This window comes from Rhodoferax saidenbachensis (assembly GCF_031457975.1).
GTDB classification, from domain to species: Bacteria; Pseudomonadota; Gammaproteobacteria; order Burkholderiales; family Burkholderiaceae_C; genus Allorhodoferax; species Allorhodoferax saidenbachensis_A.
On record NZ_JAVDXO010000001.1, the window covers coordinates 55,043 to 856,571 of the forward strand.

The following is an 801,529-nucleotide window of genomic DNA, read 5'->3' on the forward strand; positions in this document are numbered from 1 at the left end:
GGTGCAGGCCTCGGGCACGGTGGCGCTGGCGGCCAGGGCGGCCTGCATGCGTTTGCGCGTGGCGTTGTGCAGCAGCGCGTTGCCACCCAGGCCGGGCACGGCCACCGCGATGACGAGCAGCGTGGCCAGCAGGCCCCACTGCATGCCTTCAGAAAACTGGAATACCAGGCGACCAATGCCAAACACCGACAGTGCCAGCGCAACGACGCAGCCCGAGTACAGCAGCGCCGCATGCCAGAGCTGGCGGAAGGCCAGCCAGTTGAGCGTGTACAGCGCGGCCGACCAATTCCAGCTCAGACCCGCACGGTCGGCCGCTTCAAAGCGCGTGAACAGGGGCAGGTAGTAGGCGCTGTTGACGTCCCCAATGGCCGCGCGGTACAGCGCGGTGGTGGAGTGTTCGTCCGTGTTGTCCAGGGCAGTGGTGGGGGCGGTGGCCATGGGTTATTTTGGCACGGCCGGGGCACCGCCCACTGCGGCCGCTACAGCGTTGCCCAGCTCAATCACGGCCAGCGCGTAGTAGCTGCTCCAGTTGTAGCGCGTGATGGCGTAGAAGTTGTCAGTGCCAGCAATGTATAGCGGCGCATCGGCCCCGTTCTGCAGTTCTACCAGCGCCAGCTTGCCGGGGTGGGCCAGGGCGGTGGCGTCCAGCAGCACGCCCTTGTCGGCCATAGCCTGGGGCGTGAAGCTGGGCACGATGTCAGGTGCCAGCAGCGTGACGCGGTCCAGGCGGGCCGGGTCTAGCTGCACGGGGTAGTGGGTGGGCAGGTCGCGCTGCCATTTGTAGGCGACAAAGTAGTTGGCCACCGAACCAATGACGTCAGGCGCGCTGTGGAACAGGTCCACGCGGCTGTCGCCGTCAAAGTCGATGGCGTACTTGGCCCAGCTGGACGGCATGAACTGCGGCAGGCCCATGGCACCCGCGTAGCTGCCACGCAAGGCCAGCGGGTCGGTCTGGGTGCGCGCAGTCAGGCTCAGAAAGGCTTCGAGCTCGGACAGGAAGAAAGCAGCACGCTCGGCCTTGCGCGGGTGGGCGCCGGGGAAATCAAACGCCAGGGTGGTCAGCGCGTCTATCACCCGGTAGGTGCCGGTCTGCTGGCCGTAGATGGTCTCTACGCCGATGATGCCGACGATGATGCTGGCCGGCACCCCGGTTTCGCGTTCCGCACGTTCCAGCGTCTCGCGGTTGTCCTGCCAGAACTTCACGCCGGCCCGGATGCGGATGGGTTCGACAAAGCGGCTGCGGTACAGCGCCCAGTTCTTGGGCGTGCCCACAGCGGGCGGCGTGATGGCGCGCACCACGGAGGCCACCATGCGCGACTGGCCCACGGCGTTGCGAACCCAGTCGCGGTCCAGGTTGCGGCGCTGCGCGATGTCGTCGGCGATCAGCATGACCTCGGGGCGCGTGGCGTACAGCGGGCCTGCGTTGGCGGCGGCTGGCGGTGGTGTTGCCACTTTGGCCCGGTGGGCGTGTTTGGCGGTGAGTTTGTGGTGTTTTGGGGTGCTAGCCCCCGCAGACACTGCGCAAGCAGCTATTAAAAACGTAGCAATGAGGCGGAGGGAAAAGATCACAGGGTCCAATGGTCAGGGCTGGCGCGCAGGCCAGGGCAGTTGCCGGAATTCTCGCCGCAGTGTACCCAGCGTGGCTGCCGTTGGGTTGGGCGCATAGCGCCAGGCTTCTAGGCGCAGCAGCCAGTCGCTGAGTTGTCGGGCCTGGGCGGGATCGCCTGGCCACTGCTGTTGCAGCAGTGTGGCCAGTTGGCGGGGTGGTGTCTGGGCCGAGCTGGCCAGGCCCGCGCGCTGCAGGCGCTGCTGCGCACCATGCAGCAGGCGCAGCCAGGGGTCTTGGTGGTAGCGCTCCCACAGTGTCCAGGCCGCGCCCACCAGGCTGGCCAGCACGATCAGGGCGATGAGCACATAGCTCAGGTCTTCCCAGCTCGGGGTCTCAAAACCCAGGTTGCGCAACAGGTCCAACTGCTTGGCCTGGCTGTAGTTCAGCACCCACTGGTTCCAGCGGTTGTTGGCCGCCTCCCACATGGCGCGCAGGTTGATGGCAAAACCCGGGCTCATGGTGTTGAGTGCCTGGGCAAACACGCTTTGTGGTGCTTGCAGCCGCTGGAACGCGCCAGTACGTGCGGGGGCCACGGTCGAGGTGGGGTCCACGCGCACCCAGCCCTGGGTCGCCATCCAGACCTCGGCCCAGGCGTGGGCATCGCTCTGTCGCACGGTCCACATGCCGTCCACGTTGTTGAGTTGGCCACCTTGGTAGCCGGTGACCACGCGCGCGGGCACGTCCAAGGCGCGCATCAGCAGCACAAAGCTCGACGCAATGTGTTCGCAGAAACCGGCTTTGCGGTCAAACCAGAATTCGTCCGCCGTGTGGGTGCCAAACACACCGGGCTCCAGCGTGTACTGGTAGCCACCGGTGCGCAGGCGCTCCATCACCGCATTCACCAGGGCTGGTGTGTCGGCGCGCGCCAGCTCGGGGGAGCGGCGCATCTCGGCGGCCAGTTGCAGTGTGCGCGGGTTAAAGCCCGGGGGCAGGTCCACATAGTCCTGCAGCCCCACGGCCAGCTTGCTGGGGCCATGGCGGAATTGCGGATAGCTGGTGGCGCGGTAGCGCACCAGGTCGGCAATCGGCTGGTCGGACAGCCACTGCAGATCGGGTGACATGCTGGGCGTGTAGCCCACGATCTCGGGCTTGGTGGGAGTCGCGTCCAGCACCAGCAGCCAGGGGCGATTGTTGGCGGCCAGGGTGACCTGGTATTTCACGGGCTCGCCTTGTACCTGCAGCTCGGGCTGCAACTGGTAGTGGGGTGGAAAGTTGGAGCGCAGCGGGCGCCACTCGCGCCCGTCAAAGCTGGAGAGCACGGGGCCGCGGAAATACAGGTCGGGCTGTGCGGGCGGTGGCCCGTCAAAGCGGATGCGCATGGCAATGCTATCGTCCAGCGCCAGGCTGGCAATCGTGCCCACCTGCATGCTGGCGGAGAGGCCGCTGCGTCCGCTCATGGCGTCGCCGGGCAAGCCCCACAGGGGCGCTATGCGTGGAAACAGCATGAACAGTACGGCCATGATGGGCGCGCCCAACAGGGCCATCCAGCCCGCCGTTTTGGCCGCCTGCAGCAGCGGCGGGCGGCCCACCGGCATGTGGGCATTGACCAGCGCCGTCAGCAGTCCCAGCAGCGCCACCAGCATGGAGGCGGCCGTGAGCAGGCTCTGCGAGAAAAAGAAGTTGGAGAGCAGCGTGAAGAAGCCCAGGAAGAAGATCACAAATGCGTCGCGCCGCGCGCGCATCTCCAGCGTCTTGAGCGCCAGCAGCACCACGATGAAGGTCACCCCCGCATCACGCCCCAGGATGGTTTTGTAGGTGAAGGCCGTGCCCGTCGTGGCCAGCACCAGCAGGGCCATGAGCCACCAGCGCGAGGGCAGGGGCTGGCCCTGCACCGCCAGCCAGCCGCGCCACAGCAGCACGGCCGCCGCCATGCCGCTGCACCACAGGGGCAATTGCGCGGTTTGCGGCCCAATGGTCCAGGCGATGACCAGCAGCAGAAACAGCGTGTCACGCGCTTCGCGGGGGAGGTGGTACAGGCGCTTGAACATAGGGGCGACTCAGGCCAGCGCCAGCGCTTGCAGGCAGTTCTTCTGGTGGGCCGGGCCGCTGTCGGGCAGCAGCTCGGTGCCGGGCAGGCGCAGGCCGTAGCGCAGGCCCTGTTTTTCGGCCAGCAGCACCCAGGCACACAGGCGCGAGAGGGCATGCTCACGGGAGTTGCCGAACCCCTGGGCCGCATGGGCCAGGTCCAGCCAGAGCTCAAAGCGCTGGGACTGTTGGGCATCGCGGCTCACCAGTTCGTCGGCCTTGGCCGCTTTCTTCCAGACCACCAGCTTGAGCGGGTCACCGCGGCGGTAGGCGCGCACGCCGTCAAACTCCCCGGTGGCTTGCGGGCGCACGGTGGCCGCGCCGCCAGCACGCGGTTCGCCGGGTGGCAATGGAGGTGGGTGCGCTTCAGGCGCGGGGTAGACCAGCACCTGGGCGGCGGGCCGCCAGACGGTCCACACGCGAAAGGTGCCCAGCGGAAAGCGCGTCTCGGCCGTCAATGCGGGCACGCGGTGCAGGCCGCGCCGCTCGGGCTGGAAGGCCACCTGCACCTTGGTGCTGCCTTGCGAGGGCACATCGGTCCAACTCCAGTGGTCGGTGCCCAACACGGCCAGGCCAATGCCGTAGCGCACGCCCTTGCGTTCGCTCTGAATATGGATGGAAATATGCACGCTAGCCCCCGCAAACTGGGCGTCGGGTGCTACCAAATGCATAGTGATGCCACGCAGCGTGCCATGGCACACGTGCATGCCGATGACCGCAGCACCGGTTAGCAAAAAGGTCAGCACGTAGCCCAGGTTGAGTTGGTAGTTGATGCTGGCCACCAGCAGTACCAGCAATGTGAGGCCCAGCATCAGGCCAGGGCGGGTGGGCAGGATGTAGACATTGCGCTGGGTCAGCGTCGTGCTGTCCTTGAGCGGCAGGCGCGACTGCCACCAGGCCTGGAAACGGCGGCGCACTGCGGCCAGCGGGTTGAGCTGCGCCAGCACGCTCACGGCAGCGGCACTGCCTGCAGCATGGCGCGTACCTGTTCTACGGCGCCGCGCCCTGCGTCCCCCACGGGGATGAGGCGGTGCGCAATGGTTTGCGGCAGCACGGCTTGCACGTCGTCCGGCGCCACATAATCACGCCCGCTCAGCAGCGCCTGCGCCTTGGCTGCGCGCACCACGGCAATGCCTGCGCGTGGTGACAGGCCCTGTAAAAACCACTGGCCCGAGCGCGTGGCGGCGATCAGGTCTTGTACATAGTCCAGCAGCGGGCCTGCCGCATGCACAGCCAGCACCGCGGCCTGCAGCTGCAGCAGCTCGCCTTCGCCCAGGAGGCTGGGTAATGCGTCCACCATGGCGCGGCGGTCTTCACCGGCCAGCAGCGCGCGCTCGGAGGCGCGGTCCGGGTAACCCAGCGAGATGCGCATGAGGAAGCGGTCCAACTGCGATTCAGGCAGGGCATAGGTGCCCAGTTGGTCCAGCGGGTTCTGTGTGGCGATGACAAAAAACGGGTGGGGCAGGGGGCGGGTTTCGCCTTCCACGGTGACCTGTTTTTCTTCCATGGCTTCCAGCAGCGCGCTCTGGGTCTTGGGGCTGGCGCGGTTGATCTCGTCAGCCAAGAGTACCTGCGCAAAAATGGGGCCGGGGTGGAACACAAAGGCCTCTTTGCCGCGCTCGTAAATCGACACACCCGACAGGTCGCTGGGCATCAGGTCCGAGGTGAATTGCACGCGTGAAAACTGCAGGCCAAAGCTGCGTGCCAGCGCGTGTGCCAGCGTGGTTTTGCCCACGCCCGGCACGTCGTCAATCAGCAGGTGGCCCCCGGCCAGCAGGCATGCCACGCAGTCCTGCAGCTGGGTCGGTTTGCCCACAATCACCGTGTTAAGCTGGGCGAGCAATGATTTAAGCTTGTGTTGTGCATCCATGGCACGACGTTACCCGAAATTCCTGAATACCGAGCGCATTGGTGAACAAGACCGGATACTTTTCGCACCGCGATTGCCGCAAGCACGACATGGGCCACGGGCACCCGGAATGCCCAGAGCGCCTGGATGCGATTGAAGACCGTTTGCTCATCACCGGCGTGGCCGATGCCCTGGACCAGCGCGAGGCGCCACAGGCCCCCATCACTGACCTCGAATTGGCCCATGGCCGCATGTATGTCGCCTCATTGCGCGGCCTGACCGATGGGCTACGTGAGGACATGACGGCCGGTGGCCCCAGCCATGCGCAAATCGACCCCGATACCAGTATCAATGTCCACACCTGGGACGCTGCGCTGCGTGCCGCCGGTGCTGCGCTGGCCGCGACCGATGCGGTGCTGGCCGGTGAAATGGCCAATGCGTTTTGCGCCGTTCGCCCGCCGGGCCACCACGCCTGCAAAGACAAGGCCATGGGCTTTTGTTTTTTCAACAACGTGGCAGTGGCTGCACGCTATGCGCTGGAGCGCCATGGCCTCAAACGCGTGGCCATCGTCGACTTCGATGTGCACCACGGCAACGGCACCGAGAACATCGTGGCCGGCGACCAGCGCATTTTGATGGTGAGTTTTTTTCAGCACCCGTTTTACCCCGAGGGCGGTTCGCGCTCCCATGCCAGCAACCTGGTGAACGTGCCGGTGCCGGCCTATACCAAGGGCGAACAGGTGCGCGCGCTGATTGAGCAGCACTGGCTGCCGCGGCTGGAGGCGTACCAGCCCGAAATGATCTTTATCAGCGCAGGCTTTGACGCGCACCGCGACGACGACTTGGGCCAGATGGGCCTGGTCGAAAAAGACTACACCTGGATCACCCAACAGCTCAAGGCCGTGGCCGAGCGCCATGCGCAGGGACGCATCGTCTCCTGCCTGGAGGGTGGCTACAACCTGGACGCTCTGGCTCGCAGCGTGGAAGCCCATGTGCGCGTGCTGGCGGATTTGTAATGACTTTATTGAAACACCTTCCCACCCCCCGGCCCATTGACGACTTTGAGGGCTGGCTGACCGCCTTCACCCAGCCCACGGTGCTGGTGGAGTTGCTGGTGCTGGCGCTGAGTGTGGGGCTGGCCTGGGCCTTGGTCGCGGGCCTGCGTCGCACGCTGGGGCAGCAAGAGGAGCGTTCTGTCTGGTTTGGCAAGCGGGTGATCGACGGCGTGCTGTTCCCGCTGGTGCTGTTGTGTCTGGGCTATGTGTCGCTGGAGCTGTTGAGCAATTTTGTGCCCGTGGCAGTGTTCCGCATTGCCATTCCGGTGCTGATGTCGCTGGTGGTGATCCGCGTGGGTGTGAAGGTGCTGCAGGCCAGCTTTACCGAATCGCGCTGGGTCAAGCCGCTGGAGCAAACCATTTCCTGGGTCGCCTGGTTGGCCATGGTGCTGTGGGTCAGTGGCCTACTGCCGGTCATCCTCAATGAGCTGGACCAGATCACCTGGAAGGTGGGTGGCACCACGCTGTCGGTGCGCAACATCATTGAAGGTCTGATCACCGCCGGTGCCGTGCTGATCATTACGCTATGGATCTCCGCCGGGATTGAGTCGCGTCTGCTGCGCTCGGCCACGGGTGGGGAGTTGTCACTGCGCAAGGCGGTGAGCAATGCCGCGCGTGCGCTGTTGATGTTTGTCGGTCTGATGCTGGCCTTGTCGGCCGTGGGCATTGACCTGACGGCGCTGTCGGTATTGGGCGGCGCGGTGGGTGTGGGTATCGGTTTTGGCCTGCAGAAGCTGGCAGCCAACTATGTGAGCGGCTTTGTCATTCTGGCTGAGCGCAGCATGCGCATTGGCGATGTGGTGCGCGTGGACAACTTCGAGGGCACCATCACCGAGATCAATGCCCGCTACACCGTGATCCGTTCGCAAACCGGGCGCGAGTCCATCGTGCCCAACGAGATGCTGATCACCCAGCGCGTGGAAAACATGTCGTTGGCCGACAGCCGCGTGCACCAGGTCATCAATGTGGCCGTGGGCTACGAGAGTGATGTGGAGCAGGTCATGGCCCTGCTGCTGGAGGCCGCGCTGAGCCAGCCCCGCGTGCTGCGTGACCCCGCACCATCCATAAGTCTGGCCAATTTTGGGGCGGACGGGTTGGAGTTCACCGTGGGCTATTGGATCAATGATCTGGAAAATGGCCAGGGCAATCTGCGTTCCGACATCAACCTGGTCATCCTGCGTGCCTTGCGCACGCACGGCATCGATATTCCCTACCCGCAGCGCGTGGTGCACACGCGCACGGTGCCGTGAGTTTTGATGAGCTGCCTCTAAGTTAAGTCGCCAAAGCGCCAGAAGGCGCGCCGGGCGCCGCTATAATCATAAAAAAGCACGATCGTTCTATTTTGTGGTTATGATAGCGGGGCGCGGACGATAGTCAAGGCCATCAGGCCGTCCCGCATAGAATCGACTGATTGACGTGCACGTCAACTAAACAGAACAATTTTTAACCATCTGGAGTGGCAGCAATGAAAGTCCTGGTACCCGTCAAACGCGTGGTCGACTACAACGTCAAAGTTCGAGTGAAGTCGGACGGCACGGGTGTAGACATCGCCAACGTCAAGATGAGCATGAACCCCTTTGACGAGATCGCGGTGGAAGAAGCCGTGCGTTTGAAGGAAAAGGGCGTGGTCACCGAGGTGATCGCTGTGTCCTGCGGTGTGACCCAGTGCCAGGAAACCCTGCGCACCGCCATGGCCATCGGTGCTGACCGCGGCATCCTGGTGGAAACCACGGAAGAGCTGCAGCCCTTGGCCGTGGCCAAGCTGCTCAAGGCCCTGATCGACAAAGAGCAACCCGGCCTGGTGATCTTGGGCAAGCAAGCCATTGATGACGATTGCAATCAGACCGGCCAGATGCTGGCGGCCTTGGCCGATCTGCCCCAAGCGACTTTTGCCTCGAAGGTGGAAGTGGCCGACGGCAAAGCCAACGTGACGCGTGAAGTGGACGGCGGCCTGGAAACTCTGGCAGTGACCCTGCCCGCCATCATTACCACCGACCTGCGCCTGAACGAGCCACGCTACGTGACCTTGCCCAACATCATGAAGGCCAAGAAGAAGCAGCTCGACGTCTTCAAGCCTGAAGACCTAGGTGTGGACGTGACCCCCCGCATCAAGACCCTGTCGGTGGCCGAACCGGCCAAGCGCAGCGCTGGTATCAAGGTGCCCGATGTCGCCACGCTGGTGGACAAACTGAAAAACGTTGCAAAGGTAATCTGACCATGACCGCACTCGTAATTGCCGAACACGACAACGCATCCATCAAGGGTGCCACCCTGAACACCGTGACCGCTGCCGCCCAGGCCGGTGGTGATGTGCATGTGCTGGTGGCTGGCCACAATGCCGGTGTCGCCGCTGCCGCTGCTGCGCAAATCGCCGGTGTGTCCAAGGTCATCCATGCGGACAGCGCGTCCTTTGAGCACGGCTTGGCCGAAAACGTGACCGCTCAGGTGCTGGCCATTGCCTCCGCCTACAGCCACATCGTGTTCCCCGCCACCGCATCGGGCAAGAACATCGCCCCCCGCGTGGCCGCCAAGCTGGACGTGGGCCAGGTGTCTGACATCACCAAGGTCATCAGCGCCGACACGTTTGAGCGCCCCATCTACGCGGGCAACGCCATCGCCACCGTGCAAGCGACCGACACCGTGAAGGTGTTGACCGTGCGTACGACTGGTTTTGACCCCGCTGCTGCCACCGGTGGTTCCGCCGCTGTCGAGACCGTGGCTGCTGCTGCGACCAACGCGAACGTGACTTTTGTGGGCTCCGAAATCGCCAAGAACGACCGCCCCGAGCTGACTGCTGCCAAGATCATCGTCTCCGGTGGACGCGCTTTGGGCTCCAGCGAAAAATTCATGGAAGTCATGACGCCCCTGGCCGACAAGCTGGGTGCCGCCCTGGGTGCCTCGCGCGCCGCGGTGGACGCGGGCTACGCCCCCAACGACTGGCAAGTGGGCCAGACCGGCAAGATCGTGGCGCCCCAGCTGTATGTGGCCTGCGGTATCAGCGGTGCCATCCAGCATTTGGCCGGCATGAAGGACAGCAAGGTCATCGTGGCGATCAACAAGGACCCCGAAGCACCGATCTTCAGCGTGGCCGACTTTGGCCTGGAAGCCGATCTGTTTGTGGCGGTGCCCGAACTGATTGCGGCGCTCTGATGTCCGTGTGAAAAAGGGCATCGCGCGCGATGCCCTTTTTTTTGGTCTGAAGGCCTGCGTACCCTGCCTGTAACAAGAATTTTTGGAGACTCCCATGAGCTACGTCGCCCCCGTCAAGGACATGCTGTTCAACATCGAGCACCTGGCCAACATCGAGCAGATCGCGCAACTCCCTGGCTTTGAAGACGCGGGCCTGGATACCGCCCAAGCCGTGTTGGAAGAGTCCGCCAAGTTCACCGAAGGCGTGTTGGCGCCACTGAACTGGGAAGGCGACAAAAATCCTTCAAGCTGGAAAGACGGCGTGGTCACGGCCACCCCGGGTTTCAAGGAAGCTTTCAAGCAATTCACCGACGGCGGCTGGCAAGGTCTGCAGCACCCCACTGACTTCGGCGGCCAGGGCCTGCCCAAAACTATTGGCGCAGCCTGCGGCGAGATGGTGAATAGCGCCAACATGAGTTTTGCGCTGTGCCCGCTGCTTTCCGACGGCGCGATTGAGGCGCTGCTGACGGCGGGCTCCGACGAGCTCAAAGCCACCTACCTGGAAAACCTGGTCAGCGGCAAATGGACTGGCACCATGAACCTGACCGAGCCGCAAGCGGGCTCCGACCTGGCCATGGTGCGCAGCCGCGCCGAGCCGCAGACCGATGGCACCTACAAGGTATTTGGCACCAAGATTTTCATCACCTGGGGTGAGCACGACATGGCCGAGAACATCGTCCATCTGGTGCTGGCCCGCGTAACCGGCGCGCCCGAAGGCGTCAAGGGCATCAGCCTGTTTGTTTGCCCGAAGTTCATGGTCAACAAGGATGGGTCCCTAGGTGCGCGCAATGATGTGCACTGCGTCTCCATCGAACACAAGATGGGCATCAAGGCCAGCCCGACCGCGGTGCTGCAGTACGGCGACCATGGCGGCGCGGTTGGCTACCTCGTCGGTCAGGAAAACCGCGGCCTGGAGTACATGTTCATCATGATGAACGCCGCGCGTTACGGCGTGGGCGTGCAGGGCATTGCGATTGCCGAGCGCGCTTACCAGAAGGCCGTGCAGTTCTCCAAGGACCGCGTCCAAAGCCGCCCCGTGGATGGTTCGATTGCCGCCAGCGCGCCCATCATTCACCACCCTGATGTGAAGCGCATGCTCATGACCATGCGCGCGTATACCGAAGGCTGCAGGGCTCTCGCCAGCGTGGGCGCCAGCGCTTACGACGCGGCCCACCACCACCCCGATGCGGACACGCGCAAACAAAACCAGGCTTTCTACGAGTACATGGTGCCGCTGATCAAGGGCTACAGCACCGAGATGAGCCTGGAAGTCACCTCCCTGGGCGTGCAGGTCCACGGTGGCATGGGCTTTATCGAAGAAACCGGCGCCGCCCAGTACTACCGCGACGCCAAGATTCTGACCATCTACGAAGGCACGACCGCCATCCAGGCCAATGACCTGGTGGGCCGCAAGACTGCGCGTGATGGTGGTCAAACGGCCAAGGGCATCGCCGCGCAGATTGAGACGACCGAAGCCGAACTGGCCGCCAGTGGCTCCGCCCACGCGTTGGCTGTGGCCAAGCGCTTGAAGGCTGCGCGCCTGGCGTTTATCGACGTGGTGGACTTTGTGGCCGGCAACACCAAGGCCAGCCCCAATGCCGTGTTTGCGGGTAGCGTGCCCTACCTGATGCTGGCCGGCAACCTGATGGCGGGCTGGCAGCTGGCGCGCGCACTGCTGGTGGCCGAGAAGCAAATTGCTGCGGGCAACGATGCGCCCTTTATGCAAGCCAAGATCACCACCGCGCGTTTTTACGCCGACCATCTGCTGAGCAAGGCCGGCGGCCTGCGCGACAGCATTGTGGAAGGCGCGGAGAGCGTGACCGCATTGGCACTGGAGGCGTTCTGACCATGTCCAAACTGCCTGCACCCCTGAACGCGCTGCCGTTTCCGGTCATCGGCTCGCCGCTCTTCATCATCAGCAACCCCAAGCTGGTGATTGCCCAGTGCATTGCCGGTGTCGTGGGCTCCATGCCCGCGCTCAATGCCCGCCCGGCCGAGCTACTGGAAGAGTGGCTCAAGGAGATTACCGAAACGCTGGCCGCCTACAACAAGGCCCATCCCGACAAGCCTGCGGCGCCCTTTGCCATCAACCAGATCGTGCACAAGAGCAATGACCGGCTGGAGCACGACATGGCGCTGTGCGTGAAGTACAAAGTGCCCATCATCATCACCAGCCTGGGCGCACGCGAAGAGATCAACGCCGCGGCCCACAGCTACGGCGGCGTGGTGCTGCACGACATCATCAACAACAAGCACGCGCGCAAAGCGATCGAAAAGGGCGCCGACGGCCTGATTGCCGTGGCCGCAGGTGCCGGTGGCCACGCGGGCGTGAAGAGCCCGTTTGCGCTGATTCAGGAAATTCGCCAGTGGTTTGATGGGCCCATCGCGCTGAGCGGCGCCATCTCTACCGGTGCGGCGGTGCTCTCTGCCCAAGCCATGGGCGCGGACTTCGCCTACATCGGTTCGGCGTTCATTGCCACCGAGGAAGCACGCGCCGCACAGGAGTACAAAGACGCCATCGTGGCCAATGACTCCGATGAAATCATCTATAGCAACCTGTTCACCGGGGTGCATGGCAACTACCTGGCACCCAGCATCCGCGCGGCCGGTCTGGACCCCGCCAACCTGCCCGAGAGCGACCCCAGCAAGATGAACTTTGGCGGCGCGTCTGCCAAGGCCTGGAAAGACATCTGGGGCTGCGGCCAGGGCATTGGTGCGGTGACCAAGGTGCAGCCTGCGAGCGAGTATGTGGCCCAGCTCAAGCGTGAATACGCGGCGGCCAAGGCCGAGCTGCTAGCCCGCAACTACGCCTAAATTTAAGGGATTTAGGCTTCTAGCCCCCGTGCAATATGCGTGGGGCGCTATTCTTTTGAGAGCGTCTAGCCCTCTTCAAGCCTGCAGGCGCAACTCTTCTTCGTTGCCAGCCATCAGCTGGTTCAGCGCGCGTTCCACAATCGGTGCCTGGTCCAGCAGCTGCAGGTGGCCCATGCGCAGCATGTTGGCCACTTCGCGCTCAGACCGCACAAATGCGTCAAAGCCTTCGCGGTTGGTGAACAAAAAGCGCGTGCGCATGGGGCTGACCCAGCTCAAGCGGCAGCGGTGCGGTGTCGCGTCGGGCTCGGCCACTTCAAACCACACGCCACGCGTCAGCAGCTGCGCGCTGGCGTCAAAATCGTCCATCGCTGCAGGATCCTGCACCGTGAGTTGCGTGGCCCGCCGTTGGTCCAGCGCTTCCATCGCGGCGTCGCCCGCGCTTTCCTCCAGGGCGGCGCTTTGGGTGTCGATGGGCGGTGGCGCCTTCATGCGAATGGCCAGCATGTGGGTGCCGATCAGGCGCCGTGTGAACGTGGCGCGCGGGTCGCCGTACCAGGCAATGGCGTCCAGCTCCACATTCAGAATGCGCACCAGCTCAGGCAGCACAGCGACCAGTTCTTTGCGCTCTTCAGACGTGGTCTTGGGCTGGGTGCTCCAGATCAACTGGTCCATGGTCTGCAGCGCAGCATTCCAACGGCCGGGTTCGTTGTCTTCCAGCATCCAGGCCGCGGCAATCACTTGGCGCCACTCGGTCGTCAAGAACGGCTTGAGGAAGGGCACCAGCGGCAGGTGGTCGGGCAGGGCGCTGATGCGGGCGTGGATGATTTCGTCGGCATGGGCCAGTGCGGCGTTCAGTGCCTCCTCGTCACGCTGCACGTCGGCAACGGGCTCGATCTGCTGCTGTGCCTGCTGCTCGCTCTCGAACAGAAATTCAGTGAACTCGGCCAGCAGCAGGCTGAACAGCGTCAGGTCGTCGTCAAACTCGCTGAGCACACGTTGCACGGTGTGTTCGATGCGCACGTAGAGCGGGTCTTCCTCGCCCTTTTCAGGAGTCCAGGCCACGGACGATGAGGCCAGGGTGTCCACCAGCTTGCGCGCAGGGTGCTCGCTACTCAGGAAAAAGTCGCGGTCCATCATGGCCGCACGCAACACCGGAATTTGCAGCCGGCCGATGACTACTTTCATCTGCGAGGGAATGGCCTGGTCGGCAAACACGTAGTCGAACACCTCGGCCAGCGCGTCCACGGTGCCACGGTCCAGCTCGGGGGCCTGGCGAATCTCTTCCTGTTCGCGGATCTGGCGCAGCACATTGTGGTGGCCGGGGCCGTCTTCTTGTGGCTGCAAAAACTGGAAGCGCGAAGACGTCTGGCCCAACCCCGCGCCAGCTTGCATCTGCCCCAGGTAATTGAGCAGTGCTGGGTCAGCTGGGGCGCCACCGCTGTACTGGCCGGGCACATAGTCGTATTGCTGGCCCTGGGTGCTGCCATCAAAGTCTTCGGGCGCACCAGCTTGCATGCCACCACCACCCATGTCGCCACCGCCTCCATAGGCGACTTGGCCACGTCCCGCTGGGCCGGCGGCAGCCCCTGGGCCTTGGGGGCCAGCGGCTGTGGACCCTACGCCCAGGCGCTGCAAAAAGGCTTTGACCTGGGTGGCAATGTGCTGGCCCGCAGGAGCCAGCGCGCTCCAGGCGCTGCGGGCGGGTTCGGGCGCAAAGGCTGCAGGGGACGAAGGCGCACCGCCGTTGCCACGGCTTAAGGGGGCTGGGGCCGATTGCAGCGGGGCCTGGCTGCTTTGGGCCCCCGCTTCGCTGAGTGGCGCAGAACCTGTCAATGGGGCATAGGCCGACGACACCGATTTGCGGATGCGGTGCACGGTTTGCGCCTGGATGCCGGCCTGTGCCAACGTGGCGCCAAGGTCGGTATACAGCGGTGCCAGATTGACGGTGTGCGCGGGCTCCAGTGCTTGCACCAAGTGCTCGGTCACCTGCGGATCGAACTCGCCTTTTTCCCATGCAATCATGAATGCACGTAGCAGGATCTCGGGGCGAAAAGGGTTGGTCGATACAGAAGGGGATTCAATGCCAAACAGGGCGCCCAACTTTTGCGTCAGCGGGGCAAGGGTGGCGTCGTAGTGGTTGTTGAACTGCTGGGCCACGCGGTCCAGCAGCAGAATGCGGTGCACCTCGTCCAGGTCGATGAGGCTCAAGGTCATGCCATCCAGCGCATGGTCGGTCAGTGGCACGGGCTTGGCGCCCAGCTTTTCCATCTCGGGCCAGACAGCACGCACCTCTTCGTTCAAGGTTTGCTGCAGGGCATCGCGGTACAGGCGGTTGAAGGCTGTAGCCTGGCGATCCAGCAGCATGGCTGCCGTGCGCAGGTTTTGGGAATGCAGCAAGGGTAGCTTGCTGTCTGCCAGATCCAGCAGATGGACGCGGAACTGTTTGAGCTGGGCTTCTTCGCGGTCTTCAAAATACCCCAGCGTTTTGCCCATCATCGCGCGCACCAACCGCAACGCTTGTGCGCGCGACTCGGGGGTGCTGTTGCTGGCTGAAAAAGACTGAAATGCGCTCATGTACCGCTGAAAGGTGACGCGACCTCTGGGGGCCTGCGAACCGCTCGTCCATCGACTGAATTTGTGATTCAGAATGATCGCATGGACCATGGTCCTTCCGTAGTCCCTGCGATGACCGGGTACCCAGATTTACCCGCTTGATACAGAGTTTCTAGTAACTAGTTGTAAATTTCGGTCAAATAGATGGAAAAGTCACAGCGGCTTGTCCAGATTCCCATGCTGGTATCTTGTTCATGACGTGCAGGTAGCGGGTCGATTGCTCAAACTGCGTAAGCCATGCCTGCAGGGCAGGCCAGTCCTGCTGGGAAAACCAGACCACATCGGTGTGTGCAAACTGGCGCACAAAAGGGGCCAGGGCGGCATCGGCGAGTCCAAACTGCGGGCCTGCCAGACAGGCCTGGGCGCGCAACACCGCGTCCAGCGCCTGCAAAAACACCACACCTGCAGCCCGGTGGGCCATGCCATCGGGCAGGGCATAGCGGTGCGGATATTTGTAACGGTCCAGCGCCTGCTTAAACGGCCCATCGTTCTCGGCAATCCAGCTGCGCGTGCGTTCCCACGCTGCCTCTGTGGTGGGCAACCAGTGTTCGGGGTCATGCCGCTGCAAGGCCCAGAGCATGATGTCGAGGCTTTGATCGATGACGGTGCCATCGACGAGCACCAGCACCGGAACCGTGCCTTTGGGCGACGCCTGCAGCAAGGCTTCCGGTTTGTGAGCGAGCACGACTTCGCGCAGCGCGCACACCTGCTGGCTTACTGCCATGGCCATGCGGGCACGCATGGCATAGGGGCAACGCCGGAACGAATACAGCACCGGCAGCGACATGCCAACCTCAGCCAGTCACAGGCTTGGGCAAGACGGCACCGATGTGTACCTGCTGGCGTGCCTTGGCTAGTTCCCACTGGCGCTGGCGTTCGCGGGCGCTGTTTTTCTGGGTGTCACTGGTATGGGCGTGGCAGCGTGGGCAGCTCACGCCAGCCTCGTACAAGGGAGAGGCCGTGGCACCGTCTTCCAGCGGCTGGCGGCAGGCGCGGCACAGGCCGTGGTGGCCAGGTACCAGACCGTGGCCTACCGACACGCGTTCATCAAATACAAAGCATTCGCCCTTCCACAGGCTGTTCTCGGGGGCAACGGTCTCCAGGTACTTGAGAATGCCGCCTTCCAGGTGGTAGACCTCGTCATAGCCTATTGCCCGCATGTAGGCAGTGGATTTTTCGCAGCGGATGCCGCCAGTGCAAAACATGGCGACCTTGGGCTTCTTGCCGCCGCTAGTGGTCAGCTGTTCCGATTGCTGCACCCACTGGGGTAGCTCTGCAAAAGTCTTGATGTGAGGATTGATGGCGCCCGCAAAGGTGCCAATGTCCACCTCATAGTCATTGCGCGTGTCGACCACCACCACCTCGGGGTCGGAGATCAGCGCGTTCCAGTCTTCGGGTTTGACGTAGGTTCCGGCCATGTGCGTGGGGCTGATGCCGTCCACCTGCATGGTGACGATCTCTTTTTTCAGGCGCACTTTCATGCGGTAGAACGGTGCCTTGTCCGCGAAGGACTCCTTGTGTTGCAGGTCAGCCAGCAGCGGGTCAGCACGCAGGTGGGTCAGCACCGCATGCACATCGTCAGGCGCACCGGCGATGGTGCTGTTGATGCCTTCACGGGCGAGCAAAATTAGACCTTTGACGTTGCGGGCTTCACAGAACGCCAGCAATGCCGGTTTGCGCTCGGCGTAGTCGGGCAGGTCCACAAACTTGTAGAACGCGGCGGTCAGGTAGCGAGTAGGAGACATAGGGCAATTGTGCCTTGGGGCAGCGCTTGGGGGTGGGCTTAGCAGGGCCAGGTGGATCCGTGTTCGGGCACCATGGCACGCCAATGCAGTTCGTGTTCAATGCGGCCACGCAGCGTGTCGGCGGCCGACAGTTCGCCGTGCACCACATAGACCTGGCTTGGTGTGGAGGAGCTGCTGCGCAGCCATTCCAGTAGCTGGGCCGCATCTGCGTGGGCCGAGGCCGACTCCAGTTGTACGATTTCGGCCTGGACTTCCACGTCGTGTCCATGAATGCGCACACTGCGTGCACCGCTAGCCAATGTGGCGCCGCGCGTGCCCGGGGATTGGTAGCCCGTGAGGACAACCATGTTGCGATGATTGCCCGCATGGTGAGCCAGATGGTGTAGAACCCGGCCACCGGTGGCCATGCCGCTGGCTGAGAGGATCACCATGGGGCCATGGAGTGATGCGAGTGCCTTGGACTCGTCGGTGCTCTGGATCATGGTCGCAGCGTGCGTCATGGCATGCACTTCGTCGCGGCTGAGCCGGTGCTCTCCCGGATGCTGCTCAAACAAATGGGTGGTGTGAACAGCCATCGGACTGTCCAGAAAAATCGGCAAACCGTGGGGCAGCGTACCCATTGCCTTGAGTTGGGCAATGGCATGCAACAAGGCCTGGGCACGCCCCACCGCAAATACAGGTACCACAGCAACCCCGCCTCGGGCCGCCAGACGTTGCAGGGCGGGGCCCAATTCGGCCAGCAAGTTGTCCTGCGGATGGGTGCGGTCACCGTAGGTGGATTCGATCAGCACGGTGTCTGCAGCCGGTGCTGTATCCGGCGGATTCATCAGGGAATCATCGGGGCGCCCCAGGTCGCCAGAGAACAGTATTCTGCGCCCGGCAACCTCCAGCAGGATGCTGGACGCCCCCAGGATATGGCCTGCGGGTTGGAAGGTGCTGCGATGGTGCACAGTTTTGATCAGCAGCAGGCAGTCAAGAGCATCCTGCCGGGGGAGTCCCGATAGCCCTCCTTCACCAGCAAAGGTAGGTAGCCGCTGTGGTCCAGGTGCGCATGGGTCAGTAACACTGCATCTACCTGGTCGGGCACGATGGGCAAGGGGGTCCAGTTGCGCAGTCGCAGGGGCTTGTAGCCCTGGAATAGGCCGCAGTCCACCAGCAAGGCTTGGTCACCGTGCCGTACCAGGTACTTGGAGCCCGTGACCGTGCCCGCAGCGCCGAGAAAAGTGATGGAAACGCCCATGGAATTCTCCAAGAAAAAAGCCGCCGGGTCGTTTATAGACCGGGCGGCTTGTCGGGAGCGCGAATAAGCCCCGCTTTTCTTGACCTGGATCAGCTAAAGAAGCTCTTCAAGCGATCGGTCCAGCTGTCCCCCGAGGGCGAATGCTTGCTACCGCCTTTTTTGAAGGATTCGTCCAGCTCCTTGAGCAGCTTGCGCTGGTGCTCGCTGAGCTTGACCGGCGTTTCCACCGCAATGTGGCAATACAAATCGCCGGGGTAGCTGGAGCGCACGCCCTTGATACCCTTGCCGCGCAGGCGGAACTGCTTACCGGTTTGGGTGCCTTCGGGAATGTCAATCGCAGCCTTGCCAGCCAGCGTGGGTACATCGATTTCACCGCCCAGCGAGGCGGTGACGATGCTGATGGGCACCGAGCAATGCAGGTCATCGCCATCGCGCTCAAAGATGTCGTGCTTCTTGAGGCGGATTTCGATGTACAGGTCGCCGGGCGGGCCACCGTTGGTGCCGGGTTCTCCATTGCCCGCGCTGCGGATGCGCATGCCGCCGTCGATACCGGCGGGGATCTTCACTTCCAGCGTCTTTTGGCGTTTGATCTTGCCCTGGCCGCTGCAGGCAATGCAGGGTTCGGGAATCACCTTGCCATTGCCGCGGCAGGTGGGGCAGGTTTGCTGCACGCTGAAGAAGCCCTGGCGCATTTGCACCGAGCCCGCACCATTGCAAGTGCCGCAGGTCTTGACTTGGGTGCCAGGTTTGGCGCCGCTGCCCTTGCAGGTGTCGCAGGCGTCCCAGCTGGGGATGCGGATTTGGGCGTCTTTGCCACGGGCCGCTTCTTCCAGCGTCACTTCCATGGCGTAGCTCAAATCGCTGCCGCGGTAGACCTGGCGTCCACCGCCGGCACGGCCACGCTGCTGGCCAAACATGTCACCAAAGATGTCGCCAAAGGCTTCGGCAAAACCGCCATAGCCCTCACCACCCCCGCCGCCACCGCGGTTGGGGTCCACACCGGCATGGCCGTACTGGTCGTAGGCGGCGCGCTTTTGCGCATCCGACAGCATCTCGTAGGCCTCTTTGCCTTCCTTGAACTTCTCTTCTGCGACCTTGGCGCTATCCCCCTGGTTGCGGTCAGGGTGGTGCTTCATCGCCAGCTTGCGATAGGCCTTTTTGATCTCATCCTCGGACGCGTTTTTGGCAACACCCAGGATTTCGTAATAGTCTCGTTTGGCCATGTGTATCTCTGTGCCCGTTTACAACAGAAAAGCCGCGTTGAACCCCGGCAGGCGTTCAACGCGGCATCTTTCAGCTGCGCTTGTCAGCGCAATCAGCCTTTTTTGACTTCCTTGACTTCCGCGTCCACCACGTTGTCGTCGTCCGCGGGCTTGGAGGATGCCTGTGCGCCTTGTTCGGGAGCAGCTTCTGTGCCACCTTCAGCAGCTTGCTTGGCCTGCATGTCGGCGTACATCTTCTCGCCCAGCTTCTGGCTGGCCGCCATCAGCGCTTCGCTCTTGGTCTTGATCGCGTCCTTGTCATCCTGCTTCAGAACGTCTTCCAGGTCTTTGATCGCGGCTTCGATTTTTTCCTTCTCGCCAGCTTCGAGCTTGTCGCCGTATTCGGCCAGGCTCTTCTTCACGCTGTGCACATTGGCATCGGCTTCGTTCTTGGCCTGCACCAGTTCCAGCTTCTTCTTGTCGTCAGCAGCATTCAGCTCGGCGTCTTTCACCATCTGCTGGATTTCTGCTTCCGACAAACCGGAGTTGGCCTTGATAGTGATCTTGTTTTCCTTGCCGGTGCCCTTGTCCTTGGCACCCACGTGCAAGATGCCGTTGGCGTCGATGTCAAACGACACTTCGATTTGCGGAGTACCGCGGGCCGAGGGGGGAATACCTTCGAGGTTGAACTCACCCAGCATCTTGTTCACGGCGGCGATTTCGCGCTCACCCTGGAACACCTTGATTGTCACGGCCGGTTGGTTGTCTTCGGCAGTGGAAAAGGTTTGCGCAAACTTGGTGGGGATGGTTGTGTTCTTCGTGATCATCTTGGTCATCACGCCGCCGAGGGTTTCAATACCCAGAGACAGAGGCGTCACGTCCAACAGCAGCACGTCCTTGCGGTCACCGGACAACACCTGGCCCTGGATCGCAGCGCCCACGGCCACGGCTTCGTCAGGGTTCACGTCCTTGCGTGGTTCTTTGCCGAACAGTTCCTTGACCTTCTCTTGCACCTTGGGCATGCGGGTCATACCGCCAACCAAGATCACGTCGTGGATGTCCGATGCGGAAACACCGGCGTCCTTCAGGGCCGTGCGGCAAGGTGCAATGGTGCGCTCGATCAGCTCTTCCACCAGGGCTTCCAGCTTGGCGCGGGTCAGCTTGATGTTCAGGTGCTTGGGGCCAGAGGCATCGGCCGTCACATAGGGCAGGTTGATGTCGGTCTGCGAGCTGCTGGACAACTCGATCTTGGCCTTTTCAGCCGCTTCCTTCAGGCGTTGCAGGGCCAGCACGTCCTTGGACAGGTCGACGCCTTGCTCTTTCTTGAACTCGGTGATGATGAAGTCGATCACGCGCTGGTCAAAGTCTTCGCCGCCCAGGAAGGTGTCACCGTTGGTGGACAGCACTTCAAATTGCTTTTCACCGTCAACGTCAGCGATTTCAATGATGGACACGTCAAACGTGCCACCGCCCAAGTCGTACACGGCGATCTTGCGATCGCCCTTTTCATTCTTGTCCAGGCCAAACGCCAGCGCGGCAGCGGTGGGTTCGTTGATGATGCGCTTGACATCCAGACCGGCGATGCGACCCGCGTCTTTGGTGGCTTGGCGCTGTGCATCGTTGAAGTAGGCGGGCACAGTGATCACCGCGTCGGTCACTTCTTCGCCCAGGTAGTCTTCGGCGGTCTTCTTCATTTTGCGAAGAATGTCGGCGCTGACCTGTTGGGGGGCCATGCGGTTGCCGCGCACTTCCACCCAGGCGTCGCCGTTGTCGGCCGCAGCGATGGTGTAAGGCATCAGGTCGATGTCCTTTTGCACTTCTTTTTCAGAGAACTTGCGGCCGATCAGGCGCTTGACGGCGTACAGCGTGTTCTTGGGGTTGGTCACCGACTGGCGCTTGGCGGATGCGCCCACCAGTACTTCGCCGTCTTCCTGGTACGCAATGATGGAAGGCGTGGTGCGCGCACCTTCCGCGTTTTCGATCACTTTGGCGGTGTTGCCTTCCATGATGGCAACGCAGCTGTTGGTGGTACCCAAGTCAATGCCGATGATTCTTCCCATGATTTACTCCTGCTAACTTAAAAATTCAGATGTGGATAACGTGTGGGTTACTTTTTTCTTTTCAAGAGCCCACAGCGTTCAAAGTGTTATTTTTTAGGGCGCTTGCTTTATTTCGCAGCGGTCACAGTCACCAAAGCCGGGCGCAGCACACGATCTGCAATGGAATAGCCCTTTTGCAGCACGCTCACCACGGTGTTGGCTTCCTGCTCGGCAGGCACCACGCTGATGGCCTGGTGCTGGTGTGGGTCAAACTTGGTACCGGCAGCGGGGGCAATAGCCACTACTTTGTTGCGCTCCAGCGCAGCCACCAATTGGCGCAAGGTGGCCTGGGCCCCCTCGCGAATTTGCTCAGGCGTGGCGTCCTTGATCACCAGGCCGGCTTCCAGGCTGTCTGCCACGGGCAGCAGGCTTTCGGCAAATGACTCCACCGCGAACTTGCGGGCCTTGGAGATTTCATCCTCGGCGCGGCGGCGGGCGTTTTCGGCCTCGGCCTTGGCGCGCAGAAACTGGTCGGCCAGCTCGCTGCTCTTGGCTTGTAGTGTGGCCAGCTCGGCCTGGGCTTGGGCCAACGCATCACCTTCCTGCGGGGCTTGGGAGGCCGCCAGGTCTTCTGTGCTTTGGTAGTTGGCCGCAGCGGGGTTGGGATTAGGGGTGGTGGAAGTGGTGTCTGACATGCGTTTGGATCGAAGTTGGTCTTGACTGCGCCTCAGTTGGAGCCCCGAAGGGGCATTTCAAGAGGCACTGGGCACGCTTTGGCGTGCCACAGGGGTGCTTTAGCCCGACAGGCCTAACAGTTCCACGTCGAATTTCAGGGTGGCGTTGGGAGGAATCACGCCGCCAGCGCCGCGGGCGCCATAGCCTAAGGCTGCGGGGATGATCAAGGTACGCGCACCGCCTACCTTCATGCCGGCCACGCCTTCGTCCCATCCGCGAATGACCATGCCAGCGCCCAGATGGAACACGAAGGGGTCGTTGCGGTCTTTGCTGGAATCGAACTTGGCGCCCTGGGTGCCGTCGTTGTAGAGCCAACCGGTGTAGTGCACCTTCACGCTTTGGCCCTTGGCGGCCACGGGGCCGGTGCCTTCGATGGTGTCTTCAAATTGCAGGCCGGTGGCGGTGGTTTGCATGAAAAAGTTCCTTTTTGCTATAAAAACAGTAGCTGGCAGCACATGGCGCACAGGCGCCCACGGGCCAGAAAACCCTAAATTATGCCGCAGACGAAAAAAAAGACAGGCCAAACCTGTCTGTGGGGGAGTGGGGCCCGCCAGGGGCCCAGGATCCGGTTTACTTGGCCTTCTTGGCCAGGCTGGTAGACCACTTGACGGCAAACGCCTGCAAATCGCCCAGGCGCTTGAGCAGGTCGGCGCCGGTGGGGGTGACGATGTAGCCATCGCTGCCGTGGGTCAGCAGGCCGGCTTCGCGCAGTTCCTTGATGCGGGTGTTCAGGGTGTTGGGGGTGATGCCGCCCACGCTGTCTTGCAGCAAACGGAAGGTTTGTGCATGGCCGTCTCGCAAGGCCCACAAAACACGAATCGCGTAGCGGGATTCCAGCAATCCCAACAATTGACCCACAGCGACCGTTTCTTTTGCACTCATTACCTTACCCTTTGTCTAGACCATGACTGGTTGTGCGCAATGGCACGAACCGCTGAAATGAGGGGAAACTATATCGCAGATTTCTGGCTGCTACAAGTTTCATAGCTGGTAGCGCTCACTTTTCGGGGGCTAAACCCCAAAAACACCATTTTTAGACCCGTGTGGACGCTCTTGCCAGCCCTCCGGGGAGATGCTAAGTTCAGCCTATCGAGGCCCACAGGCGAGCCCTATTTGGAGACTGGAATGAATTTCAACTTTGAGCAAGTTCACAACTATTACGAGCGCCTGGTCTTCGAAGAAGTGGTGCGCCGCGCGCCCATGTTTGAGGATTTCACCAACGATATGCTGGCCGATGCGGCCTGTGTCGCACTGAACCGCCTGCCCGCACGCTACGTGCGCCACGATGTGGACATGATGTTCTACCTGACGGAGCAGGAGCGCCACGCCATTGAGCTGTCGCTTGAAGAGGTGCTGCAGTTTGCCTTTGGCTTTGTGCGCGAGCGCTCGGCCAAGGCCAATCTCTGAAGGCCTTCGTCAGAAGGTTGCAATCACCTTGGCCAGCAGCGCTGGCGAAATCGCGGGCAATACCCCAAACCAGGCTTCAAACGCCGGTCGTGCCTGGTTAAGCAGCATGCCCAGGCCGTTGACCGTGGTGTTGCCACGGGTCTTGGCGGCGGTGAGCAGCGGCGTTTCCAGCGGCACGTAAACGATGTCCGACACCAAGGCGGTAACAGGCAGGGCGTGCAAATTCAGGTCCAGCGCGGGCTGGTCGTGCATGCCCTGGTTGGTGGTGTTGACCAGCAGGGCCACACTGGTCAGCGCTTCGTGGCGTTCGGCCCAAGGCACGGCGCGCACTAGTGGACCAAACTCCTGTGCCATGTCCACGGCCTTGGCGTCGCTGCGGTTACTGAGGCGGATTTCGGTGGCGCCCTCGTCCAGCAAGCCTGCAATGACCGCCCGGGCTGCACCACCCGCACCCATCACACAGGCCGGGCCTGAATCTGCGCGCCAGGCAGGGGCCGCATCCCGCAGACTCTGGATGAAGCCAAAGGCATCGGTGTTGCGGCCAGTGAGCGACCCGTCCGCGCCGACCACAATGGTGTTGGCCGCGCCAATACGCCGGGCCAGCGGCTCCAGATGGTCAACGATGCCCATGGCTGCGACTTTGTGTGGAATGGTCAGGTTGCACCCGGCAAAGCCCAAGGTGGGCAGGGCGCGCAGCGCCTGTTCAATGTTTTCGGGTTGCACCGGCAGCAATACATAGGCGCCGCGCAGACGGTGCTCTTCAATCCAGTGCGTGTGAATGACCGGCGAGCGCGAGTGGGCGACGGGCCAGCCCATGACGCCGGCAAGTTGGTACGGTTGATCGTTGGCCATTGGGTAGCAATACAAAAAGTACTATCAAAAAAATAGCGCCCCGCGCACATTCCATGTGGGCTGGGGCGCTAAATGGCTTGTAAAAGCCGGTGGGCTTTACAGCGTATCGGTGAAGCTGCGCAGCTTGTCCGAGCGGCTGGGGTGCTTGAGCTTGCGCAGCGCCTTGGCTTCGATCTGGCGGATGCGTTCGCGGGTCACGTCAAACTGCTTGCCCACTTCTTCCAGCGTGTGGTCGGAGGTCATCTCAATACCGAAACGCATGCGCAACACCTTGGCTTCGCGCGGTGTCAGGCTGTCGAGGATGTCCTTGACCACATCGCGCAGGCCGGCCTGCATCGCGGCTTCCATGGGCGCGGTGTTGGCGCTGTCTTCGATGAAGTCGCCCAGGTGGCTGTCGTCGTCGTCACCAATCGGCGTTTCCATGGAAATCGGCTCTTTGGCGATCTTCATGATCTTGCGGATCTTGTCTTCCGGAATCTCCATCTTCGCGGCCAATACAGACGCGTCGGGCTCAAAGCCGAACTCCTGCAGGTGCTGGCGGCTGATACGGTTCATCTTGTTGATGGTTTCGATCATGTGCACCGGGATACGGATGGTGCGCGCCTGGTCCGCGATAGAGCGGGTGATGGCCTGGCGAATCCACCAGGTGGCGTAGGTCGAGAACTTGTAGCCACGGCGGTATTCGAACTTGTCCACGGCCTTCATCAAACCGATGTTGCCTTCCTGGATCAGATCCAGGAACTGCAGACCGCGGTTGGTGTACTTCTTGGCAATCGAGATCACCAAACGCAAGTTGGCCTCGATCATTTCCTTCTTGGCTGCGCGGGACGAGTACTCGCCCTCGTTCATGCGCTTGTTGATGTCCTTGAGCTGGTCCAAAGGCACAACCACCTGGGCTTGCAGGTCCATCAGCTTTTGCTGCAGGTCTTGCACAGGCGGAATGTTGCGGCCCATGACGGCAGCCCAGGGCTTGCCAGAGGCAGCCTGCTTCTCGATCCACTTGAGGTTCAGAAGGTTGGAGGCAATCTTGTTGCCGTTCTTGTCGCGGCCGCTGAAGTCGGCGATGAAGTGCTCTTGGGGGTAGCCGCATTTGTCCACAATGATGCGGCGCAGTTCACGTTCTTTCTTGCGCACATCGTCCACCTGGCCGCGCACCATGTCGCACAGCTTTTCAATCGCCTTGGCAGTGAAACGGATGGTCATCAGCTCGTCGCTCAGCGCCCTTTGGGCCTTCACGTAGGCTGGGGTGCCGTAGCCTTCCTTGTCGTAGACCTTGTGGACTTTTTCGAACAGCTCGCGCATCTTGTCGAAGCGTTCCAGCGCCTGCTTTTTCAGCTCTTCGAGCTTCTTGGTCAGCGCCTTGGAGCCGCCCTTGCCGTCGTCATCGTCGGCTTCGTCAAATTCGTCAAAGTCTTCTTCGGCCACATAGTCGTCGGCCTCGTTGGGGTTGGAAAAGCCGTCCACGATGGTGGTGATAACGACCTTGCCTTCGCGGATGTCTTCGCCCAGGCGCAGGATCTCGGCGATCGTGGCGGGCGATGCGGAGATTGCCTCCATCATGGCCATCAGGCCGCCTTCGATGCGTTTGGCGATTTCAATTTCGCCTTCACGGGTCAGCAGCTCAACCGTACCCATTTCGCGCATGTACATGCGCACGGGGTCGGTCGTGCGGCCGAACTCGCTGTCCACTGTAGACAAAGCCGCTTCGGCTTCTTCTTCGGCTTCTTCCACCGTGGCGGACGTCGACACGTTGTTGTTCAGCAGCAGAGTTTCTGCGTCTGGGGTCTGTTCGTACACCGCCACGCCCATGTCGTTCAACATGGAGATCACGACTTCCAGCGTTTCAGCGTCGACCAGCTTGTCGGGCAAGTGGTCGGAGATTTCGCCGTGGGTCAGGTAGCCGCGGGTCTTGCCCAGCGTGATCAGGGATTTGAGGCGCGCACGGCGCTTGGCCATGTCTTCTTCAGACAGGACGGTTTCGTCCAGGCCGAACTCCTTCATCAAGGCGCGTTCTTTCGCCTTGCTGATCTTCATGCGCAGGGGCTTGACCTTCTCGCCAGGGGTGACGACAGGCTCTCCGGCCAAGTCGGCCTCGATGTCCGACATGTCCATGTCGTCACCACCACCGGATGACTCGGCCGCGGCCTTGGGCTTGCGACCGCGCTTGGCACCCGTCGTGGCCTTGGCGGGTGCGTCGGACTCGGCCGCCGCTGCCTTGGCAGGGCGTCCGGGTTTCTTTTTCTTCAGTAACTCGTCAGCTGCGGCAAGGAGGTCTGCTTTGGATTTGGATGCGGGCACGGAGGAGGCTTTCTTTTCGGTCTTCGACGCGGACTTGCTGGCAGGCTGGACGGGCTTGGCGGATTTTGAAGCGGGCATGCAAAAACCTCAGGACAACAAAAAAACTGGCAAACAGAACAGGAGCCAGCTACGTCACGCGACAGGCGAAGTAGGTGGCAAGACAGGGAAGGTCATTCCCCAATGGCAAGAAGGGAGGGCGATCATTTGGAATGCAGTCCTTGCGGTAAGGTGGCCGGTCGTGAACTAGTGTCAACGGTTGGCCTGGCCCGGAGGTGCTGCTGTCGCTCTTGCCGAAACAATCCAGCATTATAGTGGGGAATCGGATTTATTCAATTTTTGTGTTAGACGGGGCGGCCCGTCCACCGGCTCAGGCGGCGTTGGGCTGCACCGCCAGCTCCAGCTGCTTGCGGCGCAGCTGCAGTTCCCGGTAGCGCTGCAGGGCGCTGGCGTCATGGGCGGAGGCCGCGATGGCCTGGGTTTCCTGTTCCTTGATGCGGTCTATCAGCATGCGGTTGACCAGGTCGCGCAGCTCGGGCCCGGATTCGGCCAGTGGCTCTGTGGCCACGCTGGGGCCGGCCAGCAGGCGCATCGCGAGGTCTTCGGCCGCGTGGCCGACGATTGTCTCGCGTAGCGTGCCGCGCGACACCGGGCCGTGCTCGTGCAGCTGGCTTTCCAGCCAAATAAACAAATCCCCATGCGGAGAGGGCAGCTCGCACAGCAGGCTATGGTCTTCGCTGGACAGCACTTCCCACAGCTCGCTGTGATTCAGCAGGATGCGGGCGGCGTGGTCGGCGCGGCTGTCGATCTTGGCGCGCGGGCCGCTGGGGCGAGGCTCACGTGGCGGAAAGCGGCCACCGCCTTTGCCTTCCCATTTGCCACTGCGTGGGGTCCAGCCTTCTTTTTTCCATTCGGTTTTCTTCTTCCACTCTTCCTGGGGAATCCAGGGCTCAGCGGGTTCCTCGTAGGCAAAGTGGCCGTCGTCGGGCGCGCCGTCGTAGGAGGGCGGCGGGGCCGATGCGGTTTTGCGGCGCTGCGGCTCGGCAGCGGGCTTGCCGCCAGAACTGGCCCACAGCGCGCCCAGCTCAGTGCTGTTGAGCTGTACCAGGTTGGCGATTTCTGCCAGCAGCTGCAGCTTGAGCGCACCATCGGGCAGCTGTGTCCACAGCGGCTTGGCATTGCTGGACATGTGGGCACGGCCTTCGGCGGTGCTCAGGTCGCAGCCCTCCTGGGCCGCCTCCACCAGAAAGCGGCTCAGCGGCGTGGCCTTGGAGACGTAGTCGGCAAACGCCTCCTTGCCGTGGGCGCGGATAAAGCTGTCGGGGTCGTGCTCGGCGGGCAGGAACAGAAACTTGATGCTGCGCACATCGGTGGCAAAGGGCAGGGCGCCGTCCAGCGCCTTGCGTGCGGCGCGGCGGCCCGCGGCGTCGCCGTCAAAGCTGAAGACTACGGAGTCGGTGAAGCGGAACAGCTTTTGCACATGCTCGTTGGTACACGCCGTACCCAGCGTAGCCACGGCGTTGGGGAAGCCCAGCTGCGCCAGCGCCACCACATCCATATAGCCTTCGGTGACCAGCACATAGCCGAACTCGCGCAGCGAGCTGCGGGCTTCGAACAGGCCGTAGAGCTCGCGGCCCTTGCTGAAGACCGGGGTTTCGGGTGAGTTCAGGTACTTGGGCTTTTCGTCGCCCAGTACGCGGCCACCAAAGCCGATGCATTCGCCCTTGATATTGCGGATGGGGAACATCACGCGGTCGCGGAAGCGGTCGTAGCGCTTTTCCTCGCCGCCGTTTTCAGCCTCGTGCAGGATGACCAGGCCGCTCTCGATGAGCAGCGGGTCGTCGTACTGCGGGAAGATGCTGGCCAGGCTGCGCCAGCCCTCGGGGGCGTAGCCCAGGCCAAACTGCTTGGCAATTTCACCGGACAGGCCGCGGCCTTTGAGGTAGTCGATGGCGCGCGGCGACTCCTTCAGGCCGCGCTTGTAGGCGTCGCCGGCCTTTTCCAGCACGCTGGTCAAGGTGTTCCGCTTTTGCCGCTGCTCCTGCGCGCGGGCGCGGTCTTGCGGGCTGCCTTCTTCCTCGGGGATCACCATGCCGTACTGGCCGGCCAGGTCCTTCACCGCTTCAATGAAGGTCATGCCGGCGTGGTCCATCAAAAAGCTGATGGCGTTGCCGTTTTTGCCGCAGCCAAAGCAGTGGTAGAACTGTTTGGTGGGGCTGACCGAGAACGAAGGCGACTTCTCGCCATGAAACGGGCACAGGCCCATGAAATTGGCGCCGCCCTTCTTGAGCTGCACGTAGCGGCCCACGATCTCCACCACGTCCGTGCGTGCGATCAGCTCCTGGATGAAGGTTTGCGGGATGGCCATGGAAGGATTGTAGGAAGCTATGGTTTGTATAGCTGCCCGCGCATATTCCATGGGGGCTGGATGCCAATTTGGCAGGTCAACGCGGGGTTCAATCGCCCAGCACAATGCCCTCACGCCGCGGGTCGGCGCCGCCAAACCAGCCGTCTGGTGTGCGCTGGATGGCTTGCAGGCCGCTGGGCATGGCAATTTCGGTCACTGCATGTCCGCGTGCTTTCAAGGCGCTGATCGTGGCTGCGTCAAAACGCGTTTCTTCCAGCAGCGTGGGGCCGTTCAGGGAGGCAAAGTTCGGCAGGTCGATGGCCTGCTGGGTGTTCAGCCCCCAGTGCAGCACGCCGTACAGCGTTTTGGCCGTGAAATGGATGATGAGCGCACCGCCCGGGCTGCCGCCGCTCAGCACCAACTGGCCGGTGGCCTTGTCGAACACCAGCGTGGGCGACATGCTGGAGCGCGGGCGCTTGCCGGGCTCCACGCGGTTGGCAATGGGTTTACCGCTCGCGTCCGCCGGCGCAAAGCTGAAGTCGGTCAACTCGTTGTTCAACAGGAAGCCGCCGGTCAGGCCCACGCCGCGGTTCACCATTTGGCGCGAACCCCAGGCATCTTCGATGGTGGTGGTCATGGCCAGCGCATTGCCATAGGCGTCCACCACGGAGATGTGCGAGGTGCCGTGTTCGGTCTGGTCTGGCATGGGGGCGTAGGCCAGCATCGTGCCTGCGGGGTTGCCGGGTGGGGCCACTTGCATGCTTTTGCCTGCGGGGTCGGTGGCGATGGCGCGGGCTCGCTCGGCCAGGTAGCCCGGCGCCAGCAGGCTGTGCCAGGTGCTGGCCGGCGCGGGTACAAAGGCCGGGTCGGCGATGTACTGGGCGCGGTCGGCAAAGGCCAGACGAGATGCTTCGGTATAAAGGTGCAGCCAGTCAGCCGTGGGCAGGCCCTGGGCCAGAGGCAGCGTGTCGGCGGGCGTGTTCTGCAGCAGGCCCAGGATCTGCCCGATGGCAATGGCACCCGAGCTGGGCGGCGGCATGCCGCAGATACGGTAGTCCTTGGCGGTGGCCTTCACGCTGTAGTCAAAGCACAGCGGCTCGCGCACCAGCGGTCGGTAGGCAGCCAGATCGGCCGTGCTCAACGTGCCGGGGTTGCTGGGGTGGCCCTGCACCTTGGCCACCATGGCGTGCGCTACATCGCCCTGCAGCAGGGCGGCCGGGCCCTGCTGTGCGATGGCTTGCAGCACAGCGGCCAATTCGGGGTTGCGCAGCAGGTGGCCGGCGGGCCAGGGCGCGCCGGCGGCGTCATACAGATAGGCCGCGGCCACCGGGTCTTTCTTGAGTTGCTTTTCGCTGGCCAGCAGCGTGGCCATGCGCGGGCTGACCGCAAAGCCCTGGGTGGCCAGTGTGATGGCGGGTGCAAACAGCTGCGCCCACGGCAGCCGCCCATGCTGCTGGTGTGCCAGCGCCAGCATGGCCACGGCGCCCGGAACCCCCACCGATCGTCCGCCCACCACCGCATCGATGAACGGCATGGGCTGGCCTTGTGTATCCAGAAACAGACGTGGCGTGGCGCCGGCTGGCGCCGTCTCGCGGCCATCAAAGGCCTGGGTCGTCTTGCCGTCAAAGTGCAGCAAAAAGGCGCCCCCGCCCAGGCCGCTGCTCTGCGGCTCCACCAGCGCCAGCACCATTTGCACGGCAATGGCGGCGTCCACCGCACTGCCACCCGCGCGCAAGATTTGCTGCCCCGCGTCGGTGGCCAACGGGTTGGCGGCGGCCACGGCGTAGGTGCGGGTGGCCCAGCCGGGCTTGGCTACGCTGCCGGTGGCGCCTTCGGGCTGCGCAGGCACGGCGTAGTGAAAGTCGCTGGGGGTGCTGGCACAGCCAGTGAAGGTGGCCAAGGCTGCCAACAGCAAGGCAGCGCCCAGGTGGTGAAGTGGGTGGTGGTGCATGGCCCCACCTTACTTGGGATTGGCCATGGCGCGCGTAAACAAACGTTACCAATACTTGCGGTGGGCCGTGGGCCGCGCCAGAAGGACGACGGCCGGGCTTACAGAAAAATAAGCCTCTAGCCCCCGTGGAATATGCGCTAGCAGCTATCTAAACGATAGCATTCATTTGGTTTTTGGCACCCGGCCCAGCAAGTAGAACTCGGGGTTGGGCATCATGTTGGTCACATTGGCCATGCGGTTGGACAGGCCGAAGAAGGCCGTGATGCCGGCAATGTCCCAGATGTCCTCGTCGTCAAAGCCGTGGGCGTGCAGCTTCTCGAAATCGGCGTCTTCCACTGTGTGGCTGTCTTTGCAGACCTGCATCGCAAAGTCCAGCATGGCGCGCTGGCGCGGGGTGATGTCGGCCTTGCGGTAGTTCACGGCCACCTGGTCGGCCACCAGCGGTTTCTTTTCGTAGATGCGAAGGATGGCACCGTGGGCCACTACGCAGTACAGGCACTGGTTGGCCGCACTGGTCGTCGTGATGATCATCTCCCGCTCACCCTTGGTCAGGCTGCTGCCTTCGCGCAGCATCAGTGCATCGTGGTAGGCGAAGAAGGCGCGCCATTCGGCTGGTCGGCGGGCGAACGCCAGGAACACATTCGGCACAAAGCCGGATTTTTCCTGCACTTCCAGAATCTTCGCGCGAATGTCTTCGGGCAAGGTATTCAGGTCGGGTAGGGGGTAGCGTGGTGTGGGGCTGGTCATGGGTATGTCTCCTGGTCACATCGTAAGGCCGGGTTAGCTTTTGTCTTGGGCATTGGCTTTGTCTATAGATTTCATTAATAAAACTATCTTGATCGATAGCGATTGAAAATCTACACTGACTCGGTCAGTCCAAGTACCAACAACCCAAGGAGAGACCCATGTCAAGCGAAGCCAAATGCCCGTTCCACCATGCAGCCGGTGGCGGCACCACGAACAAGGACTGGTGGCCCAACCAGTTGCGCGTTGACCTGCTGAACCAGCACGGCAACAAATCCAACCCGCTGGGTGAAACCTTCAACTACGCCGAAGAATTCAAGAAGCTCGACTACCAGGCGCTGAAGGCCGACCTGGTCAAGCTGATGACCGACTCACAAGACTGGTGGCCCGCCGACTTTGGCCACTACGGCCCGCAAATGATCCGCATGGCCTGGCACAGCGCTGGCACCTACCGCACGCTCGACGGCCGCGGCGGCGGCGGGCGTGGGCAGCAGCGTTTTGCGCCGCTGAACTCCTGGCCCGACAACGTCAACATCGACAAATCGCGCCGCCTGCTGTGGCCGATCAAACAGAAATACGGCCAGAAGATTTCCTGGGCCGACCTGTTCATCCTGGCGGGCAATGTGGCGCTGGAATCCATGGGCTTTCGCACCTTCGGTTTTGCCGGTGGCCGTGAAGACGTGTGGGAACCTGATATGGATGTGAGCTGGGGTACGGAGACGAAATGGCTGGCCGCCGACAAGCGCTTCAGCGGTGGCGGTGATCGCAACAAAGGCGAGGGAGAGCTGGACAAGAACCTGGGCGCCACCCATATGGGGCTGATCTACGTCAACCCCGAAGGCCCTAACGCCAGCGGCGACTACATGGCCGCGGCCAAAGACATCCGCACCACCTTCTACCGCATGGCCATGGACGATGAGGAAATTGTCGCGCTGATCGCCGGTGGCCACACCTTCGGCAAGGCCCACGGCGCCGCACCCGAGTCACACAAAGGCGCGGAACCCGAAGGCGCAGGCATTGAGGCGCAAGGCCTGGGCTGGAACAGCAACTTCGGAAGCGGCCACGGCAAAGACACTGTGTCTTCTGGCCTGGAAGTGACCTGGACCACCACCCCCGCGCAGTGGAGCAACAACTTCTTTGAGAACCTGTTCAAGTTCGAGTGGGAATTGACCCATTCACCCGCTGGCGCCAAGCAATGGGTGGCCAAGAACGCGCCGGACATCATCCCGGATGCCCACGTGCCCGGCAAGTTCAACAAGCCGACCATGCTGACCACCGACCTGACGCTGCGCTTCGACCCCGAGTTTGGCAAGATTTCCCAGAAATTTCACGAAGACCCGCAATCCTTCGCCGAAGCCTTTGCACGCGCCTGGTTCAAGCTGACCCACCGTGACATGGGGCCCAAGGCCCGTTACCTGGGGCCCGAAGTCCCGAAGGAAGACCTGATCTGGCAAGACCCGCTGCCCGCGGCCACGCTGAATCCGAGCGCGGCAGACATTGCGGACCTCAAAGCGAAGATCGCGGCATCCGGTTTGTCAGTGTCTGAACTGGTGTCCGTGGCCTGGGCCTCGGCCTCCACCTTCCGGGGTGGCGACAAGCGCGGTGGCGCCAATGGTGCGCGCCTGGCGCTGGCGCCGCAAAAGGATTGGGACGTCAACAGGATTGCCGTCAAAGCGCTTGCCAAGTTGCAAGACATCCAGAAAGCATCCGGTAAGGCATCGCTGGCGGACATCATCGTGCTGGCAGGCAGCGTGGGTGTGGAGCAAGCCGCCAAGGCAGCCGGTGTGGTGGTTGAGGTGCCATATGCACCTGGCCGTGTGGACGCAACGCAAGAGCAGACCGATGTCGAATCCTTCGCAGCGCTGGAACCCGTGGCCGATGGCTTCCGTAACTATAAGAAGGGCGCCATAGGCGCTGCGACCGAAGCGCTGTTGATTGACCGCGCCCAGTTGCTGACGCTGACCGCGCCCGAGCTGACCGCGCTGGTCGGTGGCTTGCGCGTGTTGGGTGCCAATGCCGACGGCGGCAAGCATGGCGTGTTCACCAGCAAGGTGGGCGCTCTGTCCAACGACTTCTTTGTGAACCTGCTGGACATGGGCACCGAGTGGAAAGCCGCAGACGGCACGGGTGAAGTATTCGAAGGCCGGGACCGCAAGACCGGCGCCGTGAAGTTCAGCGGTACCCGCGCCGACCTGGTCTTTGGCTCCAACTCGGTGCTGCGCGCCTATGCCGAGGTTTACGCCAGCACGGATGGCCAGCAGAAGTTGGTCAAGGACTTTGTCGCCGCCTGGACCAAGGTCATGAACCTGGACCGCTTCGATCTGGCCTGATTGGGAGGGGGGCTGGCAGGGGCCTAGCGGCCCTTGCTGCCAAACGCCAGCAACAGGCCACCTGCCACGATGGCAGCAACACCCGCCCATACGGGGACGTTGACAGTCTCTTTCTCCTGGACCGACAGCTCGAGGCTGCCGATTTTGACGGCGCTGGTTTGCTTGGTGTAGCTGAAGCTGCCATACACAAGGCTCAAGGCGCCAGCGGCGATGAGCAGAATGGCGGCGAGTCGTGCAATGTTCATGAAATGGTTTCCAGAGAGTGTGTCTGGTTGCAGCGTAACGGCTGATGGGCGCGGTCTAGGTGCTCTGGCGCACAGACGGCACTTGTCTGGTGGTGGCTGAGTGTCGCGAACATGAAGCGTCTGTCGGAGTTCACCATGCCATCTGATCCATCCGCCACGCCCATGCAGGAGCACATCACCCGCGCTGCCTGGGGCGATGTGTGGCAGCGCCCCGGACTGGACCTGAAAACCCGCAGCCTGGTCACTGTGGCCATGCTCACCGCGCTGAACAATGGCGCCACACCGGCCGAAATTCAGGAAGTGCTGCTGCACGCCACCGTGTACTGCGGTGTGCCCGCCGCGGTCGAAGCGTTTCGCACCGCCAACGAAGTGGTGGGCGGCCAGGTCTAGGCCACGGCCTATTTGATGGCGTCCACCGCCGAGGGGGCGGCTTCACGCAACAAGGTCGCCTCAATCAGGCGCAGGGGGTTGGGCAGTTCGGCGTCGGGCTTGGCGTGGCCCTCGCGCACAGCCCAGCGCAATTGGCTGCTCAGCGTGCTGACCAGCGACTGGTCCAGCCGCAGGCGGTAGTCCTGCTCCTTCATCTGGGCTGTGGCCGTGGCAGTGTCAATGCCCAGCCGCCGCGCCAGCAGCTGCGCAGCGGCGTCGGGCTGTTCGCGGATGAATTGATGGGCTCGGGCCAGGGCATGCAACACCTTGACCAGGTCTGTGCGACGCGCAGCGATCGTGCTGCGGGTGGAAATCAGATTGAAGTGCTGGGTATAGACCCGCGGGTTGGGGAGCGCCAACGCGTCATCGCCCAGCAGCTTCATGGCTTGCGACGCCAGAGGCTCCCAGATAGCGACGGCGTCCACATCCTTGAGCTGCAGCACCAACCCGAGTTCGTCGGGTGGCAGATAAACGTGGTGGACCATGCGGCCTTCAATGCCGTGGAACAGCAGCCAGCTGTCCAGAAAATACTGCGCTGAAGTGCCCTGGACGGTGGCCAGGCGTTTGCCGCGCACCTGTTCGGGTGTGGCAATGCCGGCGCTGCGCCGGGCAATGAGCTTGATCTGGTGGGATGACGCACTCACGGTGCCCAGCACAGCCAGATCCGGCCGTGTAAAACTGTTCAAGGCGACCACCACATCGGCGGCCGTTGCCAGATCCACGGTGCCATCGGTCAATAGCTTGAGGCAACTGCGCCCACTGCTGCACTCCACCAGGTTCAGGCTCAGCCCCTCGTGCTTGAAAAACCCTTGGCCTTCGGCTGCATACACCAGCAGCGACACGGGGCCGTTGGACACGGCCAGGTTCAGCGGGGCGGCCAGCGCGCATCCGAACGCCCAGGCGACCCCCAGTGCCAGCAGGCTGCGGATGCGGGGCGCGGTCCAATGTGTCATGCCATGCGAAAGGTATTGCGCCCTGCGGCCTTGGCATCGTACAGAGCTTCATCTGCGCGGGCCAGCAATTGGGGCACGGTGAGGGCGGGGGCGGCGTGGTCCTGAAAGGCGACGCCCACACTGGTGGTGACCCTCAGCGCTTGGCCATCCACGTCCATGGGTACAGCTGCGGCGTCGACGATCTTGCGTGCCACGGCCTCTGCTTCGGCGCTGCTGTGCAAGCCCTCCAGAATCACGACAAACTCATCGCCTGCCAGACGGGCCACCACGTCGATCTGGCGCACACTGGACTGCAGGCGTTTGGCAAATTCACGCAGCACCGCATCGCCTGCGGCATGCCCCAGCGTGTCGTTGATGGCCTTGAAACGGTCCACATCCAGGAACATGAGTGCCAGCCCGTCTTTGGAGCGCTGCGCACGCTCCAGTGCCTCGGCCATTTTTTCGTTGAATTGCAGGCGGTTGGGCAGTCCTGTGAGGTCGTCGAAGCGCGCCAGCGCCTGCAGCTGGCGTTCGTAGGCCTTCAATTCGGAAACATCCGTGGTCAGGGTGTAAATGCCCAACACCTTCCCGTCGGCATCGATATCGGGCAGGTAGTTGGTGTCCAGGTGGCGGTGGATGCCCAAGGCGTCGGCCTCGGCCTCGAACCGTACATTTTCTCCACGCAGGGCGCGCTGCAGGTAGGGCCGCCGCGGCGCATACAGTTCGGGGCCCACCGTTTCGAGAATGGTGCGTCCCAGCATGGCCTGGGGGTCTACACCCAGCCAGGTCTGGTAGGTCTTGTTGGCAAACTGCAGGCGCTCGTCCTTGTCGATATAGGAGATCAGCACCGGCAGGTTGTCTGTGATCTGGCGCAGGCGCTGCTCGCTGCGTTTGCGCTCCTGCTCGGCACGGCGCACCTTGGTCACGTCAAATGACATCAGGTAGAAGCCCTGCACCTGACCCTGGGTGTCCCGGTCGGGCACCAGATGGGCCTGGAAGTAGACATCCTGGCCATTGCGCTGGATGTGACCTTCAAACCCACAAATCTCTCCCTGCAACACCCGCTGCACATAGGGTTGGTGCTGGGCATAGCTGTCGTCCCGCAGGCCTGAGCGCAGCGTGTGTTTGGTGGTGTCTTTGGCGTCAATGCCCTGCAGTTTGAGCACCGTGTCGTTGGCAAACAGACAGCGTTCCTCGGCATCAAAATGCCCCACCATGGCGGGGATGTTGTTGGTGATGGCGCGCAGGCGCTGTTCGCCCTGGGCATACGCACGCTGGATTTCCTTGAGTTCGGTGATGTCCTTGGCGGTCGCGAAAATGCCCACAATGTCACCTGCCTCGTTGCGGTCGGGTACGTAATCGGTCAGCAGGCAGACTGCCTTGCCGCGCACGATGTTCACGCGCTCAAACTGCTGGTGTGTGCCCGCCAGGGCCGCCTCTAAATAGGGCTGGAGCGAGGCATAGTCGCCCGGACCCATGACATCCGCCACCCGTTTTCCCACCAGCTTGCGGGGGTCCATGGCCAAGACCTGCTGAAAGTAGGCGTTGGTGAACTGATAGCGCAAATCGCTGTCGATGTAGGCAATCAGACTGGGGATGTTGTCGGTGATGACACGCAGGCGTTTGGCTGCGTCGTGCAACTGCTGGCGGTTGAGCTCCAGGGTCTGCGTCATGGTGTCAAAACGGCGTGACAAGTCTCCCAATTCGTCCTGAGTCTGGCTGGCCACACGCTGGGTCATGTCGCCGCGGCTCATCGCAGCGGTGGCTTCGTCCAGCCGCCGCAAAGGACGCAGCACGCGCCGGTGTACCAGGGATACCAGTGACAGCAGGATCAGCAGCATAGTGGCCAGCGTGGTGAGGGCTGCGTACTGGAACTTTTTGTCCGCTGCGCGCCGGTTCACCGTAGCGCTCTGAAACCACTGGTAGGCATAGTCGCTCGTGGCTTGGGTGCTGGTGAGCAGCTGATCCATGAGTACCTCCTTGCGCCGCAGATTGAAGGGGCGGTCGTCTTGGGGTATTTTTTCCAGTGCCTCAAACAACTCGGGCAGAGACTGGTTCACATCGCGCAGTTCGGTCAGGGCCGGGTCTTCGTCAAGAACGAGTTCGCGGGCACTCAGCAACTTTGCAATGGCGGCCTGGCGCTGGTGCCATTGCTCGGCGGCGCGTGGCTCCGCGTGGCGTGCGTATTCCTGGGTCAGCACCAGCAGACCGGAGACTTCGTGTGAGGCTTCCTGTGCCTGGGTGCGTACGACGCTGGTGCGGTTTTCTTCGTGCACGGCGCTCAGGGCCACCAGCGTGGCGACCAGGCCCACCGCCACCGAGGCCAGGCTTGCGCTGAAGAGCAGGCTGCGCAGTTTCATGGGCGTTCAGCGCAGGGTGGCCACGGCGTCGGGTTTGACGGTATGCAGCGGTGCGCTGTGTACCAGCTGCAGGAAGTTGGGTTTGAGGGGACCAACGGCATGGCCTTCGCGGCGTGCCCAGCGTGCCTCTCCCTCCATGGTGACCAGCAGGGCCTGGTCCAGCACCAGCCGGTAGCGCAGCCCGGGCCACACGCTGTCCACGAAATCTTGCTCCAGCGCCAGCCGCTGCATCAGCAGGCGTTTGGCGTCGGCGGGGTGTTCCTGGATAAAGCGCTCGGCCCGCTCCACGGCGGTGAGCAACTTGGTCAGCGTGGTGTCGCGTGTGCCCACCAGTTTGCGGTGACTGACCAGGTTAAAGGTCTGGATGTACGCGTTGTTGCTGGGCAGCAAAGTGGCGCCTGCGCCCATCGCCTTGAGTGCCTGGTAGCCAAAAGGCTGCCAGACCGAGATGGCATCCACCTTGCCGGACTGCAGGGCCTGCACCATGTCTTCCGGTTGCACGTCCACGATGCTCAGGCTTTGAGGGTCCAGGCCGGCGGTCAGCAGGTACAACTCAAGGAAAAACTCGCTGGCTGTGCCCTTGATGGCGCCCACACGCTTACCCACCAGCTGCGCTGGGGCCCTGATGCCGGCGCGTGCATTGGTCACCAGCTTGATGTCGTCGCTAGACTTGGTGAAGGTGCCAATCACGGCATAGTCGCTGCTGGAGAAGCTGTTCATCACCACCGGCAACTCGCCCGTGGTGGCCACATCGGCCTGACCATCCAGCACCTGGCGCAGACAGCGGTGGCCACCCAGGCATTCGTTGATCTTGACTTCCAGCCCTTCGGCTGCGAAGTAGCCGTTGCTTTGCGCGATATACAGGGGTAACGAGAGCGGCGTGCGTGATACCGCCAGGGTCAGGGACTCGGCCCCGGCCGCCGTTGTCAGGCCAATCCACAGGCTCAGGCAAAGCGCATGAAAAGACATCAGCGAGAAGACAACCGGTTTCATGGTTTGGCGCCCCAGATGGGGTCTCCTTGGCCCGCATTATGCACATCCCCATGACGGAAATTAAGTGCAAAAATGGCCGATAGCCCCCGTGAAATATGCGCAATAAGCTCCTGATTTCATAGCGCCACGCGTGGGGCCATGCGTAAAGTCAAATCATTGACTATGGCCTCATGGCAGACCCTAGTTCCAGCCTTCCAGCACCACCTTGCCGCGTGCGGTGCCCGACTCGACCAGTGCGTGCGCGCGCTTGAGGTTGTCGGCGTTGATGCGGCCGAAGTTCTCGGCCAACGTGGTGCGCACCAGGCCTGCGTCCACCAGCTGGGCCACCTCGTTGAGCAGGTGGTGCTGGGCGATCAGGTCGGGCGTGTTGAACATGGGGCGGGCAAACATCATCTCCCAGTGCACCGAGGCGGCCTTGCGCTTGAAGGGCATCACGTCCAGCGTGGGCAAGTCGTCAATCAGGCCAAACTGGCCTTGGGGGGCCAGTACTTCCAGAATTTGCGGCAGGTGGTCGCCCGTGTGGGTGAGGCTGATGACGATGTCGACCGGCGGAACGCCGAGGCGGGCCAACTGTTCGGTCAGTGGCTGGGTATGGTCGATCACATGGTGGGCGCCCAGCGCTTTCACCCAGGCTTTTGTTTCGGGGCGTGAGGCAGTGCCGATGACAGTGAGGGCTGTGAGGCGGCGCGCTAGTTGGATGAGGATGGAGCCCACGCCGCCAGCCGCACCGATCACCAGCAGGCTCTTGGGGTTGGGCTTTTTGCCGGGCTGCACGCCAAGGCGGTCAAACAACAATTCCCAGGCCGTGATGCTGGTCAGGGGCAGGGCGGCGGCTTGGGCAAAGTCCAGGCTGGCGGGCATGTGGCCGACGATGCGTTCGTCCACCAAGTGCAGCTCGCTGTTGGTGCCGGGGCGCTGGATGGCTCCGGCGTAGTAGACGTGGTCGCCTTCCTTGAACAGGGTCACATCCGGTCCCACGGCGCGCACGATGCCGCTGGCGTCATAGCCCAGCACCTTGTAGTCCTGGCCCAGGGCGGGCGCCGCGCTGGCGCGCACCTTGGTGTCTACGGGGTTGACCGAAACGGCTCGCACTTCCACCAGCAGGTCGTGCCCCTGGGCCACGGGTGTGGGCAGGGTGATGTCTTGCAGGCCGATGGGGGCGGAGAGGGCGTGGGCCTGGGTGTAGCCAATGGCTTTCATGGGGAATTTCCTTGCAGAGTGAACAGAGGGTTGAATCTTCTGTTCTGCGTCTGAAAAGAAAAATAGGGCATAGATTGAACCCGCTTTCAAATATCATTTGAAAATGAAAGCCCTGCAAGACTTGGATATCTTTGTGCGCACCGTGGACACCGGCAGCCTGTCGGCCACCGCACGGGCGCTGGACATCACGCCCGCCGCGGCCAGTGCCGCACTCAAGCGGCTGGAGGCAGAACTGCACACCAGCCTGCTGGTGCGCTCCACGCGCAGCCTGCGGCTGACACCCGAGGGTGCGGTGTTTCTGGAGCATGCGCGGCTGGCCCTGACCACGTTGGGCGAAGGCCAGCAGGCGCTGAGCACGGGGCGCCATCAGGTGCAGGGCGTGCTGCGGCTGGCGGCATCGTCGGACATGGGGCGCAATGTGCTGCTGCCCTGGCTGGAGGATTTTCAGGACCAGCACCCGCAGGTGCGCTACCGCCTCACGCTGTCCGACCGCATGGCCAATATGTACAGCGAACCGGTGGACGCGGCCTTTCGCCATGGCAAGCCGCGGGATTCCAGTCTGGTGGCACTGTCCGTGGCGCCTGACAACCGGCGTGTGCTGGTGGCCTCACCCGCCTATCTGCAAGCCCACGGCACACCAGCCACGCCGCAGGATTTGGCGCAGCACGACTGCCTGTGCTTCATGCTGGGCGGTGAGGTGAATGACCGATGGACCTTTGCGCGCGACGGCCAGCCGCTGGCCGTGCGCGTGCAGGGCGGCCACGTGACCAATGACGGCGACGTGGTGCGGCGCTGGGCGCTGGCAGGGCGCGGCGTGGCCTACAAGGCCTGGATCGACGTGGCCCATGACTTGGCTGCGGGTCGACTGGTGGCGCTGTGCCCTGACTGGGAAACTGAGCACGTGCCGCTGTATTTGGTGCTGCCGGACCGGCGCCAGCTTACCCCGGCGCTGCGCCTGTTGCGCGAGTTTGTGGCCCAGGCCTGTGCGACCCTGCCTGGGGCCGAGAATGTCAGCCAAACAGGCCGCTAGCCCCCGTCAACTAAGCGCGAGCAGCTCCTGATTTGGTAGCGCCTGCTCGTCGGTCTGGAATACCGCCACCACGCGCACCAGTTCCGCAGCTTGCGATTTGAGGCCACTGGCCGCGGCCGCCATCTGCTCCACCAGGGCCGCGTTTTGTTGGGTGACCTGGTCCATTTCGTTCACCGATTCGCCAATCTGCGAGACGCCCGCGCTCTGGTCTGAGCTGGCGGCGCTGATTTCACCCACGATGTCGGTCACCTTGCGGATGGCACCCACCACCTCGGCCATGGTGCTACCCGCGCGGTCCACCAGGGCGGTGCCTTGCTCCACGCGCTGCACGCTGGTGTTGATGAGCTGTTTGATTTCTTTGGCGGCCTCCGCGCTGCGGCCCGCCAGGCTACGCACCTCGGAGGCCACCACGGCAAAGCCCCGGCCCTGTTCGCCTGCACGAGCGGCTTCCACCGCCGCATTCAGTGCCAGGATGTTGGTCTGGAATGCAATGCCGTCGATAACGGAAATGATGTCGGCAATCTTGCGGCTGGCTTCGTTGATGCCCTTCATGGTTTGCACCACCTGGCCCACCACATCGCCGCCTTGCACGGCCACGGCCGAGGCGTCCAGCGCCAGCTGGTTGGCATGGCCCGCGCTGAGCGCGTTTTGCCGCACCTTGGCGTTCAGGTCTTCCATGCTGGAGGCGGTCTCTTCGATCGCGCTGGCCTGGTGTTCGGTGCGGCTGCTGAGGTCGTGGTTGCCCTGGGCGATTTCGGAACTGGCATTGGCCACGCCGTCTGCGCCGTGGCGCACGGCGTGCACGATGCGCGTGAGCGAGGCCTGCATGCGGGCCATGGCGGCCACCACGCTGGTGGTGTCGCCGCGGCGAACTGCAATTGGCGTGGCGAGGTTGGCATCGGCAATGGCGCGCGCCAACTGCGCCACATAGGCGGGCTGGCCACCCAGCTCGCCGAGCAGACGGCGCGTGATGAAGACGCCCAGCACGATGGACACCAACACTGCAATACCTGAGACGCTAAGCAGCATCAGGTCAGCACGCAGCACCGAGGCACGGCCCATATCCTTGGCCGCTTCGGCCTGGGCTACGTGGGCGGCCCAGAGTTTTTGCACCGCATCGTAGGCGCCCTGGTAGGCCTGCTGGCTGGGGCCGCTGAAATAGTCACTGGCCTCCACGGCGCGTTCCGACTCGGCACCTGCGGCCGAGTTGGACATTTGCAGGAAGGTGGTACGCGAGGCGTTGAACTTGGCCAGGGCATCGGTCAAGGTTTTGACCTCCGCCGCCTGGTCTCGAGCCCCACCGGTGGCAAGGTAGCGCTGCAGTGCGGTGTCCAGCGCCTTCACGGCAGCTTTGACGGCGGTTTCTTCACGGTCCTTGGCGGGCATGGTCAGCGCGGCCAGATGGCTCAGCTCGGCGGTGCGCACCACCTGCAGCCGGTCATTCACCTCGCTGAGCGCGGTGAGCGTGGGCAGGGTCTGGTCCACCAACGATTGCAGGTCGTGGTTGATGGCCGCAATGCGGCTCCAGCCGGTCAGCGCGAGCATGAGCCCCAGCGCCACCATGGCGGCAAAGGCGGCACCCAGTTGGCGGCCTACGGTCCAGAAAGAGGATTTGGGCATGGCTGTGCTCCTTGTCATTTGTAGTACCCGGCCACGCGCATCAGTTGGTCGGTCTTGGCCTGCGCTTTTTGTAGCGCCTGGTCCACGGTCTGCTTGCCCGCCAGTGCGTCGCGGATTTCGGCGCCTGTGATCTCGCCGATGTCCTGAAACTCGGGGATGGCGACGAACTGCACACCCACATAGGGCGCCTTGCCCTCCGTGGCGTCCCGCGGGTTGGCGGTCACCATGGCGATGGCCTCGGTCATGGCAAAGCGCGCGGCCTTGGTGAACTCCGGACGCTGGTAGGTGGAGAGGCGCGTGCCCGAGGGCATGGCGGCCCAGCCCTTGGTGTCGGCTACCAGGCGCAGGTAGGGCTCAGACGTGGCCCACTGCACAAAGCGCTGGGCTGCGTCGGCATTCTTGCTGCTAGCGGGAATGGCCAGCGCCCAGGCCCAGAGCCAGCCCGCACCCTTGTTGGTGACGGCGGTGGGGGCCAGCGAGAAACCGGTGACGCTGGCCACCTTGCTGAACTTGGGATCAATCAGCGCACCGCCGGCGCTGGTGGCATCCACCCAGATGCCGCACTTGCCCTGGGCAAACAGGTCCAGGTTCTCGTTGAAACTGTTGGCTACAGCGTTGGGCGGGCCGTATTGGGTCAGCAGCTTCACGTAAAACGAGATCGCGTCCTTCCACGGTTTGGTGTTGATTTGCGGGCGCCAGGCCATGTCAAACCACTGGCCGCCAAAGGTGTTGACCATGGTGCTGAGCAGGGCCATGTTGTCGCCCCAGCCCGCGCGCCCGCGCAGGCAAATGCCATAGAGCCCGGCAGCAGGGTTGTGGATCTTGGCCGCGGCTGCGGCGATCTGCTCCCAGGTGGGGCGGTTGCTGATGGAGAGGCCCGCCTTGTCAAACAGATCGGTGCGGTACATGGTCATGGAACCTTCACCGTAGAAGGGCGCGGCGTACAGGCGCTTGTTGTACGAGAGGCCATCGCGCACCGTGGGGATGAGGTCCTTCACGTTGTAGGCGTCGGTGGGGGTGATCTCGCGCAGCCAGCCCTTGGCGGCCCAGATGGGCGTCTCGTACATGCCGATGGTGACCACGTCAAACTGGCCACCCTTGTTGGTTACGTCCGCGCTGACCCGCTGGCGCAGGTCAGCCTCTTCCATGGTGGTCCACTTGACGCGTATGTCGGGGTTGGCCTTCTCGAAATGCACGCTGAGCTTTTGCATTTCAATCATCTGCCGGTTGTTCACCGTGGCCACGGTGATGTCCGTGGCGGCCCACGCATGGTTTCCAGCAAGTACGCCCGTGGCGGCAAGCAGAGCCCAGATCCAACGATTTTGTGTTTTCATAACCAATACGATGCAGTGAGAATCTGCATCTCAGGTTACGTCCCTGTACGGGCTTGCGCCAATACCCTGCCTTCAGCGGCGTATACCGTTCCTTCAATATCGGCTAGGGCTTTCCCTTATGGGTAAGAGCAGGGCTCTACGTCTAGTACTTGTTGATCAACATGCCGCCATCCACCCGGATGGCCTGGCCCACGGTGTAGGGCAGCAGGCCCAGCGCCAAAGTGCTCACCACCTTGCCCACCTCGTGCGCTTGGCCCCAACGGGGCACCACCAGCCAGCCGCGCTGGATGTCGGCGTCGTAGCGTGCCTTGGAGGTCAGGCTCATCTCGGTCTCTATCAGGCCTGGGACAACTTCATATACCCCAATACCCTCGCCACCCAGTCGTACGGCAAACAGTGAAGACACCATGGACAGCGCCGCCTTGGACACGCAGTATTCCCCGCGCTGGATGGAGACGGCCTGGGCATTGGACGAGGTGATGGTCACCATGCTGCGGTGGTGGGGATGCTGCGGGCGCACCAGCAAGCGCCTGGCAAAGGCCTGCATGAGAAAAAAGGTGCCGCGCGTATTGATGTCCTGGCAGTGGTCGTAGGCCTGGGGTGTCACGTCCAGCAGGTCGCCGCGCGACAGTACGGACACCCCGGCGTTGTTCACCAGACAAGTCACCGGACCCAGTACCGCCTCGGCTGCGTCCAGCATGGCCGCGTGGGTGCTGGTGTCGGCCAGGTCAAAACACACCGCAGTACTGCGAACTCCCAGCTCCGCGACTTCGGCGGCAGCAGCGTGCAGTTCGTCGCTGAGCATACGGTCGCACAGCGCCACGTCAAAGCCGGCCTGGGCCATTTGCAGTGCGATGGCACGGCCTATGCCGCGCTGGGCACCGGTAACAAGTGCCACCGGTCGGTTGGATGTGTCTGCTGTCATGGTGCGGTGTCGGAGATTTGCTGCAGGGCTTGGGCCATGCCGTGGGCACTGGCGTGCGCCGACATCAGCAGTTGCGCCCATTCGGCCTGCTCGGCCTGCCACACACCCAGGGCGCGTTCATGGGCTTCGGGCATGGAAGCCAGTAGGCTGGCCACGCGCTGGGGCGCGCGCCGCGCCGCTGCCAATGCCGTCAGGCAACCGGTCGGCAATTGGTCGGAGGCGGCGCGGCGCGTCATTTCCTTGGCCAGGGTGCCCAGGCTGCCCACCAACAGGCCGAGGTCGCAGCCCAGCGCCACCCAAGCATCGCGCTGGGTGTGCCAGGGGGCTTGCGGCACGCCCAGGCGCAGGTGCTGTGCCATGTGCTGTTCTACGGCGGAGCCCTGGTTTTGCCCCTGAGCTCGCATCTGCGCCAGGGTGCCGCCCAGTTGTACGGCCAAGGCCTCGGCGGCGCTGCGTTGTAGGCGCTGCAACGCGCGCAGTAGGGGCGCGGCAGCATCGGCGCTGCCCTGGGTTTGCAGCGTGTGTACGCACAGCTGCACATCGCTGTGCACTCGCTCCAGCACGTCGCGGGTGATGAGCACGGTGGCGGTATCCACCAAGTCTTGTTTGGTGCAGTCCAGGTGCACACAGGCCACCGCGCCGGGGTTGAACAGGCCCACCGTTTCCTGCAGACTCTTGACCAGCGGAATGGCAAGGCTGCCCGCACGCACGCTGTCGCGCACGATTTTGGGGGCGTCAAACAGTTCTACTTTGCAGGTGCCTACGATGGACTGCGCGGCGGCAGCCGGAATCAGGCCGCAAGAAGCCTGCGCCTGAGCCAGGGCCGACTCAAACTGCAGCATGGCTGCCACAAAGCGCTGGGCGCCAAAGGCGTCCAGCAGCTCGGGTGCCTGCAGGAATTCTTCAAACACACTGCCCATGGTGTTCAGCGCGTGGCCTGCTTCAGGCGCAGCTGGTTGGGCAGGGGCACAGAGCGGCGCAGCACGTCTTCGCCCAGCCATAGCGCGGCGCGGCGCGCGCGTGCGGCCACGGTGGGGAGGGGCATTTGCTGGTAGTCGTCGTTGAACACCTCAAAGCTGTAGTCGCCGCGGTAGCCCAGCTGATGCAGCTTGAGCACCAGTTCGGCCAGGGCTTCGCTGTGCACGCCTTCACCGGGAAACACGCGGAAGGTGCGCGCGGTGCTGATGCGTTCTTCCACGGTCTTGATCTCGTTCCACATAAAGTCAGCCAGCTGCACCAGGAAGATCTTGCTCGGGTCCAGCATCTCCAGTTCGTCCAGCGGGGTTTTGGTGGCAAACATGTGGAAAGAGTCAAACCCCAGGCCCAGGTTGGGCATGTCGGCCTGGGTGATCACGTCCCAGGCCTGGGGAAACTCGTTGATGGTGCGGCCCCAGGACAGGGCTTCAAACGCCACCTTGATGTTCATGGGAATGGCCAGCATGGCCAGCTTGCGCAGGTCGCGCACCAGGGCGTCGGTGTCGCCGGTGGCGTGGGTGGAGGTGCTGGAGCAGGCCAGCATGACGCGGCAACCCAGCGCCTGGCACATCTCCATCATGCTTTTGGCAATGTCTACCTTGTAGGCATGCAGGTGGCCCGACAGGCCTTCAAAGTCGCGCAGCACCTGAAAGCCGGTCACGCGCAGGCCGCTGTCCTTCACCTCTTGTACCGCAGCCTCCCAGCCTTGCGGGTGGCCCACCAGGTCGCGTGCGGCCAGCATGACCTGGCCGAAGCCCGCGGCGCGCATGGCGTCCAGCTTGGCTTTCAGCGGTCCGGCCAGCGAGATGGTGTCCATCCCGAAGTCGTCAAATTTGCCTTCGAATTGGCTCATGGTGATCAGCCTCGCGTGTGGTGGACCAGCTCGAACATGGCGTTGCCCATGGTGGGGCGGGTTAGCGCGCCCTTGCTGTCCTGCGTGGGGTCTTTGCTGGGCACAAACTCCACGCCGCGCGTGCGCAGCGCCGCCACGGTGGCGGGCACATCGGGTGTGCCCAGGCCAATGCGCTGGAAGCATTCGTCGTCTTCCACGTCCAGTACGCCGGGTTCGGGCTCGATGAGCTGCAAGTAAAAGGTGTTGCACGGGCTTTGCAGAATCAGGCCCTTGGGCAAGATGCCAAAGCGCGTCTCCGGTGCTAGCGCGGTGAAGCCAAACAGCGCGCTGTAGAACTCGGTCCAGTCGTCACTGCGGTCGTTGCCGATGTACTGCACTACGCCAAAGAAGTGCAGGCCCGCAATGGCAGGCGGGTTTTTGTCCACCGCGGGTACGGGGGTGAAGTCCACGTCGTAGATGGAGAACTCGCGGTGCCGGTCCACAAAGTAGATGCGGCTGTTGCCCACGCCATGGATGGCGGGAATGTGCAGCTCCATCACCTCCACCTGCACCGGCACGGCCCAGGCACCGCGCTCCAGCGCACGCTGGTAGGCGGCCGAGGCGTCGTGCACGCGCAGGGCGATGGCGGCAATCACCGGCTTCTCGGTCAACGCAGCACCACGGCCGTGGGCGTTGACGATGACATTGATGTCGCCCTGACGGTACAGCAGCACCTCGCGCGAGCGGTGGCGCGCAATCGGCTTGAAACCCATGGCTTCCAGCACCTGGCCCAGCGCCTGGGGCTTGGAGGTGGCGTACTCAATGAACTCAATGCCTTCCAGTCCCAGCGGGTTGGGGCCTTCGTCAATGTGTTCGCGGTCGGCACCGCTGGGGCGGGAGGTGTTTGTGCGGTAGTCGGACATCTTGAAAACTCCAGAAGGCGGGATGAACGGTATGAAGAGAGGGCGTGCGAAATTCACGCGAGGGCCAGACGTCGCGCGGTGGTGCGCGTGCCCAGATCAAAAACGGCGACCGCTTCCACCTGCTGCGCTGCCATGTTGTTGAGGCCCTCAGCGGCGGCGGCCATTTCTTCGACCAGCGCGGCGTTCTGCTGGGTGGCCTGGTCTATGGTGGCAACGGCCTGCCCCAATTGGGACACGCCATGGGATTGCTCCTGGCCGGCCTGGCTGATCAAGGCCATGACCTCCGTCACGCGTTCAATGGATTGGACGACACCCGTCATGGAGTGCTGCACTTGTTCTACCAGCTGGTTGCCCTGGTTCACGCGCTGCACGCTGGTGTCGATCAATTCCTTGATCTGTTTGGCGGCTTGCGCGCTGTGGCCCGCCAGCGATCGCACCTCGGCGGCTACCACGGCAAAGCCGCGCCCCTGTTCTCCCGCGCGGGCAGCTTCTACCGCTGCATTTAACGCAAGGATGTTGGTTTGGAAGGCGATGCCGTCGATGACCTGGATGATGTCCGCAATCTTCTTGGAGGCCTGGTCAATCTGCTGCATGGTTTGCACCAGATGGGTGACGACCTGACCGCTTTGCTGGGCCGTGCCAGAGGCATTGGCGGCCAGTTCATTGGCCCGCAGGGCATGGCCGGCGTTGTCACGCACACTGCTGCTGAGATCATCCATGGCCGCAGCGGTTTGTTGCAGGGAGCTGGCCTGCTGTTCGGTGCGTATGGAGAGGTCACTATTGCCTTTGGCAATTTCTTCACTCGCAGTGGCGACACCTTCCGACCCCGACCGCACCGTGGACACCACGCGAACCAGGTTGTCCTGCATATCCTTCAGCGCGTCCAACAACTGCTGCATTTCTCCAAAGCTGGTCACGTTGCGACTTTGCACGTCGAGCTGACCCTGTGCAATGGCGTGGGCCAGCCGCACGGCCTCTGTAGCAGCACCGCTGATGCTGCGCGAGATGGCCCACGACAGCAGGGCACCCAAGGTACAGGCCAGGATACCAACGCTGACCATCAACACCCGGGCCTGTGCCTGTTCGGTTTTGACGGTCTGCACTCCCGCGTCCATGGACGCCTGTTGGTGTTCCGCCCACGCGCTCAAGGCCTTTTGGTAGCCCAGCAACTGCGGCACGTATTTGTCATTGAACTCGGAGCGCGAAAAGTCGCTGGACCCGCTGTCCACCGCACTCAGTACATCGCCAACCGCCGCTTTGTAACCCGTGTAGGCTGCGGTCACCTGCTTTAGCAACGCCGCATCGGCATCGCTGCCTGTGGTGCCGGATGCATAGGTTTGGACCAAATCATCGATGGTTTTCAATTGCGCACTGATTTGGGCGCGCAAGGGCTTTTGTTTTTCGGGATCCCCGGTGGCAATGAGCAAACTGGTGTTGATGCCCTGATTGCTCAGGATTTCCTTCCATCGCAAGGCATCACGTTCCGTTTTTGCCAGCACATTGCTGAGGTGGTCCACCATCATCCCCATGCGATGCTGCCCCAACAGACCCAGGCACAAGACCAGAATCATCAATGCGAGAACCGCAGTGAACGCGAGTGTCAGGCGGCTATGAATGGTGTTCAAACGCATCGCTTATCCCCTCAAGGCTGTTGGGTTGTTGGGTTTGCTGTCACACGGTGCTGGCTTGGGCGTTGGACTGGTGGGCGCCGCCCAAAAACAGGCGCTCGATGTTTGGGTCTGCGAGCAATTCCGATGCCGGTTTTTGCAGCACCAGGCGACCCGATTCCAGTGCAATGGCTTCGTCCGAAATTTTCAGCGCGCTCTTCACGTTCTGTTCCACCATGAGCACCGTGGTGCCTTGGTCGGCCAGCCGGCGCAAGAGCTTGAATACGTCGGCCACCACCATGGGCGAGAGGCCGATGGAAGGCTCGTCGATGAGGATGACTTTGGGGCGCAACAGCAGGGCGCGGCCGATTTCGAGTTGCTTTTGCTCGCCACCGGACAGAGCCGAAGCCGCCGAGTGCATGCGCTCTTTGACGCGCGGGAAGAACTCCAGCACTTCCGGAATACGCTCGTGCGTGGTCTTCATACCCAGGGTGATACCGCCCAGCTCCAGGTTCTCGAACACGCTGAGTTGGCCAAACAGGTTGCGCCCCTGCGGCACAAAGGCGATGCCCTGGGCCAACAGCTGCTTTTGTGTTGCGCCGGCCACGCTCACGCCGTCCAGCAGGATGTCGCCCTGGCGTGGTTTGAGCAGGCCAAACAGCGCTTTGAGTACGGTGGATTTGCCCGCGCCGTTGGGGCCCAGCAGCAGGGTGATGGTGCCGCGCTTGGCTTTGAATGACAGGTTGTTCAGGATCATGAAATCCTTGTAGCCCGCCACCACGTCCTTGAATTCAATGCAGGTATCTTGTGTGTTCATGGCTTAGCTCCCCAGGTAGGCGTCCAGCACCTGTTTGTTGCCGCGGATTTCTTCCGGTGTGCCAATGGCCAGCACCTGGCCTTCAACCATCACCATGATGCGGTGGCACAGGTCCATTACAAAGTCCATGTTGTGCTCAATGACGACAAAGGAACTCTGCTTGCCGAACTTGGGGTTGCGGTTGAGTTCCTTCAGCAGCGTGCTGATACCGCCTACCAGGCTGGGGTTCACGCCGGCGCAGGGTTCGTCCAGCAGTACCAGGTCGGGTTCGCTCATGAAGGCCATGGCAATGTCCACCAGCTTTTGCTGTCCGTAAGACAGCTCGCCAGCTTTTTTGTCAGCCACATGGCGGATGCGGAACTGGTCGATCAGCGCGTCGGCCTTGGCGCCCAGGCCGGAATCGGAGGGGGCGAACATGCGGCTCAGCATGGAGCCTTGGTGTTCTTGCGCCGCCACGATGAGGTTGTCGCGCACCGTCATCTTGCCAAACACCTGCAGGGTCTGGAAGGTGCGGCCTACGCCCAGGCGGTTGAGTTCCAGCGGGCCGGCGTGCGTCACGTCCTTGCCGTTGAGTTCGATCTGCCCCGCATCGGGCGTGATCTGGCCCAGCATGCTGTTGAACAGCGTGGTCTTGCCTGATCCGTTGGGGCCGATCACACCAAAGATTTCTCCGGGCATGACTTCGAAGGACACACCGCCCACGGCCTGGATGGCGCCATAGGCCTTTTTGATATTGCTGACTTTAAGAACAGGCTGTTGCTCTGTGGGGTGGCTCATTTATTTGGCTCCCAGGGTGTTGGCAGCCGCGGCACGGGCTGCACTGGCTTCGCGCGCTTGGCGCTTGGCTTTGATACGGTCGGGAATGCTCAGCAGGCCATCGGGCAACCAGATCATCAGGAGCACCACGGCGGCGCCAAAGACAAACAGATACCAGGCCTGTGCAAAGCGCAGCCACTCGGGCAGGATGACACCCACGGCCGAGCCCAGCAGCGGGCCCAGGAAGTAGCCTGGGCCGCCCACCACCACCATGAGGTACATCATGATGGACGCGCCCACCGTGAAGGGCGCGGGCTCGATGAACTGCACCAGCGAGGCAAACAGCGCACCCGCCACACCGGCATACACAGCGCCGAGGGCAAAACTCAGCAACGTGTAGCTGCGCGTATTGATCCCCAGGCTTTCTGCGCGGATGGGGTTGTCGCGCAGTGCGGTAAAGGCTTTGCCCCAAGGGCTGCGCAGCAGGCCCCACTGCAGGGCGGCCAGCAGCACGGCAGTGCCCAGCACAAAGTAGTAGTACGCCAGGTTGCCTTCCAGCGAAAAGCCGGCCAGGCTGGGGCGGGCAATGCCGTTGATGCCGAAGGTGCCACCGGTCAGCCACTCTTCGTTGCGCATGACCAGCCACACCGCGGTATTGAAGCCCAGGGTGGCGAAGGCCAGGTAAATGGTCTGCACGCGCAGCGCCGGAAAGCCCAGGGCAATCCCCACAAAGAAGCAGATCAGCGCGGCGGTAGGCAAGCCCACCCAGAAGCTGATGCCGGCTTTCATCATGATGGCCACGGTGTAGGCGCCAATGCCAAAGAACGCGGCGTGGCCCAGCGACTTCTGCCCGGCATACCCCACGGTGAGGTTCAGGCCCATGGTGGCAATCACGAAGACCAGCCAATAGGACAGCAGGTAGAGGCCGTAGTTTTTAAGAAAAGGAGGCGCAGCCAGCAGCAGTACTGCGCAGGTAGCTATCAAAAAGAGAGTAAATTTTTTCATGTCAGACCTTGCGTTCTTCTTTTTTGCCCAACAACCCTTGCGGCTTGAACAGAATCACGACCATGAAAATCACCAGCGCCACGGCGTCCTTGTAGGCCGGAGAGATGTAGGCGGCGGCCAGGTTCTCGGCCACACCCACAATCAAACCACCCAGCAGCGCGCCGCGCGAGTTGTTGAAGCCGCCGATGATGGCGGCGAAGAAAGCCTTGTTGCCCAGGCTCTCGCCCATGTCGAACTTGGCGAGGTAGGTGGGTGTGACCAGCAGGGCGGCTGCCACGGCCAGCACGGCATTGATGGCAAAGGCGTAGAAGATCATGCGTGGCACGTTGATGCCCAGCACGCTGGCGCTCTCGGTGTTTTGCGCGACGGCCTGCATGGCGCGGCCGGTGACGGTCTTGGTCATGAAGGCCTGGGTGGCAAACACCAGCACTAGCGCCAGTGCGAAGGTGCCCACATCGGCCAACGTGATGGTCACGCTAGCGATGTTGAACAGTTTGTCGGCAAACAGGCTGGGGAAGGGGTGGGCCTCGGCGCTGTAACCTGCGCGCAGGCCGTTGCGCATGGCAATAGACAGGCCGATGGTGGCCACGACGATGGGCATCATGCCGTACTTGAACAGCGGGTCCACCAGACCGCGCTTGAACACCCAGCCCAGCAAAAACACTGCCAGCACCACGGTCAGCACAAAGCTCACCGCCAGGGGCGCGCCCATACTCAAAAAGCCCAACATCATGAAGGCTGGCAGCATCACAAACTCGCCCTGGGCGAAGTTGATGGTGCCGCTGGCCTGCCACAGCAGGGTAAAGCCCAGTGCGGCCAGGGCATAAATGGCTCCTGTGGCCATGCCACTGAAGAGCAGTTGGAGAAAGTCGGTCATGGGTGTTCCCGTGGTGTAGCGTGCGGCGGCCTTACTTCTTGGCCGGTGCGGACTTGCCCGCGGCAATGGGCTTGTTGGCAGTCACGAGGGGGTTAAGCGGGGGCAGGGTAGCCACCACCACTTGCTGGCCGTCCTTCACTTCCACCAGGAAACTTTCGCGGTCCAGGTCGCCGTTCTGGTCGAAGGCCACGTTCATCAGGATGCCGGGCTCTTTGTCCGTGGTGACCACCAGGCTGTGCAGGGCATTGGCCACGGCCTTGCGGTCGAGCTTGCCTACTTTTTCGATAGCAGCCTTGAGGGCATAGATGCCGGAGTAGCCCTTCATGCCGTTGTGGTCCGAGACGTATTTGTAGTCGCGCTCGAACTTGGCGCGGAACGCGCGAATGGCGGGCAGTGGTGCGTCCACGGTCAGACCCACGTGGGCCACGGCACCGTTGGCCGCCTCACCGGCCAGGTCAATGACTTTTTGGCCGGTCAGGGTGGTTTCACCAATGATGGGTTTGTTCCAACCTTGCTTACGCAGCTCGCGCAGCAGGCGGGCCGACTCTTCTTCATTGGAGTAGACAAACACGCCATCGGCACCGCTTTGTTTGGCTTTAAGCACCGCAGCGGAAAAGTCTACCTGGCCAGAGTCGGTGGAGATCTCAGCCACCACCTTGGTGCTGGACTTGTCCAATGCCTTTTTGATCATGTCCAGGCCACCCTTGCCGAAGTCGTTGTTCACGAACACGATGGCCAGGGTCTTGAGCTTGGCCTGGTCGCTGATGTAGCGTGCTACCTTGGGCATGGCGGTCGCTTGGGTGAAGCTGGTGCGGAAGACGTACGGGTTGCCCTGCATGGTGATACTGGCTGCCTCGCCACCCGTGAAGTTCGGGATTTCGGCTTTGCGGCTCTCAGCCATGGACACCATGATGGAGCCTGAGAACACGGGACCGAAGATGGCGAACACGTCATCGTCCACAGCCTTTTGCGTCAGGCCCTTGGCCACACCAGGGTTGGACTGGGTGTCGGAGGTCGTGGTCTGGATCTTCTTGCCCAGAATGCCGCCGGCAGCGTTGATTTCCTTCACCGCCAGCTCCACGCCATTCTTGAAGTTGGTGCCCGCAGTGGCACCACCGCCGGACAGCTCCACAATGTTGGCGATCTTGATGACTTCCTGACTAAAAGAGGCGCTAGCCCCCATCAGCATTGCGCAGGCAGCTATCAATTTGAGAGTGTTTCGTTTTTGCATGTCGTGGTCTCCTCGGTTAAAAAAGGGTGGGGTCAATTTGCGCGCGTAAAAACTGGGTGTCCCGGCGCACCAGGTCTGCGGCTTCGGTGTAGCCAAAAAAATCCAAATACAGTGGCGCCTGCTGTACCAGCATCTCAAAGCCCGGCTGGGCGTTCAGGCCCCGGCCGCGCGCAGCGCGTACCCAGGGCGTGGGCTGGTTCTTCATCACGATGTCCATCACCGAGGCATGGGGTTCCAGGCGCTGTACATCGCAGGGTTGTGCGTCGCCCGCCTGCAGCCCCAACGGGCTGGCGTTGATCACCAGGTCGTAGCCGACGGGGTCGTTGGTGGGGGTTGCCACTACCTCGGCCTGGCTGTGGCGGCCAATATGGCGGGCCACGGCGTCGGCCTTGCCCGGCAGCGGGTCGTACAGGGCCACATGGGCCGCAGCGCCCGGTGTGGTGCATGCCAGCGAGGCGGCAATGGCCGACGCGCCACCTCCCGCGCCCAGAATCAGCACCCGCTGCTGCTGGTAGGACATGCCAAAGTGGTTCAGGGCGCCCACCAGGCCTTCACCGTCAAACAAGGCACCTTCCAGGCGGCCATCGCTGTTGCGGCGCACGGCGTTCACGGCGCCGGCAGCACGCCCCATGGGGCTGCACGCGTCCAGCAGATGCACCAGCGCGGTCTTGTGCGGAATAGCCGCCCACAGGCCCTTGATGTTGGCTGCGCCAAAGGCGCCTTTGACCAACGCGGTGAGGTGCTGGGGCGCCACATGGGTGGGGACGAGCACGGCGTTGATACCGGTGCGTGCGAACACGGCGTTGAACAACGCGGGCGCCTGCACCTGCGCCACCGGGTCACCGACGATCAGGTAGACGTCGGTGGTTCCGGAGATGGATGGGTGGGCGAGGGCAGAATGCATGAAATGTTCGCTTGTCGATCAATTTGTCGAATTCGGAGCGGACTTTATCTATCCATGACTAAATAAAGAAGGGATATTTTTACTAAATGTCCGTTAATCGATCATTTGTGATCGATGATCGATCGAAACTCGGGTTTTACCTAGTGCTGAACCACCTTCCGGTACCCAAAAATCACCCCCATGCAGATTGATGACGCCACGCCCCCCGCTCTGAGCGAACCCCAAGCGCCCGGCTTGGACAAGAAAGACTGGATCGCTGGGCTGGAAAAGGGCCTGTCCATCATTGAAGCCTTTGACGACGCCCACCCGCGCATGACCGCCAGCCAGGCGGGCGAGCGCTGTGGCATGACACGCACCGCGGCACGCCGCTACCTGCTGACGCTGCAGCACCTGGGCTATGTGGCCACCGACGGCAAGTTGTTCTGGTTGACACCGCGCGTGCTGCGCCTGGGTCAGTCGTACCTGGAGTCGGCGCGGCTACCGCGCATCGTGCAGCCGTTTTTGCAGCGGGTGACGGCGGGCACCCAGGAGATCGCCTACGTGAGCGTGATGGACGGTGACGACATCGTCTACATCGCGCGCAACGGCACCAACCGCAGCATGAATACCGGCTATGTGCTGGGCTCACGCGTGCCCGCGCAGGTGACCGCGGCGGGCATGCTGATCTTGTCTATGCGCGAAGCCGAATGGTTGGAGCGCTGGCTGACCACGCACCCGCTCCAAGCCTACACCTCACACACCATTGCCAGCAAGGACCGGCTGCGGGTGGAGCTGGCGCGCATTCGCCTGCAGGGCTGGGCCATTTCAGAGCAGCAGTTGGAGCTAAACCACCGCGGTGTGGCGGTTCCCCTAATAGACCGGCACAGTGTGCTGGTGGGGGCGCTCAGCGTGACCATGCCCATGGGCAACGAATCCACCGAGGACACGGCTAAGCGCGTGTTGCCCGTGCTGCAGGAGACCGCACGGGCCATGCGCAACCTGATTTGAGTTGAGAGGAAGGCGCCTCAGGCGTGCAGCGCGGTTTCTTGCCCGACTCCGCGGTAACCTACAAAGCGGCAGTACTGGCCGAAGATGGGTTCGCCACTTACCAGGTACTGCTTGCGCTTGCCGTCTGGAGCCAGGCAGCTGTAGGGGTAGTTCAGGAATGGTTCGCGCGCGGCGATTTTGGCGTGCAGTGTGCGGCGCTCTACGTCTGCTCCGTCAGTTGTCGGCGTGCCCAGAATGTCGTCTACGGGCCCTGATACCTTGGTCAGGCTTCCGTGCTCATCCTGCTCCCAGAACCAGTCGGTCGCCAGTTCGGCCAGTGCTTTGTAGTGGGCCTCGCTTTCGCGCAATGCGGCGGTGCGCTGCACCACGGCGGCTTCCAGCAACTGGTCAAATGCGTCGAGCTTCTTGTGCAGCAGATGGATTTCCAGCATGGTATGGACACGCCGTTTGATCTCCACCAAGTCGAACGGCATGGTGACAATGTCGCGGGTCCCCGCTTGCAACGCCCGAAATCGGTGGCCGGGCAGGGCAGTGAGCACAATCACCGGCATGTGGGCGGTTGCCGCCAAGCCGCTCAGGTTGGGCATTTGCTGGTCTACCAGGATCAGGTCGTAATCCGTTTTTCGGCGCAGCGCGTGGGCCTCTTCAGAGTTGACCGCAGATGTGACTTGGGTGTAGCCCGCGTCGGATAACAAGAGTTCAAGCAATTGAACGTTGGCCAATTGATGATCAATGATCAAGATCCTGGCATCGAGAATTTCGGTAGGGCTGAGCATGGTGATATCCACTTTTCTAGTGACGTTTTACCAAGCGGTTAGCGGCGCCCTGGCAACGTTCTTGAAGTTCTGTGCTCCTTGATGTTCCGCGTAACAATGATGGGATTTTTGTATCCGTAGGTATGTGCGATTGCGAACATAGAGCACACCCAGCCCACTTTTTTCTGGGTAGAACACCAAGAGTTTTCGCATGGGCGCGGCTACGGCAGACGTGATCATCATCAAGGGCTGCGAGGGGCCGCTCCCCCGCAGCGCTTCCCAGGTACTGTCTTGAACACTGGCCACGATGCCCTCCGCCTGCAGGGCATCGGCCCATAGCGTGGCGATCTGCAGATTCGAGGCTTGGGTAAGACGTGGCGTGGAGTGGGAAAAGGAGGCCCCGTTGTTTTACACCGCCGTCAGGCCACCGTCCACCGTGTGTGCGTGGCCGGTCACAAAGCTGGCTGCATCCGAGCTGAGCCAGAGCACTGCTGCTGCGACCTCATCCGCTTCGCCGATACGGCCCATGGGATGGGCGCCAGCTACGGTTCCCGCTTGTTTGGGGTCGGCCTGCATCGCACGCTCAAACATCACGGTGCGGATGACACCGGGACACACGGCATTCACGCGGATACCCTTGCGGCCATATTCCACCGCAGCTGATTTGGTGAGGCCGATGACCGCGTGCTTGCTGGCGCTGTAAGCGGACATCTTGGGGGCGCCGATCAGGCCCGCCACCGAGGCGGTGTTGACGATGGCGCCACCGCCCTGGGTGAGCATCTGGGCAATCTGGTACTTCATGCACAGCCACACACCCTTGACGTTGACGCCCATGATGCGGTCAAAGGTGGCCTCTTCGCAGTCTGCCAGGCGCATGTGTTCTTCCTCGATGCCGGCGTTGTTGAACGCACAGTCCAGCCGCCCGAAATGCGCGACCACCTGGGCCACCATGGCTTGCACCTGGGTGGCCTGTATCACGTCGGCCTGGATGAAAATGGCTTCTTGCCCCAAGGCCTGCACCTGGGCTGCTGTCTCCTGCCCCGCCTGAGCGTCGCGGTCGGTCACCGCCACCTTGGCCCCGGCGCGGGCAAAGGCCAGGGCGCTGGCGCGCCCAATACCGCCGCCGCCGCCCGTGACCAGCACCACCTTGTTGTCAAAACGCATGTTCACCATGTTCCCCTTTGCAGAAAGTGACGCATCTTAGGAGGCAGCTGCATGAGCATTGCAGGTCTGCGTAACCCGCGCGACAGTGCCCCGGTACTCAGGCCTTGTAGGTTGACAGCAGGATGCTGGTTTCCGTGGCAGAGATGCCGCTGACCAGCCGAATGTTGCGCAACACCGTGTCGAAAGCTTCCAAGGTGTCGGTATGAAGTTCGGCAACGATGTCCCAGCGCCCGTTGGTGCTGTGCAGAGAGTAGACGTTGGGGTGGCCGCGCAGTCGGCCCAGCACGTCCGGACCCTGGTTGCCTTCCACCGCGATACTCATCAAGGCACGGATGCGTGGGGCTTGCGCTGTTGGCTTGAGGCGCAGGGTGTAGCCCAGGATGATGCCGTCTTTCTCCAGCTTGGCCAGGCGGTTCTGCACGGTGGCGCGCGCAATGCGCAATTTGGCCGCCAGCGCCACCACTGACATGCGGGCGTTGTCCCGCAGCAGGCCAATCAGTTCGCGGTCCGTGTCGTCCATGGGGTGATCTTCCATATTGTCAATATTGATGTTGCATTATGGTTTTAGCCAGCGCATTTATTGCCAATATGCGGTATTTTGTTTGGCGCGGTCCGTCTACACAATCCTTTTCAGTCGCCTGCACCGCCTTGTGTAGGCAGAACCAAAAAGGATTCCCATGACCCGTTTCATCGATGTTCCCGCCATGTCCAAGCTGATCCAAACGGTGGGGTTGAAAGATTTCATCGCTCAGCTCGCGGACAGCATTCAGGCCGACTTTGTGCGCTGGCCCGAGTTTGAAAAGTCTGCCCGCATCGCCAGTCATTCGGAGATCGGTGTGATTGAGCTCATGCCGGTGTCGGATGCCGAGCGCTATGCTTTCAAGTATGTCAACGGCCATCCCGGTAACACCGCGCGGGGCCTCTATACCGTGATGGCATTCGGCGTCCTGGCCGAGGTGGAGACGGGTTACCCGGTGCTGCTGTCCGAACTCACGCTGGCGACTGCGCTGCGCACCTGTGCCACCTCGCTGATGGCGGCACGCGCGCTGGCTCGGCCTGATGCCCGGCGCATGGCACTCATCGGCAACGGCGCGCAGAGTGAGTTTCAGGCTCTGGCCTTTCACTACGGGCTGGGCATCCGGGAGATTGCCATTTACGACCTGGACCCGCGCGCTTCGGCCAAGCTGCAGCGCAATCTGGCGGAGCACACCGGTCTGAAAATCATTCCCTGCACCTCTACGGCACAGGCCGTGGCTGGGGCCGATATCGTGACCACCGTGACCGCCGACAAGGCCTATGCGACCATCATCACGCCCGAGATGCTGGAGCCGGGCATGCACATCAACGGCGTTGGAGGTGATTGCCCCGGGAAAACTGAGCTGCATGCCGATGTGTTGCGCGCCGGGAGGGTGTTTGTGGAGTACGAACCGCAGACACGTGTCGAAGGCGACATCCAGCAGTTGCCTGCCGATTTCCCGGTGGTGGACCTCTGGCGCGTGCTGGCGGGGACCGCAGTGGGGCGGCAGGACGCGGCGCAGATCACCATCTTCGACTCGGTGGGCTTTGCGCTGGAGGACTACTCGACCCTGCGCCTGGTGCACCAGCTGGCGCTGCAATGGGACATAGGCTGCGATGTAGAACTGGTACCGGGGTCGGATGACCCCAAGGACCTGTTTCGCCACACACGCCCTGGCGCCGCACGTACCGCCATGCGCCGCGTGGCCTGAGACGCAGTGCGCACGTGATTACCTTTTTTTCCACCCAACACGCGTTGCACGCCCCCGTCTGGGAGTTCTACCGGGGCCAGCGCGTGCCCTGTTTCGAGTCGCCAGCGCGGGCGCAGTTTGTTCACGCGGAATTGCTGGCACGCGGCCATGCCATCCGTGCGCCGGAGGTGGACAGCACACCGCTGCTGGCGCAGGTGCATGCCCCGCGTTATCTGGCCTTTCTGGCCTCGGCCTGGGCTGAGTGGCAGGGGCTCTCGGGCGGCCAGGCCACTTTGCAGCCCTTTCCTTCGGTGTGGCCGGTGCGCAGTCTACGTAGCGATGTGGAGCCCGCCAATTTCACGGCCAAGCTGGGCCTGTACTCCATGGACAACGGCACGCCACTGGACGCCGGTACCTGGGCGGCGGCCAAGGAGGGAGCCGATGCGGCCACCAGCGCGGTGGACTTGCTGGCTCAGGGGCAGGTGCGCAGCGCGTTCTGTGCAACCCGCCCGCCGGGCCACCATGCGGGGCCGGACTTTATGGGCGGCTACTGTTTTCTGAATAACGCGGCGGTGGCGGCACAGGCCTTTCTCCAGCAGGGCTGTGAGCGTGTGGCGGTATTGGACGTGGACTACCACCATGGCAATGGCACGCAAAGCATTTTTTACCGCCGCAGCGATGTGCTGGTGGTCAGCCTCCATGGCGACCCGCAAACGGAGTACCCCTTCTACCTCGGCCATGCAGATGAAACCGGTGAGGGGCCGGGGCAGGGTTTTAACCTGAACCTGCCGCTGGCGGCCGGTACCCCGGCGGCGGCCTGGTTTGACGCACTGGACCTGGCCTGCGAGCGCATCACCCGCTTTGGGGCGCAGGCGCTGGTCGTCTCACTAGGGCTGGATACCTATGCCGAAGACCCGATTTCGACCTTTGCGCTGCAGCCTGAAGACTTCCTGCGCCTGGGCCAACGCTTGGCAAGGCTGAAGATTCCCAGCGTGTTCGTGCTCGAAGGTGGCTACGCCGCAGCGGCGCTGGGCAGCAATGCAGTGAATGTGCTGGAAGGGTTTGAGCAGGGTTGAGGGACTGTCTTAGCCAGCCATGAGCTTGTGTACCAGGTCTGCAGTGGTGGATGCCTTGTATTTGCGCATGAGCCGAGCGCGGTATATCTCCACCGTGCGGTGGCTGATAGTCAGCGTTTTGCCGATCTGCTTGGAGGTCAAACCCTGCATCAGGTAGGCGGCCACCTCGCGCTCGCGCGGGGTGAGTTCGGCCTTCACGGGGCGGCGCGCGCTCAGGTCTTCAAAGCACCAGATACCCGCCGCGTGGGGCGCACTTTGGTTCAGTGCACGGCCGGTCACGTGGCACCAAAAGGCCTCGCCCTTGAAGCGGCCGTCCACCCGCTTCATGATGCGGTCATCTGCGTAGGCGCCGTCGCGGTTCATGATGGGGGCAATGCGGGCGCCGGTACGCTCGAATTCGTCAGCGCTAGGGTACAAAATCTGGAACGATTGGTCGATGAGCTGCTCGCGTGTGGCGCCAAACATGTCGCACAGCTGCTGGTTGCAATCCACCATGCTGCGATTGCGTGACAAGGCCATGCCCACGGGGGCAATGTTGAATGCAAGGCGGTAATCAATGTCCATGGAGGGATGGGCGTGAGAGATGGGGGTATCGGGGCGAGGGTTAGGCTTTACGGGGAACTACGTATCTGCATAAGTAGTATCGTAGCGGCCATGTTGTTTTCATCCACCTAGGAGATACGCGCAGTGAACAAAATCTATCCCAGTGCCGCCAAGGCACTTGAAGGCATCGTCAAGGACGGTCAATTGCTGGCCGTGGGTGGCTTCGGCCTGTGCGGTATTCCCGAAGCGCTGATCGATGCGCTCAAGGACAGCGGCGCCAAGAACTTGACCGCCATCTCCAACAACGCGGGCGTGGACGGCTTTGGCCTGGGCAAGCTGCTCGAAACTCGCCAGATCAAGAAGATGATTTCTTCTTACGTGGGCGAGAACAAGGAGTTTGAGCGCCAGTACCTCGCTGGCGAGCTGGAGTTGGAGTTCACGCCCCAGGGCACGCTGGCCGAGAAACTGCGGGCGGGCGGCGCGGGGATTCCGGCTTTCTTCACCAAGACAGGGGTGGGCACCATCGTCGCCGAAGGCAAGGAGCTGCGCGAGTTTGATGGTGAGACCTACGTCATGGAACGTGCCCTGGTGCCCGATGTGGCGCTGGTGAAGGCACATCGCGCGGACAAGTCGGGCAACCTGCAGTTCCGCTACACCGCACGCAATTTCAATCCCGCAGCGGCCATGGCTGGCAAGGTCTGCGTGGTGGAGGTGGAAGAGATTGTGGAAACCGGCGCCATAGCACCTGACCAAGTACACCTGCCCGGCATTTATGTGCACCGCATTGTGCTGAACGCCACACCCGAAAAGCGCATCGAGAAACGCACCATCACCCCGAAAGAAGGAGTCTGACCATGGCCTGGAACCAAGACCAAATGGCGGCCCGCGCGGCCCACGAGCTGGAAGACGGCTTTTATGTGAACCTGGGCATCGGTATCCCCACGCTGGTGGCCAACCATGTGCCTGCAGACAAGGAAGTGTGGCTGCAGTCCGAGAACGGCATGCTGGGCATTGGCCCATTCCCCACAGAAGACGAAGTGGACGCCGACCTGATCAACGCGGGCAAGCAGACTGTCACCACCATCAAGGGCAGCAGCATTTTTGGAAGCCACGAGAGCTTTGCCATGATCCGTGGCGGCAAGATCAACCTGAGCATTCTGGGCGCCATGCAGGTCAGCGCCAAGGGCGACTTGGCCAACTGGATGATTCCCGGCAAGATGGTCAAGGGCATGGGCGGTGCCATGGACCTGGTGGCCGGCGTGAAGCGCGTGATCGTGCTCATGGAGCACGTGGCCAAGAAGAAAGACGGGACCGAAGACCTGAAGATCTTGCCCCAATGCACGCTGCCGCTGACCGGTGTGGGCGTGGTGGACCGCATCATCACCGACCTGGCGGTGATGGACGTGACCCCCGAAGGCCTGAAGGTGGTGGAGCTGGCCCCGGGCGTGAGCCGCGAGGAACTGCAAGCGAAAACTGGGGTTCCCCTGCTCTGAGAGGGGGCTGACACCGGGTAAGATGCGATCGCCAATTCAAACCCGGGGAAAACATGTCCAGAGCGCTTAAATTTCTGATGTTCATTTACGCCGTGGTGTTCCTCACCACGGGGGCCTTCATGATCCTGATCGTGAATGCCGATGAGGGCTCGCAGCCCTGGATCACCCTGCTGGTGCGCAACCATGGCATCGTGTTTGTGTGGCACCTGGCCTGCTGGATGGTGATGGGCATGTTTTCCAACTACTACTGGGACCTGTTCAACATGGGCAAGGGCCTGGAGTCGGTGCAGGTGGGGCGCATTGTTCTTCCACTGTTGGTGTCGCCTATCGTGTTCTACCCCACGTACAACCTGTGGTTGTCCAGCAGCTCGCAAAGCTACATCCTGTTTGAAGTGATCGCCTTCCAGGGCGGTTTCTTCTGGCAGGCGCTGTTCACCAAGGCCAAGCCGCTGGAGCAGTCGCCGGTGATTCCCTGGTCGGTCAACAACGGTGCACGCAACAGCCGCGCCACCACCGTGCCGCAGGGACCCGAGCTGGGGCGTTAAACGCAACGCACTGACAAAAAAACGGGGCTTCAAGCCCCGTTTTTTTATGCCTGCAAAGTGGCTGCCCAGTCAGTGGGCGCCGGCTGCCGCCTCTTTGGCGGCCGCAGCACCCATGCGCTTGGGGCGCGCCAGCCAAACCAGTGGAATCAGCACCATGAAGATCACAGCCGAGGCATAGAACACATCGTTAGCCGCCAGCGTGGCGGCCTGCTGGTCAATCATGCGGTTGATCTGGCTCAGCGCCTGGTCGGTGCTCATGCCGGAGGCATTCAGTCCCGCCAAGGCACTGGTCGAGGCGTTGCTGCCGCGATTGATCATTTCCGTCAACTGGGCATGGTGCATGGTCGTGCGGTCTTGCCAGATGGTGATAGCAATGGAGGTGCCGAACGACCCGCCCAAGACCCGCGCAAAGCTCGACAGCCCGGAGGCGGACGCAATTTTGTCGGCCGGCACGCCACCCAGGGTGATCGTGGTCAGCGGGATAAAGAAAAACGCCAGTGCCACGCCCTGGATCACCGTTGGAATCATCAGCGTGCCAAAGTCTGCCGAGGTATTGAAGTGGGACCGCATGAATAGCACCACGGCAAACACAATAAAGGCAAACGTGGTGAGCTTGCGCGGATCGAACTTGGCGATGTTTTTCCCGACCAGTGGCGACAGGATGATGGCGAAGATGCCCACGGGCGCCATCAGCATGCCAGCCTGGGTGGAGGTGTAGCCCATGAACTGCTGTAACCACAGCGGCAACAAGACCAGGTTACCCATGAACAGACTGTAGGCCACGGACATGGACACCGTGCCGGTCCAGAAATTGCGCACCTTGAAAAGCTTCAGGTCCACCACGGGGTGGTCGTCGGTGAACTCCCAGACGATGAAGTAGGCAAAGGCAATCACGGACACCACCGTCAGCGTGACGATTTCGGTGGAATGGAACCAGTCCAGTTCCTTGCCGCGGTCCAGCATCATCTGGATGGCGGTGACGGCCACCACCAGCAAGCCCAGTCCCACCGTGTCGATAGGGAGTTTGCGGGTCGGGGTTTCGCGCTTGTGGAAGATGGTCCAGGTGATGAAACCGGCCAGCACCCCCACAGGAATGTTGATGAAGAAGATCCAGCCCCAGTGCGCGTTGTCCGTAATCCAGCCGCCCAGCAGCGGCCCCATGACCGGGGCGACCAGGGTGGTCATGGCCCAGAGCGCCATGGCCATGCCGGCCATGGCCGGCGGATAACTGGACAGCAGCAGCGTTTGGGCCAGCGGCATCATGGGCCCGGCCACAAAGCCTTGCAGCGCACGGGCCGCAATCAGCATGTTCATGTTGGGAGCCAGTCCGCACATCCAGGAGGAGAGCACGAACAGCAGCACGCTGGTGACAAACAGGCGCACCTGACCAAAGCGCTGCGATAGCCAGCCGGTGAGCGGCAACGCAATCGCGTTCGCCACACCGAAGCTGGTGATAACCCAGGTGCCCTGGTTGGGGCTGACGCCCAGGTCACCCGCGATGGCGGGCAGCGAGACGTTGGCAATGGACGAATCCAGCACGTTCATGAACGTGGCAGCGGACAGGGCAATGGTGCCCCACAGCCGGGCGGAGCCTTGCAGCGGCGCCGGCGGGGTGTAAGCAGCGGGGGAGCTCATGCAAGCCCCTGCTTAGTTGGCCTGAACGAGGGTGGCGGGTGCAGCGGCGTGGGCTACGGCATGGCTGGCCGCACGCGGGGCGCTATGGCCCAGGTTGGCCGCAATCACGCGCTTGACCTCGTTGCCAGCCTGGCCGTCCAGGGCGGAGTACACCTCGGTCTGCACACTGCTGGCGGTGCGAGGGGCATCGGCCAAGGACTTGCCGCTTTGGTCGGTCACGTCCACCGTGGCTTCCATGGACAGGCCCACGCGCAGTGGGTTCTTGGCCAACTGCTCGGCGTCCAGCGCTACGCGCACGGGCACACGCTGCACCACCTTGATCCAGTTACCCGTGGCGTTTTGCGCGGGCAGCAGCGAGAAGGCAGCGCCAGTACCAGCACCCAGGCCAGCCACGGTGCCCTTGTATTCCATCTTCTTGCCATAGAGGTCGGCCGTCAGGGTGACGGGCTGGCCGATGCGGATGTTGCGCAGTTGCACTTCCTTGAAGTTGGCATCTACCCACAGTTGGTTCAGCGGGATGATGGACATCAGCGGTGCACCGGCAGCCACGCGCTGGCCCAGTTGCACGGTGCGCTTTGCCACGTAGCCATCCACGGGGGCAGGCAGGGCCGCGCGGTGCAGGGCCAGGTAGGCCTCGCGCACTTTGGCGGCGGCGGCCATCACGCTGGGGTGGCCTTCCACATTGGTGCCTTCGGTCAGGGTCTGGTTGCTGCTGAGCTGTTCACGGGCGGCGGCCACACCGGCCTGGGCAGCGGCCATCGCGTTTTGTGCGGCCGCGAGCTGTGACTTGGCGTGGTTCAGTTCTTCCTTGGACACGGCGCCGTTGCCTGACAAGGCTTGGCGGCGGTTCAGGTCATCGGTGGCGCGGGCGATTTCGGTTTGTGCCTTGGCAATGTCCGATTCGCGCAGGGTCACTTGGGCCGAAAGGCTTCCGTTGTTGGCGTACAGCGTACGCACCTGGCGCACTGCCTGGGCCAGGTTGGCCTCGGCCTGGTCCAGCGCCACTTTGGCGTCGGCGGGGTCCAGCTGCACCAGGGGCTGGCCGGCCTTTACGTAGTCGGTGTCATCGGCCAGGATGGCGGTGACCGTGCCGCCAATTTGCGGCGTGATCTGCACGACGTTGCCTTGCACGTAGGCGTTGTCGGTTTCCTCGGAGTGGCGCGAGCCGTAGTACTCAAAGCCGCCATAGGCCAGGCCCAGCAGGACCACGATGGACAGGACGGTGAGGGCTTTCTTGCGCTTGGTGTTGGGAGCGTCAGCGGCGATGGCGGGGGTTGGGGTGGCGGTAGTAGGTGCGTTCATGATGGGTCTGCCTGGTGAGGGAAGGGGGGTCAGTTCAATTACTTGGCGGCGGCCACCGTGGCGGCGGCCGAGGTGTCGGGTTCGGTGTAACCACCGCCCAGTGCGCGGATCAGCTGCACCTGTGTGTCCAGTGCGCGGGCGGCCAGGTCTACGCCCAGCTTGCGCTGGGTAAGTACCGCGGTTTCGGCGTTGAGCACATTGAGGTAGTTGCCCAGGCCGGCTTCATAGCGCTGCACGGCAATGGCATAGGCCGATTCGGCCGAGCTTTGCGCGGCGCGCTGCTCGGTTTGCTGGCGGCGCAGGGCCTGGGTGCTGGTCAGTTGGTCGGCCACGTCACGCACGGCGTCGATCACCAGGCCGTTGTAGGTCTCGATGGCGGCGTCCAGATCGGCGGTCTTGCCCTTGAGGTTGGCGCGCAGGCGGCCGCCTTCAAAGATGGGCAGTCGGATGGCCGGACCCACACCCCATTGGTCACTGCCGGTGTCCAGCAGCCGGTCCAGACCGATGCTGGAGAAGCCGGCAAACGCGGTCAGGTTGATGTTCGGGTAGAACTGGGCCTTGGCGTTGCTCACGTCGTGGGTCGCGGCCTCCACACGCCAGCGGGCGGCAGACACATCGGCGCGTCGGCCCAGCAGGTCCAGGGGAATGGACGTCACTTCCACCTGGGAATTTGCTACCGTATTGATAGCTGCTGGCGCAGGTTTGACGAGGGCTAGAGCACCATTTGGCTGTGAAGTCAGGGCGGTGAGGGCGTTCACCAGCAGGGCTTCCTGCTCCTTAAGTGCTTCGATCTGGTAGCGCGCGTCGGGCAGGGCACTGTCGCTTTGTTGCTGCTCCAGCGCGGTGTCCAGCCCGGCTTTCACGCGGTCTTGCACCAGCTGTTGGGCTTGTTGGCGCTGGGCCAGGGTGCGTTGGGCTACGTCCAACTGGCCCTGAATGCGCACCCACTGGAAATAGTTGCGCGCCACATTGCTGGCCAACACCATGCGGGCGGCTTGGGCATCGGCCTGGGCGGCACGGCTTTGGCCAATGGCGGCGTCCAGCGCCGCGCGGTTTTTGCCAAACAGGTCCAACTCCCACGAGGCGCTGGCCTGCAGGGTGCCACTGTCGCGGATGGAGCCAGCCAGGGGCGCGGGGACCATACCGTTCTTGGTGTACTTTTGCTGCGTCGCGTCCAGGCTGGCATTCACTTGGGGCAGGGTGGCCGAGTCGGCGCTGTCAATGACGGCCTGCACGCGCTGTAGCCGGGCTTGCGCCACGCGCAGCGAGGGGTTGTTGGCCAGGGCTTGGTCGACCAAGGTGTTGAGCTGGCTGTCACCAAAGGTTTTCCACCATTGGGCATCCAGCGCCGGGCTGGCAGCGGGAATGGCTTCTTGCGACAGGCCTACGGCCTGGGGTGCAATGGGCTTGGCCTGCGAAAAAATGCCAGAGAAATTGGCGCAGGCGGTGAGGGATGCCAGAGCCACGACGGTCAGCGTGTGGCGTGCCCAACGGGCGGAAGTAGGGGAGTCAAGCCGCATCGGGGCCTCCTGGTGTGGTGGTTTTGGGGGTAGCGGCCTTGGCAGCAATGGCTTGGGAATTGGCCAGCACGCGCTGCAACAGGCTTTTGAGGGTTTCAAATTCTTCGGTGCTGAAGCCAGCCAGGTTGGCGTTCTGCACGCCGCTGAGCACGCGGGGGATTTCGGCCGCGGCGGCCTCGCCGGCTTCCGTGAGGGCAATTTGCACCACGCGGCGGTCTTCTTCCGAACGCTTGCGCTGGCACAGGCCTTTGGCTTCCAGCCGGTCCAGCATGCGGGTGGTGGCGCCTGCGTCTAGTTGGCATTCCCGCGCTAGTTCGGCCACCGTGGAGGCACGCTTGGTGTAGAGCTTGTAGATAGGAATCCATTGGGCGTTGGTCAGTTCGGTATGCGCCAGTTGGCGCTCCACCTCTTGCCCGACGTGAGCGATGATTTGCCGCATCAGGTAGCCCACGCTGCCCTCGGGCTTGTAGCCTGCGGCGCAGTAGAAGCTGGGAGTGGGATCAGGGTTTTGCATAGGCTGAATATTATTTGCTTAGGCAAATATTGTCAAGGCTGTTTTTGATTGGGCAAGGGAATGAGCGAAAAAAAGGGAGCAATTGCTACGCATTCCGGCCTAAAGCGCCACTAAATCCGAGCCAATAAGAGCCTGCCATTCCGATTTAAAGTATGAAATCCAATTTGCATTAAGGCGGTTTGGCGTGTCCGATGCTCCGTCCGACTCACGAGTTGAGATACATTGAGCGTTGTCTTTACACTGATGCAATGAGAGTCTCGCCATGGCCGAGCTAGTTCATAAGATCAGCAACTACCAGAGAAAAAGAATGCATCGCGCCGCCTGGCCTCCATTGACAAATAGTTGAACGCACATGGCTGTCGTTACCGCATTTCGCTGAAGTGCGCGTGGCCCAGCGTGCTGCCTTACGCCTGCTGGACTGCGCTCCCGCAGGCACCTTTGCCTCTTTCACATTCCTCCGATCCATCGATCGGATGGGTCGAGGCATTCCGTTATTTGTCTTGGATACCAACATGCAGTTATTAAATACCCTGGTGGCGCACGCAATTCCCTGGATCCCGCGCTCGCTCGTCCAAAAAATCTCACGGCGCTACATCGCCGGTGACGATCTCGCCCAGGCGGTGATGCGCATCCGTCAGCTCAATGCACAAGGCTTTAGCGTCACCGTCGATGTGCTTGGCGAGACTGCCTCCACCACGCAGCAAGCCGAAAACACCGTCCACGAATACAAGCAGGTGTTAGAAGCAATTCACGATCATGGGTTGGACGCCACCATCTCTGTGAAGCCAACCGCCCTGGGTTTGCTGCTGGACCGGCAGGAATGTGGACAGAGGCTGGCGCACATCGTGGAATCTGCTGCGCAGCATAAAACTGCCGTTTGTATCGACATGGAAGATGTCCGTTGCACCCAGATGGAAATCGACCTGTTCTCGCAGATCAAAGCGCGTTACAGCAATGTCAGTTTGGCTCTGCAAGCCTACTTGCGGCGCACCTACCAAGACATCGGGCCACTGCTGTGCCACGGAAACAGCCTGCGCCTATGCAAAGGCATTTATCTAGAGGACCGATCACACCTTGTGGACGAGGCCTGGCGCGACAGAGGTGCCATCAATCCGCATTTCTTGGCTCACATCACGCGTTGCTTTGACACGGGAACGTTCGTGGGTGTAGCTACGCACGATGCCGCATTTGTTGAGGAGGTAATCGCACTGGCACGCAGTAGCCGCATTGACCCAAAGCAATTCGAGTTTCAGATGCTGCTAGGTGTCTGCGAATCCTTGCGTGACAGGCTGTTGGAAATGGGCTTCAAAGTGCGCATTTATGTGCCCTACGGAAAGGATTGGTACGGCTATAGCACTCGGCGGATGAAGGAGAACCCGCGAATCGTCGGACATGTGGCAAGAGCCTTGATTAGTTTTTGACATTTGGTGGCCTACCTATGGCCACAAGTCTGAAGCCATCAGGCGCCATGTGTACCGGTCAGATTCACAGCACAGTGTTCCCTGCGATGGGGCTTCTCTGTATATGGTCGTTCTCGTGAGCGAAGCGCACATTGGGGGTGTACGCATTTATTCATTCCCTTTTGGAGTCGCAAGCCATGAGAACCCACGTTGACCAAGCCAATGCCGGTGAAGAGGTCAGCACCGTCACTGACGGTGTTCTATCGACCATCAAGCGATATTTTGACCTCATGTACACCTGTGATGTCAGCCACTTTGACCAGGTGTTTCATCCCACCGCACATCTGCACGGCATTCTGGACGGTGCGCTGACTGTGTGGTCGGCACCTGTCTACAAAGAGATCTTGTCGTCACGCACGGCGCCTAGCATGGTCAACGCGCTGCGCGATGACGAGATTTTGTTGGTCGACCTCGTCTCCCATCACCAGGCGATGGTCAAGGTGCGCGTGCGTATTCACGAGCGCGTGTTCATCGACCACCTTTGCTTGCTACGCATCGATGGAGCCTGGCGCATCACCTCGAAGACGTTTCATCTCTGCCATGGGGGTGCGGTATGAAAGCGACCTCCATTCTCCATGTTGAAAACGAACGGGTGGTGGTCACGGAATGGCGCTTTGCCCCCGGTGCTGAAACCGGGCACCACGTGCATGCGCACGACTATGTCGTCATTCCATTGGGTGACGGTGTTTTGCGGATCGGGAGCCTGGAGACGCAGCTGCGTGCGGGAGAGTCGTACGCACGTTCAGCGGGTGTGGCGCACAACGTCGTCAATGCTGGGCCAGACGAGTTTCGCTTTGTTGAGGTAGAGCTCAAATAAACTGCAGCCCCATAAAAAAAAGCACCGGCCAAGCCGGTGCTTTTGTGTTTTCCGCTGCGGATTATTTCAGGATGTCGCCCAGGCAAAGGTACTTCACCTCCACATAGTCGTCCATGCCGAAGTGCGAACCTTCGCGGCCCAGGCCGGATTGCTTGACGCCGCCAAATGGCACGTGCTCGGTGGCCAGAATGCCCACGTTCACGCCCACCATGCCGTACTCCAGCGCTTCGCCCACGCGGTAGATGCGGCCGATGTCGCGGCTATAGAAGTAGCTGGCCAGGCCGAATTCGGTGGCGTTGGCGGCATCAATCGCTTCTTGCTCGGTGGCAAACTTGAACACCGGGGCAAAGGGGCCGAAGGTTTCTTCGCGTGCGCACAGCATGTCGGCAGTGGCACCAGACACCACGGTGGGCTCGAAGAACTGGCCTTGCAGCGCGTGGCCGCCGGTTTCCACCTTGCCGCCCTTGGCCACGGCGTCGGCCACGTGGCGCTTCACCTTTTCCACGGCTGCGTCTTCAATCAGCGGGCCTTGCAGCACGCCATCCTCAAAGCCGTTGCCCACCTTCATGGCCTTGACCTTGGCGCTGAACTTGGCGACAAACTGCTCGTACACACCGGCCTGCACATAGAAACGGTTGGCACAGACGCAGGTCTGGCCCGCATTGCGGTACTTGCTGGCCAGGGCGCCTTCGACCGCGCTGTCAATATCGGCATCATCAAACACGATGAAGGGCGCATTGCCGCCCAGCTCCAGCGACAGCTTTTTAACCGTGGGCGCACTTTGCGCCATGAGAATGCGGCCCACTTCGGTGGAGCCGGTAAAGCTCAGGTGGCGCACCACGTCGCTGGCGCAAATGACCTTGCCCACGGCAATCGATTGCTCGCTGTCGGCGGTCACCATGTTGAGCACACCGGCCGGAATGCCGGCGCGAATCGCCAGCTCTGCGGCAGCTAGCGCGGTCAAGGGCGTGAGTTCTGCGGGTTTGATGAGCACCGTGCAGCCAGCCGCCAATGCGGGCGCCACCTTGCGCGTGATCATGGCCAGCGGGAAGTTCCAGGGCGTGATGGCGGCGCACACGCCAACGGGCTGCTTGATCACCATCAGGCGGCGGTTGTTGTCGAACTGGGGCAGGGTTTCGCCGTTGACACGTTTGGCCTCTTCGGCAAACCACTCCACAAAGCTGGCGCCATAGGCAATCTCGCCCTTGGCCTCGGCAAAGGGCTTGCCCTGTTCGGCCGTCATGATGCGGGCCAGGTCGTCCTGGTTGGCCATCAACAAATCGAACCACTTGCGCAGGATGATGCTGCGCTCCTTGGCGGTCTTGCCTTTCCAGGCGGGCAGGGCTGCGTTGGCGGCGGCAATGGCGGCTTCTGCGTCCTTGGCGCCCAGGTTGGCTACATCGGCCAGATGCTGGCCGTTGGACGGGTCAGTCACGGCAAACCGGGATACACCATCGACCCATTGGCCATTGATAAGCGCATCGGTTTTGAGCAGGCTGGGGTCTTTGAGCAGGGATAGGGGAGGGGTCAAGTTTTGCATAAGACGTTTGTGTTGACTGAAGGGAGTTGGTGAATTAGCGCACTTCTATTTCAATGAAGACCACCTCGTGGTCTGTAGGGTTGATTACGTTATGTTGCACGCCAACGCTACGGGCATAGGATTGGCCCGCGACAAGCGGAACCGTCTTTGTTCCTTCCAATGTTTCCAGTTGCAATACACCGTAGGTTTGCGGTACCACCACGTAGTCGTGTTCGTGTACATGCCAGCCTGTTTCGGCACCTGGCGCAAATCTCCATTCGGTCACGATGACGCGATTGTTGGATATTTGCACAGTGGGAACAGCGTAGGGGCGAGGGAGATGCGTCATAAGGTAATGCCTTGAATAGACAAGTGTTAGCGGTAGTGAACGCCGGGCAACACGCACAGCATTTCAAACAGCAGGTTGGCCCCCAGCAGTGCGGTGTTGCCGGAGGTGTCATAGGGCGGGGAGACCTCTACCAAGTCCGCACCCACGATGTTAAGTCCCCGACAACCGCGGATGATTTCCAGTGCCTGCGGTACGCTCAGACCACCAATCTCCGGCGTGCCGGTACCACCGGCGTATGCGGGGTCGATACCGTCAATGTCAAAGCTGAGGTAGCAGGGTGTGTTGCCGATGCGTGCACGTACCTGGGCCATCAAGGGTGCGAGCGACTGGTACCAGACTTCGTGGGCCGGAACGACAGTGAAGCCCTGTTGGCGTGGCCAGTCAAAGTCGTCGGACGCGTAACCGGTACCGCGCAGGCCAATCTGGTAGACCTTGTCGCAGGCCAGCAGGTTTTCCTCCACCGCCCGGCGAAACGGAGTGCCGTGTGCAATGGGCTCGCCAAACATGTCGTCATTGACGTCCGCATGGGCGTCCACATGGACCAGGGCCACCGGGCCGTGCTTGGCTGCCATGGCGCGCAGGATGGGCAGTGCGATGGTGTGGTCGCCGCCCAGGGTCAAGGGGATGCAGCCGTTGGCCAAGACCTCTTCATAGAAGGCCGTAATGATGGGCAGCGACTTCGCCAGTGAATAGGTGTTGATGGGCACATCGCCAAGGTCCGCCACTTGCAGGGTGTCGAAAGGGGCGGCACCGGTGGCCATGTTGTAAGGGCGCAGCAGGCAGGACTCTGCCCGGATCTCGCGCGGGCCAAAGCGTGCGCCTGGTCGGTGGGAGGTGCCGATGTCCAGAGGCACGCCAATGAAAGCCGCATTTAGCCCATGGGCTGACGTCGTCACCGGCAAGCGCATCATGCTGGCGATGCCGCCGAAGCGTGGCATGGCGTTGCCGGAGAGGGGTTGGTTTTTCTGGGTCATTTCATGCGCTGGGAAAACCGTTTCTCAATGGCATTGCCGTTCTGAATCCAGAAGTTCGCATCAAAAGGCAGTGAGCGGCGCAAATTGCTGGGTGCAGATGGGATGTCGCTGCCCGCCATGGAAAGATCGACTGCGTATGGAATCGCGGTCGCATTCCTGCTGCGGCTGCTGTCGTCGCGCATGATGGCGCCCATGTGCGTTGGGCCGTATGGGATCTCGCGGGAAAAAGCCAACTGGGGCTCTTCTGAGGTAGCGTAACTGACAAAGGTCTGCGCCAATTTGAGCTTGGGTGTTCCTTTGACAATGGCCCAGTAGTCCAGCTCATAAATGGCATCCGCCCAGACGATGCCCAACTGAGTAGCGCCGTCTTTGACCGCCGCTGCAATGCGGCCATTGAACGCTGTGCTCATGCTGACTTCGCCGCTGGCGAGGCGTTGTGGCGGCTGTGCACCCGACTCCCACCAGACGATGTGAGGACTGAGCTGTTCCAGTTTTTTCAGGGCCCGGGTCACGCCCTCGTCGGTCCCCAACATGGCATACACGTCGCGTCGACTCACGCCATCTGCCATCAATGCAATTTCAAGGTTGTAACGCGCTCCCTTGCGCAGCCCGCGCTTTCCTGGGAAGCGTTGCATATCCCAAAAATCCGCCCATTTGCGGGGGGCTTCCTTGAAACGGCTGCCATCAAAGGCCATGACCGTGGACCACACAAAAGCGCCCACACCGCAGTCTTGCACCGCGCCCGGTAGCAACAAACTTGCGTGCGGCAGGGTGCTGCGGTCAATCTGTTCAAAAAGGCCAGACTCGCAACCGGTTTTGAGATCGGTGGACTCCACTTCAACCACGTCCCAGGTGATTTTCTTGTCCTGAACCATGCGGCGTATGGCATCGAGGCCGCCGCTGTATTCCACACCGACAACTTCCGTTTTTTGCTCCCGTGCGAAGGGCTTGAGAAACGCTGTGCTCTGCGCTTTGCCATTGGCTCCACCAAAGTTGGCAACGGTTAGCCCCTGTCCCCAGGCTGGGCAGCACAGTAGGACGGTGAGGAGGATGAGTTTGGAAGGCATCAGGACCTCAACAAGCGAGTGGTGGGCGGGGTGGATGGAGCGGCGTTGCTGCGGTCCAAGCGAAACAACCCCACGATTTCGGCCAGCCGGACGGCTTGTAGGCGCAAACTCTCTGCGGCTGCACTGCTCTCTTCGACGAGAGCCGCGTTCTGCAGGGTCACCTGATCGATGCGGCCGACGGCATCGCTGACTTGGCTGATGCCTTGGTACTGCTGGGCGGTGGCGTTGTGAATATCGTGGATCAACGCACCTACGTGCTGCACCTCGGTGACGATGGCCTGAATCGAACGGCCGGCTTCGTCGACCTGACGTGTCCCGGCTTCCACTTTGCCCACGTTGTCACCGATGAGTTTCTTGATTTCCTTGGCGGCTTCTGCTGAGCGGTGCGCCAGGGAACGCACCTCGCTGGCGACAACCGCAAAGCCACGCCCTTGTTCGCCGGCACGGGCTGCTTCCACAGCCGCGTTAAGTGCCAGGATGTTGGTCTGGAAGGCAATTCCGTCAATGACGCCGGTGATGTCGCTGATGGTTTTGGAGGATGCTGCGATGCCCTGCATGGTTGCCACCACCTGCGCCACGGTCTGTCCCCCAGCCACGGCGGAGGCGGATGCGCTGGTTGCCAGGCGATTGGCCTGTTCAGCCGTGTCCGCGTTGTGCTTGACGGTGTGGGTGAGCTGCTCCATGGCCGTGACGGTTTGTTGCAGGTCACTGGCCTGTTCTTCGGTGCGGTGACTCAGGTCCGAATTGCCGGTGGCAATTTCTGCTGAGCCCGTAGCGATGCTGTCGCTGCTTTGGCGTACCTCCCCAACCAGGGCGGCGAGCCGTTCACGCATGGTGGCCATAGCGGCCATGACGCTGCTCTGGTCGCCAGGACGGGTTTGCACCTGTTGTGTCAGATCTCCTTGGGCGATCGACAAGGCAATGCGCGCTACGTCAGCCGGTTCCCCTCCCATTTGGCGGGCAATGGAGCGCACTACAACAAACGCAGCGGCTACACCGACAGCGAGCGCCACGGCGCAGGCTGCTGCCAGCAAGGACAGCGACAACTTGTAGGTGGCGTTGCCTTGTTCCGTGAGTTGAGCCGCGACGCGGGATTTGAATTCCCATTCCTTGTCAATCGCACCCATGGTGGCCTTGAACAGGCGCTCGGTCTTCCCGGTAAACAATCGCCGCGCCTCTTCGATCTTGTCCGGCTCCGTGAGGGATTGGCGCGCGATGGCTTTGAGCTTGTCCCAGTTGGCCATGGCCAACACGGTGCTCTCGGTCACGGCTTTCCATAGCTCGCGATCTTCGTCGTTGACCAGCAGTTTTTCATGGTCGGCCAGCGCCTGGTTCAGTTGGTCGTAGGCTTGGTCAATACTGCCTTCGAGCGTACCCATTTCGTCGGCCGACACCGTCATCAGATGCTGGGCTTGCAGCATGCGGATGGCGGCCACTTTTTCTTGCCACGATTTCACCGCCTCAAGGGAGGGCGTGGTTGTGGAGGTGTAGTAATCCAGTGCGTTATGAATCACGGCGATCTGCCGGGTGGCCATGACGGCCATGGCCGTGAGCAGCACAAGCAACAGGCCGAATGCCAAGGCCAGGCGCGTGCCCAGCTTCATGCTTTTCAATCTGTACGCGCGTGGCATGGGGATTACCGCCGACGGCCCCGCAGCCACTCCAGCCCCAGCATCAGTGCGGTGGTGAAGAGGATCAGCAGCGTGGCCACTGCTGCAATGGTGGGCGAAATATTTTCGCGAATGCCGGTGAACATCTGGCGTGGCAAGGTGACCTGCGTGGGGCCTGCAATGAACAGGGTCACCACCACTTCGTCAAACGACGTGGCAAAGGCAAACAACCCGCCCGAAATCACACCGGGCGCAATGATGGGCAGCGTCACGCGGAAGAATGTTTGCAATGGTCCCGCGCCCAGGCTCAGGCTGGCCCGCACCAGGTTGTGGTTGAACCCCTGTAACGTGGCCAGCACGGTGGTCAGCACAAAGGGCGCACCCAGCGCCGCATGCACCAGCACCAGGCCCGTGTAGGTGTCGGCCAGCCCGATCTTGGCGAAGAACAGATAGGTGCTCACCCCCACCACCACGATGGGGACCACCATGGGCGAGATCAGCAGGCTCATCAGCGTGCTCTTGCCGAAAAAATTGACGCGCGCCAGACCGACCGCGGCCATGGTGCCCAGCACCGTGGCCAGGAGAGTGGCCAGCGGGGCGACGATAAAGCTGTTGCGTGTGGCGCGGCCCCAGTCGTCCGACGAAAACAGGTTGTCGTACCACTGCAATGACCAGCCAGGAATCGGGTAGGACAGGAATGAGCTGTTGCTGAACGACAGCGGAATGATGACCAGGATGGGCAGCAGCAGGAACGCCAATACGCCTACGCACAACAGACGCAGGGCATACCAACCCACCTTGTCGAAAAAGGTGGCGTATGCGGGAAATACAGGAAGAATGGGTTTGGACATGGCAGGCTCTTATCCCAGGCTCAATTCGGACTTGACCACGCGCCGGTACACGGCGTACAGCACCAGTGTGGTGAACAGCAATACAGCGCCCAGTGCGCAGGCCATGCCCCAGTTGACGTTGACGTTGGTGTACTGGGCGATGTAGTAGCTCAGCATCTGGTCGTCTGCACCGCCTAACAAGGCTGGTGTGACGTAGTAACCGATGCTCAGGATGAAGACCAGCAGGCCACCAGCGCCGATACCGGGGTAGGTCTGCGGCACGTAAACCTTGAAGAAGGCAGCCAGTGGAGAGCTGCCCAGCGATACGGCGGCACGCAGGTAGGTCGGTGGCACGGACTTCATCACGCTGTACAGCGGCAAAATCATGAAAGGCAGCAGGATGTGCACCATGGCAATGATCACGCCCAAGCGGTTGAACAGCAGGGCCAGTGGCGAGTCGATCAATCCAATGCCCATCAGTGCGCGATTCACCAATCCGTTGGATTGCAGCAGCACGATCCAGGCTGCCACACGTACCAGAATAGAGGTCCAGAACGGCACCAGAACCAGAATCATGCACATATTGGCTTGGCGGGCTGTCAACGTAGACAGCCAGTAGGCAAGCGGATAGCCCAGCAGCAGTGCGAAGAGCGTAACCACTGCGCTGATTTGGAAGGTGCGCAACAAAATGCGGCCAAAGGCGGCGGCGTCGTCAGGCACCCGGGTGATCTCACCTTGCGCGTTGCGCTGCAGGTCGACGGCGGTGAGCAGATAGTCCGGTGTCCAGCGTTCGCTGTTCTTGGCAATGGCCTGCCAGTAGCTGATGTCGTCCCAACGCGGATCGATGGTCAGCATGTGTGCACGGACCTGAGAGGTGGTGAGCCCCTGTTCAAAGGGCAGCGCGCGGTAGGTGTTCATCACCAGAGAGCGGGCACCGCTGACTTCGCTATTGAGCCGACGCGCCAGCGCGCCCGCATCGGATTGTTCCTGGATGGCGGCCAGATCCTGGGCCACGGCGGCATAGGCCGCGTCCGGAGGAGGGGTCTTGCGATCCCATTGGGCCAGTGCCGCACCGGTGCGGCCCAGGGTGTTGGCCACTTCCGGGTTCTCCACCGCCCGCATGAGCAGCGCGGCGATGGGAACCAGGAAGATGACCACCAGAAACACCAGCAAGGGCATGGTGAGCGAGATCGAGAAGAGCCGTTTACGGCGCTCTGCCCGTTTCAACTGTCCCGCCAGATCGGCGGGCAATAGGGTAGAGGCGGGCGGGGCGGTCGTGGACAGGTTCATCGCGATCTCGTGTTCAGCTCAAATTACTGGGCAGCCCATGCAGCAAAGCGCTTTTCCAGAGCCTCACCCTGGTCGGCCCAGAAGCCCACGTTGAACTGCAAGGCAGTCTTGGAGTTGGCAGGTGATGTGGGCAACAGCGCCAGGGTCTTGGCGTCCAGCTTGGCCAGGGCCTTGGTGTTGGTGGGACCATAGGAGATCAGCTTGGCGTACTCTGCCTGCTCATTGGCACCGCTAGCCATGGCGATGTATTTCAAAGCCACATCGCGGTTCTTGCCGCCCTTGGGCATCACCCAGTAGTCCAGGTCATAGATGCCACCGGTCCAGGTAATGCCGAGGTTTTTTCCCTCGCGTTGGGCGGCGTCGATGCGGCCGTTGTAGACGGTGGTCAGTGCCACGTCACCCGCCACCAGGAATTGGGGCGGCTGCGCGCCGGCTTCCCACCACTGGATGTTGGGCTTGAGTTCCGTCATCTTCTTGAATGCACGTTCGGCGCCGTCCTTGGTGGCCAGTACCTTGTACACGTCCTGCGCGGCCACGCCGTCAGCCATCAGCGCGAATTCCAGGTTGTAACGGGCGCCTTTGCGCATGCCGCGCTTACCGGGAATCTTCTTGGTGTCCCAGAAGTCGGCCCAGGTCACAGGAGGAGTCTTGATCTTGTCGGCGTTGTAAGCCATGACGGTGGACCAGATGAACACGCCGATACCGCATTCGTGCACCGCAGCGGGCGAGAAGTCGGCCTTGTTGCCGATCTTGCTGTAATCAAGCTTCTCAAACAGGCCTTCGTCGCAGCCGCGGGTGACGTCCGGGCTTTCCACTTCGACCACGTCCCAGGTCACGTTCTTGGCTTCGACCATGGCCTTGATCTTGGCTTGCTCGCCGTTGTATTCCACGCTGACGATCTTGTTGCCCGTGGCCTTCTCAAAGGGCTCAACATAGGCCTTCTTTTGTGCATTGCCATTGGCGCCGCCAAAGTTGACCACGGTGATCTGGTTTTGCGCATGGGCGGCAAGGGATGCCAGAAGCGTGGCCGCGACGACGATGGGTTTGAGTTTCATGGGGAGTCTCCAAAATAAGTGGACGGAGGTTGACAAATGCATGCGTGTCAGCGATAGACGCGCAGATGCTCGGGAGGCAAGTGCAGCCACAGGGCTTGGCCCGGTTGCGGCACTGCAATGCTGGACAGGGGAATCTTCACCGTGGCTTGTGCCTGCTCTTGCAGAGTGCAGCGCAAGCGCAGATGGTCCCCAAAATAAATGACGTCGTTCAGAACGGCGCGAATGCTGTTGTCACAGGGTTTTGCATCCACGGTGTGGACCACTATGCGCTCGGGGCGCACGCAGGCCTGCACCGCGGTACCGGTGTTTACACCATTGACGTTGAGGCCATAAAGCAAAGTGCCGCAGGGCAGGCGCACCTCGCACTTGTGCTGGTTGGTGGTGGTCACTGCGCCGTTGAAGATCGTGTTGTCTCCCACGAAATTGGCCACAAAGCGATTGGCCGGCGTTTCGTAGAGTTCAGTCACCACATCAATTTGCTGAATCGCACCGTCATTGAATACGGCCACGCGGTCCGACATGGTGAGTGCCTCGGACTGGTCATGGGTCACATACACAAAGGTCAGGCCCAGTTGGCGGTGCAGTTCCTTCAATTCAATCTGCATGTGTTCGCGCAGTTGCTTGTCCAGCGCGCCCAGGGGCTCATCCATCAGAACCAGCTGAGGGTCGAACACCAGTGCGCGGGCCAATGCCACACGCTGCTGCTGGCCACCCGACATCTGGGCAGGGTAGCGGTTGCCCATGCCACCCATCTGCACCATTTCAAGGGCGCGCTTGACCTTGGTATCCCGGTCTGCAGCCAGCACCTTGCGCACCGTCAGCGGGTAGGCCACGTTTTGGGCTACCGTCATGTGCGGAAACAGCGCGTAGTTCTGAAACACCATGCCGAAGTTGCGCTTGTGCGGTGGCGTGCGGGTGATCTGGCGACCATCGAGAAAGATGTCGCCAGCCGTGGGCGACTCAAACCCAGCCAGCATCATGAGCGTCGTTGTTTTGCCAGAACCTGAAGGGCCCAGCAGGCTCAAAAATTCGCCACGCTGGATGTCCAGGTTCAAGTCACGCACCACCAGCTGCTGGCCGTCGTACGTTTTTTGTACGCCAGTGAAGCGCACCAGGGGTTCTGTGGGGGAGATGTTTGGCATGGTGTGCGTGTGTCTCGGGAGCAATCAGGCCATGGCGGCGAAGCTGTCGGCCAGAATGGCCAAGCCTTCTTCCAGCAGGGCGTCGGAAGCCGTAAGTGGAACGAGAATGCGGATCACATTGCCGTAGGTGCCGCACGACAGCAGTACCAGACCTCGGCGTGCTGCCTCGGCAACCACCTTTCTGGTCAAGGCGGCGTCGGGGCGGTGCACATCTCCGTTTTCAAAAAGCTCAATCGCCACCATGGCGCCCAGACCGCGCACATCGCCAATGGCAGGTATCTTGGTGGCCATGTCTTTGAGCGCACGCACTAGCAAGGCACCCATGTCCTGACTGCGGGTCAGCAGTTTTTCGTCCTCAAAGGCCTGGATGACTGCCAGCGCAGCAGCACACGCCACGGGGCTACCGGCGTAGGTGCCGCCCAAGCCACCTGCAGCAGGTGCATCAATCACATCGGCCCGTCCCACCACACCCGACAGGGGAAAACCACCCGCCAATGACTTGGCCGTGGCGATCAGGTCCGGGGCCACAGGCCATTGCTCGCTGGCAAACCAGGTGCCCGTGCGGCCTGCGCCGGTCTGGACTTCGTCGGCGATCAACAGAATGCCGTAGCGGTTTGCCAGTGTTTTGAGACCGCTGACGAACTCTGGCGGTGCCACGTAGAAGCCGCCCTCGCCCTGTACCGGCTCCACAATGAAGGCGGCCACGCGTTCGGGCTCTACATCGTTCTTGAAGATCAACTCCACAGAGTTGAGGGCGTCAGTCACGCTCACACCGTGCAGGGGGTTGGGGAACAGGGCGTGGAACACTTCGCCGGGGAAGGGGCCAAAGCCCACTTTGTACGGAACGACCTTGCCCGTCAGCCCCAGCGTCAGGTTGGTACGGCCGTGGTAGCCGCCGGTGAAGGCGATGACGCCAGGACGCTTGGTGTAGGCGCGGGCGATCTTGATGGCGTTTTCCACCGCTTCGGCACCGGTGGTCAGCAGCAGGCTCTTCTTGGCAAAGTCGCCGGGGGCCATCGCGTTGAGGCGTTCGCACACTTCAACATAGGGTTCATAGGCCACGACCTGGAAGCAGGTGTGGGTGTAGAGGTTAAGCTGGGCTTTTACGGCCTCGATCACCTTCGGGTGCAGGTGGCCCGTGTTGAGCACGGCAATGCCACCGGCAAAGTCAATGAAGCGACGGCCCTCAACGTCCCAGAACTCGGCATTCAGGGCATTCTTGACGAAAATTTCGTGGGCTTGGCCCACACCGCGAGCCACGGCAGCTTGGCGGCGGGCAAAAAGGGCAGCATTGGTGGCGGGGTGGTCTTGTGGCATGGTTTTGCGCGGTTGTGAATGAAGTGGAGGTACTATAAGAAACGCATCCAAGACCGTCCATGTACACAACGACACGAATTTCTGCACACTGTGCAGGTCCAGGGTCCTGTACGGGGTTTCCCTGATTTGGTGCGCACGGTGCCACCGCAAAATCCACCCTTTTTTCTCTTTCAATGCTCACTCTCAGTCCGGACATTTCAACGCCATTGGTTAGCCAGATCGTGGACGGGTTACGCGGGCTCATTGCCGGGCAAGTGCTCAAGCCTGGGACGAAGCTGCCCTCCATCCGGGCGTTTGCTGTCTCGCACAACGTCAGTGTCTTTACCGTGGTGGAGGCGTATGACCGGCTGGTGGCACAAGGTTGGCTGGTGTCGCGCGCGCATGCCGGGTTTTTTGTGAAACGTCGTGATGACGCAGGCACTTCGGGAGCAGGCGCCGCCAGATTGGCCCCAGAAGCGCCCCGTTTTGATGCACGCTGGTACCTCAAACAGATTTTTGAGAACCGTAACCTGCCTTTGAAGCCCGGTTGTGGCTGGTTGCCACATGATTGGTTGTTTGGCGATGCAGTGCGCCGCAGCATGCGCCAGCTGTCCAACGATGGTCCGGAGCTGGACGGCTACGGATTGCCCTATGGGCACATGGCGCTGCGCATGATCATTGCCGAGGCCATGGCCGAGCACCAAATTTCGGTGGAAGCGGGGCAGGTGTTGCTGACCCATGGCTCCAGCCAGGCGCTGGACCTGGTTGCTCGCTGTCTCTTGAAACCGGACGACGTAGTGCTGGTCGACGATCCTGGCTACCCCAATCTGTTGTTTATGTTGCGGTTTTTGGGTGCAAGACCCATTGGTGTGCCGCGCACCCCCTCTGGCTACGATCTGGTTGCTCTGGAAGCGTTGGTGACAGAGCACAAGCCCAAGGCTTTCTTCACCCAGCCGCGCCTGCAAAGCCCCACGTGCTCAGTGGCTTCCGTTGCGCACTTGCATCGGCTGTTGCAGTTGGCGGAGCAGCATGATTTTGTGCTGGTGGAGAACGACATTTACGCCGACATGGACGTGTCTTCCCGTTCCACCTTGTCCAGCCTGGACCAACTGCGGCGCGTGGTGTACGTGGGCAGTTATTCCAAGACCATTTCACCCAATCTTCGGGTGGGCTACTTGCTGGCGCGTCCTGACCTGCTGGCTGAGTTTGTGCAACTCAAGATGATTGCGGGACTGACGTCGTCAGACATTGCGGAGCGCGTGACTTTTGGTGTCGTCACCGATGGACGCTGGCGCAAGCACCTCAAATCATTGCGGGACCGGCTGGGCGAAGCGCAGCGCCAAGTGGGCCGCCGCTTGGACAGCTTGGGCTTTGAACTCTTTCGCGAGCCCGAGGCTGGTATGTACCTGTGGGCTCGCCACCCTGACTTGCCCGACAGCGCGGAATTGTCTCAGGCAGGCACCGGTGAAGGCATCATGCTTGGGCCGGGACAGTTGTTTTTGGTAGAACCGCGGCCTACTGGTTGGCTGCGCTTTAACGTAGCTTTCAGCCAGGACGAACGCCTCTGGCGTTTTCTGGAGCAACGTATCCAAATGGGGCAAAGCCTTGAACAAGGGCAGTAGCCCTTCGAATTGGACTTGCCGACCCTGTACCTGCGCGAGTTGCTTTGCATTTAGGCGTTGTGCTTGACCATGATATGGCGTGCGCAGCTGTAGTCCTCCAGCGCGTAGACCGACATGTCCTTGCCATAGCCCGAATGCTTCATGCCGCCGTGCGGCATTTCGGACACCAACATGAAGTGGGTGTTGACCCAGGTGCAGCCGTACTGCAGGCGTGAGGCGATGCCCATGGCGCGCCCCACATCGCTGGTCCACACCGAGCTGGAGAGTCCGTAGTCCGAATCATTGGCCCAGGCCACGGCCTGATCGGCATCCTTCACACGGGTGATGGACACCACCGGGCCAAACACCTCGCTGCGCACAATCTCGTCATCCTGCAACGCGCCAGCCACTACGGTGGGCTTGTAGAAGAAGCCCTTGCTGTCTACGGTGCTGCCACCGGCAGTAATTTCCACATGCGGCAGTTGGGCGGCGCGGTCTACAAAGCTGGCCACGCGGTCGCGCTGGCGCGCCGAGATCAGCGGCCCCATTTCCACACCGGGCTCCTGCTGGGTGCCGGTCTTGATGCTGGACACCGCGCTGCTCAGGTCTGCTACCAGCTTCTCGTAAATACCTTCGGTGGCATAGACGCGGCAGGCAGCAGTGCAGTCTTGCCCCGCGTTGTAGTAGCCAAAAGTGCGCAGACCTTCGACCACGCTGCCCAGGTCGGCGTCGTCCAGCACGATCACAGGCGCCTTGCCGCCCAGCTCCAGGTGGGTGCGCTTGATGCCGCGTGCGGCCGACTCCATGATCTTGCTGCCGGTGGACACATCGCCGGTAAGCGATGCCATGCGGATGCGTGGGTCGCGGATCAGCGGTGCACCTACCGTGTCGCCCCGCCCGCAGACGATGTTGACCACGCCAGGCGGCAGGATCTCGGCCAGCAGCTCGCCCATGCGCAGCGTGGTCAGGGGCGTCATTTCCGACGGTTTGAGTACTACCGTGTTCCCCATGGCAATGGCCGGGCCCAGCTTCCAGGCGGCCATCATGAGTGGGTAGTTCCACGGCGCGATAGAGGCCACGACGCCCAATGGGTCGCGGCGGATCATGCTGGTGTGGCCCGGCAGGTATTCGCCGGCCAGTGCGCCCGACATATTGCGAATGGCCCCGGCAAAGAAGCGATACACATCGGCGATCGCGGGAATCTCGTCATTGCGCGCCGCGGTCAGCGGTTTGCCGCAGTTCAGTGATTCCAGCATGGCGAACTCGTCGCCGTTCGCTTCAATGGCATCCGCAATTTTGAACAAATAGGCGCCGCGGTCCTTTGGGGTGAGGGCGGCCCAGGCTGGAAATGCGGTATGCGCGGCGTCGACGGCAAGGCGCAGTTGTTCGGCACTGGCCTCGCGCACTTCGCAGAGCTGTTCCCCGGTGGACGGGTTCAGGATGGATTCAGCGCGCCCCTCACCGGTGACGCTTTGGCCATTGATCAGGAGTTGGGTGGGGAAGCGGGTGACAGCCATGTTGTAAGCCCTAAGGGTGGGTGGATAAAAACGGTGCTGTGAAGCATGTTACCCACCTTCCGGCTATTGCACCGCATCCAACCGGGCCACTGCCGCGGCTTTACAACAAGCCGCGTTGCGCCAGGTTGCGCATCAGGTGCGAGACGCCAAAGGTCCACGGCGGGCAATGGTCTGTGCGCTGCATGCGGTTGGTCAGGGTGCCCAGTTTGGGCGTGGTGATGGTGACTATGTCACCGAGCTTGTGGGTGAAACCGCCGCCGGGCATGTCTCGGTCCTGCACGGGGGCAAACAACGTGCCCAGGAACAGCATGGCACCGTCCGGATATTGGTGGTGCGGGCCCATCATTTGCGCTGCGAGATCGGTTGGGTCGCGGCTGATGCGGGCCATGCTGGAGAAGCCGTCCATCACAAAACCGTCGGCACCTTGCACGCGCAGCGTCAGCGTGGCCTGGCGCACATCGTCCAGCGAGAAGCTGGCATCAAAGAAGCGAATGAACGGGCCTATGGCCGCCGAGGCGTTGTTGTCCTTGGCTTTGCCCAGCAGCAGGGCAGAGCGCCCCTCCACATCGCGCAGATTGACATCGTTGCCCAGAGACGCGCCCACGATAGCGCCGCGTGAGTTGACGGCCAGTACCACCTCGGGCTCCGGGTTGTTCCAGGTGGAGGCGGGGTGCAGTCCGGCGTCGGCTCCCGTGCCTACGGCTGCCATGGCCGGCGCTTTTGTGAAGATCTCCGCGTCCGGTCCGATACCCACTTCCAGGTACTGGCTCCAGGCACCTTGTGCGATCAGCACATTTTTGAGCGCCATCGCGGCGTCTGAGCCGGGTTTCAGTTGCGACAGGTCATCGCCAATCAGGGCCTGAATTTCGGTGCGGATGGTCGCCGCCGCAGATGGGTTGCCGCGGGCCTTTTCTTCGATCACGCGCTCCAGCATGGAGGTGGCAAAGGTCACGCCCGCCGCCTTGATGGCTTGCAGGTCGCACGGTGCCAGCAGCCAAGGCAGTGTTGGGTTGTGGGCGACGGTGTTGCCCAGCAGCTCCGCTACTGTGCACAGCACATTGCCAGTAGCTTGGCGCAGGGCGGTGGCAGGGTCTGGCGTCTCGCACAGGTCGCGCATGGTTGGATAGCTGCGCGTGATATCGACGACCTGGCCGTCGCGCAGAGCCACCACGCTGGGGCCTTGCTGGTCGTCGCGCCAGATGCGCGCAGCCAGTGCGCCCTTGGTGCCGTCTACGGGCAGGGTGTTCTCGGGGGTGAGTTGCATGGTAAGTCCGGAAGGCTAGTGGGTCACGTAGCCCATAGTTTGGGGCAGCCACAAGACGATTTGAGGAAACATGGTCATGGCCAGTAGCAGGCACAAGAGCATCACCAAGAAAGGCCAGCCCTCTTTCATCATCTCGCCTATCGGGATGCCGGTGAGTGCCTTGGTGACAAAGAGCAACATGCCGAAGGGCGGGTGGATCAGGCCGATCATCATGTTCAGCACTACCAGAACGCCAAAGTGCACCAGATCCACCCCCAGCAGCTTGGCAGCGGGCAACAGCATGGGCACAAATACCAGTAGCAGCACGGAGACGTCCAGGAAGCAACCCAACACCAGAAACATCACATTGACCAGCAGCAGAAACTGTGTTCTGGACAGATGCATGCTGTCCACCCACATCGCCATGCTTTGGGGGACGCCCTCGGCCGTGAACGCATAGTTGAGCATGAAGGAACCCGCCAGGATTAGCGTGATCACCGCGCTGCCACGGGTGGATTCCATCACGACGCCCCAAAAACTGCGCCAGGTCAGCGCACGGAACACCACGGCCGCCAGGATGAGCGCATGCAGCGCGGCCACGGCCGCGGCTTCAGTGGGAGTAAAGGCACCGGAGTAAATGCCACCCAACAGCACAATGGGCATGGACAGTGGCAGCGCACCGCGAAAGATCAATCCTGCCCATTCGGAGCGGGGCACGGGCTCATCGCGCGGCATATTGCGCTTGACGGCAATGATGTGCACCACGCCCATCATCAGCCCAGCCATCAGAAAGCCCGGCACCACACCGCCCAGGAACAGCGCACCCACCGATGCGCCTGAGACGAGGGCATAAATCACCATGGGAATGCTGGGCGGGATGATGGGCCCCAGCGTGGCACTGGCTACGACCACTGCGCCGGCAAAACCGCGCGTGTACTCGGGCTTCTTGAGCATCTGCCGAATCGTGACCAAGCCTGGCCCGGCCGCATCGGCAATGGCGCTACCACTCATGCCTGAGAAAATCACGCTGACCAGAATGTCCACCTGCGCCAGCCCGCCGCGCATGCGGCCCACCAAAATGCGGCAGAAGTCAAAAATGCGCTCGCTGACGGTGCCGGCGTTCATGATGTTGGCCGCAAACACAAACAGCGGCACGGCCAGCAGCACATAGCTGTTGTACAAGCCATTGCCCACCTGTTCGGCGACCAGGCCCACGTCCTGGCCTTTGACCAGCAAGTAAGCAATGCCGGACACCAGCATGGAAAAACCGATGGGCATGCGCAGCAGCAAGCCGGCCACCATCACGGCAACAAGGGTCCAGATTCCAGAGGTCATAGTCGCAGTTCCGCTTCCAGGCCGATGCCACGCACGGCGTTCCAGATGGCCCAGGCGCAGCGAATCACCAGGGCAATCAGCAGCAGCACAAAGGGCATAAAAATCCACATGAAGGACACGCCCAGCACCGGCGAACCTTCGCGGGCCATGAAATGCACATAGTCCCAGCTGGCGGGAATGCCCACCAGCGCCAGCCCGCCGACGAGCAGGTTGCCGATGATGCGCATGGCCTGGCGGGCGCGCATGTTCACGCTGTTCCACACCAGGTCAAACACCACGTGCTCACGCTCGGGCACCACGGCCGCAGCAGCCCACAGGATCACCCACACGTAGAGAATGACAGCAGCCTCATCGGTCCACGGCAGCGGCTTGTTGAAGAAAAAGCGCGCAATGATCTGGACGATGAACACCACAAACAGGATCAGAAAAAGGCCGCCGCCCAGTAGGTTGGCGGCCTGTTGCAATCGACGCAACATGGTCTATGTGCCGCTTACTTGGTGGCGTTGATGCGGTCCAGCAAGCCCTTGGGCCAGACCTTGGCGTAGTCCGATGCCTGGTAAGTGGCTTGCACCGATTTGCGGAAGGCGTCCACATCGGGGGTAACGACCTGGAGGCCTTCCTTCTTGAAGAACTCCACCAACTGGCCTTCTTCCTTGATGCGGTTCTCGTTGTTGTAGGCGGCCGCGGCCTGGGCGGCCGCGGTCACCTTTTGCTTTTGCGCGGCGGTCAGCGCGTTGAAGCTCTTGTTGGAAATGGCAATGAAGATGCCGTCCACCAAATGGCTGGTCAGCACCAGTTGCTTGGTCACTTCATAGAACTTGGCGGCGCGCACCGAGGGCAGTGGGTTGTCTTGGCCGTCTATGGTGCCGGTCTTCAGGCCCATGTAGACCTCGCCAAAGGCCAGTGGTGTGGCGGTGGCGCCCAGCGCATCGCCCAGGAACAGCCATTCCTTGGAGCCTGGCATGCGCAGCTTCACGCCCTTGAGGTCGGCCGGGGTCTTGACGGGTTTGGCCTCGCGCAGGTTCACCTGGCGGGTGCCCAGGTACACGGTGGCCAGTGGTGTGACCTCCATCTTTTCAGACACCAGCTTGAACAACTCAGCACCAATGGGGCCGTTGAAAACCTTTTGCTGTTGGTCGGGGTCGCGCACCACGTAGCCCGCGGTGAAGATGGAGAACTCGGGCACCAGTTTGGCAATGTCAAATGCCGAGATGCTGGACAGCTCCAGGTTGCCACGCGCCATGGCGGCGGGCTCGGTGCCTTGCTTGAACAGCGTGGCGTTCAGGTTGATCTGCACATCGAATTCGCCGGGCGCCGTTTTTTCCAAATGCTCCTTGAACACGGTCCACATCTTGGCATGCCAGTCGTCGGGCACCGCGGGGGTGGAAATACGCAGCACGGTCTTGGCCTGCGCCAGGGCGGGCAGGGCGGTCGCGCCCAGGGCGGCAGCGGCACCCAGCAGGGCCCGGCGGTTCAGGTGGTTGGCTTGGTTCATGGTTTTGTCTCCTGTGGTTTTTATGGATTTCCTGGGGGGTGTGTTTACAGCCGGTCCAGCCTAGCCCCCAGCGCACGATAACCGCTGCGCACAATGGCCAGCTCGGTGGGGTCCAGTGGGCTTAGCGGCGCACGCATGTGCAGCCATGCATCGTCGCGGGTTTGCTCGGCCAGCATGCCTTTGTAGACGCCGACAAACGGCATGTCGGGGCGCGCCGACATCAGTGCGAGGATGTCCAGAATCAGCTGCGCGTCTTCCGGTTCCACCTGACTGGGTTTGCTCATCACCCGGCGCATCAGCCGGGGCGCAATATTGGCCAGCCCGTTGATGGAGCCCGCACCGCCCTGCGCCATCACGGGGGCCACATGGGGCTCTGCACCCACCAGGATGGCCAGATCAGGAAAGGTCTTGGTCAGCGCCAGCGAGTGCTCCAGGTTGGCGCTGCTGTCCTTCACCCCCACCACTTGCTGGGGGTGGCGTCGCACCAGCTCGGCAATGGCCGCGTGCGAAAAACCAAACGTGCTCATGGCGGGGAAGTGGTAGAGCAGCAGCTTGAGGTCGTCATCCCCAATGCCGCGCACCACCTGGGACACGGCTTCGATGATGCCGGCGTCCTTGGGTTGGTTGAAGAAGAAGGGCGGCATCAGCATCTGGCGATGCACGCCATGGCGGGCCGCGTGCTGCCCCAGCTCAATCGCGTCGCCCAGCGCCAATGCGGTGATGGTGACCACCATCTGGTCCGGCTTCACGCCGCTCCCCAACAGGGATTTCAGTAGGCCCTTGCGCTCGGCCATGGTGAAGGCAGGGCCCTCGCCCGTGGTGCCAAATAGGGTGACGCCGTCACAGCCAGCGGCTAGCAAGCGCTGAGCGTGGGCAATGGTGCGGGGCGTATCGAGCACGCCCGTGGTGCTGACGGGCAGCAACAGGGCAGGCCACAGGCCTTGGATCGCTGGGTTCAAAGAGTTCTCCTATCGGTTGAGGTGGGAAGATTCCATTCGCTGCGCACTTGCTCCAGCGGCGCATGCATTACGCGGTTGCGGGCGCTGCTGATATGGGCCTCCAGCAGTTCCACGGCCAGCGCCGCATCGCGCTGGCGCAGTGCATCAATAAAGTGCAAGTGCTCCTGCATGGCGGGCACCAGCCGGCCAGGGGTGATCACGCTGTGTTCCAGCTTGATCAGGCGCACGCGCAGACTGTTCACGCGGTACATGTCAGAGAGGATGTCGTTGCCCAGTGCATCGATCATGCGGTCGTGCAGGCCCCAGTCCACGGCCTGGGCGTCGTCCAGCAGACTGCGGTCGTTCAGCGCGTCGGGGGCGTTGGCGCGTTCCAGGATCTGGCGGTGGCTGGCCTCAATCGCGGTCAGCTCGGCCTCGCTGGCGGTGCGCACAAAGTGCTGCACGGCCTCGCGCTCCAGCATGGAGCGCACCTGAAAGGCATTGCGGATCAGCTTCAGGTCCACATGCGCCACCTGCAGGCCACGCTGGGGCACGGTCTTCACCAAACCAGCCGCTTCCAGCCGTGGAATCATCTCGCGCACGGCGCCCAGCGGCATGTCCAGCAGCAGCATCAGCTCGCGCTGCGAGATGAACTGCCCGGCCCGTATGCCGCCGTTGAAGATCTGCTGGGTAAAGCCCTGGTAAGCCCGGGCACGCTGGCTGGTGGCCTCATCGGTGGTGGGGGTGGTACTGGCCTGCGTCATGACTAACATGTTAGTTGTTATTCGGTGTGTCCGTGCTCGGTATTAACCCGCCCCCCAATGGTTGCCACCCCGACTTTGGATGCAACGCCAGCCCGGCACCGGGGGCGGCGATAATAGAAGGTTCCATAGACCCCACGCGCGAAGAAAACCAGACATGACCCAGCCTGTAATGAGTGTTTCCGACATTCGCAAAACCTTCCTCGACTTCTTTGCCTCCAAGGGCCACACCGTGGTCGCGTCCAGCCCGCTGGTGCCAGGCAATGACCCCACGCTGATGTTCACCAACTCGGGCATGGTGCAGTTCAAGGACGTGTTTCTGGGCACTGATAAGCGCTCTTATGTGCGCGCTGCGTCCGTGCAAGCCTGCTTGCGCGCCGGTGGCAAGCACAACGACCTGGAAAACGTGGGCTACACCGCCCGCCATCACACCTTCTTCGAGATGCTGGGCAACTGGAGCTTTGGCGACTATTTCAAGAAGGAGAGTCTGAACTGGGCTTGGGAGTTGTTGACCACCGTTTACAAGCTCCCCGCCGAAAAGTTGTACGCCACGGTCTACCAGGAAGACGACGAGGCCTACGCCATCTGGGAAGATATTTTTGTCAAGTCCGGCTGGACGCCTGAACGCGTGAAGCAAGAGGGACGCATCATCCGCATTGGTGACAACAAGGGCGGCCGCTACAAGAGTGACAACTTCTGGATGATGGCCGACACCGGCCCTTGCGGCCCATGCTCGGAGATCTTTTACGACCACGGCGACCACATCCCCGGCGGCCCCCCAGGCAGCCCCGATGAAGACGGCGACCGTTTCATCGAAATCTGGAACAACGTGTTCATGCAGTTCAACATGGACGAGACCGGCGCCGTGACCCCGCTGCCCGCGCCCTGCGTGGACACCGGCATGGGCCTGGAGCGCCTGGCCGCCATCCTGCAGCACGTGCACAGCAACTACGAGATTGACCTGTTCGACACGCTGATCAAGGCCGCATCCCGCGAAACGGGTTGTACCGACCTGGGCAACAAGTCCCTGCGCGTGATTGCCGACCACATCCGCGCCACCGCCTTTTTGGTGAGCGACGGCGTGATCCCCAGCAACGAAGGCCGCGGCTACGTGCAACGCCGCATCGTGCGCCGCGCGATCCGCCATGGCTACAAGCTGGGCCAGAAGACCCCGTTCTTCCACAAGCTGGTCAAAGACCTGGTGCAGGTGATGGGCGCGGCCTACCCCCACCTTGCTAGCCAGGAAGCCCGCATCACCGAAGTGCTGCGCGTGGAAGAAGAGCGCTTCTTTGAAACCTTGGCCACCGGCATGCAAATCCTGGACGAAGCCCTGGCCGGCGGCGTGAAAGTGCTGCCCGGCGAAGTAGCCTTCAAGCTGCACGACACCTACGGATTCCCTCTCGACTTGTCGGCCGATGTGTGCCGTGAAAACGGTGTGGACGTGGACGAAGCGGGCTTCAAGGCCGCGATGGAGCAGCAAAAAGCCAAAGGCCGCGCTGCAGGCAAGTTCAAGATGGACAAGGCGCTGGAATACACCGGCGCGGGCAACACTTTCGTAGGTTACGAGCACCTCACACAAGCTAGCAAAATCGTAGCACTCTACGCAGACAGTACGCCGGTTGCCGAGCTCAAAGCCGGTCAAGAAGGCGTGCTGGTGCTGGACACCACGCCTTTCTATTCCGAGAGCGGTGGTCAGGTGGGTGACGAGGGTGCGGTGTTCTCGGACGCTGGACTGTTTGAAGTGGGCGATACGCAAAAGATCAAGGCCGATGTGTTTGGCCACCATGGCACGCTGAAGACTGGCGTTTTGCGCGTTGGCGACGCAGTGACGGCCCATGTGGACGCCGCCCAACGTGCAGCAACTCAGCGCAACCACTCGGTCACCCACTTGCTGCACAAAGCCCTGCGCGAAGTGCTGGGCGACCACGTGCAGCAAAAGGGCAGCTTGGTGAACGCCGAGCGCACCCGCTTTGACTTCGCGCACAACGCGCCTGTCACCGACGCGCAGGTGCAGCAGATCGAAACCATTGTGAATGCAGAAATCCTGAGCAATGCGGCCACCCAGGCGCGCTTGATGGACATCGAGGCCGCCAAGCAAACCGGCGCCATGATGCTGTTCGGCGAGAAGTACGGCGAGGTCGTGCGCGTGCTCGACATCGGCAGCACCACCGAACTGTGCGGTGGCACCCACGTGCAGCGCACCGGCGATATCGGTTTGTTCAAGGTGGTGGCAGAAGGCGGCGTGGCTGCGGGTGTGCGCCGTATCGAAGGCGTGACCGGGCAGGGCGCCTTGGCCTACCTGCAAGACCTGGAAACCACGGTGAACGCTGCGGCCTCCACCTTGAAGGCCCCCGTGGCTGAGCTGGGCAATCGCCTGGGCCAGGTGCTGGACCAAGTGAAGGCGCTGGAAAAAGAAGTGGCGGCCTTGAAGGGCAAGCTGGCGTCTGCCCAGGGCGACGAGCTGGTGGGCAGTGCGGTGGACGTGAATGGTGTGAAGGTGCTGGCTGCCAAGCTGGACGGCGCCGACGCCAAGACCCTGCGTGACACCATGGACAAGCTCAAGGACAAGCTCAAGACCGCCGTCATCGTGCTGGGCGCGGTGGATGGTGACAAGGTGCAGATCGCTGCGGGCGTCACCAACGACACCACGGGCAAGGTCAAGGCCGGTGAGCTGGCCAACTTTGTAGCCGCGCAAGTGGGCGGCAAGGGCGGCGGCAAGGCCGACATGGCCATGGCCGGTGGTACCGAGCCTGCCAAGCTGGCCGGCGCGCTGGCCAGCGTGCAGGCCTGGGTGACGGCCAAGCTCTGATCCGTGCACGCGTCCCGGCGCACTGTATTGATCGCCGGGCTGTCCGCCTGGACCGCCGCGGCACCTGGGGGCACACAGGCGGCGGAACCCACCGCAGGGTTTGACGTGCAGCCATGGCCTCGCGGCCAAGCCATGCCAGCGCTGCCGCTGGTGGACCAGGTAGGTGTGCATTGGAAACTGGCTGACTTGCGCGGCCGTGCAGTTCTGCTGAATTTCTGGGCCAGCTGGTGCGAACCCTGCCGCGCCGAAATACCTTCGCTGCAAGCGCTGGCAGAACGCGAAGCCCAGCGCTTGGCAGTCATCACCATCAACCTCAAGGAATCGCCCGACGCGGTGCAGCGCTTTGTGCAGGGCACCGGCTTGCAGCTGCCCGTGGTGCGCGATGTGCAAGGTGACTTGGCCAAGGCCTGGGGCATTCGCATTTACCCCTCCACAGTGCTGATCGACCCCCAAGGTCGGGCGCAGAGCACGATGCGCGGTGCGCTGGATTGGGTCGGGCCCGAGGGCGCGCGGCTACTGGCCGCGCTGCAGGCACCTCAGCGCGCGCGCAAGCGCTGAGCCAGGGCCACCACCTCGGGATCGACCACCGTGGTGGCACCTGCCTCGGTGGTGGACTGCAGCAGGCGGCGCAGGGTTTCCCCATGCGGCATCACGGTGCCAAAGAAGCGGGGCGTCTCGCCGGTGGCAATCAGCAGCGTGGGAAAGTTCTCCACCTCGATCGGGTCCACCAGATCGGCTTCGTCCTCAATATCCACCCACACGAACTTGGCCCCTGGAAAGTCGGTTTGCAGTTGTGCAAACAGCGGCTGGTAGTCGTTGCAGGTGCCGCACCATTGGGCGCACAGGCAGGCCACCAGCAGGGTGGCGGGAGCGGTTTGGGGCGGGGTGGCGGTGTTCGGCATGGGGTTGCGCTAATGACTCAAATCAATATCGATATAACAAGTCTTGGGGGTATGGAGTTTTACAATATAGGGTTTCGCCCTAGCCGGAAGTGACCGCGGGCATTCCCCACTGACTGACCCTCACCCAAGGCCCCCATGAGTGCATTTCTGGAAGAAACAGTTTTAAGCGTACACCACTGGACAGACCGTTTGTTCAGTTTCACCACCACTCGGGATCCGGCCCTGCGTTTTTCCAATGGTCACTTCACCATGATTGGCCTGCGCCAGGAAAACGGCAAGCCGCTCTTGCGCGCCTACTCCATCGTCAGCGCCAACTACGAAGAGCATCTGGAGTTTTTGAGCATCAAGGTACAGGACGGCCCGCTGACCTCCAAGCTGCAACACATCAAGGTGGGCGACAAGATTGTGGTCGGCCGCAAGCCCACCGGCACGCTGCTGATTGACTACCTCTTGCCCGGCAAGAACCTGTACCTGCTGGGCAGCGGCACGGGCCTGGCGCCGTTCTTGAGCGTGGCGCGCGACCCCGAGACCTACGAGAAGTTTGAAAAAGTGATCGTGGTACACGGTGTGCGAGAGGTCAAAGAGCTGGCCTACCACGACTACTTCAAGAACGAGCTGCCCAAGCACGAGTTCCTGGGTGAAATGGTGACCAACCAGATGCTCTATTACCCCACGGTCACCCGCGAGGCGTTTGAGCACCAGGGCCGCATCACCACGCTGATCGAAACCGACAAGCTGCCTGCCGACCTGGGCCTGCCGCCGCTGGACCCCGCGACCGACCGCATCATGATCTGCGGCAGCCCCGGCCTGAACAAAGACATGCGCGAGATTCTGGACGCGAAGGGCTTCAAGGAAGGCAACACGACCACCCCAGGGGACTATGTCGTAGAGCGCGCTTTTGTAGAACAATAAGCGGCTGGGTTTTTTTGAGAGAGACATATGACAACAACACTAGAACATTCCCCCGCCGCCCAAACCCTGCACTTTCAGCCCAAGCGCACAGACAGCGGCCACAGTGCATCAACCACCTGGAGCGTAGATGCCGTGCAAGCCCTGCTGGACACGCCGCTGCTGGACCTGGTGCACCAGGCGCAGACCGTGCACCGCCAGCACTGGCCCGAGGGTGACATTGAGCTTGCCACGCTGCTGTCCGTCAAAACCGGCGGCTGCCCCGAGAACTGCGGCTACTGTCCCCAATCGGCGGAATTCGATACGGGCGTCAAGGCACAAAAGCTCATGGAAGTGGACGAAGTGGTACGCGCTGCGCAAGCCGCCAAGGACGCGGGTGCCACACGCTTCTGCATGGGCGCCGCCTGGCGTGCCCCCAAAGACCGCGATGTGGAGAAGGTGGCCGAGCTGGTCAGCGCGGTGAAGGGCCTGGGCATGCAGACCTGTGCCACGCTGGGCATGCTGGAGTCGCACCACGCCACCCAGCTGCGCGACGCCGGGCTGGACTACTACAACCACAACCTGGACACCGCGCCCGAGTACTACACCGATGTGGTGGACACCCGCAGCTACCAGGACCGCCTGAACACACTGGGCCATGTGCGTGCTGCCGGCATCAGCGTCTGCTGCGGCGGCATCGTGGGCATGGGCGAAGCGCCGGTTCACCGTGCGGGCTTGCTGGCGCAGCTGGCCAACCTGTCTCCGTACCCAGAGTCGGTCCCCATTAACAGCCTGGTGCGTGTGCCCGGTACGCCGCTGGCCGACAGCGACCCGATCGATCCATTTGACTTTGTGCGCGTGATTGCGGTGGCCCGCATCCTCATGCCCAAAGCACGTGTGCGGCTGTCGGCCGGACGTCAGCAGCTGGGCGATGCGGTGCAGGCCCTGTGCTTCATGGCCGGCGCCAACTCCATCTTCTACGGCGACAAGCTGCTGGTCACCGGCAACCCTGATGTTGGCGCCGACGTGACCCTGCTGAGCAAGCTGGGCCTGAAGACCCGCAACACGACTCCTGCGGCCTAAAGGGCGGCAGAGGCCGAGGCCTGCGCCAGCGCGTACAGCGCGCTGAGCAGGTGCCGCACATCGTCCTGCGTGTGCGCGGCGGACAGCGCAATGCGCAACCGCGCGGTGCCCACGGGTACGGTGGGTGGGCGAATTGCTGGCACCCAAAACCCCTGTGCCCGCAGCTGCTGGGTCAGGGCCATGGCATCGGCATTGCTGCCGATGATGAGTGGTTGGATGGGTGTGCTGGAGGGCATCAGGGTCCAGCCGCGCGCATCGATTGCGGGGTGGGCACCCGGTGCCAGGCCCGCACGCAGCTGGGCAATCAGCCCCCGCAAATGCGTGCGGCGGTGGTCGCCGTCTTCACCCAGCACGCAGCGCAGGCCTGCGCGCACCGCTTCCGCCAGCAAGGCGGGTGCGGCCGTGGCGTAGGTGTAGCTGCGCGTGGTCTGCAGCAGCCATTCGATCAGTGTGGCATCTCCCGCCACAAAAGCACCGGCCACGCCCAGGGCCTTGCCCAGCGTCGCCATGTAGAGCACGCGGCGCGAGGCCTGCGTCCCGGTTAGCCCCGCAGCGGCCAGTGCACCCCGACCTTGCGGACCCAGTACACCCAGGCCATGGGCATCGTCCAGCATCAGCAGCGCGTCGTGTTGCTCGCACAGTGCCAGCAGGGCAGGGATGTCGGCTACATCGCCGTCCATGCTGAACACGGCGTCGCTGACGACCAGCTTTTTGCACGCGGGCGACTCGGCCAGCAGGCGCCCCAGGGCTGCCAGATCGGCATGTGCATAACGGTGAATCTTGGCCTTGGACAGGCGCGCACCGTCAATCAGGCAGGCATGGTTCAGGCGGTCGGAGAACAGTGCGTCCCCCGGCCCCACCAGGGCCGGCAGTACGCTGGCGTTAGTGGAGTAGCCGGCATAAAAATACAGCGCACGCGGCAGGCCCACGGCCTGGGCCAGTTCGTCTTCCAGCGCCGCGTTGGCCGCGCTGTAGCCGCTGACCATGGGTGAGGCGCCCGCGCCCACGCCATACGCGTCTACGGCCGCATGCACCGCGGTACGCAGCAGCGGGTCCTGGGCCAGGCCCAGGTAGTCATTGCTGCAAAACGACAGCAGGGCTTCGCCATCGACCAGCAAACGCGCCCCATCCAGCGGTGTGACCACGCGGCGGCGGCGCAGCAGGGTTTGGGCCTCCAGCGCAGCAATGCGTGGCGCAAATTCATCCAGCCAACTAACGGTCATGGTGCGGGCAGCTCCAGGGTGATATGGCGCGCATCCGGCGCGGCCGACCAGGGCACCACGCCCAGCAGCGGCGCGTCCAGGGTCTGGCGCAACGTGTCGATGTTCTCGGCCAACACGGGCATGTCGGGCGACACGGTGTTGGCGACCCAACCGGCCAGTGTCAGGCCATCGCGGCGTATGGCTTCGGCGGTCAGCAGCGCATGGTTCAGGCAGCCCAGGCGCATGCCCACTACCAGCACCACCGGCGCTTGCAGTGCGATGGCGAAGTCGGCCAATGTTTCGGTGTCGTTGACGGGCACGCGCCAACCGCCCGAGCCTTCCACCACCATGGCGTCGCATAGCGTGGCCAGCTCGCGCTGGGCGGCCAGCAGTTCGGCCACCGTGACGTGGCGGTCTTCCAGCCGGGCCGCCAGGTGCGGCGACATGGCGTGGTGCAGTGCCACCGGGTTGGTCAGCCGCGCCGGTGCGGTGATACTGGAAGCTGCGGATAAGGCTTGCACGTCGTCGCTGACCCACTGGCCATCGCGCAGCTCCAGTCCGGCGGCCACGGGCTTCATGCCCACCACGCGCGCGTAGTGCTGGCGATAGGCGTGCAGCAGCGCGGCACTGATCAGGGTCTTGCCCACCCCGGTGTCGGTGCCGGTGACAAAGATGCATGCGGGTTCAGACGCCATCGACAACTCCGGTGGTGGATTGGGGACGACCCGCAGACTCCTCTGCCAGCGTGGCTTCCAGCGCCCCAAGGGCTGCTTGTGCCAGCAGCGCACCTTCGGCCTCGCTGATCACATAGGGCGGCATGGCGTAGACCGTGTGGCCGATGGGGCGCAGCACGGCGCCGCGAGCCAGTGCATGGGCCGCAAAGCGCTTGGCAAAGTCGGGTAAGCGGTTGGGCACATCCCACGCGAACACCATGCCCAGGCGGCGCGCGTGGTGCACGCGCGGGTGATCGGTCAGCGGGGCGAACTGGGCCCACAGCTGGTCCGAGGTCTGTACGTTTTTTTCCAGAATGCCTGTCTGCTCGAACAGGTCCAGCGTGGCCAGCGCGGCGCGGCAGGCCAGCGGGTTGCCGGTGTAGCTGTGCGAGTGCAGAAAACCACGCGCCACATCTTCGTCGTAGAACGCCTGGTACACCGTGTCGGTGGTCAGCACGGCCGACAAGGGAAGGGTGCCGCCGGTGAGGCCTTTCGACAGGCAGATGAAGTCTGGCCGAATGCCCGCCTGCTGGTGCGCAAACATGGTGCCTGTGCGGCCAAAGCCCACGGCAATTTCGTCGGCAACCAGGTGCACTTCGTACTGATCACACAACGCCCGCACGCGCTGCAGGTAGCGCGGATGGTGCATGACCATGCCGGCGGCGCACTGGATCAGGGGTTCCACAATGATGGCTGCCGTGGTTTGGTGGTGCGCTTGGAGCCAAGCTTCCAGTTGGTCGGCCGCGGCCTCTGCCACTTGCTCCGCCGTTTGCCCGGTGGTGGCACGGCGCGCATCGGGGCTGGGCACGGTGGCGGCCAGGCGCAGCAGCGGCGCATAGGCGGTGCGGAACAGCGGAATATCGGTCACACCCAGTGCGCCCACGGTCTCGCCGTGGTAGCCGCCTTCCAGTGCCACAAACTGGCATTTTTCGGCCCGGCCCGCATTGCGCCAGTAGTGCGCGCTCATCTTGAGCGCAATCTCGGTGGCAGAGGCACCGTCGCTGCCGTAGAACGCATGGCCCAGGCCGGTGAGCTTTGCCAGCCGCTCGGACAGCTCCACCACGGGCGGGTGCGTGAAGCCCGCCAGCATCACATGGTCCAGGCGCTCCAGCTGGTCCACCAGCGCAGCGCGGATGGCGGGGTGGTTGTGGCCAAACAGGTTGACCCACCAGGAGCTGATGCCATCCAGGTAGCGCTGGCCCTCTGCGTCTTCCAGCCACACGCCGTCTGCCCGCACAATCGGGACCAGCGGCTGGCGGGGGCTGTCGGGTGTGCCGTGCAGCTTCATTTGGGTGCACGGATGCCAGACGGCCTGCAGGCTGCGGTTTCGCCAGGTAGCGTTGGTGTCGGTCATGGAAAGCGCACTTGAAAAGGGTGCGCGATTGTAGTGGTTGCCCCCTGGGGCGAGAGGAAACACGATGGTGGAAGGATTGATTGCGGGCACCCTGGTGGGCCTGGCCGAAACCCGGCAGGGCAAGAACGGCAGCAGCTTTGCGCTGGCCAAGGTCAAGGCCACGACCGGTGATGGTGAAAGCCTGATCGTCAACGTGATTGCGTTTGCCGCCGAGGCCAGCGCCACCTTGATGGCGCTGGACGATGGTGACGCCGTGGCACTGGCCGGCGCGCTCACACCCAAGGTGTGGACCGACAAGCAGGGCAACACGCGCCCTGCGCTGGACATGGTCGCCACGCAGGTGCTGACCGCCTACCAAGGCAGCCAGAAGCGCGACGCCGTGAACGGTGCCTAGACCTGTACCCAGGCCGGTGCCACCACCGGGCCTTTGCCCAGGAAGAAGCCGAAGTGGATGTTCATTTCCCCGATGGGCTCCAGGTAGCGGCTGTTGGAGAGTGCGCCGGAGTCCACGGCTTCAAACCCGGCAGAACGCACCAGTTCAGATACCGCGGCGTTGGCCGCCGCGTCGTTGCCGGCCACAAACACCTGCAATGTTTTGCCCTTCCGTGCCTCGGGCGCCAGCAGTCCGGCGAAGATGGTGTTGAACGCCTTCACCACCCGGGCTTGCGGCGCCAGCTTCTGGATTTCTTCGGCGGCCGAGGTGGTGTGGCCCACGACCAGTTCTTTGTAGTCCGCGCTGATGGGGTTGATGATGTCGACCACCACCTTGCCTGCCAGACCGCCCGCCTGCTGGATCGCGTCTGCGGCGCCGCCATAGGGCACAGCCAGCACCACGATGTCTGCCAGTTGCGCAGCCGCGGCCACGCCACCGCCGACGGCGCCGTGACCGACCTTGTCGGCCAACGCGGCGGCCTTGGCGGGGTCGCGGGCCCCAATGCTGACCGTGTGCCCCGCTGCGGCCCATGCCGATGCCAGGCCGGTGGCCATATTCCCTGTTCCGATGATTGCAACTTTCATGTGTAGCTCCTTGTGAAGTGGAGCCTGAACTGTAGAATTGAAACGAATCTGGATAAATAGTGAAAAATAGTCATTACTTGAAATGAATTGTTTGTAATGGACCGCTTTTTAAGCATGGGTGTTTTTGCCAAGGCCGTGGAGGCAGGCTCGTTTTCCGCCGCCGGTGATGCCTTGCGCATGTCGTCGCAGCTGGTGGGCAAGCATGTACAAACGCTGGAGCAGCACCTGGGCGTGCGCCTGATTCAGCGCACCACACGCCGGCAGCACCTGACCGAAGCCGGAACGGCGTTTTACGAGCGGGTGAAGATCATCCTGGCGGAAGTGGAGGCGGCCGAAGGCGTTGCCGCCATCAGTGGCGCCACGCCCCGAGGGCGCTTGCGCATCAACGCCCCAGTCACGTTCGGCATCCATGCACTGTCGCAACGCCTGCCGGATTACTTGCGCAGGTACCCCGATGTGACCATCGACATGGCACTGTCCAACCGCTATGTGGACCTGATTGACGAGGGCTTCGATATCGTGTTTCGGGTGGGCGAGTTGGCGGACAGCGGCCTCATTGCCCGCGCGCTGTCACCGTACCGGCTATGCCTGACCGCAGCGCCTGCCTATCTGGCTAGTCGCCCGGCCATCACCCACCCCCAAGACCTGACGCAACACGAATGCCTGGGCTTCTCCCACAGCGACCTGCATGCGCGTTGGACCTTCAAAGGCCCGCAGGGGCCAATCACCGTGCCCATTGCGGGCAAGCTGCGGGTCGATAACGGGGAGTCGCTGCTGATGGCTGCACGCGCGGGCATGGGCCTGCTCATGCAGTCGTGGGAACTGGTGCAGGCCGATTTGGCGGCGGGTACGTTGGTGCCTGTGTTGGAAGCGTTCCCTGTGCCGTCACGCGCCTTCCATGTCCTCTATGCGCCGGACCGGCGCTTGACGCCCAAGCTACGCAGTTTTTTGGACTTCGTGCTGGAGCATTTTGGCGCGGCCTAATTTGCCTGGCGAGCGCCCAATTTGTACGCCGGCAACCCGGCCAACATCCGCTTGCCATAGCTGGTTTGGGTTAGCCGCTTGTCGTAGCAAATGACCTGCGCACGGTCTTCTTCGGTGCGGATGGCGCGGCCGGTCCATTGCAGCAGTTTCACACCGGTGGCGGGGATCACCAACTCGTTGAACGGATCACGCCCCACGCTGCGCAGCCATTCAGCGCGCGCCTCGTCCACGGGGTCGCTGGGCGGCGCAAACGGCAACTTGGCAATGAACACGGTCTCGCACAGCGCACCGGGCAGGTCCAACCCCTCGCCAAAGCTTTGCAGGCCAAACAACACCGAGGGCATGCCGCTCTCCACACGCTCGGTGTGGGCCGCCAGCAGGCGTGTGCGCGACTGCGTGCCTTGCACCAACACCATGTCCATCAAATGGCCGGGCAGCGCGTCGGTGGCGGCGCGCATCTGCGCGCGGCTGGTGAACAGCACCAGCGCGCCGCGCTTGACCTGCTCAATATCGTCCATGAGCGCGCGCACCATCTCGGCGGTGTAAGCGTCGGCGTGCTTGGGGTCGGCCTGGGTGTGCACCACGGTCAGGCTGCCCTGGGCGCTGTAGTTAAAGGGGCTGGCCACTTCCAGTGCTGTCACGTAATCTTTGTTGGACAGGCCCGCTTCTTTCAAGAAGTAGTCAAAACTGCCGCAGCTGGTGAGCGAGGCGCTGGTCACGATGGCACCGCGCACCTGGCTCCACAAAAACTGACGCAGCAAATCGCCCGGCACGATGGGGCAGGCGTGCGCCGTCATGGTCAGGTAGCCGTTTTCACTCTCGGCCTGCAGCCATTTGGCCAGCGGCTGCTCGCCATGTTCCAGCAGCAGGTTGGCGGTGGACACCAGGCTGCCCAGGCGCGGCGCCAGGCCGCCCAGCTGGGCATAGAGCTGGGCGCACAGCACGGCTTGCGAAGGGTCATCCTTGGCGATGGCTTTCACGTCCACCCCCAAGGCCTCAAGTGTTTTGGACAGGCCATTCGCCTGCGCGTGGATTTGCGTCACCGGGTCCACCAGCGCCTCGGGCAGCACGCCCATGGCAAAACGCAGCGTACCGTCGTTGCCTTCGCCGCGCGCGTTCTGGCCCGTCTGGGCCCAGACCAGGTCCATGGCCATGCGGGCCAGTGTGGTGAGTGCACCCTTGAGCTGGCTGGTTACGGTCTGCACGTCTTCGCCGATGTGCAGGGCCAGCTTGCCAGCCACCTCGTTCATGGTCTTGGGCAGCTTGTCCAGCCAGCGCAGGTTGGACAGGTCCATGGCGCTGGAAAACTGGTCCAGGGCGACTGCAGGCAGGTGGTGGCCTTCGTCAAACACTACCAGGCAGTTGTCCAGGTCGGGCAAGGTCTTCATGCCCAGGCTGGCCAACACCAGGTCGTGGTTGGCCACGATGACATTCGCCTCGGCGAGGCGGGTGCGCGCGTTGTAGTAGCTGCACTCCTTGTAGCGCGGGCAGTGGCGTGCGGTGCAGGTGTGGCGCTCAGCGGCCACTGCCGACCAGTCGCGCGGGTCGGGCGTGTCGGCCAGGGTGTCGCGGTCGCCGTCCCAGCTCACCACGGCCAGCTTGTGGGCCATGCTCTCGTAGAGTGACTGGCGGCGTTCTTCGACGGCCTCTTGCGACAGGGCCGACACCTTGGGCTGTGGCAGGTCGTCGTCAAACATGTCGTCCTCGGCCGCGCCGCTGCCCACCAGCCGCTCCAACTTTACCTTGCAGACGTAGCGCCCGCGGCCCTTGGCCAGCGCGTAGGCAAAGGGCTGGTCCATGCTGCGCGCCAGCGCCGGCAGGTCCTTGGTCATGAGCTGCTCTTGCAGCGCCACGGTGGCAGTGCTGATGATCACGCGCGTCTTGCGTTCCAGTGCCATGGCAATGGCGGTGCTGGCATAGGCTGCGCTCTTGCCCACGCCGGTACCGGCCTGGATGACGGCGATGGCCTTGGTGGGGTTGGGGTGCTCGCCAATATCGGCCTGGGCCAGGGTGGCGGCCACGGTCTGGGCCATCTGGTGCTGGCCGGGGCGGCTGCGAAAGCCCGTGGTGGTGCCCATCACTTGCTCAAAGGCATGCAAGGCGTGCTGGGCCAGGGCGGCGCTGGCAGGCGGCAGGGAGAAGAAGTCTGAGCTCAAACGGGGGAGGGCAGGGGTGCCATTGGGGCAGGGGAGGGCTGAATATACAGGCAGCAGGGATAATCACGCCTGCGCCACCCCGGGGTACTTTGTGTTACGCCGTACGCGCTGCCTTTTCATTCACCCGGAGATCTCTGCATGGCCCCCGTCACTTCTGCTGCCCCCGTGGCTTCCTGCGCGGCTTCGCGCCGTACTTTTATAAAGAATTCGGCTGTAGCCCTTGCCAGCACTGCGCTACCTGCTATCAATTTTGCACAGACCGCCAGCACGGCCGAGCGCCAGTTCTCCCCCATTCCCGGCACCTGGCGCACCTTTGAGGTGACCACCCGCGTGGACATTGCCAAGCCCCAGGGCGGCACGCGTCTGTGGTTGCCCATTCCTTCGGTCAACAGCGACTGGCAAAAATCCCTGGAGAGCAGTTACAGCAGCAACGGCACGGCCCGCATCGAAGACGACAACACCACCGGTGCGCGCATGCTCTACGTGGAGTTTGCCGAGAACGAAGCCAAGCCCTATGTGGAGTTGACCAGCCGCATCCAGACCCAGAACCGCAAGCAGGACTGGGCGCGCAAAGTGGCTGTGGCCGAAGATGCCACCACGCTCAAGTACTGGACCCAACCAACGGCTCTACTGCCCACGGACGGCATTGTGCGCAGCACCGCGGTAGAGGCTACACGCGGCGCCAAGACGGATGTCGAGAAGGCCCAGATGCTGTTCGACTGGATCGTCACCAACACCTACCGCGAACCCAAGGTGCGCGGCTGTGGCGAAGGCGACATCAAGACCATGCTGGAAACCAACAACCTGGGCGGCAAGTGTGCGGACCTGAACGCGCTGTTTGTGGGCCTGTGCCGCGCCGTGGGCATTCCTGCCCGCGATGTGTACGGCCTGCGTGTGGCGCCAAGCGCCTTTGGCTACCGCGAGCTGGGCGGCAACTCCGCCAGCCTGAAGGGCGCGCAGCACTGCCGTGCCGAGGTCTACCTCAAGGGCCAAGGCTGGGTGGGCATGGACCCGGCCGATGTGGCCAAGGTGATGCGCCAAGAAAGCCCCGAGTGGATCAAGACGGCCAAGAACCCATTGGTAGCCCCGGTGAACAAGGGCCTGTTTGGCGGCTGGGAGGGCAACTGGATGGCTTACAACGTGGCCCATGACGTGGTGCTGCCGCAGTCCAAGGGCCCCAAGCTCGGCTTCTTCATGTACCCCGCGGCCGAGACCGCGGCGGGTCGTTTGGATTCCTACGCACCCGACGACTTCAAGTACCAGATCAGCGCCAAGGAAATCGCGGCCTGAATGGCTTGAAGACTGGCCCCGAACTTCGCCTATGCCCCATCCCCATGCCCTGATTGACTTTGGTGATCCGCACAACCCTGGCGCAGAAGCTTTGCGGCTGGCGTTTGGTGAGCCCGATCAGGTGCTGGTGGCGCATGCGGTGGACGAGGTGGTCGCGGTGCTGGCGCAGGTGGACGCGCTGAGCCGCCAGGGGTGCTGGTGTGTGGGCTATGTGCGCTACGAGGCAGCGCCTGCGTTTGACGCGGCGCTGCACGTGCATGCGGCCGACGGTCCGCTGGCCTGGTTTGGGGTGCACACCCAGCCTTTGGCAGAAGCCCATGCAGACCACCAGGCCGAGCCTACGGTCGTGTGGGACGCTGGTGTGGCGCGCGACGTGTTTGACCACAACATGGCCGAAATCCACCGCGCGATTGCGGCCGGTGAGCTCTACCAGGTCAACTACACCGCACCGCTGCAAGCGCAGTTTTCGGGCAGCGCGCTGGCGTATTTTCAGGCGCTGCGCCGTGCCCAGCCGCGTGCGTACAGCGCCTTTATCAACGCGGGCTCTGAGCAGGTACTGTCGGTCTCGCCCGAGTTGTTTTTTGATTGGGATGGCGAGCGCATCCTCAGTCGCCCCATGAAGGGCACCGCCGCGCGTGGCGCCACGCCCGTGGACGACGCGGCCAACGCCACGCAGCTGCGCAACACGCCCAAAGAGAGGGCCGAGAACGTGATGATCGTGGACCTGATCCGCAACGACCTCTCGCGCATCGCGCAGCCACACAGCGTGCAGGTGCCACGCCTGTTCCACCTGGAGGCGCTGCCCACCGTGTGGCAAATGACCTCGGACGTGGAGGCGAAGACGCGCCCCGGCACCACGCTGCTGGATGTGTTCACGGCGCTGTTTCCCTGCGGCTCTATCACAGGGGCGCCCAAGGTGCAGGCCATGCGCATGATCAAGGCGCTGGAGCCCGCACCGCGCGGCGTGTACTGCGGTGCGGTGGGTGTGGTGCGGCCCGGTGGCCACGCCACCTTCAACGTGGCGATTCGCACGGTCACCGTGCAGGGCGACACGGCGCGCTGCGGCATTGGCAGCGGCATTACCTTCGACGCACAGGCCGAGGGCGAGTGGAACGAGTGGCGCAGCAAGCGCATGTTTCTGGAGCGCGCCAGCCAGCCGTTTGAATTGTTGGAGACGCTAGCGCTGCGGGACGGTGTGCTGCAGCACGTCGATTTGCACCTGGACCGCATGGCTGGTGCGGCCCAGCACTTTGCCACGCCGTGGGACCGACACCGGGCCCAGCAAGCGCTGCAGACCCTGGCTGCCACGCACCCCAAAGGCGCGTATCGCGTGCGCTTGCTGTTGCCGGCCAACGGACATTTCCAGGCCCAGGCCTTTGCATTGGCGGACACGCTGCAGCCCGTGCGTCTCCAATTGGCCAGCGTACCCTTGGCAGAGGCCCACAGCGAATTTGTGCGCCACAAGACCACACACCGCGCCCACTACGACGCGTTTACGCCCGTCGATGCCAGCGTGTTTGACACGGTGCTGTTTAACGCCCAGGGCGAGGTGACCGAATGCACGCGCGGCAACATCGCGGTGCTGCTGGAGGGCCGCTGGGTCACGCCGCCGCTAGCCAGCGGGCTGTTGCCCGGCATAGGGCGGGCCGTGCATCTGCAAAGCGGCCGTTTGACTGAGGCCGTGGTGCGGGTGGACGACTTGCAGCGTGCGCGGGGGCTGGCCTTTGTCAACAGTTTGCGAGGGTGGCTGGATGCTGTGTTGGTGGCTCCGTAAGGCGCTTTGCGCGCTGTTGCTGCTGCTCGGCGTCGGCGTATGCGCACAGGTGGTGAGTCAGGGACCCAAGCGCTTGGTGTCTGCCGACCTGGGGCTGGTGATCAACCAGGCCGACCCGTATTCGCTGGCGGTGGGCGACTACTATGTGCGCCAGCGGGGTCTGGACGCCAGCCAGGTGGTGTACGTGGACCTGCCTGTAAAGCCGGTGCTCAGCGCGGCCGAGTTCGAACCGCTGCAAGCGCAACTGAAGACCGCCTTTGGTGGCAAGGCCCGTGCCTTGGTGCTGGCCTGGGCCCAGCCCTATGCCGTGGAGTGCAATGGCATCACCGCCGCCGTCACCCTGGGCTTTGACCCCGAGGTCTGCAAAAACACCTGTGCCTCCAGCAAGCCCTCGCCGCTGTTCAACCGGGCACTCACCTCCGCGCAGACGGAAGACGGTCTGCGGCCCTCCATGCTGCTGGCGGCCCGCAGCGTGGAGAGTGCCAAGGCGCTGATTGACCGTGGCCTGGCCGCGGACCAGCAACTGGGCAAGCGCGGCGTGCCACTGGCGCACGCGGTGTTCGTATCCACCCCGGACAAGGCGCGCAATGTACGTGCGCCCCTGTTTCCCGCCGCTGCGGTGGTGCCTGCCGCGGGTTTGCAGATTGACCGTGTGGACAGCAGCCAGGTCGAACCCTTGCCCCGTGTGATCCTCTACCAAACCGGCAGTGTGCGCGAGGAGCACATGGCGCGCATCGCCTGGCTGCCGGGCGCGCTGGCGGACCACCTCACGTCGTTTGGCGGGCAGCTGCTCCAGGCACAGGGCCAGATGAGCGCACTGGACTGGCTGGAGGCTGGCGCCACGGCCAGCTATGGCACGGTGAGTGAGCCTTGCAACCACCTGCAGAAGTTTCCCCACCCCGCCTTGCTGCTGGCGCACTACGCCCAGGGCGTCAGCGCTCTGGAGGCCTACTGGCGCAGCGTGGCCTGGCCTGCCCAGGGCGTGTTTGTCGGGGAGCCACTGGCGGCACCGTTTGGGCGATGATGCGTCCCTATTGATGACCAAGCCTGCCTCTTCCCGCCCACCGGCCCTGACCGATTTGATGCGCAGCCCTGCGCGCACGGTGCCCGTGGTGACCACGCTGGTGGCCATCAATGTGCTGGTTTTCCTGGCCATGTTGCTTGCCGGCGCGGGCTGGTGGCATTCGCCCAACGAGGTGCAGCTGGCCTGGGGTGCCAACTTTGGGCCTGCGACGCAGGATGGGCAGTGGTGGCGCATGGTGACGGCCATGTTTGTGCACCGGGGGGTGGTGCACCTAGCGGTCAACATGTGGGCGCTGTGGGATGCCGGCCGTCTGGTGGAGCGCCTGCTGGGCCCTTGGCGCCTGCTGCTGCTGTATCTGGGCAGTGGCATTGTGGGCAACCTGCTGCCGCTGGTGGTGCAGGGCAACCAGGCCGTGTCGGGCGGTGCGTCTGGCGCCGTGTTCAGCCTGTATGGCGCCTTGCTTGCCTTCTTGTGGCGCGAGCGCCGGCAGGTGGAGGCGGGCGAATTCAAATGGCTGTTTGGGGGCGCCCTGGCATTTTCTGGGCTGATGCTGGGCTTGGGGCAGGTGATACCCAGCATCAACAACGCGGCCCATGCGGGTGGGTTTGCAGCGGGCGTGCTGATCGGTAGCCTGCTGGCGCGGCCGTGGACCGCGCAAAGTCCATCCACGCTACGGCTGCAGTGGGCCGCCGGCCTGACCTTGGTGCTGGTCGTGGCCGGGCTGGTGTGGAAACTGCCGGCGCCCGCCTACCTGTTGGGTGAAGAGCTCAAGGCGCGCGAATCGATTGCCGAGTTCTTGCAGGAAGACCAGCGCATCAGCCAGCGCTGGGGCAGCCTGCTGCAGAGTGGCCCCGGCAATGGCCAGACGTTTGAACAACTGGCAGGTCGCATCGACGCGGAAGTTACCGCCGGCTACGAGCGCAGTTTTGATGAACTGGCGGCTGCTACCCCCGGCGGCGCAGCGCCGTCTGCCAAGGCACTGGAAGCCCTGCAGGCCTATGCCGCGCAGCGGGCTGAAGCCGCGCGGGCCCTGTCGCAGGAGCTGCGCAGCGGCGATCCCCAGGCGATTGAAGACGCGTTGAGCAAGGCAAAAGCGAAAGCGCCCAAGCCCGCCAAAGGGAGTTGATGGGCCGTCGACGGTTGGTGCTCTGCTATTGTTTTAGGAGCTGCTCGCGCATATTCCACATGGGCTAGAGGCCTATTACTTGTAAATTTCCCAATGGCAACAGCGTACGTTGGCTGGCAAAGCTGCGCTCCTCGCCGCTCAGCGGGTCGGTAAAGGCGATGCGCTGGGCCAGCAGCTGCAGTGGGCGGGAGTAGTCGGTGGCGTCTTCGGGCGTGAGCGTGGGGTACATGCCGTCAAACAGCAGGGGCAGGCCCAGCGCGGCCATGTGCACGCGCAGCTGGTGGCGCTGCCCGGTCAGCGGCTGCAGCTGGTAGCGGGCCCATGGCCCCAGGGTTTCCAGCGGCGTGATGTCGGTGATGGCATTCACGGGGCCGTCCACCTCGGTCTGCTGCATGAAGTGGGTCGACACGGCGATGCGGCTCTCGCGGTGGATGGGCCAGGGCAGGGCGGGGTTGGCCGGTGCAATGCACTCGTAGGTCTTGGCCACCACCCGGTCGCGAAACAGCGCGTGGTAGGCGTCGCGCGTGGCGGGGTTGATGGAGAACAGCACCAGGCCCGCGGTGTCGCGGTCAATGCGGTGGATGGGCGTCAGGTCGGGCAGGTCCAGTCGGTTCTTCAGGCGCACCAGCACGGTTTCCTGCAGGTATTTGCCGGACGGCATGACGGGCAAAAAGTGCGGCTTGTCCACCACCAGCAGATGGGCGTCCTGCCACAGCACCACTTCGTCAAAGGGAATGGGGGGCTCGGCCTCCAGCGCCCGGTAGTAGTAGAGCCGGCGCTTGGGCGCGTAGAGGCTGTGCGGCGCTAGCACCAGGCCCTGGTCATCCACCACGTCGCCGTCCTGCAGGCGCTGCAGCCATTGGGCGTGCGTGATGGCGGGGAAGCGCTGCACCAGAAACTCAAGCACCGTGGCCCAGGGTCCCTCGGGCAGCACCACGCTGCTGGCGCCAACCCCGTTGCGGGGCGGCGGGGCATTGGGGCGGGGGCGCGCCATGCCGACGGGATTAGATGCGCTCGAACACCACGTCCCACACACCGTGGCCGAGCTTGATGCCACGGTTTTCGAACTTGGTGAGGGGGCGGTAGTGTGGCTTGGGCGCGTAGCCAGCCAGCTCGGGGTTAGCGGCCAGCGCACGGTTCTTTAGCTTGGGTTCGGCGCTCAGAACTTCCAGAATCTGCTGGGCATAAGGCTCCCAGTCGGTGGCGGCGTGCAGGTAGCCACCGGGCTTCAGGCGTGCGGCCAGCTTGGCCACTAGCGGGCTCTGGATCAGGCGGCGCTTGTTGTGCTTGGTCTTGTGCCAAGGGTCGGGGAAGAAGATGTGCACGCCATCCAGGCTGCCCAGCGGCAGCATGTGGTCAATCACCTCCACCGCGTCGTGGTTGCAGATGCGGATGTTGGAGATGTTGTTTTCGCCAATGCGCTTGAGCAGGGCGCCCACACCGGCCTCATGCACCTCGCAGCACAAAAAGTTGGTGTCTGGCAGGGTCAGTGCAATTTGGGCCGTGGCCTCGCCCATGCCAAAGCCAATTTCCAGCACCACCGGTCTTTTAGAACCATTTTGGCCGCTAGCCCCCGCCGCACCTGCGAAGGCTGCTTCAAAATCAATAGCGGATGTCTGGTAGGGGAAGAGAAATTTCGGTCCCAACTCCTCCACCGCCTTGATCTGCCCGCTGCCCATGCGACCCGCGCGCTTCACAAAGCTCTTGATGGTGCGCATGAAGGGCTTGGCCGGTTCGCCTGAGGTGGCGGCAGTGTCGGGAGATTCAGGGAGGTCGGAAGCGGGGGAGGTCATGGTGGGCGAGGAAAGAAGTCAGGCCTGCATTGTAGGGAGGGTGGCGCTGAGCGCATCCAAAGGGCTGGTCGTGCCACCAGCCGCAACCTTGCCTCTCGCAACGCGCGGATGCCGCATAAGACCATCTTTAGCGTGCCAGCGAATGAAGAAACGTATCCGGTAGAGGTAGGCCTTCAAGGTGCTGCAATGCCTGGCGCCGCACAACGGCAGCTTTCAATGGCAACACCACCCCGAATTCCGAGAGCAGGCCTCGAACGCGGTTGATCGTGGCGGTACGTTGCTCAATGAAACCCTGGCGAGCCCGGTGCACCATGAGCTGGCCTTGTTGGTCCAGCGTCTTGACCGGCACGAAGCGCATGTTGGCGCGCGTAACGGCTTCGCATATAGCAGCGGCATCCGCAGCATCATTCTTGCCTCGCTTGCCAGAGAGCCGGTACGGGGTGACAAACTTTGGGGCCATCAGGCGTACGGTATGGCCAAAGGTGGCAAAGAGTCTTGCCCAGTGGTGGGCACCGGAGCAAGCTTCCATGCCAACCAGGCAGGGTGGCAAAGATGCAATGAGTTCTGCCAGCTTGGCGCGTGGAACACTGGGTCGCAGTAGTACAGGCTTACCTGTTGCATCAACACCATGCACAGCAAAGACGTTCTTTGCCAGATCGATTCCAACCGTTACGATTGCCATGATTTCCCCTCTCGGACAAGTTGATGAAAAGTTTGCACTTCCCATCGTGGCACTCAGTTGCCGTTGACCGCAACCCTCAGGGGTCGCGGCTTGCTCGGGACGGGGAAGTCCCTTTCATTCGTTATGTCGCATGGAGTAGTCATTGAGCGCAACCATTCTTCCCATCGTTGGCCTGGTGATTGGCGCAATCCTCCAGTTCCTTTTCACCCGACATCTCGATGGAAAGAAGCATCAACGTGAGTTGCGCGCGAAGGCATACACGGACTACCTCACGTGCGTGAGCGAGTACGCCAATCTAACGGCGGCGCGCAACTCTCCAGAAGCGAAGAACCTCGCAACCCGCACTGCAGATGCGAAGTGTCGCGTGTGCCTGTATGGAGCGCAAAAGACCGTGGAAGCGTTTGCGGCATTTGAGCGCCTCGGCGCCGCGATGAAGAACGACACACAGTGCGCGGCATTTACCGAGTTGGTAAGTCAAATGCGCGCCGACTCGTCGGGACAGGCCGGTGTGGCTGCAGATGACCTGCAGACAGTTCTTCTCGGAGTACGACGCGATGCAACATAACATATCAATCGACACGGACCCACACCTGCAGAAGGCGGCTCCGCCGCAAAGGGTGGTGGTCCGGTCATTTTTACGTTAGACCGCAGAAAGATGAACCGCGTTTTCGTGCTTCAGCATCTGCACCTCCTGAATGGCGACGAGGAGGACGTGAAGATGCTTGGTGTGTATTCGACACGCGAGAGTGCCTTGGCCGCCATCGAGCGCTTCCGGAAGCTGCCAGGCTTTCGCGAGCAGCCGCAGATGGCATGTTCGAGGGCAACCGGCGCGTCGGAGGGCTTCCACCTAGACGAGCACGAGCTTGACCAAGACTCTTGGTCGGAAGGGTTTGAGACTGTATGAGCAGCCACGCCTTGCGGTCTAACATGTCAATTGACACGGACCCACACCTGCAGGAGGCGGCTTTGCCGCAAGTGTTGATGGTCCGGTCATCTTCACGTTAGGCGTCACAAGCGCACCCATTGCCGAATGCAACCAATCGGTACCCATCACGACCTTTCTCGGCCCGAGTCGGGCGCAGAGATCATCTGGTTCGCTCTTTCGTTTCTGTCGCTGCCCTTGGATGAGCAACGAGAACGGATTGAAGGTTCTGCGGAGAGTTCGCCCCGACTACTCGATGCAGATCTCTTACCGTACGTCATCGAAGCGCACACTGTGGAGTGGCAAGAGGAGTTCGCACCATGCCCGACCTTCCTCCAGTTGCTGAGCGCGCTTGCTCGATTGGGTGGTCCTACAACGTATGTGGAGTTCCTTGACGGTGGCCCGTGGCACGAGATCCGAAAGTTGAGCGCGGAGGCACTCGCCGAGTCGAACCTGACTCCTTGGGACTTGCGAGACGCGGTCAGCCTGACAGAGTTGGTCGAGGTTCATGCTGGAACTCCTCGCGTACTGTGGCCTCAGTGACGCCTAACCCCTTATATGGACTCCCCCACAAGCGCAAAAAACTGGTCGCTGTTTTTGCTGTTGGGGAAGCGCCTGCAGTCGTATATCCGGCATCTAAGGTGGACTTTGTTGTGGTCCGTGCCGACATGGAATCTGCGTCACCGATGCGCCAATCAGTGTGGGACAACCTGGTTGGTATGAAGGTTGATCGCAACGCGTAATGATTGTGTAGTTTCTTCTTGTTGACGGCCAGGACCTTGCCATGCCCATAGAACTCGACCACACCATCGTGCCCTCGCACAACGCCGTCAACTCCGCCCAGCGCCTGGCGGAGCTGCTGGATGTTCCCTGGTCTGCCACCGGCGTGGGGCCGTTTTCGCCGGTGTTTGTCAACGACGGGCTGACGCTGGACTTTATCCAGACCGACGAAGACTTTCCCATCTACCATTTCTGCTTTCGCGTGGGGGATGCTGACTTTGATGCCATCCTCGGGCGCATCCGGGCCGCGAACATTCCGTTTCGCAGCACGGTGCGCGGCCCCATGGATGGGCAGGTCAGCACCGCCTACGGTGGGCGCATGATGTACTGGAACGAGCCCGATGGGCGCCAGTGGGAAATCCTCACCGTCAGCTACGCCCGCCAACCATAGGAGCCACCTTTGTCACTCGTCTGGTCTGATTCCATCGACAACTTCAACTGGGACGAGCTGGCCGCGCTCTACCATGCCGCCCCGCTTGGGAACAAGAACCCCGCTGATCTGAAGACGGCGTTTGGCAACAGCATGTTCCGTTGCTTTGTCTACGACGGCGGTGCGCTGGTGGGCGTGGGGCGGGTGCTGGCCGATGGTGTGGACTGCGCCTACCTGTGCGATGTGGCCTTGCTGCCCAGCCACCAGGGCACGGGGCTGGGCCAGCAGATCGTGGCGCGGCTGGTAGAGTTGTCGCGCGGGCACAAGAAGATCATTTTGTATGCGGTGCCGGGCAAAGAACCTTTTTACCGCCGGTTTGGTTTTTGGCGCATGCGCACCGCCATGGCCATCTTTGCGGACCAGCCACTGGCCGCACAGCGCGGCTATGTAGACGAAACCTGAACACTACTTTTCACATGTACCAATTGCATTGCTTCGCCCAGTCGGGCAACAGTTTCAAGATTGCTTTCTTCCTGCGCGCCCTGGGCCAACCCTACGAGCCCGTGTTTCTGGATTTCATGAACGGTGCCTCGCGCGACCCGGCATGGCGCGAGTCCACCAATGCGATGGGGGAGGCGCCGATTCTGGAGGACGGTGCACGCCGCATCACACAGTCCGGCGCCATCCTGACTTACCTGGCCGAGAAGCATGGCGCCTTTGGCGGCAACACGCCCGAGGAGAAGCTGGAGGTGCTGCGTTGGTTGCTGTTTGACAACCACAAGTTCACCAGTTATTTCGCCAGCTACCGCTTCAGCAAATCGTTTGGCCCCGCAGCACCGGACCCGGCCGTCATGGCCTGGCTCAAGGGTCGGCTGGAGGTGGCCTTTGACATCGCCAACAAGCACCTGGCCAAGACTCCTTTCATGGTGGGCGGCGCGCCCACGATTGCCGACTTCTCCATGTGCGGCTACGCCTTCTACCCCGAGGAAGAAAACGGCCTGGACCTGCACACCCGCTACCCCCATGTGGGGGCCTGGGCGCAGCGCATGAAGGCGCTGCCGGGCTGGGTGGCGCCGTACGAGCTGATGCCTGGCGACCGCATTCTCCCCAAGTGGTGATGCGCTTGCTGGCAGTGTCGGGCAGCCTGCGGGCCGTGTCCGTCAATTCGGCGCTGCTGCGCGCAGCAGCCCGGTTGGCGCCGCCCGGGATCGAGGTGCTGTGGTGCTCCGGCTTGGGTGAGTTGCCGTTGTTTAACCCCGATCTGGAAGGCGACCCATCCGCAGCGGTGCAGCAGTTCCGTGCCCAGGTGGCGCAGGCGGATGCGCTGTTGATTGCCAGCCCCGAGTATGCGCATGGCATGACCGGCACCATCAAGAACGCGCTGGACTGGTTGGTGAGCTTTGAGCCCTTTGCCTACAAGCAGGTGGCGGTGCTGAACGCTTCGCCACGCGCCCACCACGCCGATGCGGCGCTGCGCGAGGTGCTGACGACCATGGCGGCGGAGATTGTGGAGCCGGCATCTATCACGCTACCGTTGGTGGGGGCTCGGCTGGACGAAGACGGCATGGTGACCACGCCCGCAGTGGCCACCGCCATCCAGACCGCGCTACAGGCGCTGGCGGACGCTGTGGTGGCGCGTCGGGCAGGACCGACCGGGATGCTTGCTGCGCATCCGCTATAGCTATTCCCTCATGGGGCTTGGACGGAACGCCAAGCCTCGGTCCATTGCGCCAGGCAATCCCCCGCACTGGTAGAGGCCGGGACCGGGGGGAGTTCCAGCATACGGGCTGCGTGGTGCAGAGCCTGCAAGGCGGCCTGGGGCGTGGCGGTGTCCAGCGCTTGGGCGCCGTTTTGCTTGCTGAGTTTTTCGCCGTTGAGGCCAAGCACCAGCGGGGTGTGCAGGTAGCGCGGCGTGGGCAGGCCCAGCGCGCGCTGCAGCACCACCTGCCGCGCGGTGTTGTCCGCCAGGTCTTCACCACGCACCACATCACTGATGCCCTGTGCCGCATCGTCCACCACCACCGCCAGTTGGTAGGCCCACAGGCCATCGGCGCGCTTGAGCACGAAGTCGCCCACTTCGCGCTCCACGTCCTGGCTTTGCGAGCCCAGGCGGCGGTCCGTCCAGCGCAACAGCGTGTTTCCGGTTGCTATGGTTTCAGGAGCTGCTAGCGTAGTGTTTGCGGTGGCTTGGAGAGGATTTGATGCTGAATCGGTGCGCAAGCGCCAGGCGCGACCCGCTTTGCCGTGCAGGCCATGGCGGCAGGTGCCGGGGTAGACCAACTCACCATGGCGTGGCTTGCCGCTGCCTTGCGCGGCCAGGGCCTGTTCAATGTCTTTGCGGGAGCAGGCACAGGGGTAGGCCAGGCCGACGGCTACCAGTGGGTCCAGCGCCTGCTGGTACAGCGTGCCGCGCTGGCTTTGCCATACCGGTGGCTCATCCGGGTGCAGGCCGCAGGCGGCCAGCTGCTGCAGGATGGTCTGGTCAGCGCCTGGCACACAACGTGGCGTGTCCACGTCTTCGATGCGGACCAGCCACTGGCCCCCATGCGCCCGAGCGTCCAGCCAGCTGGCCAGCGCCGCAACAAGCGAGCCCGCATGCAGCGGGCCCGTGGGGGAGGGCGCGAATCGCCCTCGGTAGGTCAAACGGCTGTTCACGCCATGGACAATGCCAGTTCCAAGCCGGAGACAAAGGCATCTTCCACGCGGTGCCCGATGCACCAGTCACCACACACGCCCAGGCCGGCCTTGGCGTCCCACAGATGGCTTTGGCCCAAGGCCTTTTCGGTCTTGGCGTACATCCAGCGGTGCACATCCACATGGGCCGGCTCGGCGCGGATGCCGGTGATCTCAGAGAACGCCTTGATGAGTTTGGCTTGCACGCGGGGGGCGTCGTCCAGCAAATGCTCTTGTGACCAGGCGGCGCTGGCCTGCACGGTCCAGCGCTCCACGCGGCCGCGGCCGGGCTTGCTGGACTCGCGCGCCAGCCAGGCTATGCGGTGGTGGGTGCTGCGCGCAGCGTTCCACTGGGGGCCCAGCGTGGTCAGACCCGGCTGCACGGCCTGGGGGTAAGCCAGCATCAGCGTCCAGCAGGGTGCTACCGATACCTTGGCCGTCTTCTTGGCCAGGGCCACGCCCTTGGGGGTGGAAGACAACAGCGCTTGTGCCTGGGGGTGGGGAATGGCCAGCACCACGGCGTCAAAGCCGCTGTAGACGTGGCTGCTGTCGTCGGCCCCGGTGGTGCGCAGCTGCCACTGGTTTTTGTGTAGGGCGTCGGGCTCGATGGCGGTGACCTTGGCTTGCAGCTCCACGCTACCGGCCACGGTGAGCGGCTTGGCCCACGCGCTGACCAGCGCGTTCATGCCCGGGGTGGGCACCCAATGCGATTCGCGGGCTGGCAGGCCGGCAGCCGCGACTCGGCCATGCGAGTCCAGCACGCGCACGGTGTTGGCGCTCCAGGGGCGGCACAGACCAGGCGTGGTCTGCAGGGCCAGCTCAAACCGCGCATCGCGCACCGTGAAGTACTGCGCGCCATGGTCGAAGGTGCCGAAGTCGCTGCTGCGCGTGGACATGCGTCCGCCCAAACCCTGGCTCTTGTCAAACACGGTCACCCGGTGGCCTGCTTGCACCAGTGTGCGTGCGCAAGCGATACCGGCCATGCCGGCGCCCACGATAGCGATGTGTTGCGATGTGGTCATGGGCGCAATCTCCAATAGTTGTAGTGGTCTCTTTATACACGCTGGCCGGGCCCTGCTGGCTTACGCGTTGCGGTGTTCTTCCAGCAGTGCGTTGCGTGTGGCCGGACTTTCTAGCTGGCTCAGCCACCACTGCAGGGCATTGCCCTGCTGGGTGGTTTTGCTCAGGCGCCAGGCGTAGTGCAGTGGCACCTGACGCTGCGCGCGCTCGGTGCGTTTGACGACCAGGCGGCCGGTGTCGATGTAGCTGTCGGCCATGCAGCGTGGCAGGTTGCCGCCGCCCAGGCCGCGCAGTTGTGCGTCCAGCTTGGCGTGCATGGTGGGTACCGTGAACACATCTTGCCCGCTGAGCAGACCAAAGGTCTGGCCCGAACCCCGGCTGATGGAGTCGGCCACGGCCACGGCGCGGTGCTTCTGGATCACATCGTCCGACAGCGGCTCGGGGGCGCTGGCCAGCGGGTGATGGGGGGCCACGGCATACACAAAGGTGATGTGGCCCAGCGGCTTGCTGTGCACGCCCGCGGTGCGCGCCGAGTCGGCACCCACGCCAATGGCCAGGTCCGCCTGGCCGCGGGTCAGCGCTTCGAGCGTGCCGGACAGCGTCTCTTCGCGGATGCGGATGCGTGTGGGCGGGGACTGGCTGAAAAAGCTCTCGCACAACTCCATCATGGTGGGCTTGGAGATGACGGTGTCGATGGCGATGGTGAACTGCGGCTCCCAGCCGGTGGCCACGCGCTTGACGCGATTCGCCACGGCGTCAATTTCTTCGAGCAAGCGGGCACCTTCGCGCAGCAGCTCGGCGCCAGCCTCGGTGAGCTTGGCCTGGCGTGAACTGCGGTCGTACAGCAGCACGTCCAGCGCGTCCTCAATTTGGCGCACCCGGTAGGTCAGGGCGCTGGGCACCATGCCCATCTCGCGCGCGGCGGCAGCAAAACTGCCTGCCACCGCAATGGTCTGCAGCATCGAGAGTGCATCTGGGGTCAGGAAGTCACGTGCGTTTTGCATGAAACATGCCTTTAAGTTGAATTGGTTTGAATGATGCCATCAAACAGCATGGATGGAAAAGGCCCCGCCGAGGCCTAAAGTTCAACCCATTAGCAAGACACAGAGAAAGGACACCGTATGTTGACCTTACGCAAATCCCAGGACCGCGGCCAAGCCGACCACGGCTGGTTGAAGTCTTTCCACAGCTTTTCGTTCGCCGGTTACTACGATCCTGCCCACATGGGCTGGGGCAACCTGCGCGTCATCAACGAAGACCGCATTGCCCCCGGCACCGGCTTTGGCACCCACGGCCACCGCGACATGGAAATCATCAGCTATGTGATGTCGGGCAATCTGGCGCACAAGGACAGCATGGGCAACGTCAAGGGCATTCCGCCTGGTGACGTGCAGCGCATGAGCGCCGGCAGTGGCGTGCAGCACAGCGAGTTCAACCACGCCCAGGGCGAAACCACGCACTTTTTTCAGATCTGGATTGAGCCGAATGTGCGCGGCATCCCGCCCAGCTATGAGCAAAAGAGTTTTGACCAAGCCGAAAAGCAGGGCAAGCTGCGGCTGGTCGCGTCGCCTGATGGTGCGGACAACAGCGTGCTGATCCATGCCGATGCCAAGCTTTACAGCGGTCTGTTCGATGGCGCAGAGAGTGCCGAGCTGGCCCTGGACCCCACCCGCAAAGCCTATGTGCAGGTGCTGCGCGGCGGGGTAGAAGTCAACGGTGCCAAACTCACCACGGGTGATGCAGCGCTGTTGGAGGGCGAAAGCCGCATTACATTGGCCCAGGGTGCCAACGCCGAAGTTTTAGTGTTTGACCTGGACGCCTGATTTTTAGTTTTTTAACCAACGAAGGAGATCCTCATGTTTGACAAATTCCAAAACCCCCTGGCTCTGGCCGCACGCATTCTGCTGGCTGCCCTGTTTGTGCCCGCTGGCATCAGCAAGATTGCGGGCTTTGCCGGCACAGTGGGTTACATCGGTTCAGTCGGCCTGCCACTGCCCGCAGTCGGCGCGGTGCTGGCCATCCTGGCCGAAGCTGGCGGTGGCATTGCGCTGCTGTTGGGCTTCCAGGCTCGCATCGCAGCCTTGGTGCTGGCGGTGTTCACCCTGGCCGCTGGCGTGTTCTTCCATGCCTACTGGTCCGTGCCCGCTGACCAAGTGATGGTGACCCAGATCATGTTCATGAAGAACATCGCCATTGCCGGCGGGCTGCTGGCCTTGGTGGCCTTTGGCCCCGGCAAGTTGAGCCTGGACGCCAAGCGCGGCAACTGAATTTCTCTCTCGGAGGCCCGCATGGTGTGGGCTTCTTCAATTAGCCTTTATCAAGGAGCTTTGACATGGCAAAAGTAGCAGTGGTATTCCATTCCGGTTACGGTCACACCCAGCGTGTGGCGCAGTTCGTGGCTGAGGGCGCAGGTGCAGACCTGGTGGCGATCGATGCCGACGGCAACCTGACCGACGCACAGTGGGCTACGCTGGACGCAGCTGACGCGGTGATCTTTGGTTCTCCCACGTACATGGGCATGGCCTCTTGGCAGTTCAAGAAATTTGCCGATGCCACCAGCAAAAAGTGGTTCACTGGCGCGTGGAAAGACAAAGTGGCTGGTGGTTTCACCTGCTCGGCCAGCCCCAGCGGTGACAAGCTGTCTACCATCCAGTACTTCATTACGTTGGCCATGCAGCAAGGCATGATCTGGGTGGGCCAGCCTGCCATGAACGACGGCACCATCAACCGCATCGGTTCCAACTCTGGCGTGATGGCCCAAGTCGGCCCCACCAGCCCCGCAGAAGACATTCCTCAGGGTGACCTGGACACTGCCAAGGCCTACGGCCAGCGCGTGACGGAAGTGACGACCAAGCTGCGCGGTTAATCGCCCGCTTCGCTATCAGCCCCAGTGCCTTGGCATTGGGGCTTTTTTGTGCGCGTGTATCGCATCAACGGCGAAAATTGGTGAACGCTTCAAACTCCCAGCGCCGCATGGCCAGCAGCAGGGTGTAGCCCTCGCGTTCGGGTTCCGGCACTTTCTGGTCGGCCAGGTGCTGCTGGGCAAAGTCTTGTGCCACACGCTGCAGGCGTTCCAGAAAGGCGGGTGCCAGACTGCGGCTGACCGACCCGTGCACCATCAACAGGCCTTCGCCTGCGCCATCAAAACCGCCCGAGAAATAGTCCAGCAGCGCGTGCTCGCGGAAATAGGTCATCACCGGTCCGTGCGGGCGCCAGCGAAAAGTCTTGGCCAACTTCAGGCGGTAACGGTTCAGCGGGCGCAGCTCGATGATGCCAATGCGGTCCAGCTGCGCCAGCGTCTGGATGCACTCCGCCTCGGTCAGCCGGTAGGTGCTGATGATTTGTTCTAGCGTCCACTGGCTGAGCACGCAGATCGCCACCAGCAGCAGCTTCTTGTCCGCCACCACCGCGCTCTCCTGCGTCTGGCTGAGCTGGGCCAGCAAAGGCTGGTTGTCGGCCACGCGCCGTGCCAGGTCGGCAAAGTCCAGCCTCAGCGCGTGGCAGATGGCGTCGATGCGCGACAGCGGCATGTCCCCCTTGGCCAGCATACGTTTGACGCTGGACTCGGCCATATCCAGCGCAATGGCCAGGTCCGCATAAGTCATCTGGGCAGATTTCAGTTCCTTCTTCAGGGCGGTCACAAGGTCGGCGGTGGTGCTCATGGGTATCGATTATTGATACTTTTTATAGCGCCTTGCAGTACGAGAGCAGTTTTGAGGCGTATGCCGCAGGATCTTCCACACACTGCGGCTCACCTGAACTTCTGGGAGAAACCCCATGCCCCCGTTGACCCGCAGTGAAACTAGCCTGGCTGCAGCCCTGTTGGCAGCCTTGGCGGTGGCCGTATTCGGCCCCTTCGTCGCGCAGTACACCCACTACCACGCGTTTGCCGACCAGCGTGCCTGGCTGGGCGTGCCGCACGCGCTGGACGTACTGTCCAACCTGCCATTTGCGTTGGCGGGGCTGCTGGGCTTGCATTGCTTGTGGCCGCAACGCGGCACGCTGCGTGGAGATGTACGTGCACCGCTCCTGGCGCTCTTCTTTGTCGGGCTGGTGTTTACCGCACTGTGTTCGGGCTACTACCACTGGCAGCCCGACAACGCAGGTTTGGCCGTGGACCGCGCGGGCATGGTGCTGGCCTTTGCAGGCCTGCTGGGTGCGGCGGTGGCCGACCGGGTGAGCGTGCGCATGGGCTGGGTAGTGGCGCTGGCCGTGTTTCTGCTGGGGCCCATGAGCGTGGCAGTCTGGTGGATGAGTGGCAACCTGCTGCCTTGGGCCGTGTTGCAGGGTGGAGGCATGCTGCTGGTACTGGCCATGGCCTTGCGCCCTAAGTTGACCGAGGGCTGGGGCCTGCCGTTGGTGGCGGTGATTGCCTGGTACGCCTTCGCCAAGTTGCTGGAATTGGGTGACCACCAGGTCTTCATCGCCACACACGGCTGGGTGTCGGGCCATAGTCTGAAGCACCTGGCCGCAGCGATGGCCGCCGGGCCGGTGCTTGGTGTCATGCACAATGGCGCCCAAAAGAATATCCGCGGGGCACTGCCCCAAGCGGTTTAAACAGCAAGATGACCCACAGACCCGAGGAGACCCGATGAGTCGCAACGAGCACCCGAATCAGTTTGCGCTGCTGTCACAGCGCCGGTTTGCCCCATTCTTCTGGACGCAGTTTCTGGGCGCCGGCAACGACAACCTGTTCAAGTTCGCGTTCACCGTCATGGTGACCTACCAGCTGCAAGTGAGCTGGCTGCCGCCGGAGAAAGCCGGGCTGGCGATTGGCGCGCTGTTCATCCTGCCATTCCTGCTTTTTTCGGCTACCAGTGGGCAGATCACCGACAAGTATGACAAGACGATCGTGATCCGCTTCGTCAAGAACCTGGAAATCGGTGTGATGCTGCTGGCCGCACTCGGCTTTGTGACCCACAACCCCGTGGTGCTGCTGGCGTGTGTGTTTCTCATGGGCCTGCATTCCACGCTGTTTGGCCCAGTGAAGTTTGCCTACCTGCCGCAGCACCTGAACGAGCGCGAGCTGACCGGTGGCAATGGCATGGTGGAGATGGGTACTTTTGTTGCCATCCTGCTGGGCAATGTGGCAGGCGGGCTGCTGATTGCGCTGCCCGGTGTGGGTGCCACTTATGTGGCCTTTGCCTGCATTGGTGCTGCGCTCCTGGGTCGCGTGACGGCACAATTGGTGCCCCCCACGCCCGCTACCGACCCCGGTCTTCGCATCAACTGGAACCCGGTGAGCGAAACACTGCGCAACCTGAAGCTGGCGCACGGCAATACGGTCGTCTTCCGCTCATTGCTGGGTATCAGCTGGATGTGGTTCTTCGGTGCCGTGTTCCTTAGCAACTTCCCTGTTTTTGCCAAAGACGTGCTGCACGGCGACGAGCATGTCGCTTCGTTGTTGCTGGTGGTGTTCTCCATCGGCATTGGCATCGGTTCGCTGCTGTGTGAGCTGCTGTCCAAGCGGCACGTGGAAATTGGCCTGGTACCTGCAGGTGCTATCGGCATGAGCGTGTTCTCGATTGATCTGTACTTTGCCTCGCGCGGCCTGCCACCCGCGACGGCGCAAACGGTAGGGCAGTTTGTCGGCCAGGCCGCGCATTGGCGCGTGATGGCTGACCTGGCATTGCTGAGCCTGTTTGCGGGTTTGTACAGCGTGCCCATGTATGCCCTGATCCAGCTACGCAGCGAGGCCTCGCACCGGGCGCGCATCATTGCGGCCAACAACATCCTCAACGCGCTGTTCATGATTGTCAGCTCGGTAGCCGCCGGCACCATGCTGAGCATGGGCTTCACGGTGCCCCAGGTCTTTCTGGCCACCGGCATTGCCAACGCGGTGGTGGCGGCCTATATCTTCCTGCTGGTGCCCGAGTACCTGCTGCGTTTCGTAGCTTGGGTGATGTCGCGCTTCATTTACCGCTTCAAAGTGCAGGGCGATGACAACATCCCTGCCACGGGCGCTGCGATTCTGGTGTGCAACCACGTGAGCTTTGTGGACGCGGTGTTGCTGATGGCTGCCAGCCCACGGCCCATCTATTTCCTGATGGACCACCAGATTTTCAAGGTGCCGGTGCTGGGCTGGTTGTTCAAGTTGGCCAAGGCCATTCCGATTGCGCCACGCGCGCAAGACCCCGAAGCCTATGAAGCCGCATTCGCGTCTGCCGCCAAGGTGCTGGCCGACGGCGACATGGTCTGCATCTTTCCCGAAGGCGGCATTACCCGCGACGGCACGCTGCAAGAGTTCAAGGGCGGCATCATGAAGATTCTGGAACGCACCACCGCTGCCGGCACGCCGGTGCAAGTCGTGCCCATGGCGCTCACCAACCTCTGGGGCTCGTTCTTCAGCCGGGTCGAAAAAGGCGACGCCATGGTGCGTCCATTCCGCCGCGGCGTGTTCAGCCGGGTAGGCTTGAATGCGGGTACATCCTTGGCCCCTGCCGAGGTGCAACCTGCGCTGCTGCAGCAGCGGGTAGCCCAGTTGCTGGCTGCTTAAAAGTATCATTTTCTGATACTAAAGTCTGTTGTTTTCTAGACTGGTTCAGCTTTCTGGGTTCTGGTGCCCGGAGGCTGGCTAGTATCCGTTTCGCGTCATCCCTATCTTTTTAACGAGGACCACCATGCAAGCTGGCAGCAAAGTTTTGATTCACCGCGACACCAAGGCCTGGACCATGCAGGTCTGGATTTCTTTTGGATTGGCCGTGTTTTTATGCGGTGTGGGCCTGGCCTACCTGCCCGGTGCGGATCTGGACCGGGTGTTCATGGTCATGGGCTATTTCTTTTGCCTGTCCGCCGCGTTTGTGCTGGCCAAGTTTGTGCGAGACAACGAAAAAACCAAGCGTGAGGATCGCCAGGGCGACACGCCCATGTTCGGCCTGGTGGTGTGGGGCGGCTTTTTTCTGGCCATGGGCCTGACCGGCTGGGGCCTGCTGCGCATGGAGCTCAACGACACCTACAAGGCCTTTCTGGGCGTGAGCTGGCTCTACCTGATCACCTGCACCTTCACGTTGGCCAAGACCCTGCGTGACCGCCATGAGGCGGACCTGATGGAAGCCCGCATCCAGGGCCGCATGCGCAGCGCAGCAGAGACCGAATAAGCCAATCCTTCGTTCAGGAGACTTCCATGAAACGCTCACTCGCTACACTTTTAATAGCTGCTTGCACAGTGTCTATGGGGGCTATGGTCAGTTTTGACGCCAAAGCGCAGAGCGAGGCCTCGGCCATCAGTGCGGTGTCGGCCATGCCCGTGGCCTCGGTGGTGGTAGGTGCCAGTGCGGTGGCGGGTGCAGTCGTCGCCGTTCCGGTCATGCTGTCCACTGCAGGCACCGTGCTGGTGATCAAAGCCGTGGAGGTGAGCGCCCAAGGCACGGTGTATCTGTTGGAGCGCGCGTCGGATGGTGCCCAGGTCAGCGTGCAGGTGCTGTCCGGTGGCGCCGTGCTCGCGTCCGCCGCGGTGGGGGCGTCCGTCACCGTGAGCGTGATCGGCGCGGGCACCGTGCTGTCGGCGGCGGGCGAGGTGCTGGCCTTTATCCCCAACGCCCTGGGGCGTGCGCTGCTGCACAACGAGCGCGTGGCGCTGTGACGCTGTTCAGGGCTTCTCGGGCCTTAGCGGTCTGGGTGCTGTTGGCGGCGGCGCTACCCGCTTTGGCGGGGCGCAATTGCGACACCCAACTGCCGTTGAAAACCAGTGTGCTGGAGCGCGGCTTGGCGCTGGCCGGGCGCACGGTTGCAGCGCTGGACGCCACGGGTGCCGACGTGGTGGTGTTGGCCCGTGCCGGCCAAGACCTCACCAAGTACGGTTTGCAATACTCGCACCTGGGCTTTGCCTACCGGCAGCCTGATGGTGCCAATGGCCATGTTTGGCGTGTGCTGCACAAGCTCAACCTGTGTGGCAGCGCGGTCTCGGCCATTTACCGCCAGGGGCTGGGCGAGTTTTTCATGGATGACCTGTGGCGCTACGAGGCGGGTTGGGTCGTGCCCACGCCCGAGGTGCAGGCACAGTTGCTGAAGGTGTTGCGCGACGAACCGCGCGCTGTGTCGTTGCACCACAAGCCTTACAGCATGGTCAGCTACGCCTGGAGCCAGAAGTACCAGCAGTCCAACCAATGGGCGCTGGAGACGTTCGCCATGGCGCTGGGGGCGGGGGATGCCGGTGGGCGTGCAGGCCGGGAACAGGCCCAGGCCTGGCTGCAGGCGCGTGACTACCAGCCCACGCCGCTGAAGATTGGTGCACTGACCCGCCTGGGCGGGCGTATGACCACGGCCAATGTGGCGTTCGACGACCACCCCAATGCCAAGCGGTTTTCTGACCGCATAGAAACCGTGACGGTGGATTCGGTGTTTGACTGGATGCAGCGCGCCAAGCTCACCGCGCAGCCGGTAGGTACGCTGCGTTAGGCGGCGGGCGCTTCCGCGTTCTGGGCCAGGCCCACGGTCTGCAAATCTGCGCCCAGCGCGCGCCGCTCATCAAACACAAAACAGCCACCGTGGTAGTGGCTGCCATCGGTTTCCTCGAAGTACTTGAGGATGCCACCTTCGAGTTGGTAGACATGCTCTAGCCCCTCTTCGCGCATCAGGATGGCGGCCTTTTCGCATCGGATGCCGCCGGTGCAAAAGCTCACCACGGTCTTGCCTTTTAGCGCGTCCAGGTGGCTGCGCAGGGCGTCGGGGAACTCGGTGAACTTGGTGATGCGCCAGTCGATGGCGCCGTCGAAGGTGCCTTCGTCCACCTCAAAGTCGTTGCGCGTGTCCAGTGTCACCACGGGGCGACCTTCGTCGTCATGGCCCTGGTCCAGCCAGCGCTTCACGGTGGCGGGCGCCACGGCCGGTGCGCGGCCCTGGGCGGGCTGGATAGCCGGGTGGTTCATGCGGATGATCTCACCCTTGACCTTCACCAGCATCTTCTTGAACGGTTGCGTGTCCGACCAGCTTTCTTTGGGCGCGATGTCGGCAAAGCGGGCATCGGAGTGCAACTGGGCCACAAAGCCGCGCACGTCGTCGGCCGGGCCGGCCAGGAATAGGTTGATGCCTTCTTCGGCCAACAGGATGGTGCCCTTGAGTTTGAGCGCCGTGGCTCGCGCCAGCAGCACTTCACGCAACGCGGGCGCATCGGTGATGGAGACAAACTTGTAGCTAGAGATGTTCAGGATGGTGTTCACCCTCTGATTTTAAGTTTTCCGGGCGCGCCCTTGGCTGCCAAGTCCGCAAAACTACAATGAAGCCATGTTTATCCACCTGCGCCTCCACACCGAGTTTTCCGTAGTCGACTCCACCAACCGCATCGACGATGTGGTCAAGGTGGCCGCCAAGGACAACCAGCCGGCCCTGGCCATCACCGACCTGAACAATCTGTTTGGCGCGATCAAGTTTTACAAGGGCGCGCGGGGCAAGGGTGTCAAGCCCCTGATCGGTGCCGAGGTCATCTTGGAAGGTCTGGGCACGGACGCCACCGCGGTATCCCGCATCATTTTGTTGGTGCAGAACAAGCAGGGCTACCTGAACATCTCGGAGCTGATTGCGCGCGCTTTCACGCAAAACGTGGTGAAAAACCAGGCCGTGGTGAAAATGGCCTGGCTCAAGGAATTGCACGAAGGGCTGATCTGCCTGGCCGGTGCGCAGGCCGGTCCCGTGGGCCAGGCGCTGGTGCAGGGCGACACGGCGCGTGCCTATGAAGCCGCCATGCAACTGGCCAGCGTGTTCCCGCACCGCTTTTACCTGGAGCTGCAGCGCGCGGGCCGTACGGACGACGAGACCCATGTGGTGGCTGCTGTGCAACTGGCCGCGCGCATGATGCTGCCCGTGGTGGCCACGCACCCCATCCAGTTCACTGAGCCCGATGACTTTGAGGCCCACGAGGCGCGCGTCTGCATTGCCGATGGCGAGATCCTCAGCAACCCCAAGCGGGTGCGCCGCTTCACACGCGAGCAGTACTTCAAGAGCGCGGCGCAGATGGAGGCGTTGTTTGCCGATATTCCCTCGGCCATTGCCAACACCGTGGAGATTGCCAAGCGTTGCAGCCTGACGCTGGTGCTCGGCAAAAACTACTTGCCCGAGTTCCCCACGCCCCTGGTCAACGGCCAGCGCATGACGCCCGAGGAGTATTTTCGCTACGCATCGTTCGAAGGCCTCAAGGATCGCATGGCGCATCTGTACCCCGATGTGGCCAAGCGCGAGGCCGAGATGCCACGCTACGTGGCGCGCCTGGAGTTTGAGATTGGCACCATCCTGAAGATGGGTTTCCCTGGCTACTTTTTGATCGTGGGGGATTTCATCAACTGGGCCAAGAACAATGGCTGCCCGGTGGGGCCGGGCCGGGGCTCGGGTGCGGGCAGTTTGGTGGCGTATGCGCTCAAGATCACTGACCTGGACCCCCTGCAGTACAACCTGCTGTTCGAGCGGTTTTTGAACCCCGAGCGGGTCTCCATGCCCGACTTCGACATCGACTTTTGCCAGACCAACCGCAATCTGGTCATCGACTATGTGAAGGCCAAGTACGGCAAGGACGCCGTGAGCCAGATCGCCACCTTCGGCACCATGGCCGCGCGCGGCGTGATCCGCGACGTGGGCCGCGTGCTGGATATGCCCTATATGTTTTGCGATGGCATCAGCAAGCTCATCCCCAACAAGCCGGGCACCAACGTCACACTGCAGTTGCCACCTACCGATGGCAAGAAGAACGACAAATACATCTACGCCAGCGAGGCCGAACCCATCCTGGCCGAACGCGAGGCCAAGGAGGAAGATGTCAAGACGCTGTTGGAGATGGCGCGCAAGCTGGAGGGCATGACCCGCAACATCGGCATGCACGCCGGTGGTGTGCTGATCGCGCCGGGCAAGCTGACCGACTTCTGCCCGCTGTACCAGCAGCCCGGCAGCGAATCGGCTGTGAGCCAGTACGATAAGGACGACGTGGAGGCCATTGGTCTGGTGAAGTTCGACTTCTTGGGCCTGGCCACGCTGACGATTCTGGAGATCGCGCGCGAGTTCATCATGAAGCGCCATGCAGGCCAGGAGAACTTTGCCTACGAGAACCTGCCGCTGGACGATGCGCGGGTCTACCGCCTGTTTTCTGAGGGCAAGACCGAGGCCGTGTTCCAGTTTGAAAGCGTGGGCATGCAGCGCATGCTGGTGGACGCCAAGCCCAGCCGGCTGGAAGACCTGATTGCACTGAACGCCTTGTATCGCCCCGGCCCCATGGACCTGATCCCCAGCTTTGTGGCGCGCAAACACGGCAAGGAAGAGGTGGAGTACCCCCATCCGGCGGTGGCCGAGATGCTGTCCGAGACCTACGGCATCATGGTCTACCAGGAGCAGGTGATGCAGACCGCGCAGATCCTGGGCGGCTACTCACTGGGCGGCGCCGATTTGCTGCGCCGCGCCATGGGCAAGAAGAAAAAAGAGGAGATGGACCAGCACCGGGACATCTTCCGCGCCGGTGCGCTCAAGACCCACGGCATTCCCCAGGACAAGGCCGACGAGGTTTTCGACCTGATGGAGAAGTTCGCGGGCTACGGCTTCAACAAGTCGCACGCCGCTGCCTACTCGCTCTTGGCCTACCACACGGCCTGGATCAAGGTGCACTACACGGCCGAGTTTTTCTGCGCCAACATGACCGTGGAAATGGACGACACCGACAAGCTCAAGGTGCTGTTTGAAGACGCCGAGAAGATGGGCCTGAGCTTTGAGCCGCCCAACATCAACCGCGGCTTCCACCGCTTCGAGCCGATCTCGAACAAGGAAATCCGCTACGGCTTGGGCGCCATCAAGGGGACGGGCCAGCAAGCCATCGAGGCCATCGTGGCCGCCCGCGAAGGCCGTGGCCCCACCGAAGAGTCTGGCCCGTTCAAGAGCCTGTTTGACTTTGCGCGCCGCGTGGACCGCAGCCGCTTGAACAAGCGCTGCGTGGAAGCGCTTATCAAGGCTGGTGCTTTTGATACGCTGCAACTCAACCGCGCAGCGCTGGTGGAAAGCATTGACCGTGCGTTTGACTTTGCTGCGGCCAGCGCCGCCAATGCCAACCAGCACGGCCTGTTTGACATGGGCGGTGAGGATGACCATGGATCGAGCACGCAGGAGCCTGATCTGATCGAGGTCATGCCTTGGGGCGTGCGCGAGCAGCTCACGCAGGAAAAAGCGGCGGTGGGTTTTTACCTCTCGGGCCACCTGTTCGATGAAATGGCTCTGGAAGTACGCCGCTTTGCCAAGCGGCCCATCGAGGAGGTGCTGGAGACCCGCGAACCGCAGATTCTGGCCGGCATCATCAGCGGCTTCCGGGTCATCAACGGCAACCGCGGCAAGGTGGGCATCTTCTCGCTGGACGACAAATCTGCCGCGATCGAGGCCACCGCCGATGAAACCCTGCTGACCACCTACCGCAACCTGCTGCAGGACGACACCCTGGTCATCGTCAGCGGCCGGCTGCAGCAGGGGCGCAATGGCTTTGCCGCACGTTTTGTGGTGCAGCAGGTCTGGAGCCTGGAGCAGGCGCGTTGCCGCTTTGGCAAGTACCTGCGTGTGGCCGTGCAGCTGGACGGCCAGCAGCGTGCACCCGATGTGCCTGCCATGCTGCGCGAGTTTCCTGCCGAACGCGAAATGTCAGAGCAGGGCGAACTGGTGCGCGGCCTGGCCGTGCGCCTGCAGGTGCAATGCGCGGCAACCGACGGGGAAGACATTCCGGGTTCACTGGCCGAGCTGCACTTGGGCGAAGCCGCCAAGTTCTTTCCCAGCGATGCGGCACTGGCCAGTTGGCGTGCCCAGGCGTTCCAGGGCAAAGCGGTCATTGCCTACGATTGAGAGTGAAATGGGCCGCTAGCCCGCGTGGAATGTGCGCGGGCAGCTACTAAAACGATAGTGACTGTCCGGTGTCCTAGTTTCCAATCATCGTTTGCGGGGACATGATGATGATCATGGGGGACGGCACACGACCGTCTTCGTCGCGCGGCAGCACGCCGGTCTTGTCGATGGCGTTCAGTGCCGCGTCATCCCAGGATTTGTTGCCACTGCCCTTGGCGATACGGCGGCTCAGAATGGTTCCGTCGGGCGACGCGCGGACTTCGACCTCGGCAGTGGGGTTGCCAACAATGGTTTCGATGTACGTGATGTTGGGCTTGATCTTGGCCCTGATGCGGCCGGAATAGCTCGCTGAAGGCCCCGCGCTCTTGGCCGCAGAACCCGCCGCATTGGCATCGCCACTACCGGCCAGACCCGCCATGCGCTTGAGGTTTTGTTGGCGCAGGTCTTCCAGCTTCTGCGCTTCCGCTTTGGCCTGGGCGGCCTTTTCTGCCTTTTGCTTGGCTGTGTCTGCCGTCTTGGCTTTGTCCGCCTTGTCTTTCTCGGCCTTGTCGCGCGCCAGCTTCTCTTTGGCCTCTTTCTCTTTCGCGTCCTTGGCCTTCTGGAGTTTGTCTTTCTCCAGTTTGTCCTTTTCCAACTTTTCCTTTTGCTGCTTCTCCTGCAGCTTGCGGTCCAGCTCCAGCTTCTGCTGTTCTTTCTCCTTCTGCACGCGCGCCTTTTCCTTGGCCAGGGCAATGTCGGCTTGGCTGGGTGCGTCAGGTGGAGGCGCGGGGCGGGGGGTTGGCGGTACAGGCAGTGGTGGCGCGGGTTCGGGGTCCGGTTCCGGCTGGGGTTCGGGTGGTGGTGGTGCGGCCTCTACGGGAATATTGGCCCACAGCTCGGCTTCTACCGTGGCAGGTGGGGTTTCACGTTTCCAGGCCACACCGACGGCCAGAATGAACACCAGCACCAGGTGGGCCAGAATGGCCAGCGCGAACGCGCGCAGCATGCCCGGCGTGTGCGGCGGTGCAAATTCCAGGTGTTGGCGGCTGGGCTGCATGGCCGGTGGGTCAGTTGGCCAGTTGCACCGACAGGCCCACGCGCTGGATGCCCGCGCGTTGCAGCGTGTCCATGACCTGGACCACGCTTTCGTATTTCACGGTTTTGTCTGCGCTGATGACCACGGCCGAGCCTGCGGCTGCCACGCTGTCCTTGGCGCCCTGGGCGCGCTTTACGGCGGCGGCCAGGTCTTTGAGCACCAGCGGTGTGGTTTGCTCTTTTACCTTCATTTCCAGCTTGTCATCTTTACCAATGACGATCTGAATGATCTGGTCGGGCTGGCGTGAGGCCTTGCCCACGCTGGGCAGGTCAATCATGCTGGGGGTGATCAGCGGGGCGGTCACCATGAAGATGATCAAGAGCACCAGCATCACGTCGATGAAGGGCACCATGTTGATCTCGTTGATGGTGCGGCGGCCTCGGCCGCGACCGGCTACAGCGGGCATGGGGATGTGCTCCTGGGCGTGGGTTCAGCGGGGGGCGCTGCCCTGGGCGCTGACATTGCGCTGCAGGATGTTGGAAAACTCTTCGATGAAGGTTTCCTGGTGGATGGAGATGCGGTCCAGGTCGCGGGCAAAGCGGTTGTACGCCACCACGGCGGGGATAGCGGCAAACAGGCCAATGGCGGTAGCCACCAGCGCCTCGGCAATGCCGGGGGCCACGGTGGACAGCGTCACCTGCTGCAGCGATGCCAAGCCGGTGAACGCATGCATGATGCCCCACACCGTGCCAAACAGGCCCACATACGGAGAGACCGAACCCACGGAGGCGAGGAATGACAGGTTGCTTTCCACCTCGTCCATCTCGCGCTGGAAGCTGGCCCGCATGGCGCGGCGGGCGCCATCCATCAGCGTGCCCACGTCGGTTATGCGGCGCTCGCGCAGTTTCTGGAATTCGCGCATGCCGCTGGCAAAAATGCGTTCCATGGGGCCGCCGTTCGCGGCATTTTTGCTGGCGGTGGTGAACAGGTCATTCAGGCTGGAGCCGGACCAGAAGTCGCGCTCAAAGGCTTCGTTCTGGGCCTTCACCCGGTTCAACGCAAACAACTTGCGAAAGATGGCGGCCCAGCTGGTGATGGACACCAGCATCAGCAGCAGCATCACGGCTTGCACCACGAGGCTGGCGTTCAGTACCAAATGGAGAATGGAGAGGTCTTGGTTCATCGGTGGTCGCGGCGTGAAGGGTCAGAGCATCGCACGGATGCGGGTAATCGCTGTTTCCAATTGTTGCATCGAACTGGCGGTGGAGAAGCGCACAAACTGCACGGTTTGCGCAGTACCAAAGTCCCGCCCCGGGGTGGTGGCCACATGGGCGCGGTTCATCACTTCAAAGGCAAAGTCCCAGCTGTCCTTGATCCCCAGCTTGCGGCAAAGTTCCGAGCAATCTGCCCAGGCGTAGAACGCGCCATCGGGCATGACCGGGACTGTGAGTCCCAGCGCATTGAGCTGGGGGATGAAGTAGTCGCGCCGGGCCTTGAACTCGGCACGGCGCTGCTCGTACAACGCCAGGCTGGCGTCTTCAAAGCAGGCCAGTGCGGCATGCTGCGCAATGGTGCTGGGGCAGATGAAGAGGTTCTGCGCCAGGCGCTCCACCACGCTCACCAGCGCTTCGGGCACCACCATCCAACCTAGGCGCCAGCCCGTCATGTTGAAGTACTTGCTGAAGCTGTTGATGCTGATGATCTGGTCATCCAGCGCCAGCGCCGTCTGGCCAAACTGCGCGTCATGGCTCAGCGCCAGGTAAATCTCATCCACCATCGTGATGCCGCCACGTGCCTGCACCACCTGGTGGATGCGCCGCAGCTCGTCAGGGTGAATAGATGTACCCGTGGGGTTGGAGGGCGATGCCAGCAGCACGCCGCGGGTGCGCGGGCCCCAGGCGGCTTCCACCTTGGCCGCGCTGAGCTGAAAGCGCTCCTCAGCGGTGGTGGGGATCAAGACTGCTTTGCCCTCGGCCGCACTCACAAAGTGGCGGTTGCAGGGGTAGCTGGGGTCGGGCATCAAAATCTCGTCGCCCGACTCGATCAGCGCTAGGCAGGCCAAGTGCAGTGCCGCCGATGCGCCTGCCGTGACCACAATGCGGCTAGCCGGCACCTGCACGCCAAAGCGGCTGGCATACCAGGCGCTGATGCGCTCACGCAGTTGGGGCAGGCCGGTGGCGGCGGTGTACTGGGAATGGCCGTGGTGCACCGCGCGCTGCGCCGCTTCTTGCACCAGGGGGGGCGCGGTGAAGTCGGGTTCGCCGATGTTGAGGAACACCATGGGCGCATCGGTGTGCGCCACCTGGGCGGCCAGGGCCGAAGCGGCCTTGGCTACTTCCATCACATAAAACGGCTCAATGTTTTGTGCGCGGGACGATATCTGCATGGGTGCGCGGCCGCCCATCAGGCCTTGCGGGGTGTCTTGGCCTTGTCGGCTTCCACTTCCAGGGTGCGCAGGCTGGGCGCCAGACCGTTGAGCACGCCGTTCACGTACTTGTGGCCATCGGTGCCGCCAAATTCCTTGGCCAGTTCCACGCACTCGTTGAGCACCACGCGCCATGGCACATCCAGGCAGTGCTGGAATTCGTACACGCCAATCCACAACACGGCGCGCTCCACCGGCGAGATCTCGGCCAGCGGGCGGTCTAGCAGCGGAACAATGAGTGCATCGAGCTGGTCGGCTTGCTCTACGCAGCCGTGCAGCAGCGCGTCAAAGTGGGCCGCATCGGCCTTGCTGAAGCCAGCCAGGTCGCGCGTGAACGGGTCGATCTCCTCCACCGTGTTGCGGCCCACCAGGCTTTGGTACAGGCCTTGCAGTGCAAATTCGCGCGCACGGGTGCGGTTGGATTTGCCGGCGGCCTTGCGGGCGCCGGTGGCCGTCAGCCCGGTGCGGGACTGGCGGGGAGGGCGCTTGGCCGCGGCGGAGGAAGAGGGGGTGTCGCTCATTAAATGCTTTCCAGCAGGTTCGCCATTTCCACCGCCACGCGGGCTGCATCGCGGCCTTTTTCGTCTTGGCGGGCAATGGCTTGGGGCATGTCTTCGGTGGTCAAAATCGCGTTGGCGATGGGAAGTTGGTAGTCCAGCGCCAGGCGGGTTACGGCAGAGCCAGATTCGTTGGCCACCAGCTCAAAGTGGTAGGTCTCGCCGCGGATGATGCAGCCCAGGGCGATCAGCGCGTCGTATTTGCCTTTTTCGGCCATGGCCTGCAGGGCCACGGGAACTTCCAATGCGCCGGGCACGGTCACGTGGTCAATATCCTTATCCGATACGCCTAGTGCGACCAGCTCGGCTTTGCAGGCGGCGGCCAGTGCGTCAGTCACACTGGCGTTGAAACGTGCCTGCACGATGCCGATAGAGAGTTTTTTGCCGTTTAAACGGTCTTCGGCAGTGGTGCCTTTGTCTGCGCCAAACATAGTGGAGTCTTCCTTATTTACAGATATAGCCGACGATTTCCAGGCCGTAGCCCGTCACGCTGGGCATGCGGCGCGGGCTGCCCATCAGTTGTACCTTGTGCACACCACATTGCAGCAGGATCTGCGCGCCAATGCCGTAGGTGCGCAGGTCGATGCGGCCGCGCTCGGGCGCTTGCGATGCACGGGCTGTGCCTTCAAATTGGGCCAGCAGTTGTTCGCCGGTTTCACCGCAGTTCAGCAGCACCAGCACGCCCTTGCCTTCCTTGGCAATGTGGGCCAGCGCGGTGTCCAGGCTCCAGCTGTGCATGGAGCGGTTGATTTCCAGCGCGTCCAGCACCGACAACGGCTCGTGCACGCGGGCCGGCACCACGGTGTCGGCCGTCCAGCTGCCTTTGACCAGGGCCAGGTGCACGCCTTGGCCCGTGGTGTCGCGGAAGGCGTGGGCGGTGAATTCGCCGTAGGCGGTTTGCATGGGGCGCACGCCCAGCTTTTCGATCAGCGATTCGTTGCGGCTGCGGTGTTCGATCAGGTCGGCAATCGTGCCGATCTTCAGTCCGTGCTCGGCGGCAAACAGCTGCAGGTCAGGCAGGCGGGCCATGGTGCCGTCGTCCTTCATGATCTCGCAGATCACGGCGGCGGGCGTGCAGCCGGCCATGGCTGACAGGTCGCAACCGGCTTCGGTGTGGCCTGCGCGCATGAGCACGCCGCCGTCCACCGCCTGCAGCGGGAAGATGTGGCCGGGCTGCACCAGATCATTGGCCACGGCATTTTTTGCCACGGCGGCCTGCACGGTGCGGGCGCGGTCGGCGGCGGAGATGCCTGTGGTCACGCCCTCGGCGGCTTCAATGGAGACGGTGAAGGCGGTGCTGTGCTTGGTGCCATTGCGCGTGGCCATGGGGGGCAATTTCAGCAGCTCGCAGCGCTCACGGGTCAGGGTCAGGCAGATCAGGCCACGGCCAAACTTGGCCATGAAGTTGATGGCGTCGGCCGTCACATGGTCGGCCGCCAGGACCAGGTCGCCTTCGTTTTCGCGGTCTTCTTCGTCCACCAGGATGACCATGCGACCCGCGCGCATGTCGGCGACGATGTCTTCAACCGGGGAAATGGGGACGGGGGAGAGGGCGGTCATGGAAAAACAGCTTTCATGGTGTGTGCTGCCGGCACGCTGGGCCAAGCCAGGTTCGGCGGAACGCAATTATCGCCGCAATCCATACGCTGGCGCCGCTGTAGGGTCAGGAGTCTATGGACGCGCTCCAGCGCGAATCCCAGCCCTTTTGCAGCTCGCGCCGGTCCTTTTTGGTGGGGCGGCCATGCTCGATGGCGTGGGCCGGTTCGGCGGCCAGGCGGTTGCGCTCGGCCATCTCGGTGCGCTTGGTCACGCTCTCAGGCGTTTCTTCGTACAACTGCTGCGCCACGGGGGCCGGTCCGCGCTGCTCGCTCACGCCCTTGACCACCACGGTGCGCGGGATCTTGGCCTGCCAGATGGTCACCACGTCACCCGCCCGGATTTCCTTGGAGGGTTTGACGTCATGCTGCGACATTTGCACATGGCCCTTGTTGACCTCGTCGGTGGCCAGCGAGCGAGTTTTGAAGAAGCGGGCGGCCCAAAGCCACTTGTCGATGCGGGTGGATTCCATGGTGTGAGCGTCAGTGTAACGACGTGGGCCGGTACAGCGGCAGGCGCACGCTGGCGTCCAGCCCGGTGAGCAGGCCGTGCGCATAGCGGTTGGTCAGTTGGATGCTGCCCCCCAGGGCCTGGACCATCTCGCGCGTGATGGTCAGGCCCAGGCCGGAGCCTGAATGGGCGTGACCCGCCGCAAACGGCTGAAACAGGCGCATGCGCAGCTCGTCCGAGATACCGGGGCCGCTGTCGTGGATGGTGAGTTCGGCCATTCCATCGGTCAGCGCCATCTGCACGTTCAGGCGGCCGCCGTGGGCCGTCAGGCGCACCGCGTTGTGCAGCAGGTTGCGCGCCATTTCACGCAGCATCCATTCGTGGGCATGCACCCGGCAGGGCACGGTGTGGATGTCAAAGTCCAGGTCTTTCTCGGCAATCAGGGGGGCCACATCCAGTGCTACTGCGCGCACCGCGTCGGACCAGTCCATGGGTGCAAAGTCCTGCTGCTGCTTGACCTGCTCCACCTTGGCCAGCGACAGCATCTGGTTGGCCAACTGGGTGGCGCGGTCCACGGTGACCTGAATCTCCTGCAGCGCCTCAGTCTGGTCCACATCGCCCCGCAGGGCGGATTGCACCTGCACCTTGAGCACGGCCAGCGGCGTGCGCAACTGGTGGGCGGCGTCACGCACAAAGCGCTTTTGGTGGTCCAGCAGGTGCTGCAGGCGCTGCATGACCTGGTTGGTCGCGTCGGTCAGTGGACGAATCTCACGCGGCAGGTCAGACGCCTCCAGCAGCGTCAGGTCGTCTTCCGAGCGCTGCTGCAGGTTGCTGCTCAGGCGCCGCACGGGGCGTGTCACCCGCTGCACCACGATCAGCACCACCGCGGTAATCACGGTGATCAGAATGGCCTGGCGTTGCAGCGTGTCGACCAGGATCTGCCGCGCCAGCGTGCGGCGCAGCTCCAGGGTTTCGGCCACCTGCACCATGGCCATGGTGCGCTCGCGCCCGCTGGCCACGGGTTGCAGCAACACGGCCACGCGCACTGCGTCGCCGCGGAAGCTGTCGTCGTAAAAGTCCACCAGCGCCGCATACGGCCCCTGGTTGGGCAGGGTGCCGCGCCAGGCGGCGAGGTCGGCATCGCCGTCCACCCAAGCGCCCTTGGCATCGGACACGCGGTAGACCATGCGGCTGCGGTTGTCGGCTTCAAAGGCTTCCAGCGCGGAGTAGGGCACCAGCGCCCGCAGGCGGGCCTGACTGCCTTCGCCTTCAATGTCCAGCAACTCGCCAATGGCCTTGGCCGATGCCAGCAGCGTGCGGTCGTACGCAGTGTTGACGGCGCCCAGTGCCTGGCGGTACAGGCTGATGGTGTCCACCACCACGAACAGCAGAATGGGCAACAAAATACCCAGCAGCAGGCTTCGGCGCAGCGACAGACTGGTCGCGGGGCCTGTCATCTCAGGCGGCCACTTTCAGCAGGTAGCCCAGGCCGCGCAGGGTAACGAGTTGCACGCCTGTAGCACTGAGCTTTTTGCGCAGGCGGTAGACCACCACCTCAATCGCTTCAAACTGCACATCGGCCTCGCCCGGAAACACCACTTCAAACAGGCGTTCCTTGGGCACGGCGTGCCCGGGACGGGCCATGAGGGCGGACATCAGGGCCAGCTCGCGCGGGGTCAGGTCCAGCACCTCATGGCGGTGGTAGATCGCGCCGCTGGCGCGGTCCAGCCGCAGGCTGCCCACCTGGGCGTCGCCCCCGGCTGCTATGGCGCCGCCGTGGCGGCGGTGCAGGGCGCGCACGCGGGCTTCGAGTTCGTCCAGGTCAAAGGGTTTAGGCAGGTAATCGTCGGCGCCGGCGTTCAGGCCCAGCACCTTGTCGCCCACGGTGCCACGGGCGGTCAATATGAGTACCGGCGTCTTGAGGCCGGCCGCACGCGCATCCTTGAGCACGTCCAGGCCGTCGCGTCCGGGCAGGCTCAGGTCCAGCACCACCACGTCAGGCTCCAGCGTTTGCCAGGCGGCAAGGGCCTGCGCGCCATCGCTGCACACATCCACCCGCAGCCGGGCACGCACCAGGCTGCGCTGGAGTGTGGTGTGCAGGGCAGCGTCGTCTTCAATCAGCAGCAAATGCATGGCAGGACAGCGGGGTGGCGGGCGGAAACTGGGGTTTTTACCTAGAAAAAAGGACAGCCGTTTGACAGGCTCGCCACGCATCATAGGTGCTGTCATCACACAAAGGAGACTCCCCATGCGTCGCGATACTTTCCTCAAATCCATGGCCGTGCTGGCCGCTGCCGGTGCCTTGCCCCTGACCGCTCGTGCGGCCGCCAACCTGAAAATGATGATTCCGGCCAACCCCGGTGGTGGCTGGGACGGAACCGGTCGTGCCCTGGGCAAGGCCATGATCGACGCCAAGGTGGCAGATACGGTGCAGTACGAAAACAAGGGCGGTGCAGCCGGCGTGATCGGCCTGGCCCAGTTTGTCAACGCCAGCAAGGGCGATGTGAACTCCATCATGATCACCGGCGCGGTGATGGTGGGCGGCATCATCACCGGCAAGCCCGCTGTGTCCCTGGACAAGGCCACACCCATTGCCCGCATCACCAGCGAGTACAACGTGTTTGTGGTGCCAGCCGACTCCCCCCTGAAGACCATGAAGGACGTGGTCGCCCAGATGCAAAAAGACCCTGGCAGCGTGAAGTGGGGCGGTGGCTCGCGCGGCTCTACCGAGCACATCTGCGCCTCCATGCTGGCCACCAAAGTGGGCGTGGACCCCAAGAAGGTCAACTACGTGGCCTTCCGTGGCGGCGGCGAAGCCACTGCGGCCATTTTGGGCGGCAACGTCACCGTGGGTGGCAGCGGCTACAGCGAGTTTGCGGAGTACATCACCGCGGGCAAGATGCGCGCCATTGGCGTGACGTCGGAAAAACGCCTGCCCGGCATCAACGTGCCCACCATGAAGGAGCAGGGCTTTGACGTGGTGCTGGGTAACTGGCGTGCGGTCTATGGCGCGCCCGGCATTACCCCCGAGCAACGTGCCGAGTTGACCGACCTGGTGGTGAAGGCCACCAAGTCCAAGTCTTGGGCCGAGTCGCTGGAGAAAAACGGCTGGACCCCCGCACTGCTGACCGGCAAGGCTTTTGACGACTTTGTGGACAACGAATTCGCCAGCCTGCGCGGCATCATGCACCTGTCGGGAATGGTCTGATGCTGCAAACCACCCAACTGCGCCAGCAGATGCTGGTGGGGGTGGGCGTCTTGGTGCTGGCCGTTGGGCTGGCCATCGGCGCCTGGATCATCCCCTCGGAGGCCGGCTATGCCGGTATCGGGCCCGACTTTTTGCCCTGGTTGGTGTCACTGGCCTTGCTGGCCTGCGGTGGCTTTCTGGTGTGGGAAGCGGCCACGGGCGGCTTTCGTGACATGGATGACGCCGACGGAGACGAGCCACCCTACTGGATGGGCTTTGTCTGGATGTCGGCAGGGCTGCTGATCAACGCGGCCCTGATCACCACCATCGGGTTTGTCTTTAGCTGTGCGCTGTGCTTTGTGCTGGCGTCTCGCGGTATGCGGCAGGCGCAGGGCAAGGCAGGCAATGGCCTACGGCCCTGGCTGCTGGACGCTGTGGTGGGGCTGCTGATCTCCGCCCCGGTGTACTGGATGTTTACCAAGTTCCTGGCCATTAACTTGCCAGGCTTGACTCAAAGTGGATGGCTGTGATGGATATCTGGAACCAACTTTTACAGGGCTTCATTACGGCGGGCACGCCGGTGAACCTGCTGTGGGCCTTTGTGGGCTGCGCACTCGGCACGGCCGTGGGCGTGCTGCCCGGCATTGGCCCGGCCACCGCCGTGGCTATGCTGCTGCCCATCACCACCAAGGTGGACGCAACGGCCTCGATGATCTTCTTCGCCGGTATTTACTACGGCGCGATGTACGGTGGCTCGACCACCTCCATCCTGCTCAACACGCCCGGTGAAACCGCCAGCATGGTCACGGCCATGGAGGGCAACAAGATGGCCAAGAGCGGCCGCGCTGGTGCGGCCCTGGCCACCTCGGCCATCGGCTCGTTTGTGGCCGGCACCATTGCCACCATCGTGGTCACGCTGTTTGCGCCTGTGGTGGCGGAATACGCCGTTAAGTTGGGCCCCCCAGAGTACTTTTGCCTGATGCTGCTGGCCTTCACCACGGTGAGCGCGGTACTGGGCCAGAGCACGGTGCGGGGTCTGACGGCCTTGTTTGTGGGCCTGGCGGCCGGCTTGATCGGCATGGACCAGATCACCGGCCAGGCGCGCTACACGGGCAATGTGCCCGAACTGCTGGACGGTGTGGAAATCGTGCTGGTGGCGGTGGGCTTGTTTGCCGTGTCCGAGGCGCTGCACGCCGTGCTATTTGAAGGCAAGGTGGTTGAGTCCGAGAACAAGATGAGCCGGGTCACCATGACGAAGAGCGACTGGAAGCGCTCTATCCCGGCGTGGATTCGCGGTACCGCCATCGGGGCGCCGTTTGGTTGCATTCCCGCGGGCGGCACCGAGATTCCGACCTTCCTGAGCTACGCCACTGAAAAGAAACTTGCCAAGGGTGAAAACCAGGCCGAATTCGGCAGCAAAGGCGCTATCGAAGGCGTGGCCGGCCCCGAGGCGGCCAACAACGCCACGGTGACGACCGCGCTGATCCCGCTGCTGACGCTGGGCATTCCGGTGTCCAACACCACGGCCATCCTGCTGGGCGCGTTCCAGAACTACGGCATCCAGCCCGGCCCGCAGCTGTTCAGCAGCTCGTCGGCCCTGGTGTGGGCGCTGATCGCATCGCTCTACATCGGCAACGTGATGCTGTTGGTGCTGAACCTGCCGCTGGTGGGCCTGTGGGTCAAGCTGCTCAAGGTGCCCAAGGCCCAGTTGTACGCTGGCATCCTGATCTTTGCCACGGTGGGTACCTACGGCATGCGCCAGAGCGCGTTTGACCTGTTCCTGCTGTACGGCATTGGCGTGCTGGGCTTGGTGATGCGGCGCTTCAGCTTCCCCACCGCACCCGTGATCGTGGGCATGATCCTGGGCCCCTTGGCCGAGGCCCAGCTGCGCAACGCTATGTCGATCGGCGAGGGCAGTGCCCTGATCTTCCTGCAGCGCCCTGTGTCGCTGATCCTGCTGATCATCGTGTTGGCGGTTCTGGTGCTGCCCCGCGTGGCCAAGCATTTCTCGAAAAAGTCTGCGTTAGCCGCCTGAGCCTGCGCTTAGGCATTAAAAGGAGCTGTAGCCCGCGTGGAATATGCGGGACCAGCTCCTTTTTTCATAGCGTATCCAACTGTCTTCCGCGGTCATTGGCCGCATGCCCGCCTAGCTATCGATCGCCAGCACCACGGCCGCATCGTCAAACACCACCACGGCGGCCTGACCCACCTTGAGCTGCAGGCCTGCTGCGGCAAAGCCCACCATCTGCAGGCCGCAGGCCAGCGTCAGCACCACTTCGTCCCCCGCGGTAGAGCGCGCCAACCGCGCCACCGTGCCATGCAACCGGTTGGGCAAGGTTGCTGCCTTGGCGGGGGCGGCCACCACGGCCACCGCCGTGGCCTTGGCCAGCGCCAACACCTCGTTGCCCACCGCCAGACTCAGCAGCTCCGCGCTTTCACGCGTGATGCGGGAGACCAGGGTGCTGCCGTCGCTCAGGCCCAGGCGCACCTGCATGGCACGCCCGGCGCGCTGCAGCGCCAGCACCTGGCAGGGCAACTGGTTGCGCATGCTGGTGCGCAGGCCTAACCCGGCCAGGCGAGGCACCACGCCCGTTTGTGCATCACTGCGCTGCGCCACCTGGGCCAGCGCCTGATGGCGCAGTGCGGCCAGCGTGTCGGCGGCATCCAGCAGTTGGCGGCCCGTGGCCGTGAGCTGCGCGCCGCCACCGCCACTGCCGCCCACGGTGCGCTCCACCAGCGGGGCGCCGGCCAGGTTGGTCAGCGTGTCAATGGCTTGCCAGGCGGCCTTGTAGCTCACGTCGGCGCCGCGCGCGGCTTCAGAAATCGAGCCCACCTGGCCAATGCGGCGCAGGATGTCCAGCCGCTTGTCAGCGACCTCGTGGCCCAGCGCACCAGCCAACGCGGAGCCGCTCAAAGGAGAAGAAGTTGTCATGCTGGCTATGCTACGCTATCCTTTTTTGGAATAGCGAAATTTCCATGACTCCGATCAAATCTATTCTGCGCTGGGCCGGTGTGCTGGCCCTGCTTGCGAGCAACGCCCTGCATGCCGAAGAAGTGACGGTGGCTGTGGCTGCCAACTTCAGCGCTCCGGTGCAAAAAATTGCCGCGGCCTTTGCTGCGGCCACCGGCCACAAGGCCACGGTGGTGGTGGGGTCCACCGGCAAGCTGTACGCGCAGATCAAGAACGGCGCGCCCTTCCAGGTGCTGCTGTCGGCGGACGATGAAACGCCCACGCGCCTGGGCAAAGAGGGGGCGGGCGTGGCGGCATCGCAATTCACCTATGCCACGGGCCGCCTGGTGCTGTGGAGCCGCCAGAGCGGTGTGGTGGACGACAAGGGCGAGGTGCTGCGCAGCGGCCGCTTTGAGCACCTGGCACTGGCCGACCCGAAGCTTGCACCTTATGGTGCTGCCGCTGTGGAGGTGATGACCAAGCTGGGCGTGGCCGCCAGCCTGGGCCCGAAGCTGGTGCAGGGTGAAAGCATTGGCCAGACCTACCAATTTGTGTCCTCCGGCAACGCTACGTTGGGTTTTGTGGCGCTGTCGCAGGTGATGGTGGACGGCAAAATTGCCGAGGGCTCGGCCTGGGTGGTGCCCACGAACTTGCACACGCCGCTGCGCCAGGATGCCATCGTGCTGAACGCTGGCAAAGACAACGCGGCGACTGCGGCCTTCATGGTCTTTCTGCGCAGCGATGCGGCCAAGGCGGTGATCCGCAGCTTTGGTTATGAGCCCTGACGACCTGGGTGCCATCGGGCTGACCTTGCGTCTGGCCACGCTGAGCACCTGCCTGCTGTTGCTGCTGGCCACGCCGTTGGCGTGGTGGCTGGCGCGCACGGCCTCGCGCTGGCGCGGGCCGGTGGGCGCGGTGGTGGCGTTGCCGCTGGTGCTGCCGCCCACGGTGTTGGGCTTTTACCTGCTGGTGAGCCTGGGGCCGCAGGGGCCGATCGGCCAGCTTACGCAGGCCATGGGTCTTGGTCTGCTGCCGTTCACCTTTGCGGGCCTGGTGCTGGGCTCGGTGGTGTATTCGCTGCCGTTTGCGGTGCAGCCTTTGCAGTACGCGTTCGAGTCCATGGGCAACCGCCCCATGGAGGTGGCGGCTACGCTGCGTGCCAGCCCGCTCGATGCCTTTTTCACTGTGGCCGTGCCGTTGGCGCGTCCCGGCTTTGTCACCGCGGCGGTGTTGAGCTTTGCGCACACCGTAGGCGAGTTTGGTGTAGTGCTGATGCTGGGTGGCAATATCCCTGACAAAACCCGTGTGGTCTCCACCCAGATTTATGGCCATGTGGAAGCCCTGCAGTACACGCAGGCGCACTGGCTGTCCGCGGGCATGGTGCTGTTCTCCTTTGTGGTGCTGCTGGGCTTGGGCTGGCTCAACCCGCGGGGCAGCCGGTTGCGCACATGAACATGACCCCCCACCAGATTCGCCTGCGCCTGCCGCGCCCCGGGTTTACGCTGGATGTGGACCTGGCCTTGCCCGCGCGCGGCATCACCGTGCTGTTTGGCACCTCCGGCTCGGGCAAGACCACGGTGCTGCGTTGTGTGGCCGGGCTGGAACAGGCGGCCCAGGCGCATATCCACATCAATGGTCAGGTGTGGCAAGACGACGCAGAGGGCATCACACTGCCTGCCTGGCGCCGCCCCGTGGGCTATGTGTTTCAGGAGGCGAGTCTGTTCGACCACTTGGACGTGCGGGCCAACCTGGCCTATGCCCAAAAGCGTGCACGCCGTGGTGCAGGGCAGGGTGAGTCTTTGCTGGCGCTGGAGAATGCCATCGCGCTGTTGGGTCTGGAGCCGCTGCTACACCGCCGTACCCAGGCGCTGTCGGGCGGTGAGCGCCAGCGCGTGGCCATTGCCCGCGCACTGGCCACCCAGCCCGAGCTGCTGTTGCTGGACGAGCCTTTGGCCTCGCTGGACCCGGCGCGCCGTCAGGACATCCTGCCCTGGCTGGAGCGGCTGCGCGATGAGTTGCACATTCCCATGCTGTACGTCACCCACGCCATGGAGGAAGTCACCCGCCTGGCGGACACCCTGGTGGTGCTGGAGCAGGGCCAAGTGCGCGCTAGCGGCCCCACGGCGCGGGTGTTGGCCCAAGTGGATGGGCCCGTGCGCGTGGGTGAAGACGCTGCGGCGTTGTTAGACGGCCATGTGCTGGCGATAGACACCACTTGGCACCTCGCGCTCATTGCCTTTGACGGCGGCAGCGTGTGGATCAGTGACCCGGGCCTACCACAGGGTCATCGCGTGCGTCTGCGCGTGTTGGCACGGGATGTAAGCATTGCTACGCAGCCACCGGGTTACACAAGCATACAAAATGTGTTGCCATGTGTAGTTGTCACAATCGCGCCGGACACCCATCCGTCGCAGGCGGTCGTGCAACTGTCATGTGGCGCAACGCCCCTGTTGGCGCGGGTTACACAGCGGGCGGTGGACACTTTGGGGCTGTCGGTGGGGCAGTCCGTATGGGCCCAGGTGAAGGCATTGGCACTGGTTGGTTCGTAATCAACGGTTGCAAATTCACCCGTTTGGGGGAGTGACAGGTTCGGGTATAGGGGATTACCCTGCGCTATCAGCTTTTTTCAGGCCCAACGCCCCAACCATCGTGCTTATGTCCGCGTCCAACCTGCCCCCCGAGACAGTACCCGTGCTCTCGCTGTTGCTCCAGGCCCAGCGTGCACTGGACCGGGGCGACGTGGCCCAGAGTCAGTCGCTGTCCAAAGCCGCGTTGCAACACGCGCAAAACACCCTGGATCTGCAGGCCCAAGCCCAGGCGCTGCTGTGCCTGGCGCATGGGGACCGTATGGTGTCGCGTTTTCGTCGGGCGCAAGAAACCGCCCAACGTGCGGCTGCTTTGTTTCAATTGGTGGGGGACCTTGCGGGCGAGGCCGAGGCGCTGTCCGTCGTTGCCCACACCCTGAGCGTGATGGGGCACAGCGAAGAGGGTGTGGATGCGGCTTTGCTGGCGGCCAAACTCAACGAAGGCGGTGCACCGCTGCCGGTTGCCATGTCTTACAACTACCTGGGTGTGGCCTATGCCTGCGCCTGGAGCTTTGACAAGGCCGACGCCGCGCTGCAGTACGCCATCGATCTGCTCGATGCCAACGGCCTGTGGATCGAGTCGTACCTGCCGCGCATCAACCAGCGCGCCATGGAAATCACGCGCTGCTTTTTTGATCGCTACTACCACGGCGAATTTCGCTCCCTCAACCGGCTGACCGATCTGCGCCATGCCCACGCCCGTGCCGCCCAGGTACCCAGCAACTTGCTGGTGCTCCAGGGTGCCTTTGTGAAGACCCAGGTGATGCTGGGTCTGGTCGATGGTTTTGAAGCTTGCTGGTTGGGCCAGTGGGACCTGGCCCAACAAAACGCTGACTTTGCCCAAAGCGCCCAGGCGCGCGGTGACAGCAACCCGTCTGTCACGCTGATGGAAATCTGGCTGCGCACCGAAATTGCGTGGGCCCGTGAAGACTGGGCGCAGGCTGAAGCCCAGGCGCAGCGCATGCTGGAGCTGGCCAACCAGATCGACAACGAACATATGGTGGGCATTGCCTACTTGCTCAGCACCCAGGTGCTGTCGGCCCAGGGTAAAGACCGGCTGGCACAGGCCTTTTTACGCGCGCTCAAGCTGCGTGAGAACAACCTCCGCCTGGAGGCCATCCGCAGCCGCGAAGAACGCATTGAATGGCAACTCAAGGCCCGCGCCAATAATGCCAACGCCCGCAGGTTGGCGGAAGAAACCCAGCGCCTGCAGCAGTTGGCGCTGGAAGACGCGCTGACTGGTCTCTACAACCGCCGCCACTTGGAAGACATGGTGCCCGAAGTCCTACGCAAGGGCCAGGAGCGTCGCCTGTCACCCGCCATGGCGTTTGTGGATGTGGACCACTTCAAGCTCATCAATGACAACTTCTCGCACCGCGTGGGCGACTTGGTTTTGAAGTCCATCGCCAATATCCTGCGCAGCTTTGTGCGCGACGGCGATGTGCCGGTGCGCTTGGGGGGCGATGAGTTTGTGGTGGCCTTTGCGCACGTGGAGGAACGCGATGCCGAGGGCCTAGCCCAACGTATCCACGATGCCATCCGCAGCTTTGATTGGGATGGTTTACACCCAGGCTTGGAAGTCACCGCCAGCGTGGGCGTGGCCGGGGCCGAAGCAGGCGATGCGCTGGACACCTGGCTGCACCGCTGCGACCTCTGCATGTACCAGGAAAAAGACTCCAGGCGCCAAGGCCTGGCCTAGCCCGGTGAATCGTTAGCGCGTGCTGGCCATCAGCGCGGCAAAGCTTACAAACACCCCCCCAGTCACCCGGTTGAAGGTCTTCATCACACTGGCGCGGCGCAGATAGTGCGCCAGCTTCTTGCCGCTTGCGGCGTACACAAAATACCAACTCACTTCTATCACCGCAAAGGTGCCCAGCAAAATGGCGAACTGCAGCAACTGCGGTTGCTCGGGGTGGATGAATTGGGGGAAGAAGGCCGCAGCAAACAGAATGGCCTTGGGGTTGCTGGCCGCCACCAGCGCGCCTTGTCGGTACAGCGCCCAGGCGTTGGCCGGTGGTGCGGAGGCGGCAGTGGTGTCCGTAGGTGCTTCGGTGGTTTCTTGCACGGGCGAGCGCCAGACTTGCACGCCTAGGTAGGCCAGATAGCCGGCGCCCACCAGGCGCAAGGCGTCAAACACGGCAGGGAAGGCCTGCAGCAGCGCACCCAGCCCCGCGGCCGAGAGGCCCAGCATCAGCATCAGGGACGTCATACAACCCGCCATGCTGATCACGGCAGTGCGCAGCCCCTGGCGCGCGCTGGTGCTCATTACCAGCAGCATGTTCGGGCCGGGCGTGGCAGACACCACAAACGTCATCATCACAAACAACCACCAGGTTTGCAGGCTCATACGGGGCTCCGTTTAAACATTGAAAGGTTAGTAATGGGGTGGCAGCTCGTCACGCAAGTTGCGCGCCGTAGCCGGTTCGCTGGCCTGCTGGCGCAGGTGCGTGAGTTCACGAATCAGCAGGTCAATCTGCTCTTGCTGGCGAACAATGATCTTGTCGAGCTGGTCCAGCGCATCCTCGGCAAAGCTGGCCTTGATTTCCAGTTCGGTGATGCGTTGCTCGGTACGTTCGGTGGTGTCCATGGGGGTATTGGACACTATGTGACGGTTGGTCATCGCGGATCCATGACATCGAACTCGAACTGCACCGGGGCAGAATTCTCAATGAACGCGCTGATCAGGTAGTGGCCGGGAGGATCGCCACTAGCCACGTCCCAAGACTTCGAGATGGTGCCGTTGTAAATAGTCAGGGTCACATCCAGCGACATCGTCCTGCGATCTGCGGAGGTGCCGTACGGCTGGCCACCAGTGCCCCACGTCTTCGGGGCTTCCGGCAATGTCATGCGTTCGAGAACGCGCACCTTGCCAGTCATCTGGTTGAGCTTCAGGATCCATCCGTAGCCTTGGTTGACCACCAGAGGGACCGTGTTTGAAACCTTGAAGTCCAGCACGTCGTTGTTCGGGGCGAGCTTGAATAGCCCGAAGACCGCATCAAGCGGACATGCGCCATTGACTGTCGGAGCGGCCGCGCAAGCCTTGAAAACAGCCGCGTTGGATTCCGCAATGGATCTATGCGACGCCGCGGGAATCGGGGAGTCATTGAGCCTGCGCGACGAAGCGCTGGTAGTCTGCGCGTCAATGTGGGCGCAAGCGACAGCTGCGAAAAGAACAAGAAGCTGGCGAAGATATTTCATGTTGGATGCGGCTCGGCAAGAGACTGTCAGCACCGCGCTGAATGCAACAAAGTCTATCCGCAGATCGACGGCTTACTGGGTACTTTATCGCGCGCAATGCTTCGATATCTGCTGGCGATGCGTGCGGTCCGTCAACGGTTCGTACTTGAAGGACAGTCTTCAGTCTAGACGGATTCAGATTGAAAGTAGTTTCCCGGTCGCTCCATCAAAACCAATGTTGTTGCATTTTCGAGAGGGATGCGGCTGTGATTGGATGGCCAGAATTCGAACCAATAACTGAATCGATTCCACAGCTCGGGCACAGCGCAGTTGTTCCCATATCGAGTTGTTGGTCTTCCGGCGTATTTGTTCCCTGCATTTGCATCATCGACGCATTCCATCGCCGCCGTTGAAAATGCTCAATCCTTTGGCAATGCTTTCGCAGATATCCAAAACCGCATCGTCTCTCATGGAGCGACCGAACAGAGCGTGCAATCTGGCAAGCAGCAGGTGTTGGCCTTTGGGGCCACTGAGGTGGATAGACCAACCAGCATTTCTTGCAAATGGGCTCGCGTAAACCCTGGTGAATTCACGCAGAGAGATGGTTTTAAATTTGCGAACCGGATTCAAGGCGGAGTAAAAAAAGATTGCCTCCCTCGCGCGGAATGAGATGACAACTTTTTCGACTCGGGATAACCACCATGTTGCAAGCAGTGCGACGTTGATCAGTGCACACACCGCTTTAAAGGCGACGCTGTTGGACTGAAGCGTGCTGCCTAGGAGCATCCAGACGCCCATGAAAAGTATCCACGGATTTCTAGGTATCTGAATCGAGATTTCGCTCTGTTCCTGTTGATGCATTTGAGCTCTTGTTTTCAAAAGTTACCTAGAAAACCTACAGCGGCCGTTGAGTGTCCGTTTTTGCCGCTGATTGCGGACAGTCGATTGACGCCTTCATGAATCGCCCCACTTTTCAACCCCGGTCCATATCAAATACGCGCCCACAACGGTGCCAACCGGGAACGCAAACAACATGACGATACCTACCAAGTTAGTCATGATGCGAGCCCAGGGCTTTTTCCTCTTTGCGCCGGTCGCGATAACAAAATGAAGGGCGAATAATATGCAGCCCCCCATCAACAGGAGCAGCAGAACCTGAATGACCTTCGATTGCTCACTACTCTTAACGATGTGACCCAACAACCAGAGCCCTGCCGCTCCAACTACGGTAAGAAATAAGTAGGCCAGCGCCAAAAATCTATGTGCCTGGGCGGTCTTCAAATGTGGTTCCATTTCTCTGCCTGTATTTGTTCGTTGCCCGGCGCGGAACCGTATTTCTTTACTGCGGACTAACGATCAGTGCTTATCAGCCGCATGAGGTATTGATGGTATGACCGCTTCCGCCACGAAGTGGAGGCGTCTGCAGACTGACTGCAGACATTCAATGCGTTCCGAAGCAGTCGTTAACGTCTGAATACACCGGCCTACGTGGCTTCTTGCGCAGGTCCGGTGGAATGATAAGTTAACAGTTTCACCGCTCCTCCCAATGCACTGGGAGGTCCAGAATTTCGTTGTCCTTCCAGGCTGTGACAACACCAGAAACAAATGTGCCTTTATTGTTCTTGGCGATGTTTAGCGAACTGACGTGGAGACGATAGCCTGGGCCGACCTGCTGCTCAGCTATGGACTTCGCGCGGTCCGCCGATTCACCGCCGAGTAAGAGGGCCATGAAGGTGCCCATGACAATGACCAACCCAACGCCTGCTGCTGCGGGAATGCGCATGTCTCGTTGTTTTCTCCCAGCGCTGGCACGGGCGGCCATGACTGGTTCGCGCCCAAGTTCCCTAAATAGCCAGACCAAGAGGCCTAGAACGAACACCATAAACGTGAACGTGGCGAACGACGTACCCGGATTAAGGCGGAACTGTGTGAGCGTAAGGGCGAAGGGCTGCATGAAGGGCCATGCAATCAGCAATGCAACGAAAGCTGCAAGCATGAAAACAGCGAACCACCGAACTAATGAAGCCGCCCGAAGACTGCCACACAGCAGAAAGATGCCAGCGATTACCGCAAATATGTTGAAGCTCGACGAATACGAAATGCGGTTGGCAATGCAGTAAATCATCACCGCAATGTCGATCAAGCCGACTACCAACAAGACAGCGCCGACGCGCTTGAGAATAGGAGTGTGCTGAGTATCCATAAGACTGCTAACGAAAAATGTATGGAAGTGTCATTGAAGCGTATCAGACTGAACCCCACCGCTAGAAGACTGTTTTCGGCCGCAGCCCTGGACGTCTGCAGACTGAAAGCGGTCTTAAATGCCGTATAGATGTGGAGCCGCAATTAACCGTCTTTCTTAGCTTCGCAAATAGGCCTTCAAAGCGACGAAAAATATGAATAGTCCAATAAGGCATTCAAATAGGACGTAACCAAGCCAAGGGGAGTTTGGTTGAAATAGGTACCCCAGCGCTGACCCAGCTGTACAAAAAAGGCGTTGGTGAATTCCACTGCACGATACATTCTTCAAGCTACCCGCCGCAAAGACCATCCAAGCATCAGCCAGTGATATTAAAGACAAAATGGCGGCTACAAGTGATGCCGAGCGAAGCTCTTTCGAAGTTGGAGGGAGATTCATTGGCAAACAACTTTTGTGTGAATATGGATTATCGCCATCCATCAACTCGCCCAACTACCTGAATGAACCACGCAGTAGCCAACCTAGGTAGTTCTTTCAGTGTCGGCAATCCCCACAAAGCAGCCCACCTACATTTTCCAAACCAATCACTCGCAACCCGGCAACGTCACCTTGCCCTCAATGGTGATGTGCTCGAAAAAACACAGAGAATAACGTTTTAGATACCGAGAATTCCCTGTGAACCCATCCGCCGCCCATGCCGAACTCATCGCTACTTTCCGCAGGGCGGAGGCCGAGGCTGCGCACAAGTTCGGATTGATCAAAGCGGCTGGAAAAAAGGGGCCCAAGGCGATTCAGGTTGCTGTCGAAACGGCGGCAAAGGCTGCAAAGCGCAGGGATTCGTATGCCAAGAAGCTCAGCGCCTTGGGTGTGGATCTCAAGGATTGAGCAGCGCGCAGCGGGTTGCGGATCATCGAAATTTGGAAAGAAACCTGATGGAAATAGAAGATCCAGAGCCGATCGAGGAATACGTCCCAGGTGTCGCGGGTGGGCGGCATTACATGGCCAAGCTGTGTCACTTCCCTGATGGTCCTTGGACCATCGAGGTCATTCACGTGGAGTCTCTGCCGCCGCTGCAAGGCAGCGACAAGACCTGGCCGACCCGGGATGAGGCTGTTCAGGCGGCAGACAAGCTGGTGGCAGACCAGGCTCACTAAATTGCTATCACTTTAGTAGCTGATGGCGCATATTCCACGGGGGCTAGAGGCATAAAGCAGTAATGAAGAGCCTACTGCTTGGCCCCCATCTTCACCGCAGCTTTTCTTGATGTCTGCAGCACCGCCGCATCCGGAACCTCCAGCGTGGGCCACCCCTGCAGATGCTTCTGCGTCAGGTTGCACAGCGCGGTGATCCACTCGGGGTCGTCGTTCAGGCAGGGGATGTAGTGGAACTCCTTGCCGCCTGCTTGTTTGAATGCCTCGCGGCCTTCCATGTTGATTTCTTCCAGCGTTTCCAGGCAGTCGCTGCTGAAGCCGGGGCAGACCACGTCCACGCGTTTCACGCCGGCCTTGCCCATCGCAATCAGCGTGGGTTCGGTGTAGGGCTCCAGCCACTTGGCGCGGCCCAGGCGGGACTGGAAGCTGACCTGGTATTGGTCCTTGCCCAGGTTCAGTGCTTCGGCTAGCAGGCGCGCGGTCTTGTGGCATTCGCAGTGGTACATATCGCCCAGCTGCAGCGTGCGTTCGGGCACGCCGTGAAAGCTCATGAGCAGTTTGTCGGGTTTGCCATTGACCTTCCAGTAGCGCTGAATGCTGCTCGCCAGCGCGGCGATGTAGCCCGCGTCGTCGTGGTAGCGGTTGATGAAGCGGAACTCGGGGATGGCGCGGGTCTTGGTGGCCCAGGTGTACACCGCATCGCACAGGCTGGCCGTGGTGGTGGCGCTGTACTGCGGGTAGGCCGGCACGATGAGCACGCGGGTCACGCCCTCGGCCTTCATGGCGTCCAACTGCGAGGCAATCGACGTGCTGCCGTAGCGCATGGCCCAGCGCACCTTGACCTGGTGGTTGCGCTGGCCGAGCCAGCCTTGCAGCAGCTTGGCCTGTTTCTCCGTCCAAACCTTAAGCGGCGAGCCTTCCTTCGTCCACACACTGGCGTACTTGGCGGCCGACTTGGCCGGGCGCGTGCGCAGGATGATGCCGTGCAGGATCAGCAGCCACAGTAGGCGCGGAATTTCCACCACGCGCGGGTCACTCAAAAACTCCGCCAAGTAGCGGCGCACGGCCTGGGGCGTGGGCGCATCGGGCGTGCCCAGGTTGCACAGCAGCACCGCGGTGCGGGGCACCTGGCCATGGGTGTAAGGAGGCTCGGGCTGGAAGGGGGAGGTGAGAAGCATGCGGTATTCTCCCGCACCTATGCTGGCACTTTCTTCCATCCGCGCAATCACCCTCGATCTCGACGACACCTTGTGGCCGATCTGGCCCTGTATTGAACGTGCGGAAAAGGTGTTGCATGCGTGGCTGCAACAGTACGCACCGGCCACCGCCACGCTGTATGCCGATCCGCATGAGCGGCGCAGTATCCGCGAAGCCACCGAGCAGAAGTGGGCCGCCCAGGCGCACGACCTGAGCGTGCTGCGCCGCGAATCCATTCGCCTGGCGCTGGAGCGCACGGGCGACGACACCGACCTGGCCGACCCCGCCTTCGACCTGTTCTTTGCCGAGCGCATGCGCGTGGAGCTGTTTGACGATGCCATTGCCACGCTGGAGTGGATGGCTGCGCGCTGGCCGATTTACGCCGTGTCCAACGGCAATGCCGATGTAAACAAAGTGGGCTTGGGCGGCTACTTCAAAGGCAGTGTGAGCGCACGCGATGCCGGCGTGGGCAAGCCCGACCCGCGCATCTTCCATGCTGCGGCCGATGCGCTGGGCGTGCCGCCCGAGGCCATCCTGCACGTGGGGGACGACGCGGCGCTGGATGTGCTGGGCGCTCTGGGGGTGGGCATGCAGGCTGTGTGGGTGAACCGCAGCGAAACGCTGTGGAGCTACGCCCAGCAGCCCCACGCCACCGTGGCCAGCCTGACCGAGCTGCGCGACCTGCTGGCCGGGGGCTAGCGCCCCGGCTTCAGTGTCAACGTGCTTTCCGTGTGGGCCTTGACGTCGTCTTCGTCCAGGTGCTGCGGCACATAGGCGCCTGCCGCATAGCGCTCGGCCTGGTCGGCGTAGTGCTTGTCAAACCGCACACCGCTTTGCCCCACCGGGTTGATGCCCACCGACTGGCTGGCATCGGCAAAGTCGATCACGCGCCGCGTGGAGGGGCCGTAGCTAACGGCCCAGGGGGCCGGGCCAATGGCGTTGGACAGGTTGTTAGGCGTCTCGCGGCCGCCGGGCACCGGGAAGGGGCCCACGTTGAACAGCCAGTCCAGCGGCTTTTGCCGGCCCAGCGGGTGGTTGTGGGTCAGCGTGTGGGCCGCACCCCAGCGCCAGTCCAGCAGGCTGGTGCCGTATAGGCCTTGCAGGTGCTTGAGCGTGTTGACCCAGGCAATGCGCACGGTCTCAAAGCGGCTTTCCACCGCCTTGGTGTTCTTGTTGTCCCACCAGGGGGAATTGGCATCGGCCACCAGCAGGGGCAGGGCAAAGTCCAGCGCACGGGTTTTCAGCAGGTTCTTGAACTGCACCTCGCCCATCTCGTCTTCCATGGCGCTCTTGGCCAGCTCGTACATCAATTGCGTAAACAGCGTGGGGGCAATGCTGTCAGTGGTGTAGTTGCCGTCCCACTTGGTCAGGGGCTCCAGAAAGGCCTTGTCGTTCGGGTCGGTCACCACGGACTGCAGCACCGGCATCAGGTCTTTGAGAACCCGCAGCCCATAGCCATTGCTGGTGTCCAGTTGCAGGGCCTGTGCGGCCTGGGTGTCCCAGCGAATTTTGGGGTTGCTGAGTACGCTGTCCAGGCGCTGGGCGCGGTCGGCCAGGTTGTAGTAACCGGGCACGGGCACGCCGCTGCTGGGCTTGGGCTGGTGGTTGGCCGACATGATGTAACCGCGCGCCGGGTTTTCTTCCTGCGGATTGAAGGTGAAGGCATAGAAACCGGGCTTCTCGGCCTCGCCCTTCGCTGCGTCCAGGATGAAGGTGGGGTTCACGCCCACGGGGCGCTGGGGCAGCTTGGCCGCGGCCCACCAGCCGATGTCGCCCTTGGCGTTGGCCCACATGATGTTCAACCCCGGCGCATGGATTTTGCTGACCGCTTCGCGCGCCTTGTCGCGCGTGTCGGCGCGGTTCAGTTCATAAAACGCCTGCAGGATGGGGTTCTCGGTTTCCAGATAGGCCCACCACATGGCAATGGGCGTGTCGCCCAGGCTGTCTTTGAACGCATCGTTGATGATGGGGCCGTGGGGCGAATGGCGCAGGGTGAGCTGCACAGGCGCAGCCCCCTTGACCGTGATGGTCTCGGTACGGGTTTCCAGGTTCACCCACTGGTTGTTGTGCCAGACCTGCTGGGCGTTGTCGGGGTTCACCTTCTCGGCGATCAGGTCCATGTCGTCGTTCTGGAACATGGTCAGGCTCCAGCCAAAGTCCATGTTGTGGCCCAGCAGCGCGGCCGGGCTCAGGGCCTGAAAGTGGCCATACAACTCAAAGTCGGGCGCGCTCAGGTGGGCCTCGTACCAGACGCTGGGGGTGGAAAACGCGATGTGCGGGTCGCCCGCCAGCAGCGGCTTGCCGCTGACCGTGCGCTTGCCCGAGATGGCCCAGGCATTGCTGCCTTCCATCAGCGGGATGCTGGCCAGGTCCATGGCCTCCTGGCTGACCTGGGCGATGCGGTTCAGGCCTTTCCAGTCGTTGTCTTTCAGCGCCGTGGTCGGCGCCAGCACGCCTTCGGGGTGCCAGTCGATGTCAAACACGCGCAGGTAGTCGGCGCCCAGCTTGTCGCGGATGAAGGTCATGGCCGGCTCGGTGCGAAACGCCGCAGCAAAGCTGTAGGCCAGGTAGCCTGACACTGCCACTGTGTCCTCGGGCGTGAAGGGCGTGTGGGGAATGCCCAGGATGTCGAATTCCACGGGCGAGCGGTTGTGGTCCTGGTACTGGTTTACGCCGTCCAGGTAGGCCAAGAGGGCCTTGTTGGCTGGTGTACTCATGTCCATCGCGGCTGCCATGGCCTTGGCGCGGGCGCGTATGCCAAGGGTGCGGAACAGCTTGTCGGTGTCCAGCAGCTTGGGGCCCAGAATTTCGGCCAACTCGCCCTTGGCCAGCCGACGCACCATTTCCATCTGGAACAGCCGGTCCTGCGCATGCACATAGCCTAGCGCACGGTACATGTCGGTCTGGTTCGCTGCTTCGATGTGGGGCACACCGCGCTCGTCGTAGCGCACGGTGACCTTGGCACTCAGGTGGTCCAGCGGCAGCGTGCCGCTGCGCACAGGCTGTTTTTTGTAGAGATACCAGCTGCCCACCGCCAGCGCAGCAATCAGGAGCAGGGCGAACAGGCCGCCAACAATTTTCAGGATGAGCTTCATGGCGGCTATGGTGCCACCAAAATCACTCTCCGCCCCTAAAAAATCCAGGGGTTGGCGGTGCGTACCCGGGCGCCCAGGCTGCGTAGCATCTCGGTCAGTCCCATGTGCGCGCGGTCAAAGTGCAACAAGTCTGGGGGCAGGGCGTGCATGTGGAGCGTGGCGGCGCGCCGGGCGGCGGCATTCGGCTGGGGCGGTGGGGGCAGTTGGCCAAAGTCGTATACCGCGCTCTGCAATGGCAGACATTGCCAGTCCTGCCAGCCCGCCAGTGCGGGCAGCAGTTCGGTCTCAAAGCGGTGTTGGTCCAGTGCGTGGTCGATCAGGTCCAGCGCGAGGTAGGCCTTGCGCAGTGCCGCCGTGTCCTTAGGCGCACGCAGTGCGGCCTTCCAGGCGTTAGCGGCTTGCTCGCAAAACAGGGGTGACAGCGCGCGCGTGCAGCCAAAGTCCAGCAAACCCAGCTGGCCCTGCTCCATGAACAGGTAGTTGCCCGCGTGCGGGTCGGCCTGCAGCCGCTGCAGCCCCCAGGCGCACTGCATGAAGGTGTCAAACAGCAACTGGCCATAGTGGTCGCGCTGGGCCTGGCTGGGCCGGGTGGCCAGCCATTCGGCCAAGTGCAGGCCGTGCAGGCGTTGCATGGTCAGCACGCGCGGCGTGGTGCGGGCCATATGTGGCTGTGGCAGTACCAACTGCGGGTGTTGCAACGCTTTGGCAAACCACTGCAGTTGGCCGGCCTCGTGCAGATAGTCCAGCTCTTGTGTCAGCGTCTGGGCGATGTTGTCCATCACACGGGCCTGGATGTCGGCATTGGGGAGTGCTTCGGGCCCCAGGCTGATGCCCTTGAGCAGCAGGCGCAGCATGGCTAGGTCGCTCTGGATGGTCGCCGCCATGCCGGGGTACTGCAGCTTCACGGCCACGGCCTCGCCGCTGTGCAGCGTGGCCGCGTGCACCTGGCCCAGGCTGGCGGCGGCAAAGGCCTGCAGGTCGAAGTCGGCAAACAGCGCCTCGGGGCTGTCGCCCAGCTCCTGGCGCAGCAGCTTGAGCACCAGCGCGCGGTTCAGCGGCGTGACCTGGTAGTGCGCGCGCGCCAGCTGCTGGCGCACACCCTCGGGCAGCAGGCCCAGCTCCATGCTCAGCAGCTGCGATGCCTTCAGCGCCGTGCCCTTGAGCTGGTTCAGCGCGGTGAACGCAATACGGCCCATCTTGGCCTCGTGCTCCACACGGGCCGCTTCCTGGTCGGCCGCGCTGGCATTGCGCTGCACCAGCTGCGCGGCCGAGCGTGCCAGCTGCGTGGCACCGGCCTGTGCGGCCGCGGCACCCACGATGGCGCCGCGCGCGAGCTTACTGGTGCGCGGTGCGTGCGGCATGCAGGGATTGGCTCAGCATTTTGGGCACGATGCGCCGGTGCACCGGCCCCACGACGGCCATGTAGGCGCGGCCCAGCGCATTGTGGTTGTGCACCACGGTGCTGACCGACACCATGGGCTGGCCGTCTTGCTGGTGTTTACAGACCGAGAGTTCCACACGCAGGTGCTTGTCGTCATCGCACAGGATGACCTCAGGCGCCGACAGGTAGCACAGGCTGAAGATGCCCGCGCGGTCGCCCACGGCGTAGCGGGCGGCGGGCTTGGCGTCTTGCGCCTGCATCTTCACCTCCAGGCTGCCCAGGTGCTTGAGGCCCACCAGGCGCACGGCCTGGTTGCGTACCGACATGAGAAAGTTCATCCAGCCCGGCGTGTAGCCCATCACGGCCTGGTAGGTCTCCATGGCGCTGCTGCCCGGCTTCGGGTCGGCAAAGGTGTAGCAGTCGGCAAAGTCGGCGCCCGCGGTGCGCTGGGCAATCTGGCTGTGCACGGGCAGCGGGGTTTCGGTGATGGTGGTATTCATGGCATTTTTGGGGTTTGCAGGGTCTGGCGGGCGCGTTGCATCAGGTCCAGCCAACCGCCGCCGGGCTGCAGCAGGCGCGCCAGCTGGCTGCGCAGCATGAAGCCGCCCAACTCCAACAACCGGTCCACCAGGCCGCTGCGCAGCGCCAGCGTCAGCACGCCCAGGCTCAGGTCTGTCATGCGCGTGGTGTCAGCAAAGCCGTCCGACGTGTCGCGTAACCAGAAGCCCACCACCGCGTAGACATAGTCCGCCATCAGGCTGGAGAGGCTGCCCTGAAAGCCGCAAGGCGGCATCTCGCCACTGGCCTGCGCGGCCTCCAGCATCTCGGCAAATGCGGCCTGCAGCAGTGCCTTGCCGGGCAGGGCACCGCTGAGCAGGGCCAGCGGCGTCTTGTTGAGCAGCTGGTGCGCCAGGGCCACAAACTCGCGGTCGGGCAGCAGGGTTTCCAGCAGGTGGTCCACCAGCAGCTGCATGCGCTCTTGCAATGAAAATTTGTCCAGCCCCTTGGTCTTGCGCATGCGGACCAGCGCGTCCTCCACGGCTTGCTCAAAGTAGGCCAGCACCAGTTTCTCTTTGCTGGGGAAGTACTTGTAGATGGTGGCGTCGCCCAGCTCGGCGGCGCGGGCGATCTGCTTCATGGTGGTGCCCTCAAACCCGTGCTGGGTCATCAGGTCGACCGCCGTGCGGATCAGCAGGCGGTGGCTTTGGGCTTGTTGGGCTTTGGTGGTGCGCATGGGGGAGTGTGGGCGGTTAGAGGGTGCCGTCCCAGCGGGCGTCGGCGCGCAGGGCAGAGTAGGTCCAGAGGCCACCGGCCAGATCGGCCAGGCCAAACAGGATGATCATGGGGCTGCCCAGGCCCGCGAGGGCAAAGGCCGTGAACGCCACGAAGACGATAAAGCGCGTGTAGACGGATGCCACCAGAAACGGCTTGAACTCATGGCTGGCGGCCACCCAGGCGTACACGCCGATCATGAAGGCCACCAGCCCCACCACGCGAATCCACACATCGGGCGTGGGCGGTATCTGCAGCAGGGTCAACAGCAGGTTGGGCACGGTGATAAGCACGGCACCGGCGAGGAACAGGTAGACGGCGAAGACTTTGGCGCTGAAGGCGGAGCTGGACATGGGGACTTCCTTTTTACCTTTTTACTTTTACAGCGGGAGCCAGCCGCAACCCACGGCAATGAGCAGCGGCCCCGCAGGCAATGCAGCCCAGAAGGGGGACTTGGGAAAGGCGGCGGCCCCCAGCATGCCGGTGAGCAGCAGATAGCTGCCCACAATCCTCAGCAGCGCCAAATCACCCGTGGCGGCCGCGTGCAGGGCGGCGTGGCCGGCCAGCGCCACCAGGGGGCCAAAAATCATGAACCAGAAGGCGGTGCGCCGTTCCTCAGAAGCAGCGAACTGGCCGATGTAGCCATCGCCCCAGGCCGCCCGCAAGGGGGCTGCGTATTTGCGGGCGCCGTAGGCGACATGTCCCAAGCCCAGAAGGACCATGAACCAAGCGACGGTGTGTGCCATGGAAATGCCTTTATGAAAACTAACTTTTCATAAATATAGCATTTAAAGAAATTTAAAGATAGTTAGTTTTGTAAAAGACCTGCGGCGGCGGCTCCACTGCGCACCGCACCTTCCAGCGTGGCGGGGTAGGGGCCGTCCACATAGTCGCCACAGGCCCACAGGCCGGGGGCAATGGCCTGGGTCGGCCGTACCAGCCCTGGCGTGCAAGCAAACGTGGCGCGCTTTTCCACTACCGTTTGCAGGGGCGTGAGTGCCAGGCCCAGTTGGGCTTGCGCTTGGGCCAGCACTTGGGTTTGCAGGGTGTCGCGGTCGCCCTCGCTGGCGCTGACCACAAAGGCCAACAAACCTTGCGGGCCACCCAACTGGCCGCGATCGAAGACGAACTGGGCCGGGTAGGCCGCATCGCTGCGCAGCGCCAGCATGGGCTGGCTCAGGTGCGCGTTGGCGGCATGGGCATAGACGGTGGCAATGGCTTCAAACTGTAGGGCCTGTGCGGTAGCGGCCCAGGTTTGCATATGGGTTGCTATGGTTTCAGGAGCTGCTCGCGCAGATTCCACGAGGGCCAGGGCCGCATTTGATGAGGAAGTGGCCCATAGCACGGCGTCAAAAGCTTGGCCGTTCACGAGCCAACCGGTGCCAGGGTGTTGGGGTGCGAGTTGATCCACACGCGTGCCCAACTGCAGCACACCGCCCTGCGCCTGCAGCCAGGTGGCTGCGGCTTGCGGGAACAGCGTGGCCAGATCGGCGCGCGGCAACAGCAGGTTGGAACTGCCGCGCCCGCCAAACAAGGAGTCGCGCAACACGGTGAGGAATACCTGGCCGCTGGCGCGAGCGGCTGGCGTGTTCAGCGCCGACACGCACAGCGGGTCGATCATGGTGGCCAGCACCGTGGGTGTGAGCGTGCGGCACAGGTCGGCCACGCTAGTTTGTGGCGCGCAGGCAAAGCCGCCCAGCTGCCAGCCGGTGGTGGCGCGCAGCAGGCTCCATTTGTCGGCCCAGCTCCAGCCCTTGGCAGTTGCAATGCCGGCCAGCGCATCCAGCGGGCTGGGCCAGTCGGGCAGTGCCAGGCCGTCGCCATCGGGGAACAGCAGGGTGAGCGGCAGGCGCAAGAGCGTGGCCTCTGGGTCCACACCCACGGTGCGCATGAGTTTCAGGGTGTCGCTGTAGGCGCCAATGAGGATGTGCTGGCCGTTATCCAGCACCACGGGTGTGCCATCCGGAAAAGTGCCATTCAAGGCTCTGGCCCGCCCGCCAACTGCGCGGGCTGCTTCGAAAACCGTAGCGTGGTGACCGGCTTGTGTGGCGGTGACCGCAGCGGCCATGCCGGCCCAGCCGGCACCTACAACGGCTACCTTCATATACGGCCGAGGGCTTGTACCTTCCACGCCAGCCAGAACTTGCGCAGCGGCGTGAGCGCGATGCGCTGGTGCAGCACCTGGAAGTTGTCGGCCTCGATCTCGCGCAACAGCGCGCGGTAGATGCTGGCCATCATCAGGCCGGGCTTTTGCGTGCGGCGGTCGGCAGCGGGCAGCAGGGCCAGGGCTTCGTCGTACAGCGCTTGTGCACGCTGGGTCTGGAATTGCATGAGCGCGGTGAAGCGGTCGGAGTAGGTGCGCTTCAAAATCTCGTGCGCCTTCACGTCGAACTGCTGCAGCTCGTTCACGGGCAGGTAGATGCGACCGCGTAGCGCGTCTTCGCCCACGTCGCGGATGATGTTGGTGAGCTGCAGAGCCTGGCCCAGCTTGTGGGCGTAGGCGGTGGTTTGCGGGTCGGTCTGGCCAAAGATGCGGGCCGCCACCTCGCCCACCACACCGGCCACCAGGTGGCAGTAGCGCTGCAGGTTGGGGTAGTCCAGGTAGCGGGTTTGCTCCAGGTCCATCTGGCAGCCCTCGATCACGCCCAGCAGGTGGCGCGCCTCGATGCCATACAGCGCGGTGTGCGGCATCAGCGCCTTCATCACCGGGTGTACCGGGTTGCCAGCAAACGACTGGGCCACTTCGGTCTGCCACCAGGCCAGCTTGGTCGCGGCCACGCCGGCGTCCACCATCTCGTCCACCACGTCGTCCACCTCGCGGCAGAACGCATAAAACGCGGTGATGGCGGCGCGCCGCGGTGCGGGCAGAAACAGAAAGGCGTAGTAGAAGCTGCTGCCGCTGGCGGCGGCTTTGTCCTGGACGTATTGCTCTGGGGTCATGGCGGGGATTGTTACATCCCGCGGCCGCCCTCAGCGGAACTCGGAGGGTTTGAAGTAGTACTCGTCGGGGATGGTCAAAAACGCATCGGTGAGCACGGGGTTGTCGATCACGATGGTGGCCCGCTGCGCCAGCTTGGCACGCTGCAGGGCGCGGCGCACCGAGGGGTCGCTGGCCAGCAGTTTCTGGAACGCGCCTTCGGCAAAGGCGCGCTTGAGGCCGGACAGAATCATCGCGTGCAGCTCGCCGCTGTCTGGCCGCAGATAAAACAGGCGGGCAAAGCGGTAGATCAACAGCACATGCGGGTCCACGATCATGGAGGGGGCGAAGTCGCCGTACTGCTCAGAGAAGCCGTACACCTCGTTCATGCCCAGGGGCAGAAAGTCAAAGCGCTTGGCCTCCAGCATGGGGAACAGCGACTCCAGCGTGGGCCCCGTCACGACGGGGATGCCGGCGGCCTGCATGATGGTGTTGTTGGACCAGCCCAGGCCTTGCCCCGCGCGAAAGCGACGCAGCTGCGTGAGGTTGCCCACGCGGGCAAATTCGTTTTCCAGGCTGTAGTGGATCAGGCTGAGCCGATAACCCAACAAGCCACGGTCGATGGGGAAGTACACCGCGCTGAAGGCCTTTTCGAACTCGGCACCCGAGCCAAAGTCCGCCACATTGACCTCGCCCCGGCGCAGCATGGCGCGGGCGCGCTCGTCGTTGACTGCAACGGGATGCAGGCTCAGGGTGTAGGGCTTGCCGCAGCGCTGCAGCGCCAGCTCCAGCACGCGGTAGCCCAGGTTGTCAGTGCCATTGGCGTTGAGGTTGGGGTAGACCACGGCCACGGGAGACTGCGCACGCGCCGCGTGGGCGCCACCCAGCGCCAGGCTGGCACCGGCGAGGTGTAGCACGGAGCGACGGGTCCAACGATTTTGCAGATTTTCTTGTTTTTTGACGGACACGGGCATGTTATTGATTGGACCATGGCCATAGGCCACAACCCTGCCAAAGTTCTAGGGGAATGCCCGAGTTTTACGCTTAAAAAGTGGACCGTTTGGTCAGGTGTATTTGGGGTTGGATAGCGCTGTAGCCAGCGTCCAATATGCGGTAGTAGCTATTAATTTAGGAGCGTTCGTGGCTGGGGTGTGCTTAGGCACGCATGCGCCAGGCGCGCCACAACAGCAGTGGGAAATCCCAGGCGCGCAGCACCGGGCGCTGGTTCAACGTGCGGTGGTCCAGCGCCGCGATCTTGTCCAGAATGCGCAGGCCGCCTTGCACCACCAACCGGAGCTCCCAGCCGGCCCGGCCCGGTAGGCGGTGTACCAATGGAGCGCCTCGCAGCATGGTAGCCCGCGCAGACTGTGCGCTGGCAGCTATCAGTTTGGTAGCGGACTCGGTCTGGCGCTGGGCCAGCACATCGGCCTGCGGCACGCCAAACTGGGCGCGCGCGGCGTCGCTCAGGTAGTAGCGGCCACGGGGAATGTCCACGCTCAGGTCCTGCCAGAAGTTGATGAGCTGCAGCGCGGTGCAGATGGCATCGCTCTGCGCTAGGGCCTCGGGGTCGTGCACGCCGTACAGATGCAGCAGCAGGCGGCCCACGGGGTTGGCGGAGCGGCGGCAGTAGTCCAGCAGCTCAGCATCGTCGGCGTAGCCCGTGCGGTCGCGGGTCTTTTCAATGTCTTGTACAAACGCGTCCAGCAGGTCGTGCAGTAGCTGGGTGGGCAGGGCATATTGCTGAATCGCCCACTGCAGTGGGCCAAACACCTGGGGCCAATCGGCAAAAGCGGTGCCGCCCTCGGCCGCCTGTTGCAGCGCCTGGCGGTAGGCCTGCAGGCTGGCCAGGCGCTGGGCGGGGCTGGCGTCGCCCTCGTCGGCAATGTCGTCCGCGGTGCGGGCGAAGTGGTAAATCGCGGCGATCGGCGCGCGCAGGTGCGGCGGGCACAGCCAGGAGGCTACGGGAAAGTTCTCGTAATGGGCAATCGGCGTAGCGGCGGGGGCGGTGGGCATGGGGCGATTGTGCCCGCGGCGGGTTTTGCTTTACCCCGGCTTGACAAAGGCCAGTAGTTACCCTAAATTACTAACCAGTTGGTCATTAGTCGGTGGTTGAGCCTGGTTTCAGCTGCCTTTTTTCTTTCCTTTCCGCACCTGCCACCATGCCACTCAAATCCTTTGCCACCGGGGCCACGCTCATTGCAGCAGCGCTGGTACTCGCCGCGTGCTCCAAGCCCGCGCCCTCCGAAGAACCCATCCGCGCGGTCAAGGTGATCACCGTGGGGCTGGATAGCATCCAGTCCGGTGCCGAGTTTTCGGGCGAGGTACGGCCCCGCGTCGAATCCCGTCTGGGCTTTCGCGTAGCGGGCAAGCTGGTGCGCCGCCCGGTGGAGCTGGGCCAAGTTGTGAAAGCCGGCCAGGTGCTGGCCCAGCTGGATCCCCAAGACTACAAACTGGCCACCGAAGCCGCGCGCGCCCAGGTGGCTGCTGCTGCCACCAACCGCGACCTGGCCGCTGCCGACTTCAAGCGCTTCAAGGAACTGCGCGACCAGAACTTCATCAGCGGCGCCGAACTGGAACGCCGCGACACCACCCTCAAAGCCGCCCAGGCCCAGTTGGACCAGGCGCAAGCCCAATTGAACAGCCAGGGCAACCAGGCGTCGTACACCACGCTGGTGGCTGATGTGTCGGGCGTGGTGACCGCCATTTCCGCCGAGCCAGGCCAGGTGGTGACTGCCGGTACGCCGGTGGTGCAAATTGCCCAGGACGGCCCGCGGGATGTGGTGTTCGCGGTGCCTGAAGACAAGGTGGCGATTATTAAGGCTGGTTCGTCGGTAGACGTGCGGGTCTGGGCCAGCAAGACCTCGGTCAAGGGCCTGGTGCGCGAGGTGGCGGCCAGTGCCGACCCCGTGACGCGCACGTTCACCGTGAAGGTGAGCCTGGACGCCAAGGACGCGTTGGCGCTGGGCACCACCGTGTCCGTTGTTCCCCAGGCGTTTGATCGCAGCGGTGTGCAAGTGGTCAAGCTGCCCACCAGTGCGCTGTACCAGAGTGGCAAGTCCACCGCGGTGTGGGTGTTGGACACGGCCAGCATGACCGTGAAGCTGCAAACCATCACCGTGGCCACGGCCGATGGCAACGAGGTGGTGGTGGCCGACGGCCTGCAGCCCGGCACCCAGGTGGTGGTGGCGGGCGTGCATGTGCTGTCGCCTGGCCAAAAGGTTACGCTGTACCAGCAAAAAGGTACGCCAGCCCCCGTGGTTACTGCGCCAGCAGCTCCTGAATCTGTAGCGGCTGCCGCCCAGGCAGCCAGCGCACCTGCCGCCAAGTGAGCTGCCCATGAACCTCGACGAACCCAAAAAAGGTTTTAACCTTTCCAAGTGGGCCTTGGACCACGCGGCGCTCACGCGCTACCTGATGATCGTGCTCTTGCTGCTGGGGGTGGCCTCCTACTTCCAGCTGGGGCAGGACGAAGACCCGCCGTTCACCTTCCGCGCCATGGTGGTTCGCACCTACTGGCCGGGCGCCACGGCGCAGCAGGTGGCCGAACAGGTGACCGACAAGATCGAGCGCACCCTGCAAGAGGTGCCCTACGCCGACAAAATCCGCAGCTATTCCAAGCCCGGTGAGTCGCAAATCATTTTCCAGATCAAGGACTCCAGCCGCCCCGCGGATGTGCCCAACGTCTGGTACAGCGTGCGCAAGAAGGTGGGCGACATCCGGGGCACCTTGCCCGGTGGCGTGGTTGGGCCCTTCTTCAACGATGACTTCGGTGACGTGTATGGCGTGATCTACGCGCTGGAGGCCGATGGCTTCAACTACGCCGAGCTCAAGACCTTTGCCGACGACGTGCGCCAGCGCCTGCTGCGCGTGCCCGACGTGGCCAAGGTGGAACTGTTCGGTGCGCAGGACGAGAAGCTGTACATCGAAATCTCGCAAAAGCGTCTGGCCCAGCTGGGGTTGGACCTGAACCAGGTATTGGCCCAACTCGGCCAACAAAACGCGGTGGAATCCGCCGGCGCCGTGCAAACCCCGCTGGACGTGGTGCAGGTGCGTGTGGGCGGCCAGTTCAACCGCGTGGAAGAGCTCGAAGCCATGCCCATCCGCGGCGCATCCGGCAACCAGCTCCGCCTGAAGGACATTGCCACCATCGCCAAGGGCTATGTGGACCCACCGTCGGTGAAGGTGCATCACCAGGGCAAAGAAGTGATTGCGCTGGGCGTCTCCATGACCAAGGGCGGCGACATCATTGCGCTGGGCCATTCGCTGGAATCCGTCTTCAAGGGTATTGAGAAAGACCTGCCTGCCGGTATCAAACTGGTGCAACTGCAGGACCAGCCCAAGTCGGTGACCACCTCGGTGGGCGAGTTTGTGCGTGTGCTGATCGAAGCCGTGGTCATCGTGCTGGCCGTGAGCTTCATCGCCCTGGGCCTGCACAAGCGCCCCGGCAACAACCCGCTGTGGAAGCGCTGGATTTTGGACATCCGCCCCGGTTTGGTCGTGGGCATCACCATCCCGCTGGTGCTGGCCGTGACCTTCCTCGGTATGTATTACTGGGGCATTGGCCTGCACAAGATTTCACTGGGTTCGCTCATCATTGCGCTGGGTTTGCTGGTGGACGACGCCATCATTTCGGTGGAAATGATGGTGCGCAAGATGGAGGAGGGCTACGACAAGGTGCGTGCTGCCACGTTTGCGTACGAAGTGACCGCTATGCCCATGCTGACGGGCACGTTGATCACCGCCGTGGGCTTCCTGCCTATCGGTCTGGCCAAGTCCACCACGGGTGAGTACACCTTTGCCATCTTCGCGGTGACGGTGCTGGCGCTGATCCTGAGCTGGTTTGTGTCGGTGTACTTTGTGCCCTACCTGGGTACGCTGTTGCTCAAGGAGCACAAGCACCATGCGGGTGAGGAATCTGTCCACACCGAGCACTTTGACACGCCGTTCTACAACATCTTCCGCAAGACCGTGAACTGGTGTGTGCAGCACCGCTGGCTCACCATTGGCGCCACCATTCTGGTGTTTGCCCTGGGGATCTTCGGCATGGGCAAGGTGCAGCAGCAGTTCTTCCCCGACTCCAGCCGCCCCGAAGTGCTGGTGGACATCTGGTTCCCTGAAGGCACGTCCTTCGCGGCCAACCAGGAAGTCACCCAGCGTGTGGAAAAACGCCTGATGCAGGAAGAGGGCGTCAACACCGTCAGCACCTGGATTGGTTCGGGCGTGCCGCGCTTCTACCTGCCGCTGGACCAGGTGTTCCCGCAGTCCAACGTGTCGCAGTTCATCATCATCCCCAAGGATCTGAAGGTGCGCGAGTCGCTGCGTGTGAAGCTGCCGGCGCTGTTGGCCACCGAGTTCCCCGAGGTGCGTGGCCGCGTCAAGCTGCTGCCCAACGGCCCGCCAGTGCCCTACCCGGTGCAGTTCCGCGTGGTCGGCCCCGAGCCCCTGGCGCTGCGTGAGCGCGCGGACGAGGTCAAGGCCGTGATGCGCGCCAGCTCCAACACGCGCGGCGTGAACGACAACTGGAACGAGCCCGTCAAGGTGCTGCGTCTGGAAGTGGACCAGGCCAAGGCCCGCGCCCTGGGCGTGACCAGCCAGTCCATCGCACAGGCCTCCAAGACGGTGCTAGCCGGTACCACCGTGGGCCAGTACCGCGAGGGCGACAAGCTCATCGACATCGTGCTGCGCCAGCCGCTGGACGAGCGCAATGCCATCACCGACATTGCCAACGCCTACCTGCCCACGGCCAGTGGCAAGTCGATTCCGCTCACGCAGATCGCCAAGCCCGTGTTCACCTGGGAGCCCGGGGTGATGTGGCGCGAAAACCGTGACTACGCCATCACCGTGCAAGGCGACATCGTGGAAGGCCTGCAAGGCGCCACCGTGACCGCCGAGCTGCAGCCCAAGCTGAAGGCCCTGGAAGAGCAGTGGCAAAAAGCGGGCTACCAGGGCTACGCCATCCAGGTGGCGGGTGCGGTGGAAGAAAGCTCCAAGGGCTCGGCCTCTATTCTGGTGGGGTTGCCGATTGCGGGCTTCCTAATCTTGACGTTACTGATGTTGCAATTGCAAAGCTTCAGCCGGACCATCCTAGTGTTCATCACAGGGCCGCTGGGTATTGCCGGTGTGGCAGGTGCGCTGATCCTGCTGGGCCGTCCGTTTGGCTTCGTGGCGCTGCTGGGTGTGATCGCCCTGATGGGCATGATCCAGCGCAACTCGGTGATCCTGATCGACCAGATCGAGCAGGACCGTGCGGCGGGCATCCCGGCCTGGGACGCGATTGTGGAGTCGGCCGTGCGGCGCCTGCGTCCCATCGTGCTGACGGCCGCGGCCGCGGTGCTTGCGATGATTCCGCTGTCCCGCTCGGTGTTCTGGGGCCCCATGGCCGTGGCCATCATGGGCGGGCTGATCGTGGCCACCGTGCTGACATTGCTGGCGCTGCCAGCGATGTACGCGGCCTGGTTTAGGGTCAAACGCGAGCCGGCAACGCTGGTCTGACGGAAGTCGGTCTTTCCGCAGGTTAAAATAGCGGGTTGACCGATTTCAAATGGGGGGTCAGAGTCTTGCGGCGCGAGCCAGCAGGTACTTCCGGCCTCCCATTGTTGTTTTTTGCGCGGGTGGCGAAATTGGTAGACGCACCAGGTTTAGGTCCTGACGCTGGCAACAGTGTGGGGGTTCGAGTCCCCCCCCGCGCACCAACCTTAAACAGGCATCTTTGAACGATGCCGCAGGTGAAAGTCCTGCCAAAACCAAAATTAGGAGTTAGCCATGGCCGTTACTGTAGAAACTCTGGAAAAGCTGGAGCGCAAGATCACATTGACCCTGCCCGTGGGCGTGATCCAGACTGAAGTGGACAGCCGTCTGCGCAAGCTGGCCCGCACGGTGAAGATGGACGGCTTCCGTCCCGGCAAGGTGCCCATGAACGTGGTGACACAGCGCTACGGTTACTCCGTGCACTACGAAGTGATGAACGACAAGGTGGGCGAGGCTTTCGCTACCGCTGCCAACGAAGCCAAGCTGCGCGTGGCCGGCCAACCCAAGATCACCGAGAGCGAAGTCGCTCCCGAAGGCCAAATGGCGTTTGACGCCATCTTCGAAGTGTTCCCAGAAGTGAAGATCGCCGATCTGGCTACGGCCGAAATCGAAAAGCTGGCAGCCGATGTGACCGACGAAGCCATCGACAAAACCATCGAAATCCTGCGCAAGCAGCGCCGCACCTTCGCCCAGCGTGCCCAAGGCACCGCTGCGCAAGACACCGATCGCGTGACCGTGGACTTCGAAGGCAAGATCGACGGTGAAGTGTTCTCCGGCGGCAAAGCTGACGACTTCCAGTTCATCCTGGGCGATGGCCAAATGCTGAAGGAATTCGAAGACGCGACCCGCGGCATGAAGACGGGCGAAAGCAAGACTTTCCCCCTGGCATTCCCCGCTGACTACCACGGCAAAGACGTGGCTGGCAAAACTGCCGACTTCATGGTCACCCTGAAGAAGCTCGAAGCCGCCAACCTACCGGCTGTGGACGCCGAACTGGCCAAGTCCCTGGGCATCGCCGAAGGCACCGTGGAAGCCCTGCGCGCCGACATCCGCAAGAATCTGGAACGTGAAGTCAAGCACCGCCTGCTGGCCCGCAACAAGCAGGCCGCCATGGACGCTTTGGTCGCCAAAGCCGAGTTGGACCTGCCCAAGTCCAGCGTGCAAGCTGAGCTGGACCGCATGATCGAAAACGCCCGTGCCGACCTGAAGCAGCGCGGTATCAAGGACGCGGACAAGGCGCCGATTCCTGACGACATCTTCCGTCCCCAAGCCGAGCGCCGCGTGCGCCTGGGCCTGGTGGTGGCTGAGCTGGTGCGTGCCAATGACTTGGCTGCCAAGCCCGAACAGATCAAGGCCCACATCGACGAGCTGGCTGCCAGCTACGAAAAGCCCGCTGACGTGGTGCGCTGGTACTTCGGCGACAACCGCCGCATGGCCGAAGTGGAAGCCATCGTGATCGAAAACAATGTGACTGAATTCGTGTTGGCCAAAGCCAAGGTGTCTGACAAATCCATCTCGTTCGACGAGCTGATGGGCCAGAACTAAGCACCTGTGCGCCCAGCGTGCCCTGCACGCTGGTACAGAAATGGGGCTTGCGCGGGACTTGCAGTCCAGCGGTCAAGCCCCATTTGCATGGAGACACCGGTTTTTCGGTACAGTTACCACTTCAATTTGGAGAGCTTATGAACGTGAAATATGGAATGTCCGGCGCAATGGAAACCCAGGCTCTGGGCATGGTTCCTATGGTCATCGAGCAGTCGGGCCGCGGTGAGCGCTCCTACGATATTTATTCGCGCCTGCTCAAAGAGCGCGTGATCTTCCTGGTCGGTCCGGTCAACGACCAGACGGCCAACCTGGTGGTGGCGCAACTGTTGTTCCTGGAGAGCGAGAACCCCGACAAGGATGTTTCGTTCTACATCAACTCTCCTGGCGGTTCGGTCAGCGCTGGCATGGCGATTTACGACACCATGAACTTCATCAAGCCCGACGTGTCCACGCTGTGCACCGGCATGGCCGCCAGCATGGGGGCATTCCTGCTGGCTGCAGGTGCCAAGGGCAAGCGTTTCTCGCTGCCCAACTCCAAGGTCATGATTCACCAGCCACTGGGCGGTACGCAAGGCCAGGCCACAGAAATCGAGATCCACGCGCGCGAGATCCTGAAGACCCGCGAGCAGCTCAACAAGATTCTGGCGGAGCGCACCGGACAGCCGCTGGAGAAGATCGAGCGCGACACCGAGCGTGACTATTACCTGTCTGCCGACGAAGCCAAAGAGTACGGCTTGGTGGACCAGGTGATTGCCAAGCGCCCCTGAACGGAGCCGCGCAAGCGTTCCCCGACGGTGTCTTTCTGATGGAAAGGCACCGTTTTTATTTGGTTATCATTGGTTAACTTAGCGGAAAAGGCAGACTTCACATGGCCGAGAAAAAAGGCTCAACCAGCGAAAAAACCTTGTATTGCTCTTTCTGTGGCAAGAGCCAACACGAGGTGAAGAAGCTGATCGCTGGCCCGTCGGTGTTCGTGTGCGACGAGTGCATCGAACTCTGCAACGAAATCATTCGCGACGAGTTGCCTGCGACGACCGAGAACAAGGACGGCCGCGGCGACCTGCCCACGCCCTCCGATATCAAGGCCAACCTGGACAACTATGTCATCGGGCAAGAGCCTGCCAAGCGCACGCTGGCGGTGGCGGTGTACAACCACTACAAGCGCCTCAAGCACAAGGAAAAAGCCAAGAAGGACGACGTGGAGCTGGCCAAGAGCAATATCTTGCTGATTGGCCCCACCGGTTCCGGCAAGACCCTGCTGGCCCAAACGCTCGCCCGCATGCTGGATGTGCCGTTTGTGATGGCCGATGCCACCACATTGACCGAAGCCGGCTATGTGGGTGAGGACGTGGAAAACATCGTTCTGAAGCTGCTGCAAAGCTGCAATTACGATGTGGACCGCGCTCAGCGCGGCATCGTCTATATCGATGAAATCGACAAAATTTCCCGCAAATCCGACAACCCCTCCATCACGCGTGACGTGTCGGGTGAGGGCGTGCAGCAGGCCCTGCTGAAGCTGATTGAAGGCACCATGGCCAGCGTTCCTCCGCAAGGCGGACGCAAGCACCCCAACCAGGACTTTGTGCAGATCGACACCACGAACATTTTGTTCATCTGTGGTGGCGCTTTCTCGGGTCTGGAAAAGGTCATCGAGAACCGCACAGAATCGTCCGGCATAGGCTTTGGCGCCGCGGTCAAGAGTAAGCAACAGCGCGCGCTGACTGAGGTGTTCAAGGAAGTGGAGCCTGAGGATCTGATCAAGTTTGGTCTGATTCCTGAGCTCGTAGGCCGCATGCCCGTGGTGGCGACCCTGGCCGAGCTGACGGAAGACGCCTTGGTGCAAATCCTGACCGAGCCCAAGAATGCGTTGGTCAAGCAGTACGCCAAGTTGCTGGCTATGGAAGGTGCAGAGCTGGAAATTCGTCCGGCCGCCCTGAAAGCCATTGCCAAGCGTGCCCTGATTCGCAAGACCGGTGCCCGTGGTTTGCGCTCCATTCTGGAGCAGTCTTTGATCGACACCATGTACGAGTTGCCCAATGCGGTCAACGTCGAGAAGGTGGTGGTCGATGAGTCCACCATCGAAGAAAACAAGCCTCCCTTGCTGGTTTACCGCGAATCAGCCAAGAAGGCGTGATTGCTACCTGCCCAATGACCAGATTTGCATGGTTTTTGGGCAGGTTCACCGGAACTACTGTCCCAATCTGCTGCTGATAATGGCAGTGAGCTTGAAATTCAGGCATCCCGGTCCATATTCAACAGGTAACAAAAAGGTTCCCCATGTCTGGCCACACACCGCTGCCTGCTACCCCCCTTGATTTGCCACTGTTGCCATTGCGCGATGTGGTTGTTTTTCCCCACATGGTGATTCCACTGTTCGTGGGGCGTCCCAAGAGCATCAAGGCCCTCGAAGCCGCCATGGAGGCCGAGCGCCGCATCATGCTCGTGGCCCAGAAGGCCGCCGCCAAAGACGACCCTGTGGTCTCGGACATGTTTGATGTGGGCTGCGTGTCCACCATCCTGCAAATGCTCAAGCTGCCCGATGGCACCGTGAAGGTGCTGGTGGAAGGCCACCAGCGCGCGCGCGTCAATGAAATCGTGGAAGGCGAGCAGCATTTCACGGCCAATGTGACACCCATCGAAATTCCCGATGACACCAGTGACAAGGCCCGCAAGGTTGCCAGCGAAGTGGAAGCCCTGCGCCGCGCGGTCATGCAGCAGTTTGACCAGTACGTCAAACTGAACAAGAAGATTCCTCCTGAAATCCTGACCTCGATTTCCAGCATTGACGATGCTGGCCGCTTGGCCGACACCATCGCGGCCCACCTGCCATTGAAGCTGGACAGCAAGCAGGCCGTGCTGAGCCTGCCTGAAGTCAAAGACCGTCTGGAAAACCTGTTCGAGCAGATCGAACGTGAAGTCGACATCCTGAATGTAGACAAGAAGATCCGTGGTCGCGTGAAGCGCCAGATGGAGAAGAATCAGCGCGACTTCTACCTGAACGAGCAGGTCAAGGCCATCCAGAAAGAACTGGGCGAAGGCGAAGACGGTGCCGATATTGAAGAGATCGAGAAGAAGATCAAGGCCGCCAAGATGCCCAAGGAGGCCTTAAAGAAGGCCGAGGCGGAACTCAAGAAGCTCAAGCTCATGTCGCCCATGTCGGCCGAAGCCACAGTGGTGCGCAACTACATCGAAGTCCTCACAGGTTTGCCTTGGACCGCCAAGACCAAGATCAAGCACAACCTGGTGAATGCCGAAAACGTGCTGAACGAAGACCACTATGGCTTGGACAAGGTTAAGGACCGCATCCTGGAATATCTTGCAGTGCAACAGCGCGTGGACAAGGTGAAGGCGCCCATCCTGTGCCTGGTGGGCCCCCCTGGTGTGGGTAAGACCTCGCTGGGTCAGTCCATCGCCAAAGCCACGGGCCGCAAGTACGTGCGCATGGCCTTGGGTGGCATGCGGGACGAGGCCGAGATTCGCGGCCACCGCCGTACCTACATTGGTGCGATGCCGGGCAAGGTACTGCAAAGCCTGTCCAAGGTCGGCACGCGCAACCCGTTGTTCCTGCTGGATGAAATCGACAAGCTCGGCACGGACTTCCGTGGCGACCCCAGCAGCGCGCTGTTGGAGGTGCTGGACCCTGAGCAAAACCACAAGTTTGGTGACCACTATGTGGAAGTGGACTATGACTTGAGCGACGTGATGTTCGTTGCAACCAGCAATTCGATGAACATTCCACCGGCCCTGCTGGACCGCATGGAGGTGATTCGCCTGTCGGGTTACACCGAAGACGAAAAGACCAACATCGCCATCACCTACCTGCTGCCCAAGCAGATGAAGAACAATGGCGTGAAGGCCACGGAGTTGTCCATCTCTGAAGGCGCAGTGCGCGACATCGTGCGCTACTACACGCGGGAAGCTGGCGTGCGTTCGCTGGAACGCGAGCTGTCCAAGATTTGCCGCAAGGTGGTCAAGGGTCTGCTGCTGAAGAAGATGGAAGGCCAGGTGCAAGTCACCGTGGACAACCTGAACGACTTCTTGGGCGTGCGCAAGTACACCTATGGCCGTGCAGAAGAGCAAAACCAGGTCGGCCAAGTGGTTGGTTTGGCGTGGACCGAGGTGGGCGGTGATTTGCTGACCATCGAAGCAGCGCTGACCCCTGGCAAAGGCATCATCACCCGCACTGGTTCGCTGGGCGATGTGATGAAAGAGTCTGTGGAAGCCGCGCGCACGGTGGTGCGCAGCCGCTCGCGTCGGCTGGGTATCAAGGACGAGGTGTTTGAGAAGAAAGACATCCACATCCACGTGCCTGATGGCGCAACGCCCAAAGATGGTCCGAGTGCAGGTGCGGCTATGGCCACTGCCTTTGTGTCAGCACTCACAGGCATTCCTGTACGTGGTGACGTGGCCATGACCGGTGAAATTACCCTGCGTGGCGAGATCACCGAGATCGGTGGGCTCAAGGAGAAACTGTTGGCGGCGCTGCGTGGCGGTATCAAAACGGTGTTGATTCCCGAACAAAATGCCAAGGACCTGCAGGACATTCCCGAGAACGTGAAGAACGGCCTCGAGATCGTGCCTGTGCGTTGGATCGACCAGGTGCTGGAGTTGGCGTTGGAGAGCCATCCCATTCCGCTGACGGATGAAGAGGCGCTGCCTGCGACCGCCGTGGCGGCCATTGCGCCTGCCGTGCAATTGGATGATTCGGTCAAACACTAAGTGCTGACACTTTTTGAGTTTGAGTGGACTTGGACTCAAAAAGTAGGCTATAATTTGAGGCTTGAAACGCGGGAATAGCTCAGTTGGTAGAGCGATACCTTGCCAAGGTATAGGTCGAGAGTTCGAACCTCTTTTCCCGCTCCAATTTCGTACTGGAGCCTCGGTTTCAGTGCAGCGTTAGTTTCATGCGGGAATAGCTCAGTTGGTAGAGCGATACCTTGCCAAGGTATAGGTCGAGAGTTCGAACCTCTTTTCCCGCTCCAATTCAAAAAATGGAAGTCTTGACTTCCATTTTTTTATTCAAAGTGGCGCGGTAGCAAAGCGGTTATGCCCCGGATTGCAAATCCGGTTAGTCCGGTTCGACTCCGGACCGCGCCTCCAGATTTATCTGGCTTAAAACGCCTCGTCGACTTCGGTTGACGGGGCCTTTTTGTTTGACAATAGGCGCACGTGCCCGAGTGGTGAAATAGGTAGACACATCGGATTTAAAATCCGCCGCTTCGTGAATAACGGGCGTACCGGTTCGATTCCGGTCTCGGGCACCAATCAATCTACTCCTATGCCAAACTACAACGCCCCCTTCGAAATTCACGTGCACGGCCAAGTGCCGCTGCGAGATGATGTGACATTTTTGAATCTGCAGGACGCGTTGAAGCCCTTGTGGAAATATGCGGGTGCCAAGTCCTTGGCCGATGGCGCCAAGAGCAGCTACGAAGACGAACCCGGTATCCAGCTCGACGCGCACGACCACGTGCTGCAGATGTGCTGGACCGTGGCGGGTGACGAAGACTTCCGCCAGACGCTGGACGAGGTTTGCATGAACCTCAACGAACTGGCCAGTGCGGGTGCGTCGATAGAGATCACTTTCTACGACACCGAGTTTGATGAGGAAGAAGGCCCCACCGGCTCGCAGTCCCGTGATGACTTTGTCGTGCTGTTTGTGGGGCCCAATCCTGCGGCCATCATGCAGGTGCAACGCGACTTGCTGGTGCAGGATGTCGTCAACATGATGGAGCGCCATTTCGACGGTGCGGAGTTGGGCGGTGTGGTGGCTGAAGTGGACAAGCTGTTCGCCCAGCGTTTCGACGATCTGGTGAACTCGCTGGAAATTGGCAAACCCCCACGCGGCTCCGGCGGCGGTTTGGGTGGTGGCCACGGTGGTGGCCGGAAACCGCGGCATCTGCACTAGAGGGCAAACCATGCTGTGCTCGAGCGCATAGGGCCTCTATACTGGTTCCAGCGCAACGAAGCGCCTGAATGACGCCCTCACGATCGTTGGTGAATCCGCGGACCTCCATGCTTAAAAAAATTGGCGTAGAACAGCTCACCGTTGGCATGCACCTCAAGGAGTTCTGTGGCTCCTGGATGGAGCACCCCTTCTGGCGTACCGGCTTCGTGATCACCGATCCGAAAGACATCAAGACCATTCTGGCCAGCAGCATCAAGGAAATCTGGATTGACAGCAGCAGGGGCCTGGATGTTCCGGCTGGGCAATCTGCGATGACCGAATCCGAATCGGAAGAGCAAGTGGAGGCCGAGCTGCGCCAAGCGGTGTCATCCCAGCGCGAGGTTGCGCCTGTCTCGGTGGATGTCGAGATTCAGCGGGCAGCAAAAATCTGCCACCAATCCAAACAAGCAGTGATTTCCATGTTTCAGGAGGCCCGGATGGGCAGGACCGTGGACGCCGGTGGCGCTATGCAGATGGTGGAGGAGATTACCGATTCGGTGACCCGCAACCCCGGCGCCCTGATTAGCCTGGCCCGACTCAAGACCGCGGACGATTACACCTACATGCACTCGGTGGCGGTGTGCGCCATGATGGTGGCACTGGCCAAGCAACTGGGCTTGGACGAAGCGCAAACCCGTTCTGCAGGCCTGGCAGGCCTGATGCATGACTTGGGCAAGGCGACCATGCCCATGGATGTACTCAATAAGCCAGGCAAACTGACCGATGCCGAGTTTTCCATCATCAAGACCCACCCCGAAGAGGGCTACCGTCTGCTGCTGGGTGGTAAGGATGTGGACCCCATGGTGCTGGAGGTGTGCTTGCACCACCACGAAAAAAACGATGGTTCCGGCTACCCCAATGGGCTGAAAGGTGACGAGATCAGCCTGTTCGCCAAGATGGGGGCAGTGTGTGATGTGTACGACGCCATCACCTCGAACCGACCCTACAAGACGGGCTGGGACCCGGCAGAGTCACTGCGCAAAATGGCGGAGTGGTCCAATGGGCATTTCGATGGCAAGGTGTTTCAGGCCTTTGTGAAGAGCCTGGGTATTTATCCCATCGGCTCGCTGGTGCAGCTGAGCTCGGGGCGCTTGGGTGTGGTGGTGGAGCAGACCACCAAGTCGCTCACCACGCCGTGCGTGAAGGTGTTCTTCTCCACCAAGTCGAACATGCGCATCGTGCCGGAGGTAGTCGATCTGTCCCGCCCCGGTGGCACCGAAAAAATTGCCAGCCGCGAAGACCCGGCCAAGTGGCGGTTTGCAGATTTGAACGAGCTGTGGTCTGGTTTGCCGCAGGCGCCCTGGTAGCCCTGCAGCCTGCGCTTTTAGGCGAAATAGGCCTCTAGCCCCTGTAGATATTGCGCGAGTAGCTATCAAAAAAAGAGCAAGTGTTTTTGGCACTTGCTCTTTTTTGCTTTTTTTTAGCAGCCCCGGGTGATGGGCATCTCTACGGGCTTGGGGTTCAGGGCGTATTTGCCGAGTTCCAGTTTGGCAATAGCATTGCGGTGCACTTCGTCCGGGCCGTCGGCAAAGCGCAGCGTGCGGGCCTGGGTGTAGCTGTAGGCCAGCGGGAAGTCGTCGGACATGCCGCCGCCGCCGTGCACCTGCATGGCCCAGTCGATGACCTGGCAGGCCATGCTGGGGGCCACGACCTTGATCATGGCAATTTCATTTTTGGCGAACTTGTTGCCAGCCATGTCCATCATCCAGGCGGCTTTGAGGGTGAGCAGGCGCGCCATGTCGATCTTGCAGCGGGCTTCGGCAATGCGCTCTTGCGTCACGGTTTGCGCTGCAATCGGTTTGCCAAACGCCACACGGCTAGAAGCGCGCTTGCACATCAGCTCGAGCGCACGCTCGGCCAGACCGATCAGACGCATGCAGTGGTGAATACGGCCAGGGCCGAGGCGGCCTTGGGCAATCTCGAAGCCGCGGCCTTCACCGAGCAGGATGTTGTCGACGGGGACGCGCACGTTCTCGAACCGCATTTCCATGTGGCCGTGTGGTGCGTCGTCGTAGCCAAACACCGTGAGCGGGCGCACCACGGTAATGCCCTTCGCGTCAGCGGGTACCAGCACCATGCTTTGCTGCGAATGGCGGGGCGCCTCAGGATCGGTCTTGCCCATGGTGATGTAGACCGAGCAGCGGGGGTCGCCAGCGCCGGAGATCCACCACTTACTGCCATTGATCACGTACTCGTCGCCCTGGCGTTCGATGCGGGTCTCGATGTTGGTCGCGTCGCTGGAGGCCACATCGGGTTCGGTCATCGCGAAAGCCGAGCGGATCTTGCCTTCGAGCAGCGGCTTGAGCCAGCGTGCCTTGTTCTCGGCCGAGCCGTAGCGGGCGATGGTTTCCATGTTGCCGGTGTCGGGCGCCGAGCAGTTGAACACTTCGCTGGACCACATCACGCGGCCCATGATTTCGGCCAGCGGCGCGTATTCCTGGTTCGTCAAACCGGCGCCGTGGTAGCCCGAAGCTTCTGCGCTGTCCACGGGCAAAAACAAATTCCATAGACCCGCGGCTTGGGCCTTGGGCTTAAGGTTCTCAATGGTCTGCAGCGGGGTCCAGCGCTTGCCGGCGGCCGTGTTGGCGGTGATCTCTTCGTGGTACGCCGCCTCATTGGGGTAGATGTGCTCGGCCATGAACTTGAGCAGACGGGCTTGCAAGTCTTTGGTCTTGGGGGAGTAGTCAAAATCCATGGGGTCTCCGGTGGGGATTGCGGGCAGTAGCGTGTTGGGGGCGTAAATGGATCAAGCCTGGCGGGCAAACTTCCAGGCCATCTGGGCCAAGGGGCGTGCACCAGCGGCCGAGCTGACGGCCTGGGCGCTGGACGCGGTACCGGTTTCCACGCGCTTGGCGATGCCTTGCAAGATGGCCGCGATGCGGAACATGTTGTAGGCCATGTAGAAGTTCCAGTCCGTCTTGAGCTGCGCGGGTTCGGCCAGGCCGGTGCGGTCGCAGTACATGCGGATGTAGTCGTCCTCAAAGGGAATGCCCAATGCCGCAAAGTCCAGACCGCCAATGCCACGGAAGGCGCCCGGTGGAATGTGCCAGGCCATGCAGTGGTAGCTGAAGTCGGCCAGCGGGTGGCCCAGCGTGGAGAGTTCCCAGTCCAACACCGCGCGCACCTTGGCCTCGCTGCTGTCAAACATCAGGTTGTCCAGCCGGTAATCGCCATGCACGATACTGACCATGCTGTCGTCGCGCGCCATGGTGGGGATGTTCTTGGGTAGCCATTCCATCAGGTGGTCCATCTCGGGGATGGGTTGGGTGATGGAGGCGACGTACTGTTTGCTCCAGCGTCCAATTTGCCGCTCGAAGTAGTTGCCAGGCTTGCCGTAGCCAGCCAAGCCGCGTTCGGAAAACTTCACGGTGTGCAGGGCCGAGATTACGCGGTTCATCTCGTTGTAAATGGCACCGCGCTCCTGCTGGTTCATGCCCGGCAGCGACTGGTCCCACAGCACACGGCCTTGCATGAATTCCATGACGTAGAAGGCGCGGCCGATGATGGATTCGTCTTCACACAGGCAGTGCATCTGCGGCACCGGCACACCAGTGCCGTGCAGCCCCTGCATGACTGCAAACTCGCGTTCCACCGCATGGGCCGATGGCAGCAGCTTGGCCACAGGGCCCGGCTTGGCGCGCATCACATAGCTCTTGCCTGGTGTATTGAGTTTGTAGGTGGGGTTGGACTGCCCACCCTTGAACATCTCCACTGCTAGCGGGCCGGCATAGCCGGGCAGGTGGCTTTGCAGCCAGGCGTCCAGCGCGGCCAGGTCAAACGCGTGTTGGTCCGAGACGGAACGGGTGCCTACAAAGTGGTCAAAGTCGCTCATGCAGTGATGGGAGATGGAAGGCCAAAAAGAATCAGACGTCGGCGTCAATGATGTGCATCAGCGCCGCGCGGTCGCGTATCACCAAGCCACCCGGCTCGATGCGAATCACCTCCTCGCGCTCCATGGCTTTGAGTTCCTGATTCACACGCTGACGTGACGCGCCCAGCAGCTGTGCCAGTTCTTCCTGCGCCAACTGCAGGCCAATGCGCACCTCGCTGCCATCGCTGAGCGAGGGCACGCCGTAACTGCGCACCAGATGCAACAGTTGCTTGGCCAGCCGCGCACGCAAGGGCAGGGTGTTGAGGTCTTCCACCAAGCCGTAGAGCTGGCGAATGCGCCGCGCATGCAGGCGCAGCATGGCTTCGTACAGCTCTACATGGTTGGCCAGAATTTTTCGGAAATCCGCCTTGGCTACGCAGAGGATGGTGGTGTCCCCGTGTGCATAGGCATCGTGGGTGCGACGGTCCCCGTCGAAAATCGCTACGTCGCCAAACCAGATGCCCGGTTCCACATAGGTCAGCGTGATCTGCTTGCCCGAGATGGAGGTGGAGCTCACCCGCACCGCGCCGCGGGCGCAGGCAATCCACTCCTCGGGCGGTTCGCCGCGCGCTGCAATCAGCTCGCCGTCTTTGTAACGTTTGACGTAGGCGCATCGAAGAATGTCGTGTTTGAGGGAAGGTGAGAGGGATGAAAACCAGCGTCCTGCGTTGATCGCAGTGCGTTCATCAATGGTAAGAATGGGTTCGTCCATGGCCTGTCTTTTGTGTGACTTGCTGAAGGGAAATAGCGCTCACATTGTCACCCCCGGGACCGCGCAAGGTACCGGGGGTTGTCACCAGTGCGTCTGGTGCCGTGTCTACTCTTCTTCGTGCAGCAGGCTCAGGCCAATGGCGCCGCGGCGGCGCAGCCACGGGCTGGGGCGGTAGCGTGTGTCGCCATACACGGTTTGCATGTTGAACAGCACTTCCAGCACATTGGTGGGGCCACACAGATTGCCCAGCGCCAACGGGCCCATGGGGTAGCCCAGCCCCAGCGTGACCGCTGTCTCCAGATCTTTCGGGCTGCAAATGCCTTGCTGGCACATGTCGGTGGCGATGTTGACGATGTTGGCCACCACGCGCTGGGTGACAAACCCACCGCTATCGCGCACCACGCTCACGGCCTTGCCATCGCGTGCAAACAGCGCGTGGGCCGCATCGCGCATGTCGGTGCGCGTAGCTGGGTTGGTGGCCAGCACGCGGCGTTTGGTGGTCGCGTCATCCAGCAGCATGTCGATGCCCACCGTGCGCGCCGGGTCCAGTCGCTCCACCACGGCCACGGTGGTGATGTCAAAGCCCAGCGGCGCCACCAACGTCAGCGCGATAGGTGAGGGGGATTGCCCGGTCTCGATCTTCGCGCCCAGGTTCTTCAGCAGCATCAGCAGCTCCATGCGGCGCGATGCACGGGGCGACAGCCACACGGGGGGCATCTCGTCCACCACGGGCACATGTGGTTCCGCAGGTACGGTGGCCTTGTCATCGGTGTAAGAGTAGAAGCCTTCACCGGCCTTGCGGCCCGTCAATCCTCCGGCCAGGCGCTGTGCGGTGATCACGCTGGGGCGGTAGCGTGGTTCCTCGTAGTACTGGTGGTAGATGGACTCCATCACGGGGTGCGACACATCCAGTCCCGTCAGATCCATCAGTTCAAACGGCCCCAGCTTGAAGCCGACCTGGTCGCGCAGAATGCGGTCGATGGTGGCAAAGTCGGCCACGCCTTCGGAGGCAATGCGCAGCGCCTCGGTGCCATAGCCACGGCCTGCGTGGTTGACGATAAAGCCCGGGGTGTCTTGCACCAGCACGGGGGCGTGGCCCAGGTCTTTGGCGTATTGCTGCAGAGCCTGCGCCACGGCGGGGGCTGTCCTGATACCGGGAATGACCTCCACCACTTTCATCAGCGGAACGGGGTTGAAGAAATGAAAGCCTGCCAGTTGCGCTGGCCGCTGCAGCCCAGCAGCCAGCGCGGTGATCGAGAGGGACGAGGTGTTACTGGCCAGTACGGTAGAGGATGCTGTGCACGCCTCCAGTGCTTGCAGCAGCTGGGTTTTTACGTCCAGCCGCTCGACCACAGCTTCCACCACCAACTGGCAGTGCGCCAAGTCTTGCAGTTGGGTGGCTACCTGAATGCGCGCGGTGAACGTGTCGACGTCCTCGGGACGGATACGCTGCTTGGTAGCAAGGATTTGCCATTGCGTGTGCAATTGCTGCCTGGCTGCGTGGGCAGCCTCGGGGTTCAGGTCAAACAGCAGCACGGTGCTGCCGGCCTGTGACGCGATTTGCGCAATACCGCGCCCCATGGCGCCCGCGCCAACAATGCCGATGTGAAGAAAGTGTGGGTTCATGGGGCAATTATCTGGCTGTGACCGCCAAGAAACCCCCTCTGTTGTCGCCCAAACGATAGCTTTAGCCCCCAATGGGATATGCGAGAATTGTTCTTATCAATGAAGCCGGTCTTTAAAGTGAAAACAAGCGTTGCGGGGGTGGTGCTGCTATGCGCCGCAATGGGGAGCAGCGCCTTGACGCTGGGCCGTGCGCGTGGAGCTGCCATCCTGGGCCAGCCGCTGGAACTGACCGTGCCCGTGCAGTTCGCAGCCGACGAAGACAGCACTGGCTTGTGCTTTGAGGCCGATGTTTACTACGGCGAGAACCGGCAAGACTCCAGCCGCGTGACGGTGACGGCTGATACGCCCGGCAGCGGGCAGCCCATAGTGCTGCGAATTGCCTCACGCCTGCCCGTGGACGAGCCTGTGGTGACCCTGTATGTGCGGTCCGCATGCGGGGTAAAGGCCTCTCGAAAATACGTGTTGCTGGCTGACCTAGTGTCGGAGCTGGCGCCCCCTGTGGCTGTGGCTACGCCGATACGGCCCAGTGTGCCTGCCGCTGTGCCGCCCGTAGCGGCCGTTGCGCCCGATGCCAAACCGGCGAATGCGGGCAATGGCTCCAAGTCTGGCAAGGCGGCCACTGCACCCCGCGTGACCACCGAGTCTGCCAAGCTTGGCACACCCGCCGCTTATGCTGCGGTGCCGACCCCCAAGTTGTCTGGTAGTTCCCGCGCTCGCCTGAAGCTGGCCCCGCTGGACCTGTCGCAAGACTGGGACCCGAACCTCAAATCATCCCCAGACCTGATCAGCGCGCCCACGGAAGATGTCGACAAGCGCATGGCCGCCGCGGCGCTGTGGCGTTCGCTGAACCTGACGCCTGAAGAGGTGATGCACGACGCGGCGCGGCTGCAGGGGCTGGAGCAAAACGTGCAAAAGCTCAGTGACCTGACGGCACAAAACCAGCGCCAGATGCAAACGCTGCTGGCACGGCTGGAAAAAGCCGACGCACAAAAATATGCCAACCCCCTGGTCTATGGCCTGGTGGTGGCGCTGCTGGCATTGGCGGGGCTACTGCTGTGGGGCTGGCGCCGTTGGCGCAATGCCGATGCGGGCGCCCCTTGGTGGCGTGGTGATGCTGTTGAGCAGGAGGAACCCGCTTCTGTCCATGAGTCTGCCGCGGTCAGCGTGAATACCGGGCCCCTGCCTGCGACCCAGCAAGAGCCACACAAGCGGCCCGAATTGCGCACCCAGCCACGGGCACCCGTGGTCCAGGCACTGGCCTCGGTCGACATTGATTTGTACCTGGACGATATGTTGCCGTCCGCAGTCGCCCCGATCAGCCGGTCAGGCCCCATGTCGCGCCTACCGGCTAGCGACAGGCCCCCTTCGCGGATGACGGGCCTGCGCGATTTTCATTCCAGCATGTCGGGGAGCTTGCGCTCTATCAACACCCAGGAGGTGTTGGATGTGCGCCAGCAGGCCGAGTTCTTCATGACGCTGGGGCAGTACGACGACGCGATTGCCCTGCTGGAAAACAGCATCCACGACAACGCAGAGTCCAACCCGCTGGTCTACCTGGACCTGCTGAAGGCACTGCACACGCTGAGCCGCAAAGAGGCGTTTGACCGCTACCGGGACGAATTCAACGCTTTGTTCACCGGCCAGGTGCCGGTCTACGCCCAATTCAGCCAGCCTGGCCGGGGCCTGGACGCCTACCCGGAGCTGTGTGGCCACATCGCGTCGCTGTGGCCCAGCAAGGCGGCGCTGGAGTTCATTGAGAAATGCATGGTGCGCGAGGCGAATGCCGCCGCCGTAGTCAATTTCGACCTCGAGGCTTTCCGCGAACTGCTGCTGTTGCATGCGGTGCTTACGCGCTTGTCGGAGGTGTCGGAGAGCGCCATGATGCCGTTCAGCGCGGCCAAAGCTGCCGTGACAGAGGCCTCTGAAACCGATGCGGCCCCCGTGGCAGCGGCGCCCATGGAGGTGGACTTTGAGATATCCGACCTCGAAACGCCAGCGCCACACAACCTGATCGAGTTTGATGCGCCTGACGTATCGGTGACGCCGCCTCCCGACACGCGCCCCTGAAGCAAGCGCAGGTGCCGTAGTGCCACGCTTTAGCGGCGCACTTGCAGGGAGCCGGGGTTGATGATATTGGAGGGCGTGCCCTTGATGAAGTTGACCACGTTGTCAAACGCCGCACCAAAATACATCTCGTAGCTGTCCTGCTCCACATAGCCGATGTGCGGGGTGCAAATGCAGTTTTCCAGGCGCAACAGGGCGTGGCCCTGCAAAATCGGCTCGGTCTCGAACACGTCAATCGCTGCCATGCCCGGGCGCCCACGGTTCAGGCCTCCAATCAGCGCATCGGTCTCAATGAGCTCGGCCCGCGAGGTGTTGACCAGCAAAGAGGTGCTTTTCATGCAGGCCAAATCGGCCGCAGTGACCAAACCTCGTGTGCTGTCGCTCAGGCGCAGGTGCAGGGTGAGTACATCGCTCTCTGAGAAGAACGTCTGTCGGTCGGCCGCGGCGGTATAGCCGTCCTGGGTGGCCTTGTCGCGCGAGGCTTCGCTGCCCCAGACAAGTACCTGCATGCCGAACGCCTTGCCATAGCCCGCAATGAGCTGGCCAATGCGGCCGTAGCCCCAGATGCCCAGAGTTTTGCCTTTGAGCACATTGCCGAGGCCAAAGTTGGCGGGCATGGAACCGGCCTTCAAGCCGGACTGCTGCCAGGCGCCGTGCTTGAGGTTACCGATGTAATGGGGCAGCCTGCGCATGGCGGCCAACACCAAGGCCCAGGTCAGCTCGGCAGGAGCGATGGGTGAGCCCACGCCTTCGGCCACCGCAATGCCACGCTCAGTGCAGGCTTGTACGTCGATATGGGAGCCGGCACGCCCGGTCTGGGCGATCAGCTTCAGTTTGGGAAGTTTTTCGATCAGGGAGCGCGTGATCTGGGTGCGCTCTCTGATCAGCACGATCACATCAGCATCTTTGAGCCGGATCGACAGCTGGCCTATGCCCTTGACGGTGTTGGTGTAAACCTTGGCGGGGTAGGCCTCTAATTTTGCCGAGCATTGGAGTTTGCGTACGGCGTCCTGATAGTCATCCAGAATCACAATGTTCATGCGCCCCATTGTGCCTCGTCGGCAGGGGCATTTTCACTATCCGCCCTTGCTGGAATCGTTGCGCGGTGTTCAGGCGGTTTCGCAGGCTGCGAGGCGGTCCAGCTCGGCGCAGACATCGGCCATGCGGCCCGAGATCACCATGCGGCCCACATCGGAGTGGGGCTGCCCGCTTTCCATGACGCGAACCACGCGCAAAGGCTTGGGTTGGTGCACATTTATGCCTCTAGCCCCCGTAGAGTCTGCGCGAGGCACTACAAAATTAGGAGCAACGCGGCGCTCGGCTGGCCGCGGCGCTGTGTAGCTGGGCAACTGGCGCGAGGGAGCAGGCAACAGCCAGGCCAAGAGTTGGCGCAGGGGGGCCAGAAAGTCGGGTTTCATCACGAGGGTGGTGTTCATTGTGGGGGCTTTCTGTCTGCGTTACATCAACATGGTGTTACGAATCAGGCCGACGGCCAAGCCTTCGATCTCAAAGGGCTCACCGGGCTCGACCACGATGGTTTGGTAATCGGGGTTTTCGGGGTGCAGCTCGATCAGGTGCTTGTTGCGACGAAAGCGCTTCACCGTGACTTCTTCACCCAGGCGGGCCACGACGATCTGCCCATTCTTGGCATCTTTGGTGGCTTGCACGGCTAACAGGTCGCCGTCCATGATGCCGGCGTCGCGCATGGACATGCCACGTACTTTGAGCAGGTAGTCGGGCTGGCGCTGGAACAGACTGTTTTCGACGTAGTAGGTCCGGTCCACATGCTCTTGCGCCAAGATGGGCGAGCCTGCAGCCACACGGCCAATCAGGGGCAAGGCCAGCTGGGCCAAGCCGGGCAGGGGCAGGGCAAACTGCTTCATGCGCGACTCTTGCATGGAGCGCAGCACATCGCCCTTGAGGCGGATGCCGCGAGAGGTGCCGCTGACCAGCTCAATCACGCCCTTTCGGGCCAGTGCCTGCAAATGCTCTTCGGCCGCGTTGGCAGACTTGAAGCCCAGCTCGGTGGCGATTTCCGCCCGCGTGGGGGGAGCGCCGGTGCGCGCGATGGCGCCCTGGATCAGATCCAGAATTTGCTGTTGGCGGGCGGTGAGTTTGGGACTTTCAAGCATACTGACTCCTTCATGTTGGGTCGGTGCTGGCTGTGTGTCTGTACACACTGTTTTCTCATCCAGTAACTGTATTTTTAACCAGTTTTTTGATAAATACAAGTGGGGCGGTGATATATGGGTAAAAAAGTGGTGGTTTTGGGCACGGGCGGCACGATTGCAGGCCGCTCGGAGCGCGGATCGGACAACGTGGGCTACAAGGCCGGACAGGTCGGTGTGCAGTCGCTGTTGCAGGACATTGCCCCTTTGCAAGCCGCCCTACAGGGGCGTGACCTGGTGGCCGAGCAGGTGGCCCAGGTGGACAGTAAGGACATGGGCTTCGCCGTGTGGGCGGCGCTGGCACAGCGCAGCGCCCAGCACCTGCAGGACGATGACGTAGAGGCAGTGTTGATCACCCACGGCACCGACACGCTGGAGGAAACTGCATTTTTTTTGGAGCAGGTGCTGCCACCCGCGTTGCTACAAGCCAAGCCGCTGGTGCTGACCTGCGCCATGCGCCCTGCGTCCGCCCTGACACCCGATGGCCCACAGAACGTGCTGGACGCGGTGGCCGTGGCGCTGGACAGCGCGGCGCGCGGCGTGCTGGTGGTGTGTGCGGGTGCGGTGCACAGCGCGCGCCTGGTGCAGAAGAGCCATACCTACCGCGTGGATGCGTTTGACTCGGGTGACGCCGGGCCGGTGGCCGTGGTGGAAGAAGGGCGGGTACGTTGGTTCGGTGTGCCAGCTGCTGTTGCTCCACCGCGGGCGCTGGATGTACAGGTCCTGGCCAGCGCGGTGTGGCCGCGGGTAGAGATTGTGATGAACTACGTAGGCGCGTCGGGCGCCATCGTGCGTAGCCTGGCCAAGGCGGATGCCACCGTGCCGCCCTTGCGTGGTCTGGTGGTGGCGGGTACCGGTAACGGCACGCTGCATGTGGACCTGGAAGCTGCCTTGCTGGAGGCGCAGCAGCAGGGCGTGCAGGTGGTGCGGGCCAGCCGCTGTGCACGTGGGCAGGTGGTAGCGGGCGAGGCTACCGCCGCCTTGCCGCATTCGCAGGGCCTGCCGCCGGTGAAGGCGCGCATCGCGCTGATGTTGCAACTGATGGCATAAAAAAAGCCGCGGATGCGGCTTTTTTAGAGAGGGTGCGAGGCGCTTACTTGGTCAGCGCTTCAAACACCCGGCTGGTGATCGCATCCACATCGCCCATGCCGCTGATGGCGCGGTACTGGGGAGCCGTGGAGGGGTCTTTTTGGGCCCAGCTGGAGTAGTACTCCACCAGCGGGCGGGTCTGGGCGCTGTACACGTCCAGGCGTTTCTTGACGGTCTCTTCCTGGTCGTCGGGGCGTTGCACCAGAGGTTCGCCGGTCACATCGTCCTTGCCTTCCACCTTGGGTGGGTTGAACTTGACGTGGTAGGTGCGGCCCGAAGCGGGGTGTGAACGGCGGCCGCTCATGCGTTCGATGATGGCGTCAAATGGCACGTCGATTTCCACCACGTAGTCCAGTGCCACACCGGCAGCCTTCATGGCATCGGCCTGGGGAATGGTGCGGGGGAAACCGTCAAACAAAAAGCCCTTGGCGCAATCGGGCTGGGCGATGCGTTCTTTGACCAGGTTGATGATCAGATCGTCGCTGACCAGGCCACCGGATTTCATGACGGCATCGGCCTGCAAGCCCAGTGGCGTGCCAGCCTTCACGGCTGCGCGCAGCATGTCACCGGTCGAAATTTGTGGAATTCCGTACTTTTGACAAATGAAAGTGGCTTGCGTGCCTTTGCCAGCGCCAGGCGCGCCCAACAGAATGAGTCTCATGGATACCCTCGGATAAAAACAAAACTTTTGGCGTTGCGGTTGGCACCGCTTCGGTGCACTTTTTGAACGCGCGTATAGCGTCGGAGAATAGCACGGGCTTCCCCGCAGCCAGCTTACAGCGGTGCCTGTTGTCCTTGAAGGATGGCGCGTACGCGGGCCAGATCTTCGGGGGTGTCTACACCGGGGCCGGGCGCGGCGTCGCTCACATGCACCGCAATGCGGTGGCCATGCCACAGCGCGCGCAGCTGCTCCAGTGCTTCGGTCACCTCAATCGGTGCCTGTGGCAGCAGGGGAAACTGGCGCAGAAAACCCACGCGGTAGGAATAAATGCCAATGTGGCGCAGCGGTGCGAGGGGCGGCAGCGATTGGATGCCCTGGGCAAACCCATCGCGCCACCAGGCAATGGGTGCGCGGCTGAAATACAGGGCTAGCTTGGCCGCGTCCAGCACTACCTTCACCACATTGGGGTTGGTGAAGTCGGCCACCTCGGTGATGGCGTGGGCCGCTGTGCCCATGCTGGCTTGGGGTGTGGCCTGCAGCAGGGCTGCCACGGCGGTCACCAATTCGGGATCGAGTAAGGGCTCGTCGCCCTGCACATTGACCACAATGCCGTCGTCCGGCAGGCCTAGCAGATCACAGGCCTCGGCGAGGCGGTCGCTGCCGGATGGGTGGTCTTCGCGCGTCAGCACGGCGTCGATACCGTGCGCCTGGCAGGCTTGCAAAATGGAGTCGCTGTCGCCAGCTACCACCACACGGGTACCGGGTGGCACGCCTTCGCACACGCGCTGGGCCACGCGCACCACCATGGGCACACCGCCCAAGTCGGCCAGGGGTTTGTTGGGCAGGCGCGAAGAGGCCAGCCGGGCCGGAATCAAAACGGTAAAGCTCATGGCCGGTGCTTACAGGCCGAGTTCGGTGTCGCTGAGTACGCGGGCTTCGTTCTCCAGCAGGATGGGAATGCCATCGCGCACCGGGTAGGCTAGGCGGGCGCTACGCGAAATCAGTTCCTGCTTTTCGCGGTCATAGTCCAGCGGCCCCTTGGTCACGGGGCAAACGAGCAATTCAAGAAGTCTTGTGTCCATGGGGCGATGATAGCGGCGGCGCCAGTGACTGCAGGCACTGGTCCAGGTGGGCGTAGAAGTCGGCGGGCAGGGTTTGCAGCAGCGGAACGGCCAGGGCGCCCGGCACGCTTTGCCATAGCTTTACCGCATCCTTTTCGGTGCAAATAAGCTGGTAGCCCCCGTCAATACTGCGCGAGAAGCTATCAAAATCATAGTGATCTGGTAGCGCCCGGGTTTGGGCGATGGGCATGCCCGCGGCCCGCAGCATGGCGAAGAAGGCCTCCGGCTGGGCGATGCCGGCCACGGCCAGCAGCGGCGCAGCGCCCTGGGCCCGCAAGGTGTGAAGGGGAATCGCCTGGCCCTGGGCGTTCAATGCATGGTCGGCCAGCGCACGCTGGGCTTGCCAGCCCGCCACGGCCGAGGGCCCGGTTTTCAGCACCAGCAGGCGCGCATCCTGTTGCCCTATTGCGGGCAGCGCCTTGCGCGGCCACGGCTCGCGCAGCGGACCCGCGGGCAGCAGCCAGCCATTGCCCACGCCGCGGGCATCGAACACACAGACTTCCAGATCGCGGTACAGGCCGTAGTGCTGCAGGCCGTCGTCGCACACGATTAACTGGGTGGTGGGGTGCCGTGCCAGCAAGGCAGACGCTGCCGCGTGGCGGTCGCGCCCGACAAACACGGGTGCCTGTGTTTTTCTGCGCAGCAGCAGGGGCTCATCACCCACGAGATCTGGGGCGGAGTCGGGCAGTACTTCCTGGCACTGCGTGGAGCTGCCGCCATAGCCCCGTGACACCACACCCACCTGCCAACCCTGCGCCTGCCAATGGGCGACCAGGGCCAGCACCGTGGGGGTTTTGCCCGCACCGCCGGCGATGGCATTGCCTACGACCACGACCGGTACGGGCAGGCGCTGTGCTTTTTTAACGCCCCAGCGGTACAGCGACGAGCGCAAAGCAACCAGTCCTCGGTAGAGCAGTGATACGGGTAAGAGTGCGCACGCCAGCGCGCCGCGGCTGGTCCAAGCCCGCAGCAGGGCTTTTTCCAGGCCCGCGCCCATGGGGCTTATTTGCCGCCCGCTTGGGCGGAAGACTGGGTGGCGAAGGTGATCTGGTTCAGGCCCGCACGGCGCGCCGCTTCCATCACGGTGACCACGGCTTGGTGCTTGGCACTGGCGTCTGCACTGATGATGACCACGGTGTCCTTGCCCGCCTTGGCGTTCTCAGTCAGGGCGATGGCCAGGCTCTCCAAGCTGCGACCGGCCAGCGGGTTGCGGTTCACGGTGTAGGCACCATCGGCGCTGACCAACACGATCAGTTCCTTGGGGTAGTCGCGTTGGGCTTCGGCGTCAGCCACGGGCAGTTTGAGCTGCAGTTCGGTGAACTTGCTGTAGGTGGTGGAGAGCATCAAGAAGATGAGCACCACCAGCAGCACGTCGATGAAGGGGATGAGGTTGATCTCGGGCTCTTCGTGGCGGCGAGGGCGAAAGTTCATGGCGGTCGGGTCCTGCGGCTGCGCGTTACTTGCGCATGGCTTTCAGGTGGCGCGTCAGGTGTTCGGCGGCCAGTTCCAGCGTTAGCAGATACGCGTCCACGCGGCCACGGAAGTAGCGCCAGAAGATCAGCGAAGGAATCGCCACGATCAGGCCAAACGCGGTGTTGTACAGCGCAATCGAAATGCCGTGCGCCAGCTGGGCCGGGTTGCCACCGCTGGCGCCACCTGGTGCTTGTGAACCAAAAATTTCGATCATGCCGACCACGGTGCCAAACAGGCCCATGAGTGGCGCTGCCGAGGCGATGGTGGCCAGCGCGCTCAGGTAGTGTTCCAGGCGCTGCGTGACCACGCGGCCTGCGCCTTCCATGGTGGCGCGCAAGTCGTCGTCTGAGCAATGCGGGTTGCTGTTCACGGCGCGCAGGCCACTGGCCAGCACCTCGCCCAGGGCCGAGTTTTTTTCCAGCTGGGTCACCACGTCGGGCGCGGGCAGGCTGGTGCGGGTCACGCTCAGCACTTCTTCCAACAGCCGGGGCGGCGCTACCTTGGAATCCTTGAGGCTAATGAAACGTTCAATGACGATGGCCAGGGCCAGGATGGAGCATGCAATCAGCGGCCAAATCGGCCAACCAGCGGCTTGTATGATGGAAAACAAAAGGTGAACTCCGCGCAGTTGAAAAGCTGGCCGATTATGGCGTACCGCTGACCACCAACCGCCCACAATTCTTGTGGATAACTTTGTGCAAAAGCCCACCTGCGTGCCGCGCCAAGCCGCGCCAATGCGTGTTTTTGACACATTGATGACAAATGCAGCAGAAAAATACTCAATGAATTCAATGACTTACAACGCAGCTCCGTGCTCCCCACGGGGGTCTGGGGCGTTTCTGGCGCAACTGGGCGGGGTGTGGAGCAGTTGGACTTGCCGCACCATGGAGCCACACCATGCTTGACACCACCGCGGGCGCGCCCAGTGCGCCAGGCAGGCGCGTTTGGCAGGTCGCCGCCCTGTGCCAGGCGCTGGCAGACACGCTGAACGCGCGCTTCAATCCGGTGCGGGTGAGTGGCGAAATTGCCAGCTTCACCCGCGCCACCAGTGGCCACTGTTATTTTTCGCTGAAAGACCCCAACGCCCAGCTGCGCTGCGCCATGTTCAAGCGTGCCGCCAGCCAGCTGGACTTTCAGCCCCGCGAAGGCGAGCTGGTAGAGGTGACAGGGCGGCTGGACGTTTATGGCCCGCGCGGTGATTTGCAACTGATTGTGGAAAGCATGAGCCGCCAGGGCCAGGGCAATCTGTTTGAGCAGTTCATGCGGCTCAAGGCGCAGTTGGAAGCCCAGGGCCTGTTTGATGCGGCCCGAAAGCGGCCACTGCCCGCCATGCCACAGCGCGTGGGCGTGGTCACTTCGCTGGGAGCTGCAGCCTTGCACGACGTGGTGACCGCACTGCGTCGGCGTGCCCCTCATTTGCCGGTGTTGCTGGCACCCGCGGCGGTACAAGGCGCTGCGGCGCCCGCCGAGCTGGTGCGTGCGCTGGAGTCTTTGTACGACTATGTGGACCCGCAGGGGCGGGGTGTAGATGTGATCTTGCTGGTGCGCGGCGGGGGCTCGATGGAAGACCTGTGGTCCTTCAACGACGAGCAACTGGCCCACGCCATTGCGCGCAGCCCGGTACCCGTGGTGGTGGGGGTCGGGCATGAGACCGACTTCACCATTGCCGACTTTGTGGCCGACCTGCGTGCACCAACCCCCACGGCGGCGGCGGAAATGGTGTGCCCCCCAACCCAGGCGCTGGAAAGCTTGCTGGACCAGGCACAGGACAGCATGCAGGCGGCGCTGGAGCGCTATGCCGACCGGCAGGCGCAGCGGCTGGACGTGGTGACTTCGCGCCTGGGCCGCCCCTCGTCATTGGTAGCCCAGCGCCAGGCGGCCCTGGTGGCCGCCCACCAGCGCATGCGCCAGGCTCTGCGCAGCGACTTGCAGTGGAAGCAGTCGCAGTGGATGCAACAGCAGCAGCACTGGCAGCCCACGGCGCAGCGCGCACTGCGCACGCTGCAGGAGCGCACCGCCCGGGCCGATTTACGCCTAGGCTTGCTGGACCCCACCCTGGTTCTGCGCCGCGGTTACGCCTGGTTGCAAGATGCCCAGGGCAATGCGGTAACGTCGGTGACGCAGGCGCAGGTGGGTGACGCGCTGCGTGCATCCCTCGTCGACGGTACGGTTGATCTCCGCGTTGTCGATTCGTCGCCCAATTAGTTTCTACAATTCACGTTTACCCACCCACCAACCAAGAGGATTTCATGGAACATACCTTGCCCGCTTTGCCTTACGCGATTGACGCCCTGGCTCCCGCCTACTCCAAAGAGACATTGGAGTTCCACCATGGCAAGCACCACAACGCCTATGTGGTCAACCTCAACAACCTGCAAAAGGGCACTGAGTTTGAAAGCATGTCCCTGGAAGAAATCATCAAAAAGTCCAGCGGCGGCATTTACAACAACTCCGCCCAAATCTGGAATCACACCTTCTTCTGGAACTGCATGAAGCCCGCTGGTGGTGGTGAGCCTACCGGTGCGTTGGCGACTGCCATCAACGCGAAATGGGGCAGCTATGCTGCGTTCAAGGAAGCCTTCGTGAAGTCTGCTGTGGGCAACTTCGGCTCCGGCTGGACCTGGCTGGTGAAGAAGCCTGATGGCTCGGTGGACATCGTCAACACCGGCGCTGCTGGTACTCCCCTGACCACCGCTGACAAAGCCTTGTTGACTGTGGACGTGTGGGAACACGCTTACTACATCGACTACCGCAATATGCGTCCCAAGTTTGTGGAGACCTTCTTGGACAAGCTGGTGAACTGGAGCTTTGCTGAAGGCAACTTCGCCTGAGGCTGGTTCATTCCTGTAAAAAGGGCTCGAGGGGTAACCTTCGGGCCTTTTTTATTGGCGGACTGAAGCCTGTGCGCAAAAAAAATTTCCTCCAATGGTTTTAAATTTCATTTAATGAAATTTCATTGCAAAAAAGTGGGTTGGGGTCAGACCGCTGAAAGCACAATCACGCACTATCCGACGACTACAGCCTGCGACCCCAGCAGGCAGGCGGCATTTGCCCTATCAATTTTTGGAGACAAAAGATGACTACCCAGCAACCCACCATCATTTACACGCTGACCGACGAGGCCCCGCGCTTGGCCACGGCTTCTTTCCTGCCCATCATTCGCGCCTTTGCGGCGCCCGCAGGTGTCAATTTTGCGGAGGCCGACATTTCGGTGGCTGCACGTGTTCTGGGTGAGTTTCCGGAAAGCCTAACGGAGAGCCAAAAGCTGCCGAACACCCTAGCCGAGCTGGGCAAGAGGACTCTGAGCGCGGATGCCAACATCATCAAGCTGCCCAACATCAGCGCCTCGGTGGGCCAGTTGCAGGCGTGTATCAAGGAACTGCAGTCCAAGGGCTACGCGATACCGGACTACCCCGAAGCGCCCCAGACCGAAGAAGAGAAGTCCATTCGCGCCCGATACGCCCGCTGCATCGGCTCCGCCGTGAACCCCGTGCTGCGCGAAGGCAACTCGGATCGCCGCGCCCCGAAGGCCGTGAAGGAATACGCCCGCAAGAACCCGCACAGCATGGCCGAGTGGAGCCAGGCCTCGCGTTCGCACGTGTCGCACATGCATGCTGGTGACTTTTACCACGGTGAAAAGTCCATCACGCTGGACCGCGCCCGTGACGTCAAGATGGAATTGCTTACCAAGAGCGGCAAGACCATTGTGCTCAAACCCAAGGTGTCGCTGCTGGACCGCGAAGTCATCGACAGCATGTTCATGAGCAAGAAAGCCTTGCTGGAGTTCTACGAAAAGGAAATCGAAGACGCACGCAAGACCGGCGTGATGTTCTCGTTGCACGTCAAGGCCACCATGATGAAGGTCTCGCACCCTATCGTGTTTGGCCACTGCGTCAAGATCTTCTACAAGGAAGCGTTTGAAAAACACGGTGCCCTGTTCAAGGAACTGGGCGTTAATGTCAATAACGGTATGGCGGATTTGTACACCAAGATCGCCACCTTGCCGCAAAGCAAGCAGGACGAGATCAAGCGCGACCTGCACGCCTGCCATGAGCACCGCCCCGAGCTGGCCATGGTGGACTCCGCCAAGGGCATCACCAATTTCCACTCGCCCAACGACATCATTGTGGACGCGTCCATGCCCGCGATGATTCGCAACGGCGGCAAGATGTGGGATGCCAATGGCCGCCTGAAGGACGTGAAGGCCGTGATGCCGGAGTCGACCTTTGCCCGTATCTACCAGGAAATTATCAATTTCTGCAAATGGCACGGCGCCTTTGATCCCAAGACCATGGGCACCGTACCCAACGTGGGCCTGATGGCCCAGCAGGCCGAAGAGTACGGCTCGCACGACAAGACGTTTGAGATCGCCGAAGACGGCGTCGCCAACATCACCGATCTGGCCACTGGCGAAGTGCTGTTGAGCCAGAACGTGGAGCAAGGCGACATCTGGCGCATGTGCCAGGTCAAGGACGCCGCGATCCGTGACTGGGTCAAGCTGGCCGTCAACCGCGCACGCAACTCCGGCATGCCCGTGGTGTTCTGGCTGGATGCCTACCGCCCGCACGAAGCGCAGCTGATCACCAAGGTGAAGATGTACCTGCATGAGCACGACACCACCGGTCTGGACATCCAGATCATGAGCCAGGTGCGCGCCATGCGCTATACGCTGGAGCGCGTCATCCGCGGCCAAGACACCATCAGTGCCACCGGCAACATCCTGCGTGACTACCTGACTGACCTGTTCCCGATTATGGAACTGGGTACCTCGGCCAAGATGCTGTCCATCGTGCCTTTGATGGCGGGTGGCGGCATGTACGAAACGGGTGCTGGCGGCTCTGCGCCCAAGCATGTGCAGCAGCTGGTGGAAGAGAACCACCTGCGTTGGGATTCGCTGGGCGAGTTCCTGGCACTGGCGGTATCACTGGAAGACCTGGGCTTGAAAACTGGCAATGCCAAGGCCAAGGTGCTGTCGAAGACGCTGGACGCGGCTACGGGCAAATTGTTGGACAACAACAAGAACCCTTCGCCCAAGACCGGCCAGCTCGACAACCGTGGTAGCCAGTTCTACCTAGCCCTGTACTGGGCCCAGGAGCTCGCAGCGCAAACCGACGATGCGGCACTGGCCAAGCAGTTTGCGTCGCTCGCCAAGCAATTGGCAGACAACGAGCAAACCATCGTGGCCGAACTGGCTGCCGTGCAGGGCCAGCCCGCCGACATTGGTGGTTATTACCTGCCCGATGTGGCCAAGCTGGATGCGATCATGCGCCCCAGCGCAACGCTGAACAAGGCGCTGGCTTCTGTGAAGGCTTGAGGAGTTTCGCAGGCCAAGTGCCTGCGTCCAAACGCTTAAAGGCGATCCGGACTGCTGTCCGGATCGCCTTTATTCATGGGGAAATGAAGCTTATTTAAACGGTACGCCGCCCAACTTGCTACCGGCCTTGATGCCACGCTTGGCAAACCAACCCTGATTCATTTCCAGCACGTAGCGCACGGGCTTCATCGCGCAGTGGGTGTCCGTGGTCTGGGGTTTCATGTCCGCCAGGTTCACGATGGTGCCGTCGTCAGCGATAAAGGCCGCGGTCAGTGGCAGCACCGTGTTCTTCATCCAGAAGCACAAACCAGACGGCTGCTCGAAGACGAATAGCATGCCTTCCTGCTGGGGCATCTCGCGGCGAAACATCAGGCCGGTCGTGCGTTGTTCAGGCGCCTGCGCGACCTGTGCATCGATTTGGTAGATACCGGCCGTGATCTGGACACGCGGCAAATTGAGCTGAGGACTGTCTTGCGCCAGGACAGGGCCTGCCAGCAACAGAACGAGCGGAATGAGGTAGTTGACTAAGGGTTTCATGCGTTGTGCGGCTGTCAGTAGGGGGTGTCCAATACTGAGGGGATTGTCTGTCATCCATGTAAAGGACAGGTTTGAATTTACAACTAAAATTGTTTGGCTAACGCTTAGGCCTCCCAGAAGTGGGGCCTGTAGTTCATTGTCATCGCACCGCACACGGAGTTCTATGTACCAGCACATCAAGGTGCCCGCCGAAGGCCAAAAAATCACTGTCAATGCCGACATGACACTGAATGTGCCCGACCAGCCCATCATTCCTTTCATCGAAGGTGACGGTACAGGATTGGACATCACGCCGGTGATGCTCAAGGTGGTGGATGCGGCCGTGGCGAAGGCCTATGGCGGTAAACGCAAGATCCAGTGGATGGAGGTCTATGCAGGCGAGAAATCCACCAAGATTTATGGCCCCGATGTGTGGTTGCCCCAAGAGACGCTGGATGTGGTGCGCGACTACGTGGTGTCCATCAAAGGACCATTGACCACGCCGGTGGGGGGCGGTATCCGCTCGCTCAACGTAGCGTTGCGCCAGGAGCTGGACCTGTATGTGTGCCTGCGCCCGATCCAATACTTCAAGGGCGTTCCCAGCCCGCTGAAGGAGCCCGAGAAGACCAATATGGTCATCTTCCGCGAAAACTCGGAAGACATCTATGCTGGCATTGAGTTCGAGGCCGAGTCTGACAAGGCCAAGAAGCTGATCAAGTTCCTTCAGGATGAGTTCGGCGTCAAGAAGATCCGCTTCCCCAATACGTCGGGCATCGGCATCAAACCGGTGTCTCGCGAGGGTACCGAGCGTCTGGTGCGCAAGGCCATCCAGTACGCGATTGATAACGACAAGCCCAACGTGACCATTGTTCACAAGGGCAACATCATGAAGTTCACCGAAGGCGGCTTCCGTGATTGGGCGTATGCGCTGGCACAAAAAGAGTTTGGTGCCGAGCTGATTGATGGTGGTCCCTGGTGCAAGTTCAAGAGCCCCAAGACCGGCAAGGACATCACGATCAAAGACAGCATCGCCGACGCCTTCCTGCAGCAAATCTTGCTGCGTCCTGCGGAGTACAGCGTGGTGGCCACGCTGAATCTGAACGGTGACTACATCTCTGACGCGCTGGCGGCGCAGGTCGGGGGCATTGGTATTGCCCCGGGCGCCAACCTGTCTGACACCGTGGCCATGTTCGAAGCCACGCACGGCACAGCCCCCAAATACGCCGGCAAGGACTATGTCAACCCCGGTTCCGAAATCCTGTCCGCCGAAATGATGTTGCGCCACATGGGCTGGAAGGAAGCCGCGGACCTGATTATCCGTTCCATCGAAAAATCCATCGCCAGCAAGAAAGTGACTTACGACTTTGCCCGTCTGATGGATGGTGCCAATCAGGTGAGCTGCTCCGGTTTCGGTCAGGTCATGATCGACAATATGTGATTGGAGGTCGTGCTGCCCCTGTGCAGCCGCCCTAATCCCATGAAACCGCTGCGGCGCATTGGCATCGCAGCGGTTTTTTCTTCTGTTGCTTGAAATCGGTGTAACCGCCTCCAAGTCATCTTCAACGAGCAAGGCGGTCTGGTGCTCTATAGAATCTTTTGCATGGCTACCAACAACCCTTCCAAACCGGTTATTTCAACCCCACCCGCAGACGGCGCCGGCTCCGTGGTTTTGGAGCGGTTGACGCAGCGCGTGCAGCCGCCTTCGATGTACCAGGTCGTCATGCTTAACGACGATTACACCCCGATGGAGTTTGTGGTGGTGGTGCTTCAGGAGTTTTTCAGCAAGGATTTGGAGGCAGCGACGCAAATCATGCTGAAGATCCATCTGGACGGCCGTGGAGTTTGCGGGGTGTATTCCAAAGATATTGCCGCTACCAAGGTCGATCAGGTGCTGGAAGCGGCGCACAAGGCAGGGCATCCCCTCCAATGTGTGTGCGAGCCGGTCGATTTGTAGGGTATTAAGCTTTTAAGACCAAACGACAGCCCAAAACGGATTACAGTTATTCAACACAGCAAGGCGAAAAAGGAATTCACATGATTGCCCAAGAATTGGAAGTCAGCCTGCACATGGCGTTTGTGGAAGCGCGGCAGCAACGACATGAGTTCATCACCGTAGAGCACTTGCTGCTGGCTCTGCTGGACAACCCCAGCGCCGCCGAAGTATTGCGCGCCTGCGCGGCCAACATCGATGACCTGCGCAAGTCACTCAGCAACTTCATCAAGGACAATACGCCGCAGGTGGCAGGTACCGACGAGGTGGACACGCAGCCCACGCTGGGTTTCCAGCGCGTGATTCAGCGTGCCATCATGCATGTGCAATCTACCGGTAGTGGCAAAAAAGAAGTGACCGGTGCCAATGTGCTGGTCGCCATCTTTGGTGAAAAAGATTCGCACGCGGTGTACTACCTCCACCAACAGGGTGTGACCCGCTTGGACGTGGTGAACTTCATTGCCCATGGCATCAAGAAAAGCGACCCCCCTGAGGCCACCAAGTCCAGTGAAAACCCAGCAGAAGCGGAAGAGGGCGGCTCTGAGAAGAACGAGAAGGCTTCTCCGCTGGAGCAGTACACCCAAAACCTGAACCAGCTCGCCAAGGAAGGCAAGATCGATCCGCTGATCGGCCGCGAGTACGAGGTGGAGCGGGTGATCCAGATCCTGTGCCGCCGTCGCAAGAACAACCCGCTGTTGGTGGGTGAGGCGGGTGTTGGCAAGACGGCCATTGCCGAGGGTTTGGCATGGCGCATTTCGCAGAATGACGTGCCTGAAATCTTGGCCGATTCAGTGGTCTATTCTCTGGACATGGGCGCGTTGTTGGCGGGTACCAAGTACCGGGGCGATTTTGAACAACGCCTGAAGGGCGTTCTCAAGGCGCTCAAGGACCGGCCCAATGCGGTGCTGTTCATTGATGAAATTCACACGCTGATTGGCGCGGGTGCAGCATCTGGCGGCACATTGGATGCGTCCAATCTGCTCAAGCCCAGCCTGAGTTCGGGTCAGCTCAAGTGCATTGGTGCAACCACGTTCACCGAGTACCGCGGCATTTTTGAGAAAGATGCTGCTCTCTCTCGCCGCTTCCAAAAAGTGGATGTGGTGGAGCCAACCATTGACCAGACCGTGGAAATTCTCAAGGGTTTGAAGTCGCGCTTTGAAGAGCATCACAACGTGAAGTACGCCGTAGCAGCCCTGCAAGCTGCAGCGGAGTTGAGCGCCAAGTACATCAACGATCGCCACCTGCCGGACAAGGCCATTGATGTGATCGATGAGGCAGGTGCAGCTCAACGCATTTTGGCTCCAAGCAAGCGCAAGAAGACCATCACCAAGACAGAGGTGGAAGACATCGTGGCAAAGATTGCACGTATTCCCCCGGCCAATGTGTCGAATGACGACCGCGGCAAGTTGAAAACGCTGGAGCGCGATCTCAAGAGTGTGGTGTTCGGCCAAGACAAGGCATTAGACATCTTGGCTTCTGCGGTCAAGATGGCGCGCTCTGGCTTGGGCAAGGGCGACAAACCGATTGGCTCTTTCTTGTTCAGCGGTCCCACGGGTGTTGGCAAGACCGAGGCTGCCAAGCAGCTGGCTTACATCATGGGCGTGGAGCTGATTCGCTTTGACATGAGCGAATACATGGAGCGCCATGCGGTAAGTCGCCTGATTGGTGCACCTCCAGGCTATGTCGGGTTTGATCAAGGTGGCTTGCTGACCGAAGCTGTGACCAAGAAGCCGCATGCCGTGCTACTGCTGGACGAAATTGAAAAAGCCCACCCGGACATTTTCAATGTGCTGCTGCAGGTCATGGACCATGGCTCGTTGACGGACAACAATGGTCGCAAGGCAGACTTCCGCAACATCATCGTCATCATGACAACGAATGCGGGCGCCGAAACCATGAACAAGGCGACCATCGGCTTCACCAACCCGCGCGAAGCGGGTGATGAAATGATGGATATCAAGCGTCTGTTCACGCCAGAGTTCCGCAACCGCCTGGATGCCATCGTCGGCTTCAAGGCGCTGGATGAAGTGGTGATCCTGCGCGTGGTGGACAAGTTCTTGCTGCAGCTGGAAACCCAGTTGGCTGAGAAGAAAGTCGATGTGACCTTCACCGACAAGCTGCGCAAGCACTTGGCGAAGAAGGGCTTCGATCCTCTCATGGGTGCACGCCCCATGCAGCGTCTGATCCAGGACACGATCCGCCGGGCACTGGCCGACGAGTTGCTGTTTGGTCGCTTGGTGGACGGTGGTCGCTTGACGGTGGATATCGACGATCAGGAAGACGGCAAGGCCGAGGTCACGCTGGATATCCAGCCACTGCCGAAGAAAGAGGGCAAGTCCAAGTCGGAAGAAGCGACTGCGGGCTAAGCCCAGCAGAGCATTCGGTCTCAGTTCTGCATGAACTGAGACCGAATGGCTTCCACCTGGTTGCGGTTAACGCCCCAATCGCCGCGTCCAATGCGGCTTGCGGAACGCACGTGAATCACCTTCGCGGTGTCGTCTAGCCAAAACTCTACATCATCAGTAAATCGCAGCCAGCGGGTGCTGCTTTGCGCATACAGATAATGGTCTGTGGCGGTAACCAACACGGTGCCCGCCGTATTCTTCAAAATGCTGGCGAGCTTGGCCATGGCCGCTGTGCCATCACCCTGGTATGCCAATGGTGCAATGCTGGCGTAGCCAAGCTGCGGATGATCGGGGTACAGACTGGCCTGGCTGCTGACGCTGTTAGGCGCTAAAGAGGGCGGCTTGAGCCGGCCGGCTTTCACTCCCAGATCGCCAGGGGCGGTACCCGCCAGAAACCCCAACTGTCCCGCTGCCAACAGCAGCACGGTAAACACGGACAGGGCAATCGCAAACGAGCGTAGGGTTTTCATAGCCCCATCCTAGTATTTGCATCCCCCGCAGTCCATCGGTTTCTCCTTTCCATAGTCGACCAGCTCGACCAGCAAGATAATGTGGGCTGGCGACGCAGCTCCATCCGTTTTCAGGCGGGCCAAAATTCCGGCCTCATCAGAGTCCACGTGGTTCAAGCGCAAGTCATTTTTAACGAAACAGGGGCATTCATAGTGAAGTGGGATAGTGTTTGGGGTTGGTCGGCCGTGATAGGCATGGCGGTGGTGTTGGCGGGATGTGCTTCTGCACCTTTGGTGGAAAAGAGTCCGGTGCCCGTGGTCATCGTGCCTTCGGTGGGGGACGTGCCCCCTATAGTGGCAACCAAGCTGCCACCGCGGATCGGTCTGGCCTTGGGCGGTGGTGCGGCCCGCGGCTTTGCCCATGTGGGGGTGATTCAGGTCCTGGAAGAAAACGGCATTCGCCCAGTGCTGGTAACCGGCACATCCGCTGGCAGCCTGGTGGCAGCCATCTATGCCAGTGGCAAGACCGGTGCTCAACTCCAGCGTGTGGCGGAGACCATGGAGGAGGCCGCGATTACCGACTGGACCTTGCCCATCTTCAGCCGCGGCATGTTGCGCGGTGAGGCGCTGGCCCGGTACGTGAACAGCCAAGTGGGCTCGCGTTTGATCGAGGATTTACCCATGCCTCTGGGCATTGTGGCCACCGACCTCAACACCGGCAAAGACATGGTGTTTCAACGCGGTGATACCGGCACAGCCGTGCGTGCCTCCAGCGCCGTGCCTGCCGTGTTCCAGCCGGTGCGAATTTCTGGGCATGACTATGTAGACGGCGGGCTGGTGTCGCCGGTGCCCGTGCGGGCGGCGCGCAAAATGGGGGCAGAACTGGTGATTGCCGTGGATATTTCCAGCATGCCCGAAGGCAGCCTCACGGGAGGAACGCTGGAAATCCTGCTCCAGACCTTTTCCATCATGGGCAAGAGCATCAATAACTTTGAATTGCGCGATGCTGATATCGTGGTGCGCCCCGCGCTCATGGGTGTCAGCAGCGCCGATTTTGGTGCCCGAAAACGCTCGATCGAGGCAGGGCGCCAGGCCATGCTGCGGCTCATACCGGATCTGAAGGCGGCTATAGCAGCGCGCATGCGCTGAGTTGTTGCCCAGCCATTAAAAGAAATTAATCGAAGGAGTATTCGTGTCCACCATCCTCGTCATTGTTATTGTGCTTTTAGTCGCCGTGTTTGGAGGCGTTGCGTGGTGGAAGCTGTTCAACACTCCCGACGGAGAGCGCTATTTGAAGATGCGCACCCAGGGACCGTTTGCTCCGATTCATTCGGATGGCACCGATCCAGCGCAGGCCGACGATAAGGCAATCTGATTGGCCAAAAAAAAGGCCCCGTTTTGCAACGAGGCCTTGAAGGGATCCCTGAACCTGAAGGTTTCGAAAGGACCCGAGGAGACAACCGGTGGAAACAAACTTTGTTTCCGTTAACTAAATTATCTCAGGGTTTTCCCTTGGTAGCTAGGGAAAAGGCTCAAATTCTTAAAAAATCTTTGAGCCCTTACCTGAATTAACGCTTTTTAGCAGCAGCCTTGGTGGCGTTGGTCGCAGTGGCGGCCACAGCGTTGAAGTTGGCTTCGGCAACATCAGTCGCTTGCTTCACAGCCTTTTGCACGGATTCCAGAGCGTTGTTGGCAGCAGCCACCGAACTCTTCAGGATCGCCACAGCGGCTTCGGATCCGGCGGGTGCGTTCTTGGCAGCGCTGTCGACCAGGCCGGCAAATTTCTTTTGGGCTTCAGCAGCTTGGCCTTCCACAGTCTTGGTCAGCTCGGCGCTGGCGCCGGAAGCGATGTCGTACAGGTGGCGGCTGTAAGCGGCAGTCTTTTCAGCCAAAGGCTGCAGCAGGCCGGATTGCAGGGCCAACAGTTCTTGGGCGTCTTTCACGCTCAGGATGGACTGGGTGTGGCCAGCGACTTCAGACAGGGCTGCCTTGGAAGCGGTCAGGTTCAGTTCAACGATTTTTTCCACGCCTTCGAAGGCCTTGTTGGTCAAGCCAAACAGGGTTTCGATATTGGCTTTGTGGGATGCGATTACTTGTTCAACGGTCAGCATGTTCATTCTCCAGTAGTTAAGATGAAATTCACTATCTGCTCCGTAACCTGGCCCTGAGGCTTGTTTATGTTGCAGTGCAGCATGGGTTGAATTGTAGCGATGCTGCAGTGCAATGCAAGCGTTATTTGTTGCGGTGCAACAATTTAGAGACGAAGACCTAGATCCCAGGCATTTCACGCCGGTGTCACGCCGCTGTGCAGGAGCAACTGGGCGCGGCCATGGGACTGGCAAAATGGAACCATGGACAACGCCGCCCCTGCCAAACCCCACCCCGAGCCGCGCAGCGCCTACAAGGTCTTCCGCCCCATTGCCACCCGCTGGTCTGACAACGACGTCTACGGCCATGTGAACAACGTGGTGTACTACAGTTGGTTCGATACGGCGGTGAACGCCTACCTGATAGAGCAGGGAGTGCTCGACATCCACGGGGGCAGCACCATCGGCCTGGTGGTGGAGACGCAGTGCAACTACTTTGCATCGCTGGCGTTTCCGCAGATCGTGCACGCAGGTATCCGCGTGGCCAAGCTGGGAACCTCCAGCGTGCGCTACGAGGTGGGCATCTTTGGCGACGGCGAGCTGACCGCGGCCAAAGGGCACTTCATCCATGTGTATGTGGACCAGATCACCCGCAAGCCGGTGGCACTGCCGGCCGACCTCAAAAAAATACTGGAGACTCTTGTATGACTGCTTCCGTGGTGGACCACGCCATTACTTCACGCATGTCGGTGCGGGCATTTACCCCGCAGACCGTGGCACGCGTGGACATTGAGGCCATTCTGGAAGTGGCCAGCCGTGCGCCCAGTGGCACCAACTGCCAGCCCTGGAAGGTGTACGTGCTGCAAGGCGCCAGCCGCGACGGTTTGGTGGAGCAGGTGTGCACGGCGCACGACGCCATCCGCGCCAACCCGGCGCTGGCAGCCGAATACCAGGAGGCCTACGACTACTACCCGACGCAGTGGGTCAGCCCCTACATAGACCGCCGCCGCGAAAACGGCTGGGGCCTGTATGGCCTGCTGGGCATTGGCAAGGCCGACAAGGACAAGATGCACGCCCAACACCAGCGCAACTTCCGCTTCTTTGACGCGCCCGTGGGTCTGATGTTCACCGTGGACAAGGTGATGGGACGTGGCTCGCTGGTGGACTATGGCGCGTTTTTGCAGAACATCATGGTGGCGGCGCGCGGGCGTGGGCTGCACACCTGCCCGCAGGCCGCGTGGAACGGCTTTGCCAAGATCATCCTGCCGCACATTGGCGCGGGCGGGGACGAAATGCTGGTATGCGGCATGTCGTTGGGCTATGCCGACCTGCAGGCACCAGTGAATGAATTCCATACGCCGCGCGTGCCGGTGGCAGATTTCACCCGATGGCTGGACTAACGGCGCTGAATTTATAAGAAAATGGGCTCTAGCCCTCGGGGACGCTGCGCAAGCAGCTACTAAAAGAATAGCAATCTACCGGCCCAGTCGTGGGCCTTCTGTCACACCATGATCATCACCAGCCTTCTGGACACGGACCTCTACAAGTTCACCATGATGCAGGTGGTGCTGCACCAGTTTCCCGGTGCGCAGGTGGAGTACCGTTTCAAGTGCCGCAACCCCGGAGTGAATCTGGCGCCCCATGCTGCGGAGATTCGCGAAGAGATCCGTTCGTTGTGCGGGCTACATTTTCAGGACAGCGAGCTGGCGTACCTGCGATCGATGCGCTTTATCAAAAGCGACTTCGTGGACTTTCTGGGCCTGTTCAAGCTCAACGAGAAATACATCACCGTCACCCCGCTGCCCACGGGCGAGCTGGAAATCGTGATCGAAGGCCCTTGGTTGCACACCATCCTGTTCGAAATCCCGGTGCTGGCCATCGTCAACGAGGTGTACTTCCGCAACACCCAGCAGGTGCCGGACTTTGTGGAAGGGCGCAAGCGGCTGGACACCAAGATTGCCGAGCTGCGCGCCGATGGCCTGGCTGAGCTGAAGATTGCCGACTACGGCACACGCCGTCGCTTCTCGCGCGCCTGGCACGACGAGGTGTTGCGCGTGCTGACCGCCAAGCTGGGTACCCTGCAAAGCCCGGGCCAGGCCAAGGGCCAGCCGGGGCAGCTGGCGGGCACCAGCAATGTGCTGCTGGCCATGAAGCTGGGGCTGATCCCGCTGGGCACCATGGCGCACGAGTATTTGCAGGCCTCGCAGGCGCTGGGGCCGAGGTTGCGCGACAGCCAGATTTTTTCGTTCGAGTCGTGGGCGCGCGAGTACCGTGGCGACCTGGGCATTGCGCTGAGCGATGTCTATGGCATGGACGCCTTCCTGCGCGACTTTGATTTGTACTTCTGCAAGCTGTTTGACGGCGCCCGCCACGACAGCGGCGACCCCTTCAACTGGGGTGAGCGCATGCTGGAGCACTACAGCCGCAACCGGGTAGACCCGCGCACCAAGACGCTGATCTTCAGCGATGGCCTGACCGTGCCGCGCACCATTGCGCTGTACCAACAGTTCCGTGGCCGCTGCCAGTTGGCGTTTGGCATTGGCACCAACCTGACCAATGACCTGGGTTACGAGCCCTTGCAAATTGTCATCAAGATGGTGCGCTGCAACGGCCAGCCGGTGGCCAAGCTGTCGGATACTCCTTCCAAGAACATGTGTGATGATGAAAAGTACCTGGCCTATCTGCGCCAGGTGTTCCAAATCGCCGCGCCCGCCTGAACGACTTCAACGTCGTCGCCTGCTGTCACAACCCTTCGTACTGCCATGACCTTGCCCCGCATCCTCGTCACCCGTGCCATTTACCCCGATGTGCTGGACCACCTGGGGCGGCATTTTGAGGTCGATTCGAACCAGGCTGACGAAGCCTGGGACGCCGCTACGCTGATTGCCAAGCTGCAAGGCAAGGTCGGGGCATTGACCACGGGTGGGGATCGTGTGGACGCAGCTTTGCTGGCGGCCTGCCCGGGCCTGAAGATCTGCGCCAACATGGCCGTGGGCTTCAACAACTTCGACGTGCCCGCCATGACCGCTGCGGGTGTGCAGGGCACCAACGCCCCCGACGTGCTGACCGAGACCACGGCCGACTTTGGCTTTGCGCTGCTGATGGCCACTGCTCGCCGCCTGACCGAGAGCGAACACTACCTGCGTGCTGGCCAGTGGAAACGCTGGCGCTACGACATGTTTTGTGGCTCCGACATCCATGGCTCCACCCTGGGCATCATCGGCATGGGCCGCATTGGGCAGGCCATTGCACGCCGCGGTGCACTGGGCTTTGGCATGCAGGTGATCTACCACAACCGCAGCCGCCTGGATTCCGCCACCGAAGCCGCCTGTGGCGCCCGCTATGTGGACAAGGACACGCTGCTGCAGACGGCCGACCACGTGGTGCTGGTGGTACCGTATTCCGCGGCCTCGCACCACACCATCGGCGCTGCCGAGCTGGCCCGGATGAAGCCCACCGCGACACTGGTCAACATTGCGCGCGGCGGCATCGTGGACGACGCCGCGCTGGCCGTGGCTCTGCGCGAACGGCGCATTGCGGCGGCCGGGCTGGACGTGTTTGAGGGCGAGCCCAGCGTGCATCCCGACCTGCTGACCGTGCCCAACGTGGTGCTGACCCCCCATATCGCCAGCGCCACCGAGCGCACGCGCCGCGCCATGGCGAAACTGGCGGCAGACAACCTGGTGTCCTTCCTGCTGCAGGGCAAGCCGCTCACGCCCGTGAACGCCCTGCCTAGCGTGGTGGCTGCACCATGAGCAACTGGCGCGCCCTCTGGCTGGGTGAGCCCGGCACGGCTGCAGTCGCCCCGGATGCGCAGGGCCTGGCCGGCATAGGCGCTGTGGCGCGCGGCTTCAACGCCACCATCTTCCTGACCTGTGGGCTGGTCGTGGTGGTGGCCTATGTGCTGGGCTTATTCTCGGATGCGCCCAACATGGTCACCATGGCGGTGCTGGTCACCATGGCCGCGCTGGTGCAGGTGTTCCTGGTGCGTGGCTGGGTACGGTCCAGTTCGGTGGTGGTGCTGTTGCTGCTGTTCACCGGGGTTTTCTCTTCCATGGTGCGCTTTGGCACCATCAATATTGCGCAGGCTGCGCTGGCGGGCATTCCGCTGATTTACTGCGTGGTGATTTTGGGCGAACGCGCGGGGCTGGCGCTGCTGCTGCTGTCGGCAGCGGGCAGCGGCTGGATCACCTGGGCGCAGGTGCATGGCACGCTCAAGCCCTCGGCCCCCACCATTCCCGCGGCGCAGTGGGTCATCTTGTCCATGGGCTTTGTGGTGGCCTTCCGCATGGCGGTGCTGATCAAGCGGCATTTGCTGGACACCTCGCAGCGCGTCAATGCAGCGCAGAAGATGCTGCTCGACGAGCGCGAGGCCAGCAACGCCCGCGTGCTCAAGGCCTTGTCGGAGCTGGAGCGCCAGCGCTATGTGATCGACCAGCATGCCATCGTCAGCATCATGGACCTCAACGGCTTGCTGACCTATGGCAACCAGAAGTTTGTGGAAGTCACCGGCTACGTGCCGCAAGAGTTTTTGGGCAAGCACTACCGCATGATGGATTCTGGCCAGCATGGTGAGCGCTTTTTTGCCGACCTGATCCACACCATTTCGCAGGGCAAGGTATGGCGCTCGGAGCTGTGCAACCGTGCCAAGGACGGCACCCTCTACTGGCTGGACACCACGGTGGCGGCCTTCATGAACAGCGACGGCACGCCGCGCGAGTACATCACGGTCAGCACCGACATCACCCAGCTGCGCCAGGCTGAACAGTCGGCCCACGCGGCCAGTCGGGCCAAGTCTGAATTTCTGGCCAATATGAGCCACGAAATCCGCACGCCCATGAACGGCGTGGTTGGCATGGTGGACATCTTGCGCGCGACCGAGCTCACGCGCGAACAGCGCCGCATGGTCAGCACCATCCACGACTCGTCGATCGCGCTGCTGCAGATCCTCAACGACATTCTGGATTTCTCCAAGATCGAGGCCGACAAGCTGGAGGTCGAAGCCATGCCCACCCACCTGCGCGAGCTGGTGGAGGGGGTGGCCCAACTGATGGTGACCATCTCGGCTGGCAAAGACATTGACCTGTCGGTGCTGGTGGATCCGGATCTGCCCGAATGGGTGTGGGTGGACCCTACGCGCATGCGCCAGGTGCTCTACAACTTGCTGGGCAATGCGCTCAAGTTCACGCCCGGGCGGCCCGAGCGCCGTGGCAATGTGCGCCTGTATGTGCGTGCGGCGCAGCAAACCCAGGGGCCGTCTACGCTGGAATTCAGCGTGATGGACAACGGCATTGGCATGGGCCCCGAGCTGGTGGACCGCCTGTTCGAGGCGTTTACCCAAGCCGATGTGGGTACGGCACGCCAGTACGGTGGTACGGGCCTGGGATTGTCCATCAGCCGCCGCCTGGTGGAGATGATGCACGGCCGCATTCTGGTGCACAGCACGCTGGGCGAGGGCTCGATCTTCACCATCCTGCTGCCGCTGTATGTGGCCACGCCCGAGACCGCCACCGCGCGCAGCCTGAGCCTGGCGGGCGTGCAGGTGATGCTGGTGAGCGACGACAACGACTGCGCCCAGGTGCTGCCCGGCCATTTGCGCGCAGCAGGTGCCGTGGTGCAGACGGCGCTCAATCCGCAGCGAGCACAGGACTGGCAAGCCACGGCGGTAGGCCCTGCGGTGCTGGTGCTGGATGTGGATACGCCTTGGGACGAATCGACCGACCTGTGGAGCCAAAGCACCATCGGGCGTGGCGTAGTGCGCCTGGTGCGGCAAAACCAAAGCAGCGTGCCGGGCCGCTCGGTCACGGTGTGCGCGCGGCCGCTGCAGGTGAACGAACTGGTGCGCGGCGTGGCCCTGGCCTGTGGCCGCCTGAGCGTGCCCGCCATGTTGCCAACCCATGAGCGGGCCGAGAGCGTTGCCGTGGTTGTGCCCTCGGTGCAAGAGGCACGCGAAGCCGGGCGCCTGATCCTGCTGGTGGAAGACAACGAAACCAACCGCGACGTGATGCTGGAGCAACTGCGCATCCTGGGTTATGCGGCCGAGTGCGCGCCCGATGGCGCCACAGCGCTGAAGATGTGGGTGGTGGGCCGCTATGGCCTGATGCTGACCGACTGCCACATGCCGCAGATGGATGGCTTTGCGCTGACCGAGGCGATCCGCCAGGCCGAAGATCCGCACGAACACATGCCTATCGTGGCGGTGACTGCCAACGCCATGGATGGCGAGCTGCAGCACTGCCTGGAGCGTGGCATGGACGACTACCTGACCAAGCCCCTGCGCCTGAGCGAGCTGGGGGCCATGTTGCTCAAGTGGCTGCCGCGCGACACGGCACCCGGGGAGGCGTTGCCGAAGTGGGATGGCATGGCGCTGAGCCGCATGGTGGGCGAAAACCCCACCATGCACCGCCGCCTGTTGGACCGCTACATCACCACCACCGCGGCACAGATGGCCGAGCTGGATGCGCTGCGTGCCGCAGGTGATCTGAAGGGCCTGGGCGCGCTGGGGCATAAGCTCAAGTCGTCCTCGCGCACCGTGGGGGCCATGCAGCTGGGCGCGCTGTGCCAGGCGTTGGAGTCGCTGGCGCGCGAAGGGCAGGGCGCCCAGGCGCTGGAGCAGGTGGCGGCCATCCAGCAGGCATTTGCCGAGGTAGAGCCGCTGCTGCAAGGCAGCTAGAGTGCTATTGAATCAGGAGCTGCTCGCGCAGATTCCACGGGGGCTAGCGCCCTGTTTTATCTATATTTGAGTGAGAGTGAGGGCGGGATGCAAGGGCTGGAGTGGGTGTTGGTGGCGCTGGCGGTGCTGCAACTGGGGTTGTTGGCCTACGGCCTGATGCAGCGCGGTCGGCCCGTGCCGCCTACGGCGCAGCAAGAGGCCCAGCGCCAGGAGCTGCTGGCTCTGGTGAAGACCAGCAGCGAGCGGCTGGAGCGCGAGCTGCGCCGCGAGGTGACCGAGTCTGCCCGCGACGGTCGCCAGGAGCTGTCGCAAAACCTGGCCCTGTTTCAGAAGGCCTTGGTGGAACAAAGCGGCGAGGCCACACGTACGCAAAACACCCAGATCGACGCCTTTGGCCAGCAGCTGGCGCTGCTGCAGAAAACGCTGTCCGATACGCTGACGAACCAGTTGTCCAGCCTGAGCGAATCCAACGCCCGGCGCATGAACGAAGTACGCGAGACGCTGGAGAAACAACTGGCGCAGCTGCAAACCACCAACGCCGCCAAACTGGACGAAATGCGCGCCACCGTAGACGAGAAGTTGCAGACCACGCTGCAGGCGCGCCTGGGCGAAAGCTTCAAGCAGGTGGCCGAGCGGCTGGAGCAGGTGCACAAGGGCCTGGGCGAAATGCAGACGCTGGCACAGGGGGTGGGCGACCTCAAACACCTGCTGACCAACGTGAAAACCCGCGGCATTTTTGGCGAGGCCCAACTGGCCAGCCTGCTGGAGCAGGTGTTTGTGCCCGACCAGTACGCGGTGCAGGTGCCCACGCGCCCGGGTAGCAAGAACGTGGTCGACTTCGCCATCAAGCTGCCGGGCCGTTCCGACAACGGAGAGCCGCTGTGGCTGCCCATCGACGCGAAGTTTCCCAACGACGACTACGAGCGCCTGCTCGATGCCCAGGGCCGTGCCGATGTGCTGGGCGCGGAGGTGGCCGGCAAGGCGCTGGAAATGCGCATTCGGTTGGAGGCCAAGTCGATTGCCGACAAGTACGTGGAGCCGCCGTACACCACCGACTTTGCCATTTTGTTTTTGCCCACCGAGGGCCTGTACGCTGAGGTGCTGCGCCGCCCCGGCCTCATGGAAAGCCTGCAGCGCGACCACCGCATCACGCTGGCCGGGCCCACCACGTTGCTGTCCATGCTGAGTTCGCTGCAGATGGGCTTTCGCACGCTGGCGCTGGAGAAGCGTTCCAGTGAGGTGTGGCAGGTGCTGGGGGCGGTCAAAACCGAGTTTGGCAAGTTCGGCGACGTGCTGGCCAAGGTCAAGGCGCAAACCCAGACCGTGCTCAACACGCTGGACAACGCCGAGACCCGCAGCCGCGCCATGGGCCGGGCGCTGAAAAAGGTAGATGCCTTGCCCGAGTCGCAGGCGCAAGCCCTGCTGCCCGCCGACCGCGACTTTGACCGCGATGCGGACGCCAGCAGCCTATGACATCTGCGGAGGCCGAGAGCAACAACGGTAGCGGTGAAAGCGCCTGGGGGCTGCTGCGGTTGGTCGCAGGTCAGGTGTGCCTGCACGCCAGCATGGCCGGCATGCGCATGGCCGCCCCGCTGTGGGCGTTGCAGCAAGGCTATGGTGCGCTGGCCGTCGGATTTCTGCTGGCGTTGTTCTCCTTGACGCAGGTGTTTTTAGCGCTACCCGCTGGGCGCTATGCCGACCGGCACGGCCTGCGTCGCCCTGTGGCGCTAGGCATTGTGGCAGCCATGTCGGGTGCGGGGCTGGCGGCGCTGTTTCCCCACTTTTCGGTGCTGTGCGTCACGGCCCTGTGCATGGGCGGCGCCACCGGCGGCGCCTCGATTGCACTTCAACGCCATGTGGGCCGCGCAGCGCGCAACGCCACGGATCTGCGCCGCGTGTTCAGCTGGCTGTCCATCGGGCCGGCGGTATCCAACTTTCTGGGGCCCGTGTGCGTAGGCCTGTTGATCGACCATGCGGGCGTGTGGATGGGCGGGCAGGCGGCCGACCACAATGGCTTTGTCGCGGCCTTTGCCCTCACGGCGCTGGTGCCAGCTCTGGCCTGGTTGTGTGTGCGCCACACGCCTGAGCTGCCGCCCGTGCAGGTGGCCGATGGCGCGCACCCCAGCGTGTGGCCGCTGCTGCGCGAACCACTCATGCGCCGCCTGTTGCTGGTGAACTGGCTGTTGTCCAGCTGCTGGGATGTGCACACCTTTGTCGTGCCGGTGATCGGCCACGAGCGCGGCTTCAGTGCCTCGGTGATCGGCACCATCCTGGGGGCCTTTGCGGTGGCCGCCGCCTCGGTGCGCGTGCTGCTGCCTCTGGTTGCCGCGCACCTGCGCGAGTGGGCGGTGGTGACCGGGGCGATGGTCGTTACCGCGCTGCTGTTTGGGGCCTACCCCTTCATGCCCACGGCCTGGGCCATGGGCCTGTGTTCGGTGTTGCTGGGGCTGGCGCTGGGGACGGTGCAGCCCATGATCATGAGCACGCTGCACCAGATCACGCCGCATGCGCTGCATGGCCAGGCCATCGCGTTGCGCCTGATGAGCCTGAACCTCTCTAGCGTGCTCATGCCCATGCTGTTTGGCACGGCGGGTGTGGTGGTGGGCGTGTCGGTGGTGTTCTGGACCGTGGGCACCCTGGTGGGCCTGGGCGCCCACGCAGCCTGGAAGCTGCGGCCCTGAGACCGCAGCCGCACGTTTACAACGGCAGGTTGTAAAACGTGCGGATGATTTCCCAGGCTTCCTGCGGGTCGTCGGTGTAGTGAAACAGACTCAGGTCTTCGGGCGAGATGGCACCTTCTTCCACCAGCACGTCCATATTGATCAGCCGCTTCCAGTAATCGGTGCCAAACAGCACGATTGGCACGGGCTTGGCCTTCTTGGTTTGCACCAGGGTGATGACTTCAAACAGCTCGTCCAGCGTACCAAAGCCACCGGGGAAGGCCACCAGTGCCTTGGCGCGCATCATGAAATGCATCTTGCGCGTGGCGAAGTAGTGGAATTTGAAGCTCAGTGACGGCGTGACGTAGGGATTGGCCTTTTGCTCGTGGGGCAGGGCGATGTTCAGGCCTGGTGTCAGCGCGCCCATTTCAAACGCGCCACGGTTGGCCGCTTCCATGATGCCGGGGCCGCCGCCGGTGCAGATGAACAGGCGGTCTTTCAGCGGCTTGCGTGCGCTGTAGCCGGCCACCAGGCGGGCAAACAGACGCGCGTTGTCGTAGTGCTTGGCATTGCGCACATGGCGCTCGGCCAGTGCCAGCTGCTGGGCATCCCCACTGGCCTTGGCGGCCTTCAGTGCGGCGTTGGCCTCTTCGGGGGCGGGGAAGCGGGCGCTGCCAAAGACCACCACGGTGTTCTCCACGCCCTGTGCGGCCTGGTCCAGATCGGGCTTGAGCATCTCCAACTGGATGCGCAGACCACGGGTCTCGCGGCGCAGTAAAAACTCGGGGTCGGCAAAGGCCAGGCGGTAGGCGTCGGTTTCCAGCATATTGCCCAGATCGGCGTGGGCTTGCAGGTCGGCCCAGGCGTTGGCCAGGCGGGCTTCGTTGAGGTTTTGGGTATTTTCCATGGGCGCATTGTCGTCCCATTTCAAGGCAGTTTGGGGCGCCGATAATTTGCGTCTCCTCTTGTGCGTACCGCCCCATGCCACCAGACCCCGTGAATTCCGAATCGCTACCAAATGAAGCCCTGACCTGGGGCGAGCGTTGGCAGCATTGGCTCCTGGCCTTTTGGCCAGCGCCTGTGATGATTGACGCGCGCGAACGCTGGCGTTCGGTGCTGGGTGCGCTGGTGGGCATGGGGCTGACCGCGTGGCTCAGCCACTGGCTGCTGGCGGCCAATCCCGGCAGCATCTGGATGCTGGCACCCATGGGCGCCAGCGCGGTGCTGGTGTTTGCCGTGCCGGCCAGCCCGCTGGCGCAGCCCTGGGCCGTGCTGGGGGGCAACGGTGTGTCCGCCCTGGTGGGCGTGCTCTGCGCGCGCTGGATCGATCAGCCAGTGCTGGCCGCCTCGCTAGCCGTGCCACTGGCCATTCTGGTCATGCTGTGGTTGCGTTGCCTGCATCCCCCAGGCGGGGCCATGGCTTTGTCGGCGGTGTTGAGCCACTGGGTAGGACTGGACATTGCCTGGGGGCCGTTGGCTGTGAATGGCGGTTTGATGATTGCTGCCGGCGTGGCCTACAACAGCCTGACCGGCCGCCCCTACCCACATGTGCAGCGGCGTGTGGCCGGGCCCGTATCTGACCTGCAGGGCCGCTTCACGCCCGGCGACCTGGACGCCGCGTTGGCCCACTACAACCAGATTCTGGACGTCAGCCGCGACGATCTGGAGAACCTGCTGCAGCACGCCGAGATGGCGGCCTATCGGCGCAACCTGGGCACCTTGACCTGTGCCGATGTGATGTCAAAAAGTCCGATTGCAGTGCAGTTCGGCACTCCGTTGCACGAGGCCTGGGCCTTGCTCAACCAGCATGGCATCAAGGCGCTACCCGTGGTGGACAGGGTGCGGCGCATGGTGGGCATCGTCACCGTGGCCGACTTCATGCGTCACGCGGGGCTGGAGCAGGGTGACGATTTGGGCCAGCGGTTTCAGGCGTTCATCCGGCGCTCGGGCAAGGTTAGCTCGGACAAGCCCGAGGCCGTGGGCCAGATCATGACGCGCCAGGTGCGCGTGGCCAGCGCGCACCGCCCGCTGATGGAGCTGGTGCCGCTGTTCTCCGAGGGCGGCCACCACCACATTCCCATCATCGACACCGAATCGCGGCTGGTCGGCATCATCACGCAGTCGGACCTGGTGCGCGCCCTCTACCGCGCGGTGCGGGTAGACGGCTAAGGCTGTGTTGGCTGCAATAAAAAAGGCTTCCGAAGGAGCCTTTTTTATTCGCGGCGTGGGTTAGACGCGTTTACGGTATTCGCCGGTGCGCGTGTCGATTTCGACCTTGTCGCCTTGGGCCACAAAGATTGGCACGCCGATTTCGAAACCAGTGGCGATCTTGGCAGGCTTCAGCACCTTGCCCGATGTGTCGCCCTTGACGGCGGGTTCGGTCCAGGTGATTTCACGTTCCACGCTGGTAGGCAGTTCCACCGAGATGGCCTTGCCTTCGTAGAACACCACTTCGGCGGTCATGCCGTCTTCCAGGTAGTTCAGCGAGTCACCCATGTTTTCGGATTCGACTTCGTACTGGTTGTAGTCCGCATCCATCCAGACATACAGGGGGTCGGCGAAGTAGGAGTAGGTGCAATCCTTCTTGTCCAGAATGATCTGGTCGATCTTGTCGTCGGCCTTGAACACCACTTCGGTACCGAAGTTGGCAATCAGGCTCTTGAGCTTCATGCGCACGGTGGCAGAGTTGCGGCCGCCGCGGCTGTATTCGGTTTTCAGGACGACCATGGGGTCTTTGCCGTGCATGATCACATTGCCGGCGCGGATTTCTTGAGCGATTTTCATAGGGTTGCAGGAACGAATGTCGCGTGGTGCGACTGTAGGCCGCAGTCTGCGGCGGGGCATGACTTGCCCCAAAACTCAGGCGGCAAATTCAGCTAAGCCTCGGATTTTATCTTTTTTTCTGCACGAAATTGGTGAGCTGGCTGGTCAGGTCGTCCATTTGCAGCAGGCCGTGGCGCCAATCGTGTGCAGCAGCCGACCATTCCACCAGGGGCAAGGTACCCCAATCCAGCCTGGGCTGGTTGGGCCCTGCCATGCCATTCAAGTCGTTCCAAGCCAGCTGTGCCGCGCGCAGCGAGGCGGGTGCCTGCATTTGGTCCAGCAGCGCGTTCAGCTTGTCGGCGTGCGCCCCATCGTCCTGGGGGTAGATCTGCCAGAGCCAGGGCTTGCCGGCCCAGATGGCGCGCACCAGCGAGTCTTCGCCGCGCACCAGGTTCAGGTCGCAGGCCCACAGCAGTTCGTCAAATTCGGTCTGGGTCAGGGGCTCCAGCCAATGCAACGCCAGTTCGCCTGCGCCGGTGGTGGGCAGATCCATCTGCGCCAGTGCGGTTTGCACCGCACGCTGGGCTCGCCCCGGCGTCACCAGCAGCAGCGTGGGCGTGGCTCCCTGCACCAGACCTTGCAGTAGGGCCGTCAGCGCAGGCGGCTCGTAGCAAAACAGCGAGACCAAGCGTTGGCCTTGCCAGGCAATGCTGTGTTGCGCCAGCCAGGCGTTGCACGCGTTGTCGTCAAACGCGGTCTGGCGCGCCAAGTAGTCCGCTTCGTGCAGCAGCCCGCCCGTGCGTGCTGTGAAGCCTGGGTAATAGAAATGCTTGGTCCAGCCCTGGGCCGGGCCCTGCATCACGGGCGAGGGCAGGGCGTGGCAGCGTTCCACATAGGCCTCGGCCGACAGGTACTCCAGGTTGATCCACGCCGGAGGTTTAAGACCATTTTGGCCACTGGCCCCCGTATCCATTGCGCGAGCAGCTATGAATTCAGGAGCAATCTCGCAGCCGAAGCCTTCGATCCACACATCAGCGGGGGGCAGTTTTTCCAGTACGGTGGGGTCGCATGCTTCCGCCCAGTCGTGCACCTTCACGTTGGGCCAGCGGCCTTCCACCGCGCCGGGCGCCATCCATGCCAGGGCACGGCTGTCATCCACCCACAGGCGTACCGTGTGACCGCGGTTGGCCAGGTCGGCACACAGGCGCCAGCACACACCGATGTCGCCAAAGTTGTCGATGACCTTGCAGAAAATATCCCATTGCATGGCGGCTATTGTCCATGCGCGGTCCACCCCCCAAGTAGCAAGCACAATAGCGTCCCATGTCTGAAGCCGATTCCGCAGAAACCCACTCCGACGCGCTGCTGCGCGAGGTGGCGGCGTTGCCGTCTCTGCCCGGGGTGTACCGCTACTTTGATGCAGACAACCAGCTGCTCTACGTGGGCAAGGCCATCAGCCTGAAGAAGCGGGTCAGCAGCTATTTCCAGAAGGACCATGGCGGCACACGCATCGGCCATATGGTCAGCAAGATTGTGCGCATGGAGACCACGGTGGTGCGCTCCGAGGCTGAGGCCCTGCTGCTGGAAAACAACCTCATCAAGACGCTGAACCCGAAGTACAACATCCTGTTTCGGGACGACAAGAGCTACCCCTATTTGAAGATGACCGGCACGCCACCGGTGCCCAAAAACCTGGCGCTGGCCGAGCCTGGCGCCAAGCCCCGGCCCCCGCAGCCGGTGGAGTTTGCCCGCGTGTCGTACTACCGCGGAGGTGTGGAGAAAAAGCACCGCTACTTTGGCCCGTACCCCAGCGCCTGGGCGGTGAAAGAGGCCATTCTGCTGATGCAAAAGGTGTTTCGCCTGCGCACCTGCGAAGACCCTGTGTTCAGCAACCGTACGCGGCCCTGCCTGCTGTACCAGATCAAGCGCTGCTCGGCGCCCTGCGTGGGCCACATTAGTCCGGCTGATTACGCGCAGGACGTGGCCAATGCCGAGCGATTCTTGCGTGGCGAGGCGCAGGACGTGATGCGTGGCCTGGAGGCCCGCATGATGGCGCACGCCGACAAGCTGGAGTTTGAACAGGCGGCCGAGCTGCGCAACCAGGTAGCAGCACTGTCGAATGTGTTGCACCAGCAGTCGGTGGACAACGTGTCAGACCGCGATGTGGACATCCTGGCCGTGAAGGTGCAGGGCGGCAAGGCCTGTGTGAACCTGGCCATGGTGCGCGGTGGCCGCCATCTGGGCGACCGGCCTTACTTCCCGGTGCATGTGGAAGACGCCACGCTGATGGGTGAGGCGGATGACAGCGAGGCCAAGAAGTCGGTCGAGGCCCAGGTGCTGGAGGCGTTCTTGTCGCAGCACTATATCGACGTGCCCATGCCCGGCGCGCTGGTGGTCAGCGAGCCCGTGAGCAAGGGGCTGCTACAGGCGCTGTCGGAGCAAACCGGTATCAAGGTCACCGCGGTGCACCAGCCGCGCGAGCAGCGTCGTGCCTGGTTGGACATGGCGCAGACCAATGCGGCGCTGCAGCTGGCCCGCCTATTGGCCGAAGAAGGCTCACAGCAGGCGCGCACGCGTGCGCTGGCCGACGCACTGGATTTGGCACTCGATGACCTGGACGCGCTGCGCATCGAATGCTTTGACATCTCTCACACCGCGGGCGAGGCCACGCAGGCGTCGTGTGTGGTGTTCCAGCACCACAAGATGCAGAACAGCGAATACCGCCGCTTCAACATAGAAGGCATCACCGGCGGCGACGACTACGCCGCCATGCGCCAGGTGCTGACGCGCCGCTACAGCAAGCTGGCCGAGGCCCTGCGCGAGGCCAAGCACCAGGGCACCACACCCAGCGGCACGGCGCGCCTGCCAGACCTGGTGCTGGTGGACGGCGGCAAGGGCCAGGTGGCCATGGCGCGTGAAGTGTTTGAGAGCCTGGGGCTGGACCTGTCGCTCATCGTGGGCGTGGAGAAGGGCGAGGGTCGCAAGGTGGGGCTGGAAGAGCTGGTGTTTGCCGATGGCCGCGAGAAGGTCTACCTGGGTGCCGACTCGGCAGCCTTGATGCTGGTGGCGCAGATCCGCGACGAGGCGCATCGCTTTGCCATCACCGGCATGCGCGCCGCGCGCGCCAAGGTGCGCACGGGCGGCGGCAAGCTCGAAGAAATTCCGGGCATTGGCCCCAAGCGCCGCGCCAAACTGCTGCAGCGTTTTGGCGGTGTGCGGGGTGTGGCTCTGGCCAGCGCCCAGGACATTGCCACGGTGGACGGCATATCGCGCGAACTGGCGGATGAAATCTACCGTGCACTGCACTAGCCGTGCCACAATCCCGCCATGTTTATGACCATCCCCACCCTCATGACCTGGACGCGAATCTTCGCGATTCCCCTCATCGTGGGCGTCTTCTATTTGCCCGACGCCATGGCGTCGGCGTATGAGCGCAACCTGGTGGCCACCATCATGTTTGTGGTGTTCGCGGCAACAGACTGGCTGGATGGCTACCTAGCCCGCAAGCTCAACCAGACCTCGTCGTTCGGTGCTTTCCTGGACCCGGTGGCCGACAAGTTTTTGGTGTGCGCTTGTGTGTTGGTGCTGGTGCACCTGCAGCGAGCCGACGTGTTTGTGGCCCTCATCATCATTGGCCGTGAGATCGCCATATCGGCCTTGCGCGAGTGGATGGCGCAGATTGGTGCATCCCGCAGCGTGGCCGTGCACATGATTGGCAAGGTCAAGACCGTGGTGCAAATGGTGGCCATTCCCTTTCTGCTGTTCGACGGTTTGCTGTTCGGAATCATCAATACCCACCTCTGGGGCGTGTGGCTGATCTGGGCTGCGGCGGTGCTCACCGTGTGGTCTATGGTGTACTACTTGCAGAAGGCCTTGCCGGAGATTAGGGCTCGCACCAAGTAGCCTTACGCAGACCTTGCGCCCCGAAGCGGTGCGCTGTATTCAGCACATCCTGTTGCATTTGCGACAGTACAGCCCCGCAGAAAAAACTTACCGTTGCCAGGCAATTTTCCAAAAAATTGCGTCTAGAATTCGCCTCCGCGCTGTCGCAATGTTGCACGGCATATTGACACGGTATTAGCCCGTGGCTTTAATGCAATGCAGCGGTCACCACTGCTACCGCTGAAAGCTGTTTTGTTTTTGGGTCGTGTTTCATCACATGCCACCACCAAGACAATCCGGTACAACAAAATTTTGAAGAGACAATCGATTAACTCGCTTCCGTACAAGGGGTCTTTGTGAATAAAACTGAACTGATTGAGCACATTGCAAAACATGCCGATATTTCCAAGGCCGCTGCTACGCGCGCTCTGGAGTCGACCATTGGTGCGGTGAAGACCACCTTGAAAAAAGGCGGCACTGTTTCCCTGGTAGGTTTTGGTACTTTTGCAGTGGGCAAACGTGCTGCTCGCACGGGTCGCAATCCACGTACCGGCGCTGCGATTAAAATCAAGGCTGCCAAAGTTCCAAAGTTCCGTCCAGGCAAAGCATTGAAAGATGCCCTGAACTAAAATTAGGTTTATGTTTGGGTGATTAGCTCAGTTGGTAGAGCGTCTGCCTTACACGCAGAATGTCGGCGGTTCGAGCCCGTCATCACCCACCACCACACCCAGCAAAGGCGAACACAATTGTTCGCCTTTTTTGTTGTATTCATGGAGAGTTAGCGCATGTTCGATTTCGTCCGCAAGTACACCAAGGTGATTGCCATACCTTTGTTCTTGCTCATCATCCTGGCGTTTGTCATGGTGGGTGTGGATGGTTACAAAGGCATGAGCCGGGGTGCCACCGTGGCCACCATCGGCAGCGCCAAGGTGACCCAGGAAGAGTGGGACTACGCCCACAAGAATGAAGTCGATCGCCTGCGTGCTTCTGTGCCCAATGTGGATCCCAAACTGCTGGACTCCCCACAGGCCCGCTACGCCACGCTGGAACGCCTGGTGCGCGAGCGCGTGATGGCCGCCGCCGTCAAGGATGCGCACTTCACCACCTCGGATGCGCGCCTGGCCCGTGAGCTGCAGCAAAACCCCACGATTGCCGGTCTGCGCAAGCCTGACGGCACCATGGACATTGAACGTTACCGCCAGTTGGCCGCCAGCCAAGGCCTGACGCCCGAAGGCCTGGAAGCCCGTGTGCGCAGCGACCTGACCCTGATGCAGGTCGAGTCCGGCATCTCGTCCACTGCGTTCTCCGCCAACGCCGTGGCTGACTTGGCGCTCAATGCCTTCTTTGAACGCCGTGAAGTGCAGATCGCCCGCTTTGCCCCTGCTGACTTTGCCAGCAAGGTCAACCCATCGGATGCGGACATCGAGGCGTTCTACCAGGCCAACGCGCCGTTGTTCCAGTCCACCGAGTCCGCCAACATCGAATACGTGGTGTTGGACGTAGATGCCATCAAGAAGACGGTGACGGTGAACGAGGCGGACCTCAAGTCTTACTACGAACAAAATGCCAGCCGCCTGAGCAGCAAGGAAGAGCGCCGCGCCAGCCATATCCTGATCAACGCGCCCAAGACCATGCCTGAGGCCGAACGCCAAAAGGCCAAGGAGAAAGCCCAGGCGCTGCTAGAGCAGGCGCGCAAGGCGCCCGCCACCTTTGCGGATCTGGCCAAGAAGAACTCGCAAGATGCGGGCTCTGCCCCCCGCGGTGGCGACCTGGACTTTTTTGCCCGTGGTGCCATGGTCAAACCGTTTGAAGAAGCCGTGTTCGCGATGAAGAAGGGTGACGTCAGCGATCTGGTGGAATCGGACTTTGGGTTCCACATCATCAAACTCACGGACGTGAAAGCGCCCAAGCAACCCAGCTTTGAGGAATTGCGTACCGGTTTGGAGAGCGAGCTGCGTGTGCAACAAGCCCAGCGCAAATTTGCCGAAGTGGCCGAGTCCTTTACCAACGGCGTGTACGAACAGTCGGACAGCCTCAAGCCCATCGCCGATCGTCTGAAGCTGGAAGTCAAGACCGCTGCCAATGTGCAACGCACTGCCGCCAAGGGCGCAACCGGTGTGCTGGCCAACCCAAAGCTGTTGGCCGCCGTCTTTAGCCCCGATTCGGTGGAGAAGAAACGCAACACCGAAGCCATTGAAACCGGCTCCAGCCAGCTGACTGCTGCCCGCGTGGTGAGCTACAGCCCCGCACGCACCTTGCCTCTGGCCGAGGTGCGCGCCCAGGTGCGCGAGCGTTTGGTGGCCAGCCGTTCGCAAGAGCTGGCGAAGAAAGAGGGCGCCGACAAATTGGCCGCCTGGCAAGCCACACCGACCAGCGCCAGCTTCCCTGCGACGGTAACTGTCTCGCGTGAACCCGGCCAGCCGGTGCAAGGCACCTTGCTCGACGCTGCACTGCGTGCCGACCCTGCCAAGCTGCCAGCGCTGGTGGGTGTGGACCTGGGTGCCCAAGGCTACGCCGTGGTTAAGGTCAACAAGGTGCTGCCGCGCAACCCGGTGAACGACGCCGTGGCCAAGCAGGAGCGCAACCAATACGCCCAATGGATGGCCAATGCCGAGAGTCAGGCCTACTACCTGACCCTGAAAGACCGTTTCAAGGTGCAGATCAAGGTGCCCACACCGGCACGCATGGGATCTGCACCCGCAGTTGCGGAATAAGCCTTTTTATCGGGTTATAATCATGCGCTTACGGTGGCTGTAGCTCAGTTGGTAGAGTCCAGGATTGTGATTCCTGTTGTCGTGGGTTCGAGCCCCATCAGCCACCCCAAAATATGAAAAAACCCTGCATTCGCAAGAATGCAGGGTTTTTTTCTGGGTGCTTGGTAGCGTGCAGCCAGGGTTTATCTGGCGCCTAGTTCACCATCACCAGCTTGCCCATCACGCCGCGTGAGCCCATGTGGGCATAGGCGGCCTTGAGCTCGGCCATGGGCATGGTCCGGTCAATCACCGGTTTGATCTTGCCTTGGCCATACCACTGGGCCAACTCGCCCATCATGGCCGCATTCGCCTTGGGTTCTTTCTTGGCAAAATCGCCCCAGAACACGCCGACGATGCTGGCGCCCTTGAGTAGCGCCAGGTTGAAGGGCAGGGCGGGAATGGGGCCGGACGCAAAGCCCACCACCAGGTAACGGCCGCGCCAGGCGATGGAGCGGAACGCTGGCTCGGAAAAGTCGCCGCCCACGGGGTCATAAATCACGTCTGGGCCTTTGCCTTCGGTCAGGGCCTTGATTGCGTCGCGCAAATTCTCAGTGGCGTAGTTAATCGTGGCGTCCGCACCAATCGATTTGCACAGAGCGCATTTTTCTTGTGTGGATGCGGCGGCAATCACGCGCGCGCCCATGGCCTTGGCGATCTGGATGGCCGAGGTACCTACGCCGCCCGCAGCGCCCAGTACCAGCACGGTTTCTCCAGCCTTGAGCTGGGCCCGGTCCACCAGCGCGTGGTAGGACGTGGCGTAGATCATGATGAAGGCCGCTGCATCTACCATCGGGAAGCCGGGCGGCAGTGGCATGCACAGCGCTGCCGGGGCGATGGTGTGGGTACCAAAGCCGCCGGTGCCGCTCAGGCAGGCCACAGGTTGGCCGACTTTGAGGTGTGTGACGCCTTCGCCCACGGCCTGCACGATGCCGGCGTATTCCGAGCCTGGTACAAAGGGCAGGGCGGGCTTCATCTGGTACTTGTTTTGCACGATGAGAATGTCGGGGAAATTCAGGCTGGCGGCCTTGATCTCCAGCAGTACCTCGCCGGCTTTGGGCTGTGGCGTGGGCAGTTCTTTCCAGGTCAGGGCATCGATACCGGTGGGGTTTTCACAAAGCCAGGCGTGCATGGGGTGTCTCCAAAAAGTTGGCAAATCATAGGCCCCACCCCCTTGAGAAAATGTCTCTAGGGCGACCTGCGTGCCACCCTCAACCTACAATGGTCGCACACTCCCTTTGAATATGAAAATCCTGATTTCCAACGACGACGGCTACCAGGCCCCCGGCATCGTGGCGCTGTATGAGGCGCTCAAAGACATTGCCGAGGTCGAGGTGATTGCCCCCGAGCAAAACAACAGCGCCAAATCGAACGCACTGACCCTGCATTCGCCGCTGTATGTGCACCGCGCGGCCAACGGTTTTCGCTATGTGAACGGCACCCCGGCGGACTGTGTGCACATTGCGCTCAGTGGTCTGCTGGACTACCGGCCCGATCTGGTGGTGTCGGGCATCAACAACGGCGCCAACATGGGCGACGACACGATTTACTCCGGCACCGTGGGCGCGGCCATGGAAGGCTTTTTGTTTGGCATCCCGGCCATTGCGTTTTCGCAGGTGGAGAAGGACTGGGTGGAGCTGGCTTCTGCCGCCCGAAAGGCGCGCGAACTGGTGCTCTCCATGCAACAGCAGCAGCTGATCACCTCCACACCGTGGCTGCTGAACGTTAACATCCCCAACCTGCCGTTTGACGAGATTGGCAGCATGAAGCTGTGCCGCCTGGGCAAGCGCCATGCGGCCGAAAAAGTGATTCAGCAGCAAAGCCCGCGTGGCGAGACCATGTACTGGATTGGCGCCGCTGGCCCGGTGAAGGACGATGCGGAGGGCACCGACTTCCATGCCACGGCGCAGGGCCATATGGCCATCACCCCGCTGAAGGTGGACCTGACGGACCACGACAACCTGGGCTACTGGGCGCAGACCGCGTCTCGGCTGGCGGCCCCACCTGTGGCGGTATGAAGCAACGCCCCTCGTTCCCCGCCCGGCTGGACGCCACGCTGGCTAAGACACGGCCCAACCCGCACGGGGCGATGGCCACTGGCCCTGCGCCCGTTGCCAAACCGGCATTGAAGACGGTGTCTTCTCCGGCGCCTGCCAAAGCCGCCTTGCCACCTGTCGCGCGTGCCAAAGCTCCCAGCCCGTTGCCGCAGGTGCCCCAAGGCCACGGCATGGACTCGCAGGCTGTGCGCCAGCGCATGGTGCAAAAGCTGGCTGGCCAGGGCGTGACCGACCGGCTGGTACTGGGCGCCATGGGGGCGATAGAGCGCCATCGCTTTGTGGACAGCGCGCTGGTGAACCAGGCCTATGAGGACACTAGCCTGCCGATTGGGCTGGGGCAAACGATTTCCAAGCCCGGCGTGGTGTCGCGCATGATCGAGTTGCTGCGCAATGGCGCCACGGGCCGCTTGGGTCGGGTGCTGGAGATTGGCACCGGCTGCGGCTACCAGGCCGCTGTGCTGAGCCTGGTGGCGGACGAGGTGTACAGCATCGAGCGCCTGCGTGGCCTGCATGAGAAGGCGCGCGAGAATCTGCGCCACCTGCGCCTGGCCAATGTGCATTTGCTGTTTGGCGATGGCATGGCGGGCTACGCCAAGGGCGCACCTTACGCGGCCATCATTGCGGCAGCGGGCGGCGAGGCGGTACCCCAGGCGTGGGTAGACCAACTGGCTGTGGGTGGGCGCCTGGTGGCGCCAGTGGTAACGTCAGGACCTGGCGGTGGTCAGGCGTTGTTGGTGCTGGACAAGACCCCACAGGGTGTGCGGCAAACCCTGTTGGAGGCAGTGCATTTTGTCCCTCTAAAATCAGGCGTTGCCTAAAGGGAAATCAAATTATGTTCGGTATGCGTCAATGGGGTGGGTCTGCGGTGTGTGTGGCTGTGCTGGTGCTGTCTGGCTGCGGCTCTTCGCCTGTGAACCACGCACCTGTGGAAGACCGCAACACGGCAGGTAGCAAGCCTGGGGTGGTGATGGATGCACGTACTGCGGCCGTCAAGCAGCCTCCGGGCTTTGAGAATGCGGGCAAGGCCGGTTACTACACCATCAAGCCTGGCGATACGCTGATTCGCATCGCGCTGGAAACGGGCCAAAGCCACAAGGACATTGCGCGCTGGAACGCACTGGACAACCCCAACAAGATCGAAGTGGGCCAGGTGATTCGTGTGGTGGCGCCTGTTGGGGGGGAAACCCCGGTTGCAACCGCCAAGCCTGTGGCGGCATCGGTGGCCACCACCACGGCTCTGCCAGCTGCCTCGGCACCTGCACAGGCTGCTGGACCTGCAGCGGCTTCTTCATCGGCCACGCCTGCGCCTGCAGCTTCTGCCGCCGCGGCGACCAAGCCCGTGGCGCCTGCTCCTGCGCCCGCTTCGGGTGGGGATGATGAAGTGGCGTGGATCTGGCCCGGTAGCGGCGCCGTGCTGGCAGGATTTGACGAAGTGAAGAACAAGGGCCTGGACATTGGAGGCAATGCGGGCGACCCCGTGCTGGCCGCGGGCGAGGGCAAGGTGGTGTACGCCGGTGCTGGCCTGCGCGGCTATGGCAATCTGATCATCCTCAAGCACAACAACACCTACCTCACGGCCTATGCCCACAACCAGACGCTGCTGGTCAAGGAAGACCAGACCGTGAAGAAGGGCCAGAAGATTGCCGAGATGGGCAATAGCGACGCCGACCGCGTGAAGCTGCACTTTGAGGTGCGCCGGCAAGGCAAGCCGGTGGACCCGGCCAAGTACCTGCCCAGTAGATAGCAGGCTCCAGATGAAAAAGCCCCCCAACGCTCACCCACTCGACCCTTCGGTCGACCAGCGTAGCGCGGGGCAGGGTTTGGAGCTGAATATGGCTCTAGCCCCCATGGATGCTGCGCTAGAAGCTCCTGAAATCATAGCGACTACGGAACTGGAGCGCCTGGCCCGCGAGGTGCTTCCGGGCGATGAGTCGGCCGACGCACTGGCCATTTACCTGCGTGGCGTGCGCCGCACCACACTGTTTACCCCCGAAGAAGAATTTGCTGCCGCCACCCGCGCCCGTGCGGGCGACTTTGCGGCGCGGCAAAGCATGATCGAGCACAACCTGCGCCTGGTGGTGAGTATTGCCAAGGGTTACACCGGGCGCGGCGTGCCCATGTCCGACCTCATCGAAGAGGGCAACCTGGGGCTGATGCACGCCATCGACAAGTTTGAGCCCGAGCGGGGTTTTCGTTTCTCCACCTACGCCACCTGGTGGATACGCCAGTCGGTGGACCGGGCGCTGATGTACCAGGGCCGTGCCGTGCGCCTGCCGGTGAACGTGGTGCGCGAGGTGCAACAGGTGCTGCGCGCACGCCGCGCGCTGGAGAACGACGCCGCCTTGGTAGCCAGCCGCCCCGAAGGCATACGCGCGGAAGACATTGCGGCCCTGCTGGGGCGTGAGTCGTCGGATATTGTGGATTTGCTGGCCATGGCCGAGGCGCCGCGTTCGCTGGATGCGTCGCTGGACCCGTCGGGCGACGAGCATTCACTGGGCGACAGCCTGGTGGACGAGCTGGCGCTGGACCCTGAGGACTCGGCCCAGGCGCATGAGGTGGACACGCTATTGGAAAGCTGGATCGCCACGCTCTCGCCGCGCGAGCGTGAGGTGCTGGAGGGCCGCTTTGGCCTGCACGACCGTGAGCCTGAAACGTTGGACGTGATCAGCGCCCGTCTGGGCCTGACGCGCGAGCGCGTGCGCCAGGTGCAAAACGAGGCGTTGTTTAAGCTCAAACGCCACCTGGCCCGTCGTGGCATCAAGCGAGAATTCCTCATGTGAGGGCGGCCCTGTGCGAGCCCGGCGTGCGTACCTGAGACAATTCAGGCATGAGCGACGCTATTTCCCCAGACACCCTTTCCCCCATATCCCCCGACACCCCTGCTGAACCCGTACTGCCCGAAGGCTGGCTGCGCGTCAAATCTCTGGACCTGGAAGCCCAGGGCGTAGCCCACCGGCCCGACGGCAAGGTGGTGTTCATTGACGGCGCGCTGCCGTTTGAGGTGGTGAGCGCCCAGATCCACCGCAGCAAAAGCAGCTTCGAGAAGGGTACGCTGACCGAGATCCACCAGGAATCGTCCCAACGCGTGCGCCCGGCCTGCCCGCATTTCGGCCTGCACGAAGGCGCCTGTGGCGGCTGCAAGATGCAGCATTTGCATGTCAGCGCCCAGGTGGCGGTGAAGCAGCGCGTGCTGGAAGACAACCTCTGGCACATCGGCAAGGTCAAGCCCGACAACATCCTGCGCCCCATCGAAGGCCCGGCCTGGGGCTACCGCTACCGCGCCCGCCTGTCGGTGCGCCATGTGCGCAAAAAAGGCCAGGTGCTGATCGGCTTCCATGAGCGCAAGAGCCGCTATGTGGCTGACATGAAGGAATGCCATGTGTTGGCACCCCACGTGAGCGCCATGCTGGTGCCGTTGCGCCGCCTGATCGAGTCCATGGACGCAGTGGAGACGCTGGCGCAGATCGAACTGGCCATGGGCGATATGGCGCCCACGGCGGGTGCCAATGGCGGCGAAGGCGAGGTAATTGCCATGGTGCTGCGCCACCTGGAGCCGCTGTCCGAAGGTGACCTGAACCGCCTGCGCCAGTTTGCAGCGATCAACCCCGGCCTGCAATGGTGGCTGCAGCCCAAGGGGCCGGAGACCATTCACCGCCTGGACGAGTTGCCCGGCCACACCACGGGCCAGTTGGCCTACCAGTTGCCCGACTTTGGCATCACCATGCCGTTTCGCCCCACCGACTTCACCCAGGTGAACCCGCACATCAACCGCGTGCTGGTGTCGCGTGCGCTGGGCCTGTTGGCCGTGCAGAAGACCGAACGCGTGATCGACTGGTTCTGCGGTCTGGGCAACTTCACGCTGCCGCTGGCCACACAGGCGCGTGAGGTGCTGGGCGTGGAGGGCGCCGAGGCGCTGGTGGTGCGTTCGCGCGAGAACCTGGCACTGAATATGGCTGCCGGTTTAGAGTCAAATAACCCTATAGCCCCCGTAAAACCTGCGCTGGCAGCTACTAAATTTGTAGCGCGCAACCTCTTCGAGATGACGCCCGAGTTGCTGATTGGCGATGGCGCCGCTGACAAATGGTTGGTCGACCCGCCCCGCGAAGGCGCGTTCTCCCTGGTGCAGGCCCTGGCCGCCTTGCACCAACAGCCCGAGCTACGCAAAGGCTGGACACCGCCCCAGCGCATCGTCTACGTGAGCTGCAACCCCGCCACGCTGGCGCGCGATGCGGGGGTGCTGGTGACGGAGGCGGGCTACCGCTGTACCAAAGGGGGCGTAGTGAACATGTTCCCCCACACGGCGCACGTGGAGAGCATTGCGGTGTTCGAGCTGGCCGAACCGGCCTAATGACCTAGTGGCTTAGTGCGCTGCGGCCTTGTCGGCGGTTTTTGCCGCTGGCTTGGCCTTGGGCTTGGCCTTGCCATCGTCGGCGGGCTTCTCATCCTTGGGTTCGGTAATGACCTCTTCCTCGGTCCCAACCGGTTTGAGGCCCTTGGGGGCGACGCCTTCGATCTTGTTGTCCCGCATGTACTGGTCCATGTCCTTCCAGCCCGCAAACACCGCGGCCTTGGAGGCTTTTTCGTTCATGGCGTAGCAGTCTTCCAGGCTGCGCAGGCCATGGCGGCACGCACCACCAATGGCCTTGGCATCGGCTTCGCGCTGAGCCACACGCGGGTCGGCCAGCAGGGTCTCCAAATCGCAGCCCGACAGGAGAAAGACAAAGGTCAGGAGCAGGGGACGTAGGGTCATGGAGGCTGGAAGTGGTCTAGTTCTTGTATCGGCAGATTTTGGCGCGTATTGAGCTTAGTGGGCCCTGCGCCCAAAGAAAAAGGCCCCGAAGGGCCTTTTTCTTGCGTGCGACGGACGGTTAGTCGCGCTCACCACCAAAGATGCCGAGCAGGGCCAACAAGCTCTGGAACACGTTGATGATGTCCAGGTACAGGGCGAGTGTGGCGGTGATGTAGTTGGTCTCACCACCGTCGATGATCTGCTTGATGTCGTAGAGCATGTAGACGCTGAAGATGCCGATAGCGGCCATGGACATGGCCATCATGCCGGCAGTGCTGCCCACAAAGATGTTGATCACGCCACCGACCAGCAGCACCAGGGTGCCGACAAACAACCACTTGCCCAAGCCCGAAATGTCACGCTTGATGACGGTAGCCAGGCTGGCCATGACCAGGAACACGCCTGCGGTGCCGCCAAATGCGGTGAACACCAACTGGGCGCCGTTGCTGAAGCCCAGCACGTGGCCAATCAGGCGCGAGAGCATCAGGCCCATGAAGAAGGTAAAGCCCAGCAGCACGGGCACGCCAGCGGCGGAGTTCTTGGTTTTCTCAATGGCGTAGATGAAGCCAAATGCGCCGGCCAGGAACACGACCATGCCCAGAATGCCGTTCAAGGCTTGGGTGATGCCGGTGGCCACGCCGATCCAGGCGCCCAACACGGTGGGAACCAAGCTCAGGGACAGGAGCCAGTAGGTGTTGCGCAGCACTTTGTTGCGCTGGGCGTTGGCTGCACCATAGCCCAGGCTCTGGCCCATGGTGGTTGTGCGATCGGTCATAAAGATCCTCCAGAAAAACTGCAATGTGCAGATGCAGTCATTCTAGGGTTTAACAAGGGCAAGACCGTGAAATTGCCCTGTATTGGCCGGGTTTTATGCAGGGCTGTTATGCGCGGCAGGCGTTAAAAACGCCCCGCGCAAACGGTATGCTCAGGGTTTTTACCCATCTGCAGAGAGTGCACACCATGAAAACAAAGCCTGTTCTGGAATTTACCGACATCAAAGCCATTGCCGCCGCGGCCGAAGCCGAGGCGCTGAAAAACAACTGGGCCGTGAGCATTGCCATCGTGGACGATGGTGGCCACCTGCTGTCCTACCAGCGCCTGGACGGTGCTGCCCCCATCTCGGCCCACATTGCCCCCGCCAAGGCCCGCACGGCGGCCCTGGGCCGCCGTGAGAGCAAGGTCTACGAGGACATGATCAATGGCGGTCGCGTGTCCTTCCTCAGCGCACCTGATCTGGACGGCATGCTCGAAGGCGGCGTGCCCATTCTGAAAGATGGCCAGTGCCTGGGTGCTGTGGGCGTGAGCGGGGTGAAGTCCAGCGAAGATGCGCAAATTGCCAAGGCTGGCATTGCCGCCATCGGTCTGTAATCTTCTCATTTGCTACCAAAATCATAGCTGCTTGCGCCCGTTCGACGGGGGCTAGCAGCTATTTTTACGCCTATTTGGTGAGGATGAGCTTGCCCGACTTGGTGCTTTGCAAGCGGTAGCGCTGGCCGTTATGCTCGATTTCGATAGCCTGGCGCGTACCTAGCAACTCGCTGGATTGCAGCACGCCCTGGGCTGGTGGCGTGGCTGCCCGCTGCGGGTTCGCCGGTGAGTCAGAGGGTGAGGGCGGGTTGACGGCGCTAGGCATAGGAGAAATTCCTGCGAATCAGCTGCTGCCAGCGCTGTTGCCGGTGCCGGTAAAAGTACCAGGCAAACAACCAGACGAAGGGCGTGAGCAGGCCGGCGCGGATGTCCACCTGGTCGGTGTAGTCGCAGCCCTCTTCGGCCGCCGTGATGAAGATGCGGTGGTCCCAGCGCTGGATCAGCGTGCCAGAACCGTTGTCGCGCAGCTCCGCTGAGAACTTGCCCGCCGTGGCCGAGTGGTCCTGGCCCGAGATGCGCACCATCTGGTGGCCCATGGGGATGAGCCCCATGAAATGCATCGCCACCTTGTACTCACGTTCTTCCCACTGCACCGGCAAGGTGGCAGGCTCCACCAGTGTGAAGTGCACCAGCGGCTGGGCGATGTGCATGAGCAGGCGCGTGGTTTTGACCTCGTCAAAGCAACGCACTGCAGAGCAGGCAAACCGGGTTTTCAGCACGAGCAGCATGGGGGCGGCCGTCAGTTCTTCGGTTCTGTGATGAAGCCGATCTTGCGCAGGCCGGCGTGCTGCGCTGCGGCCATCGCCTGGGCCACAAACTCGTAGCGCACGGCCTTGTCACCGCGGATGTGCAGCTCGGGCTGTGGGTCCTTGGCGGCCTCGGCCTGCAGCACGGCGGGCAGGGTGTCCACCGCCACAGCGTTCTGGTTCAGAAAGTAGGCACCTTGGGCATCTACGCTGAGTTGCAAGGTTTCCGGCTTGGTGTTCTGCGGCTGGCTGGTGGCCGTGGGCAATTCCACATTCACCGCGTGTTTCATCACCGGCACGGTGATGATGAAGATGATCAGCAGTACCAGCATCACGTCCACTAGGGGCGTCATGTTGATTTCGTTCATCACCTCGGAATCACCGTCCGAGGTGGCGTCTTGCATTCCGAAGGCCATGGTTATGCCTTCTTCATGGCAACGACCTTGCCATCGACATTGCTGTTGCCCACGCGGGCGCCGGTCACAAAGTAGGCGTGCAGGTCATGCGCAAAGCGGTTGAGTTTGGTGAGGATGGACTTGTTGCCGCGCACCAGGGCGTTGTAGCCCAGTACGGCGGGGATGGCCACGGCCAGACCCAGTGCCGTCATGATCAGTGCCTCACCGATGGGGCCGGCGACTTTGTCGATGGTGGCGGAGCCGGCGGCACCAATGCCCATCAGCGCGTGGTAAATGCCCCAGACGGTGCCAAACAGGCCCACAAACGGGGCGGTGGAGCCCACCGATGCCAGGATGGCCAAGCCGCTCTGGAAACGGGCGGTGCTGTCGTCAATGCTGTTGCGCAGGGAGCGGCTGATCCAGTCGCTGATGTCCAGTGCGTCGTGCAGCTGGGTTTGCGTGTTGCGGTGGTGGGCGGTGGCTTCTTTTCCGGCGTGGGCCAGTTCCACAAACGGGTTGCCGTCTTGCTGACCGAGGGCCTTCATGCCAGTGCTGAAGTCTTCGCTGTGCCAGAAGTTTTCGGTGCGCTGGCCCAGCGACTTGAACTTGAAGATGTCCAGTGCCTTGATCAGGATCACGATCCATGACGACAGCGACATGACCAGCAAGAGCAGGGCGACCGATTTGGTCACCCAGTCGCCTTGGGTCCAGAGAGTGATGAGTCCGAGTTGCGATTCCATGTAACTACTCCACAAAAAAATTATTTCAATACAAACGGTATGGCTTGGGACTTCCACATGTCCACGGGGACGCCATCGCGTTTGCCGGGGACAAAACGCCAGCGCGTGACGGCGGCTATGGCTGCTTGGTCCAGACGGTCAAAGCCACTGGATTTCTCAACGCGTACTTCCTTGGTCAATCCATCCGCACCGATCAGGACCCGTAGCGTGGTGGTGCCGGTCTCACCAAGTTGTCGGCTCTTGAGCGGGTAGACCGGCAACGGATTGTTCAGATGGTCAGCGTCGCTCGAGGGAAGCTCGATTTTGGGCGGCGCGGGCGGGGCGCTCACCGCGCTACCTGTGGCCTGGGTGGCTGGGGTTGCGGGCGCGGCAGTGGGGGCCGCTGACGTGGCAGGTGGCGCCACCGCCGAGGGTGCCAAGGCCAGCGGAGCGGGGGCAGGCTGCGGCGTGACAGCGGGCGTTGGCGTGGGTGGCGTGGGCTTGGGGGCAGGCGTCTTGGCGCGCACCTGGGGTTGGGGCGTGGGCTGAGGCTTGGGCGCGGGGGCTGGCGGCGACATCATCTCCACCAGAATTTCGGCCGGCACGATCACCTCGGCCACACGGCGCAGCAGACCGGTCTGTAGAGCCCACAGCACTGCAATGTGGAACAGGACCACGCTGACGACGATGGTGGTATTGCGGCTCATTGCGGGCAGGGCACTGGAGGAGCGTGAGGTGTTGATAGACATTATTCGGAAAGGCGTCAAAACAGCAATCGGGCGGGCATAGTGGTGCTGGCGGGCTCAGGTGTCGGCCCACATGCGCAGCAGGTTGTGGTACACGCCGGTCAGTGCAGTGGTTTCATCCGATTCCCCCAGCCGTTGGCGCAGGCCCAGCAGGTTCATGTCCAGGTCATACAGGGTGCGCCGCTGCTCATCGCTGCGCACCATGCTCTCAATCCAGAAAAAACAGGCCACGCGGTGGCCCCGGGTGACCGGCTTCACCTGGTGCAGGCTGGTACCGGGGTACAGCACCATGTGGCCGGCAGGCAGCTTCACCGATTGTTCACCATAGGTGTCGGCAATGCACAGCTCGCCACCGTCGTAGTCTTCCGGGTTGGACAGGAACACGGTGCATGACACATCGGTGCGCACGCGCTCGCCGGTGCGGGGCGTGTAGCGCACGGAGCCATCGATGTGGTTGCCGTAAAAATTGCTGTCACCGCCATAGCGGTTCAGGCGCGGTGGAAACACCTTCTTGGGCAGCGTGGCTGAGAAGAATGTCGGACTGCGGTCCAGCGCGCGCAACACCATCGCACGGATGGTGCGCGCCGCTTCGCCGTCATGGTCCAGCTGCTCGTTGTTCTTGACCTGCTTCGCCTGCTCCCCCGCCCCCGCTTTGCCGTCCACCCAGGGGGCGGTGGCCAACAGGGTTTGGGCTTGGGCAATCTCCTCGGGGGTGAGGATGTTGGGCAGATGAAGGAGCATGGCGGCGGCTAGCTGGGGGTGGATGGAAAGGCCTTAGAACTTGATGTTCATGGTGGCTTGGATGTTGCGGCCGGAACCAGGGGTGTAGTGGCCGGTATACAGAGAGTCAGCGTATAGCTTGTCCATCACGTTGGTCACGTTGACCTTCAGGACATAGCGTTCGCTGAATTTGTATTCGCTCATCAGGTCCAGTGTGGCGTAGCCAGGCGCCATGAAGCCGGGATTCGTTGCTGGCGACTGTTCACTGCGGAAGTTGACGCCAGCGCCCATGCGCAGCTCGGGGGTGACCTGGTAGGTGGTCCACACGGTGCCGCTGTGGATGGGCGTCAAGCCGGGACGTTCGCCCTGGCGAGCACCGTTGCTGGTGGAGTTGGACACGTCAATCATGGCGTCTGGCATCCACATATAGGAGCCAAACACTTCCCATTTGGGCGTCAGGTAGCCGCTCACGTCGATCTCAAGGCCCGTGGTATGGCGTGCACCAGACAGCAAGAATTGTGTGGCTGCGGAATCGGGGTCCGTGTTGCGCTCGTTGAACTTGGTCGATTGGAAGATCGCCAGGCGCGTGGTGTAGCGCTTGTCGGCCGAGTCCAGCTTGGCACCAATTTCGATGTTGCGGCTTTGCTCAGGCGGTGTATTGGCGCTATTCGCGCTGTAGGAATAGGTATCGGCAGAGGTGTTGAACGATGTGCCCCATGAGAAGTGGAACGAGCTCAGTTCATTGGGCTGGTACAGCACACCTACACGTTGACTCCAATCACCAATGGTCTGTTGGTAAGCGCCATTCATTACTCCAGCGGCGCTATAGGCAGCGTAGTTACCGCGCATGCGGTCAAAGCGCAGGCCACCCAATAGTTTCCAGTCGGGTGCCACCTGCACCAGATCTTGTGCATACAAGCCAAGGTTGTCGGCGTTAAAGGTATTGCTCAATCTTACGGTGCGCGAATCTTCGTTGACTGACGCGCCATCAGCTGGTGTTCCAATGGATGTGGTTGGTTTGGTGATGTTGGACAGAGCGTACACATGCTTGGTCTCCATAGCTACATCAACACCAGTGATGACTTCGTGTTTGAAGCCCAAGGCAGAGAACTTAGTGCTGAAGTCGCTTTGGGCGTAGATGGAGTCCAAGTCTTGCACCTTGGCTTGCTGCCCCCGTGTCAAAACCGTTGCGTCTGAGAAGTTGGACAACGTGGTTGCGCTTTGAAAGCGAATAACACCAGAGCGAAGGTCCCGGGTGTACACACCTTTTCGGATTTGGGTTTTGAGTTCGCTGTCATCATCGAACCGATGGGTGTGCACCAGCGTTCCAATGTTTGCGACCCCATCATTGCGGTCACTGGCTAGGCCATAGAAGCTGTTCGGGTTAATAGGCACCAGCGAAGTTTCCGATGCAGGGGCGCCGGTGTAGTTGCGAATCCATGGGATGCCGTAGTTGATGCCGTTGTTGTTCTGTAACGTAGACAGGTTCAGCGAGAACTCGTCTGTAGTACCGATGCCAAAGCGGTAATTGGCGGCCAGGCCTTTTTTGTCAATGCTGCTGCCTGCGCCATTGTTGTCCGCAGTGGTCGCCATTGCGTTGATGCGCAAGCCAGCATCTTCACCCGTCTTGATGTTGAAGTCGCCTGTGATTCGGCGGTAGTTATAGCTGCCTAGCGTGGTGCTGATTTCATTGTCGTCAATGGCGCGTGCCTGCTTGCTAACCTGATTGACCGCACCACCCGTGGAGCCACGGCCAAACAGCATAGAGGCGGAGCCACGCAGTACTTCAATACGGTCGTTATTGAATGTGTCGCGGTCGTAGAACGCGGGATCTCGCATGCCATCCAAAAAGATGTCTCCGCTGGTGGCCAGAGAGAAGCCGCGCAGGCGGATGTCTTCTTCACCACCTTCGGCGGCCTGGAAGGTTACGCCTGCAGTGTTGTGCAGCACCTCTTTCAGCGTGTCCAAATTGCGGTCATCAATCAGTTTTTCAGTAACCACGGTAATGGACTGGGGAATGTCTCGAAGGTCTTGCTTGCCCTTGCCAATCGTCGTGGTCGTGGCGCGCACCGAGTCTTTGCCTTCTGCTTCGATGCGTTCACTGGTGACCACCACGGGTTTCAGTGGCACGGTGGATTCGACGGGTGCTTGTTGGGCCATGGCACTCACAGAGCCCGCGAGCATCATGGCCCCCAGGGGAAGCAGGGGTGCTGCGTGCGGGGTGTTCGGGCGGAGGAGGGGGGAAGCAGGAGCAAGTTGTGGCATAGCGCTAAGTCGTCTGGGTGGAGGGCTGGCTGGCTATGTCAGAACTACCCAAACGGGCCGCCTGATGTGGCTTGCTATAAAACTAACGAGATGTAAACAAGAAGCGTTCTTGTTTTCGGTCAAAAAAAAGCGACCGGTTATCGGTGCATGGACAACGCGATAGGCATCCAGGTTTGCGTTGCCAGGCTGGCCTGGGCATGGCACTGGTCGATGACTTCGCGGGCGCAGTCTTCGCACCGTCCGCACTGGGAGGCAACCCCCAGTTCGAACTGGATGTCGTCAAAGCCTTTGCCCTCGCTGGCGTGCAGAGCAATCTCTTTTTCGGTCACACGGTGGCAAACACAAACAATCATGGTGAATCGGTAAGTGGCTAATTTTTGATAAGTGAATTCTAAATGAGAATCCATCGCATTTGTATTCAGTGTAAAGAAATATGTCGATATTTTTGCCATTTATGTGACATTGGCCACCGCGCGACAGCACAGCTTGCGGCGGGGCTGGGTAATACTGCGGGCAGTCGTTGTGAATGGAGTCACCATGAAAACACCCGGAACAAAGGTGACTTGGGACGAGGGCGGGCGTTGGCTAGGGGCCATGCTGGCCGGATGGGTCTTGCTGATCGCTGCATGCGCTGCGCATGCCCAAGCGCCGCCTTTGCTGGTGCTGGGGACCTCGCGCCCGGACAACAATTATGTAGGGCGCCTGTTGCGCCGTACTTACCAGGAGCTGTTCAGCCGCCTGGGCATTCCTCTGGAGATTCGCACCACGCCTTCCGCACGTCTGAGCATGGAGTTGGCGTCTGACCGTATTGATGGTGATGTAGCGCGCCCCTTGGCGTTTGCTGAGAGCCAGCCCGGTCTGATTCGTGTGGATGAGCAGATTTTGTCCATCGGGTTTGCGCTGTGGGCCGTCAACCCTAAATACACGTTGCAGCGGCTGGACCAGTTGCCCGACTCGGGGTGGTCGGTAAATTTCACGCGCGGGGTGGTGGAATGCGAACGCTTGCTACAAGGCCTGTTGCCGGCCAGCCGCGTGGTGGACGTCACCACCACCATCAATGCCTTGAACCTGCTGCACCATGCTCGCAACGACTTGCACTGCGGGATCGACCTGGCTGTGCTATCAGACGCCAGTGGCCCGGAGTTAAGCGGCCTGCCGCCGCCGATCAAGGTGCTCAGCATCGGTGAGCCGCTGCCGCTGTACTTTTACCTGCAACGCAAGCATGCGGCGTTGCTGCCGCAGATTGAGACCACGCTGAGAAAAATGAAGGCTGAGGGCTTGCTCGAGCAATACCGCAAAGAGGCTATGGTGGAGTTCAAGCTCCTGCCAGCTCCCAAACCGGCGGCGGCAAGCCGTTAAGAATGAAATGGGGCTCTAGCCCCCGTTGTCATTGCGCGAGTAGCTATGAAAAATGTAGCAATGCGGCGTGGTTGTCCCACGGCATGTGCACGCCGTAACGCCGCGGTTGGGGCGCGCTGTCGCGGTAGAGCAATGCGGCTTCATCCCCGCCCACCATCCATCGCCCGCCATTAGCCGCCAGCGCACCTGCGCCGGGCAGTGCCTGACTTTGCAGGTCGTGGCCCTGGTGCGTCCACGACGCCAACCAGCCCGCATGGGGCGCGCTAATCCAGAACCGGTCCGCCGTGCAGCAGACGTCGCCCGCATAGCCATCCCAGGCGGGAGGGGCGCCGGTGGCCGCATCCCAGGGGACGGTGCGCAATTGTTCTCCCTCCAGCAGCGCCATTGCCGGGGCACGGGTGCGGGCCACGGGGTCGGCGTGCTCGGCCTGCAGGGCCACGGCCACGGTGCCGTTGGGCGCAATGGCCAGATGACGCAGGCTGAGAAAGGAATCTGTGAGCCGGTACTGCGCCAGCACTGCGCCCGTGGCTGCATCGAGCCGCGTGAGGTTGGGTTCCATGCGGCCCACATTGAGCTTGCGCCGCCCAGTTTCGGGCAGGTTCAGGATGCCGCCATTGGCCACCAGCAGCGTGCCGGCAGGTTCCAGCAGCAGGGCGTGGGGGCCAATGCCACCGCTGGGAAACTCGCGCAGTTTTTCCAGGCTTTGCAGATCACGCTCGGCGATCAGGCCCTGGCCGGTTTCGCCATCGGTCTCGGTGGTGAAAAACGTCTTGCCGCTGGCGGACAGCGCGGCGTGGCCGCCCAGGTAGCGGTCGTCTTCCATGGTGTGCCACTGCAGGGCCCGGCCGCGCCGCACGTCCATGCGCATCAGGTATTCGCCGGGGCGGCGCGCCAACACCAGGGCTTGCTGTGCTTGGCCGCGGCTGCCAGGCACCAGCAGCAACTGGTGCGCGCGCGCAGGCAGGGCGATGCCGCTCGGTTGCGCGCCGGGCGTCCACACCCCGGCCCAGGATTGCCCGCCCACATTCCAGGCGGTTAGCACCTGGGGTTGGGCCAGGGGGGGAGGGCGGGCGGCCTGGCTCTCCCAGGCGCTGGCGCCCAGGCTCAGCAGGGCCGCCTGGGCCAGCAGGCTGCGGCGTGTGGGGTGGCGCAAGGTTTCAGTCACCATCGGCGTCAGTAAAGCCCATGCTGATATGTAGCACGGTGTCGGCCAGGCCGCTCAGGAACTGCGAGAGTTGGGTCAGCGAGAGCTGGGCGGTGCGCACTGAGGCCGCATTGTCGGGGCGCGCACGCGCGCCACTGCGCAGGGCGGCCAGCGTGAGGCGGTGCAGCTGGCGGCTGGGCTGGGGCGTGTCATTGCCCAGCAGCAGCCCTTGCAGGCTGCCCGCCACGGGCCAGTCGGGCCGCGCCGCCTGTGCGGCGGCAGATCCGACTAGAAAGGCCTGTAGGCCTTGCAACTGGGCCTGCCAGGCGGCAGCGGTTTGCCCGCTGACGCCGCGCACCCACAAAGACACTTCCTTGCCACGCGTATCGGGCACCATCTTCTTGATGCGCAGTTGGTCCAGCCCACCCACGGCCTGGCCGTACCACTCGCCATAGAGTGCTGCGGCCTCTTCTTCGCTGCGCGGCACTGTGGCCAGGGCGCGGTAGCCGTCCAGCAGGACAGTGCATTCGTTGAGCACATGCTGCGCCAGCAACCGGGCGTAGTGCTGGTGGGACGGATTGGCGGGCATGCGCCAGAACATCCACTCCAGCGCGGGCAGTCCCCTGGCGGCGCTGCCCACGGATTCGATCTGCTCTGGCGTAAGTGGGCTGGCCGCGTTGGCATCCAGCTGGCGCTGGATCTGCGCCGGCCGGGTGGGCCAGAAATCGATGGACCGTGCGGCGCGGCGCTCCAACAGCGGCCCCACGGCTACTGCGGCCAGGCGCTCCCAGTGCAACATAGCTTGTACCCACAGGGGTTGCTGGGCTTGCCATTGCGTGGCGGGCTGGGCCAACGATTGGTAAAGCGCGGTCGCACTTTGCTGCAAGGCTTCGGCCACCGGAATGTAATGGCCCTGCAAGAGCGCCAGAACGCGTTGGCGCGCAGACAGGAAGGGGCCGGTGCTGGCCGACGTACCGGCGAAGCTGTCAAACGATGGTTGGTTTGCTACGCTTTTAGGAGCTGCTCGTGCAATATCCACGAGGGCTAGCGTGCCAAAAGGCATGCAAGCGAGAAGCGCACGTCGTTTCACAGGGACTCCACAAATGCCACCAGCGCCTGCCGGTCACGGGCGTTGAGCTGCAGCACCTGCTGTTTGGCATGCTGCGCTTCGCCACCGTGCCAGAGGATGGCTTCGAGCACGCCGTTGGCGCGGCCGTCATGCAGCAGGCGGCGGTGGCCGTTCACGTCATGGATCAGGCCCACGCCCCACAGGGGTGGGGTTTTCCATTGCTGGCCGTTGGCGGCAAAGTCGGGGCGGCCGTCGGCCAGGTCAGGGCCCATGTCATGCAGCAGCAGGTCGGTGTAGGGCCAGATCTTCAGGCCCTGCACTTTGGGGCTGGACAAGCGTGGGAACGGCGCTTCGCCCGTGGTGTAGCTGGGGCGGTGGCAGGCACTGCACTGGGCCTGGGCAAACAGGGCCTGGCCGCGCAGCACGTTCGCGTCGTTCACATTGCGCCGCGCGGCAGGTGCCAGCGTGGACTCGTAGAAGATGACGTCGGACAGCGTACGGTCGTCAATCTCGGGCGCTTTGCCCAGGGCGCCACGTGGTGCGGCCAGGCAGTCTTTTTGCGTGGGGGTGCAGGCCTCATCCGGGTGCTGGGTGGAGGTGATGCCGATGTCGCCGAGGAAGGCACCCGCCGTCTGGCTGGCCACGCTGGCCTGGTTGGCCTTCCAGCCAAAGCGGCCTACGCGCAGGGCCTGGGCAAAGTCGTCCCACACGCGGTTGGGCTGGCCTTTGACCGGGCCGGGCGCTGCGGCCTGGGCTGCGGCGTTGGCCAAGATGTCTTGCTCAGCAATCGCTTCGAGCAGGCCTACGCCCGCCATTTGCGGCGCAATGCGCGGGCTGAGCATGGCACCTGCAGACAACGGACCATAGGCCAGATTCGTCAGGCTGTAGATCGGTTTACGCAGCGTGTAGGCCGTACCGTCGGCGAATTTTCCCTGCAGGTTCTGGTAGTGGATGCGTACTTGACCCTCGGGCTGCACGCCCTGGATGGCCGCGTTGTTGAGCTGGTCGCCATATACGGGGTCGGGCACCACGCCGCCGTGCGCCCCTTCACCGGGAATGGACAAGCGTATGAGCAATGCCACTGGTGGTTCGCTCAGGCCTTTGCGGAAATCAGGCGGGGCACCCCGGCCGTCCTGCACATGGCAGCCACCGCACGATCGTGCGATGAAGTGCGGCCCCAAGCCATCACGTGCCGTGGTGGAGGCGGGGGCTTCCACCCAATTGCGACGGAAGAAGGAGTTGCCCACGGCGAAGCGCGCACGTTCATCATCGTCCAGCGTGGGCAGGGGCATGGAGAAGGCGTTGCGCCCGGTGGCAAAGGCCGTGGCCTCGCCAGCGGTGAGTTCACTCTGAACCACGCCGGAGAGGTCTGTATCGCTGTGGCCCCACAAGGGCCACGCCAAAGCAGCAATCGCACCCGCCGCGGTCAGCGTGAGGCCGACCTTTTGACGGACCCGCATCACTTGGTCTGGGCCAGTTTGGTAATGCCCAGGGCAGCGGCGGCCTCAGTGATGTCCTTGGACTGCTGGACCAGGCTGTCGATCGTCTTTTGCACGCGAATGCGGCCGGGGGCATTTTTGTCGCCCACGATTTCGCGGTCAAACGGGGCCTGGATGGCGTTGGCGTTGGCCACGCTTTGGGCGATCTGCTTGCTCACCTTGTCGGCAAGGGCCGCGTCTTTGCTTGCTACCAAGTCTTTGAGCGAAGCGCCTTGCACCACGCTGCCGTCCAGGCGTTTGTAGTTGCCCAGCCAGACGTTTTCAATGCCTTGGGCGTTGGCCACCACGTCGCGGTGCGTGTTGTCGGAGAAGCAGGAGTGTTCGTCTTCCTTGTCCTGGGTGTTCATGGCCACTTCCAGGCGTTCACCGGCCAGTTCGCCGCGCGACAACGAGCCCAGGCCCACAATCATCTTGCGCACCGACTGGATGCCGCCGTGCTCAAACTTGGCGCGGTAGTTTTTGGTGCCTGGTTGCCAGGCCTTGACCAGGTAGCTCAGGTCATCGATCAGCAGCTCGGTGACCGTGGTCAGGTAGGCGCGGCGGCGGTCGGCGTTGGGGGCTTTGCCATTCACATAGTCTTCAAACGAGCGGTCACCCGGGCCGGTTTCGCTCAGGTCTTGGCCCCACAACAGGAATTCGATGGCGTGCCAGCCGGCTGCGATGTTTTCTTCGCCACCGCGTTCATTGAGCTTGGCCAGCGTGGCTTTGTTGATCTTGATCTTGGGGTTGTTCACGATGCCCGATGCGGGCTTGCCCACCACGCGGTCGATGTAGGACTCGTCCAGCGGCCAGGCGTTCAGGCGGCCTTCGGGGCCATGGTCGTCGTCAATGGGGCCGCTGTAGAAGCGGAAGGCCTCGGTCTGGCCGTAAAACTCGCGCGCGGCCAGCCAGGCTTTTTTCGCGTCTTCCAGGCCTTGTGCCGAGGGCGCTGCAGCAAAGGCATTGATGGCCTTTTGCAGGGCTTGTGCGCTGGTCAGCACGTCGCTGTAGTTGGCATAGACCAGTGCAGCGTAGTGCTGCACCACGGCCCTGGGCTCGGTGGTCTGGGCCTGGGCGGACACGCCCAACAACATGGCTGCGCTGAGCAGGCTGGCCTGGAGGAACTGACGCTTGTGCATGAAAGCCTTTCAATGGTGCAAAGTGATCTTGGGCCACATAATAATGCAAATCGTTCTCATTTGTGGCGCAAAAAAAGCCAGCGAATGCTGGCTGTGCGAAGAAAAGCGGGAGCGGCTTACGACAGCTCGCCCATCTGGCTTTGCAGGTAGTTTTGCAGCCCCACTTTGCCGATCAGGTCAATTTGGGTTTCCAAGAAGTCGATGTGTTCTTCGGTGTCGTCCAGGATTTTTTGCAGCAGGTCGCGTGAGACATAGTCGCGCACCGATTCGCAGTGGGCGATGCCGGCCTTGATCGTGGCTTGCGCGCCCACTTCAGCCTTCAGGTCGCAGGCCAGGCATTCGGGCACGTCTTCACCCACCAGGATCTTGGCCATGTCCTGCAGGTTGGGCAGTCCGTCCAGCATGAAGATGCGGTCCATCAGCAGGTCGGCGTGCTTCATCTCTCCAATGGATTCAGAGTATTCCTTCTTGGCGAGCTTCTCCAGGCCCCAGTGTTTGTACATGCGGTAGTGCAAGAAATACTGGTTGATGGCGGTGAGTTCGTTCTTCAGTTGGGCCTGCAAATGGCCAATGACTTGTGCGTCGCCTTTCATGGGGAACTCCTTTGAATCAAACCCGCATTATGGCCAGCGCAGCGGGGTGTTCCAGCATTTTGTGCTGCAGATACGAGAGAAATTCCTTTGAATCTAAATGGTTTTGCAAATGAGAATGATTCGCATATACTTAAAACCATGCGAAATACATCGCAGGCCTACAGAAGGCCCCAAGGAGACGCCATGCAAAGCACCCCTGTCACCCCCAATACCACCGAGGAATACACCATGCCCTGCGCCGAAGCCTTGCTGGCTGGCACGCTGGCGCTGATGACCGGCCACGTGCAGGCCTGTTGTGGCGCACACCGCGAAGCCATGGTGGCGAAGATCGTCTCCAACCTGACCGCCCTGACCGAGGACCCCATGCTGTCGCCCGGCTTCAAGACCTTGCTGTGGTCTCTGCGCAGCCGCTGGCTGGACCAGAGCCGGGGCAGCCCGCTGGCCCAACTGCCCAGTGCAGAGCGCGGCTTGTGGCACAGCAGCCCGGAGGCGGTGCAGTGAGCGAAATGCCAACCTTTTGGATGAAAAAATGCCTATAGCCCCCGTCAACAATGCGCAAGCAGCTATTGAAAAGATAGCATTTGGAGGTCCGTCCATGCCCACCACTGACCACAGCCACGGTAGCTTTTGCCACCACGAACCCGCCACGGCTCCAGCCCAGGGTTCCCGGCGCAAGCGATTGTGGGATTTGGGCCACCAATGCCACTGCCCGCTGGTGGGCGTGAGCCTGCCCATCGATGTGCTCCGTCGCCTGGTCAACAAAGCGCTGGGCGGTAGCGCGGTGGCCAATGACTACGAGGTGCACGCCGGCGCCGTGTCTGAGTGCGCGCGCCGCTCCAAACTTTCGGAGCTGATGCAGGCTGAGCTGGACACCCGCTATGCGCGTGAGATTCTTTGGTTCAAGACCGCCAAGAGCACGCTGGCCGTGGCCGATTTTTGGATCAAGTCGCTGAAAGCCGGGGATGTTGCGGGTGCCTTTTGGGCCGCCTTGACCCACCCACGTTGCGACGTTCCGTTGCAAGAGGCCATGTGCAAGGACCTGCACATGTTCCAGCACCAGGCGGGTGCTGGCGTGCGCCTGGAGATGGTGCGCTTCAATGCGTTGGCCGAAGAGAACGCGGTGCTGACACGCGAACTCGGCAAGGTGCAGGAGCGCATCACGCGCGTCATCAGCCAGAAGACGGCGGATATCGAACGCCTCCAGGCGCAGCTGTTGCAGGCGCGCGCCGACGCCATCGCCAAGGACAGCCGCATCAACTTCCTCAGCTTGGATCTTGAGGCTTTGCAGGTCTCCATCCCCCAGCTCGACGACAAGCAGCGTCTGCAAAAACGGGTAGAACAAATGGCACAGCGCCAAGCGGAGCTGGAAGGCCAGAACGCAGAGCTGCGGCGCAAGCTGGCAACCGCGGAGAAGGCTGCAGGCGGTGCTATTGCACGTGAGCTGGTACCCAACCCGGAGGAGGGGGGCCTTGCGGGTGTGCAGGCCATGGTGATCCAACTGCACCAGAAAATGGTGCTGTGCGTCGGCGGGCGCAGCGGCAACATTGCCAACTACCGCGACGTGGTCGAGCGTGTGGGCGGCCGCTTTGCCCACCACGATGGGGGTGTGGAAGACAACGCGTCGGTGTTGGACGCCAACCTGGCGGCCGCCGATTTGGTGATCTGCCAGACCGGCTGCATCAGCCACAACGCCTACTGGCGTGTGAAGGATTTCTGCAAACGCACCGGCAAGCGCTGCGTGTTTGTCGAGAACCCCAGCGCCTCGTCCCTGGAGCGTGGCTTGGCGCTATCGGAGGGCATCGTTACGTAGCTTGCGCTGCCACCAGACAAACAACGGCGCGCCCACGATCTCCAGCACGGTAAAGCCCACAAACGGCCAAAGCGGCAAGCCCACCGCCAGCAGTGAGACCAACCGCCCCACGCCGCCCAAGAAAATCATCAACCAAACCGCACGGAACAGTGCGGTCTGGCTGGCGATGCGCGGCACCAGCCACCACACGCAGAGGCCCAGGCCCAGCCACACGCCGCCCAGAAAACGCATATTGCTGTCCAGGGTGGCGTCGCGTGGCAGGGCGAGTGTGGCGTACAGCGGGTCGCTCAGCCCCATCATGCTGATCAGGCCGGTGAGCACGGGCACGGCACCCAGCAGGGCGGTGGTGATTTGCAGCTGGCGCAGGCTCATGGCTGCACCTGTGCCCACGTGGTCAGCAGGCCGGCAGCAAACAGCACGCAGGCCAGCGCAATGCCACGCCGCGGAATGCTGAACCAGTAGCGCCGCGCCAACGCCAAATAGGCCAGCAGCGTGCCCATGCCCAGCGCCTGCAAAAACGCAGACTGCTGCAACAACACGGTGTGCTGCGTGGCTAGGTAGCCAAACACCAGTCCAAACAGCATGGCGCCCAAGCTGTGGCTGGCGTTAAATCCCTTTACGGCACGCCACACCGTGGTCTCGCGCGTCAGCACCGGGTGCGTGGCCTGCATGGCCAGGGTGGTGGTCGCGTCGCGCGGGTGCAACTTGCTACCGTGGAAGGTGTAGAGCAGATGGACGCTCCCCAGCAGCCCCACCACGGTAGCGCTGGAGGTGAAGAGCAGGGCGGCAAGGTTCATGAACGCTCCTTTGAAAACACCGGCGAATGCCTAATCTTTACGAGAGAAAGATTTGTGCGATGTTGCACGCATATCTTTCGCATGTCAAGATTGCGCCATGCCCACCGCCAAGCGCCCCCCAAAACCACCCCCCAAGCCCTACCACCACGGCAACCTGCGTGAAACCCTGCTGGTCGCGGCGGACGCGGTGCTGGCCGAGCGCGGTGCCCAGGGCCTCACGCTGCGTGATGTGGCCAAGGCCGCGGGCGTGTCCCACGCCGCGCCGTACCACCACTTCGCCAGCCTGAACGACCTGCTGGCCGCCGTGGCCGAGCGGGCGTTTGGTCTGCTGGCCCAGGCGCTGGAGCAGGCGGCCACTGAGCCGGACACGGCCGAGCGCATGCTGAAGATCAACGACGCCTACGTGGCCTGCGCGCTGGCGCGGCCCGCCCAGTTCCGCCTCATGTTTGGCCCGCTGCTGGCGCGCAAACACGACTATCCCGAGTTCAAAGTCGCGGCCGAACGCGCCTTTGGCGTCGTGCTGACCGCCGCGTGCGCCCACGACCCCGAGCGTGGCCCCGAGCTGGCGCTGACCGGCTGGAGCCTGGCCCACGGCCTGAGCAACCTGTTGATCGACGGCGCGCTGGAGGGCTTACCGATTCCTGTGGGGCCTGGCGAAGGGCTGGCACGGCAGTTGGCGGTGCGGGCTTTGGGTGTGACGGGAGCCGCCGCATGATCAAGCACTACCTGCAAACCGCCTTCCGCTGGCAGCGCGGCCGCCAGGGCACGGGCTACGACAAGATGCTGCTGCTCACCGCGCGCTGGCCGCTGCCGTTTGACAGCTATTTGATTCGCTACCCCGAAGGTTCGGAAATTCCGCCGCACACCGACCCGGTGCAGGCCGGGCGTCACTACCGGCTCAACATTGTGCTTAAGTCGCCGCGCTCGGGTGGGGATTTCGTCTGCGCCACGCCCATCTACGCCAGCCGCCGCATCAAGCTGTTCCGCCCCGACGCCTGCGAGCACAGCGTGACTCGCGTGGTGGGCGGTAGCCGCTATGTGCTGTCGCTGGGCTGGGTGTTGAAGGCGTAGGCCCGATAATCGGAGCATGTCATCCCCCAAAGTGCTATTCGGCTTTCACGCCGTGGGCGTGCGCCTGAAGACCGCCCCCAAATCCATCATCGAAATCTTCTACGAGCCTACGCGCCGCGATGCGCGCATGCGCCAGTTTCTGGAAAAGGTGGCCGAGGCGGGCATTCGCCTGGTCGAGGCCGACGGCATGCGCCTGGCCAAGATTGCCGGTAGCCATGGTCACCAGGGCGTCGCCGCCCGTGTGCAAGAGATCAAGCAAGTCCACTCGCTGGACGAGCTGTTGGAAAACCTGGAAGCCGCCAACGCCGAGTTGCCGGTGGCTGAACGCACCAACCCGCTAATCCTGGTGCTGGACGGTGTGACCGATCCGCACAACCTGGGCGCTTGTCTGCGTGTGGCCGATGGTGCGGGGGCGCACTGCGTCATCGCCCCCAAGGACCACGCAGCAGGCATCAACGCCACCGTGGCCAAGGTCGCCAGCGGCGCGGCCGAGACCGTGCCGTACTTCATGGTGACCAACTTGGCACGCACGCTCAACGAACTGAAGGAGCGCAACATCTGGATCATCGGCACCAGCGACCAGGCCACCAGCAACTTGTACCAGGCCGATCTCAAAGGCCCCGTGGCCCTGGTGCTGGGTGCCGAGGGCGACGGCATGCGCCAGCTCACCGCCAAGACCTGCGACCAGCTTGTCAGCATCCCCATGCAGGGTGCGGTGGAAAGCCTGAACGTGTCGGTGGCCAGCGGCGTGTGCCTGTACGAAGCGCTGCGCCAGCGCACCGCCACAGCCGCCAAGTAATGTGAAACCCGGCGAGAAGAAGGTGTACATCGAGATCAGCGACTACGGCGCGAACTACATCTTCTCCCAGAGCCCGCGCTAAGGCCGTTCATTCGAATCAGCTCGTGTAGGGTAGTAGCGCCTTTGCGGCCTCAATCCGGTCCTTCAGTCCGACGGCAGGGTCATTCATCACCTGCGCCAAAAACTCTTTAGGCCCCATTTTTCGGGACGTCGGGGCCATGGGCTCGGCGGCCGACGCCGCATGGTTCAGAGTTACCCCCAGCAGATTCAAAACGTCGTAAAACTGCGCCGTTTTCATTGGCCTCAGCCTGGAGAGAATGTCCGCCTGTTGATCCGGGTTGGGCGGGAGATCCAGCCATGGCTCCTCACCAAATACCGAAGCCAAGTCTGGGCTCACGAATGCAGACCAGTTTCCGGTGCCCGCGTGGGCCGCGGGAACCGCCTTCGCATGCGTGATGTCTCCCGTGGTGGCCGATGCGCCGGACGGATACAGGGCAATGCGTTTGGCCGGTGTGGTGCTGAGGTACTTGTTTTGCAATGCAGACAAGAAAGCAACTGCGTCCTGTGCCTTCACTGGCTCCGCCACAGAAAACCACAACTGCAATCCGTCCGTTCCCGACACTGCAATGCCCGCAGCAGGCAGCTCCCAATCGCTCTGTGCGCCGCTCCATACCAAAGACAAATCCGTCCAGTCGGCAGGTCTGGCAATCTCCAGCACCATCGCTTTGACGGTGGCGTTCGCGCCGACCAAGTGCCCTTGCTCCGGGAGTTCCGGCTCAGACACCAAGTACAGGCGGGAGAATTCTGTAACCAAGCGGCTCATGGATATGCAGCCCTTGGCAGGGGGGCAGCTATGGACTCAACTGCACTTGGGGTCACACACGGCCTGGGATTTACCGATGAACTTGCGTGACTTCAGTTCGTTGCGGGGACGATGCTTGCCACACAAGAAGCACGACATGGTGGCGGCTCCGGGGTTCGAGGCGGTCATGAAGGGTGATCCTCCGACTTTGGACTTATAGCGCAGTCCATCCTCCAGGATCTTGGTTTTGTCTGCGGGCTTGCTCATTACGCGATTTTACGTTGTTGGTGGCCCGAATACTGCTTGGGGGCAGGGAATAGAACCGTCAAACACCCCTGCTAGTATGGGAGTGACTTTTGATCTGAACCGAGAGGTGATACCGAATGCCAGCCATGTCTCCACCCACAGGCGGAAATACCACACCTGAAAACGCCAGCCACGCCATAAGAGACTCGGCCCGCTTTCGCTTCTGCTCAGGGCGTTGCCAAGGCGAGAGACCACCGGAGGGCGGGGTTGAACTGGCCCCCGGAAGATGGCGTTGTAGCAGCTGTTGGATAGAGATGGCGAGGAAACGAAGCTGACTTTCTCATCGGTTTATCGTTCACGCCGAAACCAAAATCCATTGGGAATAGGTTGCATATTGAGCCGCTCATAAAAGCCCACGGACTCTGGCACGGAGCTGAGAAGGACGCTCACCGTCGGACCCATGTGCTTTCGTGTCTCCTCAATCAGCAATGCGCGGAACTCATCTACCGACATGTTATGCATCAAGTCTCAGGTCTGCACCTCTTCAACTCCGCTTCTGGCATAGCGCCCCGGCGGCATGCCCACGTGGCGTGTGAACGCCACACCAAAGGCGCTGACGGACCCGTAGCCCACGCGCTCAGCGATGTCCGCGATGGGCAGCTCGCGCTGGCGCAGCAACTGTTTGGCCAGCGCCATGCGCCAGGTCTGCAGGTAGTCCATGGGCGTTACGCCCACGGCGCGGCTGAACCTGTCGAAGAAGGCGGAACGTGACATAGCGGCTTCGCGCGCCAGCTGTTCAATGCTCCAGGGGCGTTCAGGGTGTTCGTGCATGCGGCGCAGGGCCAGCGCCAGTTTGGCGTCGGACAAGCCGCGCACCAGGCCCGGCGATGCCACCGTGCTGGCGCTGGACCGCAGCGCTTCAATCAGCAGCACTTCGAGCAGGCGTGCCATCACGATCTCGCGCGCAGGCCGGTCCGTGCGCGATTCATCGCCCAGCAGCTGCACCAGCGTCGACAAGCGGGGCTCGCCACGCACATGTACCCAGTGCGGCAACAGCGGCACCAGCAGCGCGGCGTCGGGCGAGCCAAGCACGCAGTTGCCCACCAACATACGCACGTCTACCGCACCATCCGGGTTGCCCACCCGCGCGCCGCCGGGCATGGCGACGATGGGTGTGGTGACAGTTTCCCCTTCGCGCGGTGGCTGGCGGTCCAGGCTGGAGGTCGCAAAGCTGCGTGCCGCCGGGATCAACGCGAAGTCGCCTGCATTCAGGGCGAGGGTGTGGCTGTGTGCGGGGCCGTCGATGGTTAGATGGCAGCTGCCCTCCAGCACTACAAAGTAAAACGGGCGGCCCATCGCGGTGCGGCGCACCGCCCAGGGGGCGGACGCCACCACGAGCTTGGAGAACGGTGCACCCGGTTGCAGCAGCGAAACAACTTCGGCCAGCGGATCGACCATATTGGACTATCTCGATAAATAAATGGACATTTAAGCATAGTCAGTACTGATCCAGGCGCCTATCGTACGGACATCACCCATCCAAGGAGTTTTTTTGATGTCTGCCACGTCCACTGTTCTCATCACCGGTTGCTCGTCGGGCTTTGGCCTGGAGACAGCCCGTTTCTTTCTCAACAAAGGCTGGTACGTTGTCGCCACCATGCGCACGCCGCGCGAAGATCTTTTGCCAACTTCTGACCGGCTGCGCCTACTCGCCCTCGACGTGACCGACCCGGACAGCATCCGACGCTGTGTGGAGGAAGCCGGGCCCATCGACGCACTGGTCAACAACGCCGGTGTGGGTCTGCTGGCTCCGTTGGAAGGCATTGCGCTGGCCCATGCGCGAGATATTTTCGAGACCAACACGCTGGGCACTATCGCCATGACCCAGGCCGTGCTGCCCCAGTTCCGACAACGGCGTGCGGGCGTGGTGGTGAACGTGACCTCCAGCGTGACGCTGAAATCGCTACCGCTGCTGTCGGTCTACACCGCCAGCAAAGCTGCGGTCAATGCGTTCACGGAGTCCTTGGCGCTGGAATTGGAGCCCTTTGGTGTGCGTGTTCGCCTGGTATTGCCAGGGCGCGCACCCAGCACTAGCTTTGGCGTCAATGCCCGCCCGCGCATGGACGTCAGTGCGCATGAGGCGTATGCCGACTTCACGCAACAGGTGTTCGCCGCCGTGCGCGACACGGCTACACCGGTGACCTACTCAGAGGACGTTGCGCAAGCCGTGTGGCGCGCGGTGACGGACCCGGCTGCGCCAATGCGTATTTCGGCCGGTGCCGACGCCGTGGCACTGGCGCAGGCCTGAACGTTAAATCCAGCCCACCCACCCCGCAACCGCCCCCGCGCCCAGCAGCCAGAGGATGTGGATGCGGGTTTTCCAGATCACCACGGTGGTGATGGCAGTGACGGCCCATAGGGCCAGGTGGTGGTCTTCGGCCTTGTGGTTGGCGGCCAGCAGCCAGCCGGTGGCGACCAACAGGGCGATCACGATGGGGGCCATGCCCTGCTTGAAGGCACGCACAGCGCGCATCTCACGGTTGCGGTGGCCCCAGCGCGATGCGGTGAAGGTGAGGATGGAGCTGGGCAGCATGATGCCAAAGAGCGTGATACATACGCCAGCCAGTGCGCACGCAAGACCCACCCAGCCGGCGGCCAGGCCACCGGCAGCATTGAGCCCGAGGTTCCAGCCCAGCAGCGGCACAAACAGGATGTTGGGCCCGGGCGCCGCCTGGGCCAGCGCGATGCTGGAGGTGAACTGCTCATCGCTGAGCCAGCCGTGCTCCACCACCAGAAAGCGCTGCATGTCGGGCGCCGTAGTAATGGCGCCGCCCACCGCCAGGATGGACAGCGAGGTAAAGTGCAAAAACAGATTGAGCCAATCGGCCGCGTGCAGGGTGATCATGGGGCGTCCTTCTCCGCGGCCAGCGTGGCCGCGCGACCCAGGCACACATAGGCCCAGCTACAGGCCAGACCGCCAATGCCCAGCAGCACCCAGGCCAGCGGCACGCGCAGGAAGGCAACGGCCACAAAGGTGGCGATCAGGCTGGTCACGCAGGCGGCCATGCCCATCACATTGGTTTTGAGCGCCGTGATCAGGCGCAGGCCGGCCGCACCAATCAACCCGGCGGCCACCGCACCCATGCCGCGCAACGCGCCCTGGGCCTGTGGGCTATCGGATACACCGGCAAATGCAGCAGCCATCAGCAGCACGATGATGAGCGGAAAGAGCAGCATGCCAGCCACGCCCACCAGCGCACCGCGCCAGCCAAAGTAACGGTCGCCCAGCATGAGCGAGAGGTTCACCACATTGGGGCCCGGCAGGATCTGGGCCACGGCCCAGTCTTCGACAAATTCCTCGGGCGTGAGCCACTGTTTTTTGTCCACCAGCTCACGCTGCACCACGGCCAGCACCCCGCCAAAGCCCTGCAGGGCGAGCAGCGAGAAGGCAACAAACAATTCGGTCTTGGAACGGGGGCCGGGGCGGGGGGGAGGTGGGGTGCTGGGTGGCATGCGGGGCAGGGGAGCTTAGGCGGGTTGCCCCACCACGGTGAACTGGCCACTATTGTCGCGCAGCTGGTTTAGCAGCCATTGGATCACGGTGGCATCGGTGCACAGCTGTACGTGGCCCACGCCGTCGAACACGGTGGGGGTGATGCCGGGTAGGGTTTGGGCGCGCTGGGGGTAGACGATGTTGTCTTGCGGGGTGATGGCGATGCGCAGCAGGGCGCGCAGCTCCGCGGATTCGGAGGCCGCTAGCGCCTGCAGCCAGGCACTGTTCCAGCCCATCTGCCTGCCATTGGGGGTGCGCGGGTAGGCGTCGATCTGCGTGCCCGCATGTGGCGTACCCAGCGTGATGGCGCGGGCTACGTGCGCGGTACCGTGGGCGCGCATCCAGGCACGGATGGCCAGGCCGCCCATGCTGTGGCCGACCATCAGCACCTGGGCCGTGCCCGCATGCTGGCGCAGCGCCTGCACTGCGGCCTCCACGATGGCGGCGTAGTCATCAATCGAGGTGAATACCGGCTCCAGATTCACCGCCAGCACCGCATGGCCCCTGGCGCGCAGCTGCGTGGCTACGGGGTCCCACAGCCGGTGGTTGCATAGGTAGCCATGCACCAGAACCACCGGCAATTGCGGGGTGCCGCCCGTGGCGGGCAGCACAACAGGGGCTTGCACGGTCCAGGGCTGGCGCAGCACAAAGGTCTGAAATTCGGCCACCGTTTCGCCTAGCCAGGCACGCCACCAGTGCGCTGCGGGCTCACCCGGCGCGCGGGACTTGAGGGCCGACACCAGGTTCACGCCCACCAGCGTGGCGCAGGGCAGGGCGATGGCGCCTAGTAGCAGCCACAGGGCCCCGCCGTACCGTTGCGAAGCCGCCCAGCCCAGCAGTGCGCCCAGCGCCATTTGGCTGAACAGAATGCGGCGTAGCAGTCGGGCGAGCATGGTGAGATCAGTACTGAGGTTGGTGACGACGAATGGCGGCCTTCACATCATCGCTCAGTGCAAAACCCGGGCCAAACTGCGCGGCCAGCTCGGCGGCCCGCGCCTCAAATACTTCGATACCCATGCCGTAGATGAAATGCATGGCACCACCGGTCCAGGCCGGAAAGCCGATGCCGAAAATGGAGCCGATGTTGGCATCGTGCACGCTGGTCAGCACGCCCTCGGCCAGGCAGCGCGCGGTCTCCACGGCTTGGCGGTAGAGCAGGCGGTCTTTCAGGTCGGTGACGGTCCACTGGGCATCCGCTTTCTCAAACAGGGGCTTGAGCTGGGGCCAGAGGAACTTCTTGGCGCCCTTGTCTGTGGGGTATTCATAGAAGCCCGCACCGCCGGCGCGGCCTGGACGTTCGTGCTTGCGCACCATTTGCTCCACCACCAGTTCGCCCGGTGTGGCCACATAGGTCTTGCCCTCGGCCTCAAAGTCTTTCCGGGTCTGCTCCATCACATGCAGGCTCAGCGTGAGTGCAGTTTCGTCCAGCACGGCCAGTGGGCCCACTGGCATGCCGCACTGGATGCCAGCGTTCTCAATGGCAGCGGCGGGAATGCCTTCGCCCAACATGGCCGCGCCTTCCATCACAAAGGTGCCAAACACGCGGCTGGTGAAGAAGCCGCGCGAATCGTTCACTACGATGGGGAACTTGCCCAGCGCCTGCACATAGTCATAGGCGCGCGCCACGGTTTCGTCGTCGGTCTGCTTGCCCTTGATGATTTCCACCAGTTTCATCTTGTCCACCGGGCTGAAGAAGTGGATGCCGATGAACTTGTTAGGCCGGTCGCTTGCCTTGGCGAGCCCCGAGATCGGCAGGGTGGAGGTGTTGGAGGCGAAGAAGCCACCGGGCGCCAGTAAAGCTTCGGCCTCTTTGGTTACTTTGGCCTTGAGCTCGCGGTTCTCGAACACCGCTTCGATGATCAGGTCGCAGCCTTGTAGGTCGGCGGCGCTGCCGGTGGGGTGGATCAGGTCGAGGATGGCCTGTTGCGCCTCGGGCTTCATGCGGCCCTTGTCCACACGGCCTTGGGTAATCTTGGCGCTGTAGCTCTTGCCCAGGTCGGCCTTCTCCTGGCTCACGTCTTTTAGCACCGTGGCAATGCCTTTGCTGGCCTGGCTGTAGGCAATGCCCGCACCCATCATGCCCGCGCCCAGCAGGCCCACCTTGGCGGGCTTGAAGCGTGGCACGCCGGCCGGGCGGCTCTGGCCGCTCTTGATGGCGTTGAGGTTGAAGAAAAAGGTGTTGATCATGGCCTTGGCCTGCGGGCCAGACATGAGCTTGGCGAGGTAGCGACTTTCGATGCGCAGCGCGGTCTCCAGGTCCACCTGCAGGCCTTCGACCATGCAGGCGATGATGGCCTCGGGTGCGGGGTAGAGGCCGCGGGTGTTTTTCTTGATGACCGCTGGCACCACGGGCAACATGCCAGCCACGGCGGGCGAGGAGGGCAGGCCGCCGGGCACCTTGTAGCCCTTGGCCTCCCAAGGGTGTTGGGCGTTGGGGTTGGCGGCGATCCAGGCCAGGGCCCGGGTTTTCATCTCGGCGGCCGCATCGGGGCCGGGCGCCACCAGCTCATGCACCAGGCCCAGGCCCTTGGCCTCGGCGGGACTGAAGGTCTTGCCTTCCACCAGGTAGGGCTGCGCACCCATCAGGCCCAGGTGGCGCGTCATCTTGGTCACACCGCTGGCGCCGGGCAGCAGGCCCAGCGTCACCTCAGGCAGGCCAAACTGGGTTTTCTTGTCGTCCACGGCAATGCGGTAGTGGCCCACCAGCGCCACCTCCCAGCCGCCGCCCAGCGCTGTGCCGTTGAGCAGGCTGACCACGGGTTTGCCCAAGGTCTCGATGGTGCGGAAGTTCTTTTTGACGCGTTCAATCTCTTCAAAAATGCGCGGCGCATCGGCCGGCGTCAGCCGCTTGGCGGCCTTGAGGTCGGCACCGGCAAAAAATGTGGTCTTGGCGGACGCCAGCAGGATGCCGGTGATGCTGTCCTTGTCTTGCAGCACGCGCGCGGCCACGGCGTCCATGTCTTCCTGCCATTGCAGGCACATGGTGTTGACGGGGGAGTCGGGCTCGTCGAAGGTGATGGTGGCAATGCCGTGGGCTAGCGAATATTGGATGGTTTTCATGGGAGTAACCTGCTATGAAATAAGGAGCTGCTTGCGCAATGGATACGGGGGCTAGAGGCCTAAAACGTCTCAAAGTCTCTCGACAATGGTCGCAATGCCCATGCCGCCGCCCACACACAGCGTGACCAGGCCGTAGCGCAGCTTGCGGCGGTGCAGCTCGTCAATCAGCGTGCCCAGAATCATGGCGCCCGTAGCGCCCAGCGGGTGGCCCATGGCGATGGCGCCGCCGTTCACGTTCACCTTGTCGTGTGGCACCTTCATCTCTTTCATGAAGCGCATCACCACCGCGGCAAAGGCCTCATTCACTTCAAACAGGTCGATATCGTCCACCGTCAACCCCGCTTTGGCCAAGGCCTTGCGCGTGGCGGGCATGGGGCCGGTGAGCATGATGGTGGGGTCGGCCCCGCTCAGGGCCGTGGCGACGATGCGCGCACGCGGTGTCAGGTTGTGCGCCTTGGCTGCGGCTTCGTTGCCGACCAGCACGGCGGCAGCGCCATCCACAATGCCCGACGAGTTGCCTGCGTGGTGCACGTGGTGGATGCGCTCCACCTGCGGGTAGCGGGTCAGCGCTACGGCGTCAAAGCCCATGCCACCCATGTCGGCAAACGCGGGCTTGAGCCCGGCCAGGCCTTCGAGGGTGGTGCCGGGTTTGATGAACTCGTCGCGCGCCAGAATCGTCTGGCCCAGCGCGTCTTTCACGGGCCGTACCGACTGGTCAAAGTAGCCCGCGGCCTGCGCCTTGGTGGCGCGGCGCTGCGATTCGAGTGCATAGGCGTCCACATCCGCACGGGTGAAACCTTCCAGCGTGGCAATCAGGTCCGCGCCAATGCCTTGCGGCACAAACAGGGTTTGCGAATTGGTCTCCGGGTCCATGGCCCAGGCGCCGCCGTCGGAGCCGATTGGCACGCGGCTCATGCTCTCCACACCGCCCGCCACCACCAGGTCTTCCCAGCCCGAGCGCACCTTTTGCGCGGCCATGTTCACGGCCTCCAGGCCGGAGGCGCAGAAGCGGTTGATCTGCACACCGGCCGCCTGGAAGTCCCAGCCCGCCTTGAGCGCGGCCACCTTGGGGATGACCGAGCCCTGGTCGCCCACGGGGGACACCACGCCCATCACCACGTCGTCCACACGCGCCGTGTCGAACTGGTGGCGCTGCTGCAGGTCGGTCAACAGACCGGCCAAGAGGGTGACAGGCTTGACCTCATGCAGGCTGCCGTCTTTCTTGCCCTTGCCGCGCGGGGTGCGGATGGCGTCAAACACAAATGCTTCGCTCATGGGGTGTCTCCTAGTGTTGTTCGTGCGCAGGGCGGGGCCTGTCGTTCTGGACTGAATTGCAGTATATTCTTTTTACCAAGCAAACGCTTTGTAAAAATATTGTCACAGAACCAAGGGCATCCCCATGATTGAACGCACCCTGTTTTCCCCCGACCACGAGTCCTTCCGCGACAGCTTTCGCCGCTTTATGGAGAAGGAGATTGCGCCCTTTCACGCCGAATGGGAAGAGCAGGGCTATGTGGACCGCGCCGTGTGGAACAAGGCCGGTGAGAACGGCTTTCTGTGCATGACCATGCCCGAGGCCTACGGCGGCTCGGAGGCGGACAAGCTGTACTCGGTGATCCAGATGGAAGAGCTGGCGCGTGGTGGTTTCACCGGCATAGGTTTTGGACTGCACAGCGAGATCGTGGCGCCTTACATCCTGCACTACGGCACACCCGAGCAAAAGGCCAAGTACCTGCCCAAGCTGGCCAGCGGCGAGATGGTGGGCGCCATTGCCATGAGTGAACCCGCTGCGGGCTCGGACCTGCAGGGCATCAAAGCAACCGCTATCCAGCAAGCCGATGGCAGCTACCTGCTCAACGGCAGCAAGACCTTCATCACCAACGGTTGGCATGCGGACTTGGTCGTGGTGGTGGCCAAGACCAACCCGGCCGCCGGTGGCAAGGGCACCAGCCTGCTGTTGGTGGAGCGCGGCATGCCGGGCTTCAGCGTGGGCCAGCGCCTCAAAAAGCTGGGCCTGAAGGCGCAGGACACGTCCGAGCTGTTTTTCGACAACGTGCGTGTGCCAGCCGACAACCTGCTGGGTGGCAAGGCATATGAAAACAAGGGCTTCATCTGCCTGATGGAGCAACTGCCCTGGGAGCGGCTGCAAATTGCCATCACCGCCGTGGCCGCAGCCCAGGCCGCCATTGACTGGACCGTGGACTACGTGAAAGAACGCAAGGTGTTTGGCGCGCCGGTGGCCAGTTTCCAGAATACCCGTTTCACGCTGGCCGAGCTACAGACCCAGGTGCAGGTGGCGCGCGTGTTTGTAGACAAATGCTGCGAGCTGATTGGCCAGGACAAGCTGGATACGGCCACGGCCAGCATGGCCAAGTACTGGACCACGGACCTGCAGTGCAAGGTGATGGACGAGTGCGTGCAGCTGTTTGGCGGCTACGGCTATATGTGGGAATACCCCATCACCCGCGCCTACGCCGATGCGCGCGTGCAGCGCATTTATGGCGGTACCAACGAGATCATGAAAGAAGTGATCACGCGGTCCATGGGGCTGGGGATGAAGTAGCCGACCAGCGCGCTGTCTGTTTCATGCCGAAAATTGGGCCCACGTCCCCCAAGCGCTGCACAACTTGCTAATATGGTTCCAACACTCGGGGGAAGGCCAATGACTTACGTACGGCAGCCTAGCAAATCCTTGACACCGCCCGCTCAGTCGCGCCCGCCGCGGCTGACGGTCTTCCAGCGAGAGCTGCAGCGCCATATGAAGTGCAGTGCCCAGCAAGCCGCCTGGATGGACGCACTGGCCAGCCTGAGCAGCCCGTCCAAACTCGACCACTGAACTTCGGTGGGCCGTGAAGGTTTTGACGTTGGAGGTACTCCTATGGACAAGCGCTCTGCCGGATTTTCCAGGTTGTTGTCGCGGTGCCTGCTGCTGTTCTTTTTGGCGTTGGGGGCGGTAGCTGCCCATGCCGAGGGGCTGAGCCCCAAGGATGAGAAGCAAGTCCTGAGTGTGGTGCGTAGCCAGCTCGATGCCTTCGCACAGGACGATGCGGACAAGGCCTTTTCCTACGCGGCCCCCAATATCCGCAACCTGATGGGCACTGCAGCACGTTTTATGGCCATGGTGCGCAACCAGTACGAGGTGGTGTACCGACCCGCGTCCACCGTCTTCCTCAAGCCGGTGGGTGATGCGAGCGAGGCCGTGCTCAAGGTGCAGCTGACCGAGGAGGATGGCACGCCCTGGATCGCGATTTATACGCTGCAAAAGCAGAAGAACAAATCCTGGCGCATCACTGGTTGCGCCGTGAACCCGGCTACCGGCACCATGGTTTAGTGCGTATCAGAACGCTCAGTTAGAGCGCACCATGAAGCGCCACATGGCGTGCCATGCTGCTGGTACTTCTGCCTCGGCATACGCTGCACAATCGACGAAGCCCTGCGCTTGGTACACCTTGTGGGCAGAGTGCATGAACGGACCTGAATCGAGCAAGACATGCTGATAGCCAAACTGTTTTGCATCGTCCAGCACGCGCAGCAAAATCGTCTCTCCCAATTGCCTGCCGCGGTGTTCCGGGCGCACGTAGATGCGTTTGACTTCCGCCACACCATCTCGCACACGCCGAATACCCCCCATGCCCGCAACCACGCCATCGATTTCCAGTAGATAAAAGGCGCCTTGGGGGGGCGGGGCCCCACAGACCTTGTCGATCACACTCGCAACATACTGCGGGACCGTCATGCCCAGCATTTCTTCTGCGTGGGTGCCGGTGATTTTTTCGACTTCAGCCAGCACCCACGTCATGTATTCCACATTCAATTGAAGAAGCGCTGCGCGGTGGGTGTCCGGGTTTGCGAGGATGAAGCGTAGTGAGGGCATAGATAGAGAGTACCAAAGCCAAAGGACTCTCGCGGTAGACTGGCTTGAGCCACTTCAACGGAGTCTCCCCATGCATGTGCTTTACCGCAGTTTTTTCTGCCTGCTGCTCGGCGTCATCACCAGTCTGGCCGTAGCGCAGACGACTACGCCAACGCTGCGCTTGCGCGGCGTGGTGCAGCAGGCCACTGCCACCACGCTCACGCTCAAGGAGCGGGGCGGTGAAGTCATCGAACTGGCGCTGCCCAAAGAGCTGGCCGTGTCCGAGGTGTACCCCATCGCCTTGACGGACATCCAGCCAGGCAGCTTCATTGGCACCGCGGCCGTGCCCCAGGTCGATGGCACGCAGCGCGCGATTGCGGTGACCGTGTTCCCTGAAACCGCCCGCGGACTGGGCGAGGGCCATCGGCCCTTTGACCTGCAACCGCAAAGCACCATGACCAATGCCACGGTGGACCAGGTGGTGGCCGGGGCCTCTGGCCGCACGCTGCAGGTGAAATACAAAGACGGTGAGAAGACCATCGTGGTGCCACCCGAGGCGCCGATCGTCACCTTCCGCCCCGGCGACCGCAGCCTGCTGGTGCCCGGTGCCAGTGTGTCGCTGTCGGCCCAGGCGGTGGACGGTGTGCCCACCGTGCTGCGCATCAGCGCAGGGCGCAATGGCTTTCAGCTGCCGTACTGATACGGACATGCCACGTCAGGCGGGGTCGGGATCGCTCTTGCGCAGCAGGTAGGTGTCCATGATCCAGCCGTGCGCGGCGCGTGCAGTCTGGCGTTGTTCGAGAATTTTTTGACCGACATCGACCAACAGACCGCTGATGCACATTTGGTTCGGCATGCCGAGGTAGGCACCCCACCAGATGTAGACGCCCTCTGTGGGTAACTGTTGGAAAGAACACTGGCCGTCCAGCATCACCGCCACGGTGCTGGCATTTGCAGGCCAGCCATGGTCGCGCAGGCGGCGTCCCGTGGTGATGGTCACCGGCGCATTGATCTCGTTCAGCGCAATGGCGTGGGCTGCGGTGAGGGCTTGCAAGGCCGTGATGCCCGGCACCACCGACACCCGCAGTGGCAGTTGCAGCGCCAAGCGCTGGGCAATGCGCAGCGTGCTGTCGTACAGGGATGGATCGCCCCACACCAGCAAGGCCAAACGCCCGCCCTGGGGTAAATGGGCCTGGATGTGCGCCAGCCACACCTCTGCAATGGCGTCGTGCCAGCGGTTCACCCCGCCCTGGTAGTCCGGGGCGGCACTGTCGCGCACCGGCATGTCAAAGCCCACCACGCGCGTAGCCGGGTTGGTGATCAGCTGCGCACAGAGGTCGGCGCGCAAGTCGGCCAAGTCAGCCTTGTCCGCGCCCTTGCGGGGCAGCAGGATCACGTCCGCCGCATTCAACGCGGCTACGCCCTGACGGGTGATGTGGTCCGGGTTGCCAGTGCCCATGCCCACCAGGCTGAGTTCGATCATGGTGTGCCGCTCTCGGGAAAGCGGGGGGCAGTGCCTACGGGGCGGTAGCGCCTGTCATAGTCGCCGGCATACAGGCGGCTGGTGGCAAAGTCCTGCGCGCCCAGGGTGCGGCCTACCAAAATGATCGCTGTGCGTTCCATTCCGTTGCCCACCGCAGCCTCCACGGTGGCAAGGGTCGCGCGCACCACGCGCTCGTCGGGCCAGCTGGCACGCCAGACCACGGCCACCGGGCAGTCGGCGCCGTAATGCGGGGTCAGTTCTTGCACCACGCGCGCCAGCACGTGGATGGACAGATGGATGGCCAGCACCGCGCCGGTCTGGGCAAAGTTGTGCAGGGATTCGCTATCCGGCATGGCCGAGGCCCGCCCGGAGGTGCGTGTCAGCACCACTGACTGGCTCAACCCTGGCAGCGTCAGCTCAGCTTCCAGCGTGGCCGCGGCAGCCGCAAACGAGGGAACGCCGGGCGTGACCGTATAGGGAATGCCCTCTTCGCGCAGGCAGCGCAGCTGCTCGCCCATGGCGGACCAGACCGACAGATCGCCCGAATGCAGGCGCGCCACGTTCTGCCCCGCCGCATGCGCAGCGCGAATCTCATCAATGATCTGCTCCAGCGACAGCGGCGCCGTGTTGACGATGCGGGCACCGGCCGGGCAATGCGCCAGAACACCCTCAGGCACCAGAGAGCCTGCGTACAAGCACACGGGGCTGGCGGCGATCAGGTCGCGGCCGCGCAGGGTCAACAAGTCGGGGGCGCCGGGGCCGGCGCCAATAAAGTGAACAGTCATGGGGAGGTATTTTCAGGGAGGACACACGCAACCGCGGCAGTGGCCAGGCGATCCGGGGACACACAGCGCGGCCCCAGCAGTTGTGCACCGGGGCCCACGGCCGCCAGTGCAGAAGATTCGGCCAGGCTGTGCTGGCCATAACGTGCAGGCACATGGGCGCTGGTGTGCGCCTGCTGCGCGCGCAATGTTTCTGCAGAAATGGTCAGCACCGGTAAGCCCAGATCAGTGGCAAAGCGCACAAACGTCGGTGAGGCCGCCTTGTCCCAAGCCGTGGCCAGCGCGGTCAGGGCGATGGGGGCATCCGATTGCCCCAGGGCAAGCGCCAGAGCGTGCTTCAAGGATTCTGTCGTCGCTGCTGCACGAAACCCGAACCCAGCCACGCTCATGTCCGGCCCTTCACAGCCGGGTACTCCACTGCACTACGGGGCGGCTGGGCTGCCAGCCGCGCTTGCGCCCCAGCGGCGCCGCATGCGCCAGCTCGATGCGCAGCAGTTCGCCGCCATGCAGCGCATGCAGTTGCAGCAGTGCTGACTCGGTTTCTAGCGTGACTGCACTGACCACCAGGCGGCAGCCTTCGGGAATGACCGCACGCAGTGCTTCAAACAGCACCAGGTCAAACCCACCGCCCACAAACACCGCGTCGGGTCTGGGCAAGTCCTGCAACGCCAGCAAGGCAGGCCCGTGCACCACCGATAGTGCCGTGGTCACGCCAAAGCGCTGCGCGTTGTCCTGGATATTGGTGACTCGTTCGCCATGCTGTTCCACGGCGCTGGCTGTGCCGCCAGCCAAGCACCACTCCACGGCCACCGAGCCGGAGCCCGCACCCAGGTCCCACAGGTGTTCACCCTGGCGTGGCGCCAGCGCGGCCAGCGTGATGGCCCGCACGGGTGATTTGGTGATCTGGCCATCGTGGGCAAAGTCTGCGTCGGGCTGCCCGGGCGTGCGCGCCATGCCAGCCAAGCCAACGACCTCTACCGCGATGGCCACTGGTGCCATGACATCTGCGAAATCGCAAAACCGTGCCGTGGCCTCGCGCACGCGTTCACGAGGGCCACCCAAAGCCTCCAGCACCCAGACGCGGGAATCGCCCGCGCCCTGCGCTGTCAGCCACTGCGCATAGCCTGTGACCGCCGCGCCATCGCGCAGCAGGCAGACCAGCCGTTGACCCGTATGCAGCGCCTGCCGGGTGGTCGCAAACGGTGTGGCGTGTAGCCCAAAACAATGTGTAGTTTCCAGCGCCCAACCCAAGCGGGCGGCAGCCCAAGCAAAGGTGCTGGGTGCGGGAAATGCCTGCCATTCACCGGGGCGCAGCTGCTGGGCCAGGCTGCCACCGGCACCAAACCAAAACGGGTCGCCCGAGGCGAGCACCACGGTGGACTGGCCACGCAGTGCGAGTACAGGCGCGATATCAAACGGTACGGGCCAGGCGATGCCGCGTTCCCCCGCCTGTGCCAAGGCCAGGTGTCGCGGGCCACCGACCACATGCCGTGCGTTCGCCAAGGCCGAGCGGCTACCATCCGACAGACCATGCAGCCCATCCTCCCCCATGCCAATGATTGAAAGCCAGGGTTCAGCCATACCGCGTGTTCTCTTGTTGGGGGGCACCACCGAAGCCAGCCGCCTGGCCCAGGCTTTGGCCGATGCGCAGGTGGACGCCATTTTTTCGTACGCAGGTCGCACCGAATCGCCGCTGCTGCAGCCGCTGCCGGTGCGGGTCGGGGGCTTTGGTGGCGTGGACGGTTTGCGCGCCTGGTTGCAGGCGCAGCACATCAGCCATGTGGTGGACGCCACGCACCCCTTCGCAGTGCAGATGAGCTGCAATGCGGTGGCCGCATGTGCGGCTACCGGTATTCCGCTGCTGGCGCTGGAGCGCCCAGCCTGGCAGGCCCAGGCAGGTGACCATTGGCAGCAGGTGCCCGATATGGAGTCCGCAGTGGGTGCATTGCCTGATGCAGCAGTCCGTGTTTTCTTGGCCATTGGCCGCCAGCACTTGGCGCCATTTCTGGCCCAGCCGCAGCACTGGTTTTTGCTGCGCCTGGTGGACGCCTCGCTGGAGCTGCCGCCCGAGCGCGGGCACATCGTACTGGCGCGTGGCCCGTTTACCGAGGCTGGCGACACCGCCTTGCTGCAGCAGCACCGCATCACGCACGTCGTGGCCAAAAACTCGGGCGGCAGCGGCGCCGAGGCCAAGCTCAGCGCCGCCCGTGCCTTGGGCTTGCCCGTCATCTTGATCGACCGCCCGGCCATTCCGCTGCGCCCCACGGTGGCGCGCGTTGACGAGGTCCTGCAGTGGATTACGGGCCATCATGGCAACACCGGCGTGGCAACTGCGCGCGGCGTGTAGACAAAGCGGCCAACCTGCCGGGTCGCACTGTTGCCCACGATGACAACGGTGCGCATGTCCGCCATGTCGGCACGGGCCTGCGCCAGGGTGACGGTGGCAATGCGCTCTTCGGGCGTGCTCACTGCGCGGGCAAAGGTAATGAGCCGGTCCGGGCCGCATATTTCCAGCAACACGGCGAGGATGCGTACAAAGGTATCCGGACGGCTGGCTGAGCGCGGGTTGTAAAAGGCTATGGCAAAGTCAGCTCCGGCTGCAGCACGCACCCGTGCCTCGATCAGGCTGGCGGGCTTCAGGTTGTCACTGAGGTTGATGGCACAAAAGTCGTGGCCCAGCGGCGCACCAGCCTTGGCCGCAGCGGCCAGCATGGCGGTAATGCCGGGCAGCACGCGGATGTCCAGCGTCTGCCACTGTGGCTGGCCTTCGAGCGCCTCAAACAATGCCGCAGCCATGGCAAACACGCCAGGATCGCCCGATGACACCACCACCACCTTCTGTCCCGCGGCTGCCATCTGCAGCGCCGCACGGGCCCGGTCCATCTCCACCCGGTTGTCCGAGGCATGCAGGGTGAGCCCCGGCCGCGGCGCGATGCGCGCGACGTAGGGGATGTAGCCCACGACGTCGGTAGCCTGGGCCAGCGCAGCGCTGACCTCGGGCGTGACTAACTGCTCGTCGCCCGGCCCCAGGCCGACAATGCACAGCCAGCCACTCATTCCTGCACCTCCGGGCGCCGGCCCTGGCCGTGCACCAGCACGATGGCAAAGTAAGGGCAGTCATTGCCATCCACCTCGGCCAGTGGCAGTACACGCTGGCCCGGCATGGTGCCGCGTTCCACCAGCCAGGCCTGTTCCAGCCGGCCGGTGGCTTGTAGTGCACGGCGCACGCGGGGCAGGTTGCGCCCGGTCTTCATGATGACCAGCGCGTCCGCGGACTGCATGTGCCGCCGGAGCTCGGCGTCGGGCAAGGTGCCCATCAGCACGGTCATGACGTCATCGCCCCAGGTGATGGGGGTTTGGGTGGCCGACCAGCAGCCCACCATGCCGGGAATGCCGGGGATGACATCCACCTGGGCACGGCCCTGCAGGCGGGTGTACAGGTGCATGAAAGAGCCGTAGAAAAAAGGGTCGCCCTCGCACAGCACCAGTACGTCTTGCGTTTGTGCCAACTCGGCCAGGCGCTGGGCCCAGTCGTCGTAAAAGGTGGCCAGGTAGTGGATGTACTCGGGGCTGTCAAAGGGCAGCTCGGTGGTCACCGGGTACTCCATGGGGTACTCCACGGCGTGCGGTGCCAGCATGCCTTCCACAATGCGCCGAGCCTGGCCGGGGCGCCCTTTTTTGCGGAAGTACGCCACATGTCCCGCACTGCGGATGGCGCGGTCCGAGCGCACGCTCATCAGATCGGGGTCGCCAGGCCCCAGGCCGGCACAGACAATGCGGCCCATCAAATCTCCCTCCGGCTGGCCAGCGCGTTGATGGCTGCCACCGTGATGGCCGAGCCGCCCAGCCGGCCGCTCACCGCCATGGATGGCACTGGCGGCGCAGCCATGAGCGCAGCTTTGGATTCGGCCGCGCCCACAAAGCCCACCGGGCAGGCAATGATGGCGGCAGGCCTTGGACAGTCGGGGTCTTGCAGCAGGTTCAGCAGGTGAAACAGCGCGGTGGGCGCATTGCCAATGGCCACCACGGCCCCGGCCAGGTGTGGGCGCCACAGCTCCACCGCAGCAGCGCTGCGGGTGGTGCCCAGGGTCTGCGCTAATGCGCGTACCTCGGGCTCCTGCAAGGTGCAGATCACGGTGTTGTCGGCAGGCAAGCGGCTGCGGGTAATGCCTTCGCTCACCATACGCACATCACACAAAATGGACGCACCGGCCTCCAGCGCGGCACGGGTGGCCTGGGCCATGCCGGGCGTGAAGTGGATATGCGACTCCAGGCCCACCATGCCGGCCGCATGCACCATGCGCACCGCGGCCATTTCTTCCACGGCGTCAAAGCGGGCTAGGTCGGCCTCGGCGCGGATGATGGCAAAGGACTGCCGGTAGATGGCCTCGCCATCGGTTTCATAAAGGTGTCGCATGCAGTCGTTGTTGTATCTGGGTGGCAAGCTCCGCCGGGGTCAACCCCACCCCATCGGGTGGGGCGGCGGCACTTCCGTGGTGAATCAGGTGGTAGGCGTTGGCAGTGGCCACCACGGTCAATGCGGCCGCGGGGTGGGCGCAGCCTTTGGTGCAGCCAGAGACATGCAGTGTCTGGCCGACCGGCAGGGAGGCGGCCAGTGCGCGGGCCAGTGGTCGGGTAGCGCCTGCTGCCTGCCCGCACCCGGGGGCGCCCGTGCAGGCGTGGATGCGTAAGCGCGGGTCGTCGGCGCGGGTGATGAGGTCTGGCAGAGCGGGGATGGCCTCCATGCCTTCCAGCAGCACGCTGCGCCAGGGTGTCAGGCGCAGGTGCGCCAACTCTGCCAACGCGGCCAGGGTGGTTGCAGGCAACTGCCCAAACTCCAGGGCCGCCAGATAGCCCTGCGGCACACGACCCAATGGCGGCTGGTGCTGCGCTGCAGCTGGCACCGGCGTGGTGGTGAAACGGCGCGGCAGTGGCTGACTGGCAACCAGGGACGCCATGCGTTTGCGTGGGGTTGCAAGGCCACCGGCCTCGATGAACCACTGCGCCAGTGCCATGGCAACGGCAACTACGTCGTCCCGATGCGCCCGCGCGCCGATGGCGCTGCCATCCGCATACACCAGAAAACCGGCATCACAACGCTCCATGCGAATGTCCGCCGAATTGGTGCGCAGGACCGGCGTATCTCCAAAGTCCAGCGCGAAGCCAAATTTCGCAGGGAGATCCGGGGCTTGCGGGGCATTCAGTGCCAGGGCCAACGCGCTGGCCACCTCGGTCGTGCCGTCGCCGGCTTGCCAGAACGGGGCAAGCAGCAGGTTGCGGCGCGACTCTGCCCGTACATCGGTGTCCACCAAGCCCAGCGCTTGCAGGCCTGACAGCAGAACGGGGTAGTCCACATCCGTGATGCCTCGCAGTTGTAGATTGGCGCGGCTAGTGATCTCTACAGTGTCTTGCGCATGGCTGCTGGCCAGCGCTGCAAGGCCACGGGCCTGGGCCGGTGTGAGCCGACCCAGCGGCGGACGTATCCGCACGACCCACCCGTCTTCTGCCAACATGGGCCGCAGCGCACCGGGGCACCAACCTTGAATGCGCGCAGAGCTCATGGGGCGTATGTTGGCAGCCCATTGCGGGGGCAGCGGTTGCGGTGCAGTAAGGGTTTCAAAACCGTGCGGGATGGTGGGAACCTTCAAGTATCTCACCATCAAATTGCCTAGCCGTGGTCATACCGCAGAAATAGGATGTAAAGCTACATTGGTGTATGTAGCCAGATGGAGTTTATGCAAATCGTTCTGGTCACTGCCGCCAAATGGTGTTAGCTTGTGTACCGTCATCCACTGACCATTACCCCATGAAATTTTTAAGTGATGAACACTCCTGACTTGCAAAACAAGTTACAGTTTCTGAACAAGATGGGGGGGAGCCATGAAAACATGCGGTCACAATTCGAGAGCGTCAATAGTGAGTGCCTGTTTGAATGTTGATCGTTTTAAGTTTTGTTCACAATAAAACACCTACGCCAGCATATGAACTCTGGACTTAACAATCTTGAACCGTCGAGCTTCTTTGAGGGTAGTCCGATCGCTACTTTCATTGTCAATATCGATCACGTTGTAACCCACTACAACAAGGCATGTGCTCAACTGCTCGGCGTTCCAGCTTCTGACGTCGTCGGGCGAAAAGGTCTAGGTAAAGTTTTCTACGGTGCTGAGCGCCCCGTAATGGCGGATCTCATTGTGGATGGCGCCATGATCGACATCATTTCTGATCTGTACCAAAACACATATCGCAGCTCGCTCATCATTCCAGACGCCTACGAGGCTGAAGGATTTTTCCCACGATTGGGAACCTCCGGAAGATGGCTTTTTTTCACCGCCGCGCCACTTAGAAATTTGAACGGAGAGATCGTTGGCGCCATAGAAACGCTACAGGACATTACGGAAAGGAAAATTGCCGAGAATGCTCTAATGAAATCGCAGCTGGAGGTCGAAGAGATCGTTGAGCAGCGAACCGCAGAGCTGACCAAACGAAATTCAGAGCTCAACTTGCTGAATGCCAAGCTGGTCACTGCGCAGGAGCATTTGGTGCAGTCAGAAAAGTTGGCCTCCATCGGACAACTGGCTGCTGGGGTCGCCCATGAGATCAACAATCCTATTGGGTACATTTTTTCCAACTATGGTATGTTGGAAACCTATCTGGGCAGCCTGTTTGAAATGCTGAGCGCGTACGAAGGTGCTGAGAAAAGTTGCGGCGATCCCAATGTGATCAAAGAGCTACAGGCCAAGCGCTTGGCCTTGGAAGTCGATTTTCTGAAAGAGGACATTCCGGACCTCATGAAAGAGTCCAAGGAAGGCATCGTGCGGGTGCGAAAAATTGTCCAGGATTTGAAGGACTTCTCCCACGTAGATGCCAAGCCGGAATGGAGCTTTACCAACCTGAATCAGGGCATTGACTCCACCTTGAATGTGGTCAATAACGAAGTGAAATACAAGGCGGACATCATCAAAGAATACGGTGACATACCGCCGGTGCAATGCATTCCGTCCGAGATCAACCAAGTGGTCATGAATCTGGTGGTGAATGCGGCCCATGCGATCGGGACAGACCGTGGGAAAATATGGATCCGCACTGGTGTTGAGAATGAATCCGCATGGATTGAAGTTGCAGACAATGGCAGCGGCATTCCGAAAGAGGTGGTGCCGCGAATTTTCGACCCGTTTTACACCACAAAACCGGTTGGAAAGGGGACGGGATTGGGGTTGTCACTATCGTACGGAATTATTCAAAAACACCGGGGGCAGATTGACGTGCAAACGGAGCTTGGAAAAGGAACGACGTTCCGGTTGCTACTTCCACTGACGCAAACAGATAAGGCGGAATAGAAATGAGTGCGCTGCCAGTCGAAGCAAGCCCGAATTTACGCACCGTTTTGTGCGTGGACGATGAGGCGAACATCCTTTCGGCTTTAAGGCGTCTTCTACGTCCCCATGGATTTCAAGTGATCGTTGCGGAGAGTGGCCAAGCCGGGCTGACGGTGTTGGAGAGTACACCCGTGGATCTGGTGATATCTGACATGCGAATGCCCGAAATGGACGGTTCCAAGTTTTTGGAGCAGGTGCGTCAGCGCTGGCCAGACACGATGCGCCTTTTGCTGACAGGCTATGCGGACGTTTCTTCCATCATTGAGGCGATCAATCGCGGTGAGATTTATCGCTACATCACCAAGCCATGGGACGATCACGATCTAGTCTTGATCGTGCAGCAGGCGCTTGAACGCAAGGTGCTGGAGCGTGAGAAGAAAAAACTAGAAGATCAGGTACTTCTTCAGAACGAAGAGTTAAAAACCCTCAACGCAGGTTTGGAAGCCAAGGTTCAGGCGCGCACCCAGGAACTCCAAGCTGCCAATGGGAAACTCAAAAAGAATTACCTGAACACCATCAAGGTGTTTTCCAACTTGATGGAATTGCGTGGAGGCAACCTCAGCGGGCACTCACGCTTGGTGGCAGACCTAGCGCGTCGCACGGCGTCGAGCATGGGACTACCTGACGCCGCTCAGCAGGAGCTTTTTGTTGCCGGGTTGTTGCACGACATTGGACAGATTGGACTATCTGATGAGGTGTTGTCAAAGCCAGTCGGGCGGCTGTCGGAAAGTGAATTGACCCTCTATCGGCGACATCCGGTGTGGGGTGAGCAGGCGTTGATGTCGCAGGACGATATGTACGGAGTCGCTGCTTTGATCCGATCGCATCATGAGCGGTACGATGGACTCGGGTTTCCCGACGGCCTTGCCGGGGACGCTATATCCGTAGCGGCAAGTATTCTGATGGTGGTCGAAGCGTTTTTGGATCTTCAAGCAGGGAACCTGAGTCAGGCTAAGCTGTCCACCAGTGAAGCCCGGTCCATGATTGCACGCGGACGGGGTACTCAATTTAACCCTGAGGTGGTTGACGTATTTTTGCAGGTAACCCTGAATGCTGCTCCAGTAGCGGAAGCGCCGGCGATCATGCTCAAAACCAGTGAACTGGTGCCAGGCATGGTGATGGCGAGGGATCTCAAGACCCACGACGGTATCGTTTTGCTGAGCGCAGAACATGTGCTGACGGAGAAGTTGATTAGATTGCTGCAGCAGCGAGAATCCAGAGACGACATCGAAATGGTGTTGCCCATTAAGCCGCCACAAAAAATATAAACGGCAGCTGGTTGATAAATCCCTAGGGAGGATTGAATGACAGAGGGTTTGCAGGGCTTAAATCGGGCATCTCATGAGCATGGCATTGACTCCGCCACGGGATTGCCAGGACGCGGCGTGCTGTTGGAAAAATTGAACTCCTTGCCGCGAGACTTGGACGTGGCGCTTCTCTGCATTGATCTGGATCATCTGGCCTCTCTGAATGAGGCCATGGGACTGTCCGCCGGTGACAATGTTTTGGCGGAAGCTGCGAAACGGATTTCTACACGTGCCGAGCCAAGCAGCTTTCTGGCCCGCTATGGCGGCGATGAGTTTGCATTGTTGATTGAGAACGTTGCAAACTTTGAAGAAGTCGGTCGCATCGCCTCGACTTTGATAGAGGAGCTAATGCGTCCCTACCTAATAGCGGGGAAAGAAGTTTTTGTAGGCGCCACCATAGGCATTGCCTATACGTTGAAGTCGCAATTGGGTGTTGCACAAAAACTTGAGGCAACCACTATTGATCAAGCATTGCACCACGCAAAAGCCGCCCTCTCCAGGGCCAAGGTCGTGTCAAGAGGTAGTTGGCTCCTGTATGAACCCGGCATGACACCGGTTTTAGGCGCGCGTCTCCACTTGGAGACGGAGTTGGCTGTAGCGGTGGCACAAGGACAGTTCTTGGTGTACTACCAACCCAAGGCTTCATGCCGCAGCGGGGCAATTACTGGGTTTGAGGCTTTGATACGCTGGCTGCATCCCACTAGGGGAATCGTGCCTCCATCGGAATTCATCCCGATCCTGGAAGAAACGGGATTGATAGACCGCGTAGGCGCTTGGGTTCTTAGAACCGCCTGCCAGCAACTCGCAGCCTGGGATCTCTTAGGGCACGACAGACTGACCATGGCGGTCAACGTCTCCCTTCGGCAACTTGTAGATCTGACCTATCCGGAATCGGTCAAAGCCATCCTTTCGGAATCCGGGGTGCCTGCGGAGAGGCTGGAACTGGAGCTGACAGAAAGCCTATTGATGCAGGATGTTCGACAAACGGAGGTGCTCTTATTTCGCTTGAAGGCGCTGGGCGTTCGACTTTCGATTGACGACTTTGGAACCGGATACTCAAGTCTGGCCTACCTGAAGCGCCTGCCCATCGATACTGTGAAAATTGACAGAACCTTTGTTCAGGACATCACCACAAATCCCAACGACGCATCCATTACCCGCGCGATCATCGGAATGGCCCGCAGTCTCAATTTATCCCTCATTGCTGAGGGTGTGGAGACGGAGGCGCAATTGTCAAAGCTAGTTGCTGAGCACTGCGATACGGTTCAGGGCTATTTTATCGGCAAGCCGATGCCTGCGACTGATACTGTCGCATTGCTCGCATCTGGTTGGCGTTTGCCCCCAGAGCTGATTGGTCGCCCCACCAAAACAAGGACGTTGCTACTGGTGGACGATGAGGAAAGCATCCTTTCTGCACTAAAGAGGCTGCTCAGGCGCGAGGGCTATCGGATCCTAAGTGCCGGCTCAGGCGCTGAAGGATTGGAATTGCTGGCGAAGAACGACGTGGACGTCATCGTCTCGGACCAGCGTATGCCCAATATGACAGGCGAAGAATTTTTACGCCTAGCGAAAGAACTATATCCAGACACCGTGCGGATGGTTCTCTCGGGCTATGCGGACATGCAATCCATAACGAATGCCATCAACCAAGGTGCAATCTACAAGTTTTTGAGCAAACCTTGGGATGATCAAGGCCTAAAGGACAACATCCTAGAAGCGTTCAGGCATAAAGAGCTTAGCGATGAGAATGGTCGGCTCACGCGCGAAATTGGGTTGATGAATGAAGACCTCAATCGCAGCAACAAGGCGCTCGCGGTGCTTTTGGATGAGCAAGCGCGCAGATCACTGGTCGGCCAAACGGCACTTTCGGTGGCGCAGCAAACTCTCCACCTATTGCCCATTCCGGTGTTAGGTCTCGATCCAAGTGGAATGATTGTTCTCAGGAATGAGGCGTTTGTAGGACTAGGAATAGACGAGGACACCATTTCATCGCTCGTTGGGACACTCCCATCCTGGCCATCTACAGAGGTGAGCTATTCAGACCATGTTGATGCGGCAGGACGACGGTGGAGCTTGGCGGGGCGCAACTTGGCTAGCAGTGGGCACCATTCCGGAATGGTGTTCGTTTTTTTTCGAGGAGTGCCACATGAGTGAAACGTCGCCCAGGCCGGTGGTTACAGAAACCATGATGGTGCAACCAAATGTTGCACATGCAGCACTTTCTGACTCAGACAATGAAACTTTGAAAGTGCAGCGGCGCTTCCGTCTCTCCGGAAATGGCCCAGCCAGCAGAGCGCTTCAGGTTGCTGTACTGGCCTTCCTGAAGCAAAAGGAAAATTAATGCGACCAAGCTTGGAACAGGCGATTGCAGCCGTTCAGCAACTGCCGAACTTGCCGAGTACCACGAGAGTGGTCTTGGGGTACCTGAATGACGACGACGCAGATATCAATCAGGTCGTTCAGGCCATTGCACGGGACCAAGGCTTGGTCGCGAGGGTATTGCGAATTGCCAATTCGCCTTTCTATGGTTTACCCAACCAGGTTCAGACCATTCATGAAGCCGTAATCGTTTTAGGCTTTTCAAACCTTAGGTTAGTCGTCACTGCAGCCATGATGACCGCACAAAAATTTCCTGGGTTGGCGAATGGCGTCGAGGTTCAAAGGCTGTTTCGCCACAGTATTGCCGTCGCCATATGCGCAGCCGCAATCGGACGGAGCAACAAGCTCAATCCTAACCTTCTGTTTTTAACGGGAATCCTGCACGATATTGGGAAGCTGGCACTCATGGCCACATTTACTGCCCAATATGAAGAAGTGCAGTCGCTTCGAGCATCCGGCAATCTATTGACGATCGACGCTGAAGCACAGGTTTTTGGGTTTAATCACGCGACTATCGGTGCGGCGTTATGTCGGCATTGGCATCTTCCAGAAGCCATTGCAGTCGCGATTGGTGACCATCATAGTTTCGGAGGCGACGACGATTTAGACCCGAGCGCCAAAGACTACAGTGCCTTCGCCGAAGTCATCCATCTCGCTGATGCCGTTGCGCTTGGGCTCAATTTGGAGGCTGATCCTTTGGCCGCAGTCCCTCCATTGTCAGAGCGTGGATGGATTCGCCGGATGGGATCACACGAAAAATTAAACATAGATTTCAAAGAGATAGAGAGGCTGTACCAGGAATTGGTCGTCTTGATCGATGGCCACAGTTAAATCAAAGCAAGGACGCGATATGTACATCCTCAAACATAGACTTCATGTCGCCGAGCGTAAGTAGCAGATCTTCCAAGGTGCCCCCCAGCCGTTGCCGTACAAAGACCGGAAATTCCTCCACATGGGTGTTCCCTGCAAAACCGAGCTCCAATTTTTTGCTGATCTGGTTGGCGGCAAACACACATGCGCTAAGACTGGTATCCGGAAGTTCGGGACCGTACTGGTAGCGAATGGCCTCAATCAATTGGCTGGGAAACTGCCATTTCTCGACCAGCATCGCCCCCACAGTGGCGTGGTCCACGCCGATGATCTTTCGTAGTGTCAGATGGAGCGATTCCCCTTCCTCCTGACTATTGCGAAGGGCAAGGCGAAATTCAACGGGTTTGAATTGCGCCAATACGATTTTCCCAAAGTCGTGTAATAACCCGGCAATGAAGCAGTCGACCGGGTCTGCATCCGGTACTCTGGATGCCAAGTATTTCGCAATTGCTGCAGTCGACAAGCAGTGCTGCAAGTACGGTTGCACTTCGAATCCAGCAGGGTTCTTTTGGGGCAACGCGCCTATTGCCGCAATAGCCACGGCTAGGTTCTTGATGGTGTTGAAGCCCAAATAGACTACAGCATGGTCCAAGGAGGAAATTTTCTTTGGCAAACTGTAGTACGACGAATTGACTACGCGAAGTATTCTCACCGTGACAACCGGATCTTTGCCAATGACTTGGACCAGATCCTTTGGCGTGCAATTGATATCTTGGGTCAGAACCAAAATTTTACGAACGCTCTCTGGAAAAGCAGGCATCCCCTCAACGGCCAAGACAAGCTTTTGCGCCAATATGGTGCTCATGGAGACGTCCGTTTGCATCGTTGACTTTCCTCTATTGGGCAGATGATAGTAAGTATGGCTTTGTATATCGCTTTGATGTGCCTAGCCAGCTTCTTTCTTGAATTTCTCAACCGGCGCCATGTTTGTGGTGGCCGAGGTGCAGTGCTTACTGCATGAACCAGCCGTGGCTGACCACGATGGACTGACCGGTCAGCGCGTTGGATTTGAAACTGGCGAACAGCAGCGCCACTTCGGCCACGTCTTGCACCGTGGTGAACTCACCGTCCACGGTTTCCTTGAGCATCACCTTTTTGATGACATCCTCCTCACTGATGCCCAATGCGGCGGCCTGCTCGGGAATCTGCTTTTCCACTAGCGGCGTGCGTACAAATCCGGGGCAAATCACGTTGGCGCGTATCTTGTACTTGCCGCCTTCCTTGGATACGGTCTTGCACAGGCCGATGAGTCCGTGCTTGGCGGTGACGTAGGCGGACTTGAGCACAGAAGCCTCTTTGGAGTGCACCGATCCCATGTAGATGATGCTGCCGCCGTTGCCGGACTTTTGCATGTGGGGCATGACGGCCTTCGTGGTGAGGAAGGCACCGTCCAGATGGATGGCCAGCATCTTCTTCCAGTCGGCAAACGGAAACTCTTCAATCGGATGCACGATCTGGATGCCTGCATTGCTCACCAGCACGTCCACTCCGCCATAGGCGGCCACCACTTCGGCTACGGCGGCGTTCACTTGGTCTTCATTGGTCACATCCATGGCCACGGCCATCGCCGTGCCCCCGGTCTTGGTGATCTCATCCGCAACCGCCTGGGCCGCGTCTTTATTCAGATCGGCAATGGCGACCTTGCCACCCTCGCGGGCATAGGAGAGGGCGATTTCCTTGCCAATGCCGCTGGCGGCGCCGGTAACGATGCAGACTTTGTCTTGGAGTTTCATGTCGGTACTTTCTGGGTTGGGGTGTCGGAAGTCAGGTCAAACACGCGCACACCAGTGGCGTTGCGCTCGCGCCCGGTCCAGCGCGCATCGTGCAGCGTGTGGGCCATGTCGGCGCGGCCGGTGTCCCAGTGTTCTTCCATGGACAGGCGGGAGAACTCGTAGTCCTTGGACTGGCTTTCGTAGTGCTTGCTTCGGTAAATCAGGTGCACCACGTCCACACCACCTTCGCAGCGCAGGCGGGCCAGCGCGCGGGCGTCAGGGTCGTGGCGCAGTTCTGGCGGCAACTTGGCCAGCAGGCGCTGGGCGGCCTGGGCAATCACCTGGCGGTCCAGCTCCATGGTGGTGTTGAGCCGGGTGCGGCTGGAGAAACGGATGTCCTTCTCACGCTCGGTAACCTCGGTCAGCGTAGCGGGCAGGGCGCCCGCTGCGGCAAACAAATCGACCTGGAACACGGTGCGCTGCTGGTCGCCCGGCTGGTCCAGCACGTACTGCAGTGGCGTGTTGGAGACCAGGCCTCCGTCCCAGTAGTGCTCGCCATCAATCTCCACGGGCGCAAAGCCCGGCGGCAGGGCGCCACTGGCCATGATGTGGCGCACATCGATGCGCTGCTTGGCCGAGTCAAAGTACTCAAAGTTACCGCTGCGCACATTGACTGCACCCACCGATAGCCGCACAGTGCCCGTGTTGATGCGATCAAAGTCGACCAGGCGCTCCAGCGTTTGCCGCAGCGGCGCGGTGTCGTAGTAGCTAATGGCTTCTAGCGTGCCACGGGGCTGCAGCGGTGCGGGTGGAAAGCGCGGCGCATAGAACCCTGGCACGCCAAACAGCATGGCCTGGCTGGCACTGGTTTCGTTCAACAGCTCACGCAGCGGTGCACTGGCCACGGTGCGGGGCGCCAGCGCGGAGCTGACCAGCTCCCAAAATTCACGCAACCGCGCTACACGCGTGTGGGGCGGGTTGCCTGCAATCAGGGCGCAGTTGATGGCGCCGATCGAGATGCCTGCCATCCAGGTGGGTTCGCGGTAGACCTTGCTCAGGGCTTCAAACACGCCTGCCTGGTAAGACCCCAACGCGCCGCCGCCCTGCAGTACCAGGATGCACTCTTTGTCCGAATTCGATGTCATATGGTGGAAGTGGATCTCACGTTGGGTTGTTACCGCCGATGGTGCGGGGTACGTGGGCATGTGTCAATGCGCCGAAGTGTGAACACGGGGTAAAGCCGCTGCCACGGTTTACAGGAATAAATAGGGCGATAGCCCCCGTAGAATATGCGCTAGAAGCTATCTATTTGATAGCAATGCGTCGCCGGCTTCAACGCTTGGACTTGTTGTCGCGTAGCTGCCATGCTGCCACCACGGCGATGGCACACAGGGCCGCCAGCATCAAAAACGATTCGTTGAAAGCGGCGAGCCGTTCCGGGTTGGTATTGGGGTGGGCCAGAGACTGGCCACGTGCGGTCAGCCGCCACTCCAGCACGATGGCGCAGACGCTCACACCTACGGCGCCGCCCACCGTGCGCACAAAGTTGATCACGCTGGAGCCCTGCGGAATCAGGTGCTTGGACAGGCCACGCATGGCGCCCAGGTTCAACGAGGGCAGGATGAAGCCTAGCCCGATGCGGCCCACCACCACCCAGCCCACGATAAAGGCAATCGCCGTGCCCAGGCCCACAGTCACCATCAGCGCAAAGCCCAGTGCCAACAGCAGCAGGCCAATGCTGACCAGCACATGTGTGGGGTGCTTGTCGGCCAGCCGGCCCACCAGCGGAATGGTGATGGCCAGCGCGATGCCCGCGGGCAGCATGATGGTGCCCACATAGGAGGCCGACAGCCCCAGGCCCATCTGCAGGTACACCGGCAGCAAGTAGGTGGAGCCAAACAGCGCAGTGCCATAAATGAATGAAACCAGGCTGCCCATGGCGAACTGCCGGTGGTTGAACAGCGCCAGGTTCATCAGCGGGGTCTGCTGGTGGGGGCCACGGTGGATGTGGCTCAGGCGCCGCTGCCATTTGACAAACACCAGCAGTGCCAGCGCCGCCGTGCCCAGCATCAGGGCTGAGTGCACAAAGCCCCCGTTGTGCAAAGAGACCAGGCCGTTCAGCAGGCACAGGGTGACAGCCGTGGCCAAACCCAGGCCGCGCCAGTCCAGCGTGGGTTTGTTAGCCGGAGCTGCGTCGTCGCTGGTGGTGGTGAAAGTGGGAATGAAGCGCTGCCCCATGTACAGCGAGGCCAGGCAAAACGGCACCACCATGAAGAAGGTGGAGCGCCAGCCAAACCAGTCCACCAGCAGCCCGCCAATGCTGGGGCCAATGGCCGGTGCCAGCACCACGCCCATGCCAAACACGCCGCTGGCACGCCCCTGCTCGTTGGAGCCGAAGGCGTGCAGGATGATGATGGCGGGTATGGGTTGCACCACCCCCGATGCCAGGCCCTCGGCCACGCGGGCCAGCAGCACCAGGTCAAAGTTGCGGCTGAAGCCGCCCGCAATGCCCCCCGCCAACAGCAACAGCATGGCCCAGGCGTAGGTGGTGCGGTAACCAAAGCGCGACAGCAGCCAGGGTGTGGTCAGCATGGACACGGTCATGGCCACCATAAAGCCTGAAGACACCCACTGCATGCGGTCCTGCCCCAGGCCAAAGTAGCGGCTCATGTCCGGCACCGCCACATTGATGATGGTGGACGACATGATGGACGCCATGGTCCCAATCATCACGGACAAGAGCAGCAGCCAGCGGTAGCGCTCGCCGTGGCGGGTCTGCAGGCTGGCAAGGGTGTCGGTAGAAGGCATGGGCACATTCTGCCGGGTTTGTAGGACTGCGACTACCGCAGGTCGCGGCGCCGATCCCTAGCCAACAGCACCCCGCGGCCTCAAGCTTCAATCACGCCACTGTTGCGCTTGCCCATCGCATTTTGCGCAGTGCTTTTTCTCTTTCTCTGATTGGAATTCATGACCTCTTTCATCCCCACCGTATTGGCAGCGGCCCTGTTGGCCGGTGCAGGCCACGTGGGCGCGCAGGTTGTGTTTTACGAAAACCAGGACTTCCGCGGCCGTGCGGTGACTGTGAACAAACAGATCGACAGCTTTCAGCGTGAAGGCTTCAACGACCGCGCCACCTCGGCCATTGTGTTGAACGACCGCTGGGAAGCCTGCGATGACGTGTACTTTGGCGGACGCTGCGTGGTGCTGCGCCCGGGGCGTTATCCCTCTTTGGCTGCCATGGGCATGAATGACCGCATTTCCTCGGTGCGTGAAGTACACCGCAATGCCCGCATTGACGACAACCGCTATGCCCCCGAAGCCCCACAGCCCGTGTACGACAACCGCCGTCGCGGCCACGAGAAGCTGTACCAGGCCAAGGTGACCTCGGTGCGTGCCGTGGTCGGCCCGCCTGAGCAACGTTGCTGGATGGAACGCGAAGACGTGCCCGCCACGCAAGGCAGCATGAACGTCACCGGTGCACTGGCCGGTGCCTTGCTGGGCGGCATTTTGGGCCACCAGGTGGGCAGCGGCGGTAGCCGTGACCTGGTCACCGTGGGCGGTGCTGTGGCCGGTGGTGCCATCGGTGCCAATGTGGGGCGCGACAACAAGCCCGCCACGACGCGGGAAGTACAGCGCTGCAACACCGTTCCCAGTCAGGCCAAACCCGAATTTTGGGACGTGGCCTACACCTTCCGCGGCCAGGAGCACCACGTGCAGATGACAGCGCCCCCGCGCCAGAACATCCCCGTGAATGCCAAGGGCGAGCCCCGCGCCTGAGCCTGAGTAATCCGGAAAATTTCTATGCTGCGTCTGAGCTTCTCCATCGCGTTGAACTACAACATCACCCCACCCGGGTGTGACTTCATCTTCAACATCCACGCGGCCCAAACCGCGCACCAGACGGTGGTGAGCGAGTCGCTCACCGTCAGCCAGCAGGTGACACCCAAGATGTACACCGACCCGGTGACGCACAACCGCTACTTGCGGCTCAAGGCCTTTGCCGGCCCGCTGACCGTGCGCTACGAGGCGGTGGTGGACCTGGCCCACCATATAGCCCAGCCGATGGAGGTACCTGAGGTGCCCGTGGCTCAGCTGCCCGGTGCGGTGCTGCCGTATATCTACCCCAGCCGCTACTGCGAGTCCGACCGCCTGCACCGCCTGGCCGTCAAAGAGTTTGGCCACCTGCCGCAGGGCTACACCCGCGTGCAGGCCATCTGCAACTGGGTGACCCAGCGCGTGATGTTTCGCTCCAACACCTCCAACGGCAACACCACGGCGCTGGATACCCTGGTGGACGAAACCGGCGTGTGCCGCGACTTTGCGCACCTGATGATTGCGTTGTGCCGCGGCGTGAACATTCCCGCGCGCTTTGCCACGGGTATTGACTATGGTGCTGACCCCGCTCTGGGCCCCACCGACTTCCATGCCTATGTGGAAGCTTTTGTGGGCAACCGCTGGTACCTGTTCGACCCCTCGGGCACCGCCATTCCCATGGGCTTTGTGCGCTTTGCCACTGGGCGCGATGCCGCCGATTCCGCGTTCGCCACCATGTTTGGGGGCGTGCAGGGCACGGCCCCGGTCATGCAGATCCAGGCCATCCCCAATGCACAAGGTGTGCTGGTGGTGCCCGAACACGTTCCCCACGCCCTGTCCACCGACGGGATTGCCAATTACCACTGAGGGGACCACCGGTCCCCGGTTCACCGGAGAGAAGAATATGAAACAACGCACCATGCCCACCCTGTTGCTTGCCTGCACACTGGCCGTTTTGGCCAGCGCAGGCTGCGCTACCCGCACACAAACTGCAGCTACCGCCAATGTGGCTGTGTCCAAAGCCGAAGTGGCCAACGCAGCCGACGCCGATGGCGTGCAGTTTGCCCCGGCTGAGATGGCCGCTGCCCGCGAGAAGCTGACTTTGGCCAACCAGGCTATGGCCGCCAAGGACTACAAGGCCGCGACTGCGTTGGCCACCGAGGCCCAGGCCGATGCCAAGCTGGCCCAAAGCAAGGCCAAGTCGGCCAAGGCACAGGCCGTGACCGATGCGCTGCAGGACGACATCCGCGTGCTGCGCGAAGAGTTGGACCGCGCCAATGCGGCCAAGTAGCGCAAGCCCACCCCTTTTCACCCCACATTCCAAGGAGTTCTTCATGAAACACGCTTACCTGACCCCCATCGCTCTGGCGATGGTCGTTTTTCTCGGTGCCTGTGCATCCGGCCCCACCAGCACCACCCAGTTGGAGAGTGCCCGCAATGACTACGCGCAGGTGCAACGCAACCCTGATGTAGGCAACTACGCCGCCCTGGAAATGCAGCAGGCCAGCGATGCCATGCAGCAGGCCAATACCGCTTCCGACAAGGGCGAGAGCCTGGCCAAGGTGGACCAACTGGCCTACCTGGCACAGCAAAAAATCGCACTGACCCAAGAGGTGGTGAAACAAAAATCCGCCGAGGCCACAGCGGCCCGCACCGCCAGGGAACGCGACCAGATGCAACTGAGCCAACGCACCAATGAAGCCAATCAGGCCACGGCCAATGCGCAACAAGCCCAGGCCGCCGCGCAAATAGCGCAGAGCGATGCTGCCGCGGCCCAGCGCAAAGCTGATGAGGCCCGCGCAGCCACCGCCGATGCCCAGACCCGTGCGGCGCTGCTGGAGAGCCAACTGGCCGAACTGTCAGCCAAAAAGACCGAGCGCGGGATGGTGATCACCCTAGGCGACGTGCTGTTTGGCAGCGACAAGGCCAATCTGACCGCAGGGGGCATGCGCAGTGCCCAGAAACTGGCCGATGTGCTCAAGCAAAACCCCAACCGTAATGTGCTGGTGGAAGGTTTCACCGACAGCACCGGTGCCGATGCGTATAACCAGCAGTTGTCAGAACGCCGTGGCATGACCGTGCGTGAGGCGCTGCTGCAGATGGGCATTGGCAGCGAGCGCATCAGCGTGCGCGGCTATGGCGAGGCATACCCGGTGGCAGCCAATGACACCGCGGGCAACCGCCAGCTGAACCGCCGGGTGGAGATCGTGTTGTCCGATGAAATGGGCAAGACCCAGCAACGCTAAGCCTTACAGTTCCCGCCGGATGCTATTGTTTCAATAGCTATTGCCGCAGTTCCTACGGGGGCTGCGGCTATTTTTCTTGTGTAACCCACCAGATGCCTAAGCTCACCAGCACCAGGGCCACCAGGTATTTCCACTCCAGCAGCGATTCGCCCAAAAACAGCGCGGAGAGGCAGGCGCCAAACACCGGCACCAAAAAGCTGTACACCGCCACGGTGCTCACGCGGTTGAACTTCAGCAACACGCCCCACAGCGCAAAGGCCACGGCCGACAGCAGCGCCATATAAACCAGCAGCAGGCTGGGCGCCAGCGTGAACGTACCGATGTGCCCACCCGCAGCCCAGCCAATCAGCACCAGCACGACACCGCCGATCCCCAGCTGGTAGCCCGTCATGACCACGGAGTCCATGCTTTGCGAGATGCGTTTGCCGTAGAGCGATGCAGCGGACAGCACCAGCGCTGCCAGCACGATGAAGCCTTCGCCCAGCAGCGTGAACTCACCGTCGGTCGCACCACCGCCCAGTAGTCCACCAATGTTCACGGCCAGCACCCCGACAAAGCCCAGTGCGCAGCCCATCAGCTTGCGCAAGGTCAGGGTGTCGTTGTGGTACACACAATGTGCCAGCAGCACACTGAAGAACACACCAGAGGCATTGAGGATGGAGGCTTTCACCCCTGTGGTGTTGGCCAGACCAATGTAGAAGAAGATGTACTGCAGCGTGGTTTGCAGCACGCCCAGCAGCGCCAGCTGTCCGGCCTGTGCGCGGTGCAAGGTCAGCGGCTTGCCAGCGAGCCGCGCAAACACCAGCAGCAGCGCGCCAGCACCCACAAAACGGTAGCCCGCAAACAGCAGCTGCGCGGCCAGGTCGTTACGGCCGATGGCCAACAGCGCATAGCCTTGCTTGATGGCGGGGTAGGCACTGCCCCATAGCAGGCAGCACAGGCTGGCCAGCAAAAAGACAACGCGGGGGCGGGTGAAAAATGGCGTGGAAGGTGACAAGGCGCAAGGGGGCACGACAAGGCGCCCAGGTTACGGGGAAAGAATTAGCGAAGCGCTTGTTGGGCCCGGAGGGTGGCAATCTGCGCGTCTTTCTCGCGCCAGAGCTGCTGCACCCATTGGGCAAAGGCTTCGCGGAAAGCGGGGTCCTGGCCATAGTCACCGCCCAGCAGCTGGGTGGGGACCGGGATGGAGCGCGCACGCACCACCACGCGCGGCAGCTGGCCGCACAGGAAGGACCAGAACGTGGGCACACCGTCGGGATAGACGATGGTCACATCCAGGATGGACTGAAACTTGTCACCCATGGCTTGCAGGGCCAACGCCAGGCCACCAGCCTTGGGCTTGAGCAGGTGCTGGTAGGGCGACTGCTGTTTGGCGTGCTTGGTCGCGGTGAAGCGTGTGCCTTCCAGAAAGTTCATCACGCTGGTGGGGATGAGGGTGAACTTCTCGCAGGCTTTGCGCGTGGTTTCCTGGTCCTTGCCACGCATCTCGGGGTGTTTTTTGAGGAACTCTTCCGTGTGGCGGCGCATGAAGGGAAATTCCAGCGCCCACCAGGCCAGGCCCATGATGGGCACCCAGATCAGCTGCTGCTTCAGAAAGAATTTGAGCAGTGGGATGCGCCGGTTCAGCAGGTGCTGCAGCGCCAGGATATCCACCCACGACTGATGGTTGCTGCTCACCATGTACCAGCTGTGGCGGTCCAGCCCGTCCAGGCCTTGCACGTCCCACACGGTGCGTTGGGTCAGCGCCATCCAGCCGCTGTTGCAGCCTATCCAACCTTCGGCAATGAACAGCAGCACCGGGTCAATGGCCAGACGTACGGCACGAAACGGCAGTACCAGTTTGACCAGCGCGAACAACAGCAGGATGGGTACCCAGAACAGTACGTTGAGCGTGAGCAGCAACGAGGCAATCAACCCCAGCAGGGGTGCAGGCAAAAAGTGCAGCATGGGACTTTCAAGCTTTCAAGGTTGGTAAAAACACAGGGTGTTTCTACCGTCGGCCTTGGCTTGGTACATGGCGGTGTCGGCCTGCTTGAGCACGTCGCTGGGCACCATGCCTTCGCCTTTGAACAGTGTAATGCCGATGCTGGGTGAGGTGGTGTAGAGGTGGGTGTTGAGCAGGTAGGGGTCGTTCAGGCTGGCCAGAATCTTGTGGCCCACGGTGGTGGCGTGCAGCCGGGCTTCTTCGTACTCGGCACTCAGGTCCTGGATTAGCACCACAAACTCGTCGCCACCCAAGCGCGCCACGGTGTCCACCGCGCGAATGCTTTGTTGCAGGCGCCGCGCCACTTCCTGCAGCAGCAGGTCGCCCACGTCATGGCCGTGCGTGTCGTTGAGCAGCTTGAACTGGTCTAGGTCCAGGAACATCAGCGCGCCGTGCTCACCCTTGCGGTGGCTGGCGCCCAGGGCCTGTTGCAGCCGGTCGGTCAGCAGGCGGCGGTTCGGCAACCCTGTCAGCGTGTCGTGGAAGGCCAGGTGGCGAATCACCTCTTCGGCGTTCTTGCGCTCGGTGATGTCGCGTGCAATCGCGATGAAGCGTTCTTCCTCGCCCGGCACCGTGGGCTTGCGCACCACCGACAACTCAAACCATTGCTTGCCCGCGTGTAATTCCAGGCTGTATTGTTTTCCGTAGGAGCTGCCTGTCGCCTGTGCTTCGCGCAGGGCAGCCATACAGGTATCTGCGGCATCCTTGGGCAAAATGTCCGACACCAATCTGCCGAGCAGAAGCTCAGGTTGGCGCTCCAGCAAGCTGTTGTTTTGGCTGTGCACTGCGCGGTAGTGCCCTGCAGCGCTGCATTCAAACAGCAGGTCAGGAAGCGCTTTGAGGGTGGCCTCCAGTTCCGCTTGCGTGGCATGCAATTGCGCTTCGGCCTGCTTGCGGCCGGAAATGTCCATCAGCGTGCCCACCATGCGTTGGGGCGCGCCGTCCTTGCTGAACTGCACCACCTTGCCGCGGCTGCTGAGCCAGATCCAGCGGCCATCGGTGTGGCGCGCACGGTACTCGGCCTGGTAGGCCGGACTGTTGCCGGTCAGATGGCCGCGCATGGCCTGCATGGCGGTGCTCAGGTCGTCCGGGTGCACCAGGTGGCCCCAGGCCCGGCCGAACTCGCTTTCGCGCGGGTCGCGGCCCAGCATGTGGCAAGAGCGCGCGTCCAGAAAATAACCGCGCTCGTTGGTCAAGTCGTGGTCCCAGCGGCCCAGGTCGGCGCCCATGATGGCCAGTTCCAGTTGCTCGGTGGTGTCGCGCAACAGGGCCTCCGCCACCTTGCGCTCCTGGATATTGCGCGACATGCCCAGCACGCCAATGACGTTGCCGTCGTTGTCACGCATGGGCGTCTTGGTTACCTCAAACAGGTGGCCCTTGGGGTTGATGGTGGTGACGGAGTTTTCTTCGAACATGACAGAGCGGCCAGCCTGGATGGCCCAGTGGTCGCTGACCAGAAAGGTCTCCGCGACCGACTCCTCCACCCAATGCGCATCGCGCGTGCCGATGATGTCGGCGGGTGTGATGCCCAGTTGGCTGGCAAAGGCGTCGTTGCAGGTGAGGTAGATGCCGTCGATGTCCTTGAGCCAAACCTGGTCGGGAATGGTTTGCAGCACATTGCGCAGCAACGCCTCGCTCTTGCGCATCGCGGCGCGGGAGGCGCGTTCGCGCGTGATGTCCTCCATCGTGCCCTCAAAGTACAGCACCTTGCCGTCCTCGCCCAGCATCACATGGGCATGCTCACGCACCCAGATACGCTCGCCGGTTTTCAGGCGGTACACCTCCGACACAAAGTTGGTGACCTGGCCCTGGGCCAGGATCAGTTCGGCAAACTTCTCGCGACGCTGGGGGTGCACATAGGGGTCACGGCCGTGGTCTTGCAGATGCCGCTGCATTTCCTCTTCGCTGCTGTAGCCATTGAGCCGTAGAAAGGCCGCGTTGACCTTGAGCAGCTTGCCGTCCACGCTGGAGCGATATGCACCAATCGGCAATTGCTCAAAGAGCGTGGAGGTTTCACGCAGGGGCATGGCAGGCGGGCGAGGTGCTGTGCTTACTTCAGGCTGCCCGACAGAAACTGTGCCAAGCGTTCGCTTTTGGGGCTGGCCAGCACCTGGGCGGGGTTGCCTTCTTCCTCGATCAGGCCTTTGTGCAAAAAAATCAGGTGGTTGGCCACCTCGCGGGCGAAACCCATTTCGTGGGTGACCACCACCATGGTGCGGCCTTCCAGCGCCAGGTTTTTCATGACCTTGAGCACTTCGGACACCAGCTCGGGGTCCAGCGCGCTGGTGGGTTCGTCAAACAGCATGACTTCGGGCTCCACGGCAAGCGCGCGGGCTATCGCCACGCGCTGCTGCTGGCCACCGCTCATGTGCGCGGGGTAGCGGTCTTCCACGCCCGACAGGCCCACCTTGGTCAGGTACTTACGCGCAGTGTCCACCGCCTGGTCTTTAGAAATGCCCAGCACATGTACCGGCACTTCGATGATGTTTTGCAGCACCGTCATGTGGGCCCACAGGTTGAAGTGCTGGAACACCATGGCCAACCGCGTGCGCAGGCGTTGCAGCTGCTTGGCGTCCTTGGCCACCAGCTCGCCCGTGGGGCCGGGCACCAACACCAGCTCTTCGCCCGCCACGTGGATGCGACCCTGGTGTGGGCGTTCCAGCATGTTGATGCAGCGCAGGAAGGTGCTCTTGCCCGAGCCCGAGCTGCCAATGATGCTGATCACGTCGCCCGCGTGGGCAGACAGCGACACACCCTTGAGCACCTCGTTGCTGCCAAAGCGTTTGTGGATGTTTTCAACCTGGAGTTTGAGAGGTTTGCTGGTCATTGCAGTGCAGGGTAATGCGTTGGGAATGGAGAAGGCCGGGTACTCAGGCCCCCAGCAGTTCCCCGGTTCGGAAAGGAACGGCACCGGCTACTTTGCCGATTTCGGCGCCCGAGACGGCGTAGCGGTCTCGCACCCGGGCGTAGAACACGCCAGCCACGCCGGCCACCACGCGGTGGCTGGTGTTGGCAATGGGGTCAATGACTTCGGCCACCAGATCGCCCAATTGCAGGGTTTGGCCCACCTCGGCGGCATAGACCACCACACCGGGCACCGGGGTGTTCAGGGTCTCGGAACCGGCCAGGGGCGTGGCAGGGCAAAGTGCCGCAGGGATGGCCACCGGACCACCCGCAATGGCACCGCTGTGTTGCAGGAATGCGAGCACGGCTGCGGCATCGTCGCGTGCAAAGGCGTGGGCCACGTCGGCCTCACCACGCAGCTCTACCGTGGTGCTGCAGCAGCCTTGGGGCAGCGGGGCTGTGCGGCCGGCAGCCTTCAGGGCTTCGGCCAGCTGCCACCAGGCACCTGACAGGCATTCGTCAAACGGACCACTGCCCGAGTTTTTGGCCAGCAGAATAGCTTGGGCCTTCAGCAGGTGGGCCAGTGGCGCCAACTGGGGCCAGCAGCCTTCCTCGGTGTAGAAGTGCATCACACCTTCGCAGTCGCAGTGCAGGTCAATCACATAGTCGGCGTCGTGGGCCAGCGTCAGCAAGGTGCGGCGCAGGCTTTGCAGCTCGGTGGCGGGCTGCCACTGGCGCAGGTATTCGCCCATGGCGCGGCGCACGGTGGCCACATTGGCCGCCGGATCGGTTCCCAGGACATCCTTCACCAGTGGGAACACGGCTTGGGCCAGATCGGGGTAGTGGCGGTTGAAGTTTTCCGAGCTGTCCAGCTCAAACCGCCCCATGGGTTTGTGGTCCACGCGCTGGGCCAGGCCAATTGGGTTCGCCACGGGCACCAGTACTACTTCGCCCAACAGGGTTCCGGCCGCTTCGGCCGCATCCAGATGGGCACGCAGGTGGTGTGCCACCAGCATGCCGGGCAGCTCTTCGGCATGCAGGCTGGCCTGGATGTAGACCTTGGGGCCTTGGCCCGGCGTGCCGTAGTGAAAACTGCTGAGGCTGCGGTGGCTGCCCAGGCTGTTGGAAAGCAGGAGGTGGTCGATGCGTTGCATGGCGTTTTAGTGCGTGCGGGGCGCGAGGTAGGCCAGGAATTGTTTTTCTGCCAGGCGGAAGATTCCGATCAGGCAAAACGATGCCACCAGGTAAATGGCGGCCGCGGCAATGTAGGCCTCAAAGGGCAGGTAGTAGTCGGAGTAGACGCGGCTGGCGGCGGCGGTCACGTCCAGCATGCTAGGCACTGCGCTGGCCAAGCTGGTGCTCTGCAGCATCATGACCACCTCATTGCTGTAGGCGGGCAGGGTACGGCGCAGTGCACTGGGCAGCACGATGTAGCGCATGACCTGAAAGCGGCTCATTCCATAGGCTTGCGCCGATTCGATCTCGCCGGCCGAGGTCTCTCGGATGGCGCCTGCCAGCATTTCGGCGGTGTAGCCCGCGGTGTTCAGGCTGAAGGCCAGCAGCGCGCAGAAGAAGGGCTCCTTGAAATGCGTCCAAGGCCAGACATCGTCCCAGCGCGCCTGGATCCATTCCAACTGGCCCAGGCCGTAGTAAATCAGGTAGACCTGGATCAGTAGCGGTGTGCCGCGGATGACATAGGTGTAGGCCCCGACGATCCATCGCAGCGGTGCCCAGGGACCGGTCAGCAGTAGGGCAAAAATCAGCGCCAGCACGGCACCAATGCCCAGTGACGAGAGCAGCAGTCCCAGTGTGGTGAGGATGCCGGTGGCGTAGAGCTCCAGGTTCTGGGGCTCAAAAATCACATGCCATTTCATAGTTCACCCCGCTTGGCACCCAGGCTGTAGCGCGCATTGAGCTTGCGCAGTGCGTACAGCGAGATGGTGGTGTAGATCAGGAACAGGGCCGCAGTGAACAGGAAGAATGCAAACGGAGAGCGCGTCGCGGCGCTGGCCTGTTTGGAGAGGTAGGTCATTTCCTTCAAGCCAATCAGGCTGACCAGTGCGGTGGACTTGATCAGCACCAGCCAGTTGTTCGTGAAGCCGGGCAGGGCGTAGCGCACCATTTGCGGCGTGGTGATGCGCACAAAGGTTCTCAGCGGGCCCATGCCGAAGGCCCAGGCCGCTTCCATCTGGCCCTTGGGGATGGAGAGGATGGCGCCGCGGAAGGTTTCCGTCATGTAGGCACCGTAGATGAAACCGAGAGTCAGTACGCCGGCCGCAAAGGGGTTGATGTCGATGGTGGCCTTGCTGCCAGAGAGTTCCAGCAGGTGGTTCAGGCCAATGGTGCCACCGTAAAAGACCAGCAGCATGACGACGAGATCAGGCACACCGCGGATGACGGTGGTGTAGGCCGATGCAATGGACACCAGCACCGGGCGCCCAGACAGTTTGGCCGCAGCGCCAAGCAGGCCTAGGACGATGGACACCACCAAAGCGCAGAGCGAGACGCCGATGGTCAGCACCGAGCCTTGCAGGATTGCGACGTAATAAGCATTCATGGAGGGGCCGGGGTAGCGGTTAACGCAACGGGGCGCAGAAAAGCGCCCCGTTGGTATGAGCAATTACAAGAATTATTCGCCGTAAACGTCGATGTTGTACTTGGCGAAGTACTTGTCGTTCAGGGTCTTGTAAGTGCCGTTCGTACGAATCGCCTTGATGGCGTCGTTCAGTTCGGCTTTGAGCTTGTCTTCGCCTTTGCGCAAGGCAATGCCAGCGCCGTAGCCGTAGTACTTGGGATCCTTCAGGTCAGGTCCGACCAGCTCGTACTTGGCGCCTTCGGGCTTGGACAGGAAGCCACCGGTGACTTCCATGTAGTCGGCCACGGTACCGTCCAAACGGCCGGACTTGATGTCCAGGTAAACCTGGTCTTGGGCTTCGTAGGAGTTCACGATCACGCCGGCGGGTTTCAGGTCACCCAAAGCGTATTTTTCTTGGGTAGAGCCCTTCAGAACGCCAATCTTTTTGCCCTTGATGGACGCCGCATCGGTGAACTTCACACCCTTTTTCAGCACCAGACGGCTGGGGGTGTTGTAGTACTTGTCGGTGAAGTCAACTTCTTTCAGGCGGTCGTCCGTGATGGACATGGAGCTGATGATGACGTCGTATTTCTTGGCGTTCAGGCCGGGGATCATGCTGTCCCAGACTTGTTCGACAAATTCGCACTTGCGCTTGATTTGTTCGCAGAGGGCGTTGGCCACATCCACGTCAAAGCCGGTGGGTTTGCCGTCGGCGGACTTGAAGGTGAAGGGTTCGTAGGTAGGGTCGATGGCGACCTTCAACACGGCGGCTTCAGGCGCAGGTGCGGCAGCGGCTGGGGCCGATGCGGGAGCAGCAGGCGCTGCGGGCGCAGCTTCTTCTTTTTTGCCGCAAGCAGCCAAAATCGAGGTGACTGCCAGTGCCAGCAGGAGTTTCTTCATGGAAAAGTTCCCTTAGAGTTGCCGGAGCAAGCCCCGGCGGATTGAAAAATAAGAAAAAATCATTCTACGGGCTAAGCACAGCAAATTTGATGCCGCCCCAAGCCAGTGCATTGGGGTTTTTACCGTGGAAAATCAGCCATTTGGCGCTTTCCGCTGGCGAACAGTGCGCAAAGTTCCGATTGCGCTTTCAGTCCCCCCTGCGCCGCTTGTCCCTAGAGAGTGCGTGAACAGGCACAAAACCTTACACTCTAGGGTTACCCCCGGATATCCATGAACGCCCCAGTCGACGTCTCCTTTTTCGCGCGCGCCGCCAAGCCGCTGTCCAGTTACCGCAAGTACTGGGCGGCCCGCTTTGGCACGGCCAAGTTTTTGCCCATGAGCCGCAAAGAGATGGATGTGCTGGGCTGGGACAGCTGCGACATCATTCTGGTGACGGGTGACGCCTATGTGGACCACCCCAGCTTTGGCATGGCGGTGATCGGTCGCATGCTGGAAGCGCAGGGCTTTCGCGTGGGCATCATCGCCCAGCCCGACTGGTCCAGCGCCGAGGCCTTCAAGGCCCTGGGCAAGCCCAATCTGTTCTGGGGCGTGACCAGCGGCAACATGGATTCCATGATCAACCGCTACACCGCGGACCGCAAGATCCGCAGTGACGACGCCTATACGCCTGGCGACGTGGGCGGCAAGCGCCCCGATCGCGCCGCCATTGTTTATAGCCAACGCTGCCGCGAGGCCTTCAAGGACGTGCCCATCATTTTGGGCGGTATCGAAGGCTCCCTGCGCCGCATTGCCCATTACGACTACTGGAGCGACAAGGTGCGCCGCAGCGTGGTGGTAGACGCCAAATGCGACCTGCTGCTGTATGGCAACGCCGAGCGCGCGATTGTGGAAATCGCCCACCGCCTGGCCGCCAAGGTGCCGGTGGAGCAGATCACCGATGTGCGTGGCACCGCCTTTGTGCGCCGCCCCGACGACGAGACTGGCAAGGGCTGGTTCGAAATCACCTCCACCACCGTGGACGAGCCCGGGCGTGTGGAAGCCCACATCAACCCCTACATGACCACCAGCGAGCAGGCCGCAGAGAACGGCGCCACCTGTTCCAAGGACGACGAAGCCAAACTGGTGGCCGAGGGTGCTACCAAAGAAGGAGCGGCCCGCGCAGAGGCCATGCGGGCTGAGGCCATAAAACCCTTGACGTTTATGCCCAACCCCGCCTTGCATGGCCTGGGCAAGTACAAGGTGCCGCCGCGGGAGCGCTCGGTCATCCGCCTGCCCAGCTACGAGCAGGTGCGCTCCGATCCCATCCTCTATGCCCATGCCAACCGCGTGCTGCACCTGGAAACCAACCCCGGTAACGCCCGCTCCCTGGTACAGGCGCATGGCGAAGGCACCACGGCGCGTGACGTCTGGATCAACCCGCCCCCCATCCCGCTGACCACGGCCGAGATGGACATGGTGTTTGACCTGCCGTATGCGCGCAGCCCGCACCCTGCTTATGCCGACGAAAACGGCAGCCACGACCACGCCACCAAGATCCCGGCCTGGGAAATGATTCGCTTCAGTGTGAACATCATGCGCGGCTGCTTTGGTGGCTGTACCTTCTGCTCCATCACCGAGCACGAGGGCCGCATCATCCAAAGCCGTTCGGAAGAATCCATCATCAAGGAAGTCGAAGACATCCGTGACAAGGTCAAGGGCTTCACCGGCACCATTTCCGACCTGGGCGGCCCCACGGCCAATATGTACCGTCTGGGCTGCCGCAGCCCCGAGATCGAAGCGGCCTGCCGCAAGCCCAGCTGCGTCTACCCCGGCATCTGCCAGAACCTGACCACCAACCACGACCCGCTGATCAAGATTTACCGCCGGGCCCGTGCGCTCAAGGGCATCAAGAAGATCCTGATTGGCTCCGGCCTGCGTTACGACCTGGCCGTGAAGAGCCCCGAGTATGTGAAAGAACTGGTGCAGCACCACGTCGGTGGCTACCTGAAGATCGCGCCCGAGCACACCGAGCAGGGCCCGCTCACCAAGATGATGAAGCCCGGCATTGGCTCGTACGACAAGTTCAAACAGCTGTTCGAGAAGTTCAGCGCCGAGGCCGGCAAGAAGCAGTTCCTGATTCCCTACTTCATCGCCGCCCACCCGGGTACCACCGACGAAGACATGATGAACCTGGCCATCTGGCTGAAGAAGAATGGTTTTCGCGCCGACCAGGTGCAGACCTTCTACCCCAGCCCCATGGCCACGGCCACTGCGATGTACCACTCTGGCCGCAACACGCTCAAGCGCGTGCATCGCACGGCGCAGAGCGATGATGAGACCGTGGACATCGTGCGCGGTGAGAAGCGTCGCCGCCTGCACAAGGCGTTTTTGCGCTACCACGACCCCAACAACTGGCCGCTGTTGCGCGAGGCGCTGAAGACCATGGGCCGCGCCGACCTGGTTGGCAATGGCAAGCACCACCTGATCCCCACCTTCCAGCCCTTGGGCGATGGTGGCTACCAGAGCGCGCGCAAGAAGAATTCGACCGCGGCGCCCACCAAGGCGGCTGCGCCAGTCAAAGGCCGTATGCTGACCCAGCACACTGGTTTGCCCCCGCGCGTGACCGGTGCGGCCAAGCCCAGTGCCAAGCTGCCCCGCAAGCCGCGCTAGCCTGTTTTTTGAAGTCAAATAGGCCTCTAGCCCCCATGCCCTCTGCGCGAGCAGCTATTCAATTTGTAGCAATCTGCACGCTGGGCTGGCTGTTCAGTGGTGCCGTTGCCAGCGCGGCAGACGGTACGGCAGGAGCCTGCCCACCCGCAGCCCAGCCGCTGAATGAACCCCTGTTCCAGGCGGCAGCGGCCCAGGCTCAAGACCGTGGCCTGCTGTGGCGCATCAGCAAAGGTGGCCACAGCTCGTACCTGTATGGCACGCTGCATGTGGGCCGTGCCGCGTGGATGGCGCCCGGCCCGCTGCTGCGGGATGCGCTGCAAGCCACCGACACCCTGGCCCTGGAGCTGGACCCGCTGAACCCTGATATGCAGCGCGAGATGGCGGCCGGCTTGGCCCAGATGAAGTTGCGGCCCCTGACCGCGGCGCTGCGGGCACGGCTGCTGCGCCAGCTGCAGGCCCAGTGCCTGCCCACGCAAGATGTGGACAAGGTGCCGGCTGAAATGCAGCTCATTACCTTGTCCGCTTTGGTTGGGCGGCGCGACGGGCTGGACCCCACCTATGGCTCCGAAGTGCTGTTGTCCGTGGTGGCGCGTAGCATGGCGCGGACCGTAGTCTCGCTGGAAACCGTGCAGGAGCAGATGCATGCCTTGCTGGCCCGCAACGCGGCCGAGGCCAACACCGTGGTGCGCGAGGGGTTGGATGACCTGGAAACCGACCGCTTGCGCCAGATGCTGTTGCGCACGGTGGATGTGTGGGACACCGCCGACTTCGATGTACTGTCCCGCTACAACGAATGGTGCCAGTGCGCCGATACGCCTAGCGAGAAGGAGCAGATGCGCCGCTTGCTGGACGACCGCAATCCCGGCTTGGCGCAGCGCGTGGACGCCTTGCACACCAGCGGCAAAAAACTGCTGGTGGCAGTGGGCAGTCTGCACATGGCGGGGCCGCAAGGGCTGCCGGCCTTATTGGCTACGCGTGGCTATCTAGTCGAACGATTACGCTAAGGCTACACGGAATAAGCGCCGCTAAAAGGCCTGAAATTCGTAAGCAATTAGCCGGGATTTGCCGCTGCGGGTGGTACCAGCTGGGGCTTGTGGGGCAGGGGAGCGAAGATTTGTACTTGGTTTCTTCCATTCTGCTTGGCCTTATACAGCGCCTTGTCGGCGTGGCTAAGCAGTTGCTCAAACGATTCGCCGCCAGCGCCCAGGGCGGCTACACCAATGCTAATAGTGAAGGGCACGGGGTTGCCGTCTTCGTTGTCCACCCGCTGCTCTTGCACTGCTTGGCGCAACGACTCTGCGATCAGGTGCGCGTTGGCTAGACTGGCTTCCGGCAGCATGACCACAAATTCTTCGCCACCTAGCCGGGCCACTACGTCTACGCCCTCGCGTACGCGTTGGCGGCAGATGTCAGCCACTGCACAAATTACCCGGTCACCTACGGAGTGGCCCCAGTTGTCGTTCACAGCCTTGAAGGAGTCGAGGTCCACCATCAGCACCGACAGGGAGTGACTAAACCGAGCGGCGCGCAGGCATTCCTTGGCGCCCAGCTCCATCAGCGTGCGCCGGTTGGCCAGGCCGGTTAGCGCATCGCTGGAGGCCAGCCGTTCGAGCGCGGCGTTCATCGATTGCAACATCGTGTTTTGCTCGGCCAGCTTGCGGTTGATTTGGGCGATCTCGTCTTCCTTGCGCTTGCGGTTGTCTATGTTGAAGGTGACGCCTATGAAGCGCTGGCCGGGAGCGGTGCTGTTGGCGTCCATGATCCTGCCGTAGTTGGCATACCAGATCCATGTGCCCGCCTTGGAGCGCAGCCGGAACTCGCAGCGGTACTCTGGCGTGCGGCCCGCCAAGTGGTCATGCACTGCTGTCTGGATCATTTCGAGATCGTCTGGGTGGACGAACTCGAGCATGTGTTTCAGATTGTGAAGCACCTCCTGGTCGTTGTAGCCCAGCTCGCCAAAGGTTTTCATGGCCTTGCGGGTGACTTCACCGGTCAGCAAGTTGTTTTCCCACAGGTCCAGACCCGCAGCCTCCAACGCAAGCTCAAGGCGTTCCTTATTGAGGTCTTTTTCGTCCATGGGCAGTCTAGTTGGAGGGCATAGCGCCCGCGTAGCCTATGTCGCGCAGCAGGCTGGCAAACGAGTCCAGGACGCCAGGTGTGGCATACAGCTGTGGTGCGGTAGAGACCTGGATGATGCTGACCATCTTGCCCGTGCTCTTGCCGGTTGCGGAATCGAAGTACACCGCCAGATCGTCGCTCGCATTTGAGAAGCCCAGGCCCGTACTTTCGGAGTAATAGCAGATCGAATCCGGCGCGATGATCATCGGTGCCGTGCTTTGGCTGGAATACATGATGAGGTTTTCATTCATGTTGTAAATACTGCACGTCTGGGTACTCTGGGCGGGATCTTGCGTATTGTCCAGCCGTATAACCCCTGCATCTAACGAAGCCGACGTGGTGGTCTGGGTAACGCTGGTGATATAGAAGTTACTCACCGCGACGCTGGCTGTGCGGCCGGTGAGCAGCGCGATCTGCGCGGCCACGCTGGCACTGGACTGCGGCGTACTGCCCTGTAGCAGAAACTGGCCCAGGCCCCAGGCTTGCGCCAGCGTGCCGGGAATGTAGTTGCCGGTCAGACCATAGTTGTTGCTGGCATTGGATGGCCACAGCGCGATGCCGGAAAACCCGCCAAACCCACCCACTACTCCGCCGGCCAGCGTTTCCATCTGGGCGGCGGTGGGGGCGCTCAACAGCGCCGACTCGGCTGTGCTGTAGTCGGCCACATCGGTAGCGAGTGCGCAGGGGCTGACAGGCAGATTCGCAGCACCTACAAAGGTGGTTTGTGGCAGCTCGGGCACAGCCCGGCCCGCGCCATCACCGTCTATCACCCACAGGGTGTCAGCGCAAGCCACTGCGCCCAGCAGCGGCACCAGCGAGTTGATGGCCCCAATCTCCACCGGGATGACACAGCTTGTCGTGTAGCCTGTGGTGCTTTGTAGCAGGAACAGCGTATTGGCTACCGAGTTCTGGATGTCGACCAGGGTCAAAGCGTCGCCAGCATCGGGAGAGCCCATCATGGCCACCACGCAGCAGTTGCTGCTGCCGTCATAGGGGCGGACGGTTACGCTACCTGTCCAGCCGCTTTGGCCCAACTCGTTCAGTATCGACAGCGCATCCAGGTAACTGCCCCCGCCGCCGCTGGCCAAAACAGCAGCACCGGCGGCAATATATTCAAAGTCGGCAAGCCCATAGTCATAAGAAGTCATCATTTCCTTTCCGTATATGGCGTAGGGCGGCCACTGAATGGACGGCCTATACAAAATGTAACAGGGCGTATATCGGTGCGTGTGACTTTTTGGAGGGGCGAGTATCGGTAACTCGCCACAAAACAGGGTACAAATTGGGTCTTGGAGGCAGTGCACGGGCGTTGACTAAGTAAAACGCCTTGAGAATGCACTAAGCTGTTCGTCAACAAGAGACAAAGCGGCGGCACCCCGGTGCCGACCCCCACACCATGACGCTGCAAGACCACGACCTGTCCGCACTGATGCGGGCGGAGCACCCCGATCCTTTTAGCGTGCTGGGCATGCATGTCCGCCCCGACGGCCTGGCGGTGAACGCGCTGTTGCCGGGTGCTGAGCAGGTGGATCTGATCGACAAGGCCACCGGCCTGGTGCGCGCTGCTTTGCAGCGGCAGGCAGGTGGCGTGGTGTTTGGCACGGTGCTGGCCGAAGCCGAGGCCTTCGCGTACCAGCTGCGCGTGCAGTGGGCCGCAGCCCCCGCACAATTGCTCGAAGACCCCTACAGCTTCCCCCTGGTGCTGCAAGACCTGGACCTGTGGCTGCTGGCCGAAGGCACCCACCAGCGCCCGTTTGAATGCCTGGGGGCTCATCTGGTCTGCATCAACGGTGTGTCGGGGGCCAGCTTTGCAGTCTGGGCGCCGAATGCGCGCCGTGTTTCGGTGGTTGGCTCCTTCAACCAGTGGGACGGTCGGCGCCACCCCATGCGCTTTCGGCGCGAGTGCGGTGTGTGGGAAATCTTCATCCCCGACGTCGCTCAGGGCGACCTCTACAAGTTTGAAATTTTGGGTGCACAGGGCCAAATTGCCGTCAAGGCCGACCCCTTTGCCTTCCACGCCCAGCTGCGGCCCCACACCGCCAGCGTGGTCTATCCGCTGCCGCCGCGCCTGCCCATGCGCACCGAGCGTGCCGCCGCCAATGCGTTCGACAAGCCCATTAGCATTTACGAGGTGCATTTGGGCTCGTGGCGCAAGGCCGAGGGCTGGCGCTGGCTCAGCTACCGCGAGCTGGCCGACACCCTGGTGCCCTACGCCAAGGAGATGGGTTTTACCCACCTGGAGCTGCTGCCTGTCAGCGAGCATCCGTTTGACGGCTCCTGGGGCTACCAGCCGCTGGGCCTGTTTGCGCCTACCTCGCGCTTTGGATCGCCGGAAGACTTCAAGTTCTTTGTGGACGCCGCACATGCGGCAGGTCTGGGCGTGATTCTGGATTGGGTGCCCGCGCACTTCCCCAGCGACGCACACGGCTTGGCCGAGTTCGACGGCACGCACCTGTACGAATATGCCGATCCCAAGGAAGGCTTCCACCAGGACTGGAACACGCTGATCTACAACTTCGGCCGCACCGAGGTGCGCAACTTCCTGGTGGGCAACGCGCTGTACTGGCTGGAGCGCTACGGCATCGACGGCCTGCGCGTGGACGCCGTGGCCTCCATGCTGTACCGCGACTACAGCCGTGAAGAGGGCCAATGGATTCCCAACAAACACGGGGGGCGCGAGAACCTGGAGGCCATCGAGTTCCTGCGCCGCATGAACCACACGGTGGGTACCGAGCGGCCCGGTGCGATCACGCTGGCCGAAGAGTCCACCGCCTTCCCTGGCGTGAGCCGCCCGCCCAGTCCGGACCTGCAAAGCGGTGGCCTGGGCTTTCACTACAAGTGGAACATGGGCTGGATGCACGACACGCTGAAGTACGCGTCGATGGACCCGGTGCACCGCCGGCACCACCACAACCAGCTCACCTTCGGGCTGATGTACGCCTTCACCGAAAACTTTGTGCTGCCGCTCTCGCATGACGAAGTGGTGCATGGCAAGGGCTCGCTCTTGGGCAAGATGCCGGGCGACGACTGGCAGCGGTTTGCCAATTTGCGCGCGCTCTATGGGTTCATGTGGGCCTACCCAGGCAAGAAGCTGCTATTCATGGGCTGCGAGTTGGCTCAGCCGACCGAGTGGGCTGATGGCTCGGAGCTGTCCTGGTCGCTGGAGCAACAGCCTGCCCACCAGGGTGTACAGCGCCTGGTGCGCGACCTGAACCGCGTGTACCAGGCCTTTCCCGCGCTACACCAGCAGGATGTGCAAAGTGGTGGGTTCGATTGGATTGCGCATGAGGATGCGGCCCAGTCGATCGTGGCCTTTGTGCGTTATGGCCTGGCGGGCGAATGCGCCGTGGTGGTGTGCAACTTCACGCCCCTGCCGCGCTATGGATATCGCGTCGGCATGCCGGTCGCGGGTACCTGGCGGGAGCTGATCAACACCGACAACGTGGTGTACGGTGGCAGCGGCGTGGGCAATGGCGAATTGAGCACCGATGCAGTGGCCGCCCATCACCGTGCGCAGTCCGTGGTGCTGACCTTGCCGCCATTGGCATGCCTTGTGCTCACCCGCGTGACACCTTGAACGACCCAGCGGATCCCGTCGGCATGACTTTGCACCCCGGCCAAACGCAACCCCTGGGCGCGCATCTGCGCGCCCAGGGCGTGAACTTTTGCCTCGCAGCGCCGAACGCACAGGCCGTTGAGTTGTGTCTGTTCGACGCGAGTGCCACAACGGAGGTGCAACGCCTAGCGATGCAAGGGCCGGTAGACGGTGTGTGGCACGGTTTTCTGCCGGGTGCCCAGGCCGGTCTGGCCTATGGCTGGCGCGTGCATGGCCCCTGGAACCCTGCGCAGGGCCAACGCTTTAACCCCGCCAAGTTGCTGCTGGACCCTGCCGCACGCGAGGTGGTGGGGCGCTACGACGGCGACGACGTGCATGTAGGCCATGTGCCCGGCAACCCCAACCAATCGGATCCACGCGACAACGCCACCACGGCGCTGAAGGCCCGTGTGGTGCAGGACCTGCCGCCACCGCAAGGCCGGGTGCAGGTGGACCCCGCCCAGCGGGTGCTCTACGAGCTGCATCTCAAAGGCTTTACCGCCCTGCACCCCGATGTACCCGCGGCACTGCGCGGCAGCTACGCAGGCTTGGCGCACCCTGCGGCCATTGCACATTTGCGTAGCCTAGGCGTGACTACCGTGAGCCTGATGCCCGTGGCACACCGTGCGGACGAAGTGCGGCTGATTCGCCTAGGCCTTTCCAACTACTGGGGCTACAGCCCGATTGCCTGGAATGCCCCCGAGCACCGCTACTGGAGCGGCACCCCGGGCACCAGCCCGCGCAGCGAATTTCGCGCGCTGGTGGATGCGCTGCATGCGGCGGGGCTAGAGGTGATTCTGGATGTGGTCTACAACCACACGGGTGAAACCGATGAGCTGGGCCCCACGCTCAGCCTGCGCGGCATCGACAACGCCACTTACTACCACCTGGACCACAGCAACCCCGCGCTGTACGCCAACTGGACCGGCTGCGGCAACTGCGTGAACCTGACCCACCCGCTGGTGCTGCGCACCGTGATGGACAGCCTGCGCGGCTGGGTGCAGGAGTTTGGCGTGGACGGTTTCCGCTTTGACCTGGCGCCTGTGATGGCACGCGCGGGCGCCGACCGCGAACATCGCTTTGAGGCCAATGCGCCATTCCTGATGGCGATTGCACAAGACCCGGTGCTGCGCGACCGGCTCATGGTGGCCGAGCCTTGGGACATTGGCCCCGGTGGCTACCAGCTGGGTGCTTTCCCAGTCGGTTGGCTGGAGTGGAACGATCGCTTTCGCGACACGCAGCGCAGCGCGTGGCTGCAGCACGGTGCCAGCCGCGCTGATCTGGCCAACCGCCTGGCCGGCTCGGTGGACGTCTTCAACCCCACGCGGCGCGCCGCCCACAGCAGCGTGAACCTGGTGACGGCGCACGATGGCTTCACGCTGATGGACTTGGTGAGCTACAACGAGCGCCACAACGAGGCCAATGGCGAGCACAACCGCGATGGACATGGCCACAACCTGAGTGTGAACAATGGTGTGGAAGGCCACAGCGATGACCCGCAGGTGTTGGCACTGCGCGCGCGCCAGCAACGCGTGTTGCTGGCAAGCCTGCTGTGGTCGCTGGGCACGCCCATGCTGCTGGCGGGTGACGAACTAGGCCACAGCCAGGGTGGCAACAACAACGCCTACTGCCAGGACAACCCCACGACCTGGCTGCACTGGGACCGGGCCGATGCTGCTCTCACCGACTTTGTTGCCAGTGTGCTGGCCCTGCGCCGCGCACTGCCCGTGCTGCACAGCAGCGCCTGGTGGCGCAGCAGCGCAGACCATGGCCCCCAGCACGCGCCGGTAGCCCAGTGGTGGGCCCCGCACGGCGATGCACTGAGCGCCTCTGACTGGCACCATCCGCATGAGCGTGCGCTGGTGTTGGTACTGATTCCTGTGCCAGAGGGGGTGGGGGCAAAGCCATCGCCTGCCTGCCTGCTGTTGCTCAACCCCACAGCGGAGACCACCGAGTTCACACTGCCGGTGGCACCCGCTGGCACGCTCTGGCGGCTGCGCCTGGAAACGCATACTGGCACCGTCCCCGACCAAACGTTGCCGCCACGTGTCCAGGTGCCCGCCCAAAGTCTCTGGCTGGTCAGTGCCGCCGGTCTATAACCTTTTTTTAACTACGCCCCAACTACCTATGCCCATCATCACTCTGCCCACCACGCCGTTTGACGGCCAGCGCCCCGGTACCTCGGGGCTGCGCAAAAAAGTGACTGTGTTCCAGCAGCCACGCTACCTGGAAAACTTTGTCCAGGCCCTGTTTGATGTGCTGCCCGATGCCGCAGGCCAGACCCTGGTGGTAGGGGGCGACGGCCGCTTCCACAACCGCGTTGCCATCCAGACCATCCTGCGCATGGCCGCGGCCAAGGGCTATGCCCGTGTGCTGGTGGGGCAGGGCGGTATTTTGTCCACCCCCGCGGTCAGCGCAGTGATCCGCAAGCACGGCGCCAGTGGCGGCATCGTGCTGTCGGCCAGCCACAACCCCGGCGGGCCCGATGGCGACTTTGGCATCAAGTACAACGTGGCCAATGGCGGACCGGCGCCCGAGAAAGTGACTGATGCGGTTTACGCGCGCACCCTGCAGCTCAGCGAATTGCACACCGCCGATACGCCTGATGTGGCACTGGACGCGCTGGGTACCAGCCGTCTGGAAGGCACCGACATTGTGGTGATTGACCCCGTGAGTGACTACGCCGAAGTCATGCGCGGCCTGTTTGACTTTGCGGCCATTCGCACCCTGTTTGCGGGCGGTTTTCGCTTGCGCTACGACGCCATGTGGGCCGTGGGCGGCCCCTATGCCAAGGCTCTGCTGGAAGGAGCGCTGGGTGCACCCGCGGGCACCGTGGTGAATGCCGAGCCGCTGGAAGACTTTGGTGGCCTGCACCCGGACCCCAACCCCGTGAATGCGGAGGACTTGATTGCCCATTTGTTTGCCGACAACGCACCCGACATGGGTGCTGCCAGCGATGGCGATGCCGACCGCAACATGGTGGTGGGCCGCAAGTTCGTGGTGTCGCCGTCTGACAGCTTGGCCGTGTTAGCCGCCCACGCCACCCGGGTACCTGCATACCAAGCTGGCTTGGCTGGCGTGGCGCGCTCCATGCCCACCAGCACGGCGGTAGACCGCGTGGCCAAGGCGCTGGGCATCCCGTGTTTCGAGACGCCCACGGGCTGGAAGTTTTTTGGCAACCTCATGGATGCGGGCAAGGTCACCCTGTGCGGTGAAGAAAGCTATGGCACAGGCTCCAGCCATGTGCGCGAAAAAGATGGCCTGTGGGCCGTGCTGTTCTGGCTCAACCTGGTAGCAACGACGGGCCAGACCGTGGAACAACTGGTTCGCGCGTTGTGGAAGGAACACGGCCGCTGCGTCTACTCGCGCCACGACTACGAGGCCATTCCCACCGACAAGGCCGATGCGCTGATGCGCGAGCTGCGTGCCGCTTTACCCACGCTGGGCGGCACCACGGTGGCGGGCCTGCCCATTGCGTTGGCCGATGACTTTGCCTACACCGACCCCGTGGATGGCAGCGTGAGCCAGAAGCAGGGCGTGCGCGTGGTGCTGACCGACGGTTCGCGCGTGGTGTTCCGCCTCTCCGGCACGGGTACCGAAGGCGCCACCTTGCGTGTGTACCTGGAGCGCCACGAGCCCAACCCGGCTCGCCAAGACCTGCCCGCGCAAGAGGCCTTGCAGCCGCTGGTGGCGCTGGCCGAGGCGGTGGCCAAGGTGCGCGCCTTCACCGGCATGGACCGACCGACCGTGATGACCTGATGTTTCGATTTTTTGCAGAACGATCCCACTAAAAATGAACAGGAGACAAGCATGAGCACGACAGACACCCCACGCAGCCTTGTGCAGCAAGAACGCCACATGCAGCCCCATATGCTGGTGCGCCGCACCATCGCCTTGGTGTTGGCGGGCGGGCGCGGTTCGCGCCTGAAGCAGCTGACCGACCGCCGCGCCAAACCTGCGGTGTACTTTGGCGGCAAGTTCCGCATCGTCGACTTTGCGCTGTCCAACTGCGTGAATTCGGGTATCCGCCGCATCGGCGTTATCACGCAGTACAAGTCGCACTCGCTGTTGCGCCACCTGCAGCGCGGCTGGAGTTTTTTGCGCGCTGAATTGAACGAGATGGTGGACCTGTTGCCCGCCCAGCAGCGCGTGGACGAGGAACACTGGTACCGTGGCACAGCCGACGCCATCTACCAAAACCTGGACATCATCCAGAGCAGCAAGCCCGAATACGTGGTGGTGCTGGCTGGCGACCACGTCTACAAGATGGACTACTCGCTGATGCTCAAGGACCATGTGGACAGCGGCGCCGGTTGCACCGTGGGCTGCATCGAGGTGCCGCGTGCCGAGGCCAGTGCGTTTGGTGTGATGGCGGTGGACGGTACCCGCAAGATCACCGAGTTCGTGGAAAAACCAGCCGACCCGCCCCCCATGCCCGGCAACGATGCCGTGTCCTTGGCCAGCATGGGTATTTACATCTTCGATTCCAAGTACCTGTACGACCTGCTGGAAGACGACATTGCCAATCCCAACTCCAGCCACGACTTTGGCAAGGACGTGATCCCGCGCGTGGTGCGCGAGGGCCGGGCGATTGCCCACCCGTTCTCCATGTCCTGTGTGTCATCCACACCCGACGCCGTTCCGTACTGGCGCGATGTGGGCACGATCGACGCGTTCTGGGAGGCCAACCTGGACCTGGCCTCGGTCACACCCGAGCTGGACATTTACGACACCAACTGGCCCATCTGGACCAGCCAGCGCCAGCTGCCCCCGGCCAAGTTTGTGCAGGACGCCGATGGCAAACACGGCCAGGCCATCAACACCATGGTGTCGGGCGGTTGCATCGTGTCGGGCTCCATCGTCAGCAACTCGGTGCTGTTCAGCAGCGTGCGGGTGCACTCCTTCTGCGTGATTGACCAGGCCGTGCTGCTGCCTGAAGTGACCATTGGCCAGAGCTGCCGCCTGAGCCGCGTGGTGGTGGACCGGGGTTGCACGCTGCCCGACGGCTTGGTGATTGGCGAAGACCCCGTGGCCGATGCTGCGCACTTTGAGCGCACCGAAAATGGCGTGGTACTGGTCACCAAGGACATGCTGAACCGCCTGCCAGCTCCGTAATCCAGAACCACCGCATATCCACCCCACCTATGCCTTCTTCCATGCGCATCCTGCAAGTCAGTGCCGAGATTTTTCCCTTGCTCAAAACCGGGGGGCTGGCCGACATTGCCGGGGCGCTGCCGGCCGCTTTGCAGGAGGCCGGATGTGATGTTCGCGTGATGCTGCCAGGCTTCCCGGCCATCTGCGCGGGGCTGGAGGGCGCGGTGCCCGTGGGCAGCTTTGCCATGCCCTGGGGCGAACAGGTGGAGGTGGTCTACGGCAGCTTGCCCGCGCTGGCCCGTGAAGGGCGCACGCTGGGTGCTTATGTGCTGATGGCCCCGGGCCTGTACGATCGACCTGGCAATCCCTACGAAGATGCCAACAAACAGGCCTATGGCGACAACCACCGGCGCTTTGCGGCGCTGGGTCTGGCGGCTGCCCATGTGGCGCATGGCCTGGACGCGCAGTGGCGCCCCCAACTGGTGCACAGCCACGACTGGCATGCCGCGCTGGCACCCGCCAGTTTGGCGCTGTGGAACGAAGGACGCGGCCCGCACGTGCCTTCCGTGTACACCGTGCACAACCTGGCCTACCAGGGCGTGTTCGGTCCAGAACACTTTGGCGACCTGGGCCTGCCCGGGCGCGCCTTTCATGTGCACGGCATGGAGTTCCACGGCCAGCTCTCGTTCATGAAGGCCGGCTTGTTCTACGCCAACCACATCACCACCGTGAGCCCGACCTACGCGCAAGAGATTCAGGGGCCGGAGCAGGGCTGCGGGCTGGACGGCCTGCTGCGTGCGCGCAACCAGCACTTGAGCGGCATCCTGAACGCGGTGGACGACAGCGTGTGGAACCCATCCACCGACGCGCTGATTGCCCATACCTATGACGCCCGCCACATGACCGGCAAGGCGCAGAACAAGGCCGTGCTGCAGGCCGAGATGGGGCTGGCGCTGGAGCCCGATGCAGCGCTGTTTGCCGTGGTGAGCCGCCTGACCGAACAAAAGGGCTTGCCGCTGGTGCTGGCCGCGGTGGATGAAATCGTGGCACGCGGCGGCCAGCTGCTGGTGCTGGGCAGTGGTGAGACCGGGTTGGAGCAGGCCTTTGTGGCCCAGTCCAAGGCGCATGCAGGCAGGGTGGCGGTCAAGCTGGGCTACGACGAGACCTTTGCCCACCGCATTTTTGCGGGCAGCGATGTGACGCTGGTGCCCTCGCGCTTTGAGCCCTGCGGCCTGACCCAGATGTATGGCCTGAAGTACGGCAGCCTGCCGCTGGTGCGTCGGGTCGGTGGCCTGGCGGACACCGTGGTGGACAGCGACCTGGAGACGTTGGAAGACCGTACCGCCACCGGCTTTGTCTTCGATGATTTTGATGAAACCCAGTACCGTCGCGCGGTGCGCCGCGCCTTTGCGCTGTACCACCGCAAGGCCGAATGGAACCGTGTGCGCCAGACCGGCATGAAGCTTGCCTTCGACTGGACTACCGCCGCTGGGCACTACACCGCGCTGTACCAACAGCTGATCCACGTATGACCAACTCGACGCCCACCCCTGTGAATTTTGAATTTGACGCACCCGGCCGCGACCTCGAATCCCTCAAGCGCTCCATTGCCAACAAGCTGATGTTCGTGGTCGGCAAAGACCCTGCCGCCGCCCGCCCCGAAGACTGGCTGCACGCAGCCGCCTACGCCGTGCGCGACCAACTGGTGGAGCGCTGGATGACCACCACGCGCGCCCAGTACGCGCAGGACGCCAAGCGCGTCTACTACCTCAGCATGGAATTCCTGATTGGCCGCACCTTCAGCAACGCCATGCTGGCCGTGGGCCTGCGCGAGCGTGTCAAGCAGGCCCTGGCCGACTTTGGGGTGGACATCGACGCCGTGACTGAACTGGAGCCCGATGCCGCGCTGGGCAATGGCGGCCTGGGCCGCCTGGCCGCATGCTTTCTCGATTCCATGGCCACGCTCAATATTCCGGGCTTTGGCTATGGCATTCGCTACGACTATGGCATGTTCAAACAAACCATTGTGGACGGCCGCCAGGTGGAGGTGCCCGACTACTGGCTCACCCACGGCAACCCCTGGGAGTTTCCGCGCCCCGAGGTGAACTACCGCGTGCAGTTCGGCGGCCATGTGGTGAAAGAGGGCGACGCCTACAAATGGGTGGACAGCCACGACGTGCAGGCCATGGCCTATGACACCATCATTCCCGGCTACGCCACCAAGGCCACCAACACGCTGCGCCTGTGGTCGGCCAAGGCCACGCAGGAGATTGACCTGGGTGCCTTCAACCGTGGCAACTACTTTGCTGCGGTGGAGACCAAAAACCATTCCGAGAACGTGTCGCGCGTGCTGTACCCGGATGACTCCACGCCGTCGGGCCGCGAGCTGCGCCTGCACCAGGAGTTCTTCTTCTGCAGCGCCAGTGTGCAGGACCTGTTGCACCGCTACCTGCGCACCCACACCGGCTTTGACGAGCTACCCAACAAGGTCAGCATCCACCTGAACGACACGCACCCCGTGCTGGCCATCCCCGAGCTCATGCGCCTGCTGCTGGACGAGCACCACCTGCCCTGGGCCGACGCCTGGCGCCTGTGCCAAGGCGTGTTCAGTTACACCAACCACACGCTCATGCACGAGGCGCTGGAGACCTGGCCCGTGGAGATGATGGGCCGCATCCTGCCGCGCCACCTGCAAATCATTTACGACATCAACGCCCAGTTTTTGGCGCAGATTTCGCAGCGCGGCGGCAGTGCCGAGTTGCTGCGCAAGGTCAGCCTGGTGGACGAGGGTGGCGAGCGCCGTGTGCGCATGGCTTACCTGGCCGTGGTCACCAGCCACTCGGTCAATGGTGTGTCAGCGTTGCATTCCGAGCTCATGAAGGAGAGCATCTTTCTGGACTTTGCCAACCTCTGGCCCGATCGTTTCAACAACAAGACCAACGGCATCACTCCGCGCCGCTGGCTGGCGCAGGCCAATCCTGCCTTGTCTGCCGTGCTGGACAAGCAGGTAGGCACCGGCTGGCGCCGTGACTTGACCCAGCTCAGCAGCCTGAACGGTGTGCTCACGCAGCCCAAGGTGATCGAGGCCTTCCAGGGCGCCAAGCTCGCCAACAAGGAACGCCTGGCGGCCTGGGTGCGGGCCAACATGGGCCTCACCATTCCCACCGACGCGCTGTACGACGTGCAGGTCAAGCGCATCCACGAGTACAAGCGCCAGCTGCTCAATGTGCTGCACGTGGTCACGCGCTATTTGCGCATCATCCACCACCCCGGCAGTGTGACCGTGCCCCGCGTGGTGGTGTTTGCGGGTAAGGCTGCGTCGGCCTACCACATGGCCAAGCAGATCATCCACCTCATCAACAACGTGGCCAGCGTGGTGAACAACGACCCGCGCGTGGGCAGCCTGCTCAAGGTGGTGTTCATCCCCAACTACAGCGTGAGCCTGGCCGAGCGCATCATCCCGGCGGCGGATTTGTCCGAGCAAATTTCCACCGCCGGTACCGAGGCCTCGGGCACCGGCAACATGAAGTTCGCGCTGAATGGCGCGCTCACCATTGGCACGCTGGACGGCGCCAATGTGGAGATTCTGGAAAACGTGGGCGCTGACAACATCTTCATCTTCGGCATGACCACACCGCAGGTGGCCGCCACGCGCGCCGCCGGCTACCAGCCACGCGCCATTGCCGAGGGCAACGCCGAGCTGACTGCGGTGCTAGAGGCCATCCGCGATGGCCTGTTCAGCCCCGACGAGCCAGGCCGCTTCCAGGCCATTTACGACCTGCTGGTGAACTGGGGCGACCACTACCTGCTGCTGGCCGACTACGCGGCCTACATTGCCGCGCAAGAGCAGGTCGATGCGGCCTACCAGGACCGTGATGCCTGGGCTGTCAAAGCCCTGCGCAATGTGGCCGCCATGGGCCCGTTTTCTTCGGACAGGACGATAGGGGAGTACGCCGACAAGATCTGGCGCAGCAAGCCGTTGGAGCTGGAAAGTTGAGCAAAAGGGGAGGTAGGTTTCAAGGGAAATCGATCTCTAGCCCTTGTGGGTGTTGCGCAAGAAGCTATGAAATAGATAGCGTCTTGGCGCTGTGCAAGAACGCATACGCGCCCACGCCGGTTAGGTTCACCACCACCGTCAGCCAAAAAACGAGTTGAAAACTCCGCTTGCTGGTCTTGTGCCGCAACACCCGCTGTGCCACCCATGCCGCAGGCCAGCCGCCCAGCAGGCTGAGCAGGTGCAAGGTGTTCTCCGGCGTGCGCCACTGGCCGGTGCGGGCGGCGTGCTTGTCGCGCGCGTAGAGCGCGAAGGTCAGCAGGTTGAGGGCGGCCCAGGCGGTCAGCCACAGGGCCGCAGGGGACATCAGCCGGCCAGTGCCACGTAGACGTTCTGCACGTCGTCGTTGCCGTCGATGGCGGCCAGGAAGGCTTCTACTTCTTCCAGCGCTTCGGCGCTCAGGCTGCTGGGGTCCACGGGGTTCTTGGCCTTGTAGCCCAGCTTGGCGGACAGCACGTTGAAGCCGAAGTTGGGCAGGGCGCGGCTCACCAAATCGAGGTCGGTGGGGTCGGTGTAGAAGACGGTGTTGCCTTCTTCGTCGCCGGGCTCAAAGTCCTGCGCACCGGCCTCAATCGCGGCCACTTCTGCGTCGGAATCGGCCGCAGTGGGTGCCGCTTCGATCATGCCCAGGTGGTTGAAGTCCCACGCCACCGAGCCGCTGGTGCCCAACTGGCCTTTGCGGAACAGCACACGCATTTCAGGGGCGGTGCGCTTCACGTTGTCGGTCAGGCATTCCACCATCACGGCCACCTGGTGCGGAGCAAAGCCTTCATAGATGACGTGTTCGTAGTGCACCACTTCACCGGTCAGGCCTGCGCCTTTTTTGATGGCACGGTCCAGCGTTTCCTTGGGCATGGAGACCTTGCGGGCCTGCTCCACCACCAGGCGCAGCTTGGCGTTGGCGGCCGGGTCGGCACCGCCGCGTGCAGCCACGGTAATTTCTTTCACCAGCTTGGTAAACAGCCGGCCCTTGGCATCAGCCACCAGGGCCTTGCCCTTTGCTTTCCATTGCGCGCCCATAGCGAATCTTTCTGAGTTGGATGGCGGATTTTACTTGGCGGCCTGGGCCGCGATCGCGTCTTTGGCGCTGCGGCGCCATTGTTCAAAGCGCAGTTCCACCTGGGTGTGGAAGGCGTAGCTGGCGACCAGGCTGACAGCCCAACTGGCGGCAATGAAGAGCAGCGCCCATTCGGCATCGTCCAGCCCCAACTCGGCCCACAGCGCATTGGCCAGTAGCAGCACGGAGAAGTGCACCAGAAAGAGCGCGTACGAGGTGCGGCTCAGGCGCCCCACCCAGCGGTCCACGGTGCGGGGCAGTGCAAACCGGTAGCTGCCAAAGGTGGCCAGCACGGCGGATACGCTGAGCGCCAGCGCGATGCGCGAGCGGAAGTCCACTACCAGAGAAGCCAGACCTGCGCTCAGCGTGGCCAGGTACAGGCCCAGCGCCATGATGCCGTGGCGCGCGCGCAGGCCGCCCCACCAGGCCAGTGCGCCCAGGCCGTAGGCGCCAAAGAAGTAGGGCGCCCAGGCGTCCAGCGAGGCATCCATGTTGAACCAGGTGAGCGAAGCCACGGCCAGTGCTGCCACCAGGCCCAGGCTCAGCAGCCGCTGGCCACGGCCCAGCCACAGCAGCAGGGCGATGGTGGCGTAGAGCTGAAAGTCAATCGCCACGTACCAGACGCCGGCCGATAGCGAATCCACGTCCAGCACGCTGTGCAGCAGGCTGGCATGGGCTGCCAGTTGCGCCAGGCTGGGCGCGCCGGGCACCAGATCGCCATCCAGGTGGGGGCGGGCAATGGCTGCGCACAGGATGGTCAGGCCCAGCGCCGCCACAAAGGGCACGACCAAACGCAGGTAGCGCTGGCCCAGCGCCTGCAACACGCTGGGCGCGCGGCGCACGGTGAACGCCATGCCGCGTGCGGCCAGGTAGCCGGCCACGACGAGAAACACCTGCACGGCAATGCGGGCGTCGTCAAACAGCCATTCGCTGGCGGAGGGGGCCACTTCGGCTGCCGCGTCGGACAGCGGCCCGTAGGCCGAAAAGTGGTGCAGCACGATGCACTGGGCGGCAACGACCTTCAGGATGTCGATCAGGCGAAAGTGGGAGGCAGGGGCGCGGGCAGCAGTCATCAAGCAATCAGTGGCGGGCCTGTTTCAGGCCAGCGTGTACAGCGGTATGTCTTTGGAAGTTGCCAGCGCGTCAAGCTGCTGGCGGGTTTTGCCAGCCAAGAAGGCGGCGATGGCGGTGTGTGCCTCGGGGGCGAACATGGCCAGAAGCCCCGATTGTCGCAGACCCGCCTCGGCGCCCAGTGCGGCGGCAAAGTGCGGCTCCAGTGCGGCCAACGCCACGCGGCCGTCTTTGCAGGGGTAGACGCGGTAGCCCGCATGGCCGCCACCCACGGCAGCGCCCGGCGTGGTGAGGCCCCAACTGCGGGGCAGGGCCAGGTAGCCGGCAGCGTCGGACAGTGCCACTTCCTGGTACGTGCCCTTGCCTTTTTGCAACTGGTGCAGCCGGGCCTGCAGCACGCCCTCGGACGCCATGAGCGAGCCGCCCATGTCGGCGTACAGCGTGGGCGGCAGGTCCAGGCCCGTCACCAGGCCGTTTTCGGCCAGGTAGGTCAGGTCGTGGCCGGGTTCATCGGCCCGTGTGCCGGGGGCGCCCACGATGGCTACGACCGAGAGCTGGGGGTACTGTTTGCGCAGTGTCTTCCACTCCAGGCCCAGCTTTTTGAGGGCCGAGGGGCGAAAGGAGGTGAGCAACACGTCGGCCCGGGTCAGCTCTTTGTGCAGGGCTTTCTGGCCTTTCTCGGTCTTGAGGTCGGCGCTGGTGATCTTCATGCCCGCGTGCAGCGCGGCGTAGGCCTTGGGGTTGTAGGCGCCCATGGGGTCACCTTGCGGGGGCTCCAGCTTTACGCAGGTGGCGCCCATGGCGTGGCAGCGCATCAGCGCGGCCGGCCCCGGCAGGTTCAGTGCCAGGCTGAGGATGCGCACGCCCTTGAGCGGGCGCAGCGGTTTGGCGGCGAGGGCAGGCGTGTTAGTGGTCATGGCGTTTGCTATCAAAAGTGAAGCTGCTCGCGCAGATTCTACGGGGGCTAGAGGCCTATTTCTTATGCAACTGTCGCCAGTTGGACTGCCCAGGCCTTGAGCCAGGCGACGGCATCTTCCTCGGGCTGGCTGGTCTCCATGGTGTCCAGCACGCAGACCTCGCCCACGCGCCGGGCTCCCAGGTCGCGCAGGCGCTCGTCAAACTGTTTGCCACCGCCCATGAAGCTGTCGCCATAGCTGCTGTCGCACAGCGCTACCAGGCCAAATCGCACATGGCCCAGGTACTTGGCCTGGGCGTCCAGAGAATGGAACAGCGCCTGGGCGTTGTCGGGCACATCGCCGCTGCCGGTGGTACTGGTACAGATGATGAAGGCGCCGGGCTGGTCGAACACGGCGATGCCCAGCCCGTCCATGGGCAGCACGGTGATCTGGGCGGCAATGTCGTCAGCGGCCATCTGCAGGGCCTGGGCCACGGCGCTGGCATTGCCGTGCACGCTGCCCACAAGAATGGTGATTTGCATAGGGGTTTTCGGAGGGTGGCGCCGATGATAGGGGCAATAATGGAGCACCTATTGTTGCCAGGTGCACCCGTGACCACAGACCAGCTCGGTTTTGATTTTTTACCCGATTTGCCCACACTGCCCAGCGCCAAGCCCGCAGCCAAAAAGCGCACGTCGAGCGCCGCCACCAAGGCGCCTGCCAGTGCACGCGCAGCGCCCGCCCCGGTGGCCGAAGTTGCACCTGCAGCCCCGGCATTGGATGCCGAGGCCATGGCCCGCGCGCTAGAAGCCCACCCCGACTACCGTGTGCAGCGCCGCCTGGTGCCCAAGCTGAACTGGCCTGGCACGGCCCAGGGTGCGATCAAACGCATTCTGGTGCTGGACACCGAGACCACTGGCCTGGACCAGGCCCGCGAAAAAATCATCGAACTGGCGCTGCTGCGCGTGGATGTGGACACCGCCACGGGCCTGCCCGTGGGGCCGGTGCAGGTGTACGACGGGCTGGAAGACCCGGGCAAGCCGATCCCGGCCGAGGTGGTGAAGATCACCGGCATCACCGATGCCGATGTGCAAGGCCAGGCGCTGGACCTGGACCGCGTGGCCGAGCTGCTGGACGGTGTGGATGTGGTGATTGCGCACAACGCCGGCTTTGACCGCCCGTTTGTGGAAAGCCGCCTGCCCGCGTTTGCCAAGGTGGCGTGGTCCTGCTCGTTTGCCGACATTGACTGGAAAGCCCAGGGTCGTGGTTCCGCCAAGCTGGAAAGCCTGGCGCAGGAACTGGGCCTGTTCTATGACGCCCACCGTGCCGAGATGGACTGCCACGCGCTCTTGGCCGTGCTGGCCGTGCCGCTGCCGCACGCCCCCCATACCGGCCTGGCCCAGTTGCTGGAGGCCGCCAACCACCCCAGCTACCGTCTGAGCGCCACCAACGCGCCGTTTGATGCCAAAGACCTGCTGAAGGCGCGCGGCTACCGCTGGAACGCAGACCAGCGCGTCTGGGCCACCCGCCTGGCCGATGACGCCGCGCTGCATGCCGAATTCGACTGGTTGCGCGACCAGGTTTACAACCACCGCCACGCGGCGGTGCAGATCGAGAAAATGGACGCCTTGGCCAAGTACTCCAACCGCGGTGGCGTGGTGGCGCACCAGCAGCTGTGAACTGCCGCCTCCTCGGTGTGCAGCTGGGCACCGCGCGCATCATGGGCACGTAAATTGCATTCCGTGTTGACCATAAGGTATGACATGGAAAATACATGGCCGTCATCGTTGGCGCTCTCTTGGACATAGCCCCAAAGTTGGGCATCTCCACCCCCCTGCGGGCCAAGCTACGCACGGATACGGACCACGCGTCCGCCATGGAGGCTGCCGCGGGGTTTGGCCTGTGTTGGTATGACGCGCACAGCGGGCAGATTCTGCTGTCCACCCACGCGGCCAAACTGTTGGATGTGCAGGGCTGCCACCACAAAAATCTGGATGAAACCCTGATTCATGTGGTGCCCGAGGACGCCGCCCGGCTGGTGGCGCTGCTGTCGGACACCACCACACCCTGCAGCGGCAGCATCGAGGCGCGCGTGCTCAGCGCTGCCGAGGGCATGCGCTGGCTGCGCATTTCCACGCTGCCCGATGATGCGCAGCACCCCCAACTGATCAACGGTATGTTGCAGGACATCAGCCAGGTCAAGCACGCTGCAGTGCGCGAGCGGCTGGGCTTTGAGTTGACCGAGTATTTGGTGGGCAGCCATGCGCTGGGCGACGCCATCGACAACGCCATCCAGCTGATCTGCAAAAACCTGGGCTGGGAGTGGGGCGCCTACTGGGCGATGGAACACTCTGGCCTGGTGCAGCCACACCTGGCTTGCAAGAACTTTTGGCATCCCCCCGACTACGACCTGACGGGCTTTTCGCAAGCCAGCACTTCGCTGTACATGAAGGCCGGAGAAGGCTTGGTGGGGAGCGTGTGGGAAAGCGGGGAGGCGCAGTGGGTGGAGAGCATGGGCAACGACCCGCGCTTTCTGCGCCACGCCCGTGCGCGGGCCAGCGGCCTCTGGTCGGGCTATGTGTTCCCGGTGACCTATGTGTCGGACGATGGCGTGCACCACCGCCCCGGCGTGCTGGAGTTTTACAGCAGCCTGTCGCGCCAGCCTGAGGCCCAACTGCCCAAGCTCTCCAAGACCATAGGTGCCCTCATTGCCCAAACCGCGGGACGCCTGGAAAAAGAGGCCGAAATTCGCCACATGGCGCAGGTGGACGAGCTCACCGAGCTAGCCAACCGTGCGCACTTCTATGCCCTGCTGGACCGACGCTGCGTGCGTGCGGCCAGAGCCAATACTGTGTTCGGGCTGATGTATATCGACTTGGACCGCTTCAAGCCCATCAACGATGCCTTCGGCCATGAGGCGGGCAATGTGGTGCTGCGCGGCTTTGCGGCCCGGCTCAAGCTGGTGGCGCCGGACGACGCCGTGGTGGGACGCTTGGGCGGTGACGAGTTTGCGGTGCTGGTGCCGTGCCGCAACGATGCGGAGCTGGCCCATATTGCGCAGCAGATTCTGGAAGCTGCACGCACGCCGTTTGAGTACGAGGGCATTGAACTTACCGTGTCCGCCAGCGTAGGCATCAGCCGCTTCCCCGACAACGGCCTGACCAGCCCCGAGCTGCTGCGCAGCGCGGATGCCGCGATGTACCGCGTCAAACAAAACGGCCGCAACAACAGCGATGTGTTCTCCACCAGCAGCCCCAATTTGCTGGCGCAGCAGCAGGCGTCCATCGCGCAGCGCCTGGCCATCGAGACCGAGTTGCACCACGCGCTGCAGGACAACGCGTTGTTTCTGGCTTACCAGCCGATTTTTGATATTGCCTCGGGCAGCATGCATGCGGTGGAGGCGCTGGTGCGCTGGCGCCGCCAGGACGGCACGCTGGTGCCGCCCGACCTGTTCATTCCCATTGCCGAGCAAAGCCACCTGATTGTGGAGATCGACCAGTGGGTGATGGCCCAGGCCTGCCGCGACCTGGCCACGCTGCGCGCGGCGGGTTTTGATGGGCTCAAGGTGCATGTCAACATGGCGGCCACCGAGTTTGCCAACAGCGCCTTGCCCGAAGAGCTGCGCCAGCTCACCGCATCGCTGGGGGTGGACCCCAGCAACATCTCGCTGGAGCTGACCGAGGGCATGCTGATGAAGCACCCCGAGCAGGTGGTGCGGGTGATGCACGATCTGCGCAAGCTGGGGTTCGAGATCAGCCTGGACGACTTTGGCATGGGGCATTCTTCGCTTTCCATGCTGAAGAACCTGCCCATCTCGTCCATGAAGGTAGACCGCTCGTTTGTGCGTGACCTGCCCACGCAGGAGCGCGACCGCGCCATCGTCAACACCATCGTTGGCCTCGGCCAACACATGCGACTGGATGTGATTGCCGAGGGCGTGGAGACGCTGCCGCAGCTCGCGGTGCTGCGCGAAGCAGGGTGCACGCTCATTCAGGGCTTTCTGCTGAGCCGTCCGCTTAGTCTGCAAGACCTGCTGGTGCAGTTTCCCGAAGGCAAAAGCCCCGCTTAGCCCATCAGCTGCCCTTGTTTGGAAGCAAGTTCACCCGTTTGGGGGATGGGCAAATCCGTCGCGCTTTCTTAAACTTCCTGCTTCAGGGAGAAAGAGCGTGAACAAAAAACAAACCAAAGCCAAGGTGCAAGCCTTGCTAACCGCTGGCGTGGGCAAAACAGCCGTGTTCCGGCTGCTCAAGGGGCACGGCGTGCGTGACAGCGTGTTGGCGCATTACATTGCATCGCACGTGGATGCGTCTGAGGTCGATGAACATGCGAACAAGATCGACCGCCTGTTGTGGATCATGTATGCCCAGGCGCTGCTGGGGCTGTGGATAGGCTGGGGCATGGCGGCCGCCTGGGGGCCGGTCGGCAAGGGCGTTGCGCTGTTGCTGTGTGCGGGCCTGCCACTGTTGTTTGCCTGGGGTTTTTACAGAAACCTGGCGGGTTTCTACAACGCCTATCTTTTGCTGCAGGTCGTGCAACTGCCCAAAGCCTTCAAGGACTTCAACGCCGAGCCCGTCATCACTCTGGTGGCGGTGGGCATCAACATCGCGGTGCTGGCCTATGTCTGGTATGTGCGTTCCAAACTGTTCCCTGACTTTGTGGCGTTCACGCCCAAGAAGCAGTCGGGGCGGTATGTGTTTGTGAGTTAAATCGGCCTCTAGCCCGCGTGGAATATGCGCTAGCAGCTATTGATTTCATAGCTTTTTAGTTCTTGCGCCTGCGGGCGGCTTCAGCATTCCTTGTGAAAGGGTTTCAACTTCCTTTCACTGCTTCACCTTGGTTTCCCTATTGCGGGAGCACCATGCGCAGAGCACCATTCTCCCCATGCAATTGTTATTGGTGGAAGATGATTTGGACCTGGTGGATGCGCTGAGCCGTGTGCTGGCATCACGCGGGTTGGCGCCCGTGTGCTGCGCCGACGGGCAGGAGGCTTTTGCCTTGGTGCGCAAACGCACATTTGACGTGATCGTGCTGGACCTAAGCCTGCCGGGTATGGACGGACTGGAGTTTTTGCAGCGCATCCGGGATGCCGGCATACGCATCCCGGTGCTGGTGGTCACGGCCCGCGGCTCGATTGGCGAGCGCGTGGAAGGGCTCACGGCCGGGGCGGATGACTACCTGATCAAACCGTTTGACACCGAAGAGCTGGTGGCACGCATCAAGGCATTGGTGCGGCGCAGCCAAGGCGTGGAAGACTTCCGCTGCGGCCATCTGCACCTGGACATGGCCAGCGGCGCCCTGATGCGCTCTGGCCGGCCGCTGGAGATTGCGCCGCGTGAGGCCGCCATGCTGCGCACCTTGATCATGCGCCCAGGGCGCCCCGTGTCACGCGATGAGCTGTTTCGCGCCGTCTTTGGCGGCGAGGCTGACCACCAGCCCGATGCGGTGGATGTGCTGGCCCACCGGCTGCGTAAACGCCTGGCCGGCACCGGCACCAGTGTGCTGACCATGCGCGGTGTGGGCTACCTTCTGGTGGACGAGCTGGTCAGTGATGCGCAGGTGTCTACATGAGCCCAAACGCGGCGCCCAGCAGTCATTCCATGCGCGTGCACATTGCCGTGTGGTGCATGGCCTTGTCGGCGGCCACGGCCGCAGCGGTGCTGGGCCTGGCAAGGCTGGGGCTGTCGTGGCGGGATGCCGAATGGTGGGGCCTGGCGATGATGGCGCTGGTGTTGCTGGGTCTGCTGGCCTGGTGGGGCGCCGGCCGCAGCCTGACGCCCTTGCACCGGCTGGCGGCCACGGTAGCGGCGCGCCGCCCGCAAGAGACCGCCTTGCTGGAACATGCCCCGGCCGCCGAGCTGGAAGCCATTGTGCGCGGCCTCAACAGTCAGTGGCAGCAGCAACAGGCGGCGCTGGACCAGCAGCAGCGCTTCATCGCCGAAGCCTCACACCAGTTGCGCACGCCGCTGGCGGTACTCAAGACCCAGTTGCAAGGCGCGATAGCGGGTGAGCTGCTACCGGTGGATACATTGCCCAAGATGCTGCGCACCGTGGACCGGGCCTCGCACCTGGCCAACCAGCTGTTGTCCAAGGCCAAGGTGGACCAGAAGCTGCAGAACGCGCAATGGACGGACATCGACCTGCAACACATCGCCAGCGAGGTGCTGGTGGAGTGCGCACCGCTGATTGCGCGCAAGCGGCTGGACGTGTCGCTGGAGGCACTGCCGGTGCGCCTGCACACCGATGGCTGGCTGGTCGGGGAGCTGTTGCGCAACTTGGTGGCCAACGCCATCCACCAGAGCCGTGCGGGCGGCAGCCTGGGCGTGGTGATCCGCTACCTGCCGACCGAGGTGGAGCTGCTGGTGTGGGACAACGCGGGCGGTATTGACGAGGAGGTGCGCGAGCGCCTGTTCCTGCCGTTCGAGTCGGCCAGCGGTGGCACCGGCGTGGGCCTGGGGCTGTCGATCTGTAAGCAGATTGCCGTGTCCATGCAGGCCAGCCTGGACCTGTACAACCGCCTGCACAACGGCACCGTGGTGGGTGTGGATGCGGTGGTGCGCTGGCCGTTGCCAGAGGGGCAGACCCCGACCACGGCACCGCTGCCGGCCGCGGCGCCGCTGGCCCAACCCCTCTCGCACGCCACACTGCGGGTGCCTGCATGAGCCAGGGGCTGCACTTGCACGGTATCGAAAAAACCTATGCGAATGGCTACCGCGTGCTGCGCGGTGTGCAGCTGCGCGTGCCCGAGCGCCGACTGACCACGTTGCTGGGGCCCTCGGGTTGCGGCAAGAGCACGCTGCTGCGCCTGGTGGCCGGGCTGGAAGTGCCGGATGCCGGCCAGATTTTCTTTCGCGGGGAAGACCTGACCCAGCGCCCGGCAGACCAGCGCGACATGAGCCTGGTGTTTCAGAGCTACGCACTGTTTCCTTACCTGTCGGTGCAGGACAACGTGCGCTATGGCCTCAAGGTGCAAGGCATGCCAGCGGCCGCGCAGGCCGAGCGCAGCGCCCAGGTTATCGGCCTGCTGGGCCTGGGCGGGCTGGAAGACCGCCTGCCCCACGAGCTTTCTGGCGGGCAGCAGCAGCGCACCGCGCTGGCACGCGCCCTTGCCCTGCAGCCCGCGCTGGTGCTGCTGGACGAGCCCCTCTCCAACCTGGACGCCAACCTGCGTCGCCATATCCGCGAGGACATTCGCCAGCTGCAGCAGCGCCTGGGGCTGACCGTGCTTTATGTCACCCACGACCATGCGGAGGCCATGTCGGTCAGCGACCAGGTGGTGGTGATGCAGGAAGGGCGCGTGGTGCAGATTGGTTCCCCGCGCGACATCTACGAACAGCCGCAGACGGAGTTCGTGGCCCGCTTTATGGGCGACTCGACTGTGTTCGAGGCGCATTGCGATGGCGCCGGGCAGGTCACCCTGGGCCCGCTCACCATCGACGCCGGCCAGGGCTTGCGCCAGGGGGCCGTGCAGGTGGTGGTACGGCCACAGGCTTGGCGCATAGAGCCCGCCGGCACCCAAGGGCTGGCCGGCAAAGTGCTGCGCAGCGCTTATCTTGGCCGCACGGTGGAGATGTGGGTGCAAACCGCACTGGGCAGCCTGCTCGTCATCTCGGACCTGACCGGCCGCCGCCACGAGGCCGGGGCACCGGTCAGTCTTTTTCTGTCGCGCAAAGGGGTCAGCGTCCTTTTGCCCACAAGTGTTTCGACCCCTCAGACCGTTCCGGTCTTTCAATCTAGGAGACAACCATGAAAAAAAATCAATTGTTGGTGCTGGCCCTCATGGCCGCGGCCGGAGTGTCGGCTTCTGCCCAATCGGGTGGCGAGGTCAACATCATCTGCTCCGGCCAGGCGCCTTGGTGCAGCATGATTGGAGTCACGTTCGAAAAGAGCCAGGGCGTCAAGGTCAACATGACGCTCAAGGGTTCGGGCGAGGCGGTGGCGCAGCTTATGGCCGAGCGTGCCAACCCCAAGACGGATGTGTTTTTTGGCGGCACCGGCGACCCGCACCTGGTGGCGGCCGAGCAGAACCTCACGCTGGAGTACAAATCGCCCATGCTGCCCAAGCTCTACGACTGGGCGCAAAAGCAGGCCGCTCAGTCGGGCTACAAAACCGTGGGGATTTATTCCGGCCCGCTGGGCTTTGGCTACAACACCGAACTGTTGGCCAAGAAGAAGCTGGCCGTGCCCAAGACCTGGGCCGACCTCATCAAGCCTGAGTACAAGGGCGAGATCCAGTCGGCCAACCCGTCTTCCAGCGGCACGGCCTACACCATGATCGCCACGCTGGTGCAACTGCTGGGCGAAGACAAAGCCTTTGACTACCTGGCCAAGCTGCACAAGAACATTGCCACCTACCAGCGCTCGGGCGTGGGCCCCATCAAGGCCGTAGCGCGTGGTGAGGCTGCCATCTCCATCAGCTTTGTGCACGACGGCCCCGGTGAAAAGGCGCAGGGCTTTCCGCTGGAAACCATCACCCCCAGCGACGGCACGGGGGCCGAGATTGGCTCCATGTCCATCGTGCGCGGTGCGCGCAATCTGGAGACGGCCAAGAAGTTCTACGACTGGGCGCTGACCCCCGGTGCCCAGGCCCTGGGCGCGGCCACATTGCAGTTCCAGCTGCCGTCCAACCGCGAAACCAAGGTGGACCCGCGCGTGCCGGACTTCCGCAAGATCAAGATGATTGACTACGACTACGCGAAGTACGGCCAGTCTGCCGAGCGCAAGCGTTTGATCCAGCGCTGGGAGCGCGACGTCAACGGCCAGGGCCGCTAAGCCGCACCACCCGGCCATCCGTCCCGCCGCGCCTTGCGGTGGGTTTGCACCGTCTTTCTCTTCACATTCATGACACACGAACATCCGTGGCGCCTGCGCCGCGCCATCGCCCTGTGGGTAGCGCTGGGCCTGACGGCCTTTGTGCTGCTGCCCTGGTATTTTTTGCAAAGTGGCGGGCTGGGGGGCGCCCTGTCGGGCGTCTGGGGCGGCCCATCCACGGCCAGCGGCTGGACGCAAACCTGGAGCCACCACCGCGTCTGGCTGGCATCGGGCCTGGCCGGCTTGCTGCTGGCGGGTACGGCGCTGCTGAGCCCCTACGCCCGCTGGCAGGGACTGCTGCTGTGCTGCGGGGCTGTGCTGGGCCTGGCCGGGCTGCTGCTCAGTGGCTTTGCCATTGGCATGGTGGGCTGGTCCTGGGACTGGCTCAACGGGCTGATGGGCCCCACCGAGCTTACCCAGCCTGGCATGGGCTGGGGCGGCTTTGTGGTGGTGGTGTGCCTGTTGGCGCTGCTGTCCATCGGTGTGACCCGGTTGGGCGGCTTCAAGGGCGATGCCTTTGTGGCGGGTGCGGTGCTGGGCTGCGCGGCGCTGCTGGCGCTGTTTGTGGTGTATCCGGTGCTCAAGTCGCTCATGGGCAGTGTGCTCAATGACGAGGGGCAGTTTGCGGCGGCTGCGCTGTGGGAGCGCATTGGCACGGTGCGCATCTGGGGCTTGGGCTGTGTGGTGTCGCAAAGCCGTTGCGGTGTGGCCTGGAACACGCTGGGCCTGGCCTTGCTGACGGCGGCGGGCACCACGTTTCTGGGCACCTTGATCGCCCTGTGGGCCGAACGCGAGGCCAAGCGGCTGGCGCGTCCGCTCAACATCCTGGCCATGCTGCCCATCATCACACCGCCCTTTGTGGTGGGGTTGGGGCTGATTTTGCTGTTCGGTCGCGCCGGGCTCTACAACCAGTTCATGGAGTGGGCCTTCAATATCGAACCTACGCGCTGGTTCTATGGCTTCTTTGGGGTCTGGCTGGCGCAGCTGTTTGCCTTCACGCCCATCGCCTTCATGATCATGCGCGGGGTGGTGCAGGGCGTCAGCCCGTCCATGGAGGAGGCGTCGCAGACCCTGCGCGCCAACCGTATGCAGACCTTCTGGAGCGTGACGCTGCCGCTGCTCAAACCAGGCCTGGCCAATGCGTTCCTAGTCGGCTTTATCGAGAGCATGGCCGACTTCGGCAACCCCATCGTGGTGGGCGGGCAGTTTGCCGTGCTCTCCACCGAGATTTTTTTCGCCATCGTCGGCTCTTCGCTGGACCCCGGCATGGCCGCGGCCCTGTCACTGATCCTGACGCTGTTTGCGCTGGCGGTGTTCTTCATCCAGCGCCGGGTGCTGGGCAAGGGCAGCTTCACCACCGTGGCGGGCAAGGGCGATGCGGGCTTGCCTATGCCGTTGCCGGCCGGTGTGCGCAAGCTCTGCCTGGGCGTGGCCGGGCCGTGGCTGCTGTTCACGCTGGTGGTCTACCTGTTTGCCTTTGCCGGCGGCTTTGTACAGACTTGGGGGCGCGACTACACGCCCACGCTGAACCACTTCCGCACCGCGTTTGACGTGCAGTGGGGCGAGTACGGCTGGGTCTGGGCCGGTACGGCATGGAATTCGCTGTTCACCACGCTGTCATTGGCGGCCATGGCGGCCCCCATCTGCGCGGGCATGGGCTTGCTGATTGCCTGGCTGCTGGCGCGCACCGAATTCCGCGGCAAGGCCACGTTCGAGTTCTCGGCCCTGCTGACCTTTGCGGTGCCCGGCACAGTGCTGGGGGTGAGCTACATCCTCGCTTTCAACGTGCCACCGGTGGAGCTGACCGGTACCGGCCTGATCATCGTGCTGTGCTTTGTGTTCCGCAACCTGCCGGTGGGCGTGCGTGCGGGCACGGCGGCCTTCAAGCAGCTGGACCGTTCGCTGGACGAGGCCTCGCTGATGTTGCGCGCCAACACGCTCACGACGTTGCGCCGGGTGGTGCTGCCCCTCATCAAGCCGGCGCTGGTGGCGGCGCTCGTCTACTCCTTTGTGCGCTCCATCACTACCGTGTCGGCGGTGATCTTTTTGGTCACGGCGCAGTACGAGCTGTCCACCACCTACATCATCGGCCGCGTGGGCAATGGCGACTACGGCGTGGCGCTGGCCTATTGCACGGTGCTCATTGTTCTGATGTCCTGCAGCACGCTGCTGGTGCAGGCCCTGGTGGGCGAACGCAAGCTGGGCCGCCGGGCAACACCGGCGGCGCATTGAACTTCATTTGATCGGTTTTCCCATGACAAATACAAACACCAACACAGGCATTTCTTTCCGCCAGGTCGTCAAGCGCTATGGCGGCACCAACAGTCCGCTGGTCGTGCGCGGCATCGACTTTGAGGTGCCCAAGGGCACGCTCACCACCATCCTTGGCCCCTCGGGTTGCGGCAAGACCACCACGCTGCGCATGATTGCCGGCCTGGAGACGCCCTCTGGCGGGCAGATCTTCATCGACGGCCGTGACGTGACGAATCTGGGGCCGGCCGAGCGCAATGTGAGCATGGTGTTCCAGAGCTATGCGTTGTTCCCGCACATGTCGGTGCTGGAGAACGTGGCCTACGGCCTCTCCGTGAGCGGTGTACCCAAGCCCGAGGTGCAAGACCGTGCCCGCGCCGCCATGGCCCTGGTGGGGTTGGGTAGTTTTGAAGCGCGCTACCCGGCCGAGCTATCGGGCGGCCAACAGCAGCGCGTGGCGCTGGCGCGTGCGCTGGTGCTGGAGCCGTCAGTGCTGCTGTTTGACGAGCCACTCTCCAATCTGGACGCGCGCCTGCGCCGCTCCATGCGCGAAGAGATTCGTAGCCTGCAGCAGCGCCTCAAGCTCACGGTGGCTTATGTCACCCACGATCAGAGCGAGGCCCTGGCGGTGAGCGACCAGATCATCGTGATGGATGGTGGCCTGATCGCCCAGGCCGGTAGTCCGCGCGAGCTGTACGAGAACCCCAAGACCGAGTTTGTGGCTGGCTTCATGGGTGAGGCTGTGCTGCTGGATGGGGTGTGCGAAGCCGAAGGCGCGGTGCGCCTGGGCCCACTGACCCTGACCACGCCCCAGCGCGTGGCCACCGGCCCGGTGAAGGTGGCGATCCGCCCGGAAGCCTGGTCGGTGCACGATGGCCATGGGCAGGGACTGCTGGGCACCGTGTCCAAGGCTGCCTACTTGGGCAGCTTTCAGGAGCTCACCGTGGACACCAGCCTGGGTGAGATTTTTGTGGTGTCGTCTGACTCGCAGGGCAGCTGGAGCAGCGGCGATGCCGTGACCCTGCAACTGTCGGAGCGTGGGGTGTCGGTGGTGGCGGTTTAGGCCACTTCGCGCGCCATGCCCTGCGTCAGTGACAGGGTTTTGGCGGCTTCGCGCAGGTGTTCGCGCACGTCGGCCAGGTTGGGGCCGATGTGGCGGTCAATGCGGCGGATGTAGGGGCAGGTGAGGGTGGCCAGCGCCGTGTTGTCGGGCCCGAGGATGGGGAAGGAAATGTCCACCACCCCAAAGGACTGGGCCGAGTCCCGCTCGAGGTAGCCCACCTGGCGAATGGTGCTCAGCGTCTCTTTGAGCTTGGCCTCGGTAATAGGCACCTCGCCGTCCAGCGGCGTGTGCTCGGCCAGCATGCGGGTGTAGCTGCCTTCGTCGGCATAGGCCAGCAGCAAGTGGCCGGACGCCGTGTCCAGCAGGCCCACACGCGCACCGCGCTGCACCGAGAAGCTCCAGCCGCGCGGGCTGTTGATCTGCGCACCGATCAGTACATTGCCCCGGTCGTACACCCCCATGTGGCAGGACTGCTCGGCCTTGCGCGCAAAGTCGTCCATCACGGGCAGGGCCTGGTTGATCAGGCGACTCAGGGGCGGGTGCATGTTCGCCAGCGCAAACAATTTCAGGCTCAGCGCGTAGCGGTCACCTGACGGGTTGCGCATCACGTACTGGCGCACCACCAGCCGCTCCAGCATGCGGTAGATCTCGCTGGCGCTGCGGTCCATCTCCTTCACGATCTCGGCGCGCGTCAGGCCATGCGGCTGGGTCGCCAGCAATTCCAGAATGTCCAGCCCCTTGTCCAGCGCTGGTGCACGATAGCGCTCGTCAGCGGCCAGCAGGTCTTGCGGTTCCTCGGTCTTGGGGCGGCGGCCGCGGGGCTTCGGTTCTGGCGTGGTCATGGGTGGAGCGCTTTCGTTCTTGGGTTTTTATAGCAGAGCCTCCGGGGCCTAGGGTAAGTACTAGGCCTTGCGGCAACAAACATGCCTATCATTCTGCTTCATACATGAATTGTTTATTCATATTTGAATCATTAAACCGGAGTCAGCAGCATGGGTCAAGGGCGTTTGCAGGGTAAAACAGTGCTCATCACAGCGGCGGCGCAGGGCATTGGCCGGGCCAGTGCGCTAGCCTGTGCGGCTGAGGGCGCCCGCGTGATTGCTACCGACATCAACCAAGCGTTTCTGGACAGCCTGGCCGCCGAGCACAGCAGCATCCAGGTGGAGCTGCTGGATGTGCGCAGCGACGCCGCCGTAGCGGCCCTGGCCGCCCGCACACCGGCATTGGACGCCTTGTTCAACTGCGCGGGCATGGTGGCCAATGGCAGCGTGCTGGAATGCACCGAGGCCGACTGGGACTTGAGCTTTGACTTGAACGTGAAAAGCATGTTCCGCATGACGCGTGCCTTCTTGCCCGCCATGCTGGCCAAGGCGGAAACGCAGAACGGCAGTGTGTCCATCATCAACATGGCGTCCATGGCGTCCAGCATCAAGGGCTTTGCCAACCGCTGCGCCTATGGCGCTACCAAGGCGGCAGTGATTGGCCTGACCAAATCGCTGGCCGCTGACTATGTGAAGGCCGGTTTGCGTGCCAATGCGCTGTGCCCCGGCACGGTAGATACACCCTCGCTGCGTGGGCGCATCGCCAGCGCGGCCGATCCGGTGCAGGCCGAAAAAGACTTCATTGCCCGCCAGCCCATGGGGCGTCTGGCCACGGTGTCCGACATCACGCCCATGGTGGTGTTTCTCGCCAGCGACGAATCGCGCTTTGTCACCGGGCAGACCCTGCTGGTGGACGGTGGTGTCACCATCTGAGCGTCGCAACACACAAGGCCTGATCGTGACCCCACTGGTTTCCGTACAAAACCTCAGCAAATCGTTTCCCGGCGTGAAGGCGCTGGACGGTGTGCGCTTTGACCTGATGCCGGGCGAGGTGCATGCCCTGATGGGCGAAAACGGCGCGGGCAAGTCCACGCTGATGAAGATTCTGGCCGGTGTCTACCGCAAGGACAGCGGCGAGGTGCTGCTGGATGGCAAGCCGGTGGAGATTGACAGCCCGGCGCACGCGCAGTCGCTGGCCATCGGCATCATCCACCAAGAGCTGCACCTGATGGGCCACCTGACGGCGGCACAAAACATTTACCTGGGGCGTGAGCCTCGCAAGGCTGCTGGCCTGTTTCTGGACGAAGAGCAGCTCAACCGCGACGCGCAGGCGCTGTTTGACCGCATGCACCTGGCGCTGGCGCCCACCACCCCGATTGGCGAGTTGACTGTGGCGCGCCAGCAGATGGTGGAGATCGCCAAGGCGTTGTCGCACAAATCGCGCGTGCTCATCATGGACGAGCCGACCGCCGCACTGAACAACGCCGAGATTGAAGATCTGTTTCGCATCATCCGCCAGCTCAAAGACGAAGGCGTGGGCATTGTCTATATCTCGCACAAGATGGACGAGATCCAGCGCATTGCTGATCGCATCACCGTGATGCGTGATGGTGCCTACATTGCCACCGTGCCCGCCGTCACCCCCATGCAGGAGGTGATTGCCATGATGGTGGGGCGCAAGCTGGAGCAGGCCGAGAAGACGATCCCCGACACCTCGGGCAATGAGGTATTGCTGGAGGTGCGTGGCCTGAACCGTGGCCGCGCGATCCGCGATGTGAACTTCAGCGTGCGCCGCGGAGAGATTTTGGGTTTTGCCGGCCTTATGGGCGCAGGCCGCACCGAGGTGGCGCGCGCTGTGTTTGGTGCCGACCCGATTGAGTCGGGCGAAGTGCGGGTGCGCGGGCAGGTGATTCGCCTGACCTCGCCACAAGATGCGGTGCAAGCCGGCATTGGCTACCTGTCCGAAGACCGCAAGCACTTTGGCTTGGCTACGGGCATGGATGTGGAATCCAACATCACGCTGCCCAGCTTGAAACGCTGGCTAAAGTGGGGCGTGTTTTTGAACCGCCCGGCCATTCGCACCGTCTCGCAGCAGATGGTGGAGAAGCTGCGCATCAAGACCCCGTCACTCACGCAAACGGCCAAGCTGCTGTCCGGCGGTAACCAGCAAAAGGTGGTGATCGCCAAGTGGCTGGTGCAGGACTGCGAGGTGCTGATTTTTGACGAACCTACCCGCGGCATCGATGTGGGGGCCAAGAGCGAAATCTACAAGCTACTGAACGACCTGGCGGCCCAGGGCCGTGCCATTGTGGTCATCTCCAGTGAACTGCCCGAAGTGCTGCAACTGAGCCACCGCGTGCTGGTGATGTGCGAGGGCCGCATCACCGGCGAGGTGCGCGGCGACGAGGCCACGCAGGAACAGCTGATGGCCCTGGCCACGCGGCGCGAGATCGACAACCCTGCCGCAGTTGTGCACTGACATTCATAAAAACACCAAGGTAACTCTTCCATGTCCGAATCGAACTCTCCCTCCTGGCTGGCGCGCTTGTCGGGTGGCCAGGCCAAGCAAAAGCTGCTGGCCTTTGCCAGCCTGATCGCACTGATCCTGGTGTTCACCGCGCTCAAGCCCGATGCCTTCATGACGCAGGACAACATCATTGGCATCCTGCAGTCCACCACCGTCATTGGCGTGCTGGCCATTGCCAGCACCTTCATCATCATCACCTCGGGCATTGACCTGTCGGTGGGCGTGCTCATGACCTTCTGTGCCGTCATGGCCGGTGTGTTCATGGTGAATTTGGGCATGCCCATGCCGCTGGGCATTGTGTGCGCCATTGGTGTGGGGGCTTTGTGCGGCACGCTGTCGGGCCTGGCGATTACCAAGCTCAATGTGCCCCCATTCATTGCCACGCTGGGCATGATGATGCTGCTCAAGGGTGCTTCGCTCATCATCACCGGCACACGCCCCATCTACTTCAGCGATGTGGAGGGTTTTGACCAGATCGCACTGGGCTCGTTGATTGGGGACCTGATTCCTGCGCTGCCGATTCCCAACGGCGTGTTGATCCTGTTTTTGGTAGCCATCGTGTGCGCCGTGGTGCTCAACAAGACGGCCCTGGGCCGCTACACCTTTGCCTTGGGCAGCAACGAAGAGGCGGTACGCCTGTCGGGTGTGAATGTGGACCGCTGGAAGGTCATCATTTACGCGTTTGCGGGTGGCATCTGCGGCATCTCGGGGCTGCTGATTGCCTCGCGCCTGAACTCCGCACAGCCCGCACTGGGCCAGGGCTATGAGCTGGACGCCATCGCCGCCGTGGTGATTGGCGGCACGTCGCTGAGCGGCGGTGTGGGCACGATTCTGGGAACCATCATCGGCGCTTTCATCATGAGCGTACTCATCAACGGCCTGCGCATCATGTCGGTCGCCCAGGAGTGGCAGATGGTGCTCACCGGTCTCATCATCATTTTGGCGGTCTACACCGACAACCTGCGCCGCAACAAGAAATAAGGAGACCGCACCACGCCCCACATCCTTTTCCTTGCCCCGTGTTTTTCCCTTTCCCGTGATTTCGTGTGACATAAATTTTTTCAACAGGAGACAACCCATGAACGCAAAACGACAACTGCTGGCTTTGACCGCCGGCTTGGCACTGGCTGGTTTTTCCAGCTTCGCAACGGCCCAGGAGATCTACATTCCCCTGATCTCCAAAGGCTTCCAGCACCAGTTCTGGCAAGCGGTGAAGCAGGGCGCTGACCAGGCCGCCAAGGACTACAAGGTGAAGGTCACCTTCGAAGGCCCCGAAACCGAACAACAGGTGGACAAGCAGATCGACATGCTGTCGGCCGCGCTGGCGAAAAAGCCCGCTGCCATCGGTTTTGCCGCGCTGGACAGCAAGGCGGCTATTCCTTTGCTCAAAAAAGCCCAGGCCGCCAAGATTCCGGTCATCGCGTTTGACTCGGGTGTGGACAGCGACATCGTGCTGACCACCGCCCAAACCGACAGCAAGGCTGCCGCAGCACTGGCCGCCGACAAGATGGCTGAAAAAATTGGTGGTGAAGGCGAAGTGGCCGTGATCGGCCATGACCAGACCAGCACCACCGGCACTGGCCGCCGTGACGGCTTTGTGGACCAGATCAAGGCCAAGTACCCCAAGATCAAGGTCGTGGACATCCAGTACGGCGGTGGTGACCACCTGAAGTCGGCTGAAATTGCCAAGACTCTGTTGCAAGCCCACCCCCAGCTCAAAGGCATCTTCGGTACCAACGAAGGTTCTGCCATTGGTGCAGGCAAGGGCTTGAAGGAAGCCAAGAAGACCGGCGTGGTCATCATTGGTTTTGACTCCGGCAAGGCCCAGAAGGACATGATCAACGACGGCACCATCGCCGGCGCGATCACGCAAAACCCTGTGGGCATTGGCTACAAGACAGTGGAAGCGGCTGTGAAGGCCTTGAAGGGTGAGAAGTTGCCCAAGATCATCGACACCGGCTTCTACTACTACGACAAGAGCAATATGAAGGACGCCAAGATCGCGGCCGTTCTTTACGATTGATGTTCCCTGGGGCAAGTGCGCTGCGGCTGTTGAAGTTGTAGTGCCTTGCCCCGTTTGTTTTTTTATTCTGAGGATGAGACTGTGAAACTAGTACGCTACGGATTGCCAGGTCAGGAAAAGCCCGGTGTGTTGGATGCCCAAGGCCGCGTGCGCGACCTGTCGGGACACATTGCCGATGTGGCCGCTGCCGCGCTGCTGCCCGAGAGTCTGGCGCGTTTGCGTGGCGTGAACATTGAGAGCTTGCCCCTGGTGGCAGGCACTCCGCAACAGGACTTGCGCCTCGGGGCCTGTGTGGGCCAGGTGGGCAAGTTCATCTGCATTGGACTGAATTACTCCGACCATGCGGCCGAGAGCGGCATGCAAGTGCCGCCCGAACCGGTGGTCTTCAACAAGTGGACCAGCGCCATCGTCGGCCCCGATGACCAGGTGGAAATTCCCCGGGGCTCGGTCAAGACCGACTGGGAAGTGGAGCTGGGCGTGGTCATCGGCAAAGGCGGGCGCTACATCGAGGAGGCCGATGCGCTGTCCCATGTTGCGGGCTACTGCGTGGTGAACGATGTGTCCGAGCGCGAATACCAACTGGACCGCAGCGGCACCTGGGACAAGGGCAAGGGTTGCGACACCTTCGGCCCCACCGGCCCATGGTTGGTCACGGCCGACGAGGTACCCGATCCGCAGGCCCTGAAGATGTGGCTGGATGTGGACGGCAAGCGTTTCCAGAACGGCAGCACCTCCACCATGGTCTATGGCGTGAAGTTTTTGATTGCCTACCTGAGCCGCTTCATGAGCCTGCAGCCTGGCGACGTGATCTCCACTGGGACCCCGCCCGGCGTGGGCATGGGCCAAAAGCCGCCTCTTTACCTGCGCGCAGGACAAACCATCCACCTGGGCATTGACGGCCTGGGAACCCAAACCCAAAAGACCGTACAGGCCTGATATGACCAAAGTCACCAACATGCGCGTCGTGGACGTGCGTTTCCCCACGTCCCAACACCTGGATGGTTCGGACGCCATGAACCCGGACCCGGACTATTCCGCGGCCTATGTGATCCTGGAAACCGACCAGCCCGGCAAGGAAGGCCACGGCCTGACCTTCACGATTGGCCGCGGCAACGAGATCTGCTGCGCTGCCATTGAAGCCATGCGCCACCTGGTGGTGGGCCTGGACATGGACTGGGTGGCCGCGGACATGGGGCGCTTCTGGCGCTACATCACGTCCGACAGCCAATTGCGCTGGATTGGCCCGGACAAGGGCGCCATCCACCTGGCCACGGGCGCTGTGGTCAACGCCGTGTGGGACCTGTGGGCCAAGCTCGAAGGTGTGCCTGTGTGGAAGCTGGTGTCCCGCATGAGCCCAGAAGAACTGGTCAAGCTCATCGACTTTCGCTACATCACCGACTGCATCACGCCCGAAGAAGCGCTGACGCTGCTGCGTGAGAGAGCCGTGGGCAAGGACGAACGCTGGGCCACGCTGGAGCGCGAGGGCTACCCCTGCTACACCACATCGGCCGGCTGGTTGGGCTATGACGACGACAAGCTGCGCCGCCTCTGCAAGGAAGCCACCGATGCGGGCTTCAACCACATCAAACTCAAAGTCGGACGCGACAAGGCCGATGACATCCGCCGCTTGCGCATTGCGCGTGAGGTACTCGGACCAGACCGCCAACTGATGATCGATGCCAACCAAGTCTGGGAAGTGAACCAGGCCGTGGAATGGGTGCGCGAACTGGCCTTTGCCAAGCCCTGGTTCATCGAAGAACCTACCAGTCCGGACGATATCGAAGGCCACCGCGTGATCCGCGAGGGCGTGCACCCGGTGAAGGTGGCCACGGGCGAGATGTGCCAGAACCGTATCATCTTCAAGCAGCTCATCATGCGTGGCGCCATTGACGTGGTGCAGATCGACTCCTGCCGCCTGGGCGGTGTGAACGAAATTTTGGCGGTGATGCTGATGGCCGCCAAGTACAACTTGCCGGTGTGTCCGCATGCTGGCGGCGTGGGCCTGTGCGAGTACGTGCAGCATCTGTCCATGATCGATTACCTGTGCATTGCGGGCACCCGCGAAGGCCGCGTGATCGAGTTTGTGGACCATCTGCACGAGCATTTTGTAGACCCCTGCGTCATCGAGAACGCCGCCTACATGCCACCGCAAGCAGCCGGTTTCTCGATTGAGATGAAGGCCGAGTCGCTCAAGCAATACACCTTCCAACGCAAAGCCATCGCGGCATGAAGATAGACACCCACCAGCACTACTGGCGCTACCGCGCCGAGGAATTTCCGTGGATCAGCGAGGCCATGCCCCTGCTGCAACGGGACTGCATGCCATCGGACTGCGAAGCGGCCATGGGCGCTGCGGGGGTGGATGCCGTCGTGGCCGTGCAGGCCCGCACGCTGACCGCCGAGACTGACTTTTTGCTGCGTGTAGCGGACCAGAACCCCGAGGTGCTGGGTGTGGTGGGCTGGGCCGATCTGGGTGCGTCCGACCTGGAGCACCACCTGGAGCAGTGGACCGACCACGCTGCCTTCAAAGGCTTGCGCCATATCCTGCAGGACGAGGCGGACGTAGGCGCCTGGGTGAATGCGCCAGCCATCAACGCCGGGTTGCGTGCGGTGCAACAGCGGGGCCTGGTGTACGACGTGCTGGTGTTTGACCACCAATTGCCCAGCGTGACCGAGTTTTGTGCGCGCCACGACCAGCACTGGCTGGTGCTGGACCATGTGGGCAAGCCCGCTGTGCGTGATTGGACCCGCAGTGCCGAAGTGCCGGGCCGCTGGAGCAGTTGCATCCGTGAACTGGCCACGCTGCCCCATGTGATGTGCAAGCTCTCGGGCGTGGTGACCGAGGCCGATTGGAGTAGCAACGCCGGTATGGCACCCGACGATGCCAAAATTATCTTGTCCTGCTTTGACCAGGCACTGGAGGCCTTTGGGCCGCAGCGGTTGATGTTCGGTTCGGACTGGCCGGTGTGCCAGCTGGCGGCACCGTATGACGTGGTGCATGGCCTGGCGCATAAATGGGCCAGCACGCGCCTGACGGTGCGGGAGCAGGATGCCTTCTGGAGTGGCAATGCCATCCGCTGCTATGGTCTGAATGTGCAGGCCCTGGCGGATTGACCTCAATTGACATTTGACCGAGAGTTCCCATGGATCTGCATTTACAAGACAAAGTGGTCATCGTGACCGGTGGGGCCAGCGGCATTGGTGCGGCCATTTCGCTCACGCTGGCACAAGAAGGCGCGATCCCCGTGATCCTGGGCAAGAGCCCGATGCCTGAGGACTTTGCCCTGCAGTTACAGGCCAAGGCCAGGCAGCACCTGTTTGTGCAGGTGGAGCTGTCGGATGACGCGGCCTGCCGCGATGCCGTGGCGCAGGCGGTGGCGCGCTTTGGGCGCATCGACGGCCTGGTGAACAACGCCGGTATCAACGACAGCATTGGCCTGGACGCAGGACGAGATGCCTTTGTGGGTTCGCTGGAGCGCAACCTCATCCACTACTACACCATGGCCCACTACTGCGTGCCGCACCTCAAGGCCAGCAAGGGCGCCATCGTGAATGTGTCGTCGAAGACGGCGGTGACGGGGCAGGGCAACACCAGTGGTTATTGCGCCTCCAAGGGCGCGCAACTGTCGCTGACCCGTGAATGGGCCGCAGCACTGCTGAACGACGGCGTGCGCGTGAACGCCCTGATCCCGGCGGAGGTGATGACCCCCCTGTACGAGCGCTGGATCAACAGCTTTGACAAGCCTGAAGAAAAGCTGGCCTCCATCACCGCCAAGATTCCGCTGGGGCACCGCATGACCACGTCCGAAGAAATGGCTAGCATGTGCGTCTTCCTGCTGTCGGACGTGTCTTCCCACACCACGGGTCAATGGGTGTTTGTCGACGGTGGCTACACCCACCTGGACCGCGCGCTGTCCTAGCCGCTGCTCTCTGGAAAATCGTGCCGCATGAAATTGTCTGATCTGAAGATTTCCCAAATCCTGTACGCAGGGTTTGGTTTGCTGGTGGTGGTGTACCTCGTGTCCAGCGCCATCAATGCCGAAATGATGCGTCGCATGCATGGCAACCTGGAGCAAATGGAGACGACCAACAACGCACAAATCGCCATTGCGCATGCGCTGCACAAATCGGTGTCCAACATCAGCTTGTCGGTGCGCAAAATCATTCTGCTCAACAGCGACGCTGAAATTCTGGACGAGATCAACGCCTACAAAGCCGAGGCCGAGCACTACAACCAAGTCCGCGAGAAACTCTCGCAATCGAATGTGATTGCCCAAACCAACGGGCCCTGGCAGAAAGTGGACGGTGCGCATCAGAAGGCCATGCCGCTGCTAGGCAATCTCTACGCCGCAGTGCAGGAGCACCGGGACTCCGAGGCCATCAAGACTCTCAAACTGGTGGGCGATGCCATTGGGGATTGGCAGAACGCACTGGACGCGGGCATGCAGTACCAGCAAGACGCCAACCGGCTAGCCTTTGAAGATTCCAATAAGGTCTACAGCGCCGCGTTGCTGCAGCTGGTCGCGATTGCCGTGGTCAGTGTGCTGCTGGCCGTAGGCGTTTCTTTTGTCATTGTCCGGTTGCTGGTGTCTCAGCTCGGTGGCGAGCCCAAAGACGCTGCACGGGTGGCGTTGAACATTGGTGCAGGAGATTTGACCCAGACCATCGCGGTGCACCAGAACGACACCAGCAGCCTGATGGCCGCCATGAAAAGCATGCAAACTAACTTGGTCCAGGTAGTGTTGTCGGTGCGATCGGGGTCAGAGGCGGTGGCTACCGCCAGCTCCGAAATTGCCCATGGCAACAACGACCTCAGTGCCCGCACCGAGCAGCAAGCCAGTGCACTGGAAGAAACCGCAGCCTCGATGGAGGAGCTGGGTTCCACGGTAAAACAAAACGCCGATAGCGCCAAGCAGGCCAGCCAGTTGGCCATGACCGCGTCGACCGTGGCTACGCAAGGTGGGGCGGTGGTGGGGCAGGTCGTAGAAACCATGAAGGGCATCAATGAGTCTTCCCAGAAAATTGCCGACATCATCAGCGTGATCGACGGCATTGCCTTCCAGACCAACATCCTGGCGCTGAATGCGGCGGTAGAGGCGGCCCGCGCCGGCGAGCAAGGTCGAGGCTTTGCCGTGGTGGCGTCTGAAGTGCGTTCTCTGGCTGGGCGGTCTGCCCAGGCAGCCAAGGAGATCAAGGGTTTGATTGATACCAGTGTGGAACGCGTGGCCCAAGGAAGCCAGTTGGTGGACAGGGCCGGAGAGACCATGACCGAGGTGGTCTCAGCGATTCAGCGCGTCACTGGCATCATGTCGGAAATCAGTGCGGCCAGTTCGGAACAGAGTGCAGGTGTATCGCAGGTAGGCGAGGCGGTGCGCCAGATGGACCAGGCAACGCAGCAAAATGCAGCACTGGTAGAACAAATGGCTGCAGCGGCCAGCAGCCTGCAAAGTCAGGCCCATGATTTGGTGGGCACCGTGGCGCAGTTCAAACTCGCATCCCTGCCAACCTGACATTTACACGACAAGGAACCTTATGCGTTATGCCCTGGCCCTGGATTTGGTGGACGATGCCCAGCGCATTGCCGACTACGAAAAAGCCCACGAAAAAATCTGGCCCGAGGTGCGCGAGCACCTGCGCACCCAGGGCGTGTTGGGCATGGAGATTTACCGCCTGGGCACGCGCCTGTTCATGGTGATGGAGGTGGACCCTATGGTCTACAGTGCCGAGGGCATGGCCCAGGCTTCGTTGAACAACCCGGCCATCGTGCGCTGGGAAGCGCTGATGTGGACCTACCAGGCACCTACGCCGTGGACGCCTGCCGGTGAAAAGTGGGTACCCATGGCCAAGATCTTCGACTTGGCAACCCAGTAGGGACTAGGGCAATCCATGGGGCTTCACGCTCCGATATTGCATTCCCGGCGCAGCAGCGCCACCGCATCGTTGAAGGTGTGGTCGTGGTCGCTCTGCAGCGTTGGCAGAGCGTCTTCGATGAAGTTGTCCCACAGGCTGGCGTAGTCGTCCTGGTGCTGGGCAGGCGCGTGCTCCGCAATGAAGGCGCTGACAAATTCTGGTTTCAATCCCGACTTGCGAATTTTTCGCACCAGCGTGGCTGCGGCCTTTTCGGTCAACAGGGTCTTGGGCGTGCTGCCGGCTGCCATGCACAGGAACAGCGTGAGCAACGAGCTTTCGTCGTCATTGCCGCCGGTGGCCTTGTCCCACGCCTTGCTGGTGGTGCGGGCAAAGTGATCCACCTCGGCCAGGGCGTCTTCCAGCCAGAAATAGCGGCCCATGAAGGCGGGCGTCTGGTCAAACAGCTTGCGTGCGGGCACGGTGGATTCCAGCCACTTGGGTGCGTCTTGCAGCAGCGATTGGCGCACGGCCTCTACGGCCTCCACGTACTCGTCTGGCAGGCCTTTCGGCAATGGGATGTTGAATTTGTCGGACTGCGTGGCGAACTTCTTGCGCAACGCCAACACCATTTTTTCGAACAGCACCCAATCGGGCATGTCGGTGCGTTTGAGCGCCAAGGCCAGCAGCGCGGTGCGGATCACCGCCTCGGCGTCCTTGCCGGCTTCTTCCAGCGCTTCGTCGTCCACGCCCAATTGCTGGGCCAGCCACAGGGCTGCGTCCACCACGGCGGCCACACGGCTGCGCGTCGCCAGCTCGGCCTGGTAGTCGGGCAGGCTGCGCAGTGCCCACTTGGCCAATTGGGGGATGTGCTCATCGCGAAAACCACTGCGCTCGTTCATGCCGAAGTGGGTACTTTGTGGCATTGCAATCAGCGCTTTGAGCATGTCAGAGCCCCCCTTTGAGCGGGAGAGGAAGCTGTGGTCGCGCAGGGCCTCGGCGGCATGCTGCAAATCACCACCGCTGCTGTGCTCCAGGTAGAGGCTCACCAGATTGACCATGCGGTCCTTGGCCTGCTCCAGTTCGGGGCGCAAAAACTCGGTGCCAAAGTAGCGGGCAATCTGCACCATGCCCTTGGGCGCATCGGCGCAAATGGCATCCAGCTTGGCTTGGTCAATCAGGCCGTGCTGCACGCCGAACGTCAGCGCCTTCTCGAAGAAGGGGCGGGCATCAAACAGGGAGACGGCTTGCGGCTGCGCGGACATAGTCAGATGGCGGCCTCTTCATCGTCCTCGCGCGCGGCGGGGGTGGCCTTGCCGCGGTCGGTGTCGCCGGTCTCGACCTTGCCGTCGTCTTCCTCGGCTTCTTCTTCATCGTCCAGGCCCATGTCGTGGGCGCGTGCCTTGGCCCGCAGCACGATGAGCATTTCAATGAACAGGTCTGGGATCTCGTGGCGCAGCAGCCAGGCCAACTGCATCCAGTCCTGGTCGGCCACTTCGTCCAGCTCCACGCGCGGGCGCACATAGGCGGACTGCAACAGTGCCTGCTCGGACAGCATTTCGCCATCGTCTTCCACCGTGTCAAAGGTGCCGGTACGGGCAAAGGCCTCCACACGGCTCCACTTTTCGGTGAAGTAGTCGGCCAGCGCTTCGCTGCCGCCTTCCAGGTCGCCAATGGCGGTCAAAAACTCGATGGCATCGGCCGCATCGTCGCGGAAGATGACCGAATTCATCATGCCGCGCAGGTGGGTGCGGGTCAGGTCCTTGTATTGCTTTTCAATGACCACCGCATGGGCGAACTGCTGCGGCGTGATCAGCAGGTTGACGATGGATTCCTTGGAGTCGTCGTACTCGCGGATCACGGCCAGAATGTCTTTGGGGGGCAGTTGCTGCAGCACCACCATCAGGGCGCCGTCGCCCTCGTTGTCGGCCAGCTCGGTCAACACGGATTCAGCGCCCACGATGTCGCCTGCGGCGATGAGGGCTTGGGTTTTTTCAATCAGGGCAAGTTGGGACATCGTGTTCTCAGCTCAATCAGTCTTTGTGGTCAAAGCCTTGCTCGACCATCCAGGCGGCGCCTTCTTCCTCGCTCACGCGGGCTTCGCGCTCGTCTTCGTCCAAGCCGTCGTGGCCGCCGTCTTCAGACTCGCGGTCTTCTTCTTCCTCGTCGTCACCGTCATTCGCGGCCGCAGGGCGGCTGTCCGGGCGGGCGTACATGTATTCCAGTGCCGCGGCCACACACATAAACCAGGGGCCGGCAGGCTGCTTGAGTACCTGCTCTGCCAGTGGGCGGGCCCAGGGGGATATTTCGATGGCATCGCTCAGGCTGTCCCACTCGGGTAGTTCTTCTGATTCGTGCGAGAGCAAATCGTTCCATGTGGCGGGTGACTTGAAGCGGAAGGCCTGGTGGAACACCACGGCCACCATCTCGGGGCTGAGCTCCAGCATGCTGAGCAAAAAGCCCAGTTCCTTGCGGCGCTCGGCCAACTTTTTGGGTAGCACATGGGTGCCTTCGGAGTCCGAGGCCAGGTCGTCAATCTCCGCCTCGTAGGCGCTGCGCAGATGTTGGAAAAACGGGGAAATGCTCATGGGTGTTCTAACTCAAAGAATGCGGCCGAAATAGGCGTTCCAGATCTCGCGTGCGGTCTCAATCGGGCTGTCCAGCAGACCCCGGCGTCGGTTGTCGTCATAGGCTTGGCGCTTGTCATCGTCGGACAGCACCTCGTACGCCTCTTGCACCTCCCGAAACCGCTGCGCTGCGTCGGCAGCGGAGTTGCGATCGGGGTGGTATAGCGCGGCCTTTTGGCGGAAGGCCTTCTTGATATCGGACAGCGTGGCCGCGCTGTTGAGCCCCAGGGCTGCGTAATGGTCTTTCATGCAGCGGCTTTCATAGAAGCGCATTGTGGCGGACAAAGAAAAAACCCCGCTACTGAAAAAGTAGCAGGGTTTCTTGCACCCTTGCGGGTTGTTCTGGCTCCTCAACCTGGGCTCGAACCAGGGACCTACGGATTAACAGTCCGGCGCTCTACCAACTGAGCTATTGAGGAATTGAGCCTCGAATTATAGCGTGATTTTTTGGGTGATTTGGAATGCGCCTGTCTTTTTGAAAAAAGTCACGCATTTTTTTGCGGCGTCTGCACGCCCAGCAGCGCATGCAGGCGTGGGCTGGTGGTGGTGTATTGCAGCATGACTTTCTTCTCGGGGAAGATGAAGGGCATGGCGCCATAGGCGGCCAGCGTGGCTTCGTGGAAGCCGCACAGGATGAGTTTCTTTTTGCCGGGGTAGGTGTTGATGTCGCCTACGGCAAAGATGCCGGGCACATTGGTGCCAAAGTCTTCGGTATTCACGGCCAATTGCTTGCGCTCCATGGCCAGGCCCCAGTCGGCAATCGGCCCCATCTTGGGCGAAACGCCCAGAAAGGCCAGCACCTGATCGGCGGGCAGGGCGCGTGTCTTGCCTTCGGCATCCAGAATCTGCAGCGCCTTGAGCACGCCATCGGCAGCCTCAAACCCCGTGATTTGTGCTGCCACAAAGCGCAGCGTACCACTCGCGCGCAGCGCCTGCACGCGGGCCAGGGTGTCGGCCTCTGCCACAAACACGTCGCGCCGGTGCACCAGCGTGACGGACGCGGGGCGATGGGTGTTGTCCGGGGCCAGTACCTGCAGCGCGCATTCCAGCGCGGCATCGGAGCCACCGTGGATCACCACATGGCGTTTGGACAGGCTGTCCACGGGCGGCGTGCGGTAGTGCAGCTGGCTGCCTTCAAACTGCGCAATGCCGTCCACATGCAGGCTGCGCGCCACAAAGGCGCCCACACCGGAGGCAATGAACAAGGCCTTGGTCAGAAAGGCTTGGCCGCTGGTGGTGGTGAGGTGGATGCGACTATCATCCTGGCGCTGGACGGAGGCGACCTGCCGGCCGAAATGCATCTGCGCCCCGAACGGGCCGATTTGCTGGAGCAGGCTCTCGGTCAGGCCACTGCCGGTAGTGACCGGCACGGCAGGGATGTCGTAAATGGGTTTGTCAGCGTACAGCTCGACGCACTGGCCGCCCGCATAGGGCAGGACATCGATGACATGCGTTTTGACTTCCAGCAGGCCGAGTTGGAAGACCTGGAACAGGCCCACCGGGCCTGCGCCTATGACGACGGCATCGGCTTCTATGAGGGGTGCAGCCATGCCGTGTGCCGCTGTGCTTACGTTTAGCGGATCAGTTCAGACAGCTTGCCGGTCTTGTCTTTCCAGTCGTCGGCGTCGTCCAGGGGCGCCTTGCGCTTGGTGATGCTCTTCCAGCCAGGCAGCTTGGCCAGGTCGGCGTTGAGCTGGATCATGTGCTGCTGGTCTTTGGGCGCATCTTCTTCGGCGTAGATGGCGTTCACCGGGCATTCGGGGATGCAGACAGCGCAGTCGATGCACTCATCGGGGTCGATGGTCAGAAAGTTGGGGCCTTCGCGGAAGCAGTCCACGGGGCACACGTCCACGCAGTCGGTGTATTTGCACTTGATACAGGCTTCGGTGACGATGTGTGTCATGTTGTTTGGCGGCTAGTAGTAGTAAATGTGGCAGCGAAGTGCCAAGCCCTTGATTTTATTGGGTTTTGAAGCCACCCCTGTAAACAGGGGCGACTCCTTTGCGTTGCATCAACCCAGCAGCAGCGCGCCCGACGTCTTGTGGCTGGCCGTATCCACCAGAATCAGTGAGCCCAGCACCCGGCTTTGCAGGTACGGCAGGGCCGCAATCGGCTCTTGCAGGGACACTTCAATGTGGCCAATGGCGTTGGGCAAGATCTCTTTGGCATCGTGCTCTTGCAGGGTGTTGATGTCCAGGCTGTGCACGATGCGTTTGACCTTGGCCTTGATCCAGCGGTGGCCATGCAGCGCCAGGTAGACGCGGCCAGCGACCAGAGGTTCGTCGTCCATCCAGGCCACGGTGGCCTTGATCTCGCGGGTGGTCTCAAAGTGGCTGGGGGCGTCGTTGGAGGCCAGAATCCAGTCGCCGCGCGACACGTCTACCTCGCGGTCTAGCACCAGGCCGGCGCCATGGCCGGCGCCCACGTTCTTGGCCACGCGGGCGTGGTTCAGCACCTGGGCCACCACGGCGGTTTTGCCGCTGGGCAGGATGGAGACGGTGTCGCCAGGCTGCACGGTGCCCGTGGCCACACGGCCCCAGAACACGCGGCGGCCCTTGCTGGTGTCGGCCGAATCATGGAACTTCTCGACCCATTGCACCGGGAAGGCGAAGGGCACATCGGTCTCTGCAGCGGTCACCGGCAAGGTTTCCAGCAGGCTTAGCAAACTGGGGCCGCTGTAGCCGCACCAGCCGGGGTTGGCCGTCACCACGTTGTGACCCTTCAAGGCCGACATGGGGATGGTGGCGGTGACGGCAATGCCGGCTTGCGTGGCAAAGGCGTGCAGCGCTTCGGTGATCTTGGTGAAGGCTTTGGCCGCATCGTCGCCCAGTGCGTCGAGCTTGTTCACCGCAAAGATGATGCCGGGCACGCGCAGCAGGTTCACCAGCAGGCTGTGACGGCGCGTCTGGGGCAGCAGGTCTACCAGGCCGTCCACATTCCACTTCAACTTGGTGGCGTCCACCAGCACCACGGCGGCGTGGGCGCTGCTGGCAGCGGTCACCATGTTGCGGGTGTACTGCTCATGCCCGGGCGCGTCGCCAATGATGAACTTGCGCGCGGGCGTGGCGAAGTAGCGGTAGGCCACGTCGATGGTGATGCCTTGTTCGCGCTCTGCCGACAGGCCGTCGGTGAACAGGGCCAGGTCGGCCTCGCCGCTCTTGGAGACATTGGCCAACTGGTCTTGCAGCACCGAACGGCTATCCACCAGCAGGCGGCCGATCAGCGTGCTCTTGCCATCATCCACGCTGCCGCAGGTAATGAAGCGCAGGGCGGATGAGGTGTCATTGGTGCCGCCAGCCCCCGTGGAATGTGCGGGAGTAGCTATAGAAACAGTAGCAGTCATCAGAAGTATCCGTCTTTCTTGCGCTTCTCCATGGAAGCCTCAGAAGTTTTGTCGTCCATGCGGGTGGCACCGCGTTCGCTCACGTCGGCAGCCAGGGTTTCGATCACGATGTCGGCAGCGGTGGCCGCCGTGCTTTCCACCGGGCAGGTGCAGGTGATGTCGCCCACGGTGCGGAAACGCACATCGCGGCTTTCGATCTTCTCGCCATCCTTGGCGGGGGTCAGGTCGGTCACCGGTACCAGCAGGCCCTTGCGCTCCACCACATCGCGCTTGTGCGTGTAGTACAGGCTGGGCAGCGCGATCTTTTCGCGTTCGATGTACTGCCACACATCCAACTCGGTCCAGTTGCTGATGGGGAACACGCGGAAGTGTTCGCCCGGCTGCAGGCGGGTGTTGAACAGCGTCCACAGCTCGGGGCGCTGGGCCTTGGGTTGCCATTGGCCGAAGCTGTCGCGGTGGGAAAAGATGCGTTCCTTGGCGCGGGCCTTTTCTTCGTCGCGGCGGGCACCGCCGATCAGCGCGTCGAAGCGGAATTCGTCAATCGCTTCCAGCAGCGTGACCGACTGGTGCACATTGCGCGACTCACCAGGATGGGCCAAGCGCACAGTGCCGCGGGCCATGGAGTCTTCCACGCTGCGCACGATGAGTTCGGCACCCAGTTCCTTGGCGCGGAAATCGCGGAAATCGGTCACTTCATGGAAGTTGTGGCCGGTGTCGATCATGAGCAGCGGGTAGGGAATGCGGCCCACACCAAAGGCCTTTTCGGCGCACTTGAGCATGACCAACGAATCCTTGCCGCCTGAGAACAGCAGGGTGGGGCGCTCAAAGGCGGCTGCGACTTCACGCAGGATGAAGATCGTCTCTTCTTCCAGCGCGTCGAGGTGCTGGTTGGAGAGGCGGTCGAAATGGGTGGTGTCTGTCATCGCGTTCATGCTTTTGCTTCTTCGTGTTTCACATGCAAGCCGCACTCTTTGGCGGCTTCGTCTTCCCACCACCAGCGGCCGGAGCGGAAATCCTCGCCCAGGCTGATGGCGCGGGTGCAGGGCTCGCAGCCAATGCTGGGGAAAAACTGGTCGTGCAGCGGGTTGTAGTCCAGCTTGTTCTCGCGGATGTAGTGCCAGACATCGCCCCAGGTCCAATTGGCCAGGGGGTTGATCTTGGTGCGCTTCTCACTGGTGTCCACCAGCGGCACATCGGCGCGCGCACCGGATTGCTCGCGGCGCAGGCCGGTCACCCAGGCGTCCTTGCCCTTGAGGGCGCGCTCCAGCGGCTCCATCTTGCGGATGCCGCAGCAGGCCTTGCGCAGCTCGATGCTCTTGTACATCGCGTCCTTGCCTTCGCGGTCCACAAAGTGGATGACCGACTCTTGCACCGGCGTGTAGACGGTGACCGCGGCGCGGCTGGACGCCTTGAAGCGCTCCAGCAGGTCCAGCGTTTCCTGGTGCAGGCGGCCGGTTTCCAGCACAAAGATGCCGATGTCCAGCTTCAGGCTGTTGATCAGGTGGCTGATGACCACGTCTTCGGCGCCCAGACTGGAGGCCTGGGTCACTTTGGCGGGGCCACCGTCTTCACCGGCAAACTGGGCGGCCGCCTGGGCCAGCACGGCCTGGGCTTCTGCCAGCTTGATGATGTAGTCGCCCGACGCTGCGGCGTTGCGCGTGATGGCACTGCCCGCGGGCTGGGCCTGCACGGCAAAGCGGCTGCCCAGGCTGGAGACGGTGTCGTCGCTCATGCGGTGGCTCCTTCCCGCGCAAACACGGGCTTCACGGTGACGGCGTCACCCTGGTAGAAGCCGCGGTAGCGGTCAAACTGGCGTTGGGCAAAGTCCACGTTCTGGTCTTCACGCAGCACGGCCACGTCAAAACCCGTGCGCTCCATTTGCACCAGCTGGTCGATCAGCACGTCGCCGGTGGCGCGGATTTCGCCGGTAAAGCCCAGGCGGCGGCGCAGCAGGAAGGCCTGGCTGTAGGCACGGCCATCGGTGAACTTGGGGAAGTGCAGGTCGATGCGGGTCACGCCATCGAGCGACAGGCTGCGCGGATCTTCGGTGTTGGCAATAGCCAGGACGCTTTGGCCATTTTCGGCAGTAGCCCCGGTGGAATGTGCGGAAGCAGCTATCAATTTCATAGTAAGTCTCTCTTTCTGCGTCCGGGATTCAGGCTTCTTGCGCGTCTTTGGCGTAGCCAGACGACTTGGGCAAGGCGTGCAGGTCTTCGTGCTTATCTGCCAGGCGAGCGCTGTTGGCGGCGGCCTTGAAGGTGTCAAAGCCCACGCGCTTCACGCAGTCGATAAAGGTCTCGCGCCCTTGGCGGTTCAGGCGGAAGGCGTCCAGCAGCGCCTCAATCACGCCAGGCACTTCGCCCGCGCCAAACGAGGGGCCGACCACCTTGCCGGGCACGGCAGCACCGCTCAGCGTGGAGCCATCGGAGCCGCCCAGGGACACCTGGTACCACTCCTTGCCGTCTTTATCCACGCCCAGAATGCCGATGTGGCCGCTGTGGTGGTGGCCGCAGCTGTTGATACAGCCGCTGATGTGCAGGTCGATCTCGCCCAGGTCATGCAGCTCGTCCATGTCCTGGTAGCGCTCGGTGATGGCTTCGGCAATCGGGATGGAGCGGGCATTGGCCAGCGCGCAGAAATCGCCGCCGGGGCAGGCAATCATGTCGGTCAGCAGGCGGATGTTGCTGCGGGCCAGGCCGGCATGGCTGGCCGCCACCCACAGGGCGGGCAGGTCGGCTGCGTTCACCCAGGGCAACAGCAGGTTCTGGTCGTGCGTGACGCGCACTTCGCCGGCGCTGAATTCGTCGGCCAGTGCGGCTGCGGTATCCAGTTGGTCGGCATCGGCGTCACCGGGGGCCTGGCCCAGGCGCTTGAAGCTCAGGGTCACGGCGCGCAGCTTGGGGTTTTGGTGCTTGGCGACGTTTTGCTGCAGCCAGCGGTCGTAGTCCTTCTGGCGTTCGGGCGGAACTGCTACAGTTTTGGTAGCTGCTGGCGCACGTTCCACGAGGGCTGGCGGCACAAACGATGCTGCAACGCGGTCCAGCTCGGCCTGGGTGATGGTGTGTGGCGCGCCGTCCACGGTCAGGATCTGCTGGTACTCGGCTTCCACCTCGTCGATATAGCGCTGGCCTTCGGCCTTCACCAGGATCTTGATGCGTGCCTTGTACATGTTGTCGCGGCGGCCCCAGCGGTTGTAGACGCGCACCACGGCTTCCAGGTAATTCATGATCTGCAGCGCAGGCAGGAATTCGCGGATGGTGGTGCCAATGACGGGCGTGCGGCCCATGCCGCCGCCCACCAGCACCTTGAAGCCCAGCTCGCCAGCCTCGTTCTTCTTCAGGTGCAGGCCCACGTCGTGCCAATGGGTGGCGGCGCGGTCGGCCGTGGCGCCGGTGATGGCGATCTTGAACTTGCGCGGCAGGAAGGCGAACTCGGGGTGTAGCGTGCTCCACTGGCGCATGATTTCGGCAAATGGGCGGGGGTCGGCAATCTCGTCTGGGGCCACGCCAGCCAGCTCGTCGCTGGTGATGTTGCGGATGCAGTTGCCGCTGGTCTGGATGCCGTGCATGTTCACGGTGGCCAGCAGGTCCATCACGTCAGCGCTCTTGGCCAGCGGAATCCAGTTGAACTGCACGTTTTGGCGCGTGGTGAAGTGGCCGTAGCCCACGGGCAGGTGGGTGGTGCCCCAGGCGGCCTGGGCGCCAATGGCGGTGTCAAACACGGCCTTGCTGGGCTGGTCGTATTCACGGGCGATGCGGGCCAGCACGCGCAGCTGGGCGCTGGACAACTCGCCGTAGGGCACGGCCACGCGCAACATGGGCGCGTAGCGCTGGATGTACCAGCCGTTTTGCAGGCGCAGGGGGCGGAACTCGTCGTCGCTCAGCGTGCCGGCCAGGTTGCGTTCCAGCTGGTCGCGGTGCTGGGCGGCACGGGCGCGGACGAACTGGCGGTCAAATTCGGTGTATTGGTACATGGTCAGAGTGCAATGAGTTTCAAGCCAGCATAGGCAAGAAGGATGGAAAGCAAAGAACGAATCACGCGCTCAGGCGTTTTGAACATCAGGTGCGAACCCACCCAGATGCCGGGAATCGACCCCGCCAGCAGCTTGGCCAGCATGGGCCAGTCCACCGAACCCAGCGAGGCGTGGCCCATACCAGCCACCAGCGTCAGCGGCACGGCGTAGGCAATGTCCGCCGCCACGATGCGCGGCAGGGGCAGCAGCGGGTACAGCAGCATCAACACCGTGACGCCAATGGCGCCCGCGCCGACGGACGTGAGTGTAACCAGCGTGCCAATGAGCGCGCCAAACAGCAGCGGCAGGCTCCAGTGGCGGGGGCGGGCGGCGGCGGCTTCTTGGCCAGCGGCTACCGTCACGGGGGCCGTTTTGCCGCGCAAAGCCTTGTACAGCGTGGCTGCGGCGGTCAGAAGCAGGGCGCCGCCCAGTGTGGTGGTCATGAGGTGTTGCACCGTAGGGCTGGTGGCACCCAGGGTGTGCAGGGTGTAGAGGGTGATGAGTGCGGCGGGAATGCTGCCGGCAGACAGGTTGAGCACCACGCGCCAATCAATATGCTTGGAGCGCGCCAGCTTGATGGTGCCCCCCATTTTGGTGAACGCCGCAAACAGCAGGTCGGTGCCCACCGCCAAGTAGGGCTTCACGCCAAAGAAGAAGATCAGGATAGGCGTCATCAGCGAGCCGCCGCCAACCCCCGTGAGCCCCACCACCAAGCCCACAAAGAAGCCCGCAAATACAAACGCGAAATCATGCATAGGGACGGACTGTAGAGGGGCGGGCTTAGATTGAAAACTATTTTTTTGCTATGGGGGTATGAGGTTTGGTTATATAGATATCCCGCTGGCCAATTTGGCCACAAAGGCGGTTTGCAATCGCGTCAGGGCTCGCCAGCCTCCAACCGCTTCTTCAACGCCGCGACGCCCAAGGTCGCGCGTTTGTCCATCACCCGCCGGGCCAGCGGAAGCAATGTCAAACGGGCGGTCCAGCTGGTGTTTCTGCTGAACATTCGCCAAGTAAGCTCGCAGGAATTTGGCCCTGTTTCACGCAATGCGATTTCCATGCGCGGCATCAGCGGGGGAAACTGCCCCTCCGTGGCAAAAAGCTGATGGCCCCGCACCTCGCGCACCTCCATTTTGACTTTTCGCATTCCCCTGAGCGGCACAGACACGGTTTCAAGGTATTCCTTGCCTTGCTGCCCGTGGTCGAGGGCGTTGGCCGATGCGATGGAGATGACGCCGGGGAACCATTCCCCAAACCTCTCCATGTTGGACACGTACCCAAATACAACCGACGCGGGCTGCTGGATGTGGATGGTCTTTTCAGTCAATAAATGCATAGCGGTGTGGTCATGAAGTTGTGCCAACAGCCATGCTAATGTGTAGAGTGGGGTCTACAGTCAAGAGGAAATTCATGCGTATTGCCGAGCTGGAAAGCAAAACCGGACTGGGGCGCCATGCACTTCGCTTTTACGAGCGTGAGGGCCTGCTGGTCGGCGTAAGCCGAGGCCCCAACAATTACCGCGACTACCCGGAGTCAGCGGTCAAAGACGCCACCTTGCTGCAACAGCTCCAATCTCTGGGGTTCTCGCTGCAAGAGATACGTGAGGTGTTGAACGCCATGCGTGCAAAGAGCATCGACTGCGCCCAAGGCGCCCGCTTGATGGCGGAAAAACGTACTGCGGTGGACGCCCAGATTGCGAACCTGCGCAAGGTCAGCAAGATATTGATGCGGGAACAGCAGCGTCTGGAAGACAGGGCTGCGCGTCACAATCTCTCAGAGACGCCTATTTGATAAATATGGCGGATTCAGACTGATTACAGACTTTCTCCTTGCTCCAAAGCAGTCGCTAAAGTTGGAGACTAGAGAGCACGCGAGGTTGAGGAAATGAACCTCGCCGGTTCCTCCGCCTCTCTTAACCCAGGTGTTAGGCAGAACCTCACAATTCCCGCACTTCGTACGATTTGTAGAGCTGGGATTTCTCAACGGTTCCTAGAAAGTTCAATTCGTCTTTCAAATAGTGACGATAAGCTTCTACGTATTCATTTGGAGCTCTAGGATCAACAAGGACGCTCTCAATGAGCTGCCGTGTATTGAGGGTTATCTTATGGCCCTTTGGCTTTTCGTCGTCGGATTGGTCAAAGTCAATTAGAACCACTCTCGTTTCCGCTTCATGAGCAAATGCTGGTCGCTTGAGATATAGATGTGCTGATGCGCGAACAAACGTAACTCGCCGCTCCAACTCAAGCTTCATTTTGTTCGTTCGAATGGTGTACTCCATTTCATTCACATACTTGACTGGCGCAATATGAAATCCGATATTTCTTTGCTCAGCTAAGTCGTAAAGAGCACTCTTCAAGCGGTCTCTACTTACGCGAATACGTACGCCCAGTTTGTCTTGAGAGTAAATGCGCCACATAGCGTCTGAGACGCCATTTCGGCACCAACATTGCGCGAAGAGCATGTCGCTAAGCTTGTTCCTGGTTCTGACTTCAGACGGATCTTCCCAAGTGCTTGGGTGCGCGAAGTGCCACTCATTTGTCTTCAGCATCTGTACTAATCGGTCGAACCTGATGATTCGATAGAGATACTGGGAGGAAGAGGAGTTCGGCATGCGGGTGTGCCTAACATTGCCCATTTGAGGCCGAGCAGGCGAGCGAAGTCCGCTGGCTAAGATCCATCTCGTTGGGCCGGATACTTAATTTCATCGACATATCTCCTAGCATCTAACGAATAATAAATTGAAGGGATATTGCTTCTAATCGGTCAGTCGATGTAAGGCTTGCATATCCCCAAACGGGTGAATGTGTGGACATCCGCTTCCGCCACATTGCAGCCGACAAGAGCTACACCGGAAGCAGAGTTTTGCCCATAGCTCCCGTTGGATGTGCGTGCTGAATGCTTTTTTCCGCTCGATTTGCTATCAAAATAGAAGCTACTCGCGCATATTCCTTGGGGGTTGGAAGCCAATTTTGTCTAAAGTTGTGCTCGCCAACTAGGTATTCGACTGATACGCCGACACCCCATACCCCCCAAATCCTGAGCTGGTGCTGCTACTGGATTGAGTTGCCAACTGCTGCATCAGCGTGGCCATGGCGTTCTTCTGGGTTTTGAGCAGGGTGGCACGCTGGTTGAGTGCGTCGATGGAGCCAGCTACGGCGCTGCCTGCGGCCAGTTCTTTGGTGGCCACTTTGTCGACCAGGCTGCCTAGTTTCTCAAGCGTAGCCTCCACGGCGGCGGGGTTTGCTTTTTGGGCTGCGTCGAATTTGGTGGCGTCCAGGGTCAGCGTGCCGTCCGTGAGCTGCTTGAAGCCGATTTTCTTCAAGGCGTCCAGCACCGCAGGGTTGGAGGTGACGGCGCGTCCAAGATCATTGCTCACCCGCTTGGCGTTGCCCGACTCGGCAATGCCGGACGTGGCCTTGCCGGTGGTGATGGCGGTGTTGAAGGTGCTGACCAGCTTGTTCACCGCAGCTTTGATATCGGCTGCTGGCGATGCAGCGGTGAGTCCACCCAGGCTTTTGGCGGCCAGCTGCGCGTCGGACACGGCGGAGATGAGTTTGCCGTAGGCCGAGAGCTGTGTGGTGGTGGTGTCCAGCTGCGACTGGATGCGACTGCCCGCCTTGGTGGCTGCTTGCGAGGCCGGGCTCAGTTTGGCTGCGGCCTGTGCGGCCTTTTGTTCAGCGGTTTGTGCGCTGGGGCTGGTATTGGTGCCAGTGGTGCTGGACTTGAGTATTTGGCTGATATCCACGGTGGTCCCCTGTGCGCAGATGGCGCGTGCGCACGAAGGTACCGGAACCCGCCCGGGCAGGACGCCCGATATGGCGGGGAAAAGGCGGGTATTTCACCCGCCGACGCTACTTCAATACTTCTTGCCGCGCAGCTCTTCCATGCGTTCGTTGAAATACTTTTCCACCGTGTAGCGCTCAGACAGCACCACTTCGCGGCGCGGGTGCAAAAACAGCGGCAGCGAGATACGTGACTTCTTGGCACCTTCGCCCTTGGGGTTGAGTACGCGGTGCGAGGTGCTGGGGTAGTAGTGGCCCGAGGCCTCTTGCAGCATGTCGCCAATGTTGACGATCAGGTAGCCAAAGTCGCAGGGCACATCGTGCCAGGCGTTGTCCTTGCCCTTGACTTGCAAGCCGGGCTCGGTCGCAGCGGGCAGGATGGTCAGCAGGTTGATGTCTTCATGCGCCGCAGCGCGTACGGCGTCTGGGTCTTCGTCACCCTGCAGAGGTGGGTAATGCAGCACGCGCAGCAGGGTGTGGTCGCTGCCTTCAATCATCTTCGGTAGCGGCATGGAGTAACGCGCCTTGACTTCGGCCGGGGAATTGTCTTCCACCCAGCCCAGCAGCGTGGCGGCCAGCGCAGCGCCCTGCGCGTAGTAGCGCTGGGCGTTGTCGCTCACCTCGGCCGGGTAACGGCCCCAGGGGTAGATGTGGAAGAACTCTTTAAGGTCTTTCTTGGTGTTGTTCTTGGCCGTCTCGGACACGCTGGGCGAGAAGTAACCGTCATGCTTGACCGGGTCGTGGGCGTACTGGTGCTTGGCCTCGGTTTTGAAGAAGCCCAGCCATTCGGCGTAAATGCTTTCCACCAGGTCCTGGTTCAGCGGGTGGTTCTTCAGCACGCCAAAGCCTGTTTCGTGCAGGCTCTTGCAAAACTCTTGTGGAGCGGTAGGGCTGGTGAAGTCAACAACGGGTAAATGCATGACGGTCCTCGCAGTGTCTATATGCGTTGAAGAATTTACAGCCAGTTCGACATCAGGGTCGATTCGATCAAATCGCGCGCGGCATCCACCTTGAGGTTCATGCAGGCGTGGGTGTCGGGCACATCGTCGCCCCAGCCGGGTTGGGGGTAGAAGATGTCCTTGCGGCGCATCATGGTCTGGCCGTTGCCCGGGCCGTCCAGTGCCACGCGGATGCGGCCGGTCTCGATATCAAACAATTCGGGGTTGGTCAGCGCCACAAACGCCAGCACATCGTGGCCAAAGCAGCCATGGATCTTGGCCACATGGGGGTACAGGCCGCTGTAGAAGTCGGAATAGAAGCTGACCGCATGGTGCAGCACATCGGTGGCTACATGCTTGTGGTGGTCGGCCACGCGCTTGAACATTGCCAACGGCACGATGAGCTGGTGCGTTACGTCCAGGCCCACCATGGTGAGCTTCCATCCAGCGGTGAACACAAAGTCGGCCGAGTGCGGGTCGTTCCAGATATTGGCTTCGGCCACGGGGGACACGTTGCCGGGTTCGGCCACGGTGCCGCCCATGATGATGACTTCCTGCAACAGCTTGGGCAGGTTCGGCTCCAGCTTCAACGCGGTGGCCAGGTTGCCCAGCGGGCCTACGGCCACCAAGGTGATTTCACCGGGGTGCGCACGTGCCATGTCCACGATGAACTGGGCAGAGGGGCGTGGGTCCAGCACGCTCTTGGTGGGCACGCGGGAGGGCAGGTTACCCAGGCCATCTGCACCGTGGATAAAGTCGGGCGGGGTGCCAGGGGCCTTGAGCCAAGGGGTTTTGACGCCTTGGGTCACGGGGATTTTCTTGCCCGCGATTTCGGTCAGGTACAGGCCATTGATGGCCGCTTGCTCCACCGTCACGTTGCCAAAGGTGGTGGTGATACCCACCACATCGATGCCGGGATGGGCCAGCGCGTAGTACAGCGCCATGGCGTCGTCCACACCCGGGTCGGTGTCATAAATTACTTTGCGTGCGGGGGTGTTGCTCATACAAACGTCTCGGTTAAAAAGTCGGGTTTCAAAATCAGGTCAGGCCGCAGAAGGCGCGCAGCGCCTGCTCAGCTTCTGGAGAAGTCTTGGGGTGCTGGGCGATGAAGGCCGTGACCTCCGCCGCCTCGGGAATACTGGACTGGGCGCCCCAGCGCGTGCAGGCGATGGCGCTAGCGGCGCTGGCAAATTGCAGTGCGTCGGGCAATGTTTTGCCCTGGCTCAGGGCGGCCACCAGGCTGCCGCAAAAGGTGTCGCCCGCGCCCGTGGTGTCTACCGGGGTAATGGGGTAGGCGCCCTGCAGCGTGAATGCACCGTGCTGGCGCGCGCAGCTGCCATGGTGCCCCAGGGTGACGACCATGGTGGGCACGTTGATGCGCGCAAGGCATTCGGCAATGCTGCCGGTGTGGCCGGACACTGTGGCCAGCTCGCCTTCGTTCACCACCAGCACATCGGTATGTGCCAGCAACTCTGCGGGCAGGCTTTGAGCGGGGGCTGCGTTCAGCACCACCGTCACGCCCTGGGCGCGGGCGGCCGTGGCATAGGCGGTGACCGTTTCCATAGGCGTCTCCAGCTGCAGCAGGAGGTGGGTAAAGCCTTGCAGGCTGGGCAGGTGTTCAGGGCGCAACTGTGCATTGGCGCCGGGGGCCACCGTGATGGCGTTTTCGGCGTCATCAGATACGCAGATAAAGGCGGTGCCGGTGGGGTGGTCGGGTGTGCGGATGGTGTGCAGCTGCACACCGGCACCTTTGAGCGAGGCTTCCAGCGGCACAGCAAAGGCGTCATCGCCCAGGCCCACCAGCATGTGTGTGGGCGCGGCACCAGCGCGGGCGCTGGCCACGGCCTGGTTGGCACCTTTGCCACCGGGGAAGGTTTTGAAATCGCGGCCCAGCACCGTTTCGCCCGGGCTGGGGATGTGATGGGCCCGGACCACAAAGTCCAGATTCGCAGAGCCAGCCACAAGTATCATCGGTCGCACTTTCTGTACACAAAGAGCGTCTATTTTGACGCCGAATTTTCCGCCCGCCGATAAGCCTCGGCGTATAGACCCCAATGCCCCTGCAAATGACCAGTCCTGCCGCCGCCCGCATCACTGTGGTGGGCGGCGCCAATATGGACGTGGGCGCCCAGACCCAAACCCCCTTGCTGCCGGGCGATTCCACGCCCGGCCATATCCACTACGCGCCGGGTGGTGTGGGCCGCAATATTGCGGAAAACCTGGCCCGCCTGGGCAGTGCCGTGGCCCTGGTCTCCGTGGTGGGGGACGATGCCTTTGGGCATGACATTTTGGCCCACACGGGCAGCGTGGGGGTGGATGTGTCGGGTGTCAAAGCCCTGGCAGGGCAACGCACCGCCACCTACCTGTCCATGCACGGCCCCGATGGGGACATGGCGCTGGCGGTGAACGACATGGCGATTCTGGAGCGCCTGACGCCTGCGTTGTTACAAGCCGAGCCCGCCATGTGCCCGCACACCGATGTGCTGGTGCTGGACTGCAACCTGAGTGCCCCCACGCTGGCCTGGTTGCTGGAGCAGGCCACCCAGCCCGTGTTTGTGGATGCGGTGTCGGTAGCCAAGTGTCAGCGCCTCGTGCACGTGCTGCGCCGGGTGCATACCCTCAAGGTCAACCGCATCGAGGCGCAAGCCCTGTGTGGCACCGTAGTGGACACGGTGGATGACGCGCAGCGTGCCGCGCTGACCCTGCATGGCTTGGGTGTGCAGCGCGTGGTGCTGAGCCTGGGCGCCTTGGGTGTGGCGTGGTGTGATGCCGATGGCAGCACCGGCGTGCGCTCTGCGTCAGCGGTACCTGTAGTCAACACAACCGGGGCGGGGGACGCCTTGCTGGCCGGGCTGGTGCATGCCCATGCGCTGGGCCTGTCCCTGCCGCGCAGTGTGGAATACGCCATGGCCTGCGCCGAGATCACCCTTTCCAGTACATTCGCCAACTCCCCGGATTTGTCACACGCTGCAGTGCAGAGCCGATTGGCTGCCGCTACTGCCTGAGTTTATTTTTTTGGATTGCCATGACCCTGAACGCCTACCTTGATATTGCCCCTGAAGTGCAGCGCGCACTGGATGCGGGCCAGCCCGTTGTGGCGCTCGAATCCACCATCATTTCCCACGGTATGCCGTACCCCCAGAACGTGGCCACGGCGCTGCAGGTGGAGCAGGAAGTGCGCGACCACGGGGCGGTGCCCGCCACCATTGCCATCGTCAACGGACGCCTGAAGGCCGGCCTGTCGGCCGCCGAGATTGAGACGCTGGGCAAGTCCGGCCGTGATGTGGTGAAGGTGAGCCGCCGTGATGTGCCTTTCATCGTGGCCGCAGGCGCTACGGGCGCCACCACGGTGGCCTCCACCATGATCATTGCGGCCATGGCGGGCATTCGCCTGTTTGCCACGGGTGGCATTGGTGGTGTGCACCGCGGTGCGCAGCAAAGCTTTGACGTGTCTGCTGACCTGCAGGAGCTGGCGCAAACGCCGGTGGCCGTGGTGTGCGCGGGTGCCAAGTCGATTCTGGATTTGCGCCTGACGCTGGAGTATCTGGAAACCCATGGCGTGCCCGTGGTGGGCTACCAGACCAACGCATTGCCCGCCTTCTTTACACGCGACAGCGCCTTCTCGGTGGATTACCGCCTGAACACGCCGCAAGAGATTGCGCGTGCTTTACACGTCAAGTGGGCGATGTCCCTCAAGGGTGGCATGGTCATTGCTAATCCCATCCCCGAGGCCTATGCCATGCCACGGACCGCGATTGACGCGGCGATTGAGCAGGCACTGGCCGAGGCACAGGCCCAGAACATTGGTGGCAAAGAGTCCACGCCGTTTCTGCTGGCCCGCGTGTGTGACATCACCGGCGGCGACAGCCTGGCGGCCAACATCCAGCTGGTGCTGAACAACGCCCGGTTGGCGGCGGCGGTGGGTATCGAATTGGCCGGGATGGGCGGGCGCGCCTGAGTGACTAAAGTCGGATGCTTGTAACGATAAACAGGTTATAACGATTAACTTATATACGGATAAGCACTGATGGTGACACTACAGCGCGAAGGTATTCTTGGCTTACATTGAAAGCCGTGTTTTTTTAAACCTCATAGGGAATTGCGAGACGTTATGAACATCAAAACTACTGTGCACATGAGCCTGTTGGCCGCCACATTGGCTGCCAGCTTCCAGGCAATGGCTGCCGATCCCGCTGTCGTGTTCGACATGGGTGGCAAGTTCGACAAGTCCTTCAACGAAGCCGCGTACACCGGCATCGAGAAGTGGAAAAAAGAAACTGGCAAGAAATACCTCCAGTTCGAAATCACCAACGAATCCCAGCGCGAACAAGCGATCCGCCGCATGGCTGAGCGCGGTGCCAGCCCCATCATTGGCATTGGTTTCGGCCAGGCTTCCAGCATTGAAAAAGTAGCCAAGGAATTCCCCAAGCTGCAATTCGCCATCATCGATATGGTGGTGGACCTGCCCAACGTGCAGTCCGTGGTGTTCAAGGAACAAGAAGGCAGCTTCCTGGTGGGCGCCATGGCGGCCATGGCCAGCAAAACCGGCAAGGTTGGCTTTGTTGGCGGTATGGACATCCCCTTGATTCGCAAGTTTGAGTGCGGCTACAAGCAAGGCGCCATGTACGCCAACCCCAAGGCTGAAATGATTGGCAACATGACCGGCACTACCGGCGCTGCCTGGAACGACCCAGCACGTGGTGGTGAGCTGGCCAAGGCCCAGTTCTCGCAAGGCGTGGACGTGGTGTTTGCGGCTGCTGGCGGCACCGGTATCGGTGTGTACCAAGCCGCCAAGGACAGCGGCAAGCTGGCCATCGGTGTGGACAGCAACCAAAACCACCTGCAACCCGGCACTATGCTGACTTCCATGCTCAAGCGCGTGGATGTGGCCGTGTACAACGTGGCCAAGGGTCACAAGCCAGGCATTTCCGTTTTGGGCCTGAAAGAAGGCGGCGTGGACTACGCTGTGGACGCCAACAACGCCAAGCTGGTGACTGCCGACATGAAGAAGAAGGTGGAAGCTGCCAAAGCCGACATCATCAGCGGCAAGATCAAAGTGGCTGACTTCATGGCGGACAACGCCTGCAAGTTCTAACAACCTGACAAGGTGGGCGTAGGACGCTGGTCCCCGCCTGCCACACGGACAGACAAGCCCGCGGCGCCTTCGGTGTCGTGGGCTTTTCACATCGGTGGAAGTGCCCCTGTGAGGAGCGAGATTTGAGTTCAGAGAGCGCATCGCCAGCCATGGCTGCCCCGCTGGCAGTGCACATGAGCGGCATCAACAAGCGGTTTGGCGCCGTGGCGGCCAACGCGGATGTGGAGCTGCGGGTGCACAGCGGCACCGTGCACGGCATCGTGGGCGAAAACGGAGCGGGCAAAAGCACGCTCATGTCCATCTTGTATGGCTTCTACCAGGCCGACAGTGGTTCTATCGCGGTGCTGGGTAAGCCCGTCACCATTCGCCATGCGGACGATGCGATTGCCCATGGCATTGGCATGGTCCACCAGCACTTCATGCTGGTGGACACACTGACGGCGCTGGAAAACGTGATGCTGGGGGCCGAGCCCCACTGGCTGTTGCAAAAGGCTGATGCCAGCGTGCGGAGCAAGCTGGATGCACTGATGCAGGCCACGGGCCTGCAGGTGAAGCTGGATGCGCTGGTCGCCGACTTGCCAGTGGGCGATCGCCAGCGGCTGGAAATTCTGAAAGCCCTGTACCGCGGTGCCAAGGTATTGATCCTGGACGAACCCACTGCGGTGCTGACGCCGCAGGAAACCGAGCACCTGTTCAAGGTGCTGCGCGTGCTGCGCGAGCAGGGCACTACCATTTTGCTGATCACCCACAAGCTCAAGGAGGTCATGGGCCTGTGCGATCGCGTGACCGTGATGCGCGGTGGCCGTGTGGTGCAGGAGCTGCCGATTGCCGAGGCTTCCATCGAAAAGCTGGCCGAGGCCATGGTGGGCCGCAAGGTGCAAATGGGCCGTGTGGACCAGGACACCCGCCCGGTGGGCGATGTGCTGCTGGACCTGCGCGATGTGCTGGTGCGCGATGCCATGCAGGTGGTGCGCTTGCAGGGTCTGAACCTGCAGCTGCGTGCCGGAGAAATCGTGGGCGTGGCCGGTGTGTCTGGCAACGGCCAGAGCGAGTTGTTGGATGTGTTGTCCGGCTTGTTGGCGCCGCAAGAAGGCAGTCTGCAGTTGGGCGGTCAACAGTTTCTGCCTCAGCGCTGGTTAGACCCGCAAACCGCCCGTGCCCTGGGTCTGGCCCATGTGCCCGAAGACCGCCATGCACGCGCCATGGTGATGGACTTTGTGGCGTGGGAATCGGCCGTGCTGGGTTACGACGGGCTGACCGAATACGCCACGCGCGGCTGGATGGCCCATGGCCGCATGCGCCAGGCCACGGCCCGCATGATGGAGCGGTTTGACGTGCGTCCGCGGGACCCGGAGCTGGGCAGCAGCAAGTTCTCGGGCGGTAACCAGCAAAAGTTGGTGCTGGCGCGTGAGCTGGGGCAGTCGCCCAAGGTGCTGCTGGTGGGCCAGCCCACACGGGGCGTGGACATTGGTGCGATCGAATTTATTTATTCGCAGCTGCGTGCCATGCGCGACGCAGGCTGCGCGGTGCTGGTGGTGTCCAGCGAACTGGATGAAATTTTGGCATTGTCAGACAGGGTCATTGTGATGAACCAAGGGCGGGTCACCGGAGAGCTGGCCATTCAGGATTGCACCGAGGCCGGCATTGGCCTGCTGATGACCGGAGGTGGGCAATGAGCTGCGCCTACCCCTTACCCCGTTGGGCGGATCTGGTGCTGTTGCCGGCCGTGTGCCTCTTGGTGGCCTTGCTGGCTGCTGCTGGTGTCGTGGCCCTGGTGGGGCAGGACCCGGTGGAGGTGATCTCGGTGCTGATCCACGGTGCCTTTGGTACCCAGCGCGGTGTCAGCTACACGCTGTACTACGCCACCACCTTTATCTTCACCGGGCTGGCCGTGGCGGTGGCTTTCCACGGCGGTCTGTTCAATATTGGTGGGGAAGGCCAGGCTATTTTGGGTGGGTTGGGCGTGGGCCTGGTGGCGCTGTGGCTGTCCCACGCATTGCCCGCCTGGATCATGTTGCCGCTCATGGTGCTGTCGGGGGCCTTGTTTGGTGCCGCTTGGGCAGCCGTGCCAGCCTACCTGCAGGCTTACCGCGGCAGCCACGTGGTGATCACCACCATCATGTTCAACTTCATTGCCAGCAGCTTGCTGGTGTACCTGCTGGTGAACCACCTGCGGCCTGCCGGCTCCATGTCGGTGGAGAGCGCTGCGTTTGCCGATTCGGCCAAGTTGCCTGCCATGCATGTGGCGCTGGGCTGGCTGGGTCTGGAGTGGGCCGATTCGCCCCTGAACCTAAGCCTGCTGTTGGCTCTGGCTGCCGCGCTGGGCGTCTACCTGTTCTTGTGGCGCACCCGGGCGGGTTACCACCTGCGCGCCGTGGGCTCCAGCCCCAGCGCGGCGGAGTATGCGGGCATCCGCTCTCGCCACCAGATTGTCATTGCCATGTCCATCTCGGGTGGGTTGGCCGGGCTGGTGGGCATGAACGAAATTGCCGGCGTGAACGGCCGCCTGCTGTTGGAGTTTGTCAGCGGCGCCGGGTTCACTGGCATTGCAGTGGCGCTGATGGGGCGCAACCACCCGGTGGGAATCATTTTTGCCAGTGTGTTGTTTGGCGCCTTGTTCCAGGGTGGAGCCGAGGTGGCCTTTGAAGTGACCGGCTTCAGCCGTGACATGGTGGTGATGTTGCAAGGTTTTATCGTGCTGTTCTCAGGTGCCATGACATACGTGATTGCGCCCATGCTGGGCTGGGTTTTGGTGAAAGTGGCCAAGGTTTTCAAAGTGGGGGTGCGCCATGGATGACACGTTGTTTGTTGCCATGCTGGCGTCCACGCTGCGTGTGTCTACGCCGCTGATTTTGTGCGCGTTGGCTGGCTTGCTGTCCGAGCGATCGGGCGTGGTGGATATTGGCCTGGAGGGCAAGATGCTGGCCGCCGCGTTTGCGGCCGGCGCCATGGGCGCGACATATGAGTCGACCATGATGGCCCTGCTGGTGGGTGTGCTGGTGGCCACTGCCTTGTCGTGGATGCACGGCCTGGCCTGCGTGAGCCACAAGGGCGACCAGGTGGTGTCGGGCGTGGCCATCAACATCATTGCCGCTGGTATGACGGTGGTGCTGGGCATCGCCTGGTTTGAACAGGGCGGGCAGACGCCGCCCGTGAGCGCAGCTGTGCGTATCCAGCCGCTATTCCCGGCGCTGCAAGAGGCAGCCCAGAGTATTCCGGTGGTGGGAAATTTGCTGGGCCAGGGCTTGCTGAGCTACAACGCATTGGTGTACTTGGCGTTTGCGCTGGTGCCGGCCACTTGGTGGCTGCTGTTCCGCACCCGCTTTGGGCTGCGTTTGCGTGCGGTGGGTGAGAACCCCCAAATGGTGGATGCCGCGGGGGTCTCGGTTAGCCGCTTGCGGTACACCGCGCTCACGCTCAATGGTGTGCTCTGTGGCTTGGCTGGGGGTTATCTGGTGCTGGCGCAGAGCGCCAATTTCTCTGCCAACATGACGGCGGGGCGTGGCTTTATGGCCTTGGCCGCATTGATCTTTGGCCGTTGGCATCCGGTGAATGCGTTTTGGGCTTGTCTGCTGTTTGGCTTCTTGGATGCCGCAGCCATTCGGCTGCAAGGCGTGCACGTTCCCGGCATGGGTGAGGTGCCGGTGCAGCTGATCCAGGCACTGCCGTATCTGCTGACTGTGGTGTTGTTGGCAGGCTTCATCGGCAAAGCCGTGGCGCCCCAGGCCCTGGGAAAACCGTACACCAAGGAGCGATAGACTCTCGGGTGTATGGCATCTACCGTTTGGGTCAAGGTTGTTGGGTTCAGTGATGTTGAGCGGCATTCGCTCAACACGCTATTTCGTTTGTCGGCGCGCGACGGTTTGCAGTACTCGCTGTGGTCGCCCGAGTCCCCGGCATCGGCCCAAGTTGCCCTGATCGATGTAGACAGCTACGAGGCCGGTCTAGAGCTGGTCTCGCCCGGATTCAACCCCCATCTGAAGATGATTTGCGTGGGTGCCAAGGCGCCTACGCTGGCATGGCGCACCGTACAGCGTCCCGTGGACTGGACCGCCATGGTGCACATGCTGGACGAGCTGTTTGTGGCCTCGCCGGATGTGGACATCGACATCTCTCTGGACGAACCCGCTGCGACGGCCCTGCCACCTGGTATCCGCGTCGCCTTGCTCGCCGCACTGCCTGCCGAGGCGCGCCTGTATCTGCGGGCGCGGCTTGCGCTGGCAGGCATCACGGCGCTGGAAGAGGTAGACACCCTGAAGCAACTGGATGTCAAACTCAAGGAGCGCTCGTTTGATGCTGTGCTGGTGCATGTGGATGCCGAGCAACTGGATGCCTGGGCCATGGTCAAACATTTGCAGGATCTGCCCACCCCACCGCGCAGCGTCATTGCCGTGGCCCAGCAGCCCAACTGGAAGACGCTGAACCTTGCCGAGCGCATGGGTTGCATGGGCGTGATGGAAATGCCGTTCAACCCCCAGCAGGTGTTCAGCCTGCTGCAGCGCGTTTAGTCGTCCGACACTGGCTTGCGGGTCGCTCCGCGGCGGCGCCCGGTGCGGGCCACGTCCAGACTGCGTGCCAGGCTGGCCTCCAGCGGCCAGGGCTCGCCACACAGGCGCGCCACCAACAACTGCGCTCCCAAGGCCGAAAAACTCAAGCCCCGGGCACCCATGCCCACTTGCATCCACAGAGAGGACTGTGCGCCCTCGGTAAGTGGCCCCACCAGCGGCAGCCGGTCGTGCGTCACACAACGGGTGCCAGACCAATGGGTGACACGCCCGCTGTCAAATTCGGGCGCCAACCATGTGCCGACTGCGGGCAATAGCTCACTCAGCTTTTTCGCATTTGCTTGGTGCTGCTGGGCTAGCGGCGCGATAGCCGGACCTGCGCATTCGGGAATGGCCTCGGGTTCAAATGTGGCACCGGCGAGCCAGCTGCGGCCCGTGTCCAGGGGGACATCAGGAATAAAACTGCCGTGGCCGTTGACCGGGTGAGCCGGCCATTCAGCAGGCAAGGGTTGCGGCGTGGGGCCCAGGCTGATGGTGCCATGTACCGCCTGCAAGGATTGAAGTCGTTGCAGCAGCCCGGTGCTGAGCAGGGGGGCGGTATGTTGGCTGACCAGCAAGGGCACGCTACCCGTGGCATTGGCACACACCACCACGTCGGCCTGTACCAGAGTCGCACCCGATGTGTCGTGTAGCTGCCAGGCAGCGCCATCCCATTGGATACCAGCCACGGACGAGGCGCCCAGGTAGCGGATATTGGGGTGGTCAAGCCAGCGCTGGATCAACCTGGCGGGTTGGATCCATGCCGCCTGGGTGTGCCACAGGCTGGTACCAGTGTCGCGTTGCAGTTCCTGCACGCCGGTCAGTTGCCAGTCGTGGCCTTCGGCAAGCAGCGTGCGGGCATGGTGCAGCATCAGGCGCACGCCCACGCGCGACATGCGGGAGCGCGGGCTGTCATCGGCCGAGATATGGGGTACGACCAAGCCCGCAGGCAGGCCGGAGGCGCCACCAGCCGGGGCAGGGTGCCGGTCCAGCACCGTGACCTGCCAGCCACGCAGCGCCAGGGCCTGCGCCACGCTGGCGCCTGACAGACCCGCACCGATGATGGCGCAGTGGGCTGGTGTGCGGTTGGCGGGCTCGGTATCGCGCGGGCCTAGGGACCAGCGTGGGTTGAATTCGGCGCTCAGGTCCGTGCTGCCTTGCGCATCCACAAAACCAGCCTCTGCCAGCCAAGCAGAGGCATGTGCAGGGGCGGTTTGCCACTGTAGGTGAGCACCGCGCTGGCAGCAGCGCGCCAGCGCTTTGGTGGCCCATTTGTCCCAGGTCGCGTCGGGCTGCACCCAGACAGTGTTGGCTCTGAACGTTAGCTCGGCTAGCACGGGTTTGGCGTCGCCCACGCACAGCGTGAGTGAGACCAGGCCACCATGCAGCAGCAGGCGGTGAAAGCCGGTGTCTAGGTCTTTGCACTGGTCTGCCAGGGCGCGGGCCAGGTCTTCGGTAGCGGGGGATGCGTGGTGGGGGATGCTCAGGGCTTGGAGTTGCGACAGGCTCAGGATGCCCACGTAATGCAGCATGCGGGGTCGCTGCGGGTCGCTGCGCCAGGTCTGCCAGCAATCCAGAAAAGCCGCGCCTGCCGCAAAGTGCGTGTCCAGCACGGTCCAAGCGGCTTGGCCTGCCCAGGCACCGGGCAGGTGGCTGGGCATAAGGAAGGGCAAGGTCAAGCCGAGGGCGGAACGTAGCCCTGTGCGGCGTCGGCGCCATCGCCAAAGAAATGGTTTTCCATCTGGCGGGCCAGGTACTGGCGGGCGCGTGCGTCGGCCAGGTTCAGGCGGTTTTCATTCACCAGCATGGTCTGGTGCTTGAGCCAGGCGGCCCAGGCCTCTTTGCTTACGTTTTCCCAGATACGTTTGCCCAGCTCACCGGGGTAGGGGGCGAAATCCAGGCCTTCGGCTTCTTTGCCTAGCTTGATACATTGAACGGTGCGTGCCATGGAGATGCCTTTGGATGGTGTGAAAATCAGAAGGCTGGATTTTATGGGGTTTGGAGTGTCCCGCCGTTTGCAGGGAACTTCGGGCGCAGCCGCAGCACCAATACGCTGCAATCAACCTTGGGGCATTGATGTTGAAACTGGTACTGAACTGGATGGATGAGGCGCCGCGGCGTGTGTATGGCGTACTGGCGCTGGTCTGTGTGGGGCTGCTGGCGTTTGGCCTGTATTTGCAGCATGTGGTGGGCCTGGAGCCCTGTCCGATGTGTATCGTGCAGCGGTATGCTCTTGTTTTGGTAGCAGTCTGCGCAGCATTGACGGGGGCTAGCGGCCGAAAAGGCTTGCATATTGCCGGTGGTGTGCTGCTGGTGATCCTGTCCGTGCTGGGCGCCTATGTGGCGGCGCGCCAGAGCTGGCTGCAGTGGTACCCACCTGAGGTGGTGTCCTGCGGGCGTGACCTGTACGGAATGATTGAAACCTTCCCGCTCAAGCGCGCGTTGCCCATGATCTTCCGTGGCGGCGGCGACTGCAGCAAGGTGGATTGGACCTTTTTGGGCGCCACCATCGCCAACTGGTCGTTCCTGTGCTTCTGCGGCTTGGCACTGGTGGGCTCTTTGCAGACCTGGCGCAGCCTGCGTCGGGCTTAGCCCTCAGACCTGAAGGGCAAGGCCAAAACCTTGCCCAGTTCGCTGCTAGCGGGGTATTGGTTGGGTGTTTGCACTCCTAGCGCGGCGGGCAGGCGCTTGGGGGCGTAAACAAAGGTGCCAAACACCAAATCCCAGAACGGTGTGAGCACGCCGAAGTTCTTGGCCTCGGCAATGTCTGCGCTGTGGTGAAAGCGATGCAACTCGGCCCCCACCAGCAGGTAGTTCAGGGGCCCGGCCTTGATGTCCACATTGAAGTGCGACACCAGCCCCTGCAATCCCATCAAGGCGTTGAATAAAAAGATGGATTCAGGCCGTGCACCTAGCGCCACCAACGGCCACTGCACCAGCGCCAGCGAGATCAACAGGTTCCACGGATGGCCGACCGGGTGCATGAGCAAATACACCTTGTCTGGCAGATGGTGGGCCACGTGGACCTTCCATAGCCAGGCACCCCAGCGGCCCGTGCCGACATGGCTCAGGCGGTGGTACCAGTACTGGAAAAACTCGAATACCAGCAGCAGTGCCAGAAACTCCACCAGGACCGAGGTGTTGGTCACGATGCCCGTGTTAAAGCGGCTCATGTCCAGCGCCAGCCAGCCCAGGCCGAATTTCAACAGCCCCATGAGGCCACCGTTGACGGCCATGTACTTCAGGTCACGCCTGAAGCTGGCCCAGGTCATCTTCCATTCAGGCCTGGCCGGATAAGCAAACTCCACTGCCAGCATCAATGCCATGCGCGCACCGCCCATCCAGGCAAACACGGTGGCGAGATTCCAGCCGTGGAGCTGCGCGCCGACGTACAGCGCCAGCGTAGTGCCCAGCAGAAGGGGGTAAAAAAAATAGGAAACCAAACTACCCATGACACCGTGCGTTGGGTTGAATGTCGGGTCCGGCGAGGCCGCGGAGGGAGAAGGGTGCATACAATTCCTTGCGAAGATGGTGGACACTGTGTCCCATAACAGGCTCAGTGGCCGCCATCTTCCAGGCTCTGGCACATGTCACCAAGCACCGCGCCAAGCCCTCCGTTCAGAACCAGACACAACACCTCTCGGTGTTCAGGAGACCCGCATGAAAATCCGTTTGCCCGCACCCGCAGAAGTGGTGGACCGCCGCATCCAACGCACCCGAGTTGCGCTGCGTGAGGCCTTGATGGCGCTGATGGTGGAGTGCGGCTGGGACGCTATCGATGTGCTGACACTGTGTGAGCGGGCCAACATTGGCCGCTCGACCTTCTACCAGCACTACCCGAACAAGGAGGAGCTGCTCAAAGCCAACTTTGCAGGCTTGCGTGATGCCTTGCTGGCGCAGGCGATGGCAGGTCCGGCGCAGCCGGGGCAACTGGCGTTTGTGTCGGGCCTGATTGCCCATGTGCACGAGGCACAGGACGTATTCCGCGCCTTGCTGGGGCGCCGGTCGGGCCACTACGTGCAGGACCGTTTTCGTGAGTTGTTGATTGAGCTGGTGCAGGCTGGCACGCCCGGCAAAGCACGCGGTTGGCAGGCCGCCGCCCAGGCGCACTACCTGGGCGGGGCGCTGTTTGAACTGTTGTCGTGGTGGCTGGGCAGTAACCGCCCCCACAAGCCTGCTGAAATTGAGGCACTGTTTGACCAATGGAGCCAGCCTGTGCTGGCCATCTCCGCGTCCTGACGCAGGCCTAAACCGCTAAGGGTTTGGGCTCGACGGTCAGCCCAGCGGCCTGCCAGGCGTCAATGCCACCTGTCAGGTAACGCGCCTTCAGGCCCGCGGCGTGCAGGCGCAGGGCGGTGACCCGGCCCACTTCGTGGCCATAGACGCAGTAGACAACGATCTCTTTGTCAGTGGGTAAATCCCGCGCCCAATCGCCCACGGTTGCGGGATCGTTCCACTGCGAGCCGGCCAGTTTGGTGGGCGCTTTCTCAAACACGCCAGCGCGGCGCACGTCCAACACCACAGCGCCTGCAATATCGGCGTGCCCGGCGCTTAAGGATTCGGTGGCGTCATGCACGGCGGTCTGGTAGCGCTCATAGACCTGGTCCCAAGGAAGGCTGCACATGAAAGCGTCTGCGTCGCCAATGGCTGTAGCGGAGAATGCCTCTTGGCCCAGTGCCAGCAAAACGGCCTCATCGTCCCCAGCCGGGCTGGCGGTGGGAGACCACTGGTGTACCAGTGCTCCCGTCTGCGGCTGAAACACCAGCAACGCCGATCCTGGCTGGGTGGCAGCTGCCGCGGTGGACAGAAATGCGGCCAGCCAAGCCTCTTTGCTACCGAAGTTGCTGGTCAGTGCCAGTTCCATGGCCGGTGTCATGGTGGGGGGAGTTTGCATGGGGTGCCTTAGACAGGGAGGGGTTGCAGAAAGGTCAGAGCCAGCCCGGCCAAGCCGGATGCCAGGACCACGGGAATTACGCCCACTTTGAAGCGGAACAAGGCGAGCGCGGCAGCGGTGCCAATCAGCAGGGAGGGCCATTCAAAGTGCCCGCCCAGGCCTTGGGGCCAGAGCACGTGGTAGGCGAAGAAGACAGCCAGGTTGACGATCACGCCCACCACTGCAGCGGTGATGCCACTGAGCGGCGCGGTGAACTTCAGGTTGCCGTGGGTGGACTCAATGAAGGGGCCACCCAGCAGGATGAACATGAAGGACGGCAAAAAGGTGAAGAAGGTGACCACGCTGGCGGCCACGGCCCCCGAGAGCAGGAGCGAGTCAGAGCCAAAAATCGCCTGGGTCCAGCCACCCACAAAGCCCACAAACGACACCACCATGATCAGCGGGCCTGGCGTGGTTTCGCCCAGGGCCAGGCCGTCAATCATTTGCGGTGCGGTCAACCACTGGAAATGCTCCACCGCACCCTGGAACACATAGGGCAGCACGGCGTAGGCGCCGCCAAAGGTCAGGAGTGCGGCCTTGGTGAAGAACCAGCCCATTTGCGCCAGCACCGAATTCCAGCCATAGACAGTTATCAGCAAGCCCATGCCTGCTAACCAGATGGCCAGGCTCACGACCAGCACACGGCCGAAGCGTGCCCAGGTGAACAGGGCGTGGGCGGGTGTAGGTGTGTCATCGTCGATCAGGGCAGGGCCCAAGGACTTTGCTTTAGAGCCGTGGCCGCCGCCCGCCGTGAACTTTGCGGGGGCAAAGCGCCCACCAAGGTAACCCACAATGCCCGCTGCCAACACGATGACAGGGAAGGGCAGTTGCAAAGCAAAGATGGCGACGAACGCCGCGACGGCTATGCCCCAGAGCCAGGCATTTTTGAGCGATCTTGAGCCCACACGGTAGGCCGCATGCACCACCAGCGCGGTCACCGCGGGCTTGATGCCGTAGAACACGCCCGCAATGGCCGGCACATGACCGTACGCCATATAGACCCACGACAGGCCCACCAGGATGAACAGCGAGGGCAGCACAAACAGGACGCCCGCCACGATGCCGCCCCAGGTGCGGTGCAGCAGCCAGCCGATGTAGATGGCCAACTGCTGCGCCTCGGGGCCGGGCAGCAGCATGCAGTAGTTCAGCGCGTGCAGAAAGCGGTTTTCCGAGATCCAGCGGCGGCGTTCTACCAGGTCCTCATGCATGATGGAAATTTGCCCCGCAGGGCCGCCAAAGCTGATGAAGCCCAGTTTGAGCCAGTAGATGAAGGCCTCGCCAAAACTTAGGCGGGCTGGCGGTGTTGCGGTGGTGGTTGCAGTCATGGTCGAGCCGCCAGGGCGGTGTACAAGGTGTCAAAAAGAGGCAAGGCGGCGGCCAGCAGTGCGTCGTCCTTGGGGTGTTGGGTTTGCAGGCCGCGCACCAGGGTCTCGACGCCTGCGGCTTCGTCCATCGGTATTCCGCCCACATCGATGTAGTGCACCAACTGGCCCAGGCGCTGGAGGCCTGGGTCCGCGTCCAGCCCAAAACTGCAGACCACCACTTCAAACGTTACCCGGTCACCCACGTGGGTGAAATGGGCCCCGTCGAAGTCAAAACCCAGCGCGGTCTTGGGGCATTTTTTGAAGTCGTCCAGCCAGACAAAGTGGGGGGCCTTGTCGACAAAGCGGGCGACCAGCCAGGCCGTGGCCAGGCGGTCCACCCAGGGGCGTTTGCGCGTGGCCCAGGCTTTTCCCTGAAAGTCGGCCAAGGCCAGGTGCGGGATGGTCTCAGTGCGGGCATTGGGCTCACCGGGGGACAGCTTTTGCGCGACTTCCTGGCGCAGGGCAAGCAAGGCTGCACCGGTTTTTTCACCGGATTTTCCGGGGAAGAAGTCACTGGCCTGAATGGCGTGGAGTTGCTGCTCCAGCCCGCGCAGGGTTTTGTGCAGCTCGCTCTCGGTGGCGGTTTTGATCTGCTTGCGGGCCTCTTTGATGGACTGCAGCAGTTCGGCATACAGATCGCTGCGGTCAAACAGGGCCTGGAAGGCCGATTCCTGTGCAGCGTCCCGCGCGCTCACTTCCAGCATGTGTGCATCTGCCTCACTGTCGTGGATAAGTCTTTCAATGTCCCACAGCGCCTGGGCTGTGGGGGCGGTCGTGGGCAACAAGTACACCCCTTCGCGCAGGGTGCCGGCCCCTGTGGCCTTGAGTGCTCGCCACACCCGCACGCGCAGGGCGCTGGGGTGGGTGGGCAGGGTGGCGGTGAGTAATAGCCATGTGTTCATGTAGCAAATATCTCATATTGTGATGATTGACACAATACATTTTTGAACTTGTTTGAATTTGTTTTTGCATATCGGTATACGGCTGTGTTTTACTTTCGCCATGTCCATTCGTTCCGCTTCTCCCGCGCTGGCCGCGGCTCTGCTGTTTGGCGCCAGTACGCCATTTGCCAAGTTGTTGGTGGGCGACGTTCCGCCCTTGCTGCTGGCGGGACTGCTCTACCTGGGCAGCGGGTTGGGTTTGTGCCTGCTATTGCTTGTGCGGTATGTCCGGCTGCGCGTCCGGGGCCAAGTCCTTGAGGGTTTGAAAATTCCTCGCACTGAGTTGCCGTGGCTGCTGGGTGCGATCTTGTTCGGCGGCGTGCTCGGGCCCGCCTTGTTGATGTGGGGGCTGACGCAAACCGACGCCGCCACTGCGTCGTTGTTGCTCAACGTGGAAGGTGTGCTGACGGCGTTGATCGCCTGGCTGGTGTTCAAGGAAAACGCGGACCGCCAGTTGGTTCTGGGCATGGTGGTCATTGTGGTCGGTGGTCTGTTCCTCTCTTGGCAGCCCGCGGGCGCCACGTTCTCCTCGGGTGCCTTGCTGATTGTGGGGGCCTGTTGGTGCTGGGCGGCGGACAACAACCTGACCCGCAAGGTGTCTACGCATGACGCGATGCTGGTGGCAGGACTCAAGGGGCTGCTGGCGGGCATCAGCAACACGGCGCTGGCACTGGCCAACGGTGCGGTACTTCCATCCTTTGCCACGGTGGGGGCCAGCATGGTGGTGGGATTCTTTGGCTATGGCCTGAGCCTGACGCTGTTTGTGGTGGCCCTGCGCACCTTGGGCACGGCGCGCACAGGGGCTTACTTTTCCGTGGCCCCATTGTTTGGGGTGGCTATTTCTCTGCTGTTGTGGCCCGCGTTGCCCGGTGCGCTGTTCTGGTGTGCGGCCGCGTTGATGGCGCTGGGCATCTGGCTGCATGTGCGTGAGCGGCATGCGCACCTGCACGCGCATGAACCGCTGGCGCACAACCACCGGCACCGCCACGACGAACACCACCAGCACGCGCATGCATTTCCCTGGGACATGGCGAAACCGCACGCCCATCTCCATGCACATGTGCCGCTTACGCACGAGCACCCGCACTACCCGGATATCCACCACCGGCATCTACACCCGCATTAGGCCTGGATGGCCCGTCCGCGCTTCGGGTATTCCCGTCCCCAGAGTGGTCGAAACGGTCTAGGATGTTTCTCGGTATTTGTTGCAAGGTGTTAGCACAAAACAACCGGAGAAAAGCCTATGTTGCGATTCGCGTCCTATTCTGTTGCCCGACGGCTAGGCTTTCTGACCATCAGTGCGGTGCTCGGCCTGGTCATCTTGCTAAGTTACTTCATGGTCTCCGAGCGCAGCCTGCTACTGCAGGAGCGACAGGCCAGCGTGCGTCAGGCAGTGGAAGTGGCCCATGGCATGGTGGCCCACTTTCACGACCTGTCTGTCAAAGGCAAGATGCAGGAAGACGAGGCCAAGCTGGCCGCCATGGCCGCGCTCAAAACCCTGCGCTATAGCGGCAACGAGTATTTCTGGATCAACGACATGCAGCCCAAGATGGTGATGCACCCGATCCGCCCGGAGCTGGATGGCAAAGACCTGGCGGAGAACAAGGACCCCACGGGCAAGCCGCTGTTCGTGGCCTTCGTGGATGTGGTGAAGGCCAAAGGTGCGGGCGATGTCGCCTACCTGTGGCCCAAGCCAGGCAGTGACAAACCGGTGCTCAAGGTGTCCCACGTCAAAGGCTTTGCGCCTTGGGGCTGGATCATTGGTTCAGGCGTATATGTGGACACGGTGGACGCGGCCATCATGGGGCGGGCTGTGCAGTCCGGCATTGCCGCACTGGTGTTGGCGGCGCTGCTGCTGGGTGTGGGCGTGCTCATCACCCGCAGCATCGTCAGGCAGCTGGGCGGTGAGCCCGGCGTGGCCAACGCCATCACCCATCGCATGGCGCAGGGTGAGCTCAATGTGGAGATTCCGCTGAAGGCGGGCGACCAGAGCAGTGTGATGCACGGCATCAAGGCCATGCGCGACAACATGGCCGATATCGTGGGCCAGGTGCGCGTGGGCAGCGAGTCCGTGGCCACGGCCAGCTCCGAGATCGCGCAGGGCAACCAGGACTTGTCGGCCCGCACCGAATCGCAAGCCACTGCGCTACAGCAAACCGCGGCCTCCATGGATCAACTGGGCGCCACCGTCAAACAAAACGCCGACAACGCCCGCCAGGCCAACCAGTTGGCCCAAAGCGCTAGTACGGTGGCCATGCAGGGTGGTCAGGTGGTGTCCCAGGTGGTGGACACCATGAAGGGCATCAACGACAGCTCGCGCAAGATTGCCGACATCATCAGCGTGATCGATGGCATTGCCTTCCAGACCAACATCCTGGCGCTGAACGCGGCGGTAGAAGCGGCCCGTGCTGGCGAGCAGGGCCGGGGTTTTGCGGTGGTGGCATCCGAAGTGCGCAGCCTGGCGGGCCGCAGTGCGGACGCCGCCAAGGAAATCAAAACCCTGATCACCGACAGCGTGCACCGGGTGGAGCAGGGCTCAGCCCTGGTGGACCAGGCCGGCAGCACCATGACCGAGGTGGTCAGCAGCATCCGCCGGGTAACCGACATCATGGGCGAGATCAGCGCTGCCAGCACCGAGCAAAGCGGTGGCGTGGCCCAGGTGGGCGAGGCGGTCACACAGATGGACCAGGCCACGCAGCAAAATGCTGCGCTGGTGGAAGAGATGGCGGCGGCGGCGGCCAGCCTGCGCGGTCAGGCGCAGGATCTGGTGAAAACCGTGGCGGTGTTCAAGCTTTAACGGGGAGTTTGAACATAGCCCGCGCGGCTAATGCACGGTCGCGTGCGGCGCAGCCTTCCAAGTGGTCGTTCACCAAGCCCATGGCCTGCATGAGGGCGTACATGGTGGTGGGGCCCACAAAGCTCCAACCGCGTTTGCGCAGGTCTTTGGACAAGGCAATCGACTCGGGCGAGGTGGTCACGCCGCTCAGCGTCTGCTGCGTGATGGTGCCGGGGCGGCTGGCGGAAGCGGGCTCAAACTGCCAAAAGTAGGCGGCCAGCGAACCAAATTCCTTGCGCAGCTCTTGGGCGCGCTGGGCGTTGTTGATGGTGGAGGCAATCTTGCCGCGGTGGCGCACGATGCCAGCGTCCAGCACCAGGCGCTTCACGTCGGACTCGTCAAACTTGGCCACCTTGTCCATGTCAAAGCCTGCAAACGCCGCACGAAATGCTTCGCGCTTGTTCAGGATGGTCAACCAGCTCAGGCCTGCCTGAAAGCCTTCCAGGCAAATCTTCTCGAACAGGCGCGTGTCGCTGCTAGCGGGCAGGCCCCATTCGTGGTCGTGGTAGTGCTGATAGTGGGGGGTGGCGCGACACCACACGCAGCGTAAAGTCTGGCTGTCGTCGGCAAAAAGGCCCGCAGGCGCCGTGGTCTCGTCAAGCATGGAAAGCTCCCGCATCTGAAATACTGTTGTTATTACCAGTATACGGGGTTCCGCAAACCCCGTGGCGTTACAGCTTTTTGACGAGCACTTGGCTCTTGCGGTCCCAGTTGTACTTGCGCTTGCGCGCTTCGGGCAGCCACTCGGGGTCTACCTGCACAAAGCCGCGCTTGATAAACCAGTGCATGGTGCGGGTGGTCAACACAAAGATGCTGTCCAGCCCGGCCGCCTTGGCGCGTTGCTCCACACGTTTCAAGACGCGCTCGCCATCGCCCTGGCCCTGCACATCGGGCGACACGGTCAGCGCCGCCATCTCGGCGGTCTTGGCCTCGGGGTAGGGGTAGAGTGCCGCGCAGGCGAAGATCACGCCGTCGTGCTCGATGATGGTGTAGTTGCCGGCATCGCGTTCGATCTCGGTGCGGCTGCGCTTCACCAGCGTGCCGTCTTTCTCGAACGGCTCGATCAGTTGCAGGATGCCGCCCACGTCTTCCTCGGTGGCTTCGCGCAGCTCTTCGAGCTTCTCGTCCACCACCATGGTGCCAATGCCGTCGTGCACATACACCTCCAGCAGGATGGCGCCATCCACCGAAAACGGAATAATGTGGCTGCGCTCCACGCCGCCCTTGCACGCCTTCACGCAGTGCTGCAGGTAGAACGCTGTGTCGGTGGGCTGGTGGTTGGCTGCGGGCAGCGCCTTGAGCAGTTTTTCGGCGGCAGCCAATGGCAGCTCGGTGTCGATGGGGTTGTCATCGCTGGCGGGTTGGGTCGGGTCCATGCGGATACCCGGTATCTCTGTCAAAAAGATCAGCTTGTCGGCCTGCAGCGCGGTGGCCACGCTGGTTGCCACTTCTTCCATGGCCAGGTTAAAAGCCTCGCCGGTGGGCGAGAAGCCAAACGGCGAGAGCAGCACCATGGCGCCCATGTCCAGCGTCTTGGTGATGCCAGCAATGTCCACCTTGCGCACCAGGCCGCTGTGCTGAAAGTCTACGCCATCCACAATGCCCACAGGGCGCGCGGTGATGAAGTTACCGGAAATCACGCGCACCGTGGAGTCTGCCATGGGGGTGTTGGGCAGGCCCTGGCTGAACGCGGCTTCAATCTCGTAGCGCAGCTGGCCCGCGGCCTCCTGGGCGCAGTCCAGCGCCACTTCGTCGGTGATGCGGATGCCGTGGCTGTATTTGGGCGTATGGCCCTTGGCTTTGAGCTGTTCGTTCACCTGGGGCCTGAAGCCATGCACCAGCACAATCTTCACGCCCATGCTCTGGATCATGGCTAGGTCTTGCGCCAGGTGGGGCAGCTTGCCGGCAGCGATGGCTTCCCCCGCAATGCCCACCACAAAGGTTTGGTTGCGGAACTTGTGGATGTAGGGCGCCACCGACCGGAACCAGGGAACAAAGGTGAAGTTGAAGACAGAGGTCATTGCGGCGTGTGGCGGTCGGGTAAGGGGGTATCAGGGCGGGGATAATCTGCGATTCTCTACGAAGACCATCCTTTGACAGCCAGTACGTTAAAAATCGAATTCCCAGAGTCGCTCCCGGTGTCGGGCAAACGCGACGAAATCATGGATGCCATCGCGGCGCACCAGGTGGTCATCGTTTGCGGGGAAACCGGTTCTGGCAAGACCACGCAGCTGCCCAAGATCGCGCTGGCCATGGGCCGCGGCAAGCTCAATTACCCCGAAGGGCAGCGCGGCAAACTGATTGGCCACACCCAGCCGCGCCGCATTGCCGCCAGTAGCGTGGCCAAGCGCATTGCCGAAGAGCTGAAGACGCCGCTGGGCGATGTGGTGGGCTTCAAGGTGCGGTTCCAGGACCGCTTGAGCAAGGACGCCTCGGTCAAACTGATGACCGACGGCATCTTGCTGGCCGAGACGCAGACCGACCCGCTGCTGAACAACTACGACACCATCATCATTGACGAGGCACATGAGCGTTCGTTGAACATCGACTTCCTGCTGGGCTACCTGCGCCAGATATTGCCGCGTAGGCCGGACCTGAAAATCATCGTCACCTCGGCCACGATTGATGCGCAGCGCTTTGCGGACCATTTCAAGTCCAGCAAGGGCCCGGCGCCGGTCATCATGGTGTCCGGGCGCATGTTCCCGGTGGAGCAGCGCTACCGGCCGTTTGAAGAGTCCCGCGAGTACGACCTCAACAATGCCATTGCCGATGGCGTGGACGAGCTATGGCGCGACCCGCACAACCAGGGCGATATCCTGGTCTTCCTTCCCGGCGAGCGTGAGATTCGCGAAGCGGCGGACCATTTGCGCAAGCATCTCTCTCATCAACCAACACTTCGCACGGCCGAGGTGTTGCCCCTGTTTGCCCGTCTGAGCCCGGCCGAGCAGGACCGCATTTTTGACGGACACACCGGTCGGCGCATTGTGCTGGCCACCAACGTGGCGGAAACATCGCTCACTGTTCCAGGCACCAGATACGTCATTGACGCAGGTACGGCGCGTATCAAGCGCTACAGTTTCCGTAGCAAGGTGGAGCAGTTGCTGGTGGAGCCCATCAGCCAAAGCTCGGCCAACCAGCGCGCCGGGCGCTGCGGTCGTGTAGCCAACGGCATCTGCATTCGCCTGTATGACCAGAAGGACTTTGACGGCCGCCCGCGCTTTACCGACCCCGAAATCCTGCGCAGCTCGCTGGCCGGCGTGATCTTGCGCATGAAGTCACTGCATCTGGGCATCGTGGAGGATTTTCCGTTTCTGGAGCGCCCATCGGGTCGGGCGATTGCGGATGGCTACCAGTTGCTCAATGAGCTGGGCGCGGTAGACGATGCGAATGAGTTGACGCCGCTGGGCCAAGAGCTGAGCCGTTTGCCACTGGACCCGCGTGTAGGCCGCATGTTGTTGGAAGCGCGTAGCCGTGAGGCGCTGGACGAGGCGTTGGTGATCGCTAGTGCCTTGAGCGTGCAGGATGTGCGCGACCGCCCCATGGAAGCGCAGCAGCAGGCCGATGCGGCACACCAAAAGTTTGACGATGAGAAGAGTGAATTCACGGGCTATTTGAAGCTGTGGACGTGGATCCACGACGCTAGGGGCGGCTCGCATCCCGTGGCCCCGGGAATTGGGGGCGGTGGGCGTTCTGCGCAGGTCAAGGAGGAGCCCGCAACGCGGGCGGGGGACACGGAGCAGAGCGCCCGCCGACCCCAGCTCCCAGCGAGCGCCAACACGCACAAGTTGTCCAACCGCCAGTACGAACAACTCCTACGGCAGAACTTCGTCAATATCCGCCGCGTGCGGGAGTGGAAGGACATTCACTCGCAGCTTCATACGGTGGTGGCCGAGCACAAATGGCGCCTGAACACCAAACCCGCCAGCTACGAGCAACTGCACCTGTCCATGCTGTCCGGTCTGCTGGGCAACATTGGCTGCAAGCTCGAAGAGGGCCAAAACGGCGAGTACCTGGGCGCGCGCAGCATCAAGTTCTTCGCCCACCCTGGCGCACACCTGACCAAGAAGCCCGGCAAGTGGATCGTGGCGTCCGAACTGGTGGAGACCACGCGGCTGTTTGGCCGTGGCATTGCCCATATCGAACCGCAGTGGCTGGAAAACGTAGGCGAGCATTTGCTCAAGAAGCAGCTGCTCGATCCGCACTGGGAAAAGAAGGCGGCCGAGGTGGTGGCGCTGGAGCGGGCCACGCTGTACGGCATCGTGGTCTACAGCGGCCGCAAAGTGAACTACGGCCGCGTGGACCTGGCGGGTGCACGTGAAATCTTCATCCGTGAAGCGCTGGTTGGCAAGGAGTGGGAGACCACCTTGCCCTTCCTGGCCGCGAACCAGAAGCTCATCAAGCAGGTGGAAGACCTCGAACACAAGGCGCGCCGGCAGGACGTGCTGGTGGACGACGAGCTGATTTACGCGTTTTATGACCAGCAATTGCCCACCGACGTGTGCAGCGGCTACAGCTTTGAGCGCTGGTACCGCGAAGAGGTGAAGAAGCAGCCCGACTTGCTGAAACTGACCCGCGAAGAGCTGATGCGGCATGAGGCGGCGGGTATCACCACCGCGTCCTTCCCGAAAACGATTCGCCTGGGCGGCGTGGACTGCGCGGCGACCTACCTGCACGAGCCGGGCGACGCGCGCGATGGCCTGACCGTGACTGTGCCACTGTTTGTGCTGAACCAGGTGAATGACGAGCGCTGTGAATGGCTGGTGCCCGGCATGCTCAGAGACAAGGTGCAGGCGTTGCTGAAAACACTGCACCAGCGTCCGCGCAGTCGCTTGGTGCCGTTGCCCGACACGGCCACCAAGTTTGCCGAGGCGCTGAACGCGCCCGAGAAGTTTGGCACTGGTGGGTTGGTCGAGGCCGTGCTGAAGCTGGTGCGCGATGCGACCTCGTTGGACATCGTCAAGGCCGACATCAAGGTCGACATGCTCAGCCCACACTTCTTCATGAATTTCCGCGTCGTGGACCAGCACGGCCGGCAAATGGGGCAGGGGCGCAACCTGGGCGCGCTGAAGGCGGAACTGGGAAGCCAGGCGCGCGGAGCGTTTCAGGCGCTGGCCAGCTTGAAGCTGGCGCAGAACCAGGAAAAAAGCGGTTCGTCGGGGGCCGGGGCGACTGGGCGTTCTGCGCAGGTCAAGGGGGAGACCGCGAAGCGGTCGGAGGACACGGAGCAGAGCGCTCAGTCGTTTCGGCCCCCAGCCCCCGCCAACCCTGCGCAACCAGCTACCAAAAACATAGCCCCCAGCATTCTTGACGGCCGCTTCACCGGCTGGACCTTTGGCGAACTGCCCGAGCTGCTGGAAATCCGCAAGGGCGGGCAAACGCTGATTGGTTTCCCCGCGCTGATCGACGCGGGCGATGCGGTCACGGTGGAAGTGTTTGACGAGCCCGAGGTGGCCGCCGCCAAGCACCGTGCCGGCCTGCGCCGCCTGTTTGCCATCCAGATCAAGGACGCGCTGAAGTACCTGGAGAAAAACATCCCCGATCTGCAGAAAATGGCCGTGTCATACATGAATGTGGGCAAGGCAGACAACGGCAGCGGCGGGGGAACAATTGAAGAGTTGCGCGAGCAGATCATTGCCGTCGCGCTGGACCGCGCCTTTCTGCTGGACCCGCTGCCGACCGACGAGTTTGCCTTCAAGCGGCGTATCGAGGAAGGGCGCGGCCGCCTGACCTTGATCGCCAACGAGGTGGCACGCATGGCGGCGGTGATCCTGCTGGAGTACGCAGCTGCAGCCCGCAAGATCAAGGACACCAAGAACGCGCCGGACGCCACAAGCGACGCGCAGCAGCAGCTCAACCGCCTGATTCCCAAGAAGTTCTTGCAGGCCACGCCCTGGGACCGGCTGCAGCACCTGGCACGCTACCTCAAGGCCATCACACTGCGGCTGGACAAATACCGCGCAGACCCTGCGCGTGACGCGGCCCGCCTCGCCGAACTGCGCCCGCAGGAGCAGCGCTACTGGCGTTTGGTGGCCGAGCGCAAAGGCGCCGTGGACGACCGCATGGCCGAATTTCGCTGGCTGCTGGAAGAGCTGCGCGTGAGCTTTTTTGCCCAGGAGCTGCGCACGCCGCAGCCGGTGAGTGTGAAGCGCTTGGACAAGGCCTGGGCACAAATCGGCAATTGAACCAGGGAGCCCCATGAACCCCAACCCCGATATGGCCGAGCCGCCGCAAGCCCCCGATACCGAGCCCACCACACTGGTTCCGCTGGAGTTTCGGGCCACCGAGCCGGTACCGGTGGTGAATGCCTCCCCAACAGGGTGGCACTGGCTCATCCAAGGCCTGCGCGCTGCGGCGCTGTGCCCGGTTCGTGGGCTGCCTGCGGGACCTACGCCTTGGCAAATGTTGTTGATTGCGGGCCTGACCACTGCGTTGACCACCGGCGCAGGATGGTTGGAGATTGTGGGCCCGGCGGACTTTCTGGTGCGCAACTGGCTGTTCAGTTGGGCGTCCACGGCCTTGTTGATCTTTGCCGTGTGGCTGGCACTGAACTGGGGCCGCACACAGGCCGCACATGCCACACCGGTGGCGGTATGGCTGCTGTTGTATTGGGTGGCGACCACGCCCATCAGTGTGGCGGCCGTGGCTTTGGCGGCTGTGGCCGGGCGAGATTGGTTGCCCAACTGGTGGCTGGAGTCGGCCTGGTGGGGCTGGGTGGTGTTTGGTCTGTTCTGGCTGTGGATTGCGTTGGCCGCATTGCGCATCACCGGGGCGGTGAACCGCTCGCGCTGGGTGTGTGCGGCCGTAGTGCTGACGGTGTTGGCGCTGCAGGGGTTGGACACCTGGGCACTGCAAGTGCGCCCCTGGCAGCCCACCTACGTGGAAAACGATGCGGCAGAGCCCGTGACCTTGCAGCTGAGCCAGGAAGTGTTCGAAGCCCAACAAGACCTGCTGGACGACGCATTGGGTGGTTTGCGCCCCAGCACGCCGGGCCCCATTCAGGTGTTTGGCCTGGTCTATGCGCCCTACGCGCAAGACGTGTTTTTACGCGAAAGCACCATGGTGAAGGGTGTGCTGGAGCAGCGCTTTGGCGCCGAAGGCCGGGTGCTGCAGCTGGTGAACCATGCCACCACGGCCACCGACATTCCCTGGGCCACCAACCGCAACCTGGAGCGCAGCCTGGCCGCGCTGGCCCAAGCCATGGACAAGGAGCGCGATGTGCTGGTGGTTTACCTCACGTCGCACGGCGGGGCGGACTTCCGGCTGGCGGCCCAGCACTGGCCGCTGGAGGTGAAGGACCTGACGGCCGCACAATTGCGCGAGACACTGGACCGCCTGGGCATTCGCAACCGCGTGGTGGCCGTGTCGGCCTGCTACTCCGGCGGTTGGATCGAGCCACTGCGGGGCGACACCACCCTGGTGATGACGGCCGCCGACAAGGACCACACCTCGTATGGCTGCGGCAGCAAGTCGGAGCTGACCTTCTTTGGCCGCGCGGTGTTTGATGAGCAGTTGCGCAAGACGCTGTCGTTTGAAGAGGCGTTCAAAGCCGCGGTGCCGGTCATCCAGCAGCGCGAGATAGAAGGTCGCAAGAGCGATGGTTTCTCCAACCCGCAGATCGCGGTAGGTGAGGGGATCCGCAAGGTGCTGCAGGCCTGGGCGGCGGAGCAGGCACTGGGCGCCCCCAAACCCTGAAAGCCGCTGGCCCAAGGCCTGCAATCAACGCGGCAGCACACGCAGCAGCCGGCCGTTGGGGCTGTCGGTCAGCAGGTAGAGCAGGCCGTCCGGGCCTTGGCGCACATCGCGCACGCGCTCGCCCAGGTCGGGTAGCAGCTTGGTTTCGCGCAGCACCTTGCCGCTGAACGGAGCTGCCAGCTCCAACCGCGCCAGGTAGCCAAACTTGAGTGATCCCACCACCAGGTTGCCCACCCAGGCCTTGCCGTAGCGCTCGCTGGTGATAAAAGCCATGCCGGACGGGGCGATGGATGGCACCCAGTAGTGCAGCGGCTGCTCCATGCCGGTCTGCGCGGTGATGCCAGCACCAATCTTGCCGCCCCCATAGTTCTCGCCATAGGTAATGACGGGCCAGCCGTAGTTCCGGCCACGCTGGATGAGGTTGATCTCATCCCCACCTTGCGGGCCATGCTCGTGTTCCCACAGCGCACCGTCGGGCGCCAGCACCAGGCCCTGCGGATTGCGGTGGCCATAACTCCATATCTCGGGCAGCGCGCCATCCCGACGCGCGGCGGGGGTATTGAAGGGGTTGTCGGCGGGCACCGTGCCGTCCTTGTGGATGCGAATCAGCTTGCCCAGGTGGTTGTCCAGGCGCTGCGCGTCTTCCTTGCGGCTAAAGCGCTCGCCCAGTGTCAAAAACAGGGTGCCCTCGGGTTGGCCCGCCTTGCGGCCTTCGGCAATGCGGCAGCCAAAGTGGGCGCTGCTGGCCACCTTGGGTTGCTGGCTGAACAGCACTTTGACGTCTTGCAGGCTGCCGCGGTCTTCCGCCAAGGTGGCGCGCGCCAGTGCCGTGCTGTTGCCACCGGCTCCGGGTTCCGAATAGCAGAGGTAAAGCGTACGGTTCTTTGCAAAGTCGCTGTCCAGCAGCACGTCGAGCAGACCGCCCTGGCCGCCTGCGGCCACAGGGGGAACGCCACCCAAGGGTGTTGACACGGTGCCGTTGGGCTCAACTACGCGCAGGGTACCGGGACGTTCGGTGACCAGAAAGCGGCCTTCAGGCAGAAAGGCCACGGCCCAGGGGCTTTGCAGGTTGGTGGCAACCACTTCCACACGCAGGGTTGGAGCCGCGGGCGTGGCTTGGGCCAGCGCAACGCTGCTACCCAGGGTTACCAGCCAGAGGCTGACGCTGTGCCAGACATGGTGCGTTCGCTTCATCATTGCCCTCCTTTTGAGGCCAAATAGGCCTCTAGCCCCCGTGGAATATGCGCGAGCAGCTCCTGAATCGATAGCGATTCAGAGCTTCTGCAGCCGTTCCAGTGCGGCGTTCAACGTCGCGTCCTGCTTGGCAAAGCAGAAGCGCACCACGCGCTGGTCGAAGCCGTTGCCATAAAAGGCAGACAGCGGAATCGCCGCCACGCCTACCTCGCGCGTGAGCCATTGACAGAAGTCGGCCTCGTTCAGGTCGCTCACGTCCGAAATGTCGACACATTGGAAGTAGCTGCCCTGGCTGGGCAGCAGCTTGAACTTGGTCCGGGCCAGGCCCGCACGGAACAGGTCGCGCTTGCGCTGGTAAAACGCGGGCAGCTCCAGGTAAGGCGCGGGGTTGTTGAGGTACGCGGCCAGCGCGTGCTGCACCGGCGTGTTCACAGTGAATACATTGAACTGGTGCACCTTGCGGAACTCGGCCATCAGCGGTGCAGGTGCGGCCACGGTGCCAACTTTCCAGCCGGTCACATGGAAGGTCTTGCCGAAGCTGGACACGACGAACGCACGTGCCGCCAGACCAGGGTAGCGAGACACGCTTTCGTGCGGCTGCGCATCAAACACCATGTGCTCATAGACCTCGTCGCTGATCAGCAGCACGTCGGTGGGTGCCAGCAGGTCTTGCAGGGCCAGCATGTCGGCCTGGCTCCACACCGTGGCGCTGGGGTTGTGCGGGGTGTTGATGAGCAAGGCGCGCGTCTTGGGCGTGATGGCGGCGCTGATTTTGGCAAAGTCCGGTCGGAAGGTGCCGGGCGTGAGCGGAACCCGCACCACCACGCCACCGGCCAGCTCAATGTTGGGCACATAGCTGTCGTAGCAGGGCTCCAGCACGATGACCTCGTCACCCGGGTGCACCACGGCCAGTATGGCGGTGATGATGGCCTGGGTGGCGCCGGCGGTGATAGTGATCTCGCTGTCCGGGTGATAGGCCTTGCCGTGCAGGGCTTCAATCTTGGCCGCCACGGCCTGGCGCAGTACGGGCACGCCGGTCATGGGCGGGTACTGGTTGTGGCCGGCCTGCATGGCGGCGGTCACGGCGTCCACCAGCGAAGGGTCGCAGGCAAAGTCGGGGAACCCTTGGCCCAGGTTCACCGCCTTATGCTCTGCGGCCAGCGCCGACATCACGGTGAAGATGGTGGTGCCCACCTTGGGCAGGCGGGAGGTGAGGGCGGGCGTGCGGGCTAGTACTTCAGAGTTCATAGTCGTTCACATGGCCATCCATGGCCTTGGCAATCAGGGCGCGATCCAGGCGGCTGCTGAGCAGCTCGGCAAAGGTGTAGACGAAGTTGCGCAAATACGCGCTGCGCTTGAAGGCCACACGGGTCACGTTTTGGCCAAACAGGTAGCCAGCCGGGCGCACCACCAGGCCGCCTTTGCTGTCGTTCTTTTCCATGTCGTCCACCACATCGGTGACCGCCATTTCGGCCGCAATGCCGATGCCCAGGCCCAGGCGCACATAGGTCTTGATCACGTCCGAATCGATGGCTTCCAGCGAAATGCGCGGCTCGAGCTTGCGCGCGGCAAAGGCCTGGTCGATCTTGGTACGGCCGGTGAACGAGGGGTGGTAGGTGATCAGGGGCTCGGCGGCCACTTCTTCCAGCGTGACACGCTCTTTCTGCGCCAGCGGGTGGTCGGTGGGCAGCACCAGCACGTGCTGCCATTCGTAGCAGGGCAGGGTCACCAGCTCAGAGTAGTTGGCCAGTGATTCGGTCGCAATGCCAATTTCGGCCACATCGTCAATCAGCATGCGCGCCACCTGGTCGGGCGCGCCCTGGTGCAGGCTCACGTTGACCTTGGGGAAGGCGGTGCGCAGCTTGGCCACTTTTTCGGGCAGCACGTAGCGGGCCTGGGTGTGGGTGGTGGCAATGGAGAGCGTGCCACTGTCCTGCGAGCTGTATTGCTCGCCAATGCGCTTGAGGTTGCCCACTTCGCGCAGGATCAGCTCAATGCTTTTGAGGACATGCTGGCCGGGCTCGGTGATGCGCTTGAGGCGCTTGCCGTGGCGGGCGAAGATATCGATGCCCAGCTCTTCTTCCAGCTCGATGATGGCCTTGGAGACGCCGGGCTGCGAGGTGTGCAACGCTTTGGCGGCTTCGGTCAGGTTGAGGTTGCGGCGCGCGGCTTCTTGGACGAAGCGGAATTGGTGCAGGTTCATATCAAATTTCACCTAAAGATGAAATTTATTATGCACCAAAACATCTATCGTTAAGCGCTGTCCAGGGCAATATGGGCCAGCAGCTCCACCATGCGGGGGTTCTCGCCCACGGCGTCCTGCAGCAGGATGGGTATATGGTGGTACTGCACCCGCAGGTCGTGCACCAGCGCCGGCAGGTCTTCGCGGGCATGGCGGCCCACGCCCAGGAACATGGGAACAATGCGCACAGCGCGTGCGCCCTGCGCCACCAGATCGGCCACCGCGGCAGGCAGGTCGGGCGTGCTCAACTCCAGATAGGCGCAAACCACCAGGGTCGAGGGCGCGAGCTCGCGCATCTGCGCGGCCACCGCCTCGATGGGGCGGTGCCATAGTGGGTCGCGCGAGCCATGGGCAAACAAAACAATACCGGTGGGTTGTGGGGTTGTCATCGTCGCAGTACCAGCCATGCAAAAGCGGTGAGTGAGATCACCGAGTAAATCAACCCCGGCAGCGCCGCGGTGAACCAGGGCTGCCAACCCTGCAGGTTGCCCAGGTCGTTCATGACGTTGTTCAGCAGCACAAAGCTGATGCCGGCCATCACGCCGCCAAAGGTGTAGCTGGCGATGCCGCCCGAGCGAAAGTGCAGGTAAGCGAAAGGCAAGGCCAGCACCACCATCACCAGGCAGCTCAGCGGGTAAAACACCTTTTTCCAGAATTGGATCTCGTATTTTTGAGCCGATTGGCCATTGGCGCTCAGGTGGCGCATGTACTGGAACAGGTCGATGGTGCCCATGCGCTCGGGGCGCAGCACAGCCGCGGCCACCATTTCGGCGCTGATCTGCGTGGGCCAGCGGAAGGTTTCAAACTGCGCGCGGTCGATATGGGCAGCCTTGGCCTCGGGCGTGTCGAATTCGGTGCGTTCCACGTCGCTGAGCTCCCAGGAGTCGTGTTCGCTGAACTGCCCGGTCTTGCTTTGGGTTAGCGACACCAGGCTGCCCTGGTTGTTGAATTCAAAAATGCGGATGTCCTTCATGCTGGCGTCCGGCGCCAGCGATCCCACGTTCACCGCGTAGTGCCCGTAGGCCTGCTTTTCCTTGAGCCAGGCACCAGTTTTCCCCACGGTGATCTTGCCCTGGAAGCGAGACTTGAGCAGTTGCGCGGTCTTGTCGGCCAGGGGCGCTACATAGTCCCCCACCGCAAAGGTGAAAAACACAAAGCCCATGCCCAGTAGCAGCAGGGTGCGCAGTGCCCGCCAGGGGCCCAGACCACTGGTGCGCAGGATGGTGAATTCCGAGCTGCGCGCCAGCCGCGCCATGACAAAAATGGTGCCAATCAGCACGGTGATGGGAAACAATTCGTACACGTGGCTGGGCACCATCAGCGCCACATAGATCAGCGCCTGCGGCACCTGGTAGCCCAGGGCTTTTACGCGGCCCACCGATTGCAGCTCTTCGACCACGTCAAAGAAAAAGAACAACGCGATGAAGCCCAGGGTGACCAGCAACACGGCCATCACCACTTCGCCATAGAGCAGGCGGCGCAAGGTCTTCATGCGGCGTCTCCAGAGGGCGAGGTCGTAGCTGCAGGACGGCGGCGCAGGCGAATCGCCCAATGGTTGTGCCGCTTGGCCAGCCACAGCAGCGCCATCAGCAAGGCACCGCCGTGCAATCCCAGCAAAAACTGTCCCAGGCCAACCTGGCCGCTCTGGATCCAGCTCTTGCCCAGCACCAGCATGTTGAAATAAACCACAAAAGCCAGAAAGGCGAATGCCAGGTTGCCGGTACGCCCCGCGCGCGGGTTCACCCCGGCGGCGGCCAGTCCAATCACCACAAAGTTCAGCGCTGCCAGGATGAGTCCGGCACGCCAGGCAATCTCGGCCAGGTGCAGCGGGATCGGGTTGCGAATCAGATCCAGTGTGGTCATGGCGCTGGTGGGGGCGTAGTCACGCGCGGACTGGTCATCGGCCCCTACGCGTGCGCCGTAGCGCTGAAACACGCTGATGGTGATGTCCTGCTTGCCATGGGTTTTTTCCAGGCGTTGGCCATTGTCCAGCACCAAAAACTTATCGGGACCAATGACTTCCACGGTGCCGGTGCGGGCCGAGGTCACGGTTTCTTTACCGGCCTCGTTGGTCGCGATGAAGACGTTGTTCCCGGTTTGCTGGCCTTTGGCATCTTTCTCGATGAAGAACACCCGGTCTCCATTGCTGGACTCCTGAAATTGGCCGGGCTCGATGCGGGCAATGTCACCGCGCTTGTCGTAGCGGTAGCGCAAGTCTTCAATACGGCCAAACGCCCACGGCAGAATGAAAAATGCCAACGCCAGAATCACCACCAAAATGGGCCAGGCAAAGCGAAACAAAGGAGGGAGCAAGGACGCCGGCCCCCGGCCGCTGCCAAACCAGATCACCATCTCGCTGTCCTGGTACATGCGGGTCAGCACGCTGAGCACGGCAATGAACAGACTCATGGACAGAATGGTGGGCATGTCCGAGAGCACGGTGTAGCCCATGATGATGAGCACGTCCGACGGGTTGAAGGTGCCGCGTGACGCTTCGCCCAGTGTACGGATCAGTGTCATGGTCATCACCACGGTGACCAATACCACCAGGGTGGCACCGAAGCTGCGTGCAAGCTCTCTGCGGATGGAGGAATGGAATAACATGGCGACGAAGGAAAGACCGAATTATGAACTTTGAACTTAAGGCTTTGAGCCTGGTGGCTGTAGCCAATGAAAAATGTGACCTGGCCGTGCTGCTGGTGCCGGCCGACTTTAAGGCCGGGAAGGACGAGTTGTCCCAGTTGGTCGCCCAGGCCGTCAAGGCGGGCGACTTTACCGGCAAGCCCGGGCAGGTGCTGGCGCTGTACCGGCCAGGCCAGGCCAACGCCACGCGCTTGGTACTGGTTGGCGTGGGCGAGGGGAGCGCCAAGCAAGTGCGTGGGGCTGTTGCCGCGGCCCTGGGTGCAGGTAAATCGCCTAACAACAAAAAAGTGGTGCTGGCATTTGCCGCCCCGGCGCAAGAGAGTGCAGTGCGCGCGGCCGTAGTGGCCGCGGCCGATGCCACCTACGCCTATGTGCATACCAAATCCAAGCCCGAGCCCCGTGCTTTGCAGAAATGCCTGGTGGTGACCAGCAACGCATCAGAGGTCAAGGCCTCATTTGACCGCGCCGTGGGAACCGTGCTGGGTATGGAAGTGGCCAAGGAATGGGCCAACCGCCCGGCCAACCACGCCACGCCTGCGCTGCTGGGGCAGGCCGCCCAAAGCCTGGCCAAATTCGCCAAGATTTCCTGCGAAGTGTTGGGCCCCAAAGAGGTAGCCAAGTTGGGCATGGGCTCGTTCATGGCCGTGGCGCAGGGCTCTGACGAACCGCTGCGCTTCATCGTGCTGCGCTACGACGGCGCGGCCAAGTCCCAGGCGCCTACGGTGCTGGTAGGCAAGGGCATCACCTTTGACAGCGGCGGCATCTCCATCAAGCCCGCCGCCGAGATGGACGAAATGAAGTTCGACATGTGCGGTGCCGCCAGCGTGCTGGGTGTGTTCCGCGCCCTGGCCCAGCTCAAGCCAGCCATCAATGTGGTCGGCCTGATTCCGTCGTGTGAGAACCTGATCAATGGCCATGCCGTCAAGCCGGGTGATGTGGTCACCAGCATGAGCGGCCAGACCATCGAAATCCTCAACACCGACGCCGAAGGCCGCCTGGTGCTGTGTGATGCCCTGACCTATGCCGAACGCTTCAAGCCAGCGGCTGTGGTGGACATTGCCACCCTGACGGGTGCCTGCGTGGTGGCACTGGGTGGTGTACGCAGCGGCTTGTTCTCCACCAACGATGCGCTGAGTGATGCCCTGTTCGCCGCGGGCGAGGCGAGTGCCGATCTGTGCTGGAAGCTGCCGCTGGACGAAGACTATGCCGAGGGGCTGAAGACCAATTTCGCCGACGTGGCCAACGTGGCGGGGCGTGCTGGTGGTGCCATCACTGCGGCCAAGTTCCTGCAGCGCTTTACCGAGAAATTTCCCTGGGCACATTTGGACATTGCTGGCACCGCCTGGAAGAGTGGCGGCGCCAAGGGCGCAACGGGACGCCCCGTGGGCCTGTTGGTGGAGTTCTTGTTGGCCAAGGCTGCTTCCAAGTGACAGAAGTTGCCTTTCACTTTGGCGCCCCGGACAAGCTGGACTACGTGTGCCGCTTGCTGCGCAAGGCCACGGGCCGGGGAGCCAAGGTAGTGGTGTTGGGCCCGCAAAGCCATATGCAGCAGCTGGATGCCAAGCTCTGGGGGCTATCACCTACCGATTTTCTAGCCCACAGCCTGGATGGCGGCGCCTTGCAGGCGCGCAGCCCGGTGGTGCTGACTACAGCATTGCACGCAGGCTTGGCGGAGCACGGCGTGCTGGTGAACCTGACCGATGCCGTGCCCGAGGGCTTTGCACAGTTTGAGCGGGTGATTGAGGTGGTGAGCACCGATGAGGCCGACCGAAGTGTGGCCCGCGGCCGCTGGCGGCAGTATGCCCAGCAGGGCATCCGCATCCAGAAACATGACCTGAACCTTAGAGGGGCAGGTTGATGGGTTTGCCCAAGACCACGCCCCGCTTTTTGCCTACGCTGACCGAGGTGGTGCAGCCGCGCCATGCCCAGGCTGCGGCCCCACAGGTAGAACCACCGCTGTCCATTGACGTGGATGCCCTGGTCGACCGGGTGATGCTATCCGTAGCCCCCCACATTGAAAACCAACTGCGCGAACTGGTGACCGATGTGGTGCAGGAGCAGCTGCGTGAACTGACGCCGCGCATCCAGCATGACCTGGAAGTCGTGGTTCGCACCGCCGTGACCGGTGCGTTAGCGGACCTGCCGTCTTCGGGTACCTAAGTCTGTGCCGCAGCGCGTGTGATTTTTTCGGGAGGTTGTATGCATTTCAGAATGAAAAGTACGTTGACCGTGGTCGCTGCTGCGGTCCTGCTGGTTGCTTGTGGCAAGAAGAAAGAGGCCGCTGCACCATCAGCTCCTGCAGCCGCGTCTGCAGATGCTGGCGCCGTGGTGAAGATTGGCCACGTGGGCCCCACCAGCGGCGCGATCGCCCACTTGGGCAAAGACAATGAAAATGGCGCTCGCCTCGCCATTGAAGAACTCAACGATGCGGGCGTGACCATTGGTGGCCAGAAGGTCTCCCTGGAATTGGTCGCCGAAGACGACGCCGCGGACCCCAAGCAGGGCACCGCTGTGGCACAAAAGCTGGTCGACTCCAAAGTTTCAGGCGTGGTTGGCCACCTGAATTCAGGTACCACCATCCCTGCGTCCAAGATTTACAGCGATGCCGGCATTCCCCAGATTTCTCCCTCAGCCACCAACCCCAAGTACACCCGCCAAGGCTTCAAAACAGCCTTCCGCGTGGTGGCCGACGATACCCAATTGGGTGGCACCCTGGGCAAATATGCCGTAGGCTCGCTGAAAGGCAAATCTATTGCGGTGATTGATGACCGCACGGCCTACGGCCAGGGCGTGGCAGAGGAGTTTGCCAAGGCCGTGGCTGGGGCGGGCGGCAAAGTGGTGGCCAAGGAATTCACCACCGACAAGGCCACGGACTTCAGCGCTATCCTGACCGCCATCAAGGGCAAAAAGCCCGATGTGGTGTTCTTCGGGGGCATGGATGCGGTGGCCGGCCCCATGCTCAAGCAAATGAAGTCCTTAGGGCTTAATGCCAAGTTCATAGGTGGTGATGGCATCTGCTCCACCGAACTGGTGAAGCTGGCTGGCGACGCCATTGCCGACGACCAGGTCTTCTGTGCCGAAGCCGGTGGTGTGGAAGGCGAGGCCAAGGTTGCCATGGAAGCCTTCAAGTCCAAGTTCAAGGCCAAGTTCAACACCGACGTGCAGGTGTACGCACCCTATGTGTATGACTCGGTGAAGCTCATGGTCGCAGCCATGGTCAAGGCTGGATCGTCCGACCCTGCCAAGTACCTGCCGGTGTTGGCAGCCACGACCGACTACCAAGGCGTGACGGGCCCCATTTCGTTTGACGCAAAGGGCGACATCAAGAACGGGGCACTGACGCTGAAGACCGTGCGCGCTGGCAAGCTCGAAACCCTGGTTGTGATTCGCTAAATTCGCAAACGGCAGTTTTTTGCGCAGTTTGTAGGCTGCGAGCCAAAACAGCCTCAAAAGGCAGGTTAGAATACGAGGCTCTGGAGCGGTGGATGAGCGGTTTAAGTCACACGCCTGGAAAGCGTGCGTGGGGTTAAACCCACCGCGGGTTCGAATCCCGCCTGCTCCGCCAGAACCAAGTCCGATCTGCCCTTTCCAGGCGGGTCGGCACCGAAAACCCCGTAGTGTTCGCACTGCGGGGTTTTTTATTGCCTGAGCGCAGCCGAAGCTGCGCTTGCTTTCTACTTGTTGGCCTGCACCATCTTCATCGCGGTGGCGATGAGTGTGGAGACTTCGCTCATATTGGCGGGAATGATGAGCGTGGTGGTCGCATCCGCGGCCACCTGGCTGTAGGCCTCGACGGCTTTTTCGGCCACCTTGAGCTGCACTGCCTGTTCGCCACCAGGCTGGCGGATAGCGGCCGCAATGCGTTCAATGGCGGAAGCCGTGGCATCGGCCACTGCCGTGATGGACGCTGCCTCGCCCTGGGCCTTGTTGATCACGGCCTGTTTTTCACCCTCAGAGCGGGCAATAAAGGCTTCGCGCTCACCGGTGGCGATGTTGATTTGCTCCTGGCGGCGGCCCTCGGACGCGGCAATCAGCGCACGTTTTTCACGCTCCGCGGTGATCTGCGCTTGCATGGCATGCAGGATTTCTTTCGGGGGCGTCAGGTCCTTGATCTCGTAGCGCAGCACCTTCACACCCCAGTTCAGCGCGGCTTCGTCAATGGCGGCCACGACTTGCGCGTTGATGATGTCGCGCTCTTCAAAGGTCTTGTCCAGTTCCAGCTTGCCGATGACGGAGCGAAGCGAGGTCTGGGCCAGCTGCGAGATGGCGACGATGTAGTTGCTGGAGCCGTAGCTGGCGCGCATGGCGTCGGTCACCTGGAAGTACAGAATGCCGTCCACCTGCAGCTGGGTGTTGTCGCGTGTGATGCAAACCTGGCTGGCAATGTCCAGCGGGATTTCTTTCAACACATGCTTGTAGGCCACGCGGTCGACAAACGGCACCAGGATGTTGAGCCCTGGTGTCAGGGTGCCGTGGTATTTGCCCAGGCGCTCGATCACCCAGGCGTGCTGCTGGGGTACGACCTTGATGGAGCGGGTAACGAAGATGACGGCGATAACGAAAAGAACGATTGCGATTTCCATAAGGGTTCCTGTTTAAGCTTTGTCGACCAAAAGGCGGTTGCCCACGACTTCTGACACCCGGTGTGCACCGGCACTGGGCGTGATGCCGGTGCGGTGCATGGCGGTCCAGTTGGCACCCCGGTACTGCACGCTGGCAGTGCCGTCCGGATTCCAGGCGGCGATCTGCACAGTTTCGCCGATGTCCATATTGACATTGGGGTTGGCTTGGGCGGGCAACTCGGCCCGGCCAGACGGGCGTTTGAGGTGCCAGGCCACCACGGCTCCGCCACCCACCAGGGCCGCGACCACGATTTGAACGGTAGTGTTGGCGCCGCCGTGGGCGGCCAGGGCCGCCGCGGCGGTACCAAGGGCCAGCATCAGCAGGTAAAACGTACCGGTCAGCAGCTCGGCCGCGACGATGGCGCCTGTGACCAGCCACCAGAGGGTGGGTTCTGACATGGGGGAGGCCTCCTTTGTATTGATGACGCCACATTGTGGGCCAAATGCGCGACGGCGCCACGACGTTGTCGCCAGAAGTCCTTACACTTCGCGCCTGTTTTGCATTTTTAGCCCGCCCGTTGGAGCCATTCGATGAAGTTTCGCTTTCCCATCATCATCATTGACGAAGATTTCCGCTCGGAAAACACGTCAGGCTTGGGCATCCGTGCCCTGGCCCAGGCCATCGAAACGGAAGGCTTTGAGGTGCTGGGGGTGACCAGCTACGGCGATCTCTCGCAATTTGCCCAGCAGCAGTCGCGTGCCAGTGCTTTCATTCTGTCCATTGACGACGAAGAATTCACTCCCGGCCCGGACCTGGACCCCGCGGTGCTGAACCTGCGCCATTTCATTGAAGAAGTGCGCCGCAAGAACCTGGATGTGCCCATCTATGTGTACGGCGAGACCAAGACCAGCCGCCACATCCCCAACGACATCCTGCGCGAGCTGCACGGCTTCATCCACATGTTTGAGGACACGCCCGAGTTCGTGGCACGCCACATCATCCGTGAGGCCAAGGGGTATCTGGAGGGCGTGCAACCGCCATTCTTCAAGGCCCTGCTGGACTACGCCGAAGACGGCTCCTACAGCTGGCATTGCCCGGGTCACTCCGGCGGCGTGGCGTTCTTGAAGAGCCCAGTGGGCCAGATGTACCACCAGTTCTATGGCGAAAACATGCTGCGCGCCGACGTGTGCAACGCGGTGGAAGAGTTGGGCCAACTGCTGGACCACAACGGCGCCATTGGCGCGTCGGAGCGCAACGCGGCGCGCATTTTCAATGCCGACCACTGCTTCTTCGTGACCAACGGCACCTCCACCAGCAATAAGATGGTGTGGCACCACACCGTGGCACCGGGCGACGTGGTAATCGTGGACCGCAACTGCCACAAGTCCAACCTGCACGCCATCATCATGACCGGGGCCATCCCGGTGTTTTTGAAGCCCACGCGCAACCACTTCGGCATCATCGGCCCGATCCCGCAAAGCGAGTTTGAGCCGGCTACCATCCAGGCCAAGATCAAGGCCAACCCGCTGCTCAAGGGCGTGAACCCCAAGACGGTGAAGCCGCGCATCCTGACGCTGACGCAAAGCACCTACGACGGCGTGCTCTACAACACCGAGACCATCAAGAGCATGCTGGATGGCTATGTGGAGAACATCCACTTTGACGAAGCCTGGTTGCCACACGCGGCCTTTCACCCGTTCTATGGCACCTACCACGCCATGGGCAAGAACCGCGCGCGCCCCAAAGAGGCCGTGGTGTACAGCACCCAGTCCATCCACAAGCTGTTGGCCGGTATCAGCCAGGCCAGTCATGTGCTGGTGCAGGATTCGCAAACCGTCAAGCTGGACAAGCACCTCTTCAACGAGGCCTACCTGATGCACACCAGCACCAGCCCGCAGTACAGCATCATTGCCAGCTGCGATGTAGCGGCCGCCATGATGGAGCCACCCGGTGGCACCGCGTTGGTGGAAGAAAGCATTGCCGAGGCGCTGGACTTCCGCCGTGCCATGCGCAAGGTGGACGAAGAGTACGGCGACGACTGGTGGTTCAAGGTCTGGGGCCCCGACCACCTGGCCGACGAAGGCATTGGCAAGGCCAGTGACTGGGTGATCAAGGGTGAAAGCAAGAGCGCCAAGGCTAACTGGCATGGCTTTGGCAAGCTGGCCAGTGGCTTCAACATGCTGGACCCGATCAAGTCCACCATCGTGACGCCGGGTCTGGACCTGAACGGCAAGTTCGCCAAGACCGGCATTCCCGCCTCCATCGTGACCAAGTTCTTGTCCGAACACGGCGTGGTGGTGGAGAAGACCGGCCTGTACAGCTTCTTCATCATGTTCACCATCGGCATCACCAAGGGCCGATGGAACAGCATGCTGACCGCACTGCAACAGTTCAAGGACGATTACGCGAAGAACCAGCCCATGTGGCGCGTGCTGCCCGAGTTTGTGCAGAAGTACCCGCGCTACGAAAAGATGGGCCTGGCCGACCTGTGCCAGCACATCCACCAGCTCTACGCCAAGTTCGATATCGCCCGCCTGACCACCGAGGTCTACCTGAGCGACCTGACGCCGGCCATGAAGCCCAGCGACGCCTACGCCCACATTGCGCTGCGCAAGACCGAACGCGTGGAGATCGACCACCTGGAAGGCCGCGTGTCGGTGGGCATGGTCACACCGTACCCGCCCGGTATTCCTTTGCTGATTCCCGGTGAAGTGTTCAACAAGAAAGTGGTGGACTACCTGAAGTTCTCCCGCGAGTTCAATGCGCAGTGCCCCGGCTTTGAGACCGATGTGCACGGCCTGGTGGACGAGGTGGGCGAGGACGGCAAGGTGCACTACTACGCCGATTGCGTGAAGGCCTAAGCCAGCACGGGTCGGCATATGTCGGCAGAACCAAAAATAGCGCCAGTGCGGTCTGCACTGGCGCTATTCTTTTAGGAGCTGCTCGCGCAGGTTTTACGCGGGCTAGAGGCCTATTTGGCTTGAAATCAGGCCAGATCGGTGGTCACGCCCATGGTCTGGCTGTAGCCGCCGTCCACATAGGTGATCTCGGCGGTCACGCCACCGGCCAGGTCGCTCAGCAAAAACGCCGCCACATTGCCCACGTCCTCAATCGTCACATTGCGGCGAATCGGTGACGCATCGGCCACCGTGTGCAGCAGCTTGCCGAAGTCCTTGATGCCGCTGGCGGCCAGGGTCTTGATGGGGCCGGCGCTGATGCCGTTGACACGAATCCCCTTGGGACCCACGGCTTCGGCCAGGTAGCGCACGCTGGCTTCCAGGCTGGCTTTGGCTAGGCCCATGGTGTTGTAGTTGGGGATGATGCGTTCGGCGCCCAGGTAGGTCAGGGTCAGTAGCGCGGCCTTATCGTTCAGGTAGGGCAGGGCGGCCTTGGCCATGGCAGGGAAGCTGTAGGCGCTGATGTCGTGCGCGATCTTGAAATTCTCACGCGTCAGGCCATCCAGAAAGTTGCCGGCAATCGCTTCGCGGGGGGCAAAGCCAATGCTATGCACAAAGCCGTCGAACGTGGGCCAATGGGCCGACAGGTCGGTGAACAGCTTGGCGATCTGGGCGTCGTCACCCACGTCGCAATCAAAGATCAGCTTGGAATCAAAGTCGGCCGCGAACTCGGTGATGCGGTCCTTGAAGCGCTCGCCCACGTAGCTGAAGGCCAGCTCCGCACCCTGTGCCTTGCAGGCCTTGGCGATGCCGTACGCAATAGAGCGGTTCGATAACACACCGGTAATCAACAATTTCTTGCCAGCTAAAAAGCCCATATCGTCCTCGTGAAAAATGCTTGGTCTAGTGCAGAATTGTCGCATGCGAATTTTGGTGGGCTGGTTGTTGGCGTTGGGCAGTGTGTGGACCTCGAGTGTGTGGGCGGCACACGGCTATGCGTTGTGGGGCGACCTCAAGTACCCGGCCGGTTTTGCCCAGTTCGATTACGCCAACGGCAACGCGCCCAAGGGTGGCGAGTTGCGCCTGGTGAGCAACCTGCGTGTCTCCACCTTCGACAAGTACAACCCCTTCACCATCAAAGGCACGGCGCCGGCCTACCTGAGTGGCCTGATGTTCGACACACTGCTGGTCGGCTCCCTGGACGAAACCGCAGCCGGGTATGGCCTGCTGGCTGAAGACGTGAGCGTGGCAGCCGATGGCCTGAGCGCTACCTTTCGCTTGCGCAAGGAAGCGCGTTTTCACAACGGTGACCCGGTGCTGGCGCGTGATGTGAAACACAGCTATGACACGTTGGTCGGTCCTTTCACCTCGCCCGCGTACAAAAGCCTGCTGGACGATGTGGCGGGCATCGATGTGCTGGACGCCACCACGGTGCGCTACCGCTTCAAGAAACCCAACCGCGAGCTGCCACTGACCGTGGGCGGCCTGCCGGTGTTCAGCCACCGCTGGGGTGAAGAAGGGGGCAAGGCCAAGCCGTTTGACCAGGTGGTGATGGACATCCCGATTGGCAGCGGGCCCTACAAGATCGGCACTGTGGTGTTTGGCAAGGACATCACCTATGTGCGCGACCCCAACTACTGGGCCCGCGACCTGAACGTGCGCCGCGGCAGCGCCAACTTTGACCGCATCGTCGTCAAGATCTACAAGGACAACACGGCACGCCTGGAAGCGCTGAAGGCCGGCGAGTTCGACCTCATGCGCTTCTTTTCGGCGGGTGACTGGGCGCGCCGCGTCAATGGCCGCAAGTTCGACAGTGGTGAGCTCGTCAAAGCCGAATTCAAGCACCGCCTGCCCACGGGTTTCCAGAGTTATGTGCTCAACACCCGCCGCGACAAACTCAAAGACGTGCGCGTACGCCAGGCGCTGGGCCTGGCGCTGGACTACGAGTGGATGAACCGCCAGATGTTTTACGGCGCCTACCAGCGCGTGCAAGACCTATTTGGCAACACCGACTGCCAGGCCACCGGCGAACCCTCGGCCGAAGAACTGGCGCTGTTGGAGCCCTGGCGCGCCCAATTGCCGTCTGCCGTGTTTGGCCCCATGGCCGTTCCGCCGCGTACTGATGGCAGCAGCACGCTGCGCGACAACCTGCGCCAAGCGCAAAAGCTGCTCAAGGAAGCGGGCTGGGAGTACCGCGACGGCGCACTGCGCAACGCCAAGGGCGAGGCGTTTGAGCTGGAGTACCTGGACAGCGCGGAAACCGGAGTCCGTACCGTGGCGCCCTGGGTGCGTAATTTGGAGAAGATTGGCGTCAAGCTCAACTTCCGCCCGGTCGACTTTGCGCTGTACCAACAACGCCTGCAGAAGTTCGAGTTCGACATCACCTCCATCGCCTACGGCGGCACGCACAACCCGGGCCAGGAATACGCCGACCTGTTTGGCAGCAAGGCTGCCGATACCGAAGATTCGGGCAATTTCAGCGGTATCAAGAACCCGGCGGTGGACGCCTTGGTGGCCGGCATCACCGGCGCCAAGCGCAAGCAAGATCTGGTGCCCGCCTGCCGTGCGTTGGACCGCGTCATCATGCACAGCCACATCCTGGTGCCCCAGTGGTCCGCCGGCACACACCGGCTGGCCTACAACGCCTGGCGCCTGGACAAGCCCGCCCAGATGCCGCCCTACGCCCAAGGCGAGGGTTGGGCCATCGACCTGTGGTGGGCCAAATAATGTTTCTTTACTCTCTTAAACGCCTCGCCCTGATGCTGCCCACGCTCTTGGGCGTGCTGCTGTTGACTTTTGTGGTCATCCAGTTTGTGCCCGGCGGCCCGGTGGAGCAGTACCTGGCTGAGGCCAAGGCCGGCGCGGGTACCGGGGCCGATGGCGGTGGCCTAAGCTACCGCGGCGCCCAGGGCGTGGACCCCAAACGCATTGCACAGGCCAAGGCACTCTACGGTTTTGACAAGCCCGCCCCAGAACGCTTTTGGCAGATGCTGGTGCAGTTCGCCAAGTTCGATCTGGGCAAGAGCTTTTTTCACAACAAAGACGTGTCCGCATTGGTCTGGGAAAAGCTGCCCGTGTCCATGAGCCTGGGGCTGTGGACCTTCTTCATCAGCTACCTGATCGCCGTGCCGCTGGGCGTGGCCAAGGCCGTGCGTGCAGGCTCACGGTTCGACCTGGTCACCTCGTTGCTGGTGCTGGTGGGTTATGCGATTCCCGGGTTTGTGCTGGGCGTGGCGCTGCTGGTGATTTTTGGCGGGCAGCTGCAATGGTTTCCGCTGCGTGGACTAACGTCTTCCAATTGGGAAACCCTGTCCTGGGGCGCCCGCATCACCGATTACCTCTGGCACATCACGCTGCCAGTCACGGCCATGGTGCTGGGCAGCTTTGCTGTCACCGCCATGCTGACCAAGAACGCGTTTCTGGAAGAAATCCGCAAGCAGTATGTGGTGACTGCACGCGCCAAGGGCCTGTCGGAAGGCCAGGTGCTGTGGACGCATATCTTTCGCAACGCGCTGATCCCCATCATCACGGGCTTCCCGGCCGCCTTTGTAGGCGCTTTTTTCACCGGGGCCTTGCTCATTGAAACCCAGTTTTCTCTGGATGGCATGGGCCTGCTCAGCTACGAGAGCGTGATTCGCCGCGACTACCCCGTGGTCATGGGCACGCTCTACCTCTTCACGCTGATTGGCTTGGTCACCAAGCTGATTTCCGACCTCTGCTACGCCTGGGTGGACCCCCGTGTCACCTTTGACTGAGACCATGCCCACCCGCCCCGCCCACAGCCAAAGCCCCAGCCGCCGCGCCTGGCAGCGCTTCCGGCGCAACCGTCTGGGCTTTGCCAGCCTGCTAATTTTTTGTGCACTGGTGCTCATCAGCCTCGCGGCCGAGCTCGTGTCCAACGACCGGCCACTGGTGGTGGTCTACCAAGGCCAGATCTACTGGCCCATGGTGCGCGACTACCCCGAGACCACCTTTGGCGGCGACTTTGCCACGCCCACCGACTACCTGGACCCGTTTATCCAGCAGCGCCTGGCCGAGCCCGGCAACTGGGCGTTGTTTGCGCCCAATACCTACGGCCCCAAGACGCTGAACTACTTTGCCCCTGCGCCCAACCCGGCGCCACCCAGCCGCGCCAACTGGTTCGGGACGGACGACCGGGGCCGGGATTTGCTGGCGCAACTGATCTACGGCTTCCGCGTGAGTGTGCTGTTTGCGCTGGCATTGACGTTCACGGGCGTGGTGCTGGGCGTGGTCACGGGCGCCATCCAGGGTTTCTTCGGCGGCAAGACCGATCTGGCCTTCCAACGTTTCATTGAGGTCTGGGGCGCCATGCCCGAGCTGTACCTGCTCATCATTTTCAGTGCCGTGTTCGCGCCCAGCATTGCGCTGCTGCTCGTGCTGCTAAGCCTATTTGGCTGGATGGGCCTGTCCGACTATGTGCGCGCCGAATTCCTGCGCAACCGCCAACTGGATTACGTGCGTGCCGCCCGCGCGCTGGGCGTGTCCAACTGGAAAATCATCACGCGCCATGTGCTGCCCAACAGCCTGACGCCTGTGGTCACGTTTTTGCCGTTCCGCATGAGCGGCGCCATCTTGGCGCTCACCTCGCTGGACTTTCTCGGCCTGGGCGTGCCACCTGGCACACCGTCGCTGGGTGAATTGCTCTCGCAGGGCAAAAACAATATCGACGCCTGGTGGATATCGCTCTCCACTTTTGGCGTGCTGGTTGTCACGCTGCTGCTGCTGACCCTGATGGGTGATGCCCTGCGCGATGCGTTGGACCCCCGAAAGCAGGACACATGAGCGCCACACCGCCTCTGTTGGATGTACGTGGCCTGCACATCGCCTTTGATGGGCGAGAGGTGGTGCACGGGGTGGACTTTCAGATCCAGCCCGGCGAAAAGCTGGCGTTGGTGGGTGAATCCGGTTCGGGTAAAACCGTCACCGCGCTGAGCCTGCTGGGCCTGGCCCAGGGCGCGCAGGTGCAGGGCAGTGCCCGGTTTGGTGTGGCCGAGCCGGTCAACCTGCTGGGCCTGCCGGAGCGCCAGCTGCGCGCCATCCGCGGGCAGGACATCGCCATGATCTTTCAGGAGCCCATGACGGCCCTGAATCCGGTGCTGACCATTGGCGAGCAGATTGCCGAGATATTGCAGCTAAAACGGGGTCTGTCCCCCGCAGAATCTGCGCGAGCAGCTATTGAATTGATAGCGGATACGGGCATTTCCGAACCCGCACGGCGCTTCAAGGCCTACCCGCACCAGCTCTCGGGTGGCCAGCGCCAGCGGGCCATGATTGCCATGGCGCTGGCTTGCAAACCCAAATTGCTGTTGGCCGACGAGCCCACCACCGCGCTGGACGTCACGGTGCGCCGCCAGATTTTGGATTTGCTGGACCAGTTGCAGCACAAGCACGGCATGGCCGTGCTGTTGATCACCCACGACCTGAACCTGGTGCGCCAGTTTGCCGACCGGGTGGCGGTGATGGAGTCCGGCCATATCGTGGAACACGGCACTGTGGCCGAGGTGTTTGCCCAGCCACAGCACGCCTACACCCGCCGCCTGCTGGACAGCCGGCCTAGCCGCCACGTGCTGCCGGCTCAGCCGGGTGCCGAGGTGCTGCTGCAGGGGCAGGCCGTGCGCGTGGGCTACCCGGTGCCGCTGGGCGGCGTGAAGGGCTGGTTCCGGTCGGGCGAGTTTGTGGCCGTACAGGGCGCTGACTTTGCCGTGCCCGCCGGCCAGACGCTGGGTGTGGTGGGCGAGTCCGGTTCTGGTAAATCCACGCTGGCGCTCGCAGCGCTGGGTTTGCAGCGCTTTTCGGGCCGTTTGTCGGTGCTAGGTCAGGCCTGGGGGCAGGGCGCCGCTGCGGACCAGGCCCTGCGCAAAGGGCTGCAAGTGGTGTTCCAAGACCCCTTTTCGTCGCTGTCGCCCCGCCTGACGGTGGAGGAAATCGTGGGGGAGGGACTGTTGGTGCACGCACCACATCTGGACACCGCCGCCCGCCGCAGCCAGGTGATCGAGGCGCTGGAGGCCGTGGGCCTGACGGACGCGCAGTTCCCCGGCCTGCTGGAGCGCTACCCGCACCAGTTCTCCGGCGGCCAGCGCCAGCGTATTGCCATTGCCCGGGCGCTGATCGTGCAGCCGCGGGTGCTGGTGCTGGACGAACCCACCAGCGCGCTGGACGTGACCATGGCCCAGCAAATCCTGCAACTGCTGCAGCGCCTGCAGGCCGAACGCGGCCTGGCCTACCTGCTAATCACCCACGATGTGGCCGTGATCCGGGCCATGGCGCACCATGTGGTGGTTATGCAAGGCGGGCATATTGTGGAAAGTGGCGGCGTGGAACAGGTGTTGGACGCGCCCCAACACGGCTACACCCGCACGCTGCTGGCAGCAGCCGAATAATTCCTTACGGATCAAGGGTCTTCCTGCAGCTTTGTGGGTATAATCCAAAGCTCACGACCAAACGGGCGGGTAACTACCGCCCGTTTTTTTTGGTCGATTGTTTTTCACTCGCGCATTCAGGCAGGCTTTACAGACGTGGCATTACAGGAAATCGTTGAACAAACCGTAGCAGGACTGGGATATGACCTGGTGGAGATCGAACGCTCCGCCGGAGGCTTGCTGCGCATCACCATCGATTTGCCCTGGACCGCGCCCGTGGAAGGGCAAGTTTCTGTAGAGCAGTTTGTCAACGTGGAAGACTGCGAAAAAGTTACACGACAGTTGCAGTTTGCTTTGGAAGTGGACGGCGCGGAATACAAGCGGCTCGAGGTGTCCTCGCCGGGTATTGACCGTCCGCTGCGACACACACAGGATTTCGAGCGCTTTGCGGGTCAGATCATTGACGTCACCCTCAAGGCGCCCATGGGGGCAGCGGCCAATGGCCAGGTCAATGCCAACCGGAAGAAGTTTCGCGGCACGCTGGAGCGTGTGGTGGCGGCCGACGGCACCGTGGGCTGGCAAATCGTCTGGAGCGATGCGCCCGAGCCCAAGCCCGGCCAGAAGATTAGCAAAAAACGGGTGCCCCCGCCGATGCAGGCGCTGGGTTTCACGTTGGACGAGCTGCGTGACGCGCGGCTGGCACCGATTGTGAGTTTCAAGGGCCGCGGCAACGCCGGTCTGGTCGAGTGAGTGGCCGGGCTCAGCGGCTGCAGGCACCCATCCGAATTTTGGTTTTGTATTGATTAGAGTGTTCAGGAGAGTCATGGCATGAATCGCGAACTGTTAATGCTGGTGGAAGCAATTTCCCGAGAGAAAAACGTGGAACGTGACGTGGTGTTGGGCGCTGTGGAAGCAGCCCTGGCCCAAGCCACCAAAAAGCTGTACCCCGGCGAAGTGGATATCCGCGTCGCTCTGGACCGTGACAGCGGCAACTACGAGACCTTCCGCCGCTGGCATGTGGTCCCCGATGAAGCCGGCCTGCAACTGCCTGACCAGGAAATTCTGCTGTTCGAAGCCAAAGAACAGATCGCGGACATCGAAGTGGACGAGTACATCGAAGAGTCCGTGGCCTCCGTGCCTATCGGCCGTATCGGTGCTATGGCCGCCAAACAGGTCATCCTGCAAAAGATCCGTGACGCCGAGCGCGAAATGCTGCTCAACGATTTCATGTCGCGTGGTGAAAAGATCTTCGTGGGCACCGTCAAGCGCATGGACAAGGGCGACATCATTGTCGAGTCCGGCCGTGTCGAAGGCCGCCTGCGCCGCAGCGAGATGATCGCCAAGGAGAACCTGCGCACCGGCGACCGTGTGCGCGCCATGATCATGGAAGTGGACCTGACACTGCGTGGCGCCCCCATCGTGCTGTCGCGCTCGGCGCCCGAATTCATGATCGAGCTGTTCCGCCAGGAAGTGCCCGAAATCGAACAAGGCCTGCTGGAGATCAAATCCTGCGCCCGTGACTCCGGTTCGCGTGCCAAGATCGCCGTGCTGTCGCATGACAAGCGCGTCGACCCCATCGGCACCTGTGTCGGCGTGCGTGGTACCCGCGTGAATGCGGTCACCAACGAGCTGGCCGGCGAGCGCGTGGACATTGTGCTGTGGAGTGAAGATCCTGCCCAGTTCGTGATTGGTGCCTTGGCGCCTGCCAACGTGTCGTCCATCGTGGTGGACGAAGAGCGCCATGCCATGGACGTGGTGGTCGACGAGGAAAACCTGGCGATTGCGATTGGCCGTGGCGGCCAAAACGTGCGCCTGGCCTCTGAGCTTACAGGCTGGAAGATCAACATCATGGACGCCGCCGAGTCGGCACAGAAGCAGGCCAACGAGACCGACTCGGGCCGCAAGCTGTTCATGGAAAAACTGGATGTGGACGAGGAAATCGCCGACATCCTGATCGCCGAAGGTTTCACCAGCCTGGAAGAAGTGGCCTATGTGCCGCTGCAGGAAATGCTGGAAATCGAGAGCTTCGACGAAGACACCGTGCACGAGCTGCGCAACCGCGCCAAGGATGCGCTGTTGACCATGGAAATCGCCCATGAAGAGAGCGTGGACGAAGTGTCCCAAGACCTGCGCGACCTCGATGGACTCACTTCCGAATTGATCGGCAAACTGGCAGATGGCGGTGTTCATACCCGCGATGAATTGGCCGACCTTGCCGTGGATGAACTTACAGATATTACTGGCCAGTCCGCGGACGAAGCCAAGGCCCTGATCATGAAGGCACGCGCACATTGGTTTACCAATGACGCTGCTTCTCACGAGTAATGGTCATGAAAGGTTACACAAAATATGTCCAGTACGACCGTTGCCGAGTTTGCCAATGAACTCAAAAAATCGACCGACACCCTGCTTGAGCAATTGAAATCGGCAGGCGTCGCCAAGGCTTCGGCCTCTGACGTCCTGACCGACTCTGACAAGCACAGCCTGTTGAATTTCCTACAAAACAGCCATGGCACTGCCAGCCCTGAGCGCAAAAAAATTACCTTGGTGAAGAAACAGACCACCGAGATCAAGCAGGCCGACGCCACCGGCAAGGCACGTACCATCCAGGTGGAAGTGCGCAAGAAGCGCACCTTTGTTCGCCGTGAAGACGGTGTGGATGTGCCCGCGGAAGCGTCTGAGCAGGAGTTCGAAACGCCGGAATCTGTCGCTCCTGCGATTGACCACGCCGAACTGACCCGTCGCGAGGAAGAAGCACGCCGCCAGGCCGAGCTGATCCGCCGCCAGGAAGAAGATTTGGCTGAAAAACGCCGTGTGCGTGAAGACGCTGAAAAACGCGAACGCGAAGCAGAAGAACGTGCCGCCAGTTACGCCGCCGCCGAAGCCCTGAAGAAAAGCCAGGCCTCCGCGACTGTGGCCGTGGCGTCGGACGAAGTTGCACAGGCTGCTGCAGCGCGTGCTGCCGCGCAGGTGGAAGCACGCGAAACCGCCGCTGCCGAATCCAAGGCACGCGCAGAAGAAGAGTCTGCCCGCGCTGTGGACCTGGGCGATCGCCGCCGCAAGGCCGAAGCTGAAGCCGCGGCCATTCGCATGATGATGTCGGCACCCAAGAAGGTGCTGGTCGCCAAGAAGCCCGAAGAAGTCAAGCCTGCCGCTGCCGGCGTCAAAGGCACGCTACACAAGCCTGCCGTTGGCTCTGCCGTGGCCAAGCCAGTCAAACCTGCCGCCGGTGCGCCTGCGGGCGGTGGAGCAGCCGGTGCTGGCAAGGAAGTCAAATCCGCCAAGCTGTCGAGCAGCTGGGCCGGTGACCCCGCCAAAAAGAAGGAACTCAAGACCCGTGGTGACACCGGTGCCGGTGCTGGACGCTCCAGCAACTGGCGCAGTGGCCCGCGTGGCCGCCGTGGTAGCAACGACCGCGACCGCGACGACCACACGCAAGCCGCACCGGTGGAAGCCCGCGTCATTGAAGTGCACGTGCCTGAAACTATCACCGTGGCCGAACTGGCCCACAAGATGGCCATCAAGGCATCGGAAGTGATCAAGTCGCTGATGAAGATGGGCCAGATGGTCACCATCAACCAGCCGCTGGACCAGGACACCGCGATGATTGTGGTGGAAGAAATGGGCCACAAGGCAGTGGTGGCGGCGCTGGACGATCCCGAAGCGTTCACTGACGACGATGTGGCGCAACAGGACGTCGTGTCCTTGCCACGCGCGCCAGTGGTCACCGTCATGGGCCACGTCGACCACGGCAAGACGTCGTTGCTGGATTACATTCGCCGCGCCAAAGTGGCCGCAGGCGAAGCCGGTGGCATTACCCAGCACATTGGTGCCTACCACGTGGAAACCCCGCGCGGCATGGTGTCCTTCCTGGATACCCCGGGTCACGAGGCGTTTACCGCCATGCGTGCCCGCGGTGCGCAGGCGACAGACATTGTGATTCTGGTGGTGGCAGCCGACGATGGTGTGATGCCCCAAACCAAGGAAGCCATCAAGCACGCGAAAGCGGCCGGCGTTCCGCTGGTGGTGGCTATCACCAAGTCTGACAAACCCGATGCCAACCCCGAGCGCGTGAAGCAGGAACTGGTGGTCGAAGAAGTGGTGCCCGAAGAATACGGCGGTGACTCTCCGTTCGTGTCCGTGTCTTCCAAGACCGGCATGGGCATTGACGCCTTGCTGGAGCAGGTGCTGCTGCAGGCCGAAGTGTTGGAACTGAAGGCGCCGGTGGAAGCCATGGCCAAGGGTCTGGTTATCGAAGCCAAGCTGGACAAGGGCCGCGGCCCCGTGGCCACGGTGCTGGTGCAGTCCGGTACGCTGAAGGCGGGCGACGTGGTGCTGGCCGGTCAGACCTATGGCCGTGTGCGCGCCATGCTGGACGAAAACGGTCGCAAGATCGAAACCGCCGGACCATCCATTCCTGTGGAAATCCAGGGCCTGACCGAAGTGCCACAAGCCGGTGACGAGTTCATGGTGATGTCGGACGAGCGACGTGCGCGTGAAATTTCCACGTACCGCGCTGGCAAGTTCCGCAATACCAAGCTGGCCAAGCAGCAGGCAGCCAAGCTGGAGAACATGTTCTCTGACATTGGTGGTGGCGACGTCAAGATGCTGCCCATCATCGTCAAGGCCGATGTTCAAGGTTCGCAAGAAGCGTTGGCGCAATCGTTGCTCAAGCTGTCGACCGACGAAGTCAAAGTGCAAATGGTGTACTCCGCCGTGGGCGGTATCAGCGAGTCCGACATCAACCTGGCGATTGCATCCAAGGCCATCGTCATCGGCTTCAACGTGCGTGCCGATGCCGGTGCGCGCAAGCTGGCCGAAGGCAATGGCGTGGACATCCGTTACTACAACATCATTTACGACGCCGTGGATGAGTTGAAAGCGGCCATGTCCGGCATGCTGGCGCCCGAGAAGCGCGAAGAGATCATCGGTATGGCCGAGATCCGCACCGTGTTCGTGGCCTCCAAGATCGGTACCGTTGCGGGCTGTATGGTCACCAGTGGTTTTGTCAACCGCAACGCGCATTTCCGCCTGTTGCGCGACAACGTGGTGATCTACACCGGCGAGCTGGACTCCTTGAAGCGCATGAAGGACGATGTGCGCGAAGTCAAGGAAGGCTTCGAGTGCGGTATCAAACTCAAGAACTACAACGACATCAAGGAAAACGACCAGTTGGAGTTTTTCGAGGTCAAGGAAATCGCCCGTACGCTGTAAGCGAAAGACCCCATGGTGCGCAAAAAGTCTTCCACCCCCAACCGCAGCTTTCAGGTTGCCGACCAGATCCAACGGGATCTGGCCGAGCTGATCGCGCGCGAGCTCAAAGACCCGCGGGTGGGCATGGTGACCATCCAGGGTGTCGAAGTGACACCGGACTATGCCCACGCCAAGGTGTTTTTCAGCTTGCTCAAAGGCAACCCGGTGGAAACTGGCGAAGGCCTGAACCAGGCGGCGGGCTTTCTGCGCGCCGGCCTGTTCAAGCGCTTGCACATCCATACGGTGCCCACGCTGCATTTCATCTTTGACCAGACCACGGAACGTGCGGCTGACATGAATGCGCTGATTGCGCGTGCCGTGTCGTCGCGCGCGAAAGAGGACTAACACAATGAACGCGCCACGTGCACGGGTTGCAAGGCGCCCCGTGCATGGGGTGCTGTTACTGGACAAGCCCATTGGGCTGTCCAGTAACCAGGCCTTGCAGAAAGCCAAATGGCTGTTGCGGGCGGAGAAGGCAGGCCATACCGGCACGCTGGACCCCCTGGCCACCGGCGTGTTGCCGCTGTGCTTTGGCGCGGCGACAAAATTCAGCCAGATGCACCTGGATGCCGACAAGGCCTACGAAACCGTGGTGCGCTTGGGCGTGAAGACCAGTACGGCGGATGCCGAGGGCGAGGTGATCAGTGAGCGTCCTGTGTCGGTGACACTCGCGCAACTGGATGCCGTGGTGCAGCAGTTCACCGGGCCGATTGCCCAGGTGCCACCCATGCACAGCGCCTTGAAGAAAGATGGCAAGGCCCTGTACGAGTACGCCAGGGCCGGGATTGAAGTGGAGCGCGCTGCGCGCCATGTGACGATTTATGCACTAAAAGTGCTGGAAGCCCGCGTAGACACTGCGCAACCAGCTATCAAAATGGTAGTGGATTGCAGCAAGGGGACCTACATCCGCACGCTGGGCGAGGATATCGGTGAGGCCCTGGGCTGTGGTGCCCACCTCAGCGCGCTGCGGCGTGTGCGCACTGGTGGATTCACCGAAGCCCAGTGCATCACGCTGGAGGCGCTGGAAGCCATGAGCGAGGCCCAGCGGCTGGCCTGCCTGCTGCCGGTGGATGCGCTGCTGCCAGAGCATGTGCCTGTCACACTGGACAGCGAGAATGCGGCACGGTTTTTGAGTGGAATGCGCAGGCGCGGCCCTTGGCCCGATGCGGACCACGTGGCGGTGTATGCGGCAAGCCCCCGGGCTTTGCTGGGCACGGCCCACGTGCAGGGGGGGGAGTTGATTCCGGTGCGGCTGCTGAGCCCGCAGGAGATCGGTGAATCCCAGGCCCAGCAAGGGGCCGTGGAACAGAGTTTGAAGCAAGTTAATGAAACCTTGGCCCTCGGGGCGTAAGCAGAAAGTGAACCATGAGTAAACAAATCCGTAACATCGCCATCATCGCCCACGTCGATCATGGCAAGACCACCATGGTCGACCAACTGCTGCGCCAGTCTGGCACCTTTGCCGAGCACGAAAAAGTGGTCGACACCGTGATGGACAACAACGCGATCGAAAAAGAACGCGGCATTACGATTCTGGCCAAGAACTGCGCCGTGAGCTGGGAAGGTACCCACATCAACATCGTCGACACCCCCGGACACGCGGACTTCGGCGGTGAAGTGGAACGTGCGCTGTCCATGGTGGATGGTGTGGTGCTGCTGATCGATGCGCAAGAAGGCCCCATGCCCCAAACCCGTTTCGTGACCAAGAAGGCGCTGGCCCTGGGCCTGAAGCCGATTTTGGTGGTGAACAAGGTGGACAAGCCCGGTGCGCGTCCCCAGCACGTGGTGAACGCCGCGTTCGACCTGTTCGACAAGCTGGGCGCGACCGACGAGCAGTTGGACTTCCCCGTGGTGTACGCCTCGGGCATCAACGGCTGGACCTCGCTGGAAGAAGGCGAACCCGGTGAACAGTGGGGCCCCGACATGTCGGCCCTGTTCAACACGGTGCTCAAGCACGTGCCCTCGCAAAAGGGTGACCCCGCTGCGCCGCTGCAACTGCAAATTTCTGCACTGGACTTCTCCACCTTCGTAGGCCGCATCGGTGTGGGCCGTATCAGCCAAGGCACCATCAAGCCCAATATGGACGTGGTGGTCATGGAAGGTCCGGACGGCAAATCCGTCAAAGGCCGTATCAACCAGGTGTTGACCTTCCAGGGTCTGGACCGCGTACAAGCCACCGAAGCCGGTCCCGGCGAGATCGTGCTGATCAACGGTATTGCTGAAGTGGGTATCGGCGTGACGGTGACCGACCCGCTGAACCCCGCACCGCTGCCCATGCTCAAGGTGGACGAGCCCACGCTGACCATGAATTTCTGCGTGAACACCAGCCCGCTGGCCGGCCGCGAAGGCAAGTACGTCACCAGCCGCCAGATCTGGGACCGCCTGCAAAAGGAACTGCAACACAACGTGGCGCTGCGCGTCAACGAGACCGACGAAGAAGGCATCTTCGAAGTGCTGGGCCGTGGCGAATTGCACCTGACCATCCTGCTGGAAAACATGCGCCGTGAAGGCTATGAAATGGCCGTGTCCAAGCCCCGCGTGATGTTCCGCGAGATCAATGGCGAGAAGCATGAGCCTATCGAGCTGGTGACGGCAGACGTGGAAGAGATTCACCAGGGTGGCGTGATGCAAGCCTTGGGCGAGCGCAAGGGCGAGCTGGTCAACATGGAGCCGGACGGCCGTGGCCGTGTGCGCCTGGAGTACCGCATTCCCGCACGTGGCTTGATTGGTTTCTCCAACGAATTCCTGAACTTGACCCGTGGTTCCGGCCTGATCTCCAACATCTTTGACAGCTACGAGCCGCACAAGGGTGACATCGGTGGCCGTAAAAACGGCGTGCTGATCTCCATGGACGCTGGTGAAATCTTTACCTACGCCCTGGGAAAGCTGGACGACCGTGGCCGCATGTTCGTGAAGCCCAATGACCCCGTATACGAGGGCATGATTGTGGGTATCCACAGCCGTGACAACGATCTGGTGGTGAACGCCACGCGTACCAAGCAGCTGACCAACTTCCGTGTGTCCGGCAAGGAAGACGCGATCAAGATCACGCCCCCGATTGAATGCACGCTGGAATACGGTGTGGAATTCATCGAGGACGACGAGCTAGTTGAAATCACGCCCAAGTCCATTCGTCTGCGCAAGCGCCACCTGTCCGAAAGCGACCGCAAGCGCGCTGGCCGTTCTTAATCGGCTTGCGGACGGCGCTTGCGCGTCGTCCTTGTCTGTTCGTGACTGGGGCCATGTGCCCCAGTTCTATTTGTTGCTTATGAAACTCACCCACACACGGGCCGTGTTTTTGATGGTGGCAGTGACCCTGATGTGGTCCACCGCCGGTGTCATCACGCGCCATCTGGAGTTCGCCCGTAGCTTTGAAGTCACCTTCTGGCGGGCGTTTTTCACCGTACTCAGCTTGATGGTGATCTTGCCGTTTGCGCGCGGCCGGGATGTGTTCTACAAGATCCGTCACGCGGGCCTGCCGTTCTGGCTGTCTGGTTTGTGCTGGAGCGTGATGTTCACTGCCTTCATGGTGGCGCTCACGCTCACCAGCGTAGGCAATGTGCTGGTCACCATGTCACTTGGGCCATTGCTGACTGCGCTGATTGCGCGTGTCTTCATTGGCCACCGGGTGCCGCTGCGCACCTGGGTGGCCATCGTGGTCGCCGGTGTGGGCATCGTCTACATGTATGCATCCCAGCTCGACTCGGTGACCTTGTTGGGCACCCTGGTTGCGCTGTGTGTGCCGATTGCGGGTGCTACCAACTGGACCGTGACCCAGCATTCGCATGACCAGGGCCACGATGTGGACCTGATGCCCGCCGTGTGGGTCGGTGCGGTCATCTCCACTGTAGTGACGCTGCCACTGGCTTTCCCACTGCAGGCCAGTGCCCATGACGTGGCCTTGCTGGGCTTTTTGGGCGTGTTTCAGCTGGCAGTACCTTGTGTGTTTGCCGTACGCTGCGCCCAGATTCTCAAAGCTCCCGAAATTTCCTTGCTGCAGCTGCTGGAAGTGATTTTTGGCATTCTGCTGGCCTGGTTGGGTGCCAACGAAGTGCCCAGCAGTTCGGTGCTGTTGGGCGGGGCGCTGGTGATTGGTGCCCTCGTGGTCAATGAAGTGATTGGATGGAGAGAACGCGCATGACAGCCCTGACACTCAATGACGATGTGATCGCCGAAGTCCGCGGCCAGGTTGGCCTGATCACACTGAACCGTGCCAAGGCGCTCAACGCGCTGAGCCTGGGCATGCTGCGCAGCCTGACGGCCACACTCCTGGCCTGGAAGGATGACGCCATGGTGAAAGCCGTGGCGATCCGTGGCAGCACCAAGGCCGGCGTGTTTGGAGGGTTTTGTGCGGGCGGTGATATCCGCTTCTTTCACCAGGCGGCCCTGGCGGGCAACCCGGCGCTGGAAGACTTCTTCACTGAGGAATACGCGCTGAACCACCTGATCCACCACTATCCCAAGCCCTACATCGCCTTTATGGACGGCATCGTCATGGGCGGCGGCATGGGGATCAGCCAGGGCGCATCGCACCGCCTGGTGACGGAACACACCAAGATGGCGATGCCCGAGACCAACATTGGCCTGTTCCCGGATGTGGGGGGCGGCTATTTCCTGAGCCGTTGTCCTGGCCGCAGTGGCGAGTGGCTGGCACTGACGGGCGATGTGATCGACGGCAGCACAGCGGTGGCCTTGGGCCTGGCCGATCAACTGGTGGAATCCGCCCGGTTGCCCGAAGCCTGGGACGCGTTGGCCGCCTTGGATTGGACGGGCCCAGCCCCGCTGGACAATTGGATTGCTATGGTTTCAGGAGCTGCTCGCACAGATTCTGCGGGGGCTAGAAGCCTAATTGACCACTATTTCGCCATGGACAGCGTGCTGGCGATCGTACTGGCGTTGGAGGCCGATAGCAGCGAGTGGGCACAGCACACCGCCGCCACCTTGCGCAAGCGCTCGCCGCTCATGCTGCATGTGGTGCTAGAGCAGGTGCGCCGTGCGCGCGGCATGACGCTGGCAGACGACTTGCGCATGGAGCGCGACATGGTGCGCCATTGCTTCTTTACGCAGCACCTGGGCCGATCCGGCGCTACGAGCGAAACCGTGGAGGGCATACGGGCCCTGGCGGTGGACAAGGACCATGCCCCACGCTGGAACCCGTTGCGTATTGAAGACGTGACCACCGAGATGGTGGCCCCGTTCTTTGACAGCCCGTGGCTGACGCACGCACACCCCTTGCGCGATCTGGTCTGACTGAACTGGTTGAGGGCCGCTACCTACAGCTGCTGGTACACCGTCTGCGCTAGCTGCATCAGGCGGTCCCGGGGTACCGGGCCGGTAAGGGCGTAGCCAAAGCCTTGGTCCACCCAGTAGAAGCTGGAGATGGTGCCTTCGTTGGCAAAACGGAATGCAGACTCCTGTGTGTTCACACCAGCGCCGTCTCCCTGCACCGCGCCCAGGTACAGCGTCAGGCGTTCGCCCGCCGTGTTCTGAAACATGAACTGGGCTCTCACCGCAGTCACTCCGGCGTCGCCCGGTAGCAGGCGGCCACCCACCAGCTCATAGCCCTGGCCCGTCAGATCGGGCACTTTCAGCGGGCGGCCTAGGCGTTTGGACAGCCATTTCACCAGATGTTCTTGCTCGGCACTGCCCACTTCCACCGGATGGCGTACCTCGGGGGCGTAGACCGCATGGGCCAGGCTGGCCTGGCGCACAAAGTCGGCCGTGGGTTTGCGCGGGGTTTGTTGGGCTAGTTGCTCGGTGGTGCGCCATTGGCCGTGGGCGAACCAGCCCACCGTGAACGACAGCAGTATGCTGGCCGCCAAGCCGCCCCAGCGCCAGGCGGCGTTCGCCCGTGGGTCTCCTACTGCACCCAAAGCCGCTTGGGTCAAGTGTGTAGGCGGCGCTTCGTGGAGCAGTTCGGCGTGTAGGCCCTGCAGCAATGTGCGCTGCTGACGCCATCTCGCCACGCTGGCTTGGGCCTCGGGGTCTTGCACCAAGAGTGCCTCTATTGCTATCCGTTGGGCCACGTCCAGGCGACCGTCGACCAGGGCATGCAGCGTGTCTTCAGACAGGGCAGAGGAGGGCGGCGGGGTGGTCATATCGGGTTCCATCAGCGGACAACGTGCAGGTTCAGCACTTCAGCGCCTGCGTGCGGTGTCGGGGTGGTGGCAGGGGCGTCCAGCAGCGCCTGCAGCCGGGCACGGCCACGGGACAGACGCGACATCACCGTGCCGATGGGCGTACCGGTGATGCGGGCCACGTCGGCATAGTCCATGTCTTCCAACGCCACCAGCAGCAGTACACAGCGCTGCTCTTCGGGCAGTTGCATCAGGCAGCGTTGCAGGTCCACGGCTGTGTCCACGCCTGAGTGGGGCGCCACCACGCCGTGCAAGGCGTCTTCGGCATCCACCAAGGGTGCGGCCTGCTGCTGGCGTACTACGCGGCGGATGTCATTGGCGTGGATGTTGTGCATCAGCGTGAATAGCCAGGCCCGCAGGTCTGTACCTAGCAGCCAGAGCCGCCACTTGGAACAAGCGCGTTCCAGCGTGTCCTGCACCAGATCGTCCGCCGCCCAGGAGTTGCCCGTCAGGGCGCGCGCATAACGGCGCAGCCCGGGAATGTGCAACACAAGGGCGGAACGGTCCATGCCTGGTTTCAGTCAGCCGGTCAGTAGGCGGAGCCAGCGGCCGGAGCAGGCATGGGCGTTGGCATTTTGACCACGTGCCATACATTCATGACGCCATCGCCCGTGGTGTCGCCGGCCTTGGTGTCTTTGATCCAGAAGTACAGCGGCTTGCCCTGGAAGGCCCATTGCTTTTTGCCGTCGTCGCGGGTCACGATGGAGTAGTTTCCCTGGGCTTTGTCGGTTTCGGCCGCCATGAGCGGTGGCCAATTCGTGGCGCAAGGGCCGTTGCAAACCGATTTGCCGCTGCCGGCAACATCCTTGTCAAAGGTATAGAGCGTCATGCCGTTGGCGCCGCTCAGCAGGCCATTGCTCACTTTGACAGCGGCAGGGTCGGCCATGGTGGCGCAGGCGCCCAGCAGGGCGGTGGCAAGGGTCAGTGCGGCGATGAGTTTCATGGGGTGCTCCAATAAATGGGTTAGGCAAACGGTTGCTTGCTCCCCGGATAAACACCCGCGGGGCCGGGTTTATTCCCTGGCCCTGAAAAAAATTAGCGGTTGCGGTCTTTCATGGCGCGCTCCACCTCCCGCTTGCCTTCCCGGTCCTTGATGGTGTCGCGCTTGTCATGCTCGGCCTTGCCCTTGGCCAGCGCGATGTCGCACTTCACCTTGCCGCTTTTCCAGTGCAGGTTGATAGGTACCAGGGTATAGCCCTTTTGCTCCACCTTGCCAATCAGGCGCTTGATTTCCGCCTTGTGCATCAGCAGCTTCTTCGTGCGCACCTTATCTGGGCTCACGTGGCTGCTTGCTGTGTGCAGCGGGTTGATCTGCAGGCCGATGATGAACAACTCCCCGTTGCGGACGACCACGTAGCCGTCGGTCAGTTGCACCTTGCCCTCACGCAGGGACTTGACTTCCCAGCCTTCCAGCACCAGGCCCGCCTCGAAGCGCTCCTCGAAGAAGTAATTGAACGCGGCCTTTTTATTATCGGCAATGCGGGGATTGGTTTCAGGTTTTTTGGCCATTGCACTCAGATGGGGATGACAGACGGGAAAGAAAGAGACGCTGATGGGCTTGTCTACAATCCCGCGCAGACTGCCATTCTATGAAAACTGTTCACAAGTCCGTTCTGATCTGGTACAGCCCGCAAGAGATGTATGCCCTGGTGACCGATGTTGCCCACTATCCCGAGTTCCTCCCTTGGTGTGACCACGCGCTGGTTTTGGAGCAGAACGCCGATGGCATGACGGCCGAAGTGGGCATCTCATTCGGCGGTATCCACCAGACCTTTACCACCCGCAACACCCATACCGAGTCCAGCCAGGTGGGTATGCAATTGGTCAAAGGGCCTTTTTCTAAACTCGATGGCCAGTGGAATTTTCATCCCCTGGGCGACGGTTCGCAGCGTGCCTGCAAGGTGGAACTGTCGCTGAACTACGGTTTTGACAATGCCACGCTGGGCAAGCTGGTCGGCCCGGTGTTCGACAAAATCGCCGCCAGCATGGTGGACGCTTTTGTGAAACGTGCGCAGCAGGTGTATGGGGAATAGCCATTTGCTGTCCATCACCGTGGTCCATTGTTCGCGGCCACGGGAAGTGCGCGAGCAGCTGTTGCAGGTTGAGCCAGGGTGCACCGCAGGCTCGGCAGTTCAGCAAAGTGGCCTGCTGAATGATGTGCCACAGACGGAGGTGGACGGGTTGACGCTGGGAGTGTGGGGACGCCGCGTCAGCGGCAGCTACGTTCTGCGCCAGGGAGACAGGGTGGAGTTGTACCGGCCCTTGCTGGTGGACCCCAAGGTGGCGCGTCGGGAGCGGTTTGCCAAGCAAGGGGCCAAGTCGGCAGGGTTATTTGCCAAGCGCCGAGCAGGCGCCAAGGCCGGTTATTGAAGCCCGTTTACCTGCAGTCGGCGTCAATGACACCCTGAATGCGCTTGGCCTCGGCGGCGCGGGCCGCGTCGTCCATGACTTCGCGTTCGCCAGCGGCGTTGGTGCGTGAAACGCGAACCCCAGAGTCGAAAGTCGTCTTGGCCTGTTTGGCGCGAGCGCAGTTTTCGATTTTTGCTTTGGTAATGCGGTCTTCTTCCGCCTTCTTCTTGGCGGCCTCTGCATCGGCCGCCTGTTTCTTTTTGGCTTCCAGTTCCTTGTCCACGCCGACTCCCTTGGCGGCGCTGGCAGGTAGTGCGGGCGCGGCAGCCGTCGCGGCAGGGGCTACGGGATCTTCAGCATTCGCCACTGGCGCCGCGGGAGCGACACGCTGGCCTGCTGGGCGTTTCAAAATATTTTTATCGGGAATATCCGCACCGGGCGCACGGTCACTGAAGACCTTGCGTCCGTCCTTGTCCAGCCATTGCCATTGGGCCCAAGCGCCTGCGGCAGAGAAGGCCAAAACGACTGCCAGGAGTGCGTGAAACGGTTTCATATCAGCAAGTGTAGCGCGCGGTGCAAGGCAAGGCCAAATTGACACGGGTACAATCTGATTTTTGGAGCTTTGACATGCGCCTTCTCGGCAAAGCGCTGACCTTCGACGATGTGTTGTTGGTGCCAGCGTTCTCCCAAGTCCTTCCCAAGGACACCAGCCTCGCCACCCGTTTTTCCCGCAACATCGCACTGAACCTGCCGCTCGTTTCTGCGGCCATGGACACTGTGACCGAAGCCCGTTTGGCCATCGCCATCGCGCAAGAGGGCGGTATGGGGATTGTTCACAAAAACCTGACCGCTGCGGAGCAAGCTGCACAAGTATCCAAGGTCAAACGCTACGAGTCGGGCCTGCTGCGCGACCCCGTGGTCATTACGCCGGAGACCACTGTGCGCCAGGTGATTGCACTGTCCGAGCAACTCGGTGTGTCCGGTTTTCCGGTCTGCGACGGTGGCAAAGTGGTGGGTATCGTGACTGGCCGCGACCTGCGGTTTGAAACCCGCTATGACCAAACCGTGCGCGAGATCATGACGCCCCGTGAGCGTCTGATCACCGTACCCGACGGCACGACACCGGAAGCCGCCAAAGCCCTGCTGAACAAGCACAAACTGGAACGCCTGTTGGTGGTCAACGACGCTTTTGAACTCAAAGGCCTGATCACCGTCAAGGACATCACCAAACAACTGAACTTCCCCAATGCTGCCCGCGACGCTACAGGCCGTTTGCGCGTAGGCGCAGCGGTCGGTGTGGGCGAGGGCACCGAGGCCCGCGTGGAAGCCCTGGTGGCTGCTGGCGTAGACGCCATCGTGGTGGACACTGCGCACGGCCATAGCAAAGGCGTGATTGATCGCGTGCGCTGGGTCAAACAGAACTTCCCTCAGGTAGATGTCGTGGGCGGCAATATCGCCACGGGCGCTGCAGCTTTGGCACTGGTTGAAGCCGGTGCCGACGCCGTCAAGGTTGGTATTGGCCCTGGCTCCATCTGTACCACGCGCATCGTGGCGGGTGTCGGCGTTCCCCAGATCATGGCCGTAGACAGCGTGGCCACGGCTTTGCGCGGTACGGGTGTTCCCCTGATTGCTGACGGCGGTATCCGTTACAGCGGTGACATCGCTAAAGCGATTGCCGCAGGCGCTGGTACTGTGATGATGGGCGGGATGTTTGCCGGCACCGAAGAAGCTCCGGGCGAAGTGATCCTGTACCAGGGCCGTAGCTACAAGAGCTACCGTGGCATGGGCAGCATTGGCGCCATGCAGCAGGGCAGCGCAGACCGCTACTTTCAAGAGTCCAGCACTGGCAACCCGAATGCGGACAAGCTGGTGCCCGAAGGCATTGAAGGCCGCGTGCCCTACAAGGGTTCCATGGTCTCCATCGTGTTCCAGATGGCAGGTGGCATTCGCGCGAGCATGGGCTACTGCGGTTGTGCCACCATTGAAGACATGCAAAACAAGGCCGAGTTTGTGGAAATCACCACGGCGGGTATCCGTGAGAGCCACGTCCATGACGTGCAAATCACCAAAGAAGCCCCTAACTACCGCGCTGATTGACCGGACTCCCGCCCATGCACCAGAAAATCCTCATCCTCGATTTCGGCTCCCAGGTTACCCAACTCATCGCCCGCCGCGTGCGCGAAGCCCATGTGTTTTGCGAAGTCCATCCATGCGATGTGAGTGACGAATGGGTCCGCGCCTATGCGGCCGACGGCAATCTGAAGGGCATCATCCTGTCCGGTAGCCATGCCAGCGTGACCGAAGAAACGACCGACCGTGCACCCCAGGCGGTGTTCGATCTGGGCCTGCCGGTGCTGGGCATTTGCTACGGCATGCAGACCATGGCGCAGCAGCTGGGTGGCAAGGTGGAAACCGGTCGCACCCGCGAATTCGGCTTTGCCGCCGTGCGCGCCCGTGGCCACACCGCTTTGCTGAAGGACATTGCCGATTTCACCACGCCCGAAGGTGAGGGTATGCTGAATGTTTGGATGAGCCACGGCGACAAGGTCACCGAGCTGCCTCCCGGTTTCAAGCTGATGGCCAGCACCGACGGCTGCCCGATTGCCGGCATGGCCGATGAGGCGCGCAAGTTCTACGCGGTGCAGTTCCACCCCGAGGTCACGCACACCGTGCAAGGCCAGGCGCTGCTGAACCGCTTTGTTCTGGGCATCTGCGCCACCAAGCCCGACTGGGTGATGGGCGACTACATCAGCGAGGCCGTGGCACACATCCGCGAGCAGGTGGGTGACGAAGAAGTGATCCTGGGCCTGTCCGGCGGTGTTGATTCTTCCGTTGCTGCAGCACTGATCCACCGCGCCATCGGCGACCAACTGACCTGCGTCTTTGTCGACCACGGCCTGCTGCGCCTGAACGAGGGTGACATGGTGATGGACATGTTCGTCGGCAAGCTGCACGCCAAGGTGATCCGTGCCGATGCGTCCGATCTGTTCCTGGGCAAGCTGGCCGGCGTCAGCGACCCCGAAGCCAAGCGCAAGATCATCGGCGGCGAGTTCGTCACTGTGTTCAAGCAAGAGGCCGCCAAGCTCAAGGGAGAGGGTGCCAAGGGTGCGAAATGGCTGGCCCAGGGCACGATTTACCCCGACGTGATCGAGTCCGGCGGCGCCAAGAGCAAGAAGGCCGTCACCATCAAGAGCCACCACAACGTTGGCGGCCTGCCGGCCGAGCTGGGTCTCAAGCTGCTGGAGCCATTGCGCGAGCTGTTCAAGGACGAAGTGCGCGAACTCGGCGTGGCCCTGGGCCTGCCGTACAACATGGTGTACCGCCACCCGTTCCCCGGCCCCGGCCTGGGTGTGCGGATTCTGGGCGAAGTCAAGAAGGAATACGCCGACCTGCTGCGCCGGGCCGACGCGATCTTCATTGAAGAGCTGCACAACTTCAAGGACGAAGCCACCGGCAAGACCTGGTACCAGTTAACCAGCCAGGCCTTTACGGTGTTCCTGCCGGTGAAGAGCGTGGGCGTGATGGGCGACGGCCGTACCTACGACTACGTGGTCGCCTTGCGCGCGGTCCAGACCAGCGACTTCATGACCGCCGACTGGGCCGAGTTGCCCTACGCGTTGCTGAAGAAGGTGTCGGGTCGCATCATCAACGAGGTGCGTGGAATCAACCGTGTCACCTATGACGTGAGCAGCAAGCCACCCGCAACGATCGAGTGGGAATGAGTCCGTGCTATTCCTGCCCTTAGCTTGAGGGTTATCCCGGGTGTGGCTCTCATTTCAATGCTTCGGGCCTAAAAAATGAAGTCAGCGCCCTGTGTGGCGCTGACTTTTTTATGGAAGCTTGGTGCACAATGTTTCCATGAATACCGAGAATCTGCTGGGCCTCCACACAGACTCCGACGCCCTTCATTTTTTGGAGGATGAAGTCGTTGACGGTGGTGTGAAAGAGGCAGTCTGGCGTTTGTTGGTTGTCGACGATGAGCCCGATGTGCACCGGGCGACAACATTTGCCTTGGCCGGAGTGAAGATACTGGGGCGTCCCCTGCAGTTTCTCCATGCCTACTCCGCATCCGAAGCCACGAAGATACTGCACACCGAACGCGATGTGGCGGTGGTTCTGCTGGACGTGGTGATGGAACGTGAAGACGCCGGCTTGGCCTTGGTCAAAACCATCCGCCAAGAGCTCAAACTCACGGAGTTGCGCATCATCTTGCGCACCGGCCAGCCCGGCTATGCCCCCGAAATTGAGACCATCCACGATTTCGACATCAATGACTACAAAACCAAGTCGGAGCTGACGAGAACCAAGCTTTATGCGACAGTGACCGCGGCATTGCGGGCCTACGAACAAATCCGAAAATTGGATGAGCTGGCTTTTTACGACCGACTGTCCTGTCTTCCCAACCGAAACAAGTTCATCGACCTGAGTGAGATGCGCTTGGCATCCGGCGGATGCTCGGACGATGTGATTGCGATTCTGGATATTGACGATTTCTCGGAGATCAACGATGCCCTGGGCCACCAGCAAGGCGATCGTCTGCTGCAGGCGGTGGCCGATCGCCTGAAGGCTGAGTTGGGTTCAGAGGTGGTGTTGGCACGCATTGGCAGCGACACCTTTGGTTTGATGGGCGGTACACAGCTGGTGAACCCGTTGCGGGTGCTGGCCATGTTCCGTGAGCCCTTCTTGGTACAGGATGATTCCATGGTCGTTACCGCGACCATGGGACTGACCAACCATCTCTCGGAAGGTGTTTCAGGACGTGACGCTCTGAAAGACGCGAATATCGCCCTCAAACGGGCGAAAAAAAGTCGCCGTGGCAGCTTTGTCATGTTTTCCTCGGAAATGGGCTCTGACATCCGTGAGCGAGTGCGACTGCTGCAAAGCTTGCGTAGCGCAGTAGAGAGTGAACGCCTGTTCATCGTCTACCAGCCGCAAATCAACTTGAATAGCGGCAAAGTAGTCGGCATGGAGGCCTTGATCCGTTGGCGCAATGAGGATGGCACCTTTGTGCCGCCCGACCGCTTCATTCCATTGGCAGAAGCGTCGGGCATGATCGTGGCGATTGGCGATTGGGTTCTGCGCATGGCCTGCCACGAGCTCGTGCGCCTGCAGGCATTGGGGCTTGCGGACCTGAGAATGTCGGTGAACGTTTCACAGATCCAATTCCGCCACCCCGAGTTCTTGGACAAACTGAACGCAGCTTTGTTGGACACTGGTATCAGTCCCCGTTGCCTGGAGCTGGAAATCACGGAATCAGTGGCGATGGAGGACGCAGACTTCATGCTGGAGACCCTGCATTTGGTACGAGAGCTAGGGATCTCCATTGCGATTGATGACTTTGGCACCGGTTACTCGTCACTGAGCCAGCTTCGCCAGTTGCCCATTGATCGGCTGAAAATTGATCGTGCATTTGTGTCTGAGATTCAAGATGGCGCCTCCGGTGGCCATATCGCCTCCATGGTGATTGAGTTGGGACGGAATTTGAACCTGACAGTGATCGCTGAAGGCATTGAAGACGAAAAACAGGCGCAGCGGCTGCGTGAGCTCGGTTGCCATGAAGGTCAAGGCTACCTGTATGCGCGGCCCATGACGCCCCCACTTCTTAAGGAGTGGTTGCAGGCGAGAGACCACCCACCTTGATCGAGGCGGATTTGATGAGCAATGACCTCCACTTCATGCGGATGGCCATTGAACAAGCACAGTATGCCGGTGCTGCAGGTGAAGTTCCTGTGGGGGCTGTGGTGGTGAAAGACGGAGTGGTGCTGGGAGTAGGGTGCAACGCACCGATTCGCACCCACGATCCATCTGCCCATGCGGAAATCGTGGCGCTGCGTGCCGCGGCTGCCGCGCTGGGCAACTACCGACTTGATGGGTGTGACCTATACGTGACCTTGGAGCCCTGTGCCATGTGTGCCGGCGCCATGCTGCATGCACGCATACGGCGAGTGGTGTTTGGCGCAATGGATCCGAAAACGGGTGCGGCCGGTTCTGTGATCAATGTGTTTGCCAACAACGACCTGAACCACCATGCCCGGGCGGAGGGGGGCGTACTGGCGTCTTCTTGTGCTTCGTTGCTGCATGACTTCTTTGCACAGAAGCGAGCCGAGAAAGCGCGTTTAGCCTATCCATTGAGAGAGGATGCGCTGCGGACCCCGGACCGATGTTTTGATGGTGTACCCGATTACCCTTGGGCTCCGCACTATGTTAATGATCTGCCGATATTGGGTGGGTTGAGAATGCATTACCTAGACGAGGGGCTGTCCGGTTCCAATCGCACCATTCTTTGCCTACACGGGTATCCCACGTGGAGTTTTTTATTTCGAAAAATGGTACCGAGTCTGGTGGCTGCTGGTTACCGTGTAATTGCACCGGACTTGGTGGGTTTCGGGAAAAGTGACAAACCCAAGAAGCCGGAATTCCACACGATGGCGTTCCACCGTGATTCGCTAGTGGCGTTGATTCAGTCAATGGGCTTGTACGATGTTGTCATAGTGGGGCAGGGCGAAGGGAGCGAGCTGGCCAAGGCGTTGGAGCAGGCAGTGCCAGGCCGTATTGGTGGCGTTGTCGCCCTTCAGCCCCAACAGAAAAACCGTTCCCCCGGTGTGCCGAACCGGCCGCCAGACGCGGGCGCGGTGGTCGCCGAGCAAGTGCCTCATCTCAGCGAAGCCGAGCGTTTTGCTTACCAGGCGCCGTTTGTAGATGCCGGATATTGCGCGGCCCTCAGGGCTTTGCATCCTGGTTCTAAAACCGCTTGGCCGAAGGCGTCCCATCTGGATACAACGCATAGCGCCACCGCATTGACGGCCGCTACTTTGGCCCAGGTAGGAGATTTTTTGCCTGAGGCCGGTGATGAAGTTGCTCAGAAATTGCTGGCCCATATTCAAGCCTGATAATCACCTTGTGAAAAAGCGAATTTATATCTACTCCCCTTCGGGCGCTGTGCGCGACAAAGTGGCTTTTAAACGTGGCGTCAAACGCCTGAACACTTTGGGCTATGACGTGGACGTGGACAACGATGCGTTGGCCAGCTCCACACGATTCGCGGGGGATGACAGTACGCGCCTTGCCGCCATCCATCGTGCCGCGGCCAGTGGCGCCGATGTTGCTTTGATCTCCCGCGGCGGTTATGGGCTGACCAGAATCCTGCAAGGCATACGCTACAAAACGGTGGCCAAGGCCATTGAACGCGGAACCCAGTTTGTCGGGATCAGTGACTTCACGGCATTTCAACTAGCGCTGTTTGCCAAGACCGGCGCCGAGACTTGGGCTGGTCCCGCGCTGTGCGAGGGGTTCGGTGTTGGAGGAGAACCCGACCTAGTGCCAGACGACATCATGGAGGACTGCTTCGAAGATCTGGTATCGGGGCAGGGGGAGGGCACGGGTTGGCGCCAGGACAAAACACCCGGCGCCGTCGAAGCGTTGAATGTTCACGGCGCCATGGTCTGGGGCGGCAATCTCACGGTGTTAGCCTCCATGTTGGGTACGCCTTTTTTTCCAGAGATCAAGGGCGGTATCCTCTTTTTGGAAGATATTGGCGAACACCCCTACCGCATAGAGCGCACCCTGACGCAGCTATTAAATGCTGGAGTCATCGGTCGGCAGAAGGCCATACTTTTAGGCCAATTTACAGGCTACAAACTCACGCCGCATGACCGGGGCTACAAGCTGCAATCAGTGGTGGATTGGTTGCGAGGCCAAACCAAGGTGCCGGTATTAACCAATTTGCCCTACGGCCATGTCCAGACCAAGGTGCTTTTACCTGTGGGGAAAAAAGCAGATTTGGTAGTGGAAGGGCGCGACGCGCTGTTGTTCTGGGGGCATTGACCCCGGCGTCCGTGGTGCAGTCAGTGTTCCAAGGGGCTGAGGCGCGACGTTAACCCTCGAGGTAACAACCCAGAGAACATGGTGCTAATGGCGGTAAGCGCCCGGCGTGCCTCTAATTCGCCCTCCAGATCGGCGACTGCAGCCATCACGTCGCCGCGAAGGTACCAGAGGTCCTGTACGTCATCCGCATAGGTGACCCGCAGTTGAATCACTGGATAGGCCTGTGCACCACGCTCGCCCAATACATTCAGCATCGCCTCACGAATTTCCGTGAGGGATGCCGCCTGTTTTCTCGGGCCACCGGTGCCAGCCTTGATGAGGCTGTTCATTAAATTTGATGGAGTCCAACGCATATCTTTATTTTTAAGTTACTCGCCCGCTACCTTAAGCAAAGGCAATGCCAGCCACAATAGGGACTGACTCGCGTTTTGCGGCGGATACAACAGGGTTTCCATGGGGATGGTTTTTTCAAAATGAAATATTGACAGCTTGGCAAGTCGACTTTGTGACAGCTTAGGCAGCTTTCTTGGTCGTCAGCGCCCCAAAGTGCGAGGCGAAGTTGGGCTATTTCCTGTTCTATGGGTATGTCTGACTTTGTTCATTCTCAACACGCCCGCAATGCCCTAAACTCAGGCACCACATAAGACCGGAACAATTGGGAATGGGTGTTCAAGCGACCGTTGTATTCACAGACCTGCATGGCAGCACGGCTGTGTTTGAGGCATTGGGCAATGCCCGCGCCACAGAGACCGTTACCCAAATCACCACCTGGATCACCCAGCAATGCACCCGGCATGGCGGGCGTCTGATCAAGACCCTCGGCGACGGCGTGATGGTCATTTTTTCGGATAACCAAAGTGCGGTGTCCGCTGCCGTAGAAATTCAACGACTGCACCATAAGCGGACGATGCGCCTGCCCACGGACATTCGTTTGCCCATTCGCATCGGGTTGTCAACCGGTGAAGTAGAGATGGTGGCTGGGGATTGCTATGGTGATGCCGTCAACGTGGCTGCGCGCTTGTGTGATCTGTGTGGCCCCCATCAAATATGGGCTGCAGCGAGCGCTCTCGATACGGTGCGCGAGGTGCGTGGCACCAACTTTCGGATGCTGGGGCCCATCCATATTCGCGGCCGAGCCGAGCCATGCAATGTGCACCAGATCGAGTGGCGTGAGGAAGAGCCCTCGGACTTCCTCACTATGCAGGCGCAACTTGATCCAGTCGATTTACTCAATGCACCAGATGCTTTGGGTCGCGAGGTGCAGTTGCAGTGGATGGATGTCAATAAGACGTTCAAGTCCTTTGAGTTACCCGCCCACATTGGGCGCGTCAAAAACGTGGAGTTCGTGGTGAATGACCCCCGAGTGTCACGTACGCACGCCCGATTGGAATGGCGTAATGGTAGTGTGATTTTGGTGGATGTCAGCAGCTATGGAAGCTGGGTCCGGTTCTCTGATGCTGGTGGTGCTGACGTGTTGCTCCGGCGTGAAGAGTGCGTCCTGCATGGCAAAGGGGAGCTGGCGTTGGGAGCATCCTTTGCAGATGCCAGTGTTCCTACGGTGTCATTCACAGTGCGATAAAGGCTTTTCTTTACACACATACTTATTAACATAATATACATCGTATAAAGTATATCGTGGTGGTCCAACTCCCGAACTGCGTACCTATCTACCAGCTGCCCTTGGCCCGTCTTGCCCTGATAAACGCCGCAAGAATTTCCACAGACTCGGCTTTCTTCACCCGGTTGGCAAAGTCAATTGCGGTGAGCCCGATGCCATTCTTTAGAGTCGGGTCAGCGCCGGCTTCCAGCAGCATCTTGACGGCCGAAGCATTGCCGTACATGGCCGCCATCATGAGCGGCGTGGATCCATTGGGAGATGCCGCGTCTATGTAGGCATGGTTGTCCAGCAGCAGTTGCATGATCGCGATGTGGCTGTTGGTGGCTGCGTAATGCAATGGCGCCCAGCCGGGCTTGTTGACGTCGGCATCACGCTCGATCAGCTTGGCACACAGTTCGGTGTAGCCGCGCAGCGCGGCCAGCATCAATGGACTTTCGTCCTGCGCGGTGCGTACCTCCACCTCGAGATCCGGGTGCTCCAGCAAAACGGCCGCCACCTTGGGTGATGGCTCCTGCAAGGCAATCAGCAGTCCGGGTACGCCTTTGGGGTTCACCGTATTGGGATCAAAACCCCGGGCCAGCAGTTGGGTGATGCCATCGACATCGTCCCGTGCAATGGCCTTGAAAAAGTCTTCATAAGATCCTGCCTTAGACGCAGAAAATCCAATAAAAACAAAAAGATATAGCGCTAACTTAAACCAATACTTCATATGTTCTTGCCTTATGTGGGTTTGAACAAGGTCGTGAAATTGGCACTGGAAACCTGGGCCATTTCTTCTAACGGGCAACCTTTTATTTCAGCCAACTGCTTCGCAACATAGGGCACATACGACGGATTGTTGGTCTTGCCGCGGTATGGCACGGGCGCCAAATACGGGCTGTCCGTTTCTATCAGCAGCCGGTCCATGGGCACCATGGCGGCCACATCCCGGATGTCCTGGGCGCTTTTGAAGGTCAGGATGCCCGAGAACGAGATGTAAAAACCCAGGTCCAATGCAGCCTGGGCGACCGTTTGATCTTCGGTGAAGCAGTGAAAAACACCGCCGGCGGATCCGGAGCTGCCGTCTTCACCCTCTTCCCGCAGAATGGCCAACGTGTCTTCCGACGCGCTGCGGGTGTGGATGACCAGGGGTTTTTGAAGCTGGCGTGCGGCGCGGATATGCACCCGAAAGCGCTCGCGTTGCCATTCCATCTCAGCCACGGTGCGTTCGCCCAGGCGGTAGTAGTCCAGCCCGGTCTCGCCAACAGCCACCACTTTAGGCAAAGCTCCCAGACGCAGCAAGTCGTCCAGAGACGGTTCGGTCACACCTTCGTTGTCCGGGTGCACCCCAGCGCTGGCCCAGATATGGGCGTTTTCCATGGCCAAGCGATGCACATCACCAAACTCCTCCAAGGTGGTGCAAATGCACAGGGCGCGGTCTACGTGGGCCGCGGCCATGGCGTCGCGAATGGCCGGCCAGGACGCAGCCAGGTCAGGGTAAGTCAGGTGGCAGTGGGAGTCGGTAAACATGATGAAGAAGGTTCAGGGGCTGCATTGTGATGAAAACAATGCGGGCCATAAGCGCATTCGCGCTGCGGTGTCACACCGTCTGGGTGGGGCGCTCGGATGCCATGTGGGCACCTAGAATTTCTTCGATCTTGAGCTTGAGCGCGTGCGACTTTTCGTCTTTGGGAAACAGGATGCCCACGCCTTGCGTGCGGCCACCGGAGGCTTTGGGCGGCGTAACCCAGGCCACTTTGCCGGCCACCGGGTAGCGTTGCACGTCATCGGGCAAGGACAGCAGCACATACACATCGTCACCCAGCGCGTATTCTCGTGTGGTGGGAATGAACACCCCACCCTCGGTGAACATGGGAATGTAGGCCGCATACAGCGCAGCCTTCTCCTTGATCGAGAGCTGGATAACGCTGGGGCGGGCGGTGGCGGAGGGTGTGGCGCTCATGGTGGTGTGCTAGTGGCCCGAGTTTAGAGTGGTTTGGGCTTGTCCGACAAGCGCTTCAAGCATGAGCCCGGCATTGAAGGGGTGGTCCATGGACTTCATGGCCTGCGACAAAGCCTTGCTCCAGGCGGCCAGGGCCTGGGAGGAAGCTGTTAATCCCGTGATTTCTTTGGTCGGGAAAAAGCGTGGCGTGGCACCAGCCCGCACGGCCATCAGGTCATGACATAGCTTGTGCTGGGCATCAATGACCTGAGGGGCTGTCCAGTCTTTGACGGCAAACACGTCGCCGCGCGCCATGGCCTTGGGGAAAGCCCCCCAGCTTGAGGGGTCCCGGCCCGATTGGGCAAACAGCAGCGCGTCTTCGGGCCGGCCGCCGGTGGCCTGCAGCAACCCATCGACCTGGTTGGCTGGCACCTCCATGCTGCGCAGCCAAGCTTTGGCTTGGTCTGCATCCGGCCAGACCATCGTGTGGCCAATGCAGCGGCTGCGGATGGTGGGCAGCAATTGGTGGGCCGATTCGCTGGCCAGCACGAATTTCACGTTACCGACGGGCTCTTCCAGAGTCTTGAGCAAGGCATTGGCCGTGATGTTGTTCATGTTTTCCGCAGGAAACACCACCACCACCTTGCCGCGCCCACGTGCACTGGTGCGCTGGGCAAACTCCACCGCGTCTCGCATGGCATCGACGCGGATTTCCTTGCTGGCCTTGCGCTTTTTGTCATCAATCTCGCCTTGGGCCTTTTCGCTCAGGGGCCAGCCCAGTTCCAACATGGTGGTTTCTGGCATCAGCATGCAGAGGTCTGCATGGGTGCGCACATCAATGGCGTGGCAGCTGCCGCACTGGCCGCAGGCACCTGCGGGCGTGGCGTGTTCGCACAGCCAAGCGCGCGCCAGAGACAGTGCCAGGCTGTACTGCCCTAGGCCCGACGGGCCTTGTAGCAGCCATGCGTGGCCGCGCTGGGCCAGCAGCAAGGTGGTTTGCGCCTGGATCCAGGGTGCGGCTGTGGCAGACAGTGCGTCGGTCATGCGCGCAGGTGCCCCGCTTGGCGCAATGCGCCTTGTACATCGCGCCACACCGCATCGGGTGTTTGATGGGCATTGATACGGGCAAACCGCTGTGGGTCTTCGGCCTGGCGACGGGCATAGCCTGCGGCCACATTTTCAAAGAAGGCGATGGGCTGGGATTCGAACTTGTCGGGAATACGGGCACCGGCCAGGCGCGTGGCGGCTACCGCGGGCGGCAGGTCAAACCATACGGTTACATCGGGTTTGACCAAGGCCTGCGCCTCACCCAGTCCAGAGCCTTGCACCCATTGCTCCAGCACCTGCAGCACCTGCCAGTCAAAGCCGCGCCCACCGCCCTGGTAGGCAAAGGTGGCGTCGGAAAACCGGTCGCACAGCACCACATCGCCACGGGCCAGGGCCGGAACAATCACTTGTTGCACGTGGTCGCGCCGGGCGGCAAACACCAGCAGGGCTTCGGTCATGGCGTCCATGCTGTCGTTGAGCACCATCTGGCGCAGCCGCTCGGCCAGGGGTGTGCCGCCTGGTTCGCGGGTGAGGGTAACCACCCTGCCCTGCGCCTGAAAGGCCTTGGCTGTTGCGTCGATGTGGGTGGACTTGCCTGCCCCATCGATGCCCTCAAAACTGATGAAAAGTCCGCTCATGCCGTCCCTGGTGGTGCGTTCATTGGCCGCGCTGGTATTTGTCGACCGCCCTATTGTGCTCGTCCAGTGAATTGCTGAACTGGCTAGTGCCGTCGCCCCGCGCCACAAAGTACAGGGCCTTGCTGGACGCCGGTTGTACGGCCGCCAGCAGTGCGGCCTTGCCCGGCATGGCGATGGGCGTGGGCGGCAGGCCCGCACGGATATAGGTGTTATACGGGTTGTCTGTCTGCAGGTCGACGCGGCGCAGGTTACCGTCAAAGGCATCGCCCAGGCCGTAGATGACGGTGGGATCGGTCTGCAGGCGCATGCCAATCACCAGGCGGTTGTTGAACACCGCAGAAATCAGCGGCTGGTCGCTGGTTTTGCCGGTTTCTTTTTCCACAATGCTGGCCAGCGTCAGGGCTTGGTCCGGCGTCTGCAGCGGTGACTTGGGGTTGCGCTGGGACCAGGCGGCGTCCAGCTTCTTGTCCATGGCGTGTAGGGCGCGCAGCAGCACGGCCAGGTCGCTGGAGCCCTTGGAATAGGTATAGGTGTCGGGGAAGAACCGCCCCTCGGGATGCACGCCGGGGCGGCCCAGTTGTTCCATGATCTGCTCTGGGCTCAGGGCCTGGCTGTTGGGTTTGAGCTGGTCGGCTTTGCGTAACGCCTCACGTACCTGTTTGAAGGTCCAGCCCTCCACCAGGGTCACGCTGCGCAAGGCTTCGTCGCCCTGCACCAGTTTTTGCAGCAGGCTGCGTGGCGTGGTGCCCGCGGGCAACTCGTAACTGCCCGCCTTGATGTTGCGGGCCTTGCCGGATAGGCGAAACCACCAGTACAGCAAAGCTGGCTGGACCCGCACACCCGCCTGGGCCACGTCAACGGCCACTTCGCGGGCACTGGAGCCGGGTTCAATCGACAGATCCACCGAAGCGCCGGGAATATCCAGCGGCGACTGGACCCAGGCGTAACCCGCCCCCAGCAGCCCCAGCACGGCCATGCACACCACAACAATGAAAAAGCGCACAGCCCTACTTCCCGTCAGTCATAAGAGGGGGAATGATAATTCAGCCCATGAACACCGAGACCCTTCCCGCCACCACTTTGCCCACCCTGAACGGCGTGGCCCGCCTGGACCATCTGGGCGTGATCCAGATTGAGGGCGACGATGCCGCCAAATTCCTCCATGGCCAGTTGACGCAGGACTTTGCGCTGCTCGATTTGAACAGTGCACGGCTGGCCGCTTTTTGTTCTGCCAAGGGCCGCATGCAGGCCAGCTTTATCGGCTTCAAGCGCCCGGCGGGTGATATCTTGCTGGTGTGCAGCAAGGACCTGTTGGCTCCCACGCTCAAGCGTCTGTCCATGTTTGTTATGCGTGCGAAAGCCCGCCTGAGCGACGCCAGCGAGCGCTTTGCTGTCTATGGCCTGGCCGGATCTGCTATTAAAAATATAGCTGCTGGCGCATATTCTGCGTGGGCCAAGGCCGACTTTGGCACTGAAACGGTGGTGAACCTCTACCCTGCCGACGGTACCCCCCGGCAACTGTGGGTGGCGCCGGCCGATGCGGCTGCACCGCAGGGCGATGCGCTGGCGCTGGACACCTGGCTGTGGAGCGAGGTGCGCAGCGGTGTCGCCACCCTCAGCCAACCCGTGTTCGAGGCCTTTGTGCCGCAGATGCTGAACTACGAGTCGGTGGGGGGGGTGAACTTCAAGAAAGGCTGCTACCCCGGCCAGGAGGTGGTGGCGCGCAGCCAGTTCCGCGGCACGCTCAAGCGCCGCGCGTTTGTGGTGCAAGCCAGCGGCCCCGTGGCCGCTGGGCAAGAAATCTTTGCGCCCGGAGATGACGAGCAGCCAGTGGGCATGGTGGTCCAGGCCGCCCCTTCCCCACAGGGTTCGGTACAGGCTATCGTGTCCTTGCAGCTGTCTGCGGTCCCCGCAGGCGGATTGCATGTGGGGGCAGTGGATTTGCAAGTGCAACCTCTGCCCTATCCGTTGCTGGAAGACATTTAAAGAGAGGCGGAGCATAGGCCTCAGATATTTGCGGTGTGACCGTTGTTCAGGCGCTGGGTGGACTCATAATTGAGACGCCGTAACATGCCGTAACACGCCTACAAGCCGGGAAGGAATTGGATCAGCCTATGTCAACGCCGCTATCAAAAGAAGACGCTTTTGCCCGTTTGGGGGCCATTACGCGCGAGATGCACGAAGCCTTGGCGGTGATTGGCGGCAGCCAGCTGCACGACGTGGTCCAGGAAATCCCCAACGCCCGTGACCGCCTGGCCTATGTGGGCAAGATGACCGAAGATGCAGCCAACAAGGTGCTGAATTTGGTGGATCTGGCAAAACCAGAGTGTGACGATCTCTCCTCCCGCGGTTTGGAGCTGGGCGAATCGCTGGCTCGCTTGGCTGCGGCCCCTGATTTGAGTGTGGACAAGGCCCGCGGTCTGATGGTCGTGTGCGGAAAATTTGCCCAAAGCACGGCCAAATTTGCCGAAGGGCAAGGGGCCATCCTCAGTGACATCATGATGGCGCAGGACTTTCAGGATTTGTCCGGGCAGGTGATCAAAAAGGTCATCGACATCATCACCCGCACCGAGATGCAGATGGTGCAACTGCTGATCGACAGCTCCCCCGAAGGGACCGTTGCTGTGGCCAAGTCGGAACACAACGAACCCGTGACCGTGGACAACCATGTGCTGGAAGGCCCGCAAATGGCGGAGAGCGCCCTCAAGCAGGACGACGTGGACGATTTGTTGGCGTCTCTGGGTTTTTAAGCGGCTAGCACCAGCGCCATTTCCTGGTGGGCGATGCCCGCCTCCACAAATACCTCGCCCCGTCGGGCAAAGCCTTCCCCCAGGTAAAAACCTTCAGCGCTGCACTGGGCGTGCAGCATTACCTCGGTATCACCGCGCTGGCGTGCTGCCTGTACCAGGGCGCGGAGCACCAACAGGCCCAGGCCGCCGCCGCGCAGCATCTGGTGCGTGGCCATGCGGCCTATGCGTGCCACACCGGTTGCCTCCACCACCATGCGGCCGCTGGCCACCACCTGTCCCAGGACGTTGTGCACCACGGCGTGTACGGCGCTGGCATCGGCCTCATCCCACACCAGAACTTCGGAAATCGCCTGTTCATCCACAAACACCGCACGGCGCAGCGGCGTGATTCGGTTACCCCAGTCGTCCCATTTGCCCACCGCGGTGTGGGTCACGGCTTGCCCTGCCTCAAACTGGGCAAACACTTGGCGCAAAGCATCAGGCACCGGGCGCGAGGTCTGGCTGGTGGGGTCCGCAAACACATACAGCAGCTCGCCCGACACCAAGAGCGTGTCGCCCCGGAAGATGCCGCCTTCAAACACCATGGACGAATTGCCCACGCGCGCGCAGCGCAGGCCGATGTGCAACGTGTCGTCGTAGCGGGCCGAGGCGTGGTATTCCAGCGTGGACTTCTTGACGTACATGTCGCCACCCAGCAGCACCATGCTCTCCTGGTAGGGCAACGCCAGTGCGCGCCAGTAGTCACCCATGGCAGTGTCCAGGTACATCAGGTAGTGGGCGTTGAAGACGATGTGCTGCATGTCCACCTCAGCCCAGCGCACGCGCAGGCGGTGGAAAAAACGGAAGTCGGAGCGTTGCAAGGTCATGGTGGTGTTTGGAAAGAATGATTCAAAGGCCAAAGGCATTGCGCAGTGCGCGGGCCGCATCAGCGTGGGCTGTGGTGGCTTCGGGGATGGCGCGGCCCATCTTGATGAACTCGTGCACCACGCCACGATAAATCTCCAGGTCCACGGCTACCCCGGCCAGGCGCAGCCGGTCGGCATACGCCACGCCCTCGTCCACCAGGGGGTCGCACTCGGCCAGGCCCACCCAAGCGGGGGCTACGCCTCCCAGATCCACCTCGTGTCCATTGGTGTCCTTGCCGTTCAGCGGCGCAAAGCGCCAGTCGTCGCGGTCCGCCGCGCTGCGGATGTAATGCTCAAAGAAGAAGCTGATCTGCCGCTCTTCGAGCAGAAAACCACTGGCAAAGGTGCTGTGCGAGAGCGTGTCCTGGTGGCCTGCGCAGCCCGGGTAAAACAGCAGCTGAAGGGCCAGTGGCAAGCCCGCGTTGCACGCCTCGATGGCGCAGGCTGCAGCCAGTGTGCCACCAGCGCTGTCGCCGCCCAGTGCGATGCGGGTCGTGTCCAGACCTCGGTTTTTGCCCTCTTGGGCTACCCATTGCACCACATCCCAGGCGTCCTCATGCGCGGTGGGGAATTTGAATTCGGGTGCCAACCGGTAGTCCACCGACAGCACCGCGCAACCGGCCAGGTGCGCCAGGCGGCGGCACAGGCCATCATGCGTGGCCACACTGCCCACAGTAAAACCGCCGCCATGGAAGTACACCAATACCGGCAGCCCAGTGCCACTGGGCGCGTAGTGGCGCACAGGAATGGCGTAGCCGTCGCGCGCGGTCACCGTGAAGTCCTCCACACGGTGCATCTTCTGGGTGGGCAGTTCCAGTACATCGGAGCCTGCTGCATAGGCGGTGCGGGCCTGCTGGGCGCTCAGCATGTGCATGGGGGCGTGACCGGCCCGCGCGATGCGGTCCAGCACCCCGCGCATGGTAGGGGTGAGCAGGCTGCGCGGGTTGCCGCGGCGGTCATGGTGGTGACTCATGGTTGGGATGCTTCTTGGTACATTGGCTCATTCAATCCTACACGCCAAAAAGTTATGAACCCCCAAGCTCACTATCGTTCGCGGCCCCCCAAGGGGGCGCATGCCACCCTAGAGGCGGCTCGTCGGGAGGCATGACATGTCCTTCATTTACTACGTGACCCAGATCCAGTTTGAATGCGGTGCCGTGCGCCTGCTCAAGCAAGAGTGTGAGCGTGTGGGCATCACCCGCCCGCTGGTCGTGACCGACCCGGGCGTGAAGGCCGCCGGTATTTTGCAAAAGGCGCTGGACGCCCTGCCCGGCCTGATCGTGGCCGTGTTTGATCAGACCCCTTCCAACCCCACGGAAACCGCCGTGCGCGCTGCGGCGGCGATGTACAAGGCCCAGGGCTGCGACGGCTTGATTGCCGTGGGCGGTGGCTCGGCGATCGACTGCGCCAAGGGCGTGGCCATTGCCGCCACGCACGAAGGCCCGCTGACGCACTACGCCACCATCGAAGGCGGCTCGGTGCGCATCACCGAGCGCGTGGCGCCCATCATTGCCGTGCCCACCACCAGTGGTACCGGCAGCGAGGTGGCGCGCGGCGCCATCCTCATCGTGGACGATCACCGCAAGCTGGGCTTCCACAGCTGGCACCTGGTGCCCAAGACCGCCATTTGCGACCCCGAGCTGACGCTGGGCCTGCCACCCAAGCTGACCGCCGCCACCGGCATGGATGCAATTGCACACTGCATGGAGACCTTTATGGCGCCTTCGTTCAACCCGCCGGCGGACGGCATTGCGCTGGACGGACTGGAGCGCGCCTGGGCCCACATTGCCCGCGCCACGCTGAACGGCAGCGACGTGGAAGCCCGCACCAACCTGATGAGCGCCAGCATGCAGGGTGCCATGGCATTCCAGAAAGGGCTGGGCTGCGTGCATTCGCTAAGCCACAGCCTGGGCGGGGTGGACCCGCGCCTGCACCACGGCACATTGAACGCGATGTTCTTGCCGGCGGTGGTGGCCTTCAATGCGCAGGCCGAATCGGTACAAAAGGACAAGCGCCTGCAACGTATGGCCCACGCCATGGGCTTGGGCTCGGCCAGTGACATTGGCGAGGCCATCAGGGACATGAACGCCCGCCTGGGCTTGCCCACAGGCCTGGCAGAGATGGGCGTGTCAGCCACGCAGTTTGACCAGATCATCACTGGTGCGCTGGCGGACCATTGTCACAAAACTAATCCGCGCATCGCCACGGCAGACGAATACCGCCAGATGCTCGAACTGTCGTTGTAGCGCTGGCACAGCGGTCTTGTAAGGACGCGTATAGAAGTCGCGGCTAAACTGCCATCGGAAATAAGAAAACGATTGCAAGGGCTGCCTTCGGGCGCCCCAGGGAGCACGACAAAAATGCGCCACTATTCCATCAAGACTTGGTTGACGCGGGGAACCTACCCGCGCCTGTTCCTGCCCATTCTGGCCATCATTGTGGCGGTGACACTGGTGCGCTACCACCTGATGTTCAGTGCCGAGCTGCAGGAAGCTATCGAGCACCAACGGGCCCAGGTGCAGGTGACCGGGCACTACCTGCTGCCCCTGTTGGTGCGTGCCAGTGCCAACGGCACACACGCTGAGTTGCAGGCCATGCTGGAGGCTGAGCTGGGCTTTAACCCCGAGATTCAAAGCCTGCAATGGAGCCAGCGGGGCACAGTGCTGCAGGCAGGTACTTCGGGCTTTGCGCATGCGCAAGTGCCCCTGTGGTTTGAGCAGTTTGCGGCGCTCAAACCCCTGAGCGGAGATTTTGCGCAGCAGCTGCCCGATGGCACTAACGTGCAATTGGTGGTCGTGGTGGGCAATGTCCAAGTACTGGAGCAGGTCTGGCGCACCATTGGTGCGCAGATGCACATCTCGGCGATGAACATCTTCACCATCTTGTTTCTGCTCACCCTGCTGTTGCGGGCCAATGCCCGCATGCTCAGCCGCTTGAATACCGCCACCGAGGCATTTCGTGCCGGCGCGCTGCATGCCCGCATGGCAGAAAAAGGCACGCTGGAGATGCGGGCCGTGGCGCAAGCCTTCAACAGCATGGCAGAGCAGATCCAGGGCCTGGTGCAGTCGCTGCAAACCACCCAGGCTGAACTGGAAGAGCAACTGCACTTCACCCGCCAGTTGATCAACGCCCTGCCCCTCCCCGTGTTTGTGCGTGGCACTGACGGCACCTGCCTGGGGGTCAACCAGGCCTGGGAAACTTTTTTCAACACGCCTGCCCAGGCAGTAGTCGGCGTGCCGCTGTCCAGCGATTTTGTGGCCCTGCCGCACGAGCGTGCAGGCCGTGAACGCCGGGTGTTGAGCCGCAAGGACAACGAGGTGCTGGTCAAAGCCGGAACCTACGACTTGCGTGAGATGGTGTATTTCAAGGCGCCCTTCACCCTGACCGATGGCAGTGTGGGCGGCAGCATCGGTGCGCTGGTGGACATCACCGAGCGCAAGCTGGCACAGGAAGCCCTGCTGGAAGAAAAAGAACGCGCCGTGGTCACGTTGTCGTCGATTGCCGATGGTGTCATTACCACCGACTTGCATGGGCACATTGACAGCCTCAACGAGGCCGCCCAGTTTTTGACCGGCTACACCGAACAGCAGGCGCTGGGGCGCCGCTTGAGTGAGGTGTTTCAGCTAGACACCAAGTCACAGGCCCTGCCCCAGGGCGTGCGTGTAGATCAACTGCACCAGACCCAAACCGCAGTACATGCCATCAACCAGTTACTGCTGCACCATTCGGGCGAGCGCTATGCGATCGAATTCACCGCCGCCCCCATCCGGCAAAGCCATGGCACGGCCAGGGGCTGTGTGCTGGTATTCCGCGATGTGACCGAAACCCGCGATCTGCAGCAAAAAATCTCTTGGCAGGCACGCCATGACGCACTCACCGGGCTGAACAACCGCGATGCACTGGCCGAACGCCTGACCCATGCCCTGTACCAGGCTCGCCAGGATGGTGGCATGCTGAGCGTGTGCCTGCTGGACCTGGACCATTTTCAGGACATCAACGACCGCCATGGCAACTGGGCCGGTGACCGCTTGCTGAAAGAAGTGGCGCTGCGCTTGCAGGGCTTTGTGCAAGACCCGGCAGATGCGGCCCGCCTGGGCGGTGATGAATTTGTGGTGCTGCTGCGCGGGCCCAGTGGCGAAGCGGAAGTGCAGAGCCGAACCCTGGCCCTGCTGGAGTGTCTGGCCCAGCCCTATGCGATTGACGACCTGCTGATCCACTCCAGCGCCAGCGCCGGTGTGGTGCTGTTCCCGCAAGACAACGCCAGCCCCGACACCCTGCTGCGCCACGCCGATCAGGCCATGTACCAGGCCAAGCAGGCGGGCCGGGGTTTCCATATCTTTGACGCCCAGCAAGACCAGGAAGTGCAAACCCACTACACGCAGCTAGCCCGCCTGGCCATTGCCGTACACCAAGGGGAGTTCCGGCTGCACTACCAGCCCAAGGTGCACATGCGCACTGGCGAGATTGTGGGCGTAGAAGCCCTGCTGCGTTGGCAGCACCCCGAGCAGGGACTGCTGGCCCCGGGCGGTTTTTTACCGCTGATGGAACACACCGACCTGGTTGTAGAAACTGGCGAATGGGTGCTCCACCAGGCGCTGGCGCAGCTGCAAACCTGGGTGTCGCAAGGCCAGCGCTGGGTGGTCAGCGTGAACATTGCGGCGCGACATTTCCACCGCGCCGACTTTGTGGACCGCCTGCGTGCGCTGCTGGCCTGCTACCCCCAAGCCCCTGCCCATCTGCTGGAGCTGGAGATTCTGGAATCGGCCGTGCTACAGGACATTCAGCACATGCGCCAGGTGATGCAAGGCTGCCAGGCGTTGGGGGTGTGCTTTGCGCTGGACGACTTTGGCACCGGGTTCTCTTCGCTGTCCTACCTTAAGCGCCTGCCGGCCGAAACCATCAAGATCGACCGCATGTTTGTGGAAGGCCTGCTGGACGACCCCGAGGACCGCACGCTGGTGGGGGCCATCGTCGCGCTGGCCAAGGCCTTTGACCGCGCAGTGATTGCCGAAGGCGTGGAAACCTCGGCCCAAGCCAGCAAGCTGCTGGAGTTGGGTTGCGAACTAGGCCAGGGCTATGGCATTGCACGGCCCATGCCGGCGGCTGACATGCTGCCTTGGGCGGCACGCCGGTCTACAAACCGCGCTGAAGCGTAGCCGCCACCGGCGCCGACAGGCTGGCCATAAAGCCTTCTACCGCCTGCGTGTAGGCCGTGCCCAGGCCGAGTTCTTTGTTGATTTCGCTGTGCGTCATATCCTGAGGCAGGACCTGCACGCGTACACCTATCGAGGTAGCTCGGGCAGCAAAGGCACGCGCCTGGCCGCAGGATTCGTCACGCCGCACTGAGCACACCATCAACAGCGGCTTGGAGCCGGATTGCAGCTGCTGCTGTGGCGACACGGCTTTCCAGAACGTGGGGTCGGTGCCAAACGCGGGGTCGTACAGCTTGTAGTGCTTGCCCTGCATGATGGGGGCCACATCCAAGGCCGCACTGTCCAGCGCCACCGTGCCCAGCCAGGGTTGGGCACCCGCCTGCGTGGCCAGGCTGGCGGAAGACGCCAGCAGCGCCACCAGATGCGCACCGGCCGAATGGCCCATGAGGATGAACTGCTTGGGGTCTGCACCCCAGCCCGTGGCCTTGGACTGGGCGCTGGCCAGCGCCTGGGCCACGTCGCGCACCTGGTCCAGCGGATCGGCCTCGGGCAGCAGGCGGTTGTTCACCGAGATAAAGACAAAGCCCTTGGGCACCCAGCGCGCCACCTTGTTGTCCACCACGTTGCCCATGCGTTTGTCGCCCATACGCCAGGCGCCGCCATGCACCATGAAGATCACCGGGGCCAGGGCTGCACCCTTGGCGGGCAGGTACACGTCCATGCGCTGCTTGGGGTCGGTGCCATAGGCCACGTCGCGCACCACATTGCGGGCGACGGTGGACGGTGCATCGTCACCGCCGTTCGGGTCTTCCAGAGTCTGTTCGGCACTGGGCTCGGTGGTGGGGGCCTTCTCCTCCGCCTTGCTTTCGGCGCGGGCCGCGCGCCGTTCCTTGATGCGGTCCAGCAAAGGGCCTGCCGATGCTGCGCCGACCGTGAGGGCCAAGGCCATGCACAGCACCGTTGCGCGGGGAAAAGAGAGCGTGGGCAGCAGTTTGGGCAGTGTCATAGCGGGCGTACCAGGTTCATGTCGGGCTTGTCCAGCCAGGCGATGAACTCGTCCACCAACTGCTGACTGGCACGGGTGGCGGTCGTCCACGCCTTTACCCGTCCAGCCAGATCATTGCCAAAGTGCGTAAAGTCTGTACGGTCTGGAAGTTTGCTGTTTGGTAAAGTTTTCACCCACTCGGGGTTAGGCGCCAGCAGCACCATGGTGTCCAGGAATGCCGTGGAGCGGTGCCGCCACTTCAGCCCCTTGTCCAGCCAGCCCGGCACCACGCTTTTCTGGAAATGCGGGTACAGCACCAGACCTTGGTGCTCAGATAGGCCACTAGCCCCCGTGGAATATGCGCCAGCAGCTCCTGAATTCATAGCATCTTTGTGCTGCTGGGTTCCCGGGTAGTTCAGGTGCAGGTGGTAGTCGGTGATGCCACCGTCCCAGTAGGCACCCGCTGGCGCACCAGGAATGTTGTGGATGGCCTGCAGTACAAAGGGGATGGAGCAACTGGCCTGCAGCGCGGGCGTGAAGTTGGCCTCGCTCAGCGCCACGTGGCGTGTGCGGTAGTCGCCCGTTGCAAACGGTAGCGCTGCAGCGCCACCCTCTGCTGCAGGGCTGGAAAACACGACGCGTTCCAGCCAGGCACCCATGGCCTTGCGGTGCAGTGTGTTGGTCAGAAATGCCCCCAGGTAGCCCAGCGGCGTGCGCAGGCCGTGCTCGGTGCGCAGCAGGTGCCGCCCGCGTGAGGTAACGATGTGCAACCGGTAGCGGGGGTGCTGCAGCACCTCGGGTACGCGGCCGCCGTAAAACGATTGCAGGTTTTCACCGAAAGTCTCGCTCACCTGGGCCGCACTGATGCGCTTTTGCCCCGGGGCCAACTCGTAATGCTGGTGGATGTAGTCGTGCTCCAGCCGTTTAAATGCCGCCACGGGGTCGTTCAGGCAGGCTGTGGCCATGCGCCATGCGCCGATGGAGGCGCCCACCAGGTCCACCGGCTGCTGCGAACGCAGCAACCAGTCGCCAAAAATGAATCGGTCCAGCGCGCCCAGAATCAGGCCCTTGGGCCCACCAGCGGCGCCGGGGATGGTGGCTATGTGCTGGGGTTGCAGTCCGTTGGCGGCTAGCGCCGCCCGGGCCTTGGGGCCTGTGTAGATGTGAAGTGCTTGCATTCTAAAAATTCAATCGGGGAAGACCAACTCGCCGCTGGGCCGCCCCAAGGCGAGTTCGCCCCCTTGGGGGCAGCGACCCGCGCAGCGGCGGAGCGTGGGGGTCATGTATATGCGGCCCAGTCGAAAGGGTCTTGCTGCAGCACCATGTCGATGTCCAACCCCAAAGCCACGCCCACCGAACCCGGGAAGGTCACGGCCAGACCGCGCTGGGTCAGCTTGGCCTCTTTGCCTCGGGCGCGCCAGGCCGCCAGATGGATCACTCCGGCCAGCGGCTCGTACACATGGTTCTCAAACGGGGCGTACTGGTGTTCCAGCGCGTCCACCATGGGTTGGGGGAAATGCCACATACGCGCGTAGCCTGCGCCCACGCTGGCGTAGCAGTAGCCCAGCACCTTGCGCTCCAGCGAAGCGCGGTTCATGCCCAGCGGGTGCACGTCTTCGTCCAGCACGGCGGTGATATCGGACATGGCCAGGTGCATGGCCAGCTCGCCCACCGCGTGGATCAGCCCGCAGGTGAACGCCGCCTGCTGGTTCAGCCGCACCAGCCCGGCCAGCGAGCGCGACACGCGGGCCACATTCAGGCTGTAGTCCCAAAACTGTTGCAGCTGGATGCCCGGCACGGCCTTGAGCGAAGCGCCAGTGGCTGCGGCCTGGGCCATGGTGCGCACGTGGTTCAGGTCCAGCAGGGCCAGGGCCTCTGACACGCTGCTGATCTTGCCCGAGAGCTGGAAAAAACTGGAGTTGGCCAGCTGCAGGAGCCGGGTGGTCAGCGCCGGGTCGGTGCTGATGAGTTGGGTGACCTTTTTGAGGTCAATTTCGGGACGGTCCAGCTCATTGAGCAGCAGTGCTACCACTTTGGGAATGCTGGGCAGGATGAACTGCTGCTCCAGCAAGGCACTGAGTTTCATGGCGACGGTCTCCTCAACCAACTTTTGGGGATGCGGGGATTATCCATCCGTGCCAGTCCCTAGAAGCAAAAAACCCGCCATGGCGGGGTTGGTCGGGCAGTGTTGCGGGCTCAGACGCCGGCCTTGCCGCCCCGGAAACGCTTCAGGGCCGAATCCACCATGCCCTCCACTCCGCCTCGTTCCGCCCCCTCCTGGCGCAAATAGTTGGCGTCACCACCTTCATGGGCGGCCTGGTAGATGTGGTCCAGCGCAGGCACGCAGCCCAGCGCCTCCGCCTGGGGCCAGATGTGGCGCACCGTCGTCAGGATGTCTTCACGCAGCGAGCGTTTCTCGTAGGTCTTGGGGTGGGCCACGGTCCCATCCAGGCCGAAACGGCAGGCCTGAAAGCGGTTGTAGTTGTAGACCAGGTAGTCGTCCTCTACGGGCGGTGGTTCGTTGCGCTCCAGCAGGTAGCGGCACAGCGCCTGCAGATAGCAGGCCAGCGCGGCAGCGCGCTCTACCGTCAGGGGCGTGTCGCACACCCGCAGTTCGATGGTGCCGTACTCGGGTTTGGGGCGGATGTCCCAGTAAAAGTCCTTCATGCTTTTGACAACACCCGTGAGCTCCATCTTGGCAAAGTACTGCTCCTCAAAGTCTTGCCAGCGCAGTAAAAAAGGCGCGCGTCCGCTCAGCGGAAACGCGAACACCGAGTTCAGCCGCGCCGAATGGAACAGCGTGTCGTTGCCCTGTACGAATGGGGACGAGGCCGACAGCGCAATGAAATGCGGCACGTAGCGGTTCAGGGCGTGTAGCAGATACAGGGCCTCGTCACCGCTGGAGCAGCCCACGTGCACATGCTGGCCAAAAATCGTGAACTGCTTGGTCAGGTATCCGTACAGCAGGGACACTTCGAGGAACCGCGGTTTGTTGAAAATGCGCCGCTCGGACCAAAGCTGGAACGGGTGGGTGCCACCACCACACACGCCAATATTGAGCTGGTCGCCCGCCCGCACCAGGGTGTCGCGCATTTCCCGCAGCTGTGCCTGTAGCGTGGCGTATTCGGTGTGCACGTCGGTGGCGACTTCGATCATGCTTTCGGTGACCTCGGGCGTTACCGTGCCCGGGAACGGCTTGCGCCGCAGCAGCTCGAGCATGTCGGGGCTGGCGGCCGTCAGGTCAAAGTCGCTGAGGCTGACGAGCTGCAGTTCCAGCTCCACTCCCAGACTCAGCGATTGCGATTGTTTGAAGGGCTCCAAGGCCATATCAGTCTCCCCTGCTGTCTGGCACCTCGCGCGCCCAGACCAGTGCACGGCGGATGAAGATGGGGCCCAGCACCTCCAGGGTCAGCGCCATGGTGGCAAGCGGCGCCAGCTCGTCCACCAGATGGATGCCGAGATAGCGTGTCTGCTCCAACACCAGGATCACGAAGGCCGAGATGGGCGTGGTGGCCACGCCAATGAGCAACCCTTTGCGCCAGGAGATGCCGCTGACATGGGCGAACAGGCTGATGCCCACAATCTTGGCCAGTTGGCGTACGCCCATCACGGCCAACCCCAGCCCCATGCCGGCCAGCACCTGCTGCCAATCTACGGTAGAGGCAATGTATACAAATAGCAGCATCGACAGCAAATCGCCCAGCGCACCAAAACCGCGCTGGGACGAGTTCAGCACAATGCGGCGATGCCGGGCCGACAGCCCAAACGTGAGCGCCACCAGCACCGGCGACAGCTTCAGGCTGTGGGCCAGTGCCACCAGGCAGATGATGGCCAGGGTGAAGGCCAACGTGCTGTCATCACTGGTGCGCCCGGTGAACTGCAGCAAGGCTGGCACCAGGGCACCGGCCAGCATGCCCAAGATGCCGGAGGCACACAGATCGACCAAGCTGCCGTAGGTTGCGTCCCAGAGGTTGCCGGAGGTCTCGAACACCACCAGCCCCACAATGATTTTGTAGACAAACACGGCCAGCACGCAGTTCAGCGCAGACAGGTGCAATACCCGTTCGGTCACCTGGCCGGAACTACGCTGCTCATTGGCCACCCGCAGGATGCTGGCGGGCGACGTGGCCATGGACAACGAGCCCAGCAGCACCGCGCTGGACTGAGACTGCCCAAACCACATCACCAGAAAATAGACCGCTCCGAACGTGAGCGCCGTTTCGGTCACGCTGGTCGCTGCAATCCAGGGGTTGGTGCGCAACCAGCGCAGATTGATGCGGTATCCACACTCGAACAGGATCAGGCCAAACGCAATGTTGGCCAAAAGCAGCACGGTAGCCGATGGGTCTGCCGGTAACAGGCCCGCCTGCGCGGGGGCCAGAACAAAACCGACAATGGCATAGGCACTGATACGTGGCAGTTTTGCCAGCCGGTGTCCTAGCTCTCCCGCAAACCATGCAATGAGAATCGTGATGGGCCAGGCTATGTCCGAAAACACAGGCCCCAAGAGCATCTGCATGCGGTGATGCTAGTGCCCGCAGATGTCTATTGCGTGCAGAGGCCCTGAGGGAAGTGTTGCAAAGTGTTATCGCTTGAGCTTGGCAAATGCGCTGGCCATGGCGGAATTGCCGGCCAAACTGGTGTCTTGGCGGCTGCCCTGGTGCTGGCGCTCGCCACGGGCGGGGCCCTGGTAGCGGTTGTCCCCTGCCCTGTCACCACCTCGGGCGCCAGCGGGTGCCGCGCCAATCTTCATGGTCAGCGCAATGCGTTTGCGCGCCACATCCACCTCCACCACCTGCACCTTGACGATGTCGCCGGTCTTGACGACCTCGCGCGCGTCGTTGACGAACTTGTGGGCGAGCTGGCTCACATGGACCAAGCCGTCCTGGTGCACGCCCAGGTCGATAAACGCGCCGAACTGGGCCACGTTGCTGACGGTGCCTTCCAGGATCATGCCTTCCTTCAGGTCGGCAATGTCTTCCACGCCGTCGTTGAAGCGTGCTACCTTGAAATCGGGGCGCGGGTCGCGGCCGGGTTTTTCCAGCTCGGTAAAGATGTCCTTGACAGTGATCACGCCAAACTGCTCGTTGGCAAACAGCTCGGGCCGCAGCGTCTTCAGCATGTCGGCGCGGCCCATGATCTCGGCCACGGGCTTGCCGGTCTTGGCGATGATCTGCTCGATGACGGGATAGGTTTCGGGGTGCACACCGGTCATGTCCAGTGGGTTGCTGCCGCCGCGGATGCGCAAGAAGCCTGCGCTTTGCTCAAAGGTCTTGGCGCCCAGGCCGGTGACCTTCATCAGGTCCTGGCGGCTACCAAACGCGCCGTTGGCTTCGCGCCAGCGCACCACGGCCTTGGCCACGGTGCCCGACAGGCCGGACACACGACTCAGCAAAGGCACGCTGGCCGTGTTCAAGTCCACCCCCACCGAGTTCACGCAGTCTTCCACCACAGCGTCCAGCGTCTTGGCCAGCTCGCTCTGGTTCACATCGTGCTGGTACTGGCCCACGCCGATGCTCTTGGGGTCGATCTTCACGAGCTCGGCCAGCGGGTCTTGCAGACGGCGCGCAATCGACGCCGCGCCACGCAGACTCACGTCCACGTCGGGCATCTCTTGGGATGCAAATTCGCTGGCAGAGTAGACCGAGGCCCCGGCTTCGGACACGACGACTTTCTCCACCTTGATCTCAGGTGCACCCGCTTGCGCAGCCATCTTGGCCAGCAGCTTGATCAAATCAGCCGCCAGCTTGTCGGTTTCGCGGCTGGCCGTGCCGTTGCCAATCGCAATCAGGTTCACGCCGTGTTTGGCGCAGAGTTTGCCCAACGTGTGCAGGGAGCCTTCCCAGTCCTTGCGCGGCTCGTGCGGGAACACGGTGGCAGTTTCGACCAGCTTGCCGGTGGCGTCGACCACGGCCACCTTCACGCCGGTGCGAATACCTGGGTCCAAGCCCATCACCACGCGCGGGCCGGCCGGAGCGGCCAGCAACAGGTCGCGCAGGTTGTCGGCAAACACCTTGATCGCCACCTTTTCGGCGTCTTCGCGCAGCTTGGCAAACAGGTCGCGTTCGGTGGACAGGCTCAGTTTCACCTTCCAGGTCCAGCCCACACATTTGCGGATCAGATCGTCGGCCGCGCGGCCCTGGTGGCTCCAGCCCAGCTTCAGCGCAATGCGGCCTTCGGCCAGCGACACCGCGGGTGTTGCTACTTTTTTAATAGCTGCTGGCGCAGAAGATACAGGGGCTACAGGCACATTTGACTCTGGAAGCACCAACTTGGCGTCCAGAATGTCCAGTGCGCGACCGCGGAACACGGCCAGCGCGCGGTGGCTGGGCACGCGGCCAATCGGCTCGTCGTAGTCAAAGTAATCGCGGAACTTGGACACGTCGGCATTGTTCTCGTCCTTGCCTTCGGCCAGCTTGCTTTGCAGCAGGCCTTCGTTCCACAGCCAGGCGCGCAGGTCTTGCACCAGCACCGGGTCTTCGGCCCAACGCTCGGAGAGCAGATCGCGCACGCCGTCCAGCACGGCGAACACAGTCGAGAAATCGGGCTGCTTGTCGGCGATCTGCTCGGGCGTGAGCGGAGGCTTGAGGTAGGCCAGCGCTGCATCAGCCGGCACCAGGGTGGGGTTGGCAAACAGCGCGTCGGCCAGCGGCTCCAGCCCGGCTTCCTTGGCCAGTTGGCCCTTGGTGCGGCGCTTGAGCTTGAAGGGCAGGTAAATGTCTTCCACCTCTTGCTTGGTCGCCGCGTTGTGGATGGCTACTGTCAGCGCTGGCGTCAGCTTGCCCTGCTCGTCAATCGCCTTGCACACCGCTTCCTTGCGGTCGCGCAGCTCGCGCAGGTAGGACAGGCGCGTTTCCAGTTCGCGCAGCTGGATGTCATCCAGGCCGTCGGTCACTTCCTTGCGGTAGCGGGCGATAAAGGGCACGGTGGCGCCTTCGTCCAGCAGGGCCACGGCGGCTTCAACCTGGGCGGGGCGGACACGGATTTCTTGCGCGATTTGCGCGATGATTTTCTGCATTGCGAAAAATAGGCTGGCCCAGTACGGCCAGCAGGGAATCAATCAAGGGCGCGAGTGTGCCACAGCCCGCGGGCGTAAACTGTGCCCCATGCCCCGGCTCCGCTCCCTGTTTGTAAGTGCTTGTTGCGGCCTGCTGGCGCTGGGCGCCTGGGGTGCCGGCGGGACCAAGGATGTGCGGGTGGGCATGGGGCTGAGCAAGCCGCCCTACATCATGGAGTCGGGCAAGGAAGGCATCGAAGTCGAAATTGCCGAGCAGGCCTTGGCTGCTGTGGGTTACAAGATGACAGGCCTGCAGTTTCCCCCGGCGCGTGGCCTGGCCATGCAGCGTGCGGGGCAGTTGGACGTCCTTCTGGGTGTGGACGAAGGCATAGGCGGCAATGGCTATTTCTCGGCGCCCTACGTGGTTTACCAGAACGTGGCCATCACCCTGGCAGCCCGCAACCTGCCGATCCGGCGCATTGAAGACCTGGCCGACTATTCGGTGGCCGCCTTCCAGAATGCCAATGCGCTCCTGGGCGAGCGCTTCAAGGCGGTGGTTGAGCGCCATGCGGACTACAAGGAATACCCTCAGCAAATCATCCAGAACAACCTGCTTTACACCGGCCATGTGGACGTAGTGGTGGGCGACCGGCGCATCTTTCGCTACTTCGTGCCTCGGCTGGACCCCAAGGTGGACGCCAGCCAGCCCATTACCGTCCATAGCATTTTTCCGCCCAGCCCGCGCAAGGCCGTGTTCAAAGACCCGGAGCTGCGTGACCGCTTTAACGCAGGCCTCAAAATCATCCAGAACAATGGTGTCTACGATGCCATTCTGAAAAAACACGCAGGCCCGCCGTAAACCAGCGCGGGTGCTGCACGCCACTCAAGGAAGCCTATGGAACAGTTCGATCTCATCGTCATTGGGGGCGGGTCCGGTGGCGTGCGCGCCGCACGCATTGCGGCCAATCACGGTGCCCGCGTGGCGCTGGCCGAGGAATACCGCATGGGCGGCACCTGCGTGATCCGCGGCTGCGTGCCCAAGAAGCTCATGGTCTACGCCTCGCGCTTCGCGCAGGAGTTTGAAGAGGCGGCAGGCTTTGGCTGGACACGCCCCGCTTTGATTGGGCCATGCTCAAGAACCGGCGCGATGCCGAAGTGGCCCGTCTGGAGGGCATTTACCGCAGCAACCTGCAGAACGCCGGCGTGCAGATTCTGGAGGGCCGCGCTACGCTGGAGGACCGCCATACCGTGGCGCTGTCAGACGGCCGACGTTTTCAGGCCAAACACATTTTGATAGCAACTGGCGCACAGCCGGCGCGGGGGCCAGACGTTCCGGGCCACGAACTGGCGATCGACTCCAATGGTTTCTTTGACCTGACCGCGCTGCCAGCGCGTGTGGTGGTGAAAGGGGCTGGCTACATAGCGCTGGAGCTGGCCTGCGTGCTGCATTTGCTGGGTGCGCAAGTGACGGTGGTGGTACGTGGCGACAAGATATTGCGTGGCTTTGACGACGAGTTGCGCCAGCATTTGGCGGCGGAGATGGCCCAGAGCGGCATGCAGTTCCGCTTTGGCCGCGAAGTGCAGGCGATTACGCGCACCGACGGCGCCCTGCAGGTGCAATTGGACAATGGCGACACCCTGATTACCGACTGCGTACTGCGCGCCATGGGCCGCCAGCCCAACGCGCAGGGCCTGGGCCTGGAGGCGCTGGGCATCGTGCTGGACGCGCAGGGCGCCATCCCGGTGGACGAATTCAGCCAGACCACAGTGCCTGGCATCTATGCCGTAGGCGACGTAACTAACCGCGTGAACCTCACGCCCATGGCCATTCGCGAGGGCCATGCCTTTGCCGACTCCGTGTTTGGTGGCACACCGCGGCGCGTGGACCACACGCTGATTCCTACCGCCGTATTCACCACGCCTGAGGCCGGGGTGGTAGGGCTCACCGAAGAGCAGGCTCTAAAAAGCCACCCGCGGCTGGACGTGTACCGCGCCAGCTTTCGCCCCATGAAGGCCACACTGTCCGGTCACCCGGGCAAGATGCTGCTCAAACTGCTGGTGGACCGCGACACCGACCGCGTGCTGGGCTTCCACGCCGTGGGGCCAGATACCGGTGAAATGGCCCAGCTGGTGGGCGTGGCCTTGCAGCTGCAGGCCACCAAGGCCGCGCTGGATGCTACGCTCGCGGTCCACCCCACGGCCGCCGAAGAGCTGGTCACCATGCGCACGCCCGCCGTGCGCCACAACCTCTAAGGCGCCCCCTCCCCATGCAACCCACTCACATTCACTGGACCGAAGCGGGCCAGGCCTGTTCTGCGCTGTGGCGCTCCGAGCGCGGCGCAGCGCCTCCCAAACGCGTGGTGCTGGCCGACGACACCACCACGGCGGATGACGCCTACCACCTGGCCTGTGAAGGCACGGCCCTGCTCTGGCGTGGTGATTTTCAAAACGCCCGCCAACTGCTGCAAGCCCTGGCCCGCCGCATCGACAAAACACCCCAGCGCAAGCAGCGTGCCGCCAAGGGCGCGGCCATCCATAAGGCGCCTGCTTCCCCCGCAGACAGCTTCAACCTGCACCGGCAGGCCCAGGCACAGCGTGCTCGCGTGCTGGCCATGGTGCTGCTGCCTTTCAACGCCGACTACAGCGTCCCCCTGCGCCGCGCGCCCGATGCGCGCAAAGCCTGCACCGAGGCCTGGGGCCCGGTGGTGGCCGAAGACGGCGCCAGTGTGGCCAGCCTGCGCGACCTGCTGGGCATGACCAGCGCCCACGAGTGGCGCAAAAAAGGCGTGGAAATTTCTGCACTGGGTGCAGCACCCAACAACCGCATCCACCCCCACTACGGCGTGTTCTCCCCTGTGCGGGGCGAGTATGTGGATTTGGTGGCCACGACGCCGTTGCCCAGGGGCTCCAATCTGGTGGCGTTTGACATTGGTACCGGTACCGGCGTGCTCTCGGCAGTTCTGGCGCGCCGTGGCGTTACCCGTGTGGTCGCCACCGACCAGGACCCGCGTGCCCTGGCCTGCGCCCGGGCCAATCTGGACCAGCTGGGCGTGGCAGCCCAGGTCACAGTGCTGCAGACCAACCTGTTTCCTGAAGGCCTGGCCTCGCTGGTGGTGTGCAACCCGCCCTGGTTGCCCGCGCGGCCCAGCTCGCCCATTGAGTACGCGGTGTACGACGAAAACAACCAGATGCTGCTGGGCTTTCTAAACGGACTGGTGGCCCATCTGGCACCGGGGGGCGAGGGCTGGCTCATCCTGTCGGACCTGGCCGAACACCTGGGTCTGCGCAGCCGTGAGGAGCTGCTGGCCGCCTTTGCCACCGCCGGGCTGCAGGTACTGGGGCGGCACGATGCCAAACCTCTGCACCCCAAGGCGACAGATGGCACCGACGCCCTGCACGCGGCACGCGCGGCCGAAATCACCTCGCTGTGGCGCCTGGGCCCGCTGCACTGATCGTCCCAATCCCCTTGGGGCGACACGCGTCGCCCCAAGCTGTTACGCTTCGCCCTCTTTTGAAGGAACCTGCCCCATGACTGACGCCCTCTACACCGCCTCCATCCCTGTTTTCAAGCAAATGCTGCAAGCCCTGAGCGGCGTGCTGCACAAGGCTGAAGAGCACGCCGCCGCCAAGAAAATTGATCCCACCGCGCTGCTGCAGGCGCGCCTGTTCCCCGACATGTTCCCGCTGCTGCGCCAGGTAATGATTGCCAGCGACTTTGCCAAGGGCGCCGCTGCGCGATTGGCTGGCGTGGAGGTACCTGTGATGCCCGACACCGAACTGACCTTTGCCGAGCTGCAAACCCGCATTGCCACGGTGCTGACCTTTATCAACAGCCTGGATGCCAGCCTGTTCGATAAGCCCCACACCCGCGAGATCGTCATCCAGGCCGGCACACCACGTGAACGCACGTTCGACGCGTCCACCTACCTGCTGCACTACGCTATTCCCCAGTTTTTCTTCCACGTGACCACCGCCTACGCGCTGCTGCGCCATAACGGCGTGGAAATTGGCAAGAAAAACTACATGGGTGTGAACTGAGTTGCTATTGAATTAATAGCTGCTCGCGCAAAGCCTACGCGGGCTACAGCCAGTTTTGGCGCATAAAGCAAAAAGGCCCTCAGTTGAGGGCCTTTTGCATGGAGACACCCGCTGGGGGTGTCAGGGCTCAGCTGTGACGCTTGCCGGGGTTCTTCTTGCTACGTGTAGCAACGCCGCGTTCCAGGCTGACGCGTTGGCCGCGGCCGCCGGTGGGCAGGGTGTAGCCAGGCAGGGGCTTGGGAGCGGGAGTGGCTTTGCGGTCGGCTTCGGTAACGATTTTGTTGCCCATGGAACTATCCTGTTGGTTGGTGTGAAAACCGGTATTTTCTCACTTTTTTTGAAGCCCCCCGGCGTTTGCCACAATCCCCGCATGCAGGCCTTCTATTCCGACCAATTTGTGCTCCCTTTGCCTGAGGGCCACCGCTTCCCCATGGCCAAGTACCGCATGCTGCGCGACCAGCTGGCGCAGCACCTGCCCGAGGTGCGGTTGACCGAGGCACCTGCCGCCACGCGGGGCGAGCTGGCGCTGGTGCACACGCAGGCTTACATCGACGCGATTCTGGAAGGCACGGCCGTGCCTGCGGTGCTGCGCGAGATTGGTTTTCCCTGGAGCCCAGCCATGGCCGAGCGCGCGCGCCGCAGCGTGGGCGCCACCGTAGCCGCGGCCCGCGTGGCGCTGACTGAAGGCCTGGCCGCCAACCTGGCCGGCGGCACGCACCACGCCTATGCAGACAAAGGCGGCGGCTTTTGCGTGTTCAACGATGTGGCCGTGGCGGCCCGCGTGCTACAGGCTGAATGGAGCCGCACCCGCCTGGCCGACGGTAGCCACCGCCCTGCCCTGCAGGTGGCGGTGATTGACCTGGACGTGCACCAGGGCAACGGCACGGCGCATATTTTTCAGGGCGACGACTCGGTGTTCACGCTGTCGTTGCACGGCGACAAGAACTTTCCGTTTCGCAAAGAGGCCGGTGACCTGGATGTGCCCCTGCCCGATGGCTGCGGCGATGCCGACTACCTGGCGGCCCTGGAACAAGCATTGCAGCGGCTGGAGGGCCAATGCCAGCCCGGCGTGGTGTTTTACCTGGCCGGGGCCGACCCGCATGAGGGTGACCGCCTGGGCCGCCTCAACATCACGGCCGACGGCCTGGAAGCGCGCGACCGGCGTGTGATGGACTGGTGCTGGCAGCGCCGCATCCCGCTGGTGTTCACCATGGCAGGTGGCTATGGCACCAAGATTGAGGACACGGTGCAAGTGCAGCGCACCACCTACCAGGTGGCCTTGGGCTACTGGAAGCGCTGGCAGGGCCTGCAGCCCAATGCCCGCCTGGCCTAGGCCGTAGCAGCCTGCTGCTTGGTGCGCCAGGCGATGAAGTCCGGCAGCGGGATGGGTTTGCTCATGTAGTAGCCCTGGGCTTCGTCGCAATCCAGCGCAATGAGCTTGTCCAAAATCAGCTGGTTCTCCACGCCTTCGGCCACCACGGACAGACCCAGGTTGTGCGCCAGGTCAATGGTGGAGCGCACGATCTTGGCGTCGCTCTCGTCGGTTTCCATGCCCATGACAAACGACTTGTCGATCTTCAGCTCGTTCACGGGCAGGCGCTTGAGGTAGGCCAGCGACGAGTAGCCCGTGCCAAAGTCGTCAATGGAGAGCTTGAAGCCGCGCTCGGACAGGCGGTTCAGCGTGGCCTCGGCGCGCTGCGGGTCGTCCATGATGGCGCTCTCGGTGATCTCCAGGCAAAACGCGTCAGTGGGGGCGTTGTGCTTGGCCATCATGGCGTCCAGCTTGGCGGGAAAGTCCTGGTCCAGCAGGTCGCGGGTGGACAAGTTGATGGCCACGCGCAGCGGGCGGCCATCGGCACGCAACGCGGGCAGCGCACGTGCCACCTCCTCAAACATCCACAGCGTGAGCTGGCGCACAAAACCGGTTTGCTCCGCAAACGGGATGAACTGCATGGGCGGTACCAGGCCCCGCGTGGGGTGCTGCCAGCGCACCAGTGCCTCGGCGGCCACCACCGTGTTGTCAGCCAGCGTGAGCTTGGGCTGCAGGTACAGGCGCAGTTGCCCGTGGTCCACCGCATAGCGCAGCTCGGTCAGCAGGGACAGGGTTTGCGTGCTCGACGAGTCCAGCGCCGGGTCGTAGATCTGAATGCCCGTGGTCTTGCGCTTGGCCACATACATGGCGATCTCGGAGCGGCTCAGCAGCATGTCCACATCTTGCGCATGCATGGGCCACGAGGCAATGCCGATAGCCGCGCTCAGGTCCACCGTCTGGTCTTCCAGCGTCAGGGGTTCTTCAAACGAGGCTGCAATTTTTTGCGCCACGGGCAAGGCGCCCATGGCATCGGTGCTTTCAATCAGCACCGCAAATTCATCACCGCCCAGGCGCGCTACCTCGCCAATATCGGCGCTGATCAGGCCACTCAGGCGCTCTGCCACGGCCACCAGCAGGCGGTCGCCAAAGGCGTAGCCCAGCACATCGTTCACATGCTTGAAGCGGTCCAGGTTGAGCATGATCACCGTCACCGGCGGGCCACTGTTCTGCATCGCAATGCTGGCCTTGATCGACTGTTGCAGCAGGTCGCGAAACTGGGTGCGGTTGGGCAGGCCGGTCAGCCGGTCCCAGTAGGCCAGTTGCAAAATTTCGCCCTGCTGGGTGCGGATGCTGCTGCGCATATGGTCAAACGCGCGCGACAGGTCGCCGATTTCGTCCTTGTGGCGCAGGGCTGGCAGTTTTTTGTCGTACTCGCCGCGGCTGAGCTGTTCGGCCGCACCCACCAGGGCATGCAGCGGCGTGGTGATGCGTCGCGCCAGCACCATGCTGCCCGCGCCAAACAGCGCCAGGCCCAGGGCCGCAATCACCAGCAACGCCAATTGCACCTGCTGGTAGGGCGCCACCACCTCATCCAGCGAGCGCAACAAATACGTTTGCACGTCGGTAATGTCGCTGCGCGTGGTGCTGTGGCGCACCACCAACGTGTCAGCCCCCAGCCGAATTTCACCGCCCTGCCCCAAGGCGCTCAGCGCTGCCTGGTCCAGCACCGGCAGGCTGCTGACCAGCAACGCGCCCTGCCGTGTCAGCAGCACCACGTGGATGCCAGACAGGCCAAACATGTCGTTAGCCAGCGACTGTTCGATGGGGAACCCCATCACCACCCAGCCGATCGTCAGCGGCGCCTTCAGGGGCACCATGACGAACTGATAGAGCTTGCCGTCGATCAGCTCCAACTGGTGGTTCTGGTCGCTCTTGCCAATGTCGGCCGCCACGCGCTGCAGGATGGGGGCGAACTGTGCCTCGCTGGCACGCTCCAGGCCGGTGGCTTGCAGGGCAAATTCGGGGTTCAGCAAGGCCGTGACAGGGGCGCCTATGCGCGCACCGCTGTTTTCCAGGGCCGAGCGCAGGGTCTCGGTGTCCCCGCTGCTCAGGGCCGAGCGGAAGCCAAAGTCGGCCGCCAGCACCGCCGCACCCTGGCGCAGCTTTTGGGCATTCTGGTCCAGCAGGCGCCACCACACCTTGTCGCCAATAACCAGTTCCTGCGTCAGCTGGGCCCGCACATTGCTGTTGATGCTGGTGCGCACCACGCTGTAGACCGCCACCTGCACCAGCAGCAGCAGCGCCAGTGAGAACACCACAAACTTGGTGCCCAGGCCCCAACTGGCCACTGTTTTCGACAGGTTCAAACGCTGCTCCCCGCCAGCTTCACCACCACGGGCGCACCGCCCGTACCCACTGCCTGGGCTTGTTCGGTCGCTGCCGCGCCGGTGGGTAGGCTGGCATGCCAGGTGCGCAGCTTGTAGTTGCCGCTGGGCACGTTGTCCAGGTTCAGCTTGCCCTGGGCATCCGTTTGGCCAAAGTACGGGGTGTCCACCACCAGCACCCAAGCCACCATGTTGTCGTGGATGTTGCAGCCCAGCACCGCAATGCCGACCTTGTCAAACACCACGGGGTTGGCCGGCACGCCTGCGTAGAGCTTCAGCTCAAACGTCTTGATGGGCGAAAACGAATAAACATGGTGGCGCACCGTGTCCTGGTTGGGGAATAGCACCGCGGTACCCGGCGTGACGACCGTAACCGTGGGGGTGAACTGCTTGGCCACCTGGGCCACTTCCACCCCCTTGAGGGGCTTGGTCGCGGCCTTGGCCTCCGCAGACTCCAGGAAGACCACGGCATTGGGCAGTGGCTTGCCGGTTTTGTCCTGCACCTGCACTTGCAGCGAGCCCGCCCGTGCAGGGCCTGCCAAAACGATTGCGCCAACGACAGCGGCAACCCAGTACAGTTTTTGTGTAAGACGCATGGGCACGACTCTAACCCAAGCCGGCATTTTTGCCGTGCCGGAGGGTCAGCCGCGCAGCGCCTTTTTCAGCTCCACGCCCAGCTCGGGCTTGTGGGCAAACGGGTCGGTGGGGTTGCGCGCCATCAGCACGTCTTCCAGCCGCGTTTGCACCGAACCAATGGCCTTGGGGTGGCTGTAGATGTAGAACTGATTGGCGGCAATGGCGTCGAACACCTTTTGCGCCACCTCGGCCGCCGTCACCTTGCCGCTGCCCACGGCCTTGTCGCTCATGGCCTGGCCAATGAGCTGGCTGCGTGTGGGCTTGGCGGGGGCTTCGTCGGCGTCCGGGCGGTTGCGGTGACTCTGGGCAATGCCGGTAGGCACAAAGAAGGGGCACAGCACGCTGGCGCTGATCTGGTCGGTCACCAGGGCCAGGTCCTGGTACAGGGTTTCGCTCAGGGCCACCACGGCGTGCTTGCTCACGTTGTAAATGCCCATATTGGGCGCGTTGAGCAGGCCGGCCATGCTGGCGGTGTTGACGATGTGGCCGGTCCAGGCCGGGTCCTTGGCGGCGGCCTCCAGCATCATGGGGGTGAACACGCGCACACCGTGGGCCACGCCCATGACGTTCACGCCCAGCACCCATTCCCAGTCTTTGGTGGAGTTTTCCCACACCAGGCCGCCCGCGCCCACACCGGCGTTGTTGAACACAAAGTGTGGTGCGCCAAAGCGCGCCAGCGTGGCGGCGCCCAGCGCCTCCATTTGCTCGGCCTTGGACACATCCACCTTCATGGCCAGCACGGGGGCGCCTGCGGCCTGCATCTCGGCCACGGTCTTGTCCAGCGCATCCTGCTGCACATCGGCCAGCACTAGGTTCATGCCCAGTTTGGCGCCAATGCGTGCGCATTCCAGGCCAAAGCCCGAGCCGGCGCCGGTGAGAACGGCGGTTTTGCCTTTGAAATCGGTAATCACGGGGTGTCTCCAATAAGGAAAAATCAGGGCTGACGAACCATCTCGATGTGGTCTATGCCGTCTTCCACATAGGGCTTGCCCACATCGGCAAAGCCGTGGCGCTCGTAAAAGCCTTTCAGGTGGGCCTGCGCGCCAATGCGAATCGGCTGCGCGCCCCACTGTTGCTGCAACGCGCGTATGGCCTCGGCCATCAGCACGTGGCCCAGGCCACCACCGCGCGCACTTTGGCGCGTGACCACGCGGCCGATGCTGGCCTCGTCAAACGTAACGCCCTTGGGAAAGCAGCGCACGTAGGCGATGAGTCCTGGCGTAGGCACGCCAACACGGTCACCGGGGAGTTCGGGTGGCAGTGGATTCTGCGTAGGTAAAGGAGGAGCCCGCAAAGCGGGCGGGGGACACGGAGCAGAGTCCGCTGACACCCGAAATCCCAGCAAGTGCATAGCCTGATCGTCCAGACCGTCCATGTCCTGGAAGATGCAGTTCTGCTCCACCACAAACACTTCGCTGCGAAGGCGCAGCAGTTCGTACAGCTGCTCGCGGCTTAGCGCGTCAAACGGCAGCCATTGCCAACGGATGGCTTCGACGGGCTCAGCCCGAACGGTATTCAAGCTCATGCGGGTTGGGCCGCCTTCAAAACGTAGCCAATGCGCGGGAAGTGCACGCGCACGGTGCCGGCGCGCTCGTCGGTGCGCTGCAGCGTGAAGCGGGTGCGCGTGGCTGCCACCAGCGTGCCGGGGGTGGGTTCCTGGCCAAACAGTTCGGCCGCAATCGTCACCTCGCTGCCCAGCGCAATGCCGTGCTCATCCTGGAACGTGGTGTCTTCATCATGCGCAAATGGGGCGCTAGCCCCCGTAGACGCTGCGCTAGCCGCTATCGCATCTGTAGCAGACAGCTTCTCGAAGCTACCATGTCCCAGTGCGGCCATGCGGTCCATCCAGGCCAGCACGGCGGGCGTGGCGTTCAGGATGTCGGCCATCACCGGCACGCGCTTGGCGGTAAACCACAGCGGGTGGTAGGCCGCAAAGTCGGCCACGCAGGGTGTGCCGCCCAGCAAAAAGTCTTGCCCTTCCAGCATATTGGCCAGGCGGCGCAGATAGCTTTTGTAGGCTGCGGTGGCGTCGGCCGGGCGCAGGCGCGTCATGCCGCTGGACATGGCGGCGCGGTCGGCGCCAAAGGCCTTGGCCGCTTCGGGCGGCGCGCCCTCAAACATGCTGGCAGCCCCCTTGGGCTGTAGGTTGTAGGCCATGGCGGCCCAGAACAGCGTGGTGTCGGCCCACTGCGCCAGCACGCGGGCCATGCCCTTGTTATGGGCGGGGTACAGCGTGGGCGTGGGCTGGATGTGCTCCAGCACATCGCAGATCAGTGCGCTGTCGCAGTAAATGTCAGCGCCAATTTGCAAAAACGGCGTCTTGCGGTAGCCGCCGGTCAGCGCCACCACATCGGGCTTGGGCAGGATGGCGGGGATGATGACGGACTTCCAGGCCAGTTGCTTGTAGCCCAGCACCAGGCGCACTTTTTCCGAAAACGGCGAGGTGGGGTAGTGGTGGAGGATGAGGTCGGTCGATGTGGCGCTCATGGCATGGCCCTTTCAATAATGCTGTCAAAGTCCACCGCGGCGCCCAGGGTGCCAAAGGTGTGGCCCCAGTTGCCCGCCAGGCGGGAATCACAAAATGCGTTAAACACGGCGGCTGGCGCGCTTTGCTGCAGCAGCGCGGCCTGCACGGCCAGCGCCACGTCTTGTGCCAGGCGGCGCGCCTCCATCTCGGTGGCCATGTGCTCTACCCGGCTGGGCAAGGCGGTGGCCAAGCGGTCCAGCGCGGGGTGGGCACCCTGGGCCGGGGCCAGCTCGCGCACCAGCGCAGCGGCCACATCGCCCTTGCGCAAGGCGCGCAGCAGGTCCAGCGCCATGATGTTGCCTGCACCCTCCCAGATGGAGTTGAGCGGCATCTCGCGGTAGATGCGGGCCATGGTGCCCTCGCCGCCCTCCTCCACATAGCCGTTGCCGCCCAGGCACTCCATGGCCTCCTGCGCAAAGGCGGCGCCGCGTTTGCAGATCCAGAACTTGGCAATGGGCGTGAGCAGGCGGCCCATCAGCACTTCATGCGCATCGCCTTTATGGTCAAAAGAGCGTGCAAGCCTCATGGACAGTGCGGTGGCAGCTTCGCTTTCGATAGCAAGGTCGGCCAGCACGTTGCGCATCAACGGCTGCTCGATCAGGCGTTTGCCAAAGGCCTGACGCTGCGCCGTGTGGTGCAGCGCAATGCTGAGCGCCTGGCGCATCAGGCCGCTGGTGCCCAGCGCGCAGTCCAGCCGCGTCATGGTGCCCATTTCCAGAATCTGCGGCACGCCGCGCCCCTCGTCGCCCACCAGCCAGGCGGTGGCGTTCAGAAATTCAACTTCGGAACTGGCGTTGGCCTTGTTACCCAGCTTGTCCTTGAGGCGCTGAATGCGGATGGCGTTCGTGGTGCCACTACCGGAGGGGTTTTCAAAGTCAGGCAACACGCGCGGCAGAAAAAAGCACGATAGCCCGGCTGGCGTTTGCGCCAGCACCAAAAACGCATCGCACATGGGCGCCGAGAAAAACCATTTGTGCCCCACCAGCGTGTAGCGCTGGCCCCAGGCGTCTTCGCCGTCACGCACTGCCTGCGTGGTGTTGGCCCGCACATCGGAGCCGCCCTGCTTCTCCGTCATGCCCATGCCCATGGTCAGGCCGGTCTTCTGGTTGAAGGGCTTGAAGGCCGGGTCGTAGGCGCGGGCTGTGAGCCCCGGCGCCCAGTCCTTGAAGATGGCTGCGTTGCCCGGCAGTGCGGCCATCACCGCGTAGGTCATGGAGATGGGGCACAGGATGGACGGCTCGGCCTCGGTGAACAGCATGAAGGCAGCGGCGCGGCGCGTGTGGCCGTGGGCCTCTTCAGCCCAGGGGCTACCGTGCAGGCCCGCCTGCGCAGCGGCCGTCATCAGCGCATGGTAGCTGGGGTGAAACTCCACCTGGTCCACGCGGTGGCCCGTACGGTCGTGGCTGTGCAGCACGGGCGTGTGCACGTTGGCTAGGCGCGCGTGGGTCTGCATCTCGGCGCTACCCATCTGTGCGCCCAGCGCGCTTAGGCTGGTGGTGTCCAGTGTGGGGGCGTTGAATTTCAGCGCGCTCTGCAGGGCCTGGTTGCGGTCAAACAGGTTGGTGCCCACCAGCGGCTCGGCCTGGTTGAACACCGTGTGGGTGGCGGTGACCATCAGACCAGCTTGACCAGCTGCTTGCCAAAGTTCTTGCCCTTGAGCAGGCCCAAAAACGCCTCGGGCGCGGCGGCCAGGCCCTGGGCAATGCTTTCGCGGGGTTTGAGCTTGCCGGTGGCGACCATGCCGCCCAGTTCTTTCAGCGCTTCGGGCCACACGTCCATGTGTTCGCTGACGATGAAACCCTCCACCTTCAGGCGCTGGGTGAGAATGAGCGCGGGGTGGGCCAGTGGCAGGGGCTGGCCGTCATAGCCGGCGATCATGCCGCACACGGCAATGCGGCCAAACGCGTTCATGCGCGGCAGCACGGCGTCCAACACCATGCCGCCCACGTTTTCAAAGTAACCGTCGATGCCGCCTGGGCAGGCGTCTTTCAAGGCCTGTGACAGCGAGGCCGCATCCCTGTGCAGCTTGTAGTCGATGCAGGCGTCAAAACCCAGCTCGTCCACCGCGTATTGGCATTTGTCGGGTCCGCCCGCAATGCCCACGGTGCGGCAGCCGCGTGCCTTGCTGAGTGCGGCAAACGCGCTGCCCACCGCGCCGGTGGCGGCGCTGATCACCATGGTCTGGCCCACTTGCGGCGCAATGATCTTCACCAGTCCGTACCAAGCGGTCACGCCGGGCATGCCTACGGCGCCCAGGTAGTGGCTCAGCGGCACATGGGTGGTGTCGACCTTGCGCAGCGCGCCGGGTTGGCCCGCGTCCACCACGCTGTATTCCTGCCAGCCGCCCATGCCGACCACCTTGTCGCCTACCTCGAATTTGGGGTGGCGCGACTCCAGCACCTCGCCCACCGTGCCGCCGCCCATGGTCTGGCCCAGGGGCTGGGGCGTGGCGTAGCTCTTGGCGTCGTTCATGCGGCCGCGCATGTAGGGGTCCAGGCTCAGGTAGTGGTGGCGCACCAGCACCTGGCCGTCCTGCAGCGCAGGCGTGTCGCTGGTGACCAGCTTGAAATTGCTGGCAACGGCTTCGCCCACGGGGCGGTTGTCGAGGTGGATTTGCTGATTGCTGGGCATGGTGGTCTCCTGAAATGCTATGGTTTTGCTAGCTGCTTGCACAGATTACACGGGGGCTAGAGACCTCTTTGGCTTCAAACTAGTCGGTAGAGATGCCACTGCCGACATTGGCCGGGGTGTTCAGTGCATTCACGCTGCGTGCGCCCGTGGCCAGGCGCTTGACGTACTTGAAGGTGCCCGTGGCATGCGCGCAGGGCTTGCCTGCCGCATCAAACACCGTGGCCTGGGTGAAGGCCAGCGTGGCGGTGCGGTGGATCAGCTCGCCCTTGGCCACCAGCGGCCCGTCAGCACTGGGCACGGCGGGCTGCATGAAGCTGGTTTTCATCTCGATGGTGACCACACCCATTTCGGGGGTGACACTGCGCGCGGCCGTGGCCATGGTCACATCCAGCAGCGTCATCAACGCGCCGCCATGGGTCACGTTGAAGGAGTTCAGGTGCTCGGCCAGGGGCGCGTAGCGGATCTCGGAGCGACCATCGGCAAACAGCGTGAGCTCAAACCCCAGGTGGGTGACAAAGGGAATCTCCACACCAAAGCCCACGGCCTGCTCCCACATGGTCAACCGCCGGTGACTACGGAGACGCCGCCATCTACTGCCAGCCACTGGCCGGTGATGTGCTTGCCTGCGTCCGATGCGTACAGCAAGGCCAGGCCCTTCAGGTCTTCGTCATCGCCAATGCGCTTGAGCGGTGCGTGGGCGGCCATCTTGTCTTCGCCCAGGGTTTCAATCAGCACCGCAGCCATCTTGGTCTTGAAGAACCCGGGGCAAATGGCGTTCACGTTGATGCCATAGGCGCCCCACTCTGCCGCCAGCGCGCGCGTGAAGTTGATGACCGCGCCCTTGGACGTGTTGTAGGCGATCGTCTTCATGGCCGTGGGGTTGCCACCCAGGCCGGCGATGGAGGCGATGTTGATGATGCGGCCGCTCTTGCGCGGGATCATGCTTTTCTTGGCAATGATCTGGCTCAGCAAAAAATAGCCGCGCACGTTCAGGTTCATCACCTTGTCCCAGGCTTCTACGGGGTGGTCTTCGGCGGGTGCGCCCCAGGAGGCGCCAGCATTGTTGATCAGAATGTCCACATCGCCCATGCGCTGCAGGGTTTCGTCGGCCAGACGGTGAATTTCGCTTTCCTTGGCGCAATCGGCCGCGATCCAGCGGGCGTCGATGCCCGCGGCCTGCAGTTCGGCAGTGGCCTCTTCCAGGTCGGCCGCCTTGCGTGAGCTCAGCATGATCTTGGCACCGGCTTCGCCCAGGGCGTGGGCCATCTGCAGGCCCAGGCCGCGCGAGCCGCCGGTGATCAGGGCGGTCTTGCCGGTCAGGTCAAAAAGTTTTTGGACGGTGCGTGTCATGCGGTCTGCCTCTTGCGAATGGTGGGAGAAAAAACGATTGTCGGTTTGCAGCGTCCACCGCCGTGTCCCCTGCGTGATATGCGCGGGCCCTAGTCTTTTTCGTGCAGCCGCGAGCGCACGTAGATGAGCACCACGCCGCCGACCACGGCCAGGCCGCCCAACTGGTAGAACAGGCTGGCATCCTGTGCCCCCTGCTGGTCGATGAACACGCCCAGCACGATGGCCAGCAGGCCGCCGTAGATCAACACCCAGACCATGCGCTCGATGCGCTGCAGCCGTGCGTTGCTCGTGGCCTTGGTCTCTTTGAAAAACGCCATCAGAATGCTCCTTCGGGAAATGACGCACAGGTCAGATCCCGCGATTGCACCACACCCAGCCAGGCGCCGATTTTTGGTAGCTCGTAATGGAAGAAGAATTGCGCCGCACCCACATGGCCCTGGGTCGCCAGTTGCTCCTGTTTCGGGTCGTTGTCCAGCGCGCAGGCGGCCACATCCAGCCAGATCCAGGCCAGCACCGTGTGGCCAAAGGCCTGCAGATACGGCACTGCGTTGGCCAGCGCCTCGGCCGGCACGCCGGTGGACCAGGCCTGCTGCGTGGCCGTGCCCACATCCTGCAGCGCTTTGCCCAGCGCCTTGGCGTGTGCCGCGAGTGCGGGAATGCCGCTGCAGCGGTGCACCGTGGCCATCACGCGGTGGCTCAGCAGCGTTAGGCCCCTGCCCTCCTCCATCAGCACCTTGCGGCCCAGCAGGTCCATGCCCTGGATGCCGTGGGTGCCCTCGTGGATCATGTTCAGGCGGTTGTCGCGCCAGTACTGCTCCACGGGGAAATCGCGTGTGTAGCCATAGCCGCCATGCACCTGGATGGCCAGGCTGTTGGCCTCCAGGCACCACTCGCTGGGCCAGCTCTTGGCAATGGGCGTCAGCACTTCCAGCAACAGGCGCGCCTCTTCGGCCTCCGCACCGCCGGCGGTGTGGTACTCGTCCACCAGGCGCGCGCAGTACAGCTCCAGCGCCAGCGCGCCCTCGCAGTACGACTTTTGCGCCAGCAGCATGCGTTTCACATCGGCGTGTTCAATGATGCGTGTTTGCGGTGCAGCGGCGTCCTTGCCGGCGCCGGTGATGGGGCGGCCCTGCGGACGGTTCTTGGCATAGTCCAGCGCTGCGTAGTAGCCGGCCATGCCCAGCATGGTGGCCGCAATGCCCACGCCAATACGCGCCTCGTTCATCATGTGGAACATGCAGGCCAGGCCCTTGCCGGGTTGGCCCACCAGGTAGCCCACGGCACCGGCTTGGCCATCCACGGGGAACTTGCCTTCGCCAAAGTTCAACAGCGTGTTAGTGGTGCCGCGCCAGCCCAGCTTGTGGTTCAGGCCCGCCAGCGCCACGTCGTTGCGCACGCCGGTCAGCTCGCCCTGCGTGTTCACCATTTTCTTGGGCACGATGAACAGTGAAATGCCACGCGTGCCGGGCACCAGCTTGCCATCCGCATCGGGAATCTTGGCCAGCACCAGGTGGATGATGTTCTCGTTGATCTCGTGCTCGCCCGAAGAGATCCACATCTTGTTGCCCTTGAGCCGGTAGCGCGGGCCCAGCTGGTCGTTGGCAAAGTCTGCACCATCGGGCACGGCGCGCGTGGCTACGTCCGACAGGCTGGAGCCCGCTTGCGGCTCACTCAGGCACATGGTGCCCGACCAGCGGCCGGAAAACTCGTTTTTGGCAAACACCTCTTTTTGCAGCGCCGTGCCATGCGTCATCAGCAGGTTGGCATTGCCCGTGGTCAGCATGCCGGTGCCAATACTGACGGATGCGCAGGCAAAGAATGCGTTGGCCGCAGCCTCCACGCTGTACGGCAGCTGCATGCCGCCCATCTCGTAGTCTTGCGCGGCCGAGAGCATGCCGGATTCGGCATAGGCCTTTTGCGCATCGTGCGTGGCCTGCGGCAACACCACCCGCAGGCTACCGTCGGGCTCGGTCACCGTGCGCGGTTCTTCCACATCGGCCAGGCGGTTGAACGGCGCGTACTTTTCCCGCGCTATGCGCTCACAGGTGTCCAGCACCGCGTCAAAGGTCTCGCGGTTGTGGTCACTGAACCGTTCCCGCCCGGTGAGCGCCGTGGTGTCGAGCCAGTCGTTGAGCAGGAAGTCGAGGGTGGTGCGTAGGGTCATGGGCGCATTTTCCTGCAATGCTGGGGGCCGGCTAGCGGTGGGTGTCCGCTTGGTGACGGTGACGCAATTGGACTGACCCAATCAGCCACGTTGCTATGCTCAGATTGGTTTGTTGTACAGATTAATGGTAAGCGGCAAAGCTGCTTGCTTCCGGTTGTGCAAATGGATTGAAACAGTGGTTTATGTGGTTACATTGACCTCAATAGGAGGATGGCGCCTTTTGGTGCAAACAGACATGCAGCAATATTCACCTTTTTCAATTCCATTGCGCGATCTCGCAGCTGCCGATCTTCCGGCACTGAAACAAACAGCTGAGGGTTGGTACATTGAGTACAAAAGAGAGACGCCCAACGCAAGTGCGATAGCCAAGTCGATATCTGCTTTCGCCAACACCTATGGAGGTTGGCTATTCATCGGAGTTGATGAGGTGTCAAAGGAGATCCCAGTAGCAGGATCTTTCCCCGGTATCGCTCAAGACGAAGCAGATGCAACCCTGCAGAAGATTCGCAAAGCTGCTGTCGATCATTTGAATCCAACGCCGCACTTCGACACAAAAATCATTTATGGCCCTAACCAAGAGCTTGGATTGGCTGCGGACCGCGTGGTGATCTGTGTATGGACACCTCAAAGTACTTTGGCGCCACATGTGCATAAGAGCGGGAGTATCTATCGGCGGGTCTCAGATGCTTCAGAGCCCAAAGCAGAAAATGACCGATTCATACTTGACCAATTGTGGCGGAGAGGCGACGAGATGAAGCGTCGTCACAAAGATTGGTACGAAATGGACCCGGAATTCTCCAAGCGCGAAAGTGAGCTTCCGTACATTCGGTTGATGCTGATTGCAGACCCATGGGCACAGAGAGACATTTGGATAGACGCGGAAGAGAATGAGATACGTGAAGCCTTGGGTGGAAATCTTGGGTCAGCAACTATTCACTTTGACAGTGTTTACACATACTCAAATGGCTATATTGGACGACAACTTGCTGGAAATAATCCGCACAACTTGACTCTTACTTGGCGTTTACGACATAGCTTAATCAGTGATGTCTTGATTCCTTTACCGCTTTATGACGTAGATGATGTTGAGCACCTCTCTATCGAGTTGGACGGCTATAAACACGTTGAACAGTTTACGAATCTTCTGCGCAAACATGGGGCGTCATCTCCACGTGTTGTTGATCTGAACTACGTACTGAACGTACTCATTGGCGTTGCTGAGACTCAGGAACGCCTTTGCAACCTTGCGAGATGGAATGAAAATTATTTTTTTAAAGTAAAACTGCTGAATTCATGGAGAACAATTCCATACATTGACGCTCCCCAAGTGCTTGATCGCTTGGAAATAAATGGGCTATCAATGTGTCTAGACAAAACTTCGTCAGTTCCTCATGGCCTTAGCCCAGATAGCTATATTCAAATTACTCGTAGACCGGACATTCAGGAGCGTGCGACGCGAAATCTAATTGAGGGCGCGGCAATGTTCGGAGCGTTAGCTCGCGCGTACGGTCTGCCAATGTGGCTTCCCGACGACGAAAAGGGAATGCCCTATCACGATGCTTTATGGAATGCTGGGCGCAGAGGCTTGGAAGCACAGCGTCTTCGCAATTTGAGAGAAAAGCGCTAGATTGATTGCCGCATGAAAAAAAGCCACCCTCGGGTGGCTTTTTTGCTTGGAAGAGTTTGAAGTCTCAGTCGCCTTACAGCACCTCAAACACCCCAGCAGCCCCCATACCGCCGCCAATGCACATGGTCACGCAAACGCGCTTAGCGCCACGGCGTTTGCCTTCGATGAGGGCGTGGCCGGTCAGGCGTTGGCCGGACACACCGTAAGGGTGGCCCACGGCGATGGCGCCGCCGTTCACGTTCAGTTTGTCGGCAGGTATGCCCAGCTTGTCGCGGCAGTAGATCACCTGCACGGCAAAGGCTTCGTTCAGTTCCCACAGGTCAATGTCGCTGACCTTCAGGCCCAGGCGCTTCAGCACTTTGGGTATGGCGAACACGGGGCCAATGCCCATTTCGTCTGGCTCGCAACCGGCCACTGCAAAGCCCAGGAAACGGCCCAGAGGTTTCAGACCCTTTTGCTCGGCAATCTTTTCATGCATCACGACCACGGCACCGCCGCCGTCGGAGAACTGGCTGGCGTTGCCGGCAGTGACCAAGCCGCCGGGGACAGCAGAGCGCAGACCCTTGATGCCGTCGTAGGTGGTGCCGGCGCGAATGCCTTCGTCATCGCTGACGGTGACTTGTTTGGTCATCAGGCCCATGACCTTGTCGGCCACACCCATGGTGACGGTGATGGGGGCGATCTCGGCCTTGAACAGGCCGGCTTCCAGCGCTGCGCTGGCACGCTGCTGGCTAGCTGCGCCGTATTCGTCCATGGCCTCGCGGCTGATGTTGTAGCGCTTGGCCACGTTCTCTGCGGTTTGCAGCATGTTCCAGTAGATCTCTGGCTTGTTCTTCACCAGCCAGGGGTCGGCCATCATGTGGGTGTTCATCTCTTGCTGCACGCAAGAAATGGCTTCCACCCCACCGGCCACATAGATGTCGCCTTCGTTGGCGATGATGCGTTGCGCCGCGGTGGCAATGGTTTGCAGGCCTGACGAGCAAAAACGGTTGATGGTCATGCCCGACACGGTGACGGGGCAGCCGGCGCGTAGAGCGGCCTGGCGGGCGATGTTGGCGCCGGTGGCGCCTTCGGGTGTGGCGCAGCCCATGATCACGTCGTCCACCTCACCGGCTTCGATGCCTGCGCGGGAAATCGCGTGCTCCACGGCGTGGCCGCCCAGGGTGGCGCCGTGGGTCATGTTGAAGGAGCCCTTCCAGCTCTTGGCCAGAGGGGTGCGTGCGGTGGAAACGATTACTGCGGATGTCATGGTGATGTTCCTTATTCGTGGCGAGCTAAACGGCTCAGTTGAACGATTTGCCTTCAGCGGCCAGCTTGGCCAGCAGCGGTGCGGGCTTCCAGAAGTTGGCGTCGTCCAGCGGGTTCAGGGCAAAGCGATTCATGGCTTGCACCACGTTGAACAGGCCCACTTGGTCGGCGTAGTTCATCGGGCCGCCGCGGTGTGCGGGGAAGCCGTAGCCGAAGATATAGACGATGTCGATATCGCTGGCCTTGTTGGCAATGCCTTCTTCCAGAATGTGGGCGGCTTCGTTCACCAGGCTGAACACCAGGCGTTGCACGATTTCTTCGTCCGAAATCTTGCGTGGTGTGATGCCCAGCGCCTTGCGGTGCTCTTCAATCATGGTCACCACTTCGGCATTCGGGATGGCATCGCGCTTGCCTTCGACATAGTCGTACCAGCCCTTGCCCACCTTCTGGCCAAAGCGGCCTTTTTCGCACAGCAGGTCAGCGGTCTTGCTGTACTTCATATCAGGCTTTTCCGAGTAACGGCGCTTGCGGATGGCCCAGCCAATGTCGTTGCCAGCCAGATCGCCCATGCGGAACGGGCCCATGGCCATGCCGAATTTCTCCATGGCCTTGTCCACTTGCGCGGGGGTGCAGCCTTCGTCCAGCAGGAAGCCACCTTGGCGGCCATACTGTTCGATCATGCGGTTGCCGATAAAGCCGTCGCACACGCCGGACACCACAGCCGTCTTCTTGATCTTCTTGGCGACCGTCATCACGGTGGCCATCACGTCTTTGGCAGTCTCTTTGCCACGCACCACTTCCAGCAGCTTCATCACGTTGGCGGGACTGAAGAAGTGCAGACCCACCACGTCTTCGGGGCGCTTGGTGAAGGATGCGATCTTGTCCACGTCCAGCGTAGAGGTGTTGGACGCCAGGATGGCACCGGGCTTCATCACGCGGTCCAGTTCCTTGAATACGGCTTCTTTGACGCCGATTTCTTCGAACACGGCCTCGATCACGAGCTCGGCCGTGCCCAAATCGTCGTAGCTCAGCGTGGTGGTCAGCAGACTCATGCGCTGCTCGTACTTGTCTTGCTTGAGCTTCTTCTTGGCCACTTGGGCTTCGTAGTTTTTGCGGATGGTGGCAATGCCACGGTCCAGCGCTTCCTGCTTCATTTCCAGCATCTTGACGGGGATGCCGGCATTCAGGAAGTTCATGGCAATGCCGCCACCCATAGTGCCGGCACCGATCACTGCTATGGAGTTGATAGCGCGTTGCGCAGTGTCTGCGGGGACGTCAGGGATTTTTGATGCTGCACGCTCGGCTAGGAACAGGTGGCGCAGGGATTTGCTTTCAGCCGTCCACATCAGGTTGATGAAGATCTCGCGTTCGACCGCCATACCTTCGTCAAACTTCTTCTTGGTGGCGGCTTCGACTGCGTCCACACACTTGGCAGGCGCGGGGAAGTTTTTGGACATGCCCTTGACCATGTTGCGGGCAAACTGGAAGTAGGCGTCGCCCTGGGGGTGCTTGCACTTCAGGTCGCGCACCAGCGGCAGTGGACGCACATCGGCCACCGAGCGGGCGTAGGCCAAGGCTTCTTCGGCCAGGCTCTCGGGGGAGGTGGCCATCTTGTCGAACAGTTTTTGGCCGGGCAGCATGGCCAGCATTTCGGCCTTGATGGGCTCGCCGCTGACGATGATGTTCAGTGCAGCCTCTACACCCAGCAAGCGGGGCAAGCGCTGTGTGCCGCCTGCGCCAGGCAGCAGGCCCAGCTTGACTTCAGGCAGGGCGATACTGGTGCCAGGTGCTGCGATGCGGTAGTGGCAACCCATAGCCAATTCCAGACCGCCGCCCATGGCCACGGTGTGCATGGCAGCCACTACGGGCTTGGTGGAGTTTTCCAAAACGCTGATCACGCTGATCAGGTTGGGCTCTTGCAGGGCCGTGGGCTTGCCAAATTCGTTGATGTCGGCGCCGCCCGAGAACGCTTTGCCAGCGCCGGTGATCACGATGGCCTTGACCGCCGCATCGGCATTGGCCTGGGCCATGCCGTCGGCAATGCCCTGGCGGGTGGACAGGCCCAGCCCGTTGACGGGGGGATTGTTCAGCGTGATGACGGCGATATCGCCATGGACTTGGTACTGGGCGGTCATGCTTTCATTCCTTGAAAAAGGTGGAGCCAGGGAAAATAGAACGATCGTTCTTTTTTGCGATTGTAGAAGGTTTAAGCCGGTTGCCAACCGGCTTTGTCACAGGTGGGACAAACGGAGGGCCAGAAGGTCAGACCTCCAGCCACTCCTTGCGGGTGTGGTTGTCTTCACGCAGGGCCTGCGGGGTGCCCTCAAACACGATGCTCCCGTGGCCCATGACGAGGCAACGGTCAGAAATAGCCATGGCGATGGTGAGCTTTTGCTCGATCAGCAGCACCGACACACCGCGTTCCCGCAGGGTTTTGAGGTACTGGGCCACCAGCTCCACGATTTTGGGCGCCAGGCCCTCGGTGGGTTCGTCAATGATGATGAGGTCCGGGTCGCCCATCAGGGTGCGGCACAGGGTCAGCATTTGTTGCTCGCCGCCGGAGAGTACGCCGGCCTCGGTGTGCTCGCGCTCTTTGAGGCGCGGAAACATGGTGTACATGTCATCAAACGACCACCGGACCTTCTTTTTGCCACTCTTTTGGCCCAGCAGCAGGTTTTGGTACACGGTGAGCTTGGGAAAGATGTCGCGGTTTTCAGGCACATAGCCAATGCCCAGGTGGGCAATCTCGTAGGCCTTGCGGCCCAGCGATTCCTTGCCCTTCCAGAGCACCGAGCCCTGGCAGTCCACCAGGCCCATGATGGCTTTGGCCGTGGTAGAGCGCCCGGAGCCGTTGCGGCCCAGCAGCGCGACAATTTCGCCGGCGTTGACCGTCATGTCCACGCCATGCAGCACATGGCTTTTGCCGTAGTAGGCATGCAGATTGGAGATCTGGAGCATGTCAGTGTCCCCCCGCCTGCGCGTCGGCCACCGAAGAGCCCAGATAGGCCTCTTGCACCCGGGCATTGCCCCGCACGGCATCGGGCGTGTCAAAGGCAATTACCTCACCGTACACCACTACTGCAATCTTGTCGGCCAAGCCAAACACCACACCCATGTCATGCTCCACGGTCAACAGGGTCTTGCCCTCGGTGACCTTTTTGATCAGGCCCACAAAGCGGCCGGTTTCGCTTTTGCTCATGCCCGCGGTGGGCTCGTCCAGCAAGATCACATTGGCACCGCCGCCGATGGTCACGCCGATCTCCAGCGCGCGCTGCTCGGCATAGGTTAGGTTCATGGCCAGCACGTCACGCTTTTTGTCGAGCTTGATCATCTCCATGAGCTCTTCGGCACGTTCGTTGGCGTCGTCCAGGTCCACCAGAAACTTCAGAAAGGTGTACTTGTAGCCCAGGCTCCAAAGCACGCCACACCGCAGGTTTTCAAACACGCTGAGCTTGGGGAAGATGTTGGTGATCTGGAAGCTGCGCGACAGGCCCAGGCGGTTGATCTCGAACGGTTTTTTGCCGTTGATGCGCTGGCCATGCAGCAGCACATCGCCGCCGCTGGGCTCAAAGCGCCCGCTGATCAGGTTGAACAACGTGGACTTGCCAGCACCATTGGGGCCGATGATGGCCACGCGCTCGCCAGCTTGCACCGCCAGGTTGACACCGCGGATGATTTCAGATTTGCCAAAGCTCTTGCGCAGGTCGCGCAGCTCCAGCGCCAGAGCCGGACGGGGTGTTGCGCTCACAGAGCGTCCTTCCGCTGGGTTTCTTTTTCAATTTCTTCCTGGATCTCGCTCCAGTCACGGCTGAACTGGCGGCGCACCAGCTCAAACAAGGCGACGCCGGTGGCCAGCACCAGGAAGGAGCCAAACCAGCTATTGCGGCTGGTGGCGTTGAGCGTGGCGCCCAGGAAGTGCAGCTCCGGCCCCAGGGCCGCGTTGAGCTGCTGGTGGTAGACCATCTCGACCATGGCACCGGCACCCGCCAGGGCCACCAGCGCCGTGCCCCCGAGGCCCATGTAGCTGACCCACAGCCGCCCCAGTTTGCCGAACTTGGCCACCCGCAGGTTCATCATGATCAGGCTGGCTATGCCGCCGGGGGCGTACATCACCATGAACAGGAAGATCAGGCCCAAGTACAGCAACCAGGCCTTGGTGAACTCGCTGAGCAGCACGAAGGCCAGCACCATGAGTACGGCACCGAGGATGGGGCCGAAGAAGAAAGTGGCCCCGCCCAGAAAGGTAAACAGCAGGTAGGCACCGGAACGCCCTGCGCCCACGACCTCGGCCGTGACAATCTCAAAATTCAGCGCCGCCAGTCCGCCGGAGATACCGGCAAAGAAACCGGCAATGATGAAGGCCATGTAGCGCACCCGCTGCGGGTTGTAGCCAATGAACTCCACGCGCTCGGGGTTGTCACGCACGGCGTTGAGCATGCGGCCCAACGGTGTACCGGTGAAGGCGAACATGGCGGCCACAGCCACAAAGGTGTAGGCCGCAATCAGGTAGTACACCTGTACCGCAGGCGCGAAGGTAATGCCGAAGAAAGGCTGGCCCACCACGCGGTTGGCCGACACACCGGCTTCGCCGCCAAAGAACTCGGAGAACATCAGCGACATGGCGAACACCAGCTCAGCCATGCCCAGCGTGATCATGGCGAAGGTGGTGCCGGACTTGCGGGTGGTCACATAGCCCAGCAGCGCTGCAAAGCCCAGGCCAGCCACGCCCCCCACCAGCGGAATCAGACTGACCGGGATGGGCCAGGTGCCGCCGCCAGCGGCATTGAGCGCATGGATGGCCATGTAGGAGCCCAGGCCGGTGTAGACGGCATGGCCAAAGCTCAGCATGCCGCCCTGCCCCAGCAGCATGTTGTAGGACAGGCAGGCAATGATGGCAATGCCCATTTGCGACAACATGGTGATGGACAGCCCGCTGGTGAACACGCGGGGCGACACCAGCAACAGCAGGGCAAACAGGCCCCAGACCAGGATCCGGCCCACGTTCAGGGGTTTGAAAGCGTAATAGCGCGTAGGTGCTTGCATAGGTGGATCAGCCTTCCCGGGTGCCAAGCAAACCCTTGGGCCTAAAAATCAAAATCAGTACCAGAAACAGGTAAGGCAAGATGGGCGCCACTTGGGCAATGGTGAGCTTGGCCGCCGAGTTGTTGCGCAGCGCATCCGTGACCTGGATGCCCAGGCGGGACAGCACGTCGAGCATGGAATAGTCAAACGCGACGGCAAAGGTCTGGATCACGCCGATGAGCACCGACGCCAGAAATGCCCCGGAGAGCGAGCCCATGCCGCCGACCACCACCACCACAAAGATCACCGACCCCACGGTGGAGGCCATGGCAGGTTCGGTCACGAAGGTGCTACCGCCAATGACACCGGCCAAACCCGCGAGGCCGGTGCCCACGCCGAACACCAGCATGAAGACGCGTGGCACGTTGTGGCCCAGTGCTTCGGTCATTTCGGGGTGGGTCAGCGCGGCCTGGATAACCAGGCCGATGCGGGTGCGGGTGAGCAGCAGCCACAGCGCCAACAGCATGCACAGGGCAATCACCATCATGAAGCCACGCGTCATGGGGAATGGCGAGCACACCACGCGGATCGCCGCATCGGCAGCCACGCACATGTCCGCGGGCGCCGCGCCCCACACCAGCTTCAAGCCATTGACCGCGTGGTTCACCAGCGTGAATGCCGGACCCTGCAGGGACGCCGGTGGCTTGAACTCCAGCGCCGTGCGGCCCCAGATGAGCTGCACCAGTTCCAGAAAAATATACGACAGGCCAAAGGTGATCAGCAGCTCGGGCACATGGCCAAACTTGTGCACCTTGCGCAGGGCTGTGCGCTCAAACACCGCACCCATGGCACCCACCAGCAGCGGAGCCACCACCAACGCAGGCCAGAAGCCGACCCAGCCCGACACGGTGTAGCCCAGGTAGGCGCCCACCATGTAAAAGCTGGCATGGGCGAAATTGAGCACGCCCATCATGCTGAGAATCAGCGTCAGACCGGCGCTGAGCATGAACAGCAAGAGCCCGTAGCTCAGCCCGTTCAGCATGGAAATGATGAAAAACTCCATCCTTAGCCAGGGCGTTTCATCTGGCAGCTGGTGGGGGTGCTGGACACATAGGACTCAAAGGTCTTGACGGGTGCCAGTGTCATGCCGGTGTTCTCGGGGCTGTAGGGGTACTTTTTATCCGCTTTTTGCCACACGGTCATGTACAGGGGCTGCTGCAGCTGGTGGTCGGTCTTGCGCATTTCCACGTCGCCGTTGTAGCTCTTGAACTTCATGCCTTCCAGCGCCGCCGCCACCTTCACAGGGTCGGTGGACTTGGCCTTGGCCATGGCTTCACCCAGCGCGGTGTAGATGTGGATCACCGAGCCGGTGTAGAAGTCGTCATTGAACTTGGTCTTGAACTCGCCCATCCACTTTTCCATGGAGCCACCCATGTTGTAGTGGGCGTAGGCGATCTGGTAGACACGGCCAGCCGAGTTGGTGCCGAGTGCGGTAGGCGTGCCGCTGACCCCGGTGTAGTAGGTGTAGAAGTTGCCGGTGTAGCCGCCTTCATTCGCGGCCTTGACCAGCAGCGAGAGGTCAGACCCCCAGTTGCCGGTGATCACGGTGTCGGCGCCGGACGCCTTGATCTTGGCGATATAGGGCGAGAAGTCGCGCACCTGCGCCAAGGGGTGCAGGTCATCACCAACGATCTGGATGTCAGGGCGCTTGCGGGCCAGGATTTCCTTGGCAAAGCGCGACACTTGCTGGCCGTGCGAGTAGTTCTGGTTCAGCAGGTAGACCTTCTGAATGTCCTTCTTGTCGGCCATGAAGGTAGTCATGGCTTCCATCTTCATGGAAGTGTCTGCATCAAAGCGGAAGTGCCAGTAGTTGCACTTGCTATTGGTGAAGTCGGGGTCCACGGCGGAGTGGTTCAGGAACATCACCTCTTTGCCGGGGTTGCGTTCGTTGTGCTTGGCCACCGCGTCAATCAGCGCGCCAGCCACAGCAGAGCCGTTGCCTTGGGTGATATAGCGCACGCCCTGGTCCAGTGCGGACTTGAGCGCGTTGAGGCTCTCGGTGGGGCTGAGTTTGTTGTCGATACCGACGACCTCAAACTTCACACCCGCCGGGTTGGACTGGCTGAACTTCTCCGCGAAGAACTGGAAGCTCTTGAGCTGGTTGGTCCCCACAGGCGCCATGAGGCCGGACAGGGGGTCGATCCAGGCAATTTTGACGGTCTCTCCCTTTTGGGCCATTGCACTGTGCGCGCAGACTACCAAGGCGGCTGCAGCGGCGAATTTGATTAGGGTTGTCATGGCTTGTCTCCTGTAAAACTCAAGCCGTCGCAGCGTACATTTATTCGTGCGGTGCAGCGCAAGGGTTTCCACCAACAGCTATCACCCATGCGACTGCACGCACTTTTTTAGAGCGTTGGCAGGCGGTAGTCCTTGAGTATTTCGCGCAGTTTGGTCTTCTGCATCTTGCCCGTACCACCGAGAGGGATCGCGTCCACAAATACCACGTCATCGGGCACTTGCCACTTGGCTGTTTTGCCGTCGTAGAAGGCCAGCAATTCATCGCGCGTGACTTCAGCACCGGCCTTCTTCACCACAACGATGATGGGGCGCTCGTCCCACTTGGGATGCTTCATGCCGATGCACGCGGCCATGGCGACTGCGGGGTGGGCCATCGCAATGTTCTCGATATCGATGGAGCTGATCCACTCGCCACCGGACTTGATGACGTCCTTGCTGCGGTCAGTGATCTGCATGTAGCCTTCGGGGTTGATGGTGGCCACATCACCCGTGGGGAACCAGCCATCCACCAGCGGCGATCCGCCCTCCCCCTTGAAATACTCCTGGATGACCCAGGGCCCCTTCACCAGCAAGTCGCCATAGGCCTTGCCGTCCCAGGGCAATTCCTTGCCCTCCTCGTCCACAATCTTCATGTCCACACCGAAAATGCCACGCCCCTGCTTGAGGCGAATCTTCATCTTCCCGGCGGGGTCGAGTGTGAGATGTTGGTTCTTGAGCGTGCAGACGGTACCCAACGGCGATATCTCGGTCATGCCCCAGGCGTGCAGCACTTCCACGCCATACACATCGTTGAATGCCGTGATCATGGCCGGTGGGCAGGCCGAGCCGCCAATGATGGTGCGCTTGAGCGTGGAGAACTTCAGGTCATTGGACTGGATATGGGCCAGCATCATCTGCCACACCGTGGGCACACCAGCGGCAAAGCTCACCTTCTCACTCTCAATCAACTCAAAGATGGATTTGCCATCCATGGCCGGCCCGGGAAACACCAGCTTGGCGCCCGTCATGGCGGCCGTGTAAGGCAGGCCCCAGGCGTTGACGTGGAACATGGGGACCACGGGCAGGATGGCGTCACGCGCGCTTACGCACATCACATCGGGCATGGCCACAGCATAGGCATGCAGGATGGTGGAGCGGTGGCTGTACAGCGCGGCTTTGGGGTTGCCCGTGGTGCCACTGGTGTAGCACATGCTGGATGCGGAGTTCTCGTCAAACTCGGGCCAGGGGTATTGCTCGGGTTGGCTGCCCATCCAGGCTTCGTAGCTTTGCAGACCAGGGATGCCAGTGTCGGCGGGCAGCTTGTCGGCATCGCACAGTGCGATGAAATGTTTGATGGTGGTGCAGCGGCTGTGCACGGCCTTGACGATGGGCAGGAAGGTCGTGTCAAAACACAGCACCTGGTCTTCGGCGTGGTTGGCAATCCAGACGATCTGGTCGGGGTGCAGACGCGGGTTCAGCGTGTGCAGCACGCGGCCCGAGCCACTTACGCCGAAGTACAGCTCCAGATGGCGGTAACCGTTCCAGGCCAGCGTGGCCACGCGGTCACTGAAGGCCAGGTTCAGCTGGTCCAGTGCATGGGCCACTTTGCGGGCGCGTACCGCCACTTCTTTGTAGGTGGTGCGGTGGATGTCCCCCTCCACGCGCCGCGATACCACTTCGCCCTCGCCATGGTGGCGCTCCGCAAAATCAATCAGGGTAGAAATCAGCAGTTGCTGGCTTTGCATCAAACCTAACATGGGGTCACCTCTGGAATTATTCGAATGATCGCTGCGCACCAAAACGGGTGTCGCGCATGCGTCGCCGCATCGTAATCCCACCAAGCCCCTGGAGAAGGCCTGCATTAGTCATATGCGGGACAATTCAGACATGTCTATTTCGTCACATCTGGACGATCCGCTGGATGTGGGTTTGTCCTGGGTCAATCGCTTTGCCACGCTAGGCGATGATTTTTACGCCCAACTCTCTCCAACCCCTTTGCCCGCACCCTATTGGGTAGGCCACAGCACCAGCGCTGCGCAGGCTTGGGGCCTGGACCCACAGTGGCTGCAGTCCGACGATGCTCTGCAAGCGTTCACCGGCAACCGCTCGTTCGCCGGCGGTCTGTCGCTGGCCAGTGTCTACAGCGGCCATCAGTTTGGCCAGTGGGCCGGTCAGTTGGGCGACGGCCGCGCGATTCTGCTGGGCGAAACACCGGGCTGGGAAGTGCAGCTCAAGGGCGCGGGGTTGACCCCGTTCTCCCGCATGGGCGATGGCCGCGCGGTCTTGCGCAGCAGCATCCGCGAGTTTTTGGGCAGCGAGGCGATGCATGGCCTGGGCATCCCGACCTCGCGCGCACTCTGCGTCACGGGATCGGACGCACCGGTGCGGCGTGAGGAAATTGAAACTGCGGCGGTGGTGACACGCCTGGCCCCCAGCTTTATCCGCTTTGGCCACTTCGAGCATTTTTGCCACCATGGGCACCACGACCAGCTCAAGCGGTTGGCCGACTTTGTGATCGACACCCACTACCCGGCCTGCCGTGACGATACCCGCTGGGGCGGCAACCCTTACGTATCGCTGCTCGCTGCGGTGACCGAGCGCACCGCGCAGATGGTGGCGCAGTGGCAGGCCGTGGGCTTTTGCCACGGGGTGATGAACACTGACAACATGAGCATCCTGGGGCTGACCATCGACTACGGCCCCTTCCAGTTCATGGACGCCTATGACCCCGGCCACATCTGCAACCACTCGGACCACCAAGGCCGTTACGCCTTTTACAAACAGCCTAACGTGGCCTACTGGAACCTGTTTTGCTTGGGCCAGGCGCTGATGCCGCTGATTGCGGAGCAAGAGCAAGCCATCGCCGCCCTGGAGACCTTCAAGGCCATTTACCCGCTGGCGTTTGCCCAGCGCATGGCGGCCAAGCTGGGCTTTGCCGAGCTGCAGGAAGCGCACCGCCCGCTGATTGAAGACATCCTGAAGCTGCTGGCGGCCGACAAAGTGGACTTCACCATCTTCTGGCGCCGCCTGAGCCATTGGGCGCGCGAACAACGCGCAGACGATGCCTCGGTGCGTGACTTGTTCCTGGACCGAGTCGGATTCGATGCTTGGTTGCTATCGTATTCAGAGCTGCTTGCGCATATTCCACGGGGGCTAGCGGCCGATTTGATGCTCAAGACCAACCCCAGGTACGTGCTGCGGAACCATTTGGGCGAAGAAGCCATCCAAGCCGCCAAGCGCAAAGATTTCACTGTGGTGGCCGATTTACTGAAAGTTTTGGAGCGCCCGTTCGACGAACACGAGGAGCACGCGGCCTGGGCCGACTTCCCGCCGGATTGGGCGGGCAGCATCGCCATCAGTTGCAGCTCCTAGCCCCCTGCCCTATTCACTCTTTTGAAGGACACCCCATGACCTATCCCGTAACCAAGACCGACGACGAATGGAAGGCCCTGCTGGCCGAGAAAGGCGCCGAGCCCGTGGCCTTTCAGGTCACACGCCATGCCGCCACCGAGCGCCCGTTCAGCGGCAAGTACGAGCGCCAGTGGGCCGACGGCAGCTACCACTGCATCTGCTGCGGCAACAAGCTGTTCGATGCGAACACCAAATTCGACGCCCACTGCGGCTGGCCCAGCTTCTCGCTGGCCGTGCCCGGCGCCATCACCGAAATCACAGACACCAGCCACGGGATGAAGCGGGTGGAAACCGTCTGCAGCCGGTGCGGCGCGCACCTGGGCCATGTGTTTGATGACGGCCCCACGGACACCGGCCTGCGCTATTGCATGAACTCGGCCTCGCTACACTTCACGCCTGCATGAAAACCCTTCTCGACTTCATTCCCATTCTTCTGTTTTTTGCGGCGTACAAGCTGCACGCCTGGTTTGGCGTGGGCAAGGACGAGGCCATTTACTTCGCCACGCCGGTGCTCATGGCTGCCACGGTGGTGCAGATGGCCATCATTTATTGGATAGACCGCAAACTCACCGCCTTGCAGAAAATCACGCTGGGCATGATCCTGGTGTTTGGCGGCATTACGCTGGCCCTGCACGACAAGCGCTTCATCATGTGGAAGCCCACCGTGCTGTATGCGGGCATGGCCATTGCGCTGGCGGTGGCCATCTGGGGCATGAAGAACAACTTCCTCAAGTCCATGCTGGGCAGCCAATTGGAATTGCCGGATTCGGTGTGGCACAAGCTGAACGTGGCCTGGGTGTTCTACACCGCCTTCATGGCCATCAGCAATGGCTATGTGGCCATGTATTACAGCGAAGACGCCTGGGCCAACTTCAAACTCTGGGGCTATGTGTTCCCGCTGGTCTTTCTGATTGGCCAGGGCCTGTACATCGCGCCGCACCTGAAGAACGACGAGCCCTCCGAGGACAGCCCGTCGCCATGAGCGCTGCGACCCTGGACCCCACCGCCGACAACCTGACGCTGCGCCTGCGCGAGCGCCTGGCCCCGACCCGCTTGGAAGTGATAGACGAAAGCTACCAACATGCGGGCCATGTGGGCGCCAATGACACGGGCGTGGGCACCCATTTTCGGGTGCGCATTGCTTCACAATTGTTTACAGGTAAGACTCGCGTTGCACGGCATCGCCTTGTGTATGATGCGCTGCAAGATTTCATTGATCAGGGCCTGCATGCCCTGGCCATTGAGGCCGAAGACTCGCCCTCTGGCAACACCCCCACTTGATAAAAGTATCCCTGAAGGAACCGGTATGAAGAAGCAGATTTTGAGCGCCTTGGCCGCAGCCACCCTGCTGGCCGCGGCATCGGCCGCCATGGCCCAGAACATTGCCATCGTGAACGGCAAGGCCGTTCCCAAGTCGCGTGTGGATGCACTGGCTGAGCAGGTAAAGCGCTCCGGCCGCCCTGTGACCCCTGAAATGCAGGGCCAGTTGAAGGAAGAAATCATTGCCCGCGAAATCTTCGTGCAAGAAGCCCAGGCCCGCGGTCTGGACACTACCGACGACTACAAGAACCAACTGGAGCTGACTCGCCAGTCCATCCTGATCCGCGAGCTGTTCACCGACTTCCAGAAGAAGAACCCGGTGACCGACGAAGAGATCAAGGCCGAGTACGACAAGTTTGCCGCTGCCAATGCTGGCAAGGAATACCGTGCCCGCCACATCCTGGTGGAAAAGGAAGACCAGGCCAAGGCCATCATCGCGTCGCTGAAAAAAGGCGCCAAGTTTGAAGACATCGCCAAGAAGCAATCCAAGGACCCAGGCTCCGGTGCCAACGGCGGTGACCTGGATTGGGCCAGCGCCAGCAACTACGTGAAAGAGTTCTCTGAAGCGCTGACAGGCTTGGCCAAGGGCAAGACCACCGAGACCCCGGTGAAGACCCAGTTTGGCTACCACATCATCCGTCTGGACGACGTGCGCGACGCCCAGTTGCCCAAGTTTGACGACGTGAAGCCCCAGATCGCCCAGCAACTGACCCAGCAAAAAATGGGTAAGTTCCAGGAAGACCTGCGCGCCAAGGCCAAAGTGGAGTAAGCAAAACTTTAGCTTGAATAAGTGGGATTTCTCACGATAAAACGCGGCTTTGGCCGCGTTTTTTTGTTTTAGGCTATGGCCCATGACCACCAAGCACGACATCAGCCACCCCGCCCAACAGCGCTTGGTGCAGCAGCACGTGCCTTTGGTGGGCAAAATTGCCCGCACCATGGCGCATGGCCTGCCCTCCCATGTGCTGACCGATGACCTGGTGCAAGACGGAATTTTGGGCCTGATCGACGCCATCATCCGCACCACCCGGGAGACCTCGGGGGCGGAATTCGAACACTACCTGGCCCAACGCGCGCGCGGCGCCATGTTGGACGGCCTGCGCGCCCTGGACCCGGCAACGCGCCAGATGCGCCGTGCCATGCGCCAGGTGGAGGCCACCATCCAGCAGCTAGGCCACCAACTAGGCCGCACCCCGGTGGAACGCGAAGTGGCCGAGGCCATGCAGATGTCGCTGGAAGACTACCGTCGCCTGCTGCAGCAGGCACATGGTTACCACCTGGTGTCATTGGATGATCTGGATGCCAATGCCGACCTGCACAGCTACCTGGAGCAATGCGCGGGCAACGACACCGACCCACTGGCGCTGTTGGAGCGTGCCGCCTTCCGCAAGGCCCTGGCCCGTGGCCTGCTCACGCTCAGCACCCAAGCGCAGGAGCTATTGAACCTGTACTACGTGGACGAGCACAAAATGCGTGAAATCGGCACCCATATGGGGCTGAGCGAAGCCCGCGTTTCCCAGCTCCACGCCAGCGCCATCGCCGGCCTGCGTGCTCAGCTGCTGGACGCCGAACAAGCCCAGCAGCTGCTGCAGCCGCGCCGCGCGCAGCGCTAGGCCACCACCCACAACCCCGCCAGCAGCACCGGTTGGTGCAGCATGTAGTAGCTCAGGCTCCAGCGGCCCAACACGCCGACAGGCGCCAGGGGGTGCAACCAACGGCAGTTGGCGCGCTTGGCCGGGGTACTGCGCAGCCACCACTGCATCCCAGCCATGCCCCACCACATCACACCCAGCCAGGGAATGAGGGGCACATAGTCTTCGGTGATGGGTTTTACGCTCACCAGGCCCAACCAGTTCAACCACTTTTCATTGAAAAAAGTGCCCATTGCCCCCGTATCTATTGCGCGAGCAGCTATCGATTGCATAGCAATGGCAATGGCGACGGCGCCCAGTGGCCACAGCCAGCGCCCCCACGACGCGGTGAGGCGCACGATGACCAGCATCACCGCCATGCCGTGCAAGACACCAAAGTAAATAAAACTCTTGGGAAACATCAATGCCGAGCCGGCCGTGACCAGCAGCGCGCATAGCGCAATTTGTAGCCAGCGCCGCCCGAACCGTGCCCAGCTCTGGCCCTGGTGCAAAGACAAGGCCTGGCCCGCTCCTGCGCATAGCAGGAACAGGCTCAGGATGCAGGTGCGCTGCCAGGTCCACAACGGATCGCTGTAAAAGTTCTGGTGGAGGTAGCCCGCCTGGTTCAGGTCAAAACAGAAATGGAACGCCGTCATCCACAGCAGGGCCAAGCCCCGCAGCACATCCAGGTTGTCCAGGCGTTGCGCGTTCATGGCTGCAGACGCGCATGGTGGCGCTTGCCCCACAGGGCCAGGCCGGTCCCCACGCAGGCGCACAGCACGGCCACACAGGCCAGACCCGGGCCACCCCAGATGGACACAGCCAAAGCAAATGTGGGTGGTCCCAATGTGGAGCCCAGGTTGCCCAGTTGTGCCACGGCGCCATTGGCACGGGCCTGCAGGGCGCTCTGGTCATTCAGGTAAGGAATCAGCGCAAACGCACTACCGCCCGCCACCCCAGCGCTGAACATCAGCAGCAGCGCCACGGGTGGCAGCCACCAGCCAGCCAACAGACTAACGCCTGCAGCCAGCGCCACGGCGGCTACCGCCATGAAGGCCGTGCGCACCAACACCAGCGGCGACATCCAGTACTGCGCCAACCAGCCCGCGCAAAAGGTGCCCGCCACACTCATAATTGGCAGCACCGCCGCCATCCACAGGCGGTCAGTGCCGGTCAGCGTGGGTACAAAAGTCAACAAGGCTACGGCCATGAAGGTGTAGCAAAGAAAGCACAGGCCCGGCAGCGCCGTGGTCCAGTGGGTATAGATAGCCACATGCTGTGCCAGCAATGCGGCCACGGCCGGGCGCGGGTGGGTCCCCATGGGTACGGCGTCCACTGGCACCAGCACCCACACTGCCACCCAGGCCAGCGCCAGTACCGTGGCGTGCAAATAGAACACGGCGCTGAGGCCCAGCTGCGCCAGCACCAGCGGCAATACGGCCGCCGAGATGGCGAAGGCGGCACCCACAAAAGTGCTCCACAAGCCCATGGCTACCGAGCGGTGGTCGGGCCCGGCACTGGCAGCCATCAGCGTGGGAGCCGCCACCACTACCGCCAAGTGCGAGGCGCCCTCGAAGGCGCGCGTAGCCCAGAACAGCGGGAACGGCAGGAGAAACGACTGCACCAGGGCGAGCACGGTGCCCAGACCCAGGCCTGTCAGCAGCAGGCGTCGGTAGCCGATGGAGGGCGCAAACAAGCCCATGGTCACGCCGCACAACAACCCCACCACGCCCACGGTCGACAAAATCCAGCCCATGCTGGCGGCCGACACCGCGTAGTGGCTCTGCAGGGCCATGAAGGCTAGCGAGACCTTGGAAAACTGCATGGCGGCAACGATGCCGCACAGCCACAGTGTGATCACGCTGGGCCAATGGGTGGGGAGTGCTTTGGACATGGGAAGCGCCGCAGTGTACAGGCTGGAATCCGCCCGGCGCGAAGCGCTGGACAGCGCGGGACATAACTGGGTACCCTATGCCTGCGGCGACCGCTGTCGTCCGCGAGGAGAAACTGCCATGGCCACGTCCAGTTCTGCGCACAGTCCCCACGACGTCACCCCTCTGGTGGCGGCCATTGCCCGCAACGCAGGCGAAGGCACGCTGGGCAAGTTTCTGGAAGGCTACCGCTGGAGCGTACTGACGCTGTACGTACGGCCCACCGCACTGCAGCGCGGGCAGTTGCTGATTGCCCAGGGTGCGCGGGAGCGTTCCCTGTATTTTTTGGAGGCTGGCGACCTGAAGGTAGACATGAAGACCGACACCGGTCTGGTGCACCTGGCCATCTTGGGGCCGGGCACCGTGGTGGGCGAAGGCGGCTTTTTCTCCGGCCTGCCACGCAGCGCATCGGTGGCCGCCTACAGCGACTGCAAAGTGTGGGAAATGGAGCAGACCCAGTTTGCCGCCCTGGCCCACGAGCACCCCACGGTGGCCCTGGCGTTGAGCCAGGCCCTGGGTGCGGTGCTGGCCAGCCGCCTGCTGGACGTCAACAAGCGGCTGGCAGTCACCTAAGTTCGGGCTATTTGTACCAGCCGCGCGGACCGGCCTTGTCGGCACGGAACTGCGCGTACTCCGCCACCGGGTACACCGCGCGGTACTTGGGGGCCCAGAACTGCTTTTCTGCTCCGGTCTTAATTTGCTCGAGAAACACGGGCAACTCCTGCGCGGCCACCATCGGCTGGCCGTTGTCCGGCACCATGAAGGGATAACCGATCTGCTTCGTTCCCAGGCTGCGCAGCAGGATGGCCATGTCCCGCCGGTCCAGGTCACCCAAAGTGCAACCAGCGCTGGTATCCCCGGCCGGATACTGCTGGCTTGCTTTGACTAACCCCTGGTGCCAGGTCTCTGCGTTGTCGTTGGCGCACCAGATGTTGTGCACCTTGTCCTGACGGGCCTTGTCGCTGGGGTTCAGCGTGGCGGGCACGATATAGAAAGTGGCGTCCACCTTGTCGCCGGCGCTCTCCAGCATGCGCTCCAGTTTTATGCAAAACGGGCAGTCATACGCAGAGAGCAGCAGGATGCGGTTGGTGCCCTTGCCGCGCTTGAGCTGGATCAGCTTGTCAAAGCGGATGTTGTGGATGATGGCGTTGAGCACGCCACTTTTCTCCTCATCGCTGATGGGGGCGGGTTTGCTGATCGGCTGGGTCCACTGGGTGATCTGGGTACCGTCTGTTTGCAGAATCAGGCTCACGGACTCGCTCACGTAATACGGAGCCGAGTTGGGGCCGAAGTCAATGCGGTACAGGTCCTGAAAGATGGTCTCGCTGACGCGGCCATTGTTGTAGAGCTTGGCAATCTCAGCGCTCACGCTCTTGATGTCTGCCTGCGCGGGTGAGACCGTGAGCAACGCAGCCGTCAGGCCGAGCATTGACAGCAGCGCGCGCCGCGCTCTTGGTATGGCTGAAAGGAACATGGTGTGGGTTCCTCAGAGCGCGGGTTTGGCTGCGCGGTTTTTTTCGTCTTCCAGCGCCTTGTTCCGCTGCGTATCCATCACCTTGAACCAGTCGACAAAGGCGCCCACGTCCATGGCAAAGGACGAAAACTGGTCCGCCAGCCCGTCCTGCTTGCTGGACTTGGCTGACACGCTGTAAAGCGTGGCGCATGCCGTGGTGGGCGCCACGGGGTAGTACAGATAACCTCGCATACGCCCACCGCCAATGGAATAGTCCTTGAGCGACTCAAAGCAATTGCCATTGCGGGGCTTGTCGTAGACGTTGACCCACTCAATCTCCTTGCCGGCTTTGTCGTACATCCAATGCTGGCCGTACCCCGTGGGCTTGATGCTGGCCGGGTCGTGCTTGCCGAATTTGGCCGCGGCATCTGCAATAGCCTTCAGCGCTGGGCGGTCACCGGCGACGTATTCATTCTTGGTAATCGCCCAGACTTTGTTGGTCAACGGCGAAATGCTGAAGTTCAGGATCTTGTTTTCGTTGGAAAACTTGGGGCCGAAGGTGTAGTTGTCAAAAGATCCGGTCTTGCCGTCTATGGTCAGGTTCAGCGTGGTTTTGACGGTATCTACGTAGACCTTGTTTTGCAGATCGTTGTTGGCAATCTTCAGCGCTTCCTGCGCATCCATACCCAGGCGGATACCGCCCACATCGGGCTCCGCCGCATGGGCCGCGCCCACCAGACTCGCACCCATCGCCCACACCAAGGCCCATTGGCCTGCTGTTTTTGTCATCATGTTCTCTCCCTTGCGCTTCGGATTAAAAAATGGCTGCCCCCAAGCCGGGGTGTCATGCCGCACGCAAGCTTATCGATCGCCTTCTAGCGGCCTGAAGAGCCATGAATGCCAATTGCAACAAACTGTTTCAAGCGAGAATTTATTCCTTGAAAAGGTGAAAAAGTTGACTACGCCATACCTTGCCTCAAGGCGACGCGCATAAAAAAGGGCTGGTGATCACCAGCCCTTTGGGGGTCACAATGCCGAGGCGTTTCAGGCCACTTCAGTGATGAACTGTTCGCGTGGGCGGCGCACCTTTTTCAGGTTCACCAGCCAGTCACCTTCTTCGGCACGGTAGCCCAGGGGCAAGATAGCCACGCTGCGCAGGCCGCGGGCGTTCAGGCCCAAGATATCATCCAGCGCCTTGGGGTCAAAGCCTTCCATGGGCGTGGCATCGACTTGCTCTTCAGCGGCGGCAATCAGAGCGGTTCCCAGGCCGATGTAGGCCTGGCGGGCGGCGTGCTGGTAATTCACTTCGGCATCGCGCTGGGGGTAAGTGCCCAGCAGCATCTGGCGGTAGTTTTCCCAGCCTTCGTTCTTGATGCCACGCTCGGCGTTCACCAGGTCAAACATGGCGTTGATGCGCTCGGCGGTGTAATTGTCCCAGGCGGCGAAGACCAGCAGGTGCGAACTGTCAGTGACTTGTTCCTGGTTCCAGGCAATGGGCTTGATACGCTCGCGCACCGCTTTGCTGGTGACCACAAACACTTCATAGGGCTGCAAGCCGCTGGAAGTCGCAGTCAGGCGCACGGCCTCCAGAATGCGGTCCACCTTCTCCTGGGGCACCACCTTGGCGGGATTGAACTTCTTGGTGGCGTAGCGCCATTGCAGTTTGTTGATCAGGTCGGACATGTCGGGAACTTTCAAAAATAGTTGCTATGGCAAGTATTTTGGGCGGCTTGGCCAAAAGACAAGGGCGCGGGCCCGAATTCACGGAGCCGGCTCCCTTCATTTACCTGCGCCAAGCCAAGGCGCACAAAATGTGTTATTTGCGCTTCAACTCACCCACTTGCGCGCGTTGTGCCAGAGCTGGATCCACGGGCTGTGCGCGTGCTGGTCCAGGTTGGTCCAGCTCATCTGCACATTGCGGAACACGCGCTCGGGGTGCGGCATCATGGCCGTGAAACGGCCGTCCGCCGTGGTCACCGCCGTCAAACCGCCGGGGCTGCCGTTAGGGTTGAACGGGTAGGCTTCGGTGGCCGCGCCGCTGTTGTCTACGTAGCGCATGGCTGCAATCGCCTGGTCGGCGTTACCGCGGTACTTGAAGTTGGCAAAGCCTTCGCCGTGCGCCACGGCAATCGGCAAGCGCATACCGGCCAGGTCTTTGAAGAACAGGCTGGGCGACTCCAGCACTTCCACCAAGCTTAGGCGTGCCTCAAAGCGCTCGCTCTGGTTGGTGGTGAAGCGCGGCCAGGCTTCGGCGCCCGGGATGATGTCGGCCAGCTCGGCAAACATCTGGCAGCCGTTGCACACACCCAGACCAAAAGTGTCCTGGCGGGCAAAGAAGGCCTTGAACTGGTCGGACAGCCCATCGTTGAACGTGATGCTACGCGCCCAACCAATGCCCGCACCCAGCGTGTCGCCGTAGCTAAAACCACCGCAGGCCACCACGCCCTTGAAGTCCGCCAACTTGGCTCGGCCGGTCTGCAGATCGGTCATGTGCACGTCATAAGCCTCAAAGCCCGCTTCGGTGAAAGCGTAGGCCATTTCCACATGCGAATTGACGCCCTGCTCACGCAGGACGGCTACCTTGGGACGGCTGCTCAGGATGGCAGGCGCTACGTTTTTAGTAGCTGCTTGCGCAGATTCCACGAGGGCTATCGCCGTATTTGGCAGGTAGACATGCAGGCCGGGGTCGTTCTCGGCACCCGCGGCGGCGTGTTCGGCATCGGCACACACGGGGTTGTCGCGCTGCTGGGCAATCTTCCAGCTCACGGCGTCCCACACCTGGTGCAGGTCGGCCAGCTTGGCGCTGAAGATGCTCTTGGCGTCGCGCCAGATTTGCAGCTCGCCCTTGCCCGCTGCAATCGCGTCGGTGGCGGGGCGTGTCTTGCCAATGAAATGGCTGAACTTGGACAGGCCATGCTCGCGCAGCGTCGCCATGACGTCTGAACGCTCTGCGGTGCGCACCTGCAGCACCACGCCCAGTTCTTCACTGAACAGGGCCTTGAGCGTCAACTCCTCGCGGCGGGCACCCACCTGCCCTGCCCAGTTTTTGCTGTCGCCCACATCCATGCGGCTGTCGCTGATGCCGTCCCCTTCGGTGACCAGCATGTCTACATTCAGCGCCACACCCACGCGGCCGGCAAAGGCCATTTCGGCCACCGTGGCCAGCAGGCCACCGTCACCGCGGTCATGGTAGGCCAACACCTGGCCCTTGGCGCGCAGCGCGTTCACTGCGTTCACCAGGTTGACCAGGTCTTTCGCGTCGTCCAGATCGGGCACGGTGTCGCCGGTCTGCTCCAGCGTTTGCGCCAGGATGCTGGCGGCCATGCGGTGCTGGCCCCGGCCCAGGTCGATCAGGACCAGGGTGGTGTCTTCAGAAGCGTTGAGTTGCGGGGTCAGCGTGCCGCGCACATCTTGCAGCGTGGCAAAGCCGCTCACGATCAGGGAGACAGGGGACGTCACCTTCTTGTCCGTGCCTTCGTCTTTCCACTGCGTGCGCATGGACAGGCTGTCCTTGCCCACGGGAATGGAAATGCCCAAGGCCGGGCACAGCTCCATACCCACGGCCTTGACCGTGGCGTACAGCGCCGCGTCTTCACCGGCTTCTCCACACGCGGCCATCCAGTTGGCGGACAGCTTCACGCGTGGCAGCTCAATCGGCGCGGCCAGCAAATTAGTAATCGCCTCGGCCACGGCCATACGGCCGGACGCGGGCGCATTGATAGCGGCCAGCGGCGTGCGCTCGCCCATGGACATGGCTTCACCGGCAAAGCCCTTGAAGTCCGCCAGCGTGACCGCGCAGTCCGCCACGGGCACCTGCCAGGGGCCGACCATCTGGTCACGGTGGGTCAAGCCGCCCACGGTGCGGTCGCCAATGGTGATCAGGAATCGTTTGGAGGCGACGGTGGGATGGGCCAACACGTCGATGACGGCCTTTTGAATATCCACACCAGTCAGGTCCAACGGTTTGAAGGTGCGCGCCACGGTCTTGACGTCGCGGTGCATCTTGGGCGGCTTGCCCAGCAGCACGTTCATGGGCATGTCGACGGGCGACTCGGCGCCCTCGTCCACTAGCTGCAACTGACGCTCTTCGGTCGCCACGCCAATCACCGCAAACGGGCAGCGCTCGCGCTCGCACAGCGCCTGGAACTGTTCCAGCGACGCTGGCGCAATCGCCATCACATAGCGTTCCTGGCTCTCGTTGCACCAGATTTCCTTGGGGGCCATGCCGGACTCTTCGAGCTTGACGGCACGCAGGTCGAAGCGCGCACCGCGGCCGGCGTCATTGGTCAGTTCGGGGAAGGCGTTGGACAGACCACCGGCGCCCACATCGTGAATCGCCAGGATCGGGTTCTTGTCGCCCTGCATCCAGCATTGGTTGATCACCTCTTGGGCCCGGCGCTCGATCTCGGGGTTGCCGCGCTGCACCGAATCAAAGTCCAGCTCGGCTGCGTTGGCGCCCGTCGCCATCGAGCTGGCGGCGCTACCGCCCATGCCGATGCGCATGCCGGGGCCACCCAGCTGGATCAGCAGGCTGCCGGCGGGGAATTCGATTTTGTGGGTCTGGCCCGCGTCGATGATGCCCAGACCGCCCGCGATCATGATGGGCTTGTGGTAACCACGTGCCACGGTGTCCACATCGCTGGTCACGGTCTGCTCGTATTCGCGGAAGTAGCCCAACAGGTTGGGTCGGCCAAATTCGTTGTTGAACGCCGCGCCGCCCAGCGGGCCTTCGACCATGATCTGCAGCGGGCTGGCAATGTGCTCGGGCTTGCCCATGGTGCTGCCCCAGAGCTTGGAGACGGTAAAACCGGTCAGGCCCGCCTTGGGCTTGGAGCCACGGCCGGTCGCGCCCTCGTCGCGGATTTCTCCGCCCGCGCCGGTGGAGGCACCGGGAAACGGGGAGATCGCGGTCGGGTGGTTGTGGGTCTCCACCTTCATCAGGATGTGGTTGGTTTCGCTACGCTTTTCATAGCTGGCCGCACTTATTTCACGGGGGTTAGGGCCAGAATTGACTGCGGATTTGGCTACAAACCGCTCGACCTGCACGCCTTCCATGACGGAGGCGTTGTCCGAATACGCCACCAGCATGTACTGCGGTGCCAGCTGGTGCGTGTTGCGGATCATGCCGAACATGCTCTTGTCCTGCGCCACGCCGTCGATGGTGAACTGGGCGTTGAAAATCTTGTGGCGGCAGTGCTCGCTGTTGGCCTGGGCGAACATCATCAGCTCCACATCGGTGGGGTTGCGGCCCAATGTAGTGAAAGCGTTGACCAGGTAGTCAATCTCGTCCGCCGCCAAGGCCAGGCCGAACTGGGTGTTGGCCTTGACCAAGGCATCCTTGCCACCACCCAACACATCCACATGGTCCATGGGCGCAGGCTGCAAGGCGTTGAACAGTTCCTGCGCCTGGTTGCGGTCCAGCATGGCGCTTTCGGTCATGCGGTCGTGCAGGAGTGCGGCCACCTGCTGTAGCTGCTCGGGTGTCAGCGCAGTTTTGGACAACAGGCCGTTTTTCAGCGTCAGGCGGTATTCCACCAGGCGCTCCACGCGCTTGACCGCCAGGCCGCAGTTGTGGGCGATGTCCGTGGCCTTGGAAGCCCAGGGGCTCACCGTACCAAAACGGGGACTGACCACAATCGCCAGCCCTTCGGAGGCACCTTCATAGGGGTCGCCGTAAGTCAGCAACGCGGCCAGTTTGCTGGCCAGCGGTTGATCCAGCGCAGTTTCGGTAGCCACCAGATGGACAAAACGGGCCGAAATGCCCGAAATTTTGTCGTGAATGCCCTGCAGAAGCGGCAAAAGCTGTTGAACACGGAAGTTGCTCAGGGCGTTGCCGCCTTCGAAAGAAGTGATGTGCAGGGTCACGGTGGTGGCCTAGGAAAGATGAAGCGTTGCCCGAAGGGCTGGATGGGTGAGCGGCGATTTTAACTGGCTGCACGGTCGCCTCCGGCCACGCAGCCCATGACAAAAAGCGGACAATTCGGCGCTGGGCCAGCGGGCCCGGCAAACAAAACGGAGCTTCGTTGGTGGCGATTTTTTCCAAATTCCGCAGCATTTTTACGGCGCCCGGCGCCGCGGCCGAGCCCTTGCCCATCGTGGACCCGACCGGGCAGTTGCCCGAACGTCGGCTGCGCCCCCGGCTCAATGCCCGGCCTGACCTACGCATCGTGGTGGTGGACGATTCGGCCACGGTGTGCGCTGCGCTGCGCAAGATCCTGCAGTCCATTGGCCTGGATGTGCGCGTAGCCGCCAGTGCCGAGGTGGGCCTGGAAATGGTGCTGGCCGACCCGCCCGACTTGATTTTTCTGGACATCGTGCTGCCCAAGATGAATGGTTTTTCGGCCCTGCGTGTGCTGCGGCGCAACCCATTGACCCGCAACATCCCGGTGATCATGATCAGCGGCAACGAGCAGGCCACCGAGCAGTTTTTTGGCAGCGCCATTGGGGCCGACGACTTCATGAAGAAGCCGTTTTCCCGCATGGAGGTGTTTGAGCGCATGGAGCGCCTGCTGGACGACGGCCTGGTGCCGCGCCGCAAAACCCCCTTGACCATGCCCGCGCCGCTGGGTAGCTGAGGCTGCCAGCGCGACTGCATCGTGTCTGGGATAATCTGGCCCCATGACTATCACCTACAAAGACGCGGACGGCGTTGCAGGCATGCGCGTGGCGGGCAAGCTGGCCTCCGAAGTTCTGGACTACCTCACCCCCTTCGTTCAGCCCGGCGTCACCACCAACGCGCTCGACAAGCTGGCGTACGACTACATCACCCAGGTGCAAGGCGGCATTCCCGCTCCGCTGAACTACACGGGCGGCGGCAATATCCCCTACCCCAAGTCCATCTGCACCTCGGTCAACCACCAGGTCTGCCACGGCATTCCCAATGACAAACAGCTCAAGAAGGGCGACATCGTCAACATCGACGTCACCGTCATCAAGGATGGCTGGCACGGTGACACGAGCCGCATGTTCATGGTGGGTGAGGTCTCGATTGCGGCCAAACGCCTGTGCGCCATCACCTACGACGCCATGTGGCATGGCATCAAGATGGTCAAGCCTGGCATCCACCTGGGCGATATCGGCCATGCCATCCAGAAATTTGCCGAAGGCCAGGGCTTTAGCGTGGTGCGCGAGTTCTGCGGCCACGGCATCGGCCGCATCTTCCACGAAGAGCCGCAGGTGCTGCACTACGGTCGCCCCGGCACGCTGGAAAAACTGGTGGAGGGAATGACATTCACCATCGAGCCCATGATCAATGCCGGTGGCAAGGACATCAAGGACGGTCCCGAAAAAGACGGCTGGACCATCGTAACCAAAGACCGTTCGCTCTCTGCCCAATGGGAGCACACCGTGTTGGTGACGCCCACGGGCTACGAAGTGCTGACGCTGTCCGTCGGCAGCCCGGCCACACCGGCCTTTGTGGCGGTCTGAGTTTTCCTTCTCCATCCCAGTCCCCATGATTGAGCTGCAGGCCCTGCGTGGCGAGTACCGCGCGCACAAAGCGCAGTTGCTGCAAACCATTGCTACGCCCCAGTCCACGGGACGCGCGGTGCGCAAGGTGCTGCAACGCATGTCCCAGCTCACCGACAGCGTTCTGGTGCGCCTGTGGCAGCACGCCGGTCTGGGAGAGCCCTATGCCCTGCTGGCCGTGGGCGGCTTTGGCCGCGGCGAGCTGTTCCCGCATTCGGATGTGGACGTGCTGGTGCTGCTGCCCGATGGCCAGTCGCCCGAGTTCGACCCGGAGCTGCAAAAGAAGATCGAAGCCTTCATTGGCAGCTGCTGGGATGTGGGCCTGGAGATCGGCTCCAGCGTGCGCACCCTGAGCGACTGCCTGGCCGAGGCCGACAAGGACGTGACGGTGCAAACCGCGCTGCTGGAGTGCCGGCTGATCACGGGCAATGCACCGTTAGTAGACCAGTTCCAAAAGGCCTTTTTCGCGGCCATGGACCCCAAGGCCTTCTTTGTGGCCAAGACGCTGGAAATGCGCCAGCGCCACACCAAGTTTGAAGACACGCCCTACTCGCTGGAGCCCAACTGCAAGGAATCGCCGGGCGGCCTGCGCGACCTGCAGGTGATCTTGTGGGTGGCCAAGGCCGCGGGCTATGGCGACGACTGGCAGGCCCTGGCCGCCACCGGCCTGGCGACTGACTTTGAGGTCAAACAGATCCAGCGCAATGAGACCCTGCTGCTGCTGATCCGCGCGCGCCTGCACCTGATTGCCAACCGCCGCGAAGACCGCCTGATTTTTGACATGCAGAACGCGGTGGCCGAATCCTTTGGCTACACAGCCCCGCCACCCGAAACCGACAAGCGCAGCTTTGTACGTGCCAGCGAGGCGCTGATGCGCCGCTACTACTGGGCCGCCAAGGCTGTCACCCAGCTTAACCAGATTTTGTTGATGAACATTGAGGAGCGGCTCAACCCCTCCACCCATGCGCCGCGCCGCATCAATGACCATTTCAACGACAAGGCTGGCATGATCGACGTGGTCAGCGATGAGCTGTACCGCCGCAACCCGCACGCCATTCTGGAAACCTTTCTGGTCTACCAGACCACCGTGGGCATCAAGGGCCTGTCGGCCCGCACGCTGCGCGCGCTGTACAACGCGCGCGACCTCATGGACGCCAAATTCCGCAGCGACCCGGTCAACCGCGCTACCTTTCTGCAGATCCTGCAGGCGCCCGACGGTATTACCCACGCCATGCGGCTGATGAACCAGACCTCGGTGCTGGGCCGCTACCTCTGGGTGTTCCGCAAGATCGTGGGCCAGATGCAGCACGACCTGTTCCACGTCTACACCGTGGACCAGCACATTCTCATGGTGCTGCGCAACGCACGGCGCTTCTTCATGGTGGAGCATGCGCACGAATACCCGTTCTGCTCCCAGCTGGCCTCGGGCTGGGACAAGCCCTGGATTTTGTACGTGGCCGCCCTGTTCCACGACATTGCCAAGGGCCGCGGTGGCGACCATTCCGAGCTGGGCATTGTGGAAGCACGCCGCTTCTGCAAGCAGCATGGCATTGCAACGGAAGACGCCAAACTCATCGAATTCCTGGTCGGCGAGCATCTGACCATGAGCCGTATCGCTCAGAAGTCGGACCTGTCTGACCCTGCCGTCATCGCCGGCTTTGCCAAGCGCGTGGGCAACGAGCGCTACCTGACCGCGCTGTACCTGCTGACCGTGGCCGACATCCGCGGCACGAGTCCCAAGGTGTGGAATGCCTGGAAAGGCAAGCTGCTGGAAGATCTGTACAAATACACGGCCCGGGCTCTGGGTGGCCGCGCACCCGACCCTGACGCCGAGGTGGAAGCCCGCAAGCGCGAAGCATTGGTGATGGTAGCGCTGTACGCCATGCCATTTGAAGCCCACAAACCGCTGTGGGACACGCTGGACGTGAGCTACTTCATGCGCCACGATGCGGCCGACATCGCCTGGCACACCAAGCAGCTGTCCCGCCATGTGGCCACGGCCCTGCCCATCGTGCGGGTGCGCCGCTCCCCCGTGGGCGAAGGCCTGCAGGTGCTGGTCTACACCCAGGACCAGACCGACCTGTTTGCCCGCATCTGCGGTTACTTCGACCAGGGTGGCTTCAGCATTCTGGATGCGCGCATCCACACCACCAACAAGGGCTATGCGCTGGATACCTTCCAGGTGGTCACAACGGCGGACATGGACGAGCACTACCGCGAGACGACCAGCCTGCTGGAGAGCGGCTTGGCGCAAGCCATCGCCGAAGCCGGCCCCCTGCCCGCCCCCAGCCGCGGCCGGGTGTCGCGCCGGGTCAAGAGCTTTCCTATTGCGCCGCGCGTGTCACTGAAGCCCGATGAAAAAGCGCAGCGCTGGCTGCTCAATATCTCGGCCAGCGACCGCCTGGGCCTGCTTTACAGCGTGGCCCGGGTGCTGGCGCGCCACCAGATCGAGGTGCAATTGGCCAAGGTAGCTACGCTGGGCGAGCGCGTGGAAGATACCTTTCTGATCCACGGACCGCAACTGCAGCACAACCGTGCGCAGATCGAGATCGAAACCGAACTGCTGGACGCCCTCAAAGCCTAGGAACATCGGGTGCACCGTACACACAGGTACGCATGCGCCCGCTGTGCTTGGCCGCATACAGCGCCTTGTCTGCCTGGGCAAATAGCTCGGCACCACTACCCTGAACGGTGGTCCAGGTGGACACGCCAATGCTCACAGTCAACGTGGCGGCGGTGGGAGAACGCACATGCTCCAGGTTCAGTGCCTCCAGCGCCTTCATGATCTTGTCCGCCAACGCACGGGCTCCGACTGCATCGGTATCGGGCAGCAGCATGGCAAACTCCTCACCACCCAGGCGTGCAGGAAGGTCCTGCTGGCGGCCGCAGGTTTGTAGCAGGTGGCCCAGTTGCTGCAACACGGAGTCGCCCTTGGGATGGCCATAGTGGTCGTTGTACAGCTTGAAATGGTCCACATCCAACAGCAGCAGCGATAGTGGGGCAGAACGCCGCGCCAGCCGACCCAACTCCAGACCCAGGCGCTCGTCAAACAGCCGACGATTGGCGATGCCCGTCAGGGCGTCGGTGCTGGAGAGGGTCTCCAGCGTATCCACCTGCGCGCGCAGCACCGCCAACAACCCATTCACACCCTGCGTGAGTGCCCCAATTTCATCCGGGCGGTCATAGCGCAGCACGCTATCCCAGCGGCGCGAAGCGCTCAGTGCCACCACGTCGGCATGCAGGCGCGCAATCGGACGCACCAGCCACCAGTGCACCGCCAGCAGTAGCACCAGTCCGGTGGCCAGAGCCACAGCCGCCAGCTGAAACAGCACGTCGGTCACCACATGCTGTGCCTGCGCCATGAGACTGCGTTCCATGCGCATGTGCACCCAGGCGAGCGGGTCGCCCTCCAGGTCTTCCAGCCGGTATTTCAGGGTGATGGTGGCGGGGCTGTACTGCACGCCCACATCACCATGTGCCAGGAAATGGAAATCCGGCAGTTTCCAGGTGTCTGTCGGTTCGTGCGGAGTATCTGCTGCGCTGCCGTCGGTGGGGTCCAGCGTGAAAGCGGCCCCGGCATTCTGGGCGATGCCTGCCAGCGTGGCGGCATCGAGTTCGCGCGCCATCACCACGGTGCCGGCTGCGGGGCCGCTGCCGTCGCTGTGCACCACTTGCGTCCAGCACACGGCGGCCAGCTTGGTCTGCAGCCAAGCCAGGCCGCACTCGGTGACCTTGGGGTTCTGCGGCTTGTGAGCCCAGCGCCGCAGCAGCGGCACCAGCATGTCCGGTGCACGTGGCATCACGCCGCCACTGAGTTCGCGGGCGCCAAACCCCACCATCTGGTGCTGGCGGTCCAGCAGCAGCACGGCGTTGAGGTTGGAGGTCAACATGGCAGCGCTGCCGATGTTGCTGCGCTCAAAAACCTTGTTGGGGCGCTGCAGGTGAAAGTACAGCTCGTCCCAGAAGGCCCAGTCGTGGTTCAGTGCGCTCACCGCCGCCATTTGCTCGTCAAAGCCGCTCACCACGCGTTTGGCGCTGTCCAGCGCAAAGCGGCGCTCAATGCTGTCAAACGTAGGCAACAGGCTATTTTTCATCAGCAGCAGGCCTAAGCTGCCCATCAGGCCAAACACCAGGGCGAACGCAACCACGATCCGGGGACCGATTCCTAAACCCGCAAAAAGATGGCGCGTGGTTTTGACCATGGAGGCGCTGCAACGACTTTGTTATGCCAAGCAGCTTACCGCCAAACTCGCTCGCCGTACAAGCAGATCACGCTCCTCTGGTGTAAATAAAGGAGTCTTAGATATAAGAAACCAAGCCCTTGGCCCCCGTAGACACTGCGCAAACTGCTACGCTTTTGGTAGCAGTGCGCTTTCAGTCATCCTCGCTCGCCGCAATGCCAGGAAACAGCACTTCGGTGTAGCCAAACTGAGCGAAGTCTCGCACGCGCATCGGGTAGAGCTTGCCAATCAAGTGGTCGCACTCATGCTGCACCACGCGCGCATGGAAGCCATCCACCGTGCGGTCGATGGGCTCGCCGTACTGGTCAAACCCCGTGTAGCGGATATGCGCCCAGCGTGGCACCACGCCGCGCAGGCCCGGTACTGACAGACAGCCTTCCCAATCACTTTCCTCGGCATCGCCCAATGGCGTGATCACCGGATTGATAAGCACCGTGGGCGGTACCACGGGCCGGTCCGGGTAGCGCGGGTTGCGGTCGTTGCTGCCGAAGATCACCAGTTGCAGGTCCACCCCAATCTGCGGTGCGGCCAGGCCGGCACCATTGACCGCGCGCATGGTGTCCAGCATGTCGGTGATCAGCAGGTGCAGCGCGTCGGTGTCGAACTCGGTCACAGGTTGCGCCACGCGCAGCAGGCGCGGGTCGCCCATTTTCAAAATGTCACGTACGGTCATTTCAGCATCTCCAACATGGCCGCCTCGTCCAGCACGGGCACACCCAGTTCCTGGGCTTTGTCCAACTTGCTGCCGGCCTCCGTCCCGGCCACCACATAGCTGGTCTTTTTACTCACCGAACCTGCCACCTTGGCACCTGCGGCTTCCAGCAGGTCTTTGGCTTGGTCGCGGCTCAGGGTGGGAAAGGTGCCGGTCAGCACAAAGGTTTTGCCCGCCAGCGGCTTGGGGGCCTGCTCGGCTGGTGCGCCCTCTTCCCAGGTCACGCCGCAGGCGCGCAGCTGTTCCACGACCTCGCGGTTATGGGGTTGTGCAAAGAAGGTGTGCAGGCTCTTGGCCACGATGGGGCCTACGTCACTCACACCGGTCAGGGCTTCTTCCGACGCATCCATGATGGCGTCCAAGGTACCGAAGTGGCGCACCAGTTCCTTGGCCGTAGCCTCGCCCACATGGCGAATGCCCAGGCCAAACAGAAAGCGCGGCAGCGTGGTTTGCTTGGACTTTTCCAGCGCGGCAACGATGTTCTGCGCCGACTTCTCGGCCATGCGGTCCAGCGCGGCCAGCGTGCTCAAGCCCAGTTTGTAGAGATCGGGCAGTGTGCGGATAGTGTTGCTCTCCACCAGCTGGTCCACCAGCTTTTCACCCAGGCCCTCCACCTCCACCGCGCGGCGTTGCGCGTAATGCAGGATGGCTTGTTTGCGTTGGGCACCACAAAACAGGCCGCCACTGCAGCGGTGGTTCATTTCGGTCTTTTCGCGCACCACATCGCTGCCACAGATAGGACATTTGCGGGGCATTCGGAAGTTGGGCACGTAAGTGGCACGTGGACCCGTGCTCACAATACCCACCACTTCGGGGATCACATCCCCGGCGCGGCGCACGATGGCCATGTCTCCAATACGCACTTTCTTGCGGCGCAGTTCAAACAAGTTGTGCAGTGTCGCGTTGGACACTGTGGTGCCGCCCACAAACACCGGATCGAGGCGCGCCACGGGCGTAAGCTTGCCGGTGCGGCCCACCTGCACGTCAATGCCCAGCACCTTGGTGATCTGTTCCTGCGCCGGGTATTTGTGCGCCACGGCCCAGCGCGGCTCGCGGGTCACAAAGCCCAGTTGACGCTGCAGCGCCAGGCTGTTGACCTTGTAGACCACGCCGTCGATGTCGTAGGGCAACTGGTCGCGCGAGGCACCAATACGCTGATGGTACGCTATTAATTCAGGAGCACCTCGCGCAATATCCACGAGGGCTGCAACCGGAAAACCCCATGATTTGAGGGTTTGCAGCATGCCGTAGTGCGTGGCAAACGCAGGCCCGCCCTGCTCCGCTGCAGTCACCTCACCCAATCCGTACGCAAAAAAGCTCAGGGGCCGTTGGGCCGCAATGCCGGGGTCCAGCTGGCGCACGGCACCTGCCGCGGCGTTGCGCGGGTTCACAAAGGTTTTCTCGCCCTTCTCGCGCTGTTTCTCGTTCATGGCCTCAAAGTCATCGCGGCGCATGTAGACCTCGCCACGCACTTCCAGCACGGCGGGCACACCCTCTGGCAAGCGCAAGGGGATTTGTCCGATGGTGCGGATGTTTTGTGTGACGTCTTCACCGTATTCACCGTCACCCCGCGTGGCAGCCTGGACCAGCACGCCCTGTTCATAGCGCAGGCTCATGGCCAGGCCGTCGAACTTGAGTTCGGCCACGTACTCCACAGGTGCGTCAGCCTCGCCCAGGCCCAGTTCTTTGCGCACGCGGGCATCAAAAGCCTGGGCGCCGGTGGATTCGGTGTCGGTCTCGGTGCGAATGCTCAGCATGGGCACCACATGGCGTACGGTGGCAAAGGCGTCCAGTGGCTTGCCGCCCACGCGCTGGGTGGGCGAGTCGGGTGTCACCCACTCGGGGTGCACCGCCTCGAGGGCCTGCAATTCCCGAAACAGGCGGTCGTATTCGGCATCGGGAATCGTCGGCGCGTCCAGCACGTAGTACTGGTGCGCATGGTGGTGCAGTTGTGCGCGCAGCGCCTGCAATTGAGCGTAGTCCGGCGTGGCCGGCTCGGAAGAAAACAAGTCCAGCGATGCCATACCTGACCCAAAAAATTTAGCTGAACAAACGTCGCGCCAGTGGTGAACCTGCAGCCAAGTCACGCTGTTCCAGCGTGTCGTACAGGGTTTGCAGCTCGGTGCCGATCACGTCCATGGTCTGCGCGGCCAGGGGTTGGCCGTTGTCGTCGGTCACCACGCCTTCCATCGCCTGGGCAAGGGCGGATGCGGCTTCGCGCATGCGCTCAAATGGCTGCTCGGCACGATCCACCTGGGCTACATCCAGGTGCAGGCTGATGTCGCGGATGGCGGATTGGGCCGGGTCTTCGGCCAGCGCCGCTTGGGAGTCAAAGCTCAGCACCAGCAGCGGCGGCAGGCCGTCCACCGAGCATGGCAGCACCAGGCGACCGGGAATCACGCCCTGCACAAAACCCAGGCGCGCCGCGTTTTGCTGGATGTAGCCGGGGCTCCATGACGCATTGCGCGCGCGGATGGTGAAGCCCAGCTGGGCGTCGTGGGCGCTGGCAAACTGGTCCAGCTCACGGGCACGGGCCACTTCGTCCAGCATCTCGGGAAACTCGGGCGTGGCGTTAATGGCGTCGGCAAAGGCCTGGGTCTTCACCACGAACTCGGAATATTCAATCTCGTTCAGTGCGCCGGATCGGTTGGCCAGCTGTACACCGGCCTGAAAACCACCGTAGCGCTGGCCCAGGCCCGGCGCTTCCCACACCAGGGTGACCAGGTTGTAGCCCTCGACCGAGAACGGTTTGGTCCCGGCGCGGCGGGTGCTGGGCAAGGCGGCCAGCGCGGCCTCACCCGACACGGCGGTGACGGAAGGGTCCAGCGCCACGGTGGCAATCACGTCGATCAGCGAGTCCATGGCCGGGCGACGCGGTGCCTGGGGCAGCGTGAAAGCGGGTGTTTCCAGCGCGTTGTCGGACAGCGTGGGCTCGCGGCCAGCGGTAGGCAGTGTGTCGTCGGTGGCGGGTTCTGGCTGAGCCTGGCGTGGCGCGTTGCGGCGCGAGGTCCAGGCGCTGTGCGCCACCACGCCAGCGAGCACTACGCCGCCTGCGATTGCCAGTCCGAGTTGTAAGTTGCTCATCGTTAGGTCTTGTGTGGGTTGCTGGCGCTCACGCCAGTTCAGCCAGGGTGACGGCGGACTCCATGTCCACGGCCACGATACGGGAAACGCCCTGCTCCTGCATGGTCACGCCAATCAGTTGCTCGGCCATTTCCATGGCGATCTTGTTGTGGCTGATGAACAGGAACTGCGTTCCCTTGCTCATGCTGGAAACCAGCTTGGCATAGCGCTCGGTGTTGGCGTCATCCAGCGGCGCGTCCACCTCGTCCAGCAAACAGAACGGTGCGGGGTTCAGCTGGAAGATGGCGAACACCAGCGCGATGGCGGTCAGCGCTTTTTCGCCACCCGACAGCAGGTGGATGGTCTGGTTCTTCTTGCCGGGCGGCTGCGCAATCACCTGCACGCCGGAGTCCAGAATCTCGTCGCCGGTGATCACCAGACGCGCATTGCCACCACCAAACAGCTCGGGGAACATGCGGCCAAAGTGCATGTTGACCTGGTCAAAGGTGCCCGACAGCAGCTCGCGCGTTTCGGCGTCGATCTTGCGGATCGCGTCTTCCAGCGTGTTCATGGCCTGGGTCAGGTCCACGTTTTGGGCATCCAAGAACTGTTTGCGTTCGCGGGCCGCTGTCAGCTCGTCCAGCGCCGCCAGGTTGACCGCACCTAGGGCGGCAATCTCGCGGTGCAGGCGATCGATGTCGCCCTGCATGCCGAACAGGCGCACATTGCCGTCCTTGATACTTTGTTCCACCGCGGCCAGGTCGGCCTGGGCGTCTACCAATTGCGCTTCAAACTGCTCAAAGCCCAGGCGCGCAGCTTGTTCCTTGAGCTGGAATTCAGTGATGCGCTGGCGCAGTGGGTCCAGTTCGCGCTCCAGCTGCATGCGGCGCTCATCGCTGGCGCGTAGCTTGGCGGTCAGGTCGTCGTACTCGCTGCGCTTGGCGCCCAGGGCCTGTTCGCGTTCCAGCTTCAGGGCCAGGGCGTTTTGCAGGCCGGCCTGGGCCGCCGCATCGGTCAGGCGTGCCATTTCTTCTTGCGCGCGCTGCTCTTCGGACAGAATATTCTGCGTTTGCTGTGCTGCAGTTTCTATAGCACGCGAGAGTTCTGCGTTGCGGGCTTGCAGGCTGCGCTGCGCAAACACCGCCTCTTGCGCCTGGCGCTCCAGGCTGCGCTGCTGCTCGCGGCACTGCACCAGCTTGCGCTGGCCTTCGATCACGCGCTCTTCCAACTGGGCATGACGCTCCTGGCTGTCGGCCAGCTGCATGTCCAGCGATTCGAAACGGCCTTCAGCCTCCACACGGCGCTCTTGCAAGTCGTCCAGCTGCGCTTCCACCTCGGCCATGTCGGCCTCGATCTGCGCGCTGCGCGCCCGGGTTTGCTCCAGCAACTGGGACAAGCGCAAGGTTTCCACCTGCAACTCGTGCGCGCGGCTCTGGGTTTCTGCGGCCTCGCGGCGCACGCCCACCAGGCGCTGGGCGCTCTCGGCGTAGGCGCTTTCGGCGCGGCTCAGCGCCATGCGGGATTCGTCGGCAATCAGCTGCTGGGCGCGCAGCTGCTTTTCCAGGTTTTCAATTTCCTGCGCGCGGGCCAGCAGCCCGGCTTGCTCGCTGTCCTGGGCGTAAAAACTCACGCTGTGCGCGGTGACCACATGACCGGACTTCACATAAATGCTTTCGCCGGCCTGTAGCTTGTCGCGTTGGGCCAGGGCATCTTCAAATGTGGCGGCGGTGTAGCAGCCCTGCAGCCAGTCGGTCAACACGGCCTTTTGCCCGGCTTCGTTTATGCGCAACAAGTCGGACAGGCGGGGCAAGGCACTGGCACGCTCGGGTGCGGCGGCCAAAGGGGGGGTGTAAAACGCCAGCTTGGCGGGCGGTGCGTCCACCGCAAAGGCGCGCAGCATCTCCAGCCGGGACACTTCCAGTGCCCCCAGTCGCTCACGCAACGCGCCTTCCAGCGCGTTTTCCCAGCCCTGTTCGATGTGGATGCGGGTCCACAAGCCCTGTAAATGGCCCAGGCCATGTTTGGCCAACCAGGGTTGCAGCTTGCCGTCAGTCTTTACCTTTTCCTGCAAGGCCTTCAGTGCTTCCAGTCGGGCCGAAAAGTCCGCCTGCTTGGCTGACTCGTCGTTCACCGTTTGCTGCTGGGTGCGCCGGGCTTCGTCCAACTGGGGCACCGACTCCTGCAGCTCATGCAGGCGGGCCTCGGCGATCTGGTTGGTTTCCTGCGCGGCCTCCAACTGCTCCTGCAGGCTGATCAGGCGGGCTTCGTCGGGCGCAGACAGTGCGTTGCGGTCCGTCATCAGGCGGTCGCGGCGGGTGTTCAGTTGACGGCTTTGCTCTTCGATGCTGCGCTGCTCGGCGGCCAGCACCTGGATCTGCTGCTGCACTTGCACCACGCTGCCGCGCTGGTCGTTGGCGGCGGCCTGTGCGGTGGCCACGGCCTCTTCGATATCGGGCAGCTGCATGGACTGCTCTTCCACCTGGGCGGCCAGCAGCTCGGTTTGCTCTTCGCCCAAGGCAGCCAGTTCGGCCAGACGCTCAATCTCGGCCTGCGCATCGTCGCGGCGCACGGCCCATTCTGCAATCTGGTCTTTCAGCGTGACCAGGCGCTGTTCGACGCGCTGGCGGCCTTCCACGACAAAGCGAATTTCGGCCTCCAGGCGGCCTACATCGGTGCTGGCTTCGTACAGCAGGCCCTGGGCCTGGTTCACCTGGTCACCGGCCGCATAGTGGGCCTGGCGCACGGTTTCCAGATCGGCCTCGATATGGCGCAGATCGGCCATGCGGGCTTCTAGCGCGTTGACGGCACCCAGACCTTCGGACTGCACCTTGGCCTGGTCGGCCAGCGCCTCGGCGCGCTTCAAAAACCACTGCTGGTGCTGCTTGAGGGTCACTTCAGACTGCAGTGCGTTGTACTTGGCAGCCACCTCGGCCTGTTTTTCCAGTTTTTCGAGGTTGGCGTTGAGCTCGCGCAGGATGTCTTCCACGCGGGTCAGGTTCTCACGCGTGTCGCTGAGGCGGTTTTCCGTCTCGCGGCGGCGCTCTTTGTACTTGGAAACCCCCGCCGCTTCTTCGAGGAACAGGCGCAGCTCTTCGGGCTTGGATTCGATGATGCGGCTGATCGTGCCTTGGCCGATGATGGCGTAGGCACGCGGCCCGAGGCCGGTACCCAGGAACACGTCCTGCACGTCGCGGCGGCGCACCGGCTGGTTGTTGATGAAGTAGCTGGAGCCGCCATCGCGTGTCAGCACGCGCTTCACGGCAATTTCGCCGAACTGGCCCCACTGGCCACCGGCCCGGTGGTCGGCGTTGTCAAACACCAGCTCCACGCTGGCGCGGCTGGCGGGCTTGCGGCTGGTGGTGCCGTTGAAGATCACGTCCTGCATGGACTCGCCACGCAGCTCGCTGGCCTTGCTCTCACCCAGCACCCAGCGCACCGCATCCATGATGTTGGATTTGCCGCAGCCGTTGGGCCCCACCACGCCCACCAGTTGCCCCGGCAACAGGAAGTTGGTGGGCTCCGCGAAGGACTTGAAGCCGGATAACTTGATGGAATTAAGGCGCACGGATCGGTGGTATCTGCTCTAAGCAGTTGATTTCATTGGATTAATCAGTCAGCGGTGACTGACGAATGGCCCCCGATGATACTGTGTAGCAGCTGCTGTATCCGCTATGCAGCGCTGGGCAAACGTTACAGCCTGAAAACCACCGCCACGCCAACCCACTGTAGGGCGCGTTATGCCCGGATGCGCCGGGGACTCAGGGGATAATGCCGCCCCATGAACCCGAATTTGTCGCGCCTGCAAGCCTACCCCTTTGAACGCCTGCGCCAGCTGTTCTCCACCGTCACCCCTAACCCCGCCTACCGCCCCATCAGTTTGGGCATTGGCGAGCCCCGCCATCCCACGCCCGACCTCATCAAAGACGCCTACTGCGACGCCATCCGCAGCGCTGACGGCGGCCTGTCGGTCTACCCCGCTACGGCGGGCGACGCCAAGTTGCGCAGTTCCATGGTCCGCTGGCTGGAGCGGCGCTATGGCCTGCAGCTGGACGCGGCCACCCAGGTGTTGCCCATTAACGGCTCGCGCGAGGCACTGTTTGCCTTCGCCCAGACCGTGGTGAACCCCGAGAAGGCCGACGCGCGCGGTCCCGTGCAGGTGGTCTGCCCCAACCCGTTCTACCAAATCTACGAAGGCGCGGCCCTGCTGTGCGGTGCCCAGCCCTACTTTGTAGCGTCCGACCCGGCGCGCAACTTTGCGCAGGACTGGGACAGCGTGCCCGCAGACGTCTGGGCACGCACCCAGTTGCTGTATGTCTGTTCGCCGGGCAATCCGGCGGGCGCCGTGATGCCGCTGTCCGAATGGGCCAAGCTGTTTGCCCTGAGCGACCAGTACGGCTTTGTGATCGCGTCTGACGAGTGCTACAGCGAGATTTACTTCCGCGACGAGCCGCCGCTGGGTGGGCTGGAAGCCGCTGCCAAGCTGGGCCGTAGTGACTTCAAGAACCTGGTGTCCTTCACCAGCCTGTCCAAGCGCAGCAATGTGCCGGGCATGCGCAGCGGTTTTTGCGCGGGCGATGCCAAGCTGATCAAGCAATTTTTGCTGTACCGCACCTACCACGGCAGCGCAATGAGCATGGTGGTGCAGACCGCCAGCGCCGCAGCCTGGGACGACGAGGCCCACGTGGTGGACAACCGCGCGCAATACCGCGACAAGTTTGCCCAGGTTACCCCCATGCTGGCCGAGGTGATGGACGTGGCCTTGCCCGATGCGGGCTTTTATTTGTGGGCCAAGGTGGAGGGCAGCGACACGGATTTCGCGCGTGACCTGCTCGCTCTTTACAATGTGACGGTCTTGCCCGGAAGCTACCTGGCCCGCGAGGCCCATGGCAGCAACCCTGGCGCGCAGCGCATCCGCATGGCGCTGGTGGCCGAAGCCGCAGAGTGCGTGGAAGCCGCGCAGCGCATCGTCCAGTTTGTGAAATCCCGAGTTTCCTGAGTCTTTCAACCACTTTTCCCTTCTCAAAAGCCCTATGAGCCAACAACTGCAAACCGTTATCGAAGCCGCGTGGGAAGACCGCGCCAACATCTCCGTCACCTCCGCTCCCGCTGAAGTGCGCGATGCCGTGGAGCACGTGCTGAATGAACTCGACGCTGGCCGCCTGCGCGTGGCTACGCGTGAAGCCGTGGGCCAGTGGACCACCCACCAGTGGATCAAGAAAGCCGTGCTGCTGAGCTTCCGCCTGAAGGACAACGCCATCGTGCAGTCCGGCGACCTGGGCTTTTACGACAAGGTGGGCACCAAGTTCTCCGGCATGTCCGAAGCCGACCTCAAGGCCAGCGGTGTGCGCATAGTGCCACCCGCCGTGGCGCGCCGCGGCAGCTTCCAGGGCAAGGGCGTGATCTTGATGCCGTCCTACTGCAACATCGGCTCGTATGTGGACGAAGGCACCATGGTTGACACCTGGGCCACTGTGGGCTCCTGCGCGCAGATCGGCAAGCACGTGCACCTGTCCGGTGGCGTGGGCATTGGTGGTGTGCTCGAACCCATGCAGGCCGGCCCCACCATCATTGAAGACAACTGCTTCATCGGCGCCCGCTCCGAAGTGGTCGAAGGCGTGATCGTGGAAGAAAACTCGGTGATCTCCATGGGCGTGTACATCGGCCAAAGCACCCCGATTTATGACCGCGCCACCGACACCGTGAGCTATGGCCGCATTCCTTCTGGCTCGGTGGTCATCAGCGGCAGCCTGCCCAAGAATGACGGCAAGTACAGCCTGTACGCGGCCATCATCGTCAAGCGTGTGGACGCCCAGACGCGTTCCAAGACATCGCTCAACGACCTCTTGCGTGATTGAGCGCGATTAAACCCATAGACCTGTTCTGAGAGGTACGCCATGGCCACCACCACGCCCCAACCGTCGGGAACGATGGAGCGCATTCTTCGCCTGATGAGCGACAAGAAGGCGTCGGATGTGTACTTGTCCGCGCATGCGCCTGCGCTGATCAAGATCAATGGCCAGTGCGTACCGATCAACAGCCAGGTGCTGCCTGCCGATGCGCCCAAGAACCTGCTGGCCGAGGTGCTCTCGCCTGAACAGATGGCGCTGCTGGACGTCGAAGGGGAACTCAATGTGGGCTTTCCCATGGCGGGGGTTGGCCGTTTCCGCGTCAGCGCCATGCGCCAGCGGGGATCCATCGCCGCGGTGATCCGCTATATCGCGGTGGACATTCCTTCCCTGGCCAACCTGCAGTTGCCACCGATTCTGGGCGACCTGATCATGGAAAAGCGCGGACTGCTGCTCATGGTGGGGGCCACCGGCGCGGGCAAGAGCACCACGCTGGCGTCCATGATGGACTACCGCAACGAAAACGTCTCGGGCCACATCTTGACCATCGAAGACCCGGTGGAGTTTTTGTTCAAGAACAAGAAATCCATCGTCAACCAGCGCGAAATCGGTACCGACACGCAAAACCTGCAAGTGGCGCTGAAAAACGCACTGCGCCAGGCACCAGACGTGATCCTGATTGGTGAGATCCGCGACCGTGAAACCATGTCAGCAGCCATTGCCTATGCGCAGTCGGGCCACCTGTGCCTGGCCACCATGCACGCCAACAACAGCTACCAGGCGCTGAACCGGATTCTGAGCTTCTACCCTGTGGAAGTGCGCTCCACCATGCTGGGCGACCTGGCTGCGGCCTTGCGCGCCGTGGTGTCGCAGCGCCTGCTGCGCACGATGGCAGGCATGCGCACGCCGGCCGCCGAGGTGCTGCTGAACACCAAACTGATTGCCGAGCTGATTGAAAAAGGCGACTTCTCGGGCGTCAAGGAAGCCATGGAAAAATCCATGGCCGAGGGCTCGCAAACCTTCGAGCACGACATCGCCCGCCTGATTGTGGAAGGCGTGGTCGAGCGCAAAGAGGGCCTGTCCCATGCGGATTCGCCAACCAACCTGTTGTGGCGCCTGCAAAACGACTTTAGCAAGGCCGCCAAGCCGGCTGCTGCGGTGGAAGAGGAAGAAGAAGCCTCGTTCACCGAAATTACCCTGGACGTGAAGCACTGATGACGAAAACTTTGCAGCTCACTGAGCAGCTGCTTTCCATGGCTTCGGTCACCCCGCTGGATGGCGGCTGCCAAACCCTGATTGCCCAACGCCTGGCCCCTTTGGGCTTTGTCTGCGAAACCATCGAGAGTGGCCCCGCTGACTTCCGCGTCACCAATTTATGGGCAAAACGGGCTACAGCCCCCGTCAATATTGCGCCAGCAGCTAGCAAATCCATAGCAGCCAAGACGCTGGTATTTGCCGGCCACACCGACGTCGTGCCCACGGGCCCACTGGAGCAATGGGACAGTGCGCCCTTTGTGCCCACACACCGCGACGGCAAGCTGTTTGCCCGCGGCGCCAGCGACATGAAGACCTCGCTGGCCGCGTTTGTGGTGGCCATTGAAGAGTTTTTGGCCGCCACGCCCCAGCCCGACCTGAACATCGCCCTGCTGCTGACCAGCGACGAGGAAGGCCCGGCCAACGACGGCACCGTAGTGGTCTGCAACACGCTCAAAGCGCGTGGCGAGGTGCTGGACTACTGCATCGTGGGCGAGCCCACCTCGGTGGAACGCACGGGCGACATGATCAAGAACGGCCGGCGCGGCACCATGAGCGGCAAGCTCACGGTCAAGGGCGTGCAGGGCCACATTGCCTACCCGCACCTGGCCAAAAACCCCATCCACCTGGCCGCGCCCGCGCTGGCCGAGCTGGTGGGCATCGAGTGGGACCGTGGCAACGACTTCTTCCCGCCCACCACCTGGCAAGTCAGCAATATGCACGGCGGCACCGGCGCCAGCAATGTGATTCCAGGCCACGTAGTGATCGATTTCAACTTCCGCTTCTCTACCGAGTCCACGCCCGAGTCGCTACAAAAGCGCTTGGCCAGCGTGCTGGAAAAGCACGAACTGGAATACGACCTGGCCTGGACCGTGGGCGGCCTGCCCTTCCTCACCACGCCCGGTACGCTGGTGGACGCGGTGCGCGATGCCATCCGCTCAGAGACCGGCATCGAAACCCAGCTGTCCACCACCGGTGGCACCAGCGACGGGCGCTTTATCGCCCAGGTCTGTCCCCAGGTGATTGAACTGGGCCCGCCCAACGCCACCATCCACAAGATCAACGAGTTTGTGGCGGTGGCGGATATTGAGCCGCTGAAGAACATCTACCGCCAGGTGCTGGTCAACCTGAACCGTCAGGCGCAGGCATGACCTTGTTGGAACTGGTGGCCCACGCCACCCAGCAGCTTACGGACGCCCAGGTCTCCTTCGGCCACGGCACCACCAACGCGCGGGACGAAGCCGCATGGCTGGTACTGCATGCGCTGGGCCTGCCACTGGATACACCGCTGAACGGAGAGGCTTCTGAGGCAAACAGGCCTGTAGCCCCCGAGGAATATGCGCGAGCAGCTACGCTTTTAGGAGCACGCATCACCACGCGCAAGCCCGCGGCCTATCTGACGAACGAGGCCTGGCTGCAGGGCGTGCCGTTCTATGTGGACGAGCGCGTGATCGTGCCGCGTTCGCTGATTGCCGAGCTGCTGGTGGATGGCAGCATTGACTACTGGTTGAAGGAAAGCACACGCCGCGTGCTGGACTTGTGCACCGGCAACGGCAGCTTGGCTATCTTGGCGGCCATGGTTTATCCAGATGTGGAAGTCACGGGTGCTGATATTTCCACCGATGCTCTGGCCGTGGCCCGCATCAATGTGGACAAGCACAGCTTGCAGGACCGCATGCAGTTGGTGGAGTCTGATGGACTGACTGCTGTGCCCGGACCGTTTGATTTGATTCTCTGCAATCCACCGTATGTGAACGCGCAGAGCATGGCTGCTCTGCCTGCGGAGTACAAGGCGGAGCCCTTTATCGCGCTGGACGGCAACCAGTCCGGCGGCAGTGGCGATGGCATGGACTTTGTGCGTACGTTGTTGCGACAAGCACCGGACCATATGGCTGACGATGCCGTTTTGGTGCTGGAAATCGGCAATGAACGCGACTTTTTTGAAGCCGCCTTTCCTGCGCTTGAAGTGGTCTGGCTGGAAACCAGTGCGGGTGAAGAGCAGGTGTTGTTGGTGACCAAGGAGGCCTTGCTGCTTTAGCGCCTCTTGGTGCTGGGCTTCAGTACTGAGCCCGCAACAGGCCAGGAGCAGGGAGCTCCGTTCGTGTCCCCCGGCCTTCGGCCTCCTCCTTGACCTCACTGCGCCCCCTACCCCTGACCTGCCGCTACGAAGGGGCTCCCTGGAACGCAAAAAAGTGCACCGCTGGGTTGGTGGATGGGGTGTCCGGGCGTAGGCGCTGTTCGCGGTTGCCACAGAACAAGCCGGCCAACAACGGCCTTAACGAAATGAATACTGCGAACCCAAAGTGTTCGCCCGCGAGATGCGCCGTAGAACGGATACCCCGTCTACCAGCCCTCACCACCATGCAGGCCTGAAACGCCTAAAAGAATTGATAACTGAGTTCCCAACATGATTACCTTGAAAAACGTCACCCTGCGCCGCAGCGCCAAGGTGCTCCTCGAAAGTGCCTCTGTCACCCTGAACCCTGGCGAAAAGGTCGGCCTGGTGGGGCGTAACGGCGCCGGCAAGTCCTCGCTGTTTGCCCTGCTCAATGGGAACCTGCACGAAGACGCTGGCGAGTACTACATCCCCACCCAATGGCGTATGGGCCAGGTGGCCCAGGACATGCCCGAGACAGATCAAGGCGCGACCGACTTTGTGGTTGAAGGTGACACTCAGCTCGGTGCCGCGCGTGCCGAAGTGGCCGCCGCCGAGGCCACTGAGGACTACGATCGCATGGCTCACGCCTACACCGGTCTGCACGACGCCGGGGAGTACGACGCGGCCGCCCGTGCACAGGCGTTGATTCTAGGCCTGGGCTTCAAGACTACGGAGCTGGACAAGCCGGTGAACAGCTTCTCCGGCGGCTGGCGCATGCGCCTGCAGCTGGCGCGTGCACTGATGTGCCCCAGCGACCTGCTGCTGCTGGACGAACCCACCAACCACTTGGACTTGGACGCCCTGGTCTGGCTGGAAGCCTGGCTCAAGAAATACGAAGGCACGATGGTGGTCATCAGCCATGACCGTGAGTTTCTGGATGCCGTGACCAACGTGACGCTGCACATCGACGCAGGCAAGCTGGTGCGCTACGGTGGCAACTACAGCAAGTTCGAGGATTTGCGTTCAGAACAAATGGCGCTGCAGCAAACGGCGTTTAGCAAGCAGCAAGACAAGATCGCCCATCTGCAAAAGTTCATTGCCCGTTTCAAGGCCAAGGCTAGCAAGGCCAAGCAGGCACAGAGTCGCGTGAAAGCGCTAGACCGCATGGAGAAGATTGCACCGCTACTCAGCGAGGCGGATTTCACGTTCGAGTTCAAAGAGCCAGCCAACCTCCCCAACCCCATGCTGTCCATGAGCGGCGTCAGCTTTGGCTATCCACCGCCCGAAGACGCGCCCAAGGGCACCCCGCCCACCACCATCGTGCACAACGTCAGCAAATCGGTGCTGGCCGGGCAGCGCATCGGTATCCTGGGCGCCAACGGTCAGGGTAAATCGACTCTGGTGAAAACCGTGGCGCGCGATTTGCAACCCTTGGGTGGCGATGTGACAGAGGGCAAGGGCCTGAACATTGGCTACTTCGCGCAGCAAGAGTTGGACGTGCTGCGACCTGATGAGTCCCCGCTAGAGCACATGATTCGCCTGGTGCGCGAGATGACGGCCGCTGGCAAGATTGCGGGTCAGCAGATGCGCGAGCAGGACCTACGCAGTTTCCTGGGCACCTTCAACTTCGGCGGCGACATGGTCAAGCAGGCCGTGGGCAGCATGAGCGGTGGCGAAAAAGCGCGCCTGGTGCTGTGCATGATCGTATGGCAGCGCCCCAACCTCTTGCTGCTGGATGAGCCAACCAACCACTTAGACCTGGCGACGCGCGAAGCACTGGCCATGGCGCTCAACGAATTCGAAGGCACTGTGATGCTGGTGAGCCACGACCGTGCGCTCTTGCGCAGTGTGTGCGACGAGTTCTGGATGGTGTCACGCGGTGGCGTGGAGCCCTTTGACGGTGACCTGGATGACTACCAGCGCTACCTGCTGGACGAGGCCAAGCGCCAGCGCGAACTGGCCAAGGAAGAAGCCAAGTCCGATGCGGTCAAACCCGTGGTCGCGGCCCCGGTGGCCGTGGTCAAAACCGGCCCTACACCCGACGCACTGCGCAAGCTGAAGAAAGAAATCGCCCAGTTGGAAGAGCGCATGGCCACGCTGAACAGCGAAGGTGCGGAACTGGAAGCCAAGCTCTCCACCAACCCGCACCCGTCAGTGATTGCCGAAACCGGCAAGCGCCTGAAGGCCGTGAACAGCGAGTTGCAAACGCTGGAAGAACAGTGGCTGGACTTGACCGCACAGATGGAGGGCTAAGGCCCTTTTTCTGCGCCGAAAAGGCAAGAAAAAAGCCCACTGTTTTGCAACAGTGGGCTTTTCGATTCCACATGAAGTGGTGGGAACTGAGAGATTCGAACTCTCGACCTACGGATTAAGAGTCCGCTGCTCTACCAGCTGAGCTAAATTCCCTTAAATCGTCACAACTTGGTGGGACCAGCGGGGGTCGAACCCACGACAAACGGATTAAAAGTCCGCTGCTCTACCAACTGAGCTATGGTCCCTACGAAAACCTGCAACTCAGTTACATGTCCCGCGAAGCCTCAAATTATAGCGTGTTTTGTAGTGTCATTAGAAGACTCGCGCGATATTTTATCAATCATCCACCCTGCAGCGCACATACCAAACGTGGCAGTTACCGTCACCAGCGATCCATAGCCATGGCAGTTCAGCGAGCCATCGGATTGCACGTCGCACGAGGCATCTGGCCCAGCCACCGTTTCCTTGCTGAACACACAAGCCACGTGGATTTTTTTTCCATTCTTCGGCGCGCCATGTTCCTTGCGCAGGCGGTAACGCAGTTGCGCCAGCAACGGGTCATGTGTCACCTCACTGAGGTCGGCGATATCTACCGCGTGGGCATGTCGCTTGCCCCCTGCAGCACCGACGGAAATAAACGGGGTCTTAGTACTCCTGGCCCAAGAGGCCATGGCGGCCTTGGCGCGCACCTGGTCGCAGGCGTCCACCACGCCGTCAACGTTTGAGGCAATCAAGGACAGCCAACTGTCAGGCTCCACAAAAGCGTCTACACCGATGACTTCACACGCGGGGTTGATCAAGGCAATGCGCTGTCGCATGGCCTCAATCTTGGCCATGCCCACGGTGTTGGTTAGCGCATGGAGTTGGCGGTTAATGTTGGACTCAGAAATGTGATCCATATCCACCAGGGTAATACGCCCTACCCCGCTGCGCGCTAACGCCTCCGCGGTCCAAGAGCCCACCCCGCCTATACCCACCACCATGATGTGCGCGTTCCGCACGCGGTGTGCCGGATCAGCCCCCAGCAGACGGTCCAGACCAGAAAAACGCCGAACCAAATCAGCGCCATCTGGCAAGTCGGGAGTCTTGGCGGGCATCTACCAGCAATTATTTGAAGCGCGCCAAGCGGTCTTTGCCAGCCGCGGCAGCTTCAGTGCCGGGATGGCCGGACACCAGCTCTTCCAAAGTCTTGCGGGCAGCCTTGGTGTCTTTCATTTCCAACTGGCAATTGGCAATCGCCAACAAGGCTTCCGGCACACGGATGTGGTCAGGCGCCTGCTGTACCAGCATGCGGAAATTGGCCTGCGCTTCTTTGTAGTCCTTGGTGGCGTACTGCGCATTGCCCAACCAGAACAGGGCTGATGGACGGTAGCCACTTTGACCATAGCGGTTCACAAAATCGACGAACGCAGCTTGGGCCGCGCTGAATTCGCCTTTGCGAAAAATCGCCAAGGCTGCTTCAAAGTCCCGCTTTTCAGCAGGCTCCGCCAGAAACTCCCGGCCATCAGCGGTCACACGCGTGGGTTCCAATTTGCGCAAGCGGTCTTCCAGGGTTTGTCCGGCGTCCTTTTGCTTGCGCTGTATTTCGGACAAATCACGGGCCATCTGTTCGTCTTGCCCGCGCAGCTTGGCAATCTCGGCACGGCTGGCTTCCAACTGGTTCTGCAAGTCCGCCAGGCTACGGCGCAACTGCGCAGCCTCCTCGGTTGCGCGGCGACTTTCCTCCGCCAGCTTCTGCTCGGACTCCTGGCGCAAAGTGTCTATCCTCTGCCGCAAGTCCAGAATCGCCCGGCGCGCCTCTTCGTCATCGAAAAGACCCGCAAAGGCGGTGCCCAATGTCAGCAGCAGCAATGCCGATGCCGTGGCATTGCGAGCGTATTTCAAGACGGAGAAGGCCATCAGTCTGCTCAGCGGTAGCTGATTTCAGCACGGCGGTTTTTCTCCATCGCCGCTTCTGTATTGCCCAGCGCGGCAGGCTTTTCTTTGCCAAAGCTCACGGCTTCTAGTTGGCTATCTGCTACGCCCTGTAAAACCAGCGCCTTGCGAACGGCTTCGGCACGCTTTTGACCCAGCGCCAGGTTGTATTCACGACCGCCGCGCTCGTCAGTATGGCCTTCGAGGGTCACCTTGCGGGACTTGTCGGCCTTGATGAACTTGGCATGGGCCTCGATCACGGACTGAAACTCGGAGCGGATCACGAAACTGTCGTAGTCGAAATACACGGTGCGCGTCGTGGACTTCATGAACGCGTCACGCTCAGCGGCTGTCAAGTCGATGGTTTTAACATCAGATTTAGCTACGCCACCGCTTCCGGCCTTGTCATCAGCCGTGCTGCCACTGACGGCTTTACCTGTCCTGTCTTCCACAGGCGTGTTGTCCAATTTAACGGCCGAGCCACAGGCACTGAGAACCAACGCCACCGACACTGCCAAAACGATCCGCTTCATTCCATACTCCTTGTTTAAATCTAATTACTTCTGCACCGGGCCCCAATCGGGCTCCCGGATATCACCACTTTGCCCGGCCAGACGAGCCTTGATTTTTCCATCCAGGGTGGTGGTCATCAACGCCTCACGCCCCTGTTGCAGGGTGGCATAAATCACCAAACGGCTGTTGGGTGAAAAACTTGGGTTTTCATCGGCGCTAGTGTCCGTAATCGCATTGGCGGTGCCACTGGCCAGATCCATGATGTGCAGCTTGAACGCACCGCTAACGCGAGACACATAGGCCAGCCACTTGCCATCCGGGCTAACAGCCGGGGAGATGTTGTAGGTGCCATTGAACGTTACGCGCTCCGGATTTCCTCCGCTGATGGGCATACGGTAAATCTGCGGTGAGCCGCCACGGTCGCTGACAAAGTAAATGGTTTTCCCGTCTGCGGTAAACACGGGCTCGGTGTCGATGGCGGTGGACTGTGCAAGGCGTTTGGGCTCTCCACCGTTGGCATCCATCAAATAAATCTGCGAACCACCATCGCGGCTCAGCGTCAGCGCCAAGGTACGGCCATCAGGGGACCAGGCAGGTGCGCTGTTGGAGCCTTTGAAGTTGGCCACTAGGCGGCGGCGACCGGTTCCTACGTCGTGCACATAGACCACCGGCTTGCGCGACTCAAATGACACATAGGCTAACTGATTGCCATTGGGCGCCCAAGAGGGGGAGATTACAGGTTCCAGGCTGTTCAAGGCACTTTGGGGATTTTCTCCATCGGCGTCGGCCACCCAGAGATTGAACGAAGTGCCCGCCTTGGTGACGTAGGCAATGCGCGTGGAAAAAATGCCCTTGTCGCCGGTTAGCTTTTCGTAGACAAAGTCTGCCACCCGGTGGGCTGCTAAGCGCAAATCGCCTGCTGCCACGGCGTGGCTTTGGCCACCGAGATCCTGATTACGCACAGTGTCCCAGACCCGAAAGCGAACATCGTAGCGACCATCAGCCAGCCGGGTTACGCTGCCAGCCACCAGGGCGTCAGCCCCTTTTTGACGCCACTGCGCCACATCAGGCCGGGACGCCTCGTCCCAAGCACCGGCCACGTTATCGGTACCGCGGAACTGACCGCTACGCTCCAGATCAGCCATCACGATGGCAGCCAACTTTTGAGGTGCTGCGTCTTCACCACGAAACGCTGGTATGGCGATGGGTAGCTGTGTCAGGCCCACACCAGATACTTCCACGCGAAATTGAGCAGAGGCCTGCAGGCTGAAAAAACCAACAATCAGTGACAGAAAAAATTTATGCATCGTGTTCCGATTATCCCCAACTGCGAATGACGGTATTGCTGGCTGCAAGACTTTCTTGGTAACCAACAGTTGCGCGTACCTGCCCCGTCTTTTGCCGCTCACGCACTTTGTCGGCGTTCACACCTTCGCGGCCCCGGTCTGACTCTGGATGCCACAGGTGGTATACCTCGGTCGCACAAAAGCCATTTTTGCGGACCAGACCCGCATTGTGAAGCCGCAGCACAAAGTCTGCATCCTCATGTCCCCAGCCAACAAAGGTTTCATCAAACCCGTTGACAGCCTCGTAATCAACGCGCCACACCGCCATGTTGCAACTGCGAATGCCCTTCCAAACAAACGTGGTTTGCCGTCGAAGTCCCAAATCAGGTAGGCGCAATGCACCTGTTAGCTTGCTCGCATCTCCTGCCCAACGCCGGGTCAGCCAATAGCCGAAGGTGCGCCCTACTGGCATTTCGCCGCCGCACAATAAACCGTCGGTGAATGGTCGGCTCAATAGCACCCGACTGCCATTGATGAAGTACCCGGTCTCTTGTAGCTGGCGGTGGCGGGCTATGAAATCCACTTCAGGCACGCAGTCACCATCCAGCAGTACGAGATATGCCCCTCTCGCAGCGGCAACCCCCAAGTTGCGCACCTGGGCAGCAGTAAAACCCACGTCCGGGTGCCAAACATGGGTTACCGGAAACTGCATGGCTTCCGCAGCTGCGGCGATAGCTACCACGTGCTCAGGCTGGGAGCCATCGTCGGCAATCACTACTTCGAACTGTTGATCGGTCTGACGAGCCAGGCCTGCAAGCACCAATGACAGTGCGTCACTTCGGTTGTAGGTGGTGATGACCACCGAAATCAATTCGGGGAATAGCATTTTGGAATAGACTAGGCCGCCTTCGCGGAGAGTGTCGAAAGGCACCTTCAACCTGCTTTGTGAGCGGGATTTTGAACGAAAGTTCAACACACAATTGGATGTTATCACCCCGCATGCCCCTGATTTCCGTTTACATCATTGCCTACAACGAGGCGGAAAAAGTGCGCGCAGCCATTGAGAGCGTGCGTTGGGCCGATGAGGTTGTCGTGGTGGATTCCTGGAGCACGGATGGGACGGCCGAACTGGCAACGCAGCTGGGCACAAAGGTGGTCCAGGTGGAATTCAAGGGCTTTGGCGACCTGCGTAATCGGGCCATTGCGGCATGCACGCACGCATGGATTTTCAGCCTGGATGCAGATGAACGCTGCACCCCGGAAGCGGCGCAGGAAATTCGTACGCTGACCCAAAGTGACGACGCTCTGGATGCCTACTGGACGCCACGGCGCAATTTCTTCATGGGCCGCTGGATCAAGCACTCAGGCTGGTACCCCAATTACCGCCAACCCCAGTTGTTTCGCAAGGGTGCCATGGCCTACGACCAGAAGCCGGTACATGAGGGCTACGTCTTGCATTCCAAAAAAGCGATTGGCCATATGCAGGCTGCAATTTGGCAATTCCCATTCAAGAACATGGCCGAAGTCATGCATAAAGCAAATCGGTACTCATCATTGGGAGCCGAAAAGATCAAGCACAAGAAGATCAGCATATGGTCAGCTTTGCTGCACGCCAAATGGGCGTTCTGGAAGCACTACCTGTTCAAGCTGGGTTTTCTCGATGGCTGGGCTGGGTTTGTAATTGCGCTGGGGAATTTTGAGGGGACTTTTTATCGCTATGTGAAGGCATTGGAGATACAAAAAGGCGAGGCTTGGCGCTCGCCCACCAAGCCTTCATTGCCCCAGCATGACTAAAGCAGACCGCGCGCTGTACCTGCGACTGCTGGGCTTTTTGCGCCCCAACTGGAAGGCTTTCTCCATCGCCGTGCTCTGCATGGTTTTCACTGCGGCAACAGAGCCCGTGTTTCCAGCCATCATGAAGCATCTGCTTGACAGCGGATTTCGCGCCTCGGACGCACGCATGGTGTGGCTCATCCCCGCGAGCATTGTGTTGTTGTTTCTAGCCCGAGGCGTTTTGTCTTTTGTGACCAACTACCTCATGACCTGGGTATCTACACGTTTGGTAGTCGATTTGCGTCGCACCATGTTCGACAAGCTGGTGGGAGCCCCCACGCAAATCTTTCACACCCAGCCCGCGTCGCAATGGATTGCGCGCCTACTCTATGACGTAGACAACATCAACCAAGCGGCGACCAATGTGTTGGTGACCGCAGTTCGTGAGTCTTTGACCGCCGTGGCACTGCTGTCTTACCTAGTCTACCTGGACTGGAAGCTGACCCTCATCACGTTGACCGTGGGGCCGGTAATAGCGATTCTGATTCAAAGCTTTGGTCGCCGCATACGCAAGGCCAGCAGAGCCAGCCTGGAGTCGCTGCGCGCCGTGGCCCACACTGTGGAAGAGACCACTGCGGCCAACAAAGTCATCAAGATCTATGGCGGTCAAGCGCAACAAAAAGAGCGCTTCCATGCCGTGACTGAAAACTTTCGCCGCAGCATGATGAAGGAGGCCGTACCCGCCTCTGCCCTGACTCCCATCACGCATATGACGGCCTCCGTTGCCATTGCGTTCATCATCTACATGGCTCTGAGTCGTGCCATGGGGCAGGCTGGAGACACGGCCGGAGGCTTTGTCTCCTTCATCACTGCTATGCTGCTTCTGATCTCGCCGATCAAGCAGCTCACGACCATCAGCCCCATTCTGCAGCGCGGCCTAGCCGCTTGCGAAAGCGTCTTTGGAGTGCTAGATGCACCAGTGGAAGCGGACGCAGGCCAAGCCCGGCTGCCAGAGTGCAAGGGTGAGATTCGCTTCGAGAACGTGAGCTTCCGCTACCCCGGCAGCGATAAGCTGGCACTGGACAAGATCAACCTGCAGGTACAACCCGGCCAAACCATTGCCTTGGTCGGAGCGTCTGGCGGCGGGAAGAGCACGCTGGCGGCACTGATTCCACGTTTTTACGCACCAGACTCTGGCCGCATCACCGTGGACGGCGTCGACATCGCCACACTGGCACTGACTAACCTGCGCGAACACATCGCATTGGTCAGCCAGGACATTGTTCTGCTCAACGACACCATCCGCGCCAATATCGCATTTGGTCAGTCACGTGGTGCGGACGAGACCAAAGTGCGCGAGGCCGCAATCGCAGCCCATGCCTGGGAGTTTATTTCCCAGTTGCCGCAGGGTCTGGATACGCTAACGGGAGAAAATGGCGCCACACTGTCGGGTGGACAACGCCAGCGTATCGCCATTGCACGTGCGCTCCTCAAGGATGCCCCCGTTCTCATACTCGATGAAGCCACCTCTGCCCTGGACACTGAGTCAGAGCGTGTGGTGCAGGATGCTCTGGCGACTCTCATGCGCAACCGCACCACCCTGGTCATCGCCCACCGCCTCAGCACCATCGAGCGCGCAGACTTGATTTTGGTGCTGGACCAAGGGCGCATCGTGGAATCTGGCGACCATGCCTCCTTGATCCAACGCAACGGCTACTACGCCAACCTGCAGAGGTTGCAGACATGAAGATACCAATACTGATGTACCACCAGATCGACGAGCCCCCGCCGCGTGGCACGGCGCTGCGCGGACTCATCGTGGCGCCCTCCTCGTTTGCCTGGCAAATGCGCATGCTCCGCATGCTCGGCTACAAGGGACTGTCCATGCGAGATCTGGAGCCCTATCTGCGCGGTGAAAAACAAGGCAAGGTAGTGGGCATCACTTTTGACGATGGATACCAGAACAATGTGATCCACGCACTGCCCGTATTGAAGTCCAACGGTTTCACCGCGACCTGCTACGGTGTGAGCAGCATGATTGGCGGGACCAATGCCTGGGACCTGGGGAAAGTGGCGCAGAAGCCGCTGATGACTCTGGATGACTGGCTCGCTTGGCACGGCGCCGGCATGGATGTCGGGTCACACACGCGAGGCCACGTTGATCTCGATACATTGTCTGACACCGAGGCCCGGCAACAGATATCCCAGTCCAAGCTAGAGCTTGAGCGGACCTTGCAATGCGAAGTTCGCCATTTCTGTTACCCCTATGGGCATTACAGTCCACAACATACGGAAATGGCGCGCGAAGCTGGCTATGTAAGCGCTACAACGACACGGCGCGGTCGAGTCAGCCCTGGTGATGAAACCATGACCTTGCGTCGGATCATGGTGGCGCGTGCGACCAATCCGCTGCAGTTCTTTATGAAAATCGCCACCACCTACGAAGACCGCCGCGCATGAAGTCCTTTGTACTGTATTGCAAGAGTTACCGCACTGACCTCAAGCGAGTTGTGCGGCTGGCAGATTCGATCCGACGATACAACGTAGACCGCATTCCCTTCTACATCTCAGTCCCTCAAACGGACATGGCATTATTCCAAGAGCACCTCCAGGGGCTGGATGTTGAGCTGCTCACCGATGAGTCAATCATCGCGCGCAATCCGCACATAGACCCGGCCCGCTTGGCCGGCATGGTGGGCAGCCTCTCGCAACAGATTGTGAAGTCGGAGTTCTGGAGAACGGATATTGCGGTCGCCTACATGTGCCTGGATTCCGACTGCATCTTCATTCGGCCATTCCGCGTACAGGAATTCATCACGGCAGAAGGCATTCCCTACACCGTCATGGACGAGGGCCGCGATTTGTTCTATCCCGTTCTGTCGCGAGGCAAGACCAAAGTCATTGAGGATTTCCACCGCGAGTCAATGGAAGTTCAGCAGGCCTTTGGCCGCCATGGCAAGCACTACAACTATGGTCCCAATTGCCCTATTTGGGATCGCCGCGTGTGGGCAAGCCTGGATCAGCACTATGCCCGTCCGGCAGGACTTTCTTTCCTGGACTTGGTTCTGAGATCCGGGAACGAGCAACGTTGGTATGGCGAGGCACTTTTGAAGTACCGCGCTATCGATTTGCTACCCTCTCAGCCTTTTTTCAAGATGTACCACTACGCGTGGCAACAGAGGTTTGACAAGCGCTTGGGAATTCAGGAACAACAGCTGGAGCGACTGTATTGCGGCGTGGTCTATCAGTCCGCCTGGGAACGTGAAATGGACTGGCCTTCGGAAGGCGGAAACTGGCTCTCCCATCTTGGGCGCCGTGTGCGTCGCGTACTCAATCGCGCATGAACCCCAGCAGTCTTCCCGTATTGCTGACGTCCAGTGTGATCGCCCATGATCGCGGCGTGCGTTTGCAAAACCCGCAGGAGCGCGAACGGCTGGCAATGGAATCCATTCGGCAATGGCGCACCATCAGCCCGGACACTCCACTCGTACTTTGCGACGGCTCCAGCTTCGACTTCCGTCCCCTGGTGGCAGCCCTGCCCGATGGCCACGACATAGAGTGTTTGAATTTTCAAAATGACATCGCGGCAGTCCAGAAACGTGGGCGCGGCTATGGTGAGGGGGAAATTGTTCGACACGCCATCGAGCATTCCAAACTGATCCAGTCAGCCGGATGCTTTGCCAAGTGCACGTCCAAGCTCTGGGTGGAAAACTTTGAAGAATGCCTGCTGCAATGGAATGGTGATTTACTGCTAAAAGCGGTTTTTGACAATGTCTTCACCCCATGGAAACCCACCACCCTGGCCTACATTGACACCCGTTTCTACATGGCAAGCCTTGGCACATACCAGCGGCTGTTCTTGCATGCGCACCACGCTGTTCACGCACAACAGGGCCACAGCCTAGAGGAGTGCTTCAGGGATATTTTTTTGAAAGAACAACCGCCGACTTGCCTGATGTCTCCCCCTCCCGTGATTAGCGGAGTAGGGGGAGGCACAGGCGTGTATTACAAAAACAGTGCCTTGCGTAAACTGAAGGAGCGGTGGAGATACGCTCGGGTGAAGCGTAACCCCTTGTTCAGACCTTGGTTTTCTGAAGTTTGAGGCACCCCTGCAACACCCTGTCCCTACGGAAACAGGTTTGGATACTCCCTTTGCAGAGCTTGCGCGATATATCGGGATCCGTTGATATTCAGATGATTCCTGTCGCGGTACAGCAATTGGCCTTCGAGCGCCATCCTGCAGTCGTCCTTCCCGCACAGGTACTTTTCCAGATTGAAGTAAGTCACCAATGGGGCTTCAACAACTTTGCTCAGCGCCCACGGTGTGTGCGTTACCGCCCCCACATCCGCAGTGCACATGTTTGAAATGAAAATTCTGTCCGCATAGGCACAACGCTCAGCATTGAACGGAAAGATAGGCACATCATCGAGTAGGTACACGACCTTCCCCTGGCTCGTAAAAAATGCCAGTGTGGCCTGGAGGTCTGCGTAAAACGCCTGGGAATCCATGCCCTGTAGTTTGGACGCCCAGTGCGCAGACAGCAAAACGCCTTTTACCGAGTAATCCGCGCGGATTGCCTGAAAAACCTCAGTGAATCCCTGATTCGAAATCAGCGGTAGCCCCTCCCTTGTGGTGTAGGCCAATGTCGTTTCCGCATGCTGTTGCGCCAATCCCGGAAAAAGATGTTCCGCGTGGCTGTCCCCGAGCAGCACATAGCTGGGAATAGCCGGACCAGGATGGCTCTGCGCACAGCGTGAGCTCACGCCCTTCTCATTGACGGCCGCAACCCATCCCCGCTCCGTACATGGATAGGCGTGGTCTTTCAAGTACACAAGAAACTCCTGCTGTCCAACATCTCCCTGGTTCAGCTGCGAGATCTGGGCAGCCGCCCGCCATGGCACACCACCCGAGAGGTAGATATACCCGCTAGCAGCGAGCACCGCAAAAAAAGGCCACAACAACAGCAAGGAAGAAGAGCCCTTCCAGCGGCCGAATCGCACCGGCTTTTCCACCCAGACGTAAGTCGCCCATGCCAGAAAAAACGACAAGATCAAGGCCGGGTTTCGTACTTCAATAAAGGGCTTGCTGTCTTCAAATATGTGGCAGAAGGACAGCAGGACCCAATGCCACAGATAAAGCGGAAAACTAATCTTGCCTATGAAAACCATCGGGCGTCGGGACAACAACGCGGAGTTGACCCAGGACGAGCGGCCGTAGAGCAATAGCATCGCACCGGCGACAGGAAACATAGAAACATATGACGCAAACTCACCAGGCTGGCGCAAGCCATAGAGCGATAGCGCCAGGAAGCCAAGTCCTCCCAGCGCGGCGATATTGTCACCAATAGAAGAACTGCTACTGCGTTCACGCTGCCAAACAGCCAGCAAGGCCCCCCCCAAGATTTGCCAGAAGCGGGTATGCGGCAGATAGAAAGCAGAAGAGGGACTGCTGCTGCCCTCCCCTAAATACAGCGCAAATGAAACCACGAAGAGGATGGCCACAGATCGCAGTCGAAACTCTTTGCGGAGGAAGACAAGAAGAATGGGAAAGAAAATATAAAATTGCTCTTCGACTCCGAGCGACCACAAATGCAGCAGTATTTTTTTCTCTGCGGCTGCATCAAAGTAACCTACGTCGCTCCAATAAAGAAAGTTGGCCGCAAACAGGGAGCCAGCCAGCACTTGGCGTCCCAGCTGCTCGAAATCGAAGCGCAGCAGCGTAAACCACCCAAGAACAAGACTGAAAAACAGCACAGTCACCAAGGCAGGAAAAATTCTCCGAATACGCCGCGCATAAAAATCGGAAAATAGAAAACGGTCTTGGGCTATGCCATCGACGACCAATCCGGTTATCAAGTACCCGGATATCACGAAGAATATGTCCACGCCAATCTGCCCAGCGTTGAATTCCGCAGGATAGCCATGGTATAGAACCACAAGCAACACCGCGACAGCACGCAAGCCATCCACATCGGCCCGATAACTCATCGAACTCCTAGCAACAAGAAAAGAACAGCGACGTTTACTAGACTAACAGTCAGTACGCGCATGGTCAGTCAACACATCAGCCAGTAGCCCGGCAACGATGACCACGGAGAAAGTAATCATCCCTTTGGAACTGTATATCTCTGTGCTGAAGCTTGCGGCCAATTGGCACATGAGAAATGCCAGACCCATGAGGGACGCTTGCGCAGACAAGGGATGTGATCTCAGATGTTTGAAGAACACGTAAAACGGCACTGCAAATACCCAGAAAACGGCAATCAAACCCAGCAATCCAAATCGCACGGCTTGCGTGGTCCATTCACTATGAAACAGGGCGTTATATGCAAAATCGCGGGTATAAGCGGTAGAGAACGTCACCACCTCAGTCGCATCCTTTATCGCTAGATACCCGCGGTCTCCCCAGCCGAACCAGGGGCTTTGAGAGAAATAGTAGGCCCCCAACCGGTAGAACGTGATCCGCATTCCTACCGAAGTGTCCGAGGCGACTCCACCGCGCCAAGGATAACTGGAGACTTCATCCACAAACGCCGCCAGTCGAATGTCCGTGGTGCTGGACAGCAGCAATACCGCAACCAACGGCAGCGCTAAAAAAAGGAGTACAGAGATTTTTTTTCCCGCTGGGTTTTCGAAAAGGGTTCTGGCAATAAGCAACAAAACAAACGGAAACGCCAACCACCCAGTTCGACTGCCGCTTCGCAAGGACAGGTAGGTACCGACCATAAACCCCACAACATTAAGTATGGCCAATTTGCTCAGGCGTCCCTGCTTCAAATTCAGCGCCGCAATAACCAAGCACATTAAGCCCACGGAGAGGTTCATGAAACCGAATGCGAGGGGGTCCATGAATTCAATGGTGGCCCGGTTACCCCATGCGTCGCTCGGCATGACAAATGTGCTGCTTACCCAGGAAAAAAGAACAATCAAGGGGGCGATCCAGCGTAGCGCATCGGAAAATTTGATGCGAAGGTACAGTAGGAAAGCGAATATGGGCACACCCAGAAGCCATCGAGTCTGATCCAGATATTCCTTGGACACAAAAGTCCCTCGGCCGATCTGGGATACAGAAATAGCAATGAAGTAAATGACATACGTGCCTAAAAAAGGCCATAGCTCCACATCGTGGTAAACCGAAAAGTAATTTCGGTAAAAAACCGATGACAGCAGTATCAATACAGCGCAAAGAATCGATACATTGGTGATCCAGTGCGAAACGGAGAGGTAAAACAGCGGGGCAACAACAAGCATGAGGAGAATGACTCGCTCCAGCCACGTGCTCTGAGCGGGCATCCATGGAGTCCATCGGCTCGCGAGAAATTTCATGCAAACACCTTTCTTACCTTGCGCCGCCACAACCACCGCTTCAAGACACTTCTGGGCGCATCGCCCTCCAGCGCTCCGGTGCGCAAACCCGCGCGCAATTGAAGCGGCGGAGTCCACAAACCATTGCGGCGAAGCTCTTCATAACGCGCCAAAACCGCCAAATTCCCCAGCCGGGTGTGCTCAAAACGGGCTGCCGAATGCTTGGCTTGCAGCAATTTCTTGTTGCGCTTGATCAAAGCCCGCGCTTCCTTGCTGCCTTTGAATGTGGCACTGCCAACATGGAGGATGAACACGTCTTCAGTGATCATTTGCTCCAAACCTACCGCCCTCAGCCGCAAACTAAAGTCAAAATCTTCGTAGTAGCCCAGGCCAAACGCTGGGTCTAATCCACCCAGTTGCTCCCATGCATCGCGCCGAATGGCAATACAGAAAAAGTCGCAGCGGTAGGCAGGCATCAACTGGTTGGTGGGATGTGCATGTAATGTTTCACCGATCTGCAACCACTGCGCAAGGGACGCTTCCGGCTTCCAGAGGCGCTGCCCATTGCCCGCAGCATTGGTCACAGGCCCCAGCATGGCAACCGCGGCTGGTGCAGCTTGCACAACCCTCAATAAAGCGTCCAGGGCCAGAGGGGGAAACACCGTATCGTTATTTACGAGCAATAACCAGGTTCCCTGCGCATGGCTGGCTCCCCAGTTCATCCCACCTGCGAAGCCTCGATTTTCCGCGCTCACCAAGCTGCGAAAACCAGGATGGGACGTGCACCAGCGCCGTGTCAAGTCCGCAGAGTCATCAGGTGAACCGTTGTCCACGACCAGTATCTCTACTTCAGGATGATTTTCCCAAGGCAGTAGTGACTCCAGACAGCCGCGGGTAACCGTTTTGAAGTTCCGATACCCCAGAACCACCAGTGACAGAATGGGTTTCATGCCAAAAACTCCCGCAAACGCTGAACGGCGGTGCGTGTCGTATAAGGACTGACTTGGCGGTTGTTTCCAAGACCCTGCAGTCGCCATCTGTCCATCATCTTCTCCAGAACTTCTTCGAAGTTGTCGCCGTCTTGCACCACAAAATGCCCCTGCCCACGCAGCAACTCCACCATCTGCGGATTGCCATGCACCGTCGCCAAAATCGGGCGCTGCATCCACAGGTATTCGTAGAGCTTGGAAGGGATGTACTCGGCACAGATGGGTTCGGTTCCATGCAGCAGCAGCAGTACATCAGCACTGCGCATGCGCCGCAGAATCTGCTCACGACCGGACATGCCTGTCACAGGGTCCGCTTCGATACGGCCCAGGTGGCGCACCAGATCACGCACGGGCGATTGGGTGATCGCGGCCTGGGACACTGCGTCCAGCGGTCCACCCGCAAGTTGCAGCTCCAGCAACGAACGCAACTCAGGGCGTTTGGATACCAAAGCCTCCAGTGCAGAAATGATGGGCGTGAGATTGCGTGTAGCCGACAGCGAGCCAAAATGGCCTATGACCATCTTGGCGCCCGGCACATAAGAAGGTAACACCCTGAACGGCGCATCAATGCCCGGCAACATCATCTTGCCGCGCTCGCCCAGCTGGGGATGGCGGCGTCTGGCGCTGGCCAGGGCTTGTTCGGTAAACCAGATGGCCACATCGGCATCGGTGCAAATCTGGCGTTCTACCTCGGCCTGCATGCGCTCCTGCCCGGTTTTGGGCACGCTGCCCGGCATCACAAGGGGATCGTGTACCTCGGCCAACCAGCGAGCGCCCAGCGCTTTTTTCAAAGCGCGCCCGGCCACATGCGCAGCGAAGGCCCCGCCGGTGGAATAGATGAGGTCGAACTTGCGATGCCGGGCAAGCGAACGCCCCCTGAGATAAGCAGTGAGCCACCACGACCAGGAGCTTTCCACGGGCCGCAGCAGCTTTTCGATGAACATGAACGGCAGCAAAGGAATGGACAAAAGCATCATGACCAACCGATAGACCTTGGGATCGGCGAGCCGCTTGCGCAGCACATGGCGCAGCTCGAATCGGATACCTGCAGCCCCTGCTGGCCAGAGCTGGTGATGTTCGTAGTGGCGATCTTGCTCACCGGACACTCCGCTCAGCACCACCAGCTCAATGCCCGCCGCCTCCAGATGGGGCAGCTTGTCGGTAATGGTCTGGCTGGCAGCGCGACCATCCATGTTGAAGGCATGGGACAGCACCAACCAACGCTGCGCGTAACGCTTTGCGATGCCGGCGTATGTGGCTTCATAAGAGCCAGCAGCACGCTTCCAGGAATGCGCTTGGGCAAATGCCAGCGCCTGGCCGGACATATCCGATGCCAAGCCGCCTTCCGTTTGCAGGCGCTGCACGGCGGTGACGATTTCGGCCACATTCCGGGGATCTTTCAGCAGCAATGCGTTCTCGCCATCACGCAGGTCCTGTGCAATACCGCTATAAGGGGCTTCACTCACCACCACAGGCAGGCCATGCGACATGGCTTCCAGCACCACCATGCCGTAAGCGTCTTCCAGTGTGGGGTGCGCCAGCATATCTGCTGCGCGGTATGCCGTCCCCATATCCCGCTGGCTGCCCAGAAAATGCACGCGCTCCGTCAGCCCCAAGCGCTCGGCAAGCCTGCGCATGGCCGGCTCGCTTTCGGCATGGCCCACCACCGCCAGCTGTGTCTGCGCGGGCAGCTGAACCATCGCTTGAAGCAGGGTCGGCAAACCTTTCTTTACAAAGTCATTTCCCACGAACAGCACCAAGACTGCCTGCATCGGCAGCCCCAGTTGCGCGCGGGCCTGCGCGCGCTGCGTAGCAGACGCCAAACCCGGCACCGTGTCCACGCCTGGCGTCACTACCTCCAGCATCGGGGCTGAATCCGGGTAGGTCACCTGCAGCACCGTCTTCAATGACGAGGAAGCACATACCACGCACTTCTTCAGCGCCCAGGCATAGCGGCGTTTTTCCAGCCACAGGTAGGCCAACAGCCGCGGGCTCGTCATCACCTTGAGCCAGCGCAGCGCCAGCGCAGCGCCCTGCCGGCCGGCAAACAGCGTGTGCTTCACCGGCAGCACATGCACCGTCTGCACATTGCCATGCCAGGTGTTTTCATGTGAGTGCACGATGTCAAAGCCTTGCCATGTCGCGCGCCAGGTCTTCCACGCAAAGTACAGCTGGTTGATCCAGCGCGGCCGCTGCAGCGGCATGGGAATGCGGTGGTAGGTCACACCCGGAAAGTCGTGCGCAATAGTCTGCGCAAACACATGCACCTCGTGGCGCGCCGCCAGTTCTTCGACCAGCGCAATGGAATAGCGCTCGGCCCCGCCACCCGTGGTGGCAAAGTTCCGGCTCAGTACGGCGATCCGTAAACGTTCAGTCACACGCCACCATCACAAAAGCACGATGTCGTACTGTTCCTGCGCCATGGCTGCTTCGCTCTGGAGCGACACTGGCTTGCCGATGAACTCGGACAGGCCGGCCAGGTGCTGGCTTTCCTCGTCCAGAAACAGCTCGATGACCTTGGGCGACGCCACCACGCGGAACTCGCGCGGGTTGAACTGGCGGGCCTCGCGCAGGATTTCGCGGAAGATGTCGTAGGCCACGCTGCGCGGGGTCTTGACAATGCCCTTGCCTTCGCAGGTGGGGCATGGCTCGCACAGCATGTGGGCCAGCGATTCGCGCGTGCGCTTGCGCGTCATCTCCACCAAGCCCAGTTGCGAAAAGCCACCGGCCATGGTCTTTACACGGTCACGCGCCAATTGCTTGCGGAATTCTCCGAGCACAGCATCGCGGTGGTCTTCGCGCGCCATGTCGATGAAGTCGACAATGATGATGCCACCCAGGTTGCGCAGGCGCAGCTGCCTTGCAATCGCTTGTGCGGCCTCCAGGTTGGTCTTGAAGATGGTGTCGTCAAAATTGCGCGCGCCGACAAAACCGCCGGTGTTCACATCCACCGTGGTCAACGCCTCGGTCTGGTCCACGATGAGGTAGCCGCCCGACTTCAGCTCCACGCGGCGCGCCAGCGCTTTGGCCACTTCTTCGTCGATAGAGTACAGGTCAAAAATCGGGCGCTCGCCCTTGTAGTGCTGCAGCTTTTCGGCCGCGGCCGGCATGAATTCCGAGCCAAAAGCCTTGAGCGCATCAAACTGCTCGCGCGAATCCACACGGATGGTTTGCGTGCCCTCGCCCACCAGATCGCGTAATACACGCTGCAGCAAGCTCAAGTCCTGGTGCAGCAGGCTTTGTGCGGGCAGGCGCACCGAAGCGTCTTTGATGCGGGCCCATGCCTTGCGCAGATAGGCAATGTCGTCGCCCAGTTCGACATCCGATGCATCTTCGCCATTGGTACGCAGAATGAAGCCGCCGCCCTCCTTGCCCGCCAGCTTCTGCATGCGGTTACGCAGCTCGTCGCGCTGCGCGGTGGGGATTTTTTGCGACACACCGATGTGATCGTCCTGTGGCAAGAACACCAGCAGACGCCCGGCGATACTGATCTGTGTGGAGAGGCGGGCTCCCTTGGTACCAATCGGGTCCTTGATAACCTGCACCATGAGGGACTGGCCCTCAAACACCTGTTTCTCAATGGGGATCTGCGGTTGCGAGGCGCGCGAAGCGCTCAGTGATTCGCCCTCGGCCGGAGGGTGCCATACATCAGCCACATGTAGAAAGGCTGCGCGCTCCAGGCCAATGTCAATAAAGGCCGACTGCATGCCCGGCAGTACCCGCGCCACCTTGCCCAGGTACACATTGCCCACCAGCCCACGCTCCAGCGTGCGCTCCACGTGCAGTTCCTGCACCGCACCGTGTTCGACGATGGCCACCCGCGTTTCTTGCGGCGACCAGTTGATCAGGATGTCTTGTTGCATGCAAAGCCCACTTCGCGCAAGGCCTGCGCAGTTTCGAACAAAGGGAGGCCCATGATGCCAGAGTACGATCCCTCGATGCGCGCAATGAACGCTGCCGCCCGGCCCTGCACGCCATACGCGCCGGCCTTGCCCATGGGCTCGCCGCTGGCTACATAGTCGGCAATCTCGGCGTCGCTCATCTGGGCAAAGGTCACGCGCGATTCGCAGCAGGCCTGAGCCGTCTTGTCACCCCAGCCAATGGCAATGGCGGTGAACACGCGATGCGTCTGGCCCGACAAGGCGCGCAACATGCGCTGGGCGTCGTTTGCGTCTTCAGGTTTGCCCAGAATGGTGCTACCCATCGCCACCGTGGTGTCGGCACACAATATAGGGCGATTTTGGCCTCCGGCCCTCGTCAAACGTGCGCGAGCAGCTATCAATTTGAGAGCGGTCACACGCTGTACATAGGCATCTGGTGCTTCTCCCACCAACACCGCTTCCAGGCTTTCAGCATCTTCGTCGGGCGTTGGCAGCAGCAGTTCGTGCGCCACGCCAATTTGCGTCAGCAGCTCGCGGCGACGAGGGCTTTGGGAGGCCAGATAAATGAAGTCACTCATTGCCGAGCCTCCATTTTCCGTATGGCGTCTTCAAAATCCGGCATAAACCGCATTGTGCTGGAGTGAGACAAGTGCGATTCATCCCTAAAGTTACTGGAACCGTCCTCAACTAAACGGCACTTTTCATGATCACAAAGGTGCTTGAAGGGATCTATGTAAATAACACTTCCAGTTTGCAAGAGTGGTAAGAGTTCGGACATCATTTTTTCACGAATTGCCAATGCAGGTGACTGGGAACTCATAGGGATCACCATTGAATCAATTGCTTGACCTGCACTAATCTGCTGTTTGGACCACCGCTCGGGAACATCAAACCCTGGGGATGGGAGTGCCCCAATTAAAACGACCTTCTTTCCCTGACTTACAAGATCGCGTATTAACGTGAGAAGGGGCGCATTGTCGATGCCTGCCCACCATTTCCCTAATATTACCGTCTTGATCGCAGCATGACTCGAAATATATTGATAAACCTCTTGATTGAATTTTTCACAAGCAGAGTTTATTATCGCATTTGACTCTATTTTTTTAGCTGAACACGCACTTTGTGTTGCAATAATTCCAGCTACATTATTTCTGGTCGCCGCATCTGAAACAGCAGTCAAATATTGATTTGCATGCGAATCACCCCAAAGCGCCAATTCCGGACTTAAAGCACTTGCGACTCCAAATACACAAAACTGCTCCGAGGCATCTTTTGTTGAATCTCCCCGCCTGAAACATTCATCTCTTGGAGTATTAATGAATGTTGCCTCTGCGGCACGCTGAACGTAAATAGGTAGCCTAAACGGCATTCCGTTCACTGCAACATTTGCGAGACCAAAGCTGAATACAGAAAGGGTACCAACCGAGGCTAAAAATACCAAACGCTTACTGGTCCACCATTGACGTTGTTTGCGAATTGGTTGCTCGACAAATCGCCAGCTCAAACTAGCCAGCAACAATGACAACAAGAGCATTCCAAGCCGGTCTACCCAATATGGGGCACGGCCCGACATGGAAAGCATGTTATTTGAAAATACCCAAACTGGCCAATGCCATAAGTACAGAGAATAAGAAATATCTCCAACACGCTGTAATGGCCAAAACCCTAGTAGCTTACGCGTTAAGTCTGTATTTCCAGCAGCAATTAGCATTGCTGCTGCGAGTGTGGGAATCAATGTCCATATTCCGGGCCAAGGTATAGATGCATCGATAAGACAAAAACTACCAATTAAAAAAACAAGACCAGAAATACTAAGAAGATTGCGTGCGGCAGCATTGAGCTTGCGCATGTGGTAAGTGGCAAGCATGACTCCAATAAAAAACTCCCATATACGGCAAGATAAAAGGTAAAACCCTTTACCCGGAGTTACATGATTTATGTACAAAGCCCACACACATCCGACCAGTAGCACTATGCCAGTAATAAGAAAAAGATACCGCTTGGCAAAGCGCTGCATCAATATCAAAAACACAGGGAGAAATATATAAAACTGCCCCTCAACCGCTAATGACCATGTATGCAAGAGCGATTTGGTATGCGCCGCCGCATCAAAATATCCTCGTTCGCCATCAAATGCTATGTTCGAAACGAAAAAAAGCGCGGAAACCGCATGTCTATTTGTATTGATGTAGTCCTTTGGCAGATCAAAAAACCATCCCCATACCAAACAAACAACAACAACAACAAACAGCGCAGGGAAGATTCGCCGCAACCTCGAGCTATAAAAGCTTGCAAATGAAAAGGCATCTCGCTCTGATGCACTCAAGACCTGAGAAGCCATCAAAAAACCAGAGATCACAAAAAAAACATCTACCCCGGTAAAACCTCCGGAAAAACCGGGCACACCAAAGTGATAGGCCATCACCGCCAGAACAGCAAAGGCTCTAAGCGCGTTGATCTCAAAACGAAAATCAGAACTCTGCATTTGAGGCAGAGACACTTGGGAGATTCGGCTCATCGCTCTACGCTTACTCGCGGTGATAAGGATGGTTGGCGTTGACGGACCAGGCGCGGTAGAGCTGTTCAATGAGCAGCACCCGCACCATGGCGTGTGGCAAGGTCAGGTCAGAGAGGCGAATGCGCTCGTGGGCGCCCTGGCGGAATTCCGGGTCCAGCCCATCCGGACCACCGATCACCAGCGCCACATCACCACCGCCCAGCTGCCATTCCCTTAAGCGCTCTGCCAGCGCCGTGGTGCGCAGGCTGGTGCCGCGCTCGTCCAGCGCGACAATGCGTGCGCCTTTGGGGATGGCCTCTTCAATGCGCTTGCGCTCCGCCGCGTACAGCTGCTCCACCGTCTTGGAGCCGCGTGGCTCGGTTTTGATGGCTTTGAGCTCGACCTTGAGCTCATGCGGAAAGCGCTTGGCGTAGTCGTCCCACGCGGTTTGCGCCCAATCGGGAACCCGCTGCCCCACAGCGATGATGACCAGCCGCATCGCCTGCCTCAGGCTTTACGGGGAGCAGCTTTCTTGGCGGGGGCCTTCTTGGCCGCAACGGCCTTGGCAGCCGTTTTCTTGACTTCCGGCTTCACCACCACCGTTTTCACCGGGGCCTTGGGAGTTGCCGCTTTCTTGGCAGGCGCCTTTTTGGCGGGTGTCTTGACACCGGCTGACTTTGCGGCCGCCTTTTTCAGGGCGGCTTTCGATGGGAAGGCCTCTTCCACACCTTTCTTGGCCGCACTGGAGCGGCGCATGCTGGGCTCGCCAACGGCTTTTTTGGCGGGTGCTTTGGCTGCGGGTTTGGCAGCTTCCGCCACCGCGGGCTTGGCTGCGCCCAGCTTCAGGCGCACAGGCTTTTCGCCCCACAGCTCTTCCAGGTGGTAGTACTGGCGGAAGTTGGGTTGGAAAATGTGCACCACGGCCTGCGCGCAGTCCACGATGATCCATTCGCCGTTGGCTTCGCCTTCAATGCGGGGCTTGGGGAAACCGGCTTCACGCACGGCATCGCGCACGCTGGCGGCCAGCGCTTTGGTCTGGCGGTTGCTGGTGCCCGAGGCGATGATGACGCGCTCAAACAGGGATGACAAGTGCTCGGTGTCGAACACCACTATGTCTTGGGCCTTGACGTCTTCCAGGCCGTCCACGATGGCGCGTTGGAGTTTTTGGGTGTTTTTGGCAACGGTGGAAGTAGTCATCAGGTCGGTCAATAAAGGTGGTGTTGGTCAATATAACGCGCAACGGTTTCAAAAACCAGAGGCACCAGGCTTTGGTCCGTGGTGGCGCGGTGTCGGATGTCGGTGGCGCTGGTGTCCACAGGGGGCATGTTCAGGACCGTCAGGCCGGGCACTTGTGCTTTGAGGGCATCAAACTGGCCTTTGGCCCCCGTTGAATCTGCGCGAGCAGCTACACAAATTATAGCAAGTGCGGGCAGCCGCTCCCAACGGCTCCAGCCTGGCAGCGCGTGCGCCTGGTCTTCGCCAATCAGCAGGTACAGCTGCGCACCCGGATTTTCCTGCTGCAATTCCAGCAAAGTGTCCACGGTGTAGGTCGGGCCGGGGCGTGCCAGTTCTCGCCCGTCCACCACCACCTGCGGTAGATCCGCAAAGGCCAGCTCGGCCATGGCCATGCGGTGGGAGGCGTCGCTGAGCGTGCGGCTTTTGTGCCAAGCGTGGCCCGTGGGAATGATGTGCAGAGCATCCAGTTGCAGCTGGGCTATGGCCGTGACCGCCAGCGCGTGGTGCCCCAAGTGTGGCGGGTCAAATGCCCCGCCAAACACGCCAATGCGCCGGAAGGATGCGGCTGCAGGCACGGTCAAACCCAATCCCTCGCCGTCAAAAAGCGCTCGGTCAGCGCTGCCTCGGGCGAACCCGCGGCTGGCACCTGCTGATAGGCCCAGCTCACCAGCGGCGGCATAGACAGCAAGATCGACTCCGTACGCCCGCCCGACTGCAGACCGAAGTGCGTGCCGCGGTCCCACACCAGGTTGAATTCCACATAGCGGCCACGGCGGTACAGCTGAAACGCACGCTCGCGCTCCGTGTAGCGCGTGTCCTTGCGACGCCGGACGATGGGCAAGTAGGCGGTCAAAAACGCCTCCCCCACGGCCTGCAGCATGGCAAAGCTGCGGTCTTGGCCCAATTCGGAGAAATCGTCGAAGAACACACCGCCCACGCCACGCGGCTCGTTACGGTGCTTCAAAAAGAAATACTCGTCGCACCATTTTTTGAAGCGCGGGTACTTGTCGTCGCCAAACGGCGTCAGTGCGTCCCTGCAGGTCTGGTGGAAGTGCACGGCGTCTTCTTCGAAGCCGTAGTACGGCGTCAAGTCCATGCCGCCGCCAAACCAGCACACCTCTTGCCCCTGCGGGTTTTTGGCGGCCAGCATGCGCACATTCATGTGCACCGTGGGCACATAGGGATTGCGCGGGTGGAACACCAGCGACACGCCCATGGCCTCAAAGGGTGCGCCGGCCAGCTCGGGACGGTGCTGCGTGGCACTGGGTGGCAACTTGGGGCCGCGCACATGCGAGAAACCACAACCCGCGCGCTCAAACACCGCGCCACCTTCCAGGATCTGCGTGATGCCACTGCCCTGCAACGGCTCATGGGGCGCTTTTTCCCAGGCATCGGACAGAAAAATGCCGCCATCGATCTCGGCAATGGCCGCAGTAACGCGGCTCTGCAGGCCCATCAGGTACTGTCGCACCTGGGCGGGGGTCGCCTGCACGCTCATCCCTTGATGGCCCGGTAGCCAATGTCCGTGCGGTACTGCATACCATCAAAGCGGATTTCGTTGATGACCTGGTAGGCCCGTTGCTGCGCCTGCTTCACGCTGTCAGCCAGCACTGTCACGCACAACACGCGCCCGCCGGAGGTTTGCAGCACACCGTCCTTGAGGGTGGTGCCGGCGTGGAATACGGCGGCGTCCTCGCTGTCCTTGGGAATGCCGGTAATGGCATCGCCCTTGCGCGGACTCAGAGGGTAGCCGTGTGCGGCCAGCACCACGCCCAGCGCGGTGCGGCGGTCCCACTGCAGCTCGATTTCGTCCAGCTTGCCGTGCGGGCCAGGCTCGGTGGCGGCCATCAACACGTCCACCAGGTCAGTCTTCAGACGCATCATGATGGGCTGGGTTTCGGGGTCCCCCATGCGGCAGTTGAACTCCAGCGTCTTGGGCTGGCCGTTTTTATCGATCATCAAGCCCGCATACAGGAAGCCGCTGAACGGAATGCCGTCGGCCTCCATGCCCTTGACGGTCGGCAAGATGATCTCGCGCATGGCCTTGGCGTGGATGTCAGGTGTAACCACGGGGGCCGGCGAATACGCGCCCATGCCACCGGTGTTGGGGCCCTGGTCGCCGTCTTGCAGGCGTTTGTGGTCCTGGCTGGTGGCCAGGGGCAGCACGTTCTTGCCGTCCACCATGACGATGAAGCTGGCTTCTTCACCTTCGAGGAATTCTTCAATCACCACGCGCGCGCCACCGTCGTTGTGCGCCACGCCCAGCGTGTTGTCCACCAGCATGAAGTCGATCGCCTCATGCGCTTCGGCCACCGTCATGGCCACTACCACGCCCTTGCCGGCTGCCAGGCCGTCGGCCTTGACTACGGTGGGGGCGCCCATCTTGTCCACATAGGCATGGGCCGCCGCGGGGTCGGAGAAAGTGGCGTACTCGGCCGTGGGAATGTTGTGGCGGCGCATGAAGGCCTTGCTGAAGGCCTTGGAGCTTTCCAGCTGGGCCGCGGCCTTTGTCGGGCCGAAGATGCGCAGGCCGTGGGCGCGGAACTCGTCCACTACACCTGCCGCCAGGGGCACTTCGGGGCCCACCACGGTCAGCGTGATCTTGTTTTCCTGTGCCCAAGTACGCAGGGCCACCACGTCGGTGATGGCGATGTTTTCCAGGTGCGGATCGGTGGCCGTGCCACCGTTGCCGGGGGCCACGTAGACCATCTGGATCTTGGGAGACTGGGCCAGTTTCCAGGCCAGAGCATGTTCGCGACCACCGCCGCCAATAACAAGGATATTCATAGTGCAGCGTTGTGGTAAATCTCTTGGGTGTCGTCCAGGTCTTCCAGAACGTCCAGCAGTTTTTGCATGCGTTCGGCGTCGTCGCCGGTGAGCTCAATGGTGTTTTCGGGGCGCATGGTCACGCCGGCCACTTCGGCCGCCAGGCCTGCCGCTTCCAGCGCAGCCTTCACGGCTTCAAAGTCGGCGTAAGCGGTCAACACCTCGATGGCGCCGTCGTCATCGGTGATGACGTCTTCGGCACCTGCCTCCAGGGCCACTTCCATCACCTTGTCTTCGCTGGTGCCAGGCGCGTAAATTAGCTGGCCCACGTGCTTGAACTGGAAGGCCACCGAGCCTTCGGCGCCCATGTTGCCACCGTGCTTGGTGAACGCAAAGCGCACCTCGGCCACCGTGCGCACCTTGTTGTCGGTCATGGTATCGATGAGGATGGCGGCGCCACCAAAGCCGTAGCCTTCGTAACGGATTTCTTCGTAGGTGATGCCGTCCAGCGAGCCAGTCGCCTTGTCCACGTTGTACTTGATGCGGTCCGCGGGCATGTTGGCGGCCTTGGCCTTCTCGATGGCCAGGCGCAGCCGGGGGTTCATGGCAGGGTCTCCACCGCCGGCACGGGCCGCTACCGTGATTTCACGAACGATGCGGGTCCAGATCTTGCCTCGCTTCTCGTCCTGGCGCCCCTTGCGGTGCTGAATATTGGCCCATTTGCTGTGTCCTGCCACGCGAAATCCTTCAAAAATTCGTTACGCTACTCTCTAGATTGTACTTTTTGGGACATCCATGGCTTCCATCCAAGACGAGGGCATCCTGATTGCCCAACACGGCACCGGCAACTCCACCGTCCAGTGCTTTCTGCGGCCCGACAAGGCCAACCGCCATGGACTCATCACCGGCGCCACTGGCACTGGCAAAACCATCACCCTGCAAACCCTGGCCGAAGGCTTTTCCAGCATTGGTGTGCCCGTCTTCATGGCCGATGTGAAAGGCGACCTGACAGGCATCTCCCAAAAAGGTGCGTTGGGCGACAAACTGGCCAAGATCCTCAAGGAGCGCGGCATTGACGAGCCGGCCTTCTCCGCCTTCCCCACCACGCTGTGGGACGTATTCGGCCAACAAGGCCACCCGGTGCGCGCCACCGTGAGCGACCTGGGCCCCCTGCTGCTGGCCCGCATGCTCAACCTCAACGAAACCCAGGCTGGCGTGCTGCAACTCGTCTTCAAGATCGCCGACGACGACGGCCTGCTCCTGCTGGATATGAAAGACCTGCGCGCCATGTGCCAGGACGTGGGCGAGAACGCCAGCCACTACACCACCGAGTACGGCAACATCAGCGCCGCCAGCATTGGCGCCATCCAGCGCGGCCTCATGCAGATCGAGGAACAAGGCGGCGACCAGTTCTTTGGCGAGCCCATGCTCAATATCGAAGACTTCATGCAGACCGACGGCTCCGGCAAGGGCGTGGTCAACATCCTGGCGGCGGACAAACTGATGCAGTCGCCACGCCTGTACGCCACCTTTTTGCTGTGGATGCTGAGCGAACTGTTCGAAGCCCTACCCGAGGTGGGCGATCTGGACAAACCCAAGCTGGTGTTTTTCTTTGACGAGGCCCACCTGCTGTTTGCCGACGCGCCCAAGGTGCTAATCGAGCGTATTGAGCTGGTGGTGCGCCTGGTGCGCTCCAAGGGCGTGGGGGTGTTCTTTGTCACCCAAAACCCGCTGGACATCCCCGACAGCGTGCTGGCCCAGCTGGGCAACCGCGTGCAGCACGCGCTGCGCGCCTTCACCCCGCGCGACCAAAAGGCCGTCAAGAGCGCGGCCGACACCATGCGCGCCAACCCCGGCCTGGACGTGGCCACCGCCATCACCGAACTGGGAGTGGGCGAGGCGCTGGTGAGCCTGATGGACGAAAAAGGCCGCCCTTGCCTGACCGAACGCGTATTTGTGCTGCCCCCGGCCAGCCAGATTGGCCCAATCAAACCCGACCAGCGCAAGACGCTGCTCGCCGAATCCATCGTCGCTGGCGTGTACGAGAAAGCCGTGGACCGCGAGTCTGCGTTCGAGAAGCTCAAAGGCCGCACGCAGGCCAATATGGGCCATGCGGCACCGGTAGAAGACGACTTTCCGGCTGCAGATACTGCTGCGCCACCACGCGCATCCCGGCGGGGATCTACCCCCACGCCAACAGCAACACCCGCGCCCAGCGGCGGAGGCATTCTGGATAGCATTGGCGACATGCTGGGCGGCGGTGCCCGCCGCTCGCGCGCCAGTGTGGGCGAGCAGATGATCAAGAGCGCCGCCAGCTCCATAGGTCGCGAAGTGGGCCGCCAGATCATTCGCGGGGTGCTGGGCAGCATCCTGGGTGGAAGTCGACGATGACGCTAAACCAACGTACTGAAGATAATGCAGAGTTGCCCACGTACGTACGAATGGGCGCGCTGGTTCTTGCTGCAGTCTGTTTGTATATAGCGATAGATATTGGTGTCACCGAGCTTTCAGCCATTGAACACTCTGGCCTCATCTTGGCTGGAGCCTTCTTATTTTTAGGTGCAACTGGCGTATTGTTTTTCTTGCCTTTACGACTTCGAAAAAAATGGCAATTCAAATGGTGGCTAGCGGTACTGGCCCTGGATGCAATTGCAAATTTGGTAAGACTGCTTCGTTAAATCTGTACGCTGGGCTTAAGCAACCGTCACACTTCAACCTACTAATCAATCAACACAAATAATCATGATCACCATCGATCCCGCAGCCCGTGCCAACGTCACGCTGATTGACCACCCGCTGGTGCAGCACAAGCTCACGCTGATGCGCAAAAAGGAAGCCAGCACTAGCAGCTTTCGCCGCCTGCTCAACGAGCTGGCCGGCCTGATGATTTACGAAGTCTGCCGCGACATGCCGCTGCAGGACTTGGAAATCGAGACCCCGCTGGAAAAGACGACCGGCAAGGTCATCGACGGCAAGAAACTGGTGTTTGCCAGCGTGCTGCGGGCCGGCAACGGCATTCTGGACGGTGTCCTATCGGTGGTGCCCGGTGCCCGTGTCGGCCACGTGGGCCTGTACCGCGACCCCAAGACCCTGCAGGCCGTGGAGTACTACTTCAAGATGCCTAGCAACATGGAAGAGCGCGACGTTGTGGTGGTGGACCCCATGCTGGCCACCGGCAACTCCGCCGCCGCCGCCGTGGCGCGCCTGAAGGCCTGCAAGCCCAAATCCATCAAGTTCCTGTGCCTGCTGACCTGCCCCGAAGGCATCAACACCCTGTACAAGGAACACCCCGATGTGCGCGTTTTCACCGCCGCCATTGACCGCGGCCTGAACGACCACGGCTACATCATGCCGGGCTTGGGCGATGCGGGGGACCGGATTTTCGGCACTCAATAAACAGTAAGTTATTGATTTTATTAAATGTTCAATGTATTGTTTGAATATTCAAAAATACATTGAACATGCCTGCCAGCACCCTTTTTCTCGACCAGTCGGAAAGCCAGAAGCGCCAATACATTGACGCAGAAACGGTGTTCCTCGCACTGGTCAAGGCCAAGAAGGCCGCCGCCGAAGTACGTGGCAGCATGCTGTGGCGTGAACTGCGCGGCAAGCGCACGCTGATACGTACCTCCGCCAGCGGTGGCCAGAAATCTCTGGGGCTCCATGGCGATGAGACCCAGGCCATGTACGACAGTTTTGTGGCGCGCAAATCCGCCGCTGAAGCACGCCTCAAAGCCCTCAAGACCCAACTTGCCACCCAGCAGCGCCTGAACCGTGCGATGCGCGTAGGCCGTGTGCCCAATGTGGTGGTTGGAGTTATCAATGCTTTGGAGAACATCGGCTTGCAGGAACACTTTTTGGTGGTCGGTACTCACGCCCTGTATGCCTATGAATCGGCTGCGGGCGTCCGCATCACCGAGGAAGCCATGGCGACGCGCGATTTGGACATGCTGTTTGACACCCGCAAACACATTTCCTTCCTCACCACCATGAAGAAGCTAGACAGCTCCCTGATCGGCGTGTTGCGCAAGGTGGACCCCAGCTTTGAAGTGGTGGAAGATCAGCTCTACACCGCACGCAACCAGGATGGATTTGAGGTCGACATCATTCGCCGCGCCGCTAAGGACGCCGATCCACACCCTCTGCGCATGGACCAGGTGGTGGTGGCCACCTCTGGCGAAATGGCGCTGATGCGCACCATCCACCCGCTGGACTTTGCACGCATCAAGCAAGGCCTTTCCACCCAGCTGGGGCGCGATCCGAACAAGAGCGGTAAAGATGCACTGCAATCCCGCATCGTCACCGAATTGGTAAACGAATATTTGCCACACTTATTGCTTGCCGGCACTGAGGCCAGCACTTCATAAAGAACCACACCATGCTCGACCTGCTCATCCACAACGCCACCCTGCCCGACGGGCGCAAAAATATGTCGGTGGCGGTGCAGGCCGGACGCATTGCGGAGGTGACGGAAGGGCTCATGGCCCCGGCATCCGAGGTGGTGGACGCCGGCGGCCTACTGCTCTCCACGCCCTTTGTGGACGCGCATTTCCACATGGACGCCACGCTGAGCCTGGGCCTGCCGCGCCTCAACGCAAGCGGCACACTGCTGGAAGGCATCGCGCTGTGGGGTGAGCTGAAACCGCACCTCACCTTTGACGCCCTGGTACAGCGCGCCCTGGCCTATTGCGACTGGGCCGTGGCCAACGGCCTGCTGGCCATCCGCAGCCACGTAGACACCAGCGACGCGAGCATGCTGGCCGTGGAAGCGCTGCTGGCCGTCAAGAAGCAAGTGGCGCCCTACATCGACCTGCAATTGGTCGCCTTCCCCCAGGATGGGGTGCTGCGCAGCAAGGGCGGCGTGGACAACCTCAAGAAAGCGCTGAGTCTGGGCGTAGACGTGGTGGGGGGCATTCCGCACTTCGAACGCACCATGGCCGACGGCGCCGCCAGCGTGAAACTGCTGTGCGAACTGGCCGCCGAACAAGGCAAGCTGGTGGACATGCACTGCGACGAGTCCGACGACCCACTCTCGCGCCATATCGAAACCTTGGCCTTTGAAGCCAACCGCCTGGGCCTGCATGGCCGCGTCACGGGCTCGCACCTCACCTCCATGCATAGCATGGACAACTACTACGTCAGCAAGCTGCTGCCGCTGATGGCCGAAGCGCAACTGAGCGTGGTGAGCAACCCGCTCATCAACATCACGCTGCAGGGCCGGCACGACACCTACCCCAAGCGCCGCGGCATGACGCGCGTGCCCGAGATCATGGCCGCTGGCATGACCGTGGCCTTTGGCCAGGACTGCTGCATGGACCCCTGGTACAGCATGGGAAGCGGTGACATGCTCGAAGTGGCCAGCATGGGCCTGCACGTCGCGCAGATGACCAGTCAGGCCGCCATGGCGCAATGCTTTGACGCGGTGACCCAAAACCCCGCGCGCATCCTGCACCTGGAAGGCTATGGGCTGGAAAAAGGCTGCAATGCCGACTTCGTGCTGCTGCAGGCGCAAAACCCGGTAGAGGCGCTGCGCCTCAAGGCCACGCGCCTCAAGGTCTGGCGCCGCGGCGCGCTGGTGGCGCAAACACCGGCCCGCACTGCGACGCTGAGCCTGGCGGGCCGACCTGCCCAAACCTCGTTTTTACATACGAAATAGGCCGCTAGCCCCCGTAGATATTGCGCCAGCAGCTCCTTATTTCATAGCACCAAGGAGTGACGCTTAAGCAGGCTGCCCACGGTAGCCAAGGCAAACTCCATCTCAGGGCCAAAGGGTTGGGCCACGTTCAAGCGCAGACAGTTGCCGTGCTTGCCCATGGCGCTGAAGAGCACGCCGGGCGTAAACGCCACGCCCTGTCCCACCGCCTGGCGCAGCACGGCCAGCGTGTCCACACCTGGCGCGCACTCCACCCACAGCCACCAACCGCCCGCGCTGGTCACCCGGCAGTCCAGTGGAAAGTGCCGCTGCACCGCAGCCAGCACCAGCGGTAAGTTGGCGGCCAGCCGCTCGCGCAACTTGCGCAGATGCGGCGCAAACGCGCCCGACTGCATGTACTGGGCCAGCACCGCCTGCTCAAACAGCGGCGTGACCAGCGATTGGCTGAGCTTGAGCGACGCAATGCGCGCATGGTGGCGCCCGCCCACCACCCAGCCCACGCGGAAGGCCGGCGCCAGGCTTTTGCTGAACGAGCCACAGTAGATCACGCTGCCATGCCGGTCCCAGGCCTTCACCGGTTGCGGGCGCTGGGCCTGGTTGCACAGGTCGCCAAAGGCGTCGTCCTCGATCAGCGTCACCCCAAAACGCTCCACCAGTTTCAGCAGGCGGCGCTTGTGGCTCTCGGGCATGGCGCAGCCCAGCGGATTCTGAAAATTTGGCATGGCCACCACCGCGCGTATGCCGCTGTGGTGCTCCAACGCGTACTCCAGCGCCTCCAGGCTCATGCCCTGCTCTGGCACACAGGGCACCTCCAGCGCTTTGAGGCCCAGGTTCTCCAGCATCTGCAGCAGGCCGAAGTATGCGGGTGACTCCACCACCACGGCGTCTCCGGGCTGCGCCACGGCGCGCAGTGCCACGGCCAGCGCTTCGGTACTGCCGTTGGTAATCAGCAGGCCTTCGGGTTCCACATCCAGGCCCAGAGCGGCCAACCAGGGGATCAACGCGGCCTTGAATTCGGGCAGGCCTGTGCCCGTGGGGTAGGCGCCCAGCGCGCGCGGGTTGCTGCGCAGCACCCGCTGCCCCATGCGGGCCAACGCCTCCACCGGGTACCAGTCGGCCGCAGCGCTCGCCAGGTGCAGACCCATGCGCAGCGGCTGTGCGGTCAACGAATACAGCTCGCTCATGCGCTGCTGCAGCGAGGCGAAATGCTCAAACGCAACGGCCGGAGCGGCAACAGGAGCCGCCACCTTGACACTGGGCCGCGCCGCGCGCTGGGCCCGCCAGTCGGCCACAAAGATGCCGGACTTGGACCGTGCCTGCACCCAGCCCTGGGCCTCCAGGTGGCGGTAGCAGCGCACCATGGTGGAGGCACTGACACCAAACGCCGCAGCCCCCTCGCGCACCGAGGGCAGGCGCTCGCCCGTGGGACGGCGGCCGGCCTGCATGTCCTGCACCAACTGGTCTGCCAGCGCTTGATAACTGTATTGCATTACAAACCTATGAATTTCCAATCTGTATAGCATACAGATATGCGGTTCTGTGTGCCTCTCCAGCGGCCTCTCGCCCTACATTGGAATCATGAATCCTGTACCTGCCCCCTCCTCCCTGACGACCGAAGCCGACGCCCCGCACTGGGCCCGCGCCAAAGATATGTTCCCCGCTGTGCTGGCGGGGCTGATCGCGGTGCTCATCTCCTATGCCGGCCCGCTGCTGGTAGTGCTGCAGGCGGCCCAGATGGCGCACCTGGAGCAGGCGCAGCTGGCGTCCTGGGTGTGGGCCATCTCCTGGGGTGCGGGTGCCTGCAGTGTGTGGATGAGCTGGCGCTACCGCGTACCCGTCATCTGCGCGTGGAACACGCCGGGCGCGGCGTTGCTGGTGACTGCATTGGTCACCGTGCCGTTCAACCAGGCCGTGGGCGCCTACCTGTTTGCCGCCGCAGCCATGCTGCTGGTCGGGGCCACAGGTCTGTTCGAGCGGCTCATGGCCGTCATCCCCAAAAGCCTGTGTGCGGCCATGCTCGCGGGCATTCTGTTGCGCTTTGGGCTGGACGTGTTTGGCGCTGCCCGCAGCGAGGTGCCCGGAACGCCCTGGCTGGTGGGCACCATGTTTGTGGGCTATTTGCTGGTCAAGCGCGTGTCGGCCCGCTACGCGGTGGTGCTCACGCTGCTGCTGGGTGTGGCGCTGTGGCGTACGCTGGGTTGGGGTGAGGCGTCGTCCCCCCTGGCAACCGGTGCCGGCTGGACCTGGAGCCTGACTACACCGGTATGGACCACCCCTGCGTTTTCGCTTAGCAGCATCGTCAGCCTGGGCGTGCCGCTGGCCGTGCTGTGCCTGACCGGCCAACAGGTGCCCGGCATTGCCGTGCTGCGTGCCGCCAACTACCAGGCGCCCACCAGCAAGCTGGTCACCGGCACCGGCTTGGCCAGCCTGTTGATGGCCCCGTTTGGCGCCCACGGCGTCAACCTGGCCGCCATTACGGCCGCCATCTGCACCGGCCCCGAAGCCCACCAGCGCACCGAGCGGCGCTGGGTGGCGGGCGTGGCCTGCGGCGCGTTCTACCTGCTGATTGGCAGTTTTGCGGGCTCACTCACTGGCCTGTTTGCGCACCTGCCTCATGCCATGGTCACCACCGTGGCTGGCCTGGCGCTGCTGGGCGCCATCCAGGGCGGGCTGGTCAACGCGCTGAACCAGCCGCAAGAGGCCGAGGCCGCGCTGGTGACCTTTCTGGTGACTGCGTCCAACGTCACTCTGCTGGGCCTGGGCTCGGCCTGCTGGGGCATCGTGTTGGGGCTGATAACCTATGTGGCGCTGCGCCCGCGGCCTCAACCCTCACATTTTCATACCAAATAGGCCTCTAACCCCCATGAACATTGCGCAAGCAGCTACCAAAGATATAGCAATCACCATCGCCGCGGCGCAAAGCACTTCCGTTCCGCTTGACGTGGCAGCCAATGTGCAGGAGCACCTGCGCTTTGTGGAGGCGGCTGCCGACCATGGCGTGCAGTGGCTGGTGTTCCCCGAACTGTCTCTCACCGGCTACGAACTGGCCGCCATGCCAAGCCTGGTGCTGCACGCCGAGCATGCGCTGCTGGCGCCCCTGCGCGAAGCTGCCCGCCGCACTGGCATGGCCATCACCGTGGGCGCGCCCGTGGACTCGGGCAATGCCCTGCCCGCCATTGGCGCCATCACACTGCGGCCCGATGGGCAGCACAGCGTGTACCGCAAGTTCCATTTGCATGACGGTGAGAAGCAGTTTGCAGCGCCAGGGTTGGAGGCGGTGCATCTGCAAAACGTGGGCGCGGCCAGCATCGCCAGCGCCATCTGCGCGGACACCAACTTTCCATCACACGCGGCTGGCGCGGCGCAAGCCGGTGCGAATGTCTATGTAGCAGGAATACTGACGTCTGAAAATGGCTACGCGGCCGAGGCGCCGCTCTGGGCCAGCTATGCGCGCGACCACCGCATGGTGGTGCTCATCGCCAACCACGGCGGGCCGTCGGGTGGCTATGTGTCGGCGGGGAAGAGCGGGATTTGGGATGCGGAGGGGACGCTGATAACACAAGCGCCAGGAACTGAGGACTGGCTACTGGTTGCCAATGCCATTTAAATGGTGGAGAGTTCAGCGAAAGAGACAAAAATTTAACACTGGATTAGTGGGAGCGAGTGATGCACATCAAAACTTTGCAAATACAAAACTACAAGAGTTTCTGGCAGTCTGAAGAAATTCCGTTCGAACAGGGGTTCAACCTCATCGTTGGACAAAACGATGCAGGCAAGAGTGCACTGTTGGAGTGCCTTCTACCTGGGATCGAAAACAAACCTCATAGAAGCATGCTGACTGCCCCTGAAGGCCATATTCAAGATGTTCCAGAAAGCACTGCTACAAAAAGAATTCAGCTGACCAGCGGTGATTTAAAAGCCTACCTGAGTAGCTCTAGAGATCTAGGGGTACCCGGAAACGGCAATGAATCGGATTCAGTAAAGCAACGATTTACCGAAAGGGTTGAAAGTGGTGGTGAATTCAAAGGAACTTGGATTCAGCGCAATTTTCAGGATGGAAACTTTGAACCCCCATTTGCCGGCGGTTCTCCATTGCGATTCAAGAACACGAAATGGCCAAGTGGCATTGAGCTGGGTGAGCACCACGTAACCGGTGGAGGGAATTGCTTGCAAGACATTGGCTGGCGGATTGGTGAGGATATCTATGGTTTTAAGGCGGAGCGCTACAGGGTTGGCGCCAGTACTGCAAATGGGAATCGGGTTTTGTTACCCGACGCATCAAACTTGCCGGAAGTTCTGAACAAATTGGCGGAAGACCCCGCGACAGAAAAAGAGCTTCTCAATAACGTCCGAACAATATTTCCTCACATAAAGCACATATCAGCTGCATTGGAGGGAAACAACACTGCACATATTCGTATCTGGACGCATGACATCTCTACAAGGCGTAGAGACCTTGCAATTCCACTGGCGGACAGTGGTAGCGGGATCGGCCAGGTGTTGGCCATGCTCTATGTTGTTGTGACTGCCGACCGTCCCAAAGTCATCCTTATTGACGAGCCACAAAGCTTCCTTCATCCCGGTGCAGTGAGAAAGCTTTTTGAAATTCTCCGAACACACTCGCAGCATCAATACATTTTGACAACCCACGCCCCCATGGGGCTAGCAATGACCGGCTCAGAAAACATGCTTCTGGTTAGACGTGGTGAAGAGCAATCAACAGTAACGCGCTTAGATCCGGCCACCCAAGAAGGAGTGAGCATATTTCTGTCTGAAGTCGGCGCCCGCCTAAGTGACGTCTACGGCGCTGACAACGTCCTATGGGTGGAAGGGAAAACTGAAGAGCGATGCTTCCCTATTATTTTGAGAGATGTCGCGCATCAAAAGATAAGAGGTACGCAAATACTGGGGGTAGTCAATACCGGTGACTTGGAAACGGAGCACGCAGACAGGGTTGTAGAAATCTATCAACGCTTGAGCAACAGTGCTTCTGTCCTACCGCCAGCACTTGCGTTCGTTTTTGACAGTGAAGGTCGATCCCAAAAGGAAATGGACGACATTTCGCGTCGAGCAAACGGACTTCTGAAATGGCTTCCCCGACGGATGTACGAGAACTATTTAATTGACTGCCAAGCGGTTTGCGCTGTGATCAATGAAGAGGACACCACTCGCATGGCGCCACTCTTGGAAGAGACAGTCAAGAGTTGGCTAACGGATCATGGGGCTAATTCAAAATTCTTCCCAAAAACAGGCGCGTCATCCAACTTCGGCACAGAAGAGTGGAACAGAGATGTGCACGGGGGCAAGATTCTTCAGGACTTGTTCGGTGAGTTCACGGAACAGCGTGTGCGATACGACAAGGTAAGGCACGGGGAAAAATTGACCACCTTGTTGTCAACTAGACCGACACCGTCAATCAATGAGTTAGCCGTATTTCTCTCTTCATTTTTCCGAGAGTAATTGATAGTCCGTTCATTGAAGAATCGACCAATTCATCGGCGGCTTCACCGAACGGCGTGGCAACGCGGTACGCTAGGGCCCCGTTCATCACACCGCCCTGCCCCATGCCCAACTACTGGCTCATGAAAGCCGAACCCGCCGAAGCCTCGGTCGACGATGTGCTGGCCATGCCCAACGCCACCGTGCCATGGACCGGTGTGCGCAACTACCAGGCGCGCAACTTCATGCTCGACGGCATGCAGGTGGGCGACGGCGTGTTGTTCTACCACTCCAGTTGTGCCGAGCCCGGCATCGTGGGCATTGCGCGCGTGGCGTCGGGTGCGTACACCGACCCCACGCAGTTCGACGCCAAGTCGCCCTACTTTGACGCCGCCAGCAAGCCCGAGGCGCCGCGCTGGCGGCTGGTGGATGTGCAGGTGCTGCGCAAGACGCGCAACCTGACCCTGCTCGAGCTGCGCGCAGACGCTGATCTGCAAGACCTCATCGTGCTGAAAAAAGGCAACCGTCTGTCCATCACGCCGGTAGAGCCCCGGCACTGGCACACCATCCTGCAGCGGCTTGGCAGCCCGGGTTTACAAGAGGCGTTTTAGGCCTCTAGCCCCCGTAGATATTGCGCTGGCAGCTACTGAATATGTAGCAAGTAGAGTAGATTCTCAGACAGGCGCCTCAAGGACGGCTCAGAATTTCAATCGCTTTCTGATTCCTATGCAAACGTGCCGTGTCCAGTGCGGTACGACCAGTGCTGTTTTTAGAATTTCTTTTGGCACCAGCCTTGAGCAATTCATCCAAAAGCCCCTCTCTATCGAAGGCAGCGTCGATTAGCGGCGTACTTCCATCTAATCTCCTTAGATTGGAATTGGCTCCACCTTTCAACAGCAGACTTAGCATCTTTAGGTTGTTTTTACTGATGGCTTGGAATATGCAATAGCACTCGTCAACATTGCGACCAAAGTTTTGCATCAAAGAGGCAAGAAGAGCTACTGCATCGGTGTTATCAGCAAAAACCCCGTTGGACAACGGACTGTCCATATCTTCGTTAGTGGCGTATAGATCAGCACCGGCCGCGATTAGTTTCTCAATTGACCCAACCGAGCCGTTAATCATTGCTTTGTGCAGAGCAGTACTTCCGTCCGCCGATTTTTCGTTTATTGCTGCATTTTGTCTAAGCAACGTTGCGACGATCTCATCGTGCCCGAATAGTGCCGCAATCATCAAACCGGTCTCGCCACGAGCATTTTTTGCTTTTACTAAATCCGGTTTTTTCTTTAAGGCCGTCGATACATCATCTTGCGAACCTGACTGAACGTATTGAAAAAACAACGCCTCTTGCGCTGCTTCAGGTGTTTGCGATTGAGCATTTAGAGCCGTTGCCAAGACGAAAGCACATACATACAGTTGAAATTTGTAGCTCATTTTTGATTCAATTGCTCCTATTGGTAATCCAAGCGACAAAAATTCAGCCCTGCTTGCTCTCCAGCAACTTCACCAGCGCCCACAGCACCCGGTTCGCCGGCGTGGCAATGCCCAGTGCCTGGCCGCGGCGCACCACCAGGCCGTTGAGGTAGTCGATCTCGCTCTTTTTGCCGCGCGCCAGGTCTTGCGCGGTGGATGAGAACTGCCCCGGCATGGTGTCAAAAATCATGCGTACGGCCGCGTCCACGTCGCCTGCCACCTGCACGCCCTCCGCTTCGGCCACAGCCAGGCATTCGTTCACCACATCGCGCATCACATCCTGCACGCCCTCACCCACCGCCGTTTTGCCATAGGGCAACTGGGTGATGGCGGAGACGGCGTTGTAGGCACTGTTGAGGATGAGCTTGAGCCAGAGCGCGCCGCGCACGTTGTCGGACACCTCGGCGGCAATGCCGGCCACCACCAACGCCGGGGCCACGTGGGCCGCCGATGGCTCGATCACCAAGTCGCCCCGCCCATGGTGCTTCACGTGGCCGGGGCCGGCCATCTCGGTCGCCACGTAGACAACCGCAGCCGCCACGGTGTGGTGCGGCAGCACGGCCTGCAGGCGGTCGGCGTTGTCCACGCCGTTTTGCAGGCACAGCACGGTGGCGCTGTGTGCCAGGTGCGGCAATATTTGCGCACCCGCGGCTTCGGTGTCGGTGGACTTGACGCAAAACAGCACTAGGTCCGCGCCCTCGACCGCACTGGCGTCGGAGCTCGCCGACAGGCGCACCTGTTCGTCAAAGGTTTGGGTCTCCATGCGCAGGCCGTGGGCCTGGATGGCTTGCACATGGGCAGGCCGGGCAATCAGCGTCACGGCATGGCCGGCGCGGGCCAGCATGCCCCCAAAGTAACAGCCGACGGCGCCAGCGCCCATGACGGCAACGCGAAGGGGGGCAGCAGCGGGAGAAGACGGTGGCATAGGGCAACTCGCAGGTGGGTGGGTACGCGCCATTCTAGGCAGCCCCGCCTTCCCCTACACTCGTACCCAACACTCCCAACCCCACCACACCATGACACTCGCAACCGATCTGGAACGCTTGGCTCTACAGGAGCAACGCCTGCAATTCGATGCCTTTGACCAAGCCACGGCATGGACGCTGGGAACAAATATCAAGGCGCTGTGCGAAGCGGCCGGTGTGGCGCTGGCCATTGAGATTCGCCTGGCCAAGGAAACGGTTTTTTACTACGCCATGCCGGGCACCGGCCCCACCAATGCCGACTGGGCACGCCGCAAGCGTAACGTGGTGGAACTGCTGCACACCAGCTCCTACGCCGTGGGCCTGAAGCTGGAGCAGGAAAAGAGCACGCTGGAGGCCAAGCAAGGCCTGCCCCTGCGCGACTACGCCACACACGGCGGCAGCTTTCCCATCCGCGTGCGTGGCGTAGGCCAGGTGGGCGTAGTCACCGTGTCGGGCATTCCCCAGCGTGAGGACCACGCCGTGGTGGTAAAGGCATTGGCCACGCTGTGTGGTGTGCCACTGGCCGAGGTGGCACTGGACTAAACCTGCGAAGGCTGCGCTTGGGCCATCAGAAAGGTGGCCTCAAACTCTTCGGCCGGAATGGGTTTGGAATAGAAGTAGCCCTGCAGCAGATCACAGCCCTGCAGCGTACAAAACTCCAGCTGGGCCTGGGTCTCCACGCCTTCCACCACGATCTGCATGTTCAGTGCCTTGGCAAAGGCGATGATGGCCATGAATAGCTTTTCGCTCTTGCCGCCCTCCCCCAAAGCGGACACAAAGCCCTTGTCAATCTTCAGGATGCTAATGGGAAACAGTTTGAGATGGTCCAGCGACGAGTAACCGGTACCAAAGTCGTCCAGCGACATGGCGACACCCTGGGCAGAGATCTCAGACAATAGGGACACCGTGTCCGTTGTCACCTCGATCAACATGCTCTCCGTGATTTCCAACTCCAGCGCATTGGCTGGCAGGCCGCTCTGCGCCAATGCGGACATCACAGTATGCGGCAGTTGCGCCTGTTTGATCTGTACCGCAGACAGATTGATGGCCAGCGTCAGATCAGCCAAGCGGGGGGAATAGCGCTCGCGCCATGCCTTGAGTTGTCGGCAGCCCTCATGCAACACCCAGGCACCTATGTCGACGATCAGGCCCGTTTCTTCGGCAATCGCCAAAAAGGCGGCGGGTGACAGCACGCCCAGACGAGGATGGTGCCAGCGCAGCAGCGCTTCCATGCCACGCAGGCTGCCATCCGCAGAGCGAATTTGCGGCTGGTAGTAGATTTTGAGTTCGTCTTTCTCCAGCGCGCGCTGTAAGTCATTCTTGATGACCGAGCGGAACTGCACCGCCTCTTGCAGGGACACGGAATAGAAGCGGCTTTTGTTGCGGCCATCCAGCTTGGCTTGGTACATAGCCAGATCGGCGTACTTCAGTAGGTCGGCCGCGTTGTCGGTGATGTTGCCCAGTACCGCAATGCCGATGCTGGCGGTGATGGTCTGCTCGCTAGACCCAATAAAGATGGGCTCGCGCAATCTGGCATTGATGCGGTCGGCCAGCACGATGGCTTGTTCATCGTGGTCCAAGCTGGTCATCATCACCACAAACTCATCACCCCCCAAACGGCACAGCAGGTCACCATCGCGTGCAATGAGCGTCAGGCGGCGTGCCACCTCCACCAGCAGCTGGTCCCCAGCGTCGTGCCCCATGGTGTCATTGATGCTTTTGAAATCATCCAGATCTAGCAGCAGAATGGCCAGCCTACCGTCACTGCGGCGCACACGGGCCAGTTGGGCCTCCAGCGAGCGCTCAAAACCGCGGCGGTTCATGAGCCCGGTCAGCGCATCGTGCTCGGACAGGCAGCGCACCTGCTCCAGGCTGTAACGCAGGCGCTCTTCAATCTGGAAGCGTTGGCGTGCCTGCACCACCACCCGGGTCAGGTGGCGGCTGTTCACTTCATCTTTCAGCAAGAAGTCTTGCGCGCCCGCCTCCAGGCACTCTTCGGCTAGGCTCTCGTTCTCATACCGGCTGAGCATCACCACGGCCACACTGTCATAGGCACCGCCCCGCAATGCACGCAGCACTTCCAGTCCATTTTGGTCGGGCAGGCGGTAGTCGAGCAAGATCGCATCGAACTTTCGGTTTGACGCCATCTGCAGCCCTGCAGCTGCAGTCTCCGCATAGCTCACATCGCAGGGCACAGCGCTTTTGCGCAGGGTGCGCGTAATGGCAAGCCGATCCAATTCATCATCGTCAATCAACAGCAGCGAGAGTTCAGCAATCATGGATACCTTCATCGCTAAGCGATCAACTCCACCACACGCCAGTAGCCATGCAGCATCTCCATGGCACGCAGGACACCATCTCCCACCTGGCTCTTGATGATGTAACCCGCGATGTTGTGTTGGTAGGCAATGGCCTTGTCCTCCTCCGCCTTGGAGGTGGTCAGCACAAACACCACGGCGCTGGACAATGCAGGGTCTTTGCGGATCTCGGCCAGCACTTCCAGGCCATTCATGCGCGGCAGGTTCAGGTCCAGCAGCACCAGATAGGGCCGGTGGGATGCGTTGCACTCGCGCAGCTTGGCTAGCCCTTCCATGCCATCCCGCGCACGCACAATGGGATTGGTGATCTGCAGCTTCTTCAGTGCCCGCTGGATGCCCATGACATCCACATCATCGTCATCCACCAGCAGCAGGGTGACATCCTTATCGGTTTTATTGGCTTGCATTGTGGTTCTCCTCAGTCGGGCTTGATGGGCCAGGTAAAGCGGAACGCGCTGCCCAGCTTTCCGTCAGACTCCAGCGTGACAACACCCCCCACCGTCTCTACCGCCTTCTTCACGATGGCCAGACCCATGCCACTGCCCTCGACTTCGTCACGGGGCTTCAGTGTCTGAAAGATGGTGAACACGCGTTTCTGGTGTTCGGGGGGAATGCCGGGGCCGTCGTCGCGTACCAAAAATTCGTAGCCACCGGCACAGGGCTGCGCCTGCACCCAGATGGTTCCCTGCGGTTTGTCATGGTGCTTGATGGCGTTGTTGATCAGGTTGCGCAACACCAGTTCCAGCGGCACCTTCTGCGTGCGCAATACGGGCAAATCCTGCGCGGCAACCAGTTGAATATTTTTCTGCGAGGCCGCCAGCTCAAAAATATCGCGCACCAGGTTGCCGGTGTTCACGGCTCCCACCGGATTGTCAGACTGCCCCACGCGCGAGTAGGCCAGCAAGTCGTCCAGCAGCATTTCCATGCGGCCTATACGGCTGCGCATCAGGCGCAGATGCTCTTGCGTCTCGTGGCTCAACGAATCGCCCAGGTCCTCGGCAATCCAGGTGGCAAGCTGATCCACCCCGCGCAGGGGCGACTTCAGGTCGTGCGAGGCCACATAGGCAAAGTTATTCAGATCGTCATTGCTACGTGTGAGCTGCCCCACCAGGTTGCTCAGCTGCAGCTCCGACTGTTTGCGGGCCGTGATGTCCACAATGGCGGACAAAACCTTGAGCCCTGTGGCGGTCATGATGGGGTTCAGGCCAATTTCTACCGGGAACTCACTGCCATCCTTACGCAGGCCATACAGGTCGCGGCCACTGCCCATGGCGCGCGGGCTTGGGTCAGAAAAATACGCCGCGCGGTGGTGCGGGTGGCCTCCGCGAAACCGCGCGGGCAACAGCATGTCGATGGACTGGCCCAACAGCTCGGAACGGGAGTAGCCAAAGATGGCCTCGGCCTGGGAGTTGACCATTTCAATCACGCCCGACTTGTCAATCATGACCATGCCGTTGGGCGCCATTTCCACCACCTGGCGGAACTGTTCCTCCTGCCGCTTGCGCTCTGACAGATCGACGATGGCCGACACCACCTTGATGCCCTCTGCACTTTTGATGGGAGTGAGACCAATTTCGATGGGGAATTCGCCGCCGTCCTTGCGGCGCCCAAACAGGTCGCGGCCAATGCCCATCAGCCGTGGACTGGGCTGGGCCACGAAGCTCGCCCGGTGGGCCGGATGCACACGCCGGAAACGCTCGGGCAGCAGCACCTCAATGGCCTGGCCCAGCAACTCTGTTCGGGAATAGCCAAAAATGGTTTCGGCCTGCCGATTCACCATTTCGATCAGGCCGCCCTCACCGATCATGACAATGGCGTAAGGCGCCATTTCCACAATCTGGCGGAATTGCCCCTCCTGCCCCTGCACCACCGCATCGTCCATGCACCTCCCCCGCTTTTTTTAAAAAAGCAATGCAAATAAACCCTGCGCGCGGCGTTGCTCTTTATAAGCTTAAGGCTTTGGCAACATGGTGCCGCGCGTTGGGCTGACTATGGCGGATTCTTGATCTTTGTCAAGACACCGGATGCTGGCCGAGGTGACGCTGGATTAACTAGAGCGCACCGCGAGTGAGCTTGGCATAGTCTGCTTCAAGCTTGGTGCGGTCCACGGTTTTCAGCGCAGCGTCAAAGGCGTTGCGCAGCTCCAGGCCCGCAGGTGTGCGCTTGAAGCACACGTGCAAGGACAGCTCCGCAATCGGCTTGGCACCAAACGTAATCTTGTCGGCACCGCCGGTGTGCGACAGGGTGTAGTCCAGCACATTCTTGTCAATGACGATGCCCTTGATCTTGCCGCCGCTGAGCTTGTTGACGTTGATGGCATCGCTGGCCGCCACTTCCACGCGCTGGTGCTTGTCCTTCACCAACTGGTCAAACGCCTCACCGTTGGAATAGCCATCCACCACGCCCAGGCGGTAGTCGGCCAGGTCATTCAGCGTACTCCAGTTGATAGGCGCACTGCGCAAGGATGCAATGCCAAGCACACTCATGCCCATGGGCTGCGACAGATAGCAGGCCTGCTCACGCTCCTTGCTGTAGTACTCGGGAAAGTAACCGTCAAAGTTGGGATCCTTCTCGCCCTTCTCCAGCGTGACCGACCACTCGAAGGATGCGGTCATCAGCCGGTAGCCCGCCGCCTTGGCCACCACCGAGGCCACGCGGGTAGATACCCCCGACTGGGGCAGCAAGGTGCCGGTATAGGGCGGCCACTCCAGGGTGGACAGACGGATGAGCTTGGTGGTCTGCGCGAACGCGCCCGACGCCATCAGCAAAGACAACCCCAAAGACCAACCCAGGCACCGCATATGCATTCCCCGATCAGGCCGACAAACACTTGCCGTAGCCTGAGGTGAACCTTATCGGCATGTGCCGGGCAAAGATTGGCGCTGTGCGACCCGAATTGCCTCAATTGCGACGCGCGATCGCACCCCAAATTGGGATCCTATTTTGGTGCGTTGTCGCCGAGATACTTTTGGTAAATGGCTTTGAAGTGCCCGCTTTTCTTGAGGGCGGCCAAACCAGCATTGAAGTCGTCACGAATCTTCGCATCGCGAAACACTGGGCGGTAGGCCAGGGCCTCACGCATCACGTCCACCTCCATCCCGGAGTTGGTTTCAGGAAAACAAAACGGGGGGATGCGATCGCCAAACGCCAGACTCCCCCAGAACACCAAGGTTGCCAGCGTAAAAGTACGCATGGAGTGCCTCCCTTTCGATTTCAACGCCGCCGCGCGGAGCGCACGCCGCTCAGCTCACCCACAATCTTCAGCACCCGGGCTAGCTTGCCGGACTCGGCCACTTCCACGGTAAATGTCATCCATGCCGTGCCTTTGACGGACTGGGTTTGCACGCCGATGACGTTCATTTTTTCCTTGGCAAACACTTCGGAGATGTCACGCAGAAGGCCCTGGCGGTCATGCGCCTCCACCGCCACGTCCACGGGGTAGACATTGCCGTCTTTGCCTTGGGGCGTGCCCCACTCCACTTCGATCAGGCGGTCGCCGCTGCGGTTCACCATGTTGCGCAGGTTGGAACAATCTGAGCGGTGCACGCTCACACCCTTGCCGCGCGTGACAAAGCCGCTGATGAGGTCGGGTGGTGCGGGCTTGCAGCAGCGCGCCAGCTGCGTCATCAGCGAATCGATGCCCACTACCAGCACACCGCCCTTGCCACCGGCCGCGCGCGGCTTCTTGAGCGGCATGTAGTCATCTTGCGTAGCGGCCGGCTCGGGCGGGCGCAGCAGCATCTCGATGTTGCGCAGCGAAAACTCATCCTTGCCCACCACCTCAAACAGCGCGTCGGCGTTGTTAAAGCCCAGCTGGCTGGCCAGGTCGTCCAGCTTGATGGCGGTCTTGCCCTCGCGCTGCAGCAGTTTTTCCACCGCCTCGCGGCCCTTGGCCATGGTCTCGCCCATGGCCAGCGCGTTGAACCAGGCACGCACTTTGGCGCGTGCGCGGTGGCTCACCAGGTAGCCCAGCTCGGGGTTGAGCCAGTCGCGCGAGGGACCGCCTTCTTTGACCGCAGTCACTTCCACGGTCTGGCCATTTTTGAGGGGCGTGTTCAACGGCACCATGGCACCGTCCACCTTGGCGCCGCGGCAACGGTGGCCCAGGTTGGTGTGCACGCTGTAGGCAAAGTCCACCGCAGTGGCGCCTTGGGGCAGTTCCACAATGGCTGCGTCGGGCGTCAGCACATAAATGCGGTCTTCAAACATGCCCGCGCCGTCGCCCCCGGCATGCGCACCCGACAAATCACGCTCCCACGCCAGCAACTGGCGCAGCACGGCGATCTTGGCGTCGTACTCGCCTGCCGCCGTCACGCTGCCACCGTAGCCCTTGGCACCGGCCTCTTTGTAGGCCCAGTGCGCGGCCACGCCGTGTTCGGCATGGTCGTGCATGGCCTGGGTGCGAATCTGCACCTCAATGGGTTGGGCACCGGCGTCCCTGACGACGGTGTGCAGCGACTGGTAGCCGTTCGGCTTGGGTCGAGCGATGTAGTCGTCAAACTCATCGGTCACCGGTGCAAACTGGCTATGCACCCAGCTTAAAGCGGCATAGCAGTCCGGCACCGCGGGCACGACGATGCGCAGCGCACGGATGTCATACACCTGGTCGAAGCCCAGCGACTTGCCGCGCATCTTTTTGACGATGCTGTAGATGTGCTTGGGTCGGCCTTGCACCGTGGCCTGGATGCCCTGCGCGGCCAGTTCATCTGCCAACTGCTGGCGCAGTTTTTCGATCGAGGCCTCGCGCTCGGCACGCTTTTCGTCCAGCAGCTTGGCGACCTGTTTGTAGGTCTCGGGCTCCAGAAAGCGGAACGACAGGTCTTCAATCTCCCACTTGACTTCCCAGATGCCCAGCCGGTTGGCCAGCGGGGCAAACACCTGCAGCGCCTCGGACGCCAGACCCGGCGGCACGGGCAGCTTGGTGGCGGCAAAGTGGCGCAGTGTCTGCAGCCGCGAGGCCAGGCGCAGCATCACCACGCGCAGGTCTTTGGAAAACGCCAGCAGCATCTTGCGCACGCTCTCGGTCTGCGCTGCGGCGGTTTGCGCCATGGGTGCCGCGTTGCCGCTGTGGCTGGCCGAGTTCTGTGCCACGCGCGCCATGCGCTGCAGGCGCACCAGCTTGGTGGTCTCCAGCGCCAAGTCGGCAAAGTTGTCGCCAAAGGCCTTGGCGATCACCTCATGGGGTTTGTTCAGGTGGTCGCAGGCATAGACCAGGTAGCTGGCAGCCTGCATGGCTTCAGACCCGCCGATGGTGCGCAGGATGGCAGCCACGGCGTCGGCGTGCAGCAGCACGTTCTCGCCGGTGTCCAGAGTTTGGGTGGCCAATAGGGGCTCGGCAAAGGCACGCGCACGCGCCAAGGCGCCGGCCTGTTCGGGCAGGCTGTCCGCGGTGGCCGCGATGACCTGCGGGGTGGCCGAGGCACTGTGCTCGGCATACAAACTTTTCATGCAGGGCTCACATCATCCGGGGCATCTCACCCCAGTAAAAAACTCGTTACGGTGTTGACCTGGTCAGGTGCGATCAGGGTGGGAGCATGGCCCACACCGGCAAATTCAACCAGCCGCGCCTTGGGGCCGCGCTGGGTCATGGCCTGCGCGGTGGCGGTTGATAGCAAATCGGAATTGGCACCGCGCAGCAGCAGCGTTTGCGCCGTAATGCTGTCGTACAACTGCCAGAGCTGGGCCTCGCCCTGCGCGGCAATCTCTTGCGTCACCGCACCAAACGGCACGGCGATAGCCGGGTCGTAATGCAGGGCCACGCGGCCGTCGGGGGCTGGCTTGACCATGTGGCGCGACAACTCCAGCCACTGCGCCGGGGTGTGTGGGCCAAAGCTTTGCGAGATGGCCCACATGGCGTCGGCCGCCTGCTGCAGGCTGTCGAAGGTTTGCGCCTTGCCCAGGTAGGTGCCAATGCGGGCCAGAGCCTCCCACTGCAGGGTCGGGCCTACGTCGTTGAGCACCAAGCGGCGCACCGAAGCACCCACGGTCTGCGCATGGGCACAGACCGCTAGACCGATGAGGCCGCCCATACTGGTGCCCACCCAATCCAGCGTGGCGGGTTTCAGGTGGGCCAGCAGGGCCAGCATGTCAGCTGCGTAGCTGGGCAGCTGGTAGCCCTGGGGGTCTTTGAGCCAATCGCTCTGGCCGCGGCCCGCCACATCGGGGCAGACCACGCGCAGCGGCTGCGGACTGCGCGCCAGCAGCGCCTGGGCCAGCACGTCAAAGTCGCGCCCCTGGCGCGACAGGCCATGGACGCAGACGATGGTGTGGGTTGCCTCAGGCGCACCCCACTGCCAGTACGCCATGCGGTGCCCACCGTTGGCGTCAGCGCAGGGTACGTAGTTCAGCGTAGGGTCAGCCATGGTGGAATCACTCGTTTGATAATGACCACATCCTAATGGAAACCCCCTACTCTTTTGGAAGGAAGCAGCATGTTGAAAGGTAAAACCGCCATCGTGACCGGATCCACCAGCGGCATCGGTCTGGGCATCGCCAAGGCGCTGGCCGCCCAGGGCGCCAACATCGTGCTGAATGGCTTTGGCGATGTGGACGGCCCCAAGGCAGAAATCGCCGCGCTGGGTGCCCAGGTGGGTTACCACGGGGCCGATATGAGCAAGCCCGCCGAGATCGAAACCATGGTGCAGTACGCCACCACCACCTTTGGCGGTGTGGACATTCTGGTGAACAACGCCGGCATCCAGCATGTGGCGCGGGTAGAGAACTTCCCAGTGGAAAAGTGGGACGCCATCATCGCCATCAACATGAGCAGCGCCTTCCACGCCACGCGCCTGGCCCTGCCCGGCATGCAGGCCAAGAACTGGGGCCGCATCATCAACGTGGCCAGCGTGCACGGTCTGGTCGGTTCGGCCGAAAAGTCCGCCTATGTGGCGGCCAAGCACGGCGTGGTGGGCCTGACCAAGGTGACCGCGCTGGAGAACGCCACCAGCGGCGTGACCTGCAACGCCATTTGCCCTGGTTGGGTGCTCACGCCCCTGGTGCAAAAGCAGGTGGATGCGAAGGCCACCGCCCAAGGTATCAGCAATGCCGATGCCACCAAGCAGCTTCTGGGCGAGAAGGAGCCCTCGCTGCAGTTCACCACGCCCGAAGAGCTGGGCGCGCTGGCCGTGTTCTTCTGCTCGCCCGCTGGCGACAACGTGCGTGGCGTGGCCTGGAACATGGATGGCGGCTGGGCCGCACAATGAGAGACCTTTAGGCCTCTAGCCCGCGTGGAATATGCGCAAGCAGCTCCTGTTTTTATAGCAAAACGTCTAGCTGGACTGCTTGAACGCCATCACGGCCTGGTTGCGCAGTGTGCGAAGCAAGGCGAGTTCCTTGTCGTCCAGCTCCAGCGCGCCGCGTACGGCTTTGTCAGCGTAGATCAGGCCAAACGGCGCGCCCTTGATCTGCAGGGGCAGCAGAAGGAAGGTGGGCGCGTTGATGTGCAGGCGGTACCAGTCGGGCAGGCGCTGCACGATGCGCGCCTCCGAGGCATCGCTGATCATGGTGTCCGCGCCCTTCACGCTGACCACACCAAACAGGTCGGGGCTATCCGATTTCAGATGCGTCTTGAACACCTTGACGCAGCGCTCCACGCCCTCCCCCAGGCCAAAGCGGCCCACCATCATCTCGGTCTTGGAGTCGCGCATGCAGAAGATGATGCGATCGAACTCCATGGCGCGGTACATGGTCTCCAGAATCATGCGCAGCACGTCACTGAGCTTGAAGTCCTCCACCATGGCGTTGGTGATGTCCTGAATACCGGCAGCCAGGGTCTCAGCCACCTGGCGTGCGCGCAGCGATGCGATCTGGTCGGAGTCGGTTGCGGGCGTGGCCTGCAGCTCCAGGCTGCCAAACTGTGATTCTTCGGGTTTACTCGGGCGCAGCATCTCCACAGGCGGCTCGGCGGGTTTGAGCAGCTTGGCGGCGGCGGACCCGGGTGCGACCCGGATCTCCATGGCCGCGGCCAGGTCCACCAACTTCTGGCGTGCCTTGTTGGTGGCGGCCAGCACCTCTTTGGCGCTGACCCCCATGGCGGCCATGTACTTGCGGGTCACCAGCGACAAGCGCGCCTCCCGCTCCTGCGAGTCGCTGTGCAGCAGCACATCGGCCATTTCGTTGGAGGCCAACGCCACCCAGCGCACGCGTTCGTTGCTGTCGGCCGGTGCGCGCTGGGGCGGCTCACCCGCGGGCTTGCGCATGCAGTGCTGGATGTCTTCTGGCAGGCTCCAGGCCCTGGCAATGCCCAGCCCCAGTGCCTCAAAGCTCAGACCCAGCACGCTGATGGCCGCGGATATTTCGGACAAGGGCCGACGCGGGTCTTGCATGAGGCCACGCACGCGCGATGCCTCTTCGGGAAAGTAAAACAGCACCAACAGCCGCCCCAAGTTCTGGAACATGGCACCAATAAACGCCTCCTCGCTCTCGCGCACCACGGGGCACAGCTCGCCACCAATGCTGCCCGCCAGCAGGGAACGCAAAAACTCTTCCTTCAGCTGTGCTGCATGGGCTTTGTCCTGCATGTGCTCTAGCAGCACCAAGCTCAGCGCCATATTGCGGATACCGTTGAAGCCCACCAGCGTGACCGCGCGCGACACCGTGCTGATGGTGCCACTGCGCCCGTAGTGCGCGCTGTTCACCAGCCGCAGCAGCTTGTTGGTCAGCGCCACGTCCTTGAGGATTTCGTTGGTGACGCTGCCGACACTTTCCGTTTCGGACGCCGCCATGCTCTGGATGCGCACGACCGAATCGGACATCGCCGGGAAGTCGCTCTTGTGGCGCATGCGCCGCAGCAGAAAGTCCAGCGTGTCGCTGCTGTTGGTGGTTGCGCTGGGGGAGCCGGTCACACTTCCTGCGGTAGATTGCGTCCACTGCTCCAGCTCGGACTGGAACACCCGGGCACTCACAAAGCGCTGGCGCGCGTCGTGGGCCAGGGCGCGGTTGACGATGGCACGCAAGCGGTCGTCCACGCCCGGCACGGTGTCCTCTGGCAGTAGCAGCTGTTCGTGCATCACGCGGTAGACCGCGCGATACGGGTCGGCCTCGTCGATCAGGCGCTTGCCTGTGAGCAATTCGGCCAGCACCACACCAGCCGAAAAAATGTCGGTGGACGGGGACGGTGGGGCACCGTCAGCCGCTTCGGGTGACAGATAACCAATCGTGCCACCCACCACCGAGGGCTCTGTGCTGCTGTTGTCGCGAATGCGGGCAGCAATGCCAAAGTCCATCACGCGGGCACGCCCAGCCCCATCAATGAGCACATTGGAGGGCTTCAAGTCTCGGTGCACCACACCGGCGGCATGGGCCGTAGCCACGGCGTCCAGCACGCCCATCATCCACACCACCGATTGCGGTACGGGCGGTGCGCCGCGCTCGCGCAGGATCTGCTCCAGCGTCTGACCGGCCACATACTCGAACACCAGGTAGGGCTGCTGTGCGTGGATATCGGCCTCAAAGACCTGAACAATGTTGGGGTGCGTCACGCGCCCTACGCTGCGTGCCTCTTGCAGCCAATGGGCAACGGCCTGCGCGTCGGAGCCTTCACCGGGGCGCATGACCTTGATGGCTACTTCGCGTTCCATGCGGGGGTCAAAGGCCCGCCACACGGTGGACTGTGCACCCTGCCCCAACACCTGGCGCAGTTCAAACCGCCCTAACACGCTGCCAACCGACAACGCCTCGGTAGCGGGCAAATGGCTCTGGGCAAAAGACGGGGATTCAGGCATATCGCTAGCTTCTGGCTGTTATGGAAAGGGCCCAACGACGGTGCCCTCGACGGCAAAACACATGCTGGAGTATGGCACCGCCAGCCCCATTTTTGGAGCTTGAATATCAGCCTACGGCAAACCCTGCCGATGACTGCGCAGCACGCACAAACGCGACAAACTCCGGCGAGGGAATGGGCCTACTGAACAAATAGCCCTGGAAGATATGGCAGTCGTGTTCCAACAGAAAGTCCCGCTGCCCCTGGGTCTCCACGCCTTCGGCCACCACAGCAAAGCCCAGGCTCTTGCCCAGGGTGATGATGGTGTTGGCAATCGCAGCGTCATTCGGGTCGGCCAGCACGTCACGCACAAAGGACTGGTCGATCTTGATTTGCTCCAAAGGGAGCCGCTTGAGGTAGTTCAGCGATGAATAGCCCGTGCCAAAATCGTCCAGCGAGAAGCTGACCCCAATGGCCCGCAAGGCCTCCATCTTGTGGACGATGTCGTCCATGTCTTGCACCAGCATGCTCTCGGTCAGCTCCAGCTTGAGCCGCTGCGGATTGGCCCCCGTCCGCTGAAGCACCGCCTGCACCTGGTCCACAAAATCCTTTTGGTGAAACTGGCGCGCACTGACATTGACCGACAGGTTGAGCTGGGCCAACTCGGGCATCTGTGACCAGGTCACCAACTGAACGCACGCAGTGCGCAGCACCCAAGCCCCCAGTGGAATAATCAGCCCGGTCTGTTCGGCCAGGTCAATGAACTCGCCGGGGCTGATCAACCCCTGCTGCGGGTGCTTCCAGCGCAACAGCGCCTCGGCGCCCAGGACGCGTCCTTCGGACGTCACCTGCGCCTGGTAGACCAGAAAGAACTCTTCGCGGTTGATACCCTTGCGCATATCTATCTCCAGCCGGCTGGACTCGGCCACATCGGTCACCATGATGTGTACCAACGCGTACAAGCCCAACATGGCAAACGCGGTGTTGGTCCAGGTGCCTGAGATACGGATTTCGTCGGGGATACGGTACGGCGTAGACAAGCCCCACACCGTGCTGGCCACCACCACATAGGTGAGGAACAGAACACCCACCACGGTATTGCGAATCCAGGGGGATTCATCACGCAACACCAGCATGGAGGCCAATGCCAGCACCAGAAAGTAATGATGGGTGGAGCGCGGTGCCACCGAATCGGGGATGTCAAAGACAAAGGAAAACACGCACAGCATGGTGTAGATCCCACCGGCCATCAGTGCAAAGGCCAGACGGGTGCGCTGCTTCACCGTCAGGTAGGCCACCGCCACACCGAGGGACAGCATGCCCAGCTCGATCGCGACAATGGACCAGACACCCCGCAACACAAAGAACACCGACCACACCGCGCCGATGCTGACCATCAACGCTGCCCCGGTAAAGAGCATGCGCCGCACGCGACGGTGGTGCTGGTCCAGGGTATTGGTTGACAGACCCATGGTGTTGCGAACTCAGGCTTGCGCGCTCAGGTAGGCTTCAAACACGTCAACAGGCAATGGCCGGCTGAAGTAGTAACCCTGGTAGGCGCTGCAGCCGTTCTGGGCCAGAAAATCCCGTTGTGCGGCGGTCTCTACCCCTTCGGCAATGACTGCCAATCCCAGACTGTTGCCCAACGCGACGATGGTGCGGGCGATGGCGGCATCGTTGGGGTCGGTCAGCACGTCCTGCACAAAGGACTGGTCGATCTTGAGCTGGTCCAACGGCAAGCGCTTCAGATACGACAGCGAGGAGTAGCCGGTGCCAAAGTCGTCCAGCGAGAAGCCGACGCCACGGGCACGCAGGGACGTCATTTTGGCAATCACATCGTCCACGTTGTCTACCAGCAGGCTCTCGGTCAGCTCCAGCTTGAGCCGCCGCGGGTTGGCCCCGGTGTAATCCAGCATGGCCAGGATGTGGTCGGCAAAATCCTGCTGCCGGAACTGGCGTGAGCTCACATTGACGGCCAGCACCAGCGGCTCAGTGTGCGGAGCTTTGGCCCACTCCACCAATTGGGCACAAGCTGTCTCCAGCGCCCAGCTACCCAGCGTCAAGATCTGCCCACTCTCTTCAGCCACCGGGATGAACGATCCCGGAGACACCAGCCCCCGCACAGGGTGGAGCCAGCGCAGCAAGGCCTCTGCTCCAAAGACGCGGCCCTGGGCATTGACCTGCGGCTGGTAGTACAACAAAAACTGACCATACAAAATGCCTTGGCGAATGTCCGCCTCCAGCTCTGCGCGCTGGGACACCGCGGCCTGCATCAGGGGATCAAAAAACCGCAGGCCGTTGCGCCCGGCGTTTTTGGCCTGGTACATGGCCAGATCGGCCTGTTTGAGCAGCTCGTCAATACCCACCTCATGGCCGCTGTAGAGCGTAAGGCCTATGCTGGGCGTGCTGTGGTACTCATGCCCCGCCAGGCCAAAGGGCGCATTCAGCGCCGCGATCAGCTTCTCGCCCACAGCCGTGGCCTGGGCGGCGGCCACTTCGCGCATGGCGTCCAGCCCTTCGAGCATCACCACGTATTCGTCACCCCCCAGCCGGGCTACGGTGTCTTCTTCACGTACCGCTTCCATCAGGCGCTGCGCTACCTGCTGCAGCAGCAAATCGCCCTTGTCGTGTCCCAGGGTGTCGTTCAGCGTCTTGAAATGGTCCAGGTCAATGAACAGCAAGGCGCCGCAGGCACCACTGCGGGCGCTGCCTGCCAACGCGTGCTGCAAGCGGTCCATCAGCATGCGCCGGTTGGGCAAGCCTGTCAGCGGGTCGTAAAACGCCAGTTGGCGGATCTGGTCTTCCGCAGCCTTGCGCTGGGTAATGTCAGTGACCGTGGCCACATAGTGGGTCAGCTGCTTGCTCTCATCGGTCACAGCGGTGATGTGCATCCATTGCGGGTACACCTCGCCATTTTTGCGCCGGTTCCACAGCTCGCCTTGCCAGGTGCCATCACGCGCCAGCTTGTCGTTCATCTCGGCATAAAACGCGTTGTCATGCCAGCCGGAGCTGAACAAGCTGGGCGTCTTGCCAATCACCTCATGGTCTTCGTAGCCGCTGATGCGGGTGAATGCCTGGTTCACCCGCAGAATCTCGCGCTTGGCATTGGTTACCAGCATGCCCTCCTGCGCCTCAAACGCTGTGGCCGCTACGCGTAGCTCTTCCTCCGTGCGCTTGCGGTCGGCCAGATCAATGTCGAAGCGGAAAAACTCGGCCTGCTCCGCCGGGTTGTGCACCGCCGCATGGCTGGAGAACACCGGCACGTCCTTACCGTTTTTGTGCACCAGGACCAGCTCTGCAGGGACGATGACCTCGCCCGAACTCGCCATGTCCTGTAATGCATCCCGCATGGGCTTGCGCAGGGCATTCGGAACAATGGTCTCGAACAGGTTGCGCCCCACGGCTTCCGCTGTCGTGTAGCCATACAGGCGCTCGGATGCGTGGTTCCAGTACGTAATGGTGCCATCGGGCGTGTAGCCCTGCACGGCCACAGAGGGCAGGTTTTGCAGCAGGTTGCGAAAACGGGCCTCAGACGCTCGCAGCTCGTCCTGCGCAGCCGAGCGCTCTGTCACGTCGCGGGCCAGCAGCACTACGGCGCGGCGCTTGTCCAGCCGCTCGGCCAACGGGTGGGTTCGGCCTTCAAACCGCCGCATGCCCCGTTGGGTCTTGATTTCATACTCAAACATCTGGGTAGCCTGCAGCTCCAGGGTTTTGAGCACCTGGTCCAACAGGCGGTTGGCCTCAACCACCGGCAGCACATCGTGCAAGCGCCGCCCCAGCAATGAGTCCCCGCTAGTGACCCGCAAGTTGCTGCGGCTGGACAGCACCTCAACAAATTTCCCATCCTCGTCCAATAGAAACAACAAATCCGGAATGGCGTGTACCGTGGCCTGCAGGCGGGCTTGGTGGGTGTCCAGCGCTATTTCCGTTTCAAAGCGAGAGCGCACGTCTTTGAGGACCAGGCCCATCAAAAGACTGGCCGGGGTAAATACCAGCAGCAAGGGTATGCCCACCGTGGCAATCGCCTTGGGTGCCACATCCGGTGGAAGTTGGAAAAACAGGCTGACTTCCAGAAGATGCACCAACAGTCCAAACCCCAGCAGCGTCGGCCAGCCCAGGTTCACCCAGCTGGCCCGATGGGCGTAGTAGTAGGCGAGGCCCATCGCATAGCTGATGAATACCACGGCCGTGCCCACATTGGCACCAACACCGCCCAAGTACCAGCGGTAGCCGCCTGCTATGAGCGCTGCAATGGTTCCCGTCAAGGGCCCGCCGAACAAACTGGCCATACTGATCACCACCGAGCGGGCATCGAAGATAACGCCCGGGGTCATCACCAGGGGCGTCATCATCCCGATGACGCAAATGCCGCCAAACAGCACGCCGCTGGAAATTTGGCTCAACCGCTCCTGCCCGCGCAGAGCGCGAATGCTTAGGCTGTGCAGCAGGCTCAGCGCCAGCAGAAGGACGACGCCTTTGACCAGCTCTAACACCATAGGGCAAGCCCCCCGCCCGGTACGCAATAGCACGCCAAAGCAAATACCCCTGAAGTATTGTTCAGGGCATTATGGCGTGGGTAAGGCAGTTTGCGGGGCCCTAGTCTCAGGGCCTGGTGGAGGGAGATTCAGGGGCTTTTTTGCTGGGTCCGGAGCTGACGGCGCAGTTCGGCACGCTCCTGGGCCGTCAACTGGCGTTCACTGCTGACCGGCGCTGCACTGTCTTGCACTGGCACATTGCGGCGCTGCAGGGCTTCGCGCAGTTCGGCTCGGCGTTGCATCGCACCCTCATTCGCGGCAGGCGCGGTGTGGCCAGTCCCGGCTGCCACCAACAATGGAAACGCACACAGCAGTAAAGTAACTTTGGAATGGGACATAGTGGATTAACGCGCGACCAGGTGCCGCTGCTGACATTGTGAAAGCCGACCCTGCGCACGCCAGTTGCTTATTTGTAACATAGTGTCAACCCATGCGGGTAGACCGCGGTAGTGGCCCGCCAAGCCGCGCAAAATCGGCTTTGTTACAAATTCAGAAAAGGAAAGAGGCCCATGCAACCGACCGGAACCCGCCCCAACAAGATCTTGGTGGTCGATGACGATGCCCGCATCCGGGACCTGCTGCGCCGTTACTTGACGCAGGAAGGCTTTGACGTGCTGATTGCCGAGGACGGCAAGTCGCTGACCCGCATCATGCTGCGCGAAACCGCTGATCTGATCGTGCTGGATCTGATGATGCCTGGCGAAGATGGCCTGTCCATCTGCCGCCGCCTGCGTGCTGCCAATGACCTGACCCCCATCATCATGTTGACCGCCAAGGGCGAGGACATTGACCGCATTGTCGGTCTGGAGGTGGGCGCCGATGACTACCTGGGCAAGCCCTTCAACCCACGCGAACTGCTGGCCCGGATCCACGCCGTGCTGCGCCGCCGCCCAGTGACCGAAGCGCCAGGTGCACCGTCTAGCGACAACGAGGTGGTGAAATTTGGCGCCTTTGTGTTTGACTTGGGTGCTCGCACCCTGAGCAAAAGTGGCCAGGAACTGGCCCTGACTACCGGTGAATTCGCCATGCTCAAGGCCCTGGTGCGCCACCCGCGCATCCCCCTGTCGCGCGAAAAACTGGCCCAGCTTTCCCGCGGCCGCGAGTTCGAGCCGTTTGACCGTAGCTTGGACGTACAAGTGTCCCGCCTGCGTAAACTGGTCGAGAGCGACCCCACCACCCCGCGTTTCATCCAGACGGTGTGGGGTGTGGGCTATGTGTTTGTGCCAGACGAAGCGGTTTGACCCCTCCAATAAGCAGTGTCACAAACCAATCCCCCTGACTTTGACCCCAGCGCCGTCGCGGCGCTGTCTGCAGACGAACCCACCGGCATCCACTGGCCGTTTGCGCGGCTCAGCCTGTTCTGGCGCACCTTCTTTCTACTGGCGATTTTGCTGCTAGGCAGCATTCTGGCCTGGTTGCAGACGCTGCGGTCGCTGGAATTTGAGCCACGCGCGCTGCAAACGTCCCAGCAACTGGCCTCCCAGGTCAACCTCAGCCGTGCCGCACTGATCCACGCCGATGCCATTGCCCGCGTCTCGCTGATCAAAACCATGAAGGACGAGGAAGGCCTGCGCATCGTGCCGCGCGAGCCCAATGACGAGTTCAGCCTGCTCGACAGCGACACCCTGAGCCGCCGCGTCGCACAGGACCTGGCCGAGCGCCTGGGCAAAAGCACGGTGGTGGCCAGCCAGGTGAATGGTCAGATGGGCATATGGGTCAGCTTCATGATCGATGGCGACGACTACTGGCTGCAAGCCGACCAGAGCCGGTTTGCGCCTGCGGGAGGCACGACCTGGATGATCTGGCTTTTTGTCGCTGCCGCTTTGTCTTTGGCCGGTGCAGCCTTGATTGCCCGGCTGATCAACCGCCCGCTCAAGGAACTGTCGTTTGCTGCCAGCCGCGTGCGCGAAGGCAACTTCAGCGCCAGCCAGTTGGATGAGCACGTCAACACCAGCGAGATCCGCGAGGTGAATATCGGCTTCAACCGCATGGCCCAGAAACTGGCCAAGGTGGAGCAGGACCGGGCCGTGATGTTGGCTGGTATTTCCCACGATCTGCGCACGCCACTGGCCCGCCTGCGCCTGGAAACCGAGATGAGCGTAGCTGATGAAAGTGCCCGTGCCCACATGGCGGCAGACATCAGCCAGCTCGACGCCATCATTGACAAGTTTCTGGACTACGCCCGCCCTGACCGGGTTGCACTGGCCCCCGTGGTGCTGGGCGACGTGGTCGAGACCTGCGCGTATTCCTTGCAAAAACTTCCCGACGTGCGCATCAAAATCGATATGGAAGAGGACCTGCTGGTGCTAGCCGACGAGGTGGAGCTGGGCCGGGTGCTGTCCAACCTGCTGGAGAACGCCCGGCGTTATGGCAAGTCGGTTAACACCGGCATTGCCATGATCGACATTGCCGCCATTGCGCGTGACAAATGGGTGTTGATCAAGGTGCGCGACCACGGCATTGGTGTGGCAGAAGAGCAGTTACACCAGCTGACCCAGCCGTTTTACCGCGGCGAGGCTGCGCGCACAGCGGCCAATGGTGCAGGCCTGGGCCTGGCGATTGTGGACAAGACCATCCAGCGCATGGGGGGGACGTTCAAGCTGGGCAACTCGAGCACCGGTGGCTTGTCTGCCCAAATCCGGCTGCAGCGCGCTACGCGGCTTTGAACAACAGCACGACGGCGCGAGCCTCCATGGCTCGCCCCTCGCCCACTGGCCCCATTTTTTCGGCCGTCTTGGCCTTCACATTCACCTGCCCCACATCCACACCCAGCACCGTGGCAATGCGCTCACGCATGGGAACGATATAAGGCGCCAGCTTGGGCGCCTGCGCAATGATGGTGCTGTCCAGATTGCCCAGCGTGTAGCCCAGCGCACGAATATCCGCCGCCACCTTGGCCAGCAGCACGGCCGAGTCCGCACCCTTGTACTGGGCATCCGTATCAGGAAAATGCTTGCCAATGTCGCCCAGTGCGGCGGCGCCCAACAGCGCATCGGTGATAGCGTGCAGCAGCACATCGGCGTCTGAATGGCCCAGCAGCCCCTTGCTGTGTGGCACCTCCACACCGCCCAGCATGAGCTTGCGCCCTTCCACCAGTTGGTGGGTGTCCCAGCCTTCGCCGATTCGAATATTCATAGTGTTGGGTTCCTGTGTCAGGGGGCTGGGGTCACGGCAAACGTGGTGACATCCATGCCCGAAATGGAAACTTGTATGGACTGGAACCCCAGTCCGGCCGTGTCTGTCAATTGCTCGCGCACGCGCTGGGTCACCAGCACCTCTCCCGGGCGGGCAATGTCTTCGCCCAGTTTGTAGGCCAGGTTGACGGCGTCGCCAAAGCAGTCCACCTGCTCCAGCAACAAGATCTCGCCCACATCAATACCCACACTGAACGCCAGCAGTGGCGCCTGCCCCTCCACCACAGCCGCATTCACCATGGCCAGGGCCGCGGCCACCGCATCCGCCACGTCGTCAAACACCGCGAGCAGGTTGTCGGCCTCGTTCTTCACCACCTCGCCATGGTGGGCCAACACCAGCGGCCGGGTGATCTTGTGCATGCGGCGGATCTGGCACAGGTAGGCCAAGATGCCATCGCGCCGCACCGTCAGCGTGAAGCCACTCATGTCCAGCGCCAGCACCGCCTTGCGGCGTTGGAAGGTGTCCAGAATCATCTGCTCCACGCCGGGCTTGCGCGCCTCGGGTGTGGCGATCAGGGTGTCCAGCAAGGCGGCAAAGGCGTGCATGGCGGTTTACTCCGGTGTGCGGGCGGCCAGCAGGGCCTGGGCCAGCGCAAAGTCTTGCGGGTAAGTGACCTTGAAATTCTGGGCGCTGCCCTCCACCAGGCGTGGCTGCAAGCCCATGAACTCCATGGCGCTGGACTCGTCGGTCACCGCGTCGCCCGCGGTCTGCAGCGCGTCTTGCAAAGCCCCCAGGCGAAACATCTGCGGTGTCTGGGCCAGCCACTTGTCCGCCCGGTCCACGGTGTGGGCCACGCGGCCACCCCGCTCCTGCTTCAGCGTGTCTGGCAGCTTCAGCGCCAGCAAACCGCCCACGGGGTCGTTCTCGCACGCATCGATCAGGGCATTGATCTGCGCGGGCGTGATAAGGCAGCGTGCAGCGTCGTGTACCAGCACCCAGTCATCCGCCCCCGCACCCTGCTCCCGCAAGGCATTAAGACCATTCAATACGGTTTGAGCCCGCGTAGATCCTCCGCAAGCAGCTACCAAAACCATAGCACTCTGCTGCTCAAAGAACGTATCAGCCTGGTTCACCACCACCAGTGTTCCTGCCAACCGGGACACTGCAGCGAAGGCCGCCAGCGTGTACAGCACCATGGGCTGACCGGCGATGGGTTGGTACTGCTTGGGGCCAGCTGCGCCCGAGCGACTGCCATTGCCTGCACAGGGAATGAGCGCCCATAGGCGCGGATACGTCGCGCTGGAAGTGGAAAGAGTTTGTGGGAGGACGGCATTCATAAGGGTGGCCCATTCTAAAATCGAACCCATCCATGGATTTACCTAAACTGACCTCGGGCAAGCGCTTCACCTTGCCCCGCCCTGCCGGCTCTGCCGACGCCCTGCTCTTGGCCCGCTTGGGCGAACGTGAAAAAGCCGCCGGCCGGCCCATGACCGTGGTGACTGCCAACGCCAGTGACGCCCAGCGTCTGCTGGAAGAAATCGCTTTTTTTGCCCCCACGCTGCGCTGCGCGCTGTTCCCCGACTGGGAAACCCTACCCTACGACACGTTTTCGCCGCACCAGGACCTGATCAGCGAACGCTTGGCCACCCTGTGGCGTATTAGCCAGCGCGACAAGGAAACCGGCGCCGACGTCGTCATCGTGCCCGCGACCACGGCGCTGTACCGCTTGGCACCGCCCAGTTTTCTGGCTGGTTACACCTTCGAATTCAAGGTTAAGCAGAAGCTGGATGAGGCCCGCCTCAAGGCCCAACTCACGCTGGCCGGCTACAGCCACGTGACCCAGGTGGTGAGCCCCGGCGAGTACGCGGTGCGCGGCGGGCTGATTGATCTGTTCCCCATGGGTAGCGCCGTGCCCTACCGGGTGGACCTGTTTGACGACGAAATCGACAGCATTCGCACGTTTGACCCCGACAGCCAGCGCAGCCTCTACCCTGTGCCCGAAGTGCGCCTGCTGCCCGGGCGCGAGTTTCCCATGGACGACGAGGCGCGCACCAAGTTCCGCAGCCGCTGGCGCGAACTGCTGGACGGCGACCCGACCAAGAGCCGTATCTACAAAGACATTGGCAATGGCGTGGCCACCGCTGGCATCGAGTACTACCTACCGCTGTTTTTTGAAGAGACAGCCACCGTGTTTGACTACGTGGGCGCAGACGCCACCGTGGTACTGCACGGCGACCTGGAACCGGCCTTCCAGCGTTTCTGGCAAGACACCAAGGACCGCTACCGCCTGGTGCAAGGCGACCCGGACCGCCCCGCCCTACCACCCGAAGCGCTGTTTTTAGGCACCGAGCAGTTTTATGCCCGGGCCAACGCCCACGCCCAGTTGGCCATTCGCGCACCGGGTGAAGGCGACGCGTTTGTGGAGTTTGCCGGCCTGCCCCCCCTGTCGGTGGAGCGTGGCACGGAAGACCCGCTCTCCCGCCTCAAGGCCCATGCCCGCAACACCCAGCACCGCATCTTGGTACTGGCCGAGAGCGATGGCCGCCGCGAAAGCCTGCTGGACTTTGTGCGCGCCAGCGGCATCTCGCCACCGGCGTTTGACTCGCTGGCCGAGTTCCAAGCCAGCGACGAGAAGTTTGGCATTGCCACCGCAGGCCTGACGGCGGGCTTCAGCTGGCTGGAATTCGGCATCGACCTCGTCACCGAGACCGAGCTGTTTGCCTCTGGCCCCACCACACGCCGCCGCAAGAAGCAGGAGCAGGTCAGCGATGTGGAAGCGCTGATCAAGGACCTCTCCGAGCTCAATGTGGGCGACCCGGTGGTACACAGCGCGCACGGCATCGGGCGCTACCGCGGTCTGATCAACATGGACATGGGCAACAAAAACGCCCAAGGAGAGCCCGAGCTGCAAGAGTTTTTGCACCTGGAGTACGCCGACAAGGCCACGCTCTATGTGCCCGTAAGCCAGCTACAACTCATCAGCCGTTACACCGGCGTGAGCGCCGACGAGGCACCGTTGCACCGGCTGGGCAGTGGCCAGTGGGAAAAGGCCAAGCGCAAGGCCGCCGAACAGGTACGCGACAGCGCGGCCGAGCTGCTCAACATCTACGCGCGCCGCGCGGCACGCGAAGGCCATGCCTTCCGCTACAGCCCGGGCGATTACGAAACCTTTGCCAACGACTTTGGTTTTGAAGAAACCGCAGACCAGAAGGCCGCCATCCACTGCGTGATCCAGGACATGATCAGCCCCCGCCCCATGGACCGCCTGGTCTGCGGCGACGTGGGTTTTGGTAAAACAGAAGTTGCGTTGCGTGCGGCCTTTGTGGCGGTTACCGGTGGCAAGCAGGTGGCGTTTTTGGCACCGACCACGCTACTGGCCGAGCAGCACTACCAGACGCTGGTGGACCGTTTCGGCAAATGGCCCGTGAAGATTGCCGAGATGAGCCGCTTTCGCAGTGGCAAGGAAATCACCGCGGCGCTCAAGGGCGTGGCCGACGGCACGGTGGACATCGTGGTGGGCACGCACAAGCTGCTGAGCCAGGACACCAAGTTCGCCAACCTGGGCCTGCTGATCATTGATGAGGAGCACCGCTTTGGCGTGCGCCACAAGGAGCAGATGAAGGCCTTGCGCGCCGAGGTGGACGTGCTCACGCTGACGGCCACCCCGATTCCCCGCACGCTAGGCATGGCGCTGGAAGGCCTGCGCGACCTCAGCGTGATTGCCACCGCCCCGCAGCGCCGCCTGGCCATCAAGACCTTTGTACGATCTGAAGGCAATGGCGTGATCCGCGAAGCCGTGCTGCGCGAACTCAAGCGCGGCGGGCAGGTCTACTTTCTGCACAACGAGGTGGAAACCATCGAAAACCGGCGCCAGAAGCTCGAAGAGCTGCTGCCCGAAGCCCGCATTGCCGTGGCCCACGGCCAGATGCCGGAGCGCCAGCTGGAAGCCGTGATGCGCGACTTCATCGCCCAGCGCTACAACCTGCTGCTCTGCTCGACGATCATTGAAACCGGTATTGACGTGCCCACGGCTAACACCATCGTGATGAGCCGCGCCGACAAGTTTGGCCTGGCCCAACTGCACCAGCTGCGTGGCCGCGTGGGGCGCAGCCACCACCAGGCCTATGCCTACCTGATGGTGCCGGACATCGAAGGCCTGACCAAGCAGGCCCAGCAGCGGCTGGATGCGATCCAGCAAATGGAAGAACTGGGCTCGGGCTTCTACCTCGCCATGCACGACCTGGAAATCCGCGGTGCGGGTGAGGTCCTGGGTGAAAACCAGAGCGGCAATATGCTCGAGGTCGGCTTCCAGCTCTACAACGAGATGCTGAGTGAGGCCGTGCGCTGCTTGAAGGCCGGCATCGAACCCGACCTGCTGAGCCCGCTCAACGTCACCACCGAAATCAACCTGCACGCCCCGGCGCTCTTGCCTGATGACTACTGCGGCGACGTGCACCTGCGCCTGTCGTTCTACAAAAAGCTGGCGACGGCCAAGAACACCGACCAGGTGGACGCGCTGCTCGAAGAAATCGTGGACCGCTTTGGCAAGCTGCCAGCCCAGGCGCAAACACTGATCGACGTGCACCGCCTGCGTGTGATTGCCAAGCCCTATGGCGTGGTCAAGGTGGATGCGGCGCCCGGCGTGATCACCATCACCTTCAAGAAAGACGCCCCCATCGACCCCATGGGCGTGATTGCGCTGATACAGAAAAACAAGCACATCAAACTGGTGGGCAATGAGAAGCTGCGCATCGAACGCGAGCTTCCCGAGGTGAAAACCCGGGTGCAAATGGTGCGGGATGTGCTGCGCAGCCTGGGCACACCCGTCACCAGCATTTCGAAATCGAATGCCTAGGCCCGGGCCTGCCACAGAATCAGTCCCTTTTCCGGCTACATTTTCGGCACAACTTTTTACGGGGAGCCCATGGATCAAGAAAACACCAATATCACCGCTACGAATGTCGTGGAACTGGGCGGTAAATCGTGGACGGCCTATTTTTGGTCCGGGATTTTCGCCATCGTCCTGCTTCTGCTATCCGTCGCTTTCCTGGGAGCCAACATTTTTGGCGGCCTGATTGTTCTGAGCGTGTCCCTGCTCATCATTGCGCTGCGGTTCTATTCCATCAAAAGCCACCGCCTGTACATGGATGACATCGGTGTCTGGCGTTCGTCCGGCATCTTGCCCTGGACCAAAGGCACCAGCGGCGTGAAGTGGCGCGACCTGGATGAGGCGGTGTTCTTCAAATCCATGTTCAGCTGGATGTTCAAGTCTTACTCCATCCGTATCGGCCATCGCTTCACCAAGGACAGCGAAGTCTTTCTGGACCACTGGGACCGGGGCGACAAGGCTGTGATGGCCATCAATGCCCGCCACCAGGAACTGGTGCGGGCCAACGCGCTGCACTAGTCCCTGCTGCTATACCCCTGTCACCTGTATATGCCCCAAGAACTCGCCCCCGGTCTCGTCGTCCAGAACCTGCCTGCCGCACTGAAGCTTGCCGACTACAAGCTCATCGCCTTCGACATGGACTCCACGCTCATCAACATTGAGTGCATCGACGAGATTGCCGACGCCGTAGGTCGCAAGGCCGAGGTGGCTGCCATCACCGAAGCGGCCATGCGCGGGGAGATCACCGACTTCAAAGACAGCCTGCGTCGCCGGGTGGCTTTGCTAAAAGGGGTCACAGTGGCTGACCTGGAAGTCGTCAAGCGCGAACGCCTGCAGCTCAACCCGGGTGCGGCCGCACTGGTGGCGGCCTGCCAAAAGGCAGGGCTCAAGGTGCTGCTGGTCAGCGGTGGTTTTACTTACTTTGCCGAACATGTGCGTGCGCTGCTGGGCATCGACTACACCCGCTCGAACGTGCTGGAAATCGCCTCGGGCCCCAACTGCGGCGTGTTGACTGGTGGATTGGTGCAGCAGAGCTGGGGCGACATCTGCGACGGTGCGGAGAAACGCCGCACCCTGCTCGAGGTGGCTTCGCTGCTAGGCATAGAGCCCGCACAGTGCATTGCTATGGGCGATGGCGCCAATGACCTGCCCATGATGGGTGCCGCTGGCCTGTCAGTGGCCTACCACGCCAAACCCGCCGTACGTGCCCAGGCCCAGGTCGCCATCAATAGTGGCGGTCTGGATCGCCTGCTTGAAGTGCTGACGTAAATCTGTACGGCCCAAGCCGCTTAGGCTTGGTGCACCTCCGCCCGCCCTTGCTCGACCGTGAACGCTGCCAGCGTCTGCACGTCGGCGTCTGCCCGCGTCACGTCGTCCACGACGCGCAGCGTCACACTAAGCTGCTTGGGTGTGAACTCAGCCACACCGTAGCCACGCCGCTCACGGTCGGCAAATACAAAGTGCGGGTTGTCCTCCAGGGTGTCTGCCATGCCTTCGTTGGTGCCACCGCGTGAAGTGATACTGGTGCCGCAAAATTCCACACCCACGACCGCACTGTCGCGGCGCGCGTAGTCGGCTTTCACATGGCCCACCCAATTGGAATGCACGTCACCGCCCAGAAACACGGGGTTGCTGACCTGATGGCGCTGCAGGGCCTCGGTCACACGCGTGCGGGCGGCGCCGTAGCCGTCCCAACCGTCGTTGGACACGCTGACCCCATCGCCAGGTTTGAAGTCGCGCTGGCCAAACACGGTCTGTTGCCCCAGCACGGTCCATTGCCCGCCACCAGTAGCCAAAGACTGGTCGAGCCAGCGCTCCTGCGCGGTGCCCAGCAATGTGCGGCGCGGGTCTGCCAGCGCCGCACAGTGGGCTGGGTTCACGGTGCTGGAACCTGGCCCGCCCCCCTTGGTACAGGCCTGCGGGTCGCGGTACTGGCGATCGTCCAGCAGGTGCAACGTGGCCAGACGGCCAAAAGGCACGCGGTCGTAGAGGCGAAGTTCGCGGTGGGCGCCCCACACAGCATTGAGCGCACGGCCTAGCGCAGCGGCGCGCAACGGCATGTGCTCGTAATAGGCTTGGTAGGCGGCCGTGCGGCGGGCCATAAAGTCAATGCCCTCGGGTCCGCGGTTACCTGGTGCCTCCCCCGCGTAATCGTTCTGCACTTCGTGGTCGTCCCAGGTTAGCAGCCAGGGGCATGCCGCATGCATGGCCTGCAGATGGGAGTCAGTCTTGTAAAGGGCGTAGCGTGCGCGGTAATCATCCAGGCTAACGGCGGTACCGCCTGACGCACTGCGCACCGCCTTGCTGCTGCCCGCATATTCGTAGATGTAGTCGCCCAGAAACATCAGCGCATCGAGCTGCTCGCCCAGCATATGGCGGTAGGCGCTGTAGTAGCCGTGTTCCCAGTGCTGGCAGGACGCATAGCCCAGGCGCAGCCGGTTGGCGGCCGCGCCTGGCGCGGGGAATGTGCGGGTGCGCCCCACGGTGCTGATCGCACCTCCAAGCATGAAGCGGTAGTGGTACCAGCGGTCCGGCTCCAGACCCTGCACCTCCACATGCACCGAATGGGCGAGCGATGGCAGCGCCTGCGCTTGGCCGGATTGCACGGGGCGTCGAAACTGTGCGTCATGCGCCACTTCCCATCGCACGGTGACGGGTTCGGCGCCCCACGAGGCCTGGGCCTGCGAATGGCCTTGCACTAACCGGGTCCACAAGACGACGGAATCATGCGTGGGCGAGCCGCTGGCCACGCCGAGTACAAAGGGGTTGCTATCTACCCGGGTCTGGCTCCAGGCGCTGCGCGGCAGCCACAGCGTGCTGGCGCTGCTGGCGGCCCAACCCAGGAGTTGCCGCCGGTCCAGCATGGCGGAGTTGCTTAGCCCTGCGCCGCGATCTGGCGCAGCGCCTGCTCAAACACCTCGGGCGGCTGGCCGCCGGAGATGAGGTGGCGGTCGTTAATGATGACCGCTGGCACCGAGTGGATGCCCTGGTCCAAGTAGAGCTGCTCCTGCTCGCGCACCTCTGCGGCGTAGTCGTCCGTGGCAAGCACACGCTGGGCTTCGTCCACATCAAGGTCCGCAGCCCGCACAGCGCGCAGCAGCACCTCATGGTTGCTGGGGTCCTCGCCATTCGTGAAGTAGGCCGCAAACAGCGCCTTCTTCAGCGCCAGCTGCTGGCCCGAAGTTTCGGCCCAGTGCAGCAGGCGGTGCGCATCAAATGTGTTGTAAATGCGGCCACGCTTAGCCATATTGAAGGTGAAACCCAAGGCTTCGCCGCGCTGGCGGATGTTCTCGCGGGCGGCCGCGGCCTGTTCAGGCGTGGATCCGTATTTTTTGTGCAGGTGTTCGGTGATGTCCTCGCCTTCAGACACCATGTTGGGGTTCAGCTCAAACGGCTGGAAATGGATGTCCGCCTGAACCTCGTCGCCCAGCCGACCCAGCGCAGTTTCCAGGCTTTGCAGGCCAATGGCGCACCAGGGGCAGGACACATCGGACACAAAATCAATTTTCAGGGTGGCGGGCATAACGGTTTCTCGCTCAAAGATCAGGATATCGGGGCGGCCCCAAGAACTACAAGGCCTGGCCCAGGCGGCCAATGCCCTCTTCAATCTTGGCCACATCCGCCGTGGCGAAGCTCAGGCGCAGGGTGGTCAGGTCAGGGTCGTGCGCGTAAAACGGCGCACCGGGCACAAACGCCACCAGCTTGTCGATCGCGCGCTTGGCAAATTCGCTGGCATTGTTTTCCTTGCCATTGGCGCCCGTCAGGCGAGCCCAAAAGAACATGCCGCCCTTGGGCTGCTCAAACGCAATCGCATCACCCAGTTCACGCCGCAGGCATTCGGCCATCACACGGGCGCGCTCGGCGTAGGTGGAGCGTACGGCTTTCAGGGCCGTAGGCAGGCGGTTCAGAGTCAGGTAGTGGGCGGCCGTGGCCTGGGTCAGGTTGCTGGTGTGGGCATCGCTGAACTGCTTGCACATGGTGGCGCGGCTCAACAATGCGGGCGGTGCAATCAGCCAGCCCACGCGCAGGCCGGGGCTCAGCACTTTGCTGAAACTGCCGCAGTGCGCCAGCCAGTCGCGGCTGCCGGGCACGCTGTCGCTCAGGGCCAGCAGGCTGGGTGGCGGGGCCTGGTCAAAGAACAGTTCGCCGTAGGGGTCGTCTTCCACCACCAGGGTTTGGGTGCGCACGGCAATCTCCAGAATGCGCTTGCGACGTTCCAGGCTCAGCATAGCGCCGCTGGGGTTGCCAAAGGTGGGGATCAGGTAAACCAGCTTGGGTTTGTGCTCTTCAATCAGCGCTTCGAGCTTGTCCACATCCACGCCGTTGGCATCAATCGGCGCGCCAATGACCTGCGCGCCGTAAAGGCGGAAGCACTGGATAGTGGCCAGGAAGGTGGGGGCCTCCATGATGACCTTGTCGCCGGGCGAGATCATGGTCTTGCCGATCAGGTCCAGCGCCTGTTGGCTGCCGGTGGTAACGATCAGGCCATCGGGCGCCACGGTGGCACCCTTGCTGACCATGTGGGTGCTGATGCCTTCGCGCAGCGACTGGTAGCCCTCGGTGGCGCCGTACTGCAGCACCGGGCCGGGGCTGTTCTTTAGCACCGCGTCGGTGGACTCGCGAATGCCTTCCACATCAAACAGTGCGGGGTCGGGAAAGCCACCCGCAAAACTGATGATGCCGGGCTTGCCCAGCAGTTTGAACAGCTCGCGGATGGCGGAGGTTTCTACATTGTTCAGGCGGTCGGCAAATTGCATAGGGCTCTCTTTCGGCAAACGAGGGGCAAAAAATAGTCGACCATGCAGTGCAGATTGCGGCGTGCGCACATGGCTTTGGGTTAAATTGTCACCGATTGGGTCGCAACTTTTTTGGGAGAAACCATGGCCAACCTCGATTCATTCTTTGAATCCATCAAATTGCCTTCCATGTCCGAGGTCGCGCATGCGCTCATCCAGAGCCTGAACGACGACAACGCCTCGGTCCCCCAGATACGCGACCTGATCGCCAAGGACCCCGCCCTGTCGGCCAAGCTGCTGCGCCTGGCCAACAGCGCCCAGTTCGGCCTGCCACGCGGCGTGGGCACGCTGGACGACGCCATTACCATGGTGGGCATGTCCAAGGTGCGCACCCTGGCACTGGGGGCCTGCCTGAGCGAATCCTTCCCCTCCCTGCCCGACCTGGACCGAACCGAGTTCTGGCGCTCCAGCATGGCCTGCGCGGGCTACGCCCAGTGGCTGGCCAACCGCCTGAACATTGACGGCCAACTGGCCTGGCTCACCGGCATGATGCTGCGCCTGGGCGAGCTGCTGATTGCCCAGGCCGATCCGTCCACCCTGCACGAAATCGAGAAGCTGCCCCATATTCCCGGTGTGCGCTGGCAGCGCGAGCAGCGGCTCATCGGTTTTACCGAAGGCCAAATCACCGCCGAACTGGCCCGCCGCTGGAACTTCCCCATGCAAATGGTGCAGGCGTTGCAACGCTCGGCCGACCCCATCACCGAGCAAGCCTTCTCCCGCCTGGGCGCCATCGTGCACCTGGCCGGTCTACTGGCAGAAGAACCCCACCGCGATGCAGAGGCCGTAGACATGCTGCCCAAGGACGTGATTGCCGCGCTAATGCTCGACGTGGACTGGCTGCGCACCAAGTTCCCAGACGAAGCGACCTTTCTGGATGTCAGCACCCAGTGACACCTGCTGCGATTGAAACCTTTTTTGCCACCCTGAAGGCCGCCAACCCGCACCCGCAGACCGAGCTGGAATTCAGTTCGGTGTTCGAGTTGCTGGCAGCCGTGCTGCTGTCGGCCCAAGCCACCGATGTAGGCGTGAACAAGGCCACGCGGCGGCTGTTTGTGGTGGCCAACACGCCGCAAAAAATTCTCGATCTGGGCATTGAAGGCTTGGAACAGCACATCAAGACCATCGGCCTGTACCGTAGCAAGGCCAAGCACCTGATGCAAACCTGCCAGATGCTGGTGGAGCTACACGGCGGCCAGGTGCCGCGCACGCGTGAGGCGCTGGAAGCCTTGCCTGGCGTGGGCCGCAAGACCGCCAATGTGGTACTCAACGTGGCCTTTGGCGAGCCAACCATGGCGGTGGACACGCACTTGTTCCGCCTGGGCAACCGCACCGGGCTGGCCCCGGGCAAAACACCGCTGGAGGTGGAGCACAAGCTGCTCAAGCGCATTCCGCCTGCTTACATGGTGGACGCCCACCACTGGCTGATCTTGCACGGCCGCTATGTGTGCCAGTCACGCAAGCCACTGTGCTGGCAATGTGGCGTGGCGGCGGTCTGCGGCTTTACACTCAAGACTCCCGCACCCCCAGGCTAAGCCCCATCCACCATGGCGGACATAAACTCTTTCATCCAGACGGTCAAACTGCCCGTGATGCCAGAGGTTGCGCACGCGCTGATCCGCACATTGGAAGATGATGAAGCCGATGTGGTCATGGTGCGCGACATCATCGCTAAAGACCCAGCCCTCACCACCACCCTGCTGCGCATGGCCAACAGCGCCATGTTCGGCCTGTCACGCTCCGTCACCTCGCTGGACAACGCGGTCACCGTGGTCGGCATGGCGCAGATCCGCGCACGCGCCCTGGGCATTTGCATGGCGCAGGGTTTCTCCCTGCCCCCGTCTATCAACCGACAAGAGTTTTGGCGCTACAGCATGGTGTGCGCGGGCTATGCCAAATGGCTGGCCAGCCAGACTGGGCTGGACGAGGCCCAGGCCTGGCTCACCGGCATGATGTTGCGCTTGGGTGAACTGGTCATTGCGCTGCACAACCCTTCGTTGATCGCACTGGTGGATGCGCAGCCCTGCCCGGCTGGCGAACGCTGGCGGCGCGAGCACCTGGTGCTGGGCTTTGACGAGGGGCAGATCACTGCCCTGGTGGCCATGCGCTGGGATTTTCCCGACGAAGTGGTGCAAGCCCTGGGCCACTGCACCGACGCCACAGCCGCGGTACGGGTGTCGCGCCTGTGCGCGGTGGTGCATCTGGCGGGCTGCCTGGCCGATCAGGCCAGCAGCCTGGCTACGGTGCAGGACGGGCTGCGCCAGGCGCCGACTGGCGTGTTGGCGTATCTGAAGCTACCTGTGGAGCGTCTTGTAGGGCAGTTGCCCGACCCGGAAGACTTCAGCGATATTTCCAGTTTGTTTGCCTGAGCGGCGCCGTGAAGAGAGTGATTCTTTGAAGCTGGACATTCGCACCATTCTGTTCATGGCCGCCTTCATGGGGCCGCTCATGGCCTTCGTACTACTCTCGCTGCGGCGCAACTACCCCGTCAGCGTGCGTGGCCTGGGTTGGTGGGCTGGCGGCACGCTGGTGATTTTTATCGGCATTGTGCTGGTAGCGCTGCGTGACATACTGCCTCTGCTAGCGACGGTATGGGGCGGCAACAGCCTGCTCATTGGTGGCACCCTCATGTGGCTGCTGGGCACGGAGAAGTTTTTGGGTCTGCCCACCAGCCTTCGCACAACCGGTGCGCTGGTACTGGTGGCATCGGCACTACTGGCGTACTTCGTGCAGGTACAACCCTTCTATGAAGCGCGGGTCACGGTGATAGACACCACCCTGGTTATGCTGATTGTGCTGCACAGCCACCGCCTTGCCCAGCACAACCGCTTCGATTTTTCAGGACGCTTTTTGGTGCTGTCGCTTATGGCCACGGCCTGCGCCTGGGTGGTTCAGGGCGCGGGTGCGCTGTCGGGCTACACCGAAGGCAACGCCATGGTGTCCAACAACTTTAACGCCGTGATCAGCGCGGTGCTGACCTGCTGCACCCTGCTCACACTGATCGGCTTTGTACTGCTGGCCAGTGAGCGCGTGCGCGATGAGTTTGAACGCCTGGCCACCAAGGATTCGCTGACCGGCGCGCTCATGCGCCGCGCCTGGGACACTGCCGCCCAGCTGGAGATGGACCGCTGCCGCCGCCATGGGCGCGACCTGTCGCTGATCGCCATGGACCTGGACCATTTCAAACAAATCAACGACACCTACGGCCACTTGGCCGGTGACAAGGCGCTGATCGACTTTGTGGTCCGGGTCAACACCCATTTGCGCCGCCAAGACCAGCTGGGCCGTCTGGGCGGCGAAGAGTTTGTGCTGCTGTTGCCCGAAACCTCGCAAAACGACGCCGTGGTGGTGGCTGAACGCATCCGCGCCGCTACCGCCAACTCGCCCGCCCACCCGCGCTACACCGTCAGCATGGGCGTGGCAACGCTGCAGCCCAGCGACATGTCGCTGCAACACCTGATGTCCCGGGCCGATGCTGCCATGTACCGCGCCAAGGACCAGGGGCGCAACCAGGTGGTAACGCAATGAGCCACCGGCCCAGCCGCACCATCCTGCGCTGCTGGGCCGCACTGTGCAGTGTGCTGCTGTGGGCCGCCGCCCAGGCCGCAGAGCCCGCCAAACCCGTGACGCCGGTGCGGCTGTGCTTTGAAAGCGCCACTATCCAGCCCTGGCGGACCGCCGAGGGACGGGGACTGAACTTTGAACTGCTGCAGCAGGCCAGCCAGCTGGTGGGCGTGCCCTTCACCTACCAGGCCCTGCCCTGGAAACGCTGTCTAGCCAGTATGCAGGCCAACGAGGTGGATGGGGCGTTTGCCGCCAGCTTCAATGAAGAGCGGCTGGAGATGGGCGCCTACCCTGGTGGCAAGACCGTAGATGCCTCCAAACGCATGCACATCGACCGCTTCGTGCTATTGCGGCGCAAAGGTAGCCAGGTGCAATGGGATGGCAAGCAAATCAGCAACCTCAATGGTCCGGTAGGGGCGCAGCTGGGTTATTCCATCGCGGCCCAACTGCGTAGCTGGGGCGTGGCGGTGGAAGAAAACAACCAGGGTGCGCTGGCGCTGGCGCATCGCCTGATGCTAGGCCGCGTGGCTGCGGTCGCCATGGGCGGCAGCGATGCGTCCATGGTCTCGGTGCAACCCGATGTGGCCGCGCAGCTGGAGGAGTTGCCCATTCCGCTGACCGAGAAGCCCTACTACCTGATGCTGTCGCACCAGTTGCTGGCCAACCAGCCCGAGCTGGCCCAGCGCATCTGGAAGGCGATAGAGACCGTGCGCAACAGCGCGGCCTACAAGCGGCAGGAACGCCAGGCCCTGGAGAACATGCCCAACTAGGGCGCGCTCAGGGGAGAAAGCGCAGCCACTGGCCGAAGGCTGGCCCCTCGCGCGGCCAGTCCCCGGCGTACAACACCGTGCGCTGCCCCTGTGCCAACAGGCTGGCCGCCCGCGCCACGCCCGCGTGCGTAATCCACACCTGGGCCTGGCCCGCTGCGCGCGCGGGCAGGCAGGCATCCCACACCTGGGCCACGCGAGCCATGAATTCGGCCACTGACTCTTGCCCGCCAAAGCGGTGCGCCCAGAAATCGGCCGTCCAGGCGTCCATGGCGTCTTGGGCGATGTCGGCCCAGGCCACGCCCTCAAACAGGCCAAAGTGCATTTCCACCAGCCGCGGCTCGGGTTTGAAGGTTAAATCGGGCCGTAGCCCCCGTAGATGCTGCGCGAGTAGCTTACATCTTTGTAGCACCGATACATGCACCTCGGCGCCCTGCGGCAGCTCCTGGGCCAGCGCCTGGGCAGCGTGCGCCGTGGCTTCGGGCTCGGCCGGCAGGTCCAGCGCGCCGTAGCACAGGCCGGGTGCCACCCGCGGCTGCGCATGGCGCACCACCCACAGCGTCATGCCAGGCCGCCGCGCGACGCGGCGCCCCAGGCCAATGCCAGGCCCAGGTAAAACGCCAGTTCGCCCACCTGCTGGGTCGCGCCCAGGCAATCGCCGGTAAAGCCCTGCAGGCGGCGCGCAAACCAGCGCAGCATGGCCACCCAGGCCAGGCCACTGGCCAACACACCCGCGACCAGCCACAGGAGTACGGTGGACCACGACAACCCAGGCACTACAAAAACCATAGCTGCTTGCGCAATGGCGACCAGGGCTAGAGCGCTAAAAGACCATGAACATGCCACCCACAGACTGCCCAGGCTGATCTGGTCCGCCAGCGGTTTGGACTTGGAACCGGCGGCATCGCCCACATGCGGCAGCAGGCGAATCGTCAGCAGTGGCCAGAAGCGGGACACCACATGGCCCGTGAACAGCGCCACACACAACACGGCACCGTGCAGCGAACCTAAGAGCGCCAACAGGCTCACTTTGGCCAGCAGCGCCAGCACCACGGCAATGGCGCCAAAGGCGCCCACGCGCGAGTCCTTCATGATCTCCAGCGCGCGCTCGCGGTTCTGCGTGCCACCCAGGCCATCGGCCACATCGGCCAAGCCGTCTTCATGGAAGGCGCCGGTGATGAGCACACTGGCCACCGTGCCCAAGACGGCGGCCACCAGCGGTGCAAATGGGCTGGCGGGCAGCAAAGCCAGCAGCAGCCAAGTCCCCAGCGCCACCGCGCCCCCCACCAACGCACCCACGCCCGGCAGATGCGCCGCACTGGCGCGCAACATGGCCGGGCTAAAGCCCACCCAGTCCGCCAGCCGTCCGGTCACCGGCACACGCGTGAAGAACTGCAGCGACAGCAGGTAGTGGCGAAGGAAGCTGGCCATGGACCGTGGCTTAGTGCGTGGTCACCGGATCGGCCGATTTTTCGGACACACCGGCCGACGCAAAGCTCGCCATGTCCCGCAGAACGGTGCAGGCCGACTGCAGCAACGGCCAGGCCAGCGCAGCGCCCGAGCCTTCGCCCAGGCGCAGGCCCAGGTCCAGCAGGCCCTGCACACCCAAGTGCTGCAACATGAACTCATGGCCACGCTCACCCGAACGGTGGGCAAACACGCAGCGTTGCAGCACCAGCGGCTGCAGCGCATGCGCCACCAGCACCGCGCTGGTGGCAATGAAGCCATCCACCACGATCACGCGGCGCTCCGCCGCCGCCTGCAGCACCGCGCCCACCATGGTCGCAATCTCAAAGCCACCAAACGCCGCCAGTGCGTCCAAGGGTGCGGTGGCATTGGCGTGCAGGGCCAGCACTTCGCGCAGCACTTCGGTCTTGCGTTGCACCGCAGGGGCGTCCAGCCCGGTGCCAGCACCGGTGCACACGGCAATGTCCAGCCCAGCCAAGCGTGCGAGCAGTAGCGATGCGGCCGAGGTATTGCCAATGCCCATCTCACCCAGCAGCAGCGCATTGCCCGGTAGGCCCTTCACCAGGTCCATGCCGTGTTGCAGCGCTTCGTCGCGCTGCGCGGCCGTCATGGCGGCTTGGGCTGACGAATCTGCGGTGCCCAGTTCCGCGCCTTGGGCCTTGCGCACCTGCAAACCGGGGCGTGTACTGCCTGCGGGCAAACCGGCCAGAAAATCGCGCTTCACACCACAGTCCACCACCGTCAGCGCAATGCCGTTCTGCTTGGCCAGCACGCTGACCGCGGCGCCACCCGCCAAAAAGTTCTCCACCATCTGCCAGGTCACATCGCTCGGAAACGCCGAAATGCCGCGTGCGGTGAGCCCATGGTCGCCCGCAAACACCACCATCTGCGGTTGGTCCAGCACGGGGGCGGTGCTGCCCAGAATCTGGCCGATCTTCAGCGCCAGGTCTTCCAGACGGCCCAGCGAACCCAGGGGCTTGGTTTTGTTGTTGATGGTCGCGTGCAACGCTTCGGTGAGGGCAGCGTCGTGGAGATTGACAAGGATAGGGAGTGTGGTTTGCATGGTGGTAGAGGGAAATGAAAAGAAAGATGGGAAAGGGACTTTGAATTCAGGGGCCTGCATTCAGGCGGTTTTGTATGTCAGCATCGCTCACCCCCGCCAGGCACCAGGCAGCGACCCGCTGGGCCTCCGGGGCGGTTCTGTGGTGCATAGCATCTTTGGCCTCTGCCGTGAGCAGGGTGGCTGGAATGCCGACGCTGAGCAACCTTTGCTGGAACTCCTGTTGCGATTCAAAAGCGACTGAACGGTCCCGCGGATCGCCCAGCACAAAGATGCGCCGCCGGCTATCCGGCAGCACACCGTTGACGTGGTCAATCGGGTCGTACACATCACTCAGTAGCTGGCCGGTTTGGTCCAATCCACGCAGCGCTTCTTTGCTGGCCAACAGGCGAGCGCGTGTTTTCATGCTGACCGCGCCACTGCCCACCACCGCACAGTCCGTATCGGTGCGCCCGAGGGTCAAGGCGGCGCCCACCAGGCCACCACCGCCACTCAATCCGGTGAGCAGGATGCGGTGGTAGCCGTAGCGCTCTTTGATGGTGGTAATGGCCGCATTGACTAGATACGCCTCCATGGGCAAGCGGCGCTCGCGCACGTGGCTCATGCCCGTGCTGCCATACACGCCCGGCCGGGCGATGCGAATCACCGGCAAACCAATGTCTTTGGCGGTTCGGTCCGCTTGGGCAATCTGGGCTTTGTAACTACCCGTCTTTTCATAAACCTCACGATTTTGGTCTGGGTGGTCTTCCAGACCCATCACGTCGCCGTGGATAAAGAACACCGCCGTCTGGGCGCCTTGGGCTTTGGCGCTGGGGAAGTAGCGAATACAGCCCTGGGCTGAACGATCCACCTTGCGCCCCAGGAAACCCGCCTCCACCCACCGAGGAGCCACCCACACGGCATGGGGGAGCGCAAGGCATTCAACCTGGCTGATGGTCTTGGGGCGCAATACGTCATCAAACAAAAACACCTCGTTGTCGCTTTGGGCCAGGCACGCCCCACCCGCCAGAGCCCACAGCAGTGCCATGCCCCATCTCAACGTGTGTAGAACAGTCACGAAGTCTCCACCAACAAATCCTGCAACACACCTTCAGAAAAGTGCGCTGCGATGTAGTCCGCCAGCCCGTCAAACACGGTCTCCAGCGTGGGCACGGTGCCGCCCAGTTGCGCGCCAAACAGCGCTTGCAACACGGCGGCGTCTTCAAACAGGCCGTGCAGGTACAGACCCAGCACATTGCCTTTGGCGTTGCACCAGCCCAGCCCGTCGGGCAGCACCGCATGGGCCACGTCACCCGCTGCGGCCATGGCGGCGTGTTGCTGGGTCTGACCATGGTGGATTTCGTAGCCTCCCACGGGAGCGTCAGCCAGCGCGGCCCAGCGGCCGGGGATGTTGGACGCGAATCGGGTGCTTGTATGGCGCACGGTCTTGTCTTGCGCAAACACCGTCACCAGCGGCAGCAGCCCCAGGCCCGGCGCATTGCCATCAATGCCATGCGGGTCAATCAGCGCCTCGCCCAACATTTGCAGCCCACCACACACGCCCAGTACCGCCCCACCCTGCTCCGCATGTCGCGCAATCGCCGCATCCAGCCCTTGCGAACGCAGCCAGGCCAGGTCGCCACTGGTGTGCTTGGAGCCCGGCAGAATGATCCAGTCCGAAGACGTGAGCCCGGCCAGCTCCGAAGGGCTGCGCACCCACTGCAAACGCAGCCCCGGAATGTTCTTCAGCGGCTGAAACTCGTCCAGGTTGCTGATACGTGGATAGGCCACCACCGCCACCGTCAGATTCACCGCGCCCTTGACCACACTGCGGTCGTCAAACACGCCGTCTTCCTCCGGCAGGCCGTGCTGCCACCACATGGGCAAGGTGGCCACCGTGGGAATGCCGGTCAGCTCCTGCAGCATCTGCGGTGCCGGAGCCAACAGCGTGGCATCGCCACGGAACTTGTTGAGCACAAAACCCTTGATGAGGCCACGCTGGTCTTCGGGCAACAGCGCCCAGGTGCCATAGAGATGGGCAAACGCGCCGCCGCGGTCAATATCCGTCACCAGCAGGCAGGCCGCATCGCCATGCTGGGCCACGCGCATGTTCACCACGTCGCTGGCGGCCAGATTGATCTCGGCGGGAGAACCCGCGCCCTCGATCACCACCACATCGTTCGCGGCCCGCAGCGCATCCAGCGCCGCGGCGATCTGCGGCCAGACCTTGAGGCTGCGGCCGCGCCAGGGCATGGCGCTCAACTCCTCATTCACCTGCCCCATGAGCACCACCTGGCTGTGCGTGTCGCGCTCGGGTTTCAACAACAGCGGGTTCATGCGTACATCGGGCACGGCGTTGGCGGCCAGGGCCTGGAAGTACTGGGCGCTGCCGATTTCACCCTGGCCGTTTTCAGAGGCAACCACTCTTGCGTTGTTACTCATGTTCTGCGCCTTGAAAGGCGCAACTTTCAGCCCCTGGCGCGCGTAGTAGCGGCACAGCGCAGTGGTCAGCCAGCTTTTGCCGGCTCCGCTGGTGGTGCCCAGCACCATGATGCATTTGGCGGTCATGGAAGTGCGCGAATCCATTGCAGCACCTGGGCTGCAGCCACATCGGGCGTGCCCATATGGTCGGCGTCTACCGCCAGGTATTGCCTGGCCGGATGCGCCGGTGCCTTGCTGTAGGCGTAGTCGGGCCCCATGGCGGACAGCGGGTCTTGGGCGCCTACCACCCACAGCAGGGGCACCGGCTGTTTGAAGCGCGCAGCCGTGGCCGGCATATAGCCCAGGCCCTGCGGGTCAAAGTAGCTCAGCAGCACGTCCGCACGCATGCGCACCATGCGTGTCTTTCCCTGGTTGAGATCTTCCATGTCCAGGGTTTCTGCACCCTTGCCTTCGGCCACCCAGACCCGCGCCTGGTCCACCGCCGCCTTGCCAATGCCGCGCCGGTAGATGACCTCGGGCGCATGGCCCGGTGCGAGCGCAATCAGGCCATCCACATCGCCCACCTCTGCCATGTACGCCAGCACACCATTGGCGCCCAGGCTGTGCCCCGCAAGCAGCACCCGGGTGTATCCCTTGCCACGCAGGGCGCGAACCTCTGCGGCCATCTCCTGCAGGGCTACAGCGTACGGCTGGTCGTAGTTGCGCCGGCGCGACCAGGGCATCTCAAGCAATTTGGTATCGCACACCGGCTCCAGCTGTCGGCCCAAACCCGCCAGGTTACCGGGCTGCCCCCATTTGCCATGTATGAGCAGCACCGCGCACGGTTTGCCTTGCGCACTGGCGGGCAGCGAGAGGTTGCACAGTCCCAACAGTACGAGCCATACGGCAATGGCATAGACCCTGGTGCGAAAAAAGACGGTTGGCATGGTCGGCTCCTAGCGGTTCAAGATGCTGAGCAAATGGTCTTGCGCGGCCGGCGGCAACACACCCAGCCGCACCCAACCCGGCAACCCGAACGAGGTGGCGTCGCGCAGCTTGATGCCTTGCGCGCGCAGCGTGGCACACAGGGCCACGGTGTCCACATCCAAAGGCGGGCGGGCACAGAAAAATGGGGTGTCGCTGGCCTGCAAGATCCAGCCTGCGGCGTGCAACAGACTGGTCTGGCGCTGCTTCCAGGCAGCCAGCGTTTGCAGGCTGGCCTGCAACCAGGCTTGGGTGTCGGCTTGCGTCCAGGCCATGAGCAAGGCGACTCCATGCGCACCCAGCACCCACGAAGGCGCCAGGAATTCCAACTGCTGCACCGCCGCTTGCGCCTCCAGTGGCGCGATGGCATAGGCGGCACGCACGCCGGTCAGGCCCAACGCCTTGTTGGGCGAAAACAGCTGCCAGAGCTGCTGGCGCTGGCTGGCGCCCAGGCTGGGTTGCCCCTCCAGGCGCAGCGGCGCATAGGCGCTGTCCAGCACCACGGTGCCGCGCAAACTGGCCAGCGCCGGGCTGTGCGCCTGCCCCAGTGGGCTGGACGGCTCACAGGCCCAGACCAATGTGGCGGCATTCGCATCGGCCACCACCGGCAGGCTCCAGGCCTGCGCCGCATGCGCGTAGTCGCCATAGGCGTGTGTGGGCAGGCAGACGCTGCGCGCGCCTTGCCGCACGGCCCAGGCCGTGATGCGAAAAATGAACTCGCTGGCGCTGCCCGCCAAGGCGATTCGCCAGGCCTCCACACCGTGGAAAGCAGCCAGCGCGGCGCGCACGGCGGTGTAGCCCGCGTCGGGGTAGCGCGTGGCGTCGGCCGCCTGCACCGCGGCCAGCGCTTGCGGGCAGGGGCCGCAGGCGTTGCTGTTGGTGGAAAAGTCATACAGCGGCGCCCCCAAGGCGTCTGGCCCACCGTGGATACGGGGAACCTGGTTCATCGCACCGCCCCCACCACTATCAAAACCATAGCTGCAAGCGCAATAACGACGAGGGCTAGAAGTGATTTTGATGCATAAACGAGGGCAAAAGCAGTATCCTCCGCACCCGCCGCCCTGCCCTGCGCATTGAGTACATAAACGCCAGGTTTGCGCAGCGCCACGCCCAGGTTCAGCGCCATGGCCGCCATGGGCCAGCCGCTGTTGGGCGATGGGGTTTGCCGCGCCTCGGCCCGCAGGCGGCGCGCCAGCACGGCGCCGCGCACGCCGGCCGCCAGCAGCAACAGCGCGGCGGTCATGCGGGCGGGAAGCCAACTCAAAATATCGTCCGCCCGCGCCGCCCATTTGCCGGCCCACTGCCAGTTGGCACCTTGGTAGACACTGGGGTAGCCCCACATGGCGTCGGCCGTGTTGGCAAAGCGGTACAGCGCTGCGCCCGGCAGGCCCAGCAGCACAAACCAGAAAATGGGCGCCACCACGGAGTCGTTGAGGTTCTCGGCCAGCGTCTCGATGGCGCTTTCGCGCACCTGCGTGTCGCTGAGCTGGGCCACATCGCGGCTCACCAGCCAGCGCAGGCGTTCGCGCCCGGCCTGCAGCGATTCGGCCAGCGCAGCCTCCACCGCGCGCACCTCGCTCTGCAGCATGGCCCAGGCCAGCAATGGCTTGAGCAGCAGGCCCAGCAACAGCCCCTGCCCCCACCACGGCAAGCTGTGCAGGGCCCATTGCAACGCAGCAGCTGCTCCTGAAACCATAGCTGCCCCCGCAGACCAGACGAGGGCTGCGAGCCAAAATGCCTTGTAATCGGCCACGCCGGGCTGCTGCCGGGTGTGGCGCTGCAGCCAGCGGCCCACGGCGCCCAGGTAGTTGCCCATCCACACCACCGGGTGCAGGCGCACAGGCGGCTCGCCCCACCAGCGGTCTACCGCCAACGCGACCAAAATGGCTACATTGATTGCCAGGAGGCTCATGGCGTGTGCACCGTGGACGTGCCACTTGGGGCGCCAGCTTCCGACCCCAAGGCCTGGCCCCAAGCGTTTTCAAACAGCAGGTCATCCAAGGCACAGCGCTTCGCCCAACGCTCCTTTTGCAGCATGGGCTCTTCGTAAAAGGCATGTACAGGTCCGATGCACAGCAGCGCGATAGGCTCGGCGCCCGCCGGCATGTGCAGAAGTGCGGCGACCGCAGACGGGTCAAACAGGGACACCCATCCCACACCCAATCCCTCAGCACGGGCGGCCAGCCAGAGGTTTTGGATGGCGCACGCGGCCGACGCCAGGTCCATCTGCGGCAAGGTGCGGCGCCCGAATACATGGGCCTCCCGGCCATCGGCCAGCGCCACAGCCCACAGCTCGGCGGCATCGCGCATGCCCTCCACCTTCAGGCGCATGAACGCATCTTGGCGTTCTCCCAGGGCTTGGGCGGTTTTCACGCGTTCCTGCTCGACCAAGGCATGCAAATCCGCGCGCACAGCGGCATCTGAAATACGCACAAACCGCCATGGCTGCATGAAACCCACGCTGGGCGCGTGGTGCGCCGCCGTCAGCAGCCGCCGCATCACCTCAGGCGCCACGGATCCACCGGCAAAGTGACGCATATCACGCCGCTCGAAAATGGCCCGATACACCGCCTTGCATTCGGGCTCGGAAAAACCCGAGGCAGCGGCATCGGAGGGCATGGGCGTTACCGCCATAGGTGGCGAGCCCTCAATCTGCACGGTAGTCCGGGCTCAGTTGCACCGTCTCGCCAATGATCAGCAAGCCGGGCTGCGGGCCATAGGCTGGCGCACGTGCCACCAGGTTGCGCAGGCTGGTGGCAATCACCGTTTGCGTGGGGCGCGTGCCATCGCGCACGATGGCCGCGGGCGTGTCGGGCGACAGGCCGTGGCTGATGAGCTGCTCGGCGATCTGCGCCAGCCGCTGCACGCCCATGTAGAACACGCGCGTTTGCCCTGGGCGTGCCAAAGCCGCCCAGTCGTGCGTGGCGTCGTCATCGGCCAGGTGGCCGGGCAGGAACACACAGCTGCCGGCCAGGTCGCGGTGCGTGAGCGGAATACCCGCCGCGGCCGAGCAACCGCTGGCCGCTGTCACGCCCGGCACCACCTCAAACGCAATGCCCGCAGCCTGCAGCGCCTGCACTTCTTCGCCCCCGCGGCCAAACACATAGGGGTCACCGCCTTTGAGACGCACCACGCGCTGGCCCTGGCGCGCGTGCGCCACCAGCAGGTCGTGGATACCCTCTTGCGGCACCGCGTGGTTGCCAAGCGCCTTGCCCACGTAGACGCGCTGCGCTGCAGGAGGAATTAGCGCCAGCACCTCGGGCGAGATCAACCGGTCGTGCACCACCACTTCGGCCTGTTGCAGCCGGTCCAGCGCGCGCAGCGTCATCAGGTCGGCCGGGCCGGGGCCTGCACCGACGATGGAAACAAAACCCGTCACACCGCTCACTGCGAGGCTTGCACCGCGCCCGCAGCGGGCGCATCCGCACGCGGCAACACCGCCAGCAAGGCCGGACGCACCCAGCGCTGGAAGGCCAGGCCGCCCACCAGACCCAGGCTGGCCCAGAACGACAGCGCCACCCAGGTGGTCGCCCAGATGAACTGCACACCCAGCTGCTCCAGCGCGGCATGGGCCTCAGGCCCAAAACCGGCCAGGGGGTCGCCCTGCAGCTTGGGTGCACCCACCACAAACGGGAGTGCCAGCAATGCAACCGCCACCAGCCAGCGCCAGGATGCGCGGGCAAAGCCGGCCACCGCGCAAGCACCTGCTGCGCTGCCTACTGCCAGCACCCACCACACCTGGCGGGCCTGCAAGGGCGCGGCTTCCATGCCGGGCACTTCGGCGTGCAAGCCCAGCGATGGCCAGAGGTGAAAGCTCAGGAAACCCGCAGCCGTGACCACGCTGGCAAGGCGCAACGATGGCACGGCGGCGCCGCGCTGGTACAGCCACACACCCATCACCGCGAACGCCAACAGCGTCATGCTGAGAGCGTGCAGGATGTTGGCCACCCAGGTCCAGCCGATGCGCTCGGCACCGTTCTCGGGTTCCCATTCCTTGGCTGCGCCGTGCTCGTGGTCATGCGCTGCCACGCCTTCGGCGTGCGTATGGGTCGCTGTTGCGGCGTCGGCCACAGGTGCCGCAGGTTCGGCCTTTTGCTCTTCATAGACCTCGGCCGCCAAAATCAGCGGCGCGGCCTGCCAGCGTTGCACGCCGGTTTGCACACTGCCCACCACCACGGCGGTGGCCAGCGCCGCCCAGATCAGTCGTTGAAAAATCATGGGGTTCTCCCGGTAAAAGGCCAGGTCAGTGGCAGGGTTTGACGGTGATGTGGCGCACATCGTGCGCAGCGTTGTGCGCCAGCGGGCTCTCGGCAAAGGCCACGCCATAGAGCACGACCAAGCCCAGTGCGGCGGCACCCAGCAGAGGGCGCAGCACGGCCAGGCCGGGATTGTGGGTAGCAGCGGGGGTGTGGGTCAACGTTGTCGGTTCAGTCATAGCAATCTCCTTGGGGTGGGTAAAAAATCAAACGTAATGGATTTGCACGGTCATGTCGAGCCGGGGCCGCTCTGACCTAGGGGGGGCAATCGGGCAAGGATACCGCTGCGCAGACGCTCCGGCCGCGCGTTGCGGGCCAGATTGCCGTCGGCACTCTGCAAGTGCTGCTGCGCACAGACAATGACCTGCGACGCAGTCTCGGTATCAGAAGTCAGGTCGCCAAAGTAGTAGGTGTATTTGCCGTGGGCCTGCAGGGTTACGGTGCAGGCACGGGCGCAACCGCTCATGCAGGCCAGGCCGCGCACCTGCAGGCCCTTGTGTTCGCCAGTGTCCAGCTCGCACTCCAGCAGCGCGTCTTGCACGGCTTCGAACAGGGCCAGGCCCGCGGCCGGCAACTCGCGCGAGGCGCCGGGCGGGCGGCAGGTGGTGCAAACAATGATTTCGGTGTCAGACATCGGTAACTTGTGTTTCAGAAAGTGGGGGCCAGGTGGTGCTCGGCACCCCAGCGCGTGGCCCAGGCAGCGCAGCGGCCCAGGGTCTTCTTCGGATCGTCAAAGTCGACAATGACCAGGTGCTGCGGCGTCAGCGGCGCCTGCGGCTGCTCCAGCGTGCGGCCATCGGTCAGCAGCCACAGCCAGCATTCGGTGGGGCCACTGATTCTTAGTGTGCGCTGCAGCAGGCGGTCGGCCTGCACCAATGCCTCAGCCAGTGGCGTGCCACCACCACCACCCACGGGGCGCAGGCGTTGGCTGCCCGAGGCACGCGCGCGACCCGGCGGAAGCAATAGTTCCACGCCCTGCCCGCCAAAACGCAGCAGCGCCACATCGTCGCCCTGGCGTGCCGCCTGTTCAATCATGAACGCGGCATGGCCTTTGGCCAAAGCGAGGCGGCCACGCTGGCGCATGGAGCCTGAGGTATCGAGCAGGATGCAATGCAAGCGGCCAGCGCGCAGCGCAACCGGCTGGTGGCGCAGGTGCGTGCGCTGCAGCGGCGCCGGGCCTTTGGCCACCACGGTAGGCAGCCAAGCAATGGCACTGCTGCGCTGTCGGGCGCCAGGCGCTGCAGTAGTTGCAAAAGAGGTTTGGGGTGGAGGCCACCGCCAGCTGCCAGGCCCGTTGCGCGGGCGGCGGCTGGGGCGGCCTAGGCTTTTTTTGGCGGCCACCCGGCGATTTTTTGGACCTTGGCGGTGCCTTCTGGCTGGGCGGGCAAAGCGCCCCAATCGCCTTGCGGAGCAGATGCGGCGAGTAGGTCTTTACGCGGCTCGGGGTTTTGTTTCGGTTGCTGTGGTGCAGCGGAGTTGTTCGGCGCTTGTGCCGCACTGCCCTCGGGTCGACGATGCGCCAGTGCAAGTTCAGCCACGGCGTCTACATCGGCCGTTGCGATTTCGTCACGACCTTCCAGCGCGGCCAGCGCACGGGCCGCCCGCAGCATCACCAAGTCAGCGCGCATGCCATCCACACCGGCAGCAATGGCGCAGGCCGCCGCGTGATTCAACACTTCGTCCGACCATGTCAGGCGCGGCAATACAGCGCGGGCTGCCACCAGCGCAGCGCTCAAGGCGCGTTGATCTTCTGCATGTTGTTCGCCCAGCGCGTCGGGGTTTTCATCAAAGCCCAGCCGCGCACGCAGGATGGCGGTGCGCTGTGCGGCATCTACGGGGTTGGCCAGCGCCACCGACAGGCCAAAGCGGTCCAGCAGCTGCGGGCGCAGCTCGCCCTCCTCCGGGTTCATGGTGCCCACCAGCACAAAACGCGCGGCATGTTGCTGCGATATCCCATCACGTTCCACCGTGTTCACCCCGCTGGCGGCCACGTCCAGCAGTGCATCCACCAGCGCATCGGGCAGCAGGTTGACTTCGTCCACATAGAGCACGCCGCCATGCGCACGCGCTACCAGACCCGGAGCCAAACGCACCTGGCCGTCGCGCAGCACGTCTTCCACATTCAGCGTGCCCACCAATTGCTCCAGGCTGGCGGCCAGCGGCAGCGTCACAAACGGCGCACCGGGCAGCAGCGCGGCCAGGGCACGCGCGGCCGTGGACTTGGCGGTGCCACGCGGGCCGCTGATGAGTACCCCGCCAATGCTGGGGTCGATGGCGGCAAGCTGCAGTGCGCGCTGCAGTTGCGGCTGGCCTACCAGCGCGGTGAAGGGAAACGCCGCACGCGTGGCGGGTTCCAGGGGAATGTTCTGTGCAGAAGTGTTCATGGTCGCGCTCATGGCAGGGGTCCTTCTCCGTGTTCTTCCAGGCGGCGCTCCAGCGCCAGCAAATGGTCTTCAATGCGTTCGCGCTGGTCGCCCGGCGCCTCCCACAGGCCACGCTGCATGGCCTCCAGCAGGCGCTCGCCAATGCTGCGCAGCGCACCGGGGTTGTGCTGCTGCAAAAAGGCGCGGTTCGTGTCGTCGTGCAAATAGGCGTCGGCCACCAGCGCGTACTGGTGGTCACCCACTACACCCGTCGTTGCGTCAAACGCAAACAGGTAGTCCACCGTGGCGGCCATCTCGAACGCGCCCTTGTAGCCATGGCGGCGCACGCCCTCCAGCCACTTGGGGTTGACGGCGCGCGAACGCACCACGCGCGCCACCTCTTCACCCAGCGTGCGGATGCGCGGCGCACCGGGCACGCTGAAGTCGCCGTGGTACAGCGCAGCCGCCTCGCCGGTCAGGGCTTCGACGGCCACGGCCATGCCGCCCTGGAACTGGTAGTAGTCGTCCGAGTCGAGCACGTCGTGCTCGCGGTTGTCCTGGTTGTGCAGCACTGCGTCCAGCCCGGCGATGCGCTGCTCAAAGCTGCCGAGCGCGGCCACACCATGCTCGCCCTGGCCATAGGCAAAGGCCCCGGCGCGCAGATAGGCCTGGGCCAGATCGTTGCCATCAGTCCAGCGGCCGCTGGCCATCAGCTCTTGCAGGCCGGCGCCGTAGCCGCCGGGACGTGGGCCAAAAACGCGCCAGGTGGCTTCGCGCTCGGCCGCCTCGGCACTCAGGCCCTTCGCCTGCGCATCCACCGCCTCGCGCCGCACACGGGCGCGGATGGGGTTCACCTCGTCGGGCTCGTCTTCCTCGCTGATCGCGGCGACGGTGCGCACGGCGGTGTCAAACAGGTCAATCACATTGGGGAAGGCATCGCGGAAGAAGCCCGACACGCGCAGCGTCACATCCACGCGCGGCCGACCCTTCAGGCTCATGGGCAGCACCTCGATATCCACCACCCGGCTGCTGCCATCGGCCCACTTGGGCCGCACGCCCAAGAGCGCAAACGCCTGGGCAATGTCTTCGCCGCCCGTGCGCATGGTGCTGGTGCCCCAGACCGACAGACCCACCTGGCCCGGCATGCTGCCGTGGTCTTGCAGGTGCCGCTCAATCACACGCTCGGCCGCCGCCGCACCCATGGCATAGGCGGTTTGCGTAGGCACGGCGCGCGTGTCCACCGAATAGAAGTTGCGGCCTGTGGGCAGCACATCGGGACGGCCGCGGGATGGTGCGCCACTGGGGCCGGCGGGAACGAACTTGCCCGATAGGCCGCGCAGGCATTGCAGAATTTCTTGCGGGCCGCAGGCGTCCAGCCGTGGGCGCAGCACGGCGTGCATGCGTTGCAAGACCGGTGCGGTGTGGGGCCAGGCCGCGGCATCGAATGCTCGCTCGTTCACCACATGGTCTAAGACCAGTTGACGCGCCAACAGCTCCAGCCGCTCCCGCGTGTGGCCCGCATGGCGCCATGCTTCGGCACTCACGCCCTGCAACACGGCGGGGAATGGGCCATTCCAGGGCGCAGCCCATTCCGGGCTCAGCGCGCTAAAGCCCTCTACACCGTCCAAGAGCAGGTCTTTCGCCAAAGCCACCAGTAGGCTGCGCTGCCCGGGCGCCGTGCCACCCGGAAAACGCACCAGCGCCACCAGCGTATCAATCTGCTGGCGGCCTTGCGGGGATGTGCCCAAGATGTGAAGGCCATCGCGGATTTGCGATTCCTTGATCTCACAGAGGTAGGCGTCCAAGCGCTGCAGCAGCGCCTCGCGGCCCGCGTCATCAGCGGGCTTGGCAAAGCCCAGGTCGGTGTGCAGGTTCTCCGTCAACACGCGGTCCAGAATGTCGCCGCGCAGGCGCTGGGCACGGCGCGGGTCCAGGGACAGGGCCTCGTAGTACTCGTCCATCTGCCGCTCCAGCTTCTGCAGCGGGCCGTAGGTCTCGGCACGGGTCAGGGCCGGCATCAGGTGGTCGATGATGACGGCCTGGGTGCGGCGCTTGGCCTGGCTGCCCTCGCCGGGGTCATTGACGATAAAGGGGTACAGATGCGGCAGCGGGCCGAGGATGGCGTCGGGCCAGCAGTTGGCGCCCAGCGCCACGCTTTTGCCGGGTAGCCATTCCAGGTTGCCATGTTTGCCCACGTGCACCACCGCATCCACAGCAAACTGGCGGCGCAGCCAGAAATAGAAGGCCAGGTAGTTGTGCGTGGGCACGAGGTCGGCATCGTGGTAGGTCGCTACCAGATCCAGATCGCGCCCGCGTGCGGGCTGGTTGCCCACAAAGACATTGCCGTAGCGATGGCCCGACACCATGAAGCGGCCGCTGCGCACCATGGGGTCTTGCTCCGGGGTGCCCCACAGCGCGTTCACCGCATCGCGGCTGGCGGCGTCCAGGCGGTTGAAGTCGTGCAGGTAGTCGGCCATGGCCAGGCTCTGGCTGGCGGGCCGCATGTCGTTGGCATCCAGGTTGTTGGTCACGCCAGCCACTAGCGCCGCCATCAACGCGTCGCTGCCTTCGGGCAAGGCGCCGGTGGCGTAACCCGCGCCCTGCATGGCGTGCAGCAGGGCCACGGTGGAGGCCGGTGTGTCCAGGCCCACGCCGTTGGCCAGACGGGAATCGTCGTTGGGGTAGTTGGCCAGGACCAGCGCCACACGTTTGTCCGCATTCGGCTTGTCACGCAACACGCACCAGCGGCGCGCCAGCTCGGCCACAAAGGCCATGCGTTCGGGCTCGGGCTGGTAACGCACCACGTCTACCTCGGTACGCTCGTCGCGCCAGGCCAGACCCTTGAAACTGATAGCACGCGTGCCAATGCGACCGTCCACCTCAGGCAGCACCACCTGCATGGCCAGATCGCGCGGCGCCAGGCCATGCGGGTCGGCCTGCCACTGCTCTTGCGCGCAGCCAGCGGTGATGAGTTGCAGCACCGGCGCATCGCCGGCCAGCGGTTCCATCTGCGCGCCATCCACGCTGTCCACGTCATCACCATCGAGTGCGGTGATCGCAAAGCTGGTGGCGTTCAGCACCACACCCACGCCGTGCAGCGCGGCCAGGGACTGCAACAGAGACAAGCTGGTGGGGTTCTTGAGCGAGTCCACGGCCACGGCCACGCTGTTCAGGCCTTGGTCGTGCAGCGCGGCCAGCATGGCGTCAAACACCGCCGTGTTACCCGCCTGCACATGGGCACGGTAGAACACCAGCAGCGCGGCGGGGGCTCCGTCAAGCCAGGCTTGGGGCGCAGGCGGCTGGTAAACCATGGCCGGTGGCAGCGCAGCAGGCGGTGCAGGCCGAACCCCCAAGCCAAACGCGCTGTGACCTATCAATTCAAAAAAGTTACGGGCGTTGTCGCGGCCGCCTTCGCGCAGGCTGCGCCAGAGTTGGCGGCAGTCCTCCTGCGGGGCGGTGCTGCGCAGCAGCAGCTGCAGGTCTTCACTCGCGTCGCCCGAGAACAGGGCCAGCCACTGGCCGCGTTCGCGTGCCAGTTCGCGCACACGCTCCACCACGTAGGCCCAGTCGCTGGCCGCACCCAGGTGGTCGATCACCACCACGCGCGCATGCTGCAGCACCTCGTCCACATACATATCCGCCGACGCGGGCTGGCGCAGCCACATCAGGTTGGCCAGGCGCACCGTGGGAAAACCTTCGGGCAACGTACCCACTGCATCGGCCAGCAGCGACAACGTGGTGTCGGCCGCACTCAGCACCACGATGTCGCCCGGCGTTTGCGCCACGCGCACCACGCCCTGGCCACCGTCTTCAACGTGGCCGCCGGGGCGGGTGGAGAGCAAATGCATGGAGTCTTTCTTTCTGTCAGTGTCTTAAGCTGCGACGGGTGCTGCCAGCGCTTCGCTCAGTTCAGCTTGCAAGACTGCCGCATTGAGTTCAGAGCCAATCAGCACCAGGCGCGATTTGCGCGCTTCGTCCGCACGCCAGGGGCGGTCGAAGTAGCTGTCAAACCGTGTGCCCACACCCTGCACCACCAGCCGCATGGCCACGCCGGGCAAGGCCACAAAGCCCTTGGCGCGGTAAATCTCATGGCGCGCCACCACACCCTGCAGCGCGGCCAGCAGGCCTTCGCGGCTGGTCACATCCAGCGTCACCTGCACCGAGTCAAAGGCGTCGTGGTCGTGGTCTTCTTCCTCGTCGTGGTGGGTCTTGCGCTGGTCGATCTGGTCTTCCACCGCGCGCTCCAGGCCCAGCAACACACCCATGTCGATGCGGCCATGCTGCGCATGCACCAGCTTCACGCCGGGCAGCGTCTCGGCACGGATAGCGGCTTCCACACCCACCAATTCTTCGGCCGTCAAACCATCCGTCTTGTGCACGATCACCAGGTCGGCCGTGGCCAACTGGTCTTCAAATAACTCGTGCAACGGGGAGTCATGGTCCAGGTTGTCGTCGGCACGGCGCTGGGCGTCCACGGCCACGGGGTCGTCGGCAAAGTCGCCTGCCGCTACCGCAGGCGCGTCCACCACGGTTACCACGGCGTCCACGGTAAAGGTGTTGCGCAGCGCGGGCCACTGAAAAGCCTGTACCAGCGGCTTGGGCAACGCCAGACCCGAGGTCTCGATGATCAGGTGGTCAATCTGGTCGCGGCGCTTGGCCAACTGCTCCATCACGGGCGCAAACTCTTCCTGCACGGTGCAGCACAGGCAGCCGTTGGCCAACTCATACAGCTGGCCGTTTTCTTCGCCGTTCTCGTCGCAGCCAATGCCGCAGCCGCGCAGCAGTTCGCCGTCGATGCCCAGTTCGCCAAACTCGTTGACGATGACGGCAATGCGGCGGCCTTGCGCGTTGGCCAGCAGGTGGCGCAACAGCGTGGTCTTGCCGCTGCCCAGGAAGCCGGTGACGATAGTGGCGGGAATTTTTCGGGTTTGCATTCGAGGGTCCTTCAAGAAAGATTTAACGGGGCGGCAGTGCCTTGAGACACTCCACCAGCATCTGCGCGGCCTCGCCCAGGCGCGGGCCGGGGCGGGACAGCAGGTCCATACGTTCGGTGTCCAGCAGGCACAGCTGCTGCTGGCGCACGGCCGGCAACGCGCTCCAACCGGGGCGGTCTGCCAGGTTGGCCAGTGTGGCACGCGGCCCGATAATCAGGTCCGGCGGGCGGCGCAGCAACGCCTCGGGGTTGATCTTGGGGAACAGGCCCAGCTCGCCGCTCACCACATTGACCAAGCCCAGTCGGGCCACAGTCTCGCCAATAAAACTCTTGTCGCTGGCGGCAGAGGCCCCTGCCCCCACTTCCACATAGACACTGCGCCCCCGCAAGGCAGCGGGCATGCGGCTTGCAGCGGCGTCCAATTCGCCGTCGATGCGGGCAATCAGCTCAGTGGCGCGGGCGGGTTCGCCCAGCGTCTCACCCAGTTTGACCAGCATGCGTTTCAAATCGGCATGGGTGCGCGCATCCAGCATCATCACGGGCACACCCAGCGCCTGCAGGCGCTCGCCCGCACGGCTGCGCGGCCCCAGCAACACGAGGTTGGGCCGCAGCGTCACGATGCGCTCTATCTGCGCGTCTTCCAGCCCCCCCACCTTGGGCAGCGCCAGTACGGATGTGGGCCAGGTGGAGTGACGGTCGGTCCCCACCAGTTGCGCGCAGTGGCCCAGCGCGCACACGGCTTCTGTCAGTGAAGGCGACAGCGTGACGATGCGCGACACAGGCTGTGCGGTCTGCGCCATGGCTACACCCGCGAACAGGCCGAGGGCCAGCCCCAGACCTCGCAACACGCATCGGAATACCTGAAGGTTCATGTCAATCTTCAATGCCACGTTGCGCAGGCACACCCGCTTTGAAATGGTGCTTCACCAGCGTCATCTCTGTCACCGTGTCCGCCAGGTCCACCAGCTCTCCCGGCGCGTTGCGGCCGGTCAACACCACATGCACATGCGCTGGGCGCTCGCGCAGGCAGGTGAGGATGGTCTCCAGTGGAATCCAGCCGTAGCGCAGCGGGTACATGATTTCGTCCAGCACCACCATGAAATGTTCACCCGCGCGAATCGTGGCCTCGGCCTTGGCCCAGCCGTCCAGCGCCAACTGGGCCGAGTGGTCAAGGTCCTTGCTCTTCCAGCTGAAGCCGTCGCCCAGGCCTTCGATGGGGATGCCCAACTGCTCAAACAGGCGGTGCTCGCCAAAGCGCGCCGTGGGCACCTTCATGAACTGGTAGACCTTGACGGCCTTGCCGCGGCCATGCGCGCGCAGGGCCAGGCCAAAGGCGGCCGTACTCTTGCCCTTGCCATGGCCGGTGTTGACGAGGATCAGGCCGCGGCGTTCGGCCGTGGGGACGACGCGTTCGTAGTCGACCGGTGGAGTTTCAATTTGCATGGGAGCCCTCTTGGGAGGTTGGGTAACTTTGGGCAGCGCAATCCACTGCCCCTGGACGGGGTGAACGGCAATGCGTCCGTCGAATACATCTTCCATGGCGCGGTGCGTGGCCAGATCGGAGCAGGCGCCTTGGTGGGTCACGCGGCCTGCGGCCATGACCACCATAGTGTCGGCCTGCAGCGCCATGGTGATCTCATGCAACACGCTGACCACGGTTTTGCCCTCGGCCACCAGCGCGCGCACCACATCCAGCCAGTCGGCCTGGTGCGGCGGGTCCAGGTTGGCCAGGGGCTCGTCCATCAGCAGCACCTGGGCCTGCACGGCCAGGGCGCGGGCCAGCAGCACGCGCTGGCGCTCTCCGCCAGACAACTGGCCCAACGCACGCTGGCGCCAGTCCCAGGCGCGGGTGGCGCGCAACGCGCTTTCGACCGCCGCATGGTCGGCCACATTGGGCGGCGCCAGCCAGGCTTGGTGCGGCAAGCGGCCCAGCATGGCCACGTCCCACACCGTCAAATCGTCGGCCGAGGTTTCGTTCTGGCCCAGCCAAGCCAACTGGCGGGCACGCTCACGGTGCGGCAGGCTGTGCAGCGGTTGGCCCAACAAACTGACGCTGCCACTGTGCGGCAACACGCCAGCCAGGCATTTGAGCAAGGTGGACTTGCCGGCGCCGTTAGGGCCCACGATGCTGGTCCACTTTCCGGCTGTGATGTCCAGACTGATGCCATGCAGGATGGCTTGCTTTTGCAAGCCATTTCCGAGGCTAGCCCCTATGGAATCTGCGCGGATAGCTATGGTTTTAATAGCACCTGTCATGCTGCACGCCCTCCGCCCAGGCTGCTGCTGCGGTGCATCAGCCACAGCAAGTAGCCGCCACCCAGCACCGCGGTGAGCATGCCCACGGGCAGCTCCTGCGGCGCAATCAGTCCGCGTGCCAGCGTGTCCGCCGCCATTAGCAACACGCCGCCCATCAGGCTGGACAGCAACATCAGGTGCGCATGCGTGGTCTTCACCACCGAGCGCACCAGGTGCGGCGCTGCCAGGCCCACAAACGCAATCAATCCGGTTTGCGCCACCGCCGTACCGGTAGCCAGCGCCAATACAGCCACCAGCGCCGCGCGCATGGGCGCCACGGGCAGGCCCAGGCTGATGGCCGTGGCGTCGCCCAAACTCAGACCATCGAGCACACGCGCCAGCAGCCAGGCCGCCAGCACACACACGCCCCACACGCTGACCATGAGCACACAGGATGTCCAACCCACAAAGGCGGTGGAACCCAGCATGAAGGCCTGCATAGCTTGCAGCGATTCGGGCGAGAACAGCAGCACCAAATGTGTCATGGCACCCAGCACAACGCCCACCACCACGCCCGCCAGCAGCAGGCGCAGCGTGTGGCCCACACCGCGCGACAGCACCAGCGTGAGCATCACGGCAAACACAGCGCCCAGAAACGCCGCACCGGTCAGCCCCAGACGCACCCACAGGCTGCTGGAGAACACGCTGACCGCCACGCCTCCGCTCATCATGCTGCCACCCAACATGCCCGCACCGCCACCGAGCGCTGCCAAGGCCAGCGCGACACCCAGGGAAGCGCCTGAGGCGCTGCCGAGCAGATAAGGATCAGCCAACGGATTGCGAAACAAGCCCTGCGCCACGGCACCGGCCAGGCCCAGCAAGGCGCCAGCCGCCCAGGCACCCAGCGTGCGCGGCAGGCGGATCTGCCAGACGATTTGCTGCGCCATGGCGGTTTGCTGCGGGTCCTGTGTGGGGTTCAGCAATGGGCCAATCAGGTTCTCCAGCCCGGCACTGCCCACGCAGATACCCAGCGCCACCAGCGCCAGGGCGCCCAGTACGCCAGCCCACACCAGCCAGAAAACGCGCGTGGACATCATGGTTTGGCTCCCGGGGCTTTTGTGCTCAGGCACTTGGCCATCAGGCGGGCGCCTTCCGCCATGCGCGGGCCGGGGCGCACCAGCATGTCGGCCTCGTCAGGCGGGAAAATGCAGACCCGTTGCTCACGCAGCGCACGAATGCTTTGCCAGCCCGGCCGCGCGGCCAGGCCATCGGCACTGCGCTGGCCGATCATGATGAGGTCGGGGTTGGCACGCACGATGTACTCAGGGTTGAGCTTAGGGAAGGGGCCGAGGTTGGCAGGGACGATGTTTTTGGCGCCCAGACGTGCAAGCGTTTCGCCGATGAAGGACGACTCGCCCGCCGCATAGGGGCCCTGGTTCACTTCAAAGTAGACCTTCACGTTGCGCACGCTGGCTGGCAGTGACTGGGCCGCGGCCGAGACGCCCGCGTCGATCGCGCGCCAGATGCGCGCCGCGTCTGGCACCTCCAGCAACTGGCCCAGCTTGAGCATCACGCGCTGAACATCGGCATGGCGTTTGGGCTCCATCGCCAGCACCTGGATGCCCAGCGCTTGCAGCCGCTCGCCCGCGCGCGACGAGGTGGCCATCAGCACCACATCGGGCTTGAGGGCGACGATCATCTCGATGTTGGGGTCCAGCCCGCCCCCCACCTGCGGCAGCTTTTGCACGCTGGCCGGGAAGTTGGAATAGCGATCCACCCCAACCAGGCGATGGCACTGGCCGAGTTCGCACACGGTTTCGGTGAGCGAAGGTAAGAGGCTCACGATGCGCTGGGGTGCGGCTGGCAATGTGACGGTGACGCCGCGGTCGTCGGTGATCTGCAGGGCGTGGGCTGCACCACTGAACACGCAGACAAACATGATCAGCCATTGGGCCAGGCGGTGAAGCGCCACTGCGTTTTGCTCCGTGTCCCCCGCCCGCTTTGCGGGCTCCTCCTTGACCTGCGCAAAACGCAGTGGCGCTTCGCCGCTTCGCAGGGTGAGGAACCTGATAAAAATGCCGAAGCCTTGGTGCGTCATGCTGCGTCCTTCAAGGTCAGCGGCAGGCCGGCGGCCATCAGCGTCACGCGCTGGCAGGTGGCGGCCACGTCCTGGTTCAATTTGCCCAGCGCATCCACAAAGGCGCGCACCTCACGCCCCATGGGGATCACGCCCAGGCCGATCTCGTTGCCCACCAGCACCACGGGGCCTGGGGCTTGGGAAATTGCTATCAAAAGAGGAGCTTCTACCGCACTATTTACGGGGGTTAGAGACCTATTTTTCTCAGAATCCGCAGGCATCAACCGGTTGGTGAGCCACAGCGTGAGGCAATCCACCACCACCAAGGTGTCGGGCTGGCTGTGCTTTTGAATTGCCTCAGCCAGCGCCAACGGCTCTTCCACGGTTGCCATGCCAGGCACACGCTCTGCGCGATCGGCCTGATGCCGCGCAATGCGCTGGCGCATTTCGTCATCCCAAGGCTGGGCGGTGGCAATCAGCACGGCGCGGTGGCCCAATCGTTGGTCCAACCACTGGCGCGCCAGCAACTCGGCACGGCGCGACTTGCCACTTTTCTGGCCACCCAGAATCAGCTCGCTTTTGGCTATCGTCATCGTGTTCACGGCGTGAAAGCTCCTGCAAGGTCGGCGTCCATCCACTGCAAGATGATCCGGTGCATCCTGGCCACGCCATCGGTCAACGCGGCGGGGCCGGGCTGCAGGATGTCGGGCGACTTGATTTCAAACAGCTGGTTATGGCGCACGGCATTCACGACACCCCAACCTTCCCGCACCACCACGTTCTCGGGCCGGAATTTCTTGCCACACCAGGAGCCCAGAATGATGTCGGGGTTGCGTCGAACGATCTCGCCACCGTCCGCAATGATGCGGTTCTTGCCCAACGATTCCGCCGCCAGCTCCGGGAAACAATCGTCGCCCCCGGCGATGCCGATTAGCTCCGACACCCAGCGGATCGCGCTGATGTGGGGGGTGTCCCATTCTTCAAAAAACACCTTGGGGCGGCGCGCACCGGCCGCCAATTTGAGTGCCACAGCCGCCTGCATGGCACGCAAATCGGCCTGCATCTGCGCAATGCGCTGCGCGCCCTGCTCCGCCTCACCCACCATGGCGGCCAACTGAAACAGCATGGAGAAAATCTCGGCCACGCTGCGCTGGTTGAAGATGGTGACCTGCACGCCGCGCTTGACCAAATCCGCCGCAATGTCGGCCTGCAGATCAGAGAAACCCAGCACGCAGTCGGGCTGCAGTTCCATGATCTTGTCGAGCTTGGCGCTCAAAAAGGCGCTGACACGCGGCTTCTCATCGCGCGCACGCTTGGGCCGCACGGTGTAGCCCGAGATGCCCACAATGCGCGCCTCCTGGCCGAGCAGGTACAGCCACTCGGTGGTCTCTTCGGTCAGGCAGACGATGCGCTGCGGACCGGGCTGGAAATGCAGCAGGTCCGTCATGCAGCCACCTCCACCGGCGCGGCAAACAGCTCCACCACCGCGTCGGGGCAGGATGGGAACCAGGCATGGAAGTAACTGGCCCGCACGGAGCCCACTTGCCACACAGCTTCACCGGCATCGTCAGACGGCTCCATGTTCGGGCGCGAGGTACGAACGGTGGCCTGCAGCGGCGTGGCCGTGGTCGAATAATGGAAGGTGTGACCACGCAAGGTGCCGCTTTCCAGCGCCAACTGCTGCGGCCCCAGGCCAGCCAGCAACTTCTGCATGCTCACCTCGCCGGGCAACACGCCCCATTGCGCATGGCGCTGGCCGTCCAGCGTAACCAGCGTGTCAAACAGCGCCATCATGCCGCCGCACTCGGCCCAAACGGGTTTGCCGGCCGCCACGTGTGCCGCCAGGCTGCCGCGCAATGCGGTGTTGGCCGCAATCGTCTCGGCATGCAGCTCCGGGTAGCCACCCGGAATCCACAGCCCATCACACACGGGCAGCGCTGCGTCGGCCAGCGGCGAGAAAAACACCAGCTCGGCCCCCAGCGCGCGCAGCGTGTCGAGATTGGCCGCGTAGATAAAACAGAAGGCAGCGTCGCGTGCAACCGCAACCGTCCTGCCACGCAACGCTGGAAGGCTTGGTGGCCGTGCGTTCTGCGGAGGTAAAGGAGGAGCCCGCAAAGCGGGCGGGGGACACGCAGCAGAACGTGCGGCCACCAAGCCTTCATCCCCAGCAGCAGGCGCAGCAAATTCGACAGACCACCGCTGAAGATCGTCTAAGGTCATCTGCCCCAGAGGCGTAGCAGCCAACGCATCCGCCGCCACATCCAGCCGCTCCATCGCATCCACCACTTCAGTCGCCACCGTCAGTCCCAGGTGGCGCTTGGGCAGGGCCAAGTTCGCATTGCGCAGCACCGCACCCAACCACTGGTCTTCTGCCACACTGGCCTGCAACATGCCCGCATGGCGCGCATTGGCCACGCGGTTGGCCAACACGCCAGCCCACGGCATGTCGGCGCGGTAGTGCTGCAAACCAAACGCCAGTGCGCCAAAAGTGCCCACCATGCCAGACGCATCCACCACCGCCAGCACCGGCAAGCCAAAGCGCTGCGCCAGGTCGGCCGCGCTGGGTTCCCCATCAAACAAACCCATCACACCTTCCACGATGATCAGATCGGCCTCCAAGGCGGCCGCATGCAGGCGCGCGCGGCAATCGGCCTCACCGGTCATCCACAGGTCCATCTGGTAGACCGGCGCGCCGCTGGCCAGCGCATGCCAGCAGGGGTCCAGAAAATCCGGCCCGCACTTGAACACCCGCACCCGCCGTCCCTGGCGCGTGTGCAGGCGTGCCAGCGCCGACGTGACCGTTGTCTTGCCCTGCCCGGAGGCGGGCGCGGCGATCAGGATGGCAGGACAAGAAGCCTTGGTGTGCATAGGTCTCAGGGCGCCCACTTCAGGCCCACATACAGGGTGCGGCCTGCGGTGGCATAGGTGTCAGCGAGTTGGTACTTGGTATCCGTCACATTGTCCATCCTCAGCAGCAGCGACCACTCGCGCGACACGGCCCGCTGGGCCGACAGGTTCAGCAGCACATAGCCCGGCAGCACGGTGGTATTGGCAACATCGTCAAAGCGCATGGACGACAACTGCAGCTCTCCGCCCAATGACCAGCTTTGCACACGGGTGTCCAGCCCCACCACGGCATGGTGCGTAGCGCGGCGTGGCAAGAGTTTGCCGCTCACGCTATCGCGCGGGTCTTGCAGGTCCAGAGAACCCCACAGCCGACCCAGATCCAGCGCACGCTGTGCACTGAATCCCACGCCCTGGTACTGGGCCTGGGCCGTGTTGGAATAGCAGCCCGTGGCCGGTACCGGGCAACCCGCAGCCGTCGCACCCGACAGAAAGCTCAGCAGGTTGGTCAGCGTGTTGCGGTACACCACCACGCCAAAGGCGTTGGCGCCCTCGGTGTAGTGCACGCCCAGCTCCACATTGCGGCCAGACTCGGGTACCAAGGTAGACACGCCGTATTTGCTGAACCGCTGGTACAGCGTGGGCACCCGGAACGAGGTGGCCGTGCTGGCCGACACACGCCACTGCGGCGTGACGGCGTAGGCATAGGCGGCTGACGTCGTGGTCTGGCCACCAAACTCGCTGTCATTGTCATTGCGGGCGCTGAACTGGAAGGTGTGCACCTCACCCGACCAGGCGTAGCCCACGCCGGCCCCCGCCTGGGACTTACCCTTGTCAATGCGCGGCGTGCCCGAGAGTTGGAAGGCATCGTTGCGCTGTTCCAACGTGGCGCTGAAGATTTGCGGGCCCATGCGGTATTCGTTGAACCACAGAGCGCTATCAATCTGCGTGCGGTTGTTGGAGTCCGCAGGCAGGTCGCGCCCCTGGTCCAGGCCCTGACTCAGGCTCACTTTGGTCGCATAGCGCTCGGTCCACTGCGAACTCCATTGCAGGCTTTGCGTGGAGTTGCTGTTGATGCTGCGGTAGTCCTTGGTCAGGCCACCGTCGTACTGAGCGTCCATGCGGCTTTGCAGTGCGGTCAGCTCCAGGCGCTGGTCCGGGCTGAACTGCAGGCCCAGGCGCACGTTGCCGCTGTTGCTGAGGTAGCCATCCGAATCCGGGTTCTGGGTGCTGACAGTCCGGATATTGAAGCCGTCACTGGTCGCACCGGAGATGCCAAAGGAATAGTCCAGCATGCCCGAGCCACCACGGGCTGCGAAGTCCAAGGTTTGCGTATTGTTGCTACCGTAGCCCAGTGCAAGCGAAGGGGTAAAACGGCCCTCCCCTTTTTTGGTGAATATCTGGATGACTCCGGCCACCGCGTCAGACCCATAGACCGCACTGGTGGGGCCGCGCACGATTTCAATGTGGTCGATTTGCGAGAGCGGGATGGTGTTCCAGTTGGCCCCACCGCTCACGTTTTGCGAATCCAGTCGCACACCGTCCACCAGCACGGCGGTGTGTTTGCTTTCCCCACCACGTACAAACACCGAGGTGGCATTGCCTACCCCGCCAGTGCGGACAATTTCCAGCCCGGGCACGCGAGCCAGCACGTCGGCCAGGCCGACCGGGCCAGCACGCTCCAGCGTTGCACGGTCAATGATGGTGACATCCGCCACCACATCGCCCACCGGCCGCGCCAAGCGCGTCGCGGTCACAACCACCTCCTCGAGGGGCACGGACGACTCGACCTGCGCGCTGGCAGCAGAGCACGCCCATAGGGCGAACAGGAGCGCCGAACATCGCACTCCAGAAATACACCATGTCATGAAAGCAAAACCCGAACAGGAACCCTCCCCGGCTTCCCCGCCAGGGCATGGGCGTCACGGAGGCACGCCAGGCGCACCTCCACCGCGTTGGCCGGTATCCGGGCTGGTGGATGCAACCTCCATCGCCTTCCCAAGCGCGTGTTCAATACGCTCAGTGGCCGTGATGGAAGCGGAGTGCGGGAACTCGTCCACTTACCGTTGCGGGGGCAGCGCAGGTTAGGTTCGCTGATGCCAGCATCACCCTCCTGCTTCCCGTTGAACTGCGGCGTGTGAACCACACCGCGAGCACCAACCCGCGCATTTTACGCTGCCCCAGCTTTCGCTCACCCTACAATGCGGCTTCTATGTCGAACCAGACCCCCATCGACCAAATTGCCGAGCGCGTGGAACGCCTGCTGGTGCGCTACGAGGAGCTACAGCGCACCAACGCCCTGCTGGCGGCCCAGGTGGAAACACTGACCACTGAGCGGGATGCTCTGAAGTCCCGCCTGGGCGCCGCGCGTGCCCGCGTGGATGCCCTGCTGGAACGGCTGCCCGACACCCTGGCCACGCAAAAAGACGCGACATGAAACAGCTAGAAGTTCAAATCATGGGGCAGAGCTACCTGCTGGGCTGCCCGGAAGGCGGCGATGCCCGTCTGCTCGAAGCCGTCGAGCGCGTAGACACCGCGATGTGCAAAATTCGCGACGCCGGCAAGGTGCGCGCACGGGACCGCATTGCCGTGCTGGCCGCGCTGAACCTGGCCTTTGACCTGTCGGAACGCCCTGCCGCTGCGGCGGTTGCCGCAGCTGCCACATCACCCAGTCCTGCGGCCACTTCGGCCGACCATGCGGGCGACGGCCAACTGCTGCTCAGCTCCCTGCTGGAACGCCTGGACGCCGCACTCGGCGAAGACGGCCGTTTGCTCTAAACCGGGCCGCCAAGGCCTACAATTGCAACTGTCTGCGGTGCTGCCGGGCTTTATATTTCCTGAACCAATGCTCATTGAGCCCGGGCTTGGAACATTGCCTTGCTAGCGTGATCATCTCGCGTCAGATGAACCCAAAGCCGGTGCTGACCTCGCCCACCTAAACTTCGGTTTAGGGTGACGGTCCGGTGGATCACACCGCAGACACCTTATTCATCCCGCTCAAAAGCCCAGCGCACCAGGCCTGGGCGGCGGCGTCAGCCGTACAGCCAAGGCTTCAAATTCAGCCACAGGCAAGCCCGGTGAGCACAAAAACCCTTGGAACGATGCGCACTGCAGTGCACTCAGGTAGTCGCGCTGCGCCTCGGTCTCCACCCCTTCCGCCACCACCGAGAGCTTGAGCGCACGCGCCATGGCCACCGTGGCGCCGACGATGGCGCGGTCGCTCTCGTCTTCGGGCAGGCCCATGACAAAGGTGCGGTCGATCTTGAGCTTGGAGATGGGAAATTTCTTCAGATACGCCAGGCTGGAATAGCCGGTTCCAAAGTCGTCAATCGCCAGACTCACGCCCAGCCCGGCCAGCGCATGCAGGCGGGTCAGCGCCTCGTTGGCGTCTTGCACCAGGATGGACTCGGTGAGCTCCAGCTCCAGCAGCGCGGGATTCAGCTCCGCATCGGCAATGCAGGTCGCCACACGCTCGACAAAGTCAGGTTGCTGGAACTGCAGGGCCGACACGTTGACCGACACCACCAGCGGCCGGCCGGCGCGCTGCCATTTTGCGGCTTGGCGCACGGCTTCCTGCATGACCCAACTGCCAATGGCGATGATGAAACCGGACTCTTCAGCCAGCGGAATGAAGGTACCGGGCGAGACATTGCCGAGCTCGGGATCCGTCCAGCGCACCAGGGCTTCGGCACCCAGCAGACGACCGTCGTCCAGCGCCACCTGGGGCTGGTAGTGCAGGCGGTACAGGCCCGACTCCATGGCGCGGCGCATGGCGTGATCGAGCTTCATGCGCGACAGCAGGTCCACATTCATCTGCGGCTGGTAAAAACGGAAGTTACCGCGGCCACGTTCCTTCACGCGGTACATGGCAGTGTCGGCACACTTGATCAGGTCGTCCAGCGATCGTCCATCGGCCGGGTACATGGCCACACCGATGCTGCAGCCCAGCGAGAAGTTCATCTCGTCCACCAGAAACGGCTGGGCCAGTGCGTCCAGAATGCGCCGTGCAGCCACCTCGGCACCCAGTGCATCGGCATCCTGCAGGAAGGCCACGAACTCGTCCCCGCCCATGCGGCTCAGCGTGTCCACGTCACGCATGCAGCGCAGGATGCGCTCGGCCACCTCGATCAGCACGCGGTCGCCAAACGCATGCCCCAGCGAATCGTTGATGTTCTTGAAGCGGTCCAGGTCGATGAACATCACGGCAAAGGTGCCGCCGCCGCGCTCGGCCAAGCGCAGCGAAAAGTCCACGCGCTGGGCCAGCAACAGGCGGTTCGGCAGGCCCGTCAGCACATCGCGGTAGGCCAGTTTTTCAATGCGACGCTGTGCTTCCAGGCGCTCCGTCATGTCCTTGAAATGCCCAACGGTGTTGACGATGGCGCCCTGCGCATCCGTCAGTGCCACCCACGACACTTCCACGGCGACCGAGGCATCGCCCACCGTGCGCCAGACCTCGCCGGTCCACATACCATGGGCCAGCAGCGCCATGTTGATGTCTGCAAACAGCTCGGGACGCTCGGGGTCATGGAACAGCAGTTGGGCAGACGTGCCCAGCAAATGCCCGGTGTAGGCCCCGGTCAGCTGAATGCAGCGTGGATTGGCCTGCACCACGGCAAACGCTGCGTCGGTGATGAACACCGCATCAGGGCTGGACTCGAACACCTTGGCTGCCAGACGCAGCTGCCCTTCAGAGGCCACGCGGGCGGAGATGTCACGAAACGAGTACACCTGCCCCTGCACCCGGTGGTGGCTGGTCTGCGGCACGCTCACGCGCTCCAGCGTTGTACCGTCGGTCAGACGCAGCACACCCGTCCCCCCGGTGCCGGCGTCGGCCTGCAACGGGTGCGCAATACCCCCGTCCTGCAGCATCTTCGCCATGTGGCTGGCCAGCGCGGGCTGGTCCGCTGCTTCCTGCAGGGCCACGGGCAGGCGCCAGAGCTCGGCAAACCGGCGGTTGTAATTGCGCACCTGGCCTTGCAGGTCGGTCACCAAAATGCCGTCGCCGGTGGATTCCAGCGTCGCGCGCAGCTCGGCCAGGCGGTTTTCCAGCTCGTCTTCGGCGTATTTTTGCGACCGCATGTCGCGCAGGCCCACCACAAACACAGGCTCATCATCCTGCAGCCACACACGGCTAACCTTGCGCTCCACGGGAATGGCATCGCCATCGGCGCCGCGCAGCAGGGTGTTGGAATGGATGCTGTGGGTCAGACCCGCAGCCACGTCTTCCCAGAAAAACATATCTTCCGGGGTGGCCGTCAGGTCAATCGCAGGCAGCCCCACCATAGAAGTGGGCGGCAGCCCCACCAAAGACGCCGCCGTCTGGTTCACAGCCAGAATACGCAGGCTTTTGGGATCGACCAACCAGACCGCTTCGAGCATGCCTTCAAGTAAGCTTGCCCAAGCGAGGGTTGTCATGCAGCAGGTTCCGGCGACTCGGGATCGGTGGCCTGTTCAAAGAAATAGCAGATGCGTTGCCGCGGTGCCAGGTAGTCTTGCGCCGACGCCGGCAAGGCCGACGGCTTGAGGCTGCGGCGAATGCCCAGATGGGGCGCATGCTCCAAGTCCAGGATCAGCGCCTCCTGCTTGGGCACGCTGGGGTCGTGCACGATCACGCGTGGCTTCAGCGGTCGCGCCGAATTGACCGACACCACGATGGCATAGCGGTCATCGATCAGCTGCACCACCGAGCCCGGCGGGTACACGCCCATCATGCGAATGAAGGCGCTCAGCGCAGCAGCGTCAAACCGGGTTTTCAGCTGCGCAAAAATCAGTGACAGCGCTTCGTGTGGCGTGAGCGCGGCGCCGGGGCGGCTGGGGTTGCAAAGGTTGTCGTAGCGGTTGACCAATGCCAGGATGCGCCCGGCCACGGACATGGCGTCGCCCTTGATGCGGGCCGGAAAGCCACTGCCGTCCACCAGCTCGTGGTGCTGCACCATGGCGTTTTGAGCACCCGGACTCAGCTCCATGGCCTTGGCCAGCAAGGCGCCCTGGGCCACGTGCTCCTGGTACATGCGGTACTCGACGGACGAGAAGTTCTCCTCCACCCAGCGCACGCGGTCCGGCACTTTAATCTTGCCAATGTCATGCAAAAACGCGGCCAGACCTAGGTCCAGCATGTCACTGTGCGGCAGGCCCATGGCCTTGCCGAGCAGCAAGCAGACGATAGTCACGTTGACTGGGTGCATGGACGATTTGTCGCCCGCGGCCTCGGACAGCAGGCGGATCGACGCCTCCCCGTCTTCGAGCAACTCGGTGACATAGGAATTGACCATGGCGTGGCACTGCTCGGCCATCACTTTGGGCTGGGTCTGCACTTGGTCCAGCGCCTTGCGGTATAGGCGCACGGATTCGCCAAACCGGCGCTCGCACACCACCAGGCTGCGCTCTTGGGCCGAGACGGCCAGGGCACGCAGGCGGCGTTGCTCCTTGTCACGCAATGCCGCTTGCAAGCGCTCTTCCGTGGCCGCCGACAGGGCGGCAGCCGCGACGGTGGGGGTTCCATTGAAGCTGGCGAGTGCTTCAGGATCGCTCTTAGAAGGCACATAGCGCACGCGCACTTGCCCCAGTTCCCGGATGGTGTCGATTTGCTTTTGTGAAGAAATCTTGAAGCTACCCGTGGGAAACGGATGCGACATCCAGCCCACGTCCAGCTCGACATACAAGCCGACGCGCAGCAGTTTGGTATCTACCCAAACGGACTCTTCTGTGTTCATATTGTGTTGGTTGCTATCGCCTTGGGCCTGTCAGCCCCACGTTGGTGACAGGCCGGATCCGCACTGCGGACCCACTTTCTTGACAGCTGTCAAGCTGGCTCGAGCATACCCCACGCCAGGAGGGAGAACCGCCACAGGGGAATGCGGTTTTGGCATATCCGCCACAGTGAAACGCATCCACGCTAGAGATAGGCACCTAAGCCGCCATCAGGTTACAAAAAAGCCCGCTTCTGCGGGCTCTTTTGCATCGCCGGCACAAGGCCGGCAACAGCGGGCATCAGCCCATGTGCAGACCACCGTTGACCGAAAAATCGGCACCGGTGGCGTAGCCGCCTTCGTCCGATGCCAGCCAGGCAATGATGGATGCGATTTCGGATGGTTCACCCAGGCGTTTGACTGGCACGGTGGCCACGATTTTGGCCAGCACGTCTTCACGGATGGCCTTGACCATGTCGGTGCCGATGTAGCCCGGGCTCACGGTATTCACCGTCACGCCCTTGGTGGCCAGCTCTTGCGCCAACGCCATGGAGAAACCATGCATGCCGGCCTTGGCGGCCGAGTAGTTGGTCTGGCCGGCCTGGCCTTTTTCACCATTCACCGACGAGATATTGATGATGCGGCCCCAGCCTTTTTCCACCATGTCGGCCACCACTTGCTTGGTGACGTTGAACATGGAGTTGAGGTTGGTTTCGATCACCGAATCCCAGTCTTCGCGCGTCATCTTCAGGAACATGCGGTCTTTGGTGATACCGGCGTTGTTCACCAGCACGTCAATCGTGCCGTGTTCGGCCTTGGTCTTGCTGAACGCTTCGACGGTGGACTCCCACGCGCCCACATTGCCCACCGAAGCGTAGAAGGTGTAGCCCAGCGCCTTTTGCTCATCCAGCCACTTGGTGAAATCGCGCGTGGGGCCGCAGCCGGCGATGACCTTGAAGCCCTCTTTGTGCAGACGCTGGCAGATGGCGGTTCCGATGCCACCCATGCCGCCGGTGACGTACGCTACTTTTTGTGTCATTTTTGTGTCCTCTTTTTAAATTCAACTGCTATAAAAACAAGAGCTGCCAGCGCATATTCCATGAGGGCTAGCAGCCTAAAACCTATTTATCGCTCGACCGCCAAGGCCACGCCCATGCCGCCGCCAATGCACAGCGAGGCCACGCCCTTCTTGGCGCCGCTGCGCTGCATTTCATGCAGCAGCGTCACCAGAATGCGGGCGCCGGACGCGCCGATGGGGTGGCCAATGGCGATAGCGCCACCGTTCACGTTCACCTTGGTGGGGTCAATGTCCAGCAGCTTGTTCACAGCGCAGGCTTGCGCGGCAAAGGCTTCATTCAGTTCAAACAAGTCCACGTCCTGCGCCTTCCAGCCCGCGCGGGCCAGGGCACGCTGGGTAGCCGACACGGGGCCCAGGCCCATGAGGGCGGGATCCAGACCGGTAGTGCCAAAGCTGACGATGCGGGCCAAGGGCGTCAGGCCCAGAGCCGCAGCCTTTTTGGCCGTCATGACCACCACGCCGGCAGCGCCGTCGTTGATGCCGGAGGCGTTGCCAGCTGTCACAGTACCCGCCTTGTCAAACGCGGGGCGCAGACCGGCCAGGGCTTCGGCGTTGGTTTTCTTGTTGATGAACTCGTCCGCATCAAACACGATGGGGTCGCCCTTGCGCTGAGGAATGGACACAGGAACGATTTCAGTCTTGAACTTGCCAGCCTCTTGTGCCGCGGCCGCCTTTTGCTGGCTGCCCAGCGCCAGCGCGTCTTGCTGTTCGCGGGTGATCCCGTTGGCCTTGGCCACGTTTTCAGCGGTGATGCCCATGTGGTACTGGTTGTACACGTCCCACAGGCCGTCGGTGATCATGGTGTCGACCATCTTCCAGTCGCCCATGCGCTGGCCGTCGCGGCTGCCCAGCAGCACGTGGGGCGATGCGCTCATGTTTTCCTGGCCACCAGCGATGACGATCTCGCTGTCGCCCCAGGCCACCGACTGGGCCGCCAGCATCACGGCCTTGAGGCCGGAGCCGCACACGGCATTGATGGTCAGCGCAGGGGTTTCTTTGGCCAAACCGGACTTGATGCCAGCTTGACGCGCGGGGTTTTGGCCCACGCCTGCGGCCAGCACCTGGCCCAGGATCACTTCGCCCACGGCGTCTACAGGCAAGCCACTGCGTTCCAGCAGGCTCTTGATAACGATGCTGCCCAGCTCGGTGGCGGGGGTTTTGGCCAAAGAACCACCAAATTTGCCTACAGCAGTGCGGGCTGCAGCAACGATAACGATGTCTTCCATAAGGTGTCTCCTTTTATTTAATCAACCAAAAATTCTCAAGCCTTGGCTTGAACGTAGCGCCCGGGAGCTGCTTCGATGGCTTTGTACTTGCCTTTGCCATAGGTTTTGGGCGCAGCAATTTGCTTGCCAGCATAGCCCTTGAGCCACTGGGACCAGTCGGTCCACCAGCTGCCAGCATGCTCGGTCGCGCCCTCCAGCCACTGTGCATGCGTCTTGGGCAGTTTGCCGTCGGCGCGTATCCAGTGGCTGCGTTTGTTCTTGGCCGGCGGGTTGATCACGCCAGCAATGTGGCCGGACGCACCCTGCACAAAACGCTTTTTGCCTGGCAGCACCTGCGTAGAGGCATAGGCCCCGCCAATCGGCACGATGTGGTCTTCGCGCGAACCGTAGATGTAGACCGGGATATCCAACTGGTGCAGGTCCAGCCTCTCGCCACAGACGGTGAGCTTGCCGGGCTTGACCAGGTTGTTTTCCAGGTAGGTGTTGCGCAGGTACCAGGCGTACCAAGGGCCCGGCAGGTTGGTGCTGTCGCTGTTCCAGTACAGCAGGTCAAACGGCGGCGGGGTTTCGCCCTTGAGGTAGTTGCCCACCACGTAGTTCCACACCAGGTCGTTGGGGCGCAAAAAGCTGAAGGTGCTGGCCAGGTCCTGGCCCTTCATGAGGCCGCCCTTGCCGAACTCGGCTTCGCGGTATTTGACGAAAGCCTCATCAATGAACACGTCCAGGATGCCGGTGTCCGAGAAATCGAGGAAGGTGGTGAGGAAGGTGGCGCTGTCCACGGGGTTTTCGCCGCGCGCGGCCAGCACGCCCAGCGCCGTGCCCAACATGGTGCCCCCCACGCAAAAGCCCAGCGCGTTGATGGTGGGCGAGCCGCTGATGTCTTTGGCTACGCCGATGGCGCGGATGACGGCGTGCTCGATGTAGTCGTCCCAGGTCTTGTTGGCCAGCGTGGCGTCGGGGTTGCGCCAGCTCACCACAAAAGTCCGGTGGCCCTGCTCCACCGCGTAGCGGATGAGCGAGTTTTCGGGCTGCAGGTCCAGGATGTAGAACTTGTTGATGCACGGGGGCACCAGCAAAAACGGTTTCTCAAAAACCTTGGTGGTCAGCGGCTTGTATTCGATGAGCTGGAAGAGTTCGTTTTCGAACACCACCGCGCCTTCGGTGGTAGCAACGTTCTTGCCGACTTCAAACAGGCTCTCGTCCGTCATGGATACATGACCCTGCTGGATGTCGTGCACCAGGTTCTTCATGCCTTTGGCAATGCTCTCGCCCTTGGTCTCGATGGCTTTTTTCTGCGCCTCGGCGTTGAAGGCCAAAAAGTTGCTGGGCGCGGCGGCGGCCATCCACTGTTCTATCGCAAAGCGGATGCGGCTCTTGGTCTTGGCATCGGCGTCCACGGCCTCGGCCAAGCCCATGAGCGTGCGGGCGTTCAGCAGGTAGACGGCGGCGGCATAGGCGGCCACGGGGTTGTCACCCCAGGCGGGCGCGGCAAAGCGGCGGTCGGTGTTGGCGGGGGCCTGGGTCGGGTGGGTCAACCCCTGGCTAAACAAGCCCATGGCCTCTTGCAGGTACTGCTGTTGCAGTTCCTGCAGTTTTTCAGGGGCAAAGTGGATTTCGGGTGCCTTCTCGGCCATTGCGGGAAAGCCCGCGCCGGCAGATCCCAGATCCATGCCCTGGAAGGATTCCAGCGCCTTGGACCAGCTCTGGGTGAATGCCTGCTGAAATTGTTGCGTTGCCTGGGCCAAAAAGTCGGTATTGGATTGGGTCACGCCGTCACCTTGGGTTTTAGTATGTCTAGTCTAACGCCCAAGTATGGCAGTCCTGCGGCTGCGTTATCCTGACATAACGCAAATTGAAACTCTATGTACATCGTTCCCATTGCCTGGCTCTATGTGGCCCTCATGATGAGCGTGGCCGAAGCCACCAACACCACCGGCACCGTGCTGGGCGCCATCGTCACCTTCATCCTCTACGGCCTGCTGCCTACAGCGCTGATGGTGTATTTCATGGGTACGCCGGGGCGCAATCGTAAGCGCCGGGCCCAGGAGATGGCCGAACGCGAGGCGGCCATTGCCGCCCATGCGGCGGCGGCCGCTGCGTCAGCCCAACCAGATGCAGGCGGCCAGCCGCCCGCTGACCCGGTCGCGCCGGTGCGAAAAGAAGCGTGAGGGATTGCTGACGGTGCACCAGGGCGTGCTGCCGTCGTTGCCGTAGACCGCGTTCACCCCCGCTGCCCGCAGCCGCTGGCGCGCCAGAGCAGGCAGGTTGGTCAACCACTTACCCGGGCCGGCTGGCACAAAACAATCGACGGCCCCGGGCGCTCCCTCCACAAATGCCTGGCGCACCTCGTCCCCCACTTCAAACGCCGTGGGGCCTATGCAGGGCCCCAGCCACGCTATGATTTCAGGAGCTGCTTGCGCATACTTCACGGGGGCTAGAGCATTATTTGAGGCATAAACCTCAGCCAGCGTGCTCTCCACCACCCCCACACCGCCCTGCCCGGCCAGCCCACGCCACCCCGCGTGGGCGGCGGCCACCCAGGTGCCCGTGGCGTCGCACAGGAGGATGGGCAGGCAGTCCGCCACCATGATGGTGCAGGCCACGCCCGGCTGCGTCGTCAAGCAGGCATCCGCCACCGCGCCATCGGGCGTGTCGGGCGCCAGGGGCTGCACGTGCGTGCCATGCACCTGCTCCAGAAACACCGGCCGCACGCCCAGCGCACGCCGTAACACGGCGCGGTTGGCCAGCACATCGGCCCCATCGTCACCGACATGGGTACCCAGGTTCAGGCTGTTATAAGGTGGGCGGGACTGTCCACCACTGCGCGTGGTGCACAGCGCCTTCACCCGGGCGGGCGCAGGCCAATCGGGCACCAGCCAGTCTGCGGGAACGCTCATGGCGTGAAGTCCGGGCAGCGGCTGGGCTGGGCCGCGTCAAACGCGGGCAGCGCCATGCAGGCATCAAACGCGGCCATAGTCTTGGGCAGGCCGCTCAGGTCGGTGTCAAAGCGGCGGGCGTTGAAGATTTGCGGCACCAGCAGGCAATCAGCCAGCGTGGGCGCGTCGCCATAGCAAAAGGCCGTGGGGCGCACTCCTTGGGCGTCCAGCGCATCCAGTTGGCGCTCAAAAGCCAGCAGCCCCTGGCGCACCCAGTGCCGGTACCAGGTAGTTTTTTCATCCTCGTCGCACTGCAGGGTGCCGGTCAGGTACTTGAGCACGCGCAGGTTGTTGAGCGGGTGGATCTCGCAGGCAATGGTTTGCGCCAACGCCCGCACCTGGGCACGGCCCAGGGCGCTCGCGGGCAACAGAGGTGGCGTGGGCCGCGTCTCTTCCAGGTAATCGATGATGGCCATGGATTGGCTCAGCATGTGGCCATCCACCTCCAGCACGGGTACCAGCGCGTCGGGCGAGCGCGCCCGGTGAGCGTCCTGCAGCTGTTCGCCACGCACCAGGTGCACGGGGATGTAGTCAAACGGCAGGCCCTTGAGGTTGAGCACGATACGCACCCGGAAGGAGGCGGACGATCGGCAATAGTTGTACAGCTTCATGCCCGCGAGGATAAACCCGAAGCCGTTACCATTGGAGACCCCATTACCGTCATTCCCCCCGCCTGGAGCCCCCATGATTCTGGAACTCGCCGACATCCGCATCCACCCCGGCCAAAACGCCGCCTTTGACGAAGCCATTGCCCGCGGCCTGCGCGACGTCATCTCCAAGGCCAAGGGTTTCCAGGGCTACAAAGTGAACAAGGGGATCGAGAGCCCCGAACGCTACATCCTGCAAATCTTCTGGGACACACTGGAAGACCACACCGTCGGGTTCCGCGAGGGCGAGTTGTTTCCCCAGTGGCGTGCCATCGTAGGCCCCTTCTTTGCGTCGCCACCCGTGGTGGAACACTTTGACCTGGTGGTGAAGTCGGTTTAAAGGACACGCGCCATGAGCTTTGTTGTCACGCCTCCCGCCATTCCCTCCATCCCCGTGGTGGGCGAGTCCGCACGCTTCCCCATCCACCGCATGTACTGCGTGGGCCGCAACTATGAAGAGCACGCCAAGGAAATGGGCCACACCGGCCGTGAGGCGCCCTTCTTCTTCATGAAGCCAGCCGATGCCGCCCTGGTGGCTGAAGCCGGCCAGACCGTGGCCATGCCCTACCCCACGCTGACCAGCAACCTGCACCACGAGGTGGAACTGGTCGTGGCCATTGGCAAGGGCGGCGCCAACATTGCCGCAGCCGACGCCCACCAGCACATCTACGGCTACGCCGTGGGCCTGGACATGACGCGGCGCGACCTGCAAAACGAGATGAAGAAACAGGGCCGCCCCTGGTGCATTGGCAAGGGCTTTGACTTTTCGGCGCCGATCGGCCCCATCACCCCGGCGGCCCAGGTTCCCGGCATCCACAGCGCGGCCATTGCGCTGCAGGTGAATAGCCTGGACCGCCAGCGCAGCACCATTGCCAAGTTGATCTGGAACATTGCAGAGACTATCGAGCAGTTGTCTGCCGCCTGGACGCTGCAGCCCGGTGACCTGGTCTTCACGGGTACCCCCGAAGGCGTGGGGGCCGTGGTGCGCGGCGATGTTCTGCTGGCCAGTGTGGACGGCCTGCAGCCCCTGCAGGTGCAGTTGGTCTGAATCCCATGCTGCGCGCCCCTATCCAACATTGCAAACAGTGCGGCACCGCAGTGACCTACCGCGTGCCCGACGATGGCGACACCAAGGTGCGCGCCGTCTGCCCGGCCTGCGGCACCATCCACTACGAGAACCCGCTGAACGTGGTGGGCACCGTGCCGCACTGGGGCGACCAGGTGCTGCTGTGCAAGCGCAACATCGAGCCGCGCTTTGGCAAATGGACGCTGCCCGCGGGTTTCATGGAGCTCAACGAGACCACGGCCGAGGGTGCCGCGCGCGAGACCGATGAAGAGGCGGGCGCACAGTTTGAAATGGAAGGCCTGTTCACGCTGCTCAACGTGGCGCGTGTGGGCCAGGTACACATCTTCTACCGTGCCCGCCTACTCAGCGACCAGTTCAACCCCGGCACCGAGACCATCGAGGCCAAGTTGTTCCGCGAAGGCGAAATTCCCTGGGACGAGATTGCGTTTCGCACCGTCAAGGAAACGCTGGAGCGCTACTTTGCTGACCGGCGCGCCGGTCACTTTGGCATCCATGCCGTTGACATTGTTTGACCAGCTAGCGGGCCGCTGGCTTGACGAAGGCCAGCGCGCGCAGCTGCAGGCCTGGGCCTACCGCATCGGCATCTATGTCGTCTTCAACCTGCTAGACGAACCCGTCTGGCTGGCGCTGATGTTTTGCTGAAGGCCGCCATGCTGCCCTGTTTTGTCATGCTGGACCTGGAGACCACCGGGGGCAGCGCTGTGCGTGATCGCATCACCGAGATTGCCGCTGTACGTGTCGAAAACGGCGTGGAGGTGGACCGCTGGAGCACGCTGGTGAACCCCGGCGTTTCCATCCCCTCCTTCATCCAGAGCCTGACCGGCATCACCGATGCCATGGTGGAAGACGCGCCCACGTTTGCCCAAGTTGCCCCCCGGCTGCTGGAGTTGTTGGACGGCGCCGTGTTCGTGGCCCATAACGTGGGTTTTGACCACGGCTTTGTGGTGAACGAACTGGCCCGGCTGGAGAAGCCGCTGAAGGTCGAGAGGCTGTGCACCGTGCGCCTGTCGCGCAAGCTGTACCCGCAGCACAAGGGCCATGGGCTGGACGCCATCATGCAGCGCCACGGCCTGCGCACCCTGGCCCGCCACCGCGCGATGGGCGATGTAGAGGTGGTGCTGCAGTGGTTGCAACTCGCCCAGGCCGAACTGGGCACCGAGGCCGTACAGCGCGAAGCCGCCGCACTGCTGCAGGGCGGCACCAGCGTGCCACCGCAGCTAGAGACGCCGGTGGAAGACATCCCCGACACCCCCGGCGTCTACCTGTTCTACGGCGAAGGCCGCACCCCGCTGTATGTGGGCAAAAGCGTGAACATGCGTACCCGCGTGCTGGCCCACTTCCAGAGTGCGGCCAAAGTGGCGCGCGAGGCGCGCATTGCGCAAGAGATTCGCCGCATCGAATGGCATGACACCGCCGGCGAGTTGGGTGCGCTGTTGCTGCAAACGCGCCTGGTCAAGGAACTCAAGCCGCTGCACAACCGCAAGTCCAGCAAAAAGGCCCAGGTGGACCTGGTGCAGCAAACCCTGCAGGGCTGGCCCCACGCGGGCCGCATCGGCATCCGCGAGCACCACGCGCGCACCGGCCGCACCGATGTGCATGTGTTTGACCAGTGGTGCCATGTGGCCACCGTGCACTCTGCCGAAGACCTGGATGACGTGCGCCACAGCCGGCAAGCGCTGGCATTTGACCTGGAAACCTACCGCGTGTTGGCCAAACGCTTGGCAGCACTCACGGGCCGCGATAGCACGGTCTTCCCCCTGGAGAACGCCCATGGCTAAACGCAGCCTGCCCTTGCGCACGCAGATGGCCGACGCCATTCTCGAGCTGGTGGTACAGGTGCCCGCCAGCGACGAGCCTACGCTGCAACACCCCGCCGAGCGGGCCCACACCATCGCACGCACCGCCGCACGCAAGGCCAGCCTGCTCGCGGGTTCGCTCTCGCTGCCGCCAGGCTGGCTGGGCTGGGTCACCGTGCTGCCCGAAATGGTGGGGGTGTGGAAGCTGCAGGCGCAAATGGTGTCGGACATCGCGGCGATCTACGGCCAGCACACCACGCTAACGCGCGAGCATCTGCTGTACTGCCTGTTCAAGCAACTCTCGGCCCAGCTGTTTCGCGACATCGCCGTGCGCATGGGCGAGCGCGTCGTCGTGCGGCCCACCACCGTCAAGGTGCTGCAAGCGCTGGCGCAAAAGCTGGGCGGCATGCTCGCCGTGGCGGCGCTGCGCAAGGGCGCATCGCGCTTTGTGCCGCTGCTGGGCGCGGTCAGCGTGGGCGCCTATGCCTATTACGACACCCTGCAGGTCGCACAGAATGCCGTCGCCTTGTTTGACGACAAAACAGGGGCCTAGCCCCCGTGGACATTGCGCAAGCAGCTATAAAAACAGAAGCAACCCCATGGCCAAACTCTTCTTTCGCTACTCGGCAATGAATGCCGGCAAATCCACCTCGCTGCTGCAAATCGCCTACAACTACGAAGAGCAAGGCCAGACCGTACAGCTGTTTACCGCCGGCATTGACGACCGCAGTGGCAAGGGCCGTATCGCCTCCCGCCTGGGCCTGCAGCGCCAGGCAGATGTGTTCGACGCAGACACCGACTTTCTGTCCCTGCTGAGTAGCCGGACCGAGCTGGCCTGCGTGCTGATCGACGAATCCCAGTTCCTGCTACCCGCCCAGGTGCGCCAGCTACACCAGTTGGCCCATACGGCCGACATCCCCACCATCTGCTTCGGCCTGCGCTCCGACTTTCAGGGCAACCCGTTCCCCGGCGCCGCCTACCTGCTCACGCTGGCCGACGACATCGAAGAAATCAAAACCATCTGCGCCTGCGGCCGCAAGGCCACCATGAATATCCGCCTGGATGACCACGGCCACCGCGTGCGCGAAGGCGAACAAGTCGAGATTGGCGGCAACAACCGCTACTTGCAGGTGTGTGCGCGGTGTTTTTACAGCGAGCATGTACGGGCCAAATTCGCCCTCGCCAGCGCCAAGAAAAAAGCCGCTCACCAGTGACGGTGAGCGGCTTTTGCCTGGGGTAGTGGTGGAGCTGGGGGGATTTGAACCCCCGTCCACAAGCCTTCTTCGAACAGTTCTACATGTGTAGCCATCTGGTTTGAATCTCGCTCCCTACATCGCGCAGTGGCACGCTATGCAAGACGCCAGCAACCTATTGTCTCGACCCACCCTAAGTTACCCAAGGCAGGCCCAGCCGAATGAAATTAGCCCACAGCCTGGATGGCTTGCGCCACCCTTGCCCAGCCTATCGGCTTGCTGTTGTGAGCCTCACTAGCAATTAAGCAGCGAGTGCGAAACGTTCGTCGTTTGCAGTTAGTTTGTTTGAATCTGTTTTACGAGCGCATTCAGCTCGACATGCCCTGCTGCGCGTCCGAACCCGTGTCGAAACCAGTGCAGCCCCTGAAACTCTATTTTAGGTGGGTTCTGCAAATTGCAAGACCCCACAAAGACAAAAGGGTTAGCTGGAATTTCCAGCTAACCCTCGTCAATTTTTGGTCGGTGTGAAAGGATTCGAACCTTCGACCCCTTGCACCCCATGCAAGTGCGCTACCAGGCTGCGCCACACACCGATCGAGCCTCAAATTATAACCCGGCTTCAGGGTGTTTCTCAGGCTGCCTCGGCAAGAAGTTCACGAATTTCAAATAATTCGCGCTTGAGTTGCACGAGCTCCATCGCAGGCACATCCAGACTGTCCATGCTTTGGCTGTCTTCAAAGTCTTCGAGATCCATGTCGTCGACTTCGACAACTTCCAAACCTTCCAACATGACCTCGCCATTGCGCTTCTTGTCGCGCTCGCTTTGCAACAGTTCCTGCATTTTGTTGCGTGCGCCGCTGATGGTGAAGCCTTGGTCGTACAGCAAATCGCGGATCCGGCGGATCATCAACACCTCGTGGTGCTGGTAGTAGCGGCGGTTGCCACGGCGCTTCATAGGGCGCAGCTGCGTGAATTCCTGCTCCCAATACCGTAGCACGTGGGGTTTTACACCGCACAAATCCCCCACCTCACCGATGGTGAAATAGCGTTTGGCGGGGATGGGGGGGAGCGTTTTCTCCATTGAAATCAATGCTATACGAGGCAAAGCGCAGAGGTTACTCTAACTTTCCCTAACGTGCAAAGCCCAAATGGATACCGCCACAAAATAAGGCGGGACTGTGGCTTAAATCACGGGTGTGATTTTGTTCTCGTCCTGGATTTGCTCTTTGAGCTTGTGGCTGGCATGGAAGGTCACTACGCGACGTGCCTGGATCGGAATCGCCTCTCCCGTGCGCGGGTTGCGGCCTGGCCGCGGCGCCTTGGTGCGAATCTGGAAGTTGCCGAAGCCGGAGATTTTCACATCCGTGCCATCCACCAGGCTGGCCGCGATCAGGTCAAAAAACGCGTCGATCATGTCCTTGGACTCGCGCTTGTTGAGACCGATTTGCTCGAACAGCATATCGGCCAACTGGGCTTTGGTCAGCGCGGGCGTTTCCAGGCTTTCAACAGAAAAATCCATGGTGGCTAGAACCTTCTCTGTGGGATGGTCAGGTCAAACGCGCTGGCGGGCAGCAACCGCCGCAACCAGTTGGTCCACCACGGCTTTCACCGTGGTTTCAATTTGCTCTTCGGTCAGGGTCGCTTCGTCGCTGTTCAGCGTGAGGCGTACCGCCAGGCTGCGGTCGGTCGCGCCGTCTGCCACCACAGCATCCTTGGCCAGCTTGGGGCGATACACATCGAACAACTGCGCGTCGCGCAGCAGGCCCGATGTAGGTGCGGCCCACACGGCGGCCATCAGCGCAGCATGCGTCACGCTGTCGCCCACTACCACGGCGATGTCGCGTTGCACGGCCTGGAACTTGGCCACCGGCTTGAATTCGGGCACGGGGCGGGCCAACACGGCCTCAAGCGCCAACTCAAACACCACGGGTGCAGTCGCCAGCTCATACGACTGGCGCCACTTGGGGTGCAACTCACCCACATGGCCGATCACCTTGCCGTCCAGCACCACCTGGGCACAGCGACCGGGGTGCATGGCGGGATGGATCCCCGGTGCGAACTCGGGTTTCAGCGGTGCCAGCAAGGCTTCCACATCGCCCTTGGCGTCGAAGAAGTCCACACTCTGCTCTTTACGGCCCCATTGCAACGCATCGGCACTGCCGCCTGCCAGACCTGCAATGCGCATGGGCTGGTCAAAGCCTTCGACGGTGGCGTCGGTGCTTTTCACCGAAGCGTCGCGCAGGAACACGCGGCCCAGTTCAAACACACGCACGCGCGGCGCCTTGCGAGCGGCATTGAAGCGCAGCACCTGCACCAGCGATCCGATCAGTGACGAGCGCATCACGTTCATCTGGCTGGCAATCGGGTTCAGCAACTTGATGGGGTTGGGGTTGCCGGCCAACTCATGCTCCCAACGCTCTTCCACAAAGCTGAAGTTGATGGTCTCCTGGTAGCCCAGGGCGGCCAGGGCGCGGCGTACGGCAAACGGGCTGCGCTGCGCTGCGGCACGAATCTTGGCTGTGATGGGCGCCAGCGGCGGTGTGTGGGGCAGGTTGTTGTAGCCCACCAGACGGGCCACTTCCTCGATCAGGTCTTCCTCGATCTGCAAGTCGAAACGGTAGCTGGGCGGGGCCACAGTGACCGTGCCCTCGCCTTCCGTCACGGGCAAGCCCAGACGCGTCAAGGCGTCGACGCATTGGGCCTGGGTCAGCGGCATGCCAATGACCTTGACCGCACGGGCCACACGCAGGGTGACTGGCGCAGGCGCTGGCACCTGGGCGGTTTGGTCGTCCATGGGACCACAGGTGGTGTCTGGCGTACCGCAGATATCGATGATCAACTGGGTGATGCGCTCGATGTGCTCCACGGTCAGCGCGGGGTCCACCCCGCGCTCGAAACGGTGGCCTGCATCAGTGGAGAAGTTGAAGCGACGCGAACGGCCCGCAATCGACTTGGGCCACCAGAAAGCAGCTTCGACATAAATATTCTTCGTGTCGTCCGACACGGCAGTGGCATCGCCACCCATGATGCCGGCCAGCGACTCCACTTGAGAATCGTCGGCAATCACGCCCACTTTGTCGTCCACCGTGACAGTGTTGCCATTGAGCAACTTGAGTTGCTCGCCGGATTTTCCCCAGCGAACATCCAGACCGCCATGGATCTTGTCCAAGTCAAAGATGTGAGACGGGCGGCCCAGCTCGAACATCACATAGTTGGAAATGTCCACCAGCGGGGTCACGCTGCGCTGGCCGCAGCGGGCCAGGCGGTCCACCATCCACTGGGGCGTCTTGGCTTGGGTGTTGACGTTGCGCACCACGCGGCCCGAGAAGCGGCCACACAGATCTGGCGCGCTGATCTTCACCGCAACTTTGTCCTGGTTGGTCACGGCCACAGGGGCAATGGGGGCCGTGATCAACGGCGCGCCGGTCAGGGCGGCCACTTCGCGGGCCACCCCGTACACGCTCAGGCAATGCGCGAGATTGGGCGTGAGCTTGAGGGTGAACAGCGTGTCATCCAGATCCAGGTACTGGCGAATGTTCTGGCCCAAAGGCGCGTCCAGCGGCAGCTCCAACAGGCCGCCATGGTCTTCCGACAGTTTGAGTTCGCGCGCTGAGCACAACATGCCCTGGCTCTCTACGCCGCGCAGCTTGCCGACCTTGATCAGGAAGGGCTTGCCGTCCTCACCGGGCGGCAGCTCGGCGCCCACCAAAGCGCAGGGAATGCGAATGCCCACGCGGGCGTTAGGGGCGCCGCAAACGATGTTCAACAACTCGGGTTGGCCCACATCCACCGTGCACACGCGCAGACGGTCGGCATTGGGGTGCTGCTCGGCGGTTTTGATTTCACCGACGACGATGTTTGTGAACGGGGGCGCGACCGGTTTCAGTTCTTCAACTTCCAGACCAGCCATGGTGAGCGTCTCAGCCAACACGGTGGTCGAGATCGGGGGATTGCAGAAGGCGCGGAGCCAGGATTCAGGGAATTGCATGTTCGGACTGACGAATGTGTTCTGATGGGATTACTGGAATTGCGACAGAAAGCGGACGTCGCCATCAAAGAACAGGCGCAGATCGTTCACGCCATAGAACAGCATAGCCAAGCGGTCAATGCCAGAGCCGAAGGCAAAGCCGATATAGCGCTCCGGGTCCAGACCCATGTTGCGGATGACCTGCGGGTGCACCTGGCCAGAGCCGGAGACTTCCAGCCAACGGCCTTTGAGCGGGCCGGTTTCGAACATGATGTCGATCTCGGCGCTTGGTTCGGTGAATGGGAAGTAGCTGGGACGGAAGCGCAGTTGCAATTCGTCCGTCTCAAAGAAGGTGGTGATGAAGTTCAGGTACACCGACTTCAAATCCTTGAAGCTGATGTTTTCGCCAACCCACAGGCCTTCGACCTGGTGAAACATGGGCGAGTGGGTTGCGTCACTGTCGACACGGTAGGTACGGCCCGGCGCGATCACACGAATCTCGGGCATGGGGCCGCTGTACAAACCGGCGCCAGAATCACCCGCAGCAGCGCGGTGTTTCTTGACGTGCTGTACCGCATAGCGGATCTGCATGGGGCTGGTGTGCGTGCGCAGCAGGTTGGGCGCAGTCTCGGAACCACCTTCCACATAGAAGGTGTCGTGCATGGAGCGCGCGGGGTGATCTTCGGGTGTGTTGAGGGCGGTGAAGTTGAACCAATCCGCTTCAATCTCGGGACCCTGGGCCACTTCAAAACCCATCGAACCAAAGATGGCTTCGATGCGCTCCAGCGTCAGCGACACGGGGTGCAAACCGCCCTGCCCGCGCTGGCGCCCTGGCAGCGTCACGTCCAGCGCCTCGGCCTGCAGCTGCGTTTGCAGCTCGGCATCGGCCAGGGCTTGGCGGCGTTCGGTCAGAGCCGCTTCAATCGCCTGCTTGGCCACGTTGATCGCAGCACCGGTTGACTTTTTCTCTTCCACGCTCAACGCGGCCATGCCTTTCATCAGCTCGGTCATGCGGCCGGACTTGCCCAGAAACAGGGCTTTGGCATTTTCCAGATCAGCAGGCGTCACAGCTTGGGCAAAAGCCGCTTTGGCGGTGTCAACGATGGCGTTCAACTCGGTCATAAATTCTTGTGTGACTGTTTATGTCATTGAAAAAGGGCTAGTGCTTTTTCAAGCGCTAGCCCTTGTTTCTGGTGCGCCGAATGCTACAAAATAAGTAGCAATCAGCCGCGAACTCAAGCAGCCAGTTTGGCTTTCACTTGTTCCACGATGCCAGCAAAAGCAGCCATGTCATGGATCGCGATATCGGACAGAACCTTACGGTCGATCTCGATATTGGCTTTCTTCAGACCATTGGCAAACTGGCTGTATGTCAGACCGCATTGACGGGCCGCAGCGTTGATACGCGCGATCCACAACTGACGGAACACACGTTTCTTGGTACGACGGTCACGGTAGGCATATTGCCCAGCCTTCATTACCGCTTCTTTGGCGATACGGAAGACATTACCGCGGCGACCACGGAAACCTTTTGCAAGGGCCAGAACTTTTTTGTGGCGGGCGCGAGCCGTTACACCACGTTTGACGCGAGGCATGTGATTACTCCTTGTTCGTCGTTAATTAAATACCACGACCGGGCAGCATCTGTGCCATGTGACCCATATTGGTCTCATGAACTCCAGTGGAGCCGCGCAAGTGGCGTTTATTTTTGGTGGTCTTCTTGGTCAAGATGTGACGTTTGAAGGCTTGACCGCGCTTGACGGTTCCACCTGGACGGACGCGGAAGCGTTTCTTCGCCGCGCTCTTGGTCTTCATTTTGGGCATGTTCATGCTCCTTTTCATTTGTGCTCGTGAGGCGTCTGGAAAACTACTTCCAGCCTTGTTGGCCCCGAGCCACTTTTTAAGTGGTGCGTTTTACCGCCCCACTGGTTGGCGAATCCGAAGATTCGCCGTTCAACCCGGCAGGTGACCAGACCTGCCGAGAGAATTTATGCCGCAGATTCCGCTGCGGGCTTCGGTGTACCACCACCAGGCTTTTTACGGCCTGGGGCGATCATCATGATCATCTGGCGACCTTCCAGCTTCGGGAATTGCTCCACGAGGATGGTGTCACCCAGTTCGTCGCGCATGCGCTGCAGCATCGCCAAACCAATTTCCTGGTGGGTGATTTCACGACCCCGGAAACGCAAAGTGATCTTGCACTTGTCGCCTTCGGCCAAGAAGCGCCGGATATTGCGCATCTTGATGTTGTAGTCGCCGTCATCGGTACCCGGACGGAACTTGATTTCCTTGATCTCAATGACCGTTTGCTTGGCTTTCGCTTCCGCCGCTTTTTTCTGTTCCTGGTATTTGAACTTGCCGTAGTCCATCAACCGGCACACAGGCGGGTTGGCAGTTGCCGCAATTTCAACCAGATCCACGTCCAGCTCGCCTGCCATACGCAGGGCTTCCATCAGGCTGACGACACCAAGAGGCTCATTTTCGGGGCCAGAGAGGCGAACCTCTGGGGCCATGATTTCCCGGTTAAGACGGTGTTTGCGTTCTTCACGCTGACGGCGGTCACGAAATTCAGTAGCGATGGCTCAATCCTTCACAATTTTTGCTACACAAATAGTAGCGATTGCCGCACAGCACACGCCGTCAAACCGGGTTTTCTTGGGTAGAACCTCAAGCCGCTGATTTGTTGGCAATGTCACTCGTGATTCTTTGAACAAAGGCATCAAGGGACATTGCACCGAGGTCTTGACCACCCCGGGCGCGCACTGCAACAGCGCCTGCTGCCATCTCTTTGTCGCCAATGACGACCAGATACGGCAGCTTTTGCATCGAATGCTCCCGTATTTTATAGGTTATTTTCTCATTGCGCAGATCTAAATTGACCCTAAGCCCTTGATTTTGCAGCGTTTTAGCCACGGACCGGCAATAATCGGCCTGCGCATCGGTGATATTGAGCACCGCCACCTGCACCGGGGCCAGCCAAGCTGGCAAGGCGCCAGCGCTGCCTTCAATCAAGATTCCGATGAAACGCTCCAGGCTGCCCACAATGGCGCGGTGCAGCATGATGGGGCGGTGGCGCGCACCATCTTCGCCTACAAATTCTGCGTCCAGGCGCTCTGGCATGTTGGGGTCGATCTGGATCGTGCCGCACTGCCAGGGGCGGCCCAGCGCGTCCTTCAACGTGTATTCGATCTTGGGTCCGTAAAAAGCGCCCTCGCCCGGCAGGTATTCAAATTCGCAACCGGAGGCACGCAGGCCTTCGGCCAGGGCTTCCTCGGCATGATCCCAGCTCTCCTCGGTGCCGATGCGTTGCGCGGGGCGAGTCGCAATCTTGTAGATGATGTTGTGAAAACCGAAGTCTGCGTAGACCTTTTGCAGCAAGGTGGTGAAATTCGTCACTTCTTCCTGGATCTGGTCTTCGGTACAGAAGATATGGCCATCGTCCTGCGTGAAGGCACGCACACGCATGATGCCGTGCAAGCCGCCGGATGGCTCGTTACGGTGGCAATTGCCGAACTCGCCGAAGCGCAGTGGCAGGTCGCGGTAGCTCTTGATACCCTGCTTGTAGATCAGGATGTGGCCCGGGCAGTTCATGGGCTTCAAGGCGTAGTCGCGCTTTTCGGACTCCGTCACAAACATGTTCTCGCGGTATTTGTCCCAATGGCCCGTTTTCTCCCACAGGCCCTGGTCCAGGATCTGTGGGCCCTTGACTTCCTGATAGCCGTTGTCCTGGTAGACCCTGCGCATGTACTGCTCTACGCCCTGCCAGAGCGTCCAGCCCTTGGGGTGCCAGAACACGGTGCCGGGCGAGTGCTCGTCAATGTGGAACAGGTCCAGCTCGCGGCCCAGCTTGCGGTGGTCGCGCTTCTCAGCCTCTTCGAGCATCGTCAAATGCTGCTGCAGCTCGTCCTTGGTGGCCCAGGCTGTGCCGTAGATGCGCTGCAGCATCTCGTTTTTGTGGTCGCCGCGCCAGTAGGCACCGGCCACTTTCATCAGCTTGAAGAATTTCAGCTTGCCGGTGCTGGGCACGTGAGGGCCGCGACACAGGTCTTCGAACTTACCTTCGCGGTACAGCGATACATCCTGGTCCGCCGGGATGCTTTCAATGATCTCGGCCTTGTAGTGCTCCCCCAGGCTCTTGAAATACGCCACGGCTTCGTCACGCGGCAGCACGCGGCGCGAGACGGGCTCATCCAGCGAAGCCAGTTGCGTCATCTTCTTTTCAATGGCGGCCAAATCTTCGGGTGTAAACGGGCGCTTGTACGAGAAGTCGTAGAAGAAGCCGTGCTCAATCACCGGGCCGATCGTGACCTGCGCATCGGGGAACAACTCTTTGACCGCGTAGGCCAGTAAGTGGGCGGTGGAATGGCGAATGACTTCCAGGCCGTCGGCATCTTTGGCCGTGATGATGGACAGCGCACTGTTGGCGGTCATCTGGAAACTGGTGTCCACCACTTTGCCGTCTACTTTGCCGGCCAGCGCCGCCTTGGCCAAGCCAGCGCCAATGGAGGCCGCTACTTCGGCCACGGTAACCGGGCCGGGGAATTCACGTTGGGAGCCGTCGGGGAGCGTAATTTGAATCATGGTGTGCCTAACAAAGAGTCGAGAGCCAAAAGAAAAAGCGCGGAACGGTCCGCGCTTTACTATGAATTTGGTAGCTGGCAGCGCACAAGGCGCGCGGACTACGGCCTTATTCGCTGATGAATGTCGCCGGTGTAGTTCGCGGTGTCATAACCAAACTGCCTTTCTCGCTCTTATACAAATGTGGAGCCCGCATTTTACCCAATAAAAAAGGCCGGGCGCCTTGTGGGTAGCCCGACCTTCATTCCGCAGCAGATAGCTTAGTGGAATTGCTCTTCTTCGGTGGAACCGGTCAGCGCCTTCACGGAGGAAGAACCGCCCTGGATCACGGTGGTCACGTCGTCGAAGTAACCCGCGCCCACTTCCTGCTGGTGCGACACGAAGGTGTAACCCTTGTCACGCGCTGCGAATTCAGGCTCTTGCACCATGTTGACGTAGTGCTTCATGCCTTCGCCGTTGGCGTAAGCGTGGGCGAACTGGAAGGTGTTGAACCAGTTGATGTGGATACCGGCCAGCGTGATGAACTGGTACTTGTAGCCCAGCGCGGACAGGTCTTCCTGGAAGGAAGCGATCTGGCTGTCGTTGAGGTTCTTCTTCCAGTTGAAAGACGGCGAGCAGTTGTACGACAGCAGCTTGCCGGGGCAGGCAGCGTGCACGGCTTGCGCGAATTCACGGGCGAAGCCAATGTCTGGCACGCCGGTTTCGCACCACACCAGATCGGCGTAGGGAGCGTAAGCGACACCACGGCTGATGGCTTGTTCCAGGCCGTTCTTGACACGGTAGAAACCTTCTTGGGTGCGCTCGCCGGTCAGGAAAGGCTTGTCGTTGGCATCGTGGTCAGAGGTGATCAGGTTCGCAGCTTCCGCATCGGTACGGGCCAGCACGATGGTGGACACGCCCATCACGTCGGCCGCGAAACGTGCGGAAATCAGTTTTTCGCAGGCTTCCTGGGTAGGAACCAGCACCTTGCCACCCATGTGGCCGCACTTCTTCACGGCAGCCAGTTGGTCTTCAAAGTGAACGCCAGCAGCGCCCGACTGGATCATGTTCTTCATCAGTTCGAAGGCATTCAGCACGCCACCAAAACCGGCTTCTGCATCGGCCACGATAGGCAGGAAGTAGTCGATGAATTCCTTGTCACCGGGGTTGATGCCACGGCCCCACTGGATTTCGTCAGCACGCTTGAAAGTGTTGTTGATGCGGCGCACCATGGTGGGCACCGAGTCGTAGGCGTACAGCGACTGATCGGGATACATGGTCTCAGACGTGTTGCCGTCAGCGGCAACTTGCCAGCCTGACAGGTACACAGCCTCAAGACCAGCCTTGGCCTGTTGCATGGCTTGACCGGCGGAGATGGCGCCGAAGGCATTGACGTAGCCCTTCTTGGCGCCGCCGTTGATCTTGTCCCACAGTTTTTCGGCGCCGCGCTTGGCCAGCGTGTGCTCGATAGGCAGCGAGCCGCGCAAACGCACCACGTCGGCAGCGCTGTAACCGCGCTTCACACCCTTCCAGCGGGGGTTGGTCGCCCAGTCTTTTTCCAGTGCAGCGATTTGTTGTTCGCGGCTCAATTGCTCGTTGATGGATTGCGGCATGTGAACACTCCTAGGTTGGTTAAACGTTGCGGTCCGGTTTGGTCATGCAATTCCGGTGCCGATGGATGAATTCTAAGTCTTATATAAGACACATTATCAATCTTATGTCTTATATAAGACTTAAATTTAACTGTTTAAAAACAACAACTTAGTGAATGAATATTAAATAGTGAAATGTTTGACATGCATGTGAAATTCAAAAATCGCTATGCCGTCAATTAAAGTTCGTAATGTGGAATGAAATGACGCATCGCAAAATAGTTTGCCCCATTACGCCGCCCACAAGCACTGACGCAGTGCCAAGACAAAGTAGGGGCACGCAATTTTTAGCACTGCCTGGGAAGAAAACTGGCTCAAGCCCCCGCGGAATATGCGCGAGCAGCTATGAAAAAGAGAGCAGTTGTGGACGCACTCTCAGGTGCACTCACACGGGGCTGTCGATGCGAATCCAGGTGGTTTTGGTCTCGGTGTACTTGTCCATGGCATGCAGGGACTTATCGCGCCCTACCCCGCTTTGCTTGTAGCCACCAAACGGGACGGTGATGTCGTCCTCGTCGTACTGGTTCACATGCACCGTGCCGGCGCGCAGGGCGCGCGCCACGCCATGGGCCTTGTTGATGTCACGCGTCCACACCCCGGCTTGCAGGCCGTAGATGCTGTCATTCGCCTGGCGCACCACCTCAGCCGCATCGGTGAATGCAGAAACCGCCAGCACCGGCCCGAAGATCTCTTCGCGCGAAATCGTCATGTCGGGGCGCACGCCGTCAAAGATGGTGGGTTGCACATAGCAGCCGCCGCTGGACTGCAGCACCTGCTCCCCGCCGGCGATCAGCGCAGCGCCCTGCTGCTTGCCGCTGTCAATGTAGCGCAGCACAGTCTCCATCTGCACCTTGTCCACCAATGCACCCATCACCGTTTCGGGCAGCAAGGGGTTGGCTGGCGCATAGCCTGGCACCAGCGCCAAGGCTTTTTCCAGAAACTGGTCCTTGATGCTGGCCTCCACAAACAGGCGCGACGGTGCATTGCAGCTCTCGCCCTGGTTGAAGAAGATACTGCCCACGGCGGCCTGCACCGCGCGGTCCAGGTCGGGGCAGTCGGCAAACACGATGTTGGGCGACTTGCCGCCCAGCTCCGTCCAGGCGCGCTTGATATTGCTTTGGCCGGCCATCACGTGGATCTGCTTGCCCACGCGCGTGGAACCGGTGAACGCAATGCAATCCACATCCATATGCAGCGCCAACGGCGAACCCGCCTCGGGGCCTAAGCCGGGCACCACGTTCAGCACCCCGGCGGGGATGCCCGCTTCCAGCGCCAAGTCACCCAAGCGCAGGGCCGTGAGTGGCGACTTTTCGCTGGGCTTGAGCACCACGGAGTTGCCCGCAGCCAGCGCAGGCGCGATCTTCCAGGCCGCCATGATCATCGGGTAGTTCCACGGCACGATGACGCCGACCACGCCCACGGGCTCGCGCGTGATCAGGGCCAACGCGGTGTCGGGCGTAGGGGCGATTTCGTCGTACACCTTGTCCACCGCCTCGCCGTACCAGCGCAGGCAGTTGGAGGCGCTGTTCACATCCACCGCGCGGGCGTACTTCACGGGCTTACCCATGTCCCAGGCTTCGGTCGCAGCCAGTTCGTCGCCGTGCGCCAGCACCAGATCGGCAAAACGGATCAGCACGCGTTTGCGCTGCGCCGGGGCCAGACCACGCCAGCGCTTGTCGTCAAACGCAGAGCGCGCACTGCGCACGGCCAGGTCAATGTCGGTGTCAGCGCAGCGCGCCACCTGCGTCAGGGTGCTACCGTCTACGGGAGAAATGCAGTCGAACAACGCCCCACTCTGCGCAGCCACGCGGGCCCCGTTGATCAGCGCGCGTCCATCAAACGTCATAGCAGGCATGGCAATGTCCTAGTGGTGCGCAGCCAGCAGCGGCGCAGTGGGTTAAACCGGATTTAGGGCGGCAACTTCCGCACGCGCGGCCGCCGCAATCTCGCGCTCACGCTTACGCGACTGGCGCGCCACCCAGACGCTGTAGCCCACGATGACACAGGTCACCGTGGTGATCAGCAAGGTGGCAGCGGCGTAAATGGTCGGGTTGATACCGCGGCGCGCGTAGCTGAAGATCACCTGCGGCAAGGTGCTGACACCGGGGCCGGACAGAAACTCGGAGATCACCACATCGTCAAACGACAGCGTGAAGGACAACAGGAAGGCCGCAAAGATCGCCTGCGCAATCTGCAGCAGCGTGATCAGCAGGAACACCTGGTGGGGTCGTGCACCCAAGTCCATCGCGGCTTCTTCGATGGAACGGTTCATTTCCAGCAGGCGCGACTGGATCACCACCATGCCGTAGGCCATGCCCAGCAGCGTGTGACCCAGCACAATGGTCAGCATGCCGCGTTCGGGCCAACCCAGGAAGTTCTGGGCGCCGACCATCAGCAACAACAGCGAGAGGCCAATCACCACCTCGGGCATCACAAGCGGCGCATTTACCATGCCGGAGAACACCGTGCGGCCAATAAAGCGGCGATAGCGCACCAGCACAAAGGCCGCAAACGTGCCCAGCACGGCCGACAACACGCCGGTGATGGTGGCTACTTTGACCGACAGCCAGAAGCCCTCCACGATTTTGGTGTCACGTGTGAGTGCGTCGTACCAGCGCAGCGAGAAGCCGGTGAAGTTGGCGTCCTGCCGCGTGCTGTTGAAGGAGAACACGACCATGAACAACAGGGGCACATACAAAAACACGTACACCACCGTCAGCCACAACTTGCCAAAATTCTTTTCCACAAATGCTTTCATCACGCGGCCCTCAATGACGCCCACCAGATTGCTCGGAAGCCTCGCCGGTGTAGTGGTAGTACATGGCCAGGGGCACGATGATGATGGCGATCATCACCACCGCCAGCGCCGTGGCGCGCGGCCAGTTGTTGGCGGTAAACATTTCGTCCCACACCACGCGTCCAATCATGATGTTCTCAGGCCCGCCCAGCAGCGAGGGAATGACAAACTCGCCCACCGCGGGAATGAACACCAGCATGAAGCCCGCCACAATGCCCGCCTTCGACAGCGGCACGGTGACCAACCAGAACGCCTTGAACGGCGAAGTGCCCAGGTCGTAGGCGGCCTCCAGCAAACGGAAGTCCATCTTCACCAGGTTGGCATACAGCGGCAGCACCATGAACGGCAGGTACACGTAGGTCATACCCACCAGCATGGAGACATTGGTGTACAGCATCTGGATGGGCTCGTTGATGATGCCCAAATACAGCAATGCCTGGTTCACCACGCCCTGGTCGGCCAGAATGCCCTTCCAGGCATAGACGCGCAACAGAAACGACGTCCAGAACGGCAGCATCACCATCATCAGCAAGGCGGGCCGCACCGTGGGTTTGGAGCGTGCGATGAAATAGGCAAACGGGTAGCCGATGCCCAGGCACAGCAGCGCCGTGCACAGCGCGTACCAGAGCGAGCGCAGGTAGGCCTCGATGTAGAGCGTGCGGAACAGGCCGCCCTCCTCCCCGTTGCGGAAGATGGACCAGTAGTTCTCGTACTTGAGCTTGAGCAGGCCGGTCTGCGTGTCCCAGATGGGCTTGAAGGGGTGGATGTCCCCCGCCATATCCACAAAGCTGATATAGGCCAGGATGAGGAATGGCAGCAGGAAGAAGACGGTGAGCCAGGTGAACGGCACGCCGATCACAAAACGCCGGCCTGGCATGGGGAAGCGGGATGGGGACTGCATGTCGGGCCTAGTCGCGCAGCACGATGCCGGAGCGGTCACCCCACCAGAAGAAGACGTTGTCTTCCCAGGTGATGTCGCTGAGCTCCTGGCGCCGGGTATTGGCTTCCATGATTTTCACCTTGGTGCCGTCGGTAGCCACCACGATGTAGGTGTTGTACGAGCCGAAGTAGGCAATCTCCTTGACCTGACCTGTGAACACGTTGTGCTCAACATTGGGTCGTGTCTTGCTGATCTCGATTTTCTCGGGCCGCACGGCAATGCCCACGGGCATGTTCAGCGTGCCACTCACGCCATGGCCCACCTGGATTTCGCCAATGCCGGTGACAGCCGCGCAACGGTCATGCTCGTCCACGCTAAGGTGGCCATCAAAGATGTTCACGTTGCCAATGAAGTCCGCCACAAAGCGGTTGGCCGGGTGCTCGTACACCTCCTCGGGCGAGCCCACCTGCAGCACGCGGCCCTTGCTCATCACCGCAATGCGATTGGCCATGGTCATGGCCTCTTCCTGGTCATGGGTCACCATCACGCAGGTCACTCCCACCTTCTCGATGATGTTGACCAGCTCAAACTGGGTTTGCTCGCGCAACTTCTTGTCCAGCGCGCCCAGTGGCTCGTCCAGCAACAACAACTTGGGCCGCTTGGCCAGGCTGCGGGCCAGCGCCACACGTTGCTGCTGTCCACCCGAGAGCTGGTGCGGCTTGCGCTTGGCATAGGCGCCCAGCTGTACCAAGTCCAGCATCTCACCCACGCGCTGCTTGATTTCATCGCGCGGCAAACCCTCACGCTTCAGGCCAAAAGCCACGTTTTCCCAGATGTCCAGGTGCGGAAACAGCGCATAGGACTGGAACATCATGTTGATGGGTCGATCGTAGGGGCGCAGATTGGCGACATCCTGCCCACCCAGCAAAATACGACCCGAGGTGGGCGACTCGAATCCCGCCAGCATGCGCAACAGCGTGGACTTGCCGCAGCCCGAGCTTCCCAGCAAGGCAAAAATTTCACCCTGGCCGATGGAGAGCGATACCTCGTCCACCGCCAGCGCTTCGTCAAAGCGCTTGACCAGTTTTTCGGTCACCAAGTAACCCGCGTTGTCCGCTTGTGCTGTCATCAATTGATCCCTGCTGAATACGACCGCGCCATGAAAAAGGGCTGTTCATACACACGTACAAACAGCCCCCTTGCTGGCATTACACCAAGACTTTACTTGCCTTTTTTGAACGCGTTGTAGGCGTTGGCCAGTGCCTCACGGGCTTCGTTGCTGAAGCTGCTGGGAGGAACCATTTTGGCCAGGTAGTCTGCGTCCACGAAGATGGTCTTGTTGCTGGCGATCTCAGGCTTGACCTTGTCCACAGCAGCCTTGTTGCCCGTGTTGTAGGTCATTTCATTGGCCATTTGCGCGGCGTTCTCGGGGCGCAGGTAGAAGTCGATGAAAGCGTGCGCGTTGTTGGGGTGCTTGGCGTCCTTGGTCATCGCAATGGAGTCAATGAAGATCAGCGCGCCAGTGCTGGGCAGCAGGGCTTCGATCACGTCCTTGGAACCATTGTCCTTGGCACGGCCCGCGGCAATGTTGATGTCACCCGCCCAGCCGATGGCAGCGCAGGCCTTGCCGCCTGCAATGTCGTCAATCATCGTGGCGCTGAACAAACGCACATCCTTGCGCACCTTGGCCAACATGGCAGTAGCGGCCTTGTAGTCTTCCGCGTTGTTGGAATAGGCATCCTTGCCGATGTAGTGCAGGGCTGCGGGCAGGATTTCGGTGGGCGAATCCAGGTAGGCAATACCGCAGGACTTCAGCTTGGCCGTGTACTTGGGGTTAAACACCAAGTCCCAAGCGTTTTCAGGCATGGGCATGCCCCCCAGGGCTTTTTCGACCTTGGTCTTGTTGATGCCCACCGTGGTGAAGCTCCAGGCCCATGGCACCAAGTGCTTGTTCTCGGGATCGGCCTTGGTCATGACGGCCAGCAGCGCGGGGTCCAGGTTGGCCAGGTTTTTGATCTTGGATTTGTCCAGGGGCTGCAGCAGACCGCCTTCGATCTGGCCCTTGGCGAACACGGTGCCGGGCACCACGATGTCGTAACCAGTGTTGCCTGCCACCAGTTTGGCTTGCAGGGCTTCGTTGGTCTCAAAGGTGTCGTAGTTCACCTTGATGCCGGTTTCCTTCTCAAACGCCGCCACCATGCCTTCGGGGATGTAGTCAGGCCAGTTGTAGATGTTCAGGACTTTTTCTTCCGCATTGGCTGCAGGCGCAGGTGCGCTGGCCACTGGAGCGGGGGCAGGAGCGGCCGCAACGGGCTCCTCTTTTTTGCCACAAGCCGTCAAAACCAGCGCCGCTACGGCGACGGAACACAGGGTGTACTTCATGTTGGAGCTCTCCGTTACAAAAATAGAGGAAGAAAAGTCAGAAATATGCGAAGCAAAAAACAGACCAAAAGATTATAGAAGTGCTTAGACCAGCCCACGGGCCTTCAGATCCACCAAAGTGCGGTCCAAAGCCAAATGGATCAGGCGCATCAGCTCGTCAATATCGGTTTTCGTCATCACCAGCGGTGGGGCAATGATCATCCGGTCGCCCACGGCCCGCATGATGAGCCCGTTTCCAAAGCAGTGCCCCCGGCAAACCATGCCCACGCCGTCGTCAGCGTGGAACCGTTCCAACGTCTTCTTGTTCTTCACCAGCACCAAACCGCCCACAAAGCCGCAGGTCTCAGCGTGGGCTACCAGCGGGTGGTCGTTCAGCTCGGCATAGCGCTGCGCAAAATAGGCACCGATGTCCCCACACACCTTCTGGGGCAGCTGCTCGGCTTCCATGATGTCCAGGTTGGCCATCGCGACCGCGCAGGCCACGGGGTGGCCGCTGTAGGTGTAGCCGTGGTTGAACTCACCGCCCTGCTCTATCAGCACCTGGGCCACGCGGTTCCCCACCATCACGCCCCCCAGAGGCACGTAGCCGCTGGTGACTGCCTTGGCAAAAGTCACCAGGTCAGGCTTGTAGCCAAACTTCTCATAACCAAACCAGTGGCCCAGGCGGCCAAAGGCGCAAATCACCTCGTCGCTGATGAGCAGGATGCCGTACTTGTCGACAATGCGCTGGATCTCAGGCCAATAGGTGCTTGGTGGAATGATGACCCCGCCCGCACCCTGCAGCGGCTCGGCAATGAAGGCAGCCACCTTATCAGGCCCCACCTCCAGAATCTTGGCCTCCAGCCAGCCCGCCGCACGCACGCCAAACTCCTCGCGGGACTCGCCGGGAATCGCGTTCTCAAAGTAGTAGGGCTGCTCGATGTGGGTGATATTGGGGATCGGCAAGTCGCCCTGCGCATGCATGCCGCTCATGCCACCCAGCGAGGCACCGGCCATGGTGCTGCCGTGGTAGCCGTTGATCCGGCCAATGATGACCTTGCGCCGCGGCTGGCCCAGCAAATCCCAGTAGCGGCGCACCATGCGTACGTTGGAATCATTGCTCTCGCTGCCACTGCTGGAATAAAACACGTGCTGGAAGCTGCGGTCACCCACAGCAGGTGCCAGGGACGCCAGGCGGGCGGCCAGTTGCACGGCCGGCACATTGGTGGTCTGGAAGAAGCTGTTGTAGTAGGGCAGCGTCATCATCTGCGCATGGGCTGCGTCGGCCAGGGCCTTGCGGCCATAGCCCACATTCACGCACCACAGGCCGCTCATGGCGTCCAGAATCTGGTGGCCCTCGGAGTCCCACACGTAGATGCCCTCGGCGCGCGTGATCACACGGGCGCCGCGGCTAGAGAGGTCTTTGAAATCAGTGAACGGGTGCAAAAAGTGCGCGCTGTCCAGTGACTGGATCAGGGCGGTATCAACGGAGGTGGTCATGGCGGTCTTTGCAGGTTGAAATGGACTCAGACGTGGAGTAACAAGTGTTCCCGCTCCCACGGCGAGATCACCTTCATGAACTCGTCAAACTCCAGCTCCTTGATCTCGGTATAGACCGTCACGAACTCCTTGCCCAGGATCTCGTGCAGATCACTTTCCTTGCGCAACCAGTCCAGCGCCTCGCCCAAGCTACGGGGCAAGGCATAGGGCGACAGGTAGGCGTCGCCGCGCATCTCGGGCTTGGGTTTGATCTTGTTTTTCAGGCCCAGGTAACCGCAGGCCAGCGTCATGGCCATGGCCACATAGGGGTTGGCGTCGGCGCCGATGACGCGGTTCTCCACCCGGCGCGCAGCGGGTGATGAGATCGGCGAGCGAATGCCCACCGTGCGGTTGTCATAGCCCCATTCAATGTTGATGGGCGCTGCCGTGTTGCGCGACAGGCGGCGGTAGCTGTTCACATAGGGCGCCACCAGCACCATGGCCGCAGGAATGTAGCGCTGCAAACCGCCGATGTAATGGAAGAAGGCCTCAGACGGCGTGCCGTCTTCGTTGCTGAACACGTTCTTGCCTGTCTGCACATTCAGCAGACTCTGGTGCACATGCATGGCGCTGCCGGGCTCGCCCGCAATCGGCTTGGCCATGAAGGTGGCGTACATGTCGTGGCGCAGCGCCGCTTCGCGCACCGTGCGCTTGAAGAAGAAGACTTCATCGGCCAAGCCCAAGGGCTTGTTGTGGAAGAAGTTGATCTCCATCTGCCCGGCACCCACCTCGTGGATTAGCGTGTCCACGTTGAGCTCCATCTTGTCGGAGTAGTCGTAGATCTCTTCAAACAGCGGGTCGAACTCGTTCACCGCGTCGATGCTGTAGGCCTGGCGTGAGGTCTCGGCGCGGCCGCTGCGGCCAATGGGGGCACGCAACAAGGTGTTGGGATCGGTATTGCGCGCAGTGAGATAGAACTCCAGCTCGGGTGCCACGATGGGCTGCAAGCCGTCGGCTGCAAACAGGTCACACACCCGGCGCAGCACGCTGCGCGGGGCAAAGGGCACCAGCTTGCCTTCGTGGTCAAAGCAGTCGTGAATGACCTGGGCCGTGGGGTCGGTGGCCCAGGGAACAATGCGCACCGACGAGGGGTCGGGCCGCAGTTGCATATCCTTGTCGGTGGGGTCGACCACGTCATAGTACGGGCCGCTCTCGGGAAACTCGCCAGTCACGCCCATGGCCACGATGCCTTGCGGCAAGCGCATGCCGCGGTCTTCGGTGAACTTGGCACGCGGCAAGATTTTGCCGCGCGCTACGCCCGTCAAGTCGGGCACCAGGCATTCCACCTCCGTCACTCGCCGTTCATTGAGCCATTGCTCCAGATCGTTGAAGTTCATTGGTTTGTTTTCACTCATTCCCTACTCCTTGCTGTATGCACCGCAAGAGGCGTGCCCATCGCGGGTGGCAACGCGGTGCTGGCTTGGCCACAAGAGCCTGATGCCATTGTGCTGCATAAATGCACCAGCCAAGTGCATGGCCCTGCCCTCACCAAGGCCGCGTGTTGCATGGTGTATCGTCGTGCGCTTGTTTCTCACCCTGCGCCCCACTGCATGACCCATACGCCCGCTGTCCTCGCCCATCCGCCACGCTGGATCGCCTACAGTTTTCTGGCACTCAGCATGGCGCTGGTCGGCAGCTATGTGGCCCTGTCCAAGCCGCTGGTCACAGCCCTCCCTGTTTTTCTATTGGCCTGGTTGCGCTTCGGCATCGGCGGGCTGGCCATGGTGCACTGGCTCAAGCGCCCGGCGTCTGAACTGCCCATGACGCCGACCACGCGCAAGCTGGTGTTTCTGGAATCGCTGCTCGGCAACTTCCTGTTTTCCATCTGCATGCTGTTTGGTGTGAGCATGACCACGGCCGTGTCTGCGGGCGTGATCATGGCGTCCATCCCCGCTGTGGTTGCACTCATGAGCTGGGTCTTTTTGAAGGAACGCATTGGCCTGCGCACCTGGGCTGCCGTGGCCTGCAGTGCGCTGGGCATCAGCCTGCTGGCGCTATCAAAAGGAGAGCTTTCTGCGCAGCACTCATCGGGGCCAGAAGGTGATTTGGCACATAAGCAAGTGCTGTTGGGCAACCTGCTGGTGTTTGGTGCTGTGCTGTGCGAAGCTGCCTATGCGGTGATTGGCAAGAAACTCACGGGCGCCTTATCGCCCAAGCGCATCACCGCGCTGATCAACCTCTGGGGCTTTGCGCTGATGACGCCCATGGGCCTGTACATGGCCTGGCGCTTCAACTTTGCGTCGGTAGCCACGGGGTCGTGGGTGTTGCTGGTGTTCTATGCCCTGGCTGCCAGCGTGTGGACCGTGTGGCTGTGGATGACGGGCCTGAAGACCGTGCCCGCAGCCCGGGCTGGGGTGTTCACGGTGATGCTGCCTATTTCGGCCGCCATGGTCGGCGTGCTGGTGTTGGGTGAAAGTCTGGGCGGCATGCAGCTGCTGGCGTTTGGCATTGCGCTGTTGGGTGTGGTGCTAGCCACCCTGCCCTCGCGCAGCGCAGTGGTTACACCAGCGGCGTAGCTGACACGACGATGCCGTCTTCGTCGGCATAGAGCCAGTCACCCGGACGTACCCACACGCCCTGCAATTGCACCGCCACACCAGCTTGACCCTGGTTGCGTTTCTCAGTAGGCAGCGGCATGGGCGCCAGCGCGCGGATGCCCACGGCCTGCGTCGCCAGTTCCGCGGTATCGCGCACGCAGCCATCGATCACCACACCGGCCCAGCCATTGCGTGCCGCGGCCGCCCCCAGATTGCCGCCCAGCAAGGCTTTGCGCAGCGAGCCGCCACCGTCCACCACTAGCACCTGGGCCATGCGGCCGGTGGGCGTGTCCACCCAACCCTGCGAATCCACTGCGGCTTTCACCAGCGTGTTGTCCTCAAAACACTTCACCGTGACCACGGGGCCCGCAAACTTCAGCACCTGACCAAAGTCGCGAAACACCGGTGGCAGCACCCGAAAGGCACCCGAAGTGTCGCCCTTGTGGGCATCGCAAAGGTCACAGGTTGTAAATGGCAGGGGCATAAGGGGCACTCCTTTTCAGTGTTGCGGGCTATTCTCCAATGGAAAAAACAACATTCCCCAATGAAAATTGCAGTTTCTCCCTTGGAAACGCGCTTTTTTGCCATTAGCATCCGGGTTACCAGTGAAGAAGCAGTTTTTTGCTGGTGATTAATCAATCTTCTAGAAGGACAATCAATCATGGCAACTGCGAAAAAAGCACCGGCAAAAAAAGCCGCACCCGCAAAGAAAGCGGCTCCTGCAAAGAAAGCAGCAGCACCAGCGAAGAAAGTCGCTGTGAAAGCTGCTCCAGCAAAGAAGGCGGCTCCCGCCAAGAAAGCTGCTCCCGCTAAAAAGGTTGCAGCCAAGAAGGCCCCCGCCAAGAAGCGCACCGTGAACGCCGCGTTCATGAAGGCACTGACCCCCAGCGCCGCATTGGCCGCCGTGGTGGGCGCTGCTGCTCTGCCTCGCACTGAAGTGGTGAGCAAGCTGTGGACATACATCAAGAAGAACAAACTGCAAGACGCAGTGAACAAGCGCAACATCAACGCCGACGCCAAGCTAAAGGAAATCTTCGGCAAAGCCCAGGTCACCATGTTTGAGTTGGCTGGCCTGATCGGCAAGCACCTCAAGTAAGCAAGACCTGCAATGCGCTAAAAAGGCCGGCTAACCCCCGGCCTTTTTTTGTTGGCATCAGCATTGCTAGTCACTTCGGCGACTGGTAGCCAACCTCATAAGGGAAACTCACTAGTCCTTATTGGCCCGGATCAACACTTTGCACTGCAGTGCACGCCTAGAATTCGCCCCTTCATGCTGCGCTTCCTACTTACCCGATTGAGCCTCGTCATCCCCACGTTCTTTGGGATGACTCTGCTCGCTTTCTTTCTGATCCGCCTGGTTCCAGGCGACCCTATTGAAACCTTGGCGGGCGAGCGCGGCATTGATGCCACGCGCCACGCGGTACTCCTCAAGGAATATGGTCTGGATCGGCCCGTCATGGTGCAATACGGCATCTACATCGGCAAGGTGCTCAAGGGGGATCTGGGCAAGTCGATCATCACGCAAGAGCGTGTGCTCACAGAATTTGCGACCTTGTTTCCTGCCACCATCGAACTGGCAACCTGCGCCATCATCTTCGCTTTACTAATAGGCGTTCCAGCTGGCATTTTGGCGGCGGTCAAACGCAACTCCATCCTGGACCACGGCGTCATGGGCGTGTCGCTGGCGGGCTATTCCATGCCCGTCTTCTGGTGGGGCTTGTTGCTGATCTTGTTGTTCTCGGTACAGCTGGACTTGACGCCCGTGTCGGGCCGGATCAGCGTGCAGTACTTCATTGAACCCACCACGGGCTTCTTGCTGATAGACAGCCTGCTCTCCAACGACAAGGGGGCCTTTCTGTCGGCGCTGTCGCACCTGATTCTGCCCACCATCGTGCTGGGCACCATCCCGCTTGCGGTCATTGCGCGCATGACGCGCTCGGCCATGCTTGAGGTGATGGGTGAAGACTACATCCGTACCGCAAAAGCCAAGGGGCTGACTGGCCTGCGCGTGGTGGCGGTGCACGCCCTTCGCAATGCCCTGATTCCCGTCATCACGGTCATCGGGCTGCAGGTTGGCCATTTATTCACTGGCGCCATCCTCACCGAAACGATTTTTTCCTGGCCCGGTGTGGGCAAATGGCTGATTGAAGCCATCAGCCGGCGTGACTATCCTGTGCTGCAGGGCGGCATGCTGCTGCTTGGTGTGGTCGTCATGACCGTGAACCTGTTGGTGGACATCACCTACGGCATCATCAACCCCCGCATTCGCCACCAAAAGTAATGACTACTACCGCTATTCATACGCCGGTGGCGTTGCAACCCGCCCACCCGTTGCAAGAATTCTGGCGCTACTTCAGAGTCAACAAGGGCGCCATGGCGGGGCTCGCCATCGTGACCTTCGTGCTGCTGATGGCGCTGTTTGCCCCCTGGCTGGCACCCTACGCTCCCGACCTAACTAACAACGCGGCCTTTCTGAAGCCCCCGGCTTGGCAAGATGGCGGCTCCTCCGCCCACCTGCTGGGGACCGACGCTATCGGGCGCGACATTCTCTCGCGCCTCATGTATGGTGCCCGCCTCTCCCTGGTCATCGGCATTGCCGTGGTGTCCATTTCGGTGATCGTCGGCACCGTATTGGGCCTGGTTGCTGGTTACTTCAAGGGCCTGCTGGAAATCGCCATCATGCGGGCCATGGACATCATCCTCACGCTGCCCAGCCTGCTGCTGGCCATCGTGATCGTGGCGATCCTCGGGCCTGGCCTGGTGAATGCCATGCTGGCGGTGGCCATTGTGGTGCTGCCGCACTATGTGCGCATCACGCGCGCCGCCGTGATCGCCGAAACCTCGCGCGACTACGTGACAGCTGCGCGCATGACCGGCGCCAGCCACCTGCGCCTGATGTTCAGCGAGGTACTGCCCAACTGCACCGCCCCGCTGATTGTGCAAGCCTCCATGGGCATTTCCACCGCCATTCTGGATGCGGCCGCACTGGGCTTTCTGGGCCTGGGTGCGCAGCCCCCCTCCCCCGAGTGGGGCACCATGCTGGCCGATGCACGCGAATTCGTGCTGCGCGCCTGGTGGGTCGTCACCCTTCCCGGCATGGCCATTTTGATCACGGTGCTGGCGTTCAACTTGCTTGGGGATGGACTGCGCGATGCGCTAGACCCCAAACTCAAACGTTAAGCCGAAAAGAGAACAACGCCTATGGCATTGCTTGAAATTGAAAACCTGTCCGTCGAGTTCCCGTCGCACAACGGCGTGATGCATGCGGTGCAGGATGTCAGCCTCACACTCGAGGCTGGAGAAGTGTTGGGTGTGGTGGGTGAGTCCGGTTCTGGCAAAAGCGTCACCATGATGGCGCTGATGGGCCTAGTGGCTTTTCCGGGCCGCGTACAGGCCAAGACGCTGCGCTTTGATGGCCACGACCTGCTGGGTCTGAGTGACCGCGAACGCCGCCGCTTCACCGGCAAAGACATGGCCATGATTTTTCAGGACCCCACCACCAGCCTGAACCCCTGCTTCACCGTGGGCTACCAGCTGGCCGAAACGCTGAAGTTGCATTTGGGCATGGACCGCAAGACGGCGCACAAGCGCTCCATCGAGCTGCTCGAACAGGTCGGCATTCCGGCTCCTGAGAGTCGGCTCAAGGTCTACCCACACCAGCTATCGGGCGGCATGAGCCAGCGCGTGATGATTGCCATGGCGATTGCCTGCAACCCCAAGTTACTGATTGCGGATGAGCCCACCACTGCGCTGGACGTGACGATCCAGGCGCAAATTTTGGACCTGCTCAAGACGCTGCAAAAAGACCGCGGCATGGGCCTGGTACTGATTACCCACAACATGGGGGTGGTGTCCGACATGGCGCAGCGCGTGGCCGTGATGTATGCTGGCCAGGTGATGGAAGAGCGCAGTGCCGACGCGCTGTTTGCCGCACCAGCCCACCCCTACACCGAGGCGCTGCTGGCCGCCATGCCCGAGCGCAGCGTGCACCAGAGCCGCTTGAACACGATTCCCGGCATGGTGCCTGGCCTGCATGACCGCCCCAATGGCTGCCTGTTCATGCCACGTTGCCGCCATTCGCGCGAAGGGGCCTGCGACCAGCGCCCCGCCTTGACTCCCTGGCCGGGCGGCCAGGTGCGGTGCCACTTTGCCCTTGGTGCTGAACAGGTGGCTGCATGAGCGCGCCCACTATGCCTCCCGTGGCGCCCGTCGTGCAGGCACAGGGCCTGCGGCAGGTTTACACCATTCGTCGTGGTTTTCTGCGTGCGCCCGACCATCTGCAGGCTGTAGCCGGAGTTTCCTTCTCGGTGCAGCCAGGCCGCACCCTCGCCGTGGTGGGCGAGTCGGGCTGTGGCAAGTCCACGCTGGCTCGCATGGTGTCGCTGATCGAATCGCCCACCGAAGGACAGCTGATGCTGGCCGGTGTAGACACGGCCCAAGCCGATGCCGCGCAGAAAAAGCTGCTGCGCCAAAAAGTGCAGTTGGTGTTCCAGAACCCCTATGGCTCCCTGAACCCGCGCAAACGCATTGGCCAGATTCTGGAAGGTCCGCTGGAAATCAACACAGCAATGACCGCAACCCAGCGACAAGAAAAAGCCCGCGCCATGCTGGCCAAAGTAGGCCTGCGGCCTGAGCATTACGACCGCTACCCCCATATGTTCTCGGGCGGTCAGCGCCAACGCATTGCCATTGCGCGCGCGCTGATGCTGGACCCGGCGCTGGTGGTGGCTGACGAGCCCGTGTCGGCGCTGGACGTGTCCATTCAGGCGCAGGTGCTCAACCTGCTGGCCGACCTGCAAAGCGAGCTGGGCCTGGCCTACCTGTTCATCTCGCACGACCTGGGTGTGGTGCGCCACATTGCGCACGACGTGCTGGTGATGTACCTGGGCCAGGTGGTTGAGCAAGGCGACAAAACCACGTTGTTTGAGCGCCCGCTGCACCCCTATACCCGCGCCCTCATGGCCTCCACACCCGGCATGCACGCGCGGGGCGTGGCCAGCCAGCGCATCGTGCTCAAGGGCGAGCTGCCCTCCCCGTTGAATCCGCCAGCAGGCTGCGTGTTTTCCACACGCTGCCCGCATGCCAACGCGCGCTGCCACAACGAGCGTCCGGAACTGCAAACGCTGGATGGCAGGCTAGTTGCTTGTCATGAAGCGCTAACCCTTAGCCAACTCGCTGCATAGGCAGCATTAACCCCCAGAGGAGTAACTTCCATGAACCTGAACCCAAAGAAAGCCGTCGCGACACGCCGCACCAAAAGTGCGCTGCTGTGCGCATTGGCGTTGCCCGCTGCTCTGGCACTCGCGCCGGTCGCAGCCAAAACCTTGGTGTACTGCTCAGAAGGCAGTCCTGAGAACTTCTACCCAGGCGTCAACACCACCGGTACCTCGTTCGATGTGACGGAACAGATTTACGACAATCTGGTGCACTTTGAGCGCGGCGGCACCAAAGTCGGACCCGCTCTGGCTGAAAGCTGGACCATCTCCAAAGATGGCCTGGAGTACACGTTCAAGCTCCGCAAGGGTGTGAAATGGCAATCGAACAAAAACTTCCAGCCCAGCCGTGACTTCAATGCCGACGACGTGATGTTCATGATCGAACGCCAGTGGAAAGAGAACGATCCCTACTTCAAGGTTACCAGTCCCAACCATGCGTACTTTGGCGATATGGGCATGCCCAAACTCCTGAAGTCTGTGGACAAAGTGGACGAGTACACCGTCAAGATCACGCTGAACAACCCTGAAGCTCCCTTCCTGGCCAACTTGGCCATGCAGTTTGCAGGCGTGCAGTCCAAGGAATATGCGATTGCCATGCTGAAGGCAGGCACCCCCGAGAAGATCGACCAGGACCCACTGGGCACCGGCCCCTTCCAGGTAGTGCAATACCAAAAGGATGCGCTGATCCGCTTCAAGGCGTTCCCCCAGTACTGGGCGGGCAAGGCCAAGATCGATGACCTGATTTTTTCGATCACGCCAGATGCTTCCGTGCGTTGGGCCAAGCTGCAAAAGGGCGAATGCCATGTGATGCCCTACCCCAACCCGGCCGACCTGGACGCCATGCGCAAGGACACCAATGTCACGGTGATGGAGCAACCTGGCCTGAACATTGGCTACCTGGCCTACAACACGACCAAGAAGCCGTTTGACGATGTGCGCGTGCGCAAAGCCATCAACATGGCAATCGACAAAAAGGCTATCGTCTCCGCCGTGTACCTGAGCACCGGTGTGGCTGCAACCAATCCGATTCCTCCAGGCCAATGGTCTTACAACAAGGCCCTGAAGGACGACGCCTTCAACCCTGCCGAAGCGAAGAAGTTGCTGGCCGCGGCGGGCTACCCCAACGGTTTCACCACCGACCTGTGGGCCATGCCCGTGCAGCGCCCCTACAACCCCAATGCCAAGCGCATTGCCGAGTTGATGCAAGCCGACCTGGCCAAGGTAGGCGTGACCGCTGAGATCAAGAGCTTTGAATGGGGCGAGTACCGCAAGCGCATGCAAAACGGCGAGCACCAAATGGGCATGTTGGGTTGGACCGGCGACAACGGTGACCCCGACAACTTCTTGAACACCCTGCTGGGCTGCGCTTCGGCCAAGAGCAATGGCTCTAACGTGGCCAAGTTCTGCTACCAGCCGTTTGAAGACTTGGTGCAAAAAGCCAAGGTGGTGTCCAACCCCGCTGAGCGCACCAAGCTGTACGAAAAAGCCCAGGTGATCTTCAAGGAACAAGCGCCTTGGTTCACCATCGCCCATGCAGTGCAGTTGGCACCCGTGCGCAAAGAAGTGTTGGATTACAAGTTGAGCCCCTTTGCTCGACACACCTTCTACGGTGTGGACATCAAATAAGCTCCACCCTCACTGCTAGTCCCAAGGGCCGGTTTTCACCGGCCCTTTTTTTTCGGCTACACGCCACAGGTCTAGGGAAAGTACCAATCGCTGGTGCTGCATACGCGCCATAAGATAGCGCTATCCAAAACAAACCAATCACATGAATTCCATCGTCATCATGGGGGTCGCCGGTTGCGGCAAGTCCAGTTTGGGCGCTGCGCTAGCACAGGCCGATCACCTGACCTTGCTGGAGGGCGACGACTACCACAGCCTCGCCAGCCGCGAAAAAATGCGCCAGGGCATTGCCCTGACCGACGCCGACCGCGACGGCTGGTTGGCCACGCTGGGGGATGCCCTGCGCGCCCAACCCCAGGGCCTGGTGGTGACCTGCTCGGCCCTGAAACGCAGCTACCGCGAACGCCTGCGCCAGGCGGCTCCCGGTCTGCGCTTTGTGTTCCTGGACATTGACAAAGCCCAGGCCCAGGCGCGGGTCGTGGCGCGCGCCCCGTCTCATTTCTTCTCCACCAGCTTGGTGGACAACCAGTTCGCCACGCTGGAGTCCCCCGTGGGCGAAGCCGGGGTGCTGCGCGTGGACGCCCTGCGCCCGCTGGCCGATTTGCAAACCGAGGTCAGCGCCTGGCTGCACCCCACTACCGAGGCCTTATGACAGCACCCCCACCCAACCGGTTTCAACGCTGGTCCAACCACCTGCTGGCCCTGTGCCTGGGCGTGATGGCTGTGGCCGTTTTTATCAACGTGGTGCTGCGCTACGGCTTTGGCAGCGGCGTAGCCGCCAGCGAAGAGGTGTCGCGCCTGCTCTTTGTCTGGATGGTGTTTATAGGCGCCACCGCCGCCTACCCTGCCGGTGAGCACATGGCCTTCACCAGCCTGGTGGGCGCGCTACAACCCCACCCACGCGCTATGGCCACCATGACCGCACTGATCCGCCTGCTGGTGCTGGCGGCCTGCGTGATGCTGGCGATAGGCGCCTGGCAGCAGGTGGTGGTGGGCTGGGGCAGCTACTCGGTGGTCATGGGCTACCCCACGCTGCTGCTGCCTCTGCCCGCGCTGCTGTGTTCTGTCGCCATTGGCGTCTTTGCGCTCATCGAACTTATCAAACGCACGCCGCTGGACCTGGGTCACGCCGCAGAACTGGACTGAACACCATGAGCAACGAAGGACTCGCCTTTCTGGTTTTTTGTGTGGGCATGCTTGCCCTGATGGGCATCGGCATGAACATGGGCCTGGCACTGGTGTTGACCGGTGCTGGCATGGCCTGGGTGCTGGAGTTTTGGGACACCCAGTTGCTGGCCCAAAACCTGGTCGCCGGGGTGGATAGCTTCCCCCTGCTGGCCGTGCCCTTCTTCATCCTGGCCGGTGAGCTGATGAACTCCGGTGGCATCAGTCGGCGCATCATCGCCATGGCACAGGCTTGGGTGGGGCATATCCGCGGTGGGCTGGGTTTTGTGGCCATTGGTGCTGCCGTGCTCATGGCCAGCATGAGCGGCTCAGCGCTGGCCGACACGGCCGCGCTGGCCACCATCCTCATGCCCATGATGCGCCAGCAGGGCTACCCCATGCACACCTCGGCCGGGCTGATTGCGTCGGGCGGCATTATCGCGCCCATCATCCCGCCCAGCATGCCGTTTGTGATCTACGGCGTGACCACCAACACCTCGATCTCCGCACTGTTCCTGTCGGGCATCGTGCCCGGGCTCATCATGGGTGTGGGCCTGATCGTGGCCTGGAAGCTGGTGCTGCGCAAAATGGATCTGCCTGAGGGCCAGCCCCTGCCGCTGCGCGAGCGTCTGCACGCCACGCGCAAGGCCTTCTGGGCCATGCTCATGCCCATCATCATCATTGGTGGCATGAAAACCGGTGTGTTCACGCCGACCGAAGCCGCCGTGGTGGCCGCGTTCTACGCCCTGGTGGTGGCGCTGTTTGTGCACCGCGAGATGAACGTGCGCGAAGTGCACGGCGTGCTGGTGCGTGCTGCCAAGACCACCGCCATTGTCATGTTCCTTTGCGCGGGTGCCCAGGTGGCCAGCTACATGATCACGCTGGCCGACCTGCCCGGTGTGCTGACCGGCTGGCTGGGCCCGCTGGTCAACAGCCCGCGCCTACTCATGCTGGTGATGATGCTGGTGCTGATCCTCGTGGGCACAGCGCTGGACCTGACCCCCACCATCCTGATCTTTGCACCGGTGATGTTGCCGATTGCGGTGAAGGCCGGCATAGACCCCGTGTACTTCGGCCTGATGTTTGTCCTCAACGGCGCCATTGGCCTGATCACCCCGCCGGTGGGCACGGTGCTCAACGTCGTGGCCGGTGTGGGCAGGCTGCCGCTGCACCAGGTCATCAAGGGCGTGAATCCGTTTTTGATCACCTACACGCTGCTCCTTTTCCTCTTTGTTCTGTTCCCGCAAATCGTGACTGCGCCCGTGGCGTGGATGCGCTAGCCCCCGTTCCCTCTCACAACTCCAGGAGACAACCATGACCCACTTCCCCACCCTGCTGCGCCGCACTCTGGTGGCCGCTGCCAGCGCCGCGCTGCTCAGCGCCTCGTTTGCCACGCTGGCGCAAGACATCAAACCGCGCCTGATCCGCTTCGGCTATGGCCTCAACGAGCAAAGCAACCAGGGCCGTGCGGCCAAGGTGTTTGCGGACGCCGTAGAGAAAGCCTCGGGCGGCAAGATGAAGGTGCGCGCCATCGGCGCCTCCGCGCTGGGCCCTGATGTGCAAATGCAGAACTCGCTGATTGGCGGTGCGCAGGAAATGATGGTGGGATCCACCGCCACGCTGGTGGGCATCACCAAAGAAATGGCGCTGTGGGACACGCCTTTCCTCATCAGCAACGCCAAAGAGGCCGACACCCTGCTGGATGGCCCGATCGGTGACAAGATCCGCGCCAAGCTGCAAGACAAGGGCCTGGTAGGTCTGGCCTATTGGGAAAACGGTTTTCGCAACCTGACCAACAGCAAGCGCGCCATCACCAAGATGGAAGACCTGGGCGGCATCAAGTTGCGCGTGATGCAAAACAATGTGTTCCTGGAAAGCTTCAAGACCCTGGGCGCGAATGCCGTGCCCATGGCGTTCTCTGAACTGTTCAGCGCGCTGGAAACCAACACCGTAGACGGCCAGGAAAACCCGTTCAACACCATTCTGTCGAGCAAGTTCTACGAGGTGCAGAAGTACATGACGGTGACCAACCACGTGTACAGCCCCTGGATCGTGATGGCCAGCAAAAAATGGTGGGACCAGTTGTCCAAGGACGAGCAAAAGATCCTGAGCGACGCCGCCATCGCCAGCCGCGACTTTGAACGCAAGGACACGCGCGACGAGGCCTCCAGGGCTGTGGCCGACCTCAAGGCCAAGGGCATGCAGGTGAATGAGTTGTCCCCCGCCGAAGCCGGCCGCATGCGCGACAAGCTGACCCGCGTCTACGCACTCATTGGTGCTGATGTAGGCATGGACCTGTGGAACGAAACCCAGGCCGAATTGGCCAAGCTACGCAAGAAATAAGCCTATAGCCCCCGTATTCATTGCGCGGGCAGCTTCATTTTTAATAGCAAACCTTGATAAAGGCCCCGCCATCAGGCAGGGCCTTTTGCTTCGTACAGGTTCAGCGCCACATGGTGCACCGTTTGCAGGGTCACACTCATCGCTGCAGCGCCGTCTGCACCAGGGCCGCCTGGGTGAGCGCGGCAAGGCTGCCGCGTGTGCTGATCAGCTCCGGCTCCAGCACCACCTCGATCACGGTGCCATTGGACCGCGCCAGCGCGGCCAGCAGCTCAGCCTCAAAGTCCGCACTCTTGCGGATGGTCACGCCCGCGTAGCCATAGGCCCTCGCCAGCGCCGCAAAGTCGGGGTTGTGCAACGCTGTGCCCGCCACACGCTGCGGGTACTCACGCTCCTGGTGCATGCGGATGGTGCCGTACATGCCGTTGTTGAGCAGCAGGATGATGCTCTTGGCCCCATGCTGCACGGCCGTGGCCAGCTCCTGGCCGTTCATCAGGAAGTCACCATCGCCGGCAATCGTGAACGCCACTCGCCCAGTGGTGATGGCCGCAGCGATACCGGCGGGCACCCCATAGCCCATGGCACCGTTGGTGGGCGCCAGTTGCGTTTTGTGGCCTGCCGCTAGGCCGGTGTAGCGGTAAAAGCGGTGCAGCCAGCTCGCAAAGTTGCCAGCGCCATTGGTCAGCACCGCATCTGCAGGCAGGTGCTTTTGCAGCGTGGCGATCACGCTGGGCATGTCCACTAAGCCGCGATCGTTGTCGGCGGGCAAGTCCTTGATCACGCTGGGTACCAGGTTGGCCTGGTAGTCGGCGCTGCAGCCCGTAGTCCAGGCCTCCCAGGGCACATTCACAGGGGCTGTCAGCACCTCCAACGAACGGGCGGCGGCACGCATGCTCGCGTGGATGGCCAGGTCGGCCTGGTACACGCGGTTCAGCTCTTCGGCGCTGGCGTGGATGTGCACCAGCGTTTGCGCTGCCTTGGGCGCCTGCAGCAGCGTGTAGCCGCCCGTGGTCATCTCGCCTAGCCGCGGGCCGATGGCGATGATGAGGTCGCTCTCGCGCACGCGCTTGGCCAGCGCGGGGTTGATGCCAATGCCCACATCGCCCGCGTACTGCGGGTGATGGTTGTCAAAGGTGTCCTGAAAGCGAAACGCATTGCCCACGGGCAGGCGCCAGTTCTCGGCAAAGCGCTGCAGCGCCTGCGCGGCCTGCGGCGTCCAACCACCGCCACCCGCGATGACAAAGGGGCGCTCCGATTTCAATAGCAGCTGGCGCAGATTCCGCAAGGCCCCGGGGTCACTCCAGGCCTCCACCGGCTCCACGCGGGCCAGTGGCTGGGGTCGCTTGCCTGCCGCATCGGGCACCAGCGCCTGGGTCAACATGTCTTCGGGCAACACCAGCACCACGGGGCCGGGGCGACCGTTCATGGCGGTGGCAAAGGCGCGGGCAATGTACTCGGGAATGCGTGCCGCATCGTCAATGCGCTCTACGCGCTTGGCCATGCCCAAAGCGCTGGGGCCAAACATCACGCGGTAGTCCATCTCCTGAAAAGCTTCACGGTCGCGTTGGTCACTGGCCACATCGCCCACCAGCAGCAGCATGGGCGTGGAATCCTGGAACGCGGTGTGCACGCCAATGCTGGCATTCGTCGCCCCCGGCCCGCGCGTCACAAAACAGACGCCGGGGCGACCGGTGAGCTTGCCGTGCGCCTCGGCCATGAAGGCGGCGCCGCCCTCCTGCCGATTCACCACAAACTGGATCTGGTCGCGGTACACATGAAAACCGTCCAGCACGGCCAGATAGCTTTCACCGGGCACACCGAAGGCATGGGTGACGCCTTGTTCCACAAGGCATTGGACCAGCAGGTGGCCGGCGAGTTGAGGGGGAGACCGTTCGGGGGATGAATGGGGTGTCTGCATGTCCGCCATTGTGCCGCTGCAAGGCATGCGTTTTGCGCACGACCCTATGCCATTTCCGCCAAGGCCAAGCCGCCAACCAGGTGCCAAGCTTGGCCATGGCCGCGTGCACGCAAGGCCTGCATCGCCTGCAGGCTGCGCCCTCCGCTGCGGCAGAAAAACACCAATGGGCGGTGGCCCTCGCTCAACCACGCGGGCATGTGTTGGCCCAAGGTGGCAAGCGGCACATTGCGCAGCTGCTGCGTGGGTGCGGGCCAAGGCAGGCTGTGTCGACCCACCGCATGCTCGAATGCTTCGCGTACATCCACCAGCAAAGCATCGGGGTGGCTTTGCAAAAAAGCGGGCAAGGTGTCGGCGGTCAGCGCGCCCTCTTCCGTATCGGGGCCGAGTGCAGCAGTCACCGCGGCACTGGTTGCAGACTGCGACAAAGACGTTGAGCTGTTTTGCAACGCCGCACCACAGCGCGCAATGCGCGCACAGGCTTCATCAATCAGCGCCTCATCACTTAGCGCACCAATGGACAAACGTGCTGCGCCCTCAGCCTGCCAGGCTGGCAGACCCATGGCGCAGAGTACAAAGCTGGGCTCGGCCTTGGCCGCGCTGCAGGCACTGCCTGCGCTGATGCGCATGCCAGCGGCGTCAAACAGATTCAGCAGCGCTTTGCTGGACAGGCCCGGCACCGAGAAATTGAGTGTGGTGGGCAACGAGCCTTCGAACGGCATGTTGAACACTACGCCGGGCAAGGCCGCGCGCAGTGCATCCGCCAGCCGCAGGCGCGCTTGCTGCAAAAAGGCTGTAGAGCGGAACACTGAGCCCTCCTCCGCGTGCCCTGCTTCCAGAGCTTGCAGCACGGCACCCAAGGCCGCAATGCCAGGCATGTTTTCGGTGCCAGAGCGCTGGCCGCCCTCCTGCCCACCACCCACCATCAACGGTGTGAAGGGGCTGCCAGCACGCACATAGAGCATGCCAATGCCCTTAGGCGCATAGAGCTTGTGGCCGGAGAACGGTGCGTAGTCGATGCGGGTGGCTTGCAGGTCCACATCCAGCTTGCCCAGTGCCTGCACACAGTCCACCAGCCACAGGGCGCGGGACTCCGTCGCATGCAACAGCTTCTCGATGCCGACAATGTCTGACACGACGCCGGTTTCGTTGTTGGCCGCCATGGTGCACAGCAGGCCAGCATTGGCGATGTGGGCTTGGAGAAAGACCATGTCATGCAGGCCATGGCGGTCCACCGGCACTTCCACAATGGGTAGGTCCAACCCCAGCACGCGGTTCCAGTGCGCCAAGCTTTGTGGCACAGCCTTGTGTTCGGTAGCGCCCACCAGCAGCGGGCCGTCCACGCGCTCGCCCGCATCGCGGCGTTCGCGCAGCGCGCACAGGGCGGAGAGCACAGCGGTTTGTATGCCTTCGGTCGCACCACTCACAAACAGCAGGCGCCCTGCTCCCACGCCCAGCAGGCGGCTTGCATGTGCCCGCACCTCGTCCACCAGCGCGCGCGCGCGCAGACCCGTGCAGTGGCTGCTGCTGGGGTTGCCAAACTGCGCGCCCATAGCCTGCAGCGCCGCATTGCGCGCGGCAGGCAGCAGCGGCGTGGTGGCGTTGCAGTCCAGATAAATCTCGGTCAGCGGGGTGTGCATGGCGGTCCTCAGAAGCAGGTGGGAATGCTGCAAATCTTAAGTTGACCTACCGCGAATATTCGTTTCAAATTTACCGATAAATCGCTACTTTGTAGAATAAACGTTCCTTTAATACGTAGATAAGCAGCATGAAAGAACTAGATCGCATGGACCGCACCATCCTGAGCGCACTGCAGGAGGACGGCACGCTCTCGGCCGCCCAGTTGGGCGAAAAGGTGGGGCTGTCGGCCACGCCTTGCTGGAAGCGTGTGAAGGCCATGGAGGAAGCTGGCCTGATTGAGAAGCGCGTGGCCATCGTGAACCGTGAACGGGCCGGTTTGCCGGTGACGGTGTTTGTGAGCCTGCGCACCAATCGGCACGACGAGGCCTGGCTGCGCAAGTTTGCGGCCTCGGTGTCCAGCATGCCAGAGGTGATGGAGTTCCACCGCATGAGCGGCGATGTGGACTACCTGCTCAAGGTGGTGGCAGCCGACATTGCTGGCTACGACCGCTTCTACAAACGGCTGATCCAAACCGCGCAGCTGGCCGGCGTGTCGTCCGCCTTCTCCATGGAAGAGATCAAGAGCACCACCGCACTGCCGCTTTGACCTGCCAGGTTCAGGCCACCGCCATCGTAGCCTCGTCAATGCCGACAGAAACAGCGGCCATGGCATCCGCCACCCGCTCCACATTGTCTGCACGCAGGCCCGAAATACACATACGACCGGAATTCACCAGGTAGATCGCATAGGTCTCGCGCAGACTGCGCACCTGCTGCACGGTGAAATTGGTGTAACTGAACATGCCGCGCTGCGTGAGCAGGTAGCCGAAATCACGCTCTGGCGAGCGTCGGGTCAGTGCCGCGTGCAGCTGGTGGCGCAGGCTGCGAATGCGTTCACGCATGGCGGTGAGGTCACACTCCCAGGAAGCACGCAGCTGCGGGTCCTCCAACACGCGGGCGACCACGCGGCTGCCATGGGCGGGTGGGCTGAAATAACTCTGGCGCACGGTGGATTTGAGCTGCCCGAGCACACGCTCGGCCTGCGCGGCATCGGCACACACCACGCTGAGCGCACCACAGCGTTCTGCGTACACGCCCATGCTCTTGGACAAGGTGTTGGCCAGCAAAAAACACATGCCCGATTGCGCCAATGCCCGCACCGCGTACGCATCCTCTTCCAAGCCGTCGCCGAACCCCTGGTACGCCAGATCCAGAAAAGGAATCAGCGCCTTCTGTTGCAGCACCGGTATCAGCAACTGCCACTGTGCGGGCGTCAGGTCCACCCCCGTGGGGTTGTGGCAGCAGGCATGGAGCAGCACCACACTGTGGCGGGGCAAGGCCCGCAGCGTTTCCAGCATCGCATCGAAACGCAGCCCACCGTCCGCGCCGTAATAGGGGTAGCTGTGTACGCTCAGCCCGGCACTTTCAAACAGGCTGTGGTGGTTGTCCCAGGTGGGGTCACTGAGCCACACGGCGCTGGAAGGGAACCACTGACATATGAACTCGGCCCCGGCCTTGAGTGCGCCGCTAGAGCCCACGGTTTGCACGGTCGCCACCCGCCCCTGGGCCAGGACTTCATGCCCGGCACCAAAGAGCAACTCCTGCATGGCATTGCGAAAACTGGTGCTGCCTTCCATCGGCAAATAGGGTTTGGGCTGCCGGGTTTCAGCCAAATACTGCTCGGCCTCGCACACGGCGTGCTGCGCGGGCACCTGCCCCTGCTCATCGCAGTAAATGCCAATCGACAAATTGACCTTGTGTGGCCGGGTGTCCCGGTGAAATGCCTCGTTCAGTGCCACGATGGCATCACCCGCAAACGCTTCTACGTGTTGGAACATCTTTCAGTCTCCCGTTAGCTGAGCCCGCTGACGGGCAAGGCGACACCGTGCACGGCACAGGCTGCGTCGGACGCCAGAAAAGCGATGGCCTGGGCCAAGTCGTGCGGCGCCACCCAGCGCGTGGGATCGGCCTCCGGCATTGCGGCCCGGTTTTCCGGCGTATCGATGATGGACGGGAGCACGCAGTTGACACGGATGTTCTGCTCCCGCAGTTCAGCAGCCATGGATTCGGTCAAGCGGATGACCGCGCCCTTCGACGCGGTGTAAGCCCCCATGTGAGCGGCACCGCGCAAGGCAGATTGCGCGCCCACATTGACAATGCTGCCACCACCCGACGACAGCATGCCGGGCACGACGGCCCGCACCATATTCAGCAACGTACGGACATTGATGTCCATCAGGAAATCCCAATCGCGGTCCTGGGTTTCGTGTACGGGCGGTCCCATGCGGAAGCCGCCTGCCAGGTTGCACAACACGTCAATGCGCCCAAACTGCTGCTGCGCCGCCACGACCGCCTCCTGCACTTCCGCGGGCTGCAGCAGATTGGCAGGCAATAGCAAACGGCGATCGGTGGCCTGGCCGTAGCGTTGCACCAGCCCGTCACGCCGCAAGTCCAGCAGCGCCAGACGGGCTCCGCGGGCCGACAGCAATTCAGCCACAGCCGCGCCGAGGTTGCCCGCAGCGCCGGTGATCAGCACAGTTTTGTTGGCAAAGTCCATCTCACTTACCTCCGCGTCGGGCATCGTGATACATCCCCGTGCCACGGGTCAGCACCACATCGTCGGGCAGCACCTGGCCCGGTGCGTACTCCGGCTGATGCTGCACCTGGGCGTACAGCGGCGCAAAGTCGATGTTGGCCAACGACAGCAACTCATCCAGATGGTTGATGACGAAATACGTCTCCTGAAAATCATCGATGCGGTAGCGTGTGCGCATCACACGCGGCAGATCGAAACGCACGCGGTTGGGCGAGGCATCGTCCAGCGCGAACACGGTTTCCGAAGCCGAGGACGCAATGCCCGCACCGTAGATGCGCAAACCATCCTTCTGTTGCACCAAGCCAAACTCTACGGTGTACCAGTACACACGGGCCAGCTTGTCCAGCACGCCCAGCTTTTGTGCGCGCAGGCCGCCCTGTCCATAGGCCTGGATGTAGTCAGCAATGGCCGGGTTCATGAGCATAGGCACATGGCCAAACACGTCGTGGAAGACGTCGGGCTCCTCCAGATAGTCCAGCTCATGCGGCTTGCGGATGAAATGCCCGGATGGAAACCGCCGGTTCGCCAGGTGTTCAAAAAACACCTCGTCAGGCACCAGCCCCGGCACGGCCACCACTTGCCAGCCCGTGCGCTGCATCAGCACATCATTCAGGCGCCGAAAGTCTGGAATGGCGTCGGCCGCTATCGGCAAATCACGCATGCCCTGCACAAACTCGTCGCACGCCCGGCCCGGCAGCAGGCGGCTCTGGCGTTCGAACAGCGTTTTCCAGGTGGCGTGCTCCTGCGCGCTGTAGTGCTCCCAGCCTTGGTCGATGGTCCAGTCCGCACGTGTGGGCACCAGCCCGGCGGCCAGACCGTGCTTGCTAGACATTGTCTCGGCGTTCATGCTGCATCTCCTTGGGAACGGTCTATGTATGCCGTATCGATCACACGCGCCAGGTCCAGGTCGCGTTGCGACAGACCTTGCACGTCGTGCGTGGTGAGGGTGATCTCCACGCGGTTGTAGACATTGCGCCATTCGGGATGATGGTTGCGCTTCTCGGCCACAATGGCTATCTGGGCCATGAAGCCGAAGGCCTGGGCAAAGTCTGCAAACAGCAGGGTGCGCGCCATCAGACCGCCGCGCTCGGCGCTGAAATTCCAGTGAGGCCAGTCCGCCTGCAGGTTGGCAAAACTGCTCGGGTTGATACGTTCCATACCACCCTCCTTCACAGGCTGCGCGCGGCCAGCACAGTGCCGCGACATTCGCCAAAACCAATACGCCGCACACCTGCGCGCTCGCAGCTGCCGCGCAGAATGATGCTGTCGCCGTCCTGCAAGAAGGTACGTGTCTCGCCATTGGCCAGCGTGAGCGCTACCTTGCCACCCTGGGTGAGCTCCAACAGCGAGCCACCCTGCTCCGGCGCCGGACCCGACAGCGTGCCGGTGCCCAGTACGTCGCCACCGCGCAGGTTGCAGCCGTTCACCGTATGGTGGGCCACCAGTTGCGCCAGCGTCCAGTAGGCGTCTCGCATATTCGATTGCGACAGGCGTTCTCCCGCGCTGCCGGCCTCGCGCATGGTGGGCGTCTGCAGCCAGACTTCCAGTTGCACGTCCAAAGCACCCGCGCTGCGGTTGTTAGCAGAGTCTAGATAGGCCATGGGCTGTGGGTCGTCTGCACTGCGAGTGAAGGCGGCGCGAAACGGCGCCAACGCCTCCATCGTCACCAGCCAGGGTGACACGGTGGAGGCAAAGTTTTTTGCCAAAAACGGACCCAGCGGCTGGTACTCCCAGGCCTGCACATCGCGGGCGCTCCAGTCGTTGAGCAGCGTGAGGCCAAACAGGTGGTCTTCTGCATCCGCTATGGAAACAGGAGCGCCCAGCGCATTGTCCATGCCGACCCAGGCCGCTATTTCCAGCTCATAGTCGAGCCGCGCCGTAGGGCCAAAGTCCGGCACCGTGGCGCTGGGCTTGAGTGTCTGGCCACGCGGACGGTGGAACTGCTGGCCGCTGGCGCCAATGCTGGACGCGCGGCCGTGGTAACCAATGGGCACCCACTTGTAGTTGGGCAGCAGCGGGTTGTCGGGGCGGAACAGCTTGCCCACCGTGGTGGCGTGGTGGATGCCGGTGTAGAAGTCCGTGTAGTCGCCCACCTCGCAAGGCAGGCCCAGCTCCACCTCAGTCTGGCGCAGCAGTGCGTCAGACCATACCTTTTGCAAGGACGAACCCGCGCGCAGGCCTTCCCAGATCGCCAGTCGCAATGCGCGGCGCGCGGCCACGGGCGCCGCCATCAGGCGCGCCATGTCGTTGTGGTCAATCAGCCCGGTAGCGTGGAGGTCCAGCACGCGGTCACCAATGGCCACGCCAATCTGCCAGGGCTCCAACCGGTTGTGGCGGAAGCGGCCGAACGGCAGGTTCTGGATGGGAAAGTCCGTGTCCGCCGCGTTGGCTGACTCCACCCAGCTTTGGGTGGCGGGGTCGTGCGTGGCGTCCAGCGCAATGACGGGTGCGCTCATGCCTTGGCTCCCAGCTCTTTAGCGTGCAAAAACGCCGCGTGCTTGGGCGCCCGCTTGGTCACGCTCCATTCTTCCAGCATGGCCCACTTCACCGCGTCGGCCTGGGCGATCTTGGCGGTCTCTTCAGGGTCCGGGCAAGCCAGCTCCAGGCGGTGACCATTGGGGTCGAAAAAGTAAATGCTGTGGAACATGCCGTGGTCAGTCACGCCCAGGACATCCACGCCATTGGCCTCCAGATGCGCCTTGAACTCCAGCAGCTCCGCACGGTCTTTCACGCGGAACGCAATGTGCTGCACCCACTCGGGCGTGTTGGGGTCACGGCCCATGGGCGGCTGCGTGGGCAGCTCAAAGAAGGCCAGCACATTGCCCATGCCGGCGTCCATGAAGATGTGCATGTAGGGGTCGGGCGTCTTGGTACTGGGCACCAGGTCTTCGGCGATGGCCAGCACAAAGTCCATGTGCAGCATCTTCTGGTACCAGAGCACGGTTTCCTTGGCGTCCTTGCAGCGGTAGGCCACGTGGTGGATGCGGTCGATTTTCATGGGATCTCCCTATGCGGTTTCGAGTGCGCCGCGCTGGATCTGGTCACGCTCCAGCGATTCAAACAGTGCCTTGAAATTGCCTTCGCCAAAACCTTCGTCGCCCTGGCGCTGGATGAACTCGAAGAACACCGGGCCCAGCTGCGTTTGCGAGAAGATTTGCAGTAGCAGGCGTGGTGTTCCGCCCTCGGTCGATCCATCCACCAGAATACCGCGTGTCTGCAGCTCAGGCACGGGCTGGCCGTGGCCCGGCAGGCGGCCTTCCAGCATCTCGTAGTACACGTCATTGGGCGCTGTCATCAGCGGTACACCGGCCAGCGCAAGTTTGTCCACGGTGGAGATCAGGTCGTCGCAGATCAGCGCGATGTGCTGAATGCCCTCGCCATTGAACTTCATCAAATACTCTTCGATCTGCCCGCCGCCCTGGCGCGCTTCTTCGTTGAGCGGAATGCGTATCTTGCCGTCCGGTGCGGTCAACGCCTTCGATGTCAAACCGGTGTACTCGCCCTTGATGTCAAAGAAGCGGATCTCGCGGAAATTGAACAAGCGCTCGTAGTAGTCGGCCCAGAAGGCCATGCGGCCGCGGTAGACGTTGTGCGTCAGGTGGTCGATGAGCTTGAGGCCATGGCCCACGGGGCGACGGTCCACACCTTCGATGAATTCAAAGTCGATGTCGTAGATGGATTTGCCATCTTCATAACGGTCAATCAGGTACAGCGGTGCGCCGCCAATGCCCTTGATGGCGGGCAGGTTCAGCTCCATGGGGCCGGGGCGCAGCTCCACAGGTTGGGCGCCCAACTCCAAAGCGCGCTTGTAGGCCAGGTGCGAATCCTTCACGCGGAACGCCATGCCACAGGCGCTAGGGCCGTGCTCGGCGGCGAAGTAACCCGCCACGCTTTTGGGCTCGCGGTTAACAATGAAGTTGATCTCGCCCTGGCGGTACAGCACCACGTCTTTGGAGCGGTGCTTGGCCACCAACGTGAAGCCCATGCGCTCGAACACCGGCTCGATCACACCAGCGATGGGCGACGCAAACTCCACAAATTCAAAACCCATCAGGCCCATGGGGTTGTCAAACAAATCGGCCATATTCATGCTCCTAAAACACTGTTCTTGAAGCCTTGATTGTGGTCAATTGGTGGTGCAAAGGGTGTGCAAATTGCAGGCTCTCATTCGACATGGATGCATAATTTATGCATGAAACCTGACAAACACGAAGATTCGCTGCTTGATGGCTTTGATATCAGCCTTCTTGCCGCACTGCAGCGCGATGCGCACGCCACCCACCAGCAAATTGGGGAGCAGGTGCATTTGTCAGCCTCCCAGGTCAGCCGCCGTGTGCAGCGGCTGCAGGCCCAGGGCATCATCCGCCGTTATGTGGCCCTGCTCGAACCTGTGGCCATTGGCCTGGGCGTGCGCGCCATCTCCTATGTCACGCTGACCCGCCACAGCGGTGATGAAGGCCTGGCGTTTGAGCGCGAGATTGCCAGCTTCCCCGAGGTGCTGGAGTGCTATTCGGTGGCCGGTGAATCGGACTACATCCTGCAGATCGTCGCGGCCGACCTCAGCGTGCTGTCTGAGCAGGTGCTGCGTCGCCTGACCCGCATCCAGGGCGTGGGCAGCATCCGCTCCAACATCGTGCTCGCCCGCATCAAGAGCAGCACCGAGCTGCCCCTGGCGCACCTCAGGCGCGGTGCCTAGACCATCAAACGGTAACCCACGGCTGTTTCTGTCAGCAGATGCTGCGGCTGGCCAGGATCGACCTCCAGTTTCTGCCGCAAGTGGCCCATGTAGATGCGCAGGTAGTGGCTCTGGTCGGCATGCGATGGGCCCCACACCTCGCGCAACAACTGGCGGTGCGTCAACACGCGGCCCGCATTGGCCACCAGCACGAGCAGCAGGCGGTATTCAATGGGGGTGAGATGCACCTCGGCGCCCGCGCGGCGCACCAGGCGGGCCTGGCGGTCCACCTCTACCTCGCCAAACACAAACAGCGAATCGTCGGCTTTGCCTTCAGCACTGGCCGCGCGCGGACGGCGCAGGTTGGCGCGCACACGGGCCAGCAGCTCGCCCACGCCAAAGGGCTTGGTCAGGTAGTCGTCGGCGCCCGCGTCCAGTGCGGCAATCTTGTCGCTCTCGTCGCTACGGGCGGAGAGCACTACGATGGGCACGGCCGACCAGCTGCGCACATCGCGAATGACGTCCAGCCCGTCGCCATCGGGCAGGCCCAGGTCCAGCACCAGCAGGTCGGGCTTGCGCGTGGCGGCATCACGCAGGCCGTGCTGCGCGGTCTCGGCCTCAAACACCTGCCAGCCTTCGGCCTCCAGCGCCGCGCGCACAAAACGGCGGATCTGGGGCTCGTCTTCAATCAGTACGGCAACAGGCGCAGGGGTAGACATGGGGCTTAGATTTCGTCGGCTTCGGTGGGAGCCAGCGGCGGTGCGCGTCGTGGCAAGGTGATGGTGAATTCTGCACCACCACCATCGGCATTGCGGGCGCCAATGCGGCCTTTGTGCGCGTCCACCACTGCTTTGCAAATGGCCAGGCCCAGGCCCACACCACGCGTGGAAGATTCATTCTTGCCGCGCGTGAATTTTTCGAACAAATCGGCCTCCCTGCCCTGGCTGGCTGGCGGCAGGCCGGGCCCGTAATCGCGCACCCGCAACTCCAGGGTCTCAGGCGTCACCTGCGCAGCCACCTCCACGACCGGTGAGCGCGCCGGTGTCATCACGCCGTATTTGGCGGCGTTCTCCAGCAAATTGACCAATAGACGCTCCATCAGGCCCGCATCAAACTCCACCAGCGGCAGATCGGGGGCAATGGCGGTGTGCACCGCCAGCGGCCCCAGTGCGTGCCGCGCGGCGCGGATCGCCCCCCCCACCACCTCCTCTACCGACTGCCATTCCAGCCGCAGCTCCACCTGGCCGCTCTCCAGCCGGGCCATTTCCAGCAAGTTACCCACCAGTGCCCCCAACTCGCGGGCCTCGTGGTTGATGGCGTCTGCCGACATCTTCTGGTCTACCGTGAGTGGCACCGAGCTGGCCAGCGATTCCGCCTGGCCAATGAGTGCCGTGAGCGGCGTGCGCACATCGTGCGACATGGCGGCCAGCAGCGTATTGCGCAGGCGCTCCGATTCCATTTGCACCACGGCCCCCTGCGCCACGTCCACATAGTGCACGCGCTCCAGCGCAATCGCGATTTGCCGCGCCAACGTGTCGAGCTGCTGCACCTGCTCGGGAATCAGCAGCCAGCGGGCTTGGGCCGGTTGCAGCGCTAACACACCGCGCACCCGCATAGGAGCTTGCAGCGGCACATAGTGCCAGGGGTTGGATGGCAGGGTACCGGTGGCCAGCCCGGCGTGCTGGCTGTTATGGAATGCCCAGTCGGCAATGCTGCCATCCAGTCCTGGTGGCAGGTCTGCGGGCAGCGCCAGTTGGTCGCGGGCGTCGGGCAACAGCATCTTGGCCTGGCCACCAAACGTCCGCTGCACTGCGGCCTCGCCCAATTCCACCACTTGCTCGGTTTGAAGCGCAGCGGACAGTTCGCGCGTAAGCTCAAACAACGCTTGTGCACGCCGCTCGCGGCTGGCGGCAACATTGGCAGAAAACCGCAAATTGGCGGTGAGCTGGCCAATCAGCAGGCCTACCACCAACATCACCGCGAACGTCACCAGGTACTGCACGTCACTCACTGCAAACGACAGGCGCGGCTGTACATAAAAGAAGTCAAACGAAGCCACTGCCAGGACCGCTGCCAAGCTGGCTGGTCCGCGCCCCAGCTTGACCGCAACCAGCACCACGCACAGCAAAAACAGCATGACGATGTTGGCCAAGTCGAACAATGGCAGCATGGGCAGCGTAAGCACTGTGGTGAGCAAGCAAGCGGCGACTGCACCTCCGTAACGCGGCCACTGCGCATGCCAACGCGCGGCGGTAGGCTCGTCTTCAGGACTGCGACCCAAGGGCACTCCCAACTTGCGCACGCTATCAGTAGAGCCCACTTCCACGATGTCCAGCGTGGGCGCCATATTGGCCAGTTGGCGTGTCAGCGTGGGGCGCAGCAGGCGCCACGCGCTGCTCCAGCTCCGCTGCGCCGGGCGGCCCAGCACCACGGTGGCGCAGTTCAGGGTTTGTGCGTGCTGCAGCAACGCACTGGCAATGCCATCACCGGTAAGCACCGCGGTGCTACCGCCCAACTCTTCGGCCAGTTTGAGCACGGCCAGGGTGCGGTCGCGGTCCTGCGCGGTCAGCCGCTGCAGCGCCGGGGTTTCCACATAGGCGGCATGCCAGCGCGCATTGAGCTGCCCAGCCAGACGCGCGGCGGTGCGCACAGCGTGCTCTGCGCCGGCGTGCGGGCCCACACAGACCAACAGCGCGCCCGAGGTATTCCAGGCCGGCTGATCGGTAGCGTTCTGCTGGCGCGAGGTCTGCACTAGGTGCTGGCGGTAGCTGCGCACATCGTCGCCCACATGCTCTGCGGTACGACGCAGTGCGATCTCGCGCAGCGCGATCAGGTTGCCTTTGCGAAAAAAGTTCTGGCTGGCGCGTTCGGCCTGCTGCGGGATATAGACCTTGCCGGCTTTCAGGCGGGCCAGCAGTTCGTCCGCCGTCACATCCACCAGGACAATTTCGTCGGCACCGTCCAGCACGGTATCGGGCACGGTCTCATTCACGCGCACGCCAGTGATGGCGCCCACCGTGCCGTTGAGGCTTTCCAGGTGTTGTACGTTCAGCGCGGTCCAGACGTCGATGCCGGCATCCAGCAGCTCCTGCACGTCCTGCCAACGTTTGGGGTGGCGCGAGCCCGGGGCGTTGCTATGGGCCAGCTCGTCCACCAGCAATACATCGGGCTGGGCGGCCAGGGCGGCGTCAATGTCCAGCTCCAGCAGCACCTGGCCACGGTAGGCAATCTCCTGCAGGGCCAGCACATGCAAGCCGGTCTGCAGCTCCATGGTGTCCTTGCGGCCATGGGTTTCCACCACGCCCACCAGCACCCGTTGACCCGCGCGCTGCGCGCGTTGTGCGGCGCTGAGCATGGCGTAGGTCTTGCCCACGCCCGCGTTGGCGCCAAAGTAGATGCGCAGCTTGCCGCGCTGCTGCGTGGCCTGCGCCTCTTGCAGCTGGGCCAGCAGGGCATCTGGGTCGGGCCGGGAGTCGGAGGGGCTTGCCATTTACTTAGTGTGCATCAAGCGCCAGGTTCAGTTGCAGCACATTGACCACAGGTTCGCCCAAAACGCCCAGCAGTGGGCGTTCTGTGTGTTGCGACACCAATGCTTGCACGGCTTCCGGGGAGAGCTTGCGGGCTGCTGCCACGCGGGCCAGTTGGTACTGCGCCGCGGCGGGACTGATGTGCGGGTCCAATCCGCTGGCCGAGGCGGTCACCAGCTCAACCGGCACGGGCGCTGTGTTGGTCGGGTCGGCGGCCTGCAGTGCTTGCAGACGGCCTTTGGCCGCGTCCACCAGTGCTGGATTCATCGGCCCCTGGTTGGAGCCACTGGAGGCGGCCGCATTGTTACCAAACGGGCCGGTGGCCGACGGGCGACCCCAGAAGTGGCCGGGGTCGCTGAAATTCTGGCCGATCAGGGCGGAGCCGAGTGGTTTTCCGTCCCGCAGGATCAGGCTGCCATGCGCCTGGCGCGGGAAAACGGTCTGGCCGACCGCTGTGACCACCAGCGGGTAGGCCACGCCGGTAACCAGGGTGAGCGCCGAAAACAGAACCAGCAGTGGGCGAAGTGTTTTGTTCATGAGAAGACTCCTTAAACCAGATTCAACGCGACGAGCAACAGGTCAATGGCCTTGATGCCGATGAAGGGCACGACCAGGCCGCCCAGGCCGTAGATAGCCAGGTTGCGGCGCAAGAGTGCGGCGGCACCTACAGGGCGGTATTTCACGCCCTTGAGTGCCAACGGAATCAGCACCACGATGATCAGCGCGTTGAAAATCACCGCTGACAAAATGGCCGAATTGGGGCTACCCAAGCGCATCACATTCAGCGCGGCCAGCTGCGGGTACGTACTCACAAAAATGGCCGGGATGATGGCGAAGTACTTGGCCACGTCATTCGCAATGGAGAACGTGGTGAGCGAGCCGCGCGTCATGAGCAGCGCCTTTCCGGTTTCCACAATCTCCAGCAGTTTGGTGGGGTTAGAGTCCAAATCCACCATGTTGCCGGCTTCTTTGGCGGCCTGGGTGCCGCTGTTCATGGCCACAGCCACATCGGCTTGGGCCAGCGCGGGGGCGTCGTTGGTGCCATCGCCGGTCATGGCGACCAGGCGGCCTTCGGTCTGGTAGCTGCGGATCAGCGTGAGCTTGTCTTCGGGTGTGGCCTCGGCCAAGAAGTCATCCACGCCAGCCTCGGCGGCAATGGCTGCGGCCGTGAGCTTGTTGTCACCGGTGATCATGACCGTCTTGATGCCCATTCGGCGCAGTTCGCCGAAACGCTCCTTGATGCCAGCCTTGACGATGTCTTTGAGCTCCACCACACCCAGCACGCGGTTGCCGTCGGCCACAGCCAGCGGCGTGCTGCCGCGGCGCGACACCTCGTCTGCAGCGCGCAGCACCTCGGTAGGCATGCTGCTGCCCTGCGCCTCCAGGTATTTGCGCACGGCATCTACAGCGCCCTTGCGCAGTTGGCGAGTGCTGCCGTCGGCGCGGGCCACGTCCATGCCGCTCATGCGGGTCTGCGCGGTGAAGGGGACTTCCTGGGTGGCGCCCACCAGGGGCTCCATCTGCACCTTGCTTTGGGCCAATGTCACGATGCTGCGGCCTTCCGGCGTTTCATCGGCCATGGAGGCCTGTGCGGCGCACAGGGCCAACTGGGTCAGATTGATACCAGGTGCCGGAATGAACAACGCGGCCTGGCGGTTGCCGTGGGTGATGGTGCCGGTCTTGTCCAGCAACAACACGTCCACATCACCCGCGGCTTCCACTGCGCGGCCCGAGGTGGCAATCACATTGGCCTGCATCATGCGGCTCATGCCCGCCACACCCACGGCCGACAACAGGCCGCCAATGGTGGTGGGGATCAGGCAGACCAGCAGCGCAATCAACGCGGTGATGCTGACTACGGTACCGCTGCCCGCGGCTTCCACACTGAAAATGGAGAACGGCAGCAGCGTGACCGTGACCACCAGGAACACGATGGTCAGCGCGACCAACAAAATGGTTAGTGCCACCTCGTTGGGTGTCTTCTGGCGCTTAGCGCCCTCCACCATACCAATCATGCGGTCCAGGAACGACTCGCCGGGGTTCACACCAATGCGCACCACCAGCCAGTCCGACAGCACCCGCGTGCCACCGGTAACGGAAGCGAAGTCGCCCCCCGACTCGCGCACCACCGGGGCAGACTCGCCGGTGATGGCGCTCTCGTCCACCGTAGCCACGCCTTGGATGACTTCACCGTCCACGGGAATCATGTCATTGGCTTCGACCAGCACCACATCGCCCTTGCGCAGGTTCTCGGCCTGCTCTGGCAACCAGGTGGAACCATGCACGGGCTCTTTGAGCTTCTTGGCCCAGGTGCTTTTCTTCAGCCCCTTGAGCGAATCGGCCTGTGCCTTGCTGCGGCCTTCGGCCAGGGCTTCGGCGAAGTTGGCAAACAGCACGGTGAACCACAGCCACACGGCCACGGTCAGGATGAAGCCGGGCGAATCACTCACATGGCCTTGCAGCGCCTGCAGACCCAAGAGCGTGGTGACGATGCTGCCGATGTAGACCACAAACATCACCGGATTGCGCCACTGCACGCGGGGGTCCAGCTTGGTGAAAGCAGCCCACACAGCGGGCTTGACCAGTGCGGGGTCCATCAGGGTTAAGGAGGTTTTGCTTGTCATAGGTTTCTCTCGCAAATAAGGGGGGCGTTCAGAATTCGCCGCCGGGCCGCCCCAAGGCGAATGGGTCCCCTTGGGGGGCAGCGACCCGCGAAGCGGCGGAGCGTGGGGGCATCACTGTGCGGGCCAGAGCATCAAGTGCTCGACCACCGGGCCCAGGGCCAGCGAGGGCACGTAATTCAGCAAGCCCACCAACAGCACCGTGCCGATCAGCAGCACCACAAACAGCGGACCGTGTGTGGGGAAAGTCCCGGCCGTGGCAGGTAAACGCTTCTTGGCGGCCAGCGCGCCGGCAATGGCCAGCACCGGCACGATCACGCCAAAGCGGCCGAACCACATGGCTACCGCCAGCAGCGCGTTGTAGAACGGCGTGTTGGCCGACAGGCCCGCAAAGGCGCTGCCGTTGTTGTTGGCGGCCGATGTCAGCGCATACAGAATTTCAGAGAAGCCATGGGCGCCCGGGTTGGCAATGCCCGCCTTGCCGACGTCGGCCAACACCGCAATGGCGGTACCTGCCAGCACCAGAATCGGGGTGACCAGAATCGCAATCGAGGTGAGCTTCATCTCATGCGACTCGATCTTCTTGCCCAGGTACTCGGGGGTGCGGCCAATCATCAGGCCAGCAATGAACACCGCCAGGATGGCGAAGATCAGCATGCCATACAGCCCGGTACCCGTGCCGCCAAATACCACTTCACCCAACTGCATCATCACGATGGGCACCATGCCACCCAGGGGAGTAAGAGAGTCATGCATGGCGTTCACCGCGCCACAGGACGCGGCGGTGGTAATCACCGCAAACAGGCTGGTAGCGTTGATCCCAAAGCGCGTTTCCTTGCCTTCCATATTGCCGCCGCTCTGCAGGCTGCTGGCGGCCTGGTCCACGCCCAGTGCAGCAATCTGCGGGTTGCCCATTTGCTCGGCCGGGGTGATGGCAACCACGGCAATCACAAACATTACCGTCATGGCAGCCAGCACAGCCCAGCCCTGGCGCTGGTCACCCACCTCGCGGCCAAAGGCAAAACACAGCGCCGCGGGGATCAAGAAGATCGCCAGCATCTGCAAAAAGTTGCTGAGTGCTGTGGGGTTCTCATACGGATGGGCCGAGTTGGCATTGAAGAAACCGCCGCCGTTGGTACCCAGCATCTTGATGGCCTCTTGCGACGCCACCGGGCCCATGGGCAGGGTCTGCGTGGAGGTGCTGGCGTCTTCCATCACCGGTGCGCCCTTGTCATCCAGTGCGGGCTGGCCATCAGCGCCCAGCTTGGGCTGCTGGAACTGCGTGGTCTCCACGGTTGTGACGTCTTGGTAAGCGTCAAAGTTCTGGATCACGCCCTGCCCCACCAGAAAGATGGCAAACACCAGCGACAGCGGCACCAGCAGCCAGGCAGTGATGCGGGTGATGTCGACCCAGAAGTTACCGATCACGGCCGTAGAACGGGCTGCGAAGCCGCGGAACAGCGCGAACACCACGGCAATGCCGGTGGCTGCGGACAGGAAGTTTTGCACCGCCAGGCCCAGCATCTGCGTGAGGTAGCCCATGGTGGACTCACCCGAATAGCCCTGCCAGTTGGTGTTGGTGACAAAGCTCACCGCGGTGTTGAAGGCCGAGTCCACCGACACGGCGCCCATGCCGGCGGGGTTGAGCGGCAACACCGCCTGCCAGCGCTGCAGCAGGTACACCACCAGCACGCCCAGCGCATTGAACGTCAGCAGCGCGATCGTGTACTGCTTCCAGGGCATGGACTGGTCCGGCGAAGTGCCCGCCAGCCGGAACAGCGGCGCCTCCAGCCGCAGCATCCACTGCGGCAGGCGGCCGGAACTCAAACGCGCAATCCAGATGCCCAGGGGCCAGGACGCGATCAATAGGGTCGTGAGAAAGAGGGCCAGCAGCCCCCAAGCGGAGCTGCTCATCAAAAGTCCTCCGCGCACACCAGTGCGTAAACCAAATACGCCAGCAGCAAGGCAGCACAGGTGCCGCCCAGGCCGTAGACCACATGCAATGTGTTCACCGTTTCCATCAACTTTCTCCATCAAGATTGGATGGAGGAAGTGTGGTCAGGCGTGCGTAAAAACGGGGTTTAGATTGGGAACGGGGGTATAAAAAAAGCGTAAAACTGCACCAAAAATCCGGCCCTACACTTGGCGATTCACCATGAAGGAGAGACTATGAAAAAAATCTGCGCAGGCATCGTTGTAGCTTTGGCATTTGTGGGCAGCGCACACGCACAAACCACCCGCGAGCTCGCTTTCAAACTCGCGGAGGCCGCAGTGGACGACTCTTTCAAGGAAGTAAGACCAATGCTGATGGCCGCCTTTGACAATCTGGAAAAGGACGCAAGCGCCAATGGAAAATCGGACCGCACATTGAGCATTTTCATCGAAGAAGTCAAAAACTCATTCAACCGGGAAAACTTCATCAAGGCCATAGGCGACGTGTGGGAACGCGAAATGACTCGGGCCGAACTGCAAGAGGCATTGAACTTTATGACATCCCCAACGGGTCGCAAATTTCAGGTCGTCAGCAAGACCATGAAAGAGCCACGCAACCTAGCACCCATCTTCCGAGAGGCCTGCAACCGCGCCCGCAGTCGAGTGCAGGCCATTGCCACCAACCCCGCTGAACTGGACCGGGTCTGCGCCCAGTTCCAGTAAGCCTTACTTAGCCGTACGTAGCCCCACGCCCAGCGCGGCGCCCACGCTCAGCAACAGCACCAGCGCCGCGCCCAGCAGCGTGGCACCGTACCAGCCACGGTCCATGAACACGCCGAAGACGATGGGCGAGATGGCGAAGCCGGTGTCCAAGCCCGAATACACCAGGCCATAGACACGGCCGGTAGCGCCCTTGGGTGTGGCTTTCTTGATCATCATGTCGCGCGAGGGGCCGCCAATGCCGACCGCAAAGCCGGTGATCGCCAATACCACCATGGTGCCGGTGGCACCCAGCAAGCCGGTGCCACACAGGGCCAGTAACACGGCGCCAGCCGCCATGGCCATGGCCACCACACGGTCCGAATGCTTGGACTTGGCCGCCACAAAGCCGCCAATGAACATGCCCACCGCGCCGCATAGCATGTAGGAAGAAATGGTCAGCGTGGCCGCTTCAAAGCTTACGCCGTGCATGGCCTTGAGGATGGACACCGCGTAGCTTTGCACCACGGCCAAGGTCATAGTGGAGAGCAAAAAGAAGCCGAAGCACCACCACACCACGGGCAGCTTCATAAAGGCCATGTCGTGCTCGGTCTTGGCGTGGGCCGCCACACGCGGCGCTACCGTGGTGCTCAGGTGTTCACGCTGCACCACCAGCAACGCCAGGATGGCGGCGTACATCACGGCGGCAGCCAGGTAGGCATTGCGCCAGCCCATGAGGGCGCCCAACCCGGCGAAGAACACGGGGGCCACGGCCCAGCCCAGGTTGCCGGTGAGCCCGTGCGCGCTGAAGGCATAACCCAGCCGCGGGGTGGACACACGCTGGTTCAGGATGGTGAAGTCCACGGGGTGAAAGGTTGCATTGCCCAAGCCTGCTAAGGCAGCCACCGCAAACAGGCCCGTGTAGCCGGTCACCATGGACGCAGCCACACAGGCCGCGATGAAGATGCCCATGGCGATGAACATCAGAGGACGCGCTCCCACCCGGTCCACTACAAAGCCGGCGCAGGCTTGGCCCACGCCTGATACCACGAAGAACATGGTCATCAGCAAGCCCAGCTGCGAGTAGCTGAGCCCGAACTCTGTCATGAACACGGGGAACAACAACGGCAGCAGCAAGTGGCCGAAGTGCGAGCTGGCGTGGGCCAGGCCCACGAGGCCAATCACGGTGGCGTCCTGCTTCATGGAAACAGAGGGGGCGGCGGGGGCGGAGGAAAGGGTTGCGGTGCTCATGGGGGCATCGTACGGGCGCAGGCAGTTTCTTGATTACGACAAAAAGACAATAATTGTCGAAATTCTGCCAAACCTGACTCAACGATCAACGCCCATGAAACGCAAGGCCCCGCTCCATCCCGTGTCTTTTGACACCTCCGCTCAGCGCCCGCCTACGGTCGAGCGCCCGGTGCGCAGCCGGACCCGCTCACTGGCCATGGACGCGCACATCAAGCCCCACCAGCACCCCTGGTCGCAGTTCACCTACTGCGCCAGCGGGCTCATGCAGGTCACGGTGACGCAGGGCGAGCGGCAGACCACCTTCATCGTGCCGCCCAGCCGCGCGGTGTGGATTCCCCCGGGTGTGCAGCACAACGTGGTGGTGCTGGAAACTGCCGAGCTACGCACTGTGGACATGGCGCCCAGCGTGCTGCCCGCCAGCTGGACCGAATGCCGCGTGCTGGTGGTGAGCAAGCTGCTGCGCGAACTGATCCATGCGCTGGAAGGCAGTGAACCTGGCCCGCGCGATGACGCCCTGATGGCCCTGACCGCCGATGAAACCACCCGCGCCGACACCCAGGCCCTGGGCGTACCCATGCCCCACCCCGAACACGGCGACAAGCGCCTGCGCGCACTGTGCGAGGCCGTGCTGCGTGACCCGGCCGAAAAATCCCAGCTCAAGGAATGGGTGGCCGACATCGGCGCCAGCGAGCGCACCGTGGCGCGCCTGTTCCGCGACGAACTGGGCACCAGCTACCAACGGTGGCGCACCCAGGCGGTGCTGGCCCATGCCCTGCCCCAGCTGGCACGCGGCGTGCCCATCGCCCAGGTGGCCGCGGCTGCGGGCTACGCCAGCGACAGCGCGTTCTCGGCCATGTTCAAACAAAGCATGGGCAAGCCGCCCAGCCACTTTCTGGCCCGCAGCTAAAATCCGCCCCGCAGCCCGCAAGGGTTGCCGCGTTCTCAGGGCGGGGTGCAATTCCCCACCGGCGGTATCTGTGGCTTGACCACAGCAGCCCGCGAGCGCCCACGCCAGCCTTTGCAGGCGTGGGGTCAGCAGATCTGGTGAGATGCCAGAGCCGACGGTCATAGTCCGGATGAAAGAGATCGCGCACACCTGAAACAGGCACGCCTTTGCGCAGGCCTGTTTCTGCGTTTGCGTGCGCCCTGATTCTTGTTAACCCTCTGTTGAGACCACCATGAATCAGACTTCTTCGCCGCGCATTGCCATCATCAGTTCTTCGTGGCACCGCGACATCGTCACCAGCAGCACCGAGGCCGCGAAGGCCGAGCTGCAGCGGCAAGACATTTCGCCCGAGCAGGTAGACCACTTCGAGGTGCCCGGCGCCTTCGAGATACCGCTGCACGCCCAACGCCTGGCGCGCAGCGGCCGTTATGACGCCATCATTGCCGCAGGCCTCATCGTCAACGGCGGCATCTACCGCCATGAGTTCGTCACCACCGCCGTCATTGACGGCCTGATGCGCGTGCAGTTGGACACTAATGTGCCCGTCTTCAGCGCCGTGCTGACACCGCGCGATTTTCACGAGCATGAAGAGCACCTGAACTTCTTCCGCGAGCACTTCGTGAAGAAAGGCACTGAGGTCGCCCAGGCCTGTCTGCAAACCTTGCGCGCCCTGCAGGCACTGCCGGTGCAGGGATAATCAAGCACTCCCCTCCCAACTCGGATACCGACCATGCACCTCTCCAACTGGCTAGTTTTCTGTGGCGTTGCCTTTCTGGTGTGCTTCAGCCCCGGCCCAGGTGTGCTGCTGGCCATATCCAACGCCATGGCGCATGGCAAGCGGGACTGGGTAGCGAGTTCACTAGGCAATGCCACGGGCCTGTTCATCATCTCGGGCGTGGCCATGGCCGGCATGGGCGCCATCCTGGCGGTGTCGGCCCTGGCGTTCACCATCCTCAAAGTGGCGGGCGCCCTGTACCTGATCTATCTGGGCATCCGGCAGTGGCGCAGCCAGGCGGTGTCGTTCGCCGCAGCCGAGTCGGCCGCGGGATCGGTCAATAAAGCGACTGGCGCCCCGGCAAGCCGCAAGCTCTACGGGCAAGGCATGGGCGTGGCGCTGACCAACCCCAAGGCCATCCTGTTCTTCTCCGCCCTGTTTCCCCAGTTCATCACGGCCGATGCGCCGGTGTTCGAGCAGGTGGCCGTGCTGACCTGTACCTTTGTCGCCATGTCGCTGCTGTCGCACCTGTTTTACGTGCTGGTGGCCCGCATGTTCAAAGGCCAGTTGACCAACCCACTCAAACAGCGCCTGTTCAACCGCGTCTCGGGCGGGTTGTTTGTGGTGCTGGGCCTGAGCCTGCTGCGCTTGAAGAACAAGGTGGCCGCCTGAACCTCACCAGCTTGCTATCAAAATAGAAGCTGCTCGCGCATAGTCTACGGGGGCTAGAGGCCTATTTGGCTCTTAACTTGCCGACGCAGGAAGCCCGAATATTCGGTCAAAAGCCCAGGTAAAGGCCACGGTGTAAACAAAGAAGAAGGCTAGCAGGCCTAGGTCCGCCACAAAGGCGGCCCACAGCGAAATGTCCAGCCACCAGGCCATCATCGGCATGAGGATGATGGCCAGACCGCCCTCAAACCCCACGCCGTGGGCGATGCGGCGAGCCAGCGAACGGCCCTTCACGGCCTGGCTAGCTTCCCAGCGCTCGAACAACGAGTTGAACACATAGTTCCAGGCCAGCGCGATGGTGGACATGACGGCCGACAGCACAAAGGCCGAACCGGGAGGATGGGAGAAAGCCAGCGCCAGCGTGGGCGTGACAACGGCAATGGCAATACTTTCGTACAGGGCAGCCTGCACGATGCGACGGGTGATGGGAGACATGCACCGATCGTAACGGCCGCACCCCACCGCGCTATACGCAGCTCCGTATCATGGCCATGGCCCGCGCATTGCTTACCCATGGCCACCACCATCTGATTTTTGGAGCCCACCGTGCTGATTGCCCAACTGTCCGACCTGCATGTGCGCCCGCCCGGCGAGCTGTACCGCGGCGTGGCCGACTCCAACCGCGCCCTGACGGATGCCATCATCCACCTGCACCAACTGGACCGCCGACCCGACCTGGTCGTCATCACCGGCGACCTGGTGGACTATGGCGAGCCTGAGGAATACGCCCACGCACACACCCTGCTCTCGCAACTCACTATTCCGTATGCGGTGCTGCCCGGCAACCACGACCACCGCGAGCAATTCCGCACCGCGTTTGCCGACCACGCCTACCTGCCAATGGATGGCCCACTGCACTACTGTGTGGACGACTATGCGGTGCGCATCATCGCGCTGGACTCCTGTGTGCCGGGGCAACACCATGGCGACGTGGATGCCGCGGGCTTGCAGTGGCTCCAGACCACGCTGCAGGCCAACCCGCACAAACCCACGCTAGTGCTGCTGCACCACCCACCGTTTGTGAGCGGCATTCCGTATCTGGACGAATACGCCTACCGCGACCCGGCCCCGCTGGAAGCCGTGTTGCACACGGCAACGAATGTAGAAGCCGTGCTCTGCGGCCACGTGCACCGCCCCATGGTGCGGCGCTGGGCCGGCACGGTGGTGGCCAGCTGCCCCAGCACCACCACCGAAATCGCGCTGCAGCTAGCACCCGACGCGGCGCCCCAGTCCTATATTGGCCCGGCGGCGTGCATGCTGCATCTGTGGAACCCTGCGCATGGACTGGTCAGTCACATCAGCTACATCGGCCAGTACCCGGGACCGTATCCCTTCTTTTAGCTTCCCGGGTTAGCACGGGCCTAGGCGGCGACAAGCCCCCGGTCGGTAGGCTGCAGCCGGAAGGCACTGATGGCCTCCACCAACAGCCGCGCCTGCTGGCTCAAGCTGTCGGCCGCCGCTGCGGACTGCTCCACCATGGCGGAGTTCTGCTGGGTGGCCTGGTCCAGGTGCGCCACCGATTGGTTCACCTGCACGATGTCTCGGCTCTGCGATGACGACATGGTGCCCAGCTCGGCAATCAGGGTCACCACACGCCCGACCTGCTCGCGAATATCAGCCATATTGGTGCCCGCTGTCTCGACCAGACGTGACCCCGCATCGACCTTCTCCACGTTGCTGTTGATCAGCGTCTTGATCTCTCTCGCAGCGGTGGCCGAGCGTTGTGCCAGGCTGCGAACTTCCGAGGCCACCACGGCAAACCCGCGCCCTTGCTCCCCCGCCCTGGCCGCCTCGACCGCAGCATTGAGCGCCAGGATATTGGTCTGAAACGCGATGCCATCGATGACGCTCACGATGTCGGAGATACGCTGGGACGCCACGTTGATCTGGGACATGGTGCTAACCACCTGACTGACAACATCGCCACCACGCGCTGCGGCCCCGTTGGCCACCTGGGCACAGTCATTGGCCTGCTGGGCCAAACTCTCACTGCTACGCACCATGGTGGAGATTTGTTCCATGGCCGCGGCGGTTTCTTCCAGGCTGGAGGCCTGCTGCTCCGTGCGGTGCGACATGTCGCCATTGCTGGCAGCGATCTCGGAGGCCCCCAGTGCCACTGCATCGCTGCTGCTGCGCACCATGCCCACCAGATTACGCAGCGAATCCTGCATTGACCGCAAAGACTCCATCAAGCGTCCCACCTCATCCTTTGCCTCAGGCTCGACATGGGTGCTCAGATCTCCCTGGGCAATGCGCTGCGTCACGTGCACCGCGGCCAGCAGCGGGCGTGTCACGCTGCGGGCAGTCCAATTGGCAATCAGCGTGCCCGACACCATGGCTACCACCAGCAACAGCAACATCGCATACCCGGCCTGACGCACCGTGCCATCGGTCGAGTGGCGCGCATCCTCCATGCGCTCGCGCTGTAGGGCAATCAGGATATCGAGTTCGGAGAAATAGGCTTTTTGCAGTTGCGTCACCTCCCCCACCAGCAAATCACGTGCGGCTTCGTTATTGCCCTCCAGGCCCAACTTCACCGATTCGTCCAGCTTGGCCACATAGGCCAAGCGCTTGGTGGTCACTTCCTTGAGCTTGGCCTGCTCTTCCTGCAGCGTCAGCAAGTCTTCCAACTGCTTGAGCAAGGCACGGGTGGAGGTCCGGTTGCCGTCGATGATAGTTTTTTCGACCAACTTTCCCTGGGGGTCGGTCTGCAATGCAATGTTGCGGGCGGCGCGGGCCGTGAGGTTGACGTTGTCCTTGATGTTGGACAACACGGTCACCACCACCAGATTGTGTTCCGTGAGTGCGCGCACCTGGCCACCCACCTGGTCCAGAGCCAGGCGCCCGAACAGGGCCACCGCAATACTCACCAGGATGAGCAGACCAAAGCCCAAGCGCATGCGTGTCGCAATGGAGCGATTTTTCAGCAACTTCATATGTTCTCCCTTTTGAAACCCCAAACGTATGATTTCCAACGCCCTAGCTTCAAGCGCTTCTGCGAGCGCTGCTGACATAGTATGCGGCGATCCATACGCCTTGGCAACACGCCATGGCCGTGTGCGTTAACCTCTTCCCCATGACGCAAACACCCCTCCACATACAAACCCCTCTCCTCGAATCCCGCGCCCTCAGCCAGCTCGCGCAACGCACCGTTTGGCTCAAGATGGAAGCGCTGCAGCCGCCTGGCAGTTTCAAGATTCGTGGCATTGGCCATGCCTGCCAGATCCATGCGCAGCGCGGGGCCAAGCGTTTTGTGTCGTCGTCGGGCGGCAACGCGGGCATGGCGGTGGCGTATGCGGGGCGGGTGCTGAACATCCCCGTGACCGTGGTGGTGCCGCAGACCACTACGGCAAGGGCGCAAGAGCTGCTGCGGCTGGAGAACGCAGACGTGATCGTGCACGGTGCATCGTGGCAAGAGGCCAATGAACTGGCGCTGTCGCTGGTGGGGCCGGACGATGCGTTTTTGCACCCGTTTGACGACCCGCTGCTGTGGGCCGGTCACGCCAGCATGATTGACGAGGTGGCCCGCGCGGGCGTGGTGCCCGATGCGGTTGTGCTGTCGGTAGGTGGTGGTGGCCTGATGTCGGGTGTGGCCGAGGGCATGGCGCGCAATGGCTGGGGGCAGGTGCCCATCATTGCGGTGGAGACGGATGGCGCCGCGTCGCTGCATGCTGCCATGCAGGCCCGGCACACGGTGGCGCTGGACGCCATCACCAGCATTGCCAGTTCGCTGGGCGCCAAGCGCGTGTGCGAACAAGCCTTCCAGTGGACGCAGCAGCGCCCGGTGCAGAGCGTGTTGGTGTCAGACGCCAGTGCGCTGGATGCGTGTGAACGTTTTCTCACCGATCACCGCGTGCTGGTGGAACCCGCCTGCGGCGCCAGCCTGGCGCTGGCCTATGAGGCCAACGCGGCGCTAGCGCCCTACCGCAACGTGCTGTTCATCGTGTGCGGTGGTGCCACCGCCACGGTGGAGCAAATCCGCCAGTGGCGGCAAACCGCCTAGCGGGGCCAGAGGATCAGGGGGCAGCGTTCTTCTTGGCAATTTCATTGCCAACGTAGCCACCGCCCACTGCACCGGCAATGGTGGCAAGGGTCTTGCCATCGCCACTGCCAATCTGGCTACCCAGCGCACCGCCAACCAGAGCACCCACACCGATACCGACAACGCTGTTTTTCTGAGCGGGAGCAGCAGCGGGTTGCGCTGGGGCATTGGAATTGGTGGCCACCTGCGTGGAAGTTTTCTGGGTAGTGGGCTTCTGGCTTACCGCTTTATGCAGCGAAGTTGGTGCAGGAGACGCTGTCACGTCTGCCGGAGCAGTAACGGCAGCATCCGCCTTGGCATTGGAGTTGGGAAGAATTCCCGTAATGGCAGCGGCGCCCAGCAGGCTCACCAAAACCACGGAGCCTGCAGCAACCGCAATCAATGGATGCAGACGCCACACGCGAGGTTGATTGGCAGGGATGGGGTATGAGTTCATGGTGTGTCCTTACTTGGTGATTCAAAAAACCACAACGTAAGTTTGTCTGACGCGCACGGTTGGTACCAGAGGACTAAATCCCGACTTGGCGTAGGACTACGCCTACAAGGGCAACGCTGCCAACCGGCTACGCCGTAACCTGCACGCCCTTCCAGAACGCTACCCGGTCCCGCACCATCTCCGCCTCGGGCTTGGGGTCGGCGTAGTACCAGACGGCATCGGTGTTGATCTCGCCATTGATCAGTAACGAGTAGTAACTGGCCTGGCCCTTCCAGGCGCAGCTGGTCTTGTGGTTGCTGAACTGCACGTAGTCGCGGTTCAGCGTACTGGCGGGGAAATAGTGGTTGCCCTCCACCAATACGGTGTCATCGCTTTCGGCGATCACGGTGCCGTTCCAAATAGCTTTCATGGGGCCTCCTGTCAATCAACAATTAGTAGTTCCATTGCACCACAGCCCAAGGCTCCGAGGGGCTTCCGGGGGTAATGGGTTTCGCTTATCCTGTGCCCCACTCTGAAAGGAACATCCCATGGCAACACCTCTGCATTTTCTGCGTCGCACCCTGCTGGTAGCGGCCGCTGGCCTGATGACCATGGGGGCAGCGCACGCCCAAACCGCGGTGCGTGTGGGCTCCAAGATCGACACCGAAGGCAAGCTGCTGGGCAACATCGTGGTGCTGGCGCTGGAGGCCAATGGCATCAAGACCGAAAACAAGGTCTCGCTGGGCAATACCAAGGTGGTGCGCACCGCGCTGCTGGCTGGCGAGATTGACCTATACCCCGAATACACCGGCAACGGCGCCTTCATGCTGGGCGACGAGAGCAACAAGGCTTGGAAAGACCTGCGCGCGGGCTACGAGCTGGCCAAGAAGATGGATATGGAGAAAAACCACATCGTCTGGCTGGAACCCGCCAACGCCAATAACACTTGGGCCATTGCCGTACGCAAGGACGTGGCCACGGCCAACAAGCTACGCACGCTGGACGACATGGGCAAGTTCATTGCGGGTGGCGGCAGCTTCAAGCTGGCGGCCTCCGCTGAATTCATGGAGCGTGCGGATGCCATGCCCGCCTTCCAGGCTGCCTATGGCTTCAAGCTGCGCGCTGACCAGGCGCTGGTACTGGCCGGCGGTGACACCTCCGCCACCATCAAGGCCGCGGCCGAGAAAACATCGGGCGTGAACGCCGCCATGGCCTATGGCACCGACGGCCCCGTGGCTGCACTGGGCCTGGTGGTAATGGAAGACCCCAAGGGCGTGCAACCGGTGTACGCCCCCGCACCGGTGGTGCGAGAAGAAGTGCTCAAACGCACACCGGCTATTGCCACGGTGCTGGCCCCCATCTTCAAGTCGCTGGACGGCCCCACGCTGCAGACGCTGAATGCGCGCATTCAGATTGAAGGCCAGGACGCCCGCAAGGTGGCATCCGACTACCTGCACAGCAAGGGATTCATCAAATAAGCCCGCTGCCTGCCCTGGGCCAGCCACCCAGCGCGCCCGCGCGCAACCCGGTGCTGGCCGTCTGCCTCGGTCTGGGCCTGCTGGCCGCATGGGGCTTGCCCTTTGTGCGCGTGGCGCCCAACCGCTTGCTGTCTGGCACGCCAGTGTTTCTGGCCCAGCTGATGGGCACTCCGGCTTGGCTGGCCGTGGTGGTGCTCGTAGCAGCACTGCTGTTTGCCGTGCTGCGCCCCCAACACCGCACCACCCAAGGCCTGGTCACCGCCGGCATGGCCGCCTCGCTGGCGCTGCTGTGGGCGCTGGCAGCCCACCATGCCACGGCCGTGGCGCGCACCGAATCCCCCATCGCCCGCACCGCGCTGGGCGCCGGCTTCTGGAGCCTGATGGCACTGGGCTGGCTGATCTGCCTGGATGCGGTAGGCCGTTTGCAACTGCGCACCCTGCCCCGCCTGGCCGCGCTGGCGCTGGCCACCCTTCCCCTCCTGGCGCTGCTGGCCATGGGGTGGGGGCAAGACCTGTCCATCCTGAAGGAGTACGCCAACCGCAGCGATGTGTTTGGCGCGGCCATGCTGCGGCACCTGCAGATCGTGGTGCTGGCGGTGCTGCCCGCGGTGCTGCTGGGCCTGCCGCTGGCCTGGGCCATGGCGCGAGCGCGGCGCCTGCGGCAAGCCCTGTTCCCGGTGCTCAACGTGGTACAGACACTGCCCTCCATCGCACTGTTTGGTCTGCTGATGGCACCACTGGCCTGGCTGGCCGGCCGCTACCCGCTGCTGGCGCAGGCGGGCATCAGCGGTGTGGGCCTGGCGCCCGCGGTGCTGGCGCTGATTCTTTACTCCCTGCTGCCCGTCGTGCGCTCGGCCCTGGCCGGGCTGGAGCAGGTGCCGGTGGCGGTGACCACCTCGGCCCGCGCCATGGGCTTGGGTGCCTGGCAGGTGTTTTGGCAGGTGGAGCTGCCGCTGGCGCTGCCCGTGCTGCTGGTGGGCCTGCGCACGGCCGTGGTGCAAACCGTGGGCCTGGCCGCCGTCACCGCGCTGGTGGGTGCGGGCGGGCTGGGCGCCATGATGTTTGATGGCCTGTTCAGCGCCGCCAACGAGCTGGTGATGCTGGGCGTGCTGCCCATTGTGCTGATGGCCGTGCTGGCCGATGCCCTGTTCAAGGCGCTGTCTGCGCTGTTCGAAAGTCCCACCGCATGATCACGTTTGACAACACCAGCAAATCGTATGGCGGCACCTCTGCCATCGCGGGCCTGAACCTGAACATTGCGCGCGGCGAACTGGTGGTGCTGATCGGCCCCTCGGGCTCTGGCAAGTCCACCGCGCTGAAGATGATCAACCGCATGGTGGACCACGATGGCGGCCGGATTCTGCTGGACGGCAAAGAGATCTACAGCTTCAACGTACGCGACCTGCGCCGGCGCATGGGCTACGCCATCCAGTCGGTAGGCCTGTTCCCGCACTGGACGGTGGAGCGCAACATTGCCACTGTGCCGCAGCTGCTGGGCTGGAGCGCCGAGCGGATTGAGGCGCGAGTGACCGAGCTGCTGACGCTGTTTGCCATGGACCCCGTGCAGTACCGCACGCGCCTGCCGCACCAGCTGTCGGGTGGGCAGCAGCAGCGTGTGGGCGTGGCCCGTGCGCTGGCCGCCGACCCCGATGTGCTGCTGATGGACGAACCCTTTGGCGCGCTGGACCCCGTCACGCGCGCCGCGCTACAGCTGGAGCTCAAGCGCGTTCACCAGGCGTCTGGAAAAACCATTGTGCTGGTCACCCACGACATTGACGAAGCCCTGCTGCTAGCCACGCGCATCGTGCTGCTGCGCGAGGGGCGAATCGTCCAGATCGGTACGCCGCTGGAGCTGCTGTCCGCCCCGGTCGATGAATTTGTCGAGGACTTTCTGGGCCGCGCAGACCGTGGGCTGAAGCTGCTGTCGCTGCGGCCCATTGCCCCACTGGTAACGCCGCTGGTGGTGGCCACCTCGCCGGGTACGCCGCACGCCAGCATTGCCCACACGGCTACTGTGCGCGAGGCCATTTCCTGCATGGCGGTACACGCCGTGTCGGCATTGCGGGTGGAAGATGCCGCAGGCGCCACCGTGGGCCAGGTGAATGCGGCCGATTTGCTGGCGCCCGCGGCCCATGGCTGAGACCCTGCACACCCCGCTGTGGTGCGACCGACTGGTCTGGACGCTGGCCCTGCTGCTGGCGCTGGCCTATGGGCTGCCGCACACCCAACCGGTGTTTGCCGCCTGGTTCCCCGCCCTGGAGCGGCCCGTGTATCTGCAAGAGCCGCTGGCCGAGCTGCTGTGGCAGCACCTGGGCCTGGTGCTGCTGTCCAGCGCAGTGTCGGTGCTGGTAGGCACGGTGGCGGGCCTGGGCGCCACGCGCCCGGGTGGCAAGGCGTTTCGGCCCCTGCTGGAAACCATTGCCGCCATGGGGCAAACCTTTCCGCCGGTGGCCGTGCTGGCTGTCGCTGTGCCGGTGGTGGGTTTTGGGGAGCTACCGGCGCTGCTAGCGCTTTCCCTCTTTGGGCTGCTCCCCGTGCTACAGGCCACCATGGCAGGGCTGGAGGCCGTGCCCCAGCCCGTGCAAGAGTCTGCCCGCGCGCTGGGCCTAGGGCCCTGGAAGCTGCTGTGGCAGGTGCAGGTGCCGCTGGCCCTGCCACTGTGGGTGGCGGGCGTGCGCACCTCGGTCATCATCAACATCGGCACCGCAGCCATTGCCTCCACCGTGGGCGCCAAGACCCTGGGCTCGCCCATCATCGTGGGCCTGTCGGGCTTCAACACCGCCTATGTGCTGCAGGGCGCCGTACTGGTCGGCCTGCTGGCCGTGGCAGCCGACATGGCGTTTGAACGGCTGGCGCGGCGGGTGCAGTGGGATGCCTGACTCAGCTTTCTCACTATCAATTCAATAGCTGCTCGCGCATATTCCAAGCGGGCTAGAGGCCGAAAAGACCTCTAAACCCACCCCAAAACTACTCAGCGGAAGCTGAACTCCCCAGGCGCCTGGATCGGGTCCACGCCCACTTGAATGGTGGACTTGGGCGCGAACTTGCCTTCCAGCAGCAGCTTGGACAGCGGGTTCTCGATGCGCTGCTGGATGGCGCGCTTCAGGGGCCGCGCACCAAACACCGGGTCGAAGCCCACCTTGGCCAGTTCGGCCACAGCGGCGTCGCTCACCGCCAGCGTCAGGTCCATCTTGGCCAGGCGGCCCATCAGCGTAGCGAGCTGGATCTTGGCAATGGACGCGATGTTGGCGGCGTCCAGCGAATGGAAGACCACGGTCTCGTCGATGCGGTTCAGGAACTCGGGGCGGAAGTGGTTCTTCAGCTCGCCGGTCACAGCCTCTTTCACGTCTTCGTAGTCCTGCCCCACCATGCTCTGGATCAGCTGGCTGCCGATGTTGCTGGTCATCACGATGACGGTGTTCTTGAAGTCCACCGTGCGGCCCTGGCCATCCGTCAGGCGGCCATCGTCCAGCACTTGCAGCAGCACATTGAACACGTCCGGGTGGGCCTTTTCAATCTCGTCGAGCAGCAGCACGCTGTAGGGCTTGCGACGCACGGCTTCCGTCAGGTAGCCGCCCTCTTCGTAGCCCACATAACCGGGGGGCGCACCAATCAGGCGGGCCACCGAATGTTTCTCCATGAACTCACTCATGTCCACGCGGACCAGGTGCTCTTCGCTGTCGAACATGAAGCCGGCCAACGCCTTGCACAGCTCGGTCTTGCCCACGCCCGTGGGGCCCAGGAACAGGAAGGAACCCGTGGGGCGGTTCGGATCGGAGAGGCCTGAGCGTGAGCGGCGGATGGCGTTGGCCACGGCCGCAATGGCTTCGTCCTGCCCGACCACCCGGTCGTGCAACTTGCCTTCCATTTGCAGCAGCTTGTCGCGCTCGCCCTGCAGCATCTTGCTGACGGGGATGCCAGTGGCGCGGCTCACCACCTCGGCAATTTCTTCAGCGCCCACCATGGTGCGCAGCAGCTGGGTGCGGCCACCGTGTTTGGCGTCTTTGGTCTTGTCAGCCTCTTGCGCCTGAGCGTCTTGCAGGCGTTTTTCCAGCTCGGGCAGCTTGCCGTATTGCAGCTCGCCGGCCTTGTTGAAGTCGCCCTTGTCGGTCAGCTCCTTGATCTGGAAACGCACCTTCTCCACCTCTTGCATGAGGGTTTTGGAGCCCTGGGCTTGGGCCTTCTCGGCCTTCCACAGTTCGTCCAGGTCGGCAATCTCTTTTTGCAGCGCGGTGATCTCTTCGTTGATCAGCTCCAGGCGCTTTTGCGAGGCTTCGTCTTTCTCGCGCTTCACGGCTTCGCGCTCGATCTGCAGCTGGATCAGGCGGCGGTCTTTTTTGTCCATGACCTCGGGCTTGGAGTCAAGCTCGATCTTGATCTTGCTGGCGGCCTCATCGATCAGGTCAATGGCCTTGTCGGGCAAAAAGCGGTCGGTGATGTAGCGGTGGCTCAGCTCGGCTGCGGCCACGATGGCGGGGTCGGTGATCTGCACGCCGTGGTGGGTCTCATAGCGCTCTTTCAGGCCGCGCAGGATGGCGATGGTGGCTTCCACGGTAGGCTCGCCCACCAAAATCTTCTGGAAGCGGCGTTCCAGGGCAGCGTCCTTTTCGATGTACTTGCGGTATTCGTCCAGCGTAGTCGCGCCCACGCAGTGCAGCTCGCCACGCGCCAACGCGGGTTTGAGCATGTTGCCGGCGTCCATGGCGCCCTCGCCCTTACCGGCGCCCACCATGGTGTGCAGCTCGTCAATGAACACAATGGTCTGGCCTTCGTCCTTGGCCAGGTCTTTCAGCACATTCTTCAGGCGCTCTTCAAACTCGCCGCGGAACTTGGCACCCGCCAGCAGCGCGGCCATGTCCAGGCTCAGCACGCGCTTGCCCTTGAGCGAGTCCGGCACCGCACCGTCCACGATGCGCTGGGCCAGCCCTTCCACGATGGCGGTCTTGCCCACACCGGGTTCGCCAATCAGCACGGGGTTGTTTTTGGTGCGACGCTGCAGCACCTGGATGGCGCGGCGGATCTCATCGTCGCGGCCAATCACCGGGTCCAGCTTGCCCAGGCGGGCGCGCTCGGTCAGATCGATACAGTATTTCTTCAGCGACTCGCGCTGCTCTTCGGCATCGGCGCTGTCCACATTCTGGCCACCGCGCACGGCGTCGATGGCGGCTTCCAGGCTCTTGCGGGTCAGGCCGTTGGCGCGCGCCAGGTTGCCAGCGTCGCCCTTGTGATCGGCCAGCGCCAGCAAAAACAGTTCGCCCGCCACAAACTGGTCACCGCGTTTGATGGATTCCTTTTCGGCCGCCTGCAGCAGGCTCACCATGTCGCGGCCCACGGTTACCTGTTCGTGCCCCTGCACCTGCGGCAGGCGTTTGATGGCAGCCTCGGCCGCCGCCAGCAGGCCCGCCACGTTGACACCGGCGCGGTTCATCAGCGCCTTGGGACCATCGTCCACACGGATCATCGCGGCCAGCACGTGCACCGGCTCGATGTACTGGTTGTCATTGCCCAGGGCCAGGCTCTGGGCTTCGCCCAAGGCTTCCTGGAATTTCGTCGTCAGTTTTTCAATTCGCATGTGTGCTCCTGTGGCGCAAAGGCCAGATGCATCCCAGCTTGGGGCCTACCGGCCCCATTTCAAGTGCGCTAGCGCACGGTAGCCCTCAAGCGGCGTTTGCCATTGCCGCTATGTTGACCCAGATCAAACGCGAGCGCTAGGCCATGTCCCAGACCTCACTGACATGGTCTGGCGCTTTCGCGTCCATGCGCAGGGTGGTAAAGCGTGCCGTCAGTCGGTAGCCCCCTGCCGCCTGGCGCTGCACCTCGCACGCCAGCCAGCCGTCGCCATTCCAGGCCTGGGCGTGGATATCCGCCTGGCCACCAGACAGCGGCACCACTTCATGGGGGATCACATCGGCGGGCGACACATTGGCAAAGCGCAGCGGTGCATGCAGCGGTGGCGTGACCAGCGCGTAGGCCCGCACCGGGCTGTGGCTAAACGCAATGGTGGCCGTGGCGCTGCAGTGGTAATCACCCGAGAGGAACACCACGTTGCTGATCTGCTGCTGCGCGATGAAGTCCAGCACCCGGCGGCGCTCTGGCTCCACCAGCTGCCAGTTGTCGCTGTCGCGCGGCGATGGCCTGCCCGAGGCCTGCACCAGCCCGGGCGCCAGCACCGAACCCGTGGCAATGAACTTGGGGTGCGTACCGCGCGCCTGCTCCGCCAGCAGCCAATCCTCCAGCAGCTGCCATTGCCCCTCTTCCAGAATGCGCCGCTGGCCCGCGGGGCCCAACGCGCGATCACGGTGGATGCGGGTATTGAGCGACAGGAAGGCTGCCACCTCGTGCGTCAGTACACCGTCGTGCCCCTGCGGGCCCAGCGGTTCGGGCCCATGGGAGCGCTGGAAAGCGGCAAACGCGCTCAGCGCGTTGTGCGACAGCACAGCCCGGGCCGTGCTGAGCTTGGGTTCGTCACAGCTCCAGTTGTCACCTATTTCATGGTCGTCCATCACCATGTACAGCGGCAGGCTGCGCGCCAACTGGCGGAAGCCCAGTGAGCCAAAGGCCTCGCGGTAGCGCGGCAGCAGCATCTCGATGGGGGATGCGCTGGAAGCCAACCCGGCACGTGCATCGGCGTAAATCTGGTCACCCAGCATCCACATGAACGCTGCAGGCTCGGCACGCTGCTGCGCGGCCAGCGCCTGCAGCGTATGGTCGCTGCGCGCGGCCTCCAGCTCCGTAATGCCGGGATGGCGACAGGTGGACGCCACAAAGCGCAGCGTTGCGCCCGGCACCAAGGTGCTACCGCGCAGGCGCAGCACGCACTCGCCCATCCAGCGCAGGCTGCGGCGCTGGCGTGACAGCGTACCCGGCTGCGCCTTGAGCGCAATGGCGCGCTGCTCGCTCACCAGATGCGCCAGGGGGCGCAGCAACAGCACGGCATCGTGCACGGTCAAATCCAACGGCCGCGGCTTGATACAAACCTGCGCGCCCGCCCCCAGCAGTAGGCTGGGCCGTGGCTCCGCGCGCGGCATGTCGCTGGTCCGCGGTGCAGGGGCAGGCCCGTCCGCCGTGGGTACCGGGCTGCGCCCGCCGTTTTGCACCACCTCGTCCACCGTCACCGGGTCACCCCAGCTCTCTGGCCAGTGGTGTGCCACGGCATCGTCGGCACCCGCGGGGGCATCGGCGGCAATACTGTGAAGGCTGACCATGGCCACGGTGATGGGGCCCGCCCAGTTCGCAGGGACAGTTATGTCGGCCACTGCATAGACGATGCTTTGGTCAGGCACCGCACCCGCGCTCACGCCTACCAATCCTTCTAACGGGCTGCTGTGCAGGTCCCAGGCTTGCACCACACGCTGGCGCCCGACCGACAGCAGCGTCATCGCAGCCACGGCCGTGTCGGCCTGGCTGTTGTCTACCTCCATCCACACGCGCACCAGGGTCTGGTCGCCCTCGCGGCGCACCCAGCCGGCAAGGGGGCCGGTGCGTGGCAGACGCGCGCGCAGGCGGTTTTGGGTGGCGGGTGCAGGCAGCTCGGCGGCCTGGGCGTTGTTGAAGAAATCCACCACCTCGCTAAAGATGACTTCAGGCGCGCGCTTGCCAATGGTGCAGTCAAAGTGCGCGTGGTCCGGCACCACCAGAAAGCGGTCCAGTTGGGTGGCCAGGCGCTCGGCACCAAAGGCGCGGCTGAACTGGCGCTTGGTTTCTTCCAGCGATTCCTTGTCAAACAGCACGTTGTCGGCCCCATGCAGCAGCATCACCGGCATGCCCAAGTAGCGGCGCACGTTCTCGTCTGTGACATAGATGTTCTGGCCATCAGCATCCACCAGGTGCTCGTACTCCACGCACTTGGCGCCGTGCAAAAACACACCCAGGTTGGTACGACCAAAATACAGGTCCAGCTTCTCATGTGTACCGGGACGGCCCGGCTGGCTCTCAATAAGCTGGTCGTGGCGGAACAGGCGGCTCAAAAAGCCCGCCATGCGTTTGCACGAAGTGCTGTCGGGGTGCGGCACACGCAGGTCATGCTCACCCGGGCAGCGCTCGTGCTCGTCGTAGGCAAAGCTGGCGAAGACCCGGTCCATGAGCGCGTGCAAGCCATCAGCCTGGGCCGTGCCCGCAGAGAACTCCACAAACTCCAGCCCCAGCGCATTGACCATGAGCGAGGCCACCTGCAGACGCATCTGGGCCGTGACCGAACCGATCACATAGGGCTGGAACTGCGAGAACAGCACTGCAGCCACCTTGGGCAAACCACCAAGGTGGGTCAGGTGCCCACCTAACAGAGACATGGCGGTGGACGCCGACCCCACACAGTGGCTGAACACGCTGACCTGGCCGGGCAGCAGGGGCTCGTCCTTGCGCTCCTCTTGCAGCGTCTTCAGCACATGGTTGACAGCGGCGGGAAGGTCACAGGCTCCGATGTCGTCCATGCTGGACAGACGGGTGGAGGCACGCAAAAACGGGCTGACGCGGTACTCCATGAGCCACACGTCCCAACCCTGCGCATAGAGCATGGCGGCCAGGGCCCGTTCGCCCAACTCTTCGGCCACAAAGGGCAAGGTGTTTTGCGCAAAGCCGTTGAGCAGCACGATGGACTTGAAGCGCCGCAGTCCCTGGACGGTGACGCTGGATTCCACCTGCGGCTGGGCGTAGCGCACCAGGCCGATGCGGATCCAGTCGGTGCTGTCCTTGGGCGGCGCCCCATCGGGTGGCAACTGCGTGCTGGCACGCAGGGGCACGGTCAGGCACACAGGGGCCTGGGGCAGCACCACCTGGCCGCCTGCCAACCGGATGGGCGGGTACAGGTCGGCAGAAAGTTCGAAATGCCCATCGTCCGGGCCCGCCAGCGGGTCCTTGGCGGGCAAGTCGGGTTTGTAGTCGGGCAGCCGAAAATCCAGCATGCGGCAACTGACCACATAGCGCAGCACCATGAGCGGGTAGCTGATGAACGCAGCCAGTGCATTCACGGTGTCCGGGCCAGGTTTCATCTGGGGGGCAATGCGCCGCACCATCTCAGGAATGTCCATGCACAGGCGGCCGCTTGCCAGCTCGACACCATCACTGGCCTGCAGCAGGCGCACGTCCAACTGGGTGAGTTGGTCCCACACACTGCGCCGCTGCGGGGCGGGCCAGCCACCATGGCGCAGCGTGCGTACACACCACTGCCACAGTTCGCCCCAGCCCAGTGCGGGCTGGATGAACTTGGTACCCATCAGGCGGTAGCGCAGTTGGCCATCGCTTGGATCTCGCAACTCCAGCCGGTAGTCAAACACGCGGGCGGCACTGGCGTTCCAGAGCATCATGGCGCCGTCGTGTAACGTGGTCCACCAGCCGGGGCCGGGTCGTTCCAGCTTGGGGTCTTTGGGGTGTGCCGCGTCGGGTATCCAGCGGGCGATGGCATAGGTCAGCCCTGCGCGGATAGCGCGGCTGACGCGTGCGCCCAGCCACTCTTGTGCCTCGACAAACATCTGCACCTGCCCCCCCGTGACCTGCAGCACCAAGGGCGGCCCGCCCGGCCGGTCCACCACCACGCGTGAGGCGGTCAGGCGCTTGGCAGTCGGTGTGCCGGGCACGGCCTGCAGTGTGTGCGTGGGTTCTTGCCACAGCTGGGTCCAGTCCTGCACATCCATTTCCAGAAACAGCGCCGCGGGCACGCTCTCGGCACCACCCTGCGGTTGCAGCCACGCGGGCAGCGGTGCATCTGCCGTGGGCACCAAAGTTCCCCGCAGCACCTCGGCCATCACCGCGCCATGCGGTGCATCTGGCACGGCATGCACGGTTTGCTGGCGAGGTGGATGCGTTGGCAGCACATGTTGCTTTAGTTCTGCCACCGGAGGGGCCAGCAGCACGCGGCAGGCGCGCTCGGCCAGCGCAGTGATGGTGAGCAAGGGGTTCACGCCCAGCGAAGTGGGGATCACCGAGCCATCCATCACCAGCAAGCCGGTATGCACCCGACCATCGGGCAGGAAGACCTGGCCCAGGTGGTTGACCACGCCCTCTGCGGCCGAGCCCGCCATGCGGCAGCCGCCCAGGGGGTGTACGGTGATCCAGCTGGTATCGGTCTTGGGGCCGCTGAGCACACTGGCAATCTTGTCCGGCAACACACCGGTGGCGGGGTTGGGCAGGAATTCTGCGCCCGCGCCTTCCACGCTGCTGGCACGGCTGCGGTGCAGCAGCGGCGCAGGGTCTTGGGCGTCTTTGCCCCAGGACCACTGCACGCGCGCATGCGCAGTCGCCAGCTCTGCGCGCCCCGCGGAAGAATCGTGACCCATGCCCAGCATGACCAGGCTGCGCGCCGTGGCATCGGCCCGCACGGCCAGCGGGTCTTGCCCGGCCTTGCCACGCAGGCCAAAGCGCGCGAGTTGGGGCAGGATGCCCAGAGTGGCCAGCGCCTGGCCCACGATGGGCGACAACATGCCCGGGATGCCACCATCCTCGGTCACCGTGCTTTGGGTATGGTCCAGGTGGTCATGGAAGCGGATCACACCGCTGATGGTCGGGCCCACCTTCTCTGCCTGGGTGGGGCCGCTGCCCTGCCCCACGGCATTGGCGGTGTCTTTCAGGTCATAGGCCGCACTCAGGTCATCGCCATTGGCCGAAATACCGCGGCCCAGCCAGGTCTTGGCCACAGCCAGGCCCTGTATTTCAGAGCGCAGCAGAATCTCGCTGGAACCAAATGTGCCGGCGCTGAGCACCACGGTGCCCGTGCGCACCACAAATTCGTAGCGATCGTTCAGTGCGCCACCGGGGGCATCAAATGACGCCTCCCAGGCTGCACGCTCGGTGGTGCGTATACAGTGCACCACCCAGTCGCGCCCGGGGTGGGCCACGTCGGGGCTGTGCAGCACATGCAACACGCTCACGCCGGTGAACATGCGCGCCCCCAGCTTGGCGGCGCGTGGCAGGTAGGTCTTGTTCAGACTGAGCTTGGCGTCGTGGTTGCAGCCCGAGCAGCAGTCGCCGCACCCCATACAGGCATCGCGCGGCCCCAGGTCCAGCGGCGTGTCCTTGCGGAATTCGATGACCAGGGGCACGTCTTCGGTGGTGACCGACAGGCGCGCATTGGCAAAGCGCTTGGCCGCGGCCCGGCCAATGTCTTGCAGGCGTTGGTACTTCAGGGTTTGCTGCGGCACGCAGGCGGGCGAGGCCTTTTGCGCATCGGGCAACTGCACCTCCAGCACCTGTGCGGCCAGTGCGTAGTCCGCATCCAGCGGCGCATCGCGCAGGGCCGCAGGCCAGGCGGCTTGCTGAAACACGCGCGCATCGGGGCGCAGTGCCACGGCCGCGTTGATCAAGCTGCCACCACCCAGCCCATTGCCCACCAGCGCGGTGGCACGGGTGCCCAAGCGAAAGTCAAACAGCGCGTCTTCATAGCCAATGGCGGCGGGGCCTTTTTGGCGATCCAGGTCACCCCCCACCTCGGCACGGACAAAGCCGCCGAACTGGCCGAAGTCGGTAGGGAACTCACCCGCCACGTATTCGTTGCCGCGCTCCAGCACAGCAACGCTTTGGCCGCGCTCGGCAAACCGCAGCGCGGCCACCGAACCTCCATAGCCCGACCCCACCACCAGCACGTCGGGGGCATAGCCCTCGTCCGCGCAAGACGCGATCAGTTGCTCAACACCGTGTGACAGCCAGTGCATAGCCCGTTCTCCCTGAAGTTATTTACTTATGACACAAAAGGAACCTTTTCCCTACACCATCGTTCGTAGTCTTCTACCGGCATGGGCTTTGCGGCATACCAGCCCTGGGCGTAATCGCAGCCCATGGAGCGCAGCAGCACCCATTCCTCCGCATTCTCTGCCCCTTCGGCCACCACACTCAGGCCCAGGCGGTGGCCCAGGGCGATGGTGGACTCCAGCAACGAGGCCTCATCCGTTCCTGCCCGCACGTTGCGCACAAAGGCACGGTCAATCTTGAGTTCCGCCACCGGCATTTTTTGCAGATAGGCCAGAGAGGAATAGCCGGTTCCAAAATCATCAATCGACAGACTGAAGCCGGCACTGGTCAGGGCATTCATGACGTCCAGCGCCGCTGCGGGGTCTTGCATCGCACCGCTCTCGGTGATTTCCAGGCGAATGTCGACGGGGTCGGCCCCTGTATCACGCGCCAGCGCCGCTACCCGCGCGGCAAACCCCACTTCGCCCAGATCAAAGGTCGAAAGGTTGACTGAAATTTGCAACGGCCGGCCCTGGGCGCGGTAGTTGGCCACCATGCGCATGGCCTCCTCCAATACCCAGCGCGTGAGTAGCGTGATGCGCCCGGTCTTTTCGGCAAAGGGAACAAATTCACCGGGCGGTATCAGGCCCCGGCGCGGATGCTCCCAGCGCACCAGGGCTTCCGCGCTTTGTACGGCACCGTCTTCCAGCCGTACTTTGGGCTGCAGGTACAGGCGCAGCTCACCAGCCTCCACCGCACGCTTGAGTTCGGACAGCAAGTCCAAATCGGCGCGCTGGCTGGTCTCGAGGTCGGCCCGGTACTCCATCCAGTTCTTGTGCTGGGCCCGACCGGCGTCCAGCGCGATCTCGGCATTGCGCAACAGCTGCGCCATGGACGGCTGGCTGGCCAGCACCAGCGCAGCACCCGCCGCCAGCGCAATGTCCACCGCCTGGCCTTCCACCTCGGCGGGGTGGTTGAACTCGTATTCGATCTCCTCGCGTACCGACACCAGCGTGAGCTGACTGGGGTAGATCAGGCAGAACTGGTCTGCATGCATGCGGCCCACGCGGGCCCTGGAATGGGTTTTGCACACCGCCAAGAGGCGCTTGCCCGCCTCCTGCAGGATGCGGTCGCCCAGCGTGGGGCCCAGGGTTTCGTTGATGGCGTGAAAGCGCTCTACATTGAGCATCAGCACGCAAGGCACATGGCCCTCATCAATCATCAGCTGGCCATACTGACGTATGCCCTCGCGGTTCAGCAGGCCGGTGAGCGGGTCAAAACGAGCCATGCGCGCGGTCTCACGCTGCAGGCGCAGCGTGCGTTCGGCAATGCCATAGCAAAACGCGATAGGCAGTAACAGCGTGCGCACAAAGTCAAAGGTGGAGCCCAACGCCAGCTCGGTGGGCATGGGTTCGCGCAGCAGCACGCTGTAAAGCAAAAAGGTCATCCAGTAGGCCGCAATCGGGGTTAAGCCCAGCAGCAAAATGCCGCAACCCCGTTCGCCCCCACGCCAACCGCGCCAGTTAGCGGTTAGCAGCACCAGAAAGTGCAAGGGCACCAGCACATAGATCAGCACATTGGCCACACCGGGCAGCAGGTAGTGCATGGGAATCATGGCGGCGAACATCACGGCCACGCCATAGGCCACCTTGGTGGTGCGCGGGCTGTGCTTGGCAAAGCGGCCAAAGCGCACGCTCAGCAACACCGAAAGCACCCCCACCAGGTAATTGAAAATCCAGGCGTTGAGCCACAACGGCGAACTCACGTTCAACACAAACGGCAGACCACTCTTGGTGAAAATGGTGATGGACTGCAGCGTGGCGTACAACGCGTAGATGGCGTAGTTGGCGTCGCGCAGGGTGATGGCGAAGAACAAGGCCACGAGCGCTGTGGTGAAGAGAAACACCGCGCCGCTGTGGTTCAGCAAGTCCACGCCCTGCTCGTCCCGCAGGCTATCTTCGGGCACCACGGACTCCACCAGCAGCGTGCGCGCCAGCCCGGGGTAGGCCAAGGCGCCGGCAGCGGGTTCAAAGCGGGCATACAAGGGGAAGGCCGCCATGGCATCGGGCGTAAAGATGGCGCGCAGGCCGGTAACCAGCACACCACTGCTTTGGCCCAGGCGCAGGGCCTGGCCCAGCGGCTTGCCGTGGGCATCAAACAGGCTGATGTTGACACGCTGCACATTCAGGTCGGCAAAGGACAACCGGTTCACCGCTTCCAGCGCGTGTCCCTGGGGCAGGCTGGTAATGCGGATCCAGCAGGAATGGTCTTGAGGGTCCACTGGGACTTTGCCCTCGTCGCTAGTGGTCCAGCCATTGTTGGACGTCTGGATGATCTGTTCGGCGGAGAGGCCATCGCAGCGGTAGTCCACTGGCAGCCCAGCGCTCCAAACGCAGGCACTCCACAGCGTGGCGACCGCCGCAATACCCCAACGCAGCCCACGTAGCCGGAGATCCATGTCCGCCCTTGTCGAATGAGAGATAAAACTGGCCAACACGGACAACGCCCTAACACGCCAGCCTGGGCGCATTGTAGGGTCAGGGGGCTGGATTTGGCCTGTTTTCGGGGGCCGGCTGCTACGCTTTTTGACGCATGGCGCTCAGGCGTTGCGCGCCTCTATGCCCCAGCGGGCCAGTGCATCGTCGTCGCTGACGCGGGCGTCCACCCAGTGCGCGCCCTCGGGGGTCTGTTCTTTCTTCCAGAACGGCGCCTGCGTCTTGAGGTAATCCATCAAAAACTCGCAGGCCTGAAAGCTCTGGCCCCGGTGGGCCGAGGTCACCACCACCAGCACCACCCCATCGGTAGGCCGTAGCAGGCCCACGCGGTGCACCACCCGGGCGCCCAGAATGTCAAAACGTGCAAAGGCCGCGTCCACCATGGCCTCGATGGCCTTCTCGGTCATGCCCGGGTAGTGCTCCAGCTCCATGGTTTGCACCGAGCCTGCAGGGCCTGGCCCATTGCGGTCGCGCACGGTACCTACAAAGGTGCACACCGCGCCCACGCGCGGGTCGCCGGCTTGCAGGGCGGCAATCTCCTGCGCCACATCGAAAGGCTGTGGCTGGATACGGACACGGGGGGAAGAAATGGCGTCAGAAGGCATGACCGAATTGTGGCACCGTGCTAGCATGTGGCCCATGTTCGCATTCACCGCACTCCTTGCCACGGCCACTCTGGCCCTGATCGGCGCGCGTGTGGTGGCTGCGAACAAATCCAAAAAACCCAAGCTCATTTGACCGGAGCTGCGGTTCCGTCCTCAGATGAGCGATGGAACTGCGAACAACACTCTCCCCCGTTTAACGCAACCCGCCGCGCAGCTGACGATGGTTCTTCCATCGGTCTTGTTTCTGCAAAGGATGTTCGCGTGCACGCTACTGACACTTTCTCCGGCCTCTGGATTCCACTGGTCACTCCCTTCCACAACGATGCGGTGGACCACGCGGCCCTGCGCAAGCTGGTGCAGCACCTGGTGCCCCAGGGCATTGCGGGCATCGCGGTCTGCGGCTCCACCGGCGAGGCCGCTGCGCTGAGCGCTGACGAGCAACTGGCCGTGCTGGATACCGTGGCGCACGCCGCCCCGGGCCTGCCGCTGATGATGGGCCTGTCCGGCTACCACCTGCCCGACACGCTGGATTGGGTGGGCACGCTGAATGGCCGCAAGCTGGCCGGACTGCTGGTGCCTGCGCCTCACTACGTCCGGCCCTCGCAGACCGGCTTGCTGCAGTGGTTCACAGCGATTGCCGATGCCAGCGACGCGCCCGTGGTGGTCTACGACATCCCGGCGCGCACCGGCGTATCCCTGGCGCTGGCCACGCTGCGCACGCTGGCACAGCACCCCCACATCGTCGCCATCAAGGACTGCGCGGGCGACGCCGCGAAAACCCAGGCACTGATTGCCGACGGGCGGCTGCAGGTGCTGGCCGGGGACGATGCCAACATCTTCACCACGCTGGCGCTGGGCGGTGCAGGTGCCATTGCGGCTGGTGGCCATGTGCAGGCAGCGCCATTAGTGGCGCTGATGGGCCATATGGCGCGCGGAGAACTGGCGGAGGCGCGGGCTCTGTGGCGCCCCCTGCTGCCGCTGATCGAGGCGCTGTTTGCAGAACCCAACCCGGCGCCGGTGAAGGCGCTGCTGGCGCGGCAAGGCTGGATGCGGGACGAGCTGCGTGCACCGATGACGGTGGCGTCAGGTGAACTGACTGAGCGGCTGGTGACGCTGAACCGCGCCGTACAGCGCTAACCCCCGGTAACAGGTGGGAAAAAGGCGACTTCACAACCGGCGGTGAGCGACGCAGATTCCAGGCTCATCACCTGGTCCAGCGCCACGCGCACCGCGCGGCCGGGGGCCAGGGCCTCCGCTCCGGCGCCCCCGCGCGCCACCAGCTCAGCCCGCAGCGCGGCCAGCGTGGCGGCCTGCGTGTCCAGCACTTCGGCGCCCGTGCCCATAGCCTCTCGCACTGAGGCAAAGTAGCGCACCGTGACTTTCATACCAGCAGCTCGCTGAACGGGATGTAGCGCACGGTGGCACCGTATTGAATCGCCTCGCCCGGTGGTGTGTCGATGAGCCCATCGCCCCAGACGGCCGAGGTCAGCACGCCGGAGCTTTGGTTGTCAAAGAGATCCAACCCACCCTGGTCGTTGCGGCGCACACGCAAAAATTCGCGGCGCTTGTCGGCCCGCGGCCATTCAAAGTCGGCGCGGGCGGCAATGGTTCGCAGCGCCACGTCACCCACGCCCTGCAGCTTCAACAAGAACGGCCGCACCAGCAGCATGAAGGTCACAAAGCTGGACACCGGGTTGCCAGGCAGGCCCAAAAAGTGCGCCTCCCCCACCGTGCCATGCGCAAAGGGCTTGCCGGGCTTGATGGCGATTTGCCACAGGTGCAGCGCGCCCAGGGCCTGCACGGCGGGCTTGATATGGTCTTCCTCCCCCACCGACACGCCGCCGCTGGTCAGGATCACATCGTGGTTGGCAGCCGCTTGCTGCAGGGCCTGCTTGGTTGCCTCCAGTTGGTCAGGCACGATGCCCAAGTCCGTGACATCGCAGCCCAGGCGGCGCAGCATGGCGCTCAGGAAAAAACGGTTGGAGTTGTAGATGGCGCCCGGTGGCATGTCGGCCGGTGCCACTGCGCCGGGCATGACCAGCTCGTCACCGGTAGAAAACAACGCCACGCGGGGCCTGCGCACCACCGACAGTTGGGCCATGCCCACGCTAGCGGCGAGGCCGAGTTCGGCGGGCCCCAGGCGGGTGCCGGCGGCCAGCACTACGTCGCCGCGGCGCACGTCTTCACCGGAGCGGCGGATGTTCTGGCCCGGAATCGGCAAGGTGTTGATGCGCACCACAGTCGCGCCTTGGGCGTCTGGGGCATCCTGCACGCTGCAGTCCTCCTGCATCACCACCGCATCGGCCCCAGATGGAACCGGGGCGCCGGTAAAGATGCGCGCGATGGTGCCGGGCTGCAGCGGAGTGCCTACGCTGCCAGCGGGAATACGTTGCGACACAGTCAAGCCCACAGCTGCGGCCAGCACATCGTCCACGCGCACGGCATAGCCGTCCATGGCACTGTTGTCGTGCGGCGGCACCTGCAAGCCGGACACGATGGCTTGCGCCAGCACGCGGCCGTCCGCGTCCATGGTGGCCACGGCCTCTTGCTGCGCCAGCGGCTGCACGGTGGCCAGCAGTTGGGCCAGCGCATCGTCCAGCGGCATCAAAGGTTTGCGGGGGGGGGTGGACATGCCGAGGTTTGCTATGGTTTTAGTAGCTGCTGGCGCATATTCCATGGGGGCCAGACAGCTATTTCTTGCCTAAAGGCTCAGTAGCCGCACTCGGCAGCAATCAACGCCTGGATGGCGGCCACATCGGCGTCCATCACCTTCACGCGTTTGGGCAGGGCTTCAATGCCTTCGAACTTGGCAGGCCGCTCGGGCTCACGGCCCAGGGCTTCCACGATGGTGGCGGCGAACTTGATGGGCAAGGCCGTTTCCAGCACCACCATGGGCACACCAGCCGTGCGCTGCTCCAGCGCCACCTTCAGGCCGTCGGCCGTGTGGGTGTCGATGACCATGCCGTGGCGGCTCCAGGTGTCCTGAATCGTTTTCAGGCGGTGGGCATGCGTGCTCTTGCCGCTGACAAAGCCGTAGCGGGTAGCGGCCTGGGCAAACGCAGGGTCAGCGCTCAGGTCGAACTGGCCGGTCTTGGACAGGCCTTCACCAAACAGCCCCTTCACGCGCGCACCATCGCGGCCCAACAGGTCGAACACAAAGCGTTCGAAGTTGCTGGCCTTGGAAATGTCCATGGACGGGCTGGAAGTCTCGTGCGTGTCTGCCGTACCGCGCACGCGGTAGACGCCGGTGCGGAAAAACTCGTCCAGCACATCGTTCTCGTTGGTGGCAACCACCAACTTGTCAATCGGCAGGCCCATCTGGCGCGCCACATGGCCGGCACAGACGTTGCCGAAGTTGCCCGAGGGAACAGCGAAGCTGACCTTCTGGTCGTTCGAGGTAGTGGCTTGGATGTAGCCCGCAAAGTAATACACCACCTGGGCCAGCAAGCGTGCCCAGTTGATGGAGTTGACGGTGCCAATCTTGTATTTGCGCTTGAAGGCCAAGTCGTTGGACACGGCTTTGACGATATCCTGGCAGTCGTCGAACACGCCGTTGATGGCGATGTTGTGGATGTTGGCGTCCTGCAGGCTGAACATCTGCGCCTGCTGGAAGGGGCTCATGCGACCGTGTGGGCTGGTCATGAATACGCGCACGCCCTTTTTGCCGCGCATGGCGTATTCGGCCGCGCTGCCGGTGTCGCCACTGGTGGCGCCCAGAATGTTGAGCTCTTCGCCACGGCGGCCCAGCTCGTACTCGAACAGGTTGCCCAGCAGCTGCATAGCCATGTCCTTGAAAGCCAGCGTGGGGCCGTTGGACAGGGCTTCGATCCACACGCCGTCTTCGAGGTGGCGCAAGGGCACGATCTCACCGGTGCCAAACACCTCAGCGGTGTACGTCTTGGCACACAGAGCACGCAGATCGGCGGCAGGAATGTCGTCGATGTAGAGCGAGAGGATTTCAAACGCCAGGGCCGCATAGCCCTGCTGGTGGTAGACGGTGCGCCATTGCAGCAACGTGACGTCGCTCACCTGCGGGTAGGCCTCTGGCAGGTAGAGGCCGCCGTCGGGCGCCAGGCCCTCGAGCAGGATTTCGCAAAAGCGTTTGCGGTCCGGGTTGCCGCGTGTGCTGAGGTAACGCATCAGTTCAGCTCCTCTTTGCGAATGCGGGTGATGGGCGCCAGCACCGTGGGCAGAGATTGCATCTGGGCGATAGCGCTGTTCATCTTGGCCTCGGCGCAGTCGTGCGTGAGGATGATGACGTCGGTCTGCGTACCGGCCTCGCCGCTAATTTCATCGGCTTCGCGCTGCAGCACCGCGTCGATGCTGATGCCGGCCTCGGCCAGGATGCCGGTGACTTTGGCCAGCACACCAGCCTCGTCGGCCACGCGCAGGCGCAGGTAGTAGCTGGTCACCACCTCACCCATCGGCAGGATAGGGGTGTCGCTCATGCTGTGCGGCTGGAAGGCCAGGTGCGGCACGCGCTGGGCCGCATCGGCGGTGTGCAGGCGGGTGATGTCCACCAGGTCGGCAATCACGGCGCTGGCCGTGGGCTCGGAGCCCGCGCCCTTGCCGTAGTACAGCGTGGTGCCCACGGCGTCACCGTTGACGACCACGGCGTTCATCGCACCCTCCACATTGGCGATCAGGCGCTTGGCCGGGATCAGCGTGGGGTGCACGCGCAACTCGATGCCATTGGCCATGCGCTTGGTGATGCCCAGGAGCTTGATGCGGTAGCCCAGCTGTTCGGCATATTTGATGTCGGCCGAGCCCAGTTGGGTGATGCCTTCCACATAAGCCTTGTCGAACTGCACGGGAATGCCGAAGGCGATGGCCGACATGAGCGTGAGCTTGTGCGCGGCGTCCACGCCTTCGATGTCGAAGGTGGGGTCCGCTTCGGCGTAGCCCAGACGTTGCGCCTCTTTGAGCACCACGTCAAAGTCGAGGCCCTTGTCGCGCATTTCACTCAAGATGAAGTTGGTGGTGCCGTTGATGATGCCGGCGATCCATTGCACGCGGTTGGCGGTCAGGCCTTCGCGCAGCGCCTTGATGATGGGAATGCCACCGGCCACGGCCGCTTCAAACGCCACCATCACGCCCTTGGCAGAAGCCGCGGCAAAAATCTCGGTGCCATGCACGGCCAGCAGCGCCTTGTTGGCGGTGACCACGTGTTTGCCCGCGGCAATAGCTTCCAGCACCAGCTCCTTGGCCAGGGTGTAACCACCGATGAGCTCGACCACGATGTCGATGTCGGGGTTGCGGATGATCTCGCGCGCATCGGCCACCACCTGGGCCTTGTCGCCCACGATTTCCTGGGCCAGCGCGGTGTTGCGGCGCGACACCATGGTCACCTCGATGCCACGGCCGGCGCGGCCCTTAATCTCTTCCTGGTTACGCTGCAGGACGTTGAACACACCGCTGCCCACGGTGCCCAGGCCCATCACGCCTACTTGTATCGGTTTCATAAATTTTTCAGGTAAAAAAGCCTCTAGCCCGCGCAAACACTGCGCGAGCAGCTATCAAAATCAGAGTGAGTCAGCCAGCATTGCGGGCACGGTAGTGCTCCAGGAACTTGGCGATGCGGCCAATGGCTTCGCGCAGATCGTCTTCATGTGGCAGAAACACAATGCGGAAATGGTCCGGCTGTGGCCAGTTGAACCCCGTGCCCTGCACCAGCATCACGCGGGTCTCGCGCAGCAGCTCCAGGAAGAACTGGCGGTCATCGGCAATCGGGTACACCGCCGGGTCCAGCTTGGGAAACATGTAGAGCGCTGCCTGAGGCTTCACGCAGCTCACGCCGGGAATGGCGGTGATCAGCTCATACGCCAGATCGCGCTGGCGGCGCAGGCGCCCGCCTTCGCACACCAGGTCGTTGATGCTCTGGTAGCCGCCCAGCGCGGTCTGGATGGCCCACTGGCCGGGCACGTTGGAGCACAGCTTCATGTTCGAGAGCATGTTCAGGCCCTCGATGTAGTCGGTCGCGTTCTTCTTATCGCCCGACACCACCAACCAGCCCGCGCGATAGCCACAGGAACGGTAGCTTTTGGACAGGGAATTGAAAGTCAGCGTCAGCACGTCTTCAGACAGGCTGCCCAGCGCGGTGTGCTTGATGCCGTCATACAGCACCTTGTCATACACCTCGTCGGCCAGGATCACCAGGCCGTGTTCGCGGGCGATGCCGATGATGCCCTTGAGCAGCTCATCGGAATACATCACGCCGGTGGGGTTGTTGGGGTTGATGACCACAATGCCCTTGGTGCGCGGCGTGATCTTGGCGCGAATATCCGCCAGGCTGGGCATCCAGCCATTGGCTTCGTCGCACAAGTAATGCACCGGGGTGCCGCCCGACAGGCTGGTCGCAGCCGTCCATAGCGGGTAGTCGGGCATGGGCAACAGCAGTTCGTCGCCGTCGTCCAGCAAGGCGTTGGTGGCCATGGTGATGAGCTCGCTGGCGCCGTTGCCCAGGTAGATGTCGTCCAGCGTCACGGCCTTGATGCCCTGCTGCTGGGTGTAGTGCATGACGGCCTTGCGCGCCGCAAAAATGCCCTTGCTGTCCGAATAACCCGCCGAGTTGGGCAGGTTGCGGATCATGTCTTGCTGAATTTCCTCAGGCGCATCAAAGCCAAACACCGCCAGGTTGCCCAGGTTGAGTTTGATGATTTTCTGCCCCTCGTCCTCCATCTGCCGCGCCGCGTCCATGATGGGTCCGCGGATGTCGTACAGCACGTTGGCAAGCTTGGCAGATTTCTGAATGGTTTTCAAAGGCCCTCCGGCGGTCTTCAGCATGGGGTGAAACCTATAATTTGACCACAGTTCCGCAGCGCAACTGCCCCGCCGCACACCGCGCCCACCCCAAACACCCGCACATTTCCATGAAACTTTTGCCCGACGCCTTGCAAGGCCCATCCATCACCGGTTATGGCCCAGGCTGGGTGGCAGTCAATGGCCAGCAGTACACCACCAGCCTGATCGTCAGCAGCGAGGGGCTGTGCCAGCCCTGGAGCTGCGCAGCCTTTGACCAGTTGGACATTGCTCACTTCGAAGAACTGGCCACGCTGGCGCCCGAACTGGTGCTGTTTGGCAGTGGCGACCGCATCCAGTTTCCGCGTCCGCAGTGGCTGGCGCCCCTGTACAGCCGGCGCATCGGGCTGGAGACCATGGACACGCAGGCGGCCTGCCGCACCTTCAACTTTCTGGCCGGCGAAGGCCGCAAGGTAGTGGCGGCGCTGCTGGTCTAGGGATACCTCTAGAGCCTTCAGGGTTTGAGGGGTGGTTTTCAGAGTAAAATCACGGGTTGCGGTCTGGGGCGACATTCGCTGTCACGTTTGGCGCCCTTCACTATGACTGACAGGTCCGGCTTAACCGGACTGCAACACCGAGACTGAAACTGCTTATGGCCATCGTTGTCAACAAACCCCTGCCCGAATTTGAAGCCAACGCCACCGGCGGCATCAGGGTGACCAACACCACCCACGTCGGAAAAACCATGGTGCTGTACTTCTACCCCAAAGACAACACCCCTGGCTGCACCACCGAAGCGATGCAATTCAGGGACAAATACAAGGATTTCGTCAAGGCCGGTGCCGAGGTTTTTGGCGTCTCCCGCGACAACATGAAGTCGCACGACGAATTTAAGGCCAAACTGGAACTCCCGTTTGAGCTGATTGCCGATACCGAAGAAAAAATGTGCCATATGTTCGGCGTGGTCAAGAACAAGATCATGTACGGCAAAAAGGTCAAAGGCATTGAGCGCAGCACCTTCCTGGTGGGCGCCGATGGCCTGCTGAAAGAAGAATGGCGCGGTCTCAAGGTGCCAGGCCATGTGGACGAAGTGCTCAAGGCCGTGAAAGTGCTGAAAAAAGCAGCATGATTCCATTGCGTGTTGTTTTGGTGCACACCAAAGCAATAGCGTCACGGCACTCATGCATAATGAATTCATGCCGTTGAACGTCGCAACCGCGCTCCCACAAAAAGCCGCCTTGGCTCAAGGCGGCTTTTTCGTTTTTACGGCTACGGTTTTTTACATTTCACTCTCTGCGAGCCCACTCCATGCCATTGCCTCCCGCCCCGTCCAAGCGCGCCGATCGCCTGACTGCCAAAGACTTTGACGCTCCCGCACGTGCCACAGCCCGTCCTGTGCGCAAGGCCCAGCAAGTAGAGACACTTGCTGCCGCAGCCCCAAGCTTGAGTGAAAAACCCACCGCCAAAGAGTCGACGAAACGGGTCCAGACCTCGGCATTGACCCACACCCCGGTCAGCAGCCCCTTGGTGGTGGCCGCGCCTGTGGCGTCCAAAGCAGTCGCACCAGCCCGCCGCATCAAACGCACCGGGCCTAGCGGCCCGAGCAAGCTGTTTGTGCTGGACACCAACGTGCTGCTGCACGACCCCATGTGCCTGTTCCGCTTTGAGGAACACGACATTTACCTGCCCATGATCGTGCTGGAAGAGCTGGACGGCCACAAAAAGGGCATGACCGAAGTGGCACGCAACGCGCGCCAAACCAGCCGCACGCTGGACACCCTGGCTGGTGCACCGGGCGCCGACATCACGGCGGGTTTTGAGCTCAACAGCACAGGCCACAAAGACGCTGGCGGCAAGCTGATGTTCCAGACCCAGCCGCTGAACTACACCTTGCCCACCAGCCTGCCCCAGGGCAAGGCCGACAACCAGATCCTGGGCGTGGTGGAGGCCCTGCGCCAGCACTACGCGCCGCGCGAAGTGGTACTGGTGTCCAAGGACATCAACATGCGCGTCAAGGCCCGCGCGCTGGGCCTGGCCACGGACGACTACCAGAATGACAAAACCCTGGAAGACGGCGACCTGCTGTACTCCGGTGCTCTCGCCCTGCCCTCCGACTTCTGGGCCACGCATGGCCAGGCCGTGGAAAGCTGGCAGCAAGGCCCCCACACCTTCTACAAGGTAGACGGTCCCGTGGTGCCCAGCATGATGATCAACCAGTTCGTCTACTTTGAATCCCCCGGTGAACCCAGCCTGTATGCCCGAGTGACCGAGATCCGCGGTACCACGGCCGTGCTCAAGACGCTGAAAGACTTCAACCACCTGAAAAATGCCGTGTGGGGCGTGACCACACGCAACCGCGAGCAGAACTTCGCGATGAACCTGCTGACGGACCCCGAAGTCGACTTCGTCACGCTGACTGGCACGGCCGGCACCGGCAAGACGCTGATGGCCCTGGCCGCCGGCCTGACCCAGGTGCTGGACGACCGCCGTTACACCGAAATCATCGTCACCCGCGCCACCGTGAGCGTGGGCGAAGACATTGGCTTCCTGCCGGGCACCGAAGAAGAAAAGATGGGCCCGTGGATGGGCGCGCTGGACGACAACCTGGAAGTGCTGGGCAAGACCGACACCAGCGCTGGCGAGTGGGGTCGCGCCGCGACCAACGAGCTAATCCGCAGCCGCATCAAGATCAAGAGCATGAACTTCATGCGCGGCCGCACCTTCCTCAACAAGTACGTCATCATCGATGAGGCTCAAAACCTGACGCCCAAGCAGATGAAGACCCTGATCACGCGTGCCGGCCCCGGTACCAAGATCATCTGCATGGGCAACCTGGCCCAGATCGACACGCCCTACCTGACCGAAGGCTCATCGGGCCTGACCTTTGCCGTGGACAAGTTCAAGGGCTGGCCACACGGCGGGCACATCACGCTGGCGCGTGGCGAACGCTCCCGCCTGGCAGACTTTGCCAGCGAAGTGCTATAAATTTAGAAGCTGCTCGCGCAATATAGACGGGGGCTGGAGGCCAATTTGGCTTCCAGCCCCCGTTGTCTATCAGGCGTGATCAGTAGTCGTCGCCACCGCTGTAGGCCAGGTTTTCAAACTTGGTAAAGCGGTTCATGAAGGCCAGCTTCACCGTGCCTGTAGGGCCGTTACGCTGCTTGGCAATGATGACCTCGGCCACGCCAGGTTCCTTGCACTGGTCCTTGGTGTAGTACTCGTCGCGGTAGATGAACATGATGATGTCCGCATCCTGCTCAATGGCGCCGGATTCGCGCAAGTCACTCATCATGGGGCGCTTGTCGGGGCGTTGTTCGACCGACCGGTTGAGCTGCGAGAGCGCAATCACCGGGCACTTGAGTTCCCGCGCCAGCATCTTCAGACCCCGGGAGATTTCGCCCAGCTCAGTGGCGCGGTTTTCGCCATCGCTGCTGCTGCCGCTCATGAGCTGCAAATAGTCCACCACGATCAGGCCCAACTGCCCGCACTGGCGTGCCAGGCGGCGCGCGTTGGCCCGCACCTCGCTGGAGTTCAGGCCCGCGCTTTCATCGATGTGCAGAGAAATGGTACGCAGCTTCTCGATCGCCTCGGACAGGCGTGGCCATTCGTCGTCGGTGAGCTTGCCGGTGCGCAGATGGCCCTGGTCGATACGGCCGATGGAGCCCACGATACGTACCGCCAGCTGGGCGGCGCCCATTTCCATCGAGAAGATGGCGACTGGCAGGCCTTCGTTGAGTGCCACGTGCTCGGCAATGTTGATGGCCAGCGCGGTTTTGCCCATGGAGGGACGCGCAGCCAGTACGATCAGGTCACCCGCCTGCAGGCCCGCTGTCATGCGGTCAAAGTCGATGAAGCCCGTAGGCACCCCGGTCACATCGTTGGGGTTGTCGGCCATTTCCTGCACGCGGTCCAGCAGGTTGACCACCAGCGTGTCCATGCCCTGGAAGCCCTGTTTGTTGCGCTTGCCCTGCTCGCCGATATTGAAAATCTTCTGCTCGGACTCATCCACGATCTCGGACACCGGCCGCCCCTTGGGGTTGAAGGCGTTGGTGGCAATTTCGTCACTGGCACTGACCAGCTTGCGCAGGATGGAGCGATCCCGCACGATCTCGGCATAGCGGCGGATATTGCTGGCGCTGGGCACGTACTGGGCCAGCGAGTTCAGGTAGGCCAGCCCGCCCATTTCTTCGGCCTTGCCCTGGCTTTGCAGGTGCTCAAACACCGTGATCACGTCAGCCGGCTTGTTGCCATTGATCAATGCCCCGATGGAGGCGTAGATCAACCGGTGCTCGTAGCGGTAAAAGTCGGTATCCACCAATACGTCGCTGACGCGGTCCCAGGCTTCGTTATCCAGCAACAACCCGCCCAATACGCTGGATTCCCCCTCGATCGAGTTGGGCGGCACCCGCAGCTGGGCGATCTGGCGGTCGGTATCAAAGTTATCGCTGGCGGACAATACTGCGGACATAGTGGATAAGTTTCCTTGGGCTGTCGATCCTACGATGACGGGGCCGCGGCGTCATCGGATAAGTCTGTGGAAAAGTAGGGGGAAATGTGTGTACAGATGGGGATAAGTCCCGCCCCAAAAGCACAAAAGCCGCCAGGGACCAGCCCCAGCGGCTTTTGCTGAGGGTACACCCCGTTGCCGGGGTGTACCTCAAAGTGCCATTAAGCGGTTTCGCCGTACACGGACACGGTGATATCCACCACCACGTCAGTGTGCAGAGCCACGCTCACGGTGCTGTCGCTAACGATCTTGATGGGACCGTTGGGCATGCGGATCTGGGATTTGACAACCTTGTAGCCGCCCTTAACCAGTTCTTCAGCGATGTCGTAGTTGGTCACGGAGCCGAACAAACGGCCATCCACGCCAGCCTTTTGAGTCAGCTTGATGGTCGTGCCACCGAGCTTGGCGCCCAGAGCTTGGCTTTCGGCCAGCTTGGCGGCAGCAGCTTTTTCCAGCTCAGCGCGCTTGGCTTCGAATTCTGCCTTGGCAGATTCGGTAGCGCGGCGTGCACGGCCGGAAGGGATCAGGAAGTTGCGTGCGTAGCCATCTTTGACCTTGACGATTTCGCCCAGGTTGCCGAGGTTCACGACCTTGTCGAGCAGAATAATTTGCATGGTCGGGGCTCCTTAGATCTTGTGCTGGTCGCTGTAAGGCAGCATCGCCAGGAAGCGAGCGCGCTTGATAGCGGTGTTCAGTTGGCGCTGGAAAATAGCGCGGGTGCCGGTCAGGCGTGCGGGAATGATCTTGCCGTTTTCAGCAATGAAGTCACGCAGCGTGTCGATGTCTTTGTAGTCAATCTCTTCCACACCGGTCACGGTGAAGCGGCAAAAGCGCTTGCGCTTGAACAGCAGGGATTGTGTGTTGCGCTTGGGGCGCTTGTCTTTGTTGAAACGTTTTGGTCCGGGCATGATGGACTCCTAAAAATTAGTCTTGCAAAAAATCTTGAATGTGAAACACGAGTGACTTGCCTTGGCGTGCATTGGCGAGAAAACCACTGAACTTCCAGACACTGCCGATGGCCTGCTTTGCAAGCCTCTCCGCCAATGTGCCGAAAGCCACCGCTTTCACCACCACCTTCACGGTCCGCTGGCCCCCAGCTTCTTGCACTTGGGACTCGTGTTCGAGTCGCAAATTCAGAGCGGGTAAACCAGCTGGCGTGTAACGCATGGATTCAACCTCTGCGATACAGGCGCTTAAAACCAGTGAGTTGGCTTGCACTCCTTCTCAGGCAAATGCGTGTTTACGCTTGGTACTCGGCCTGTTGGGCCTTGCGTGCATCTTCGCGTTCCACAGTCTTCATCATGGAAGAAGGGCCGGTGTCGGCTTTTTTCTTCAACACGGTGAGGTGGCGCAACACGGCGTCGTTGAACTTGAACGCGTGTTCCAGTTCAGACATCACAGCCTGGTCGGCTTCGATGTTGACGCACAGGTAGTGGGCCTTGGCCAGCTTGTTGATCATGTACACCATCTGACGACGGCCCCAATCTTCAACACGGTGCACCTTGCCACCGCCAGCGGTGATCATGCCCTTGTAACGTTCCAGCATGGCAGGAACTTGTTCGCTCTGATCCGGATGGATCATGAGGATGATTTCGTAATGACGCATTGATACTCCTTGAGGATTTCCCAGCATCTGGGATTAAGTAAGCTGCCCCCGGCGTCTAAACAGGGTGCAGCAAGGCGAAGCCTATGATTATAGCTCAGCCCAGGTCGGGCGCCAAATCTCGCTCTGGCATGGGTTCTGGGCGCGTTATGCAGCTGAGCAAAAACCCGACCACAAAGCCCGCCAGAACCCCAAACACCCCTGCGGAAACGGGTTGGATGCCCCACCACAGCCCCTCGCCCTGCAGGCCCAGTGCCGCGCGCAGGCTCGGTAGATTCACGCCCATGTAATAGATAGTGACGCCCAAACCCGCCAACATGCTGCCCACCGCACCCACACGCGTCATGCGGGGCCAGAAGATGCCCAGCACCATGGACGGCACAAAGGCCGCCCCGGCCAGCGAAAACGAGGCCGACACCAGATACAGGATGCCGGCCGGCCGCTGCGCTGCCGCATAGGCGGCCACCAAGGCCACCACCAGCAGGGCGAATTTTGACCACATGACGCGGCGCATGGCCTGGGCCTTGTTGCCGCTGCCCTCGAAATACACGTCGTGGGCCAGGGCATTGCCAATGGTGAGCAGCAGGCCATCGGCCGTGGACAACGCAGCCGCCAGCCCGCCTGCGGCCACCAGTACGGAAATCACATAGGGCAAGCCGCCAATCTCGGGAGTGGCCAACATGACCAGGTCGGCCCCCACGCGTAGTTCCGCAAACTGCAGGATGTGGTCACCGTTCACGTCTGCCACCGTCAGCAAGGTGGGATCACGCGACCATTGGGCCATCCATCCGGGGAGCGCATCCATGGGCTGTCCCACCAGGTGGGCCATGACCTCGTACTTCACCAGCACCGCCAGCGCCGGGGCCGACAGGTAGAGCAGCGCAATGAACACCAACGACCACGCCACGGAGCGCCGCGTCTCCGCCACCGAAGGTGTCGTGTAGTAGCGCGTGAGCAGGTGTGGCAACCCGGCAGTGCCCACCATCAGGCAGAACATGAGGGCCAGAAAGTTGAGGCGTGAGGTTTGGGTGTCTTGTGGCGTATCACCTACCCCCCCGGGCTTGCCCGCAAAAGGCTGGGCGTGCAAGGGCATGCCCCCCAAAGGCTGCGCCCGCTCCAGGTTGTCGACACGGGCCTTGGTCCAGCGCTCGCGGGCTGTGGCGGCGTCCTTGGGCAATGCGGCCAACTCGCGCCGCAGGGTTTGGGCCTGCGTGTTGTCAGCCTTGATGTCGCCCATGGCACGCAGTTGTTGGCGCAGCTCCTGCCGTTCCTGCTGCAGGGACTCCTCCACGTTTTGCAGCTTGCGCTCCAGCGTGGCCGCGCGCTGGGTGTAAATGCCGATCACTTCCTGCTCCACCGGCGAATTCAAAAACTGCTGCTCCATCGCCGCAATCTTGGGCAGCTGCTGGCCATAGGCCAAGGGCGCCAGCGGGTTGCCGGTCTGCTTGTAGGACAGCCAGGACACCGGGATCAGAAAGGCCAGGATGATGATGACGTACTGGGTGACCTGGGTCCAGGTCACGGCCCGCATGCCGCCCAGAAACGAGCACACCAGCACGCCGCCCAAGCCCAGCAAAATGCCAATCTCGAAGTTCACGCCCGTCAGGCGCGAAGTAATCAGTCCCACGCCATACAACTGTGCCACCACATAGGTGAACGAGCACAGCACGGCCGCCAGCGCGGCCAGCATGCGCGGCCAGCGGCCGCCGAAGCGCACCGCGAAATAGTCGGGCACGGTATACAGGTTCATGCGGCGCAAATAAGGCGCCACCAACAGGGCCACCAAGCAAAAGCCACCTGTCCAGCCCAGCACATAAGCCAGACCGCCGGGCTGCCCCCCTGCCCCTGAAAACCCCTGCAGGTAGAGCCCCCCGGCCAGGCTGATGAAGGAGGCTGCACTCATCCAATCAGCCGCCGTGGCCATGCCGTTGTAGATGCCGGGTACGCGGCGCCCGGCCACGTAGTACTCATTGGCATCGGCGGTGCGACCCACCACACCAATCACCGCATACATCATGAGTGTGGTGGTCAGGAAGATGCCCGCCACCCAGGGCTTGGACAGGCCGAACTGCTCCGCCACGGCGAGGGCACCCAGCAGCAACAGCAAAGTGGCCACGTAAATACCAAACCGCTGGTGCAGGGTGCGCGTATAGCGGCCGTAGGCCCGCGGATCAAAGGTGGGAGCTTCCGCCTCGCGCCGGTTGGCGCGCCAGGCAAACACCACCACGATGGCGATGAAGACCAGCACCGCACCCTGGGCCGCAAACCAGAAGCCTACGGGCCAGGACAGCAGTTGCCACTGCAAGTCCCGGGCGAAAAAGACAGCACCGAACGACACGACAAACCACAGCGCCAGCAACCCTGCATGCAGGTGCCACCGGCGTGTGGTCTGCACACGCGTCATTGGTTGGCGAGCTGCTGCCAGGTCGCGACGACCGAGTCCGGGTTCAAGGAGATCGACGAGATGCCCTGCTGCTCCAACCACTGCGCAAAGTCAGGGTGGTCGCTTGGGCCTTGGCCACAGATACCGATGTACTTGCCCTGGCGCTTGCAGGCGTCAATGGCCAGCGTAATCAGCGCCTTGACCGCAGGGTCACGCTCGTCAAAGTCTGCCGCCAGCAGTTCCAGGCCCGAGTCACGGTCCAGGCCCAGCGTCAGCTGGGTCAGGTCGTTGGAGCCGATGGAGAAGCCGTCGAAGTACTCCAGGAACTGGTCTGCCAGGATGGCGTTGCTGGGTATCTCGCACATCATCACCAGCTTGAGCTCATCCTCACCGCGACGCAGGCCGTGGCGGCCCAGCAGCTCTGTGACCTTTTTGGCTTGGCCCAGGGTGCGCACAAAGGGCACCATGACCTGTACATTGGTCAAGCCCATGTCGTTGCGCACGCGCTTCAAGGCTTCGCACTCCATGGCAAAGGCCTCGCCGAACTCGGTGCTGGTGTAACGCACGGCGCCGCGGAAGCCCAGCATGGGGTTTTCTTCCTCGGGCTCGTAGCGGCTGCCGCCAATGAGCTTGCGGTACTCATTGCTCTTGAAGTCGGACAGGCGCACGATGACGGGCTTCGGCCAGAAGGCTGCGGCAATGGTGGCCACGCCTTCGGCCACGCGGTCCACATAAAACGCGCGGGGTGACGCATGGCCGCGGGCCACCGACTCGACGGCCTTTTTCAGGTCGCTGTCGATGTTGGGGTAGTCCAGAATGGCCTTGGGGTGCACACCAATGTTGTTGTTGATGATGAACTCCAGCCGCGCCAGGCCCACGCCCTGGTTGGGCAGTTGGCAGAAATCGAACGCCAGCTGGGGGTTGCCCACATTCATCATGATCTTGACCGGGATTTCCGGCATCTCGCCGCGCTGCACTTCGGACACTTCGGTTTCCAACAGCCCATCGTAGATGAAGCCGGTGTCGCCCTCGGCGCAGCTCACGGTCACCAGCATGCCGTCCTTCAGCACATCGGTGGCATTGCCGCAGCCCACCACGGCCGGAATGCCCAGTTCGCGCGCGATGATGGCCGCATGGCAGGTGCGGCCGCCACGGTTCGTGACGATGGCGCTGGCGCGCTTCATGACCGGTTCCCAGTTGGGATCGGTCATGTCAGTCACCAGAATGTCCCCGGCCTGCACCTGGTCCATCTCATTGATGTTGTGCACGATGCGCACGGGTCCGGTGCCGATCTTCTGGCCAATCGCGCGGCCTTCGACCAGTACGGCACCTTTGCCCTTGAGCTTGTAGCGGTACTCGGCCTGGTTGCCGGCCTGGCTCTTCACGGTTTCGGGGCGCGCCTGCAGGATGTAGAGCTGGCCGTCCACGCCGTCCTTGCCCCACTCGATGTCCATGGGGCGGCCGTAATGCTCTTCAATTACGAGTGCGTAGCGGGCCAGTTGCTCCACGTCGGCATCGGTCAGTGAGTAGCGGTTGCGCAGCTCGGTGGGCACGTCGGTGGTTTTGACCAGCTTGCCGCCGGCGGCTTTTTCCTCCGCGCTGGTAAACACCATCTGCAGCAGCTTGGAGCCCAGGTTGCGGCGGATCAGCGCGCGCTTGCCAGCCTTGAGCATGGGCTTGTGCACGTAAAACTCGTCGGGGTTCACGGCGCCCTGCACCACGGTTTCACCCAGGCCATAGCTGCTGGTGATGAACACCACCTGGTCAAAACCGGACTCGGTGTCGATGGTGAACATCACACCGGCTGCGCCCAGGTCGGAGCGCACCATGCGCTGCACGCCGGCCGAGAGGGCCACCACATCGTGGGCAAAGCCCTTGTGCACGCGGTAGCTGATGGCGCGGTCGTTGTAGAGGCTTGCAAACACCTCTTTCATCTTGTGCAACACGTCCTCGATGCCGACCACGTTCAGGAAAGTTTCCTGCTGGCCGGCAAAGGATGCGTCGGGCAAATCTTCGGCCGTCGCGGAGGAGCGCACGGCAAAGCTGGCTTGGGCGTTGCCTGCCGACAGTGTGACGAAGGCCTCGCGGATGGCTTTTTCCAGGTCAGCGGGGAAAGGCTGGGCCTCGACCATGGCGCGGATTTCGGCACCCACCACAGCCAGGGCGCGCACGTCTTCGGTGTCCAGGTTCTTCAGTTTGGCGCTGATTTTGTCGGCCAGGCCGGCGTGGGCCAGAAACTGGCGGAAGGCATGGGCCGTGGTGGCGAAGCCCGTGGGCACTTTCACGCCCTGCGGTAGCTGGGAAATCATCTCCCCCAGGCTGGCATTTTTGCCACCCACGGATTCCACATCGGCCATGCGCAGCAGCTCGAAGGGGACGACCAGGTCGGTCGGGTTGAAAAGATTAGACATAGGAATGCTCCAGAAGTTAAAACCTTTACAGGGCCCCGCGGGGAAACCTCACCCGCCTGCCGCCGCGCACGACCGTTCGTTTTCTGTTGTTGCTTTTATGGAATTACGAAGCGGTTACCAAATGCGCTAAATTGTGGTGATTGTAGGTGGCGTGGGCAGTAGGTAAGACTACTGAAAATCCGGGCGCGCTTGCAAATCACTGACACCCTGGACCCACCCACCATGCACCAACGCACCGTATTTTTCATTTCGGACGGCACCGGCATCACCGCCGAGACCTTTGGCAACGCCATCCTGGCCCAGTTCGAGTTAAAGGCCCGCCACGTACGCCTGCCCTTTGTGGACACCGCTGACAAGGCCTACCAGGCTGTGCGCCAGATCAACCACACTGGGGTGGTGGATGGCAACAAACCCATTGTGTTCACCACGCTGGTGAACATGGAGGTGCTCAAGGTCATTCAGGAAGGCTGCCAGGGCATGCTGCTGGACATGTTTGGCATGTTCGTGAACCCGTTGGAAAACGAGCTGCAAATCAAGTCCCACCACCGCATTGGCCGCTTCAGCGACGCCAGCAAAAGCAAGGAGTACCAGGACCGCATCGAGGCGATCAACTTCTCGCTCGCGCACGACGACGGCCAGAGCAACCGTGACCTGGAGCAAAGCGATGTGATTCTGGTGGGCGTGAGCCGCAGTGGCAAAACGCCCACCTCGCTCTACCTGGCCATGCAGTACGGCCTGAAGGCGTCCAACTACCCGCTGATTCCCGAAGACTTTGAGCGCCGCCAGCTGCCCCCGGCCCTGGTGCCGCATAAGGCCAAGATTTTTGGCCTGACGATCCAGCCCGAGCGGCTGAGCGAGATCCGCAACGAGCGGCGCCCCAATTCCAAATACGCGTCCATTGAGAACTGCCGCATGGAAGTGAGCGAGGCCGAGGCCATGATGCGGCGCACCGGCATCCGCTGGCTGTCCACCACCACCAAGTCCATCGAAGAGATCTCCACCACCATCCTGCAAGAGATCCACCCCGAGCGGCTGATGTACTAAACCGCTATGGTTTCAATAGCTGCTCGCACACTATTGACGAGGGCTAGCGGCCCATTTGGCTTAAAAACTCAGGCTGGCAACTCGGCCAGCACCTTGCCCGCCTCAATCGTGATGCGCCGGTCGCAGCGCGCGGCAATGGCACGGTCATGCGTCACCAGCACCAGGGTCGTGCCCTGCTCCCGGTTCAGGTCAAACATCAGCTCCATGATCTTTTCGCCGGTGGCGAAGTCCAGGCTGCCCGTGGGTTCATCGGCCAGCAGCACTGCGGGCTTGACCACAAAGGCACGCGCCAGCGCCACACGTTGCTGCTCGCCACCGCTCAGCACCTTGGGGTAGGAGTTCAGGCGCTGGGCCAGGCCCACGCGGGCCAGCATCTCGGTGGCCGCGCTGCGGGCGTCCTTGCGACCGTCCAGCTCCAGAGGCAGCATCACGTTTTCCAGCGCGGTCAGGTTGCCCAGCAGCTGAAAGCTCTGGAACACAAAGCCAACCTGGCGTGCGCGCAACGCGGCGCGGGCGTCTTCGTCGATAGCAAACAGATCGTGGCCCGCCAGGCGCACCGTGCCGCGGGTGGGCGTGTCCAACCCGGCGATGATGGAGAGCAAAGTACTCTTGCCCGACCCGGATGCTCCGACGATCGCCGCGGTCTCGCGGGCTTTGAGTGCAAAATCAATGTCGCGCAGGATCTCCAGCGTGCCGGTGGAATCGGTCACCGCCTTGAAAACATGCTCAACCGAAATGATGGGATCTGACATGGGACTCTCTGTAGTTCGACGACACTGTAGCGCGCTGCTTATTTTGGCTGTCTTCGCAGGGGCTTGTGCCCTGCCCGCCCAGGCTGCCGCGCCCCAGCCCAGCACCATCGTGGTGGTGGGCGATTCGCTGAGTGCCGAATACGGCCTCAAACGCGGCACCGGCTGGGTAGCCTTGCTGGAAAAACGCCTGGCTCAGGAAAAACCAGACGCCAAGGTGGTCAACGCCAGCATCAGCGGCGACACCACCTCGGGCGGCCGCTCGCGCCTGCCCGCGCTGCTGGCCCAACACCATCCCACGGTGGTGGTGATCGAACTGGGCGGCAACGACGCACTACGCGGCCTGCCCCTGGCCATGACCCAGGACAACCTGCAAGCCATGACCCAGGCCGCCCAAGCTGCTGGCGCCAAGGTGCTGCTGGCCGGCATGCAGGTGCCCCCCAACTATGGGCAGAACTACACCAAGCGCTTCAGCGACACCTTTGCCACCGTGGCCAAGGCTAACAAGGCGGCGCTGGTGCCCTTCTTGCTCAAAGGCATCGCGGATGGGCCCGATGCCACACAGCTGTTCCAGGCCGACCGTATCCACCCCAAGGAAGAGGCGCATCCCACCATCCTCAACACGGTGTGGCCCACGTTGCGCCCCTTGTTGCGCTAAGCCTGCCCATGAGTTTGAAACTGATGGCCGCTGCCCAGGCCCTGGCCCAACTGGACCAGTTTGACGCGGTGATCGACGCGCGTAGCGAAGGCGAGTACGCGCTGGACCACCTGCCGGGCGCGCAGAATTGGCCCACGCTGCACGACGACGAGCGCATCACCATCGGCACCCTGTACAAGCAGGTCAGCCCGTTTGAGGCGCGCAAGCTGGGCGGTGTCGTTGCGGCGCGCAATATCGCCAGCAACATCGAAGCCCACGCACTGGACAAGCCCAAGCACTGGGCACCGCTCACCTACTGCTGGCGCGGCGGCCAGCGCAGCGGCTCGCTGAGCTTGGTAATGGACCAGATTGGCTTCAAGGTCACCCTGGTAGAAGGCGGCTACAAGGCCTTTCGTGCCGCCATGCTGGAAGACATTCCGCTGCAAGCCGAACGCCTGCAGCTGGAGGTGGTGTGCGGCACCACGGGCTGCGGCAAAACGCGCCTGCTGCACGCCCTGGCGGCTGAGGGCGCCCAGGTGCTGGACCTGGAAGGCCTGGCCAACCACCGCAGCTCGCTGCTGGGCGCCGTGCCCGGCCTGCCTCAGCCTACCCAAAAGCGGTTTGACACCCTGGTGTGGGACACGCTGCGCCGATTCGATGCCACGCGCCCCGTGTATGTGGAGAGCGAAAGCAAAAAGATTGGCAACCTGACACTGCCCACGGCTTTGGTGGAACGCATGCATGGCAGCCCCTGCCTGCAGCTGAGCCTGCCCACGGAAGAGCGCATCGCCCTGCTGCTGGAGGACTACCGCCACCTGGTGCAGGACACGGCCTACTTCTGCCACCGGCTGGACGTGATGGCCGAGTTCCGCGGCAAGGCAGTGGTGCAGGGCTGGAAAGACCAGGTGTTGGCTGGCAACTTCCGCCCCGTAGTGCAGGATTTATTGGCGCAGCACTACGACCCGAGCTACCTCAAGTCCATGCAAAACCACTTCCGCCAGTACGGCAACGCGCGCAGCATCACCGCCAGCAACCGCTCCGCCGAGGCGATGCGCCAACTGGCGCAGGCGCTCTTGGCGCCTTAGTAATTTGCGATTAGGGGGGGATGGGGGCGGGCTAGACCAGCTGACCGCTCAATATATGCCGCTCAGGCAGCGTCGCCAGCAGCGGTGCCTTCGGCAGGCGTGCTTGGCTCAGCGTCAGTGTCGTCGTTCTCAGGCGCGTCGCCTGTGAGTTTGCGCTCGGCCTTGCTCTTGAGCTTTTCTTCTTTTTTCTTGCGCTTGGCCAGTTCTTTCTGACGCTTTTCGTAACCGTAATTGGGTGTTGCCAAGTTGTGCTTTCAGTATGTTGGGGGCACTTTACCACCTTGGTGCCCCGTCGCCAGCCTGCACCTGCCGTTTACCGCGCGATTTGTCAGGCTACCGAGGCCTCTTCCGTGGGCTCTGCTTGGGCAGGCCATTGCACCGCACCACGGTACGCGTGCCAGCTGGCGTGCCCCAGCCAAGGCCCAACCACCAGCAAACCCAGGCTCCAAGGCACCAGCATGGCCAGCACCACCAAAGTGGTCAGGATGGCGCCCCAGAGCAGCATCACCGCCGTATTGTGAAACACCACCTCCAGGCTAGTGATGGCGGCCGAGATGGCGTCGGTGCCTTGGTCCAGAATCATGGGGATGGACACCACTGCTGTGGCAAACACCAGCATGGCAAAGGCTCCACCCACCAGCGCATAGGCGACGACAAACTCCCAGTTGTCCGGGTTGAAGATGGCTTGCACCACGCCCGTGGTCGACGGCATGCCGGTGTTGAAAAACACCGCAAACACCACCAGCGAAGCCCTGCCCCACAACAATTCGAGCACCACCAAGACCAGCACCAACAGCCCCATGCTGCCCAGGTGGCGATCCCAGCAGGTGATCGAGGCACCCAGCTCGGGCGCCAAGCCCAACTCGCGGCGGCGGCTGACCTCGTACAAGCCCATGGCCAGAAAGGGCCCCAGCAGCAAGCAGCCAGACGCAATCGACAAGGTGTATTCGGGTTTGGAGTGGAAAACTGCCGTGAGCACCACCGCCATCAGGCAAAACGCTACGCCGTAAAACGCGGCTATCCCGGGGTGGGCCAGCAGGTCGGCAGCGCCCTTGCGCAACCACACCAGGGGCTGCACCCCATTCAAACGGACAATGGTTTTGCGCGGCGCCGTTGTGGGCGGCGGGAAATACGGTTCGGATTCTGGCAAGGGAGTCTGCATAAGTGCCCACAGCCTACCCAGACCATGGGACTTTGCCTACTCAGGAAAACGCGCGGATGCCGCGCAAAACTTCAACGCAGGACCTGCAAGGCCTGTGCGATGTCCGCCTGCAAATCCGCGACATCCTCCAGCCCGATCGAGAAGCGCACAAGAGTACCGGGCAACAAGTGCGCGGGCCAGCCCGAACGCATGGTCTCCAGCTCGTAGGGCACTACCAGGCTGATGGGACCGCCCCAGCTATAGCCCAGGCGGAACAGCTGCAGTGCGTCGCAAAACGCATCCGTTTGCGCCCGGCCGAAGCGGGCATCCAAAATCACGCTGAACAGCCCCGCCGCGCGGCCCTCTGCATCGCTGCACAAGGCTTTCCAATGCGCATGGCCCGGGGATTCTTCGAGCGCGGGGTGCAACACCTGCACAAACTCGGCTTGGGTTTGCGCCCAGGCCGCCAGCTCGCGCGCGGCCACATCGTGGGCACGGTAGCGCAATGCAATGCTGGGCAGAGCGCGCAGCACCAACTCTACATCGTTCATACCCACGCCAATGCCAAAGCGCATGTGGGTCAGCTTGAGCTTGAGGTGCAGACCGGCATCTCGTGTAATCACGCTGCCCATGAGCACATCGCCACCGCCGCTGGGGTACTTGGTCAGCGCGTGGGCGGAGATATCCACTCCCACCGCCGGGCTGGCGCCAGGCACCAGGTCAAACGGTGCAAACGCCAGGCCGGCACCCCAGGTGTTGTCCAATGCCGTCAGCACCTTGCGGCGCTGGCAGATGCGCACCATCTCCACCAGATCGGGAAACTCCAGCGAAACCGAACCCGCGGCCTCCAGCCAGACCAGCTTGGTGCGGCTGGAGATTTGGGCCTCCAGGTCCTCGGGGTCCATGGGGTTGTAGTACTGGTGGGTGATACCCCAGCCCAGCAACTCGCCTTCGACAAGGGATTTGTTGGGGCCGTAGGCGTTGTCCGGCAGCAGCACCTCGTCACCACTCTTGAGCAACGACAACGCCACCAGGCCCAATGCGGCGAGCCCGCTGGGCACCAACAGGCACTGCTCGCCGCCCTCCAGCGTGGCCAGGCGCTCTTCCAGCGCGTAGCTGGTGGGCGTGCCATGCAGGCCGTAGGTGTAGGCGGTTTTGTCCTTCCACTCGCGGCTGCGCATGGCTGCTACGGTGGGGAAGAAGACGGTGGATGCCTTGAAGACGCCTAGTTGTGGCGCCTCGAAGCCCGCCGGTGGCACGTAGGCGTGGTGAATCAGGTCAGTGATGCGTTCGCTCATGCAGTCCGCGTTGCGCCTAGGGCGTCAAACGCTCCATTTTTGGATGAGCTGCTGCGGGCGCAGCGAGTCATAGCCTTCAAAGGGCTGGTGGATCCAGGGGTTGGTAGGCAGGAACTCGACCGAGTAATCGGGCGTGAAAGTGCTCAGGGCCTTGGTCCAGATCACCGCGCTGCGCAGCTCGCTAATGGGCTTGTAGTTGTTCTTGAGCTGGTGGATCACCGCATTCAGCGTGTGGCCCGAATCAGCGAGGTCATCGACCAGCAGGACGCGGCCGGCGATCTCGCCCTTGGGCGTGGTGATGAAGCGCGCGATGTCCAGGTTGCCCTGCTGCGTGCCGGCCTCGGCGCGGTAAGAGCTGGTGGACATGATGGCCAGAGGCTTGTCAAACACACGCGACAAAATGTCGCCGGGGCGCATGCCACCACGGGCCAGGCACAGGATGGTGTCGAACTCCCAACCTGACTGGAAGATCTTGATCGCCAGTTTTTCAATCAGGTTGTGGTACTCGTCGTAGCTCACATACAAGTGCTTGCCGTCTTCTGTCAACATCAGAATGCTCCTAAATTAGTAGCTGCTTGCGCAATATTCACGGGGGCTAGAGGGCTATTTGATTCAGAAATCGGAGATCACTCGGCCAGGTAGGGATGCTTCATCATGATGGTGTGGTCCCGATCCGGGCTGGTGGACACCATGTGGATGGGCACGCCCGTCACTTGTTCGATGCGCTGCAGGTACAGGCGCGCGGCCACGGGCAGCTTGTCGTACTGCGTCACACCCACGGTGCTGTCAGACCAGCCCTCCATGGTTTCATAAATCGGCTTGCAGCGCGAAATATCGTCCGCGCCCATGGGCAGGATGTCCACCACTTCACCGTCCAGTTCGTAGCCGGTGCACAGCAACAATTCTTTCAGACCATCCAGCACGTCCAGTTTGGTGATGCACAGGCCGGACAAACCGTTGACCTGGGCAGAGCGCTTAAGCAACGCGGCGTCAAACCAGCCGCAGCGGCGCGAGCGGCCGGTGGTCACGCCCTTTTCGGCGCCCACGGTGCTCATGTGGTAACCGGGTGTCCCCTCCACTTCCCAATCCAGTTCAGTCGGGAACGGGCCGCCACCCACGCGGGTGCAGTAGGCCTTGGTAATGCCCAGGATGTAGTGCAGCATGCCCGGGCCAACACCCGACCCCGCCGCGGCATTGCCAGCCACACAGTTGCTCGACGTCACATAGGGGTAGGTGCCGTGGTCCACGTCCAGCAGCGTGCCCTGGGCGCCTTCAAACAGCAGGTTGGCACCGTGGAGGTTGGCTTCGTTCAGCTCGCGCGACACATCGGCCATCATGGGCTTGAGCAGCTCGGCGTGGCGCATGGCTTCGGCGTACACGGGCTCAAACAACACTTTGCCATCGGCCATGTAGGGCGTCAGCGTGGGGCCGAAGTCAAACGCGGCGGAGCCCAGGTAGCTGGTCAGCACGTGGTTGTGCAGGTCCAGCAGCTCGCGCAGCTTGGTGGCAAAACGTTCTGGGTATTTCAGGTCCTGCACGCGCAACGCGCGGCGCGCAATCTTGTCTTCGTAGGCGGGACCAATGCCACGACCGGTGGTACCGATCTTTGCGTTGCCGCCCTTCTCACGTGCGGCTTCACGGGCCACATCCAGCGCCGCGTGGAACGGCAAAATCAGCGGGCACGCTTCGCTGATGCGCAGGCGCGAGCGCAGTTCCACACCCACTTTTTCCAGGCCTTCAATTTCTTCAAACAACTTGGCGGCAGACAGCACCACACCGTTGCCGATGTAGCACTTCACGCCGGGGCGCATGATGCCGCTGGGAATCAGGTGCAAGGCGGTTTTGACGCCATTGATAACCAAGGTGTGGCCCGCGTTATGGCCGCCCTGGAAGCGCACCACGCCTTGCGCGCTTTCGGTGAGCCAATCGACCAGCTTGCCCTTGCCCTCGTCGCCCCACTGGGTGCCCACGACCACTACATTTCGACCTTTGGTTGTATTCATTTCGCTCTGCTTTAAATTGCTGTTACGACCCACTGACCGGCGGCTTGCACCAATTCGCGGTCGCACTGAAACTCATCGACTTCACTCTCATGCCCTGGCAGCACACACACCACCGTCTCGCCCTGCTGACGCAGCTGGGCAATGGCGGTACGCAACGCGGCAGCTTCGCCCCAAGGCGCGCGGATGGCCGCACGCAAGGGGCGCACGGCTGCGGCGCCGACCAGCACTTTCACGTCCAAGCTGAACCCCACGGCCGGGCGCTTACGGCCAAACACCGAACCCACCTCGTCATAGCGGCCACCGCGCGCCAGCGCATCGCTGGCACCGGCGGCATACACGGAAAAACGCACACCGGTGTAATAGGCATAGCCACGCAGGTCCGCCAAGTCAAACGACACGCGCACGCCTTCCAAATGACTGGCCAGCCATTTCAAATGGTCCAACGCTTCATGGATAGCCGGCAAAGGGGGCAAGACCTTGCGGGCGTGCTCCAGCACCTGTGCACCACCGTAGAGATCGACCAGCGCCAAAAGGCCTTGGGCGATGGCTGTGGGGCAACTCTTCACCAGCAGGGCCAGCTCGCTGCTGTCCTTGGCGGCCAAGGCGGCGTGCACCATTACTTGCTGCGCGGCATCCAGGCCCGATGGGGCCAACAGGGCTGCCACGATGCGTGCATCGGCCATGTCCACCGTGAGCGCGCCCACTTGGGCGGTCTTGAGGGCATCCAAAGCCAACGTCAGAATTTCAAGATCCGCTTCCAGGCCAGAGTGGCCATAGATTTCGGCACCAAACTGCAGGGGTTCACGCGTGGCGTGTGGCACTGCGGGACGGGTATGCAATACCGGGCCGCAGTAGCACAGACGGGTCACGCCTTGGCGATTTAGCAAATGGGCGTCGATGCGAGCCGCCTGGGGCGTGCTGTCAGCTCGAAGCCCCATGGTGCGGCCTGAGAGTTGGTCCACCAACTTAAAGGTTTGCAGGTCCAGCGCCTCACCCGTGCCCGACAACAGGGACTCTAGGTGCTCCAGCATAGGGGGCATGACCAACTCGTAGCCATAGCAGCGCGCCATGTCCAGCAGGTCTCGACGTATTTCTTCGATGTGGCGCGCTTCAGACGGCAGCACATCGGCAATGTGATCCGGCAGGACCCAAGCAGACATGGAATTGGAGGGGGCTGTTAAAACAGCGATTTTACCGGGCTTGAGGCCCCGTTTTCAGGGCGTGAGCCACCAAATCGTGATCAAACCGGCCAAGATGCTGAGCAAACCGAAGAATCGGATCTGCCCATCCTGCAGTTGCAACAGCTGCGCAAACATGCGGCGCCACCCGGTGGGCGATACAAAAGGGAACAAGCCCTCAATCACCAGCACCAGGGCTAGCGCCAACCACAGCGAATCTGCGCTCAAGGTCTACTTCTTGGCTGCAGCCGTTGCGCCGCCGCCATTGCGAAATACCTTGAAGAATTCGGAAGAACTGGGGTCCAGCACCATCACATCACTCTTGTTGGCAAAGCTGGTCTTGTAGGCTTCCAGACTGCGGTAGAACTGCGCAAACTGCGGGTCTTTGCCAAAGGCCTCGGCGTAAATACGCGCGGCCTCGGCATCGCCTTCGCCCTTGATCTTTTGGGCTTCACGGTAGGCATTGGCAATGGCAATCTCGCGCTGGCGATCGGCATCGGCGCGAATTTTTTCACCCTCGGCCGCGCCGGTGGAGCGCAGTTCGTTGGCCACGCGCTTGCGCTCGGCCTCCATGCGGCGATAGACCGACTCGGTGATGGCTTCCACGTAGTCCACGCGGGTGATGCGCACATCCACCACATCCACGCCCCAAGGCTTGGCACCGCGCACCTTGTCAAGTACCTCTGCTTTCACGTCAGCCATCAGTGCTTCACGCTTCAGCGACAGCAATTCTTTCACAGTGCGCTTGTTGATTTCTTCCTGGAAGGCATTGCGCACCACACGATTGAGTTGGCTGGCGCCAGCGCTCTCGTTCAGACCTACATTGCGGATGTATTCGGTAGGTTCACTGATACGCCAACGCACATACCAGTCGATTACCACGCGTTGCTTTTCTGCGGTGAGCATGGGCTCAGCATCAGTGCTGTCCAGCGTCAGCAGGCGCTTGTCAATGTAGGAGACATTCTGGAACGGTGGCGGCAGTTTGAAGTTCAGGCCTGGTTCCGTGATGACTTCCTTGATTTGGCCTAATGCATAGACCACGCCAAACTGGCGCTGGTCCACCACAAACAGCGTAGAGCTGGCCAGCGCCAGCACCACCAGCAACGAAGAAAAGATAAGTCCGATCCGGTTCATGGTCAGTTCCTAGCGCGAATCGCGGTCACGGGTGCGCGAAGCATCCCGGCTGCGCGCATCGTTGTTCAAAATGGTCACCGCTGGGGCGGTAGCAGGAGCGGTCGTGGTCGCGGTAGCTCCAGCATCCACCGCGGGCGCTTGAGTCCCATTCATCTGCAGCACCTTGTCCAATGGCAAATACAGCATGTTGCCCCCCTGGCGGGACTCGACCAGCACCTTGGTCACGTTGCCGTAGATCTGCTGCATGGTGTCCAGGTACATGCGATCACGCGTCACCTGTGGTGCCTTCTGGTATTCGGTGTACACCGAACGGAAGCGCTGCGCATCACCCTGAGCTTGGGCCACCACACGGGCCTTGTAGGCATCGGCCTCTTCCTTGAGGCGCGATGCAGAACCCACGGCACGGGGCACCACGTCATTGGCATAGGCCTGGGCTTCATTCTTGGAACGCTCGCGTTCCTGACCTGCCTTGAGGACATCGTCAAACGAAGCTTGTACCTGCTCGGGCGGACGCACACCACCCTGCTGCAAGTTGATGCCAACTACTTCCACACCGACCTTGTAGCGATCCAGAATAGTCTGCATCAGGGCGCGTACACGCGGCGCAATCTGGTCACGCTCCTCGGAAAGGGCTGCGTCCATCTTCATCTTGCCCAACACTTCACGCACCGCGGTTTCCGCGGCCTGCACAACAGCCTCATCGGGCTTCTTGCTTTCAAACAAAAAGGCTCGGGCATCGCTCAGGCGGTATTGCACCGCAAACTTGATGTCCAGAATGTTTTCGTCTTCGGTCAGCATGGCGGATTCTTTGAGGCCGGTGGCCTTCAAGACCACATCACGGCCCACATCCACCGAACGGATTTGGCTCACAAACACCAATTCATGCTTCTCAATCGGGTACGGCAGGCGCCAGTTAAAGCCAGCGTTGACCGTAGACTTGTACTTGCCAAACTGGGTGATCACCGCCTGTTGGCCTTCTTGTACGATGAAAAAGCCGGTGCCCAGCCAGATCAGCAACAGCACCCCCACGATGAGGCCAATGCCAATCCCCGCACTCTTCATGTCGGGCTGAAATCCGCCGCCATTGCCACCGTTGCCCGTACCTTGGGGCTTGGAGCCGCCACCGAACAAGCTACCGAGCTTGCGGTTGAAGTCGCGCCACAATTCGTCCAAATCTGGTGGGCCTGATTGGGCCGCTCCACGGTGACCTGATTGCGGTCCCGTGCTGGGCTTGCTGGTTTCAGGGGGTGATACTGGTGGCTCCGCACCCTCGCCCTCTGGTTGCTTATCTTCTCCACGGCCCCAGCGCGAATCGTTGAGGTTGAACATATGGCGCATCCACTGCGGGCAACGAAGCCCCTGGAGGGAAAGCGTAGGAATTTTCATGGTTTTGTCTCGCATACAACTGCTGACGATTGTGCCTAACTAATCACCGTCCCCAGACGGATCAGGGGCATACGCTGGCGAAAGGTCTGCCTCCATTGGCAACGCAGCCATTTGCGCTAAGCGTTGACGCAACACAGGCATGCCCTTGTTATCCCGCGCACTGACAAACACCCGCGGGGTTTGCACGCCATTGACCTCGTATTCATCTTCCAAGCGCAAGGGTTGGTGCTCCGCATCCAGGGCATCGATCTTGTTGAAGACAAGTAGCTGGGGAATGTGGTCTGCACCAATCTCCGCAAGCACAGCCTGCACCTGGGCAATCTGCTCCGGGAAATTAGGATTGGATGCGTCTACCACGTGCAACAGCAAATCGGCGTCAATCGCCTCTTGCAGCGTGGCCTGGAAGGCATCGACCAAGCCGTGCGGCAAATCACGAATAAACCCCACCGTATCAGACAGAGAGACCGAGCGCTGCGCGTCACCCAGGTAGAGCTGGCGCGTGGTGGTGTCCAGTGTGGCAAACAGCTGATCTGCCGCGTAGGCACGCGCTTTGACCAGCGCGTTGAACAACGTCGATTTACCCGCGTTGGTATAACCAATCAGGGAGATATTGAAGGCATCTCTTCGCTCACGCTGCCTGCGCTGGGTTTGGCGCTGGCGTTTGACCTTGGTCAAACGTTCTTTGGTGCGTTTGATCGTTTCGCTGATCATGCGGCGATCCAGCTCAATTTGCTTTTCACCGGGACCACCACGCACCCCGGCACCACCCGTTTGGCGCTCCAAGTGAGACCAGCGGCGGACCAGACGTGTGCTGAGGTATTGCAGGCGCGCCAGCTCCACCTGCAATTTACCTTCATGGCTGCGCGCACGCTGGGCGAATATCTCCAGAATCAGAAAGGTGCGATCATTGACTGGCAGCTCGAGGTGGCGTTCCAGATTGCGCTGCTGGCCAGGGCTGAGCGACTGGTCAAACAGGATTTCCTGGGCACCCAGTTGCTGGGCCAACATCTTGATTTCATCGGCTTTTCCGGAACCGACGAACAACGCCGCGTCGGGTGCCCGGCGCTTGCAGGTAATGCGCGCCACAGGGCTCAGCCCGGCGGTTTGTGCCAGCAGGCCCAGTTCTTCGAGTTCACCGTCGAAATTGGGAACACCCAAGTCCACCCCAACCAAGATGGTGGGGGCGATGGGTAAATCAGTGCGATTGGTCAAAAGCGGATCTGGCCGATCAAACAGCTACGGGCCACCAGGCCCGCAGAATTAGGCTGCGCCAGCGTCGTCTGCCGTGGCCGCAGCAAGATTCACTGCGCGGCCTGGAACGATGGTAGAGATGGCGTGCTTGTAGACCATTTGTGTCACCGTGTTGCGCAGCAACACGACGTACTGGTCGAACGATTCAATCTGTCCCTGAAGTTTGATGCCGTTCACCAAGTAAATGGAGACCGGCACGTGTTCCCGACGCAAGGCGTTGAGGAACGGGTCTTGTAGGAGCTGACCTTTGTTGTTCACGATATTCTCCGTGTTCAAAAAATGAAGAGGACTCGACCATACCACAGCATTGGACATGCGCTGAGCGCAACCGTGGTAACCCGGGGGGCAAAAGGCTACTTGTCCACCTAATGGGCGCTAGTCTTTGTCCGCGTAAGGGTTCTCCGAGGATTTCATCTGGATTTTGAGGGGCGTGCCCACCAAATCGAACTCCTTTCGGAAGCGCCCTTCCAGGAAACGTTTGTAGGCCTCGGTCACATGCTCCAGCGAATTGCCATGCACCACGATGATCGGCGGATTCATACCGCCCTGGTGGGCATAACGCAGTTTCGGGCGGTAAACCCCTGTTTTCTTGGGCGTCTGGAACTGTACGGCCTCCAGCAACAAACGGGTCAACACTGGGGTTGGCATTTTGCAATTGGCCGAACGGTGCGCTTGTGCAATGGAATCCCACACTGGGCCCAGACCCTGGCGTTTGTGGGCAGAAATCATGTGCAAGGCAGCGAACTTGAGAAAGCCCAAGCGGGTTTCGATGGAGCGCTTGACCAACTCGCGCTGGTATTCGTCGACCGCATCCCATTTGTTGATCGCCACCACCACGGCCCGACCCGACTCCAGGATGTAGCCTGCAATGTGCGCATCCTGATCCGTCACACCTTGGATCGCATCGATCAAGAGCAAGACCACGCTCGCCGACTCGATGGCTTGCAGAGTTTTGACGACAGAGAATTTTTCAATCGCCTCAAACACCTTGCCTTTGCGGCGCAAACCTGCCGTGTCAATCAATTCAAAGCGCTGCCCGTTGCGTTCAAAAGGCACCGAAATCGCATCCCGCGTAGTGCCGGGCATGTCAAACGCCACCAGACGCTCTTCACCCAGCCAGGTGTTGATCAGGGTGGATTTGCCCACATTGGGGCGCCCTGCTACGGCGAGCTTGATAACGGCGGGATCAGCCTCTTCCGCAGCATCCTCAGGCACCGTCCAATTCAGAAGCGCCAACGCCATGTCGACCAAGGAACGAATGCCTTGCCCATGGGCTGCGGAGACCGGAAACACTTCGCCCAGACCCAGCTCAAAGAACTCGGACAGCTGTGCGCCATCCTTCATGCCTTCGGCCTTGTTGGCAATTACCAGACAAGGCTTGCCTAGCTTACGCAGGTATTTGCCAATATCGTAGTCTTGGGCGGATACCCCACCTCTGGCGTCCACCACAAACACCACGACATCCGCTTCAGCAACTGCCTGGCGGGTCTGCTTGGCCATTTCCTTGTAGATGCCAGAACTGGCATCCGGCTCGAAGCCCCCAGTATCAATAACGATGTATTCGTGCTTGCCCTGCTTGCCGTTGCCGTAATGGCGGTCGCGTGTCAACCCCGCAAAATCGGCCACGATAGCGTCCCGGGTTTTGGTAAGCCGATTGAACAACGTGGATTTGCCGACGTTCGGACGACCGACCAGCGCGATAACAGGTTTCATGGAAGGTGCCCTTTTTTTAATTATTCAGGGCGGTACGCAAAAACGCCGCCTTTTTGCGTTACGGCAATCAGTGTTTTTCCAACCAGCGCGGGCGAGGCCATGATGGGCGAACCATCGGTGCTCAGGCGGTTCAGAGGAGCCGCATCCTGGCGTGCCAAGAAATGCAGCAAGCCCAAACTATCCCCCACCACAATGCTTTGGCCCAGCAGCACGGGCGCGGTCAGACCGCGCCAACGCAAGCTGTCAGAAGACCAGAGGCGCTCGCCATCGGCACGCCGCCAAGCCAGCACTTTGCCATCGTTCTCGGAGCCGACCAGAACACTGTCGTCGCCGCCCAAGCCGGTGCTGCCAACCGCCGATTTGGTCCACGCCACTTTGCCTGTTGCGGCGTCCACGCAGCCGACCACGGACTGAAAAGCCCGCACACACACGCTGTTGCCCACACGGCTTACACCGGCAGAGAGATCCACCAGCCGCTCAACCTCGTTGGTTCCGCGGCTCACAGCCACAGGCGCCTCCCAGCGCACGCTACCTGATTGGGGGTTCATGCCCACCAAGCGACCACCAATGCCTACCACCAAGGTGTCGCCAACCGGTATCAGCACCCCCGCTTGCCCAAGCACCAATGCGTCAGAACCGCGCTGCTGCTGCCACAGCTTGCGACCAGTAGCTGCATCAAAAGCGGTAATAGTGCGGTCGGCAGAGAGTGAAAACACACGCTCGCCAGCGACCAGAGGGGTGGTCAATGCTGCGGCCCCTAAACGTTGGCGCCAAATGATCTGCCCGGCTTCTAGAGCAATCAATTCACCCTGGTCTGTCACCACGGCAGCGTAGTGACCGTCACTGCCTACGCCCGTCACCACCGATGCGGCCAATTCTGCTTGCCACACCTGCGCCCCGGTTTCACCATTCAACGCCACCACACGACCACTGGAAGATGCAAGAAACAGCGTGTTGCCAACCACCCGTAACTCTGTAGGTGCATTGATGGCGCCAATATTGGCAGCCCAAGCAGGCTTGACGCCCAGCAAAGCGGCATTGGGCCCTAACTCAGCGGGCACAGGCTTGGAAGGCCCCGCGCAACCGGACAGCACCATAAACAGTGCCCCCAATAGAACGGCGATCCAGCGGGTCACGACAGGCCGTGACATCAGGTTGCGTCACCCGCGGTGGCACCCAACGCATTCAACTTGACCAATACCATGCGGCGGTATTCAGACTGGGCATCAAAGCCCAGATAGGCCTTTTGGTACAAGGCGATTGCCTCCGTATTTTTACCCTGGGCTGCCAGAACATCGCCCCTGCGATCGGCCACCAACGACGCAAACTCGGCTGGGAACGTGCCCTCCAACAGTTTGAGCGCTTCGTCATAAGCTTTGGCCTCCAGGCGCATGCCAGCCAAGCGCAACTTCGCAATGGCGGCGTACCCCTCGTCGGCCTTGCTCTCCGCCACCCATCCCAGCACGTTCTGTGCAACTTCAGGCTTGCTCGACAGATACGCCATCTTGGCAACCAGCAAACCTGCCTGCGGTGTATAGACTGCAGAACCAAAGCGCTGCTTCATGTCATCAAAAGCTCGCTCGGCTTGGGCTACATCGCCACTGCGCACGACCTTCTCAACTTCATCAAACATCGCGGCCGCTTGGGTCGCCTGCTTTTGCTGCCAGTACTGATAACCGTTCCATGCGGCCAAAGCACCCAACACCAGTATCAAAACACCGGTGATGAGGTTGCCATACTGTTTCCAGAAATGTTTGAGCTGGTCAAGCTGCTCTTGTTCTTCAAGGTCTAAGTGGTTTGCCATATCAATCTTCAATTAAGCGGGGGATTGTAGGCTTTTGGCCCATTGTTCAATTTGGTCAAGCGGCTGGATGACTTGTGTTTGGGTTGCATCACGCAGGGGCTTGATGGTCACCTGGCCTTGGCGCATTTCATCGGCACCAAACACCAAAGCGAAGCGGGCGCCAGAGGTATCCGCACGCTTGAACTGCGATTTGAAACTAGCCATGCCCTCGGGACCGGCGGTGTGCATTTGCACCGATACTCCCAGCGACCGTAGCGCCTGCAGGTGACGCATGACCTGCGGAAGGTCAGTAACTTCGGAAATGATGGCATACGCATCCGGCACGCATGTAGATACGGCAGTGCCCTGTTCTTTCAGCAATTCGAGCACGCGCTCAATGCCCAGGGCCCAGCCCACGGCCGGCGCGGCCTTGCCGCCAATCTGGACGATTAGATCGTCGTAGCGGCCACCAGCACACACCGTGCCCTGAGAGCCCAAGCGGTCAGTAACGAATTCAAAGACCGTCAAGTTGTAGTAGTCAAGGCCCCGCACTAGGCGCGGGTTGATGGTGTAAGTGACATCGTTCGCATCGAGGATAGCCTTCAGACCTTCAAAATGCGCCAGCGACTCAGCGCCGAGAAAATCCAGCAAGCGCGGTGCCGCCGCGACCATCTCCTGCATGGCGGGGTTCTTGGTGTCAAGGATGCGCAACGGGTTGCTGTGCAGCCGACGCCTAGCATCTTCGTCCAGCAGGTCGGCATGTTTCTCAAAATATGCAATGAGTTGTGCCCGATGTTGTGCCCGCTCTGCGGGTTGGCCCAAACTATTGAGTTCCAGCCGCACGTCGGTCAGACCGATAGCCTTCCATAGCGAAGTGGCCAGCAAGATCACCTCGGCATCGGTGTCCGGACCGGCAAAGCCCAGAGCTTCGACACCTACCTGGTGGAACTGGCGATAGCGCCCGCGTTGCGGCTTTTCGCGGCGGAACATTGGGCCCATGTAAAACAGACGCTTGCCGCCATCGTAGAGCAAGTTACTCTCGATCACGGCACGCACCACAGCCGCAGTTCCTTCGGGACGCATGCTCAGGTGCTCAGCCTGTCCGTGCTTGTCGGAGCGGTCTTCAAAGGAATACATTTCCTTCTCAACGATGTCAGTGACTTCGCCGATGCCACGCACAAAAAGCGCAGTCTGCTCAAGGATAGGGGTGCGAATATTGCGGTAGGCGTAACGCGACATCAATTCGCGCACCGTGGCCTCAAGCGCCTCCCAACGCGCAGAATCCGGAGGCAGAATGTCATTCATGCCCTTCACACCAACGAGTTTCTCCACCTTGCGTGGAACGATCTTGTCAACCATAAGTTTTTGAATCAGGAATTGGATTCTGCGGACGCAAAACGCCGCTGAATGTAATCTTCAACCACCGCTTGAAATTCGGTGGCAATCGCATCGCCGCGCAAAGTCATGCGTTTTTCGCCATCAATGTACACAGGAGCAGATGGCGCTTCACCCGTACCGGGCAGGCTGATGCCAATGTCCGCATGCTTGCTCTCGCCAGGTCCATTGACAATGCAGCCCATGACGGCCACCTTCAAGTGTTCAACGCCCGGGTAGGCGGAACGCCAGATTGGCATCTTCTCCCGCAGGAAATCATCAATCTGCTTGGTCAACTCTTGAAACGTCGTGCTGGTAGTGCGGCCACATCCAGGGCAGGCAGTCACACTGGGAACGAACGTGCGCAGCCCCAAAGCCTGGATGATTTCCGAGGCGATAACGACCTCCTGGGTACGGGCTTCGCCAGGCGCAGGCGTCAGAGAAACACGAATAGTGTCGCCAATGCCCTCCTGCAGCAACACAGACAGTGCCGCAGCTGAGGCCACGGTGCCTTTTGTTCCCATTCCTGCTTCAGTCAAACCCAAATGCAAAGCGTAGCGCGAGCGGCGTCCCAGCTCGCGGTAGACCGCAATCAGATCTTGCACACCACTGACCTTGCACGAAAGCATGATCTGCTCGGGCCGCATGCCCAGCTCCTGCGCGCGCTGCGCAGACTCCAATGCCGACGTGATCAAGGCCTCGTACATCACCTGCTTGGCATCCCATGGAGTTGCACGGGCGGCGTTCTCGTCCATCAAGGACGCCAGCAACTCCTGGTCAAGACTGCCCCAGTTGACGCCAATACGAATAGGTTTATCCCAACGGACCGCGGCTTCGATCATTTGGGAAAATTGCTTGTCCCGCTTATCACCCTTACCTACGTTGCCAGGGTTGATACGGTATTTGGACAGCGCCTGGGCACACTCTGGAAAATCCGTAAGCAGGCGATGTCCGTTGAAGTGAAAATCCCCAATCAGGGGGACATCAATTCCCATGCGATCCAACTGCTCGCGAATATAGGGCACGGCTTGCGCTGCTTCCGGCGTATTGACGGTAATACGAACCAGCTCCGAACCCGCATTGGCCAACTCTTTGACCTGGATCGCTGTACCAATGGCATCCACGGTGTCGGTGTTGGTCATGGACTGGACGCGCACCGGTGCACCACCACCCACCGTAACAACGCGGCTTCCCCAGGTCACTACGGACTGCAAGGAGCGTCGCTGGCTAGGCACTGCCAGCGCAATCGGAGAATTCGCTTCCACTACTTCACCTCAAATCGAGCAACGTTGTCGCGAGCAATGGCAGCTACATTGAAGGCCTTGCCGCGCACTTCTACATCGGTCAGGTCGGCACGACCGACCACCACCGTCAAGGGACTCACGCCCGTGGCCTTGACCACCTCCCCTTGGGCCAGCATTCTGCGCACCTGTACGCTGCCCTTGGCATCGGTAACCTCTACCCACGAAGGCCCCCGCACACGAAATACCACCATGTCTGTCGGTGAGACGACTACCGTCTCTGCCACAGGGGTGGGTGCAACAACTGCCGACACCACAGTAGCAGCCGTTGGGGCTGGTGTCTGCGCGGGAGTACCGGTTTGCACTGCTTCTGCCGCCACAGGCACAGCGGGCGCATTCACTGCGACTGCAGGAGCTGTCATATCAGAAGGTGCAATAGCCTCAGCTTGCGGGTTTTTGACCGGTTCGGCACCAACGGCATCCGACGCAGCAGTCGTTACCTTCTCAATCTGAAACTCAGGAACCATCACGACCACCACGGCGGCCACCAGCAAGGCCACGACCACCAGCGCGGCGGGACGCTTGAGAAAAGACGGCAACGATATAGCGCTGGTATCTCCGGATGCCCGAAATGGCGCATTGATGCCCCGCTCCCCCGTATCCAGACGGGGGATACCGTTCTGTGGCAACTTAGCCAACACAGGAACCGCGTCAATCTTCAGGCTGCGACACACGCTAGAGGCCAAGGCCCGCACAAAGACAGCATCTGGCAAGAGGTCCAGGCGATCTGACTCCAGTGCCTCCAGCTTCTTGACAGGCACTTTCATTGACACGGCCAAGGCCGCGACATGCAAACCCGCAGACTCTCTCGCAGCGCGCAGCATGGCACCTGCGGTCAAGACAGGAGAAACAGTCGGCGCTTGCGCATCTGCAACATCCGCCATAGGTGTATCACTCATCGAATGCTCCGCGCTCCAGCAAGGTTGTCTCTTTGGACTGAGGGAAACGTTTCTTCAACTGCCCGGACAACTGCGACACAGCCTCGCGATTGTCCAAGCGACGCTCGATCTTGATGCCCAGCCACAGCGACTCGGCATTGGCGTAATCACCATTATTGATACGACGGACATAAAACTGCGCGCGCACATACTCCCCACGCTGAAACAGCAGCAGTGCCAAGTTGTAGCCCGTAACAGGGCTCGCAGCATCCAGCTCATACGAACGGATCAAGCTGTTCTCTGCCTCACTGCGCTGCCCGGCTTTAGCCTGGCAAACGCCCAGTGCCATCCACGATTTCGCACGATCAGTGTAGGTAGGGTCTGCAATTGCATTGCCGAATTGTTTGTATGACTCTGCCATACGGCCCTGCTGGCACAGCAACCAGCCATAGTTGTGCTGCACCGTGCCCGCTTGAGGATTGATCTGCAGCGCCCGCTTAAAGCTTTCTTCAGCCAAGCCCATATCATTGAGCCGCAAGTAGATCAAGCCACGCAGGTTGTGCGCTTCGAAAAGACTCGGATCGGCAGCGATGGACTGCTTCAGCTCATCCAAAGCGATGTTGGTCTGCCCGTTGTTGTAATAACCCGCCGCAAGCTCCAGACGAATACGCGCACGCTTACGAGCCGCGGATTCGTCCGAGTCCGTCACGAGATCGGCATTGCCCGATGGACCGGCGGTGTTCGCGGCACAGCCCACCAATCCAGAAACCACATGCAAAGCCAGCGCGGACCAAAGCAATCCGCGTATGCACTTCCCAACCAGACCAGCAAGCTTAGGCATCCAAATCCCTTTTCGTTTCGACGGAGGCAATCTCCAAAACAGGATGCAGCATAACGGTTCGTTGCTTGGAAATTCGCTTAGCGACATCCGTTCTATCTTTAACGTCACCAGCAAGCTGGCCGCATGCGGCATCAATGTCGTCTCCACGGGTCTTGCGCACCGTGGTCACGATGCCCGCGTCGCTAAGGATCTTGGAAAATGTCTGAACGCGTGCGTTAGGAGATCGGGTCAACCCTGAGGCCGGAAAGGGATTAAAAGGAATTAAATTGAACTTGCATGGCAAGGCTTGAGGCTTGCCGGGCTGCACCAAGGCAATCAATTCACGGGCATGTTCAGGCGTGTCATTCACGCCATCCAGCATGCAGTATTCGAAAGTAATGAAGTCACGCGGCGCGAAGGCCAAATAACGCCTGCAAGCGTCCAGCAACTCTGCAATGGGGTACTTCTTGTTCAGCGGAACCAAGCTATCACGTAGTGCGTCGTTGGGCGCATGCAGGGACACCGCCAAAGCCACCGGGCACTCCGCGCCTAAACGGTCCATCATCGGAACCACGCCCGAGGTAGACACCGTTACGCGGCGGCGCGACAGGCCATAAGCATGGTCACTGAGCATTGTGCGCAAAGCAGGGACCAGGGCAGAGAAGTTCTGTAGCGGCTCGCCCATGCCCATCATCACGACATTCGAAATGACCCGCTGGGTGACACCCAAATGCTTGCGCAGAAAATGCTCGGCGAACCACAGCTGCGCAACGATCTCCGCTGTTGTGAGGTTGCGACTGAAACCCTGATGGCCCGTAGAACAAAATCGGCATCCCACGGCGCATCCGGCCTGGGATGAAATGCACAAAGTGCCTCGGTCATCCTCGGGAATGAAGACCGCTTCAACGGCATCGCCCTGCCCTACGTCGAACAACCACTTGATTGTGCCGTCAGCGGACATGTGCTGCGTGATCACGGGCAAGGCCCGCATTTCGGCGCAGGTCTTGAGCTTTTCCCGGAGCGACTTGGCCAAGTCACTCATGGTGTCGAAATCAGCCGCCCCTCTTTGGTGAATCCAACGGAACAGCTGGGTGGCCCGGAAACGCTTTTCCCCGAGCCGCTCACAAAAGGCGGCCAAGCCCTCGAGATCAAATTCGAGCAGGTTGGCCGTCATTGCATAACTTAGCGAGAGTAAACGTTCATGCCGGGGAAGAAGAACGACACTTCAACAGCGGCGGTTTCTGCGGCGTCGGAACCGTGCACGGCATTGGCGTCAATGCTGTCCGCGAAGTCAGCACGGATTGTTCCAGCAGCTGCTTTCTTGGGGTCGGTCGCGCCCATCAGGTCACGGTTCTTCAGAATCGCGTTTTCGCCTTCCAGGGCTTGAATCATCACGGGGCCGGAGATCATGAAGTCCACCAGGTCCTTGAAGAAGGGACGTGCCTTGTGCACAGCGTAAAACGCTTCAGCTTCTCCGCGCGACAGGTGCGCCATGCGAGCAGCCACAACCTTCAGGCCAGCTGCTTCAAAGCGTGCATAAATTTGACCGATCACGTTCTTCGCAACTGCGTCGGGCTTGATGATGGAGAGAGTACGTTCGATTGCCATATGAGTTCCTAAAGTTTCTTGCTACAACATTTGCCCGAACAGAGCAAAGCCTGCGATTTTACCATTGCTGTTTAACGATTTCGCCCACCACGACGCTGATTGCCACCGCCTTTGGGGCGACCGGCATCCTGGCGCTGCCGAGAAAAGCTATCGGCACCGATGTAGCCAAACGCGGTCTTCATTGGATCCGGTTGGGATGAGGCGCCTTGGCGATCGGCGGGTTTGTCCTGGCGCATGCCACTGCGACCCGCATTTTTACCCGCAACAGGGTTGCCAGGCTTTGGAAAGGCTGGGCCGCGGCCCGGAGTATTGCGCCCACGCTGCTTGGGCGGGCGGGCTCCGCCATTGGCGCTGCCGCCACGATTCGATGGCTCGCGGGTTACACCCTCTTCACGCGGAGCCCGCCCTCCTCCGGCGGCTTGCACCAGAGAGCGGATATCTGCATCGTCCAGTTCCATCCATGCGCCACGCTTGAGACCGCGCGGCAACACCATGGCGCCATAGCGGATGCGGATCAAACGGCTCACGGCGTGCCCAACTGCTTCGAGCATACGGCGCACTTCCCGGTTCCGACCTTCAGAAATCGTGACGCGGTACCAGCAATTCGAACCTTCACCACCACCATCTTCAATGGAGCCAAACTGGGCCAAACCATCGTCCAACTGCACGCCATTTAGCAGAGCCTGCTTTTCTTCCTTGTTCAAGGCGCCAAGCACACGCACCGCATATTCGCGCTCCAAACCAAAACGGGGGTGCATCAGGTTATTGGCCAACTCACCGGAACTGGTGAACAGCAGCAGGCCTTCGGTATTCAAGTCCAGACGCCCTACCGATTGCCACTTGCCCTGGTGTAGCTTGGGCAGACGGCGAAATACCGTGGGGCGGTTTTGGGGGTCGTCATGGGTCACAACCTCACCCACCGGTTTGTGGTACGCGATCACGCGAGCGGGGGGTGGGTCAATGCGAAAGCGAATAGGCTTTCCATTGACCTTGATGTTGTCACCAAACTGAATGCGCTGGCCAATGTGTGCGGGCTCGTTGTTGACGGAGATGCGCCCTTCCAGGATCAGTTGCTCCATTTCCAGGCGAGAACCCATGCCCGACTGGGCCAGTACCTTGTGCAATTTGGGCGTCTCTGCCAGAGGAGCCAGCACGCGCTTGGGCACCGTCAGGTCTTCAATGGCTTCGTCCGCATCGAACTGGCCGGAAATCACATCGTCAAAGCGGTTGGCAGGTCCGGATGCAGGCGCAACGCTATTGGACGTGGCAGAAGTGACCAGCACTGTAGCCTGCTCAGCTGGCGTGGGCACCGCGTCGTCAGATTTCAGGGTTTGTTTGTTTGTTTCTTCGTTCATTCTGCTAACCCAATCATGTTTGTTCCAAGCCCAAGGTGTCCAAAGGCATATTCATCTGCGCACCCGACGCCTCAGAATGAGAATCTGTCGCCTCCGCTTGCGTCACTGCTGGCTGCTCTTCCAGTGCCGCCGCCAACACGTCCAACGTGTCACCTGGGCTAGTGGGGCTTTCCAGCAGCGGGAGCTGGTCCAGCGATTGCAACCCCAAGTCATCCAAAAACTGTTTCGTGGTCGCAAACAAAGCCGGCCGTCCCGCGGCCTCTCGATGCCCAATTACCTCCACCCAGCCGCGATCTTCCAGTTGCTTGATCAACAAAGAACTGATGGTGACCCCACGTATGTCTTCCATGTCTCCCCGGGTTACCGGTTGGCGGTAGGCAATGATGGCCAACGTTTCCAACGTTGCCCGCGTGTAACGCGGTGGCTTTTCTGGATGCAGCCGGTCCAAGTACTCGCGCATCTCAGGCCGACTTTGGAAGCGCCATCCCGTGGCCACGCTCACCAACTCCACACCACGCTCAGCCCAATCGTTTTTCAGATCTTCCAAAAGCTGCTTGATCGAATCCACGCCAATGGCATCCGCGAACAACTCTCGCATGCTTTTGAGCGGCAAAGGTTGTTGAGCGCACACCAATGCGGTTTCCAGAACCCGCTTTGCATCGACCATGTTCATAGTCAGGGTATTTCGAATATGTCACCAACACAAATGAGCGGCTGCGGTGGGGCCGTCAAGGGCAACTTCAGCGGCGTACTTCGCCGCAGTGCCAGCCCGGGAGCGACTTACCGGGGCTTTCAGTGTCCTCCCGGACCTGCAAGCGCATTGTATCGCAGCCCCCAGTCACCCAACATTTGCAAAAAGTCTGCGGGCGGTTGGGACTCAAACGCCAAAGGCTCACCGGACACCGGGTGTGCAAATGCCAGCTTGTAGGCATGCAAGGCCTGCCGGGCCATTGTGCCGGTCGCGCTGCCGCCGTACAGAGTATCGGCAACCAATGGATGCCCTAGAGACGCCATGTGTACGCGTATCTGATGGGTTCTCCCCGTATGGAGAATGCAGCGCACCCAGCAGCCCTCGCCCCCGTTGGCAACCCACACGATGTCTGTTTTCGCCGTTTTGCCAGACGTTTGGGCCAGGTCGACCACCGCCATACGCAGGCGATTGCGGGGATCTCGGCCAATAGGCTTGTCCACCGTTTGCCGCGTGGCACCCACCCAAGCACGATGCGCCAAGGCCACATACTGGCGGCTCACCTCCCTTGCAGCAATCGCCTTGACCAGTGCATCCATGGCCACGCGCGTGCGGGCCACCACCATCAGGCCACTGGTGTCCTTGTCCAAACGGTGCACGATGCCAGCCCGTGGTACCGAGGCGTAAGCAGGGTCTCGGGCCAGCAGCCCATTGAGCAGGGTTCCGCTCCAATTGCCCGGTGCAGGATGAACCACCAGGCCCGCTGGCTTGTTGATGACCAGCAAATGCGCATCTTCAAAGACCACATCCAGCGCCATGGCCTCAGGCCGAAAAGCCTGGCTTTGGGGCGTGGGCCGCAGCTCCACCTCGACCATGTCACCGGCCTTGACGCGCTGTGAGGTCTTGCGCACCGTCTGGGCATTGAGGCGCACCGAGCCATCTTCGATGAGCTGCTGCAAATAGCTGCGAGAAAATTCATTGGCCGCCAAGGCCAGCGCGCGGTCCAATCGCTCCCCATGTTGGGGGGTGTCGATCACCACACTGCGTATCTCGGATTCTGCAACCGGCTCCGCCACCTCATCCAAGTCCGGTTCCAGAGAGGGCGTCGATATAATTCCGGCGGTCTGATTCAAGAAGGTCCCCAAGATGCTACGTGTGAAATTATCGGTCGTTTGTGCCCCGCTGTTGACGGCCTTCACATTGCTGTTGGTGGGCTGCTCCAGCACACCGGTGGACAAAACTGCGGGCATGAGTCCCAACCGCCTGTACGCAGAGGCCAAAGACGAAATGAACTCTTCGCAGTGGGACAAAGCCATACCTCTGCTCGAGAAGCTCGAAGCCCGTGCCGCCGGCACCCCGCTGGCGCAGCAAGCGCAGGTGGACAAGGCTTACGCATACTACAAATCTGCCGAACCCGCGCAAGCCCTGGCCACGCTGGACCGTTTCATCAAGCTCAACCCCGCTAGCCCAGCACTGGACTACGCCATCTATCTCAAAGGGATCATCAATTTCAATGACGATCTCGGCGTACTGTCTTCCATTACCCGCCAGGATTTGGCCGAGCGCGATCAGAAGGCCGCCAAAGAATCGTACGAAGCGTTCAAGGAACTGGTGACCCGGTTCCCCGACTCCAAGTACACCCCGGACGCACGCCAGCGCATGAACTACATCGTCGGCTCGCTCGCACAGTACGAGGTGTATGTAGCACGTTACTACTACAAACGCGGGGCCTATTTGGCCGCCATCAACCGCGCGCAAATCGCCGTAACAGACTACCGCGACGTGCCCGCAGTGGAAGAAGCCTTGTTCATTCTCTACAAATCGTACGACGCATTGGGCATGGAGCAGCTGCGCGACGACACCAAACGGGTCATGGAAAAAACATTCCCTCAGTCAGACTACCTGCTCAAGGGCGGCAAGCCTAATACGGATCCGTGGTGGAAGATTTGGTGAGGTCGTGCAGGGCCTGCTGAAAGGCCTCTGCAGAATCAAGCCTGCGCATGGGTGGCAGGCTTGCGAGCAACTTGCGGCCATACCCCATCTGGCTGAGCCGCACATCGCACAACACCAGTACACCACGATCCGTTTCACGGCGGATCAAACGCCCCACTCCCTGCTTTAAGGCCACGGCAGCCTGGGGTAGCTGGTAGTGGGCAAAGGCGCTCTTACCCTCCTCTTCCAATGCCTGACAACGTGCCTCGACCAAGGGATCGTCGGGCGGTGCAAAAGGGATTTTGTCTATCACCACCAGTTGCAGTGCCGCGCCCGGTACGTCCACACCTTCCCAAAAGGAAGCGGACGCTACGAGCACACACCCAGCCGCATCAGACGCGCTGGCAAAGCGGTCAATCAACTCACGTTTGGAGCTGTCGCCCTGCACCAGCACCTGCATCGGACTAGAGGCAGCCAATCGCTCCCGCAAGCGCTGACCAATGCGGCGCATGGCACGCAAGGTAGTGGTGAGCACCAGGGTCCGCCCGCCCAATATGACGGCCGCCTGCGCCACCAAATCGGCCACCTGATCGCTGTGCTGGGGTTCCGACGGTTTGGGAAACCCCTTTGGCACATACAGTGCGGCCTGCTCCAGATAGTTGAAGGGGCTGGCCACTTGCAACACTTGGGCCCCCTCCAAGCCCGTAGATGCCAAAAACCACTGCAGCCCGACCTCATGGCCCAAGGTGGCGGACGTAAAGACCCAAGACTTGCCGCCTTCCACCATGCTCCCATCACCCACGACTTTGGAGCGGAGCGCATCGGCAATTTGTAGGGGAGACTCAACCAGGCGCAGCCGCAACCCTGCTTCCAGCCAGCGCACATTACCGGCCCGAGGCGGAACCGCAAAATCATCCAACCGCGTAAGCAACACCTGTGTGCGCTCGCGCAAAGCGCCCAAGTCGGGTGACATTTCCGCAACGAGATCCAGCGCTTGCAATACGCGCCTCAACACGGCGGCAACCCGTGCCATGGCCTGCGACCAGACCTGGGGCTCGATTCCAGCTGGGGTATCTCCCACCCAACGCAAGCGGGTGGGTAAGTCAGCCCGACCGCCGCACAGCAGCTGCCACTCAGCCAAAGTGTGCTCCAAATACCCCACCAGCCCCTGCCAGTCGGCCAGTCCGCGGGCATGCTGGCTGCCCAACACCACCACATCGCGCCCCAGCGACAGCAGTTGCCCCGTGGTGAGCTGTTGGCCCAAAAACTGGACACCGATTTCATTGAGTTGATGGGCTTCGTCAAAGATGACCGCGTCGACAGAAGGCAACAACTCTGCGACGCCCGATTCCTTGACGTTCCAGTCGGCAAAAAACAAATGGTGATTGATGACCACCATGTCGGCGGCCATCGCCTCACGCCGCGCCTGGTACACATGGCAACCCTGGTATTGCGGACAACGTCCACCCTGGCAGTTTTCACGGGTGGATGTGACCAGCGGAATCACGGGCGACTGTTCATCCACCGAGGCCAGCTCGGCCAGGTCCCCCGTGCGGGTGCCTAGGGCCCAAAACTCAACCGCAGCGATGGCACGCAAGTCATCGGGCGTTTGCAAGGTGCTGCCGTAGCGCGCCACACCCAACCGCTGCAAACACAGGTAGCTGGCGCGGCCCTTGAGCAGCGCCACCCGGGCCCCGACGCCAAGGGCCGCCAACAGCTTGGGGATGTCCCGGCCGAAAAGCTGGTCTTGCAGCGCCTTGGTCGCGGTGGACACTAGCACGCGCGAACCGCTGAGGAGAGCGGGAGCGAGGTACGCGTAGGTCTTGCCAATACCTGTGCCGGCCTCCACCACAAGCACCCCGCCCGACTCCAACGTCTGGGCTACAGCTTGGGCCATTTCCAGTTGGCCAGCACGCGGGGAAAACTCGTGCACCGCGCGGGCGATGGAACCATCTACCGCAAACGCCTCGACCACCGCATCAGACAGGCCCATGCCTCAGGCCGGCTCGTCAGGCTGCAACGCGTCCTGCAAACGGCTGATCTCGTCACGCAACGCCAAACGCCTTTTCTTCAAGCGGCGCATCATCAGCTCATCTTTTGGGGCATCCAGCAGCGCAATGTCAATCAAGGCATCCAAATCGCCATGTTCGATGCGCAGCTCAATGAGGCGGCGCTGCGGGGAGTGGAGATTGGTTTCCAATGGTAAATGGGGATAAGTACGTGGTTAAATGGCGCCGGTGGCTGGCGACTCCGCTCGATAATACGGCCAGAGTCTTCATTCTCGGAAAAGCATTGCTGGATAGAACCCACCATGGCCACTGGATATCGTCTTACCGCCTCCACCGGCATTCACAAGGGTGACCGCGAATACCAGCAAGACCAGGTTGCCTTGTTCAAGCATGCCCGCAGCAACGGTTGTCTGCTGGCCATCGTGGCCGACGGCATGGGCGGGCGCAGCGGTGGGCGCAAGGCCTCCGACCAGGTGATGATGACTGCCAAACAGCTGTTTGAGCGCTACGACCCCGACACCGATGACGCTGCCGCTACGCTGATGCAAATCGTGCAGGAGGCGCACATTGTCATCAAGCTCACGGCGATTTCCTCAGAAGAAGAACCCCACAGCACACTGGCCGCCTTTCTGATCAACCCCGGCGGCGACTGCCACTGGGCCCACACTGGGGACTCCCGCGTGTACCAGTACCACGGCAACCGCTTTGTGAAACGCACCATGGACCACTCCTACGTGCAGGCGCTGGTGAACCGCGGTGAAATCACCGAAGAGCAGGCGGCAGTGCACCCGCAGTCCAACATCTTGATGGGCTGCCTGGGCACCGACAGCGACCCGCCTGTGGACTTTCACTTCATCCCCAAACTGCGTGCAGGTGATGTGCTGATGGCCTGCAGCGACGGCGTGTGGCACTACTTCAACAACGGGGAGCTGGGGTCGGTGCTGTCCACACTGTCAGCGCGCGAGGCCACTGAATTTTTGATTGAAAAAGCCCGCTCACGTGGCCACGGTGCTGGAGACAACCTCTCCCTCGTGGTGGTGAAGGTCGAAACCCTGCAGAGCTAGGTTCAAGCCACCATCAGGGTGGCGTGGGCAGGGACTGGTGGGTTTTGGTGCTTTCACGCAAACGCTTGTCGCGGGCGGCCTTGCGTTCTTGGGCCGCTTTTTGTTTGTCCGCAAAAGCCTGTTGGTTTGCCGTCTGCGCACTGGCAGCCAGGCTAGGTTTGGGAGCTGCAGCTGAGCGGTTGCTAACCTGCCCGGCCTGCGCTTGGTGTTGGGCCTGCTTGTCCCGCTGCTGCTGCAGTTTGTCCTGCTCCACATCCTCATTGCCTTGTGTCTCAGCATCACGGGCCAAGCGTTCCCGCGCTTTGTCGTCCAGACGCTGCCGCTGCTCGACAGCACGCTGTGTGCGCTCGGCATTGTTCAACACCGCCTCTTGGCGTGCCAGAGCTTTGTTGCTGGCGCGGCGGCGCGCAGACACATCTTCCATACAAGCGGTGACAGCAAAGCGCTTGGCGCACATTGCCTCTTGCGCGGCAAACTCGGTCTGCGCCTGGGCACGTGCCGCGGCAATGGACTGACGCTGGGCTTCAATATCGTCCTCGGCCAGCACCATGCCAGATGCCAACCCACACAGCGACAGCAAGATGGTTGCCGTTTTCATGTCAGCCCCGTATCCACTACGCGGCGTTCGAGCAGTAAAAATTCCTTGGACTGCATTTCCGTCAGCCGAGAAACCGTGCGCGGAAACTCGTGTGACATGGGGCCTTCGGTGTACAGCGCCTCGGGCGCCACGGCGGCCGACATGATGAGCTTGACGCGCCGGTCGTATAGCACGTCGACCAGCCAGGTGAAGCGCCGTGCCTCGGAGGCCATGCGCACCGGCATGTACGGCACATCGCTCAAAAATACCGTGTGAAAGCGCGATGCGATTTCCAGATAGTCGTTTTGCGAGCGGGGACCACCACACAGAGTTTTGAAGTCGAACCACACCACGCCGCCGGCCTTTCGCCGGGCATGGATTTCACGTGACTCGATGTGCAGCACCGGGTCTTCATCGTGCTGCTCAGCCAGTGCGTTGAAGGTCGCCGTCATAGCGGCGTCCGCCTCGGGGCCATTGGGCACGTGGTACAGCTCGGCATTCTCCAGCGTACGGCGCCGATAGTCGGTGCCGTTGTCCACACTCAGCACTTCCAGCTTGGCATTCAGCAAGGCGATGGCAGGCAGGATGCGGTCGCGGTGCAGGCCCCCGGGGTACAGGTCGTCGGGCTTGAAATTGGAGGTCGTGACAAAGCCCACGCCATTGTCAAACAGTGCTGTCAGCAGGCGGTGCAGGATCATCGCGTCGGTGATATCCGCCACGTGGAACTCGTCAAAGCAGATAAGCCGGTAGCGCTTGGCCATGCGCTTGCCCAGCTCGTCCAGCGGGTTCACCGTGCCTTGCAAGTCGATCAGCTCGCGATGCACCTCGCGCATGAACTCGTGGAAATGCAGGCGCGTCTTGCGCTTGAGTGGTACTGCGTTGAAAAAGCAATCCATCAGGAAGCTTTTACCCCGCCCTACGCCGCCATACATGTAGACACCACGCGGAATCTCGGGGCGGTTGATCAGCTTCTTGAGCGCGTTGGAACGCTTTTCCTTGTACAGCGCCCACTCGGTGGCGCAGCGCTCCAAGGCCTCGACGGCACGCAGTTGGGCCGGGTCAGCCGTGTAGCCGCGCGCAGCCAACTCTGCCTCGTAGGTTGCTTTGACGCTCAAGAAGAACTCCGATTCACTATGAAAATAATAGCTGCTAGCGCACTATCTATGGGGGCTAGCAGCCTATTTCATTCCTAAATCAGAAGTTCAGCGTGCGCTTGTCCACCGCCAGCGCAGCTTCCTTGGTGGCTTCACTCAAGGAGGGGTGGGCGTGGCAAATGCGGGCGATGTCCTCGGCACTGGCCTTGAACTCCATGGCCACCACGGCCTCGGAGATCAATTCCGACGCCTGCGGACCCACGATGTGCACACCCAGGATTTCATCAGTCTTGGCATCGGCCAAAAACTTGACGAAGCCAGTGGTATCACCCAGCGCGCGTGCGCGGCCGTTCGCCAGGAAGGGGAACTGGCCCGCCTTGTAGGCGACGCCATCCGCCTTGAGCTGTTGCTCGGTGCGGCCCACCCATGCGATCTCGGGGCTGGTGTAGATGACCCAGGGAATAGTGTTGAAGTTGACGTGACCATGCTGGCCGGCAATCCGCTCGGCCACCGCAACGCCCTCTTCTTCCGCCTTGTGCGCCAGCATGGGGCCGCGCACCACGTCGCCCACCGCCCACACGCCAGGCAGGTTGGTTTTGCAGTCGGCATCCACCACAATCGCGCCGCGCTCGTCCAGCGCCAGGCCAACCGCTTCGGGGTTCAAGCCGATGGTGTTGGGCACGCGGCCGATGGAGACAATGAGCTTGTCCACATCCAGCGTCTGGGCTTCGCCCTTGGCATTGGTGTAGGCAACGGACACGCCCTTCTTGCCATTCTTGATCTCCCCGACCTTCACCCCCAACTCGATCTTCAGGCCCTGCTTGGTGAAGGCCTTGAAAGCCTCCTTGGCAACGCCTTCGTCCACAGCGCCCAGGAAGGTGGGCAGGCCTTCCAGGATGGTGACGTCCGCACCCAGGCGCTTCCACACCGAGCCCATTTCCAGGCCAATCACGCCAGAGCCGATCAGACCCAGCTTTTTGGGCACCGCACCAATATTCAGCGCGCCGTCGTTGGACAGCACATTGACTTCATCAAACGGCGTACCGGGCAAGGCGCGGGCATTGGAGCCGGTGGCGATGATGATTTGTTTGCCGGTGATGGTTTCTTCGGCAGCTCCGTCCACCTTGATCTCGTAGCCACCTTCAGCGGCTTTGAGGAACGAACCACGGCCGTGGAAGAAGGCAATCTTGTTCTTCTTGAACAGGTACAGGATGCCGTCGTTGTTCTGCTTCACCACCGTGTTCTTGCGGGCCAACATCTTGGCGACATCCATGCTCACGCCGGTCGCCGTGATGCCATGCTCGGCAAAGTGGTGGTTGGCGTGGTTGAAGTGCTCAGAGGATTGCAGCAAGGCCTTGGAAGGAATGCAGCCCACGTTGGTGCAAGTACCGCCGGGCGCCGGACCGCCCTTGTCGTTCTTCCACTCATCGATACAGGCCACGTTGAAGCCCAGCTGGGCGGCGCGGATGGCGGCGATGTAGCCACCGGGGCCACCGCCAATGACGATCACGTCGAATTGTTTGCTCATAAATTTCTCTTCATTCAATGTAAATTGCTTTGGAGTAGCACTCGCGACTCATCTCGCGGACATCGCAGCTGATTTGCACAGGAAACCCCATTCCGCGCGGCAAGCCGGCCATCAAAGCAGCGACCACGGCCTGCGATAGTTGCTGCCGGACAACCTCAGTCCGACCAGCCAACAATTCCAGAGAGGCATGCACAAAGCCTTCTGAAACACCACTTGCACCAATGCGAAACTGATTGCGCGGCACCACACGGCTCTTGACGTCCGGTCCATCAAAGACACCAGACAGCAATAGCGCCTGGTGCGCAACGCTCAGCAAGTCACCCGAAGCCACACGCGACTCCAGATTGGCACTGATTTCAATTGTCAAATGCGGCATGGTTTAAATGACCAGATCTGGAAGCAAGAAAAGGTGCATCAAGCCCAAATAACTCTTGGTCACCATGAACTTGATGCACGCAGTGCTTAGATGTCGAACAACAGACGTGCGGGATCTTCCAGCGCTTCCTTCATGGCCACCAGGCCCAGCACCGCTTCGCGGCCGTCGATGATGCGGTGGTCGTAGGACATGGCGAAGTAGTTCATGGGTCGTACCACCACCTGGCCGTTTTCCACCATGGCGCGGTCCTTGGTGGCGTGCACGCCCAGAATGGCCGACTGGGGCGGGTTGATGATGGGGGTCGACATCATGGAGCCGAAGGTACCGCCATTGGAGATGGAGAAGGTACCGCCGGTCATTTCTTCAATGCCCAACTTGCCGTCTTTGGCCTTCTGACCGTACTCAGAAATCTTCTTCTCGATGTCGGCAAAGCTCATCTGATCGGCGTTGCGCAGAATAGGCACCACCAGACCGCGGGGTGAGCCCACGGCAATACCGATGTCAAAGTAGCCGTGGTAGACGATGTCGTTGCCATCCACCGACGCATTCAGCACGGGGAATTTCTTCAGGGCGTGCACTGCTGCCTTGACGAAGAAGCTCATGAAGCCCAGCTTGACGCCGTGCTCCTTCTCAAAGCGCTCTTGCATGCGCTTGCGCATTTCCATGACCGGGGCCATGTTGATTTCGTTGAAGGTGGTCAGGATGGCGTTGCTGCTTTGCGATTGCAACAGGCGTTCGGCCACGCGGGCGCGCAGACGGCTCATGGGCACACGCTGCTCAGGGCGGTCGCCCAGGTTCACGCTGGGAGATGCCACTTGAGGCAAAGAAGCGGTGCGGACCCCCGTGGGGATTGCGGCAGCAGCTACAACTTTAGGAGCAGCCACGGCGGAAAGCACATCACCCTTGGTGATGCGGCCGTCTTTGCCCGTACCGTCCACGCTGGACGCAGCGATGCCGTTGTCAGCCAACAGCTTGGCCGCCGCAGGCATGGCCACACCAGCCTTGGAGTTGCTGGCAGGTGCGGCAACAGCTGCAGGTGCAGCAGTTGGAGAAGCCGGCACTGGGGCAGCTGCTGTTGGAGCCGCGGCGCCAGCCACAGCGGCCGTGTCGATGCGGGCGATCAGCTGTTCGGCCACCACGGTGCCTCCATCGGCCACCAAAATTTCGACGATCACGCCAGAGGACGGTGCAGGTACTTCCAGCACCACCTTGTCGGTTTCGATGTCGATCAGGATTTCATCCGCGGTGACGGCGTCACCCACTTTTTTCTTCCATGCCAGCATGGTGGCTTCGGCCACAGATTCAGAGAGCTGCGGTACTTTGACTTCTACGATTGCCATATCAATTCTTTCCGTATGTGTTCGAGTGAGGGGGCTGCTGACGGCTTACTTGGTCAGCACAAAGCCCTTGAGCTTGGCGAATGCGCCTTCCACCAGCGCTTTTTGTTGCTCTTGGTGGAGGTGGGAATAGCCCACCGCAGGCGACGCAGACGCGGCGCGCCCGGAGTAGCCCAGCTTCTGGCCTTCGAGCATGTTTTCGTGGATGTAGTGCTGCACGAAGAACCAGGCACCCTGGTTCTGTGGTTCGTCCTGGCACCACACCACATCGGTGGCGTTGGGGTACTTCTTCAGCTCCGCCGCGAACACCTTGTGCGGGAAGGGATACAGCTGCTCCACGCGAATGATGGCCACGTCGTCGTAGCCCTTCTCTTCGCGCTTCTTCACCAGGTCGTAATACACCTTGCCGGAGCAGGCGATCACGCGCTTGATCTTGTCGCCCTTGAGCTCTTTGCTCTCGGGGATCACGGTCTGGAAAGCACCTTTGGTGAACTCGGTCAGCGGCGAAGTCGCATCCTTGTTCCGCAGCAAGCTCTTGGGCGTCATGATGATCAAGGGCTTGCGCAGGTTGCGCACCATTTGGCGACGTAGCACATGGAAGATCTGGCTGGCCGTGGTGGGCTGCACGATCTGCATATTGGTGTCAGCCGCCAACTGCATGAAGCGTTCCAGGCGTGCCGAGCTGTGCTCGGGGCCTTGGCCTTCGTAGCCGTGCGGCAACATCAGCGTGATGCCGTTGACACGGCCCCACTTCACTTCGCCGGAGGCGATGAACTGGTCGATCACCACCTGGGCGCCGTTGGCAAAGTCGCCGAACTGGGCTTCCCAGATCACCAGGGTGTTGGGGTCATTGGAAGCGTAGCCGTATTCAAAGCCCAACACCGCTTCTTCGGACAGGATGGAGTCGATCACGACAAACGGTGCCTGATTGTCGGCCACGTTTTGCAGGGGCACGTAGGTGCCCGCATCCCACTTCTCGCGGTTCTGGTCGTGAATCACAGCGTGGCGGTGGGTGAAGGTGCCGCGTCCGCTGTCTTCGCCCGACAAACGCACGGGGTAACCACTGGCTACCAGGGAAGCAAATGCCATGTGCTCGCCCATGCCCCAGTCCACATTGACTTCACCGCGGCCCATGGCTGCGCGGTCGTCGTAGACCTTCTTCACCAACTGGTGCGGTGTCACACCGGCGGGGATGGTGGTCAACTTTTCAGACAGGCGTTTCCACTCGGTCAGGGGAATGGCGGTGTCACCCGCATCGGTCCACTTTTTGCCCAGGAAAGGAGACCAATCCACCGAGTACTTGCTCTTGAAGTTGGTGAGCACCGGGTCCACCGTGTGCTTGCCAGCGTCCATGGCGGCGCGGTATTCCTTGACCATGGCATCGCCCAACTCCGCACCCAAACCTTGGGCGGCCAGCTTGTCGGCGTACAGCTTGCGGGTACCCGGATGGGTGCCGACCTTTTTGTACATCAGGGGCTGGGTCAGCGACGGTGTGTCTTGCTCGTTGTGGCCGAGCTTGCGGAAGCAAGTGATATCCAACACCACGTCTTGGCCGAACTCCATACGGAATTCCAGCGCCAACTGAGTGGCCAACACCACGGCTTCAGGATCATCCCCATTCACGTGCAACACCGGAGATTCCACCATCTTCACGATATCCGTGCAGAAAGCGCTGGAGCGCATATCGCGTGGGTCCGAGGTGGTGAAACCGATCTGGTTGTTGATGATCAGGTGGACCGTGCCACCAGTGGTGTAACCACGGGTCTGGGCCAGCGCCAGGGTTTCCTGGTTCACGCCCTGGCCGCCAAATGCGGCATCACCATGCACCAGCACGGGCAGCACTTGCATGCCTCGGGGGTCACCCCGGCGGTCCATACGGGCGCGCACGGAGCCCTCCACCACGGGGTTCACAATTTCCAGGTGCGACGGGTTGAAGGCCAACGAGAGGTGCACCGGGCCGCCGGGGGTGGACACGTCGGAGCTGAAGCCCTGGTGGTACTTCACGTCACCGGATGGCAGCTCTTCGGGCGCAGTGTGGTCGAATTCGGCAAACAGGTCTGCAGGCATCTTGCCCAGGGTGTTCACCAGCACGTTCAGGCGGCCACGGTGGGCCATGCCGATCACGATTTCCTGCACACCCTTGGCGCCGGCTTGCTGGATCAGCTCGTCCATGGCGGCAATGAAGCTCTCCCCCCCTTCGAGGGAGAAACGCTTCTGGCCTACATATTTGGTGTGGAGAAAGCGCTCTAGGCCTTCGGCCGCGGTCAGGCGCTCCAGAATGTGCTTTTTCTTTTCGGCATTGAACTGGGGCTTGCTGCGGCTGGCTTCCAGCTTTTGCTGCCACCAGCGTTTCTGGTTCTGGTCGGTGGTGTACATGTACTCCACGCCAATGGTGCCGCAGTAGGTTTCGCGCAACGCGTTCATGAGCTCGCGCAAGCTCATGGATTCTTTGCCGAAGAAGGTGTTACTGATGTTGAAGACCGTTTCCTGGTCTGCGTCGTTGAAGCCGTAGAACGTAGGCTCCAGCTCCGGGATTTTGTCGCGCTCGGTGCGCTTGAGCGGATCAAGATCAGCCCAACGGGCGCCCACGTTGCGGTAGGCGGCAATCAGCTGCTGCACCGCGGTGCGCTTGCGCCCCATCTCGGAATCGGCACCCGTGGCCATCACCACATGCTTGACACCTTTTTTGGCCAGATCAACAAAGGCGTTGATCACAGGCATGTGGGCTACGTCTTTGGACGTAGTGCCGTCGGCTGCGGGAACGTTTTGCAGCGCGTCAAAGTAATCGCGCCAGGTGTCGGGAACGCTACCGGGGTTGGCCAGGTAATTCTCGTACATCTCTTCGACATACGGAGCATTGCCACCGAACAGGTAGGTGTTGTTTTGGTAGGTTTGGTACACGGACGAAGCCGTGCTCGCACCATTGGAGCTTGAATCACTCATATTTCGCTGACCTCCGTTCCCCTTCAGGGAACATTAGCTGGTTAAAGCTAGTTAATTAACCTTCCGCGACACGGCTGAACCGATTGGCGGATGCGACTGTGGCATGGGAAGGGCCTTCATTGCAGGGTGAATTGTGCCACCTTATGGGGTACGCGGCAAAGGAAATTCACCAGACTGGGGCAATGCACACCCAGGCCAGACCACTGCCTGCCTAGGGGAAATTGTGCTTTTATTGCAAAAGTGCATGGCATAAAATTCGCTTCATGCCTGTGTGCTTAGGCCTCCCCATTTCGCCAGAAAGCCCCTTCCATGCGTTTACGTTTTCTTTCCTGTCTGGCTCTTGGCAGCGCATTGCTCGTCGGCACAGCCCATGCTGAATGGGACGATACGCTGAAGCAAGCCTTGTCGTTGGCCGAATCAGGTTCGGCGCAAAAGGCCTTTGAGATGCTGGAGCCCCAGGAAATGCAACGCTCCGGCGACCCTGACTTCGACCTAGTACTGGGCATTGCTGCCAACCAGGCAGGGCATTACACGCGCGCCATCTTTGCGCTGGAACGGGTCTTGATGGTTACCCCCAACAACGCCCGGGCGCGGGCCGAACTCGGACATGCGTTGTATGCCGTGGGCGACAACGCGGGTGCCAAAACCATGCTGGGCCAAGCCAAGGAGCAAGGCATTCCCACCGAGGCAGCCCGCACCATCGACCAGTTGCTCCAAACCATAGAGCGTATCGAGGCGGAAGCCAAGACCACGACCCGGGGCTACCTTGAAGCCACAGCGGGGTTCGACAACAATGTCAATAGCGCCCCGGACAGCAAGACCTTTGGCCTGAAACCGGTGTCCAGCCAGTTTGGTGGCATGGGGCTGGGCATCTCCGGGCGCACTGCCATTGCGCCGCGCTGGTCTGCCATCGGTAGCCTGAGCGCTAGTTTTCGCGCGCACGAGACAAATGCATTGGCCTATGACAACACCCAGATCGACGCCAGTGCAGGTGCCGCCTACTTGGTAGACCGCAATGAATACACCGTGGCCCTGCAACTGGGCAACAGCACTATTGCGAGCGTATCCGCCCGCAGCAGTTGGAGCGTCACCGGCGAGTGGACACATCGCTTTGATGGGTTTCGCCAGTTCAATGCCTATGCACAACTGGGCCAGCTCCGCTACCCGCAGCAAACCCGCAATGTCGACCGCTACACCGTGGGTGCGTCTTACGGACAACAGTTCAAAAGCGGACTGTCCGCCTATGGCAGCGGCTACATCGGACAAGAAATCACCATGGAACCGGGGGTAGGCCATTTGGGGCAACAGTTCATCGGTGCGCGCGTGGGCCTGCAGCGACCGTTTTCAGCAGCATTGGCAGGCTTTGCCACCGTGAGCCTGGAAGACCGGGGCTATAACGGGCCAGACCCCTTCTTTGGAAGCGTACGCCACGACCAGCAATGGGGGCTGACTTTGGGGGCTATCTGGGTGCCCGCCAAGGCTTGGCGCGTGACCTCGCAGTGGGCCTACCTGCAAAACGTGTCCAACCTCAGCACTTCCACCTTTGAAAAACAGACGCTTTCAATCACCGCACGCCGCGAATTTTGATAGCAGGAGCACACCATGCGCACACACCTCTTCTCTTGCCGCACTGCCCTAGCAGTGGGTTTGCTTGCTACATCCCCCTGGAGCTGGGCGGTAGATGCTGGCACGGCCAACTTTGTGTTTGGCGATGTGTCGGTACGTTCCACCAACGGAAACAATGTGCCGCTGAAGAAAGGCGGCTCCGTTCAGAGTGGCGACGACATCGTGACCAGCACGGGCGCGCAGGCACAGATCCGCTTCAGCGATGGCGGCATGGTTGCGATCCAACCCAATTCGCAGTTCAAACTAGCCAGCTATGCCGACAACAAAGACACAAAAACAGACAGCTTTCTGGTCGAATTGGCCAAGGGCGGCATGCGCGCCATCACCGGCCTGATCGGCAAGCGCAACCATGACAACTACAAAGTCATTACCAACACCGCGACCATCGGCATCCGTGGGTCCTCATTCCTGATTTCCTACAACACCGACGGCTCCGTTGCCGTGAACGCAGAGCAAGACGCCATTGTGGTTTGCACCAACACGGGCTGTGCTGGACTGACCGCTGGAGAAACCGTGGTAGTCAAGGACAAGAACCAGGACCCGGCGCGCACCACCCAGCGCACTTCGTCCGAAGGCAGTGTGCCCCCTCCGCCACAGAGTCAGACCGTGGCAGGCAACAAGGTGTACATCATCAACGACCTGCAGGCCGAATTCAAGGGTATCGACAGCGCACTCAATACCGCCGGGTATTCCACTGTGAACGCCGACGGCAAAGCCTCCGCAGTCGTGATCGACACACCTCTGGTCTCCTTTTTGGACTCGGATGGATCCAAGCAATTGCTCAAGGCAAACAATGTGTCCAGCTTCAATGCATCTGGGGATCCGTTTGCCGCGGACTACATCGGCTGGGGCTATTGGGCGACGGCCACCAAGGGCCCGCTGTCAGGCACGACCGCCGCACTACAAGACGTCCACTACATCGTGGGCCGCCCGACCCCTACGCTGCAGATGCCCACAGTAGGTACCTTTGAATACAACATGATTGGCGCAACCGCGCCAACGGCCACCAACACCTCCACCGGTGCAACACTGGTCGGGCAATTGGTTAGTGCCAGCATGACAGTGGACTTTGGTTCTTCGTATGTGCAGAGTGTCAGCGCTACTACACGCTTCGCAGGCAACGACTACACCGCCAGCGCCAGCGGCTCCTTGAGCGGAGCCCGCTTCAACGCATCCATGACCGACTCCAACTTCAAGGGCATATTCTCCGGCGCTGGTGCGGCCAAGGCTGCTTTTACCTTTCAGCAAACCAGCACGGCCGTGGGCACGATCACGGGTGCGGTGGGTATGACCAAGGGCGCAGAAGTCACCAACAACGCCCAATAGTTCACGTCACGACGAAATCAGGTCACGTATCTGCTGCAGGGCCGACGGATCTTCCATGGTGGTGAGATCCCCGGGATCCCGCCCCTCGCACACCGCCTGAATGGCGCGGCGCAGCAGCTTGCCGCTGCGGGTTTTGGGCAATACCGTCACAAAGCGCACCCGCGCCGGGCGGCCCACAGCGCCAATCGAGTGGTCCACCACCTTCATGATTTCGCCTTCAAGTTTTAGCTTGGTCGCGTCGTCAATAAGCGAACTGGCGTCTTTGGCAACAACAAATGCCATGGCCACCTGGCCCTTGAGCGCGTCGGCCACGCCGACCACGGCCACCTCCGACACGTTGGGGTGGCTGGAAATGCTTTCCTCAATTTCCCGCGTTCCCAGGCGGTGACCCGCCACGTTGATCACATCGTCGGTACGGCCCAGGATGAAAAAGTAACCATCCTTGTCACGCACACCCCAGTCAAAGGTGTTGTAAACCAATTTACCGGGAATGCTGCTCCAGTAGGTTTTGACAAACCGGGCATCGTCTTTCCACACGGTTTGCATGCAGCCGGGCGGCAACGGCCCTTCGATGGCCACCACGCCTTTCTGGTCCGCGCCTAGCAGCTCTTCGCCTGTGTTTTCGTCCAAGAGTTTGACGTTGTAGCCATACATGGCCACGCCGGGGCTGCCAAATTTACTGGGCGCTTGCTCAACGCCATTGGCGATACTGAGGATGGGCCAACCGGTCTCCGTTTGCCAGTAGTTGTCGATGATGGGCTTGCCCAGCGCCTGGCTGATCCACTGCGCCGTGGGTTCGTCCAGCGGCTCGCCCGCCAAAAATAGGGCGCGCAGGCTGGACAGGTCGTATCGGGACAGCCAGGCGGAGTCTTGTTTTTTGAGCACCCGCACCGCCGTGGGGGCGCTGAACATCACGGTCACCTTGTATTTTTCGACCAGGCTCCACCAGATGCCGCCGTCCGGGCGGGTTGGTAGCCCTTCGTACATGATGGTGGCCATGCCGGCGATCAAGGGGCCGTAGACGATGTAGCTATGACCCACCACCCAGCCAATGTCGCTGGTGGAGAAATAGGTTTCGCCCGCCTTGCCGCCATAAATGTGCTGCATGCTCGCGGCCAGCGCCACGGCGTAACCGCCGGTGTCCCGCTGCACACCCTTCGGTCTACCGGTGGTGCCGCTGGTGTACAGCGTGTAGCTAGGGTGCGTGGCATCTACCCACTCGCACGGGACCACCGTTTGCAAGTGATTCTGGCGCAGAGCCCCCCACAGATAATCGCGACCCGCTACCAAATTCATAGCAACCAATTGCCGGTCTACCAATAGCACCGCAGCTGGTTTGTGGGTTGAGATGGCAATGGCTTCATCCAGCAGCGGCTTGTAGGCCACCACCTTGCCGCCGCGAGAGCCCGCGTCGGCGCTCACCACCACTGTGGGGGTCGCATCTTCAATGCGCGAGGCCAAGGAGCCGGCCGCAAAGCCACCGAACACCACAGAATGGATGGCGCCAATGCGCGCGCAGGCCAGCATGGCAAATGCAGCCTCTGCCACCATGGGCATGTAGATCAACACCCGGTCCCCTTTGTTCACGCCCAGTGCACGCAAGGCCGCCGCCATGCACTGCACTTCGGTATGCAGCTGGGCGAACGTGTACACCTGCTCGGTGTTGGTTTCTGTGGAAACAGCGATCAGGGCAGCCTGGTCAGCGCGGGTCGGGAGGTGGCGGTCCACCGCGTTGTGGCACAGATTGGTGGTACCCCCCACGAACCACCGCGCAAAGGGCGGGGTGCTGTAGTCGCACACCTGCTGGGGCGGTGTCTGCCAATCGATCAGTGCGGCCTGCTCTGCCCAGAAGCCGTCGCGGTCGTCGATAGAGCGACGGTAAAAATCGGCGTAGCCTGGCATGGGGTGTCTCCGGTCGGGTCTATAAAACTGAATTCATAATTATGAGCAAGCAACTTGCTACAAGCTGACTTCAGTATTTACCCAAGGGGGCGTCTCCCCTCGCCCGCCAAAGACAGCAGGCTTACTTGATAAGCGCCTGCATGGCTTTGAAGTCCGGGTGCTCGGCAGAGCGCACCCATTCAAACCCCACCATCTCGGTCGTCACCAGTTCGGCACCGGCACCAGCCAATCGGTCAAAGGCGGCATCGCGGTTGCGCTCGGAGCGGGAGCTGCAGGCGTCGGTCACCACCCACACCTCAAAATCATCTTCCAGCAGGTCCAGCGCCGTCTGCAGCAAGCACACATGCGCTTCGCAGCCCGCAATCACGATGCTGCCGCGCTGGTCCGCCGGTGGTTTTTGCAGGTGCTTGGGCAGGCTGCGCGCATTGCCTTGCGCAGGTTTGGCCGGCGGGCGCAGCCACTCGCCCAGCCCCTCTTCCACCGCGCTGAACTGCATTTTGCTGAGCACGCGGGCCTCTGACTCTTCCAGTGCTTCCAGCAGTTGCGGCACCGTGGCCCCCAATCCCGACGGGTTTTGCTCGGTATAAAAAGCAGGCACGTCCAGCAAAGCGGCCCAACGTGCCAGCCGCACGGCATTGGCCAATACCAGATCACCTTCCAGCATGGCGGGCAAGAGCCGCACTTGGTAATCCACCAAAACCAGCTGGCTTTCTTCAATATCTAACAACATAGGACTCTTTCCTTCTGACTAATACAGATAAGCATAACCGCCGCTTAAGCGACTAACGGCGATACGCCCCGACCGCGCTAGCCAAACAAGTCCACTTGGGCGGGCGTGCTGCCCTGCCCCTCTTCAGCGGTTAATGCCGGGGCCATGGCCCAGCGGGCTGCGGCATGGTCTAGGTGGGTTGCAAACGACTGCAAAGCCAAGGCGTTGAGCGCAGACAAACGCCTGGCATCGCGCAATAGCAAGGCGCCCATGGCAGCCGACAGCAACGCCATGGTTTCTGATGGCAGCTGCGCGTCAGGGCAACCCAGCGCACCCAAAGCGGCCGACACCGGCGCCAAAGACTGCAACAGATCCGCCACGATATGGTGGGTTTGGGCCAACTGCTCGGGATCGGTAGTGTCTTGGGCCAACAGATGCAGGACCAGACCGGCCTCACTGGGGTGGGCCGAAAAATATGCAAACCAGGCATGGGCACGCACGTGAAGAATGCTGGACCCTGCATTATTTTTAGGCACTTTGGCCTGCTGGGCGGCAGCCTGTGCGCCCTGCAAGGTCTCTTGCAGCACCGCCGCGAACAGGGCCTGTTTGCCCGGAAAGTAGGCATACAGAGCACCCGGCGTGTACCCAGCCCGGCGGGCAATGTCACGCACATTGGCGCCCTGAACGCCCCCTTCGGCAATGGCCGAACGCACCGCTCGCATCACGATGCCCCGCCTGGCCTCAGCCATCGCCTGCTGGCGCTTGTTCTTCAGTTCCATGGAACACACACCCTATCAAACACTACGCCAAGTATTTGAACATCACTTAATTACAAAAACCTTGAATTTAATTTTGAACATTGTTTATTTTTTAGAACACAAGATCCATGCATTCAGTCTGTAAACTTTTCATTTCTTCAACAAATCAAAGACTTACCAGAACATCTTGAGACACTACATTGCTTGACACCGATCGCTTAGCTCATTACATTGCGCCGATGCTTTTTCGCTTTCTGGTTGTTGCTGCACTCTTGATTGGTACTGCACACGCCGAACCCACGCCTCCCGCCGACGACATGTCACGCTTCATGCATGAGCGCGGCTTGTTGGCGCGCATTGGTGATGTGGGGGAGAAAATGGGCACCAAGGCGTCCGAGCTGGTGCTGAACTCCATGGCCTTTCTGGGCGTGCCGTACAAACGTGGCGGCAACGATGCACAGACTGGCTTTGATTGCAGCGGCTTTGTTCGCGCCATCTATGAGCAAACCGCAGGCTTGCTGCTGCCCCGCAAGGCAGAACAACAGGCCGCAGCCACCGAAAAAATAGACAAAAAAGACCTGCAACCTGGTGACCTGGTGTTCTTCAACACCATGCGCCGCGCTTTTAGCCACGTGGGTATTTACGTAGGCAATGGCAAATTCATCCACTCGCCGCGCCCCGGTGCCGAGGTGCGGGTGGAAGACATGGGCATCAGCTATTGGTCCAAGCGTTTTGACGGTGCACGCCGCGTTGCCACCGAAGAGCCCGCCCCGCTAGCCGCTCGCTGAGCGTGTCGATACGGGCGCGCAGCCGCAAACCCGCCGCGGCACAATCGCCGCATGGCCAGCCCCAGTAACAGCTCCAAGAATCTGCAACCCGGCGCAGACCAGCGCGACCGCACTGTTGCGGCTTGGGTGGATGCCCTGAGGCGCAAGGCCGATGCCGCCACCCTGAAAAACCTGCCCACGCTGTCCGATGCGGATGCCGCCCGCGTGATGGCGCTGCTGCGCCTGGACAGCCCGCCACCGGCTGCGCCCGCACCGGTGATCGAAGCACCAAGGGACAGCCTGCCCGGCCACTTCCGCCCTCGCCTCACGCTACAAACCCTGGGCCGCGGCGACGGCCTGCTGGGCCTCAAACCGCAGGGCAAGCTAGGGCCGCGCGGCGACAGCGTCACGTTGGCCCAGTTCGACTGGACTTACACCACGGCTGCCGGCGACCGCTGGCAGACGCCCGCGCCCACCTCCATCCTCAACAACCGCCCGCAGGCCGTGCAGGAGCTGTTTGACACCGGCGGCCCCGTGGTACGCATGCAGCGCGACCTGGCCACCGAGGCCGACGCCATGGACCTGGTGTGGGACATGGGTTTTGTGCCGCTGGACCCGCAGTCTTTCCAATGGCGCAGCCGCGAACACCCGGCCCTGGACTCCGTGTGGACGCTGCCGCAGGAGGAATTCTTTGGCGACTTCTGGGCCGACCAGGTGCCGCAATTGCAGGCCAAGGGCTGGTCGGTCGTCGTCAAGCCCGGCTTTGCGCACGAGAGCGTGCCGGTGCAACGCTGGAAGCTGGTGGTCAGCCCCGACACCGGCGAAGTGCTGGGCAAGGAGCTGGACAGCCCACTGGCCCAACCCGGCCGCGGCGTGGAAAAGCTGCAACTGCCCGCGCGCGAAGGCGCCTGGTTGCTGAGCCTGGGGATTGAGATTGACGGCCAGACGCTGGACCTGGCGCCCATGCTGGCCGACCTGCTGCGTCGCGACCACCGCTGGCTCAACGCCGCGCAGATCGCAGCCATCGACGACCTGGCCATCGTCTCGCTGCGCGCAACGGGTGGCAAACGCATTGATGCCCCTGCGGCCCCCATCAAGGCCATCGTCGGCGCGATGGTGGACCTGCTGACCGACCCGTTACGCAACCAGGACCAGTGCCTACTGAAGCTGGGCGCGTGGGAGGCACGGCGCCTGGACGCCCTGCGCGCGAGCCTGCTGGAAGCCCACCGCGTGGGCGCGCACAACGCCTGGCAACTGGAAGGTGACGTGGGCCTCGCCAGTTTGGCCAAGCGCCTCAAAGCCCTGGGCGCGCCGCAGCCCGTAGCCGCACCCGAAGGCTTGCAGGTGCAACTGCGCCCCTACCAGCTCGAAGGCCTGGCCTGGCTGCAGTACCTGCGCGCCCACAGCCTGGGCGGCATCTTGGCCGACGACATGGGCCTGGGCAAAACCGCACAGGCACTGGCCCACGTACTGGTAGAAAAACATGCCGGCCGGCTGGACCTACCGGTGCTCGTGGTGCTGCCCACGTCATTGATCTTCAATTGGCAAGCCGAAGCGAAGCGCATGGCGCCCGAGCTACGCCTGCTGACGCTGCAAGGCCCCGAGCGCGCAGACCTGTTTGCCCAAATGCCAGACCACGACGTGGTGCTGACCACCTACCCGCTGCTGTGGCGCGACATGGATGCACTCGCCGCTCAGCGCTTTCACCTGGTCATATTGGACGAAGCGCAGATGGTGAAGAACGCTGGCAGCCGCAGCGCCCGCGCCCTGCGCCGCCTGCAGACCCGCCACAGCCTGTGCCTGACCGGCACACCCATGGAAAACCACCTGGGCGAGCTGTGGGCGCAGTTCGACTGGCTGATGCCGGGTTTTCTGGGCGATGCGCGCCACTTCGCCGCACGCTGGCGCAAGCCCATCGAAGAAAACGGCGAAACCCTGCGTGCCGCGCTGCTGGCCCAGCGCGTGCGCCCCTTCATCCTGCGCCGGCGCAAGCAGGATGTGGCCAGCGAACTGCCACCGCGCACCGAGGTCATCAAACGCGTGCAACTGCAGGGCCAGCAGCGGGAGCTGTACGAGAGCGTGCGTGTAGCCGCCGATGTGCAAGTGCGCCGTGTGCTGCAGCGCCAGAGCTTTAGCGGCGCGCAGATCAGCATCCTCGATGCGTTGCTAAAATTGCGACAAGTCTGCTGCGACCCGCATTTGGTCAAAGGCAGCAAACCCGCTGACACCATGGAACGCGCCAAGCTGGAACTGCTGGCCGACATGCTGCCCGCGCTGGTGGAGGAAGGCCGGCGCGTGCTGGTGTTCTCGCAATTCACCGAGCTGCTGGAGCTGATTGCAGACCAACTGCACACCCAAGCCCTGCCCTTCCTGAGTCTGACTGGCCAGACTGCGCCGAAGGACCGTGGCAGCGTGGTGCAGCGCTTCCAGGCGCAGGAAGTGCCCATCCTGCTACTGAGCCTGAAGGCCGGCGGCGTGGGCCTGAACCTGACCGCCGCTGACACCGTGATCCACATGGACCCGTGGTGGAACCCCGCCGTGGAAGAACAGGCCACCGCCCGCGCCCACCGCATCGGCCAGGACCAGCCGGTGTTTGTCTACAAGCTGGTGGTGGAAGGCAGCATTGAGGAACGCATGCTGGAGCTGCAGGCGCGCAAACTGGCGCTGGCGGACAGCGTGCTGGGGCATGACGCTGCGGGAGCTTTGAAGTTCGATGTCGCAGATCTGGACGCTCTGCTGGCACCGCTGGGTGCGCTGATGACGACCGGGCAAACACCGGAAGAAGCGGCGCGACGCTGGGGCAATAGCGGCCGCAGGGCTTAACTCCTAGCCAGAGGCCAACGCCCTAATACCTCGTGCACGGTTTTGCCATAGTGGCTATTGATCAGCACGAGTTCATATGCGGGCCAACACACGGGGGCTATGGCATGCACCAGCCCCAACCGGCCTTTGTAGGCCAGGGTCATATGGGGTGTGAAGCTGTGCAACACGGGCATATGCAAGTCCGCCATCGCCATGCCCAGCGCCAGCCGAAACTGCCTGAGCGCATTCAGTCCTTCCCCGCCGCACAACACATAGGGCGCACCCCGGCTGCGAAACACCATGGCCTTATCGAACACCACCTTAAACGCAGGAAAGACCAGCGCGTCGGCTACCTGGCTGGCCCGCTGCACCAACCCCGGCGGGACTGCGTCGTACTCCCCCAGGTTGTGCAAACTCACATGCAGGCGGTCCGCCGCCAGGAACTCGCACCGCAAGCCATGGTCCTGGGCCAAGCGCTGCCCCAGCACCTCCAGAGTCCGCGCGTCGTCTGGCGCGGGGCGGATAGCGAAGAACACGGTAAACGCCCAGTATGGCCGCCGCGGTGCTGGTTTCGGGCGTGGTCGGGGTGGTGACGGGCCACCCGCCTCAAAGCCGGGCAGGTTGAACTGCTCAGGCATTGCACCTCCCGATTTTTAAATAAAAAGCCTTGCAGACCCCACAGAATATGCGCCAGCAGCTACTAAATTAATAGCAAATCAACGCACGCTATGGCTGCATTACTTCTGCGGCCCTCACACAATGGTAGTGCTTTGTGCGCCTAAAGCATGCGGGGCTCCCGTCAGGCGGTGAACATGGCGCCCACTTGGTTCAGCCAGCTTTGTCGCTTGGCATCGGTAGCGTGGCTGACGGGGGACAGGGCCACCCACTCCACCTTGCGCACGCCGCATTTGCGCAACGTGCCGCGCACCAGGGCGCGCTGCACGGCATCGCCATACAACCAGCGATAGGCCCATTTGGGTGTGTTCATGGTGGTTACGACAACTGCACGTTGGATGTGGGTCAAACGGCCCTCGACGCCACGCTTGGAGGGCTTGTAGGCCCAGCCATTGGTGAACACCTTGTCGATAAAACCCTTGAGCAGGGCTGGCATGACCTCCCACCAAATCGGGAAGATAAAGACCAATTGCTGGGCAGCGTCTATGCGTGCCTGGTAGCGCGGGACGTTGGGGTCGGCGCTTTGGCCGCGTGCGTACACGGCCAGATCCGCCCCACGCATCACGGGGTCAAAGTCTTCCGCGTCCAGATGCAGGCAGTCCACGGTGTGGCCGGCTTGCTGTAGCTGTTGCACCACGCGGTGGTACAGGGCGTGGCAATAGCTCTTGGAATAGGGGTGGGCCAGAATGACCAGGGTTTGCATGTGTGCTCCATCAAAAATAGGGATGGGGCGATGATGCGAAGCGCGGGCCGCGCCGTCATTAACAAAGGTTCAGAGCGCCTTTAATTTGCGCCGAATCCGGCTCAGGTGCACAGCGCTCACGCCCAGGTAGGCCGCCAAAATGTGCAGCGGAATGCGTTCCAGCCGCTGCTGGTGCGTGGCCAGCAAAGCCTGGTAACGCTGGGTGGGCGTGTCGGCAATGGCGCTGGTGTAGAGGTTGGCGTAGTGGATAAGCCGCTGCTGCAACAGGGCCTGCAAGTCGGCCTGCAGTGCGGGGTCCACCAGGGCCCGGGCCTTGATGGCAGCGCCCTCAACCACGCGCAAGTGGCAGGCTTCCATGGTCACCAGATGCAGGGCACTGGGACGCCCGGTCAGCAGACTCTCCATCGAACTGACCACCTCGCCTTCAAAGAAAAACTGGGTGCTGGTCTCGCGCCCCTGCGAGTCAATCAGAAAGAGCCGCGCACAGCCTTGCTCGATGAGGTACAGGCGCTGCGCCACGTCACCCGCGCGCAGCAGCAACTCGCGTGCCCCCGTCTGGCGGTGAGTGCCAAGTTCTACGAGGGTGGTGTGCAAGGCGTTCATGGTGGAGGCCCAAGCATTGTCCACGAAGCGTATTCGCCTTCACCGACCGGCGCGAAGCCCGCAAACCGGCTGGCGCCGCCATTTACACATAAAACAGGCCTATAGCCCACGTGGAATATGCGCGAACAGCTACTGAATATGTAGCAATCAGGGTACGTTGGCTGTATGAATTGCTTATTAAATGGGCATTTATCAGTGGCATATACATTCCCATCAACCCGCCAACTTTCAGAACTACACGATTAATCGTATTATTAAGAGTACTTTTAAGCACATCTCTTGGAGCATGCCATGTCCCACATCAGCGCTAACGACCTCAAAACCAAGGGCATATCTGCCATTGAATTCGCCCTCAGCACGTCCACCGAGGCCGTGGTCCAGGTACGCGGCAAAGACAAGTTTGTGGTGATGGACCTGGCGCATTACCACTACCTGCGTGAATGCGAGCTGGATGCGGCGCTGGCCCAAACCCGCGCAGACCTGGCGACAGGCCGCGCGGTGCAAGAGTCCCCAGAGGCCCACTTGGCACGGCTGGACACCATGTAATGGCCGGCGCCACGCCACCCACCGGCGCCCCCTACTCACCGGCTTATGCGCTGGTATTTACCGAGCAATACAACCGCAAAGCCTTCCGCTTTTTGAAGCGCCACCCCGAGTTGCGCCAGCAGTACCTGAAAACGCTGCAGGTGCTGGAACTGAACCCGGCACACCCTTCGCTGCGTTTGCACGCCCTGCAGGGCAAGCTCGAAGGACTGCATTCCGTGTCCATCAACCTGTCGCACCGCATTACGCTAGAACTGCTGATCCAGGACAGCCAGATCATCCCGGTGAACGTGGGTGACCACGACGCGGTGTATTGAAGTTTTGAAATTGCCATGACCACGCCCACCACATCCGACACCCCCATTCCCCTGCAAGCCGAACCCGGCCACCTGATTCGGCGGGCGCACCAGTTGGCGGTAGGCACGTTTGCCAAGACGCATGGCAAGCAGATCACGCCGGTGCAGTACGCTGTTTTAAGGGCGCTGCAGGACACGCCGGGCATGGACCAGGTGACGCTGGCGGACCGGGTGGCGCTGGATACGTCCACCACCGCCGACATTGCCACCCGGCTGGACGCCAAGGGCTGGATCGTGCGCGAGCTACTGCCCCGCCGCCAGCGCGCGCTGCGCCTGACCCCCGAGGGCGAAGCCGTGCTGGCCGACATGCTGCCGCGCGTGGCGCCCATGTATGCGCAGCTGCTGGACGCCCTGGAGCCTGCTGAGCGCGAAGAGTTTTTGCGCCTGCTGCGCAAGTTTGTGCACCTCAACACCCCTACGGCCGACACGCCTCCCGCCTAGGCAGACTGAGCTGCAATCAAGGGAAAACCCTCATTCCCACCCCCTAGCCTTGGAATTGACTTGGGTCTATGATTCATCACATTCAGCATACTGAATGAAAACTGTTACCTACCGAGGAGCCTGGCCATGTTTCCCATCAACACCTGGTACGTTGCCGCCCGCAGCGAAGAAATCCCTTCCGACCGCCCCCTGGGCCGTCGCATCTGCAACCACCCCATGGCCCTGTTCCGCAACAGTGCGGGCCAGGTGGCGGCGGTGGAAGACTTCTGCCCGCACCGGGGCGCTCCGCTCTCGCTGGGCAAGGTGGAAGGCGACACCCTCGTCTGCGGCTACCACGGCCTGGCCATGGGCTGCGATGGCAAAACCGTGTCCATGCCCTGCCAGCGCACACGCGGCTTCCCCGCCATCCGCAGCTTCCCCATCCACGAGGCGCATGGCTTCGTCTGGGTCTGGCCCGGCGATGCAGCCAAGGCCGATGTGGCCCTGGTGCCCCAGTTTGAGTGGCTGGGCAACCCGCTGTTTGGCTACGGCGGCGGGCTCTACGACATTGCCTGTGACTACCGCCTGATGGTCGACAACCTGATGGACCTGACGCATGAGACCTATGTGCACAGCACCAGCATTGGCCAAAAGGAAATTGACGAAGTGCCCTGCCAGACCCGCGTGGACGGCGACCATGTGATTACCGAGCGCTACATGGAAGGCATTGAGGCGCCCCCGTTCTGGAAGATGGCGCTGCGCATGAACGGCCTGCCCGACGACCAGCCGGTGGACCGCTGGCAGATCTGCCACTTCACGCCGCCCAGCCACATCATGATCGAGGTGGGCGTGGCATTGCAGGGCCACGGCGGCTACCAGGCCCCCGACGAATTCAAGGCAGCGAGCTGGGTGGTGGACTTCATCACCCCCGAGACGGACACCAGCATCCACTACTTCTGGGGCATGGCGCGCAAGTTCAAGCCGCAGGATGCCGAGCTGACGGCGCAGATCCGCGAAGGCCAGGGCAAGATTTTTGGCGAAGACCAGGAGATGCTGGAGCGCCAGCAAAAGAACCTGCTGGCCAACCCCGAGCGCAAGCTGCTGATGCTCAACATCGACACCGGCGGCGTGCAGTCGCGCAAGGTGATTGACCGCGTGATTGCCGCAGAAAACGCGGTCACGGCATGAGCACCGCCACCTTGCAGGTGCGCGTGGCGCACAAGCGCGCGGAGGCGCAGGACATTTGCAGTCTGGAGCTGGTGGCCGCGAACGGCGGCGCCCTGCCCGCCTTCACGGCCGGTGCCCATATTGACGTACACCTGCCCAATGGGCTGCAACGCCAGTACTCGCTGTGCAATGCGCCGGGTGAGACCCAGCGCTATGTGATTGGCGTGCTGCGCGATGCGGCCTCGCGCGGGGGCTCAGCCAACGTGCATGACGCGTTGGCGGAAGGCAGCGTGCTGACCATCAGCACGCCGCGCAACCTGTTCCCCTTGGCAGAGCAGGCGCCGCACCACCTGCTGCTGGCCGGTGGCATTGGCATCACGCCCATGTTGGCCATGGCCGAGCACCTGGCCAACACCGGCCAATCCTTCGCCCTGCACCACTGCAACCGCAGCCGCGCGCGCACGGCCTTTGTGGAACGCTTGGCCACCTCGCCCTACTCGGACAAAGTGCAGCACCACTTTGACGATGGCGATACCGCGCAGAAGCTGGACATTGCCGGCACGCTGCAGCACGCTCCACCGGGCACGCACCTGTATGTGTGTGGCCCGCAGGGGTTTATGGACGCAGTGCTGAACGCCGGCCGCACAGCCGGCTGGCCAGAGGAGCGCCTGCACCGCGAATACTTTGGCGCCGCGCCGGTGGACCACACCAACGACGGGAGCTTTGAGTTGGAGATTGCCAGCACCGGCAAGGTCATCAAGGTGCTGCCAGACCAAACCGCGCTGGAAGCACTGCACGCTGCGGGCGTGGACATACCCATGTCGTGCGAACAGGGCGTCTGTGGCACCTGCCTGACCCGCGTGAAGGCCGGCACGCCGGACCACCGCGACCAGTACCTGATGCCCGAAGAGCAGGCGGCGAACGACCAGTTTCTGCCCTGCTGCTCGCGCGCCAGCAGCACCCGGCTGGTGCTGGACTTATAGTCGCCGGATGCCATTGCTACGCCCCATCACCCGCTCCACAGCATTGCTCTTGGGCGTGGCGATGTTGGTGTCGTGCACATCGGCACCGCCAGTTGATACGCCTGCGCAAGCAAGCCCACAGCGCGCATCGCCACCCGCAGAGCCCGCCTCCCCCCTGCTGGCCAAGGTCTATCGCATTGACCCCGCAGCCTCGACACTGCACATCCTGGTCTACCGCGGGGGTGCCATGGCCCGGCTGGGCCACAACCATGTGGTGAGTTCGCCCAATCTTCAGGGCAGCGTCTGGCAAGGGGCGTCTCTGGAAAATTCCGGCTTCGACATCTCCGTGCCAGTGAACGACCTGGTGGTGGATGACAACGCGGCACGCGCTACGGAAGGCGAGGACTTTGCGCAGAACGTGTCGGAAGACGCGAAGCTGGGCACCAAAGCCAACATGCTGCGCGACACCCTGCTGGACGGCGCGCGCTACCCGGACATCCGCATCACGTCGATCCGTGTGCAGGGCGATGCCACGGCGCCCGTGGTCATCGCCGCCCTGCGCATCAAAGACCAAACCCGCGAGGTCACACTACCCGTCGCACTGCAAACCTCGGGTAAGCGCTTGCAGGTGCAAGGCAAGTTTGAGATCCGGCAGACCGACTTTGGCATCACCCCGCTCAGCATCGCGCTGGGTGCCCTGCAGGTGGTGGACACGCTCACCATCAAGTTCGCACTGGTGGCTGTGGCTGACTAACTGCGGAGGGCCGCAACACCAACCACAAGGCCGCAGCAATCAGGCCGCCGCCCAGGGCATGTGCAGTGGTAGTCGCTTCATCCAGCACCAGCGCCCCCCATAGCACCCCAAACAGCGGGATGAGAAAAGTCACGGTTAGCGCCTTCATGGGGCCCACTTCCGCAATCAGCTTGAAATACAGCACATAGGCCAGCGAGGTGCACAGCAGGCCCATCACCAGCATCGACAGCCAGACGGTGGCTGTCACCTCGCGCCACGCCACGGGGTGGGTTGCGGTGTCCCAGATAGCAAATGGCAGCAGCAACACCACAGCCCCCAGTTGGCTACCCAGCGCCACGATGCGGCTGTCCAGCCCACCGCGCTGGCTGATCCACCGCTTGGTGAGAAAGCCCGCCAGCCCATAGCAGGCGGTGGCCACCAAGCATGCGACCACGCCCCATAGTGTGGCCGCAGTCATTGCGATGGGCCCAGCCCCGGTCAGGATGACTACCCCCATCAGGCCCACGAACACACCCAGAGCCTTGGGCCATGTCAAGGCTTCACCAAATGCCAATGCACCGATGGCGACGCCCATGAGCGGTGTGGTGGCGTTCAGGATGGCGCTGTAGCCCGCCGGCAGAATGCGGGCGGCGAATGCAAACATCAAAAACGGAACGCCAGAATTGATGGCGCCCAGCACCAGCGTGGCCCTGAACTTGCCATGGAAGGCGAGCGGCAACCGCATCAGCGCCACCACGCCCAACAGGCCAGCGGTGCCCAGCACCACGCGACCAAACGCCGTGGGCACGGCTCCCAGCACGGGCGCGGCAATGCGCATGAACAGAAAACTGCCACCCCACAGGGCAGCAAGCAAAAGCAGTCGAGACAAGTTGGCAGCATTCATGGTGTGGGTCCAAAGCAGAGTGGTTCTGGGGGTGATTCTTCTTGCAAGCATTAGCCGGAGCAATCGATTTATATTGAACGATGCTTTAGAATTTCTAAACTCTATGCAACTCCCGCCCCTCCTCGCCCTGCGCTTCTTCGAGGCCACGGCACGCTGGCTCAGCGTCAAACTGGCCGCCGAAGAACTGTGCGTCACGCCGGGCGCGGTGTCGCAGCAGCTGCGCAAGCTCGAAGACTTTCTGGGCTGCCCGCTGTTCGAGCGCCTGCCGCGCGGCCTGGCCCTAACCCCTGCAGGGCGCGAATACCAAGCCACCTGCCAGGAGGCGCTGGCCATGATCGCGCGGGCCACGGCCAAACTTACGCAGACGCAGCGCCAGACCATTGTGGTCAGCTGCACGCCGCAGTTTGCTGCGCAATGGTTGGTTCCCCGGCTTCAGGGCTTCATGCAAGAGTCGCCCACTATCGATGTGCACGTCAGCACCACCCTGCGCATGGTGGATCTGCACACCGAAGAAGTTCACTTTGCCATCCGCCATGGTCTGGGGCGCTACCCCGGGTTGCGGGCCGAAACACTGATGGAAGGTGACTACATTGCGGTGTGCAGCCCGGAGTTGATCCAGCCCCGCACGTCGATGACCGCGGCCGACATACAGAGCCATCTGCTGCTGCACGACGAGGGCCGCAAAGACTGGCGGCTGTGGCTGGATGCCCAGGGCCTGAGCCAGGTGGACAGCAGCGGTGGCGTGGTATTTGTGGACTCCAACGCCGCCATCGAAGCCGCGCTGGCCGGCCTGGGCTATGCGCTGGTGCGCAGGGGGCTGGTCGAAACCGAGTTGGCCGCGGGCCGCCTGCTCAGCGTGCAGGCCACAGCGCTGCACTTGCCGATGGCGTATTACCTGGTCTACCTGCCCGAAACCCTGGCAGACCCGACCATGGCGCGCTTTCGCGAATGGGTCATGGCCTTGTGATTTTCCAGTCAAAACCAACTGTATCCCCCGTCTACATTGCGCCAGCAGCTACTGAATTTATAGCGACTCATGTGCATCCGCACTGCCCCTGCGCCAGTAGCTGGAGGCACGAATCCACTGCGGATTGACCCTGCATTCGGACGCCAGGTAGGCACGCAGGGCTTTAGCCTGGGTGGACTCGCAGGCTATCCACGAATGGAACACGCCGGCCGGCATGACGGTACGGCGCAGCGCGTCCAGCAACGGCAGTGCGTCGGCACCAGAACTGCTACGGTGCACCCATTGCACGCTGAGCGTGGCAGCACTGGGCAGCGTGATGTGGTCGGCGGGGCCGTCCACTTCGATCAGAGCCTCGGCACGCGCACCAATAGGCAGCTCGGCCAGGCGGCGGGCGATAGCGGGCAAGGCGGTGTCGTCACCGATCAGCAGATGCCAATCAAACCCCGTGGGCACGATGAGCGAACCGCGCGGGCCACCCACGCCCAGCGTCTGACCCACCTGGGCCTGTGCCGCCCACTCGGTGGCTGGGCCGCCGGGCTGGTGCAGCGCAAAGTCAATCTGCAGCGTGCGGGCCACCGGGTCAAAGTGATGGGGCGTGTAGTCGCGCATGGTGGGGCGTGTGCCCTCGGGCCACACCGGGCCTTCGGCACCCACGGTGGGCAAGGCCAACACACCAGTCACCGTATCAGGGAAAAAGAGTTTGACGTGGTCGTCAAACCCCAGGCTCACAAAGCCTTCCAGGTCATCCCCCGCGAGCGTGATGCGCACCAAGTGGGGCGTGAGGCGTTCCACCTGGCTGACCTGCAGTTGGCGAAAACGCAGGGGGTGGCGCACGCGTTGGGACGTTAGATCGACAGACATTAAATTTTCTCCAGTTCCTGGGCCGCGCGGTCCAGCACGGCGGCAAAGGCGTTGGCCTGGTCGGGCGTCAGCGCTTCGCGCGACAGGCGCATGCGCATGGCCAGCTTCAGATTCTCGATGGCACGCATCACCTGTGGCGGGCGGCCGCCACGGGCGCCAGCGCCGTCTACACCGCCGTTCAGGCGGGCCAGCATGGCGTCGGTCAGGGCTCGGTTCTCTTCCAAAAAGGCTTTGCCCGCATCCGTGATGGCGTAGCGTTTGCGACCACCGGCGTCAGCGCTTTCGCCCTGCAGATAACCCTGCTCTTCCAGCAGCGTCAGCGTGGGATATACGGTGCCTGGGCTGGGGCTGTAGCTGCCGCCCAGGCGGTCTTCAATGAGTTTGATGAGCTCGTAGCCGTGGCTGGGCTTGTCGCTAATGAGTTGCAGCAGCACAAAGCGCAGGCCGCCGTGGCTGAAGATGCGGCCACCGCCGCGGCGGCCGTGCATCTCATCGCCATGCCGACCTCGGCCGCCACCCATGGCGTCGCCGTGCTCGGAAGAGCGCATGTGGTACTTGAAATGTTCGTGGTGGTGTCGCATGGTTTGCTCCTTTACTAGATGCAATTATGATATATCTAAATGCATTCTAAATAAAGTTTAAACCCTATCTTCTCTAGGCTTTTACGCAGACCATAGCCCGTCTGCTCTGTGCGCCAGCACACAGCGCCACGACCTCCAATCGCCGAGCATGGGGACCACCCATTCCACGATCCGAGGACCACGGACATGCCCATTGCACATTTCCACAAGGCCACCGACCCCGCCACGGAGGACGAGGTGCACATCAACACCGATGCTGTTTTGTATGTGGAAGAACCGCCTGCGACACAAATAGGCAGAACCGCCATTCAGGTGATGGGGTTGCAAACCGACGGCATCCGCATTACCGAGGATTTGAGCCAGGTACTGGTGCAACTACCGCTGCTGGTAGCGACGTGGCGGCACTACCATGCAGGCGAACCGCCCGAAGGCGCGAGCGTGGTGCACATTGCCCCGCACAACGTGAGTTGCGTGGTGCCCAACGTGCCACACACCCCCGCGTACTGGACCATCCATTTCAAGGATGCATCCGAGTTGCGCGTCGTGCACCCCTTGCCTATGGACCTGTAGCCTCGCCAGCAATGGTGGCTAGGTCGCGCCAGCGCGCCTGCTGGCGCCATTGCGCAGCCCAAGGGGCAAGCGCTGCAGCGGGCATCGGCTTGGCCACGCCGTAGCCCTGGGCCAGGTGGCAGCCCATGCCCAGCAATGCGGCACCAATGTCTAATGTCTCCACACCCTCGGCAATCACCTCGCGATTGAAGGCACTGGCCAGACGGATCACGCTCTCTACGATGCCGCGGTCTTCGCTATCGGTCAGCATGTGGCGCACAAAACTCTGGTCGATCTTCAGGGTGTCCACGGGCAGCTTGCGCAGATAGGTCAGGGACGAATAGCCGGTACCAAAGTCATCCAACGCAAAGCGCACACCCAGCGCCTGACATCGCCGCAGCACGGCACCTGCCGCGTTGATGTCTTCAAAAGCCGCTGTCTCCAGCACCTCCAGTTCCAGCGATTCCGGTGGCAACTGTGGCTGGACAGACAGGGCGGCAGCCAACTTGTCGCAGAAGTCAACCTGGACCAGGTGTGATGCCGAAATGTTGACGCCCATCTGCAGTTGCAGGCCGTCCTGAAGCCACTGCGTGGCCTGCGCGAGCGCGGTACGGATCACCCACTCGCCCAGGGGCTGCTCGAGGTTGCTGCCCTGGATATGGGGAAGAAACTCCGACGGCGGTAGCAGGCCCTTTTCCGGGTGCTGCCAGCGCACCAAGGCCTCCACGCCGACCAAACGTCCGTCGCGCAAATCCACCTTGGGCTGGTAATGCAGCACCAGTTCGCCCTGTTCCAGCGCCAGCCTCACGCGGTCGATGTAGTGCCGGTGTTGCTGGGCCTTGCGATCACTTTCCGGATCAAACAAATGGAAGCGGTTTTTGCCAGCATTTTTGGCCAGGTACATGGCCTGGTCCGCATGGCGCAGCAGGGTGTCGGCATCGGCGTGGTCTTGTGGGTACAGGCTGACCCCAATGCTGGCCGAGACGCTGACCGCCCGGCCATCCACCTGCACCGGGCCGCTGGCGGCCGCCAGCACCCGTTCGAGAATGATGGAACACTCTTCGGGCGAAGCAATGTCAGCCAACAACAGCACGAATTCATCACCCCCCAACCGGGCCAGGGTGTCTTCAGCACGCATGATTCTCTTGAGGTGTTCGGCCACACCAATCAGCAGTTGGTCACCGCCCGGATGGCCATACTCGTCATTGACTTGCTTGAAGCCGTCCAGATCCAAATAGCACACCGCCAGCGACAGATCACTGCGGGCCGTACGTGCAATCGCCTGCGCCAGACGGTCAGCCAAAAGTCGTCGGTTGGGCACCCCGGTGAGCGGGTCGTAGTGGGCGATGCGGTCCAGCTCCGCTTCATGTTCCTTCAAGCGGCTGATGTCAGAAAACACTGCCACATAGTGCTCAACCGCTCCTGCGCTGTTGCGCACCACGGAGATGGACAACAGCTCGGCATAAATTTCACCGCTCTTGCGGCGGTTCCAGATTTCACCCTGCCAGTAATCCTGCTTGCCAATCGCACCCCACATTTGGCGGTAAAACTCGGTGTCCTGTTTGCCTGAGGACAGGATGCGCGGCGATTGACCGATGACCTCCTCTGCCGCATAACCGGTGATACGGACAAACGCCGGGTTGACCTTGGCAATCAGGCCGTCGGCATTGACCACCATCAGGCCCTCATAGCTGCATTCGAATACGGTGCTCGCTTCGCGCTGGGCCAATTCATAGGCCTTTTGCTGGGTCACGTCGGTGTGCGAGCCAGCCATGGTCAGCGGCTTGCCATCGCTATCCCATTCAACGATACGACCCCTGGCATGCAGCCAGCGCCATTCACCGCTCTTGTTTTTGCAGCGCAAATCAAGTTCATGCTTGTCAGTCTGGCCGTCCATATGGCGCTGAATCGACACCATGGAAGCGGCCAAATCGTCCGGGTGCACATGGTCACCCCAATGCTCAACACTGACATCCATTTCTCCGGGCGCGTAACCCAGCATGGTCTCAAAGCGTGGGCTGACATGAAAGTCATTGGTCTTCAGGTTCCAGTCCCAAAAGCCTTGGTCAGAGCCTTCGATCACGCGCGCCAGTTGTTGCTCTCGTGCCCGCAGCAAATCCTTGGCCCTCCGGCGTTCGGTGATGTCGCGAGCGACACCAAAAATGCCGGATATGGAGCCATCGGGATCGCGCACCGGCCCCTTCGTTACCAGAAACACCAAACTTTTGCCGTCGTGTGTCTTCACGGTTTCTTCATGGGTTTGGGTGATGCCGCCCTCCATGATGGTCTTGTCCAAGACCATAAGATGTTGTCCCGACGCAGTGTCGAACAGCGCTGTATCGTCCTTGCCCAAGATCCAGGACAAAGGCTTCCCGATGAATTGGGCTGTGGCCTGATTCCCCAATACATACCGCCCCGCACGGTCTTTGACAAACACCGCGTCTGAAGTACCGGATACCACCCCGTCAAGCAGGCGGCGCTGCCTTTCGGCGCGGTGCAGAGAGTGACGCAGAACAGCGCTGAGCAGGCTGACGGCCACCCCATTGGCAACCAGAGAGGCCCACTGGATCTGATTCTGGCTGGACGTGCCGGTCTGCGATGTCAGCGGCTCCAAGAACACCCAATAGGCCCCCACTGCGGAGACCACCGTCGACAGCAGACCCGGCCCCAATCCACCAATCAGAGCGCTCAGAATGATGGGCATCATGAACAATATCAACATAGGCCGATGAGACTGGCCATGCGCGATGCCCTCCCGCACAATGACCGTGAGCAAGGTCACCAGCAACGCGAAGAAATAGACCATCCAACGGGGGGCTTGCAGTACGGCCAAGCCATGGTCCAGGCTCCCGATAAAACTGCTGTCGTCCGCAGGCTGCACAGGCGGGACGGCCTGCAGTGCGACAAAGAACATGCCGGCCGTGCTAACGACAAAGAGCAAGCCCTTGGCGATGGATAGCCAGAGCAGTGAAGAGCGATCGGTGAAGTTGGCCAGTAGCTGGTCAGAGAGAAAAATCCAGGCCAACGCAAAAACCAGATAGGCACTGGTGGCAATGACAATGAATCGGTTACGGGCGTTATCCAGTTTCATGGGCATTTAGAGATGTGTGACCCCCTCCTTGTACACCTAATCCACCAGACACGGCAACCTGCGTCCACCGGCAATAGTGGGCCCTTTGTTGCCGTATCCTTGGGCCCACTCAGCACAACCTGTCGGAGCCCTGGATGAAAAAATCAGTGACCGCCCTGGTCTGGGCCATCGTCTCCACCTCGGGGCACAGCCATGACCTGACCGCCCTGCCCTTGGGCGACGGCAAGATTTCGCAGTCGCCCAAAGTGGGTTGGATTTGGGCCTGCCACATCGACCCGCAGGCCGGCGGCGCCCAGCAGGTCGGGCCATGGATCAACACCGCCAAAGGCACCTACGACCTGACCGCCAAGGCCGTGGTACCGGGGCAGGTGAACTGGCCCTCGCAATTCAAGCTCAGCATTCAGAACGAACAACGCGTGTTCAGCGGCAACGACCTGCCCAGCCACGCCACCGGTACCTATCCGGTGCCCAGCAACAGCGATGCCTACCGCTACGACCGCAACCCCAACAGCATCAAGGCACAAACCATGCAAGTGGCCCTGCCGCTGTGGCCCACGCTGGCAGCGCAGGCCACCTGCGTGCCGGGGGCGATTGGGTTTCTGCTGAGTGGCTCCGTGCTATTTAACGCCCTGGATGCACCGGGCCGTGATGCGGTGGCCCACGAGACCCAAGATGCCTGCCAGGGCCACCCGCAGGAATCGGGCGTGTACCACTACCACAGCCTCAGCAACTGTGTGGCCGACAAGCGCGAGCCCAATGGGCACTCCGCGCTGGTGGGCTATCTGCTGGACGGCTTCGGTATTTACGGCTCGTATGGCGAAAAAGGCCAAGCCTTGGCCAGCAAAGACCTGGACGAATGCCACGGTCACACGCACACGATCCCCTGGGAAGGCAAGCAGGTGGCCATGTACCACTACCACGCCACGCCAGACTTCCCCTACACCGCGGGCTGCCTGCGCGGCAGCTACAAGCAGTCCGACGTCACCACCATCAGCGGCCCGCGCCCACAACGCAATATGCAAGGCCCCGGTGGCCGACCGCCTGAAGGCGCCGCCGGTGCGCCTCCAAATGGTCCTAGTGGCCCTGCTGGCCCTGGTGGTGCACCACCCGACCTGAACAAGGCCGCCTCCGCTTTGGGCATCAGTGCACAAAAATTGCGTGAGGCTTTGGGCCCACCCCCACCGGACCTGCGCGCCGCCGCCACCAAGCTGGGCATCAGCGTGGACGCGCTGCAGTCCGCCCTGAATGCCGCTCGTTGATTGTTTGAGGAACCTATGGCTACCTTGCTCCCGCGCTGGAACCTGTCGCTACGCACCGAACTCATTGCCTGCCTGCTGGTCACCAGCCTGGCGTCCACCGCCATCGTTGGCGGGCTGACCTACCAGCGGCTGATGAAGAAATTCAACACCCTGGTCATGCAGGAGGCCAGCAAGAACTTCACCAACGATGTGCAGAAGTATTTCAAGACCTATGGCAGCTGGGAGGAAGGCCAGAAGGTCGAGGGCTTCCGGGCTTTTTCCGAGCGGCATCGCCCGCCTCCACGGACAGATGCAGGCGGTGGCGTGCTCCCGCCGCCGGCAGAACCCCGCCCTGTCGGCCCCGGGCTCGTGGCCCAGCCCGGCAACCAACCACCGCCACCATCGCCGGGCGGCGGCCTGCACAGGCCGCCGTTTCGCTTCTACCTGTTTGGTGCAGACTACCGCTCGCTGTTCACACTGGCGCCCTACAAGCCTGGTGACCCAATTCGCGATGAAGACCGGGCCCGCATGTTCCCCATCTTGCTGGACGAGAAGGTGATTGCTTATTCCTCACCACAAGGCGAGCCCAACTACTCCGACCTCGATCTGGGCTACCTCTCGGCCATGCGCGAATCGCTGGTGTTGGGCACCACCATGGGCCTGGCGCTCACCCTGGTGCTGGGTCTGTTTTTAGGCAACCGGCTGAGTCGCTCCCTGCGCCACCTGACGGGGGCCGTACAGGCCATGGGCGAAGGCGCGCTGCGCCAGCAGGTGCCCGTGGAATCCGACAACGAGGTGGGCGTATTGGCCCAGGCCTTCAACCGCATGAGCGACGAGATCGCACGGCAGTACGAGGACCTGCGCCAGTCCCACACGCAGATCGAGGCCATGGCGGCGCAGATGCGGGAGCTCAGCCTGCGCGATGCGCTGACGGGCCTGCACAACCGCCGCCATTTTGACAATCAGTGCGCCCAGTTCTTTGCCAGCGCCCAGCGCTACGAACGCCCCTTTAGCGTGATGCTGTGCGACATCGACCACTTCAAGAGTGTCAACGACCGCTTCTCCCACGCCACGGGCGACGAGGTGTTGTGCCGCCTGGGTGAGATATTGCAGCAGAGCATGCGCGGCTCAGACCTGGTGGCGCGCTACGGTGGCGAAGAGTTTGTGGTGGCCTTCCCTGAGACCGATCTGGTCCACGCCCGCGAAGCCTGTGAATCCCTGCGCCAACACGTGGAAACCTACCCCTGGCACGAGGTACACCCCGACCTGCGCATCACCATTAGCATGGGCCTTTGCAGCGACACCAACCTTGCCAGTTTCGATCGCATGCTCGAAGCGGCCGATGCCCTGCTCTACCGCGCCAAGCATGGCGGACGCAATCTCGTCTGCACCGACTAGAAATACCACCAGCACCCGGTGCACCGGCGCTGCGGATTTAAGCCGTGGGGGCAGACAGAACTGGTGACGGAACCCTACGTTGCGATTGGCTCGGAGGGCATGTCGCCCAGGGCGAGGCATGCGTCGGACATAGCCAACAACTGCTCCCGAGGCACCGCTTTGCTGAACAGATAGCCCTGCGCCAACTGGCAGCCTTCGGCGGCCAAGAAGTCTGCCTGCACGCGCGTTTCCACGCCCTCGGCCACTACCTGCTGGTTCAGGCAACGCGCGATAGACAAAATGGCCCTGACCAGTTCTGCCCGAAAATGGTCCGTCGTCGCCGAATGGATAAACGATCGATCGATTTTGAGTGTGTCGATGGGAAAACGGGCCAGATAGGACAAAGCTGAATAGCCGGTGCCAAAGTCGTCGATGGCAATGGTGACACCCATATCGCGCAACGCCTGCAAGGCGTTGACCACGAGCCCATCCTCGTCCAGCAGCAGGCTTTCAGTGATTTCAAACTCCAGCCACTGCGGCTGGCAATGCGTCTCCGCCAAGATTCCCTGCACCTGTGCCACCAAGCCCGGCACCTGTATCTGGCGAACCGACAGATTGACCGCTACCTTGCGTGGCAACGCTGCCGCAGCGTTCCACACCACCGCCGTCAGACAGGACTCGCGCAACACCCAGGCACCCAGCTCGTTGATCAATCCCGAGTCCTCCGCCACAGGGATGAACTGATCCGGGGGAACCATGCCCAAGCGTGGATGTGCCCAGCGCAATAGCGCCTCGCAGCCGACCATGGCCCCGGACCCCAGCAGCACCTTGGGCTGGTAGTGCAACGCCAGCTCACCGCGCTCCAGTGCGTGGCGCAGATCAGACTCCAGTGTCAGCCGTTCCTGCGCGCGAACCGTCAGGTCTTTCGAATAAAACCGGAAGTCATTGCGCCCGCTGCGCTTGGCGGAATACATGGCGGAGTCAGCGTACTTGAGCAATTCCTCTGACACCATACTATCTGTCGGGTACACGGCAATCCCGACGCTGCAGGAGATAAAAATCTCCCGTCCCTCAAGCCAAAAGCTCTGCTTGAAGGCCGCCAGGACCTTACCCGCCACGCGTGTCAGATGGGCCCCAGCACGAATTTGCGGCAACAAGATGCCGAACTCATCCCCGCCCAGCCGGGCCACGGTGTCGTAGCTTCGTACACTGTTGCGCAGACGCACGGCCACCTCTTTGAGCAAGGCGTCCCCCGTCGCATGGCCCATGGTGTCATTGATCTGCTTGAAGCGATCCAGATCCACCACCATCACCCCGGCCTGGTGGCGGTGGTAGGCCGCATCCTTGAGCATTTGCGCTAGACGATCGTTGAACAATACCCGGTTGGGCATCCCCGTCAGGGGGTCATAAAACGCCATCTGATGGATCTTGTCTTGATAGGCTTTGAGTTCACTGATATCGCGCGCTACCATCAAGATGCTGCTGACGCTCGCGTCACCGCCGACCTCTGGCGTCAAACTGACCAAACTGCAGACACTACGTTCCAGGGCGTCAGACCAGTGCAGTTCAAACTCCACGGATTCCCTGCGATCCACAACCTCTGCAAAGCGCTGCTCCAGTGCTGCGCCTGCCTCACCGCCCCAAAGGGCCAACGGTGAACACCCCACCGCACCCGTGCTGGAGCGCCCCAGGGCCTGCAGCAGCACCGGATTGGCATATCGGCAGCCGAACTGCAGATCAAACCGGGCAATCACGTCCGGCGAGTTCTCGACCAGGGTTCGGTATTCGCGCTCACGGCTGGTCAATTCCTGCTGCAACTCCAGCCGCCGCGTGACATCGCGTGAAACCGCAATGAAATGCGGACGTGCGCCATCGGCGACACGCATCTGCGACATCGATAGCTCAAACTGGCGTAGGCCAACAGGCGTCATGACCGAAATGACATGTCCCAAGGAAACCCCCGACCGCTCAGCCTCCACATAGGCGATTTCGGCGATTTCCACGCTTTCGGGTGACAGGACCTCCTTCAGGGTTCGCCCCAGCAAGCTCTCCCGGCTTGCGGCCAACAGTTCAGGGTTGTGCGTCCATATGTTCAGGTAGCGGCCATCCCGGTCCGTTTCAAACAAAAGATCTGGAAAGGCATCAATGACGCCTTGCGTAAAGGCCAGCGCTTTCTGGAGCTCGCTCTCAGTGTGCTTGCGATCGGTGATGTCTCTGGAGTAACCCACGGTGCCCACCACCTTGCCCTGCTCATGCAGCGGTGACTTCCACACCTCCATCCAGCGCCGTTGGTCATGCTCATCAACGTAGAGTTCCTCCACGTAATGGGCCACGCCCGCCGCCATGACAGCCTTGTCATCGGCCACATAGGTCTCAGCCAGATCGTGCGGGAAGAATTCGAATTCAGTTCGGCCTTCCAGTTCCGCGGTGGAAGACACCCTTGCCACTCTGGCGTATGCGGTGTTGGCCGCCAGCAAGCGGCTTTGTTCGTCCTTGAGCCAGACAAAGAAAGGAAACTCGTCCAGCAAAGTGCGCCAGTACTGCTGGCGTTGCAGCAATGTTTCCTGCATCCGCTTGGATTCCGACATGTCGCGGGCGATAGCCACGGCGAACGATTGCCCATCCATCTGCAGCGTGACCCCGTGCACCTGCACCGGTATCAAGTCGCCACCCTGCGTCCGGTGTACTGTGTCAACGAGAAAGGTATGCCCTTGGGGGCTCTGCAGTATTTCCAGACAGCGCTGCAGGGAAACGCTTGGATCAATGTCCGGCGGCCCCATTGTCAACAAGGCTTCACGGCCATACCCCAAAGCGCGTGTCGCAGCATCGTTGACATAGATGAAGCGCCCATCTCCACCCGTGATGAACACACTGTCCTGGTACAGGTCGAGGCCCTTGCCCAGCAGAACCCAAGCCAAGCTCGCGTCATCGACCCGCATGCCGGTAATGTTTTGCATTAACAGCACCGCACGTAGATATCCAACAATCCGTCGCTTTTAATCATTCTTCGGCCCCGGGAAATAGGCGTGAAAATGAAACTATATGCGAAATAGCGCGCCAAATGTAACGTCGCAGCGACAACACCAATTCAATGCAGCGCCCGCACCGCCCAGCGTAATTTGGCCGACGAAGAGCGTGGGTTACTGCGCTGCTCGTCGTAGGAAGCCCGAATCGGGTCGGCGGCCACGCTGCTGAAAGTGCCGTTGCGCTCACCGGTTTGAAAACACTTTTTCACGCGCCGGTCTTCCCCGGAATGAAAGCTCAGAATCGCGACGCGTCCACCGGGCTTGAGGCATGCAGGCAGGTTCAGTAACATGGTGTCCAGCACACCAAACTCGTTGTTCACCTCAATGCGCAGCGCCTGAAACGTACGCTGCAGTACTTTCTTGGTCTCCACCAAGCGCTCTTCCACCGGCATGCTGCGCTTGTAGGCGAGCTCCATAGTGGCCCGCACCAGGTCAGCCAACTGCACGGTGGTTTCCAGGTACTGGCCTTGCAGGGCTGCGGCCAAGGGAATCGCAAAGGGCTCGTCGGAGTTGTCGGTCAGCAGGTCGCGCAGGCGGTGCCGGGTCACGCACAGCAGCAACTCGCTGGCCGACTGGCCGCTGCTGGGGTCCAGGCGCAAATCCAGCGGACCATCGGCACGAAAACTGAAGCCCCGTGCCGGGTTGTCAATCTGCATGGACGACACGCCCAGGTCGGCCAGCACAAAGTCGAAGCCACCGCCCGCTTCGGGCAGCAAGGTGACCAATTCGCTGAAGTTGGCGCGGTGGACGCTGAGCGCCTCTTCGCCGAAGCCCAAGGCACGCAGCCGCGCCGTGGTGCGGGGCAGCTCAATCGGGTCGACATCCATACCAAACATGCGCCCGCCGGGCTGCACCAGCGGCAGCATGGCCAGCGTGTGGCCGCCAAAGCCCAGGGTCAGGTCCAGGCCGGTTTCGCCCGGCACGGGTTTCAGGATGGCGAGGATTTCGTCTACGCAAATGGAGCGGTGCATGCCCGCCGGCGTTTGCCCGCGCTGCATGACCTTGTCCACCTCAGCCGCGTGGCGCGTGGGGTCCAGCTCTTTGTACTTGTCTTCAAACTGGCGGGGATGGGTGCCAGCGTAACGCACGCGGCGCTTGTGGGGAGGGGAGGCGTCGGTCATTGGCCATTATGCGCCCCGGTAAGTCCCAATAAAAAAAGCCGCGCAGACCTTTTGGAATCTGCGCCGCTAGCTACAAGATTTGTAGCGTTGTCAGTGGCGATCAGACACGTGGCACCGGCGTGCCGGAGTTGACACACAGCGCCATGTTCAGCGCCTTGACGGCTGTCTTGTAGTCTTCGCGCTCAATCACGAATTGCATGTTCACCTGGCGCAGGGTTTGCGACACGCAGTTGACGTTGACCTGCGCATCCGCCAGCGCCTGCGCAGCCTTGGCCAGCACGCCGGGGATGCCGATGTTGGAGCCGATGGTGCAGACGATGGCGCTGGGCTTGACCGTCACCACCTGGTACAGCGCTTCAAGTTCGGCCACCAGTTCAGCCGTCACTTGGTTGTCCCACACCAGGTGGGCGATGGAGTTGGCGTTGGTCGCCTTCAGGATGTAGCTGATGTCGTGCTTGCAGAACACAGTCATCAGGCCGGCATCAAAGCCCACGGTGCCGACCATCATGGGATCGTGGATTTCGATGAGTGTGACCTTGTCGGTACCGGTGACGATTTCCACGCGCGCGCGCTCACCCACAAAGTCTTTGGTGATCAGCGTACCGGGGTGGTCGGGCTCGAACGTGTTCTTCAGGCGGATGGGGATACCCGCCAGCTCCATGGGCTTGGACGCCTTGGGGTGGATGGCTTCCATGCCCACGTCGGCCAGTTGGTCGGCCACGTCGTAATTGGTGGCGCCCACCACAATCGCATTTTCCAGACCCACCAGGTTGGGGTCCGCGGACGACAGGTGGAATTCCTTGTGAATCACAGCCTCGGCAGGACGCACTTCCACAGCAATCTTGCTGAAAGTGACTTCGGAGTAGCCGCGGTCAAACTCGCGCATGATGCCTTCCGTGCCCTTGGTGTAGCCGGTCGCCACGATCACGCTGTTGGCCAGGTCCAGGTCCTTGAAACTGTTGGCAATGCGCTCGTCAATGGTCCAGGCTTCGTTGTCGTCAAAGCCGGCCAGGTCCATCAGCACGGCCTTCACGCCATTGGCCTTGAGAATCTCCACCGAATTGAACGCGCTGTGGGATTCACCGATGGAGGCCAGCACTTCGCGCGCGGCCAACAACACGTCGTGGCGGCTGAGGTAGCCGCTGGCCAACACATGCTGCATGGCCCCCAGGTATTCGCGGGCCTGGGCAATGCGCTGGTCGATGAAGGCATCAGCCACGGTCAGCGGCAGGCCAAGATCGGCGTAACCCGCGTTGATTTTTTTCAGGCTGACTGCCAGGCCTGTGAGCGCGTCCTGGTAGCCCTTGCCCTCGGCAAACAGCGCGTAAATGCCACGCTCGCCGGTTTTCTTGTGCTCCAGCAGTTGGTTGGTCACGCCCGAGTAGGCCGACACCACGTAAATGCGTCCGTAGATGCGCTTGGGGTCGTGCAGCACGATGTGGCGCAGTACATCGCCAAAGGCGGTCATGGAGGTGCCGCCGATCTTCTCGACAGAGATCTTGGAGGAATTGAGGTCAGACATGGGCTAGCTCGGAGGAGCAAAAGGTTGGAAAGCCAGGAAACCCAGTATTTTCCACTAGTTTGCTGCCGCGTCCTTATGGGCGCCCGCGAGCCACACCAGGGGCGTGCCGGAAGCGGGCAAAGCTGCCGGCACGCCCGCCGGGCCATAGACGGCGCTGGCATAGGCCCAGTCCATGTCAGGCGGCACGGTGAGCCGGACGCCGTCCTCACGGATCACCGCAGGCACACCGCTTACCCTGGTGCCAATACTGGCTAATACCGTGCCAAAGTTCCGGTAGCTGCGCTGCGCGGCCTCCGCGTCCATGGCGCAGCCCGCGCTATTTGGCACCGTGCGATGCGTCCAGAAACGCCGCCAGGCCGCGCCAGGGTCCTTCGCACAACGTAGCGCCGCCGCCTGCTGCCAGGTGCGCAGGCCACTACCCTCGTTGGATAGCGGTGTCAGCGATGCGGGCAGCACATAAAAGGTGGTGTCCAGCGAAGCGGCCATGCGCGCAAGATTGGCCTCCATGTTTTCGCAAAAGGGGCAGTTCACGGCGGATATCAAAAGAAGTCGACGACCACCACCGCGGCCATACCGGTCTTCGACCAGTTGATCCCAGGCGATGTTGCGCATCACCTCAGCACGCAGTTGCGCGAGTTCGGCCGTGGTCAGCGGCTCGGGGCCTTCTGGCCCCACCCGGACCCAGCCCTCGGAATCTCCCTTCAGATCGCCACGCTCGGTGATCAGCGCGATAAAGCGGCCACTGGCACGGTCTTCCAGGCGGTAGACGCCCTTCACCAGCGTGTCGGCGCGCGCGACGCTGGTGCTGCGCGCTGCGTTGTCATAGTGCAGCCGTTCACGGTGCTCAAAGTACGCGGCCGCAGCGCTGTCGGCGTCGGCGCGGACGGAGCCGACGCTCAGGCTTGCGAGGATGCTAAGAAAGGCAAGGAGTTGGTTCACAGGATGCTCATTTGCGAATACGGTGCCCCGTCTTGAACACCCACCACACCACGGCAAGGCATGCCACCATGAATGCGAACGTCATGCCCACGCTCATGCCAATCTGTACATCGGCATGACCATAAAAAGCCCAGCGCAAGCCGCTGATAAGGTAGACCACCGGGTTGAACAATGACACGTTCTGCCACAGCGGCGGCAACATGCTGATGCTGTAAAACGCGCCCCCCAGGAACGTCAACGGGGTGATCACCAACAGCGGGATGATCTGTAGCTTTTGAAAGCTGTCGGCCCACAGCCCGATGATGAAGCCGAACAGACAGAACGTGGTGGCGGTGAGGACCAGGAAACCCACCATCCAAAACGGGTGCGCCACTTCGTAGGGCACAAAAAAACGCGCCGTCACGAGGATGAGCGTGCCCACCATGAGGGACTTGCTCACCGCAGCGCCCACATAGCCCAGCAATACCTCGACCCAACTGACCGGCGCGCTCAGCAGTTCGTAAATGGTGCCAGACCATTTGGGCATGTAGATGCCAAAGGACGCGTTGGAAATACTCTCGGACAGCAGCGACAGCATCAACAAACCCGGGATGATGTAAGCGCCATAGCCCACACCACCAATATCGCCCATGCGCGAGCCAATGGCCGAGCCGAAGACGATGAAATACAGTGCCGTGGAAAGCACAGGCGCAATCAGGCTTTGCATCCAGGTGCGAAACGCACGGTTCATCTCGAAACGATAGATGGCGCGCACGCCGTGCAGGTTGAGGCCGTTCATGCTTATGGTGCTTTCGTGTCGTGGACCAGGCTGACGAAAATGTCTTCGAGCGAACTTTCGCTGGAATGCAGGTCCTTGAAATCAATACCCAATTCACCCAAAGCCCGCAGCAACGCGGCAATGCCGGTGTCTTCTTGCTGGGTGTCAAAGCTGTAGGTCAGCTGCTGGCCGTTCTGCGCCAGTGCGAGGGACCAGGGTGCCAATGCCTCTGGCACGTGGTTCATGGGGTGCTGCAGCGTCAGCGTCAGCTGCTTCTTGCCCAGCTTGCGCATCAACACGTGCTTGTCTTCCACCACGATCAGCTCACCCTTGCGGATCACACCGATGCGGTCGGCCATGTCTTCGGCTTCTTCGATGTAGTGCGTGGTCAGGATGATGGTGGTGCCCGCATCGCGCAGCTCGCGTACCAGGCGCCACATATCGTGGCGCAGTTCCACGTCCACACCCGCGCTGGGCTCGTCCAGGAACAGAATCTTGGGCTCATGCGACAGTGCCTTGGCAATCAGCACCCGCCGTTTCATGCCACCGGAGAGCTGCAGGATCTTGTTGTCCTTCTTGTCCCACAGCGACAGGTCTTTGAGGATCTTCTCGATGAAGGCCGGGTTTGGTGCCTTGCCAAACAGCCCGCGGCTGAAGCTCACCGTGGCCCACACGGTCTCAAACGAATCCGTGTGTAGCTCCTGAGGCACCAGGCCAACGATAGAACGGGCCGCGCGGTAGTCGCGCACCGTGTCGTGGCCGTCGGCTACCACCGTGCCCTCGGTGGCAGTGCTCATGCCGCAGATCACGCTGATCAACGTGGTCTTGCCCGCCCCATTGGGGCCCAGCAGCGCAAAAATTTCGCCCCGCCGGATGTCCAAATTGATGTTTTTGAGGGCCTGGAATCCGCCCGCATAGGTTTTGCTCAGGCCGCGCACGCGGACGATGGCGTCTGCGGCGGAATCGAAGGTGGGTGTAGCGGGCATGCGATGCAATGGCTGAAAGGTTGTCTGGAACCGGGGAGCCTATTGTCAGGCTATCTCCATGACATCACAGCGCAAAGGCCTTCCCAGACCCCTTCTAGCCGTAGCCGCTTGGCGTCACTTGCGATGCAACTGCCACAGCAGCAGCGCAGCGGCGACGGAAGCGCCCAGCACCACATAGCCCGCCACATCAAAGTTCTGCAGCTTGCCGTCAGACCCGATGGTGACAATGTGGCCGGCGATGACGGAAGCCACTCCACCAGAGAGCTGCTGCAGCGAGCCACTGATCGCATTGAACGACCCGCGCTGCGAAACCACGGGTACCCCGGCCAGAAGCGCCCGGAACGGGATCATGCGCGAGAAGATGCCCACGAACATGACGGTGTTGACGATGATCACCGTCAGCAAGGACACCGGACCAAGGTGCGTGTAGACCAGCACCATGATGATGGTGACCACCGTACCAAACATGAATACGCGGAGTTGGCCCCATGCATCTGCCGCCTTGCCAATCAAGGGCCCAAAGACAATGGTGCACAGGCCGGTGATCAGGTACACCGTGGGCAGGTGGTCCAGACTGATGCCCAGGTTGCTGACGGCAAAGGCGCTGCTGAAGGGCATCAGCATGAAGCCGCCGGTGGCCACCAGCGCGGTTGTTGCAAAGGCAAGCAGGTAACTGGGCTCCGTCAAGGTGTGGAGCAGGTGCATCCAGGGGCTGTGCTCCTGGGGCAGTTTCAGATGGTCGGCAACGGGCTGCATCAGCCAGGCCACGGCCACGCCGCCCAGCAGACCCAGTGCTGCCATTGCCAGAAATGGCATGTGCCAACTCCACTGGTTCGACAGGTACAGCCCCACGGGGATGCCCAGCACTTGGCTGGCCGCAAAGGCTGTTTGCACTACCCCCATGACGCGGCCGCGCATCTGGGGCGGGAACAGGTCCGTCGCAATGGCCAGCACCACCGAGCCGATGACGCCACCAAACAAGCCGGTGACGATGCGCGCCATCAGCAAGGTCTCAAAGCTTTGCGCCAAGCCGCACCACAGTGTGCCGAGCAGGAAGCCGGCGTAGAAGAACAGCAGCAGCTTCTTACGGTCATAGCGGTCCGCAAAGCCCGCGGTGAGCAAGCCCACCACACCAGCGCTGAAGGCATAGGCAGACACCACCAGCCCAAACTGGCTTGCGCTCATGCCCAGCGTGGGCATGATCACCGCGCCCAGCGGCGCCATGAGCATGAAATCCAGAATGACGGCGAACTGCAGGAATGCGAGGATGGCGACGACGGTTTTCTGGTAGCCAGAAAACTTCAATGGCACGGCCTTGGCATCGGCAGGGTTGGAAGCATTGGTGTTCATGTCTGATCGTCCGTTGTTTTGCCCCAGGGTCCGCGCCTATGAAACTGCGCACGTTCCTCGGGAGTCATGGTTTGCCATTTGTTCCAGCGCTTGTGCCCATGCCAACCGCCGTGTCCGCGAAAGCCGCCAAAGAGGATACGACACAGCACCAACAAACCCAGCGCGCGCAAGTAGTCAATTTGCCGGGCGTCCGCGAACAGTGCGGGCGCCACCGCGTTCCACAGCAGCATCACCGCGCCGCTCATCGCCGCTGCCATCAGCAGGCCTCGCACAGGCCACGCCACATAGCGCCAAAAGCCCAATTTTGATCTCATGGTATTTCTCCTTCACATGTCATCAGGTTTCAAATTCGTCGTACACCGCCTGCAAATGCGCACGCAAAGCCAGGACTGCGTAGCGCTTGCGGGCCAGCAAAGTGTTCATGGCAATGCCGCTGTGCGCAGCCATGTCCTTGAAGCTGCGCCCCTCAATCTCGTGCGCCATAAAAACCTCCCGCTGGCTGTCCGGCAACTCGTCCACGGCCAGTTGCAGGGTCTTGAGCAACACCGACCGGGCGTACAGCGCCTCCGGCCCCGCGTTTGGTGATGGCAGAGCCAGGTCGAGCCGGTAGGCCTCGCCCTCCTCCGCATCCGGGTCCTGTGCCGCATCGTCCAGCGACTGCGCCCCCTTCTTGCGGAAGCGGTCGATGATGCGGTGGCGCGCCACCTGGAACAGCCAAGCGCCCACCTGTTCAATCGGCTCGGGAAGCCGGTAGGCCTCCACGAACTCGTGGAACACATCCTGCAGGATGTCTTCGGCGTCCGAGGGGTCGCGCACCCGCTGCCGAATGAAATTCCCCAACCGGGAACGCTCACGCAGCACCACGGCAGTGATGTCACGGTTGGAGTCAGTCATTCGCGGGGGGCAATGAGGGCATCGGCAAGTCCATACCCTGATGACGTTTCAGGATCGGAAATATTGTGCGCTGTACGGTTTCTTTTGAGAATTTTTTCCCAAGACCGGGTGGTATGCAGATGTGCGTTTTTTTACAAGCGCCCAAGAAGCCCGATACCTAGACTGCTTTCATCAACAACCTGATGGAGCCAGCACCATGCATCAACCGACACCTTTCCAGATCGCGATTCCCGACACGCAACTTGAGGACCTCCGATACCGCCTCCAACACACACGTTGGCCCGACGAGCCGGCAGATGCCGGGTGGGCGTTGGGCACCAATCTCAGCTACTTGCAACAGCTCACGCACTATTGGTTGAACACCTACGATTGGCGCAAAGCAGAAGCGCGTCTGAACGCACAGCCCAACTACGTGGTTCACATGGAAGGCCAGACCTTGCACTTTGTGCACAAGCCATCCACCAAGCAGAACGCGCCAGCACTCTTGCTTTTGCATGGCTGGCCAGACAGCTTCTACCGCTACCGCCGGGTAATGGACGGTTTGGCTGAGGATTTTCACGTGGTGATTCCGTCCTTGCCGGGCAGCGGTTTCTCGTCCAGAGTGGCCATGCCTGTCGACCGCATGGGCGACGTGCTGGTGCAGCTGATGCACGATGTGCTGGGTTACGACCGCTTCCTGGTGGCCGGCGGCGACCTTGGTTCGTTGATCGCCCTATCCATGGCACAACGCCACCCAGCGCGACTCATCGGTGGCCACGTCACGGACGTAGGCTACCCGGACCACACCACGGATTTCGGCGCCTTGAGCGCACCGGAGCAAGCCTATGCAGGCGCCATCCAGCAATGGTTTTTCACCCATGGCGCCTTCAATTTGGTGCAAGCCACCAAACCGCAAAGCCTGGCGTTTGCCATGCATGATTCGCCGGTCGGGCTCGCGGCCTGGATCATGAGTTTTATGGCTGGCATGGGCCTGGGCGACAGCATTGATAGCAAGCTGGGCCGGGACGAACTGCTGACCAACATCATGATCTACTGGCTCACTGAAACTGCGGCCTCATCCTTCCGCACTTACCAGCTGAACGCCACGCAGCCCCCGACCACCAAAGGGCGGAACACCCAGGTTCCCTTCGCGGTTGCCAGTGAAGCGCCTATTCCCGGCGGTGTGCGCCTGCCCCGTGAATGGGCACAGCGGCAGACCTGTGGCAACGTAGTTCAATTCCACGACATGGAGACGGCCGGCCATTTTGCAGCGTGGGAGGACCCGCAATTCTTCGTTCAAGACCTCAAGGACTTTGCGACCAAAGTCGTCAAGTAGGCGAGCACGGACGGCAGTCAGATTTTGTGGATGCCGTCCAAGTCTGAAGGCGTGGAGCCCATGATCTTCTTGATGGACTTGATCATGTGCGGCTGGTCGGTGTAGCCCAAGTCCAGAGCGACAGCGACAGCTTCCTCGCCCGCCTTCAAGCGCCGCACCGCTTCTTGGGCGCGTCGGATCAACTGAAAGTCTTTCTGGGTGATGCCGGTGATCTTCTTGAAATTCTGCTGAACGGCGCGCGGCGAGGCGGGTCTGGGGCGTGCGCCGAAGGCCCGGGCGACAATGTCATTGGTGGACAGAAGGTCCGCGGCCACCATCTCGGAAACCAGTGCTTCCGCATTGTCGAAAGTGGGTAGAGGCAGTGTCACCCCATTCAGAAGGAAATGGTTGCCCTGGACATCCAGCATGCGCACCGCCGCGCCCGTACGCGCCTCATGGCCCTGCGCAAGATACACGTGCGCGCACAAAGAAATGACCACTGAATGCTCGTGTGCCTGGTAGGGCACATCAACAGGTTCTGTCGACTGCCCCGTCAAGAACACAAGTGGGGCTCTGTCCGGTGCATCACTGCGTATCAGGTCCCACGACCCATCGGGCGTTGCCTTGTAGATTCCGTCGGTAAGGCACACCGTCTGCCATACAGCGTCAATCCAAGGATGGTCTGAGTTGCGCCGTGTGTGCTTTTGGGTCATGGTTTCAACGCGCCTTCCTGAGAGAGTCGGTGAGCCAAAATGGGGGCTCTGTATACAAAAAAATCGCGCAGCCCCCCGTGGAATCTGCGCAGCCAGCTACTGATTTAGTAGCGCCAGGGGTGTGAGCCTGGTTTACTTTTTCTGCGGCGGCACATCCGTGCAACTGCCGTGCGCAATCTCCGCCGCCATGCCGATGCTCTCGCCCAGCGTGGGGTGCGGGTGAATCGTCTTGCCGATGTCCACTGCATCCGCGCCCATTTCGATGGCCAGCGCGATCTCACCGATCATGTCGCCGCCCAGGATCTTGCCGTGGCCATGGGCCTAGGGGCTGTCGTCAAACAGCAGCTTGGTGACGCCTTCGTCGCGACCGTTGGCGTTGGCGTTGGCGCGGCCAGTTTCTTGTTGCCTTACAGCTCGCTAGCAATCACTTCGGCCGCCACGTGTACCTCGTGCACCGCCTTGTACGCCAGCATGGGCCGGCCCACGATGTCGCCGATGGCGAAGATGTGGGGCACGTTGCCGCGAGGGCGATGCCACCCTCTTCCGCTGTGGCAAACGTCACCTCAATGCCTGCGAGCAAGGCGCGTGCACCCACTGTTTTTGTCATGATGTTGTCAAAAACTGGCACGCTCGAAGCCACTCAAACTACCGCGTTTGGCACCGGCGACGTGTACCAAACTGGCGGCACGCTGCAACTGGTGATGGGCAACAGCATCCATGGAAAATTCACCAGCGTGACAGTAAATGGCCGCATGGTGACACCGATCTACACCAGCACCGGCGTGCAACTGCGCATGGATGCCGGATCGTTTTTCTTGCAATTCCGCCGGCGGGTCGACACGGTATCAGTCGGGCGCACAGGTTAAATCGCCAGATGCACAGAGGTCCCGGCGAGCAGAGGGACCGCTTGCGCAAGCCCTCGGTACTGGCGCGGGCTCAGACCCAAGCGCTCTTTGATCACTGCGCCGAGATGGGATTGGTGGGCAAACCCGCATGCGAAGGCAATGTCGGCCAGCGGCGCGTCTGACGCGCGCAACAAGCGGCGGGCGCGTTGCAAGCGCCGCTCGGTGATGTAGGCGTGCGGCGTACTGCCGACGGCGTTTGAGAAGCTGCGCAAGAAACGCAACAACGGCATCCCCGCGACGCCCGCCAATTCCTCCAGACTCAGCGGTCCTTCAAGCATGCTGTCAATGTAGTCTAGGACCCGCGCATGCGCCTTGCGATCCGCCTCGTAACAACTGGGCCCGCGCCAGGGCAGCGTGAGCCGGGACAAGCCTTGCCCCAACAGCATCGCCGCGAGCTCTTCAATCCGCTCCGGGTGGGGTTGCGCGGCATGCAGCAGACGGCGCAGCGCCCAACCGAGTCGCACCGCTTGCCGGTCTCCGTGGAAGACCGTGCGCGGCCCCACCAGGGGTGCGTCCACCTGCAGATCTGGCACGTCATGCGCCACATGCAAAGTCAGGTACTCACCACCTGTGCGCGATTCCGAGAACACCTCCACTTCGGGAAGCGTGAAGGCCAGATCGCCAGGCCAGGCATCAAAGTCCTGGCGCCGATCCGCACCGATGGCATGCACCCCCTGCTGCCGCTCGAATGCGAGACCCAGCACACAGCAACACGATGCGTCGCGCACCGAGTAGGGCGCCGATGGCAGCAATGAAACGCTGGCCCAACCAAAGTCGATTTTCATGGCGCAGCGCCTTGATTGAAATTTCCTGATAGATGCGGATCGAGCATGCGGCAATGATAGGCGACACCCACAAAACACAGCCGCACAACGGCCATCCACCCATGCCCTCCACACCTGCACCGCTGGTTTGCCAACGCGATCTCTTTTCCATCCCCGCTGACCATTGCTACCTGAACAGCGCCTTCATGGGGCCTTTGCCCAAGCCCGTGGAGCAGGCGGGAGCAAAGGCACTGACAGCACGTGCCGCCCCCATTGGAATGACAGCGCAGGATTTCTTTGCCCCCGCCGAGCGCACGCGCACGTTGTGTGCGCAGTTGGTGAACGCCGACCCGGAACGGGTTGCCTTCATCCCCACCGTGGCCTACGCCACAGCCATCGTTGCCAAGAATCTGTCCCCAAAACCTGGTCAGAACATCGTCATGCTGGGCGACATGTTTCCGAGCAACGTCTACGCATGGCGCAACTGGCGAAGCAGCGGTATTGAGATGCGCACGGTGGCGGCGCCGTCGGCACCCTGGTCATCACCTTCATTGGAGACCAGCCGGGCAGCCCTGTGGAATGCGGCGCTGCTGGCGGCCATTGACACCAACACCGCACTCGTCGCTGTGGAGCCGGCGCACTGGACCGATGGCACGCTGTTTGATCTTGAAAGGGTTGGTAAGCGTTGCCGAGAGGTGGGGGCTCTATTCGTCGTGGATGCAACCCAAACCGTGGGTGCGATGCCATTCGATGTGCAGCGGGTGCAGCCCGACGCACTGATGGTGCACAGCTACAAGGCGATGTTGTCGAACTATGGCCTTGGTTTCGTCGTGTTGGGTGAGCGATTTCTGGACGCCAGCCCGCTGGAGGAAAGCTGGTTGATGCGATCGGGCAGCGAGAATTTTGCACGGCTGGTCGACTATGAAGACCGCTACGCGCCGGGCATGCGGCGCTTTGATACCAGCTTGCGTGCCAACCCCTCATTAATTGCCATGCTGGAGGCCGCGTGCCAGTTGCTGATCGAATGGCAGCCGAATCGAATCCGCGAGTACTTGCTGGGCATCGCCCGCAGGCCGGTTGAACGGCTGCGCGTGCTAGGGTTCGACATTGCGGACGAAACCCAGCGCTGTGTAAACCTCTTTGGGGTGAAGCTCCCATCCACCATGGATCCCGAAGCCTGCCGCCTAGAGCTCGCACGGCAACAGATCCATGTCTCGGTACGCGGGAGTGCGGTGCGCGTGTCGCCCCATGTCTACAACGACGAGGGCGATCTGATGAAGCTGGCGGACGCATTGGAGCAGTTGGTGCACGCCGACGGTCGGGGAGCATGATATGGCGGCGACATCCCTGCTGCCGCTGGCGCTGTTTGTACTGACATCCACTCTGACGCCGGGTGGTGCGACCACATTGGCAACGGCCTCCGGCGCGCAGTTTGGCTTTCGACGCTCTCTTCCATTGTTGGCCGGTCTCAGCACAGGTTTGGCGACGCTCGCATGTATTGCGGCCACCGGCTTGTCTGGACTCATGCTGGCCGTACCGTCCTTGCAACTCGCCATGAAACTGGCCGGTACGGCATATCTGTTCTGGTTGGCATGGAAAATTGGACGCAGCGGACCGCCCCACCTGCAGACCCAATTGGCGACTCCGCTTGGATTCTTAGCTGGCGCCGGCATGCTGTGGATGAATCCCAAGGCCTGGGCTATGACCACCGGCGCGGGAGCGTCGTTCGCGGGATTGGCCCATCATCCGGCTCAGCTTGTCACACTGCTTGGCGCAGCCTTTGGATTGGCGGCGATCGTGTCGTTGACCATCTGGTGCTGGACGGGTCTTGTGTTATCACAGCTGTTGCGAACCGCCGCGCAATGGCATACCGTCAATGCCATCTTGGGAGCACTACTTGCTGCCTCGGTCGTGCCCATGTGGTTGCAGTAGAGAGACGTCTGGACTTTACAGATCCAGCACCAGTCGCGCTGTTTGCCCAACAGCGCCGTGAACTTGAGGGAAGATGGCATGCGCTGGATGAGCGCACTAGGTAGCCAATAGACTGCTCGCGATGATTCTCGCAGGCATTTTTGCCTGTAGCCCTCTACCCCTCGTACAGGTGCGATGCGTGGGGGGTCGAACTCCACACCCATGTGATCCAGCATGTGCCCACGGCACAGCGGTCGAGTCGAAAAATTGATGAGTTCCGCCGAGCGCTTGGACATCGTCAATTGCTTGGCTACTCACCTGTTGCAGGCTTTGCTATAAAAAAGCCGCGCAGCCCTCGTGGAATCTGCGCGGCCAGCTACTGATTTAGTAGCGCCAGGGGTGTGAGCCCGGTTTACTTTTTCTGCGGCGGCACGTCCGTGCAACTGCCATGCGCAATCTCCGCCGCCATGCCAATGCTTTCGCCCAGCGTCGGGTGCGGGTGGATGGTTTTGCCGATGTCCACTGCGTCTGCGCCCATCTCGATCGCCAAGGCAATCTCACCGATCATGTCGCCGGCGTGGGTGCCGACCATGCCGCCGCCCAGGATCTTGCCGTGGCCGTGCGCTTCCGGTGAATCATCAAACAGCAGCTTGGTGACGCCTTCGTCGCGGCCATTGGCAATCGCGCGGCCGGAGGCGGTCCAGGGGAACAGGCCCTTCTTGACCTTGATGCCTTGGGCCTTGGCTTGATCTTCGGTGAGGCCGACCCAAGCCACTTCGGGGTCGGTGTAGGCCACGGATGGAATGACGCGGGCGTTGAATGCTGCTGCAACCAGTTCCTTGTTGCCTTGCAGTTCACCGGCAATCACTTCGGCCGCCACGTGCGCCTCATGCACCGCCTTGTGCGCCAGCATGGGCTGGCCCACGATGTCGCCGATGGCGAAGATGTGGGGCACGTTGGTGCGCATCTGGATGTCGACGTTGATGAAGCCGCGGTCGGTCACAGCCACACCAGCCTTCTCGGCGCTGATCTTCTTGCCATTGGGCGTGCGGCCCACGGCTTGCAGCACCAAGTCGTACACCTGCGGTGCGGGGGCGGTGCCGCCCTCTTCCGCTGGCGCAAACGTGACCTCAATGCCTTCGGGCAAGGCGCGTGCCGAGACGGTCTTGGTCTTGAGCATGATGTTGTCGAAACGCTTGGCGTTCATCTTCTGCCAGATCTTGACCAGGTCGCGGTCCGCGCCCTGCATCAGGCCGTCCAACATTTCCACCACGTCCAGGCGCGCGCCCAGTGTGCTGTAGACGGTGCCCATTTCCAGGCCGATGATGCCGCCGCCCAAAATCAGCATGCGCTTGGGCACGCTGGTCAGCGCCAGGGCGCCGGTGGAGTCCACCACGCGCGGGTCATTGGGCATGAAGGGCAAACGGACGGCTTGCGAACCGGCCGCGATGATGGCGCGCTTGAAGGCGATGACCTTCTTGCCACCGGTCTTCTCTTGCGCGGTGCCGCTGGTTTCTTCCACTTCCAGGTGGTTGGCGCCGACAAAGTTGCCGTAGCCGCGCACGGTGGTGACCTTGCGCATTTTGGCCATGGCGGCCAGACCACCGGTCAGCTTGCCGATGACTTTTTCCTTGTGGCCGCGCAGCTTGTCGATGTTCAGCGTGGGCGCGCCAAAGTCCACGCCCAGGTCAGCCATGTGGCTCACTTCGTCCATCACGGCAGCCACGTGCAGCAACGCCTTGGAGGGGATGCAACCCACGTTCAGGCACACACCGCCCAGAGTGGCATAGCGCTCGACCATGATGACCTTGAGGCCCAGGTCGGCCGCGCGGAAGGCGGCGGAATAGCCACCGGGGCCGCCGCCAATCACTACCACGTCGCATTCCAGATCGGCGCTGCCGCCAAAGCTGGAGGCGGTGGGCGCAGGAGAAGACGCTACAGAAACAGGAGCTGCTGGCGCAGCAGCGACGGGGGCTGGAACCGGTTTTGACTCTGAAGCCGGGGCTGCAGCCGCACCTGCGGCTTCCAGCAATACCACCACGGTGCCCTGCTTGACCTTGTCGCCCAGCTTCACTTTCAGTTCCTTGACCACGCCGCCTTCGCTGGCGGGGATTTCCATGGAGGCCTTGTCGCTCTCCACGGTGATCAGGCTTTGCTCGGCCTTGATGGTGTCGCCCACCTTGACCAGCAACTCAATGACGGCCACTTCGTCCAAGTCGCCAATGTCCGGAACCTTGATTTCTACGATTGCCATAGCTTTACTCGCTTTTTTGTTTCTTCAGTTTGATGGTGAACACCTCAACCGGGCCGGCCGAGTTCTTGTCAAATTCGCACCCGGCCTGCACACCGGCCACCGCCAGCTCGCGCGCGGTCTTGGGGCTGTCCCACCCAGCGTGCATGGCGCCCAGCGCAAAGCTGCGCCCGCTGCCAATGCCCCAGAACTCTTTGAACTCAAAGACTTCGCGGTAGCTGTAGAGGCCATAGATGCCGGTCGCGTTGGCAATCACCACGCTGAACTGGCTGGACTCGTAAGGGTCGTTGTCGTCTTCCTTGGTTTGCAGGAAGAAGGTGTCTTTGAGCACCGGGTGCAGCAGGGTGAAGGTGTCAAACACCTGGTCTTTGCTATTCAGGCGCAGCTTGTCGGCGGGCAGTGCCGCCATCGCCTTACGCAGCACCGGAAAATGCGCCACCGTGCCCGCCAGCCCCACATAGCTGATGCCACCAGCGCCCTCCACCTTGAAGAGTTTGCTGTTGGCCTCAAACCGGTGGTTCAGGCGGGTGTCGCCAAAGGTGACCAGGGTGTCGGCGGCGATCGCCACCTGCCCGGCCTTTTTGACAACAACGATGGTGGTCATGCGGATTGCTTCGCCGCCGGGCCGCCCCAAGGCGAAGACAGCCCCCATGGGGGGCAGCGACCCGCGCAGCGGTGGAGCGTGGGGGTCACATTCACAGCAGCACGCGGCGGAAGTCGCCCAGGATCTGACCCAGGTACACGTTGAAGCGTGCAGCCGCAGCGCCGTCGATCACGCGGTGGTCCCACGTCAGCGACAAGGGCAGCATCAGGCGCGGCACAAAGGCCTTGCCGTCCCACACCGGTTCCATCTGGCTCTTGCAGACGCCCAGAATGGCCACTTCAGGCGCGTTGATGATGGGCGTGAAGTAACGCCCGCCAATGCCACCCAGGCTGGAGATGGTGAAGCAGGCGCCAGACATGTCGGCCGGGCTCAGCTTGCCGTCGCGCGCCTTCTTGGCCAGCTCACCCATCTCGGTGCTGATCTGGAAGATGCCCTTCTTGTCGGCGTCCTTGATCACGGGCACCACCAGGCCATTGGGCGTGTCCGCCGCAAAACCGATGTGGTAGTACTGCTTGTAGATCAGCGCATCACCGTCCAGCGAGCTGTTGAACTCGGGGAACTTCTTGAGCGCGGCCACGCAAGCCTTGATGAGGAAAGCCAGCATGGTGACCTTGATGCCGGACTTTTCGTTCTCTTTGTTGGTAGAGACGCGGAAGGCTTCGAGGTCGGTGATGTCGGCGTCGTCATGGTTGGTGACGGCGGGAATCATGATCGCGTTGCGCAGCAGGTTGGCACCGCTGATCTTCTTGATGCGCGACATTTCCTTGCGCTCGATCGGACCGAACTTGGCGAAGTCCACCTTGGGCCAGGGAATCAGGCCCAGGCCGGCGCCGTCATTGCTACCCGATGCTTTGGCTTGCGCCGCAGCGGCCAGGGTCTGCACCGCACCGCTCATCACGGAACGGGTGAAGCCCTGCACGTCAGCCTCGGTAATGCGGCCCTTGGGGCCAGAGCCCTTGACCTCATTCAGCGGCACACCCAGCTCACGTGCAAACTTGCGCACCGAAGGCGACGCGTGGGGCAAGCCCAGCGTGGCGCCACCCGGGGCATGGGCGGGCACGGCCAGTACGGCTGCAGGGGCAGCCACTGCAGCAGCGGCCACGGGTGTCGGCGCTGCGGCGGCAGCCACAGGGGCCGGGGCAGCGGGTGCAGCCGCGGGGGCGGCACCCACCACGCCGTCCAGCACCACCACCAGATCACCAATGTTCACGGTGTCACCAATCTTGACCTTGATCTCTTTGACCACGCCCGCCGTGCTGGAGGGAATCTCCATGGAGGCCTTGTCGCTCTCCACGGTAATCAGGCTTTGCTCGACCTTGATGGTGTCGCCCACCTTGACCAGCAACTCAATGACGGCCACGTCCTTGAAGTCGCCAATGTCGGGCACGCGCACTTCCACGGGGCCGGACGCTGCAGGCGCAGCGGCAGGTACAGCCGCTACAGAAACAGGAGCTGCTGGCGCAGCAGCCACGGGGGTTGGAGCCGGTTTTGATTCAGAAACCGGGGCGGCAGCGCCGCCTTCAGCTTCCAGCACCAGCACGACGGAGCCCTGCTTGACCTTGTCGCCCAGCTTGACCTTGATCTCCTTGACCACACCAGCGGTGCTGGACGGGATTTCCATGGAGGCCTTGTCGCTCTCCACGGTGATCAGGCTTTGCTCGGCCTTGACCGTGTCGCCCACCTTGACCATCAACTCGATCACCGCCACCTCGTCGAGGTCGCCAATGTCCGGGACTTGTACTTCTACGATTGCCATGTTGTTTGTCTCCGGTGCTTAGGCGTACAGGGGGTTCACTTTGTCGGCGTTGATGCCGTACTTCTTGATGGCCTCTGCCACCTTGGCCACGGGCACCGTGCCGTCTTCGCTCAGTGCCTTCAGGGCGGCGACCACGATGTAGTGGCGGTTCACCTCGAAGTGCTCGCGCAGCTTGCTGCGGAAGTCGGAGCGGCCAAAGCCGTCGGTGCCCAGCACCTTGTAGGTACGGCCCTTGGGCACGAAGGGGCGAATCTGCTCGGCATAGGCCTTCATGTAGTCGGTCGATGCGACCACGGGGCCGGTGGACTTGCTAAGTTGCTCTTCCACAAACGGCACACGCGGTGTTTCCAGCGGGTGCAGCAGGTTCCAGCGGTCGGCGTCCTGGCCGTCGCGGGTCAGCTCGTTGAAGCTTGGGCAGCTCCAGACATCGGCGCCCACACCCCAGTCTTTTTCCAGCAGCTCTTGCGCGGCAATGCTTTCACGCAGGATGGTGCCCGAGCCCAGCAGCTGCACGCGCGGTGCTTTCTTGGTCAGCGCGGGGCCTTCCTTGCACAAATACATGCCCTTGATGATCTGTTCTTCGGTGCCGGCCTTCAGGCCGGGCATGGCGTAGTTTTCGTTCAGCAGCGTCAGGTAGTAGTAGACGTTGTCCTGCTTCTCCACCATGCGCTTGAGGCCATGGTGCAGGATCACGCCCACTTCGTGCGCGAAGGTGGGGTCGTAGCTGATGCAGTTCGGAATCGTGCCGGCCATGATGTGGCTGTGGCCGTCTTCGTGCTGCAGGCCTTCGCCGTTCAAGGTGGTACGGCCGGAGGTTCCGCCCAACAGGAAGCCGCGTGCCTGCATGTCGCCCGCCGCCCAAGCCAAGTCGCCAATGCGCTGGAAGCCGAACATGGAGTAGTACACGTAGAACGGGATCATGATCCGGTTGCTGGTGCTGTAGCTGGTAGCTGCGGCAATCCAGCTGCTCATGCCACCGGCTTCGTTGATGCCCTCTTGCAGGATCTGGCCCGCCTTGTCTTCCTTGTAGTACATGACCTGGTCTTTGTCGACCGGGGTGTACTTCTGGCCTTCGGGGTTGTAGATGCCCACTTGGCGGAACAGGCCTTCCATACCAAAGGTACGGGCCTCGTCCACCAAAATCGGCACCACGCGGGGGCCCAGGGCCTGGTCGCGCAGCAGCTGTGTCAAGAAGCGCACATAAGCTTGGGTGGTGGAAATCTCACGGCCTTCGGCCGTAGGCTCCATCACCGCCTTGAAGGTGTCCAGCGAGGGGACGGTGAAGCTCTCATCGCTCTTCACACGGCGATGTGGCAGGTAGCCGCCCAAGGCCTTGCGGCGCTCGTGCAGGTACTTCATCTCAGGGGTGTCGTCTGCGGGCTTGTAGAACGGCACATTGGGCAGATCGCTGTCGGGCACGGGGATGTTGAAGCGATCGCGGAAGGCCTTGATGTCCTCGTCCGTCAGCTTCTTGGTCTGGTGCACGGTGTTTTTGCCTTCACCGCTCTTGCCCATACCAAAGCCCTTGACGGTCTTGATCAGCAGCACGGTGGGCTGGTCTTTGTGGTTCACGGCCTTGTGGAAGGCGGCATACACCTTCTTGGAGTCGTGGCCGCCACGGCGCAGGTCGAAGATTTCTTCGTCGGACATCTTGGACACCATCTCCAGCGTGCGCGGGTCCTTGCCAAAGAAATGCTTGCGCACGTAGGCGCCATCGTTGGCCTTCATGGCCTGGTAGTCGCCGTCCAGCGTGTCCATCATCAGCTTCTTCAGGGCGCCTTCCTTGTCGCGCGCCAACAGGGCATCCCAACCGGAGCCCCACAGCAGCTTAATCACGTTCCAGCCCGCACCGCGGAATTCGCCTTCCAGTTCTTGCACGATCTTGCCGTTGCCACGCACCGGACCGTCCAGACGTTGCAGATTGCAGTTGATGACGAACACCAGGTTGTCCAGCTTCTCGCGCGCAGCCAAGCCGATGGCACCCAAGCTTTCCACTTCGTCCATTTCGCCATCGCCGCAGAACACCCAGACCTTGCGGTTCTCGGTATTGGCAATGCCGCGGGCGTGCAGGTACTTCAAAAAGCGCGCCTGATAGATCGCCATCAACGGGCCCAGGCCCATGGAGACGGTGGGGAACTGCCAGAACTCGGGCATCAGCTTGGGGTGCGGGTAGCTGGAGAGGCCCTTACCGTCCACTTCCTGGCGGAAGTTCAGCAGTTGCTCCTCAGAAAGGCGGCCTTCCAGGTAGGCGCGGGCGTAGACGCCGGGCGACACGTGGCCTTGGATGTACAGACAGTCGCCACCATGGCCTTCACTCTCGGCGTGCCAAAAGTGGTTGAAACCAGCGCCAAACAGGCTGGCCAGCGAGGCGAACGAACCGATGTGGCCGCCCAGGTCGCCACCGTCCACGGGGTGGTGGCGGTTGGCCTTGACCACCATGGCCATGGCATTCCAGCGCATGTAGGCGCGCAAGCGCTCTTCAATCTCGAGGTTGCCGGGGGAACGCTCTTCTTCCGAGGGCTCAATGGTGTTCACATAACCGGTGTTGGCCGAGAAAGGCATGTCAATGCTCTTTTGGCGCGCATGCTCCAGCAGCTGCTCCAACAGAAAGTGGGCGCGCTCAGGGCCCTCAGCTTCGATGACCGCGCTTAGAGCGTCCATCCATTCACGGGTTTCCTGACCGTCCACGTCGGACGTACCCAAAGGGTTTTGGGGAACTGCTGCCATTGATGTCTCCTTCTTGGTACTTTGGCGTAATTTAGTGCGGTAGCCCTAGTTTCTCATATTTATTTCTGCATTTCAAATCATGCCTAGTCATTTCACATAATGAACTCTCAAGAAACCGTATGTACCCTGCGCGTTCGCAGGGCGGTGGGCCCGTCCCCTACACTTGGGCAATGCCTTTTTACAAAGTGATTTCCCTTCCGAAACCCCTCGCCCTGCCCTCGGTGGGCGGCGCACGCCGCTGGTGGCAGCGGCTCACCCCGCATCGGCAAGACCGGGTGGCCATGCTGGCCCCGTTGGCCGCCGTGATGTTGTTTTTTGCCGCCATCGTCGCGGCCCTGGGCTACCTGCGCCTGGAAGAAATGGACCGCGAGCAAGAAGCCGTGCAGCGTGACGTGGAGTACACCCAGCAGCGGCTGCGCCTGCGCCTGCTGGAGCGGCAAGAGCAAATCATGCGCATTGCGCGCGAAGTGTCGGGCCGGGAGCTGGATGCTGATGACTTCCGCCTGCGCGCTGCCAGCATGATGGACCAGTACCCCGAAGTGCAGGGTATGGCCTGGGTCGACGACAAGCGCCGCACCCGCGCCAGCCAGGGCATGGGCGTTACGGCCAATGGCCCGATGCAGGCCTCCGGCGATGTCCTGGCCAAGGGCCAACGTGACAATGGCTTCTCCCTCACGCGCGAGGTCAACCAGCCGGTCTACATCCAGCACCCGCTGGCCAAGGAGGAAGAGCCGCTGCTGCAGATGTATGTGCCCTTGAGCGACCGCGGCCGTTTTGGCGGGGTACTGCTGACAGAATATTCGGTGGACGGTCTGTACCGTTACGGTGTGCCTTCCGAGGTATCCGCCCGCTACGCCGTGTCCCTGCAAGACGCCAGTGGTGCCCTCTTGGCCGGCACCAGCATCCCAGCGCGCAAGCTGGTGGGCCGCTTCCTACCTTGGTCCAACCCCGCCAACGAGTACTCCATGGCCGTGTCGCCCGTCGGCGGTGGGCTGGTCATCCGGGCCCAGGCCTACCGGGCCTCATTGGGGGTCATTGGCAGTGGTTTGTTCTGGCTGGTCAGCGCGTTGAGCGTAATGACCGCCTGGATGCTGATTGCCAATTGGCGCCACACGCGCAGGCGCGTGCAGGCCCAGCAGGCGCTGATGTCAGAGACCAATTTCCGCCGGGCCATGGAAAACTCCATGCTCACCGGCATGCGCGCCATGGACTTGCAGGGCCGCATCACCTATGTGAACGCCGCGTTTTGCCAGATGACGGGCTGGACCGAGTCGGACCTGGTGGGTCGCACCGCACCCTTCCCCTACTGGCCCGACGGGGACCGCGAGCACATGGCCTCGCGCCTGGAAGAAGAGATGCACAGCAACACCGCGCCCGGCGGCATCCAGGTGCGGGTGAAGCGGCGCGACAACACCCTGTTTGATGCCCGCCTGTACGTGTCGCCGCTGATCGATGCCATGGGCACGCAAACCGGCTGGGTCACCTCGATGACCGACATCACCGAGCCCAACCGCGTGCGCGAGCAGCTGTCGGCCTCGCACCAGCGCTTCACCACGGTGCTGGAGGCGCTGGATGCGTCCATCTCGGTGGCCCCCCTGGGCAGCGACGAACTGCTGTTTGCCAACAAGCTGTACCGCCAGTGGTTTGGCGTGCAAGCAGGCGGACACCTGCAACTGGTGGCAGAAGCTGGCATGCCGCATACCCCGCCCAATGACGAAGCCTCCGACAGTGTGGATTCGTTTGCCGGCCTCCCCACCACCGCCTTACCCGACAGCGACACGGAAAGTGCCGAGATCTTCATCACCGCCTTGGGCAAATGGCTGGAGGTGCGCACGCGCTACCTGAGCTGGGTAGACGGCCGCCTGGCCCAGATGGTGATTGCCACCGATATCACCACCCGCCGCCTGGCCGAAGAACAGGCCGCCACGCAGGCCGAACGTGCACAGACGTCCAGCCGCCTGATCACCATGGGCGAAATGGCGTCCAGCGTGGCGCATGAGTTGAACCAGCCGCTGACCGCTATCAACAACTACTGCAACGGCATGGTTTCGCGCATCAAGGCCAAGCAGATCTCGGAAGAAGACCTGCTGGTGGCGCTGGAGAAAACTGCCAAGCAGGCCCAGCGCGCGGGCCAGATCATCCAGCGCATCCGCTCCTTCGTGAAACGCAGCGAGCCCAACCGCACGCTGTCTGAGGTATCTACCATGGTGGCCGAGGCGGTCGAGCTGGCCGAAATCGAGCTGCGTCGCTTCAACGTGCGCCTGAACCACTATGTAGCGGCCCGACTGCCCATGGTACTGGTCGACCCCATCCTGATCGAACAGGTACTGGTGAACCTGCTGCGCAACGCGGCTGAGTCCATCGACATGGCGCTGCGCCAGACAGCGGAGCGCATCGTCGAGCTACGGGTGCTGCCGCGCCACATTGACAACAAACCCGTCATCGAGTTTTCGGTGCAGGACACTGGCAAGGGCCTGGCGCCCGAGGTGATGGCACGGTTGTATGAAGCGTTCTACTCCACCAAGGCCGACGGCATGGGAATTGGCCTCAGTTTGTGCCGCTCCATCGTCGAGTCGCACCTGGGCCGAATGACCGCGGAGAACATCTACAATGGCACGGAAGTGTCAGGGTGCCGCTTCTCTTTCTGGGTACCCCTGGCCGAGATCGGCACTCTGACCTATAAAGAGCCGCCTGCGCCCCAACCCAACCTCGGATAACTGAATGAGCTTGATCCCCAAAAAAGGAACGGTTTACGTAGTCGATGACGACGAAGCAGTGCGCGACTCCCTGCAGTGGCTGCTAGAGGGCAAGGGGTACCGGGTACGGTGCTTTGATTCCGCTGAATCCTTTTTGAGCCGCTACGACGCACGCGAAGTGGCCTGCCTGATTGTGGACATCCGCATGGGCGGCATGACCGGCCTGGAGCTGCAAAGCCGACTAATCGAAGCCAAGTCCCCCCTGCCCATCGTTTTCATCACCGGCCACGGCGACGTGCCCATGGCAGTAGACAGCATGAAAAAGGGCGCCATGGACTTCATCCAGAAGCCCTTCAAGGAAGACCAGCTGGTTAGCCTGGTGGAGCGCATGCTGGAGCACGCCAAAGACACCTTCGCCGACTACCAGCTTGCCGTCAGCCGCGACGCCCTGCTCTCCAAGCTCACGCTGCGCGAAAGCCAAGTGCTGGAACGCATCGTCGCCGGGCGCTTGAACAAGCAGATCGCCGACGACCTGGGCATCAGCATCAAGACGGTGGAGGCGCACCGCGCCAACATCATGGAAAAACTCAGCGCCAACACCGTGGCCGATCTGCTCAAAATTGCCTTGGGCCAGAACGCACCGAAAACCTGACGCTCCATTTTTTATAGCACCTCGCGCCCGCTCTGCCTCCGCTGCGGGCGTTTTTACTTGAAGACACGACCATGACAGCACCCTCCGCCCAGACCATCGATGGCAACGCCCTGGCCGCCCAACTGCGCGGCGACGTCGCCAGCCGCACCACCGCCCTCAAGGCCCGCGGCCTGACGCCCGGCCTGGCCGTGGTGCTTGTGGGTGACAACCAGGCCAGCCAGGTCTACGTGCGCAACAAGGTCAAAGCCTGCACCGACGCGGGCCTGCACTCGGTGCTGGAAAAGTACGACGCCACGATGACCGAGGCTGAATTGCTGGCTCGCGTGGACGCGCTGAACAACGATCCCAGCATCCACGGCATCCTGGTCCAGTTACCTCTGCCCGCCCATATTGATGCGCACAAGGTGATCGAAGCCATCTCGCCGGCCAAGGACGTAGATGGCTTTCACGTGGCCAGCGCTGGCGCCCTCATGGTCGGCCAGCCCGGTTTCTGGCCCTGCACGCCCTATGGCTGCATGAAGATGCTGGAGTCGATTGGCTTCAGCCTCAAGGGCAAGCACGCGGTGGTGATAGGCCGCTCCAACATCGTAGGCAAGCCCATGGCCATGATGCTGCTGCAGCAAAACGCCACCGTCACCATCTGCCACAGTGGTACCAAGGACCTCAAGGCCATGACACTCCAGGCCGATGTCATTGTGGCCGCCGTAGGCAAGCGCAATGTGCTCACAGCCGACATGGTCAAGCCCGGCGCCGTGGTGATCGACGTGGGCATGAACCGCGACGATGCCGGAAAACTGTGCGGCGACGTGGACTTTGTCGGCGTCAGCCAGGTGGCGGGCTACATCACCCCAGTACCTGGCGGCGTGGGTCCCATGACCATCACCATGCTGCTGGTCAACACGCTGGAAGCTGCCGAGCGCGACGCTGCCCAACGCGGGCTTGCATAAGCCTCGCGTGCCCTCAACTAGTTGTCATCTCCAATGTCCGAGCCTTTGCCCATGAATCCACTGTTAAGCACCACCGGCCTGCCCCTGTTTGACCAGATCCAGCCCGAGCATGTGCTCCCCGCCATGGACGATTTGCTGGCGCATGCGGAGCAGGCTTTGGAAAAAGTCACCGCAGCCGACTTCCCTGCGGAGTGGCACGCCATCGCGCGCGAACTGGACGTGACCACCGAACGGCTGGGCATGGCCTGGGGCGCAGTCAGCCACTTGAACAGCGTGGCCGACACGCCAGAGCTGCGCGCGGCCTACAACGCCGCGCTCCCCAAAGTCACCGAATTCTGGACCCGGCTAGGTGCCGACGAACGCCTGTACGCCAAGTACAAGGCCATTGATACCACCACACTGAACGCGGAGCAGCTGCAAGCCCACAAAAATGCAGTGCGCAACTTTGTGCTGGGCGGTGCCGAGCTGCAAGGCGCTGAGCGTGAACGCTTTGCAGCCATCCAGGAAAAGCAGGCCGAGCTGGGCCAAAAATTCAGCGAGAACACGCTGGATGCCACCGACGCCTTTGCCCACTACGCCACCGAGGCCGAGCTCGAAGGCGTGCCGCCCGACGCGGTGCAAGCCGCACGCGCGGCCGCCCAGGTTGAGGGCAAAGAAGGCTACAAGCTCACGCTCAAGATGCCCTGCTACCTGCCCATCATGCAGTTTGCCAAAAGCAGCGCTCTGCGCGCCGTGCTGTACCGCGCCTACGTCACCCGTGCGTCCACCGAGGCTGCTCCTGAGTTCCTTAAGTTCGACAACACGGCCGTGATCCGCGACATCCTGGCGCTGCGCGAGGAGGAGGCGCATCTGCTGGGTTACGCCAATTTTGGCGCGTTGTCCGTGGTGCCCAAAATGGCGGACTCTCCGGCTACGGTGATCACCTTCCTGCGTGACTTGGCACGCAAGGCCCGCCCGTTTGCCGAGCGGGACATTGCCGACCTGCGCGCCTTCGCCAAGACTGATCTGGGTCTGAACGACCCGCAGGCTTGGGACTGGCCCTACATCTCAGAGAAGCTCAAGGAGGCGCGCTACGCCTTCAGCGAGCAAGAGGTCAAACAGTACTTCACCGCGCCCAAGGTGCTTGCCGGGCTGTTCAAGATCGTGGAAACCCTGTTTGACGTGGAAATCCGCGAGGACAGCGCACCGGTATGGAATGCGGGCGTAAAGTTCTACCGCATCGAGCGCCGCAACGCCCAGGGCCTGCAGTTGGTCGGCCAGTTTTACCTGGATCCCACGGCCCGCAGTGGCAAACGCGGCGGTGCCTGGATGGACGATGTGCGTACCCGCTGGCTACGCCCGGACAACGGGCAACTGCAAACGCCGGTGGCCCACTTGGTCTGCAACTTTGCCGAAAGCGTGGACGGCAAGCCCGCACTGCTGACGCATGATGATGTGACCACGCTGTTCCACGAATTCGGCCATGGTCTGCACCACATGCTGACCCAGGTGAACGAACGCGATGTCTCGGGTATCAGTGGTGTGGAATGGGACGCGGTAGAGCTGCCCAGCCAGTTCATGGAGAACTTCTGCTGGGAATGGAACGTGCTGCAACACATGACCTCACATGTGGACACGGGTGCTGCCCTGCCCCGCGCACTGTTTGACAAGATGCTGGCCGCCAAGAACTTCCAAAGCGGCATGCAGACGCTGCGCCAGATCGAGTTCGCGCTGTTCGACATGCTGCTGCACACCGAGCACAACCCGTCGGATGACTTCCTGCCACTGCTGGAGCAGGTGCGCCAGGAAGTGGCGGTGCTGCAGCCGCCGGCCTGGAGCCGCGCAGCCCACACCTTCAGCCACATCTTCGCTGGCGGCTATGCCGCGGGTTACTACAGCTACAAGTGGGCCGAGGTACTGAGCGCCGATGCGTATGCCGCTTTTGAAGAAAGTGCCGACGCTCAGGGTTTGCCCAATCCGGAAACCGGAAGACAATACCGCATGGCTATTCTGGAGGCTGGTGGCAGCCGCCCCGCCATGGAATCGTTCAAGGCGTTCCGCGGGCGCGAGCCTTCGCTAGACGCCCTGCTGCGGCACCAGGGCATGACGGCCCACTGAACCCCACTGACAACCGCGTAGGATTGAACCCATGACACACCGCACTATTCACGCATGGTTGGGCGCCTCGGCCCTGGTTTTGGCGGCCTTTGCTGCCCATGGCCAGATGGTCTACAAAATTGTGGGGCCCGACGGAAAGATCACGTTCTCGGACAAGCCGCCAGCGGCCGACAAGGGCAAGATCGCCTCCACCGGCACCGGAGGCGCTGCAGCCGATGCCGCCAGTTCCAACCTGCCCTATGAGTTGCGTCAGGTGGTGTCCAAGTACCCGGTAACCCTGTATGCCTCGCCCCAGTGCGCACCGTGTGACTCAGCCCGAAGCCTTCTCAAGGGCCGTGGTGTGCCCTACACCGAACGCTCGGTCACCACTCCCGAAGACCTGGAAGCATTGACGCGCCTGGCAGGCGAGAACTCGCTGCCCTTTGGCACCATCGGTGGGCAGCGCTTGAAAGGCTTTTCGGACGCGGAATGGTCCCAATACCTGGACGCGGCCGGCTACCCCAAGACCTCTGCGCTGCCCAGCAACTACAAGTTCGCGACGGCCACGCCGCTAGTGGCACTGCAAAAACCTGCAGCCGCCACCCCCAAAGAGACGCCCAAAGCCGCGGAGCCAGCGCCTGCGCCAGCTGCCCCCGCTCCGTCGAACCCCGCAGGCATTACGTTCTAAACACCACCTTGCCCAACAAAAAGGCTGCCCTCAGGCAGCCTTTTTTGTGTCCGTTCAGTCGCCGTCAAAGCGTACGGTGCGCCACCGGCGTCTCTGGCACCGGGTAGCCCGCGGCGCCAAACGTGCTGACCACCGCCTTGTGGGTGTCAAAGTACACCTGCCAGTAGTGGTCGGTGTGTGTGTAGGGCCGCACACACAGCAGGGGTCCTTCGGGCGTGAACTGCAGAATCTCAATATCAGGCGCTGGCGTGGCGGCGACATTGGGAATGGCCGCCACCGCCGTTCGCAGGCGAGCAATTGCATCCAGCACGTCCACTCCGTTGGCCACCTTGGCCACGCAGTCCACCCGGCGGTACGACAGGGTGCTGAAGTTCTGGATGGAGCCCGAAAACACGGTGTTGTTGCCAACGATAGTGACCACGTTGTCAGGCGTGATGAGCGTAGTGCCAAAAAGTCCCAGTTCCTTGACCGTGCCAGTCACACCGCCTGCGGTCACAAAATCGCCCACCTTGTACGGGCGCAGCACCTGCATAAAGACACCCGCCGCAAAATGCGTGAGCAAGCCGCCCCAGGCCGTCCCAATCGCCAAACCCGCGCCGGCCAATAGGGCCGCAAACGACGTGGTCTGCACCCCGAAGATGTCCAGAATCGCCAGAATCAGAACCACGTTCAGGATCACGGACAAAATGGAATTGAGGTAGTTGGCCAGGGTCTGGTCCACCTTGCCACCGCGCTGCAAGGCGGCGCCCAGCAGCCGCAACGCCAGTGCAATCAACCAGCGGCCCACAATCCAGGCGCCTAAAGCGCCCAGCAGCTTGAGACCAAAGTCTGCGCCCTGTGTCGTCAAAAATGTCCAAATCACTTCCGTATTCATGCTCCTGCCCTCCCAAAAATAAAATAATGCTGGCGATGATAGCTTTGGGCGAAATGGGGAAACGTAAACGATGTGACGTACCGACGAAAAAAAGCCCGATCACAGATCGGGCTTTTTAAACTTTGGCGGAGACGGAGTCCACATTTAGGGTTTCTCAAGCGTTCTCACTGATTCTCAGAAGCTCTAGAAAACCTATGTAAATCAATGGTTTACGTGATTCTCCAGTGCTGACATTCGAGTTTTCCCATTGAATCGTGTCTTTGCACTGTTTATGGGATATTTAATGGGAATCAGAACTTCAAAAAGAATCACCGCTGGTGGACTACCTGGTCTATATAAGCGACCTGGCTACCACGCAGATGGCGATGGGCTATACCTTCACGTCATCTCCGCAACCTCGCGGTCCTGGTGTTTTCGCTACATGCGAAACCGGAAGCCACGGGAAATGGGCCTGGGCTCGGCTGACACCTGGACGCTCACTGAAATCCGGGAAAAGGTGGGCGATTTGAGACGGCAACTCAGGGATGGAATTGACCCCCTTGAGCAACGCCGACTACAAGTGTCTGCCGAAATCAGCGCCAAGGCAGAACGGTGTTGAATTTCGCTGAAGCTTGACCCGAGGGGGATGCAGCGTAAAACTTGGACTGGTTTATGTTGTAAATCCAAGGCTCTCCCGGTATTCAATGGGACTGCGTGAGCCAAGGGATATCTTGATG

739 protein-coding genes, 12 tRNA genes, 1 other RNA gene, 6 pseudogenes and 2 riboswitches (1 of these 760 only partly in view) are annotated in these 801,529 nt (G+C 62.0%); of the genes and pseudogenes, 305 read left to right on the forward strand and 453 right to left on the reverse strand.

Annotated elements, in window-relative coordinates:
* The 5 genes in view from J2X15_RS00280 to J2X15_RS00300 are tightly spaced (at most 15 nt apart) and all read right to left on the reverse strand, a layout consistent with a single transcriptional unit that may run on beyond the window.
* A protein-coding gene (locus J2X15_RS00280; protein WP_310338242.1) for an SPOR domain-containing protein crosses the window boundary here: on the reverse strand, positions 1 to 438 show its 5' end (the start). It extends 753 nt beyond the left edge of the window; only the first 438 of its 1,191 coding nucleotides appear in the window; it begins with the start codon at positions 436 to 438; its stop codon lies off the left edge, out of view.
* A gap of 3 nt (positions 439 to 441) precedes the next feature.
* Positions 442 to 1,566: a lytic murein transglycosylase B gene (gene mltB, locus J2X15_RS00285; RefSeq protein ID WP_310339671.1), complete on the reverse strand. Its 1,125-nt coding sequence runs from the start codon at positions 1,564 to 1,566 to the stop codon at positions 442 to 444.
* A gap of 15 nt (positions 1,567 to 1,581) precedes the next feature.
* Positions 1,582 to 3,597 carry a transglutaminase TgpA family protein gene (locus J2X15_RS00290; RefSeq protein WP_310338244.1) on the reverse strand — a complete coding sequence of 672 codons (2,016 nt, stop codon included), beginning with the start codon at positions 3,595 to 3,597 and terminating at the stop codon, positions 1,582 to 1,584.
* A gap of 9 nt (positions 3,598 to 3,606) precedes the next feature.
* Complete coding sequence (locus J2X15_RS00295) at positions 3,607 to 4,587, reverse strand: DUF58 domain-containing protein (protein ID WP_310338247.1); 981 nt, start codon at positions 4,585 to 4,587, stop codon at positions 3,607 to 3,609.
* The gene (locus tag J2X15_RS00300) at positions 4,584 to 5,504 is read right to left on the reverse strand and encodes an AAA family ATPase (protein WP_310338250.1); all 921 of its coding nucleotides are present in this window, start codon (positions 5,502 to 5,504) and stop codon (positions 4,584 to 4,586) included. Before J2X15_RS00300 ends, J2X15_RS00295 begins: the two co-directional genes overlap by 4 nt.
* A 41-nt stretch (positions 5,505 to 5,545) precedes the next feature.
* Between J2X15_RS00300 and J2X15_RS00305 the strand changes: the two genes are divergently transcribed.
* From J2X15_RS00305 to J2X15_RS00330, 6 genes are all read left to right on the forward strand, one after another.
* Positions 5,546 to 6,499, forward strand: a complete 954-nt coding sequence (locus tag J2X15_RS00305; RefSeq protein WP_310338253.1) for a histone deacetylase family protein — start codon at positions 5,546 to 5,548, stop codon at positions 6,497 to 6,499.
* Positions 6,499 to 7,788, forward strand: a complete 1,290-nt coding sequence (locus tag J2X15_RS00310; protein WP_310338255.1) for a mechanosensitive ion channel family protein — start codon at positions 6,499 to 6,501, stop codon at positions 7,786 to 7,788. The genes J2X15_RS00305 and J2X15_RS00310 overlap by 1 nt, the downstream gene beginning before the upstream one ends.
* Positions 7,789 to 8,003: 215 nt before the next feature.
* Positions 8,004 to 8,753 carry an electron transfer flavoprotein subunit beta/FixA family protein gene (locus J2X15_RS00315; protein WP_310338258.1) on the forward strand — a complete coding sequence of 250 codons (750 nt, stop codon included), beginning with the start codon at positions 8,004 to 8,006 and terminating at the stop codon, positions 8,751 to 8,753.
* A gap of 2 nt (positions 8,754 to 8,755) precedes the next feature.
* Positions 8,756 to 9,688, forward strand: a complete 933-nt coding sequence (locus tag J2X15_RS00320) for an electron transfer flavoprotein subunit alpha/FixB family protein (protein WP_310338260.1) — start codon at positions 8,756 to 8,758, stop codon at positions 9,686 to 9,688.
* 94 nt (positions 9,689 to 9,782) lie between these two features.
* Entirely contained in the window at positions 9,783 to 11,573 is a 1,791-nt protein-coding gene (locus tag J2X15_RS00325) for an acyl-CoA dehydrogenase (protein WP_310338263.1), read from the forward strand.
* A 2-nt stretch (positions 11,574 to 11,575) separates the two neighbouring features.
* A complete protein-coding gene (locus tag J2X15_RS00330; protein WP_310338265.1) occupies positions 11,576 to 12,541 on the forward strand; it encodes an NAD(P)H-dependent flavin oxidoreductase in 966 nt (321 codons plus the stop codon).
* A gap of 75 nt (positions 12,542 to 12,616) precedes the next feature.
* Here J2X15_RS00330 and J2X15_RS00335 read toward each other — a convergent pair whose 3' ends face one another.
* The 9 genes and pseudogenes from J2X15_RS00335 to J2X15_RS00375 all read right to left on the reverse strand — a co-directional run bounded on the left by J2X15_RS00335 (position 12,617) and on the right by J2X15_RS00375 (position 22,997).
* Positions 12,617 to 15,115, reverse strand: coding sequence for a DUF1631 family protein (locus tag J2X15_RS00335; RefSeq protein ID WP_310338268.1), 2,499 nt, complete (start codon positions 15,113 to 15,115; stop codon positions 12,617 to 12,619).
* Between the two features lie 175 nt (positions 15,116 to 15,290).
* The gene (locus J2X15_RS00340; protein WP_310338270.1) at positions 15,291 to 15,941 is read right to left on the reverse strand and encodes a glutathione S-transferase; all 651 of its coding nucleotides are present in this window, start codon (positions 15,939 to 15,941) and stop codon (positions 15,291 to 15,293) included.
* Positions 15,942 to 15,948: 7 nt separating this feature from the next.
* A complete protein-coding gene (gene trhO / locus J2X15_RS00345; protein ID WP_310338272.1) occupies positions 15,949 to 16,899 on the reverse strand; it encodes an oxygen-dependent tRNA uridine(34) hydroxylase TrhO in 951 nt (316 codons plus the stop codon).
* A 38-nt stretch (positions 16,900 to 16,937) separates the two neighbouring features.
* Positions 16,938 to 18,139: pseudogene (locus tag J2X15_RS00350) on the reverse strand (MBL fold metallo-hydrolase RNA specificity domain-containing protein).
* Between the two features lie 89 nt (positions 18,140 to 18,228).
* Complete coding sequence (gene dnaJ / locus J2X15_RS00355) at positions 18,229 to 19,362, reverse strand: molecular chaperone DnaJ (protein WP_310338276.1); 1,134 nt, start codon at positions 19,360 to 19,362, stop codon at positions 18,229 to 18,231.
* A gap of 92 nt (positions 19,363 to 19,454) precedes the next feature.
* Positions 19,455 to 21,401, reverse strand: coding sequence for a molecular chaperone DnaK (gene dnaK / locus J2X15_RS00360; RefSeq protein ID WP_310338279.1), 1,947 nt, complete (start codon positions 21,399 to 21,401; stop codon positions 19,455 to 19,457).
* Between the two features lie 107 nt (positions 21,402 to 21,508).
* Positions 21,509 to 22,075 carry a nucleotide exchange factor GrpE gene (grpE, locus tag J2X15_RS00365; RefSeq protein ID WP_310338281.1) on the reverse strand — a complete coding sequence of 189 codons (567 nt, stop codon included), beginning with the start codon at positions 22,073 to 22,075 and terminating at the stop codon, positions 21,509 to 21,511.
* A 99-nt stretch (positions 22,076 to 22,174) separates the two neighbouring features.
* Positions 22,175 to 22,528: an FKBP-type peptidyl-prolyl cis-trans isomerase gene (locus tag J2X15_RS00370; protein ID WP_310338283.1), complete on the reverse strand. Its 354-nt coding sequence runs from the start codon at positions 22,526 to 22,528 to the stop codon at positions 22,175 to 22,177.
* Positions 22,529 to 22,685: 157 nt separating this feature from the next.
* Entirely contained in the window at positions 22,686 to 22,997 is a 312-nt protein-coding gene (locus tag J2X15_RS00375) for a winged helix-turn-helix transcriptional regulator (RefSeq protein WP_310338285.1), read from the reverse strand.
* A gap of 243 nt (positions 22,998 to 23,240) precedes the next feature.
* Here J2X15_RS00375 and J2X15_RS00380 point away from each other — a divergent pair, with 243 nt between their 5' ends.
* Positions 23,241 to 23,522, forward strand: coding sequence for a late competence development ComFB family protein (locus tag J2X15_RS00380; protein ID WP_310338287.1), 282 nt, complete (start codon positions 23,241 to 23,243; stop codon positions 23,520 to 23,522).
* A 9-nt stretch (positions 23,523 to 23,531) separates the two neighbouring features.
* On the opposite strand, the gene J2X15_RS00385 is transcribed toward J2X15_RS00380, so the two are convergent.
* A complete protein-coding gene (locus tag J2X15_RS00385) occupies positions 23,532 to 24,374 on the reverse strand; it encodes a shikimate dehydrogenase (RefSeq protein WP_310338290.1) in 843 nt (280 codons plus the stop codon).
* 96 nt (positions 24,375 to 24,470) lie between these two features.
* The gene (gene rpoD, locus J2X15_RS00390; protein WP_310338293.1) at positions 24,471 to 26,750 is read right to left on the reverse strand and encodes an RNA polymerase sigma factor RpoD; all 2,280 of its coding nucleotides are present in this window, start codon (positions 26,748 to 26,750) and stop codon (positions 24,471 to 24,473) included.
* On the opposite strand from rpoD, the gene J2X15_RS00395 reads away from it, so the two are divergent.
* Positions 26,653 to 26,919 carry a hypothetical protein gene (locus J2X15_RS00395; RefSeq protein ID WP_310339712.1) on the forward strand — a complete coding sequence of 89 codons (267 nt, stop codon included), beginning with the start codon at positions 26,653 to 26,655 and terminating at the stop codon, positions 26,917 to 26,919. The two genes, rpoD and J2X15_RS00395, sit on opposite strands and share 98 nt — an antisense overlap.
* Positions 26,920 to 27,039: 120 nt before the next feature.
* Here J2X15_RS00395 and dnaG read toward each other — a convergent pair whose 3' ends face one another.
* The 3 genes from dnaG to J2X15_RS00410 form a co-directional block, all read right to left on the reverse strand.
* On the reverse strand, positions 27,040 to 29,037 hold the full coding sequence (dnaG, locus tag J2X15_RS00400) for a DNA primase (protein ID WP_310338295.1): 1,998 nt from the start codon (positions 29,035 to 29,037) through the stop codon (positions 27,040 to 27,042).
* Between the two features lie 88 nt (positions 29,038 to 29,125).
* On the reverse strand, positions 29,126 to 30,967 hold the full coding sequence (ggt, locus tag J2X15_RS00405) for a gamma-glutamyltransferase (RefSeq protein ID WP_310338297.1): 1,842 nt from the start codon (positions 30,965 to 30,967) through the stop codon (positions 29,126 to 29,128).
* Between the two features lie 162 nt (positions 30,968 to 31,129).
* Complete coding sequence (locus J2X15_RS00410) at positions 31,130 to 31,714, reverse strand: peroxidase-related enzyme (RefSeq protein WP_310338299.1); 585 nt, start codon at positions 31,712 to 31,714, stop codon at positions 31,130 to 31,132.
* Between the two features lie 158 nt (positions 31,715 to 31,872).
* On the opposite strand from J2X15_RS00410, the gene katG reads away from it, so the two are divergent.
* Positions 31,873 to 34,041, forward strand: a complete 2,169-nt coding sequence (katG, locus tag J2X15_RS00415; RefSeq protein WP_310338301.1) for a catalase/peroxidase HPI — start codon at positions 31,873 to 31,875, stop codon at positions 34,039 to 34,041.
* Positions 34,042 to 34,064: 23 nt separating this feature from the next.
* Here the strand turns inward: katG and J2X15_RS00420 are convergent, their stop codons facing one another.
* Positions 34,065 to 34,286 carry a hypothetical protein gene (locus J2X15_RS00420; protein WP_310338302.1) on the reverse strand — a complete coding sequence of 74 codons (222 nt, stop codon included), beginning with the start codon at positions 34,284 to 34,286 and terminating at the stop codon, positions 34,065 to 34,067.
* A gap of 111 nt (positions 34,287 to 34,397) precedes the next feature.
* Between J2X15_RS00420 and J2X15_RS00425 the strand changes: the two genes are divergently transcribed.
* A complete protein-coding gene (locus J2X15_RS00425) occupies positions 34,398 to 34,676 on the forward strand; it encodes a carboxymuconolactone decarboxylase family protein (RefSeq protein WP_409034229.1) in 279 nt (92 codons plus the stop codon).
* A gap of 8 nt (positions 34,677 to 34,684) precedes the next feature.
* Here J2X15_RS00425 and J2X15_RS00430 read toward each other — a convergent pair whose 3' ends face one another.
* The 4 genes from J2X15_RS00430 to J2X15_RS00445 all read right to left on the reverse strand — a co-directional run bounded on the left by J2X15_RS00430 (position 34,685) and on the right by J2X15_RS00445 (position 40,200).
* The gene (locus J2X15_RS00430; protein ID WP_310338304.1) at positions 34,685 to 35,668 is read right to left on the reverse strand and encodes an ABC transporter substrate-binding protein; all 984 of its coding nucleotides are present in this window, start codon (positions 35,666 to 35,668) and stop codon (positions 34,685 to 34,687) included.
* Positions 35,665 to 38,007: a PAS domain-containing protein gene (locus tag J2X15_RS00435; protein ID WP_310338307.1), complete on the reverse strand. Its 2,343-nt coding sequence runs from the start codon at positions 38,005 to 38,007 to the stop codon at positions 35,665 to 35,667. Before J2X15_RS00435 ends, J2X15_RS00430 begins: the two co-directional genes overlap by 4 nt.
* Before the next feature lie 6 nt (positions 38,008 to 38,013).
* Positions 38,014 to 39,000, reverse strand: coding sequence for an ABC transporter substrate-binding protein (locus J2X15_RS00440; RefSeq protein ID WP_310338309.1), 987 nt, complete (start codon positions 38,998 to 39,000; stop codon positions 38,014 to 38,016).
* Between the two features lie 180 nt (positions 39,001 to 39,180).
* Positions 39,181 to 40,200, reverse strand: a complete 1,020-nt coding sequence (locus tag J2X15_RS00445; protein WP_310338312.1) for a zinc-binding alcohol dehydrogenase family protein — start codon at positions 40,198 to 40,200, stop codon at positions 39,181 to 39,183.
* Positions 40,201 to 40,303: 103 nt separating this feature from the next.
* Here J2X15_RS00445 and J2X15_RS00450 point away from each other — a divergent pair, with 103 nt between their 5' ends.
* The gene (locus J2X15_RS00450; RefSeq protein ID WP_310338314.1) at positions 40,304 to 41,230 is read left to right on the forward strand and encodes a LysR family transcriptional regulator; all 927 of its coding nucleotides are present in this window, start codon (positions 40,304 to 40,306) and stop codon (positions 41,228 to 41,230) included.
* A 6-nt stretch (positions 41,231 to 41,236) separates the two neighbouring features.
* Here the strand turns inward: J2X15_RS00450 and J2X15_RS00455 are convergent, their stop codons facing one another.
* The 13 genes from J2X15_RS00455 to J2X15_RS00515 form a co-directional block, all read right to left on the reverse strand.
* Complete coding sequence (locus J2X15_RS00455) at positions 41,237 to 42,850, reverse strand: methyl-accepting chemotaxis protein (protein ID WP_310338316.1); 1,614 nt, start codon at positions 42,848 to 42,850, stop codon at positions 41,237 to 41,239.
* Between the two features lie 14 nt (positions 42,851 to 42,864).
* Entirely contained in the window at positions 42,865 to 44,184 is a 1,320-nt protein-coding gene (locus J2X15_RS00460; RefSeq protein ID WP_409034230.1) for an ABC transporter substrate-binding protein, read from the reverse strand.
* Positions 44,185 to 44,326: 142 nt separating this feature from the next.
* Entirely contained in the window at positions 44,327 to 45,109 is a 783-nt protein-coding gene (locus tag J2X15_RS00465) for a 3-ketoacyl-ACP reductase (RefSeq protein WP_310338319.1), read from the reverse strand.
* Positions 45,106 to 46,029 (reverse strand): 3-carboxy-cis,cis-muconate cycloisomerase, encoded by a 924-nt coding sequence (locus J2X15_RS00470; protein ID WP_310338321.1) that lies wholly within the window; start codon positions 46,027 to 46,029, stop codon positions 45,106 to 45,108. The genes J2X15_RS00465 and J2X15_RS00470 overlap by 4 nt, the downstream gene beginning before the upstream one ends.
* A gap of 5 nt (positions 46,030 to 46,034) precedes the next feature.
* Positions 46,035 to 46,937 (reverse strand): sugar phosphate isomerase/epimerase family protein, encoded by a 903-nt coding sequence (locus J2X15_RS00475; protein ID WP_310338323.1) that lies wholly within the window; start codon positions 46,935 to 46,937, stop codon positions 46,035 to 46,037.
* 5 nt (positions 46,938 to 46,942) lie between these two features.
* A complete protein-coding gene (locus tag J2X15_RS00480) occupies positions 46,943 to 47,839 on the reverse strand; it encodes a 4-hydroxyphenylpyruvate dioxygenase (RefSeq protein ID WP_310338325.1) in 897 nt (298 codons plus the stop codon).
* Between the two features lie 53 nt (positions 47,840 to 47,892).
* On the reverse strand, positions 47,893 to 49,470 hold the full coding sequence (locus J2X15_RS00485) for a methyl-accepting chemotaxis protein (protein ID WP_310338326.1): 1,578 nt from the start codon (positions 49,468 to 49,470) through the stop codon (positions 47,893 to 47,895).
* A 40-nt stretch (positions 49,471 to 49,510) separates the two neighbouring features.
* The gene (locus J2X15_RS00490; protein ID WP_310338327.1) at positions 49,511 to 50,263 is read right to left on the reverse strand and encodes an ABC transporter ATP-binding protein; all 753 of its coding nucleotides are present in this window, start codon (positions 50,261 to 50,263) and stop codon (positions 49,511 to 49,513) included.
* Positions 50,264 to 50,266: 3 nt separating this feature from the next.
* A complete protein-coding gene (locus tag J2X15_RS00495; protein ID WP_310338328.1) occupies positions 50,267 to 51,040 on the reverse strand; it encodes an ABC transporter ATP-binding protein in 774 nt (257 codons plus the stop codon).
* The gene (locus J2X15_RS00500; protein ID WP_310338330.1) at positions 51,041 to 52,024 is read right to left on the reverse strand and encodes a branched-chain amino acid ABC transporter permease; all 984 of its coding nucleotides are present in this window, start codon (positions 52,022 to 52,024) and stop codon (positions 51,041 to 51,043) included.
* A 1-nt stretch (position 52,025) separates the two neighbouring features.
* Entirely contained in the window at positions 52,026 to 52,901 is an 876-nt protein-coding gene (locus J2X15_RS00505) for a branched-chain amino acid ABC transporter permease (RefSeq protein ID WP_310338331.1), read from the reverse strand.
* Between the two features lie 31 nt (positions 52,902 to 52,932).
* Positions 52,933 to 54,132: an ABC transporter substrate-binding protein gene (locus J2X15_RS00510; RefSeq protein ID WP_310338334.1), complete on the reverse strand. Its 1,200-nt coding sequence runs from the start codon at positions 54,130 to 54,132 to the stop codon at positions 52,933 to 52,935.
* Between the two features lie 16 nt (positions 54,133 to 54,148).
* Positions 54,149 to 55,036, reverse strand: a complete 888-nt coding sequence (locus J2X15_RS00515) for a shikimate dehydrogenase family protein (RefSeq protein ID WP_310338337.1) — start codon at positions 55,034 to 55,036, stop codon at positions 54,149 to 54,151.
* Positions 55,037 to 55,216: 180 nt separating this feature from the next.
* On the opposite strand from J2X15_RS00515, the gene J2X15_RS00520 reads away from it, so the two are divergent.
* Positions 55,217 to 56,023, forward strand: a complete 807-nt coding sequence (locus tag J2X15_RS00520) for an IclR family transcriptional regulator domain-containing protein (RefSeq protein ID WP_310338339.1) — start codon at positions 55,217 to 55,219, stop codon at positions 56,021 to 56,023.
* A gap of 17 nt (positions 56,024 to 56,040) precedes the next feature.
* Here the strand turns inward: J2X15_RS00520 and J2X15_RS00525 are convergent, their stop codons facing one another.
* The 3 genes from J2X15_RS00525 to J2X15_RS00535 form a co-directional block, all read right to left on the reverse strand.
* Entirely contained in the window at positions 56,041 to 56,799 is a 759-nt protein-coding gene (locus J2X15_RS00525) for a response regulator (RefSeq protein ID WP_310338342.1), read from the reverse strand.
* 387 nt (positions 56,800 to 57,186) lie between these two features.
* Positions 57,187 to 57,942 (reverse strand): SDR family oxidoreductase, encoded by a 756-nt coding sequence (locus tag J2X15_RS00530; protein ID WP_310338343.1) that lies wholly within the window; start codon positions 57,940 to 57,942, stop codon positions 57,187 to 57,189.
* Between the two features lie 97 nt (positions 57,943 to 58,039).
* Positions 58,040 to 58,462: an Lrp/AsnC family transcriptional regulator gene (locus J2X15_RS00535; protein WP_310338344.1), complete on the reverse strand. Its 423-nt coding sequence runs from the start codon at positions 58,460 to 58,462 to the stop codon at positions 58,040 to 58,042.
* Positions 58,463 to 58,619: 157 nt separating this feature from the next.
* On the opposite strand from J2X15_RS00535, the gene J2X15_RS00540 reads away from it, so the two are divergent.
* Positions 58,620 to 59,669 carry an ornithine cyclodeaminase gene (locus J2X15_RS00540; RefSeq protein WP_310338345.1) on the forward strand — a complete coding sequence of 350 codons (1,050 nt, stop codon included), beginning with the start codon at positions 58,620 to 58,622 and terminating at the stop codon, positions 59,667 to 59,669.
* Between the two features lie 14 nt (positions 59,670 to 59,683).
* Positions 59,684 to 60,724, forward strand: a complete 1,041-nt coding sequence (locus J2X15_RS00545) for a histone deacetylase family protein (RefSeq protein WP_310338347.1) — start codon at positions 59,684 to 59,686, stop codon at positions 60,722 to 60,724.
* A 9-nt stretch (positions 60,725 to 60,733) separates the two neighbouring features.
* Here J2X15_RS00545 and J2X15_RS00550 read toward each other — a convergent pair whose 3' ends face one another.
* Positions 60,734 to 61,288, reverse strand: a complete 555-nt coding sequence (locus J2X15_RS00550) for a PAS and helix-turn-helix domain-containing protein (protein ID WP_310338350.1) — start codon at positions 61,286 to 61,288, stop codon at positions 60,734 to 60,736.
* Positions 61,289 to 61,411: 123 nt separating this feature from the next.
* Between J2X15_RS00550 and J2X15_RS00555 the strand changes: the two genes are divergently transcribed.
* The 3 genes from J2X15_RS00555 (at position 61,412) to J2X15_RS00565 (ending at position 63,305) form a co-directional block, all read left to right on the forward strand.
* Positions 61,412 to 62,119: a CoA transferase subunit A gene (locus J2X15_RS00555; RefSeq protein ID WP_310338352.1), complete on the forward strand. Its 708-nt coding sequence runs from the start codon at positions 61,412 to 61,414 to the stop codon at positions 62,117 to 62,119.
* 2 nt (positions 62,120 to 62,121) lie between these two features.
* A complete protein-coding gene (locus J2X15_RS00560) occupies positions 62,122 to 62,760 on the forward strand; it encodes a CoA transferase subunit B (protein ID WP_310338355.1) in 639 nt (212 codons plus the stop codon).
* 77 nt (positions 62,761 to 62,837) lie between these two features.
* A complete protein-coding gene (locus J2X15_RS00565; protein ID WP_310338358.1) occupies positions 62,838 to 63,305 on the forward strand; it encodes a hypothetical protein in 468 nt (155 codons plus the stop codon).
* A 69-nt stretch (positions 63,306 to 63,374) separates the two neighbouring features.
* Here J2X15_RS00565 and J2X15_RS00570 read toward each other — a convergent pair whose 3' ends face one another.
* Genes J2X15_RS00570 through J2X15_RS00585 form a run of 4 tightly spaced genes read right to left on the reverse strand, consistent with a single transcriptional unit; the run spans position 63,375 to position 68,276 of the window.
* Positions 63,375 to 64,940, reverse strand: a complete 1,566-nt coding sequence (locus J2X15_RS00570; RefSeq protein ID WP_310338360.1) for a DHA2 family efflux MFS transporter permease subunit — start codon at positions 64,938 to 64,940, stop codon at positions 63,375 to 63,377.
* A 12-nt stretch (positions 64,941 to 64,952) separates the two neighbouring features.
* Entirely contained in the window at positions 64,953 to 66,242 is a 1,290-nt protein-coding gene (locus tag J2X15_RS00575) for an HlyD family efflux transporter periplasmic adaptor subunit (RefSeq protein WP_310338362.1), read from the reverse strand.
* 38 nt (positions 66,243 to 66,280) lie between these two features.
* Positions 66,281 to 67,762, reverse strand: a complete 1,482-nt coding sequence (locus J2X15_RS00580; protein WP_310338364.1) for an efflux transporter outer membrane subunit — start codon at positions 67,760 to 67,762, stop codon at positions 66,281 to 66,283.
* On the reverse strand, positions 67,752 to 68,276 hold the full coding sequence (locus J2X15_RS00585; RefSeq protein ID WP_310338366.1) for a MarR family winged helix-turn-helix transcriptional regulator: 525 nt from the start codon (positions 68,274 to 68,276) through the stop codon (positions 67,752 to 67,754). Before J2X15_RS00585 ends, J2X15_RS00580 begins: the two co-directional genes overlap by 11 nt.
* A 386-nt stretch (positions 68,277 to 68,662) precedes the next feature.
* Between J2X15_RS00585 and J2X15_RS00590 the strand changes: the two genes are divergently transcribed.
* From J2X15_RS00590 to J2X15_RS00600, 3 genes are all read left to right on the forward strand, one after another.
* A complete protein-coding gene (locus J2X15_RS00590; protein ID WP_310338368.1) occupies positions 68,663 to 69,697 on the forward strand; it encodes a proline dehydrogenase family protein in 1,035 nt (344 codons plus the stop codon).
* A 176-nt stretch (positions 69,698 to 69,873) separates the two neighbouring features.
* Positions 69,874 to 70,293: a nuclear transport factor 2 family protein gene (locus tag J2X15_RS00595; protein ID WP_310338371.1), complete on the forward strand. Its 420-nt coding sequence runs from the start codon at positions 69,874 to 69,876 to the stop codon at positions 70,291 to 70,293.
* Entirely contained in the window at positions 70,290 to 70,553 is a 264-nt protein-coding gene (locus tag J2X15_RS00600; protein WP_310338373.1) for a cupin domain-containing protein, read from the forward strand. Before J2X15_RS00595 ends, J2X15_RS00600 begins: the two co-directional genes overlap by 4 nt.
* 61 nt (positions 70,554 to 70,614) lie before the next feature.
* Here the strand turns inward: J2X15_RS00600 and J2X15_RS00605 are convergent, their stop codons facing one another.
* Genes J2X15_RS00605 through gabT form a run of 10 tightly spaced genes read right to left on the reverse strand, consistent with a single transcriptional unit; the run spans position 70,615 to position 81,706 of the window.
* Positions 70,615 to 72,093, reverse strand: coding sequence for an NAD-dependent succinate-semialdehyde dehydrogenase (locus J2X15_RS00605; RefSeq protein WP_310338376.1), 1,479 nt, complete (start codon positions 72,091 to 72,093; stop codon positions 70,615 to 70,617).
* A 34-nt stretch (positions 72,094 to 72,127) separates the two neighbouring features.
* Entirely contained in the window at positions 72,128 to 72,421 is a 294-nt protein-coding gene (locus tag J2X15_RS00610) for a cupin domain-containing protein (RefSeq protein ID WP_310338379.1), read from the reverse strand.
* 26 nt (positions 72,422 to 72,447) lie between these two features.
* Entirely contained in the window at positions 72,448 to 73,395 is a 948-nt protein-coding gene (gene speB / locus J2X15_RS00615) for an agmatinase (RefSeq protein ID WP_310338381.1), read from the reverse strand.
* Positions 73,392 to 74,462, reverse strand: a complete 1,071-nt coding sequence (locus tag J2X15_RS00620) for an ABC transporter substrate-binding protein (RefSeq protein WP_310338382.1) — start codon at positions 74,460 to 74,462, stop codon at positions 73,392 to 73,394. The genes speB and J2X15_RS00620 overlap by 4 nt, the downstream gene beginning before the upstream one ends.
* Positions 74,462 to 76,066 carry a methyl-accepting chemotaxis protein gene (locus J2X15_RS00625; protein WP_310338384.1) on the reverse strand — a complete coding sequence of 535 codons (1,605 nt, stop codon included), beginning with the start codon at positions 76,064 to 76,066 and terminating at the stop codon, positions 74,462 to 74,464. The genes J2X15_RS00620 and J2X15_RS00625 overlap by 1 nt, the downstream gene beginning before the upstream one ends.
* A gap of 32 nt (positions 76,067 to 76,098) precedes the next feature.
* Positions 76,099 to 76,923, reverse strand: a complete 825-nt coding sequence (locus J2X15_RS00630) for an ABC transporter permease (RefSeq protein WP_310338388.1) — start codon at positions 76,921 to 76,923, stop codon at positions 76,099 to 76,101.
* Positions 76,924 to 76,932: 9 nt separating this feature from the next.
* On the reverse strand, positions 76,933 to 78,192 hold the full coding sequence (locus J2X15_RS00635; protein ID WP_310338390.1) for an ABC transporter permease: 1,260 nt from the start codon (positions 78,190 to 78,192) through the stop codon (positions 76,933 to 76,935).
* 23 nt (positions 78,193 to 78,215) lie between these two features.
* The gene (locus J2X15_RS00640) at positions 78,216 to 79,247 is read right to left on the reverse strand and encodes an ABC transporter substrate-binding protein (RefSeq protein WP_310338392.1); all 1,032 of its coding nucleotides are present in this window, start codon (positions 79,245 to 79,247) and stop codon (positions 78,216 to 78,218) included.
* A gap of 47 nt (positions 79,248 to 79,294) precedes the next feature.
* On the reverse strand, positions 79,295 to 80,389 hold the full coding sequence (locus tag J2X15_RS00645) for an ABC transporter ATP-binding protein (RefSeq protein WP_310338394.1): 1,095 nt from the start codon (positions 80,387 to 80,389) through the stop codon (positions 79,295 to 79,297).
* Between the two features lie 24 nt (positions 80,390 to 80,413).
* Positions 80,414 to 81,706, reverse strand: a complete 1,293-nt coding sequence (gabT, locus tag J2X15_RS00650) for a 4-aminobutyrate--2-oxoglutarate transaminase (RefSeq protein WP_310338396.1) — start codon at positions 81,704 to 81,706, stop codon at positions 80,414 to 80,416.
* Positions 81,707 to 81,879: 173 nt separating this feature from the next.
* Between gabT and J2X15_RS00655 the strand changes: the two genes are divergently transcribed.
* Positions 81,880 to 83,307 carry an aminotransferase-like domain-containing protein gene (locus J2X15_RS00655; RefSeq protein ID WP_310338398.1) on the forward strand — a complete coding sequence of 476 codons (1,428 nt, stop codon included), beginning with the start codon at positions 81,880 to 81,882 and terminating at the stop codon, positions 83,305 to 83,307.
* Positions 83,308 to 83,357: 50 nt separating this feature from the next.
* On the opposite strand, the gene J2X15_RS00660 is transcribed toward J2X15_RS00655, so the two are convergent.
* The 7 genes from J2X15_RS00660 to J2X15_RS00690 all read right to left on the reverse strand — a co-directional run bounded on the left by J2X15_RS00660 (position 83,358) and on the right by J2X15_RS00690 (position 90,587).
* Positions 83,358 to 84,803: a gamma-aminobutyraldehyde dehydrogenase gene (locus J2X15_RS00660; RefSeq protein ID WP_310338400.1), complete on the reverse strand. Its 1,446-nt coding sequence runs from the start codon at positions 84,801 to 84,803 to the stop codon at positions 83,358 to 83,360.
* Between the two features lie 100 nt (positions 84,804 to 84,903).
* Entirely contained in the window at positions 84,904 to 86,067 is a 1,164-nt protein-coding gene (locus J2X15_RS00665) for a fumarylacetoacetate hydrolase family protein (protein WP_310338403.1), read from the reverse strand.
* 15 nt (positions 86,068 to 86,082) lie between these two features.
* Positions 86,083 to 87,381, reverse strand: a complete 1,299-nt coding sequence (locus J2X15_RS00670; RefSeq protein ID WP_310338406.1) for a TRAP transporter large permease — start codon at positions 87,379 to 87,381, stop codon at positions 86,083 to 86,085.
* Complete coding sequence (locus tag J2X15_RS00675) at positions 87,378 to 87,857, reverse strand: TRAP transporter small permease (protein ID WP_310338409.1); 480 nt, start codon at positions 87,855 to 87,857, stop codon at positions 87,378 to 87,380. The genes J2X15_RS00670 and J2X15_RS00675 overlap by 4 nt, the downstream gene beginning before the upstream one ends.
* Before the next feature lie 14 nt (positions 87,858 to 87,871).
* Entirely contained in the window at positions 87,872 to 88,876 is a 1,005-nt protein-coding gene (locus J2X15_RS00680) for a sialic acid TRAP transporter substrate-binding protein SiaP (protein ID WP_310338410.1), read from the reverse strand.
* A gap of 44 nt (positions 88,877 to 88,920) precedes the next feature.
* On the reverse strand, positions 88,921 to 89,835 hold the full coding sequence (locus J2X15_RS00685; RefSeq protein ID WP_310338411.1) for a dihydrodipicolinate synthase family protein: 915 nt from the start codon (positions 89,833 to 89,835) through the stop codon (positions 88,921 to 88,923).
* On the reverse strand, positions 89,832 to 90,587 hold the full coding sequence (locus J2X15_RS00690; protein WP_310338413.1) for a GntR family transcriptional regulator: 756 nt from the start codon (positions 90,585 to 90,587) through the stop codon (positions 89,832 to 89,834). Before J2X15_RS00690 ends, J2X15_RS00685 begins: the two co-directional genes overlap by 4 nt.
* Positions 90,588 to 90,732: 145 nt before the next feature.
* Here J2X15_RS00690 and alaS point away from each other — a divergent pair, with 145 nt between their 5' ends.
* Together alaS and J2X15_RS00700 are read left to right on the forward strand one after the other, a co-directional pair.
* Positions 90,733 to 93,384 carry an alanine--tRNA ligase gene (gene alaS / locus J2X15_RS00695; RefSeq protein WP_310338414.1) on the forward strand — a complete coding sequence of 884 codons (2,652 nt, stop codon included), beginning with the start codon at positions 90,733 to 90,735 and terminating at the stop codon, positions 93,382 to 93,384.
* Between the two features lie 3 nt (positions 93,385 to 93,387).
* Positions 93,388 to 93,942, forward strand: a complete 555-nt coding sequence (locus tag J2X15_RS00700) for a TlpA family protein disulfide reductase (RefSeq protein WP_310338416.1) — start codon at positions 93,388 to 93,390, stop codon at positions 93,940 to 93,942.
* Here J2X15_RS00700 and J2X15_RS00705 read toward each other — a convergent pair.
* Complete coding sequence (locus tag J2X15_RS00705; RefSeq protein ID WP_310338418.1) at positions 93,921 to 94,286, reverse strand: thioredoxin family protein; 366 nt, start codon at positions 94,284 to 94,286, stop codon at positions 93,921 to 93,923. The genes J2X15_RS00700 and J2X15_RS00705 overlap by 22 nt on opposite strands.
* 135 nt (positions 94,287 to 94,421) lie before the next feature.
* Between J2X15_RS00705 and J2X15_RS00710 the strand changes: the two genes are divergently transcribed.
* Both J2X15_RS00710 and bioB read left to right on the forward strand, forming a co-directional pair.
* Positions 94,422 to 95,198, forward strand: a complete 777-nt coding sequence (locus J2X15_RS00710; protein ID WP_310338421.1) for a ferredoxin--NADP reductase — start codon at positions 94,422 to 94,424, stop codon at positions 95,196 to 95,198.
* Between the two features lie 27 nt (positions 95,199 to 95,225).
* Complete coding sequence (gene bioB / locus J2X15_RS00715; protein ID WP_310338424.1) at positions 95,226 to 96,257, forward strand: biotin synthase BioB; 1,032 nt, start codon at positions 95,226 to 95,228, stop codon at positions 96,255 to 96,257.
* On the opposite strand, the gene J2X15_RS00720 is transcribed toward bioB, so the two are convergent.
* The 3 genes from J2X15_RS00720 to bioA are packed head-to-tail and all read right to left on the reverse strand — an operon-like array spanning position 96,254 to position 99,526.
* Positions 96,254 to 97,480 carry an aminotransferase class I/II-fold pyridoxal phosphate-dependent enzyme gene (locus J2X15_RS00720; protein ID WP_310338427.1) on the reverse strand — a complete coding sequence of 409 codons (1,227 nt, stop codon included), beginning with the start codon at positions 97,478 to 97,480 and terminating at the stop codon, positions 96,254 to 96,256. The genes bioB and J2X15_RS00720 overlap by 4 nt on opposite strands.
* Positions 97,477 to 98,154, reverse strand: coding sequence for a dethiobiotin synthase (bioD, locus tag J2X15_RS00725; protein WP_310338429.1), 678 nt, complete (start codon positions 98,152 to 98,154; stop codon positions 97,477 to 97,479). Before bioD ends, J2X15_RS00720 begins: the two co-directional genes overlap by 4 nt.
* Positions 98,144 to 99,526: an adenosylmethionine--8-amino-7-oxononanoate transaminase gene (gene bioA / locus J2X15_RS00730; protein ID WP_310338431.1), complete on the reverse strand. Its 1,383-nt coding sequence runs from the start codon at positions 99,524 to 99,526 to the stop codon at positions 98,144 to 98,146. The genes bioD and bioA overlap by 11 nt, the downstream gene beginning before the upstream one ends.
* Positions 99,527 to 99,590: 64 nt before the next feature.
* Here bioA and J2X15_RS00735 point away from each other — a divergent pair, with 64 nt between their 5' ends.
* Entirely contained in the window at positions 99,591 to 99,920 is a 330-nt protein-coding gene (locus J2X15_RS00735; RefSeq protein ID WP_310338434.1) for a single-stranded DNA-binding protein, read from the forward strand.
* Here J2X15_RS00735 and J2X15_RS00740 read toward each other — a convergent pair.
* Positions 99,917 to 100,543 carry an NADPH-dependent F420 reductase gene (locus J2X15_RS00740; RefSeq protein WP_310338436.1) on the reverse strand — a complete coding sequence of 209 codons (627 nt, stop codon included), beginning with the start codon at positions 100,541 to 100,543 and terminating at the stop codon, positions 99,917 to 99,919. The two genes, J2X15_RS00735 and J2X15_RS00740, sit on opposite strands and share 4 nt — an antisense overlap.
* Positions 100,544 to 100,639: 96 nt before the next feature.
* Here J2X15_RS00740 and J2X15_RS00745 point away from each other — a divergent pair, with 96 nt between their 5' ends.
* Entirely contained in the window at positions 100,640 to 101,527 is an 888-nt protein-coding gene (locus tag J2X15_RS00745) for a LysR family transcriptional regulator (protein ID WP_310338437.1), read from the forward strand.
* Here J2X15_RS00745 and dinG read toward each other — a convergent pair.
* Positions 101,524 to 103,683, reverse strand: coding sequence for an ATP-dependent DNA helicase DinG (dinG, locus tag J2X15_RS00750; RefSeq protein ID WP_310338440.1), 2,160 nt, complete (start codon positions 103,681 to 103,683; stop codon positions 101,524 to 101,526). The two genes, J2X15_RS00745 and dinG, sit on opposite strands and share 4 nt — an antisense overlap.
* A 138-nt stretch (positions 103,684 to 103,821) precedes the next feature.
* On the opposite strand from dinG, the gene J2X15_RS00755 reads away from it, so the two are divergent.
* Genes J2X15_RS00755 through J2X15_RS00770 form a run of 4 tightly spaced genes read left to right on the forward strand, consistent with a single transcriptional unit; the run spans position 103,822 to position 108,897 of the window.
* The gene (locus tag J2X15_RS00755; protein WP_310338442.1) at positions 103,822 to 104,973 is read left to right on the forward strand and encodes a transglutaminase-like domain-containing protein; all 1,152 of its coding nucleotides are present in this window, start codon (positions 103,822 to 103,824) and stop codon (positions 104,971 to 104,973) included.
* Positions 104,974 to 105,004: 31 nt separating this feature from the next.
* On the forward strand, positions 105,005 to 106,747 hold the full coding sequence (gene pabB, locus J2X15_RS00760) for an aminodeoxychorismate synthase component I (RefSeq protein WP_310338445.1): 1,743 nt from the start codon (positions 105,005 to 105,007) through the stop codon (positions 106,745 to 106,747).
* A 52-nt stretch (positions 106,748 to 106,799) separates the two neighbouring features.
* Positions 106,800 to 107,771, forward strand: coding sequence for a TIGR03790 family protein (locus J2X15_RS00765; protein WP_310338448.1), 972 nt, complete (start codon positions 106,800 to 106,802; stop codon positions 107,769 to 107,771).
* A 13-nt stretch (positions 107,772 to 107,784) separates the two neighbouring features.
* Entirely contained in the window at positions 107,785 to 108,897 is a 1,113-nt protein-coding gene (locus J2X15_RS00770; RefSeq protein WP_310338449.1) for a rhomboid family intramembrane serine protease, read from the forward strand.
* Between the two features lie 64 nt (positions 108,898 to 108,961).
* On the opposite strand, the gene J2X15_RS00775 is transcribed toward J2X15_RS00770, so the two are convergent.
* From J2X15_RS00775 to J2X15_RS00785, 3 genes and pseudogenes are all read right to left on the reverse strand, one after another.
* The gene (locus tag J2X15_RS00775; RefSeq protein WP_310338451.1) at positions 108,962 to 109,891 is read right to left on the reverse strand and encodes a pseudouridine synthase; all 930 of its coding nucleotides are present in this window, start codon (positions 109,889 to 109,891) and stop codon (positions 108,962 to 108,964) included.
* A gap of 10 nt (positions 109,892 to 109,901) precedes the next feature.
* Complete coding sequence (gene trmB / locus J2X15_RS00780; RefSeq protein WP_409034231.1) at positions 109,902 to 110,690, reverse strand: tRNA (guanosine(46)-N7)-methyltransferase TrmB; 789 nt, start codon at positions 110,688 to 110,690, stop codon at positions 109,902 to 109,904.
* 130 nt (positions 110,691 to 110,820) lie between these two features.
* Positions 110,821 to 111,372: pseudogene (locus J2X15_RS00785) on the reverse strand (IS110 family RNA-guided transposase); the annotation flags it as partial.
* A 142-nt stretch (positions 111,373 to 111,514) separates the two neighbouring features.
* Here J2X15_RS00785 and J2X15_RS00790 point away from each other — a divergent pair.
* The 6 genes from J2X15_RS00790 to J2X15_RS00815 all read left to right on the forward strand — a co-directional run bounded on the left by J2X15_RS00790 (position 111,515) and on the right by J2X15_RS00815 (position 115,125).
* Complete coding sequence (locus J2X15_RS00790; protein ID WP_310338454.1) at positions 111,515 to 111,937, forward strand: hypothetical protein; 423 nt, start codon at positions 111,515 to 111,517, stop codon at positions 111,935 to 111,937.
* A gap of 90 nt (positions 111,938 to 112,027) precedes the next feature.
* Positions 112,028 to 112,276 carry a DUF7336 domain-containing protein gene (locus tag J2X15_RS00795; RefSeq protein WP_310338456.1) on the forward strand — a complete coding sequence of 83 codons (249 nt, stop codon included), beginning with the start codon at positions 112,028 to 112,030 and terminating at the stop codon, positions 112,274 to 112,276.
* 802 nt (positions 112,277 to 113,078) lie between these two features.
* Positions 113,079 to 113,465, forward strand: coding sequence for a VOC family protein (locus J2X15_RS00800; RefSeq protein ID WP_310338458.1), 387 nt, complete (start codon positions 113,079 to 113,081; stop codon positions 113,463 to 113,465).
* A gap of 9 nt (positions 113,466 to 113,474) precedes the next feature.
* Positions 113,475 to 113,906 carry a GNAT family N-acetyltransferase gene (locus J2X15_RS00805; protein WP_310338462.1) on the forward strand — a complete coding sequence of 144 codons (432 nt, stop codon included), beginning with the start codon at positions 113,475 to 113,477 and terminating at the stop codon, positions 113,904 to 113,906.
* Positions 113,907 to 113,920: 14 nt separating this feature from the next.
* Positions 113,921 to 114,562, forward strand: a complete 642-nt coding sequence (locus J2X15_RS00810) for a glutathione S-transferase family protein (protein WP_310338463.1) — start codon at positions 113,921 to 113,923, stop codon at positions 114,560 to 114,562.
* Entirely contained in the window at positions 114,562 to 115,125 is a 564-nt protein-coding gene (locus tag J2X15_RS00815; protein ID WP_310338466.1) for an NADPH-dependent FMN reductase, read from the forward strand. The genes J2X15_RS00810 and J2X15_RS00815 overlap by 1 nt, the downstream gene beginning before the upstream one ends.
* An 8-nt stretch (positions 115,126 to 115,133) precedes the next feature.
* Here the strand turns inward: J2X15_RS00815 and gluQRS are convergent, their stop codons facing one another.
* Genes gluQRS through J2X15_RS00830 form a run of 3 tightly spaced genes read right to left on the reverse strand, consistent with a single transcriptional unit; the run spans position 115,134 to position 118,141 of the window.
* Entirely contained in the window at positions 115,134 to 116,099 is a 966-nt protein-coding gene (gene gluQRS, locus J2X15_RS00820; RefSeq protein WP_310338469.1) for a tRNA glutamyl-Q(34) synthetase GluQRS, read from the reverse strand.
* Positions 116,096 to 117,139, reverse strand: a complete 1,044-nt coding sequence (locus J2X15_RS00825; RefSeq protein WP_310338470.1) for an NAD(P)/FAD-dependent oxidoreductase — start codon at positions 117,137 to 117,139, stop codon at positions 116,096 to 116,098. Before J2X15_RS00825 ends, gluQRS begins: the two co-directional genes overlap by 4 nt.
* 60 nt (positions 117,140 to 117,199) lie before the next feature.
* Positions 117,200 to 118,141, reverse strand: coding sequence for a LysR substrate-binding domain-containing protein (locus tag J2X15_RS00830; RefSeq protein ID WP_310338472.1), 942 nt, complete (start codon positions 118,139 to 118,141; stop codon positions 117,200 to 117,202).
* Positions 118,142 to 118,258: 117 nt separating this feature from the next.
* On the opposite strand from J2X15_RS00830, the gene J2X15_RS00835 reads away from it, so the two are divergent.
* From J2X15_RS00835 to J2X15_RS00845, 3 genes are all read left to right on the forward strand, one after another.
* A complete protein-coding gene (locus tag J2X15_RS00835; RefSeq protein WP_310338474.1) occupies positions 118,259 to 118,960 on the forward strand; it encodes a pirin family protein in 702 nt (233 codons plus the stop codon).
* Positions 118,961 to 118,993: 33 nt separating this feature from the next.
* Complete coding sequence (locus J2X15_RS00840; protein ID WP_310338476.1) at positions 118,994 to 119,404, forward strand: DoxX family protein; 411 nt, start codon at positions 118,994 to 118,996, stop codon at positions 119,402 to 119,404.
* A 65-nt stretch (positions 119,405 to 119,469) separates the two neighbouring features.
* A complete protein-coding gene (locus tag J2X15_RS00845) occupies positions 119,470 to 120,003 on the forward strand; it encodes a flavodoxin family protein (protein WP_310338479.1) in 534 nt (177 codons plus the stop codon).
* A 64-nt stretch (positions 120,004 to 120,067) separates the two neighbouring features.
* Here J2X15_RS00845 and J2X15_RS00850 read toward each other — a convergent pair whose 3' ends face one another.
* Positions 120,068 to 120,799 carry a helix-turn-helix domain-containing protein gene (locus tag J2X15_RS00850; protein ID WP_310338481.1) on the reverse strand — a complete coding sequence of 244 codons (732 nt, stop codon included), beginning with the start codon at positions 120,797 to 120,799 and terminating at the stop codon, positions 120,068 to 120,070.
* A gap of 115 nt (positions 120,800 to 120,914) precedes the next feature.
* Here J2X15_RS00850 and J2X15_RS00855 point away from each other — a divergent pair, with 115 nt between their 5' ends.
* The 5 genes from J2X15_RS00855 (at position 120,915) to J2X15_RS00875 (ending at position 125,534) form a co-directional block, all read left to right on the forward strand.
* On the forward strand, positions 120,915 to 121,694 hold the full coding sequence (locus J2X15_RS00855) for a hypothetical protein (RefSeq protein WP_310338483.1): 780 nt from the start codon (positions 120,915 to 120,917) through the stop codon (positions 121,692 to 121,694).
* A 34-nt stretch (positions 121,695 to 121,728) separates the two neighbouring features.
* A complete protein-coding gene (locus J2X15_RS00860; protein ID WP_310338484.1) occupies positions 121,729 to 123,633 on the forward strand; it encodes an MFS transporter in 1,905 nt (634 codons plus the stop codon).
* Positions 123,634 to 123,757: 124 nt separating this feature from the next.
* Positions 123,758 to 124,234 (forward strand): YiaA/YiaB family inner membrane protein, encoded by a 477-nt coding sequence (locus tag J2X15_RS00865; RefSeq protein WP_310338487.1) that lies wholly within the window; start codon positions 123,758 to 123,760, stop codon positions 124,232 to 124,234.
* Between the two features lie 26 nt (positions 124,235 to 124,260).
* Positions 124,261 to 124,719 (forward strand): hypothetical protein, encoded by a 459-nt coding sequence (locus tag J2X15_RS00870; protein WP_310338490.1) that lies wholly within the window; start codon positions 124,261 to 124,263, stop codon positions 124,717 to 124,719.
* Positions 124,716 to 125,534 (forward strand): DUF2145 domain-containing protein, encoded by an 819-nt coding sequence (locus J2X15_RS00875; protein WP_409034232.1) that lies wholly within the window; start codon positions 124,716 to 124,718, stop codon positions 125,532 to 125,534. The genes J2X15_RS00870 and J2X15_RS00875 overlap by 4 nt, the downstream gene beginning before the upstream one ends.
* Here J2X15_RS00875 and J2X15_RS00880 read toward each other — a convergent pair.
* The gene (locus J2X15_RS00880) at positions 125,531 to 126,295 is read right to left on the reverse strand and encodes a sulfurtransferase (protein WP_310338493.1); all 765 of its coding nucleotides are present in this window, start codon (positions 126,293 to 126,295) and stop codon (positions 125,531 to 125,533) included. The two genes, J2X15_RS00875 and J2X15_RS00880, sit on opposite strands and share 4 nt — an antisense overlap.
* Positions 126,296 to 126,359: 64 nt before the next feature.
* Here J2X15_RS00880 and dnaE point away from each other — a divergent pair, with 64 nt between their 5' ends.
* Positions 126,360 to 129,929, forward strand: a complete 3,570-nt coding sequence (gene dnaE / locus J2X15_RS00885) for a DNA polymerase III subunit alpha (protein WP_310338496.1) — start codon at positions 126,360 to 126,362, stop codon at positions 129,927 to 129,929.
* Between the two features lie 73 nt (positions 129,930 to 130,002).
* Here the strand turns inward: dnaE and tolA are convergent, their stop codons facing one another.
* The 10 genes from tolA to J2X15_RS00935 all read right to left on the reverse strand — a co-directional run bounded on the left by tolA (position 130,003) and on the right by J2X15_RS00935 (position 138,105).
* Positions 130,003 to 130,965 (reverse strand): cell envelope integrity protein TolA, encoded by a 963-nt coding sequence (gene tolA, locus J2X15_RS00890; protein ID WP_310338499.1) that lies wholly within the window; start codon positions 130,963 to 130,965, stop codon positions 130,003 to 130,005.
* 10 nt (positions 130,966 to 130,975) lie between these two features.
* Positions 130,976 to 131,410, reverse strand: a complete 435-nt coding sequence (locus tag J2X15_RS00895) for an ExbD/TolR family protein (protein WP_310338501.1) — start codon at positions 131,408 to 131,410, stop codon at positions 130,976 to 130,978.
* Positions 131,411 to 131,434: 24 nt separating this feature from the next.
* Positions 131,435 to 132,127 carry a protein TolQ gene (gene tolQ, locus J2X15_RS00900; RefSeq protein ID WP_310338503.1) on the reverse strand — a complete coding sequence of 231 codons (693 nt, stop codon included), beginning with the start codon at positions 132,125 to 132,127 and terminating at the stop codon, positions 131,435 to 131,437.
* 21 nt (positions 132,128 to 132,148) lie between these two features.
* Positions 132,149 to 133,330, reverse strand: a complete 1,182-nt coding sequence (locus tag J2X15_RS00905) for a pyridoxal phosphate-dependent aminotransferase (RefSeq protein WP_310338505.1) — start codon at positions 133,328 to 133,330, stop codon at positions 132,149 to 132,151.
* A 17-nt stretch (positions 133,331 to 133,347) separates the two neighbouring features.
* A complete protein-coding gene (gene nusB / locus J2X15_RS00910; protein ID WP_310338507.1) occupies positions 133,348 to 133,890 on the reverse strand; it encodes a transcription antitermination factor NusB in 543 nt (180 codons plus the stop codon).
* Entirely contained in the window at positions 133,890 to 134,357 is a 468-nt protein-coding gene (ribH, locus tag J2X15_RS00915) for a 6,7-dimethyl-8-ribityllumazine synthase (RefSeq protein WP_310338509.1), read from the reverse strand. The genes nusB and ribH overlap by 1 nt, the downstream gene beginning before the upstream one ends.
* Before the next feature lie 13 nt (positions 134,358 to 134,370).
* Positions 134,371 to 135,486, reverse strand: a complete 1,116-nt coding sequence (ribBA, locus tag J2X15_RS00920; RefSeq protein ID WP_310338512.1) for a bifunctional 3,4-dihydroxy-2-butanone-4-phosphate synthase/GTP cyclohydrolase II — start codon at positions 135,484 to 135,486, stop codon at positions 134,371 to 134,373.
* A 103-nt stretch (positions 135,487 to 135,589) separates the two neighbouring features.
* On the reverse strand, positions 135,590 to 135,994 hold the full coding sequence (locus tag J2X15_RS00925) for an RNA-binding S4 domain-containing protein (RefSeq protein WP_310338514.1): 405 nt from the start codon (positions 135,992 to 135,994) through the stop codon (positions 135,590 to 135,592).
* 10 nt (positions 135,995 to 136,004) lie between these two features.
* A complete protein-coding gene (locus J2X15_RS00930) occupies positions 136,005 to 137,429 on the reverse strand; it encodes a sensor histidine kinase (protein ID WP_310338517.1) in 1,425 nt (474 codons plus the stop codon).
* Between the two features lies 1 nt (position 137,430).
* Positions 137,431 to 138,105: a response regulator transcription factor gene (locus tag J2X15_RS00935; protein ID WP_310338520.1), complete on the reverse strand. Its 675-nt coding sequence runs from the start codon at positions 138,103 to 138,105 to the stop codon at positions 137,431 to 137,433.
* A gap of 115 nt (positions 138,106 to 138,220) precedes the next feature.
* Here J2X15_RS00935 and J2X15_RS00940 point away from each other — a divergent pair, with 115 nt between their 5' ends.
* From J2X15_RS00940 to J2X15_RS00950, 3 genes are read left to right on the forward strand one after another with little or no spacing between them, the layout of a single operon-like run.
* Complete coding sequence (locus J2X15_RS00940) at positions 138,221 to 139,180, forward strand: Bug family tripartite tricarboxylate transporter substrate binding protein (protein ID WP_310338522.1); 960 nt, start codon at positions 138,221 to 138,223, stop codon at positions 139,178 to 139,180.
* Complete coding sequence (locus tag J2X15_RS00945) at positions 139,180 to 139,689, forward strand: tripartite tricarboxylate transporter TctB family protein (RefSeq protein WP_310338524.1); 510 nt, start codon at positions 139,180 to 139,182, stop codon at positions 139,687 to 139,689. Before J2X15_RS00940 ends, J2X15_RS00945 begins: the two co-directional genes overlap by 1 nt.
* Positions 139,689 to 141,194: a tripartite tricarboxylate transporter permease gene (locus J2X15_RS00950; RefSeq protein WP_310338528.1), complete on the forward strand. Its 1,506-nt coding sequence runs from the start codon at positions 139,689 to 139,691 to the stop codon at positions 141,192 to 141,194. The genes J2X15_RS00945 and J2X15_RS00950 overlap by 1 nt, the downstream gene beginning before the upstream one ends.
* A gap of 111 nt (positions 141,195 to 141,305) precedes the next feature.
* Here J2X15_RS00950 and J2X15_RS00955 read toward each other — a convergent pair whose 3' ends face one another.
* On the reverse strand, positions 141,306 to 142,091 hold the full coding sequence (locus tag J2X15_RS00955) for a TOBE domain-containing protein (RefSeq protein WP_310338530.1): 786 nt from the start codon (positions 142,089 to 142,091) through the stop codon (positions 141,306 to 141,308).
* Between the two features lie 44 nt (positions 142,092 to 142,135).
* On the opposite strand from J2X15_RS00955, the gene modA reads away from it, so the two are divergent.
* The 4 genes from modA (at position 142,136) to J2X15_RS00975 (ending at position 146,393) form a co-directional block, all read left to right on the forward strand.
* A complete protein-coding gene (modA, locus tag J2X15_RS00960; protein ID WP_310338534.1) occupies positions 142,136 to 142,894 on the forward strand; it encodes a molybdate ABC transporter substrate-binding protein in 759 nt (252 codons plus the stop codon).
* Complete coding sequence (gene modB / locus J2X15_RS00965) at positions 142,884 to 143,561, forward strand: molybdate ABC transporter permease subunit (protein WP_409034233.1); 678 nt, start codon at positions 142,884 to 142,886, stop codon at positions 143,559 to 143,561. Before modA ends, modB begins: the two co-directional genes overlap by 11 nt.
* Positions 143,558 to 144,658: a molybdenum ABC transporter ATP-binding protein gene (gene modC / locus J2X15_RS00970; RefSeq protein ID WP_310338540.1), complete on the forward strand. Its 1,101-nt coding sequence runs from the start codon at positions 143,558 to 143,560 to the stop codon at positions 144,656 to 144,658. Before modB ends, modC begins: the two co-directional genes overlap by 4 nt.
* Before the next feature lie 106 nt (positions 144,659 to 144,764).
* On the forward strand, positions 144,765 to 146,393 hold the full coding sequence (locus tag J2X15_RS00975; protein ID WP_310338542.1) for a GGDEF domain-containing protein: 1,629 nt from the start codon (positions 144,765 to 144,767) through the stop codon (positions 146,391 to 146,393).
* 12 nt (positions 146,394 to 146,405) lie between these two features.
* Here the strand turns inward: J2X15_RS00975 and J2X15_RS00980 are convergent, their stop codons facing one another.
* From J2X15_RS00980 to J2X15_RS01005, 6 genes are all read right to left on the reverse strand, one after another.
* Complete coding sequence (locus J2X15_RS00980; RefSeq protein ID WP_310338545.1) at positions 146,406 to 147,041, reverse strand: LysE family translocator; 636 nt, start codon at positions 147,039 to 147,041, stop codon at positions 146,406 to 146,408.
* A gap of 27 nt (positions 147,042 to 147,068) precedes the next feature.
* Positions 147,069 to 147,314, reverse strand: coding sequence for a SlyX family protein (locus J2X15_RS00985; protein WP_409034234.1), 246 nt, complete (start codon positions 147,312 to 147,314; stop codon positions 147,069 to 147,071).
* Positions 147,311 to 147,892 (reverse strand): hypothetical protein, encoded by a 582-nt coding sequence (locus J2X15_RS00990; RefSeq protein ID WP_310338548.1) that lies wholly within the window; start codon positions 147,890 to 147,892, stop codon positions 147,311 to 147,313. Before J2X15_RS00990 ends, J2X15_RS00985 begins: the two co-directional genes overlap by 4 nt.
* A gap of 363 nt (positions 147,893 to 148,255) precedes the next feature.
* Complete coding sequence (locus J2X15_RS00995) at positions 148,256 to 148,732, reverse strand: hypothetical protein (RefSeq protein WP_310338551.1); 477 nt, start codon at positions 148,730 to 148,732, stop codon at positions 148,256 to 148,258.
* Between the two features lie 93 nt (positions 148,733 to 148,825).
* Positions 148,826 to 149,152: a hypothetical protein gene (locus J2X15_RS01000; RefSeq protein WP_310338553.1), complete on the reverse strand. Its 327-nt coding sequence runs from the start codon at positions 149,150 to 149,152 to the stop codon at positions 148,826 to 148,828.
* A gap of 250 nt (positions 149,153 to 149,402) precedes the next feature.
* The gene (locus J2X15_RS01005) at positions 149,403 to 150,074 is read right to left on the reverse strand and encodes a hypothetical protein (RefSeq protein WP_310338555.1); all 672 of its coding nucleotides are present in this window, start codon (positions 150,072 to 150,074) and stop codon (positions 149,403 to 149,405) included.
* 672 nt (positions 150,075 to 150,746) lie between these two features.
* Here J2X15_RS01005 and J2X15_RS01010 point away from each other — a divergent pair.
* Both J2X15_RS01010 and J2X15_RS01015 read left to right on the forward strand, forming a co-directional pair.
* Positions 150,747 to 150,956 (forward strand): hypothetical protein, encoded by a 210-nt coding sequence (locus tag J2X15_RS01010; protein ID WP_310338557.1) that lies wholly within the window; start codon positions 150,747 to 150,749, stop codon positions 150,954 to 150,956.
* Positions 150,957 to 151,003: 47 nt separating this feature from the next.
* Entirely contained in the window at positions 151,004 to 151,225 is a 222-nt protein-coding gene (locus J2X15_RS01015; protein ID WP_310338560.1) for a hypothetical protein, read from the forward strand.
* Positions 151,226 to 151,296: 71 nt separating this feature from the next.
* On the opposite strand, the gene hemH is transcribed toward J2X15_RS01015, so the two are convergent.
* The gene (gene hemH / locus J2X15_RS01020; RefSeq protein WP_310338562.1) at positions 151,297 to 152,400 is read right to left on the reverse strand and encodes a ferrochelatase; all 1,104 of its coding nucleotides are present in this window, start codon (positions 152,398 to 152,400) and stop codon (positions 151,297 to 151,299) included.
* Positions 152,401 to 152,419: 19 nt separating this feature from the next.
* Here hemH and J2X15_RS01025 point away from each other — a divergent pair, with 19 nt between their 5' ends.
* Positions 152,420 to 153,118 carry an HAD family hydrolase gene (locus J2X15_RS01025; protein WP_310338564.1) on the forward strand — a complete coding sequence of 233 codons (699 nt, stop codon included), beginning with the start codon at positions 152,420 to 152,422 and terminating at the stop codon, positions 153,116 to 153,118.
* Here the strand turns inward: J2X15_RS01025 and J2X15_RS01030 are convergent.
* From J2X15_RS01030 to hpnC, 10 genes are all read right to left on the reverse strand, one after another.
* Positions 153,115 to 155,514 (reverse strand): penicillin acylase family protein, encoded by a 2,400-nt coding sequence (locus J2X15_RS01030; protein ID WP_310338567.1) that lies wholly within the window; start codon positions 155,512 to 155,514, stop codon positions 153,115 to 153,117. The genes J2X15_RS01025 and J2X15_RS01030 overlap by 4 nt on opposite strands.
* A 35-nt stretch (positions 155,515 to 155,549) precedes the next feature.
* Positions 155,550 to 156,875, reverse strand: coding sequence for an ABC1 kinase family protein (locus tag J2X15_RS01035; protein WP_310338570.1), 1,326 nt, complete (start codon positions 156,873 to 156,875; stop codon positions 155,550 to 155,552).
* Positions 156,850 to 157,395 carry a DUF2867 domain-containing protein gene (locus J2X15_RS01040; protein ID WP_310338571.1) on the reverse strand — a complete coding sequence of 182 codons (546 nt, stop codon included), beginning with the start codon at positions 157,393 to 157,395 and terminating at the stop codon, positions 156,850 to 156,852. The genes J2X15_RS01035 and J2X15_RS01040 overlap by 26 nt, the downstream gene beginning before the upstream one ends.
* A complete protein-coding gene (locus J2X15_RS01045; protein ID WP_310338573.1) occupies positions 157,392 to 158,129 on the reverse strand; it encodes a TetR/AcrR family transcriptional regulator in 738 nt (245 codons plus the stop codon). Before J2X15_RS01045 ends, J2X15_RS01040 begins: the two co-directional genes overlap by 4 nt.
* A 16-nt stretch (positions 158,130 to 158,145) precedes the next feature.
* On the reverse strand, positions 158,146 to 158,520 hold the full coding sequence (locus tag J2X15_RS01050) for a hypothetical protein (protein WP_310338575.1): 375 nt from the start codon (positions 158,518 to 158,520) through the stop codon (positions 158,146 to 158,148).
* A gap of 27 nt (positions 158,521 to 158,547) precedes the next feature.
* Positions 158,548 to 158,913 carry a DUF6463 family protein gene (locus tag J2X15_RS01055; RefSeq protein WP_310338577.1) on the reverse strand — a complete coding sequence of 122 codons (366 nt, stop codon included), beginning with the start codon at positions 158,911 to 158,913 and terminating at the stop codon, positions 158,548 to 158,550.
* Positions 158,914 to 158,975: 62 nt separating this feature from the next.
* The gene (gene hpnE / locus J2X15_RS01060) at positions 158,976 to 160,271 is read right to left on the reverse strand and encodes a hydroxysqualene dehydroxylase HpnE (RefSeq protein WP_310338579.1); all 1,296 of its coding nucleotides are present in this window, start codon (positions 160,269 to 160,271) and stop codon (positions 158,976 to 158,978) included.
* Complete coding sequence (gene hpnD / locus J2X15_RS01065) at positions 160,268 to 161,107, reverse strand: presqualene diphosphate synthase HpnD (RefSeq protein WP_310338581.1); 840 nt, start codon at positions 161,105 to 161,107, stop codon at positions 160,268 to 160,270. Before hpnD ends, hpnE begins: the two co-directional genes overlap by 4 nt.
* 30 nt (positions 161,108 to 161,137) lie before the next feature.
* Positions 161,138 to 162,001 carry a hypothetical protein gene (locus tag J2X15_RS01070; RefSeq protein ID WP_310338584.1) on the reverse strand — a complete coding sequence of 288 codons (864 nt, stop codon included), beginning with the start codon at positions 161,999 to 162,001 and terminating at the stop codon, positions 161,138 to 161,140.
* A 238-nt stretch (positions 162,002 to 162,239) separates the two neighbouring features.
* Positions 162,240 to 163,097, reverse strand: coding sequence for a squalene synthase HpnC (gene hpnC, locus J2X15_RS01075; RefSeq protein ID WP_310338587.1), 858 nt, complete (start codon positions 163,095 to 163,097; stop codon positions 162,240 to 162,242).
* Positions 163,098 to 163,243: 146 nt separating this feature from the next.
* Between hpnC and J2X15_RS01080 the strand changes: the two genes are divergently transcribed.
* From J2X15_RS01080 to J2X15_RS01140, 13 genes are all read left to right on the forward strand, one after another.
* On the forward strand, positions 163,244 to 164,413 hold the full coding sequence (locus J2X15_RS01080) for an efflux RND transporter periplasmic adaptor subunit (protein ID WP_310338589.1): 1,170 nt from the start codon (positions 163,244 to 163,246) through the stop codon (positions 164,411 to 164,413).
* Positions 164,414 to 164,420: 7 nt separating this feature from the next.
* Positions 164,421 to 167,576, forward strand: a complete 3,156-nt coding sequence (locus J2X15_RS01085; RefSeq protein WP_310338591.1) for an efflux RND transporter permease subunit — start codon at positions 164,421 to 164,423, stop codon at positions 167,574 to 167,576.
* Between the two features lie 113 nt (positions 167,577 to 167,689).
* A tRNA-Leu gene (locus tag J2X15_RS01090) sits at positions 167,690 to 167,776 on the forward strand.
* A 70-nt stretch (positions 167,777 to 167,846) separates the two neighbouring features.
* Positions 167,847 to 169,157, forward strand: a complete 1,311-nt coding sequence (tig, locus tag J2X15_RS01095; RefSeq protein WP_310338593.1) for a trigger factor — start codon at positions 167,847 to 167,849, stop codon at positions 169,155 to 169,157.
* Positions 169,158 to 169,294: 137 nt separating this feature from the next.
* Positions 169,295 to 169,924, forward strand: coding sequence for an ATP-dependent Clp endopeptidase proteolytic subunit ClpP (gene clpP, locus J2X15_RS01100; RefSeq protein WP_310338596.1), 630 nt, complete (start codon positions 169,295 to 169,297; stop codon positions 169,922 to 169,924).
* A 101-nt stretch (positions 169,925 to 170,025) separates the two neighbouring features.
* Entirely contained in the window at positions 170,026 to 171,291 is a 1,266-nt protein-coding gene (gene clpX, locus J2X15_RS01105; RefSeq protein WP_310338598.1) for an ATP-dependent Clp protease ATP-binding subunit ClpX, read from the forward strand.
* A 143-nt stretch (positions 171,292 to 171,434) separates the two neighbouring features.
* Positions 171,435 to 173,876 carry an endopeptidase La gene (gene lon, locus J2X15_RS01110; protein WP_310338601.1) on the forward strand — a complete coding sequence of 814 codons (2,442 nt, stop codon included), beginning with the start codon at positions 171,435 to 171,437 and terminating at the stop codon, positions 173,874 to 173,876.
* Positions 173,877 to 173,944: 68 nt separating this feature from the next.
* A tRNA-Gly gene (locus tag J2X15_RS01115) sits at positions 173,945 to 174,020 on the forward strand.
* 43 nt (positions 174,021 to 174,063) lie between these two features.
* A tRNA-Gly gene (locus J2X15_RS01120) sits at positions 174,064 to 174,139 on the forward strand.
* Positions 174,140 to 174,183: 44 nt separating this feature from the next.
* Positions 174,184 to 174,257: transfer RNA gene (locus J2X15_RS01125), tRNA-Cys, on the forward strand.
* 71 nt (positions 174,258 to 174,328) lie between these two features.
* Positions 174,329 to 174,421 (forward strand) — tRNA-Leu (locus J2X15_RS01130).
* Positions 174,422 to 174,435: 14 nt separating this feature from the next.
* Complete coding sequence (locus J2X15_RS01135) at positions 174,436 to 175,065, forward strand: DUF6806 family protein (RefSeq protein ID WP_310338603.1); 630 nt, start codon at positions 174,436 to 174,438, stop codon at positions 175,063 to 175,065.
* A 107-nt stretch (positions 175,066 to 175,172) separates the two neighbouring features.
* A complete protein-coding gene (locus J2X15_RS01140) occupies positions 175,173 to 176,411 on the forward strand; it encodes a cyclic di-GMP phosphodiesterase (RefSeq protein WP_310338607.1) in 1,239 nt (412 codons plus the stop codon).
* 113 nt (positions 176,412 to 176,524) lie between these two features.
* Here J2X15_RS01140 and J2X15_RS01145 read toward each other — a convergent pair whose 3' ends face one another.
* The 4 genes from J2X15_RS01145 to J2X15_RS01160 form a co-directional block, all read right to left on the reverse strand.
* Entirely contained in the window at positions 176,525 to 177,799 is a 1,275-nt protein-coding gene (locus tag J2X15_RS01145) for an acyl-CoA dehydrogenase family protein (protein WP_310338609.1), read from the reverse strand.
* 51 nt (positions 177,800 to 177,850) lie between these two features.
* Entirely contained in the window at positions 177,851 to 178,936 is a 1,086-nt protein-coding gene (locus J2X15_RS01150; protein ID WP_310338611.1) for a phosphotransferase family protein, read from the reverse strand.
* A gap of 31 nt (positions 178,937 to 178,967) precedes the next feature.
* A complete protein-coding gene (locus J2X15_RS01155) occupies positions 178,968 to 179,687 on the reverse strand; it encodes a Crp/Fnr family transcriptional regulator (protein ID WP_310338614.1) in 720 nt (239 codons plus the stop codon).
* 105 nt (positions 179,688 to 179,792) lie between these two features.
* Positions 179,793 to 181,313 carry a 3-hydroxyacyl-CoA dehydrogenase gene (locus J2X15_RS01160; protein ID WP_310338616.1) on the reverse strand — a complete coding sequence of 507 codons (1,521 nt, stop codon included), beginning with the start codon at positions 181,311 to 181,313 and terminating at the stop codon, positions 179,793 to 179,795.
* A 117-nt stretch (positions 181,314 to 181,430) separates the two neighbouring features.
* Between J2X15_RS01160 and J2X15_RS01165 the strand changes: the two genes are divergently transcribed.
* Entirely contained in the window at positions 181,431 to 183,380 is a 1,950-nt protein-coding gene (locus J2X15_RS01165) for a type IV pilus assembly protein FimV (protein WP_310338617.1), read from the forward strand.
* A gap of 29 nt (positions 183,381 to 183,409) precedes the next feature.
* On the opposite strand, the gene J2X15_RS01170 is transcribed toward J2X15_RS01165, so the two are convergent.
* From J2X15_RS01170 to lexA, 3 genes are all read right to left on the reverse strand, one after another.
* A complete protein-coding gene (locus tag J2X15_RS01170) occupies positions 183,410 to 184,417 on the reverse strand; it encodes a D-2-hydroxyacid dehydrogenase family protein (RefSeq protein ID WP_310338619.1) in 1,008 nt (335 codons plus the stop codon).
* A gap of 69 nt (positions 184,418 to 184,486) precedes the next feature.
* Positions 184,487 to 184,813 carry a hypothetical protein gene (locus J2X15_RS01175; RefSeq protein ID WP_310338621.1) on the reverse strand — a complete coding sequence of 109 codons (327 nt, stop codon included), beginning with the start codon at positions 184,811 to 184,813 and terminating at the stop codon, positions 184,487 to 184,489.
* Between the two features lie 21 nt (positions 184,814 to 184,834).
* Complete coding sequence (lexA, locus tag J2X15_RS01180; RefSeq protein WP_310338623.1) at positions 184,835 to 185,509, reverse strand: transcriptional repressor LexA; 675 nt, start codon at positions 185,507 to 185,509, stop codon at positions 184,835 to 184,837.
* Positions 185,510 to 185,623: 114 nt separating this feature from the next.
* On the opposite strand from lexA, the gene J2X15_RS01185 reads away from it, so the two are divergent.
* On the forward strand, positions 185,624 to 186,595 hold the full coding sequence (locus J2X15_RS01185; RefSeq protein ID WP_310338625.1) for an asparaginase: 972 nt from the start codon (positions 185,624 to 185,626) through the stop codon (positions 186,593 to 186,595).
* Between the two features lie 43 nt (positions 186,596 to 186,638).
* Here the strand turns inward: J2X15_RS01185 and adk are convergent, their stop codons facing one another.
* The 6 genes from adk to J2X15_RS01215 all read right to left on the reverse strand — a co-directional run bounded on the left by adk (position 186,639) and on the right by J2X15_RS01215 (position 190,499).
* On the reverse strand, positions 186,639 to 187,295 hold the full coding sequence (gene adk / locus J2X15_RS01190) for an adenylate kinase (RefSeq protein ID WP_310338627.1): 657 nt from the start codon (positions 187,293 to 187,295) through the stop codon (positions 186,639 to 186,641).
* A 113-nt stretch (positions 187,296 to 187,408) separates the two neighbouring features.
* On the reverse strand, positions 187,409 to 188,185 hold the full coding sequence (gene kdsB / locus J2X15_RS01195; RefSeq protein WP_310338629.1) for a 3-deoxy-manno-octulosonate cytidylyltransferase: 777 nt from the start codon (positions 188,183 to 188,185) through the stop codon (positions 187,409 to 187,411).
* Between the two features lie 9 nt (positions 188,186 to 188,194).
* Positions 188,195 to 188,377, reverse strand: a complete 183-nt coding sequence (locus J2X15_RS01200; protein WP_310338631.1) for a Trm112 family protein — start codon at positions 188,375 to 188,377, stop codon at positions 188,195 to 188,197.
* The gene (gene lpxK, locus J2X15_RS01205) at positions 188,358 to 189,413 is read right to left on the reverse strand and encodes a tetraacyldisaccharide 4'-kinase (protein ID WP_310338632.1); all 1,056 of its coding nucleotides are present in this window, start codon (positions 189,411 to 189,413) and stop codon (positions 188,358 to 188,360) included. The genes J2X15_RS01200 and lpxK overlap by 20 nt, the downstream gene beginning before the upstream one ends.
* A 5-nt stretch (positions 189,414 to 189,418) precedes the next feature.
* The gene (locus J2X15_RS01210) at positions 189,419 to 189,847 is read right to left on the reverse strand and encodes an ExbD/TolR family protein (protein WP_310338634.1); all 429 of its coding nucleotides are present in this window, start codon (positions 189,845 to 189,847) and stop codon (positions 189,419 to 189,421) included.
* 25 nt (positions 189,848 to 189,872) lie between these two features.
* Positions 189,873 to 190,499 (reverse strand): MotA/TolQ/ExbB proton channel family protein, encoded by a 627-nt coding sequence (locus J2X15_RS01215; protein ID WP_310338636.1) that lies wholly within the window; start codon positions 190,497 to 190,499, stop codon positions 189,873 to 189,875.
* Between the two features lie 287 nt (positions 190,500 to 190,786).
* On the opposite strand from J2X15_RS01215, the gene xseA reads away from it, so the two are divergent.
* The 3 genes from xseA to J2X15_RS01230 all read left to right on the forward strand — a co-directional run bounded on the left by xseA (position 190,787) and on the right by J2X15_RS01230 (position 195,203).
* Positions 190,787 to 192,094, forward strand: coding sequence for an exodeoxyribonuclease VII large subunit (gene xseA, locus J2X15_RS01220; RefSeq protein WP_310338639.1), 1,308 nt, complete (start codon positions 190,787 to 190,789; stop codon positions 192,092 to 192,094).
* Positions 192,095 to 192,138: 44 nt separating this feature from the next.
* Positions 192,139 to 192,720, forward strand: coding sequence for a superoxide dismutase (locus tag J2X15_RS01225; protein ID WP_310338640.1), 582 nt, complete (start codon positions 192,139 to 192,141; stop codon positions 192,718 to 192,720).
* A gap of 245 nt (positions 192,721 to 192,965) precedes the next feature.
* The gene (locus J2X15_RS01230) at positions 192,966 to 195,203 is read left to right on the forward strand and encodes an NADP-dependent isocitrate dehydrogenase (protein WP_310338641.1); all 2,238 of its coding nucleotides are present in this window, start codon (positions 192,966 to 192,968) and stop codon (positions 195,201 to 195,203) included.
* Between the two features lie 90 nt (positions 195,204 to 195,293).
* Here the strand turns inward: J2X15_RS01230 and J2X15_RS01235 are convergent, their stop codons facing one another.
* A complete protein-coding gene (locus J2X15_RS01235) occupies positions 195,294 to 195,740 on the reverse strand; it encodes a DUF192 domain-containing protein (RefSeq protein WP_310338642.1) in 447 nt (148 codons plus the stop codon).
* Between the two features lie 163 nt (positions 195,741 to 195,903).
* Between J2X15_RS01235 and icd the strand changes: the two genes are divergently transcribed.
* From icd to clpA, 3 genes are all read left to right on the forward strand, one after another.
* The gene (gene icd, locus J2X15_RS01240) at positions 195,904 to 197,157 is read left to right on the forward strand and encodes an NADP-dependent isocitrate dehydrogenase (protein ID WP_310338643.1); all 1,254 of its coding nucleotides are present in this window, start codon (positions 195,904 to 195,906) and stop codon (positions 197,155 to 197,157) included.
* A gap of 162 nt (positions 197,158 to 197,319) precedes the next feature.
* Entirely contained in the window at positions 197,320 to 197,673 is a 354-nt protein-coding gene (gene clpS / locus J2X15_RS01245) for an ATP-dependent Clp protease adapter ClpS (RefSeq protein WP_310338644.1), read from the forward strand.
* Between the two features lie 80 nt (positions 197,674 to 197,753).
* Positions 197,754 to 200,075 (forward strand): ATP-dependent Clp protease ATP-binding subunit ClpA, encoded by a 2,322-nt coding sequence (gene clpA / locus J2X15_RS01250; protein ID WP_310338645.1) that lies wholly within the window; start codon positions 197,754 to 197,756, stop codon positions 200,073 to 200,075.
* A gap of 20 nt (positions 200,076 to 200,095) precedes the next feature.
* Here clpA and J2X15_RS01255 read toward each other — a convergent pair whose 3' ends face one another.
* A complete protein-coding gene (locus tag J2X15_RS01255; protein WP_310338648.1) occupies positions 200,096 to 200,584 on the reverse strand; it encodes a DUF1499 domain-containing protein in 489 nt (162 codons plus the stop codon).
* Positions 200,585 to 200,612: 28 nt separating this feature from the next.
* Positions 200,613 to 200,746: pseudogene (locus J2X15_RS01260) on the reverse strand (Fe(3+) ABC transporter substrate-binding protein); the annotation flags it as partial.
* A gap of 72 nt (positions 200,747 to 200,818) precedes the next feature.
* Here J2X15_RS01260 and J2X15_RS01265 point away from each other — a divergent pair.
* Together J2X15_RS01265 and J2X15_RS01270 are read left to right on the forward strand one after the other, a co-directional pair.
* Positions 200,819 to 201,712 carry a patatin-like phospholipase family protein gene (locus tag J2X15_RS01265; RefSeq protein ID WP_310339678.1) on the forward strand — a complete coding sequence of 298 codons (894 nt, stop codon included), beginning with the start codon at positions 200,819 to 200,821 and terminating at the stop codon, positions 201,710 to 201,712.
* A 43-nt stretch (positions 201,713 to 201,755) separates the two neighbouring features.
* The gene (locus J2X15_RS01270; protein WP_310338649.1) at positions 201,756 to 201,938 is read left to right on the forward strand and encodes a hypothetical protein; all 183 of its coding nucleotides are present in this window, start codon (positions 201,756 to 201,758) and stop codon (positions 201,936 to 201,938) included.
* A 193-nt stretch (positions 201,939 to 202,131) separates the two neighbouring features.
* Here the strand turns inward: J2X15_RS01270 and J2X15_RS01275 are convergent, their stop codons facing one another.
* Positions 202,132 to 202,674 (reverse strand): phasin family protein, encoded by a 543-nt coding sequence (locus J2X15_RS01275; RefSeq protein WP_310338651.1) that lies wholly within the window; start codon positions 202,672 to 202,674, stop codon positions 202,132 to 202,134.
* 240 nt (positions 202,675 to 202,914) lie between these two features.
* On the opposite strand from J2X15_RS01275, the gene J2X15_RS01280 reads away from it, so the two are divergent.
* The 7 genes from J2X15_RS01280 (at position 202,915) to J2X15_RS01310 (ending at position 212,004) form a co-directional block, all read left to right on the forward strand.
* Entirely contained in the window at positions 202,915 to 203,358 is a 444-nt protein-coding gene (locus J2X15_RS01280) for an acyl-CoA thioesterase (protein ID WP_310338652.1), read from the forward strand.
* On the forward strand, positions 203,355 to 204,050 hold the full coding sequence (locus J2X15_RS01285) for a nitroreductase (protein ID WP_310338653.1): 696 nt from the start codon (positions 203,355 to 203,357) through the stop codon (positions 204,048 to 204,050). Before J2X15_RS01280 ends, J2X15_RS01285 begins: the two co-directional genes overlap by 4 nt.
* 108 nt (positions 204,051 to 204,158) lie before the next feature.
* The gene (pncB, locus tag J2X15_RS01290; protein ID WP_310338655.1) at positions 204,159 to 205,367 is read left to right on the forward strand and encodes a nicotinate phosphoribosyltransferase; all 1,209 of its coding nucleotides are present in this window, start codon (positions 204,159 to 204,161) and stop codon (positions 205,365 to 205,367) included.
* 45 nt (positions 205,368 to 205,412) lie between these two features.
* A complete protein-coding gene (locus tag J2X15_RS01295) occupies positions 205,413 to 206,405 on the forward strand; it encodes a 2-hydroxyacid dehydrogenase (RefSeq protein WP_310338658.1) in 993 nt (330 codons plus the stop codon).
* Complete coding sequence (locus tag J2X15_RS01300) at positions 206,402 to 209,323, forward strand: PAS domain-containing hybrid sensor histidine kinase/response regulator (RefSeq protein WP_310338661.1); 2,922 nt, start codon at positions 206,402 to 206,404, stop codon at positions 209,321 to 209,323. Before J2X15_RS01295 ends, J2X15_RS01300 begins: the two co-directional genes overlap by 4 nt.
* Positions 209,324 to 209,410: 87 nt before the next feature.
* On the forward strand, positions 209,411 to 210,796 hold the full coding sequence (locus J2X15_RS01305) for a DNA recombination protein RmuC (protein ID WP_310338663.1): 1,386 nt from the start codon (positions 209,411 to 209,413) through the stop codon (positions 210,794 to 210,796).
* Positions 210,793 to 212,004, forward strand: coding sequence for an MFS transporter (locus J2X15_RS01310; RefSeq protein WP_310338664.1), 1,212 nt, complete (start codon positions 210,793 to 210,795; stop codon positions 212,002 to 212,004). The genes J2X15_RS01305 and J2X15_RS01310 overlap by 4 nt, the downstream gene beginning before the upstream one ends.
* 16 nt (positions 212,005 to 212,020) lie before the next feature.
* Here the strand turns inward: J2X15_RS01310 and J2X15_RS01315 are convergent, their stop codons facing one another.
* Positions 212,021 to 212,890 carry an LOG family protein gene (locus tag J2X15_RS01315; RefSeq protein ID WP_310338667.1) on the reverse strand — a complete coding sequence of 290 codons (870 nt, stop codon included), beginning with the start codon at positions 212,888 to 212,890 and terminating at the stop codon, positions 212,021 to 212,023.
* A gap of 74 nt (positions 212,891 to 212,964) precedes the next feature.
* Between J2X15_RS01315 and J2X15_RS01320 the strand changes: the two genes are divergently transcribed.
* Positions 212,965 to 214,152: an HPP family protein gene (locus tag J2X15_RS01320; protein ID WP_409034235.1), complete on the forward strand. Its 1,188-nt coding sequence runs from the start codon at positions 212,965 to 212,967 to the stop codon at positions 214,150 to 214,152.
* 60 nt (positions 214,153 to 214,212) lie between these two features.
* Here the strand turns inward: J2X15_RS01320 and efp are convergent, their stop codons facing one another.
* Positions 214,213 to 214,767: an elongation factor P gene (gene efp, locus J2X15_RS01325; RefSeq protein ID WP_105260659.1), complete on the reverse strand. Its 555-nt coding sequence runs from the start codon at positions 214,765 to 214,767 to the stop codon at positions 214,213 to 214,215.
* 106 nt (positions 214,768 to 214,873) lie between these two features.
* Positions 214,874 to 216,013 (reverse strand): elongation factor P maturation arginine rhamnosyltransferase EarP, encoded by a 1,140-nt coding sequence (gene earP, locus J2X15_RS01330; protein ID WP_310338673.1) that lies wholly within the window; start codon positions 216,011 to 216,013, stop codon positions 214,874 to 214,876.
* A gap of 56 nt (positions 216,014 to 216,069) precedes the next feature.
* On the opposite strand from earP, the gene uvrC reads away from it, so the two are divergent.
* The 6 genes from uvrC (at position 216,070) to J2X15_RS01360 (ending at position 221,451) form a co-directional block, all read left to right on the forward strand.
* Positions 216,070 to 218,055 (forward strand): excinuclease ABC subunit UvrC, encoded by a 1,986-nt coding sequence (gene uvrC, locus J2X15_RS01335; RefSeq protein ID WP_310338675.1) that lies wholly within the window; start codon positions 216,070 to 216,072, stop codon positions 218,053 to 218,055.
* 18 nt (positions 218,056 to 218,073) lie between these two features.
* Entirely contained in the window at positions 218,074 to 218,649 is a 576-nt protein-coding gene (gene pgsA, locus J2X15_RS01340; RefSeq protein ID WP_310338678.1) for a CDP-diacylglycerol--glycerol-3-phosphate 3-phosphatidyltransferase, read from the forward strand.
* A 335-nt stretch (positions 218,650 to 218,984) separates the two neighbouring features.
* Complete coding sequence (locus J2X15_RS01345) at positions 218,985 to 219,257, forward strand: HU family DNA-binding protein (RefSeq protein ID WP_066709320.1); 273 nt, start codon at positions 218,985 to 218,987, stop codon at positions 219,255 to 219,257.
* 16 nt (positions 219,258 to 219,273) lie between these two features.
* Positions 219,274 to 219,349, forward strand: a tRNA-Val gene (locus tag J2X15_RS01350).
* Between the two features lie 64 nt (positions 219,350 to 219,413).
* Positions 219,414 to 221,342 (forward strand): peptidylprolyl isomerase, encoded by a 1,929-nt coding sequence (locus J2X15_RS01355; RefSeq protein ID WP_310338689.1) that lies wholly within the window; start codon positions 219,414 to 219,416, stop codon positions 221,340 to 221,342.
* Between the two features lie 33 nt (positions 221,343 to 221,375).
* Positions 221,376 to 221,451, forward strand: a tRNA-His gene (locus J2X15_RS01360).
* Between the two features lie 84 nt (positions 221,452 to 221,535).
* Here the strand turns inward: J2X15_RS01360 and J2X15_RS01365 are convergent.
* Positions 221,536 to 222,510 carry an NADPH:quinone oxidoreductase family protein gene (locus J2X15_RS01365; RefSeq protein WP_310338692.1) on the reverse strand — a complete coding sequence of 325 codons (975 nt, stop codon included), beginning with the start codon at positions 222,508 to 222,510 and terminating at the stop codon, positions 221,536 to 221,538.
* Positions 222,511 to 222,622: 112 nt separating this feature from the next.
* Here J2X15_RS01365 and surE point away from each other — a divergent pair, with 112 nt between their 5' ends.
* The 5 genes from surE to rlmD are packed head-to-tail and all read left to right on the forward strand — an operon-like array spanning position 222,623 to position 227,783.
* A complete protein-coding gene (surE, locus tag J2X15_RS01370) occupies positions 222,623 to 223,396 on the forward strand; it encodes a 5'/3'-nucleotidase SurE (protein WP_310338694.1) in 774 nt (257 codons plus the stop codon).
* On the forward strand, positions 223,393 to 224,253 hold the full coding sequence (locus tag J2X15_RS01375; RefSeq protein WP_310338698.1) for a protein-L-isoaspartate(D-aspartate) O-methyltransferase: 861 nt from the start codon (positions 223,393 to 223,395) through the stop codon (positions 224,251 to 224,253). Before surE ends, J2X15_RS01375 begins: the two co-directional genes overlap by 4 nt.
* Before the next feature lie 14 nt (positions 224,254 to 224,267).
* On the forward strand, positions 224,268 to 225,179 hold the full coding sequence (locus tag J2X15_RS01380; protein ID WP_310338701.1) for a peptidoglycan DD-metalloendopeptidase family protein: 912 nt from the start codon (positions 224,268 to 224,270) through the stop codon (positions 225,177 to 225,179).
* A 10-nt stretch (positions 225,180 to 225,189) separates the two neighbouring features.
* Positions 225,190 to 226,215 carry a sigma-70 family RNA polymerase sigma factor gene (locus tag J2X15_RS01385; protein ID WP_310338703.1) on the forward strand — a complete coding sequence of 342 codons (1,026 nt, stop codon included), beginning with the start codon at positions 225,190 to 225,192 and terminating at the stop codon, positions 226,213 to 226,215.
* Between the two features lie 47 nt (positions 226,216 to 226,262).
* Positions 226,263 to 227,783 carry a 23S rRNA (uracil(1939)-C(5))-methyltransferase RlmD gene (rlmD, locus tag J2X15_RS01390; protein ID WP_310338704.1) on the forward strand — a complete coding sequence of 507 codons (1,521 nt, stop codon included), beginning with the start codon at positions 226,263 to 226,265 and terminating at the stop codon, positions 227,781 to 227,783.
* 12 nt (positions 227,784 to 227,795) lie between these two features.
* Here the strand turns inward: rlmD and J2X15_RS01395 are convergent, their stop codons facing one another.
* A complete protein-coding gene (locus tag J2X15_RS01395) occupies positions 227,796 to 228,185 on the reverse strand; it encodes a hypothetical protein (RefSeq protein ID WP_310338708.1) in 390 nt (129 codons plus the stop codon).
* A 118-nt stretch (positions 228,186 to 228,303) separates the two neighbouring features.
* Positions 228,304 to 228,999, reverse strand: coding sequence for a Bax inhibitor-1 family protein (locus tag J2X15_RS01400; protein WP_310338709.1), 696 nt, complete (start codon positions 228,997 to 228,999; stop codon positions 228,304 to 228,306).
* Between the two features lie 185 nt (positions 229,000 to 229,184).
* Between J2X15_RS01400 and J2X15_RS01405 the strand changes: the two genes are divergently transcribed.
* Positions 229,185 to 229,592, forward strand: coding sequence for a GlcG/HbpS family heme-binding protein (locus tag J2X15_RS01405; RefSeq protein ID WP_310338710.1), 408 nt, complete (start codon positions 229,185 to 229,187; stop codon positions 229,590 to 229,592).
* Between the two features lie 70 nt (positions 229,593 to 229,662).
* Here J2X15_RS01405 and hemP read toward each other — a convergent pair whose 3' ends face one another.
* From hemP to J2X15_RS01445, 8 genes are all read right to left on the reverse strand, one after another.
* Positions 229,663 to 229,857 (reverse strand): hemin uptake protein HemP, encoded by a 195-nt coding sequence (gene hemP / locus J2X15_RS01410; protein WP_310338714.1) that lies wholly within the window; start codon positions 229,855 to 229,857, stop codon positions 229,663 to 229,665.
* A complete protein-coding gene (locus J2X15_RS01415) occupies positions 229,850 to 230,320 on the reverse strand; it encodes a hypothetical protein (protein ID WP_310338715.1) in 471 nt (156 codons plus the stop codon). Before J2X15_RS01415 ends, hemP begins: the two co-directional genes overlap by 8 nt.
* A gap of 11 nt (positions 230,321 to 230,331) precedes the next feature.
* Positions 230,332 to 230,754, reverse strand: a complete 423-nt coding sequence (locus J2X15_RS01420) for an ExbD/TolR family protein (protein ID WP_310338717.1) — start codon at positions 230,752 to 230,754, stop codon at positions 230,332 to 230,334.
* A gap of 2 nt (positions 230,755 to 230,756) precedes the next feature.
* On the reverse strand, positions 230,757 to 231,473 hold the full coding sequence (locus J2X15_RS01425; RefSeq protein WP_310338720.1) for a MotA/TolQ/ExbB proton channel family protein: 717 nt from the start codon (positions 231,471 to 231,473) through the stop codon (positions 230,757 to 230,759).
* A 20-nt stretch (positions 231,474 to 231,493) separates the two neighbouring features.
* A complete protein-coding gene (locus tag J2X15_RS01430) occupies positions 231,494 to 232,201 on the reverse strand; it encodes an energy transducer TonB (RefSeq protein ID WP_310338723.1) in 708 nt (235 codons plus the stop codon).
* Positions 232,202 to 232,255: 54 nt separating this feature from the next.
* Positions 232,256 to 232,939: a Fe2+-dependent dioxygenase gene (locus tag J2X15_RS01435; protein WP_310338724.1), complete on the reverse strand. Its 684-nt coding sequence runs from the start codon at positions 232,937 to 232,939 to the stop codon at positions 232,256 to 232,258.
* Positions 232,940 to 232,972: 33 nt separating this feature from the next.
* The gene (locus J2X15_RS01440) at positions 232,973 to 235,078 is read right to left on the reverse strand and encodes a TonB-dependent receptor (protein WP_310338725.1); all 2,106 of its coding nucleotides are present in this window, start codon (positions 235,076 to 235,078) and stop codon (positions 232,973 to 232,975) included.
* 242 nt (positions 235,079 to 235,320) lie between these two features.
* Positions 235,321 to 235,536 carry a (2Fe-2S)-binding protein gene (locus J2X15_RS01445; RefSeq protein WP_310338728.1) on the reverse strand — a complete coding sequence of 72 codons (216 nt, stop codon included), beginning with the start codon at positions 235,534 to 235,536 and terminating at the stop codon, positions 235,321 to 235,323.
* Between the two features lie 184 nt (positions 235,537 to 235,720).
* Here J2X15_RS01445 and J2X15_RS01450 point away from each other — a divergent pair, with 184 nt between their 5' ends.
* Complete coding sequence (locus J2X15_RS01450; protein ID WP_310338731.1) at positions 235,721 to 236,542, forward strand: hypothetical protein; 822 nt, start codon at positions 235,721 to 235,723, stop codon at positions 236,540 to 236,542.
* A gap of 43 nt (positions 236,543 to 236,585) precedes the next feature.
* On the opposite strand, the gene J2X15_RS01455 is transcribed toward J2X15_RS01450, so the two are convergent.
* From J2X15_RS01455 to bfr, 5 genes are all read right to left on the reverse strand, one after another.
* Positions 236,586 to 237,710 carry a DUF1513 domain-containing protein gene (locus J2X15_RS01455; protein ID WP_310338733.1) on the reverse strand — a complete coding sequence of 375 codons (1,125 nt, stop codon included), beginning with the start codon at positions 237,708 to 237,710 and terminating at the stop codon, positions 236,586 to 236,588.
* Positions 237,700 to 238,725 carry an imelysin family protein gene (locus J2X15_RS01460; protein ID WP_310338736.1) on the reverse strand — a complete coding sequence of 342 codons (1,026 nt, stop codon included), beginning with the start codon at positions 238,723 to 238,725 and terminating at the stop codon, positions 237,700 to 237,702. The genes J2X15_RS01455 and J2X15_RS01460 overlap by 11 nt, the downstream gene beginning before the upstream one ends.
* 47 nt (positions 238,726 to 238,772) lie before the next feature.
* Positions 238,773 to 240,215: a di-heme oxidoreductase family protein gene (locus J2X15_RS01465; protein ID WP_310338739.1), complete on the reverse strand. Its 1,443-nt coding sequence runs from the start codon at positions 240,213 to 240,215 to the stop codon at positions 238,773 to 238,775.
* Positions 240,215 to 241,372 carry an imelysin family protein gene (locus tag J2X15_RS01470; protein WP_409034236.1) on the reverse strand — a complete coding sequence of 386 codons (1,158 nt, stop codon included), beginning with the start codon at positions 241,370 to 241,372 and terminating at the stop codon, positions 240,215 to 240,217. The genes J2X15_RS01465 and J2X15_RS01470 overlap by 1 nt, the downstream gene beginning before the upstream one ends.
* 116 nt (positions 241,373 to 241,488) lie before the next feature.
* Positions 241,489 to 241,965: a bacterioferritin gene (gene bfr, locus J2X15_RS01475; protein WP_310338741.1), complete on the reverse strand. Its 477-nt coding sequence runs from the start codon at positions 241,963 to 241,965 to the stop codon at positions 241,489 to 241,491.
* A gap of 183 nt (positions 241,966 to 242,148) precedes the next feature.
* Between bfr and J2X15_RS01480 the strand changes: the two genes are divergently transcribed.
* Positions 242,149 to 242,466 (forward strand): hypothetical protein, encoded by a 318-nt coding sequence (locus J2X15_RS01480; RefSeq protein ID WP_310338744.1) that lies wholly within the window; start codon positions 242,149 to 242,151, stop codon positions 242,464 to 242,466.
* A 94-nt stretch (positions 242,467 to 242,560) separates the two neighbouring features.
* Positions 242,561 to 243,775 carry a DUF2325 domain-containing protein gene (locus tag J2X15_RS01485; protein ID WP_310338747.1) on the forward strand — a complete coding sequence of 405 codons (1,215 nt, stop codon included), beginning with the start codon at positions 242,561 to 242,563 and terminating at the stop codon, positions 243,773 to 243,775.
* On the opposite strand, the gene J2X15_RS01490 is transcribed toward J2X15_RS01485, so the two are convergent.
* Both J2X15_RS01490 and J2X15_RS01495 read right to left on the reverse strand, forming a co-directional pair.
* Positions 243,752 to 244,147, reverse strand: a complete 396-nt coding sequence (locus tag J2X15_RS01490; RefSeq protein WP_310338748.1) for a DUF4345 domain-containing protein — start codon at positions 244,145 to 244,147, stop codon at positions 243,752 to 243,754. The genes J2X15_RS01485 and J2X15_RS01490 overlap by 24 nt on opposite strands.
* The gene (locus J2X15_RS01495) at positions 244,144 to 244,572 is read right to left on the reverse strand and encodes an LIC_13387 family protein (protein ID WP_310338751.1); all 429 of its coding nucleotides are present in this window, start codon (positions 244,570 to 244,572) and stop codon (positions 244,144 to 244,146) included. The genes J2X15_RS01490 and J2X15_RS01495 overlap by 4 nt, the downstream gene beginning before the upstream one ends.
* 97 nt (positions 244,573 to 244,669) lie before the next feature.
* Here J2X15_RS01495 and J2X15_RS01500 point away from each other — a divergent pair, with 97 nt between their 5' ends.
* From J2X15_RS01500 to rlmB, 3 genes are read left to right on the forward strand one after another with little or no spacing between them, the layout of a single operon-like run.
* Positions 244,670 to 245,287, forward strand: a complete 618-nt coding sequence (locus J2X15_RS01500; protein ID WP_310338754.1) for a TetR/AcrR family transcriptional regulator — start codon at positions 244,670 to 244,672, stop codon at positions 245,285 to 245,287.
* Positions 245,284 to 245,643 carry a 2OG-Fe(II) oxygenase family protein gene (locus J2X15_RS01505; protein WP_310338757.1) on the forward strand — a complete coding sequence of 120 codons (360 nt, stop codon included), beginning with the start codon at positions 245,284 to 245,286 and terminating at the stop codon, positions 245,641 to 245,643. Before J2X15_RS01500 ends, J2X15_RS01505 begins: the two co-directional genes overlap by 4 nt.
* A 16-nt stretch (positions 245,644 to 245,659) precedes the next feature.
* Entirely contained in the window at positions 245,660 to 246,442 is a 783-nt protein-coding gene (gene rlmB / locus J2X15_RS01510; protein ID WP_310338759.1) for a 23S rRNA (guanosine(2251)-2'-O)-methyltransferase RlmB, read from the forward strand.
* A 97-nt stretch (positions 246,443 to 246,539) separates the two neighbouring features.
* Here rlmB and J2X15_RS01515 read toward each other — a convergent pair whose 3' ends face one another.
* The 3 genes from J2X15_RS01515 to J2X15_RS01525 form a co-directional block, all read right to left on the reverse strand.
* Complete coding sequence (locus J2X15_RS01515; RefSeq protein ID WP_310338761.1) at positions 246,540 to 247,265, reverse strand: hypothetical protein; 726 nt, start codon at positions 247,263 to 247,265, stop codon at positions 246,540 to 246,542.
* Between the two features lie 36 nt (positions 247,266 to 247,301).
* Positions 247,302 to 247,511, reverse strand: coding sequence for a hypothetical protein (locus J2X15_RS01520; RefSeq protein WP_310338764.1), 210 nt, complete (start codon positions 247,509 to 247,511; stop codon positions 247,302 to 247,304).
* Positions 247,512 to 248,018: 507 nt separating this feature from the next.
* Positions 248,019 to 248,948 carry an AraC family transcriptional regulator gene (locus J2X15_RS01525; protein ID WP_310338767.1) on the reverse strand — a complete coding sequence of 310 codons (930 nt, stop codon included), beginning with the start codon at positions 248,946 to 248,948 and terminating at the stop codon, positions 248,019 to 248,021.
* Between the two features lie 97 nt (positions 248,949 to 249,045).
* On the opposite strand from J2X15_RS01525, the gene J2X15_RS01530 reads away from it, so the two are divergent.
* Positions 249,046 to 249,798 (forward strand): SDR family oxidoreductase, encoded by a 753-nt coding sequence (locus J2X15_RS01530; RefSeq protein ID WP_310338769.1) that lies wholly within the window; start codon positions 249,046 to 249,048, stop codon positions 249,796 to 249,798.
* 3 nt (positions 249,799 to 249,801) lie between these two features.
* On the opposite strand, the gene J2X15_RS01535 is transcribed toward J2X15_RS01530, so the two are convergent.
* The 5 genes from J2X15_RS01535 to J2X15_RS01555 form a co-directional block, all read right to left on the reverse strand.
* Positions 249,802 to 250,395, reverse strand: coding sequence for a chromate transporter (locus tag J2X15_RS01535; RefSeq protein WP_310338771.1), 594 nt, complete (start codon positions 250,393 to 250,395; stop codon positions 249,802 to 249,804).
* Entirely contained in the window at positions 250,392 to 251,003 is a 612-nt protein-coding gene (locus J2X15_RS01540) for a chromate transporter (RefSeq protein ID WP_310338773.1), read from the reverse strand. The genes J2X15_RS01535 and J2X15_RS01540 overlap by 4 nt, the downstream gene beginning before the upstream one ends.
* Before the next feature lie 15 nt (positions 251,004 to 251,018).
* Positions 251,019 to 251,936: an esterase/lipase family protein gene (locus J2X15_RS01545; RefSeq protein ID WP_310338775.1), complete on the reverse strand. Its 918-nt coding sequence runs from the start codon at positions 251,934 to 251,936 to the stop codon at positions 251,019 to 251,021.
* A 7-nt stretch (positions 251,937 to 251,943) separates the two neighbouring features.
* Positions 251,944 to 254,103 (reverse strand): 3-hydroxyacyl-CoA dehydrogenase NAD-binding domain-containing protein, encoded by a 2,160-nt coding sequence (locus J2X15_RS01550; protein WP_310338778.1) that lies wholly within the window; start codon positions 254,101 to 254,103, stop codon positions 251,944 to 251,946.
* 69 nt (positions 254,104 to 254,172) lie between these two features.
* The gene (locus J2X15_RS01555; protein ID WP_310338780.1) at positions 254,173 to 255,378 is read right to left on the reverse strand and encodes an acetyl-CoA C-acetyltransferase; all 1,206 of its coding nucleotides are present in this window, start codon (positions 255,376 to 255,378) and stop codon (positions 254,173 to 254,175) included.
* A 124-nt stretch (positions 255,379 to 255,502) separates the two neighbouring features.
* On the opposite strand from J2X15_RS01555, the gene J2X15_RS01560 reads away from it, so the two are divergent.
* The 3 genes from J2X15_RS01560 (at position 255,503) to J2X15_RS01570 (ending at position 257,434) form a co-directional block, all read left to right on the forward strand.
* Positions 255,503 to 256,666: an acyl-CoA dehydrogenase family protein gene (locus tag J2X15_RS01560; RefSeq protein ID WP_310338782.1), complete on the forward strand. Its 1,164-nt coding sequence runs from the start codon at positions 255,503 to 255,505 to the stop codon at positions 256,664 to 256,666.
* Positions 256,667 to 256,765: 99 nt separating this feature from the next.
* Positions 256,766 to 256,939 carry a hypothetical protein gene (locus J2X15_RS01565; RefSeq protein ID WP_310338784.1) on the forward strand — a complete coding sequence of 58 codons (174 nt, stop codon included), beginning with the start codon at positions 256,766 to 256,768 and terminating at the stop codon, positions 256,937 to 256,939.
* A gap of 42 nt (positions 256,940 to 256,981) precedes the next feature.
* Positions 256,982 to 257,434: a DUF4864 domain-containing protein gene (locus J2X15_RS01570; RefSeq protein ID WP_310338786.1), complete on the forward strand. Its 453-nt coding sequence runs from the start codon at positions 256,982 to 256,984 to the stop codon at positions 257,432 to 257,434.
* A gap of 15 nt (positions 257,435 to 257,449) precedes the next feature.
* On the opposite strand, the gene J2X15_RS01575 is transcribed toward J2X15_RS01570, so the two are convergent.
* Entirely contained in the window at positions 257,450 to 257,977 is a 528-nt protein-coding gene (locus J2X15_RS01575; RefSeq protein ID WP_310338788.1) for a GNAT family N-acetyltransferase, read from the reverse strand.
* A gap of 70 nt (positions 257,978 to 258,047) precedes the next feature.
* Here J2X15_RS01575 and J2X15_RS01580 point away from each other — a divergent pair, with 70 nt between their 5' ends.
* Positions 258,048 to 258,656: a hypothetical protein gene (locus J2X15_RS01580; RefSeq protein ID WP_310338790.1), complete on the forward strand. Its 609-nt coding sequence runs from the start codon at positions 258,048 to 258,050 to the stop codon at positions 258,654 to 258,656.
* A gap of 15 nt (positions 258,657 to 258,671) precedes the next feature.
* On the opposite strand, the gene cobF is transcribed toward J2X15_RS01580, so the two are convergent.
* Genes cobF through cbiE form a run of 4 tightly spaced genes read right to left on the reverse strand, consistent with a single transcriptional unit; the run spans position 258,672 to position 261,802 of the window.
* Positions 258,672 to 259,439 (reverse strand): precorrin-6A synthase (deacetylating), encoded by a 768-nt coding sequence (gene cobF, locus J2X15_RS01585; protein WP_310338793.1) that lies wholly within the window; start codon positions 259,437 to 259,439, stop codon positions 258,672 to 258,674.
* Positions 259,436 to 260,224, reverse strand: coding sequence for a precorrin-4 C(11)-methyltransferase (cobM, locus tag J2X15_RS01590; protein WP_310338795.1), 789 nt, complete (start codon positions 260,222 to 260,224; stop codon positions 259,436 to 259,438). Before cobM ends, cobF begins: the two co-directional genes overlap by 4 nt.
* Positions 260,221 to 260,610, reverse strand: a complete 390-nt coding sequence (locus tag J2X15_RS01595) for a cobalamin biosynthesis protein (RefSeq protein ID WP_310338798.1) — start codon at positions 260,608 to 260,610, stop codon at positions 260,221 to 260,223. The genes cobM and J2X15_RS01595 overlap by 4 nt, the downstream gene beginning before the upstream one ends.
* Positions 260,611 to 260,620: 10 nt before the next feature.
* On the reverse strand, positions 260,621 to 261,802 hold the full coding sequence (gene cbiE / locus J2X15_RS01600; protein ID WP_310338801.1) for a precorrin-6y C5,15-methyltransferase (decarboxylating) subunit CbiE: 1,182 nt from the start codon (positions 261,800 to 261,802) through the stop codon (positions 260,621 to 260,623).
* Here cbiE and J2X15_RS01605 point away from each other — a divergent pair.
* Entirely contained in the window at positions 261,801 to 262,568 is a 768-nt protein-coding gene (locus tag J2X15_RS01605; RefSeq protein ID WP_310339682.1) for a cobalt-precorrin-6A reductase, read from the forward strand. The two genes, cbiE and J2X15_RS01605, sit on opposite strands and share 2 nt — an antisense overlap.
* Here the strand turns inward: J2X15_RS01605 and cobJ are convergent.
* Genes cobJ through cobG form a run of 4 tightly spaced genes read right to left on the reverse strand, consistent with a single transcriptional unit; the run spans position 262,529 to position 265,782 of the window.
* Positions 262,529 to 263,278: a precorrin-3B C(17)-methyltransferase gene (cobJ, locus tag J2X15_RS01610; protein ID WP_310338803.1), complete on the reverse strand. Its 750-nt coding sequence runs from the start codon at positions 263,276 to 263,278 to the stop codon at positions 262,529 to 262,531. The two genes, J2X15_RS01605 and cobJ, sit on opposite strands and share 40 nt — an antisense overlap.
* Entirely contained in the window at positions 263,275 to 264,006 is a 732-nt protein-coding gene (locus J2X15_RS01615; protein WP_310338805.1) for a precorrin-2 C(20)-methyltransferase, read from the reverse strand. The genes cobJ and J2X15_RS01615 overlap by 4 nt, the downstream gene beginning before the upstream one ends.
* On the reverse strand, positions 264,006 to 264,638 hold the full coding sequence (locus J2X15_RS01620; protein ID WP_310338808.1) for a precorrin-8X methylmutase: 633 nt from the start codon (positions 264,636 to 264,638) through the stop codon (positions 264,006 to 264,008). The genes J2X15_RS01615 and J2X15_RS01620 overlap by 1 nt, the downstream gene beginning before the upstream one ends.
* Positions 264,622 to 265,782: a precorrin-3B synthase gene (cobG, locus tag J2X15_RS01625; protein ID WP_310338811.1), complete on the reverse strand. Its 1,161-nt coding sequence runs from the start codon at positions 265,780 to 265,782 to the stop codon at positions 264,622 to 264,624. Before cobG ends, J2X15_RS01620 begins: the two co-directional genes overlap by 17 nt.
* Positions 265,783 to 266,202: 420 nt before the next feature.
* Here cobG and J2X15_RS01630 point away from each other — a divergent pair, with 420 nt between their 5' ends.
* The 5 genes from J2X15_RS01630 to J2X15_RS01650 are packed head-to-tail and all read left to right on the forward strand — an operon-like array spanning position 266,203 to position 272,114.
* A complete protein-coding gene (locus J2X15_RS01630; RefSeq protein WP_310338813.1) occupies positions 266,203 to 267,558 on the forward strand; it encodes an ATP-binding protein in 1,356 nt (451 codons plus the stop codon).
* Between the two features lie 2 nt (positions 267,559 to 267,560).
* Positions 267,561 to 268,865: a response regulator c-di-GMP phosphodiesterase, NosR family gene (gene nosR, locus J2X15_RS01635; RefSeq protein WP_310338815.1), complete on the forward strand. Its 1,305-nt coding sequence runs from the start codon at positions 267,561 to 267,563 to the stop codon at positions 268,863 to 268,865.
* A 36-nt stretch (positions 268,866 to 268,901) separates the two neighbouring features.
* Positions 268,902 to 271,058, forward strand: coding sequence for an EAL domain-containing protein (locus tag J2X15_RS01640; RefSeq protein ID WP_310338817.1), 2,157 nt, complete (start codon positions 268,902 to 268,904; stop codon positions 271,056 to 271,058).
* On the forward strand, positions 271,051 to 271,245 hold the full coding sequence (locus J2X15_RS01645) for a hypothetical protein (protein ID WP_310338820.1): 195 nt from the start codon (positions 271,051 to 271,053) through the stop codon (positions 271,243 to 271,245). The genes J2X15_RS01640 and J2X15_RS01645 overlap by 8 nt, the downstream gene beginning before the upstream one ends.
* Positions 271,245 to 272,114, forward strand: a complete 870-nt coding sequence (locus J2X15_RS01650) for an HDOD domain-containing protein (RefSeq protein WP_310338823.1) — start codon at positions 271,245 to 271,247, stop codon at positions 272,112 to 272,114. The genes J2X15_RS01645 and J2X15_RS01650 overlap by 1 nt, the downstream gene beginning before the upstream one ends.
* 1 nt (position 272,115) lies before the next feature.
* Here J2X15_RS01650 and J2X15_RS01655 read toward each other — a convergent pair whose 3' ends face one another.
* The 4 genes from J2X15_RS01655 to J2X15_RS01670 all read right to left on the reverse strand — a co-directional run bounded on the left by J2X15_RS01655 (position 272,116) and on the right by J2X15_RS01670 (position 276,673).
* Entirely contained in the window at positions 272,116 to 272,958 is an 843-nt protein-coding gene (locus J2X15_RS01655; RefSeq protein WP_310338825.1) for an HDOD domain-containing protein, read from the reverse strand.
* 145 nt (positions 272,959 to 273,103) lie between these two features.
* Complete coding sequence (locus J2X15_RS01660; RefSeq protein WP_310338828.1) at positions 273,104 to 273,886, reverse strand: 3-hydroxybutyrate dehydrogenase; 783 nt, start codon at positions 273,884 to 273,886, stop codon at positions 273,104 to 273,106.
* Positions 273,883 to 275,010, reverse strand: coding sequence for a DUF3734 domain-containing protein (locus J2X15_RS01665; protein ID WP_310338831.1), 1,128 nt, complete (start codon positions 275,008 to 275,010; stop codon positions 273,883 to 273,885). The genes J2X15_RS01660 and J2X15_RS01665 overlap by 4 nt, the downstream gene beginning before the upstream one ends.
* Before the next feature lie 187 nt (positions 275,011 to 275,197).
* The gene (locus J2X15_RS01670; protein WP_310338833.1) at positions 275,198 to 276,673 is read right to left on the reverse strand and encodes a DHA2 family efflux MFS transporter permease subunit; all 1,476 of its coding nucleotides are present in this window, start codon (positions 276,671 to 276,673) and stop codon (positions 275,198 to 275,200) included.
* Between the two features lie 159 nt (positions 276,674 to 276,832).
* Between J2X15_RS01670 and J2X15_RS01675 the strand changes: the two genes are divergently transcribed.
* From J2X15_RS01675 to J2X15_RS01690, 4 genes are read left to right on the forward strand one after another with little or no spacing between them, the layout of a single operon-like run.
* Positions 276,833 to 277,642 carry a beta/gamma crystallin-related protein gene (locus J2X15_RS01675; RefSeq protein WP_310338836.1) on the forward strand — a complete coding sequence of 270 codons (810 nt, stop codon included), beginning with the start codon at positions 276,833 to 276,835 and terminating at the stop codon, positions 277,640 to 277,642.
* A gap of 24 nt (positions 277,643 to 277,666) precedes the next feature.
* Positions 277,667 to 278,545 carry a transglutaminase-like domain-containing protein gene (locus J2X15_RS01680; RefSeq protein WP_310338839.1) on the forward strand — a complete coding sequence of 293 codons (879 nt, stop codon included), beginning with the start codon at positions 277,667 to 277,669 and terminating at the stop codon, positions 278,543 to 278,545.
* Positions 278,546 to 278,582: 37 nt separating this feature from the next.
* Positions 278,583 to 278,969, forward strand: a complete 387-nt coding sequence (locus J2X15_RS01685) for a DUF4398 domain-containing protein (RefSeq protein ID WP_310338842.1) — start codon at positions 278,583 to 278,585, stop codon at positions 278,967 to 278,969.
* Positions 278,970 to 279,012: 43 nt separating this feature from the next.
* A complete protein-coding gene (locus J2X15_RS01690) occupies positions 279,013 to 279,924 on the forward strand; it encodes an OmpA family protein (RefSeq protein WP_310338845.1) in 912 nt (303 codons plus the stop codon).
* Positions 279,925 to 279,991: 67 nt separating this feature from the next.
* Here J2X15_RS01690 and J2X15_RS01695 read toward each other — a convergent pair whose 3' ends face one another.
* The 8 genes from J2X15_RS01695 to J2X15_RS01730 form a co-directional block, all read right to left on the reverse strand.
* Positions 279,992 to 280,921, reverse strand: a complete 930-nt coding sequence (locus J2X15_RS01695; protein WP_310338848.1) for a DMT family transporter — start codon at positions 280,919 to 280,921, stop codon at positions 279,992 to 279,994.
* A gap of 44 nt (positions 280,922 to 280,965) precedes the next feature.
* The gene (locus tag J2X15_RS01700) at positions 280,966 to 281,871 is read right to left on the reverse strand and encodes an acyltransferase (RefSeq protein WP_310338851.1); all 906 of its coding nucleotides are present in this window, start codon (positions 281,869 to 281,871) and stop codon (positions 280,966 to 280,968) included.
* Positions 281,872 to 281,886: 15 nt separating this feature from the next.
* Entirely contained in the window at positions 281,887 to 283,935 is a 2,049-nt protein-coding gene (locus J2X15_RS01705; protein ID WP_310338853.1) for a diguanylate cyclase domain-containing protein, read from the reverse strand.
* A gap of 23 nt (positions 283,936 to 283,958) precedes the next feature.
* A complete protein-coding gene (locus J2X15_RS01710) occupies positions 283,959 to 284,735 on the reverse strand; it encodes an ABC transporter ATP-binding protein (RefSeq protein ID WP_310338855.1) in 777 nt (258 codons plus the stop codon).
* 43 nt (positions 284,736 to 284,778) lie between these two features.
* Positions 284,779 to 285,906 (reverse strand): succinylglutamate desuccinylase/aspartoacylase family protein, encoded by a 1,128-nt coding sequence (locus J2X15_RS01715; RefSeq protein ID WP_310338858.1) that lies wholly within the window; start codon positions 285,904 to 285,906, stop codon positions 284,779 to 284,781.
* 6 nt (positions 285,907 to 285,912) lie between these two features.
* Positions 285,913 to 286,626 (reverse strand): ABC transporter permease, encoded by a 714-nt coding sequence (locus J2X15_RS01720; protein ID WP_310338861.1) that lies wholly within the window; start codon positions 286,624 to 286,626, stop codon positions 285,913 to 285,915.
* On the reverse strand, positions 286,623 to 287,309 hold the full coding sequence (locus J2X15_RS01725) for an ABC transporter permease (RefSeq protein WP_310338864.1): 687 nt from the start codon (positions 287,307 to 287,309) through the stop codon (positions 286,623 to 286,625). Before J2X15_RS01725 ends, J2X15_RS01720 begins: the two co-directional genes overlap by 4 nt.
* 72 nt (positions 287,310 to 287,381) lie before the next feature.
* Entirely contained in the window at positions 287,382 to 288,227 is an 846-nt protein-coding gene (locus J2X15_RS01730; RefSeq protein WP_310338867.1) for an ABC transporter substrate-binding protein, read from the reverse strand.
* Between the two features lie 270 nt (positions 288,228 to 288,497).
* Between J2X15_RS01730 and J2X15_RS01735 the strand changes: the two genes are divergently transcribed.
* Positions 288,498 to 290,876 carry a YgiQ family radical SAM protein gene (locus J2X15_RS01735; protein WP_310338870.1) on the forward strand — a complete coding sequence of 793 codons (2,379 nt, stop codon included), beginning with the start codon at positions 288,498 to 288,500 and terminating at the stop codon, positions 290,874 to 290,876.
* A gap of 35 nt (positions 290,877 to 290,911) precedes the next feature.
* Positions 290,912 to 291,880 (forward strand): TraB/GumN family protein, encoded by a 969-nt coding sequence (locus J2X15_RS01740; RefSeq protein WP_310338873.1) that lies wholly within the window; start codon positions 290,912 to 290,914, stop codon positions 291,878 to 291,880.
* 47 nt (positions 291,881 to 291,927) lie between these two features.
* Here the strand turns inward: J2X15_RS01740 and J2X15_RS01745 are convergent, their stop codons facing one another.
* Positions 291,928 to 292,953 carry a sensor domain-containing diguanylate cyclase gene (locus J2X15_RS01745; protein WP_310338875.1) on the reverse strand — a complete coding sequence of 342 codons (1,026 nt, stop codon included), beginning with the start codon at positions 292,951 to 292,953 and terminating at the stop codon, positions 291,928 to 291,930.
* 7 nt (positions 292,954 to 292,960) lie between these two features.
* The gene (locus J2X15_RS01750) at positions 292,961 to 294,145 is read right to left on the reverse strand and encodes an S-methyl thiohydantoin desulfurase domain-containing protein (protein WP_310338878.1); all 1,185 of its coding nucleotides are present in this window, start codon (positions 294,143 to 294,145) and stop codon (positions 292,961 to 292,963) included.
* A gap of 245 nt (positions 294,146 to 294,390) precedes the next feature.
* On the opposite strand from J2X15_RS01750, the gene glgB reads away from it, so the two are divergent.
* Genes glgB through J2X15_RS01780 form a run of 6 tightly spaced genes read left to right on the forward strand, consistent with a single transcriptional unit; the run spans position 294,391 to position 305,680 of the window.
* Positions 294,391 to 296,571 carry a 1,4-alpha-glucan branching protein GlgB gene (glgB, locus tag J2X15_RS01755; RefSeq protein WP_310338881.1) on the forward strand — a complete coding sequence of 727 codons (2,181 nt, stop codon included), beginning with the start codon at positions 294,391 to 294,393 and terminating at the stop codon, positions 296,569 to 296,571.
* A gap of 23 nt (positions 296,572 to 296,594) precedes the next feature.
* Positions 296,595 to 298,688 (forward strand): glycogen debranching protein GlgX, encoded by a 2,094-nt coding sequence (gene glgX, locus J2X15_RS01760; protein ID WP_310338883.1) that lies wholly within the window; start codon positions 296,595 to 296,597, stop codon positions 298,686 to 298,688.
* Between the two features lie 28 nt (positions 298,689 to 298,716).
* Positions 298,717 to 300,348: an alpha-D-glucose phosphate-specific phosphoglucomutase gene (locus tag J2X15_RS01765; RefSeq protein ID WP_310338886.1), complete on the forward strand. Its 1,632-nt coding sequence runs from the start codon at positions 298,717 to 298,719 to the stop codon at positions 300,346 to 300,348.
* A gap of 51 nt (positions 300,349 to 300,399) precedes the next feature.
* The gene (gene glgC, locus J2X15_RS01770) at positions 300,400 to 301,704 is read left to right on the forward strand and encodes a glucose-1-phosphate adenylyltransferase (protein ID WP_409034237.1); all 1,305 of its coding nucleotides are present in this window, start codon (positions 300,400 to 300,402) and stop codon (positions 301,702 to 301,704) included.
* A 41-nt stretch (positions 301,705 to 301,745) separates the two neighbouring features.
* The gene (gene glgA, locus J2X15_RS01775; protein WP_310339686.1) at positions 301,746 to 303,215 is read left to right on the forward strand and encodes a glycogen synthase GlgA; all 1,470 of its coding nucleotides are present in this window, start codon (positions 301,746 to 301,748) and stop codon (positions 303,213 to 303,215) included.
* On the forward strand, positions 303,212 to 305,680 hold the full coding sequence (locus J2X15_RS01780) for a glycogen/starch/alpha-glucan phosphorylase (RefSeq protein WP_310338888.1): 2,469 nt from the start codon (positions 303,212 to 303,214) through the stop codon (positions 305,678 to 305,680). The genes glgA and J2X15_RS01780 overlap by 4 nt, the downstream gene beginning before the upstream one ends.
* 64 nt (positions 305,681 to 305,744) lie before the next feature.
* Here the strand turns inward: J2X15_RS01780 and J2X15_RS01785 are convergent, their stop codons facing one another.
* The 5 genes from J2X15_RS01785 to J2X15_RS01805 all read right to left on the reverse strand — a co-directional run bounded on the left by J2X15_RS01785 (position 305,745) and on the right by J2X15_RS01805 (position 309,303).
* Complete coding sequence (locus J2X15_RS01785; protein WP_409034238.1) at positions 305,745 to 306,044, reverse strand: DUF1294 domain-containing protein; 300 nt, start codon at positions 306,042 to 306,044, stop codon at positions 305,745 to 305,747.
* The gene (locus J2X15_RS01790; RefSeq protein ID WP_310338891.1) at positions 306,044 to 306,757 is read right to left on the reverse strand and encodes a YebC/PmpR family DNA-binding transcriptional regulator; all 714 of its coding nucleotides are present in this window, start codon (positions 306,755 to 306,757) and stop codon (positions 306,044 to 306,046) included. Before J2X15_RS01790 ends, J2X15_RS01785 begins: the two co-directional genes overlap by 1 nt.
* A gap of 30 nt (positions 306,758 to 306,787) precedes the next feature.
* Complete coding sequence (locus J2X15_RS01795; protein WP_310338893.1) at positions 306,788 to 307,867, reverse strand: acyltransferase family protein; 1,080 nt, start codon at positions 307,865 to 307,867, stop codon at positions 306,788 to 306,790.
* Positions 307,868 to 307,891: 24 nt separating this feature from the next.
* Positions 307,892 to 308,782: a CoA transferase gene (locus J2X15_RS01800; protein ID WP_310338894.1), complete on the reverse strand. Its 891-nt coding sequence runs from the start codon at positions 308,780 to 308,782 to the stop codon at positions 307,892 to 307,894.
* A 62-nt stretch (positions 308,783 to 308,844) separates the two neighbouring features.
* Positions 308,845 to 309,303, reverse strand: a complete 459-nt coding sequence (locus tag J2X15_RS01805; RefSeq protein WP_310338896.1) for a flavodoxin domain-containing protein — start codon at positions 309,301 to 309,303, stop codon at positions 308,845 to 308,847.
* A gap of 69 nt (positions 309,304 to 309,372) precedes the next feature.
* On the opposite strand from J2X15_RS01805, the gene J2X15_RS01810 reads away from it, so the two are divergent.
* From J2X15_RS01810 to J2X15_RS01850, 9 genes are all read left to right on the forward strand, one after another.
* Positions 309,373 to 310,440, forward strand: coding sequence for a 3'-5' exonuclease (locus J2X15_RS01810; protein ID WP_310338898.1), 1,068 nt, complete (start codon positions 309,373 to 309,375; stop codon positions 310,438 to 310,440).
* Positions 310,441 to 310,535: 95 nt separating this feature from the next.
* Positions 310,536 to 312,830: a putative bifunctional diguanylate cyclase/phosphodiesterase gene (locus tag J2X15_RS01815; protein WP_310338901.1), complete on the forward strand. Its 2,295-nt coding sequence runs from the start codon at positions 310,536 to 310,538 to the stop codon at positions 312,828 to 312,830.
* Between the two features lie 97 nt (positions 312,831 to 312,927).
* Entirely contained in the window at positions 312,928 to 313,467 is a 540-nt protein-coding gene (locus tag J2X15_RS01820; RefSeq protein WP_310338903.1) for a hypothetical protein, read from the forward strand.
* A gap of 175 nt (positions 313,468 to 313,642) precedes the next feature.
* Positions 313,643 to 314,329, forward strand: coding sequence for a response regulator transcription factor (locus J2X15_RS01825; RefSeq protein WP_310338906.1), 687 nt, complete (start codon positions 313,643 to 313,645; stop codon positions 314,327 to 314,329).
* Positions 314,326 to 315,420: a sensor histidine kinase gene (locus J2X15_RS01830; protein WP_310338908.1), complete on the forward strand. Its 1,095-nt coding sequence runs from the start codon at positions 314,326 to 314,328 to the stop codon at positions 315,418 to 315,420. Before J2X15_RS01825 ends, J2X15_RS01830 begins: the two co-directional genes overlap by 4 nt.
* On the forward strand, positions 315,417 to 316,508 hold the full coding sequence (locus J2X15_RS01835) for an ABC transporter ATP-binding protein (RefSeq protein ID WP_310338911.1): 1,092 nt from the start codon (positions 315,417 to 315,419) through the stop codon (positions 316,506 to 316,508). Before J2X15_RS01830 ends, J2X15_RS01835 begins: the two co-directional genes overlap by 4 nt.
* Positions 316,505 to 317,530 (forward strand): ABC transporter substrate-binding protein, encoded by a 1,026-nt coding sequence (locus J2X15_RS01840; RefSeq protein ID WP_310338914.1) that lies wholly within the window; start codon positions 316,505 to 316,507, stop codon positions 317,528 to 317,530. Before J2X15_RS01835 ends, J2X15_RS01840 begins: the two co-directional genes overlap by 4 nt.
* 69 nt (positions 317,531 to 317,599) lie before the next feature.
* Positions 317,600 to 319,801 (forward strand): ABC transporter permease, encoded by a 2,202-nt coding sequence (locus J2X15_RS01845; protein ID WP_310338915.1) that lies wholly within the window; start codon positions 317,600 to 317,602, stop codon positions 319,799 to 319,801.
* Positions 319,802 to 319,823: 22 nt separating this feature from the next.
* Positions 319,824 to 320,882: an ABC transporter ATP-binding protein gene (locus tag J2X15_RS01850; protein WP_310338917.1), complete on the forward strand. Its 1,059-nt coding sequence runs from the start codon at positions 319,824 to 319,826 to the stop codon at positions 320,880 to 320,882.
* On the opposite strand, the gene J2X15_RS01855 is transcribed toward J2X15_RS01850, so the two are convergent.
* Complete coding sequence (locus J2X15_RS01855) at positions 320,879 to 321,724, reverse strand: IclR family transcriptional regulator (RefSeq protein WP_310338920.1); 846 nt, start codon at positions 321,722 to 321,724, stop codon at positions 320,879 to 320,881. The genes J2X15_RS01850 and J2X15_RS01855 overlap by 4 nt on opposite strands.
* A gap of 150 nt (positions 321,725 to 321,874) precedes the next feature.
* Here J2X15_RS01855 and J2X15_RS01860 point away from each other — a divergent pair, with 150 nt between their 5' ends.
* From J2X15_RS01860 to J2X15_RS01905, 10 genes are all read left to right on the forward strand, one after another.
* Positions 321,875 to 322,636 (forward strand): SDR family oxidoreductase, encoded by a 762-nt coding sequence (locus J2X15_RS01860; RefSeq protein WP_310338922.1) that lies wholly within the window; start codon positions 321,875 to 321,877, stop codon positions 322,634 to 322,636.
* 25 nt (positions 322,637 to 322,661) lie between these two features.
* Positions 322,662 to 324,182 (forward strand): sugar ABC transporter ATP-binding protein, encoded by a 1,521-nt coding sequence (locus J2X15_RS01865; protein WP_310338925.1) that lies wholly within the window; start codon positions 322,662 to 322,664, stop codon positions 324,180 to 324,182.
* 30 nt (positions 324,183 to 324,212) lie between these two features.
* The gene (locus J2X15_RS01870) at positions 324,213 to 325,211 is read left to right on the forward strand and encodes an ABC transporter permease (protein WP_310338927.1); all 999 of its coding nucleotides are present in this window, start codon (positions 324,213 to 324,215) and stop codon (positions 325,209 to 325,211) included.
* A 97-nt stretch (positions 325,212 to 325,308) separates the two neighbouring features.
* On the forward strand, positions 325,309 to 326,253 hold the full coding sequence (locus J2X15_RS01875; protein ID WP_310338929.1) for an ABC transporter substrate-binding protein: 945 nt from the start codon (positions 325,309 to 325,311) through the stop codon (positions 326,251 to 326,253).
* 81 nt (positions 326,254 to 326,334) lie between these two features.
* Complete coding sequence (locus tag J2X15_RS01880) at positions 326,335 to 327,189, forward strand: fumarylacetoacetate hydrolase family protein (protein WP_310338933.1); 855 nt, start codon at positions 326,335 to 326,337, stop codon at positions 327,187 to 327,189.
* 1 nt (position 327,190) lies between these two features.
* On the forward strand, positions 327,191 to 328,483 hold the full coding sequence (locus J2X15_RS01885) for an L-fuconate dehydratase (protein WP_310338936.1): 1,293 nt from the start codon (positions 327,191 to 327,193) through the stop codon (positions 328,481 to 328,483).
* Positions 328,480 to 329,367: an L-fucono-1,5-lactonase gene (locus tag J2X15_RS01890; protein WP_310338938.1), complete on the forward strand. Its 888-nt coding sequence runs from the start codon at positions 328,480 to 328,482 to the stop codon at positions 329,365 to 329,367. Before J2X15_RS01885 ends, J2X15_RS01890 begins: the two co-directional genes overlap by 4 nt.
* 29 nt (positions 329,368 to 329,396) lie before the next feature.
* Positions 329,397 to 330,173 (forward strand): L-fucose dehydrogenase, encoded by a 777-nt coding sequence (locus J2X15_RS01895; RefSeq protein ID WP_310338940.1) that lies wholly within the window; start codon positions 329,397 to 329,399, stop codon positions 330,171 to 330,173.
* Between the two features lie 27 nt (positions 330,174 to 330,200).
* Positions 330,201 to 331,763 (forward strand): methyl-accepting chemotaxis protein, encoded by a 1,563-nt coding sequence (locus J2X15_RS01900; protein ID WP_310338943.1) that lies wholly within the window; start codon positions 330,201 to 330,203, stop codon positions 331,761 to 331,763.
* 22 nt (positions 331,764 to 331,785) lie between these two features.
* Complete coding sequence (locus tag J2X15_RS01905; RefSeq protein WP_310338945.1) at positions 331,786 to 332,124, forward strand: L-rhamnose mutarotase; 339 nt, start codon at positions 331,786 to 331,788, stop codon at positions 332,122 to 332,124.
* A gap of 23 nt (positions 332,125 to 332,147) precedes the next feature.
* Here J2X15_RS01905 and J2X15_RS01910 read toward each other — a convergent pair whose 3' ends face one another.
* The 14 genes from J2X15_RS01910 to J2X15_RS01975 form a co-directional block, all read right to left on the reverse strand.
* Positions 332,148 to 333,365, reverse strand: coding sequence for a hypothetical protein (locus J2X15_RS01910; RefSeq protein WP_310338948.1), 1,218 nt, complete (start codon positions 333,363 to 333,365; stop codon positions 332,148 to 332,150).
* A 2-nt stretch (positions 333,366 to 333,367) separates the two neighbouring features.
* Positions 333,368 to 334,117 (reverse strand): hypothetical protein, encoded by a 750-nt coding sequence (locus J2X15_RS01915; protein ID WP_310338950.1) that lies wholly within the window; start codon positions 334,115 to 334,117, stop codon positions 333,368 to 333,370.
* A gap of 16 nt (positions 334,118 to 334,133) precedes the next feature.
* Positions 334,134 to 334,688 (reverse strand): hypothetical protein, encoded by a 555-nt coding sequence (locus J2X15_RS01920; RefSeq protein WP_310338952.1) that lies wholly within the window; start codon positions 334,686 to 334,688, stop codon positions 334,134 to 334,136.
* Positions 334,689 to 334,700: 12 nt separating this feature from the next.
* The gene (locus J2X15_RS01925) at positions 334,701 to 334,976 is read right to left on the reverse strand and encodes a DnaJ domain-containing protein (protein ID WP_310338954.1); all 276 of its coding nucleotides are present in this window, start codon (positions 334,974 to 334,976) and stop codon (positions 334,701 to 334,703) included.
* Between the two features lie 94 nt (positions 334,977 to 335,070).
* Positions 335,071 to 335,146, reverse strand: a tRNA-Asn gene (locus J2X15_RS01930).
* A 66-nt stretch (positions 335,147 to 335,212) separates the two neighbouring features.
* Positions 335,213 to 336,277 carry an NAD(P)/FAD-dependent oxidoreductase gene (locus J2X15_RS01935; protein ID WP_310338957.1) on the reverse strand — a complete coding sequence of 355 codons (1,065 nt, stop codon included), beginning with the start codon at positions 336,275 to 336,277 and terminating at the stop codon, positions 335,213 to 335,215.
* A 23-nt stretch (positions 336,278 to 336,300) separates the two neighbouring features.
* Positions 336,301 to 336,630, reverse strand: a complete 330-nt coding sequence (fdxA, locus tag J2X15_RS01940; RefSeq protein ID WP_310338962.1) for a ferredoxin FdxA — start codon at positions 336,628 to 336,630, stop codon at positions 336,301 to 336,303.
* Positions 336,631 to 336,738: 108 nt separating this feature from the next.
* Entirely contained in the window at positions 336,739 to 338,070 is a 1,332-nt protein-coding gene (locus J2X15_RS01945; protein ID WP_310338965.1) for a sulfate adenylyltransferase subunit 1, read from the reverse strand.
* On the reverse strand, positions 338,070 to 339,002 hold the full coding sequence (cysD, locus tag J2X15_RS01950) for a sulfate adenylyltransferase subunit CysD (protein ID WP_310338966.1): 933 nt from the start codon (positions 339,000 to 339,002) through the stop codon (positions 338,070 to 338,072). The genes J2X15_RS01945 and cysD overlap by 1 nt, the downstream gene beginning before the upstream one ends.
* Positions 338,999 to 339,778, reverse strand: a complete 780-nt coding sequence (locus J2X15_RS01955) for a phosphoadenylyl-sulfate reductase (RefSeq protein ID WP_409034244.1) — start codon at positions 339,776 to 339,778, stop codon at positions 338,999 to 339,001. Before J2X15_RS01955 ends, cysD begins: the two co-directional genes overlap by 4 nt.
* A 20-nt stretch (positions 339,779 to 339,798) precedes the next feature.
* Positions 339,799 to 340,197 (reverse strand): DUF934 domain-containing protein, encoded by a 399-nt coding sequence (locus J2X15_RS01960; RefSeq protein ID WP_310338970.1) that lies wholly within the window; start codon positions 340,195 to 340,197, stop codon positions 339,799 to 339,801.
* A gap of 28 nt (positions 340,198 to 340,225) precedes the next feature.
* Positions 340,226 to 342,043, reverse strand: a complete 1,818-nt coding sequence (locus J2X15_RS01965; protein ID WP_310338972.1) for a nitrite/sulfite reductase — start codon at positions 342,041 to 342,043, stop codon at positions 340,226 to 340,228.
* A gap of 2 nt (positions 342,044 to 342,045) precedes the next feature.
* On the reverse strand, positions 342,046 to 342,837 hold the full coding sequence (locus tag J2X15_RS01970) for a sulfite exporter TauE/SafE family protein (protein ID WP_310338974.1): 792 nt from the start codon (positions 342,835 to 342,837) through the stop codon (positions 342,046 to 342,048).
* 122 nt (positions 342,838 to 342,959) lie between these two features.
* A complete protein-coding gene (locus J2X15_RS01975; RefSeq protein ID WP_310338976.1) occupies positions 342,960 to 343,418 on the reverse strand; it encodes an SRPBCC family protein in 459 nt (152 codons plus the stop codon).
* A 74-nt stretch (positions 343,419 to 343,492) separates the two neighbouring features.
* Here J2X15_RS01975 and J2X15_RS01980 point away from each other — a divergent pair, with 74 nt between their 5' ends.
* Complete coding sequence (locus J2X15_RS01980) at positions 343,493 to 343,873, forward strand: MerR family transcriptional regulator (protein WP_310338977.1); 381 nt, start codon at positions 343,493 to 343,495, stop codon at positions 343,871 to 343,873.
* A gap of 145 nt (positions 343,874 to 344,018) precedes the next feature.
* Here J2X15_RS01980 and J2X15_RS01985 read toward each other — a convergent pair whose 3' ends face one another.
* The 5 genes from J2X15_RS01985 to J2X15_RS02005 form a co-directional block, all read right to left on the reverse strand.
* On the reverse strand, positions 344,019 to 344,693 hold the full coding sequence (locus J2X15_RS01985) for a DUF2971 domain-containing protein (protein WP_310338980.1): 675 nt from the start codon (positions 344,691 to 344,693) through the stop codon (positions 344,019 to 344,021).
* A 381-nt stretch (positions 344,694 to 345,074) separates the two neighbouring features.
* Entirely contained in the window at positions 345,075 to 345,827 is a 753-nt protein-coding gene (locus J2X15_RS01990) for a flagellar filament capping protein FliD (RefSeq protein WP_310338982.1), read from the reverse strand.
* 111 nt (positions 345,828 to 345,938) lie between these two features.
* Positions 345,939 to 346,784, reverse strand: a complete 846-nt coding sequence (locus J2X15_RS01995) for a 2OG-Fe(II) oxygenase family protein (protein WP_310338984.1) — start codon at positions 346,782 to 346,784, stop codon at positions 345,939 to 345,941.
* Positions 346,785 to 346,819: 35 nt separating this feature from the next.
* Positions 346,820 to 347,806: a nucleoside hydrolase gene (locus J2X15_RS02000; RefSeq protein WP_310338987.1), complete on the reverse strand. Its 987-nt coding sequence runs from the start codon at positions 347,804 to 347,806 to the stop codon at positions 346,820 to 346,822.
* Positions 347,807 to 347,840: 34 nt separating this feature from the next.
* Positions 347,841 to 348,773 carry a ribokinase gene (locus J2X15_RS02005; protein WP_310338989.1) on the reverse strand — a complete coding sequence of 311 codons (933 nt, stop codon included), beginning with the start codon at positions 348,771 to 348,773 and terminating at the stop codon, positions 347,841 to 347,843.
* 95 nt (positions 348,774 to 348,868) lie between these two features.
* On the opposite strand from J2X15_RS02005, the gene J2X15_RS02010 reads away from it, so the two are divergent.
* The 7 genes from J2X15_RS02010 to J2X15_RS02040 all read left to right on the forward strand — a co-directional run bounded on the left by J2X15_RS02010 (position 348,869) and on the right by J2X15_RS02040 (position 356,405).
* Positions 348,869 to 349,807, forward strand: a complete 939-nt coding sequence (locus tag J2X15_RS02010; RefSeq protein WP_310338990.1) for a PfkB family carbohydrate kinase — start codon at positions 348,869 to 348,871, stop codon at positions 349,805 to 349,807.
* 26 nt (positions 349,808 to 349,833) lie between these two features.
* Positions 349,834 to 350,760, forward strand: coding sequence for a pseudouridine-5'-phosphate glycosidase (locus tag J2X15_RS02015; RefSeq protein ID WP_310339688.1), 927 nt, complete (start codon positions 349,834 to 349,836; stop codon positions 350,758 to 350,760).
* A 153-nt stretch (positions 350,761 to 350,913) separates the two neighbouring features.
* The gene (locus J2X15_RS02020) at positions 350,914 to 351,897 is read left to right on the forward strand and encodes a BMP family lipoprotein (protein ID WP_310338993.1); all 984 of its coding nucleotides are present in this window, start codon (positions 350,914 to 350,916) and stop codon (positions 351,895 to 351,897) included.
* A gap of 122 nt (positions 351,898 to 352,019) precedes the next feature.
* On the forward strand, positions 352,020 to 353,573 hold the full coding sequence (locus J2X15_RS02025; RefSeq protein ID WP_310338995.1) for an ABC transporter ATP-binding protein: 1,554 nt from the start codon (positions 352,020 to 352,022) through the stop codon (positions 353,571 to 353,573).
* Complete coding sequence (locus J2X15_RS02030) at positions 353,570 to 354,694, forward strand: ABC transporter permease (protein WP_310338998.1); 1,125 nt, start codon at positions 353,570 to 353,572, stop codon at positions 354,692 to 354,694. The genes J2X15_RS02025 and J2X15_RS02030 overlap by 4 nt, the downstream gene beginning before the upstream one ends.
* Complete coding sequence (locus tag J2X15_RS02035; RefSeq protein ID WP_310338999.1) at positions 354,687 to 355,655, forward strand: ABC transporter permease; 969 nt, start codon at positions 354,687 to 354,689, stop codon at positions 355,653 to 355,655. The genes J2X15_RS02030 and J2X15_RS02035 overlap by 8 nt, the downstream gene beginning before the upstream one ends.
* 12 nt (positions 355,656 to 355,667) lie before the next feature.
* Positions 355,668 to 356,405 carry an ANTAR domain-containing protein gene (locus J2X15_RS02040; RefSeq protein ID WP_310339000.1) on the forward strand — a complete coding sequence of 246 codons (738 nt, stop codon included), beginning with the start codon at positions 355,668 to 355,670 and terminating at the stop codon, positions 356,403 to 356,405.
* Here J2X15_RS02040 and J2X15_RS02045 read toward each other — a convergent pair.
* Complete coding sequence (locus tag J2X15_RS02045; protein WP_310339002.1) at positions 356,402 to 358,120, reverse strand: FAD-dependent oxidoreductase; 1,719 nt, start codon at positions 358,118 to 358,120, stop codon at positions 356,402 to 356,404. The two genes, J2X15_RS02040 and J2X15_RS02045, sit on opposite strands and share 4 nt — an antisense overlap.
* Positions 358,117 to 358,389 (reverse strand): oxidative damage protection protein, encoded by a 273-nt coding sequence (locus J2X15_RS02050; protein ID WP_310339004.1) that lies wholly within the window; start codon positions 358,387 to 358,389, stop codon positions 358,117 to 358,119. Before J2X15_RS02050 ends, J2X15_RS02045 begins: the two co-directional genes overlap by 4 nt.
* Before the next feature lie 137 nt (positions 358,390 to 358,526).
* On the opposite strand from J2X15_RS02050, the gene J2X15_RS02055 reads away from it, so the two are divergent.
* The gene (locus J2X15_RS02055; RefSeq protein ID WP_310339690.1) at positions 358,527 to 359,033 is read left to right on the forward strand and encodes a disulfide bond formation protein B; all 507 of its coding nucleotides are present in this window, start codon (positions 358,527 to 358,529) and stop codon (positions 359,031 to 359,033) included.
* Here the strand turns inward: J2X15_RS02055 and J2X15_RS02060 are convergent.
* Entirely contained in the window at positions 359,030 to 359,893 is an 864-nt protein-coding gene (locus J2X15_RS02060; protein WP_310339006.1) for a sterol desaturase family protein, read from the reverse strand. The genes J2X15_RS02055 and J2X15_RS02060 overlap by 4 nt on opposite strands.
* A gap of 208 nt (positions 359,894 to 360,101) precedes the next feature.
* Between J2X15_RS02060 and J2X15_RS02065 the strand changes: the two genes are divergently transcribed.
* Entirely contained in the window at positions 360,102 to 360,680 is a 579-nt protein-coding gene (locus J2X15_RS02065) for a TetR/AcrR family transcriptional regulator (protein WP_310339008.1), read from the forward strand.
* A 7-nt stretch (positions 360,681 to 360,687) separates the two neighbouring features.
* On the opposite strand, the gene J2X15_RS02070 is transcribed toward J2X15_RS02065, so the two are convergent.
* The 3 genes from J2X15_RS02070 to J2X15_RS02080 are packed head-to-tail and all read right to left on the reverse strand — an operon-like array spanning position 360,688 to position 363,640.
* On the reverse strand, positions 360,688 to 361,335 hold the full coding sequence (locus J2X15_RS02070) for a rhodanese-like domain-containing protein (protein ID WP_310339010.1): 648 nt from the start codon (positions 361,333 to 361,335) through the stop codon (positions 360,688 to 360,690).
* An 8-nt stretch (positions 361,336 to 361,343) separates the two neighbouring features.
* Complete coding sequence (gene chrA / locus J2X15_RS02075) at positions 361,344 to 362,699, reverse strand: chromate efflux transporter (RefSeq protein ID WP_310339012.1); 1,356 nt, start codon at positions 362,697 to 362,699, stop codon at positions 361,344 to 361,346.
* Positions 362,696 to 363,640: a chromate resistance protein ChrB domain-containing protein gene (locus J2X15_RS02080; protein WP_310339014.1), complete on the reverse strand. Its 945-nt coding sequence runs from the start codon at positions 363,638 to 363,640 to the stop codon at positions 362,696 to 362,698. The genes chrA and J2X15_RS02080 overlap by 4 nt, the downstream gene beginning before the upstream one ends.
* Before the next feature lie 100 nt (positions 363,641 to 363,740).
* Between J2X15_RS02080 and J2X15_RS02085 the strand changes: the two genes are divergently transcribed.
* Together J2X15_RS02085 and J2X15_RS02090 are read left to right on the forward strand one after the other, a co-directional pair.
* Positions 363,741 to 364,805 (forward strand): DMT family transporter, encoded by a 1,065-nt coding sequence (locus tag J2X15_RS02085; RefSeq protein ID WP_310339015.1) that lies wholly within the window; start codon positions 363,741 to 363,743, stop codon positions 364,803 to 364,805.
* 117 nt (positions 364,806 to 364,922) lie between these two features.
* Positions 364,923 to 366,476 carry a methyl-accepting chemotaxis protein gene (locus J2X15_RS02090; RefSeq protein ID WP_310339018.1) on the forward strand — a complete coding sequence of 518 codons (1,554 nt, stop codon included), beginning with the start codon at positions 364,923 to 364,925 and terminating at the stop codon, positions 366,474 to 366,476.
* On the opposite strand, the gene J2X15_RS02095 is transcribed toward J2X15_RS02090, so the two are convergent.
* Positions 366,466 to 367,119 (reverse strand): DNA-3-methyladenine glycosylase I, encoded by a 654-nt coding sequence (locus J2X15_RS02095; protein WP_310339020.1) that lies wholly within the window; start codon positions 367,117 to 367,119, stop codon positions 366,466 to 366,468. The genes J2X15_RS02090 and J2X15_RS02095 overlap by 11 nt on opposite strands.
* A gap of 67 nt (positions 367,120 to 367,186) precedes the next feature.
* The gene (gene argA, locus J2X15_RS02100; RefSeq protein ID WP_310339022.1) at positions 367,187 to 368,536 is read right to left on the reverse strand and encodes an amino-acid N-acetyltransferase; all 1,350 of its coding nucleotides are present in this window, start codon (positions 368,534 to 368,536) and stop codon (positions 367,187 to 367,189) included.
* Between the two features lie 141 nt (positions 368,537 to 368,677).
* On the opposite strand from argA, the gene hrpA reads away from it, so the two are divergent.
* Together hrpA and J2X15_RS02110 are read left to right on the forward strand one after the other, a co-directional pair.
* Complete coding sequence (hrpA, locus tag J2X15_RS02105) at positions 368,678 to 372,697, forward strand: ATP-dependent RNA helicase HrpA (protein ID WP_409034245.1); 4,020 nt, start codon at positions 368,678 to 368,680, stop codon at positions 372,695 to 372,697.
* A 13-nt stretch (positions 372,698 to 372,710) separates the two neighbouring features.
* Positions 372,711 to 374,207, forward strand: coding sequence for a C13 family peptidase (locus tag J2X15_RS02110; protein ID WP_310339026.1), 1,497 nt, complete (start codon positions 372,711 to 372,713; stop codon positions 374,205 to 374,207).
* A 24-nt stretch (positions 374,208 to 374,231) separates the two neighbouring features.
* On the opposite strand, the gene J2X15_RS02115 is transcribed toward J2X15_RS02110, so the two are convergent.
* The 6 genes from J2X15_RS02115 to lptF all read right to left on the reverse strand — a co-directional run bounded on the left by J2X15_RS02115 (position 374,232) and on the right by lptF (position 380,247).
* Positions 374,232 to 375,404, reverse strand: a complete 1,173-nt coding sequence (locus J2X15_RS02115; protein WP_409034239.1) for a PQQ-dependent sugar dehydrogenase — start codon at positions 375,402 to 375,404, stop codon at positions 374,232 to 374,234.
* A gap of 75 nt (positions 375,405 to 375,479) precedes the next feature.
* On the reverse strand, positions 375,480 to 376,649 hold the full coding sequence (locus tag J2X15_RS02120) for a pyridoxal phosphate-dependent aminotransferase (RefSeq protein ID WP_310339030.1): 1,170 nt from the start codon (positions 376,647 to 376,649) through the stop codon (positions 375,480 to 375,482).
* Entirely contained in the window at positions 376,639 to 377,604 is a 966-nt protein-coding gene (locus J2X15_RS02125) for a CysB family HTH-type transcriptional regulator (RefSeq protein ID WP_310339032.1), read from the reverse strand. The genes J2X15_RS02120 and J2X15_RS02125 overlap by 11 nt, the downstream gene beginning before the upstream one ends.
* 50 nt (positions 377,605 to 377,654) lie before the next feature.
* Positions 377,655 to 378,032, reverse strand: a complete 378-nt coding sequence (locus J2X15_RS02130) for a sirohydrochlorin chelatase (protein WP_310339034.1) — start codon at positions 378,030 to 378,032, stop codon at positions 377,655 to 377,657.
* Positions 378,029 to 379,135, reverse strand: coding sequence for an LPS export ABC transporter permease LptG (gene lptG, locus J2X15_RS02135; RefSeq protein ID WP_310339036.1), 1,107 nt, complete (start codon positions 379,133 to 379,135; stop codon positions 378,029 to 378,031). The genes J2X15_RS02130 and lptG overlap by 4 nt, the downstream gene beginning before the upstream one ends.
* Positions 379,132 to 380,247, reverse strand: coding sequence for an LPS export ABC transporter permease LptF (gene lptF, locus J2X15_RS02140; RefSeq protein ID WP_310339038.1), 1,116 nt, complete (start codon positions 380,245 to 380,247; stop codon positions 379,132 to 379,134). Before lptF ends, lptG begins: the two co-directional genes overlap by 4 nt.
* Positions 380,248 to 380,270: 23 nt before the next feature.
* On the opposite strand from lptF, the gene J2X15_RS02145 reads away from it, so the two are divergent.
* The 5 genes from J2X15_RS02145 to J2X15_RS02165 all read left to right on the forward strand — a co-directional run bounded on the left by J2X15_RS02145 (position 380,271) and on the right by J2X15_RS02165 (position 383,851).
* Positions 380,271 to 381,716, forward strand: coding sequence for a leucyl aminopeptidase (locus J2X15_RS02145; RefSeq protein ID WP_310339040.1), 1,446 nt, complete (start codon positions 380,271 to 380,273; stop codon positions 381,714 to 381,716).
* The gene (locus J2X15_RS02150) at positions 381,713 to 382,144 is read left to right on the forward strand and encodes a DNA polymerase III subunit chi (protein ID WP_310339041.1); all 432 of its coding nucleotides are present in this window, start codon (positions 381,713 to 381,715) and stop codon (positions 382,142 to 382,144) included. Before J2X15_RS02145 ends, J2X15_RS02150 begins: the two co-directional genes overlap by 4 nt.
* Positions 382,144 to 382,446, forward strand: a complete 303-nt coding sequence (locus J2X15_RS02155; RefSeq protein ID WP_310339042.1) for a hypothetical protein — start codon at positions 382,144 to 382,146, stop codon at positions 382,444 to 382,446. Before J2X15_RS02150 ends, J2X15_RS02155 begins: the two co-directional genes overlap by 1 nt.
* Positions 382,447 to 382,497: 51 nt before the next feature.
* A complete protein-coding gene (locus J2X15_RS02160) occupies positions 382,498 to 383,679 on the forward strand; it encodes a branched-chain amino acid ABC transporter substrate-binding protein (RefSeq protein ID WP_310339043.1) in 1,182 nt (393 codons plus the stop codon).
* Between the two features lie 82 nt (positions 383,680 to 383,761).
* Positions 383,762 to 383,851, forward strand: a tRNA-Ser gene (locus J2X15_RS02165).
* A gap of 109 nt (positions 383,852 to 383,960) precedes the next feature.
* On the opposite strand, the gene J2X15_RS02170 is transcribed toward J2X15_RS02165, so the two are convergent.
* Positions 383,961 to 384,869 (reverse strand): SPFH domain-containing protein, encoded by a 909-nt coding sequence (locus J2X15_RS02170; protein ID WP_310339044.1) that lies wholly within the window; start codon positions 384,867 to 384,869, stop codon positions 383,961 to 383,963.
* A gap of 12 nt (positions 384,870 to 384,881) precedes the next feature.
* On the reverse strand, positions 384,882 to 385,307 hold the full coding sequence (locus J2X15_RS02175; protein ID WP_310339045.1) for an NfeD family protein: 426 nt from the start codon (positions 385,305 to 385,307) through the stop codon (positions 384,882 to 384,884).
* A gap of 132 nt (positions 385,308 to 385,439) precedes the next feature.
* Between J2X15_RS02175 and J2X15_RS02180 the strand changes: the two genes are divergently transcribed.
* Positions 385,440 to 387,710: an Orn/Lys/Arg family decarboxylase gene (locus J2X15_RS02180; protein ID WP_310339046.1), complete on the forward strand. Its 2,271-nt coding sequence runs from the start codon at positions 385,440 to 385,442 to the stop codon at positions 387,708 to 387,710.
* A 125-nt stretch (positions 387,711 to 387,835) separates the two neighbouring features.
* Here J2X15_RS02180 and fabI read toward each other — a convergent pair whose 3' ends face one another.
* On the reverse strand, positions 387,836 to 388,624 hold the full coding sequence (gene fabI / locus J2X15_RS02185) for an enoyl-ACP reductase FabI (protein ID WP_310339047.1): 789 nt from the start codon (positions 388,622 to 388,624) through the stop codon (positions 387,836 to 387,838).
* 43 nt (positions 388,625 to 388,667) lie between these two features.
* Here fabI and J2X15_RS02190 point away from each other — a divergent pair, with 43 nt between their 5' ends.
* From J2X15_RS02190 to J2X15_RS02245, 12 genes are all read left to right on the forward strand, one after another.
* Complete coding sequence (locus J2X15_RS02190; RefSeq protein ID WP_310339050.1) at positions 388,668 to 390,473, forward strand: extracellular solute-binding protein; 1,806 nt, start codon at positions 388,668 to 388,670, stop codon at positions 390,471 to 390,473.
* Positions 390,473 to 391,501 (forward strand): ABC transporter permease subunit, encoded by a 1,029-nt coding sequence (locus tag J2X15_RS02195; RefSeq protein WP_310339052.1) that lies wholly within the window; start codon positions 390,473 to 390,475, stop codon positions 391,499 to 391,501. Before J2X15_RS02190 ends, J2X15_RS02195 begins: the two co-directional genes overlap by 1 nt.
* A gap of 4 nt (positions 391,502 to 391,505) precedes the next feature.
* On the forward strand, positions 391,506 to 392,549 hold the full coding sequence (locus tag J2X15_RS02200; protein ID WP_310339055.1) for an ABC transporter permease: 1,044 nt from the start codon (positions 391,506 to 391,508) through the stop codon (positions 392,547 to 392,549).
* Positions 392,546 to 394,147, forward strand: coding sequence for an ABC transporter ATP-binding protein (locus tag J2X15_RS02205; protein ID WP_310339056.1), 1,602 nt, complete (start codon positions 392,546 to 392,548; stop codon positions 394,145 to 394,147). Before J2X15_RS02200 ends, J2X15_RS02205 begins: the two co-directional genes overlap by 4 nt.
* Positions 394,148 to 394,282: 135 nt before the next feature.
* The gene (rimP, locus tag J2X15_RS02210; RefSeq protein WP_310339058.1) at positions 394,283 to 394,876 is read left to right on the forward strand and encodes a ribosome maturation factor RimP; all 594 of its coding nucleotides are present in this window, start codon (positions 394,283 to 394,285) and stop codon (positions 394,874 to 394,876) included.
* A 78-nt stretch (positions 394,877 to 394,954) separates the two neighbouring features.
* A complete protein-coding gene (gene nusA, locus J2X15_RS02215) occupies positions 394,955 to 396,451 on the forward strand; it encodes a transcription termination factor NusA (RefSeq protein ID WP_310339060.1) in 1,497 nt (498 codons plus the stop codon).
* 24 nt (positions 396,452 to 396,475) lie between these two features.
* Positions 396,476 to 399,340 (forward strand): translation initiation factor IF-2, encoded by a 2,865-nt coding sequence (gene infB / locus J2X15_RS02220; RefSeq protein ID WP_310339063.1) that lies wholly within the window; start codon positions 396,476 to 396,478, stop codon positions 399,338 to 399,340.
* Between the two features lie 12 nt (positions 399,341 to 399,352).
* Positions 399,353 to 399,724, forward strand: coding sequence for a 30S ribosome-binding factor RbfA (rbfA, locus tag J2X15_RS02225; protein ID WP_310339065.1), 372 nt, complete (start codon positions 399,353 to 399,355; stop codon positions 399,722 to 399,724).
* A gap of 4 nt (positions 399,725 to 399,728) precedes the next feature.
* On the forward strand, positions 399,729 to 400,730 hold the full coding sequence (gene truB, locus J2X15_RS02230) for a tRNA pseudouridine(55) synthase TruB (RefSeq protein ID WP_310339066.1): 1,002 nt from the start codon (positions 399,729 to 399,731) through the stop codon (positions 400,728 to 400,730).
* Positions 400,731 to 400,744: 14 nt separating this feature from the next.
* Entirely contained in the window at positions 400,745 to 402,568 is a 1,824-nt protein-coding gene (gene typA / locus J2X15_RS02235) for a translational GTPase TypA (RefSeq protein ID WP_310339067.1), read from the forward strand.
* Between the two features lie 79 nt (positions 402,569 to 402,647).
* The gene (locus J2X15_RS02240; protein ID WP_310339069.1) at positions 402,648 to 403,520 is read left to right on the forward strand and encodes a DMT family transporter; all 873 of its coding nucleotides are present in this window, start codon (positions 402,648 to 402,650) and stop codon (positions 403,518 to 403,520) included.
* Positions 403,517 to 404,629: an enoyl-CoA hydratase/isomerase family protein gene (locus tag J2X15_RS02245; RefSeq protein WP_310339071.1), complete on the forward strand. Its 1,113-nt coding sequence runs from the start codon at positions 403,517 to 403,519 to the stop codon at positions 404,627 to 404,629. Before J2X15_RS02240 ends, J2X15_RS02245 begins: the two co-directional genes overlap by 4 nt.
* Positions 404,630 to 404,652: 23 nt before the next feature.
* Here the strand turns inward: J2X15_RS02245 and J2X15_RS02250 are convergent, their stop codons facing one another.
* The 4 genes from J2X15_RS02250 to smpB all read right to left on the reverse strand — a co-directional run bounded on the left by J2X15_RS02250 (position 404,653) and on the right by smpB (position 407,025).
* Entirely contained in the window at positions 404,653 to 405,477 is an 825-nt protein-coding gene (locus J2X15_RS02250) for an anti-sigma factor family protein (protein WP_310339073.1), read from the reverse strand.
* Positions 405,478 to 405,488: 11 nt separating this feature from the next.
* Positions 405,489 to 406,025, reverse strand: coding sequence for a sigma-70 family RNA polymerase sigma factor (locus J2X15_RS02255; protein WP_310339075.1), 537 nt, complete (start codon positions 406,023 to 406,025; stop codon positions 405,489 to 405,491).
* A 20-nt stretch (positions 406,026 to 406,045) separates the two neighbouring features.
* Positions 406,046 to 406,459: a COG4315 family predicted lipoprotein gene (locus J2X15_RS02260; protein WP_409034240.1), complete on the reverse strand. Its 414-nt coding sequence runs from the start codon at positions 406,457 to 406,459 to the stop codon at positions 406,046 to 406,048.
* Between the two features lie 92 nt (positions 406,460 to 406,551).
* Positions 406,552 to 407,025 carry an SsrA-binding protein SmpB gene (gene smpB, locus J2X15_RS02265; RefSeq protein ID WP_310339076.1) on the reverse strand — a complete coding sequence of 158 codons (474 nt, stop codon included), beginning with the start codon at positions 407,023 to 407,025 and terminating at the stop codon, positions 406,552 to 406,554.
* Between the two features lie 80 nt (positions 407,026 to 407,105).
* On the opposite strand from smpB, the gene J2X15_RS02270 reads away from it, so the two are divergent.
* Positions 407,106 to 407,549, forward strand: a complete 444-nt coding sequence (locus tag J2X15_RS02270) for a type II toxin-antitoxin system RatA family toxin (RefSeq protein WP_310339079.1) — start codon at positions 407,106 to 407,108, stop codon at positions 407,547 to 407,549.
* On the forward strand, positions 407,539 to 407,886 hold the full coding sequence (locus tag J2X15_RS02275; protein ID WP_310339081.1) for an RnfH family protein: 348 nt from the start codon (positions 407,539 to 407,541) through the stop codon (positions 407,884 to 407,886). The genes J2X15_RS02270 and J2X15_RS02275 overlap by 11 nt, the downstream gene beginning before the upstream one ends.
* A 7-nt stretch (positions 407,887 to 407,893) precedes the next feature.
* Here J2X15_RS02275 and J2X15_RS02280 read toward each other — a convergent pair whose 3' ends face one another.
* On the reverse strand, positions 407,894 to 408,418 hold the full coding sequence (locus J2X15_RS02280) for a DUF4124 domain-containing protein (RefSeq protein WP_310339083.1): 525 nt from the start codon (positions 408,416 to 408,418) through the stop codon (positions 407,894 to 407,896).
* A gap of 74 nt (positions 408,419 to 408,492) precedes the next feature.
* Here J2X15_RS02280 and guaB point away from each other — a divergent pair, with 74 nt between their 5' ends.
* The 5 genes from guaB (at position 408,493) to J2X15_RS02305 (ending at position 415,689) form a co-directional block, all read left to right on the forward strand.
* Positions 408,493 to 409,962 carry an IMP dehydrogenase gene (gene guaB / locus J2X15_RS02285; protein ID WP_310339086.1) on the forward strand — a complete coding sequence of 490 codons (1,470 nt, stop codon included), beginning with the start codon at positions 408,493 to 408,495 and terminating at the stop codon, positions 409,960 to 409,962.
* Positions 409,963 to 409,976: 14 nt separating this feature from the next.
* On the forward strand, positions 409,977 to 411,587 hold the full coding sequence (gene guaA / locus J2X15_RS02290; RefSeq protein ID WP_310339088.1) for a glutamine-hydrolyzing GMP synthase: 1,611 nt from the start codon (positions 409,977 to 409,979) through the stop codon (positions 411,585 to 411,587).
* A 136-nt stretch (positions 411,588 to 411,723) separates the two neighbouring features.
* On the forward strand, positions 411,724 to 413,505 hold the full coding sequence (locus J2X15_RS02295) for a putative bifunctional diguanylate cyclase/phosphodiesterase (RefSeq protein ID WP_310339090.1): 1,782 nt from the start codon (positions 411,724 to 411,726) through the stop codon (positions 413,503 to 413,505).
* On the forward strand, positions 413,502 to 414,755 hold the full coding sequence (gene tadA, locus J2X15_RS02300; RefSeq protein ID WP_310339092.1) for a tRNA adenosine(34) deaminase TadA: 1,254 nt from the start codon (positions 413,502 to 413,504) through the stop codon (positions 414,753 to 414,755). The genes J2X15_RS02295 and tadA overlap by 4 nt, the downstream gene beginning before the upstream one ends.
* 10 nt (positions 414,756 to 414,765) lie before the next feature.
* On the forward strand, positions 414,766 to 415,689 hold the full coding sequence (locus tag J2X15_RS02305) for an LD-carboxypeptidase (RefSeq protein WP_310339094.1): 924 nt from the start codon (positions 414,766 to 414,768) through the stop codon (positions 415,687 to 415,689).
* A gap of 20 nt (positions 415,690 to 415,709) precedes the next feature.
* On the opposite strand, the gene J2X15_RS02310 is transcribed toward J2X15_RS02305, so the two are convergent.
* Positions 415,710 to 416,018 (reverse strand): hypothetical protein, encoded by a 309-nt coding sequence (locus J2X15_RS02310; protein ID WP_310339096.1) that lies wholly within the window; start codon positions 416,016 to 416,018, stop codon positions 415,710 to 415,712.
* A 332-nt stretch (positions 416,019 to 416,350) separates the two neighbouring features.
* Here J2X15_RS02310 and J2X15_RS02315 point away from each other — a divergent pair, with 332 nt between their 5' ends.
* Positions 416,351 to 417,268, forward strand: a complete 918-nt coding sequence (locus J2X15_RS02315) for an adenylate/guanylate cyclase domain-containing protein (protein ID WP_310339099.1) — start codon at positions 416,351 to 416,353, stop codon at positions 417,266 to 417,268.
* A gap of 88 nt (positions 417,269 to 417,356) precedes the next feature.
* Here the strand turns inward: J2X15_RS02315 and J2X15_RS02320 are convergent, their stop codons facing one another.
* From J2X15_RS02320 to mltG, 6 genes are all read right to left on the reverse strand, one after another.
* A complete protein-coding gene (locus J2X15_RS02320; protein ID WP_310339101.1) occupies positions 417,357 to 418,016 on the reverse strand; it encodes an ankyrin repeat domain-containing protein in 660 nt (219 codons plus the stop codon).
* An 11-nt stretch (positions 418,017 to 418,027) separates the two neighbouring features.
* Positions 418,028 to 418,816, reverse strand: a complete 789-nt coding sequence (locus J2X15_RS02325) for a TatD family hydrolase (protein WP_310339104.1) — start codon at positions 418,814 to 418,816, stop codon at positions 418,028 to 418,030.
* Positions 418,817 to 418,886: 70 nt separating this feature from the next.
* Complete coding sequence (locus J2X15_RS02330) at positions 418,887 to 419,249, reverse strand: PilZ domain-containing protein (RefSeq protein WP_310339106.1); 363 nt, start codon at positions 419,247 to 419,249, stop codon at positions 418,887 to 418,889.
* A 9-nt stretch (positions 419,250 to 419,258) separates the two neighbouring features.
* Positions 419,259 to 420,272, reverse strand: coding sequence for a DNA polymerase III subunit delta' (locus J2X15_RS02335; RefSeq protein WP_310339107.1), 1,014 nt, complete (start codon positions 420,270 to 420,272; stop codon positions 419,259 to 419,261).
* The gene (gene tmk, locus J2X15_RS02340) at positions 420,269 to 420,913 is read right to left on the reverse strand and encodes a dTMP kinase (protein ID WP_310339108.1); all 645 of its coding nucleotides are present in this window, start codon (positions 420,911 to 420,913) and stop codon (positions 420,269 to 420,271) included. The genes J2X15_RS02335 and tmk overlap by 4 nt, the downstream gene beginning before the upstream one ends.
* A 19-nt stretch (positions 420,914 to 420,932) precedes the next feature.
* Positions 420,933 to 421,889 carry an endolytic transglycosylase MltG gene (gene mltG / locus J2X15_RS02345; protein ID WP_310339694.1) on the reverse strand — a complete coding sequence of 319 codons (957 nt, stop codon included), beginning with the start codon at positions 421,887 to 421,889 and terminating at the stop codon, positions 420,933 to 420,935.
* Between the two features lie 74 nt (positions 421,890 to 421,963).
* Between mltG and ygfZ the strand changes: the two genes are divergently transcribed.
* Complete coding sequence (ygfZ, locus tag J2X15_RS02350; protein ID WP_310339111.1) at positions 421,964 to 422,899, forward strand: CAF17-like 4Fe-4S cluster assembly/insertion protein YgfZ; 936 nt, start codon at positions 421,964 to 421,966, stop codon at positions 422,897 to 422,899.
* Positions 422,900 to 423,027: 128 nt separating this feature from the next.
* Positions 423,028 to 423,663 carry a protein phosphatase CheZ gene (locus J2X15_RS02355; protein ID WP_310339114.1) on the forward strand — a complete coding sequence of 212 codons (636 nt, stop codon included), beginning with the start codon at positions 423,028 to 423,030 and terminating at the stop codon, positions 423,661 to 423,663.
* Here J2X15_RS02355 and J2X15_RS02360 read toward each other — a convergent pair.
* Both J2X15_RS02360 and J2X15_RS02365 read right to left on the reverse strand, forming a co-directional pair.
* Positions 423,660 to 424,523 carry a YbgC/FadM family acyl-CoA thioesterase gene (locus tag J2X15_RS02360; protein WP_310339695.1) on the reverse strand — a complete coding sequence of 288 codons (864 nt, stop codon included), beginning with the start codon at positions 424,521 to 424,523 and terminating at the stop codon, positions 423,660 to 423,662. The two genes, J2X15_RS02355 and J2X15_RS02360, sit on opposite strands and share 4 nt — an antisense overlap.
* A gap of 28 nt (positions 424,524 to 424,551) precedes the next feature.
* Positions 424,552 to 425,541: an alpha/beta hydrolase gene (locus J2X15_RS02365; RefSeq protein WP_310339116.1), complete on the reverse strand. Its 990-nt coding sequence runs from the start codon at positions 425,539 to 425,541 to the stop codon at positions 424,552 to 424,554.
* Positions 425,542 to 425,677: 136 nt separating this feature from the next.
* Between J2X15_RS02365 and J2X15_RS02370 the strand changes: the two genes are divergently transcribed.
* A complete protein-coding gene (locus tag J2X15_RS02370) occupies positions 425,678 to 426,814 on the forward strand; it encodes an iron-containing alcohol dehydrogenase (protein WP_310339119.1) in 1,137 nt (378 codons plus the stop codon).
* A 114-nt stretch (positions 426,815 to 426,928) separates the two neighbouring features.
* Positions 426,929 to 429,724 (forward strand): EAL domain-containing protein, encoded by a 2,796-nt coding sequence (locus tag J2X15_RS02375; protein WP_310339120.1) that lies wholly within the window; start codon positions 426,929 to 426,931, stop codon positions 429,722 to 429,724.
* Here J2X15_RS02375 and J2X15_RS02380 read toward each other — a convergent pair.
* The 6 genes from J2X15_RS02380 to J2X15_RS02405 all read right to left on the reverse strand — a co-directional run bounded on the left by J2X15_RS02380 (position 429,702) and on the right by J2X15_RS02405 (position 437,724).
* Positions 429,702 to 430,727: an alpha/beta hydrolase gene (locus tag J2X15_RS02380; RefSeq protein WP_310339122.1), complete on the reverse strand. Its 1,026-nt coding sequence runs from the start codon at positions 430,725 to 430,727 to the stop codon at positions 429,702 to 429,704. The genes J2X15_RS02375 and J2X15_RS02380 overlap by 23 nt on opposite strands.
* Positions 430,724 to 431,884 carry a phospholipase gene (locus tag J2X15_RS02385; protein ID WP_310339125.1) on the reverse strand — a complete coding sequence of 387 codons (1,161 nt, stop codon included), beginning with the start codon at positions 431,882 to 431,884 and terminating at the stop codon, positions 430,724 to 430,726. Before J2X15_RS02385 ends, J2X15_RS02380 begins: the two co-directional genes overlap by 4 nt.
* A gap of 101 nt (positions 431,885 to 431,985) precedes the next feature.
* Entirely contained in the window at positions 431,986 to 432,792 is an 807-nt protein-coding gene (locus J2X15_RS02390) for an HDOD domain-containing protein (protein ID WP_310339128.1), read from the reverse strand.
* A 110-nt stretch (positions 432,793 to 432,902) separates the two neighbouring features.
* Positions 432,903 to 434,033 carry a YbdK family carboxylate-amine ligase gene (locus tag J2X15_RS02395; protein ID WP_310339130.1) on the reverse strand — a complete coding sequence of 377 codons (1,131 nt, stop codon included), beginning with the start codon at positions 434,031 to 434,033 and terminating at the stop codon, positions 432,903 to 432,905.
* A 1-nt stretch (position 434,034) separates the two neighbouring features.
* Positions 434,035 to 435,225, reverse strand: coding sequence for a cation:proton antiporter (locus J2X15_RS02400; RefSeq protein WP_310339132.1), 1,191 nt, complete (start codon positions 435,223 to 435,225; stop codon positions 434,035 to 434,037).
* A gap of 66 nt (positions 435,226 to 435,291) precedes the next feature.
* Positions 435,292 to 437,724: a Tex family protein gene (locus J2X15_RS02405; RefSeq protein WP_310339134.1), complete on the reverse strand. Its 2,433-nt coding sequence runs from the start codon at positions 437,722 to 437,724 to the stop codon at positions 435,292 to 435,294.
* Positions 437,725 to 437,812: 88 nt separating this feature from the next.
* On the opposite strand from J2X15_RS02405, the gene J2X15_RS02410 reads away from it, so the two are divergent.
* The 4 genes and pseudogenes from J2X15_RS02410 to J2X15_RS02425 all read left to right on the forward strand — a co-directional run bounded on the left by J2X15_RS02410 (position 437,813) and on the right by J2X15_RS02425 (position 441,741).
* Entirely contained in the window at positions 437,813 to 438,562 is a 750-nt protein-coding gene (locus tag J2X15_RS02410) for a substrate-binding periplasmic protein (protein ID WP_310339136.1), read from the forward strand.
* A 36-nt stretch (positions 438,563 to 438,598) separates the two neighbouring features.
* Positions 438,599 to 439,956, forward strand: a pseudogene (gorA, locus tag J2X15_RS02415) (glutathione-disulfide reductase).
* 14 nt (positions 439,957 to 439,970) lie between these two features.
* Complete coding sequence (locus J2X15_RS02420) at positions 439,971 to 441,155, forward strand: class I SAM-dependent methyltransferase (protein WP_310339138.1); 1,185 nt, start codon at positions 439,971 to 439,973, stop codon at positions 441,153 to 441,155.
* Between the two features lie 76 nt (positions 441,156 to 441,231).
* Positions 441,232 to 441,741 (forward strand): DUF1993 domain-containing protein, encoded by a 510-nt coding sequence (locus tag J2X15_RS02425; RefSeq protein WP_310339139.1) that lies wholly within the window; start codon positions 441,232 to 441,234, stop codon positions 441,739 to 441,741.
* Positions 441,742 to 441,868: 127 nt separating this feature from the next.
* Here J2X15_RS02425 and J2X15_RS02430 read toward each other — a convergent pair whose 3' ends face one another.
* Positions 441,869 to 442,030, reverse strand: a complete 162-nt coding sequence (locus tag J2X15_RS02430) for a hypothetical protein (RefSeq protein WP_310339140.1) — start codon at positions 442,028 to 442,030, stop codon at positions 441,869 to 441,871.
* An 81-nt stretch (positions 442,031 to 442,111) separates the two neighbouring features.
* Here J2X15_RS02430 and J2X15_RS02435 point away from each other — a divergent pair, with 81 nt between their 5' ends.
* Positions 442,112 to 443,074 (forward strand): histone deacetylase family protein, encoded by a 963-nt coding sequence (locus J2X15_RS02435; RefSeq protein ID WP_310339141.1) that lies wholly within the window; start codon positions 442,112 to 442,114, stop codon positions 443,072 to 443,074.
* Here the strand turns inward: J2X15_RS02435 and J2X15_RS02440 are convergent.
* From J2X15_RS02440 to J2X15_RS02490, 11 genes are all read right to left on the reverse strand, one after another.
* On the reverse strand, positions 443,071 to 445,419 hold the full coding sequence (locus J2X15_RS02440; RefSeq protein ID WP_310339142.1) for a putative bifunctional diguanylate cyclase/phosphodiesterase: 2,349 nt from the start codon (positions 445,417 to 445,419) through the stop codon (positions 443,071 to 443,073). The two genes, J2X15_RS02435 and J2X15_RS02440, sit on opposite strands and share 4 nt — an antisense overlap.
* A complete protein-coding gene (locus J2X15_RS02445) occupies positions 445,416 to 446,033 on the reverse strand; it encodes a methylamine utilization protein (RefSeq protein WP_310339143.1) in 618 nt (205 codons plus the stop codon). Before J2X15_RS02445 ends, J2X15_RS02440 begins: the two co-directional genes overlap by 4 nt.
* A 45-nt stretch (positions 446,034 to 446,078) precedes the next feature.
* Entirely contained in the window at positions 446,079 to 446,984 is a 906-nt protein-coding gene (locus J2X15_RS02450) for an SDR family oxidoreductase (protein WP_310339146.1), read from the reverse strand.
* Between the two features lie 23 nt (positions 446,985 to 447,007).
* Positions 447,008 to 447,598, reverse strand: a complete 591-nt coding sequence (locus J2X15_RS02455) for a GNAT family N-acetyltransferase (protein WP_310339148.1) — start codon at positions 447,596 to 447,598, stop codon at positions 447,008 to 447,010.
* Positions 447,595 to 448,560 (reverse strand): glutathione S-transferase family protein, encoded by a 966-nt coding sequence (locus J2X15_RS02460; protein WP_310339151.1) that lies wholly within the window; start codon positions 448,558 to 448,560, stop codon positions 447,595 to 447,597. Before J2X15_RS02460 ends, J2X15_RS02455 begins: the two co-directional genes overlap by 4 nt.
* Positions 448,557 to 450,215: an isovaleryl-CoA dehydrogenase gene (locus J2X15_RS02465; RefSeq protein ID WP_310339153.1), complete on the reverse strand. Its 1,659-nt coding sequence runs from the start codon at positions 450,213 to 450,215 to the stop codon at positions 448,557 to 448,559. The genes J2X15_RS02460 and J2X15_RS02465 overlap by 4 nt, the downstream gene beginning before the upstream one ends.
* The gene (locus J2X15_RS02470) at positions 450,215 to 451,231 is read right to left on the reverse strand and encodes an NADP-dependent oxidoreductase (protein WP_310339156.1); all 1,017 of its coding nucleotides are present in this window, start codon (positions 451,229 to 451,231) and stop codon (positions 450,215 to 450,217) included. The genes J2X15_RS02465 and J2X15_RS02470 overlap by 1 nt, the downstream gene beginning before the upstream one ends.
* 79 nt (positions 451,232 to 451,310) lie before the next feature.
* Entirely contained in the window at positions 451,311 to 451,787 is a 477-nt protein-coding gene (locus J2X15_RS02475) for a PaaI family thioesterase (RefSeq protein WP_310339159.1), read from the reverse strand.
* A 2-nt stretch (positions 451,788 to 451,789) separates the two neighbouring features.
* Entirely contained in the window at positions 451,790 to 452,581 is a 792-nt protein-coding gene (locus J2X15_RS02480; RefSeq protein ID WP_310339161.1) for an SDR family oxidoreductase, read from the reverse strand.
* 89 nt (positions 452,582 to 452,670) lie between these two features.
* On the reverse strand, positions 452,671 to 452,898 hold the full coding sequence (locus J2X15_RS02485) for a hypothetical protein (RefSeq protein ID WP_310339162.1): 228 nt from the start codon (positions 452,896 to 452,898) through the stop codon (positions 452,671 to 452,673).
* The gene (locus J2X15_RS02490) at positions 452,898 to 454,745 is read right to left on the reverse strand and encodes an acyl-CoA dehydrogenase (protein ID WP_310339165.1); all 1,848 of its coding nucleotides are present in this window, start codon (positions 454,743 to 454,745) and stop codon (positions 452,898 to 452,900) included. Before J2X15_RS02490 ends, J2X15_RS02485 begins: the two co-directional genes overlap by 1 nt.
* A gap of 235 nt (positions 454,746 to 454,980) precedes the next feature.
* On the opposite strand from J2X15_RS02490, the gene J2X15_RS02495 reads away from it, so the two are divergent.
* Positions 454,981 to 456,372: an AlbA family DNA-binding domain-containing protein gene (locus tag J2X15_RS02495; protein ID WP_310339166.1), complete on the forward strand. Its 1,392-nt coding sequence runs from the start codon at positions 454,981 to 454,983 to the stop codon at positions 456,370 to 456,372.
* Between the two features lie 73 nt (positions 456,373 to 456,445).
* On the opposite strand, the gene J2X15_RS02500 is transcribed toward J2X15_RS02495, so the two are convergent.
* From J2X15_RS02500 to J2X15_RS02535, 8 genes are all read right to left on the reverse strand, one after another.
* Positions 456,446 to 457,621, reverse strand: coding sequence for an acetyl-CoA C-acyltransferase (locus tag J2X15_RS02500; protein WP_310339169.1), 1,176 nt, complete (start codon positions 457,619 to 457,621; stop codon positions 456,446 to 456,448).
* Positions 457,622 to 457,655: 34 nt separating this feature from the next.
* Positions 457,656 to 459,755 (reverse strand): 3-hydroxyacyl-CoA dehydrogenase NAD-binding domain-containing protein, encoded by a 2,100-nt coding sequence (locus tag J2X15_RS02505; protein WP_310339170.1) that lies wholly within the window; start codon positions 459,753 to 459,755, stop codon positions 457,656 to 457,658.
* A 127-nt stretch (positions 459,756 to 459,882) separates the two neighbouring features.
* A complete protein-coding gene (locus J2X15_RS02510) occupies positions 459,883 to 460,578 on the reverse strand; it encodes an ABC transporter ATP-binding protein (protein WP_310339172.1) in 696 nt (231 codons plus the stop codon).
* Between the two features lies 1 nt (position 460,579).
* Complete coding sequence (locus J2X15_RS02515; protein ID WP_310339175.1) at positions 460,580 to 461,368, reverse strand: ABC transporter ATP-binding protein; 789 nt, start codon at positions 461,366 to 461,368, stop codon at positions 460,580 to 460,582.
* On the reverse strand, positions 461,365 to 462,663 hold the full coding sequence (locus J2X15_RS02520; protein ID WP_310339176.1) for a branched-chain amino acid ABC transporter permease: 1,299 nt from the start codon (positions 462,661 to 462,663) through the stop codon (positions 461,365 to 461,367). The genes J2X15_RS02515 and J2X15_RS02520 overlap by 4 nt, the downstream gene beginning before the upstream one ends.
* Before the next feature lie 7 nt (positions 462,664 to 462,670).
* Positions 462,671 to 463,705, reverse strand: a complete 1,035-nt coding sequence (locus J2X15_RS02525; RefSeq protein WP_310339179.1) for a branched-chain amino acid ABC transporter permease — start codon at positions 463,703 to 463,705, stop codon at positions 462,671 to 462,673.
* A gap of 2 nt (positions 463,706 to 463,707) precedes the next feature.
* Positions 463,708 to 464,940 (reverse strand): branched-chain amino acid ABC transporter substrate-binding protein, encoded by a 1,233-nt coding sequence (locus tag J2X15_RS02530; protein ID WP_310339180.1) that lies wholly within the window; start codon positions 464,938 to 464,940, stop codon positions 463,708 to 463,710.
* Between the two features lie 107 nt (positions 464,941 to 465,047).
* Positions 465,048 to 466,676 carry a 3-(methylthio)propionyl-CoA ligase gene (locus J2X15_RS02535; RefSeq protein WP_310339181.1) on the reverse strand — a complete coding sequence of 543 codons (1,629 nt, stop codon included), beginning with the start codon at positions 466,674 to 466,676 and terminating at the stop codon, positions 465,048 to 465,050.
* A gap of 130 nt (positions 466,677 to 466,806) precedes the next feature.
* Here J2X15_RS02535 and J2X15_RS02540 point away from each other — a divergent pair, with 130 nt between their 5' ends.
* The 6 genes from J2X15_RS02540 (at position 466,807) to J2X15_RS02565 (ending at position 471,263) form a co-directional block, all read left to right on the forward strand.
* A complete protein-coding gene (locus J2X15_RS02540) occupies positions 466,807 to 468,291 on the forward strand; it encodes a protein adenylyltransferase SelO (protein WP_310339183.1) in 1,485 nt (494 codons plus the stop codon).
* 35 nt (positions 468,292 to 468,326) lie between these two features.
* Positions 468,327 to 468,734, forward strand: coding sequence for a peptide-methionine (R)-S-oxide reductase MsrB (gene msrB / locus J2X15_RS02545; protein WP_310339186.1), 408 nt, complete (start codon positions 468,327 to 468,329; stop codon positions 468,732 to 468,734).
* Entirely contained in the window at positions 468,731 to 469,312 is a 582-nt protein-coding gene (locus tag J2X15_RS02550; RefSeq protein ID WP_310339188.1) for a septation protein A, read from the forward strand. Before msrB ends, J2X15_RS02550 begins: the two co-directional genes overlap by 4 nt.
* Complete coding sequence (locus J2X15_RS02555) at positions 469,309 to 469,611, forward strand: BolA family protein (RefSeq protein ID WP_310339190.1); 303 nt, start codon at positions 469,309 to 469,311, stop codon at positions 469,609 to 469,611. Before J2X15_RS02550 ends, J2X15_RS02555 begins: the two co-directional genes overlap by 4 nt.
* A 25-nt stretch (positions 469,612 to 469,636) precedes the next feature.
* Entirely contained in the window at positions 469,637 to 470,419 is a 783-nt protein-coding gene (locus tag J2X15_RS02560; protein ID WP_310339191.1) for a peptidylprolyl isomerase, read from the forward strand.
* 82 nt (positions 470,420 to 470,501) lie between these two features.
* A complete protein-coding gene (locus J2X15_RS02565) occupies positions 470,502 to 471,263 on the forward strand; it encodes a FliA/WhiG family RNA polymerase sigma factor (RefSeq protein ID WP_310339193.1) in 762 nt (253 codons plus the stop codon).
* Here J2X15_RS02565 and J2X15_RS02570 read toward each other — a convergent pair.
* Together J2X15_RS02570 and J2X15_RS02575 are read right to left on the reverse strand one after the other, a co-directional pair.
* Positions 471,260 to 471,994, reverse strand: coding sequence for a heparan-alpha-glucosaminide N-acetyltransferase (locus tag J2X15_RS02570; protein WP_310339196.1), 735 nt, complete (start codon positions 471,992 to 471,994; stop codon positions 471,260 to 471,262). The genes J2X15_RS02565 and J2X15_RS02570 overlap by 4 nt on opposite strands.
* Entirely contained in the window at positions 471,991 to 473,175 is a 1,185-nt protein-coding gene (locus tag J2X15_RS02575) for an MFS transporter (protein WP_310339198.1), read from the reverse strand. The genes J2X15_RS02570 and J2X15_RS02575 overlap by 4 nt, the downstream gene beginning before the upstream one ends.
* A gap of 118 nt (positions 473,176 to 473,293) precedes the next feature.
* Here J2X15_RS02575 and J2X15_RS02580 point away from each other — a divergent pair, with 118 nt between their 5' ends.
* Positions 473,294 to 473,785: a Crp/Fnr family transcriptional regulator gene (locus J2X15_RS02580; protein ID WP_310339199.1), complete on the forward strand. Its 492-nt coding sequence runs from the start codon at positions 473,294 to 473,296 to the stop codon at positions 473,783 to 473,785.
* Between the two features lie 7 nt (positions 473,786 to 473,792).
* Here the strand turns inward: J2X15_RS02580 and J2X15_RS02585 are convergent, their stop codons facing one another.
* The 4 genes from J2X15_RS02585 to purL form a co-directional block, all read right to left on the reverse strand.
* Positions 473,793 to 474,686, reverse strand: coding sequence for a thioredoxin domain-containing protein (locus tag J2X15_RS02585; RefSeq protein ID WP_310339202.1), 894 nt, complete (start codon positions 474,684 to 474,686; stop codon positions 473,793 to 473,795).
* A 12-nt stretch (positions 474,687 to 474,698) separates the two neighbouring features.
* On the reverse strand, positions 474,699 to 475,454 hold the full coding sequence (locus tag J2X15_RS02590; RefSeq protein WP_310339204.1) for a hypothetical protein: 756 nt from the start codon (positions 475,452 to 475,454) through the stop codon (positions 474,699 to 474,701).
* 255 nt (positions 475,455 to 475,709) lie between these two features.
* Positions 475,710 to 476,348: an NAD(P)H-dependent oxidoreductase gene (locus J2X15_RS02595; protein WP_310339206.1), complete on the reverse strand. Its 639-nt coding sequence runs from the start codon at positions 476,346 to 476,348 to the stop codon at positions 475,710 to 475,712.
* Between the two features lie 144 nt (positions 476,349 to 476,492).
* Positions 476,493 to 480,530 (reverse strand): phosphoribosylformylglycinamidine synthase, encoded by a 4,038-nt coding sequence (gene purL / locus J2X15_RS02600; protein ID WP_310339207.1) that lies wholly within the window; start codon positions 480,528 to 480,530, stop codon positions 476,493 to 476,495.
* A 161-nt stretch (positions 480,531 to 480,691) separates the two neighbouring features.
* On the opposite strand from purL, the gene J2X15_RS02605 reads away from it, so the two are divergent.
* Genes J2X15_RS02605 through J2X15_RS02615 form a run of 3 tightly spaced genes read left to right on the forward strand, consistent with a single transcriptional unit; the run spans position 480,692 to position 484,716 of the window.
* Positions 480,692 to 481,240: a response regulator gene (locus J2X15_RS02605; protein WP_310339209.1), complete on the forward strand. Its 549-nt coding sequence runs from the start codon at positions 480,692 to 480,694 to the stop codon at positions 481,238 to 481,240.
* A gap of 43 nt (positions 481,241 to 481,283) precedes the next feature.
* Positions 481,284 to 482,093: a type I methionyl aminopeptidase gene (map, locus tag J2X15_RS02610; protein ID WP_310339210.1), complete on the forward strand. Its 810-nt coding sequence runs from the start codon at positions 481,284 to 481,286 to the stop codon at positions 482,091 to 482,093.
* 25 nt (positions 482,094 to 482,118) lie between these two features.
* Complete coding sequence (locus J2X15_RS02615; RefSeq protein ID WP_310339213.1) at positions 482,119 to 484,716, forward strand: [protein-PII] uridylyltransferase; 2,598 nt, start codon at positions 482,119 to 482,121, stop codon at positions 484,714 to 484,716.
* On the opposite strand, the gene J2X15_RS02620 is transcribed toward J2X15_RS02615, so the two are convergent.
* The 5 genes from J2X15_RS02620 to smc form a co-directional block, all read right to left on the reverse strand.
* Positions 484,706 to 486,280, reverse strand: a complete 1,575-nt coding sequence (locus tag J2X15_RS02620; RefSeq protein ID WP_310339215.1) for a sensor domain-containing diguanylate cyclase — start codon at positions 486,278 to 486,280, stop codon at positions 484,706 to 484,708. The two genes, J2X15_RS02615 and J2X15_RS02620, sit on opposite strands and share 11 nt — an antisense overlap.
* Before the next feature lie 226 nt (positions 486,281 to 486,506).
* Positions 486,507 to 487,046, reverse strand: a complete 540-nt coding sequence (gene def, locus J2X15_RS02625) for a peptide deformylase (protein WP_310339216.1) — start codon at positions 487,044 to 487,046, stop codon at positions 486,507 to 486,509.
* Positions 487,043 to 489,109 (reverse strand): NAD-dependent DNA ligase LigA, encoded by a 2,067-nt coding sequence (ligA, locus tag J2X15_RS02630; protein WP_310339218.1) that lies wholly within the window; start codon positions 489,107 to 489,109, stop codon positions 487,043 to 487,045. Before ligA ends, def begins: the two co-directional genes overlap by 4 nt.
* A 16-nt stretch (positions 489,110 to 489,125) precedes the next feature.
* A complete protein-coding gene (locus tag J2X15_RS02635; protein ID WP_310339219.1) occupies positions 489,126 to 490,169 on the reverse strand; it encodes a cell division protein ZipA C-terminal FtsZ-binding domain-containing protein in 1,044 nt (347 codons plus the stop codon).
* Positions 490,170 to 490,197: 28 nt separating this feature from the next.
* Positions 490,198 to 493,713, reverse strand: a complete 3,516-nt coding sequence (gene smc / locus J2X15_RS02640; RefSeq protein ID WP_310339221.1) for a chromosome segregation protein SMC — start codon at positions 493,711 to 493,713, stop codon at positions 490,198 to 490,200.
* Between the two features lie 213 nt (positions 493,714 to 493,926).
* On the opposite strand from smc, the gene dapC reads away from it, so the two are divergent.
* The 6 genes from dapC to J2X15_RS02670 all read left to right on the forward strand — a co-directional run bounded on the left by dapC (position 493,927) and on the right by J2X15_RS02670 (position 501,599).
* Entirely contained in the window at positions 493,927 to 495,144 is a 1,218-nt protein-coding gene (gene dapC, locus J2X15_RS02645) for a succinyldiaminopimelate transaminase (protein WP_310339224.1), read from the forward strand.
* A gap of 34 nt (positions 495,145 to 495,178) precedes the next feature.
* On the forward strand, positions 495,179 to 496,003 hold the full coding sequence (gene dapD / locus J2X15_RS02650) for a 2,3,4,5-tetrahydropyridine-2,6-dicarboxylate N-succinyltransferase (RefSeq protein ID WP_310339226.1): 825 nt from the start codon (positions 495,179 to 495,181) through the stop codon (positions 496,001 to 496,003).
* 39 nt (positions 496,004 to 496,042) lie between these two features.
* The gene (locus J2X15_RS02655; RefSeq protein ID WP_310339229.1) at positions 496,043 to 497,209 is read left to right on the forward strand and encodes a PilT/PilU family type 4a pilus ATPase; all 1,167 of its coding nucleotides are present in this window, start codon (positions 496,043 to 496,045) and stop codon (positions 497,207 to 497,209) included.
* On the forward strand, positions 497,209 to 498,399 hold the full coding sequence (gene dapE / locus J2X15_RS02660; protein ID WP_310339231.1) for a succinyl-diaminopimelate desuccinylase: 1,191 nt from the start codon (positions 497,209 to 497,211) through the stop codon (positions 498,397 to 498,399). Before J2X15_RS02655 ends, dapE begins: the two co-directional genes overlap by 1 nt.
* Complete coding sequence (gene prmB, locus J2X15_RS02665; protein ID WP_310339233.1) at positions 498,396 to 499,286, forward strand: 50S ribosomal protein L3 N(5)-glutamine methyltransferase; 891 nt, start codon at positions 498,396 to 498,398, stop codon at positions 499,284 to 499,286. Before dapE ends, prmB begins: the two co-directional genes overlap by 4 nt.
* Positions 499,287 to 499,655: 369 nt before the next feature.
* Positions 499,656 to 501,599, forward strand: coding sequence for an ABC-F family ATP-binding cassette domain-containing protein (locus J2X15_RS02670; protein ID WP_310339235.1), 1,944 nt, complete (start codon positions 499,656 to 499,658; stop codon positions 501,597 to 501,599).
* Positions 501,600 to 501,676: 77 nt separating this feature from the next.
* Here J2X15_RS02670 and J2X15_RS02675 read toward each other — a convergent pair.
* The 7 genes from J2X15_RS02675 to J2X15_RS02705 form a co-directional block, all read right to left on the reverse strand.
* Positions 501,677 to 501,752 (reverse strand) — tRNA-Lys (locus J2X15_RS02675).
* A gap of 16 nt (positions 501,753 to 501,768) precedes the next feature.
* A tRNA-Lys gene (locus J2X15_RS02680) sits at positions 501,769 to 501,844 on the reverse strand.
* 39 nt (positions 501,845 to 501,883) lie between these two features.
* A complete protein-coding gene (locus J2X15_RS02685) occupies positions 501,884 to 502,696 on the reverse strand; it encodes a tRNA threonylcarbamoyladenosine dehydratase (protein ID WP_310339237.1) in 813 nt (270 codons plus the stop codon).
* A gap of 10 nt (positions 502,697 to 502,706) precedes the next feature.
* Positions 502,707 to 503,498, reverse strand: a complete 792-nt coding sequence (ybgF, locus tag J2X15_RS02690) for a tol-pal system protein YbgF (protein WP_310339239.1) — start codon at positions 503,496 to 503,498, stop codon at positions 502,707 to 502,709.
* 8 nt (positions 503,499 to 503,506) lie between these two features.
* Positions 503,507 to 504,046: a peptidoglycan-associated lipoprotein Pal gene (pal, locus tag J2X15_RS02695; RefSeq protein ID WP_310339242.1), complete on the reverse strand. Its 540-nt coding sequence runs from the start codon at positions 504,044 to 504,046 to the stop codon at positions 503,507 to 503,509.
* A gap of 24 nt (positions 504,047 to 504,070) precedes the next feature.
* Positions 504,071 to 505,333: a Tol-Pal system beta propeller repeat protein TolB gene (tolB, locus tag J2X15_RS02700; RefSeq protein WP_310339245.1), complete on the reverse strand. Its 1,263-nt coding sequence runs from the start codon at positions 505,331 to 505,333 to the stop codon at positions 504,071 to 504,073.
* 10 nt (positions 505,334 to 505,343) lie between these two features.
* The gene (locus tag J2X15_RS02705; protein WP_310339246.1) at positions 505,344 to 506,285 is read right to left on the reverse strand and encodes a glycosyltransferase family 2 protein; all 942 of its coding nucleotides are present in this window, start codon (positions 506,283 to 506,285) and stop codon (positions 505,344 to 505,346) included.
* Positions 506,286 to 506,311: 26 nt separating this feature from the next.
* Here J2X15_RS02705 and J2X15_RS02710 point away from each other — a divergent pair, with 26 nt between their 5' ends.
* The 5 genes from J2X15_RS02710 to J2X15_RS02730 are packed head-to-tail and all read left to right on the forward strand — an operon-like array spanning position 506,312 to position 511,187.
* Positions 506,312 to 507,106 carry a glycosyltransferase family 2 protein gene (locus J2X15_RS02710; RefSeq protein ID WP_310339249.1) on the forward strand — a complete coding sequence of 265 codons (795 nt, stop codon included), beginning with the start codon at positions 506,312 to 506,314 and terminating at the stop codon, positions 507,104 to 507,106.
* Positions 507,099 to 508,832, forward strand: coding sequence for a lipid A export permease/ATP-binding protein MsbA (gene msbA, locus J2X15_RS02715; protein WP_310339251.1), 1,734 nt, complete (start codon positions 507,099 to 507,101; stop codon positions 508,830 to 508,832). The genes J2X15_RS02710 and msbA overlap by 8 nt, the downstream gene beginning before the upstream one ends.
* Positions 508,829 to 509,545: a polysaccharide deacetylase family protein gene (locus tag J2X15_RS02720; RefSeq protein WP_310339253.1), complete on the forward strand. Its 717-nt coding sequence runs from the start codon at positions 508,829 to 508,831 to the stop codon at positions 509,543 to 509,545. The genes msbA and J2X15_RS02720 overlap by 4 nt, the downstream gene beginning before the upstream one ends.
* Complete coding sequence (locus J2X15_RS02725; protein WP_310339256.1) at positions 509,542 to 510,429, forward strand: DUF6492 family protein; 888 nt, start codon at positions 509,542 to 509,544, stop codon at positions 510,427 to 510,429. Before J2X15_RS02720 ends, J2X15_RS02725 begins: the two co-directional genes overlap by 4 nt.
* On the forward strand, positions 510,426 to 511,187 hold the full coding sequence (locus J2X15_RS02730; protein ID WP_310339259.1) for a hypothetical protein: 762 nt from the start codon (positions 510,426 to 510,428) through the stop codon (positions 511,185 to 511,187). Before J2X15_RS02725 ends, J2X15_RS02730 begins: the two co-directional genes overlap by 4 nt.
* 23 nt (positions 511,188 to 511,210) lie before the next feature.
* Here J2X15_RS02730 and J2X15_RS02735 read toward each other — a convergent pair whose 3' ends face one another.
* Genes J2X15_RS02735 through J2X15_RS02795 form a run of 13 tightly spaced genes read right to left on the reverse strand, consistent with a single transcriptional unit; the run spans position 511,211 to position 526,496 of the window.
* Positions 511,211 to 513,073, reverse strand: a complete 1,863-nt coding sequence (locus J2X15_RS02735) for an acyltransferase family protein (RefSeq protein WP_310339261.1) — start codon at positions 513,071 to 513,073, stop codon at positions 511,211 to 511,213.
* Between the two features lie 42 nt (positions 513,074 to 513,115).
* Positions 513,116 to 514,411: an O-antigen ligase family protein gene (locus J2X15_RS02740; RefSeq protein ID WP_310339263.1), complete on the reverse strand. Its 1,296-nt coding sequence runs from the start codon at positions 514,409 to 514,411 to the stop codon at positions 513,116 to 513,118.
* The gene (locus tag J2X15_RS02745) at positions 514,408 to 515,340 is read right to left on the reverse strand and encodes a glycosyltransferase family 2 protein (RefSeq protein ID WP_310339266.1); all 933 of its coding nucleotides are present in this window, start codon (positions 515,338 to 515,340) and stop codon (positions 514,408 to 514,410) included. The genes J2X15_RS02740 and J2X15_RS02745 overlap by 4 nt, the downstream gene beginning before the upstream one ends.
* Complete coding sequence (locus J2X15_RS02750) at positions 515,337 to 517,757, reverse strand: glycosyltransferase family 4 protein (protein WP_310339271.1); 2,421 nt, start codon at positions 517,755 to 517,757, stop codon at positions 515,337 to 515,339. Before J2X15_RS02750 ends, J2X15_RS02745 begins: the two co-directional genes overlap by 4 nt.
* Before the next feature lie 9 nt (positions 517,758 to 517,766).
* On the reverse strand, positions 517,767 to 519,242 hold the full coding sequence (gene rng / locus J2X15_RS02755) for a ribonuclease G (protein WP_310339273.1): 1,476 nt from the start codon (positions 519,240 to 519,242) through the stop codon (positions 517,767 to 517,769).
* On the reverse strand, positions 519,224 to 519,838 hold the full coding sequence (locus J2X15_RS02760; protein WP_310339275.1) for a Maf family protein: 615 nt from the start codon (positions 519,836 to 519,838) through the stop codon (positions 519,224 to 519,226). The genes rng and J2X15_RS02760 overlap by 19 nt, the downstream gene beginning before the upstream one ends.
* On the reverse strand, positions 519,835 to 521,778 hold the full coding sequence (locus J2X15_RS02765) for an acyltransferase family protein (protein ID WP_310339277.1): 1,944 nt from the start codon (positions 521,776 to 521,778) through the stop codon (positions 519,835 to 519,837). The genes J2X15_RS02760 and J2X15_RS02765 overlap by 4 nt, the downstream gene beginning before the upstream one ends.
* Positions 521,779 to 521,788: 10 nt before the next feature.
* A complete protein-coding gene (gene rlmH / locus J2X15_RS02770) occupies positions 521,789 to 522,256 on the reverse strand; it encodes a 23S rRNA (pseudouridine(1915)-N(3))-methyltransferase RlmH (RefSeq protein WP_296466387.1) in 468 nt (155 codons plus the stop codon).
* A gap of 8 nt (positions 522,257 to 522,264) precedes the next feature.
* Complete coding sequence (rsfS, locus tag J2X15_RS02775) at positions 522,265 to 522,954, reverse strand: ribosome silencing factor (protein ID WP_310339283.1); 690 nt, start codon at positions 522,952 to 522,954, stop codon at positions 522,265 to 522,267.
* An 8-nt stretch (positions 522,955 to 522,962) separates the two neighbouring features.
* Entirely contained in the window at positions 522,963 to 523,568 is a 606-nt protein-coding gene (nadD, locus tag J2X15_RS02780) for a nicotinate (nicotinamide) nucleotide adenylyltransferase (RefSeq protein ID WP_409034246.1), read from the reverse strand.
* 2 nt (positions 523,569 to 523,570) lie between these two features.
* Positions 523,571 to 524,491 carry an oxygen-dependent coproporphyrinogen oxidase gene (gene hemF, locus J2X15_RS02785; RefSeq protein ID WP_310339289.1) on the reverse strand — a complete coding sequence of 307 codons (921 nt, stop codon included), beginning with the start codon at positions 524,489 to 524,491 and terminating at the stop codon, positions 523,571 to 523,573.
* Positions 524,488 to 525,780 carry a phosphoribosylamine--glycine ligase gene (purD, locus tag J2X15_RS02790; RefSeq protein WP_310339292.1) on the reverse strand — a complete coding sequence of 431 codons (1,293 nt, stop codon included), beginning with the start codon at positions 525,778 to 525,780 and terminating at the stop codon, positions 524,488 to 524,490. The genes hemF and purD overlap by 4 nt, the downstream gene beginning before the upstream one ends.
* Complete coding sequence (locus tag J2X15_RS02795; protein WP_310339295.1) at positions 525,777 to 526,496, reverse strand: YebC/PmpR family DNA-binding transcriptional regulator; 720 nt, start codon at positions 526,494 to 526,496, stop codon at positions 525,777 to 525,779. The genes purD and J2X15_RS02795 overlap by 4 nt, the downstream gene beginning before the upstream one ends.
* Before the next feature lie 58 nt (positions 526,497 to 526,554).
* Here J2X15_RS02795 and J2X15_RS02800 point away from each other — a divergent pair, with 58 nt between their 5' ends.
* The 5 genes from J2X15_RS02800 to J2X15_RS02820 all read left to right on the forward strand — a co-directional run bounded on the left by J2X15_RS02800 (position 526,555) and on the right by J2X15_RS02820 (position 531,415).
* Positions 526,555 to 528,150, forward strand: a complete 1,596-nt coding sequence (locus J2X15_RS02800; protein ID WP_310339298.1) for a helicase HerA-like domain-containing protein — start codon at positions 526,555 to 526,557, stop codon at positions 528,148 to 528,150.
* A complete protein-coding gene (locus J2X15_RS02805) occupies positions 528,147 to 528,437 on the forward strand; it encodes a hypothetical protein (RefSeq protein ID WP_310339301.1) in 291 nt (96 codons plus the stop codon). The genes J2X15_RS02800 and J2X15_RS02805 overlap by 4 nt, the downstream gene beginning before the upstream one ends.
* A gap of 64 nt (positions 528,438 to 528,501) precedes the next feature.
* Positions 528,502 to 529,155 carry a uracil phosphoribosyltransferase gene (gene upp, locus J2X15_RS02810; RefSeq protein WP_310339304.1) on the forward strand — a complete coding sequence of 218 codons (654 nt, stop codon included), beginning with the start codon at positions 528,502 to 528,504 and terminating at the stop codon, positions 529,153 to 529,155.
* Between the two features lie 65 nt (positions 529,156 to 529,220).
* Complete coding sequence (locus J2X15_RS02815; RefSeq protein ID WP_310339308.1) at positions 529,221 to 530,126, forward strand: GSU2403 family nucleotidyltransferase fold protein; 906 nt, start codon at positions 529,221 to 529,223, stop codon at positions 530,124 to 530,126.
* Positions 530,127 to 530,137: 11 nt separating this feature from the next.
* Positions 530,138 to 531,415 (forward strand): amidohydrolase family protein, encoded by a 1,278-nt coding sequence (locus tag J2X15_RS02820; RefSeq protein WP_310339309.1) that lies wholly within the window; start codon positions 530,138 to 530,140, stop codon positions 531,413 to 531,415.
* Between the two features lie 41 nt (positions 531,416 to 531,456).
* Here J2X15_RS02820 and J2X15_RS02825 read toward each other — a convergent pair whose 3' ends face one another.
* Positions 531,457 to 532,902: an aminotransferase-like domain-containing protein gene (locus J2X15_RS02825; protein ID WP_310339311.1), complete on the reverse strand. Its 1,446-nt coding sequence runs from the start codon at positions 532,900 to 532,902 to the stop codon at positions 531,457 to 531,459.
* Between the two features lie 88 nt (positions 532,903 to 532,990).
* Between J2X15_RS02825 and J2X15_RS02830 the strand changes: the two genes are divergently transcribed.
* From J2X15_RS02830 to J2X15_RS02845, 4 genes are all read left to right on the forward strand, one after another.
* Positions 532,991 to 534,262 carry a benzoate/H(+) symporter BenE family transporter gene (locus J2X15_RS02830; protein WP_310339313.1) on the forward strand — a complete coding sequence of 424 codons (1,272 nt, stop codon included), beginning with the start codon at positions 532,991 to 532,993 and terminating at the stop codon, positions 534,260 to 534,262.
* 13 nt (positions 534,263 to 534,275) lie between these two features.
* Positions 534,276 to 535,019 (forward strand): carbon-nitrogen hydrolase family protein, encoded by a 744-nt coding sequence (locus J2X15_RS02835; RefSeq protein ID WP_310339315.1) that lies wholly within the window; start codon positions 534,276 to 534,278, stop codon positions 535,017 to 535,019.
* A gap of 59 nt (positions 535,020 to 535,078) precedes the next feature.
* Complete coding sequence (locus J2X15_RS02840) at positions 535,079 to 536,872, forward strand: AAA family ATPase (protein WP_310339317.1); 1,794 nt, start codon at positions 535,079 to 535,081, stop codon at positions 536,870 to 536,872.
* 104 nt (positions 536,873 to 536,976) lie between these two features.
* Positions 536,977 to 537,462, forward strand: coding sequence for an EVE domain-containing protein (locus J2X15_RS02845; protein ID WP_310339319.1), 486 nt, complete (start codon positions 536,977 to 536,979; stop codon positions 537,460 to 537,462).
* Positions 537,463 to 537,538: 76 nt separating this feature from the next.
* On the opposite strand, the gene J2X15_RS02850 is transcribed toward J2X15_RS02845, so the two are convergent.
* Complete coding sequence (locus J2X15_RS02850; protein ID WP_310339321.1) at positions 537,539 to 538,285, reverse strand: ankyrin repeat domain-containing protein; 747 nt, start codon at positions 538,283 to 538,285, stop codon at positions 537,539 to 537,541.
* Positions 538,286 to 538,328: 43 nt separating this feature from the next.
* Positions 538,329 to 539,249 carry a ketopantoate reductase family protein gene (locus J2X15_RS02855; RefSeq protein ID WP_310339323.1) on the reverse strand — a complete coding sequence of 307 codons (921 nt, stop codon included), beginning with the start codon at positions 539,247 to 539,249 and terminating at the stop codon, positions 538,329 to 538,331.
* Positions 539,250 to 539,340: 91 nt separating this feature from the next.
* Here J2X15_RS02855 and J2X15_RS02860 point away from each other — a divergent pair, with 91 nt between their 5' ends.
* Entirely contained in the window at positions 539,341 to 539,832 is a 492-nt protein-coding gene (locus J2X15_RS02860; protein WP_310339325.1) for a heme-degrading domain-containing protein, read from the forward strand.
* On the opposite strand, the gene J2X15_RS02865 is transcribed toward J2X15_RS02860, so the two are convergent.
* The 7 genes from J2X15_RS02865 to J2X15_RS02895 form a co-directional block, all read right to left on the reverse strand.
* Positions 539,829 to 541,568 carry a putative bifunctional diguanylate cyclase/phosphodiesterase gene (locus J2X15_RS02865; protein ID WP_310339326.1) on the reverse strand — a complete coding sequence of 580 codons (1,740 nt, stop codon included), beginning with the start codon at positions 541,566 to 541,568 and terminating at the stop codon, positions 539,829 to 539,831. The genes J2X15_RS02860 and J2X15_RS02865 overlap by 4 nt on opposite strands.
* Positions 541,569 to 541,582: 14 nt before the next feature.
* A complete protein-coding gene (locus J2X15_RS02870) occupies positions 541,583 to 542,014 on the reverse strand; it encodes a response regulator (RefSeq protein ID WP_310339328.1) in 432 nt (143 codons plus the stop codon).
* Positions 542,015 to 542,025: 11 nt separating this feature from the next.
* Positions 542,026 to 543,489, reverse strand: coding sequence for a sensor histidine kinase (locus J2X15_RS02875; protein WP_310339329.1), 1,464 nt, complete (start codon positions 543,487 to 543,489; stop codon positions 542,026 to 542,028).
* A 169-nt stretch (positions 543,490 to 543,658) separates the two neighbouring features.
* Positions 543,659 to 544,414, reverse strand: coding sequence for a substrate-binding periplasmic protein (locus J2X15_RS02880; protein WP_310339330.1), 756 nt, complete (start codon positions 544,412 to 544,414; stop codon positions 543,659 to 543,661).
* Between the two features lie 131 nt (positions 544,415 to 544,545).
* Entirely contained in the window at positions 544,546 to 544,800 is a 255-nt protein-coding gene (locus tag J2X15_RS02885) for a hypothetical protein (RefSeq protein ID WP_310339331.1), read from the reverse strand.
* Positions 544,801 to 544,820: 20 nt separating this feature from the next.
* A complete protein-coding gene (locus J2X15_RS02890) occupies positions 544,821 to 547,055 on the reverse strand; it encodes a RelA/SpoT family protein (protein WP_310339332.1) in 2,235 nt (744 codons plus the stop codon).
* A gap of 26 nt (positions 547,056 to 547,081) precedes the next feature.
* Entirely contained in the window at positions 547,082 to 547,969 is an 888-nt protein-coding gene (locus J2X15_RS02895; RefSeq protein ID WP_310339334.1) for an alpha/beta fold hydrolase, read from the reverse strand.
* Between the two features lie 69 nt (positions 547,970 to 548,038).
* Between J2X15_RS02895 and J2X15_RS02900 the strand changes: the two genes are divergently transcribed.
* On the forward strand, positions 548,039 to 548,809 hold the full coding sequence (locus J2X15_RS02900; protein ID WP_310339336.1) for a 3-hydroxybutyrate dehydrogenase: 771 nt from the start codon (positions 548,039 to 548,041) through the stop codon (positions 548,807 to 548,809).
* A gap of 66 nt (positions 548,810 to 548,875) precedes the next feature.
* Here the strand turns inward: J2X15_RS02900 and J2X15_RS02905 are convergent, their stop codons facing one another.
* The 4 genes from J2X15_RS02905 to J2X15_RS02920 all read right to left on the reverse strand — a co-directional run bounded on the left by J2X15_RS02905 (position 548,876) and on the right by J2X15_RS02920 (position 556,084).
* Positions 548,876 to 551,329, reverse strand: a complete 2,454-nt coding sequence (locus J2X15_RS02905; RefSeq protein ID WP_310339338.1) for a protein kinase domain-containing protein — start codon at positions 551,327 to 551,329, stop codon at positions 548,876 to 548,878.
* Between the two features lie 106 nt (positions 551,330 to 551,435).
* Positions 551,436 to 552,779, reverse strand: a complete 1,344-nt coding sequence (locus tag J2X15_RS02910) for a putative bifunctional diguanylate cyclase/phosphodiesterase (RefSeq protein WP_310339339.1) — start codon at positions 552,777 to 552,779, stop codon at positions 551,436 to 551,438.
* A gap of 12 nt (positions 552,780 to 552,791) precedes the next feature.
* Positions 552,792 to 555,803, reverse strand: a complete 3,012-nt coding sequence (locus J2X15_RS02915; protein WP_310339341.1) for an EAL domain-containing protein — start codon at positions 555,801 to 555,803, stop codon at positions 552,792 to 552,794.
* A gap of 128 nt (positions 555,804 to 555,931) precedes the next feature.
* Positions 555,932 to 556,084 (reverse strand): hypothetical protein, encoded by a 153-nt coding sequence (locus J2X15_RS02920; RefSeq protein WP_310339343.1) that lies wholly within the window; start codon positions 556,082 to 556,084, stop codon positions 555,932 to 555,934.
* Between the two features lie 267 nt (positions 556,085 to 556,351).
* On the opposite strand from J2X15_RS02920, the gene ompR reads away from it, so the two are divergent.
* Together ompR and J2X15_RS02930 are read left to right on the forward strand one after the other, a co-directional pair.
* The gene (ompR, locus tag J2X15_RS02925) at positions 556,352 to 557,083 is read left to right on the forward strand and encodes an osmolarity response regulator transcription factor OmpR (protein WP_310339345.1); all 732 of its coding nucleotides are present in this window, start codon (positions 556,352 to 556,354) and stop codon (positions 557,081 to 557,083) included.
* Positions 557,084 to 557,146: 63 nt separating this feature from the next.
* Positions 557,147 to 558,508, forward strand: coding sequence for an ATP-binding protein (locus J2X15_RS02930; RefSeq protein ID WP_310339697.1), 1,362 nt, complete (start codon positions 557,147 to 557,149; stop codon positions 558,506 to 558,508).
* Here the strand turns inward: J2X15_RS02930 and ispF are convergent.
* The 3 genes from ispF to ispD are packed head-to-tail and all read right to left on the reverse strand — an operon-like array spanning position 558,495 to position 560,314.
* The gene (ispF, locus tag J2X15_RS02935; protein WP_310339347.1) at positions 558,495 to 558,977 is read right to left on the reverse strand and encodes a 2-C-methyl-D-erythritol 2,4-cyclodiphosphate synthase; all 483 of its coding nucleotides are present in this window, start codon (positions 558,975 to 558,977) and stop codon (positions 558,495 to 558,497) included. The two genes, J2X15_RS02930 and ispF, sit on opposite strands and share 14 nt — an antisense overlap.
* Positions 558,978 to 558,994: 17 nt before the next feature.
* Positions 558,995 to 559,582 (reverse strand): adenylate/guanylate cyclase domain-containing protein, encoded by a 588-nt coding sequence (locus J2X15_RS02940; RefSeq protein WP_310339348.1) that lies wholly within the window; start codon positions 559,580 to 559,582, stop codon positions 558,995 to 558,997.
* A 6-nt stretch (positions 559,583 to 559,588) separates the two neighbouring features.
* Complete coding sequence (gene ispD / locus J2X15_RS02945) at positions 559,589 to 560,314, reverse strand: 2-C-methyl-D-erythritol 4-phosphate cytidylyltransferase (protein WP_310339350.1); 726 nt, start codon at positions 560,312 to 560,314, stop codon at positions 559,589 to 559,591.
* Between the two features lie 32 nt (positions 560,315 to 560,346).
* Between ispD and mfd the strand changes: the two genes are divergently transcribed.
* The 3 genes from mfd (at position 560,347) to serB (ending at position 565,134) form a co-directional block, all read left to right on the forward strand.
* A complete protein-coding gene (gene mfd / locus J2X15_RS02950) occupies positions 560,347 to 563,832 on the forward strand; it encodes a transcription-repair coupling factor (protein WP_310339352.1) in 3,486 nt (1,161 codons plus the stop codon).
* Between the two features lie 69 nt (positions 563,833 to 563,901).
* Positions 563,902 to 564,384: a hypothetical protein gene (locus tag J2X15_RS02955; protein ID WP_310339355.1), complete on the forward strand. Its 483-nt coding sequence runs from the start codon at positions 563,902 to 563,904 to the stop codon at positions 564,382 to 564,384.
* Positions 564,385 to 564,414: 30 nt separating this feature from the next.
* Entirely contained in the window at positions 564,415 to 565,134 is a 720-nt protein-coding gene (gene serB / locus J2X15_RS02960) for a phosphoserine phosphatase SerB (protein WP_310339357.1), read from the forward strand.
* A gap of 20 nt (positions 565,135 to 565,154) precedes the next feature.
* Here serB and J2X15_RS02965 read toward each other — a convergent pair whose 3' ends face one another.
* From J2X15_RS02965 to J2X15_RS02975, 3 genes are read right to left on the reverse strand one after another with little or no spacing between them, the layout of a single operon-like run.
* Positions 565,155 to 566,729 carry an alkaline phosphatase D family protein gene (locus J2X15_RS02965; protein ID WP_310339359.1) on the reverse strand — a complete coding sequence of 525 codons (1,575 nt, stop codon included), beginning with the start codon at positions 566,727 to 566,729 and terminating at the stop codon, positions 565,155 to 565,157.
* A gap of 11 nt (positions 566,730 to 566,740) precedes the next feature.
* Positions 566,741 to 567,388, reverse strand: coding sequence for a DsbA family oxidoreductase (locus J2X15_RS02970; protein WP_310339361.1), 648 nt, complete (start codon positions 567,386 to 567,388; stop codon positions 566,741 to 566,743).
* A 46-nt stretch (positions 567,389 to 567,434) separates the two neighbouring features.
* On the reverse strand, positions 567,435 to 568,622 hold the full coding sequence (locus J2X15_RS02975) for an aminotransferase-like domain-containing protein (protein WP_310339363.1): 1,188 nt from the start codon (positions 568,620 to 568,622) through the stop codon (positions 567,435 to 567,437).
* Positions 568,623 to 568,745: 123 nt separating this feature from the next.
* Between J2X15_RS02975 and J2X15_RS02980 the strand changes: the two genes are divergently transcribed.
* Genes J2X15_RS02980 through J2X15_RS03000 form a run of 5 tightly spaced genes read left to right on the forward strand, consistent with a single transcriptional unit; the run spans position 568,746 to position 572,992 of the window.
* Complete coding sequence (locus tag J2X15_RS02980) at positions 568,746 to 569,552, forward strand: HDOD domain-containing protein (protein WP_310339366.1); 807 nt, start codon at positions 568,746 to 568,748, stop codon at positions 569,550 to 569,552.
* A complete protein-coding gene (nth, locus tag J2X15_RS02985) occupies positions 569,549 to 570,193 on the forward strand; it encodes an endonuclease III (RefSeq protein ID WP_310339367.1) in 645 nt (214 codons plus the stop codon). Before J2X15_RS02980 ends, nth begins: the two co-directional genes overlap by 4 nt.
* Positions 570,194 to 570,205: 12 nt before the next feature.
* Positions 570,206 to 571,027 (forward strand): HDOD domain-containing protein, encoded by an 822-nt coding sequence (locus J2X15_RS02990; protein WP_310339369.1) that lies wholly within the window; start codon positions 570,206 to 570,208, stop codon positions 571,025 to 571,027.
* 25 nt (positions 571,028 to 571,052) lie between these two features.
* On the forward strand, positions 571,053 to 572,186 hold the full coding sequence (locus tag J2X15_RS02995; protein ID WP_310339371.1) for a GGDEF domain-containing protein: 1,134 nt from the start codon (positions 571,053 to 571,055) through the stop codon (positions 572,184 to 572,186).
* Entirely contained in the window at positions 572,183 to 572,992 is an 810-nt protein-coding gene (locus J2X15_RS03000; RefSeq protein ID WP_310339373.1) for a substrate-binding periplasmic protein, read from the forward strand. Before J2X15_RS02995 ends, J2X15_RS03000 begins: the two co-directional genes overlap by 4 nt.
* A gap of 7 nt (positions 572,993 to 572,999) precedes the next feature.
* Here J2X15_RS03000 and J2X15_RS03005 read toward each other — a convergent pair whose 3' ends face one another.
* The 26 genes and pseudogenes from J2X15_RS03005 to J2X15_RS03130 form a co-directional block, all read right to left on the reverse strand.
* Positions 573,000 to 573,554 carry a histidine phosphatase family protein gene (locus J2X15_RS03005; RefSeq protein WP_310339375.1) on the reverse strand — a complete coding sequence of 185 codons (555 nt, stop codon included), beginning with the start codon at positions 573,552 to 573,554 and terminating at the stop codon, positions 573,000 to 573,002.
* Positions 573,551 to 574,420: an adenosylcobinamide-GDP ribazoletransferase gene (locus J2X15_RS03010; RefSeq protein ID WP_310339377.1), complete on the reverse strand. Its 870-nt coding sequence runs from the start codon at positions 574,418 to 574,420 to the stop codon at positions 573,551 to 573,553. The genes J2X15_RS03005 and J2X15_RS03010 overlap by 4 nt, the downstream gene beginning before the upstream one ends.
* Positions 574,421 to 574,430: 10 nt before the next feature.
* Positions 574,431 to 575,519, reverse strand: coding sequence for a nicotinate-nucleotide--dimethylbenzimidazole phosphoribosyltransferase (cobT, locus tag J2X15_RS03015; protein ID WP_310339379.1), 1,089 nt, complete (start codon positions 575,517 to 575,519; stop codon positions 574,431 to 574,433).
* Between the two features lie 46 nt (positions 575,520 to 575,565).
* Positions 575,566 to 576,543 carry a hypothetical protein gene (locus J2X15_RS03020; protein WP_310339381.1) on the reverse strand — a complete coding sequence of 326 codons (978 nt, stop codon included), beginning with the start codon at positions 576,541 to 576,543 and terminating at the stop codon, positions 575,566 to 575,568.
* Positions 576,544 to 576,569: 26 nt separating this feature from the next.
* Positions 576,570 to 578,063 carry a cobyric acid synthase gene (locus J2X15_RS03025; protein ID WP_310339383.1) on the reverse strand — a complete coding sequence of 498 codons (1,494 nt, stop codon included), beginning with the start codon at positions 578,061 to 578,063 and terminating at the stop codon, positions 576,570 to 576,572.
* Positions 578,060 to 578,863 (reverse strand): alpha/beta fold hydrolase, encoded by an 804-nt coding sequence (locus tag J2X15_RS03030; RefSeq protein ID WP_310339384.1) that lies wholly within the window; start codon positions 578,861 to 578,863, stop codon positions 578,060 to 578,062. Before J2X15_RS03030 ends, J2X15_RS03025 begins: the two co-directional genes overlap by 4 nt.
* Positions 578,864 to 578,872: 9 nt before the next feature.
* On the reverse strand, positions 578,873 to 579,847 hold the full coding sequence (locus J2X15_RS03035) for an aminotransferase class I/II-fold pyridoxal phosphate-dependent enzyme (RefSeq protein ID WP_310339385.1): 975 nt from the start codon (positions 579,845 to 579,847) through the stop codon (positions 578,873 to 578,875).
* On the reverse strand, positions 579,844 to 580,812 hold the full coding sequence (cbiB, locus tag J2X15_RS03040) for an adenosylcobinamide-phosphate synthase CbiB (protein WP_310339386.1): 969 nt from the start codon (positions 580,810 to 580,812) through the stop codon (positions 579,844 to 579,846). The genes J2X15_RS03035 and cbiB overlap by 4 nt, the downstream gene beginning before the upstream one ends.
* The gene (gene bluB / locus J2X15_RS03045) at positions 580,809 to 581,519 is read right to left on the reverse strand and encodes a 5,6-dimethylbenzimidazole synthase (RefSeq protein ID WP_310339387.1); all 711 of its coding nucleotides are present in this window, start codon (positions 581,517 to 581,519) and stop codon (positions 580,809 to 580,811) included. The genes cbiB and bluB overlap by 4 nt, the downstream gene beginning before the upstream one ends.
* A 28-nt stretch (positions 581,520 to 581,547) precedes the next feature.
* On the reverse strand, positions 581,548 to 582,279 hold the full coding sequence (gene cobA / locus J2X15_RS03050) for a uroporphyrinogen-III C-methyltransferase (RefSeq protein ID WP_310339388.1): 732 nt from the start codon (positions 582,277 to 582,279) through the stop codon (positions 581,548 to 581,550).
* Positions 582,280 to 582,284: 5 nt separating this feature from the next.
* Entirely contained in the window at positions 582,285 to 583,118 is an 834-nt protein-coding gene (locus J2X15_RS03055) for a CbtA family protein (protein ID WP_310339389.1), read from the reverse strand.
* A gap of 25 nt (positions 583,119 to 583,143) precedes the next feature.
* Positions 583,144 to 583,335: a CbtB domain-containing protein gene (locus J2X15_RS03060; RefSeq protein WP_310339391.1), complete on the reverse strand. Its 192-nt coding sequence runs from the start codon at positions 583,333 to 583,335 to the stop codon at positions 583,144 to 583,146.
* 50 nt (positions 583,336 to 583,385) lie between these two features.
* Positions 583,386 to 583,790: a DUF1636 family protein gene (locus tag J2X15_RS03065; RefSeq protein WP_310339393.1), complete on the reverse strand. Its 405-nt coding sequence runs from the start codon at positions 583,788 to 583,790 to the stop codon at positions 583,386 to 583,388.
* Between the two features lie 14 nt (positions 583,791 to 583,804).
* Complete coding sequence (locus tag J2X15_RS03070; protein ID WP_310339394.1) at positions 583,805 to 584,497, reverse strand: vWA domain-containing protein; 693 nt, start codon at positions 584,495 to 584,497, stop codon at positions 583,805 to 583,807.
* Positions 584,476 to 585,540, reverse strand: coding sequence for a magnesium chelatase ATPase subunit I (locus J2X15_RS03075; protein ID WP_310339395.1), 1,065 nt, complete (start codon positions 585,538 to 585,540; stop codon positions 584,476 to 584,478). Before J2X15_RS03075 ends, J2X15_RS03070 begins: the two co-directional genes overlap by 22 nt.
* Positions 585,541 to 585,548: 8 nt before the next feature.
* Positions 585,549 to 589,367 carry a cobaltochelatase subunit CobN gene (gene cobN, locus J2X15_RS03080; protein WP_310339397.1) on the reverse strand — a complete coding sequence of 1,273 codons (3,819 nt, stop codon included), beginning with the start codon at positions 589,365 to 589,367 and terminating at the stop codon, positions 585,549 to 585,551.
* Positions 589,368 to 589,391: 24 nt separating this feature from the next.
* Positions 589,392 to 590,453 (reverse strand): cobalamin biosynthesis protein CobW, encoded by a 1,062-nt coding sequence (gene cobW, locus J2X15_RS03085; RefSeq protein ID WP_310339398.1) that lies wholly within the window; start codon positions 590,451 to 590,453, stop codon positions 589,392 to 589,394.
* 22 nt (positions 590,454 to 590,475) lie between these two features.
* Positions 590,476 to 591,324 (reverse strand): ABC transporter substrate-binding protein, encoded by an 849-nt coding sequence (locus J2X15_RS03090; protein WP_310339399.1) that lies wholly within the window; start codon positions 591,322 to 591,324, stop codon positions 590,476 to 590,478.
* A gap of 1 nt (position 591,325) precedes the next feature.
* Positions 591,326 to 591,895: a cob(I)yrinic acid a,c-diamide adenosyltransferase gene (cobO, locus tag J2X15_RS03095; protein WP_310339699.1), complete on the reverse strand. Its 570-nt coding sequence runs from the start codon at positions 591,893 to 591,895 to the stop codon at positions 591,326 to 591,328.
* 24 nt (positions 591,896 to 591,919) lie between these two features.
* Positions 591,920 to 592,696: pseudogene (locus J2X15_RS03100) on the reverse strand (ABC transporter ATP-binding protein); the annotation flags it as partial.
* A gap of 8 nt (positions 592,697 to 592,704) precedes the next feature.
* Positions 592,705 to 593,784 (reverse strand): FecCD family ABC transporter permease, encoded by a 1,080-nt coding sequence (locus tag J2X15_RS03105; protein WP_310339401.1) that lies wholly within the window; start codon positions 593,782 to 593,784, stop codon positions 592,705 to 592,707.
* Entirely contained in the window at positions 593,781 to 594,626 is an 846-nt protein-coding gene (locus tag J2X15_RS03110; protein WP_310339701.1) for an ABC transporter substrate-binding protein, read from the reverse strand. The genes J2X15_RS03105 and J2X15_RS03110 overlap by 4 nt, the downstream gene beginning before the upstream one ends.
* Positions 594,627 to 594,781: 155 nt before the next feature.
* Positions 594,782 to 595,357: a bifunctional adenosylcobinamide kinase/adenosylcobinamide-phosphate guanylyltransferase gene (gene cobU, locus J2X15_RS03115; protein WP_310339403.1), complete on the reverse strand. Its 576-nt coding sequence runs from the start codon at positions 595,355 to 595,357 to the stop codon at positions 594,782 to 594,784.
* Between the two features lie 5 nt (positions 595,358 to 595,362).
* Positions 595,363 to 596,211, reverse strand: a complete 849-nt coding sequence (locus J2X15_RS03120) for an ABC transporter substrate-binding protein (RefSeq protein ID WP_310339405.1) — start codon at positions 596,209 to 596,211, stop codon at positions 595,363 to 595,365.
* The gene (locus J2X15_RS03125; protein WP_310339406.1) at positions 596,208 to 597,632 is read right to left on the reverse strand and encodes a cobyrinic acid a,c-diamide synthase CobB; all 1,425 of its coding nucleotides are present in this window, start codon (positions 597,630 to 597,632) and stop codon (positions 596,208 to 596,210) included. Before J2X15_RS03125 ends, J2X15_RS03120 begins: the two co-directional genes overlap by 4 nt.
* 5 nt (positions 597,633 to 597,637) lie before the next feature.
* Positions 597,638 to 599,365: a TonB-dependent receptor domain-containing protein gene (locus tag J2X15_RS03130; RefSeq protein WP_310339407.1), complete on the reverse strand. Its 1,728-nt coding sequence runs from the start codon at positions 599,363 to 599,365 to the stop codon at positions 597,638 to 597,640.
* Positions 599,366 to 599,548: 183 nt separating this feature from the next.
* Positions 599,549 to 599,783: riboswitch (cobalamin riboswitch) on the reverse strand.
* A gap of 37 nt (positions 599,784 to 599,820) precedes the next feature.
* On the opposite strand from J2X15_RS03130, the gene J2X15_RS03135 reads away from it, so the two are divergent.
* On the forward strand, positions 599,821 to 600,045 hold the full coding sequence (locus J2X15_RS03135; RefSeq protein WP_310339408.1) for a DUF904 domain-containing protein: 225 nt from the start codon (positions 599,821 to 599,823) through the stop codon (positions 600,043 to 600,045).
* Positions 600,042 to 600,386, forward strand: a complete 345-nt coding sequence (locus J2X15_RS03140; RefSeq protein ID WP_310339409.1) for a cell division protein ZapA — start codon at positions 600,042 to 600,044, stop codon at positions 600,384 to 600,386. The genes J2X15_RS03135 and J2X15_RS03140 overlap by 4 nt, the downstream gene beginning before the upstream one ends.
* Positions 600,387 to 600,605: 219 nt before the next feature.
* Here J2X15_RS03140 and J2X15_RS03145 read toward each other — a convergent pair whose 3' ends face one another.
* From J2X15_RS03145 to phaC, 5 genes are all read right to left on the reverse strand, one after another.
* Positions 600,606 to 603,023: a sensor domain-containing protein gene (locus tag J2X15_RS03145; protein ID WP_310339410.1), complete on the reverse strand. Its 2,418-nt coding sequence runs from the start codon at positions 603,021 to 603,023 to the stop codon at positions 600,606 to 600,608.
* On the reverse strand, positions 603,020 to 604,321 hold the full coding sequence (locus tag J2X15_RS03150; RefSeq protein WP_310339412.1) for an HD-GYP domain-containing protein: 1,302 nt from the start codon (positions 604,319 to 604,321) through the stop codon (positions 603,020 to 603,022). Before J2X15_RS03150 ends, J2X15_RS03145 begins: the two co-directional genes overlap by 4 nt.
* 277 nt (positions 604,322 to 604,598) lie before the next feature.
* On the reverse strand, positions 604,599 to 605,336 hold the full coding sequence (gene phbB, locus J2X15_RS03155; RefSeq protein WP_310339413.1) for an acetoacetyl-CoA reductase: 738 nt from the start codon (positions 605,334 to 605,336) through the stop codon (positions 604,599 to 604,601).
* An 86-nt stretch (positions 605,337 to 605,422) separates the two neighbouring features.
* Positions 605,423 to 606,601 carry an acetyl-CoA C-acetyltransferase gene (locus J2X15_RS03160; protein ID WP_310339414.1) on the reverse strand — a complete coding sequence of 393 codons (1,179 nt, stop codon included), beginning with the start codon at positions 606,599 to 606,601 and terminating at the stop codon, positions 605,423 to 605,425.
* A 35-nt stretch (positions 606,602 to 606,636) separates the two neighbouring features.
* The gene (gene phaC / locus J2X15_RS03165) at positions 606,637 to 608,370 is read right to left on the reverse strand and encodes a class I poly(R)-hydroxyalkanoic acid synthase (protein WP_310339415.1); all 1,734 of its coding nucleotides are present in this window, start codon (positions 608,368 to 608,370) and stop codon (positions 606,637 to 606,639) included.
* A 93-nt stretch (positions 608,371 to 608,463) separates the two neighbouring features.
* On the opposite strand from phaC, the gene J2X15_RS03170 reads away from it, so the two are divergent.
* Entirely contained in the window at positions 608,464 to 608,769 is a 306-nt protein-coding gene (locus J2X15_RS03170) for a hypothetical protein (RefSeq protein WP_310339417.1), read from the forward strand.
* Here J2X15_RS03170 and pgeF read toward each other — a convergent pair.
* Together pgeF and maiA are read right to left on the reverse strand one after the other, a co-directional pair.
* The gene (pgeF, locus tag J2X15_RS03175) at positions 608,701 to 609,498 is read right to left on the reverse strand and encodes a peptidoglycan editing factor PgeF (RefSeq protein ID WP_310339419.1); all 798 of its coding nucleotides are present in this window, start codon (positions 609,496 to 609,498) and stop codon (positions 608,701 to 608,703) included. The genes J2X15_RS03170 and pgeF overlap by 69 nt on opposite strands.
* A complete protein-coding gene (maiA, locus tag J2X15_RS03180; RefSeq protein ID WP_310339421.1) occupies positions 609,495 to 610,148 on the reverse strand; it encodes a maleylacetoacetate isomerase in 654 nt (217 codons plus the stop codon). The genes pgeF and maiA overlap by 4 nt, the downstream gene beginning before the upstream one ends.
* Positions 610,149 to 610,221: 73 nt before the next feature.
* Here maiA and J2X15_RS03185 point away from each other — a divergent pair, with 73 nt between their 5' ends.
* Genes J2X15_RS03185 through J2X15_RS03215 form a run of 7 tightly spaced genes read left to right on the forward strand, consistent with a single transcriptional unit; the run spans position 610,222 to position 614,281 of the window.
* Complete coding sequence (locus J2X15_RS03185; protein ID WP_310339423.1) at positions 610,222 to 610,524, forward strand: antibiotic biosynthesis monooxygenase family protein; 303 nt, start codon at positions 610,222 to 610,224, stop codon at positions 610,522 to 610,524.
* 12 nt (positions 610,525 to 610,536) lie between these two features.
* Positions 610,537 to 611,232, forward strand: coding sequence for a fumarylacetoacetate hydrolase family protein (locus J2X15_RS03190; protein ID WP_310339425.1), 696 nt, complete (start codon positions 610,537 to 610,539; stop codon positions 611,230 to 611,232).
* Positions 611,233 to 611,237: 5 nt separating this feature from the next.
* Entirely contained in the window at positions 611,238 to 611,783 is a 546-nt protein-coding gene (locus J2X15_RS03195; RefSeq protein ID WP_310339426.1) for an NUDIX hydrolase, read from the forward strand.
* Positions 611,764 to 611,913, forward strand: coding sequence for a hypothetical protein (locus J2X15_RS03200; RefSeq protein ID WP_310339427.1), 150 nt, complete (start codon positions 611,764 to 611,766; stop codon positions 611,911 to 611,913). The genes J2X15_RS03195 and J2X15_RS03200 overlap by 20 nt, the downstream gene beginning before the upstream one ends.
* A gap of 8 nt (positions 611,914 to 611,921) precedes the next feature.
* Positions 611,922 to 613,049, forward strand: a complete 1,128-nt coding sequence (locus J2X15_RS03205) for a 3'-5' exonuclease family protein (protein WP_310339430.1) — start codon at positions 611,922 to 611,924, stop codon at positions 613,047 to 613,049.
* The gene (locus tag J2X15_RS03210; protein WP_310339431.1) at positions 613,042 to 613,620 is read left to right on the forward strand and encodes a hypothetical protein; all 579 of its coding nucleotides are present in this window, start codon (positions 613,042 to 613,044) and stop codon (positions 613,618 to 613,620) included. Before J2X15_RS03205 ends, J2X15_RS03210 begins: the two co-directional genes overlap by 8 nt.
* Before the next feature lie 46 nt (positions 613,621 to 613,666).
* Positions 613,667 to 614,281, forward strand: a complete 615-nt coding sequence (locus J2X15_RS03215; RefSeq protein ID WP_310339432.1) for a thymidine kinase — start codon at positions 613,667 to 613,669, stop codon at positions 614,279 to 614,281.
* A gap of 26 nt (positions 614,282 to 614,307) precedes the next feature.
* Here the strand turns inward: J2X15_RS03215 and ssrA are convergent.
* The 18 genes from ssrA to J2X15_RS03305 all read right to left on the reverse strand — a co-directional run bounded on the left by ssrA (position 614,308) and on the right by J2X15_RS03305 (position 633,368).
* Positions 614,308 to 614,684, reverse strand: a transfer-messenger RNA (tmRNA) gene (gene ssrA, locus J2X15_RS03220).
* A gap of 92 nt (positions 614,685 to 614,776) precedes the next feature.
* Positions 614,777 to 614,853 (reverse strand) — tRNA-Pro (locus tag J2X15_RS03225).
* 38 nt (positions 614,854 to 614,891) lie between these two features.
* The gene (locus J2X15_RS03230; RefSeq protein ID WP_310339434.1) at positions 614,892 to 615,341 is read right to left on the reverse strand and encodes a MerR family transcriptional regulator; all 450 of its coding nucleotides are present in this window, start codon (positions 615,339 to 615,341) and stop codon (positions 614,892 to 614,894) included.
* Between the two features lie 102 nt (positions 615,342 to 615,443).
* Positions 615,444 to 615,779 carry an integration host factor subunit alpha gene (locus J2X15_RS03235; RefSeq protein WP_310339436.1) on the reverse strand — a complete coding sequence of 112 codons (336 nt, stop codon included), beginning with the start codon at positions 615,777 to 615,779 and terminating at the stop codon, positions 615,444 to 615,446.
* A 33-nt stretch (positions 615,780 to 615,812) separates the two neighbouring features.
* Positions 615,813 to 618,248, reverse strand: coding sequence for a phenylalanine--tRNA ligase subunit beta (gene pheT / locus J2X15_RS03240; protein WP_310339438.1), 2,436 nt, complete (start codon positions 618,246 to 618,248; stop codon positions 615,813 to 615,815).
* A 30-nt stretch (positions 618,249 to 618,278) separates the two neighbouring features.
* On the reverse strand, positions 618,279 to 619,349 hold the full coding sequence (gene pheS / locus J2X15_RS03245; RefSeq protein WP_310339440.1) for a phenylalanine--tRNA ligase subunit alpha: 1,071 nt from the start codon (positions 619,347 to 619,349) through the stop codon (positions 618,279 to 618,281).
* Between the two features lie 113 nt (positions 619,350 to 619,462).
* Positions 619,463 to 619,822, reverse strand: a complete 360-nt coding sequence (gene rplT, locus J2X15_RS03250) for a 50S ribosomal protein L20 (protein ID WP_087494119.1) — start codon at positions 619,820 to 619,822, stop codon at positions 619,463 to 619,465.
* A gap of 25 nt (positions 619,823 to 619,847) precedes the next feature.
* The gene (gene rpmI / locus J2X15_RS03255) at positions 619,848 to 620,051 is read right to left on the reverse strand and encodes a 50S ribosomal protein L35 (RefSeq protein ID WP_094481090.1); all 204 of its coding nucleotides are present in this window, start codon (positions 620,049 to 620,051) and stop codon (positions 619,848 to 619,850) included.
* Positions 620,052 to 620,215: 164 nt separating this feature from the next.
* Complete coding sequence (gene infC, locus J2X15_RS03260) at positions 620,216 to 620,806, reverse strand: translation initiation factor IF-3 (protein WP_310339704.1); 591 nt, start codon at positions 620,804 to 620,806, stop codon at positions 620,216 to 620,218.
* Positions 620,807 to 620,894: 88 nt separating this feature from the next.
* Complete coding sequence (thrS, locus tag J2X15_RS03265) at positions 620,895 to 622,808, reverse strand: threonine--tRNA ligase (RefSeq protein WP_310339441.1); 1,914 nt, start codon at positions 622,806 to 622,808, stop codon at positions 620,895 to 620,897.
* A gap of 257 nt (positions 622,809 to 623,065) precedes the next feature.
* Positions 623,066 to 624,397: an isocitrate lyase gene (aceA, locus tag J2X15_RS03270; RefSeq protein WP_310339442.1), complete on the reverse strand. Its 1,332-nt coding sequence runs from the start codon at positions 624,395 to 624,397 to the stop codon at positions 623,066 to 623,068.
* A 424-nt stretch (positions 624,398 to 624,821) separates the two neighbouring features.
* Positions 624,822 to 626,291 carry an aldehyde dehydrogenase gene (locus tag J2X15_RS03275; protein WP_310339443.1) on the reverse strand — a complete coding sequence of 490 codons (1,470 nt, stop codon included), beginning with the start codon at positions 626,289 to 626,291 and terminating at the stop codon, positions 624,822 to 624,824.
* A gap of 42 nt (positions 626,292 to 626,333) precedes the next feature.
* A complete protein-coding gene (locus J2X15_RS03280) occupies positions 626,334 to 627,194 on the reverse strand; it encodes an ABC transporter permease (protein ID WP_310339445.1) in 861 nt (286 codons plus the stop codon).
* Positions 627,195 to 627,204: 10 nt separating this feature from the next.
* Positions 627,205 to 628,134, reverse strand: coding sequence for an ABC transporter permease (locus J2X15_RS03285; protein ID WP_310339447.1), 930 nt, complete (start codon positions 628,132 to 628,134; stop codon positions 627,205 to 627,207).
* 7 nt (positions 628,135 to 628,141) lie between these two features.
* Positions 628,142 to 629,242 (reverse strand): ABC transporter ATP-binding protein, encoded by a 1,101-nt coding sequence (locus tag J2X15_RS03290; RefSeq protein ID WP_310339449.1) that lies wholly within the window; start codon positions 629,240 to 629,242, stop codon positions 628,142 to 628,144.
* Positions 629,243 to 629,334: 92 nt separating this feature from the next.
* Positions 629,335 to 630,495: an extracellular solute-binding protein gene (locus J2X15_RS03295; protein WP_310339451.1), complete on the reverse strand. Its 1,161-nt coding sequence runs from the start codon at positions 630,493 to 630,495 to the stop codon at positions 629,335 to 629,337.
* Positions 630,496 to 630,579: 84 nt separating this feature from the next.
* On the reverse strand, positions 630,580 to 631,974 hold the full coding sequence (locus tag J2X15_RS03300; RefSeq protein ID WP_310339452.1) for an aspartate aminotransferase family protein: 1,395 nt from the start codon (positions 631,972 to 631,974) through the stop codon (positions 630,580 to 630,582).
* Positions 631,975 to 632,000: 26 nt separating this feature from the next.
* Positions 632,001 to 633,368 (reverse strand): glutamine synthetase family protein, encoded by a 1,368-nt coding sequence (locus J2X15_RS03305; RefSeq protein ID WP_310339454.1) that lies wholly within the window; start codon positions 633,366 to 633,368, stop codon positions 632,001 to 632,003.
* 195 nt (positions 633,369 to 633,563) lie between these two features.
* Between J2X15_RS03305 and J2X15_RS03310 the strand changes: the two genes are divergently transcribed.
* A complete protein-coding gene (locus J2X15_RS03310) occupies positions 633,564 to 634,529 on the forward strand; it encodes a DMT family transporter (protein WP_310339456.1) in 966 nt (321 codons plus the stop codon).
* On the opposite strand, the gene rraA is transcribed toward J2X15_RS03310, so the two are convergent.
* A complete protein-coding gene (gene rraA / locus J2X15_RS03315; RefSeq protein ID WP_310339458.1) occupies positions 634,513 to 635,034 on the reverse strand; it encodes a ribonuclease E activity regulator RraA in 522 nt (173 codons plus the stop codon). The genes J2X15_RS03310 and rraA overlap by 17 nt on opposite strands.
* 177 nt (positions 635,035 to 635,211) lie before the next feature.
* Between rraA and J2X15_RS03320 the strand changes: the two genes are divergently transcribed.
* The 10 genes from J2X15_RS03320 (at position 635,212) to J2X15_RS03365 (ending at position 644,896) form a co-directional block, all read left to right on the forward strand.
* Positions 635,212 to 635,646, forward strand: a complete 435-nt coding sequence (locus J2X15_RS03320) for an SWIB/MDM2 domain-containing protein (RefSeq protein ID WP_310339459.1) — start codon at positions 635,212 to 635,214, stop codon at positions 635,644 to 635,646.
* A 174-nt stretch (positions 635,647 to 635,820) separates the two neighbouring features.
* Positions 635,821 to 636,831 carry an ABC transporter permease subunit gene (locus J2X15_RS03325; RefSeq protein ID WP_310339460.1) on the forward strand — a complete coding sequence of 337 codons (1,011 nt, stop codon included), beginning with the start codon at positions 635,821 to 635,823 and terminating at the stop codon, positions 636,829 to 636,831.
* Positions 636,831 to 637,730 (forward strand): ABC transporter permease subunit, encoded by a 900-nt coding sequence (locus J2X15_RS03330; RefSeq protein WP_310339462.1) that lies wholly within the window; start codon positions 636,831 to 636,833, stop codon positions 637,728 to 637,730. The genes J2X15_RS03325 and J2X15_RS03330 overlap by 1 nt, the downstream gene beginning before the upstream one ends.
* Positions 637,731 to 637,751: 21 nt before the next feature.
* The gene (locus tag J2X15_RS03335; protein ID WP_310339463.1) at positions 637,752 to 638,729 is read left to right on the forward strand and encodes an ABC transporter ATP-binding protein; all 978 of its coding nucleotides are present in this window, start codon (positions 637,752 to 637,754) and stop codon (positions 638,727 to 638,729) included.
* The gene (locus J2X15_RS03340; protein WP_310339465.1) at positions 638,726 to 639,733 is read left to right on the forward strand and encodes a dipeptide ABC transporter ATP-binding protein; all 1,008 of its coding nucleotides are present in this window, start codon (positions 638,726 to 638,728) and stop codon (positions 639,731 to 639,733) included. Before J2X15_RS03335 ends, J2X15_RS03340 begins: the two co-directional genes overlap by 4 nt.
* A 30-nt stretch (positions 639,734 to 639,763) precedes the next feature.
* A complete protein-coding gene (locus J2X15_RS03345; protein WP_310339467.1) occupies positions 639,764 to 641,392 on the forward strand; it encodes an ABC transporter substrate-binding protein in 1,629 nt (542 codons plus the stop codon).
* Between the two features lie 142 nt (positions 641,393 to 641,534).
* Positions 641,535 to 642,041, forward strand: a complete 507-nt coding sequence (locus J2X15_RS03350; RefSeq protein ID WP_310339469.1) for a gluconokinase — start codon at positions 641,535 to 641,537, stop codon at positions 642,039 to 642,041.
* Entirely contained in the window at positions 642,038 to 642,535 is a 498-nt protein-coding gene (locus tag J2X15_RS03355) for a TRAP transporter small permease subunit (RefSeq protein WP_310339471.1), read from the forward strand. Before J2X15_RS03350 ends, J2X15_RS03355 begins: the two co-directional genes overlap by 4 nt.
* 5 nt (positions 642,536 to 642,540) lie before the next feature.
* On the forward strand, positions 642,541 to 643,833 hold the full coding sequence (locus tag J2X15_RS03360) for a TRAP transporter large permease (protein WP_310339473.1): 1,293 nt from the start codon (positions 642,541 to 642,543) through the stop codon (positions 643,831 to 643,833).
* A 34-nt stretch (positions 643,834 to 643,867) separates the two neighbouring features.
* Positions 643,868 to 644,896 carry a TRAP transporter substrate-binding protein gene (locus J2X15_RS03365; RefSeq protein ID WP_310339475.1) on the forward strand — a complete coding sequence of 343 codons (1,029 nt, stop codon included), beginning with the start codon at positions 643,868 to 643,870 and terminating at the stop codon, positions 644,894 to 644,896.
* Between the two features lie 136 nt (positions 644,897 to 645,032).
* Here J2X15_RS03365 and J2X15_RS03370 read toward each other — a convergent pair whose 3' ends face one another.
* Together J2X15_RS03370 and J2X15_RS03375 are read right to left on the reverse strand one after the other, a co-directional pair.
* On the reverse strand, positions 645,033 to 646,811 hold the full coding sequence (locus J2X15_RS03370; RefSeq protein ID WP_310339476.1) for a thiamine pyrophosphate-binding protein: 1,779 nt from the start codon (positions 646,809 to 646,811) through the stop codon (positions 645,033 to 645,035).
* Between the two features lie 44 nt (positions 646,812 to 646,855).
* Complete coding sequence (locus tag J2X15_RS03375) at positions 646,856 to 648,448, reverse strand: aminotransferase class V-fold PLP-dependent enzyme (RefSeq protein WP_310339477.1); 1,593 nt, start codon at positions 648,446 to 648,448, stop codon at positions 646,856 to 646,858.
* A gap of 128 nt (positions 648,449 to 648,576) precedes the next feature.
* Between J2X15_RS03375 and J2X15_RS03380 the strand changes: the two genes are divergently transcribed.
* Entirely contained in the window at positions 648,577 to 649,035 is a 459-nt protein-coding gene (locus J2X15_RS03380; protein WP_310339478.1) for an Lrp/AsnC family transcriptional regulator, read from the forward strand.
* 10 nt (positions 649,036 to 649,045) lie between these two features.
* On the opposite strand, the gene J2X15_RS03385 is transcribed toward J2X15_RS03380, so the two are convergent.
* The 7 genes from J2X15_RS03385 to hppD are packed head-to-tail and all read right to left on the reverse strand — an operon-like array spanning position 649,046 to position 655,108.
* Complete coding sequence (locus tag J2X15_RS03385) at positions 649,046 to 650,266, reverse strand: amino acid aminotransferase (RefSeq protein WP_310339479.1); 1,221 nt, start codon at positions 650,264 to 650,266, stop codon at positions 649,046 to 649,048.
* A gap of 14 nt (positions 650,267 to 650,280) precedes the next feature.
* Complete coding sequence (locus tag J2X15_RS03390) at positions 650,281 to 650,985, reverse strand: SDR family oxidoreductase (protein WP_310339481.1); 705 nt, start codon at positions 650,983 to 650,985, stop codon at positions 650,281 to 650,283.
* Position 650,986: 1 nt separating this feature from the next.
* Positions 650,987 to 651,871, reverse strand: a complete 885-nt coding sequence (phhA, locus tag J2X15_RS03395) for a phenylalanine 4-monooxygenase (protein WP_310339482.1) — start codon at positions 651,869 to 651,871, stop codon at positions 650,987 to 650,989.
* Positions 651,868 to 652,182: a 4a-hydroxytetrahydrobiopterin dehydratase gene (locus J2X15_RS03400; RefSeq protein WP_310339483.1), complete on the reverse strand. Its 315-nt coding sequence runs from the start codon at positions 652,180 to 652,182 to the stop codon at positions 651,868 to 651,870. Before J2X15_RS03400 ends, phhA begins: the two co-directional genes overlap by 4 nt.
* A gap of 11 nt (positions 652,183 to 652,193) precedes the next feature.
* On the reverse strand, positions 652,194 to 653,480 hold the full coding sequence (gene fahA, locus J2X15_RS03405; protein ID WP_310339484.1) for a fumarylacetoacetase: 1,287 nt from the start codon (positions 653,478 to 653,480) through the stop codon (positions 652,194 to 652,196).
* Entirely contained in the window at positions 653,477 to 654,022 is a 546-nt protein-coding gene (locus J2X15_RS03410; protein ID WP_310339486.1) for a VOC family protein, read from the reverse strand. The genes fahA and J2X15_RS03410 overlap by 4 nt, the downstream gene beginning before the upstream one ends.
* 9 nt (positions 654,023 to 654,031) lie before the next feature.
* Positions 654,032 to 655,108: a 4-hydroxyphenylpyruvate dioxygenase gene (gene hppD / locus J2X15_RS03415; RefSeq protein ID WP_310339487.1), complete on the reverse strand. Its 1,077-nt coding sequence runs from the start codon at positions 655,106 to 655,108 to the stop codon at positions 654,032 to 654,034.
* Positions 655,109 to 655,216: 108 nt separating this feature from the next.
* Here hppD and J2X15_RS03420 point away from each other — a divergent pair, with 108 nt between their 5' ends.
* The gene (locus J2X15_RS03420; RefSeq protein WP_310339488.1) at positions 655,217 to 655,720 is read left to right on the forward strand and encodes an Lrp/AsnC family transcriptional regulator; all 504 of its coding nucleotides are present in this window, start codon (positions 655,217 to 655,219) and stop codon (positions 655,718 to 655,720) included.
* Here the strand turns inward: J2X15_RS03420 and kdpE are convergent.
* The 6 genes from kdpE to J2X15_RS03450 all read right to left on the reverse strand — a co-directional run bounded on the left by kdpE (position 655,717) and on the right by J2X15_RS03450 (position 663,868).
* Positions 655,717 to 656,418 (reverse strand): two-component system response regulator KdpE, encoded by a 702-nt coding sequence (gene kdpE, locus J2X15_RS03425; RefSeq protein WP_310339490.1) that lies wholly within the window; start codon positions 656,416 to 656,418, stop codon positions 655,717 to 655,719. The genes J2X15_RS03420 and kdpE overlap by 4 nt on opposite strands.
* 5 nt (positions 656,419 to 656,423) lie before the next feature.
* Entirely contained in the window at positions 656,424 to 659,189 is a 2,766-nt protein-coding gene (locus J2X15_RS03430) for a DUF4118 domain-containing protein (protein WP_310339492.1), read from the reverse strand.
* A 4-nt stretch (positions 659,190 to 659,193) separates the two neighbouring features.
* Entirely contained in the window at positions 659,194 to 659,763 is a 570-nt protein-coding gene (gene kdpC, locus J2X15_RS03435; RefSeq protein WP_310339493.1) for a potassium-transporting ATPase subunit KdpC, read from the reverse strand.
* Positions 659,764 to 659,774: 11 nt separating this feature from the next.
* Positions 659,775 to 661,850, reverse strand: coding sequence for a potassium-transporting ATPase subunit KdpB (gene kdpB, locus J2X15_RS03440; protein WP_310339494.1), 2,076 nt, complete (start codon positions 661,848 to 661,850; stop codon positions 659,775 to 659,777).
* A 111-nt stretch (positions 661,851 to 661,961) separates the two neighbouring features.
* Positions 661,962 to 663,761, reverse strand: coding sequence for a potassium-transporting ATPase subunit KdpA (kdpA, locus tag J2X15_RS03445; protein WP_310339496.1), 1,800 nt, complete (start codon positions 663,759 to 663,761; stop codon positions 661,962 to 661,964).
* Positions 663,761 to 663,868 carry a potassium-transporting ATPase subunit F gene (locus J2X15_RS03450; RefSeq protein WP_310339497.1) on the reverse strand — a complete coding sequence of 36 codons (108 nt, stop codon included), beginning with the start codon at positions 663,866 to 663,868 and terminating at the stop codon, positions 663,761 to 663,763. Before J2X15_RS03450 ends, kdpA begins: the two co-directional genes overlap by 1 nt.
* A 148-nt stretch (positions 663,869 to 664,016) precedes the next feature.
* Here J2X15_RS03450 and J2X15_RS03455 point away from each other — a divergent pair, with 148 nt between their 5' ends.
* Complete coding sequence (locus J2X15_RS03455; protein WP_310339499.1) at positions 664,017 to 664,502, forward strand: DUF2059 domain-containing protein; 486 nt, start codon at positions 664,017 to 664,019, stop codon at positions 664,500 to 664,502.
* Positions 664,503 to 664,505: 3 nt separating this feature from the next.
* Here J2X15_RS03455 and J2X15_RS03460 read toward each other — a convergent pair whose 3' ends face one another.
* The gene (locus J2X15_RS03460) at positions 664,506 to 665,729 is read right to left on the reverse strand and encodes an MFS transporter (RefSeq protein ID WP_310339500.1); all 1,224 of its coding nucleotides are present in this window, start codon (positions 665,727 to 665,729) and stop codon (positions 664,506 to 664,508) included.
* 94 nt (positions 665,730 to 665,823) lie between these two features.
* On the opposite strand from J2X15_RS03460, the gene J2X15_RS03465 reads away from it, so the two are divergent.
* The 3 genes from J2X15_RS03465 (at position 665,824) to J2X15_RS03475 (ending at position 668,062) form a co-directional block, all read left to right on the forward strand.
* A complete protein-coding gene (locus J2X15_RS03465; protein ID WP_310339501.1) occupies positions 665,824 to 666,636 on the forward strand; it encodes an AraC family transcriptional regulator in 813 nt (270 codons plus the stop codon).
* 27 nt (positions 666,637 to 666,663) lie between these two features.
* Positions 666,664 to 666,821, forward strand: a riboswitch (FMN riboswitch).
* Positions 666,822 to 666,907: 86 nt separating this feature from the next.
* On the forward strand, positions 666,908 to 667,372 hold the full coding sequence (locus J2X15_RS03470; RefSeq protein WP_310339502.1) for a 6,7-dimethyl-8-ribityllumazine synthase: 465 nt from the start codon (positions 666,908 to 666,910) through the stop codon (positions 667,370 to 667,372).
* Positions 667,373 to 667,405: 33 nt separating this feature from the next.
* Complete coding sequence (locus J2X15_RS03475; RefSeq protein ID WP_310339504.1) at positions 667,406 to 668,062, forward strand: LysE family translocator; 657 nt, start codon at positions 667,406 to 667,408, stop codon at positions 668,060 to 668,062.
* Positions 668,063 to 668,134: 72 nt separating this feature from the next.
* On the opposite strand, the gene J2X15_RS03480 is transcribed toward J2X15_RS03475, so the two are convergent.
* On the reverse strand, positions 668,135 to 668,554 hold the full coding sequence (locus tag J2X15_RS03480; protein WP_310339506.1) for a PACE efflux transporter: 420 nt from the start codon (positions 668,552 to 668,554) through the stop codon (positions 668,135 to 668,137).
* A gap of 111 nt (positions 668,555 to 668,665) precedes the next feature.
* On the opposite strand from J2X15_RS03480, the gene J2X15_RS03485 reads away from it, so the two are divergent.
* Positions 668,666 to 669,460, forward strand: a complete 795-nt coding sequence (locus J2X15_RS03485) for a phosphodiesterase (RefSeq protein ID WP_310339507.1) — start codon at positions 668,666 to 668,668, stop codon at positions 669,458 to 669,460.
* Positions 669,461 to 669,480: 20 nt separating this feature from the next.
* Here J2X15_RS03485 and J2X15_RS03490 read toward each other — a convergent pair whose 3' ends face one another.
* Entirely contained in the window at positions 669,481 to 671,055 is a 1,575-nt protein-coding gene (locus J2X15_RS03490) for a methyl-accepting chemotaxis protein (protein WP_310339508.1), read from the reverse strand.
* Positions 671,056 to 671,195: 140 nt separating this feature from the next.
* On the opposite strand from J2X15_RS03490, the gene J2X15_RS03495 reads away from it, so the two are divergent.
* A complete protein-coding gene (locus J2X15_RS03495; protein WP_310339509.1) occupies positions 671,196 to 672,122 on the forward strand; it encodes a pyridoxal-phosphate dependent enzyme in 927 nt (308 codons plus the stop codon).
* A 13-nt stretch (positions 672,123 to 672,135) separates the two neighbouring features.
* Here J2X15_RS03495 and J2X15_RS03500 read toward each other — a convergent pair whose 3' ends face one another.
* Both J2X15_RS03500 and J2X15_RS03505 read right to left on the reverse strand, forming a co-directional pair.
* Positions 672,136 to 672,597: a glycine zipper 2TM domain-containing protein gene (locus J2X15_RS03500; protein ID WP_310339511.1), complete on the reverse strand. Its 462-nt coding sequence runs from the start codon at positions 672,595 to 672,597 to the stop codon at positions 672,136 to 672,138.
* A gap of 127 nt (positions 672,598 to 672,724) precedes the next feature.
* Positions 672,725 to 673,006 carry a DUF427 domain-containing protein gene (locus J2X15_RS03505; protein ID WP_310339512.1) on the reverse strand — a complete coding sequence of 94 codons (282 nt, stop codon included), beginning with the start codon at positions 673,004 to 673,006 and terminating at the stop codon, positions 672,725 to 672,727.
* A gap of 118 nt (positions 673,007 to 673,124) precedes the next feature.
* On the opposite strand from J2X15_RS03505, the gene osmF reads away from it, so the two are divergent.
* Genes osmF through J2X15_RS03525 form a run of 4 tightly spaced genes read left to right on the forward strand, consistent with a single transcriptional unit; the run spans position 673,125 to position 676,933 of the window.
* Positions 673,125 to 674,054 (forward strand): glycine betaine ABC transporter substrate-binding protein OsmF, encoded by a 930-nt coding sequence (gene osmF, locus J2X15_RS03510; RefSeq protein ID WP_310339513.1) that lies wholly within the window; start codon positions 673,125 to 673,127, stop codon positions 674,052 to 674,054.
* Positions 674,055 to 674,104: 50 nt separating this feature from the next.
* Positions 674,105 to 675,244 (forward strand): ABC transporter permease, encoded by a 1,140-nt coding sequence (locus tag J2X15_RS03515; protein ID WP_310339515.1) that lies wholly within the window; start codon positions 674,105 to 674,107, stop codon positions 675,242 to 675,244.
* Positions 675,241 to 676,194: an ABC transporter ATP-binding protein gene (locus J2X15_RS03520; protein ID WP_310339517.1), complete on the forward strand. Its 954-nt coding sequence runs from the start codon at positions 675,241 to 675,243 to the stop codon at positions 676,192 to 676,194. The genes J2X15_RS03515 and J2X15_RS03520 overlap by 4 nt, the downstream gene beginning before the upstream one ends.
* Complete coding sequence (locus tag J2X15_RS03525; RefSeq protein WP_310339519.1) at positions 676,187 to 676,933, forward strand: ABC transporter permease; 747 nt, start codon at positions 676,187 to 676,189, stop codon at positions 676,931 to 676,933. The genes J2X15_RS03520 and J2X15_RS03525 overlap by 8 nt, the downstream gene beginning before the upstream one ends.
* 92 nt (positions 676,934 to 677,025) lie before the next feature.
* On the opposite strand, the gene clpB is transcribed toward J2X15_RS03525, so the two are convergent.
* From clpB to J2X15_RS03545, 4 genes are all read right to left on the reverse strand, one after another.
* Positions 677,026 to 679,626: an ATP-dependent chaperone ClpB gene (gene clpB, locus J2X15_RS03530; RefSeq protein WP_310339521.1), complete on the reverse strand. Its 2,601-nt coding sequence runs from the start codon at positions 679,624 to 679,626 to the stop codon at positions 677,026 to 677,028.
* Positions 679,627 to 679,762: 136 nt separating this feature from the next.
* Positions 679,763 to 685,696 carry an alkaline phosphatase D family protein gene (locus J2X15_RS03535; RefSeq protein ID WP_310339522.1) on the reverse strand — a complete coding sequence of 1,978 codons (5,934 nt, stop codon included), beginning with the start codon at positions 685,694 to 685,696 and terminating at the stop codon, positions 679,763 to 679,765.
* Between the two features lie 26 nt (positions 685,697 to 685,722).
* Positions 685,723 to 688,170, reverse strand: a complete 2,448-nt coding sequence (locus J2X15_RS03540; RefSeq protein ID WP_310339523.1) for a putative bifunctional diguanylate cyclase/phosphodiesterase — start codon at positions 688,168 to 688,170, stop codon at positions 685,723 to 685,725.
* A gap of 141 nt (positions 688,171 to 688,311) precedes the next feature.
* On the reverse strand, positions 688,312 to 688,797 hold the full coding sequence (locus tag J2X15_RS03545) for a molybdenum cofactor biosynthesis protein MoaE (RefSeq protein WP_310339705.1): 486 nt from the start codon (positions 688,795 to 688,797) through the stop codon (positions 688,312 to 688,314).
* Positions 688,798 to 689,073: 276 nt separating this feature from the next.
* Here J2X15_RS03545 and dapA point away from each other — a divergent pair, with 276 nt between their 5' ends.
* Positions 689,074 to 689,949, forward strand: coding sequence for a 4-hydroxy-tetrahydrodipicolinate synthase (gene dapA, locus J2X15_RS03550; RefSeq protein ID WP_310339524.1), 876 nt, complete (start codon positions 689,074 to 689,076; stop codon positions 689,947 to 689,949).
* Here the strand turns inward: dapA and moaD are convergent.
* From moaD to J2X15_RS03575, 5 genes are all read right to left on the reverse strand, one after another.
* Positions 689,946 to 690,197 carry a molybdopterin converting factor subunit 1 gene (gene moaD, locus J2X15_RS03555; RefSeq protein ID WP_310339525.1) on the reverse strand — a complete coding sequence of 84 codons (252 nt, stop codon included), beginning with the start codon at positions 690,195 to 690,197 and terminating at the stop codon, positions 689,946 to 689,948. The genes dapA and moaD overlap by 4 nt on opposite strands.
* Positions 690,194 to 691,444 carry a molybdopterin molybdotransferase MoeA gene (locus J2X15_RS03560; RefSeq protein WP_310339526.1) on the reverse strand — a complete coding sequence of 417 codons (1,251 nt, stop codon included), beginning with the start codon at positions 691,442 to 691,444 and terminating at the stop codon, positions 690,194 to 690,196. The genes moaD and J2X15_RS03560 overlap by 4 nt, the downstream gene beginning before the upstream one ends.
* 77 nt (positions 691,445 to 691,521) lie before the next feature.
* Complete coding sequence (thrC, locus tag J2X15_RS03565; RefSeq protein WP_310339527.1) at positions 691,522 to 692,952, reverse strand: threonine synthase; 1,431 nt, start codon at positions 692,950 to 692,952, stop codon at positions 691,522 to 691,524.
* A complete protein-coding gene (locus J2X15_RS03570; RefSeq protein WP_310339528.1) occupies positions 692,952 to 694,274 on the reverse strand; it encodes a homoserine dehydrogenase in 1,323 nt (440 codons plus the stop codon). The genes thrC and J2X15_RS03570 overlap by 1 nt, the downstream gene beginning before the upstream one ends.
* Before the next feature lie 70 nt (positions 694,275 to 694,344).
* The gene (locus tag J2X15_RS03575; protein WP_310339706.1) at positions 694,345 to 695,571 is read right to left on the reverse strand and encodes a pyridoxal phosphate-dependent aminotransferase; all 1,227 of its coding nucleotides are present in this window, start codon (positions 695,569 to 695,571) and stop codon (positions 694,345 to 694,347) included.
* A gap of 110 nt (positions 695,572 to 695,681) precedes the next feature.
* Here J2X15_RS03575 and J2X15_RS03580 point away from each other — a divergent pair, with 110 nt between their 5' ends.
* The 3 genes from J2X15_RS03580 (at position 695,682) to J2X15_RS03590 (ending at position 698,535) form a co-directional block, all read left to right on the forward strand.
* Positions 695,682 to 696,047, forward strand: coding sequence for an Mth938-like domain-containing protein (locus J2X15_RS03580; protein ID WP_310339529.1), 366 nt, complete (start codon positions 695,682 to 695,684; stop codon positions 696,045 to 696,047).
* Between the two features lie 155 nt (positions 696,048 to 696,202).
* Positions 696,203 to 696,679: a peroxiredoxin gene (locus J2X15_RS03585; protein WP_310339530.1), complete on the forward strand. Its 477-nt coding sequence runs from the start codon at positions 696,203 to 696,205 to the stop codon at positions 696,677 to 696,679.
* 179 nt (positions 696,680 to 696,858) lie between these two features.
* The gene (locus J2X15_RS03590; RefSeq protein WP_310339531.1) at positions 696,859 to 698,535 is read left to right on the forward strand and encodes a PhoH family protein; all 1,677 of its coding nucleotides are present in this window, start codon (positions 696,859 to 696,861) and stop codon (positions 698,533 to 698,535) included.
* Positions 698,536 to 698,614: 79 nt separating this feature from the next.
* Here J2X15_RS03590 and dnaB read toward each other — a convergent pair whose 3' ends face one another.
* The 7 genes from dnaB to ppsA form a co-directional block, all read right to left on the reverse strand.
* Complete coding sequence (dnaB, locus tag J2X15_RS03595; RefSeq protein ID WP_310339532.1) at positions 698,615 to 700,018, reverse strand: replicative DNA helicase; 1,404 nt, start codon at positions 700,016 to 700,018, stop codon at positions 698,615 to 698,617.
* Positions 700,019 to 700,218: 200 nt separating this feature from the next.
* Positions 700,219 to 700,671 (reverse strand): 50S ribosomal protein L9, encoded by a 453-nt coding sequence (gene rplI, locus J2X15_RS03600; protein ID WP_310339534.1) that lies wholly within the window; start codon positions 700,669 to 700,671, stop codon positions 700,219 to 700,221.
* Between the two features lie 12 nt (positions 700,672 to 700,683).
* Positions 700,684 to 700,965 carry a 30S ribosomal protein S18 gene (rpsR, locus tag J2X15_RS03605; RefSeq protein ID WP_029708819.1) on the reverse strand — a complete coding sequence of 94 codons (282 nt, stop codon included), beginning with the start codon at positions 700,963 to 700,965 and terminating at the stop codon, positions 700,684 to 700,686.
* A gap of 16 nt (positions 700,966 to 700,981) precedes the next feature.
* Positions 700,982 to 701,275 carry a primosomal replication protein N gene (gene priB / locus J2X15_RS03610; protein WP_310339536.1) on the reverse strand — a complete coding sequence of 98 codons (294 nt, stop codon included), beginning with the start codon at positions 701,273 to 701,275 and terminating at the stop codon, positions 700,982 to 700,984.
* A gap of 22 nt (positions 701,276 to 701,297) precedes the next feature.
* Positions 701,298 to 701,663: a 30S ribosomal protein S6 gene (gene rpsF / locus J2X15_RS03615; protein ID WP_105260691.1), complete on the reverse strand. Its 366-nt coding sequence runs from the start codon at positions 701,661 to 701,663 to the stop codon at positions 701,298 to 701,300.
* A 94-nt stretch (positions 701,664 to 701,757) separates the two neighbouring features.
* Positions 701,758 to 704,055 (reverse strand): VC_2705 family sodium/solute symporter, encoded by a 2,298-nt coding sequence (locus J2X15_RS03620; protein ID WP_310339539.1) that lies wholly within the window; start codon positions 704,053 to 704,055, stop codon positions 701,758 to 701,760.
* 5 nt (positions 704,056 to 704,060) lie between these two features.
* Positions 704,061 to 706,454, reverse strand: a complete 2,394-nt coding sequence (gene ppsA / locus J2X15_RS03625; protein WP_310339540.1) for a phosphoenolpyruvate synthase — start codon at positions 706,452 to 706,454, stop codon at positions 704,061 to 704,063.
* Between the two features lie 222 nt (positions 706,455 to 706,676).
* Here ppsA and ppsR point away from each other — a divergent pair, with 222 nt between their 5' ends.
* Positions 706,677 to 707,498: a posphoenolpyruvate synthetase regulatory kinase/phosphorylase PpsR gene (gene ppsR, locus J2X15_RS03630; protein WP_310339542.1), complete on the forward strand. Its 822-nt coding sequence runs from the start codon at positions 706,677 to 706,679 to the stop codon at positions 707,496 to 707,498.
* 68 nt (positions 707,499 to 707,566) lie between these two features.
* On the opposite strand, the gene J2X15_RS03635 is transcribed toward ppsR, so the two are convergent.
* Entirely contained in the window at positions 707,567 to 708,250 is a 684-nt protein-coding gene (locus J2X15_RS03635; RefSeq protein ID WP_310339544.1) for an ABC transporter ATP-binding protein, read from the reverse strand.
* On the opposite strand from J2X15_RS03635, the gene J2X15_RS03640 reads away from it, so the two are divergent.
* Both J2X15_RS03640 and mnmH read left to right on the forward strand, forming a co-directional pair.
* Positions 708,249 to 708,905 (forward strand): arylesterase, encoded by a 657-nt coding sequence (locus J2X15_RS03640; RefSeq protein WP_310339545.1) that lies wholly within the window; start codon positions 708,249 to 708,251, stop codon positions 708,903 to 708,905. The genes J2X15_RS03635 and J2X15_RS03640 overlap by 2 nt on opposite strands.
* A gap of 8 nt (positions 708,906 to 708,913) precedes the next feature.
* Positions 708,914 to 709,969 carry a tRNA 2-selenouridine(34) synthase MnmH gene (mnmH, locus tag J2X15_RS03645; RefSeq protein ID WP_310339547.1) on the forward strand — a complete coding sequence of 352 codons (1,056 nt, stop codon included), beginning with the start codon at positions 708,914 to 708,916 and terminating at the stop codon, positions 709,967 to 709,969.
* A gap of 62 nt (positions 709,970 to 710,031) precedes the next feature.
* Here the strand turns inward: mnmH and J2X15_RS03650 are convergent, their stop codons facing one another.
* The 23 genes from J2X15_RS03650 to J2X15_RS03760 form a co-directional block, all read right to left on the reverse strand.
* On the reverse strand, positions 710,032 to 710,214 hold the full coding sequence (locus J2X15_RS03650) for a hypothetical protein (protein WP_310339548.1): 183 nt from the start codon (positions 710,212 to 710,214) through the stop codon (positions 710,032 to 710,034).
* A gap of 83 nt (positions 710,215 to 710,297) precedes the next feature.
* The gene (locus tag J2X15_RS03655; RefSeq protein WP_409034241.1) at positions 710,298 to 711,131 is read right to left on the reverse strand and encodes a DUF2189 domain-containing protein; all 834 of its coding nucleotides are present in this window, start codon (positions 711,129 to 711,131) and stop codon (positions 710,298 to 710,300) included.
* 71 nt (positions 711,132 to 711,202) lie between these two features.
* Complete coding sequence (locus tag J2X15_RS03660; protein ID WP_310339549.1) at positions 711,203 to 712,408, reverse strand: PLP-dependent transferase; 1,206 nt, start codon at positions 712,406 to 712,408, stop codon at positions 711,203 to 711,205.
* A 24-nt stretch (positions 712,409 to 712,432) separates the two neighbouring features.
* Entirely contained in the window at positions 712,433 to 712,957 is a 525-nt protein-coding gene (locus tag J2X15_RS03665; RefSeq protein WP_310339551.1) for a phosphoribosyltransferase, read from the reverse strand.
* Between the two features lie 77 nt (positions 712,958 to 713,034).
* On the reverse strand, positions 713,035 to 714,411 hold the full coding sequence (locus tag J2X15_RS03670) for an adenylosuccinate synthase (protein WP_310339552.1): 1,377 nt from the start codon (positions 714,409 to 714,411) through the stop codon (positions 713,035 to 713,037).
* An 11-nt stretch (positions 714,412 to 714,422) separates the two neighbouring features.
* Positions 714,423 to 715,571, reverse strand: a complete 1,149-nt coding sequence (locus tag J2X15_RS03675; RefSeq protein ID WP_310339554.1) for an ATP phosphoribosyltransferase regulatory subunit — start codon at positions 715,569 to 715,571, stop codon at positions 714,423 to 714,425.
* A gap of 54 nt (positions 715,572 to 715,625) precedes the next feature.
* On the reverse strand, positions 715,626 to 715,817 hold the full coding sequence (locus J2X15_RS03680) for a DUF2065 domain-containing protein (RefSeq protein ID WP_310339555.1): 192 nt from the start codon (positions 715,815 to 715,817) through the stop codon (positions 715,626 to 715,628).
* Between the two features lie 3 nt (positions 715,818 to 715,820).
* A complete protein-coding gene (gene hflC, locus J2X15_RS03685; protein ID WP_310339556.1) occupies positions 715,821 to 716,723 on the reverse strand; it encodes a protease modulator HflC in 903 nt (300 codons plus the stop codon).
* A gap of 9 nt (positions 716,724 to 716,732) precedes the next feature.
* On the reverse strand, positions 716,733 to 718,109 hold the full coding sequence (gene hflK, locus J2X15_RS03690; protein ID WP_310339557.1) for an FtsH protease activity modulator HflK: 1,377 nt from the start codon (positions 718,107 to 718,109) through the stop codon (positions 716,733 to 716,735).
* 39 nt (positions 718,110 to 718,148) lie between these two features.
* The gene (gene hflX, locus J2X15_RS03695) at positions 718,149 to 719,321 is read right to left on the reverse strand and encodes a GTPase HflX (RefSeq protein ID WP_310339558.1); all 1,173 of its coding nucleotides are present in this window, start codon (positions 719,319 to 719,321) and stop codon (positions 718,149 to 718,151) included.
* A 48-nt stretch (positions 719,322 to 719,369) separates the two neighbouring features.
* The gene (gene hfq, locus J2X15_RS03700) at positions 719,370 to 719,618 is read right to left on the reverse strand and encodes an RNA chaperone Hfq (protein ID WP_409034242.1); all 249 of its coding nucleotides are present in this window, start codon (positions 719,616 to 719,618) and stop codon (positions 719,370 to 719,372) included.
* A 117-nt stretch (positions 719,619 to 719,735) separates the two neighbouring features.
* Complete coding sequence (gene der, locus J2X15_RS03705; RefSeq protein ID WP_310339560.1) at positions 719,736 to 721,073, reverse strand: ribosome biogenesis GTPase Der; 1,338 nt, start codon at positions 721,071 to 721,073, stop codon at positions 719,736 to 719,738.
* Positions 721,074 to 721,093: 20 nt separating this feature from the next.
* The gene (gene bamB, locus J2X15_RS03710; protein ID WP_310339562.1) at positions 721,094 to 722,224 is read right to left on the reverse strand and encodes an outer membrane protein assembly factor BamB; all 1,131 of its coding nucleotides are present in this window, start codon (positions 722,222 to 722,224) and stop codon (positions 721,094 to 721,096) included.
* The gene (locus J2X15_RS03715; RefSeq protein WP_310339709.1) at positions 722,224 to 722,877 is read right to left on the reverse strand and encodes a YfgM family protein; all 654 of its coding nucleotides are present in this window, start codon (positions 722,875 to 722,877) and stop codon (positions 722,224 to 722,226) included. Before J2X15_RS03715 ends, bamB begins: the two co-directional genes overlap by 1 nt.
* Positions 722,878 to 722,889: 12 nt before the next feature.
* Positions 722,890 to 724,215 (reverse strand): histidine--tRNA ligase, encoded by a 1,326-nt coding sequence (gene hisS, locus J2X15_RS03720; protein ID WP_310339564.1) that lies wholly within the window; start codon positions 724,213 to 724,215, stop codon positions 722,890 to 722,892.
* An 11-nt stretch (positions 724,216 to 724,226) separates the two neighbouring features.
* A complete protein-coding gene (gene ispG / locus J2X15_RS03725; RefSeq protein WP_310339566.1) occupies positions 724,227 to 725,495 on the reverse strand; it encodes a flavodoxin-dependent (E)-4-hydroxy-3-methylbut-2-enyl-diphosphate synthase in 1,269 nt (422 codons plus the stop codon).
* A complete protein-coding gene (locus J2X15_RS03730; protein WP_310339568.1) occupies positions 725,495 to 726,430 on the reverse strand; it encodes a helix-turn-helix domain-containing protein in 936 nt (311 codons plus the stop codon). The genes ispG and J2X15_RS03730 overlap by 1 nt, the downstream gene beginning before the upstream one ends.
* Positions 726,423 to 727,250, reverse strand: coding sequence for a type IV pilus biogenesis/stability protein PilW (pilW, locus tag J2X15_RS03735; protein ID WP_310339569.1), 828 nt, complete (start codon positions 727,248 to 727,250; stop codon positions 726,423 to 726,425). Before pilW ends, J2X15_RS03730 begins: the two co-directional genes overlap by 8 nt.
* The gene (gene rlmN / locus J2X15_RS03740; RefSeq protein ID WP_310339570.1) at positions 727,243 to 728,403 is read right to left on the reverse strand and encodes a dual-specificity RNA methyltransferase RlmN; all 1,161 of its coding nucleotides are present in this window, start codon (positions 728,401 to 728,403) and stop codon (positions 727,243 to 727,245) included. Before rlmN ends, pilW begins: the two co-directional genes overlap by 8 nt.
* Before the next feature lie 8 nt (positions 728,404 to 728,411).
* Complete coding sequence (gene ndk, locus J2X15_RS03745) at positions 728,412 to 728,837, reverse strand: nucleoside-diphosphate kinase (protein WP_310339571.1); 426 nt, start codon at positions 728,835 to 728,837, stop codon at positions 728,412 to 728,414.
* Positions 728,838 to 728,908: 71 nt separating this feature from the next.
* Positions 728,909 to 730,192 carry a pseudouridine synthase gene (locus tag J2X15_RS03750; RefSeq protein WP_310339572.1) on the reverse strand — a complete coding sequence of 428 codons (1,284 nt, stop codon included), beginning with the start codon at positions 730,190 to 730,192 and terminating at the stop codon, positions 728,909 to 728,911.
* A 13-nt stretch (positions 730,193 to 730,205) separates the two neighbouring features.
* Positions 730,206 to 730,865, reverse strand: a complete 660-nt coding sequence (gene scpB, locus J2X15_RS03755) for an SMC-Scp complex subunit ScpB (protein ID WP_310339574.1) — start codon at positions 730,863 to 730,865, stop codon at positions 730,206 to 730,208.
* A gap of 119 nt (positions 730,866 to 730,984) precedes the next feature.
* Positions 730,985 to 732,130, reverse strand: coding sequence for an RluA family pseudouridine synthase (locus J2X15_RS03760; protein ID WP_310339576.1), 1,146 nt, complete (start codon positions 732,128 to 732,130; stop codon positions 730,985 to 730,987).
* Between J2X15_RS03760 and J2X15_RS03765 the strand changes: the two genes are divergently transcribed.
* On the forward strand, positions 732,027 to 732,833 hold the full coding sequence (locus tag J2X15_RS03765; protein ID WP_310339579.1) for an outer membrane protein assembly factor BamD: 807 nt from the start codon (positions 732,027 to 732,029) through the stop codon (positions 732,831 to 732,833). The two genes, J2X15_RS03760 and J2X15_RS03765, sit on opposite strands and share 104 nt — an antisense overlap.
* On the opposite strand, the gene J2X15_RS03770 is transcribed toward J2X15_RS03765, so the two are convergent.
* On the reverse strand, positions 732,802 to 734,805 hold the full coding sequence (locus tag J2X15_RS03770) for a DNA repair helicase YoaA (RefSeq protein ID WP_310339581.1): 2,004 nt from the start codon (positions 734,803 to 734,805) through the stop codon (positions 732,802 to 732,804). The two genes, J2X15_RS03765 and J2X15_RS03770, sit on opposite strands and share 32 nt — an antisense overlap.
* 3 nt (positions 734,806 to 734,808) lie before the next feature.
* Positions 734,809 to 735,012, reverse strand: coding sequence for a YdcH family protein (locus J2X15_RS03775; RefSeq protein WP_310339583.1), 204 nt, complete (start codon positions 735,010 to 735,012; stop codon positions 734,809 to 734,811).
* A gap of 111 nt (positions 735,013 to 735,123) precedes the next feature.
* Between J2X15_RS03775 and J2X15_RS03780 the strand changes: the two genes are divergently transcribed.
* A complete protein-coding gene (locus J2X15_RS03780) occupies positions 735,124 to 735,885 on the forward strand; it encodes a PP2C family protein-serine/threonine phosphatase (protein ID WP_310339584.1) in 762 nt (253 codons plus the stop codon).
* A 13-nt stretch (positions 735,886 to 735,898) separates the two neighbouring features.
* Here J2X15_RS03780 and J2X15_RS03785 read toward each other — a convergent pair whose 3' ends face one another.
* The 6 genes from J2X15_RS03785 to J2X15_RS03810 form a co-directional block, all read right to left on the reverse strand.
* Positions 735,899 to 736,483 carry a hypothetical protein gene (locus J2X15_RS03785; RefSeq protein ID WP_310339585.1) on the reverse strand — a complete coding sequence of 195 codons (585 nt, stop codon included), beginning with the start codon at positions 736,481 to 736,483 and terminating at the stop codon, positions 735,899 to 735,901.
* On the reverse strand, positions 736,480 to 737,577 hold the full coding sequence (zapE, locus tag J2X15_RS03790; RefSeq protein ID WP_310339586.1) for a cell division protein ZapE: 1,098 nt from the start codon (positions 737,575 to 737,577) through the stop codon (positions 736,480 to 736,482). Before zapE ends, J2X15_RS03785 begins: the two co-directional genes overlap by 4 nt.
* A gap of 79 nt (positions 737,578 to 737,656) precedes the next feature.
* Positions 737,657 to 739,084: a dihydrolipoyl dehydrogenase gene (lpdA, locus tag J2X15_RS03795; protein ID WP_310339588.1), complete on the reverse strand. Its 1,428-nt coding sequence runs from the start codon at positions 739,082 to 739,084 to the stop codon at positions 737,657 to 737,659.
* Between the two features lie 10 nt (positions 739,085 to 739,094).
* Complete coding sequence (locus J2X15_RS03800) at positions 739,095 to 739,460, reverse strand: 5-carboxymethyl-2-hydroxymuconate Delta-isomerase (RefSeq protein ID WP_310339590.1); 366 nt, start codon at positions 739,458 to 739,460, stop codon at positions 739,095 to 739,097.
* An 86-nt stretch (positions 739,461 to 739,546) separates the two neighbouring features.
* Entirely contained in the window at positions 739,547 to 740,800 is a 1,254-nt protein-coding gene (odhB, locus tag J2X15_RS03805; protein WP_310339592.1) for a 2-oxoglutarate dehydrogenase complex dihydrolipoyllysine-residue succinyltransferase, read from the reverse strand.
* Between the two features lie 45 nt (positions 740,801 to 740,845).
* Positions 740,846 to 743,740, reverse strand: a complete 2,895-nt coding sequence (locus J2X15_RS03810; RefSeq protein ID WP_310339594.1) for a 2-oxoglutarate dehydrogenase E1 component — start codon at positions 743,738 to 743,740, stop codon at positions 740,846 to 740,848.
* A gap of 309 nt (positions 743,741 to 744,049) precedes the next feature.
* On the opposite strand from J2X15_RS03810, the gene J2X15_RS03815 reads away from it, so the two are divergent.
* Positions 744,050 to 745,327 (forward strand): tetratricopeptide repeat protein, encoded by a 1,278-nt coding sequence (locus tag J2X15_RS03815; protein ID WP_310339595.1) that lies wholly within the window; start codon positions 744,050 to 744,052, stop codon positions 745,325 to 745,327.
* A 15-nt stretch (positions 745,328 to 745,342) separates the two neighbouring features.
* Positions 745,343 to 746,692 carry a FecR family protein gene (locus tag J2X15_RS03820; protein ID WP_310339597.1) on the forward strand — a complete coding sequence of 450 codons (1,350 nt, stop codon included), beginning with the start codon at positions 745,343 to 745,345 and terminating at the stop codon, positions 746,690 to 746,692.
* A gap of 6 nt (positions 746,693 to 746,698) precedes the next feature.
* Here J2X15_RS03820 and J2X15_RS03825 read toward each other — a convergent pair whose 3' ends face one another.
* The 3 genes from J2X15_RS03825 to J2X15_RS03835 form a co-directional block, all read right to left on the reverse strand.
* Entirely contained in the window at positions 746,699 to 748,594 is a 1,896-nt protein-coding gene (locus J2X15_RS03825) for a propionate--CoA ligase (protein WP_310339599.1), read from the reverse strand.
* 121 nt (positions 748,595 to 748,715) lie between these two features.
* Complete coding sequence (locus J2X15_RS03830; RefSeq protein ID WP_310339600.1) at positions 748,716 to 749,324, reverse strand: isochorismatase family protein; 609 nt, start codon at positions 749,322 to 749,324, stop codon at positions 748,716 to 748,718.
* 77 nt (positions 749,325 to 749,401) lie between these two features.
* Positions 749,402 to 750,082, reverse strand: a complete 681-nt coding sequence (locus tag J2X15_RS03835; RefSeq protein WP_310339602.1) for a TetR/AcrR family transcriptional regulator — start codon at positions 750,080 to 750,082, stop codon at positions 749,402 to 749,404.
* Between the two features lie 218 nt (positions 750,083 to 750,300).
* On the opposite strand from J2X15_RS03835, the gene J2X15_RS03840 reads away from it, so the two are divergent.
* The gene (locus J2X15_RS03840) at positions 750,301 to 750,849 is read left to right on the forward strand and encodes a C40 family peptidase (RefSeq protein WP_310339604.1); all 549 of its coding nucleotides are present in this window, start codon (positions 750,301 to 750,303) and stop codon (positions 750,847 to 750,849) included.
* Positions 750,850 to 750,900: 51 nt separating this feature from the next.
* Positions 750,901 to 753,651: a DEAD/DEAH box helicase gene (locus tag J2X15_RS03845; protein ID WP_310339606.1), complete on the forward strand. Its 2,751-nt coding sequence runs from the start codon at positions 750,901 to 750,903 to the stop codon at positions 753,649 to 753,651.
* Here J2X15_RS03845 and J2X15_RS03850 read toward each other — a convergent pair.
* The 3 genes from J2X15_RS03850 to J2X15_RS03860 all read right to left on the reverse strand — a co-directional run bounded on the left by J2X15_RS03850 (position 753,648) and on the right by J2X15_RS03860 (position 755,611).
* Positions 753,648 to 754,166 carry a 2'-5' RNA ligase family protein gene (locus J2X15_RS03850; RefSeq protein ID WP_310339608.1) on the reverse strand — a complete coding sequence of 173 codons (519 nt, stop codon included), beginning with the start codon at positions 754,164 to 754,166 and terminating at the stop codon, positions 753,648 to 753,650. The two genes, J2X15_RS03845 and J2X15_RS03850, sit on opposite strands and share 4 nt — an antisense overlap.
* A 263-nt stretch (positions 754,167 to 754,429) precedes the next feature.
* Entirely contained in the window at positions 754,430 to 755,008 is a 579-nt protein-coding gene (locus tag J2X15_RS03855; RefSeq protein ID WP_310339609.1) for an NAD(P)H-dependent oxidoreductase, read from the reverse strand.
* Positions 755,009 to 755,077: 69 nt separating this feature from the next.
* On the reverse strand, positions 755,078 to 755,611 hold the full coding sequence (locus tag J2X15_RS03860; RefSeq protein ID WP_310339611.1) for a Crp/Fnr family transcriptional regulator: 534 nt from the start codon (positions 755,609 to 755,611) through the stop codon (positions 755,078 to 755,080).
* Positions 755,612 to 755,902: 291 nt separating this feature from the next.
* On the opposite strand from J2X15_RS03860, the gene J2X15_RS03865 reads away from it, so the two are divergent.
* The 6 genes from J2X15_RS03865 to J2X15_RS03890 all read left to right on the forward strand — a co-directional run bounded on the left by J2X15_RS03865 (position 755,903) and on the right by J2X15_RS03890 (position 759,813).
* On the forward strand, positions 755,903 to 756,157 hold the full coding sequence (locus tag J2X15_RS03865; protein ID WP_310339613.1) for a hypothetical protein: 255 nt from the start codon (positions 755,903 to 755,905) through the stop codon (positions 756,155 to 756,157).
* On the forward strand, positions 756,157 to 756,471 hold the full coding sequence (locus J2X15_RS03870; protein WP_310339615.1) for a type II toxin-antitoxin system RelE/ParE family toxin: 315 nt from the start codon (positions 756,157 to 756,159) through the stop codon (positions 756,469 to 756,471). The genes J2X15_RS03865 and J2X15_RS03870 overlap by 1 nt, the downstream gene beginning before the upstream one ends.
* Positions 756,472 to 756,486: 15 nt before the next feature.
* Positions 756,487 to 756,951: a MarR family winged helix-turn-helix transcriptional regulator gene (locus J2X15_RS03875; protein WP_310339618.1), complete on the forward strand. Its 465-nt coding sequence runs from the start codon at positions 756,487 to 756,489 to the stop codon at positions 756,949 to 756,951.
* Between the two features lie 126 nt (positions 756,952 to 757,077).
* Positions 757,078 to 758,118 (forward strand): aromatic ring-hydroxylating dioxygenase subunit alpha, encoded by a 1,041-nt coding sequence (locus J2X15_RS03880; RefSeq protein WP_310339620.1) that lies wholly within the window; start codon positions 757,078 to 757,080, stop codon positions 758,116 to 758,118.
* Positions 758,115 to 759,080 carry a PDR/VanB family oxidoreductase gene (locus tag J2X15_RS03885; RefSeq protein WP_310339622.1) on the forward strand — a complete coding sequence of 322 codons (966 nt, stop codon included), beginning with the start codon at positions 758,115 to 758,117 and terminating at the stop codon, positions 759,078 to 759,080. Before J2X15_RS03880 ends, J2X15_RS03885 begins: the two co-directional genes overlap by 4 nt.
* A 7-nt stretch (positions 759,081 to 759,087) precedes the next feature.
* Positions 759,088 to 759,813 (forward strand): YceI family protein, encoded by a 726-nt coding sequence (locus J2X15_RS03890; protein WP_310339623.1) that lies wholly within the window; start codon positions 759,088 to 759,090, stop codon positions 759,811 to 759,813.
* Here the strand turns inward: J2X15_RS03890 and J2X15_RS03895 are convergent.
* A complete protein-coding gene (locus J2X15_RS03895) occupies positions 759,782 to 760,696 on the reverse strand; it encodes a DMT family transporter (RefSeq protein ID WP_310339624.1) in 915 nt (304 codons plus the stop codon). The two genes, J2X15_RS03890 and J2X15_RS03895, sit on opposite strands and share 32 nt — an antisense overlap.
* A gap of 103 nt (positions 760,697 to 760,799) precedes the next feature.
* On the opposite strand from J2X15_RS03895, the gene gcvA reads away from it, so the two are divergent.
* Positions 760,800 to 761,663: a transcriptional regulator GcvA gene (gene gcvA / locus J2X15_RS03900; protein ID WP_310339625.1), complete on the forward strand. Its 864-nt coding sequence runs from the start codon at positions 760,800 to 760,802 to the stop codon at positions 761,661 to 761,663.
* A gap of 57 nt (positions 761,664 to 761,720) precedes the next feature.
* Here gcvA and J2X15_RS03905 read toward each other — a convergent pair whose 3' ends face one another.
* Together J2X15_RS03905 and J2X15_RS03910 are read right to left on the reverse strand one after the other, a co-directional pair.
* On the reverse strand, positions 761,721 to 762,524 hold the full coding sequence (locus tag J2X15_RS03905) for a siderophore-interacting protein (protein WP_310339626.1): 804 nt from the start codon (positions 762,522 to 762,524) through the stop codon (positions 761,721 to 761,723).
* On the reverse strand, positions 762,524 to 763,105 hold the full coding sequence (locus J2X15_RS03910) for a PadR family transcriptional regulator (RefSeq protein WP_310339627.1): 582 nt from the start codon (positions 763,103 to 763,105) through the stop codon (positions 762,524 to 762,526). The genes J2X15_RS03905 and J2X15_RS03910 overlap by 1 nt, the downstream gene beginning before the upstream one ends.
* A gap of 186 nt (positions 763,106 to 763,291) precedes the next feature.
* On the opposite strand from J2X15_RS03910, the gene J2X15_RS03915 reads away from it, so the two are divergent.
* Positions 763,292 to 763,675, forward strand: a complete 384-nt coding sequence (locus J2X15_RS03915; protein ID WP_310339628.1) for a hypothetical protein — start codon at positions 763,292 to 763,294, stop codon at positions 763,673 to 763,675.
* Here J2X15_RS03915 and J2X15_RS03920 read toward each other — a convergent pair.
* Positions 763,662 to 766,745: an EAL domain-containing protein gene (locus J2X15_RS03920; RefSeq protein ID WP_310339629.1), complete on the reverse strand. Its 3,084-nt coding sequence runs from the start codon at positions 766,743 to 766,745 to the stop codon at positions 763,662 to 763,664. The genes J2X15_RS03915 and J2X15_RS03920 overlap by 14 nt on opposite strands.
* A 134-nt stretch (positions 766,746 to 766,879) precedes the next feature.
* Between J2X15_RS03920 and J2X15_RS03925 the strand changes: the two genes are divergently transcribed.
* Both J2X15_RS03925 and J2X15_RS03930 read left to right on the forward strand, forming a co-directional pair.
* A complete protein-coding gene (locus J2X15_RS03925) occupies positions 766,880 to 768,004 on the forward strand; it encodes a YHYH protein (RefSeq protein WP_310339630.1) in 1,125 nt (374 codons plus the stop codon).
* A gap of 15 nt (positions 768,005 to 768,019) precedes the next feature.
* Complete coding sequence (locus tag J2X15_RS03930) at positions 768,020 to 769,381, forward strand: GGDEF domain-containing protein (protein WP_310339632.1); 1,362 nt, start codon at positions 768,020 to 768,022, stop codon at positions 769,379 to 769,381.
* A gap of 74 nt (positions 769,382 to 769,455) precedes the next feature.
* Here the strand turns inward: J2X15_RS03930 and J2X15_RS03935 are convergent, their stop codons facing one another.
* The 9 genes from J2X15_RS03935 to J2X15_RS03975 all read right to left on the reverse strand — a co-directional run bounded on the left by J2X15_RS03935 (position 769,456) and on the right by J2X15_RS03975 (position 779,955).
* A complete protein-coding gene (locus tag J2X15_RS03935) occupies positions 769,456 to 772,317 on the reverse strand; it encodes a sensor domain-containing protein (RefSeq protein ID WP_310339634.1) in 2,862 nt (953 codons plus the stop codon).
* A 131-nt stretch (positions 772,318 to 772,448) separates the two neighbouring features.
* On the reverse strand, positions 772,449 to 773,507 hold the full coding sequence (gene rsmH, locus J2X15_RS03940; protein WP_310339635.1) for a 16S rRNA (cytosine(1402)-N(4))-methyltransferase RsmH: 1,059 nt from the start codon (positions 773,505 to 773,507) through the stop codon (positions 772,449 to 772,451).
* A gap of 100 nt (positions 773,508 to 773,607) precedes the next feature.
* Positions 773,608 to 775,029, reverse strand: coding sequence for an aspartate kinase (locus tag J2X15_RS03945; RefSeq protein WP_310339636.1), 1,422 nt, complete (start codon positions 775,027 to 775,029; stop codon positions 773,608 to 773,610).
* 54 nt (positions 775,030 to 775,083) lie between these two features.
* Positions 775,084 to 775,968, reverse strand: coding sequence for a thioredoxin domain-containing protein (locus J2X15_RS03950; protein WP_310339637.1), 885 nt, complete (start codon positions 775,966 to 775,968; stop codon positions 775,084 to 775,086).
* 7 nt (positions 775,969 to 775,975) lie between these two features.
* Entirely contained in the window at positions 775,976 to 776,746 is a 771-nt protein-coding gene (locus J2X15_RS03955; protein WP_310339639.1) for an ABC transporter permease, read from the reverse strand.
* Between the two features lie 2 nt (positions 776,747 to 776,748).
* The gene (locus tag J2X15_RS03960; protein ID WP_310339640.1) at positions 776,749 to 777,711 is read right to left on the reverse strand and encodes an ABC transporter ATP-binding protein; all 963 of its coding nucleotides are present in this window, start codon (positions 777,709 to 777,711) and stop codon (positions 776,749 to 776,751) included.
* Between the two features lie 114 nt (positions 777,712 to 777,825).
* Positions 777,826 to 779,061, reverse strand: a complete 1,236-nt coding sequence (locus J2X15_RS03965) for an MFS transporter (protein ID WP_310339642.1) — start codon at positions 779,059 to 779,061, stop codon at positions 777,826 to 777,828.
* Positions 779,058 to 779,375: a hypothetical protein gene (locus J2X15_RS03970; RefSeq protein WP_409034243.1), complete on the reverse strand. Its 318-nt coding sequence runs from the start codon at positions 779,373 to 779,375 to the stop codon at positions 779,058 to 779,060. Before J2X15_RS03970 ends, J2X15_RS03965 begins: the two co-directional genes overlap by 4 nt.
* 22 nt (positions 779,376 to 779,397) lie before the next feature.
* Entirely contained in the window at positions 779,398 to 779,955 is a 558-nt protein-coding gene (locus tag J2X15_RS03975) for a sigma-70 family RNA polymerase sigma factor (RefSeq protein ID WP_310339644.1), read from the reverse strand.
* 196 nt (positions 779,956 to 780,151) lie between these two features.
* On the opposite strand from J2X15_RS03975, the gene J2X15_RS03980 reads away from it, so the two are divergent.
* Positions 780,152 to 781,270: an epoxide hydrolase family protein gene (locus tag J2X15_RS03980; RefSeq protein WP_310339645.1), complete on the forward strand. Its 1,119-nt coding sequence runs from the start codon at positions 780,152 to 780,154 to the stop codon at positions 781,268 to 781,270.
* Between the two features lie 17 nt (positions 781,271 to 781,287).
* Here the strand turns inward: J2X15_RS03980 and J2X15_RS03985 are convergent, their stop codons facing one another.
* Positions 781,288 to 781,962 carry a helix-turn-helix domain-containing protein gene (locus J2X15_RS03985; RefSeq protein ID WP_310339646.1) on the reverse strand — a complete coding sequence of 225 codons (675 nt, stop codon included), beginning with the start codon at positions 781,960 to 781,962 and terminating at the stop codon, positions 781,288 to 781,290.
* A 132-nt stretch (positions 781,963 to 782,094) separates the two neighbouring features.
* Positions 782,095 to 782,581, reverse strand: a pseudogene (locus J2X15_RS03990) (dihydrolipoyl dehydrogenase); the annotation flags it as partial.
* On the opposite strand from J2X15_RS03990, the gene J2X15_RS03995 reads away from it, so the two are divergent.
* Positions 782,511 to 782,828, forward strand: a complete 318-nt coding sequence (locus J2X15_RS03995; RefSeq protein WP_310339713.1) for a hypothetical protein — start codon at positions 782,511 to 782,513, stop codon at positions 782,826 to 782,828. The pseudogene J2X15_RS03990 and the gene J2X15_RS03995 overlap by 71 nt on opposite strands.
* On the opposite strand, the gene J2X15_RS04000 is transcribed toward J2X15_RS03995, so the two are convergent.
* The gene (locus J2X15_RS04000) at positions 782,825 to 783,652 is read right to left on the reverse strand and encodes a helix-turn-helix transcriptional regulator (RefSeq protein ID WP_310339647.1); all 828 of its coding nucleotides are present in this window, start codon (positions 783,650 to 783,652) and stop codon (positions 782,825 to 782,827) included. The two genes, J2X15_RS03995 and J2X15_RS04000, sit on opposite strands and share 4 nt — an antisense overlap.
* Before the next feature lie 101 nt (positions 783,653 to 783,753).
* Between J2X15_RS04000 and J2X15_RS04005 the strand changes: the two genes are divergently transcribed.
* Both J2X15_RS04005 and J2X15_RS04010 read left to right on the forward strand, forming a co-directional pair.
* Complete coding sequence (locus J2X15_RS04005; RefSeq protein WP_310339648.1) at positions 783,754 to 784,962, forward strand: aminotransferase class V-fold PLP-dependent enzyme; 1,209 nt, start codon at positions 783,754 to 783,756, stop codon at positions 784,960 to 784,962.
* Between the two features lies 1 nt (position 784,963).
* Positions 784,964 to 785,563 carry a LysE family translocator gene (locus tag J2X15_RS04010; protein WP_310339650.1) on the forward strand — a complete coding sequence of 200 codons (600 nt, stop codon included), beginning with the start codon at positions 784,964 to 784,966 and terminating at the stop codon, positions 785,561 to 785,563.
* 391 nt (positions 785,564 to 785,954) lie between these two features.
* Here J2X15_RS04010 and lpdA (J2X15_RS04015) read toward each other — a convergent pair whose 3' ends face one another.
* The 4 genes from lpdA (J2X15_RS04015) to aceE form a co-directional block, all read right to left on the reverse strand.
* Positions 785,955 to 787,796 carry a dihydrolipoyl dehydrogenase gene (lpdA, locus tag J2X15_RS04015; RefSeq protein ID WP_310339651.1) on the reverse strand — a complete coding sequence of 614 codons (1,842 nt, stop codon included), beginning with the start codon at positions 787,794 to 787,796 and terminating at the stop codon, positions 785,955 to 785,957.
* A gap of 4 nt (positions 787,797 to 787,800) precedes the next feature.
* Entirely contained in the window at positions 787,801 to 788,397 is a 597-nt protein-coding gene (locus J2X15_RS04020; protein ID WP_310339653.1) for an Ntn hydrolase family protein, read from the reverse strand.
* 91 nt (positions 788,398 to 788,488) lie between these two features.
* On the reverse strand, positions 788,489 to 790,153 hold the full coding sequence (aceF, locus tag J2X15_RS04025) for a dihydrolipoyllysine-residue acetyltransferase (RefSeq protein ID WP_310339654.1): 1,665 nt from the start codon (positions 790,151 to 790,153) through the stop codon (positions 788,489 to 788,491).
* 18 nt (positions 790,154 to 790,171) lie between these two features.
* A complete protein-coding gene (gene aceE / locus J2X15_RS04030) occupies positions 790,172 to 792,880 on the reverse strand; it encodes a pyruvate dehydrogenase (acetyl-transferring), homodimeric type (protein ID WP_310339656.1) in 2,709 nt (902 codons plus the stop codon).
* 170 nt (positions 792,881 to 793,050) lie between these two features.
* Between aceE and J2X15_RS04035 the strand changes: the two genes are divergently transcribed.
* From J2X15_RS04035 to J2X15_RS04055, 5 genes are all read left to right on the forward strand, one after another.
* Positions 793,051 to 795,597 carry a PAS domain-containing sensor histidine kinase gene (locus J2X15_RS04035; protein ID WP_310339658.1) on the forward strand — a complete coding sequence of 849 codons (2,547 nt, stop codon included), beginning with the start codon at positions 793,051 to 793,053 and terminating at the stop codon, positions 795,595 to 795,597.
* A 4-nt stretch (positions 795,598 to 795,601) separates the two neighbouring features.
* A complete protein-coding gene (locus J2X15_RS04040) occupies positions 795,602 to 796,228 on the forward strand; it encodes a response regulator transcription factor (protein WP_094478892.1) in 627 nt (208 codons plus the stop codon).
* Positions 796,229 to 796,299: 71 nt separating this feature from the next.
* Positions 796,300 to 797,175 (forward strand): bifunctional methylenetetrahydrofolate dehydrogenase/methenyltetrahydrofolate cyclohydrolase FolD, encoded by an 876-nt coding sequence (gene folD, locus J2X15_RS04045; RefSeq protein WP_310339660.1) that lies wholly within the window; start codon positions 796,300 to 796,302, stop codon positions 797,173 to 797,175.
* Between the two features lie 51 nt (positions 797,176 to 797,226).
* Positions 797,227 to 799,272 (forward strand): M3 family metallopeptidase, encoded by a 2,046-nt coding sequence (locus J2X15_RS04050; protein ID WP_310339661.1) that lies wholly within the window; start codon positions 797,227 to 797,229, stop codon positions 799,270 to 799,272.
* Between the two features lie 31 nt (positions 799,273 to 799,303).
* Positions 799,304 to 799,939 (forward strand): glutaredoxin domain-containing protein, encoded by a 636-nt coding sequence (locus J2X15_RS04055; protein ID WP_310339662.1) that lies wholly within the window; start codon positions 799,304 to 799,306, stop codon positions 799,937 to 799,939.
* Between the two features lie 64 nt (positions 799,940 to 800,003).
* Here the strand turns inward: J2X15_RS04055 and J2X15_RS04060 are convergent, their stop codons facing one another.
* Positions 800,004 to 800,813, reverse strand: coding sequence for a mechanosensitive ion channel family protein (locus J2X15_RS04060; protein WP_310339663.1), 810 nt, complete (start codon positions 800,811 to 800,813; stop codon positions 800,004 to 800,006).
* 283 nt (positions 800,814 to 801,096) lie between these two features.
* Between J2X15_RS04060 and J2X15_RS21215 the strand changes: the two genes are divergently transcribed.
* Positions 801,097 to 801,411: an Arm DNA-binding domain-containing protein gene (locus tag J2X15_RS21215; RefSeq protein ID WP_409034247.1), complete on the forward strand. Its 315-nt coding sequence runs from the start codon at positions 801,097 to 801,099 to the stop codon at positions 801,409 to 801,411.
* Positions 801,412 to 801,529 lie beyond the last annotated feature (118 nt).

Bases quoted from the DNA above. Each gene is read 5' to 3' on its own strand.
- J2X15_RS01840 (WP_310338914.1), top strand. From the start codon at position 316,505: ATGAAAAAAAATCAATTGTTGGTGCTGGCCCTCATGGCCGCGGCCGGA.
- J2X15_RS03400 (WP_310339483.1), bottom strand. From the start codon at position 652,182: ATGGAACGTATCAACCCGAGCAGTTTTGCCAACCTGCAGGCGGACTGG.
- J2X15_RS00865 (WP_310338487.1), top strand. From the start codon at position 123,758: ATGCAAGCTGGCAGCAAAGTTTTGATTCACCGCGACACCAAGGCCTGG.
- J2X15_RS03500 (WP_310339511.1), bottom strand. From the start codon at position 672,597: ATGAACTCATACCCCATCCCTGCCAATCAACCTCGCGTGTGGCGTCTG.
- osmF (WP_310339513.1), top strand. From the start codon at position 673,125: ATGGCAACACCTCTGCATTTTCTGCGTCGCACCCTGCTGGTAGCGGCC.
- J2X15_RS02020 (WP_310338993.1), top strand. From the start codon at position 350,914: ATGAACATCAAAACTACTGTGCACATGAGCCTGTTGGCCGCCACATTG.
- J2X15_RS02480 (WP_310339161.1), bottom strand. From the start codon at position 452,581: ATGACACGCACCGTCCAAAAACTTTTTGACCTGACCGGCAAGACCGCC.
- J2X15_RS02740 (WP_310339263.1), bottom strand. From the start codon at position 514,411: ATGAAATTTCTCGCGAGCCGATGGACTCCATGGATGCCCGCTCAGAGC.
- J2X15_RS02825 (WP_310339311.1), bottom strand. From the start codon at position 532,902: ATGCAATACAGTTATCAAGCGCTGGCAGACCAGTTGGTGCAGGACATG.
- J2X15_RS01430 (WP_310338723.1), bottom strand. From the start codon at position 232,201: ATGTCTATCAACACCTCACGCTCCTCCAGTGCCCTGCCCGCAATGAGC.
- J2X15_RS00690 (WP_310338413.1), bottom strand. From the start codon at position 90,587: ATGTTAGTCATGACGCAGGCCAGTACCACCCCCACCACCGATGAGGCC.
- J2X15_RS01280 (WP_310338652.1), top strand. From the start codon at position 202,915: ATGGACAACGCCGCCCCTGCCAAACCCCACCCCGAGCCGCGCAGCGCC.
- gcvA (WP_310339625.1), top strand. From the start codon at position 760,800: ATGCAACTCCCGCCCCTCCTCGCCCTGCGCTTCTTCGAGGCCACGGCA.
- J2X15_RS02095 (WP_310339020.1), bottom strand. From the start codon at position 367,119: ATGCTTGACGAGACCACGGCGCCTGCGGGCCTTTTTGCCGACGACAGC.
- J2X15_RS03285 (WP_310339447.1), bottom strand. From the start codon at position 628,134: ATGCAGTCCCCATCCCGCTTCCCCATGCCAGGCCGGCGTTTTGTGATC.
- J2X15_RS03035 (WP_310339385.1), bottom strand. From the start codon at position 579,847: ATGAACCAGGTTCCCCGTATCCACGGTGGGCCAGACGCCTTGGGGGCG.
- cobT (WP_310339379.1), bottom strand. From the start codon at position 575,519: ATGCAAACCACACTCCCTATCCTTGTCAATCTCCACGACGCTGCCCTC.
- J2X15_RS00935 (WP_310338520.1), bottom strand. From the start codon at position 138,105: ATGCATTTGCTGCTGATTGAAGACGACGCTGCCCTGCACACCACACTC.
- glgB (WP_310338881.1), top strand. From the start codon at position 294,391: ATGACGCTGCAAGACCACGACCTGTCCGCACTGATGCGGGCGGAGCAC.
- J2X15_RS00485 (WP_310338326.1), bottom strand. From the start codon at position 49,470: ATGCGTTTGAACACCATTCATAGCCGCCTGACACTCGCGTTCACTGCG.
- J2X15_RS03320 (WP_310339459.1), top strand. From the start codon at position 635,212: ATGGCAACTGCGAAAAAAGCACCGGCAAAAAAAGCCGCACCCGCAAAG.
- J2X15_RS21215 (WP_409034247.1), top strand. From the start codon at position 801,097: ATGGGAATCAGAACTTCAAAAAGAATCACCGCTGGTGGACTACCTGGT.
- infB (WP_310339063.1), top strand. From the start codon at position 396,476: ATGTCCAGTACGACCGTTGCCGAGTTTGCCAATGAACTCAAAAAATCG.
- lpxK (WP_310338632.1), bottom strand. From the start codon at position 189,413: ATGGGCGCGGGCCTGGAAAAAGCCCTGCTGCGGGCTTGGACCAGCCGC.
- J2X15_RS03305 (WP_310339454.1), bottom strand. From the start codon at position 633,368: ATGAGTGAAAACAAACCAATGAACTTCAACGATCTGGAGCAATGGCTC.
- J2X15_RS04060 (WP_310339663.1), bottom strand. From the start codon at position 800,813: ATGAATACGGAAGTGATTTGGACATTTTTGACGACACAGGGCGCAGAC.
- J2X15_RS01790 (WP_310338891.1), bottom strand. From the start codon at position 306,757: ATGGGCGCGCAATGGAAAGCAAAGGGCAAGGCCCTGGTGGCTGATGCC.
- J2X15_RS03205 (WP_310339430.1), top strand. From the start codon at position 611,922: ATGCTGCCCTGTTTTGTCATGCTGGACCTGGAGACCACCGGGGGCAGC.
- J2X15_RS03230 (WP_310339434.1), bottom strand. From the start codon at position 615,341: ATGGAGAAAACGCTCCCCCCCATCCCCGCCAAACGCTATTTCACCATC.
- J2X15_RS00500 (WP_310338330.1), bottom strand. From the start codon at position 52,024: ATGAAAAAATTTACTCTCTTTTTGATAGCTACCTGCGCAGTACTGCTG.
- J2X15_RS03910 (WP_310339627.1), bottom strand. From the start codon at position 763,105: ATGCGACACCACCACGAACATTTCAAGTACCACATGCGCTCTTCCGAG.
- odhB (WP_310339592.1), bottom strand. From the start codon at position 740,800: ATGGCAATCGTAGAAGTCAAAGTACCGCAGCTCTCTGAATCTGTGGCC.
- bioA (WP_310338431.1), bottom strand. From the start codon at position 99,526: ATGACCGACACCAACGCTACCTGGCGAAACCGCAGCCTGCAGGCCGTC.
- J2X15_RS00385 (WP_310338290.1), bottom strand. From the start codon at position 24,374: ATGGCCAACGATCAACCGTACCAACTTGCCGGCGTCATGGGCTGGCCC.
- J2X15_RS02990 (WP_310339369.1), top strand. From the start codon at position 570,206: ATGGCGGACATAAACTCTTTCATCCAGACGGTCAAACTGCCCGTGATG.
- aceE (WP_310339656.1), bottom strand. From the start codon at position 792,880: ATGGCAGCAGTTCCCCAAAACCCTTTGGGTACGTCCGACGTGGACGGT.
- aceF (WP_310339654.1), bottom strand. From the start codon at position 790,153: ATGGCAATCGTAGAAGTACAAGTCCCGGACATTGGCGACCTCGACGAG.
- ggt (WP_310338297.1), bottom strand. From the start codon at position 30,967: ATGCACCACCACCCACTTCACCACCTGGGCGCTGCCTTGCTGTTGGCA.
- J2X15_RS01980 (WP_310338977.1), top strand. From the start codon at position 343,493: ATGCGTATTGCCGAGCTGGAAAGCAAAACCGGACTGGGGCGCCATGCA.
- J2X15_RS02735 (WP_310339261.1), bottom strand. From the start codon at position 513,073: ATGAGTTATCGGGCCGATGTGGATGGCTTGCGTGCTGTCGCGGTGTTG.
- J2X15_RS03670 (WP_310339552.1), bottom strand. From the start codon at position 714,411: ATGAATACAACCAAAGGTCGAAATGTAGTGGTCGTGGGCACCCAGTGG.
- def (WP_310339216.1), bottom strand. From the start codon at position 487,046: ATGACCGTACGTGACATTTTGAAAATGGGCGACCCGCGCCTGCTGCGC.
- tolB (WP_310339245.1), bottom strand. From the start codon at position 505,333: ATGCATAAATTTTTTCTGTCACTGATTGTTGGTTTTTTCAGCCTGCAG.
- J2X15_RS03865 (WP_310339613.1), top strand. From the start codon at position 755,903: ATGTCCCACATCAGCGCTAACGACCTCAAAACCAAGGGCATATCTGCC.
- J2X15_RS03945 (WP_310339636.1), bottom strand. From the start codon at position 775,029: ATGTCTGACCTCAATTCCTCCAAGATCTCTGTCGAGAAGATCGGCGGC.
- J2X15_RS03960 (WP_310339640.1), bottom strand. From the start codon at position 777,711: ATGCCCGCTACACCCACCTTCGATTCCGCCGCAGACGCCATCGTCCGC.
- kdsB (WP_310338629.1), bottom strand. From the start codon at position 188,185: ATGAGCTTTACCGTTTTGATTCCGGCCCGGCTGGCCTCTTCGCGCCTG.
- hppD (WP_310339487.1), bottom strand. From the start codon at position 655,108: ATGGCCGATTTGTTTGACAACCCCATGGGCCTGATGGGTTTTGAATTT.
- J2X15_RS03150 (WP_310339412.1), bottom strand. From the start codon at position 604,321: ATGAACACAGAAGAGTCCGTTTGGGTAGATACCAAACTGCTGCGCGTC.
- J2X15_RS00530 (WP_310338343.1), bottom strand. From the start codon at position 57,942: ATGCGTTTTGACAACAAGGTGGTGCTGGTCACGGGCGGCGGCGGCGGT.
- J2X15_RS03020 (WP_310339381.1), bottom strand. From the start codon at position 576,543: ATGGCACTGCTGTGGGCTCTGGCGGGTGGGGCGTGCCTGGCCCAAAGC.
- J2X15_RS01530 (WP_310338769.1), top strand. From the start codon at position 249,046: ATGTCTGCCACGTCCACTGTTCTCATCACCGGTTGCTCGTCGGGCTTT.
- J2X15_RS00930 (WP_310338517.1), bottom strand. From the start codon at position 137,429: ATGACAGGCCCCGCGACCAGTCTGTCGCTGCGCCGAAGCCTGCTGCTG.
- J2X15_RS03455 (WP_310339499.1), top strand. From the start codon at position 664,017: ATGAAAAAAATCTGCGCAGGCATCGTTGTAGCTTTGGCATTTGTGGGC.
- J2X15_RS04040 (WP_094478892.1), top strand. From the start codon at position 795,602: ATGAGCTTGATCCCCAAAAAAGGAACGGTTTACGTAGTCGATGACGAC.
- J2X15_RS03765 (WP_310339579.1), top strand. From the start codon at position 732,027: ATGCTACGTGTGAAATTATCGGTCGTTTGTGCCCCGCTGTTGACGGCC.
- J2X15_RS02575 (WP_310339198.1), bottom strand. From the start codon at position 473,175: ATGTCCAAAGCACTCCCCACCCATTGGCCCAGCGTGATCACACTGTGG.
- J2X15_RS02745 (WP_310339266.1), bottom strand. From the start codon at position 515,340: ATGAAACCCATTCTGTCACTGGTGGTTCTGGGGTATCGGAACTTCAAA.
- J2X15_RS00290 (WP_310338244.1), bottom strand. From the start codon at position 3,597: ATGTTCAAGCGCCTGTACCACCTCCCCCGCGAAGCGCGTGACACGCTG.
- J2X15_RS00300 (WP_310338250.1), bottom strand. From the start codon at position 5,504: ATGGATGCACAACACAAGCTTAAATCATTGCTCGCCCAGCTTAACACG.
- prmB (WP_310339233.1), top strand. From the start codon at position 498,396: ATGACCTTGTTGGAACTGGTGGCCCACGCCACCCAGCAGCTTACGGAC.
- J2X15_RS02430 (WP_310339140.1), bottom strand. From the start codon at position 442,030: ATGGGCAACAAAATCGTTACCGAAGCCGACCGCAAAGCCACTCCCGCT.
- J2X15_RS02765 (WP_310339277.1), bottom strand. From the start codon at position 521,778: ATGAGCCGAATCTCCCAAGTGTCTCTGCCTCAAATGCAGAGTTCTGAT.
- J2X15_RS01175 (WP_310338621.1), bottom strand. From the start codon at position 184,813: ATGAACACCACCCTCGTGATGAAACCCGACTTTCTGGCCCCCCTGCGC.
- smpB (WP_310339076.1), bottom strand. From the start codon at position 407,025: ATGGCCAAAAAACCTGAAACCAATCCCCGCATTGCCGATAATAAAAAG.
- J2X15_RS02125 (WP_310339032.1), bottom strand. From the start codon at position 377,604: ATGAACCTGCACCAATTCCGCTTCGTCCAAGAAGCCGCGCGCCGCAAC.
- J2X15_RS03880 (WP_310339620.1), top strand. From the start codon at position 757,078: ATGTTTCCCATCAACACCTGGTACGTTGCCGCCCGCAGCGAAGAAATC.
- J2X15_RS01945 (WP_310338965.1), bottom strand. From the start codon at position 338,070: ATGACTGCTACTGTTTCTATAGCTACTCCCGCACATTCCACGGGGGCT.
- J2X15_RS00625 (WP_310338384.1), bottom strand. From the start codon at position 76,066: ATGAAGCTGGGCACGCGCCTGGCCTTGGCATTCGGCCTGTTGCTTGTG.
- J2X15_RS02030 (WP_310338998.1), top strand. From the start codon at position 353,570: ATGAGCTGCGCCTACCCCTTACCCCGTTGGGCGGATCTGGTGCTGTTG.
- rlmH (WP_296466387.1), bottom strand. From the start codon at position 522,256: ATGCGGCTGGTCATCATCGCTGTGGGGCAGCGGGTTCCCGATTGGGCG.
- J2X15_RS01650 (WP_310338823.1), top strand. From the start codon at position 271,245: ATGCGACCAAGCTTGGAACAGGCGATTGCAGCCGTTCAGCAACTGCCG.
- J2X15_RS02475 (WP_310339159.1), bottom strand. From the start codon at position 451,787: ATGTGGGAGCAGGCCGTGGGCTTTGGTGTGGAGATTCCCTTTGTCACC.
- J2X15_RS01160 (WP_310338616.1), bottom strand. From the start codon at position 181,313: ATGAACCCACACTTTCTTCACATCGGCATTGTTGGCGCGGGCGCCATG.
- J2X15_RS02420 (WP_310339138.1), top strand. From the start codon at position 439,971: ATGCAACCCACTCACATTCACTGGACCGAAGCGGGCCAGGCCTGTTCT.
- J2X15_RS03140 (WP_310339409.1), top strand. From the start codon at position 600,042: ATGAAACAGCTAGAAGTTCAAATCATGGGGCAGAGCTACCTGCTGGGC.
- J2X15_RS03495 (WP_310339509.1), top strand. From the start codon at position 671,196: ATGACGCAAACACCCCTCCACATACAAACCCCTCTCCTCGAATCCCGC.
- J2X15_RS02865 (WP_310339326.1), bottom strand. From the start codon at position 541,568: ATGATTGCTGAACTCTCGCTGCTGTTGATTGACGATGATGAATTGGAT.
- J2X15_RS03280 (WP_310339445.1), bottom strand. From the start codon at position 627,194: ATGAAAGCATTTGTGGAAAAGAATTTTGGCAAGTTGTGGCTGACGGTG.
- J2X15_RS03855 (WP_310339609.1), bottom strand. From the start codon at position 755,008: ATGCAAACCCTGGTCATTCTGGCCCACCCCTATTCCAAGAGCTATTGC.
- dnaB (WP_310339532.1), bottom strand. From the start codon at position 700,018: ATGTCCGCAGTATTGTCCGCCAGCGATAACTTTGATACCGACCGCCAG.
- cbiB (WP_310339386.1), bottom strand. From the start codon at position 580,812: ATGAGCCTCCTGGCAATCAATGTAGCCATTTTGGTCGCGTTGGCGGTA.
- J2X15_RS02120 (WP_310339030.1), bottom strand. From the start codon at position 376,649: ATGAACTCTGAAGTACTAGCCCGCACGCCCGCCCTCACCTCCCGCCTG.
- J2X15_RS02835 (WP_310339315.1), top strand. From the start codon at position 534,276: ATGAACATTGCGCAAGCAGCTACCAAAGATATAGCAATCACCATCGCC.
- J2X15_RS01515 (WP_310338761.1), bottom strand. From the start codon at position 247,265: ATGAGCCGCTTGGTTACAGAATTCTCCCGCCTGTACTTGGTGTCTGAG.
- J2X15_RS01680 (WP_310338839.1), top strand. From the start codon at position 277,667: ATGCTGCGTCTGAGCTTCTCCATCGCGTTGAACTACAACATCACCCCA.
- J2X15_RS00460 (WP_409034230.1), bottom strand. From the start codon at position 44,184: ATGAAAACACAAAATCGTTGGATCTGGGCTCTGCTTGCCGCCACGGGC.
- J2X15_RS02245 (WP_310339071.1), top strand. From the start codon at position 403,517: ATGACAGCCCTGACACTCAATGACGATGTGATCGCCGAAGTCCGCGGC.
- rsfS (WP_310339283.1), bottom strand. From the start codon at position 522,954: ATGACTACTTCCACCGTTGCCAAAAACACCCAAAAACTCCAACGCGCC.
- J2X15_RS01295 (WP_310338658.1), top strand. From the start codon at position 205,413: ATGACCTTGCCCCGCATCCTCGTCACCCGTGCCATTTACCCCGATGTG.
- J2X15_RS02375 (WP_310339120.1), top strand. From the start codon at position 426,929: ATGCGCCACTATTCCATCAAGACTTGGTTGACGCGGGGAACCTACCCG.
- J2X15_RS02445 (WP_310339143.1), bottom strand. From the start codon at position 446,033: ATGCGTCTTACACAAAAACTGTACTGGGTTGCCGCTGTCGTTGGCGCA.
- J2X15_RS02520 (WP_310339176.1), bottom strand. From the start codon at position 462,663: ATGCAAGCACCTACGCGCTATTACGCTTTCAAACCCCTGAACGTGGGC.
- J2X15_RS00425 (WP_409034229.1), top strand. From the start codon at position 34,398: ATGAAGCGTCTGTCGGAGTTCACCATGCCATCTGATCCATCCGCCACG.
- J2X15_RS00540 (WP_310338345.1), top strand. From the start codon at position 58,620: ATGACCCGTTTCATCGATGTTCCCGCCATGTCCAAGCTGATCCAAACG.
- J2X15_RS03190 (WP_310339425.1), top strand. From the start codon at position 610,537: ATGAGCTTTGTTGTCACGCCTCCCGCCATTCCCTCCATCCCCGTGGTG.
- J2X15_RS03105 (WP_310339401.1), bottom strand. From the start codon at position 593,784: ATGATGTCCACGCGCGTTTTCTGGCTGGTGTGGGCTGGCGTACTGGGC.
- J2X15_RS01170 (WP_310338619.1), bottom strand. From the start codon at position 184,417: ATGAACATTGTGATTCTGGATGACTATCAGGACGCCGTACGCAAACTC.
- J2X15_RS00630 (WP_310338388.1), bottom strand. From the start codon at position 76,923: ATGTCCAAACCCATTCTTCCTGTATTTCCCGCATACGCCACCTTTTTC.
- J2X15_RS03535 (WP_310339522.1), bottom strand. From the start codon at position 685,696: ATGCACTGGCTGTCACACGGTGTTGAGCAACTGATCGCGTCTTGCGCG.
- J2X15_RS02085 (WP_310339015.1), top strand. From the start codon at position 363,741: ATGTCCATTCGTTCCGCTTCTCCCGCGCTGGCCGCGGCTCTGCTGTTT.
- J2X15_RS01400 (WP_310338709.1), bottom strand. From the start codon at position 228,999: ATGACCGATCGCACAACCACCATGGGCCAGAGCCTGGGCTATGGTGCA.
- J2X15_RS00430 (WP_310338304.1), bottom strand. From the start codon at position 35,668: ATGACACATTGGACCGCGCCCCGCATCCGCAGCCTGCTGGCACTGGGG.
- J2X15_RS02980 (WP_310339366.1), top strand. From the start codon at position 568,746: ATGGCCAACCTCGATTCATTCTTTGAATCCATCAAATTGCCTTCCATG.
- fdxA (WP_310338962.1), bottom strand. From the start codon at position 336,630: ATGACACACATCGTCACCGAAGCCTGTATCAAGTGCAAATACACCGAC.
- J2X15_RS02170 (WP_310339044.1), bottom strand. From the start codon at position 384,869: ATGGAAATCGCAATCGTTCTTTTCGTTATCGCCGTCATCTTCGTTACC.
- J2X15_RS01620 (WP_310338808.1), bottom strand. From the start codon at position 264,638: ATGCGACACCTTTATGAAACCGATGGCGAGGCCATCTACCGGCAGTCC.
- rplI (WP_310339534.1), bottom strand. From the start codon at position 700,671: ATGCAAATTATTCTGCTCGACAAGGTCGTGAACCTCGGCAACCTGGGC.
- J2X15_RS00585 (WP_310338366.1), bottom strand. From the start codon at position 68,276: ATGCAAAACCCTGATCCCACTCCCAGCTTCTACTGCGCCGCAGGCTAC.
- J2X15_RS02080 (WP_310339014.1), bottom strand. From the start codon at position 363,640: ATGAACACATGGCTATTACTCACCGCCACCCTGCCCACCCACCCCAGC.
- J2X15_RS01040 (WP_310338571.1), bottom strand. From the start codon at position 157,395: ATGAATACCACCATCACCGAAACCCCGCTGCCCGTGCACAGCCAGATT.
- J2X15_RS02175 (WP_310339045.1), bottom strand. From the start codon at position 385,307: ATGTCAGAACCCACCCTCTGGTGGCTGGTCACAGGCGCCATCGTCGCG.
- rsmH (WP_310339635.1), bottom strand. From the start codon at position 773,507: ATGACCGACGCCTCCCCTCCCCACAAGCGCCGCGTGCGTTACGCTGGC.
- dnaE (WP_310338496.1), top strand. From the start codon at position 126,360: ATGTTTATCCACCTGCGCCTCCACACCGAGTTTTCCGTAGTCGACTCC.
- J2X15_RS03860 (WP_310339611.1), bottom strand. From the start codon at position 755,611: ATGAACGCCTTGCACACCACCCTCGTAGAACTTGGCACTCACCGCCAG.
- J2X15_RS01630 (WP_310338813.1), top strand. From the start codon at position 266,203: ATGAACTCTGGACTTAACAATCTTGAACCGTCGAGCTTCTTTGAGGGT.
- J2X15_RS03820 (WP_310339597.1), top strand. From the start codon at position 745,343: ATGCGCACACACCTCTTCTCTTGCCGCACTGCCCTAGCAGTGGGTTTG.
- J2X15_RS03380 (WP_310339478.1), top strand. From the start codon at position 648,577: ATGAAAGAACTAGATCGCATGGACCGCACCATCCTGAGCGCACTGCAG.
- bioB (WP_310338424.1), top strand. From the start codon at position 95,226: ATGACAACAACACTAGAACATTCCCCCGCCGCCCAAACCCTGCACTTT.
- J2X15_RS02465 (WP_310339153.1), bottom strand. From the start codon at position 450,215: ATGGTCACCGCCACCCACACGGTGTTCAACCAGGCCGAGCCGCTGGTG.
- earP (WP_310338673.1), bottom strand. From the start codon at position 216,013: ATGCAATGGGATATTTTCTGCAAGGTCATCGACAACTTTGGCGACATC.
- J2X15_RS02710 (WP_310339249.1), top strand. From the start codon at position 506,312: ATGCCCCTGATTTCCGTTTACATCATTGCCTACAACGAGGCGGAAAAA.
- J2X15_RS03920 (WP_310339629.1), bottom strand. From the start codon at position 766,745: ATGAAACTGGATAACGCCCGTAACCGATTCATTGTCATTGCCACCAGT.
- J2X15_RS01900 (WP_310338943.1), top strand. From the start codon at position 330,201: ATGAAATTGTCTGATCTGAAGATTTCCCAAATCCTGTACGCAGGGTTT.
- moaD (WP_310339525.1), bottom strand. From the start codon at position 690,197: ATGAAAGTCACGGTGCGCTACTTTGCCTCAGTGCGAGAGGCTATGGGC.
- lon (WP_310338601.1), top strand. From the start codon at position 171,435: ATGTCTGGCCACACACCGCTGCCTGCTACCCCCCTTGATTTGCCACTG.
- cobU (WP_310339403.1), bottom strand. From the start codon at position 595,357: ATGACGATAGCCAAAAGCGAGCTGATTCTGGGTGGCCAGAAAAGTGGC.
- J2X15_RS00550 (WP_310338350.1), bottom strand. From the start codon at position 61,288: ATGGACATTGATTACCGCCTTGCATTCAACATTGCCCCCGTGGGCATG.
- J2X15_RS03750 (WP_310339572.1), bottom strand. From the start codon at position 730,192: ATGAACGAAGAAACAAACAAACAAACCCTGAAATCTGACGACGCGGTG.
- J2X15_RS01915 (WP_310338950.1), bottom strand. From the start codon at position 334,117: ATGTCCCAACTTGCCCTGATTGAAAAAACCCAAGCCCTCATCGCCGCA.
- J2X15_RS02595 (WP_310339206.1), bottom strand. From the start codon at position 476,348: ATGTCCGACCTGATCAACAAACTGCAATGGCGCTACGCCACCAAGAAG.
- J2X15_RS03430 (WP_310339492.1), bottom strand. From the start codon at position 659,189: ATGGCAAGCCCCTCCGACTCCCGGCCCGACCCAGATGCCCTGCTGGCC.
- J2X15_RS02110 (WP_310339026.1), top strand. From the start codon at position 372,711: ATGAACCCCAACCCCGATATGGCCGAGCCGCCGCAAGCCCCCGATACC.
- J2X15_RS00470 (WP_310338321.1), bottom strand. From the start codon at position 46,029: ATGGGCAGTGTGTTTGAAGAATTCCTGCAGGCACCCGAGCTGCTGGAC.
- tmk (WP_310339108.1), bottom strand. From the start codon at position 420,913: ATGAGCGGACTTTTCATCAGTTTTGAGGGCATCGATGGGGCAGGCAAG.
- kdpA (WP_310339496.1), bottom strand. From the start codon at position 663,761: ATGAGCAGCTCCGCTTGGGGGCTGCTGGCCCTCTTTCTCACGACCCTA.
- J2X15_RS03030 (WP_310339384.1), bottom strand. From the start codon at position 578,863: ATGCCAACCGTCTTTTTTCGCACCAGGGTCTATGCCATTGCCGTATGG.
- pgsA (WP_310338678.1), top strand. From the start codon at position 218,074: ATGTTTATGACCATCCCCACCCTCATGACCTGGACGCGAATCTTCGCG.
- J2X15_RS02315 (WP_310339099.1), top strand. From the start codon at position 416,351: ATGGGTGTTCAAGCGACCGTTGTATTCACAGACCTGCATGGCAGCACG.
- J2X15_RS02850 (WP_310339321.1), bottom strand. From the start codon at position 538,285: ATGAGCTACAAATTTCAACTGTATGTATGTGCTTTCGTCTTGGCAACG.
- cbiE (WP_310338801.1), bottom strand. From the start codon at position 261,802: ATGGCTGAACCCTGGCTTTCAATCATTGGCATGGGGGAGGATGGGCTG.
- J2X15_RS01660 (WP_310338828.1), bottom strand. From the start codon at position 273,886: ATGAAACTCCAAGACAAAGTCTGCATCGTTACCGGCGCCGCCAGCGGC.
- hflC (WP_310339556.1), bottom strand. From the start codon at position 716,723: ATGAACCGGATCGGACTTATCTTTTCTTCGTTGCTGGTGGTGCTGGCG.
- J2X15_RS00325 (WP_310338263.1), top strand. From the start codon at position 9,783: ATGAGCTACGTCGCCCCCGTCAAGGACATGCTGTTCAACATCGAGCAC.
- J2X15_RS01690 (WP_310338845.1), top strand. From the start codon at position 279,013: ATGAAACACGCTTACCTGACCCCCATCGCTCTGGCGATGGTCGTTTTT.
- rlmB (WP_310338759.1), top strand. From the start codon at position 245,660: ATGTCATCCCCCAAAGTGCTATTCGGCTTTCACGCCGTGGGCGTGCGC.
- J2X15_RS02050 (WP_310339004.1), bottom strand. From the start codon at position 358,389: ATGGCACGCACCGTTCAATGTATCAAGCTAGGCAAAGAAGCCGAAGGC.
- J2X15_RS03590 (WP_310339531.1), top strand. From the start codon at position 696,859: ATGCCATTGCCTCCCGCCCCGTCCAAGCGCGCCGATCGCCTGACTGCC.
- J2X15_RS03560 (WP_310339526.1), bottom strand. From the start codon at position 691,444: ATGTCCACCCCCCCCCGCAAACCTTTGATGCCGCTGGACGATGCGCTG.
- rng (WP_310339273.1), bottom strand. From the start codon at position 519,242: ATGCAACAAGACATCCTGATCAACTGGTCGCCGCAAGAAACGCGGGTG.
- J2X15_RS01995 (WP_310338984.1), bottom strand. From the start codon at position 346,784: ATGCATTTACCCGTTGTTGACTTCACCAGCCCTACCGCTCCACAAGAG.
- J2X15_RS00335 (WP_310338268.1), bottom strand. From the start codon at position 15,115: ATGAGCGCATTTCAGTCTTTTTCAGCCAGCAACAGCACCCCCGAGTCG.
- glgC (WP_409034237.1), top strand. From the start codon at position 300,400: ATGAGCACGACAGACACCCCACGCAGCCTTGTGCAGCAAGAACGCCAC.
- J2X15_RS02195 (WP_310339052.1), top strand. From the start codon at position 390,473: ATGTTTCTTTACTCTCTTAAACGCCTCGCCCTGATGCTGCCCACGCTC.
- J2X15_RS00850 (WP_310338481.1), bottom strand. From the start codon at position 120,799: ATGAGCACCACCGCCGACCTTGTGACCGCCCTGAAGAAGGAACTGAAA.
- msbA (WP_310339251.1), top strand. From the start codon at position 507,099: ATGACTAAAGCAGACCGCGCGCTGTACCTGCGACTGCTGGGCTTTTTG.
- J2X15_RS02065 (WP_310339008.1), top strand. From the start codon at position 360,102: ATGAAAATCCGTTTGCCCGCACCCGCAGAAGTGGTGGACCGCCGCATC.
- J2X15_RS03780 (WP_310339584.1), top strand. From the start codon at position 735,124: ATGGCCACTGGATATCGTCTTACCGCCTCCACCGGCATTCACAAGGGT.
- J2X15_RS03520 (WP_310339517.1), top strand. From the start codon at position 675,241: ATGATCACGTTTGACAACACCAGCAAATCGTATGGCGGCACCTCTGCC.
- J2X15_RS01490 (WP_310338748.1), bottom strand. From the start codon at position 244,147: ATGAGCCTGCGCCAGCTGCAAATCACCACCGCCCTGCTGGGTGCCGTG.
- J2X15_RS01275 (WP_310338651.1), bottom strand. From the start codon at position 202,674: ATGCTGACCGTTGAACAAGTAATCGCATCCCACAAAGCCAATATCGAA.
- J2X15_RS02730 (WP_310339259.1), top strand. From the start codon at position 510,426: ATGAACCCCAGCAGTCTTCCCGTATTGCTGACGTCCAGTGTGATCGCC.
- typA (WP_310339067.1), top strand. From the start codon at position 400,745: ATGAGTAAACAAATCCGTAACATCGCCATCATCGCCCACGTCGATCAT.
- J2X15_RS03640 (WP_310339545.1), top strand. From the start codon at position 708,249: ATGGGACTCTCTGTAGTTCGACGACACTGTAGCGCGCTGCTTATTTTG.
- guaB (WP_310339086.1), top strand. From the start codon at position 408,493: ATGCGCCTTCTCGGCAAAGCGCTGACCTTCGACGATGTGTTGTTGGTG.
- J2X15_RS03145 (WP_310339410.1), bottom strand. From the start codon at position 603,023: ATGACAACCCTCGCTTGGGCAAGCTTACTTGAAGGCATGCTCGAAGCG.
- J2X15_RS02870 (WP_310339328.1), bottom strand. From the start codon at position 542,014: ATGCAAGCCAATAAAACCGATAAGGATGTCACCCTGCTGCTGGTGGAT.
- J2X15_RS02580 (WP_310339199.1), top strand. From the start codon at position 473,294: ATGGCCACGTCCAGTTCTGCGCACAGTCCCCACGACGTCACCCCTCTG.
- thrC (WP_310339527.1), bottom strand. From the start codon at position 692,952: ATGCGTTACCTCAGCACACGCGGCAACCCGGACCGCAAACGCTTTTGC.
- J2X15_RS01670 (WP_310338833.1), bottom strand. From the start codon at position 276,673: ATGCCTTCTACCGACACCCTTGCCAGCCTGCAGACCCGCCACGGCGAG.
- J2X15_RS01855 (WP_310338920.1), bottom strand. From the start codon at position 321,724: ATGACCACGCCAGAACCGAAGCCCCGCGGCCGCCGCCCCAAGACCGAG.
- J2X15_RS01035 (WP_310338570.1), bottom strand. From the start codon at position 156,875: ATGCCGCACGCACCGCGCACCAGTAAGCTCGCGCGCGGCGCCATCGTG.
- J2X15_RS02975 (WP_310339363.1), bottom strand. From the start codon at position 568,622: ATGCAATTTGCCGACCGCCTGAACAATGTAGAAACCTCCGCCATCCGC.
- J2X15_RS03335 (WP_310339463.1), top strand. From the start codon at position 637,752: ATGGCATTGCTTGAAATTGAAAACCTGTCCGTCGAGTTCCCGTCGCAC.
- J2X15_RS01615 (WP_310338805.1), bottom strand. From the start codon at position 264,006: ATGGGCCGCATTGTCTGTGCCGGCCTGGGGCCTGGCGACCCCGATCTG.
- J2X15_RS03025 (WP_310339383.1), bottom strand. From the start codon at position 578,063: ATGACCGCCAAATGCATCATGGTGCTGGGCACCACCAGCGGAGCCGGC.
- J2X15_RS03585 (WP_310339530.1), top strand. From the start codon at position 696,203: ATGGCCATCGTTGTCAACAAACCCCTGCCCGAATTTGAAGCCAACGCC.
- J2X15_RS02205 (WP_310339056.1), top strand. From the start codon at position 392,546: ATGAGCGCCACACCGCCTCTGTTGGATGTACGTGGCCTGCACATCGCC.
- J2X15_RS00740 (WP_310338436.1), bottom strand. From the start codon at position 100,543: ATGAAAGTTGCAATCATCGGAACAGGGAATATGGCCACCGGCCTGGCA.
- J2X15_RS01575 (WP_310338788.1), bottom strand. From the start codon at position 257,977: ATGCCCTCACTACGCTTCATCCTCGCAAACCCGGACACCCACCGCGCA.
- J2X15_RS03580 (WP_310339529.1), top strand. From the start codon at position 695,682: ATGAAACTTTTGCCCGACGCCTTGCAAGGCCCATCCATCACCGGTTAT.
- J2X15_RS02385 (WP_310339125.1), bottom strand. From the start codon at position 431,884: ATGCAAGCACTTCACATCTACACAGGCCCCAAGGCCCGGGCGGCGCTA.
- maiA (WP_310339421.1), bottom strand. From the start codon at position 610,148: ATGAAGCTGTACAACTATTGCCGATCGTCCGCCTCCTTCCGGGTGCGT.
- rbfA (WP_310339065.1), top strand. From the start codon at position 399,353: ATGGTGCGCAAAAAGTCTTCCACCCCCAACCGCAGCTTTCAGGTTGCC.
- J2X15_RS01890 (WP_310338938.1), top strand. From the start codon at position 328,480: ATGAAGATAGACACCCACCAGCACTACTGGCGCTACCGCGCCGAGGAA.
- J2X15_RS02330 (WP_310339106.1), bottom strand. From the start codon at position 419,249: ATGAGCGCCACACCCTCCGCCACCGCCCGCCCCAGCGTTATCCAGCTC.
- J2X15_RS02410 (WP_310339136.1), top strand. From the start codon at position 437,813: ATGCCCCGGCTCCGCTCCCTGTTTGTAAGTGCTTGTTGCGGCCTGCTG.
- J2X15_RS00340 (WP_310338270.1), bottom strand. From the start codon at position 15,941: ATGTCGCTGCCGGTGCTGTATTCGTTCCGGCGTTGCCCCTATGCCATG.
- J2X15_RS02920 (WP_310339343.1), bottom strand. From the start codon at position 556,084: ATGCAACGCCGAGCCGAACTGCGCGAAGCCCTGCAGCGCCGCAATGTG.
- J2X15_RS01385 (WP_310338703.1), top strand. From the start codon at position 225,190: ATGAAAAAGCCCCCCAACGCTCACCCACTCGACCCTTCGGTCGACCAG.
- J2X15_RS02250 (WP_310339073.1), bottom strand. From the start codon at position 405,477: ATGACCACCCCGCCGCCCTCCTCTGCCCTGTCTGAAGACACGCTGCAT.
- J2X15_RS00995 (WP_310338551.1), bottom strand. From the start codon at position 148,732: ATGCATCAACAGGAACAGAGCGAAATCTCGATTCAGATACCTAGAAAT.
- J2X15_RS02280 (WP_310339083.1), bottom strand. From the start codon at position 408,418: ATGAAACCGTTTCACGCACTCCTGGCAGTCGTTTTGGCCTTCTCTGCC.
- J2X15_RS03955 (WP_310339639.1), bottom strand. From the start codon at position 776,746: ATGAACGGCCTCAACCTGCACGGCGTGCGCGCCATCTATCGTTTCGAG.
- ispD (WP_310339350.1), bottom strand. From the start codon at position 560,314: ATGAATGCCGTCCTCCCACAAACTCTTTCCACTTCCAGCGCGACGTAT.
- J2X15_RS00665 (WP_310338403.1), bottom strand. From the start codon at position 86,067: ATGCAACTCACCCCCGAGAACACCCTGCCCGTAGACGGCACCAAGGGC.
- J2X15_RS00705 (WP_310338418.1), bottom strand. From the start codon at position 94,286: ATGCCGAACACCGCCACCCCGCCCCAAACCGCTCCCGCCACCCTGCTG.
- clpS (WP_310338644.1), top strand. From the start codon at position 197,320: ATGGCTACCAACAACCCTTCCAAACCGGTTATTTCAACCCCACCCGCA.
- clpX (WP_310338598.1), top strand. From the start codon at position 170,026: ATGGCCGAGAAAAAAGGCTCAACCAGCGAAAAAACCTTGTATTGCTCT.
- rplT (WP_087494119.1), bottom strand. From the start codon at position 619,822: ATGCCTCGCGTCAAACGTGGTGTAACGGCTCGCGCCCGCCACAAAAAA.
- J2X15_RS03505 (WP_310339512.1), bottom strand. From the start codon at position 673,006: ATGAAAGCTATTTGGAACGGCACCGTGATCGCCGAAAGCGATGACACC.
- J2X15_RS00380 (WP_310338287.1), top strand. From the start codon at position 23,241: ATGAATTTCAACTTTGAGCAAGTTCACAACTATTACGAGCGCCTGGTC.
- J2X15_RS03055 (WP_310339389.1), bottom strand. From the start codon at position 583,118: ATGATTTTTCAACGACTGATCTGGGCGGCGCTGGCCACCGCCGTGGTG.
- J2X15_RS03360 (WP_310339473.1), top strand. From the start codon at position 642,541: ATGAGCAACGAAGGACTCGCCTTTCTGGTTTTTTGTGTGGGCATGCTT.
- J2X15_RS01155 (WP_310338614.1), bottom strand. From the start codon at position 179,687: ATGGACGAACCCATTCTTACCATTGATGAACGCACTGCGATCAACGCA.
- J2X15_RS00375 (WP_310338285.1), bottom strand. From the start codon at position 22,997: ATGAGTGCAAAAGAAACGGTCGCTGTGGGTCAATTGTTGGGATTGCTG.
- J2X15_RS01730 (WP_310338867.1), bottom strand. From the start codon at position 288,227: ATGAAGAAACTCCTGCTGGCACTGGCAGTCACCTCGATTTTGGCTGCT.
- J2X15_RS03470 (WP_310339502.1), top strand. From the start codon at position 666,908: ATGAATCAGACTTCTTCGCCGCGCATTGCCATCATCAGTTCTTCGTGG.
- rpoD (WP_310338293.1), bottom strand. From the start codon at position 26,750: ATGCCCGCTTCAAAATCCGCCAAGCCCGTCCAGCCTGCCAGCAAGTCC.
- scpB (WP_310339574.1), bottom strand. From the start codon at position 730,865: ATGAACATGGTCGATGCAAAGCGGGTTCTGGAAACCGCATTGGTGTGC.
- J2X15_RS02365 (WP_310339116.1), bottom strand. From the start codon at position 425,541: ATGAGTCACCACCATGACCGCCGCGGCAACCCGCGCAGCCTGCTCACC.
- J2X15_RS00610 (WP_310338379.1), bottom strand. From the start codon at position 72,421: ATGACGCATCTCCCTCGCCCCTACGCTGTTCCCACTGTGCAAATATCC.
- J2X15_RS00950 (WP_310338528.1), top strand. From the start codon at position 139,689: ATGGATATCTGGAACCAACTTTTACAGGGCTTCATTACGGCGGGCACG.
- mnmH (WP_310339547.1), top strand. From the start codon at position 708,914: ATGAGTTTGAAACTGATGGCCGCTGCCCAGGCCCTGGCCCAACTGGAC.
- J2X15_RS02820 (WP_310339309.1), top strand. From the start codon at position 530,138: ATGCTCGACCTGCTCATCCACAACGCCACCCTGCCCGACGGGCGCAAA.
- J2X15_RS01970 (WP_310338974.1), bottom strand. From the start codon at position 342,837: ATGCATGATTTCGCGTTTGTATTTGCGGGCTTCTTTGTGGGCTTGGTG.
- lptF (WP_310339038.1), bottom strand. From the start codon at position 380,247: ATGTTATTCCATTCCTCCATCCGCAGAGAGCTTGCACGCAGCTTCGGT.
- cysD (WP_310338966.1), bottom strand. From the start codon at position 339,002: ATGAACGCGATGACAGACACCACCCATTTCGACCGCCTCTCCAACCAG.
- J2X15_RS00315 (WP_310338258.1), top strand. From the start codon at position 8,004: ATGAAAGTCCTGGTACCCGTCAAACGCGTGGTCGACTACAACGTCAAA.
- J2X15_RS04050 (WP_310339661.1), top strand. From the start codon at position 797,227: ATGAATCCACTGTTAAGCACCACCGGCCTGCCCCTGTTTGACCAGATC.
- dapD (WP_310339226.1), top strand. From the start codon at position 495,179: ATGAGCCAACAACTGCAAACCGTTATCGAAGCCGCGTGGGAAGACCGC.
- J2X15_RS01525 (WP_310338767.1), bottom strand. From the start codon at position 248,948: ATGGTCGATCCGCTGGCCGAAGTTGTTTCGCTGCTGCAACCGGGTGCA.
- J2X15_RS01320 (WP_409034235.1), top strand. From the start codon at position 212,965: ATGCCACCAGACCCCGTGAATTCCGAATCGCTACCAAATGAAGCCCTG.
- purD (WP_310339292.1), bottom strand. From the start codon at position 525,780: ATGAATATCCTTGTTATTGGCGGCGGTGGTCGCGAACATGCTCTGGCC.
- J2X15_RS01640 (WP_310338817.1), top strand. From the start codon at position 268,902: ATGACAGAGGGTTTGCAGGGCTTAAATCGGGCATCTCATGAGCATGGC.
- J2X15_RS00505 (WP_310338331.1), bottom strand. From the start codon at position 52,901: ATGACCGACTTTCTCCAACTGCTCTTCAGTGGCATGGCCACAGGAGCC.
- J2X15_RS01655 (WP_310338825.1), bottom strand. From the start codon at position 272,958: ATGAGCACCATATTGGCGCAAAAGCTTGTCTTGGCCGTTGAGGGGATG.
- J2X15_RS01555 (WP_310338780.1), bottom strand. From the start codon at position 255,378: ATGAGCGAAGCATTTGTGTTTGACGCCATCCGCACCCCGCGCGGCAAG.
- J2X15_RS02380 (WP_310339122.1), bottom strand. From the start codon at position 430,727: ATGACACTGCCCAAACTGCTGCCCACGCTCTCTTTTCCCCGCGCAACG.
- phhA (WP_310339482.1), bottom strand. From the start codon at position 651,871: ATGAACGCCGAGACAATGTCTAGCAAGCACGGTCTGGCCGCCGGGCTG.
- rlmN (WP_310339570.1), bottom strand. From the start codon at position 728,403: ATGACGGCCAACCTGCTCGAATTTGATCTCGAGGGCTTGGCCGCCTTT.
- J2X15_RS00570 (WP_310338360.1), bottom strand. From the start codon at position 64,940: ATGAGCTCCCCCGCTGCTTACACCCCGCCGGCGCCGCTGCAAGGCTCC.
- J2X15_RS00670 (WP_310338406.1), bottom strand. From the start codon at position 87,381: ATGACCTCTGGAATCTGGACCCTTGTTGCCGTGATGGTGGCCGGCTTG.
- J2X15_RS00440 (WP_310338309.1), bottom strand. From the start codon at position 39,000: ATGAAACCGGTTGTCTTCTCGCTGATGTCTTTTCATGCGCTTTGCCTG.
- J2X15_RS02145 (WP_310339040.1), top strand. From the start codon at position 380,271: ATGAACTTTGAACTTAAGGCTTTGAGCCTGGTGGCTGTAGCCAATGAA.
- J2X15_RS01580 (WP_310338790.1), top strand. From the start codon at position 258,048: ATGCATGTGCTTTACCGCAGTTTTTTCTGCCTGCTGCTCGGCGTCATC.
- J2X15_RS00410 (WP_310338299.1), bottom strand. From the start codon at position 31,714: ATGACCAGCCCCACACCACGCTACCCCCTACCCGACCTGAATACCTTG.
- J2X15_RS03840 (WP_310339604.1), top strand. From the start codon at position 750,301: ATGCTTTTTCGCTTTCTGGTTGTTGCTGCACTCTTGATTGGTACTGCA.
- lpdA (WP_310339651.1), bottom strand. From the start codon at position 787,796: ATGGCAATCGTAGAAATCAAGGTTCCGGACATTGGCGACTTGGACGAA.
- ppsA (WP_310339540.1), bottom strand. From the start codon at position 706,454: ATGTCTAATCTTTTCAACCCGACCGACCTGGTCGTCCCCTTCGAGCTG.
- J2X15_RS00535 (WP_310338344.1), bottom strand. From the start codon at position 58,462: ATGGACGACACGGACCGCGAACTGATTGGCCTGCTGCGGGACAACGCC.
- nusA (WP_310339060.1), top strand. From the start codon at position 394,955: ATGAATCGCGAACTGTTAATGCTGGTGGAAGCAATTTCCCGAGAGAAA.
- J2X15_RS02400 (WP_310339132.1), bottom strand. From the start codon at position 435,225: ATGCAGATGCTCTTGGGGCCTGTGTTTTCGGACATAGCCTGGCCCATC.
- J2X15_RS01355 (WP_310338689.1), top strand. From the start codon at position 219,414: ATGTTCGATTTCGTCCGCAAGTACACCAAGGTGATTGCCATACCTTTG.
- J2X15_RS01540 (WP_310338773.1), bottom strand. From the start codon at position 251,003: ATGCCACCCAGCACCCCACCTCCCCCCCGCCCCGGCCCCCGTTCCAAG.
- J2X15_RS02180 (WP_310339046.1), top strand. From the start codon at position 385,440: ATGAAGTTTCGCTTTCCCATCATCATCATTGACGAAGATTTCCGCTCG.
- J2X15_RS02115 (WP_409034239.1), bottom strand. From the start codon at position 375,404: ATGATGAAGCGAACGCACCATGTCTGGCACAGCGTCAGCCTCTGGCTG.
- hemP (WP_310338714.1), bottom strand. From the start codon at position 229,857: ATGCCTAGCGCCGTCAACCCGCCCTCACCCTCTGACTCACCGGCGAAC.
- J2X15_RS01895 (WP_310338940.1), top strand. From the start codon at position 329,397: ATGGATCTGCATTTACAAGACAAAGTGGTCATCGTGACCGGTGGGGCC.
- lexA (WP_310338623.1), bottom strand. From the start codon at position 185,509: ATGCTTGAAAGTCCCAAACTCACCGCCCGCCAACAGCAAATTCTGGAT.
- J2X15_RS02905 (WP_310339338.1), bottom strand. From the start codon at position 551,329: ATGCCTGAATCCCCGTCTTTTGCCCAGAGCCATTTGCCCGCTACCGAG.
- pheT (WP_310339438.1), bottom strand. From the start codon at position 618,248: ATGCAATTCCCTGAATCCTGGCTCCGCGCCTTCTGCAATCCCCCGATC.
- surE (WP_310338694.1), top strand. From the start codon at position 222,623: ATGAAAATCCTGATTTCCAACGACGACGGCTACCAGGCCCCCGGCATC.
- J2X15_RS03525 (WP_310339519.1), top strand. From the start codon at position 676,187: ATGGCTGAGACCCTGCACACCCCGCTGTGGTGCGACCGACTGGTCTGG.
- J2X15_RS00655 (WP_310338398.1), top strand. From the start codon at position 81,880: ATGCTCACTCTCAGTCCGGACATTTCAACGCCATTGGTTAGCCAGATC.
- J2X15_RS03540 (WP_310339523.1), bottom strand. From the start codon at position 688,170: ATGGATCTCCGGCTACGTGGGCTGCGTTGGGGTATTGCGGCGGTCGCC.
- lpdA (WP_310339588.1), bottom strand. From the start codon at position 739,084: ATGAGCAAACAATTCGACGTGATCGTCATTGGCGGTGGCCCCGGTGGC.
- J2X15_RS02525 (WP_310339179.1), bottom strand. From the start codon at position 463,705: ATGGAGTTTTTCATCATTTCCATGCTGAACGGGCTGAGCTACGGGCTC.
- J2X15_RS03160 (WP_310339414.1), bottom strand. From the start codon at position 606,601: ATGGAAGACATCGTTATCGTTGCTGCAGCCCGCACTGCTGTAGGCAAA.
- J2X15_RS00515 (WP_310338337.1), bottom strand. From the start codon at position 55,036: ATGCATTCTGCCCTCGCCCACCCATCCATCTCCGGAACCACCGACGTC.
- J2X15_RS02590 (WP_310339204.1), bottom strand. From the start codon at position 475,454: ATGACAAAAACAGCAGGCCAATGGGCCTTGGTGTGGGCGATGGGTGCG.
- J2X15_RS01450 (WP_310338731.1), top strand. From the start codon at position 235,721: ATGAAAACACCCGGAACAAAGGTGACTTGGGACGAGGGCGGGCGTTGG.
- J2X15_RS01140 (WP_310338607.1), top strand. From the start codon at position 175,173: ATGCTTAAAAAAATTGGCGTAGAACAGCTCACCGTTGGCATGCACCTC.
- mfd (WP_310339352.1), top strand. From the start codon at position 560,347: ATGGATTTACCTAAACTGACCTCGGGCAAGCGCTTCACCTTGCCCCGC.
- J2X15_RS00990 (WP_310338548.1), bottom strand. From the start codon at position 147,892: ATGAAATATCTTCGCCAGCTTCTTGTTCTTTTCGCAGCTGTCGCTTGC.
- J2X15_RS00605 (WP_310338376.1), bottom strand. From the start codon at position 72,093: ATGCAAAACTTGACCCCTCCCCTATCCCTGCTCAAAGACCCCAGCCTG.
- nosR (WP_310338815.1), top strand. From the start codon at position 267,561: ATGAGTGCGCTGCCAGTCGAAGCAAGCCCGAATTTACGCACCGTTTTG.
- J2X15_RS01435 (WP_310338724.1), bottom strand. From the start codon at position 232,939: ATGCTCCTTCATCTGCCCAACATCCTCACCCCCGAGGAGATTGCCCAA.
- J2X15_RS00370 (WP_310338283.1), bottom strand. From the start codon at position 22,528: ATGCAAACCACCGCCACCGGCCTGCAATTTGAAGACACCATCGAAGGC.
- J2X15_RS00510 (WP_310338334.1), bottom strand. From the start codon at position 54,132: ATGCAAAAACGAAACACTCTCAAATTGATAGCTGCCTGCGCAATGCTG.
- J2X15_RS01905 (WP_310338945.1), top strand. From the start codon at position 331,786: ATGCGTTATGCCCTGGCCCTGGATTTGGTGGACGATGCCCAGCGCATT.
- J2X15_RS03825 (WP_310339599.1), bottom strand. From the start codon at position 748,594: ATGCCAGGCTACGCCGATTTTTACCGTCGCTCTATCGACGACCGCGAC.
- J2X15_RS01780 (WP_310338888.1), top strand. From the start codon at position 303,212: ATGACCAACTCGACGCCCACCCCTGTGAATTTTGAATTTGACGCACCC.
- J2X15_RS00895 (WP_310338501.1), bottom strand. From the start codon at position 131,410: ATGCCCGCTGTAGCCGGTCGCGGCCGAGGCCGCCGCACCATCAACGAG.
- J2X15_RS02840 (WP_310339317.1), top strand. From the start codon at position 535,079: ATGCACATCAAAACTTTGCAAATACAAAACTACAAGAGTTTCTGGCAG.
- dapC (WP_310339224.1), top strand. From the start codon at position 493,927: ATGAACCCGAATTTGTCGCGCCTGCAAGCCTACCCCTTTGAACGCCTG.
- rlmD (WP_310338704.1), top strand. From the start codon at position 226,263: ATGAGCGACGCTATTTCCCCAGACACCCTTTCCCCCATATCCCCCGAC.
- rraA (WP_310339458.1), bottom strand. From the start codon at position 635,034: ATGCCCCTGCCATTTACAACCTGTGACCTTTGCGATGCCCACAAGGGC.
- J2X15_RS00830 (WP_310338472.1), bottom strand. From the start codon at position 118,141: ATGCAAAACGCACGTGACTTCCTGACCCCAGATGCACTCTCGATGCTG.
- guaA (WP_310339088.1), top strand. From the start codon at position 409,977: ATGCACCAGAAAATCCTCATCCTCGATTTCGGCTCCCAGGTTACCCAA.
- J2X15_RS01045 (WP_310338573.1), bottom strand. From the start codon at position 158,129: ATGCGCACCACCAAAGCCCAACAAGCCCAAAGCCACCGCCTGCTGATC.
- J2X15_RS01235 (WP_310338642.1), bottom strand. From the start codon at position 195,740: ATGAAACCCTTAGTCAACTACCTCATTCCGCTCGTTCTGTTGCTGGCA.
- J2X15_RS01425 (WP_310338720.1), bottom strand. From the start codon at position 231,473: ATGGAATCGCAACTCGGACTCATCACTCTCTGGACCCAAGGCGACTGG.
- J2X15_RS03295 (WP_310339451.1), bottom strand. From the start codon at position 630,495: ATGAAGTACACCCTGTGTTCCGTCGCCGTAGCGGCGCTGGTTTTGACG.
- J2X15_RS00845 (WP_310338479.1), top strand. From the start codon at position 119,470: ATGGCAAAAGTAGCAGTGGTATTCCATTCCGGTTACGGTCACACCCAG.
- J2X15_RS02550 (WP_310339188.1), top strand. From the start codon at position 468,731: ATGAAAACCCTTCTCGACTTCATTCCCATTCTTCTGTTTTTTGCGGCG.
- J2X15_RS00480 (WP_310338325.1), bottom strand. From the start codon at position 47,839: ATGTCCGACTACCGCACAAACACCTCCCGCCCCAGCGGTGCCGACCGC.
- cobG (WP_310338811.1), bottom strand. From the start codon at position 265,782: ATGAGCTCTGCGCGCATTCAAGGTTGGTGCCCCGGTGCGCTGCGGCCC.
- J2X15_RS00320 (WP_310338260.1), top strand. From the start codon at position 8,756: ATGACCGCACTCGTAATTGCCGAACACGACAACGCATCCATCAAGGGT.
- der (WP_310339560.1), bottom strand. From the start codon at position 721,073: ATGAAACCTGTTATCGCGCTGGTCGGTCGTCCGAACGTCGGCAAATCC.
- J2X15_RS01565 (WP_310338784.1), top strand. From the start codon at position 256,766: ATGACTTACGTACGGCAGCCTAGCAAATCCTTGACACCGCCCGCTCAG.
- lptG (WP_310339036.1), bottom strand. From the start codon at position 379,135: ATGAAGACCTTGCGCCGCCTGCTCTATGGCGAAGTGGTGATGGCCGTG.
- J2X15_RS00310 (WP_310338255.1), top strand. From the start codon at position 6,499: ATGACTTTATTGAAACACCTTCCCACCCCCCGGCCCATTGACGACTTT.
- J2X15_RS02490 (WP_310339165.1), bottom strand. From the start codon at position 454,745: ATGACCCTACGCACCACCCTCGACTTCCTGCTCAACGACTGGCTCGAC.
- kdpE (WP_310339490.1), bottom strand. From the start codon at position 656,418: ATGTCTACCCCTGCGCCTGTTGCCGTACTGATTGAAGACGAGCCCCAG.
- J2X15_RS03810 (WP_310339594.1), bottom strand. From the start codon at position 743,740: ATGAGTGATTCAAGCTCCAATGGTGCGAGCACGGCTTCGTCCGTGTAC.
- pilW (WP_310339569.1), bottom strand. From the start codon at position 727,250: ATGCCTAAGCTTGCTGGTCTGGTTGGGAAGTGCATACGCGGATTGCTT.
- clpA (WP_310338645.1), top strand. From the start codon at position 197,754: ATGATTGCCCAAGAATTGGAAGTCAGCCTGCACATGGCGTTTGTGGAA.
- J2X15_RS03875 (WP_310339618.1), top strand. From the start codon at position 756,487: ATGACCACGCCCACCACATCCGACACCCCCATTCCCCTGCAAGCCGAA.
- J2X15_RS00645 (WP_310338394.1), bottom strand. From the start codon at position 80,389: ATGCCAAACATCTCCCCCACAGAACCCCTGGTGCGCTTCACTGGCGTA.
- J2X15_RS03355 (WP_310339471.1), top strand. From the start codon at position 642,038: ATGACAGCACCCCCACCCAACCGGTTTCAACGCTGGTCCAACCACCTG.
- J2X15_RS00795 (WP_310338456.1), top strand. From the start codon at position 112,028: ATGAACCGCGTTTTCGTGCTTCAGCATCTGCACCTCCTGAATGGCGAC.
- J2X15_RS00435 (WP_310338307.1), bottom strand. From the start codon at position 38,007: ATGAAACTGCGCAGCCTGCTCTTCAGCGCAAGCCTGGCCTCGGTGGCG.
- J2X15_RS02035 (WP_310338999.1), top strand. From the start codon at position 354,687: ATGGATGACACGTTGTTTGTTGCCATGCTGGCGTCCACGCTGCGTGTG.
- J2X15_RS02040 (WP_310339000.1), top strand. From the start codon at position 355,668: ATGGCATCTACCGTTTGGGTCAAGGTTGTTGGGTTCAGTGATGTTGAG.
- J2X15_RS01405 (WP_310338710.1), top strand. From the start codon at position 229,185: ATGAAAACAAAGCCTGTTCTGGAATTTACCGACATCAAAGCCATTGCC.
- J2X15_RS02130 (WP_310339034.1), bottom strand. From the start codon at position 378,032: ATGACAACCCCACAACCCACCGGTATTGTTTTGTTTGCCCATGGCTCG.
- J2X15_RS02160 (WP_310339043.1), top strand. From the start codon at position 382,498: ATGAAAAGTACGTTGACCGTGGTCGCTGCTGCGGTCCTGCTGGTTGCT.
- J2X15_RS01935 (WP_310338957.1), bottom strand. From the start codon at position 336,277: ATGGCTGCACCCCTCATAGAAGCCGATGCCGTCGTCATAGGCGCAGGC.
- J2X15_RS02355 (WP_310339114.1), top strand. From the start codon at position 423,028: ATGTCAACGCCGCTATCAAAAGAAGACGCTTTTGCCCGTTTGGGGGCC.
- J2X15_RS01960 (WP_310338970.1), bottom strand. From the start codon at position 340,197: ATGAAATTGATAGCTGCTTCCGCACATTCCACCGGGGCTACTGCCGAA.
- ybgF (WP_310339239.1), bottom strand. From the start codon at position 503,498: ATGGCCTTCTCCGTCTTGAAATACGCTCGCAATGCCACGGCATCGGCA.
- J2X15_RS00675 (WP_310338409.1), bottom strand. From the start codon at position 87,857: ATGTTGCGTCGATTGCAACAGGCCGCCAACCTACTGGGCGGCGGCCTT.
- J2X15_RS03075 (WP_310339395.1), bottom strand. From the start codon at position 585,540: ATGAACACTTCTGCACAGAACATTCCCCTGGAACCCGCCACGCGTGCG.
- J2X15_RS00720 (WP_310338427.1), bottom strand. From the start codon at position 97,480: ATGACCGTTAGTTGGCTGGATGAATTTGCGCCACGCATTGCTGCGCTG.
- cobN (WP_310339397.1), bottom strand. From the start codon at position 589,367: ATGCATTTGCTCTCCACCCGCCCCGGCGGCCACGTTGAAGACGGTGGC.
- J2X15_RS03760 (WP_310339576.1), bottom strand. From the start codon at position 732,130: ATGCCCGCAGTTTTGTCCACCGGTGTGCTGGAGCAGCCCACCAACAGC.
- grpE (WP_310338281.1), bottom strand. From the start codon at position 22,075: ATGTCAGACACCACTTCCACCACCCCTAATCCCAACCCCGCTGCGGCC.
- J2X15_RS01145 (WP_310338609.1), bottom strand. From the start codon at position 177,799: ATGGATTTTGACTACTCCCCCAAGACCAAAGACTTGCAAGCCCGTCTG.
- kdpB (WP_310339494.1), bottom strand. From the start codon at position 661,850: ATGACAAGCAAAACCTCCTTAACCCTGATGGACCCCGCACTGGTCAAG.
- J2X15_RS01505 (WP_310338757.1), top strand. From the start codon at position 245,284: ATGATCAAGCACTACCTGCAAACCGCCTTCCGCTGGCAGCGCGGCCGC.
- J2X15_RS01395 (WP_310338708.1), bottom strand. From the start codon at position 228,185: ATGACCCTACGTCCCCTGCTCCTGACCTTTGTCTTTCTCCTGTCGGGC.
- J2X15_RS00905 (WP_310338505.1), bottom strand. From the start codon at position 133,330: ATGCAGATATCGTCCCGCGCACAAAACATTGAGCCGTTTTATGTGATG.
- pgeF (WP_310339419.1), bottom strand. From the start codon at position 609,498: ATGAGCGTTCCCGCAGACTGGCTGGTGCCCGATTGGCCTGCGCCCGCC.
- J2X15_RS03125 (WP_310339406.1), bottom strand. From the start codon at position 597,632: ATGCACACCAAGGCTTCTTGTCCTGCCATCCTGATCGCCGCGCCCGCC.
- J2X15_RS02435 (WP_310339141.1), top strand. From the start codon at position 442,112: ATGCAGGCCTTCTATTCCGACCAATTTGTGCTCCCTTTGCCTGAGGGC.
- J2X15_RS02325 (WP_310339104.1), bottom strand. From the start codon at position 418,816: ATGTTTACCGACTCCCACTGCCACCTGACTTACCCTGACCTGGCTGCG.
- J2X15_RS01795 (WP_310338893.1), bottom strand. From the start codon at position 307,867: ATGACTGCTGCCCGCGCCCCTGCCTCCCACTTTCGCCTGATCGACATC.
- J2X15_RS00925 (WP_310338514.1), bottom strand. From the start codon at position 135,994: ATGGAATCCACCCGCATCGACAAGTGGCTTTGGGCCGCCCGCTTCTTC.
- thrS (WP_310339441.1), bottom strand. From the start codon at position 622,808: ATGATTCAAATTACGCTCCCCGACGGCTCCCAACGTGAATTCCCCGGC.
- fahA (WP_310339484.1), bottom strand. From the start codon at position 653,480: ATGAGCGCACCCGTCATTGCGCTGGACGCCACGCACGACCCCGCCACC.
- J2X15_RS02335 (WP_310339107.1), bottom strand. From the start codon at position 420,272: ATGACCGACGCACTGTCTGCCACAGCCGCACCCTGGATCCAGGCGCAA.
- bioD (WP_310338429.1), bottom strand. From the start codon at position 98,154: ATGGCGTCTGAACCCGCATGCATCTTTGTCACCGGCACCGACACCGGG.
- J2X15_RS00855 (WP_310338483.1), top strand. From the start codon at position 120,915: ATGCCCCCGTTGACCCGCAGTGAAACTAGCCTGGCTGCAGCCCTGTTG.
- J2X15_RS02405 (WP_310339134.1), bottom strand. From the start codon at position 437,724: ATGCAGAAAATCATCGCGCAAATCGCGCAAGAAATCCGTGTCCGCCCC.
- bamB (WP_310339562.1), bottom strand. From the start codon at position 722,224: ATGTCACGGCCTGTCGTGACCCGCTGGATCGCCGTTCTATTGGGGGCA.
- J2X15_RS01825 (WP_310338906.1), top strand. From the start codon at position 313,643: ATGCAATTGTTATTGGTGGAAGATGATTTGGACCTGGTGGATGCGCTG.
- J2X15_RS03870 (WP_310339615.1), top strand. From the start codon at position 756,157: ATGGCCGGCGCCACGCCACCCACCGGCGCCCCCTACTCACCGGCTTAT.
- J2X15_RS01550 (WP_310338778.1), bottom strand. From the start codon at position 254,103: ATGAAAACCATCCAATATTCGCTAGCCCACGGCATTGCCACCATCACC.
- J2X15_RS02000 (WP_310338987.1), bottom strand. From the start codon at position 347,806: ATGAGCAACACCCCCGCACGCAAAGTAATTTATGACACCGACCCGGGT.
- J2X15_RS03200 (WP_310339427.1), top strand. From the start codon at position 611,764: ATGCCGTTGACATTGTTTGACCAGCTAGCGGGCCGCTGGCTTGACGAA.
- J2X15_RS01365 (WP_310338692.1), bottom strand. From the start codon at position 222,510: ATGCACGCCTGGCTTTGTGAAAACCCCACCGGTATCGATGCCCTGACC.
- J2X15_RS00775 (WP_310338451.1), bottom strand. From the start codon at position 109,891: ATGGCGCGCCCCCGCCCCAATGCCCCGCCGCCCCGCAACGGGGTTGGC.
- truB (WP_310339066.1), top strand. From the start codon at position 399,729: ATGAACGCGCCACGTGCACGGGTTGCAAGGCGCCCCGTGCATGGGGTG.
- J2X15_RS03890 (WP_310339623.1), top strand. From the start codon at position 759,088: ATGCCATTGCTACGCCCCATCACCCGCTCCACAGCATTGCTCTTGGGC.
- trhO (WP_310338272.1), bottom strand. From the start codon at position 16,899: ATGTCTCCTACTCGCTACCTGACCGCCGCGTTCTACAAGTTTGTGGAC.
- J2X15_RS01285 (WP_310338653.1), top strand. From the start codon at position 203,355: ATGACTGCTTCCGTGGTGGACCACGCCATTACTTCACGCATGTCGGTG.
- J2X15_RS01665 (WP_310338831.1), bottom strand. From the start codon at position 275,010: ATGACATCGAATTCGGACAAAGAGTGCATCCTGGTACTGCAGGGCGGC.
- upp (WP_310339304.1), top strand. From the start codon at position 528,502: ATGATCACCATCGATCCCGCAGCCCGTGCCAACGTCACGCTGATTGAC.
- serB (WP_310339357.1), top strand. From the start codon at position 564,415: ATGCCCCAAGAACTCGCCCCCGGTCTCGTCGTCCAGAACCTGCCTGCC.
- pal (WP_310339242.1), bottom strand. From the start codon at position 504,046: ATGAAGCGGATCGTTTTGGCAGTGTCGGTGGCGTTGGTTCTCAGTGCC.
- J2X15_RS01375 (WP_310338698.1), top strand. From the start codon at position 223,393: ATGAAGCAACGCCCCTCGTTCCCCGCCCGGCTGGACGCCACGCTGGCT.
- J2X15_RS04035 (WP_310339658.1), top strand. From the start codon at position 793,051: ATGCCTTTTTACAAAGTGATTTCCCTTCCGAAACCCCTCGCCCTGCCC.
- J2X15_RS03985 (WP_310339646.1), bottom strand. From the start codon at position 781,962: ATGACCCAAAAGCACACACGGCGCAACTCAGACCATCCTTGGATTGAC.
- J2X15_RS02875 (WP_310339329.1), bottom strand. From the start codon at position 543,489: ATGGACGATGCGGTGGTGCAGGGGCAGGAGGGGCAATTCCGCCAGATT.
- J2X15_RS02260 (WP_409034240.1), bottom strand. From the start codon at position 406,459: ATGAAACTCATCGCCGCACTGACCCTTGCCACCGCCCTGCTGGGCGCC.
- J2X15_RS03350 (WP_310339469.1), top strand. From the start codon at position 641,535: ATGAATTCCATCGTCATCATGGGGGTCGCCGGTTGCGGCAAGTCCAGT.
- J2X15_RS00810 (WP_310338463.1), top strand. From the start codon at position 113,921: ATGTACCAATTGCATTGCTTCGCCCAGTCGGGCAACAGTTTCAAGATT.
- J2X15_RS00620 (WP_310338382.1), bottom strand. From the start codon at position 74,462: ATGCCTTCCAAACTCATCCTCCTCACCGTCCTACTGTGCTGCCCAGCC.
- J2X15_RS03060 (WP_310339391.1), bottom strand. From the start codon at position 583,335: ATGACTGAACCGACAACGTTGACCCACACCCCCGCTGCTACCCACAAT.
- J2X15_RS03715 (WP_310339709.1), bottom strand. From the start codon at position 722,877: ATGGCAAACCACTTAGACCTTGAAGAACAAGAGCAGCTTGACCAGCTC.
- J2X15_RS02275 (WP_310339081.1), top strand. From the start codon at position 407,539: ATGGGGAATAGCCATTTGCTGTCCATCACCGTGGTCCATTGTTCGCGG.
- glgA (WP_310339686.1), top strand. From the start codon at position 301,746: ATGCGCATCCTGCAAGTCAGTGCCGAGATTTTTCCCTTGCTCAAAACC.
- J2X15_RS01925 (WP_310338954.1), bottom strand. From the start codon at position 334,976: ATGAAAGACCATTACGCAGCCCTGGGGCTCAACAGCGCGGCCACGCTG.
- hrpA (WP_409034245.1), top strand. From the start codon at position 368,678: ATGGATGCCATCGCGGCGCACCAGGTGGTCATCGTTTGCGGGGAAACC.
- J2X15_RS00490 (WP_310338327.1), bottom strand. From the start codon at position 50,263: ATGAACACACAAGATACCTGCATTGAATTCAAGGACGTGGTGGCGGGC.
- clpP (WP_310338596.1), top strand. From the start codon at position 169,295: ATGAACGTGAAATATGGAATGTCCGGCGCAATGGAAACCCAGGCTCTG.
- J2X15_RS01875 (WP_310338929.1), top strand. From the start codon at position 325,309: ATGAACGCAAAACGACAACTGCTGGCTTTGACCGCCGGCTTGGCACTG.
- J2X15_RS03800 (WP_310339590.1), bottom strand. From the start codon at position 739,460: ATGCCGCATTTGACAATTGAAATCAGTGCCAATCTGGAGTCGCGTGTG.
- J2X15_RS03365 (WP_310339475.1), top strand. From the start codon at position 643,868: ATGACCCACTTCCCCACCCTGCTGCGCCGCACTCTGGTGGCCGCTGCC.
- hemH (WP_310338562.1), bottom strand. From the start codon at position 152,400: ATGCTTCTCACCTCCCCCTTCCAGCCCGAGCCTCCTTACACCCATGGC.
- rpmI (WP_094481090.1), bottom strand. From the start codon at position 620,051: ATGCCCAAAATGAAGACCAAGAGCGCGGCGAAGAAACGCTTCCGCGTC.
- J2X15_RS01920 (WP_310338952.1), bottom strand. From the start codon at position 334,688: ATGAGCATTTCCCCGTTTTTCCAACATCTGCGCAGCGCCTACGAGGCG.
- J2X15_RS01520 (WP_310338764.1), bottom strand. From the start codon at position 247,511: ATGAGCAAGCCCGCAGACAAAACCAAGATCCTGGAGGATGGACTGCGC.
- J2X15_RS03235 (WP_310339436.1), bottom strand. From the start codon at position 615,779: ATGGATTTTTCTGTTGAAAGCCTGGAAACGCCCGCGCTGACCAAAGCC.
- J2X15_RS04055 (WP_310339662.1), top strand. From the start codon at position 799,304: ATGACACACCGCACTATTCACGCATGGTTGGGCGCCTCGGCCCTGGTT.
- ygfZ (WP_310339111.1), top strand. From the start codon at position 421,964: ATGAACACCGAGACCCTTCCCGCCACCACTTTGCCCACCCTGAACGGC.
- J2X15_RS00495 (WP_310338328.1), bottom strand. From the start codon at position 51,040: ATGAGCCACCCCACAGAGCAACAGCCTGTTCTTAAAGTCAGCAATATC.
- J2X15_RS00660 (WP_310338400.1), bottom strand. From the start codon at position 84,803: ATGGCTGTCACCCGCTTCCCCACCCAACTCCTGATCAATGGCCAAAGC.
- pheS (WP_310339440.1), bottom strand. From the start codon at position 619,349: ATGACCGAGTTGAACGCCATCGTTGACACCGCCAAAGCGGCTTTTGCC.
- J2X15_RS01485 (WP_310338747.1), top strand. From the start codon at position 242,561: ATGCCCACCACTGACCACAGCCACGGTAGCTTTTGCCACCACGAACCC.
- J2X15_RS00735 (WP_310338434.1), top strand. From the start codon at position 99,591: ATGGTGGAAGGATTGATTGCGGGCACCCTGGTGGGCCTGGCCGAAACC.
- trmB (WP_409034231.1), bottom strand. From the start codon at position 110,690: ATGACCTCCCCCGCTTCCGACCTCCCTGAATCTCCCGACACTGCCGCC.
- J2X15_RS02805 (WP_310339301.1), top strand. From the start codon at position 528,147: ATGACGCTAAACCAACGTACTGAAGATAATGCAGAGTTGCCCACGTAC.
- J2X15_RS03390 (WP_310339481.1), bottom strand. From the start codon at position 650,985: ATGGACTTTGCCAACAAAACTGTGCTGATCACCGGCGCTGCGGGCAAC.
- J2X15_RS01310 (WP_310338664.1), top strand. From the start codon at position 210,793: ATGACATCTGCGGAGGCCGAGAGCAACAACGGTAGCGGTGAAAGCGCC.
- msrB (WP_310339186.1), top strand. From the start codon at position 468,327: ATGACCTATCCCGTAACCAAGACCGACGACGAATGGAAGGCCCTGCTG.
- J2X15_RS00745 (WP_310338437.1), top strand. From the start codon at position 100,640: ATGGACCGCTTTTTAAGCATGGGTGTTTTTGCCAAGGCCGTGGAGGCA.
- hpnD (WP_310338581.1), bottom strand. From the start codon at position 161,107: ATGACCCCAGAGCAATACGTCCAGGACAAAGCCGCCGCCAGCGGCAGC.
- J2X15_RS02880 (WP_310339330.1), bottom strand. From the start codon at position 544,414: ATGCATATGCGGTGCCTGGGTTGGTCTTTGGGGTTGTCTTTGCTGATG.
- J2X15_RS00710 (WP_310338421.1), top strand. From the start codon at position 94,422: ATGAGTGCATTTCTGGAAGAAACAGTTTTAAGCGTACACCACTGGACA.
- J2X15_RS01535 (WP_310338771.1), bottom strand. From the start codon at position 250,395: ATGATCACCCTGCACGCGGCCGATTGGCTCAATCTGTTTTTGCACTTT.
- J2X15_RS03655 (WP_409034241.1), bottom strand. From the start codon at position 711,131: ATGCAGACTCCCTTGCCAGAATCCGAACCGTATTTCCCGCCGCCCACA.
- ndk (WP_310339571.1), bottom strand. From the start codon at position 728,837: ATGGCAATCGAACGTACTCTCTCCATCATCAAGCCCGACGCAGTTGCG.
- J2X15_RS01845 (WP_310338915.1), top strand. From the start codon at position 317,600: ATGACACACGAACATCCGTGGCGCCTGCGCCGCGCCATCGCCCTGTGG.
- J2X15_RS01645 (WP_310338820.1), top strand. From the start codon at position 271,051: ATGAGTGAAACGTCGCCCAGGCCGGTGGTTACAGAAACCATGATGGTG.
- J2X15_RS02615 (WP_310339213.1), top strand. From the start codon at position 482,119: ATGATTGAGCTGCAGGCCCTGCGTGGCGAGTACCGCGCGCACAAAGCG.
- J2X15_RS03835 (WP_310339602.1), bottom strand. From the start codon at position 750,082: ATGGAACTGAAGAACAAGCGCCAGCAGGCGATGGCTGAGGCCAGGCGG.
- J2X15_RS01050 (WP_310338575.1), bottom strand. From the start codon at position 158,520: ATGTCCAGCTCCGCCTTCAGCGCCAAAGTCTTCGCCGTCTACCTGTTC.
- J2X15_RS02090 (WP_310339018.1), top strand. From the start codon at position 364,923: ATGTTGCGATTCGCGTCCTATTCTGTTGCCCGACGGCTAGGCTTTCTG.
- ompR (WP_310339345.1), top strand. From the start codon at position 556,352: ATGCAACCGACCGGAACCCGCCCCAACAAGATCTTGGTGGTCGATGAC.
- J2X15_RS02500 (WP_310339169.1), bottom strand. From the start codon at position 457,621: ATGACATCCGCAGTAATCGTTTCCACCGCACGCACCCCTCTGGCCAAG.
- J2X15_RS02885 (WP_310339331.1), bottom strand. From the start codon at position 544,800: ATGCGTACTTTTACGCTGGCAACCTTGGTGTTCTGGGGGAGTCTGGCG.
- J2X15_RS03310 (WP_310339456.1), top strand. From the start codon at position 633,564: ATGACCCATACGCCCGCTGTCCTCGCCCATCCGCCACGCTGGATCGCC.
- J2X15_RS02530 (WP_310339180.1), bottom strand. From the start codon at position 464,940: ATGACAACCCTAATCAAATTCGCCGCTGCAGCCGCCTTGGTAGTCTGC.
- J2X15_RS01985 (WP_310338980.1), bottom strand. From the start codon at position 344,693: ATGCCGAACTCCTCTTCCTCCCAGTATCTCTATCGAATCATCAGGTTC.
- J2X15_RS00475 (WP_310338323.1), bottom strand. From the start codon at position 46,937: ATGAGCCAATTCGAAGGCAAATTTGACGACTTCGGGATGGACACCATC.
- uvrC (WP_310338675.1), top strand. From the start codon at position 216,070: ATGTCTGAAGCCGATTCCGCAGAAACCCACTCCGACGCGCTGCTGCGC.
- J2X15_RS02725 (WP_310339256.1), top strand. From the start codon at position 509,542: ATGAAGTCCTTTGTACTGTATTGCAAGAGTTACCGCACTGACCTCAAG.
- nusB (WP_310338507.1), bottom strand. From the start codon at position 133,890: ATGAGCGACACCCCCTCTTCCTCCGCCGCGGCCAAGCGCCCTCCCCGC.
- mltG (WP_310339694.1), bottom strand. From the start codon at position 421,889: ATGGCCGTGCTGGGGCTGCTGGGGGCGGGTTACGCCTGGGTCCAGTCG.
- J2X15_RS03110 (WP_310339701.1), bottom strand. From the start codon at position 594,626: ATGTTTGTCTGCGTGTTCAGTGGTGCAGCCCACGCCCTGCAGATCACC.
- J2X15_RS03340 (WP_310339465.1), top strand. From the start codon at position 638,726: ATGAGCGCGCCCACTATGCCTCCCGTGGCGCCCGTCGTGCAGGCACAG.
- gabT (WP_310338396.1), bottom strand. From the start codon at position 81,706: ATGCCACAAGACCACCCCGCCACCAATGCTGCCCTTTTTGCCCGCCGC.
- hisS (WP_310339564.1), bottom strand. From the start codon at position 724,215: ATGGTTGACAAGATCGTTCCACGCAAGGTGGAGAAACTCGTTGGTGTG.
- J2X15_RS00985 (WP_409034234.1), bottom strand. From the start codon at position 147,314: ATGACCAACCGTCACATAGTGTCCAATACCCCCATGGACACCACCGAA.
- J2X15_RS03000 (WP_310339373.1), top strand. From the start codon at position 572,183: ATGAGCCACCGGCCCAGCCGCACCATCCTGCGCTGCTGGGCCGCACTG.
- J2X15_RS03770 (WP_310339581.1), bottom strand. From the start codon at position 734,805: ATGGGCCTGTCTGATGCGGTGGTCGAGGCGTTTGCGGTAGATGGTTCC.
- J2X15_RS02800 (WP_310339298.1), top strand. From the start codon at position 526,555: ATGGCTTCCATCCAAGACGAGGGCATCCTGATTGCCCAACACGGCACC.
- J2X15_RS00975 (WP_310338542.1), top strand. From the start codon at position 144,765: ATGTCCGCGTCCAACCTGCCCCCCGAGACAGTACCCGTGCTCTCGCTG.
- J2X15_RS03570 (WP_310339528.1), bottom strand. From the start codon at position 694,274: ATGAAACCGATACAAGTAGGCGTGATGGGCCTGGGCACCGTGGGCAGC.
- J2X15_RS00945 (WP_310338524.1), top strand. From the start codon at position 139,180: ATGCTGCAAACCACCCAACTGCGCCAGCAGATGCTGGTGGGGGTGGGC.
- J2X15_RS02370 (WP_310339119.1), top strand. From the start codon at position 425,678: ATGTCCTTCATTTACTACGTGACCCAGATCCAGTTTGAATGCGGTGCC.
- J2X15_RS04020 (WP_310339653.1), bottom strand. From the start codon at position 788,397: ATGACCACCATCGTTGTTGTCAAAAAGGCCGGGCAGGTGGCGATCGCC.
- cobJ (WP_310338803.1), bottom strand. From the start codon at position 263,278: ATGAGTGGCTGGCTGTGCATTGTCGGCCTGGGGCCGGGCGACGAGCAG.
- J2X15_RS01150 (WP_310338611.1), bottom strand. From the start codon at position 178,936: ATGAGCGACTTTGACCACTTTGTAGGCACCCGTTCCGTCTCGGACCAA.
- J2X15_RS03370 (WP_310339476.1), bottom strand. From the start codon at position 646,811: ATGCAGACACCCCATTCATCCCCCGAACGGTCTCCCCCTCAACTCGCC.
- J2X15_RS00635 (WP_310338390.1), bottom strand. From the start codon at position 78,192: ATGAACCTGTCCACGACCGCCCCGCCCGCCTCTACCCTATTGCCCGCC.
- J2X15_RS01055 (WP_310338577.1), bottom strand. From the start codon at position 158,913: ATGGCACACACCGTCGCTTGGTTCATGGTCCTTCTGGGCTTGGGACAT.
- J2X15_RS00600 (WP_310338373.1), top strand. From the start codon at position 70,290: ATGAAAGCGACCTCCATTCTCCATGTTGAAAACGAACGGGTGGTGGTC.
- J2X15_RS02915 (WP_310339341.1), bottom strand. From the start codon at position 555,803: ATGGTGTTAGAGCTGGTCAAAGGCGTCGTCCTTCTGCTGGCGCTGAGC.
- fabI (WP_310339047.1), bottom strand. From the start codon at position 388,624: ATGGGCTTTTTAGCTGGCAAGAAATTGTTGATTACCGGTGTGTTATCG.
- katG (WP_310338301.1), top strand. From the start codon at position 31,873: ATGTCAAGCGAAGCCAAATGCCCGTTCCACCATGCAGCCGGTGGCGGC.
- J2X15_RS00980 (WP_310338545.1), bottom strand. From the start codon at position 147,041: ATGAGCCTGCAAACCTGGTGGTTGTTTGTGATGATGACGTTTGTGGTG.
- J2X15_RS01210 (WP_310338634.1), bottom strand. From the start codon at position 189,847: ATGAACTTTCGCCCTCGCCGCCACGAAGAGCCCGAGATCAACCTCATC.
- J2X15_RS01720 (WP_310338861.1), bottom strand. From the start codon at position 286,626: ATGAAATGGCATGTGATTTTTGAGCCCCAGAACCTGGAGCTCTACGCC.
- J2X15_RS02535 (WP_310339181.1), bottom strand. From the start codon at position 466,676: ATGTTAGGTTTGATGCAAAGCCAGCAACTGCTGATTTCTACCCTGATT.
- chrA (WP_310339012.1), bottom strand. From the start codon at position 362,699: ATGACTGCAACCACCACCGCAACACCGCCAGCCCGCCTAAGTTTTGGC.
- J2X15_RS01495 (WP_310338751.1), bottom strand. From the start codon at position 244,572: ATGAACCTTGCCGCCCTGCTCTTCACCTCCAGCGCTACCGTGGTGGGG.
- J2X15_RS01705 (WP_310338853.1), bottom strand. From the start codon at position 283,935: ATGCCCCTGCGTGAAACCTCCACGCTCTTTGAGCAATTGCCGATTGGT.
- xseA (WP_310338639.1), top strand. From the start codon at position 190,787: ATGCTTGACACCACCGCGGGCGCGCCCAGTGCGCCAGGCAGGCGCGTT.
- J2X15_RS02190 (WP_310339050.1), top strand. From the start codon at position 388,668: ATGCGAATTTTGGTGGGCTGGTTGTTGGCGTTGGGCAGTGTGTGGACC.
- dnaG (WP_310338295.1), bottom strand. From the start codon at position 29,037: ATGGCCATCCCGCAAACCTTCATCCAGGAGCTGATCGCACGCACGGAC.
- J2X15_RS03815 (WP_310339595.1), top strand. From the start codon at position 744,050: ATGCGTTTACGTTTTCTTTCCTGTCTGGCTCTTGGCAGCGCATTGCTC.
- J2X15_RS01685 (WP_310338842.1), top strand. From the start codon at position 278,583: ATGAAACAACGCACCATGCCCACCCTGTTGCTTGCCTGCACACTGGCC.
- J2X15_RS03635 (WP_310339544.1), bottom strand. From the start codon at position 708,250: ATGTCAGATCCCATCATTTCGGTTGAGCATGTTTTCAAGGCGGTGACC.
- J2X15_RS01025 (WP_310338564.1), top strand. From the start codon at position 152,420: ATGCTGGCACTTTCTTCCATCCGCGCAATCACCCTCGATCTCGACGAC.
- J2X15_RS03785 (WP_310339585.1), bottom strand. From the start codon at position 736,483: ATGAAAACGGCAACCATCTTGCTGTCGCTGTGTGGGTTGGCATCTGGC.
- rpsF (WP_105260691.1), bottom strand. From the start codon at position 701,663: ATGCGTCATTACGAAATCATCCTCATGATCCATCCGGATCAGAGCGAA.
- J2X15_RS02555 (WP_310339190.1), top strand. From the start codon at position 469,309: ATGAGCGCTGCGACCCTGGACCCCACCGCCGACAACCTGACGCTGCGC.
- J2X15_RS02395 (WP_310339130.1), bottom strand. From the start codon at position 434,033: ATGGCCTTGGAGCCCTTCAAACAATCGCAATCGCTGAGTCTGGGAGTG.
- J2X15_RS02635 (WP_310339219.1), bottom strand. From the start codon at position 490,169: ATGAGCAACTTACAACTCGGACTGGCAATCGCAGGCGGCGTAGTGCTC.
- J2X15_RS01305 (WP_310338663.1), top strand. From the start codon at position 209,411: ATGCAAGGGCTGGAGTGGGTGTTGGTGGCGCTGGCGGTGCTGCAACTG.
- J2X15_RS00755 (WP_310338442.1), top strand. From the start codon at position 103,822: ATGGCCCCCGTCACTTCTGCTGCCCCCGTGGCTTCCTGCGCGGCTTCG.
- J2X15_RS03450 (WP_310339497.1), bottom strand. From the start codon at position 663,868: ATGGAAACGGTGAACACATTGCATGTGGTCTACGGCCTGGGCGGCACC.
- J2X15_RS00420 (WP_310338302.1), bottom strand. From the start codon at position 34,286: ATGAACATTGCACGACTCGCCGCCATTCTGCTCATCGCCGCTGGCGCC.
- J2X15_RS03215 (WP_310339432.1), top strand. From the start codon at position 613,667: ATGGCCAAACTCTTCTTTCGCTACTCGGCAATGAATGCCGGCAAATCC.
- J2X15_RS01030 (WP_310338567.1), bottom strand. From the start codon at position 155,514: ATGAAGCTCATCCTGAAAATTGTTGGCGGCCTGTTCGCCCTGCTCCTG.
- J2X15_RS03475 (WP_310339504.1), top strand. From the start codon at position 667,406: ATGCACCTCTCCAACTGGCTAGTTTTCTGTGGCGTTGCCTTTCTGGTG.
- J2X15_RS00580 (WP_310338364.1), bottom strand. From the start codon at position 67,762: ATGCGGCTTGACTCCCCTACTTCCGCCCGTTGGGCACGCCACACGCTG.
- J2X15_RS02070 (WP_310339010.1), bottom strand. From the start codon at position 361,335: ATGCAAACTCCCCCCACCATGACACCGGCCATGGAACTGGCACTGACC.
- J2X15_RS00575 (WP_310338362.1), bottom strand. From the start codon at position 66,242: ATGAACGCACCTACTACCGCCACCCCAACCCCCGCCATCGCCGCTGAC.
- J2X15_RS00330 (WP_310338265.1), top strand. From the start codon at position 11,576: ATGTCCAAACTGCCTGCACCCCTGAACGCGCTGCCGTTTCCGGTCATC.
- argA (WP_310339022.1), bottom strand. From the start codon at position 368,536: ATGACCTCTGTCTTCAACTTCACCTTTGTTCCCTGGTTCCGGTCGGTG.
- J2X15_RS02830 (WP_310339313.1), top strand. From the start codon at position 532,991: ATGAATCCTGTACCTGCCCCCTCCTCCCTGACGACCGAAGCCGACGCC.
- J2X15_RS03830 (WP_310339600.1), bottom strand. From the start codon at position 749,324: ATGTTGTTAGATATTGAAGAAAGCCAGCTGGTTTTGGTGGATTACCAA.
- J2X15_RS02855 (WP_310339323.1), bottom strand. From the start codon at position 539,249: ATGCCACCGTCTTCTCCCGCTGCTGCCCCCCTTCGCGTTGCCGTCATG.
- J2X15_RS01560 (WP_310338782.1), top strand. From the start codon at position 255,503: ATGATTGAACGCACCCTGTTTTCCCCCGACCACGAGTCCTTCCGCGAC.
- tolA (WP_310338499.1), bottom strand. From the start codon at position 130,965: ATGCAGCCCAGCCGCCAACACCTGGAATTTGCACCGCCGCACACGCCG.
- J2X15_RS03170 (WP_310339417.1), top strand. From the start codon at position 608,464: ATGTACATCGTTCCCATTGCCTGGCTCTATGTGGCCCTCATGATGAGC.
- J2X15_RS02295 (WP_310339090.1), top strand. From the start codon at position 411,724: ATGAATACCGAGAATCTGCTGGGCCTCCACACAGACTCCGACGCCCTT.
- hflK (WP_310339557.1), bottom strand. From the start codon at position 718,109: ATGAAAATTCCTACGCTTTCCCTCCAGGGGCTTCGTTGCCCGCAGTGG.
- tig (WP_310338593.1), top strand. From the start codon at position 167,847: ATGGCCGTTACTGTAGAAACTCTGGAAAAGCTGGAGCGCAAGATCACA.
- tolQ (WP_310338503.1), bottom strand. From the start codon at position 132,127: ATGAACCAAGACCTCTCCATTCTCCATTTGGTACTGAACGCCAGCCTC.
- J2X15_RS01800 (WP_310338894.1), bottom strand. From the start codon at position 308,782: ATGACCACTAACACGCCTGCCCTCGCCGCCAAACCGCTGCGCCCGCTC.
- J2X15_RS00940 (WP_310338522.1), top strand. From the start codon at position 138,221: ATGCGTCGCGATACTTTCCTCAAATCCATGGCCGTGCTGGCCGCTGCC.
- J2X15_RS02320 (WP_310339101.1), bottom strand. From the start codon at position 418,016: ATGAAGTATTGGTTTAAGTTAGCGCTATATCTTTTTGTTTTTATTGGA.
- J2X15_RS01835 (WP_310338911.1), top strand. From the start codon at position 315,417: ATGAGCCAGGGGCTGCACTTGCACGGTATCGAAAAAACCTATGCGAAT.
- J2X15_RS01815 (WP_310338901.1), top strand. From the start codon at position 310,536: ATGGCCGTCATCGTTGGCGCTCTCTTGGACATAGCCCCAAAGTTGGGC.
- J2X15_RS01745 (WP_310338875.1), bottom strand. From the start codon at position 292,953: ATGGACGAAAAAGACCTCAATAAGGAACGCCTTGAGCTTGCGTTGGAG.
- J2X15_RS02970 (WP_310339361.1), bottom strand. From the start codon at position 567,388: ATGCCCGCCACCCTGAAAATTGATTTTGTGTCCGATGTGTCCTGCCCC.
- J2X15_RS03730 (WP_310339568.1), bottom strand. From the start codon at position 726,430: ATGAGTGATACACCTATGGCGGATGTTGCAGATGCGCAAGCGCCGACT.
- map (WP_310339210.1), top strand. From the start codon at position 481,284: ATGACTATCACCTACAAAGACGCGGACGGCGTTGCAGGCATGCGCGTG.
- J2X15_RS01005 (WP_310338555.1), bottom strand. From the start codon at position 150,074: ATGGATACTCAGCACACTCCTATTCTCAAGCGCGTCGGCGCTGTCTTG.
- J2X15_RS01830 (WP_310338908.1), top strand. From the start codon at position 314,326: ATGAGCCCAAACGCGGCGCCCAGCAGTCATTCCATGCGCGTGCACATT.
- J2X15_RS03090 (WP_310339399.1), bottom strand. From the start codon at position 591,324: ATGAACCTTCAGGTATTCCGATGCGTGTTGCGAGGTCTGGGGCTGGCC.
- J2X15_RS02510 (WP_310339172.1), bottom strand. From the start codon at position 460,578: ATGCTCCAGATCTCCAATCTGCATGCCTACTACGGCAAAAGCCATGTG.
- J2X15_RS01015 (WP_310338560.1), top strand. From the start codon at position 151,004: ATGGAAATAGAAGATCCAGAGCCGATCGAGGAATACGTCCCAGGTGTC.
- J2X15_RS00680 (WP_310338410.1), bottom strand. From the start codon at position 88,876: ATGAACCAAGCCAACCACCTGAACCGCCGGGCCCTGCTGGGTGCCGCT.
- J2X15_RS00640 (WP_310338392.1), bottom strand. From the start codon at position 79,247: ATGAAACTCAAACCCATCGTCGTCGCGGCCACGCTTCTGGCATCCCTT.
- J2X15_RS03930 (WP_310339632.1), top strand. From the start codon at position 768,020: ATGGCTACCTTGCTCCCGCGCTGGAACCTGTCGCTACGCACCGAACTC.
- J2X15_RS01715 (WP_310338858.1), bottom strand. From the start codon at position 285,906: ATGCAACGCATCGACCACCTCCTGCTTTCCAACAGCCTGGGCAGCCAC.
- J2X15_RS02845 (WP_310339319.1), top strand. From the start codon at position 536,977: ATGCCCAACTACTGGCTCATGAAAGCCGAACCCGCCGAAGCCTCGGTC.
- J2X15_RS02310 (WP_310339096.1), bottom strand. From the start codon at position 416,018: ATGAACAGCCTCATCAAGGCTGGCACCGGTGGCCCGAGAAAACAGGCG.
- J2X15_RS02390 (WP_310339128.1), bottom strand. From the start codon at position 432,792: ATGAAACTCAGTGCCTTGCTGGAGCAGCAGTTCATCCTGCCCAGCATT.
- ligA (WP_310339218.1), bottom strand. From the start codon at position 489,109: ATGGCATCGCTGGACTTGTTTTCTTCCGAGCCGGCCACGCCGGACTAC.
- J2X15_RS03185 (WP_310339423.1), top strand. From the start codon at position 610,222: ATGATTCTGGAACTCGCCGACATCCGCATCCACCCCGGCCAAAACGCC.
- icd (WP_310338643.1), top strand. From the start codon at position 195,904: ATGTACCAGCACATCAAGGTGCCCGCCGAAGGCCAAAAAATCACTGTC.
- cobF (WP_310338793.1), bottom strand. From the start codon at position 259,439: ATGATCGAACTCAGCCTGGTGGGCATGGGCACTGGCAACCCGGACCAC.
- J2X15_RS03975 (WP_310339644.1), bottom strand. From the start codon at position 779,955: ATGACTGACTCCAACCGTGACATCACTGCCGTGGTGCTGCGTGAGCGT.
- J2X15_RS02565 (WP_310339193.1), top strand. From the start codon at position 470,502: ATGACCACCAAGCACGACATCAGCCACCCCGCCCAACAGCGCTTGGTG.
- J2X15_RS02670 (WP_310339235.1), top strand. From the start codon at position 499,656: ATGATTACCTTGAAAAACGTCACCCTGCGCCGCAGCGCCAAGGTGCTC.
- J2X15_RS01440 (WP_310338725.1), bottom strand. From the start codon at position 235,078: ATGGCCCAACAAGCACCCGTCGAATCCACCGTGCCACTGAAACCCGTG.
- J2X15_RS03135 (WP_310339408.1), top strand. From the start codon at position 599,821: ATGTCGAACCAGACCCCCATCGACCAAATTGCCGAGCGCGTGGAACGC.
- J2X15_RS00860 (WP_310338484.1), top strand. From the start codon at position 121,729: ATGAGTCGCAACGAGCACCCGAATCAGTTTGCGCTGCTGTCACAGCGC.
- J2X15_RS02815 (WP_310339308.1), top strand. From the start codon at position 529,221: ATGCCTGCCAGCACCCTTTTTCTCGACCAGTCGGAAAGCCAGAAGCGC.
- J2X15_RS01860 (WP_310338922.1), top strand. From the start codon at position 321,875: ATGGGTCAAGGGCGTTTGCAGGGTAAAACAGTGCTCATCACAGCGGCG.
- J2X15_RS03490 (WP_310339508.1), bottom strand. From the start codon at position 671,055: ATGAAGTTGCTGAAAAATCGCTCCATTGCGACACGCATGCGCTTGGGC.
- J2X15_RS03375 (WP_310339477.1), bottom strand. From the start codon at position 648,448: ATGCACACCCCGCTGACCGAGATTTATCTGGACTGCAACGCCACCACG.
- folD (WP_310339660.1), top strand. From the start codon at position 796,300: ATGACAGCACCCTCCGCCCAGACCATCGATGGCAACGCCCTGGCCGCC.
- J2X15_RS02155 (WP_310339042.1), top strand. From the start codon at position 382,144: ATGGGTTTGCCCAAGACCACGCCCCGCTTTTTGCCTACGCTGACCGAG.
- J2X15_RS01885 (WP_310338936.1), top strand. From the start codon at position 327,191: ATGACCAAAGTCACCAACATGCGCGTCGTGGACGTGCGTTTCCCCACG.
- ribBA (WP_310338512.1), bottom strand. From the start codon at position 135,486: ATGACCGCCCTCTCCCCCGTCCCCATTTCCCCGGTTGAAGACATCGTC.
- hpnE (WP_310338579.1), bottom strand. From the start codon at position 160,271: ATGAAGGTAGCCGTTGTAGGTGCCGGCTGGGCCGGCATGGCCGCTGCG.
- J2X15_RS02955 (WP_310339355.1), top strand. From the start codon at position 563,902: ATGGATCAAGAAAACACCAATATCACCGCTACGAATGTCGTGGAACTG.
- efp (WP_105260659.1), bottom strand. From the start codon at position 214,767: ATGAAAATCGCTCAAGAAATCCGCGCCGGCAATGTGATCATGCACGGC.
- dapE (WP_310339231.1), top strand. From the start codon at position 497,209: ATGACGAAAACTTTGCAGCTCACTGAGCAGCTGCTTTCCATGGCTTCG.
- rpsR (WP_029708819.1), bottom strand. From the start codon at position 700,965: ATGCCCGGACCAAAACGTTTCAACAAAGACAAGCGCCCCAAGCGCAAC.
- J2X15_RS02255 (WP_310339075.1), bottom strand. From the start codon at position 406,025: ATGGACCGTTCCGCCCTTGTGTTGCACATTCCCGGGCTGCGCCGTTAT.
- bfr (WP_310338741.1), bottom strand. From the start codon at position 241,965: ATGAAAGGCGACGCACAAGTCATTGGCCATTTGCAGGCCCAACTGAAG.
- J2X15_RS00455 (WP_310338316.1), bottom strand. From the start codon at position 42,850: ATGCCCAAATCCTCTTTCTGGACCGTAGGCCGCCAACTGGGTGCCGCC.
- phbB (WP_310339413.1), bottom strand. From the start codon at position 605,336: ATGACACAAAAAGTAGCGTACGTCACCGGCGGCATGGGTGGCATCGGA.
- J2X15_RS03965 (WP_310339642.1), bottom strand. From the start codon at position 779,061: ATGAACACCAATGCTTCCAACCCTGCCGATGCCAAGGCCGTGCCATTG.
- J2X15_RS01740 (WP_310338873.1), top strand. From the start codon at position 290,912: ATGCCCTCTGCGCGAGCAGCTATTCAATTTGTAGCAATCTGCACGCTG.
- J2X15_RS03465 (WP_310339501.1), top strand. From the start codon at position 665,824: ATGAAACGCAAGGCCCCGCTCCATCCCGTGTCTTTTGACACCTCCGCT.
- J2X15_RS03300 (WP_310339452.1), bottom strand. From the start codon at position 631,974: ATGACCACCTCCGTTGATACCGCCCTGATCCAGTCACTGGACAGCGCG.
- J2X15_RS02940 (WP_310339348.1), bottom strand. From the start codon at position 559,582: ATGCACGCCTTTGCCGCCTTGCTGGACACCCTGATCGCCACACCCGAG.
- J2X15_RS03915 (WP_310339628.1), top strand. From the start codon at position 763,292: ATGCCCATTGCACATTTCCACAAGGCCACCGACCCCGCCACGGAGGAC.
- J2X15_RS03980 (WP_310339645.1), top strand. From the start codon at position 780,152: ATGCATCAACCGACACCTTTCCAGATCGCGATTCCCGACACGCAACTT.
- J2X15_RS01675 (WP_310338836.1), top strand. From the start codon at position 276,833: ATGACCTCTTTCATCCCCACCGTATTGGCAGCGGCCCTGTTGGCCGGT.
- cobO (WP_310339699.1), bottom strand. From the start codon at position 591,895: ATGCAAATTGAAACTCCACCGGTCGACTACGAACGCGTCGTCCCCACG.
- J2X15_RS00520 (WP_310338339.1), top strand. From the start codon at position 55,217: ATGCAGATTGATGACGCCACGCCCCCCGCTCTGAGCGAACCCCAAGCG.
- J2X15_RS01470 (WP_409034236.1), bottom strand. From the start codon at position 241,372: ATGCACAAGCGTCAGTTCCTCCAGGCCAGCCTGCTCAGCGCAGCCATG.
- J2X15_RS02200 (WP_310339055.1), top strand. From the start codon at position 391,506: ATGCCCACCCGCCCCGCCCACAGCCAAAGCCCCAGCCGCCGCGCCTGG.
- J2X15_RS02655 (WP_310339229.1), top strand. From the start codon at position 496,043: ATGGCCACCACCACGCCCCAACCGTCGGGAACGATGGAGCGCATTCTT.
- modB (WP_409034233.1), top strand. From the start codon at position 142,884: ATGAGCCCTGACGACCTGGGTGCCATCGGGCTGACCTTGCGTCTGGCC.
- J2X15_RS01750 (WP_310338878.1), bottom strand. From the start codon at position 294,145: ATGATGACTTCTTATGACTATGGGCTTGCCGACTTTGAATATATTGCC.
- J2X15_RS01965 (WP_310338972.1), bottom strand. From the start codon at position 342,043: ATGTACCAATACACCGAATTTGACCGCCAGTTCGTCCGCGCCCGTGCC.
- J2X15_RS01455 (WP_310338733.1), bottom strand. From the start codon at position 237,710: ATGGTGACTGAAACCTTGCGCCACCCCACACGCCGCAGCCTGCTGGCC.
- J2X15_RS02470 (WP_310339156.1), bottom strand. From the start codon at position 451,231: ATGCCCAGCAATCAGCAAATCCACCTCGACAACCGCCCCGTGGGCGAA.
- J2X15_RS03290 (WP_310339449.1), bottom strand. From the start codon at position 629,242: ATGACAGCACAAGCGGACAACGCGGGTTACTTGGTGACCGAAAAACTG.
- J2X15_RS01910 (WP_310338948.1), bottom strand. From the start codon at position 333,365: ATGTCCGCGCAGCCGCAAGCCGTCTCCCTGTTTGATGCCCGCCCCTTC.
- J2X15_RS00825 (WP_310338470.1), bottom strand. From the start codon at position 117,139: ATGACCACATCGCAACACATCGCTATCGTGGGCGCCGGCATGGCCGGT.
- J2X15_RS02270 (WP_310339079.1), top strand. From the start codon at position 407,106: ATGAAAACTGTTCACAAGTCCGTTCTGATCTGGTACAGCCCGCAAGAG.
- cobM (WP_310338795.1), bottom strand. From the start codon at position 260,224: ATGACTGTTCACTTTATTGGCGCCGGCCCCGGCGCCCCCGACTTGTTG.
- J2X15_RS01135 (WP_310338603.1), top strand. From the start codon at position 174,436: ATGCCAAACTACAACGCCCCCTTCGAAATTCACGTGCACGGCCAAGTG.
- J2X15_RS02495 (WP_310339166.1), top strand. From the start codon at position 454,981: ATGCAGCAATATTCACCTTTTTCAATTCCATTGCGCGATCTCGCAGCT.
- J2X15_RS03905 (WP_310339626.1), bottom strand. From the start codon at position 762,524: ATGTCTGTCGATCTAACGTCCCAACGCGTGCGCCACCCCCTGCGTTTT.
- J2X15_RS01850 (WP_310338917.1), top strand. From the start codon at position 319,824: ATGACAAATACAAACACCAACACAGGCATTTCTTTCCGCCAGGTCGTC.
- J2X15_RS02460 (WP_310339151.1), bottom strand. From the start codon at position 448,560: ATGAGCGCCACATCGACCGACCTCATCCTCCACCACTACCCCACCTCG.
- J2X15_RS01570 (WP_310338786.1), top strand. From the start codon at position 256,982: ATGGACAAGCGCTCTGCCGGATTTTCCAGGTTGTTGTCGCGGTGCCTG.
- J2X15_RS01415 (WP_310338715.1), bottom strand. From the start codon at position 230,320: ATGCTGCTCGTGCTGAAAACCCGGTTTGCCTGCTCTGCAGTGCGTTGC.
- J2X15_RS01500 (WP_310338754.1), top strand. From the start codon at position 244,670: ATGCCCACCGCCAAGCGCCCCCCAAAACCACCCCCCAAGCCCTACCAC.
- pabB (WP_310338445.1), top strand. From the start codon at position 105,005: ATGCCCCATCCCCATGCCCTGATTGACTTTGGTGATCCGCACAACCCT.
- J2X15_RS00445 (WP_310338312.1), bottom strand. From the start codon at position 40,200: ATGAAAGCCATTGGCTACACCCAGGCCCACGCCCTCTCCGCCCCCATC.
- J2X15_RS01725 (WP_310338864.1), bottom strand. From the start codon at position 287,309: ATGAATGCTTATTACGTCGCAATCCTGCAAGGCTCGGTGCTGACCATC.
- J2X15_RS00800 (WP_310338458.1), top strand. From the start codon at position 113,079: ATGCCCATAGAACTCGACCACACCATCGTGCCCTCGCACAACGCCGTC.
- J2X15_RS01200 (WP_310338631.1), bottom strand. From the start codon at position 188,377: ATGGACACAAGACTTCTTGAATTGCTCGTTTGCCCCGTGACCAAGGGG.
- J2X15_RS00595 (WP_310338371.1), top strand. From the start codon at position 69,874: ATGAGAACCCACGTTGACCAAGCCAATGCCGGTGAAGAGGTCAGCACC.
- J2X15_RS03660 (WP_310339549.1), bottom strand. From the start codon at position 712,408: ATGAGCGAACGCATCACTGACCTGATTCACCACGCCTACGTGCCACCG.
- J2X15_RS01085 (WP_310338591.1), top strand. From the start codon at position 164,421: ATGAACCTCGACGAACCCAAAAAAGGTTTTAACCTTTCCAAGTGGGCC.
- J2X15_RS03895 (WP_310339624.1), bottom strand. From the start codon at position 760,696: ATGAATGCTGCCAACTTGTCTCGACTGCTTTTGCTTGCTGCCCTGTGG.
- J2X15_RS03385 (WP_310339479.1), bottom strand. From the start codon at position 650,266: ATGTTCCAACACGTAGAAGCGTTTGCGGGTGATGCCATCGTGGCACTG.
- J2X15_RS01080 (WP_310338589.1), top strand. From the start codon at position 163,244: ATGCCACTCAAATCCTTTGCCACCGGGGCCACGCTCATTGCAGCAGCG.
- cobW (WP_310339398.1), bottom strand. From the start codon at position 590,453: ATGCAAACCCGAAAAATTCCCGCCACTATCGTCACCGGCTTCCTGGGC.
- J2X15_RS00840 (WP_310338476.1), top strand. From the start codon at position 118,994: ATGTTTGACAAATTCCAAAACCCCCTGGCTCTGGCCGCACGCATTCTG.
- aceA (WP_310339442.1), bottom strand. From the start codon at position 624,397: ATGCCGCAATCCATCAACGAGCAATTGAGCCGCGAACAACAAATCGCT.
- J2X15_RS02860 (WP_310339325.1), top strand. From the start codon at position 539,341: ATGACACTCGCAACCGATCTGGAACGCTTGGCTCTACAGGAGCAACGC.
- pncB (WP_310338655.1), top strand. From the start codon at position 204,159: ATGATCATCACCAGCCTTCTGGACACGGACCTCTACAAGTTCACCATG.
- J2X15_RS02005 (WP_310338989.1), bottom strand. From the start codon at position 348,773: ATGATACTTGTGGCTGGCTCTGCGAATCTGGACTTTGTGGTCCGGGCC.
- J2X15_RS03420 (WP_310339488.1), top strand. From the start codon at position 655,217: ATGAAACCTGACAAACACGAAGATTCGCTGCTTGATGGCTTTGATATC.
- J2X15_RS01545 (WP_310338775.1), bottom strand. From the start codon at position 251,936: ATGCTCGCCCGACTGCTACGCCGCATTCTGTTCAGCCAAATGGCGCTG.
- J2X15_RS01445 (WP_310338728.1), bottom strand. From the start codon at position 235,536: ATGATTGTTTGTGTTTGCCACCGTGTGACCGAAAAAGAGATTGCTCTG.
- J2X15_RS01185 (WP_310338625.1), top strand. From the start codon at position 185,624: ATGGGTAAAAAAGTGGTGGTTTTGGGCACGGGCGGCACGATTGCAGGC.
- dnaK (WP_310338279.1), bottom strand. From the start codon at position 21,401: ATGGGAAGAATCATCGGCATTGACTTGGGTACCACCAACAGCTGCGTT.
- modA (WP_310338534.1), top strand. From the start codon at position 142,136: ATGACTCCGATCAAATCTATTCTGCGCTGGGCCGGTGTGCTGGCCCTG.
- J2X15_RS03210 (WP_310339431.1), top strand. From the start codon at position 613,042: ATGGCTAAACGCAGCCTGCCCTTGCGCACGCAGATGGCCGACGCCATT.
- J2X15_RS02900 (WP_310339336.1), top strand. From the start codon at position 548,039: ATGTTGAAAGGTAAAACCGCCATCGTGACCGGATCCACCAGCGGCATC.
- J2X15_RS03885 (WP_310339622.1), top strand. From the start codon at position 758,115: ATGAGCACCGCCACCTTGCAGGTGCGCGTGGCGCACAAGCGCGCGGAG.
- J2X15_RS03925 (WP_310339630.1), top strand. From the start codon at position 766,880: ATGAAAAAATCAGTGACCGCCCTGGTCTGGGCCATCGTCTCCACCTCG.
- J2X15_RS04005 (WP_310339648.1), top strand. From the start codon at position 783,754: ATGCCCTCCACACCTGCACCGCTGGTTTGCCAACGCGATCTCTTTTCC.
- hpnC (WP_310338587.1), bottom strand. From the start codon at position 163,097: ATGCCCACCGCCCCCGCCGCTACGCCGATTGCCCATTACGAGAACTTT.
- J2X15_RS02010 (WP_310338990.1), top strand. From the start codon at position 348,869: ATGACCAGTCCTGCCGCCGCCCGCATCACTGTGGTGGGCGGCGCCAAT.
- J2X15_RS02720 (WP_310339253.1), top strand. From the start codon at position 508,829: ATGAAGATACCAATACTGATGTACCACCAGATCGACGAGCCCCCGCCG.
- J2X15_RS02060 (WP_310339006.1), bottom strand. From the start codon at position 359,893: ATGGGTAGTTTGGTTTCCTATTTTTTTTACCCCCTTCTGCTGGGCACT.
- J2X15_RS02560 (WP_310339191.1), top strand. From the start codon at position 469,637: ATGAAGAAGCAGATTTTGAGCGCCTTGGCCGCAGCCACCCTGCTGGCC.
- J2X15_RS03665 (WP_310339551.1), bottom strand. From the start codon at position 712,957: ATGTTGACAGAAGACGGCAAGCACTTGTATGTGAGCTACGACGAGTAC.
- J2X15_RS01710 (WP_310338855.1), bottom strand. From the start codon at position 284,735: ATGACCAGCAAACCTCTCAAACTCCAGGTTGAAAACATCCACAAACGC.
- J2X15_RS00525 (WP_310338342.1), bottom strand. From the start codon at position 56,799: ATGCTCAGCCCTACCGAAATTCTCGATGCCAGGATCTTGATCATTGAT.
- J2X15_RS02425 (WP_310339139.1), top strand. From the start codon at position 441,232: ATGACTGACGCCCTCTACACCGCCTCCATCCCTGTTTTCAAGCAAATG.
- J2X15_RS02910 (WP_310339339.1), bottom strand. From the start codon at position 552,779: ATGGGTCTGTCAACCAATACCCTGGACCAGCACCACCGTCGCGTGCGG.
- J2X15_RS03345 (WP_310339467.1), top strand. From the start codon at position 639,764: ATGAACCTGAACCCAAAGAAAGCCGTCGCGACACGCCGCACCAAAAGT.
- J2X15_RS00815 (WP_310338466.1), top strand. From the start codon at position 114,562: ATGCGCTTGCTGGCAGTGTCGGGCAGCCTGCGGGCCGTGTCCGTCAAT.
- J2X15_RS03325 (WP_310339460.1), top strand. From the start codon at position 635,821: ATGCTGCGCTTCCTACTTACCCGATTGAGCCTCGTCATCCCCACGTTC.
- ribH (WP_310338509.1), bottom strand. From the start codon at position 134,357: ATGTTTGGCGCAGACAAAGGCACCACTGCCGAAGACCGTTTAAACGGC.
- J2X15_RS00835 (WP_310338474.1), top strand. From the start codon at position 118,259: ATGTTGACCTTACGCAAATCCCAGGACCGCGGCCAAGCCGACCACGGC.
- J2X15_RS01300 (WP_310338661.1), top strand. From the start codon at position 206,402: ATGAGCAACTGGCGCGCCCTCTGGCTGGGTGAGCCCGGCACGGCTGCA.
- J2X15_RS02455 (WP_310339148.1), bottom strand. From the start codon at position 447,598: ATGAGCTTGAATACCGTTCGGGCTGAGCCCGTCGAAGCCATCCGTTGG.
- J2X15_RS01785 (WP_409034238.1), bottom strand. From the start codon at position 306,044: ATGTCCCCTGCGGCCCTGTGGCTGACCGCCTGGGCCGCCCTCAACCTG.
- dnaJ (WP_310338276.1), bottom strand. From the start codon at position 19,362: ATGGCCAAACGAGACTATTACGAAATCCTGGGTGTTGCCAAAAACGCG.
- J2X15_RS02895 (WP_310339334.1), bottom strand. From the start codon at position 547,969: ATGGCTGACCCTACGCTGAACTACGTACCCTGCGCTGACGCCAACGGT.
- kdpC (WP_310339493.1), bottom strand. From the start codon at position 659,763: ATGAACAAAACACTTCGCCCACTGCTGGTTCTGTTTTCGGCGCTCACC.
- J2X15_RS03935 (WP_310339634.1), bottom strand. From the start codon at position 772,317: ATGCAAAACATTACCGGCATGCGGGTCGATGACGCGAGCTTGGCTTGG.
- J2X15_RS01480 (WP_310338744.1), top strand. From the start codon at position 242,149: ATGCAAAGCACCCCTGTCACCCCCAATACCACCGAGGAATACACCATG.
- J2X15_RS04010 (WP_310339650.1), top strand. From the start codon at position 784,964: ATGGCGGCGACATCCCTGCTGCCGCTGGCGCTGTTTGTACTGACATCC.
- J2X15_RS01595 (WP_310338798.1), bottom strand. From the start codon at position 260,610: ATGAGCGTGGCTGGGTTCGGGTTTCGTGCAGCAGCGACGACAGAATCC.
- adk (WP_310338627.1), bottom strand. From the start codon at position 187,295: ATGAGACTCATTCTGTTGGGCGCGCCTGGCGCTGGCAAAGGCACGCAA.
- J2X15_RS02890 (WP_310339332.1), bottom strand. From the start codon at position 547,055: ATGAAAAGTTTGTATGCCGAGCACAGTGCCTCGGCCACCCCGCAGGTC.
- J2X15_RS01735 (WP_310338870.1), top strand. From the start codon at position 288,498: ATGAACGCCCCAGTCGACGTCTCCTTTTTCGCGCGCGCCGCCAAGCCG.
- J2X15_RS03460 (WP_310339500.1), bottom strand. From the start codon at position 665,729: ATGAGCACCGCAACCCTTTCCTCCGCCCCCGCCGCCCCCTCTGTTTCC.
- J2X15_RS03410 (WP_310339486.1), bottom strand. From the start codon at position 654,022: ATGAAAATCGACCGCATCCACCACGTGGCCTACCGCTGCAAGGACGCC.
- J2X15_RS00465 (WP_310338319.1), bottom strand. From the start codon at position 45,109: ATGACAGCAGACACATCCAACCGACCGGTGGCACTTGTTACCGGTGCC.
- J2X15_RS02585 (WP_310339202.1), bottom strand. From the start codon at position 474,686: ATGTTCCTTTCAGCCATACCAAGAGCGCGGCGCGCGCTGCTGTCAATG.
- J2X15_RS02685 (WP_310339237.1), bottom strand. From the start codon at position 502,696: ATGCCCGCCAAGACTCCCGACTTGCCAGATGGCGCTGATTTGGTTCGG.
- J2X15_RS01230 (WP_310338641.1), top strand. From the start codon at position 192,966: ATGACTACCCAGCAACCCACCATCATTTACACGCTGACCGACGAGGCC.
- J2X15_RS01975 (WP_310338976.1), bottom strand. From the start codon at position 343,418: ATGCATTTATTGACTGAAAAGACCATCCACATCCAGCAGCCCGCGTCG.
- J2X15_RS03675 (WP_310339554.1), bottom strand. From the start codon at position 715,571: ATGTCTGCTTGGGTCCTGCCGGATCACATTGCCGATGTGCTGCCGTCT.
- J2X15_RS01380 (WP_310338701.1), top strand. From the start codon at position 224,268: ATGTTCGGTATGCGTCAATGGGGTGGGTCTGCGGTGTGTGTGGCTGTG.
- J2X15_RS03010 (WP_310339377.1), bottom strand. From the start codon at position 574,420: ATGGCCAGCTTCCTTCGCCACTACCTGCTGTCGCTGCAGTTCTTCACG.
- J2X15_RS00565 (WP_310338358.1), top strand. From the start codon at position 62,838: ATGTTCATTTACGCCGTGGTGTTCCTCACCACGGGGGCCTTCATGATC.
- J2X15_RS03065 (WP_310339393.1), bottom strand. From the start codon at position 583,790: ATGTCTGACACCGAAATCATTGTTTGCACCACCTGCCGCCCGCCCGGC.
- J2X15_RS03275 (WP_310339443.1), bottom strand. From the start codon at position 626,291: ATGCCTGCTATGACGTTTGATGGACGCGCGCTGATCAACGGGGCCCGC.
- J2X15_RS02540 (WP_310339183.1), top strand. From the start codon at position 466,807: ATGTCTATTTCGTCACATCTGGACGATCCGCTGGATGTGGGTTTGTCC.
- J2X15_RS01265 (WP_310339678.1), top strand. From the start codon at position 200,819: ATGGCGGTGGTGTTGGCGGGATGTGCTTCTGCACCTTTGGTGGAAAAG.
- J2X15_RS03330 (WP_310339462.1), top strand. From the start codon at position 636,831: ATGACTACTACCGCTATTCATACGCCGGTGGCGTTGCAACCCGCCCAC.
- J2X15_RS00870 (WP_310338490.1), top strand. From the start codon at position 124,261: ATGAAACGCTCACTCGCTACACTTTTAATAGCTGCTTGCACAGTGTCT.
- J2X15_RS01765 (WP_310338886.1), top strand. From the start codon at position 298,717: ATGCCCATCATCACTCTGCCCACCACGCCGTTTGACGGCCAGCGCCCC.
- J2X15_RS03845 (WP_310339606.1), top strand. From the start codon at position 750,901: ATGGCCAGCCCCAGTAACAGCTCCAAGAATCTGCAACCCGGCGCAGAC.
- speB (WP_310338381.1), bottom strand. From the start codon at position 73,395: ATGACCCAGAAAAACCAACCCCTCTCCGGCAACGCCATGCCACGCTTC.
- J2X15_RS00450 (WP_310338314.1), top strand. From the start codon at position 40,304: ATGAAAGCCCTGCAAGACTTGGATATCTTTGTGCGCACCGTGGACACC.
- J2X15_RS02240 (WP_310339069.1), top strand. From the start codon at position 402,648: ATGAAACTCACCCACACACGGGCCGTGTTTTTGATGGTGGCAGTGACC.
- J2X15_RS01225 (WP_310338640.1), top strand. From the start codon at position 192,139: ATGGAACATACCTTGCCCGCTTTGCCTTACGCGATTGACGCCCTGGCT.
- J2X15_RS01870 (WP_310338927.1), top strand. From the start codon at position 324,213: ATGTCCGAATCGAACTCTCCCTCCTGGCTGGCGCGCTTGTCGGGTGGC.
- J2X15_RS01465 (WP_310338739.1), bottom strand. From the start codon at position 240,215: ATGCGGGTCCGTCAAAAGGTCGGCCTCACGCTGACCGCGGCGGGTGCG.
- J2X15_RS00770 (WP_310338449.1), top strand. From the start codon at position 107,785: ATGACCAAGCCTGCCTCTTCCCGCCCACCGGCCCTGACCGATTTGATG.
- J2X15_RS02485 (WP_310339162.1), bottom strand. From the start codon at position 452,898: ATGGCGTTTTTCAAAGAGACCAAGGCCACGAGCAACGCACGGCTGCAG.
- J2X15_RS00560 (WP_310338355.1), top strand. From the start codon at position 62,122: ATGGCCTGGAACCAAGACCAAATGGCGGCCCGCGCGGCCCACGAGCTG.
- J2X15_RS01315 (WP_310338667.1), bottom strand. From the start codon at position 212,890: ATGGAAAATACCCAAAACCTCAACGAAGCCCGCCTGGCCAACGCCTGG.
- hemF (WP_310339289.1), bottom strand. From the start codon at position 524,491: ATGAGCGTGCAGGCGACCCCCGCCCAGGTGCGACAGTACCTGATGGGC.
- J2X15_RS03005 (WP_310339375.1), bottom strand. From the start codon at position 573,554: ATGACGCTGTGGGTGGTGCGCCATGCGCAGCCGCGGGTGGCACCCGGC.
- J2X15_RS03480 (WP_310339506.1), bottom strand. From the start codon at position 668,554: ATGTCTCCCATCACCCGTCGCATCGTGCAGGCTGCCCTGTACGAAAGT.
- bluB (WP_310339387.1), bottom strand. From the start codon at position 581,519: ATGCCCTCCGATGCCGCTGCCTCGGGTTTTTCCGAGCCCGAATGCAAG.
- ispF (WP_310339347.1), bottom strand. From the start codon at position 558,977: ATGAATATTCGAATCGGCGAAGGCTGGGACACCCACCAACTGGTGGAA.
- glgX (WP_310338883.1), top strand. From the start codon at position 296,595: ATGACTTTGCACCCCGGCCAAACGCAACCCCTGGGCGCGCATCTGCGC.
- ppsR (WP_310339542.1), top strand. From the start codon at position 706,677: ATGCACCAACGCACCGTATTTTTCATTTCGGACGGCACCGGCATCACC.
- J2X15_RS01700 (WP_310338851.1), bottom strand. From the start codon at position 281,871: ATGCTGCACTTTTTGCCTGCACCCCTGCTGGGGTTGATTGCCTCGTTG.
- alaS (WP_310338414.1), top strand. From the start codon at position 90,733: ATGACCCAGCCTGTAATGAGTGTTTCCGACATTCGCAAAACCTTCCTC.
- J2X15_RS03970 (WP_409034243.1), bottom strand. From the start codon at position 779,375: ATGAGATCAAAATTGGGCTTTTGGCGCTATGTGGCGTGGCCTGTGCGA.
- J2X15_RS02570 (WP_310339196.1), bottom strand. From the start codon at position 471,994: ATGAACGCGCAACGCCTGGACAACCTGGATGTGCTGCGGGGCTTGGCC.
- J2X15_RS02760 (WP_310339275.1), bottom strand. From the start codon at position 519,838: ATGAGTGACTTCATTTATCTGGCCTCCCAAAGCCCTCGTCGCCGCGAG.
- J2X15_RS00955 (WP_310338530.1), bottom strand. From the start codon at position 142,091: ATGACAACTTCTTCTCCTTTGAGCGGCTCCGCGTTGGCTGGTGCGCTG.
- modC (WP_310338540.1), top strand. From the start codon at position 143,558: ATGAACATGACCCCCCACCAGATTCGCCTGCGCCTGCCGCGCCCCGGG.
- J2X15_RS03195 (WP_310339426.1), top strand. From the start codon at position 611,238: ATGCTGCGCGCCCCTATCCAACATTGCAAACAGTGCGGCACCGCAGTG.
- J2X15_RS01255 (WP_310338648.1), bottom strand. From the start codon at position 200,584: ATGAAAACCCTACGCTCGTTTGCGATTGCCCTGTCCGTGTTTACCGTG.
- J2X15_RS03120 (WP_310339405.1), bottom strand. From the start codon at position 596,211: ATGACGGACCTGCTGCATTTCCAGCCCGGTCCGCAGCGCATCGTCTGC.
- J2X15_RS02965 (WP_310339359.1), bottom strand. From the start codon at position 566,729: ATGCTGGACCGGCGGCAACTCCTGGGTTGGGCCGCCAGCAGCGCCAGC.
- J2X15_RS01805 (WP_310338896.1), bottom strand. From the start codon at position 309,303: ATGCAAATCACCATTCTTGTGGGCAGCGTGCACGGCAATGCCAGCGCC.
- J2X15_RS04000 (WP_310339647.1), bottom strand. From the start codon at position 783,652: ATGAAAATCGACTTTGGTTGGGCCAGCGTTTCATTGCTGCCATCGGCG.
- J2X15_RS02505 (WP_310339170.1), bottom strand. From the start codon at position 459,755: ATGACCGCCCAGTACCAAGTCCATGGCGATATCGCCGTCATCACGCTG.
- clpB (WP_310339521.1), bottom strand. From the start codon at position 679,626: ATGCGAATTGAAAAACTGACGACGAAATTCCAGGAAGCCTTGGGCGAA.
- J2X15_RS01420 (WP_310338717.1), bottom strand. From the start codon at position 230,754: ATGGCCTTCGGAATGCAAGACGCCACCTCGGACGGTGATTCCGAGGTG.